At 36.6% G+C, this 922,746-nt stretch carries 991 protein-coding genes, 10 tRNA genes, 2 other RNA genes, 10 pseudogenes, 3 riboswitches and 7 other annotated features (1 of these 1023 only partly in view); of the genes and pseudogenes, 484 read left to right on the top strand and 529 right to left on the bottom strand.

Features of this window, described 5'->3' with window-relative positions; all coding sequences use genetic code 11:
* On the top strand, positions 1 to 234 hold the final stretch of the coding sequence (locus tag J2R98_RS05065) for a M42 family metallopeptidase (RefSeq protein ID WP_307066705.1). It extends 852 nt beyond the left edge of the window; only the last 234 of its 1,086 coding nucleotides appear in the window; the start codon falls outside the window, past its left edge; its stop codon occupies positions 232 to 234.
* A 48-nt stretch (positions 235 to 282) separates the two neighbouring features.
* Here J2R98_RS05065 and sspI read toward each other — a convergent pair whose 3' ends face one another.
* Positions 283 to 495: a small acid-soluble spore protein SspI gene (gene sspI / locus J2R98_RS05060; protein ID WP_146816165.1), complete on the bottom strand. Its 213-nt coding sequence runs from the start codon at positions 493 to 495 to the stop codon at positions 283 to 285.
* Between the two features lie 91 nt (positions 496 to 586).
* On the opposite strand from sspI, the gene J2R98_RS05055 reads away from it, so the two are divergent.
* The 3 genes from J2R98_RS05055 (at position 587) to pheT (ending at position 5,172) form a co-directional block, all read left to right on the top strand.
* Positions 587 to 1,342: a TrmH family RNA methyltransferase gene (locus tag J2R98_RS05055; protein WP_307066702.1), complete on the top strand. Its 756-nt coding sequence runs from the start codon at positions 587 to 589 to the stop codon at positions 1,340 to 1,342.
* Between the two features lie 47 nt (positions 1,343 to 1,389).
* Positions 1,390 to 1,632: a binding site (T-box leader), on the top strand.
* A 60-nt stretch (positions 1,633 to 1,692) separates the two neighbouring features.
* Complete coding sequence (gene pheS / locus J2R98_RS05050) at positions 1,693 to 2,727, top strand: phenylalanine--tRNA ligase subunit alpha (protein ID WP_307066700.1); 1,035 nt, start codon at positions 1,693 to 1,695, stop codon at positions 2,725 to 2,727.
* A gap of 15 nt (positions 2,728 to 2,742) precedes the next feature.
* A complete protein-coding gene (gene pheT, locus J2R98_RS05045) occupies positions 2,743 to 5,172 on the top strand; it encodes a phenylalanine--tRNA ligase subunit beta (RefSeq protein WP_307066697.1) in 2,430 nt (809 codons plus the stop codon).
* A gap of 36 nt (positions 5,173 to 5,208) precedes the next feature.
* On the opposite strand, the gene rnhC is transcribed toward pheT, so the two are convergent.
* The gene (gene rnhC / locus J2R98_RS05040) at positions 5,209 to 6,126 is read right to left on the bottom strand and encodes a ribonuclease HIII (protein ID WP_307066694.1); all 918 of its coding nucleotides are present in this window, start codon (positions 6,124 to 6,126) and stop codon (positions 5,209 to 5,211) included.
* 136 nt (positions 6,127 to 6,262) lie between these two features.
* Here rnhC and zapA point away from each other — a divergent pair, with 136 nt between their 5' ends.
* From zapA to J2R98_RS04930, 22 genes are all read left to right on the top strand, one after another.
* Positions 6,263 to 6,526, top strand: coding sequence for a cell division protein ZapA (zapA, locus tag J2R98_RS05035; protein WP_307066692.1), 264 nt, complete (start codon positions 6,263 to 6,265; stop codon positions 6,524 to 6,526).
* Between the two features lie 2 nt (positions 6,527 to 6,528).
* A complete protein-coding gene (locus J2R98_RS05030) occupies positions 6,529 to 7,062 on the top strand; it encodes a CvpA family protein (protein ID WP_307066690.1) in 534 nt (177 codons plus the stop codon).
* An 86-nt stretch (positions 7,063 to 7,148) separates the two neighbouring features.
* Complete coding sequence (gene polX / locus J2R98_RS05025) at positions 7,149 to 8,870, top strand: DNA polymerase/3'-5' exonuclease PolX (RefSeq protein WP_307066688.1); 1,722 nt, start codon at positions 7,149 to 7,151, stop codon at positions 8,868 to 8,870.
* Positions 8,863 to 11,217: an endonuclease MutS2 gene (locus J2R98_RS05020; RefSeq protein ID WP_307066686.1), complete on the top strand. Its 2,355-nt coding sequence runs from the start codon at positions 8,863 to 8,865 to the stop codon at positions 11,215 to 11,217. The genes polX and J2R98_RS05020 overlap by 8 nt, the downstream gene beginning before the upstream one ends.
* A gap of 402 nt (positions 11,218 to 11,619) precedes the next feature.
* Positions 11,620 to 13,320, top strand: coding sequence for a long-chain-fatty-acid--CoA ligase (locus J2R98_RS05015; protein WP_307066684.1), 1,701 nt, complete (start codon positions 11,620 to 11,622; stop codon positions 13,318 to 13,320).
* A gap of 106 nt (positions 13,321 to 13,426) precedes the next feature.
* On the top strand, positions 13,427 to 14,017 hold the full coding sequence (gene fadR / locus J2R98_RS05010) for a fatty acid metabolism transcriptional regulator FadR (protein WP_307066681.1): 591 nt from the start codon (positions 13,427 to 13,429) through the stop codon (positions 14,015 to 14,017).
* Between the two features lie 15 nt (positions 14,018 to 14,032).
* A complete protein-coding gene (locus tag J2R98_RS05005; RefSeq protein WP_307066679.1) occupies positions 14,033 to 14,806 on the top strand; it encodes an enoyl-CoA hydratase in 774 nt (257 codons plus the stop codon).
* Positions 14,807 to 14,824: 18 nt separating this feature from the next.
* Positions 14,825 to 15,598, top strand: coding sequence for an electron transfer flavoprotein subunit beta/FixA family protein (locus J2R98_RS05000; protein WP_307066677.1), 774 nt, complete (start codon positions 14,825 to 14,827; stop codon positions 15,596 to 15,598).
* A gap of 32 nt (positions 15,599 to 15,630) precedes the next feature.
* A complete protein-coding gene (locus J2R98_RS04995) occupies positions 15,631 to 16,602 on the top strand; it encodes an electron transfer flavoprotein subunit alpha/FixB family protein (protein ID WP_307066675.1) in 972 nt (323 codons plus the stop codon).
* A 142-nt stretch (positions 16,603 to 16,744) separates the two neighbouring features.
* Positions 16,745 to 17,059: a thioredoxin gene (gene trxA / locus J2R98_RS04990; RefSeq protein ID WP_307066673.1), complete on the top strand. Its 315-nt coding sequence runs from the start codon at positions 16,745 to 16,747 to the stop codon at positions 17,057 to 17,059.
* A gap of 82 nt (positions 17,060 to 17,141) precedes the next feature.
* Positions 17,142 to 18,938, top strand: coding sequence for an excinuclease ABC subunit UvrC (gene uvrC, locus J2R98_RS04985; RefSeq protein WP_307066671.1), 1,797 nt, complete (start codon positions 17,142 to 17,144; stop codon positions 18,936 to 18,938).
* A 169-nt stretch (positions 18,939 to 19,107) separates the two neighbouring features.
* Positions 19,108 to 19,722: a succinate dehydrogenase cytochrome b558 subunit gene (locus tag J2R98_RS04980; RefSeq protein WP_307066669.1), complete on the top strand. Its 615-nt coding sequence runs from the start codon at positions 19,108 to 19,110 to the stop codon at positions 19,720 to 19,722.
* A 53-nt stretch (positions 19,723 to 19,775) separates the two neighbouring features.
* A complete protein-coding gene (gene sdhA / locus J2R98_RS04975) occupies positions 19,776 to 21,530 on the top strand; it encodes a succinate dehydrogenase flavoprotein subunit (RefSeq protein WP_307066667.1) in 1,755 nt (584 codons plus the stop codon).
* A 20-nt stretch (positions 21,531 to 21,550) separates the two neighbouring features.
* Entirely contained in the window at positions 21,551 to 22,318 is a 768-nt protein-coding gene (gene sdhB / locus J2R98_RS04970) for a succinate dehydrogenase iron-sulfur subunit (RefSeq protein WP_307066666.1), read from the top strand.
* A 92-nt stretch (positions 22,319 to 22,410) separates the two neighbouring features.
* The gene (locus J2R98_RS04965) at positions 22,411 to 22,872 is read left to right on the top strand and encodes an acyl-CoA thioesterase (RefSeq protein WP_307066664.1); all 462 of its coding nucleotides are present in this window, start codon (positions 22,411 to 22,413) and stop codon (positions 22,870 to 22,872) included.
* A gap of 113 nt (positions 22,873 to 22,985) precedes the next feature.
* Positions 22,986 to 23,210, top strand: a complete 225-nt coding sequence (locus J2R98_RS04960; protein ID WP_017186316.1) for a helix-turn-helix domain-containing protein — start codon at positions 22,986 to 22,988, stop codon at positions 23,208 to 23,210.
* 132 nt (positions 23,211 to 23,342) lie between these two features.
* Positions 23,343 to 23,822 (top strand): MarR family winged helix-turn-helix transcriptional regulator, encoded by a 480-nt coding sequence (locus J2R98_RS04955; protein WP_307066661.1) that lies wholly within the window; start codon positions 23,343 to 23,345, stop codon positions 23,820 to 23,822.
* A 3-nt stretch (positions 23,823 to 23,825) separates the two neighbouring features.
* A complete protein-coding gene (gene racE, locus J2R98_RS04950) occupies positions 23,826 to 24,632 on the top strand; it encodes a glutamate racemase (protein ID WP_307066659.1) in 807 nt (268 codons plus the stop codon).
* Between the two features lie 181 nt (positions 24,633 to 24,813).
* Positions 24,814 to 25,554 (top strand): ribonuclease PH, encoded by a 741-nt coding sequence (rph, locus tag J2R98_RS04945; RefSeq protein ID WP_307066657.1) that lies wholly within the window; start codon positions 24,814 to 24,816, stop codon positions 25,552 to 25,554.
* 9 nt (positions 25,555 to 25,563) lie between these two features.
* Positions 25,564 to 26,166: an XTP/dITP diphosphatase gene (locus J2R98_RS04940; protein WP_307066655.1), complete on the top strand. Its 603-nt coding sequence runs from the start codon at positions 25,564 to 25,566 to the stop codon at positions 26,164 to 26,166.
* 134 nt (positions 26,167 to 26,300) lie between these two features.
* A tRNA-Gly gene (locus tag J2R98_RS04935) sits at positions 26,301 to 26,374 on the top strand.
* Positions 26,375 to 26,412: 38 nt separating this feature from the next.
* Positions 26,413 to 26,489: transfer RNA gene (locus tag J2R98_RS04930), tRNA-Arg, on the top strand.
* A gap of 358 nt (positions 26,490 to 26,847) precedes the next feature.
* Here J2R98_RS04930 and J2R98_RS04925 read toward each other — a convergent pair.
* Positions 26,848 to 27,204 (bottom strand): YuzC family spore coat inner layer protein, encoded by a 357-nt coding sequence (locus tag J2R98_RS04925; protein WP_307066652.1) that lies wholly within the window; start codon positions 27,202 to 27,204, stop codon positions 26,848 to 26,850.
* Between the two features lie 283 nt (positions 27,205 to 27,487).
* Here J2R98_RS04925 and J2R98_RS04920 point away from each other — a divergent pair, with 283 nt between their 5' ends.
* The 8 genes from J2R98_RS04920 to yihA all read left to right on the top strand — a co-directional run bounded on the left by J2R98_RS04920 (position 27,488) and on the right by yihA (position 38,542).
* Positions 27,488 to 28,732 carry a C40 family peptidase gene (locus J2R98_RS04920; protein WP_307066650.1) on the top strand — a complete coding sequence of 415 codons (1,245 nt, stop codon included), beginning with the start codon at positions 27,488 to 27,490 and terminating at the stop codon, positions 28,730 to 28,732.
* 83 nt (positions 28,733 to 28,815) lie between these two features.
* The gene (locus tag J2R98_RS04915; protein ID WP_307066649.1) at positions 28,816 to 29,682 is read left to right on the top strand and encodes a fructosamine kinase family protein; all 867 of its coding nucleotides are present in this window, start codon (positions 28,816 to 28,818) and stop codon (positions 29,680 to 29,682) included.
* A 61-nt stretch (positions 29,683 to 29,743) separates the two neighbouring features.
* On the top strand, positions 29,744 to 31,204 hold the full coding sequence (locus J2R98_RS04910; RefSeq protein WP_307066647.1) for an aldehyde dehydrogenase family protein: 1,461 nt from the start codon (positions 29,744 to 29,746) through the stop codon (positions 31,202 to 31,204).
* Positions 31,205 to 31,410: 206 nt separating this feature from the next.
* Positions 31,411 to 32,406: a hypothetical protein gene (locus J2R98_RS04905; RefSeq protein ID WP_307066645.1), complete on the top strand. Its 996-nt coding sequence runs from the start codon at positions 31,411 to 31,413 to the stop codon at positions 32,404 to 32,406.
* A 132-nt stretch (positions 32,407 to 32,538) separates the two neighbouring features.
* Positions 32,539 to 33,825: a trigger factor gene (gene tig, locus J2R98_RS04900; RefSeq protein WP_307066643.1), complete on the top strand. Its 1,287-nt coding sequence runs from the start codon at positions 32,539 to 32,541 to the stop codon at positions 33,823 to 33,825.
* A 318-nt stretch (positions 33,826 to 34,143) separates the two neighbouring features.
* A complete protein-coding gene (gene clpX / locus J2R98_RS04895; protein ID WP_307066641.1) occupies positions 34,144 to 35,421 on the top strand; it encodes an ATP-dependent protease ATP-binding subunit ClpX in 1,278 nt (425 codons plus the stop codon).
* Between the two features lie 278 nt (positions 35,422 to 35,699).
* Positions 35,700 to 37,955 carry an endopeptidase La gene (gene lon / locus J2R98_RS04890; protein ID WP_370871941.1) on the top strand — a complete coding sequence of 752 codons (2,256 nt, stop codon included), beginning with the start codon at positions 35,700 to 35,702 and terminating at the stop codon, positions 37,953 to 37,955.
* Positions 37,956 to 37,960: 5 nt separating this feature from the next.
* Positions 37,961 to 38,542 carry a ribosome biogenesis GTP-binding protein YihA/YsxC gene (gene yihA / locus J2R98_RS04885; RefSeq protein WP_307066637.1) on the top strand — a complete coding sequence of 194 codons (582 nt, stop codon included), beginning with the start codon at positions 37,961 to 37,963 and terminating at the stop codon, positions 38,540 to 38,542.
* Positions 38,543 to 38,686: 144 nt separating this feature from the next.
* Here the strand turns inward: yihA and J2R98_RS04880 are convergent, their stop codons facing one another.
* Positions 38,687 to 39,166, bottom strand: coding sequence for a LiaI-LiaF-like domain-containing protein (locus J2R98_RS04880; protein ID WP_307066635.1), 480 nt, complete (start codon positions 39,164 to 39,166; stop codon positions 38,687 to 38,689).
* 200 nt (positions 39,167 to 39,366) lie between these two features.
* Between J2R98_RS04880 and hemA the strand changes: the two genes are divergently transcribed.
* The 7 genes from hemA to J2R98_RS04845 all read left to right on the top strand — a co-directional run bounded on the left by hemA (position 39,367) and on the right by J2R98_RS04845 (position 46,983).
* Positions 39,367 to 40,731, top strand: a complete 1,365-nt coding sequence (hemA, locus tag J2R98_RS04875; RefSeq protein ID WP_307066633.1) for a glutamyl-tRNA reductase — start codon at positions 39,367 to 39,369, stop codon at positions 40,729 to 40,731.
* A 20-nt stretch (positions 40,732 to 40,751) separates the two neighbouring features.
* Positions 40,752 to 41,582, top strand: coding sequence for a cytochrome C assembly family protein (locus J2R98_RS04870; protein ID WP_307066632.1), 831 nt, complete (start codon positions 40,752 to 40,754; stop codon positions 41,580 to 41,582).
* 10 nt (positions 41,583 to 41,592) lie between these two features.
* Positions 41,593 to 42,525, top strand: a complete 933-nt coding sequence (gene hemC / locus J2R98_RS04865; RefSeq protein WP_307066630.1) for a hydroxymethylbilane synthase — start codon at positions 41,593 to 41,595, stop codon at positions 42,523 to 42,525.
* On the top strand, positions 42,525 to 43,286 hold the full coding sequence (locus tag J2R98_RS04860) for a uroporphyrinogen-III synthase (protein ID WP_307066628.1): 762 nt from the start codon (positions 42,525 to 42,527) through the stop codon (positions 43,284 to 43,286). The genes hemC and J2R98_RS04860 overlap by 1 nt, the downstream gene beginning before the upstream one ends.
* A 1-nt stretch (position 43,287) precedes the next feature.
* On the top strand, positions 43,288 to 44,265 hold the full coding sequence (hemB, locus tag J2R98_RS04855; protein ID WP_307066626.1) for a porphobilinogen synthase: 978 nt from the start codon (positions 43,288 to 43,290) through the stop codon (positions 44,263 to 44,265).
* Between the two features lie 14 nt (positions 44,266 to 44,279).
* Entirely contained in the window at positions 44,280 to 45,560 is a 1,281-nt protein-coding gene (gene hemL / locus J2R98_RS04850) for a glutamate-1-semialdehyde 2,1-aminomutase (protein ID WP_307066623.1), read from the top strand.
* Positions 45,561 to 45,867: 307 nt separating this feature from the next.
* The gene (locus tag J2R98_RS04845; protein WP_307066621.1) at positions 45,868 to 46,983 is read left to right on the top strand and encodes a LysM peptidoglycan-binding domain-containing protein; all 1,116 of its coding nucleotides are present in this window, start codon (positions 45,868 to 45,870) and stop codon (positions 46,981 to 46,983) included.
* Here the strand turns inward: J2R98_RS04845 and J2R98_RS04840 are convergent, their stop codons facing one another.
* Entirely contained in the window at positions 46,984 to 47,172 is a 189-nt protein-coding gene (locus J2R98_RS04840; RefSeq protein ID WP_307066619.1) for a YszA family small membrane protein, read from the bottom strand. It abuts the gene before it with no gap.
* A 108-nt stretch (positions 47,173 to 47,280) separates the two neighbouring features.
* Positions 47,281 to 47,517: a binding site (T-box leader), on the top strand.
* Positions 47,518 to 47,578: 61 nt separating this feature from the next.
* Between J2R98_RS04840 and J2R98_RS04835 the strand changes: the two genes are divergently transcribed.
* The 29 genes and pseudogenes from J2R98_RS04835 to yajC all read left to right on the top strand — a co-directional run bounded on the left by J2R98_RS04835 (position 47,579) and on the right by yajC (position 73,745).
* Positions 47,579 to 50,230, top strand: coding sequence for a valine--tRNA ligase (locus tag J2R98_RS04835; RefSeq protein WP_307066617.1), 2,652 nt, complete (start codon positions 47,579 to 47,581; stop codon positions 50,228 to 50,230).
* An 86-nt stretch (positions 50,231 to 50,316) separates the two neighbouring features.
* Entirely contained in the window at positions 50,317 to 51,609 is a 1,293-nt protein-coding gene (locus tag J2R98_RS04830) for a bifunctional folylpolyglutamate synthase/dihydrofolate synthase (RefSeq protein ID WP_307066615.1), read from the top strand.
* A 37-nt stretch (positions 51,610 to 51,646) separates the two neighbouring features.
* Positions 51,647 to 53,371, top strand: a complete 1,725-nt coding sequence (locus J2R98_RS04825; RefSeq protein ID WP_307066612.1) for a sensor domain-containing diguanylate cyclase — start codon at positions 51,647 to 51,649, stop codon at positions 53,369 to 53,371.
* A gap of 156 nt (positions 53,372 to 53,527) precedes the next feature.
* Entirely contained in the window at positions 53,528 to 54,361 is an 834-nt protein-coding gene (locus tag J2R98_RS04820) for a hypothetical protein (RefSeq protein ID WP_307066610.1), read from the top strand.
* Positions 54,362 to 54,530: 169 nt separating this feature from the next.
* Positions 54,531 to 55,168, top strand: a pseudogene (gene radC / locus J2R98_RS04815) (RadC family protein).
* Between the two features lie 241 nt (positions 55,169 to 55,409).
* Positions 55,410 to 56,435: a rod shape-determining protein gene (locus J2R98_RS04810; protein ID WP_307066929.1), complete on the top strand. Its 1,026-nt coding sequence runs from the start codon at positions 55,410 to 55,412 to the stop codon at positions 56,433 to 56,435.
* 17 nt (positions 56,436 to 56,452) lie between these two features.
* Positions 56,453 to 57,319: a rod shape-determining protein MreC gene (mreC, locus tag J2R98_RS04805; RefSeq protein WP_307066608.1), complete on the top strand. Its 867-nt coding sequence runs from the start codon at positions 56,453 to 56,455 to the stop codon at positions 57,317 to 57,319.
* Complete coding sequence (gene mreD, locus J2R98_RS04800; protein ID WP_307066606.1) at positions 57,319 to 57,843, top strand: rod shape-determining protein MreD; 525 nt, start codon at positions 57,319 to 57,321, stop codon at positions 57,841 to 57,843. The genes mreC and mreD overlap by 1 nt, the downstream gene beginning before the upstream one ends.
* A gap of 23 nt (positions 57,844 to 57,866) precedes the next feature.
* Positions 57,867 to 58,538 carry a septum site-determining protein MinC gene (minC, locus tag J2R98_RS04795; protein ID WP_307066604.1) on the top strand — a complete coding sequence of 224 codons (672 nt, stop codon included), beginning with the start codon at positions 57,867 to 57,869 and terminating at the stop codon, positions 58,536 to 58,538.
* Between the two features lies 1 nt (position 58,539).
* Positions 58,540 to 59,334 carry a septum site-determining protein MinD gene (minD, locus tag J2R98_RS04790; protein WP_307066601.1) on the top strand — a complete coding sequence of 265 codons (795 nt, stop codon included), beginning with the start codon at positions 58,540 to 58,542 and terminating at the stop codon, positions 59,332 to 59,334.
* 200 nt (positions 59,335 to 59,534) lie between these two features.
* Positions 59,535 to 60,278 (top strand): M23 family metallopeptidase, encoded by a 744-nt coding sequence (locus J2R98_RS04785; protein WP_307066599.1) that lies wholly within the window; start codon positions 59,535 to 59,537, stop codon positions 60,276 to 60,278.
* A 1-nt stretch (position 60,279) separates the two neighbouring features.
* Positions 60,280 to 61,122 (top strand): site-2 protease family protein, encoded by an 843-nt coding sequence (locus J2R98_RS04780; protein WP_307066597.1) that lies wholly within the window; start codon positions 60,280 to 60,282, stop codon positions 61,120 to 61,122.
* Positions 61,123 to 62,538 (top strand): ribonuclease E/G, encoded by a 1,416-nt coding sequence (locus tag J2R98_RS04775; protein ID WP_307066594.1) that lies wholly within the window; start codon positions 61,123 to 61,125, stop codon positions 62,536 to 62,538.
* Positions 62,539 to 62,578: 40 nt separating this feature from the next.
* Positions 62,579 to 62,651: a sequence feature (ribosomal protein L21 leader region), on the top strand.
* Between the two features lie 13 nt (positions 62,652 to 62,664).
* Positions 62,665 to 62,973: a 50S ribosomal protein L21 gene (gene rplU / locus J2R98_RS04770; protein ID WP_307066592.1), complete on the top strand. Its 309-nt coding sequence runs from the start codon at positions 62,665 to 62,667 to the stop codon at positions 62,971 to 62,973.
* Positions 62,974 to 62,984: 11 nt separating this feature from the next.
* Positions 62,985 to 63,317: a ribosomal-processing cysteine protease Prp gene (locus J2R98_RS04765; RefSeq protein ID WP_307066590.1), complete on the top strand. Its 333-nt coding sequence runs from the start codon at positions 62,985 to 62,987 to the stop codon at positions 63,315 to 63,317.
* Between the two features lie 14 nt (positions 63,318 to 63,331).
* Complete coding sequence (gene rpmA, locus J2R98_RS04760) at positions 63,332 to 63,622, top strand: 50S ribosomal protein L27 (protein WP_307066588.1); 291 nt, start codon at positions 63,332 to 63,334, stop codon at positions 63,620 to 63,622.
* A gap of 138 nt (positions 63,623 to 63,760) precedes the next feature.
* Entirely contained in the window at positions 63,761 to 64,294 is a 534-nt protein-coding gene (locus J2R98_RS04755) for a Spo0B domain-containing protein (RefSeq protein ID WP_307066586.1), read from the top strand.
* Between the two features lie 23 nt (positions 64,295 to 64,317).
* Entirely contained in the window at positions 64,318 to 65,604 is a 1,287-nt protein-coding gene (gene obgE, locus J2R98_RS04750) for a GTPase ObgE (protein WP_307066927.1), read from the top strand.
* Between the two features lie 124 nt (positions 65,605 to 65,728).
* On the top strand, positions 65,729 to 66,322 hold the full coding sequence (locus tag J2R98_RS04745) for a LysM peptidoglycan-binding domain-containing protein (protein WP_307066584.1): 594 nt from the start codon (positions 65,729 to 65,731) through the stop codon (positions 66,320 to 66,322).
* 105 nt (positions 66,323 to 66,427) lie between these two features.
* Complete coding sequence (gene nadE / locus J2R98_RS04740; protein ID WP_307066582.1) at positions 66,428 to 67,186, top strand: NAD(+) synthase; 759 nt, start codon at positions 66,428 to 66,430, stop codon at positions 67,184 to 67,186.
* 52 nt (positions 67,187 to 67,238) lie between these two features.
* A complete protein-coding gene (locus tag J2R98_RS04735) occupies positions 67,239 to 67,748 on the top strand; it encodes a YhcN/YlaJ family sporulation lipoprotein (RefSeq protein WP_307066580.1) in 510 nt (169 codons plus the stop codon).
* 66 nt (positions 67,749 to 67,814) lie between these two features.
* Entirely contained in the window at positions 67,815 to 68,573 is a 759-nt protein-coding gene (locus J2R98_RS04730; protein WP_307066579.1) for a (S)-benzoin forming benzil reductase, read from the top strand.
* Between the two features lie 20 nt (positions 68,574 to 68,593).
* The gene (locus J2R98_RS04725) at positions 68,594 to 69,313 is read left to right on the top strand and encodes a YebC/PmpR family DNA-binding transcriptional regulator (RefSeq protein WP_307066577.1); all 720 of its coding nucleotides are present in this window, start codon (positions 68,594 to 68,596) and stop codon (positions 69,311 to 69,313) included.
* A gap of 141 nt (positions 69,314 to 69,454) precedes the next feature.
* Positions 69,455 to 70,063 carry a Holliday junction branch migration protein RuvA gene (gene ruvA / locus J2R98_RS04720; protein ID WP_307066575.1) on the top strand — a complete coding sequence of 203 codons (609 nt, stop codon included), beginning with the start codon at positions 69,455 to 69,457 and terminating at the stop codon, positions 70,061 to 70,063.
* 12 nt (positions 70,064 to 70,075) lie between these two features.
* Positions 70,076 to 71,077: a Holliday junction branch migration DNA helicase RuvB gene (gene ruvB, locus J2R98_RS04715; protein ID WP_307066573.1), complete on the top strand. Its 1,002-nt coding sequence runs from the start codon at positions 70,076 to 70,078 to the stop codon at positions 71,075 to 71,077.
* Positions 71,074 to 71,274, top strand: a complete 201-nt coding sequence (locus J2R98_RS04710) for a DUF2905 domain-containing protein (protein ID WP_307066571.1) — start codon at positions 71,074 to 71,076, stop codon at positions 71,272 to 71,274. The genes ruvB and J2R98_RS04710 overlap by 4 nt, the downstream gene beginning before the upstream one ends.
* 17 nt (positions 71,275 to 71,291) lie before the next feature.
* A complete protein-coding gene (queA, locus tag J2R98_RS04705; protein ID WP_307066569.1) occupies positions 71,292 to 72,317 on the top strand; it encodes a tRNA preQ1(34) S-adenosylmethionine ribosyltransferase-isomerase QueA in 1,026 nt (341 codons plus the stop codon).
* Between the two features lie 16 nt (positions 72,318 to 72,333).
* On the top strand, positions 72,334 to 73,470 hold the full coding sequence (gene tgt, locus J2R98_RS04700; protein ID WP_307066567.1) for a tRNA guanosine(34) transglycosylase Tgt: 1,137 nt from the start codon (positions 72,334 to 72,336) through the stop codon (positions 73,468 to 73,470).
* A 17-nt stretch (positions 73,471 to 73,487) separates the two neighbouring features.
* Positions 73,488 to 73,745, top strand: a complete 258-nt coding sequence (gene yajC, locus J2R98_RS04695) for a preprotein translocase subunit YajC (protein ID WP_146817247.1) — start codon at positions 73,488 to 73,490, stop codon at positions 73,743 to 73,745.
* Positions 73,746 to 74,246: 501 nt separating this feature from the next.
* Here the strand turns inward: yajC and J2R98_RS04690 are convergent.
* Entirely contained in the window at positions 74,247 to 74,627 is a 381-nt protein-coding gene (locus tag J2R98_RS04690) for a TIGR04086 family membrane protein (protein WP_307066565.1), read from the bottom strand.
* A gap of 151 nt (positions 74,628 to 74,778) precedes the next feature.
* Between J2R98_RS04690 and J2R98_RS04685 the strand changes: the two genes are divergently transcribed.
* Positions 74,779 to 76,059 (top strand): ArsB/NhaD family transporter, encoded by a 1,281-nt coding sequence (locus tag J2R98_RS04685; protein ID WP_307066563.1) that lies wholly within the window; start codon positions 74,779 to 74,781, stop codon positions 76,057 to 76,059.
* A 73-nt stretch (positions 76,060 to 76,132) separates the two neighbouring features.
* Positions 76,133 to 76,780, top strand: a complete 648-nt coding sequence (locus tag J2R98_RS04680) for a DUF421 domain-containing protein (protein ID WP_307066561.1) — start codon at positions 76,133 to 76,135, stop codon at positions 76,778 to 76,780.
* Here the strand turns inward: J2R98_RS04680 and spoVB are convergent.
* Positions 76,777 to 78,318 (bottom strand): stage V sporulation protein B, encoded by a 1,542-nt coding sequence (gene spoVB, locus J2R98_RS04675; protein ID WP_307066559.1) that lies wholly within the window; start codon positions 78,316 to 78,318, stop codon positions 76,777 to 76,779. The two genes, J2R98_RS04680 and spoVB, sit on opposite strands and share 4 nt — an antisense overlap.
* A 188-nt stretch (positions 78,319 to 78,506) precedes the next feature.
* Here spoVB and J2R98_RS04670 point away from each other — a divergent pair, with 188 nt between their 5' ends.
* The 10 genes from J2R98_RS04670 (at position 78,507) to ssrS (ending at position 90,958) form a co-directional block, all read left to right on the top strand.
* Positions 78,507 to 78,821, top strand: coding sequence for a post-transcriptional regulator (locus J2R98_RS04670; RefSeq protein ID WP_307066558.1), 315 nt, complete (start codon positions 78,507 to 78,509; stop codon positions 78,819 to 78,821).
* 38 nt (positions 78,822 to 78,859) lie between these two features.
* On the top strand, positions 78,860 to 81,130 hold the full coding sequence (gene secDF / locus J2R98_RS04665; protein ID WP_307066556.1) for a protein translocase subunit SecDF: 2,271 nt from the start codon (positions 78,860 to 78,862) through the stop codon (positions 81,128 to 81,130).
* 110 nt (positions 81,131 to 81,240) lie between these two features.
* The gene (locus J2R98_RS04660) at positions 81,241 to 81,552 is read left to right on the top strand and encodes a LapA family protein (protein ID WP_307066554.1); all 312 of its coding nucleotides are present in this window, start codon (positions 81,241 to 81,243) and stop codon (positions 81,550 to 81,552) included.
* Between the two features lie 57 nt (positions 81,553 to 81,609).
* Positions 81,610 to 83,928 carry a single-stranded-DNA-specific exonuclease RecJ gene (recJ, locus tag J2R98_RS04655; protein ID WP_307066552.1) on the top strand — a complete coding sequence of 773 codons (2,319 nt, stop codon included), beginning with the start codon at positions 81,610 to 81,612 and terminating at the stop codon, positions 83,926 to 83,928.
* Complete coding sequence (locus tag J2R98_RS04650; RefSeq protein WP_307066550.1) at positions 83,918 to 84,430, top strand: adenine phosphoribosyltransferase; 513 nt, start codon at positions 83,918 to 83,920, stop codon at positions 84,428 to 84,430. Before recJ ends, J2R98_RS04650 begins: the two co-directional genes overlap by 11 nt.
* A gap of 142 nt (positions 84,431 to 84,572) precedes the next feature.
* Positions 84,573 to 86,765, top strand: coding sequence for a RelA/SpoT family protein (locus J2R98_RS04645; protein ID WP_307066548.1), 2,193 nt, complete (start codon positions 84,573 to 84,575; stop codon positions 86,763 to 86,765).
* Between the two features lie 12 nt (positions 86,766 to 86,777).
* Complete coding sequence (gene dtd, locus J2R98_RS04640; RefSeq protein WP_307066546.1) at positions 86,778 to 87,224, top strand: D-aminoacyl-tRNA deacylase; 447 nt, start codon at positions 86,778 to 86,780, stop codon at positions 87,222 to 87,224.
* Between the two features lie 59 nt (positions 87,225 to 87,283).
* Positions 87,284 to 87,521 (top strand) — a binding site (T-box leader).
* 97 nt (positions 87,522 to 87,618) lie between these two features.
* Positions 87,619 to 88,887, top strand: a complete 1,269-nt coding sequence (hisS, locus tag J2R98_RS04635) for a histidine--tRNA ligase (RefSeq protein WP_307066544.1) — start codon at positions 87,619 to 87,621, stop codon at positions 88,885 to 88,887.
* Positions 88,888 to 88,898: 11 nt separating this feature from the next.
* Positions 88,899 to 90,677 carry an aspartate--tRNA ligase gene (gene aspS / locus J2R98_RS04630; RefSeq protein ID WP_307066542.1) on the top strand — a complete coding sequence of 593 codons (1,779 nt, stop codon included), beginning with the start codon at positions 88,899 to 88,901 and terminating at the stop codon, positions 90,675 to 90,677.
* A 95-nt stretch (positions 90,678 to 90,772) separates the two neighbouring features.
* Positions 90,773 to 90,958, top strand: a non-coding RNA gene (ssrS, locus tag J2R98_RS04625) — 6S RNA.
* A gap of 686 nt (positions 90,959 to 91,644) precedes the next feature.
* Here the strand turns inward: ssrS and J2R98_RS04620 are convergent.
* Entirely contained in the window at positions 91,645 to 92,298 is a 654-nt protein-coding gene (locus J2R98_RS04620; protein ID WP_307066540.1) for an RsfA family transcriptional regulator, read from the bottom strand.
* Positions 92,299 to 92,466: 168 nt separating this feature from the next.
* Here J2R98_RS04620 and J2R98_RS04615 point away from each other — a divergent pair, with 168 nt between their 5' ends.
* The 18 genes from J2R98_RS04615 (at position 92,467) to mtnN (ending at position 109,044) form a co-directional block, all read left to right on the top strand.
* Entirely contained in the window at positions 92,467 to 93,762 is a 1,296-nt protein-coding gene (locus J2R98_RS04615) for a replication-associated recombination protein A (protein WP_307066538.1), read from the top strand.
* 156 nt (positions 93,763 to 93,918) lie between these two features.
* Complete coding sequence (gene cymR / locus J2R98_RS04610) at positions 93,919 to 94,338, top strand: cysteine metabolism transcriptional regulator CymR (RefSeq protein WP_307066536.1); 420 nt, start codon at positions 93,919 to 93,921, stop codon at positions 94,336 to 94,338.
* Between the two features lie 20 nt (positions 94,339 to 94,358).
* A complete protein-coding gene (locus J2R98_RS04605; protein ID WP_307066535.1) occupies positions 94,359 to 95,507 on the top strand; it encodes a cysteine desulfurase family protein in 1,149 nt (382 codons plus the stop codon).
* A 13-nt stretch (positions 95,508 to 95,520) separates the two neighbouring features.
* Entirely contained in the window at positions 95,521 to 96,633 is a 1,113-nt protein-coding gene (gene mnmA, locus J2R98_RS04600; RefSeq protein ID WP_307066532.1) for a tRNA 2-thiouridine(34) synthase MnmA, read from the top strand.
* Between the two features lie 79 nt (positions 96,634 to 96,712).
* Positions 96,713 to 97,381: a tetratricopeptide repeat protein gene (locus J2R98_RS04595; RefSeq protein WP_307066530.1), complete on the top strand. Its 669-nt coding sequence runs from the start codon at positions 96,713 to 96,715 to the stop codon at positions 97,379 to 97,381.
* Positions 97,382 to 97,396: 15 nt separating this feature from the next.
* Positions 97,397 to 99,700 (top strand): SF1B family DNA helicase RecD2, encoded by a 2,304-nt coding sequence (gene recD2 / locus J2R98_RS04590; protein ID WP_307066529.1) that lies wholly within the window; start codon positions 97,397 to 97,399, stop codon positions 99,698 to 99,700.
* 87 nt (positions 99,701 to 99,787) lie between these two features.
* Positions 99,788 to 99,955, top strand: coding sequence for a YrzR-like zinc ribbon domain (locus J2R98_RS04585; RefSeq protein WP_307066526.1), 168 nt, complete (start codon positions 99,788 to 99,790; stop codon positions 99,953 to 99,955).
* 114 nt (positions 99,956 to 100,069) lie between these two features.
* Complete coding sequence (locus tag J2R98_RS04580) at positions 100,070 to 100,207, top strand: hypothetical protein (RefSeq protein ID WP_307066524.1); 138 nt, start codon at positions 100,070 to 100,072, stop codon at positions 100,205 to 100,207.
* Between the two features lie 111 nt (positions 100,208 to 100,318).
* Positions 100,319 to 100,525 (top strand) — a binding site (T-box leader).
* A gap of 52 nt (positions 100,526 to 100,577) precedes the next feature.
* A complete protein-coding gene (gene alaS / locus J2R98_RS04575) occupies positions 100,578 to 103,220 on the top strand; it encodes an alanine--tRNA ligase (protein WP_307066522.1) in 2,643 nt (880 codons plus the stop codon).
* A 46-nt stretch (positions 103,221 to 103,266) separates the two neighbouring features.
* Entirely contained in the window at positions 103,267 to 103,527 is a 261-nt protein-coding gene (locus J2R98_RS04570; protein ID WP_307066520.1) for an IreB family regulatory phosphoprotein, read from the top strand.
* Positions 103,528 to 103,539: 12 nt separating this feature from the next.
* On the top strand, positions 103,540 to 103,956 hold the full coding sequence (gene ruvX, locus J2R98_RS04565; protein WP_307066518.1) for a Holliday junction resolvase RuvX: 417 nt from the start codon (positions 103,540 to 103,542) through the stop codon (positions 103,954 to 103,956).
* A gap of 14 nt (positions 103,957 to 103,970) precedes the next feature.
* A complete protein-coding gene (locus tag J2R98_RS04560; RefSeq protein WP_017185308.1) occupies positions 103,971 to 104,255 on the top strand; it encodes a DUF1292 domain-containing protein in 285 nt (94 codons plus the stop codon).
* Between the two features lie 177 nt (positions 104,256 to 104,432).
* Positions 104,433 to 105,569, top strand: a complete 1,137-nt coding sequence (mltG, locus tag J2R98_RS04555) for an endolytic transglycosylase MltG (protein WP_307066515.1) — start codon at positions 104,433 to 104,435, stop codon at positions 105,567 to 105,569.
* A 109-nt stretch (positions 105,570 to 105,678) separates the two neighbouring features.
* Positions 105,679 to 106,317 (top strand): O-methyltransferase, encoded by a 639-nt coding sequence (locus tag J2R98_RS04550; protein ID WP_307066514.1) that lies wholly within the window; start codon positions 105,679 to 105,681, stop codon positions 106,315 to 106,317.
* A 31-nt stretch (positions 106,318 to 106,348) separates the two neighbouring features.
* Positions 106,349 to 106,981: a uridine kinase gene (gene udk, locus J2R98_RS04545; protein ID WP_307066512.1), complete on the top strand. Its 633-nt coding sequence runs from the start codon at positions 106,349 to 106,351 to the stop codon at positions 106,979 to 106,981.
* A gap of 64 nt (positions 106,982 to 107,045) precedes the next feature.
* Complete coding sequence (gene greA / locus J2R98_RS04540; protein WP_307066510.1) at positions 107,046 to 107,522, top strand: transcription elongation factor GreA; 477 nt, start codon at positions 107,046 to 107,048, stop codon at positions 107,520 to 107,522.
* A gap of 103 nt (positions 107,523 to 107,625) precedes the next feature.
* Positions 107,626 to 108,333, top strand: a complete 708-nt coding sequence (locus J2R98_RS04535) for a YrrS family protein (protein ID WP_307066508.1) — start codon at positions 107,626 to 107,628, stop codon at positions 108,331 to 108,333.
* A gap of 21 nt (positions 108,334 to 108,354) precedes the next feature.
* Entirely contained in the window at positions 108,355 to 109,044 is a 690-nt protein-coding gene (gene mtnN, locus J2R98_RS04530; RefSeq protein WP_307066506.1) for a 5'-methylthioadenosine/S-adenosylhomocysteine nucleosidase, read from the top strand.
* 104 nt (positions 109,045 to 109,148) lie between these two features.
* Here mtnN and J2R98_RS04525 read toward each other — a convergent pair whose 3' ends face one another.
* From J2R98_RS04525 to J2R98_RS04485, 9 genes are all read right to left on the bottom strand, one after another.
* Positions 109,149 to 109,298, bottom strand: coding sequence for a hypothetical protein (locus J2R98_RS04525; RefSeq protein WP_307066504.1), 150 nt, complete (start codon positions 109,296 to 109,298; stop codon positions 109,149 to 109,151).
* Between the two features lie 72 nt (positions 109,299 to 109,370).
* On the bottom strand, positions 109,371 to 110,096 hold the full coding sequence (gene sigK, locus J2R98_RS04520) for an RNA polymerase sporulation sigma factor SigK (RefSeq protein ID WP_307066502.1): 726 nt from the start codon (positions 110,094 to 110,096) through the stop codon (positions 109,371 to 109,373).
* 210 nt (positions 110,097 to 110,306) lie between these two features.
* Positions 110,307 to 110,639 (bottom strand): monovalent cation/H(+) antiporter subunit G, encoded by a 333-nt coding sequence (gene mnhG, locus J2R98_RS04515; RefSeq protein ID WP_307066500.1) that lies wholly within the window; start codon positions 110,637 to 110,639, stop codon positions 110,307 to 110,309.
* Positions 110,620 to 110,925 carry a Na(+)/H(+) antiporter subunit F1 gene (locus J2R98_RS04510; RefSeq protein ID WP_307066498.1) on the bottom strand — a complete coding sequence of 102 codons (306 nt, stop codon included), beginning with the start codon at positions 110,923 to 110,925 and terminating at the stop codon, positions 110,620 to 110,622. Before J2R98_RS04510 ends, mnhG begins: the two co-directional genes overlap by 20 nt.
* Complete coding sequence (locus J2R98_RS04505) at positions 110,926 to 111,402, bottom strand: Na+/H+ antiporter subunit E (protein ID WP_307066496.1); 477 nt, start codon at positions 111,400 to 111,402, stop codon at positions 110,926 to 110,928.
* 6 nt (positions 111,403 to 111,408) lie between these two features.
* Entirely contained in the window at positions 111,409 to 112,890 is a 1,482-nt protein-coding gene (locus J2R98_RS04500) for a Na+/H+ antiporter subunit D (RefSeq protein WP_307066495.1), read from the bottom strand.
* On the bottom strand, positions 112,883 to 113,221 hold the full coding sequence (locus J2R98_RS04495; protein WP_307066494.1) for a Na(+)/H(+) antiporter subunit C: 339 nt from the start codon (positions 113,219 to 113,221) through the stop codon (positions 112,883 to 112,885). The genes J2R98_RS04500 and J2R98_RS04495 overlap by 8 nt, the downstream gene beginning before the upstream one ends.
* The gene (locus J2R98_RS04490; RefSeq protein ID WP_307066493.1) at positions 113,222 to 115,552 is read right to left on the bottom strand and encodes a Na+/H+ antiporter subunit A; all 2,331 of its coding nucleotides are present in this window, start codon (positions 115,550 to 115,552) and stop codon (positions 113,222 to 113,224) included.
* Positions 115,553 to 115,711: 159 nt separating this feature from the next.
* The gene (locus tag J2R98_RS04485; protein ID WP_307066492.1) at positions 115,712 to 115,852 is read right to left on the bottom strand and encodes a sporulation histidine kinase inhibitor Sda; all 141 of its coding nucleotides are present in this window, start codon (positions 115,850 to 115,852) and stop codon (positions 115,712 to 115,714) included.
* Between the two features lie 386 nt (positions 115,853 to 116,238).
* On the opposite strand from J2R98_RS04485, the gene J2R98_RS04480 reads away from it, so the two are divergent.
* From J2R98_RS04480 to J2R98_RS04445, 8 genes are read left to right on the top strand one after another with little or no spacing between them, the layout of a single operon-like run.
* Positions 116,239 to 116,754 (top strand): YqeG family HAD IIIA-type phosphatase, encoded by a 516-nt coding sequence (locus tag J2R98_RS04480; RefSeq protein ID WP_307066490.1) that lies wholly within the window; start codon positions 116,239 to 116,241, stop codon positions 116,752 to 116,754.
* 1 nt (position 116,755) lies between these two features.
* Positions 116,756 to 117,862 carry a ribosome biogenesis GTPase YqeH gene (yqeH, locus tag J2R98_RS04475; protein ID WP_307066489.1) on the top strand — a complete coding sequence of 369 codons (1,107 nt, stop codon included), beginning with the start codon at positions 116,756 to 116,758 and terminating at the stop codon, positions 117,860 to 117,862.
* A 12-nt stretch (positions 117,863 to 117,874) separates the two neighbouring features.
* Complete coding sequence (gene aroE / locus J2R98_RS04470) at positions 117,875 to 118,675, top strand: shikimate dehydrogenase (RefSeq protein ID WP_307066487.1); 801 nt, start codon at positions 117,875 to 117,877, stop codon at positions 118,673 to 118,675.
* A 17-nt stretch (positions 118,676 to 118,692) separates the two neighbouring features.
* Positions 118,693 to 118,983 (top strand): ribosome assembly RNA-binding protein YhbY, encoded by a 291-nt coding sequence (yhbY, locus tag J2R98_RS04465; RefSeq protein WP_307066485.1) that lies wholly within the window; start codon positions 118,693 to 118,695, stop codon positions 118,981 to 118,983.
* Between the two features lie 13 nt (positions 118,984 to 118,996).
* Complete coding sequence (locus J2R98_RS04460; protein WP_307066483.1) at positions 118,997 to 119,557, top strand: nicotinate-nucleotide adenylyltransferase; 561 nt, start codon at positions 118,997 to 118,999, stop codon at positions 119,555 to 119,557.
* On the top strand, positions 119,547 to 120,128 hold the full coding sequence (yqeK, locus tag J2R98_RS04455; RefSeq protein ID WP_307066481.1) for a bis(5'-nucleosyl)-tetraphosphatase (symmetrical) YqeK: 582 nt from the start codon (positions 119,547 to 119,549) through the stop codon (positions 120,126 to 120,128). Before J2R98_RS04460 ends, yqeK begins: the two co-directional genes overlap by 11 nt.
* 3 nt (positions 120,129 to 120,131) lie before the next feature.
* Positions 120,132 to 120,476, top strand: coding sequence for a ribosome silencing factor (gene rsfS / locus J2R98_RS04450; RefSeq protein ID WP_307066479.1), 345 nt, complete (start codon positions 120,132 to 120,134; stop codon positions 120,474 to 120,476).
* 9 nt (positions 120,477 to 120,485) lie between these two features.
* The gene (locus tag J2R98_RS04445; RefSeq protein WP_307066477.1) at positions 120,486 to 121,220 is read left to right on the top strand and encodes a class I SAM-dependent DNA methyltransferase; all 735 of its coding nucleotides are present in this window, start codon (positions 120,486 to 120,488) and stop codon (positions 121,218 to 121,220) included.
* Positions 121,221 to 121,298: 78 nt separating this feature from the next.
* Here the strand turns inward: J2R98_RS04445 and comER are convergent, their stop codons facing one another.
* A complete protein-coding gene (gene comER, locus J2R98_RS04440; RefSeq protein ID WP_307066475.1) occupies positions 121,299 to 122,135 on the bottom strand; it encodes a late competence protein ComER in 837 nt (278 codons plus the stop codon).
* A 57-nt stretch (positions 122,136 to 122,192) separates the two neighbouring features.
* Here comER and J2R98_RS04435 point away from each other — a divergent pair, with 57 nt between their 5' ends.
* From J2R98_RS04435 to J2R98_RS04425, 3 genes are all read left to right on the top strand, one after another.
* Positions 122,193 to 122,795, top strand: coding sequence for a helix-hairpin-helix domain-containing protein (locus J2R98_RS04435; RefSeq protein WP_307066473.1), 603 nt, complete (start codon positions 122,193 to 122,195; stop codon positions 122,793 to 122,795).
* A gap of 61 nt (positions 122,796 to 122,856) precedes the next feature.
* Complete coding sequence (locus tag J2R98_RS04430) at positions 122,857 to 123,426, top strand: ComE operon protein 2 (RefSeq protein WP_307066471.1); 570 nt, start codon at positions 122,857 to 122,859, stop codon at positions 123,424 to 123,426.
* A 3-nt stretch (positions 123,427 to 123,429) separates the two neighbouring features.
* Entirely contained in the window at positions 123,430 to 125,667 is a 2,238-nt protein-coding gene (locus J2R98_RS04425; RefSeq protein ID WP_307066470.1) for a DNA internalization-related competence protein ComEC/Rec2, read from the top strand.
* Positions 125,668 to 125,726: 59 nt separating this feature from the next.
* On the opposite strand, the gene J2R98_RS04420 is transcribed toward J2R98_RS04425, so the two are convergent.
* A complete protein-coding gene (locus J2R98_RS04420) occupies positions 125,727 to 125,861 on the bottom strand; it encodes a YqzM family protein (RefSeq protein WP_029425287.1) in 135 nt (44 codons plus the stop codon).
* Between the two features lie 335 nt (positions 125,862 to 126,196).
* Between J2R98_RS04420 and holA the strand changes: the two genes are divergently transcribed.
* Positions 126,197 to 127,231, top strand: coding sequence for a DNA polymerase III subunit delta (gene holA, locus J2R98_RS04415; protein WP_307066467.1), 1,035 nt, complete (start codon positions 126,197 to 126,199; stop codon positions 127,229 to 127,231).
* A 72-nt stretch (positions 127,232 to 127,303) separates the two neighbouring features.
* On the opposite strand, the gene rpsT is transcribed toward holA, so the two are convergent.
* Positions 127,304 to 127,570 (bottom strand): 30S ribosomal protein S20, encoded by a 267-nt coding sequence (gene rpsT, locus J2R98_RS04410; protein ID WP_307066465.1) that lies wholly within the window; start codon positions 127,568 to 127,570, stop codon positions 127,304 to 127,306.
* A 172-nt stretch (positions 127,571 to 127,742) separates the two neighbouring features.
* Between rpsT and gpr the strand changes: the two genes are divergently transcribed.
* The 13 genes from gpr to deoC all read left to right on the top strand — a co-directional run bounded on the left by gpr (position 127,743) and on the right by deoC (position 142,301).
* Positions 127,743 to 128,837, top strand: coding sequence for a GPR endopeptidase (gene gpr / locus J2R98_RS04405; protein WP_307066463.1), 1,095 nt, complete (start codon positions 127,743 to 127,745; stop codon positions 128,835 to 128,837).
* A 68-nt stretch (positions 128,838 to 128,905) separates the two neighbouring features.
* On the top strand, positions 128,906 to 130,018 hold the full coding sequence (gene spoIIP, locus J2R98_RS04400) for a stage II sporulation protein P (protein WP_307066461.1): 1,113 nt from the start codon (positions 128,906 to 128,908) through the stop codon (positions 130,016 to 130,018).
* An 18-nt stretch (positions 130,019 to 130,036) separates the two neighbouring features.
* The gene (locus J2R98_RS04395; protein WP_307066459.1) at positions 130,037 to 130,324 is read left to right on the top strand and encodes a hypothetical protein; all 288 of its coding nucleotides are present in this window, start codon (positions 130,037 to 130,039) and stop codon (positions 130,322 to 130,324) included.
* A gap of 95 nt (positions 130,325 to 130,419) precedes the next feature.
* Positions 130,420 to 132,237 carry a translation elongation factor 4 gene (gene lepA / locus J2R98_RS04390; RefSeq protein WP_307066458.1) on the top strand — a complete coding sequence of 606 codons (1,818 nt, stop codon included), beginning with the start codon at positions 130,420 to 130,422 and terminating at the stop codon, positions 132,235 to 132,237.
* Between the two features lie 76 nt (positions 132,238 to 132,313).
* Positions 132,314 to 133,492, top strand: a complete 1,179-nt coding sequence (gene hemW / locus J2R98_RS04385; protein WP_307066456.1) for a radical SAM family heme chaperone HemW — start codon at positions 132,314 to 132,316, stop codon at positions 133,490 to 133,492.
* Positions 133,493 to 133,555: 63 nt separating this feature from the next.
* Positions 133,556 to 134,584, top strand: coding sequence for a heat-inducible transcriptional repressor HrcA (gene hrcA / locus J2R98_RS04380; protein WP_307066454.1), 1,029 nt, complete (start codon positions 133,556 to 133,558; stop codon positions 134,582 to 134,584).
* A 161-nt stretch (positions 134,585 to 134,745) separates the two neighbouring features.
* Positions 134,746 to 135,339 carry a nucleotide exchange factor GrpE gene (gene grpE / locus J2R98_RS04375; protein WP_307066452.1) on the top strand — a complete coding sequence of 198 codons (594 nt, stop codon included), beginning with the start codon at positions 134,746 to 134,748 and terminating at the stop codon, positions 135,337 to 135,339.
* A gap of 27 nt (positions 135,340 to 135,366) precedes the next feature.
* Entirely contained in the window at positions 135,367 to 137,199 is a 1,833-nt protein-coding gene (gene dnaK / locus J2R98_RS04370) for a molecular chaperone DnaK (protein ID WP_307066449.1), read from the top strand.
* A gap of 174 nt (positions 137,200 to 137,373) precedes the next feature.
* The gene (gene dnaJ, locus J2R98_RS04365) at positions 137,374 to 138,492 is read left to right on the top strand and encodes a molecular chaperone DnaJ (protein ID WP_307066447.1); all 1,119 of its coding nucleotides are present in this window, start codon (positions 137,374 to 137,376) and stop codon (positions 138,490 to 138,492) included.
* Positions 138,493 to 138,516: 24 nt separating this feature from the next.
* Positions 138,517 to 139,458 carry a 50S ribosomal protein L11 methyltransferase gene (prmA, locus tag J2R98_RS04360; protein ID WP_307066445.1) on the top strand — a complete coding sequence of 314 codons (942 nt, stop codon included), beginning with the start codon at positions 138,517 to 138,519 and terminating at the stop codon, positions 139,456 to 139,458.
* A gap of 12 nt (positions 139,459 to 139,470) precedes the next feature.
* Positions 139,471 to 140,238 carry a 16S rRNA (uracil(1498)-N(3))-methyltransferase gene (locus J2R98_RS04355; RefSeq protein WP_307066443.1) on the top strand — a complete coding sequence of 256 codons (768 nt, stop codon included), beginning with the start codon at positions 139,471 to 139,473 and terminating at the stop codon, positions 140,236 to 140,238.
* A gap of 4 nt (positions 140,239 to 140,242) precedes the next feature.
* Positions 140,243 to 141,589: a tRNA (N(6)-L-threonylcarbamoyladenosine(37)-C(2))-methylthiotransferase MtaB gene (gene mtaB / locus J2R98_RS04350; RefSeq protein ID WP_307066441.1), complete on the top strand. Its 1,347-nt coding sequence runs from the start codon at positions 140,243 to 140,245 to the stop codon at positions 141,587 to 141,589.
* 40 nt (positions 141,590 to 141,629) lie between these two features.
* Positions 141,630 to 142,301: a deoxyribose-phosphate aldolase gene (gene deoC, locus J2R98_RS04345; RefSeq protein ID WP_307066439.1), complete on the top strand. Its 672-nt coding sequence runs from the start codon at positions 141,630 to 141,632 to the stop codon at positions 142,299 to 142,301.
* Between the two features lie 54 nt (positions 142,302 to 142,355).
* Here the strand turns inward: deoC and J2R98_RS04340 are convergent, their stop codons facing one another.
* On the bottom strand, positions 142,356 to 143,300 hold the full coding sequence (locus J2R98_RS04340) for a Na/Pi symporter (RefSeq protein ID WP_307066438.1): 945 nt from the start codon (positions 143,298 to 143,300) through the stop codon (positions 142,356 to 142,358).
* A 141-nt stretch (positions 143,301 to 143,441) separates the two neighbouring features.
* Between J2R98_RS04340 and rpsU the strand changes: the two genes are divergently transcribed.
* The 24 genes from rpsU to guaA all read left to right on the top strand — a co-directional run bounded on the left by rpsU (position 143,442) and on the right by guaA (position 165,124).
* On the top strand, positions 143,442 to 143,618 hold the full coding sequence (gene rpsU, locus J2R98_RS04335; RefSeq protein ID WP_017186148.1) for a 30S ribosomal protein S21: 177 nt from the start codon (positions 143,442 to 143,444) through the stop codon (positions 143,616 to 143,618).
* Positions 143,619 to 143,636: 18 nt separating this feature from the next.
* Positions 143,637 to 144,080, top strand: a complete 444-nt coding sequence (locus tag J2R98_RS04330) for a GatB/YqeY domain-containing protein (RefSeq protein ID WP_307066435.1) — start codon at positions 143,637 to 143,639, stop codon at positions 144,078 to 144,080.
* A 151-nt stretch (positions 144,081 to 144,231) separates the two neighbouring features.
* Complete coding sequence (locus tag J2R98_RS04325) at positions 144,232 to 145,566, top strand: NfeD family protein (protein WP_307066433.1); 1,335 nt, start codon at positions 144,232 to 144,234, stop codon at positions 145,564 to 145,566.
* Between the two features lie 11 nt (positions 145,567 to 145,577).
* A complete protein-coding gene (gene floA / locus J2R98_RS04320; RefSeq protein WP_307066431.1) occupies positions 145,578 to 146,576 on the top strand; it encodes a flotillin-like protein FloA in 999 nt (332 codons plus the stop codon).
* 24 nt (positions 146,577 to 146,600) lie between these two features.
* Positions 146,601 to 147,074 carry a YqfB family membrane protein gene (locus J2R98_RS04315; RefSeq protein WP_307066429.1) on the top strand — a complete coding sequence of 158 codons (474 nt, stop codon included), beginning with the start codon at positions 146,601 to 146,603 and terminating at the stop codon, positions 147,072 to 147,074.
* A gap of 75 nt (positions 147,075 to 147,149) precedes the next feature.
* Positions 147,150 to 147,434: a sporulation protein YqfC gene (gene yqfC / locus J2R98_RS04310; protein ID WP_307066427.1), complete on the top strand. Its 285-nt coding sequence runs from the start codon at positions 147,150 to 147,152 to the stop codon at positions 147,432 to 147,434.
* Between the two features lie 26 nt (positions 147,435 to 147,460).
* Positions 147,461 to 148,609 carry a sporulation protein YqfD gene (locus J2R98_RS04305; RefSeq protein WP_307066425.1) on the top strand — a complete coding sequence of 383 codons (1,149 nt, stop codon included), beginning with the start codon at positions 147,461 to 147,463 and terminating at the stop codon, positions 148,607 to 148,609.
* A gap of 3 nt (positions 148,610 to 148,612) precedes the next feature.
* Positions 148,613 to 149,566, top strand: coding sequence for a PhoH family protein (locus J2R98_RS04300; RefSeq protein WP_307066423.1), 954 nt, complete (start codon positions 148,613 to 148,615; stop codon positions 149,564 to 149,566).
* Positions 149,567 to 149,591: 25 nt separating this feature from the next.
* On the top strand, positions 149,592 to 151,040 hold the full coding sequence (locus J2R98_RS04295; protein WP_307066421.1) for an HD family phosphohydrolase: 1,449 nt from the start codon (positions 149,592 to 149,594) through the stop codon (positions 151,038 to 151,040).
* Complete coding sequence (ybeY, locus tag J2R98_RS04290; RefSeq protein ID WP_307066419.1) at positions 151,037 to 151,510, top strand: rRNA maturation RNase YbeY; 474 nt, start codon at positions 151,037 to 151,039, stop codon at positions 151,508 to 151,510. The genes J2R98_RS04295 and ybeY overlap by 4 nt, the downstream gene beginning before the upstream one ends.
* Complete coding sequence (locus J2R98_RS04285; RefSeq protein WP_307066417.1) at positions 151,500 to 151,856, top strand: diacylglycerol kinase family protein; 357 nt, start codon at positions 151,500 to 151,502, stop codon at positions 151,854 to 151,856. The genes ybeY and J2R98_RS04285 overlap by 11 nt, the downstream gene beginning before the upstream one ends.
* A 162-nt stretch (positions 151,857 to 152,018) precedes the next feature.
* Positions 152,019 to 152,924, top strand: a complete 906-nt coding sequence (era, locus tag J2R98_RS04280; RefSeq protein WP_307066415.1) for a GTPase Era — start codon at positions 152,019 to 152,021, stop codon at positions 152,922 to 152,924.
* A gap of 111 nt (positions 152,925 to 153,035) precedes the next feature.
* Complete coding sequence (locus tag J2R98_RS04275; protein WP_307066413.1) at positions 153,036 to 153,167, top strand: YqzL family protein; 132 nt, start codon at positions 153,036 to 153,038, stop codon at positions 153,165 to 153,167.
* 22 nt (positions 153,168 to 153,189) lie between these two features.
* Positions 153,190 to 153,927 (top strand): DNA repair protein RecO, encoded by a 738-nt coding sequence (recO, locus tag J2R98_RS04270; protein WP_307066411.1) that lies wholly within the window; start codon positions 153,190 to 153,192, stop codon positions 153,925 to 153,927.
* Between the two features lie 122 nt (positions 153,928 to 154,049).
* The gene (ccpN, locus tag J2R98_RS04265; protein ID WP_307066409.1) at positions 154,050 to 154,679 is read left to right on the top strand and encodes a transcriptional regulator CcpN; all 630 of its coding nucleotides are present in this window, start codon (positions 154,050 to 154,052) and stop codon (positions 154,677 to 154,679) included.
* A gap of 14 nt (positions 154,680 to 154,693) precedes the next feature.
* Positions 154,694 to 155,494: a pyruvate, water dikinase regulatory protein gene (locus J2R98_RS04260; RefSeq protein ID WP_307066407.1), complete on the top strand. Its 801-nt coding sequence runs from the start codon at positions 154,694 to 154,696 to the stop codon at positions 155,492 to 155,494.
* Between the two features lie 375 nt (positions 155,495 to 155,869).
* Positions 155,870 to 157,702 (top strand): DNA primase, encoded by a 1,833-nt coding sequence (gene dnaG / locus J2R98_RS04255; protein ID WP_307066406.1) that lies wholly within the window; start codon positions 155,870 to 155,872, stop codon positions 157,700 to 157,702.
* A gap of 25 nt (positions 157,703 to 157,727) precedes the next feature.
* Positions 157,728 to 158,861 (top strand): RNA polymerase sigma factor RpoD, encoded by a 1,134-nt coding sequence (gene rpoD, locus J2R98_RS04250; protein ID WP_307066404.1) that lies wholly within the window; start codon positions 157,728 to 157,730, stop codon positions 158,859 to 158,861.
* A 25-nt stretch (positions 158,862 to 158,886) separates the two neighbouring features.
* Positions 158,887 to 159,432, top strand: coding sequence for a hypothetical protein (locus J2R98_RS04245; RefSeq protein WP_307066402.1), 546 nt, complete (start codon positions 158,887 to 158,889; stop codon positions 159,430 to 159,432).
* A 97-nt stretch (positions 159,433 to 159,529) separates the two neighbouring features.
* The gene (locus J2R98_RS04240; RefSeq protein WP_307066400.1) at positions 159,530 to 159,886 is read left to right on the top strand and encodes a c-type cytochrome; all 357 of its coding nucleotides are present in this window, start codon (positions 159,530 to 159,532) and stop codon (positions 159,884 to 159,886) included.
* Between the two features lie 97 nt (positions 159,887 to 159,983).
* On the top strand, positions 159,984 to 160,682 hold the full coding sequence (locus tag J2R98_RS04235) for a tRNA (adenine(22)-N(1))-methyltransferase (protein ID WP_307066397.1): 699 nt from the start codon (positions 159,984 to 159,986) through the stop codon (positions 160,680 to 160,682).
* The gene (locus J2R98_RS04230) at positions 160,679 to 161,797 is read left to right on the top strand and encodes a Nif3-like dinuclear metal center hexameric protein (protein ID WP_307066395.1); all 1,119 of its coding nucleotides are present in this window, start codon (positions 160,679 to 160,681) and stop codon (positions 161,795 to 161,797) included. The genes J2R98_RS04235 and J2R98_RS04230 overlap by 4 nt, the downstream gene beginning before the upstream one ends.
* A 112-nt stretch (positions 161,798 to 161,909) precedes the next feature.
* Positions 161,910 to 163,373: an IMP dehydrogenase gene (gene guaB, locus J2R98_RS04225; protein WP_307066393.1), complete on the top strand. Its 1,464-nt coding sequence runs from the start codon at positions 161,910 to 161,912 to the stop codon at positions 163,371 to 163,373.
* Between the two features lie 22 nt (positions 163,374 to 163,395).
* A riboswitch (purine riboswitch) is annotated at positions 163,396 to 163,497 on the top strand.
* A gap of 88 nt (positions 163,498 to 163,585) precedes the next feature.
* Positions 163,586 to 165,124: a glutamine-hydrolyzing GMP synthase gene (gene guaA, locus J2R98_RS04220; RefSeq protein WP_370871930.1), complete on the top strand. Its 1,539-nt coding sequence runs from the start codon at positions 163,586 to 163,588 to the stop codon at positions 165,122 to 165,124.
* A gap of 121 nt (positions 165,125 to 165,245) precedes the next feature.
* On the opposite strand, the gene J2R98_RS04215 is transcribed toward guaA, so the two are convergent.
* On the bottom strand, positions 165,246 to 166,205 hold the full coding sequence (locus J2R98_RS04215) for a 4-hydroxy-3-methylbut-2-enyl diphosphate reductase (protein ID WP_307066391.1): 960 nt from the start codon (positions 166,203 to 166,205) through the stop codon (positions 165,246 to 165,248).
* Between the two features lie 140 nt (positions 166,206 to 166,345).
* On the opposite strand from J2R98_RS04215, the gene J2R98_RS04210 reads away from it, so the two are divergent.
* Positions 166,346 to 167,662, top strand: coding sequence for a DEAD/DEAH box helicase (locus J2R98_RS04210; protein WP_307066389.1), 1,317 nt, complete (start codon positions 166,346 to 166,348; stop codon positions 167,660 to 167,662).
* Positions 167,663 to 167,679: 17 nt separating this feature from the next.
* A complete protein-coding gene (locus tag J2R98_RS04205; RefSeq protein WP_307066387.1) occupies positions 167,680 to 168,570 on the top strand; it encodes a deoxyribonuclease IV in 891 nt (296 codons plus the stop codon).
* Here the strand turns inward: J2R98_RS04205 and J2R98_RS04200 are convergent, their stop codons facing one another.
* Positions 168,571 to 168,843 (bottom strand): DUF2624 family protein, encoded by a 273-nt coding sequence (locus tag J2R98_RS04200; protein WP_307066386.1) that lies wholly within the window; start codon positions 168,841 to 168,843, stop codon positions 168,571 to 168,573.
* Between the two features lie 158 nt (positions 168,844 to 169,001).
* Between J2R98_RS04200 and J2R98_RS04195 the strand changes: the two genes are divergently transcribed.
* Both J2R98_RS04195 and J2R98_RS04190 read left to right on the top strand, forming a co-directional pair.
* Positions 169,002 to 169,706: a lytic transglycosylase domain-containing protein gene (locus J2R98_RS04195; RefSeq protein WP_307066384.1), complete on the top strand. Its 705-nt coding sequence runs from the start codon at positions 169,002 to 169,004 to the stop codon at positions 169,704 to 169,706.
* Between the two features lie 75 nt (positions 169,707 to 169,781).
* The gene (locus J2R98_RS04190) at positions 169,782 to 170,216 is read left to right on the top strand and encodes a DUF2306 domain-containing protein (RefSeq protein WP_307066382.1); all 435 of its coding nucleotides are present in this window, start codon (positions 169,782 to 169,784) and stop codon (positions 170,214 to 170,216) included.
* Between the two features lie 451 nt (positions 170,217 to 170,667).
* Here J2R98_RS04190 and ispG read toward each other — a convergent pair whose 3' ends face one another.
* Positions 170,668 to 171,771, bottom strand: coding sequence for a flavodoxin-dependent (E)-4-hydroxy-3-methylbut-2-enyl-diphosphate synthase (gene ispG, locus J2R98_RS04185; RefSeq protein ID WP_307066380.1), 1,104 nt, complete (start codon positions 171,769 to 171,771; stop codon positions 170,668 to 170,670).
* A gap of 167 nt (positions 171,772 to 171,938) precedes the next feature.
* On the opposite strand from ispG, the gene J2R98_RS04180 reads away from it, so the two are divergent.
* Positions 171,939 to 172,580 (top strand): NfeD family protein, encoded by a 642-nt coding sequence (locus J2R98_RS04180; protein WP_307066378.1) that lies wholly within the window; start codon positions 171,939 to 171,941, stop codon positions 172,578 to 172,580.
* Between the two features lie 3 nt (positions 172,581 to 172,583).
* Here J2R98_RS04180 and J2R98_RS04175 read toward each other — a convergent pair whose 3' ends face one another.
* Positions 172,584 to 173,339 (bottom strand): DUF1189 family protein, encoded by a 756-nt coding sequence (locus J2R98_RS04175; RefSeq protein WP_307066376.1) that lies wholly within the window; start codon positions 173,337 to 173,339, stop codon positions 172,584 to 172,586.
* Between the two features lie 229 nt (positions 173,340 to 173,568).
* On the opposite strand from J2R98_RS04175, the gene J2R98_RS04170 reads away from it, so the two are divergent.
* From J2R98_RS04170 to J2R98_RS04145, 6 genes are all read left to right on the top strand, one after another.
* Positions 173,569 to 175,176 carry a Na/Pi cotransporter family protein gene (locus J2R98_RS04170; protein ID WP_307066923.1) on the top strand — a complete coding sequence of 536 codons (1,608 nt, stop codon included), beginning with the start codon at positions 173,569 to 173,571 and terminating at the stop codon, positions 175,174 to 175,176.
* A 179-nt stretch (positions 175,177 to 175,355) separates the two neighbouring features.
* Positions 175,356 to 175,430 (top strand) — tRNA-Asn (locus J2R98_RS04165).
* A 1-nt stretch (position 175,431) separates the two neighbouring features.
* A tRNA-Met gene (locus J2R98_RS04160) sits at positions 175,432 to 175,505 on the top strand.
* Positions 175,506 to 175,537: 32 nt separating this feature from the next.
* Positions 175,538 to 175,613 (top strand) — tRNA-His (locus tag J2R98_RS04155).
* 10 nt (positions 175,614 to 175,623) lie between these two features.
* Positions 175,624 to 175,700 (top strand) — tRNA-Ile (locus J2R98_RS04150).
* A 16-nt stretch (positions 175,701 to 175,716) separates the two neighbouring features.
* Positions 175,717 to 175,809: transfer RNA gene (locus tag J2R98_RS04145), tRNA-Ser, on the top strand.
* A gap of 50 nt (positions 175,810 to 175,859) precedes the next feature.
* Here the strand turns inward: J2R98_RS04145 and J2R98_RS04140 are convergent.
* Positions 175,860 to 176,951 (bottom strand): SDR family oxidoreductase, encoded by a 1,092-nt coding sequence (locus J2R98_RS04140; protein WP_307066374.1) that lies wholly within the window; start codon positions 176,949 to 176,951, stop codon positions 175,860 to 175,862.
* Between the two features lie 213 nt (positions 176,952 to 177,164).
* On the opposite strand from J2R98_RS04140, the gene J2R98_RS04135 reads away from it, so the two are divergent.
* From J2R98_RS04135 to J2R98_RS04125, 3 genes are all read left to right on the top strand, one after another.
* A complete protein-coding gene (locus J2R98_RS04135) occupies positions 177,165 to 177,776 on the top strand; it encodes a superoxide dismutase (RefSeq protein ID WP_307066372.1) in 612 nt (203 codons plus the stop codon).
* Positions 177,777 to 177,886: 110 nt separating this feature from the next.
* Complete coding sequence (locus J2R98_RS04130) at positions 177,887 to 179,113, top strand: MFS transporter (protein WP_307066369.1); 1,227 nt, start codon at positions 177,887 to 177,889, stop codon at positions 179,111 to 179,113.
* An 80-nt stretch (positions 179,114 to 179,193) separates the two neighbouring features.
* Positions 179,194 to 181,344: a peptidoglycan D,D-transpeptidase FtsI family protein gene (locus J2R98_RS04125; RefSeq protein WP_307066367.1), complete on the top strand. Its 2,151-nt coding sequence runs from the start codon at positions 179,194 to 179,196 to the stop codon at positions 181,342 to 181,344.
* 48 nt (positions 181,345 to 181,392) lie between these two features.
* Here the strand turns inward: J2R98_RS04125 and J2R98_RS04120 are convergent, their stop codons facing one another.
* Both J2R98_RS04120 and rpmG read right to left on the bottom strand, forming a co-directional pair.
* Positions 181,393 to 181,959, bottom strand: coding sequence for a 5-formyltetrahydrofolate cyclo-ligase (locus J2R98_RS04120; RefSeq protein ID WP_307066365.1), 567 nt, complete (start codon positions 181,957 to 181,959; stop codon positions 181,393 to 181,395).
* A gap of 73 nt (positions 181,960 to 182,032) precedes the next feature.
* The gene (gene rpmG / locus J2R98_RS04115; protein ID WP_017185831.1) at positions 182,033 to 182,182 is read right to left on the bottom strand and encodes a 50S ribosomal protein L33; all 150 of its coding nucleotides are present in this window, start codon (positions 182,180 to 182,182) and stop codon (positions 182,033 to 182,035) included.
* A 170-nt stretch (positions 182,183 to 182,352) separates the two neighbouring features.
* On the opposite strand from rpmG, the gene J2R98_RS04110 reads away from it, so the two are divergent.
* The 8 genes and pseudogenes from J2R98_RS04110 (at position 182,353) to J2R98_RS04075 (ending at position 188,642) form a co-directional block, all read left to right on the top strand.
* Positions 182,353 to 182,739, top strand: a complete 387-nt coding sequence (locus tag J2R98_RS04110; protein ID WP_307066362.1) for a hypothetical protein — start codon at positions 182,353 to 182,355, stop codon at positions 182,737 to 182,739.
* Positions 182,740 to 182,781: 42 nt separating this feature from the next.
* Entirely contained in the window at positions 182,782 to 183,255 is a 474-nt protein-coding gene (locus J2R98_RS04105; protein ID WP_307066360.1) for an MltG/YceG/YrrL family protein, read from the top strand.
* 29 nt (positions 183,256 to 183,284) lie between these two features.
* Positions 183,285 to 184,847 carry a rhomboid family intramembrane serine protease gene (locus tag J2R98_RS04100; RefSeq protein ID WP_307066359.1) on the top strand — a complete coding sequence of 521 codons (1,563 nt, stop codon included), beginning with the start codon at positions 183,285 to 183,287 and terminating at the stop codon, positions 184,845 to 184,847.
* Positions 184,844 to 185,029 (top strand): YqgQ family protein, encoded by a 186-nt coding sequence (locus tag J2R98_RS04095; protein WP_307066357.1) that lies wholly within the window; start codon positions 184,844 to 184,846, stop codon positions 185,027 to 185,029. Before J2R98_RS04100 ends, J2R98_RS04095 begins: the two co-directional genes overlap by 4 nt.
* A 95-nt stretch (positions 185,030 to 185,124) precedes the next feature.
* Positions 185,125 to 185,772: pseudogene (locus J2R98_RS14580) on the top strand (hypothetical protein); the annotation flags it as partial.
* On the top strand, positions 185,758 to 187,044 hold the full coding sequence (locus tag J2R98_RS04085; protein WP_503128522.1) for an LTA synthase family protein: 1,287 nt from the start codon (positions 185,758 to 185,760) through the stop codon (positions 187,042 to 187,044). The pseudogene J2R98_RS14580 and the gene J2R98_RS04085, both read left to right, overlap by 15 nt.
* 93 nt (positions 187,045 to 187,137) lie before the next feature.
* Positions 187,138 to 187,839, top strand: a complete 702-nt coding sequence (locus J2R98_RS04080; protein WP_307066350.1) for an ABC transporter ATP-binding protein — start codon at positions 187,138 to 187,140, stop codon at positions 187,837 to 187,839.
* A gap of 20 nt (positions 187,840 to 187,859) precedes the next feature.
* Complete coding sequence (locus J2R98_RS04075; RefSeq protein WP_307066348.1) at positions 187,860 to 188,642, top strand: ABC transporter permease; 783 nt, start codon at positions 187,860 to 187,862, stop codon at positions 188,640 to 188,642.
* A 24-nt stretch (positions 188,643 to 188,666) separates the two neighbouring features.
* Here the strand turns inward: J2R98_RS04075 and J2R98_RS04070 are convergent, their stop codons facing one another.
* A complete protein-coding gene (locus J2R98_RS04070) occupies positions 188,667 to 188,858 on the bottom strand; it encodes a DUF2759 domain-containing protein (RefSeq protein ID WP_307066345.1) in 192 nt (63 codons plus the stop codon).
* Between the two features lie 153 nt (positions 188,859 to 189,011).
* Between J2R98_RS04070 and J2R98_RS04065 the strand changes: the two genes are divergently transcribed.
* Positions 189,012 to 189,632 (top strand): MBL fold metallo-hydrolase, encoded by a 621-nt coding sequence (locus tag J2R98_RS04065; protein ID WP_307066343.1) that lies wholly within the window; start codon positions 189,012 to 189,014, stop codon positions 189,630 to 189,632.
* A 68-nt stretch (positions 189,633 to 189,700) separates the two neighbouring features.
* On the opposite strand, the gene J2R98_RS04060 is transcribed toward J2R98_RS04065, so the two are convergent.
* The 9 genes from J2R98_RS04060 to comGA form a co-directional block, all read right to left on the bottom strand.
* Positions 189,701 to 189,943 carry a DUF2626 family protein gene (locus tag J2R98_RS04060; RefSeq protein WP_307066341.1) on the bottom strand — a complete coding sequence of 81 codons (243 nt, stop codon included), beginning with the start codon at positions 189,941 to 189,943 and terminating at the stop codon, positions 189,701 to 189,703.
* Positions 189,944 to 190,031: 88 nt separating this feature from the next.
* Positions 190,032 to 190,103, bottom strand: a tRNA-Gln gene (locus tag J2R98_RS04055).
* A 28-nt stretch (positions 190,104 to 190,131) separates the two neighbouring features.
* Entirely contained in the window at positions 190,132 to 190,449 is a 318-nt protein-coding gene (locus J2R98_RS04050; RefSeq protein ID WP_307066339.1) for a hypothetical protein, read from the bottom strand.
* 28 nt (positions 190,450 to 190,477) lie between these two features.
* Positions 190,478 to 190,945 carry a competence type IV pilus minor pilin ComGF gene (locus tag J2R98_RS04045; protein ID WP_307066338.1) on the bottom strand — a complete coding sequence of 156 codons (468 nt, stop codon included), beginning with the start codon at positions 190,943 to 190,945 and terminating at the stop codon, positions 190,478 to 190,480.
* Positions 190,899 to 191,237, bottom strand: coding sequence for a hypothetical protein (locus tag J2R98_RS04040; RefSeq protein ID WP_307066336.1), 339 nt, complete (start codon positions 191,235 to 191,237; stop codon positions 190,899 to 190,901). Before J2R98_RS04040 ends, J2R98_RS04045 begins: the two co-directional genes overlap by 47 nt.
* Positions 191,221 to 191,655, bottom strand: a complete 435-nt coding sequence (comGD, locus tag J2R98_RS04035) for a competence type IV pilus minor pilin ComGD (protein WP_307066334.1) — start codon at positions 191,653 to 191,655, stop codon at positions 191,221 to 191,223. The genes J2R98_RS04040 and comGD overlap by 17 nt, the downstream gene beginning before the upstream one ends.
* A complete protein-coding gene (gene comGC / locus J2R98_RS04030) occupies positions 191,645 to 191,947 on the bottom strand; it encodes a competence type IV pilus major pilin ComGC (protein WP_307066333.1) in 303 nt (100 codons plus the stop codon). Before comGC ends, comGD begins: the two co-directional genes overlap by 11 nt.
* Positions 191,948 to 191,959: 12 nt before the next feature.
* On the bottom strand, positions 191,960 to 193,003 hold the full coding sequence (locus J2R98_RS04025) for a type II secretion system F family protein (protein WP_307066332.1): 1,044 nt from the start codon (positions 193,001 to 193,003) through the stop codon (positions 191,960 to 191,962).
* A complete protein-coding gene (gene comGA / locus J2R98_RS04020; RefSeq protein WP_307066331.1) occupies positions 192,972 to 193,976 on the bottom strand; it encodes a competence type IV pilus ATPase ComGA in 1,005 nt (334 codons plus the stop codon). The genes J2R98_RS04025 and comGA overlap by 32 nt, the downstream gene beginning before the upstream one ends.
* 40 nt (positions 193,977 to 194,016) lie before the next feature.
* Between comGA and J2R98_RS04015 the strand changes: the two genes are divergently transcribed.
* On the top strand, positions 194,017 to 194,559 hold the full coding sequence (locus J2R98_RS04015; protein ID WP_307066330.1) for a shikimate kinase: 543 nt from the start codon (positions 194,017 to 194,019) through the stop codon (positions 194,557 to 194,559).
* A 90-nt stretch (positions 194,560 to 194,649) separates the two neighbouring features.
* Here J2R98_RS04015 and J2R98_RS04010 read toward each other — a convergent pair whose 3' ends face one another.
* On the bottom strand, positions 194,650 to 195,459 hold the full coding sequence (locus tag J2R98_RS04010) for a YqhG family protein (protein WP_307066329.1): 810 nt from the start codon (positions 195,457 to 195,459) through the stop codon (positions 194,650 to 194,652).
* Positions 195,446 to 197,053, bottom strand: a complete 1,608-nt coding sequence (locus tag J2R98_RS04005) for a DEAD/DEAH box helicase (protein ID WP_307066328.1) — start codon at positions 197,051 to 197,053, stop codon at positions 195,446 to 195,448. Before J2R98_RS04005 ends, J2R98_RS04010 begins: the two co-directional genes overlap by 14 nt.
* Before the next feature lie 171 nt (positions 197,054 to 197,224).
* Positions 197,225 to 197,318, top strand: a riboswitch (glycine riboswitch).
* A gap of 187 nt (positions 197,319 to 197,505) precedes the next feature.
* Between J2R98_RS04005 and gcvT the strand changes: the two genes are divergently transcribed.
* Genes gcvT through gcvPB form a run of 3 tightly spaced genes read left to right on the top strand, consistent with a single transcriptional unit; the run spans position 197,506 to position 201,433 of the window.
* A complete protein-coding gene (gene gcvT / locus J2R98_RS04000; protein WP_307066327.1) occupies positions 197,506 to 198,609 on the top strand; it encodes a glycine cleavage system aminomethyltransferase GcvT in 1,104 nt (367 codons plus the stop codon).
* Positions 198,610 to 198,621: 12 nt separating this feature from the next.
* Entirely contained in the window at positions 198,622 to 199,971 is a 1,350-nt protein-coding gene (gene gcvPA / locus J2R98_RS03995; RefSeq protein WP_307066326.1) for an aminomethyl-transferring glycine dehydrogenase subunit GcvPA, read from the top strand.
* A complete protein-coding gene (gcvPB, locus tag J2R98_RS03990; RefSeq protein WP_307066325.1) occupies positions 199,964 to 201,433 on the top strand; it encodes an aminomethyl-transferring glycine dehydrogenase subunit GcvPB in 1,470 nt (489 codons plus the stop codon). The genes gcvPA and gcvPB overlap by 8 nt, the downstream gene beginning before the upstream one ends.
* 187 nt (positions 201,434 to 201,620) lie before the next feature.
* On the opposite strand, the gene J2R98_RS03985 is transcribed toward gcvPB, so the two are convergent.
* The gene (locus J2R98_RS03985; RefSeq protein ID WP_307066324.1) at positions 201,621 to 202,013 is read right to left on the bottom strand and encodes a rhodanese-like domain-containing protein; all 393 of its coding nucleotides are present in this window, start codon (positions 202,011 to 202,013) and stop codon (positions 201,621 to 201,623) included.
* A gap of 324 nt (positions 202,014 to 202,337) precedes the next feature.
* On the opposite strand from J2R98_RS03985, the gene J2R98_RS03980 reads away from it, so the two are divergent.
* Positions 202,338 to 204,890, top strand: coding sequence for a vitamin B12-dependent ribonucleotide reductase (locus J2R98_RS03980; RefSeq protein ID WP_307066323.1), 2,553 nt, complete (start codon positions 202,338 to 202,340; stop codon positions 204,888 to 204,890).
* Positions 204,891 to 204,928: 38 nt separating this feature from the next.
* Here J2R98_RS03980 and J2R98_RS03975 read toward each other — a convergent pair whose 3' ends face one another.
* The gene (locus J2R98_RS03975; RefSeq protein ID WP_307066322.1) at positions 204,929 to 205,276 is read right to left on the bottom strand and encodes an SA1362 family protein; all 348 of its coding nucleotides are present in this window, start codon (positions 205,274 to 205,276) and stop codon (positions 204,929 to 204,931) included.
* A gap of 183 nt (positions 205,277 to 205,459) precedes the next feature.
* On the opposite strand from J2R98_RS03975, the gene J2R98_RS03970 reads away from it, so the two are divergent.
* From J2R98_RS03970 to J2R98_RS03835, 28 genes and pseudogenes are all read left to right on the top strand, one after another.
* Positions 205,460 to 205,936 (top strand): YqhR family membrane protein, encoded by a 477-nt coding sequence (locus tag J2R98_RS03970; protein ID WP_307066321.1) that lies wholly within the window; start codon positions 205,460 to 205,462, stop codon positions 205,934 to 205,936.
* Positions 205,937 to 205,984: 48 nt separating this feature from the next.
* Positions 205,985 to 206,431, top strand: coding sequence for a type II 3-dehydroquinate dehydratase (aroQ, locus tag J2R98_RS03965; RefSeq protein ID WP_307066320.1), 447 nt, complete (start codon positions 205,985 to 205,987; stop codon positions 206,429 to 206,431).
* A gap of 1 nt (position 206,432) precedes the next feature.
* Entirely contained in the window at positions 206,433 to 207,494 is a 1,062-nt protein-coding gene (locus J2R98_RS03960) for a M24 family metallopeptidase (RefSeq protein WP_307066319.1), read from the top strand.
* 29 nt (positions 207,495 to 207,523) lie between these two features.
* Positions 207,524 to 208,081, top strand: a complete 558-nt coding sequence (gene efp, locus J2R98_RS03955; protein ID WP_307066318.1) for an elongation factor P — start codon at positions 207,524 to 207,526, stop codon at positions 208,079 to 208,081.
* Between the two features lie 133 nt (positions 208,082 to 208,214).
* On the top strand, positions 208,215 to 209,207 hold the full coding sequence (spoIIIAA, locus tag J2R98_RS03950) for a stage III sporulation protein AA (protein WP_307066317.1): 993 nt from the start codon (positions 208,215 to 208,217) through the stop codon (positions 209,205 to 209,207).
* A complete protein-coding gene (gene spoIIIAB / locus J2R98_RS03945; protein ID WP_307066316.1) occupies positions 209,143 to 209,655 on the top strand; it encodes a stage III sporulation protein SpoIIIAB in 513 nt (170 codons plus the stop codon). Before spoIIIAA ends, spoIIIAB begins: the two co-directional genes overlap by 65 nt.
* A 13-nt stretch (positions 209,656 to 209,668) precedes the next feature.
* The gene (spoIIIAC, locus tag J2R98_RS03940) at positions 209,669 to 209,878 is read left to right on the top strand and encodes a stage III sporulation protein AC (RefSeq protein WP_307066315.1); all 210 of its coding nucleotides are present in this window, start codon (positions 209,669 to 209,671) and stop codon (positions 209,876 to 209,878) included.
* A 13-nt stretch (positions 209,879 to 209,891) separates the two neighbouring features.
* A complete protein-coding gene (gene spoIIIAD, locus J2R98_RS03935; protein ID WP_307066314.1) occupies positions 209,892 to 210,281 on the top strand; it encodes a stage III sporulation protein AD in 390 nt (129 codons plus the stop codon).
* A gap of 19 nt (positions 210,282 to 210,300) precedes the next feature.
* Entirely contained in the window at positions 210,301 to 211,479 is a 1,179-nt protein-coding gene (gene spoIIIAE / locus J2R98_RS03930) for a stage III sporulation protein AE (RefSeq protein ID WP_307066313.1), read from the top strand.
* A gap of 128 nt (positions 211,480 to 211,607) precedes the next feature.
* Positions 211,608 to 212,201, top strand: a complete 594-nt coding sequence (gene spoIIIAF, locus J2R98_RS03925; protein ID WP_307066312.1) for a stage III sporulation protein AF — start codon at positions 211,608 to 211,610, stop codon at positions 212,199 to 212,201.
* Positions 212,202 to 212,205: 4 nt separating this feature from the next.
* Positions 212,206 to 212,829, top strand: coding sequence for a stage III sporulation protein AG (gene spoIIIAG, locus J2R98_RS03920; protein ID WP_307066311.1), 624 nt, complete (start codon positions 212,206 to 212,208; stop codon positions 212,827 to 212,829).
* Between the two features lies 1 nt (position 212,830).
* Positions 212,831 to 213,430 carry a SpoIIIAH-like family protein gene (locus J2R98_RS03915; protein WP_307066310.1) on the top strand — a complete coding sequence of 200 codons (600 nt, stop codon included), beginning with the start codon at positions 212,831 to 212,833 and terminating at the stop codon, positions 213,428 to 213,430.
* Positions 213,431 to 213,649: 219 nt separating this feature from the next.
* Positions 213,650 to 214,156: an acetyl-CoA carboxylase biotin carboxyl carrier protein gene (gene accB, locus J2R98_RS03910; protein ID WP_307066309.1), complete on the top strand. Its 507-nt coding sequence runs from the start codon at positions 213,650 to 213,652 to the stop codon at positions 214,154 to 214,156.
* 13 nt (positions 214,157 to 214,169) lie between these two features.
* The gene (gene accC / locus J2R98_RS03905) at positions 214,170 to 215,528 is read left to right on the top strand and encodes an acetyl-CoA carboxylase biotin carboxylase subunit (RefSeq protein WP_307066308.1); all 1,359 of its coding nucleotides are present in this window, start codon (positions 214,170 to 214,172) and stop codon (positions 215,526 to 215,528) included.
* 11 nt (positions 215,529 to 215,539) lie between these two features.
* On the top strand, positions 215,540 to 215,938 hold the full coding sequence (locus J2R98_RS03900; RefSeq protein WP_307066307.1) for an Asp23/Gls24 family envelope stress response protein: 399 nt from the start codon (positions 215,540 to 215,542) through the stop codon (positions 215,936 to 215,938).
* A gap of 143 nt (positions 215,939 to 216,081) precedes the next feature.
* Positions 216,082 to 216,462, top strand: coding sequence for a transcription antitermination factor NusB (gene nusB / locus J2R98_RS03895; protein ID WP_307066306.1), 381 nt, complete (start codon positions 216,082 to 216,084; stop codon positions 216,460 to 216,462).
* Between the two features lie 11 nt (positions 216,463 to 216,473).
* Positions 216,474 to 217,322, top strand: coding sequence for a bifunctional 5,10-methylenetetrahydrofolate dehydrogenase/5,10-methenyltetrahydrofolate cyclohydrolase (locus J2R98_RS03890; protein WP_307066303.1), 849 nt, complete (start codon positions 216,474 to 216,476; stop codon positions 217,320 to 217,322).
* Positions 217,323 to 217,337: 15 nt separating this feature from the next.
* Positions 217,338 to 218,699 carry an exodeoxyribonuclease VII large subunit gene (xseA, locus tag J2R98_RS03885; RefSeq protein WP_307066301.1) on the top strand — a complete coding sequence of 454 codons (1,362 nt, stop codon included), beginning with the start codon at positions 217,338 to 217,340 and terminating at the stop codon, positions 218,697 to 218,699.
* On the top strand, positions 218,686 to 218,916 hold the full coding sequence (locus tag J2R98_RS03880; protein WP_307066300.1) for an exodeoxyribonuclease VII small subunit: 231 nt from the start codon (positions 218,686 to 218,688) through the stop codon (positions 218,914 to 218,916). Before xseA ends, J2R98_RS03880 begins: the two co-directional genes overlap by 14 nt.
* Positions 218,916 to 219,791: a polyprenyl synthetase family protein gene (locus J2R98_RS03875; protein ID WP_307066298.1), complete on the top strand. Its 876-nt coding sequence runs from the start codon at positions 218,916 to 218,918 to the stop codon at positions 219,789 to 219,791. Before J2R98_RS03880 ends, J2R98_RS03875 begins: the two co-directional genes overlap by 1 nt.
* 832 nt (positions 219,792 to 220,623) lie before the next feature.
* Complete coding sequence (locus J2R98_RS03870; protein WP_307066296.1) at positions 220,624 to 221,085, top strand: hypothetical protein; 462 nt, start codon at positions 220,624 to 220,626, stop codon at positions 221,083 to 221,085.
* A gap of 30 nt (positions 221,086 to 221,115) precedes the next feature.
* A complete protein-coding gene (dxs, locus tag J2R98_RS03865) occupies positions 221,116 to 223,008 on the top strand; it encodes a 1-deoxy-D-xylulose-5-phosphate synthase (RefSeq protein WP_307066294.1) in 1,893 nt (630 codons plus the stop codon).
* A gap of 6 nt (positions 223,009 to 223,014) precedes the next feature.
* The gene (locus J2R98_RS03860; protein ID WP_307066292.1) at positions 223,015 to 223,833 is read left to right on the top strand and encodes a TlyA family RNA methyltransferase; all 819 of its coding nucleotides are present in this window, start codon (positions 223,015 to 223,017) and stop codon (positions 223,831 to 223,833) included.
* 43 nt (positions 223,834 to 223,876) lie between these two features.
* The gene (gene ahrC, locus J2R98_RS03855; protein WP_307066290.1) at positions 223,877 to 224,326 is read left to right on the top strand and encodes a transcriptional regulator AhrC/ArgR; all 450 of its coding nucleotides are present in this window, start codon (positions 223,877 to 223,879) and stop codon (positions 224,324 to 224,326) included.
* 18 nt (positions 224,327 to 224,344) lie between these two features.
* Positions 224,345 to 226,066 carry a DNA repair protein RecN gene (gene recN, locus J2R98_RS03850; protein ID WP_307066288.1) on the top strand — a complete coding sequence of 574 codons (1,722 nt, stop codon included), beginning with the start codon at positions 224,345 to 224,347 and terminating at the stop codon, positions 226,064 to 226,066.
* A 300-nt stretch (positions 226,067 to 226,366) separates the two neighbouring features.
* Positions 226,367 to 227,350, top strand: a pseudogene (gene spoIVB / locus J2R98_RS03845) (SpoIVB peptidase); the annotation flags it as partial.
* A gap of 193 nt (positions 227,351 to 227,543) precedes the next feature.
* Complete coding sequence (spo0A, locus tag J2R98_RS03840; protein ID WP_307066284.1) at positions 227,544 to 228,323, top strand: sporulation transcription factor Spo0A; 780 nt, start codon at positions 227,544 to 227,546, stop codon at positions 228,321 to 228,323.
* Positions 228,324 to 228,431: 108 nt separating this feature from the next.
* Positions 228,432 to 229,784: an aspartate kinase gene (locus tag J2R98_RS03835; RefSeq protein WP_307066282.1), complete on the top strand. Its 1,353-nt coding sequence runs from the start codon at positions 228,432 to 228,434 to the stop codon at positions 229,782 to 229,784.
* Positions 229,785 to 229,829: 45 nt separating this feature from the next.
* On the opposite strand, the gene J2R98_RS03830 is transcribed toward J2R98_RS03835, so the two are convergent.
* Positions 229,830 to 230,060 (bottom strand): DUF2627 domain-containing protein, encoded by a 231-nt coding sequence (locus J2R98_RS03830; RefSeq protein WP_307066280.1) that lies wholly within the window; start codon positions 230,058 to 230,060, stop codon positions 229,830 to 229,832.
* 132 nt (positions 230,061 to 230,192) lie between these two features.
* Here J2R98_RS03830 and J2R98_RS03825 point away from each other — a divergent pair, with 132 nt between their 5' ends.
* The 10 genes from J2R98_RS03825 (at position 230,193) to J2R98_RS03780 (ending at position 241,839) form a co-directional block, all read left to right on the top strand.
* Positions 230,193 to 232,247: a sigma 54-interacting transcriptional regulator gene (locus tag J2R98_RS03825; RefSeq protein WP_307066278.1), complete on the top strand. Its 2,055-nt coding sequence runs from the start codon at positions 230,193 to 230,195 to the stop codon at positions 232,245 to 232,247.
* Positions 232,248 to 232,271: 24 nt separating this feature from the next.
* Entirely contained in the window at positions 232,272 to 233,189 is a 918-nt protein-coding gene (yqiS, locus tag J2R98_RS03820; protein ID WP_370871928.1) for a phosphate butyryltransferase, read from the top strand.
* A gap of 19 nt (positions 233,190 to 233,208) precedes the next feature.
* Positions 233,209 to 234,306 (top strand): Glu/Leu/Phe/Val family dehydrogenase, encoded by a 1,098-nt coding sequence (locus tag J2R98_RS03815; protein ID WP_307066273.1) that lies wholly within the window; start codon positions 233,209 to 233,211, stop codon positions 234,304 to 234,306.
* A gap of 20 nt (positions 234,307 to 234,326) precedes the next feature.
* Positions 234,327 to 235,421, top strand: a complete 1,095-nt coding sequence (buk, locus tag J2R98_RS03810) for a butyrate kinase (RefSeq protein ID WP_370871927.1) — start codon at positions 234,327 to 234,329, stop codon at positions 235,419 to 235,421.
* A gap of 1 nt (position 235,422) precedes the next feature.
* A complete protein-coding gene (lpdA, locus tag J2R98_RS03805; protein ID WP_307066271.1) occupies positions 235,423 to 236,844 on the top strand; it encodes a dihydrolipoyl dehydrogenase in 1,422 nt (473 codons plus the stop codon).
* Between the two features lie 18 nt (positions 236,845 to 236,862).
* The gene (locus tag J2R98_RS03800; protein ID WP_307066269.1) at positions 236,863 to 237,873 is read left to right on the top strand and encodes a thiamine pyrophosphate-dependent dehydrogenase E1 component subunit alpha; all 1,011 of its coding nucleotides are present in this window, start codon (positions 236,863 to 236,865) and stop codon (positions 237,871 to 237,873) included.
* 2 nt (positions 237,874 to 237,875) lie between these two features.
* Complete coding sequence (locus J2R98_RS03795; RefSeq protein WP_307066267.1) at positions 237,876 to 238,859, top strand: alpha-ketoacid dehydrogenase subunit beta; 984 nt, start codon at positions 237,876 to 237,878, stop codon at positions 238,857 to 238,859.
* Between the two features lie 35 nt (positions 238,860 to 238,894).
* Entirely contained in the window at positions 238,895 to 240,181 is a 1,287-nt protein-coding gene (locus tag J2R98_RS03790) for a dihydrolipoamide acetyltransferase family protein (RefSeq protein WP_307066265.1), read from the top strand.
* 148 nt (positions 240,182 to 240,329) lie between these two features.
* The gene (locus tag J2R98_RS03785; protein ID WP_307066263.1) at positions 240,330 to 240,761 is read left to right on the top strand and encodes a BrxA/BrxB family bacilliredoxin; all 432 of its coding nucleotides are present in this window, start codon (positions 240,330 to 240,332) and stop codon (positions 240,759 to 240,761) included.
* 124 nt (positions 240,762 to 240,885) lie between these two features.
* Positions 240,886 to 241,839, top strand: coding sequence for an aromatic acid exporter family protein (locus J2R98_RS03780; protein WP_307066260.1), 954 nt, complete (start codon positions 240,886 to 240,888; stop codon positions 241,837 to 241,839).
* Between the two features lie 89 nt (positions 241,840 to 241,928).
* Here J2R98_RS03780 and J2R98_RS03775 read toward each other — a convergent pair whose 3' ends face one another.
* The 4 genes from J2R98_RS03775 to nadB form a co-directional block, all read right to left on the bottom strand.
* Entirely contained in the window at positions 241,929 to 242,465 is a 537-nt protein-coding gene (locus tag J2R98_RS03775) for a ribonuclease H-like YkuK family protein (protein ID WP_307066258.1), read from the bottom strand.
* A 215-nt stretch (positions 242,466 to 242,680) separates the two neighbouring features.
* Positions 242,681 to 243,781 (bottom strand): quinolinate synthase NadA, encoded by a 1,101-nt coding sequence (nadA, locus tag J2R98_RS03770; RefSeq protein WP_307066919.1) that lies wholly within the window; start codon positions 243,779 to 243,781, stop codon positions 242,681 to 242,683.
* On the bottom strand, positions 243,781 to 244,632 hold the full coding sequence (gene nadC, locus J2R98_RS03765) for a carboxylating nicotinate-nucleotide diphosphorylase (protein WP_307066255.1): 852 nt from the start codon (positions 244,630 to 244,632) through the stop codon (positions 243,781 to 243,783). Before nadC ends, nadA begins: the two co-directional genes overlap by 1 nt.
* A complete protein-coding gene (gene nadB, locus J2R98_RS03760) occupies positions 244,619 to 246,124 on the bottom strand; it encodes an L-aspartate oxidase (protein ID WP_307066253.1) in 1,506 nt (501 codons plus the stop codon). The genes nadC and nadB overlap by 14 nt, the downstream gene beginning before the upstream one ends.
* A 100-nt stretch (positions 246,125 to 246,224) precedes the next feature.
* Between nadB and J2R98_RS03755 the strand changes: the two genes are divergently transcribed.
* From J2R98_RS03755 to J2R98_RS03660, 20 genes are all read left to right on the top strand, one after another.
* The gene (locus J2R98_RS03755; protein ID WP_307066251.1) at positions 246,225 to 247,352 is read left to right on the top strand and encodes an IscS subfamily cysteine desulfurase; all 1,128 of its coding nucleotides are present in this window, start codon (positions 246,225 to 246,227) and stop codon (positions 247,350 to 247,352) included.
* The gene (locus J2R98_RS03750) at positions 247,353 to 247,889 is read left to right on the top strand and encodes a transcription repressor NadR (protein WP_307066249.1); all 537 of its coding nucleotides are present in this window, start codon (positions 247,353 to 247,355) and stop codon (positions 247,887 to 247,889) included.
* Between the two features lie 134 nt (positions 247,890 to 248,023).
* Positions 248,024 to 248,641: a hypothetical protein gene (locus tag J2R98_RS03745; RefSeq protein ID WP_307066248.1), complete on the top strand. Its 618-nt coding sequence runs from the start codon at positions 248,024 to 248,026 to the stop codon at positions 248,639 to 248,641.
* 15 nt (positions 248,642 to 248,656) lie between these two features.
* Positions 248,657 to 249,229 carry a hypothetical protein gene (locus J2R98_RS03740; protein WP_307066246.1) on the top strand — a complete coding sequence of 191 codons (573 nt, stop codon included), beginning with the start codon at positions 248,657 to 248,659 and terminating at the stop codon, positions 249,227 to 249,229.
* A gap of 124 nt (positions 249,230 to 249,353) precedes the next feature.
* The gene (locus J2R98_RS03735) at positions 249,354 to 249,440 is read left to right on the top strand and encodes a PspC domain-containing protein (protein ID WP_307066917.1); all 87 of its coding nucleotides are present in this window, start codon (positions 249,354 to 249,356) and stop codon (positions 249,438 to 249,440) included.
* A 147-nt stretch (positions 249,441 to 249,587) separates the two neighbouring features.
* A complete protein-coding gene (locus J2R98_RS03730) occupies positions 249,588 to 250,451 on the top strand; it encodes an aminoglycoside phosphotransferase family protein (RefSeq protein ID WP_307066244.1) in 864 nt (287 codons plus the stop codon).
* 20 nt (positions 250,452 to 250,471) lie between these two features.
* Positions 250,472 to 250,942: a GNAT family N-acetyltransferase gene (locus tag J2R98_RS03725; RefSeq protein ID WP_307066242.1), complete on the top strand. Its 471-nt coding sequence runs from the start codon at positions 250,472 to 250,474 to the stop codon at positions 250,940 to 250,942.
* Positions 250,943 to 251,068: 126 nt separating this feature from the next.
* Positions 251,069 to 251,521, top strand: coding sequence for a GNAT family N-acetyltransferase (locus J2R98_RS03720; RefSeq protein ID WP_307066240.1), 453 nt, complete (start codon positions 251,069 to 251,071; stop codon positions 251,519 to 251,521).
* Between the two features lie 62 nt (positions 251,522 to 251,583).
* Positions 251,584 to 252,105, top strand: coding sequence for a hypothetical protein (locus tag J2R98_RS03715; RefSeq protein ID WP_307066238.1), 522 nt, complete (start codon positions 251,584 to 251,586; stop codon positions 252,103 to 252,105).
* Positions 252,106 to 252,204: 99 nt separating this feature from the next.
* Positions 252,205 to 253,071, top strand: coding sequence for a DUF5700 domain-containing putative Zn-dependent protease (locus J2R98_RS03710; RefSeq protein WP_307066235.1), 867 nt, complete (start codon positions 252,205 to 252,207; stop codon positions 253,069 to 253,071).
* 142 nt (positions 253,072 to 253,213) lie between these two features.
* Positions 253,214 to 253,741, top strand: a complete 528-nt coding sequence (locus tag J2R98_RS03705; RefSeq protein WP_307066233.1) for a hypothetical protein — start codon at positions 253,214 to 253,216, stop codon at positions 253,739 to 253,741.
* 304 nt (positions 253,742 to 254,045) lie between these two features.
* Entirely contained in the window at positions 254,046 to 254,393 is a 348-nt protein-coding gene (locus tag J2R98_RS03700) for a hypothetical protein (RefSeq protein WP_307066232.1), read from the top strand.
* Positions 254,394 to 254,525: 132 nt separating this feature from the next.
* Positions 254,526 to 254,972, top strand: a complete 447-nt coding sequence (locus J2R98_RS03695) for a DUF4871 domain-containing protein (RefSeq protein WP_307066230.1) — start codon at positions 254,526 to 254,528, stop codon at positions 254,970 to 254,972.
* A 205-nt stretch (positions 254,973 to 255,177) separates the two neighbouring features.
* Positions 255,178 to 255,462 (top strand): DUF3221 domain-containing protein, encoded by a 285-nt coding sequence (locus J2R98_RS03690; RefSeq protein WP_307066229.1) that lies wholly within the window; start codon positions 255,178 to 255,180, stop codon positions 255,460 to 255,462.
* Between the two features lie 186 nt (positions 255,463 to 255,648).
* A complete protein-coding gene (locus tag J2R98_RS03685) occupies positions 255,649 to 256,032 on the top strand; it encodes an immunoglobulin-like domain-containing protein (RefSeq protein ID WP_307066227.1) in 384 nt (127 codons plus the stop codon).
* A 168-nt stretch (positions 256,033 to 256,200) separates the two neighbouring features.
* Positions 256,201 to 256,629, top strand: coding sequence for an immunoglobulin-like domain-containing protein (locus J2R98_RS03680; protein WP_307066225.1), 429 nt, complete (start codon positions 256,201 to 256,203; stop codon positions 256,627 to 256,629).
* Between the two features lie 130 nt (positions 256,630 to 256,759).
* Positions 256,760 to 256,963: a hypothetical protein gene (locus J2R98_RS03675; protein ID WP_307066223.1), complete on the top strand. Its 204-nt coding sequence runs from the start codon at positions 256,760 to 256,762 to the stop codon at positions 256,961 to 256,963.
* A gap of 165 nt (positions 256,964 to 257,128) precedes the next feature.
* Positions 257,129 to 257,356: a hypothetical protein gene (locus J2R98_RS03670; RefSeq protein ID WP_307066221.1), complete on the top strand. Its 228-nt coding sequence runs from the start codon at positions 257,129 to 257,131 to the stop codon at positions 257,354 to 257,356.
* A gap of 94 nt (positions 257,357 to 257,450) precedes the next feature.
* Positions 257,451 to 258,221, top strand: a complete 771-nt coding sequence (locus tag J2R98_RS03665) for an alpha/beta hydrolase family protein (protein WP_307066219.1) — start codon at positions 257,451 to 257,453, stop codon at positions 258,219 to 258,221.
* A gap of 118 nt (positions 258,222 to 258,339) precedes the next feature.
* On the top strand, positions 258,340 to 258,705 hold the full coding sequence (locus tag J2R98_RS03660; protein ID WP_307066218.1) for a hypothetical protein: 366 nt from the start codon (positions 258,340 to 258,342) through the stop codon (positions 258,703 to 258,705).
* Positions 258,706 to 258,820: 115 nt separating this feature from the next.
* Here the strand turns inward: J2R98_RS03660 and J2R98_RS03655 are convergent, their stop codons facing one another.
* Entirely contained in the window at positions 258,821 to 261,850 is a 3,030-nt protein-coding gene (locus J2R98_RS03655) for an efflux RND transporter permease subunit (RefSeq protein ID WP_307066216.1), read from the bottom strand.
* A 119-nt stretch (positions 261,851 to 261,969) separates the two neighbouring features.
* Positions 261,970 to 262,110, bottom strand: coding sequence for a stressosome-associated protein Prli42 (prli42, locus tag J2R98_RS03650; RefSeq protein ID WP_017186796.1), 141 nt, complete (start codon positions 262,108 to 262,110; stop codon positions 261,970 to 261,972).
* A 146-nt stretch (positions 262,111 to 262,256) separates the two neighbouring features.
* Between prli42 and J2R98_RS03645 the strand changes: the two genes are divergently transcribed.
* The 5 genes and pseudogenes from J2R98_RS03645 (at position 262,257) to J2R98_RS03620 (ending at position 268,737) form a co-directional block, all read left to right on the top strand.
* Positions 262,257 to 263,915, top strand: coding sequence for an acyl-CoA mutase large subunit family protein (locus J2R98_RS03645; protein ID WP_307066214.1), 1,659 nt, complete (start codon positions 262,257 to 262,259; stop codon positions 263,913 to 263,915).
* Between the two features lie 21 nt (positions 263,916 to 263,936).
* Positions 263,937 to 264,735, top strand: a pseudogene (gene mce, locus J2R98_RS14510) (methylmalonyl-CoA epimerase).
* 11 nt (positions 264,736 to 264,746) lie between these two features.
* Positions 264,747 to 266,294 (top strand): acyl-CoA carboxylase subunit beta, encoded by a 1,548-nt coding sequence (locus J2R98_RS03630; RefSeq protein ID WP_307066208.1) that lies wholly within the window; start codon positions 264,747 to 264,749, stop codon positions 266,292 to 266,294.
* A gap of 18 nt (positions 266,295 to 266,312) precedes the next feature.
* Entirely contained in the window at positions 266,313 to 267,434 is a 1,122-nt protein-coding gene (locus J2R98_RS03625) for a M20/M25/M40 family metallo-hydrolase (protein ID WP_307066206.1), read from the top strand.
* Positions 267,435 to 267,501: 67 nt separating this feature from the next.
* Positions 267,502 to 268,737: a DNA polymerase IV gene (locus J2R98_RS03620; protein ID WP_307066205.1), complete on the top strand. Its 1,236-nt coding sequence runs from the start codon at positions 267,502 to 267,504 to the stop codon at positions 268,735 to 268,737.
* 40 nt (positions 268,738 to 268,777) lie between these two features.
* Here J2R98_RS03620 and J2R98_RS03615 read toward each other — a convergent pair whose 3' ends face one another.
* The 4 genes from J2R98_RS03615 to J2R98_RS03600 are packed head-to-tail and all read right to left on the bottom strand — an operon-like array spanning position 268,778 to position 272,863.
* The gene (locus J2R98_RS03615; protein ID WP_307066202.1) at positions 268,778 to 270,151 is read right to left on the bottom strand and encodes an aldehyde dehydrogenase; all 1,374 of its coding nucleotides are present in this window, start codon (positions 270,149 to 270,151) and stop codon (positions 268,778 to 268,780) included.
* Positions 270,152 to 271,081 (bottom strand): ribonuclease Z, encoded by a 930-nt coding sequence (rnz, locus tag J2R98_RS03610; protein WP_307066200.1) that lies wholly within the window; start codon positions 271,079 to 271,081, stop codon positions 270,152 to 270,154.
* A gap of 23 nt (positions 271,082 to 271,104) precedes the next feature.
* Positions 271,105 to 272,124: an NADPH dehydrogenase NamA gene (gene namA, locus J2R98_RS03605; RefSeq protein ID WP_307066198.1), complete on the bottom strand. Its 1,020-nt coding sequence runs from the start codon at positions 272,122 to 272,124 to the stop codon at positions 271,105 to 271,107.
* A 16-nt stretch (positions 272,125 to 272,140) separates the two neighbouring features.
* Positions 272,141 to 272,863 carry a glycerophosphodiester phosphodiesterase gene (locus J2R98_RS03600; protein WP_307066196.1) on the bottom strand — a complete coding sequence of 241 codons (723 nt, stop codon included), beginning with the start codon at positions 272,861 to 272,863 and terminating at the stop codon, positions 272,141 to 272,143.
* A 77-nt stretch (positions 272,864 to 272,940) separates the two neighbouring features.
* On the opposite strand from J2R98_RS03600, the gene J2R98_RS03595 reads away from it, so the two are divergent.
* A complete protein-coding gene (locus J2R98_RS03595) occupies positions 272,941 to 274,560 on the top strand; it encodes a M20/M25/M40 family metallo-hydrolase (protein WP_307066195.1) in 1,620 nt (539 codons plus the stop codon).
* Positions 274,561 to 274,629: 69 nt separating this feature from the next.
* The gene (locus tag J2R98_RS03590) at positions 274,630 to 275,601 is read left to right on the top strand and encodes an MBL fold metallo-hydrolase (protein WP_307066192.1); all 972 of its coding nucleotides are present in this window, start codon (positions 274,630 to 274,632) and stop codon (positions 275,599 to 275,601) included.
* A gap of 37 nt (positions 275,602 to 275,638) precedes the next feature.
* Here the strand turns inward: J2R98_RS03590 and J2R98_RS03585 are convergent, their stop codons facing one another.
* On the bottom strand, positions 275,639 to 276,565 hold the full coding sequence (locus J2R98_RS03585) for an aldo/keto reductase (RefSeq protein ID WP_307066190.1): 927 nt from the start codon (positions 276,563 to 276,565) through the stop codon (positions 275,639 to 275,641).
* Positions 276,566 to 276,657: 92 nt separating this feature from the next.
* Between J2R98_RS03585 and J2R98_RS03580 the strand changes: the two genes are divergently transcribed.
* The 33 genes from J2R98_RS03580 to J2R98_RS03420 all read left to right on the top strand — a co-directional run bounded on the left by J2R98_RS03580 (position 276,658) and on the right by J2R98_RS03420 (position 305,143).
* Positions 276,658 to 277,212 carry an NUDIX domain-containing protein gene (locus J2R98_RS03580; RefSeq protein ID WP_307066187.1) on the top strand — a complete coding sequence of 185 codons (555 nt, stop codon included), beginning with the start codon at positions 276,658 to 276,660 and terminating at the stop codon, positions 277,210 to 277,212.
* 1 nt (position 277,213) lies between these two features.
* Positions 277,214 to 278,383 carry an endonuclease Q family protein gene (locus J2R98_RS03575; RefSeq protein WP_307066185.1) on the top strand — a complete coding sequence of 390 codons (1,170 nt, stop codon included), beginning with the start codon at positions 277,214 to 277,216 and terminating at the stop codon, positions 278,381 to 278,383.
* A 78-nt stretch (positions 278,384 to 278,461) separates the two neighbouring features.
* Complete coding sequence (gene spoIIM, locus J2R98_RS03570; protein ID WP_307066183.1) at positions 278,462 to 279,097, top strand: stage II sporulation protein M; 636 nt, start codon at positions 278,462 to 278,464, stop codon at positions 279,095 to 279,097.
* 110 nt (positions 279,098 to 279,207) lie between these two features.
* Positions 279,208 to 279,657, top strand: coding sequence for a ferric iron uptake transcriptional regulator (gene fur / locus J2R98_RS03565; protein ID WP_307066182.1), 450 nt, complete (start codon positions 279,208 to 279,210; stop codon positions 279,655 to 279,657).
* Positions 279,658 to 279,748: 91 nt separating this feature from the next.
* Positions 279,749 to 280,633, top strand: coding sequence for a site-specific tyrosine recombinase XerD (xerD, locus tag J2R98_RS03560; protein WP_307066181.1), 885 nt, complete (start codon positions 279,749 to 279,751; stop codon positions 280,631 to 280,633).
* Positions 280,634 to 280,702: 69 nt separating this feature from the next.
* A complete protein-coding gene (gene deoB, locus J2R98_RS03555) occupies positions 280,703 to 281,878 on the top strand; it encodes a phosphopentomutase (RefSeq protein ID WP_307066179.1) in 1,176 nt (391 codons plus the stop codon).
* Positions 281,879 to 281,900: 22 nt separating this feature from the next.
* Positions 281,901 to 282,722, top strand: a complete 822-nt coding sequence (locus tag J2R98_RS03550) for a purine-nucleoside phosphorylase (RefSeq protein WP_307066177.1) — start codon at positions 281,901 to 281,903, stop codon at positions 282,720 to 282,722.
* Between the two features lie 13 nt (positions 282,723 to 282,735).
* Positions 282,736 to 284,040, top strand: a complete 1,305-nt coding sequence (locus J2R98_RS03545) for a pyrimidine-nucleoside phosphorylase (protein WP_307066175.1) — start codon at positions 282,736 to 282,738, stop codon at positions 284,038 to 284,040.
* Between the two features lie 110 nt (positions 284,041 to 284,150).
* Entirely contained in the window at positions 284,151 to 285,332 is a 1,182-nt protein-coding gene (locus J2R98_RS03540; protein ID WP_307066173.1) for a D-alanyl-D-alanine carboxypeptidase family protein, read from the top strand.
* A gap of 77 nt (positions 285,333 to 285,409) precedes the next feature.
* Positions 285,410 to 285,763, top strand: a complete 354-nt coding sequence (gene spoIIAA / locus J2R98_RS03535; protein ID WP_307066172.1) for an anti-sigma F factor antagonist — start codon at positions 285,410 to 285,412, stop codon at positions 285,761 to 285,763.
* The gene (spoIIAB, locus tag J2R98_RS03530) at positions 285,760 to 286,203 is read left to right on the top strand and encodes an anti-sigma F factor (RefSeq protein ID WP_307066170.1); all 444 of its coding nucleotides are present in this window, start codon (positions 285,760 to 285,762) and stop codon (positions 286,201 to 286,203) included. The genes spoIIAA and spoIIAB overlap by 4 nt, the downstream gene beginning before the upstream one ends.
* A 5-nt stretch (positions 286,204 to 286,208) precedes the next feature.
* On the top strand, positions 286,209 to 286,961 hold the full coding sequence (sigF, locus tag J2R98_RS03525) for an RNA polymerase sporulation sigma factor SigF (protein WP_370871925.1): 753 nt from the start codon (positions 286,209 to 286,211) through the stop codon (positions 286,959 to 286,961).
* A gap of 471 nt (positions 286,962 to 287,432) precedes the next feature.
* Positions 287,433 to 288,044 carry a stage V sporulation protein AA gene (locus J2R98_RS03520; RefSeq protein WP_307066166.1) on the top strand — a complete coding sequence of 204 codons (612 nt, stop codon included), beginning with the start codon at positions 287,433 to 287,435 and terminating at the stop codon, positions 288,042 to 288,044.
* Positions 288,037 to 288,453 carry a stage V sporulation protein AB gene (locus J2R98_RS03515; protein WP_307066165.1) on the top strand — a complete coding sequence of 139 codons (417 nt, stop codon included), beginning with the start codon at positions 288,037 to 288,039 and terminating at the stop codon, positions 288,451 to 288,453. Before J2R98_RS03520 ends, J2R98_RS03515 begins: the two co-directional genes overlap by 8 nt.
* A gap of 15 nt (positions 288,454 to 288,468) precedes the next feature.
* Entirely contained in the window at positions 288,469 to 288,915 is a 447-nt protein-coding gene (spoVAC, locus tag J2R98_RS03510; RefSeq protein WP_307066163.1) for a stage V sporulation protein AC, read from the top strand.
* 19 nt (positions 288,916 to 288,934) lie between these two features.
* Positions 288,935 to 289,948: a stage V sporulation protein AD gene (gene spoVAD / locus J2R98_RS03505; RefSeq protein ID WP_307066161.1), complete on the top strand. Its 1,014-nt coding sequence runs from the start codon at positions 288,935 to 288,937 to the stop codon at positions 289,946 to 289,948.
* Between the two features lie 2 nt (positions 289,949 to 289,950).
* Positions 289,951 to 290,301 (top strand): stage V sporulation protein AE, encoded by a 351-nt coding sequence (spoVAE, locus tag J2R98_RS03500; RefSeq protein ID WP_307066915.1) that lies wholly within the window; start codon positions 289,951 to 289,953, stop codon positions 290,299 to 290,301.
* A 15-nt stretch (positions 290,302 to 290,316) separates the two neighbouring features.
* Positions 290,317 to 291,786, top strand: coding sequence for a spore germination protein (locus J2R98_RS03495; protein ID WP_307066914.1), 1,470 nt, complete (start codon positions 290,317 to 290,319; stop codon positions 291,784 to 291,786).
* A 165-nt stretch (positions 291,787 to 291,951) separates the two neighbouring features.
* Positions 291,952 to 293,229 carry a diaminopimelate decarboxylase gene (gene lysA, locus J2R98_RS03490; protein WP_307066160.1) on the top strand — a complete coding sequence of 426 codons (1,278 nt, stop codon included), beginning with the start codon at positions 291,952 to 291,954 and terminating at the stop codon, positions 293,227 to 293,229.
* Positions 293,230 to 293,256: 27 nt separating this feature from the next.
* On the top strand, positions 293,257 to 293,691 hold the full coding sequence (locus J2R98_RS03485; RefSeq protein WP_307066158.1) for a peptidylprolyl isomerase: 435 nt from the start codon (positions 293,257 to 293,259) through the stop codon (positions 293,689 to 293,691).
* A 141-nt stretch (positions 293,692 to 293,832) separates the two neighbouring features.
* A complete protein-coding gene (locus J2R98_RS03480) occupies positions 293,833 to 294,174 on the top strand; it encodes a GNAT family N-acetyltransferase (protein WP_307066156.1) in 342 nt (113 codons plus the stop codon).
* A 148-nt stretch (positions 294,175 to 294,322) separates the two neighbouring features.
* A complete protein-coding gene (locus tag J2R98_RS03475) occupies positions 294,323 to 295,081 on the top strand; it encodes a segregation/condensation protein A (protein ID WP_307066154.1) in 759 nt (252 codons plus the stop codon).
* Positions 295,062 to 295,640: an SMC-Scp complex subunit ScpB gene (scpB, locus tag J2R98_RS03470; protein WP_307066152.1), complete on the top strand. Its 579-nt coding sequence runs from the start codon at positions 295,062 to 295,064 to the stop codon at positions 295,638 to 295,640. Before J2R98_RS03475 ends, scpB begins: the two co-directional genes overlap by 20 nt.
* Before the next feature lie 43 nt (positions 295,641 to 295,683).
* Positions 295,684 to 296,145 carry a DUF3907 family protein gene (locus tag J2R98_RS03465; RefSeq protein ID WP_307066150.1) on the top strand — a complete coding sequence of 154 codons (462 nt, stop codon included), beginning with the start codon at positions 295,684 to 295,686 and terminating at the stop codon, positions 296,143 to 296,145.
* A gap of 160 nt (positions 296,146 to 296,305) precedes the next feature.
* Positions 296,306 to 297,205 carry a D-alanyl-D-alanine carboxypeptidase family protein gene (locus tag J2R98_RS03460; protein ID WP_307066148.1) on the top strand — a complete coding sequence of 300 codons (900 nt, stop codon included), beginning with the start codon at positions 296,306 to 296,308 and terminating at the stop codon, positions 297,203 to 297,205.
* Positions 297,206 to 297,796, top strand: a complete 591-nt coding sequence (locus tag J2R98_RS03455) for a nucleoside recognition domain-containing protein (protein WP_307066147.1) — start codon at positions 297,206 to 297,208, stop codon at positions 297,794 to 297,796. It abuts the gene before it with no gap.
* A complete protein-coding gene (locus J2R98_RS03450) occupies positions 297,796 to 298,323 on the top strand; it encodes a spore maturation protein (RefSeq protein ID WP_370871924.1) in 528 nt (175 codons plus the stop codon). Before J2R98_RS03455 ends, J2R98_RS03450 begins: the two co-directional genes overlap by 1 nt.
* A gap of 99 nt (positions 298,324 to 298,422) precedes the next feature.
* A complete protein-coding gene (locus J2R98_RS03445; protein WP_307066145.1) occupies positions 298,423 to 299,169 on the top strand; it encodes a pseudouridine synthase in 747 nt (248 codons plus the stop codon).
* 64 nt (positions 299,170 to 299,233) lie between these two features.
* Entirely contained in the window at positions 299,234 to 299,770 is a 537-nt protein-coding gene (gene resA, locus J2R98_RS03440) for a thiol-disulfide oxidoreductase ResA (protein ID WP_307066143.1), read from the top strand.
* A gap of 28 nt (positions 299,771 to 299,798) precedes the next feature.
* Positions 299,799 to 301,433, top strand: coding sequence for a cytochrome c biogenesis protein ResB (resB, locus tag J2R98_RS03435; protein ID WP_307066142.1), 1,635 nt, complete (start codon positions 299,799 to 299,801; stop codon positions 301,431 to 301,433).
* A 28-nt stretch (positions 301,434 to 301,461) separates the two neighbouring features.
* A complete protein-coding gene (gene ccsB, locus J2R98_RS03430) occupies positions 301,462 to 302,655 on the top strand; it encodes a c-type cytochrome biogenesis protein CcsB (protein WP_307066140.1) in 1,194 nt (397 codons plus the stop codon).
* 26 nt (positions 302,656 to 302,681) lie between these two features.
* The gene (locus tag J2R98_RS03425) at positions 302,682 to 303,398 is read left to right on the top strand and encodes a response regulator (RefSeq protein ID WP_307066138.1); all 717 of its coding nucleotides are present in this window, start codon (positions 302,682 to 302,684) and stop codon (positions 303,396 to 303,398) included.
* On the top strand, positions 303,398 to 305,143 hold the full coding sequence (locus J2R98_RS03420) for an ATP-binding protein (protein ID WP_307066136.1): 1,746 nt from the start codon (positions 303,398 to 303,400) through the stop codon (positions 305,141 to 305,143). Before J2R98_RS03425 ends, J2R98_RS03420 begins: the two co-directional genes overlap by 1 nt.
* A 50-nt stretch (positions 305,144 to 305,193) precedes the next feature.
* On the opposite strand, the gene J2R98_RS03415 is transcribed toward J2R98_RS03420, so the two are convergent.
* Positions 305,194 to 305,688 (bottom strand): inorganic diphosphatase, encoded by a 495-nt coding sequence (locus tag J2R98_RS03415; protein ID WP_307066911.1) that lies wholly within the window; start codon positions 305,686 to 305,688, stop codon positions 305,194 to 305,196.
* A gap of 119 nt (positions 305,689 to 305,807) precedes the next feature.
* On the opposite strand from J2R98_RS03415, the gene J2R98_RS03410 reads away from it, so the two are divergent.
* Entirely contained in the window at positions 305,808 to 306,257 is a 450-nt protein-coding gene (locus tag J2R98_RS03410) for a helix-turn-helix transcriptional regulator (RefSeq protein WP_307066132.1), read from the top strand.
* Positions 306,258 to 306,296: 39 nt separating this feature from the next.
* Here J2R98_RS03410 and J2R98_RS03405 read toward each other — a convergent pair whose 3' ends face one another.
* Complete coding sequence (locus J2R98_RS03405) at positions 306,297 to 306,536, bottom strand: ferredoxin (RefSeq protein ID WP_307066130.1); 240 nt, start codon at positions 306,534 to 306,536, stop codon at positions 306,297 to 306,299.
* Positions 306,537 to 306,647: 111 nt separating this feature from the next.
* Here J2R98_RS03405 and J2R98_RS03400 point away from each other — a divergent pair, with 111 nt between their 5' ends.
* The 42 genes and pseudogenes from J2R98_RS03400 (at position 306,648) to J2R98_RS03195 (ending at position 341,821) form a co-directional block, all read left to right on the top strand.
* Complete coding sequence (locus J2R98_RS03400) at positions 306,648 to 307,718, top strand: YpbB family protein (RefSeq protein ID WP_307066128.1); 1,071 nt, start codon at positions 306,648 to 306,650, stop codon at positions 307,716 to 307,718.
* A complete protein-coding gene (locus tag J2R98_RS03395) occupies positions 307,702 to 309,162 on the top strand; it encodes a RecQ family ATP-dependent DNA helicase (protein ID WP_307066126.1) in 1,461 nt (486 codons plus the stop codon). The genes J2R98_RS03400 and J2R98_RS03395 overlap by 17 nt, the downstream gene beginning before the upstream one ends.
* A gap of 4 nt (positions 309,163 to 309,166) precedes the next feature.
* Positions 309,167 to 309,754: a CPBP family intramembrane glutamic endopeptidase gene (locus tag J2R98_RS03390; protein ID WP_307066124.1), complete on the top strand. Its 588-nt coding sequence runs from the start codon at positions 309,167 to 309,169 to the stop codon at positions 309,752 to 309,754.
* Between the two features lie 5 nt (positions 309,755 to 309,759).
* On the top strand, positions 309,760 to 310,023 hold the full coding sequence (locus tag J2R98_RS03385; RefSeq protein WP_307066122.1) for a hypothetical protein: 264 nt from the start codon (positions 309,760 to 309,762) through the stop codon (positions 310,021 to 310,023).
* Positions 310,024 to 310,181: 158 nt separating this feature from the next.
* On the top strand, positions 310,182 to 310,751 hold the full coding sequence (locus J2R98_RS03380; protein ID WP_307066120.1) for a genetic competence negative regulator: 570 nt from the start codon (positions 310,182 to 310,184) through the stop codon (positions 310,749 to 310,751).
* A gap of 16 nt (positions 310,752 to 310,767) precedes the next feature.
* Positions 310,768 to 311,703 carry a D-alanine--D-alanine ligase family protein gene (locus J2R98_RS03375; protein WP_307066118.1) on the top strand — a complete coding sequence of 312 codons (936 nt, stop codon included), beginning with the start codon at positions 310,768 to 310,770 and terminating at the stop codon, positions 311,701 to 311,703.
* 120 nt (positions 311,704 to 311,823) lie between these two features.
* A complete protein-coding gene (locus J2R98_RS03370; RefSeq protein WP_307066116.1) occupies positions 311,824 to 313,098 on the top strand; it encodes a Glu/Leu/Phe/Val family dehydrogenase in 1,275 nt (424 codons plus the stop codon).
* A gap of 155 nt (positions 313,099 to 313,253) precedes the next feature.
* On the top strand, positions 313,254 to 314,237 hold the full coding sequence (locus J2R98_RS03365) for a YpdA family putative bacillithiol disulfide reductase (RefSeq protein WP_307066114.1): 984 nt from the start codon (positions 313,254 to 313,256) through the stop codon (positions 314,235 to 314,237).
* A gap of 5 nt (positions 314,238 to 314,242) precedes the next feature.
* Entirely contained in the window at positions 314,243 to 315,202 is a 960-nt protein-coding gene (locus J2R98_RS03360; protein WP_307066112.1) for an asparaginase, read from the top strand.
* 171 nt (positions 315,203 to 315,373) lie between these two features.
* A complete protein-coding gene (gene sleB, locus J2R98_RS03355) occupies positions 315,374 to 316,321 on the top strand; it encodes a spore cortex-lytic enzyme (RefSeq protein ID WP_307066909.1) in 948 nt (315 codons plus the stop codon).
* A 12-nt stretch (positions 316,322 to 316,333) separates the two neighbouring features.
* The gene (ypeB, locus tag J2R98_RS03350; protein WP_307066110.1) at positions 316,334 to 317,674 is read left to right on the top strand and encodes a germination protein YpeB; all 1,341 of its coding nucleotides are present in this window, start codon (positions 316,334 to 316,336) and stop codon (positions 317,672 to 317,674) included.
* Between the two features lie 103 nt (positions 317,675 to 317,777).
* Positions 317,778 to 318,437 (top strand): flagellar brake protein, encoded by a 660-nt coding sequence (locus J2R98_RS03345; protein ID WP_307066109.1) that lies wholly within the window; start codon positions 317,778 to 317,780, stop codon positions 318,435 to 318,437.
* A gap of 42 nt (positions 318,438 to 318,479) precedes the next feature.
* Positions 318,480 to 319,154, top strand: a complete 675-nt coding sequence (cmk, locus tag J2R98_RS03340) for a (d)CMP kinase (RefSeq protein WP_307066107.1) — start codon at positions 318,480 to 318,482, stop codon at positions 319,152 to 319,154.
* Between the two features lie 3 nt (positions 319,155 to 319,157).
* Positions 319,158 to 319,739: a lysophospholipid acyltransferase family protein gene (locus J2R98_RS03335; protein ID WP_307066105.1), complete on the top strand. Its 582-nt coding sequence runs from the start codon at positions 319,158 to 319,160 to the stop codon at positions 319,737 to 319,739.
* Positions 319,740 to 319,809: 70 nt separating this feature from the next.
* Positions 319,810 to 320,946, top strand: coding sequence for a 30S ribosomal protein S1 (rpsA, locus tag J2R98_RS03330; RefSeq protein ID WP_307066103.1), 1,137 nt, complete (start codon positions 319,810 to 319,812; stop codon positions 320,944 to 320,946).
* A 94-nt stretch (positions 320,947 to 321,040) separates the two neighbouring features.
* Positions 321,041 to 322,351: a ribosome biogenesis GTPase Der gene (gene der, locus J2R98_RS03325; RefSeq protein WP_307066100.1), complete on the top strand. Its 1,311-nt coding sequence runs from the start codon at positions 321,041 to 321,043 to the stop codon at positions 322,349 to 322,351.
* A gap of 14 nt (positions 322,352 to 322,365) precedes the next feature.
* Positions 322,366 to 323,385 carry an NAD(P)H-dependent glycerol-3-phosphate dehydrogenase gene (locus J2R98_RS03320; RefSeq protein WP_307066098.1) on the top strand — a complete coding sequence of 340 codons (1,020 nt, stop codon included), beginning with the start codon at positions 322,366 to 322,368 and terminating at the stop codon, positions 323,383 to 323,385.
* Positions 323,386 to 323,466: 81 nt separating this feature from the next.
* Complete coding sequence (locus J2R98_RS03315; protein WP_146814867.1) at positions 323,467 to 323,730, top strand: stage VI sporulation protein F; 264 nt, start codon at positions 323,467 to 323,469, stop codon at positions 323,728 to 323,730.
* Between the two features lie 210 nt (positions 323,731 to 323,940).
* The gene (locus tag J2R98_RS03310; protein ID WP_307066096.1) at positions 323,941 to 324,141 is read left to right on the top strand and encodes a DUF2768 domain-containing protein; all 201 of its coding nucleotides are present in this window, start codon (positions 323,941 to 323,943) and stop codon (positions 324,139 to 324,141) included.
* 17 nt (positions 324,142 to 324,158) lie between these two features.
* The gene (locus tag J2R98_RS03305; RefSeq protein WP_307066094.1) at positions 324,159 to 324,476 is read left to right on the top strand and encodes a membrane lipoprotein lipid attachment site-containing protein; all 318 of its coding nucleotides are present in this window, start codon (positions 324,159 to 324,161) and stop codon (positions 324,474 to 324,476) included.
* A gap of 21 nt (positions 324,477 to 324,497) precedes the next feature.
* Positions 324,498 to 324,881 (top strand): hypothetical protein, encoded by a 384-nt coding sequence (locus J2R98_RS03300; RefSeq protein ID WP_307066092.1) that lies wholly within the window; start codon positions 324,498 to 324,500, stop codon positions 324,879 to 324,881.
* A 153-nt stretch (positions 324,882 to 325,034) separates the two neighbouring features.
* Positions 325,035 to 326,513 carry a stage IV sporulation protein A gene (gene spoIVA, locus J2R98_RS03295; RefSeq protein WP_307066090.1) on the top strand — a complete coding sequence of 493 codons (1,479 nt, stop codon included), beginning with the start codon at positions 325,035 to 325,037 and terminating at the stop codon, positions 326,511 to 326,513.
* A gap of 418 nt (positions 326,514 to 326,931) precedes the next feature.
* Positions 326,932 to 327,204, top strand: a complete 273-nt coding sequence (gene hbs, locus J2R98_RS03290; RefSeq protein ID WP_307066088.1) for a non-specific DNA-binding protein Hbs — start codon at positions 326,932 to 326,934, stop codon at positions 327,202 to 327,204.
* A gap of 164 nt (positions 327,205 to 327,368) precedes the next feature.
* Entirely contained in the window at positions 327,369 to 327,980 is a 612-nt protein-coding gene (locus J2R98_RS03285) for a heptaprenyl diphosphate synthase component 1 (RefSeq protein WP_307066086.1), read from the top strand.
* Positions 327,981 to 328,106: 126 nt separating this feature from the next.
* Positions 328,107 to 328,811, top strand: coding sequence for a demethylmenaquinone methyltransferase (locus tag J2R98_RS03280; RefSeq protein ID WP_307066084.1), 705 nt, complete (start codon positions 328,107 to 328,109; stop codon positions 328,809 to 328,811).
* Between the two features lie 21 nt (positions 328,812 to 328,832).
* Positions 328,833 to 329,798: a polyprenyl synthetase family protein gene (locus J2R98_RS03275; protein WP_307066081.1), complete on the top strand. Its 966-nt coding sequence runs from the start codon at positions 328,833 to 328,835 to the stop codon at positions 329,796 to 329,798.
* A gap of 72 nt (positions 329,799 to 329,870) precedes the next feature.
* Positions 329,871 to 330,317 (top strand): nucleoside-diphosphate kinase, encoded by a 447-nt coding sequence (gene ndk, locus J2R98_RS03270; protein WP_307066079.1) that lies wholly within the window; start codon positions 329,871 to 329,873, stop codon positions 330,315 to 330,317.
* A gap of 388 nt (positions 330,318 to 330,705) precedes the next feature.
* Positions 330,706 to 331,026 (top strand): hypothetical protein, encoded by a 321-nt coding sequence (locus J2R98_RS03265; protein ID WP_307066078.1) that lies wholly within the window; start codon positions 330,706 to 330,708, stop codon positions 331,024 to 331,026.
* Between the two features lie 12 nt (positions 331,027 to 331,038).
* A pseudogene (locus tag J2R98_RS03260) lies at positions 331,039 to 331,119 on the top strand (transposase); the annotation flags it as partial.
* Between the two features lie 217 nt (positions 331,120 to 331,336).
* Positions 331,337 to 332,110, top strand: coding sequence for a CheR family methyltransferase (locus tag J2R98_RS03255; protein WP_307066076.1), 774 nt, complete (start codon positions 331,337 to 331,339; stop codon positions 332,108 to 332,110).
* A gap of 18 nt (positions 332,111 to 332,128) precedes the next feature.
* Positions 332,129 to 333,292, top strand: coding sequence for a chorismate synthase (gene aroC / locus J2R98_RS03250; RefSeq protein WP_307066074.1), 1,164 nt, complete (start codon positions 332,129 to 332,131; stop codon positions 333,290 to 333,292).
* The gene (aroB, locus tag J2R98_RS03245) at positions 333,292 to 334,395 is read left to right on the top strand and encodes a 3-dehydroquinate synthase (RefSeq protein WP_307066072.1); all 1,104 of its coding nucleotides are present in this window, start codon (positions 333,292 to 333,294) and stop codon (positions 334,393 to 334,395) included. The genes aroC and aroB overlap by 1 nt, the downstream gene beginning before the upstream one ends.
* Before the next feature lie 17 nt (positions 334,396 to 334,412).
* Complete coding sequence (aroA, locus tag J2R98_RS03240; RefSeq protein WP_307066070.1) at positions 334,413 to 335,711, top strand: 3-phosphoshikimate 1-carboxyvinyltransferase; 1,299 nt, start codon at positions 334,413 to 334,415, stop codon at positions 335,709 to 335,711.
* A 23-nt stretch (positions 335,712 to 335,734) separates the two neighbouring features.
* Complete coding sequence (locus tag J2R98_RS03235) at positions 335,735 to 336,988, top strand: tetratricopeptide repeat protein (RefSeq protein WP_307066069.1); 1,254 nt, start codon at positions 335,735 to 335,737, stop codon at positions 336,986 to 336,988.
* Positions 336,989 to 337,005: 17 nt separating this feature from the next.
* A complete protein-coding gene (locus J2R98_RS03230; RefSeq protein ID WP_307066067.1) occupies positions 337,006 to 337,557 on the top strand; it encodes a ReoY family proteolytic degradation factor in 552 nt (183 codons plus the stop codon).
* Between the two features lie 5 nt (positions 337,558 to 337,562).
* Positions 337,563 to 338,027: a DUF2487 family protein gene (locus J2R98_RS03225; protein WP_307066065.1), complete on the top strand. Its 465-nt coding sequence runs from the start codon at positions 337,563 to 337,565 to the stop codon at positions 338,025 to 338,027.
* Positions 338,028 to 338,182: 155 nt separating this feature from the next.
* Positions 338,183 to 338,692: a Rieske (2Fe-2S) protein gene (locus J2R98_RS03220; protein ID WP_307066063.1), complete on the top strand. Its 510-nt coding sequence runs from the start codon at positions 338,183 to 338,185 to the stop codon at positions 338,690 to 338,692.
* Between the two features lie 3 nt (positions 338,693 to 338,695).
* A complete protein-coding gene (qcrB, locus tag J2R98_RS03215) occupies positions 338,696 to 339,370 on the top strand; it encodes a menaquinol-cytochrome c reductase cytochrome b subunit (RefSeq protein ID WP_146814835.1) in 675 nt (224 codons plus the stop codon).
* Between the two features lie 30 nt (positions 339,371 to 339,400).
* Positions 339,401 to 340,210 carry a menaquinol-cytochrome c reductase cytochrome b/c subunit gene (locus tag J2R98_RS03210; protein WP_307066060.1) on the top strand — a complete coding sequence of 270 codons (810 nt, stop codon included), beginning with the start codon at positions 339,401 to 339,403 and terminating at the stop codon, positions 340,208 to 340,210.
* 72 nt (positions 340,211 to 340,282) lie between these two features.
* Positions 340,283 to 340,864 carry a lipoprotein heptaprenylglyceryl N-acetyltransferase LhaT gene (gene lhaT, locus J2R98_RS03205; RefSeq protein ID WP_307066058.1) on the top strand — a complete coding sequence of 194 codons (582 nt, stop codon included), beginning with the start codon at positions 340,283 to 340,285 and terminating at the stop codon, positions 340,862 to 340,864.
* 36 nt (positions 340,865 to 340,900) lie between these two features.
* On the top strand, positions 340,901 to 341,083 hold the full coding sequence (locus tag J2R98_RS03200) for a sporulation protein YpjB (RefSeq protein ID WP_307066056.1): 183 nt from the start codon (positions 340,901 to 340,903) through the stop codon (positions 341,081 to 341,083).
* 57 nt (positions 341,084 to 341,140) lie between these two features.
* Positions 341,141 to 341,821: a zinc metallopeptidase gene (locus J2R98_RS03195; RefSeq protein WP_370871922.1), complete on the top strand. Its 681-nt coding sequence runs from the start codon at positions 341,141 to 341,143 to the stop codon at positions 341,819 to 341,821.
* Positions 341,822 to 342,189: 368 nt separating this feature from the next.
* Here the strand turns inward: J2R98_RS03195 and J2R98_RS03190 are convergent, their stop codons facing one another.
* The gene (locus J2R98_RS03190) at positions 342,190 to 343,056 is read right to left on the bottom strand and encodes a YitT family protein (protein ID WP_307066054.1); all 867 of its coding nucleotides are present in this window, start codon (positions 343,054 to 343,056) and stop codon (positions 342,190 to 342,192) included.
* Positions 343,057 to 343,274: 218 nt separating this feature from the next.
* Here J2R98_RS03190 and J2R98_RS03185 point away from each other — a divergent pair, with 218 nt between their 5' ends.
* The 17 genes from J2R98_RS03185 to J2R98_RS03105 all read left to right on the top strand — a co-directional run bounded on the left by J2R98_RS03185 (position 343,275) and on the right by J2R98_RS03105 (position 358,696).
* Positions 343,275 to 343,586 carry a nucleotide pyrophosphohydrolase gene (locus tag J2R98_RS03185; protein ID WP_370871940.1) on the top strand — a complete coding sequence of 104 codons (312 nt, stop codon included), beginning with the start codon at positions 343,275 to 343,277 and terminating at the stop codon, positions 343,584 to 343,586.
* Positions 343,583 to 344,386 carry a 4-hydroxy-tetrahydrodipicolinate reductase gene (dapB, locus tag J2R98_RS03180; RefSeq protein ID WP_307066052.1) on the top strand — a complete coding sequence of 268 codons (804 nt, stop codon included), beginning with the start codon at positions 343,583 to 343,585 and terminating at the stop codon, positions 344,384 to 344,386. The genes J2R98_RS03185 and dapB overlap by 4 nt, the downstream gene beginning before the upstream one ends.
* A 12-nt stretch (positions 344,387 to 344,398) precedes the next feature.
* Positions 344,399 to 344,815 (top strand): methylglyoxal synthase, encoded by a 417-nt coding sequence (gene mgsA, locus J2R98_RS03175; RefSeq protein WP_307066050.1) that lies wholly within the window; start codon positions 344,399 to 344,401, stop codon positions 344,813 to 344,815.
* Positions 344,808 to 345,932, top strand: coding sequence for an N-acetyl-alpha-D-glucosaminyl L-malate synthase BshA (gene bshA / locus J2R98_RS03170; protein WP_307066048.1), 1,125 nt, complete (start codon positions 344,808 to 344,810; stop codon positions 345,930 to 345,932). Before mgsA ends, bshA begins: the two co-directional genes overlap by 8 nt.
* Positions 345,933 to 345,943: 11 nt before the next feature.
* Positions 345,944 to 347,149 (top strand): CCA tRNA nucleotidyltransferase, encoded by a 1,206-nt coding sequence (locus tag J2R98_RS03165; protein ID WP_307066046.1) that lies wholly within the window; start codon positions 345,944 to 345,946, stop codon positions 347,147 to 347,149.
* Positions 347,125 to 348,099, top strand: a complete 975-nt coding sequence (locus J2R98_RS03160) for a biotin--[acetyl-CoA-carboxylase] ligase (protein WP_307066044.1) — start codon at positions 347,125 to 347,127, stop codon at positions 348,097 to 348,099. Before J2R98_RS03165 ends, J2R98_RS03160 begins: the two co-directional genes overlap by 25 nt.
* 21 nt (positions 348,100 to 348,120) lie before the next feature.
* Positions 348,121 to 348,954 (top strand): 3-methyl-2-oxobutanoate hydroxymethyltransferase, encoded by an 834-nt coding sequence (gene panB, locus J2R98_RS03155; RefSeq protein WP_307066042.1) that lies wholly within the window; start codon positions 348,121 to 348,123, stop codon positions 348,952 to 348,954.
* Positions 348,951 to 349,826, top strand: coding sequence for a pantoate--beta-alanine ligase (gene panC, locus J2R98_RS03150; protein ID WP_307066040.1), 876 nt, complete (start codon positions 348,951 to 348,953; stop codon positions 349,824 to 349,826). The genes panB and panC overlap by 4 nt, the downstream gene beginning before the upstream one ends.
* Positions 349,826 to 350,209: an aspartate 1-decarboxylase gene (gene panD / locus J2R98_RS03145; RefSeq protein ID WP_307066038.1), complete on the top strand. Its 384-nt coding sequence runs from the start codon at positions 349,826 to 349,828 to the stop codon at positions 350,207 to 350,209. The genes panC and panD overlap by 1 nt, the downstream gene beginning before the upstream one ends.
* 57 nt (positions 350,210 to 350,266) lie before the next feature.
* Positions 350,267 to 352,927 carry a helicase C-terminal domain-containing protein gene (locus J2R98_RS03140; protein ID WP_307066036.1) on the top strand — a complete coding sequence of 887 codons (2,661 nt, stop codon included), beginning with the start codon at positions 350,267 to 350,269 and terminating at the stop codon, positions 352,925 to 352,927.
* Between the two features lie 66 nt (positions 352,928 to 352,993).
* Entirely contained in the window at positions 352,994 to 353,761 is a 768-nt protein-coding gene (locus J2R98_RS03135) for a hypothetical protein (RefSeq protein WP_307066033.1), read from the top strand.
* 172 nt (positions 353,762 to 353,933) lie between these two features.
* Positions 353,934 to 354,452, top strand: coding sequence for a hypothetical protein (locus J2R98_RS03130; protein ID WP_307066031.1), 519 nt, complete (start codon positions 353,934 to 353,936; stop codon positions 354,450 to 354,452).
* Positions 354,453 to 354,467: 15 nt separating this feature from the next.
* Positions 354,468 to 355,649: a pyridoxal phosphate-dependent aminotransferase gene (locus J2R98_RS03125; RefSeq protein ID WP_307066029.1), complete on the top strand. Its 1,182-nt coding sequence runs from the start codon at positions 354,468 to 354,470 to the stop codon at positions 355,647 to 355,649.
* An 8-nt stretch (positions 355,650 to 355,657) separates the two neighbouring features.
* Positions 355,658 to 356,953 carry an asparagine--tRNA ligase gene (asnS, locus tag J2R98_RS03120; protein WP_307066906.1) on the top strand — a complete coding sequence of 432 codons (1,296 nt, stop codon included), beginning with the start codon at positions 355,658 to 355,660 and terminating at the stop codon, positions 356,951 to 356,953.
* Positions 356,954 to 357,018: 65 nt separating this feature from the next.
* Positions 357,019 to 357,681, top strand: a complete 663-nt coding sequence (locus J2R98_RS03115; protein ID WP_307066027.1) for a DnaD domain protein — start codon at positions 357,019 to 357,021, stop codon at positions 357,679 to 357,681.
* A gap of 15 nt (positions 357,682 to 357,696) precedes the next feature.
* Positions 357,697 to 358,347, top strand: coding sequence for an endonuclease III (nth, locus tag J2R98_RS03110; RefSeq protein WP_307066025.1), 651 nt, complete (start codon positions 357,697 to 357,699; stop codon positions 358,345 to 358,347).
* 4 nt (positions 358,348 to 358,351) lie between these two features.
* Complete coding sequence (locus J2R98_RS03105; protein WP_307066024.1) at positions 358,352 to 358,696, top strand: YpoC family protein; 345 nt, start codon at positions 358,352 to 358,354, stop codon at positions 358,694 to 358,696.
* Positions 358,697 to 358,737: 41 nt separating this feature from the next.
* Here the strand turns inward: J2R98_RS03105 and J2R98_RS03100 are convergent, their stop codons facing one another.
* Positions 358,738 to 361,320 carry a transglycosylase domain-containing protein gene (locus J2R98_RS03100; protein ID WP_307066022.1) on the bottom strand — a complete coding sequence of 861 codons (2,583 nt, stop codon included), beginning with the start codon at positions 361,318 to 361,320 and terminating at the stop codon, positions 358,738 to 358,740.
* A 1-nt stretch (position 361,321) separates the two neighbouring features.
* Positions 361,322 to 361,933: a Holliday junction resolvase RecU gene (gene recU, locus J2R98_RS03095; protein WP_307066020.1), complete on the bottom strand. Its 612-nt coding sequence runs from the start codon at positions 361,931 to 361,933 to the stop codon at positions 361,322 to 361,324.
* A gap of 112 nt (positions 361,934 to 362,045) precedes the next feature.
* On the opposite strand from recU, the gene J2R98_RS03090 reads away from it, so the two are divergent.
* The 11 genes from J2R98_RS03090 to J2R98_RS03040 all read left to right on the top strand — a co-directional run bounded on the left by J2R98_RS03090 (position 362,046) and on the right by J2R98_RS03040 (position 369,312).
* Positions 362,046 to 363,011 (top strand): DUF2515 family protein, encoded by a 966-nt coding sequence (locus J2R98_RS03090; protein WP_307066018.1) that lies wholly within the window; start codon positions 362,046 to 362,048, stop codon positions 363,009 to 363,011.
* Between the two features lie 98 nt (positions 363,012 to 363,109).
* Positions 363,110 to 363,241 (top strand): hypothetical protein, encoded by a 132-nt coding sequence (locus J2R98_RS03085; RefSeq protein ID WP_307066016.1) that lies wholly within the window; start codon positions 363,110 to 363,112, stop codon positions 363,239 to 363,241.
* 57 nt (positions 363,242 to 363,298) lie between these two features.
* Positions 363,299 to 363,646 carry a DUF1798 family protein gene (locus J2R98_RS03080; RefSeq protein ID WP_307066905.1) on the top strand — a complete coding sequence of 116 codons (348 nt, stop codon included), beginning with the start codon at positions 363,299 to 363,301 and terminating at the stop codon, positions 363,644 to 363,646.
* 54 nt (positions 363,647 to 363,700) lie between these two features.
* On the top strand, positions 363,701 to 364,108 hold the full coding sequence (locus J2R98_RS03075; RefSeq protein ID WP_307066014.1) for a cytidine deaminase: 408 nt from the start codon (positions 363,701 to 363,703) through the stop codon (positions 364,106 to 364,108).
* 81 nt (positions 364,109 to 364,189) lie between these two features.
* The gene (locus tag J2R98_RS03070) at positions 364,190 to 364,750 is read left to right on the top strand and encodes an SLOG family protein (protein ID WP_307066010.1); all 561 of its coding nucleotides are present in this window, start codon (positions 364,190 to 364,192) and stop codon (positions 364,748 to 364,750) included.
* Between the two features lie 19 nt (positions 364,751 to 364,769).
* Positions 364,770 to 365,072, top strand: a complete 303-nt coding sequence (gene gpsB, locus J2R98_RS03065; protein WP_017187409.1) for a cell division regulator GpsB — start codon at positions 364,770 to 364,772, stop codon at positions 365,070 to 365,072.
* Between the two features lie 76 nt (positions 365,073 to 365,148).
* An RNA gene (gene rnpB / locus J2R98_RS03060) (RNase P RNA component class B) lies at positions 365,149 to 365,535 on the top strand.
* Between the two features lie 88 nt (positions 365,536 to 365,623).
* Positions 365,624 to 366,757 carry a THUMP domain-containing class I SAM-dependent RNA methyltransferase gene (locus J2R98_RS03055; RefSeq protein ID WP_307066006.1) on the top strand — a complete coding sequence of 378 codons (1,134 nt, stop codon included), beginning with the start codon at positions 365,624 to 365,626 and terminating at the stop codon, positions 366,755 to 366,757.
* Positions 366,758 to 366,886: 129 nt separating this feature from the next.
* Positions 366,887 to 367,942 (top strand): type III polyketide synthase, encoded by a 1,056-nt coding sequence (locus J2R98_RS03050; RefSeq protein WP_307066004.1) that lies wholly within the window; start codon positions 366,887 to 366,889, stop codon positions 367,940 to 367,942.
* Positions 367,943 to 368,452 carry an isoprenylcysteine carboxyl methyltransferase family protein gene (locus tag J2R98_RS03045; protein WP_307066002.1) on the top strand — a complete coding sequence of 170 codons (510 nt, stop codon included), beginning with the start codon at positions 367,943 to 367,945 and terminating at the stop codon, positions 368,450 to 368,452. It begins immediately after the preceding gene.
* Between the two features lie 23 nt (positions 368,453 to 368,475).
* Complete coding sequence (locus tag J2R98_RS03040) at positions 368,476 to 369,312, top strand: sulfurtransferase (protein WP_307066000.1); 837 nt, start codon at positions 368,476 to 368,478, stop codon at positions 369,310 to 369,312.
* A gap of 59 nt (positions 369,313 to 369,371) precedes the next feature.
* On the opposite strand, the gene J2R98_RS03035 is transcribed toward J2R98_RS03040, so the two are convergent.
* Positions 369,372 to 369,572 (bottom strand): cold-shock protein, encoded by a 201-nt coding sequence (locus J2R98_RS03035; RefSeq protein ID WP_307065998.1) that lies wholly within the window; start codon positions 369,570 to 369,572, stop codon positions 369,372 to 369,374.
* A gap of 253 nt (positions 369,573 to 369,825) precedes the next feature.
* Between J2R98_RS03035 and J2R98_RS03030 the strand changes: the two genes are divergently transcribed.
* Positions 369,826 to 370,680, top strand: a complete 855-nt coding sequence (locus tag J2R98_RS03030) for a DUF72 domain-containing protein (RefSeq protein ID WP_307065996.1) — start codon at positions 369,826 to 369,828, stop codon at positions 370,678 to 370,680.
* Here J2R98_RS03030 and J2R98_RS03025 read toward each other — a convergent pair.
* Complete coding sequence (locus J2R98_RS03025) at positions 370,677 to 371,681, bottom strand: C40 family peptidase (protein WP_307065994.1); 1,005 nt, start codon at positions 371,679 to 371,681, stop codon at positions 370,677 to 370,679. The genes J2R98_RS03030 and J2R98_RS03025 overlap by 4 nt on opposite strands.
* A 108-nt stretch (positions 371,682 to 371,789) precedes the next feature.
* Between J2R98_RS03025 and J2R98_RS03020 the strand changes: the two genes are divergently transcribed.
* From J2R98_RS03020 to J2R98_RS02995, 6 genes are all read left to right on the top strand, one after another.
* A complete protein-coding gene (locus J2R98_RS03020) occupies positions 371,790 to 372,749 on the top strand; it encodes a thymidylate synthase (protein ID WP_307065992.1) in 960 nt (319 codons plus the stop codon).
* 10 nt (positions 372,750 to 372,759) lie between these two features.
* Positions 372,760 to 373,245, top strand: coding sequence for a dihydrofolate reductase (locus tag J2R98_RS03015; protein ID WP_307065990.1), 486 nt, complete (start codon positions 372,760 to 372,762; stop codon positions 373,243 to 373,245).
* Positions 373,246 to 373,341: 96 nt separating this feature from the next.
* Positions 373,342 to 373,524 (top strand): twin-arginine translocase TatA/TatE family subunit, encoded by a 183-nt coding sequence (gene tatA, locus J2R98_RS03010; protein ID WP_017187151.1) that lies wholly within the window; start codon positions 373,342 to 373,344, stop codon positions 373,522 to 373,524.
* Positions 373,525 to 373,547: 23 nt separating this feature from the next.
* The gene (tatA, locus tag J2R98_RS03005) at positions 373,548 to 373,754 is read left to right on the top strand and encodes a twin-arginine translocase TatA/TatE family subunit (RefSeq protein ID WP_307065986.1); all 207 of its coding nucleotides are present in this window, start codon (positions 373,548 to 373,550) and stop codon (positions 373,752 to 373,754) included.
* A gap of 99 nt (positions 373,755 to 373,853) precedes the next feature.
* Positions 373,854 to 374,618 carry a twin-arginine translocase subunit TatC gene (gene tatC, locus J2R98_RS03000; RefSeq protein WP_307065983.1) on the top strand — a complete coding sequence of 255 codons (765 nt, stop codon included), beginning with the start codon at positions 373,854 to 373,856 and terminating at the stop codon, positions 374,616 to 374,618.
* Between the two features lie 14 nt (positions 374,619 to 374,632).
* Positions 374,633 to 374,851, top strand: a complete 219-nt coding sequence (locus tag J2R98_RS02995) for a YozE family protein (protein WP_307065981.1) — start codon at positions 374,633 to 374,635, stop codon at positions 374,849 to 374,851.
* Positions 374,852 to 374,945: 94 nt separating this feature from the next.
* Here the strand turns inward: J2R98_RS02995 and J2R98_RS02990 are convergent, their stop codons facing one another.
* Complete coding sequence (locus tag J2R98_RS02990) at positions 374,946 to 375,035, bottom strand: YjcZ family sporulation protein (RefSeq protein WP_307065978.1); 90 nt, start codon at positions 375,033 to 375,035, stop codon at positions 374,946 to 374,948.
* Positions 375,036 to 375,162: 127 nt separating this feature from the next.
* On the opposite strand from J2R98_RS02990, the gene J2R98_RS02985 reads away from it, so the two are divergent.
* From J2R98_RS02985 to J2R98_RS02970, 4 genes are all read left to right on the top strand, one after another.
* Positions 375,163 to 375,819 carry a uracil-DNA glycosylase gene (locus tag J2R98_RS02985; RefSeq protein WP_307065976.1) on the top strand — a complete coding sequence of 219 codons (657 nt, stop codon included), beginning with the start codon at positions 375,163 to 375,165 and terminating at the stop codon, positions 375,817 to 375,819.
* A gap of 66 nt (positions 375,820 to 375,885) precedes the next feature.
* Positions 375,886 to 376,440: a VrrA/YqfQ family protein gene (gene vrrA / locus J2R98_RS02980; RefSeq protein ID WP_307065974.1), complete on the top strand. Its 555-nt coding sequence runs from the start codon at positions 375,886 to 375,888 to the stop codon at positions 376,438 to 376,440.
* 21 nt (positions 376,441 to 376,461) lie between these two features.
* Complete coding sequence (gene msrA / locus J2R98_RS02975) at positions 376,462 to 377,415, top strand: peptide-methionine (S)-S-oxide reductase MsrA (protein WP_307065972.1); 954 nt, start codon at positions 376,462 to 376,464, stop codon at positions 377,413 to 377,415.
* Positions 377,416 to 377,461: 46 nt separating this feature from the next.
* The gene (locus J2R98_RS02970) at positions 377,462 to 377,665 is read left to right on the top strand and encodes a DUF6501 family protein (RefSeq protein ID WP_307065970.1); all 204 of its coding nucleotides are present in this window, start codon (positions 377,462 to 377,464) and stop codon (positions 377,663 to 377,665) included.
* 38 nt (positions 377,666 to 377,703) lie between these two features.
* Here the strand turns inward: J2R98_RS02970 and J2R98_RS02965 are convergent, their stop codons facing one another.
* Positions 377,704 to 378,603 (bottom strand): M14 family metallopeptidase, encoded by a 900-nt coding sequence (locus J2R98_RS02965; RefSeq protein WP_307065969.1) that lies wholly within the window; start codon positions 378,601 to 378,603, stop codon positions 377,704 to 377,706.
* A 166-nt stretch (positions 378,604 to 378,769) separates the two neighbouring features.
* On the opposite strand from J2R98_RS02965, the gene J2R98_RS02960 reads away from it, so the two are divergent.
* From J2R98_RS02960 to J2R98_RS02945, 4 genes are all read left to right on the top strand, one after another.
* Positions 378,770 to 379,006 (top strand): ferredoxin family protein, encoded by a 237-nt coding sequence (locus tag J2R98_RS02960; protein WP_307065967.1) that lies wholly within the window; start codon positions 378,770 to 378,772, stop codon positions 379,004 to 379,006.
* Between the two features lie 115 nt (positions 379,007 to 379,121).
* Entirely contained in the window at positions 379,122 to 380,183 is a 1,062-nt protein-coding gene (locus J2R98_RS02955; protein ID WP_307065965.1) for a GGDEF domain-containing protein, read from the top strand.
* 12 nt (positions 380,184 to 380,195) lie between these two features.
* Complete coding sequence (locus tag J2R98_RS02950) at positions 380,196 to 383,759, top strand: dynamin family protein (protein ID WP_307065963.1); 3,564 nt, start codon at positions 380,196 to 380,198, stop codon at positions 383,757 to 383,759.
* A gap of 123 nt (positions 383,760 to 383,882) precedes the next feature.
* Entirely contained in the window at positions 383,883 to 385,865 is a 1,983-nt protein-coding gene (locus tag J2R98_RS02945; protein ID WP_307065962.1) for a S9 family peptidase, read from the top strand.
* 43 nt (positions 385,866 to 385,908) lie between these two features.
* Here J2R98_RS02945 and msrA (J2R98_RS02940) read toward each other — a convergent pair whose 3' ends face one another.
* Together msrA (J2R98_RS02940) and J2R98_RS02935 are read right to left on the bottom strand one after the other, a co-directional pair.
* Positions 385,909 to 386,433 carry a peptide-methionine (S)-S-oxide reductase MsrA gene (msrA, locus tag J2R98_RS02940; RefSeq protein ID WP_307065960.1) on the bottom strand — a complete coding sequence of 175 codons (525 nt, stop codon included), beginning with the start codon at positions 386,431 to 386,433 and terminating at the stop codon, positions 385,909 to 385,911.
* Between the two features lie 99 nt (positions 386,434 to 386,532).
* Complete coding sequence (locus J2R98_RS02935) at positions 386,533 to 386,679, bottom strand: lmo0937 family membrane protein (protein WP_307065957.1); 147 nt, start codon at positions 386,677 to 386,679, stop codon at positions 386,533 to 386,535.
* A gap of 122 nt (positions 386,680 to 386,801) precedes the next feature.
* Here J2R98_RS02935 and J2R98_RS02930 point away from each other — a divergent pair, with 122 nt between their 5' ends.
* Complete coding sequence (locus tag J2R98_RS02930) at positions 386,802 to 387,131, top strand: SCP2 sterol-binding domain-containing protein (protein ID WP_307065955.1); 330 nt, start codon at positions 386,802 to 386,804, stop codon at positions 387,129 to 387,131.
* An 89-nt stretch (positions 387,132 to 387,220) separates the two neighbouring features.
* Positions 387,221 to 389,263: a penicillin-binding transpeptidase domain-containing protein gene (locus tag J2R98_RS02925; protein ID WP_307065953.1), complete on the top strand. Its 2,043-nt coding sequence runs from the start codon at positions 387,221 to 387,223 to the stop codon at positions 389,261 to 389,263.
* A gap of 41 nt (positions 389,264 to 389,304) precedes the next feature.
* Here the strand turns inward: J2R98_RS02925 and J2R98_RS02920 are convergent, their stop codons facing one another.
* Positions 389,305 to 390,225, bottom strand: coding sequence for a glycerophosphodiester phosphodiesterase family protein (locus J2R98_RS02920; RefSeq protein WP_307065951.1), 921 nt, complete (start codon positions 390,223 to 390,225; stop codon positions 389,305 to 389,307).
* Between the two features lie 184 nt (positions 390,226 to 390,409).
* On the opposite strand from J2R98_RS02920, the gene J2R98_RS02915 reads away from it, so the two are divergent.
* The gene (locus J2R98_RS02915) at positions 390,410 to 390,613 is read left to right on the top strand and encodes a CDGSH iron-sulfur domain-containing protein (protein ID WP_307065949.1); all 204 of its coding nucleotides are present in this window, start codon (positions 390,410 to 390,412) and stop codon (positions 390,611 to 390,613) included.
* A gap of 43 nt (positions 390,614 to 390,656) precedes the next feature.
* Here the strand turns inward: J2R98_RS02915 and J2R98_RS02910 are convergent, their stop codons facing one another.
* Positions 390,657 to 391,025, bottom strand: a complete 369-nt coding sequence (locus J2R98_RS02910) for a carboxymuconolactone decarboxylase family protein (protein WP_307065947.1) — start codon at positions 391,023 to 391,025, stop codon at positions 390,657 to 390,659.
* Positions 391,026 to 391,148: 123 nt separating this feature from the next.
* Between J2R98_RS02910 and J2R98_RS02905 the strand changes: the two genes are divergently transcribed.
* The 13 genes from J2R98_RS02905 (at position 391,149) to J2R98_RS02845 (ending at position 403,083) form a co-directional block, all read left to right on the top strand.
* Positions 391,149 to 392,198, top strand: a complete 1,050-nt coding sequence (locus tag J2R98_RS02905) for a CAP domain-containing protein (protein ID WP_307065944.1) — start codon at positions 391,149 to 391,151, stop codon at positions 392,196 to 392,198.
* A 278-nt stretch (positions 392,199 to 392,476) separates the two neighbouring features.
* Positions 392,477 to 393,583, top strand: coding sequence for a hypothetical protein (locus J2R98_RS02900; protein WP_307065941.1), 1,107 nt, complete (start codon positions 392,477 to 392,479; stop codon positions 393,581 to 393,583).
* A 27-nt stretch (positions 393,584 to 393,610) separates the two neighbouring features.
* A complete protein-coding gene (srtD, locus tag J2R98_RS02895) occupies positions 393,611 to 394,273 on the top strand; it encodes a class D sortase, LPxTATN-specific (RefSeq protein WP_307065939.1) in 663 nt (220 codons plus the stop codon).
* A gap of 422 nt (positions 394,274 to 394,695) precedes the next feature.
* Positions 394,696 to 394,869, top strand: a complete 174-nt coding sequence (locus J2R98_RS02890; protein ID WP_307065938.1) for a Flp family type IVb pilin — start codon at positions 394,696 to 394,698, stop codon at positions 394,867 to 394,869.
* Between the two features lie 73 nt (positions 394,870 to 394,942).
* Positions 394,943 to 395,443, top strand: a complete 501-nt coding sequence (locus J2R98_RS02885; RefSeq protein ID WP_307065936.1) for an A24 family peptidase — start codon at positions 394,943 to 394,945, stop codon at positions 395,441 to 395,443.
* Positions 395,444 to 395,836, top strand: a complete 393-nt coding sequence (locus J2R98_RS02880; RefSeq protein WP_307065934.1) for a TadE/TadG family type IV pilus assembly protein — start codon at positions 395,444 to 395,446, stop codon at positions 395,834 to 395,836.
* Positions 395,837 to 395,839: 3 nt separating this feature from the next.
* Positions 395,840 to 396,943, top strand: a complete 1,104-nt coding sequence (locus J2R98_RS02875; RefSeq protein ID WP_307065933.1) for a Tad domain-containing protein — start codon at positions 395,840 to 395,842, stop codon at positions 396,941 to 396,943.
* 81 nt (positions 396,944 to 397,024) lie between these two features.
* Complete coding sequence (gene cpaB, locus J2R98_RS02870) at positions 397,025 to 397,636, top strand: Flp pilus assembly protein CpaB (protein WP_307065931.1); 612 nt, start codon at positions 397,025 to 397,027, stop codon at positions 397,634 to 397,636.
* The gene (locus J2R98_RS02865) at positions 397,637 to 398,794 is read left to right on the top strand and encodes a CpaE/TadZ family protein (RefSeq protein ID WP_307065929.1); all 1,158 of its coding nucleotides are present in this window, start codon (positions 397,637 to 397,639) and stop codon (positions 398,792 to 398,794) included.
* Between the two features lie 25 nt (positions 398,795 to 398,819).
* Positions 398,820 to 400,163 carry a TadA family conjugal transfer-associated ATPase gene (locus tag J2R98_RS02860; RefSeq protein WP_307065927.1) on the top strand — a complete coding sequence of 448 codons (1,344 nt, stop codon included), beginning with the start codon at positions 398,820 to 398,822 and terminating at the stop codon, positions 400,161 to 400,163.
* A 2-nt stretch (positions 400,164 to 400,165) separates the two neighbouring features.
* On the top strand, positions 400,166 to 401,134 hold the full coding sequence (locus J2R98_RS02855; RefSeq protein WP_307065925.1) for a type II secretion system F family protein: 969 nt from the start codon (positions 400,166 to 400,168) through the stop codon (positions 401,132 to 401,134).
* 3 nt (positions 401,135 to 401,137) lie between these two features.
* Positions 401,138 to 402,064, top strand: coding sequence for a type II secretion system F family protein (locus tag J2R98_RS02850; RefSeq protein WP_307065923.1), 927 nt, complete (start codon positions 401,138 to 401,140; stop codon positions 402,062 to 402,064).
* Positions 402,065 to 402,156: 92 nt separating this feature from the next.
* Positions 402,157 to 403,083: a DMT family transporter gene (locus J2R98_RS02845; RefSeq protein WP_307065921.1), complete on the top strand. Its 927-nt coding sequence runs from the start codon at positions 402,157 to 402,159 to the stop codon at positions 403,081 to 403,083.
* 22 nt (positions 403,084 to 403,105) lie between these two features.
* On the opposite strand, the gene J2R98_RS02840 is transcribed toward J2R98_RS02845, so the two are convergent.
* Entirely contained in the window at positions 403,106 to 404,437 is a 1,332-nt protein-coding gene (locus J2R98_RS02840) for a short-chain fatty acid transporter (protein WP_307065919.1), read from the bottom strand.
* Between the two features lie 252 nt (positions 404,438 to 404,689).
* Between J2R98_RS02840 and J2R98_RS02835 the strand changes: the two genes are divergently transcribed.
* On the top strand, positions 404,690 to 406,459 hold the full coding sequence (locus J2R98_RS02835) for a methyl-accepting chemotaxis protein (protein WP_307065917.1): 1,770 nt from the start codon (positions 404,690 to 404,692) through the stop codon (positions 406,457 to 406,459).
* Positions 406,460 to 406,499: 40 nt separating this feature from the next.
* On the opposite strand, the gene J2R98_RS02830 is transcribed toward J2R98_RS02835, so the two are convergent.
* From J2R98_RS02830 to J2R98_RS02820, 3 genes are all read right to left on the bottom strand, one after another.
* Positions 406,500 to 407,429, bottom strand: coding sequence for a superoxide dismutase (locus J2R98_RS02830; protein ID WP_307065915.1), 930 nt, complete (start codon positions 407,427 to 407,429; stop codon positions 406,500 to 406,502).
* Positions 407,430 to 407,529: 100 nt separating this feature from the next.
* Positions 407,530 to 407,907 carry a hypothetical protein gene (locus J2R98_RS02825; RefSeq protein ID WP_307065913.1) on the bottom strand — a complete coding sequence of 126 codons (378 nt, stop codon included), beginning with the start codon at positions 407,905 to 407,907 and terminating at the stop codon, positions 407,530 to 407,532.
* A gap of 3 nt (positions 407,908 to 407,910) precedes the next feature.
* Positions 407,911 to 408,168, bottom strand: a complete 258-nt coding sequence (locus J2R98_RS02820; protein WP_307065911.1) for a DUF1292 domain-containing protein — start codon at positions 408,166 to 408,168, stop codon at positions 407,911 to 407,913.
* A gap of 141 nt (positions 408,169 to 408,309) precedes the next feature.
* Here J2R98_RS02820 and J2R98_RS02815 point away from each other — a divergent pair, with 141 nt between their 5' ends.
* Positions 408,310 to 409,104, top strand: coding sequence for a DUF4198 domain-containing protein (locus J2R98_RS02815; RefSeq protein WP_307065909.1), 795 nt, complete (start codon positions 408,310 to 408,312; stop codon positions 409,102 to 409,104).
* A 44-nt stretch (positions 409,105 to 409,148) separates the two neighbouring features.
* Here J2R98_RS02815 and J2R98_RS02810 read toward each other — a convergent pair whose 3' ends face one another.
* Complete coding sequence (locus J2R98_RS02810) at positions 409,149 to 411,134, bottom strand: BMQ_0737 family morphogenetic spore coat protein (protein WP_307065907.1); 1,986 nt, start codon at positions 411,132 to 411,134, stop codon at positions 409,149 to 409,151.
* A gap of 184 nt (positions 411,135 to 411,318) precedes the next feature.
* Between J2R98_RS02810 and J2R98_RS02805 the strand changes: the two genes are divergently transcribed.
* Complete coding sequence (locus J2R98_RS02805; RefSeq protein WP_307065904.1) at positions 411,319 to 411,687, top strand: DUF4183 domain-containing protein; 369 nt, start codon at positions 411,319 to 411,321, stop codon at positions 411,685 to 411,687.
* A gap of 41 nt (positions 411,688 to 411,728) precedes the next feature.
* Here J2R98_RS02805 and J2R98_RS02800 read toward each other — a convergent pair whose 3' ends face one another.
* Complete coding sequence (locus tag J2R98_RS02800) at positions 411,729 to 412,112, bottom strand: DUF4183 domain-containing protein (RefSeq protein ID WP_307065902.1); 384 nt, start codon at positions 412,110 to 412,112, stop codon at positions 411,729 to 411,731.
* Between the two features lie 204 nt (positions 412,113 to 412,316).
* Between J2R98_RS02800 and J2R98_RS02795 the strand changes: the two are divergent.
* A pseudogene (locus J2R98_RS02795) lies at positions 412,317 to 413,318 on the top strand (LLM class flavin-dependent oxidoreductase).
* A 45-nt stretch (positions 413,319 to 413,363) separates the two neighbouring features.
* Here J2R98_RS02795 and J2R98_RS02790 read toward each other — a convergent pair.
* On the bottom strand, positions 413,364 to 413,621 hold the full coding sequence (locus tag J2R98_RS02790) for a phospholipase (RefSeq protein WP_307065900.1): 258 nt from the start codon (positions 413,619 to 413,621) through the stop codon (positions 413,364 to 413,366).
* Positions 413,622 to 413,939: 318 nt separating this feature from the next.
* Here J2R98_RS02790 and J2R98_RS02785 point away from each other — a divergent pair, with 318 nt between their 5' ends.
* On the top strand, positions 413,940 to 414,542 hold the full coding sequence (locus J2R98_RS02785; RefSeq protein WP_307065898.1) for a hypothetical protein: 603 nt from the start codon (positions 413,940 to 413,942) through the stop codon (positions 414,540 to 414,542).
* Between the two features lie 13 nt (positions 414,543 to 414,555).
* Here J2R98_RS02785 and J2R98_RS02780 read toward each other — a convergent pair whose 3' ends face one another.
* Positions 414,556 to 414,903, bottom strand: coding sequence for a winged helix-turn-helix transcriptional regulator (locus tag J2R98_RS02780; protein ID WP_307065895.1), 348 nt, complete (start codon positions 414,901 to 414,903; stop codon positions 414,556 to 414,558).
* A 138-nt stretch (positions 414,904 to 415,041) separates the two neighbouring features.
* Between J2R98_RS02780 and J2R98_RS02775 the strand changes: the two genes are divergently transcribed.
* A complete protein-coding gene (locus J2R98_RS02775; RefSeq protein WP_307065893.1) occupies positions 415,042 to 416,097 on the top strand; it encodes an LLM class flavin-dependent oxidoreductase in 1,056 nt (351 codons plus the stop codon).
* A 14-nt stretch (positions 416,098 to 416,111) separates the two neighbouring features.
* Positions 416,112 to 416,678, top strand: coding sequence for an NADPH-dependent FMN reductase (locus tag J2R98_RS02770; protein ID WP_307065891.1), 567 nt, complete (start codon positions 416,112 to 416,114; stop codon positions 416,676 to 416,678).
* 48 nt (positions 416,679 to 416,726) lie between these two features.
* Here the strand turns inward: J2R98_RS02770 and J2R98_RS02765 are convergent, their stop codons facing one another.
* On the bottom strand, positions 416,727 to 417,569 hold the full coding sequence (locus J2R98_RS02765; protein ID WP_307065888.1) for an MBL fold metallo-hydrolase: 843 nt from the start codon (positions 417,567 to 417,569) through the stop codon (positions 416,727 to 416,729).
* Positions 417,570 to 417,751: 182 nt separating this feature from the next.
* Here J2R98_RS02765 and J2R98_RS02760 point away from each other — a divergent pair, with 182 nt between their 5' ends.
* The 3 genes from J2R98_RS02760 (at position 417,752) to J2R98_RS02750 (ending at position 421,021) form a co-directional block, all read left to right on the top strand.
* Positions 417,752 to 418,027 (top strand): hypothetical protein, encoded by a 276-nt coding sequence (locus J2R98_RS02760; RefSeq protein WP_307065887.1) that lies wholly within the window; start codon positions 417,752 to 417,754, stop codon positions 418,025 to 418,027.
* 94 nt (positions 418,028 to 418,121) lie between these two features.
* On the top strand, positions 418,122 to 418,544 hold the full coding sequence (gene fosB, locus J2R98_RS02755) for a metallothiol transferase FosB (RefSeq protein ID WP_307065884.1): 423 nt from the start codon (positions 418,122 to 418,124) through the stop codon (positions 418,542 to 418,544).
* A gap of 530 nt (positions 418,545 to 419,074) precedes the next feature.
* On the top strand, positions 419,075 to 421,021 hold the full coding sequence (locus J2R98_RS02750; RefSeq protein ID WP_307065883.1) for an AMP-binding protein: 1,947 nt from the start codon (positions 419,075 to 419,077) through the stop codon (positions 421,019 to 421,021).
* A 41-nt stretch (positions 421,022 to 421,062) separates the two neighbouring features.
* On the opposite strand, the gene J2R98_RS02745 is transcribed toward J2R98_RS02750, so the two are convergent.
* From J2R98_RS02745 to J2R98_RS02675, 15 genes and pseudogenes are all read right to left on the bottom strand, one after another.
* Positions 421,063 to 421,311: a hypothetical protein gene (locus tag J2R98_RS02745; RefSeq protein ID WP_307065881.1), complete on the bottom strand. Its 249-nt coding sequence runs from the start codon at positions 421,309 to 421,311 to the stop codon at positions 421,063 to 421,065.
* Between the two features lie 27 nt (positions 421,312 to 421,338).
* Complete coding sequence (locus J2R98_RS02740; RefSeq protein ID WP_307065879.1) at positions 421,339 to 421,959, bottom strand: zinc dependent phospholipase C family protein; 621 nt, start codon at positions 421,957 to 421,959, stop codon at positions 421,339 to 421,341.
* 339 nt (positions 421,960 to 422,298) lie between these two features.
* Positions 422,299 to 423,948, bottom strand: coding sequence for an FAD-binding dehydrogenase (locus J2R98_RS02735; protein WP_307065877.1), 1,650 nt, complete (start codon positions 423,946 to 423,948; stop codon positions 422,299 to 422,301).
* A gap of 126 nt (positions 423,949 to 424,074) precedes the next feature.
* On the bottom strand, positions 424,075 to 425,604 hold the full coding sequence (locus J2R98_RS02730) for an acyl-CoA carboxylase subunit beta (protein WP_307065875.1): 1,530 nt from the start codon (positions 425,602 to 425,604) through the stop codon (positions 424,075 to 424,077).
* Between the two features lie 16 nt (positions 425,605 to 425,620).
* Positions 425,621 to 426,400, bottom strand: a complete 780-nt coding sequence (locus J2R98_RS02725) for an enoyl-CoA hydratase-related protein (protein ID WP_307065873.1) — start codon at positions 426,398 to 426,400, stop codon at positions 425,621 to 425,623.
* Between the two features lie 15 nt (positions 426,401 to 426,415).
* A complete protein-coding gene (locus tag J2R98_RS02720) occupies positions 426,416 to 427,315 on the bottom strand; it encodes a hydroxymethylglutaryl-CoA lyase (RefSeq protein WP_307065871.1) in 900 nt (299 codons plus the stop codon).
* A gap of 30 nt (positions 427,316 to 427,345) precedes the next feature.
* Complete coding sequence (locus J2R98_RS02715; RefSeq protein ID WP_307065869.1) at positions 427,346 to 427,558, bottom strand: acetyl-CoA carboxylase biotin carboxyl carrier protein subunit; 213 nt, start codon at positions 427,556 to 427,558, stop codon at positions 427,346 to 427,348.
* 12 nt (positions 427,559 to 427,570) lie between these two features.
* Positions 427,571 to 428,914 carry an acetyl-CoA carboxylase biotin carboxylase subunit gene (locus J2R98_RS02710; RefSeq protein WP_307065867.1) on the bottom strand — a complete coding sequence of 448 codons (1,344 nt, stop codon included), beginning with the start codon at positions 428,912 to 428,914 and terminating at the stop codon, positions 427,571 to 427,573.
* A 14-nt stretch (positions 428,915 to 428,928) separates the two neighbouring features.
* The gene (locus J2R98_RS02705) at positions 428,929 to 429,234 is read right to left on the bottom strand and encodes an AMP-binding enzyme (RefSeq protein ID WP_307065865.1); all 306 of its coding nucleotides are present in this window, start codon (positions 429,232 to 429,234) and stop codon (positions 428,929 to 428,931) included.
* 16 nt (positions 429,235 to 429,250) lie between these two features.
* The gene (locus tag J2R98_RS02700; protein WP_307065864.1) at positions 429,251 to 430,891 is read right to left on the bottom strand and encodes an AMP-binding protein; all 1,641 of its coding nucleotides are present in this window, start codon (positions 430,889 to 430,891) and stop codon (positions 429,251 to 429,253) included.
* Between the two features lie 22 nt (positions 430,892 to 430,913).
* Entirely contained in the window at positions 430,914 to 432,056 is a 1,143-nt protein-coding gene (locus tag J2R98_RS02695; protein WP_307065862.1) for an acyl-CoA dehydrogenase, read from the bottom strand.
* A 93-nt stretch (positions 432,057 to 432,149) separates the two neighbouring features.
* A complete protein-coding gene (locus J2R98_RS02690; RefSeq protein ID WP_307065860.1) occupies positions 432,150 to 432,761 on the bottom strand; it encodes a TetR/AcrR family transcriptional regulator in 612 nt (203 codons plus the stop codon).
* 138 nt (positions 432,762 to 432,899) lie between these two features.
* Positions 432,900 to 435,350, bottom strand: coding sequence for a DNA topoisomerase IV subunit A (gene parC, locus J2R98_RS02685; protein WP_307065856.1), 2,451 nt, complete (start codon positions 435,348 to 435,350; stop codon positions 432,900 to 432,902).
* 12 nt (positions 435,351 to 435,362) lie between these two features.
* On the bottom strand, positions 435,363 to 437,315 hold the full coding sequence (gene parE / locus J2R98_RS02680) for a DNA topoisomerase IV subunit B (RefSeq protein ID WP_307065854.1): 1,953 nt from the start codon (positions 437,313 to 437,315) through the stop codon (positions 435,363 to 435,365).
* Between the two features lie 95 nt (positions 437,316 to 437,410).
* Positions 437,411 to 437,824, bottom strand: a pseudogene (locus tag J2R98_RS02675) (CoA-binding protein).
* A gap of 177 nt (positions 437,825 to 438,001) precedes the next feature.
* On the opposite strand from J2R98_RS02675, the gene plsY reads away from it, so the two are divergent.
* From plsY to yidD, 5 genes are all read left to right on the top strand, one after another.
* Positions 438,002 to 438,583 (top strand): glycerol-3-phosphate 1-O-acyltransferase PlsY, encoded by a 582-nt coding sequence (gene plsY, locus J2R98_RS02670; RefSeq protein ID WP_307065852.1) that lies wholly within the window; start codon positions 438,002 to 438,004, stop codon positions 438,581 to 438,583.
* A gap of 22 nt (positions 438,584 to 438,605) precedes the next feature.
* The gene (locus J2R98_RS02665) at positions 438,606 to 438,770 is read left to right on the top strand and encodes a hypothetical protein (protein WP_307065850.1); all 165 of its coding nucleotides are present in this window, start codon (positions 438,606 to 438,608) and stop codon (positions 438,768 to 438,770) included.
* Positions 438,767 to 438,904, top strand: coding sequence for a hypothetical protein (locus J2R98_RS02660; RefSeq protein WP_307065848.1), 138 nt, complete (start codon positions 438,767 to 438,769; stop codon positions 438,902 to 438,904). The genes J2R98_RS02665 and J2R98_RS02660 overlap by 4 nt, the downstream gene beginning before the upstream one ends.
* A gap of 88 nt (positions 438,905 to 438,992) precedes the next feature.
* A complete protein-coding gene (gene folE2, locus J2R98_RS02655; RefSeq protein WP_307065846.1) occupies positions 438,993 to 439,919 on the top strand; it encodes a GTP cyclohydrolase FolE2 in 927 nt (308 codons plus the stop codon).
* Between the two features lie 2 nt (positions 439,920 to 439,921).
* On the top strand, positions 439,922 to 440,170 hold the full coding sequence (yidD, locus tag J2R98_RS02650) for a membrane protein insertion efficiency factor YidD (protein ID WP_307065844.1): 249 nt from the start codon (positions 439,922 to 439,924) through the stop codon (positions 440,168 to 440,170).
* Positions 440,171 to 440,673: 503 nt separating this feature from the next.
* On the opposite strand, the gene J2R98_RS02645 is transcribed toward yidD, so the two are convergent.
* The 6 genes from J2R98_RS02645 to J2R98_RS02620 all read right to left on the bottom strand — a co-directional run bounded on the left by J2R98_RS02645 (position 440,674) and on the right by J2R98_RS02620 (position 443,290).
* Positions 440,674 to 440,982: a hypothetical protein gene (locus tag J2R98_RS02645; RefSeq protein ID WP_307065842.1), complete on the bottom strand. Its 309-nt coding sequence runs from the start codon at positions 440,980 to 440,982 to the stop codon at positions 440,674 to 440,676.
* Positions 440,966 to 441,403 (bottom strand): acyl-CoA thioesterase, encoded by a 438-nt coding sequence (locus tag J2R98_RS02640; protein ID WP_307065840.1) that lies wholly within the window; start codon positions 441,401 to 441,403, stop codon positions 440,966 to 440,968. Before J2R98_RS02640 ends, J2R98_RS02645 begins: the two co-directional genes overlap by 17 nt.
* A gap of 134 nt (positions 441,404 to 441,537) precedes the next feature.
* Complete coding sequence (gene tlp / locus J2R98_RS02635) at positions 441,538 to 441,783, bottom strand: small acid-soluble spore protein Tlp (RefSeq protein WP_017185725.1); 246 nt, start codon at positions 441,781 to 441,783, stop codon at positions 441,538 to 441,540.
* A gap of 55 nt (positions 441,784 to 441,838) precedes the next feature.
* Positions 441,839 to 441,985, bottom strand: a complete 147-nt coding sequence (locus J2R98_RS02630; protein ID WP_307065838.1) for an FbpB family small basic protein — start codon at positions 441,983 to 441,985, stop codon at positions 441,839 to 441,841.
* Positions 441,986 to 442,037: 52 nt separating this feature from the next.
* The gene (locus J2R98_RS02625; RefSeq protein WP_307066903.1) at positions 442,038 to 442,610 is read right to left on the bottom strand and encodes a TlpA family protein disulfide reductase; all 573 of its coding nucleotides are present in this window, start codon (positions 442,608 to 442,610) and stop codon (positions 442,038 to 442,040) included.
* 5 nt (positions 442,611 to 442,615) lie between these two features.
* A complete protein-coding gene (locus J2R98_RS02620) occupies positions 442,616 to 443,290 on the bottom strand; it encodes a hypothetical protein (protein ID WP_307065836.1) in 675 nt (224 codons plus the stop codon).
* Positions 443,291 to 443,446: 156 nt separating this feature from the next.
* On the opposite strand from J2R98_RS02620, the gene J2R98_RS02615 reads away from it, so the two are divergent.
* Positions 443,447 to 445,567, top strand: a complete 2,121-nt coding sequence (locus J2R98_RS02615; RefSeq protein WP_307065833.1) for a catalase — start codon at positions 443,447 to 443,449, stop codon at positions 445,565 to 445,567.
* A 45-nt stretch (positions 445,568 to 445,612) separates the two neighbouring features.
* Here the strand turns inward: J2R98_RS02615 and acnA are convergent, their stop codons facing one another.
* From acnA to J2R98_RS02600, 3 genes and pseudogenes are all read right to left on the bottom strand, one after another.
* Positions 445,613 to 448,327 carry an aconitate hydratase AcnA gene (acnA, locus tag J2R98_RS02610; protein WP_307065831.1) on the bottom strand — a complete coding sequence of 905 codons (2,715 nt, stop codon included), beginning with the start codon at positions 448,325 to 448,327 and terminating at the stop codon, positions 445,613 to 445,615.
* Between the two features lie 152 nt (positions 448,328 to 448,479).
* Positions 448,480 to 449,877 carry an L-seryl-tRNA(Sec) selenium transferase gene (gene selA, locus J2R98_RS02605; protein WP_307065830.1) on the bottom strand — a complete coding sequence of 466 codons (1,398 nt, stop codon included), beginning with the start codon at positions 449,875 to 449,877 and terminating at the stop codon, positions 448,480 to 448,482.
* A 104-nt stretch (positions 449,878 to 449,981) separates the two neighbouring features.
* Positions 449,982 to 450,164, bottom strand: a pseudogene (locus J2R98_RS02600) (Rdx family protein); the annotation flags it as partial.
* A 171-nt stretch (positions 450,165 to 450,335) separates the two neighbouring features.
* Here J2R98_RS02600 and selD point away from each other — a divergent pair.
* Entirely contained in the window at positions 450,336 to 451,394 is a 1,059-nt protein-coding gene (gene selD / locus J2R98_RS02595) for a selenide, water dikinase SelD (RefSeq protein ID WP_370871918.1), read from the top strand.
* 421 nt (positions 451,395 to 451,815) lie between these two features.
* Here the strand turns inward: selD and selB are convergent, their stop codons facing one another.
* Complete coding sequence (selB, locus tag J2R98_RS02590) at positions 451,816 to 453,693, bottom strand: selenocysteine-specific translation elongation factor (protein ID WP_307065828.1); 1,878 nt, start codon at positions 453,691 to 453,693, stop codon at positions 451,816 to 451,818.
* Between the two features lie 17 nt (positions 453,694 to 453,710).
* Positions 453,711 to 454,793, bottom strand: a complete 1,083-nt coding sequence (locus J2R98_RS02585) for a PAS domain S-box protein (RefSeq protein ID WP_307065826.1) — start codon at positions 454,791 to 454,793, stop codon at positions 453,711 to 453,713.
* A 253-nt stretch (positions 454,794 to 455,046) separates the two neighbouring features.
* Here J2R98_RS02585 and J2R98_RS02580 point away from each other — a divergent pair.
* Together J2R98_RS02580 and J2R98_RS02575 are read left to right on the top strand one after the other, a co-directional pair.
* Positions 455,047 to 455,143: transfer RNA gene (locus J2R98_RS02580), tRNA-Sec, on the top strand.
* A gap of 34 nt (positions 455,144 to 455,177) precedes the next feature.
* Positions 455,178 to 455,624, top strand: a complete 447-nt coding sequence (locus tag J2R98_RS02575; RefSeq protein WP_307065824.1) for a DUF2621 family protein — start codon at positions 455,178 to 455,180, stop codon at positions 455,622 to 455,624.
* Between the two features lie 21 nt (positions 455,625 to 455,645).
* On the opposite strand, the gene J2R98_RS02570 is transcribed toward J2R98_RS02575, so the two are convergent.
* The 7 genes from J2R98_RS02570 to J2R98_RS02540 all read right to left on the bottom strand — a co-directional run bounded on the left by J2R98_RS02570 (position 455,646) and on the right by J2R98_RS02540 (position 460,690).
* Positions 455,646 to 456,131, bottom strand: coding sequence for a CcdC family protein (locus J2R98_RS02570; RefSeq protein WP_307065822.1), 486 nt, complete (start codon positions 456,129 to 456,131; stop codon positions 455,646 to 455,648).
* Positions 456,131 to 456,589, bottom strand: a complete 459-nt coding sequence (locus J2R98_RS02565; protein WP_307065820.1) for a Na(+)/H(+) antiporter subunit B — start codon at positions 456,587 to 456,589, stop codon at positions 456,131 to 456,133. Before J2R98_RS02565 ends, J2R98_RS02570 begins: the two co-directional genes overlap by 1 nt.
* Positions 456,590 to 456,659: 70 nt before the next feature.
* Positions 456,660 to 457,364, bottom strand: a complete 705-nt coding sequence (locus tag J2R98_RS02560) for a cytochrome c biogenesis CcdA family protein (RefSeq protein ID WP_307065818.1) — start codon at positions 457,362 to 457,364, stop codon at positions 456,660 to 456,662.
* Positions 457,365 to 457,496: 132 nt separating this feature from the next.
* Positions 457,497 to 457,736 carry a YneF family protein gene (locus tag J2R98_RS02555; protein ID WP_307065817.1) on the bottom strand — a complete coding sequence of 80 codons (240 nt, stop codon included), beginning with the start codon at positions 457,734 to 457,736 and terminating at the stop codon, positions 457,497 to 457,499.
* 69 nt (positions 457,737 to 457,805) lie between these two features.
* Entirely contained in the window at positions 457,806 to 458,246 is a 441-nt protein-coding gene (gene sirA / locus J2R98_RS02550) for a sporulation inhibitor of replication protein SirA (RefSeq protein ID WP_307065815.1), read from the bottom strand.
* Positions 458,247 to 458,356: 110 nt separating this feature from the next.
* The gene (gene tkt / locus J2R98_RS02545) at positions 458,357 to 460,363 is read right to left on the bottom strand and encodes a transketolase (RefSeq protein WP_307065813.1); all 2,007 of its coding nucleotides are present in this window, start codon (positions 460,361 to 460,363) and stop codon (positions 458,357 to 458,359) included.
* Between the two features lie 93 nt (positions 460,364 to 460,456).
* Entirely contained in the window at positions 460,457 to 460,690 is a 234-nt protein-coding gene (locus tag J2R98_RS02540) for a DUF896 domain-containing protein (protein ID WP_307065811.1), read from the bottom strand.
* A 196-nt stretch (positions 460,691 to 460,886) separates the two neighbouring features.
* Between J2R98_RS02540 and lexA the strand changes: the two genes are divergently transcribed.
* A complete protein-coding gene (lexA, locus tag J2R98_RS02535; RefSeq protein ID WP_017187046.1) occupies positions 460,887 to 461,507 on the top strand; it encodes a transcriptional repressor LexA in 621 nt (206 codons plus the stop codon).
* Between the two features lie 42 nt (positions 461,508 to 461,549).
* On the opposite strand, the gene J2R98_RS02530 is transcribed toward lexA, so the two are convergent.
* The 120 genes from J2R98_RS02530 to smc all read right to left on the bottom strand — a co-directional run bounded on the left by J2R98_RS02530 (position 461,550) and on the right by smc (position 578,613).
* On the bottom strand, positions 461,550 to 462,806 hold the full coding sequence (locus tag J2R98_RS02530) for a DNA polymerase IV (protein WP_307065808.1): 1,257 nt from the start codon (positions 462,804 to 462,806) through the stop codon (positions 461,550 to 461,552).
* A 14-nt stretch (positions 462,807 to 462,820) separates the two neighbouring features.
* Positions 462,821 to 463,147 (bottom strand): YolD-like family protein, encoded by a 327-nt coding sequence (locus tag J2R98_RS02525; protein WP_307065806.1) that lies wholly within the window; start codon positions 463,145 to 463,147, stop codon positions 462,821 to 462,823.
* A gap of 3 nt (positions 463,148 to 463,150) precedes the next feature.
* On the bottom strand, positions 463,151 to 463,375 hold the full coding sequence (locus J2R98_RS02520; RefSeq protein WP_307065804.1) for a hypothetical protein: 225 nt from the start codon (positions 463,373 to 463,375) through the stop codon (positions 463,151 to 463,153).
* 268 nt (positions 463,376 to 463,643) lie between these two features.
* A complete protein-coding gene (locus tag J2R98_RS02515) occupies positions 463,644 to 463,832 on the bottom strand; it encodes a hypothetical protein (RefSeq protein ID WP_307065802.1) in 189 nt (62 codons plus the stop codon).
* Positions 463,833 to 464,286: 454 nt separating this feature from the next.
* Positions 464,287 to 464,715 (bottom strand): hypothetical protein, encoded by a 429-nt coding sequence (locus J2R98_RS02510; protein ID WP_307065800.1) that lies wholly within the window; start codon positions 464,713 to 464,715, stop codon positions 464,287 to 464,289.
* Positions 464,716 to 464,731: 16 nt separating this feature from the next.
* Positions 464,732 to 465,640 carry a hypothetical protein gene (locus tag J2R98_RS02505; protein WP_307065798.1) on the bottom strand — a complete coding sequence of 303 codons (909 nt, stop codon included), beginning with the start codon at positions 465,638 to 465,640 and terminating at the stop codon, positions 464,732 to 464,734.
* Positions 465,641 to 465,740: 100 nt separating this feature from the next.
* The gene (locus J2R98_RS02500; RefSeq protein WP_307065796.1) at positions 465,741 to 466,313 is read right to left on the bottom strand and encodes a hypothetical protein; all 573 of its coding nucleotides are present in this window, start codon (positions 466,311 to 466,313) and stop codon (positions 465,741 to 465,743) included.
* A gap of 270 nt (positions 466,314 to 466,583) precedes the next feature.
* Entirely contained in the window at positions 466,584 to 467,921 is a 1,338-nt protein-coding gene (glnA, locus tag J2R98_RS02495; RefSeq protein ID WP_307066901.1) for a type I glutamate--ammonia ligase, read from the bottom strand.
* Positions 467,922 to 467,947: 26 nt separating this feature from the next.
* A complete protein-coding gene (locus J2R98_RS02490) occupies positions 467,948 to 468,352 on the bottom strand; it encodes a MerR family transcriptional regulator (RefSeq protein ID WP_307065794.1) in 405 nt (134 codons plus the stop codon).
* 124 nt (positions 468,353 to 468,476) lie between these two features.
* Positions 468,477 to 469,715 (bottom strand): methionine gamma-lyase family protein, encoded by a 1,239-nt coding sequence (locus tag J2R98_RS02485; protein WP_307065792.1) that lies wholly within the window; start codon positions 469,713 to 469,715, stop codon positions 468,477 to 468,479.
* Positions 469,716 to 469,724: 9 nt separating this feature from the next.
* Positions 469,725 to 470,972, bottom strand: a complete 1,248-nt coding sequence (gene hflX, locus J2R98_RS02480; protein WP_307065789.1) for a GTPase HflX — start codon at positions 470,970 to 470,972, stop codon at positions 469,725 to 469,727.
* A gap of 142 nt (positions 470,973 to 471,114) precedes the next feature.
* The gene (hfq, locus tag J2R98_RS02475) at positions 471,115 to 471,333 is read right to left on the bottom strand and encodes an RNA chaperone Hfq (protein ID WP_017187055.1); all 219 of its coding nucleotides are present in this window, start codon (positions 471,331 to 471,333) and stop codon (positions 471,115 to 471,117) included.
* Positions 471,334 to 471,365: 32 nt separating this feature from the next.
* A complete protein-coding gene (miaA, locus tag J2R98_RS02470) occupies positions 471,366 to 472,310 on the bottom strand; it encodes a tRNA (adenosine(37)-N6)-dimethylallyltransferase MiaA (RefSeq protein ID WP_307065787.1) in 945 nt (314 codons plus the stop codon).
* A 15-nt stretch (positions 472,311 to 472,325) separates the two neighbouring features.
* On the bottom strand, positions 472,326 to 474,170 hold the full coding sequence (mutL, locus tag J2R98_RS02465) for a DNA mismatch repair endonuclease MutL (protein WP_307065785.1): 1,845 nt from the start codon (positions 474,168 to 474,170) through the stop codon (positions 472,326 to 472,328).
* Between the two features lie 13 nt (positions 474,171 to 474,183).
* Positions 474,184 to 476,733 (bottom strand): DNA mismatch repair protein MutS, encoded by a 2,550-nt coding sequence (gene mutS, locus J2R98_RS02460; protein WP_307065782.1) that lies wholly within the window; start codon positions 476,731 to 476,733, stop codon positions 474,184 to 474,186.
* Positions 476,734 to 476,837: 104 nt separating this feature from the next.
* Positions 476,838 to 477,368 (bottom strand): outer spore coat protein CotE, encoded by a 531-nt coding sequence (gene cotE / locus J2R98_RS02455; RefSeq protein ID WP_307065780.1) that lies wholly within the window; start codon positions 477,366 to 477,368, stop codon positions 476,838 to 476,840.
* A gap of 216 nt (positions 477,369 to 477,584) precedes the next feature.
* A complete protein-coding gene (locus tag J2R98_RS02450) occupies positions 477,585 to 477,995 on the bottom strand; it encodes a YlbF/YmcA family competence regulator (RefSeq protein ID WP_307065778.1) in 411 nt (136 codons plus the stop codon).
* A gap of 1 nt (position 477,996) precedes the next feature.
* Positions 477,997 to 479,571 carry a tRNA (N6-isopentenyl adenosine(37)-C2)-methylthiotransferase MiaB gene (miaB, locus tag J2R98_RS02445; RefSeq protein WP_307065776.1) on the bottom strand — a complete coding sequence of 525 codons (1,575 nt, stop codon included), beginning with the start codon at positions 479,569 to 479,571 and terminating at the stop codon, positions 477,997 to 477,999.
* 161 nt (positions 479,572 to 479,732) lie between these two features.
* Positions 479,733 to 480,644, bottom strand: coding sequence for a dipeptidase (locus J2R98_RS02440; protein ID WP_307065774.1), 912 nt, complete (start codon positions 480,642 to 480,644; stop codon positions 479,733 to 479,735).
* 175 nt (positions 480,645 to 480,819) lie between these two features.
* Complete coding sequence (locus J2R98_RS02435; protein ID WP_307065772.1) at positions 480,820 to 481,080, bottom strand: stage V sporulation protein S; 261 nt, start codon at positions 481,078 to 481,080, stop codon at positions 480,820 to 480,822.
* A 112-nt stretch (positions 481,081 to 481,192) separates the two neighbouring features.
* Complete coding sequence (locus tag J2R98_RS02430) at positions 481,193 to 481,990, bottom strand: TIGR00282 family metallophosphoesterase (protein WP_307065770.1); 798 nt, start codon at positions 481,988 to 481,990, stop codon at positions 481,193 to 481,195.
* A 726-nt stretch (positions 481,991 to 482,716) separates the two neighbouring features.
* A complete protein-coding gene (gene rny, locus J2R98_RS02425; protein WP_307065768.1) occupies positions 482,717 to 484,282 on the bottom strand; it encodes a ribonuclease Y in 1,566 nt (521 codons plus the stop codon).
* A 264-nt stretch (positions 484,283 to 484,546) separates the two neighbouring features.
* Positions 484,547 to 485,581: a recombinase RecA gene (gene recA, locus J2R98_RS02420; protein ID WP_307065766.1), complete on the bottom strand. Its 1,035-nt coding sequence runs from the start codon at positions 485,579 to 485,581 to the stop codon at positions 484,547 to 484,549.
* 88 nt (positions 485,582 to 485,669) lie between these two features.
* Positions 485,670 to 486,911 carry a competence/damage-inducible protein A gene (locus J2R98_RS02415; protein ID WP_307065763.1) on the bottom strand — a complete coding sequence of 414 codons (1,242 nt, stop codon included), beginning with the start codon at positions 486,909 to 486,911 and terminating at the stop codon, positions 485,670 to 485,672.
* Positions 486,911 to 487,489, bottom strand: coding sequence for a CDP-diacylglycerol--glycerol-3-phosphate 3-phosphatidyltransferase (gene pgsA, locus J2R98_RS02410; RefSeq protein WP_307065761.1), 579 nt, complete (start codon positions 487,487 to 487,489; stop codon positions 486,911 to 486,913). The genes J2R98_RS02415 and pgsA overlap by 1 nt, the downstream gene beginning before the upstream one ends.
* 85 nt (positions 487,490 to 487,574) lie before the next feature.
* Positions 487,575 to 488,480, bottom strand: coding sequence for a helix-turn-helix domain-containing protein (locus tag J2R98_RS02405; RefSeq protein ID WP_307065759.1), 906 nt, complete (start codon positions 488,478 to 488,480; stop codon positions 487,575 to 487,577).
* A gap of 17 nt (positions 488,481 to 488,497) precedes the next feature.
* A complete protein-coding gene (locus tag J2R98_RS02400; RefSeq protein WP_307065758.1) occupies positions 488,498 to 489,292 on the bottom strand; it encodes a YmfK family protein in 795 nt (264 codons plus the stop codon).
* A gap of 171 nt (positions 489,293 to 489,463) precedes the next feature.
* Positions 489,464 to 489,724 carry a DUF3243 domain-containing protein gene (locus J2R98_RS02395; protein WP_146814534.1) on the bottom strand — a complete coding sequence of 87 codons (261 nt, stop codon included), beginning with the start codon at positions 489,722 to 489,724 and terminating at the stop codon, positions 489,464 to 489,466.
* A gap of 66 nt (positions 489,725 to 489,790) precedes the next feature.
* A complete protein-coding gene (ymfI, locus tag J2R98_RS02390) occupies positions 489,791 to 490,519 on the bottom strand; it encodes an elongation factor P 5-aminopentanone reductase (RefSeq protein ID WP_307065756.1) in 729 nt (242 codons plus the stop codon).
* Between the two features lie 3 nt (positions 490,520 to 490,522).
* Positions 490,523 to 491,812, bottom strand: coding sequence for an EF-P 5-aminopentanol modification-associated protein YfmH (gene yfmH, locus J2R98_RS02385; protein ID WP_307065754.1), 1,290 nt, complete (start codon positions 491,810 to 491,812; stop codon positions 490,523 to 490,525).
* A complete protein-coding gene (yfmF, locus tag J2R98_RS02380) occupies positions 491,805 to 493,094 on the bottom strand; it encodes an EF-P 5-aminopentanol modification-associated protein YfmF (RefSeq protein WP_307065752.1) in 1,290 nt (429 codons plus the stop codon). Before yfmF ends, yfmH begins: the two co-directional genes overlap by 8 nt.
* 120 nt (positions 493,095 to 493,214) lie before the next feature.
* Positions 493,215 to 495,497, bottom strand: coding sequence for a DNA translocase FtsK (locus tag J2R98_RS02375; RefSeq protein WP_307065750.1), 2,283 nt, complete (start codon positions 495,495 to 495,497; stop codon positions 493,215 to 493,217).
* A gap of 88 nt (positions 495,498 to 495,585) precedes the next feature.
* Positions 495,586 to 495,795: a YlzJ-like family protein gene (locus J2R98_RS02370; protein WP_307065749.1), complete on the bottom strand. Its 210-nt coding sequence runs from the start codon at positions 495,793 to 495,795 to the stop codon at positions 495,586 to 495,588.
* Positions 495,792 to 496,517, bottom strand: a complete 726-nt coding sequence (locus J2R98_RS02365) for a ClpP family protease (RefSeq protein ID WP_307065747.1) — start codon at positions 496,515 to 496,517, stop codon at positions 495,792 to 495,794. The genes J2R98_RS02370 and J2R98_RS02365 overlap by 4 nt, the downstream gene beginning before the upstream one ends.
* Positions 496,518 to 496,631: 114 nt before the next feature.
* Complete coding sequence (dapA, locus tag J2R98_RS02360) at positions 496,632 to 497,498, bottom strand: 4-hydroxy-tetrahydrodipicolinate synthase (protein ID WP_307065745.1); 867 nt, start codon at positions 497,496 to 497,498, stop codon at positions 496,632 to 496,634.
* A 21-nt stretch (positions 497,499 to 497,519) separates the two neighbouring features.
* A complete protein-coding gene (gene dapG / locus J2R98_RS02355) occupies positions 497,520 to 498,734 on the bottom strand; it encodes an aspartate kinase (protein ID WP_307065743.1) in 1,215 nt (404 codons plus the stop codon).
* A 14-nt stretch (positions 498,735 to 498,748) separates the two neighbouring features.
* Positions 498,749 to 499,798, bottom strand: a complete 1,050-nt coding sequence (locus tag J2R98_RS02350) for an aspartate-semialdehyde dehydrogenase (protein WP_370871917.1) — start codon at positions 499,796 to 499,798, stop codon at positions 498,749 to 498,751.
* Between the two features lie 76 nt (positions 499,799 to 499,874).
* Complete coding sequence (locus tag J2R98_RS02345; protein WP_307065739.1) at positions 499,875 to 500,459, bottom strand: dipicolinate synthase subunit B; 585 nt, start codon at positions 500,457 to 500,459, stop codon at positions 499,875 to 499,877.
* Positions 500,460 to 500,478: 19 nt separating this feature from the next.
* Positions 500,479 to 501,354, bottom strand: coding sequence for a dipicolinic acid synthetase subunit A (dpaA, locus tag J2R98_RS02340; RefSeq protein WP_307065738.1), 876 nt, complete (start codon positions 501,352 to 501,354; stop codon positions 500,479 to 500,481).
* A 136-nt stretch (positions 501,355 to 501,490) separates the two neighbouring features.
* The gene (locus tag J2R98_RS02335; protein WP_307065736.1) at positions 501,491 to 501,730 is read right to left on the bottom strand and encodes a YlmC/YmxH family sporulation protein; all 240 of its coding nucleotides are present in this window, start codon (positions 501,728 to 501,730) and stop codon (positions 501,491 to 501,493) included.
* A gap of 32 nt (positions 501,731 to 501,762) precedes the next feature.
* Complete coding sequence (locus tag J2R98_RS02330) at positions 501,763 to 502,983, bottom strand: M16 family metallopeptidase (RefSeq protein WP_307065734.1); 1,221 nt, start codon at positions 502,981 to 502,983, stop codon at positions 501,763 to 501,765.
* A 95-nt stretch (positions 502,984 to 503,078) separates the two neighbouring features.
* Positions 503,079 to 505,190 (bottom strand): polyribonucleotide nucleotidyltransferase, encoded by a 2,112-nt coding sequence (gene pnp / locus J2R98_RS02325; protein ID WP_307065732.1) that lies wholly within the window; start codon positions 505,188 to 505,190, stop codon positions 503,079 to 503,081.
* 142 nt (positions 505,191 to 505,332) lie between these two features.
* Positions 505,333 to 505,602 (bottom strand): 30S ribosomal protein S15, encoded by a 270-nt coding sequence (rpsO, locus tag J2R98_RS02320; protein ID WP_307065731.1) that lies wholly within the window; start codon positions 505,600 to 505,602, stop codon positions 505,333 to 505,335.
* Between the two features lie 126 nt (positions 505,603 to 505,728).
* Positions 505,729 to 506,673 (bottom strand): bifunctional riboflavin kinase/FAD synthetase, encoded by a 945-nt coding sequence (locus J2R98_RS02315; RefSeq protein ID WP_307065729.1) that lies wholly within the window; start codon positions 506,671 to 506,673, stop codon positions 505,729 to 505,731.
* 13 nt (positions 506,674 to 506,686) lie between these two features.
* Positions 506,687 to 507,598: a tRNA pseudouridine(55) synthase TruB gene (gene truB / locus J2R98_RS02310; protein WP_307065727.1), complete on the bottom strand. Its 912-nt coding sequence runs from the start codon at positions 507,596 to 507,598 to the stop codon at positions 506,687 to 506,689.
* 122 nt (positions 507,599 to 507,720) lie between these two features.
* Positions 507,721 to 508,065 carry a 30S ribosome-binding factor RbfA gene (rbfA, locus tag J2R98_RS02305; RefSeq protein ID WP_307065724.1) on the bottom strand — a complete coding sequence of 115 codons (345 nt, stop codon included), beginning with the start codon at positions 508,063 to 508,065 and terminating at the stop codon, positions 507,721 to 507,723.
* A gap of 25 nt (positions 508,066 to 508,090) precedes the next feature.
* Positions 508,091 to 508,369: a DUF503 domain-containing protein gene (locus J2R98_RS02300; protein ID WP_307065721.1), complete on the bottom strand. Its 279-nt coding sequence runs from the start codon at positions 508,367 to 508,369 to the stop codon at positions 508,091 to 508,093.
* Positions 508,366 to 510,525, bottom strand: coding sequence for a translation initiation factor IF-2 (gene infB, locus J2R98_RS02295; protein ID WP_307065719.1), 2,160 nt, complete (start codon positions 510,523 to 510,525; stop codon positions 508,366 to 508,368). Before infB ends, J2R98_RS02300 begins: the two co-directional genes overlap by 4 nt.
* Before the next feature lie 17 nt (positions 510,526 to 510,542).
* Entirely contained in the window at positions 510,543 to 510,845 is a 303-nt protein-coding gene (locus tag J2R98_RS02290; RefSeq protein ID WP_307065717.1) for a YlxQ family RNA-binding protein, read from the bottom strand.
* 2 nt (positions 510,846 to 510,847) lie between these two features.
* Positions 510,848 to 511,114 carry an RNase P modulator RnpM gene (gene rnpM, locus J2R98_RS02285; RefSeq protein WP_307065715.1) on the bottom strand — a complete coding sequence of 89 codons (267 nt, stop codon included), beginning with the start codon at positions 511,112 to 511,114 and terminating at the stop codon, positions 510,848 to 510,850.
* Positions 511,115 to 511,127: 13 nt separating this feature from the next.
* Positions 511,128 to 512,225, bottom strand: a complete 1,098-nt coding sequence (gene nusA, locus J2R98_RS02280; protein ID WP_307065712.1) for a transcription termination factor NusA — start codon at positions 512,223 to 512,225, stop codon at positions 511,128 to 511,130.
* A gap of 17 nt (positions 512,226 to 512,242) precedes the next feature.
* The gene (gene rimP / locus J2R98_RS02275) at positions 512,243 to 512,713 is read right to left on the bottom strand and encodes a ribosome maturation factor RimP (RefSeq protein ID WP_307065710.1); all 471 of its coding nucleotides are present in this window, start codon (positions 512,711 to 512,713) and stop codon (positions 512,243 to 512,245) included.
* Between the two features lie 217 nt (positions 512,714 to 512,930).
* Positions 512,931 to 517,229, bottom strand: a complete 4,299-nt coding sequence (locus tag J2R98_RS02270; protein ID WP_307065709.1) for a PolC-type DNA polymerase III — start codon at positions 517,227 to 517,229, stop codon at positions 512,931 to 512,933.
* Between the two features lie 78 nt (positions 517,230 to 517,307).
* Complete coding sequence (locus tag J2R98_RS02265; RefSeq protein ID WP_307065706.1) at positions 517,308 to 519,008, bottom strand: proline--tRNA ligase; 1,701 nt, start codon at positions 519,006 to 519,008, stop codon at positions 517,308 to 517,310.
* 26 nt (positions 519,009 to 519,034) lie between these two features.
* Positions 519,035 to 520,291, bottom strand: a complete 1,257-nt coding sequence (rseP, locus tag J2R98_RS02260) for an RIP metalloprotease RseP (protein WP_307065704.1) — start codon at positions 520,289 to 520,291, stop codon at positions 519,035 to 519,037.
* Between the two features lie 15 nt (positions 520,292 to 520,306).
* Positions 520,307 to 521,455 (bottom strand): 1-deoxy-D-xylulose-5-phosphate reductoisomerase, encoded by a 1,149-nt coding sequence (dxr, locus tag J2R98_RS02255; protein ID WP_307065702.1) that lies wholly within the window; start codon positions 521,453 to 521,455, stop codon positions 520,307 to 520,309.
* Positions 521,456 to 521,481: 26 nt separating this feature from the next.
* Positions 521,482 to 522,270, bottom strand: coding sequence for a phosphatidate cytidylyltransferase (locus J2R98_RS02250; RefSeq protein WP_307065700.1), 789 nt, complete (start codon positions 522,268 to 522,270; stop codon positions 521,482 to 521,484).
* 12 nt (positions 522,271 to 522,282) lie between these two features.
* Positions 522,283 to 523,029 (bottom strand): undecaprenyl pyrophosphate synthase, encoded by a 747-nt coding sequence (uppS, locus tag J2R98_RS02245; RefSeq protein WP_307065698.1) that lies wholly within the window; start codon positions 523,027 to 523,029, stop codon positions 522,283 to 522,285.
* Between the two features lie 84 nt (positions 523,030 to 523,113).
* A complete protein-coding gene (gene frr / locus J2R98_RS02240; protein WP_307065696.1) occupies positions 523,114 to 523,671 on the bottom strand; it encodes a ribosome recycling factor in 558 nt (185 codons plus the stop codon).
* Positions 523,668 to 524,396: a UMP kinase gene (pyrH, locus tag J2R98_RS02235; RefSeq protein WP_307065694.1), complete on the bottom strand. Its 729-nt coding sequence runs from the start codon at positions 524,394 to 524,396 to the stop codon at positions 523,668 to 523,670. The genes frr and pyrH overlap by 4 nt, the downstream gene beginning before the upstream one ends.
* Positions 524,397 to 524,481: 85 nt before the next feature.
* Positions 524,482 to 525,363: a translation elongation factor Ts gene (gene tsf, locus J2R98_RS02230; protein WP_307065692.1), complete on the bottom strand. Its 882-nt coding sequence runs from the start codon at positions 525,361 to 525,363 to the stop codon at positions 524,482 to 524,484.
* 155 nt (positions 525,364 to 525,518) lie between these two features.
* Positions 525,519 to 526,268: a 30S ribosomal protein S2 gene (gene rpsB, locus J2R98_RS02225; RefSeq protein WP_307065690.1), complete on the bottom strand. Its 750-nt coding sequence runs from the start codon at positions 526,266 to 526,268 to the stop codon at positions 525,519 to 525,521.
* A gap of 146 nt (positions 526,269 to 526,414) precedes the next feature.
* A complete protein-coding gene (locus J2R98_RS02220; protein WP_307065688.1) occupies positions 526,415 to 526,957 on the bottom strand; it encodes a DUF6115 domain-containing protein in 543 nt (180 codons plus the stop codon).
* Positions 526,958 to 526,979: 22 nt separating this feature from the next.
* Positions 526,980 to 527,294, bottom strand: a complete 315-nt coding sequence (locus J2R98_RS02215) for a hypothetical protein (protein ID WP_307065686.1) — start codon at positions 527,292 to 527,294, stop codon at positions 526,980 to 526,982.
* 15 nt (positions 527,295 to 527,309) lie between these two features.
* Entirely contained in the window at positions 527,310 to 528,743 is a 1,434-nt protein-coding gene (locus tag J2R98_RS02210; RefSeq protein WP_307065684.1) for a FapA family protein, read from the bottom strand.
* A gap of 17 nt (positions 528,744 to 528,760) precedes the next feature.
* Positions 528,761 to 529,522: a FliA/WhiG family RNA polymerase sigma factor gene (locus tag J2R98_RS02205; RefSeq protein WP_307065682.1), complete on the bottom strand. Its 762-nt coding sequence runs from the start codon at positions 529,520 to 529,522 to the stop codon at positions 528,761 to 528,763.
* Positions 529,523 to 529,554: 32 nt separating this feature from the next.
* Complete coding sequence (locus J2R98_RS02200; protein WP_307065681.1) at positions 529,555 to 529,878, bottom strand: hypothetical protein; 324 nt, start codon at positions 529,876 to 529,878, stop codon at positions 529,555 to 529,557.
* On the bottom strand, positions 529,878 to 530,378 hold the full coding sequence (locus tag J2R98_RS02195) for a chemotaxis protein CheD (protein ID WP_307065679.1): 501 nt from the start codon (positions 530,376 to 530,378) through the stop codon (positions 529,878 to 529,880). Before J2R98_RS02195 ends, J2R98_RS02200 begins: the two co-directional genes overlap by 1 nt.
* Entirely contained in the window at positions 530,375 to 530,998 is a 624-nt protein-coding gene (locus J2R98_RS02190) for a chemotaxis protein CheC (RefSeq protein ID WP_307065677.1), read from the bottom strand. Before J2R98_RS02190 ends, J2R98_RS02195 begins: the two co-directional genes overlap by 4 nt.
* Positions 530,999 to 531,021: 23 nt before the next feature.
* Positions 531,022 to 531,489: a chemotaxis protein CheW gene (locus tag J2R98_RS02185; protein WP_307065675.1), complete on the bottom strand. Its 468-nt coding sequence runs from the start codon at positions 531,487 to 531,489 to the stop codon at positions 531,022 to 531,024.
* A gap of 12 nt (positions 531,490 to 531,501) precedes the next feature.
* Positions 531,502 to 533,511: a chemotaxis protein CheA gene (locus tag J2R98_RS02180; RefSeq protein ID WP_307065673.1), complete on the bottom strand. Its 2,010-nt coding sequence runs from the start codon at positions 533,509 to 533,511 to the stop codon at positions 531,502 to 531,504.
* A 13-nt stretch (positions 533,512 to 533,524) separates the two neighbouring features.
* The gene (locus J2R98_RS02175) at positions 533,525 to 534,577 is read right to left on the bottom strand and encodes a protein-glutamate methylesterase/protein-glutamine glutaminase (protein WP_307065672.1); all 1,053 of its coding nucleotides are present in this window, start codon (positions 534,575 to 534,577) and stop codon (positions 533,525 to 533,527) included.
* Between the two features lies 1 nt (position 534,578).
* The gene (locus J2R98_RS02170) at positions 534,579 to 535,448 is read right to left on the bottom strand and encodes a MinD/ParA family protein (RefSeq protein WP_307065669.1); all 870 of its coding nucleotides are present in this window, start codon (positions 535,446 to 535,448) and stop codon (positions 534,579 to 534,581) included.
* Positions 535,442 to 536,572: a flagellar biosynthesis GTPase FlhF gene (flhF, locus tag J2R98_RS02165; protein ID WP_307065668.1), complete on the bottom strand. Its 1,131-nt coding sequence runs from the start codon at positions 536,570 to 536,572 to the stop codon at positions 535,442 to 535,444. Before flhF ends, J2R98_RS02170 begins: the two co-directional genes overlap by 7 nt.
* The gene (gene flhA, locus J2R98_RS02160) at positions 536,572 to 538,608 is read right to left on the bottom strand and encodes a flagellar biosynthesis protein FlhA (RefSeq protein WP_307065666.1); all 2,037 of its coding nucleotides are present in this window, start codon (positions 538,606 to 538,608) and stop codon (positions 536,572 to 536,574) included. The genes flhF and flhA overlap by 1 nt, the downstream gene beginning before the upstream one ends.
* Positions 538,609 to 538,626: 18 nt before the next feature.
* On the bottom strand, positions 538,627 to 539,712 hold the full coding sequence (gene flhB / locus J2R98_RS02155) for a flagellar biosynthesis protein FlhB (RefSeq protein WP_307065664.1): 1,086 nt from the start codon (positions 539,710 to 539,712) through the stop codon (positions 538,627 to 538,629).
* Position 539,713: 1 nt separating this feature from the next.
* Complete coding sequence (gene fliR, locus J2R98_RS02150) at positions 539,714 to 540,493, bottom strand: flagellar biosynthetic protein FliR (RefSeq protein WP_307065661.1); 780 nt, start codon at positions 540,491 to 540,493, stop codon at positions 539,714 to 539,716.
* 1 nt (position 540,494) lies between these two features.
* Positions 540,495 to 540,764 (bottom strand): flagellar biosynthesis protein FliQ, encoded by a 270-nt coding sequence (gene fliQ, locus J2R98_RS02145; RefSeq protein ID WP_017185294.1) that lies wholly within the window; start codon positions 540,762 to 540,764, stop codon positions 540,495 to 540,497.
* Positions 540,765 to 540,785: 21 nt separating this feature from the next.
* Positions 540,786 to 541,454, bottom strand: coding sequence for a flagellar type III secretion system pore protein FliP (gene fliP, locus J2R98_RS02140; protein WP_307065657.1), 669 nt, complete (start codon positions 541,452 to 541,454; stop codon positions 540,786 to 540,788).
* Complete coding sequence (locus J2R98_RS02135) at positions 541,447 to 542,133, bottom strand: flagellar biosynthetic protein FliO (protein WP_307065655.1); 687 nt, start codon at positions 542,131 to 542,133, stop codon at positions 541,447 to 541,449. The genes fliP and J2R98_RS02135 overlap by 8 nt, the downstream gene beginning before the upstream one ends.
* 20 nt (positions 542,134 to 542,153) lie before the next feature.
* The gene (locus J2R98_RS02130; RefSeq protein WP_307065653.1) at positions 542,154 to 542,516 is read right to left on the bottom strand and encodes a response regulator; all 363 of its coding nucleotides are present in this window, start codon (positions 542,514 to 542,516) and stop codon (positions 542,154 to 542,156) included.
* A gap of 22 nt (positions 542,517 to 542,538) precedes the next feature.
* Positions 542,539 to 543,729, bottom strand: coding sequence for a flagellar motor switch phosphatase FliY (fliY, locus tag J2R98_RS02125; RefSeq protein ID WP_370871916.1), 1,191 nt, complete (start codon positions 543,727 to 543,729; stop codon positions 542,539 to 542,541).
* Positions 543,722 to 544,717: a flagellar motor switch protein FliM gene (gene fliM, locus J2R98_RS02120; protein ID WP_307065650.1), complete on the bottom strand. Its 996-nt coding sequence runs from the start codon at positions 544,715 to 544,717 to the stop codon at positions 543,722 to 543,724. Before fliM ends, fliY begins: the two co-directional genes overlap by 8 nt.
* 29 nt (positions 544,718 to 544,746) lie before the next feature.
* On the bottom strand, positions 544,747 to 545,169 hold the full coding sequence (locus tag J2R98_RS02115; RefSeq protein ID WP_307065648.1) for a flagellar basal body-associated FliL family protein: 423 nt from the start codon (positions 545,167 to 545,169) through the stop codon (positions 544,747 to 544,749).
* On the bottom strand, positions 545,153 to 545,380 hold the full coding sequence (locus tag J2R98_RS02110; RefSeq protein ID WP_307065647.1) for a flagellar FlbD family protein: 228 nt from the start codon (positions 545,378 to 545,380) through the stop codon (positions 545,153 to 545,155). Before J2R98_RS02110 ends, J2R98_RS02115 begins: the two co-directional genes overlap by 17 nt.
* Before the next feature lie 40 nt (positions 545,381 to 545,420).
* Positions 545,421 to 546,290, bottom strand: a complete 870-nt coding sequence (flgG, locus tag J2R98_RS02105; protein WP_307065645.1) for a flagellar basal body rod protein FlgG — start codon at positions 546,288 to 546,290, stop codon at positions 545,421 to 545,423.
* A gap of 102 nt (positions 546,291 to 546,392) precedes the next feature.
* Positions 546,393 to 546,770, bottom strand: a complete 378-nt coding sequence (locus J2R98_RS02100; RefSeq protein WP_307065644.1) for a TIGR02530 family flagellar biosynthesis protein — start codon at positions 546,768 to 546,770, stop codon at positions 546,393 to 546,395.
* Positions 546,763 to 547,221 (bottom strand): flagellar hook assembly protein FlgD, encoded by a 459-nt coding sequence (gene flgD / locus J2R98_RS02095; protein ID WP_307065641.1) that lies wholly within the window; start codon positions 547,219 to 547,221, stop codon positions 546,763 to 546,765. The genes J2R98_RS02100 and flgD overlap by 8 nt, the downstream gene beginning before the upstream one ends.
* Positions 547,222 to 547,223: 2 nt before the next feature.
* Positions 547,224 to 548,498, bottom strand: coding sequence for a flagellar hook-length control protein FliK (locus tag J2R98_RS02090; RefSeq protein WP_307065639.1), 1,275 nt, complete (start codon positions 548,496 to 548,498; stop codon positions 547,224 to 547,226).
* Positions 548,499 to 548,529: 31 nt separating this feature from the next.
* A complete protein-coding gene (locus J2R98_RS02085; RefSeq protein WP_307065637.1) occupies positions 548,530 to 549,108 on the bottom strand; it encodes a MotE family protein in 579 nt (192 codons plus the stop codon).
* A gap of 8 nt (positions 549,109 to 549,116) precedes the next feature.
* A complete protein-coding gene (fliJ, locus tag J2R98_RS02080) occupies positions 549,117 to 549,557 on the bottom strand; it encodes a flagellar export protein FliJ (RefSeq protein ID WP_307065636.1) in 441 nt (146 codons plus the stop codon).
* The gene (gene fliI / locus J2R98_RS02075; RefSeq protein ID WP_307065634.1) at positions 549,554 to 550,879 is read right to left on the bottom strand and encodes a flagellar protein export ATPase FliI; all 1,326 of its coding nucleotides are present in this window, start codon (positions 550,877 to 550,879) and stop codon (positions 549,554 to 549,556) included. Before fliI ends, fliJ begins: the two co-directional genes overlap by 4 nt.
* 7 nt (positions 550,880 to 550,886) lie before the next feature.
* A complete protein-coding gene (gene fliH / locus J2R98_RS02070) occupies positions 550,887 to 551,648 on the bottom strand; it encodes a flagellar assembly protein FliH (protein WP_307065631.1) in 762 nt (253 codons plus the stop codon).
* On the bottom strand, positions 551,641 to 552,654 hold the full coding sequence (gene fliG / locus J2R98_RS02065) for a flagellar motor switch protein FliG (RefSeq protein ID WP_307065627.1): 1,014 nt from the start codon (positions 552,652 to 552,654) through the stop codon (positions 551,641 to 551,643). The genes fliH and fliG overlap by 8 nt, the downstream gene beginning before the upstream one ends.
* Positions 552,655 to 552,669: 15 nt before the next feature.
* Positions 552,670 to 554,247 (bottom strand): flagellar basal-body MS-ring/collar protein FliF, encoded by a 1,578-nt coding sequence (fliF, locus tag J2R98_RS02060; RefSeq protein WP_307065625.1) that lies wholly within the window; start codon positions 554,245 to 554,247, stop codon positions 552,670 to 552,672.
* Between the two features lie 44 nt (positions 554,248 to 554,291).
* Complete coding sequence (fliE, locus tag J2R98_RS02055) at positions 554,292 to 554,606, bottom strand: flagellar hook-basal body complex protein FliE (protein WP_307065623.1); 315 nt, start codon at positions 554,604 to 554,606, stop codon at positions 554,292 to 554,294.
* A gap of 11 nt (positions 554,607 to 554,617) precedes the next feature.
* Positions 554,618 to 555,073: a flagellar basal body rod protein FlgC gene (gene flgC, locus J2R98_RS02050; protein WP_307065621.1), complete on the bottom strand. Its 456-nt coding sequence runs from the start codon at positions 555,071 to 555,073 to the stop codon at positions 554,618 to 554,620.
* A 2-nt stretch (positions 555,074 to 555,075) separates the two neighbouring features.
* Complete coding sequence (flgB, locus tag J2R98_RS02045; protein ID WP_307065620.1) at positions 555,076 to 555,456, bottom strand: flagellar basal body rod protein FlgB; 381 nt, start codon at positions 555,454 to 555,456, stop codon at positions 555,076 to 555,078.
* A gap of 364 nt (positions 555,457 to 555,820) precedes the next feature.
* Complete coding sequence (gene codY / locus J2R98_RS02040; protein WP_307065617.1) at positions 555,821 to 556,600, bottom strand: GTP-sensing pleiotropic transcriptional regulator CodY; 780 nt, start codon at positions 556,598 to 556,600, stop codon at positions 555,821 to 555,823.
* Positions 556,601 to 556,611: 11 nt separating this feature from the next.
* Positions 556,612 to 558,000 carry an ATP-dependent protease ATPase subunit HslU gene (gene hslU / locus J2R98_RS02035; RefSeq protein WP_307065616.1) on the bottom strand — a complete coding sequence of 463 codons (1,389 nt, stop codon included), beginning with the start codon at positions 557,998 to 558,000 and terminating at the stop codon, positions 556,612 to 556,614.
* Positions 557,997 to 558,563: an ATP-dependent protease subunit HslV gene (gene hslV, locus J2R98_RS02030; RefSeq protein WP_307065614.1), complete on the bottom strand. Its 567-nt coding sequence runs from the start codon at positions 558,561 to 558,563 to the stop codon at positions 557,997 to 557,999. Before hslV ends, hslU begins: the two co-directional genes overlap by 4 nt.
* A gap of 17 nt (positions 558,564 to 558,580) precedes the next feature.
* Positions 558,581 to 559,486, bottom strand: coding sequence for a tyrosine recombinase XerC (gene xerC / locus J2R98_RS02025; protein WP_370871939.1), 906 nt, complete (start codon positions 559,484 to 559,486; stop codon positions 558,581 to 558,583).
* A 284-nt stretch (positions 559,487 to 559,770) separates the two neighbouring features.
* Entirely contained in the window at positions 559,771 to 561,849 is a 2,079-nt protein-coding gene (gene topA, locus J2R98_RS02020) for a type I DNA topoisomerase (RefSeq protein WP_307065609.1), read from the bottom strand.
* Between the two features lie 220 nt (positions 561,850 to 562,069).
* Positions 562,070 to 562,942, bottom strand: a complete 873-nt coding sequence (gene dprA / locus J2R98_RS02015; protein ID WP_307065607.1) for a DNA-processing protein DprA — start codon at positions 562,940 to 562,942, stop codon at positions 562,070 to 562,072.
* Between the two features lie 73 nt (positions 562,943 to 563,015).
* Positions 563,016 to 563,918, bottom strand: coding sequence for a succinate--CoA ligase subunit alpha (gene sucD, locus J2R98_RS02010; RefSeq protein WP_307065605.1), 903 nt, complete (start codon positions 563,916 to 563,918; stop codon positions 563,016 to 563,018).
* Between the two features lie 16 nt (positions 563,919 to 563,934).
* Entirely contained in the window at positions 563,935 to 565,095 is a 1,161-nt protein-coding gene (sucC, locus tag J2R98_RS02005) for an ADP-forming succinate--CoA ligase subunit beta (protein WP_307065603.1), read from the bottom strand.
* A 118-nt stretch (positions 565,096 to 565,213) separates the two neighbouring features.
* Positions 565,214 to 565,483 carry an EscU/YscU/HrcU family type III secretion system export apparatus switch protein gene (locus tag J2R98_RS02000; protein ID WP_307065602.1) on the bottom strand — a complete coding sequence of 90 codons (270 nt, stop codon included), beginning with the start codon at positions 565,481 to 565,483 and terminating at the stop codon, positions 565,214 to 565,216.
* Positions 565,480 to 567,333, bottom strand: coding sequence for a TP0910 N-terminal domain-containing protein (locus tag J2R98_RS01995; RefSeq protein ID WP_307065600.1), 1,854 nt, complete (start codon positions 567,331 to 567,333; stop codon positions 565,480 to 565,482). The genes J2R98_RS02000 and J2R98_RS01995 overlap by 4 nt, the downstream gene beginning before the upstream one ends.
* Before the next feature lie 20 nt (positions 567,334 to 567,353).
* Positions 567,354 to 568,133: a ribonuclease HII gene (rnhB, locus tag J2R98_RS01990; RefSeq protein WP_307065598.1), complete on the bottom strand. Its 780-nt coding sequence runs from the start codon at positions 568,131 to 568,133 to the stop codon at positions 567,354 to 567,356.
* Between the two features lie 48 nt (positions 568,134 to 568,181).
* Positions 568,182 to 569,033: a ribosome biogenesis GTPase YlqF gene (ylqF, locus tag J2R98_RS01985; RefSeq protein ID WP_307065597.1), complete on the bottom strand. Its 852-nt coding sequence runs from the start codon at positions 569,031 to 569,033 to the stop codon at positions 568,182 to 568,184.
* 124 nt (positions 569,034 to 569,157) lie between these two features.
* Entirely contained in the window at positions 569,158 to 569,502 is a 345-nt protein-coding gene (gene rplS, locus J2R98_RS01980) for a 50S ribosomal protein L19 (RefSeq protein ID WP_017185493.1), read from the bottom strand.
* Between the two features lie 126 nt (positions 569,503 to 569,628).
* Complete coding sequence (trmD, locus tag J2R98_RS01975; protein ID WP_307065595.1) at positions 569,629 to 570,369, bottom strand: tRNA (guanosine(37)-N1)-methyltransferase TrmD; 741 nt, start codon at positions 570,367 to 570,369, stop codon at positions 569,629 to 569,631.
* Complete coding sequence (rimM, locus tag J2R98_RS01970; protein WP_307065593.1) at positions 570,369 to 570,893, bottom strand: ribosome maturation factor RimM; 525 nt, start codon at positions 570,891 to 570,893, stop codon at positions 570,369 to 570,371. The genes trmD and rimM overlap by 1 nt, the downstream gene beginning before the upstream one ends.
* Before the next feature lie 6 nt (positions 570,894 to 570,899).
* On the bottom strand, positions 570,900 to 571,289 hold the full coding sequence (locus J2R98_RS01965) for a YlqD family protein (RefSeq protein ID WP_307065591.1): 390 nt from the start codon (positions 571,287 to 571,289) through the stop codon (positions 570,900 to 570,902).
* Positions 571,290 to 571,380: 91 nt separating this feature from the next.
* On the bottom strand, positions 571,381 to 571,608 hold the full coding sequence (locus J2R98_RS01960; protein ID WP_307065589.1) for a KH domain-containing protein: 228 nt from the start codon (positions 571,606 to 571,608) through the stop codon (positions 571,381 to 571,383).
* A gap of 17 nt (positions 571,609 to 571,625) precedes the next feature.
* Positions 571,626 to 571,895 (bottom strand): 30S ribosomal protein S16, encoded by a 270-nt coding sequence (rpsP, locus tag J2R98_RS01955; protein ID WP_307065587.1) that lies wholly within the window; start codon positions 571,893 to 571,895, stop codon positions 571,626 to 571,628.
* Positions 571,896 to 572,285: 390 nt separating this feature from the next.
* Positions 572,286 to 573,626 (bottom strand): signal recognition particle protein, encoded by a 1,341-nt coding sequence (gene ffh / locus J2R98_RS01950; protein ID WP_307065585.1) that lies wholly within the window; start codon positions 573,624 to 573,626, stop codon positions 572,286 to 572,288.
* A gap of 15 nt (positions 573,627 to 573,641) precedes the next feature.
* The gene (locus tag J2R98_RS01945; RefSeq protein ID WP_307065581.1) at positions 573,642 to 573,968 is read right to left on the bottom strand and encodes a putative DNA-binding protein; all 327 of its coding nucleotides are present in this window, start codon (positions 573,966 to 573,968) and stop codon (positions 573,642 to 573,644) included.
* A 39-nt stretch (positions 573,969 to 574,007) separates the two neighbouring features.
* Positions 574,008 to 575,012: a signal recognition particle-docking protein FtsY gene (gene ftsY / locus J2R98_RS01940; RefSeq protein ID WP_307065578.1), complete on the bottom strand. Its 1,005-nt coding sequence runs from the start codon at positions 575,010 to 575,012 to the stop codon at positions 574,008 to 574,010.
* Positions 575,013 to 575,043: 31 nt separating this feature from the next.
* Positions 575,044 to 578,613 carry a chromosome segregation protein SMC gene (gene smc / locus J2R98_RS01935; RefSeq protein WP_307065577.1) on the bottom strand — a complete coding sequence of 1,190 codons (3,570 nt, stop codon included), beginning with the start codon at positions 578,611 to 578,613 and terminating at the stop codon, positions 575,044 to 575,046.
* A gap of 160 nt (positions 578,614 to 578,773) precedes the next feature.
* Between smc and J2R98_RS01930 the strand changes: the two genes are divergently transcribed.
* Complete coding sequence (locus J2R98_RS01930) at positions 578,774 to 578,998, top strand: DUF1128 domain-containing protein (protein ID WP_307065575.1); 225 nt, start codon at positions 578,774 to 578,776, stop codon at positions 578,996 to 578,998.
* Between the two features lie 55 nt (positions 578,999 to 579,053).
* On the opposite strand, the gene rnc is transcribed toward J2R98_RS01930, so the two are convergent.
* From rnc to sdaAB, 9 genes are all read right to left on the bottom strand, one after another.
* Entirely contained in the window at positions 579,054 to 579,734 is a 681-nt protein-coding gene (gene rnc, locus J2R98_RS01925; protein ID WP_307065573.1) for a ribonuclease III, read from the bottom strand.
* Positions 579,735 to 579,866: 132 nt separating this feature from the next.
* The gene (locus tag J2R98_RS01920; RefSeq protein WP_146814362.1) at positions 579,867 to 580,100 is read right to left on the bottom strand and encodes an acyl carrier protein; all 234 of its coding nucleotides are present in this window, start codon (positions 580,098 to 580,100) and stop codon (positions 579,867 to 579,869) included.
* A gap of 35 nt (positions 580,101 to 580,135) precedes the next feature.
* Positions 580,136 to 580,876 carry a 3-oxoacyl-[acyl-carrier-protein] reductase gene (fabG, locus tag J2R98_RS01915; RefSeq protein WP_307065570.1) on the bottom strand — a complete coding sequence of 247 codons (741 nt, stop codon included), beginning with the start codon at positions 580,874 to 580,876 and terminating at the stop codon, positions 580,136 to 580,138.
* Positions 580,876 to 581,820 carry an ACP S-malonyltransferase gene (fabD, locus tag J2R98_RS01910; RefSeq protein WP_307065569.1) on the bottom strand — a complete coding sequence of 315 codons (945 nt, stop codon included), beginning with the start codon at positions 581,818 to 581,820 and terminating at the stop codon, positions 580,876 to 580,878. Before fabD ends, fabG (J2R98_RS01915) begins: the two co-directional genes overlap by 1 nt.
* Positions 581,813 to 582,826, bottom strand: coding sequence for a phosphate acyltransferase PlsX (gene plsX, locus J2R98_RS01905; RefSeq protein WP_307065567.1), 1,014 nt, complete (start codon positions 582,824 to 582,826; stop codon positions 581,813 to 581,815). Before plsX ends, fabD begins: the two co-directional genes overlap by 8 nt.
* Before the next feature lie 14 nt (positions 582,827 to 582,840).
* The gene (gene fapR, locus J2R98_RS01900) at positions 582,841 to 583,404 is read right to left on the bottom strand and encodes a transcription factor FapR (protein WP_307065566.1); all 564 of its coding nucleotides are present in this window, start codon (positions 583,402 to 583,404) and stop codon (positions 582,841 to 582,843) included.
* A gap of 70 nt (positions 583,405 to 583,474) precedes the next feature.
* A complete protein-coding gene (gene recG, locus J2R98_RS01895; RefSeq protein ID WP_307065563.1) occupies positions 583,475 to 585,511 on the bottom strand; it encodes an ATP-dependent DNA helicase RecG in 2,037 nt (678 codons plus the stop codon).
* 6 nt (positions 585,512 to 585,517) lie between these two features.
* Complete coding sequence (gene sdaAA, locus J2R98_RS01890; RefSeq protein WP_307066897.1) at positions 585,518 to 586,402, bottom strand: L-serine ammonia-lyase, iron-sulfur-dependent, subunit alpha; 885 nt, start codon at positions 586,400 to 586,402, stop codon at positions 585,518 to 585,520.
* 22 nt (positions 586,403 to 586,424) lie between these two features.
* Positions 586,425 to 587,087, bottom strand: a complete 663-nt coding sequence (sdaAB, locus tag J2R98_RS01885) for an L-serine ammonia-lyase, iron-sulfur-dependent subunit beta (protein WP_307065561.1) — start codon at positions 587,085 to 587,087, stop codon at positions 586,425 to 586,427.
* A 184-nt stretch (positions 587,088 to 587,271) separates the two neighbouring features.
* Here sdaAB and J2R98_RS01880 point away from each other — a divergent pair, with 184 nt between their 5' ends.
* The gene (locus J2R98_RS01880; RefSeq protein WP_307065559.1) at positions 587,272 to 588,534 is read left to right on the top strand and encodes an NCS2 family permease; all 1,263 of its coding nucleotides are present in this window, start codon (positions 587,272 to 587,274) and stop codon (positions 588,532 to 588,534) included.
* Positions 588,535 to 588,577: 43 nt separating this feature from the next.
* Here the strand turns inward: J2R98_RS01880 and J2R98_RS01875 are convergent, their stop codons facing one another.
* The 3 genes from J2R98_RS01875 to J2R98_RS01865 all read right to left on the bottom strand — a co-directional run bounded on the left by J2R98_RS01875 (position 588,578) and on the right by J2R98_RS01865 (position 592,917).
* A complete protein-coding gene (locus tag J2R98_RS01875) occupies positions 588,578 to 589,777 on the bottom strand; it encodes an MFS transporter (protein WP_307065557.1) in 1,200 nt (399 codons plus the stop codon).
* A gap of 83 nt (positions 589,778 to 589,860) precedes the next feature.
* Positions 589,861 to 590,104 (bottom strand) — a binding site (T-box leader).
* Between the two features lie 757 nt (positions 590,105 to 590,861).
* A complete protein-coding gene (locus J2R98_RS01870) occupies positions 590,862 to 592,526 on the bottom strand; it encodes a DAK2 domain-containing protein (RefSeq protein ID WP_307065554.1) in 1,665 nt (554 codons plus the stop codon).
* Between the two features lie 31 nt (positions 592,527 to 592,557).
* Positions 592,558 to 592,917 carry an Asp23/Gls24 family envelope stress response protein gene (locus J2R98_RS01865; protein ID WP_307065552.1) on the bottom strand — a complete coding sequence of 120 codons (360 nt, stop codon included), beginning with the start codon at positions 592,915 to 592,917 and terminating at the stop codon, positions 592,558 to 592,560.
* A 195-nt stretch (positions 592,918 to 593,112) separates the two neighbouring features.
* Between J2R98_RS01865 and rpmB the strand changes: the two genes are divergently transcribed.
* Entirely contained in the window at positions 593,113 to 593,301 is a 189-nt protein-coding gene (rpmB, locus tag J2R98_RS01860) for a 50S ribosomal protein L28 (protein ID WP_307065550.1), read from the top strand.
* A gap of 71 nt (positions 593,302 to 593,372) precedes the next feature.
* Here the strand turns inward: rpmB and spoVM are convergent, their stop codons facing one another.
* The 14 genes from spoVM to J2R98_RS01790 all read right to left on the bottom strand — a co-directional run bounded on the left by spoVM (position 593,373) and on the right by J2R98_RS01790 (position 606,558).
* Positions 593,373 to 593,453, bottom strand: a complete 81-nt coding sequence (gene spoVM, locus J2R98_RS01855; RefSeq protein ID WP_146814619.1) for a stage V sporulation protein SpoVM — start codon at positions 593,451 to 593,453, stop codon at positions 593,373 to 593,375.
* A 45-nt stretch (positions 593,454 to 593,498) separates the two neighbouring features.
* On the bottom strand, positions 593,499 to 594,122 hold the full coding sequence (locus J2R98_RS01850) for a thiamine diphosphokinase (RefSeq protein ID WP_307065548.1): 624 nt from the start codon (positions 594,120 to 594,122) through the stop codon (positions 593,499 to 593,501).
* A gap of 26 nt (positions 594,123 to 594,148) precedes the next feature.
* Positions 594,149 to 594,808, bottom strand: coding sequence for a ribulose-phosphate 3-epimerase (gene rpe / locus J2R98_RS01845; protein WP_307065546.1), 660 nt, complete (start codon positions 594,806 to 594,808; stop codon positions 594,149 to 594,151).
* Between the two features lie 3 nt (positions 594,809 to 594,811).
* Entirely contained in the window at positions 594,812 to 595,693 is an 882-nt protein-coding gene (gene rsgA, locus J2R98_RS01840) for a ribosome small subunit-dependent GTPase A (protein ID WP_307065544.1), read from the bottom strand.
* Positions 595,694 to 595,696: 3 nt separating this feature from the next.
* A complete protein-coding gene (pknB, locus tag J2R98_RS01835) occupies positions 595,697 to 597,652 on the bottom strand; it encodes a Stk1 family PASTA domain-containing Ser/Thr kinase (RefSeq protein WP_307065542.1) in 1,956 nt (651 codons plus the stop codon).
* A complete protein-coding gene (locus J2R98_RS01830) occupies positions 597,643 to 598,395 on the bottom strand; it encodes a Stp1/IreP family PP2C-type Ser/Thr phosphatase (protein WP_307065540.1) in 753 nt (250 codons plus the stop codon). The genes pknB and J2R98_RS01830 overlap by 10 nt, the downstream gene beginning before the upstream one ends.
* 28 nt (positions 598,396 to 598,423) lie before the next feature.
* A complete protein-coding gene (rsmB, locus tag J2R98_RS01825) occupies positions 598,424 to 599,767 on the bottom strand; it encodes a 16S rRNA (cytosine(967)-C(5))-methyltransferase RsmB (RefSeq protein WP_307065538.1) in 1,344 nt (447 codons plus the stop codon).
* The gene (fmt, locus tag J2R98_RS01820; RefSeq protein WP_307065536.1) at positions 599,768 to 600,712 is read right to left on the bottom strand and encodes a methionyl-tRNA formyltransferase; all 945 of its coding nucleotides are present in this window, start codon (positions 600,710 to 600,712) and stop codon (positions 599,768 to 599,770) included. It abuts the gene before it with no gap.
* A gap of 17 nt (positions 600,713 to 600,729) precedes the next feature.
* Positions 600,730 to 603,138, bottom strand: coding sequence for a primosomal protein N' (gene priA / locus J2R98_RS01815; protein WP_307065534.1), 2,409 nt, complete (start codon positions 603,136 to 603,138; stop codon positions 600,730 to 600,732).
* Positions 603,135 to 604,340 carry a bifunctional phosphopantothenoylcysteine decarboxylase/phosphopantothenate--cysteine ligase CoaBC gene (coaBC, locus tag J2R98_RS01810; RefSeq protein WP_307065532.1) on the bottom strand — a complete coding sequence of 402 codons (1,206 nt, stop codon included), beginning with the start codon at positions 604,338 to 604,340 and terminating at the stop codon, positions 603,135 to 603,137. The genes priA and coaBC overlap by 4 nt, the downstream gene beginning before the upstream one ends.
* Positions 604,341 to 604,518: 178 nt before the next feature.
* On the bottom strand, positions 604,519 to 604,719 hold the full coding sequence (gene rpoZ / locus J2R98_RS01805) for a DNA-directed RNA polymerase subunit omega (protein WP_307065530.1): 201 nt from the start codon (positions 604,717 to 604,719) through the stop codon (positions 604,519 to 604,521).
* Positions 604,716 to 605,336 (bottom strand): guanylate kinase, encoded by a 621-nt coding sequence (gene gmk / locus J2R98_RS01800; protein WP_307065528.1) that lies wholly within the window; start codon positions 605,334 to 605,336, stop codon positions 604,716 to 604,718. The genes rpoZ and gmk overlap by 4 nt, the downstream gene beginning before the upstream one ends.
* Positions 605,337 to 605,347: 11 nt before the next feature.
* Positions 605,348 to 605,608 carry an extracellular matrix/biofilm regulator RemA gene (remA, locus tag J2R98_RS01795; RefSeq protein ID WP_017186428.1) on the bottom strand — a complete coding sequence of 87 codons (261 nt, stop codon included), beginning with the start codon at positions 605,606 to 605,608 and terminating at the stop codon, positions 605,348 to 605,350.
* A 71-nt stretch (positions 605,609 to 605,679) separates the two neighbouring features.
* On the bottom strand, positions 605,680 to 606,558 hold the full coding sequence (locus J2R98_RS01790; protein WP_307065525.1) for a YicC/YloC family endoribonuclease: 879 nt from the start codon (positions 606,556 to 606,558) through the stop codon (positions 605,680 to 605,682).
* Between the two features lie 123 nt (positions 606,559 to 606,681).
* On the opposite strand from J2R98_RS01790, the gene J2R98_RS01785 reads away from it, so the two are divergent.
* The gene (locus J2R98_RS01785; protein ID WP_307065523.1) at positions 606,682 to 608,388 is read left to right on the top strand and encodes an Rqc2 family fibronectin-binding protein; all 1,707 of its coding nucleotides are present in this window, start codon (positions 606,682 to 606,684) and stop codon (positions 608,386 to 608,388) included.
* Between the two features lie 361 nt (positions 608,389 to 608,749).
* Here J2R98_RS01785 and J2R98_RS01780 read toward each other — a convergent pair whose 3' ends face one another.
* The 49 genes from J2R98_RS01780 to J2R98_RS01540 all read right to left on the bottom strand — a co-directional run bounded on the left by J2R98_RS01780 (position 608,750) and on the right by J2R98_RS01540 (position 659,030).
* The gene (locus tag J2R98_RS01780; RefSeq protein WP_307066894.1) at positions 608,750 to 609,601 is read right to left on the bottom strand and encodes a protein kinase family protein; all 852 of its coding nucleotides are present in this window, start codon (positions 609,599 to 609,601) and stop codon (positions 608,750 to 608,752) included.
* Positions 609,602 to 609,938: 337 nt separating this feature from the next.
* Complete coding sequence (locus tag J2R98_RS01775) at positions 609,939 to 610,781, bottom strand: nucleotidyltransferase (protein ID WP_307065522.1); 843 nt, start codon at positions 610,779 to 610,781, stop codon at positions 609,939 to 609,941.
* Between the two features lie 112 nt (positions 610,782 to 610,893).
* Complete coding sequence (locus J2R98_RS01770) at positions 610,894 to 611,379, bottom strand: tetratricopeptide repeat protein (RefSeq protein ID WP_307065520.1); 486 nt, start codon at positions 611,377 to 611,379, stop codon at positions 610,894 to 610,896.
* A 92-nt stretch (positions 611,380 to 611,471) separates the two neighbouring features.
* The gene (locus J2R98_RS01765) at positions 611,472 to 611,771 is read right to left on the bottom strand and encodes a GRAM domain-containing protein (protein ID WP_307065518.1); all 300 of its coding nucleotides are present in this window, start codon (positions 611,769 to 611,771) and stop codon (positions 611,472 to 611,474) included.
* A gap of 97 nt (positions 611,772 to 611,868) precedes the next feature.
* Positions 611,869 to 612,837, bottom strand: coding sequence for a quinone oxidoreductase family protein (locus tag J2R98_RS01760; protein ID WP_307065516.1), 969 nt, complete (start codon positions 612,835 to 612,837; stop codon positions 611,869 to 611,871).
* A gap of 116 nt (positions 612,838 to 612,953) precedes the next feature.
* On the bottom strand, positions 612,954 to 613,319 hold the full coding sequence (locus J2R98_RS01755) for a hypothetical protein (protein WP_307065514.1): 366 nt from the start codon (positions 613,317 to 613,319) through the stop codon (positions 612,954 to 612,956).
* 177 nt (positions 613,320 to 613,496) lie between these two features.
* Complete coding sequence (locus J2R98_RS01750) at positions 613,497 to 613,901, bottom strand: hypothetical protein (RefSeq protein WP_307065511.1); 405 nt, start codon at positions 613,899 to 613,901, stop codon at positions 613,497 to 613,499.
* 104 nt (positions 613,902 to 614,005) lie between these two features.
* The gene (locus J2R98_RS01745) at positions 614,006 to 614,365 is read right to left on the bottom strand and encodes a YciI family protein (RefSeq protein WP_307065509.1); all 360 of its coding nucleotides are present in this window, start codon (positions 614,363 to 614,365) and stop codon (positions 614,006 to 614,008) included.
* A gap of 131 nt (positions 614,366 to 614,496) precedes the next feature.
* Positions 614,497 to 614,817: a VOC family protein gene (locus J2R98_RS01740; RefSeq protein WP_307065507.1), complete on the bottom strand. Its 321-nt coding sequence runs from the start codon at positions 614,815 to 614,817 to the stop codon at positions 614,497 to 614,499.
* A 349-nt stretch (positions 614,818 to 615,166) separates the two neighbouring features.
* The gene (locus tag J2R98_RS01735; RefSeq protein ID WP_307065506.1) at positions 615,167 to 615,844 is read right to left on the bottom strand and encodes a toxoflavin lyase-like VOC family protein; all 678 of its coding nucleotides are present in this window, start codon (positions 615,842 to 615,844) and stop codon (positions 615,167 to 615,169) included.
* Positions 615,845 to 616,151: 307 nt separating this feature from the next.
* A complete protein-coding gene (pyrE, locus tag J2R98_RS01730; protein WP_307065504.1) occupies positions 616,152 to 616,775 on the bottom strand; it encodes an orotate phosphoribosyltransferase in 624 nt (207 codons plus the stop codon).
* Positions 616,748 to 617,458 carry an orotidine-5'-phosphate decarboxylase gene (gene pyrF, locus J2R98_RS01725; RefSeq protein WP_307065502.1) on the bottom strand — a complete coding sequence of 237 codons (711 nt, stop codon included), beginning with the start codon at positions 617,456 to 617,458 and terminating at the stop codon, positions 616,748 to 616,750. The genes pyrE and pyrF overlap by 28 nt, the downstream gene beginning before the upstream one ends.
* Positions 617,431 to 618,357 (bottom strand): dihydroorotate dehydrogenase, encoded by a 927-nt coding sequence (locus J2R98_RS01720; RefSeq protein WP_307065500.1) that lies wholly within the window; start codon positions 618,355 to 618,357, stop codon positions 617,431 to 617,433. Before J2R98_RS01720 ends, pyrF begins: the two co-directional genes overlap by 28 nt.
* A complete protein-coding gene (locus J2R98_RS01715) occupies positions 618,354 to 619,115 on the bottom strand; it encodes a dihydroorotate dehydrogenase electron transfer subunit (protein ID WP_307065497.1) in 762 nt (253 codons plus the stop codon). Before J2R98_RS01715 ends, J2R98_RS01720 begins: the two co-directional genes overlap by 4 nt.
* Positions 619,112 to 622,312 (bottom strand): carbamoyl-phosphate synthase large subunit, encoded by a 3,201-nt coding sequence (gene carB, locus J2R98_RS01710; RefSeq protein ID WP_307065495.1) that lies wholly within the window; start codon positions 622,310 to 622,312, stop codon positions 619,112 to 619,114. Before carB ends, J2R98_RS01715 begins: the two co-directional genes overlap by 4 nt.
* A complete protein-coding gene (locus J2R98_RS01705; protein ID WP_307065493.1) occupies positions 622,279 to 623,403 on the bottom strand; it encodes a carbamoyl phosphate synthase small subunit in 1,125 nt (374 codons plus the stop codon). Before J2R98_RS01705 ends, carB begins: the two co-directional genes overlap by 34 nt.
* Positions 623,396 to 624,667, bottom strand: a complete 1,272-nt coding sequence (pyrC, locus tag J2R98_RS01700; protein WP_307065491.1) for a dihydroorotase — start codon at positions 624,665 to 624,667, stop codon at positions 623,396 to 623,398. Before pyrC ends, J2R98_RS01705 begins: the two co-directional genes overlap by 8 nt.
* On the bottom strand, positions 624,664 to 625,551 hold the full coding sequence (locus tag J2R98_RS01695; protein ID WP_307065490.1) for an aspartate carbamoyltransferase catalytic subunit: 888 nt from the start codon (positions 625,549 to 625,551) through the stop codon (positions 624,664 to 624,666). The genes pyrC and J2R98_RS01695 overlap by 4 nt, the downstream gene beginning before the upstream one ends.
* A 22-nt stretch (positions 625,552 to 625,573) precedes the next feature.
* Positions 625,574 to 626,914 carry a uracil-xanthine permease family protein gene (locus J2R98_RS01690; protein ID WP_307065488.1) on the bottom strand — a complete coding sequence of 447 codons (1,341 nt, stop codon included), beginning with the start codon at positions 626,912 to 626,914 and terminating at the stop codon, positions 625,574 to 625,576.
* Between the two features lie 153 nt (positions 626,915 to 627,067).
* Positions 627,068 to 627,607, bottom strand: a complete 540-nt coding sequence (gene pyrR / locus J2R98_RS01685) for a bifunctional pyr operon transcriptional regulator/uracil phosphoribosyltransferase PyrR (RefSeq protein ID WP_307065487.1) — start codon at positions 627,605 to 627,607, stop codon at positions 627,068 to 627,070.
* Between the two features lie 191 nt (positions 627,608 to 627,798).
* Positions 627,799 to 628,713 carry an RluA family pseudouridine synthase gene (locus J2R98_RS01680; RefSeq protein ID WP_307065485.1) on the bottom strand — a complete coding sequence of 305 codons (915 nt, stop codon included), beginning with the start codon at positions 628,711 to 628,713 and terminating at the stop codon, positions 627,799 to 627,801.
* Positions 628,703 to 629,179, bottom strand: coding sequence for a signal peptidase II (gene lspA / locus J2R98_RS01675; RefSeq protein WP_307065483.1), 477 nt, complete (start codon positions 629,177 to 629,179; stop codon positions 628,703 to 628,705). The genes J2R98_RS01680 and lspA overlap by 11 nt, the downstream gene beginning before the upstream one ends.
* 503 nt (positions 629,180 to 629,682) lie before the next feature.
* A complete protein-coding gene (gene ileS, locus J2R98_RS01670) occupies positions 629,683 to 632,430 on the bottom strand; it encodes an isoleucine--tRNA ligase (protein ID WP_307065481.1) in 2,748 nt (915 codons plus the stop codon).
* A 72-nt stretch (positions 632,431 to 632,502) separates the two neighbouring features.
* Positions 632,503 to 632,720 (bottom strand) — a binding site (T-box leader).
* Positions 632,721 to 632,837: 117 nt separating this feature from the next.
* Positions 632,838 to 633,389, bottom strand: a complete 552-nt coding sequence (locus J2R98_RS01665; protein WP_307066891.1) for a DivIVA domain-containing protein — start codon at positions 633,387 to 633,389, stop codon at positions 632,838 to 632,840.
* 85 nt (positions 633,390 to 633,474) lie between these two features.
* Positions 633,475 to 634,248 carry a YlmH family RNA-binding protein gene (locus J2R98_RS01660; protein WP_307065478.1) on the bottom strand — a complete coding sequence of 258 codons (774 nt, stop codon included), beginning with the start codon at positions 634,246 to 634,248 and terminating at the stop codon, positions 633,475 to 633,477.
* A 22-nt stretch (positions 634,249 to 634,270) separates the two neighbouring features.
* Positions 634,271 to 634,534 carry a YggT family protein gene (locus J2R98_RS01655; RefSeq protein ID WP_017187418.1) on the bottom strand — a complete coding sequence of 88 codons (264 nt, stop codon included), beginning with the start codon at positions 634,532 to 634,534 and terminating at the stop codon, positions 634,271 to 634,273.
* 17 nt (positions 634,535 to 634,551) lie between these two features.
* Positions 634,552 to 634,995 (bottom strand): cell division protein SepF, encoded by a 444-nt coding sequence (locus tag J2R98_RS01650; RefSeq protein WP_307065475.1) that lies wholly within the window; start codon positions 634,993 to 634,995, stop codon positions 634,552 to 634,554.
* Positions 634,996 to 635,007: 12 nt separating this feature from the next.
* Entirely contained in the window at positions 635,008 to 635,685 is a 678-nt protein-coding gene (locus J2R98_RS01645; protein WP_307065473.1) for a YggS family pyridoxal phosphate-dependent enzyme, read from the bottom strand.
* A 26-nt stretch (positions 635,686 to 635,711) separates the two neighbouring features.
* Complete coding sequence (gene pgeF / locus J2R98_RS01640) at positions 635,712 to 636,506, bottom strand: peptidoglycan editing factor PgeF (RefSeq protein WP_307065471.1); 795 nt, start codon at positions 636,504 to 636,506, stop codon at positions 635,712 to 635,714.
* 57 nt (positions 636,507 to 636,563) lie between these two features.
* On the bottom strand, positions 636,564 to 636,806 hold the full coding sequence (locus J2R98_RS01635; protein ID WP_307065469.1) for a YlmC/YmxH family sporulation protein: 243 nt from the start codon (positions 636,804 to 636,806) through the stop codon (positions 636,564 to 636,566).
* Positions 636,807 to 636,917: 111 nt separating this feature from the next.
* Positions 636,918 to 637,700 (bottom strand): RNA polymerase sporulation sigma factor SigG, encoded by a 783-nt coding sequence (sigG, locus tag J2R98_RS01630; protein ID WP_017187423.1) that lies wholly within the window; start codon positions 637,698 to 637,700, stop codon positions 636,918 to 636,920.
* Positions 637,701 to 637,830: 130 nt separating this feature from the next.
* Positions 637,831 to 638,532 carry an RNA polymerase sporulation sigma factor SigE gene (sigE, locus tag J2R98_RS01625; protein WP_307066889.1) on the bottom strand — a complete coding sequence of 234 codons (702 nt, stop codon included), beginning with the start codon at positions 638,530 to 638,532 and terminating at the stop codon, positions 637,831 to 637,833.
* Positions 638,533 to 638,551: 19 nt separating this feature from the next.
* Complete coding sequence (gene spoIIGA, locus J2R98_RS01620; RefSeq protein WP_307065467.1) at positions 638,552 to 639,463, bottom strand: sigma-E processing peptidase SpoIIGA; 912 nt, start codon at positions 639,461 to 639,463, stop codon at positions 638,552 to 638,554.
* Between the two features lie 274 nt (positions 639,464 to 639,737).
* Positions 639,738 to 640,868 carry a cell division protein FtsZ gene (gene ftsZ / locus J2R98_RS01615; protein ID WP_307065464.1) on the bottom strand — a complete coding sequence of 377 codons (1,131 nt, stop codon included), beginning with the start codon at positions 640,866 to 640,868 and terminating at the stop codon, positions 639,738 to 639,740.
* A gap of 62 nt (positions 640,869 to 640,930) precedes the next feature.
* The gene (gene ftsA, locus J2R98_RS01610; protein WP_307065462.1) at positions 640,931 to 642,223 is read right to left on the bottom strand and encodes a cell division protein FtsA; all 1,293 of its coding nucleotides are present in this window, start codon (positions 642,221 to 642,223) and stop codon (positions 640,931 to 640,933) included.
* Positions 642,224 to 642,345: 122 nt separating this feature from the next.
* Positions 642,346 to 643,137, bottom strand: coding sequence for a cell division protein FtsQ/DivIB (locus tag J2R98_RS01605; RefSeq protein ID WP_307065460.1), 792 nt, complete (start codon positions 643,135 to 643,137; stop codon positions 642,346 to 642,348).
* Positions 643,138 to 643,362: 225 nt separating this feature from the next.
* Positions 643,363 to 644,466, bottom strand: a complete 1,104-nt coding sequence (spoVE, locus tag J2R98_RS01600) for a stage V sporulation protein E (protein ID WP_307065458.1) — start codon at positions 644,464 to 644,466, stop codon at positions 643,363 to 643,365.
* A gap of 56 nt (positions 644,467 to 644,522) precedes the next feature.
* On the bottom strand, positions 644,523 to 645,869 hold the full coding sequence (gene murD / locus J2R98_RS01595; protein WP_307065456.1) for a UDP-N-acetylmuramoyl-L-alanine--D-glutamate ligase: 1,347 nt from the start codon (positions 645,867 to 645,869) through the stop codon (positions 644,523 to 644,525).
* Positions 645,869 to 646,852: a phospho-N-acetylmuramoyl-pentapeptide-transferase gene (mraY, locus tag J2R98_RS01590; RefSeq protein ID WP_307065454.1), complete on the bottom strand. Its 984-nt coding sequence runs from the start codon at positions 646,850 to 646,852 to the stop codon at positions 645,869 to 645,871. Before mraY ends, murD begins: the two co-directional genes overlap by 1 nt.
* A gap of 27 nt (positions 646,853 to 646,879) precedes the next feature.
* Complete coding sequence (locus J2R98_RS01585) at positions 646,880 to 648,232, bottom strand: UDP-N-acetylmuramoyl-tripeptide--D-alanyl-D-alanine ligase (RefSeq protein WP_307065452.1); 1,353 nt, start codon at positions 648,230 to 648,232, stop codon at positions 646,880 to 646,882.
* A 68-nt stretch (positions 648,233 to 648,300) separates the two neighbouring features.
* Positions 648,301 to 649,782: a UDP-N-acetylmuramoyl-L-alanyl-D-glutamate--2,6-diaminopimelate ligase gene (locus tag J2R98_RS01580; RefSeq protein ID WP_307065450.1), complete on the bottom strand. Its 1,482-nt coding sequence runs from the start codon at positions 649,780 to 649,782 to the stop codon at positions 648,301 to 648,303.
* A 102-nt stretch (positions 649,783 to 649,884) separates the two neighbouring features.
* Entirely contained in the window at positions 649,885 to 651,819 is a 1,935-nt protein-coding gene (locus J2R98_RS01575) for a stage V sporulation protein D (protein ID WP_307065448.1), read from the bottom strand.
* A gap of 105 nt (positions 651,820 to 651,924) precedes the next feature.
* Positions 651,925 to 654,126, bottom strand: a complete 2,202-nt coding sequence (locus J2R98_RS01570) for a penicillin-binding protein (RefSeq protein WP_307065445.1) — start codon at positions 654,124 to 654,126, stop codon at positions 651,925 to 651,927.
* A gap of 12 nt (positions 654,127 to 654,138) precedes the next feature.
* Positions 654,139 to 654,519, bottom strand: a complete 381-nt coding sequence (gene ftsL / locus J2R98_RS01565; protein ID WP_307065443.1) for a cell division protein FtsL — start codon at positions 654,517 to 654,519, stop codon at positions 654,139 to 654,141.
* 5 nt (positions 654,520 to 654,524) lie between these two features.
* Positions 654,525 to 655,496, bottom strand: a complete 972-nt coding sequence (rsmH, locus tag J2R98_RS01560; RefSeq protein ID WP_307065441.1) for a 16S rRNA (cytosine(1402)-N(4))-methyltransferase RsmH — start codon at positions 655,494 to 655,496, stop codon at positions 654,525 to 654,527.
* A 17-nt stretch (positions 655,497 to 655,513) separates the two neighbouring features.
* The gene (mraZ, locus tag J2R98_RS01555; RefSeq protein ID WP_307065439.1) at positions 655,514 to 655,945 is read right to left on the bottom strand and encodes a division/cell wall cluster transcriptional repressor MraZ; all 432 of its coding nucleotides are present in this window, start codon (positions 655,943 to 655,945) and stop codon (positions 655,514 to 655,516) included.
* A gap of 171 nt (positions 655,946 to 656,116) precedes the next feature.
* Positions 656,117 to 657,748, bottom strand: a complete 1,632-nt coding sequence (bshC, locus tag J2R98_RS01550; RefSeq protein ID WP_307065437.1) for a bacillithiol biosynthesis cysteine-adding enzyme BshC — start codon at positions 657,746 to 657,748, stop codon at positions 656,117 to 656,119.
* Between the two features lie 35 nt (positions 657,749 to 657,783).
* Positions 657,784 to 658,158: a DUF3397 domain-containing protein gene (locus J2R98_RS01545; RefSeq protein WP_307065434.1), complete on the bottom strand. Its 375-nt coding sequence runs from the start codon at positions 658,156 to 658,158 to the stop codon at positions 657,784 to 657,786.
* A complete protein-coding gene (locus J2R98_RS01540; RefSeq protein ID WP_307065432.1) occupies positions 658,137 to 659,030 on the bottom strand; it encodes a 2-dehydropantoate 2-reductase in 894 nt (297 codons plus the stop codon). Before J2R98_RS01540 ends, J2R98_RS01545 begins: the two co-directional genes overlap by 22 nt.
* Before the next feature lie 170 nt (positions 659,031 to 659,200).
* Between J2R98_RS01540 and J2R98_RS01535 the strand changes: the two genes are divergently transcribed.
* The gene (locus J2R98_RS01535) at positions 659,201 to 659,677 is read left to right on the top strand and encodes an N-acetyltransferase (RefSeq protein WP_307065430.1); all 477 of its coding nucleotides are present in this window, start codon (positions 659,201 to 659,203) and stop codon (positions 659,675 to 659,677) included.
* A gap of 48 nt (positions 659,678 to 659,725) precedes the next feature.
* Here the strand turns inward: J2R98_RS01535 and J2R98_RS01530 are convergent, their stop codons facing one another.
* The 4 genes from J2R98_RS01530 to J2R98_RS01515 form a co-directional block, all read right to left on the bottom strand.
* Positions 659,726 to 660,193 carry an RsfA family transcriptional regulator gene (locus J2R98_RS01530; protein ID WP_307065428.1) on the bottom strand — a complete coding sequence of 156 codons (468 nt, stop codon included), beginning with the start codon at positions 660,191 to 660,193 and terminating at the stop codon, positions 659,726 to 659,728.
* 66 nt (positions 660,194 to 660,259) lie between these two features.
* A complete protein-coding gene (locus J2R98_RS01525) occupies positions 660,260 to 661,030 on the bottom strand; it encodes an enoyl-CoA hydratase/isomerase family protein (RefSeq protein WP_307065426.1) in 771 nt (256 codons plus the stop codon).
* 77 nt (positions 661,031 to 661,107) lie between these two features.
* Positions 661,108 to 661,281, bottom strand: coding sequence for a 50S ribosomal protein L32 (gene rpmF / locus J2R98_RS01520; protein WP_017187868.1), 174 nt, complete (start codon positions 661,279 to 661,281; stop codon positions 661,108 to 661,110).
* Between the two features lie 54 nt (positions 661,282 to 661,335).
* Complete coding sequence (locus tag J2R98_RS01515) at positions 661,336 to 661,893, bottom strand: YceD family protein (RefSeq protein ID WP_307065422.1); 558 nt, start codon at positions 661,891 to 661,893, stop codon at positions 661,336 to 661,338.
* Between the two features lie 190 nt (positions 661,894 to 662,083).
* Between J2R98_RS01515 and J2R98_RS01510 the strand changes: the two genes are divergently transcribed.
* Positions 662,084 to 663,313, top strand: a complete 1,230-nt coding sequence (locus J2R98_RS01510; RefSeq protein WP_307065420.1) for a nucleotidyltransferase — start codon at positions 662,084 to 662,086, stop codon at positions 663,311 to 663,313.
* Between the two features lie 23 nt (positions 663,314 to 663,336).
* Here J2R98_RS01510 and J2R98_RS01505 read toward each other — a convergent pair whose 3' ends face one another.
* Both J2R98_RS01505 and J2R98_RS01500 read right to left on the bottom strand, forming a co-directional pair.
* Positions 663,337 to 664,353, bottom strand: coding sequence for a SepM family pheromone-processing serine protease (locus J2R98_RS01505; protein ID WP_307065418.1), 1,017 nt, complete (start codon positions 664,351 to 664,353; stop codon positions 663,337 to 663,339).
* A 3-nt stretch (positions 664,354 to 664,356) separates the two neighbouring features.
* Positions 664,357 to 665,136, bottom strand: coding sequence for a patatin-like phospholipase family protein (locus J2R98_RS01500; protein ID WP_307065416.1), 780 nt, complete (start codon positions 665,134 to 665,136; stop codon positions 664,357 to 664,359).
* 139 nt (positions 665,137 to 665,275) lie between these two features.
* Here J2R98_RS01500 and spoVV point away from each other — a divergent pair, with 139 nt between their 5' ends.
* Positions 665,276 to 666,493, top strand: a complete 1,218-nt coding sequence (gene spoVV / locus J2R98_RS01495; protein ID WP_307065414.1) for a dipicolinic acid transporter SpoVV — start codon at positions 665,276 to 665,278, stop codon at positions 666,491 to 666,493.
* 47 nt (positions 666,494 to 666,540) lie between these two features.
* On the opposite strand, the gene J2R98_RS01490 is transcribed toward spoVV, so the two are convergent.
* From J2R98_RS01490 to J2R98_RS01420, 15 genes are all read right to left on the bottom strand, one after another.
* A complete protein-coding gene (locus tag J2R98_RS01490) occupies positions 666,541 to 668,055 on the bottom strand; it encodes a class I adenylate-forming enzyme family protein (protein WP_307065412.1) in 1,515 nt (504 codons plus the stop codon).
* Positions 668,056 to 668,175: 120 nt separating this feature from the next.
* Positions 668,176 to 668,919, bottom strand: a complete 744-nt coding sequence (gene fabG / locus J2R98_RS01485) for a 3-oxoacyl-ACP reductase FabG (RefSeq protein ID WP_307065410.1) — start codon at positions 668,917 to 668,919, stop codon at positions 668,176 to 668,178.
* A gap of 6 nt (positions 668,920 to 668,925) precedes the next feature.
* Positions 668,926 to 669,813 (bottom strand): intracellular short-chain-length polyhydroxyalkanoate depolymerase, encoded by an 888-nt coding sequence (gene phaZ, locus J2R98_RS01480; RefSeq protein ID WP_307065408.1) that lies wholly within the window; start codon positions 669,811 to 669,813, stop codon positions 668,926 to 668,928.
* Between the two features lie 15 nt (positions 669,814 to 669,828).
* The gene (locus J2R98_RS01475) at positions 669,829 to 670,830 is read right to left on the bottom strand and encodes a 3-oxoacyl-ACP synthase (protein ID WP_307066887.1); all 1,002 of its coding nucleotides are present in this window, start codon (positions 670,828 to 670,830) and stop codon (positions 669,829 to 669,831) included.
* Between the two features lie 21 nt (positions 670,831 to 670,851).
* Positions 670,852 to 671,019, bottom strand: a complete 168-nt coding sequence (locus J2R98_RS01470) for a hypothetical protein (protein ID WP_307065407.1) — start codon at positions 671,017 to 671,019, stop codon at positions 670,852 to 670,854.
* Between the two features lie 13 nt (positions 671,020 to 671,032).
* Positions 671,033 to 671,236 (bottom strand): hypothetical protein, encoded by a 204-nt coding sequence (locus tag J2R98_RS01465; RefSeq protein ID WP_307065406.1) that lies wholly within the window; start codon positions 671,234 to 671,236, stop codon positions 671,033 to 671,035.
* A gap of 12 nt (positions 671,237 to 671,248) precedes the next feature.
* Positions 671,249 to 672,049 carry a branched-chain amino acid ABC transporter permease gene (locus tag J2R98_RS01460; protein WP_307065404.1) on the bottom strand — a complete coding sequence of 267 codons (801 nt, stop codon included), beginning with the start codon at positions 672,047 to 672,049 and terminating at the stop codon, positions 671,249 to 671,251.
* The gene (locus tag J2R98_RS01455) at positions 672,046 to 672,918 is read right to left on the bottom strand and encodes a branched-chain amino acid ABC transporter permease (protein ID WP_307065402.1); all 873 of its coding nucleotides are present in this window, start codon (positions 672,916 to 672,918) and stop codon (positions 672,046 to 672,048) included. Before J2R98_RS01455 ends, J2R98_RS01460 begins: the two co-directional genes overlap by 4 nt.
* 12 nt (positions 672,919 to 672,930) lie before the next feature.
* A complete protein-coding gene (locus J2R98_RS01450) occupies positions 672,931 to 673,641 on the bottom strand; it encodes an ABC transporter ATP-binding protein (protein ID WP_307065400.1) in 711 nt (236 codons plus the stop codon).
* On the bottom strand, positions 673,622 to 674,392 hold the full coding sequence (locus J2R98_RS01445; RefSeq protein ID WP_307065399.1) for an ABC transporter ATP-binding protein: 771 nt from the start codon (positions 674,390 to 674,392) through the stop codon (positions 673,622 to 673,624). The genes J2R98_RS01450 and J2R98_RS01445 overlap by 20 nt, the downstream gene beginning before the upstream one ends.
* A gap of 78 nt (positions 674,393 to 674,470) precedes the next feature.
* A complete protein-coding gene (locus J2R98_RS01440) occupies positions 674,471 to 675,676 on the bottom strand; it encodes a substrate-binding domain-containing protein (RefSeq protein WP_307065397.1) in 1,206 nt (401 codons plus the stop codon).
* Between the two features lie 119 nt (positions 675,677 to 675,795).
* On the bottom strand, positions 675,796 to 679,005 hold the full coding sequence (locus J2R98_RS01435; protein ID WP_307065395.1) for a winged helix-turn-helix domain-containing protein: 3,210 nt from the start codon (positions 679,003 to 679,005) through the stop codon (positions 675,796 to 675,798).
* A 130-nt stretch (positions 679,006 to 679,135) separates the two neighbouring features.
* Positions 679,136 to 679,627: a pantetheine-phosphate adenylyltransferase gene (coaD, locus tag J2R98_RS01430; protein ID WP_307065394.1), complete on the bottom strand. Its 492-nt coding sequence runs from the start codon at positions 679,625 to 679,627 to the stop codon at positions 679,136 to 679,138.
* Positions 679,624 to 680,193 carry a 16S rRNA (guanine(966)-N(2))-methyltransferase RsmD gene (rsmD, locus tag J2R98_RS01425; protein WP_307065392.1) on the bottom strand — a complete coding sequence of 190 codons (570 nt, stop codon included), beginning with the start codon at positions 680,191 to 680,193 and terminating at the stop codon, positions 679,624 to 679,626. Before rsmD ends, coaD begins: the two co-directional genes overlap by 4 nt.
* Positions 680,194 to 680,474: 281 nt before the next feature.
* Complete coding sequence (locus J2R98_RS01420) at positions 680,475 to 681,869, bottom strand: hypothetical protein (RefSeq protein ID WP_307065391.1); 1,395 nt, start codon at positions 681,867 to 681,869, stop codon at positions 680,475 to 680,477.
* Positions 681,870 to 682,017: 148 nt separating this feature from the next.
* Here J2R98_RS01420 and J2R98_RS01415 point away from each other — a divergent pair, with 148 nt between their 5' ends.
* A complete protein-coding gene (locus tag J2R98_RS01415) occupies positions 682,018 to 682,407 on the top strand; it encodes a DUF7147 family protein (protein WP_307065389.1) in 390 nt (129 codons plus the stop codon).
* A gap of 96 nt (positions 682,408 to 682,503) precedes the next feature.
* Here J2R98_RS01415 and J2R98_RS01410 read toward each other — a convergent pair whose 3' ends face one another.
* Genes J2R98_RS01410 through ylbD form a run of 3 tightly spaced genes read right to left on the bottom strand, consistent with a single transcriptional unit; the run spans position 682,504 to position 683,703 of the window.
* Positions 682,504 to 682,797 (bottom strand): YlbG family protein, encoded by a 294-nt coding sequence (locus J2R98_RS01410; RefSeq protein ID WP_307065387.1) that lies wholly within the window; start codon positions 682,795 to 682,797, stop codon positions 682,504 to 682,506.
* Positions 682,798 to 682,817: 20 nt separating this feature from the next.
* Positions 682,818 to 683,264: a YlbF/YmcA family competence regulator gene (locus J2R98_RS01405; protein WP_307065385.1), complete on the bottom strand. Its 447-nt coding sequence runs from the start codon at positions 683,262 to 683,264 to the stop codon at positions 682,818 to 682,820.
* Between the two features lie 58 nt (positions 683,265 to 683,322).
* Positions 683,323 to 683,703 (bottom strand): spore coat protein YlbD, encoded by a 381-nt coding sequence (gene ylbD / locus J2R98_RS01400; protein ID WP_307065383.1) that lies wholly within the window; start codon positions 683,701 to 683,703, stop codon positions 683,323 to 683,325.
* Between the two features lie 211 nt (positions 683,704 to 683,914).
* Between ylbD and J2R98_RS01395 the strand changes: the two genes are divergently transcribed.
* Both J2R98_RS01395 and ytvI read left to right on the top strand, forming a co-directional pair.
* Complete coding sequence (locus tag J2R98_RS01395; protein WP_307065381.1) at positions 683,915 to 684,283, top strand: YugN family protein; 369 nt, start codon at positions 683,915 to 683,917, stop codon at positions 684,281 to 684,283.
* 192 nt (positions 684,284 to 684,475) lie between these two features.
* Positions 684,476 to 685,534 carry a sporulation integral membrane protein YtvI gene (ytvI, locus tag J2R98_RS01390; protein WP_307065379.1) on the top strand — a complete coding sequence of 353 codons (1,059 nt, stop codon included), beginning with the start codon at positions 684,476 to 684,478 and terminating at the stop codon, positions 685,532 to 685,534.
* A gap of 87 nt (positions 685,535 to 685,621) precedes the next feature.
* Here the strand turns inward: ytvI and J2R98_RS01385 are convergent, their stop codons facing one another.
* The 12 genes from J2R98_RS01385 to cyoE form a co-directional block, all read right to left on the bottom strand.
* Complete coding sequence (locus tag J2R98_RS01385; protein ID WP_307065378.1) at positions 685,622 to 686,077, bottom strand: DUF420 domain-containing protein; 456 nt, start codon at positions 686,075 to 686,077, stop codon at positions 685,622 to 685,624.
* A gap of 5 nt (positions 686,078 to 686,082) precedes the next feature.
* Complete coding sequence (gene ctaG, locus J2R98_RS01380) at positions 686,083 to 687,003, bottom strand: cytochrome c oxidase assembly factor CtaG (RefSeq protein WP_307065376.1); 921 nt, start codon at positions 687,001 to 687,003, stop codon at positions 686,083 to 686,085.
* A 155-nt stretch (positions 687,004 to 687,158) separates the two neighbouring features.
* On the bottom strand, positions 687,159 to 688,085 hold the full coding sequence (locus tag J2R98_RS01375) for an ABC transporter permease (protein ID WP_307065374.1): 927 nt from the start codon (positions 688,083 to 688,085) through the stop codon (positions 687,159 to 687,161).
* 11 nt (positions 688,086 to 688,096) lie between these two features.
* A complete protein-coding gene (locus tag J2R98_RS01370; RefSeq protein WP_307065373.1) occupies positions 688,097 to 689,098 on the bottom strand; it encodes an ABC transporter permease in 1,002 nt (333 codons plus the stop codon).
* A 112-nt stretch (positions 689,099 to 689,210) separates the two neighbouring features.
* Positions 689,211 to 690,896 (bottom strand): ABC transporter substrate-binding protein, encoded by a 1,686-nt coding sequence (locus J2R98_RS01365; protein ID WP_307065371.1) that lies wholly within the window; start codon positions 690,894 to 690,896, stop codon positions 689,211 to 689,213.
* 52 nt (positions 690,897 to 690,948) lie between these two features.
* Positions 690,949 to 691,917 carry an ABC transporter ATP-binding protein gene (locus J2R98_RS01360; RefSeq protein WP_307065370.1) on the bottom strand — a complete coding sequence of 323 codons (969 nt, stop codon included), beginning with the start codon at positions 691,915 to 691,917 and terminating at the stop codon, positions 690,949 to 690,951.
* Entirely contained in the window at positions 691,892 to 692,911 is a 1,020-nt protein-coding gene (locus J2R98_RS01355; RefSeq protein ID WP_307065368.1) for an ABC transporter ATP-binding protein, read from the bottom strand. The genes J2R98_RS01360 and J2R98_RS01355 overlap by 26 nt, the downstream gene beginning before the upstream one ends.
* 301 nt (positions 692,912 to 693,212) lie before the next feature.
* Complete coding sequence (gene ctaF / locus J2R98_RS01350) at positions 693,213 to 693,539, bottom strand: cytochrome c oxidase subunit IVB (RefSeq protein WP_307065366.1); 327 nt, start codon at positions 693,537 to 693,539, stop codon at positions 693,213 to 693,215.
* Positions 693,540 to 693,542: 3 nt separating this feature from the next.
* Positions 693,543 to 694,163: a cytochrome (ubi)quinol oxidase subunit III gene (locus tag J2R98_RS01345; RefSeq protein ID WP_307065364.1), complete on the bottom strand. Its 621-nt coding sequence runs from the start codon at positions 694,161 to 694,163 to the stop codon at positions 693,543 to 693,545.
* The gene (gene ctaD / locus J2R98_RS01340) at positions 694,156 to 696,015 is read right to left on the bottom strand and encodes a cytochrome c oxidase subunit I (protein WP_307065361.1); all 1,860 of its coding nucleotides are present in this window, start codon (positions 696,013 to 696,015) and stop codon (positions 694,156 to 694,158) included. Before ctaD ends, J2R98_RS01345 begins: the two co-directional genes overlap by 8 nt.
* A 35-nt stretch (positions 696,016 to 696,050) precedes the next feature.
* Entirely contained in the window at positions 696,051 to 697,253 is a 1,203-nt protein-coding gene (coxB, locus tag J2R98_RS01335; protein WP_307065359.1) for a cytochrome c oxidase subunit II, read from the bottom strand.
* A 103-nt stretch (positions 697,254 to 697,356) separates the two neighbouring features.
* The gene (gene cyoE / locus J2R98_RS01330; protein WP_307065358.1) at positions 697,357 to 698,295 is read right to left on the bottom strand and encodes a heme o synthase; all 939 of its coding nucleotides are present in this window, start codon (positions 698,293 to 698,295) and stop codon (positions 697,357 to 697,359) included.
* A 346-nt stretch (positions 698,296 to 698,641) separates the two neighbouring features.
* Here cyoE and J2R98_RS01325 point away from each other — a divergent pair, with 346 nt between their 5' ends.
* Entirely contained in the window at positions 698,642 to 699,562 is a 921-nt protein-coding gene (locus J2R98_RS01325) for a COX15/CtaA family protein (protein WP_307065355.1), read from the top strand.
* A gap of 753 nt (positions 699,563 to 700,315) precedes the next feature.
* On the opposite strand, the gene pyc is transcribed toward J2R98_RS01325, so the two are convergent.
* The 3 genes from pyc to glsA all read right to left on the bottom strand — a co-directional run bounded on the left by pyc (position 700,316) and on the right by glsA (position 705,279).
* Positions 700,316 to 703,759 carry a pyruvate carboxylase gene (gene pyc / locus J2R98_RS01320; RefSeq protein WP_307065353.1) on the bottom strand — a complete coding sequence of 1,148 codons (3,444 nt, stop codon included), beginning with the start codon at positions 703,757 to 703,759 and terminating at the stop codon, positions 700,316 to 700,318.
* A gap of 218 nt (positions 703,760 to 703,977) precedes the next feature.
* Positions 703,978 to 704,265: an Fpa/YlaN family protein gene (locus J2R98_RS01315; protein ID WP_307065351.1), complete on the bottom strand. Its 288-nt coding sequence runs from the start codon at positions 704,263 to 704,265 to the stop codon at positions 703,978 to 703,980.
* 84 nt (positions 704,266 to 704,349) lie between these two features.
* The gene (gene glsA / locus J2R98_RS01310; protein WP_307065349.1) at positions 704,350 to 705,279 is read right to left on the bottom strand and encodes a glutaminase A; all 930 of its coding nucleotides are present in this window, start codon (positions 705,277 to 705,279) and stop codon (positions 704,350 to 704,352) included.
* 110 nt (positions 705,280 to 705,389) lie between these two features.
* Between glsA and J2R98_RS01305 the strand changes: the two genes are divergently transcribed.
* Both J2R98_RS01305 and J2R98_RS01300 read left to right on the top strand, forming a co-directional pair.
* Positions 705,390 to 705,866 carry a molybdopterin-binding protein gene (locus J2R98_RS01305; protein ID WP_307065347.1) on the top strand — a complete coding sequence of 159 codons (477 nt, stop codon included), beginning with the start codon at positions 705,390 to 705,392 and terminating at the stop codon, positions 705,864 to 705,866.
* 67 nt (positions 705,867 to 705,933) lie between these two features.
* Positions 705,934 to 706,533, top strand: coding sequence for a YhcN/YlaJ family sporulation lipoprotein (locus tag J2R98_RS01300; protein WP_307065345.1), 600 nt, complete (start codon positions 705,934 to 705,936; stop codon positions 706,531 to 706,533).
* Between the two features lie 29 nt (positions 706,534 to 706,562).
* Here J2R98_RS01300 and J2R98_RS01295 read toward each other — a convergent pair whose 3' ends face one another.
* Positions 706,563 to 706,823, bottom strand: a complete 261-nt coding sequence (locus J2R98_RS01295) for a YbyB family protein (protein WP_307065342.1) — start codon at positions 706,821 to 706,823, stop codon at positions 706,563 to 706,565.
* A 157-nt stretch (positions 706,824 to 706,980) separates the two neighbouring features.
* On the opposite strand from J2R98_RS01295, the gene J2R98_RS01290 reads away from it, so the two are divergent.
* The gene (locus J2R98_RS01290) at positions 706,981 to 707,184 is read left to right on the top strand and encodes a YlaI family protein (RefSeq protein WP_307065340.1); all 204 of its coding nucleotides are present in this window, start codon (positions 706,981 to 706,983) and stop codon (positions 707,182 to 707,184) included.
* A gap of 48 nt (positions 707,185 to 707,232) precedes the next feature.
* Here the strand turns inward: J2R98_RS01290 and J2R98_RS01285 are convergent, their stop codons facing one another.
* Positions 707,233 to 707,574 carry a YlaH-like family protein gene (locus J2R98_RS01285; RefSeq protein WP_307065338.1) on the bottom strand — a complete coding sequence of 114 codons (342 nt, stop codon included), beginning with the start codon at positions 707,572 to 707,574 and terminating at the stop codon, positions 707,233 to 707,235.
* A 127-nt stretch (positions 707,575 to 707,701) separates the two neighbouring features.
* Here J2R98_RS01285 and J2R98_RS01280 point away from each other — a divergent pair, with 127 nt between their 5' ends.
* Positions 707,702 to 707,887: a DUF5325 family protein gene (locus J2R98_RS01280; protein ID WP_017186022.1), complete on the top strand. Its 186-nt coding sequence runs from the start codon at positions 707,702 to 707,704 to the stop codon at positions 707,885 to 707,887.
* 37 nt (positions 707,888 to 707,924) lie between these two features.
* Here the strand turns inward: J2R98_RS01280 and J2R98_RS01275 are convergent, their stop codons facing one another.
* Positions 707,925 to 708,725, bottom strand: a complete 801-nt coding sequence (locus tag J2R98_RS01275) for an inositol monophosphatase family protein (protein ID WP_307065336.1) — start codon at positions 708,723 to 708,725, stop codon at positions 707,925 to 707,927.
* A 157-nt stretch (positions 708,726 to 708,882) separates the two neighbouring features.
* Between J2R98_RS01275 and J2R98_RS01270 the strand changes: the two genes are divergently transcribed.
* The gene (locus tag J2R98_RS01270) at positions 708,883 to 709,521 is read left to right on the top strand and encodes a YktB family protein (protein ID WP_307065334.1); all 639 of its coding nucleotides are present in this window, start codon (positions 708,883 to 708,885) and stop codon (positions 709,519 to 709,521) included.
* A 38-nt stretch (positions 709,522 to 709,559) separates the two neighbouring features.
* Here the strand turns inward: J2R98_RS01270 and J2R98_RS01265 are convergent, their stop codons facing one another.
* From J2R98_RS01265 to J2R98_RS01250, 4 genes are all read right to left on the bottom strand, one after another.
* Positions 709,560 to 709,832, bottom strand: coding sequence for a UPF0223 family protein (locus tag J2R98_RS01265; RefSeq protein ID WP_307065332.1), 273 nt, complete (start codon positions 709,830 to 709,832; stop codon positions 709,560 to 709,562).
* A 12-nt stretch (positions 709,833 to 709,844) separates the two neighbouring features.
* The gene (locus J2R98_RS01260) at positions 709,845 to 710,807 is read right to left on the bottom strand and encodes an NAD(P)H-dependent flavin oxidoreductase (protein ID WP_307065329.1); all 963 of its coding nucleotides are present in this window, start codon (positions 710,805 to 710,807) and stop codon (positions 709,845 to 709,847) included.
* 136 nt (positions 710,808 to 710,943) lie between these two features.
* Positions 710,944 to 711,054: a GapA-binding peptide SR1P gene (locus J2R98_RS01255; protein ID WP_307065327.1), complete on the bottom strand. Its 111-nt coding sequence runs from the start codon at positions 711,052 to 711,054 to the stop codon at positions 710,944 to 710,946.
* A 170-nt stretch (positions 711,055 to 711,224) separates the two neighbouring features.
* Entirely contained in the window at positions 711,225 to 712,121 is an 897-nt protein-coding gene (locus J2R98_RS01250; RefSeq protein WP_307065324.1) for a polysaccharide deacetylase family protein, read from the bottom strand.
* Between the two features lie 180 nt (positions 712,122 to 712,301).
* Here J2R98_RS01250 and J2R98_RS01245 point away from each other — a divergent pair, with 180 nt between their 5' ends.
* On the top strand, positions 712,302 to 713,843 hold the full coding sequence (locus tag J2R98_RS01245) for a glycine betaine uptake BCCT transporter (RefSeq protein ID WP_307065322.1): 1,542 nt from the start codon (positions 712,302 to 712,304) through the stop codon (positions 713,841 to 713,843).
* 278 nt (positions 713,844 to 714,121) lie between these two features.
* On the opposite strand, the gene lpdA (J2R98_RS01240) is transcribed toward J2R98_RS01245, so the two are convergent.
* The 5 genes from lpdA (J2R98_RS01240) to J2R98_RS01220 form a co-directional block, all read right to left on the bottom strand.
* Positions 714,122 to 715,531, bottom strand: coding sequence for a dihydrolipoyl dehydrogenase (lpdA, locus tag J2R98_RS01240; RefSeq protein ID WP_307065320.1), 1,410 nt, complete (start codon positions 715,529 to 715,531; stop codon positions 714,122 to 714,124).
* Positions 715,532 to 715,536: 5 nt separating this feature from the next.
* On the bottom strand, positions 715,537 to 716,850 hold the full coding sequence (locus tag J2R98_RS01235; protein ID WP_307065318.1) for a dihydrolipoamide acetyltransferase family protein: 1,314 nt from the start codon (positions 716,848 to 716,850) through the stop codon (positions 715,537 to 715,539).
* Positions 716,851 to 716,877: 27 nt separating this feature from the next.
* Positions 716,878 to 717,855, bottom strand: coding sequence for an alpha-ketoacid dehydrogenase subunit beta (locus J2R98_RS01230; RefSeq protein ID WP_307065316.1), 978 nt, complete (start codon positions 717,853 to 717,855; stop codon positions 716,878 to 716,880).
* A gap of 3 nt (positions 717,856 to 717,858) precedes the next feature.
* Positions 717,859 to 718,902 (bottom strand): pyruvate dehydrogenase (acetyl-transferring) E1 component subunit alpha, encoded by a 1,044-nt coding sequence (pdhA, locus tag J2R98_RS01225; protein ID WP_307066885.1) that lies wholly within the window; start codon positions 718,900 to 718,902, stop codon positions 717,859 to 717,861.
* 473 nt (positions 718,903 to 719,375) lie between these two features.
* Positions 719,376 to 720,032: a YkyA family protein gene (locus J2R98_RS01220; protein WP_307065314.1), complete on the bottom strand. Its 657-nt coding sequence runs from the start codon at positions 720,030 to 720,032 to the stop codon at positions 719,376 to 719,378.
* Positions 720,033 to 720,277: 245 nt separating this feature from the next.
* On the opposite strand from J2R98_RS01220, the gene def reads away from it, so the two are divergent.
* The 3 genes from def to rnjA all read left to right on the top strand — a co-directional run bounded on the left by def (position 720,278) and on the right by rnjA (position 723,114).
* Positions 720,278 to 720,835, top strand: coding sequence for a peptide deformylase (gene def, locus J2R98_RS01215; protein ID WP_307065311.1), 558 nt, complete (start codon positions 720,278 to 720,280; stop codon positions 720,833 to 720,835).
* Positions 720,836 to 721,232: 397 nt separating this feature from the next.
* Positions 721,233 to 721,442: a DNA-dependent RNA polymerase subunit epsilon gene (locus J2R98_RS01210; RefSeq protein WP_307065309.1), complete on the top strand. Its 210-nt coding sequence runs from the start codon at positions 721,233 to 721,235 to the stop codon at positions 721,440 to 721,442.
* Between the two features lie 4 nt (positions 721,443 to 721,446).
* Positions 721,447 to 723,114: a ribonuclease J1 gene (rnjA, locus tag J2R98_RS01205; protein WP_307065306.1), complete on the top strand. Its 1,668-nt coding sequence runs from the start codon at positions 721,447 to 721,449 to the stop codon at positions 723,112 to 723,114.
* A gap of 79 nt (positions 723,115 to 723,193) precedes the next feature.
* On the opposite strand, the gene J2R98_RS01200 is transcribed toward rnjA, so the two are convergent.
* From J2R98_RS01200 to J2R98_RS01180, 5 genes are all read right to left on the bottom strand, one after another.
* Positions 723,194 to 723,862, bottom strand: coding sequence for a potassium channel family protein (locus J2R98_RS01200; protein ID WP_307065304.1), 669 nt, complete (start codon positions 723,860 to 723,862; stop codon positions 723,194 to 723,196).
* Between the two features lie 144 nt (positions 723,863 to 724,006).
* Complete coding sequence (locus J2R98_RS01195) at positions 724,007 to 725,830, bottom strand: ABC transporter ATP-binding protein (RefSeq protein WP_307065302.1); 1,824 nt, start codon at positions 725,828 to 725,830, stop codon at positions 724,007 to 724,009.
* Between the two features lie 14 nt (positions 725,831 to 725,844).
* A complete protein-coding gene (locus J2R98_RS01190) occupies positions 725,845 to 727,596 on the bottom strand; it encodes an ABC transporter ATP-binding protein (protein ID WP_307065300.1) in 1,752 nt (583 codons plus the stop codon).
* Positions 727,597 to 727,780: 184 nt separating this feature from the next.
* Positions 727,781 to 728,221 (bottom strand): TlpA family protein disulfide reductase, encoded by a 441-nt coding sequence (locus J2R98_RS01185; protein ID WP_307065298.1) that lies wholly within the window; start codon positions 728,219 to 728,221, stop codon positions 727,781 to 727,783.
* Between the two features lie 90 nt (positions 728,222 to 728,311).
* On the bottom strand, positions 728,312 to 728,854 hold the full coding sequence (locus tag J2R98_RS01180) for a peroxiredoxin (RefSeq protein ID WP_307065296.1): 543 nt from the start codon (positions 728,852 to 728,854) through the stop codon (positions 728,312 to 728,314).
* A gap of 213 nt (positions 728,855 to 729,067) precedes the next feature.
* On the opposite strand from J2R98_RS01180, the gene J2R98_RS01175 reads away from it, so the two are divergent.
* Together J2R98_RS01175 and J2R98_RS01170 are read left to right on the top strand one after the other, a co-directional pair.
* Positions 729,068 to 729,892, top strand: coding sequence for a mechanosensitive ion channel family protein (locus tag J2R98_RS01175; RefSeq protein ID WP_307065294.1), 825 nt, complete (start codon positions 729,068 to 729,070; stop codon positions 729,890 to 729,892).
* Between the two features lie 71 nt (positions 729,893 to 729,963).
* Positions 729,964 to 731,298 carry an FAD-dependent oxidoreductase gene (locus J2R98_RS01170; protein WP_307065292.1) on the top strand — a complete coding sequence of 445 codons (1,335 nt, stop codon included), beginning with the start codon at positions 729,964 to 729,966 and terminating at the stop codon, positions 731,296 to 731,298.
* A gap of 85 nt (positions 731,299 to 731,383) precedes the next feature.
* On the opposite strand, the gene J2R98_RS01165 is transcribed toward J2R98_RS01170, so the two are convergent.
* The 3 genes from J2R98_RS01165 to cbpB all read right to left on the bottom strand — a co-directional run bounded on the left by J2R98_RS01165 (position 731,384) and on the right by cbpB (position 733,855).
* Positions 731,384 to 732,496 carry an N-acetyldiaminopimelate deacetylase gene (locus tag J2R98_RS01165; protein ID WP_307065290.1) on the bottom strand — a complete coding sequence of 371 codons (1,113 nt, stop codon included), beginning with the start codon at positions 732,494 to 732,496 and terminating at the stop codon, positions 731,384 to 731,386.
* Positions 732,497 to 732,589: 93 nt separating this feature from the next.
* Complete coding sequence (gene dapD, locus J2R98_RS01160) at positions 732,590 to 733,306, bottom strand: 2,3,4,5-tetrahydropyridine-2,6-dicarboxylate N-acetyltransferase (protein WP_307065287.1); 717 nt, start codon at positions 733,304 to 733,306, stop codon at positions 732,590 to 732,592.
* Positions 733,307 to 733,405: 99 nt separating this feature from the next.
* Complete coding sequence (cbpB, locus tag J2R98_RS01155) at positions 733,406 to 733,855, bottom strand: cyclic-di-AMP-binding protein CbpB (protein WP_307065285.1); 450 nt, start codon at positions 733,853 to 733,855, stop codon at positions 733,406 to 733,408.
* A gap of 144 nt (positions 733,856 to 733,999) precedes the next feature.
* Here cbpB and trhA point away from each other — a divergent pair, with 144 nt between their 5' ends.
* Positions 734,000 to 734,638: a PAQR family membrane homeostasis protein TrhA gene (trhA, locus tag J2R98_RS01150; protein ID WP_307065283.1), complete on the top strand. Its 639-nt coding sequence runs from the start codon at positions 734,000 to 734,002 to the stop codon at positions 734,636 to 734,638.
* Positions 734,639 to 734,685: 47 nt separating this feature from the next.
* On the opposite strand, the gene fadH is transcribed toward trhA, so the two are convergent.
* Positions 734,686 to 735,453, bottom strand: a complete 768-nt coding sequence (fadH, locus tag J2R98_RS01145) for a 2,4-dienoyl-CoA reductase (protein ID WP_307065281.1) — start codon at positions 735,451 to 735,453, stop codon at positions 734,686 to 734,688.
* Between the two features lie 199 nt (positions 735,454 to 735,652).
* Between fadH and J2R98_RS01140 the strand changes: the two genes are divergently transcribed.
* Both J2R98_RS01140 and J2R98_RS01135 read left to right on the top strand, forming a co-directional pair.
* On the top strand, positions 735,653 to 736,525 hold the full coding sequence (locus tag J2R98_RS01140) for a metallophosphoesterase (protein WP_307065280.1): 873 nt from the start codon (positions 735,653 to 735,655) through the stop codon (positions 736,523 to 736,525).
* Between the two features lie 101 nt (positions 736,526 to 736,626).
* Positions 736,627 to 737,223 carry an SCO family protein gene (locus tag J2R98_RS01135; protein ID WP_307065278.1) on the top strand — a complete coding sequence of 199 codons (597 nt, stop codon included), beginning with the start codon at positions 736,627 to 736,629 and terminating at the stop codon, positions 737,221 to 737,223.
* Between the two features lie 38 nt (positions 737,224 to 737,261).
* Here the strand turns inward: J2R98_RS01135 and J2R98_RS01130 are convergent, their stop codons facing one another.
* A complete protein-coding gene (locus J2R98_RS01130) occupies positions 737,262 to 737,453 on the bottom strand; it encodes a hypothetical protein (protein ID WP_307065276.1) in 192 nt (63 codons plus the stop codon).
* Between the two features lie 75 nt (positions 737,454 to 737,528).
* A complete protein-coding gene (locus tag J2R98_RS01125) occupies positions 737,529 to 737,876 on the bottom strand; it encodes a hypothetical protein (protein WP_307065273.1) in 348 nt (115 codons plus the stop codon).
* 76 nt (positions 737,877 to 737,952) lie between these two features.
* Between J2R98_RS01125 and J2R98_RS01120 the strand changes: the two genes are divergently transcribed.
* The gene (locus J2R98_RS01120; RefSeq protein ID WP_307065271.1) at positions 737,953 to 739,107 is read left to right on the top strand and encodes an aminotransferase A; all 1,155 of its coding nucleotides are present in this window, start codon (positions 737,953 to 737,955) and stop codon (positions 739,105 to 739,107) included.
* A 76-nt stretch (positions 739,108 to 739,183) separates the two neighbouring features.
* Here the strand turns inward: J2R98_RS01120 and J2R98_RS01115 are convergent, their stop codons facing one another.
* Positions 739,184 to 739,372: an aspartyl-phosphate phosphatase Spo0E family protein gene (locus tag J2R98_RS01115; protein ID WP_017185883.1), complete on the bottom strand. Its 189-nt coding sequence runs from the start codon at positions 739,370 to 739,372 to the stop codon at positions 739,184 to 739,186.
* Positions 739,373 to 739,665: 293 nt separating this feature from the next.
* Here J2R98_RS01115 and lepB point away from each other — a divergent pair, with 293 nt between their 5' ends.
* Positions 739,666 to 740,175 (top strand): signal peptidase I, encoded by a 510-nt coding sequence (lepB, locus tag J2R98_RS01110; protein ID WP_307065268.1) that lies wholly within the window; start codon positions 739,666 to 739,668, stop codon positions 740,173 to 740,175.
* A 531-nt stretch (positions 740,176 to 740,706) separates the two neighbouring features.
* Here the strand turns inward: lepB and J2R98_RS01105 are convergent.
* The 3 genes from J2R98_RS01105 to J2R98_RS01095 form a co-directional block, all read right to left on the bottom strand.
* Positions 740,707 to 740,847, bottom strand: coding sequence for a YvrJ family protein (locus J2R98_RS01105; protein WP_017187109.1), 141 nt, complete (start codon positions 740,845 to 740,847; stop codon positions 740,707 to 740,709).
* Positions 740,848 to 740,913: 66 nt separating this feature from the next.
* Entirely contained in the window at positions 740,914 to 741,132 is a 219-nt protein-coding gene (locus J2R98_RS01100; RefSeq protein WP_307065266.1) for a DUF2922 domain-containing protein, read from the bottom strand.
* Between the two features lie 16 nt (positions 741,133 to 741,148).
* A complete protein-coding gene (locus tag J2R98_RS01095; protein ID WP_307065264.1) occupies positions 741,149 to 741,373 on the bottom strand; it encodes a DUF1659 domain-containing protein in 225 nt (74 codons plus the stop codon).
* Positions 741,374 to 741,795: 422 nt separating this feature from the next.
* Here J2R98_RS01095 and J2R98_RS01090 point away from each other — a divergent pair, with 422 nt between their 5' ends.
* The 3 genes and pseudogenes from J2R98_RS01090 to J2R98_RS01080 all read left to right on the top strand — a co-directional run.
* Complete coding sequence (locus tag J2R98_RS01090; RefSeq protein WP_307065262.1) at positions 741,796 to 742,968, top strand: tetratricopeptide repeat protein; 1,173 nt, start codon at positions 741,796 to 741,798, stop codon at positions 742,966 to 742,968.
* Between the two features lie 11 nt (positions 742,969 to 742,979).
* Positions 742,980 to 744,149, top strand: a complete 1,170-nt coding sequence (locus tag J2R98_RS01085) for a S1C family serine protease (protein ID WP_307065261.1) — start codon at positions 742,980 to 742,982, stop codon at positions 744,147 to 744,149.
* 94 nt (positions 744,150 to 744,243) lie between these two features.
* Positions 744,244 to 744,345, top strand: a pseudogene (locus J2R98_RS01080) (YjcZ family sporulation protein); the annotation flags it as partial.
* 184 nt (positions 744,346 to 744,529) lie between these two features.
* Here J2R98_RS01080 and J2R98_RS01075 read toward each other — a convergent pair.
* The 5 genes from J2R98_RS01075 to J2R98_RS01055 form a co-directional block, all read right to left on the bottom strand.
* On the bottom strand, positions 744,530 to 745,738 hold the full coding sequence (locus J2R98_RS01075; RefSeq protein WP_307065259.1) for a putative bifunctional diguanylate cyclase/phosphodiesterase: 1,209 nt from the start codon (positions 745,736 to 745,738) through the stop codon (positions 744,530 to 744,532).
* The gene (locus J2R98_RS01070) at positions 745,735 to 746,496 is read right to left on the bottom strand and encodes a PAS domain S-box protein (protein ID WP_307065257.1); all 762 of its coding nucleotides are present in this window, start codon (positions 746,494 to 746,496) and stop codon (positions 745,735 to 745,737) included. The genes J2R98_RS01075 and J2R98_RS01070 overlap by 4 nt, the downstream gene beginning before the upstream one ends.
* A gap of 48 nt (positions 746,497 to 746,544) precedes the next feature.
* Positions 746,545 to 747,921 carry a TrkH family potassium uptake protein gene (locus tag J2R98_RS01065; protein WP_307065255.1) on the bottom strand — a complete coding sequence of 459 codons (1,377 nt, stop codon included), beginning with the start codon at positions 747,919 to 747,921 and terminating at the stop codon, positions 746,545 to 746,547.
* A 199-nt stretch (positions 747,922 to 748,120) separates the two neighbouring features.
* Positions 748,121 to 748,549, bottom strand: a complete 429-nt coding sequence (locus tag J2R98_RS01060; RefSeq protein ID WP_307065253.1) for a YwpF family protein — start codon at positions 748,547 to 748,549, stop codon at positions 748,121 to 748,123.
* 62 nt (positions 748,550 to 748,611) lie between these two features.
* Complete coding sequence (locus J2R98_RS01055) at positions 748,612 to 749,145, bottom strand: HD domain-containing protein (protein ID WP_307065250.1); 534 nt, start codon at positions 749,143 to 749,145, stop codon at positions 748,612 to 748,614.
* A 218-nt stretch (positions 749,146 to 749,363) separates the two neighbouring features.
* Between J2R98_RS01055 and J2R98_RS01050 the strand changes: the two genes are divergently transcribed.
* Both J2R98_RS01050 and J2R98_RS01045 read left to right on the top strand, forming a co-directional pair.
* Positions 749,364 to 750,194 (top strand): DUF2785 domain-containing protein, encoded by an 831-nt coding sequence (locus J2R98_RS01050; protein WP_307065248.1) that lies wholly within the window; start codon positions 749,364 to 749,366, stop codon positions 750,192 to 750,194.
* Between the two features lie 16 nt (positions 750,195 to 750,210).
* Positions 750,211 to 750,765, top strand: a complete 555-nt coding sequence (locus J2R98_RS01045) for an AAA family ATPase (protein ID WP_307065246.1) — start codon at positions 750,211 to 750,213, stop codon at positions 750,763 to 750,765.
* Between the two features lie 58 nt (positions 750,766 to 750,823).
* On the opposite strand, the gene J2R98_RS01040 is transcribed toward J2R98_RS01045, so the two are convergent.
* Entirely contained in the window at positions 750,824 to 752,200 is a 1,377-nt protein-coding gene (locus J2R98_RS01040; RefSeq protein ID WP_307065244.1) for an MFS transporter, read from the bottom strand.
* Between the two features lie 150 nt (positions 752,201 to 752,350).
* Here J2R98_RS01040 and J2R98_RS01035 point away from each other — a divergent pair, with 150 nt between their 5' ends.
* Both J2R98_RS01035 and nfsA read left to right on the top strand, forming a co-directional pair.
* Positions 752,351 to 753,832, top strand: coding sequence for a methyl-accepting chemotaxis protein (locus tag J2R98_RS01035; RefSeq protein WP_307065242.1), 1,482 nt, complete (start codon positions 752,351 to 752,353; stop codon positions 753,830 to 753,832).
* Positions 753,829 to 754,566 carry an oxygen-insensitive NADPH nitroreductase gene (nfsA, locus tag J2R98_RS01030; protein ID WP_307065240.1) on the top strand — a complete coding sequence of 246 codons (738 nt, stop codon included), beginning with the start codon at positions 753,829 to 753,831 and terminating at the stop codon, positions 754,564 to 754,566. The genes J2R98_RS01035 and nfsA overlap by 4 nt, the downstream gene beginning before the upstream one ends.
* 31 nt (positions 754,567 to 754,597) lie before the next feature.
* Here the strand turns inward: nfsA and J2R98_RS01025 are convergent, their stop codons facing one another.
* Together J2R98_RS01025 and J2R98_RS01020 are read right to left on the bottom strand one after the other, a co-directional pair.
* The gene (locus J2R98_RS01025) at positions 754,598 to 756,223 is read right to left on the bottom strand and encodes a BCCT family transporter (RefSeq protein ID WP_307065238.1); all 1,626 of its coding nucleotides are present in this window, start codon (positions 756,221 to 756,223) and stop codon (positions 754,598 to 754,600) included.
* 125 nt (positions 756,224 to 756,348) lie between these two features.
* Positions 756,349 to 758,775, bottom strand: a complete 2,427-nt coding sequence (locus tag J2R98_RS01020) for a penicillin acylase family protein (RefSeq protein ID WP_307065236.1) — start codon at positions 758,773 to 758,775, stop codon at positions 756,349 to 756,351.
* Between the two features lie 137 nt (positions 758,776 to 758,912).
* Between J2R98_RS01020 and J2R98_RS01015 the strand changes: the two genes are divergently transcribed.
* A complete protein-coding gene (locus J2R98_RS01015; protein ID WP_307065234.1) occupies positions 758,913 to 759,566 on the top strand; it encodes a hypothetical protein in 654 nt (217 codons plus the stop codon).
* Between the two features lie 188 nt (positions 759,567 to 759,754).
* Here the strand turns inward: J2R98_RS01015 and J2R98_RS01010 are convergent, their stop codons facing one another.
* From J2R98_RS01010 to J2R98_RS01000, 3 genes are all read right to left on the bottom strand, one after another.
* Entirely contained in the window at positions 759,755 to 760,237 is a 483-nt protein-coding gene (locus tag J2R98_RS01010) for a glutathione peroxidase (RefSeq protein WP_307065232.1), read from the bottom strand.
* Between the two features lie 473 nt (positions 760,238 to 760,710).
* Positions 760,711 to 761,265 carry a hypothetical protein gene (locus J2R98_RS01005; protein WP_307065229.1) on the bottom strand — a complete coding sequence of 185 codons (555 nt, stop codon included), beginning with the start codon at positions 761,263 to 761,265 and terminating at the stop codon, positions 760,711 to 760,713.
* Positions 761,266 to 761,391: 126 nt separating this feature from the next.
* Positions 761,392 to 761,949: a PepSY domain-containing protein gene (locus J2R98_RS01000; protein ID WP_307065227.1), complete on the bottom strand. Its 558-nt coding sequence runs from the start codon at positions 761,947 to 761,949 to the stop codon at positions 761,392 to 761,394.
* A gap of 168 nt (positions 761,950 to 762,117) precedes the next feature.
* On the opposite strand from J2R98_RS01000, the gene J2R98_RS00995 reads away from it, so the two are divergent.
* Complete coding sequence (locus J2R98_RS00995; protein ID WP_307065225.1) at positions 762,118 to 762,579, top strand: hypothetical protein; 462 nt, start codon at positions 762,118 to 762,120, stop codon at positions 762,577 to 762,579.
* A gap of 1 nt (position 762,580) precedes the next feature.
* On the opposite strand, the gene J2R98_RS00990 is transcribed toward J2R98_RS00995, so the two are convergent.
* The 3 genes from J2R98_RS00990 to J2R98_RS00980 all read right to left on the bottom strand — a co-directional run bounded on the left by J2R98_RS00990 (position 762,581) and on the right by J2R98_RS00980 (position 765,521).
* Complete coding sequence (locus J2R98_RS00990) at positions 762,581 to 763,417, bottom strand: PepSY domain-containing protein (protein WP_307065223.1); 837 nt, start codon at positions 763,415 to 763,417, stop codon at positions 762,581 to 762,583.
* A 90-nt stretch (positions 763,418 to 763,507) separates the two neighbouring features.
* Positions 763,508 to 764,842 carry a sensor histidine kinase gene (locus J2R98_RS00985; RefSeq protein ID WP_307065221.1) on the bottom strand — a complete coding sequence of 445 codons (1,335 nt, stop codon included), beginning with the start codon at positions 764,840 to 764,842 and terminating at the stop codon, positions 763,508 to 763,510.
* Positions 764,826 to 765,521 (bottom strand): response regulator transcription factor, encoded by a 696-nt coding sequence (locus J2R98_RS00980; RefSeq protein ID WP_307065219.1) that lies wholly within the window; start codon positions 765,519 to 765,521, stop codon positions 764,826 to 764,828. The genes J2R98_RS00985 and J2R98_RS00980 overlap by 17 nt, the downstream gene beginning before the upstream one ends.
* Before the next feature lie 93 nt (positions 765,522 to 765,614).
* On the opposite strand from J2R98_RS00980, the gene J2R98_RS00975 reads away from it, so the two are divergent.
* Both J2R98_RS00975 and J2R98_RS00970 read left to right on the top strand, forming a co-directional pair.
* Positions 765,615 to 765,914, top strand: coding sequence for a TIGR04104 family putative zinc finger protein (locus tag J2R98_RS00975; RefSeq protein ID WP_307065217.1), 300 nt, complete (start codon positions 765,615 to 765,617; stop codon positions 765,912 to 765,914).
* A 15-nt stretch (positions 765,915 to 765,929) separates the two neighbouring features.
* Complete coding sequence (locus J2R98_RS00970) at positions 765,930 to 766,319, top strand: thiol-disulfide oxidoreductase DCC family protein (RefSeq protein WP_307065216.1); 390 nt, start codon at positions 765,930 to 765,932, stop codon at positions 766,317 to 766,319.
* Between the two features lie 34 nt (positions 766,320 to 766,353).
* Here the strand turns inward: J2R98_RS00970 and J2R98_RS00965 are convergent, their stop codons facing one another.
* From J2R98_RS00965 to J2R98_RS00935, 7 genes are all read right to left on the bottom strand, one after another.
* Positions 766,354 to 766,533 carry a hypothetical protein gene (locus J2R98_RS00965; RefSeq protein ID WP_307065214.1) on the bottom strand — a complete coding sequence of 60 codons (180 nt, stop codon included), beginning with the start codon at positions 766,531 to 766,533 and terminating at the stop codon, positions 766,354 to 766,356.
* Between the two features lie 254 nt (positions 766,534 to 766,787).
* Positions 766,788 to 767,240: an SRPBCC family protein gene (locus J2R98_RS00960; RefSeq protein WP_307065212.1), complete on the bottom strand. Its 453-nt coding sequence runs from the start codon at positions 767,238 to 767,240 to the stop codon at positions 766,788 to 766,790.
* A gap of 117 nt (positions 767,241 to 767,357) precedes the next feature.
* Positions 767,358 to 768,263 (bottom strand): CAP domain-containing protein, encoded by a 906-nt coding sequence (locus tag J2R98_RS00955; RefSeq protein ID WP_307065210.1) that lies wholly within the window; start codon positions 768,261 to 768,263, stop codon positions 767,358 to 767,360.
* Between the two features lie 129 nt (positions 768,264 to 768,392).
* Positions 768,393 to 768,890 (bottom strand): hypothetical protein, encoded by a 498-nt coding sequence (locus tag J2R98_RS00950; RefSeq protein WP_307065208.1) that lies wholly within the window; start codon positions 768,888 to 768,890, stop codon positions 768,393 to 768,395.
* Between the two features lie 84 nt (positions 768,891 to 768,974).
* A complete protein-coding gene (locus tag J2R98_RS00945) occupies positions 768,975 to 770,168 on the bottom strand; it encodes a cystathionine gamma-synthase family protein (protein WP_307065205.1) in 1,194 nt (397 codons plus the stop codon).
* An 18-nt stretch (positions 770,169 to 770,186) separates the two neighbouring features.
* The gene (locus J2R98_RS00940) at positions 770,187 to 771,398 is read right to left on the bottom strand and encodes a M24 family metallopeptidase (protein WP_307065203.1); all 1,212 of its coding nucleotides are present in this window, start codon (positions 771,396 to 771,398) and stop codon (positions 770,187 to 770,189) included.
* 602 nt (positions 771,399 to 772,000) lie between these two features.
* Positions 772,001 to 773,683: a PucR family transcriptional regulator gene (locus J2R98_RS00935; RefSeq protein WP_307065201.1), complete on the bottom strand. Its 1,683-nt coding sequence runs from the start codon at positions 773,681 to 773,683 to the stop codon at positions 772,001 to 772,003.
* Between the two features lie 272 nt (positions 773,684 to 773,955).
* On the opposite strand from J2R98_RS00935, the gene J2R98_RS00930 reads away from it, so the two are divergent.
* Both J2R98_RS00930 and J2R98_RS00925 read left to right on the top strand, forming a co-directional pair.
* Positions 773,956 to 774,954: a permease gene (locus J2R98_RS00930; RefSeq protein ID WP_307065199.1), complete on the top strand. Its 999-nt coding sequence runs from the start codon at positions 773,956 to 773,958 to the stop codon at positions 774,952 to 774,954.
* A gap of 13 nt (positions 774,955 to 774,967) precedes the next feature.
* Positions 774,968 to 775,948, top strand: coding sequence for a TIGR03943 family putative permease subunit (locus J2R98_RS00925; RefSeq protein ID WP_307065196.1), 981 nt, complete (start codon positions 774,968 to 774,970; stop codon positions 775,946 to 775,948).
* 256 nt (positions 775,949 to 776,204) lie between these two features.
* Here the strand turns inward: J2R98_RS00925 and J2R98_RS00920 are convergent, their stop codons facing one another.
* Positions 776,205 to 776,459, bottom strand: coding sequence for a hypothetical protein (locus J2R98_RS00920; protein WP_307065194.1), 255 nt, complete (start codon positions 776,457 to 776,459; stop codon positions 776,205 to 776,207).
* A 178-nt stretch (positions 776,460 to 776,637) separates the two neighbouring features.
* Between J2R98_RS00920 and J2R98_RS00915 the strand changes: the two genes are divergently transcribed.
* Positions 776,638 to 776,880, top strand: a complete 243-nt coding sequence (locus tag J2R98_RS00915; RefSeq protein WP_370871938.1) for a GlsB/YeaQ/YmgE family stress response membrane protein — start codon at positions 776,638 to 776,640, stop codon at positions 776,878 to 776,880.
* Between the two features lie 80 nt (positions 776,881 to 776,960).
* Positions 776,961 to 777,362, top strand: a complete 402-nt coding sequence (locus J2R98_RS00910; protein ID WP_307065189.1) for a hypothetical protein — start codon at positions 776,961 to 776,963, stop codon at positions 777,360 to 777,362.
* Positions 777,363 to 777,398: 36 nt separating this feature from the next.
* Here the strand turns inward: J2R98_RS00910 and J2R98_RS00905 are convergent, their stop codons facing one another.
* The 3 genes from J2R98_RS00905 to J2R98_RS00895 all read right to left on the bottom strand — a co-directional run bounded on the left by J2R98_RS00905 (position 777,399) and on the right by J2R98_RS00895 (position 780,038).
* Positions 777,399 to 778,766 carry a dipeptidase gene (locus J2R98_RS00905; protein WP_307065185.1) on the bottom strand — a complete coding sequence of 456 codons (1,368 nt, stop codon included), beginning with the start codon at positions 778,764 to 778,766 and terminating at the stop codon, positions 777,399 to 777,401.
* Positions 778,766 to 779,143 (bottom strand): iron chaperone, encoded by a 378-nt coding sequence (locus J2R98_RS00900; protein WP_307065183.1) that lies wholly within the window; start codon positions 779,141 to 779,143, stop codon positions 778,766 to 778,768. Before J2R98_RS00900 ends, J2R98_RS00905 begins: the two co-directional genes overlap by 1 nt.
* Positions 779,144 to 779,507: 364 nt before the next feature.
* Positions 779,508 to 780,038 carry a YceI family protein gene (locus J2R98_RS00895; RefSeq protein WP_307065181.1) on the bottom strand — a complete coding sequence of 177 codons (531 nt, stop codon included), beginning with the start codon at positions 780,036 to 780,038 and terminating at the stop codon, positions 779,508 to 779,510.
* A gap of 139 nt (positions 780,039 to 780,177) precedes the next feature.
* On the opposite strand from J2R98_RS00895, the gene J2R98_RS00890 reads away from it, so the two are divergent.
* Positions 780,178 to 780,492 carry a winged helix-turn-helix transcriptional regulator gene (locus J2R98_RS00890; RefSeq protein WP_307065179.1) on the top strand — a complete coding sequence of 105 codons (315 nt, stop codon included), beginning with the start codon at positions 780,178 to 780,180 and terminating at the stop codon, positions 780,490 to 780,492.
* A 388-nt stretch (positions 780,493 to 780,880) separates the two neighbouring features.
* Positions 780,881 to 783,400 (top strand): S8 family serine peptidase, encoded by a 2,520-nt coding sequence (locus tag J2R98_RS00885; RefSeq protein ID WP_307065177.1) that lies wholly within the window; start codon positions 780,881 to 780,883, stop codon positions 783,398 to 783,400.
* A gap of 37 nt (positions 783,401 to 783,437) precedes the next feature.
* Here J2R98_RS00885 and J2R98_RS00880 read toward each other — a convergent pair whose 3' ends face one another.
* Both J2R98_RS00880 and J2R98_RS00875 read right to left on the bottom strand, forming a co-directional pair.
* Positions 783,438 to 783,674 (bottom strand): GIY-YIG nuclease family protein, encoded by a 237-nt coding sequence (locus tag J2R98_RS00880; RefSeq protein ID WP_307065175.1) that lies wholly within the window; start codon positions 783,672 to 783,674, stop codon positions 783,438 to 783,440.
* A 20-nt stretch (positions 783,675 to 783,694) separates the two neighbouring features.
* Positions 783,695 to 784,537, bottom strand: coding sequence for a gamma-glutamylcyclotransferase family protein (locus tag J2R98_RS00875; RefSeq protein WP_307065173.1), 843 nt, complete (start codon positions 784,535 to 784,537; stop codon positions 783,695 to 783,697).
* 307 nt (positions 784,538 to 784,844) lie between these two features.
* Here J2R98_RS00875 and J2R98_RS00870 point away from each other — a divergent pair, with 307 nt between their 5' ends.
* The gene (locus tag J2R98_RS00870) at positions 784,845 to 785,246 is read left to right on the top strand and encodes a restriction endonuclease (protein WP_307065170.1); all 402 of its coding nucleotides are present in this window, start codon (positions 784,845 to 784,847) and stop codon (positions 785,244 to 785,246) included.
* Between the two features lie 206 nt (positions 785,247 to 785,452).
* Here J2R98_RS00870 and J2R98_RS00865 read toward each other — a convergent pair whose 3' ends face one another.
* The 11 genes from J2R98_RS00865 to J2R98_RS00815 form a co-directional block, all read right to left on the bottom strand.
* Entirely contained in the window at positions 785,453 to 785,971 is a 519-nt protein-coding gene (locus J2R98_RS00865; protein WP_307065168.1) for a GrpB family protein, read from the bottom strand.
* A gap of 6 nt (positions 785,972 to 785,977) precedes the next feature.
* Positions 785,978 to 786,454, bottom strand: coding sequence for a GNAT family N-acetyltransferase (locus J2R98_RS00860; protein WP_307065166.1), 477 nt, complete (start codon positions 786,452 to 786,454; stop codon positions 785,978 to 785,980).
* Positions 786,455 to 786,499: 45 nt separating this feature from the next.
* A complete protein-coding gene (locus tag J2R98_RS00855) occupies positions 786,500 to 786,859 on the bottom strand; it encodes a nuclear transport factor 2 family protein (protein WP_307065164.1) in 360 nt (119 codons plus the stop codon).
* Between the two features lie 82 nt (positions 786,860 to 786,941).
* The gene (locus J2R98_RS00850) at positions 786,942 to 788,048 is read right to left on the bottom strand and encodes an NAD(P)-binding protein (RefSeq protein WP_307065162.1); all 1,107 of its coding nucleotides are present in this window, start codon (positions 788,046 to 788,048) and stop codon (positions 786,942 to 786,944) included.
* A gap of 189 nt (positions 788,049 to 788,237) precedes the next feature.
* On the bottom strand, positions 788,238 to 788,753 hold the full coding sequence (locus J2R98_RS00845) for a GNAT family N-acetyltransferase (RefSeq protein ID WP_307065160.1): 516 nt from the start codon (positions 788,751 to 788,753) through the stop codon (positions 788,238 to 788,240).
* Between the two features lie 69 nt (positions 788,754 to 788,822).
* Positions 788,823 to 789,299: a GNAT family N-acetyltransferase gene (locus J2R98_RS00840; protein WP_307065158.1), complete on the bottom strand. Its 477-nt coding sequence runs from the start codon at positions 789,297 to 789,299 to the stop codon at positions 788,823 to 788,825.
* A 95-nt stretch (positions 789,300 to 789,394) separates the two neighbouring features.
* Entirely contained in the window at positions 789,395 to 789,790 is a 396-nt protein-coding gene (locus J2R98_RS00835; RefSeq protein ID WP_307065156.1) for a VOC family protein, read from the bottom strand.
* A gap of 97 nt (positions 789,791 to 789,887) precedes the next feature.
* Entirely contained in the window at positions 789,888 to 790,241 is a 354-nt protein-coding gene (locus tag J2R98_RS00830; RefSeq protein ID WP_307065154.1) for a hypothetical protein, read from the bottom strand.
* 71 nt (positions 790,242 to 790,312) lie between these two features.
* Positions 790,313 to 790,435 (bottom strand): hypothetical protein, encoded by a 123-nt coding sequence (locus J2R98_RS00825; RefSeq protein ID WP_307065152.1) that lies wholly within the window; start codon positions 790,433 to 790,435, stop codon positions 790,313 to 790,315.
* Between the two features lie 155 nt (positions 790,436 to 790,590).
* On the bottom strand, positions 790,591 to 791,370 hold the full coding sequence (locus tag J2R98_RS00820) for a divergent polysaccharide deacetylase family protein (protein ID WP_307065151.1): 780 nt from the start codon (positions 791,368 to 791,370) through the stop codon (positions 790,591 to 790,593).
* Positions 791,371 to 791,497: 127 nt separating this feature from the next.
* On the bottom strand, positions 791,498 to 791,980 hold the full coding sequence (locus J2R98_RS00815; protein WP_307065149.1) for a hypothetical protein: 483 nt from the start codon (positions 791,978 to 791,980) through the stop codon (positions 791,498 to 791,500).
* A 302-nt stretch (positions 791,981 to 792,282) separates the two neighbouring features.
* On the opposite strand from J2R98_RS00815, the gene J2R98_RS00810 reads away from it, so the two are divergent.
* Both J2R98_RS00810 and J2R98_RS00805 read left to right on the top strand, forming a co-directional pair.
* Positions 792,283 to 792,627, top strand: coding sequence for a DUF6176 family protein (locus tag J2R98_RS00810; protein WP_307065146.1), 345 nt, complete (start codon positions 792,283 to 792,285; stop codon positions 792,625 to 792,627).
* 12 nt (positions 792,628 to 792,639) lie between these two features.
* The gene (locus J2R98_RS00805) at positions 792,640 to 792,825 is read left to right on the top strand and encodes a hypothetical protein (RefSeq protein ID WP_307065144.1); all 186 of its coding nucleotides are present in this window, start codon (positions 792,640 to 792,642) and stop codon (positions 792,823 to 792,825) included.
* Positions 792,826 to 792,861: 36 nt separating this feature from the next.
* Here J2R98_RS00805 and J2R98_RS00800 read toward each other — a convergent pair whose 3' ends face one another.
* On the bottom strand, positions 792,862 to 793,053 hold the full coding sequence (locus tag J2R98_RS00800; RefSeq protein WP_307065142.1) for a hypothetical protein: 192 nt from the start codon (positions 793,051 to 793,053) through the stop codon (positions 792,862 to 792,864).
* 100 nt (positions 793,054 to 793,153) lie between these two features.
* On the opposite strand from J2R98_RS00800, the gene J2R98_RS00795 reads away from it, so the two are divergent.
* Positions 793,154 to 793,226 (top strand) — tRNA-Val (locus tag J2R98_RS00795).
* A gap of 132 nt (positions 793,227 to 793,358) precedes the next feature.
* Here J2R98_RS00795 and J2R98_RS00790 read toward each other — a convergent pair.
* Positions 793,359 to 794,285, bottom strand: a complete 927-nt coding sequence (locus J2R98_RS00790) for a tyrosine-type recombinase/integrase (RefSeq protein ID WP_307065140.1) — start codon at positions 794,283 to 794,285, stop codon at positions 793,359 to 793,361.
* Between the two features lie 224 nt (positions 794,286 to 794,509).
* Entirely contained in the window at positions 794,510 to 794,764 is a 255-nt protein-coding gene (locus J2R98_RS00785; protein WP_307065138.1) for a hypothetical protein, read from the bottom strand.
* A 453-nt stretch (positions 794,765 to 795,217) separates the two neighbouring features.
* Here J2R98_RS00785 and J2R98_RS00780 point away from each other — a divergent pair, with 453 nt between their 5' ends.
* Complete coding sequence (locus tag J2R98_RS00780) at positions 795,218 to 796,948, top strand: DNA-methyltransferase (protein WP_307065136.1); 1,731 nt, start codon at positions 795,218 to 795,220, stop codon at positions 796,946 to 796,948.
* A gap of 82 nt (positions 796,949 to 797,030) precedes the next feature.
* Here J2R98_RS00780 and J2R98_RS00775 read toward each other — a convergent pair whose 3' ends face one another.
* The 6 genes from J2R98_RS00775 to J2R98_RS00750 form a co-directional block, all read right to left on the bottom strand.
* Complete coding sequence (locus J2R98_RS00775) at positions 797,031 to 797,363, bottom strand: hypothetical protein (RefSeq protein ID WP_307065134.1); 333 nt, start codon at positions 797,361 to 797,363, stop codon at positions 797,031 to 797,033.
* Positions 797,364 to 797,393: 30 nt separating this feature from the next.
* Positions 797,394 to 798,386: a DpnII family type II restriction endonuclease gene (locus J2R98_RS00770; protein ID WP_307065132.1), complete on the bottom strand. Its 993-nt coding sequence runs from the start codon at positions 798,384 to 798,386 to the stop codon at positions 797,394 to 797,396.
* Between the two features lie 14 nt (positions 798,387 to 798,400).
* Complete coding sequence (locus tag J2R98_RS00765) at positions 798,401 to 799,048, bottom strand: hypothetical protein (protein ID WP_307065130.1); 648 nt, start codon at positions 799,046 to 799,048, stop codon at positions 798,401 to 798,403.
* Between the two features lie 22 nt (positions 799,049 to 799,070).
* Positions 799,071 to 801,023 (bottom strand): hypothetical protein, encoded by a 1,953-nt coding sequence (locus J2R98_RS00760; RefSeq protein WP_307065128.1) that lies wholly within the window; start codon positions 801,021 to 801,023, stop codon positions 799,071 to 799,073.
* Positions 801,020 to 801,532 carry a hypothetical protein gene (locus J2R98_RS00755; protein WP_307065126.1) on the bottom strand — a complete coding sequence of 171 codons (513 nt, stop codon included), beginning with the start codon at positions 801,530 to 801,532 and terminating at the stop codon, positions 801,020 to 801,022. Before J2R98_RS00755 ends, J2R98_RS00760 begins: the two co-directional genes overlap by 4 nt.
* Positions 801,533 to 801,844: 312 nt before the next feature.
* Positions 801,845 to 802,087, bottom strand: coding sequence for a putative type II toxin-antitoxin system PemK/MazF family toxin (locus J2R98_RS00750; protein WP_307065124.1), 243 nt, complete (start codon positions 802,085 to 802,087; stop codon positions 801,845 to 801,847).
* Between the two features lie 110 nt (positions 802,088 to 802,197).
* Here J2R98_RS00750 and J2R98_RS00745 point away from each other — a divergent pair, with 110 nt between their 5' ends.
* Entirely contained in the window at positions 802,198 to 802,398 is a 201-nt protein-coding gene (locus J2R98_RS00745) for a hypothetical protein (protein ID WP_307065122.1), read from the top strand.
* 451 nt (positions 802,399 to 802,849) lie between these two features.
* On the opposite strand, the gene J2R98_RS00740 is transcribed toward J2R98_RS00745, so the two are convergent.
* The 11 genes from J2R98_RS00740 to J2R98_RS00690 form a co-directional block, all read right to left on the bottom strand.
* Positions 802,850 to 803,161, bottom strand: a complete 312-nt coding sequence (locus tag J2R98_RS00740) for a YdcF family protein (RefSeq protein WP_307065120.1) — start codon at positions 803,159 to 803,161, stop codon at positions 802,850 to 802,852.
* A 40-nt stretch (positions 803,162 to 803,201) separates the two neighbouring features.
* The gene (locus J2R98_RS00735; RefSeq protein WP_307065118.1) at positions 803,202 to 803,879 is read right to left on the bottom strand and encodes an HAD family hydrolase; all 678 of its coding nucleotides are present in this window, start codon (positions 803,877 to 803,879) and stop codon (positions 803,202 to 803,204) included.
* A gap of 43 nt (positions 803,880 to 803,922) precedes the next feature.
* Positions 803,923 to 804,624, bottom strand: a complete 702-nt coding sequence (locus J2R98_RS00730) for a Type 1 glutamine amidotransferase-like domain-containing protein (RefSeq protein ID WP_307065116.1) — start codon at positions 804,622 to 804,624, stop codon at positions 803,923 to 803,925.
* Between the two features lie 27 nt (positions 804,625 to 804,651).
* Positions 804,652 to 805,047, bottom strand: coding sequence for a nucleoside 2-deoxyribosyltransferase (locus J2R98_RS00725; protein ID WP_307065114.1), 396 nt, complete (start codon positions 805,045 to 805,047; stop codon positions 804,652 to 804,654).
* Positions 805,048 to 805,204: 157 nt separating this feature from the next.
* Positions 805,205 to 805,405, bottom strand: a complete 201-nt coding sequence (locus tag J2R98_RS00720) for a hypothetical protein (protein ID WP_307065112.1) — start codon at positions 805,403 to 805,405, stop codon at positions 805,205 to 805,207.
* A gap of 125 nt (positions 805,406 to 805,530) precedes the next feature.
* Entirely contained in the window at positions 805,531 to 805,932 is a 402-nt protein-coding gene (locus J2R98_RS00715; protein WP_307065110.1) for a cytidine deaminase, read from the bottom strand.
* A gap of 44 nt (positions 805,933 to 805,976) precedes the next feature.
* Positions 805,977 to 806,759 carry a class I SAM-dependent methyltransferase gene (locus J2R98_RS00710; protein ID WP_307065108.1) on the bottom strand — a complete coding sequence of 261 codons (783 nt, stop codon included), beginning with the start codon at positions 806,757 to 806,759 and terminating at the stop codon, positions 805,977 to 805,979.
* A gap of 73 nt (positions 806,760 to 806,832) precedes the next feature.
* Positions 806,833 to 807,255, bottom strand: coding sequence for an NUDIX hydrolase (locus tag J2R98_RS00705; RefSeq protein WP_307065106.1), 423 nt, complete (start codon positions 807,253 to 807,255; stop codon positions 806,833 to 806,835).
* Positions 807,256 to 807,332: 77 nt separating this feature from the next.
* Complete coding sequence (locus J2R98_RS00700; RefSeq protein ID WP_307065104.1) at positions 807,333 to 807,461, bottom strand: hypothetical protein; 129 nt, start codon at positions 807,459 to 807,461, stop codon at positions 807,333 to 807,335.
* A gap of 48 nt (positions 807,462 to 807,509) precedes the next feature.
* The gene (locus J2R98_RS00695; protein ID WP_307065102.1) at positions 807,510 to 807,743 is read right to left on the bottom strand and encodes a hypothetical protein; all 234 of its coding nucleotides are present in this window, start codon (positions 807,741 to 807,743) and stop codon (positions 807,510 to 807,512) included.
* Positions 807,715 to 808,107, bottom strand: a complete 393-nt coding sequence (locus tag J2R98_RS00690) for a GNAT family N-acetyltransferase (RefSeq protein WP_307065100.1) — start codon at positions 808,105 to 808,107, stop codon at positions 807,715 to 807,717. The genes J2R98_RS00695 and J2R98_RS00690 overlap by 29 nt, the downstream gene beginning before the upstream one ends.
* A gap of 142 nt (positions 808,108 to 808,249) precedes the next feature.
* On the opposite strand from J2R98_RS00690, the gene J2R98_RS00685 reads away from it, so the two are divergent.
* Positions 808,250 to 808,414, top strand: coding sequence for a hypothetical protein (locus tag J2R98_RS00685; protein ID WP_307065098.1), 165 nt, complete (start codon positions 808,250 to 808,252; stop codon positions 808,412 to 808,414).
* A gap of 40 nt (positions 808,415 to 808,454) precedes the next feature.
* On the opposite strand, the gene J2R98_RS00680 is transcribed toward J2R98_RS00685, so the two are convergent.
* From J2R98_RS00680 to J2R98_RS00605, 16 genes are all read right to left on the bottom strand, one after another.
* Positions 808,455 to 808,889, bottom strand: a complete 435-nt coding sequence (locus tag J2R98_RS00680) for a VOC family protein (protein WP_307065096.1) — start codon at positions 808,887 to 808,889, stop codon at positions 808,455 to 808,457.
* A gap of 23 nt (positions 808,890 to 808,912) precedes the next feature.
* Complete coding sequence (locus J2R98_RS00675; protein ID WP_307065095.1) at positions 808,913 to 809,179, bottom strand: DUF3953 domain-containing protein; 267 nt, start codon at positions 809,177 to 809,179, stop codon at positions 808,913 to 808,915.
* 18 nt (positions 809,180 to 809,197) lie between these two features.
* On the bottom strand, positions 809,198 to 809,548 hold the full coding sequence (locus tag J2R98_RS00670; RefSeq protein ID WP_307065093.1) for a DUF4181 domain-containing protein: 351 nt from the start codon (positions 809,546 to 809,548) through the stop codon (positions 809,198 to 809,200).
* 111 nt (positions 809,549 to 809,659) lie between these two features.
* Positions 809,660 to 810,202 (bottom strand): hypothetical protein, encoded by a 543-nt coding sequence (locus J2R98_RS00665; RefSeq protein WP_307065091.1) that lies wholly within the window; start codon positions 810,200 to 810,202, stop codon positions 809,660 to 809,662.
* Between the two features lie 70 nt (positions 810,203 to 810,272).
* Complete coding sequence (locus tag J2R98_RS00660) at positions 810,273 to 810,668, bottom strand: hypothetical protein (RefSeq protein WP_307065089.1); 396 nt, start codon at positions 810,666 to 810,668, stop codon at positions 810,273 to 810,275.
* A gap of 40 nt (positions 810,669 to 810,708) precedes the next feature.
* The gene (locus tag J2R98_RS00655) at positions 810,709 to 811,200 is read right to left on the bottom strand and encodes a hypothetical protein (protein ID WP_307065088.1); all 492 of its coding nucleotides are present in this window, start codon (positions 811,198 to 811,200) and stop codon (positions 810,709 to 810,711) included.
* A gap of 50 nt (positions 811,201 to 811,250) precedes the next feature.
* Positions 811,251 to 811,817 carry a GNAT family N-acetyltransferase gene (locus J2R98_RS00650; protein ID WP_307065087.1) on the bottom strand — a complete coding sequence of 189 codons (567 nt, stop codon included), beginning with the start codon at positions 811,815 to 811,817 and terminating at the stop codon, positions 811,251 to 811,253.
* Positions 811,814 to 812,176, bottom strand: coding sequence for a hypothetical protein (locus J2R98_RS00645; protein ID WP_307065086.1), 363 nt, complete (start codon positions 812,174 to 812,176; stop codon positions 811,814 to 811,816). Before J2R98_RS00645 ends, J2R98_RS00650 begins: the two co-directional genes overlap by 4 nt.
* Before the next feature lie 25 nt (positions 812,177 to 812,201).
* A complete protein-coding gene (locus J2R98_RS00640) occupies positions 812,202 to 812,690 on the bottom strand; it encodes an NUDIX hydrolase (protein WP_307065085.1) in 489 nt (162 codons plus the stop codon).
* 241 nt (positions 812,691 to 812,931) lie between these two features.
* Positions 812,932 to 813,252 (bottom strand): hypothetical protein, encoded by a 321-nt coding sequence (locus J2R98_RS00635; RefSeq protein WP_307065084.1) that lies wholly within the window; start codon positions 813,250 to 813,252, stop codon positions 812,932 to 812,934.
* A gap of 189 nt (positions 813,253 to 813,441) precedes the next feature.
* The gene (locus tag J2R98_RS00630; RefSeq protein ID WP_307065083.1) at positions 813,442 to 813,996 is read right to left on the bottom strand and encodes a SurA N-terminal domain-containing protein; all 555 of its coding nucleotides are present in this window, start codon (positions 813,994 to 813,996) and stop codon (positions 813,442 to 813,444) included.
* A 103-nt stretch (positions 813,997 to 814,099) separates the two neighbouring features.
* On the bottom strand, positions 814,100 to 816,139 hold the full coding sequence (locus J2R98_RS00625; protein ID WP_307065079.1) for a TRAP transporter permease: 2,040 nt from the start codon (positions 816,137 to 816,139) through the stop codon (positions 814,100 to 814,102).
* Positions 816,136 to 816,561: a DUF1850 domain-containing protein gene (locus J2R98_RS00620; protein ID WP_307065074.1), complete on the bottom strand. Its 426-nt coding sequence runs from the start codon at positions 816,559 to 816,561 to the stop codon at positions 816,136 to 816,138. Before J2R98_RS00620 ends, J2R98_RS00625 begins: the two co-directional genes overlap by 4 nt.
* Before the next feature lie 28 nt (positions 816,562 to 816,589).
* Positions 816,590 to 817,576: a TAXI family TRAP transporter solute-binding subunit gene (locus tag J2R98_RS00615; RefSeq protein WP_307065073.1), complete on the bottom strand. Its 987-nt coding sequence runs from the start codon at positions 817,574 to 817,576 to the stop codon at positions 816,590 to 816,592.
* A gap of 340 nt (positions 817,577 to 817,916) precedes the next feature.
* Complete coding sequence (locus tag J2R98_RS00610) at positions 817,917 to 818,471, bottom strand: SurA N-terminal domain-containing protein (RefSeq protein ID WP_307065072.1); 555 nt, start codon at positions 818,469 to 818,471, stop codon at positions 817,917 to 817,919.
* Between the two features lie 96 nt (positions 818,472 to 818,567).
* Positions 818,568 to 820,499, bottom strand: coding sequence for a DUF2075 domain-containing protein (locus J2R98_RS00605; protein ID WP_307065071.1), 1,932 nt, complete (start codon positions 820,497 to 820,499; stop codon positions 818,568 to 818,570).
* Between the two features lie 136 nt (positions 820,500 to 820,635).
* Here J2R98_RS00605 and J2R98_RS00600 point away from each other — a divergent pair, with 136 nt between their 5' ends.
* Entirely contained in the window at positions 820,636 to 820,944 is a 309-nt protein-coding gene (locus J2R98_RS00600) for a nucleotide pyrophosphohydrolase (protein WP_307065070.1), read from the top strand.
* 36 nt (positions 820,945 to 820,980) lie between these two features.
* Here J2R98_RS00600 and J2R98_RS00595 read toward each other — a convergent pair whose 3' ends face one another.
* From J2R98_RS00595 to J2R98_RS00585, 3 genes are all read right to left on the bottom strand, one after another.
* Complete coding sequence (locus tag J2R98_RS00595) at positions 820,981 to 821,139, bottom strand: hypothetical protein (RefSeq protein ID WP_307065069.1); 159 nt, start codon at positions 821,137 to 821,139, stop codon at positions 820,981 to 820,983.
* 26 nt (positions 821,140 to 821,165) lie between these two features.
* Positions 821,166 to 821,612, bottom strand: a complete 447-nt coding sequence (locus J2R98_RS00590; RefSeq protein WP_307065068.1) for a hypothetical protein — start codon at positions 821,610 to 821,612, stop codon at positions 821,166 to 821,168.
* A gap of 78 nt (positions 821,613 to 821,690) precedes the next feature.
* Positions 821,691 to 822,455 (bottom strand): GNAT family N-acetyltransferase, encoded by a 765-nt coding sequence (locus J2R98_RS00585; protein WP_307065067.1) that lies wholly within the window; start codon positions 822,453 to 822,455, stop codon positions 821,691 to 821,693.
* A gap of 354 nt (positions 822,456 to 822,809) precedes the next feature.
* Here J2R98_RS00585 and J2R98_RS00580 point away from each other — a divergent pair, with 354 nt between their 5' ends.
* The gene (locus tag J2R98_RS00580) at positions 822,810 to 822,905 is read left to right on the top strand and encodes a YjcZ family sporulation protein (protein WP_307065066.1); all 96 of its coding nucleotides are present in this window, start codon (positions 822,810 to 822,812) and stop codon (positions 822,903 to 822,905) included.
* A 194-nt stretch (positions 822,906 to 823,099) separates the two neighbouring features.
* On the opposite strand, the gene J2R98_RS00575 is transcribed toward J2R98_RS00580, so the two are convergent.
* The 8 genes from J2R98_RS00575 to J2R98_RS00540 all read right to left on the bottom strand — a co-directional run bounded on the left by J2R98_RS00575 (position 823,100) and on the right by J2R98_RS00540 (position 829,862).
* Positions 823,100 to 823,882 (bottom strand): hypothetical protein, encoded by a 783-nt coding sequence (locus tag J2R98_RS00575; RefSeq protein ID WP_307065065.1) that lies wholly within the window; start codon positions 823,880 to 823,882, stop codon positions 823,100 to 823,102.
* A gap of 162 nt (positions 823,883 to 824,044) precedes the next feature.
* Entirely contained in the window at positions 824,045 to 824,977 is a 933-nt protein-coding gene (locus tag J2R98_RS00570; RefSeq protein WP_307065064.1) for a DMT family transporter, read from the bottom strand.
* Positions 824,978 to 825,485: 508 nt separating this feature from the next.
* The gene (locus J2R98_RS00565) at positions 825,486 to 825,917 is read right to left on the bottom strand and encodes a hypothetical protein (protein ID WP_307065062.1); all 432 of its coding nucleotides are present in this window, start codon (positions 825,915 to 825,917) and stop codon (positions 825,486 to 825,488) included.
* A 12-nt stretch (positions 825,918 to 825,929) separates the two neighbouring features.
* Positions 825,930 to 826,865, bottom strand: a complete 936-nt coding sequence (locus tag J2R98_RS00560; RefSeq protein ID WP_307065060.1) for a phosphotransferase — start codon at positions 826,863 to 826,865, stop codon at positions 825,930 to 825,932.
* A gap of 87 nt (positions 826,866 to 826,952) precedes the next feature.
* Positions 826,953 to 827,255, bottom strand: coding sequence for a hypothetical protein (locus J2R98_RS00555; protein ID WP_307065059.1), 303 nt, complete (start codon positions 827,253 to 827,255; stop codon positions 826,953 to 826,955).
* The gene (locus J2R98_RS00550; RefSeq protein ID WP_307066883.1) at positions 827,242 to 827,802 is read right to left on the bottom strand and encodes a cupin domain-containing protein; all 561 of its coding nucleotides are present in this window, start codon (positions 827,800 to 827,802) and stop codon (positions 827,242 to 827,244) included. The genes J2R98_RS00555 and J2R98_RS00550 overlap by 14 nt, the downstream gene beginning before the upstream one ends.
* 23 nt (positions 827,803 to 827,825) lie before the next feature.
* Complete coding sequence (locus J2R98_RS00545) at positions 827,826 to 828,932, bottom strand: ABC transporter permease (protein ID WP_307065058.1); 1,107 nt, start codon at positions 828,930 to 828,932, stop codon at positions 827,826 to 827,828.
* Positions 828,933 to 829,862, bottom strand: a complete 930-nt coding sequence (locus J2R98_RS00540) for an ABC transporter ATP-binding protein (protein WP_307065056.1) — start codon at positions 829,860 to 829,862, stop codon at positions 828,933 to 828,935. It lies immediately after the preceding gene.
* A gap of 149 nt (positions 829,863 to 830,011) precedes the next feature.
* On the opposite strand from J2R98_RS00540, the gene J2R98_RS00535 reads away from it, so the two are divergent.
* Both J2R98_RS00535 and J2R98_RS00530 read left to right on the top strand, forming a co-directional pair.
* A complete protein-coding gene (locus J2R98_RS00535) occupies positions 830,012 to 830,443 on the top strand; it encodes a hypothetical protein (RefSeq protein WP_307065055.1) in 432 nt (143 codons plus the stop codon).
* A 30-nt stretch (positions 830,444 to 830,473) separates the two neighbouring features.
* A complete protein-coding gene (locus J2R98_RS00530; RefSeq protein WP_307065054.1) occupies positions 830,474 to 830,725 on the top strand; it encodes a DUF4190 domain-containing protein in 252 nt (83 codons plus the stop codon).
* A gap of 164 nt (positions 830,726 to 830,889) precedes the next feature.
* On the opposite strand, the gene J2R98_RS14575 is transcribed toward J2R98_RS00530, so the two are convergent.
* Entirely contained in the window at positions 830,890 to 831,195 is a 306-nt protein-coding gene (locus tag J2R98_RS14575; RefSeq protein WP_503128521.1) for a peroxidase-related enzyme, read from the bottom strand.
* Entirely contained in the window at positions 831,196 to 831,435 is a 240-nt protein-coding gene (locus J2R98_RS14570) for a carboxymuconolactone decarboxylase family protein (RefSeq protein WP_503128520.1), read from the bottom strand. It abuts the gene before it with no gap.
* Positions 831,436 to 831,614: 179 nt separating this feature from the next.
* On the opposite strand from J2R98_RS14570, the gene J2R98_RS00520 reads away from it, so the two are divergent.
* Positions 831,615 to 831,722, top strand: coding sequence for a YjcZ family sporulation protein (locus J2R98_RS00520; RefSeq protein ID WP_307065052.1), 108 nt, complete (start codon positions 831,615 to 831,617; stop codon positions 831,720 to 831,722).
* 84 nt (positions 831,723 to 831,806) lie between these two features.
* On the opposite strand, the gene J2R98_RS00515 is transcribed toward J2R98_RS00520, so the two are convergent.
* The 6 genes from J2R98_RS00515 to J2R98_RS00490 form a co-directional block, all read right to left on the bottom strand.
* Positions 831,807 to 832,178, bottom strand: coding sequence for a DUF3221 domain-containing protein (locus J2R98_RS00515; RefSeq protein WP_307065051.1), 372 nt, complete (start codon positions 832,176 to 832,178; stop codon positions 831,807 to 831,809).
* Positions 832,179 to 832,664: 486 nt separating this feature from the next.
* On the bottom strand, positions 832,665 to 833,177 hold the full coding sequence (locus J2R98_RS00510; protein ID WP_307065048.1) for a DUF3231 family protein: 513 nt from the start codon (positions 833,175 to 833,177) through the stop codon (positions 832,665 to 832,667).
* 66 nt (positions 833,178 to 833,243) lie between these two features.
* Positions 833,244 to 833,522 (bottom strand): hypothetical protein, encoded by a 279-nt coding sequence (locus J2R98_RS00505; RefSeq protein ID WP_307065046.1) that lies wholly within the window; start codon positions 833,520 to 833,522, stop codon positions 833,244 to 833,246.
* 53 nt (positions 833,523 to 833,575) lie between these two features.
* Positions 833,576 to 834,259 carry a response regulator transcription factor gene (locus J2R98_RS00500; RefSeq protein WP_307065044.1) on the bottom strand — a complete coding sequence of 228 codons (684 nt, stop codon included), beginning with the start codon at positions 834,257 to 834,259 and terminating at the stop codon, positions 833,576 to 833,578.
* Positions 834,256 to 837,540: an ATP-binding protein gene (locus J2R98_RS00495; protein ID WP_307065043.1), complete on the bottom strand. Its 3,285-nt coding sequence runs from the start codon at positions 837,538 to 837,540 to the stop codon at positions 834,256 to 834,258. Before J2R98_RS00495 ends, J2R98_RS00500 begins: the two co-directional genes overlap by 4 nt.
* A gap of 102 nt (positions 837,541 to 837,642) precedes the next feature.
* Positions 837,643 to 838,044 carry a DUF4870 domain-containing protein gene (locus J2R98_RS00490; RefSeq protein ID WP_307065042.1) on the bottom strand — a complete coding sequence of 134 codons (402 nt, stop codon included), beginning with the start codon at positions 838,042 to 838,044 and terminating at the stop codon, positions 837,643 to 837,645.
* A gap of 525 nt (positions 838,045 to 838,569) precedes the next feature.
* Here J2R98_RS00490 and J2R98_RS00485 point away from each other — a divergent pair.
* Positions 838,570 to 838,836, top strand: a complete 267-nt coding sequence (locus J2R98_RS00485) for a GNAT family protein (protein ID WP_307065040.1) — start codon at positions 838,570 to 838,572, stop codon at positions 838,834 to 838,836.
* Positions 838,837 to 838,978: 142 nt separating this feature from the next.
* Here J2R98_RS00485 and J2R98_RS00480 read toward each other — a convergent pair whose 3' ends face one another.
* Entirely contained in the window at positions 838,979 to 839,815 is an 837-nt protein-coding gene (locus tag J2R98_RS00480; RefSeq protein WP_307065038.1) for a VOC family protein, read from the bottom strand.
* Positions 839,816 to 839,944: 129 nt separating this feature from the next.
* Here J2R98_RS00480 and J2R98_RS00475 point away from each other — a divergent pair, with 129 nt between their 5' ends.
* Positions 839,945 to 841,111 (top strand): MFS transporter, encoded by a 1,167-nt coding sequence (locus J2R98_RS00475; protein WP_307065036.1) that lies wholly within the window; start codon positions 839,945 to 839,947, stop codon positions 841,109 to 841,111.
* 255 nt (positions 841,112 to 841,366) lie between these two features.
* On the opposite strand, the gene J2R98_RS00470 is transcribed toward J2R98_RS00475, so the two are convergent.
* On the bottom strand, positions 841,367 to 841,579 hold the full coding sequence (locus J2R98_RS00470) for a TetR-like C-terminal domain-containing protein (protein ID WP_307065033.1): 213 nt from the start codon (positions 841,577 to 841,579) through the stop codon (positions 841,367 to 841,369).
* 9 nt (positions 841,580 to 841,588) lie between these two features.
* Complete coding sequence (locus J2R98_RS00465) at positions 841,589 to 841,936, bottom strand: TetR/AcrR family transcriptional regulator (RefSeq protein WP_307065031.1); 348 nt, start codon at positions 841,934 to 841,936, stop codon at positions 841,589 to 841,591.
* 229 nt (positions 841,937 to 842,165) lie between these two features.
* Between J2R98_RS00465 and J2R98_RS00460 the strand changes: the two genes are divergently transcribed.
* Positions 842,166 to 844,151, top strand: a complete 1,986-nt coding sequence (locus tag J2R98_RS00460; protein ID WP_307065029.1) for an efflux RND transporter permease subunit — start codon at positions 842,166 to 842,168, stop codon at positions 844,149 to 844,151.
* Positions 844,152 to 844,153: 2 nt separating this feature from the next.
* Positions 844,154 to 845,977: a BAR domain-containing protein gene (locus J2R98_RS00455; protein ID WP_307065027.1), complete on the top strand. Its 1,824-nt coding sequence runs from the start codon at positions 844,154 to 844,156 to the stop codon at positions 845,975 to 845,977.
* A 218-nt stretch (positions 845,978 to 846,195) separates the two neighbouring features.
* Here the strand turns inward: J2R98_RS00455 and J2R98_RS00450 are convergent, their stop codons facing one another.
* The 3 genes from J2R98_RS00450 to J2R98_RS00440 all read right to left on the bottom strand — a co-directional run bounded on the left by J2R98_RS00450 (position 846,196) and on the right by J2R98_RS00440 (position 847,580).
* A complete protein-coding gene (locus J2R98_RS00450) occupies positions 846,196 to 846,381 on the bottom strand; it encodes a hypothetical protein (protein ID WP_307065024.1) in 186 nt (61 codons plus the stop codon).
* Between the two features lie 379 nt (positions 846,382 to 846,760).
* Positions 846,761 to 847,264 carry a universal stress protein gene (locus tag J2R98_RS00445; RefSeq protein ID WP_307065022.1) on the bottom strand — a complete coding sequence of 168 codons (504 nt, stop codon included), beginning with the start codon at positions 847,262 to 847,264 and terminating at the stop codon, positions 846,761 to 846,763.
* A 28-nt stretch (positions 847,265 to 847,292) separates the two neighbouring features.
* Positions 847,293 to 847,580: a hypothetical protein gene (locus J2R98_RS00440; RefSeq protein WP_307065020.1), complete on the bottom strand. Its 288-nt coding sequence runs from the start codon at positions 847,578 to 847,580 to the stop codon at positions 847,293 to 847,295.
* A 360-nt stretch (positions 847,581 to 847,940) separates the two neighbouring features.
* Here J2R98_RS00440 and J2R98_RS00435 point away from each other — a divergent pair, with 360 nt between their 5' ends.
* Complete coding sequence (locus J2R98_RS00435; protein WP_307065018.1) at positions 847,941 to 848,825, top strand: glycine betaine ABC transporter substrate-binding protein; 885 nt, start codon at positions 847,941 to 847,943, stop codon at positions 848,823 to 848,825.
* Between the two features lie 29 nt (positions 848,826 to 848,854).
* Here the strand turns inward: J2R98_RS00435 and J2R98_RS00430 are convergent, their stop codons facing one another.
* Positions 848,855 to 849,166 carry a hypothetical protein gene (locus J2R98_RS00430; RefSeq protein ID WP_307065016.1) on the bottom strand — a complete coding sequence of 104 codons (312 nt, stop codon included), beginning with the start codon at positions 849,164 to 849,166 and terminating at the stop codon, positions 848,855 to 848,857.
* Positions 849,167 to 849,214: 48 nt separating this feature from the next.
* Here J2R98_RS00430 and J2R98_RS00425 point away from each other — a divergent pair, with 48 nt between their 5' ends.
* Positions 849,215 to 849,688: a staygreen family protein gene (locus J2R98_RS00425; RefSeq protein ID WP_307065015.1), complete on the top strand. Its 474-nt coding sequence runs from the start codon at positions 849,215 to 849,217 to the stop codon at positions 849,686 to 849,688.
* 54 nt (positions 849,689 to 849,742) lie between these two features.
* On the opposite strand, the gene J2R98_RS00420 is transcribed toward J2R98_RS00425, so the two are convergent.
* Positions 849,743 to 851,326, bottom strand: a complete 1,584-nt coding sequence (locus tag J2R98_RS00420; protein ID WP_307065013.1) for a peptide chain release factor 3 — start codon at positions 851,324 to 851,326, stop codon at positions 849,743 to 849,745.
* 87 nt (positions 851,327 to 851,413) lie between these two features.
* On the opposite strand from J2R98_RS00420, the gene J2R98_RS00415 reads away from it, so the two are divergent.
* Complete coding sequence (locus J2R98_RS00415) at positions 851,414 to 851,632, top strand: YozQ family protein (protein WP_370871910.1); 219 nt, start codon at positions 851,414 to 851,416, stop codon at positions 851,630 to 851,632.
* Positions 851,633 to 851,678: 46 nt separating this feature from the next.
* Here the strand turns inward: J2R98_RS00415 and J2R98_RS00410 are convergent, their stop codons facing one another.
* Positions 851,679 to 852,254, bottom strand: coding sequence for a nitroreductase family protein (locus tag J2R98_RS00410; protein ID WP_307065011.1), 576 nt, complete (start codon positions 852,252 to 852,254; stop codon positions 851,679 to 851,681).
* Positions 852,255 to 852,415: 161 nt separating this feature from the next.
* On the opposite strand from J2R98_RS00410, the gene J2R98_RS00405 reads away from it, so the two are divergent.
* Complete coding sequence (locus J2R98_RS00405) at positions 852,416 to 852,958, top strand: lipoprotein (protein WP_307065009.1); 543 nt, start codon at positions 852,416 to 852,418, stop codon at positions 852,956 to 852,958.
* A gap of 34 nt (positions 852,959 to 852,992) precedes the next feature.
* On the opposite strand, the gene J2R98_RS00400 is transcribed toward J2R98_RS00405, so the two are convergent.
* Positions 852,993 to 853,154, bottom strand: a complete 162-nt coding sequence (locus J2R98_RS00400; protein ID WP_307065007.1) for an anti-repressor SinI family protein — start codon at positions 853,152 to 853,154, stop codon at positions 852,993 to 852,995.
* A gap of 189 nt (positions 853,155 to 853,343) precedes the next feature.
* Between J2R98_RS00400 and J2R98_RS00395 the strand changes: the two genes are divergently transcribed.
* A complete protein-coding gene (locus J2R98_RS00395; RefSeq protein ID WP_307065005.1) occupies positions 853,344 to 853,715 on the top strand; it encodes a cytochrome-c oxidase in 372 nt (123 codons plus the stop codon).
* A gap of 63 nt (positions 853,716 to 853,778) precedes the next feature.
* Here the strand turns inward: J2R98_RS00395 and J2R98_RS00390 are convergent, their stop codons facing one another.
* Positions 853,779 to 854,174 (bottom strand): hypothetical protein, encoded by a 396-nt coding sequence (locus tag J2R98_RS00390; protein ID WP_307065002.1) that lies wholly within the window; start codon positions 854,172 to 854,174, stop codon positions 853,779 to 853,781.
* Between the two features lie 108 nt (positions 854,175 to 854,282).
* Positions 854,283 to 855,805, bottom strand: a pseudogene (locus tag J2R98_RS00385) (AbgT family transporter).
* 208 nt (positions 855,806 to 856,013) lie between these two features.
* Between J2R98_RS00385 and J2R98_RS00380 the strand changes: the two are divergent.
* Positions 856,014 to 856,739 carry a 3-ketoacyl-ACP reductase gene (locus J2R98_RS00380; protein ID WP_307065000.1) on the top strand — a complete coding sequence of 242 codons (726 nt, stop codon included), beginning with the start codon at positions 856,014 to 856,016 and terminating at the stop codon, positions 856,737 to 856,739.
* A 114-nt stretch (positions 856,740 to 856,853) separates the two neighbouring features.
* Here the strand turns inward: J2R98_RS00380 and J2R98_RS00375 are convergent, their stop codons facing one another.
* Positions 856,854 to 857,312 (bottom strand): divergent PAP2 family protein, encoded by a 459-nt coding sequence (locus J2R98_RS00375; protein ID WP_307064998.1) that lies wholly within the window; start codon positions 857,310 to 857,312, stop codon positions 856,854 to 856,856.
* A gap of 239 nt (positions 857,313 to 857,551) precedes the next feature.
* Between J2R98_RS00375 and J2R98_RS00370 the strand changes: the two genes are divergently transcribed.
* A complete protein-coding gene (locus J2R98_RS00370; protein ID WP_307064996.1) occupies positions 857,552 to 858,670 on the top strand; it encodes an MGDG synthase family glycosyltransferase in 1,119 nt (372 codons plus the stop codon).
* Positions 858,671 to 858,692: 22 nt separating this feature from the next.
* Here the strand turns inward: J2R98_RS00370 and J2R98_RS00365 are convergent, their stop codons facing one another.
* The 22 genes from J2R98_RS00365 to J2R98_RS00260 form a co-directional block, all read right to left on the bottom strand.
* On the bottom strand, positions 858,693 to 860,306 hold the full coding sequence (locus J2R98_RS00365; protein WP_307064994.1) for an alkaline phosphatase family protein: 1,614 nt from the start codon (positions 860,304 to 860,306) through the stop codon (positions 858,693 to 858,695).
* Positions 860,307 to 860,395: 89 nt separating this feature from the next.
* The gene (locus J2R98_RS00360; RefSeq protein WP_307064992.1) at positions 860,396 to 860,680 is read right to left on the bottom strand and encodes a DUF3219 family protein; all 285 of its coding nucleotides are present in this window, start codon (positions 860,678 to 860,680) and stop codon (positions 860,396 to 860,398) included.
* Between the two features lie 250 nt (positions 860,681 to 860,930).
* On the bottom strand, positions 860,931 to 862,892 hold the full coding sequence (locus J2R98_RS00355; RefSeq protein WP_307064990.1) for a sensor domain-containing phosphodiesterase: 1,962 nt from the start codon (positions 862,890 to 862,892) through the stop codon (positions 860,931 to 860,933).
* Positions 862,893 to 863,089: 197 nt separating this feature from the next.
* On the bottom strand, positions 863,090 to 864,217 hold the full coding sequence (locus J2R98_RS00350; protein WP_307064988.1) for a Ger(x)C family spore germination protein: 1,128 nt from the start codon (positions 864,215 to 864,217) through the stop codon (positions 863,090 to 863,092).
* Entirely contained in the window at positions 864,214 to 865,656 is a 1,443-nt protein-coding gene (locus J2R98_RS00345; protein ID WP_307064986.1) for a spore germination protein, read from the bottom strand. Before J2R98_RS00345 ends, J2R98_RS00350 begins: the two co-directional genes overlap by 4 nt.
* Positions 865,653 to 866,738 carry a GerAB/ArcD/ProY family transporter gene (locus tag J2R98_RS00340; protein ID WP_307064984.1) on the bottom strand — a complete coding sequence of 362 codons (1,086 nt, stop codon included), beginning with the start codon at positions 866,736 to 866,738 and terminating at the stop codon, positions 865,653 to 865,655. Before J2R98_RS00340 ends, J2R98_RS00345 begins: the two co-directional genes overlap by 4 nt.
* A 133-nt stretch (positions 866,739 to 866,871) precedes the next feature.
* Positions 866,872 to 867,600 carry a 7-carboxy-7-deazaguanine synthase QueE gene (gene queE / locus J2R98_RS00335; protein WP_307064982.1) on the bottom strand — a complete coding sequence of 243 codons (729 nt, stop codon included), beginning with the start codon at positions 867,598 to 867,600 and terminating at the stop codon, positions 866,872 to 866,874.
* Positions 867,593 to 868,069: a 6-carboxytetrahydropterin synthase QueD gene (queD, locus tag J2R98_RS00330; protein WP_307064981.1), complete on the bottom strand. Its 477-nt coding sequence runs from the start codon at positions 868,067 to 868,069 to the stop codon at positions 867,593 to 867,595. Before queD ends, queE begins: the two co-directional genes overlap by 8 nt.
* Positions 868,069 to 868,746 (bottom strand): 7-cyano-7-deazaguanine synthase QueC, encoded by a 678-nt coding sequence (gene queC / locus J2R98_RS00325; protein ID WP_307064979.1) that lies wholly within the window; start codon positions 868,744 to 868,746, stop codon positions 868,069 to 868,071. The genes queD and queC overlap by 1 nt, the downstream gene beginning before the upstream one ends.
* 72 nt (positions 868,747 to 868,818) lie before the next feature.
* Positions 868,819 to 868,864, bottom strand: a riboswitch (PreQ1 riboswitch).
* Between the two features lie 84 nt (positions 868,865 to 868,948).
* The gene (locus J2R98_RS00320; RefSeq protein WP_307064977.1) at positions 868,949 to 869,533 is read right to left on the bottom strand and encodes a GNAT family N-acetyltransferase; all 585 of its coding nucleotides are present in this window, start codon (positions 869,531 to 869,533) and stop codon (positions 868,949 to 868,951) included.
* Positions 869,534 to 869,544: 11 nt separating this feature from the next.
* The gene (locus tag J2R98_RS00315; protein WP_307064975.1) at positions 869,545 to 870,123 is read right to left on the bottom strand and encodes a hypothetical protein; all 579 of its coding nucleotides are present in this window, start codon (positions 870,121 to 870,123) and stop codon (positions 869,545 to 869,547) included.
* 197 nt (positions 870,124 to 870,320) lie between these two features.
* Positions 870,321 to 870,836, bottom strand: coding sequence for an NUDIX domain-containing protein (locus tag J2R98_RS00310; protein WP_307064973.1), 516 nt, complete (start codon positions 870,834 to 870,836; stop codon positions 870,321 to 870,323).
* Positions 870,837 to 870,841: 5 nt separating this feature from the next.
* Positions 870,842 to 871,927, bottom strand: coding sequence for a nitric oxide synthase oxygenase (locus J2R98_RS00305; RefSeq protein WP_307064971.1), 1,086 nt, complete (start codon positions 871,925 to 871,927; stop codon positions 870,842 to 870,844).
* Positions 871,928 to 872,017: 90 nt separating this feature from the next.
* A complete protein-coding gene (locus tag J2R98_RS00300) occupies positions 872,018 to 872,407 on the bottom strand; it encodes a VOC family protein (protein WP_307064969.1) in 390 nt (129 codons plus the stop codon).
* Between the two features lie 126 nt (positions 872,408 to 872,533).
* The gene (locus tag J2R98_RS00295) at positions 872,534 to 873,727 is read right to left on the bottom strand and encodes a Bcr/CflA family efflux MFS transporter (protein ID WP_307064967.1); all 1,194 of its coding nucleotides are present in this window, start codon (positions 873,725 to 873,727) and stop codon (positions 872,534 to 872,536) included.
* Positions 873,728 to 873,852: 125 nt separating this feature from the next.
* A complete protein-coding gene (locus tag J2R98_RS00290) occupies positions 873,853 to 874,038 on the bottom strand; it encodes a hypothetical protein (RefSeq protein WP_307064966.1) in 186 nt (61 codons plus the stop codon).
* A 76-nt stretch (positions 874,039 to 874,114) separates the two neighbouring features.
* Complete coding sequence (locus J2R98_RS00285; protein ID WP_307064964.1) at positions 874,115 to 874,642, bottom strand: hypothetical protein; 528 nt, start codon at positions 874,640 to 874,642, stop codon at positions 874,115 to 874,117.
* A gap of 138 nt (positions 874,643 to 874,780) precedes the next feature.
* A complete protein-coding gene (locus tag J2R98_RS00280; protein WP_307064962.1) occupies positions 874,781 to 875,017 on the bottom strand; it encodes a hypothetical protein in 237 nt (78 codons plus the stop codon).
* A gap of 11 nt (positions 875,018 to 875,028) precedes the next feature.
* Positions 875,029 to 875,238, bottom strand: coding sequence for a hypothetical protein (locus J2R98_RS00275; RefSeq protein ID WP_307064960.1), 210 nt, complete (start codon positions 875,236 to 875,238; stop codon positions 875,029 to 875,031).
* 65 nt (positions 875,239 to 875,303) lie between these two features.
* Positions 875,304 to 875,510, bottom strand: a complete 207-nt coding sequence (locus tag J2R98_RS00270) for a hypothetical protein (protein ID WP_307064958.1) — start codon at positions 875,508 to 875,510, stop codon at positions 875,304 to 875,306.
* An 8-nt stretch (positions 875,511 to 875,518) separates the two neighbouring features.
* A complete protein-coding gene (locus J2R98_RS00265; protein WP_307064956.1) occupies positions 875,519 to 875,971 on the bottom strand; it encodes an NUDIX hydrolase in 453 nt (150 codons plus the stop codon).
* A 108-nt stretch (positions 875,972 to 876,079) separates the two neighbouring features.
* Complete coding sequence (locus J2R98_RS00260; protein WP_307064954.1) at positions 876,080 to 876,676, bottom strand: hypothetical protein; 597 nt, start codon at positions 876,674 to 876,676, stop codon at positions 876,080 to 876,082.
* A gap of 268 nt (positions 876,677 to 876,944) precedes the next feature.
* On the opposite strand from J2R98_RS00260, the gene J2R98_RS00255 reads away from it, so the two are divergent.
* Both J2R98_RS00255 and J2R98_RS00250 read left to right on the top strand, forming a co-directional pair.
* Positions 876,945 to 877,247 (top strand): hypothetical protein, encoded by a 303-nt coding sequence (locus tag J2R98_RS00255; protein ID WP_307064953.1) that lies wholly within the window; start codon positions 876,945 to 876,947, stop codon positions 877,245 to 877,247.
* A gap of 22 nt (positions 877,248 to 877,269) precedes the next feature.
* Complete coding sequence (locus J2R98_RS00250) at positions 877,270 to 877,464, top strand: hypothetical protein (RefSeq protein WP_307064952.1); 195 nt, start codon at positions 877,270 to 877,272, stop codon at positions 877,462 to 877,464.
* A gap of 12 nt (positions 877,465 to 877,476) precedes the next feature.
* On the opposite strand, the gene J2R98_RS00245 is transcribed toward J2R98_RS00250, so the two are convergent.
* Positions 877,477 to 877,740, bottom strand: a complete 264-nt coding sequence (locus J2R98_RS00245) for a hypothetical protein (RefSeq protein ID WP_307064949.1) — start codon at positions 877,738 to 877,740, stop codon at positions 877,477 to 877,479.
* 391 nt (positions 877,741 to 878,131) lie between these two features.
* Between J2R98_RS00245 and J2R98_RS00240 the strand changes: the two genes are divergently transcribed.
* Positions 878,132 to 878,776, top strand: coding sequence for a BMQ_0737 family morphogenetic spore coat protein (locus tag J2R98_RS00240; RefSeq protein ID WP_307064946.1), 645 nt, complete (start codon positions 878,132 to 878,134; stop codon positions 878,774 to 878,776).
* A 49-nt stretch (positions 878,777 to 878,825) separates the two neighbouring features.
* Here the strand turns inward: J2R98_RS00240 and J2R98_RS00235 are convergent, their stop codons facing one another.
* The gene (locus J2R98_RS00235) at positions 878,826 to 879,548 is read right to left on the bottom strand and encodes a sulfotransferase family 2 domain-containing protein (RefSeq protein ID WP_307064944.1); all 723 of its coding nucleotides are present in this window, start codon (positions 879,546 to 879,548) and stop codon (positions 878,826 to 878,828) included.
* Between the two features lie 184 nt (positions 879,549 to 879,732).
* On the opposite strand from J2R98_RS00235, the gene cysC reads away from it, so the two are divergent.
* Positions 879,733 to 880,335 carry an adenylyl-sulfate kinase gene (cysC, locus tag J2R98_RS00230; protein ID WP_307064941.1) on the top strand — a complete coding sequence of 201 codons (603 nt, stop codon included), beginning with the start codon at positions 879,733 to 879,735 and terminating at the stop codon, positions 880,333 to 880,335.
* Positions 880,332 to 881,462, top strand: coding sequence for a sulfate adenylyltransferase (gene sat, locus J2R98_RS00225; protein WP_307064940.1), 1,131 nt, complete (start codon positions 880,332 to 880,334; stop codon positions 881,460 to 881,462). Before cysC ends, sat begins: the two co-directional genes overlap by 4 nt.
* On the opposite strand, the gene pseI is transcribed toward sat, so the two are convergent.
* From pseI to J2R98_RS00165, 12 genes are all read right to left on the bottom strand, one after another.
* On the bottom strand, positions 881,451 to 882,503 hold the full coding sequence (pseI, locus tag J2R98_RS00220) for a pseudaminic acid synthase (protein WP_307064938.1): 1,053 nt from the start codon (positions 882,501 to 882,503) through the stop codon (positions 881,451 to 881,453). The genes sat and pseI overlap by 12 nt on opposite strands.
* Before the next feature lie 3 nt (positions 882,504 to 882,506).
* Entirely contained in the window at positions 882,507 to 883,118 is a 612-nt protein-coding gene (gene pseH, locus J2R98_RS00215; protein WP_307064936.1) for a UDP-4-amino-4,6-dideoxy-N-acetyl-beta-L-altrosamine N-acetyltransferase, read from the bottom strand.
* On the bottom strand, positions 883,048 to 884,079 hold the full coding sequence (gene pseG, locus J2R98_RS00210; RefSeq protein WP_307064935.1) for a UDP-2,4-diacetamido-2,4,6-trideoxy-beta-L-altropyranose hydrolase: 1,032 nt from the start codon (positions 884,077 to 884,079) through the stop codon (positions 883,048 to 883,050). Before pseG ends, pseH begins: the two co-directional genes overlap by 71 nt.
* A 5-nt stretch (positions 884,080 to 884,084) precedes the next feature.
* The gene (locus J2R98_RS00205) at positions 884,085 to 884,813 is read right to left on the bottom strand and encodes a cytidylyltransferase domain-containing protein (protein WP_307064931.1); all 729 of its coding nucleotides are present in this window, start codon (positions 884,811 to 884,813) and stop codon (positions 884,085 to 884,087) included.
* Positions 884,810 to 886,012 carry a UDP-4-amino-4,6-dideoxy-N-acetyl-beta-L-altrosamine transaminase gene (pseC, locus tag J2R98_RS00200; RefSeq protein ID WP_307064929.1) on the bottom strand — a complete coding sequence of 401 codons (1,203 nt, stop codon included), beginning with the start codon at positions 886,010 to 886,012 and terminating at the stop codon, positions 884,810 to 884,812. Before pseC ends, J2R98_RS00205 begins: the two co-directional genes overlap by 4 nt.
* Positions 886,012 to 886,968: a dTDP-glucose 4,6-dehydratase gene (locus J2R98_RS00195; protein WP_307064928.1), complete on the bottom strand. Its 957-nt coding sequence runs from the start codon at positions 886,966 to 886,968 to the stop codon at positions 886,012 to 886,014. Before J2R98_RS00195 ends, pseC begins: the two co-directional genes overlap by 1 nt.
* 4 nt (positions 886,969 to 886,972) lie before the next feature.
* On the bottom strand, positions 886,973 to 888,391 hold the full coding sequence (locus tag J2R98_RS00190) for a hypothetical protein (RefSeq protein WP_307064926.1): 1,419 nt from the start codon (positions 888,389 to 888,391) through the stop codon (positions 886,973 to 886,975).
* Positions 888,392 to 888,398: 7 nt separating this feature from the next.
* The gene (locus tag J2R98_RS00185) at positions 888,399 to 889,385 is read right to left on the bottom strand and encodes an SDR family NAD(P)-dependent oxidoreductase (protein ID WP_307064924.1); all 987 of its coding nucleotides are present in this window, start codon (positions 889,383 to 889,385) and stop codon (positions 888,399 to 888,401) included.
* Positions 889,386 to 889,542: 157 nt separating this feature from the next.
* Positions 889,543 to 890,766 (bottom strand): surface carbohydrate biosynthesis protein, encoded by a 1,224-nt coding sequence (locus J2R98_RS00180; RefSeq protein WP_307064922.1) that lies wholly within the window; start codon positions 890,764 to 890,766, stop codon positions 889,543 to 889,545.
* A gap of 291 nt (positions 890,767 to 891,057) precedes the next feature.
* On the bottom strand, positions 891,058 to 891,966 hold the full coding sequence (locus tag J2R98_RS00175; protein WP_307064920.1) for a metal ABC transporter solute-binding protein, Zn/Mn family: 909 nt from the start codon (positions 891,964 to 891,966) through the stop codon (positions 891,058 to 891,060).
* 32 nt (positions 891,967 to 891,998) lie between these two features.
* Positions 891,999 to 892,865: a metal ABC transporter permease gene (locus J2R98_RS00170; protein WP_307064918.1), complete on the bottom strand. Its 867-nt coding sequence runs from the start codon at positions 892,863 to 892,865 to the stop codon at positions 891,999 to 892,001.
* Positions 892,865 to 893,626: a metal ABC transporter ATP-binding protein gene (locus tag J2R98_RS00165; RefSeq protein ID WP_307064916.1), complete on the bottom strand. Its 762-nt coding sequence runs from the start codon at positions 893,624 to 893,626 to the stop codon at positions 892,865 to 892,867. Before J2R98_RS00165 ends, J2R98_RS00170 begins: the two co-directional genes overlap by 1 nt.
* Positions 893,627 to 893,934: 308 nt before the next feature.
* On the opposite strand from J2R98_RS00165, the gene J2R98_RS00160 reads away from it, so the two are divergent.
* Both J2R98_RS00160 and J2R98_RS00155 read left to right on the top strand, forming a co-directional pair.
* Entirely contained in the window at positions 893,935 to 894,345 is a 411-nt protein-coding gene (locus tag J2R98_RS00160) for a hypothetical protein (RefSeq protein ID WP_307064914.1), read from the top strand.
* A gap of 21 nt (positions 894,346 to 894,366) precedes the next feature.
* A complete protein-coding gene (locus tag J2R98_RS00155; protein WP_307064912.1) occupies positions 894,367 to 894,771 on the top strand; it encodes a hypothetical protein in 405 nt (134 codons plus the stop codon).
* Between the two features lie 76 nt (positions 894,772 to 894,847).
* Here J2R98_RS00155 and J2R98_RS00150 read toward each other — a convergent pair whose 3' ends face one another.
* A complete protein-coding gene (locus J2R98_RS00150) occupies positions 894,848 to 895,939 on the bottom strand; it encodes an NAD(P)/FAD-dependent oxidoreductase (RefSeq protein ID WP_307064911.1) in 1,092 nt (363 codons plus the stop codon).
* Positions 895,940 to 896,054: 115 nt separating this feature from the next.
* On the opposite strand from J2R98_RS00150, the gene J2R98_RS00145 reads away from it, so the two are divergent.
* On the top strand, positions 896,055 to 897,281 hold the full coding sequence (locus J2R98_RS00145) for an MFS transporter (RefSeq protein ID WP_307064909.1): 1,227 nt from the start codon (positions 896,055 to 896,057) through the stop codon (positions 897,279 to 897,281).
* A gap of 70 nt (positions 897,282 to 897,351) precedes the next feature.
* Complete coding sequence (locus J2R98_RS00140) at positions 897,352 to 898,662, top strand: C40 family peptidase (RefSeq protein WP_307064907.1); 1,311 nt, start codon at positions 897,352 to 897,354, stop codon at positions 898,660 to 898,662.
* On the opposite strand, the gene J2R98_RS00135 is transcribed toward J2R98_RS00140, so the two are convergent.
* Both J2R98_RS00135 and J2R98_RS00130 read right to left on the bottom strand, forming a co-directional pair.
* Positions 898,656 to 899,006 carry a hypothetical protein gene (locus J2R98_RS00135; RefSeq protein WP_307064905.1) on the bottom strand — a complete coding sequence of 117 codons (351 nt, stop codon included), beginning with the start codon at positions 899,004 to 899,006 and terminating at the stop codon, positions 898,656 to 898,658. The genes J2R98_RS00140 and J2R98_RS00135 overlap by 7 nt on opposite strands.
* A 176-nt stretch (positions 899,007 to 899,182) precedes the next feature.
* The gene (locus J2R98_RS00130) at positions 899,183 to 900,124 is read right to left on the bottom strand and encodes a peptidoglycan recognition protein family protein (RefSeq protein ID WP_307064903.1); all 942 of its coding nucleotides are present in this window, start codon (positions 900,122 to 900,124) and stop codon (positions 899,183 to 899,185) included.
* Between the two features lie 370 nt (positions 900,125 to 900,494).
* Between J2R98_RS00130 and J2R98_RS00125 the strand changes: the two genes are divergently transcribed.
* Positions 900,495 to 901,001, top strand: a complete 507-nt coding sequence (locus J2R98_RS00125) for an NUDIX hydrolase (protein ID WP_307064901.1) — start codon at positions 900,495 to 900,497, stop codon at positions 900,999 to 901,001.
* A 215-nt stretch (positions 901,002 to 901,216) separates the two neighbouring features.
* On the opposite strand, the gene J2R98_RS00120 is transcribed toward J2R98_RS00125, so the two are convergent.
* The 5 genes from J2R98_RS00120 to J2R98_RS00100 form a co-directional block, all read right to left on the bottom strand.
* Positions 901,217 to 902,758: a flotillin family protein gene (locus tag J2R98_RS00120; RefSeq protein ID WP_307064900.1), complete on the bottom strand. Its 1,542-nt coding sequence runs from the start codon at positions 902,756 to 902,758 to the stop codon at positions 901,217 to 901,219.
* Positions 902,759 to 902,873: 115 nt separating this feature from the next.
* Positions 902,874 to 903,227, bottom strand: coding sequence for a hypothetical protein (locus J2R98_RS00115; protein WP_307064897.1), 354 nt, complete (start codon positions 903,225 to 903,227; stop codon positions 902,874 to 902,876).
* A gap of 115 nt (positions 903,228 to 903,342) precedes the next feature.
* Entirely contained in the window at positions 903,343 to 904,008 is a 666-nt protein-coding gene (locus tag J2R98_RS00110; protein ID WP_307064895.1) for a hypothetical protein, read from the bottom strand.
* A gap of 93 nt (positions 904,009 to 904,101) precedes the next feature.
* The gene (locus J2R98_RS00105) at positions 904,102 to 905,085 is read right to left on the bottom strand and encodes a ring-cleaving dioxygenase (RefSeq protein ID WP_307064893.1); all 984 of its coding nucleotides are present in this window, start codon (positions 905,083 to 905,085) and stop codon (positions 904,102 to 904,104) included.
* 167 nt (positions 905,086 to 905,252) lie between these two features.
* Positions 905,253 to 906,245: an ABC transporter substrate-binding protein gene (locus J2R98_RS00100; RefSeq protein WP_307064891.1), complete on the bottom strand. Its 993-nt coding sequence runs from the start codon at positions 906,243 to 906,245 to the stop codon at positions 905,253 to 905,255.
* A gap of 198 nt (positions 906,246 to 906,443) precedes the next feature.
* On the opposite strand from J2R98_RS00100, the gene J2R98_RS00095 reads away from it, so the two are divergent.
* The 5 genes from J2R98_RS00095 (at position 906,444) to J2R98_RS00075 (ending at position 911,090) form a co-directional block, all read left to right on the top strand.
* The gene (locus tag J2R98_RS00095; protein ID WP_307064888.1) at positions 906,444 to 907,442 is read left to right on the top strand and encodes a FecCD family ABC transporter permease; all 999 of its coding nucleotides are present in this window, start codon (positions 906,444 to 906,446) and stop codon (positions 907,440 to 907,442) included.
* Positions 907,435 to 908,487, top strand: coding sequence for a FecCD family ABC transporter permease (locus J2R98_RS00090; RefSeq protein WP_307064886.1), 1,053 nt, complete (start codon positions 907,435 to 907,437; stop codon positions 908,485 to 908,487). Before J2R98_RS00095 ends, J2R98_RS00090 begins: the two co-directional genes overlap by 8 nt.
* Positions 908,488 to 908,521: 34 nt before the next feature.
* Positions 908,522 to 909,358, top strand: coding sequence for an ABC transporter ATP-binding protein (locus J2R98_RS00085; protein ID WP_307064884.1), 837 nt, complete (start codon positions 908,522 to 908,524; stop codon positions 909,356 to 909,358).
* On the top strand, positions 909,327 to 910,145 hold the full coding sequence (locus J2R98_RS00080; RefSeq protein WP_307064882.1) for a (2Fe-2S)-binding protein: 819 nt from the start codon (positions 909,327 to 909,329) through the stop codon (positions 910,143 to 910,145). The genes J2R98_RS00085 and J2R98_RS00080 overlap by 32 nt, the downstream gene beginning before the upstream one ends.
* A 195-nt stretch (positions 910,146 to 910,340) precedes the next feature.
* Complete coding sequence (locus J2R98_RS00075; RefSeq protein WP_307064880.1) at positions 910,341 to 911,090, top strand: TspO-related membrane protein; 750 nt, start codon at positions 910,341 to 910,343, stop codon at positions 911,088 to 911,090.
* Positions 911,091 to 911,112: 22 nt separating this feature from the next.
* Here the strand turns inward: J2R98_RS00075 and J2R98_RS00070 are convergent, their stop codons facing one another.
* The 4 genes from J2R98_RS00070 to J2R98_RS00055 all read right to left on the bottom strand — a co-directional run bounded on the left by J2R98_RS00070 (position 911,113) and on the right by J2R98_RS00055 (position 913,414).
* The gene (locus J2R98_RS00070; protein ID WP_307064878.1) at positions 911,113 to 911,949 is read right to left on the bottom strand and encodes a hypothetical protein; all 837 of its coding nucleotides are present in this window, start codon (positions 911,947 to 911,949) and stop codon (positions 911,113 to 911,115) included.
* A 132-nt stretch (positions 911,950 to 912,081) separates the two neighbouring features.
* On the bottom strand, positions 912,082 to 912,561 hold the full coding sequence (locus tag J2R98_RS00065) for a hypothetical protein (RefSeq protein WP_307064876.1): 480 nt from the start codon (positions 912,559 to 912,561) through the stop codon (positions 912,082 to 912,084).
* Positions 912,562 to 912,618: 57 nt separating this feature from the next.
* A complete protein-coding gene (locus tag J2R98_RS00060) occupies positions 912,619 to 912,849 on the bottom strand; it encodes a hypothetical protein (RefSeq protein ID WP_307064874.1) in 231 nt (76 codons plus the stop codon).
* A complete protein-coding gene (locus J2R98_RS00055) occupies positions 912,842 to 913,414 on the bottom strand; it encodes a hypothetical protein (protein ID WP_307064872.1) in 573 nt (190 codons plus the stop codon). Before J2R98_RS00055 ends, J2R98_RS00060 begins: the two co-directional genes overlap by 8 nt.
* A 186-nt stretch (positions 913,415 to 913,600) precedes the next feature.
* On the opposite strand from J2R98_RS00055, the gene J2R98_RS00050 reads away from it, so the two are divergent.
* The 4 genes from J2R98_RS00050 (at position 913,601) to J2R98_RS00035 (ending at position 916,167) form a co-directional block, all read left to right on the top strand.
* Positions 913,601 to 914,620, top strand: coding sequence for a hypothetical protein (locus J2R98_RS00050; RefSeq protein ID WP_307064870.1), 1,020 nt, complete (start codon positions 913,601 to 913,603; stop codon positions 914,618 to 914,620).
* Between the two features lies 1 nt (position 914,621).
* On the top strand, positions 914,622 to 915,038 hold the full coding sequence (locus J2R98_RS00045; protein WP_307064868.1) for a M67 family metallopeptidase: 417 nt from the start codon (positions 914,622 to 914,624) through the stop codon (positions 915,036 to 915,038).
* Between the two features lie 62 nt (positions 915,039 to 915,100).
* The gene (locus J2R98_RS00040; protein ID WP_281284093.1) at positions 915,101 to 915,226 is read left to right on the top strand and encodes a hypothetical protein; all 126 of its coding nucleotides are present in this window, start codon (positions 915,101 to 915,103) and stop codon (positions 915,224 to 915,226) included.
* Between the two features lie 167 nt (positions 915,227 to 915,393).
* Positions 915,394 to 916,167 (top strand): BMQ_0737 family morphogenetic spore coat protein, encoded by a 774-nt coding sequence (locus J2R98_RS00035; RefSeq protein WP_307064862.1) that lies wholly within the window; start codon positions 915,394 to 915,396, stop codon positions 916,165 to 916,167.
* A gap of 33 nt (positions 916,168 to 916,200) precedes the next feature.
* Here J2R98_RS00035 and J2R98_RS00030 read toward each other — a convergent pair whose 3' ends face one another.
* Together J2R98_RS00030 and J2R98_RS00025 are read right to left on the bottom strand one after the other, a co-directional pair.
* On the bottom strand, positions 916,201 to 917,442 hold the full coding sequence (locus J2R98_RS00030; RefSeq protein WP_307064860.1) for a metal-dependent hydrolase family protein: 1,242 nt from the start codon (positions 917,440 to 917,442) through the stop codon (positions 916,201 to 916,203).
* Positions 917,443 to 917,454: 12 nt separating this feature from the next.
* A complete protein-coding gene (locus J2R98_RS00025) occupies positions 917,455 to 918,621 on the bottom strand; it encodes a hypothetical protein (RefSeq protein WP_307064858.1) in 1,167 nt (388 codons plus the stop codon).
* Positions 918,622 to 918,871: 250 nt separating this feature from the next.
* On the opposite strand from J2R98_RS00025, the gene J2R98_RS00020 reads away from it, so the two are divergent.
* Entirely contained in the window at positions 918,872 to 919,675 is an 804-nt protein-coding gene (locus tag J2R98_RS00020; RefSeq protein WP_307064856.1) for a DUF2935 domain-containing protein, read from the top strand.
* Between the two features lie 38 nt (positions 919,676 to 919,713).
* On the opposite strand, the gene J2R98_RS00015 is transcribed toward J2R98_RS00020, so the two are convergent.
* From J2R98_RS00015 to J2R98_RS00005, 3 genes are all read right to left on the bottom strand, one after another.
* Positions 919,714 to 920,130 carry a universal stress protein gene (locus tag J2R98_RS00015; protein ID WP_307064854.1) on the bottom strand — a complete coding sequence of 139 codons (417 nt, stop codon included), beginning with the start codon at positions 920,128 to 920,130 and terminating at the stop codon, positions 919,714 to 919,716.
* 21 nt (positions 920,131 to 920,151) lie between these two features.
* A complete protein-coding gene (locus J2R98_RS00010; RefSeq protein WP_307064852.1) occupies positions 920,152 to 921,612 on the bottom strand; it encodes a SulP family inorganic anion transporter in 1,461 nt (486 codons plus the stop codon).
* A gap of 223 nt (positions 921,613 to 921,835) precedes the next feature.
* Positions 921,836 to 922,519 (bottom strand): RluA family pseudouridine synthase, encoded by a 684-nt coding sequence (locus tag J2R98_RS00005; RefSeq protein ID WP_307064850.1) that lies wholly within the window; start codon positions 922,517 to 922,519, stop codon positions 921,836 to 921,838.
* Between the last annotated feature and the right edge of the window lie 227 nt (positions 922,520 to 922,746).

Here is a 922,746-nt window from a genome sequence, read left to right as displayed (position 1 = left end):
GAAAACGACATTCCGTTCCAATATGATTCAATGGCTGGCGGCGGAACAGATTCTGGTGCGATCCACCTAACAGCAAATGGTGTTCCATCATTATCCATTACAGTCCCAACTCGTTATATCCATTCTCATGCTGCTATGTTACACCGTGATGATTATGAAAACGCAGTTAAACTCATTGTAGAAGTAATCAAAAAGTTAGACGCAGAAACAGTTGAAAACATTACATTCAACTAAGAAATAAACAAGAAACAGGCTGATCACTCAGCCTGTTTTTTTGTTCAATTAAAGCTTCCCAACTTCTTCTTCTAACTTATTGAGTATACCTTCTTTTTCATCTTCAGAAGCTTGTTGCCAATACATTTCAAACAATACCCCAAGTCCAGGCAACATTTTCTCTTCACCACTTTGGATTGCTTCTGTAATGGTCGCCTCTAATTGTTCTTCATTATGGCCAGCGACATTATTTTGAATAGCTTTTCTTAAATTTAAGTCCATATGAACACCTCTATTCTCGCATTTACTTTTAGTTTGACCAAACTTCTATGTAGTATGTATGATATATATACGAATAAAAGGAGTTAATCTAATGCTTATTGAATCTAAACAGAATAAACGTGTAAAAAATTGGAGAAAATTACATAAAAAAAAGTATCGTGATCAAGAAGGGTTATTTTTAATTGAAGGTTGGCATCTCATAGAAGAAGCGATGAAAAGTGATTGGATGATCGATGAGTTGATTGTGTTAGAAGGAATTGAGTATCCCGAAAGTTGGGATTCCTATAACTTAACGTTTGTGACAAAACCAGTGTTTAATGAAATTGCTCAAACAGAGTCTCAACAAGGAGTCTTAGCAGTAGTAAAACAACAAATACATGGCGAGCAAAAGCTGGGGCAAAAGCTATTGTTAGTCGATACTGTGCAAGACCCTGGTAATGTTGGAACAATCATTCGTAGTGCATTAGCTTTTAATGCGGATGCTGTTATATTAGGGCAAGGTTCTGTTGATTTATATAACGACAAAGTTGTTCGTGCAACACAAGGTGGTTTATTTCATGTCCCTGTAATAAATGGTGGTGACCTGTCACAATGGATAACGCATTGTCATACGCATAATATTAACATTTATGCTACTGCCCTAGATGACCAAGCAATGCCATTACAAGATGTTGAGCCTAATGGAACTTATGCTATAATTGTTGGTAATGAAGGTGAGGGTGTCGATTCTGGACTCATAAATGAGGCAAACGAAACAGTTTATATTCCGATCGCACATGAAAGTGAATCGTTAAATGTCGGTGTAGCTACAAGCATCGTTTTGTATCATTTTTCACAAGCTACTTGATAATTATGTTAAAGTTATCTATAATACATGATTAGATGAAGTGAATATTAAAAGCAAAGAATGAGCAAAGTAGTCATCCGATTTATACGATATAAAAGGGATGGAGAGTCGTTGACTGAAAGCTTTCCAATTCGTACGGTATGATGAATTTCACTCAGGAGCTGGCACTTAGACCTGATTAGCACAGTAAAGGTGTCCCGGGGATTAAGCCTCGTTAACAAAGAAGAGTGGGTATAGCTGTCATATGTATACCAACTAGGGTGGTAACACGGTAACAACTCGTCCCTTGTTTAGGGGGCGAGTTTTTTTGTTGTTAATTAAGTTTGTTTAAAGTAAGGGAGGATTTTAAGATGAAAGAACGTTTGCAATCGTTGAAAGAAGAAGCGTTGGATCAAGTGAAAACAGTTACCGATCAACAAGCTTTACAAGACATAAGAGTCCATTATTTAGGAAAAAAAGGTCAGATCACAGAAGTACTTAAAGGGATGGGCAAATTATCAAAAGAAGAACGCCCTATCATCGGCCAACTAGCTAACGAAGTACGTGATGTCATTACAGAAGCTATTGAAGGGAAAAAGTCAAAGCTCGAAGAAGAAGCGATTGAAAAGCAACTTGAAGAAGAAACAATCGATGTCACTTTACCAGGTAAGCCGACACAAGTTGGTGGCTCACATCTTTTAATGAATGTCATCCGTGACATTGAAGATCTATTTACGAGCATGGGGTACCAAGTTGCAGAAGGTCCAGAGGTTGAAACGGATTATTATAATTTTGAAGCATTAAATTTACCAAAAGGTCACCCAGCGCGTGACATGCAAGACTCATTCTACATTACAGAAGAACTACTTATGCGTACTCATACATCTCCAGTTCAAGCGAGAACGATGAATAAACATGAGGGTAAAGGTCCAGTCAAAATTATTTGTCCTGGTAAAGTTTATCGTCGCGACACAGATGATGCGACCCACTCGCATCAATTCACACAAATTGAAGGATTGTATGTTGATGAAAATGTTCGTATGAGTGATTTAAAAGGAACTTTAAATGCTTTAGCAAAACATTTATTTGGTGAAGAACGTGAAATTCGTTTACGTCCTAGCTTCTTCCCGTTTACAGAGCCATCGGTTGAAATGGATATTTCTTGTAAGGTGTGCTCAGGTAAAGGGTGTTCAGTGTGTAAGAAGACAGGTTGGATTGAAATTTTAGGTGCCGGATTAGTTCATCCTAATGTGTTAGAAATGGCTGGATTTGACCCAGAGAAATATTCAGGCTTTGCATTTGGAATGGGGCCAGAACGAATTGCTATGTTGAAGTACGGTATTGAAGATATTCGTCATTTCTACACAAATGATGTCCGTTTCTTAAAACAATTCCATCGCGTATAAAGGAGGAAAATTGAAATGTTTGTTTCGACGAATTGGTTAAAACAATATGTTGATATTGATCATGTATCAGTTAATCAACTTGCTGAAGATATTACGAAAACAGGTGTGGAAGTTGAGCAAGTATTCCCACCAACAATGGATGATGAACATTTAGTTGTAGGTTATGTACAACAATGTGAGCAACACCCGAACGCTGATAAATTAAATTTATGTCAAGTTGATGTTGGTCAAGGTGAAACAGCACAAATCGTTTGTGGTGCTACTAATGTCGCACAAGGACAATACGTAGTTGTAGCTAAACCGGGCGCTGTTTTGCCAGGCGATTTTAAAATTAAAAAAGCAAAATTACGTGGTGAAACCTCTGAAGGTATGATTTGTTCACTACAAGAATTAGGCGTAGATGAAAAATACATTGATGATGAGTTTAAAGATGGTATTTACGTCATTCAAGATGAAGTCGAAGCAGGTCAACTTGCTGCTCCTTTGCTGAATTTAAACGATTCAATTATAGAGTTTGATTTAACACCCAACCGTTCAGACTGCTTAAGTGTAATAGGAATGGCTTATGAAGTAGCAGCCATGTACAATCAAGACGTTAAATTACCAGAAGTGAATGTTAAAGAAGATCAAGAACAATCAAGTGATTACATTGATGTTGAGATTGAAGATGAACAAGCTAACCCATATTATGGTGCTTGGGTTATAAAAGACCTTGAAGTTAAGTCTTCACCATTATGGTTACAAAACCGACTTATTAGTTCAGGTGTTCGCCCGATCAATAACATTGTCGATGTGACGAACTATGTTTTATTAGAGTATGGTCAACCGTTACACGCATTTGATTATGAGCGATTTGGGTCTCAGAAAGTAGTTACTCGACTTGCAAAAGAAGGCGAAACGATTAAAACATTAGACGGTGAAGAGCGTACTTTATCAAGTCATCATCTTGTCATTACTAATGGTGAAGAATCACATGCTATTGCTGGCGTTATGGGTGGAGAAGACTCAGAAGTTCAAGAAGATACAACAACTGTTTTACTTGAAGCGGCTTATTTTGACCCACAAACGATTAGACAAAGTTCTAAAGAACACGGCATTCGCAGTGAAGCGAGTGTTCGTTTTGAAAAAGGGTTAGATATTACACGTGTTAAAGAAGCGGCAAGTCGCGCAGCTCAGTTGTTAGCTGAACTTGGCGGTGGAAAAGTATTAGGATCGATCGTTGAGGAAGGTTCAACAGATTGGACACATGATCAAGTATCGTTCAACCAATCAGAAATGGAACAACGCATTGGTGCAGAAATCTCATTAGGTGAAATGAAAAGGATTATCGATCGCCTACAATTCGACTATGAAGTTGACGGTGAAACAATAACAGTTACAGCACCACCACGTCGACAAGATATTAAAATAAAAGAAGATATGATCGAGGAAATCGCGCGTTTATATGGGTATGACAATATTCCATATACGTTACCTACAGGAGAAATGAGACAAGGTGGGTTAACACATCGTCAGAAGTTGTTACGTCAAGTTCATGAATATTTACAGTCAACAGGACTATATGAAGCTGTCACTTATTCATTAACGACTGAACGTAATGCAGAACGTTTTATGAGCCCTGATGTAACAAGTTTAAGCGTTACTCCTGTTCAATTAGCTATGCCAATGAGTGACCTTCATAGTCATTTAAGATTAAGTGCGATTCCAGAACTGTTAGCTAGCTTACAGTACAACGTCGCTCGTAACCAATATAATGTTGGTCTTTATGAGTTAGGATCTGTTTATGCTCAAATAAACGGTCAAGGCACGCAACCAGAGGAACGAACAAGAGTGTCAGCTGCTGTTACAGGATTATGGGAAAATCACCCTTGGCAAGGTGTGAAGAAGCCTGTTGATTTCTTCGCTCTAAAAGGAATCGTTGAAGGGTTGTTAGACTACTTAGCGGTTGACGGTGTAGAATTTGAGCGTGGCCAACTAGAAGAATTACATCCTGGACGTACAGCTGTAGTGAAATTAAACGGTGACATTATTGGTTATATTGGCCAATTACACCCTACAGTACAAAAAGAGCATGATTTACAAGAGACTTACGTGTTTGATTTAAATCTTGAAGCAATTCTAGAAGGCTCAAATACTAGAGAAGGCTATACACCGATTACAAAGTATCCTGCTATAGCACAAGACTTAGCTTTTGTAGTAGCTCAAGATGTACCTGCGGCTCAATTAGAGCAGGCCATTATGACACAAGGTCAGCCTCATCTTCATTCTGTAAGGGTGTTTGATGTATATGAAGGTGAACATATGGAAGAAGGTAAGAAATCGATTGCCTTTAACCTTATTTTCCAAAACAATGAACGTACATTAAAAGATGAAGAAATAGAAGAGGCTAGAGAATCAATCGTTAATCATTTAGAATCTGAATATAATGCTGTTTTAAGAGGTTAATGGATTTAAAAAAGCAGTCGTAACGTTATTAGACCGTTACGACTGCTTTTTTTTAGCTTTTTGAGTATTACCGAAATGGACCTTGCCAATTTGATCTAAAAATGGTTCTCCTTTTGTTTCTATAATACGTTTAATTTGTTGGTCGACTTTATTAGATGCTCCTTTTTGTAGCTCAAATGCAACCTTTTTTGATAACTTGTCCATTTCTTGTACGAATCGATAGCGAGCAAGCATGGAAGCAGCAGCAACACACGTTGACTGACTTTCTGCTTTCGTTAAAAATGTAATATTAGAATGCGGTGTGTCATTCGACGCTTTAATCTTATTATAATAAACGCCAGGTTCACAAAATTGATCAATGACAATGCCACTAGGTTTAGTAGAGTCTAGCTTGTTGATCACGTGTTGGATAGCATGGTGGTGCATCCAAGCTTTCATTCTAACTTGAGACCAATTTTTTTGCTTGAGTTGATTATATCTTTCATTATGAAGTGTTACAGTACTATAAACGATATCTGTCTTTAAAATGTCTTTAACAATTGATGTGATTGTTTTGTCGTTCATACTTTTAGAGTCTTTAACACCTAACTCCTGTAGTAAAGCTTGTTGTTTTTCTGTTGCATAAACAGCACCAACTGTTATTGGTCCGAAATAATCACCAGTTCCAGCTTCATCTGAACCAATATGATCAAGCGATAACACTTCTTTTGAAGCACTTGAAACGGTATGTTGTTTCTTTTTGGTTTCAGGGTTAACACCCCAGCGTGATGCTTCCTCTTCATGAGTTGACCCTTGGAACATAACTTTTCCTGAAGTATAGCCGGTTACTGTACAGCCGTTTTGTTTAGCGACAAATACTGTGTGCGGTGGTTGTTTATTTATTTTATTATTGGCATAATGTTTTTCGATACGATCTAACGTTTGTTGATCGACTTTTATAACTGTTTGTCCCATAAAAATCTCCTTTGGAATCGAACTATTATTTAGTATATCATTAGAAATAGAGGTTCGCACGTTGCCCGAGTACTTCCCTAAATAGATGAAAACGTGTTACTATATGGTTTAGAATAACGATGAGGAGGACCTCTGGATGTCTGATTCTGAAAAAAATAAAATCACTATAGAAATACATAACCGAAAATATACAGTTGTTGGTGAAGAATCTCAAGAACAGATCAAAATGGTCGCAAGTCTTGTTGACCAGAAAATGGACGAAATCCAATTTGCAAAGCCTTCATTCGATACGACACAATTAGCTGTTTTAACAGCATTAAACACTATGAATGATTATTTAAAATTAAAACAAGATTATGATGCGCTCGTACAAAAAGAGAGGAAAGAGGATCGGAAATAGTTATGCTTGATATAATACTACTCATTCTACTAATTTTAGGTTTTTTAATCGGTTTAAAAAGAGGTTTTATTTTACAGTTAATGCATTTAGCTGGCTTTGTAGTTGCTTTTATTGTAGCACGTTTATATTATGAAGATTTAGCAGGGTTGCTAGAACTTTGGATTCCAAACCCGAATACAGCTGATGATCATTTTTGGGGAACATTAATCAGTGGAAGCGGTCTAGCTGAGGCTTTTTATAACGGTGTTGCATTTATTATTATCTTCATTATTGTGAAAATCTTAATGCAAGTATTAGCAAACATGTTAGATTTCGTTGCTAATATTCCAATTTTAAGTAGTATCAATAATTTGTTAGGGTCAATATTTGGATTAATAGAAATGTATGTCATTGTTTTTGTTGTATTGTTTTTATTATCGCTAGTATCAGTCGATTTTGTTCAAGACTTCATTCAAGATTCATCGATCGCATCATTTATGATTGAAAATACGCCATTGTTATCTGAAATGATCAAGAATGCTTGGTTTGAAGATTAAGTGTGTTTAGAGAGGTTTGCTCACAATGGGTTAACCTCTTTTCTTTTGTTGCAAGTCATGATTCAAAAGTTAAGGGTGGTTACGTTATGGATAAAAAACAAGTGATTAAACATTTAGAGACAATAGCAATTTACTTAGAACTTAAAGGTGAAAATGCCTTTAAAATTTCTGCCTATCGTAAAGCAGCACAAGCGTTAGAGCGCGACGACCGCTCTTTAAGCGAAATAGATGATTTCGGATCACTACAAGGCGTCGGTAAAGGTACGAAGGCAGTCATAGAAGAGTTTGTTGAAAGTGGTGAAACTGTAACGTTAAATGAGTTAGCTAAAGAGGTTCCAGATGGGTTAATTCCTTTACTAAAGCTACAAGGTCTAGGGGGCAAGAAGCTTTCACGTTTATACCATGAATTAGGTGTGATCGATGAAGCAACATTAAGAGAAGCGTGTGAAAGTGGTCAAGTTGAGGCATTAAGTGGTTTTGGAAAGAAATCGGTAGAGAAGATTTTAAAAGCAATAGATGATTTCGGCTCTCAGCCAGAACGATTACCTATTTCTTCTGTAATCCCATTATACGAAGCGATTAGTGCCCAACTTGAGACGACAGAAGGGGTACAACGTTATGCTATTGCTGGGAGTTTCCGGCGTCTTCGAGAAGATGTGAAGGATTTAGATTTCATCATCGCCACGACTGAAGCAGATCATGTTGCAGATCAATTAGTTGAACTGGCTAATGTTAAAGAAATTGTTTCTAAAGGAACTACAAAAGTGACAGTCGTTATTTCGGGCGAATGGGATATTTCAGTTGATTTTCGTATGGTTGAACCTGAAGCGTTTATTACGACATTACATCATTTCACTGGGTCTAAGGATCATAATGTTGAAATGAGACGTCTAGCTAAACAACAAGGTTATAAAATTAGTGAATACGGAATTGAAGAATCAGAGACAGGTGAAGTACACACATTTGAAACTGAAGAACAGTTCTTCGAGTTTTTAGGTGTCGACTACATTCCGCCAGAGTTACGTGAAACAGGTGAAGAAGTAGAATCTGAAATTCCTCAACTCGTATCTTTACCTGATATTAATGGCGATCTTCACATGCACACGACTTGGAGTGACGGAGCGCAATCAATTGAGGAAATGGTTAACAAAGCCCGTGATTACGGTTATAAATTTATGGCTATTACGGATCACTCGAAATATTTGCAAGTCGCAAATGGATTAAATGAAACGAGATTAAGAAAGCAACGTGAAGCAATTGCTGAAGTGAATGAAAAGTATGATGATATACAAATATTATCAGGTGTTGAGATGGATATTTTACCGAATGGTGATTTAGACTTTGATGATGAGTTTTTAAGTGAAATGGATTTTGTCATTGCATCTATTCATTCTCATTTTAACCAAAGCGAAGCAGAAATTATGAATCGTTTAGAAAATGCTATTAAAAACCCCTACGTTCATATGATTGCTCACCCAACTGGTCGTTTAATTGGTAGAAGAGAAGGTTACGCTTTCGATTATGAGCGTTTTATTCGATTAGCAGTCGAAAATAATACAATTATTGAATTAAATGCCAACCCGAACAGGCTTGATTTGGCGTGGGGTTGGTTACAAGTTGCGCAAGAACAAGGGGCAACTATTGCTATTAATACAGATGCTCACAATTATCGAATGTTACAAGATATGAAGGTTGGGGTACAAGCCGCAAGGAAAGGTTGGATTGAAAGAGAAACAGTAATAAATACTTGGGCTTTTGAAGATATCCAACACTTCTTACGAAAGAAAAAAGGTGAGATTAGTGAATGATAAAATATTGCATCAACTAGAATTTAAAAAAATAATTGAAAATTTAATTACTCAAGCTGAGACGAGTTTAGGTAAAGAATTGGCATCTAGTACAACACCGTCATCCAGTTTATTAGAAGTGCAAAAATGGCATGAAGAAACAGATGAAGGTGTACAAGTTCTTCGCTTAAAAGGTCATGTTCCTCTTGGAGGTATTAGTGATATTAGGCCTCACATAAAGCGAGCGAGTATAGGTGGTATGTTGTCAGCTGTAGAATGCTTAGAGGTCGCAAGTACGATTTATGGTGGTCAACAATTTAAAAAGTTTGTTTATACGTTAGAGGAAGAAGAGATTGAAATACCAATATTAGAAGAATGGTGTGAACAAATCTCCAATTTAAATAACTTAGAGCGTTCTATAAAGAACTGTATAGATGAATACGGTCAAGTAATGGATGGTGCTTCAAGCAAGTTGCGTACCATTCGTTCACAAATTCGCTCATATGAAAGTCGAGTGCGTGACCGTTTAGAAGGGTATACGAAATCGAAAAGCCAAATGCTATCTGATGCCATTGTAACGATTCGTAATGAACGTTATGTCATCCCTGTAAAATCAGAGTATAGAAGTAGTTTTGGTGGAATTGTACATGATCAATCGTCTTCTGGTCAGACCCTTTTTATTGAGCCACAATCAGTTGTTGATTTAAATAATAAATTGCAGGAATCTCGTGTCGAAGAACAACATGAAATCGAACGGATTTTGGAGTCATTGTCAGGCTTAATCGAACAAGACGCTGAGTTTTTGCGTCAAAATGTAGATGCATTGCAGCAGATTGATTTTATGTTTGCAAAAGCTAAATTATCTAGAAGCATGAAAGCGTCAAAACCTGAAATGAACCAAGACGGAGTCATTCATATGAGGCAAGCTCGTCATCCGTTAATTCCTAGTGATGAAGTGGTCAGTAACGATGTAGAGTTGGGAGAAGATTTCACCGCAATTGTCATTACAGGTCCAAATACTGGTGGTAAAACAGTGACACTGAAGATGGTAGGACTTTGCACGTTAATGGCACAGTCGGGATTACAAGTACCAGCTTTAGACGGTTGTCAGATGGCAGTTTTTGAGCATGTGTTTGCTGATATTGGAGATGAACAGTCAATCGAGCAAAGTTTAAGTACTTTCTCATCCCATATGACAAACATAGTCGATATTTTAGAACGTGTGAACAGTAATTCATTAGTGTTATTCGATGAATTAGGAGCAGGAACAGACCCACAAGAAGGTGCAGGTCTTGCGATGTCAATTTTAGACCATGTTATATCGAAAAGTGCAAGAGTCATAGCTACAACACACTACCCGGAATTAAAAGCATACGGCTATAATCGTACTGAGGTAACAAATGCTTCAGTTGAATTTGATGTGGAAACTTTAAAGCCGACATACCGTCTTCTTTTAGGTGTCCCAGGAAGAAGTAATGCATTTGATATTTCAAAACGTTTAGGTTTGAAAGATGAAGTAATCGAAAAGGCACAATCGATGGTTAGTGATGATTCTAGGTCTGTTGAGAATATGATCGCATCGTTAGAACAGTCGCGACATAGTGCAGAGCGTGACTATGAGGAAGCCTCTTCTATTCTTTCTGAAGCAGAACAATTCCGAGATGCATTAAAACATGAGTATAACCAGTATTTAAATAAAAAAGAACAGTATGAAGAAAAAGCTAAATCGAAAGCCCAAAAAATTATCGAAGAAGCTGAAGTGCAATCTAAAGAAATATTAGAAGAGTTAAAAGAATTAAAAGAAGATGCGACCGTTAAAGAACACCACTTTATCGATGCACGGAAAAAGCTTGAAGAGCAAAAAGATCAGTTAAAAGCGGACCAGAAATCAAGTCAAGCTGTTAATACTGAAAAGAAAAACGAAAAACTGTTACCTGGTGATGAAGTACATGTAGCCACTTTTAATCAAAACGGGTACATTATTGAGCAGGTTAATGAACAGGAATATGAAGTTCAATTAGGAATTATGAAAATGAAGGTGTCTAAAGGTCAGTTGCAGTTCGTTAAACGTCCTGAACCAGTGAAGACAAAACCGTTAGCAACTGTTAAAGGCAGTCAAGTTCACGTTAAACCAGAACTTGATTTACGTGGACAACGGTATGAAGATGCGATCCACAAGCTAGAAAAGTATATCGATGATGCGTTATTAGCTGGATATCATCAAGTGTCGATTATTCATGGTAAAGGTACTGGGGCGCTCATGAAAGGTGTACAACAATTTGCTAAAGAGCACCGTTCGATTAAAGGGAATGAATTTGCAAGTGCAAATGAAGGTGGTACAGGTGTTACAATCTTGAAGTTAAAATAGTCTAAAATCAATTGTTATGTCATAACATGTTAGAAAGGGAATGGTCATGGAAACACTTGCGAAAGTTTTATGGGTCGTAGCAGCATTGTTTATAATCGTTGGTGTCATCTTTTTAATGGCAAATTAATATAGTAATCAACTAAAGCTCTGTTATATGTCGTACTTTTGATTTGATTTAAACTAACTTTGTTTAATCATTACGAAGTCAATTGTCGTCATAAACAGAGTTTTCTTTAAAAAATTCTTTTTAAGTGGAATAGTAAGTAAAAATAAGGTTTGAGACATACTTTCTGAGCAAAAATAACCACTTTAAGTTCAGATAATTTTAAATAATGTTTTAAATTTGATAATTTTTGTGTTTATAATATTTATAAATATAGTTTTAAAGGAGGATGTCATTTCATGGGGGTTGAAGTAATGAAACCTTGGTTAAAGCATTACCCAGAAGAAGTCCCACAAACGATTGATTATGACAACAGGACGTTACAAAGCTATCTAGTCGAAAGTACGGAAAATTATCCAGACAAAACAGCAATCAATTTTTTAGGGAAAGACTTAACATTTCAAGAATTATTTGATTCGGCTAGAAAAGTAGCAAACTATCTACAAAGTCTAGGTGTAGAAAAAGGTGATCGTGTAGCCATTATGTTACCGAACACACCACAAGCTGTGATGTCTTACTATGGTGCGTTACTAGCTGGAGCGGTTGTCGTACAAACGAATCCACTTTATACAGAGCGTGAATTAGAATATCAAATGAAAGACTCTGGAGCTAAAGTTATTGTTTGTCTAGATATTTTACTTCCGCGTGTAAACGCTATCAGAGAAGAGACGAATTTAGAACATGTGGTTACAACTAGAATTAAAGATTACTTACCGTTTCCGAAAAATGTCGTACAACCAATTTTACAAAAAAGAGAATACGGCATTGTCGTAAAACCAGAGCATGGTGGCAATACTCATGTTTGGACTAATATTATGGACGATGCGACTGTAGAGTACGAAGAACATGATATTGATCCACAAGAAGATTTAGCTTTACTTCAGTATACGGGTGGAACGACAGGATATCCTAAAGGTGTCATGTTAACGCACGGTAATTTAGTGTCTAACACGCAAATGTGTCAAAAATGGTTGTATAAAACAGAGTATGGAAAAGAAACAGTGCTTGGTATATTACCGTTTTTCCATGTTTACGGTATGACAACAGTCATGATTTTATCTGTCATGATGGCACAAAAGATGGTTCTTATTCCGAAGTTTGACGTAGATAATGTGTTAAAAGCTATTCATAAAGAGCGTCCGACGCTGTTTCCAGGTGCACCCACTATTTATATTGGTTTATTAAACCATCCGAAGTTATCTAAATATGATCTGTCTTCAATCGAAGCTTGTATTAGTGGATCAGCACCATTGCCAGTCGAGGTTCAAGAACAATTTGAGAAAGTGACTGGTGGACGTTTAGTTGAAGGTTATGGATTAACAGAAACATCACCTGTAACACATGCTAATTTTGTTTGGGAAAATAGACGTGCAGGAACGATTGGAGTACCTTGGCCAGATACTGATTCTAAAATATTTAATGCCGATACAAATGAAGAGCAGCCTGTTGGTGAAGTAGGAGAGATTATAGTCAAAGGACCACAAGTGATGAAAGGTTATTGGAATAAACCTGACGAAACAGAGCAATCACTTAAAGACGGTTGGTTCTTCACAGGCGATATGGGTTACATGGATGAAGATGGCTACTTTTATATCGTTGATCGTAAAAAAGACATGATTATCGCTGGTGGCTTTAACATATATCCACGTGAAGTTGAGGAAGTGCTTTACGAACACGAAGGGATCCAAGAAGCTGTCGTAGCAGGTATACCTGATCCATATCGAGGAGAAACAGTCAAAGCTTATATCGTCCTTAAAGAAGATGTCGAATTAACAGAAGAAGAATTAGATCAATTCTGTAGAGAAAACTTAGCAGCCTTTAAAGTACCAAAATTATATGAATTTAGAGATGAGTTACCAAAAACTGCGGTAGGAAAGATTTTAAGAAGGAAGTTAGTCGATGAAGAAAAAGAAAAATTACAAAGTAATCAGACAGATTAATATAAATAGTTGACACTTTCCACTTTTCTTTATATTATGATAAATGAATGACCATTCATTCACCCGAGTGTTTGGTCATTCATTAGAATTACAGGAGACTTAATTTATGGAAAACAAATCAAAGCCAAAATACAAGTTAATACTAGATGCTGCTGTTGAAGTGATCGCTGAAAATGGATACCACCATTCTCAAGTATCAAAAATTGCGAAAAAAGCTGGAGTTGCTGATGGGACGATTTATCTTTATTTCAAAAACAAAGAAGATATATTAGTCTCACTTTTTGAAGAGAAGATGGGGCAATTTGTTTCAAAAATTAAAGATGAGATTGAGCAAATTGATGCAGCTGATCAAAAGTTGTACAAGCTTATCGAAATGCATTTTCAACAATTATCAGATGATCCAAGCTTAGCAATTGTAACCCAGCTGGAGTTAAGGCAGTCTAACAAACGTTTAAGGTTGAAGATTAATGAAGTGTTAAAAGGATATTTAACGTTAATGGATGACATCTTACACGAAGGTATGAAAGATGGGACTTTCCAAGACCAATTAAACGTGAAATTAGTTAGACAGGTGCTTTTCGGAACTTTAGATGAAGTTGTAACGAACTGGGTTATGAAAGAGCAGCGGTACAACTTAGTAGAACAGGCTAAGGAAGTTCACTATTTAATTTATAACGGATTACGTAAACATAATTAGAAGGGGGATGGCGTCATGGACCATCTATCATGGGAGAAACAAGGCCAAATAGCTAACGTATTAATTCAAAGTCCTCCTGCAAACGCTTTATCTTCTGGAATTCTTAAAGATTTAAGTAAAGTTTTAGATGAAGTAGAGGCGGACAAATCTATTAAGCTCATAATCTTAAGAGGTGAGGGGAAGTTTTTCTCAGCAGGAGCTGATATTAAAGAGTTTACCTCATTCCAACAACAAGATGATTACAAAAACTTAGCGCAAAAAGGTCAACAGCTATTTGATCGAATTGAGCGCTTTCACATCCCTGTAATTGCTTCAATTCATGGAGCAGCTTTAGGCGGTGGATTAGAGCTAGCAATGGCTTGTCACGTAAGAATTGCAACAAAAGATACTAAGTTAGGTTTACCAGAGTTGAACTTAGGAATTATCCCTGGGTTTGCTGGTTCACAAAGATTGCCACGTTATGTTGGTATTCCGAAAGCTTATGAAATGATCTTATCAGGAGATCCAATTTCAGGTGTTGAAGCTGAAAGACTAGGCTTAGTGAATCATGCTGTAGATGAATCAGAGTTAGAGGAAAAAACACTGTCACTAGCAAACAAATTTGTTGCTAAAAGTGGACCTTCAATTCATGCGATTATGAGCCTATTACCTTATGCACAGACTTCGCAGTTTTTAGAAGGTGTTAATGCAGAAGCAGAACAATTTGGTGAAGTGTTTGGTAATGAAGACGCAAAAGAAGGCGTGCAAGCCTTTATTGAAAAGCGTCAACCAAACTTTAAGGATCAATAGATATAAGGAGGTAATCCAATGAACATTTACGTTCTAATGAAAAAAACTTTCGATACAGAAGAAAAAATTCAAGTTAGCGGAGGCGCTATTGAACAAGATGGTGCTGAATTCATCATTAACCCATATGATGAGTACGCAGTTGAAGAGGCAATTAACATTCGTGATGAGCACGGTGGTGAAGTGACAGTTGTTACAGTAGGTGATGAAGACTCAGAACAACAGCTTCGCACGGCTCTAGCAATGGGTGCTGATAAAGCGACTCTAATTAATATTGAAGATGATGTTGAAGATGGTGATCAATATACAACATCCACTATTCTAGCAACATACTTAAAAGATCAAGAAGTCGATCTTATTCTAGCTGGTAACGTAGCAATTGACCAAGCAAGTGGCCAAGTTGGACCAAGAGTTGCTGATCAGTTAGACATTCCTTATGTGACAACAATTACGGGTATTACAATTGATGGTCAGCAAGTAAATATCGAAAAAGATGTTGAAGGTGACGTAGAAAAAGTTCAAACGTCATTACCATTACTCGTTACTTGTCAGCAAGGGTTAAACGAACCACGCTACCCTTCATTACCTGGAATTATGAAGGCAAAGAAGAAGCCATTAGAAGAGTTAGAATTAGATGATTTAGATTTAGATGAAGGTGATGTAGAAGCTAAGACGGAAACGACTGACGTATTCCTTCCACCTGAAAAAGAAGCAGGTAAAGTGTTAGAAGGCGAAACAGACGATCAAGTGAAAGAGCTTGTTTCACTACTACGTACAGAAGCGAAAGTACTTTAATTTAACAGGTGTAGAAAGGAGATTATAAAGTTATGAGCACAATTTTAGCATTTGCAGAAGCACGTGACGGAGAGTTAAGAAACGTATCATTTGAAACAATTTCAGCAGCAAAACAAATAGATGGAGATGCACAAGTTGTAGGGGTTGTTTTATCAGACCAAAACACTGAAGCATTGGCAGATGAAATGATTCATCACGGTGCTGATCGAGCATTAGTCGTAGAACATGCAGATTTAAAAGAGTATACTTCAGATGCATTTACTCAAGCAGCTATGGCAGTTATTAATGAAGAAGAACCAGACGGAATTGTGATGGGACACACTTCAGCAGGTAAAGACTTATCGCCTCGTTTAGCGAGTAAGTTAGATAATGGTTTAGTATCAGACATCACTGGAATTGAAGGTAGTGGAGATGATGCTGAATTTGTTCGTCCAATCTATTCTGGTAAAGCATTCGAAAAGAAGAAGTTAGCAGATGGCCTTACGTTTGTAACGATTCGACCTAACAACATTGCACCACTTGAAAAAGATACAAATCGTTCTGGTGAAGTGAGTTCATTAGATGTTGATATTAAAGACATTCGAACAGTCATTCAAGAAGTAATTCGTAAAACTTCTGAAGGTGTTGATTTATCAGAAGCGAACATTATCGTTGCAGGTGGTCGTGGTGTTAAAAGTGAAGAAGGTTTCCAACCACTTTATCAGCTTGCCGATGAATTAGGTGCAGCAGTTGGTGCATCACGTGGTGCATGTGACGCTGGTTACTGTGACTACTCACTACAAATTGGTCAAACTGGTAAAGTTGTAACACCTGACCTTTACATTGCAGTCGGTATTTCTGGTGCGATCCAACACTTAGCTGGTATGTCGAATTCAAAAGTAATCGTAGCAATTAACAAAGACCCTGAAGCGAACATTTTCAATGTAGCAGATTACGGAATAGTAGGCGATTTATTCGATGTTATTCCTAAGCTAACTGAAGAAATTAAAGCATTAAAAGTATAAAAGAAATATAGGCTCTTCATCGTGTTAGACGTTGAAGAGCCTGTTCTTTAACTTATTTGTAGTTTACAAACAAAGTATTGGCATGGATTAAGAGCAACGTGCTATACTATGTTTGAATTAGAAAGTATAGGAGGAATTACAAATGGCAATTGTAAACGCAACAGATCAGAATTTTAACGAAGAAACATCTGAAGGATTAGTTTTAGTAGATTTTTGGGCACCTTGGTGTGGTCCATGTAAAATGATTACTCCTGTTTTAGAAGAACTAGATGCAGATATGAGCGATAAAGTTAAAATTGTAAAAGTAGACGTTGATGAGAACCAAGAAACAGCACAAAAATTTGGTGTAATGAGTATTCCAACGTTAATTCTATTTAAAGATGGCGAACAGGTGGATCAAGCACATGGTTTCCAACCTAAAGACGCTCTAGCTGAATTAGTAACTAAAAACGCATAAGTTTTTTCTTTTTAAAGGGCTGACTCATTAGTGAGTTAGCTCTTTATTTCAGTTAATTGAAATATAAAGGGGGGTGAGTGTAATGAATGAACGTATCCAAGAGAAGTTAGCCATTTTACCTGATAAACCAGGCTGTTATTTAATGAAGAGTAAAAAAGATGAAGTCATTTATGTTGGTAAATCTAAAGTGTTAAAAAATCGAGTGCGATCGTATTTTACAAGTGCTAATGATTTAAAGACACAACGTCTCGTTAATGAAATTGTTGACTTCGAGTATATTGTGACAGGTTCAGAGATGGAAGCATTGATTTTAGAAATGAACTTAATAAAAAAATATGACCCAAAATATAACGTCATGTTAAAAGATGATAAAAGTTATCCATTTTTGAAAATAACGAATGAACGACATCCACGCTTAATTGTCACTCGTAAAGTTAAAAAGGATCAGGCAAAATATTTTGGACCATACACGAACGTCAATGCAGCACGTGAAACGAAGAAGTTACTTGATCGACTTTATCCGTTACGTAAATGTAATGTCATGCCGAAACGAGTTTGTCTCTATTATCATATCAACCAATGCTTAGGTCCTTGTGAACACTTCGTAAGTAAGGAAACCAATGAAGAATTAGTCCAAAACATTTCAAAGTTTTTAAATGGTGGTCACAAAGAAATTAAGCAAGAAGTTCAAGAAAAAATGGTGAACGCATCTGAGTCATTAGATTTTGAAAAGGCAAAAGAGTACCGTGATTTAATAGAGCATATTGAAGCGGTTATGGAAAAACAAACAATGGACCTTCATGACTTAACAGACCGTGATATATTTGGATACTCTTATGATAAAGGGTGGATGTGTGTTCAAGTGTTCTTCGTTAGACAAGGGAAGTTAATCGAACGCGATGTATCAATCTTTCCTTTTTATAATGAACCGTCTGAAGCGTTTATTAGCTATATTGCTAGCTTTTACACTCACTCAAACCATATTAAACCCAAAGAAGTTAATGTACCACTTGGAATTGACCATGACTTGATCCAACAATATCTTGATGTGAAAGTAAAAACACCGTATCGTGGTCAGAAGAAAAAGTTAGTCGACTTAGCTCATGAAAATGCCCAAATTGCCTTAAAAGAAAAGTTTTCTTTAATTGAAAAAGATGAAGAAAGAACAATCAAGGCTGTTGAAGAATTAGGTGAAAAGCTAAATATTGAAATCCCCCATCGGATAGAAGCTTTCGATAATTCGAACATACAAGGGGCTCACCCTGTATCTGCATTAGTTGTGTTTATCGATGGTAAACCGAAGAAAAATCAATATCGAAAATATAAAATAAAAACTGTCGATCAGCCAGATGATTATGAAATGATGCGCGAAGTCATTAGAAGAAGGTATAAGCGAGTACTGAAAGAAGGCCTTCCTTTACCAGATTTAATATTAGTGGATGGTGCTAAAGGTCAAATGTCAGCAGCAAAGGATGTCCTGGAAAATGAGCTCGGCTTAGACATTCCGTTATGCGGCTTAGCTAAAAATGAAAAACATAAAACGAGTGAGCTTCTGTATGGCGATCCACCTGAACCAGTTCAAATGAAACGTAATAGTCAGCCGTTTTATTTAATCCATCGCATTCAAGATGAAGTCCATCGATTCGCAATTACTTTCCACAGAGAGCTTAGAGGTAAAGGAGCTGTACAATCAGCTTTAGATGATATTGAAGGGATTGGACCTAAGCGACGACAATTGTTGATCCAACACTTTGGTTCAGTTGAGGAAATAAAAAGTGCAAAATTAGAGGATATAACGAAATTAGGAATTCCTCAAAATGTAGCAGAGACTATCACACAGTACTTTTATAATAATTCTAATGATTCTCGTAAAGATTAATAACAGGGCTACGGTTTTTGGTAACAAATAGTGCCAAATTCAGTCATAACTTTCTTGACGCTTTTACGCGTTAGAAGTACAATAAACATGTCATGTATACTAATTTTTGCATTCAGTTATGTAAATCTTATTTATGAACTATTTTAACATCAAATGAGGGGGGTAACACATGGCGGAAAACCGTGAGTTCTTTAATCGCAGGCTACATTCATTATTAGGTGTTTTTCCGATCGGTTTATTCTTAATGCAGCACTTAGTAGTTAACCACTTTGCTACATATAGTCCAGAAGCGTTTAACAATGCTGCTCACTTTATGGAAAATTTACCTTTAAGAGTTTTCCTTGAATTTGCTCTAATTTATATACCATTACTATTCCACGCAGTTTATGGTGTATATATTGCATTCACTGCTAAGAACAATTTAAGACGTTATGGATTTTTCCGAAATTGGATGTTCATGTTGCAAAGAGCAACAGGAATTATTACGTTAATCTTTATTGTATGGCACGTTTGGGAAACACGTCTAGCACATGCGATTTATGGAACAGAAGTTAACTTTGACATGATGGCTACTATTTTAGAATCGACATTTATGTTCTGGTTCTACATTGTAGGTGTCGTTGCAGCAGTATTCCACTTTGCTAACGGACTATGGTCTTTCTTTGTAACTTGGGGTATTACAGTGACACCAAGATCACAAAAGATCTTAACGTACGCAACGCTAGGGATCTTCATTATCTTCACCTATATGGGTATTGCATCATTAATCGCTTTCGCTTATTAATTTAAAATGTACTAACAATTTAGTAATTGGTTAAAAGGGAGTGAAACTTCATTATGAGTAATAAAAATATCGTGGTAGTAGGCGGTGGCTTAGCTGGTTTAATGGCTACTATTAAAGCTGCTGAAGCAGGCGTACACGTTGATTTAATTTCACTTGTTCCTGTAAAACGCTCCCACTCTGTATGTGCACAAGGTGGTATTAACGGTGCCGTTAATACGAAAGGTGAAGGTGACTCACCTTGGGAACACTTTGATGATACGGTATATGGTGGTGACTTCTTAGCAAACCAACCACCAGTAAGAGATATGTGTGAAGCAGCACCAAGCATTATTCATATGCTTGATCGTATGGGAGTTATGTTTAACCGTACACCAGAGGGGCTGTTAGACTTCCGTCGTTTTGGTGGTACACAACATCACCGTACTGCATTCGCAGGAGCAACAACAGGACAACAGCTATTATATGCATTAGACGAACAAGTTCGTCGTCATGAAGCAAATGGACTTGTTACAAAATATGAAGGTTGGGACTTTTTACAGGCTGTCATTGACGATGACGGTGTATCACGTGGTGTCGTTGCACAAGACATTCAATCACATGAAGTGAGAGTGTTTAAAGCGGACGCATCGATTATCGCAACAGGTGGTCCTGGTATTATCTTCGGTAAATCAACAAACTCTGTTATTAACACAGGTTCTGCTGCATCAAATCTATATCGTCAAGGAGCAGTATACGCAAATGGTGAGTTTATTCAAATTCACCCAACAGCGATTCCTGGCGACGATAAATTACGATTAATGTCAGAGTCTGCTCGTGGTGAAGGTGGCCGTGTTTGGACTTATAAAGACGGTAAACCGTGGTATTTCTTAGAGGAAAAGTACCCAGCATACGGTAACTTAGTACCTCGTGATATCGCAACTCGTGAGATTTTCGATGTGTGTGTAAACCAAAAGCTAGGTATCAATGGTGAAAACATGGTTTACCTAGACTTATCTCACAAAGATCCAGAAGAGTTAGACGTTAAATTAGGTGGAATTATCGAGATTTATGAGAAGTTTGTTGGTGAAGACCCACGTAAAGTTCCTATGAAAATCTTCCCAGCAGTACACTACTCAATGGGTGGTTTATGGGTAGACTATGATCAAATGACAAATATTCCTGGTATTTTCGCTGCAGGTGAGTGTGATTACACAATCCATGGTGGAAACCGATTAGGTGCAAACTCTCTACTATCTTGTATTTATGGCGGTATGGTTGCAGGACCAAACGCAGTTAAATATATTGATGGCTTAGAGGAGTTAGCTGAAGATCAATCTTCAGAGTTATTTGAAGCGAAGAAGAAAGAAGAAGAAGAGAAATTCGAAAGCATTTTAAATATGACAACTGGTAAAGAGAACGCTTATCAAATTCACCGTGAACTAGGTGAATGGATGACTGATAACGTCACAGTTGTTCGTGAAAATGAGAGTTTATTAAAGACTGATGAAAAGATTCAAGAACTAATGGAACGTGCGAAAGACATTAACGTTAATGATACTTCAAGGTGGAGTAACCAAACGGCAATGTTCGTACGTCAGTTAGATAGCATGTTACAATTAGCACGAGTGATTACACAAGGTGCTTATAATCGTAATGAAAGTCGTGGAGCTCACTATAAGCCTGAATTCCCAGATCGTAACGATGAAGAATGGTTAAAGACGACAAAAGCGACTTTCAATGCTGAAAAGAATGGTCCAGACTTCGAATATGTTGATGTCGATACGTCATTAATTGAACCACGTAAGCGTGACTATTCTAAGACTAAATAAGCATAGAGGGGGTAAAGAGTATGGCGGAAGATCACAAAACAATTAGAATGATCGTTCAGCGTCAGGATGAACCTGAAGCTCTACCGTACGAAGAGGAATTTGAGATTCCATATCGTAAAAATATGAACGTAATCTCTGCTCTGATGGAAATCCGTCGTAACCCAGTAAATGCAAAAGGGGAGCAAACAACTCCAGTTTATTGGGATATGGGGTGTCTAGAAGAAGTTTGCGGCGCTTGTTCAATGGTAATCAATGGAAAAGCGATGCAATCTTGTACAGCATTAATTGACCAATTAGAGCAACCGGTACGTTTAGAACCAATGAAAACTTTCCCAGTTATGCGTGACTTAGCAGTAGACCGTAGTCGTATGTTCGACTCTCTTAAAAAGGTTAAAGCATGGGTTCCAATCGATGGTACTTATGATCTTGGAGAAGGTCCACGTATGCCTGAAAGTAAACGTCAATGGGCTTATGAATTATCAAAATGTATGACTTGTGGTGTTTGTTTAGAAGCTTGTCCAAATGTGAATAGCAACTCTGACTTTATTGGACCGGCAGCATTATCACAAGTGCGCCTATTTAATTCTCATCCAACAGGTGCTTATCATAAGGCAGAACGTATGGATGCATTATTAGATGATGGTGGTTTACAAAACTGTGGTAACTCACAAAACTGTGTACAAGCTTGTCCAAAAGGTATTCCTTTAACAACTTCAATCGCAGCATTAAACCGTGAAGCAACTTTACATTCATTTAAGAGCTTCTTCGGTAGTGACTATCAACATTAAAAAAAGCAAAAAAGGCTGACAAAAGTCAGCCTTTTTTAAGGTTAATTTTAGTCTGATTATTCGTAAATTTAAGTTAACAGGAGTGATCTAGCATGAAAACACCTAACTATATTGAAGACATGAACGAGTGGATCAATGAATTTTGTTTTTACATACCGATTAATATTCGTTTTTCAGAGACTGACATGTTTGGTCACGTTAATAATGTATCGCCATTTATATACTTTGAAGAGGCAAGAATTGCATATATGAAAGAAATTAACCTGTTCGGAGACTTAAAGCCAGGGGTAAATAAAGTACCAGTTGTGAGTGACTTGCAATGCGATTATTTAAAACAAATTTATTTTGGTGAACAAATACAAATGTACGTTAAAACTAATAACATTGGTAATAGCTCAATTGATATTCACTATATGGGGAAAAATAGCCAAGGTGAAATTTGTTTAGTTGGAAGAGGAAGAATTGTCCAAATTGATTCCTCTACAGGAAAGGCAGAACCTTTCAATGAAGAGCAAATAGAGAGCTTAAACAGTAAAAAAACGATTAATCAATAAAACAATGACACATATCGCGAACATAGAAACGTCCACTGTCATAAACTATGGTGACTAATTAAAATCCTCATGAAAGAAGTAGCTCACTTCTTAAATGGAGGAGGGGTTACCGCTTGGACAGCAAAAAGTATCGACCTAGCAATATATTAACGAAGAGAGAGAGAGAAGTTTTTGAATTGCTCGTTCAAGATAAGACGACAAAAGAAATAGCTGAGGAGTTATTTATTTCTGAAAAAACAGTGAGGAATCACATATCGAACACAATTCAAAAATTACAAGTAAAGGGGCGTTCACAAGCTGTTGTTGAGTTAATACGGCTCGGTGAAATCGAACTTTAAATTGGCCGGCTATTAACGTAGCCGGTCTTTTATTAAATTTGTTATAATATATAAAAACGACGTTGACTTGCATTTTTCGAGCAAAAAAGTGAAAATAATATAAAAGGTACGTTTAATTAAGGGGGCAAACCATTGCATTCGACAATTGATTTAAAAGTGATTGCAGAGTTAGAAAAAGATGTACGCTACATATCACACATGGTGAAGCAAAGAGGTCGTGAAATACTTAATCATTACCCAATTACACCACCTCAATTTATAGCACTTCAGTGGCTATTAGATTCTGGTGATTTAACAATCGGTGAGTTATCTAAGAAAATGTACTTAGCATTTAGTACAACGACAGATTTAGTGGATCGAATGGAGAAAAATGAATTAATTGAACGTGTAAGAGACCCAAAAGATCGTCGAGTTGTTCGAATACATTTATTAGATAAAGGTAAAGAGATCATTGATGAAGTTATTGAAAAACGCCAAGAGTATTTACAAGAAGTGTTAAAAACATACTCATCAGAAGAAGTTGAGAAACTACGTAGTTCTATGACACAACTTTATAATGAAATGAAGGGGCATGAAGAAGCTCAAGAAAAAGACAGCAAGAAGGAGTCCTAAACATTGGAAAGACCAATAGGTGTAATTGATTCAGGAATAGGCGGTTTAACAGTTTTATATGAACTTAAAAGACAGCTTCCGAAAGAGGAGTTTGTTTATTTAGGTGATACGTTAAGGTGTCCATATGGCTCGAAAAAAGCCGATGAAGTTAGGCAATACACGTGGGAGATCGTTGAATACTTATTAACTTTTGATATTAAACTGCTTGTAGTTGCCTGTAACACTGCAACAGCAATTGTTTTAGAAGAATTAAAACAATACTTATCGATTCCTGTTGTTGGTGTCATCGAACCAGGAGCAAGAGCAGCTATTAAATCAACAGAAACTGAGCATGTAGGGATCATCGGAACAGAAAATACAATCTCGAGTCAAGCATATGAATATGCATTAAAGCAAATTAACCCGAACATACAGACAGTTGGAGTTGCTTGTCCACGGTTCGTTCCACTAATAGAGTCTGGAAGGATTTCAGGGCCAGAGGCTAAGCAAGTTGTTCATGAGAGTTTGGTTAATATAAAGAATGATTCTAGTATAGATGCATTGATTTTAGGTTGTACACATTACCCGATTATTCAACCTGTTATAGAAGATGTTTTAGGTAAACGTGTGACCGTATTGTCTTCAGCTTTAGAGACCGGTGCGGAAGTCAGTGCTAGCTTAACGTTTTATAACATGCATACAACTAAGGATGAGTTTCCACTTTCTGACCCTTTAATATTAACTACGGGAAGTTTGAGTGTTTTACAACGTTTAAAAGATGAAATTTTTCATTTTACTAATAGTCAAGTAAAGCAAGTGTCGATCTTGTAAAACTTATGCCATCTATGAATGGTGTAAGTTTTTTTATGTTTAAATTGTTTTAAATTGTAGATAACTGATAAATATAGAGCTGACATCATAATGCGTATGTTATACTGTATGCGGTGTATAGCAATCAGAACTATAGATAAAATAATAGTCGATTGTTTATGGAAGTTTGAGGAGGCAAAAGATGAGAATTGATGGACGTCGTAACGATGAACTAAGAAATATGACTATTACAACGAATTTCACAAAACACCCTGAAGGTTCTGTTTTAATTTCAGTTGGCGATACGAAAGTCATTTGTAATGCAAGTGTTGAAAAGCGTGTACCTCCGTTCTTAAGAGGAGAAGGTAAAGGTTGGATTACCGCAGAGTATGCCATGTTACCTAGAGCGACAGAACAACGTAACATTCGTGAATCTTCTAAAGGTAAAGTAGCTGGCCGTACAATGGAAATACAACGGTTAATTGGACGCTCATTAAGAGCTATTATTGACCTTGAAAAAATCGGTGAGCGTACAATTTGGGTTGACTGTGATGTGATTCAAGCAGACGGTGGAACGAGAACAGCAGCTATTACAGGGGCATTTGTAGCAACAACATTGGCATGTGCTAAATTATTAGAAGATGATCTAATTAAAGAAATGCCAATTACTAACTTTTTAGCAGCAACTTCTGTTGGTATAACACCAGAATCAGAAGCCATACTGGATTTGTGCTATGATGAAGATTCAAAGGCTAATGTTGATTTGAACTTAGTTATGACAGATCAAGGTGAATTTGTCGAGTTACAAGGCACAGGAGAAGAAGCGACATTCACACCAAGTCAGTTAAACGAAATGCTGCAGTTAGGTACAAGTGGAATTAATCAAATTATTAACATACAAAAAGATGCATTAGGTGAAGCAGCTCATTTAATTCATAGTTAGGGGAATTCGATGAAAACAATATATGTTGCAACGACTAATAAAGGTAAAATTAAAGAGTTTGAACAAATTTTATCTGGTTTGTCTATCAAAATTGAAAGCTTACAAGATCATGTGGCGAACATGGAAGATGTAGAAGAGACAGGTGAAACTTTCGAAGAGAATGCCGTTTTAAAAGCTGAAACTTATGCTACAAGACATAACTTGCCTGTTATTGCAGATGACTCAGGTTTAGAAATTAATGCTTTAAATGGAGAGCCTGGTGTATATTCAGCTCGTTATGCAGGTGAAGAGAAAAGCGATGATGCCAATATTGAAAAAGTACTTGCAAAGTTAGATGAAAAGAAAGCGGATGACCGAAGCGCAGCTTTCGTCTGTGTTATGGCCTATGCTGAACCAGGAGAAGAAGCATTGACTACAAAGGGTAAGTGCCATGGGACGATCACAAATGAGCGACAAGGTAGTGAAGGCTTTGGTTATGATCCTATTTTTAAACCAACTGGGTATAGTCAAACCTTATCTGAACTAGGACCTTCAGTAAAAAATGAAATAAGTCACCGTCGAATGGCATTAAATGATATGGTAAACGTATTGACTGAAAAAGTTTCAGGTTAAGGGCAAGTCCCTACCTGAAACTTAAACTTAAAATTTTTATAGGTTGTGTGTTGACATTAGAGGTCGTTCTTTTATATAATAATCTTTGTCCGCAACAGAGGAATAAAACATGGTGGCAAGCAACAGTTCATTATGCGGGTGTAGTTTAATGGTAAAACCTCAGCCTTCCAAGCTGATGTTGTGGGTTCGATTCCCATCACCCGCTCCATCTTAATACATAAGTAATCTTTGAAATTACTTGGAAAGGTCCCGGTAGCTCAGCAGGATAGAGCAACAGCCTTCTAAGCTGTCGGTCGCAGGTTCGAATCCTGCCCGGGACGCCATTTTTATAACATAGTATGATTAATTACATACACCAAATGCTTCAGACTCGATAAGAGTTTGAGGCATTTTTTATATTAATTTTGAGTATAGAAGATAGTTGATGTTCTTCTAAAGAAGTATAAAATTATGAGTTCAGTAGTGGTTCTTCGAGGGAATTTGTAAGAAAAGCTAGACAAGCAAGTCATGAAGAAGAATATATATTACATGTACATTGGTCAGACAATGAAAGGACCTATGAAGATGATTTAATACCAAGGACAAGACACTTTATTCCTTTTCAATAAGCTAAAACATGGTGTCACTAAACAAAAGAACGACCAAATAGGGTCGTTTTTTTAATGCAACACAGTAGGTTAGTTACCACCTTAAAAGCATCGTCAGTACACAGCAATCTCCGGCATTAGCACTCGTCCTCATCTTGATTGTGATACCACTTGGAGTAAACTCGACATCAAGGTCATGTTCTACACCCGTTCCTTGAAGCAGTTGTTGAACACGTTCGAGGTCATTGACTTGAGCTGCTTCCATCACTTCAAATGCTAGTTCATCAGATTGTGACAATTGATCAAGCATTAAGCTTCCGTCCGCCATTAAGTGACTAAAGGCTTCGGCAGACTCCATAAACTTTAACGGGTCGACTTCAGGAAATTCTTGACGTTGTTGATCACAAATAATTTCTGGAGAATAAACATAACAATTAAGACTCACGTTCATCGTGTTCCTCCTTAAATTGCCTTCTTCTTACCAACATATGTCATGGATTATTATATGTGAGATGATAAAATGGTTATGTGTATTAAGTCTTATTAGGTGAGCCACCATACATGAAATATAGACTAGAATACATTAGTAATAAATAGAGAATTATCGACAAAATGATACTAAATATATAATAAAATGAAATATAATTGTAATAACTCTATTATCTATTTGAAATGAGATATATGTTATACTCTATAAAAGAGATTTAATAGATTTGTATTTGGGGGAAGCGATCGTGAATAAAATTATATACTCAATAGCTTTAACTCTATTAGTAACTTTAGCATTTACAGCTACTACATATGCAGAAACTGATGAGCTAAGAGATCGAGAGTCAGAAATTTCGGATGAACGTTCACAACTTAGTGAAGAGTTGTCTGAAGCGGAATCAGAGCTAGCTGAAGTTTTAACTGAATTAGAAGAGTTAAATCAAGAGATTGATCGCATTAATGAAGCCAGGGAACAAAATGAGGCAAAGCTAGAAGAAACAGAGCAACAAATCGATGAAACACAAGAAGAGGCGGATTACTTAGAAGAAGAAATTGAAACAATTCAAGAGAGAATTGACATCCGTCAAGAAGTGTTAAATGAAAGGTTATCGACGTTACAAAGAAACGGCGGTAATGTAAATTATATTGATGTAATACTTGGTGCTAGTAATTTTGGAGAATTTGTTAGCCGTGTCACTACGGTAAACAAAATAATGGATTCTGATAAAGATTTAGTCGATCAACAAGTAGCTGATAAAAATGAGGTTGAAGATAAGCAGCAAACATTGTTAGATCGTTTAAATGAATTAGAATCGATGGAAGAAGAACTAGTCGGAATGAACGAATTACTAGAGGATCAAAAAGATTCTAGTGAACAGAAGCAAGATGAATTACAAGATAAACAACAAGAGTTAGTAGCCTTACAAGAAGAATTAGAAGTTCAAGATCGAGAATTGGCTTCTCTTCAAGAGGAAGTTAGACAAGATATTGAACGTGAAGAAGCTGAAAGTGTAACACTAGCTTCTAGTAATAGTTCTAGTAATGACAGCTCTAGTAGTAGTGGAGACGTTAGTAATACAGTTCAGTCATCTTCATCTTCACCTTCCAATGTTAGCGGAAACGGTAGTATGGAAAGTGTAATTGCAGCAGGTATGACACAAACTGGCACTCCTTATGTTTGGGGTGGAACCTCTACATCAGGCTTTGACTGTTCGGGTTTCTTAACATGGGCATTCAGTCAAGGAGGACTCAATGTACAAGGACGTACTACTGATGATTTCGTTCATGTAGGTACAAGGGTGTCAGCAAGTGAGGTGCAAAGAGGGGACCTAGTCTTCTTTGATACGTACAAGCAAAATGGACATATTGGAATTTATTTAGGTAACGGTCAGTTTTTAGGTGCACAAAACTCAACAGGAGTAGCTGTTGCTAATATGACATCTGGTTACTGGAATCAAAAATTTAACGGTCACGTTCGCCGTATACAATAATTGTTCATGAGAAATACCAGTCGAGGTGGTTTAACATCGCGATTGGTGTTTCTTTTTTTATTAGAAAATTTTGGAGGTATGATATGAAAGATATTATTAAACAATCATTAATTGACTTCGGTGATCACTCTACTGTGATTGAGATTAAAAGTGTAGCAGGTGGCGATATTAACGATAGTTACTATATTCAAACTTATGAAAATAAGTATTTTATTAAGTTAAACGAGCAATCACCAAATAGATTTTTTGAAATGGAAGCTGAAGGGCTTGAAAAGATTAATCGTACGAATACGATCAATGTCCCTAAAGTACATTCATATAGTGATACACCTAATAAATCCCATATTTTGTTACAGTGGATTGAACAGGGGCGAAGTTTTCAAGAAGATATTTTAGGTGAAAAAGTAGCCATGTTACATAATACCTATTCTTCAAAGCATGGTTATGACCACTTTACATATATCGGCACGTTAGAACAACCTAACGCTCTTTATAAGAATTGGCATGATTATTACAGCTCTTGTCGGTTAAAAGCTCAATATGACATTGGTGTTGATCGAGGTAACATTAAAGGTAAAAGGCAAAGCCAGTTATGGGATGTAATCGAGCGATGTGAAGAGCTTTTACCTAAAAATGTGAATCCTTCATATTTGCATGGTGACTTATGGAGTGGGAATTGGCTATATAACAAAAAAGGAGAACCTTATTTAGTAGACCCTTCGTTTTTGTATGGAGATCGACATTTTGAATTAGCCTTTACCTATTTATTCGGTGGTTTTTCTGAGGACTTTTATCAAGGGTATAAAAATATAGCATCTATAGAAGATTATTTTGAAGACATTAAGCCGCTATATCAGTTATATTATTTACTCGTTCATTTAAATATTTTTGGGGAAATGTATGGTTCTTCAGTAGATTCTGTACTTAATCGTTATTCAAAGGTTAAATAGGAATAGAACTCCCTTTATTAGTTCATTCTATATATTAAATATGGATGAAAGGGGAGTTATTATGGAGCAGTTCGAGAGTTATAATAAAAGTTTCATTAATGGTCAGTGGGTTGAAGGAAAAAGTGGACGAGATTATCAAAACAAGAATCCATATAATGATTCTACGATTAACACGATTCCATTAGCGACAAAGAAGCAGCTTGAAGACGCATATATCAAAGCTAAACAAGCGCAAAAAGAATGGGCTAAATCATCTGCAGAAGAACGTAAAAATGTTTTGAAAAAAGTAAGTTCTTATTTGGATGAACATAGAGATGAAATTGTACAACTGATCGCACGAGAAACAGGTGGAAGTTTAATTAAAGCCAGCGTTGAAGTTGATTTAACAATTGCATTAGTTGATGAGGCTATAAACATGCCGGATGAACTAAACCGTGTTAATGAAAAGGGCGCTGCGGTCGAAGGTAAAGTGAATAAAGTTCACAAGTTGCCACTAGGTGTCATAACATCGATATCACCTTTTAACTTTCCAATGAACTTGTCGATGCGAACAATTGCACCAGCTATTGCGTTAGGAAATGCTGTTGTTCATAAACCAGATAATCAAACGGCCTTAACAGGTGGTTCAATTCTAGCTAGAGCATTTGAAAAAGCTGGCTTACCTGAAGGTGTGTTTAATAGTATTTTAACGGACCTTGATGAAATTGGTGATTATATGATTGAAACACCACACTCTCCTTTAATAAGCTTCACAGGGTCGACACCTGTAGGGAAACATATTGCTGAAAAAGCTGGCAGTATGTTAAAGCGTGTTGCCTTAGAATTAGGAGGAAACAATCCGTTTATTGTACTTGAAGATGCTGACTTAGATCGAGCGGTAGATGCCGCTATTTTTGGTAAGTTTATTCACCAAGGGCAAATTTGCATGATTATTAATCGCATAATTGTACATGAAAAGCTTTACGATTCATTTATTGAAAAGTTTGTCGACCGAGTTAAAGAAATTCCTTCAGGTGACCCAACAGAAGAAGGGGTGATTGTCGGACCGTTAATTAACGAAGAGCAAGTGGAGAGCGCGCTAGAAATTATTGAAACGGCCAAAAAGGAAGGGGCGAACTTAGTATTAGAAGGTAAAAGAGAAGGAAACTTATTAACACCATATATCTTTACTGATGTTAAAAATGATAGTGAACTAGCACAAACCGAGTTATTTGCCCCAATTGCAACCATTATAAAAGCAACTACGGATGATGAAGCAATTGAAATGGCAAACGACACACCATATGGTTTAAGTTCCTCCATTTTTACAAGTGACTTAGAAAAAGGGGAGAAATTAGCACTTAAAATTGAAAGTGGTATGACACATATCAATGACCAAACCGTAAATGACAATCCGACAATTCCTTTTGGTGGCACAAAAGAAAGTGGTGTTGGGAAGTTCGGGAACCCTTGGATTGTAGAAGAGTTTACCATTACTAAATGGGTATCTATTCAGGAAGAGTATCGCGACTTTCCATTTTAGTATTGAACTTTCATCCTGGAGCACATAGTGGAATGACATATCTTAAGTCTTTTACTATGGTGCTCTTTAATATTTATTAAACTTAATGAAGAAGCCATATTTTTTGTTATTATTTTGTTACAATAAGGTTATACCCTTTTATATGTGTTTTTTTATATCTTATTAAGGGTAGATTAGATAGTAGAATTGAATAAGGAGGTGAGACCATGAGTACTGAGCGTCAAGATGTTGTGATGTTTCCAGGATGGAGAAAAGAGCTGGAACAGAAAACTTTTGATGCGATTCAACAGAAATATTATGAGGAAGCGTTATTACATATTAAAAAATTAGAAGATTTTAAAGAAGCTTCAAATGATATTTTAACAGCAAAAGTAATATGCTTTGTTGAGTTAGCAAGGTATGATGAAGCGATCAGTTTATGTCGTCTTCTAATGAAAGAAGATGATGACCATTATTATAAGTATTTACATATTTATTTAACAATTCTATTCCAAACGAGTCAGTATACGGAACTGATTGAATTATTAGATGAAATATTTGAAAATGAGACTATTCCATATGAGTATGAGGAAGCGTTTAAACAACTTTATGATGTTAGTAAAGATATGAGAGATTCTGCTACGCAACAAGAAGCAGAAACACATATGAATCATTTCCTTGATTCGTTAGAAAACGGTAATTTTCAAGAACAATGGAAGTTATTATCCATGCATAGAAAACATGAGGTAGGACCACATTTAGAAGCTATAAAACCTTATTTAAGTGATGCGAGATTAAATCCGGTTATTAAGACAGGTATCATCCAGTGGTTAATGGATTGTGAAATCGAGCAAAAAATTGAAGTTGAGAAATTTGATCACTCGGACTATGTCATTCCAGCTCAATTAAATGATATTTTAGATACTTACTTTGCAAAGAGTGTTTTAGATTACCTTGAAAATGTGGAACAAGGTGATCCTACATTGTATGAGTTCGTCAAACAAATCTTGTATCGTTACCTTTATATTAAATATCCGTTTGAACCACAATCAGACCGACAAAGTGTTCAAAACTTAGGAGAAGCTGTTTTAATGCTTGCACAAAAGTATTTACACTTGAATGAAGATACTAACCTAACTGAAGAAGCATCAAAAGAGCAACAAAAATGGATGGATGAAATTGAACGTTTAGAGAAAATATATTTTTCTCAAGTGGAGGACTAAAATTACTAATTCATGAGTATTGAACGTCGGAATTTCTATGTTATAATATAGTGGTTGCATTATGCATGAGCGCAAATATGCATGAAAACATACGACAATTATTAGTATGAATAGATGTTGGAGGGAAGAATTATGTCAGCAAAATGGGAAAAGAAAGAAGGTAATGAAGGTGTTCTTACTGTAGAAGTAGACGCTTCGGAGTTTGATCAAGCCCTTGACCAAGCCTTTAAAAAAGTTGTGAAAGATGTACAAATACCTGGATTCCGTAAAGGTAAAGTACCTCGTCCAATGTTCGAACAGCGTTTCGGTGTAGAATCTCTATATCAAGATGCGGCAGATATCGTATTACCTGATGCATATATGAAAGCTGTTGAAGAAGTAGGTATTACACCAGTAGATCGTCCAGAAGTAGATGTTGAACAAATCGAAAAAGGACAGCCATTAATCTTCAAAGCTACTGTAACAGTTAAGCCTGAAGTTGAATTAGGCGATTATAAAGGTCTAGAAGTTGAAGAACAAGATGTAACTGTAACAGATGAAGAAGTTGAAGAAGATTTAAAATCTCAACAAGAAAAGCAAGCTGAGCTAGTTGTTAAAGAAGAAGGAGAAGTTGAAAACGGCGACACAGTTGTTATTGACTTTGAAGGCTTCTTAGACGGTGAAGCATTTGAAGGTGGTTCTGCTGAAAACCATACATTAGAAGTTGGTTCAGGTTCATTCATTCCTGGATTTGAAGAGCAATTAGTAGGTAAAACAGCTGGAGCTGACACAGAAGTAAGCGTCACTTTCCCAGAAGATTACCATGCTGAAGAATTAGCTGGAAAAGAAACGACTTTCAAAGTGAAAATCCATGAAGTTAAAGCAAAAGAATTACCTGAATTAGACGATGAGTTCGCTAAAGATGTAGACGAAGAAGTTGAAACTTTAGAAGAACTAAAAACTAAAACAAAAGAACGCCTACAAGAGCAAAAAGAAACTGAAGCAGATAACCAAAAGCGTGAAACTCTAGTAGAAAAAGCTTCTGAAAACGCAACGGTTGATATTCCAGATGCAATGGTTGATTCAGAGCTAGACCGTATGCTTCAAGAGTTCGAACAACGCTTACAAATGCAGGGTATGACATTAGATATGTACTACCAGTTCTCTGGTCAAAGTGAAGACGACCTTAAAGGACAAATGAAAGAAGATGCTGCAAAGCGTGTACGTACTAATTTAACGCTTGAAGCAATCTCTGCTCAAGAAGGATTAGAAGTAACAGAGCAAGATGTGGAAGATCAGCTTCAAGAAATGGCTACTATGTACCAAACTGATGCTGAACAGTTAAAGCAAATGTTAGGTGGCAACACTGACGCATTAAATGAAGACTTGAAGCTTAAAAAAGCAATTGATTTCTTAGTAGAAAACGCAAAAACTGTATAATTTCACAAGTGTATAAGCAAGGCGCGTAATTTTACGTGCCTTGTTTTGCACTATAATTAATGTTTTGGTAATTTTGAACATAGGCTATAGTAATATTGATCAATCAATGATAAAATGATTCGAACAAATAGTTTTTTTGTACATATAATATGAATAAGTTTTTCTTTTGACTTAATTGACTTAGAAGTACATAATGGAGAATGTGAAGGTTAAAGCTTAAGAAATAAGATCAAAAATTACCTGTTTAAAACCATGCTTTTTTATTAAAATTAATGATAATTCGTAGTGGTTAAATATAGATCATTATGGGGTGAATGTATGTTTAAATTTAGTGATGAAAAAGGGCAGTTAAAATGCTCATTTTGTGGAAAGACACAAGACCAAGTTCGCAAGTTAGTTGCAGGGCCTGGCGTTTATATATGTGATGAATGTATCGATTTATGTACTGAGATCGTTGAAGAAGAATTAGGTACTGTAGAACAGGAAGACTTTAAAGAAGTACCGAAGCCCAAAGAAATCTGTGAAATTTTAGATGATTATGTTATAGGGCAAGAAGAGGCGAAAAAGTCATTATCTGTTGCAGTTTATAACCACTATAAACGTGTTAATTCTAATGTAAAAAATGATGATGTAGAGGTCTCAAAGAGTAATATCCTTCTTTTAGGACCAACAGGTAGTGGTAAAACATTACTAGCTCAAACGTTAGCTCGTATTTTAAATGTGCCATTTGCAATTGCAGATGCTACTTCATTAACAGAAGCGGGTTACGTTGGTGAAGATGTTGAAAATATCTTATTAAAACTAATTCAATCTGCTGATTATGATGTAGAAAAGGCAGAAAAAGGAATTATTTATATTGACGAGATTGACAAAGTTGCTCGTAAATCTGAAAACCCGTCTATTACTCGTGACGTTTCAGGTGAAGGTGTACAACAAGCACTACTGAAAATTCTTGAAGGTACACAAGCAAGTGTTCCGCCACAAGGTGGAAGAAAGCATCCTCATCAAGAATTTATTCAAATCGACACGACTAACATTTTATTTATCGTTGGTGGTGCATTTGACGGGATCGATCAAGTTGTTAAACGTCGTCTAGGTGAACGTGTAATTGGTTTCGGTTCTGAATCAACTGGTGAACAGTTAGAGGAATCTGAATTGTTAACAAAAGTGTTGCCAGAAGACTTATTACGTTACGGATTAATTCCAGAGTTCATCGGTCGTTTGCCAGTAATTGGTAGCCTAACCCCATTAGATGAAGATGCATTAGTAGAAATCTTAACGAAGCCGAAAAATGCATTATCTAAACAATATGAGAAGTTGTTTGATATTGATGGTGTTGAGTTAGAACTTCAAGATGATGCACTCCGAGCAATTGCTAATAAAGCAATTGAGCGTAATACAGGAGCAAGAGGTTTACGTTCAATTATTGAAAGTATCATGCTTGATGTTATGTTCGAATTGCCATCAAGAGAAGATATCGAGAAATGTATTATCACAAAAGACACGGTTGAATTAGAAAAAGGTAAGCCGACGCTTGTGATGGAAGATGGATCGGTAGTTGATCAAAATAAAGAAAGTCCAAAAGAAAGTGCTTAACAATAGTTAACGTATTTTAGAGGGTACTCTCCTCTTCGAAGTGAGAGTACCTTTTTATTTTGTATTCTTTTTATGGATAAAATTGGTTGCTTTTTGAGTCAGAAGTTACTACATTTTATTTCATAAACAAAATAGATTAAAATGAAATGTATATAATAAAGATAGCAATAGAGGAAGTTGAGTTGTAACCGTAATTGGAGGTGTGACTTAAATTGAATAATAACATCAGTCAAGAAATCCCGTTATTACCGTTAAGAGGGGTTATTATATACCCATCAATGGTACAACATTTAGATGTAGGACGAGAACATTCAGTCAAAGCGCTTGAACAAGCAATGGTGCAAGACCATAAGCTGTTATTGGCAGCACAACGTGATTCATCGTTAAATGAACCAAAAGAAGAAGATATTTATCAATTTGGAACTATTGTATATATTAAACAAATGGTCAAGCTGCCCAATGGCACGAGTCGTATTTTAGTTGAAGGCTTAGAGCGAGCAGAGATTGAATCCTTTGAACAGCTTGAGCCATATTTCACTGTTACATATAAGACAGTTGAAGATGAGCACGGTGATGGTGTCGAAGAGCAGGCGTTAATGCGCACATTAGTTAATCAATTTGATGAGTATACAAAAGTGTCTAAAAAGACGAAACGAGAAACATATGAAACAGTAAAGGATATTACTGAATCAAGCCGTTTAGCTGATATCGTTACTTCACATTTATCATTAAAAGTTAAACAGAAACAACAAATATTAGAAACACCGTATGTTCCAGATCGTTTAGACCAACTAGTTGAAATGATTCAAAATGAGAAAGAAGTCCTGTCGATGGAAAAGAAGATCGGCCAACGTGTAAAGAAGTCGATGGAACGTACTCAAAAGGAATACTACTTGCGTGAACAGTTGAAAGCCATTCAAAAAGAACTTGGCGATCAAGACGGGAAAACCGGTGAGGTTGCACAATTAAAAGAAAAAATTGCTGAAGCCAATATGCCAGAGCGAATCGAAGAAGTGGCTTATAAAGAGTTAAACCGTTATGAAAAAGTTCCACAAAGCTCTGCTGAAAGTTCTGTTATTCGAAATTATATTGAATGGTTAGTTGCCTTACCATGGACAGACGAAACAGAAGATGACTTAGATGTAAACCGTGCCCAAGGTGTGTTAGATGAAGATCATTACGGTTTAGATCGAGTTAAAGAACGAGTGTTAGAATATTTAGCGGTACAACAGCTAACTGAATCAGTTAACGGACCGATCTTATGTTTAGTTGGTCCTCCAGGTGTTGGTAAAACATCTTTAGCTAAATCAATTGCTCGTTCAGTTGGGCGTAACTTTGTACGTGCATCTTTAGGTGGTGTGAGAGATGAAGCCGAAATTAGAGGCCATCGTAGAACTTATGTAGGTGCTATGCCCGGTAGAATTATTCAAGGGATGAAAACAGCAGAAACCATTAATCCTGTTTTCTTATTGGATGAAATTGATAAAATGGCGAGTGATTTCCGTGGGGATCCATCTTCAGCTATGTTAGAAGTATTAGACCCTGAACAAAACCACTCCTTTAGTGATCACTTTGTTGAAGAACCTTATGACTTATCAAAAGTAATGTTCGTTGCAACAGCCAATAATTTAGCAACGATTCCTGGTCCTTTATTAGACCGTATGGAAGTTATTAATATTGCAGGTTATACCGAGTTAGAGAAGCTTCATATTTCAAAGGAACATTTAATTTCAAAGCAAATTAAAGAAAATGGTTTAACGAAGTCAAAAGTGCAGTTCCGTGATGAAGCGATTCTTAAACTAATCCGGATGTATACGAGAGAAGCCGGAGTCCGTAATTTAGAAAGAGAAATTGCTTCTGTTTGTCGAAAAGCTGCAAAACTCATTGTGTCAGGTGAGAAAAAACGAGTCATCATTACTGAGAAACAACTAGAAGAGCTTTTAGGAAAACCTAAGTTCCGTTATGGACAAGCTGAAGCTGAACACCAAATTGGTGCAGCAACTGGATTGGCTTATACACAAGCTGGTGGTGACACATTGGCCATTGAAGTTTCTATTGTGCAAGGTACAGGGAAACTGACGTTAACAGGTAAACTTGGTGACGTAATGAAAGAGTCTGCACAAGCAGCCTTTAGCTACGTACGTGCTAGAGCAGATGAATTTGAACTTGAACATGACTTTTATGAAAAGTATGATGTTCATATTCACATTCCAGAAGGTGCTACACCAAAAGATGGACCTTCTGCTGGTATTACGATTGCAACAGCGTTAGTCTCAGCTTTTACTAATCGTCCAGTTCGTAAAGAGGTAGGTATGACAGGTGAAATTACGTTAAGAGGTCGTGTGTTACCGATAGGCGGACTGAAAGAAAAATCATTAAGCGCACACCGTGCTGGATTAACGAAGATTCTTATGCCAGCTGAAAATGAAAAAGATTTAGAAGATATCCCTGAAAGTGTGCGTGATGGTTTAACTTTCGTCCAAGTAAAACACTTAGATGAAGTGTTAGATCACGCTCTTTTACCAAAGGAGTAAGTAATATGAAAGTAAATCAAGCTGAAATCGTTATGAGTGCAGTAAGTAAAGCACAGTATCCTGAAGATCGTCTATCAGAAATTGCTTTATCTGGTCGTTCAAATGTTGGAAAATCATCCTTTATTAATAAGATGATTCAACGTAAAAATTTAGCCCGTACATCATCTAAGCCTGGAAAGACCCAGACGTTAAACTTTTATTTAATTAATGAATCTTTTTATTTTGTTGATGTACCAGGTTACGGTTATGCTAAAGTTTCCAAAAGGGAACGAGAAGCCTGGGGACGTATGATGGAAGAGTACTTTACGACAAGGGAGCCGTTAAAAGCTGCCGTTTTATTAATCGATATGCGTCATCCTCCAACAGAAGATGATTTAATTATGTATGACTTTTTAAAGTATTATGATTTACCGGTTATTGTGGTTGCAACAAAGATGGATAAAATCGCTAAACCTAAACGCCAAAAACATCTCAAAGTGATAGAAGATGACTTAGAACTTGAACCAGAAGATGTAGTTATTCCATTCTCGGCAGAAACAGGAGAAGGAAAAGACCAAGTATGGGGAAAAATCAAAGGGTTTCTATAGTCTTGTATAAAAGAGGTGCTGAACTAATCAGCGCCTCTTTTGATGCTTTAAAGCTAGCTAAACATCAATTGAAGATTCAACTTACATGCAGTTAAAATGTTTAGTTGGATAATTTATGTACTAAAGTAACATACTAAAAGTAACTTATTTTTTAAATAATAAAATGAAACCAAAAATAATGAGTAAAATTGGCCAAAACTGCTCGATCATGTTAAACATGTAATCAAACCAGCCGAACCAGCTAGGCATGGCAAATGAAGTAAGTGCAATAAACGATAAAATAATCAATACAATACCGATTACAGTCCCTTGGCTCGTTTTTTGAGCACGTAATATAAACGCTATACCAATAATTAAAGTATACATCCCCCAATGGTCAATCCAATTTGCGCTATAATATAAAGCATGGAAATGAATACCTAATCCAAAAAGAATCACACCTGGTACGATATTATCATACTGCCTATTTCCGTAAGCATTAAATATGAAGGCTGTACCGATTATAACTAATATGCTAGGCCAAGTATTAAATTGAGATATAAAAGGGATATGGTATTGTTGGATTAAAAAGTAAATACCAAAACCAATCAGTATAATGGCTAAAAAGCTTTTTGGTTGCTTCATATAAAAAAGTCTCCTCTATAGACAAAATTCTTGATGGTTCGATGCCGATATGATAGTCTACATATAGTTATTAATAATCATTCTAAATAAATCTTATCATAAATTTTCATAATTTGTTCATTCAAATAAAGGTTTTGTACTATTTTTTCTTGTTATAATAATAATTAGATTAGTTCGAGCGATGCAAGGGGTGAATTGGGATGCATTTTGTTGTAGTTACAATTAATTATCGAACAGCCCCAGTAGAAATAAGGGAGAAGTTAACTTTCTCTGATGACCAAATAAGCGAAGCGATGACAAAATTAAACGAAGAGAAGAGCATTTTGGAAAATGTGATCGTCTCAACATGTAATCGCACAGAATTATATGTCGTATCTGACCAGTTACATACTGGTCGTTATTATGTAAAGAAATTTTTAGCTGATTGGTTCTCGATGGATGTTGACTATGTTGCTAATTTCATTGAATTGAAAGAAGAGAAAGAAGCAATTAAACATCTATTTAATGTTGCTGCTGGGTTAGACTCGATGGTATTAGGTGAGACTCAAATTTTAGGACAAGTTAAAGATTCATTTAACAAAGCCCAAAATGATGGTGCATCAGGTTTAATGTTTAATCAGTTGTTTAAACAAGCGATTACAACAGCTAAACGTGCACATAAAGAGACAGAAATTGGTGAAAATGCTGTATCGATTAGTTATGCAGCAGTTGAATTAGCTAAAACGATCTTTAATCAGTTAAGTAACCAACATGTCGTCATTTTAGGCGCGGGTAAAATGGGTGAATTAGCTGTACAAAATTTACACGGTTCAGGTGTTCATAACATTACAGTTGTTAACCGAACATTGGAGAAAGCTGAAGAAGTAGCTTTAAAGTTTTCTGGACGAGCTAAGTCAATGGACGAGCTAAATGAAGTGTTAGAAGAGGCGGATATCGTCATCACTTCAGTAGGAACGGATCACTACATTTTACAACAAAGTGATTTAAAATCTGTTGTTAAAAAGCGTAATGGTAAACCATTATTTATGGTTGATATTGCGGTGCCACGTAATTTAGATCCAGCTATAGAACAATTAGAGAGTATGTTCCTATACGATATCGATGACTTGCAGGGCATAGTAGATCAAAACTTAGAAGAACGTAAACAAGCTGCTACAGAAATCGATAAAATGATTAATGTTGAAATGACCGATTTTGATGAATGGGTTAAAACATTAGGTGTCGTACCAGTTATTTCAGCATTGCGTAAAAAAGCATTAACAATCCAACAAGATACGATGGCATCAATCGAACGCAAAATGCCAGATTTAACACCAAGAGAGAAAAAAGTGCTTAATAAACATACGAAAAGTATTGTCAATCAAATGCTTAAAGACCCGATTCTACAAGCGAAAGAAATGGCTGGCGAAGAGCATGCAGATGATATGTTAAAACTTTTTGTGCGTATGTTTGGAATTGAAGAAGAAGTACAACAAGAGTTAGAAGAACAGAGTAAAAAGCACCCAAGTCACGAATCAGTTAATCAGTCGCTACCAATTGCAAGCTTAGTTCGAGCGTTGCAGTAGGTAAATGAGAGGGGTCTCTCATGGGGATATTCGAACAGTTCAAACTTTACGAATTAATAGTAATACTATATGGCTTAAGTGTAACCTTTTATTTCTATGACTTTGTTGAACGTAACCGGAAGGCGAACAAGATAGCCTTCTGGTTACTTTTATTGGTTTGGGTTTTACAGACGATTCTTCTGTTTACGAATATTTACATATACGGATTTATTCCTGTTTTTAACATCTTAGAAGGTTTATATTTTTATGCATGGTTAATATTATTAGTATCGATTGTTGTTAACTATTTCTACAAAATGGACTTAGTCGTTTTCATTATTAATATCATTGGCTTTTTAGTGATGATGATGTTTTTAATGAGTTATGCAACGAGTGATCAATCGCAACTAACAGGGAATTTCGTAGGTGAGATATTAGTGGCTCATATTGTGCTTGCATTTGTTGCCTATACGCTATATACACTATCTTTTGCATTTGCTACGCTGTATTTAATACAGTTTTACTTGCTGAAAAAGAAAAGGTGGCGTCAACTGGTTAAAAGAATTGGCAATTTAGAGCAACTTGAAAAGATATCATTTTTACTCGTCGTCTTTGCTACACCGATTCTTCTAATTTCTTTAGTGTTTGGGTTGTTGTGGGCATATACAACTGATGATTTATTTTATTGGTTAGATGCAAAAACTGTAGGGTCATTTGTCGTGATTGGGATTTATTCTATCATTATATATATAAGGGTAACGAAAAAATTAGTAGGCAAATCTGTTGCGAGACTATATATTATAGCTTTTTTAGTACTGTTTAGTAATTATTTAATTTTATCAATGCTATCAAATTTTCATGGATTAAACTAGGAGGCAAAACATGCGTAACATTATTATCGGTTCAAGAAGAAGTAACTTAGCTTTAACTCAGACACAATGGGTTATTGATCAATTAAACAAAGTATCAGATGAGTACAGCTTTGACGTGAAAAAGATTGTGACGAAAGGTGACCAGATCCTAGATGTTACTTTATCAAAAGTAGGCGGAAAAGGCCTGTTCGTTAAGGAAATTGAACAAGCGATGTACAACCATGAAATTGATATGGCTGTCCATAGTATGAAAGATATGCCGTCACAAGTTCCTGAAGGTTTAACGATAGGATGTGTGCCAGAACGTGAGGATAACCGTGATGCCTTTATTTCTGAAGATCATGTTAAGCTAGATGACCTAAAGGAAGGCGCAGTAATTGGTACGAGTAGTTTACGTCGTGGTGCGCAATTACAAGCTTATCGTCCTGACTTACAAATTCAATGGATTCGTGGAAATATTGAAACTAGATTACGTAAGTTAAAAGAAGAGAATTTTGATGCAATCATTTTAGCAGCAGCTGGACTTAAACGTATGGGTTGGTCAACTGATTTAGTTACAGAGTTTCTAGACCCAGAAATATGTTTACCTGCAGTAGGACAAGGTGCACTAGCGTTAGAGTGTCGTGCAGATGATGAAGATTTACTACAGCTTATTAATCAAATTAATAATGAGTATACAGCAAGGACGGTACAAGCTGAGCGTAAGTTTTTAAGTTTATTAGAAGGTAGTTGTTCAGTACCAATCGCTGGGTACGCTGTACTAGAGGAAGATGACGTTGTATTACAAGCATTAGTATCTTCATCTGATGGAAAGACCGTACTAAAAGAAACAGTCCGTTCAAAAGATCCAATCGAAGCTGGCGAGAAAGCTGCAGAATTACTAATTAATAGAGGCGCAAAAAAGTTAGTAGAAGAAGCGAAAGAAGAGTTAGAAGGAAAATAATGAGGAATGTAAGTAAGGAAATACTACTATCAAGAAGCTTAGATCAATCTAATCCTTTTTCTAAACTAGACCTTGATCAAGTAACTGTTAGAGGGGTTCCGCTTATTAAGTTCGCTCAGTATGATGAGGAAAATGCTGAGCGAACTCTTCACTCACTTAATACATTCGATTGGATTATTTTCACTAGTCATAATGGAATCAAATACTTCTTTAACTTACTAGAACAGTACAATATTTCCAAAGAAGTGTTGCGTCGTAAAAAGTTGGCTACTGTCGGAAGTAAAACAGCTGAAACGTTGAAAAGCTTTGGCTTTGTAGCTGATTTTGTGCCTGACGTGTACGATGCTGATCGAATGGGGAATCAAATGTTACAAGAACAACAATTAAATCATGTGCTTTTAGTAAAAGGAACACGTTCTAGAAGCGTTTTAGATGATTTATTTACACAACATAACATAAGCCATTTAACGCTTACTGTATATGATTCAGTAACTAATCAAGATGAAGAAGAGTCTATTATTGATGTACTAACCAATAGTCGATTATCAGCTGTTGTTTTTACATCACCATCATCGATCGAAGCATATTTTGCATTAGGTGGAAGATTAGCTCAGAATACTGTACATTTACCTTGCTTTTGTATAGGAGAGACGACTGCCGATTATGCTTATAAAGTTGGCTTTAATCAAGTCATTGTCCCAGAAACTTATACACTCGATGCTTTAGCTTTTGAAGTAGAAGAGTATTTTAAGGAGGAATAGTATGTCAGACTTACCATTTGCACGTCATCGCCGATTAAGAACATCCAATCAACTAAGAGACTTAGTACGTGAAACGAAATTACATACAGAAGATTTGATTTACCCCATTTTCGTTCTTGAACAGCCGGGGCAAAAGAATGAAGTAGCTTCAATGCCTGGTGTATATCAAGTGTCATTGGATTATCTATTAGATGAAGTTAAAGAAGTCGTTAGCTTAGGAATTAAATCAATTATTTTATTTGGCGTTCCAGAAGAAAAAGATGACGTTGGTTCTGAGGCGTACAATGATGAAGGTGTTGTACAAAAGGCGACACGACTTGTAAAAAAACAATATCCAGACTTAGTTGTCGTAGCTGATACTTGCTTATGCCAGTATACTTCTCATGGGCATTGTGGCGTAATTAAGAACCAATTCGTGGATAATGATGAGACGTTACCATTGTTAGTTGAAACAGCTGTGTCACAAGCGAAAGCAGGTGCAGATATCATAGCTCCTTCTAATATGATGGATGGGTTTGTTGTTGAAATTCGTAAAGGATTAGATCAAGCTGGATTTGAGAACATTCCAATTATGTCCTATGCTGTTAAATATGCATCAGCATTTTACGGGCCGTTTAGAGATGCTGCTCATAGCACTCCGCAATTTGGTGACCGTAAAACGTACCAAATGGACCCTGCTAACCGATTAGAAGCTCAACGTGAAGCTGAGTCTGACGTTGAACAAGGTGCAGATTTTTTAATTGTTAAGCCTGCTTTAAGTTATTTAGATATTATGCGTGAATTGAAAGACCGCTATAACCAACCGATTGTCGCTTATAATGTAAGTGGAGAGTATTCTTTAATTAAGGCAGCAGCACAAAAAGGTTGGGTAGATGAAAAGGAAATTGTATTAGAAAAAGTCACTTCAATGAAACGAGCAGGAGCAGACTTAATTATTACTTACTTTGCAAAAGATATCGCAAAATGGATTAAAGAATAAAGGAGGACGTTCCAATGACTAATCGTTCACAACAATTATTTTCAGAAGCTGTCGACCTATTTCCAGGTGGGGTTAATTCACCAGTAAGAGCTTTCAACTCGGTTGATGTTGATCCTATTTATATGGAAGAAGGTAAAGGTTCAAAAATTAAAGACGTTGATGGAAATGAGTATATCGACTATGTATTAAGTTGGGGCCCATTAATTGTCGGACATGCACATGACCAAGTGCTTGAAACGTTACAGGAAGTAATGAAGAAAGGGACAAGCTTTGGAGCTAACGTTGAGTATGAGAATAAGTTAGCCAAGCTGTTAATCGACCGTGTACCTTCTATCGAAATGATCCGTATGGTTAACTCCGGTACTGAAGCTACGATGAGTGCTTTAAGGTTAGCGAGAGGTTATACGAAGCGTAGTAAGATTTTAAAGTTTGAAGGTAATTACCATGGTCATGGTGACTCATTATTAATTAAAGCAGGATCAGGCGTAGCAACACTCGGTTTACCAGACAGCCCTGGTGTACCTGAGTCCATTGCGAAAAATACAATTACAGTACCATATAACGACCAAGAAAGTGTTAAATATGCATTTGAACAGTATGGTGATGATATTGCGGCTGTCATTGTTGAGCCTGTTTCAGGTAACATGGGTGTAGTACCACCAATTAATGACTTTTTAAGTTTCTTACGCGATATTACAAATGATCATGACTCGTTACTCATCTTTGATGAAGTGATGACTGGATTTAGAGTAGGTTATAATTGTGCACAAGGTCATTTTGATGTAACACCTGACTTAACATGCTTAGGCAAGGTAATCGGTGGCGGTTTACCAGTAGGTGCTTACGGTGGTAAACGTGAAATTATGGAGATGATTGCTCCAGCTGGTGATATTTATCAAGCTGGAACATTATCAGGTAACCCATTAGCAATGGCTGCTGGTTATGCGACATTAAGTCAGTTAACAGAAGCTTCATATGATGAGATCAATCGTAAAGCAGACCGTTTAGTAGAAGGAATTGAAAAGGCCGCAAAAGATTACGGTGTACCGTTACAAGTTAACCGTGCGGGCTCAATGTTAGGTTTCTTCTTTACAGACGAAGAAGTTGTCAACTTTGAAACAGCCAAAACTTCTGATTTAGAGTGGTTTGCAAAGTATTATAAAGTGATGGCTGAAGAAGGAATTTTCTTACCACCTTCACAGTTTGAAGGTATGTTCCTTTCAACTGTTCATACAGATGAAGATATCGAAAAAACAATTGAAGCAGTGAATAAAGCATTTAAACAGTATAAATAAGCTCGTTATAAATGTATCTAACCAGCCGGATTCAAACGAATCTCGGCTGGTTATTTTTATTTTCTAGGCTGACACGTACTTCTTCCTCACTTAGCATCGCTCTATGGCGGTAATAAAGATAAACCCTAAAGAAGTCAGAACATGATTTCGTTAAGGTTTTATGTTTTGTTCTAGCCTTAACATCAGACTTAGAATCTTTCTCAGAACTTAGTAGATGTTTATAAAAGTGGACATAGTTCTGCATCTCCCGTAATAGACATATAGTAATTACTAATGGATTAAAGTGACCATAAGAGGGGGATTTAGATTGAGTAATTATGAACAAGTTCCATACCAATTTGAAGTTCGGGAAAATATCAATTTCAAACGAGGGGAGGAAATCGATGACCTTTACAGCATTGCGATCGATCCTGATGTGAAGGTCATTCATGAAAGTAATTATGTACAAATAAGAGGCGTTCTCGTTGTTCGTGGTGATTATCAAACCACGAATTATGATCAAGAATCACAGTACATTGTAGATGATGAGGATTATAACACGGTACAACAAGTACGCACGTTGGACAATGGGTTTATGGAATTCCAGTATCCAATTCCTATTGATATAACGATTCCACATAATAGGATTCGTACAGATGACCATATTCAAGTTGTCATCGATTATTTCGATTACGAATTACCAGAACCAAAAACATTAAAAGTCTATTCTAATGTTCGTTTAGATGGAACTGAAATGGTTGAAGCAGTTGAAGAACGTTACGATGATGAAGAAACTAACTCAGACTTTGAATTAAAAGAATTTCCGACTATGCAAGATGAAGATTATGAACATGACGATGGCCAAGATCACGAATATGATGAATATGAGCAAGAAGATCAACATGACACAGAAGATGAAATTTACGATGAACCAGATGTAGATTCAGACGAAGAGAAAGGAAGAGACTTTTGGAAAAAGAAAGACAGTCAATCTCTTCAAGAATTTTTTAATAAAAAAGACGAAAAAGTTGATGAAGACACAACTTCAAACGTAGAAGAAGTTAATGTTTCAGCGATGCCAGAAGAAACAGATGCCGATGACAACCAGGATTATGATGATGAATATGGTAAAGACTCAGATACAGATACAGATACGATGGCAGAAGTTGATGACGCTGACGAAAAAGTTGAACAGAAAAAATCAAAAGCGAAACAAGGTCTTAGCTACTTATCTAAGTTTTTCAGAGAAGATGAAGAGACGGGGACAGTTCAAATGCGTATGCGTTTTGTCCAAGAAGAAGATACATTAGAATCTATTGCTAATTATTATCATGTCTCTGTGAGTAAATTAGAACGTTTGAATGGCCTAGAAGCTGGTGATACATTAAAAGCTGGTGATGTTATATATGTTCCAGGTAACATTAAACAGTCGAGTGAACATTAATTAAATCCATTCCAAATAAAAAGCAACAAAAATACCAACTAATGCACCTGATAAAAATACATCAAGTGTAGAAGGAAAAAGTAATGTTCGAATGAGTTGATAAATCATAATCGGTAAAATACACCTTTCAATTGTGAAAATGCATTGCCTTGCCCAAGGTGGTAAGCGATAACGATAATATTTACCCATAAAAATTTCCTCCTCTCTAGCTACAATATGTACGTAATAAAAAGTTGTGCTTTATATTTATTGACTTTTTCCAAGGGTTTTGTATACAATAATAGCAAACTAAATGTTACGTAAATGCTAGTAAGAGAGGAGTACAGGTTGGACCCCGTACAGAGAAGGAAGCCTAGGCTGGAAGTTTCCTCGGGTTGAAAACTTGGAAGGTCGCTCTGAAATAAGCAGCCCCTTTGAACTGAAGTAGAAGGGGCCGGGAAGACCGTTATCCAGTATGAGTGTATGAGTAGAGTATGTTAATACTCATAAACAAAGGTGGTACCGCGATTGAAGCCAAAGCTTTTCGCCCTTTATTGGGCGAAAAGCTTTTTTTATTTTCAATGGTGATTAAACGATCAATAAGGAGGAATATTTTATGGATGAACACAACGAAACTTCCATGGCACCGAAATACAACCCAACTGAAGTAGAGAAAGACCGGTATCAGTTTTGGGTGGAGGGTAAATATTTTGAAGCAAAAAACGATGAGACGAAAGAACCATTTACAATTGTAATCCCACCACCAAACGTTACAGGGCGTTTGCACTTAGGTCATGCTTGGGATACGACATTGCAAGATATTATTTCTCGTTATAAACGTATGCAAGGTTATGATGTCCTTTGGTTACCTGGAATGGACCACGCAGGTATTGCAACACAGGCTAAAGTAGAAGGTAAATTAAAGGAAGATGGACAAAATCGTCATGATTTAGGACGTGAGAAGTTTTTAGAAAGGTCTTGGGATTGGAAAGAAGAATATGCTTCTTTCATTCGTGCTCAATGGGAAAAGCTCGGATTAGGAGTTGACTACTCTAGAGAACGATTTACTTTAGATGACGGGTTATCACAGGCGGTTCGTGAAGTGTTTGTATCACTTTATGAACAAGGACTCATTTATCGTGGAGAGTACATTATTAATTGGGACCCAAATACTCAAACAGCCTTATCAGATATTGAAGTCATTTATAAAGAAGTTCAAGGTGCTTTTTATCATATGAAGTATCCATTGAAGAATGGGTCAGGACATATTGAAGTGGCTACGACGCGTCCTGAAACAATGCTTGGTGATACAGCGGTTGCTGTCCATCCAGAAGATGAACGATATAAAGACTTGATCGGCGAGACAGTAGTGTTGCCGATTGTGGGGCGAGAAATTGAAATTGTTGCAGATGATTATGTTGATATGGAATTCGGATCTGGTGCTGTAAAAATAACACCTGCACATGACCCAAATGACTTTGAAATTGGTGAACGTCACAATTTGGAACGTGTACTTGTGATGAATGAAGACGGAACTATGAATGAAAATGCAGGTAAGTATAATGGTATGGATCGTTTTGAATGCAGAAAGCAGATTGTTAAAGACCTTCAAGATGAAGGTGTGTTGTTTAACATTGAAGATCACACTCATCAAGTAGGCCATTCTGAACGAAGTGATGCAGTCGTTGAACCATACCTTTCAACGCAATGGTTCGTTAATATGGAACCATTAGCAGAACAGGCTGTGGAAATGCAGTCTACGGATGATCAAGTGAATTTTGTTCCAGACCGTTTTGAGAAGACGTATTTACACTGGATGGAAAATATTCGTGATTGGTGCATATCTCGTCAGCTATGGTGGGGACACAGAATTCCAGCATGGTATCACAAGGAAACGGGAGAAGTTTACGTAGGACGTGAAGCTCCAGAAGACGTGGAAAATTGGGAACAAGATGAAGATGTATTAGATACTTGGTTCTCATCAGCATTGTGGCCTTTCTCAACGATGGGATGGCCTGATGAAGAGAGTTATGACTTAAACCGTTACTTCCCGACTGATGTGTTAGTAACAGGATATGATATTATTTTCTTCTGGGTATCACGAATGATTTTCCAAACGAAACATTTCATGGACCGACGTCCGTTTAAAGATGTATTGATTCACGGTCTTGTAAGAGATGCTGAAGGTCGTAAAATGAGCAAGTCATTAGGCAACGGTGTTGATCCAATGGACGTCATTGATCAGTATGGTGCCGACTCATTACGTTATTTCTTATCAACTGGTTCATCTCCAGGCCAGGACTTACGTTTCCATTGGGAAAAAGTTGAAGCGACATGGAACTTCAATAATAAGATTTGGAATGCTTCACGATTTGTTATTATGAACTTAGATGATTTTCAATATGAAGATATTGATTTATCGGGTGAAAAATCGTTAGCTGATGAGTGGATTTTAACTAGGTTAAATGAAACGATTGAAAATGTAACGAGAAATATCGACCGTTATGATTTCGGTGAAGCGGGTCGATACTTGTATAACTTCATCTGGGATGAGTTCTGTGATTGGTATATCGAAATGGCTAAGTTGCCTCTTTACGGTGATGATGAAGCGGCTAAGAAAACGACGAAATCGGTGTTAGTTGTAACATTAGATAATATCCTTAGAATGCTTCATCCGTTTATGCCGTTTATTACCGAGGAAATTTGGCAGCACATCCCTCATAAAGGAGATTCTATTACCGTCCAAAGCTGGCCAGAAGTAAACGAGGCTTATAACAATCAACAATCACGTAAAGAAATGGAGCGACTTGTATCAATCATCCGTTCTGTAAGAAACGTACGTGCTGAAGTCGATACACCAATGTCTAAAGAAATTAAAATTATGATTAAAGCTAATGATGAGGAAATTGTTTCAGAACTAAATAAAAATGAAGTGTATTTAAATCGTTTTTGTAACCCTGAACAATTGATCATGGATACTAATATTGATGTACCTGAACAATCTAAAAGTGCAGTTGTCACTGGTGCAGAAATTTTCTTCCCGTTAGAAGGATTAATCGATATTGATGACGAAATAGATAGATTAAAGCAAGAATTACAAAAGTGGAATAGTGAAGTTGAGCGCGTTCAAAAGAAACTAGCCAATGAAAACTTTGTTAGTAAAGCACCAGAGGCTGTAGTACAAGAAGAGCGCGATAAGGAAAAAGATTATTTAGAAAAACAGAAGTTAGTTGAAGAGAGAATTGCTGAGTTAGAGAAAGTTAAATAAATTATTATAAAGATGAGTTGCTCCTATTTGGATGGAGCAACTCGTGTTTTATCAATTACAAATATGATTTACTATGGGTGACGCTAATGAACGAACAAGAAGCTATTAATTGGATTCATAAACAACTAAAGTTTGGAATTAAACCTGGATTAAGTCGAGTTGAGACTTTGTTGGAAAAGCTTGGTGAACCTCACAAAAAGCTTAAAACAATACATATCGCGGGTACAAACGGAAAAGGGTCTACTACGACTTTTTTGAGAGAAATTTTGCAACAGCAAGGCTTTAAAATAGGAACTTTTACCTCTCCTTACATAGAAATCTTTAATGAAAGAATTAGTATTAATGGAGAACCAATTCCAGCTCAGGACCTCATACAGTTAGTTGAACATGTTCGTCCAATCTGTGAAGAACTTGCGACGACAGAAGATGGTGCACCGACCGAGTTTGAAATTATTACTGTCATGTCTTTTATGTACTTTGTTGAACAGTCTGTTGATTATGCCATTATTGAAGTTGGATTAGGAGGAAGGTTGGATTCTACTAACGTTATAAGACCAGTTGTTAGTGTTATTACAACAATCGGTTATGACCATATTCATATTTTGGGTGACACTCTTGAAGAAATTACATATGAAAAAGCTGGTATTATTAAACCTTCAACACCTGTAATTTCTGGCGTTAAACAAGTTGAAGCGCAGAAGATTATTGAAAAACGATCAAAAGATAATCAAACAACTGTATTGCAGTTAGGATATGATTTTAAGAATGATATAGCAAATGCTATTAACGGTGAAGAATGTTTCCACTTTGAATATGAAAGTATGAAATTTGTTGATATTAAAATGTCAATGAAAGGCTATCACCAAATTGATAATGCATCTTTGGCGATTCAAAGTTACTTGACGTTAGCAACCATTGAAAGATTCCCTATACAAAAGGAAGTTATATATAAAGGAATCTTTAAAGCATATTGGCCGGGTCGATTTGAATTAATTCAGAAAGGGCCTGATGTGATTCTAGATGGTGCTCATAATGTTGAAGCAATTAAGACTTTAGTCACAACGATTAATAATAGGTATGAGTCGAAGAAAGTAACCATTTTATGTTCGTTCATACAAAATAAGCCAATTAATGAAATGTTGTCAATTTTATCTAAAAATTATAATAATATAACGCTTACAACGTTTGACTTTTTTAATAATTATGGGTATTATGAACTAAAAGAAAAGTATGAAAATGGTAATGTTAAAGTAGTAGAGGACTGGAAAAATACGTACAACTCAACGTTAGAGGCTTTAGAGACAGATGAAGTGTTAGTCGTTACAGGATCTTTATATTTTATATCTGAAGTAAAACAATCGTTAAAGGAAAATAACTAAACCGAGAGAATGATTTCCTTAAAAAAGGGGCCTTTATATGTCAAAATCTAAAAATGTTATCGTTTGGCTTATATGGTTAGCAGTGTTTCCGACCTCATTGGCATACTTGTACATAGCAATTGAACCTAACTTTACAGGATATTGGTTAGATCTACTAGCCTTTGCGATTGTGGTTTGTGCTGTAGCTGCTTTTCCAATTCAAGTTGGGTCTATTACGATTTTCTTCATAAACGGTGTAAGTTTTGCTGTGTTTTTATATTTTGGTTTATTTGCCGAAATTATAATTACTCAACTCGCATTAGTTGCACTATTTATAAAGATTAGGCTAAAAAAATCAGAGTTTCATAGAATTGCAACAAACTCAACCATGCTTCTTCTAACCTCAATTTTTGCGGCAGTAGTATATTATGCGTTAGGTGGAACTCACGGCGTACTATCATTAAGTACACTTGATGAAATCATACCACTAGTCGGCTATGTGGTAGGGTCAATTGTTGTTAACCAGTTTCTTTTAACGATCATTGATGTTTATGTTAAAGGTAATAAGTTCACTGCAGTTCCCAAATCTTTATTTATTGATAGTTTAACAACAGCTATGATTACTCCAATTGGCATCATTCTTTATATACTATATTTAGAGATTGGGATTCCTGGCATTCTCATCGTTAGTTTTCCAGCGATATTACTTTCAGTCGTAATTTCTACATACCATAAGGGTAGACGAGTAAACACTTATTTACATGAGACGAGTGAAATCGGTCATGAATTGTCGAAGAAGTTAAATGTGAAAGACGTACTCGATACGTTTATAGCAAGAGTAGAGAATTTAATTCCGATGTCTTATATATATGTTTATGATATTAACAATTCTACACAATCAATGCACTTGATTCGTTATGTAGGAAGTGAAGGTAAAGAGAAAACTGACGAGATGTCTTTAAGTTATGGTGAAGGGTTTGCAGGTCAAATTTATAAAAAGCAAAAAGCTTCCATCATTCTTAAGCGTAATCAGTTAAGGAGTATACCTGGGATAGAGCTCCCGGAGCAAGTTCACAGTGTAATTGGAGTTCCAATTTTAAGGAATAACAATGTCGTTGGTGTTCTAGTTATTGCATCTAAGCATGTAAGAGCCTACGAAAAATATCACCTAATGTTGCTCGAAATTCTTGGTAACTTTCTTTCAGTTGCAATTGAAAATGCAAGGCACTATCAGTCAGAGAAAAACAAAAGTCAACGTGATCGATTAACAGGCTTATATAACTATCGGTATTTTACTGAGCACTTAGAAGGTTATGCACTAGATTTAATGGAAAAAGGCTTAGAGGAAAAGTTATCCGTTATTTTATTTGACCTCGATTCATTTAAAAAGTTAAATGATACATATGGTCACGAGGCAGGTAACGAGGTTTTAATAGAGTTAGCTAGAAGACTAGAAGAATATGTTGGTGACCGTGGGATTATAGCTCGTTACGGTGGTGAGGAGTTCACGGTACTTATAAAAGACCTTGAACACGAAGACGCAATTAAACTAGCTGAAGATATACGCTTTATGATTGCTAAAGATCCATTTGTCGTTTATGAACATATGATTGAAGGAGAAGATTCAGTAAAAGTATATGTAACAGCAAGCATCGGGGTTGCAACTTACCCTGATCATTGTGAATCTCCTGAAGAACTTATCAGACAAGCTGACCGTTCAATGTATGTAGGTGCTAAGCGGAGTGGTAAGAATCGTGTTGCATCAGCAGCTGTTGCAATGTAACTAACTAATCCGAATATGCTCATGAAAAGTGACCCCTATTTTAAAGTAGGGGTCATTTTTTGTCTGAAATTGAATAAACTATATGACACAATTTTATCTTTTTTTTAGTTGAAATATGATAGGATTTCAACCAATAAGGATGAAGGTGGTTAAAATATGGACGAGCGTAAAAAGGTTAGAGTAACAATTAATCAGGATTCTAAAGACCATCGTTCACATGACTTAGAACAAGTTTTGACACCGAAAAGTAGAGGGATACATAGTTTCTCTAGTAAAAAGAAGTTTTCAGTTACTGTACTAAGAGCGGTTATTTTAGCTGTTGCTTTAGGAACACTATTCGGATTCGCAATGATGTATTTCTTTGACTTGTCTACTGATCAAACCCCTGTCGGGACTCCTGTTGAGACAATTGGTACTCAAGATGATGATGAAGGAGAAGAAGGACAGAGTGAAGGTGTGAGTAACCAAGGTGATTCGACGGTGTTTCAAACGAACTTATCCACGCATGAAGTTTTCCAATTGGGGGTTTTCTCTTCGGAGGAAAATGCTAGAGAGATGCAGTTGCACTTAGACTTAATTCCTTCGGTTGTGACAGAAGATAATGGTCAATATGTGCTGTTAACGAGTTTGTTACAGGACTCTTCTTTAGAAAGTGAAGTTATTAATTACTTTGAATCGAATGGTCTTGAAAGAAATGAAGATTATATAAGTAAAACTTGGACATTTTCAAGTGAGGAAGTAGAAGTTCCAGGAGCTGTTCATGATTGGCTAATCCATGGTGAAGAGCTTATTCAGCAAACGGAACTGAATGATGAATGGAGAGAACGTGTAGAAGACTGGTTATCACAACTACCTAATCATTATAGTGATCACAACTATTTAGACGAGGCGATTAATATTATAACGGATCATGCCAGTAATGAAGGTGAACAACTTCTACAAAATAAAACCTTACTTTTAACAATTTATTTATTTTATGATGCAATTTAGTTTAAATTTTAAAAAATGGAGCGTTTTGTTTCTTCAAAACAAATCACAGAATTTAATTCAAGTTTATAAAAGGGAAAATGAGTTTTTCCCTTTTTGTTTTATTATAAGTAGTTTTTTAAAATATACATGTCTATGTTTTATGAGAGGAGCATGTATATTGAGTAATAACATTTTAATTAGAGATGTACCTGAAAGTGACCGACCAAGAGAAAGGTTAATTGAAGTAGGGCCACAAGCTTTATCTAACCATGAGTTAATAGCTATTTTAATTGGCAGTGGTTCTAAGGGCCAATCAGCAATATCGTTAGCTACACGTTTATTAAAACACTTCGAAGGTTTGTTACTGCTAAGAGATGCCTCGATTAATGAGTTAACAAGCATTAATGGTATCGGTGTAGCTAAAGCGGTACAATTGATGGCAGCGTTAGAATTAGGTAAGCGAATCCATACTTATAAGACGAGTGATCAATATGTAATTAGGAGCCCAGAAGATGGTGCTAATTTCTTAATGGAGGATTTGCGTGGCTTAAAACAAGAACACTTTGTTGCGTTGTATTTTTTATTGGTAGTCTTAATTCTTCTATTGTTCATCCTCGTGAAGTGTTTAAAGAAGCTATTAAACATTCGGCTGCTTCAGTCATTTGTGCTCATAACCATCCATCAGGAGATCCTTCCCCATCAAATGAAGATGTCCATGTAACGAGAAGATTGTATGAATCAGGTAAAGTCGTAGGGATTGAGTTATTAGATCATTTAGTCATCGGGGACCATAAGTATATTTCAATGAAAGAAAAGGGGTACTTATAGTTTAGTTTTAATTAATATTTTCATAAAAAATAGTTAAAAAATCACATATATTTGAACCGTGTTAACCTATCTATTTTGAATTATTTTTCGTATAATATATATAATAAAGTGTTTTTAAGCACCATCAATTAAAGAGTTTTAAATAATTGTGGTGCTTATTCATGTTTTAAACATTAAAAGCGTATTTTATAGTATCAATCTTATTTTTACAGAGGGGCGATCAAGATTGGGAACATCATTTATGAACCGAGATTTCGGTATAGATTTAGGTACGGCTAATACGCTTGTTTTTGTGAAAAATAAAGGTATTGTATTAAATGAACCAACTGTTGTAGCAGTAAATAAGCATACTAATGAAATTTCTGCAGTTGGAAATGAAGCGAAAAAGATGGTGGGAAGAACACCAGAGAATATATCAGTTATTCGTCCAATGAAAGACGGTGTAATTGCAGATTTTGATACGACAGCTGCTATGATGAATTACTACGTAAGTAAAGTTCATAAAGCAAAGTCAATCTTCTCAGCTAAGCCAAATGTGATTGTGTGCGTTCCTTCAGGGATTACAATGGTAGAGGAACGAGCTGTGCTTGATGCTACTAAACAAGCTGGTGCTAAAGAAGTATATCCAATTTCAGAACCATTTGCAGCAGCAATAGGTGCTGACTTACCTGTTTGGGAGCCTACTGGTAATATGGTTGTTGACATTGGAGGAGGCACGACAGAAGTTGCAATTATTTCTTTAGGCGGTACTGTTACTAGCAAATCGATTCGTATGGCTGGAGATAAAATGGATCAACAAATTATTACGTATATTCGTAAAAAACATGGTCTGTTAATTGGAGAATCAACAGCAGAACAGTTAAAATTTGAATTAGGTGCTGCACGTAATGACGATCAACGTGGTAAAATGGACATTAGAGGTCGTGACCTTGTCACAGGACTTCCTCAAACTGTTACAATTCATAGTGAAGAAGTAGTTGAAGCTATTAGTGAAACGGTAGAAGCAATTATCGAAGCAATTAAAAACACACTTGAGAGCTCACCACCAGAATTGTCCTCAGATATTATAAATACAGGCATTGTCTTAACAGGTGGGGGAGCATTATTGAAATATTTAAATGAGGAAATAAGTTATGCTACTGATATGCCAGTTTTCATTGCAGAAAATCCTTTAGAGTGTGTTGCAATTGGTACTGGCAGAGCTTTAGATCAACTTGAACACTTCAAAAATGCACCAAATGTTGCAGAAAGAAATACGCTAAATTAAGAGAAGGTGTAACGTTTATGCCATCGTTTTTAAGAAAGAGAAAACTAATTGTATTTTTAGTAGGGATTATACTAATTGTCAGTTTAATTGGTTATTCACTAAGGTCCGATAGTGGCGAGAGTTTACCAGCTCAGTTTGCAATTGACACAGTCGGATTCTTTCAAAATATATTACACACACCGTTAAATTATTTTGTTGAAATTTTTGATTCCGTTGGGGAAATAAAAAATGTATATGAACAAAATAAAGTGTTAAAAGAAGAATTACAAGATTATAAAACGTTAGCTTATCAAGTCAATGAATTAGAAAATGAAAATGAAGAATTAAGGGCAATGGCTGAAGTTGAGTCAACACTTACCGATTATCAAACACTAAATGCTTCAGTTGTCGCTAGAAGTCCAGAAAGATGGTTTCAACAAGTGACCATTAATCGAGGTAAACAACATGGTGTTGAAGCTAATATGGCTGTAAGAACAGCAGAAGGCATGGTTGGTAAAGTGATTAATGCCTCACAATTAACGTCAACGGTTCAGTTGTTAAGTGGGTTTGGTACAGAACATCAAGTTTCTGCGATCGTTGATGGTGATGATTCGATTTTCGGTTTAGTTGAAGGATATGATAGTGATACAGAGAAGTTAGTTTTCCGCGAGCTGACTGGAGAAGATGAGCTTGAAGAGGGACAAGCTGTTGTAACTTCTGGTTTAGGAGGCGTTTTCCCTAGAGGGATTCTTATAGGTGAGGTTAGCTCAATTGAATTAGATTCATATGGATTAACTAAAGTTGCGTATGTAGAACCGGCAGCAAATTTACAAGATATAAGCCAAGTTATGGTTGTTGATCGCGATTTGCATTCAACCGTTATTGATGAAGAGGAGGAAGAGTAATGAGAGTCTTCCTTCTACCTTTGTTTATGTTTATTTTCTTTGTGTCTCAAAGTGTCGCTGTTGAGCTAATTCCGCAGTCTTTTTGGCTTGATAGTTTATACTATATTCCGCATTGGACATTGATTTTTGCCATTTTAATTGTAACGTTTTATGACCGAGAGCATAGTTATGTAGGTCTTATAAATGGACTAGCCTTTGCATTTCTTACAGACTTAGTTTATACAAATATTTTAGGTGTGTATTTTTTAGCTTATGGTTTGGCGCTATATATGGTACATGTGTTAAAGCGCTATCTTCACAAAAACCTTTTAGTCGTTTTGTTATTTTCTATTTTAGGATTGGCAGCAGCGGAGGTCTTAATCTATAGTTTATACTTCATTATTGGACAGGTGGATTTAAGCTTTAATGCTTATTTGATCAATCGTTTAATTCCTACGTTATTAATAAATATATTATTTTTATTCATAATATACCCTATTTTTATTAAAAAACTAGTAAAATGGAAGTATGAATTAGAGAAATAAAAGTAGTAATGGGGTGTCCCAAGATGACAGAAGCTAATCTCTATCTTACAATGAAAGGTACAAATGAAGGGATTATTGTATATTTAGATGATCAATGCTCATTTAAAGCCTTATTAAATGAATTAGGTAGTCAAATGAAATCAGAAACAATTGAAAATACGACAGAAGTCATTATAAATTGTCAGAACAGATATTTACAAGATTGGCAACTAGATGAGATTAGGCAAGTGGTGGAAGAACAAAGCTCATTAAAAGTGAAGTCAATTGAGTCAAATGTGTTGTCGCATGAAGAAGCGTTAACGTGGTTTGACCAAACGACAATCAAACCGTTTGTTAAAACTGTCAGGTCTGGACAAGTGTTACATGTTGAAGGTGATGCTTTAATTTTAGGTGATATTAATCCAGGTGCAACTGTGAACGCTACTGGCAACATATTTGTAATGGGACAATTGAAAGGTATAGCTCATGCTGGTTATGCTGAGGGGACAGAGCATGTTGTTGTAGCATCTTATATGAACCCTAACCAAATTAGAATCGCTAATAAAATTAGTAGGGCACCTGATTATGAGGTGCAAGGTTCAAGCCAAGAATTTGCATATATTAATCAAGAAACTGGACAGATCGAGCTGGACCAAATACATAACCTTCAAAAAATCCGGCCAAACTTAACGGATATAGTAGAAAGGGGATTATAAAATGGGGGAAGCAATAGTTATTACTTCTGGTAAAGGTGGAGTAGGTAAGACAACGACAACAGCCAATATTGGAACAGCTTTAGCTTTACAAGATAAAAAGGTATGCTTGATTGATACAGATATTGGTCTGCGTAACTTGGATGTTATTTTAGGTTTAGAAAATAGAATTATTTTTGATATTGTTGATGTTGTTGAGGGGCGTTGTAAACTCCAAGCAGCCTTAGTGAAAGACAAACGTTTTGATTGCTTACACTTATTACCTGCAGCTCAATCAAGTGATAAAAATGAAGTGACGCCTGAAGGTATTAAAGAATTAATTGATGAATTAAAGCCGGACTATGACTACATATTAATCGATTGTCCTGCTGGTATTGAACAAGGATATAAAAATGCTGTAGCTGGTGCGGATAAAGCAATCGTCGTAACAACTCCTGAAAAATCTAGCGTTAGAGATGCTGATCGAATTATTGGGTTGTTAGAACAAGAAGAACTAGAACCACCACATCTTGTTATTAATAGAATTAGAAAGCATATGATGGATAGTGGTGATATGTTAGACGTTGATGATATCGTATCGACGCTGTCAGTTGAATTGTTAGGTGTCATTATGGATGATGAAGATGTAATTAGAGCTTCGCATCATGGTAATCCAGTCGCTTTTCAGCCAGATACGAAGGCTTCAATTTGTTACCGTAATATCTCTAGACGTATTCTAGGAGAATCAGTACCATTAATGTCTTTCGATGAAGACAAAGGAATCATGGTTAAAGTAAAAAAACTACTAGGTATGAAATAAGTAGGAGACCGAAGAAGGATAGTTGTAAAAAGATAAACCCGGACGAAGTCTATTTCTGATTTCGTTCGGTTTTTTGTATTAGTGTAGTTCTAACACAAACTTCTTTCACTTTGTATAAAAATTCTGTTTATCTATTAACTTAATCATATTTTCACTTATTCCGAATAGGCTAGTACAAATGAGAAAAGGAATGGTGAAATATGAGTAGAAAACTAAATGAAATTAGACATAGTATTTCGAAGAGAAAAAAGACTCAACGTTCAAAACTAGAAAAAGATGCTCCGTATTTGCCTTCTCGTGAAGAAAGCCATGGATACATGCCTTTATCTGAGTATGATTCACAAGGTTTTCCGAGAATTAAAGCTTCTTATATGTCCAAGCTATTGTTATCTGCATTTATATTCTTTTTAACTTTTTTTATTTACTATTCACCTGCGCCTTGGATGAATCAAGCGCAAAAACAAGTTCATGGGTGGTTGACAGAGGACATGCCTTTTGCGACGGTACAAGCTTGGTATGATTCCCACTTTTCTTCACTGTTCGTATCTACAGCATTGGATCAACCAGCAAGTCAACAGGACCAAATGGTTGATACAGTACCAGTCAGTGGGTTGCATGTCGATAGAGTGACAGAAGCTTCTGAAGGTGTGTATATAGAAATTCATGAAGAAAAGGGTGTTTACCCTGTTGAGCGTGGAACTGTCTTATTTGCTGGTAATATGCCCGATACAGGGCGAACGATCATTGTTCAACATGAAAGTGGTGAGAAAACAGTGTACGGTAACCTAGCTGAAATAGATGTCTTTCATTATCAATTCGTCGATCCAACTAAAAAGATGGCAACGGTGAAACCTGATGAACTAGTAGGACATTCAAATTTATATTTTGCTGTACAAGATGGAGAAGATTATATTGACCCATTACAAGTCATTTTAGGAGATTAATATGGCAGTTGTTCAAAAAATACAACTTCACCCTCTATTTATGATTTTATGTGTCGTCGCATACTTTTTTGGGCTATTTGTAGAATTGTTTTGTTTAACTTTAATCGTGTTCATTCATGAGATGGGACATTATATAGCAGCTAGATATTTTAAATGGAATGTATCTAAAATTGTTATATGGCCATTTGGTGGTGTAATGGAAACAGAAGATTACTATAATAGACCGAGTAAAGAGGAATTGATTGTAACTATAGCCGGTCCAATTCAACATGTATGGTTGTATGGGGCAATTTTCATATTGAGTTATATTGGGGTGCAGGAAAGCTTTTTGTTCCTTTTACTGGCGATGAATACGGCTATTCTTCTTTTTAATTTATTACCAATTCTTCCGTTAGATGGCGGAAGAGTTATTTTTATTGGTTTAAATAAACTACTCTCGTTTCATAAATCTATTGCTACAATGACGTTAGTTTCAATTATTTTAATTGGTTTCTTAAATGGTATACTATTATTTGTAGGTTGGTATAATATTCAAGTAACATGGATTTCTATATTTTTATTGTTAGATAATTGGTTTACGTGGAGAGAGAAACATGTCTTTTTATTAAAGCATCTCCTATCGAGGTACTTTGTTCAAAATGTGGATCGTTCAGACATTCAATTGCTTCAAGTCCCAAGTGGAACTCCCGTTAATGAATTAGTAAAGTTGTTTAAGAAAGGTTGTTATCACTATATCCACATCGGACAAGATATCATCTTAAGTGAGGATGAATGTTTGAAAATCTTGTTTACTAACCGCGATCGCACAATATCTGACGAGAAGATAAAGGCAGAGGTAGTCTAAATGAGGAAAATATACTTACAAACGAAAACATCCCATCAAATGATCTACGATTTCGAGGATGGTCATTTAACAAATATAAAATATCAAAAAGCAGAGCACCTTCAAGTTGGTGATATTGTTTCAGGAATAATACATCAAGTTGATAAAAGGTTAAAAGCAGCGTTTGTCGATATAGGCCAAAGCGATTTGGCCTATTTGGCATTTGAAAACGTTTATAATGGTCAAGTACATAAAGGAGAGCGCTTAATTTTACAAGTTGAGCGTTTGGCAACGAAAACTAAAAAAGCTTCTTTAAGTACCATGATCCAGTTAAAAAGCGATGCTTTAGTATATTTGCCATTAGAGAACTCTATTAACATATCTAATAAGTTAAATACTGATGAGCAAGAACAACTTAAAGAGAAGTTGGACCATATTGTTGATCATGGAGGTGTCGTTGCTCGAACGGTTGCAGGACAATTAGATTATAATGAATTAAAACAGCAATATAATCAATTAAAATCTAAGTGGGACACCGTCAGTCGTCATAACCAAAGTAAAGGTGTTCTATTAAAAGAGCAAAATTTATTTAGCCAGCTTCTAAGAAGTGTTTCATGTAGTGCTGTTGATGAATTGATTGTTGATGACTTAGACAAGGTGCAAATATATAAACAATCTTTTGATCACCTTAGTCATTTAATTCAGTATGATCGGCAATTTTATTCAAATAAACCGATTTCAATAACGGAACTGTATGAGTTGTTAGCAAACCGTCATGTTAAGCTTAATAACGGTGCAACAATCACAATTGACCAAACAGAAGCCTTAACAGCCATTGATGTTGATTTTGGCTCATTCAAGGATGAGACGAGCAAACATCCCCCGTATATGGACATTAACGTAAAAGCAGCTAAAGAAAGTGCAAAACAAATTCGTAATCGTAACATATCAGGAGCGATTGTAATTGATTTTCTAAATATGAAAACTAAGCGTGAACAGCAAATGGTCATGAATGTATTCCGTGAAGAAGCGGAAAACGATGACGCGCAAGTGCATGTCGTTGGGTTTACTAGACTCGGGATGTTAGAAGTTACGAGAAAGCGTATAAATGAAAATATTTACCAATTTTTAGGTGTTGATGAACGGTCTTTAGGAATAACCGATGCATTTTCATATAAAGAGCTTGAAGAGAATTTGTTAGTTTATGAAGCTAATCCTGATGTTGATTGTGTTTTAGTAGAGGTACAACCTCACCAAATAGTTAATTGGAAGGCGATGATTGAAAGAATCGCTCATCATCACCGATTCCACTTTGAATGTTACATTAGTCAAAATGGCTCTTTACACACGCCTTATAAATTATATAAAATAGGTGACGTTAATTGGTTATTATCTCGCCAAGAAGAAGGTCAATTAAATATTGACAAAGTTTTTTAAGACGTGATAATATCTATATGTTATGTTTTTAAATGTAGCACCCGTGCTACAACCGCTCAGAGAAGGTTTTTAAACTCAGTTGAGTACCTTTAATGGCGAGTCTGAGTAATTAGAGGAGGTGCAAGTATGTACGCAATTATCGAAACAGGTGGCAAGCAAATAAAAGTAGAAGAAGGTCAAGCTGTATTCATCGAAAAGCTTGATAGTGAAGCTGGTGAAGAGGTGACTTTTGACAAAGTACTTTTCGTAGGTGGAGATACTACAAAAGCTGGTGTTCCATACGTTGACGGTGCGACTGTAACTGGTAAAGTTGAAAAGCAGGGTAAAGGTCGTAAGATTACTGTTTTCAAATATAAGCCAAAGAAAAACTACAAGCGTAAGCAAGGTCATCGTCAGCCATACACAAAAGTTACAATTGACAAAATTAACGCGTAAGGATTTTAGACATGATTGAAGTAATTGAGCAACGTAACTCAGATGGAGCAATTGAAGGTTTTCAAATGTCAGGCCATGCTAATAGTGGACCACATGGTCAAGATTTAGTGTGTGCTGCAGCATCTGCTGTTTCATTTGGTACTGTAAATGCCATTATTTCAATGTGTAAATGTGAACCTTACATTGAACAAAGTGAAGATGGCGGTTTTCTAAAAGTGGTTTTACCTGAACAATTGTCAGGAGAACGCTTGAGTAAAGCACAAACACTTTTAGAAGGTATGTTTGTCTCGCTTGAAACAATCGAAAGAGACTATGGACAATATATACACATCTCAAAACCTTAAGGAGGTGCATGTCAATGCTACGCTTAGACTTACAGTTCTTCGCACAGAAAAAAGGTGTTGGTAGTACGAAAAACGGTCGTGACTCTGAGTCAAAACGTTTAGGAGCTAAACGTGCTGACGGCCAATTCGTATCTGGCGGTTCAATCCTTTATCGTCAACGCGGTACTAAAGTTTACCCTGGTCACAACGTAGGGATCGGTGGAGACGATACATTATTCTCAAAAGTTGACGGTGTTGTTCGCTTTGAACGCTACGGACGTAACCGTAAAAAAGTAAGTGTTTACCCAGAAACACAAGAAGCATAATGAGTTAAAAAGCCGGCTCTAAAGTTAGAGTCGGCTTTTTTGACTTTTTACTAAGCTATACTTATGTTGTCCAACTTCATCTAGAAATGCGATTTAAAATCATGAATTAAGTTATGGTATGATATAAATAAAATCATAATGAAGGTGATGAGGTTGAATACGAGTGAATTTTTACAGTGGCTCAGATTGTATCGGCACGACCTTATGAATGACTTACAAATTATTCAAGGATATGCCACAATGGGTAAGTACGACAAATCAAATGAGAAAGTCAATCAACTAACTGAACGATTAAAAGATGAACGACTGTTACAAGCATTGAATGCTGATCAATTTGCTTATTGGTTATTAACTTTATCCTTAGCTGAAAAGCAGTTGGAAGTCACTTATGATATTGACGTTGAAGACAGCGACTTAAAAAGTATAGATGAACAAATGAAAGTAGATAGTGAAAACATAATCGAAAGACTTTTTAAACATATTAATGAGTATGAAATAAAACCTGTTCATATCGTGGTTTCTGGGCACAATTCAACTCTGTTATCTTTTGAAATCGTACTGAATAAAGGTCAACATGAAGTTTTTATGAATGATTTAACATTCAACGGAAAATTACAAAATAAAACAAGTGAAGATGAAAGTTTAAAGTTTACGATAGAATACATCAATTGATGGAGTAAAAGTAGGTGAGTGTAATGTTTGTCGATCGCGTACAAGTATATGTTAAAGCAGGTGACGGTGGTAATGGTTTAGTCGCCTTTCGTCGTGAAAAATATGAGCCAATGGGTGGACCTGCTGGTGGTGATGGCGGCAACGGTGGTGACGTCGTATTTGAGGTAGATGAAGGATTAAACACTTTAATGGATTTCCGTTACCAACGCCACTTCAAAGCCACACGTGGTGAAAATGGCATGAGTAAAGGAAAGCATGGTAAAAATGTAGATCCGTTTGTTGTTCCGGTCCCCCCAGGAACTGTTGTGAGAAATGCTGAAACGAAAGAAGTTATTGCTGATCTCGTTGAGCATGGACAACGGGCGGTTATCGCTCAAGGTGGGCGTGGTGGTAAAGGAAACATTCGATTTGCTAGTGCGCGCAACCGGGTACCTGAACTTGCTGAGAACGGTGAGCCTGGTGATGAGCTAGATGTAGAGTTAGAGCTTAAAGTATTAGCAGATGTCGGTTTAGTCGGATTTCCGAGTGTAGGTAAATCAACCCTTTTATCAGTTGTAAGTGCGGCAAAACCGAAAATCGCTGATTATCATTTCACGACGTTATCCCCTAATTTAGGTATGGTTAGAACAGATGATGACCGAAGTTTTGTTATAGCAGACTTACCTGGGCTAATCCAAGGTGCTCATGAAGGTGTCGGTTTAGGGCATCAGTTTTTGCGACATATTGAACGAACACGTGTCATTATTCACGTAATTGATATGTCAGGATTAGAAGGTCGTGATCCGCATGAGGACTATAAAGCAATCAATCATGAATTAAAAGAATATGATGAAAAACTTCTTGAGAGACCACAAATCATAGTCGCTAATAAAATGGACATGCCCGATGCTGAGACGCATCTTGAGTTTTTTAAGGAGCAATTAGGCGAAGATTTACCGATCTTCCCTGTATCAGCTATTACGAAGACTGGTTTGAGAGACTTATTACTTGAAGTGGCCAATACGTTAGAAGAAATACCGAAAGATACTTTTGAAACTACAGAAGAGAAAAGTGATGAGCGCGTCGTTTATAAATATGAAGGTGATGATGATTCATTCCATATTACGCGTGACCCAGACGGTGCTTATGTATTATCAGGACCAAAGATTGAACGTCTGTTTAAGATGACAGATTTCAACCGAGACGAATCAGTTCGTCGTTTCGCAAGACAAATGCGACATATGGGAATTGATGATGCGTTAAGAAAACGTGGTGCTGAAGATGGGGATATTGTGCGCCTGTTAGATTTTGAATTTGAATTTGTTGAGTAAGTGTAAGTTTCAACATTTAATTTTTACCCGTTTTCATAAAACTGTTTGTCCAATGTCAACATTTTCGCCTAGTTGCATAACTTGTTAGTAGCGCCTAGGTACGACAGAAAGGGGAATGTTGACATTGAAAATTCATATCGTTAAAAAAGGTGAATCAATGGAATCGATTGCTGAGAAGTATGGTGTTTCACAATCTGAATTGCATGGAATGAACAAACAATTATCAGAACCTAAAGATGTTATGGAAGGTATGAAGTTAAAAGTACCGAATGAAACACCGAAAGTGCAATCAGTTGTAGAAAATGAACAAACGAGTGAGGCGGAAACGGCACATAACTCTAATGAGGAAGTGAAACATAGTCGTCAAGAAGAATTAACAGCGACTGAGCGTTTTCCGTTACCGAATGACTTTGAAAAACCAAAGCCAATTCCTTATATTCGTGAAGATGAATACTTTGATAAACAAATCGCACCTTATGATGAAAGTACCTCTTATGATGAGCTTCTTGAAGCGGCAAGTTATACGAATATGCCGAACACCTTTGAGGACAGTTGGACTCCAGAAGTAGTATATGAGCCGATCTATTTTGACCCTTATGTAGTTCAACAACAACAGCAATCACAACAAGATTATGAACGGTTATATTATGCATCTTATCGAAATGGTTGTGGTTGTCACGGTGCACCAATTAATTATAATTACGGTTATTACTATTAAACAATAATTAAGTCGTAAATGAGTTCATTTACGGCTTATTTTTATTTTCAAAAGCGTTGTGATAAAATTAATAAAAATGACTAACGTGGCAAAGGAGCAAAATATATGGATCAACATATTGAACAGTTAGTACAATGGTTACGAGAAACCGTCAAAGAGACCAAAACTGATGGACTAGTTGTTGGGTTAAGTGGCGGTATTGATTCAACAGTTGTAGCTTACTTAATTAAAAAAGCATTACCAGATCAATCATTAAGTGTCATAATGCCTTGTAAAAGTGCAGAATCAGACGCTAACGACGCAAAGTTAGTAATTGAAGGCTCTGGAATCGATCACGTTACAGTGGATTTAACTGAACAACATGATGCCTTATTTAATAATATAAAAGGGCAGATTGGAGCAAAAGGTGAATGGAATGAGGACAAACAACAATTAGCGGATGCTAACCTTCGTGCTCGTTTAAGAATGAGCACTTTATACACTATTGCGACTAACTACAATTATTTAGTTGTAGGAACAGATAACGCGGCTGAATGGTATACAGGTTATTTTACAAAGCATGGAGATGGTGGTGTTGATCTAGTTCCATTATTACACTACACTAAGTCTGAAGTGCGTGAATTAGGTAAAGCCTTAGGTGTACCAAAGCAAATTATTGAAAAAGCACCTAGTGCTGGTCTTTGGCATGGTCAAACAGATGAAGAAGAAATGGGTGTCACTTATGATTCAATCGACGCCTTTTTAAAGGGTGAGTCTGTCAATGATGATGATGCGTTAGAAATTGAGAAAATGCACGAAAGAACAGCACATAAGCGTGCATTACCCAAGTCTCCACCTAATTTCCATCATTTCACACTTGAATAAATGCATGATGTAACACCTCTCATTTCAAACTAATGAAACGGAGGTGTTTTCCATGTTCAAACAAATAACCTTAATGGCTACGCTGGTCTTTACCTTAACAGCTTGTACGTATGTTAATCCAGGTAAAGTTAACTCAGATGAAGACAGTGTAACGAATAGTCAACAGTCTACTCAAATGCAACAAGATCAACAGTTGACAGATGAGCAGAAGATTCGATTAAATATGTATGAAAATCCTTATGAATATTTTGAACGAGATGAAGTTGAGGATACATTAGATAATTCTGATGGACGTCCTCACGTTTCTGAAGAAGCATCAGAGCGTATTGAAGAAGAACGTAAATTGTATCATCGCATTATGAACTTAGATGAAGTGCGTCAAGTAGGGATTTCATTACAAGACGATCATATTTTTGTAGCCATTAATTTAAAAACTCGAACAACTGAAACTGAAGCCATTGAACGTGTGACGGAAGTAGTCGAGGATGAAACTGGACGTACAGATGTTACCGTTTGGGTTGATCGAGAGTTTCACAACAGAATAGAAGATCGAAAATATTAAAAACAGTTGAACAGGAGGTGGATCATCAATCTCCTGTTCAAATACATAAAACTGGGGGATTTACTTATGAAATTTGCAATTGTCACTGGCGCTTCAAGAGGATTAGGAGAAGAAGTAGCAAAAAACTTGTTAAAAGGCGATTATCATGTCATTACTGTGTCTCGTAAACGGAAGACAAATGACTTTAAAAATGTGGCGAATGAAAACCGAAAATCATACTTCCATTTTTCATGTGATTTAAGTGATTTAGAATCGTTAAATGATACGGCGCATGAAATCGTTAAAGTGTTACAAAAACATACAGTGGATGAGTTATTAATCGTTAACAACGCGGGTATGGTAACACCGATGGGAGCTGTCGGCAATTTAGAGAATCACGAAATCGCTAAACATGTTTCACTTAATTTAACAGCACCAATGTTACTCGTTAACACAATGAAAGCTCATAGTGGAGCTGATCGTATGACTGTTATTAATGTGACATCTGGAGCAGCTGAAAAAGCCATTTATGGTTGGAATGCGTATAGCTCGACTAAAGCTGCGATTAATAAATATACTGAAACAGCGGCTTTAGAAGCAGAAGAGTTAGAGGCTCCAGATGTGCATGTCGCATTTAGTCCTGGTGTTATGGATACCGATATGCAAGGGGAAATTAGAGAAACTAACGAAGACGATTTCAAAGATGTCGAATCGTTTAAACATTTAAAAGAAACAGGGCAATTAAGAAGTCCAAAAGAAGTCGCTGACTTATTACAAACGTTAATTAACGACCAACAAAATTTAGAAAATGGTAAAGTGTATAAAGTTTATGATTTAGCGAAGTAGCATAAAAGGGAGGGGAACCTATGGCAGGTCATTCAAAATGGCATAATATAAGGCATAAAAAGAATGCAAAAGATGCTAAACGTGGCAAGTTATTTATGAAATTAGCAAAAGAAATTTATGTAGCAGCGAAACAAGGTGGAGCTGATTTAGAAACTAATGCTGCCTTGAGACTAGCTGTAGATAAAGCTAAATCAAATAATATGCCAAATGAAAATATAGAACGAGCGATCAAAAAAGCGACAGGTAATCTTGATGGTGAAAATTATGAAGAGTTCACTTACGAAGGATATGGTCCTGGCGGTGTCGCTGTTATGGTGGATGTATTAACTGATAATAAAAACCGCACAGCATCAGAAGTTCGTCACGCTTTCAATAAAAATAATGGTAACCTAGGTGAAAATGGCTGTGTTTCGTTTATGTTTCACCGCAAAGGTTATATCGTAATCGAACGTTCTCATATCGAAGTGGATGAAGATGAGTTCATGCTAGAGGCTATTGAAGCTGGCTGTGAGGAAATTGAATCAAATGAAGAAGTATTTGAATTATTTACAGATCCAGCAGACTTCGAACCAGTTCGTAACACCATTACAAAACAGTATACGACTGCAGCTGCAGAATTAACGATGGTTGCTGATAATTACACACCAATTAGTAATGAACACAAAGAAGATATGGAAAAATTAATTGATATGCTTGAAGATTTAGATGATGTTCAAGAAGTTCACCATAATATGCAATAAGTCTGTTTTATAAGGTTGTTTTAATCCTCCTCTATTTGGGGAGGTTTTTTCTGTTTAAGTATTATGAAATTAAGGACGAATGAATGAAGTCATGTTAAACTGATAAAGAGAACGTTTGTTCATAGAAGTAGGGGGAACACTATGTATTCATATATTGAAGGTGAGCTTAAAAGTGTAACAGAAGATTATATTGTGATTGATGTTTCAGGAATTGGTTATGAAATTTGGTGCCCTAACCCGTTAAGGTTCCAAACGAAAATAGAAGAGGTTGTTAAAGTATATACATATTTTTATGTTAGAGAAGATACACAGATGCTATATGGATTTAAGCTTAGTGAAGAAAAAGATTTATTCAAAAAGCTATTAAACGTTTCGGGGATTGGCCCTAAAAATGCCCTAAGCATAGTCAGCCAGACGACTGTACAAGACTTTGCTAAAGCTATTGAACAAGAAAATGATGCTTATTTAACGAAGTTTCCTGGTGTTGGTAAGAAAACAGCTCGTCAAATGATTTTAGACTTGAAAGGTAAAGTCGATGAGTGGATGCAAGTTAGTTCAGATGACATTTTAACGATTGAAACAGAAATAGCACCGAGTAACCATCAACTTTATGATGAGGCGATCGAGGCCTTATTAGCTCTAGGTTATACAAAGAGAGAATTAGATAAAATAGCACCTCAACTAAAAGCACAACAAACTAATTCAACCGACGACCTTGTAAAACACGGTCTACAATTACTAATGCGTTAAGGGTGAGTAGAAATGGATGAAAGAATGGTTTCAAGTGAAGCACAATGGGAAGACTCACAAGTAGAGCAAAGTTTACGACCTTCAAACCTAGCTCAATATATTGGTCAGGAAAAAACAAAAGAAAATTTAAAGGTTTTTATTGAGGCAGCCAAAATGCGTGAAGAACCTTTAGACCACGTGCTCCTTTATGGGCCTCCAGGTCTCGGTAAAACGACATTGGCTTCGATTATAGCTGAAGAAATGGGAGTACAATTTAGAACAACGTCAGGTCCTGCAATTGAACGAGCGGGAGATCTAGCTGCAATCTTATCTTCTCTTGAAGCAGGAGACGTACTCTTTATTGATGAAATTCACCGCTTGCCAAGGTCTGTTGAAGAAATTTTATATCCGGCTATGGAAGATTATGTTTTAGACATTGTCATCGGACAAGGTGATGCCGCAAGGTCCGTGAGACTTGATTTGCCACCTTTCACATTAGTTGGAGCAACGACAAGAGCAGGTTTATTGTCAGCGCCATTACGAGATCGTTTCGGTGTTTTAAGCCGATTAGAGTTTTATAATGAAATTGATTTATGTTCGATTATTCATCGAACGGCGAATGTATTTGATTATGAAATTGAACAAGAAGCAGCAACAGAAATCGCCTCAAGGTCAAGAGGTACACCGCGTATAGCCAATCGTTTACTCAAAAGAGTTAGAGATTTATCGCAAGTAAATCGTGAAATAACGATTACGTTTAACAGTGCTCAAAAAGCGCTATCGATGTTACAAGTCGATGCATCTGGTTTAGATCATATTGATCATAAATACTTGTTAAGTATTATCGATCAATTTAAAGGTGGACCAGTCGGTTTAGATACTTTATCTGCAACAATTGGCGAAGAATCGCAAACAATTGAAGATGTGTATGAACCATTTTTATTACAACAAGGTTATGTGCAACGTACACCAAGAGGTCGAGTGGCAACTCATAAAGCGTATGAACATTTTGAGCGGGAGGTTCATGAAACTTGACGAGTTTAGGAAAGTTATTTATTTTGTTAGGGGTACTTTTTATTATAATCGGTATTATTTGGAGTTTTATTGGTAGGTTGCCTGGTGATCTTACGTTTAGAACAGGAAATACAACCATTTATTTTCCAATCGTAACATCAATTGTCGTTAGTATTATATTAAGTGTCCTTTTTATGTTATTTGGTAGGTTTAAATAGAAGGAAGTGTCGCAACAATGAGAGTAGAAGACTTTGATTTTGAGTTACCTGAAGAGTTAATTGCACAAACACCTTTAAAAGAAAGAGCATCTTCTAAAATGATGGTTATTGACCGAGAAGAAAAGTCAGTTAACCATAAAGTGTTTGCAGATATGATTAATTACTTAAACCCAGGTGACTGTTTAGTGTTAAACAACACTAAAGTATTACCAGCTCGCCTCTTAGGTGTAAAAGAGGAAACTGGAGCTAAGATTGAACTGCTATTATTACACCAAATTGAAGGTGATCAATGGGAAGTGTTGGCCAAGCCGGCTAAAAAGTTCAAAGAAGGAGCTACGGTGAGCTTTGGTGATGGGCTTTTAACGGCGACTTGTGTAGAAAGTTTAGATCAAGGTGGTAAAGTGGTTGAATTTGATTATGAAGGAATTTTTCTTGAAGTCTTAAATGAATTAGGTGAGATGCCATTACCACCATATATTAAGGAGCAGCTAGACGATCAAGACCGTTATCAGACGGTTTACGCTGAAGAGTCTGGTTCAGCGGCTGCACCGACAGCAGGTCTACATTTTACTGAAGAATTGCTACAACAAATTAAGGCAAAAGGAATCAATGTCGCTTATCTAACGTTACACGTTGGCCTCGGTACATTTAGACCGGTTCAAGTGGACAATTTAGAAGAACATGATATGCATGCTGAATATTATCGTCTAACAGAGGAGACGGCTGATGTTCTGACTGAAACGAAAGAAAACGGTGGCAAAATTATTGCCGTTGGAACGACATCGATTCGAACGTTAGAAACGATTATGCGTGACCATGATGAATTTCGCGCTGCTTCAGGGTGGACTGATATTTTTATTTATCCCCCGTATCAATTTAAAGCGGTTGATGGTTTAATTACGAACTTTCATTTACCAATGTCAACTTTAATTATGCTTGTCAGTGCTTTTGCAACGAAAGACTTAATTATGTCAGCTTATCATGAGGCAATTGAACAGCGTTATCGCTTCTTTAGCTTTGGCGATGCGATGTTAATACTTTAACAGTAGGAGAATGAGTATGGCAATCACATATGAACTGATTAAAACATGTAAACAAACAGGAGCTCGCCTAGGTAAAGTGCACACACCGCACGGTTCTTTTGAAACACCAGTGTTTATGCCTGTAGGGACTTTAGCAACTGTTAAAACGATGGCACCAGAAGAGTTGAAGGCAATTGGTGCAGATATTATTTTATCGAATACGTATCACTTATGGTTACGTCCAGGTGAAGATGTTGTAGAAGAAGCTGGAGGGCTTCATAAGTTTATGAACTGGGACGGGTCGATCCTGACAGACTCTGGAGGTTTCCAAGTCTTTAGTTTAAGTGATATGCGTCAAATTGAAGAAGAAGGTGTACATTTTAGAAACCACATTAGTGGTGCGAAACTGTTTTTATCACCTGAGAAGGCGATGCATATTCAAAACTCATTAGGTCCAGATATTATGATGGCTTTTGATGAATGTCCACCATACCCTGCGTCATATGATTATATGAAGGCATCTGTAGAAAGGACAAGTCGTTGGGCTGAACGTTGCTTAGAAGCACACCAAAAACCTAACCAACAAGGTCTATTCGGTATTGTTCAAGGTGGCGAGTATGAAGAACTAAGAAAGCAGAGTGCTCGTGACTTAGTTAGCCTAGATTTCCCGGGGTATGCCATTGGTGGTTTGTCTGTTGGTGAGCCTAAAGATGTGATGAACAATGTATTAGATTTCACAACACCTTTATTACCAGATGAGAAACCGAGGTACTTAATGGGGGTAGGCTCTCCTGATTCGTTAGTAGATGGTGCGATGCGTGGTGTGGATATGTTTGACTGTGTATTACCAACACGTATAGCAAGAAATGGAACATGTATGACGTCAAATGGTCGTTTAGTTGTTAGAAATGCTAAATTCGCTAAAGATTTCACACCAATTGATGAAAACTGTGAGTGTTATACGTGCCGTAATTATACGAAAGCCTACATTCGTCACTTAATTAAAGCGAATGAAACGTTAGGAATAAGATTAACTACTTATCATAATCTATACTTTTTGGTAAAATTAATGGGACAAGTGAGAAATGCCATCAGAGAAGATCGTTTAGGCGATTTTCGTGATGAGTTTTTTGAACAGTATGGTTTTAATAAACCAGATGCTAAAAACTTCTAGAAAGGAGGTCGTAATAGATGGATTTACTAATGACGTTAATGCCAATCTTATTATTTGTTCTATTGTTCTGGGCTATTTTAATTCGTCCACAACAAAAGCGTCAAAAGCAAATTACAGAGATGCAAAACAACCTACAAAAAGGTGATGAAATCATCACAATTGGTGGTATGCATGGTACTGTACATGCCTTAGATGAAGGTACAGTAGTATTAGAGGTCAATGAAGGACAGAAGCTTACATACGATCGTACCTCAGTTCGTGAAAAGAAAGCATAATAAAAACAGGTTGGACATTCCAACCTGTTTTTTATTTATCTCTAAAGTTAGTTTCTTTCTATAAATGGATGCTATGACTATTTATGGTTGGGAGTTTACTAAGTGTGAATATAAATCGTGGTCAGAAGTATATGTAGAAGTCAATTGATAAACTCTCTGAAGGTGAAAGAGAAAAACTAATTCTGTTTTGTAGAATTAGAAACTTTTGTGTTAGATTAGCAGCGCTAAGCGGAATCAAAATGCGAAGACTCCAGCGGGAACAGCACGAGTCTCGAGACCCCACAGGCCCTGCTTTTGGACGAGAGATGCTCCTGCGTCTTCTAGCAATGCTTTGAAGCAGGCTTCCTCGGTGCAAGTTTCAAAGATGCAATTTCGATGAAGTTACCTGGCTCGAGCCGTGCCCGCGGAAAGCGAAGCATTTTGATGGAGCGTGGTTAAAGCTAAACCCAACAGAAGTCGAACAAGGGATTGCGCCAAGTTTTGTTTGTTAGTGTATCAACGCTAATAAGCTTCACTTCTTCTTTGCATATTGACACCTAATATACTACCAGTAACTGTAGCGACGATGAATATTAAGAAATAAAGAACTTGATAGCTTTGGATCCATGAATCATGGGCTAAAAATTGATAAAGCATAATGCCCACAACATAGATCACACCAACTAAAGCACCTGTCACCCAACCTTTATGAAGTGTCATCCTTCCAGAAATAATCCCACCAATTAGCATTATAAGAATGCTTGTAATAAACGTGACCCACTGAAGTGTACTAGTCGCCATCCAATCGAAATTAATAAATAATGCAAATACTAAACTCGCAACTAACATAAGTACTAAAATAGCTGTTAATCCGTAAAAAGTGGCTTTAAGACGCTCATTCATGAAAAATTCCCCCTTTAACAATTTGTGCCTAACTACTTAAGACAAAGCATAAGCTGTCCATTGTTGTCCTATTGGTATAAAACTATGCATGTTTCTTATGAAAAAGACGTATTTATTTTATAAGGACAGAAAGTTAAAAGGGGAAATGAACATGGAAGCGATCATCGCTATTACAGTGTTTGCAATTAGTTACATATTTTTATTACTGGATCAAATTAATCGAGCACTAGTCGCTTTATGTGGGGCTGCTATATTAGTAGTGCTTGGTATATTTACAATTGATAGTGCGTTAACCACTTATGTAGATTGGAGCACAATCGTATTATTATTTTCAATGATGGTTTTAATTACGATTACTCAGCGGACAGGCGTGTTTGAGTATATTGCTTTATGGATGATTCAAAGAGTAGATGGAAGGGCTATACCATTGTTCATTTGGGTAGGTGTATTCACAGCTGTTGGTTCAGCTTTATTAGATAATGTAACGACCGTGTTGTTATTTGTACCAGTTCTTTTACACATGATTAAAAAATTAAACTTACCAGCTTTTCCGTACCTTGTCATGGTCATTATCACATCTAATGTTGGTGGAACAGCGACGATGATTGGAGATCCACCTAATATTATGATCGGACAAGCTGTCGAGCATTTAACGTTTATGTCTTTTATAATTCATCTAACCCCTGTTGTCATTGTTATTTTCGCTATTACTATGGTTCTATTATTACTGATGTTTGGAAGAACGCTTGCTAAAGCAGATCAACAGAGAAATGATGGGGTAGTGAACTTAGACCCTAATGCTACTTTAAAAAAGTCGCCATTACTATATCAATCTCTAACTGTACTCGTTTTAACGATTTTAGGTTTTCTTCTTCATGGGTTTATTCATGTTGAGTTAACGACGGTCGCTTTAGCTGGAGCGTTAATTCTTTTACTTCTATCGCAAAAATATGCCGATTGTGAACAAATTTTCGCAAAAGTAGAGTGGACGACTTTATTCTTTTTTATCGGCTTATTCGTCTTAGTAGGTGGATTAGAACAGACCGGAATTATAGATCAAATTGCCATGGCCTTTATCACTTTAACAGAAGGCGATACTGTTAAATCCACATTTATTATTTTGTGGTCAGCTGGTCTATTATCCGGTTTCCTCGATAATATCCCGTATGTGGCGTCGATGATTCCAATCTTATTTGAAATAGAAGAGTTTGGCATGACAGCGATCGATCCAATGTGGTGGGCACTTGCACTAGGAGCTTGTTTAGGTGGGAACGGTACATTACTTGGAGCTTCCGCAAACGTCGTCGTTGCAGGGATTGCAAGTACAAATGGCGTTAAAATCCCATTTGTGCGATTTATGTTATATGGTTTGTTCATAGTCGTTGTGTCACTGGTTATTGCAACAATCTATATGGCAATCCGTTATTTCTAAAGTCTAGTTATTCCGTATAAATTGATCTATATAGCAAATGCTAAAGGCGAATATATCAACGGAGATGGACATTATGGAAGAACTAATAAACTTGATTGTTCGCACGGCAGGTGTTTATATAGCAATTTATGCGGTTTTTCGGTTAATGGGTAAACGTGAGATCGGTGAGTTAAGTATTATGGATTTAATTGTATTTATCATGATGGCAGAAGTTGGGGTTCTTTCTATTGAACAAACGGAAGAATCCTTCTTTTTATTGTTAACCCCGATCTTTGTATTATTAATTATTCAAAGGTTAACAGCAGAAGTTTCTTTCAGGAGTAATAAGGCGAGAATGCTTCTTGATGGCACGCCATCAATTATCGTTCGAAATGGTGAAATTGATGAGAAAGAAATGAAAAGGCAGCGATATAACATGGACGACCTTCTCGTGCAATTGAGGCAGCAAGGGGCGTTACAATTAAAAGAAGTAGAGCTTGCCGTATTAGAAACAAATGGCAAGCTCTCAGTATTTCAAAAGCAGGACAGCCCTTTAAACTATTTTGATCCGATCATTATTGATGGTGAGTTTCAAGGTGAAGCCTTAGAACAACAAGGCGTTACGCGACAACAAGTATTAGATCAGTTACAAAACTATGGGGTGCAAGATATATCAAATGTGTCTGTTGCACAAATGCATGAAGACGGCTCAATTTATATGGATTTCAAAAAGTTAGATTAAAACCGGCCCTTCTTAAGCTGTTCCCATTCGTCTTTTGATACAATTTTAAACAGGAACAATCCAATGATGTACAAAAATAAAAGTGTTATGATAATAAGTATTGTGGAGAATAATGCACTTCCAGTCATAAAGATAGACTCTATTTTAGTTCCCATGATGTAAACTAGAATAACTAATGTAATCATTCTAAATGAAAGCCAAAAAGGCAACCTGAATTTTATGAGTTTATATAGTGTGATGAAGTGCAATAATGTGACAACTATTACGCCGACAACAATTGAAATAACAACACCATCGATTCCGAAAGAGGGCTTTGTAGCTAGTAACCATAAGACAGCAAGTTTTACGACAGCGCCAATTAAACTGTTAATCATAGCGTGTTTCGCATAGTCTAGTGCTTGTAAAGCGGCTTGTAGTGGTGCTTGGAAATATAGTAATAAGAAAAAAGGTGCCATAAACATCAAAAACTTAGCACCATTGTCATTGCCGTACATGAGCTGCAATATGACAGGAGCTAAAAGTAGAAAGATGATCGTCGCAATGCCACCTGAAGCAAATGACAGGCGTAATGCTTGTCTTATTCGGTAGTGTACAGTTTGATAATGTTTTAAAGCATTCGCTTCACTTATAGAAGGAATGAGAGCTACCGATAGAGAATGTGTTATAAACGTCGGCAAAAGTAACAGTGGTAGCACATAACCTGTTAATTGGCCGTATAACTTAGTACTCTCTGATATTGTATAACCGGCTATAATTAAACTTTGTGAGACTAGAATCGGTTCTAAAAAATATGTTGTTGATCCGATTAAACGTGTACCTGCTGTAGGAAGCGCAATGTGTAAAATGCTATTTAGTGTAGAACGCATCTTCTTAAACCCTTGATGAACTGTAAGGTCAATAATCGAACTTTTATGCTTCCTAAAGCAATAATACATATAAAATAGTGACACGAGTTCACCGATTACGATTGATACCATAGCACCAGCGGCAGCATGAGTGATTCCATAAGGTAACATCATCTTAACGATGATAACCACAAAAACGATTCTCACTACTTGTTCAATAACTTGTGAAGTCGCTTGAGGCTTCATATTTTGCAACCCTTGGAAATAGCCTCTTAAAACTGCTGAGATTGCAATTATAATTATTATGGGGCTAATCATCAGCATTGGTAAATATGTTCGATCATCTAAAATTAAATAATTTGATACAAATGGTGCTGCGGTTAAAAAGAGGGTTGTTAAAATTAGGCTTAATGAAATTGTGATCGTAAAGGATAACTTTAAAATTTGGTAAATCCTTTGTTTATTGTTTTCCGTATTCGCTTCTGCTACTAATTTGGAAACGGCTACGGGAATCCCAATTTGAGATAAGGTAATCATGAGAAATAAGGCAGGTAAAGTTAACATGTAAATGCCAATTCCTTCTTCTCCTAACAACCTAGCTAACACAATACGATTAACGAAACCGAGTAAACGACTGATCATCCCTGCGATTATTAATATAATGGCGCCTTTTATAAAAGTCTGCTTAGACAATTTGAATACCTACCTTCTCAAAAGGGTGAAATTTCGGTACAATAATTTATATGCTTGTCTTAGTGCAAGTCATGATAAAAGATTAAAAGTTTGTGAGATGAAATAAAGAATTACTTGTTGATTAAAATGAAGCGCTTTTGCCTAAGAAAGATGAGTCATGCGAAGCTGCCATTAAAGGGGGATTTTAGTTGGAACCGGTTAAAAAGCACGTTGAAGAATGGCGCCCTTACTTGTATGACGTCATTCAAAGTAAAGTAGATGAATTACGACTGTTAGGTTATGATCACGTCACACATGATGAAGTATGGAATTGTTTATTAAAGAAAGTGTGGCGAAAAAGTAATGAAAAGACATTACATCAAGTCGTACAAGATGTATTACATATGAGTGATCGTCTATTTATGAGTTTTTTAACGGTTCAAGTTCAACAAGAGGACGAAGAGCTATCACAACAAATTGAAGCTTTATCCCAATGGGAACAGGGACATAAAGAAGTAAACTAAGTCCCAACGGTGTCGACTTAAAGGAGGTAACAGATAACATGAACAGGAAGGGCAGAATTGTCGCCTTTTTCCTAATTGTTTTACTTTTAGGAGGATTAATTGGTACGACAACCAATTCAATAACGAAAGATATTACATTAGGTCTAGATTTACAAGGTGGCTTTGAAGTTTTATATGAAGTTGAACCATTAAGCGAAAATCAAGAAGTTAATGATCAAATGCTTGATGCAGTTGTACAAAGCTTAAATGAAAGAGTTGACGTATTAGGGGTCAATGAACCTTCTATTGATATAGAAGGTGATGATCGAATACGCGTGCAATTGGCTGGAGTAACGGATCAAAATGAGGCACGAGAGCTATTATCAACAACAGCGAACCTTTCTTTTAGAGGAGTAGATGATGAACTGTTCTTTGATGGGACAGAGCTAGTCGAAGGAAGTGCTCGTCAAAACTTTGATGATATGAACCAACCGATTGTAACGATGGAGACTAAGCGTAACTTTGAAGAAAGTGACTATGAGAATTTCCATGAAGTTACCCAAGATGTTTCGCAATTGCCAGAAGGCGAAAATTTGCTAGTTATTTGGTTAGATTATGAAGAAGGCGACTCATTCCAAGAAGAAGTAGGATCAGATGACCCTAAATTTATTTCGGCACCACGTGTAAAAAATCCAATTGCTAGCACAAACGTTATGATTGAAGGTCAGTTCACAGTAGATGAAGCTAAACAATTAGCTGACTTACTAAACGCAGGTTCATTACCAGCTGACTTGAATGAAGTTTACTCTGTAGCAGTTGGTGCTCAGTTTGGTGAACAAGCGTTAGATCAAACGGTATATGCTGGTATTCTCGGTGTCATTTTAATCCTGTTATATATTATTAGTTATTATCGTTTCCCTGGATTAATTTCAGCGGTAACATTAAGTGCTTATATATATTTAATATTACTTGTGTTTGAATCGATTAACGGAGTGCTAACCTTGCCAGGAATCGCAGCCCTTGTGCTCGGTGTCGGTATGGCGGTAGACGCTAACATTATAACCTTTGAGAGAATAAAGGAAGAGTTAAAAGCAGGTAAGACGTTGAAATCGGCCTTTAAAGCAGGTAACAGACGTTCATTGGCGACGATATTAGACGCCAATGTCACGACGATCATCGCAGCTACTGTTTTGTTCATATTTGGTACCAGTTCAGTTAAAGGCTTTGCGACAATGTTGATTATTAGTATTGTATTAAGCTTTATTACAGCTGTTTATTTAACCCGTTTCTTACTAGGGTTGTGGATTAATAGCAAAGTGTTAAACAATAAGCCAAAGTTATTTGGTGTTAAACCTGAAGAGATTAAAGATATTACGAAAGGTGAAGAAGTCGAACCGCACTTATTCGGTAAAACGTTTGACTTTATTCAACATCGTAAGAAATTCTTTATGATCGCTGGTGCTTTAATCACCGCGGGTGTAATATTCCTTTCAACAGTCGGTTTAAACTTAGGTATTGACTTTGAAAGTGGTTCTCGTGTTCAAGTTATGGCGGATGAAGCATTAACAGCTGAAGAAGTGAATGATGAGTTTGGCACATTAGGATTAGACCCTACTCAAGTTGTCATGGCTGGTGATGACGATGAGATTGCCATGGTCCGCTTTGATACAGTGTTGGATCAAGAACAAATAGCAGAAGTCAACACACACTTTACTGATGCATATGGTAATGAACCAAGTGTCAGCACAGTAACACCTAAAATTGGTCAAGAGCTAGCCATGAATGCAATCTATGCTGTTTTAATAGCATCGGTAGCGATTATCATTTATGTAACGTTTAGATTTGAATTATTCTTTGCCTTAACAGCGATCTTTGCGTTGTTACATGATGCATTCTTTATTTTAGCTTTATTCAGCATCTTCCAGTTTGAGTTCGATATTACAATTATTGCAGCAATTCTGACCATCGTCGGTTACTCAGTTAACGATACTATTGTGACCTATGACCGGATTCGTGAAAACTTACGGATGGAGAAGAAAGTTAAGACATTTAGTCATTTAGCTTCAATTGTTAATAAGAGTTTAATGCAAACATTAGCACGTAGTTTCAATACGGTTATTACAGTAGTCTTTGCAGCGTTAATGTTATTCATTTTCGGTGCTCAAGCGATTACTTACTTCGCGTTTGCATTAATCGTTGGTTTAATTGCTGGTACTTACTCATCACTATTCCTAGGTGCACAGCTATGGTTAGTGTGGAGAGGTCGTAACATTGAAAAGAAACCAGTCGACTTCCAAAAGAAAAAGCGTCAAGAAGGACCACAAGTTTAATGGTTTAAGTGATAGAGGGACTTTACCTCTATCACTTTTTTTGAAAGTTAGGATTGAGTTAACCTAATATAGGGAAAATAAAACTAATTAAAAACAATGGGGGAAATTATATGAAACAACAAACTTGGATTATTTTAACGATAATATTTATGATCTTAATCGCTGTTTTTGCTGTTATTAATGTCGATTCTGTTCCGGTTGACTTCTTACTCGTAGAAACAGAAGCACCATTAATACTAGTCATATTATTGTCTGTTCTACTTGGAGCATTATTAGTGATGGGGGTTAGCTTTGCGAAATTTTATCAACTACAAAAACAGATTAAACAGTTAAAAACTGGTGCAATATCCGAAGAGGAACCTAATCAAGAACATGAAGATCAAACTCAGCTAGAACAAGAAAAAAAAGACGAACTAAAATAATCTCACATTGATACCCCTGATTAGCTCTTGTATAATAAGTTAGTCAGGGGTGAAAATATGTTAAAAAGTAAAATGAATTGGAAAAGTGCATCAAACAATCAAACACCTCAATTAAATCTATCTGTTTCGTCTGTTATAGAACGTATGTTAGTAAGAAGAGGTATACATACACAGGAAGAGGCAGAAGCTTTTTTATACCCAACGATTAACGATCTACATGATCCTTTCTTATTTGAACAAATGGATCAAGTTGTATTAAGAATAAAGCAAGCGATTGAAAATGAAGAGAAGATATTAATATATGGAGACTATGACGCTGATGGTGTTACAGCTACTGCAGTGTTAGTTAAGACGTTAACTTCGTTAGGTGCTATAGTTGATTATTATATTCCAAACCGTTTTACAGAAGGTTATGGCCCAAATGAAGCAGCTTTTAGAGCAGTACATGGAGCGGGTGGCTCATTAATTATAACGGTAGATAATGGAATTGCTGCACCGAAAGAAGCGGCTTTGGCTAAAGAGTTAGGAATCGATTTAATTATTACAGACCACCACGAAGAACAAGATGAAATTCCAGACGCATATGCGATTATTCATCCGCGCTTATCAGAAAATTATCCTTATAACGATTTGGCTGGAGTAGGTGTTGCTTTTAAGCTTGCTCATGCTCTGTTAGGTAGAATACCAAAAGGATTGACAGGTTTAGTGGCAATTGGAACGGTTGCTGACTTAGTTCCGCTTAAAGGTGAAAATCGTGTGTTAGTAAAACAAGGATTGTCTACGTTGACTCATAACGACATGCCTGGTATTGAAGCTATTAAAACAATCGGAAAAATTGAACCTCCAATTACGACTGAACATATTGGTTTTATAATTGGTCCAAGAATAAATGCTGTTGGCCGTCTGCAAGATGCTTCATTAGCTGTTGATTTAATACTAGAAGATGATCCTGTCATTGCTGAAGATATGGCAAAAGAAATTGATGAGTTGAACCAGGAAAGACAGCAAATAGTTAAAGAAATTGCTGACCAAGCCTTTGAAATGATAGAACAAAATCATAAAGACGATGAGGTTATCATTTTAGCAAATGAAGGTTGGAATCCAGGAGTATTAGGTATTGTTGCTTCTCGTATTGTTAATAAATATTATAAACCAACTATTGTATTAGGTATTGATCAAGAACGAGGAATAGCTAAAGGTAGTGGTCGAAGTATTCCAGCTTATGACATGTTTAAAGAAGGTATGAAAGTTAATGATTTATTTGTACACTTTGGTGGCCATGCTCAAGCTGCTGGTATGACGGTCAATTTAGATGATTTAGAGAAGTTGAGAAAAACATTAAATGAAAAAGCTAGTGAATTTTTGACTGAAGAAGATTTTATACCTAACTTGATGATTGAAGATGAAGTCGATTGGGCTGAGCTAGATCTTAATTTTCCACAAGAATTAGAGTTATTAGCACCATTCGGTATGGACAATGAGAAACCGGTTTTTCAAATTAATGATGTGAAACTTACAAACATTAGAAAAATCGGAGCTAAACAAAACCATATTAAACTACACGGGGATATAGATGGTTTAACAGTTGAAATGATAGGCTTTCAAATGGGAGAATCAGCTGATAAATTAACTTTAGGCTCTAATGTTGATGTTGTTGGTGAAATTGAAGTAAATGAGTGGAACGGTAATCGAAAATTACAAGTTAAATTAAAAGACTTAAGGTGTAAACAGTGGCAATTGTTTGATTATCGAGGAAAAGGGTTAACTGATCAAGTTAAATCAAATTTATTTTCAGATGAAGTATTGTTTGTCTACTTTAATGAATCTCCAACTTTTGTGAAAGAAGAAAATTATTATCATTATAGTGAACTAACGCTACTTGACCGACAACAATATAACAAGTTAGTTTGCTTAGATTTACCTGAAACATTGCAAACTTTTGAGGATACTATTCGATTTACCGAATTTGAATCAATTTATTTATGTTTTAACAATGAAAGTAATCATTTATTTTCATTTATCCCATCTAGGGATGCGTTTAAGACATTGTACATTACGTTGAAAAAACATCAAATTATTAAGGATGAGCAAAAAGCTCAGCTTGCTGAAGCAAAACATTGGTCATTAAAGCAATTGGATTTCATGCTAGAAGTGTTTTTTGACTTGAATTTTGTTAAAATAACTAATGGTGATATAACTTTTCGAAATGACGTAGAGTTTAAACCATTAGATGAGTCAGTAACGTATAAACGAAAACAAGATGCGTTGAAAGTCGAAGAAACGTTATACTATTCAAATTATGGAGAATTAAAGGATTGGATTGAGAGCAAGTTGGACTTGCAAACGAAGGAAGGGGAAGTTGTACATGGATTATAAACAACATATAACGATTGTAGAAGACTGGCCAAAAGAAGGTATTAAGTTTAAAGATATTACGACATTGATGGATAATGGCCCGGCTTTTAAGTCAGCTATAGATGATATTGTAGAATATGCGAAGCAACAAAATGTTGACGTGATCGTAGGTCCAGAAGCACGTGGATTTATCGTAGGTTGTCCGGTTGCTTACGCTTTAGAAGTTGGTTTTGCACCTGTGCGTAAAGAAGGAAAGTTACCACGTGATACGATTAAAGTAGAGTATGGTTTAGAATATGGTACAGATGCTTTAACCATTCATAAAGATGCTATAAAACCAGGCCAACGTGTGTTATTCACTGACGATTTACTCGCAACGGGTGGTACAGTTGAAGCGACAATCGACTTAGTTGAGCAACTCGGTGGAGAAGTTGTAGGCTGTGCATTTTTAATTGAGTTAAGTTATTTAAACGGTCGAGAAAAGCTAAAAGATTATGATATACTAACTTTAATGGAGTATTAAGCTTAATGGCTGACCAGATCTTGGTCAGCCAAGTTTATTTGAATCATTGAGTACATAGTTAAGCGTTTACTATACTTTACAATATTCAAATTATTATTATAATTAGTTAAAAATCTGACTTTAGAAACACCTAGGTGATGTTATGGCTAAACATGAGACGAAAACAATTGAACAAGTAATCCAAGATGCGAGTCGTTATTTAAATGAAGAACATACGACGTTTCTTAGGCTTGCCTATGATTACGCCAAAGAAGCGCATGTTGGGCAAATAAGAAAATCTGGAGAAGAATATATCATTCACCCTGTACAAGTTGCTAGTATTTTAGTTGATTTAGAGATGGATCCAGCAACTATAGCGAGTGGTTTCTTACACGACGTCATTGAAGATACTGGGATTACTTATGATGATTTAAAAGAAGAGTTTGGTGAAGAAGTAGCATCGCTCGTTGAAGGTGTGACCAAACTAGGTAAGATTAAATATAAATCTAAAGAAGAACAGCAAGCAGAAAACCATCGTAAAATGTTTATTGCGATGGCTAAAGATATACGCGTAATCTTAATTAAGTTGGCAGACCGTCTGCACAACATAAGAACATTAGACCATTTACCAGAACATAAGCAAAGGCGAATTGCTAATGAAACTTTAGAAATATTTGCTCCTTTAGCTCACCGTTTAGGTATTTCCACTATTAAGTGGGAGCTAGAAGATATTTCATTAAGGTACTTAAATCCACAACAATATTATCGTATTGTTAACTTAATGAAGCAAAAGCGTGATGAGCGTGTCTATTATATTGAAAAAGTAATAAATGAAATTCAAGATCAATTAAAAGATGTTAATATTACAGCTGAAATATCAGGGCGACCGAAACATATTTATAGCATATATCGTAAAATGGTGATTCAAAAGAAAGACTTTAACGAGATTTATGATTTACTAGCAGTCCGTGTCATCGTTAAAAGTATAAAAGACTGTTACGCTGTTTTAGGTATTATTCACACCTGTTGGAAGCCAATGCCTGGTCGGTTTAAAGACTATATTGCAATGCCAAAACCGAACCTTTATCAGTCTCTTCATACGACGGTAATTGGTCCTAAAGGTGACCCACTAGAAGTGCAAATTCGAACGCAAGAGATGCACGAAATTGCTGAATATGGTATCGCTGCGCACTGGGCTTATAAAGAAGGGCAAGATCACGATCAAGAGAATATGTCTAAACAGCTAGCGTGGTTCCGAGAAATTCTTGAATGGCAAAGTGAAACAAATGATGCTGAAGAATTTATGGAGTCATTAAAAGTTGATTTCTTTTCAGATATGGTTTACGTTTTCACACCGAATGGCGATGTAATTGAACTTCCGAGTGGCTCTGTCCCATTAGACTTTGCCTACAGAATTCATACAGAAGTAGGTAATAAAACGGTCGGTGCCAAAGTGAACGGTAAGATCGAACCATTAGATTACCGACTTAAAACGGGCGACATAGTCGAAATGTTAACATCAAAACATTCGTACGGCCCTTCAGAAGATTGGCTTAAGATTACACAAACATCACAAGCTAAAAATAAAATAAAACAGTTTTTCAAAAAACAACGCCGTGAAGAAAACGTCGAACGTGGTAAAGAACTAATTGAAAAAGAAATTAAAAGCTTAGATCTTTCACCTAAAGAAGCTTTAGTTGAAGAAAATATTCAAAACGCTTTAAGCCGTTTTCATTTGAATACGTTAGAAGACTTGTATGCTGCCGTTGGTTACCAAGGAATTACAGCACAACAAGCAACGAATCGTTTAACTGAAAAGTTACTCGAAAAAGAAAAGCCTGTTGATTTAGAGAATTCATTAATTGAAGCTCAACAAGAAGTAGAAACGAAAACGAAGAAAAAATCAACTGGAATTGGTGTAAATGTTAAAGGCGTAGACAACTTGATGGTCCGTCTTTCAAAATGTTGTAATCCTGTTCCAGGTGACGAAATTATTGGGTTTATTACAAAAGGACGCGGTGTTTCTGTACACCGCGACGACTGCCCAAATATAAAAAACGAAGACGAGGCACGTTTAATTGATGTTGAATGGGAAGGTGTCACTCGTCAACGTAAAAACTATAGTGTTGATTTAGAAATCTCAGGTTTTGATCGTAATGGCTTATTAAATGAAATTTTACAAGTCGTCAATGAAACGAATACGGATATTGTCGCTGTCACAGGCAAATCTGATAAAAATAAGATGGCAGTCATTCATTTAACTATTTTAATTCAAAATGTTGATCATTTAAGACGTATTGTGGATCGGATTAAGCACATAAGCGACGTATTTACCGTACAAAGAACGATTCAGTAAGGAGATTTCGTAATGAGAGCAGTCATACAACGAGTTACGACAGGTTCAGTTGAGGCTAATGATCAAATAACTGGTTCCATCGAATTAGGTCTAGTAGTCCTCCTAGGGGTTACACATGAAGATGATGAGCAAGATTTGAAGTATATCGCTGATAAAGTGACTAATTTACGTATTTTTGAAGATGAACAAGGCAAATTAAACTTATCAGTAAAAGATGTCGGTGGGAAAGTATTATCGATTTCTCAGTTCACACTTTATGGAGATTGCCGAAAAGGTAGACGACCGAACTTCATGAGTGCAGCAAAACCTGACCAAGCAAATGATCTTTATGAGAAGTTCAATCAAGAAGTGATCAACTCAGGTGTTCCAGTAGAGACTGGAGCGTTTGGTGAACATATGAACGTCTCTTTATTAAATGATGGTCCTGTTACTTTAATATTAGATTCAAAAGAGAAATAGAAAGTAACTTGACATTTTATAAATTACTATATATGATTATTAAAACATTTGAATATGGCAAAAAGCCTATGAAGGAAAAAGTAGTGAAATGGTATACGATTTCAGAGAAGGTTTATCTTGGCTGGAAATAAACCTATCAGTTCTTTTCATGAAAGACATTCTGGAGGTATGACATCGAACGTTGATCATTTTCAATTAGTAGGTGTTCATCGCGTCATCGCGTTATGATAATGAAGTGAAAGCATAATTTTTATGCTTTAATCAGGGTGGCAACACGGGTGGAGTCTCGTCCCTATCAAACGAACAGTTTGATAGGGGCGTTTTTTATTTTACGTAAAATTTTTAATATTAATCGATCGCATAATGGATTAGAAAAAAGGATGGAGGATTTAATATGAACATAAGCGTTCCAAGAGGTACAGAAGACTTATTACCTGAAAATACAAAGCAATGGCAAGTTGTTGAAGAGGCATTGAAAGGTTTAGCTCATACGTATCACTATGATGAAATTCGAACTCCAATGTTTGAACGGACTGAATTGTTCCAACGAGGGGTTGGAGATACGACAGATATCGTCCAAAAAGAAATGTATACATTCGAAGATCGCGGTGGTAGAAGTTTGACTCTACGCCCGGAAGGCACAGCATCTGTCGCAAGGTCATACGTTCAACACAAAATGCACGGCAATGCTGATCAACCAACTAAACTTTATTACTTAGGGCCGATGTTCAGATATGAACGACCACAGCAAGGACGCACACGTCAATTTACACAGTTTGGCATTGAGGCAATCGGAAGTGCCGACCCAGCAATTGATGCTGAAGTCATTGCATTTGCAATGGATTGCTATCAAGTACTAGGTTTAAAATCATTAAAATTAGTTTTAAATAGTTTAGGTGACAAAGAAAGTCGTGAGGCACATAGGCAAGCTTTAGTTGAGCACTTTAAACCTTATCAAGAAGAGTTATGTTCAGATTGTCAAATGCGTTTAGAACAAAACCCTTTAAGGTTACTCGATTGTAAAGTCGACCGTGACCACCCAACAATGAGCAGTGCTCCTTCAATATTAGAGTATTTAAATGATTACTCTTCACAATACTTTGAAGAAGTTAAAAAGCATTTAGATGCTATGGGAATCCCTTATGTAGTTGATGAGACGCTAGTAAGAGGTCTTGATTATTATACACATACAGCTTTTGAAATTATGAGTGAGGCAGAGGGTTTTGGCTCGATTACAACACTATCTGGTGGTGGACGTTATAACGGCTTAATTCAAGACCTAGGTGGACCTGAAAATTCAGGAATCGGTTTTGCGTTAAGTATTGAACGTTTATTAATGGCTTTAGAAGCAGAAGGAATTACACTTGAAACAGGACACGCGCTTGATTGTTTCGTTATTACGATGGGAGATGAAGCGAAGTACACAGCTTCCAGCTTAGTTAATAAACTAAGAAAAGCAGGCTTTAGAACTGATCAAGATTATCTCGATAAGAAAATGAAGGCACAGTTTAAAGCGGCTGATCGATATAAAGCGAAGTATGCCATTATTATTGGTGAAGAAGAAGTAAACAATGGTGTAGCAAACGTTAAGAATTTAGTAGAAGGCGAACAAAAAAAAATTGAACTCGATAAAATTATCGAACAGTTAGAAACGTCAGTTTAAGGAGGATCATCATGGGACGAACACATTGTGGACATATAAAAACAGAGCATGTCGATCAGAAAGTAAAACTAAAAGGTTGGGTACAAAAGCGCCGTGACTTAGGCGGGTTAATTTTTATTGACTTAAGAGACCGTTCTGGTATTGTACAGACGGTCTTCAGTCCAGACCATAATGAAGAAGCATTACGAATTGCAGAAAAGTTAAGAAGCGAATATGTTGTTGAAATTGAAGGCACAGTTTTAAAACGTGATGCTTCAACGATTAATGAAAATATGGCGACAGGTGAAGTTGAAGTGTTAGTAGACGATGTAACTGTTGTAAACGAGTCGAAAGCATTACCAATTAAAGTAGATGACCATAAAGACTTAACTGAAGAAACACGTCTGAAGTATCGTTATTTAGATTTAAGACGTCAGCCAATGCAAGAAACATTAATTTTAAGGCATAAAACGGCTCAAGCTATTCGTCATTATTTGAATTCAAATGACTTTTTAGAGATGGAAACACCCATTTTGACGAAAAGTACACCTGAAGGGGCACGAGACTACTTAGTACCAAGTCGTGTTAATCCTGGACAGTTTTATGCGTTACCACAATCACCACAAATTTTTAAACAGTTGTTTATGGTGTCAGGTTTTGAAAAGTATTATCAAATTACACGTTGCTTTAGAGACGAAGATTTAAGAGCAGACCGTCAGCCAGAGTTTACCCAAGTTGACATTGAAACATCTTTCTTATCACAAGAAGAGATTATGCAAATGACTGAAGAAATGCTTCAATCGGTTGTGAAAGAAGTTAAAGGTCTAGATGTTACACTTCCATTCCCTCGATTAACTTATGATGAAGCAATGGAACGCTATGGGTCAGATAAGCCTGATACACGTTTTGCATTAGAATTAGTTAATATGAGCAATGTGTTCCAAAACAGTGGTTTTAAAGTATTTAAACAAGCTGTTGAATCAGGTGGGAAAGTAAGTGCTATTAACGTTAAAGGTTTTGCTGATCAATACTCAAGAAAAGACATTGACCAGTTAACAGAATTCGTTTCTGTATACGGAGCTAAAGGGTTAGCTTGGATGAAAGTCGATGGTGAATCACTAACTGGACCGATTGCGAAGTTCTTTGAAGAAGAAGAGGAACAGTCAATCTTAGAAGCATTAAATGGCGAAGCAAATGACTTATTACTATTTGTAGCTGACCAACCGGATGTTGTTGCAGCAAGTTTAGGCGCTTTACGATCAAAATTAGGAAAAGAGTTAAACTTAATTGATGAAAGCCAATTTAACTTCTTATGGGTTACGGACTGGCCATTATTTGAATATGATGAAGACGATGGACGTTATCATGCTGCACACCATCCATTTACAATGCCACAAACAGATGATATGAACCAATTACATGAAGACCCTTCTAATGTTAAAGCAAGAGCTTATGACGTGGTTTTAAATGGTTATGAGCTAGGTGGCGGTTCACTTCGTATTTATAAGAAAGACATGCAAGAGAAGATGTTTGAAGCATTAGGTTTTTCAAAAGAAGAAGCACATGAGCAATTTGGCTTCTTACTAGAAGCTTTAGAATTTGGTGCCCCACCTCATGGCGGTATTGCTCTAGGCTTTGATCGTTTAGTGATGATTTTAGCTGGTAAAACGAATTTACGTGACACAATTGCGTTTCCAAAAACAGCTTCAGCATCAGATTTATTAACACAAGCTCCTTCTCAAGTTGATCAACACCAATTGGAAGAGCTTTACTTGCAAAGTATCGCGAAACATGAAGAAAACCAAAGCTAAAGTACCTAAAAATTGCTACCTTAGAACTACTCTTTAGCACTTGAAACGGTGCCTGCATCATGCTATGATTTAAATACAATAACAGAGCAACCAAATCAATCCTAATGTGTTCGTCTTACTCCACATAAGTTTTGACCGAACACTTATATTGTAGGGAGTCCGGACGTTTCCGTATTGCGTAAAAGCCTTTGTTAAGGACTTACAAAATATATGGAACAGGACACCCACCTGCCTTGAGCGGGTTCAAAACAATACGGAGGGACGGCACAATTGGGATTGTTACATAATGACGAAAAACACTAATCAAATGAGATTAGTGTTTTTTTGAATCTAAAATATTGGCTCTAAAATATTTGTTGGGGTAGCTGTACAATTTTACTTAAAAGGTAGGGTGTCTTTTACCTGAACCGTTGGTATCAGGTGATCCGCTCTCGGTGGACGCTTTCCGCGGGCACGGCTCGAGCCTCCTCGGCCCAAAAAGCGGGGCCTGTGGGGTCTCGAGACTCGTGCTGTTCCCGCTGGAGTCGCCACCTTCGCTCCTCACCTGATACCAACTCTGTGCTTTAACCAGAAATACAAAAAAGCACGCTAACTTCTTATTTGTATGCGCCTGCGGTTACTCGGTGCGAATTAAAGCGCTGATGTTTTTTCTTGCCCTGGCCTTCGCCGTGACGACCTGAATGGTCTAATGTCATCGTTGGTCACAAATGCTTCCTCGGTGCAAAGCACGAGAAACTTAGCTCATCAGCCGACCCGGCAAAGAAAACACTGCGACAAGCGACCGTAGGAAGCTTGAGCAGATGTTGCACTTGTGCCCTGTGGGTAAAAGCGAAACATTTTGATGTAGCGATGATAAATTTATTCGTCAAAAGGATAATAAGTGGATAGTGCAAATTTTTACACCACCACATTTGAAATAGAACCATAAAAAGGGTAAGGACTTGTTTTGTTCCTTACCCACTTTTTATTATTTCGCTATTTGCTGTAAATTTCCGTTTTTCTCCATCTTAAATGATGGTGTCGTTACTTCATCTTCATCAAATATCATCATCTTACGAGCACGGTCCATAATGTTAATAAATGTTTGGTAATCTTCTTGTAAGCTAGCGTATTGCTGGGACATTTCTTCTACTTTCGCTTTTAGTTGCTCGTTTTCATTTCGAATTCCCTCATTTTCGTGTTTTAAAGCCTCTAGCTCACTATTGATCTGTTCATTCACTTGATTTGAAGTTTTCAACTGATTTAATTGTTGAATGATAGAGTCAATTGAAGGAGCACTAGCAGATGTTTCGTTTGTTTGGACTTCCATTGTTGTTTCCTCTACTGTCATTGGTAGATTTACTTCAGGCTGTACAGTACGTCTTGGTTGAGGTTGTCTTTGTTGTTGGGCTTTCTTCCTCTGTTTTCTTTGCCTTTTCGCTAAATCTACTGCTTTCTCATAGTTTTTTCTAACTTCAGCATTCCATCTAAAGCCACATGCTGCAGCTGTACGATTCAGTTGATCACCAACTTCTTCAAAAGCATTTAACTGTGTACTTCCTTCTCTTATATGCCTTAGCACAGTTTCAGCTAATAATAGGTCATCTTCGTGAGACCAAGCATCTTGACGAACTTTCACCATATGTTTTCATCCTTTCATTTTAAATCATTTATGTTTGTATAATTAATAGTTTTCTATTTCTAGCATGCGCAATAAGCTATTATTTTATACATGAGAGGTGATTATTCGTCAATTCACCTTTGAATATAGTAAAATAATATAAGAGTTTAGACTAAAAGGAGTTCTAACATGTTTTTTAAAGAGCCACTAGCATACCGAATGAGACCTGAGACTATTGAAGATGTGATCGGTCAAGATGACGTAATTGGTGAAAATACACCATTATATAAAATGATTAACCAAGGACATGTACCATCCATGATTTTGTATGGAGAACCTGGAACTGGTAAAACTTCGTTAGCTTTTGCCATATCAGGGTCTACAAACCAAGACTTCTATGCAATTAATGCCACAACCTCTAGTAAAAAAGAAATAGAAGAGATTATAGCTAAAGCTAAAATGAGCGAAGGAGCCATTTTATTTATTGATGAGATTCATCGATTTAATAAAAGTCAGCAAGATTATTTGTTAAAAGCTTTAGAAGAAGGTGTAATCACATTAATTGGCGCGACAACAGAAAATCCATACCACAGTGTCAATAACGCCATCCGATCGAGATGCGGCCAAATTAAGCAGTTATCATTATTATCACCTGAAGCGGTTAAAACATTACTGAAAAAAGCGCTGAATGATGAGTACAGGGGCTTAGGCCATTTAAATATTGATATAAAAGATCATTTATTAGAACAAATTGCTTCTATAACAGGAGATGCGAGGACAGCATTAACTTTATTAGAAGATATTGTTTTTGCATCAGATCAAAATGAAGAAGGCGCATATGTTGTAGATGAAGAAACGGTTAATTATTGTATCCGTAATAAAGGTTTTTCACACGATAAAAAAGGTGATATTTATTACAATCTATTATCAAGCTTCCAAAAGAGTATTAGAGGAAGTGACGTTGATGCGGCCTTACATTACCTAGCTAGACTTTTAGAAGGTGGCGACCTAGAAGCTATTACAAGAAGGTTACTTGTCATTGCCTATGAGGATATCGGTTTAGCAAACCCACAACTTTGTGCAAGAGTATTACCTGCTATTGAATCAGTAGAACGTCTTGGATTACCTGAAGGGAGAATTCCACTCTCTGTAGTTACTGTTGAATTATCTTTATCTCCAAAATCAAACACAGCTTATAAAGCATTAGATCAAGCAATAACTCATGTACAAAAAGGCATTACTGCTGATATCCCTGACCATTTAAAAGACACCCATTATCACGGTGCTAAAGATTTAGGGCACGGTATGGATTACAAATATCCTCACAATTACACAGGGTCTTGGGTTTATCAAGAATATTTACCAGAAAAGTTGAAAGATGCCAGTTATTATACACCGAAAGAAATTGGAGAAGAAAAGCGATTGGCTCAAGTGTATGATAAGTTGAATACACTTAAGCAGAAAGCACGCCATAATAAAACTTAACTAATGCATGTTTGCTGACATCATGCTATAATGTCACATGGTTTTTAACAGTTAATCTTTACAGTAATTTATATAAATTATGATGTTACTTTAGAGACACAACAACGTGTTATACTGATCAATATAGAAAGATTAGTGTTCAAGGAGGAGCTTTAATTGAAGATTTCAACTAAAGGCCGATACGGTCTAACCATTATGATTGCTTTAGCGAAAAATTACGGTGATAAGCCGATTCCATTAAAGTCAATCGCTTCTGAGTATGATTTATCTGAGCATTATTTAGAACAATTAATTGCTCCTCTTCGAAACGAAGGGTTAGTTAAAAGTGTAAGAGGTGCAAAAGGTGGTTATTTATTAACGCGTGAGCCAAAACTAATTACTGCTGCAGATATTATTAAAACTTTGGAAGGTCCAATTCGACCTGTGGAAGAGATGGATGATGAAGAACCATCAAAACGTGAATTATGGAAAAGAATACGGGACGCGGTAAAAGACGTGTTAGAAACGACTTCTTTACAAGACCTCGTCGATTATGATGACAATAACTATCAAGAAGAGCATATGTTTTATATTTAGTTACAAAGAAGGTGAATGAAGTGTCACATATCTATTTAGACCATGCTGCTACAACACCGTTACATGAATCGGTTCAAGAACAGATGGCTTCAGTTATGCAGAATCATTTTGGTAATCCGTCTAGTATTCACTTTTTCGGAAGGGATAGCCGAAAATTACTTGATCAAGCGCGAACGACTATTGCTAAAAGTATTAATGCGCCATTTACATCGTTAATCTTTACAAGTGGTGGTACTGAGGCAAATAATTTAGCGATTTTCGGTTCAGCTTATGCTAATGAACAATATGGACGACATATTATTACGACACAAATTGAACACCATGCAGTATTACATCCGTGTGAACAATTAGAAAGTGAAGGTTTTGATGTCACGTACTTACCTGTAGATGAAACTGGGCAAGTCGATATTAATCAACTAAAAGAAGCATTAAGAGATGATACAATTTTAGTGACGATCATGTCGGTTAATAATGAAGTCGGTGTTATTCAACCCATACAAGAAATTGGTGAATTGTTAGAAAACCATCAAGCTGTTTTCCATACGGATGCTGTACAAGCTTATGGAGTACAACAGATTGATGTTCAAGAGATGAAGATAGACCTATTAACAGCCTCTTCACATAAAGTATATGGCCCGAAAGGTGTCGGTTTTTTATATAAACATGAAAAACATCACTTAAAGCAACAAGTATTTGGTGGCGAACAAGAGCGTAAGTGGCGTTCGGGTACAGAAAATACTTTAGCAATTGCTGGTTTCGAACAAGCTGTAAAAGTATTGATGGAACAACGAGAAAGTCGCAATAATCATTATCAAGCTTTATTCAATGAACTCATTGCTCAGTTAGAAAAGCAAGGGATGGAGTTCTCAATCAATGGCGATTTGAATAACCGAGTGTCTAACATTGTTAATATTAGTTTTCCTAACACAGAGGTCGAAATGTTTTTAACGAATCTAGACTTAGCGGGAATAGCAGTGTCATCTGGTTCAGCTTGTACAGCTGGTTCAATTGACCCATCTCACGTTTTAAAAGCGATGTATGGTGAAGAAGATGAGCGGTTATATAATTCGATTCGATTTAGTTTTGGAATTCATAATACTTTAGATGAAATGAAGCAAGTTGCTGAAAAGATTCAGCCGATTGTCGAACGGTTAAAGAGTTTATCATAAAGGTGGTGAGAGCATGGAAGATCGTTCAAATATTCGAGTAATCGTTGGAATGTCAGGTGGTGTTGATTCATCTGTTACAGCCCTATTATTAAAGCAACAAGGCTATGATGTCGTCGGGATCTTTATGAAAAACTGGGACGACACTGATGAGTTTGGTGTATGTACAGCCACACAAGATTATGAAGATGTTGCACGTGTATGTAACCAACTAGATATTCCGTATTACTCAGTAAACTTCGAAAGCAAATATTGGGACAAAGTGTTCCAATACTTTTTAGATGAATATAAAGCAGGTCGAACACCAAACCCTGATGTTATGTGTAATAAAGAAATAAAATTCAAAGCCTTTTTAGACCATGCTGTCGGTTTAGGGGCGGACTATTTAGCTACAGGTCATTATGCTAGAGTTCGTGAAAATGATGGTCAAGTTGAAATGCTACGTGGTGTTGATGATAACAAAGACCAAACTTATTTCTTAAATCAAATATCTAAAGATATCTTACCTAAAATCATGTTTCCACTTGGTGGTTTAGACAAACGAGAAGTACGTGAAATTGCTGAAGAACATGATTTAGCTACTGCCAGCAAGAAAGATAGTACTGGCATTTGCTTTATCGGTGAGAGAAACTTTAAAGAATTTTTAAGTGAGTATTTACCGGCACAACCAGGTGAAATGCAAACTTTATCTGGTGAAGTGAAAGGTCGTCATGACGGACTGATGTATTATACGATTGGACAGCGTCAAGGTCTTGGCATCGGTGGATCAGGTGACCCGTGGTTTGTAGTCGGTAAAAAATTAACTGATAACGTGTTATATGTTGAACAAGGTTTCCATCATGAAGCATTGTATTCTGATGAATTGTTAGCTGTCGATGTTAATTGGTTAGTTGATCGTGATCTAACTGAACCTCTTAAATGTACAGCGAAGTTTAGATATCGTCAAAAAGATAGTGGCGTAACGGTTTATCTTAATGAGGATGGAACTGCGAATGTTAAATTCGATGAGCCTCAACGTGCCATTACACCAGGACAAGCAGTCGTCTTTTACGAAGGTGATGTTTGTTTAGGTGGCGGTACGATCGATGATGTTTATCGAGAGGAGCAACTGTTAAGTCATTTAGGGTAAGTTAATGTTAATTTAAAAAGTCAGCACGTCAATGTGGTGACTTTTTTCTCTATTTTTGCAGATAAAGGAGTAAATCAAGATGAGCGAGTTACAAAAAGGTATTGAATATATGCAAAACCATCAATTTGAAGAAGCGGCTCAGTCTTTCAATAATTATATAGAGGAGAACCCAGAAGATCCAGTTGGGTTTATTAATTTTGCAAATCTTCTAGTCCATTTACAAGAATATGATTCAGCAGAACGATTTTATAATAAAGCATTAGAATTAGAAGAGACGCTACCGGCTGCTCATTACGGGTTAGGTAACATGTATTATGAACAAGAACAATATCAACAAGCGACTAAACATTTCCAAGATGCAATGAAGCAAGGCTTAGGTGATGAAGATGTTTATTTCATGTTAGGGATGTCATTATTAAATCAAGATATGCCTAAACTAGCACTTCCATATATGCAAAGAGCAAGTGAGTTAAGTCCTGAAGATGTTGATATTCAATTCCAATACGGTTTAACTTTAGCTTACGGCAACATGATTGACGAAGCTTATGAACAAATGAATGTCGTCTTATCAATCGATGAAGAACATAGTGATGCTTATTACAACAAAGGTGTTTGTTTACTTTATCAAGAAAAGCCAGAAGAAGCCCTTTTACAGTTTGAACAAGCGTTAGCTATTCAAGATGACCATTTATTAGCAGGAAATGCGAAGCAGCAAGTCGAACAGTTATTACAAGAGCGAGATGGATAGAAGGAGCAACTGATCATGTCTGATCAAAAATATGCTAAGGGACAATTAAATCACATGATCTTTCACAATCAGCAGACGCAATTTTCGATTGCGTCTATTTCTGTTCAAGATACTGAACTTGAATTAGATGAAGAAGAATTAGTTGTGAAAGGTAACTTTCCACCTTTAACACATGGGAATGATTATATTTTTTATGGAACAATTCAAGTTCACCCGAAATTCGGAGAACAACTGCAAGTGTTTACATATGAAAAAGAATTACCGAAAACTGAAGAAAGTCTCGTTAAATATTTATCAAGTGACTTATTTTATGGAATCGGTCAAAAGACGGCTCAAAAGATCGTCGATACATTAGGAATTAATGCTGTTGACGAAGTATTAAGAGACACAGCAAAGCTTGATCAAGTTGTCGGGTTAAAACCTGAAACTAAAAAACAATTTATTGCAGATTTAAGAATGAATCAAGGTTTTGAGCAAGTGACCGTTGAGTTAGCAAAATATGGTATAGGTTTGCAATTAGCTGGAAAGCTGTATGGTGCATATTATGAAAAGACGATTGAGCAATTAAAAGAAAATCCTTATCAATTTGTTTTTGATGTAGAAGGATTTGGCTTTCAACGCGCTGATGAAATTGCTGAGTCCATTGGAATTAAAGATGAACACCCAACTCGGATTCAAGCAGGTGTGTTACATGTTTTAGACCAACAATCGTCTAATGGACATGTATACGTTGAAAAAGAGCAGTTATTAAAACAATTAAATTCACTCCTATATCAAGGTCGAAATCATGAAAATGATGAATCTCTAGAGCAACATTTGAAGTTTTTAACGGATGAAGACTTAATTGTACAAGAAGATGATCGAGTTTATTTACCACAGCTTTATTTTGCTGAAGAAGGTGTTGCTTCACAACTTACACGAATCTTGGCCACTGAACAGGACGCATCTTATGACGAAAGTGAACTGTTGAAAGTGATTGGCGATATTGAAGAACAAGAAGGTATTGCATACGGTGAAGAGCAATATGAAGCGGTCAAAAAAGCGTTAGATGAGAAAGTCATGTTACTTACAGGTGGACCTGGGACTGGGAAAACAACCGTTGTTAAAGGTATTATCCACTGTTATGAAGTTCTATTTAGAAAAAATCAAAACAAACATCAATCTGACTATATTTTAGCTGCTCCAACTGGAAGAGCTGCTAAACGGTTAACCGAGTCAACTGGTTTAAAAGCAAAAACAATCCATAGCCTTCTCGGTTGGTCTGGTGAAGAACATTTTGAATTTAACGATGGAAACCAACTAAAGGGTAAAGTGTTAATTGTTGATGAGTTTTCGATGGTTGATATTTGGTTAGCTAACAGCTTGCTAAAAGCTGTCCCCGCTGACATGAAAGTCATTTTTGTAGGTGATGAAGACCAATTACCATCTGTTGGTCCTGGGCAAGTGTTAGCTGATTTATTAAAGTCGAAAGTCATACCAGTGTGTCAGCTAAGAGAAATTTATCGCCAGAAGAATGATTCTTATATCGTTAAACTGGCTCACGATATTAAAAACAATCAAATACCAATGCAGTCTGTCGGTAAAAAAGATGACTTTAATTTTATCGAAACGAATACAGATTATGCGTTAAACACAATTGAACAGATCGTTAAGAAAGCACTCGACAGAGGATATTCAATGAGAGACATTCAAGTCCTGGCTCCAATGTATAAAACAAAAGTTGGTATACATGAATTAAATCAAACGTTACAAAATATCTTTAATCCTAAAGAAGAGGGTAAACGTGAGATTGAACATTTCCAGTCTGTCTTTAGAACCGGTGACAAAATTATTCAACTTGTCAATCAACCGGAGAAAGATGTGTTTAATGGCGACATCGGTGAAATTGTCGCCATTAAACATGCTAAGGAAGCTGAGTCGAAAAAAGATGAATTAATTATTAATTTTGAAGGACTTGAAGTATCTTATACGAGACAAGATTTTAACCAATTGATGTTAGCCTATGCGATTTCCATTCATAAATCACAAGGTAGTGAGTTCCCAATTGTGATATTACCGATCGTTAGGTCATTTAAGCGTATGTTAGTTAAAAATTTAATTTATACAGCTATTACACGTGGTAAATCTTCTCTCATTATTTGTGGCAGTTATGACGTCTTTTTGGAAGGTATGCAAAAACAACAAGCATACGAGCGTAATACGAGTCTTGTCTCACGTATTAAAGCTTTTAATCTAAATGAACGACATGAAGAAGATCTAAGTGAATTAGAACCGGATGAACAGTTTGAGGAAGATATTTCACCTTATGATTTTATGTAGAACGCTCAAACTAATAGTGTTCGTACCCTTGGTATAGAACAAAGAAAAAACGGGGAGGATGTAGGCAAAAAGGAAAGAGGGGTTTTTATGAACTGCCCAAATTGCCAAGCATCTGATATCGGTAAAATCGGTAGTCAGCAGTTTTATTGTTGGAACTGTTTTATAGAACTATCCGTAGAAGATGGCAAAATGCACGTGCATGAAGTGCAAGAGGATGGGACGATTTCCTCTTTAGACGACCTGTTTTCGGAATAACTGTGGCAAGGTTGACCATTCTTTGCTAATAGGTGGGGAATCAGAAGAAAGCGCAATGCTTGCTTGTTGAAAGGTTTATGCACCATATCAGTAGATAAAGGTTGGTGAACAACTTTGAGTCGAGTAATTTCAACAGGTGTCATGGGAGCTGCCGCGTTATACTTTATGCGTAATCGTAATAATATACGTAAAAGTGGTATGTGGAAGCAGCTTCGTAAATCTGGTAAAAAGCTAAGAAAAAGGTATCTCTAAGGCACACACAACCGTTCTGGATAGAACGGTTGTGATACATATATAAGTTGACATTAACAAATCGATTATCTATAATAACGTCATGAAAAACATGTTAAATTAATTAAATGACATAAATCAATGATGGAAACGAGTAAATGACAGTCCACTTTCAGAGAGGCATTTTGTTAGCTGGGATAAATGCTAAGTGAAGGGTCATTGAAGCTAATCCGGAGAGCGGCTAACCCCCGACGTCTCACCACGTTACGGTGATCTGAGATGATAGATTATAATCAATCTATAATTAGGGTGGTACCGCGCACAATAGTCGTCCCTACATGTAACGTGTAGAGACGGCTATTTTTTTGTACATAAAAAAGGAGGTAAAAAAATGAAACAACTTCAATCACATGAAGTAAGACAAATGTTTTTAGACTTTTTTAAGGAAAAGAATCACGGAGTTGAGCCAAGTCGTTCTTTAGTTCCACAGGATGATCCAACTTTATTATGGATTAACAGTGGTGTTGCTACATTAAAGAAATATTTTGATGGTCGAATTGTTCCTGACAACCCTAGAATCGTTAATGCTCAAAAGTCGATTAGAACAAATGATATTGAAAATGTCGGCTTTACAGCAAGACACCATACTTTTTTTGAAATGTTAGGTAACTTCTCAATCGGTGATTACTTTAAAGAAGAAGCGATCGAATGGGCGTGGGAATTTTTAACGAGTGATCAGTGGATTGGATTCGATGAAGATAAACTATCTGTAACGGTTCACCCTGAAGACGAAGAAGCTTATGACATTTGGCTAAATAAAGTTGGAGTTCCTGCTGAACGCATTATTCGAATTGAAGAAAACTTCTGGGATATCGGGGAAGGACCTAGTGGCCCCAATACTGAAATATTTTACGATCGTGGTGATAGTTATGGTAATGACCTTAATGATCCTGAACTGTACCCAGGTGGAGAAAATGAACGCTATTTAGAAATTTGGAACTTAGTATTTTCACAGTTTAACCATAACCCTGATGACACGTACACACCACTTCCTAAGAAAAATATTGATACAGGTATGGGGTTAGAAAGAATCGTATCGGTCATTCAAGATACAAAAACGAACTTTGAAACGGATTTGTTTAAACCGATTATTGAACGTACTGAGAAGATCTCTAAAGTCACATATGGTCAATCAACAAGACAAGATACAGCATTCAAAGTAATTGCTGACCACGTTAGAACAGTATCCTTTGCAATTGGTGATGGCGCATTACCGTCAAATGAAGGTCGTGGTTATGTATTAAGAAGGTTACTACGTCGTGCTATTCGATTTGCTAAAGACTTAAATATTAATGAACCATTCATGTATCAATTAGTTGATGAAGTCGCAGACATAATGTTTGAATTTTATCCAGAAGTTCATGAGAAAAAGGACTTTATTAAAGAAGTAATGAAAAAAGAAGAGCAACGTTTCCATGAAACACTCCAAGAAGGTTTAGCAATACTAGAAAAAGTTATGAAAACAGAAAAAGAAAAAGGAAGTAACGTCTTTCCTGGTGAAGAAGTATTTACACTTTATGATACTTATGGATTTCCAAAAGAGCTAACAGAAGAATATGTACAGGCAGAAGGCTTCTCTATTGATGAACCAGGATTTGAGAAAGAAATGAAAAAACAACGTGACCGTGCTCGTGAAGCAAGACAAAAAGTCGATTCTATGCAAGTTCAAGACCAAGTGTTACAACAAATACACACGACAAGTGAGTTTGTAGGTTATGACCAATTAGCAATTGATACTAATCTAGATGTTATTGTTAAAGATTCAGATTTGGTTGATGAAGTAAAATCTGGTGATGTTGCAACATTAGTGCTTGCTCAAACGCCATTTTATGCTGAGAGCGGTGGACAAATTGCAGACAAAGGAATAATTACGACGGAAACTGGTAAAGCTTCAGTGATGGATGTTCAAAAAGGTCCAAATGGCCAAAACTTACACCAAGTTGATGTGATTGAAGGGTCTTTACAAGCTACTCAATCAGTCTCAGCTGAAGTAACACGTTACGAACGTCAGCAAGTAATTAAAAACCATACAGCAACACACTTGTTACACCAAGCCTTAAAAGATGTGTTAGGTGAACACGTCAATCAAGCGGGTTCATTAGTTGCTTCAGATCGTTTGCGTTTTGACTTTACACACTTTAATTCTGTATCAGAAGAGGAATTACAACAAATAGAAACGATAGTAAATGAGAAAGTGTGGGCTTCCATTCCAGTATCAATCAAGCACAAATCATTGGACGAAGCGAAACAAATGGGGGCTATGGCATTATTCGATGCGAAATATGGTGAAGAAGTAAGAGTAGTAGCTGTTGATGATTACAGTATTGAGCTTTGTGGAGGTTGCCACGTTGATAACACAGCTGAGATTGGTCTATTTAAAATTACTCAAGAAACAGGAATTGGTGCAGGGACACGTAGAATAGAAGCGTGCACAGGCCCTGGAGCTTATGAGTACTATCAAGGTAGAGAACAGTTATTAACAGAAGCAGCTAACAAGTTGAAAACTAAAACTGAGCAAGTACCGCAAAGAATTGATACACTTTTCCAAGAAATGAAAGACTTACAAAAGGAAAATGAATCACTATCAGCGAAACTAGCTAATGTTGAATCAGCTAACATTTTAGATGAAATTGAAACGATTGATGATGTTAATCTTTTAGCACAGAAAGTCGATGTCAGTGATATGAACGCTTTACGTAATATGGTTGATGAATTAAAGCAAAAAGTTGATTCAGGCATCATATTATTAGCAATGGAGAATGGTGACAAGGTACAATTGGCTTCAGGTGTTTCTAAAGATTTAGTCGATCGAGGATTTCATGCAGGTCATGTTATTAAAGAAGCTGCAACAAGATGTGGTGGTGGCGGTGGAGGTCGCCCAGACATGGCACAAGCTGGCGGTAAACAACCAGAAAAAATTGGTGAAGCTCTAGCGTCGGCGAAAGATTATATTAAAACTGTTTTAACTTCGTAGCTTTTAGGTATATAATGGAGTTAAAGTGGTTTGAGGGGGATTGAAAATGTCGAACGATCACACTATGAAATTTCAGTTTTCAGATGACTCACAAGAACAATTAGTAAACGAAATTTTACATCAAGTTTATAGTTCATTGGAAGAGAAAGGATACAATCCAATCAACCAAATAGTCGGTTACTTATTATCAGGTGACCCTGCATATATCCCTCGACATAATGATGCTCGTAATTTAATCTCACAAATTGAAAGAGATGAAATTATCGAAGAGGTTGTAAAGAATTATTTGCAGACGAATAAAAGTTAAAGAGGATTTTGCATGAAAATATTAGGTTTAGATGTCGGTGAAAAAACAATTGGTGTTGCAATATCAGATGCGTTACATTTTACTGCCCAAGGAATCGAAACAATTCATTGGGATGAAGCTGAATTCGCGTCAGTTAAAGATCGCTTTCAACAACTTATTGATGAGTATGAAATCAGTAAGGTTGTCGTTGGTCTACCAAAGAATATGAATGGTACAATTGGAGAACGTGGTGAAGCATGTCAGCAGTTTGCAGCGTATCTAGAAGAACAATTTTCACTACCTGTTGTCATGTGGGATGAACGTTTAACAACGATGGCAGCTGAACGTGTATTGCTAGATGCTGACATGAGTCGTCAAAAGCGAAAGAAAGTAATTGATAAAATGGCGGCAATGATGATCTTACAAGGTTATCTCGATTCAAATCGCTAAAAGGAGTGTAACTGATGCAGGAAAAAGAGCGTATTATTATCCCTGATGAATCAGGGGAAGAACATTTATTTGATGTTTTATTTACATTTGATGTGGACCATACTGAAAGATCATACTTAGTAGCGGTTCCAGCTGAACAAGCTGAAGAAGAGGAAGTAGAAGTATTCGCTTTCCGTTTTGAAGAAAAAGAAGATGACCCTGATGATCTCACTTTATACCAAATTGAAACGGATGAAGAATGGGAAATGGTCGAAGAAATGTTAGCTACATTTACAGAATCTGATGATGAGTCTAACTAAACAATAGTTTTTAAAATTAATTGATATAACGAAACACTGATCGTGTGGTAAAATACGATTAGTGTTTCGTTTTTATTTAAAAAATAAATAATTTAGTGACAAAGATAGAAAAAATAGTCGTTTTCTTTTATACTTTTTATTGGTATAAAAGAAAGGTAAAGAATAGGGGGAAGTATTTTGTCACCTTCCAATGATTATAACAGTATAAAGCAAGAGCGAGCTAAGGAAGCGGGAATGGTAAGAAAAGTTGTTTTAATTGTAATCTTAGTAGCCCTAATTGTATTTGGTATCGCTGGTTACTTTATTTACAATTATGTTAGTGAGGGTTTAAGCCCTGTAGACCCTGAAGATGATGAGCTTGTAGAAGTTGAGATTCCAATGGGATCGAATGTTGGTGATATCGCAGAGATTTTGGAAGAGAACGACCTTATTAATAATGCTACAATCTTTCAAACATATGTAACGTTTAAAAATGAGTCAGACTTTCAAGCAGGGGATTATACCATGTCAAGAAGTCTTGAACTTGATGAAATTATTGAGACGTTAAAGACAGGCCGTATTATGCTTGAGCCATTATTTTCTATTACTATACCTGAAGGCTCAAACATTGAGCGCATTGCTGAGATTCTAGCTAATGAGACATCCATTGAAGAAGATGAGTTCATGGAGTATATGACAGATGATGAATATATTGAATCTTTAATGGAAGATTACCCAGGATTATTAACTGAAGATATATTACAAGAAGATGTTAGGTATCCATTAGAAGGATACTTATACGCTATTACTTACGATTTCCATGAAGAAGATCCTTCGGTTGAAGAAGTTGTCGATAAAATGCTTCAACATACTCAGAACAGAGTATACGATTATATTAATGCCATGGATGCAAGAGGAATGACAATTCATGAGTCATTAACTTTAGCTTCAATCATTGAGTTAGAGGCTGTTGGTGAGGAAGACCGGTTGATGATTTCTGGTGTTTTCCATAATCGTTTAAATAGGGAACCAACGATGCCATTACAAACTGACCCTACTGTATTATATGCGATGGGTGAACATCACCAACGCGTTTTATATGAGCATCTAGAATATGATAATCCTTATAACACATATGAATACACTGGCTTACCTCCAGGTCCTATTGCAAGTTTTCATGAAAGTGCATTAAAGGCAGCAGTCAACCCAGAGTATCACGATTATTTATACTTTGTGGCCTCTTATGAAGGTGAAAACTATTTTGCTGAAACTTATGAACAACATCAGCAAAATATTGAAGAACATCGACCACCAAGAGAGGACGAAGAAGAATAAAATTAAAAAAGGGAGTGCGTAAAATTATTCGCATTCCCGTCTTTTTTTATGGTAAAATATTTAAATTGTATAGGAATGAAATTGTTAAACCCTTGTTGGAGGTTTAGAAATGAATAAAACAAAGCAATACGTGCAGTCTTTATATAATGATGAATCTAACCCTCTAATCGAATCGATGGAACAATATGCAATTGAAAATCACGTTCCGATTATGGAGAAAGATGGTATTGAATACTTAAAACAGTTGATTCGAATACATCAATCTAATAAAATAATTGAAATCGGATCTGCCATTGGTTATTCCGCGATCCAAATGGCAAGTAGTATGCCTGGTGTTCATGTGTACACCGTTGAACGTGATGCAAAAAGGTTTGAAAGTGCTAAACAGTATATTCAAAAAGCTAATCTAGAAGACAGAGTCCATATCGATTTAGATGATGCACTAAATTGGTTAGACCATCGATTTACAACAGAACGCTTTGATTTAGCCTTTATAGATGCTGCTAAAGGTGAGTATATAGACTATGTAGATAAAATTACGCCACTTTTATCAAAAGGTAGTTTGTTAGTAGTTGACAATGTGTTATTTAAGGGGTATGTTTCAAAGGAGAAACAAGACAACAAACGTTTTGTGAAGATCGGGGAAAAGATTGCGTCATTTAATGAGTGGCTATTGAATCATCCTCAATATCAAACAACAATTATTGAAACTGGAGATGGAATTGCGGTTGCTTTAAAAACTAACTAGATATGACATGTGAGAAGGGAGTATTCATAAATTGAATGATAAGCCGATTATTATTGGTGTAGCAGGTGGGACAGGCTCTGGGAAAACAACTGTTACTCGTACTATTTGTGAACAATTTGAAAATACATCGATCTTATTGTTAGAACAAGATTCATATTACAAGGATCAATCACATATACCATTTGAAGAACGATTAAATACGAACTATGATCATCCTCTGGCATTCGATCATGGTTTATTACTTGAACACTTGAAACGTTTATCAAAACGAGAGTCAGTGGAAAAACCGGTCTATAATTACGAGCTTCATACCCGTTCAAATGAAACAATTAAAACTGAACCACAAGAAGTTATAATTTTAGAAGGAATTTTAGTATTAGAAGACGAAAGATTACGTAATATGATGGATATAAAAGTATTTGTGGATACGGATGCTGATATTAGAATTATTAGAAGAATGATGCGAGATATAAAAGAACGTGGCAGAACATTGGAATCTGTTATGGATCAGTATATAAACGTTGTAAGACCTATGCATTTGCAGTTTGTAGAACCGGCTAAGCGTTATGCTGATATTATTATTCCAGAAGGCGGACAAAATCATGTTGCCATTGATTTATTATCAACAAAAGTAAAAAGCATTATCGATCAAAAGCAAATATAAGTTCCCATCATAAATATTAAAATTAATTGAAATAGAGAACTGAATTTAAAAGGAGTGTTAAGTCATGGCAGAAGAAAAAAGCTATTATATGACTGAAGAGGGGAAACAAAAATTAGAACAAGAATTAGAAGACCTAAAAACCGAAAGGCGCCCAGAAGTAGTTGAGCGTATTAAGGTAGCAAGAAGCTTTGGTGACCTTTCTGAGAACTCTGAGTATGATGCAGCGAAAGATGAACAAGCTTTCGTAGAATCACGTATCTCTCAATTAGAAAATATGATTCGTTACGCTGTTATTATTGAGAATGATGAAGATAACAATGAAGTTGTTCAATTAGGAAAAACTGTTGTTTTTGAAGAATTACCTGATGGAGATGAAGAAGAGTATCAAATCGTTGGTAGTGCAGAGGCTGATCCTTTTGAAGGACGTATTTCAAATGATTCTCCAATGGCACAAAGCTTACTTGGTAAAAGAGTTGGTGACCAAGCTATGGTTCAAACGCCAGGTGGGGAATTCGAAGTAAAAATTAAAGAAGTAAAATAAACATCAAGTAGTCCTACACAGCATTGTGTAGGACTATTTACCAAATAAAAGAAATTCCTGTACTATTATTAAATTAGTTGAATTCATTGAGGAGGGGAACCTAGTGGATCATCAATATTCTCGATCTGAACGTTATGAAAAACGCCGTAAAAATACGAAAACAATGAATATACTAATATGGGCTATCATTATATTATTAGTTGTTTTCATTGCTTTCTGGATTTTCGGAGGCGACGGTGAAGTAGAAGAAGAACAAACTGAGCAAAATACATCTGCAGACGCGGAAGACGAAGAAGAAGAGCATAACGAAAATGAAGTGAGTGAAGGTGAAGAGGAGGATTCCTCAGAACAAGAAGAATCAACAACTGATGAATCGTCAGAAGAAGAAAGTAATGAAGAGGAATCTGAAGAAGAGCATGTATATGAATCTGATGAGGACAATGTTGTTCGTGTTATTGAACGTAATTGGACACCGATCGGTACGGAACAAGAAGAACCGCATACAACACAATTTAGTGAAGGTACACAGGACCGTGTAGAAATGGAACAAGCCATTATATATGCTACAGGTTTGTCTGAGGATGATATTATCTTTTGGAGATTGGAAAGTGGTGGTGTAGCGAACCAAGTAATTGGTACTGTTACAGATTCAGCACAACAAGAGATTTATCGTGTTTATTTAGATTGGATTGAACATGAAGGCTGGGAACCACAAAAGGTAGAAGAATTATATGAAAATGATCAACATCCTGACTATGGTAGTGAAGAAGATGAAAACGAAGAAGACACTTCAGAAGAAGATGAAGAATAAATAAAGGCAGGTTGTACAACGATGAAATACGGTATAATTGGAGCTATGGAAGAAGAATTGGATTGGTTAAAGTCACAAGTTAATATTACTGAAGAGCTTGTTGTAGCTAATTGTATATTTTATGTAGGTGAGTATGCAGGGCAAGAAGTAGTGTTACTTCAATCTGGTATTGGTAAAGTGAATGCAGCCATTTCAACAACTATATTACATGAACGTTTTGCGCCAGATTATGTTATTAATACAGGGTCATCAGGTGGTGTAGATCCAGATTTAAATGTAGGTGACATCGTAATTGGAACAGAAACACTTCATCATGATGCAGATGCAACAGGATTTGGTTATAAATATGGACAAATCCCACAAATGCCTGAAACGTTTCCTTCACATGAACAACTAGTTAATAAGGCAGAAAAAGTTAAGGAAGTACTACCGAGCGATGTAAAAGTGACTAAAGGGTTAATAGGTACTGGTGACTCGTTTATGTCAGACTTAGATCGTGTTACAGAGGTAAGTAATCGTTTCCCAAGTATTAAAGCACTAGAGATGGAGGCTGTATCAATTGCGCAAGTGTGTTATCAGTATGATACCCCTTGTTTAATCATTCGCTCATTATCAGACATTGCTGGTAAAGAATCTAATGTGTCATTTAAAGAGTACTTAGACCGTGCAGCCAAAAACAGTGCTTCATTTATTTTGGAAATGTTAAAATAATCAACCATAAAAGCACAGCTATGTTGTAAAACAGTTAGCTGTGCTTTTTAAGTTTTGAATAAATTAATTGTTTTGTGATTCATAAGTCTAACTCCTAAACAAAGTTAACAATATGATGTATACCAATAGTAACCACCACATATTAGAAGCAACAGTAGTGAAATGATCAATAATGCATAACCGATGTTTGAGTGGCCATGATGATGGTGATATAAAGGGTAAGGTGGGTACGATGGTTGACCATAATAATACATATAGTCCCACTCCTTTAGTCGTTCTTACTAATAAGCTATGAAACTGGTTTAATAAGTGAGTGGGTTGATGGCCTACTTCGATTGGTTATTTTTCTTTTTTCTCTCTTCTGCTCTGTAAAAGGCGTGAAACATTTTCATTAAAGCTCTTTTTTCAATTCTAGAAACATAACTACGAGATATACTAAGTGATTTAGCAATCTCACGCTGTGTATACTCTTCTTGATTACCAAGACCATAACGCTTTGCGATCACTTCTTTTTCACGTTCATCTAATAAATGAATGTATTGAAAAATCTGCTCGATTTCTATAGCTGTTTGTATTTTTTCAGTAAGATCAGGTGAATCAGATTTTAACACATCAATCAAGCTAATTTCGTTACCTTCTTTGTCATGACCGATTGGATCCTGCAATGACACATCTTTATTACTCTTTTTCGAAGACCTTAAAAACATTAAAATTTCGTTGTCAATACACCTTGCAACATATGTAGCAAGCTTTGTTCCTTTGTCTAAAGAAAAACTTTCTACTCCTTTAATAAGACCAATTGTCCCTATAGATATTAAGTCTTCTTGGTCTTCTTTGTTTTGTTCATATTTTTTGGCAATGTGAGCTACTAGTCTTAAATTGTGCTCAATGAGTTTGTTTCTAGCGTCTAAGTCTCCTTCTTGCCATTTTTGTAAATAATGCTTTTCTTCTTTAGGGGACAAAGGCTGTGGAAATGCATTTCCTTTTACATAAGCGATAAATAAATAGGGGTTTTGAAAAATGAGGGCAAGCAACTTCAATAAACTAATCATGTCATCAACTCCAAATCGTGATGGGTTGTTGCCTATAGTTAATTGTATGGTTGATGAAGACAAATGTGCGTGTACACACAAAATAATTAAAAAAATATCGATTTACACCATGTCCAGAGCCTCTAGAGTTCCCTCTATAAACAAAAACACCAACTATAAGGGTAAATACCTTACAATTGGTGTTTTATTAAATATAAGACATTTTAAAGCTTATTTCGACTCGTTTTTTAAATGGTCACGCTTCGTTTTATCCCACAGCTCAACACCAGAGTTATATGCGGCTCTAGAAATCATGTGTCCACTAATTGGAGCTGTAATTAATACGAAGACAATACCTAATAATAATTTCCCGCTTACAATACCTTGATCAAATAAAAGGTAAAGGAATGAACCTAGAAGTACCCCAGCTACACCAAGTGTTGCCGCTTTAGTTGCCGCGTGCAGTCTCGTATAAACATCTGGAAAGTGAAGAATTCCTAAAGAACCAGAAAGGATAAAAAATGTCCCTATCAATAATAATAGACTAATGATTATGTCGATCAATGATAACACCCTTTTCTAAGAATTTCGCTATTGCGATTGTACCTATGAATAATAGAATACCGATTAATAAAACAACATCATTCAATCGATCAGTACCCAAGTTAATCGCTTGTAAGCCAACTAAGGCCATCATATTAATACCAATCGCATCTAAAGCGACCGCTCGATCAGGGTTTGTAGGGCCCTTAATGGTTCTATAAACTAACATTAGAATGGATGTTGTGACACCAACAAAGCTTATCCATAAGACAACTTCTAACATTTGTGCGCCGAATTCGTTAAGCATTTATCGTGTCACCTCCATAATTGCTTTTTCAAATGTTTCTTTAATCTCAGTGATGGACGCTTCCACATCTGGAAGGTCCATCGCATGAATATAGATTTTCGAGTTATCATCTGCTACAGCAACTGATAACGTTCCTGGAGTTAAAGAAATTAAGTTACCTAAAAGTGCAATTTCCCAACTGCTCTTTAGCTCTATAGGTAACGCAAATATACCAGGTTCAATGTCTAATTTAGGCTTATACGCCAGTGCTATAATGCTTACACTTGATAAAATTAATTCACGTAAAAAAATCAAGTTTAATTTAATAATTCTATACAAACGAATGACATAAAAAATGTCTGGTACAAATCGTCTTAGGAAAAACAGTAAACCCATACCGATAAAGAAACCGATGAAAAATGAGAGCACTGTATATGATTCACTTAAGAACATCCACATAACCGCGATTAATAAGTTAAAAATAATCTGTATGGCCATAACACACTACTCCTTTAAAACAGAACTAATGTATTCTGTTCTGTCCATTAGCATATTTGCAATTGATTCAACATGAGGGTATACAGCTTCTGCACCTACTCCTAAGAAAATAGAAATGCTGACTAAAACGACACCAGGGATTGTTAAGTTGCGTACTCGTTTACGATCATCTGAGATGTTTTCCATTAAGTCGCCCCAGAATCCGCGAATGAAAATACGCATCATTGAGAACAAGATTAGTAAACTTGAAATCAAGGCAACAATGACGAGTAAAAACTCTTCCTGCTCTAAACCACCACGTAATAATAGGATTTTTCCAATAAAACCACTGAATGGTGGTACTCCAGCTAAAATTAATGAAGCTACGAAGAAGATCCATCCGAGTAATGGGAACTTCTGAATGACACCGCTCATTTGCCTTAAATCTTTCGTTCCTGCTGCAACTATTAATGCCCCGATTAAGAAGAATAGTGCTCCTTTAATTACCATGTCGTGCATTAAATAATAAACAGAGCCAGCAATTGCATCTTCAGTATAAAGGCCAATACCCATTAACATGAAACCAACTGCAGGGATAATATTATACGTGATGATCAATTTCACATTATTTGTCGATAGTGCACCAATGACACCAAATATCATCGTAAACATAGCTAACCAAATGAAAATTTGGTGTGTTACTCCCGTGTCATGTACGAAAATTAATGTAAACACTCTTAAGATTGAATAAATCCCAACTTTAGTTAGTAATGCACCGAATAATGCTGATACAACAGCATTAGGAACTACATAAGAATTTGGTAACCAATAGTATAGAGGGAACACAGCAGCTTTAACGGCGAACACAAAGAATAATATAATCGCAACTGTTGTTAAAATCCCTTCTTGTCCCACATACTCTACGCGTTCTGCTAATTGAGCAAAGTTAACAGTACCTGTAATTGCATAAATGAATGCAATTGCAGTAACGAACAGCATAGAGGAGAAAACGTTAAACATTACGTATTTCATCGATTCTCTTAGCTGTACTTTACCATTACCAAGTACGATTAACCCGTATGAAGCAATTAACAACACTTCAAAGAATACGAATAGGTTAAACAAATCACCTGTCATGAATGCACCAGCTACACCTGAAATCAGTAAGAAGTAAAAGGCATAAAAGTAAAAGCTTTCTTGTTGCTTATCAAGTACGGATGGAGCATAAAAGACAGCCGCAGTACCAATGATGTACGTTGTCATAACTAAAATCATGGATAGGCCATCTCCAACGATTGAGATGCCAAATGGAGCATCCCAACCGCCAGATTGAACAACAATTGTACCGTTCGTTAATACATGCCACGTTAATGCAGCTGTCATAATAGTTAATATGACAGACGTAATTTGAGAAAATTTACGTGAAAAATTTAACTTTTTAGGAAAGAACGCAGCGATAACACTTGCAATAAGTGGTAGGACTATAGGCAAAAATATTAAATTATTCATGATCACTACCTCGCAATTCTTCCATATTATCGGTCTTATTTAACGTATAAGTACGGTATGCTAACACTAATAAGAAACTTGTTACACCAAAAGCGATTACAATTGCTGTAAGGACTAACGCTTGTGGTAAAGGATCAGCATACTCCGTGACACCATCTACAACTAATGGAGGGGCACCTCTCTTTAGTTGAGCCATTGTTAAGAAATATAAGTGTGCCCCGTGAGAGATTAACACTGTTCCGACTACAATTCTTAGTAGTTGTTTTTGCAATAGATTGTATATACCAGCACCGAATAAAATCGATGCTAATCCTGTCATAATAATCTCCATTTATTTCGCCCCCTTATCTCGGCGAAGTTTAATCATTGCGATAATCGCTAATGCTGCTCCGAATAATACTGCTACTTCAAATAGAGTATCAATACCACGGAAGTCAACAAGGATTACGTTTACCATATTGTAACCACCGCCTAGAGGATCGGCATTTTCAATATAGTAATCAGCAATTGAATCAAATGCACGACTGTTATACGCGCTTACACCTATAACCATTAGTAATAGTCCGAAACCAACGGAAATCGCAACATTTACACCTTTAGTGAGTAACGGTGTTGTAGATTTCTGTAAGTTCGGTAAGTGATAGAAACATAGCATAAATAATACAACAGTTACTGTTTCTACAATTAATTGTGTGAGTGCTAAGTCAGGTGCTCGGTAGAATACGAAAAGAATCGCTAATCCATAACCAATTACACCGACTATAAGAATAATCGCTATTCTGTTATGAACAAAGATCGTTGCAATTGCAGCAATTGCCATGATAGCCGCTACAATTAGTTCTTTTACTGTAATTGGTGCAACGTCAGTAACTTCAAAGTTAACGCCGTTTGTTTGAATTAATACACCTAATGTAATAGCAAAGATCGCTGTGATCACTAGAACCATGTAAAATCTTAATGAACCTGTCATATATGAAGTTGTAATCTTATTTGAACCTTTTTCAATGTTTTCGATTAACCAATCATATACACGGTTAAAGCTTAAGCGCCCTGGTAAGACAGAATAAATGCCTTCCCATTTGCTCTTAGTAAGATACAGAACGATCCCTAACACTACGACAGCTACTGACATGTAGAATGCAGGAACTAATCCGTGCCAGAAGTAAATGTCTTTATTATTTTCAGCACCGAATACAGCATCAGCAGCATGCGTAATTAACCCCTGATTAAACATTTCAGGGAATAAACCAATTGTAATAACACCAAGTACTAAAATAAATGGTGGTAGAAGCATCATTTTCGGCGCTTCGTGTGGTGTTTGTGGTAACTCTTCCTCTTTGTATTTACCAGTAAATGTACCGAAGAATAGGTACATTGAGTAAACAAATGTAAAGATACTACCGACTACAGCTAAAACTGGTAAAGCAGCAACTAAAGCTTCCATAAATGGACCAGTTGCACTGTTTACCAATGTTGCATCAAAGAACATTTCTTTACTGTAGAAACCGTTTAAGAATGGTAATGGAACACCAGCCATTGAGAATGTGCCGAAGATCGCTAATGTAAACGAAATCGGCATAAACGTCATAAGACCACCGAGTTTTCGTATGTCTCGTGTACCTGTTTCATGGTCTACAATACCAGCAACCATAAACAAACTACCTTTAAAAGTTGCATGGTTTAAAATGTGAAAGACTGCGGCAAATAAGGCTACGTCTGTTCCGAACCCTAACATAGCCATAATCATACCTAATTGACTGATTGTTGAGTAAGCTAAGATTCCCTTTAGGTCTGTTTGTCTTACAGCCATGAAAGAACCCCAAACTAATGTCACGATACCAAATAAACTTAGTAAGAAGAAGAAATTTGGTTCTCCTCCTAAGATTGGTGAAAAACGAGCCATTAGGTAAATACCCGCTTTAACCATCGTAGCTGAGTGTAAATAAGCACTAACTGGTGTTGGTGCTTCCATCGCATCTGGTAACCAAATGTGAAACGGAAATTGTGCAGATTTGGTAAATGCACCAAGTAATAAAAACGCTAAAATAAAAGGAAAATAATGGCTGTCTACAATGACATCTGCTTGTGCAACCATTTCACGAATACTAGTAGTTCCTGTAACAATAGTTAATAGGATAATACCTGCAAGTAAACTGAAACCACCAAGTACTGTGATTAACATTGATTTTAATGCACCATAACGTGATCGTTCACGGTAATGCCAATAACCAATTAGTAAAAATGATGAAATCGATGTAAACTCCCAGAAAGCGTATAGAGCAAATACGTTGTCTGATAGTACAACACCTAACATAGCGGTCATGAAAATATAAAGGTAAGTGTAAAAATGACCTAGTTGTTCTTTGTGATTTAAGTAATAAATTGAATATAGAACAACTAAAGTACCAATACCGCTAATTAATAATGCAAATAATAAACTCAATCCATCTAGATGAAATGATAATGAAATATCAAGAGATGGAATCCATTGTACTGATTGTACTTGTGGTTCGAAGTTGGGCCCAACGAACTGTAAAAAGTACAAGAAGATCAGAAATGGTACAGGCAGTATAAGCCAACCTGTATGTACTTTTTCCTTCCATCGACTTAAGAAAGGGATCAGTACCGCAAATAATAATGGGGCAAAAACTGCATAGATCATACTTGTTTCATCCTTTCGAAAAATCTAAGCCGCAATAAATACAGTAACATTATAACGATATTTCATGTTCTTTGAAAAGAAAAACTCTGTGAACATTAAATAAAAAAAAGTGACACTCACGGTGAGTGCCACAGACTTATATATAGGAAGAAACTCCAACTAAGATGACTCTTTTAGGTGATCAATTAATTTTCGTTTTTTTAATTCTTTCTCTATAAGTTGAATGAAGTCATGATTTAAACCAAGATTTTTCGCCTTGTAATATGAATCAATTAATAACTGATCAGATAAGGTTTCCATAATACGTAAGCCGTAATGGCTTGCACCTCCCGCACGCTCACTTTAAAACTGTATTTATAATACCACTCTTTTTTCCTAGTCACAAACTAACATATATGTGTGTAACTTGTGTATAAATTGTTGATATTCAGGGGTGTAAAGCTCACGAAACTTGTTTTTACGCTGTGGGTAATGTGTGTAAGGTTATCCACAGGTGTGAAAAATGAAGGTATTTGTCGAACGAAAATGAAAAAATATAGGTATTGTATGGTAATTCGACGCATATTTATAATAATTTACACAGGTAAACATAAAAGTATTACTGTTTGGTCGAATTTTTTTTGAAAGATGGCGTCTGATTGTTTATGATGTTAAATAGTGAGAGTATAATATTAGAGGTGAATTCGTTGTTAAAAAAATTTCTGCCTAATGAACATGTCGAAACAGTTTTAGAAATTACACCAAGCTATTTGAAGGCTAAAGGTATTAAAGGTGTTATTACTGATTTAGACAATACACTAGTTGCTTGGGATCAGCCTGAGGCAACTCCGGAAATTAAAGAATGGTTTGAAACTTTAGAGCAAGAGGGCATTCATGTCACAATCATGTCGAATAATAGTGAAGATCGAGTGGCCAAGTTTAGTAAGCCATTAGATATTACTTTTATTTCAAAAGCTAAAAAGCCTTTAGGTAAGGCTTTTCAAAAAGCCCAAAAAGAAATGGGGCTAAGAGATGGAGAAATCGCTGTTGTTGGAGATCAATTGTTAACCGATGTATTAGGTGGGAACCGATCAGGACTTAATACCATTTTAGTTATACCAGTTGTTCAAACAGACGGCTTTTTCACTCGCTTTAACAGAATGGTGGAACGAAGAATATTTAATTACTTTAGAAAAAAAGGTATGCTTCATTGGGAGGATTAATATGGAACAAATACATTGCCACGGTTGTGGTGTTCAAATTCAAACGCATAGTGAGAAAGAGCTTGGTTATGCCCCGCTTTCAGCATTAGAGCGCGAAGACGTCATTTGTAAACGTTGCTTTCGGTTAAAAAATTATAATGAAGTACAAGATGTTGACTTGACCGATGATGACTTTTTAGCGATGTTACATGAAATTGGAGACCGAAATGGATTAGTCGTTAATATCGTTGATTTATTTGATGTTCACGGCAGTTTCGTAAGGGGTTTAAATCGGTTAGTTGGCGATAATGAAGTTGTATTAGTCGGGAATAAGGTAGATTTACTACCAAAATCTATAAACCATAATAAAGTGAAGAATTGGATGAAGCGAGTTGCGAAAGAATTTGGCTTAAAAGTTAAAGAAGTGTACTTAGTTAGTTCGGTAAAAGGAATTAATATGGAAGAGACAGCTTTTGAGTTAGAGAAGATCAGAAAAGGGAAAGATATATTTGTAGTAGGGTGTACGAATGTAGGGAAATCAACATTTATTAATTACCTTATTAACCGTTCTATTGAACAAGAACAAGTTATTACAACATCATATTTTCCTGGAACCACTTTAGGTTTTATTGATATACCACTTGATGACCAATCTTCAATGATTGATACACCTGGTATTATAAACGATCATCAGATGGCTCACTATTTATCGAAGAAAGATTTGAAAACAGTCACACCTAAGAAAGAAGTGAAGCCAAAAGTATTTCAACTAGAGGCAGAACAAACGTTATTCATCGGTGGTCTGGCTCGTTTAGACATCGATAAGGTTGATGAACAAAAAGGTTTTATTTGTTATTTTTCAAATGACTTAAACATTCATAGAACAAAGACTGATAAAGCTGACTTACTTTATGATCAACACCTTGGTGAATTGTTGTCACCTCCAACTGAAGAAACAATCGAAACTTGGCCTGAATTAGAAGCGAAAACTTTTCAAATAAATAGTGAAAAGAAGCAAGATATTGTATTTTCAGGATTAGGTTGGATTACGGTACCGAATGGACAGTCAACAGTTACAGCTTATGTTCCTAAAGGTGTTCGAGTATTAGTACGCGATGCCATTATTTAAAGGAGAATGTGAATGTTTCGGTTAGGTTTAATCGGAAATCCAGTAAGCCATTCTAAATCACCAGATATTCACCATGAGCTTTTGCAAGAACATAATTTAAAAGGTCATTATCAGTTGATTCAAACTGAAGATAGGGATTTAGGGAATAATATTGAGTGGATGAAAGAAGAAGGTTTTACAGGATTTAACGTTACAGTACCATATAAAGAAAAAGTAATCGAATATCTCGACTACTTGGAAGGTTCCGCACGAGTTATGGGTTCAGTCAATACGGTGAAAATCAATCAAGGAAAACTAATAGGCTATAATACAGATGGAGGAGGTTATGTAAAGTCATTATTAACTTTGTCTCCTAATTTTCTAGAAGATGCTGAGGCTAAAAGTATTCTTTTGCTAGGTGCTGGTGGTGCTGCTAAAGGCATTGCTCACCAGTTATTGCAGTCTCCATTCAAACAAATGGATGTTGCAAACCGTAACATAGAACGTGCGCAATCTTTAGATCACCAACTAGGGCTATCCAACATTCTAACGCTCAACGAGGCAATGAAAGAACTTGGACAATATGATTTAGTTATTAATACAACAAGTGTAGGTATGACACCTTATGATGGTGAGCAAGTTATTCCATTAGATTACGTAAAACCAGGTACAATAGTAAGTGATATCGTTTATAAACCTAAATGGACGTCATTTTTAATTGATGCCAAAAAAAGAAACTGCCAATTACTTTTTGGTGAATCTATGTTATATTATCAAGCGGTAAAGGCTTTTGAAATTTGGACAAACCCAGAATACAACCTTAATCAATTATGAGGCTAGGAGGAACTTCTTTGTTAACAGGTAAACAGAAACGTTATTTAAGAAAAGAAGCGCATCATTTAAGTCCGATCTTCCAAGTTGGAAAAAGCGGTATAAATAGAAATATGTTGGATCAAATAGATGAAACGTTAGAAAAAAGAGAGTTAATAAAAGTTAGTGTCTTACAGAATAACTTTGAAGATAAACATGACTTAGCGGACCAAATTGCTAAAGGTACCGACGCTCTTGTTGTACAAATTATCGGTAACATTATTGTGTTATATCGTGAATCGGTGGAAAATAAGCAAATCGAATTACCGTAAAGGTGGGTATACAATGAAGCGAATTGGGTTATTTGGCGGAACTTTCGACCCACCCCATCTCGGTCATTTAACAATATGTAAAACGGTTTTGAGCAGTTTGAATTTAGATGAAGTTTGGTTAATCCCAACTTATCAACCACCACATAAACAACAAGCTAAAGCTTCATTTGATCACCGTAAAAACATGTTACAATATTTAATTCATGATGATCCCCAATTGAAAATCTCCACAGTGGAAAGTGAGCGTAGAGGTCGATCATATACCATTGATACTGTAAAAATATTAAAAGAACGAGAAGCGGATAGTCAGTTCTTTTTTATAATCGGTGGTGATATGGTAGAGTATTTACCAAAATGGTATGCCATTGATGAACTGAAAACACTGATCCAGTTTGTTGGAGTTACTCGACCAGGCTCAGATTTTAATGATCAATCAGTTTTAAAAGTAAATATGGTGGAAATAGATGTTTCATCCACAGTCATTCGTAATCAAATCGAACGACATGAGAATCCTGAGGGTTTGCCAATTGAGGTGTACGATTATATAAAGGAGCATGGCTTATATGGAAGTTGATTATGCATTACAAAAGTCGAAGGCGGTTTTACCGACTAAGAGATATGAGCATGTTGAAAGAGTTACTGAAACGGCACTAAAATTAGCGGAAAGATATCAAGCAGATTCATACAATGTTGGTATTGCAGCAGCTTTACATGATTATGCTAAACATATGGACAAGTCACTACTTCAACATTGGATTGAAACCGCCATAGACATTCCTAAGGATTTAATCCATTATCACCATGAACTATGGCACGGTCCTGTTGGTGCAAAAATGATTCAACATTGGTTTATGATTGAAAACCGAGACATTTTAAATGCAGTCAGATGGCATACTACAGGTAGAGCAGGGATGGGATTAGTTGAAAAAGTTGTCTTTTTAGCTGATTATATTGAACCTGGGCGCCAATTTGATGCTGTATATAAAGCGCGTGAGTTGGCTCAACAAGACTTAGATCAAGCTTGCCAATACGCATTGAAACAATCGATTTTATTTTTGATTGGTAAAAAACAACCTATCTACCCTGATACGTTTCAAGCATATAATGAATTAACGAGATCAATAAAAAAAGATGGAGGTAACTAATACATGAATAGTCATGAGTTATTACAATTAGCAGCTAAAGCATGTGATGACAAACGTGCAGAAGAGTTAGTTGCTTTAGATATGAGAGAGTTATCCTTAATAGCTGATTACTTTCTAATTTGTCATGGTACAAACGAAAGACAAGTAGATGCTATTAGTAAAGGCATTAAAGAAGCGGTTGAAGAACAAGGTATAGAAGTGAAGAAAATTGAAGGAAAAGACGAAGCGCGTTGGGTTTTAGTTGATTTAGATGATGTCGTGGTCCACATTTTCCATAAAGAAGAACGCAGCTACTATAACTTAGAAAAGTTATGGGGCGACGCTGATCAAGTTGCTCTAACGGTCTAGAGGTCTTGTATGTATAAAGAAATGGCTCAAGTATATGATGAGTTAATGAATGATGCACCTTATGATAAGTGGGTTGACTTTACTAAACAAGCAACTAAGCCGTATTCAAAACGAGCTTCAAGTTGTTTGTTGGATGTTGGGTGTGGTACTGGTGAAGTGTCAGTTCGGCTTGCGGAACAAGGATACGAAGTGACAGCTTTTGATCAATCAGAAGAAATGATTGATCATGCAAGGGCCAAAATGGAACATGACCAGGAAATACAATTTCTAAAAGCTGATGCAACTGATTTTAAATTAAACAAGAACTTTGATGTTGTAGTTAGTTATTGTGATGTTGTTAATTATTTAACAGAAGAAAATAGTTTGACTAAGGCGTTTAATCAAATATACGACCATTTAACAGACGATGGTGTCTTCATTTTTGATATACACAGCCAAGGTTATGTCGAGTTCTTATTAGATTCAGAAATGTTCTCTGAAGTTAGAGATGACGTTAGTTATGTATGGTTTTGTGAGGGAACGAAACGTCCGTATGAAGTTGTACACGATTTAACATTTTTTGTGCAAACAGACTATGGATTGTACAAACGTTTTGATGAAACGCATAAACAGCGAACATTTCCAGTTGAGCAATACAAACATCTTCTTAGCTCAATCGGTTTTCAAAAAGTTACCGTTTGTTCAGATTTTAGCTTTGAGTATAGAGAAGATGCAGACAGATTATTTTTTATTTGCCAAAAATAAAAAGCAGCCAAAATTTGAAAGTCTGACTTTCCTATTTTGGTTGCTTTTTTTAGGTTTTTAATTAAAATAAATAATATACTAATTTTTTGTCGTTAATTGATTGACTAACTCATCAGCATGATTTTGCTCATTGTAAAACTTTTCATGGGTAGCTTTAAATACTTCGTTTAAACCATTTGGAACACAAAGTTCTAAAGCTTTCATACCTTCTCCAGTAATACCACCTTTGACCATAACTTTTTCTTTCAAAGAATTTAAATCATATAAATTTTCATCTAATAGTTTGCCGTAACCAATCATCATTGTCTCGACGAGTTGAGTCGCTGTTTCCTCATCTATACCAGTTTCTTCTTGTGCTGCTTTAATCATCGATTGTAATAAGTAACTTATAAACGCAGGCCCGCACGAAACCAAATCAGAGGCAACTCTAACGTATTGATCATTGATCTCAAGAGGAGAGGAGAACAGTTTACAAGTTTGTGTTAGCATTTGTTTCATTTCTTCTGTAATTGTTGAACCAAAGGTCAGAAGAGTTGTTCCTTGCAGGACACGATTCGTTATACTCGGAATCATTCTTGCAGTTTGACATCCCAATAGTTGCTCTAAATGATCAACAGAAACTGAGCTCGTAATAGACACGACCAACTGTTTTTCATTCAACTGTCCGTTCAGCCGATGAGCAACTGAAACGATTTCCTTCGGTTTTGTACATAAGAATATAACATCACACGTATCAGCAATCGCATCTACTGTTTGTAGAACATGAATACCTGGGTAATCTTCTTTTAGTTCATAGGCCTTCAAAAACGTGCGGTTATTGACATAAATATTCCGTTCATCTACTGCATTACTTTTTATTAATGCATTCATAATCACTGTTCCCATATTTCCTGTTCCGATAATTCCCCAATTCATAAGGATCCTCCCTTAAAAACGAACTTACCCTCATTTATATGAAAGAAGGTTAAAAACATGTTAATTCCTAAAAAGTGGTTAGTAGTAGTTATTATTATTTTTATGATTGTTTTTTACTTTATATTACACAGTGATGAAGAACTTGCTATAGAACATGAAAGTCAAAATAATACTAAACCACTGCTTGAAGACCAAGATGAGCGTGAGGAAGATGAAGAATTAGAAATAGAGGAGATAAAATGGGCTGTCGATATTAAAGGAGAAATTAAAAGTCCGGGAGTCTATACTGTTGAAGAACGGGGAAAAAGAGTTGTCGATGTGATTGAGCTAGCAGGTGGATTCACAGAAGAAGCTGATTCAAAGTTTGTCAACTTAGCGGAGTTGGTCTATGATGAAATGGTAATCTACGTTCCAAATAAAGACGAACAGACTGCAGGTAGTAATGTTACCCCAACAAATAAGGAAACGAAAATCCGAGTGAATACAGCAACAGTAGATGAGTTGATGACATTGCCAGGAATAGGAGAACAAAGAGCACAAACGATTATAGATTATCGAGAAGAACATGGCTCATTCACATCTGTTGAAGACTTACTAAACATAAGTGGGATTGGTGAGAAAACGTTAGAGAACTTTAAAGAAGACATTATTGTTCCTTAACTAATTCATTATTTACTATGTTGTGACTACGAATTAAAATGACTACAAGGAGGTATGGCTTATGGAGAGAATTTCTTGGGATCAATATTTTATGTCACAAAGCACTTTATTAGCTTTAAGAAGTACATGCGAAAGATTAGCAGTTGGTGCGACAATTGTACGAGATAAACGTGTTATTGCAGGTGGGTACAATGGCAGTCCATCTGGTAGTGTTCACTGTATTGATGAAGGGTGTAAGGTGATTGATGGACACTGTGTTAGAACAATACACGCTGAAGTGAATGCTATTTTACAATGCGCAAAATTTGGTGTAGAAACAGAAGGTGCAGAAATGTATGTCACTCATTTTCCGTGCTTAAATTGTTGTAAAACCATTATCCAAAGCGGAATCCAGAAAATTTATTATGCGCATGATTACAAAAATAATCCTTACGCGATTGAACTGTTAACAGAAGCAGGTGTGCAGTTTGAAAAAGTCGAATTAGATTATTTACATATCGACACAAATACGAAAGACAAGCTCTATTTCATAACATCGCTAATTGAAAAGTTAGAAGCAAATGGGGTCGAAGAGGAAGAAATTAAAGAATTAAAAATGAAAGCGAATCAATTATTCACATTTGCTGATTAGGCTATGCGAGGAAAATTTTATATACTCGTCTTCTTCTACTTAATTGGATATTTGCCAACAACGATTAGTTTTATATTGTTAGTTTTATGTATATATTTATTTTTTTCTTATCTAAAACAGCGACAACTGTTGTTGGCTTTATCTATTACCTTCTTTATGATCTCCTCATTACATTCCCCAAAGGCTGAAAACTTATTTGTAATAGACAGTGAACAACATTATGAGGGTGAGGTGCGGGTTGTTTCAGATGTAGACGAAACGGATTATTATAGACAATATACATTGGAGCTGGAACAAGGTTATAAGGTTCAAGCACGTTTTAATGATGACTCTCCAATTCTTAAGTATGGATCAACTTGTAAGTTAAAAGGGCAAATTGTTCCTCCTCGACCAGCTACAAATCCAGGTCAATTTGATTACAGCGAGTTTCTAAAGAAACAAGGAGTAATCGGTCTATCTTACAACCCTCAAATATCTGACTGTCATTCTGCTTCGATTTTGTCATACCTATTTTCCGTAAGGCATTTTTTAGTTGCACAATTAGAAACACACTATACTGATCAAACAATTGCTTGGTTAAAGGCATTAATCTTCGGTGATCGTTCTTATATTTCAGATGAAGTTTTGAATGCTTTTCAATTTTGGAACATATCCCATCTATTAGCGATATCAGGTTTACATGTCGGTTTTTTTATCGGATTTTTATATGTAATTTCACACTATATATTCAAACTTCCAAATGAGTCTATAAAGTGGTTCATAATAGTTATAATCCCATTTTATATCGTGATAGCAGGTGCTAACCCGCCCGTTTTAAGAGCTGGGTTCATGGCTCTAATCATTTTACTTGGTTCAATGTTTCATAAAAGGTTGGATACAACAGATGTCATTTCCGTAGTCCTATTATTAATTTTATGGTTTGACCCCTACTTGGTATACCAGCTTGCCTTTCAGTTTTCATTCATCGTTACATTATCCTTAGTCTTGTCTAAAAACTTCTTGAAGCGTGATCATTGGTTGCTAATTTCTTTGAAAGTTAGTTTAATTAGTCAATTAGCGATTTTACCCATTCAATTTGAACATTTCTACTTCACAAATGTATTATCATTTTTAGCAAATTTAATATTTGTTCCTTATTACACTTTCTTCGCTATACCTGTAAGTTTGGTTTTAGTAGTAGCGGTTATATTTCCTTACAATGTGTCTAAATTAATTGAAATAGTATACTTGAATGTTCAAGAAGTTGTTCATTCAATGGTTGTACGCTTTGGCGAGCCAGATTTAGCGATATGGATCGTTGGAGAAGTAAGCTTAATAACAGTTGTTACGTTTTATTTATTCTTACTTTTAATGATGCGAGCGTGGGGTTTAAACAAATTGAAAGCAGCCGCTTTATTTGGCAGTCTGGCGATCAGTGTGTTTTTTATCGAGCAATACGCTACATTTTTTGATTCAACTTACAAAATAACGATGCTCGATGTCGGGCAAGCAGAAGCAATTGTTATTGAACTTCCAAATAGACGAGGGGTATTTGTAGTCGATGTAGGTGAAGAAGTCATCTATCCTTTTGATGGCGATCATGATCGCAACTATACAAGTATAATAAAACCTTATTTATGGTCTAATGGGATTCGTAACATTGATGCGTTATTTATTAGCCATTTTGATTTTGATCACGTTGCATCTGCTCAGTTACTAATCGATGAGTTTAACCCGAACTATATATTTTCACACCCGTTTATAGAGGAACAAGAATACTTAGATGAAGAAAGCATGGAGCAATTGATCCCGATTTATGAAGGTGTCAACCTTGAGTTAGCAGGTGCGAAAATGTTTGTAATGGCACCGGCAAATTCCGATGAGTTCCTTTTGAAAAGTGAAAATGAACGTTCTAATGTGTTTATTTTAGAGTATGACGGTCACCAAACCTTATTTACTGGTGATACTTATGAATCAGTAGAGGTTGATGTTGCTCGAAGATATGACTTAAGTGAAGTGGACTTACTAAAAATCGCCCATCATGGAAGTGATACTTCTTCTAATAAGGAATTTTTAAATGCTGTAGGCGCTGAAGTTGCGATTATTTCAGCCGGACGAAATAATCGATACAACCATCCAACCCCTTTAGTTTATGAACGGTTGTTAACAGAAGGGTATGAAGTTTATAGAACGGATGAGCATGGAGCTATTAAGGTTAAAATTGAAGGTGGACAAGGTACGATAAAGCCATTTATTCCATAATATAAAATAGAAAAAGGGACTAAATAATTAGCCCCTTCCTACATGACACGATCATTCAATTAGTTTGCAAACAGTGTGAAAATCGTACCAATTGCAAAGATTGTAAAGAAGAAAATGAACGAGAAGCCAAAACCTTTAATGGAATCAACTACATCATTGTTTTTGGACTGTACATCCTGTTCGAATTCGTTCACAACCATCCCTCCTAAATCACTATCAGTATAAGCGATTCGATCAAAAAAATCTATATTTTTTGATGAATGTCAAAAAGTTGTGGAAAACCACGATCACGTTAATTGTAAAGACTTAACAGCCATAAACAATTTGTTTATACACACAATAAGTATAACACCAAACGTCGCTAAAGACAAAACTTCCCGGGGATTTGTTTTTAGCGTTTATATAGATACTGGGAGGAGCCGAAATTGGTTCCTCTCTTTAAATTTTTGTGTACGCAAATCGAAATGTCTATGTTGTCTTGTGATTTTCTTAAAATCAGTATACGATAAAACAAGAAGGAGGACAATTCATGCATGCACAACAATTAATTAAGCAAAACATAAAACATGTTTCACCTATATATTTATTGTTTGGTGAGGAACCATATTTTATACAAAAAGTAAAAGAACGGATAATTGAATCAGTCAAAAAGAATAAAGATCCAGAACCTGATATCCAAACTTATGATATGGAAACTGTAACAGTTCAAGAAGCCATTCACGATGTAGAAACATTCCCATTCTTCAGTGAACATAAGATTGTCGTAGTTAATCGGGCGAGCTTTTTAACTGGCCAAACGAAGAGCGATATAGAGCATGATATTAATGCATTAGAAGAATATATAAGCCAACCAACTGATTTCTCAACGTTCATTATTGTTGCCCCTTATGAAAAATTAGACCAACGCAAAAAGATCGTTAAAACCATAAAAGAGCATAGCGAATTAGTGGATTGTTCACCGCCTAGTGTTAACGATATGCAAGACATGTTAAAAACGATGGCAAAACAACACAATTTAAGTCTTTCAAATGAAGTGATCGAATTAATGACAGAACGTATTGGTGATCATTTAGATGCTTTACAAAAGGAATTAATTAAGTTGTCTCTTTATTTTGGAGAGCAAGAGGTAACAGTTCATGAGGCTGAGCAGTTAATTAGTACATATGCAGAAACCAGTTCCTTTTCACTAATTGACGCTTTGGTGCAAAATCAACTAGGACAAGCCTTGAACATTTTAAAGGAATTAAAGAAACAGAACGAAGAACCAATAGCATTGCTAGCACTTGTCACTTCACAAGTTCGGTTAATCTTGCAATGTAAACTGTTGAAGAAAAAAGGGTACCAACAGCAACATATGGCTAAGCAAATTAAAGCACATCCTTATGCTGTGAAGATGGCTTCTAAACGGGAGCGGTTTTTCTCGGAAGATGCACTGAAACAAATTATTATTGAAGGTACTAACACTGACGAGAAGTTAAAGACAGGCCAGATGGATAAATGGTTAGCGTTAGAAATGTATTTAAAAGTGATTTCTACCCAACTAAATTTGTCTACAACAAGGTAGCTCAAAAAAAAGGCTGTTCCCATAAGTCAATTACATGACTTTGTGGGGACAGCCTTTTTCATTAAAAATTAATTAGTTAGCAATTTTGTTAACTTTAGTTGTTAAGCTACTCTTCTTACGGTCACCGTTATTTTTATGAACAATGCCACGTTGAACAGCTTTGTCGATTTTGCTTACTGCTGTTTTTAGAAGATCTTGTGCTGCAGAAGCATCGTTTTGCTTAACTGCTGTTTCAACACTCTTAACAGCACTGCGCATATCTGAACGTACAATTTGGTTACGCTCACGCTTATCTTGGTTTACACGAATTCGTTTTACCGCTTGTGGGTTATTTGCCATTTCCTTTCACCTCCTGATGAATCTGTCCTATACAATAGTTCGTTTCTATCTTGGACAAAAGTCATTTTATCAAAGCACTGACTAGTTTTCAATAGTTTGGTGTCAAGAAGCCTCGCTTGTCGTTTAAATTATAACATATTGGAAACGCTAATTTTAGATAGGAGGTATGAAAATGACAGAAAAATTTGTTGGACCACGTACTGACTTAGCAGTAGAAGCAAGGGAAATGTTTATAGAGAGAAACCCTGATAAAAAGGAAGAACTAGATGGCATTATTATAAAGGAATACCAAGAAGAGGATGTTAAGCTAACAAGGGTAAAAATTGATGAAGAAGGTAGTGAACGTGTCGGGAAAAGTGCAGGACATTACATTACCATTGAATCACAAAAGTTAAGAGATCTGGATTATAAGTTTGAGAAGAAAATTGCAACAATTTTAGGTGCAGAAATTGAAAGATTAATTAAAATGCATGATATCCACCCAGATGCGAATTGCTTAATTGTTGGATTGGGTAATGATTATGTAACGCCTGATGCGTTAGGGCCACAAGCTTTAAAAAAAGCGTATATTACTCAACATTTATTCAAGTTACAACCAGAAACAGTCGAGAAAGGCTTTAGACCTGTCTCAGCTTTCACACCAGGTGTGATGGGACTTACCGGAATTGAAACGAGTGATTTAATTTTTGGTGCGGTTAAAGAGACGAAGCCTGATTTTATTATTGTCATTGATGCTTTGGCAGCTAGGTCAGTTGATCGGGTTAATACAACTGTTCAATTATCTGACACGGGCATTCATCCAGGTTCAGGTGTAGGTAATGATCGTAAAGAAGTGAGTGAAAAAACGTTAGAAGTACCTGTTTTCTCAATCGGGATTCCAACAGTAGTCGATGCCGTTACAATCACAGCAGATACGATTGATTATATTTTGAAACACTTCGGTAGAGAAATGCGAGAGGGTGATCAGGCGAGTAAAGCGCTAACACCTGTAGGTATGACATTTGGTGAACGAGTAGAACTGACAGATAAAGATTTACCAGATGACGAATCGAAAGAAAAATACTTAGGTGTAGTCGGATCACTGTCAGAAGATGAAAAAAGACAATTAATCCGTGAAGTATTAAGCCCAATTGGTCATAACTTAATGGTAACGCCTAAAGAAGTTGACGATGTTATTGATCACATGAGTAAACTCGTTGCATCTGGCATAAACCAAGGCTTGCACTCACATATTAAACAAGAAAACGTTCGAGATTTTCTTAATTAATTAGTTCTACCTTTTCAACTATTTGAATAAAGTTTTAATAGAACTTTAATAGAAGGGTTGAAAAGGTCATGAATAAACTTAATTTTAATCATAACAAAGTTAAACAATTAAAACGAAACCCGTTTCTCATGTTTATCATTTTATTTTTATGTGTATGGATGTTAATTCCTTTATTCTCCAAAAACTTCTCAGAAGCATCAACGAACATTCTTCAAGGCTGGGTGAATGAAATCGATGGTGCTTCTTTTTCGTATTTAATGACAGTAGACCAACCCATAATGTCGGGTGTATTGGACCAACAAGAAGAACCGTTAACATTTTCGAGCGTGATTATACCTGCCATTACAGATTTACCTTATCAAGATTTAAGAATGTTGTTTGGTCACGAATTGCCAAATTTTCCTGGTCAAGATAGCACAATTGTTATCGCTGGAAGTGGGACGAACTATTTTACAACTTCAATTGAATCAGCCCCACCAGAGTACATTTTTGAAGCGGAAGACGAAGTGGAAGTCAATGAAGAACGCCAGGTAGAGGATTACGAAAACCAATCTGTTTTTATTTATAATGCACATAACAGAGAAGCCTTTCTACCATACATGGACGAAGGGACGAGTGCTCATGAAGCCTTTAGTCATACAGAGAACGTTGTTGATTTAAGTCTTAACCTCCAACGTATGTTAGGTGAGTATGGTATAGAATCACATGTTGATCAAACCGATCATTACCAAGTACTACAGCAAGAAGATTTAGCTTATGCTGATTCATATAACGTAGCAAGACGAGTATTAGAGCAATCAATTGAAGAGAATGATGATATAGAGTATTTTGTCGACATACACCGTGATGCTCAACCACATCACATTACAACAACCGAGATTAATGGACAGTCAGTTGCCAAACTAATGTTTATCGTTGGAGGTAACCATGAAAACTACGATGGGAACTTACGATTCGCAGCTGAATTACATCAAATGTTAGAAGAAAGGTACCCAACCTTGAGTCGAGGTGTTGAAGTTAAGCAAGGTCCAAGAACAAATGGGGTGTTTAACCAAGATATAGATGATCAGAAAATTTTATTAGAAGTTGGTGGAGTAGATAACAACTTTGAAGAGTTAAACCGTAGTCTTGAAAAATTTGCAGAGGTCTTTGCTGAATATTATCAAAATCAAAATAATTAAAGGAAGGGGTTGGATTTCTTGAGATTAATCGGATGGGCAGTTGTTATATTTATCATTTTTCAGTTGGGTGTAGAGTTTGGCCAAACAGAGGATCAAGTTGCAGTAATTCAACAAGAAGAACAATTGGCAGAGCAAGAAACAGACTCCTTCTCAGAAAGGCATGAGCGAATTATTCAAGACCAAGAAATAAAAGAAAATCAAACGGGGCTTTATTCTATTGCTTCTGTAATTGAAACTTATGTTAAAAATATCTTTACTTTTCTATTTCATATCTTTCATAGGTTAGCCGCGACCTTTGGTTTATGATAGATATTTAATAAATCGATGTAACTATAATTGAATAAAATGCTCGGTATTGCTATAATCGAGCTAGCGAATGGACGTGACAGGAGTGGTAAATTTTGACTAATAAAAGACAAGAAAACATTCGAAATTTCTCGATTATAGCTCATATCGACCATGGAAAGTCGACTTTAGCGGATCGAATACTAGAAAAAACGAAAGCATTAACAGACCGTGAGATGAAAGATCAGTACTTAGATGCGATGGATTTGGAACGTGAACGTGGAATTACGATTAAACTAAATTCTGTGCAGCTTGAGTACGAAGCAAGTGACGGGGAAGATTATATCTTTCATTTAATTGACACCCCAGGCCACGTCGACTTTACATATGAAGTATCACGTAGCTTAGCAGCTTGTGAAGGGGCTATTTTAGTTGTAGACGCTGCTCAGGGGATAGAAGCTCAAACGTTAGCGAACGTCTATTTAGCGCTTGATAATGATTTAGAAATTATTCCAGTCATTAATAAGATTGATCTACCAAGTGCAGATGTGGATCGAGTTAAACAAGAAATCGAAGACGTCATTGGCATCGATGGTGATGAAGCCATTTTAGCTTCAGCTAAAGATGGTAAAGGGATTGACGAAATTATGGAACGTATTGTCACAGACATCCCAGCACCTGAAGGTAATCAAGAAGACCCAACAAAAGCGTTGATCTTTGATTCCTTGTATGACTCTTACCGTGGTGTCATAGCGTATACATGTATTAAAGAAGGTTCCCTTAAAATTGGCGATAAGATTAAGATGATGCAAACTGATAAAGAATTTGAAATTAATGAGTTAGGCGTTTTCACACCTAATCCAGTGAAAAAGAAAGAGTTATCTGTAGGTGACGTTGGCTTTTTAACAGCTTCTATTAAAAATGTTAAACATACTCGTGTTGGTGATACTATTACATTAGCTAAGAACCCAGCTGATGAGCCATTGCCAGGTTATCGTCGTCTAAACCCTATGGTATATTGTGGGCTGTTCCCTGTAAGTGCTGATGACTATAACGATTTACGTGATGCTTTAGAACGCCTAGAATTAAATGACTCATCATTGCAGTATGAAGCAGAAACGTCTCAAGCATTAGGGTTTGGCTTCCGTTGTGGATTTCTAGGACTATTACACATGGAGATTATTCAAGAGCGTATCGAGCGTGAATTTAATATTCAACTGATTACGACAGCACCTAGTGTAATTTATGAAGTTGAGATGAGTGATGATGAAGTAATTGAAATTGAAAACCCATCACTTATGCCTGAGACTCAGCAAATTAAAGAAGTCCGCGAACCATTTGTAACAGCATCTGTTATGGTCCCAAACGAATATGTTGGTCCTGTTATGGAAATCTGTCAAAAGAAACGTGGCGAGTATTCTGATATGCAGTATATGGATGAAAACCGTGTCAACATTGTATATGATATTCCGCTATCAGAGATTGTATATGATTTCTTTGATCGATTGAAATCACAGACAAAAGGATATGCATCTTTTGATTATGAGTTAAGTGGTTATAAACCTTCTGACTTAGTTAAAATGGATATTCTATTAAATGGTGAAACGATTGATGCGTTATCATTTATTGTGCATCGAGACTTCGCTTACCATCGAGGAAAGCAAATAGCAGAAAAGCTAAAAAATTTAATTCCAAGACAGCAGTTTGAAGTACCTGTTCAAGCAGCAATTGGTAATAAAATTATTGCTCGTACGACAATTAAGGCTATGCGTAAAAACGTTCTATCAAAATGTTACGGGGGTGACATTACTCGTAAACGTAAGTTGTTAGAGAAGCAAAAAGAAGGTAAACAACGTATGAAGATGGTAGGAAAAGTGGAAGTGCCTCAAGAAGCCTTTATGTCAGTATTAGAGATGGATGATGACCAAAATTAATTTAAAAAGGGCCGGCCGATTAAGGTCTGCCCTTTTATCTGTTTAAAAGAATGATTTTAGTGAGAGAAGGGATTATATGAGTGTACAAGCTGTTTATATACACATTCCGTTTTGTCATGAAATATGTCATTACTGTGATTTTGCGAAGATGTATTATCATGAAGGGATTGCTGATTCGTACTTAAACTCTTTAAATGAAGAGATAAGTATGTATATAAAAGATGAACCTGTTTCGGTCAGAACGATCTATATTGGTGGAGGGACGCCAACTAGTTTGAACGAGAATCAATTAGAGAAGCTTTTCCAAACCATTTCGAACTACTTTAACATTGAAAAGGTTGAAGAGTTCACGATTGAAGCAAACCCTGGGGAGTTTCATGAAGGGCATGTGAAGTTGATGGCTCAATATGGGATTAATCGTGTTTCATTAGGGGTACAAGTTTTAGACAATGACTACCTAAAAGAAATGAACCGAATTCATACTGTTGATGATGTTGAACGCTCGGTACAATTGTTACAACAATATGGATTAACTAACATTAGCATGGACTTTATTTATGCCTTACCGAGTCAAACGTTGGAACATTTTGAAACAACGCTAAAGAAAGCTTTATCTTTTGATTTACCACACTATTCTTCATATGCATTACAAATTGAGCCTAAAACCGTTTTTTATATGCGGTATCAAAAAGGGAAACTATCAAAACCGAAAGAAGAAGTTGAAGCACAAATGTTCCATTCTTTAGTTAACCTTATGGAAGAACAAGGGTTGCAGCATTATGAAGTAAGTAATTTTTCAAAGCCTGGTTATGAAAGTAAACACAATTTAACATATTGGGATAATGTGCCATATTATGCTTTTGGTGCAGGTGCACATGGTTACTTAAATGGTGAGCGTTATGTCAATTTAAGACCCGTTAATCATTATGAAGATCGAATCAAACAAGGTTTAAAACCTGTTTTACATTCAGAGATAGTCACATTAAAAGAACAAGTAGAAGAAGAGATGTTTTTAGGGTTACGTAGGAAATCTGGAGTGTCGGATCACCATTTCAAAGAACGATACCGTTTTTCTTTCTTTGACCTTTATCAAGAGGAGATTGATTATTTAGTTAACAAGGAGTGGATCGTACAGCGTGGAGATACGATTTCAATGACTCATGACGGTATGTTGTTCGGTAATGATGTTTTTGCCTCATTTCTTATAAATGATGATGTTTGGAATAAGAAGTTTCCAATTGACAGTCATTCATGATTTTGATAATTTATAAATAGAATTAGCACTCGTTAAAGGTGAGTGCTAACAGGGGTGATGCATATGCTTACAGAACGTCAAGCATTGGTTTTGAAAGTTATTATTGATGAATTTATTGAGACAGCACAGCCAATTGGTTCGCGAAACATTGCGAAAAGAGAAGATGTTGCATACAGCCCAGCTACCATTCGCAATGACATGGCCGATTTGGAGGATGAAGGTTTTCTTTCGAAGACACATAGTTCATCAGGTCGTATTCCTTCAGAAAAGGGATATCGATTTTATGTTGATCATATGATGTCGCCACTACAGTTATCAAGTGATGAAGTGCGTCTAGTTCAATCTCAATTTGATGATCGAATGATTGAGATGGAAAAAGTCATGCAAAACTCTGCTCATATCTTATCAGAGCTAACACAGTACACAACGTTAGTACTTGGGCCAGAGGTGTATGAAACAAAGCTTAAGCAGTTGCAAATTGTTCCCATTAATAAACAGTCAGCTATTGCGATCTTAGTAACCGATACTGGTCATGTGGAGCATCGCTCATTTGCTGTCCCATCAGAAATCGATCACTCTGATTTAGAAAAGGTTGTCAATATATTAAATGAGAAGTTAGTGGGTGTGCCAATCATTTATTTAGATCGAATGATTGAAACTGAAGTGATCGACTTAATCAATCGGTATACTTCAAACTTCCAAAAGTCATATGACTTAATACAGAAAGCTTTGTTTAACCATCAAACGACTAGTTTATATGTCAGTGGTAAATCAAATATATTAATGCAACCAGAATTTAATGATATTGAAAAGGCACGCTCTTTATTTAATGTAATGGAGAGTGAAGACCAAATCGCCCCGATCTTAAAAACTAACCAAGAAGGATTAAAAATTTCAATCGGTCATGAAAATGAAATGGAAGTGATGAACAATTGCACACTCATCACAGCTACCTATACTTTAGGTGAAAACCAAATAGGTACTATTGCATTACTCGGACCAACACGAATGGAATATGCTAAAGCTGTGTCATTGTTAGATTTATGGTCTAATCATATGAGCCAATCACTTTATAGATGGTTTAATGATTAAAAATGAGGGAACAATGTTTCTAGGTTTGTGAACCTTTGCTAATGACTTGGCGAATTTCTACAAATTTGCCAAGTTTATTTAGCGTCAGGGTTTTGTTTTAACAATTAAAATGATATATTTAACAATTGGTGAAAGAAACGTATGAGTAGGGGGTGACAGTAATGAATGAACAAAACAAAGGTCATGAAGATTTAACAGAAGATGTAGTAAATGATGAATATATGGAAGATCAAGAGTCAGACTCTGTTAATGATGAGACGGTCGAGCAACATTCAGATGAAGTTGAAGGCGAAGCAGATGAACAACTATCTGAACTTGAAGAAATCAAACAAGAGAAAGAGGCCTTGCAAGATAAGTTAGCAAGACTTCAAGCTGATTTCGATAACTTCCGCCGTCGTACAAAGAAAGAGAAAGAAGCTGACTTAAAGTATAAATCTCAAGACATAGCAAACGACTTAATTCCTGTTCTTGATAACTTTGAACGTGCTTTACAAGTAGAAGTTAATGATGAAAGCACGAATTCATTTGCTGAAGGATTGGAAATGGTATATAACCAATTTAGGCAAGCTTTAGAGCAACATGGAATTGAGGAAGTTGAAGCAGATGGTGTTCAATTTGATCCACAAAAACACCAAGCTGTCATGCAGGTTAGTGAAGAAGGTTATGAATCTAATCAAGTAATTGAAGTATTACAAAAAGGATATCAACTAAAAGATCGCGTTATTAGACCAGCTATGGTTAAAGTAAACGAATAAAAAGGATATAAAAGGAGGAGCTTACTTATGAGTAAAATTATTGGTATTGACTTAGGTACAACAAACTCATGTGTAGCAGTAATGGAGGGTGGCGAATCAAAAGTTATTCCTAACCCTGAAGGTAATCGTACAACACCATCAGTTGTAGCATTTAAAAATGGTGAACGCCAGGTTGGTGAAGTGGCTAAACGCCAAGCAATCACAAACCCTAATACAATTCAATCAGTTAAACGTCATATGGGTACAGATTATAAGGTTGAAATTGAAGGTAAAGAGTACACACCTCAAGAAGTTTCAGCTATTATCTTACAACATATTAAATCATATGCAGAAGATTACCTAGGCGAAGAAGTATCAAAAGCTGTTATTACAGTTCCAGCTTACTTCAACGACTCAGAGCGTCAAGCAACTAAAGATGCTGGTAAAATTGCAGGTTTAGAAGTTGAGCGTATCATTAACGAACCAACTGCAGCTGCTTTAGCATATGGTATTGATCAAGACCAAGATCAAACAGTATTAGTATATGACCTTGGTGGTGGTACATTTGACGTATCCATTTTAGACATTGGTGAAGGAACATTTGAAGTAGTTGCGACTGCAGGTGACAATAAACTTGGTGGTGATGACTTTGACCAAGTAATTATTGACCATATGGTTGCAGAGTTCAAAAAAGAAAATGGAATTGACTTATCACAAGATAAGATGGCTTTACAGCGCTTAAAAGAAGCGGCTGAAAAAGCTAAAAAAGACTTATCAGGTGTAGCGCAAACACAAATCTCACTACCATTCATTACAGCTGGAGATGCTGGTCCACTTCACTTAGAGATGAATTTAACTCGTGCTAAGTTTGAAGAAGTAGCTTCAGAACTAGTAGAGCGTACAATGGGGCCTACTCGTCGTGCTCTTAAAGATGCTGATATGTCACCATCTGAAATTGATCAAGCAATTCTAGTAGGTGGTTCAACACGTATTCCAGCAGTACAAGAAGCAATCCAAAAAGAAATTGGAAAAGATCCTTCAAAAGGTGTTAACCCTGATGAAGTAGTAGCTCTAGGTGCTGCGATTCAAGGTGGAGTACTACAAGGTGATGTTAAAGACGTTGTCCTTCTAGACGTAACACCACTATCATTAGGTATTGAAACAATGGGTGGCGTGTCTACGAAATTAATCGAACGTAATACAACGATCCCAACTAGTCAATCACAAGTATTCTCGACGGCGGCTGATAACCAACCATCTGTTGATATTCACGTATTACAAGGTGAACGTGAAATGGCAGCGGATAACAAAACGTTGGGTCGCTTCCAGTTAACAGACATTCCACCAGCACCACGTGGAGTACCACAAATCGAAGTTAAGTTCGACATTGATGCGAATGGTATCGTAAACGTAAGTGCAAAAGACTTAGGTACGAATAAAGAACAATCTATTACTATTAAGTCTTCTTCAGGTCTATCAGAAGAAGAAGTAGAAGAAATGGTTAAGCAAGCTGAAGAAAATGCTGAAGAGGATAAGAAGCGTCGTGAAGAAGTTGAACTTCGTAACGAAGCTGACCAGTTAATTTTCACAACAGATAAGACAATTGGTGACCTTGGTGAAGCTGTCACTGAAGAAGAAAAGCAAAAAGCTGAAACAGCAAAAGAAGAGCTTCAAACGGCATTAGAAGGCGAAGACTTAGATGCAATTAAAGAAAAGAAAGAAGCTTTAGAACAAGAAGTTCAAAACTTATCAGTTAAAATGTATGAGCAAGCTCAACAACAAGCTCAGCAAGCACAAGAAGGTGGCGAAGGCCAGTCAGAAGATGACAATGTTGTAGATGCTGAGTATGAAGAAGTTAACGAAGACGATCAGAAGAAGTAAGTCTGATTAAACTGCTTTTAAGTTCAAAGTCAAAGTCAAGAATATCTTACCCTTGGCTTTGGCTTTCTTTATGAGTTCTGAAATGGGTTTAACTATTTGTGGATAATTGCAGTTAATATAATAAAAATGTTATGATAAACTTTATGCGAGAAGATACGGGAGTGTGGTCTTCAATTGAGTAAACGAGACTATTATGAGGTATTAGGTGTATCAAAAGATGCCTCAAAAGATGAAATTAAAAAAGCTTATAGAAAATTAGCAAGACAGTATCACCCAGACGTTAGCGAGGAAGAAAACGCTGGTGATAAATTTAAAGAAGTAAAAGAAGCTTATGAAACGCTAAGCAGTGATCAAAAACGTCAACAATATGATCGGTTTGGTCACGCAGGAGCACAGCAAGGCCAAGGATTTGGTGGTGGAGCTGAAGGCTTCGGCGACTTTGGTGATATTTTTGATATGTTCTTCGGTGGCGGAGGGCGTAGAGACCCTAACGCACCAAGACAAGGTCAAGACCTTCAATATACAATGGAAATTGATTTTGAAGAAGCTGTATTTGGTAAAGAAACGACTATTTATATTCCGAAAGAAGAATCGTGTGAAACATGTGATGGTTCAGGTGCGAAGCCTGGGTCTAATGTGACGACTTGTTCACATTGTAATGGTGCAGGACAAATGAATGTTGAACAAAATACACCGTTTGGACGTGTAGTTAATAGAAGAGTTTGTAACCATTGTTCAGGAACAGGCCAATTCGTAGAAGATAAATGTTCTACATGTGGTGGCGCAGGAAATGTAAAAAGACGCAAAAACATTGATATTCGAATTCCTGGTGGTATAGAAGACGGCCAGCAAATTAGAGTTTCTGGTCAAGGTGGTCCAGGAGAAAATGGAGGTCCTCCAGGCGATCTATTTGTCGTTGTACGTGTTAAGCGACATGAGTTCTTTGAACGTGATGGAGACGACATTTTGTGTGAAATTCCAATTACTTTTACACAAGCAGCTTTAGGTGATGAACTTGAAGTTCCAACTGTACACGGACGTGTTAAATTAAAAATACCAGCTGGAACACAAACAGGTACACATTTTAGATTAAAAGGTAAAGGTGCACCAAATGTTCACGGTTACGGTCAAGGTGATCAGCATATTTTAGTTAAAGTGATGGTTCCTAAAAACTTAACTGATCAACAAAAAGAATTATTAAGAGAATTCCATGAACAAAGTGGTGAAGACTCTTTAGATGAACAACAAGATAATTTATTTAAACGCTTTAAACGGGCATTTAAAGGTGAATAATATATTGAAGTGAGTTGATGGTACGTGAAATGGTCTGAAATAAAAATTCATACGACTACGGAAGCAGTAGAACCGGTGTCGAATATTTTACACGAGTCAGGTGCTAGCGGTGTCGTTATAGAAGATCGCCAAGATTTATTCCAAGAACGTTCAACACTATACGGAACAATTTATGACTTAGACCCAAGCAATTACCCTGAAGAAGGGGTATATATTAAAGCTTACTTACCAGTCAATAGTTTTTTAGGGGAAACAGTTGAAGAAATAAAAGAAGCAATTAATAATTTAGTGACATTCGATATTGATATCGGGAAAAATAATGTCACGATCTCAGAAGTTAATGAAGAAGAGTGGGCGACAGCTTGGAAAAAGTACTATAAACCTGTGAAAATCTCTGAAAAAATTACAATAATACCAACATGGGAAGACTATGAGCCAGTTAATAGTGACGAAATTATTATTGAATTAGATCCGGGTATGGCTTTTGGAACAGGTACACACCCTACAACTGTACTTAGTCTACAAGCGTTAGAGCGTTATGTATCAAGTGGTGATCAAGTTATTGATGTTGGCTCAGGTTCAGGTGTTCTTTCTATTGCATCAGCATTACTTGGTGCTAACAACGTTCGAGCATATGACTTGGATGAAGTAGCCGTTAAAAGCTCTACAATTAACGTTAAGTTAAATAAAGTGCAAGAACTTGTAACTTCAGAAAAAAATGACCTGTTAGTTGGGATTACAGAACAAGCTGATGTAATTGTTTCAAATATTTTAGCTGAAATTATCGTACAAACTACTGGTGATGCTTTTAATTTAGTGAAGCCTGGCGGTTATTTCATTACTTCGGGAATCATTAAAGGTAAAAAAGAGTTAGTCAAAGATGATTTAGAAGCCAAAGGTTTTAACATACTAGAAGTAAACCAAATGGAAGACTGGATTTCGATCATCGCACAGAAGCCTGAGTAATGAGGGATTAACATGCAACGGTATTTTATATCGGAAGACTTATGGAACTTGAATGATAATAAAGTTTTAATTTCTGGTGAAGATTTTCATCACATTGTTAATGTTATGAGAAAAAATCCAGGAAGTCAGTTTATATGTTGTCACCCTTCAGAGCAAAGTTATCTCGTAGAAATCACAGAGATCAATAATGATGAACATGTTATTCATTGTCTCGTAATTGAACAACTTGATGAGAATAGAGAACTACCTGTTTATGTAACGTTAGCTCAAGGCTTACCTAAAGGTGATAAGTTAGACCTAGTGGTTCAAAAGGCGACTGAATTAGGCGTAAGAGAATTTGTTCCGTTGAAGATGGATCGTTCCATTGTGAAATGGGATGACAAAAAAGCAAAAAAGAAACTGCAAAGACTTGAAAAAATCGCAAAAGAAGCGAGCGAACAATCTCACAGGCAAGCTATTCCAACAATTACTAATGTTGAAACGATCCATTCACTTCTCAAGCGCGAAACTTTTGATAAAATATTAATTGCTAGTGAATATGAAGCAAAAGGAGAAAATCAAGGTACTGAGTCTTTTTCTGAATTACTAAAAGAAATTGACGATAATGATCGTATACTTGTCATCATTGGACCAGAGGGTGGTATTTCAGAAGGAGAGCTACAATATTCCTTATCCAATCAAGCTGTTCCAATCCGTTTAGGACCAAGAATATTACGTACAGAGACAGCTCCTTTATACGTTTTATCGATTTTATCCTTTTATTTGGAAGAATGGAGGTGAGAATGTGACGACAGTTGCATTTCATACTTTAGGTTGTAAAGTGAACCATTATGAAACAGAAGCGATTTGGCATTTCTTTAAAGAACACGATTATGAACGTGTTGATTTCAATCAAAGCTCAGACGTCTATGTTATTAATACGTGTACAGTAACGAATACTGGCGATAAAAAAAGCCGCCAAGTCATCCGTCGTGCTATTAGAAAGAATCCTGATGCTGTCATATGTGTAACAGGTTGTTATGCCCAAACTTCACCTGGTGAAATTATGCAAATTCCTGGTGTTGATATTGTTGTAGGTACACAAGACCGTCGTAAAATGCTTGAGTACATAGAGCAATATAAAAAGGAAAGAGAACCAATTAATGGGGTTAGTAACATTATGAAGACACGTTCATTTGAAGAAATGGACGTTCCATCATTCACGGATCGTACAAGGGCTTCACTTAAAATTCAAGAAGGCTGTAATAACTTTTGTACGTTCTGTATTATTCCGTGGGCAAGAGGGTTAATGCGGTCTAGACCACCTGAAGATGTTGTGAATCAAGCACAACAACTTGTTGATGCAGGTTATAAGGAAATCGTCTTAACAGGGATTCACACAGGTGGTTATGGTGAAGATTTGAAAGACTATAACTTAGCAGCATTACTTCGTGATTTAGATGACAAGGTTGTAGGTTTAAAACGTATTAGAATTTCATCGATTGAAGCTAGTCAAATTACAGATGAAGTAATAGAAGTGTTAGATCAGTCTGATAAAATCGTTAGACACTTGCATATTCCAATGCAGGCAGGATCTGATACAGTATTAAAAAGAATGCGTCGTAAATATACGATGGAGTTTTACCATAGTCGTATTGAAAAAGTAAAACAAGCATTACCTGGCTTAGCAATTACTTCAGATGTCATTGTTGGTTTCCCAGGTGAAACAGACGAAGAGTTTATGGAAACGTATCGTTCTATACAAGAAATTGGGTTTTCAGAACTTCACGTATTCCCTTACTCAATGAGAACAGGAACACCTGCTGCTCGTATGAAAGACCAAATTGATGATGAAACGAAAAACGATCGTGTCCATCGATTAATTGAACTTTCAGACCAGCAAGCTAAAGAGTATTCATCTCTATATGAAGGTGAAGTATTAGAAGTCATCCCTGAAGAACCGTATAAAAAAGATCCTGATAGTGGTTTATATGAAGGTTATTCAGACAATTATTTGAAAGTCGTATTTGAGTGTCCACCAGAATTAGTCGGCGAAATTGTAAGAGTTAAAATAACGAAAGCGGGCTATCCCTATAATGAAGGGCAGTTTGTTCGTGCCATGACAGAAGAATCAAGTCATCAAGCGGTTTAGTATATTTTAATACTTGGCTTAAACATAAGGAGAGATAACAATGGGACAAAATTTAGCTAGCATGATTGATCACACACAATTAAAACCAGAAACACAAACTGAAAAGATTAATCACATTTGTCAGGAAGCAAAAGAAAATAAATTTGCTTCAGTATGTGTTAATCCAACATGGGTTGCACATTGCTATGAATTACTAAAAGAAACAGATGTTAAAGTATGTACGGTGATTGGTTTTCCATTAGGGGCTACAACTCCAGAAACGAAAGCTTTTGAAACGAAGCAAGCGATCGAAAATGGTGCAACAGAAGTGGATATGGTGATCAACATCGGTTCATTAAAAGATGGTCAATATGAAGAAGTGGAAAGAGATATTAAAGCAGTTGTAACTGAAGCTGAAAATAAAGCACTTGTTAAAGTGATTATTGAAACATCATTACTAACTCAAGATGAGAAAGTAAAAGCATGCGAAATTGCGAAAAAAGCAGGTGCTGATTTTGTTAAAACTTCAACAGGCTTCTCAGGTGGCGGTGCAACGGTAGAAGATATTCGCTTAATGCGTTTAACTGTTGGCCCTGAGATGGGTGTTAAAGCTTCAGGTGGAGTGAAAGACCTAGATGATGCAAACGCTATGATCGACGCAGGCGCAACACGAATTGGTGCTTCTTCCGGAGTACAAATTGTAAATGGTGAAACTTCTACATCTGATTACTAAAGTCTTAAATTAAGGCTGTTCCAATTAGTCATTCGACTTTTTGGAACAGCTTTTTTAGGTTCTTAAATCACTTTTATCTTTATGAATAAACGTAATAAATTTACAAAATGGTGATAAAAGAAGTAAGAAAATAACGCCTGTTACAACATTATATAAAATAGAAATAAAGACAATTTGTTGTTCAGGGTTTGACGTTAACCACGTGGTGAGTTGTATTAATGGATCTCTAAAAATAGCAGGTAATGCAATAATCGCCCCTAATACATTAATCCAGATGTGTGCGTAAGCTGTAATTTTTGCATAGAAAGGTTGGCTAATTGAAACGATTAAAATTGTAATACAAGTTCCTATATTTATACCTAATAGTAAATAATAAATATGAGATAGTGGAATTAATCCATCCGTTGAAAAACTCATTAAAAGTCCAGTTACAGTGGTTGAGGATTGAATAACTGTCGTTAACATAAACCCTAATAACATTAGATGAAATGTTGATTGCTGTTCAACACCCATTAATTGTTCGATATGTTGTGTTGGAATAACACTAGCTAAATTTTCTAATCCATACAGGGCAGAGAAAATGACCCCTAAACCAAAAGATATAACACCAGCTGAAAACCATAAATAGTGTTGTAAAGGGATTGCAATTAAAAGTATTCCAGCAATTAAACAAAACCACATAAGGTCCAAATTGTTCCATACAAATAATTGAACGGTAAAGGTTGTCCCTATATTAGCGCCAATCAAATAACATATTGCGAATTTTAAAGACCTTCTCATCGTTGCCATAAACGTGATGAGGAGTGCAATTGAAGCAGAGCTACTTTGAAGTAAAGCTGTGATCAATAAGCCTGCTAACAAGCCATTTAGTGGAGAAAGTTTAGGTGTGAACTGCTTAATATGTGTGTATGTTAATGTTTGAAACCCAATTCGCATTAAAACGATCCCGAATATAAATATTGCAATGAAAACAAAAATCAATAAAGTAAGTGAATACATAACCAACACCTCAATTCATCATATGTTATTAAGGACAAGTCATGCGTAAAACATTGACCAATTGGCAAATGTTTAATATAATAAGCAAAGATGTGTTATAGCACATTTGTTTTAGCGTTTTATTTGGAGGGAGGGTAGAGCATGTCAAATTCAACTCGCGTTAGAAAGAATGAGTCTATTGAGGATGCTCTTCGACGCTTTAGACGTTCGGTTTCAAAGAGCGGCACGCTATCAGAGTATCGTAAGCGTGAATTTTATGAAAAGCCGAGCGAACGTCGTAAGAAGAAGTCAGAAGCTGCAAGAAAGCGTAAAAAGTAAAAAGAGGTGTAGTTTTTAATGTCTTTGCTTGATCGTTTGAACGAAGATATGAAACAAGCTATGAGAAACAAGGAAAAAGAAAAGCTTACAGTCATTCGTGCGATTAAATCTTCATTGCAAAATGAAGCTATCAAGAAGAACGAAGAGCTCACTGAAGATGATGAGCTACAAGTTCTAACTCGTGAAGTAAAGCAAAGAAAAGACTCCCTCCAAGAGTTCAAGGCTGCTAGTCGTGAAGATTTAGTTGAGAAAACGGAGCGGGAATTAGCTCTTATTGAGACATATTTACCTAAGCAGTTATCAGACGAAGAATTGCATCAAATTATTGAAGAAACGATTCAAGAAGTTGGTGCTACGGCAAAACAACAAATGGGGCAAGTGATGAGTGCTGTTATGCCAAAGGTTAAAGGGAAAACAGACGGCTCAAAAGTAAACCAATTTGTTTTGAAACAATTGCAATAAGGTAGAGGAAGATAGGTGCTTTGCATTTCAATGTTCACATCGTATATACGTATTCATATACAGATGTCATTGGTTTGCTTAGCACTTATTTTTTAATTAAATTTAATGTAAGAATAGTGCAACTATTCAAGGTGAAGGGAGGTTACATAAGGTGAAAAGAATTGTCTATCTTGTTGTGATCTTTGCTTTGTCATTTATATGGTTAAACCAACAACCAATTGAGGCCGAAAATGATCCATCATCTTCTCTCGTTTATATCGTCCCTGTAGAAGAAGAGGTTGAACGTGGTTTGGCAGCATTTATGGATCGAAGTATTCAGGAAGCGGAAGAGAACTTTGCTGACCACATTATATTTGAAGTCGATACTCCAGGTGGTAGAGTTGATTCAGCAAACGAAATAGCAGGACTATTATCAGCTGTCAATATTCCAACAACTGCTTATGTGAAAAGTCAAGCTTTATCAGCAGGCTCATACATATCACTGATGGCTGATGATATTTATATGAATACAAATGGAACAATCGGTGCATCAGGAGTTGTGACAGGAGATGGGTCAGCTGCAGATTCAAAAGCGCAATCGGCATGGGTTTCTGCAATGGTAGCAGCGGCTGAAAGAAATGATCGAGATCCTCTATATGCTCGAGCAATGGCAGATGACACAATTGACCTTAGTGAGTATAATGCTGGTCCTGGAGAGTTTTTAACTTTGTCTCCTAATCAAGCTTATGAAGTAGGTTATGCTGAAGGTGTTGTTAATAGTAGAGATGAAGTGTTGGAACACTTAGGATATGAAAATGCACATGTAGTAGAGACTCAACCTACTTTGTCTGAAAATATTGCAAGGTTTGTAACAAGTCCAATTGTAATACCGATCTTATTATCTATTGCAAGTTTAGGACTAATTGTAGAATTATACTCGCCAGGTTTTGGAATTCCTGGTATTATGGGAGTATCGTCATTAATTCTTTTCTTTTATGGGCATTTAATCGCAGGTTTTGCTGGTCACGAAGCGATGATCCTATTGCTTACGGGATTAGTACTCATCATACTCGAAATATTCTTCCCAAGTGGTGTGTTTGGGATTATCGGTGGTGGAGCTATACTAGGGGCTATGCTTGTGTCAGGTGCTGATATGGGGCATATGGCATTGAGTATTGGCATTTCATTATTGTTAGCCTTTGTATTGGCGTTTTTCCTATTTAAGAAATTGGATACAAATCGTGGTTTATTTAAGTATTTAGTACTAAAAGACCAAACGAGTAATGAGTTAGGTTATGTTTCTAATGAAAACCGTAGTGATTTAGTAGGAATGGAAGGTCAAGCACTTACTTTCTTAAGACCATCGGGAACTGCACTATTTGGTGATGAAAGAATAGATGTTGTTTCAGAAGGCGGTTTTATTGAACGAAACCACCCCGTTAAAATTGTAAAGGTAGAAGGTTCTCGGATTGTCGTTCGAGAATTGATTAATAAAGAAGAAAATTAGGAGGAATACTTATGGAATTAACAGATCTTTTTCCACTTATAATTGTTGCTGTATTAGTAATTGGTATAGCAATCTTATTTACATTCGTACCAGTTATGCTATGGATTAGCGCATTAGCTGCTGGTGTACGTATTAGTATCTTTACTTTAGTTGGTATGCGCTTACGTCGAGTTATACCGAAAATGGTTATTAACCCGTTAATTAAAGCGCATAAAGCAGGGTTAGATGTAAATACAAACCAATTAGAAAGCCACTACTTAGCAGGTGGTAATGTTGACCGCGTTGTAAACGCATTAATTGCTGCTCAGCGAGCGAACATTGAATTAAGCTTCGAGCGTTGTGCTGCGATTGACTTAGCAGGTCGTGACGTATTAGAAGCAGTACAAATGAGTGTTAACCCGAAAGTAATTGAAACACCATTTATTGCTGGTGTTGCGATGGATGGTATTGAAGTTAAAGCGAAAGCGCGTATTACAGTGCGTGCTAACATCGACCGCCTTGTTGGTGGTGCGGGTGAAGATACAGTAATCGCTCGTGTAGGTGAAGGGATTGTAAGTACAATTGGTTCTTCAGAAAGTCACAATAAAGTATTAGAAAATCCTGATACCATTTCACAAAATGTATTATCAAAAGGTTTAGATGCGGGAACTGCATTCGAAATCCTATCAATTGATATTGCAGATATTGATATTGGTAAGAACATCGGTGCAATCTTACAGACAGACCAAGCAGAAGCAGATAAAAACATTGCACAAGCAAAAGCAGAAGAACGTCGTGCAATGGCTGTAGCACGTGAGCAAGAAAACATTGCAAAAGTTCAAGAAATGCAAGCAAAAGTAGTTGAAGCAGAAGCTCAAGTACCTCAAGCATTAGCAGAAGCACTTCGCAATGGTAATATGGGTGTTATGGATTACGTGAATTATAAAAACGTATTAGCAGACACTGATATGCGTGAAATGATCGGTAAGTTGAGCAAACATGAAAATGATGAACATGATGATAGGAAATAATCTGCCTACTGAGGAGAGCTGATTATGTTTGAAGTAATAGTAAGTAACATATTTATTATTGTTGCATTACTTGTCGGTCTACTAAGCATTTTCCAAAAAGAACAAAAGCAAGATGACCGACGTAATCGACCAGTTTTTGGTGATCAAAGACCACCGATTCCAAATCGTGAACAACGTGAACAAGCAAAAGAAACAGTTCAGGAAAAGACTCAAGATAAGATGGATGAAATCTCTGAGAAGACTTCAAGTTGGTATGAAGCGATGCAAGATTCAAAAGATCGACTTGAAGAAGTTGCAAATGAAACGCAAGATTCCATTCAAAGTGAAGCAATCGGTGGCATGGATTCGATCAAAAGTGGTTCTATAGCAGAGGATGATCGTTCCTCAATAGCAAGAGTCTCCGTTCACCAAAATATTACCCGTAAAAGGATTGTCGAAAGTATTATTATGGCAGAAGTCCTTGGTAAACCAAAATCGAAAAAAGAACGAACAATATAATTTCTTTTTTAAACACAGGATGTAGTATACATCCTGTGTTTTTTTCATACATTGTTCTTGATAGGGGGTAAATAAATGAAATACATCCCAAGTAAATTTAGTCGTTGGCTAACCAACTATGGCATGTTACCAAAAGACGTTATTTATGATTACCCACGAGTAACAATGATTGGCAACATACATTTATATATTGAAAACCATAAAGGTTTATTAAGTTTTGATGAATCTACAATTACTGTGAAGCAGGACCAAGGGAAAATAATTATTCAAGGTAAACAACTCGTAATTAAAAATCTACTTGCAGAAGAGATTGTGATTGAAGGAGTTATTGATCATGTTCAATGGGAGAGTAGTACATAAGAGAGGGGGAGCTTTCCATTAAGAAATTGTCTTATCGGGGAATTGTTGAAGTTGTTTTAAAAGGTGGACAAGTTGAGTTATTTCTTAATGATTTAATTGAAGAAGGGGTTAAGGTTGAACAAATTTCGAGACTAGATGAACAAACAGTTAAGATGAAAGTTGACTATTTAGCTGTACCTTATTTAAAAGCGAAAAGGAAACAATACGGCTGTAAGGTTAAGTTTAATGACCGTTCAGGAATTCCTACGATGTATAGTAAACGTAAAAAATGGTTGCCGCCTCTTATTGGTGTTGTATTGTCGTTTTTGTTTATTTTGTTATTATCCAATATTGTTTGGAACGTAACTGTAGAGGGTGGAAGTCCAGAGACTCGATATGAAGTAAATCAGTTGTTAGATTCATTAGGATTAAAAGAAGGCAATTGGGTTCAAAATATGGAGGACATTAGTACAATTGAAAGAGAAATTATGAATAGTATAGATGAAGTTTCGTATGTTGGAATTAGCAAAAGTGGCAGTTCTTATAATATTTTAATTGAAGAATCGGAAACGATGGAGCAAAATGTTAACCGTGATCCGACTAATTTAGTAGCGAGTAAAGCAGGTACAATTGATTCAATGTTTATTGTAAATGGACGACCAGTCGTTCGAATTAGTGATTTTGTCGAAAAAGGTGATGTATTAGTTACAGGAGAATTAGATGAGGATGGCGAAGTACTAACATATGCAGAAGGTGAAGTAATTGCTGAAGTATGGTATGAAGTAAATGTAGAAGTCGATTTCTCACAATACTTACTGTCTTTAACACCTGATGCAACAAAACGTTATTCAGTATCATTGTTTGATTCGTTTGAATGGATGCCAAGGAGAGCTGGAGATCGACGACTACTACTGTCGCAAGATCGTCCAATTTACTTTCTGAATTGGGAATTACCTATTAGCTTTCATGAGCATTATTTTTATGCTGAAGAAGAAACGGTTAATGAAATAGACTTAGACAATCATATTCAAAAAGCTGTAGAAGAGCAGTTGAAAAGACAACTAAGTCAATCTATTGACGTCACATACCAAAAAGTTTTGCACGAGGAAAGGTACAGTGATAAAGTTAAATTAGAAATGTTTGTTAAAGTTTTAGAAGATATCACTGAAGAACAAATAATCGACCAAGGAGATTGATTTATGCAAGCAGGAAAACAAACAATTAATTTACATCTTGAAGATCATAACGATACGTTAAATTTGTTTGGGACAAATGACCGTCATATTAAACAGATTGAAGAATTTTTGCCTGTTAAAATTATTACACGTGGTGGTCAAATTAAAATAGAAGGTAAACAAGAGGATATTGAATTAGTTCATGAACTATTACAAAAAGTACTTAAAGTTATAAAAAAAGGCATTACGGTAACTGAACGTGATATCGTATATGGCATTGAATTAGCTAGAACAGATAAACTAGAGCAGTTTGAAACTTTGTTTGAAGATGAAATAACTAAAAACCAAAATGGTAAGCCAATAAGAGTTAAAACATTAGGTCAGCGTGATTATGTTGCTGCAATTAAAGCAAATGACTTAGTGTTCGGAGTCGGACCTGCCGGCACTGGTAAAACATATTTAGCTGTAGTTATGGCAGCAAAAGCTTTAAGAAATGGTGAAGTCAAGCGTTTAATTTTAACTCGTCCAGCGGTTGAAGCTGGTGAAAGCTTAGGTTTTTTACCAGGAGATCTTAAAGAGAAGGTAGATCCGTATTTACGCCCACTCTACGATGCCTTACATGATGTAATTGGTGCTGAACATACTGCAAGATTAATGGAGCGAGGTACGATCGAAATTGCACCATTAGCCTATATGCGTGGTCGAACATTAGATGATGCCTTTGTGATATTAGATGAAGCACAAAACACAACACCAGAACAAATTAAGATGTTCTTAACACGATTAGGGTTTGGATCAAAGATGGTTGTGACAGGTGATATTACACAAATAGACTTGCCTAAAGGTGTAAAGTCAGGCCTGAAAGTAACTGAGGAAAAACTAAATGGGGTAAGAGGTATATCATTTAATTATCTTAAAGGTTCTGATGTTGTAAGACACCCGTTAGTACAACGTATTATTGATGCATATGAAGAGTAATTTGTTAAGTACAGGGGAATAGGGTATGGAGAATCGTAAACGGACAGAACATTTGTCCTCCAAAAGTTCTAAGTTTAATGTATTAGTAACAGCATTAGTTGCTCCTTTATTTCTAGTGACATTTGTATTTATTTATTATTTGCAAGGACAAGCAACTGAACATGAATTGATGGTAACTTGTTTAATTGGTGTTCTTTTGATTGTAATTGTGTCGTTAGAAATTAACCATTATAAAGAATGGACAAAGAATATGTCTTTAGCTAATACATTATTAAGTGGTGGCATGGTGCTGTTAATGGTCGTCATCTATGCTTTTGGGCCAAATATAGATACACTTTATTATTTAGTGCCAATTGCAGCACATGCGGTTTTAATCACTTTTTTAGTGCAGGAGCGTTTTGCATTAGTCTCTTCTGTATTGATGGCGATTATTGGTGCAAACTTGCTTACTTTATCAAGTGACTTCAATCATTTTATTTTTGTGTTTATTTACTTTTTATTCTCACAATGGTTTGCGATTTTTTTATATGACTTTATAACTGATCGTATTTCATTATTTAAAACGTCTATCCCATTAATAGTATTACATATTGCTTTAGTTCTTACGTTTGAAGTGAGAAGTTTTGATGATCTTGTTTCTGTTGAGACTGTAATCGCGTTAGTGTTTGCCGTCTTATCAATATTTATTTCAGCTATTTTAATTTTAGGTCTTTTTCCGTTATTTGAAGCTGGGTTAAATTTGTTAACTGAATCAAAATTATTAAGCTTAGCAAATCCTAACCACCCATTACTAAAACAAATATTAGTTGAGTCACCAGGTACTTATCATCACAGTGTTATGGTAGCGAACCTGAGTGAATCAGCTTGTGAAGCTATTGGTGCAAATGGATTATTGGCTCGAGTTGCTGCTTATTATCATGATATAGGAAAATCATTTCAACCGCATTACTTTATCGAAAACCAACAAAATATGAGTAATCCACATGACGAACTAGATCCTAAAATAAGTGCTGAAATTATTCTAAAACATCCGTATGAAGGAGCAGCTATTTTACGTGATTATGGATTGCCAGGTGAGATTATTGATATAACAGAGCAACATCATGGAACGACGTTATTAAAATATTTCTATTATCAAGAAAAAGAGACTGATCCTAATGTTAGAGAAGAACAGTTTAGGTACTTAGGGCCGATTCCACAGTCTAAAGAGTCAGCTGTCATTAACATTTGTGATTCTGTTGAAGCTGCTGTAAGATCAAAGTCTAATCCGACACTTGAAGAAATTAGACAGGTGGTAAGAGCAATTATCCATGCCCGTTTAACAGATGGTCAGTTAGATGATAGTCAACTAACTTTAAAGGATTTACGAGTAATAGAGGAGTCAATCTGTGATATGCTAAATGGTATATTTCATTCGCGTATCGAATACCCAGAAATAAAAGACAGTCAAGTGGCCAGGGAGGATTCATCATGAATATTGATTTAGTAGACGAAACAAACCATTTGTCAATTGAACAATTGAACTTAGTCAATGATGTACTACATTTTGCAGCAGATCAACAATCAGTCGAAAGTGACGCAGAGATTTCAGTAACATTTGTATTAGATGAAGATATTAAAGCGATTAACCGTGATTACCGCGGTAAAGACGATCCAACTGATGTTATTTCTTTTGCCTTAGAAGAGCAAGGTGAAGGTGAATTAGAAGTGATTGGTGAAGAATTGCCTCTTCATCTAGGTGATATCGTTATATCTGTAGACCGTGCATTTGAACAAGCAAAAGAATTTGGTCATTCTGATAACAGAGAGTTAGCCTTTTTGGCAGTCCATGGTTTACTCCATTTATTAGGTTATGATCATGAGACTGAGGATGACGAAAAAGTCATGTTCGAGAAACAAGAAAATATTTTACAAAAGTTTGGGTTAACACGAAATGAAAAATGATCGGGTAGGACTTAAATATGCTATTGAGGGAATTTATGCAGCACTAAAAACTGAGCATAATATAAAGATTCATTTTATTATTATGTTCATGACATTGTTTGCAGGTCTATTGTTAGGATTAACAAGAATTGAATGGCTGTTTGTATTATTAGCCATTGGACTTGTTTTAGCTTTAGAGCTAATTAATACAGTCGTTGAATTAATAACAGATGTTTTATTTGAAGAAAGACATGAAACGGCCAAATTAATTAAAGACATTAGTGCCGCTGCTGTTTTAATAGCAGCTACATTTGCAGCTTTAGTAGGTATGATTATCTTCTTACCTAAGCTTTTAGAATTACTGTAGTGACATCGGTTTAAACTCGCAAAACACATGTGCGAGTTTATTTGTATTTTATGCCATATTCATTTTTTTAATTTATGAGCTAAAACATTTGTCGATTATGTGAATTTTTATTATTTTTATAGTACACTAAACTTACTAGCAACGAATAGGAGAGCAAATTAAATGACAGAACAGTTTCATTCAGGTTTTATTGCAATAGTTGGACGACCAAATGTAGGAAAGTCGACGTTTATGAACCGAGTAATCGGTGAGAAGATCGCTATTATGAGTGACAAGCCACAAACAACTCGTAACAAAATTCAAGGTGTACTCACAACTGATGATACACAATTCATATTTATAGATACACCTGGTATTCATAAGCCTAAACATCGACTAGGGGACTTCATGAATAGATCAGCAATCAACACATTAAATGAAGTTGATGTTATTATGTTCATGGTTAATGCTGATGAGGGATATGGAAAAGGCGACGAATTTATCATTGAAAAACTAAAAGAAGTAAAAAACCCTGTCGTATTAGTTATTAATAAGATTGATCAAGTTCATCCTGATAAACTACTACCTATCATTGATACTTATCGAGAAAAGTTGGACTTTGAAGACATCGTTCCAATCTCTGCGCTTGAAGGTAACAATACAGACAGCCTTTTAAATGTGTTATCTGAAAAATTACCTAAAGGTCCGCAATACTATCCAGAAGATCAAATTACAGATCATCCAGAACGTTTTATTATTAGTGAATTAGTAAGAGAGAAAGTGTTACACCATACGCATGAAGAAATTCCACATTCGATTGCTGTTGTCATTGATTCAATTCGTTCTAGAGATGACAAAGATATAATAGATGTTCAAGCGACGATTATTGTGGAACGTAATTCTCAAAAAGGGATTATAATAGGTAAACAAGGGAAAATGTTAAAGCAAGTTGGTTCTGAAGCTAGAGAGGATATAGAAGCTTTATTAGGATCAGGGGTCTTTTTAGAATTGTGGGTAAAAGTACAAAAAGATTGGCGTAATCGTGCCTTTCACCTACGCGATTATGGATACAAAGAGGATGACTACTAAAAAAGCAAGTATTTATAAATGGTAATAATTTAAACTTATGAACTGTTTCATTCGGGTGAAAATAAGGTTAAGGTTTTTCAGTTAAAATAAAGCTGAAGGGTGGAGAATATGATGTTTGACATTCCGTGGAAAGTTTTTGAGAAGACAGGTAATGTTGAGGCATATTTATTAATGAAACAGGTAGAGGATACAAAGAAAAATCATAAGGAAGAGCGATTCACGACCTTAAACCCCAAAACATAGTAAACGAAAGTGGTGAGGGGCAATGGACCAAGTAAATGGTATTATATTAAGAACCCAAGATTATGGTGAAACAAATAAAATTGTAACGCTATTAACTGAAGAATATGGCATGCTTAGTGCTGTTGCAAAAGGTGCTAAAAAGTCCAAAAGTCGAATGGCTGCGGTAACGCAGCCATTTATATATGGTCAATATGTTGTTTATACCGGTAGAGGGTTAGGAACAATTCACCAAGGCGAGACGATTCAAAGTATGAGACATATTAGAGAGGATCTTTTTAAAACGGCTTATGCTACATATATGGGGGAACTTACGACAAAAATACTAACAGAACGTGAACGAAACCGACCGTTGTTTAGAGAGCTTTTAGAAAGCTTTGAGAGAATGGAAGAAGACGTCCCTGAGTTAGCCATTTCTTTAATGTATGAACTTAAACTATATCATGTAGGTGGCTTTGCTCCTGTCGTTAATCAATGTGTTAATGGTCATGTAAATGATCCAATTGCCGGTTTTTCAGTCTCAGAAGGTGGTGTCGTTTGTGAACAATGTCGCCACCGCGCAACAGATGTATTCGTCCTTTCACCAAATGTTTATCATGTGTTAAGGTTGATGAGCAATAAAAGCCTAACGAAAATTAAAGACGTCTCGATCAAAGATGATACGTTAAATACGATAAAGCAAATACTAGAGCTGTACTATGATTATTACGGTGGGATGAGGATCAAATCCAAACGTTTTTTAGATCAACTTCACCTTTTTTAATTTCTGTTAAGGTAGATAGTATGTCTAAATTATAAAAAAAGACATTCTATATTTTCAAAAACCCACTAAATAGTATATAATAAATGCGATAAGTATGACGTCATTAAAGGTGGTGGAAGGCAATGGACTTGACTCACCGTCAAGAGCAAATTTTAGAGATTGTCAAAAAACATGGGCCCATTACAGGTGAGAAAATAGCGGATGAATTAAATTTAACTAGAGCGACATTGAGGCCAGATTTAGCTATTTTAACTATGGCTGGCTTTTTAGATGCAAGGCCAAGGGTTGGTTATTTTTATACAGGTAAAACAGGTAGTGAATTGCTTACAGATAAAATTAAAAAGTTATCAGTTAGGGACTATCATTCGGTACCTGTTGTTGTAAATGATCAAGCAAATGCTTATGACGCGATCACAACGATGTTTTTAGAAGATGTAGGTACATTGTTCGTCGTGGACCAACATGGTATTTTAGTTGGAGTACTTTCACGTAAAGACTTATTGAGAACAAGTATGGGGCAACAAGATTTAACGGAAGTGCCAGTACATATTATTATGACAAGGTTACCTAAAATTAAAATATGTCAAAAAGATGACCTGCTGATCGACGCAAGTATTAAGTTGATTGAAAATCAAATTGACGCACTTCCAGTTGTTCAAAATAAAGATAAAGGTCTAGAAGTCATTGGACGTTTGACGAAAACGAACATAACTAAAGCCTTCGTAGAATTAGTCAAAAATGAAGACGTTTAAAAGGGGGAATTATCATGCACCCACAAACTTTTTACATCATTTCCGATTCTGTTGGTGAAACAGCAGAATTAATGGTGAAAGCAGCACTGAGTCAATTTGTTGACTCTAATGTACAAATACAAAGAATACCTTATGTTGACGATTTCGAAACTTTAGATGAAGCAGTTTATACAGCTAAAGAAAATAACAGCTTATTAGCTTATACGCTAGTTAAACCCGAGTATAGGCAAAGAATAAAAACCTTATCTGATGAATTAGGAATTGTTTCTTTAGATTTATTAGGGCCACTAATTGAAAATATAACAAACTATCTCGGTCAAGAGCCTGTATTAAAACCTGGTTTAGTTCATAAATTGGATGAAGATTATTACAAAAGAATAGAAGCGATTGAATTTGCTGTTAAATACGATGATGGTCGAGATGCAAAAGGCATTTTAAAAGCTGATTTAGTATTAATTGGTGTATCACGTACATCTAAAACGCCATTATCGCAATTTCTTGCTCATAAACAGCTAAAGGTTGCAAATGTACCAATTGTTCCAGAAGTAGAGCCACCGGAAGAACTATTCCAAGTACATCCGAATAAGTGTATCGGTTTAAATATCAGTGCAGAAAAACTGAATCATATACGAACCGAACGTTTAAAATCATTAGGACTAGATGGCTCAGCTAATTACGCACAAACTCAGCGAATAAAAGAGGAAATTGATTATTTCAACAGAGTAGTAGACAAAATTGGTTGTAAAACAATCGATGTTTCAACAAAAGCTGTTGAGGAAACAGCGAACGCTATTTTAAATACTGTGAAGAAGTAATTCGAAAAGAAGAGCTCACCTTAAATTAGAGGTGAGCTTTTTACATGAATATGTAACCAACTCTTAGTTACCCTTAGATATTGAAGTTAATTTGATTTGGAAATGTTGTAGTTGAAAACTTTAAATTAACATAATAAAATGAAATATTGTCGAATAATGTTTCAATTCACGACAAATTAAAACAAACTATTAGCATTAATGCTTATTTTAGGTTATAATTCATATTTGTGATGAAATTTCAGTAATTGTCTAAACTAACGATTACCTTCGTTTCAATTCACTTGAAAACAGACTAAATAATAATTTATGGAAATATGTCGATTAATGAAGGGATTTACATTCTTTTATCGAATATCAAATAATATGGTGATGTATATGCAGCAAAAAATCCCTGAGGAAATTATTGATCAGATTGTGACTAAAAACGATATAGTTGATGTGATTGGTGAGCATATACAACTAACAAATAAAGGCCGAAATTATTTCGGACTTTGCCCTTTTCATGGTGAAAATACACCTTCATTCTCAGTGTCACCCGATAAACAAATCTTTCATTGCTTTGGTTGTGGCAAGGGTGGAAATGTCGTTAAGTTTATTATGGAATTGGAATCCATTACATTTAGAGAAGCTGTCCAATCCTTGGCAGAAAAAAGTGGAGAATCATTACCAGAACAGTATGTGCAAGGTTCAAATCAACCTGCACTATCGGAACAAGAAAAGTCAGCTTTGGATGCTTATGAATGGTCATCAAAGTTGTTTCATCACGTCTTACGTTATACTGCTGAGGGAAAAAATGGGCTTAATTATCTCCAAAATAGAGGGTTTAAGCAAGATGATATCGAACAATTTCAATTAGGGTACTCACCAAATAAAGATCAATTCCTTTCGACATTCTTACATAAAAAAGGATTCCAGCTTGCAAATTTAATGGATGTAGGTTTATTAAGCAGTCGAGATGGGAATACCTTTTTTGACCGTTTCAAAGGGCGAGTCATTTTTCCGATTCAAAATCATCAAGGAAAAGTCGTCGGCTTTGGTGGCCGAGCAATTGAGGATGGAGTTGAACCAAAATATTTAAATAGCCCTGATTCTAAGCTTTTCCAAAAAGGGAAACTTTTATACAATTTTTATGAGGCAAGAAAGCATTTTCAAAAAGAAAAGGAAGTTGTACTTTTTGAAGGGTACGCTGATGTAATAAAGGCATCACAAGCAGGCATTTATAATGCTGTTGCAACATTAGGTACAAGCTTGACTAAATATCAAGCCTCACTATTAAAACGATATGTGAATCGTGTAGTAGTATGTTTTGATGGTGATAAAGCTGGTAAAGATGCAAGTGACCGTGCAGCTCAAATGTTAACAGATGTTGGGTTAGACGTTTTAATTGCAAATGTACCCTATCAACTAGACCCTGATGACTTTATTGATACTTATGGACCAGAAAAGTTTCAAAATCAAGTGTTAAGAAATGCAGAATCCTATGTAGCTTTTGCAATAAATTATTTAAAGAAGGATTATAACCTTCAATCTAAACATGACCAATTAGATTATATTGAGAAAGCATTAGATTTAATCGCAACAGTAGATCACGCAGTTGAACGAGACGTTTATATTAAAGAGTTAGTAGAGACTTTTGACTTATATCGAGAAACTCTTGAAAATGAAATTGCAGACCGCAGAAGAATAAAACAACGGCATGTTGAACAAGATAATCGTGTTAAGTTTGAGGAAAACAAAGAAAAACGGACTAAAAGAACTGAAAAAATATACCCAGCTTATCAAAATGCTGAACGATATTTAATTGCTCATATGCTACAAAATAACTATGTTGCCAATCAAGTACAGGATCAATTAGGCTCTAAATTTAATATGCAAGAACATCAAGTATTAGTTACTTATTTATACGCATATTATGAGGAAGGGAACGAGCCCAATGTTGGACGCTTTTTAGAGCGTTTGCCAGATGATGAGTCGATAAAACAGTTAGTTTCAGAATTGGCTGTTTTACCTATAAATGAAACATTAGAGAGAGAAGAGTTAGATGATTATATGTTTGCTATCTTAAAAGAGGCTGATGTCGATCAAGAAATTAGATCTCTAGAAAAGATGTTAAAAAACGCAGAGAAGGAAAATGATCCCAAATCTGCAGCACGAATAGGTATGAAGATTTTAGAATTGAGGAAGAAAAGTAATAAATCCAAGCTATAGCAATTGGTTTGGAAGGAGGGGTATCATGGCTGAAAAGCCAATTGAATCAAAAGAAGTTGCACAAGAACAAACACAAGACCAGGATTTAACTGTTGATCAGGCTAAAGAACAATTACTGGAAATGGGTAAAAAACGAGGTGTACTCGTTTATGAAGAAATTGCTGATAAATTAGGACATTATGACCTTGATTCAGAACAAATGGATGAGTTTTACGAGCAGATGGCAGATCAAGGTATAGATATTATCGGTGAGAATGATGACCCTAACATTCAAAAGATCGCTAAAGAGGAAGAGTTTGACTTAACCGATTTAAGTGTACCTCCAGGAGTCAAGATTAATGATCCAGTGCGTATGTATTTAAAGGAAATCGGGCGTGTAGATTTATTATCTGCTGAAGAAGAAATTGAATTAGCTAACAAAATCGAACAAGGTGATGAAGAAGCGAAAAGACGCTTATCTGAAGCTAACTTAAGGTTAGTCGTTAGTATCGCTAAACGTTACGTAGGGCGTGGCATGCTATTCCTTGATTTAATCCAAGAAGGTAATATGGGTCTGATCAAGGCAGTAGAGAAGTTCGACTATCGAAAAGGGTTTAAGTTTAGTACGTATGCGACATGGTGGATTAGGCAAGCTATTACAAGAGCAATCGCTGACCAAGCACGTACGATTCGTATCCCTGTACACATGGTTGAAACCATTAACAAGCTAATTCGAGTGCAACGTCAACTATTACAAGACTTAGGTCGCGAACCAATTCCTGAAGAAATCGCTAAAGAAATGGACTTAACTCCTGAAAAAGTTCGAGAAATTTTAAAGATTGCACAAGAACCAGTGTCATTGGAAACACCAATTGGTGAAGAAGATGATTCACACTTAGGTGATTTCATCGAAGACCAAGAAGCAACTTCACCTTCTGATCATGCAGCTTACGAGTTGTTAAAAGAACAGCTAGAAGATGTTTTAGACACTTTAACAGACAGAGAAGAGAATGTGCTTAGGTTACGTTTCGGTTTAGACGATGGAAGAACTCGTACACTTGAAGAAGTTGGTAAGGTATTTGGAGTAACGAGAGAGAGAATTCGTCAAATAGAAGCAAAAGCGTTAAGGAAATTAAGACATCCAAGTCGTAGCAAGCGACTTAAAGACTTTTTAGAATAACCTATCAACTCTGCGGAGGTGTACGATGGGGAATGACAATCGAAATCAAGTGATTATCGATGAAATCAAGCATTGGAAACAAAATAAATTATTACCCGCAGAATATTGTGATTTTTTATTGGCACTATATACGTATGGTGAAGGGGTAGAGGAAAGTGCATCAACTAAAAGAGATCTTGTTCGAAACTCATTATTTCTTTATGCAGATGTAGTTCTTCTCATACTCCTTCTACCCATTTCTTTATTTTTGTTGGTTTTTTTTCAATATGACTTGTGGATTGAAATGGTTATTTTTTTAGGTATGATGCTCTTAATTGCAGGGCACTTGTATTGGTATAATAAAAAGCACCAAACTTTAATTCATATCCCTATTATGCTCTTATTTTTAGTGCTTCTAATAGCTACCATATCACTATTTCATACGCTGTTTGGACAAGGGGTCGTATTAATCTCAACTATTTTTTTCCACTGTATCATATGGGTCGTTGTAGGAATTATTTATCGGTATTACTATTTAGTCGCTTCAGGTGTAATCGGCACCATTTTGCTACTAACAATTATGTTTTTATAATAATTTCACATTTTAGCCCTTTCCGACAAACGGTTTTTAAAGTAAAATATATATAGTTTTGTATACATAATAGGTAACGTAAGGAGGAAGGAAACAGATGAGCAGAAACCCAATTATTCCATACGTAACAATTGCTACTCTTGGAATTGTAGCAATGATCGTTATGGCTGGTGTTGGTTTAGATCAAATGCGCCATGCTGAAGAGGCAACTGAAGAGACAGAAGAAGCTGCTGATAGCCCAGAAGCTATTTATGAAAACAACTGTCTATCATGTCACGGTGGAGATTTAGAAGGTGGAAGTGGACCAGAATTACAGAATGCTGGAGACCGTTTCTCACTTGAAGAACTAGAAGACATCATTGCTAATGGTGTTGAAGGAAGCTCTATTATGACAGGGGATTATGCAACGAATGAAGAAGCAGAAATCCTTGCAGAATGGCTTATGGAGCAATAGACCATTAATGAAAAGTCCAGGAGCATGTTTGTAAGTCACCCTTGCAGACTAATGTTTCTGGACTTTTGTTTTATAAAAATAGAAATAGGTGACAACAATGAAAGAAATTGATTTATCAAAGAGACTTAGTCGAGTAAAACAAATGATCCCTGATAATATAAACTGTGTTGCGGATATCGGTTCTGACCATGCTTATTTACCTTGTAAAATTTGCCTGGAGAGACCGGATGTAAAGGCGATTGCTGGAGAAGTTAATGAAGGCCCTTATCGTGCTGCTGTTAAACAAGTCGAGGCAATGGAATTATCTAATCGGATTGATGTTCGATTAGGTGATGGTTTAGAAGTTCTATCACCTGAAGAGGTTGACTGTGTAACGATTGCAGGGATGGGTGGAACATTAATCACAAACATTTTGAAAAATGGGATTAACAAGTTAAGTGAAGCTAAAGCTTTAGTGTTACAACCAAACATCGATGCAAGTTCCATTCGCGAGTTTGCCATAGAGCAACAATATGAAATTGTAAACGAAGATGTAATAGAAGAGGACGGCTATATTTATGAAGTTGTCGTATTGACACCTTCTGATGGGAAAATTTCTTATTCTGCCAAGGAAATTTATTTAGGTCCTATTATGTTACAATCAAAAAATGAAGCCTTTTATAAAAAATGGAGACATGTTTTTGAGAAAAAACAGTCCATTATTACTCAAATGAAACAAGCTTCAGAACCGAACCATGAAAAAATAAACCAGTTTGAACAACAATTAACGTGGATTAAAGAGGAGGTATTTGAATGAATCAAGTTACTGTAAAAGACGTGATCTCATTAGTAGAAAAGAAAGCTCCTAAACATTTAGCCTTTGAAGGTGATCCGATCGGTTTACAAGTAGGTGACGCTAACCAAAAAGTAAGCAAGGTTATGATTGCGTTAGATGTACTAGAAGATGTTGTTGATGAAGCAATTGATCAAGAAATTGACTTAATCGTAGCCCACCATCCTTTAATATTCAAACCTCTAAAGTCTGTCGATTTAAATAGCGAAAAAGGTAAAATCGTAAGTAAGTTAATCCAGCATAACATTACAGTTTATGCAGCTCATACAAACCTAGATATCGCTAACGGTGGCGTTAATGATATGTTAATGGAACAATTAGGATTAGAAAGCGATGCCGTTGTCGTATCAACTGAAAAAGAACGATTATATAAATTAGTGATTTTTACGCCAACCACACATGAAAACGACATAAGAGATGCCTTAGCTGAGGCTGGTGCTGGTCATATCGGCAACTATAGCCATTGTACATTTAATAGTGATGGGTTTGGTACTTTTAAACCTCAAGAAGGCACTAATCCATATATTGGTTCCACTGATAAACTCGAAAAAGTAAATGAAATACGCATGGAAACGATTGTCCCTGAATCCAAGATTGATCATAGTATTAAACTTGCTAATGAAGCTCATCCGTATGAAGAAATGGCTTATGATGTTTACCCATTACACTTAGACGGAGAAGAAAAAGGGTTAGGAAGAATCGGTAAACTAGAGCAGTCTAAAACATTAGAACAGTTTGCAAATGAAGTGAAACAAACCTTTAACGTCCCGCAGCTACGGTTTGTCGGTGATCCTAATAAGAAAGTGAAAAAGGTTGCTGTAATTGGTGGTGATGGTAACAAATTTATTAACCAAGCTAAAAGAAAAGGAGCTGATGTGTTAATTACAGGGGATGTTTATTATCATACAGCTCACGATGCATTAGGTATTGGCTTAGCAATGATCGATCCAGGACATCATATAGAACAAATTATGAAGCAAGGGTTAAAAGACCAACTACAACAAGACGCTACTAAAAGAGAAATGAATATTGAATTCGTTTCTTCTGAACAAGTGACGGAACCATTTCATTTTCTATAAGTCTATTAAATGAATATTTAAAATCTTTTTACTTCTTAGAGAGTTGTTGACACTACGGCTACTGCTTGGTAACCTACTAATAATATTTAGGAAGAAAGGGGAATGGTTAATCGTGTGGGAAGAGAAGTTTGCAAAAGAAGGTCTAACATTTGATGATGTACTTTTATTACCAGCTGAATCAAATGTCGTACCACGAAGTGTAAACGTTAATACGAGCTTAACGAACACTTTAAATCTTAAAATGCCGATGATCAGTGCTGGTATGGATACAGTTACTGAAGCTGAGATGGCAATCGCAATGGCTCGTAATGGTGGTTTAGGTGTAATTCATAAGAACATGTCAATTGAAGAGCAAGCTGACCAAGTTGACAAAGTAAAGCGTTCTGAAAGAGGCGTTATTACGAATCCATTTTATTTAACACCAGATCATCAAGTCTTTGATGCTGAGCATTTAATGGGTAAGTATCGTATTTCTGGAGTACCAATCGTTAACGATGAAGAAAGCAGAAAGCTAGTAGGGATTATTACGAATCGTGACTTACGCTTTATTAATGATTATTCAATGGCTATTTCTGAAGTTATGACGAAAAACAACCTTGTGACTGCACCAGTCAATACATCTTTAGATGAAGCTGAAGGCGTTCTACAAGAACATCGAATAGAAAAGCTTCCTTTAGTTGATGACGAAGGGACTTTAAAAGGTTTAATCACCATTAAAGATATCGAAAAAGATGTAGAGTTCCCTGATTCTGCTGTAGATGATCACGGTCGTTTGCTTGTTGCTGCAGCTGTCGGTGTTTCTGGAGATACGTTAGTAAGAGTAGAGAAGTTAGTTAATGCTGGCGTTGACGCATTAGTTATTGATACTGCTCACGGTCATTCGTCAGGTGTATTAGATACGATTGGGCTTATTCGAGATAAGTATCCTTCTGTAAACTTGATCGCTGGTAATGTCGCGACAGCTGAAGGAACTAAGGCGTTAATTAAAGCAGGTGCTGATGTCGTTAAAGTTGGAATCGGTCCTGGTTCTATTTGTACGACACGCGTTGTAGCTGGGGTAGGTGTACCACAAATTACAGCGGTTTATGATTGTGCAACAGAAGCTAGAAAACACAATGTACCAGTTATTGCTGACGGTGGCATTAAGTACTCTGGTGACATGGTAAAAGCATTGGCTGCAGGTGGTCATGCTGTGATGCTCGGCAGTATGTTAGCTGGAACAACAGAAAGTCCCGGAGATATTGAAATTTATCAAGGCCGCCGCTTTAAAGTTTACCGCGGAATGGGATCCGTTGCTTCTATGGAAAAAGGAAGTAAGGATCGTTACTTCCAAGAGGAGTCAAATAAGTTTGTCCCAGAAGGTATTGAAGGACGTGTTGACTATAAAGGACCTGTTGCAGAAACGTTATTCCAAATGGTAGGTGGTATACGTTCAGGAATGGGCTATTGCGGAGCAGGTTCCTTACAAGACTTAAGAGAAAAGTCACAGTTTGTAAAAATTACTGGTGCTGGCTTAAGAGAAAGTCATCCACATGATGTTCAAATAACGAAAGAAGCACCAAACTATTCAGTATAATTAAAAACGATTAACCATAAAACCTTTTACGATAATATGGCTTCATATATACTCGCCAATACGGGGTGAGAGTCTCTACCGGGTTGCCTTAAACAACCTGACTATGAAGGCAGATGACGATACAATTCTGCCTTTCTCCCCCTTTGATTGGCAGAGTTGTATTTTTTTATGGTTAATGTGTAATGATGTAATCAAAAAGGTGGTACGAGATTATGAATACGCTTGATGAAAAAATTATCGTTTTAGACTACGGTAGTCAATATAATCAATTAATTACGAGGAGAATTAGAGAATTAGGTGTTTATAGTGAATTATACTCTAATAAAATCTCTGCAGAAGAAATCAAAGAATTAAACCCTAAAGGAATTGTGTTATCAGGTGGTCCTGGAAGTGTTTATGATGACCATTCACCACAAATAGATGAAGAAATTTTCAACCTAGGGATCCCTGTTTTAGGAATTTGTTATGGTATGCAGTTAATGGCTAAACAACTAGGGGGTAGCGTTGAACAAGCGAGCCACCGAGAATATGGCAAGGCCACAATTGATGTAAAAGAAACATCAAGTCTTTTTCAAGCTTTACCTGATGAACAGGTCGTTTGGATGAGTCATGGTGATCTTGTAACGCAAGCACCTAATGGATTTGTGGTCAACGCGACTAACCCTTCTTGTCCAATTGCTTCATTTAGTCATGAAACTAAACATCTGTATGGTGTCCAATTTCACCCTGAAGTTAAACACTCTGAACATGGTAATGACCTGTTGAAAAATTTTGTATTTAATGCGTGCGAGTGTGATGGCGAATGGACGATGGAAAACTTTATCGAAATGCAAGTTGAAAAGATTCGTGAAGAAGTAAAGGACCGAAAAGTGCTATGTGCTTTAAGTGGTGGTGTTGACTCATCAGTTGTTGCTGTCCTTCTACATGAAGCGATTGGTGACCAATTAACTTGTATCTTTGTTGATCATGGTCTATTAAGAAAGAATGAAGCAGACGACGTGATGAAAATGTTTGAAGAAGGATTTAATATAAACGTTATTAAAGTTGATGCAAAAGACCGCTTTCTATCTAAGTTAAATGGGGTTAGTGACCCAGAAGAAAAGAGAAAAATTATCGGTAACGAATTCATTTATGTTTTTGATGATGAAGCAGATAAGTTAAAGGATATGGACTATTTAGCACAAGGTACACTTTATACCGACATTATTGAAAGTGGTACGGATACAGCACAAACCATTAAGTCACACCATAATGTTGGTGGATTACCAGAACATATGCAGTTTGACTTAATTGAGCCACTTAAAACTTTATTCAAAGATGAAGTTCGAAAATTAGGTGAAGAACTGGGGATCCCAGAACATATCGTTTGGCGTCAACCGTTCCCAGGACCAGGACTTGCGATTCGTACTTTAGGAGAAGTGACAGAAGAGAAGTTAGAGATTGTACGTGAATCAGATGCAATTCTACGTGAAGAGATAAAATTAAATGATTTAGAGAAAGATGTATGGCAGTATTTCACGGTGTTACCGGGAATTCAAAGTGTAGGAGTACAAGGTGATGAGCGTACTTACAACCATACAGTCGGTCTACGTGCAGTTACATCAGTTGATGGCATGACGTCTGATTGGGCACGACTTCCTTGGGATGTACTAGAAAAGATATCTAACCGTATTACAAATGAAGTAAATGGAGTTAACCGAGTCGTTTATGATATTACGAGTAAGCCTCCTGCAACAATTGAGTGGGAGTAACTTTATATAGTATAGACCCAACCATTATTATTGATAAGTGGTTGGGTTTTATTTTTGGGTCATAAAAAAACCCAGCTAAAGGACTTTTGAAATAAGCCCTTTAGCTGGGGATGTTTTTAAGTTAAACTTTTTTCTTCGGTTTAACTTTAGGTAAAATTTTATTGTTCGTAATTTTACTATTAAGGTCCCAAGTTGTTTCATTATTAGGATCATACTGTTCGATAAATTTAATAACTTCTTTTGTAATTGGAGTTGGTGTAGAGGCACCTGCTGTGACAGCGATCTTTTCACACTGTTCAAGCCAATCTAACTTGATCTCCGAAACATCGGCGATCCGATAAGCTTCTGTGCCAGCTTTCTCTTTTGAAACTTGCGCTAAACGGTTTGAGTTGTTACTTTTCGGGTCGCCGACAACTAATGTTAAGTCAGCATCTCCTGCCTGTTCAGCCACTGCTTCTTGACGTACTTGTGTCGCCATGCAGATTTCTTGAATCATTTCAGTTTGTGGGTATTTTTCCTGTACTTCCAACATTATATCGTAAACATCCCATTGGCTCATCGTCGTTTGGTTTGTAACAACTACCTTAGAACCTTCTGGGAGGTTTAAGTTTTCTACTTCGTCTTCTGTTTGAATTAAGTGAACGTGATCAGGTGCGACTCCAACAGCGCCCTCTGGTTCAGGATGTCCTTTTTTACCAATATAGACGACTTCATAGCCTTCTGACACTTTTTCACGAATTAAATCATGAGTGCGTGTAACATCAGGACAAGTCGCATCAAGAACAGTTAGCCCTTTATCTTCAGCAACTTTCTTAACTTCTGGTGAGACACCGTGAGCAGTAAAAATAACGGTTCCTTCATCAATGTCATGTAACAACTGATCACGTGTACGGTCTTTACCGTCTAAAGTAATAACACCTTCATCTTCGAAAGCTTGTGTTACATGGCTGTTGTGTACAATCATCCCTAATATATAAATTGGTCGTGGTAAGTTTGGGTCTTTAGCAGCGTTACTTGCAATAACCATAGCATCTACCACACCGTAACAATATCCCCTTGGAGCAATCTTAATGACTTCCATGAAAACATGGCCTCCTCATATAATCATCTCTATTCGTTATTATAATGGTTATAAACGAGTTTGACAAAATCTTTCTATCAGTAGCATTTATAATTCGTGTCATTTATAATTAAACTTGATAGTAAAGGAGTTTTAGAATAATGAAAAGATATTTCCAATCGTATGACTTACAAAACAATACGTTAAATGTAATTGAGCAGTTAAAGTTTAAACACCCTACAGAAATTCAACATCGAGTTATTCCACACGCTTTAAAAATGAAAAGCATTATTGGCCAGTCACAAACGGGTACAGGGAAAACACATGCATACTTAATTCCTATGTTTGATCGGGTTAATAGCGAACAGGATGACGTGCAAAAAATTATCATTGCACCGACGAGAGAGCTAGCGATGCAAATTTTTGAAGAAGTGAAAAAGGTAATTAGTTTCTCTAATGAGAAATGGACAGCAAAGCTAGTGATTGGTGGAACAGACAAACAACGCTTACAACAAAAGTTACAAAATCCACCTCACATTATTGTAGGAACACCTGGTAGGATTTTAGACTTTATAGAAGAAGGTACAATCAATGCTTCAACGGTTAATAGTGTCGTTGTCGATGAAGCTGACTTGTTAATCGACCTTGGTCTAATTGAAGAAGTTGATCAAATTTTGTCCCGAATGTATGAAGAGGTTCAAATCATGGTATATTCAGCAACTATTCCAAAAGGGTTACAGCCTTTTCTTAAAAAGTATTTAACAGCGCCTGAGCATATTCAAATTGAAGAAGATGTGCTAAGTCCTGAACAATTGGAGCATCGTTTAGTTCCTTTACGACATAGGCAACAAGCAGATTTAATTGTAGAAGCCTCAAAACTTATTAACCCATATATTGCATTAGTATTCGTCAACAAAAAAGAACATGCGGATGCTTTAGCTGAACAATTGCTTGATAAAGGACTTGAGGTAGGGGTTGTTCATGGTGGCTTAAAACCAAGAGAGCGCAAAAGAGTGCTAAAAGAGTTAAGGTCATTAAGGTATGAATATATCGTTGCGACAGACTTAGCCGCTAGAGGGATTGATATTCCAGGGATAAGCCACGTATTTAATGCTGAGATGCCTCATGATGTTGATACGTATATACACCGTGTCGGACGAACGGCACGCGCTGGTTTAGAAGGTACTGCTGTTAGCTTTTATCAAGACAAAGATTTAACCTTAATTGAATCACTTGAATCAAGAGGCATTGAATTTTTTAACTATGATATTAAAAAAGGTGAATGGGTCCAGGTTAAAAAATGGAATGAACGTAAACAAAGGCAAAAAGCAGATCATGAATTAGAATCAGAAGCGTGGAAAAAAGTTAAAAAACAGAAAAAAGTCAAGCCAGGCTATAAAAAGAAAATGCAAAATGAGAAAGACCAAATTAAAAAACAAATGAAGCAGAAACAGTCCAAGAAAGGAAAGCGTAGATAAAGAGAGGAGAATGAGTAATGAAACTAGGATCACACGTATCAATGAGCGGGAAGAATATGTTACTCGGTTCAAGTGAAGCGGCTGTATCTTATGGTGCGAATACTTTTATGATTTATACAGGAGCCCCTCAAAACACTCGTCGTAAAGCGATTGAGGAATTAAATATAGAGGCTGGCACTCAACATATGGAGGAAAACGGAATAGAAGACATCGTTATTCATGCTCCATATATTATTAATATTGGAAACACGAATAAGCCAGAAACGTTTGAATTAGGTGTGAACTTCTTACGTTCAGAAGTTGAAAGAACAGAAGCGATTGGGGCTAAACAAATTGTCCTTCACCCAGGATCTCATGTTGGAGAAGGTACGGATAAAGGGATTAATAAGATCATCGAAGGTTTAAACGAAGTCTTTGAGGAAAAGCGTGATGTTCAAATTGCTTTAGAAACAATGGCAGGTAAAGGTTCAGAAATTGGCCGTTCTTTTGAAGAATTAGCACAAATCATCGATGGTGTAACACAAAATGAGCGACTGTCTATTTGTTTAGATACTTGTCACGTTCATGACGCAGGATATGATATTGTTAATGATTTTGACGGTGTGCTTAAAGAATTTGATAATGTAATTGGTCTTGATCGATTAAAAGTATTACACATTAACGATAGTAAAAATGAACGTGGTGCCGGAAAAGACCGACATGAAAACATCGGGTTTGGTCATATCGGCTTTGAGGCACTTCACAATATTATTCATCATGATGATTTAATGCATTTACCTAAAATTTTAGAAACACCTTTTGTCGGTACAGACAAAAAGAATAAAAAACCACCTTATAAGTTTGAAATTGACATGCTTAAAGGTGATACATTTGATGAAGATTTAAAGTCGAAAATTATGGAACAATAACTATAACAATTCATCAAGCTGGTATTGTTTTGCTAATTGGTATAGCAACTGATAAGCTTGTTTGGCTTCGGCGGTACCAATGTTTTGTTGAATAAATCTAAAAGTTCTTAATCGATCCTTTTCTGAAAAAGGATCGATTTTTTCTTTTTTTATAAAGCTTAAAATCATAGCTGCTTGTTCGTGGGTAACAGGAATTCCGTACTCTTGACTATACTTAACCACTTCTTCTGGAGTAGAGTGGTATAACCTCGTTGTAATTATTTGCTTTAACATCATCAACACCCTTTTTAATACTTGGATGTTTATGTATATGCAAATATGGGAAATCTGTGTTTTGGAGCGTTTTGTTTGATTAGGAGCTGCTAATAAGTTACTATGTCAACTTGGGCCCAAAAGTTACCAACTCTTTAAGGGTAAGAAAGGATGTTTATATGAATTTAAAGCATTATGCTGTTTTATTTATTACAATTATGGTTATGACAACGGCATTCATCGTGAATAATATAAATTATGAACAAACTATAGAAGAGCTAGAGCAGCAGCAAGAAGAATTAAAAATTCAAAATGAATCAGTACAAAATCAAAATGAGTATTTCCAATCAATTAATTTAAATTGGGATTCAGATTTTTCGTACCATAATTGGAATGAGATCGAAATGCAAGCTAATAAAATGGTCGAGGACAGTGGAGGTTCATTTGAAAAGTCATGGGCACTTTTCCTAATTCAAAAATCAGAAGCCTATGATATAGACCCGTTTATTGTATATGAGCTAATTAAAGTTGAAACGGGTGATACGTTTGACCCTGATTTAGTTGGACCACCAACTCAATATGGTCATGCTTACGGTTTATCTCAATTTATGGAAAATACAGCACCTTGGATTGCGGATATGGCTGATCTTCCTTACGAGAAAGAATTGCTTTTTGAACCAACTTATAGTATTCAATTAGCAGTGGTCTATTTAGACTTCTTGTATGATGAGTATAATAATTGGGATGAGGCGTTAACCGCTTATCATAGAGGCATTGGTGGCCTTGAACAATATCAAGAAGAGAATGGACATGCAGCTAGTTGGTACGCTGTAGAAATCCAAGAAAAGGCAGAGGAAAACCGTAGCCTAGCTTTTGCTAACTAAGTTGGTGCCAGTAAGTATAATTTATGCTCTCCCTCACACACTATAAGTACTCCTAAGGAAAGTGAGGGAAGACGAATGAGCAACGATGATCGACACCCAGGAAGTTATAGTGAAGATGATAATTATTTCGAGCAAAACAACAACTTTAATCCAACTAATGATCCCATCACCGGCATCCGAAATGCAGAAGATGGCATCAGTAACCGTAGTGACGATGTTGAATTCTCAAGTGATGCAGCGACATTTAATCCTGATGAATTAGATGAAGATAAAATGAAAAAAGAAGAGAAGGAATCAAGGTATGAAGAACATGTTGATGCAGGTTGGGGCTGGATCGCTTTAGCTGTATCGTTACTGTCATTCTTTGTATGGACATTACTATTTGCCGTGATCGGTGTAGTGATGGGTATATACGCTAAACGTCGTGGTGCCAATACGTTAGGTAACATTGCGATCGGTATAGCAATTGCAGCAGTTGCGATTAGATTGTTCTTATTTCCGATCATATAGATGTACGGTCTGCCTTTAAGGCAGGCCTTTTTTTACGTGGTTCTAAGTCAAATGAACAAATTGATCAAAGTGTGGCTCAATTATAACGCAGTGAAAATACACTTCGCTTTCCATCGGCACGGCCTCAACTTCCCAAAACTCACTGCCGTGTCGTTTTGGGTGATTTTCGGCTCGCGCTGTTCCCATTGGAGTCTTCGTGTATTTCCACTGCTGGACCATTTTATTATCCCTGAAAACTATATTAAATTCTTGTGATTGTTTTTGTAGCGTTCCGCACGGACATCGGTTCATCAAAACGCTTCCGGCAATATGACTGAGACATTGATACCAACGGTTCAAGTAAAAGACACCCAACCTTCTTTGTAAGAAATTGTACAGCTACCCCAACAAATATTTTAGAGCCTTTTTTATAAAAAAAGATCCAAATGATTAGCCATTTGGATCTTTGCATTTATGCTTCTTGTTCTTCTTTTTGTTTTTGGTAATGCTCTTCAGCTAATTTATCGACTTCTTTCTTAAGCTCATCAACCATTATTTCTTCCGGAACTTTTCGGATAATTTCCCCGTGTCTAAATAGTAAGCCTTCGCCGCGAGCACCAGCAATACCAATGTCAGCTTCGCGAGCTTCACCAGGGCCGTTTACTGCGCACCCTAAAACTGCTACTTTAATTGGCGCTTTAATGTTTTGAATATATTCTTCAACTTCATTTGCAATCGAAATTAAATCAATTTCAATCCGGCCACATGTTGGGCATGAAATTAAAGTAGCTGCATTGGCAGCAAGCCCAAATGATTTTAGTAACTCTTTAGCGACTTTAACTTCCTCAACTGGGTCTGCACTTAATGAAATACGGACAGTGCTTCCAATTCCTTTACTTAATATAGCTCCTAAACCTGCAGCACTTTTTACTGTTCCAGCAAATAAAGTACCCGACTCAGTAATACCTAAGTGAATTGGATAAGATATGTGTTCAGCTGCCTTCTCGTAAGCTTCAACTGCTAAATGAACATCAGAAGCCTTTAAGGATACCACTATATTGTGAAAGTCTAAATCCTCTAAAATTTTAATATGGTGTAAAGCACTTTCTACCATAGCATCAGCTGTTGGGTAACCGTACTTTTCTAATAAATGGCGTTCAAGTGAACCAGCATTAACACCAATACGAATAGGTATACCTTTTTCTTTTGCTGCATTAACAACTGCTTCAATACGTTCACGCTTACCAATATTACCAGGGTTAATACGGATTTTATCTGCTCCACCTTCGATCGCTTTTAAAGCTAAACGATAGTCAAAGTGAATATCTACAACAAGTGGAATATTAATTTGTTTTTTAATTTCTGGAATGGCATCCGCTGCACGTTCATCTGGACACGCTACACGTACAACTTGACAACCAGCTTCTTCTAAACGGTGTATTTCATTAACTGTTGCTTCTACATCATGTGTTTTTGTAGTCGTCATAGATTGAATAATTACTTCATCTTTCCCGCCAATCATGACATTTCCGACACGGACAGGTCTTGTATCTTTACGATGTGTGATCGTAGACATCTTTCAACTCTCCTTTTATATATACAATGGAAAATTTTATTCTCTCCATAAAAAATCATAACATAAGTTTAGTTTAACATGCTAACTTAGATAACTGCTATAATAAATATATAGTATTTGATATGTCAGAAAAATGCATTAAAATATAAAAAGGGGGAGGGAATATCATGATTGAAAGTGTATTAGGAGTATTTGTAATTACTGGGGTTGCTATGTTCTTTTTCTTTGCAGAGATTTTAATCCGATTGAGAGGATTAGGTGCCTTAATTGGTGTAATCACGATCGGTTTATACTTTTCGTCATTTTTATCAACTGCGGATTTAATATTAGTCGGTTTAGGCTTTGCTTTAGGTCTTGCATTAATTATAGCTGATGGGAAGTTCGTTAATGATGGTATATTAGGAGTCATTGGTTTCTTAGTCGTGTTATTTTCAGTAGCTTTCGCTGCTCCTGACGGTATATATGCTACTTATAGTATTGCTGGTGTTATATTAGGCGCTTTAAGTAGTTTAATCTTAATTAGAATTGATGCCTTACCGAAACGCGCTATGTGGGGAAAATTAGCTTTAAAAGAGCAGTTAACAAGTGAAAAAGGGTACAACTCTTTAAATGAATCCTACAAAGAGTTAGTAGGAAAAACAGGAGTAACAGAATCAATATTAAGACCAACAGGTACTGTTAAAATTGATGAACAAAGATATAGTGCTGTATCAAATGGTCAATATATAGAACCTGGTCAACATGTAAAAGTGGTAGCAGTAGATGGTACGAAAATATTAGTCGAAAAAGAAGGGAGCAGTGAGGTTTAACCCTCACTGCTCTGTTTGTTTAGGGATATGTTTTAAGACAAAGTACATGATGATGAAACTACCCAACCAAAATATAATCCCGGAAATATTTTGTTGAATGCCTGTCCATTGAATAACACTTACGACAATCGTAGGTAAGGTGGCAACATATACTGCTAATTTCCAAATCTCACTAAAGCGTGCCTCACGATTTAAAGATTTATTTCCAATGAAACCAGCAAAGCCTAACAGCGTAACCTCTGCTAATTTAATGACAAAGGAAATAAAGAAGTAAATAATAGTTGATACGATAATTAAAGTTAAAATAAATTGATCTAACCCATCAACTATTTGTTGTAACGTAAAGTCTCCACTCGAAATCACATCGTCATATAAGAAAGAGTAATGATTCCGATCAGTGACGAGTGTTGCTTGATCTGATTGGAAATATAGAACGACATTACCTTCTGCCTGTTCAAAGCCCTCTTCTGTAAAAGCAATAGAGGTATTGCCTTCTTCAACTAGAGAGCGGTCTTCGTCAAGGTTGACAGTATCCCCGTCATAATGTCCAGTTAATTCCTCAGATATTGTAGAGTCACTTATTTGGTTAACCGCTCGTTGTGAATCGAATGCCATAATAGCAGCATACGGTATAGCTAATAAAAACATCAGAGTTATTAAAAAAACAATTGGTTTGCTTATTTTTTCTGATCTTAACTTGGCAACATTTTTAAAATTGGACAAGCTCCAAATAAAACGTTTTATAATATTGACCTTCATGCAATTCCTCCCATATAGCTCTTTACTATAATATCTGACAACCATCTAGCAAACAATAAATTTATATCAATTTTTATAAATAATTAGCCATTGTTAAGTTTTTGTAAAGAATGTCGAGAATAGGTTTACTTTGTTGAGTGTATCGGAGCATAATATACTTGTTGAAAGCAACAATAGATAAACATATTGATCTGAGGTGAGGAATGTGGAAGAAGTTTCAGTTCAACAAATGATATTCCTGTTTGTTGGTGGACTAGGTCTTTTCTTATTTGGTATTAAGTACATGGGGGATGGATTACAACGATCTGCTGGAGATAAACTGAGAGATATATTAGATCGTTTTACTACAAACCCTTTTATGGGAGTACTTGCTGGTATTGTAGTAACTGTTCTTTTACAAACAAGTACAGGTACAACCGTGCTAACTATTGGTTTAGTTAACGCAGGCTTTATGACATTAAGACAAGCCATTGGCGTTATTATGGGTGCTAACATAGGTACTACAGTTACTGCATTTATCATTGGTATTGATATATCTGCGTATGCACTGCCAATACTAGCGGTTGGTACATTTTTACTGTTTTTCTTCAAAAATAAAAAAGTTGTTTATTTTGGACAGACAGTGTTTGGTTTCGGGGCTATTTTCTATGGATTGGAGTTAATGAGTGATGGTCTAAGACCTTTAAGAGGTATGCAGGCTTTCCAAGATTTAACAGTTACGATGAGTGATATACCTTTATTAGGTGTAGCTATTGGTACCATTTTCACAGTGAGTGTTCAAAGCTCTACCGCAGCAATTGGTGTATTACAGTCATTACATGCTGAAGGCGCAATTGAACTTCAAGCAGCTTTACCTGTATTATTCGGTGATAATATTGGTACAACAATTACTGCTGTATTAGCAGCGATGGGAGCAAGTGTTGCAGCTAAGCGTGCAGCGGCATCACACGTTATATTTAATTTATTAGGTACTACAGTCTTCTTAATATTATTAATACCGTTTACCATGGCTGTAGAATGGTTTAGAGATGTATTAGTATTAGAACCTAGAATGACTATTGCATTTGCGCACGGGATCTTTAATGTTTCTAATACGGTGATCCAATTTCCATTTATAGCCTTATTAGCATTAATTGTAACGAAGCTTGTACCTGGTGATGATTCCGTCGTGGATTCGAAGCCTAAACATTTAGACCCAATTTTCTTAGAGCAATCACCTTCAATGGCGATTTCTCAAGCCAAAGCTGAGACACTCAGAATGGGTGAAGTTGCAATTAAAGGTCTTGAACAAACACGAGAGTATTTAAACTCAAATCAACCTAAGAATGCAGAGATTGCGTTATCATTAGAAGATGCTATTAATAACTTGGATAAGAAAATTACGAACTACTTAGTGCAAGTATCTAGCCAAGATATTACACAAGCAGATAGTAATGTCCATTCGACGGTAGTTGATGTAGTTCGTGATATGGAGCGGATTGGTGACCACTTTGAAAATATCGTTGAACTGAACGAATATAAAATTGCTAACAAAGTGCATTTAACTGATCAAGCAATGGAAGATTTAAACGAAATGTTTGATTTAACAGTTGAAACGGTAACGCAAGCTATTAAAGCGTTTGAAGATGGCGATGTTGAGTTAGCGAAAAAAGCAATGGAAAAAGAAAATAAAATTGATGAGATGGAAAGAGTTTATCGTAAGAAGCATATCCAACGTTTGAATGAAGGTAAATGTTCTGGCACAGCTGGAATTATCTTTGTTGACATTATTAGTAACCTAGAACGAGTTGGCGATCATGCATTAAATATTGCTCAAGAAGTGAATCATGAAGAATAAATGATAGATTAAGACAGGCTAAGCACTTAGCCTGTCTTGATTAATAAATTATATATTCTTTTCTAAGAAAGCAATCAACTCTGTTGACAACCCTACAGTATCATGGTAAATTATATCTCGTCGCTGTTGATAGCTTTTAGCTTAAACAGCACATTAATGAAAGCATACCTTTTTTATTTTCCAGCGTAGCTCAGAGGTAGAGCAGTTGGCTGTTAACCAATTGGTCGCAGGTTCGAATCCTGCCGCTGGAGCCATGGCGGTGTAGCTCAGCTGGCGAGAGCGTACGGTTCATACCCGTGAGGTCGGGGGTTCGATCCCCTCCGCCGCTATTACATAATTAAAACTTATATACTTAAATATGGCGGTCGTGGCGAAGGGGTTAACGCACCGGATTGTGGCTCCGGCACTCGTGGGTTCGATTCCCACCGATCGCCCCATTACTTAAGTGGACCCTTAGCTCAGCTGGTTAGAGCTATCGGCTCATAACCGATCGGTCGCAGGTTCGAGTCCTGCAGGGTCCACCATTACAATTTTATATCCGGAGGAGTACCCAAGTTTGGCTGAAGGGAGCGGTCTTGAAAACCGCCAGGGGCTTCACGGCCCGCGGGGGTTCGAATCCCTCCTCCTCCGCCATTCAAATTAAGCTTATAATATAGCTTATTTTTTTTATGTTCAAAAATTCATTAAGTAATTTCTATATGTTTAGTCCAATCATCTTCAAACTTCTTATAATACCTTACAATTGCTGGCAAATACTCTTTTAGGTCTGGACAAATGATGCCTACACTTTGTAACTCTTTGGCCGTCTCTGTACAATCAAAATCCGAATCACAATAAAAATAGTCTAATGCCTCTTTCTCAATCCTGAACCACTTACGGAAGGAGGAGAAGGATAAGAATGCTTTTCCAACTGTTAATGGCACATTCCCAATCGGATTTTTGCCTAAATATGCTTGTGTAAACATTTCATAAACATCTTGAGAATGGTATGGATTCGGGTCAGTTAGGTGAAATGTTTTACCATTACTTGTATTACTGTGAGCTAAATGAATAGTTCCTTTTACAATATAATCAATTGGTACAAAGTTAGCTAAGGCGTTCCCTTTTCCAAGGTAAGGTATTAGTGGTAGTGACTTTAAACGTTGTAAATAGTTTAAAATGAAGTACGGCCCATCGAATTTACTCGTTGATCCACTTTGAGAATGACCAATCACAATCCCTGGACGAATAATGGTCGTTGGTACATCCTTTTTAATTGCTTCGGTCATTTTTTCTGCTTTGAATTTAGTTTTTTCATAATGATTTTTAAATGATTGTCCTTCGTCTAACTCATGTTCATAAATTTTCCCTTCTCGATCACCTGATACATAAGCTGTGCTGAAGTAAACAAAGCGTTCTAAATTTTCACAATGCCTAACAAAGTCGTTGACATGTTTTGTGCCAGTAACATTTACTTTATAAGCAATGTCGAAAGGTACAGCTAAATCATATAAAGCAGCTAAATGAAAAACATGAGTAACGTCCTGTTGAATATCGTTAGCAATCTTTTGTTCAATTCCTAAACCTTCTTGAGTAATATCCCCTTTAACGATCGTCAATTTATCTTGAGCGATTTTTTCTTCAATTACAACCTTGTTGAGTAAGCTATTAGCTTCGTCCATAGATTGTTCTATGACAAGTAAGTAAACCTGTTCAAACTTCTTTTGACGAATAATTTCACGAATTAAATTCTCAGATATAAAGCCTGGAAAGCCAGTGAATAAATATGATCTCATCTACATCACCTCATTTAATATATTTTACCATATAATTCAGAAAATTTAATTTCATAATAACTATGTTTAATTAAATTAGTTTAAGGGTAATAAAATAACGGAAATACTTTTAAGGCAAAAAACTTGCATATCAGCCATTCGGTTGATAACCTTTTACTGAGTGGAAATTCAGAAAATACTTTCCACTGTATTATGTTGAAGGAGGAATTAATTATGGCTAAATTTGAACTACCAGAATTACCTTATGCATATGATGCATTAGAACCACACATCGACCAAGAAACAATGAATATTCACCACACGAAACACCATAATACGTATGTGACGAAGTTGAACGCAGCTCTAGAAGGGCATGCAGATCTTCAAGACAAATCATTAGAAGAACTACTTCAAAACCTAGACTCACTTCCAAGTGACATTCAAACTGCAGTACGTAACAACGGCGGTGGTCACGCTAACCATACATTATTCTGGACTATTCTTTCACCAAATGGTGGCGGTGAGCCAACAGGTGAATTAGCAGAGAAGATTAAAGAAGCTTTCGGAAGCTTTGACCAATTCAAAGAAGACTTTGCAGCAGCTGGCGCTGGACGTTTTGGTTCAGGTTGGGCTTGGTTAGTAGTTAAAAACGGTAACTTAGAGATTACATCTACACCAAACCAAGACACACCTGTTATGGAAGGTGTTACACCAATCTTAGGATTAGACGTTTGGGAGCATGCTTACTACTTAAAATACCAAAACCGTCGTCCAGATTACATTAATGCATTCTGGAACGTTGTAAATTGGGATGAAGTTAGCAAGCGTTACGAAGAAGCTAAATAATAAATTAAATATAAAGCTTGTACCTATTTAGGTGCAAGCTTTTTCTTTTTGGTTTAGTTGCATAAGCGACCTCTTATTGCAAAAACTACAGTTAGAAACGAGGGAGTTGTATGTTGCTAAATCGCTTAAGTCATGATGTGAGTGATCATGAACGTAAAAACTTATACTTACTTCTAGCCATTGGGCTGTTATATACACTTGGGATTTTCCTTTCGAACATTTTCGTAAATATCTTTTTATGGAAACAATCTGAAGATATACAAGTAGTTGCTTTTTATAATTTATTTATTGCGATCTCCCAAACGTTAATTTACATTGTGTTTGGCAAATGGGCGAAAAAGATCGACCGAATTTTAATATTAAGAGCGGGAATTACGTTAATCTCAATCTTTTTTATATCAGTATTAGCTTTTGGAGAAAATGCAGCTCATTATAATCTTCTGTTAGGGAGTTTGTTAGGAGCTGGTTATGGATTTTTTTGGTTAGCTTTTAATGTATTAACTTTCGAAGTAACCGAACCATACACACGCGACTTCTTTAACAGTACATTAGGAATGTTGCAATCATTTAGTGGAATGGTCGGACCTATAACAGCAGGTTTTATTATTACTGTATTAACAGGATATACTGGTTATCTAACCATCTTTTTTATTTCATTTATTTTGTTCATTTTAGCTGTCGTTTGTAGCTTCTTTATTGAAAGAAGAGAGATTGAAGGAACTTATGCTTTGCGCGTGGCAATAAAAGAAAGACAGGAAAACGCAAATTGGAAACGACTATTAAATGCTCACTTTTTTCAAGGGACGAGAGAAGGAGTCTTTTTATTTTTAGTCGGTTTATTAGTCTATATGGGAACACAAAGTGAAATGACAGTTGGTATTTATAACTTCATTTATGCCGCTACTTCTTTGTTAGCTTATCAAGTTGTTGCGCGTGTAGTCACACCTTCCAATCGGATTAAATTTATTACGTTTGGTGCGATTAGTTTATATTTAGCGATCTTTTGGTTACTCATTTCGAATTTATCATATGAATTTTTTATTTTTGGAGCCATTGTTGGTATAGCTTTCCCTTTATTTTTTGCTCCGTATATGTCGATTTCATATGATGTGATTGGTAAAGCGAACCAGGCTCGCGAATACCGAATTGAGTATATTATTTTACGCGAGATTTTCTTGAATTTGGGCCGAGGAACTTCTTTATTACTCTTTTTACTCGGTTTACTTTTCATGGATCAATCACTGTGGATTCAGTACGGAATTGTTATATTCGGAGTCGGTTACTTAATTGTTAACATATACCTAGCAAAAATAGTAAAAGATAGTTCGGAGACTTAACAAATCTGTACCATTCTTCCCTTATTTAATGTATAAAAAGATGCTATAATATGTATAGCATTTAAGGGGAGGAGCTAACATTGAAAAACAAAGAAAGTAAATCGCATTTACCTCTTCGCTTAAATTTATTATTCTTCTTGATTTTTTTGCTTTTCTCGATGCTAATATTACAACTTGGTGTCGTCCAAATATTATATGGACAGGATGCACAAGAAGAGATTGATCGTACAGAACAAGATACTTCTGAAACACCTGTACCTCGAGGAAGAATGTTTGATCGAACAGGGGAGCTAATCGTTGATAATGAGCCTGTACTGGCTATTACTTATACACCACCGAAAAATGTTCAGCCTGAAGATAACTTAAAAATTGCTGAACAATTAGTCGATTATATTGAAGTCACTTCAGACGGGTTATTATCACGTGTCACCCAAAGAGATGTAGAGGACTATTGGATTTTGCAAAACTTTGAAGAAGCATATAGTCGACTGGATGAGGAAGAGCTTGAACTTAGTGACTCTGAACAATATCAATTAGTTCTAGATCGAGTTACTGATGAAGATATAGAGGAGATCTCTGATGAAGAGATGAACGTAATTGCATTGTTTAGAGAGCTCAATCAAGCAAGTGCGTTAACGCCTCATATCATTAAAAGAGATATCGAAAATGATGAGTATGCTGTTATTGCTGAAAACTTAAATCGATTTCCAGGGATTAATGTGACGACCGACTGGGATCGAGTTCATTTATTCGGAGACACTTTTTCTGGCTTTTTAGGTGGTATTACTACAACTCGACAAGGTATTCCAGATGATAACTTAGATTACTTTTTATCCCGTAATTATAGCCGTAATGACCGTGTCGGTCGAAGTTGGTTAGAAGACCAGTACGAACAATATTTGGCAGGTCAAAAAGAAGTACGTGAACACATTACGGATTCGAATGGAAATGTCATTAGTAGTGAGCTAATCAGAGAAGGAGAGCGTGGAAAAGACTTAGTCTTGTCAGTTGATATGGAATTACAACAGCGTCTTGATGAAATTGTTGGTGAAGAGTTAACGGAGGCTGTTGAAGAATACCCTAGTGAACACTTGAACCATGCATTAGCCGTCATGATGGACCCTAATACAGGTGAAATCTTAGCGATGTCAGGTAAAAGGTATGAACGTGATGCTGAAGATGAAAGTGAACGTATAAAGGATGATGCATTACGTGCTGTATATGCTGCTTATATGCCTGGTTCTACCATTAAAGGGGCTACCGTTTTAGCTGGATTTGAAGAAGGTGTGATTAGTCCTGGTGAAGTGATGAGTGATCGTACTGTTCGGTTGCCACCAGGAGATGGTGGGGGCGATTTAACTTTTAGTTCACATAGTACTTTAGGGTCGTTAGATGATATCGGAGCTTTACGTGAATCATCGAACGTTTATATGGGTTTTATTGCGCTAAGAATGAACGATGAATTAAGGCATCAATACGATTTCAGCAACACTGTGATGAGTAGCACTCGTGAAGGTTTTCAATCAATGATTAATTATTATTCTCAATTTGGTCTCGGTGTGGAAACGGGCATTGACCTACCATCTGAAACGACTGGTACTACTGACCCTTACCGGGATGTTCCTGTCCCTGGTAATATGATGGACTATTCCATTGGACAGTATTTCAACTACTCCACCTTACAGCTCGGTCAATATGTTTCAACTATTGCCAATGGCGGATATCGGATTGCGCCATCACTTGTTCGTCAAATGCATAGTGCGGGTGATACTGACGGTTTAGGACCTCTATATAAAGCAAATGAGCCTAAAATATTAAACCGAATCGATATGGATGATCGTTATATTGAAAGAGTCCAAGAAGGCTTTAGGCAAGCGTTTCAAGAAAGTAGCGGTACAGGGTCACCCTATTTCGGCGATAAAGATTACAACCCCGCTGGTAAAACAGGTACGGCTGAGGCAGAAATTTTTGATCGTGGAGAATTGCTTGCTGAGGTTAATAACTTAAACTTAGTTGGTTACGCTCCGTTTGATAATCCAGAGGTTGCTTTTGCAGTTGTCGTTCCGCATACTGATCCAAATTCTGACCATCGAACTAACTTACGGATCGGTGAACGTGCTTTAGATGCTTATTTTGAACTGCAGGAAGAGCGTCAGGGTACAACTGAAGAAGAATTAGAAGACGATGTTGAGTTAGAAGAAGTTGAAGAAGATACTTCTGACGAAGAGTAAATAAAAAGTGTGCACCTTGGTCACTACCCCTGGTGCACATTTTTTAAGTTAAAAACATTGGTATATTTGTTTATTGGAGATAATATAATCAACAGGAATGTCGTAGTCATCATAAGGGATTGAGCGAACAATTTGTTCTTCCATAACAATCGATAATTTAGTCCCATCAAAACTTTTTAAAAATCGATCATAATAACCGCCACCATATCCAATTCGATAACCGTTATGATCAAATAATAATCCTGGTACGACAATTAAATCGATTTCACTCGTTGTAACTTCTTGACTTTCGCTTTCCTTAGGTTCATACAAATCAAGATAAACATTTTCTAGTTCAAGTTCGTCTGTGAATTTGAAGAATTTCATTAAGTTACCTTCATGAGGATAACATTTAGGAATTACCACTTGTTTATTTTCTTGCCATGCTTGTTTAATGATTGGGTATGTAGTTAGTTCAATCTCACGTGGAATGGTGATGGCGATCATTTGCGATTGTTTCCAATAGTCTGTTTTGAATAACGTGTTGCTAATGATGTTAGCAGCCTCTTTTTTTTGTTCACGACTTATATGTTTTAACAAGCGTTTGCTTAAAGTTCTAAATGAATGTTTGTACATTATATACTCTCCTTTAAACAAATGGTGAAAATACGTCTAAATATAAAGAAAAACAGCAGGATCACCTACTGTTTTACTTCGTTTCACGGTGTAACGTATGACGACCTAATCTTGGAGAGTATTTTTTCAACTCTAAACGGTCAGGGTTCGTACGTTTATTTTTAGTTGAGATATAGTTACGATCACCAGTTTCAGTGCAAGCTAGTGTGATTTGTACACGCATGATTTTTCCCTCCGTTTCTACATATATCTTCAATTTGACTTAACTATCATACCAAAATTGCTAAAAATATTCAAGGTGCAATAGACAAGGATTTTATAGTAAACTAATTTCTCTTCATGACTTAAAATGATAAACTATATCTATGAAACAAAACAGTAAGGGTGACAAAGATGGTTTATGCGTTAGGAACACTATTAGTTATAGGTTTAGTATTACTTATAATTTCTTTTTTTATGAACAGTCGATTTAAAGAAATTGAAACAGAATTAGAACAGTTGTCGATGGATCATATTCAAAATCAATATGTTATGAACAATAAACTGAAAGTATTAGAGGAAGAACTGTTAACTGGAACGATAAATTTAGGTGAGTATTCAAGTCAACATAGCAAAAATGATGACCTGTTCAAACAAAAAGAACCGACTGTCGTTAAACGGGTTGTCGGGTTGTTTGAAGATGGTTATAGTTTCAAAGAAATAGAAGAACAAACAGGTTTAAGCCAAGATGATATTAAAGTCATCGTCCATCAAAAGACTAACAAGCAAGCTTTTGCATAGGCTAATTAGAAAGGAATAGGTTGCATTATGAGGCCAATTATTATGGCGTTTTCCTTAGGTATTATAGTGACGACATTAATATTAAGCGTTGTATACTTCAGTGAAGCTGAAGGTGAACAAGAAGTAGCTGATGTTGAGTCAAATGAACATATAACTATAGAAGAGGCACACGAGTTACTAGAAGAAGAAGGACATATTATAATATCTCAATCCGAAATGGACCAATTTGACCAATTAGAAGCTGATTATAATGATTTAAATGAACAATTAGAGGAGTACCAAGCTGAAGAATCAATAACTGATCATGATCATAAAGTATTTACGCTAGAGGTTGAATCAGGAATGAGTACACAAAATATAGCATCAGTTTTAGAAGAACAAGGTATCATTAATGATTCAGGTGAATTGGTTAACTATCTAACAGAAAATGACTACAGCCGAGCAATTCAAGTAGGAACTTACGTCGTAACTTCAGAAATGACTCATCAACAAATTGCTATTACTATAACAAATTAGACTGAAGCAGAATAAAAGGGGGGATCGGGTTGTATATTGCTGAAAGGTATACAATGTTCAAAGTAATTGACCAGTTAATAAACCATCAATTCGAAGTTCGACATATTTCTAAAAACCGAGACCTCTTTATTTTGGAAAGGTATGAAAAGCAAACGAGCCACATCATTCTTGTTAGTCAGAAACAATTTGATTGGGCGAATCATCTTAAAAGAGATGTTCAACATAAAGTAAATTATTTAATGAAGAAATTAAGGTTTGTGAGAGGTAGAAAAGTACATTACCATATTGCTTACTTTTCAGATTTGGCTCCAGTGGATCACTGGGAAGATGTTAGAGAAACTAAACCATTAAAAGAGAAGAAAAATGCTCAAGTTTCGGTGTATTACTTTAATCAAGGCGAAAAAAATGATGAATTATTCAGATTTTCTAATCAAGTTAACGAACATGTTACAGATTATATGAACTTAGATTTAGAGCCAACTTCTGAAGAAATGGATCGTCAGACTGTTTACCTAGAACAAAAAGTTGTCGGTTATCATAGAGCTAAAGAGAAAGAGTTTAAGCAAGTATTCTTTTATGGCAAAACGAGGTTAACCTATTTATTAATACTAGCTAATTTATTTGTTTTTGCCTTAGTTGAATTAAATGGGAGTAGTACAGATACATTTCATTTGATTGAATGGGGGGCAAAGTACAACCCAGCTATTGCAGATGGTGAGTGGTGGCGGATTGTATCATCTATGTTTTTACATATTGGTTCATTACATTTATTTATGAATATGCTTGCTCTCTTTTTCCTTGGTGATGTAGCTGAAAAAATATACGGCACCAAAAGATTTCTAATCATTTATTTCTTAGCAGGGGTTTTTGGTGGCGTGGCAAGTTTTGCGACGAATGATGCAGTAGCTGCTGGTGCTTCGGGGGCAATTTTTGGATTGTTCGGTGCATTACTTTTCTTTGGACTAAATTATCGTGAGCTATTTTTTAAAACAATGGGAACTAGTTTATTAATTATTATAGGGATTAATATTGTATTTGGCTTTACAGTTCCGCAAATTGATAATGGTGCTCATTTAGGTGGATTGATTGGTGGTTTCTTAGCAGCTCAAATCGTTCAATTACCATATAAAAAAGGTAAAATTAAGCAACTGATCGGAACTACACTATTTATTTTATTATTCTCTTCTATGACAGCGCATGGCGTTAATCATGCTGAAACATCTGAGGATCCACATTCGTTAGCACTTATTGCACAACAGCATATTAATAATGAAGAATATGATCGAGCAGTTCGGGTTCTATCAAAAGCAATCGATGAGGGAATTGATCACGAGTATTTATACTTCTATCGCTCTGTTGCCTTTATTGAACAAGATAATCTGTCTTTAGCTGAAGAAGATTTATATAAAGCCATTGAGTTAGATCATCGTTTCTCAGAGGCTTACTACAATTTAGGGGTATTATATGAGCAACGTGGAGAGCAGAATAAAGCAGTAGAATATGTTGAAGAAGCAATTAATCTTAATCCAGATCAACAACAATTTCGGGATTTTTATGATGAATTACTGACTAAAGGACGGGGAGAAGGATGAATAGCTACCTAGATGTACAAAAACTTTTAAAGCGTTTCGGTTCTTTTGTTTATTTAGGCGACCGAGAATCAGATATCATGTTGATGGAAGAAGAGATTAGAGAGTTGTATCAAAATAACCTAATTAGCTCTGAGGAATTTAAGCAAGCCGTCTTAATATTACGTTCTGAAATCAAATCGTAAAATAACTTTCGTTGTAAAATGTTTGAAAAAATGATAAAACGGGTATTAGATTAAATAACATTTTGAAACTTTTTTTAAAATGGAACGTCTAATATATGGGTGAGTTTTTTGTGGGAAGTGGAGGGAGCTACATGAATCGGATGAAAAGAATTCCGTTGTTTATCATTGCAGCGATATTAGTTGGAATAAAGACTTACGTTGTATATAGATTTTATTTTGATTTATCAATTGAATCATTATTCCAAGAAATTATTTTGTTAGTTAATGCTTTCGCCATTAGTATGTTTCTGTTCTTTATTGCAGTATGGCTAAAGCCGAAGAGTCAAAAACGGTATATATTAACGACGGGTATTGTTCTGTAGGTGATCATTTTTGCTAACTTAATGTATTATCGTAACTTTACAGACTTTGTTACGGTACCAACGTTATTTCAAGTTAATAATGCTGGAGATTTAGGCTCAAGTGTGACTTCTTTAGTTTATTTCTCAGATATATTATTATTTTTAGATGTAGCTTTAATTATAGCATTTATTAAACTAAATACTTTCTCAATTGAACAGTTCTCTAGTCAATTTCGTAAGCGGATCGTCGCTATATCGATGACAGCTGTAATTGTTAATTTAGTCTTAGCTGAGATTGAGAGGCCAATGCTTTTCCAACGCGGTTTTGACCGTGAATATTTAGTGAAAAATGTAGGGCTACCAGTTTTCCATGCTTATGACCTTGTAATGACAACATCGACACAGTCTAAACGCCTTTTTGCTGATGGTTCAGGTATGGACGAAATTGATGAGTATGTCAGTCAAAACGTTAGAGAAATTGAAAACCCTATTGATTTAACAGGGGTAGCAGAAGATAAAAACGTCATTTATATTGCAGTTGAATCGATGCAATCCTTTTTAATTGATGAAACATTAGACGGAGAAGAAGTTCTGCCGTTTTTAAACGAGTTTAAAGAAGATAGTTATTACTTTGAGAACTATTATCATCAAACTGGATTAGGGAAAACATCAGACCACGAATTTGTATTAGATAATAGTTTATATCCTTTACCTAATAGTGCAGCATTTTTCACTCATGCTCAAAATGAGTATAATTCTTTACCGAAAATTATTCAGGAAGAGCTTGGGTATGATTCGTATACTTTCCATGCAAACAATGGAAGCTTTTGGAATAGAAATGTAATGTATGAAACATTAGGGTATAATGATTTTTTTGATGTTGAGTCTTACGAGTTTGAGGAAAGTGATGAAATTGGTTGGGGATTAAACGATAAGATGTTCTTTGACCAATCAATTGATATGATGAAGGAACTAGAAGAACCTTATTATGCGAAGTTTATTACGCTAACTCACCACTTTCCATTTGAAATGCCAGAAGAAGAGGCGACAATCGACCAATTTGATTCGAGCTCTGTAACGTTAAATCAGTACTTCCAAACGGCACGTTATACAGACGAAGCACTGGAACAATTTATTAACCAGTTAAAAGAAGAAGGAATATATGAAGATTCAATTATTATTATGATGGGGGACCACTACGGAATTAGTTCTTATCATAATGAAGCTATGGCTAACTTTTTAGGTAAAGATGAAATTACACCGTACGATGAAGTGAAACTACAACGTGTGCCTATGATTATTCATATTCCAGGCCATGAAGATTCAGGAACACTGTCCACGTTATCAGGTCAGATTGATTATAAGCCTACAGTTTTAAATATGCTAGGAATAGAGAACGAAAACGACATTGTTTTTGGTAATGATTTGTTTTCACAAGAACGAAAAGACTTTATTGCTTTTCGTGATGGGCGTGTTGTAGGAGAAGATCATATATATGCTTCTGGAAACTGTTATGAGAATGAAAATGGTGAGTTGGTAGAAGAAGCTAATTGTGACCAAATGAGAGAACAGGCAGAACAAGAATTAAATTATTCAGATGAGATTATTTATGGAGACTTGTTTAGGTTTTATGACTTCGAACAAGGGGAAATAGCTGAAGAGAATAGCGATTAAACAAAAGCGTTAATCTGCTCAAATATTTGAGTAGGTTAGCGTTTTTTAGTAATCTTATATAACATAAGGACACAAACAGAAGGTGATGAAGTTTTGAGTGATGCAATATTTCAATTCAATCAAGTTAACCGTTTAGTTTTACAAAACATAACTTTCACTTTGCATGAAGAAGACCGACTCATTATTTTTGGGCCGTCAGGGGCCGGTAAATCGACTTTGCTTCATTTATTTAATCGAATGGATGACCCAGAGCAAGGTGAAGTATTATTTCATAATAAACGTATTGAGCAATATGATATTCCGCAATTGAGGAGAAGTGTTGGTTTAGTTTTACAACAACCTCACTTATTCCCTGATACGGTGTTAGATAATTTAAAGTTCGGCCCAAGCTTGTTTAACGATTGGGAAGAAGGACGTGCTGAACGTTTAATGGAATATGTGAACTTACCTATAGATTACTTAGACAAATCAGTTGAAGAATTATCAGGTGGGGAGAAGCAACGTGTCTCTTTAGCTCGTACATTAGCAAATAAACCAGATGTCTTATTATTAGATGAACCAACTAGTGCTTTAGACGATCGCAACATTGAAGCAATAGAAGAGGACCTGATCAGATTAATTGAACATAACCATCTTACAGTTGTGATGGTAACTCATAGTATGGACCAAGCTAAGAGGATTGGTACAAAGGGGCTTTATATAGAAGAAGGACAAGTTATTGAATACGGTGACATTAATCAATTATTAGAAAATCCTAATACAGATCAGCTTAAACAGTTTTTGCATAAGTCTTAAATCTACTAGGAGGATACAATATGGAACGGGACATACCTACTTATTCACTCTTGTTACTAATTGTTTTTGTTATGATTCCTTTTACAATTGCTTATATATATCAGCTTGGTCTAAAGAAAGATATTATTTGGTCAACGATCCGCGGTACACTTCAATTACTTTTAATTGGACTTATATTAACTTATTTGTTTGATTTATCGCCATTAGTCGGTATTCCTATAATGTTAAGTGTTATGATATTGGTTGCAACATTTCACGCTCGGAAAAAAGGAAAAGAATTGCCTTATATTTTTATTACTATTCTCGTTGGCTTAATCGGTGTAGAAATCATTGTTTTATCAATGTGGTTGGGTTTTGGGATGATTTCCTTTACACCTGAAGAAGTAATCCCGATGAGTGGAATGGTAATCGGAAATAGTATGGTAGCAATGGGGTTAGCTCTTGAACGATTGAAATCTGAATTCGAACAAAAACGAGGCAAACTTTTAGCTGCATTATCACTTGGTGCAACACCAAAACACGCTGCGCATATGTCAATTAAGAAGACTTTAAATGCAGCATTAATACCTAACATCGATCAATTGAAAACAATTGGTTTAGTACAGTTGCCAGGTATGATGACAGGCCTAATTTTAGGTGGAGTCGCTCCAATTATTGCAATTAAATACCAACTAGTTATATCTATTAGTATTTTTTCCTCAGTTTCATTGAGTGCTATTTTTATCTCAATGGTTATGTATCGATTCTTCTTTAATAAGCAGATGCAACTTTTAAACTTGCAAGATATAAAAAAAGACGGCTAACAAAATAAATGTTAGCCGCTTTAATTACCCGGTAAATACGTTCATCAGTTGACTATATAGAGTCATAACTGAATACCAACCAAATAATAGTAGTGATGCAGTTGCAAAAGCTACAGCAAAGAAGTTGCGGTTTTTAATTTCGCGGAAAATGGCAATAAAACTTAAAATCGCTACAACTAGCATCATAACTCCAAATACGAATTCTCCTACTTGCATGTCTGCTCCTCCTTGAATGAAAAACTTCCTCTTTGTTATGATTACAATGATACTAAGAAATTATCCGTAAGATTTCTCCCTTATATTTTATATAAAAAGTATTGAAGTGTCGAGTGATTTCATTAAAAATACATAGAAAAGGTGGAACGTTTTGTGAACATTTATAGTTTTTCTTTAGGATTATTAGGCACTAATTGTTATATTATCGAACAAAATCAGAAAGCACTAGTGGTTGATCCCGGTGGTGATGCAGAGAAGCTAATTCAATTTTTCTCTGAGAATGATATTCAACCAATAGCGATACTATTAACGCATGCCCATTTTGATCATATAGGTGGAGTAGAAGAGTTAAGAAGTTATTATAGTATTGATGTTTATATGCACGAATTAGAACGTGAATGGTTAACGAATCCACAACTAAATGGATCACAACGTTTTCAAGTAGGCGAGATCAAAGCTGAACGTGAAGCGGATCAATTTCTAACTGAAGGAATTAGTACCATTGACCAATTTGAGTTTAAAGTACTTCATACTCCTGGACATTCACCTGGTAGTATTTCATTCTTGTTTGAAAGTAATAATGTATTAATAGCTGGTGATACGTTATTTCAAATGGGAATTGGTCGAACAGATTTACCATTTGGTGAGCATCAAACCCTTTTACAATCCATACAAGGGAAGATCTTTAATTTATCAGATGACACGACTGTTTTACCTGGACACGGCCCTAAAACAACGGTTGGCGAAGAAAAAGAACAAAATCCATTTTTCTAGTTTAGTCATATATTGTTGAGAGCCACGTTTTAAAAAAAGTTCAACCCCAATTCGGAGTTGAACTTTTTTTAGTGTGAGAATGATGGTTCTAATAGGAACGTTACGTAATAAGTAAAACCTACCATAAAAACAGTTAAGTATGCGCCAAAAATATACATATAAAGACGTTCTGATAGGTTTAAGTATCCGATTCCTAAAAAGAAGATCGTTTGCGCTAGAAATGCTACGGACAGGCCTAAGTTACCTGCAGCATAGAAAAGTGCAGTGAAAACACCAGTCCAAAATGCTAGAACACGAAACATACGATCCATGTCTTTTCCTCCTTTGCCAGGAACTCGTCAGACATATTATATACGATGATTTAAATAATGTAAATGAACTTTTTTTGAAGCATTATAACTGGGCCACCAGGATTCGAACCTGGGAGTCACGGGATCAAAACCCGATGCCTTACCGCTTGGCTATGGCCCAATCACAATTGTTATTATAGTTCATTACATCAAGTATTATACATTATTATTGTAAAATGTTCATAATTAAATGCATTATTTGTTTCAATTTGTAACCTTAACTCAATCAAGTCATTGTCACTGATGGAATAGGCTACTTGTACTTTACCTGTCTTGTAGTTAAAATGAACGGTTTGGACGTTTGATGTTGGTGTAAAATCACCTGTCAAAAAGTCATGTATCCCCATATTAATTAAGTTCTGTATAGTTAATTGTTCGTCACTCCACTGAAGTTGTTCTTTTTGGTATTCGGTTTGAGCAAATAATATTATTAATGAGGAGCTAACCGTAATCAAATAAAATAACATAATGGGGAAGATTAACCCTTTTTCACCCTTAATATTCATTAATGTTGAAGTGTGTAAATACCGTCTCAAATTGCTGTCCCTGCCTTGTATATTGAATTTTGAGAGCATTTGGTGCTATTTTCTCGGTTTTAAAGCCGTGAATATCAAACATTATGACTTCAAACCCTTGTTGATTAGTACGTCGGATTACTCGATCATTATATTGCTCAAAAGTTACGATTCTACCTCCAGAGTCCACAAAGTGTAAACGATTATTGGCTATTCTTATTTCGCTACTTCTATTTAATTCAAATGAAGTTAGAAAATCAAATTGCCTGACCTCTAATTGATTAATGTTATTTAGAGGAGACAAGTCTGCTACTGGTTTAATTAAGTTATTCATCATTGGGAGTGTTAACATAAAAATGGCTAAGGCTACTAAAGTTGTTAGTAACGTATAACCTTGTTCATTACGTGTAGTTTGGGATATACTGACAAAGCTCTTTATTCGTGTCATTTGAATCCTTCCATTTAATACAGACGATTAATTGTTGATCATCTTCTAATAATATGGTTGAAAAATTCTCATTTGATAATTCCTCTAAATAGGAGGCAGGTGGGTCGTATTTAAGGATATACGCTTTTGCTTGTTGTAACTGGTGGTAAGCTTCTTCATGTCGTTCTATATCATGATTGTGTTTGTATAGCTGTGTTATAAATGGAATCGTCAAGCTTACTAATAAGCTGAAACATATTAAAGTTAATATGGCATCTTGTAAAATAAATCCATCTTCACGTTTCAGTAACATAGTACCTTCCTTTTCCAAATGGAAATGTGACTTCATAGGTTTGTCCATTTATTGAGATGTAAATCGTTCTCGGATCGACGATTGTACCTCTTGGGGTAAAAGAAATACGTCTAGTTTCATATTGAAATTGCACGTCTTCTCCAAACTCTCTTTCAATGATTGGGGATTCTAATGAACTTCGGTATATAATATAGCTGTTACTTGAAGTGAATAATAACGTTAATCTTCGTTGATATAGAAGAGAATGTTGTTGAATGTAGAATATATCTTGTTCAAAAGTGTCTAAGACGTGCTGTGTGGTTCGATTTGTATTTATTGAATGGAAGTTATACCATGAGAAAAAGAGGATCGTGAGAATAACGCTTAAAACGATTAATTGCTCAATCAATGTAAAACCATTAGAGTTATTAATCCTCATTCGCAATTGTCACACGACCATTGTTTAATAATAACTCAGTTTCATCAGGGCATGTTGCGCTAGGGATATAATCATCGACTAAGTCATTTAATTCACTTGGGTATGAACCTTCTTCTAATTTGTAAAGTTGTACTTGAGATTGAACTAAGTCTAAATATGCTTCACATCCAGTGTCGTCTACAAAACTATTGTGTTTTATGACATTAGGGATCGTTAAGATCAACAAAACAGAAATGATGAACAACACGATGAGCATTTCTATTAGAGTAAATCCTTTGTTATTTTTGACCATGATTTTCCACCTCTACATATGATTAATTAATTGAAACATAGGAAACAGTGTGAATAAGTATATAACGACCACCATACTGCCGATGAGTAAATACAAAGTAGGTTGAACCATTAGTAGTACTTTTTGTGTTTGCTCCTCTAGTGTTGAAAGCGCAATAGAGGAATACGCCCTTAAATCTTCAAGTAATGTTCCTTGTTCAGAACTTCTTAAAATCAAAAACTTAAAATCTTCTTCAATAAGGCTTAGGCCATTTGTAGAATTAACTAACTGATCTCCATTCTTCAAACGATCAATTATGATTTGTGCATAATGGCGTAAGATAATTAAATCGTTTTGGTGACTCATAATAATTAAACCTTCTTTAACGGTCTTACCGTTATTCATAGTTGAGGCTAGATGATAGGCAAAGTGAATCGTTGTCGTTAACTTAACAATAGACTTTATAAAAGGAATTCTTTCAATAATATTAATTTTTCGTTCAACATCTCCATTTTTATAAATGAAATATATTACAAAGGTAAAAATAATAGTGAGACATAGCAGTAAAGTAATGCTAGTTTGGATGATTGTAACGAATAAATTAAACCAGTAACTTGAAGAGTGGTTTCCAAAACTAGTCATCGTTTCAGTGTAGGCAGGGAGAAGGAAGCTACTTATGAAGAAAAAACCACCAAATGAAATTAACAGTAAGATTAATGGGTATTTACTTAAATTCTTTAACTTATTATAGAAGTCTAATCTCATTTTCAACATGTTATGGCAATTAATAATTTGTTCATTCATTTGTCCGGTTTCTCTTGAAAAATATAAAAATGCTATAACGATCGGGTGAAATTTTAATATTCTAAAGCAGTCTTCTATGCTCTTGCCGTTATGCAGAAAAGTTACAAACTGTTTAGCTAAATTACTGAATTGAGGATCGTACATCATAAACTCTAATGAACGTTTTAAAGTAAAATGATTGGACAGTAGTTTTGAGAGGCGTTCTAAAAAAGCAACTTGTTCACTTAATGTAACTGATTTATTAGTAGCTTTGAGTTGAATACCCATAGGCATAGGCTTTTCTCCTTAGTTGATGAAAGGTATTAAAATGGCTGTTATTCTCAGGAGGGAACCCTTTTATAGAACGGGTAAGGCTATCACCTTCTAGTAACTCAGCGATCGCTAACCTTGAGTATCCACGTTGTTCTTGTAATGGTTTAGATAACGGGATCAATTGTTGAGCTGCAATTCCAATAATGGTTTGATGAAGTTCTGTTTTCGTTAGTCCCATTTCTGATAGCCTTTCGATTGTGCCGTGAGCGTTTTTAGCGTGAACAGTAGTTAACACTAAGTGGCCTGTTAAAGCGGCTCTAAATGCAAATTGGGCTGTTGTTTCATCACGGACTTCCCCGACGGTTATGATGTCTGGGTCATGTCTTAAGGCTGCTTTTAATCCAACATCGTAACTGAAACCGGCTTTTTCATTAACTTGTACTTGTAATATTTGATCAACGTTTTGTTCGATTGGGTCTTCAAGAGAGATTGTTTGGTAACCGTATCGTTTGATTGCTTCTTTCATTAAGGCAAACATAGTAGAGGACTTACCACTTCCTGTTGGACCAGTGAATAATATAATCCCAGCTTTGTTTTGTATCCATTTAAGAAGAGATTCAGTTTGCTTAGGAAATAAGAACAGCTCGTTAATGGTAGGTGACTTGTTTTTTGGTAAAATTCTTATAGCAAGACTTTCAGTTGAAGTTAAAGGTAATGTTGATAACCTTAAGTGATAAGCATCGTGTCTAATTGAAACAGGAATTGTACCGTCTTGTGGAATTCGGTTCTCTGCAATATCCATACCAGAAGTAAATTTGTAATAACTTAAAAGGGTTTGGTAATCTGTAAGTGGGATTCTTTTATAAAACCAACGATAGCCATTAATTCTAAAATGAATGGCTACATCAACCTCTTCAGGTGAGAAATGGACATCCGTTGCCCCTTTATTAATAGCGTCATGAATAAATTGGTTAGATAAGTGGTCTGGTTTCAAAAAATCACTCCTTATATAGAGAAGTTTAGTAGGTGATCTAATGACAACTTTTGTATTAATTGGATTTATGGGTTCTGGGAAAACAACTATAGGACAATATCTCGCGCACTCTATGGAAATTCCTTTTGTTGATACAGATGATGAAATTGTTAATAGAGTTGGGATGTCGATCCCTAAAATCTTTGAACATTATGGTGAGCCATATTTTCGAAAAGTTGAAAGTGAAGTGTTAAAGTCATTCTCGAAGCAGAGCTGTGTCATCGCAACAGGGGGTGGAATCATTGAGTTGGATGCCAATCGCCAAATGTTAAAAAATGATGATTTTTTGACTATATGGCTGGACACTCAATTTGATACGATAATGAATAGACTAACTAACGATGAGTCAAGACCACTTTGGAATCAAAATGTTGAAAAAAGAATGAGTTTGTTCAATAGTAGACAACCACTTTATGATGTTACATCACACTTTTCAGTGAAAGTGGATGACAGGCCAGTGGAAGATCTTGTCGAGGAAATTAAACGCTATATATATTCTTATACAACGATTGAAACCGAACGTCAATACGACGAAAATCGTTAACTTTTGCGTTCAGTAAAATAACCAATGAATTTTGTCTTGTTAAACAAAATTTCATTGGTTATTTTTGTTTATAAGTTGGAAAAGTTTTTATTAAGAAGATGTAAGTTGTTTTGTTCGTTCTTGTGTTAAATAAAACAATCCACCATTAATCCAATTCACTTCTACTTTCGGGTATAACCTTTCATAAATTTGTTCCTTTGATTGATCGTAAAATTGTTGGTCTTCCTCGGTATGAAGCTCTGTTAATTCGTCTAACATTTTTAATTCTTGGTTATAAAGTTCAACTGATTTTTCACTGAAGGAGACCGCTTCTTGTTCTATTCTACTCGATAACTCTTTCGTTATATGTTCAATCGATCTTTCAGGTGATATGATATATGGAATTTTGTATGCATAATCAGGCACTTGTTGGACAAATTGTTGATCAAGGTTTTCATCAATCCAGTTAAAACGCATAGTACCATTAGTAAGAAGTATACCTATACTAACCATTTCATCATGAATATACCATCCACGATATTTAACTTGTAAGTTACAAACAAACCAAGGATAAAGCGGTGTTCGGGAAGTGTTTCCCCAAATCTGTTCATAAAGGGTAGTATAGCGACCTTCTTCTTGAATGACGTTAAATATTTGCTGTAAACGTGGTGAACCAAAGTGAATCCATTCACCTTCAGTCTCAGCTTCAATACCCTCCTTAGATTTATATGTGATAGTCATGGGTTCACCTTCATAGCCCATCGTGTTAATGTATTGCCAGTAAAATGGGCGATTCATCAACTGTTGGTCTAATTCTTTCGTCAACTTAACTGTTAATAAACCGTCTTGATTGTCTAAAATAGAAGCTTGTCTATGGTCAAAGAATTCATATAGAAACTCATGGATCTCAGCTTGTTTCATCTTTTAGCTCCCCTTCAGAATGTTCACTTTCACTTTGGATCACGGATACTAAGTTATCGATTTTAATTTCTGCTTCTTTCGTTGATTGTGATTCTTGAATGATATCCGTTATTTCTTCTTCAAAACTATTAGCACCGAAGCTACTTAAAATTTGGTCAATTTCCCCAATCACACCTTCAAAAATAGATAGTTTATCGTAAAGAAGGTTGAGGATTCTTTCATCCATTGTGTTGTTTAAGACAACGTAAAAAATATTGACTGTATCTTTTTGCCCGAAACGATGGATGCGTCCAATTCGTTGCTCTAACTTCATCGGATTCCAAGGTAAGTCATAATGGATCATGTTTTTACAAAATTGCAGGTTTAAGCCTTCTGCACCAGCGTCTGTTGCTATTAATACTTTTGCATTGTTTTGAAATAACTGTAGCATCCATTGTTTTTTGCTTTTTCTAAAATCACCGTTATATGGCACAGCACTTATGCCGTTTTGTTGGCATAGCCATTGTAAGTAAAGTTGTGATGATTTATATTCTGTAAAAATAATGACTTTATCATCAATTTCTTGAATAAGGTCAATTGTTCTTAAAGCTTTTGCATGGTTTGGTAGTTGTTCAATTAACTCAACAATAGGTGATTCTTTAAGTTTTTCCTGCTTCTTCATTGATAAATAACAAGCTTCACGACTTGAACAAAACTCACGTGATAAAGTCAAATTCGTTAATGCATGTGATGTTTCAAGTTGTTGTAGCTCATCATATACGTGCTGTTCTTCCGCTGTAAAATTAACTTGGATAGTCTTGATCTCCCTTGTAGCCCAAGGATCTTGAACATCACTTTTTCTGGAACGGACCATCGACTGTTTAATTAATGTTTGAATCGTATCATAGCTACTCTTTTTCACTTTTTCTTTAAAGATCCGTTTATCTCCTAATAAACCAGGACGTACAATTTTCATTAAGTGATAGACTTCATCAATTTTATTTTGTATAGGTGTTGCTGTAAGTAATAGACAATACGTTGACTTTAGTTGTTTTACGAATTGATAGTTTTTCGTATCAGCATTTTTCAGTCGGTGCGCTTCATCAACAATTAATAAGTCAAATTCTTGTTCAATTAAAGTAGATGCGTGTGGCTCTTTTTTGGCTAGATCAATTGAAGAGATGACTATGTCATAAGCTTCCCAAGGATACGAACGATGCTTAGCTCTAGCAGGAATGAAAAATGTATAATTCATCTCAGATTCCCATTGTCTAATTAGAGAAGAAGGGACTAGAATTAAAACTTTCTTGACTAATCCTTTGATCATTAATTCTTTTAAAATAACGCCTGCTTCTATTGTTTTACCTAATCCAACTTCATCAGCAAGAATAGCACGACCATGCATATGAAAAATAACTTTCTCAACAGCTTCTCTTTGGTGCGGTAGCAGTTCAAGATTAGGTAAATACTTCAATGAACTAAGCTCATTTTTGTTGGTCATCGATAGTTGGCTCAGTTCATATGCTTTTTTAAATGTATCCCAGTCACTGTTTTGATAGTCTTGCACACGGTTAATGACTTCGTATAAATGATCAGTATTAACTATTGGTTTCATATATGAGATCCCCTAACTATTAAAACTTTATGATGACGCTTACACATCATGAAGAGATGTGGTATAATACAAGTAGATTTTTATTCATACTTTTTAAACAATTTTTATGTAGCAATTTAATTAAACATCTCATTGTTTTATTATGCTCTAAAAATTAAATATTATGAGCGAATGATTACAAGGGGAGAGTTCACAACTGATGTGACGCCGACGGAGCAAGTACGTAACGTATGAATCTCTCAGGCACAAAGACTCTTGTATGACGCACCTCTGGAGAGTGTTTATCGAATAAGAGATAAACCACCAAAGATGTAAGCATTACATAGTGATGTGAAACTTTCAGGTGTCAGGACAGAGAGAATACCGAAGCTTAATTTGGTATTCTCTTTTTTAATGCTTTTATAAGCATGTGACTGGTACATTATCCTAATTGTAAAAACGGGGGTTATGAAATGGGAGAAATTAAAAGAACACCAATTTTTCCAGAATATGAAAAATTAGGTGCGAAAACGATTGATTTTGGTGGATGGGATCTTCCTGTTCAATTTTCGAGTATTAAAGAAGAGCACCATGCAACGCGTGAAAAAGCCGGTCTTTTCGATGTTTCACATATGGGTGAGGTTACAGTAACAGGCCCTGATAGTGAAGCGTTTCTACAAAAGATGGTGACTAATGACGTAAGTAAGTTAAACATTAATCAAGCTCAATATACAGCTATGTGCTATCCGGATGGTGGTACAGTAGACGATTTCCTAATATATAAGCGCGATGAAGAAGATTATTTACTTGTAGTAAATGCTGCTAATACTGAAAAGGACTACGAATGGTTAGTCGAACATCAAGAAGGAAATGTCGAGATTAACAATATCTCTGAGGGGTTAGTCCAATTAGCGTTGCAAGGTCCAAATGCTCAATCGATTTTACAAAAGATCACGCCGGAAGATCTAAGTGCTATTAAATTTTTCCGCTTTAAAGATGATGTAAAAGTAAATGGAGTAGAACATGGGGCATTAGTATCACGCACTGGTTATACTGGCGAGGATGGCTTTGAAATTTATATTAACCGTGAATCTGGCGTCGATTTATGGAACGCAATACTAAAAGCTGGTGAAGACGAAGGGTTACAGGCAATTGGTTTAGGTGCGCGTGATACGTTAAGGTTTGAAGCGAACCTAGCATTGTATGGCCAAGAGTTAACTAAAGACATTACACCGATTGAAGCAGGGATTGGTTTTGCTGTAAAAGTGAATAAAGAAATTGACTTTATTGGCAAAGAAGTATTAAAAGAACAGAAGGAAAACGGGCCAAAACGTAAATTAGTAGGAATTGAAATGATTGATAAAGGCATTCCTCGTAATGGTTATCCTGTGATGAAAGATGAAGAGGAAGTTGGCTTTGTCACTTCGGGCACACAGTCACCGACATTGGGGAAAAACGTAGGTCTAGCACTAGTTGATACTCAGTATGTAAATGAAGGTGAAGAATTACAAGTTAAAGTAAGAAAAAGAACGCTTAACGCTCAAGTAGTTCCAACACCATTTTATAAAAGAAAGTAAGGGGTGAAGTAAATGCAACATCGATATATTCCAATGACAGATCAAGACAGAAAAGATATGTTAGAAACAATTGGTGTAAACTCAACTGAAGAACTTTTTAATGATATTCCACAAAAAGTCCGCTTTGATGGTGAATTAAATATCAAACCAGCTAAATCAGAATATGAGTTAACCAAAGAGTTAACACAATTAGCTGAACAAAATAGTCATACGAAATCTCATACGTCATTTTTAGGTGCGGGTGTCTACCAACATTACATTCCATCTATTGTAGACCATGTTATTTCTCGTTCTGAATTTTATACAGCTTATACTCCATATCAGCCTGAAATCTCTCAAGGTGAGTTACAGGCAATCTTTGAATTTCAAACGATGGTTTGTGAAATGACAGGGATGGAAGTAGCAAACTCATCTATGTACGATGGTGGTACTGCATTAGCAGAAGCGGTGAACTTAAGTGCAGGCCAAACGAAAAAGAAAAAAGTACTTGTCTCAAAAGCGATTCACCCAGAATCAATGGAAGTTATTTATACGTATGCAAAAGGTTTTAACTTAGAGATTGTTGAAATTGATTACCAAAATGGTTTAACAGACTTAGAGCAGTTAAAGTCTGAACTAGATGAGGATACTGCGAGTGTCGTTATTCAGTATCCAAACTTTTTCGGCCAAGTTGAGCCATTAAAAGAAGTTGAAACGATGCTAGAAGATCAAAAGAAAACGATGATGATTGTTTCTAGTAACCCACTTGCTTTAGGATATTTAACACCACCAGGAGAATTTGGTGCAGATATCGTTGTTGGTGATACGCAAGTGTTTGGTATTCCGGCACAATTCGGTGGACCACATTGCGGTTATTTCGCAACAACGAAAAAGTTAATGCGTAAAGTACCGGGGCGCCTTGTCGGTCAAACAGTCGATGAAGAAGGTCGTCGTGGTTTTGTATTAACGTTACAAGCGCGTGAACAGCATATTCGTCGTGATAAGGCGACATCAAACATTTGTTCAAACCAAGCTTTAAACGCATTAGCATCTTCGGTTGCAATGACAGCTCTTGGTAAACAAGGTGTTCGTGAAATGGCTGAATTAAATATGAAAAAAGCACGTTATGCGAAAAAAGCATTTGAAGCGGCTGGTTTTGAAACATTACATGAAGGACCATTTTTCAACGAGTTTATTGTGAAGTTGAATAAGCCGGTTTCAGAAGTAAATGAACAATTACTGCAAAAAGGCTATATCGGTGGCTATGATTTAGGACGTACCAGTGACGGCTATGACCAGCACATGTTAGTTGCAGTGACAGAAGTTCGTTCAAAAGAAGAAATCGACCAATTTGTGAAGGAAGTAGGTGAGGCTAATGGCTAAAGAGCAAGATTTTCCAGTCATTTTTGAATTGAGCCAAGAAGGACGTAAAGGTTATCACTTACCTGAACTAGATGTTGACGACATTAACTTAGATGATGAGTTTTCTAATGAATATATTCGTCAAGAAAATCCAGATTTACCTGAAGTAAGTGAACTACAAATCATGCGTCATTATACAGCACTTTCAACACGAAACCATGGTGTAGATTCTGGTTTCTATCCATTAGGTTCATGTACGATGAAATATAATCCGAAAATTAATGAAGATATTACACGCATTCCAGGTTTCAGTATGATTCACCCTTATCAAGAGGAAAGTTCTGTACAAGGTGCATTAGCTTTAATGTATGACCTACAAGAATCATTAAGTGAAATTACAGGTATGCATTCTGTAACGCTACAATCAGCAGCTGGTGCTCAAGGTGAGTGGACGGGTCTAATGATGATTGGTGCATTCCATGAAGCGAACGGTGATCATCACCGTACTAAAGTCATTGTTCCAGACTCAGCACATGGAACTAACCCAGCTTCAGCTACAGTTGCCGGATTTGAAGCTGTAACAGTTAAATCCAATGATCAAGGGTTAGTAGACCTAGAAGACTTGAAGCGCGTTGTAGATGAAAATACAGCTGCATTAATGTTAACGAACCCAAACACTTTAGGACTGTTTGAAGAGCATATTTTAGAGATGGCTGAAATTGTTCACGAAGCAGGAGGGCGCTTATATTATGACGGCGCTAACTTAAATGCAATTATGGGTTACACTCGTCCTGGTGACATGGGCTTTGACGTTGTTCACTTAAACTTACACAAAACATTCACAGGACCACACGGTGGTGGTGGACCAGGCTCTGGACCAGTAGGAGTAACTGAAGAGTTAGCACCATATTTACCGAAACCGTTAATTTCTAAGCGTGATTCTGAAGAATACTTCTTTGATTATGACCGTCCGAAATCAATCGGTAGAATTAAACCATATTACGGAAACTTTGGAATTAACGTTCGCGCTTATACGTACATCCGTTCTATGGGACCTGACGGCTTAAAACAAGTAAGTGAAAATGCAGTGTTAAATGCAAATTATATGATGAGACGCTTAGAAACAGAGTTTGAATTACCATTTAGCCAACATTGTAAACACGAATTTGTCTTATCTGGTAAGAACCAGAAGAAGATGGGTGTTAGAACGTTAGATATGGCAAAACGCCTATTAGACTTTGGTTACCACCCACCAACAATCTACTTCCCATTAAATGTTGAGGAAGCATTAATGGTTGAGCCGACAGAAACAGAAGCAAAAGAAACGTTAGATGAATTCATCGATGCGATGATTCAAATATCTAACGAGGCTAAAGAAGATCCTGAAAAAGTACAAGAAGCACCACACACGACAGTTGTTGATCGTATGGATGAAACAACAGCAGCGAGAAAACCTGTCTTACGTTATTATCGTGAAGACTAATGGTTGATTAAGTTAAAAAACAGTTCGGTTCTGATAAACCGAACTGTTTTTGTTATTAAAATAATACTATTACAGCCTTCAGACTAAAAAGGAAAAGACACCCAACTCCAACAAATATTTTAGAGACGTAAAAAAGCATACCAGCTATGGCTGGTATGCTTTACTAATTAAAGGTATTGTTTAGATTTTAATAACCTTTTTTCTTCACTTTAATTTTTCCGGTCCACTTACTAAATCCGCCTTTTAACTGATGTAGACCTTCGTAACCATTTTTGCGAAGTAAGTTTGCAGCCTTCATTGATCTAGAACCACGTTGGCAATAAAGATAAACAGGTTGGTCCTTTCTTACTTCACCCATTCTTTGTTTCATTTGTGAAAGTGGTATATTACGAGAACCTAGGATATGACCTCGATCAAACTCTTTTGGTTCACGTACATCAATTAATTGTGCTTTACGATAGCCTTCTTTGAACTGCTCTTCAGTAAGCGTTTTTAAATGTTTTTGCATGCGCATATTTCTAAATACAGCAAATAAAATTAATGCGGCAACTGCTACTAATATGATTAGTAATGCATCCATCGTGCTTCCCCTCTTTCTATAATAGGTCCACTATTTATTATAAGAGTGTTTGTAATATGTTTCAAAGATTTTTTTCTATCTTATTCTATTTCTTATTAGAGCATGTTATTCTAGTTATTTTGGTATAAGAAAAAGATTCTATAAAAAGTACGAAAGAATCTATTGACTTTCACTACTAAATATGTACAAAACACAATATATAGAGATATTTTAAAAATGAGAGTACTATATATTGATTTGTTGTTTTGGTTTTGATACTGTAAAGATAGATTAATTAATAACAAATGTTAGTACGATTCTATCTTACGTGAAGGAGGTAACGAAATGCAAGGTGTAAAAGAGAAACAAGTTCAACTGAACGTAGAACAGTTGAATCAAGATATAAATCAGTTTCCACACGTACATCCCATTACACCTGACATGAACACGACTCACAAAGGTGTTTCTCGTCTTGTCATGTTAGACCGTTATGCATTCAAAGATACCGAAAAGAAAACAATAAAAGAAGGGGACTTTGTCGTCTTAACGATTAAAGAAGACCCGAAATTCCCAGCAAGAGGTACAGGATATATTGAAACATTAAATGGTGATCAAGCGATTGTGAAAATCGAGAAAGAATTTGTCCATATATTGGAGTCAGAAAAAGCCCAACAAACAGGCTTAATAGAAAAGCCATTATGCGTTATTGATAAACCATTAGAAATCTATTATGAACAAATTGCGTTGCGTAATGCGACTGGTCTGTCACAGGTTGAACAAACTGAAGAAAAACGACAACATTGGTTTGAGAAGTTTTATCAAGAACTTTCATCATTAAACTTTGTTCCAGCAGGAAGAGTGCTATATGGTGCAGGTTCAAACACTGATGTAACATATTTTAACTGCTACGTCATGCCATTTGTAAAAGACTCAAGAGAAGGAATTAGCGATCACCGTAAACAGGTGATGGAGATTATGTCACGTGGTGGCGGTGTTGGAACGAATGGTTCTACTTTAAGACCACGAAATGCTTTAGCGCGCGGTGTCAACGGTAAATCATCCGGTTCTGTATCGTGGCTAGATGACATCGCGAAGTTAACTCACTTAGTTGAACAAGGTGGTTCAAGACGTGGTGCGCAAATGATCATGTTAAATGATTGGCATCCTGATATCATAGAATTTATTATTTCTAAAATGCAAAATCCACGTATTCTAAGGTATTTAATCGAAAACATTGATGATGAAACGATTCAACAACAAGCGAAAGACAAATTGAAATTCACTCCATTATCTAATTCAGAGCACCAGCTTTATCAAGGAGTAGCGAATTATAAACATATTGAAGGTCACGGTGGATTTACAGAAGAGAACATTCGCGAAGCAGAACAAAAACTACGTGACGGTGGAACTTATAGTGTTCATAATCCAGAGTTTTTAACTGGTGCAAATATCTCGGTTTGTATTACTGATGAGTTCATGGAAGCAGTTGAAAATGAAGAAGACTATGATTTGCGTTTCCCAGATGTAGAAAGTTATTCCGAAGAAGAAATGGCGTATTATAATGAACATTGGAGCGAAGTCGGAGATGTCCGTGAGTGGGAAAACTTAGGTTTCGCAACAAGAGTTTATAAACGTATTAAAGCAACAGAATTATGGAATTTAATTAATATATGTGCGACGTATTCAGCAGAACCAGGTATTTTCTTTATTGATAATGCAAATAAAGAAACGAATGCAAAAGCATATGGTCAAAAGGTTGTTGCGACTAACCCATGCGGTGAACAACCGCTCGCTCCATATTCTGTTTGTAACTTAGCAGCTGTTAATTTAGCTACAATTGCTGATCATGAACGTAAACAGCCAGATTTTGAGAGGTTAAAACAAACTGTCGTAACTGGTGTTAGAATGCAAGATAATGTTATTGACTCAACACCATACTTCTTAGAAGAAAATCGCAAACAAGCATTAGGTGAACGCAGGGTTGGACTTGGTGTTATGGGACTGCATGATTTATTAATCTATTGTGAGACAGCTTATGGTTCTCAAGAAGGAAATCAACTAGTGGATCAAATATTTGAGACAATCGCAACAACTGCGTACCGTACATCAATTGAGCTTGCAAAAGAGAAAGGTAGCTTCCCTTTCTTAGTAGGAGAAACAGAGGAAGAGACGCAGGCACTACGAGAGCAGTTTATTAATACAGGCTATATGCAAAAGATGCCTGAAGATATTCGCGAAGGCGTCTTGAACTATGGAATAAGAAACAGTCACTTGTTAACAGTTGCTCCAACTGGCTCAACTGGAACGATGGTAGGTGTATCAACGGGCCTAGAACCATATTTCTCCTTCACGTACTATCGTAGTGGTCGTTTAGGTAAGTTTATCGAAGTGAAAGCTGACATTGCTCAAGACTATTATGAACGTAATCCTGGTGCTGATGAGACAGAGTTACCAGACTGGTTTGTAACAGCAATGGACCTAGAGCCAGAAGCGCATGCGGATACACAATGTGTGATCCAACGTTGGGTAGATAGTTCAATTTCTAAGACCGTAAACGCTCCGAAAGGCTATCGTGTCGATCAAGTAGAACAAGTTTACCAACGCCTTTACAAAGGTGGCGCAAAAGGTGGGACGGTATACGTTGATGGAAGTCGTGATACACAAGTCTTAACATTAAAAGCTGAAGAAAATGAGTTCTCAGAGCAAACAGAATTGTTTGAGGAAGAGAAGCAAAAAGTCGTTTTAATGGATACCGTTCAGGAATTAGAAAACACCAATGTGACAGTCGGCTCTGAAGTAGGAGACACGTGTCCAGTTTGTCGAAAAGGTAATATACAAGATGTTGGTGGTTGTAATACGTGTACAAATTGTGGAGCGCAATTAAAATGCGGATTATAAAATAGTAATAAACGCTAGACGAGTAAATCGTCTAGCGTTTATTTTTTATTACCTTTAATCACTTTTAAATGACTTCGCTGTGTACGGCTTTTACTAATTTTATTAGGCTTTTCTATATGAGAATTATAGCGCATGCCGCGGTCAACCGTTCCATATTTTTGTTTAGATTGTTTAACTGCTTTTTTGTAGCCAGAGCCAACTGCTTGAGCTCTACGACGATGAATCAAGAAATAGTAAACAAGAGCACCAATTAAAGCTGCAAAACCTAACATCATCAAAATACTTTGAAGAAAACCTAGAGGGTTCATTACTAATTGGCCCAACACTCCAATAATCGCTAAACCACCAATAACGTATAACAGGACAACGCCTTTCCCCTTTGGCATATAATCCTCCTTTCATTCAATAGATTTAATACCGTTCTAGTTAAACACTATTCTAGTTATATTATACCACGTCTAACTACATTTATACTCACCCATTTGACATTAAATTATGATTATTAAGTAAAGCAAATCGAATGAAAAAGTTGTGTTCGTACAAACTATATGTGAAAAGAGGTGTCTATTATGGAAAAAGAATCTTCCGTTTTTAAGAAAGGTTTATTTGCAGGATTAGTAGGTGGGATTTTGTTTGCGATGGTTGGATCAATGGCTTATTTTTTATCATTCTCTGATGTGTCCCATGCATCGTTTATTTTTCGCTCCTTTTTTGATGGTGAATGGACGACAGGTTGGATTGCTGAATCAATAAGTATTGTTATTACAGGGTTTATTGGTATTATTCCTGCCCTTATTTATTACTTATTATTTAAAAAGCTTCGTGGGATGATGCCAGGTCTAGTTTATGGAATTGCATTGTGGTTTATTGTATTCGGATTGCTCAATCCACTATTCTCTTATGTACCTGACTTGTTTTCATTAAACATGGACACAATCGCAACAACGATGAGTCAATTTATTCTATATGGCGTGTTTATTGGTTATACCATCTCATATGAACATCATGACCAAAGAGTTATGAGAAAAGTGTCACAAAACAACTAAATATGATAAACTGATAAGTGGAATGAGAATGAAAAGGAGAGAGACTTGATGAGAAAGCTCTTATTGCTAAATGGCCCAAATTTGAATTTGCTAGGCCAACGAAACAAGGATCAGTATGGGCAAAAGTCTTTACAACAAGTCGAGCAAGAAGTAAGGGCATATCTCCAATCCTTTTCATTTCACTTAGACACTTTTCAATCTAATCATGAAGGAGAACTAATTGATTGGATTCAAAAGGCAAATGAAGAATATGAAGGGGTTCTTTTAAATCCAGGTGCATACACTCATACAAGTGTAGCTCTTCGGGATGCAATAGAGGCAGTTGATGTCCCTGTTATCGAGATTCATATTTCAAATATACATAATCGGGAATCCTTTCGCCACCACTCATATATTGCTCCAGTAGCAGCCGGACAAGTTGTTGGTTTTGGTACAAATAGTTATATAATTGGTGCATTTGCCTTAATCGAAAGTTTAAAGGAAAGGGAGAGTTAAAATGGAGAAAATCCGCCGTTTAAGAGAGAAGTTACAAGAACATGATCTTGATGGTATGTTAATTACAAGTGGACAAAACCGCCGTTATATGACAGGTTTTACAGGTACAGCTGGTGTTGTTTTGTTAACTCAAGAGAAGGCAGTTTTTATTACGGACTTTCGTTATACTGTACAAGCGAATGATCAAGTAGAAGGTTATGAGATTGTTGAGCACAAAGGTCCAATTCAACAAGAAGTTGCCGATCAAGTAGACAAACTAGGCGTTAAACGTTTAGGTTTTGAAAAGAACCATGTCACTTACTTAACATATGAAACATACGAAAAAGCATTAAAATGTGAATTCATTCCTGTTGAAGGTTTGGTTGAGCAATTACGTTTGGTCAAAGCTGATGCAGAAATTAAAATTTTAAAAGAAGCGGCTGAAATTGCTGATGCAGCATTTGAACATATCCAAACATTTATTAAACCAGGCGTGAAAGAAATTGATGTTTCGAATGAATTAGAATTTTTCATGCGTAAGCAAGGGGCTGTTTCTTCTTCTTTTGATATCATCGTTGCATCTGGTTATCGTTCAGCATTACCACATGGTGTTGCTTCTGAGAAAGAAATTCAATCAGGTGAGTTAGTCACTTTAGATTTCGGTGCGTTGTACAAAGGGTATTGCTCTGATATGACAAGAACGTTTGCTGTTGGACCAATTAGCGATGAATTAAAAGAGATTTACGATACCGTCCTACAAGCACAGTTAAAAGGAATGGATGGCATTAAAGCTGGAATTACGGGTAAAGAAGCAGATGCTTTAACAAGAGATTATATTAAAGCACAAGGTTATGGTGAATATTTCGGTCATTCCACTGGCCATGGGTTAGGTATGGATGTTCATGAGGGGCCATCATTATCATTCAAGAGTGACAAGGTCTTAGAACCAGGCATGGTTGTAACAGTTGAACCAGGCATTTATGTTCCAAATGTAGGTGGTTGTAGAATTGAAGATGATACAGTTGTAACCGAAAACGGTAATGAACGTTTAACATTCTCAACAAAAGAATTAATTACGCTATAGAGGCTTTGTGGATATAGGAGGAGTTAAGTATGATTTCAGTAAACGATTTTAAAACAGGTTTAACAATTGAATTAGAAGGTTCTATTTGGCAAGTAATCGAATTCCAACACGTTAAACCAGGAAAAGGTTCAGCATTTGTTCGTTCAAAATTACGAAACTTAGAAAATGGTAACATTCAAGAAAAGACATTCCGTGCTGGTGAGAAAGTTAATAAGGCTCACTTAGAACGTCGTCAAATGCAGTACTTATATGAATCTGGTGATAACCGTACATTTATGGATACAGAGACATTTGACCAAATTGAAATCCCAGACAATAAGATTGAAACTGAGTTAAATTTCCTTACTGAGGGCTTACAAGTTTACGTTTTAATTTATGATGGTGATACTTTAGGGATTGAGTTACCGAACAACGTAGAGTTAGAAGTTGTTGAAACTGAACCAGGCATTAAAGGTGACACAGCTTCAGGTGGAACTAAGCCTGCAACATTAGAAACGGGCTACACTGTTCAAGTACCATTCTTTATTAATAAAGGTGAACGCCTTGTCGTTAGCACATCAGAAGGAAAATACGTATCAAGAGCTTAGATTTTTATATGAATCAAAAACCGACACTTTAAATAGTGTCGGTTTTTTTATGTTCTCTAATTATTCTCGCTAATGTTCATATCAAATCTTTTTCAATCATATAGTAGTGGTAAAACATAGGGAGGAACTCAAGTTGGATGAAAAAATACTAAAGTTCTTACCTGAACTATTATCACAAATAATTGGGAGAAAATTTAATACAGATCAGTTAATAGATTTAGAAGAAATTAGACTACGTGTTGGAAGACAAGCTCAATTGATTTTTCACAATCGTGAAGTCATCTGTCCGGAATATACGTTTGAAAGATCAGATGCGACGAAGTTATTAGCTAAGATCAGTGAATACTCCGTGTATCGTTTAGAAGAGGAATTAAGAAATGGTTATATCACCATACAAGGTGGTCATAGAATTGGTATCAGTGGAAAAGTAGCTGTTGAAGGTGGACAAGTTAAAGCTGTTACACATGTATCATCATTTAATTTAAGAGTTGCATCGGAAAGAAAAGGAGCAGCTAAACACCTTCTCTCCCATATTGCAAAAGGTAGGCTATACAATACCTTACTTATCGGCCCACCGAAAAGTGGGAAAACAACCATTCTCAGAGATATTATTAGGACGTTAAGTGATGGAACCACTTACTTAAAGCCTTCTAGAGTCGCATTAGTCGATGAACGGTCAGAAATAGCTGCTTCTTATAACGGTGTACCGCAACATGATGTAGGGAAGCGAACAGATGTTATGTCTGATTGCCCGAAAGCTGAAGGCATGATGATGATGGTACGTTCAATGTCTCCAGAAGTATTAGCAGTTGATGAGATCGGAAGGGAAGAGGATGTCGTTAGCTTACTAGAAGCTACTCATACAGGTGTTCAAGTCATTTGTAGTGTACACGGTTATTCAATTGATGACATGAAAAGAAGACCGAATCTAGCCCCGTTAATAGCAGATGAAGTATTTAACCGCTATATCGTTTTAAGCCCTCACCCGAAACCAGGCCATGTACTTGGTGTGTATAACGAACGCTTTGAACAATTATCAACAAACGTTAGGGGAATGACAAATGAAGTGGATCGGAGCCATTATGATTCTGTTCACGTGCACGTGGGTCGGAATCGATATAGCTAGAAATTATACTAAAAGGCCAAAGCAGATCCGTGAACTATTACAAGCGCTCCAAATAATGGAAGCAGAAATTGTGTATGCACAAGAGCCTATTTACCGAGTGCTTGCATATGTTTCTAAACAGTTATCTGCCCCTGTTTCATATATATTTCATGATTTGTCTGAACAATTAATGATAGGAGATACGTCTTTACAAAGTTTATGGGAAGACGTTGTTAGTAAACAATGGCGTCAGACAGCGATGAAAGCTAAGGAGAGGGAGATTGTATTACAGTTTGGTCAATCATTAGGCCTGCATAATATTGAACAGCAGCAGAAACAGATTCAATTAGCGAAAGTCCATCTACAGCATGAATTAGAAGCTGCGTTAGAGGATGAGAAGCGGTTTTCAGGAATGTTTAGAACATTGGGCGTTCTATCAGGATTGTTATTTGTTTTAATTTTTATTTAAGGGGGCGAGTCCTATGATCGATATATATTTATTATTTCAAGTTGCTGGTATCGGGATTATTATAGCTATGCTTCATACTATTTTAAAGCAAATGGGAAAAGAAGATATGGCACATTGGGTAACGTTAATAGGTTTTATTATCGTCTTAGTAATCGTAATTGACTACTTATCTCGATTATTTACACAAATTAGGTCTGTATTTATGTTCCAAATGTTAATGTAAAGGGTCGAAGAATATGCCTTTCCTCCAAATGCTATCCGTTATTATAGTTGCGGCAATCTTAATCGTTGTTGTACGAGAGAAAAACCATTCAATAGGGTTCTTATTAACGTTATTAACAGGTACATTAGTTTTTTTCTTTATATTAACTCAAATCGGTGAGTTAATCTCAGTGTTTCAGCAAGTCACTTCACGTATGAATGTTTCACTCCTTCATCTAGATACCATCTTCAAAGTTATTGGTGTGGCATACATAACAGAATTCGCCTCACAAGTGTTAAGGGATGCAAATTTAGCTTCAATCGCTATAAAAGTAGAAATTGTAGGGAAGTTGTTTATATTACTTATAGCTCTGCCTATATTTATCACAGTTATAGAAACCTTACTATCATTTATCCCTCAATAGACCTTGAAGGAGATGTGAAATGAATAAATTTATAATATCCTTCGTAGTTGTTGTGATCGTTATAATTGGTTGGAATGGATCTATTACACATGCTGAAGAGACTCCTGAAGATGAACAACTTCAAGAAGAGCTTAATGAATTATTCGAAAGCGAAGACTTAGAACGACAGTGGCAAGGTTTATTAAATGAGTATAGAGACTTTATGCCTCTTGACCAGACTGATAGTTGGCGAGACATCATTAGTGATGGTTCTATCTTTTCACCTTCAGACTGGTTAAGTGGCATAACAGCTTTTTTTTTAAATGAGTGGGTTGTGAATGGAAAGACTTTAGGGATGTTGATCTTTTTAACTTTGTTAAGTGTCTTTCTTAAAGTATTAATCCATTCTTTTGAGAATCAATCGGTTGCTAAAGTAAGTTATCTTGTCATTTTTGGTGTGTTAATGACAATTGCGGTAGCTAGTTTTCATCAAGCTGTTACCTATACAGTTGATGCAATAGAAGCGATGAGCCATTTTATGCTATCGTTACTCCCTTTATTTTTAAGTGTGATGGCAGCTTTCGGTAATATAGCAACAGTCGCCTTTTTTAACCCTTTTATTTTATTCTTTACCCAAGTTAGTGGTTTCTTCGTTTCTGCAATCATAGTGCCGTTATTTTTCTTGTCCGCTATTTTGCACATCGCAAGCGAAATAAATGAAGAATATAACGTATCACAACTTGCAAACTTGTTAAGACAAGTGGCTTTTATATTAATGGGTGGTTTTTTAACGATTTTCTTAACTGTGATGTCGCTTCAAGGTGCTAACACAGCAGTGGCGGATGGTGTGGCGGTAAGAGCTGCGAAGTTTGTGACGAGCAACTTCATTCCGGTAGTTGGAAGAATGTTCACTGAAGCAACAGACACCGTGTTATCCGCATCTCTATTAATAAAAAACGGTGTTGGCTTAGCAGGGATTGTTGTTATTTTAATCATTACGCTGTTTCCAGTTTTAAAGGTACTTGTTTTAGGTTTGATTTTTCGCGTATCAGCTGCTTTATTACAACCTGTAGCCGATGGACCTATTGTCAATATGATTGACTGGATGGGAAAACACATCTTATATATCATGCTAGCTTTGTTAATGGTCTCGATCATGTTCTTCTTCGCTTTAGTCATGCTTGTCATTATCGGAAATATGTCTTTAATGATTAGATAATTGTATACCCCCTTGAAATCCATTAGTTTCAAGGCTTTTATATTTCTTAACTTATACGTAATAAAAAAGGACAATCCCTTCATATAATGTAATACGAATTCTATTAGTCGTAGTAAAGGAGGGAAATTATGTCCTTTTTAATAGATTGGATCTCACAAATTGTACTATTTATCTTTCTAGCAACCCTTATATCTCTCCTAATTCCTAAAACCTCCCATGAGAAAGTAATTAAAGTTGTCTTTGGGATGATTATATTTCTATTATTTTTACATCCATTATCAGCTTTGTTTCAAATCAATCCAGAGACGATTGTGTCAGAATTTGAATTACCAGAGCTCTCTATTACACCAGAGGAAATGGAGATTGAAATTTCTAATAAAAAAAGTGAAATACAAGCCTCATCTGATGCATATATATTAGAACAGCTAGAACAAAGTATTAAATCTTCTGTAGAAGAGGAGTTGGTCCAACAATATGATATAGCTATTCTAGATGTTTTCGTACAATTAGATGACTCAAATGATGGTGAAGAATTAGATGAAATTATTGAACAAGTGACGTTTCATCTAACAGAGGGGAACGTTGTTCGGGAGGTGGAAGTCGTTCAAATACCTGCTGAACAGTCTGAAGATGGAGAGGACTTAGAACAAATCAAGCGGACAATTTCCTCCTTCTTAGGTTTACCTGTCGACTCAATTATTATCGAGTGGGAAGGAGAGTAACTAGATGAATTTAAAGTCATTATTTCGATTAAAAGATGACACAGACCGACCTACTAAACGTTCTTATATTTTAGTTATAGGATTAGTTGGTCTTATGTTTCTAATTGTTTCTAATATTTTTACTGGACAAACTGATGAGCAAGAACCTTCATTTGATGAAGAGCAAGAAGTGTTTTTAGGAAATGGAGATAGTGAACAAGCCTCAGCAGGGGATCATGATATTACTAGTATACAAGAAGCGATGCAAGATGAATTAGCTAGAGCGCTCGAAGCGATCTATGGTGTATCGAACGTAGACGTTACTTTACAGCTTGACTCATCTTCTCTACATGTCTATGAAAAAAATACGATTACAGGTTACCAATCGACCGATGAAACCGATCAAAGTGGAGGTACTAGACAGGTAGAAGATGAAACAATCGAAGAGCAAACCGTTCTTTACCGAGACAACAACAGTGAACAACCGTTATTAATACAAACGGAAAGCCCTGCTGTTCGAGGAGTATTAATAGTTGCGGAGGGGGTCGATCAAATTCAGGTTAAGCAGATGGTAATTGATTCAGTATCAAGATTATTAGATGTATCAACACATCGCATAGCTGTGATGCCAAAAGGTGAGGAGGAATAATATGGTATTAAGAAAACAAACGGTTTGGTTAATTACGATGTTAAGTTTACTAATTGTATTGAGTGTGTATTATATGATGTCTCCAGGTGGTGAGCAGGTGGCTTTAATACCTGACCAAGACGAAGAGCAGACAGAGGAAAACTTAGATGGTGATGATGGAACTGAACCAGAAGAAGGTACTGAAGATGGTGATGCAGGAGAAACATCAGGTTTAGGTGTTGACTTATCTATGGACGAGTTATCAGCAGATGAGTTATTTACAACAATTCGCTTAGAGACTGAGGATGCAAGAAGTGAATTGAGAGAGCAACTGTCTTCTATTGTAGCTTCTGCATCTGCTACTACTGAAGAGAAAAATGAAGCTATGGAAGAAATGTATGCGTTACAAACGGTCGCTCAAAAAGAATCAATTCTTGAGCAGATGATCCAGCAAGAGAAGGAGTTCCGTGACGTACTAGTTCGACACGATGAAGATGTTGTCAACATTACAGTAATTACAACGGATTTATCACCTACAGATGCGAACCACCTCATGCAGATGGCGCGTGATGAGTTCGGTGATTATGAAGTAATTGTAAGAATCCAAGAAGATGAAGCGTAATCAAGGCCTCCATATCTTTTAAGGTATGGAGGCTTTAATAATTATTCTTTACTTTTTCTCAATTATTGGTAAGCTAAATACAAAGTATGAACCAAGTAATGACTAAGTAATTTAAATAGTTCTTTAAATATTAAGTTGAAGATTACTATTCATTTATCGTACAATATTAATAGGAATTATTAGTACCTGTTATTAATTTCAAAAGGAGTGCTAATCAAAATGTTAAAAGTACAAGAAATTCGTGAACTTATTAAATTAGTAGATGAATCATCCATTTCCGATTTTTCTTATGAAGCTAATGGAACAAAAGTATCCATGAAAAAAGAAAACGGAGAAGTTGTTCAGGTAGCTGCACCACAAGTTGCACCTGCTGTAGAAACTAAACCAGAACCACAAGCAGAGGCAAAACCAGTAGAAACAAAGCAAGAAGAAGTACAGCCAAAAGAAGAGCCAAAGGAAGAAGCGACTGCAGGTACAGTAGATTATGACCATGAAATTGTATCACCAATGGTTGGTACGTTTTATGAGTCACCATCACCAGAAGATGATCCGTACGTACAAGTTGGAGACAATGTTGATGCTAGTACAGTCGTTTGTATCGTTGAAGCGATGAAACTCTTTAATGAGATTGAAGCTGAAACGAAAGGTGAAATTGTTGAAATGCTTGTAGACAATGGTGAATTAGTCGAGTACGGACAACCATTATTCCGTGTGAAGAAGAAGTAAGGAGGGATTGTCCGTGATACGAAAAGTATTAGTTGCTAACAGAGGAGAAATTGCTGTACGTGTTATACGTGCGTGTAAAGAGTTAGGAATTGAAACGGTTGCTATTTACTCAGAACCTGACCGAGAATCTCTTCATGTTCAAATTGCAGATGAAGCCTATTGTGTAGGACCAACGTTAAGTAAAGATAGTTACCTAAATAAAACAAACATTATGAGCGTTGCAAAACTTACAAATTGTGATGCTATTCACCCAGGCTATGGTTTCTTATCAGAGAATGCTGACTTCGCTGAAATGTGTGAAGAATGTAATGTAACATTTATTGGTCCAAGTGCTGATTCTATTTCAAGAATGGGAACGAAAGACGTGGCACGTGAGACGATGAAAGAAGCGGGTGTGCCGATTGTTCCAGGTTCTGAAGGGATTATTCAAAACATAGAAGAAGGTAAAAAGGTAGCCCAAAGCATTGGTTACCCAGTTATTATTAAAGCAACTGCCGGTGGTGGTGGTAAAGGAATTCGTGTAGCCCTAGACGAAGAAGAACTTGTTCAAGGTATTCGTCTAACTCAAAATGAGGCTGAAACAGCATTCGGTAACCCAGGCGTTTACTTAGAAAAGTATATCGAAGACTTTAGGCACGTAGAAATTCAAATTTTGGCAGACAAACACGGCAATACAGTTCATCTAGGAGAAAGAGATTGTACTGTACAACGTCGTTTGCAAAAGTTAATCGAAGAAACACCTTCACCAGCGATCGATGAGGAAATGCGTCAAGAAATGGGCGATGCCGCTGTTCGAGCAGCACAAGCAGTAGACTATGTAGGTGCTGGTACTATCGAATTTATATTTGATAAGAAAGAATCTCGCTTTTATTTTATGGAAATGAATACTCGAATCCAAGTGGAGCACCCCGTAACTGAGATGGTTACAGGTGTAGATTTAATTAAAGAGCAGCTTAATGTTGCTAATGGCAAAGCGTTACCTTTTTATCAAGAGGATATTAAATTTGAAGGTTGGTCGATCGAGTGTCGAATTAATGCTGAAGATCCATACAAAAACTTCATGCCTTCAGCAGGTAAGGTTGAAATGTATTTGCCACCAGGTGGTTTTGGTGTTAGAGTAGATTCTGCAGCCTATACTGGATGGAATATACCGCCTTATTATGACTCGATGATTGCTAAATTAATTACACATGGACGAACTCGTGAAGAAGCAATCGAGCGAATGAATCGAGCTTTAGATGAATTTGTAATTGAAGGTATTCATTCAACAATACCATTCCATAAACGTATGATGAATCATCAAGTCTTTATTGATGGTGACTTTAATACGAAGTTTTTAGATGATTACAAAGTGATGGAAGATGACAATTAGAGGTGACGAACATGGATGAGAACCAATTACTAAATGTTAGCGAAGACAATTCACTTGGTCGTGTTGAAATTGCACCTGAAGTTATTGAAGTGATCGCAGGAATTGCAGTCAATGAAGTAAATGGCGTTGCCAACATGAGAGGTAACATTGCTTCAAATGTTACTGAACGACTAGGTAAGAAAAAACACGGCAAAGGTGTTAAGGTCGAATTAACAGAAGAAGGAATAGAGATCGACGTTTACACAGTATTAGATTATGGTGTATCTATTCCCAAAGTTTGTGAAAAAATTCAAGATAACATTCGTACAACATTAAAAAATATGACCGCATTAGAAATTATTGAAATAAATGTACATGTTGTTGGTGTTCAAATCGAAGAAAAGTCGGAAGAGTCAAAGCCAGAAAAATAAACAGAAAAGTCTAACTCGTGTCTACATCGTAGCGCGAGTTAGATTTTTTTAGTTATCACAATATATTTTTATTTATTTCTTTATTCATGGTAAACTTACTTAGTAGTAATTGCCGGAATTTATTATAGAAGGAGAAAGGTTCAATGAGCAGGAAACATAGCCGTGAAAAAGCATTTCAAGTGTTATTTCAAATAGATATTAATAAAGATGCAAAGCATGAAGATTTATTTAAAGTGTTAGATGAGGATATTAGTATCTTCAGCACCCAGATTATTAAAGGGGTCATGGAGTATAAAGAAGAATTAGATGCATTAATTGAACAAAACCTTGAACATTGGAGTATCGATCGAATTGGTGCAGTTGAAAAAACGTTATTAAGAATTGCTGCATATGAAATGCGTTATGTAGATGATACGCCGGATAAAGTAGCTGTTAATGAAGCAGTTGAATTGGCCAAACGCTTTCATGATGACCAATCAGGAAAGTTCATTAATGGTGTCTTATCTAAGATTATGAGCAGTTAGAAGGTGAAATAATGAGCACGACGATTATGTATGGAAACACAGTAGCTGACTATATAAGGTCAAATTTAACCGAAGATATTACAAGTCTAAAAGAACAAGGTGTGATTCCTAAATTAACCGTAATTATAATTGGGGATAATCCAGCTTCTAAGACTTATGTTAAAATAAAGAAAAAAGCAGCAGAAAAAATTGGAATAACATCTGATGTCATCGAACTTCCAGTGAACACTTCAGAACAACAACTACTTAACCATATCGAAACCTTAAATGAGGATCCGTCAACTCATGGAATTCTTATTCAGTTACCCTTGCCTGATCATATTAATGAAAAGCGTGTCTTAGATGCTGTATTACCGGAAAAGGATGTAGATGGCTTTCATCCAATAAACGTTGGTAGACTTTCAATTGGACAGGAAGCGTTTTATCCTTGCACACCATACGGCATCATGAAACTTTTACATTATTATCAAGTTCCTGTAGCTAAAAAACATGTTGTCGTAGTCGGTAGAAGTAACATAGTTGGAAAACCAATTGGACAAATGTTATTAAATGAAGATGCAACGGTAACTTATTGCCATTCCAAAACTGAAAACTTAACTGAATATACCAAGCAAGCTGACATATTAATTGTAGCCGTTGGGAAAGCGCAGTTAATTAAAAAGGAAGACGTCAAAAAAGGGGCAGTCGTTGTAGACGTCGGCAATACATTTTTAGAGACTGGTAAAGTAGTCGGCGATGTCGCTTTTGATGAAATGTTGGATCATGCAAGCTTTGTCACTCCTGTACCAAAAGGAGTAGGACCTATGACGATTACCATGCTATTAAGTAATACAATTCAAGCAGCAAAACGTTTAAGGTAAAAGGAGACTTCAATTATGAAGCAGCAATACTTAACCGTTACCGCATTAACGAAATATATTAAGAAAAAATTTGATGTTGACCGTCACTTGAAAAATGTATGGTTACAAGGCGAAATTTCAAATTTTAATCACCATTCAAGAGGGCATATGTATTTTACCATTAAAGATGAAAATGCTCGTATTTCAGCTGTAATGTTTGCTTCTTCCAATCGTTCACTAAAGTTCAAACCTGAGAACGGTATGAAAGTGTTAGTTCATGGTGATATCAGTTTATATGAGCGAAGCGGCCAGTACCAAATATATGTCAGTAATATGGAGCCTGATGGTTTAGGTTCATTACATTTGGCTTATGAACAGTTAAAAAAGAAATTAAACAGTGAAGGATTATTTAATGAGGAACTAAAAAAAACAATCCCCAAGTTCCCTAAAAAGATTGGAATTGTAACTTCACCTACTGGAGCAGCTGTGCGCGATATCATTACAACATTAGCGCGACGTTATCCTCACACGAAGCGCGTTGTCATACCCGTCTCTGTTCAAGGCGAATTAGCTTCAAAATCAATTGCAGAAGGAATTAATGAGGCGAACAATATAGGTGATTTTGATACGTTGATTGTAGGACGTGGTGGTGGCTCGATTGAAGAGCTTTGGGCGTTTAACGAAGAAGTTGTTGCTCGAGCTATTAGCCAGTCTAAAACCCCTATTATATCAGCTGTAGGCCATGAAACGGACTTTACAATAAGTGATTTGGTTGCTGATTTACGTGCTCCTACTCCGACAGCGGCTGCAGAATTGGCTGTTCCTTCATTAGATGAATTACATAAACAAGTGGAAGTGACAACTCACCGGTTGCAGCAACAAATGAAACAAAAGGTCAATACTTTAAATGAGCGTTTAAACTCCTTAAGAAATGCTTACGCTTTTAAATACCCAGTCCACTTAACGAGACAGAAAGAACAAGATTTAGATCGTGTTGTGCTACAATTAAATAAAAATATAAATCAAGCAGTACACATGAAAAAGCAAAACTTGAACTCATCATATGATAAGTTAGTTGCCCACTCGCCTTCGAACTTACTTAAAGAGAAACGAAATCAAACGAATTACATGACAGAGAAGTTGAATCAGGTTATGGCTAATAATCATAAACAAAAGCAACATGAATTTAACACACAAATTGAAAAGTTATCCATTTTAAGCCCGCTTGAAACGATGAAGAGGGGTTATTCGATTGCTTATAATGAAAACGATGGCATTGTTAAAACGGCAAAGGCTGTAGAAACTGGTGGCGTGTTGAAGGTGTCGTTTGCAGATGGCCAAGTTGTAAGTCAAGTCCAGAGTGTTAAAGAAAGGGATGATCGAGATGGAGAATCATAACATAACTTTTGAACAGGCGATGGAGAAGTTAGAGAAGATTGTAGAACAGTTAGAACAAGGCGATGTCCCGTTAGAACAGGCAATTCAGTACTATAAAGAAGGTATGCAACTCTCCAAAGTATGTCATGAGAAATTGAAAAACGTTGAAAATGAAATGACTGAGATCTTAAACGAAAACGGTGAATCTGAGCCATATACAGTGGAGGAAGAGTCGTAGTGAACATTTTGTCATTTGAGCAAAAACAACAATCGATCAATGAACAATTACAAAACAAGGCGGAGCAATTGGATTTACCAGAACAATTAAAGTTAGCCGTTATTTACGCTTTAAATGCTGGTGGAAAAAGATTGCGACCAATTTTAATGTTGGCTGCATATAATGCTTTTTCAGAAAATGAAGAGCGTGTATCTGATGTCGTTGTTGCACTTGAATTAATTCATACGTACTCACTAATTCATGATGATTTACCAGCAATGGACAACGATGATTTTAGACGTGGACAACCAACCATTCATAAACAATATGATGAAGCAACAGCAATATTAGTAGGAGATGGGTTACTCACTTTGGCTTTTCAAGTCATTTCTTCATCTGCTGATTTAGAGGCTGAGGAAAAAGTTTTTACGATAACCGAACTAAGTAAAGCAAGCGGTTTAGAAGGAATGATTGCTGGGCAATACTTAGACTTAAAAGGTGAAGGTGAACAATTAACTGTTGATGAACTTAGTATGATTCATCGTCGAAAAACAGGCGAGCTAATCCGTGGAGCTGTGAAAATAGGTGCATATTTAGGAGGAGCAACTCCACCTCAAATTGAGGCACTTGACGAATATGCAAGTTATTTAGGGTTAATTTTCCAAGTTCAAGATGACATATTAGATGTTACTGGAGATGAAAATAAGATCGGTAAGCCTGTCGGTAGTGATGTGTCATTAGATAAGAGCACATATCCGAAGCTATTAGGAATTGATGGAGCTATAGAGAAGCGAGATGACTATATGGAACGTGCTCAAAAGGCTCTGCGTGAAGCAAGGGTCGAAAATACTCAGTTAATGGACATTATCGAACTATTTGGTAAACGAAGTTACTAGTCTTTTTACAATTGTTAGTGGTGAGCTGATGTGATAAAATAGAATTTACGCAAGGGGTGGTGCAGTATTCTAGTCGGCCCCCCACTTCTGAAGGCGGGCCTAAAAATCCGCCAAAGGGCACATCGATGAAGTTTCTGGTGTTGGCTTGAGGCGCCCAGCCTTGGGTCGATGCTGGGAGTTAAGGTTGGAGGGCGATCCACAATGGCATGTGGGCGTTGACCCTACTTCCGTGGAGGCCCATTCTTGTGCCTCATTAATCGCATTTAATGAGGTATGAAATGGGGTATGAACCTGCATGATACCGAGGAATTCGCTATCTGCAGCGTAGCCTGCCTTGAGTGGTGTCTAGGGGATTGCAATTCAGTACGTGATCAATCGTTAGGCCAACGATTAACACGTTAAACGTTGCATGAAATAGATGCTGCAAAAGAGGCTAGGGAGTGGTTAAAGGCTGTCGAGGAAAACTCCTAGACTGTTCCGTTGCGACATTTAAGAGGGATTATAGTGTGGACTAAGTGGTAATCCAGTCTAGCGTTCGGAGACGAAGCTAAGGTCGTTTTAAAGGGGAACCGCCGTAGTGGCAACACACGGTAACGGCCTGGGAAAACCTACTGGACCTAAGCCGCAATTTTTACCTCTTAAATGACCACCTCTTTCTGTACATATGATATTAAACAAAGGTTACAATACATTCTGAGGTCATAATATGATCAAAATAATAAAAGAATCCATTAAATTTAGTGTTAGTATAGCCGTTATCACCTTGGTGTTAGCGGCCATTTTTACAATAATATCTAATTCCATTTTGAGTGGTGTTGGATGGATATTAGGTATGATCATTGTTTTTATAATCGTATTTATTGGTGTATTATCAGATATGATGGGTATTGCTGCAACAGCGGCTAGCGAGACACCTTTTCATTCGATGGCTTCAGAAAAAGTTTATGGAGCTAAAAATTCGATTAGAATTGTGCGTAATGCAGATAAATTTGCTACCTTCTGTAACGACGTTATAGGAGATATTGCAGGTGTTATAAGTGGTACAGCATCGACACTCGTTGTAATTCAGTTAGCAACTTCAATTTCAAATGGACAAGCTTCTACATATCAATTTACAATCTCAGTGATTTTTACAGGTGTTGTCGCTGCTTTAACTGTAGGTGGAAAAGCAATGGGGAAATCGATTGCTGTACGAGCTTCAACGGAGTTGGTTCTATTTGCAGGAAAAATAACTACTTTTATCGAAAATAACTTACGTATACGTGTTTTACCATCACATAAAAATAAAAATTAATGAAATTAATATAAAGGTGAGTGATCCTGAATGGATCTTAAAAACATTAAACATCCATCGGAAATTAAAGACTTATCAGTAGAAGAGTTACAACAGTTAAGTGAAGAGATACGTTCGTTTTTAATCGAGAACTTATCAAAGACAGGTGGACACTTAGGACCTAACCTTGGTGTGATTGAATTAACTTTAGCTTTACATCAATCATTTGATAGTCCGAAAGATAAATTCATATGGGATGTAGGACATCAAGCTTATGTGCATAAAATGCTTACTGGGCGAACAAAAGACTTTGATACGTTGAGACAATATCAAGGGTTGTGTGGCTTTCCTAAGATGAACGAAAGTGAACATGATGTTTGGGAGACAGGGCATAGCTCGACTTCTTTATCAGCAGCTATGGGAATGGCGATTGCTCGTGATGTTAAGAAAGAAGACAATTACGTCGTACCTATTATTGGTGACGGTGCATTAACAGGTGGGATGGCATTAGAAGCATTAAACCATATTGGCCATGAACAAAAAGATATGATTGTCATATTAAACGACAACGAGATGTCTATTGCGCCCAATGTCGGTGCTTTACATAACGTATTAGGACGTTTGAGAAGCGGCCAACGTTATAACTGGATTAAAGAAGAGTTAGAAGTATTATTAAAGAAAATCCCTTCAGTTGGAGGAAAGATTGCTAATACTGCTGAACGCATTAAAGATAGTATGAAGTATTTAGTTGTACCTGGCATGTTTTTCGAAGAATTAGGTTTCACATATTATGGTCCAGTTGATGGCCATGATTATGATGACTTATTTAAATCGATTGACTATGCGAAACGAACTGAAGGGCCGATTCTAATTCATGTCTTAACAACGAAAGGTAAAGGTTACCATCCGGCAGAAAACGATAAAATTGGAACATGGCATGGTGTTGGACCTTACAAAATCGAATCTGGTGAATCGGTGAAGAAAAGTTCAGGTGGTCAAGGATGGAGTAAAGTTGTTAGCGACACATTAATGCAAGTAGCTGAACACGATGAAAAAGTAGTGGCAATTACTCCAGCCATGACGGTGGGCAGCAAACTAGAAGACTTCAAATCGAAATTCCCTGACCGACTTTTTGATGTTGGAATTGCTGAACAACATGCTACGACTGTCGCTGGTGGCCTTGCAACTCAAGGGATGAAGCCGTTTTTATCAATATACTCGACTTTTTTACAAAGAGGTTTTGATCAAGTCGTTCATGACGTTTGCCGTCAAAATTTAAACGTAGCTTTTGGTATTGATCGTGCTGGATTGGTTGGCGCAGATGGAGAAACTCACCAAGGTGTGTTTGACATTTCATTTTTACGTCATTTACCAAACATGACCATTATGATGCCTAAAGACGCACAAGAGTGTCAAGATATGGTATATACGTCATTAAACCATCAAGATGGCCCAATTGCGGTTCGCTATCCACGAGGGAACGCTAAGGAACATCCTGTAGAAGGTCAATATGATATGGTGCCAATCGGGACTTGGGAAGTGCTGAAAGAAGGTCATGATCTTGTCATCTTAACTTTTGGTACGATGATTGAAAGAGCAATGGAAGCAGCGACGAATTTGGAAAACGAAGATATATCAGTTCGAGTCGTTAATGCTCGTTTTATCAAACCGTTAGATGCTAATATGTTAAGACAAATTTCAGAAGAACATTTACCGATTCTCACAGTCGAAGAGCATGCTCTTCAAGGAGGCTTCGGTAGTGCAGTTCTAGAATTTTTTGAAGAAGAAAAGGTAGCTTATCCGTTTATTTCAAGAATGGGTATACCTGATCGCTTCATTGAACACGGAAGTGTCGACGATTTATTAGAAGAAGTCGGTTTGACGGCTAAGAGTATTCAAAATGAAATAAAAGAAATCGTCCCGACAAAAGAGAAAAGGGCTTAAGTAAATATGAAAAAAGTACGCTTAGATACACTTTTAGTTGAACAAGGCTTTTTTGATTCAAGGGAAAAAGCCAAGCGTTCTATTATGGCTGGCTTAGTTCACACTGATCATGAACGTTTAGATAAGCCAGGAGTTAAAGTTGATCCGACTATTAATATTATAGTAAAAGGAAAAGCTGTCCCGTATGTTAGTCGGGGCGGCTTGAAGCTTGAGAAAGCGATTAACAGCTTTAAGATTGATTTTAGTGATCGATTAATTGTAGACATCGGTTCGTCAACAGGTGGTTTTACAGATTGTGCTTTACAGCATGGGGCAAAGGCCAGTTATGCAATTGATGTTGGTTATAACCAGCTTGATTGGAAACTGAGACAAGACGAACGTGTATATGTAATGGAACGTACTAACTTTCGCTACGTAACTAAAGATCATTTAGAGTTCGGGCTTCCAAATATGGCAGTAACAGATGTGTCTTTCATTTCATTAAAACTTATATTCCCTGTAATCCGTCAGATTTTAGAGCCTGATTCTGATATTGTGGCTTTAATAAAACCTCAATTCGAAGCAGGAAGAGAACAAGTGGGGAAAAAGGGGATTGTACGCGATAAAAGTGTACATACCGAAGTTGTTCACAACATTTTATCATTTGTTGAAAACGAAGGTTTTGTTATAGAAGGTCTTGATTATTCACCTATTACTGGTGGTGATGGCAATATTGAGTTTCTTTTACACGCTAAATGGTTAGATGACCAAGCAGCAGGGAACAAGTTGTCAAATGAAGAAATAGATCAAGTTATTAACAAAGCACACGAAGACTTTCATAAGTAAACGGGTCTGATGTTATATACTGAACTAAAAGATGGTGAAAAAATTGAAAAAAACACAACGTTTATTAAAGATTCGTGATTTAATTTACAAACACGATATTGAAACGCAAGATGAGTTAGTGCAAAAATTTCATGACCTAGACTATGATGTAACGCAAGCAACAATTTCTAGGGATATAAAAGAACTTCAATTAGTGAAAGTTCCAACTAATGACGGAAGCTATAAATACAGTTTACCTGGGGATACAAAAGTTAACCCAACTGAGAAATTGCAGAGAACTCTTTTAGAAAGTTTTGTTTCAATTGATCGTGCAGACCATTTCATAGTTCTAAAAACTGTACCAGGTAATGCCCAAGCTGTCGGTGTTTTAATTGATCAATTAGATTGGGAAGATATTATGGGGAGTATATGTGGAGATGATACATGCTTAATCATTTGTCGTACACCGTCACAAAGTGAAGCCATTTATGATGAATTTATGAAAATGCTCTAAGAATATGAGGTGTCTATTGTGTTAGCACAATTATCAATTAAGGATTTTGCAATCATTGATGAAATTTCACTATCTTTTAACGAAGGATTAACTGTATTAACAGGAGAAACTGGTGCAGGTAAATCGATTATTATCGATGCAATCCAGCTCTTAGCCGGTGCAAGAGCATCAGTTGAGTTTGTAAGACATAATGCTGATCAAGCATCAATTGAAGGATTATTTTTTATAGATGACCAACAGCATATAGCGTATAAAGTGTTGGAACAATTTGAAATACCAATTGATGAAGATGAGGGTAGTGTTGTCATAGAAAGGCGCATAACTTCTAAAGGGAAAAGTGTTTGTAAAGTTAATGGTAAGCTAATTACATTAGCAGTGTTAAAAGAATTAGGTGCACAATTAATTGATATACATAGCCAGCACGAGACACAATCTTTAATGAATCCAGAACGCCATATTGAACTTCTAGACTTTTTTGATCGTGATGGTCTAGATCAATCAAAAGAACATTACCATGAATTATATAATCATTTACAATCACTAAAGAAAAGATATGAGGAATTATCCAACAATGAGCAGGAAATTGCACAACGTATTGATTTGCTTAAGTTTCAACATAATGAATTGAGTGAAGCGCAATTACAACTTGGTGAAGATGATCAACTAGAAGAAGAGCGTAGTCAATTAATGAATTATGAGCGGATCTTTGAAGGGTTAAATACAACATATCAGTCATTATCGGCTGAGAATCATGCAATGGATTTCTTAGGGCATGCGATGTCTGCTCTAGAACAATTAGAAGATGTGGATAAGGACTTTGAAGAACTTTCTAAACAATTAAAAGCGAATTACTATTCTTTAGAAGAACTGTCGTTTGATTTACGAAACCGTTTAGATCAATTAGAATTTCAACCTAATCGTTTAGATGAAATTGAAACAAGGTTGTTTGAAATTAATCGATTAAAAAGAAAATACGGCAAAGATGTAAATGAATTGATGACACATATGGCTGAAATGGAAGAAGAATTAGAGCAACTCGAAAATAAAGATGGCCACTTGCAATCGCTCGAACATGAAATAAAAGAAGCTGAAAAGGATGCCTTAACAGAAGCGGAACATTTGCATAAGTTAAGAAAGGAAATCGCAGAAAAGCTAATCTCAGCAATTCAACATGAATTACAAGATCTATATTTAGAAAAGGCACAGTTTGATGTGGAATTTAACACGCATAAAGGTGAAGTTAATTGGCGTGATCGTCATGTGAAATTGCTAAAACAAGGCTTAGATGTTATTCAGTTTCTCATTACGACGAACCCTGGTGAACCAATGAAGCCACTTCATAAAGTCGCCTCAGGTGGAGAAATTTCACGTATCATGCTTGCCATAAAAAGCATTTTATCACAGCATCAAGGTATTACAAGCGTCATTTTTGATGAGGTTGATACTGGTGTAAGTGGTCGTGTAGCTCAAGCTATTGCCCAGAAGATTCACCGTATATCAAATGAGTCACAAGTTCTTTGTATAACTCATTTGCCTCAAGTTGCAGCGATGGCAGATCATCATTACTTAATTAAAAAAGATGTTTCAAATAATGGGTATACTAACACAAGTGTGCACCCATTATCAGCAAATGAAACTGTTGAAGAGGTCGGGCGCATGATTTCTGGACATGAAGTAACAGAAACGACAACAAATCATGCCAAAGAGTTAATTGAACAAGCAGAAGTGATGAAAGGTTAAACATACTTATTCGTATGTTTAACCTTTTTTTGATATATGTATTGGGTTTGTTAGTAATTATTTTATATACAATCAAAGTTAAGCTATTCAAGGAAATGATAAACTAAATTGCATTTACTTTTACCGTTTAAAAAGGGTGAAAAAAGCTCAAATTAACGTTAAAGCTTCAATTATAAAGAGAAATGAGGAGTGTACTTGATGAGCCGATCACGAATAACATTAAAAATCATTCTCCTTGTTTCGTTTGTTCTTCCATTCACATTAACATACCATGTAGCTGCTGAAACATTACAACCTGTTGAAGAAATAATCCCTGGAGGTCAATCCATTGGTGTTAAACTCCACACTTCTGGTGTTGTCGTAGTCGGTTTTAGTCCTGTCTCTACTGACGAGGGTAAAACCTCACCAGCTGAGGAATCAGGTGTTGAAATTGGTGATATTATTTTACAACTGAATCAACATAAAATTAACGATATGCAATCCTTCACCAAGTTAATTCAGAAATACGAAACTGAGCAAGAGCCGATTGAATTATTAATTAAAAGACAAGAGCATATATTCCCTTTAACGGTAAAGCCGCTTGCCGACGAAGGTGAAGATGTGTATAAGCTCGGTCTTTTTATAAGAGATGCAACTGCTGGTATTGGTACGATGACCTTTTATGATCCAGAATCTAAACGTTATGGGGCATTGGGGCATGTTATTACTGATCAGCAAACAAAGAAACCATTAGACATTTACAATGGTAAAATTGTGCCTTCAAAGATCACCTCGATTAACAAAGGGGAAAGCGGATCACCAGGTGAGAAGCGAGCACGTTTTTCTATGAATGAGACAAGTTTAGGTACGATTCAAAAAAATACGGACTATGGAATCTTCGGCAAATTGGAAGATGATTCATTATTTATGAATGACCATGTCGGTTTGCTACCTGTTGCTAAAGCTCATGAAGTAAAAGAAGGAAAAGCTAAAATATTGACAGTCGTAGAAGATGATACGATTGAGGAGTTCGAAATTGAAATTGTAAGTAGCGTACCTTCACAAAACCCAGAAACAAAAGGGATGGTTATACAAGTTACAGACGAGGACTTGTTGAAAGCATCTGGTGGAATTGTGCAAGGTATGAGCGGTAGCCCAATCATACAAGACGGTAAATTAATCGGTGCAGTAACACATGTATTTTTAAATGATCCAACAAGTGGTTATGGTGTGCATATAGAATGGATGTTAAATGAAGCAGGGTTAACAATAAAAGATGACGAAGAGATGAAAGATGCAAGCTAATTTCAAGCCCAGTACTAATTGAGTATTGGGCTTTTTTATGTCGAATTATAAGAGCCTTTGTTGAATACGTGCTTAAAGCTTATAAAAAATGAATATATCACAAAAAATCCAAAAATTTAAAAGGAGATTATGCTTATATGTCGAATTGGTTAATTGTGGGTCAAGCGGATATTTATTATAGGAGGGAATATTTATGGGAAAGATTAAATTAGGAATTGCTGATGATAATCGGGAATTAGTATCAATGTTAGAGGACCATTTTTCTGAAGAAGAAGAAATGGAAGTTGTAGGTACCGCTTACAACGGAAATGATTGCTTAACCATGGTTCAAGAACATCAACCTGACATTTTAATTTTGGATATTATTATGCCTCACATTGATGGCTTAGCTGTATTAGAAAAGCTTCGAAACTCGTCATTAGACAAGACACCTAAAGTGATTATGCTCACTGCTTTCGGACACGAATCCGTAACGAAAAAAGCTGTTGAATTAGGCGCTACATATTATATGTTGAAGCCTTTTGACTTAGACATGCTTAAAGACCAAGTATTAAACATTGCTGGTTCAAAGCAAGTATCACCTCTTAAACAAGGGTTTGTTGAAAGCAAACCACCAAAAGTAAACTTAGACGCTAACATTACATCAATTATTCATGAAGTTGGTGTTCCGGCCCATATTAAAGGTTATTTATATTTAAGAGAAGCAATTTCTATGGTATATCATGATATTGAATTATTAGGATCTATTACTAAAGTTTTATACCCAGATATCGCTAAAAAGTACAATACGACAGCTTCACGAGTTGAACGAGCGATTCGTCACGCGATTGAAGTTGCTTGGAATCGTGGAAATATTGATTCTCTATCAGCCATTTTCGGTTACACAGTAAGCGTTTCAAAAGCAAAACCAACCAATTCTGAATTCATTGCTATGATTGCAGATAAGCTGAGATTAGAACATAAAGTTGGATAAAGCAATAGAATCACTTTAGGGGTTAACATTTGTTAACTCCCTTTTTTTTTATTCTCGTTATGTTAAAATAATCATTGTTATAAAACAATTCAAATAGTGGTGATAATAATGAAAGTAGCAAAATTTGGAGGAAGCTCTGTCGCAGATAGTTCGATGCTTGGACAAGTGGCTAGTATTATCGAAGCTGATCAAGATCGTAAGTTTATTGTCGTATCAGCACCAGGAAAGCGATACGATGACGATGTTAAAGTAACAGATTTATTTATTCAATTAGGCGAGCAATATGACAGTGGGCAAAATTATGAGGAAACTTTATTTAAAATTTCTCAGCGATTTATGTCTATTACTGAAGAACTTGAATTATCAAAAGATATTGTTGCTCGAATTGAAAATGAATCAAGAAGGTTACTAAGAGAAACGACAAATACAACTCACTTAATGGATGCATTAAAGGCAATGGGTGAAGATTCATTAGCTCGAATCTTAAGTGCGTATCTTAACAAAAGAGGTACGAAAGCGACTTATGTAAACCCTAAAGATGCAGGAGTTATTGTCAGCTCAGACCCTAGTGGTGCCCAAATTTTAGAGAAGAGTTATGAGCAAATTCACCGTCTGAGAGAGCGTGAAGGTGTCGTTGTTATCCCAGGATTTTTCGGCTACACAGAAGCTGGTGTTTTAACAGCTTTCCCACGTGGTGGTTCTGATATTTCAGGTTCAATTATTGCTGCAGGTGTACAAGCTGAACTGTACGAGAACTTTACAGATGTGAGTTCAGTTTATTGTGTAAACCCGAAAATTGTAGATCGCCCTAAAGAAATTCATACATTAACTTACAAAGAAATGCGTGAATTATCTTATGCAGGTTTCTCAGTTTTTCATGATGAAGCATTAATCCCTGCATTCAAAAAGAATATTCCTGTATGTATTAAAAACACAAACGACCCTGACTGTCGTGGAACAATGATTGTTGCAAGTAAAAAAGACAACGGTCAACCTGTCGTTGGAATTGCAAGTGATACAGGGTTCTCAACGATTTATGTTCGCAAGTATTTAATGAACCGTGAAATTGGATTTGGCCAAAATTTATTAAGAATTCTTGCAGAAGAAAATATTTCGTTCGAGCACGCACCTTCTGGTATTGATGATATGTCTGTTATTATTCGTACAGAGGACTTAAAAGGCGATAAAGAAGAAACTTTAATGAACCGAATTAAAAATGAACTGCAAGTAGATACAGTAGATGTAACACATGGATTAGCGATGATTATGCTAGTAGGTGAAGGGATGAGTAATCGCTTAAACGTCGCATCGAAAGCAACGAAAGCATTTGCAGAGGCAGATGTTAATATTGATATGATCAACCAAGGTTCTTCAGAGGTTTCCATGATGTTTGGAATATATGAAGAGAACTTAAACGAAGCGATTAAATCATTATATCAAGAGTTTTTCTTAACTGAGTAAATAAAGAAACCATTACTAACGATTGTTGTTAGTAATGGTTTTTGTTTAGTACTTATTTTGTGTTCGATCGCGTTTTCGGTCGCGATGTAGTATGAAGCCACCAATAAACCCAATGCCTACAACAATTAAAATAATACCAGCGATTAACTGGATTAAAACATTATTGAAAAAAATTGCAGCAGCTTCTCCAAAAAAAGAATCACGAATTAATTTAATTCCATAGGCAGCTATAACTCCTGGTAGTACCATTATTAAAAGTGCAATTAACCTCATCATTGTTTTTCTCTCCTTATCCCTTTTGTAGTATATCAAAAATAGCTAAAAGAAAAAACGAAAAAAACTTGCATTAATGAAGCGCTTTCATTATCATGGAAGTATGCAAAAACTTGCAAATGTAGGTGTAAAACTATGCAAAATGTGTTAATTGTAGGAGTAGGACAAGGTGGCACAGCTATATTAAAGCTATTTGAGCAAATCGATATGATTAATGTGCAAGCTGTTGCAGACATTAATCAACATGCTCCTGGCCTTAAATTAGCTGGTAATAAATCAATCAATACGTATGAGTCATATATTGATGCTTTAAATGAACCAATTGATATAATCGTTGAAACAACAGGTAAGGAAGAAGTGTTTAATGACCTAAAGAAATATAAAACGAGGCGCTCGGTTTTAATACCTGGCACTGTAGCTCACGTTATTTATAACTTATTGAATGAAAAAGAATCACTACTAGATCAACTAAAAAAAGAGACAGATTCTCGTGACTTATTATTAAATTCGATTCATGACGGAATGATCGTTATCGATCTCGACCACAACATTACATATGTCAATGAAGCAGCAGAAAACATACTAAACCTTAATAGAGATGAAATGGTCGGACACTTAGTAACTGAGATCATCTCAGATTCTCACTTACCAAATGTTATGAAGACCCGTAAAAAAGAACTTAACCAACCGCTGAATTTGAGTAATGGTAAGCGTATTATTACAACTCGAATCCCACTTGTTACCGAGCAAGGTGAGCTATTAGGTGCTTTTGCTGTCTTTAAAGATATTACTGAAGTTGTAGAGTTAGCAGAAGAAATCACAGACTTAAAAAACATTCAAAATATGTTAGAAGCCATTATTCAGTCAAGTGAGGAAGCGATTTCGGTTGTTGATGAACATGGCGAAGGGTTATTAATTAACCCTGCCTACACAAAGATTACGGGATTGAAAGAGAGCGAGATCATCGGTAAACCAGCAACAGCTGATATATCTGAGGGTGAAAGTATGCACATGCAGGTACTTGAAACTAGAAGACCTGTAAGAGGTGCACGAATGAAAGTCGGTCCACTAAAACGAGATGTTTTAGTTAATGCTGCACCAATCTTAGTGGACGGTGTTCTAAAAGGTAGTGTCGCCATAATTCACGATTTGTCAGAGATTGAATCTTTAACATCTGAGTTAAAAAAAGCTCGCCAAATAATTCGGAATTTAGAAGCTAAGTACACATTTGATGATATAATTGCACAGTCGACTGAGATGAAATTGACGCTAGAACAGGCCAAAGTAGGTGCCAAAACACCTGTTACAGTTTTACTAAGAGGTGAATCAGGAACAGGAAAAGAGTTGATTGCCCATGCGATCCACAACGAAAGCAATCGTAAACATTATAAATTCATTCGAGTGAATTGTGCTTCGATGGAAGAGGAAGCACTAGAAAAAGCTTTGTTTGGTGACGAAACAGGTCCACCTGAAAAGCAAAAAGGTTTGTTTGAAGAGGCTAATAATGGATCGTTGTTTTTAGATGAAATTGGTGATTTATCAGTAGAACTTCAAGCAAGAGTACTACATGTTTTGGAAAATCAAGAAATCATAAGGGTTGGTGGCAGAAAACCAATCCCTGTTAACGTAAGGGTGATTTCAGCAACTAATGTTAATTTAGAACGTGCAATGATGGAAAAAGAGTTTCGAGAGGATTTGTTTTACCGACTAAATCGACTACCGATTATGATTGCGCCATTAAGAGAGCGAACTGATGATATAGATCCTTTAACACAACACTTAATTACAAAGCTTAATGAAGATTATGGTCGAAATGTAAGAGGAGTTAAAACAAAAGCTCTAGGTATACTTAAAGAGTATGACTTTCCTGGTAATGTAAGAGAGCTTGAAAATATACTTGGTCGCGCCATTATAAGTATGGGCCAAAATGAAAGTTACATTAATGAAAAACATTTACCAGCATTAAGGAAGCATTCATTTAAAGATTTAGATCTTTTTAAGGAACCAGAAAATAGTGAGGTTATTCCGTTACAAGATGCGCTTGATGAATTTGAAAAACAACTCATACTTGAGACACTAGAGAAGAATAATTATATTAAATCGAAAACAGCTAAACAGCTAAACATCTCATTACGTAATTTGTATTACAAAATGGAAAAGCACAATCTCGGAAAAGATGTACAAAGCTAAGCTAATAACTAGAATTAATACAACATGAAGGTGAGAGAAACAATGAACTTAGATCAACTCGTGAATGACCTCTGTCAAATGGAGGAGAAGAAAACAGTTGCTGTAGCAGAAGCAACTAATGTTGAAACGTTGAAAGCGATAAAGGAGGGGGTTGAACGCGATCTTGCGGCATTTAAGCTTTTTGGAAACATGGAACTAATCCGTGAGGCGGCTGATGAAATCGAATTAGACCTCGAACAAGAGAGAATTACGCTACACCACGCTACATCAGTTGAAAACGCTGTTGAAAAAGCAGTCATGTCAGTTTCAGAAGAACGATCGGATGTTTTAATGAAAGGGAATGTTGCAACGAAGATCGTCCTAAAAGCCGTTTTAAAGAAAAATTCAGGCTTAAGGAATGGAAGGATTTTATCACATGTCGCTTTATTTGAAATTCCTAACCGTGATGGTCTTTTATTTCTAACTGATGCTGGGATGAACATTGCACCTGATTTAGAAGAGAAGGTACAAATTATCCAAAATTCAGTAGATGTAGCGCATCGACTTGGGTATGATAACCCAAAGGTTGCACCATTAGCAGCGGTGGAAATTGTAAACCCAGCTATGCAAGCTTCTGTTGATGCAGCAGTATTATCTCAAATGCAAAAAAGAGGCCAGATTTCAGGCTGTACAGTCGATGGACCTTTAGCATTTGATAATGCAATTTCTCTAGAGTCAAAACAAGAAAAAAATATAAACTCAGATGTTGCTGGAAGCGCTGATATTTTAGTTTGTCCGTATATTGAAGTCGGTAACACGCTATACAAATCATTTACTTATTTCGCTAATGCAAGAGTGGCGGGAATTATTAGTGGAGCCAAAGCACCAATTGTTTTAACTTCACGTGCGGATACAGCTGAAAGTAAAATTTATTCTTTAGCGTTTGCTTTAACATCATCTTAATTTTAGGGAGGAATATGAAATGGAATTATTTACTTATATGGAAGAGTACGATTATGAGCAAGTAGTATTTTGCCAAGATAAAAACTCAGGTTTAAAAGCTATTATAGCTTTACATGACACAACGCTAGGACCAGCATTAGGTGGAACTAGAATGTGGACTTATGACTCAGAAGAGGAAGCAGTAATCGATGCTTTACGTCTAGCTAAAGGAATGACATATAAAAACGCAGCTGCTGGACTTAACTTAGGTGGCGGTAAGACTGTTATTATTGGCGATCCGAAAAAAGATAAAAACCCTGAGATGTTCAGAGCTTTCGGCCGTTACATTCAAGGACTGAACGGTCGCTATATTACTGCAGAAGATGTTGGTACAACAGAGCATGACATGGATTATATTTATATGGAAACAGATTACGTAACAGGTATTTCACCAGAGTTTGGATCTTCTGGTAACCCGTCACCAGCTACAGCTTATGGCATGTACCGTGGTATGAAAGCCGCTGCTAAAGAAGCTTTTGGTAATGATTCATTAGAAGGTAAGACTGTTGCAGTACAAGGTGTTGGTAATGTTGCTTACCATATGTGTAAACATCTACACGAAGAAGGAGCTAAGTTAATCGTTACAGACATTAATAAAGAGTCTGTTGATCGTGCTGTAGAAGATTTCGGAGCTCAAGCTGTGGACCCAGATGATATTTACACGGTTGATTGTGATATTTATGCACCATGTGCTTTAGGTGCTACTCTAAATGATGAAACGATTCCGAAGTTAAAAGCTAAAGCTATTGCTGGATCAGCAAATAACCAATTAGCAGAACACAGACATGGCGACATGCTGCATGAAGCTGGGATTGTGTATGCACCGGATTACGTTATTAACTCAGGTGGTGTCATTAATGTTGCTGATGAGTTAAATGGTTATAACAAAGAGCGTGCATTTAAGCAGATTGATACTATTTATGACAGCTTGAGTAAAATCTTTGAAATATCTAAACGTGATAGTATTTCCACACACATTGCTGCTGACCGTATGGCAGAAGAACGTATTGCAAGTGTTCGTCGTACAAGAAGTACTTTTTTACAAAACGAACATAGCATCATTTCAAGAAGAAAATAAATGGAGGCGTCATCAAGAATATGAACTACCGTGTTTTAGTTATTAACCCAGGTTCAACTTCAACAAAAATCGCCGTGTTTGAAAATGAACACTGTTTAATTGAGCGAACGATTCGTCATAAAACAGAAGAATTAGATACTTATTCAAATATTATTGAACAGTATCAATTTAGAAAAGACGTCATATTAGAAGCATTAGACTATGAAGGATTTAATATATCTAAATTAGATGCAGTTTGTGGACGAGGCGGCTTATTAAAACCGATTGAAGGCGGAACATATGAAGTTAACGAAGCGATGCTCCACGACTTGAAAGAAGGGTTTTACGGAGAGCATGCTTCTAATTTAGGCGGAATATTAGCATATGAAATAGCTAGTAATGTTAATGTTCCTTCTTATATCGTTGACCCTGTTGTCGTAGATGAACTTGAAGATATCGCAAGATTCTCGGGTGTTCCACAATTGCCCCGAAGAAGTATCTTTCATGCACTAAATCAAAAGGCAGTTGCACGACGAGCGGCAGAAGCTTTAGATAAACCATATGAAGATACACGATTAATCGTTTGTCATATGGGTGGTGGCATTACTGTCGGTGCCCATGAAAAGGGTAAAGTCGTTGATGTCAATAATGGTTTAAATGGAGAAGGACCATTTTCTCCTGAGCGAGCAGGAACAGTGCCTGCTGGTCAATTAGTTGATTTATGTTTCTCTTCGGTATATACGAAAGAGCAAATTCATAAAATGCTAGTTGGTAAAGGTGGTTTAGTGGCATACCTTGAAACGAATGATGCTAAAGAAGTAGAAGAACGAGTTGAACAAGGTGATGAGCAAGCGAAGGCTGTATATGAAGCCATGGCTTATCAAATAGCCAAAGAAATCGGGAGTATTAGTACAGTATTAAAAGGCAATATGGATGCTATTGTACTGACAGGCGGCTTAGCATATGGCGAAAGTTTTGTTAAAGAGATAACAGAACGCATCGATTGGATCGCAGACGTATTAACCTTCCCAGGTGAAAATGAGCTAGAAGCATTAGCAGAAGGCACGATTAGAGTGTTAAATGGTAAAGAGCAGCCTAAGCTTTATCGCTCAATGCCTAATAGAAAGGAGTTTTAATATGGCCAAAGAATACGATGTTGCCATACTCGGTGGCGGTACAGGTGGTTATGTCGCTGCCATCCGAGCAAGTCAACTTGGCTTAAAAGTTGCAATGGTTGAAAAGGGAGACCTAGGAGGAACATGCCTACATAGAGGATGCATTCCGTCAAAATCTTTATTAAGAAGTGCAGAAGTTTTTAAACAAACACAAGATGCATCAAGTTATGGTGTTGAAACAGAAAACACTAAGCTTAATTTCGTTAAAGTACAAGAACGAAAGCAACAAATTATTGATCAGCTACACCAAGGTGTTCAAGGATTAATGAAAAAAGGTAAAATCGACGTTTTTGAAGGTCACGGGCGTATTTTAGGACCTAGTATTTTCTCACCAACTGCTGGAACAATTTCAGTTGAAATGAACAACGGTGAAGAGAATGAAATGATTGTCCCTAAAAATGTAATTGTCGCAACTGGTTCGAAGCCGAAGACACTACCTGGCCTTGAAATCGATGGTGAAACAGTCATGACATCAGATGAAGCACTTCAAATGGATACGCTACCAAACTCTATTGTCATCGTTGGTGGTGGTGTAATCGGCATAGAGTGGGCTTCAATGTTAGCTGATTTTGGTGTTGATGTAACGGTAATCGAGTTTATGGATCGAATTTTGCCAACTGAAGATCACGATGTTGTTAAAGAAGCGGAAAAAGCACTTAAACAAAAAGGAATTAACATTGTGACAAGTGCTAAAGTGTTACCGGACACACTTGATCAGTCTGACGGTATTAAAGTAGAAGCTGAAATTAATGGTGAGAACCAAATGTTTGAAGCAGATCGTATGTTAGTTTCGGTTGGAAGAGCACCAATTGTTGATAATATCGGCTTAGAAAATACGGACATTGTTGTCGAAAATGGTGCTATTAAAGTAAATCAAAATTGCCAAACGAAAGAATCACATATATATGCAATTGGAGATGTTATAGGTGGCATGCAGTTGGCACACGTTGCATCTCATGAAGGTATATTAGCTGTTGAACATATCGCTAACGAAAACCCAGAGCCAATTAACTACAATCATGTAGCTTCTTGTATTTATTCTAACCCTGAAATGGCAAGTGTCGGATTGACAGAAGAGCAAGCGAAAGAACAAGGGTATAATGTTAAGATTGGCAAATTTCCATTCCAAGCTGTCGGTAAAGCGCTTGTACATGGTGAAAAAGAAGGATTTGCTAAAATTATCACGAATGAAGACAATGAGGATCTTTTAGGTGTTCACATGATTGGACCTCATGTTACAGATATGATTTCAGAAGCTGGTTTAGCGATGGTATTAGATGCTACAGCATGGGAGATCGGGGAAACGATTCACCCACATCCAACGTTATCTGAAGTGTTAGGGGAGGCAGCGTTAGCTGTTGATGGAAAACAGATTCATGGTTAATTAAAGGGAGGTATACTTATGGGTAAAGTAGAAAATCGTCACCAAGATTTAGGCTTATCAGATGATCAAGTGTTAGACATGTACCGCACGATGCTATTAGCACGAAAAATTGACCAAAGAATGTGGCTTTTAAACCGTGCAGGTAAAATTCCATTTGTTATTTCTTGTCAAGGTCAAGAAGCAGCACAAGTAGGAGCGAGTTATGCACTAAATCGTGATAAGGATTATGTAGCTCCTTATTACCGTGATTTAGGCGTTGTATTAGCTTTTGGTATGACGACAAAAGAGTTATTTTTAGCGGCATTCGCAAAAGCTGATGATCCAAACTCTGGTGGACGTCAGATGCCAGGACACTTTGGACAGAAGAAAAATAGAATTTTAACTGGTTCATCTCCAGTTACAACACAACTTCCACACGCTGTAGGAGTTGCTTTAGCAGCTAAAATGGAAGGTGAAGAAATTGCCTCATTAGTAACATTAGGTGAAGGTTCTTCTAACCAAGGGGATTTTCATGAAGGTTTAAACTTCGCGGGTGTTCATAAGTTACCAGTTATTACTATGGTAGAAAATAATAAGTACGCGATTTCTGTACCGTTAGAACGCCAAGTGGCAAGTAAATCAGTAGCAGATCGCGGTGTTGCGTATGGCATGCCAGGATATCAAGTTGACGGAAATGATCCGTTAGAAGTATACAAAGTCGTTAAAGAAGCGCATGAACGAGCGATGAATGGTGATGGACCAACTCTAGTTGAAGCAATGACTGAACGCTTAACAGCTCATTCAAGTGATGACAATGACAAAGCTTATCGTGATGAAGAAGAGTTAGAAGAAATGAAGAAGAAAGATAACTTAATTTCTTTTGCTCAATATTTAAGAGATGTTGGCGTATTAACAGAGGAAAAAGAAGAAGCGTTAAATAAAGAGTTAGATGATGAGATTAATAAGGCGACTGATGAAGCTGAAAACGCTCCGTATGCTGAACCAGAACACGCACTGAAGCATGTGTATGCTGAAGAGGGAGGGGAATAATTATGCCTGTAATGTCTTATATTCAATCTATAACAAAGGCAATGCAAGAGGAAATGGAACGTGATGATAAAGTATTTGTTCTTGGTGAAGACGTCGGTAAAAAAGGTGGCGTATTTAAAGCAACAGATGGTTTGCATGACCAATTTGGTGAAGCAAGAGTTCTAGATACACCACTGACAGAATCTGCGATTGCAGGTGTTGGTATTGGTGCTGCTATGTATGGTATGCGCCCAATTGCTGAAATGCAATTTGCCGATTTCATTATGCCAGCTGTTAACCAAATCATTTCCGAAGCAGCTCGTATCCGTTATCGTTCTAATAATGATTGGCACTGTCCAATGGTTATTCGCGCTCCTTATGGTGGTGGCGTTCACGGTGCATTATATCATTCACAATCAGTAGAAGCTGTGTTTGCTAATCAGCCAGGCTTGAAGATCGTAATGCCTTCAACTCCTTATGATGCTAAAGGATTACTTAAAGCGGCGATTCGTGACGAAGATCCTGTATTATTCTTTGAACATAAACGCGCTTACCGTTTAATTAAAGGTGAAGTACCAGAAGATGATTACGTATTACCAATCGGTAAAGCTGACGTTAAGCGTGAAGGTGATGATATTACAATCATTACTTACGGTTTATGCGTTCACTTTGCTTTAGAAGCAGCTGAAAAATTAGCAGAGGAAGGCATTTCAGCACATATTTTAGACTTACGTACAGTTTATCCGTTAGATCAAGAAGCGATTATTGAAGCGGCAAAGAAAACAGGTAAAGTACTTCTTGTAACTGAAGATAACAAAGAAGGAAGCATTATGAGTGAAGTATCTGCGATCATTTCGGAAAATTGTCTGTTTGATCTAGACTCTCCAGTTCAACGACTAGCTGGACCAGATGTGCCGTCTATGCCGTATGCACCAACAATGGAGAAATACTTCATGCTTAACCCTGATAAACTAGAGAAGGCAATGCGCGAATTAGCTGAATTTTAATTCGTTTATTTCGTAATAAAAGGAGGTAAACAGGAATGGCGGTCGAAAAAGTAACGATGCCTCAGTTAGGTGAGAGTGTAACTGAAGGTACGATTAGTTCATGGTTAGTACAAGTTGGCGATCAAGTCAATAAGTACGACCCAATTGCAGAAGTAATGACAGATAAAGTAAACGCTGAAGTCCCTTCTTCGTTCACAGGAACTATTAAAGAACTTGTCGCGCAAGAAGGAGACACTATAGAAGTCGGCGGTTTAATTTGTTATATGGAAACTGAAGGCGGTTCAAGTGAAGAATCAGGAGAACAACCTTCAACATCAACTGAAAAAGAGGAAAGCACGACTTCTAGTGAGCAGTCTGATGAAGACCAACCAATGAAAAAACGTTATTCACCAGCAGTTTTAAAACTTGCTCAAGAGAATGATATTGACCTAAATCAAGTGAACGGTTCAGGTAAAGGAGGCCGTATTACGCGTAAAGATCTAGAGAAAATCATTGAATCTGGTGAAATTCCACAAGCAGAAGAAGCACCAAAAGCAGAGTCTGCTCAATCAGAACAACCTGCTGCACCAGCTCAACAGGCACCTAAGGCTCCATCTAGTCAGCCTGCAGCAAGTGCACAACCAGGTGATGTGGAAATTCCGGTTTCTGGTGTGCGTAAAGCCATTGCGCAAAATATGGTTAAATCGAAGACTGAAATTCCACACGCATGGATGACAGTTGAAGTTGATGTTACGAACTTAGTTAAGTTCCGTGACAGTAAGAAAAATGAATTTAAACAACAAGAAGGTTACTCATTAACGTACTTTGCGTTTTTCGTAAAAGCTGTCGCACAAGCGTTAAAAGAATACCCTCAGCTAAACAGCATGTGGGCAGGGGATAAAATCATTCAAAAGAAAGATATTAATTTATCAATTGCTGTAGCTAGTGATGATCAATTATTTGTTCCTGTTATTAAACATGCTGATGATAAGAGCGTAAAGGGAATCGCAAAAGACGTCGTAGAACTTGCAACGAAAGCTCGTGATGGTAAATTAACAAATGATGATATGCAAGGTGGCACGTTCACAGTGAACAATACAGGTTCATTCGGTTCTGTTCAATCGATGGGTGTTATTAATCACCCACAAGCTGCCATTTTACAAGTTGAATCAATTGTGAAACGCCCTGTATACATTGATGGTATGTTTGCCCCACGTGATATGGTGAACTTATGTCTATCATTAGACCACCGTGTTCTAGATGGTTTAATTTGCGGTAACTTCTTACAGCGTGTTAAAGAAATTTTAGAGAACATGTCTGAAGAAAATACTTCTATTTACTAATAAAATAGAATAAAAGCTGCCTTGTCATCAAAATTTATGATGGTTCAAGGCAGCTTTTTCATTACATGTCACTGCAGACAATTTGAAACATGTCAGAAATGTTGATATGATTAGTTATGGTAATATTAAATAAAAGGAGCCATGCGCCATGGATTTTAACATTTATATGCAAGATTTCGTCAATCAAGCAAGAACAGAAATAACAGATGCAGGCTACGAAGAGTTAACAACACCTGAAGAAGTCGATCAGGCATTAACTCGTAAAGGTACTACTTTAGTTGCCGTTAACTCAATTTGTGGTTGTGCTGGTGGAGTTGCGCGTCCAGCTGCAGCTAACGCCGTTCATTATGATTATCGTCCAGATCATTTAGTAACAGTATTCGCTGGTCAAGATCGTGAAGCAACAGAGCAAGCAAGAAGTTATTTTGAAGGTTTCCCACCATCTTCACCATCATTTGCACTAATGAAAGATGGGAAGATCGTAACAATGATTGAACGTCACGAAGTCGAAAGCTCAACACCAGTAGAAGTTGTACAACAACTACAAAAACTATTCGACGAACATTGTGAAGAATATTAATAGTAATTAAGGTGGTCTATTGTACCACCTTTTTTTATGTTTTAAAGATTATAAAGCGATTGATGCGGGTAAATTATGGTATATTAAACATACATAATAGAGGAAAAGAGGAAGAGGATCAAACATGTTCAAAGTAGGGTCTAGAACGATTAAAACTGCGATAGGTGCGCCTGTATCCATTCTTATTGCTCAAGCGTTGCAACTAGATAATGCTATTTCAGCTGCGATATTAACGATTCTATGTATTCAAGTTACAAGGCAACGTTCGCTACAAACAGCTTGGTATCGTTTTTACGCTTGTTTAATAGGAATTATTGTTGCTGGGTTGCTTTTTGAACTGATTGCATACAACCCGCTAGTAATCGGACTCATTTTAATAATTTTTATTCCAATTACGGTTAAGCTTGGCATTACTGAAGGGATTATTACAAGTACCGTCATCATTTTACACTTATATGGTGAAGGGGCCCTTTCTGTTTCAATCGTTATGAATGAAATTGTATTATTAACGGTTGGGTTAGGTGTGGCGCTAATCTTGAATATGTATATGCCTAGCTTAGATTCTGAACTGGAGAAAATAAGAGATGAATTAGAAGACAACTTCTCAAAAATCTTGCGAGAGATTGCTAATTATTTGAAGACTGGTGAGTATTATTGGTCTGGGCATGAGATTACTGAGACAGCTCGTCTAATAGAAGAAGCAAATGAACTAGCTTCTCGAGATGTCGAAAATCATTTGTTAAGAAGGCATCACCCTTTTTATCATTACTTTCATATGCGAGAGAAACAATTTGATATTTTAGAGCGTATGCTCCCGTTAATAAGCCGTATTGATGCTACAGAAGATGAGTATAATTATATCGGTGAGTTATTTCAAGATTTGGCAGACCATGTTCACCCAGGTAATACAGCAGTAAAATATTTAGAGAAGTTAAACCAAATTAGAAAGAAATTTAATAAAGAAAAGTTACCTGATGACCTCGAAACGTTTGAGGAAAGAGCTAACCTTTATTTGCTACTTAATGAAATTGAACAATATTTAATTTTGAAGCGATCCTATAAAAAAAGTGATATATAACAAGACCAAGCCTTGTGCTTGGTTTTTTTATGTATTTCCACACGAAAGAGCCACCAATATATGGTAGCTTAAGCGTTTATATGCATCTTTCACTTCGTATAGCGGTTTGCATAACTGCTCGCAACAAACGCTTCAGGTTTAATTTTAGGTTCTGCACCTAATGATTCAATGCGAGCAACCATTTCATTTATGAACATACTCGTCTTATTTCGTTTACCTGCACCAATATCAATGTGGCCTTCCATGGTAAAACTCGCTCCATGGTCAACATGTGGTAAAACAATTTCATACATGGCATCCTTGCGTTCTTGAGTGAACATCGAAAAGACATCCTCTGATAAGGACGTTTCATAAGAGATTTTTTGATGCAAATTCGTAATTTTCTCGGTAACTCTTACTTTTCGTAAGCATGCCCAAACGCCTTTGCCTTCATTTTGAATAACAATTCCGGTAATGAAAGTCGTATGGTTTTTATGAACTTGTGAATCTGTCCCAATCATTAACTTAAAATTCCCCCTCGGATCGCGGCGGATAAAGTGTAAAATATGATCAAATACCTGTTCAAAGGTCATGTTTTTTTCTTTTAAGTTTTTAAATGTGTAGTTAAACACTTTATACTGTAACATGACAACCCTCCATTTTTCGTTTTCAAAATGTTGTCTAATATTATTATATAGTTTATGTTATTTTATTATTAATATGGACAAATTGGTTGGGCTTAATCGTTGACATTAAGAGATCTACTAGTTACAAACCAAGAGGGATTTGTTGAGGACTTGGACCACGAGTAAATAAAAATTATTGAGCATCGAATGATATTCAATGCTCAATATTTATACCCTTATTTGTTTAACATACGATTTAATGCTTCTGTTGCAAAATGACTAATATCATCTTCCACAATAATCGGGTTGACAGGTTTATTGTTGACGAGTGAATCTAAGCACCAAGCTAAGTGAGGTAGATCAATTCGGTTCATCGTTAAGCATGGGCACATATGTGGGTTTAATGAGATGATATGTTTGTCAGGATTCTCTTTAATTAGTCGTTTGACTAAGTTCATTTCAGTACCGATCGCCCATTCACTTCCTGAAGGTGCATTTTCAATCGTTTCAATAATGTGACGAGTTGAACCTGCATCATCAGATAATGCAACAACTTCTCTTGTACATTCAGGATGGACGATAATATTCATGTTAGGATGTTTCACTCTTACTTCTTTAATATTAGGTACCGTAAAGTTTTCGTGTACTGAACAATGCCCCTTCCATAAAATGACCTTCAAATCATCTAAGTCACCATCATAATGAAGCTTCTCCATAATTGGATCCCATACGGCCATTTGTTCCAGTGGAATGCCTAAGTCATAGGCTGTGTTTCTACCTAAATGTTGATCTGGCAAAAACAGTATTCTTTCTTTTTGTGTAAAGGCCCACTGCATCATTTTTTTAGCATTAGATGAAGTGATGGTGGCACCACCATTTTTACCGACAAACGATTTAATAGCTGCAGTAGAGTTGACGTAAGTAATCGGAATCATTGTGTCTCCAACTAATTGGGATAATCTATCCCAAGCGATTTCAGTTTGATTAATATTCGCCATATCCGCCATTGAGCAACCTGCTCGCATGTCTGGTAAATAGACGTGTTGGTTATTGTTCGTTAAAATGTCAGCCGTTTCAGCCATGAAGTGAACACCACAAAAGACGATATGCTTTGCTGTTGTATGAGCTGATTTTTGTGCTAACTCTAATGAGTCGCCTCTAGCATCAGCAAATGCAATGACTTCATCTTTTTGATAGTGGTGGCCAGGTATAAATAGTTCATCACCTAATTGTTCTTTAGCATTCATAATGATTCGTTCCAGCTGTTCGTCGTCCATTTGTTTATATTGCTCAGGAATCTTTGAAACGGACTGCTCTAACTGTTGTAATAAAGACATCATGACACACGCTCCTTTTCAAAATGATGATTCGCACTAAAATCTAAAGCTTCAATTTGGTGGGTTAAGCATCCCATTGAGATGACATCAACGTTTAAATCACGGTACTTCGGTAGGTCTTTAATATTGATTCCACCTGATAATTCAGTCGTAATGTCACGCGGAATGAGTTGAATGAGTTTGTATAGTTGGTCTAGATCTACGTTATCGAGCATAATAACATCGACATTGGCTTCAACAGCATCAAGGACGTGCTGTTCATGCTCAGCTTCAACTTCGATTTTGACCATATGACCGACGTTTTTACGAACGCGGTTTACCGCTTCTTTTATCGACCCTGCAAAAGCAATGTGGTTATCTTTGATCATCACAGCATCATCGAGCCGCAAGCGGTGGTTAATGCCACCGCCTACTCTTACAGCATATTTTTCTAACAGGCGTAGACCTGGTGTTGTTTTTCGTGTATCTGATATTTTGGTGTGGTCGGAATCTAGTGTTGTGACAGCTCTGTTCGTCTTCGTTGCAATGCCTGATAATCGTTGAATTAGATTTAATACGACGCGTTCACCTTTTAATAAACTTGGTACAGGACCATGTATGTGGGCAATGTCTTGTGTTGATTCAATTTGTTCACCATCTCGGACGTGTAGTTTGACGTCGACGTTATCATCTAATAAGTTATAGGCCGTTTTAATAATCTTTTCCCCGCAAAAAATTCCCGTTTCTTTCGCTTGAATGGTAAGTGTTCCAACATCTTTTTCATTGAAGATGTGATCTGTTGTTATATCTAAATCGCCAAAGTCCTCAATGAAAAAAGCTTTTAACATTTCTTCTAGCTTAAACTTGTTCAACATATTCCCTACTTTCTGTAGTATTTATTGAAGAAACATCCTCAGCCATTTGGTGACAACCAAGACTGTCATGCCGTTTTAATGCTGATTGTGTTATTAAATAAGCCATTTGATAAGCGATAAAATTATTAAAGGATTCGAGATCTAAATTGGTTTGTAGTTTAGATTGGAGTGACGACTGTAACCAATTAAGTTGAATCGTCAACTGCTCTCGCCTCCTTACAATACCAACGTTTTTCATCATAGACTTTTGTAAGTGTTTTAAGTTAGGAAGCTTAGGTATTGTAAGATTTGAACTTGGAGCTATTGGTTCAGGTTTCTGTGCTTTAGGTTGTTTATTTAAATGACTGGCAAGTTCATGACCCATCACGAGACCTTCTAATAAAGAATTACTTGCTAATCGATTGGCTCCATGTAAACGTGTATTAGCTACTTCACCGATACAATACAAGTTTTGAACGTTTGTCTCTCCCTTAATGTCTGTTTCGACACCTCCAATCATGAAATGAGCACCAGGTGTAACTGGAATTAACCCGTCATGTAGGTCAATGCTATACTTGGTGCACAATTGACTGATGGATGGAAAACGATTTTGGAATTGATTGATCTGTTTAATAGATAAATAGATTTCATCACCTTTTAATCGATGGTTGTATATAGTTTGTGCAACGATATGGCGTGGTGCCAAATCTTTAAATGGATGGACACCTTCCATAATCGGAATCCCATTTTGATTTATTAAAGTGGCACCTTCACCACGTACAGCTTCTGAAATTAATCCATAAGTGTTACTATTCATGTATAGAAGGGTGGGGTGGAATTGTATGAACTCTAAGTCAGATATTTTAGCACCTGCTTGTTGAGCTAATACAACGCCGTCACCTAATGCCATTGGGTGATTCGATGTATATTGGTAGAGTGCTCCACATCCTCCTGTTGCTAAAACAGTGTATTTTGCATGAACTAATTGTTTCTTTCCTTTTGCATCGACAAATGCAGCGCCACAACATTTTTGCTGGATATGGTCCATTAATAATTCATAGACAAAACTATTTTCATAAATCGTGACTTGTTCACTTAATTGGTTCGTTAGTGACTCAGTCAGGTGCTTTCCTGTAGCATCACCACCTGCGTGAACGATTCTACGATGCTGGTGAGCTCCTTCTTTTCCAAGAATGAGCTTATGACCGATTTGATCGAACGTCATCCCTTGATCGATTAGTTCATGAACGACCCTCGGTGCCATCTTTGTGATGTATTTCACAACTGAGGGCAAATTATAATACTCTCCTGCTTTTAACGTATCAAAAGCATGACTTAACACATCATCAGATTGATCAATTGCTGCAGCGACTCCACCTTGTGCTAAGTAGGAGTTGCTATCATTGATCTTTCCTTTTGTAATAATCGTCACGTTATACTGAGAGTCTAACTTAGTGGCTAATTGAAGGGCGGCAATTCCGCTTCCTATTATAAGGATGTCTGTATTCACTGTTTTACACCTCTGAAATTACACCTGTCTTGACACCTATATTTACATATTATTAAATAAATAGCAAGAGTATTGATTAAATTTTAGGGGAGAGGTTTTTTTGATCTATTTTGACTACGCTGCGACGACACCGATGAGTGAAACAGCACTGACAGCATACACTGAAGCGGCCCAAAAATATTATGGTAATGCAAACAGTATTCACGACTACGGTACGGAAGCTTATCAAATTGTAGAGTTTTGTAAACGAAAAGTTAGTTCTTATCTAGGGGCAACTGAAATGCAAGTCTACTTTACCAATGGGGGGTCGGAAAGTAACTTAATAGCGATCGAACATTTAAAGGCAATAACTGAAGGAAACCATATCATTATATCTGCTGGTGAACACAACTCGATTAGACAGATGGAAGAAAAATTAGAAAATGAAGGCTATGAAGTTAGTATAGTCTATTTTAATGAAGATGGTGTAATCGATATTAATGAGCTAAGTCAGTTACTGAGGAAAGATACAGCATTTGTTTGTGCCCAACATATAAATGGTGAAATTGGTACTGTTCAACCGATTGAGGAGATTAGCAAACTATGCCAACAATATAACGTAAAGCTTCATGTAGATGCAGTGCAAAGCTTTGGTAAATTGGATTTATCAAATATCGCTGATCAAGTTGATAGTTTATCTATTTCAAGTCATAAAATTTATGGACCTAAAGGAATTGGGTTATTATACTTAAAGGAACAACCGAGACAAACACAAACGTTGTCCCATTTTATCTTGAAGGGAAATACAGTAGACGTACCTAGTATAGTCGCTTTTACGGCTGCTTGTGAAGAAGCGGTTGCCTTATTAGAGGAAGATGCGAGGCATATGGCGAATTTGAGAAGTGTTTTTAAACGATCGTTGGATCACGAACAGTATGTACATTTTTTTGAATCAGAAAAAGGTAACCAACTAGATTCAATAGTGGGTATGGCAATTGAACGTATGGATGGTCAGTACGTTATGTTAGAATGTAATCGTAATAATTTCGCGATTTCAACTGGTAGTGCGTGTGATGTAAGGTATGAAAAGAAGACGAATACAATGTCTGCTCTACAAGTTGATGATGAAACGGCCAGACAATTTTTTAGAATTTCTTTTGGACGATTTACAACTGAAGCGGATGTGATCAGTCTAGCTCAATATTTAGATCATTTAATTGAAACAGAAGTCATTAGTGAGGTGACATAAGTGACGAAATCAAAGTTAACGAGTAGTGAACGACGCGAACAAATTTTAAATGAACTTAAACAAACTGTTGAACCTAAAACAGGCAAGGAGCTTTCGGAACTTTATTCAGTAAGTCGACAAGTGATTGTTGGTGATGTCGCTTTATTAAAAGCTCAAAACGAACCGATTATGTCTACGAGTCAAGGTTATATATACATGAGTCAACAAGAGGAAACACCAAGGTATGAACGAACAATTGCTTGTTGTCATAATAAAGAACAAACAGAAGAAGAGCTGAACGTTTTAGTCGATCACGGTGTTTATGTTAAAGATGTCATAGTCGACCATCCGATTTACGGTGAATTCAAAGCGGTTCTTCACATTTCAAACCGAGTGGATGTGAAGAAGTTTAAGGCACAAATCGACCAGTCTAATGCCGCTTTATTATCCGAATTAACAGGTGGCGTTCATTTACATACGATTGCTGCGAATGAGGAGGCATTACTCGATCAAGCTGAACAAGCGCTGCGTGATCAAGGTTTTATTGTTGAAGATTAAAAGGTGTTTTAAGCCGTTAACTAATTAAAGGTTAACGGTTATTTTAACGGGTCTTTGTTTAGAATTTTTTTGAAAATATAAAGTGTCACTTGGAATTTTATGTTAGAATAAATTGGAAAGAAGAGGTGTTTTGAATGGTTAACAAGCTGTTGTTATGGATACTATTTGTTTTGCTTTTAATTATAAATACATTTATTTATAGAACAGCAGTTATGTTGATACCGCATCCTAGCTGGTTAATTGGATTAGCCACTATTTTGATTTATTTTATTGTGATCATCCCATTGACTTTATATGTGACAGAGAAGCTAATAAAGTATGCTACATCAAAGGGGAAGGCATTAACCTTACTGTTAATGGCAACTCCCGTTTTGATTATATCTTTGTATTTTTATAATGAGTATAGAGAGAAAAGTTTAGATCAAGTGATGAACTATAATGAAGATGAACTACATGAATTAGTTGTTCATGAAGGGCACGAGCAAGAGTGGAGAACAGATGAACAAGAGCACGCTGAAGCAATTAGTGAATTTTTAAGCCAATATCAAGTTAAAAAGATGAGGAATCGCGACTGGGATAGTGATGTATCAAATGAGAAGGGGTTTCGAATAACGATTTATAAAGAAGGTTCAGCCATCATGACGTCAATTTATGAAGATCGTCTGCTTGATGTTGGCACTGGTCCATATGAAGTTGTTAACGGACCAGTAGATATAGGGTGGATTGAGAATTATATTAAAAAACATCAATAGATGGAGGGAGTTAAGGTGCAGGTTCATTCGCTTCCGAACTTTAGTATTGAACCAATCGGTAACATCTCAAAAAGTGTATTAGATTTAGGGCTTAATGAATTGCATCAAGTCGTGAAGTATGTACATAAGTTACCGTATGGGAGAAATAGTGATCGCTCAAATTATAACCTCGTGCTAAAAGAGAATAAAGGAACGTGTAGTACGAAGCATGCACTCCTTGCTGCGTTATGCATCGAGCAAGGAGTACAGAGTATTAAGTTATATACAGGTATTTATGAAATGGACGATGCTAACACACCTGGTATAGGTGGTGTGTTAGAGCGGTTTGGACTTCGATCAATCCCAGAAGCTCATTGCTATTTAAAGTACAAGCAAGAAAGGTATGACTTTACTAGGTTTTGTGAGTCAGGTCATTCAAACCTTCAAATTATAAAAGAAGAAAATATACTACCAAATCAAATTGGTGAGTTTAAAGAGACATTCCACCGTTCATACATACAAAATTGGCTACAAGAAGGTGAGTTGAGACCATTTCAAATAGACGATATATGGAGTGTTCGAGAAGCATGTATTCAAGCGTTATCTTAATGAAATGAGTTACATGATGTTTTTAGCTAATTAACTAATGGGCGCTTTTCTCAATAAGACCTAAGATATATAACGTATTAGGGTGCTTATATTTTAAGATGGATTAGTTAGGAGGGGGATTTATTTGAGAAATAAGTTAAGAAAATCCTCAACAGATAAGTCTATAACAGGTGTTTGTGGAGGAATAGCTAATTATTTCGGAATATCTTAGACTAATATTCATTTTTGCACCTGCCAATTTACTTATCTATGTGATTCTTGTTAATACAATGAATGATCATCCACCGTCATTATGATTAAACTTCAACATTTGCAAAAATAAAAAAATAATTGCCTTTAAAAATTGAGGGGGAGTTCGATGTTAAAACGTGTTATTCAACAATTTCAATTGGACGTCTTAGCAACTAGTGAAGTTGAAGATTCCCATAGTTCAACAGTTTATAAATGTACTTTGTCTAATGGTGAGAATGTTTATTTGAAGATTCCTTTTACAAAGTTAAAGTATCAGCGAGAGTTAGAAGCTTATGAAATATTAAAAGGAAAAGTATCCATTCCAGAAATGATCAATTATTGGTCAGGTGATGAGGAATGTCCTGGTGCTTTTTTGTTATCTGAACTTAAAGGAAAACCACTGACATCTGCAGCTAAACCAACAACAGCATTCCAAGTTGGGGTCCTTCATGCTAAAATGCATTCCACTCAGCCGCCTTCAGAGCAAGTACTAAATGGTATGAAAAATGAATTTCCAAACTGGTCTCATTTTATTGATCAACAATTTTATAGTTTTGCAGAAGATGCTAAGTACATATTGGATGAACGATTATATCAGAAAGCAATTGAAAAGTTTGAACGAATGAAGCAGCAGCTCCCTTTATCCGACGGGCCAAGCTTTATACATATGGATTTTCGACCAGCAAATATAATTGTTGATAATGAACAAGTTTCAGGAGTGATCGACTTTGAAAGTGTAAGGTTTGGTTCAACAGAAGTTGACTTTTCCAAATTATATCGCGACTTTTTAAGTTATGACAGTAGTCTATATAGTGCTTATCAAAGAGGTTATAACAGTATCAGACCATTAATTGACTTAGAAAAAGTGTTGCCTTTCTATCGATTTACTGATGCTTTTAATAGTATTGGGTGGTGTAAACGTCGAGGAAATCAAGAACATGCGTTATTTCTAGAAGAAAATTTAGCGAGATTAAAAAAATGGTTACTGTAAAAATGAGAAGGAGAACAATGATGTTAACATTTGTTGAAAGTCATATGGATCAGGTAAGAATTGAAAAGAAAATATTTAATAGTAACCCTGAATATAACTATATTGCATTTGATAAAAGACACTTGGAAGACAACGATATATTAAGTCAATACGAAGAAACGGCAGAGTTAAAAACAAATAGATATTTAATAAGTTTAGATGAAACGCCAATCGGTATTATTGAATACGGGATGTTTAGCCCTCGTGCCCACAAGCCATGGTTAAGCTTACTTCTAATTGACAAAGAGTATCAAGGTTTAGGTTATGCAAAAGAATCCTATTTTCTATACGAAAATCTAATGAGGGATAAAGGTGTGAAGTCTATCCAAATTGCTGTTCATGCGAAGAATAAGAATGCATTGGATTTCTGGGTTCCTTTAGGTTTTGAAAAATATGATGAGAGAATTTTTGAACAAAAACTTTATTATAGTCTTGAAAAGCAATTGAAATAAATGGTGACCATTGTCGGGAAAACGTTGATTAAATTGAAAATATAAGGTTAATAGTTGTTATTAAAGTCAGACCTTTATTAGAACCGTGATAACACTAGAGACCGATAAATTATAAGCGAGGTAAAGATGAATATTAGGAAACTTAATAAAGGTGAGAAACTTCCAATAGAATTGTTGCTATTGGCTGACCCTTCAAGGAAGATTATTGAGGAATATACAGCTAGGGGAGAATGCTTTATAGCAGAAGCTGAAAGGCAAATCGTTGGGGTGTTTGTGTTACTTCCAACAAGGCCAGAAACAGTGGAACTGGTAAATGTTGCAGTTGTTGAAGACCAGCACGGTAAAGGTATAGGAAAGTGGTTGGTAATGGCTTCAATTAAGAAAGCAAAGGCAATAGGCTACAAAACAATTGAAATAGGAACTGGAAATTCAAGCATAGGGCAACTCGCTCTTTATCAGAAATGTGGCTTTAGGATAGTTGGTGTTGATATTGACTTTTTTGTTAGGCATTACCCAGAAGAAATCTTTGAAAACGGTATTCAATGCAGGGACATGATCCGCTTATCTCAAGATTTGTAAGAAAAGAAATTGTTGTTCAACTAACGTGAGCTGGTTAGTTGAGTAAGCGTAGGAGGGTACCTATGAAATACAAAAGAATGTCATTAATCTTATTACTTTTTATTTTGTATTTGTCTGCTTGTAATCAGAATGACGAACATCCATATGCTCAAAACATAGAAGGTATTGATGATTTTCCATATGAATTTAAGCTTCCGACTCATATGCCATATGAAGTAGAACGAGTGAAGTTATTCCATTATGACCAAAGAACTGAAGAGTTACCTGAAAAATCAAGTGAATTAGAACCATTGGATTTTAACCTAGAAATTTCACTTCTTGGTACATCGGAAGAAGAAATAGTCATAACTCAGATAGAGCCGGAGCTTGGAAATAGAACAGGTTCGAACGAACAACAATTAGAATTGAGTAATGGCACAGAAGCAAAATATTTCTATAATGGTAGTTCACAAATCTTAACTTGGAATGATTCAGGCTTAAGTTACGACATTATAGTTTATCTTCCTGAACAGGATAATGAACTATATTCTGTAGAAGAACTAATTAAAATTGCTAATTCTTTTGCTACTTATTATAGACCTTAGTAAAGATATATACCTATTTTATGTTTTTTACTCTGTCTATTTTATTTAAATATATAACTGTTTTTAGTTTTGGAGAAGTTTAAAGGAGGAGATGAACTTATGAAGGTTCATAATACGGTTCCTTATTTCTTGGAAAATTTCACTCCAACAGAACACTTTATAAGACAATATCATGAAAAATTTTCACTGCACTTTAAAGAATACTTTTTGTACCACTGTAAGAATGTAGACGAAAAAATTAAAAAAGCTATTCAAATGTACTCAGAGACATTAAGTGACATTAAAGAGTCGAATGATAAGGTCGAGGGTTTAATTAAACAAATCCAGTTAACCTATGAGCAAAAGTATGATGTTGAATTTGCAAAGGATGTACATATTATCGTTGGAGCGTTTGGGTCTAATGCTTTTACGCACCGCCAAATCATTCCTGAAGTGACGTTTTGCTTAGAAAAGCTTTCTTCTGAAGATGAACACTTAAAAGTGATTATTGCACACGAATTTGGCCATGCCTTACATAATATTTTATCCGATCAAGAGGCAATGAATTGGCGGAGTTTAAATTGGGGTAGTCCGTTTACTTGGCTGTTACAAGAAGGTTGTGCAACCTACTTTTCAAAACAAGTCACAACCGCAGATGAATCTGTTTATTTTACGTATGATGGTAGTGGGGAAGAATGGCTTGAATTTGCAAAAGATCACCAAGCAAGGATTATATCTACTTTTATTGAGGACATAAATGAACAGTCACCAACTGAGGTTTTTCGTGAATGGTTTTCAATCAATGGGGGAACGCATTTTCGATATACACGCTTAGCTTACTATATAGGCTATGCTGTTTTAGAACGTTTAATAGAAAAGTACGGAGAACGAAAAGCTGTTACTCTTTGGAAAGACACAAGTTTTTCTAATGAAATTAATCAAGTGCTTTTAGAACTAGAAAGTAACGGTCAAGACATAATTGTGTAAATGAATACAAGTAGCTAATTTGAATGGGGATATTTGTGGAATTGATTAATTTAGCACTCAGACTAGAAAATTAAACGAACTAGATTATGTACGCCATCCTTTTTAAAAAATATACTTTATCTATTATGTTAGGAGGGGTTTGGTGAATAAGGCATTACTAGTAAGTGATTATTTGAAAAAGTCTATTATCGGTTTCTCATCGGGGCTGGTGCTTGTAATAATGTCTTTTATTACTGCAATGGCAATGTACTGGATTTTATTCTTTCTATTAGATGTTCGTTTACACTCGTATGGAGGTCCCCCGTATGTAGATGTCATTATATACTTTAACTTTTTAATCATTGTTCTATATTTGTTTTTATCAATAGGAATAGCTTTTTATATTTATAGAGCTTATCCAAATGGCATAATTAAAAACTCATTTTTTATTTTAATAACATGTGGTATATCTTTTGTTATTTGTTCTTGGTATTTGATCGAGTTTTACAATAATGCTGACTTTTTCAGGGGATTTTTCCCTCCAGTAACAGAACGATATCCTTTACCAGCGTACACCCGTCATGGATTACATTATTATATGATGAATGGAATATTTCTTTTTTTGGTTCAAGTATTAAGTGTCTGTATTGGATCTATATTTAAAAAGAAAAAGAGAGATTGGACTAACTAAGAAGATTAGCCAAATAAGAAGGTACAATTTTTATAGAATTGATAGATTGGTATTACTACTATATGTTTGGTCAGACACTGTTAAACAGATTATAGAAAACAATTGTTTTTAATTGACCATATTTTAAAGCGTGGATTGAAAAATATCTAATTCTATTTACGAGATTTTATTTTACGTTGATCAACTGAACAAACAGGGTAGGTGAGTTAGAATCACAATTCAAATTCAATATATTCGGTTAGATAAAGGGCTAATAAATTGTGGCTGAATATATCAAATGTTATTAAATTTGGAGGAGATAAAAATGAAATTAAAGCTTATTTCTCTTTTGTTTTTAAGTATATCTCTACCACTGAGCGCTTGTGGTTATTCTAATACGATGGAATCTACTTCTGATACGCTTCAACATTCTGTATTAAGGGGTGTTGTTACGGATGTAAATCACACTGATCAGGAAATAATTGTTGAGGGTGAAACAAAGCAAGTCAATTTGCGCGTTACCGAGAATAGCGAAATGCTTAATCGATCAGAGGAAGCTATTCAATTCGAAGACTTGGAAAGGGGATTAGAAGTATCGGTTTCCTGGATGCCTAAAGATAGTGAGGGGCAAAATCAGGTGGAGTTGGAAAAGTTAGAACTTGTCGAGAATTGATATTTATGTTTCAACCTGTGAGTTAAAGTACTTAAACTATAGGGCCATAATGTATCAGAGAGCGTTTTTCTGTTGATCACTAAGGCAGCAAATTATTGGAGAAAAGGTGATTATTAGAATGGAGGATTATATATGAAAAAAACTTATCTTTTATTAGTTTCTTTGTTGTTGCTTTTTTCTTTCTTTCTGGCTGGATGTACTCAGGAAGAAAATTGGAAAGAAAGTGAAATGTTTGAATCGAACGGTTATACGATGCTTGGTATAGAGGACAGATTAGGTTTTATTTACGATGATGAAGTTACAAGGTTTTATGCCGGTGAGGCAAATAAATATATGTGGCACTTTTGGGGAGACGAGGATGAATTTGATGTTAGAGAGGTGACGGTTAATGCTACTCATGAATTAAATGATAAAACCATTACTCTAATAGAAGGGCAGACATTAGGAAGCGCAAATAATGGTGCTGATAAGCATATGCCTTCAAACATGTCTCTACCCAAAAGTGGTATGTGGAAATTAGATGCTTATGTAGGCGACAATCTGCACGGTTCTGTATTTGTTAAAGTTTACGAAGAGTAGCAATACCCATATGCCATTAACAGGGGGCGATAGAATATCACTCTTGAACTAACGAAGCATTTAGTCAAAAAAACAGTAACTTTTACCAAAGCAACATCGTCTTATCTAAAAAGAGGGAGGTTATTATTTTATTAAAAGACTAATTTTCACTATGTTTTTATTCATATTAGTTTTTGCTTTATTAGGGTGTTCAGGTTCTGAAAAGTTGGAGAAACTAGACGAAACAGTTAAGCTTGAAGGAACTGTTATCGGTGGTGAAAGTGATTCTAGTTTCCTATTCGTTGAAGAATTCGTTGAAGTAAATCAAGGACTAACAGTTGAAGAAGCATATGAAAAGTATGATAGCGCATTATTGTATTCATTTTCATTTGAAAAAGATAAATTGGCTGAATTTAAAATAGGAGATAAAGTAATAGTTTGGGCACCAGATGAATTTTACGATACCGAACCCCAAGGCGGAACTGCTGAGAAGGTTGAGATTGTGGAATAGATATTGTGCTAATGGGTAGCGATTGTTCAATAAGGTCAGTCTCTTCTTTAACTATTGAAGTAGAATTGTGGAATTAGGTATTAATTAGGGGGACTTATGAAAATTTCTAATTTTTATATTACTTTTTCGTTGATTTGTATTTTAATATTTATAGTTGGTTGCCAGGGAGATGAAGGAGTACAATCTTTGGAGAGAAAATCCTTTGACGGGGATTTACCTAGTGAATATATTAAGGGTGAAACTAATGTTCAGATGGAAACAGAAAAGAGCATTTATTCAAAATCTATAAATGAAATTAAGGTAACAGTTAGAAATCAAGGTCCAAACCCTATAGCATTTGGCACCTATTATCGTGTAGAGAAATATAAAGGTGATACGTGGTATGAAGTACCTCTAAATATTCAATTTACAGATATTGGACTTTCTATTAAAGCTAATGAAACTTATGACGAAGAAGTTCAAATAAAACATATTGATTATCAATTGACACAAGGGTTATATCGAATTGTTAAAGAATTTAGAACAGAAAATGATGAAATCAATTTAGCAGTAGAATTTACAATAGAGTAAACGCTAAAAAGTCATCAAAGGACATGGATCCGCTGTTTCAAGGTCTGTAAGGTGAAAGGAAATTGGTGTGCACTAACACAGCATGTTTGTACAGATAGTCGCAATAATGTGGACATTTCCGCGCACCTAAATTAGAAAAGTGAATGATTTACTTTGAGGAGTGATTACATGAAGAAGATTTTGTGTTCACTATTTTTTATAGCTATAAGCCTTACACTTTTGTCAGCATGTAATTCAGAACAAACACCAGAAAAAGAAGATTGGGAACTGACAAAATATGAAACTGTCAATACATTAGATGGAGTAACCATGGATGTGAAGGAGGAAACGGTATTTTCTACTGGATTAACCGTAAAGTTTGAGAATAACTCCGACAAGCAGTGCATATATAGTGAAGATTTTTTGTTGGAAATGAAAATGGACGGGAAATGGTATCAAGCTCCCTTTATCCCAGGAGCTTCATATGGATTTGGTGAACCTGCCTATGAGTTAGATCCTTCAAGTGTTAGTGATTGGGCAGTCGATTGGGAGTGGCTCTATGGATGGAAGTCTGGATCATGGAGAATACCGTATAGTGAAGGGTATTCTGGATTTTAGAAAACCCGGGGACTACGATGAGCATTATGTGATAGCGGAGTTTACAATTGATTAGTCAATGTAACGTGGGTTTCTACTTAAAGTAAGGGGTAATAGAGGTTTGTGGAAGAAGAAATGTGGAGGTTATTGTATGGGGAAGGATACTCTTTTATTTTGGGTGTTTTTTTTAATATTTGTGTATGTAAGTCATCAATTTTACTTTTACTTTGTAGATCCTTTTTTACTTTCAATTCAACTCGATGTCATGTATTTTGTTATTTTCCCGATTGTTTTTATTCCACTATCGGCAGTTTTGGCAAATGTAGCAAAAGATTTCTTTCTTTTCGAGAAATAGAGTAACGGGGCAGTCTCTTCTCTCATTATTGAAACGGTATGTTTGATGAGTTTGATCTTTAATGACCTCAAGTATTGGAATGTTATGTAAGAATCGGTGTGGGAGTTATTAACTAACGAAATAGGATAATTGAATAAGCAATCTTGAAAATGGGGGGGGAGTGAAATGACGGGTATAAAAAATGTGTATTTGAAAATAAAAAATTCAAAATGGAAAGGTTTATATGCTGGAATGATGGCAGGTGTCTTATTGATTATTTTTCAAACAATTCAAGGTTCGTTAAACATCGCTTTAATTCTTGGTGTATCAACAGGTTGTCTAATTTCTTATATAATAAATTTAAAGTACATTGAGCATAAAAACTCTAAAAATGGTACTAATTATAATAGTTAATAAATCTTTATTTTAGTTGGTGTTATTGATAATTAGAAAGCACTCTTGCACTAACTTTAGCAGATAGTTGAAAAGAATTAATCAGGAGGAAGTAATGACTAAGAAAATTAAGTTGTTTTATGAGGAAAATCAATCGCAATTTGGGGTTTTGCGGGTACCTGAGAGTAAAAATCCGTCACCAGTGATCGTTATAATTCATGGAGGTTTTTGGCAAGCAAAATTTAATTTAGAAGAAAATAACCCTATTGCAGAGGATTTAACTCAAAGGGGTTATGCTACTTGGAATATTGAGTATCGTAGATTAGGTGAAGATGGAGGAGGTTGGACAGGTACGTTCAATGATGTCATAGATGCCATAAATCATCTAACAAATATAAAAGAAACTTATCATTTAGATCTATCGAACGTCATTATTATTGGACACTCTGCTGGAGGTCATTTAGCTCTTTGGTTAGCGGCAAGAACTGTACATAAAAGTTTAGACTATATGTTTAATGAACTAGTAGTACCAATTCAAAAAGTGATAAGTTTGGCTGGAGTAACTGATTTGAAAAAGATGTGGGAAATCCATGAAGCAGAAGGATTAAAGAGTCCTGTATCTGAATTAATGGGTGGGACACCAAATGAAGTCCCTGAACGTTATAACACCGCTTCTCCAATTGAATTGTTACCAATAGATGTAGAACAGGTATTAGTTCATGGTGAAGTAGATAAACATGTACCTTCTGAATTAAGTGAAAATTACTATTTGAAAGTAAAAGAACAAAATAAGCATGTGAACTTAGTTATTCTGCCAGATATAGAACATTTTAAAATCATTGAACCTACCTCAAGAGCATGGTATTCCGTAATTGATTCACTATAACAATGTTTGTATTCAACTAAAGGGCAAGAGTTTAATAACAATTTTTTTGTGTTGATCAACTAACGTGAGCAGGATAGTGAAGGGTTCCAAATTGTTTAATTTGGTTGGAGGTGTATGTTTGAAAAGAGTATTATTTCTAATTATACTTGTTGTTATTTTGGTAGCTTGTGGTCAACAAAATAATTGTTCTTCTGAAGAAAGACACGAAGGCGTCATTGTTAATATAGAGAAGGCTACTTTTAATGAAGAATACATCATATTAACTTTGCCAAGTGTCGAAAATCTTAACTTTTTAGATAAAACAGGAGACGAATTAATTAAACTAGCACAAGAAAATGATGGTGCATACTACCGTCTCAGCCAAGAAGAGTACGAAGAATTGGGTTTAGAAATAGGTAAGCGAATAGTTGGTTATTATTGTGGTGTCGGAGAATCAAACCCTCCCGTGCTTCTTACTGATAAAGTAGAGGTAATTTCACAATGATTATTATGACTTTATTAAACAAACGGGGGAGCGTTAGTTAAATAAGGAATTCGCATAATAAAGGGACTTAGAAAAATTCTAAGTCCCTAGTTGGAGTTCCTTTTTCAAATGTCATTTATATTCTCTTGAATAAAATGTAAAGCACTGGCACAAGTAATAGTGTTAATACAGTTGAGAAAGTAATCCCCGAAATAATCGTGATTGCCAGTGGTTGGAATAATACATCACCACTTATGGCAACGGGTGTTAATGCAATAATAGATGTGATCGTCGTGAGTACAATGGGTCTAAAGCGAGCTTCAGCTGATTTAACAACGGCTTCAAAAATTGTAGAAGTTGATTTGATCGATTGTTCAATAAAGTCGACTAACACTAATGAATTTCTTACAACTATACCTGTAAGTGAAACCATTCCGGTAATTGCTAAGAAACTAATTGGCGTTTGAGTGACAAACAATCCTAAAATAGCTCCAGCAATCGCTAAATAAACAGAAATTAAAATTAAGAACGGCATTGTTAATGAATTGAACTGAAATGCGATCAATAAATAAACGAGCAATACGACGACAGAAAAGATGACAGTAATTTCTGAGAAGAACGTATCCTGGTTGTCTGTTTCAGCCCTAATTGATAAAGCGTACTGATCATGGCTTTCGTTAAATTCTTCAATGTGTGGTGTAATCGTTTCTTCAATGTCATCGGTTTGATCAGCATAAGCTCTTATCGTAATTGTTCTCTCCCCATCTTCATGGTGGATCCTCGGAATGACCTCATTTTCTTCTATTTCAACAACCTCATCTAAACTGACAACTGGTGGACCTTCTGGTGAATCAACAGGGACTACGATTTCTTCAAGGTTAAGATTTTCATAATCATCTAGTCGATCAAGATAAAGTTGAACGTTATATTGATCGAGTCCTGAATTAATTTGTGCAAAAGGTAGCCCTGTCGTACGTAAATTAATTTGTTCACTAATCGTTTGAACGGTCACGTTATAGTTTTCCATTTCTTCACGATTAAGTTCGTAAGTTAGGTTAGGTGTTAAATCACCGACGTTATCAACAACAAGTTCAGCTCCTGCATCTTCTAACAGTTCGATCGCTTCATCACGGATGTCTAACATATTCGTTAGTTCATCTCCAGTTACCGTGACAGTTAACGGTGCACCAGTTGGCGGTCCTTGTTGGATAGTTTCTACAAAGATCTCGGCTTCTTCATAATTAACTCTTAATCGATCTTCCCACTGATCTATAAATGTTTCTGCATTTGTTTCATCTTGGTTAATTCTGACATACATTCGACCAGTATGTTCTCCAGTGTTGCTTTGCGATTGCCCAAATAATGCTGGAGCACTTCCGCTTGTAAATAGACTAATATCTTTAATTTCTTCTTGTTGATCGTTCAAAATGTCTTCTTCAATTGATTGTAAAGTTGTTAATGTATCAGGTTTTGTAAGGCCATTTGGCAATGTGACATCAATTGTAACTTCTTCTCGGTCCGCAGACGGGAAAAATTCGAACGGTGTCCACAATATTAGTAAAAATATACTTGTTGTTAAAAGTAAGCCAATGGCAACGGTACGCTTTGGTACACGAATGAGCTTACGAATAATGCGGTTAGCGTAAACGGTAGCCCCTTTGCTTAGCCATTTACCTAGTATGCCAGGGTTTTCTTTAATTTTTTTATTCGACTTTTTGTAATGAAAGTAGCGAATAGCTGGTACTAAAATAAGCGCGACAATCGTCGAGGCAATTAAGGTTGAAATCAAGACACTCGGTAATGCTCTAATAAATGCTCCATTAGCACCGGATAAAAAGATTAAAGGTGAAAAAGTAAACACAATCGCTAATGTTGAAGTGATAATAGAGTTTCTTACTTCTTTAATTCCTTTAACTGTTCCAGTAAGTGCTTGGTCACCTAAACGGTATCGCCTTTCAATATTGTCGTTAAGCACAATCGAGTCGTCCACTAAAATACCTAATGCGATAATTGCCCCGATCACTGAAATTTGGTTTAAGTCAGTTCCTAGTAATGGCAAAGGGATTAATCCTAAAATGAGAGAAGTTGGAATAGCTATAGCTACTACAATTGATCCCATTAAAGTTAATCCTAATGTTGTTACTAATATAACGGCTAGTACAGCAATGGCTAATGATAGAAATAGATCATCGAAAACATTAGCGATAAACTCATCTTGAGCAAAGTAATGGTTAAAGTTAAATTCATCAGGTAATTGTGATGTTAAAGATTGAACTTCTTCATCAATTAATCGACTCACACTCGGGATATCTTCTCCGCTTTGAAGATAAACCGTCATGTTAATTGCAGGCTCACCTTTATATGTAATGAGATCAGGTTGATTAGTCGATGTTACTGTAATTTCAGCTAGTTCAGTTATATCTATGTAGCTACCATCACCAGTTGGTATTCTTGTATCTTCAATCTCGCTTATGTCATTAATATGGTTAATCGTTAACGTTCGGTAACCTTCTTCAGTAACTTGTTCACCCAAAGGGGTTGGATTCCACTCTTCTTCTAAAGCCGTGAGAATTTGAGAGAATTGAACTGGTTGATCTTGAATTTCTTCAGAATCAAAATTGATCATAATTTCTTGCTCTTCAAGTCCGTTAAATTCAACATGTGATACGCCGTTAATCTGTTCAATTTGATTAGTCCACTCATCTTTGGAATCGTGAAGTCGATCCAACTCACCATGACTTTCTGAAGTTAAAAAATACGACTGACTTGGCGTCGTTAATTCAGATAATGACACATTGGGGTCTAATGCTTCCTCAGGTAGATTCGATTGTAATTGATTAATCGTTTGATTGACGTCAGTCATAATTTCTTGGTGATTTTCACCGTCATCAAGCGAAAGTATGATGTTTGATACACCACGAGATGATGTCGATTGGTAAGATTCGATTCCGCTAATTTGATGAATTTCACTTTCTATAGTGGAAGTGACTTCTCGTTCAACGTCTTCAGGTGAAGCACCAGGGTAAGGTGTCGTAATGGTTGCTTGGTTCATCGGCGTTTCAGGAAAATCGCGTTGTGGCAAGTCATAGAAGGTGTAGCCGCCTATGATGAGTAGTAATGTGAAAAGTACAAAAATCATCTTATAACGATTTAGTAGAAATTTCATATGATAGCTCCCTTGTATGTCGTTTACTATCTTCATTATTACCCTTTATGCCATATTATGAAACTATAAGATAAAATAAAAAGCATAGCCTTGAATAAGGCTATGCTTTATAACTGCGTTTATACAAACATGCTAAGACCCATCATTAGAGAGCTTAACAGCATGGCAATAATCATTAAATAGATTACAATCGTCGTCCATGTCTTTTTCTTTCTACGAGATGAAGCATAAGGAGCACGAGGCTTTTTGTTGTTAGACACAATGATTCCTCCCTTAAAATATTCCGCTAATCTCATTGTAAAAGAAAAACTAGCATTGGACAAGACAAAACTTTGCTTTACAATAAAAGTAGATGACGAATTTTTCTTACAACTGTAAAATGGTGTTAGAAGGGAGAGGTTACATAATGACAGAACGTTTTAATGAACAATTAAATGAATGGAAGAAACAAGTTGAAAAAACGAATGAACGCTTTCCAGAACGAAAAGAACAATTTGTAAACAAATCCGATATAGAAATTGACCCACTATATTTTCCAAAAGAAGACCAGGTCGATGAAGAATATAGTGAAAAGATCGGTTTCCCAGGTCAATACCCGTATACACGTGGTATTCAGCCTTCGATGTATCGTAACCGTTTTTGGACGATGAGACAATATGCAGGGTTTGGCTCGGCTGAAGAGACGAACAAACGTTTTCGCTATTTACTAGAACAAGGCCAAACAGGCTTGTCTGTTGCTTTTGACTTACCAACGCAAATTGGCTATGATTCTGACGACTCGATGTCTGAAGGTGAAGTAGGTAAAGTAGGTGTTGCTATTGATTCATTAGAAGATATGGAAACGCTTTTAAAAGGAATACCACTTGATCAAGTCAGTACATCAATGACGATTAATGCACCTGCTTCTGTATTATTATGTATGTACATAGCTGTAGCAGAAAAACAAGGTGTCCCGAAAGAAAAAGTAACGGGTACCATTCAAAATGATATTTTAAAAGAGTATATCGCAAGAGGGACTTATATTTACCCACCTAAGCCATCGATGCGTTTAATTACGAATATATTCGAGTATTGTGCAAATGAAGTACCGAAGTTTAATACGATTAGTATTTCTGGCTATCACATTAGAGAAGCGGGATCCACTGCCGTACAAGAAGTTGCTTTTACACTTGCAAATGGTATGGCTTATGTTGATGCTGCAATTGAAAGCGGTTTAGAAGTCGATCAATTTGCACCTAGGCTAGCCTTCTTCTTTAATGCACATAATAATTTCTTTGAAGAAGCGGCTAAGTTTAGAGCAGCTAGACGTATTTGGGCAAAAATGATGAAAGAAAAGTATAAAGCGCAAAACGAGAAAAGCTGGCGCTTGCGTTTCCACACCCAAACAGGTGGTTCCACACTGACAGCACAACAGCCGGATAACAATATTGTTAGAGTGGCGCTACAAGCATTATCAGCTGTTTTAGGTGGAACTCAAAGTTTGCATACGAATTCAAGAGATGAAGCGTTAGCTTTACCGACAGAAGAATCAGCTCGTATTGCATTACGTACACAACAAATTATTGCTCATGAAAGTGGCGTAGCTGATACTGTAGACCCACTTGCTGGTTCTTATTACGTTGAACAGATGACTGATGAAATCGAAAAGGAAGTCATGGCCTATATAGATCGTATTGAAGAGATGGGCGGTGCTGTTCAAGCGGTTGAGGAAGGATATATGCAACGTGAAATTCATCAAGCGGCTTACGAGACGCAGAAAAAGATTGAATCACAAGAAGAAGTCATTGTTGGTATGAATGAATTTAAAATCGAAGAAGAAGTTCATGAAGATTTATTAAGAGTAGATGAACAATTAGAGCAAAATCAAGTTAAACAAGTACAAAATGTAAGAGACCAAAGAAATCAACCTCAAGTAGATGAGCAATTAAATAAATTAAAAGAAGCAGCACAAAAATCACATGAAAACTTAATGCCTTACATTTTAGACTGTGTAAAATCGTATGCTACTGTCGGGGAAATTTGTCATGTATTACGTGATGAATTCGGTGAGTATACAGGGATGTAAAAGGAAGGGGAGAATGTCAGTATGGAACGTAAAATTCGAGTGTTAATTGCCAAGCCAGGATTAGATGGACACGATCGTGGTGCATTAATTATCGCACAAGCATTACGTGATCATGGAATGGAAGTTATTTATACTGGATTAAGACAGTCACCTGCTCAAATCGCTCAAGCGGCTATTCAAGAAGATGTTGATGTCGTTGGCTTGTCGTCACTTTCAGGAGGACATAAAACACTGTTTCCTAAAGTCGTAGAAGCGTTAAAAGAAAAAGATGCAGAGGATATCCCCGTTATTGGTGGTGGCGTCATTCCAGATGAAGATATTGCTTATTTATTAGAGCAAGGCGTACAGAAAATCTTCACACCAGGTACTCCAACTACTGAAACAGTTGACTTTATTAAATCTTGTGTAAGTGGTGATTCAAATGAATAAAATTGCACATATCGGCATTGCGGTTTCAAGTATTGATGAGACTTTACCTTTTTACCGAGACCAACTAGGGCTTGAGTTTAAAGGAGTCGAAGAAGTTGAGTCAGAGCATGTTAAAGTTGCCTTTTTAAAGATTGGGGAAAGTGCAATTGAGTTATTAGAACCACTTAACGATCAATCACCGATTGCTAAATACATCGAGAAGAAAGGTGAAGGCATTCATCATATAGCTTTAGATGTAAATGATATTGATGAAAGATTAAATACATTAAAAGAACAAGGCGTTCCGTTAATTCATGAACAGCCAAAAGTTGGAGCGCATGACAGTCAAATCGCTTTTTTACACCCAAAGGCAGCAAACGGTGTATTATTTGAACTATGTCAACAAAAGTAGGAGGCTTAGCTATGGATATTTTCGATAAAATTAATGAATTATATGATAAGCGCCGAAAAATTGAATTAGGCGGCGGAGACGAAAAGATTCAAAAACAACGCGATAAAGGAAAGATGACAGCTCGAGAACGAATTGAATACTTATTAGATGAAGGGTCATTTGTAGAGTTAAATCCGTTTATCGAACACCGTGTAACTGACTTCGGCATGGATGGAAAAGAAGTACCAGGTGAAGGTGTCGTAACAGGCTATGGTACGGTAAATGGGCGCCCCATTTATTTATTTGCACAAGATTTTACCGTTTATGGTGGCGCGCTAGGAGAAATGCATGGTAAGAAGATCGCTGCTGTTATGGACTTAGCTGCGAAAAACGGCACACCGTTTATTGGCTTAAACGATTCAGGTGGTGCACGTATTCAAGAAGGAGTTGCTTCATTAGATGGCTATGGTCACGTCTTTTATCGCAACTCAGTCTATTCTGGTGTGATCCCACAAATCTCTGTTATAATGGGTCCTTGTGCAGGCGGTGCTGTTTATTCACCAGCTATTACAGACTTTGTCATTATGGTAGAAGAAACATCACAAATGTTTATTACAGGGCCAAAAGTAATCGAAACAGTTACGGGTGAAAAGATTTCTTCTGAAGATTTAGGAGGAGCAGACGTACATAACTCGAAAAGCGGCAATGCTCACTTAAAAGCAAAAAATGAAGAAGAAGCATTAAATCAAGTTAAGCAATTAATTAGCTACTTGCCACAAAATAGTCAAGAAAAGACACCTGTACAAGAACTAGAAAAAGAAGAAGACTTCCGCCCTGATTTAGCTGACTTAATACCATTTGATGCAATTAGACCGTATGATGTTCGCACGGTGATTAACGAAGTCGTTGATCATGAGTCATTCTTTGAAATTCACCCAGACTTCGCTAAAAATATCGTCGTCGGCTTTGCGACTATTGATGGTGAGACTGTTGGATTAGTTTGTAATCAACCGAAGCATTTAGCAGGTGGCCTTGATATCGATTCAAGTGATAAAGCATCTAGATTCATCCGTACGTGTGATTCATTTAACATCCCAATTATTACTTTTGAGGATGTGACAGGCTTTTTCCCTGGTGTTAAACAAGAACATGGCGGAATTATTCGTCACGGCGCTAAAATTTTATATGCTTATTCAGAAGCAACAGTGCCGAAAATGACTGTTATTACTCGAAAAGCATATGGAGGAGCGTATGTGGCATTAAATAGTAAATCGATTGGTGCTGATTTAGTGTTTGCGTGGCCGAATGCTGAGATCGCGGTTATGGGCCCTGAAGGTGCAGCTAACATTATTTTTGCTAAAGAAATTCAAGAAGCTGAAGAGCCAGAAGTCACGCGCCAAGAGAAGATTAATGAATACCGTGAGAAATTCGCGAATCCATATGTAGCAGCAGGACTAGGCATGGTAGATGATGTGATCGATCCAAGAGAAACACGACTAAAGTTGAAACAAGGTTTAAATATGTTACGTAACAAAAAAGAAGAGCGACCGACTAAAAAACATGGAAACATTCCATTATAAAGACGGAGGTAAAACAGCATGAAAGTAAACGAACAACGACTAATTGATGAGTTTATTGAACTTGTTCAAATTGATTCAGAAACGAAACATGAAGAAAAAATGGCTGAAGTGTTGAAACAAAAGCTAACGGACTTAGGATTAGACGTTCAAGAAGATAAGGCTAAAGAAAAAACAGGGCATGGTGCGAACAATTTAATTTGTACTTTAAAAGGTGCAAAGGAAGATGCTGACACAATTTATTTCACATCTCATATGGATACAGTTGTTCCTGGTAAAGGGATTAAACCTTCAATTGAAGGGGACTACATTGTGTCTGACGGTACAACGATTTTAGGTGCCGATGATAAAGCTGGTTTAGCTGCTATGATCGAAATGATCAAACGACTGAAAGAAGAAGAGATTGAACACGGTGATATTCAACTGATTATTACAGTCGGTGAAGAATCAGGGTTAGTTGGTGCTAAAGCGCTAGACGCATCATTAGTGAAGGCTAAATACGGTTATGCGGTTGATAGTAACGGCGATGTTGGTAATATCATCGTTGCTGCACCATCTCAAGCGAAGTTAGAGATTACTTCAAGAGGAAAGAAAGCACATGCTGGTGTTGCACCTGAAGAAGGTGTGTCAGCTATTACGTTAGCTGCAAAAGCGGTATCTAAAATGCCATTAGGTCGAATTGACGACGAAACGACTGCTAACATTGGTCGTTTTGAAGGTGGGCAAGCAACGAATATCGTCTGTGATGAAGCGTATATTTTAGCTGAGGCACGTTCTTTAGAACCAGAGAAGTTAGAGAGACAAATTGAAAAAATGCAAAAAGCTTGTCACCAAGCTGAAGAAGAAGTTGGTGGAGAAGTAGAAGTAAAAGTTAACTATATGTATCCGGGATATAAACATCAAGAAGGTGATCAAGTCGTTGAAGTTGCAAGAGATGCAGCTAAATCAATTGGTCGCACAAGCCAACTTGAAGCTAGTGGTGGTGGAAGTGATGCTAATATCATTGCAGGCTTAGGAATTCCGACAGTTAACTTATGTGTTGGATATGAGAACATTCATACGACAGATGAGCGTATGCCAGTTGGTGAATTAGTAAAAATCGCTGAATTATTAACAGCCATTTCAATTGAAGCGGCTAAATAATCTCGTGTTATAATAAAGTATGGGCAACGTTGTCCATACTTTTTCTTATTAGTAAGTAGGTGATGAAGTGGGGAAAGGTCGAATTATCTTTCATGTTGATATGAATAGTTTCTATGCCTCAGTTGAAACGGCTTATCGACCTGAATTAAAAGGAAAACCTGTTGCAATTGCAGGTGATCCAGAGAAAAGAAAAGGAATCATTGTGACATGTAATTATGAAGCAAGAGCTAAAGGTGTTAAAACGACAATGCCTTTATGGCAGGCTTATGAGTTGTGCCCGAACTTAATTGCTCTAAAGCCGAATTTTAACCGTTATCGAGAAGCGTCGCAACATATGTTTGCTATCTTGTCTGAAGTTACGCCTTTTGTCCAACCGATTTCAATTGATGAAGGTTATATGGACATCACTGACTATAGTGGTGAGAATACCCCACTTCAATTAGCTGAATGGATTCAACAAAGGTTAGTAGATGAACTTGATTTACCTAGCAGCATTGGCATTGCACCGAACAAATTTCTAGCGAAAATGGCTTCCGATATGAAAAAGCCATTAGGAATTACGGTGTTACGTAAACGGGAAATTCAAGATAAGTTATGGCCACTACCTATAGGTGAAATGTATGGAGTAGGGAAGAAGACAGAAGAGAAATTAACTCAAATCGACATTGAAACTATCGGTGATTTAGCCAAACGCAACGTGTTAACACTTAAAAACTTACTTGGGGTTAACGGTGAGCGACTCCATTTAAGAGCAAATGGTATAGATAATAGCGAGGTAGACCCTGAGGCGATTAATGAGTTTAAAAGTATCGGCAATTCTCAAACGTTTCCTTTTGACACAACAGATTCAAATGAGATTCAACAAATGTTAAGTCAACTATGTCAAAGTGTAGCTGACCGTATGAAGGCTAAACAAGTTGTCTCAGAAAACGTCCAAATTATGATTCGTTATCATGACCGGAAAACGATTACGAGAAGTCGCCAGTTAAGAGACTTTGTAGAACATAAAGATCAAATTAATCAAATTGTACTTGATTTGTTTTATTCGCATTGGAATGAAGAGCCTATCCGACTACTCGGAGTGACAGCACAACACCTTTCACACAAAGAAGATGTATCCAAGCAATTGGACCTTTTTAATTATGAACAAGAAGCTGAAAAAGAACCATTATATAACGCAATTGAACAAATTGAAGATAAATTTGGTAAAGAAGTTTTTGTGAATTTAAGCGGATATGAACAACCGAAAATAAAGACGAGCTTTCAAAAAGATTTCTTAAGTCAAAATAAACGTAAAAAATAGCCTTATGTCTGTTATAAGTTCAGACGTAAGGCTATTTATATTACTTTTTAAATACTTTCGTTAATACTTTTTCTGCTATTTTTGAATGCGGATAGCGGAATGATAAATCAAATGATGTCGTTTGCTTTACGACGCTTTTACGATGTGTAAAGGCTTCGAAACTATGAATCCCGTGATAGCTCCCAATGCCACTCGTACCAATACCACCAAATGGTAAGTTATTATTTCCTAAGTGCATAATCGTATCATTAATACAAGCTCCACCGAAGGATAAGTTTTTAATGACCCATTCTTGTTTTTGACTATTTTCAGAGAAATAGTAAAGAGCTAATGGATTACGTGCATGTTCAACATGATCGACTACTTCTTCTAATTTATTAAATGTCATAATCGGCAATAATGGACCGAAAATCTCTTCCTGCATAATATCAGAGTCCCAGTTAACATTGTCGATTAAAGTAGGGTTGATTTTCTCCCTACTAGAGTCCGATTGCCCGCCATAAATAATATTTTCTCCGTCTAAATAAGTTAATAAGCGATTAAAGTGCTGATCGTTAACGATTTTCGTATAATCGTCGTTTTCGATTGGGTTTTCCGTGTACATAAGCTCAACTTCTTTTTTGAACGCTTCGATAAATTGACCTTTAATGCTTTCATGAACTAATAAATAGTCTGGCGCTACACAAGTTTGACCAGCATTAATTAACTTACCCCAAGCCGTTCTTCTTGCTGCTAGTTGAATTTTAGCATCAGAATCAACGATACACGGACTTTTTCCACCTAATTCAAGTGTGACAGGGATTAATTGTTTACTCGCTTTCTCCATAACTTTTTTTCCAACTTGTGTACTGCCAGTGAAGAAAATGTAGTCAAGTGGTTGATCAAGCAAGGATTCACTCACTTCTTTTTCACCTTGTACAACGGATATATACTTAGCTTCAAATGTTTCTGTAATCATCTTTTCGATTAATTGGCTAGTATGGGGGGTGAACTCAGAAGGTTTAATGATCGCTGTATTACCGCCTGCAATTGCGCCAATTAATGGAGCTAATGCCAAATGTAATGGGTAATTCCAAGGGCTAATAATTAAAGTTACACCATAAGGTTGCTTATAAATATAGCTTTTAGCCCCTTTGTGAGTTGTTGGCGACTTAACTTTTTCAGGTGTCATCCAACCGCGTAAATACTTCATCGTTTCATCGATCTCATTGTATAAAAAGCCAAGTTCAGTCATGAGCACTTCATAGGAGGATTTGTTTAGATCTTTTTTTAAGGCGTCATAAATATTGGATTCATTTCGTTTTAACATGTCTTTTAATTTTTGTAGTTGGTGGTTTCTAAACGTGTGTGTCATCGTTTTACCAGCTTTAAATAATGTTTTCTGTTTACTAACTAACTCTTGAATTTCCGTCAACTAACGTCCCTCCTTTAATACTTCATATGAATCAAAGTCTTTAACATATGTGACATGATTAATGATTTCTTTTAAGTGTTCTAACTCTTCGTGAAGCTGATCTTGTTGATAGCGTGAAGATATATGGTTTAAAAGCAATTGTTTTACATTTGCTTCTTTAGCAATTTTAGCCGCTTGTAAACTCGTTGAATGGTTGTACTGTTGAGCTAACTTAGCATCTTTATCAATAAATGTCGCTTCATGAACTAACACATCGACATCACGTACAAAATCAATTACGTCATCAAATGGAAGGGTATCACCTAAGATTGCAATCTTTCTACCGTGTATATCAGGGCCTGTTACGTCATCTCTTACAATGTTAGTGCCATCATTTAATGTGATCACTTCATTATTTTTAATTTCTTGAAAAATTGGCCCTGGTTGAACACCTTTTTCTTTTAATTTATTTGGGAGTAAAGGGCCGATTTGATCGGCTTCTTCAATTAAGAACCCGTATGAAGGAACTCCGTGAACGAGTGACATAGCTGATACTTTTATTTGATTATCCTCAAATAATACACCGTCTGTAACTTCGTAATATTTAATCGTATACTTTAAGTGAGTCTGGCTAATAGATAAGGCCGTTTCAATAAACTCTTTAATCCCTTTAGGACCATAAATTTCTAATGTTGATGTTCCTTCTTGGAACGAGCGACTGCTAAGTAATCCAGGTAAACCAAAAATATGGTCGCCATGAATGTGTGTAATGAATATTTTATTAATTTTCCGAGGTTTAATCGGTGTATTTAAAATTTGATGTTGTGTTGCTTCACCACAGTCGAATAACCAAACTTCATCTCGCTCTTGATGCATTTCTAGTACTAAAGATGAAACGTTTCGAAATTTTGATGGAACACCAGAGCCTGTACCTAAAAATGTAATGTTCACGGCCTTTCCTCCTATATTTTAACCTAACGCCAACCAGCTTGATATTGCTTTGGACTCGTTATGCTAGTTTTTAATTCATCTGCAGCTTGTTTTGGCCAATAAGGGTTTTTTAGTAACTCTCTTCCTATAAAGACTAAGTCTGCTCGATTATTTTGGATTATTTCCTCAGCTTGCGTGCCATTCGTAATCAGTCCAACTGCACCTGTCTTAATACCAGTTTGATGTTTAATCGCTTCGGCAAAAGGGACTTGGTATCCAGGGTAAGGGTTAATCTTCACTCGGACGACGCCGCCAGAACTGCAATCTATTAAGTCTATGCCCTGGTCGTACAATTGATTTGAAAAATAAATAATCTCTTCAAGTTGATTACCTTCTTCATGGTACTCAGAAGTAGATAGACGGACAAATATTGGGCCGTCCCACACTTCTTGGATCGCATCAACAATTTCTTTAAGAAAGCGATAACGGTTGTCGCGGCTCCCTCCGTACTCATCGTCCCGCTTATTCGTCAGTGGCGATAAGAATTGGTTAATTAAATAGCCATGCGCACCGTGTATTTCTATTATATCAAAGTTAGCTTTTTGAGCTCTTTCTGCTGCTAGTTGAAAAGAACGAATCGCCTCATTGATGTCTTTTTTAGTCATAGCACGAGGTGTTTGAAACCGTTCATTTAATTGAAGACTAGAAGGTGCAATGATTGGATCATCTAATTCAGCTTTTCTTCCAGCGTGAGCTAATTGAATCGCACTTTTAGCTCCGTGAGCATGGATTCGTTCTGTAACCTTTTTTAAACCCGTAATATGTTCGTCTGACCAAATACCTAAATCTTCGTATGATATTCTACCATTTGGTTGAACTGCTGTTGCTTCAACCATAACTAAGCCAACTTGTCCAACGGCACGACTTTCGTAATGTGTTATATGAAAAGGTGTGACAATACCATCTTGTTCATAACAAGAGTACATACACATTGGTGACATCACGATTCTATTTTTTAACGTAACTTGATTAAAAGTAATAGGGGAGAAAAGTTTTGTTTCCATAAGTAGCCTCCGAGCTCTAAGTGTTTTTAAGTAAGTCTGGTAGATCAGTGAAAATAGCATCTGCTTGTAATTGTTCACATTTTTTCAATGTTTTAACACGGTTGACCGTATAGACGCGGTAAGGGATCTCCTCTTGTAAAATTCTTTTTAGCATGTTGGATGATAATAATCGTGTCTTAATATGTATGCTGTGAGCGCCAATATCTTTTAAGAGTAGATGAACTTTACGGATTCGCATTTGCGTCAACCAGGCACGTTCAATTTGAGAGTTCATGTCACTTAAGTTTCTAATTGTTTCTGGGTTAAAGCTAGATAAAATAGTTCGATCTTCTAATTTAAAGTGTTCAATCATTTCATTAACAATAGCTTCTATATGGACATAATTAATGACGTTCGTCTTTAATTCAAGGTTGATGGTCATATTAGTAGTCTGTACCCAATTTAGAAACTCTTCTAAACTTGGTATTGTTGCGTTCGCAAATTGTTCGTTGTACCAACTGCCGGCATCGAGTTGTTTAATATCTTCATAGGTTTGATCTTGAACAAAGCCAACACCATTGGTTGTTCTTCTGACGTTCTCATCGTGAATAATGACAGGGATGTTGTCTTTCGTTAATTGGACGTCTAATTCGACTCCAGATGCACCCATTTCATTAGCTAATTGAAATGCAGGTAATGTATTTTCAGGTGCATAATGGCTTGCACCTCGATGAGCAAAAATTCTTGTATTAATTGCCAACACCTCTTTCAATTCTCTGTTATGATTGTGGTGTATGTAGTATGAAAAGTCAATATATAGATGGGGTGGTTTTTGTGATGAAGTGGCAATCAAAACAACAGTTAACAGACCTATTGTGTCAGTTAGTTCGTTTTAATAGTATTACTGGGCAAGAAGACGAACGAAACATAGTAACGTACATACAAAGTTTATTAGCTAAAGAAGATTATTTTAGTCAAAATCCTAACCATTTAAATGTTCATCATTTAGATGATGGTAGAGGGGTTCTAACCGCGCTAGTTAAAAATGGTGACGCTCAAGATACGGTCGTTTTGTTAAGTCATATTGATGTAGTAGACGTTGAAGATTATGGAGCTTATAAAGACTATGCATTTGATCCAACGTATTTAACTCATTTATTTAAAGAACAATCTCAAATGTTGCCTGAAGAAGCACAACGTGACTTAGAGAACGGAGATTGGTTATTTGGTCGTGGAACGATGGATATGAAAGCAGGAACGGCTTTACATTTATCGATGATCGAGAAAGCGATTCACGGTGAATGGGATGGTAATATTTTATTACTCGTCGTACCAGATGAAGAAGTCAATTCATTGGGCATGCTCAAAGCTACAGAAGTATTAAAGGACATACAAGAAGAGGAAAATTTACAATATAAACTTTGTTTAAATAGTGAGCCAATGTTCAGGCAATACCCTGAAGATGAAAATATGTATTTATATACTGGATCTTTAGGAAAAGTACTTCCTGGTTTCCTGTGCTATGGAAAAGAAACTCATGTCGGGGAACCGTTTCATGGGTTAAATGCGAATTTAATGATTAGCTATTTAAATAAAAATTTAGAGTTAAACGATGAGTTAGTGGAGAAAGTTGGTAAGGAAGTTACACCTCCACCTGTTAGTTTGATGAGTCGAGATTTAAAAGAACATTATTCTGTACAAACACCTGTTACAGCTGTTTCGATGTATAACATATTGTTTATGAAACAAACTGTCACTGATATAACCGAAAAATTGTATGAAGTAATGGAACAGACCAAGAATGAAGTTGAAAATCATTTAAAGAACCAATATGAGAAGTTTAAAGAACAAGCAGGGCAATTTGAACAAGGACCTTCTTTAGACATTTCAATATTAAGTTATGAGCAATTATACAATGAAGCCGTTAATAAGTACGGTCAAGAAGAGGTAGATAAAAGGAGATCTAAATTATTAAGTGAAAGACAAACTGGTGACCGAGACTTTTCAACGATTTTAGTACAAGATTTAGCCTATATGTGTAGTCATTTAGCGCCGATGATTGTGTTGTTTTATAGTCCACCTTTTTACCCTGCTGTTACGAGTGAACAAAATACGATGATAAAAAGGCTAGTTAAAAGTATTGAAGAGAAGATGAAAAGTGAAGGTGCTAACCCAATTACGTTGTCATATTTCAACGGTATTTCTGATTTAAGCTTTGTTGGAGAAACGACGAGCAGTGAAGCAGACTTTGATCAATTATCAATGAATTTACCGATGCAACAATTCCAGGGAAATTATATTCCAAAACAAAAATGGGCAATACCGACATTAAATGTAGGTCCACTGGGTAAAGATGCACACCAGTGGTCGGAAAGGCTAGAGCTAATTTATTCCTTTGAAAAGTTGCCGACGATCATTGATCATACAATTCACGAAACATTTAAGAGAATTATTTGAAAATAGATGCAATTTTTAACTTTTGTAGTATAATATTAGCAAAATAACTTAAAAGGTGGAACAGATATAATGACACATCAAACAATCCATCAAATTACCGTTCCGACACCGTATGCAGTTGGAGATGTACATTGTTATATATATATGGGTGAGAAAGTGACCCTATTTGACGCAGGTGTTAATACTGAAGAAGCGTGGGAAGCTTTTCAGCAACAATTAAAAGAAATTGGTTTAGAGCCATCTGATATAAAACAAATTGTGTTAACACATCATCATCCAGACCATACTGGACTGATCGAGTACTTTGATCAAGTAGAAGCAATATATGGTCATCCGATTACCGACTTATGGTTGAAAGAAGATCGTGAGTACTTTCAGCATTATTTCGCTTTTTTCGATGAATTATATAATCGTTTTGATGTCCCTCATCAATACAGAAAAATTGATAAGACGGTTGAGAGCGCTTTTAAATTTCAAGGGAATGGCCGCTTAACTCAGACAATTTTAGAGGGTAATGTCATCCCCAATTTACCGTCTATTTCTGTCATAGAAACACCTGGTCATGCACAAAGTCATTTATCGTTTTTTGATCGAAATAGTGGGAGTTTAATCGCAGGGGACCACCTATTAAAACACATCTCGTCTAATCCGATTTTAGAAGCACCGCTTGTTGGTGAAAAAGAACGACCGAAGTCTCTAATTAATTATCGAAAAGCGATGAAAAAGTTAAAGGATTACAAGATCGGCGAAGTGTTGCCGGGACATGGTGAACCCTTTCAGTTCAATGAGAAGTTGATAGATCACCGAATTAAACGTCAAGAGGAGCGGGCAGAGCATGTCTTTGATTATTTGAAGAAACACGATGCCACACCGTTTGAAGTATGCCAATACTTGTTCCCAAAGCATTATGAAAAGCAATTCGGATTGACGATGTCTGAAACGATCGGTCAACTCGATTATTTGGAATACGAAGGGAAAATCAATTCTTATTTAGATGAGGGCGTGTTAAAATACTCTCCCTGTAAGACCTTTTCCTATTAATATTAAGCCCCCAGCCTATAAGTAGGATGGGGCTTTTTTACACCCGATGTTGTTCATAAATTTGCTCTTTAGTCATGTTAGATACTTCTTTAACAATCGCTTCATCGTTTGGTGCGTCATAATATGCTTTAATATTATGTTGAATTTGTTCAGGTCGACTAGCACCTAAAATTAAGCTAGATACTCCTGGATGACTTAAACAATAATGCATAGCAATTGATTGTGGAGTTGTATTTGCTTCTTGAGCAAGCACTTGTAGTTTTTCGATTACCTGTTTAAGTTCATTTTGATCGTACTCTAAAAAGCCGTTACTTCCTTTTTTCTCCCATTGTTCAATGCCTTTGCTCGTTAACATCCCTTTACCTAAAGCGCCTCTAACTAAAACACTTACTTGATTACTGTCTAAATAATCTAAAAGCTCTTCTTCAGGACGACGATCTAACAAACTATATTGCATCATATTACTCGTGACGGTTGTTTGATCAACATAAGATTTGATGACATTTGGTCGGATCGAGGACAATCCAAAGTAACGAATTAACCCTTCTTGTTGTAACTCTTCAAACGTTTCGATGACTTCATCAATAGGGTCTTCAATTGTTCCGCCATGTAATTGGTATAGATCAACATCATCTAACCCTAAACGTAATAAACTATTTTTAATCGCTTCTTTTAAATATTTTTTAGACGGATCCCAATACCAACCGTCTTGACCTGGTTCAAAGTGGTTACCACCTTTAGTGGCTACTATTGTATCTTGCCTTTTTCCTTTTAGTGCTTTACCGACCAGCTTCTCGTTTTCACCGTAATCATATAAGTCAGCTGTATCAATATAGTTGATCCCTGCATTTATTGCCTCGTGAATAATACCTTTAGCATTTTGTTCATTCGTCCCTAAGTTCATACAGCCAAGGCCAACTTCTGAAATATGTAGATCTGTGTTTCCTAATTGACGTTTATTCATCGTATCCCTCCTTGAATTTATTTTATCGACACTAAAGCTTAATGACAAACGTTAAGCCGTAATGTGATAAAATACACGAAGAGGTGAGATTAATGAATAAATTTGAAGAAAAAACTATACATACAGAAAAAATATATGAAGGTAGAATTATAGATGTTGAAGTTGATGACGTTACGCTTCCAAACGGTGAAACATCAAAACGAGAACTCGTTAGACACCCTGGAGCAGTCGCTTTAATTGCATTAACTGATAAAGATAAAATTGTCATGGTAGAACAATATCGAAAGGCACTCGGTAAAAGCATTATCGAAATTCCTGCCGGTAAATTAGAAGCAGGTGAATCTCCTAAAATCACTGCTGCTAGAGAGTTAGAAGAAGAAACAGGCTATCGTGCCCAGTCATTAAGTTATGTTGTCTCCTATTACACTTCACCTGGGTTTGCTGATGAAATTATTTATATTTATAAAGCGGAAGGGCTAGAAGTCGTAAGTGAAGATCAGCTTCAAATGGATGAAGACGAATTTGTCGAACTAAAAGAGGTATCTATTAAAGAAGCACTTCGATTAATAGAAGAAGAACGTATACATGACGCTAAAACGATTCATGCTATTTATTATTTAATGTATCAGTCTTTAAAGGGTGAATGAAGTGTCTAAAACATATTATGCTGACTTACACGTCCATATTGGACAAACAAAGCAAGGAAATGCTGTAAAAATTTCAGCCTCGAACAACCTTACCGTTCGTAACATTTTTGAGTTCGCTAAAAATGTAAAAGGAATCGACTTAATTGGCCTTATTGATACTCACTCTCCAGAAGTGTTAACCGAGTTTGATGAAATGATTAAGAATAAAGAAATTGCAGAACTTGAAGGTGGAGGTCTTTCCAACGGGGAAGTGACAGTCCTTTTAGGTAGTGAAATTGAAGTATATGATTCATTTTGTTCTGGACCAATTCACGTTTTATGTTATTTTCCGACACTTGAAAAGATGAAGCAGTTTACACATTGGTATCAAAAATATGTCAAAAACCCTCACCTAAGCTCTCAAAGAATCTATATAGATGGTGTTAGTTTGCAACACAAAGTGAAACAGTTAGACGGTTTGTTCGTACCAGCACATGTCTTTACACCTTTTAAAAGTTTGTATGGCAAAGGTGTTAAAAGTTCGCTTAAAGAAGTATTTGACCCAAGTTTAATTGACGCAATTGAACTTGGGTTAAGTTCTGATACTGCAATGGCTCAAGTTATTAGTGAGCTTCAATATTATCCTTTTCTAACTAATTCTGATGCCCATTCTTTAGAAAATATCGGTAGAGAGTACCAAAAGTTACTTTTAAGTGAGCGATCTTTTAGAGGACTAGCACAAGCTTTAGCATTTAATCAAGGCAAATTAGTTTGCAATTATGGACTAAACCCGAAACTAGGTAAGTATTATGAAACAAAATGTCGACAATGTGGATCTATTAGTCAAAGTCTTAGTCATTGTCATTGGTGTGGTTCAAATAAGATTATTAAAGGAGTTTCGAGAAGGATTAACGAAATTGAGCAATCGCAAGGGCGAACATCGTCAATTGTCGAACGTCCCCCTTACATTCATCAAGTTCCTCTAAAGTATGTTCCAGGATTAGGGCCGAAAATGTTAGCTAAACTAAGGAAGTACTTACACCATGATATGTATATTATTCATGAAGCGACTGAGGAAGATTTAAACCAACTTGTATCTTCTAATGTTGCTAGACAAATTATTCAACTTAGAAAAGGTGAGCTTCAAGTTGTACCAGGAGGCGCTGGTCAATATGGAAAAGTAGAAAAATAATTAATCTCTTAATTAGTTCTATATTCAATTCTACCAACATAGTTTTTTACTAGAGTAGAAATGAATGGAGGAACTAAGATGAAACAGTGGCCGAAAGCACTTACAATTCACATTCAACCTTACTATAGTTTGTACGTCTTTTTGTTTGTTTTGTTTCTAATCGGTGTCATTTTCGGGTCGATGATGGTGAGTAGTTTAAACTTCTTACAGCGACAAGATTTATTTTTCTTTGTCGAACAGTATTTTCATACTTTGTCTGAACAACCAACAGGTAGTTACTTAGCTGTGTTTTGGGATGCACTTTGGACACATGGAAAATACATTACTTTTTTGTTCTTATTTGGATTATCTTTTGTTGGATTACCAGTCGTATGGTTCCTATTGTTTGTAAAAGGGGTTGTGATTGGCTTTACGGTCGGCTTCCTAGTTAACCAATTATCGTGGCAAGGTTTTCTATTATCTGTCATGTCGATTGCACCGCAAAACCTTTTGATCGTTCCAGCCTATCTTATTATCGCAGCGAGCAGTATGGTATTTACGATTCATGTGTTACGTATTTTGTTTGTTAAACATCAAAGTTCAAATACGATTAGTGATGTAAGTGTTTTTTACATTAGATCGTATATTGTTGCGTTATTGTTAGTTGGCGTTGGCTCTGTTTTAGAAACTTTTGTATCGTCTAATATGCTAGAGTGGATAGTGAGTAGTTTATAATAGTTATTATATAATATTAATTATAATAGTTTGTTTAAAATTATTATAATTTGACACAAACACCCCCTTTTTTTATAATTATGAGTGTAGGAAAGAGGGGAGAGATTGTATTGGAAAACCGCATTGAGAACATTAAGAAACAATTACACTCTCAAAGTTATAAACTAACTCCACAACGCGAAGCCACTGTAAGAGTTTTGTTGGAGCATGAGCAAGATCATTTAAGTGCGGAAGATGTCTATCTCCTCGTAAAAGAGAAAGCTCCAGAAATAGGACTGGCAACCGTTTATCGTACGTTAGAATTACTGACCGAGCTCAAAGTGGTTGATAAAATTAACTTTGGTGATGGTGTATCAAGGTACGACCTGAGAAAAGAAGGCGCAGAACACTTCCACCACCATTTAGTCTGTGTTGAGTGTGGTTCTGTTACTGAAATTGAAGAAGATTTGTTAGGTGATGTTGAAAAGGTTGTAGAGAAACAATTTGAATTTGATGTTAAAGATCACCGACTTACTTTTCATGGCGTTTGCAAAAGTTGTCAAAATAAACAAAGTGAATAATAATATAACTAGGCCTTTTATCCAAATGGACAAAAGGTCTTTTATACTTTATGCGTTTCTTTTACTTTTTCCAAACAAAAGGGGTATGTTGATGAGAGATTTAATGCAGGATTTCCTACACTTTTTAAGAATTGAGAAAGGCTTAGCTGATAACTCGATTAGCTCATATGAAAGAGATTTAAAGCAATATATAACATACCTTCAAGAAGAAAAAATTGAATCAATAAATGATGTTGAACGTCAGCACGTTAGAGGACTTCTCAATCAAATGAAAGAGCAAGGGAAATCTTCTGCAAGTATTTCACGTATGATTTCCACACTTCGTTCATTTCATCAGTTTATTGTTCGAGAACATCAAATATCAAATGATCCCACTTTACATATTGAACGACCTAAAAAAGAAAGACAGTTACCGAAAGTATTATCTAATGAAGAAGTTGAGTGTTTATTAGAAGTAAGTGGGGAAAAGCCAATTGAACTAAGAAATAAAGCAATGTTTGAAACATTGTATGCAACCGGTTTACGTATTTCAGAGTTACTCTCATTAAAAATAGATGACCTTCATTTATTAATGGGATTTGTAAGAATTGTCGGTAAAGGTGGAAAGGAAAGAATTGTTCCGCTCGGTAAACCAGCACAAGATGCGATCCAAGCCTATGTCGACTATGGTCGTGATGCATTATTAAAAAAACAGAAAAATGATGCTTTATTTTTGAACCATAGAGGGAATACCATGACTAGGCAAGGTTTTTGGAAAGTGTTGAAAGCGCACGCACGTAATCAAGGGATCTTTAAAGAAATTACACCTCATATGTTAAGGCATTCATTTGCTACACATTTATTAGAAAATGGTGCTGATTTGAGGGCTGTACAAGAAATGTTAGGCCATGCAGACATTTCAACTACACAAATTTATACCCATGTTTCAAAATCTAGATTAAAAGATATTTATCAAGATTACCATCCGCGTGCATAATCAAAGTAATTTATGTTATATTGTAAAGCGTTTCCTTTATGATGTAAGTAAAATGGAGGTTGTAACAAGATGTCATTTAAAAGAGTATTTTTAGTAGTAATGGATTCAGTAGGTGTTGGTGAAGCACCAGATGCTAAACAGTTCGGTGATGAAGGTGCTGATACGTTAGGTCACACTGCACAACATATGGGCGGTTTAAAAATGCCGAATATGGAACGTTTAGGTTTAGGGAATATTCATGAAGTAGAAGGTATAGGTCAATCTACTCAGCCTGAGGCTCATTTTACAAAGATGGAAGAGGCTTCAGCAGGTAAAGATACTATGACAGGCCATTGGGAGATTATGGGCTTACGCATTGATCAGCCATTTCGTGTTTTCCCTGATGGTTTTCCGGATGATTTAATTAATCGTTTAGAAGAAAAAACAGGTCGTAAAGTTATTGGTAATAAGCCAGCTTCAGGAACAGAAATTTTAAAAGAATTAGGTCCAGAACATATGGAAACAGGCGCACTTATTGTGTATACATCAGCTGACTCTGTATTACAGATTGCAGCACATGAGGACGTTGTTCCTGTAGAAGAACTACATGGAATTTGTGAATTTGCTCGTGAAATTACAAAAGATGAACCTTATATGATCGGTCGTATTATTGCAAGACCTTTTGTTGGTGAACCAGGTTCATTTGAAAGAACACCAAATAGACACGATTATGCACTTAAGCCATTTGGCGAAACAGTGATGAATTACTTAGAAGATGACGGTTATGATGTTGTCGCTTTAGGTAAAATCTCAGATATTTATGATGATGAAGGCGTAACTGAAGCGATTCGTACAGAAGATAATAATGACGGTATGGACAAGTTAGTTGCATCAATGGACAAAGATTTTAATGGATTAAACTTCTTAAACTTAGTTGATTTCGATGCGAAATTCGGACACCGTCGTGATCCACAGGGTTACGGTGAGGCGCTAGAAGAGTTCGATCGTCGTTTACCAGAAGTATTAGACAAACTGGATGAAGACGATTTATTAATTATAACGGCTGACCACGGGAATGACCCAATTCATCATGGTACGGACCATACAAGAGAGTATGTACCGTTACTTGTTTTCCACAAAGGTATTTCAGAGGGTCAGAACTTACCGATGCGTAAAACATTTGCTGATGTAGGAGCGACTGTAGCCGATAACTTTAACACAAAAATGCCTGAATTCGGCGAAAGCTTTCTTAAAGATATTAAATAATCGTATATAAAGGAGAATACACATGTCATTAATCGAACAAATTAGGGAGTCTGAGAAACATATTAGTGACCAATTATCGGGGCAAACACCAAATATCGGTTTAATTTTAGGGTCTGGTTTAGGCGTTTTAGCTGATGAGATCGATAACCCTGTAACAATTCCATACCATGAGATCCCACATTTCCCTCAATCAACAGTTGAAGGGCATAAAGGTCAACTTGTGATTGGTGAGTTACAAGGTCAAACAGTTGTTGCGATGCAAGGTCGCTTTCACTATTATGAAGGCTATTCAATGCAACACGTTACATTTCCAGTACGTGTCATGAAACAATTAGGCGTTGAAAAGCTTGTTGTAACGAATGCAGCAGGTGGAATTAACGAATCATTCAATGCTGGCGACTTAATGTTAATTGAAGATCATATTAATAATATGGGTGATAATCCATTAATGGGTAAAAATGTTGATGAATTAGGTCCTCGTTTCCCAGACATGTCGCAAGCTTATGACCGTGATTTAATCGAGACAGCTCAAAAGACGGCTGATGAAATAGGTCTAAACGTGCAACGTGGTGTTTACGTTGGTAATTCAGGTCCGACTTATGAGACAAGCAGTGAAGTGAAAATGCTAAGAACGTTAGGTGGAGATGCTGTAGGGATGTCTACAGTACCAGAGGTTATTGTAGCTAATCATGCTGGAATGAGAGTACTAGGTATTTCCTGTATTTCTAATATGGCTGCAGGTATACTTGATCAACCTTTATCTCACGATGAAGTTATAGAAACGACTGAACAAGTGAAACAACAATTTATTCAACTAGTTAAACAAACGTTGCAATCGTTGTAAGGAGGCAATTGCCATGCGAATGTATGATATTATCGCAAAGAAAAGAGATGGTGAAGCATTAACTGATGAGGAATTGAATTTCTTCATAGAAGGGTATACAGATGGTTCAATTCCAGAATATCAAGCAAGTGCTTTAGCGATGGCTATTTACTTTAATGGCATGACAGAACAAGAGCGTGCCACTTTAACAATGGCTATGGTAGAGTCTGGAGACACAATTGACCTTTCGCCTATTGAAGGGGTGAAAGTTGATAAACACTCTACAGGTGGAGTAGGCGACACAACAACATTAGTTTTAGCACCCCTAGTTGCGGCTGTAGGTGTACCAGTTGCTAAAATGAGCGGACGTGGTTTAGGTCATACAGGTGGTACAATTGATAAATTAGAGGCTGTACCAGGTTTCCACGTTGAGATCGACAACGAAGAATTTATTCGCTTAGTCAATGAAAATAAGCTTTCTGTAATTGGTCAATCAGGTAATTTAACACCAGCTGATAAAAAGCTTTACGGCTTAAGAGATGTTACAGCGACAGTTAACTCGATTCCATTAATCGCTAGTTCCATTATGAGTAAGAAAATTGCCGCTGGTGCTGATGCGATTGTTCTTGATGTTAAGACTGGAGCAGGCGCATTTATGAAGAGCGAAGAAGAATCAGTTGAACTTGCTAAAGCAATGGTGTCCATCGGTAATAATGTTGGCCGTAATACGATGGCTGTTATTAGCGATATGGGACAACCGTTAGGGCGTGCAATTGGTAATTCACTAGAAGTCCAAGAAGCCATTGATACGTTACGTGGTGAAGGGCCAGAAGACTTAACCGAACTATCAATTACACTTGCAAGTCAAATGGTCGTACTAGGTGGAAAGGCAAGTTCACTAGATGAAGCAAGAGACTTGTTAGAAAAAGTGATCGAAAATGGTGAAGCTTTACAAACATTGAAAACATTCTTATCCTCACAAAGTGGAGATGCATCGGTTGTTGATGAACCGAACAAATTACCACAAGCCGAGTATAATATTGAACTACCTGCTAAACAATCAGGCTATGTAAGCGAAATTGTTGCCGATGAGATCGGTAATGCAGCAATGTTATTAGGAGCAGGACGTCAAACGAAAGATTCACAAATTGACCTTGCTGTTGGTGTCGTGTTAAACAAAAAAGTTGGTGACTACGTAGAAGAAGGTGACTCTTTATTAACGATTCATTCTAATCAAGAAGATGTTAATTCAATAAAAGAAAAGCTATACGAAAACATCACTCTAACTAACGAAAGTGTACAATCACCACAATTAATTAAAACAATCATTTCTGAGTAATATATTAAATCCTGGGTTTTCTAAAAAAGAAAACTCAGGATTTTTTTGTTTTTATGTAATAAAAAAAATTTCTATGGAAAAAATATGAAGCATGAATGGAGGGAATTACTATGTTACGTAAAATTACAATTTCTACGATGATCTTATTCTTATTATTTCCACAAACGAATATATGGGCTAACGAAGAAGGTAGTAGTGAACTAGTTGAGTCGGCAAAATCAGCTATGTTGTTAGAGGTTGATACAGGAACAGTTCTGTATGATAAAGATCCACATAAACGATTACCACCTGCCAGCATGACGAAACTTATGTCTATGCTTTTAATTATGGAAGAGCTGGATAAGGGGACCATCACATTGGATGAGACCATTCAAGTAAGTGAATATGCTGCATCAATGGGTGGTTCACAAATTTATCTTGAACCATTTGAAGAAATGACTGTGGAAGATTTATTAAAAGCTGTTGCAGTAGCCTCTGCAAATGATGCAACTGTAGCACTTGCAGAACGGATTTCGGTTACTGAACAAGCATTTATCGATCGTATGAATGAACGAGCGACGGAACTTGGATTGGAGAATACAAACTTCGTAAACTCGACAGGTTTACCTGATGAAAATCAATATAGTACTGCTCATGATATGGCTCGAATTGCTCAGGAGCTACTTCATCATGAAGAAATCACCGAATATACAAAAATTTATGAAGACTATTTAAGACAAGATACAGATGATGAGTTTTGGCTCGTTAACACGAATAGGTTAGTTAAGTTTTACCAAGGTGTTGATGGCTTGAAAACGGGTTATACAAGTGAAGCTAAGTATTGTCTAACAGCAACAGCCAAACGAGGTGACATGAGAGTCGTATCCGTCGTAATGGGTGCAGAAACACCACAAAAACGTAATGCTGATATTACGTCGATGCTTGATTATGCATATGGACACTATGAATTGCATCAAATTCATGCAAAAGGTGATGAATTACACCACTGGCAACATATTAAAGCAGACAATGACTATTTAGTAGCTGCACCTAAACAAAACATTTCGATGTTATTAGAAAAAGGTGAAAATATTAGTGATTATCGTACTGAAGTTTCAGTTGAGTCTTCTGATGAGTGGCCATTAGCAAAAGGTGATGAAATTGGTAAAGTTGAAATCTATAAAGATGAACAACTCGTTAAAGATTATCCTTTAACGGTTAAAGAAGAGGTGAAGGACGCATCCGTTTGGACATTGTGGAAACGAATGATGAATCAACTACACCATCGAGATGTTATGTCGAATTTAAACTAGTTTTGTCTCTGTGCAGGAAATTAAAGTAACTATGGCGAAAAGGCTCAATAGCATCTATTCAAAGGAGGAAGAATGCGTTGAGCCTTATTTCACATTTCGAGAGAAAAGAAGATGTGTTGCTTGTTCGTTTAGTTGGTGAATTAGACCATCATGAAGCAGAATCGTTAAAGGAAAAATGGAAAGAGTATTTACAGGATGACGACGTCAAAAATGTCGTTGTTAATTTAGAGAGGTTATCGTTTATGGACTCATCAGGTTTAGGTGTTTTCCTTGGTCGTTATAAGGAAGTTAAAGCTAATGATGGTGAGATGGTCATTTGCTCCATTAATAAATCTGTTAAAAGGTTATTTGAACTTTCCGGGATGTTTAAACTAGTTAATACTGAAGAGGATGAAACAGCTGCACTATCCCGTTTGGGGGTGGCTTCATGAACAATCATATGAAAGTTGAGATGGCTGCTAAAAGTGAAAATGAATCTTTTGCAAGAGTAGTTGTTGCTTCTTTTATATCCCAGCTTGACCCAACGATGGATGAATTAACTGAAGTGAAAACAGTTGTTTCTGAAGCGGTAACGAATGCTATTATTCACGGTTATGAGGAAGTGGACCAAGGTGTTGTAGAATTAGAGTGCCATATTGATGACGAGGAAGTTTCATTAAAGATTATCGATTACGGAAAAGGGATTCCAGACATCGATGAAGCTGTTGAACCGATGTATACTTCTAAGCCAGAGTTAGAGCGCTCGGGAATGGGTTTTACAATTATGGAGAATTTTATGGATGAGTTTGAAGTGGTGTCAGCTGAAGGTCAAGGTACAACGGTAATATTGAGGAAGAAATTCAATCACAATGAACGTCATGCTGTCCGGTGATGTCAATGAAAGAAAATAAGCAAGTTAAGGATGAGCGCGCTTTATCAAATGAAGAAGTGAAAGAACTCATCGAACGAAGTCAGCAAGGTGATCAAGACGCGCGGGATTTAATTGTTGAGAAGAACACCCGACTTGTTTGGTCGGTTGTTCAACGTTTTCTAAACCGAGGTTATGAAGCTGACGACTTATTTCAAATAGGGTGTATTGGATTAATTAAGTCAATTGATAAATTTGACTTAAGTTATGATGTGCGCTTTTCGACTTATGCTGTTCCAATGATTATTGGTGAAATACAGCGATTTATTCGAGATGATGGTTCAATTAAAGTGAGCCGATCATTAAAAGAGATGAACCATAAAATTAGAGCTAAAAAAGATGAGTTAACAAAAGCATATGGGCGTTCTCCGTCCGTTGCAGAGTTAAGTGAAGCATTGGAGATTCCGAAAGAAGAACTTGTTATGGCAATAGAAGCAAACCAAGGCACTCATTCCATTCACGAAACAGTGTATGAAAATGAAGGTGATCCAATTACATTGATGGATCAAATTGCAGATAAAGAAACACGATGGTTTGATCACATTGCTTTAAAAGAAGCGATACAAAAACTAGACAATCGCGAAAGGTTAATTATTTACTTAAGATACTATAAAGATCAAACACAATCAGAAGTGGCTAAACGATTAAATATATCGCAAGTCCAGGTTTCGCGTCTAGAAAAGAGTATATTGTCTGAATTAGAAGATTTATTGGAGACATAAAATTATAATTAAGAAGAGGTTGAGACAAAAGGGTTGGAGTGTGATTAAAACACTAACCATTTCAGCTTAGGTGAGCAGTCACCTAGCGGAATCAAAATGCTGAGACTCCTGTGGGAGCAAAGGCCAGGGTGAGACCCCACCGGATGCACCTGCGTCTTCTAGCTAATCTTCGAATTAGGCTTCCTCGGTGCAAAGCACAAGAAGATTACTCGAAGTAGTAGCTTGGCTCACCAGCCGCCCACGGAAAGCGAAGCATTTTGATGGAGCGATGTTAAAAGATAAACCCGAACGAAATCAAAAAGTGATTTCGTTCGGGTTTTGTTTTTTTACAATCAGTTCTGCCTCAGCCTCTTTTTAGTTTGTCATCAAGAGAGCTTAATATTATGGCTTATTATAAGTTGTAAAAAATACATGGATTACTATCTGATGTACATAATAACAATATAGCAATTCAAGGGATGGGTCTAACAAATGTCTAATGTCATCTATTTGCGTCTGAAATACAAACGGAAAGTCAACGTCAACGACCAAATAAGACTAGGAGATATCGCCTGGATTAGTTGTGCAGAGGGACTGCAAAATAAACTTTTAAACTTATTTGTTTACGAAGTAACAAAGAATGATCAAACGTATAAAGTAATTGATTTATATAACATTATTAAAAAAATTCAAAACCTATACCCAGAAAACGACATTGAATCTGTTGGACCATCACAAACGATTTTAATACTGGAACAACCTCGGACGAAAATGTATCCAATTTATGTGTTTTTCATTTGGACACTTCTATTTATAGGTGCAGCTATGGCTATTATGAATTTTCATTTTGATGTCAGTATGCCAGAGGTACAGGAGAAGTTACACAGTATGATGTCTGGAGATATAGACCGAAGTGTTCTTTGGTTACAAGTCCCATATTCGATTGGTTTAGGTTTAGGGATGATTTTATTTTTTAATCACTTTTTGAAGAAAAAATTTAATGAAGAACCGAGCCCGCTCGAAGTTGAAATGTTTAACTACGACCAGAATTTATATGAATACGTAACATTTAATGAAAATGAGTTGAACAAAAATAATGATTAGTTACGCTGTAGAAATTATTGTCGGCTTATCTGCTGGGTTAGCGGTAGGTTCTGGTTTTGTAGCCTTTCTAACAGTATTAGGAATAATTCCTCGGTTAGTTCAATTGTCTAAGTCAGGGAAGTTGATCCGCGTTTATGAATGGTCAGTCATATTAGGTGCTATGTTTGGTATTTGGATTACTTTTAGTGACTACACATTTCAAACATCGATCTTCGTTGAAATGTATTGGGGATTGTTACATGGAATTTTTATCGGAATGTTGGCAGCTGCATTAACTGAAGTACTAAATGTATTTCCGATTTTAGCTAAAAGATTACAAGTAGACAATTTTATTCCTTTATTAGTTTTAGCTATAGTTTTTGGAAAGATTTTAGGGTCGTTGTTTCAATGGATATTTTTTGTAAATTAGAAAGGAGCAAGACGATTGATTACAAAAGAAAATTACAAGCAATCATTAAAAGATTATCAGCCAAAACCTAAGTATTTTCGAAATTGCTTAAAGGCATTTTTAGTCGGGGGATTTATTTGTTTAATTGGACAAGGACTGACCGTTTTTTATATGGAAATGTTCGGATTCACTTCAAAAGAAGCAGCTAATCCAACCATTACGACCTTAATATTAATCGCAGCTTTATTAACAGGCTTTGGAGTGTATGACAAGATAGGACAATTTGCCGGTGCAGGTTCAGCCGTACCAGTCACAGGTTTTGCAAACTCTATTACAAGTGCAGCATTAGAACATAAGAGTGAAGGGATTGTATTAGGGGTTGCTACTAATATGTTTAAGCTAGCTGGTTCTGTCATTGTATTTGGAACGGTGGCTGCTTACGTTGTCGGTATGATTCGTTATACAATTCAAACTTTATTTTAAATTGTAAGGTGGTTCTTATATGAAACAAGGAAAACATTCATGGGTCTTTAACAACAACGAAGTTTATATAAAAGGAACGGCAACTGTCACAGGTCCTAAAGAGAAAGCAGGTCCTCTTGGTCAAACCTTTGACTATTCATATGAGAATTTATACTGTGACGGCAAAACTTGGGAGCGAGCAGAACAAAATATACTCAATAAGTCGATTATGTTGTGTATAGAAAAGTCGAAGGTTCGTGAAGATGCCATTGATTTAATTATAAGTGGAGACCTTTTAAATCAAACTGTTTCTTCAAATTATACTGCAAGAAATTACGGGAGCTCTTTCTTGGGAGTTTTCGGTGCTTGCTCTACTTCAATGCAAACATTGGCTATGGGTGCATCTCTAGTTGATAGTGGAAACTGTGATTATGTATTGGCTAGTACGAGTAGTCATTATTCAACTGCTGAGAGACAATTTCGCTATCCGACTGAATATGGTGGCCAAAAACCTGACACAGCAACATCTACTGTAACTGGTGCAGGGTCGGCGTTAATTTCAAAAGAGCATAGTTCGATTCAAGTAGAGGGGGCCACAATTGGTAAGGCTATCGATTTTGGAGCGGATGATCCACTTGATATGGGCTCAGCTATGGCACCAGCAGCTGCTGATACAATCGTTCAACATTTAAAAGATTTCAATCGGACTCCAGAGGATTACGATTTAATATTAACTGGTGATTTATCGAGTGTCGGTACTCCAATCGTTAAGAAGTTAGCTTACCAGTCAGGTTATGACATAGAAAATGTGCATCGTGATTGTGGGTTAATGGTTTATCACTCAAACCAAAACATATTTGCTGGTGGGAGCGGATGTGCGGCATCAGCCATTGTAACTTATGGTCAAGTTGTTCAGCAGTTAAAAGCAGGGGAGTTGAATAAAGTGTTGGTTGTCGCTACGGGTGCGTTACTTAGTCCTACGATTGTACAACAAAAAGAAACAATTCCGTGTATTGCTCACGGTGTTGTATTGAAGCGGGTGAGTGCAACATGATTATGGATTTCTTTTGGGCTTTTGTAGTCGGTGGTGCAATTTGTGTCATTGGGCAACTCCTGTTAGATATTTTCAAATTAACACCCGCACATGTCATGTCATCTTTTGTTGTTGCTGGTGCAGTTTTAGATGGTTTTGAATTGTATGATAAGTTAATCGAATTTGCCGGTGCTGGGGCTACTGTTCCGATTACAAGTTTCGGGCATTCTTTGTTACACGGTGCAATGGTACAAGCGGAGGATCATGGATTTTTAGGTATTGCAGTGGGGATATTCCAATTAACATCAGCCGGTATTGCATCAGCTATATTATTCGGATTTATCGTAGCATTGATCTTTAAACCAAGAGGATAAAGGGTGCGTTTGTTTATGGCTAAAGATGAACTGAAAATTAAAAGTTCAATTACAGAAAATAGAAAGATATTTGAGGAAAAGCTCGGGCTTGATGTGTCGTTTGATATTGGTTATCGAACCATTATTGTTTTAGGTAAAGAAGTGGACTTTTACTATGTAAACGGTTTGGTTGATACCGAATTTGTCACTGAAATATTAAAGAAAGTTATTGAGATCAATGACTTTGAAGAGAATGAAAATAAAGTACCTGAAATCGTTAAAAACAGGTTAGCTAATCACCAATTCGAAGAAATTCAGTCGGTTGATGATGCTGCTACTGAGATTATGTCAGGGTTATTAGTTGTATTAGTAGATGGAAAAGATAAGGCCTTTGTAGTAGATGTTCGTAATTACCCTGGAAGAGGACCAGAAGAACCAGATACAGAGCGGGTAGTTCGTGGTTCGCGTGATGGTTTTACAGAGAATATTATTGAAAATGCTGGTTTAACTAGAAGACGTGTGAGAGATGAAAATCTACGCTTAGAAATTATGCAAGTTGGTAGACGTTCTAAAATGGACGTCTCAATTATGTACATTGATGATATAGCGGACCCAGGGTTAATTGAAACGGTAAGAAGTGAGATTGAAAAGATTGATGTAGATGGATTATCCATGTCAGATAAAACGTTAGAAGAATTTATTTTAAGCCAAGCTAAAACACCTTTTCCATTAGTTAGGTATACAGAAAGGCCTGATGTAGCTTCAGCCCATTTATTTGAAGGACACGTGCTTGTTATGGTGGATACTTCACCTAGTGTAATGATTACACCGACCACCTATTTTCATCACGTACAACACGCCGAAGAATTTAGACAAGTTCCTTTTGTCGGTACATTCGTAAGGTGGGTAAGGTTTTTAGGTATCTTGGCTTCATTATTCCTACTCCCGTTATGGTTACTGTTTGTTTTAGAACCTGACAGACTACCTGAAAACTTAGCTTATATTGGTCCATCAGATGAAGGGAATGTGCCGATTGTCGTACAAGCATTATTAGCAGACTTAGGGTTAGAGTTCCTACGTATAGCAGCCATTCATACACCGACTGCTGTATCGACTGCGCTCGGTTTAATAGCAGCGGTGTTAATTGGTGAGATTGCCATTGAGGTTGGGCTCTTCACACCAGAAATTATACTTTACGTCGCTATAGCAGCGGTTGGAAGTTACGCAACACCAAGTTATGAGCTATCAGTAGCTAATAAAATATCAAGAATGGCACTTGTCATTTTAACTGCATCATTTGGCGTTTTAGGATTAGTGCTAGGAATGACTTTATATGCTTTGATTTTAACTCGCACTTACTCATTAAATACGCCATATTTATGGCCGTTAATCCCGTTTAACGGTAAAGCATTGTATAACATTTTATTTAGAGTATCAGTTCCGATTCAAGAACGTCGTCCGAGTATCGTTCATCCACAAGATGATAAGCGAACAGGATCTGAATAATGTTTAAAGCAGGTTATGTTTATATTCATAACCTGCTTAATTTGTGTTCGAGGTTTGAAATGAGATTTTCGAGCGAAAAATAATTGAACGTTGCTTTTCCATATGGTAAGTTTACTGTATTGTATAGAGAGAATTGTCTTATAGAGAAATGGATAGGTGAGTTTCATGGTTAAAGACACATTACACATAGGTGGCAAAAGTTTAATTAGTTTAGCAGAAAAGTATGGAACACCACTTTTCGTATATGACGTAGAAAAAATTCGAAATAACGCAAGGGCGTTTGTTCAAACTTTTAAAGAACAAGACGTTGATTTTCAAGTAGCATATGCGAGTAAAGCATTTTCTTCAATTGCAATGCTTCAAGTGGCAAAACAAGAAGAATTAAGCTTAGATGTCGTCTCAGAAGGTGAATTATTTACAGCCATTGAAGCAGGATTCCCTGCTGAAAAAATCCACCTTCACGGCAATAACAAAAGTATTTCTGAGTTAGAGATGGCAATTGATCAGAATGTTGGATGTATCGTCATTGATAATTTTTATGAAATAGAGCTTTTAAATGCGATTTTAAAAGAGAAGGACCAAACAGTTAATGCACTCATTCGTATCACACCTGGTATTGAAGCACACACACATGAATATATTTTGACTGGTCAAGAAGATTCGAAGTTCGGTTTTGATCTATTAAGCGGTCAAGCTGATCAAGCAGTTTCTCAATTATTAAACAACGAAAGAATCCATTTGCAAGGTGTGCATAGCCATATCGGATCACAGATTTTTGAAACGACAGGGTTTGAAATGACTGTCCAAGCTATATATAAAGCCTTAAGTCAGTGGAAAGAAAAATTAGGCTTCGAAGCTGAAGTGATTAACCTTGGTGGAGGCTTTGGAATTAAATATACCCAAGAAGATGAGCCGTTACCATTACAAAATTATGTCACGGCTTTAGTCGAATCAGTTAAACAGGCAGCTAGTGAACATGAGTTAGCTATTCCAGAAATCTGGATCGAACCAGGACGTTCAATTGTTGGTGATGCAGGTGTGACCATTTATGAAGTTGGATCGATTAAAGATATTCCAGGTGTGCGTAAGTATGTGTCTGTAGATGGCGGTATGACCGATAATATAAGACCTGCTCTATATCAAGCAGAGTATGAAGCAGAGCTACTTAACAAATTGGATGAACCGAAAGAAGAAACTGTTTCAATTGCTGGTAAGTGTTGTGAAACAGGCGATATGTTAATATGGGACTTAGAAGTGCCTACCATAGAAAGTGGCGACTATTTAGCTGTGTTTTCAACAGGAGCATATGGCTATTCAATGGCAAGTAATTATAACCGGTTTCCGAAAGCAGCAGTCGTTTTTGTTGAAAATGGTGAAGATCGATTAGTAATAAAACGTGAACGATATCAAGATTTGACACGTTTTGACCTTTCATATGAGTAAAATAGAAAAGAAAGAAGGGATTTTGAAATGAAAAAAGCAACGATTCAATTCGAAAATGGAGAACAAATTAAAATTGATTTATTTGAAGATGGAGCGCCAAACACAGTTGATAACTTTGTGAAACTTGCTAATGATGGATTTTACGACGGTTTATCATTCCACCGAGTAATTCCTGGGTTTGTAATCCAAGGGGGATGTCCAACAGGTAATGGAACTGGTGGACCAGGCTATACTATTAAGTGTGAAACGGAAGGAAATCCGAATAAACATGAACGTGGTTCATTATCAATGGCACATGCAGGTAAAGACACAGGTGGAAGCCAGTTCTTTATTTGTCATGATGCTCAGCCACACCTTGACGGACGCCATACTGTTTTTGGTAAAGTAACAGAAGGAGTCGAAATTGTGGACCGAATTCAACCAGGTGATATCATGCAAAAAGTAGTGATCACAGAAGCTTAATGTTGTATAATTTTTGTCTCCCTCTTCCTAAATAATGTATTATTGACAAATGAACAAAAACGAGTAAAGTATATATTGTATTATATAGACGTTTTTTTGGTAAAAATATGTAAGTAATTGAAAGTTTAAAGAGGGGTTTCTATGCTTATAAAATATAAAAAGAGCTTTGAGAAGATTGCCATGGGCTTACTCTCCTTCATGCCAGATGAAAAAGAAGTTAAAAAGCTGCAATCTACAATCAAAGAATATGAAAACAATGATGATTGGCAATTGTTTTTATGGAAAGATGAAGATATATTAGGTGCGATTGGTGCTAGGTTTAATAACGAACAAATGATTGTTCAGCATATTAGCGTAACACCTTCACATCGTAATCAAGGAATAGGTAAAGAAATGGTTAAGGCTTTAAAAGACCAGTATCAAGATCAATACGATATTTGTGGTGATGGCCAAACTAAAGATTTCTTTGATCAATGTGATTAAATAAAAAGAGTGGTTTCGACTCCTTGAGAGTTGAAGCCACTTTATTTGTGCTTACAGAGCGAAAAGGAAACAGATTACGATATTCCTTTTTGCTTTGATATTTGGTAACATGAAATAGAATGGTAACTGATTTGAAATGAGTGAGTTGATGAGTGAGTCAATCTATAAGGTAAAAACTGACGCGTTTGAAGGACCATTAGACTTATTATTACATCTGATTAATCAGTATGAGATTGATATTTATGAAGTTCCTTTAAAAGAAATCGCAGATCAATATATGAACTATATCCATACAATGCAAGATTTACATTTAGATATTGCTAGTGAATACTTAGTTATGGCAGCGACCTTGTTAGAAATTAAAAGTAATATGCTACTGCCAAAACAAGAGTTAGATTTTGAAGATGAATATGAAGAAGATCCACAAGAAGAACTAATTCAACGGTTAGTTGAATATAAAAAGTATAAAGAAGCTTCAAAAGTGTTACAGGAAAAAGAACAAGAATCCAATCAAGTATACACTAGAGCACCAATTGACTTAACGCCGTATCAATCGGATGATGTCGTAAAGCGAAGCGAAGTGCTCTCTGTTGTTGATTTAACAGAAGCATTTCAAAAAGTTTTGAGAAGAAAAAAATTACTTGAACCTATGGAAACAACAATCCAACGTCAAGAGGTCTCAATTGAAGATCGAATGAATGATGTTATTAAATCGTTGCAACTATTTAAAGGTGAGTCTTCATTTTTTGGGTTGTTTGAATATGAGCAGAAGTTTGAAGTAGTTACAACTTTTCTAGCATTGCTTGAATTAATGAAAACTCATACGATTATATGCTACCAGAATCAAAATTTTGAAGATATAACAGTGGCCTTAACGGAGGATTATTATGGAACTAGCTCAACTTAAAGGCGTATTTGAAGGGTTGTTATTTGCTTCAGGCGATGAAGGAATATCAATGGCACAAATTAAGAAAGTTCTCTCTGTCAACGGGGAAACCGCCGAAATTTTATTGGAAGAGTTAAAGTATGATTATGAACATGGACAAAGGGGATTATCTATCTTAGAACAAAAGGGTGTTTATTACTTAACAACTAAGTCTGAACACGCTTTATATTTTGAAAAAATGCAGGAAACAAATTCAAGTTCCAAGCTTTCACAAGCCGCTTTAGAAACTTTAGCAATCATTGCATATCAACAGCCAATTACAAGGGTTGAAATTGAAGACATTCGAGGGGTGAAAAGTGATGGGCCCATTCAAACGTTAGTTTCTCGATTCCTAATAGAAGAATGTGGGCGGAAAGAAACAAGTGGTCGGCCCATCTTGTTCCAAACGACGAAAGAGTTTTTAACCTTTTTCGGTTTAACATCGTTAGAAGAGCTACCACCATTACCAGATGAAAACCTTCAAGAGGCTGTGCAAGATGCTGATCTGTTTTTCAATGATATGGAGGAACCGTCTGCATAAAATTATTTGATGATTGTTCGTCAAGGAGGTAACTTTGTGGCCGATGAGCACACACTTATTTTCACAGGCTGAGAAAGTCTATAATCAATTAGATATAATAGAGCGTGATTTAAATTATTTTTTAAATGATAAAAGCGTAACTTTTATTTTGAATGATGAAGCGCAACTTAATCAAGATTATGTACGTTCAATCGTGAAGCATTTGCGTTATCTAGAAGTTTACTGTATGGAGGGGAAATTTGCTTTAGAAAGATTAATAGCAACCAAAGACATTCAAGAAGAAGTGCTTGAAAAAGTGTTAAGAGGCGTTTATTTTAAGTGTGTTAATGAGTTTTTCTCTCCTAAAGATGATCTTTGGTATGAGGATAGTCGTGCTTCATACCAAAATAAAATGTCGATTGAATTCCAGCGTGAGCCTGGTAATCATATACTTGAATTAGCAAAATTGATTGAGCCGACATTCCAAGATTTACGTGAAGAGTTAGATTATTTAGAAGCTGTATAGTCATATTGATACTTTTGAATAGTTAATCAGCTAAAAGGTGATCCCGATTTTTAATTACGGGGTCACCTTTTTTATTGGATTATAATCATACAAGCCATCATAACACCATATAATGTTTCATGAGAATAGGACAAGACAGTTACGGAATAGGAGATGTCAGATGAGAAAATTTATTTCCCTTGCTCTTATTGGATGTTTATTAATTTGGTGGCAACCTACTGTCATGACACATGCTGAGCCAGGTGTATCAGCTAAAAGTGCTATTGCAATTGATATGGAAACCCAAGAAGTCATTTATTCAAAGAATATTCATGAGGAATTGCCAATTGCTAGTATTACTAAAATAATGACAGCAATTGTTGCACTAGAGCATGAAGAATTAGATTCAAAAGTGACGATATCAAACGAAGCTTCAAGAATGATTGGTTCCTCAATATACACGCAAGCTGGTGATGTATATTCATTGGAAGATTTATTATACGGACTGATGTTACGCTCTGGAAATGATGCAGCCTATGCAATTGCTGAACATGTTGCTGGGAGTGAGAAAGGCTTTGCATTTTTAATGAATGAAAAAGCGGACTGGATTGGGATGCAAAACAGTAGCTTTCAGAACCCACACGGATTAGATGAAGATGACCATTATTCAACTGCTTATGATATGGCGGTCTTAACAAGTTACGCGATGAATATGAGTGACGACTTTAGAGAGATTTTTGGTACAAAACGATACTTATCAGAAAATGTTGGCTATCATTGGATGAATAAAAATAAATTACTTATGACTTATGACCAAGTATGTACAGGTGGTAAGACAGGTTACACGAGCATTGCTGGGAGGACTTTAGTTACAACAGCCGAACAAGATGGAAATGAAGTGGTTGTGGTCACGATCGATGCATCGGATGATTGGAATGACCATCGATTACTGTACAGCTATGCATTCTCTCATTTAGAAGATAGGCCGGAAATTCCCATATTTTTTGGAGAAGAGGCGAGTGAACCTTCTTTATGGGAAAGGTTTATGAAATCGTTCCGTTACTTACAAGGGGCAATTTAAATGGTTAATATCATTTGGGTAGCATTAGCAGCGATTGGAATTATTTACGCATTTTTTAATGGCACAATTGAAGAAGTAAATGAAGTCATATTTAGTAGTGCTCAAGACGCTGTTGCGCTTACGATCAGTCTTGTAAGTGTATTAGTGTTTTGGTTAGGCTTAATGCGTATTGCTGAAAAGGCTGGTCTATTAGAAAAGTTAGCTCATTTATTTAAACCTGTTTTTACAAGACTATTCCCAGAGATTCCAGCCAACCATCCAGCCATGGGATATATTTTATCGAACTTTTCAGCGAACCTGTTTGGCTTAGGTAATGCAGCAACACCACTTGGGATCAAGGCGATGCATGAGATGAAAAAGTTAAATAATGATAGTGAGGTTGCTTCACGTTCTATGATTACGTTTTTAGCTCTGAATACATCAAGTGTCACACTTGTTCCAACGACGATTATTGCCATTCGAATGCAATATGATTCGATGGCCCCTACTGAAATTGTAAGTTCTACTATTATAGCTACTTTAATTTCTACGGTCGGAGCAATCATGATTGATCGATATTTTTATTACAGGAGACAAAGGAGTCTTATATAATGCTTGTACATATAAGTAACTGGATTATTCCGCTCATCATTTTAACGGTTTTACTGTATGGAACTTACAAAAGGGTTCCAACGTACGAGACGTTTGTTGAAGGAGGTAAGGAAGGCGTTAAGATGGCTGTTTCCTTGCTTCCTTTTTTATTAGGGATGATCGTGTCAATTAGTATATTTAGAGCGTCTGGTGCATTGGATGCTTTTGTTAATTTGATTGATCCTGTACTTTCAATCTTTAATATTCCTTCTGAGATTGTTCCACTTGCGATTACGAGACCTATATCTGGCACAGCTTCACTAAGTATTGCCACCGACTTAATTAAAACTGAAGGGCCAGATTCGTTTATCGGTCAATTAGCATCAACTATGCAAGGAAGTACAGATACGACGTTATACGTATTAACAGTTTACTTTGGGGCTGTTGGTATTAGAAAGATGGGAGATGCATTAAAAGTTGGACTTTTAGCTGACTTCGTTGGTATAATTGCTTCGTTAGTTGTATGTTACCTTATTTTTGGTTCATAATGGTATTAAAGAAATTCGAGCGTTAACCATGATGTTAACGCTTTTCTTGTGCCATAATATAAGTATGTACATAATTTAGACAGACTAAGGAAGTGGAAAATGATGAGCGGACAAAAAGAACGTTTACAAAAAGTAATTGCAAAAAGTGGTATAACATCAAGGAGAAAAGCTGAAGGGCTAATCGAATCAGGGCGAGTAAAAGTAAATGGTAAGGTTGTTAGCGAATTAGGAACAAAAGTCGGGCAAAGTGATGAAGTCGCAGTGGACAACATTATTATTGAAAAAGAGCAGCCAGTTTATTTCATGATTAATAAACCAAGACAAGTTGTTTCAACTGTTGAAGATGATAAAGGTAGAAGAGTCGTTACTGATTTGTTATCAGGTGAGATTGAGCAGCGAGTTTATCCAGTTGGACGCCTTGATTATGATACGACAGGACTTTTATTATTAACAAACGATGGCAACCTAACTAATCAATTGATCCACCCTAAATTTGAAGTGGATAAGGTTTATGTCGCTAAAGTAAAAGGTGAACTATCTAAAGAAGAAGTATTGCAGTTAAAGAAAGGTGTTACCCATGATGGTGAACGTCTTAAAGCAGTGAAGAGCCGCATTATGGAAGTTGATAAAAAGAAAGGTAAAACAAAAATTGAGTTGGTTCTACATCAAGGCAAAAATAGACAAGTTCGTCGAATGTTTGAGGCGCTGGGATATAGAATTGAAAAGTTAAAACGTGAACGATTTGGTACATTAACTTTAGGTAATCTACAGCCAGGTGAGTATCGAGAATTAACACCACATGAAGTAAAACAGCTTAAAGACATTACGCAAAAAAATGTTAAATAATGTTCAAAGATGTTAAATAAGTCTGATTAGACGAATGATATAATGGCAATGAGGAGGGATCCTGTTGGAAAAGAAGAAAAAACGCCTTATATTTAGAAGTATTGTTTTAGCAATCTTAGCAGGGACGCTAGTGTTTGTATTAATCGTTAACGCTGGATCTGAACGCCCTTCATTACAAGAAGGAATGGAAGCACCAAACTTCAAATTGGATCGTTTAGATCAAGAGGGTGAAGCAATAGAACTACACGACTTACGAGGTCAAGGTGTTATGGTTAACTTCTGGGCCACTTATTGTGAGCCTTGCAAAGAAGAAATGCCGTATATGGATCAATTATATGAAGAGTATCATGATCAAGGTATTGAAATTGTTGCTGTAAGTGTAGATAAAAACGAAACAGTTATAAATAACTTTTATAACCGATTAGATTTATCGTTTCCTAGTACACACGATCGAAATGAAACAGTAATGGAAGCGTATGAAATTGTTCCGTTACCTACTTCATATTTTATTAATCCTGATGGCACAATTGAACGTATTGTACGCGGACCAGTTACACTAGAAAGTTTAGAAACTTATTTTAATGAAATTTTACCTCAATAAGAAATAAACAAAATCGTGAGGGGTTTATATGAGTGATCAGTCAATTAGATGTGAGTGCGGACACTTAAATAAAGAGGGCACCATTCTATGTGAAGCGTGCGGTAAACCGATTGAAGGTAACCAACACATTGATGGTAACGATGAGAAACATGTATTAGAAATGCGTTATGAAGGATCGGCAAGACGTTCTCAAACGTATAAAAGGACGTTCGTTGATAAAACATGGGCTTTCTTTTCATCAGTAAAAGTTGGTGTCTGGTTAATTGTTATTACAGTAGTATTATCAGCTTTAGGAACGGTTTATCCTCAAGAGCAGTTTAAAAACTCACCGTTACCATCTTCGCAATTTTATGCTGAAGAATATGGTTTTACCGGACAAATATTTTATCAATTAGGCTTTCACAACATGTATAGTTCTTGGTGGTACATAACTTTAGTTGCACTAATTGGTGTTTCAATTATTATAGCGAGTATTGATCGATATGTGCCGTTAAGAAGAGCGTTAAACAATCAAAAGACTAAGCGACATGAAGTGTTTGTAAAAAGACAGCGTTTAGTGAGTAAAGATAATCAGTTAAATGAAGACGATGTTAATAAGTTGAGAGAGAACCTTAAAAGTAGACGTTATAAAGTCTATGAAGATGATGGTCATATTATGGCTGAGAAAAATCGATTCTCTAGGTGGGGAGCTTATGTAAACCATATCGGCTTAATTATCATCTTGCTTGCTGCTATTTTTAGAATGTTTGAAGTGATGCATGTTGATGACTATGTTTGGGTTCGTGAAGGTGAAACGCGTGTTGTTCCTAGTACGAACCAAGAGTATTATGTGGAAAATACAGGGTTTGTATATGAAGAATATGACCCTGAAACACAAGAACAATTTAGCCGAGCGTTAGAAGATGTAGAAGAACCAGTACCAAAAAACTTTCAAACGAATGCTGTTATTTATAGAACAACAGAAGAAACTTTACCTGGACAAGAACCTGAACTAGAGGAAGTGACAAGAGGAGAGATCAGGTTAAATCAACCTGTTACTTTTGATGGTTATGCACTTTACCAAGCAGGTACTCAACTTGAGGCAGAGTATGATTCTATGTCTTTCGATGTCCAATTAAATGATGAAGTTCTAGGTGAGTTCACTTTTTATAGTGACGAGGCACCACCTGAGTTCCATTTAGAAGAAAGTGATATAATGGTTTCTGTTGATGATTGGTATCCAGAGTTAGAGTTCACAGAAAATGGTCCATCATCATTTTCAAAGTTTCCTAGAAATCCTGGTTTAATTTTCTCTGTAGAAAATCCTGATACAGGTGATTCAGAACGTTTCTTCTATTTACAAGAAGATATTATACCGTTATCAGAAGATAATGAACTAGTTATGAACGTAACAGGAATAGATCGCCGTTCTGCATCTGGTTTAACGGTGAAAAAGGATAATACATTGCCGTTATTCGGCTTAGGTGCCGGCATTTTTATGATCGGTGTCGTGCAAGGACTGTACTGGTATCATAGACGTGTATGGATTCATCCAAAAGGTGAAGGGATTTATCACATTGGGATTCATACGAATAAAAACTGGTATGGTATGAAGCAAGAGTTAGAGAAAATAACTGAAGATACAAACGTCCAAGAGTTTGAAGATCAACAAGAATTAAAGTAATAAATGGACTTACCCGAGGAGGGATAAAATGGATTTTTATGTTTTAAGTAGTACATTTCTCTATATAACCTTTTTCGTTTATCTAATTGCTACAGCATTCTTTGGAATGACTTTAGGAAATAATAGAGATGAAAATAAAAAGTCTAAAGCAACAAAACTTGCAATGACATTTACGATTATTGGTTTTGCCTCGCATTTAACAGCTTATATCTTTAGGTGGATTGAAGCTGGGCACATTCCAGTGAGTAATATGTTCGAGTACATTACGTTCTTTGGTTTAATGTTAGTTTTATGTTTTATTGTTATTCATTTCGTATATGGTATACCTGCTTTAGGGTTGATAGCTTTACCTATTGCGATTGTTATTATCGGTTATGGCAGTATGTTCCCGCAAGAAGTATCACCATTAGTGCCATCTTTACAGTCGCATTGGTTATACATTCACGTCACTTTAGTTGGTTTAGCACAAGCTATATTAGCTATTAGTTTCATAGCGGGTTTACTTTTCTTAATAGTTAAAATTGATCAAACAGTAAGAAACAAAGAAACAACGTGGTTAGAAATTATTATTTATGCAGTTCTTTCAACGGTCGGATTCATAATTCTTTCAACTGGGTTTGGAGCAATGGATTATGAAGCGACATTTATTAAAGAATCTGATGGTTATCAATATGAGGTTGAATATGAAATGCTGGCATTATTCCAACCAAGCAATTCAGACCTTATGACAGAAGACCGTTTCAATTCAGGTATTGAAGCACCATCGTGGATGCAAGGAATTGATGCAGGTAAGAAGCTTAATACGTTAACGTTATCCTTATTAGCAGGTTTACTGTTATATGGTTTAGCCCGTCTCACTTTAAAAGGTAAAAGAATTGGAGCGTACTTACAAACTAAGTTTGGTAAAATTAACCCTGATGTTGTAGACGATGTCATGTATCGTTCAATCGCTATAGGCTTCCCATTATTTACATTAGGTGGCTTAATATTTGCAGCTATTTGGGCTCAAGAAGCATGGGGCCGCTTCTGGGGTTGGGATCCGAAAGAAGTGTGGGCCTTAATCACGTGGTTATTCTATGCGGTGTTCCTACACTTAAGGTTAACGAGAGGTTGGCATGGTAAAAAATCTGCATGGTTAGCTGTGGTTGGCTTTGTGATCATTATGTTTAACTTAATCGTTATTAACCTTGTAATTGCAGGTTTACATTCGTATGCTTCGTAAATATTTTATAGAAGGAGATGTCTAGTATGTCAGAAGAGGCAAAGATTCTAGTTGTTGATGATGAGGAACGCATTCGTCGTTTGTTAAGGCTTTATTTAGAACGTGAAGGATTTGAAATTGATGAAGCTGAAGATGGTGATGGTGCGTTAGCTAAAGCTTTAGACCAAGATTATGACTTAATCTTATTAGACCTTATGTTGCCAGGCATCGATGGTATGGAAGTTTGCGAACAATTAAGAGAGCAAAAAGCTACACCAGTCATTATGTTAACGGCAAAAGGTGAAGAAACAAACCGAGTACACGGTTTTGAAGCAGGGGCTGATGATTATATCGTCAAACCATTTAGTCCACGAGAAGTTGTATTAAGGGTTAAGGCTTTATTAAGACGTTCTTCAGTAACAAAATATTTAGAGACTAAGCCTGATTCTCAAAATGTGTTAGTCTTCCCTCATCTGACTATAGATAAAGACGCTCATCGTGTATTAGCGGATGATATTGAAGTTAGTCTAACACCAAAAGAATATGAGTTGCTTTATTATTTAGCTAAATCACCTGATAAAGTATTTGATCGCGAAGAGTTATTAAAAGAAGTGTGGGAATACGAGTTTTTTGGTGATTTAAGAACCGTTGACACCCACGTTAAACGATTGCGCGAGAAACTAAATAAAGTATCAGAAGATGCAGCTAAAATGATTGTTACAGTATGGGGTGTAGGCTACAAGTTTGAGGTCCAAGACGCGTAATGTTTTGGAAAAGTGTTGTTTTTAAGCTTTGGTTAACGATTATTATGTTAGTGGCTTTCGTACTCTTGATATTGACTGTGCTTTTACTTGAGTTTTTTGAGAACTTCTATGTTGAAGATGCTGAAATGAACCTTTTAAATCAAGCTGAAAGCGTACAATCATTGGTTGAAAGCCACGAAGATGAAGGTGTTAGTATTGACACCGTTAACCAATTGATGGACCAATCTACGCGTGTGACAATCTTTTTCGATGAACATCAGTATTGGCAAAATGATACTTATGAAGAGTATTTAGAGATTGAACCGACGTGGTTTATTACTCAATCAGATATTAGTCGGGCTTTATCACACGGCGAGCAAATAAAAGAAATCTCTACATTACCAAACGCAAACGAAGATATAATTATTGTCGGAGTTCCTACACACGATGAACGTGGAGCTATTTATGTTTATCAATCTTTAAATGTTGTAGAAGAAACAACGGAACAAACGACAAACATTATTTTATTAGCAGCATCTATAGCTATTGTTTTAACAACAATCTTTGCATTTTTCTTATCAACTAGAATTACAGCTCCGTTAATAAAAATGAGAAAAGCTGCCTCAGAATTGGCAAGAGGAGAATTCCATACAAAAGTACCAGTCTTGACGTATGATGAAATTGGCGAATTAGCTAATTCCTTCAACTTAATGAGAAGGCAGTTAAATTATCATATTACTGCATTAAACCAAGAGAAATCGCAATTGTCGAGTATTCTTAAGTCGATGGCAGATGGTGTGATTACGGTTAACCGAAAACTTGATGTATTAATCATCAATCCACCTGCTGAACAGTTTTTAGAACAGATCGTGTATGAGAATAGTCTACAAAAAGATGAACTTCCAGAAGAATTAAAAGAATATTTCACACAAGTTTTAGCAAATGAAGTAGAACATTCAACAGAAATCGTCGTTCAAGGTCGTTCTTATGTGCTTGTCATGACACCTTTATATGATGATTCCGTCGTTGTAGGTGTTGTTGCGATCATTCGTGATATGACAGACGAACGACAACTAGATAAGTTGAGGAAAGATTTTTTAGCGAACGTATCGCACGAATTAAGAACACCGATCTCTATGATGCAAGGTTATTCAGAAGCGATTGTTGATGACGTTGCTGAAACGAAAGAAGAAAAACAGGAATTGGCTCAAATTATTTATGATGAGTCATTACGTATGGGGCGTTTAGTAAATGAATTACTAGACTTAGCTAGAATGGAAGCTGGACATATTCAATTGAACATTGAGGAAGTCAACTTTCAAGATTTCATTGAACGCGTAGCTAGAAAGTTTACTAACATTTCAACTGAACAAAATATTGAATTTGATGTACATGTATCAATAGAAAACCAACTAGTAAATATCGACCCTGACAGAATTGAACAAGTGTTAACAAATTTAATTGATAATGCCTTTAGACATACTGATGTTGGGGGCTTTGTGAAAGTAAATGTGTCTAAACAAAACGAAGATCTTGTTGTAGAGGTTCAAGATAACGGTTCTGGTATTTCTGAAGAGGATTTACCTTTCGTCTTTGAAAGGTTTTACAAGAGTGATAAAGCTAGAACGAGAAACCAATCTAAGAAAGGGACAGGACTTGGGTTATCGATTGCTAAGCATATTGTTGAAGCTCATGACGGGAACATTTATGCTAAAAGTAAGTATAATGAAGGCACATCATTTACATTTACATTACCAAGAAAATAAGTTTTAAAAAGCTGTCTCAAATTGTTGAGACAGCTTTTTAAAAATGGTATTTAGTTTCCTTGATAACGTGCAATACACTCATCAATTAGCTTGTTAGCAGCTTCTACACCTTCATATTCACCAATTTCTGTTTTCTTACCTTGTAAGTCTTTATATGTTTGGAAGAAATGAGAAATTTCATCAAGTTTATGTTGTGGTAAGTCATCTAATGAGTTAACGTCATTGAAACGTGGGTCTTCAACTGGTACAGCAATAAGTTTTTGGTCTTCTTCACCGTCATCGATCATGTTTAAGAAACCTAACACTTTAGATTCGATTACACATCCAGGGAATGTTGGATTAGTTGTTATTACTAGAGCATCTAATGGATCGTTATCTAAAGCTAAAGTTTCATCAATATAACCATATTCTGCAGGGTAGAATTGTGCCGAGAAAAGAACACGGTCTAATTTGAAGACACCTTTTTCTTTATCATATTCATATTTGTTTTGGCTTCCTGTAGGTATTTCTACTAATACATCTGTAATTTTGTTTTTAGCCACAATGTTTCCTCCTTAAACTTTATTTTGCTTATTCATTATATCAATCTTTATATAGGAAGAAAAGAAACAACCATGTTAAAATATAAGATAATGAAGCAATTTTTGTTGAAGGGTGTAGTGAAATGGATTTCGAAACGATTCAATTATTAGTTTCAACTAGAGTTAGAGTCGTACGTGCTGAACAAGGAATCACCCAAAACGAAATGTGTCATACTTTAGGCATTTCTAAGAAAACATTGGTGGAAATTGAAAAGGGAAGAAAGTTAGCTAATTGGCCGACGATTGTAGCGTTTGTATCGTTATTTAAAGATAGCCCAGCCATTCAATATACACTAGGTGATCGTAATCCTGTTGAATGTCTACAAACATACAGTCGAAAAACAGTCATTCAAAAACAAATCTCATATGACACATTAGACGAACATTGGAAACCAATCATCGAACATGAAGGTTACAGTTTACAGAAGCATTCTATACATAACCATTATCGAATTGTTGATCGCTCCTTCAATGTGTACATGAGAAGTACTGATTATAAGGAGACTTATGAGTTATTTGAAAGAATTTCATAAAAATAGATGGCCTTTATTTGACCATCTACAGTTTGTTAATTATGAACTTTTTATTTCAAATGCTTGTTGATTTACTTTAATTGATGAAGTAGGACAACCTTCATATGCATCTTCTAAGTCCTCTTCTAGTTCATCTGGTATAGCAACGGTACCCGTGTTATGGTCGAGCATACTATATGCAATTCCTTCTTCATCGTAGTCAAATAAATCAGGGGCTGCTGCGCCACAAGCACCACATGCGATACAAGTATCTTGGTCAACCAACGTGTACTTAGGCAATAAAATCATCCCCAATCATAGACGAGTTATATTTTAATTTTAAATAGATAGACAATAGAATGCAACTTTTTACGAATGATATAATGGTGTATATACTGGAGAGCGATGCAAATGTTATTTGAAAGATTGATTTTGTATTTACTTAGTTACATAGAGAATCAACGTACAACTAGCTCAATTTATCACATACTAAAAGGTAAAAAATCCGCCCAGACCATTCAAGATAGCCTATTGTTTAAACTAGGTCCTTATCTAGGAATCTTACCAAAGTTAAGTAAAGAAGAATTTGACTACTGCATTGATCGACTTATTTCTAAGGGGCTCCTGTTAAACAGCGGTGAGTTGACCTACTTAACAGAAGAAGCACACAAGCTTAATAAGGAGGAGCAATGGTTTACAAACCTTTATTTTAACGGTGAAGAGTATAGTCAAATAGCTCTACCATTTTACCGGAAGTTACAGCTACTTCTTCAATCGACATCACACCTAATAAAAGGTCATCATCATTTTTTACCCGTTTCAGACAATGATGAAGTACAAAGAGATGTAAAAAACGTGTTAAAAGAATCTGGACTCCTGTCCAATAATGGAGAAGCACTATATCAAGAACTTCACCAATTATTTCAACTTGTTGACGAAAAGCGAGCTAATTTAATGATGATGAGCTTTACAGGTGCTGATCAAGTTGGGTTAAGTATTAGTCAAATAGCATCCGAATTTAATCAACCTGATCGAATCGTTCAGCTACATATCATTTCAACAGTTCATTTATGGATTGAGTTTATTCTCAATAACGATCAAAATTTCCCAATTTGTTATAAATTTTTAATGAACCGAAATGAGACATCTTTAACTCATTCGGCACAAGTGACATTTGAGAAAGTTAATCAAGGTTACACGGTTGAACAAATAGCGTACATTCGTAATTTGAAGAGAAGTACGATAGAAGATCACATCGTCGAAATTGCTACTAAAGATCAAGCCTTTAAAATAGACGAATATGTGTCGGGACACGTCTTCAGTTTGATTGAAAAAGCCACTAATCATTTAACTACTAAGCGACTAAAACTAATTAAAGAGCAACTACCAGAGGATGTTACCTATTTTCAAATTAGACTAACGTTGGCTCGCCTAGGAGCTGAACATCATAAGCAGGAGGTTCAAGATGGCCAATCATTCTAAATTAGAAGAGCAGTTACGGACCTACTTTAACCATAGTCAGTTTCGAGAAGGTCAAAAAGAGATTATCCAATCTGTATTAGATGGTAGACATACGCTAGCTACTTTACCTACAGGGAGCGGAAAGTCAATTACATATCAACTACCTGCCTTGATCGCAGAAGGTGTAACTGTAGTTGTGTCTCCGCTTATTTCTTTAATGGTTGATCAAGTGAAAATATTAAAATCAAAAGGGATTAAAAAAGTCGCAGCTATCAATAGCTTAGTTGATGAAAAAGCGAAGCAAAAGCTTTTAAATAATTTAAACAAGTATAAGTTAATTTATTGTTCACCTGAAATGTTGCAACAAGAAAGAGTTATGAAAAGATTAAGGCAAGTAAATGTTTCATATTTTGTCGTTGATGAAGCGCACTGTATTTCACAATGGGGACATGAGTTCAGAACAGATTATATGAAATTACATACAATTTTTAAGCAGTTAAAAGAACCTACAGTATTAGCGCTAAGTGCAACGGCTACACCACAAGTTCAGGACGATATTATTAAACATTTACAAATAAAGATGGATAAAATTATTCATCCAGTTGACCGACCTAATATTACTTTTTCGCTAAAGAAAGTAGAAGGCCAACAGCATAAAGAAGATTCTTTAAAAGACTTATTACACAATAATCATGTACCTACAATGGTTTATTTTTCGAGTAGACAGGTTAGTGAAGAAGTCGCGAGAAAGTTACAAAAGCAATTTCCTAAGCGAAAAGTGGCTTACTACCATGGCGGAATGGACCAAGATGATCGATTATTAATCCAACAACAATTCATGTATGATCAGTTAGACGTTATTTGCTGTACGAGTGCTTTTGGTATGGGTGTTGATAAGGCAAATATCAGACTAATCGTCCATTATCATATGCCATCTAATCTGGAGTCTTATATACAAGAAGTTGGAAGGGCAGGACGAGATGGTGAACATAGTGTCGCAACGTTGTTCTATCAGCCAGGAGATGAAACAATCCCTTTTCAATTAATCAGTCAAGAATTGCCCGATGATGATGAATTAGAGTGGTTTATAAGTGAGCGGTTAAATGGCAATGAAGTAGAAGGGTTAAGTGAAACTAAGGAAAGATTTTTAAAGTATCAGCTGGAGCTAAACTCCTCTATACAAAATCATCATGATATGATTAATGCTTTGAAAAGAGTTCGTGATGACCGATTACAAGCTAAAAGAGAAAGTATACTTAAAATGTTAAATTGGTTACATTATTCTGGTTGTCGTAGAGAAGCTTTGTATCATTCATTTCAAGATGGGGTAAAAAATGCAACGACATACTGTTGTGATCATTGTGACTTTAACTTAGATAACTGGGTTTTTCAAAATCAGATGAGCGATCACAAAATAACATTTTATTGGGAGAATCGGTTGAACGCAATCTTTAATAGAAGGTGACTATATGAAGAAGAACAAAAGACCAAACCAGGCTGAAATTGTAAAACAGTTGTCAGATCGTGAATTAATTATCAATGTATATGCCTCCCAATTATTGTTTTTACTAATCGCAGCTATTTTAGGCTTTTTCGTATTTAATTCTTTTAGTGAATTTTTTAGTTTATGGTATTTTGATGTAAAAGAAATTATAGTATATGCCATTTTACCAGCTTTACTAATCGTCACCATTAATGTAATTTTAGTTAAAGTTTTACCGAAGAAATCTTATGATGATGGTGGGATCAATGAAAGGCTGTTTAAGGCTTTATCGATTCCTCATATATTGGTGATCACGCTTTTAATTGCATTTGCAGAAGAGGTACTATTTAGAGGAGTCATTCATACTTTTGCTGGTTTTATTATAGCCAGTCTATTGTTCGCTTTAATTCATTTCAGATATTTAAATAAGATCGTTTTGTTAATATCAGTCTTGCTTTTATCTTTTCTGATTGGTTATATGTACGAAGTGACAAATAATTTGATGGTTCCTTTTGTAGCCCATTTTTTAATTGATTTCTTATTAGGTATTTATTATCGACTATTTATGAGGTGACAACATTGAGTGTTAAACAAGAACGGATTAAAAATAGTAGTGAAGAACATAAAGAATATGACGTTTTAAATTTACCTCCTCGCAGCAAGGTACATCATAAGCAGAAACGAAAAGGTGGACAGGAGGAACAAAGTGATTCACATAAAAATGAACAAAATGAGCGCCCTCCTAATTTGTTTTTACACAAGTTAAGTATTCATTTTGTGTTAATTCTTTTTATATTATTAATTATTAGCATTCCATTATATTATCAGTTTGTAATGCAATAATCATTATTTTTTAGATTGAATGAACTTAAACAGTTTTTTATTAATTCGATATGATTTAGAATAGTGTGTAGGTATTAATATTTATACATACCTATACAGGCAATTTTTTCAGTGGTAAAGACATATACTATAAGAAGATATTAGTTGGAGGTGGTTGCGTGAGGTTAGAGCGAATTAGCGTTAACCAGTTTAAAATTTTTCTAACTTATGATGACTTAAATGACCGTGGTTACTCCAAAGAGGATTTGTGGAACAATCTACCGAAAGCAAATCAGCTTTTTCAAGATATGTTATATGAAGCATCAGAGGAGCTTGAAATGGATTTAGATGGGATGTTAGTCGTTCGAGTTCATATGCTTCAAGCTCAAGGGATGATCATCGTTGTAACACAAAATGAAGGGGAAGCGGATGATGAGTATATCGAGTTAAAAGTGACGATGGATGAGAGTAATGAAATTATGTTTTCCTTTGATTCAATTGAACCTATCATACAAGTAGCTAAAACGTTAAAAAATCAAAAAGTTGATGCATCTGTATATCAGTATGATCAAAGGTATTACATGAAAGTGTATGATCAAGCGTTAATTTCTAAAAAACGTGAAGATTTAATATCCATCATGTCAGAGTTTGGGGCACCAAGTACAGTGACGTCTTATGTGTTAGAAGAATATGGTGTTGAAATTGTAAAAAATAATGCAATAGAAGTAATGAATAAATATTTCAGATGATTTTTGAGGTGAATACATGAAGATTGCAGTATTATATGGTGGGACATCTAAAGAACGAGAAGTTTCATTATCGACAGGAAAAGGAATAGTAAATGCACTAGAGGAGTTAGATCATGATGTATTAGCAATAGACTTTGATCCAAGTCAGCTAAACTCATTAATTGATCAAATTAAAGATGTGGATTTAGTATTTATTGGCTTACATGGTAAGCAAGGTGAAGACGGGACAGTACAGGGACTTTTAGATTTACTAGGCATTCCTTATGTAGGTTCTGGTGTTTTAGCTTCTTCACTTGCAATGGATAAATCAAAAGCAAAACAAGTGTTTGCTATGCATGGTATTCCAGTTGCCAAGAGTGAAACTTATCACTATAAAGAAACAAGAACTCAAGTTATCGAAGAAATTAAAAGCAGTTTTGAAATACCATTTGTTGTTAAACCTAACCAAGAGGGTTCAACTTTAGGTTTAACAGTAATTGAAACATGGGATCAATTAAGTGAAGCAATTCAAGTAGCTTTTACGCATGATTCTGACATAATCGTGGAAACATATGTGCAGGGAAGAGAACTAACAGTTGCTGTTTTAGGAAATAGTGGCGATGAACAAGCGCTACCTGTAATAGAAATTGTTCCGAAAAGTAAATACTATGATTATGAATCAAAGTATGCTGAAGGTGGCAGTGAGCATATAGTACCAGCTAAAATAAACGATGACCTGGCCGAGCAGATATTAAATTACTCTAAAATCGCTCATCAATCGCTAGGTTGTGAAACGTACTCACGTGTCGATTTCATTTTAAATGAAAAGTTAGGACCCATTATTTTAGAAGTGAACACGTTGCCTGGCATGACACCGACTAGCTTATACCCTGATGCTGCCAATGCAGTTGGTTTAAGTTATACAGAAATGATTCAACTGTTTATCGATTTATCCCTAGAGAAATATAACTAATTTTTACGAAGTTTTTAATGATTTTGCCTTTCAATTATATTGCATATTCTTGTTTAAGATGTATACTAATCATTGAGAGACATACTTAACATTGTTTGCATAGATATAGGAGGTAAACGAATGGTAGCCGAAAAGTCAGCAGATTCTCAAAACGAACAACCAAATGACATTCTAATATCTACACAATCTGTAGTTAAAGATGCATTAAATCGATTGGGATATCCTGAAGAAGCTTACGAATTAATGAAAGAACCTGTAAGAATGATTACTGTTAGAATTCCAGTAAGGATGGATGACGGTAATATTAAAGTATTTACTGGTTATCGTGCTCAACACAATGATGCTGTAGGGCCGACAAAAGGTGGTGTGCGTTTCCATCCAGATGTTACTGAGAAGGAAGTAAGAGCACTGTCAATTTGGATGACACTTAAGTCTGGGATTGTTGATTTACCATATGGTGGTGGTAAAGGTGGAATAGTCTGTGATCCACGAGAAATGTCATTTAGAGAGTTAGAAGCATTAAGTAGGGGTTATGTTAGAGCTTTATCTCAAGTGGTAGGGCCGACAAAAGATATCCCTGCACCTGATGTGTTTACTAACTCGCAAATTATGGCGTGGATGATGGATGAATACAGCCGAATTGATGAATTTAATAGCCCTGGCTTTATTACAGGTAAACCCATTGTGTTAGGTGGTTCGCACGGTAGAGAATCTGCAACTGCAAAAGGTGTTACAATTTGTATTGAAGAAGCATGTAAAAAACGTGGAATCGACATTCAAGGTGCACGTGTAATTGTGCAAGGATTCGGTAATGCTGGTAGTTTCTTAGCTAAATTTATGCACGATATGGGCGCTAAAGTAATTGCTATTTCAGATGCTGAAGGGGCGCTACATGACCCTGAAGGTTTAGATATCGATTATTTATTAGACCGTCGTGACAGTTTTGGTACTGTTACTAATTTATTTGATGATACCATCTCAAATGAAGAAATGTTAGAGCTAGATACAGACATTTTAGTTCCAGCCGCAATCGAAAATCAAATTACAAAAGATAATGCACATGAAATTAAAGCTGAAATTGTTGTTGAAGCAGCAAATGGTCCAACAACGTTAGAAGCAACAGAAATTCTTACTGAAAGAGATATTTTAATTGTACCAGACGTACTGGCATCCTCTGGTGGTGTGACAGTATCATACTTTGAATGGGTACAAAACAATCAAGGCTTCTACTGGAAAGAAGAAGAGGTTCAGGAGAAATTACGCGAGGTGTTAGTTAAATCATTTAATAATGTCTACACAACATCTCAAAACCGACAAATTGATATGCGTTTAGCTGCATACATGGTTGGCGTACGTAAGATGACTGAAGCTGCTCGATTTAGAGGTTGGATTTAACATTTAAAAGTTGAATATTATAGTAAAATCTCCTATCATTATTTTTGGTAGGAGATTTATTTATTTTAAATGCTGTAAATTTATTCACAAAAAAAGTTCAACATAATAAAAGATAGTTATGAATGTATTTAAGATCTTATAGGAGTGTCAACAACATGCAAAGCGAGAAAGTAATTATAATCGGCGCAGGCCCATGTGGTTTGTCGACTGGAATTGAGTTAAAACGAAAAGGTTTTGATCCGCTTTTAATTGAAAAAGAAAATGTAGCTAATTCTTTATATTATTATCCGACACATCAAACTTTCTTTAGTTCGGCTGAAAAACTAGAGATTGGTCAAATACCGTTTATTTCAGAAAGGCAAAAACCAGTAAGAAACGAAGCATTAACTTACTACCGAACAGTTGCACAACGTAGTGAATTAAGAATAAATACTTATGAACGAGTAATGAAGGTAGAGAAGCAGGGTGATTCATATACTCTTCAAACGAAAACAAAAAATGACGAAGAGAAGACATATCATGCAAATTATTTAGTGATTGCAACAGGTTATTACGATCATCCAAATAGTTTAAATGTCAAAGGTCAGTCGCTACCTCATGTTTATCATTATTTTAAAGAGGCCCATCCTTACTTTAATCAAAACGTAGTTGTCATAGGTGGGAAAAACTCAGCAGTCGATGCAGCGTTAGAGCTTGAAAAAGCTGGTGCTCATGTAACGGTTCTTTATCGTGGTAGTGACTACTCACCAAGTGTGAAACCGTGGATTTTACCGAACTTTGAGTCGCTAGTAAGACATAGAAAAGTTCAAATGGAATTTGATGCTGAAGTGGATGAAATTACTACAGACGCTGTTCGATACATTGTTAAAGGCGAGACGAAAGAAGTTAAAGCTGATTTTGTTTTTGCGATGATCGGGTACCATCCGAATCAAGAGTTCTTGACTTCAGTCGGAATAATAATTGACAGCGAAACTGGTCGTCCACAGTTTGATGATCAATCGATGGAAACAAATGTTGACCAAATATATATTTCCGGCGTAATTGCAGCAGGTTACAACAACAACGAAATTTTTATTGAAAATGGAAGGCACCACGGAGAAAGAATTGCTAATGATATAGTAAATAAAGAAACTAGGTGAAGATTATGAGTAAAGTCGTACTAATAACAACAGGTGGTACAATAGCGAGCAAGCCAAAACACCCAAGTGGTAAGTTATCATCTGGAGCGATGACAGGTGAAGAGCTCGCCGATTTATGTGAATTACCAGATGAAATCGATATTACGATTGATTCTGCTTTTCAAAAGCCAAGTATACATTTAGATTCAAATGATTGGATTAAGTTAAAACAAATAATCGAGCACCATTTCCAAGACCCTGAAGTTTCAGGTGTTGTTGTTACACACGGTACAGATACCATTGAAGAAACAGCATACTTTTTAGATTTAACTATTAGTGATGAAAGGCCTGTTGTTGTAACAGGATCGCAACGGTCCATTAGTGACTTAGGTAGTGATGTTTATATAAATTTAAGGCATGCCATTTATTGTGCTTGTAGTACTGATCTAAGAAATATTGGAACTGTTGTTGTATTTAATGAACGCATATTTACTGCTAAACATGTTAAAAAAGAACATGCTAGTAACATTCAAGGGTTTAATGCGTTTGGCTTTGGCTATGTAGGTATTATTGATAACGATATCGTTCAAGTATATCAGAAGCCGATAGGCAGAGAAGTTTATCCTTTAGGAAGCTATTTACCTCGTGTTGATATAGTGAAGTGTTACACTGATGGTGATGGAACTGTTATGGATAGCCTTGTCCAAGCTGGAACTAAAGGGGTCATTTTAGAAGGTGTCGGTAGAGGGCAAGTTCCTCCAAAAATGATGCCAGCTATTAAAAGGGCGATTAATCAAGGTGTCATAGTTGTCATTACGACAGCTTCCGAAGAGGGTGCGGTTTATCCAACCTATGATTATGAAGGTAGTGCATATGATTTAACGAACCATGGTGTGTTATTAGGTCATGACTATGATTGTAAAAAGGCGAGGGTAAAGTTAGCAGTTCAACTGTCGACAGACCAGCGTCACTTTCAGTTCAACTAAAAATTGATAAAGGAATTTTTTAGGCTAACAGTTGGTAATTGTTTCTTCTGTTAGCCTTTTTTTATTTTCAAAGAATATTAACGGAAAAGATACAAAAAATAAGCAACAAGATTAGACAGTAATTGAGGAGGATCAACATTGAGAAGGAAACATCAGATTAGCAAAATTATTATGATTTTAACGCTTTGTGTTGGAATAGTAGCATTTTTACCTGAAGAGACATCTGAAGGGTTTAGTGAACAGGTGATCCAAAAAGGAGCTACTGGAGATGATGTTGTTGAACTACAATCAAGGCTGCAGTATATCGGCTTTTATAATGGTCGAATTGATGGAGTTTATGGATGGGAGACTTATTGGGCCGTTCGTAACTTTCAAGAAGAATTCGGTTTAAGAGAAGTTGATGGTTTGGTTGGTGATCATACAAAAGATATGCTTATTCGAGCAACCGAGTACGATGAACAATGGATTAGAGAACAATTAAACCAAGGACGAGATTTCACCCATTATGGTGAACAAGGTAGGCAAGCACCTGATGATTCCGGTACCCAACCACCATCAGGTGAAGGAGCACCAAGCCAACCACCTGCTGAAGAAGGTGCGCCTGAACAAGCACCACAACCAGGGCAAGATGAACAAGCAGATCCAGGTGAACAACAGCCTGAAGGTCAAGAAGGAACTTTCGATGGTGATGTTCCTGAAGTTCCAGAACAAGAAGAAGCGCCAGAAGGTGAACAAGGTGAAGCCGTTAATGTGCCAGGTGGATTTTCGCAAAATGATATTCAACTAATGGCACAGGCTGTTTATGCTGAAGGGCGTGGTGAACCTTATAACGGTCAAGTTGCCATCGCAGGTGTTATTTTAAATAGAATAGAAGATCCTGAATTTCCTGATACGATTTCTGGTATTATATTTGAGCCGTTAGCTTTTGAAGCGGTAGATGATGGTCAAATTTATATGGAACCAAATGAACAAGCGCGTGAAGCGGTGATGGATGCAATTAATGGTTGGGACCCATCAGGTGGTGCAACGTATTATTTCAACCCAGATACTGCAACGTCAGACTGGATTTGGTCAAGGCCACAAATTAAACGAATTGGCAAGCACATATTTATGAACTAGGAGGTAAGAAATATGGGTGCAGTTAGATGGATTATATACGTTGTTCTATTAGTTGGAATGATTGGTGCCCTTGTTTGGGGCTACCAGGAACAACAAGAAAAAAATGCGGTACTAATTAAAGCGGAAAATAATTACCAGCGTGCTTTCCATGACCTTTCGTACCGTGTAGATACTTTGAATGAGAAGATCGATACCGTGTTAGCTATGAATGCTCCAGATAATGTATCACCTCAAATGACCGATATTTGGAAGATCACGTCTGAAGCAAAGGCTGATGTATCACAACTACCTTTAACACTAGTACCATTTAATAAGACTGAACAGTTTTTAAACAACATTGGAGAGTTTGCTTACCGTGTCTCGATTAGAGGATTAGATGATGATCCATTGTCTGACGATGAACTTAATACATTAAGCCAACTCCAAGACCAATCAAATGAAATTAGACGTGATTTAAGAACTATTCAGCATGAAGTCTTGTCAGAAGGGGTTAGGTGGATGGATGTTGAAGTCATGTTAGCTACTAATGAACCGCGAGAAGACTCAATTATAAACGGTTTGCAAACGGTTGAGAGAAATGCAGAAAGCTATGATACTTTTGACGATTCTGTAGGGCTTTCTTCAGCTGAACGTGGTGATAAGGAGATTGAAATTGATGGTGAAGAACAAACTGAAGAAGATATACGGGAAATTATAAGGGATTATTTTGAGTTAGATCAACAAGCTGAGCTAGTCGTAACTGAAACTGGTGAGGGATCAGTTATACCGATGTATAATGCTTCATTCGATACAGAGGATTTACACGGTTATGCTGAGATTACTCGACAAGGTGGACATGTGTTATCTTACCTTTTAAGCCGAGATCTTGATGAAGCAAATGTAAGTTTGCATGATGGAATGAATGAAGCACAACAATTATTAGAAGACCTTGATTTTGATGATGTTAAAATGGTTGAAAGTATACAATATGATAAAGTAGGTGTATATGAGTTTGTTCATGAGCAAGATGATATATTGTATTATCCTGATAGTATTCAAGTAAAAGTGGCATTAGACGAAGGTGACATCATTGGATTAACAGCAAAGGACTATGTGTTTAATGAACAAACTAGAACAGATCGTGAATTTGAAGCGACTTTATCTGAGGAAGAAGCAACTGAACATGTTAATCAAAGTTTAGAGGTAAGGGAACAAAGATTAGCTGTTATAGAAAATGATTTAGGTGAAGAAGTGTTAACATATGAAATCCTCGGCACCATTGATTCAACAACTTATCGCGTATTTATCAATGCTGACGATGGTTTTGAGGAACGAGTAGAACGCTTGAAGCAAAGTGAGGAAGTTTATAGCTAGAGACTAAATAGTAAAAATTAAGAAGGAAAAGGCAACTTAGCCTTTTCCTTTTTATAGTTTTTTGTCATAATAAAGTTAGCTCATACTAAAAGGGGTTAGTGAAATGATAACAGTAGGGATGAAGCTAACACTAGAAACAGTCAAAGGTGACCAAGTTGAAGAGAAGTTACATACAAAAGTTGTTGATTTAAATCGTAAAAAAATATACGCTGATTATCCTTCAAATCAAAGTACTGGAAGAACCTTTTATTTTCTAGAAAATACTAAAATAAGGGTTTCATTCATTAGTGATCATGATGTTGTTTATATGTATTACTCTGAAGTTAAAAGAAAGCGGAAAAAAGGAAAAAGTATTATTGAAATTCCATTTCCAAAAAACGAAGAGTTAATTAAAGTTCAAAGGCGTGAATATGTAAGGATTGAAACAAATTTGGACGTGGCAGTCTATCCGCTGGATGAATCTAAAGAAGAATTGATTACGCATACTTTAGATTTAAGTGGTGGTGGAATAGCTGTAAAAAGCATGAAACAAAACTTCATTCCGAATGAAGAAGTTGACATTATGCTAGTCCTACCATTTGAAGCGAATGATTATGTTTACTTAAATGTCAAAGGACGGACCATTCGTTACTCTCCTCTTAATGAAGGGGAAGGTTATAAACTTTCGATTCAATTTAACTCAATAGAAGACGATAAGCGAGAGACCATTATTAAATATTGCTTTGATCGACAATTAGAAAGACGAAGAAAGCTTAAAGTATAATTAATAGAACAGCTATGCAAGACGATTACTGGAGGAATAATTATGAGAGTAGCAATCGATGGACCAGCTGCTGCGGGGAAGAGTACTGTAGCAAAACAAATAGCAAAGAAACTAGATTATCTTTATATAGATACTGGAGCAATGTATAGAGCATTAACTTTAAAAGCTTTACGAAATAAAGTTAATCTAGAAGATGAGGAAGCTTTAGCACAATTAGCATCACAAATTAAAATTTCTTTTAAACATAAAGAAGATGGGCAAGATGTTCTCATTAATGGTGATGATGTATCAGACGATATTCGTCAAAGCGATGTTACAAACAATGTATCGATCGTTGCTAAACATAAATTAGTTAGAGAGCACATGGTAGCGATGCAAAGAAAGTTGGCAGAGGAAGCTAATGTTGTTGTTGATGGCAGAGACATTGGGACGTATGTTCTTCCAAATGCAGAGGTGAAAATATTTTTAGTAGCCTCAGTTGAAGAACGTGCGATTAGACGTCATAAAGAAAATATTGATCGCGGTATTGAGTCTGACTTAAATCAATTGAAAGAAGAAATAGAAAGACGTGACCAAATCGATTCTCAAAGAGAGATGGCTCCATTAACGAAAGCTGATGATGCAATAGAAATAGACACGACTTCAAAATCAATTGAAGAAGTTAAAGAAAGTATTCTTACAATTATTCAAAATCACTCTAGTTTTAAAGGGGGTTAAGTCATGTTATATAAATTTGCTAAAGCAGTTGTATATACGATCTTTAAATTTTTATTTAGAATTAAAATTATTGGAAAGAAGAATGTACCGAAGGAAGGTCCGGTAATTATTTGTTCAAATCACATATCTAATTATGACCCTCCAGTTGTCGGAATTACTTGTCCAAGAGATATACATTTTATGGCTAAAGAAGAATTGTTTGAGAAGAAGGGAATCGGTTTTCTGTTAAGAAATCTACAAGCTTTTCCAGTAAAGCGAGGGATGCGTGACCGTAATGCCTTACGAAATGGTTTGGGACTGCTTGAAGATGGTGGTACTTTAGGTTTGTTTCCTGAAGGGACTCGTAGTAAAGATGGACAGCTTAAGAAAGGATTAGCAGGTGCTGGTTTTTTTGCTATGCGTTCAAATGCTACCGTAATTCCATGTGCCATTATTGGTACATATGAAAGGTTCAAGCCGTTAAAAGTGATCTATGGACCACCGATCGAATTTGAAACATTGAAAGAAGATAAACCATCAGCACAAGAAGTTACAGATGAAATTATGGAAAATATACAATCATTAATAGATGAAAATAAAAAATGATGTTATGATTATTTTATTATAAGTTACATAGCTATTTTTTCTTTTTGAGGAAGAAGGAGGAAGAATTAAGATGACTGGACAGGATAATTTAAGTGAAAAAGTTTTAAATGTTGGTGATGAAGTAACAGCAACAGTAGTTAAACTAGAGGAAAAACAAGTAGTTGTGAATATAGGAGCAAAATTTGATGGCATTATACCAATCTCTGAGCTATCTCATTTGCATGTTGATCATACGAATGAGGTTTTATCTGAAGGTGATGAGTTCCAAGCAGTTGTTACAAAACTAGAAGATGATGTAATTATTTTATCTAAAAAAGCAAAAGATCATAAAGTCGTTTGGGAACAACTTCTTAAGGTTTACGATGAAGAGGAAGTTCTCGATGCAATTGTAACAGAAGTCGTGGGTGCAGGCTTAATTGTTGATGTTGGTATAAGAGGATTTATTCCTGCATCACATATCGAGACATTCTATGTTGATGATCTAGAAAAGTATAAAGGAAAACAATTATCGGTAAAGATTATTGAAATTAATGAAGAACGTAATAGAGTAATTCTATCACACAAAGCAGTTGCTGAATCTGAGCAAGAGCGTAAAAAAGAACAGCTGTTTAACCAATTAGAAGTAGGAAATGTTGTCGAAGGCGTTGTTCAACGTATCGCATCGTTTGGTGTCTTTGTTGATCTTGGTGGTGTTGATGGATTAGTTCATATTTCACAACTCTCTCATGATCACATTGAAAAAGCAGAAGATGTTGTAGAGGTTGGGCAAACAGTTAAAGTGAAAGTGATTACTGTTGACCGTGACACAGAACGCATTGGCCTATCAATTAAAGATTTACAACCAGGACCATGGGCTGGAGTAGAGAAACAACTTAAATCAGGCAATGTGGTAGAAGGCACTGTTAAGCGACTTGTTAACTTTGGTGCGTTTGTAGAAGTGCTCCCACAAGTAGAAGGACTCGTTCATATTTCGGAGATTTCTAAAGACCATATCGAAACACCTCAAGAAGTGCTTTCTGTTGGTCAGTCAGTCAAAGTGAAAGTACTAGACGTTAGTGAAGAAGAACAAAGAATTTCTCTAAGTATAAAAGAAGTAGAAGAAGAAGAGGAAAATAAAGAGATGCAAAAGTACCAAAAAGAAGATGACGAAAGTGCTTTTCAAATTGGTGACTTAATTGGTGATCAATTAAAAGATTTTAATAAGTAATCTAAAAGGGTGGCTTTAAACGCCACTCTTTTTAATCGTATATTAAATATAGTTGGACACAATAAAAGTGAATAGTGTTTAAAGGATGATAAAGATGAGAAAATCAGTAATAGCCATTGTAGGAAGGCCTAATGTAGGAAAATCAACAATCTTCAACCGGCTAGTTGGGGAAAGAATCTCCATTGTAGAAGATGTACCAGGTGTAACACGTGACCGTATTTATGCTGAAGCAGAGTGGCTAAATAATACATTTAATGTAATTGACACTGGCGGGATTGATTTAAGTGATGAACCGCTAATAGTACAAATAAGAGAACAGGCAGAGATTGCTATTAATGAGGCAGATGTTATTGTCTTTCTTGTAAATGGTCGTGAAGGTATTACAGCGGCGGATGAGGAAGTCGCTAAAATTTTATTCAAATCAAGTAAACCAGTCGTTTTAGCCGTTAACAAAATTGATAATTATGAAATGCAAGATTTATTATATGAGTATTATTCTCTAGGATTGGGTCAACCTTATCCTGTATCAGGTACACACGGTTTAGGCTTAGGTGACGTATTGGATGAAGTAGTTAAGCATTTTCCAACAGATGTCCAACACGATGAAGATGATGAACGTATTTATTTCTCTCTAATTGGACGTCCAAATGTTGGTAAATCGTCACTAGTTAATGCTTTACTCGGTGAAGACCGAGTTATTGTTAGTGATATTGAGGGTACGACGAAGGATGCAATCGATACTGAGTTTAAGCGTGAAGATCGAGACTTCACAATTATCGATACAGCAGGCATGAGGAAACGCGGAAAAGTTTATGAATCAACTGAAAAGTATAGTGTTCTTCGAGCATTGAAAGCAATTGAACGCTCAGATGTCGTTTTAGTCGTAATCGATGCTGATACAGGTATAATAGAACAAGATAAAAGAATTGCTGGTTATGCCCATGAAGCTGGCAAAGCGATCGTTATTGTCGTTAATAAGTGGGATACAGTTGACAGTTCACAAGATGCGATGAAGAAGTTTGAAGAGGATATAAGGAAACAATTTCAATTTTTATCGTATGCTCCAGTCGTGTTCTTATCTGCAGCAACAACAAAGAGAATTCACACATTAATTCCGAAAATTATACAAGCTAGTGAAAATCATTCAAAACGAGTGAAAACAAACTTGCTTAATGAAGTAATCGAAGACTCGTTGGCAATTAATCCGACACCTTCTATAAAAGGACAAAAACTTAAAATTTTATACACGACTCAAGTAGCAGCAAAACCACCAACATTTGTCGTATTTGTTAATGACCCTAGTTTAATGCATTTTACTTACGAAAGATTTTTAGAAAATCGAATTCGTGAAGCATTTGGATTTGATGGAACACCGATTAAAATTTATGCAAGACAAAGATCTTAAAATGAGGTGAAAATATGGGGAAAATAGCTGTATTAGGTTCTGGAAGTTGGGGTACGGCATTATCAATCGTGTTAGCCGATAATGATCATGAAGTTGCTCTATGGTCACACCGTCAAGAACAAGCTGAACAAATAAATAATGATCGTGAAAATAAACAATACTTAGAAGGCATTCAGCTAAATCATTTAATCCATGCCGATACCAGTTTAGAACAAGTTATAAAAGGTGCTGATGCCATTTTGTTTGTAGTACCAACTAAAGCGATTAGACAAGTGTGTCAGCAAGTAAAACCTTATGTAACAAGTGATCAAACCATTATACATGCATCAAAAGGGATTGAACCTGAAACTAATAAACGCATTTCTGAAATGATGGCCGAAGAATTAGGTCCTGAACTAGGTAAAGGAATTGTCGTATTAAGTGGCCCAAGTCATGCTGAGGAAGTTGGAAGAAGACAGCCAACAACTGTTACAGTATCATCTTTACAAATTGATCAAGCGATTATAGCTCAAGATTTATTTATGAACGAGAGCTTCAGAGTGTATACGAATGAAGATCTCGTAGGTGTTGAGATTGGTGGAGCCTTAAAGAATATTATTGCTTTAGGTGCCGGGATCTCTGATGGTTTAGGTTATGGTGATAATGCTAAAGCGGCGTTAATTACGAGAGGTTTAGCAGAAATTGCTCGTTTAGGTAAACATTTAGATGCCAATCCACTTACATTTGCTGGCTTAACAGGTGTCGGTGATTTAATCGTTACATGCACAAGTCAACATAGCCGAAACTGGCGCGCAGGAAATATGTTAGGCAAAGGCTACAAGCTCGATGACGTATTAGATCAAATGGGAATGGTTGTTGAAGGTGTACGTACGACGAAAGCTGCGTATCAAATGTCTAAAAAATTAGAAGTAAATATGCCAATTACAGAAGGCCTCTATGAACTAGTTGTTAATGATAAACCTGCTAAAGACGTTGTCGATGATTTAATGAACCGTAGCAAAGCGGATGAGCTTGAGCAAATTTCTAATGGATAGTCTAATTCATCTGTCTTAAAATAGAACAACTTCTTTTAGAATGCATATATTATTACGAATGCATACTGAAGGAGGATCAACATGAGTCAAGACTTTCAACAGTCAATTTTTGAGCACTTGAATAAGAAAGCCAATATATCGCCTGAAGAAATTGTCCAAGTGGCACAATCCGTACAAAATGCCGATTTCTCAGATGAAAGAACTGTACGTAGGTTAGTTAAACAATTAGCAAGAATGGCAAATAAACCGATGAGTCAACAAAAGGAAGACCAATTAGTAGAGATGATTGTTAAAAAGAGTGATTCAATAGATTACTCAACGTTACAACAGATTTTCAAAAAATAGTTATAATTTGGGCAAGAGGACTTGGCATAACTATGCTAAAATTCATATGATGAAATGTAATAGAATTTTGAGCTACTTTTGAGGAAGTTAGTCATTATAAAAGAGGTGTATGCCCCTACACCTCTTTTAACTATGTTTGGACAAGCATAAGTTTACTATTTCGTGTTATAATTTTATTGGTTTTAAACTGTGTGAAAGGAAGGCATCCCCATGTCAGAACCAATGTTAAGAATGTACATATCATTTGTCGGTATGATTCTACTATTTGTAGCAACAGGTCTAATACTGTTAGCAAGACATAAGTTAACAGGCATTATTAGTGGAGTTGTTGCAGCCATCGCCTATATTTGTATGTTAGTTGGTGGGTTTATAATCTTGTACATCGTGTTTAGCGGGCCTACCCCGCCGTAAAAGGAGGCGAGTACACCATGAAATTAAAAATCATATTTTTATTAGTTTTTACCTTATTATTATCTGGTTGTTTGTACCCAAATGAACGAATGCAAGAGAATCAGGCTACAAACGAAGAACAATTAGCGGCTGTACAACAAGCAGTAGAAGAGTTTAGAGAACGGAACAATGGAATATTACCGATTCATACTAGAGACCAGGACACACCATTATTTATAAAGTATCCAGTAAATTTTAATGCTCTAAAAGAAGAGAATATTTTAGGTGAGACGCCAGGTAACGCCTATGAACAAGGTGGTTATTACTCATATGTAATCGTTGATCCAAGAGAATAACCAACCATACAAGTTTCAGATGTGCGCGTAACGCAAACTTTAAGGTCAATTAATTATGAGATAAACATTTACCGTAATAGTGCAGGTAATCCTCCATATGGTGAGTCGTTAGGAAATGGTTTATTTACGATTAATGAAGATCGCGTCAACCTAAGGGAAGAACCTCATGTGACAAGCCCATATACAGGACAAGAGCTTGACGTCGTCATGACAACTCAAGGTGAAGCTGTTGTAGATTATCGACCTGATGTTTATCAATTGATGGAAAGTGAAGACATCGATCAATATGATGGTGATTTACGGTATTTACTAATCGAGCATTACCCAATAGTCCCTGCATTTTCACCTGAAATGTATTTAGAAGATGGGCAAATTGTTCTAAAAGAAGGCATAGTAACTGAATAAACTTTCATAAGATTAAGTAGAGATTCTATTATTATTTATTAGAATCTCTATTTTTTTATATTTTTAAGTCATATTTGATTAGGACAACGACATAAATTAGTAGTGCCAAATCATAACAAGTGGTCGATAAATGGATCAGGTCGGAGGGATAAAATGGAAAAGTTTAACGTGTTTCATGACATATCGAGACGGACAAACGGGGACATTTATTTAGGAGTAGTTGGAGCAGTAAGAACAGGTAAATCGACGTTCATTAAACGCTTTATGGATCTCGTTGTTTTACCTAACATCGTTGATGAGCAGGAAAGGGAAAGAGCGAAAGATGAACTTCCTCAAAGCGCTGCTGGTCGAACAATTATGACTACTGAGCCAAAGTTCATTCCTAATCAAGCTGTAGAAGTAGCTGTTGAAGAAGGATTAGATGTTCGCGTACGTTTAGTCGATTGTGTCGGGTATACTGTTACAGGTGCTCAAGGTTTTGAAGATGAAAACGGACCTAGAATGATTCATACTCCATGGTACGAAGAAGCTATCCCATTCCATGATGCAGCGGAAATGGGTACACGAAAAGTGATTCAAGAACATTCAACAATTGGAATCGTTGTAACAACTGATGGTTCATTCGGTGACATCCCAAGAAAAGATTATTTAGAAGCTGAAAGGCAAGTTGTTGATGAATTAAAAGAAGTTGGTAAACCATTTATTATGGTATTAAACTCAAGCCAACCACATTCACCGGATGCAAACTTATTAAGAGAAGAACTTGCAGAAGAATACGATATTCCAGTATTGCCGGTGTCAGTTGAAAATCTTCGTGAAGATGACGTTAATAACATTTTGCGTGAAGCTTTATATGAGTTCCCTGTACTTGAAGTTAATGTTAATTTACCAAGTTGGGTAATGTCATTAAAAGAAGATCATTGGTTACGAAGGCAGTTCCAAGAAGCGATTCAAGACACCGTTCAAAACATTAAACGTTTAAGAGATGTTGATCGTGTTGTAGGTGAATTCCATGATTATGAATTCATTACTGAAGCGCGAATGGCTGGAATGGAAATGGGTGAAGGTGTTGCAGAGATTGACTTACACGCATCAGATGAATTATACGATCAAGTGTTAAATGAAATTGTTGGAGAAGAAATTAGAGGCAAAGACCACTTGTTAGAGCTATTACAAGATTATACTGATGCCAAGCGAGAGTACGACCAAGTCTCTGATGCACTATCAATGGTTAAACAAACAGGTTATGGAATTGCTAGTCCTTCATTAGAAGATATGCGACTAGAAGAACCAGAGATTATAAGGCAAGGTTCACGATTTGGAGTAAGGTTAAAAGCGGTAGCACCCTCAATTCATATGATCAAAGTTGATGTAGAATCAGAATTTGCACCAATTATTGGCACTGAAAAGCAAAGCGAAGAGCTTGTGAGATATTTAATGCAAGACTTTGAAGAAGATCCATTATCTATTTGGAAGTCTGATATTTTTGGCCGCTCCTTAAGTTCAATTGTTAGAGAAGGAATCCATGCTAAGTTAACATTAATGCCAGAGCATGCTCGTTATAAGTTAAAAGACACTTTAGAGCGTATTATTAATGAAGGTAGCGGTGGTTTAATCGCTATAATTTTATAAAAATATCGTTAAAGAGCGAGTGACCTAATAAGGCACTCGCTTTTTATTTTGAACTTGAATATGTAAATCATGACATTATATGTAACTGATGATTAGTCAAAAATACCTAAAAACACCTAAAAAACGTTGATTTGGTGCAATTTCGTGTTGAAACTGCTCAAAGCATGTGATAATATGCAGTTACATCAACTAGAAAAATATGCTACTAACGAGTTTGATTACTGCAAAACACTGATAGAATGCGTATTTGTTGCATTTTCTATGTATCTCTGTTTAAATTTTGGTAACAATGTTAGTAGTTTGAATGTTTGAAACTTGCAATAATTTAGTCATTTCTGTGATTAACTTTTGCTTTTTAGTTAATCAAGTTAAAGTGAAAGTTAACTTATATTAATAACTTTTGAAGGAGGTGAAAAACATGAACAAGACAGATCTAGTCAATACTGTAGCTGAAAATGCTGATCTTTCAAAGAAGGATGCTTCTAAAGCTGTAGATTCAGTGTTTGAAGCAATTACTGATTCTTTAACAAAATCTGAAAAAGTACAACTTATCGGATTTGGTAACTTTGAGGTACGTGAGCGTTCTGCGCGTAAAGGTCGTAACCCTCAAACTGGTCAAGAGATTGATATTCCTGCAAGCAAAGTACCTGCGTTTAAACCAGGTAAAGCCCTTAAAGATGCAGTTAAATAATTGATACATAGGGCATTTAAAAGAGGGGGACAACCCCTCTTTTTTTAATGTAACGTCTTATTAACGATTTTTTAACTCAGTAGATTAGATAAAATAGAGGAAAAGTGCTAAAATACATAAAGAAGAGATATTCAACCTAATTTAGGTTTAAAAGGTGATTATATATGCAAACGCATTTTGAAAACATAAATAACTTTAAAAATGAGTTTCTGAAACGATATAAACACCCTTATATCGATGAAGCTTTGTATGATCAAGTATTTGTTGAAGGTTATATGTGGTATATATATCAACTTGTTGATCAGAAGGACCATATCATTGCTGATGCACTAGTCAATATGCAAGTATCGCTAAACGTTCACGACATAGTTGATCAATACTTTAATGAAAGTAGTTCTCAAGAAGAATTAAAAGATAATCAGCTCAAAGTTTTATTAGGCGATTATCACAGTTCTTTGTTTTATAAGTTACTTTCTAATGCGGGGTTAACGAACGCTCTCTATCATTTTTTACCGTACATAAAGAGAATCAATGAATATAAAGTAGACTTATTACATAAACAATTTTCGCCTAACGAGTGGGTTGAACAAGTAATTAATGTTTATTCACACTTATTTAATGGCATTGCTAAATATTATGAGGTTGAAAGCTATGAAGAAGAGTGGCTACCTGAAATAAAAAATAAAATCTTAAGTCTCCATAATTATTTACCGTGGTTTAATGATTTAGTAAACCATCAACAAAGTGAAATTAAACAAGTGATTGAACAACGTTAAATGTTTCTATAATACCCACTTTGATTATTTTGATAATGGTTCACCTTCGATTGGTGTCTAATAATAACCATGTGCTCACTGTCATAAATCTAATTATAAAAAGCGTAAGTAGGAGTAGAGAAATAGATGGATCCAAATACGAAATCAGAGAAAGTACATAACGTCTTTGAGAAAATATATAAAAGATATGACCGGATGAACTCCATCATTTCTTTTCAGCGTCATAAAGCATGGCGCAAAACTGTGATGAAACAAATGAACGTTGAGAAAGATTCACATTGCTTAGATGTTTGTTGTGGTACAGGGGATTGGACTTTAGCGTTAGCTGATGCTGTAGGGCCTAAAGGGAATGTCGTAGGGCTCGACTTTAGTCAAAACATGTTGTCAGTTGGGGAGGAAAAGAAACGGGAACAAAGTGCAGACCAGGTGACATTCGTACACGGTGATGCAATGTCTCTACCATATGAAGACAATAGTTTCGACTATGTAACAATCGGATTTGGTTTAAGGAATGTTCCAGACTATATGCAAGTGTTAAAAGAAATGTACCGTGTCGTTAAACCAGGTGGTCAAGTCGTCTGTCTTGAAACTTCACAGCCGACACTTCCTGTCTTTAAGCAATTATACTTCTTTTACTTTAAACATATCATGCCGTTGTTTGGAAAGATGTTCGCTAAAAGTTACGAAGAATATGCTTGGTTACATGAATCAACGAAAAACTTCCCTGGTAAAACGAAACTGAAATCGATGTTCTTTGAAGCAGGTTTTGATGATGTGAAAGTTAAGAGCTTCGCTTTAGGTGCAGCGGCTATGCACCTAGGAAAAAAGTAAACTGTTAAAAAGGTGAATTTGATGAAGTTGGCAACCACTATTAAGTATATGAACGATGATATTAATGAAATCGAAAATAAGATGAGACAGATTACCGGTAATGAACACACGATGATCTCAACAGCTTCCAATCATTTACTACAAGCTGGTGGTAAACGAATTAGGCCAATCTTTGTCTTATTATCGTCTCAGTTTGGTCAAGCCGATACAAAACAGGCCGTTAATGTAGCTGTTGCACTAGAGCTTATCCATATGGCTTCCTTAGTGCACGATGATGTCATTGATTTTGCAGATACAAGAAGAGGACATCCGACTGTTAATTATAAGTGGGATAATTTAACGGCTATGTATACAGGGGACTTTCTCTTTGCTAGAACATTAGAATTAGTCAAAGGTCAAAATGAACAACAAATACATGACGTCTTATCTGATACAATCCACCAAGTTTGTATAGGTGAGATTGAACAGTTGAGAGACAAATATGATATTGACCAAAGTTTATTTAATTACTTTAGAAGAATAAAGCGTAAAACAGCTTTATTAATTGCTACTAGTACAAGGTTAGGTGCTATAGCAGCTAATAGTGAACCAGAAGTCGTTGAACGTTTAGGTTTATATGGTTATTACATAGGTATGTCTTATCAAATTATTGACGATATTTTAGATTTTACATCGAATGAAAAAGATCTAGGTAAGCCTGTAGGAAGTGACTTATTAAACGGTAATTTAACCTTACCTACCATTTTAGCGTTTAACGATCAATCGATTTACGATCAAGTGAAGCAATTTTTCAATGACCCTAATGACTTAACAAAAGCAGAACAGGCTATTGAACGAATAAGAGAGTCTCATGCTATTGAAGAATCATTTCAATATAGTCAAACCTATTTAAGGAAAGCTCTACAACAGTTAGATGATTTACCAAACACTAAATCGAAGCGGACATTGCAAAAAATTGCTGGCTATTTAGGAAAACGTAAATTTTAAATTGTATTTTATCTTAAAATTTGATAAACTTTTTACGGTTTGAAACAAAATAATTTAAGAGGTGACAAGACAATGGAAAGAACTTTTATTATGGTTAAACCAGACGGTGTACAAAGAAATTTAGTAGGTGACATCGTATCTCGCTTCGAACAAAAAGGTTTCAAGCTTGTTGGCGCTAAACTAATGCAAATCCCTAACGAATTAGCGGAAGAGCATTACGGAGAGCATAAAGACAAGCCATTTTTCGGTGAGTTAACTAGCTTTATTACTTCTGGACCTGTATTTGCTATGGTTTGGGAAGGTGAAAACGTTATTGCAACAGCTCGTAAAATGATGGGTGCTACAAACCCTGCAGAATCAGATATCGGCACGATCCGTGGCGATTATGGTTTAACAGTTGGTAAAAACGTTATTCACGGTTCTGATTCACCTGAATCAGCTGAACGTGAAATCGGTCTTTTCTTTAGCGAAGGTGGTCTAGTTGACTACAATAAAGATGCTGACCAATGGGTTTACTAATATAAAAATTAATTGTATATACTTAAAGAGTTTTAACCAATCGTGATCTTATTGACACGGTTGGTTTTTTCTTTTACGGTTCTAAAATATTTGTTGGGGTAGCTGTACAATTTCACTTAAAAGTAGAGTGTCTTTTACCTGAACCGTTGGTATCAGGTGATCCGCTCTCGGTGGACGCTTTCCGCGGGCACGGCTCGAGCCTCCTCGGCCCAAAAAGCGGGGCCTGTGGGGTCTCGAGACTCGTGCTGTTCCCGCAGGAGTCGCCACCTTCGCTCCTCACCTGATACCAACTCTGTGCTTTAACCAGAAATACAAAAAAGCACGCTAACTCCTTATTTGTTATTCTTGTTTTATACCACTAAAACAAAACAAAAGGAGTTGCGTGCATTTGCATCATAACATGACATTACCAGGATTGGAAAGCTTTCAAGTCATTGGTACACGAGACGAAAATGGTTTCTATCACATATATGTTGAGCGCCCACGTGAGATGACACCTTGCCCTGACTGTCAAACATCACATTGTGATAAATCGGAACTACTCACTGACGATTACTTAATCAAAGAATGGTTCTGTGATTGGTTTGATCAGGTTAAGGATTTAGGGGCAAATCACTTAAAGGAGATTAAAGCAAACTTATACGGGTTTTACGATACCGTAAAACAATCGGAGATACCTGAGTTAAATCAAGCGATTAAGACGCTTTAAAATTGGCAGAAAGAGATATTGAATAGCTTTGGTTATAACTTACACAACGGTTACGTTGAAGGGCTAAATAACCAAACAAAGGTCATTAAGTGACAAGCATTTGGTTTTCAGCGCTTTGATCGATTGCGCCGAAAAGTATTATTACATCACCAGTATAAACACACATGGCATGAATAAGGAGTGCCCTTAACGGGCACCCCAACATTTGACTTAGAACCTCTTTTACATAGTGTATGTGTTTTCTATTTGTAATTTCTAGCATTAGACATAAGACCTATTATATAATAGATGTTATGATGGGAGAGGTATTATGAAGGATGATTACATAACGTTTATATCTAATATAAAGGAAAGAACCGGGATTGACTTAGCCTTATATAAAGAAAAACAAATGAAAAGAAGGTTGACGACGCTAAGAGATAAACGTGGTTTCGCCAATTTCAATGACTACTATCAGGCTTTAATACAAGACGAGCAATTATATTTTGAGTTTTTGGATCGAATGACAATTAATGTCTCAGAGTTTTATCGTAACTTTAATAGATGGGAAACATTCAGAACGAAGATTCTTCCTACATTAATGGAAGGTAAAGATCGATTGAAAGTTTGGAGTGCAGCTTGTTCAACTGGTGAAGAACCCTATACGATTGCGATGATTTTAAGTGATTATTTCCCACTGAGTGAAATAACAATCCACGCAACAGACATAGATGAACTGGCTATCCAGCGTGCGAAAGAAGGCGTTTATCCGGAAAGATCTTTAAAAGAAGTTCCACGTGACAAAAAAGAGAAGTACTTTCATAAAAAAGGCAATTTCTACTCGCTATCAGATGAAATTAAGAAATGTGTACAATTTAGTAAACATAATCTATTAGCTGACCGTTATCGTTCAAGTTACGATTTGATTGTCTGTCGAAATGTATTAATTTATTTCACAGAAGATGCGAAAAACCAAGTGTATGATTGGTTCTCACAATCACTTGTTGAAGGTGGGGTCTTGTTTGTCGGTAGTACAGAGCAAATTTTTAACCCACAAAGTTTTAACTTTGAAGTAGCTGAAACGTTTTTTTATGAAAAACAATAATTTAAGAGGTGTTTTGAAGTGCGATATTTAACAGCTGGAGAATCACATGGTAAACAGTTAACGACAATCGTAGAGGGTATACCGGCACAATTAAATTTACTTAAAGAAGATGTCAATGAGTCGCTCATACGCAGGCAGGGTGGATATGGAAGAGGCCGGCGTATGAAAATTGAAAAGGACCTAGTATCTATGTTAAGTGGTGTTAGACATGGTTACACGCTAGGGTCACCAATTACGCTTGCGATTACAAATGACGATTTTAAAAACTGGGAAGACATTATGGGTGAGGACCCAATTGATGAAGAACAACATATTAGGCGCCAAGTGACAAAACCTCGACCTGGGCATGCTGATTTAAATGGTGCTTTAAAATATAATCATCGTGATATGAGAAATGTATTAGAGCGTTCATCTGCCCGAGAAACGGCAGCACGTGTTGCAGCTGGGTCAATTGCTAAAAAGATATTAAAAGAACTAGATATTAATATTGTTGGCTATGTAAAAGAGATACATGGAATTAAAGCTAATGATCTACCTATGTCAGTTGAAGAGAAGATAAGGAAATCTAACGAGTCACCAGTACGTGTCATTGACGATTCAAAAGAAGAAGAAATGAAGTGCGCGATTGATCAAGCTAAACAAGATGGTGATTCGATTGGCGGTGTCGTGGAAGTAACGGTCGAAGGAGTACCAGCAGGCTTAGGTTCTTATGTTCAATTTGACCGAAAATTAGATTCCAAGATTGCTGGTGCTGTTGTCAGTATTAATGCTTTCAAAGGTGCTGAGTTTGGAATTGGGTTTGAAGCAGCTCGTACACGTGGTAGTGAGACACACGATGAAATCGGTTATGGCGAACAACGTGGCTATTATCGTAAAACGAATAATTTAGGTGGTTTTGAAGGTGGTATGACGACAGGAATGCCAATCGTTGTTAAAGGAGTAATGAAACCAATACCCACCCTTTATAAACCTTTAGAAAGTGTAGATATTAATTCGAAAGAACCGTTTCAAGCTAGCATTGAGCGTTCTGACAGTTGTGCTGTACCTGCAGCAGCTGTTGTTATGGAACATGTTGTCGCTTGGGAAGTTGCAAGTTCTATTATTGAACAATTCCCATCCGATTATATGGAGCAATTGAAGGAATCTGTTAATGAGTATAGAGAAAGGATTAGAACGTTTTAATGAAGGAGATTAATGTTAAAGCTTCTAAAAGTTATCGTATTTTAATCGGTTATAAAATTAGAAATGAGATTGGTCAATTGATTGAGCCATTTAAATTTAATAAAGTCGCGATTATTACAGATGTTAATGTTGCACAACACTATTTAAACGATGTTACAGCCGCTTTATCTCCACATGTTCCAACAGTCAGTTATGTCATACCAGCCGGAGAACACTCTAAGTCTATGGCTGAGTTTGAACGAATACAGCAGTTTTTACTAGCCGAGCAGTTGGATCGTAACTCCGCTGTATTAGCATTAGGTGGTGGTGTTGTTGGAGACTTAGCTGGGTTTGTCTCTTCAACATATATGAGAGGGATCGGCTTTATTCAAATGCCGTCCTCATTGTTAGCGCATGATAGTAGTGTTGGGGGTAAAGTTGCAATCAACTTATCGAATGTAAAAAATGTAATCGGTCAGTTTTATCAACCTGACCTTGTCATTTATGACCAAGAGATGTTAACAACATTGAGTGATCAAGAGTTTAGATCTGGTTTGGCTGAAGTGATTAAACATGGTTTGATTGACAATGTGTCTTTACTTAAAGAATTAATGAATAAATCGAAAGTATCTAGTCATGATTCAGATTTCGCTCATATTCTTGAGGCGTCTATTCATGTTAAGCGAGCAATTGTAGAACATGATGAACGTGAGTCTAGTATTAGGCAATACTTGAATTTCGGCCATACTTTAGGTCATGCGATTGAATCTGTTTATTCTACAAGCTTTGTAACGCATGGCGAGTCTGTTATGATTGGAATCTTATTTGACTTATATGTCTCTGATTTAGAGAATGAGAGTGACTCCCAATTACTTAATCAACGCTTAGTCGATTGGTTAACTACATTAGGGTATAAGTTGAACGTTACAAATTGGAAAGCTGAAGAATTGTTAACAGTCATGTTAGCTGATAAAAAGAATGACACCCAACAAATCGCACTTATTCTGTTGAGGGCATATGGACAACCTTATGTTAAACACTTTGATTATAAGCAAATTGAGACCTTATTAAACGGATTTGTTGAGTATATAACACAACATCCAAATGTAAAGAAGTTGTGTTAGAAGTGAGGAGGGGTTGTGTGACCGAACAATTTCACTACAAAAGGGCTTCAATTAGTGGAGTGGTAAGAGTACCAGGAGATAAATCGATCTCACATAGAGCAATTATGTTTGCATCACTTGCATATGGTGAGACTGTTATTGATCATTTTTTACACTCAGAAGACTGTCGAAGGACGATTGAAGCATTTAAATCTTTAGGTGTACATATTAGTGAATCTGGTAATCAAGTAAAAGTATTGGGAAGAGGCGTTGATTCATTTAGTCAGCCTGTCAGTGCTCTTGATATGGGTAATTCAGGAACGACAACTAGGCTTATGTTGGGGATACTGTCATCGTTACCATTTAAAGTCAATTTAACTGGTGATGATTCATTAAGTAAACGCCCAATGGGTAGAGTTATTAACCCACTTACAGAGATGGGAGCTGAATTTTCTTCTTTAAATGAAGAAAATAAGTTGCCACTAAGTGTAAATGGTGGTCATTTACAACCAATCACTTATCATTTACCAGTTGATAGTGCGCAAGTTAAGTCATCTATTTTACTAGCTGGCTTATTAATTAATGGAACGACAACGGTGATTGAGAATAACCCTACTAGAGACCATACCGAAAAAATGCTATCAGCTTTTGGTGGTTTAATTGAAATTAATGGTCAACAAATTAAAATTATCGGTAAGCAAACTTTAAAATCGGCGAAAATAACTGTACCAGGTGATATATCATCAGCTGCATTTTGGGTTGCCGCAGCTGTCATAACTCCAGGTAGTCATTTAGTACTAGAACAGGTTGGTGTTAATCCGACTCGTATGGGCTTTGTCGATGTGTTGAAACGGATGGGTGCTAAGATTACAGTTACGGTTGAACATTATATTGGAGATGAACCGGTTGGTACAATTGAAGCCTCATATTCTGAACTCGTACCAACAACAGTTACAGAGCGAGAGATACCTAGTATGGTTGATGAGGTTCCTCTATTAGCACTTGTTGCAACACAATCACAAGGTGAAATGAAAATTAACCACATTAAAGAATTGCGTTACAAAGAAACAGATCGGATTGAGGCAACTGTTAACATATTACAGAACCTTGGAGCAACGGTCAGTTCATCAGAAGATCAAATGGTAGTAAATGGGCCGACAGATTTAAAAGGTGGTTCTGTCCAATCTAAAAATGACCACCGTATGGCGATGATGGCAGTTATTGCTTCAATAATCAGTGATCAGCCTGTTACAATTGACCAAACTGATTGTATAAAAATCTCTTATCCAACATTTTTTGAAGATTTAAGATCAATCATAAAGGAAAACGAACTTTGAAAATAGAAAGGTGAATTTAAGGTATGGAAACAATTGGCGAAGCATTGAAACTTAAAGAGGAAGGAAAAATTAATGAAGCTGTGCAATTGTTAAAGAGTTATGTTGCAGAAGCTGAAGATGCAGAACGATTCGATATTGCACAATTACTTCAAGAATGGGGATTGTTGAATGATGCAAGAGATGTTTACGAGGACATGCTTCTGTTATACCCAGATGATGACCAAATAAGATTGCTGTTAGCCGAAATTTATACTGACTTAGGTGAAGACGAGTTGGTATTAGAAACTCTAGGAGAAATAAAAGAAGACTCAGATTTTTATACGACAGCCTTAGTACTATTAGCTGACTTTTATCAATCACAAGGTTTATTTGAGGTCGCTGAACAAAAGCTTAAGGAAGCCAAATCAATTGATTCGGAAGAACCAATTATTGATTTAGCATTGGCAGAGCTAGCGTTCTCTAATGGCGAATACCAAAAATCAATCCCTTTTTATAAAAAAGTAGATAAGGAAGCTCCGAGTATTGATGTTGTTAATATTAAAGAACGGTTAGCTGAAGCATTATCATCAGTTGGTGATTGGGAAGAGGCCCTTAATTACTTTGAATTAATTGAACTAGAAACACCTGATCAATTATTCAAATACGGTTACACAGCCTATCAAATTGAACGGTTTGATATTTGTACGAAAGTTTGGAATCAATTGATTGACCTAGACCCTGAGTATACGAGTGTTTATCCAATGTTAGCTAGAGCTTTTTATGAAGATGGTGCACTGCAGGAAGCATTTGATACAACGGTACAAGGTATTAATAAAGATGAACACAACAATGAACTATATTTATTAGCGGCTCAATATGCACTGAAGTTAAATAAGCAGGAAGAAGCGGTTACTTATTTGCAAGAAGCTTTAGCGATTGACCCTGCTTATGAAGATGGAGTAGAGTTACTGTTAAACATTTATTTTGAGAATGAGCAATACGAGCAAGCGAAAGATTTAGTTGATCAGCTGATGGGCTATGAAGGTTATCCTGTTGTTTTAAATTGGAGAGCAGCTCAAATTTATAATGAACTAGAGGAATTTGACCTTTCTAAAAGTCATTTTGAACAAGCAGCACTCACTTATAGCGAAGATCCAAATTTCTTAAAAGAATACGGTATGTTCTTAGTGGAGGAAGGGGATCTTCACAAGGCTTTAGATATATTGAATGCTTACTTAAAAGTCATCCCAGATGATGAAGAAGTTCGCGAGTTCATGTTAAGAATGAAAGAACAATAAGTAAGAGGGGGGACGATATGGAAATCTCACCATTACAGAAAAAAGCATTTATTGATTGGTTTTTAGATCAATATGACTTGCCTAAGCGTGAAATTGTATGGCTTTTCGATTATTTATTAAAGCGTGATGAGTTGTTAAATAACCTGCACTTTGTATTTGAGGCTCACCTCTGTCCGAGGAGTATGATTATATCTGTACAAGATGGTGAGGAAAGGCCATTTCGTTTTTACAAGGAGCACGTTGTTACCAATGAGGTTGAAAAGGCTTTCCATGATATTAGAATGAATCACGGGGAACCTTTATATGTAGAAATGAATTTCGCAGGGGTTAGAAATTCAGAAGAGTATATTTCTGTACTAGAGGATAATCCGTTTCTACCAGATGATTACTATTTGGAGGACTCTGACTACAAAGAAATTGATTTACTATTAAACTATGTAGAAAATGAACAATACATTTTGGAATTAAAATCTAAGATTGACGAAGCCTTAGATGAAGGTGATTTAAAAGCTTTTAACTTTTACAGTTCCTTACTAAATAATCAAACAGAGGATCAAAATAGGAGGTAGCTGATATGAAATGGATGCATCAAGATGTGCAGAATTATACTAAAGCTAAAGAGTATATTGATTCTGCAATCATGCCTTTAATTCCTTTCTCTTTTCAAGGTGATGATGAATTAAGTCAACTGGCTTACCAACATGAAGTCATGCAAATTCTTATGACTCAAATCGAAAAACAATTAAAAGGTCGAGTTTTTTTATTGCCTGTATATAATTACCTTAAACAAAACAAACTAGAAGATGAATATGAGCGTTTAGAAACAGTTGTTAACCATGTTAATGAGCAACCATTTAAACATATATTTTTGTTCACCTTTGATAAAAAGTGGCGAAAATACAGTTCAAAAATTGATGCAGAATTAATATGGTTACCAGCTCCTCAACAAGGTGATTTAAATCAAGTAGAAACCCAGCAATTAGTTCAATCACAAGTCAGTGAAATAGAAGACTTGATTAAAGAACAATGGGACGAGTAGAATTTATGACAATCTTGTAAAGAAATTGTGACATTTTTCTATTCAATCTGTTGTTTTTATTGACCGATGTTGAGGGATACGCTATCATTATATTGTCCTAATAAATATGTGAAAAAACCCTGTTCGTTGATCAGATGGATAGAGGGGGGAAAGACATGAGCGAAAAGAAAAACAATCAAGTCTCTCGTAGGCAGTTCTTAAACTACACGCTAACTGGTGTAGGCGGCTTCATGGGTGCGGCAGTTGTTGCACCAATGGTTGGTATGGCTGTCGATCCGTTATTACAGGCTGACGGTTCAGATGATTTTGAGTATGTAATGGATGTTGATGAAATTACTACCGAGCCACAACGTAAGACATTCTACATTGACCAACAAGACGGTTGGTATGATACAGAAGCTGAACGTGCTGCATGGATTTATCGAGACGAAAATGGAGACATCTTAGCACTATCTCCTATCTGTACTCACTTAGGTTGTGTTGTCGACTGGGAAACAGGTGACCATGATAATGAGTTCTTCTGTCCTTGTCACTATGGTCGTTATGACAAGAATGGGGTTAACATCCCTGGTACACCACCAGAAGGACCACTACATGCCTATGAGTATCGTATTGAAGACGGTCGATTATATCTAGGTAGAGCGAATCCACGAGAGGGGGCGTAATTGATGCTACAGAAGTTATATGACTGGGTTGATGAGCGGCTAGATATTACGCCTATTTGGCGCGATATCGCTGACCACGAAGTACCTGAACACGTAAACCCAGCCCACCACTTTTCAGCATTTGTATATTGCTTTGGTGGTTTGACATTTTTTGTTACAGTAATTCAAGTATTATCAGGTATGTTTTTAACAATGTACTATGTTCCAGATATTGAGAATGCGTGGCATTCAGTTCAGTATCTACAATCACAAGTGGCACATGGACAGATTGTTCGCGGTATGCACCACTGGGGAGCTAGTGTCGTAATTGTAATGATTTTCTTACATACGTTACGCGTGTTTTTCCAAGGGGCTTATAAGAAACCACGTGAATTAAACTGGATTGTTGGTGTGTTACTATTCTTCGTAATGTTTGGACTAGGGTTTACTGGATACCTATTACCATGGGATAACAAAGCATTCTTCGCAACTCAAGTAGGTCTTGAAATTGCAGAGAGTGTTCCTGTAATTGGTACGGATATTAAGACGTTACTTGCAGGCGATCCAGATATTGTCGGTGCACAGACCCTAACTAGATTCTTTGCGATTCATGTATTCTTCTTACCAGCAGCTCTATTTGGGCTAATGGCATTACACTTTATTATGATTCGTCGTCAAGGAATCTCAGGTCCACTATAAGAAGAAATCTGATGATAAGGAGGGAACACTGTGCATAGAGGAAAAGGAATGAAATTTGTCGGAGACTCACGTGTCCAAGACAAAGAACAACGTAATACAATTCCAAAAGATTACTCTGAGTATCCTGGTAGAACGGAAGCCTTTTGGCCGAACTATTTATTAAAAGAATGGTTAGTAGGTGCAGTATTCTTAATCGGGTTTTTATGTTATGTTGCTGCAACTCCAGTGTCATTAGAGCAGCAAGCAGATCCTAACAATGCTGCATATATTCCTTTACCAGACTGGTACTTCTTGTTTTTATATGAATTGTTAAAGTTTGAGTTTGCAGCCGCGGAATATATTATAATTGGTACAGTCGGTATTCCAGGCTTAGCGTTTGGTGCCTTATTATTAGCACCATTTTTAGATACAAAACCAGGTCGTCGTCCATCTCAGCGACCAATTGCAACTGGTATGATGTTAATCGGTGTACTTGCGACAATTTGGTTAACTTATGAGTCAGTTGTAGCGGTTGATTGGGATACGCGTGAAGAGTATTCAGTAGATAATATGGTAGAGCATGAAGTTGATGAGACCCACCCAGGGTATGAGGTTTATTCTCAAAACTGTATGAGTTGTCATGGTGGATCATTAGAAGGTGAACCAGGTTTAGGTCCAGATCTTCTTGATTTACCACATACAGCAGATACTATTGCTGAAATCTCAGTAGAAGGTATTGGTGACATGCCAGCTGGTATGTTTGAAGGAACGGATGAAGAGCTAGAACATTTAGCTAACTTTATTGTTGAAAACACTGACACTGATGACGGTGAAGGTGAAGACGAAGATACAGAAGAATAAATGACAAAAAAAGCTGGCTTATTATAAGTCAGCTTTTTGTATACATATGACGAAATTAATAGGGGTAGTAGCATGATATATTTATTGATGGATCGACGCATTCTTGTATTGTTATTAATTATTAATACTTTAGGAACAATTTATGGTTTCTATTGGTATCGTTATCAATTAGAAATAACGCCTACGATTTTTATCCCGTTTGTGCCAGATAGTCCTACTGCTTCATTATTTTTTGTATTTGTTTTAATTGGCTTACTTCTTAATAAAAACTTTAAATACATGGAAGCCTTAGCTATGCTCACGCTGTTCAAGTATGGAACGTGGGCGGTCGTCATGAATATTTTAACGTTTATTCACGGTCAACCAGTTTCATTAATGGCCATGATGTTGATTGTGTCTCACGGTGCGATGGCAGTTCAAGCTCTTTTATACTCACCATTTTTTAAAATTGAAATGCGACATTTAGTTGTCGCTAGTATTTGGACATTACATAATGATGTCATTGATTATGTGTATGGACATATGCCGATGTATCCAACGTTGTCTCAATTTGAAGAACATATCGGTTATTTCACGTTTTGGCTAAGTTTATTATCGATCACACTAGTATACCTTTTAGTTGTAAGAAGAACACGTTCTAACCAATTAGCATAAGCATATAATAAATATGAGTTAAAGGGGCTATTCAATATGGGTTTAAGTGTGTTGATCATACTTTTCATCCCTTTATATGCTTTAGCTATTGTTGTTGATATGAGTGAGATTATTTTTACGATTACGCTAGTGACTTCCATTATTATGGCAACATTATTTTATGTCGGTTGGAAAAAATATAAAGAAGACAAAGTACAAAGCAAAGAAATTGACGACTAAAATTTGTTTGACTAAAATTGACTATAGAGAAATTAAACGTGATGGAGGGAAGCCGATATGAGCATGGGGACTTTTTTAATTTACTTTGCGATTTTATTAATTCTACCGCTTTGGGCACAAAGTAAAGTTAAAAACACCTACAAAAAGCATATGAAAATCGCTGTTTCATCTGGTATGACTGGAAGAGAAGTTGCACAGAAACTTTTACAAGAAAATGGTTTATATGACGTCAAAATAGAAGAAACGAAAGGCTTTCTTTCTGATCATTATGATCCAAGTAAAAAGGTTGTTCGATTATCATCACACAATTACCATGAGCCATCACAATCAGCTGCAGCGGTTGCAGCTCACGAAGTTGGACATGCTATTCAAGATGCAGAAGGATATGCATTTTTACGTTTTAGACATGCCTTAGTACCGATTGCGAGCTTCGGTTCAAACGCATCGTTCTTCTTCATTATTGCTGGTATACTATTTGGTGCAATGCAAATGTTCTTAGTTGGTATTATCTTTATGGCGTTTGCTGTACTGTTCCAACTTGTAACACTACCAGTTGAATTTGATGCTTCTAATCGAGCGATGGGTCAGATGGTCGGTTCTGGTATTATTGGAAGTGCAGAACATCGTGAGACTAAGAAAGTATTAGATGCTGCGGCATGGACTTATGTTGCCGGTGCAGTCGTCGCGTTAATGGAGCTAATACGCTTCATATTTATGTTCTTGCATATGAATGATTAACATGCAATTTTAGAAAGCTATGTAGCTAAAAGATGATCCCAATACTGTTTTGGGATCATCTTTTTTATGGCTATAAAGTCATGCTATGTTCATATGCACGCAACTCCTTTTGTTTTGATAGTATAAAACAAGGATAACAAATAGGGAGTTAGCGTGTTTTTTGTATTTCTGGTTAAAGCACAGAGTTTGTATCAGGTGAGGAGCGAAGGTGGCGACTCCTTCGGGAACAGCACGAGTCTCGAGACCCCACAGGCCCCGCTTTTTGGGCCGAGGAGGCTCGAGCCGTGCCCGCGGAAAGCGTCCACCGAGAGCGGATCACCTGATACAAACGGAACAGTAAAAGGCACCCTAAAAAGCTTAAACTTAAACTAATCAATCGGTTTTTTGTTTTCATCTAATGTAAATCCTTCACCTAACACATCATGTACCGTGGAAACTGAAACAAAAGCATGTGGGTCAATTTCGTGAATTATATTTTTTAACTTTACAATTTCATTTTTACCGACAACACAATACAAAACTTGACGGTCTTTGCCAGTATAATACCCCTTTCCGTTAAGAATAGTAACCCCGCGATCCATTTGATTAGTTATTCCTTCCGCAAGACTTTCACTATAATCAGAGATGATCGTTGCTCCTCTTGCAGCATAGGCACCTTCTTGAATGAAGTCTATAATTCTTGCCCCGATAAACACAGCTACTAATGTATACATTCCTTCAACTTCATTTAAGTAAAAGACAACAGATGCAATAATGACGATCGCATCAAACAAGAACATCGTTCGCCCCATACTCCAGCCGATGTATTTATGGACAAGTCTTGCGATAATGTCGACACCACCTGTTGTACCTCCGAATCTAAAGATAATCCCTAAACCGACACCAATAAATGTTCCGGCGAATAAAGCGGCTAATGTCATGTCATCTTGTAAAGAGAAAGCTGGATAAGCTTGAAATACCCATAAAAAAATCGATACAGCAACAGTACCAATAACGGTATATATAAATGTAATTCTACCTAATAACTTTAACCCGACAAAGAAAACAGGGATGTTTAAAATTAAGTTCATAATTCCAGGATCCCAAGAAAATAAAAAGTATAATAGCAAAGTAATTCCTGTAAATCCACCTTCTGATAAGTTGTTTTGCATATTAAAATTTACAATACCAAAAGAGAAAATGGCAGCTCCGATTAATATAAATAGAATGTTCTTCGTTTTAATGCCGTGTAACATAATAACCCTCCGTCTACTGTAATCACTCAAATTATTATATCCAATATTAGCCAACTCATCAATTTGCTCTAGTAACTGAGCATTTCATTAGCAGGATAAAGAAAAAAGTGAAAAAATTAAAATTAATAATTTGTCAAATTCTTATTTGTTAGCTAACATTATGTTAGATTATATAGAGGAAGTGATTTCAAGTGACACAGCAACATACTGCAGAAGACATGCAAAAACGCGTTCATGCATTTATTAGTCAATTTGAAGAAGGCTATTTCTCACCTTTGTCTATGATGGCACGTTTGACAGAAGAAATGGGTGAGTTAGCCCGAGAAGTGAATCATTACTATGGAGAGAAACCGAAAAAATCGTCTGAAGAAGATAAAAAACTTGAAGAAGAGCTTGGTGACTTACTATTTGTGATCATTACAATGGCTAACTCTTTAGATATTGATTTAAACGAAGCATTTGATATAAGTATGTCAAAAATAGAAGAAAGAGATCAAAATCGCTGGACTAAAAAGGAGAATGAATCATGACAGAAACAATCAACATTATTTTAGCAGGCCCAAGAGGTAAAATGGGGACAGAAGCATTAAAACTAATTGAAAGAACAGACCATTTTAACTTAGTCGGTTGTATTGATCGAAAGCATAATGGATTGTCGGTAAAGGATATAGAAAGCTTACCGAATCTTGATGCTCCTATATATACTGAATCAAGTGAGGCGTTTGACGAGTTAAATGCTGATGTTTTAATTGATTTAACAAATCCAGAGGTTGGCTACCATAACACTCATTTAGCATTGTTACATCATGTTAGACCGGTTGTAGGTACGTCTGGGTTTTCAGAAGAGCAATTAACGACTTTGAAGCAGTTAAGTGATGAAAATCAAACAGGTATTGTGATCGCACCTAACTTCGCAATGGGAGCTGTTTTAATGATGCGCTTTTCGCAAATGGCAGCAAAATATTTCCCTAATGTTGAAATTATTGAAAAGCACCATGACCAAAAGCTAGACGCGCCATCTGGTACAGCTGTTAAGACAGCTCAAATGATTCAAGAAGTAAGACAAACTGAACAACAAGGTCATCCAGAGGAAAAAGAAACAATTGAAGGAGCTCGTGGGGCTGAGTACGATGGATTCAGAATTCATAGTGTTCGTTTACCTGGATACATCGCTGAACAAGAAGTAACGTTTGGACAAACAGGTCAAACTTTAAAAATTACTCATAGTTCAATGGATCGTTACTCATTCATGAGTGGAGTCCAATTTGCTGTCGAGCAAGTAATAGAAATGGATGATTATGTATACGGTTTAGAAAATTTAATGGAATAGTAGGTGAGATTAATGAAAATTGCACTCATAGCGCACGACCATAGAAAGCAAAGTTTAATAAATTTTATTACGGCATATAAACCTATCTTCCAACAACACGAACTATTTGCAACAGGCACTACAGGAAAGCGAATTATGGACGAGGTTGGTCTTGAAGTGACAAGGTTACAATCAGGCCCATTAGGCGGCGATCAACAAATTGGTGCTAAGATTGCAGAAGATGACTTAGATTTAGTTGTTTTCTTCCGAGATCCACTAACAGCTCAACCACATGAACCTGATGTAACGGCACTGCTAAGATTGTGTGACGTCTATAGAATACCTGTTGCAACGAATGAAGCTACTGCGGAGATTATTATTCGTGGACTAAATAGCGGGTGGTTAGAATGGCGTACAATTAAAGAGTCGGTAGGTATATATAATGAGTAAACGAATCGGGATCGTTTGTTATCCGACAGTTGGTGGTTCAGGTGTTGTAGCTACTGAATTAGGCATTTTTTTAGCCGAACAACAATATGAGGTTCATTTCATTTCCACAACGATGCCGTTTAGACTTAAGCGTCTTTATCCGAATATATACTTTCATGAAGTAGAAGTAGCGAATTATCCCGTTTTTAAACATCCACCTTATGATTTGTCACTCGCTAACAAAATTGCTGAAGTTGTTGACCGTGAGCAATTGGATATAATCCATGCCCATTATGCGGTCCCACATGCAATTTGTTCATTGTTTGCTAAGCAAATGGCGAAGCGTGATGTTAAAATCGTGACAACTTTACATGGGACTGATATAACGGTGTTAGGTATTGATGACAGTTTGCAAAACATGATTCGTTTTGCGATTGAAGAATCAGACGCTGTTACTGCCGTTTCAGAAAGTTTAAAAACACAAACACAACAAGTGTTTGAAACCGATACAGATATACAAGTTGTTCATAATTTTATTGACTTGCAAGAACGAATACCAGCTTATGATGAAGATTTGAAACGACGTCTAGGCATCAATATGGATGAAAAAGTTGTTATTCATATTTCTAACTTCAGGAAAGTTAAGCGGGTTGATCAAGTTGTTGAAGCTTTTAGTAAAGTAAGGGAACACGTTCAATCTACACTGCTTTTAGTTGGTGATGGACCTGAGTACAGTAAAGTAAGACAAAAAGTAATTGATTTACAATTGCAAGATGACGTGATCTTTTTAGGAAGACAAGACAATATTCAAGATCTATTGAAGATTAGTGATGTTAAGTTATTGTTATCAGAAAAAGAAAGCTTCGGACTTGTATTATTAGAAGCAATGAGCCAAGGAGTTCCTTGTGTTGGAACTAAAGTTGGCGGAATACCAGAAGTGATTGATGATGGAGTAAATGGCTATATTTGTCCGTTAGGTGACTTAGATTGCGTGTCAGATAAAGTGGTAAATTTATTAACTGATGAAAGTTTATGGAACAAGCTCTCAAGTCAGTCAAAAGAAATTGTGGAGCAGCAGTTTCAAACAGAACAAATTGTAAAACAGTATGAATCAGTTTATGATCGCGTACTAGAATAGGATTGGTCGTTATGTTAGGAGAACCTTTTACAAAAGCTCGAAATGTCATTCAAACATTAGAAGACAATGGTTATGAAGCGTACTTTGTTGGTGGGTCAGTTCGTGATTATTTGTTAAATGTCCCGATTGGCGATATCGATATTGCGACGAATGCAAAACCAGATGAAATGTTAAAACTATTTAAAAGAACAGTTCCGGTCGGTATTGAACATGGCACAGTACTAATATTAGATGGTGAACATGAGTTTGAAGTGACAACTTACCGAGTTGAAGGAGAATACGATGATTTTAGACGACCTGATTCGGTGGAGTTCGTACGTGATATCACATTAGACTTAAGCAGACGTGACTTTACAATTAATGCTATGGCGATGAGTTTAGATGGAGATATTATTGACCCATATGGTGGGCAAGAGCACTTATTACAAAAAGAAATACATACAGTAGGCCAACCGAAAGACCGTTTCACTGAGGACGCATTAAGAATGCTAAGAGCTGTAAGATTTGCAAGTCAATTAAACTTTAAGATTGCTCATGACGTAAACGAAGCTATTAAAGAATATGGGTCATTAATTAAATATGTTGCCGTAGAACGAATTCAAGTTGAGCTGTTTAAAATGTTTAAAGGTGTTGGTTTAAAGCAAGGCTTACATAGTCTAAATATGACTCAGCTTTATAAATCATTGCCTCTTTTCAAAGGTGAACATTCTTTAGTAAGAAGTTTAATTGAGACGGTGCAAGATCCTATTCCATTTGAAAATGTCGTGATAGCAACGCTTTCATTATTAAGTAAAGATCATGATTTGAATGACTGGGTGAAGGCATACAAACTTTCTAATAAGCTCAAAAGGGAAAGCTTGCACGTTCTCCATTGTTATGATGAATATAAACGTAAAGGAATAAGTGAAACGCTTGTATATCATGTAACACATGATTATTTTGTGCATTTTTTAGAATTAGTATTTATAATCGATCGCGAAAAGATTGAGACTAGTGAACTCACAACCCTATTTGAACAATTACCTATCCAGTCTCGTAGCGATTTAGCAGTAACAGGACATGATCTTATGAATATGTTCCCAAGTGTGCGAAAAGGTCCGTGGATTGGCGAGTATTTATCGAAAATAGAGCAACTAGTCTTACAGGGAAAACTAAAAAACAATCGAACAGAAATAGAGAGTCAGGTGAAGAGATGGAAGGAACAAGAAAGCAATTAATTAATCTTCTTTTTCAACATCGAGATCGGTACGTATCAGGTCAAGAGTTATCAGAAATTTTGAATATTTCAAGGTCTGCCATTTGGAAGCATATGAACGAATTAAAGAAATCTGGATACGAGATCGAGGCTGTTACGAATCGAGGTTATCGGATCATAAATGTTCCAGAGTCGTTATCAGAAGATGCTATTAGGTGGGGGCTTGAAACAAAGTGGCTAGGTTCAACTTTACACTATCATCCAACTGTCACTTCTACACAAAACTTAGCTCATGAATTTGCCCGCGATGGTGCTGAGCATGGCACTGTTGTTATTGCCAGTGAACAAACAAAAGGCAAAGGACGTATGAAACGTTATTGGGATTCTAAAGCTAAAGTAGGCTTGTGGTTTAGTACAGTATTAAGACCTCATTCATTAGAACCTAAAAATGCAACACAAATAACATTAGTTGCTGCTGTTGCATTAGCCAATGTCATGAAAGAGTACGGGATACCAATTAGAATTAAATGGCCGAATGACTTATTTATTGGTGATCAGAAGATGGCAGGTATTTTAACTGAAATGCAAGCAGAACAAGACCAGATCGATTATATTATTATTGGAATCGGTATGAATGTTAATCACGAAGAAGCGGATTTAGGTTCCGCTGCATTAGAACATGCAACATCGCTAAAAGTATATACAGATGAGCACTACAATTTAAATACGTTATTTAAATCAATAGCTCATGAATTTGAAATGCAATATGAACGATTTATCGAACATGGCTTCAAACCAATCAAATACGATTGGGAAGGTTATGCTTACAAAATGGGCGAATGGCTCACAGTACGAGCACAAGGCGAATGGGATGCTAAACTAATTGGCATACATGAAGACGGAGCACTTAAAGTCGTCGATGAAAAGGGTCAAGAACAGTTATTATATTCTGCAGAAATATTATGGTCTTAAAAGACTAATAGAGGTGTCTATATGAAAACGACGAAAATGTTAACTCAAAAGAAACAAGCTGGTGAAAAAATCGCGATGATCACAGCCTATGACTACCCATCTGCGAAAACGAGTGAGCAATCTGAAGTCGATATGATTTTAGTAGGCGATTCATTAGGTATGGTTGTGTTAGGTTATTCATCAACAATTCCTGTGACTGTAGATGATATGATTCATCACGGTAAGGCAGTTCGAAGAGGAGCACCAAATACATTTACAGTCGTTGACATGCCTTTTATGTCATTCAACATCTCAATAGAACAAACACTAGACCATGCGAAAAGAATGTTCCAAGAAATTGAACCTTCTGCATTAAAGTTAGAAGGTGGTCGTGAAGTTGCCGAAACGGTGAGAAGACTGACAGAATCGGGAATTCCAGTCGTAGCTCATATTGGCCTTACACCACAAACCGTTAATGTTTTAGGTGGTTATAAAGTACAAGGTAAATCAAAAGAAGATGCTAAAAAATTACTTGAAGATGCTAAAATCATGCAAGATTCAGGCGCAGTTGCACTTGTGTTAGAATGTGTTCCTGCTTCATTAGCCGGAATGATTACTGAACAGCTCGACATACCTACAATTGGTATAGGTGCTGGCGTATCTTGTGATGGACAAGTGTTAGTTTATCATGACTTACTAGAATATGGTGTTGATCGTTTAGCTAAATTTGTTAAACCATACGCTAACGTTAATGAGGTCGCAGTAGAGGGGATTTCAAAATACGTTCAAGAAGTTAAACAACAACAATTTCCAAAAGAAGAACATACTTATTCGATAAATGAAGAAACATTAAAGGGGTTATACGGGGGATCATGAAGACAATTAAGACTATAGAAGACATGCAATTAAAGCAAGATGAACTTCATAAAGAGCAAAAATCAATCGGCTTTGTCCCGACGATGGGCTATTTACATGACGGACATCTTGCTTTAATAAAAGAGGCGCGTAAAGAAAACGATATCGTGGTCGTCAGCATTTTCGTTAATCCGCTACAATTTAATCAAGCAAGTGATCTAGAACAATATCCAAGAGATTTTGAACGAGATGAGAAATTGTTAATTGAAGAGGGTGTAGATTTTGTGTTTTACCCTTCAAAAGAAGCTATGTACCCAAACCCATTGTCAATTGATCTTAGTTTAAATCAGCGTGGAGATGTGCTGTGCGGCGCAACAAGGCCTGGACATTTCGAAGGTGTGTTAATGGTTTTAACCAAATTATTTAATATTGTTAATCCGAACCGTGTTTATTTTGGTCTAAAAGACGCGCAACAAGTTGCTGTAGTCGATAGTTTAATTAACGATTTTAACTTTAATATTGAATTAGTTCCAGTTCCTACAATTCGTGAATCTGATGGCTTAGCCATGAGTAGTCGAAATGTTAACTTATCAACCTATGAACGCCAAGAAGCATATAAAATTTATCAAGCGTTATTAAAAGGTCAAAAATTAATCAAAGCAAGTAATTGGACCCGACAAAGGGTTTTAGACGAAGTTGAAAGTTTCTTGAAACATACATTGTCAGGTGAAATAGATTATGTCGATTGTTTAACATATCCTGAATTAACTCGTGAAATTACAGAAAAACATGATATAATAATTGCGGTTGCTGTAAAATATCAAAATGCAAGATTAATTGACAATATTATATTAACCCCATCAGGTGATGTGAAATATAGGAGTGAATCATAATGTATCGTACTATGTTAAATAGTAAAATCCATCGTGCTACGGTGACTGAAGCCGACTTAAATTATGTAGGTAGTATTACAATAGATGCACACCTTCTTGAACAAGTTGGTATTTTACCTCATGAGAAAGTGCAAGTTGTTAATAATAATAATGGGGAGCGCTTTGAGACCTATGTGATTGCTGGTGAAAGGCATAGTGGTGTTATTTGTTTAAATGGTGCTGCAGCAAGACGTGTTCAAAAAGGCGATACCGTCATTATTATTTCATATGTATCACTATCAAGTGATGAATTAGAAGGACATCAGCCCAAGATTGCGATTATGGATGAGGATAACCAAATCGGGGAAATTATTGTAGAAGAACCACCCCTAACTGTCTTATAACTCCCTTGGTTTAGGGAGTTATTTTTATTTTAGAATACATAGAAAGGGGGATTAAAAGTGGATCGTTATGTAATTGTTGATTTAGAAACGACAGGTCATTCTGTTAAAAAAGGTGACGAAATTATTGAAATTGGCATCGTTGTACTAGAAGGTAACGAAATTGTTGAAGAATATGCGACTAAAGTGAAACCTACAACAGATATACCTGTTTTCGTCTCGAACCTAACAGGTATTCACCATGAAGACGTAACTGATGCTCCTTATTTTAGTGAAATTATTCACGATTTAATCCCTATGTTTAAAAATAGTTATTTCGTAGCTCATCACGTGCAATTTGATTATGAGTTTTTAAATGCTTCTCTTATAGCAGCTGGGTATGAGCCATTAAACTGTTTAACGATTGATACAGTTGAGTTATCGCGCATTCTTTTTCCAAAGTCTCCTGGCTATAAATTGTCTGAGATTACTCAATATCTAGGAATAGAGCATGTTTCACCACACCGAGCATTAAGTGATGCTCATGTTACCGCATTACTATGGTTAGAAATAAAAAGTAAGTTACAACTATTGCCTTTTAAGACGTTGGAAAACTTAATTCAATTTATTCCAAGTTTACATAGTGAATTAGAGGGTTGGTTTAATGCTTTATTAGAGGCAAAACGTCATAATTATAGTCAACACCACAACTTAATTGAACAAAATGGTATGATGGTTCATCAATCGGTTGAATATCAAGTAGAACAGCCATTATTTCCAGACCATTATGAAGACTTCGTTGAGCATGTATTTGAGAATAGTCTTAAACAGAAGCGGTCGGGTCAGAAAGAAATTGCACAATTAATATATGATCAAATGTCGGCTCAAGAGAATGTTGTCATAGAAGCGGGGACTGGTTTAGGTAAAACAATTGGTTATTTAATTCCAAGTTTGTATTATGCCACTAAGAAAAGTAGGAGAACAGTTATTAGCACGAGTACGATTCAATTGCAAAATCAAGTTGTAAAAGAAACCGATCGATTATCATTGAATTTAAATCAGCCCATAACGATTTCAACTTTAAAAAGTCCAAAACATTACATTGATACTAAACGTTTTCAAATTTATTTAGACAATTTTAGTGAATTTGATAATTATGATGCCGTATTAACTTTGGCAATGATTATTGTTTGGTTAACGGAAACAAAAACAGGTGACATTGATGAGTTACACCTTCCATCAAATGGTGATAATATATGGAAATACATTAACTGTTATCACCAAAACCAACACGATGGTTCATTCTTCTATGAAGCTTTACGCCAAAGTGAACAGGCTAATTTAGTCGTTGTTAACCATGCGTTTTTATTAAATTCATCGTTATATGGTCAAGGTCGGATTCCAGAGTTTAATTATGCCATAATTGATGAGGCTCACCAATTTGAAAGTGTAGCCAGGGAACAATTTTCTAGAGATCTAAATTATGTAACAATTGTTCATTTACTTCAAGATCTTCAAAAAGTAGTTAACCATGATGTGATTGACCATGCACGTTTTTATGCTGATGCTTTCTTTAGATCGGTTTATCAGTCAGTAGAATTTTTGCATGGTGAAGATGACTTATTGACCGATACAGGAAAAGCTCAATTAACAATTGGTGAAGAGTACTTAAATTTAATGCTAAATGGAGAAATTAAAGAACACTTAAATCATTTGTTCATTTCAATTAATCATATTTTAGATGAGTTAAAAGATAAAAAATCACTTAACAAATGGCAAACCATTATTAGTAATCATGCCTTTTCAAAACTTAACGAAATGATGAACACATTCAAAGCTTTCTTTGATTCATCTGTAAATGATGTTAGGTGGATTGAAATTGATCAATATGGTGCTAAAAATGCTGCAACGCTTCATGTTGAACCAGTATCAGTTAGTCGTTACTTAGAACAATTTTATCAAAACGCAGATAGCTTTATTTTCACCAGTGCTACACTTAAAACAGGAAAGTCGTATAAGCCTTTTTTAGAAAGAACCGGTTTGCCTAAAGAAACGAATTGCCAAACATTCGCCTCACCATTTAATTATGAACAACAGGCGAAAGTTTTAATTCCAAATAACATACCTGATGTATCGAAAACTAAAGTTAATCATTATACAGGTTATGTGGCTGACTTTATCGAACGATACACTACTCAAGTTAATGGGAAAATGTTGGTTTTATTCACCTCTTATGACATGCTTCGAATCGTTTTCAAACATTTAAAGCGGATGAAATCGCTTGATGGTTATACGATTGTCGGACAAGGTGTATCAACAGGCAGTCGGGATAAATTGAAAAAGATGTTCGAAACAGAAGACAAGGTTGTTTTATTAGGGACAAATTCCTTCTGGGAAGGTATTGATTTAGTTGATGACAACAACTCAAAAACCGTATGTCTCGTTAGATTACCTTTTGAAACGCCGACGAATCCATTCATATTAGCGAAGACTGAAGAGTTGGAAATGAGTAATTACAATGTGTTTCAACACTTAGCATTGCCAATTGCGATTCAAAGGTTTAGACAAGCATTTGGAAGAATCATTAGAGATGAACAAGACAAAGGGGCTTTCATCATCCTTGACCAGCGCATTATGAAGAAAGGATATGGCAAACAATTTTTAAATTCATTGCCAGAGACCCCAGTAATTCATGATGATCTAACTTCTATTATTAATCATGCAAAAAAATGGCTTTCATAATCAGATGCCCTTTTACAAAATATATGGGTTAGATGTTTGATTAAATAATGGATAGGTGTTGACATCATGACCATTTGGCTTAAATTGTTTTTCGTGAGCGTTTTGTTAACGAGCTCAACCATGAGTTCTGTTACAGAAAGAGAATTAATATTTACACCGATTGATTCTGGTGATATGGCCATTTTACATTTGAATGGTGATGAAATGTTCCTGATCAATACAGGTGATGAAGAAAGTTTGAAGTCCGTTGAAAATACATTGAATCAATGGCCTGATAAGAAGTTGAAAGGTATTCTAATTACTTCATCTAAATCGGAAAACTGTGGAAACTTAGAAAAGATATCAAAATCTCGAGATGTTGAACAAATTTATGTTTCTAATGAAAATGAGATGGTTTGTAGTTTATCGAATGAAGATTATAACGTCTTTTCACTTAAACAACAAAACGTCATTGCTTTAAGTAATGATTTTTATATTAAGTATATCGCTAAAGAAAATAGTGAAAATGGTAACATTGTTTTATCGAATGATGTTTTTTCTGTTTATTGGTATGAAACAGACCAAAAGCTTAACGGTGAACTGAAAGGGAAAGTTCAATTGATTTATATTCCATCTTATATAAGTGCTAATATGATCCAACATGATGAGATTAATAAAATTGACCCGCAAATGGCAATTATCAATGAAAAGAACGATCCGCAGCGCAACCGTCAAATGCATGACTTATTTCAAGAATCTTGGGTGGAGACGTATTTTTTAAAGAAGTTTATCGCTATTCACATATCGATTTATGATGGTGATTATGATGTTTATTTAGAACGGTTAAACAAATGATGAGTAAATAAAGCGATTGCTCTTTGGTGGAGAGCAATCGTTTAAGTTTTGTAATTGAACCTTCAAAAGTTTTTCTCAAAAAATGTCTAAAAAACAGTAAAAACTTGTTATAATGAAGAAGTCATGTAACAATAATAACTAGTTTTTAATTTAATGAAGAGGATGAGTATGGTTGTCGCTAAAACATTTTTTTAGCAATAAAATTGTATTATTAGTCATAACTGTGCTTGCCATTTCAATGATGATCGCAGTTATTCTATTTTCTTATTTTTATTTTGAAATTCAAGGCTCGCATAATGAGGAGCAAAGGACATATTCAAATATTGCTGTCGACCACTCACCGATTGAAACTATTGAAGAAGATTATCATTATAATGGAGAACAATCTTACACTGTAGTTGAAGGTATTGGAGATGGAGAGCGGTATTTTACATTTGTTCCAAAGAAAGAGAATCTAGAAGAAGATGACATAAGTTGGGTTCTTGAAAATGAAGGCGCCTCTAAAGAGGATATTCTATCTGAATGGCAACAAGACTGCTCAAATTGTAAACTATTACATATAACACCTGGTATTATGAATGATCGAACGATTTGGGAAGTCGTATTTGAAGATGATGACCGCATGTATTTTAGAACTTATTTATTCGAAACAGGCGAGCTTTATGACTCGATATCTTTTAGTAAAAATTAATAAGGAGAGATCCATATGGAATTAGCAGATCGTGTACAATCGTTAACCCCTTCAACAACTTTAGCTATCACATCTAAAGCTAAAGCCTTAAAAGCTGAAGGTCATGATGTGATAGGATTAGGTGCTGGTGAACCAGATTTTAACACGCCTCAGTATATTTTAGATGCTGCTAAAGAAGCAATGGAAGAAGGAAAAACTAAGTATACAGCATCTGGGGGCCTTCCTGAGCTTAAGGAAGCTATTATTAACAAGTTTAAGCGTGACCAAGGTATTGATTATCATAATAATGAAATTATCGTGACGACAGGGGCAAAACATGCCTTATACACGTTATTCCAAGTGCTATTAAACCGTGGTGATGAAGTGATCGTCCCAATTCCATATTGGGTAAGCTATCCAGAACAGATTAAACTAGCAGAAGGTCAACCAGTATATGTAAAAGCTTCTGAAGATAACAGCTTTAAGATTACACCAAAACAATTAGAAGAGTCGATTACTGAATATACAAAAGCTGTTGTTCTTAACTCACCAAGTAATCCGACAGGTGTTTTATATACAGCAGATGAATTAAAAGCACTAGGAGAAGTAGCATTAAAACATAACATTTTTATCGTATCTGATGAGATCTATGAAAAGTTAATATATGGGGAAAAAGAACATGTTTCGGTTGCGCAACTGTCTGATGAACTAAAAGAACAGACCATTATTATTAATGGTGTGAGTAAATCCCACTCAATGACAGGATGGAGAATTGGTTATGCAGCTGGTAATCAAACGATTATTCAAGCGATGACGAATTTAGCATCCCATGCAACATCAAATCCAACTTCAATTGCTCAATATGCTGCTATTGCTGCATATAACCATTCTGAAGAAGAAATTGATCAAATGAAGGTAGCTTTTGAAGAACGCTTAAATAAGTTGTATAATTGGTTGTTGGAAATTCCTAATGTAACATGTGTTAAGCCAGATGGCGCGTTCTACCTATTCCCAAATGTAAAAAAGGTTGTTGAACAATCACCGTTTGATTCAGTAGATGAATGGGTCAAACAACTGTTAGAAGAAGAAAAGCTAGCAATAGTACCTGGGTCAGGTTTTGGTGCAGAAGATAATGTAAGATTATCTTATGCAACATCTTTAGATCAATTAGAAGAAGCAGCAACTAGATTAAAACGTTTTGTCGAGAAGTATAGTTAGGAGGAAACATTTTGAAAACAACAATAGGAAATGTTCATAAACACGTAAATGAAACAGTCACAATAGGTGTGTGGCTACATAATAAACGCTCAAGTGGTAAAATTGCATTTTTACAACTAAGAGATGGTTCAGGCTTCATTCAAGGTGTCGTTGCTAAGGCAGCTGTATCAGAAGAAGCTTTTGAGTTATCGAAAAATTTAACACAAGAAACGTCACTTTACGTTACAGGTGAAGTAGTAGAAGATGCACGTAGCCCATTGGGATATGAGTTACAAGTGTCTGATTTAGAAGTGATTCAAGAAGCGGTTGACTATCCAATTACTCCAAAAGAGCATGGTACTGAGTTTTTAATGGACCACCGTCACTTATGGTTACGTTCAACGAAACAACATGCGATTATGAAAGTACGTAACGAAATTATTCGTTCCACATTTGAATTTTTTAATAAAGAAGGGTTCGTTAAAATTGATGCACCAATTCTAACTGGTGCATCTGCAGAAGGTACAACAGAGCTTTTCCATACAAAGTATTTTGATGAGGATGCATACCTTTCACAAAGTGGACAATTATACATGGAAGCAGCTGCAATGGCACTAGGTCGTGTTTTTTCATTCGGTCCGACATTCCGTGCTGAGAAATCTAAAACGAGAAGACATTTAATTGAGTTTTGGATGATTGAACCTGAGATGGCTTTCATGGATCATGAAGAAAGTCTGCAAGTACAAGAAGAGTATGTATCATACGTTGTTCAATCAGTACTTGAAAATTGCAAAGTTGAATTAGGAACATTAGAAAGAGATTTAACGCAATTAGAAAAGATTAAAGCGCCATTCCCTAGAATTACGTATACCGAGGCGATTCAATTCTTAAAAGATCAAGGCTTCGATGACATTGATTGGGGAGATGACTTCGGTGCACCACATGAAACAGCAATTGCAGAAGCTCATGACAAACCGGTGTTTATTACTCATTTCCCTGTTGAAATTAAAGCGTTCTACATGAAGCCAGATCCGGACAACCCGGATGTTGCCTTGTGTGCTGACTTAATTGCACCTGAAGGTTACGGTGAAATCATTGGTGGTTCAGAGCGTATTGATGATTATGAATTAATGGCTGAGCGTTACAAAGAACACGAACTTGATGGGCCAGCATATGAATGGTACTTACAGCTACGCCAATACGGCTCAGTTCCACATTCAGGTTTCGGCTTAGGATTAGAGCGAACAGTTGCATGGATTACAGGAATTGAACATATTCGTGAAACAATTCCTTTCCCACGCTTATTAAATCGTTTATACCCATAGAACTTACATGATGACTCAATTTGATTGAGTCATCTTTTCTATTCAAACTTAAGGGAGAGATTGTTATGGAATTACCATTTTCCTATCAAAGACTTTTAACTGAACAAATTAATATCCCGAGTAAACTGTTAAACGATTACAATGAGCTTGGTTTGAACGAAGAAGATTTGATGGTTGTTTTACACGTTATGAACTTACAAAAATCAGGCGAGTTATTACCGTCATTTGAGCAAATCGCGAGCCATATGACGATCAATGCAAATGAAGTTGCTAATGTACTTAAGAAATTAAAAAACAATAACTATTTACAAATCGAACAAATAACGGATGAACAAAACGGGCAACACGAATGGTATTGTTTATCACCATTGTTTGAATCACTCTTTGAGGTTGAACAAGAGTCAACGCAGGAAGAAGAGGGTAAATTGTTTCAGTTATTTGAACAAGAGTTTGCTCGCACTTTATCACCGATTGAAATTGAAACCGTTAGTTATTGGTTAGATGAAGATCAATTTAAACCGCCTTTAATAAAGGCAGCATTACGTGAGGCAGTTCTCATGGGGAAGCTCAATTTCCGTTATATTGATCGTATTTTGAATGAGTGGAAGAAAAAAGGCGTTCGATCTGTTAATGATGTTAAGCAATCATCTCAGCAAAAACAAAATCAACAACAAGCACCAAAAGAAAAGCGTGATACATCTGTTTATTATAATTGGTTAGAAGAATAGTGGGGAGGGGTAAAGGTGTTAACGAAAAAAGATATTCGTTTTACTTTAGATACGTTAGCAGAGATGTACCCAGATGCAGATTGTGAATTGACGCATGATAATGAACTCGAGTTATTAATTGCTGTTGTTTTATCAGCACAAGCTACAGATGCATTAGTCAACAAAGTAACACCGGGTTTATTTGCTAAATATAAGACACCAGAAGACTATGTGAATGTTTCATTAGAAGAGTTACAACATGATATAAAAAGAATAGGACTTTACAGAAATAAAGCTAAAAATATTCGTAAATTATGTGCTGATTTAATTGAAAAATATGACGGAAAAGTACCTGACGACTATGATGCGTTAATTAATTTAGCTGGTGTTGGTCGCAAAACTGCAAACGTCGTCATATCAGTTGCATTCGGACAGCCTGCAATAGCAGTTGATACGCACGTTGAGCGTGTGTCGAAGAGGTTAGGTATTTGTCGTTGGAAGGATTCCGTTTTAGAAGTAGAGAAGACGTTAATGCGCAAGCTACCTGAAGAGGAGTGGAGTGCAACCCATCATCGTATGATCTTCTTTGGACGTTATCATTGTCAGGCGAAAACACCAAATTGTCCTGAATGTCCTTTATTAGACATTTGTCGTGAAGGTCAGAAGCGAATGAAGAAAAGGGGCTAACACTATGAATGTGGAGGAAATCGAAAGTAAGTTCTCAAGCTGGGAAGAGGTCTCTACTCACGTAGAGGAGTTAGCTGAAACTAGACAGTTTAAAGAAACGAAGAGTTATGTCTTAAGCTATTTGGATCAATTAAAACAAATCATATTGTTATGTAATCAATTAGATACTTCTAATGTTTATGAAGATTGTTCTCATTTTGACCAGTTACAATACGCACCGATCAATGTAGGGGAGCGATTAGAGTTTGTTGAGACAAGGTGTCACCATCGCCACGGTTACATTCAGTTGAATGAAATGTATAAAGAGATGAAGAAGAAGTTTGCGATTGCTAAATTAAAAGCTAATTAAAAAGGCTAGTGTCAACTCAATTGACACTAGCCTTAAATTATTTATTCTTCTTCGTTTTCAGGATCTTCATTTTCTGGATCATCTTCTATAGGCGTCTCAAATTCATCATCATCGTCTTCATCATCACCTTCATCATCATCACCTTCGCCTTGATCTCCATCATCAGTTCCATCATCATCGTTACCATTGCCGTTATCGTTGCCATCACCATCACCGTTTCTGTTGTCCTCACCTGGTTCATCTTCTTCAGGAGGTTCTTCTTCGTCTTCATCTTCACCGAAGAAGTCGTCCCAGAAGTCGGATTCTTCATCAGGAATATCGATTGACTCTGAAATAGGGTCGCTACGATTTTCATCATTATCAGCATCGTAAGCAACAATTTCAAACGTATAAGTTTCACCGAGTTCAACATCTGTAAATGTGTAGTCGAAATCTGATAGATCAATTTGGTCAATTTCGCTACCGTTTTCACTGATCGTTAATTCAAACTCAATGTCGCGGTCTTGAGAGCCAGGGTGACTCCATGAAGCTTCAATAATTTGCTCTTCTTCATCGAAATTTAGGTTAAGTGATTCAGCTGGTTCAACCATATCGTATTCATCAGATGTTTCAGAAGGTTCATTCCCTCTTACGAAAAGCTCCGTTACAATTTGATCATCTGGTGTAAATTCACTCGGTAACATCGCTGGACGAGAACCTCTTTCAATATCGACTTCAACAACTGAATCAGGTCTTGAGAAGTCTGAAATGTCAGCACCACTTGAAAGGTGATCTACCATGCTTTGGAACATCGGCCTTGTACGGGTTTGCACCTCTTCGCCGTTCTCGTAAGAAGGATAGCCATTCCAAACTGAAACTGTAAAATCAGTTGTATATCCGACTAACCAAGAGTCAAAATGTTCATTTGTCCCTGTTTTAGCAGCAACGGGTAAACCACCAAAGTTTAAACCGCTAGCAGTTCCATTATGATGTGCAATCGTATCCTTTAACATATCACTAATCATGTAAGCCGTATAATCAGACATGACTGGCTCTCCTTGGCGATCAACTTCCATCGTCTGACCGTCTCTAAATTCGATCATTTTAATCGTGTGTGGTTCATTATAAACACCTTCATTACCAAAGGCAGCGAAAGCTCCAGCCATTTCATAAGGGTTAGTTTGAATATCATTCACACCACCGATAGGGTATGATTCAGCTACACTATTTTCAATTGAAGAAATACCAAGTGACCTTGCGAACTCTCCAGCTTCAGTTCGGTCAATTTCATCACGAACATTTTGTACTGCCGGAACGTTCAATGAGCGATATAAGGCTTCACGCATTGTGACCCAACCGTAATAATGACCACCAAAGTTACTGAAAGGATCTTCGTCAGCTTCGGCCCACGAATAATAAGCCTCAGATTGAGTGTCGTTATATTGATGATAAGTGGAAAACTGATTTTGCTCGATAGCAGGCCCAAAGCTTACAACTGGCTTAATGGCTGAACCAGGTCCACGAGTACTGTCTGTAGCAAAGTTAAAACCACGGAAGTCATCTTTGTTTCTTCCTCCACCTATTGCTAGCACTTCACCTGTCGTTGTGTCCATTGCAACAACAGCTGCTTCTTGGCCTTCAGGATGATCAATTGGTCCTTCAGCACTTAATAAATATTCCACATGTTCTTGAGCATTTGGGTCTAACGTTGTATGGATCGTTAAACCTGCAGTATACAAGTTCATGTCATCATCATCGATTAATGTTTCAGCTTCATCATATACAGTTTCAATAAAGGCTGAGTATTTAAGTTCACTTTCGTAGTTTTCTTGAATCATATCTTCAATGGCAACATTTTTAGCTTCTTCAGCTTCTTCTTCAGTAATCTTTTCGTGTCTTACCATTAAATTTAATACAGTATTTCTTCTTTCTTCAGCAAGATCAGGATTTTCGATAGGATTGTATGCGTTTGGACGTTGTGGCATACCAGCTAACAATGCAGCTTCCTCTAACGTTAGATCGTTAAGGTCATCCTTACCGAAGTAAACTTCTGCTGCTTTTTGAACCCCGTAAATACCATTACTGTAATAAATTTTATTTAAATACATCATTAAAATTTGTTCTTTTGAATACTCACGTTCTAATTGTAGTGCTAGATATTGTTCTTGGACTTTACGTTCCATTCTTTTGTCATTTGTCAGAAGGAAGTTTTTAATTACTTGTTGTGTAATCGTACTAGCACCTTGTGAACCGAATCCGCCTGTTATGTTTGCCATAACCGCTCCACCAATGCGTCGCATGTCAATCCCACTATGATCGTAGAATCTGACGTCTTCAGCAGCTAGTACAGCATCTTCCATAATAGGCGATAAGTCTTCATAATCAATAATCGTTCGATTTTCAGCTGCCAAATCAGCTACTTCATTGCCATCTCGATCTAAAATCGTTGTACTAGCAGGTACTTCTAATTCTTCAGCCGTTAATTCAGGTGCATTACTTATATAGGAATATAAAACACCTAAACCAATTACAAATGTTACGAGTCCGATAATTAGTAGACTAATAAAGACTTTTTTCCAGTTTATTTTTCTATTTTGTTTTTTGCTTTGTTTTTTAGCTTTACGACTTTTAACTTGTTCAGTCATTTCAATCTCCTCCGTTAATGTACACATCGTCGACGATCTGCAAATAGTTAACTTTTGCTTGAAGTTGGAATGGAATTAAATATCCATTATCAGTTATAAAGTTATAAGGAAGTGACTTTCTCCCGCCGTTAAATTGTTCTTCCCACTCGTTAAGAAAAGGCGAAAGAGGCAATAAGTAAGTTTCACTCTTTGCAGTGAAGCGAATAATAAAAAATGTAATTCCACCATGTTCCTCAATACGCTTCATATGTTCTACCTGGTGTGAATGAATATTGGTGAAAGGAAGCGACTGTTTATTTTTCGTTTCCTTTGCTTCAAAATCAATATGCCTTCCTTTATATAAACCGTTAAAGTCAGTAGTAGACGGTTTTTGGTAGTATGCTTCCTTAATAACGGCTGCACTTCTTTTTGGATAATCGACTTGCACAACTTGAACCGGTGTCGGCTTTTTATGAATCACTGCTTTACCCGATTCTAAGTAATATTTATTCGTTTCTACTATTTCTTTTTCGAGGGTCATTCCCCTGTTGGCAAAAGCGTCGTTTGTTTTATAGGATTGTTTTTTCGGTGTGTGAGTCTGACGCTTTTGGCGACTACCTTTTGGGTACTTCAACATGATTCCTCCTAACAATTCTATTATATCAAATTTTAAATAAAAAAGATTTGGATATACTGTGAATATAATGAGCAATAAACGACATAAAACTACATAAAGGAATGTATCTATGATCCCTTTAATGGTTAATTATATTAAAGAACAGACGTATAATCATAATATTAATAACGTAGCGCGAACAAAGGCATATTTACAGTTTTATCAAGAAAACCCTGAGATCAAATGGGCGTTTCTTGCTAGTATTGTATCAAGAAATGCAGGGTGGAATATGACTGACCTTGACTCTGAAGCTTATCAATCACTACTTTCAGAGAAGCAACTAAAATCGTTGTACTTAACATATGAAAGTATCAATTGGTACATATTCCAAGACGCCTATCCGCAATTACTCATTTATAAAATGTCGAAAGAACAACAAAAACCTTTGTTCTTTCTTTTTAAGTATTTTCACATATCTTCTTTTATGGAAAGGGAATGGTACGAATTTTATCAAAATAGCGATTTAAATAGACTAATGTATTCCCAAATTGTAAATGAACAAAACATTATTCAACAACCGATTATTAAGCATAATCCGTATCGGCAAACGGTATTCAAATCCTTACCTTACAGACTACAAGAATTATTGCATTTAAATGCTGTTTTATTGCCAACAGAACAAGGGAAAGTGTATGGCAAATTTGTCCCGCATTTTACGCATGTGTCAAAACGGATTAAGTTCGGTAAGAAGATTGCAGCGATCTTATTTTACCCATACCTATATCCATTGTTTCGTAGTTTTGCAGACAATGTTCCTGTCACTGGAGAGCGAAAGGAATATGAGCAATTTTTAAATGTCCAGTCACCATTAACAACGAAACCACTAACAGATATTTATCGTAATACTGAACATGAAATTACCGTTCCACAAACAGATTGGTCTAATTATACGAAAATTAAACGAAAATGGTGGAAAGAGCCTAGGCTAAAACGAGTTGAGCCATTTGCGGATGAATTTTATGAAAAAAGAAAGCAAATGACAAAAATTAGTTCACTTAAAGACAAATTACCCCCATCTCCTGTCGAAAAAGAGTAACTATATAGAAGTTTTGTATCTTCATTTCTAGTTTTGTCAAGTGTGAAGGAGATTTAAAGCAAAGACTGAATTAGTAAAGTATGAAAGGAGGATTGCTCATGAATATGAATACGAAAGGGCATGAACACTCCACGAAAGAAAAATTAATTCAGTCGTTAGGACAACTAGAGATCGCTTTAGATCAATTACAAACACGAATTTATGATCCGACTAAAGAAAAAGCAAATTAAATTTATAGTAAGTTGCATAATTTCATGATACATTTAGGGGGAAGAAGGGTGGTCGTTATGCAACAATTTATGCAACTTACAAATGAGGTAAGAGACGTTATTTTAGAAGATTGTTTGAATCGTTATGAACATGGTAAGAAGTTTGATCGTAAAAATTATGATGATTTTAATCAAGTAAAAGCTGAAACTTTGCCTCTCTTTGAAAAGATAGAGAAATGGGAAGAGGAAGCTCAAGCCATCGTTCATAAAATTGCAATTTTTCCAAATCAAATAAAGAATACTAAAGATAACCTCGAGATCATGATTCTGCATAGCTATTTTCATGATGTTAGGAAAAAGAGATTTATGGAACTATACCAGTCTGTTATGTATAACTTAGATCTCGTAATAAATGATGAAAAATAAATATAATTTATGTATAATATTGAGTACTAAAATTAGTTAAGGGAGAATTATTAGATGGAGCAAAGTCAGTTAGTACAGTCAGCAAAAGAAATGTTAGATCAAGCATTTGTACCTTACTCTAAATTTCCAGTCGGCGCAGCGTTATTAACGAAAGATGGTAAAGTGTATCAAGGGTGTAATATTGAAAATGCTGCATACCCTGTGACTTGTTGTGCTGAGCGTGTCGCGATTTTTAAGGCAGTTTCTGAAGGTGAAAGAGACTTTGAAGCACTTGCGGTTATTGCGAACACAGAACGTCCAGTCCCACCTTGTGGTTCGTGTAGACAAGTGATGAGCGAATTTTTCGATCCAAGTATGAAAGTTTATATTACGAGTAAAGACATGGAAGTGAAAGAGACAACTGTCCAGGAATTGTTACCATTTTCATTTACACCTGATGATTTAGAGTCAGGAAGAGCATAGTTTACAATTAGTTGAATACAATTTATTAAGATTTTAAAAGAGCTAGTCAAAACTAGCTCTTTTTTTGATATACTATATAATATGGAAAAGAAATCTTTAACAATTACCGGTTATAAACCACACGAACTGAATATATTTAATGAACAAGATACTAAAATTACAGTTATTAAAGAAGCGATTAAGAGAAGGCTTGTTCCTCATCTAGAAGAAGGGTTAGAGTGGGTTGTTATATCAGGACAACCTGGTGTTGAGATATGGGCATTTGACGTTATTCAATCGCTGAAATCTCTATATCATGTTAAAATAGCTGTAATACCACCTTTTGTTAATCAAGATAAAGTATGGAATGAAGAAAAACAGAGAAAATATCAACAAATGATTTCGCAAGCTGACTTTTCTAAGCCTTTAAGTGAAAAGGAATATGAAAGTCCTAAACAGTATCAAACACGTGATCGTTGGTTGATTGAGAAGACAGATGGGTGCATGATCCTATTTGAAGAAGAGTATGGTGGTTCACCTAAGTTTTTTTACCGCTTAGTGACACAATATGAAGAACAGCATGATTATGAAATAATTGTTATTAATTCTTTTGAATTGGAAGAAGTGGCACGGGAACTACAAGAGTCCGGTCAATTAGAATAAAAAGATTGAGGGGATGTTTATGATGAAAAAAGCACAATTGACGAACCAAGAAATTTTGGACAAAGAGTTTAAAACTTCGATGAGAGGTTATAATCAAGATGAGGTTGATGAATTTTTAGACGTTGTCATCCAAGACTATGATTACTTTGAGAAAGAGGTTGTACGTCTAAATGAAGAATTAGAGAGGCTTAAAAACGCAACAGGGTCCAATACTAATTCTACATACCAAAACAACCAAAGTCGATCACAAGTTAATGCTGATGTACTTCAAAGGTTATCCAATTTAGAAAAAGCTGTTTTCGGTAGAAAGCGCACTGAGTAATTACCAATTATTGTACTAGCAAACAATGTTCGACTATGCTATAATGTTTTATTCGGGCATAGGTAAGAGTTCATAAATGTCTACGTAATCGCTCAAATGATTCATTTGAGAGGAAAGTCCATGCTCACACGAGCTGAGATGCTCGTAGTGTTCGTGCTTGACGAAACCATAAGTCAAGGTAGCTACAATTAGGTAGCTAACGGCAGGGAAATGGCCTAAGCTTTAATAGTATGGTCAGATTACCTTTAAAGTGCCACAGTGACGAACTTAATTGGAAACAATTAAGGTGGAACGCGGTAAACCCCACGAGTGAGCAACCCAAATTATGGTAGGGGCACTTTTTGCAGGGAATTCAACCTAGCAAAAAGACAAGTGATCTTTCACTTGTAGATAGATGATTACGCCTGGAGTACGAGGTTGACCGCCGTTAGCAGTACGATAGGACAGAACATGGCTTACAAGACATTTATGGGTCATTCTTACCTATGCCTTAATTTATAAATTATTGTACATAATAAAGTTTACTATTGGTTTGAAAGGACTGTCTTATAGTGACAACAAATGATGTAACCCTAATTGCAACAGCTGCCATGGGTCTAGAGACTTTAGTGAAAAGTGAAGTTATGGATCTTGGTTATACAGATGTTAAAAGTGAAAACGGTAAAATTACATATAAAGCAGATTATAAAGGTATTGCACGAAGTAATTTATGGCTTAGAACGGCCGACCGCGTTAAATTACTAACTGGAGAGTTTAACGCTTATAGTTTCGATGAATTATTCGAGCAAACAAAGGCGTTACCTTGGGAAGATTGGTTACCCGAAGATGCTTTTATTCATGTCGTTGGAAAGTCACATAAATCAACATTATATTCAGTGCCAGATTGTCAGTCAATTGTCAAGAAAGCCATTGTATCACGACTACAAGATCAGTATAAAATTTATACTAACCTTGAAGAGTCTGGTGTTCGTTACAAAATTGAAGTAGCCATTTTAAAAGATAAAGTAACGTTAACGATTGACACAACAGGTGCAGGCCTCCATAAGCGAGGCTATCGCATAGAGCAAGGGGAAGCCCCGCTTAAACAGACATTAGCCGCTTCTTTAGTTAAACTTACGAATTGGACACCTGATCAACCGTTTGTCGATCCGTTCACAGGATCGGGTACAATCGCGATTGAAGCTGCTTTAATTGGTCAAAATATTGCACCAGGTTTTAACCGCGAATTTGCAGCTGAGGAGTGGGAGTTTTTACCTCCGAAAATGTGGGATGAAGCTCTTGAGGAAGCTGAAGACTTAGCGAATTATGACCAACCATTAGACATTCAAGGTTTTGACGTTGATCATAGAGCTATAGAAATGGCGCAGAATAATGCGTTAGAAGCTGGATTTGCAGATTTAATCAAATGGAAGCAGATGAATGTAAAAGACTTCAAACCACAAACAGATGTCGGTTATTTAGTTGGTAACCCACCTTATGGTGAAAGATTAAAAGACCGACCTGAAGTTGAGTCAATTTACAAAGCACTAGGTGGAATTATGAAGGACTACCCGAAATGGAGCGTCTATGTGATGACGTCCCATGAAGAATTCGAAAAACACTATGGTACATCAGCATCTAAGAAGAGAAAGTTATTTAATGGGTTTATTAAAACAGATTATTATCAGTTTTTCGGAAAAAAATAATGTCTTAAACAAAGTCTCGGTTTAAAGCCGAGTCTTTTTTATGGTTGAAATAAAGAAGCTATGCGTGTAGTTGTAATACATAATTAACGGCTGAAAGGGTAACTTAAATAAAAAAAGGATGAAACTTCCATGGCGATTATTGCCTCAGTTGGTACATCAGTTCCTCAGCATAAATTTTCTCAAACATTTGCAAAAAATATCGTGAGTGAGCTAACTCAATCTCATTCTTTGAAGAAGTACTTATCAGTATTTGATGAAGCAGCAATAGAAGAAAGATATTTCGCTACAGGTGAGGATTGGTTTAAAACGAATCATGGGTTGGAAAATCGCCATCAGTTGTGGCTTGAAGAAGGAATTAAACTGGCCAAGGAAGCGGTTATCCATTGTTTAGGGAATGATTTTGAACTTAATGATATTGACGCAGTAGTTTCTGTTACGAGTACAGGCATTTTAACACCATCGATGGAAGTTCACCTACTAAACGAACTAAACTTTTCTCCTTACATAAAACGCATGCCCCTTTTCGGACTTGGGTGTGCTGGAGGTGCCATTGGCTTATCGAGGGCTTTTGACTACTTAAAAGGAAACCCAGAACAAGCCGTCTTACTCATATCGTGTGAGTTAGCTTCAGTGGCGTTTCACCCGCACAATTTAAGGCCAAAAGACATAGTAGGGGCTGCTATTTTTAGCGACGGGGCAGCGGCTACATTACTACTTGGTGAAAAGCACCCAAAAGTAAATAATTTAACAAGAAAAATTGTCATTAAGGCAACGGATTCTAAAGTAAAGCACCAGTCGATGAATGTCATGGGATGGGATATAAAAGATGATGGGTTTCATGTCATTTTTGATGTCACAATCCCGAAGTTAATTGAACCGTTTTGGAAACCACATGTAGAGCGTTTATTAACAAACCATAACCTTTCTCTTGAAGAAATAAAACATATTGTTGCACACCCTGGTGGAAGAAAGATCATTGAAGAGGTTGAACGTTTTTTTCCGAGCCCTGACCTACTCAAACCGTCAAGAAATATCTTGAAGAAGTTTGGTAATATGTCATCTCCTACAGTGCTTTTTGTCTTACAAGAAGTAATGAAACAAAAAGAGTTAGAAAAAGGGTATGCCTTATTAACTGCTCTAGGGCCAGGGTTTGCTTCTGAAATTGTTTTAATGGAGGTTATGTAAATGGTCTATATATTATTGTTAATTTATTTAATTAGCTTAAGATTATTAGAATTAGCGATTGCTAAGTCGAATGCACGCTATCAAATCGAACGTGGAGCAGTTGTAGTAAATGATCGCTACTATCCATTAATCGTCACTGTCCATGTGCTTTTTATCATAAGCTTAATTATTGAAAGCTATTTAACACACCAATTTAACCATTCTTTATCTGTTAGTTTATTAACTATTTTTATTATTTTGCAAATTATGAGGTTTTGGGTTATTTTATCTTTAGGACGCTATTGGAATACGAAAGTTATTATAAACCCAGGCGGAGGAAGTTTAGTTAAAAAAGGGTTATATAAGTATGTTAAACACCCTAATTATTGGGTTGTATTTTTCGAGCTGTTAACCATTCCGTTATTATTTGGCGCTTATATAACGGCTGTCATTTTTCCGCTAGCGCATGTGTTGTTAATGACAAAACGTATTCCGTTAGAAAATGAAGCTTTGAAGAAATATACACAATAAATAAGTTGAAAAGGGTGGGGAGTATGCTTGTTTCGGCTCAAGAAGCTAAAACGATGTATGAAGAATTAGGTGCTACTTTTGTTGACTGTCGATTCGATTTGCAAGATGATCAACTTGGCTTTCAAAATTATGAAGCGTTTCATTTACCAGGTGCCGTCTATTTCGATTTAGAGGAAGATTTAAGTGGTCCAGTAGAAACAACAGGGGGAAGACACCCACTACCGGATTTAGACTCTTTTGTTCATATACTGAAGTCTAAAGGAATTGATGATGAAACAGTTGTAATCGCATACGATGATAATCATGCCTTTGCTTCGCGTTTTGCGTGGATGATGAAAGCGCTCGGTCACCAACACGTCTATATATTAAATGGTGGTATTAAAGCTTGGCGCAACATGGAGTATCCTTTAAGTACCGAACGAGTGGAACGAACTGCAATAACAAGTGAGCAAAGTTGGCGGTTCAATGAAAGCTTAATTGCAACTCAAGATTATGTAAGGCGTCATATAGAGGATGACCAAATAGCTTTAATTGACTCAAGAAATTATGAACGTTTTATTGGAAAAGTTGAGCCAATTGACTTTAAAGCAGGTCACATTCCCTCTGCTAAAAACTTTGATTGGATGAACTTGTTTAAAGAAGATGGGTTGTTTAAACATAAAGATGAATTAAAAACTTACTTTAGTTCTTTAGAGATGTACGAAGAGGTTATTGTTTATTGCGGATCTGGTGTTACAGCGGCTCCAAATGTTATTGCGTTATGGGAAACAGGATATGACAATGTAAAGCTATACGTAGGTAGCTTTAGTGACTGGATTACAAATGTAGATAATGAAGTAATGACATTTGAAGACGATTAATAATTTAAACAAAAAATCGGCAACCATTGTATGGTTGCCGAATATTTATATGGTTTTTATTATTTTTTAGCTACGTTTGAAGCTTGAGGGCCACGGTCGCCTTCAACGATTTCAAATTCAACTTCTTGACCTTCTTCTAAAGTTTTGAAACCTTCTTCTTGGATTGCTGAATAGTGAACGAATACATCGTCTCCACCTTCAACTTGGATGAAACCATAACCTTTTTCAGCGTTGAACCATTTTACTACACCGTTTTGCATTTTAAAAAATCCTCCTAAAAACTATCCACCTAAGTTCTAGATGGTTATTTCACAATAGATGTAAAGATAAAAAAAGGGTAACTCCTATAGAAATGAAGGATCACAAATGCATCTCTCACTTCTATAGAAGTTACCTGACTTTCTTTATGATTCTTCACATCTCTATTGCACTTTTAAGTATATCGAAAGTTATTGATAAAGTCAAGAGAGAACAAGTACAATATATGTAATATATGTGCAAGGATGATGAAATGTGACAATATTAATTGGCCTCACAGGGTGGGGTGATCACGATGATATTTATACTCAGGAGTATACAACTCGAAATAAGCTTGAGTCTTATGCCGCTCACTTCCCAGTTGTTGAGTTGGATAGCGCATTTTACAGCATCATGGACCAAAAACAATTTGAAAAGTGGTCAAATCAAACGCCAAGTAATTTTTCATTTGTTGTAAAGGCTTATCAAGCGTTTACAGGGCATGACCGAAAAAAATATACGCGCAAAGAAATGAAGGAGTTATTTTCACTTTACCAGAAACAAATTTCCCCTCTTGTAAAAGAAGGGAAATTGCAAAACATTTTATTTCAGTTTCCGCCTTGGTTTGATGTGAACCAAGACCATATAAGACGCTTAAAATTTATTCGCGAGCAATTTAAAGATTACCCGATAGCTATAGAATTTCGCAATAGAAGTTGGTATGATGAGCATATTAAGGAATATACGCTACAATATTTAAAAGGTGATCAGTGGATTCATACGATTTGTGATGAACCTCAAGCTGGTAAATCCTCTGTCCCAATTGTGCCAGAAATTACAAACGTAGAACAATCATTAATACGTTTCCATGGCCGTAACATTTATGGCTGGAACAATAATGGTCAAGACAATTGGCGTGAAGTACGATTCCTATATAATTATTCTGATCAAGAACTAGGAGAATGGCAAAATCGAATTGACCATTTAAAACAACAAGTTAAACAAATGACTATTTTGTTTAACAATAACTCAGGTGGTCATGCTTACGAAAATGCGAAAAGATTCCAACGAATGTCAAATTTAACTTATGAAGGGTTAAACCCTAAACAAATTGACTTGTTTACTGATTAATTAACAGAACGAACACCTAAGTAGCGTGCTTGCCAATAACGATCTGACATGCTCGCAACAGTAACACCGCTTGTTGTTCCTGCATGTACGAATTGGCCGTCACCAATGTATACACCAGCATGTGATGGGCCAGGTTTGTAAGTTTCAAAAAACACAATGTCACCAACACTTGGTTGAGAAACTGGTGTTGTTACATTCCATATGTCATTGACTGTTCTCGGTAATGAGGCACCATGTTGAAAATATACATATTGTAAAAATCCACTACAGTCAAACCCGCTCGGTGACGTACCACCCCAAGCATAAGGTGTGCCGACATAAGATCTTGCAGTAGAAGCAGCATTACTATATGTAGTCGATGACGTTTGAACTTCTGACTCTGACTGATTGGACTGTGTATTCGTATTGGCTGAGTGATTGGTTTGTTCAGTAGTCGTGACATGAGAAACAGTTATAATTTGGTCCAACCCAGCTAAATCTAAATCTTTATTGTTTAATTGATTAAAATAGATTAGCGCACGTTTCGTATTGTGACCGGCATCACCATCGACGCGGTCATGGTACAATCCTAAACCTTTTAAAGCTGATTGGACACGTTTAACACTATTAGATTGTTCTCCAAAGGTAATATCTTCAGCTAAATGATTGATCACACTTATATATTGATCATATATTGCCTGGTTAAGCATTTCTAAAGTGGCTTCATTTAATTCACCATTTGGTTTTAAATTATAATCACTTTGAAAGCTTTTAACGGCGTACTCTGTTAATGCATTGTATTGATCAGTTTCTTCACCAGGATAATAGTTGGCAGTCTTAAGCTTTCGGTGAAGTAATACAACTGAATCACCATGGTCTCCGTATGAGAGTTGATTCATCTCTTTAATTTGTTGTTTTGTATATGCATCAACTGGCACATGAAAAACAAACGGAGAACTTAATGCTAAACTACCTGCCATAGCGCCAATCATGAAAGTTCTCGCCGGTTTCCGTTTGATCATTTTACCAACACCTTTTCATTTCATTGATCTCTGTTCGAAATATATGTGTTGATTATTAAAACTATGAGTTACAAAAATGTTACGAAATTATTATAGGGGTGAAATAGTATGGAAAATGTAAATGAGCAAGGTTACTTAAACTTATGCCAAACAGTACTTGAACATGGTAGTGATCGCGGTGATCGTACTGGTGTTGGCACCCGATCAATGTTCGGCCATCAAATGAGGTTTAACTTACAAGAAGGGTTCCCTTTATTAACGACGAAGCGAGTCCCGTTTAAATTAATCGTTAGTGAGCTGCTTTGGTTTATTAAAGGTGATACAAACATTCGTTACTTATTACAACATAATAACAACATATGGAACGAATGGGCTTTTAAAAACTGGGTTGAAAGTGATGAATATGACGGACCTGACATGACCAATTTTGGCGTACGCTCTTTAGAAGATGACCAATTTAATGAACAATATCAAGAGCAGATGAGCAAGTTTAAGAAGCGAATCTTAGAGGATGATCAGTTCGCTGAAGAGTTCGGTCACCTCGGTGATGTTTATGGTAAACAGTGGCGTCATTGGCAAGATTCAAAAGGTGAGACAATCGACCAGTTAAAACAAGTCATTCATGATATTAAAAACAACCCTAATTCAAGAAGGTTGATTGTGTCAGCTTGGAACCCTGAAGATATCCCTACAATGGCCTTGCCGCCTTGTCATACACTGTTTCAATTTTATGTACAAGATGGTAAGTTGTCATGTCAGCTTTATCAAAGAAGTGGCGACATTTTTCTTGGCGTCCCGTTCAATATTGCAAGCTACGCATTGCTGACACATTTAGTTGCTCATGAATGTGGACTAGAAGTAGGGGAGTTTGTTCACACGTTTGGTGATGCCCATATTTATCATAACCATTTTGATCAAGTGAATGAACAACTCGGTCGTGAGATGAAGCCGTTTCCAACACTTAAGCTTAATGCGGAAAAACAATCGATCTTTGATTTTGAAGTTGAAGATCTGACTGTAGAAGGATACAATCCACACCCTGCTATTAAGGCTCCAATTGCGGTTTAGGAGGTAAAGAATGAAACTATCATTAATTGTAGCTATGGATGACAATCAAGTAATTGGCTTGAACAATGATATGCCATGGCATTTACCAAACGATCTAAAATACTTTAAAAAAGTAACTTCAGGTTCACCAATCGTGATGGGGCGTAAAACGTTCGAATCGATTGGCAGACCATTGCCGAATCGTCACAACATCATTATGACACGTAATGAACAGTACACTCAGGAAAGTTGCTCGATTGTGCATCAATGGGAGGATCTGTCGCCATTAGTTGATGGGGAAGAGGAAGTGTTCATCATAGGTGGATCAGAATTGTTTAAAGACGCTTTAGAACAAGTAGATTATATGTATATCACTCGAATTCATGAAACGTTCGATGGCGACACATATTTTCCAACAATCAATTGGGATGACTGGGAATTAGTTAGTGAACAATCAGGGGAACTTGATGAGAAGAACAAACATGAACATACATTTTTAGTTTACCGTCGAAAATAAGTGAACATTTTGTAACAGAATGCAATAATATTTGCAAATTCATGATAAATAAGCGACAATAATGACAGGACTAGTCTGCGAATGGTGGGTGTTTAGATGACAATCGGAGTTCCGGGGTTAATATTAATTATTTTAATCCTATTAATTATATTCGGTCCGAAAAAGCTACCAGAATTAGGGCAAGCTTTAGGGCAAACGTTAAAAGAGTTCAAAAAGTCAACTAATGAATTAACATCAGATCAAGATGATCAACCGAAGAAGACAATTGATCATCAATAACGTCTAAGTATTGGAGTGATATTATGGGCATTGGCAGCATCGGTTTACCGGGATTAATATTAATTGTACTTGTTCTGTTACTAGTATTTGGCCCATCCAAGTTACCTGAGATCGGTAAAGCGTTCGGTTCATCGTTAAAGGAATTTAAAAAAGCAACGAACGGTTTAATCTCAGAAGACTCAAATGATTCTAATTCAAAGAAAAACAACTCAGATTCTAACAATCAATAAGCTTGCATGATTAAGATGTAAGGGAGCCCCTTACATCTTCTTTTATGGAACTTTTACTTAAAAAATATGTACTTGGGTTAATGTAAGAGGGTGAACGAGATGACAAATGACCAGCAGATTAGCCAAAATGAAATGGATTGGACAGAACACTTAGGTGAGCTCAGAAAACGCTTTTTTTGGAGCTTCATTGTGTTTGCTTTATCCTTTGGTGTTGGTTTTTATTTTCGTGAAGAAATATATTTATATATTGCAAATGATGTACCATTTCAATTAACAGTTTTAAGCCCTTTTGATATCATTTGGGTCTATGTGATTATCGGAACTATGGCAGGCCTAATTATAACTGTACCGTTTTTAGCTTTTCAGTTATGGCTCTTTATAAAGCCTGGGTTAACAAAGCATGAAAAAAGGGTAAGTTTACTATATGTACCAGCCATATTCATTTTATTTATTTTAGGTTTAGCTTTCGGCTATTTCGTCATTAAAGATTTAGTATTAAACTTTTTACTTAACTTAAGTGACGGTTTAGTTAATGAAATGTTTACTGTTAATAATTACTTTAAATTTATCCTTCAAATAACAGTACCTTTTGCTTTCTTTTTTGAAGTCCCGCTAATTGCAATGTTTTTAACGAGTTTAGGTGTTTTAACACCAGCTTTTATGAAGAAATCGAGAAAGTTTGCTTATTTAATTCTTGTCGTTATTGGAACAATGTTATCACCACCTGACTTTATTTTGCAGTTAGTAGTGGCAGCACCATTGATCTTTCTATACGAGCTCGCTATAATTACCTCAGCAATCGTTTATCGTAAACGGGAGAAAAAGTTAGCTGAGTTAAATGAACAATCAGATGAAGAAATTTAGAAGCAGGTGTTTAGATGAAGTCTTTTTATCACTTTGCGATGCAATATCGAGGAGTCGTAAATAAACAAGATGAGCGTAAACAGCTGGCAGATTGGATGTTTCGTGATCATGATTTCCCAAAACAATCAATCAGCTACGATGAGATTACGCAGTATTTAGAAATGCAAGTGCCATTTGCAGATGCATTAAAGACATTTGATGTATTGTGGGACGAGTATAAAGAGAATTCATAATAACAAAAAGCCAGGTGAATATTCGCCTGGCTTTTTGTCTATTTGGTATTGGTGAAAGTAAGCGAGTTAACTCAATGCTGTTTAGCTAGCTCAATTAGCAAGCGTAAGAGCTACCTACGATGATTAGTAAAATGAATAAAACAACAATTAAAGTAAAACCGCCTCCGCAATAACCTTTACTCATAAAAGAATCACTCCTTAGACCTGTTTTGTTTTCACTGTTAACTTATGCACCCTTGTGTACGTGTGTATAGGCTATCGTAATGAGACTTGTATAAATGTCTTGAAATAATTTTAAAGGGAGATTAAAAATGGAGATTAAAACCGATTGGAATGAAGTTTTAACTGAACAATTTCAACAAACTTACTTCAAATATCTCATTAAAAATGTTAAAGAGCGCTATGAACAGGAAATTGTTTATCCACCTTACTCGGAAATATTTAATGCGTTTAACCAAACGTCATTCTCAGAAACTAAAGTTGTCATCCTTGGTCAAGATCCCTACCATGGTGAAGGACAAGCGAACGGATTAAGTTTTTCAGTACATAAAGACCAAGCGCTTCCTCCGTCCTTAAAAAATATCTTTAAAGAATTGGAATCAGATTACGGGTGTTATTCGAGCCATGGTGATCTTACTCACTGGGCGAATCAAGGTGTATTACTTTTAAATACATCTTTAACTGTTAAAGAAGGAGAGGCAAACGCGCACCGTTCATTACGTTGGGACCTTTTCACAACATCGGTTATAAAAACTGTAAGCGAAAAGAAGGACCACGTTGTTTTTGTCCTATGGGGAAAACAAGCATATAAAAATAAGGCGCTAATCGATGAGCGTCATACGATTGTACACGCCCCTCACCCTAGTCCACTATCAGCCTATAGAGGATTTTTTGGTAGCAAACCGTTTAGTCAAGTCAATGATGCGCTACTAAAGAATGGGCAAGCGCCCGTTAATTGGTGTTACTAACATTAGCCTATACAGGATACGCATTTATCCCGTACATTATAATAGTTGAATGAAGGAGGAATAAGTATGTATCCTGTACGGCACCATCAAGATTACAGACATCATCAACCACCACAACATGGTTTTCACCCGCCAACAAGGCATCAAGGTTTTCAACAACCCAACATCGTTCAGCAGTTGGTAGCGAAACTAAAAGGACCAGGTGGAAAAGCGGCTCCTTTTCACACACCACATGTTCCTTTCCCAATGACGGCGTCTAAATATCACAATTTTCATGAGACGTTAAACCATATTCAAAAAGGTTTAGGTATGGTCCAACAAGTGTTACCGATATGGAAACAGTATGGTCCACTTATAAAGAATGCACCGATGTTCATTGATATGGTAAAATTAATGATGGAAGAGGATGAAGGTAAAGAGCAAAAGGTTGATGATGAAAAATTTGATGAAGAAACGAAAGATTATAAGGGTGTAGACGGAAAATTAGACGAAAAACAACTGTTAAAAATGCTCGAAGATGATCATGTGCAAGAGCCATTTAAAACAGAAGTTAAAAAAAGTCATCCACCTAAATCAAAACATCATCCGAAAGGCTTACCTCAACCTAAATTATACATTTAGATGTCTCATAGGAGTGATTCGATGAGTACGAAATTAAGTCAAGCTACATTTGCTGGAGGGTGCTTCTGGTGTATGGTTGAACCATTTGACCGTCGACCAGGAATTTATGAAGTTGTATCTGGGTATACAGGTGGACATACAACTAATCCGACATACGAAGAAGTGTGTTCTAATACGACTGGTCATTTGGAGGCTGTCCAAATCACATATGACGAGGACGTTTTTCCATATGACCAGCTACTAGAACTGTTTTGGCAACAAATTGACCCGACAGATGCAGGTGGTCAGTTTAATGATCGCGGTGAATCGTACAAGCCAGCAATTTTTTATCACAATGAACAGCAAAAGCAATTAGCTGAGCAGTCTAAACAGTCGCTGGAAGAGAGTGGTAAATTTAACAATCCAATAGTAGTTGAGATTAGAGAGGCTACTACATTTTATCCAGCAGAAAAAGGCCACCAAGATTATTATAAGAAAAACCCATTTCACTATAAGCTTTATAAAAAAGGCTCTGGAAGACAAGGGTTTATTAAAGATCATTGGTCCAAAGATAAAGATGTAGAAGCTTTACGCCAAAACCTTTCTGAAATGCAATACAAAGTAACTCAGGAAGATGCAACTGAACCTCCTTTTAAAAATGAATATTGGGATCATGAAGGGGAAGGAATATATGTCGATATAGTAAGTGGAGAACCACTGTTTTCTTCCCAAGATAAATATGATGCAGGATGCGGTTGGCCAAGCTTTACAAAGCCAATTGCACCGTTAGAAGAAGATCTGGATACATCACACGGTATGCGTCGAATCGAAGTAAGGAGTCAGTATGCTGATTCTCACTTAGGGCATCTGTTTGATGATGGTCCGACTGATCAAGGTGGTATGCGTTACTGCATTAATTCAGCAGCACTTAAGTTTATTCCAAAAGAGGAATTAGAAAAAGAAGGTTATAGAAAATATCAACAATTATTTGAATGAAAAATTTAATCAAACGTTTGATTAATTATTTTAGGAAGGTGTTAAGATGATCCATAAAACGTGGGAGAATAACAAAACAATAAAACAAATTAAATGTGTTCACGTAGATGCTAAAAAGTTTACTGTCCAAAACGTCTTAACGACAGGGAAGACTTATGATGTTAAAAATGAATCAGAAGAATTTTATTTTGTTATTGATGATTCAGGTAAAATGGGCGGATTTTATAAAGAATACTTTGAAGAGATTTAAGTGTAAAAGGGGCATTCGACTAATGAATGCCTCTTTTCTTACACATATATATTCGCTAAAAAGATGCCAAGTGTTTCTTCATACATTTCGTCTAAATCCGTAATAGGTAACGGGTTAACTCCTTGACCTAATTCTAATGTAAAACCTGGTCTTCTAAAATCTTGAATAAACCAGTCTTTATACCCTGCATGGCTATCAACGTATTGTATTGGACGATAACCACTAACACGACTGTATTCTTGAGCGATGTCGCGGGAAATAGGTGGTTCTAGGCCTTCGTAACCCCAAAAAATGATTTCTCCTTGTGTGTGAAGGGCAAGGACACGATCAAAGCCTTTTATTAAAGTTAAATCATAGATTGCCAAAGCTTCTGGTTCAGTTAGTGGTCCATACCCAGGAAAATCACGTGGAGATGGTTGTTTTGGTTTTCTCTGCTGCTCTAACTCCCAATTGGCAGGGAATTGATTGTTTAAATCAACACCTCTTATATTAGCTTTCCATTGATCGAAATTCGTACTTTGATTATTGATGTCTAAAACTAGTTCACGAAATCGTTCATTTTCAGGCAGGCCATTATTTAACAAATCGACACCGTCAGGATTTACCATTGGCACGATGCTTAAAGTAATTTCATTAAAATAGTGATGCATATTGTGGCCTCGAATTGGTTCATTTGTTGATAAGGCATGTAAATAGTCATTAATGAATCGCATAATGACATTAGTTGTAATGGATTCGTGAGCGTGAAAAGAGCCATTTATATGAATATGTTGGTCGCCATTTCCAATGACAACTTCATATATCGGTCTTCCCATAATTGAATGGCCAATCGTGTTTAGGGCAAATTGAGGGTAAGTCGCTTGAAGAGTGAACAAGTCTTCTTCAAACTGTCTAAATGTATACAAACGTTCATCATGTATGATTCGATTATGTCTCATGAAAGTCGTCCCCCTTACATCCTAATTGTATGATTTAGGAATGGTGAATTTGCACAAATTATGAAAAGTCATTATAATGATGGGTAGAATTTCTACATACACGTGGTTATTCTGCGAAATAAATGATATTATATCAGTAAACATTATTATTATAGGAGGGATTACCTTGGCATTTATTATTTCATCACCTTGTAAGGACGAGAAAGCTGCAGAGTGTGTAGATGTATGCCCGGTTGACTGTATTGAAGAAGGTAAAGACATGTTCTATATAGATCCAGATATTTGTATCGATTGTGGAGCATGTGAAGCGGTATGCCCAGTAGAGGCTATTTATCATGAGGACGAGCTTCCAGAAGAAGAGAACGAGTATATTGAAATTAATAGGAAGTTTTTCCAAGAATAACGAATACATCACAAGAGGCTGGATATAAGTATTCAGCCTCTTTTTTGCAACGATTAATTACAAAAATTAGTCCGTTCATATTTAGATGGGCGCACTATATATAGGGGAATGGGACATGCTCAACAAAAAGGATGATTATATAGCGCAAATATTTTCGGTCACAAGGTGGTTAACAATCGTAGCTGTGATGGCTTTATATTTCACATTACCAGAGTCGTTAGTATTCAATTTAACGATGCAGGAGTTACTCTACATAATTGGCTTTGGAGCTTTGTATAGTTTAGCTATCCAAATCGCTTTATGGAAGTTAAATACTTATACAAAAGCTAAATTACGATTCGTTCAAGCTGGAGTGGTATTTGATTACCTTTTTATATCATCGTTAGTTTACTTCACAGGTGGAGTCGGTAGTTTGTTTATGCCTCTTTATTTTGTCTGGCTTATGCATGCAGCATTAGTTTGGCACTTTAAAGGGATGTTACTAGCGACATTATTAGCTGTAGGAAGCTATTCTTTTATTGCGTACTATTTTGAGCAATTATTTATAAGTACTTACTTGCTATTATATGGTGCTCACACTATCTTCATTGGTTTAGTCGGTGTGTTTGCTTATTTGTTATCTTCAAGAAAACAAGCCGCATCGATTGATCATATCAATTATAAAGAAGAAGCAATGAAAGATTATGTATCAGGGCTTTATAACCACCGCTCTTTTCAAAATACGTTAACGAAACTTGTGGAAAAAGATAAAGAGTTCACGCTCATTAAATTAAATATAGATCACTTTAAACAGTTGAATGACACGTACGGTTATGAAACGGGTGACCGTGTGTTAGCTATTTTAGGAAGTACGTTAGACTTTTGGATTGAGCCTCGAGAAGGCTACAATTTCCGGTATAATGGTGATGAATTCACGATTATTTTGTTTGACCAAAAGCGTCATAAGATCGAGCAGAATATCGAAAGATGGAACAACTATTTCGCAGAACATGTACAAATGATTGACGACTTAAGTGATGAATATATCACAATAAGTTATGGTGTTGGCTCATTGAAGGAATCAGATGATCGCGATGAACTATTAAGACGTGTTGACCGTTGTCTACATCAAGCAAAGGCATCGGGGAAAAACAAAGCTGTATTTGATGAAACATTTAAGCAAGCAATTAAAAGCTAGGGGAATTGTAAAATGACAACGATTGTTAAACAAGATTTTAACTTTGATTTAATTTATAAGGAAATGCAACAACTTGGTTTAGAAAATGAAAAGAAGAAGTTAATCGAACTTTATGAAAAGTGGTCAGAGAAGTCATCAATTATTGGCTTTACAGGCCACTTTTCTGCTGGGAAATCTTCGATGATTAATGCAATTGTTGGAGAGGATTTATTACCTTCTAGTCCAATCCCAACAAGTGCCAATATAGTAGAGATTAACAATGGTCCCATTAAAGTCATTTATCATTTTAAAGATCAGCAGTTTGCGCATGAATCAGAAATTAATATTAACCAAATTCAACAATTGTCTCGTAATGGTCAAGAAGTCGATTCGATTACGATTCAAAAACCATTACCGGCTATTGAAAATACAGCTTTAATGGATACACCAGGAATTGATTCGGCAGATGATGAAGAGTTTGACCGTACATTATCTCGTGTACATCTAATTGACTATTTTATTTATGTTGTTGACTATAACCACGTTCAGTCAGAGGTCAATTTTCAATTTTTACAACAGCTTGAGAAGAAATCAATCCCTTATATGATTGTCGTTAACCAAGTCGATAAGCATAATGAAGACGAAATTACGATGGATGAGTATAAGCGTGCGTTAGAAGATAGTTGTGAGAACTGGAACTTATCACCTCAGTTAACATTGTTCACTTCATTAATGGACGAACAACATCCACATAATCAATTGAATGACTTACAGCAGCATTTACAAACTATTATCGATCGTAAAGAAGAAATAGTTGAAGAACGTGTTAAAACGGAACTCAAAAGCTTAATTGAAGTCATCGCTGAAAAGAAGTACGGCAGTTATACAGAACATACTTCAAAAGAAGAGCTAAAACGGATAGAAGAAGAGTATTACAAAATTAAAGATCGCGTAGAAGTATTAAATAAAGACAACCAACAATTTAACGCATCATACATGAAGTCAGTGAGTAAAATTGTTGATGAGGCTTATTTAATGACCTTTGAAATGCGTGAGCTTGCTAAAGACTATTTAGAATCTGTACAGCCAAAATTTAAGGTTGGCGGATTATTTTCTAAAAAGAAAACTCTAGAAGAGAAAGAGCGTCGCCTTAATCAATTTTTAACTGACTTAAATGAACGCGTGAAAACACAAGTCAATTGGCATGTGAGAGAGTTTTTAGTTTCGATCTTAGATGAGCACAATGTTCAAGACCACGACTTAAAGCAACAACTACAACAGTTTGAGTTCGTCGTAACTGAACAAGTGTTGCTCGATAATGTAAATCCATCAGCTGAAGTTAATGGCGATTACGTATTATTGTTTACAAAATCACTACAAAAATCGATTTCAAACGACGTTAAGCACCGTTTAACGAGTGACTTAAATGACATTTATAAATCGTTACAACCGTTGATTGAAGAACAGTTGCCACCATTGAAGGCGCAGTTAAATGACTTAGAAGACCAATTGAATCAGTCTCAGCAATCTCACGAAAGCTCTAAAGAAATGAAGCAGTTTGAATCGTCGATGAAGGGCAATTTATTAAGTGAGGATCTAACTGATGAACAAGTAGAGAAAGCTTTACAGACAAAAGTCGAACAACGTCATGAAGTAAACGTGGAAGAAATGTTGACTAAAGTTAATGAAGTAGAAGAGGAACGACAAGGTGAAGAAGATGTAAGTTCCAGCTACACGTTGTCTGTTACAGAGACGACTGATCGAGCTGAGGAAATTTTAGCAGAAACTGTTAATGTCCCAATCCTTGATCAATATAGAGTTCAAGTCGAACAAAAGCAACAACAAATACAAAATATGACTTATACAGTTGCACTGTTTGGAGCGTTCAGTGCAGGAAAGTCATCATTTGCAAATGCATGGATTGGTGCTAACGTATTACCGGTTTCACCAAATCCAACAACAGCTGCCATTAATAAGATTGCTCCGATCAATGAACAGTTCAATCATGAAGATGTCGTTGTCACATTTAAAACTGAGCAAGCAATCGTTGACCAAGTAAATCAAATTTTAGCGCCGTTTACAGATGAACCATTTCGTTCATTAACGGCTTTAAGTAAGTTTATTAATAAAAACAATAAGAAACTAACAGACCAACTTTCCAAAACGGATGCTTCATTTATCGAAGCTTTTAGTACTGGCTTAAATGAGTGTGAGCCATTATTAGGTGAACAAAAACAGGTTGACTTACACCATTTCAGGCAGTATGTAACAGTTGAAAGACTTTCGTGCTTCGTAGATGAAATTGTTATTTATTACGATTGTGAATTAACTCGCTCTGGCGTTACATTAGTTGATACGCCTGGAGCAGATTCAATTCATGCTAGACATACGAACGTATCGATGCATTACGTGAAACATTCAGACGTTTTAGTATATGTCAATTATTACAACCATGCTTTTGCACGAGCAGACCGTGAATTTTTGAAACAATTAGGCCGTGTTAAAGGCGCATTTACAATGGACAAGATGTTCTTCGTGTTAAATGCTGCTGATTTAGCGCAAAATGACAATGAACTGCAAATGGTTGTTTCGTATTTACAAGAACAATTACAGCAATACGGTATTCGAAATCCACAAACGTACCCAATATCTAGTAAGCAGTTGGTCGAACAACCAGCGTTAAAAGAAAGTGATGAGGCAGCACTTGCATTTTTCAATCGATTTAATCACTTTATCGAACATGATGCTAAAGTTATGATCGCTCATAACTTACAAGCAGAAATTGATACGTTAACGTCGTTTGTTGAGAAAACAGTTTATGAAATCAATCAAAACCAAGAAGAACAAGACCGTCTAATTAATCAATATAAAGACGACTTAGCACAACTCCGTAAGCGATTGAACTCAATTGAACCAACAATATACGTACAACAAGTTCATCAACAAGTTGATGAGCTGATCCACTACGTTCGCGAACGTACGAATATCCAATTAATTGACTTAATGAAAGATACGATTAATCCAGCAACAATTACTCAAAACGGTCGTAAGGGACAAGAAGAGTTAAAGACAGCAATCAAACAACTATTTATTGAAGTACAGCAAAAGTTAAGCAAAGAATTTCATTCAACTAATATTTTGTTAGATTATCATTTTAATTCAGCTGCTAATACGTTAATTCAAGATATAAATAATGATGTTAAACAAGCTAGTGAGTTTGACCAAATATATTTTGAAGAACAAGTCGTTGATCCAGTGGAAATGCCTGAGTTAACTAACTTAAGTGATGAGATCGGTCTTAAGGAACTCGTTTCGATCTATAAGAATAAGAAAGACTTCTTTGAACAAAATCGAATTAAAGAGTTGTTTAGTCAACTAGAAGAGCAAATTGATCAATATTTAGGAAAAGTTGTACAACAGTTTGAACAAGTCTTTAAAACACATTACAATAAGCAGTTCGAATCATATCAACATCAACAAATTGAAGTTTATCTTAGTCATGTTGAGTCAATGATTGCATCTAAACAATCAATCTATCAAGATGAATCGCAGAAAGCTAAACTTAAACAAGTAAAACAAACATTGTCGAATACTTAAACCCCGCTTATTTTCAATTTAATTCGACAATTCTAACAAATTATTTTATGATAAGTATAAATGCTAGGTTACTAAAGATATAAAGAACTAGCACCATAAAAGTAATGTATTTAGGGGGAGACGATGGCAACTAAACGTAACATAAAAGCAGAAGATCTCTTTAACATTAGTTCAGTATCAGATCCGAGGTATTCGCCGGATTATTCAGAAGCTCTATTTATCAAAACTGAACTTAACGAGAAAGAAAACAAATACGTCTCAAACTTATTTCACTTAGACGTTGAGATGAACGAAGTAAACCAATGGACATTTGGAGAAGGTAAAGTATCTAATCCCCGTTGGTCACCAGACGGGAACTCTATTATTTTCTTATCTAATCGAGAGGATAAAAATCAACTTTACAAGATCGCACGCTTCGGCGGTGAAGCACAGAAGCTAACAGATGAAGAGGCCGGTGTGAACCGTGCAGAGTTTTCTCCTGATGGTAAACGCATTATGCTTCAAACGCCTATTAAAAAAGATGATTTAAACAAACAAGATGACGATGAAGAGAAAAAAGACGATGATTTACCTACGCCAACTGTGATTAATCGAATGAAATATAAAGCAGATGGTGCAGGAGTGGTTGAGGAAAAGTACCAAGTCATTAAATTGTTTAACATTGAGCATGAAGAAGTTGAGACAATTAAACAAGGTGAACAAAATTTCATTTTCCAGACGTGGGTTAATGATTCTCAAATTATTTATTCGACAGACGATTCGAACGATCAAGATTTTAACTTTAACCATGAATCATACATTTACAATTTAAAGTCTAAGACAGACTTAAAGCTGTTTACTGAAGAGGGATATGCATCAGGTTTTACAGTATCGCCAAATGGTGAACATCTTCTGTTTGCTCATATGGGGCGAACGTATGAAAATGCGACACACGCAGAGTTGTACGCTTATCACATCTCTTCTGGGGTAACAGCTTGTCTTACAGAAGGTTTTGATGCACCAGTTGGTGACTTTATCGTTGCAGATACACAACAACAACCGGTTTTAAAGCCTGTTATTTGGACAAGTAATGAGGAATTTTATCTTCCAGTATCAAATCAAGGAAATGTACTCTTATATTACGGTCACGTTGACGGCAGTTTGTATCCAGCGATCAATGAGCGTTTACACGTTTTTGGTTTTGATATTAATCCAACTGAACAAAAAGCGTTACTAACAATTAGTAAACCAACAAACCCAAGTGAACTATATGAACTTGAGTTAACGAATGGCAATCTTAAACAATTAACTCAGTTCAACGAGTCATTTATGGAAGAGGTTGAACTAGTTGAGCCAGAACCAATTAGCTATAAAAGTAAAGATGATTGGAAAGTGTACGGTTGGTTTATGAAACCGGCTGGGTTTGAAGACAGTCAAAAGTATCCAATGGTTGTAAATATTCATGGTGGACCGCATGCGTTTTACGGCAATTCGTTCTTTCATGAAATGCAGTATTTAGCAGCAAGTGGTTATGCTGTATTATATGTAAATCCACGTGGAAGTCATAGTTATGGTCAAGAGTTTGTTGATGCTGTACGTGGTGATTACGGTAACGGAGACTATTTAGACATTATGAATGGTGTGGATTACGTTTTAAATGAATACGACTGGATTGATGAAAATCGTCTAGGTGTTACTGGTGGTAGTTATGGCGGGTTTATGACGAACTGGATTGTAGGACATACCAACCGCTTCAAAGCAGCTGTCACTCAGCGAAGTATTTCCAATTGGATCAGTTTCCGTGGTGTAAGTGATATTGGTTATTACTTTAACGATTGGCAAATCAAGGCAGACTTTAGTGACCTTGATAAAATGTGGAAGCATTCACCAATTGCTTATGTAGATCAAATTGAAACACCACTTAAAATAATTCATAATGAGCTTGATTTCCGCTGCCCAATTGAACAAGCAGAGCAGCTATATATCGCCTTAAAATATCAAAAGAAAGAAACAGAGTTTGTCCGCTTTCCAGAGTCAGATCATAATTTATCACGCACAGGTAAACCGAACTTAAGAATTGAAAGGTTGAATCATATTGTTGGATGGTTCGATCGTTACTTGAAATAATATTTATGCCCCAGTTTAGAACGTAACTAAACTGGGGCTTTCCTTATGACCAGTGTTGATCGATAAATTCATCGCGACCTGACTTTTCACGGTCTTCTTTATATTCATTAGGATTTTTACGGTAGAAATCTTGGTGGTACTCTTCTGCTGAGTAGAACGTTGCAGCAGGTAAGATTTCAGTTACAATAGGATCTTTAAACTTTCCAGATGCTTTTAACTGTTGTTTACTTTGTTCAGCGAGTAATTTTTGTTCATCATCGTGGTAGAAAATCGCTGTACGATATTGTGGTCCTCGGTCATGAAATTGGCCATCTGGGTCAGTCGGGTCAATTTGTTGCCAATATAATTCTAATATTGTTTCATAAGACATTTTGCTTGGATCATATGTAATTTCAACCGCTTCATAATGACCTGATGTCCCTTGCTTAACTTGTTCATATGTCGGTTGGTCAACATGGCCACCTGTATAGCCTGATACGACACTATGAACACCATCCCATTGATCAAAAGGTTTTACCATACACCAGAAGCAACCACCAGCAAAAGTTGCTCGCTTTAATTGACTCATCGTTTATCAACTCCTTTATTACTGTAATCGATTATAGCAATCGCCAATCTTTTTGGGAAGTAAACGATATTAAAATAACGACTAACGTGTTGTTAGCCGTTATAAGCTTCGTTTTCCGGTAAGCAATTGGTAAATAAAAATAATACCAGCTATAACGAGTAATAAATGAATAAGACCACCAGCAATTTCAAGGACTAAACCTATTAACCAAATGATTAATATAATCGATATAATTGTCCAAAGCATGTAATCACCTCTTAGTCATATATTTCCCGCGCACTATATTTTAAAACTAATTTTTAAAAAATTCCTTCAATTGCAATACTTTTTTGGTAAAATAATATTAGAAATATATAGGGGGAGTTTATATGGCAATTGAAGAAAAGTTAAATACTCTAGTTACGAAAATGAATGAAGATGCTAGTGGATTAAACGGGCTAAATGCTACTTATTCGTTTGACATAACAGATGAAGACAACATGGCATGGGGTGTGAAAGTATCACCTGAACAAGTTGAACTATCAGAGTCATTGCTAGATGATGCAGATTGTCTATTAAGGATGAGTGCAAGTAATTTTGAAAAGTTGTTAGATGGCTCTTTAAATGCGACGTCAGCATTTATGATGGGTAAAATTAAGGCAAAAGGTGATCTAACTTACGCCCTGAAATTACAAAACGTACTTAATCATTATCGATAAAATAACTTTAAAAATCTCCGGATCAAGTTCGGAGATTTAATTTTTGGAAGAAATTATTATATAATTAGTATAGAAAGGGGGAGTATTAAGTGAAAAAGTTAATTGTTTTATTACTTGGCTTAACGTTTCTTTTAGTCGGTTGTTTTGGTGATGACGATGAAGAAGTCATTACACCATATGATGAGTTGTCTAATTACATATCACTTTGGGAAAGTGAACAGTTTGAGGATCTTTATGACAACCACATTACCGAACAAAGTCGTGAAACGTTTTCACATGAAGATTTCGTAGAACGTTACAATCATTTATACGATGCATTAAATATAAACAACCTTTCATTACAAATCTTAAGAGAAGATTTAGATGAGGAAGAGGTCGACGAGTTAGAAGAATTAGAAACCTATACATTACCACTTGAAGTGTCATTTGACACATTAGCTGGTACTGTTGATTATGAATTAGATGTTAGTTTAGAGAAAACTTTAATTGAGAACGAGAATAATGAAGGAGAAGGTGATGAACGTTGGTTAGTCCAATGGCAACCAGAGTTTATTCTACCAAACCTTGAGCAGAATGAAGAGGTAAGTTACAGTACGTTGACTGCTAAGCGAGGCGATATACTAGACCGTAATGATCTTGCTTTAGCTACGACTGGCGAGGTCTATGAAGTCGGTATTACGCCACAAAATTTCGATGAATCAGACTTAAGTACATTAGCTGACTCTTTAAATCTTACAGAAGAATATATAGAAAATAAAATTAATCAAAGTTGGGTACAACCAGAGCATTTTGTTCCGGTCAGAAACATACAGTTAACGGATGACGAGATGGTCTCAGAATCGACTGCTATTAGCGGAGTCACAACACGAGTTGTTGAAGATCGTGTTTATCCTTTTGCTGAGGCAGCTGCTCACTTAACAGGTTATATTGCGCCAATCTCCGCTGAAGAGTTGGAAGAGTTAGAAGATGGGGGTTATACTTCATCAGACCGTGTCGGTAAGCGTGGATTAGAACAATTGTTTGAATCTAAGTTAAGAGGCCAAAATGGGGCTGAAATTTACATTAATAAACAAGATGGTTCTACTTATACGGTTACTGAACAAGAAGCGCAAGATGGTGAAGATGTTCAATTAACAATTGATATGGAAGTGCAAGAACAGCTGTTCCGAATAGTTGATGGTGATGCAGGTACAGCAACAGTTATGGATCCAGCTTCAGGGGATATATTGAGCTTATTAAGTTTCCCTACGTTTGATCCGAACCAGTTCGTCTTAGGAATGACCAATTCACAATATGAAGAGTTAATGAGTGATGAAAATTTACCGACGATCAACCGTTTCTCTTCAACATACTCACCAGGATCAACAATGAAATTATTTACATCGATTGTTGGCTTTCAAACAGGTGAATTAGATTCTGATGAAGTCAAAGAAATTGAAGGTCTGCAATGGCAGAAGGATAGTTGGGATGATTACCACGTCACACGTGTTAGTGACCAACATACTGAAGTTGATCTAGACGTTGCTATGAAGCACTCTGATAATATTTACTTTGCAATGTTAGGTTTAGACATTGGAGGAGAAGCGTTTAAAGATGGTTTAGAAACTTTAGGATTTGGCGAATCTTTACCTTTCGCTTATCCAGTAACGACTTCACAAATTTCAAACTCTGGAAGCTTTGGTTCAGAAGGCAAAATTGCAGATTCGTCGTTCGGTCAAGGTGAAGTATTAATTAACAATACTCACTTAGCCACACTATATTCTGGTGTAGCCAATGACGGTGTTTACATGGAACCTCGCTTATTATTAGATGAATCAGAGGAAGTATGGTTTGAATCGATTATTGAAGAAGAAGAAAACGCCATTTTACAAGAAGCATTAAGAAATGTTGTCGCTGAAGGAACGGCAACAGATATTAATATTGATGGAAGAGAGATGGCAGGGAAGACAGGAACTGCCGAGCTAAAAGCAAGCCATGATGATGAAGATGGTGCACAAAACGGTATTTTCGTTTCTTATGACCAAGCAAACCCAAACATGCTATTAAGTTTAATGATTGAAAATGTTGAAGACTCAGGCGGAAGCGGCTATACAGTCGAGTTAAGTAAGGAATTCTTTGAATCAATAGAATAATAAAGAAGCGGGAGTGATGAACGCATCGCTCCCGCTTCTTATTAATACCCTAGTTCTTCTAATACTTCTAACGTTAAATCTGGTCGATCTGTAATGATGCCATCTGCACCTGATTCAAGTAATCTTTTCATTTCTTCTCGATCATTGATTGTCCAATAAGATACATGCAAGCCTAGTCGGTCTGCACCACTAATAACATCATTGGTCGTTAAGTCAAAACCACTTTCACTTGTAGGGATTAATACAGCATCAACACTAGGGTTGTATAAATTTCTTAGAAATATTTTATGCGTGACCACAAAGTTACGAATTTCGCCTCTACCACCAGCAACTGCGATATCATAAGGATCTTGTGCTTGAAACGATTCAATAATCCCTTGGTCAAAAGACCCAATTAATATTTGCTCTTGCATGTCATAACGTTCAATCAACGTAATTAATCGGTCAATCATTTCATCAATTCGTTCACTTGGGTTCGTGTCTTTAATTTCTAAAATGAAACGTTCATCTGGAAATGCTTCAAACAACTCTTCGACAGTTATAAGCTCTAACCCTTGTCCGCGATAAGGGTGATTACCTTGTTCATCTTCAAAGTAATGGCCAGCATCAAGTTGTTTAAGTTCTTCTAAAGTTAAGTCTGTTACATTACCAGTTCCATCTGTCGTCCGATCAACAGAAGGGTCGTGAATATTAATTAAGTAACCATCTTTTGAAATATGTAAATCTGTCTCAAGAACATCAACACCGAGGTCAACCGCATTTTCAAACGCAGCCATCGTCGATGAAGGTTTTAAGTGTTCACCACCTTGGTGGGCGATGACCAATGGACGGTCACTTTCAAAAAATGCTTTAGGCTCAACTGAATGCATTGGTATTAAATAAAGAAAAATATAAATTGCTCCTAAAACTGTCAAACCAATAGAAAAAGGCTTTTTATACTTCGTTTTTTTCTCCTTACTCATACAAATCTCCCTTTAATAAATTCTATAATTAAATTTACTATAATATAGTATATGAGACAATCTTATTTTCAGAAATATTTTTAGATAACCATAATAATGTTATGTAAACCAAAATAAGATTTAAAAATATTAAAAACCGTGATATGATAAGTTAAAGATTATATTTAAAGGGGGAGCAAGATTTATGAGCGATCAAAAGCCAATCATTCAAGTAAGAGATAATGGTTCGATTTTAGTTAAAGGTGATGTCACATTATTAGATGCTGAAGGTAATGAGTACGAAACGAAGCCAGCATTTTCATTATGTCGTTGCGGTGCTTCTAGTAATAAGCCATTTTGTGATGGGTCACATAAGCAGATCGAATTCCAAGATCAATCAAGAGTATAACTTACATAATTAAAATCCCTCACAATAGTGAGGGATTGTTAACTTATTTATTAGTTGAGTAATACTCATAGGCGTCTTTTGCTAGTGTTACACCTTGAGCAAATGCTGCACCACCACCTAAGGCAGCGCTAACCCCAATCGCTTCTAGCACTTCATCTTCAGAAGCTCCATTCTCAACGGCACCTTTCATATGATAGATGATACAATATTCATCTTGTGCATAAATGCTAACACTTAGTGCCATAAGCTGTTTATGTTTTTTGTCAATTGTTCCGTCAGCAAAAGCAGCTTCAGTAAAATCAAAGTAACCTTGAGTAATTTTGGGAAGCTTTTCTTTAAACGCATTCGAACCTTCTTTGTAATGCAGTAGTGCATCGTGGAAAAAGTCTTCCATCTCTTCTGAATGTTCCATAATCATCACTCCTTTTTGAATACACACATTCTTATCGTGAATTATTAGGAATAAAATATACATAAAATAGTTGAGTTACTTACAAATAAAATGAATATGTTGCTTGGTGGGAGGAGAAACAAGGTGAAGAAGCCTATAATTGGAGTATTTTTGCTAACGATTGTGTTTGGGTTGTTAATTTTTTATGCGTTTCCTAACTTACTGGACAGGCAGCCAACGATGATGCAAGCAAGTGCGAATGAATCGATTAATCAGCACCCATTAGAAAAACAACCAATTGAGTTATTCGTCGACTTTGAGGATTCTAATGTCAATCAATCACATGATGAATCAGATGATGATACTGTTATAAGTGAATCAGAAAACCATGAAGTAGATGAATCAATATCAGATGAACAATTGGTTGAGCAATTGTTTAATATTATGAATGAAGAGCGTCAATTGCAAAACATTAGTGAATATGAGCAACTGTCTCAATTAAATGAAGCGGCTGAACAGAAATCAGCTGACATGCGAGACCACGGTTATTTTGAGATGGAATCGCCTAACTATGGTAGTACAAGTGACATTATTAAGTCATATGACATTCCATATTACTCACTAGCAGCGAGTTTATCAGCCGGTGTTCAAGACCCGGAGCGAGTATTCGAACAGTTAAATGACGGGAATTTTACTAATTACTTATATGACCGTGATTTCACTCATGTAGGGATTGGTTATGTAAGTGGTGGTCAATACGGTCATTACTGGACGATTTATTTTATTGATCATCCAATAGATCAAGATGCTAATGAAATGGAGCAATTAGTATTTGAAATGGTTAATGAAATTCGAGATGAAAATGGTCTAAGCCGATTAGCGCAACATGAGAAATTATCTGAAGTTGCACGGATAAAATCAGAAGATATGCGCGATCAAAATTATGTTGCTCATGAATCACCTACTTATGGTTCGCCTCATGAAATGATTGAGCATTATGAGATTGAAAACAACGGCTCAGCTGAGAATATTGCTGCAGGACAGAAGACAGCTGAAGAAGTTGTAGGTGGTTGGATGAACAGCGATGGTCATCGCGCCAATATTTTAAACGAAGAGGTCACCCATTTAGGTGTCGGGTACGCACAAGGTGGCGAACAAAACAGCTATTGGACGCAACTGTTTATAATTGAATAAAAAAGCTATAATCAACCCTCTCTGATCATAATCAGGGAGTTTTTTTGTGTTGTAAAAGACCTATGCGCTTTCTGTTCTTAATAAAGAATAAAAATGAAAGTAATTGTGTGAAAAAGTAAGTAATGCGCAGGTTTAGTTCTTTATAATGAACAAAACAGCTCAATTTGAACTTATTTCGCCCGTTTTAACGTTTTGAAATATTTACATGAGGACATATACTAAAAATAGTTCTATATAAAGAACAGAACTAAAACAAATGGGTGAGAGGGTGAGATACGATGATCAAATCCAAGCCGGTGAAATGGTTGATCATTGCATTATCAGTTTTATTTATTTCAATTAGTTTTAGTATAGGAACTTTTGCAGGGAATCATCAAGATGGTGGTGAAGCAAACCCAAACACTGGAACAGTACAGCTAACAGATGATGCAGGTAACGAGGAACCAGGAAATGTTCCTCATTTTGATGATTTTAAGGATATCCACTTAAAAGGGCATGAGTTACAGCCAGGCAATTATCTTGTTAGAGTTACTTCACCTAATGGTAAAGATAATCTAGGCACAAGTCCAAGTGCAGATATTGTTGTACTAGAGGATGGGACGTTTTCGAGTTACAACCTTTATGAACTATTAGGAGGGTATCCAGATGAAACGCCTAATGAAGGTGGCGTTTATAAATTGTTGTTAAGTCAGGACGATACATTCCGTAGTGATGTGACTAACTCTAAAAACTTCAAATTCGATATAACAGAAGATGAAGATCCAGGAGATGGTGACGAGGGTAACGGTGAAGATGGTTCAGATGATGACGAAAACGGCGATGAAAACGGTTCAGACGATGGTGATGATGAGGGCAACGAAGATGATGGTGAAAATGGAAATGGATCTGATGAGGATAATGGTGACGAGAACGGATCAGACAATGGCGACGATAATGGAAATGAAGAAGATGAGAATGGTAATGATGAAGACAGTGAAAACGGAGACGGTTCAGACGAAGATGAAGGAAACGGTCAAGACGACGAAAATGGTCAAGAAGATGGTGGAAGTGAAGAAGATGGAGATCATGATGGAAGCAATGGAACAGACGAAGGTGACCGTGACGAAGATGGTTCAGATGATGAACAGCGTGAAAACGATGGAGAGACAATAGAAGAAGATGCAGATGATGAGGATCAAAAACAACAGTTACCAGATACTTCTGGAGAAGATGACGACTCTGATGAAGAACAAGAAGAATCAACTGCTGTAGGATCAACTGTTGATGGTGGTGAATTACCTGAAACGTCAACTCCATGGTATAACTTATTAGCGGTAAGCATTGCTTTATTGTTAGCTTCAGGTGGTTACTTGCTATTTAAGTTGCGTCCATTTAAGACAGCATAAATTTTGATGATTATGAGGTGAAAGTAGATGAGAAAGAAGGTTTCCTTATGGGTAGCCGGTGTCATCTTCTTTCTCTCATTTTTTTTATTAGGCTTTTCAGTTATGAACATTATTAACAGCGATGCAAAAGTCAACCAGTCATTAGATGAATGGGAACAATTACAACAAGATCGGAGTACAACGACTGAAGATCAACTTGTCATTGAGCATTTAAGCGAGCAAGCTGAAGAAGCCAAAGTAGGAAATGAGGGCGAGGAAGAGGCACAAAGATTATATGAGAATGTCCCAAATAATGGCGATGTGTTTGGTAAATTAACTATATCTAGATTAGATTATGAATTACCGATTATTCACGGGTCAGGAGAAGAAGAGTTGTCCCGTGGGGTCGGACATTTCGAACAGAGCGTATTACCAGGTACTTCAGATAACAGTGTGTTAGCTGGCCATCGCGATACGGTCTTTGTTGGTTTAGGAGAATTAGAAGAAGGTGATCGTATAGAAGTGGAAACAGAAGCCGGCCTATTTATTTATGAGTTAACTGAAACAAGAATCGTTGATGAAGACGATCGAACCGTAATTGTTCCAACAGAAGAAGCGACCCTAACCCTTGTCACTTGCTATCCTTTTGATTTCGTAGGTTCCGCACCAGAACGATATATTGTGACAGCAGAATTAATAGATGAAGAATAAACTATGATCACTATTTCTGAGAAGAAGTAGTGATTTTTTTATAAGGATTAAAGTATGATGCTTTAGTTCATTTGAGGACTATATCACACTACTTTTTAACTACTTATGAAATAATACTTTTTCGCAAAATTAGAGATAAATAGAAAGAAAAGGAGTAATAGATTGAAAATTTAAGAGAATAAAAGTTATTCTTTATACAGAACAAAATTAGGCTTTTTTAACGAATGAATAGATGTTTTTGCGAGTTTTCAATTTGTAGAATTACGACTATACTTAATGTAAGTTCGATATAAAGAACGAAAAGTTCTTTATAAAGATTTCAACCTGTTATGAAAGATCGATTCCAAAAATACATAAGTATTAAGTCAATCATAGCATACAATCGATCTTTTATATAAAAAAATTTGGGGGAGGAATTTAAGATGTTAGAAAAGTTCAAAGGATTACTAGTTGAAGAAGAAGGACAAGGTATGGTGGAGTATGGGTTGATTGTTGGGTTAATTTCTGTAGTGGTTGTGGCCTTACTAGTGACTGTTGGTGACAATCTAAAAGAAGTATTTACTGATATTGGTAATGCACTTGATATTGAAAGCTAATTTCCCACATTAATTCACTAGATGATTCCGCCAATTTTGGCGGGATCATCATTCTTTTAAAGGAGATGTTCGCATGGTCATAAACGCTGCGCTGGTTATTATCTTAGTCATATCTTTAATTACAGACATACATAAACGAAAGATCTTGAATGTTATTACTTTACCTTCTATGTTGTTCGGAATTGGCTATCATACATATATTAATGGTTTAGAAGGTTTGTCCTTTAGTTTAATAGGACTTTTATTAGGTTTTGTCATTCTATTAATCCCATTTCTATTAGGAGGAATTGGTGCTGGTGACGTTAAGTTAATGGCGGCGATCGGTGCATTAATGGGAGCACAATTTGTTTTCTATGCTTTTTTATTAACCGCTATAATTGGTGGTGTCATCTCTTTGCTGATTATGTTAAAAAACAAAACGTTATTTCCTTTCTTTAAAAGAATATACTTCAAAATCATTTATAAACAACAGCTTGCAGACCTTAATGAACCAAGGAAGAAACATATATCTATTCCATACGGCGTACCAATAGTAATGGGTACGTTTATCGTGATGTTTTGGGGAGGCATCTAAATGATTAAATCCCAAAAAGGGCAAGGACTTGTCGAGTTCGCACTCACGTTTACGCTACTCGCTATATTGCTGTTTGGCATTATGGACTTCGGCAGGGTCTTATACATGAATTTAGCTTTAGAACATGCGAGTCGTGAAGGTGCACGAATTGCAAGTTTAGGAGCGGATGATATTACAATTATTGATACGACAGTTGATGCTGCTGTAGGTGTTGCAATTAGTGATGATCACATTACTTTAACACCAGAAACGGATAGAGAATCTGGAGAGTATGCATCAGTGACGATTAACTATGAAGTAAGTTTTATAACACCTTTAACAGCTTTAATGCAAAGTGCACTTATGGAAGACACGTTAGAACTGACTTCTGAAACTGTGATGAGGGTGGAATGATTTATGGATAATCTATCTAAAAGGTTGAAAACGAATGTCCGGAACGAAAAAGGCGGGACTCTTATTCTTGTCGCGCTGTCTTTAGTCGTGTTGTTAGGTTTCGCTGCTTTAGTAATTGATGGTGGCTTATTATACGCAGAACGTAACAAATTACAAAAAACGATGGATGCAGCCGTTCTAGCCGGGGCGTATGAATTTTTTGAAGAAGGCGGAGATGTTGTTGGAGAATTCACGTATGTGTCTGAACAAAATGGTTTGCCAGACGATGGTGTCGCGCTGAACTTCGACGAAGGTACATCAGTCGAAGATGGAATGAAATATATATCTGATGTTGAAGGGTCAGATTATAACGTAGCTTTAACGGTCACAGATTCTTATGTTTTAGGAGAGGTCGTTAGGAATAAAGGGTTATCTTTTGCCAATGTATTAGATTTCAGTGATGCAGATGTGTTTGCTTCATCAAAAGCCGAATTTGGCCTTCTAAGCACAGGTATTGGTGTTTCACCAATGTTCATTGATTCAACTGATTTCGAGAAGGGTGATCAAGTCTGTTTAAAGCGAGTAACAGCTGGTAGTGATTCAGATTGTGAAGAACAAGATCAAGGTAATTTTGGGTTTTTAGACTTTGAAGATGGGAATTTAAGAGGTTCCTTTGATGAAACTGATTATGAGGTGAGTATTGGAGATTATGTTCAAAGTGAGCCAGGTAATTCACCTGGACAATGGAGAGATCCACTAGAAGATAAAATTGAAGCAGATACTGAGGAACATTGTGAAAGTTATGAAACTGCAGATTTAAGTTGTGAGAGAGTATTGTTAGTACCTACAACTTGTATTATCCCTGAAGGAGAAGATGAAGAACTTTATGGTGAAAACTGTATCAAAGAAGAAGATATTCAGGGTAAAACTGACATTCCTATAACTGGATTTGCTGCATTTTGGTTAGAGTCTGTTGGTTCAGGTAGTGACCATACAATTATTGGGAGGTTTTTGGAGGTATATTCTTCAGGGGAAGTTATTGATGAAATAATTTGTGAAGGAATCGAGGGTTGTAACTCAGAAACTAGTGTTAACGTAGTCAAACTAGTCGACCCAGCGTCAGATTAAACCACATTGATTATATAAAAATATAAATCTCACAACAGTTTGTCTAGTCATCTTCGTTTTATATGGAGTAGGGGGAGAGTAATGAAATCAAGGCGTATTTGGATTTGGGCTGTTTTATTTGGTTTTTTAGCTTCAATTACACTTTATATCGCAGTATTTAGTCAACAAGATGACACCGTGAATGATCAGCAGGCGAATGTTGAGGAGCAAGAAATAGAAGTAGAAGAAGAGGAATCTGAAGAAGACCAAAGTGAAGAAGTGATGGATGCTTCTAGTGAAGAAGATGAAGTGTACCGTCAAGAGATGTTGCCGATTGAAGAAGGAAAGCGTGCAATGTCTATTGATGTGAACTATGTAGAGGGTGTTTCAGGTTTTATTGAGCCTGGAGATTACGTTGATCTTGTAACAATTATCAATACACCTGAAGATGTTGAAGGTGATCAGCACGATGCTGCGACACTTTTGTTACAGAAGGTACGTGTGCTTGCGATTGGTCATGCGACACATAGTCCCGAAGAGGCAGCGAATTACCAACAAGTGACGTTAGAAGTAGAGCCGTATGAAGGTTTGTCGTTAGGTTTTGCCACGAAATGGGATCTTTATTTAATGTTACGTGATCAAGATGATGAAAGTATTGAGCCAGACCGTACACATGTTCATGAAGACGACCTGCACGAAGGGGTGTTTCGCTAAATGAAAATACTAGGAATTACAAATCAATTAAACCAAACGTTAAGCGTGCAACGTGCTGCACAAGAATTAGGTCATAGTTTACAATGGTTTGAATCTGTTCAAGAACTTAAGTCATCCATTGAGCCAGATGAAGAGATGATTATACTAATCTATGAAAATGATGAACGTGATTTATATGAGTTATGTGAAGAGATTAGTTTTCAATTTGAAAATGTTTCGACGGTTCTATGTATGCCAGAACACCAAGTTGATGTGAAAAAGGTTATTCGTTCTGGTGCAATCGACGTAATCGATAAGCCATATTCATATGTAGATGTATTAAAAGGATTATCTGAACTTCCAACGGTGAAAAGAAATCAATCCTCATCATGGCAAAATCAAGAAGAGAAATTAGGAAAGGTCTTAACAGTGTGTAGTACTAAAGGAGGCGTCGGTAAAACGACCGTCAGTACTAATTTAGCGGTTTCCTTAGCGAAACAGAGTAACAGTGTTGCAATAGTTGACCTTGATCTTCAGTTTGGTGATGTTGATTTGTTTTTAGATTTAAAACCGAAGAAAACGGTTTACGAGTGGGTGAAAGAAGCAAGCAGTCATTCGGATATAAAAAACTATATGACATCTCATGAATCAGGAGTCGACTTATTGGCTTCACCTATAAGACCAGAGTTTGCTGAAGCTGTTACGGGTGATGATATTGAAAGAGCTATTGAAGCGTTAAAAAGTGTATACGATTGGGTTATTATCGATACACCTCCAACGTTAATTGAAACAGACATTGTTGCGTTAGAACAATCTGATGAAGTCATTTTAGTGACTTCAATGGACTTACCCACTTTAAAGAACTGTAAGCTTTATTTGGAAACGATGGAATCAATCCATATTAAAAAGCCTTTAAAGTTAGTCGTTAACCGCAAATCAAAGAAAATCAAAGGGATGAAAGTAGAAACAGTCACAAGCGTTTTAGGCCAATCAACGTTCGCGGAAATACCGAATGATGAGAAAAATGTCGTGACCTCTGTCAATGAAGGAATTCCTTTAGTTATTTCTACACCTAGAGCCCCTGCTGCGAAAGCGATCTTAAAGCTAGCAGGGAAACTAGATGAGAACAAACCAGAGAAGAAAAAAGGTGTGTTATTTAAAAAAGCGGTGAACGCTTGATTAATGAAATGGGGTGAGGTTTTACATGTCATTAATGAAACGAATGAGTCAAACACAAGTTGGAGATGAAGAGAAGAAAACATTTAATGTACCAACAGAAAAACGCCCAAAAACACACCAAGAAATAATCGAAACACGGTTGCGTGATTATTTAATTGAAGAGTTAAAGCAATACCAAGACCTTTCACAAGATGAATTGAGTGAAACGATTAAAGAATTAGCAGAACCTTTTTTAGAAGAAGAAGGAGATCGACTTACGTTTGAAGCGAAAAAAGACGTCACTTCTTCTGTTATGAATGATTTAATCGGTTTAGGACCAATTACGCCGTTTATTCATGATGAAACGGTAACTGAAGTCATGGTTAATGGTCCTTCAGAAATTTACGTAGAGCGAAACGGTAAGATTACGAGGACAAATCATACGTTTAAAGATAATCGACACGTTGCTAATGTAATTGAACGAATTGTAAACCCTTTAGGACGACGAATCGACGAAAGTAATCCGATGGTCGATGCAAGACTTTCAGATGGTTCGCGTGTTAATGCGATTATACCGCCCCTTGCGTTGAATGGACCAACGTTAACGATTCGTAAGTTTTCTAAGGAACCATTTAAGGTAGACGACTTATTAAGGTTCGGGACTTTCAATCAAGAGATGGCTGATTTCTTAAAAGCGTGTGTCCAATCATATTTAAATGTTTTTGTTAGTGGTGGGACAGGCTCAGGTAAAACAACAACATTAAATGTGTTATCTTCATTTATTCAAAACACAGACCGTATTATAACGATTGAGGATGCGGCAGAATTAAAGTTACACCAAGATCACATTATTCCATTAGAATCTCGTCCACCAAATATTGAAGGAAAAGGTGAGATTACGATCCGTGACCTTGTTAGAAACTCGTTACGTATGAGACCAGACCGCATCGTAGTCGGTGAGGTTCGTAGTGCTGAGGCATTGGACATGCTTCAGGCGATGAACACAGGTCATGATGGATCATTAGGTACAGGGCACGCTAACACCCCTCGAGATATGTTATCTCGTTTAGAGACGATGGTGCTAATGGCTGGGATGGATCTTCCTATTAAAGCGATCCGTGAGCAAATTGCTGGGGCGATTGACTTAATTATTCACCAATCACGTATGAAAGACGGAACGCGCAAAATTACACACATATCAGAAGTATTAGGTATGGAAGAGAATACAATTGTGATGCAAGATATATTTGTGTTTAAACAGACAGGCATCAGTCAAAGTGGAAAAATCGAAGGTCACTTCCAACCGACTGGTATTCGCCCACAAATAATTGATCGACTTGAACAAAACGGTATTAATCTACCACCTAGCTTGTTCCGTGGGGAGTGGTAGTGATGAGTTTATCGATGTTATTCGCCTTAGTATTTTCGTTTATATTTTTCTTTATCATATTTAGAGTTGCGTTTTTATGGGCTTTTCGTCATAAAATAAACATTGACCGTCGAGTAGACAGTATGTCGAATGAAGAAGAGGAAGTAGAAGAGAAGGGTGAGAAGAAGGATCAAAGTACAATGATGCGTTGGATTTCATGGCTAGGAAAGCAATTACCGTGGAAGCCAATTAGCAATCAATGGGAAGAGCGGTTAATTGTTGCTGGCGTGACTCTAAAGTTACAAGAGTTTTATGTCGTTCGAGTAATGTTTGTTCTTTTTACATTCTTTATTTTAGTGGCGTGGGTAAACATTTGGGTCGCATTACTGTCAATCTTGTTAACTTGGTTCTATTTACCTCGTCTTTACTTAAAAATTAAAACTAAAAAACGTCTCGACCGAAGTATTACGCAGCTTGCGAATGCCTTAGGGACGATGTCTAACTCAATGCGTGCTGGTTTTAGCTTTATGCAATCGATGCAAGTTGTAGCAAAGGAAATGCCAGACCCTATTGGACCAGAGTTTGAACTGACGATTAAAGAAATTAACCTTGGAGGCTCATACGAAGAGGCTTTTGATCAATTACTTAGACGGCTTCCGAACAAAGATTTAGAAATGGTCGTGTCAGCTTTATTAATCCAAAGACAGTCTGGCGGAAATCTAGCTGTTTTACTAGAGACGTTAAGAGATACGATTCAAGGACGGTTACGCGTAAAAGATGAAGTCCGTACGTTAACAGCACAAGGAAGAATTTCATCTTGGATTATTTCTCTTTTACCAATCGGTCTAGCGTTAGTGATTAATGTTATACATCCTGGATTTTTCGAACCGTTATTTACCAATATATTCGGTTGGATGTTAATCATTTTCGGAGCGTTATTTTTTGTCATTGGATGGCTATTAATTAATAAAATCGTCCAAGTTGAGGTGTAGACGATGACACAGTTCATATTTTTTATTTCGACGTTTGTATTTCTGACATTAGTTGTCGCAGGAATTCTTCATTTCTTCATGAAAAGAGAAATTAACATAGAACAAAGGGCTGATCAGTTGACTAGCAGGTCAAGTGATCAACTAGATGATGAAGGTGAGGGGAAGCGGCAATTAGCTAACAGTCAATTCGTTCAAAAAGGGATTACTCAAGCTAGGACGGTCATGAAAGATAAAATGTCAGGCCATTCAATTAAAACACTTGAACAAAAGTTACGTGAATCTGGCAATCCGAAAAATTTATCAGCGGTAGATTTTAGACTAATTCAATTTACTGTAGGGATTGGGTTGTTTTTAGTTGTTTTCCTTTTACTGTTTCCTTCTTCTGAATCGTTAAGTCAAGTGTTGTTAATAAGCGGTGCTGCTGGGTTGATTGGCTTCATTTATCCCATGGCTAACTTGAACACGAGAAGGAAAAATCGATTGAAAGAAATTGAAAAAATGATGCCCGATTACTTTGATATGTTAAACTTATCAGTTGAAGCAGGGATGGGGTTAGACTCAGCTATGGTACAATCTTGTGAAAAAGTAAAAGGCCCACTCTCTGATGAGTTCCAAGTCGCTTTAGAAGATATGAAGTTAGGAAACTCACGAGATATTGCGTTATCTGACTTACGTGACCGTGTTCCTTCTGATCAGTTTCAAAACGTTATTCGTTCACTCGTTCAAGCGGACCGGTTAGGCGTAGGAATGTCAAAAGTTATTCGCGTTCAAACCGAGCGTATACGTGAACAACAACTTCAGCGAGCACGGGAGCAAGCGATGAAAACACCAGTTAAAATGTTATTACCGATGGTGTTCTGTATTTTCCCGTTATTATTTATCGTTTTAATGGGACCGATTGCGATCCAAATTTTCGATACGTTATTTTAATAGAACTCAGCCCAAATTGTGGGTTGAGTTTTTATTTGTTTAGGCAAATGATAGAATGAAAGAAATGCAGTAATAGGTGGTTGATTTTAACGTTGGATGAACGACAAATTCGGATGATGAATTACATCAAACAAAACAAATGGGTAGTTGTATTACTCATTTTAAGTATAACCATTATATGGGGATATGCATGGACGTTAATGAAAGAGGCGCTTCAGTATATGGGGCCTTTTACTTTCTCAGCTTTTCGTTTTGGTGTTGGTGCCGTTACAATGTTTGGCATATTACTGTTCTTTAAGGTCGGGATACCAGAACGAAAGTATTGGAAACATTTATTCATAGTAGGGCTCCTTCAAACAGCGATCGTCTTTTTACTTGTTATGTATGGGCTAAAGTTTGTAGAAGCGGGTAAATCTTCTATTCTTTTATATTCAATGCCCATTTGGAGTAGTTTACTAGCTGTTTTCATTTTAAAAGATCGACTGATTAAACCACAAATTGTTGGGTTAACAGTTGGGTTGATAGGTTTATTAACTATTTTAGGATGGGATTTATGGCTAGCTCAAAATGCTGCAACGGTTTTCGGTGAAATGTTAATCATCGTTGCCGCCATTTCATGGGGTTTATCGAACATATACTACCGTTTATTTTTAAAAGGGTTGTCACAACTACAAGTTAACGGTTATCAGATGGCTTTTGGTTCTTTGGCAATTACGATCGTGGCTGTCATGGCTGAATCTGATCAGGCGATTGTATGGAATGCTGAAAGTGTATACTATGTTTTATTTACGGGTGTATTAGCTTCAGCGCTTTGTTTTACAGTTTGGTTTATTTTATTAAGTGTGATCGACATGGTAACGGCAACAATTTCAACGTTACTCGTTCCTGTGTTCGGTTTGTTATTTGGTTGGTTATTATTAAATGAACCGTTAACAGCTAACATATTGATTGGTACTGTTCTAATCATAATTGGCATTTCGATTGCTAACATTTATAAAAAAATTCCCTCTAGGTCATAAACACCTAGAGGGATTTGCTTTTTTAGAATAATAGTAAGCCGATTGCAATCGGTATGAAGCTCCAAACGAGAATGATTAAACAGAATCCCATAATATCTTTAACTTTAAGACCGGCTATGGCAAGTAATGGTAATGCCCAGAATGGTTGGATCATATTCGTCCATGCATCACCCCAAGCAACGGCCATCGCTGTTTTGGCTGTATCAACACCAATTTCTAGTGCAGCTGGAATCATAATCGGTGCTTGAACTGCCCACTGTCCGCCACCAGATGGTACGAAAAAGTTAACAATCCCTGCGCTAATAAAGGCGAACAACGGTAAAGTAACTTCGTTTGAAATATTTACAAACATCGTTGACATTTGTTCAGACAATCCTGAAGCTACCATCATCCCCATAATCCCTGCGTAAAACGGGAACTGAATAATAATCCCACCAGCGTTTTTAACAGCATCTGACACGCTATTTAAAAACTTACGAGGTGTCTTATGAAGTAGGATGCCTAAGAAAAGAAAGATGAAGTTTACGATGTTAATATTTAAATCAAATCCACTTGTCGTAAAGTGATAAATAATAAAGGCTAAACCTAATATACCGATGATCATAGAAATGACTTGGCTATGTTCAAGTCGCTCTGCTGGTGTTAAATCTTTCTTCTCTAACTTTTGCTCCTCGACTGTTTGAGTGTGGGTCTTTAACAATTCTGGATCAATGCTAGAGTTACCATCTCGAGCTTTTAGTAAAAACCAGTTTAAGATTGGTAATGTGATGAGTAAAATAAAAACGATAAATAAATTTAGTTCGCTAAACAAAGTTTCAGTAATCGGAATGACGCCTACTAAATCTTCTAAAAAGTGACCTTCTGTTGCAATTGTTAAAGGAATAGAACCTGAGAATCCTCCATGCCAAAGTAGAAACCCACTATAAGCAGCTGCGATTAAAATACGGTAGTCAATAGAAGGGATCCGTTTGGCAACGTGTATCGCAAGTAAAGCACCAACAACAAGACCGAATCCATAGTTAATTAAACAAGCAATCGATGCGACAACAGTTACAAGGACAATTGCTTGACCAGGTGAATTAGCCATATTACTTATTTTTGATAGAATACCTTTTACGAAAGGTGTGTTAGCTAAAATATATCCCGTAATAACAATTAATGACATCTGCATCGCAAATGCTAGAAGATCCCAAAATCCTTGCCCCCAATACTCAACCATGTTAACTGGTGAGCTGCCTGTAAAGACTAATCCAAGAACAAACACAATAATCGTTAAAATGATAGCAAATAGAAAGGCATCAGGTAAGTAGCGTTGGACGAGCCTATCACTGGTAGCCGTAATCGACTTAAGCATATTATTCCTCCTTTTTGTAAATGTTTTTTGAAGCTCGTTATATTCTATTAGTCTTTTAGTCTTAAATATGTCACTAGTTTTTAGTGAATTTTGTCGAATGAATGTCTCCATTTTTGTTTAATAGCGTCGTATTGTGCGCTTGCCTGGGAAATAGATAAGGGAATATAGTTCATTAAATGTTCAAAAGTTCTAAACCTTTAGTCGTATTAGCCGATATTATTTTTAAGCAATATGATTGAGGGGGAGTAAGAAATGAAATCAATACGGTTAAAATTGGCTGTCATTATGCTTGTATTATTAGTGGTTCCACTAGTTACAGTCGTTTTTGTGTCATACAGTCAATCATCGGTTTTAGAACGTGTCGTCATTCCTAAAGCTGAATTAGAAAGAGAAAGTTCAGCAGCAGCTGAAGTTTTTGAAGAGTATGAACAACTATTAAATACATATAGTCAAGAGGAGGAACTGCAGTACACATCATTCGATATACCGAGTTCGGATGTTAATTTCGATAATATGCCTTCGACTAATGATCCGGACATGACAGGGTTTTATCAAGAGTACTTGACGAATTACGCAGAAGGTTATGATTATATATTAAATTTATATTTCGGAACACCTGATGGCTCACTGTATTTAAATGATATTCCTGATGCTGATTTAACAGGATATGATGCAACAGAACGTGATTGGTATGAACAGGCATTGGCAAATGAAGGAGAAGTTATTTGGACAGAACCATATTTAGATGCTGCAACAAACCAATCCATTATTACGCTTGCAACAACATTAACAGATGAACAAGGTGAGGTAATTGGTGTAGCAGCAATTGACTTTCAAATGTCTAAACTGGCTACGTTACTAAGACAAGATACTGCGCAGACGATGTTATTAATTGGATTTATATCTGTCGTTGTAGGATTAGTTGTCGTCTTTTTCTTCGTTCGATACATGAATAACCAAATTAAAACAATCCATACAGGCCTACAAAATGTAGCCAATGGAGATCTGACACAACCGATTGAAGTCAATAGTCAAGATGAATTCGGAAGCCTTGCAGAACAATACAATCAAATGTTAGATCAAATGCATGGATTAATAAAGAAAGTTGTTGAATCATCTGAACAAGTGGCTGCTTCATCACAACAGTTAAACGCAAATGCAGATGAAACCACTCGTGCTGCAGAACAAATTGCTCAATCGATCCAACAAGTCTCTGAAGGAAATGAAGGGCAAGTTCAACAAGTACAAGAATCAACTCAGTATGTATCTGACATATCTAAAGACATTGAAGAGATCTCTTCTAGGGCAGAACGTGTTAACGAATCATCAGAATCCACTTCAAAACAAGCAGTAAGTGGTGAGGAAGTCGTAAAACAAGCAGTTAATCAAATGGATGAGATTAGTAAAAATACGGAATCAACTCGTGATATTATCCAGAGCTTAAATCAGCGTTCAAGAGAAGTAGAGAAAATATTAGATATTATTAATGATATATCTGAGCAGACTAATTTACTAGCTTTGAATGCGGCAATTGAGGCTGCGCGAGCTGGTGAACATGGTAAAGGATTTGCAGTTGTTGCTGATGAAGTACGAAAATTAGCAGAACAATCAACTGAATCCACAGGTCAAATTTCAAGTATTATTACTGAAATTCAAAATGAAACGCAACATGCAGTGCAATCAATGGAAAATGGCGTAGTAAACGTTGATGAAGGAAAAGAACTTGTAAATAAAGCAGGTCACTCGTTTGAAGACATTGCACAAGCCGTTACTCTTGTGTCTCAACGAATGGAAGAAGTATCAGATTCGATTAAACAGATCGATGAAAGAAGTCATAAGCTTGTTCATTCAATGGAGACAGTTTCACAGCAAACAGAAAATGCATCTAGTCTTGCTGAAGAGGTTGCAGGTGCAGCTGAAGAACAAACAGCTAGTGTAGAAGAAGTGACTTCTGCAACAGATGCACTGTCACATATGGCAGAAGAATTACAACAAGCAGCAAATCAATTTAAAGTTAAGTAAACAAAGAGGTGTGATTCTATATGAATCACACCTCAACTATTTAATAAGGTGTCCACTCTAATTGGCGAGCTTCTTGGAATCGGTGTTCGGCTTCATCCCAATTGACAACATTCCACCATTCATCAATATAATCACCACGTTCGTTTTCATATTGCAAATAGTAAGCATGTTCCCAAACATCGAGAGGTAGAAGAGGTATAACATCCCATTGTGTTAAGTTTTGGTGCTTTTCGGCTTGTAAAATTTCAAGACGTTGAGACCTAGGAGACCAAATTAAAATCGCCCATCCAACCGCTTCTACATTTTTTGCCGCTTCAGAGAAATGCTCTTTAAACTGCTCATAACTTCCAAATGAGTGATTTATTTCATTTAATAGTTCACCCGTAGGTTCTCCACCACCATCTGGACTCATGACATTCCAAAAAATCGTGTGTAAGTAATGTCCAGCTCCATTAAAAGCCGCTTCTCGTTCCCAATGTTTAATTAAATCGTAATCACCTGATTGACGTGCTTCCTGCATCTTACGTTCAGCTTTGTTTAACCCATCTACATAACTTTGGTGATGCTTTTGGTGGTGTAGACGCATAATGCGCTCATCAATATAGGGTTCTAATGCATCATAGTCATAAGGAAGGGGAGGGAGCTCGTGTCCGCCGATTGGTACGGATCGACTATTATGATCATCTTGCTTGTCATTTTTCTTATGGATCAATTGATTCCAACGGTCATATAAGTGAGCTGCATCAGTTTGTAACTGTTTCGCAATGTCAGGTGAAAGGTCATCGCGGTGGTGATAATACGTATCTACTTGTGTTAAAAATTCACCTAACGATTGATCTAATTCTTTTCCTTCTTGGTTAACTTCATCTTGCCGCAGAAAATCATCTTGAATACGTTCCCATTTCTCTACAAACTCAGCTGTCCAATGGCTAAGGTCTTCTATAAACTGATTTAAGTTTTCGTGTTTCAAGTTAAAACCTCCTAATGAATATCCACTTATGTATATGACGTTTGCCAAATTTATGTTAAAAAAGAGCTTGAACAGTAAATTGTTCAAACCCTTTAAGGCTCTAACTTTTGTATTCAGCTTTATATGAATTCTCCCCAGCATAAACCGTCAATAATGTATTTGCGAAACCAACAATTCGGTTAATAACTTCATCACCGATTAAGTAGACGAATACATGGAGATTACGTTCATAAAGTTTTGGGTCCTCAATAATTATTGATGTATTAATCGTTATTTCTTTAGTACCGAGCAAATCATAATGAACTATAGCTTTTCCAAATGCTCCGTCAGACTTAGGTTCTTGATAAGAAGGAAGAAACAAAAACCATTCTTCTGCACTGGCTGAGCGAAAGTCTTTAATAAATTTGAGTTGTTCGATTTCGTTTAAGTATTGTTCTTTTACTTCTTGTGGTAACGTCTCAATAATCTCATGGTGCATTCGTTATTCTTCCTTATATCCTTCTGCTTCAGTTGCGATTTCGTATGCTTCTAGTATCGATGCCCTTTCATCTGGGTCTGTAATTTTAACTAAAAATTGATCGTCACCTTCTTCTTCAACGCGCATGACAAACACTTCGTTTTCATCTTTTAATAAAGCGTATGATTGTTCATGCATGTCAAACATACCTGCAACAGAAAATTCCTTCTCCAAACCTTCTTCATCATAAATTGTAATAATATCTTCGTGTCCTTCGTTCATGATTTTTGCCTCCTCATGTAGTGATTATGCTTTAGTGTTTGTAAGAATGGTCACATTATGAATGCACGAAGTATATTTCAGGATATTATCCATTATTTTTGGAACGCTACAAAGTGAAACCGATATTGTGAGGTGTCACTGATGAAAAAGTTTATATCAATAAATGTAGCAGTTGTATTTATATTATTATTATCGATTACAGCTTTTGCGCACAATGGATGGATCGAATCTAATAACCCGATCGTTGAACAAGGCCAAAAAGCTTACGTTAGCTTATATTTAGGCAACCATTCTGATCAACATACGAGTTATCGAATTGATCGTAAGTGGGGAATTCAAGATTCTAAAATGGTTGTAAAAACACCTTCTAACCAAGAGGTGAACATGACAGATGAATTTTATGATATGGGTGAAGTATCCGAAGTAGATGATGACCGAGCTGGTTTAAATAATTTTTATAACGGATCGTTTACTGCAGAAGAAGAAGGGCTATATACAGTCATTGCAAAAGGAGACTTTAAGTACGGAGAACAGGAAGAGGCAACAGTGAGGACGGCTAAAGCTTTTGTTGGCGTTAGTAAAAATCCAACGTTAAGACAAATGAGTGAACTCTCAGACTACGATGAACCACAAGTAAGTAAAAGAGCAGAAATCGTGCCACTATTCAACCCTGTAACAGTTCAATCAGGCGATTATGTAACAGCTCAGTTAATGTATGATGGGGAGCCAGTTGAAGATCAAGAGGTTGCTGTTATTCAACGAAGCACCTCAAAAGATCTTCAGCTCGTTACAGATTTGAACGGAAAAATTGCGTGGGAAGTAGGAGAAGCGGATTACTATTTAATCCGGGCAGAATTCGAATTAGATGGGACAGAATATGAAGCGACAATGACATTTGTCGTTAATGAAGAGTTTAACCAAGAAGAACCTGAATGAGTAAACTAAAACACCAATCTGTTAAGGATTGGTGTTTTAACATACTATGGGACTACACTACAGTCACCGATAAACGTCGCAGAGCTTACTGGTGCGCTAAATGTGGTAGAGAAACTGTTGCCGTGTAAGTCAGAAGCAATAATAGTCCACGTCCCAATATTTGCGGGACTAATTTGTAACTCAATTAAAACATCAAAAATACCATTAATTACGTTACCAATCGCATTGGCTACACCATGTACTCTAGCGAAATTGTTACCATCACATTGTATACTGATTCTTCTTCCCATTACAAAGTTAATTGTATTACCACCTGAGCCGAAAGCAATATTAAAATTGTTAATGGCTGGGTTACAAATCGCATTCGCTGTGAAGCATTGAATGGCTGTGACGTTTATTGTACCTTGGAATGTTGATGGGGTACTTTGTTGTGTGACATTAACGGTAGCTGGTGCAGCATTACCTTGTATACCTATTCTATATTTACATGGGCATTCCTCTAATGGACATTCTATATGGATACTAATCATAGCAGTAATTGTTTCACCATTAACAGTTGTTGTAGCCATAATAACAGTTGATATAAGTGGGGTCGATTCTGGAACCGTTAGCGTAGTGGAATAATTTCCTAATGCATCGGTCGTAGCTGGATTTGGATCAAACTCACCAACGATAGGGAAGTTATTAAATTCTACTACGGCATCTTCAACTGGTATACCATCACAAGTTACAGTTCCAGTGATTTCTCCTTCACAAGTAATGAGTGCTGGTGCTTCGATCGTAATTGTACATTCACGAGCTTCACAAACTACAGTTAGAACTATTGTTTCCTCTAAATCTTCACCATCAACTGTGGTTCTTGCGGTAATTGTTACTTGTGTAGGAGGCGTACCTGGCTCTACATTAACCGTTGTCAGTGCTACACCTAGTACTCCTGTTGTTGCTGGATTAGGGTCAAATGAAATAAGATCTGGTCGATCACTTTCAAACGTTACATTTGCTCCAGCGATAACTTCATCATTACAACGTACTCGGGCCTCTACAACATCGATACAGTCAATCGTACTTGGACCAAATAAGAACAATTGACATTCACTTTCACATACCAAAATGGTATCAAGACTAATAGAAAACTCATGTTGATCAATGGTAGTCGTTGCTGTGACTGTTGCAATAGTTGGCTCAGTCCCAACAGGTACATCTAATGTGGTAAAGAAATGACCGTTTTCATCAGTTACGGTAGGATTTGGGTTAACATCGGCAATGTCAGGGTCAACAGAAATAAATACTTCTTGATTTGCTATTCGTTCGCCATTACATAGTACAGTTCCAGATATTTGACGGTCACACATTATGACAGCTGGTACAAACAAAGTGATTTGACATGGACCACAAGTAAATGAAACATCATCTACTCTTATTTGTTGGTTTGTGTCTTGAATAATCCAGTCATAAACCTTTTCAGTAGAAATACAAGTTTGTTCAAAAGTTTGTTGTTCACCTGTGTTAGTTATCCTATTCTTTGTACTAAGTGTTGTCGGTGGAGGGCAGGATTCGCTTAATGCTTCTCTCGGTTGACATGCCCTTGTAGCTAAATCAATGACCGTATTGTATACTGATTTAATCTCTTGGCAAATCCTTAAGCCGATTTCGATTGAAACTAATTCACCGTCACGACATACGATGTTAGGTAGGCAGTCAAACTCGGTAATTGTACATGTCACATCTGTTCCTCTAGGGGCACAGAGCAATACTCTTTCAGTAAAGCTAAATGGTATGGGTTCACTAACACATTCAAATCGATCATCAAATGCTTCAATTACAACAAATCCCCGTTTAAACAATGTGACTTCTTGAAGAATCGTTCGCTCCCCAGACGGTAATGTCACGCTAACCTCTCGTCTTCTATTAGGATCAACTTCTGCACATTCTACTCCTTCATTAGTAGGTAATGGAAATCCAAATTGATCAGTCAAATAACATCTGACTGTCCCATTGTTTTCTATAATGGAACATAATTCACTACTCATTGTGTTCGCACTCCTTTCTATCAAACTTATTTATATATTATGGTAAGATTCGGCATTTCGTTTGTTCTTATAGATGTTGATTAAAAAATGATGAAACCGCATATGGTGTATATATTGTTGAATGGCCAATCAACCTTCAAACATTTGCATAAATTAATAGTAGGACTATAGGAAGGTGATTGGGGTGAAAAAGCGATCAAAGAAACGACAAGTTATATCGACTAAGCAAGTATATGATTGGCAAACGACGACAATTGACTTAATGGTAAGACTGAAGGTGAGTAAAGAACCTATGAAAGTTAAAACTTATCAATATAATACTCGTTCTGATGGAGTGCGAAAAGTATATACAAATAGTGATGAACTAACCGAGTATGGAAATCGTGGAGTTTTGAACCCGAATAAATTTTCAATTATAAATTTATATATTAATGGTGTGTTACAACCCCCTAATATCTACAATGTTGAAGAAGGTCAACTAACGTTAAATACTGAAGATGCCCCAATAGAAGGAGCTCCTATAACCTTACAGTATATTGCGCTTTATCAATAAGAAATAGAGGGCCCAAACAATTGGGATCCCTCTACTATTTATTATGTTGCTATATCTGTGTTTGAAGTCGGTGTGAAGTTAACAACTTCTAATACGACTGGTACACCTTCTAAGATTGGTTCACCTTCATCAGGTACGTTAATATCTAATGAGCCTGTTTGCGTTTCTCCAGGTGTATAAATAGAGATATCATCCATTTGTAGAACACCGTTAATGTAAACATTATAATAACTGTTGTTTTGTTCTAGTTCTGGTAGTTCAGTTACTGTTGTACCAGTATCATCAAAGAAATCAGCAGCATCAATTGATAAAGTAGAATTGGGTGCTGTTTCAGCATCAGTGGTATAGAAGAATTTAGTTGAATTAGGTTCAGAGTTTACAGTTGTTTCAGCCTCAATTTGGAGTTTCATAATTCTTAATGTCATAATAGATCCCTCCTTATTATAGCTCTGTATTATTCTATGAACGTTCTGCTAAAAAGAGATAAGACAAGTTGATCAATTCAATCGTTTCTATTAAAAATAGTGTAATGAATCATAATATTATCCTAGTAAAGCAAATTAATTTAAAAGTGGTTTACAAGCTGATACGATTGTAGTGAACATCTCAACAAGAAAGGACTTTTAAATATGAGCAATATAAATATTCCTTTATCTGTTTTAAATTTAGTTCCAATCAGGAAAGGTGAAGGGGCTAAAGAAGCAATCGATTCGATGGTTGAATTAGCTCAAGCAACAGAACAATTAGGTTACGAAAGGTATTGGATTGCAGAACACCACAATACATCAACGCTCGTTAGTTCTGCGACAACGATGTTAATGAAACATACATTAGAACATACGGAGAAAATTCGTGTTGGCTCTGGTGGCGTGATGCTTCCCAATCATTCACCATTAATAGTTTAAGAACAATTTGGTACGATGGAGACAATCTACCCTAATCGTTTAGACCTTGGATTAGGACGAGCACCTGGTACCGATCAACTAACAGCAAGTGCAATTAGACGTTCTAAACATGATTCAGTCCATGATTTTCCGAATGATGTGCAAGAGATCTTAAAGTATTTTGGACCACTGGAGAAGCAAGGCTTTGTTAAAGCTTACCCAGGGGTTGACTCGAACATCCCTCTCTATATTTTAGGTTCATCAACTGACTCAGCAAGGTTAGCAGCTAAGTTAGGATTGCCATATTCGTTTGCAGCACATTTTGCACCACGTCACATGGCAGAAGCTATAAAAATATACCGTGAACAATTTGAGCCATCAGAGTATTTAGATCAGCCATATATGATGGTTTGTTTAAATGTTATTGCAGCAGAGACAGATGAAGAGGCAATCCGTGAGAAGACAACGTTGGAACAATTCTTCCTAAATGTTGTTAGAGGGACACAAAATCCATTAAATCCGCCAATTGATAATATTGAAGACTTTTACAAAGCATCAGAAAAGCAGATCGTTGATTCAATGACAAGCGCTTCACTAATTGGTAGTAAAGAAACAGTGAAACGCCAATTAACAAGTTTCCAAGAACAGTTCGATGTTGATGAAATCATGGCTATTACGTATATTTATGATCGTGAGAAGCAAAGAAGGTCATTTGAAATCTTAAAAGAAGTAGTAGACGGAAAATAATATATGATTTAACAAAAGGCTGTGTTATTCGCAGCCTTTTGTTTTTTACCAGTAAAACATTTGCCGTAACTTCATGACGTTACGTACTGCACGAGCGTGTCGACCTTCACGTGTACACCGTGTTGATAAATGGTCGAGTTCGCGAATAAACTGTTGATCACATTTCCTTCTGTTAACTCTTGAATGATAACACTGGTCATGTTTACGGCAGGATCGGTCAACCTTATTGACAGGTTTGCCGGGACCACTACATCCTGGACCGCAGTAACGGTATCCAGGTAGGCATAAACGACAATTCCGCATAATAAAACCTCCCCAATATACTAGTACTATAGTATATGAGGTATCGATTAACTTCTCTATTATATATAACCTATTAGTTTGACTTTCTTGTATTTTTTTGATTACTTCAGGTTCAAGGTTAACAAAAAACCAACTTTCCCATGGAACTAGTGCCTCTATTAAGCCACAAATCGTAGAGTTTTTCTTGCGTTTTTCCTCTTACTTCCCTAATTCTAATCGTCCTATTTTTGATAGGTTAATAGATTTTTAAAATTAATAACAAGACAAGAATATACGGCAAAACATAGGCGTAATTATGAAGTAAGGGGGGGTGTAAGAATGGGATTCTTTGATCATGCAAAGGAAATGGTGCACGTTGATTTAGAATTGTTAGAGCTAGAACGTAATTTAAAGAAGGTTTATAAACACTATAATAGGATTAATCAAAGGTTGGCTGATTCAAAATATTATCGCCAAGCGAAATTCGAAAAGGTGCAAAAGGCTTTGCAACAGTTTAAAGATTATTTTATTAAACGAGAATTTCATTTATCTGATAGCAATGTTTATATAGTTGCAACACTCGGGCAGAGAAGAGCGGAGTTAGTCATTAATGATACGCTTGATTTAACTTTAAGAGTTTATAGCCACGATGAGGTTGTTAGTGATCACACACTATTCTTAGAAGATAAAAATAAGTTACACCCGAAGTTCACGGGTCAAATACTAAATGATCGAGTAAAGTTTGATCATAGTTATTCAAATTTAACGATTCAAGAGCGTTATATTAAGTCAATTGGAGATGTTGAGCAAGACATTCAAGCGTTGAATGAAAGGTTGAAGCAAGATTATAAACCTGATTTTCTTTATTATGATGTTATTCGTGATGAAAGGTATCAAACGTTAACGGATTTATTAAATTACTTGAACGAGGAGTTAGGATAAACAAGGATGAACTTTAACTTTCATCCTTGTTTTTTTGGTTTTTTCGTAAAGTGTGATTTTGGCCCCATTCATGCATAGCTTCAAGAATCGGTTCTAAACTACGACCATACTCACTAATGGCGTACTCCACTTTAGGTGGGACTTGAGGATAGACCGTACGTTCGACAATGTCTTCATCTTCTAATTCACGTAGTTGTTTCGTCAACATCTTCTGCGTAATGCCAGGTAATTTTCTTTTAAGTTCATTGAAGCGGTGAGTATCTTCGTGCAATAAGTGTAACAATATGATCGGTTTCCACTTACCAACAAGGATGCTTAACGCATCTTCAACTCGACATAATTCTGGTTGACGTTCTTCCATATTTGAAAACCCCTTTACAGTATCTTTAAGTATACTATGGTTCATAAAAGTGCGTACTTTCATTTGCGACAGTTTTAATAGATAATACTATTGTAAGATAAAATAGAGAGAAACAAAAGAATGGAAGGACTGATCATCATGGAAAAATACCGTATTAACCCTGATAACGGTCTAGAATTTGGATTATATACGCTAGGTGACCATTTACCGAACCCAAATACAGGAGAGCGTATTCCAGCAGAACAACGAATACATGAAATTATAGAGCTATCACAATTAGCAGAACAAGCTGGTATTGATTTCTTTAGTGTTGGAGAAAGTCACCAAGATTACTTTACAACACAAGCTCATTCAGTTGTATTAAGTGCAATCGCACAAGCCACTGAGAAAATAAAAATTGCAAGTTCATCGACGATTATTAGCACGTTGGACCCAGTGCGTGTATATGAAGATTTTGCCACAATTGATTTAATTTCAAAAGGTCGTGCAGAAATAGTTGCAGGACGAGCATCTCGTGTTGGCAACTTTGAATTGTTAGGCTATAACTTAAGAGATTATGAAGAGCTATATGAAGAGAAATTTGAGTTATTACGTCAAATTAATGAAGAAGAGGTTGTGAACTGGAGTGGTAAGCACCGAGCACCTCTTAAAGATGCGCGCGTGTTACCGCGTCCCAAAGACGGTTGGATGCCTATTTGGCGTGCAGTTGGTGGATCGCCAACAAGCGCTGTAAAAGCAGGTTATGCGGGAGTGCCGATGTTTATGGCACATTTAGGAGGACCTGCAACCGTATTTAAACGGACGGTTGATGCATATCGTGAAGCGGCTAGCATGAATGGTTATGACCCAGAACAATTACCGATTGCTACAGCTGGCTTTTTCTATGCAGCTGAAACGTCACAACAAGCACTCAAAGATTTATACCCTCATATTAATGAAGGTATGAAGAAGACGAATGGACAAGGCTTTCCGAAGCAAAACTTTGCACAAGGTGTTGACCCACACAATGTCATGAATATTGGTAGCCCACAACAAATTATTGAGAAAATTTTATATCAGCATGAATTGTTCGGTCATCAACGTTACATTGCCCAAATGGATTTCGGCGGAATGCCTTTTGATCAATTAGCACGTAATATTGAATTAATCGGATCTAAAATACTACCAGCAATTAAGAAACACACACGAAGGTAGAGGAGGGAAGAGGGATGAAAATTGTCGGATTATCCGGATCGATTGTTGGTTCTAAAACAAGAACCGCAATGGACTACACGATGGAATCGTTAGAAAGACAATACCCTGAAGCTGAAACAACGTTAATCGACTTAGCTGATTATAATATTCAATTTAGTGACGGACGCAATTATTTAGACTATGACGGCGATACCAAATACGTAACAGAAACGATTATGAATGCTGATGCGATTATCATTGGAACGCCAATCTTCCAGGCATCGATTCCAGCAACGTTAAAAAACATTTTTGACTTACTACCAGTTGATGCTTTTCGAGACAAAGTAGTCGGCATGATTGCAACAGCGGGATCGGCGAAACATTATTTAATTATAGAACAACATTTAAAGTCGATTTTAGGTTATATGAAAGCACAAATCGTTCAAACGTATGTATTTATTGAAGAAGTTGATTTCCATAGAAAAGAAATCGTTAATCACGATGTGTTAGCAAGAATTGATCGACTAGTAGAAGACACAGTTGTGTTAACCGAGACTTATCAAGAAATTAAGCAGAAGAAGGAAGATCAATACGATTTTTAAGAATGACTCCCTTTGGATTGCGTATGGCCAAAGGGGGTTAACTTTATTTTAAATGTACTTTCCGTGATCAGGAATAGCGATTTCTTCAAAATTTTGCACAAGATCACTTAAGTCTTCATTTAGCGCATCGCCATATAAAGGAACACCATGCCCAGTAGCAGCTAGTGTTGGTTTTAATTCAGCTAATTTTTTAACTGAATCCCAAGCTTGTTGCCAATCTGTCGTTAAGTAGCGAGGTGGTCCGCTAATTTCTTTTTCTTGAGTAAACACTTTATACAACGAGTCTTGCCTTACTGTCACAAATGCATCACCAACAATTAACGTACCGTCTTCATCACGGAACAATGAAACATGCCCAGGTGTATGCCCAGGCGTGTGAACCCACCTGAATCCAGGCATATGAGGAACACTCCCGTCAGAATGGAGTGGCTCTAAGTGATTTCTAATGTCGATCGCTTCATTTGGAAAGATTGGGGACATTTTAGCAACTAAACCACCTTCAACAGAAGAATCCGGTTCAGGATAATCTTTTTCTCCCGTTAAATATGGTTTTTCCAACTCATGAGCGTAAACTGGAACATCCCAATGTTCAATTAACTCAATAATTGCTCCAACATGATCAAAATGACCATGAGTTAAAATAACCGCTTTCGGACGCGTATCTTCACCAAATCGTTCTGCAGCAACTGCCTTAATATCATCGAACGACCTTGGCATACCAGCATCAATTAACACGAATTCGTTACTGTCCGAATCACCATAGAAGAAAAGGTTTACGACTTGAATGGTATGCTGATAAAGATCAGTTAGTAATTCTTTGCCAACACCGCTGCCAATCGATGTCGCCGGTATAAACTTATAATCATCTCCATAGTTCATTTCTTTTGACATGATATATCCTTCTTTCTTTAACTTTAATGATCTTAATCATTATGATTAGTAAAGGCTTTAGTAATATGTAATAAATAAGGAATACGTTATTAGTTTTAAGATTTAGAAAATTTAGTTAAAGTTTATTAAAAATCACAAAAAATGGTATAATGCACATAATATAAATTTATGGAGAGTGAGCTATGACTGAAGAGTTGTTTTTATACATAATGGTCTTAATAGTAGTCTTTATAGGGTCAGTTATATCTTTGTCTATTTTTATGTCGTTTTATAGAAAAAGTAAAAGTAGAGGGTTAATGATATTAGCCATATTTATTGCTTTAGTGGTTAATTTTCAATTTAATATTTTTGAGATTTCTAATGTTTTGGGAGCTCTAACATTGGTCATCATAAGTGGCTTGCTTATAGCCAGTTTTATAACTCTTAGTAAGAAGCAAAGAGCAAGTGCTGTAGAATAATTGTAACAATTATTGGTAATTAGAATGAGAGAAGGGGAGGGGGCTTTAAAATAAGTTTATTGAACGAACAGCTTAGCCATTTGGAGGAGATCAAGTGAAAATAAAAGGAATCAATCATTTATTATTTTCTGTGTCTGACTTAGAGAAATCAATTGATTTTTATCAAGAAATATTGGATGCAAAATTATTAGTTAAAGGAATAAATACTGCTTATTTTGATATGAATGGAATTTGGATTGCTCTTAATGTAGAGAAAAACATACCACGTTATGAAATACACGAGTCATATACACATATTGCATTTTCAATCGATGAATCAGATTATGATCATTTCCTTGAAAAATTAAAAGCATTTAATGTTAATATTTTACCTGGACGAAAAAGAAACAAAAAAGATCTTCAGTCAATTTATTTTACAGATCCTGATGGTCACAAGTTTGAATTTCATACCGGAACTTTAAATGACAGAATGGATTTTTATAGAGAAGAAAAACCATATATGGAGTTCTTTGATTAAGATTTACTAAGACAAATGACATTATTAAATACAAACATAATTAATGAATATTAATGGTGAATATATATAAGAGACTATTAACTATGTATTTGCCATTATAAAATTTATATTTAGGTTTACATAACATCGATTATACCAAGTTAGTGATTAGTTTAAAAAGTAGCCTAATGTTTCATTAATCCTACTCTAAACATTGATTTGACAGTGTTTATGGCTCATTTGTCTTTAATTGTTTTGTTGCAAACTTAATAATAATTTATAAGTTACATATCGTTATGAGAAAATTATTTTTTTGCGTTTTACCTATGTAATTTGTTCTTACTTTAATCCCTGGTAATTCAATGTGTAGTTCTTCCTTATTCCTATTAATCTAATGATCTATACCTTTTCTTGTTTTACGTTTTAATACTCTTTATTTGTAACCGATTACACGTATCACCTTCTCACTCCTAATATTCTGCGTTATAATTGACTATAGATATTAAAATTTTCAAGCAAATCAATCTATATGAATCGGAGTGATCCCTTATATGACAAAAGCAGTTTGGTTTCCTGATGAAAACGCTTTAAAACAAACACGACTTTATCAATTTATGAACCGTTTAGGTTTTGATAATTATAATGAATTTCATAATTACAGTGTTCATGACATTGCTGAATTTTGGCATGAATCGATTAAGGAATTAGATATTAATTGGTTTAAAGACTATGAACAAACACTAGATTTATCTAATGGCGTGATGTACCCTGAATGGTTTGTTAACGGTCAATTAAATGTGGCTTATAATGCTGTTGAAAAGTGGGCTCTAAATCCAGATTATAAAGACAAAAATGCTCTTATTTGGGAAAGTGACGCTGGCGAGACGGTAACATATACGTTTAAGCAGCTAGATGAAGAAGTGAACCGTGTTGCTAATGGATTGCTTAACCATGGTGCTAAACAAGGTGACATTTTTACAATTTATATGCCTATGATCCCAGAAACAACGATTGCTATGCTGGCGATCTCTAAAATTGGTGCGATCTTCTCTCCTGCTTTTTCTGGTTATAAATCAGAAGCGATATCAACACGTATGAACGCTGCTGAAGCTAAATATTTAATCACAGCTGATGGTTTCAACCGTGGTGGTAAAGCTGTTAATTTAAAAGATGAAGCAACGATTGCTGTTAATGAATCTCCATCAATAGAAAAAGTGTTTATGGTGGAACATTTAGGTATTGATGTCACATGGGACGATTCCAAAGACGTTACGTGGTCTGAGTTAGTATCTACAAATTCAGAGTTCAACTCAGTGAAAACGAATGGCCAAGATCCTTATATGATCATTTATACCTCAGGTACGACTGGTAAGCCTAAAGGTGCTCTTCATACTCATAATGGATTCCCTTTAAAGTCTGCTTTTGATGCTGGTATTACAATGGATGTTTCTCCTGGTGATACACTGTTTTGGTATACTGACATGGGTTGGATGATGGGGCCTTTCTTAGTATATGGTGGACTTTTGAACGGTGCAACGATCTTAATGTTCGAAGGTACTCCTACCTTCCCTAAACCTAATCGTATTTGGGAAATTGTAGAGAAGCATCAAGTCACCCATTTAGGTATTGCACCAACTTTAATTCGTACGTTAATGACATTAGATGAAACTTACGTAACACAACATGACTTATCATCGTTAAAGTTGATCGGTTCTACTGGTGAGCCATGGAATGAAGAGCCGTGGATGTGGCTGTTTGATAAAGTGTGCCGTAAAGAGATCCCAATCTTCAACTACTCAGGTGGAACAGAAATTTCTGGCGGTATTTTTGGTAATGTATTAGTAAAACCAATTGCGCCAGTTGGCTTTAATGCTGCTTTACCAGGTATGGATGTTGACGTTTATGATGAAGATGGAAGCCGTGTTGAAAATGAAGTTGGAGAATTAGTTATTAAACAGCCGTGGGTCGGTATGACGAATGGTTTTTATAAAGAAAATGAACGTTATGAAAATACGTATTGGAGCCGATTTAAAGACACGTGGGTCCATGGAGATTGGGTTGTGCATGATGATGAAGGTTTCTATACGATTACTGGTCGTTCAGATGATACGTTAAACGTAGCTGGTAAACGTTTAGGGCCGGCTGAAATTGAATCAATTTTTGTTGAACATGATTCGGTTGTTGAAGCTGGTGTGATTGGCATCCCTGATGAGGTTAAAGGTGAAAAGCCGATTGCATTTGTTGTGACGAAAGATGATCCAAACAACGAAGAAGTGTTGAAAAACGAGTTGATTGATCATGCCATTAATCGCCTAGGAAAAGCGATAGCACCGAGAACTGTGCATATCGTTCAAGATTTGCCAAAAACACGAAATGCTAAAGTAATGCGTCGTGCTATTAAGTCAGCTTATCTAAATAAAGATGCAGGCGATCTATCTGCATTAGAAAACCCACATGTCGTTGATCAAATTCGTGAGATTGGTAAAGTGCAAAACTAATAATAAGACGCTTGGATTTCAAAAGATTCCAAGCGTCTATTTTAATGGTTATTTTTTGCTTGATCTTTTTCTAATAAGTCAGGAACTGGTGTTTCTTCTGGTAAAGGTAGCAGTTCATTTTCAAATGGGCTCTGAATTATATTTGGTGGTAAAGGTAATAAGGCATTTTTCTTTAAACTAGGATCTTCAAGTAATTCAATTTTTGGCTTCTCATGTTGTTCATTCTTACTTTCGTGATCAAAGTTTAAATCAACGGATGATAATAAAACGATCATTAAAATGGTATTCACTTAGTTATCTCCTCCTAAATCAATAAGCTAAACTGTAATAATCTTGTGTTGATTCAGCCTATAGAGTGCTTGTTCAATTGACGTTTCAATATAACCGACGATTTGTTGTAAAGTAAATACTTCAAGATTTTCATCGATATTTTGTTTGTCATAGTGTAAGTCGTTCAAAATTTGATTCGTAAATTCAATTACATTTTGTTGTTTTACTTCTTCTAGATCGATTATTTGCGGAAGGGTTGAATTCAATGTATCGACTAACTCCTCTTGATACCCATAGTATTCTATTAATTTGGCATTTAATAACCAAAAATCTCGATGATATGCTTTAAACAATTGTTCATCTGCTTCCATACGATTTTTCAACCACGATAAATAAAAGCCTTGTAACCATAGGTCATCAGCGATGAGATGAGTGTAGTATCCTTTAATATAATCATCATCGAATAACGATTTATATTTATTATAAAACGCTTCATAGTCAATAGTTCTAGTATAATTATGATGTTCTCCGCTATAGAAATGTGACTCTTCTTTTGGTACTCCAGTATCTGGAGCAATTCCACCGAGTAAAAAAGCTGTACGGTCAGTAACCGCAACATTTTCCAAAATACGATTTGCTATTATTAAGTGCATAATACGAGATCCCAAAATAATAACTCCTCTCTATTCATAGAAAGAAACTGAAGTGATCATACTTAATATTGAACCAATGAAGACGATCATACTGACACCAAATAGTAAATGAAAGTTAATGATGTCGAAATTAAAGATCATTCCAATGCCACTGATGACTACACCAATGAAACTTATATAAAATAAAGTGTTAAAAATTATGAAATTGTAATCGTGTTTAGCTTTAAGTATTGTTTGTGAGAGTATAATAAAGAAAGAAATCAATACAAAGCCTAATATAGTCAGTATATGAATCATCGTCTTCTATCCATTCTATGAGATTCTTTTTAATAGGTTTACATAATAAAGTTATCGTTAACTGTAGTTACCGATTGTTCTTCCAACCGTTTTACCTGTAAATAAACAACCACCTAAAAATGTTCCTTCTAATGCACGGTAACCGTGAATCCCACCGCCACCAAAACCAGATGCTTCTCCTACTGCGTATAATCCTTTAATCGGTTCACCGGTTTGCCCTAACACTGTACCTGATAAGTCAGTTTGCAGTCCACCTAGCGTCTTTCTGCTTAGTATGTTTAATCGTACAGCAATTAATGGTCCGTTTTTCTCATGTAATATTTGATGTGGTTTAGCTGTGCGGATCAACTTATCTCCTTTATAAAAACGCGAACCTCTAAGAGCAGTAATTTGTAAGTCTTTAGTGAATTTGTTATCAATTTCGCGGTCGCGAGCTTCAATCTGTCTACGTATATGTTCTTCATCAAGGAGTTGTTCTCCTGTTAATTCGTTCATTTGATTGACTAAATCAGTTAATTTGTCAGCTACGATAAAGTCTTCACCTTTAGATTTGAAGGCTTCAACTGGTCCTGGTGCTCCTGGTAATACACGCTTTAGCAGCTGCTTAATACTTTTTCCTGTTAGATCAGGATTTTGTTCAGAACCTGAAAGAGCAAATTCTTTTTCGATGATTTTTTGCGTTAAAATGAACCATGAATAATCATAATCAGTTTTCATGATTGATTCAAGTGTGCCAAGTGTATCAAAGCCAGGGAAGTTCGGAGCTGGGAAACGATTACCTTCTGCATCTAACCAAATGGATGATGGTCCAGGTAATATACGAATACCGTGATTGGACCATACTGGACTCCAGTTTTTAATTCCTTCGGTGTAATGCCACATCCGATCTTTATTGGCGATTTTTGCCCCCGAGTTTTCAGCAATGTTAAGCATGCGACCATCGACGTAATCTGGTACTCCAGAAATCATATTTTTAGGAGGATTTCCTAACCTCTTTGGCCAATTTTTTCGGATTAGGTCAAAGTTAGCCCCTACTCCACCACTAGCAATCACAATATGTTCTGCTTCATATTCAAATTCCCCAACAATTTCTCGCGAGCTCTTCTCACCTCGCTCAACGTCGTCGTCTTTTAATATAGAACCTTTGACACCTGTTGCAACTTGATTGTTAATGATTAATTCATCTACTTGATGCCGTGGTTTATATGTAACCAATCCACCGTCGATAAACTTCTTAACTAGCTTTTCAAAAGGCTCTACTATGCCAGGCCCGGTTCCCCAAACGATGTGAAATCGAGGAACAGAGTTACCGTGACCTTCAGCTAAGTATCCGCCTCGCTCTGCCCAACCAACAACAGGAAACAAACCAATGCCTAGTCGTCTTAACCAATCTCGCTTTTCGTTAGCAGCAAATTGTAAGTAAGCTTTTGCCCATTGTTTTCCCCAGTAATCTTCGTCTTCTCTGTCAAAGCCAGCAGAGCCGAACCAATCTTGTTCGGCTAATTCTAGTGAATCATTAATCCCCATTTTACGTTGTTCAGGTGAATCTATTAAAAATAATCCACCAAAAGACCACCAAGCTTGTCCACCGAATGAACTTTCGGGTTCTTGGTCAAGTAATAATACTGTTTTACCACTGTTAGCAATCTCAGCCGTTGTAACGAGACCAGAAAGCCCCGCACCTATAACGATTGCATCATATGACATATAAATCCTCCATTCACAAGTTTACATATTATTAATATATTAAACTTCCTTGCCGATTTTGACTAATTGACTAAATAAAACAGCATGACTTAGGACAAATTGCTAAGCCATGCTGCATTGATGTTATTACACAGGATAAACACCGTGTTTTCGTTCAGTAAATGTTAAGTTTTTAGATTGGTAAATATCGAGTCTTTGTGTCAGAACATCTCTTAAGTCATTCGGTTGCACGATATCATCAACGATCATTTCAGAAGCTAGTCTGTAAATATCGATGTTCTCTTTATATTCTTCTTGTTTTTCTTTAATAAACGCTGGTCGCTCTTCTTCTGGTAATTCAGCAATTTTGTTAGCGTATACAGCATTAACAGCAGCTTCAGGTCCCATAACAGCAATTTGTGCTGTAGGAAGAGCAATCGTTACGTCTGGATCGAAAGCTGGTCCTGCCATCGCATATAGTCCTGCACCATAAGCTTTTCTTACGACGACACAAATTTTCGGTACTGTTACTTCACTCATTGCTGAGATCATCTTAGCACCATGACGAATAATACCAGCACGTTCTACCTTTGTTCCAATCATGAATCCTGGAATGTCAGCTAAGAAGACGAGTGGAATGTTAAACGCATCACATAGCTGAATGAATTTAGCTGCTTTATCAGCTGAGTCGTGGAACAATACGCCACCTTTCATGCGTGGTTGGTTCGCAATGATCCCAACTGATTTACCGTCAATTCTCGCTAGCCCAGTAATCAATTCTTTAGCAAACTCGCGCTTAATTTCACAGAAACTATCTTCATCAATCAAACGATTGATTAACTCATACATATCGAATGGAGCATTTTGATTTTCGGGAATTAAGTCACTGATCGTTTTATCAAATTGACTTGGGTCAATCGTTTCTTTTTCAGGTGGTTGTGTTCTAAAGTTTTGCGGGAAGTATGTTAAATATTTTTGAGCATATTTAATAGCTTCTTGTTCACTTTTAACTAAAACATCCCCAACACCTGATACTGAACAGTGCATTTGCGCACCGCCCATTTCTTCAAGTGACACTTTTTCTCCGATTACTTTCTCAGCCATTCGTGGAGAGCCTAAGTACATCGACGCATTACCATCAACCATCACCACGATGTCACAAAAGGCTGGTATGTATGCACCACCAGCTGCAGATGGACCAAATAATAAACAAACTTGTGGCACACGGCCTGACATTTTCACTTGATTATAGAAAATGCGCCCTGCTCCACGACGGTTTGGGAACATGTCAATTTGATCCGTAATACGTGCACCAGCTGAGTCAACTAAGTACAGCATTGGAACTTCTAGTTTCATTGCCGTTTCTTGGATGCGAATGATTTTTTCAACCGTAAGTGCGCCCCAAGAGCCGGCCTTTACAGTGGAATCATTCGCCATAATCGCTACGGTCTCGCCGTTAATTTTCCCTAATCCTGTAACGACACCGTCTGCAGGTAACGATTCATCGACACAGTTTGCGAAAAATGCATCTTCTACGTTTAAATCTTCATCTAACAGCATCTTTAAACGGTCTCGGACGAACATCTTACCTTTTTCTGAATTCTTTTCGTGATACTTTTCTGCACCACCCTTTTCTATTCGGTCGCGAATCGCTTGGTGTTGTTCTTCAAATGCCATGTTAAGGTCATCCTTTCTACTTACCAGTAAAGATCGGTTTTCGCTTCTCTTTAAACGCTTCTAACGCTTCTAAGCGATCTTTAGTTGGAATCGTATTTAAGTATTTTTCTCTTTCTAATTTCAATCCAGTGTCAATATCATGGTCTAAACCTTCATCAATCGCTTGTTTAGCCATTTGAACCCCAACAGGTCCATTTGACGCTATTTGATTAGCAATCTCTGAAGCTTCGTCTTGTAGTTCAGAAAGATCAACGACTTTTTCAATTAATCCGATTTTTTCTCCTTCATAACTATCAAAGCGCTTAGCAGTTAAAATATAATATTTTGCTTTTGCTAAACCGATTAAGCGTGCTAAACGTTGTGTACCGCCTGCACCAGGGATAATCGCTAAAGACGTTTCAGTTAGTCCCATCTTTGCATTTTTACTCGCAATGCGGATGTCACAACCTAATGTTAGCTCTAAGCCACCTCCGAATGTAGCACCGTTAATAGCTGCAATCGTTGGAACTTTTAAGTTTGCTACACGTGTGACTAGTGAACCAATCTGCCCGACTGTTTCAACGACTTGATCTTGTGTCATTGTGCGTCTTTCTTTTAAGTCTGCACCTGCACAAAAGGCTTTTTCACCTTCTGCTGTAATAATTAATACTCTTAATGATTCGTGTTGTTCAATGATATCCAATTGTTCGTTAAAGTCTTCCATTAACTGTTTAGAAAAAGCGTTAGCCGCTTCAGGCCTATTTAACGTTAACTTCCCAATATAATCATCAATCATCTCAAACTGTACAGTGCTCAAAACATCACGTCCTTCTTACAACCTTCTTGAAATACCCATTTGTTTACTCGTTAAAGGTTGGTCTAGTTTTGATTCTATAAATTGAGCCGCTTCTTGAAGTTTATTAAGGTCAATTGATTGTTCAAGCCCCATTTGCTGAAGCATATGAGCTAAGTCATCTGTTGCAACATTCCCAGAAGCCCCTTTTGCATATGGGCAGCCTCCTAAACCACCTAATGCACTATCAAAAATATGATAGCCTAGCTGAAGTGCTACAACAGTATTAGCTAAAGCCATACCACGCGTATCGTGGAAATGTAATGCGAGTTGATCTTTTGAAAAATGTTTCTCGAATTCGCTTAATACGTGTTCGACTTGAACAGGATTGGCTACACCGATCGTATCGCCAATCGATAGCTCATCGATCCCCATATTAAATAGATTGTCACAAATATCAATTACTTGGTGTTCATCGACATTACCTTCATAAGGGCAACCGAATACGGTAGAAACGTAACCACGTACAGATTTACCTGCCTTTTTAGCCTCATCGACAACTTCTTTTAGTACGGGATATGTTTCAGAAATTGATTTGTTAATATTGTTTTTATTGTGCGATTCACTTGCAGACATGAAAATGGATACTTCATCAACATCAGCTTCAATCGCACGCTCTAAACCTTTCATATTCGGTACTAAAGCAGCATAAGTGACCCCATCTTTTCGTTCAATCGATTTTGCTACCTCAACAGCATCTTTTAATTGAGGAATCCATTTCGGATGAACAAATGAGGTGATCTCGATATATGAAAGTCCACTTTCTGACATTTGGTTAATCCATTCGATTTTATCTTCAGTTGCGATTTCTTTCTTTTCATTTTGCAACCCGTCTCTAGGACCAACTTCTTTAATTTGTACCTGTTTTGGTAGATTCATATAGTCAGTACTCCTTTATAGTCATACTGTTTATTCAATAACGGCAATAACGTCGCCTTCGTTAACGAAATCTTCTTCTTTAACTTTTAATTCCTTAACAGTACCACTTACTTCAGCAGCAATTGGAATCTCCATTTTCATCGATTCTAAAATGACAACATCTTGACTTGAGTCCACTGTGTCACCTTCGCTCACTAATACTTTCCATACGTTTCCTGCCATGTTTGCTTTAACTTCTGTCATTTTAACTTCCTCCTATTGTTTAATCATAAATTCTTGGATAAACGATGTTCGCGTATCACCTTTTTGGAATGCAGGTGATTGGGTTACATCTATTAAGAACGGGATATTAGTTTTAATACCCTCTACTTCATAATCAACTAATGCTTCTCTTAAGTGCTCAATCGTTTCAGCACGTGAATCCCCAAATGCGATTAATTTAGCGATCATCGGGTCATAATAAGGTGTCACTTTATATTGGCTGTTAACACCTATATCATGTCGAATGTTAGTTCCAACTGGTGGATTAAACGCTGTTATTTGACCAGGTGATGGGAAAAATGTTTTCGGGTCTTCAGCATAAATTCTAGCTTCAATTGCATGCCCGTTAATCTGTAAATCTTCTTGAGAGAATGATAGTTTTTCTCCGTACGCAATTTTTAGTTGTTCTTCCACAAGATCAATTCCTGTAATTTGTTCTGTAACAGGGTGTTCGACTTGAAGGCGTGTGTTCATTTCTAGAAAGTAAAAATTTTGCTCTTCATCAACTAAAAATTCGATCGTCCCAGCGTTTTTATAGTTAATGGCTTTAGCAGCCTTCACACCCGCTTCACCCATCTTTTGACGAGTCTCTTCAGAAATTAATGGTGAAGGTGCCTCTTCAATAATCTTTTGATGCCTTCTTTGAATTGAACATTCACGATCGAAAAGGTGCACTGTTTGACCATAGTGATCGGCTAGTACTTGAATTTCAATGTGATGCGCATCTTCAATTACTTTTTCAACAAACATCGTGCCATTTCCGAAAAATTGTTCAGCACGACGCGCATTACTTTCAAAAGCTTTCTCAAGTTCAGTATCATTTTGAACTATCTCCATACCAATTCCACCACCGCCATGGGAAGCTTTAACCATTACGGGATAACCAATATCGCTTGCGATTTGTTTAGCGTCTTCGACTGATTCAACTGGATCATTGGTCCCCGGGATAATAGGGACGCCAGCTTCTTCCATCGTTTGACGTGCTGTTAATTTACTCCCCATTTGGTTGATCGCATTCGAATCAGGACCAATAAATACAATGTTTTCGTCTTCAAGTCTTTTAGCGAAGTCTGTATTTTCACTTAGTAATCCGTAACCTGGGTGAACCGCTTCTGAATTAGTTTCTTTAGCGACATTAACAATCGCATCAATGTTTAAATAGCTTTCATTAACTTTAGGTCCACCAATCAAATAACTCTCATCTGCTTCAGATACAAAAGGGGCTTCCGCATCTGCTTCAGAGTAAACAGCAACCGTTTTAACGCCAAGGTTTTGGCACGTACGAATAACTCTTGAAGCAATCTCCCCTCGGTTAGCTATTAAGACTTTGTTAAACATTTGAAGCACCTCACTTATTCATTTATTAATTCTAGTGCTTTTTCTTTTAACCTTATTTTTTGGATCTTCCCACTAGGTGTTGTTGGGAATTCATCAGTAAACAAAATGTAATTAGGTGTACTAATATTATTAGAGCTATCGCAATACTGAATGACAACTTCTTCAGTTAATGTGCTGTCATTAGCAATTAGCCAAGCTACAATTAATTCCCCTTTTTCTGGATGAGGTATTGTAATCACTTTTGCATCGACTACTTGTTCATGATCTGTAATAAGACTTTCGATTTGATAAGTTTCTGGTAGTTGTTCGTTCTGTTGCATGTTATCACCTTTACCTTTAATGTTTTGCTAGTAATTGTTCTGCTTCTTGGCGCAGTTTATACTTTTGTACTTTGCCACTAGCAGTCATTGGGTACTCTTTTGTAAACTGAATGTATTTTGGTATTTTGTGAAAGGCTATGTTACCTTTACAAAATTCTCTTAAGTCTTCTTCTGTTAAGTTAGATTCTTCTTTAGCAATGACCCATGCCATTAGTTCTTCACCGTATTTTGCATCAGGTACACCAACGACTTGAACATCTAAAATGTCAGGATGTTGGTATAAATATTCTTCAATTTCTCGTGGATAAATGTTTTCACCACCACGAATGACCATATCTTTAATTCTTCCAGTGATTTGTACATAGCCGTCATCATCAACAATGGCTATGTCTCCTGTGTGTAACCAACCGTCTTCATCAATTGCGTTTTTCGTTTCTTCTTCATTGTTGTAGTAACCTTTCATCACATGGTAACCTCTTGTACAAAGCTCACCAGGTTCGTTCGGAGCAACTTCTTCATTCGTTGATGGGTCGACTACTTTTATTTCGACATTTGGATGACGTTTTCCTACTGTGCTGACACGACGATCAATTGGATCATCCGTTTTCGTTTGTGTGATCGCAGGTGACGATTCCGTTTGCCCGTAAGTAATCGTAATTTCAGATGCGCCCATTTTATCCATCACATCTTTCATCACTTCGATTGGACAGTTTGAACCTGCCATAATCCCTGTTCTTAAATGAGAGAAGTCGTATTGATCGAACTTAGGGTGATTTAATTCGGCTATGAACATCGTTGGCACACCATGTAGTGCTGTACATTTTTCTTTAGAGACGGCTTCTAACACTTTTTCAGGGTCGAACTGTTCTACAATGACCATCGTTGCAGCTTTAGATACGGCAGCCATCGTTCCTAAAACACATCCGAAACAATGGAAGAATGGTACTGGAATACATAAACGGTCTTTTTCAGTAAACTGCATACATTCTGCAATTTGTTTGCCGTTATTAACAATGTTGTGGTGTGAAAGCATAACTCCTTTAGGGAACCCTGTTGTACCAGATGTATATTGCATATTAATGACTTCATGACAGTCTAAAGAATTAGAACGTTCTTCTAGTTGTTGATCTGTTACTCTATTTGCACCGAGTTCGATTATGTCTTTCCACGAATAACAACCGCTATACTCTTGATCGCTAAGGACAATAATATTTTTCAAATGAGGTAAACGTTCAGATTGAAGCTCACCTTTTTCACAGTGCTCAAGCTCAGGGCATAATTCTTTCAAAATATCGATGTAAGAAGTTCCTTTATAAGATTCTGCTAAAATTAATGTACTAGAATCAGATTGTTTTAATAGATATTCGAGTTCTGCTGCTTGATAGCTTGTGTTAACGGTGACTAAAACTGCACCCATTTTTCCAGTAGCAAACTGGCTAGTTAACCACTCAGGCTTATTATCAGACCAGATTGCAACATGGTCACCTTTTTCAATATCTAAAGCCATCAAGCCTTTTGCTGCATCGTTAACTTTTTCATTAAACTGTTCATAAGTCCAACGAATTCCTTTCTCAGGATACACAGCTGCCTCATGCTCTGGGTGTTTCTTTGCCTTTTCATCTAACAACTGACCGACCGTTAAATTCATTAATGGCATACAAACGTCCCCTCTCTATTAATCAACATCCTAATTGTCTAGCAATAACTAACCTTTGAATCTCAGAAGTCCCCTCTCCAATTTCAAGTAATTTAGCATCGCGTAAATAGCGTTCCACTTCATATTCGCGCATGTAACCATAACCACCAAGGATTTGAATTGCTTGGTTGGCTGAACGAAAGGCTGTTTCTGTAGCGTATAATTTCGCCATAGCAGCTTCTTTTGTAAACACTTTGCCTTGGTCTTTTAACCAAGCTGCCTTCAATACGATGTTACGCGACAGTTCTACTTCCATTGCCATGTCAGCTAGTTTAAATTGAATGGCTTGGAAGTTAGAAATCGACTGACCAAACTGCTTACGTTCTTTCGCATAAGCTAAGGCTCGATCAAGTGATGCTTGAGCAATACCAACTCCTAATGCGCCAATTGAAATTCGACCACCATCTAACGTTTGTAAAAATTGCTTGAACCCAGTATCAGGATCACCGATTAAGTTAGCTTTCGGTACTCTTACATCTTCTAGTACGATTTCTGCTGTATTAGAACCGCGAACGCCCATCTTATCGTAGTTGTCCGTAATGGTTACACCCTCTGTATCAGTTGGTACGACAATAGCCGAAATAATATTTTTACCACGATCGTCTTTACCAGTGATAGCGGTTACAATGATTTGTTTAGCATAAGATGCATTGGTGATGAAGCATTTCTCACCATTAATGATGAAGTCATCCCCATCAGACTTTGCTGTCGTTTTAGTACCCCCTGCATCAGATCCTGCGTTCGGTTCGGTTAATCCGAATGAGCCTAATGCTTTCCCTTGGGCTAATGGAACTAGAAACTTTTGCTTCTGCTCTTCAGTACCAAATTGGTAGATCGGTGATGAACCTAGAGATACTGAAGCGGCGTAGCTTAAGCCAGTACTTCCACAAACGCGACCGATTTCTTCAACGGCAAGTGCGTAAGTAACGGTATCGCCCCCTGATCCTCCATATTCTTCTGGGTAAGGAATACCTAAAAGGCCAAGTTCACCCATCTCTTTAAAAATATCTTCTGGAAATTCTGCCTTTACATCGATGTCAACTGCACGTGGTTGGATTTTTTCTTCTGCAAAATCTCTAACCATCTTTCTTGTCATTTCTTGTTCTTCACTTAGTGTGAAGTTCATTTAAAACTCCCCCTTTTATTTTGAGACCGACTGGTTGGTCTGTGCTGGAGTAAATAAAAAAGCTTTACTAAAAGCGTGTGACAAATAAACTTTTTAGTTGTGCAAAGTTGACTGGTGATATTCTTGGATCGCTTGGTCTGTTAAAACACCTTTAAATAAGATGTCTATGTAAACCTCTGCAATGTCATCAATCGATAAGTCTCCATCTCGCTTATACCATTTGTATGTCCAGTTCACCATGCCAAGTATGGACATACCAGTTATAATGGTTGGTAATTCTTTTCGAATTTCACCTTCGTTTTGTCCTTCTTGGATGACTTCGATGACAATTTGTTTAAATTGATCGCGTTTTGATTTAATTTTATCTTCGTATTCTGCTTTTAAATATTTATTCTCTTGATAGAAAACTGAGATGTGTTCGTTGTACAAATCAAATACACGAACGAATGAGTGCAATATTTCATGGAGTTGGTACATGGGTCGTTTATGTCTTTTCTTGGCACGGTTGGCTTCATTCAATACATATGAAATAAATAAATCGTGAATGACATAAAGAAGTTCGTCTTTGGAGTTAAAGTAATGGTAAAAGCCGCCTTTTGATGTACCACAATATTCAACAATATCTTTCACTGATACACCGTGAAAACCTTTCTCGGAAAATAAAACTAATGATGATTGAATAATCTTATCTTTTAAATGTGACATAAAATTCCTACCTTTTGTCAATATTTTAACACAATTTAGAAAAGTATCAAACAAAATTTTCAGAATTTGTCGTCATTCAAAACTTTATTATAAAAAAACGAAGAGGAGCATGATTGCTACCCTCTTCGTTTTTCTTTATCATTGTTCATCATCAGGAAAATATTTTGTATATTGTGCTTCGACATAAGTAGCCGTTACTTTACCTTGATGATCACTGTCTACAACAAATGAGCCATTATTTTGTCGTGACTGTTCTTTAAACTCAAATGGTAATACTGAGTGCGTTTCCTCTTTTTCAGTTTCTAATACGACCGTTTCATCTTCTCCAACTACATGAAAACCAGCTATTCGATGTGGGTTGCGTTTCAACTCTTTAAGCATAATCAACCCTCGTTTGGCTCGTGCTCCTTGTTCAAACTGAGAAATGTTCATACGCTTACAAGCGCCACGGTGTGTAACGACAAATAAATTCGGATTTGTTAATTCAGCAAACACTTCCCCGTTGACGATATACTCCTCGTCTTTTAAGTTCATTGATTTTACCCCGGCTGCTTTGATGCCGATTGGGTTAACTTCTGACTCGTGATACCACAAACCATAACCACTATTAGACGTTAAGAAAATCTCTTGGTGTCCATCGGTAATGTGAACATTAACAACTTCATCATCACCTTTTAACTTCATTCCAACTATTGGCCGGTTGTAGCGTTGTACTTTGTAATCAGCTAAATTAGATTTTTTAATCATACCGTGTTTCGTAATCGACATGACATATAGCTCTTGTTCAAAATCTCGAACAGGAATAGCTTTAATCACTTTTTCATCTGTGCCAACAGAAACGAGACTTGCGATATGTTGACCCATATCCTTCCACCTGATTTCAGGTAGCTCATGGATTGGGAGGTATAAGTATTTCCCTTTATTTGTGAAGAGAAGTAAGGTGTCAGTTGTATTGACTTCATATAAATGGAGTAAAAAGTCTTGTTCCTTCTTCTGTAAATCTTCAACATTAGAAGCACTAAATGATCGTAAACTTGTGCGTTTAATGTAACCATCTTTCGTTACTGAGACGACAATATCTTCAGATGGTACCATCACTTCAAGATTGATTTTTAAGTCTTCAACTTCTGATTCTATTTTAGTTAATCTGTCACTCTTATAAGTTTTCTTAACACGCTTTAAATCTTGTTTAATTACATTTAGTAGTTTTGCTTCATTACCTAAAATTTCTTCTAAATATACAATTCGCTCACGAAGCTGGGCTGCTTCTTTTTCAAGTTCTGTAACGTCAGTATTTGTTAAGCGGTATAGCTGTAACATGACAATCGCTTCAGCCTGAGTTTCTGTAAAGTTATACTGTTCTTGTAACTTAATTTTCGCATCTTTTTTATCTTGTGCGCTACGAATCGTGGCGATCACATCATCTAAAATAGATACAGCATAAATTAAACCTTCAACGATGTGGGCACGGTCTTTCGCTTTTCTTAAATCATGTTCTGACTGTCGCTTTACAACTTCACGTTGGTGGTTAAGATAGGCATCTAAAATTCCTGGTAACGTCATAATCGTTGGTGTTTTATCAGAAATGGCCACCATATTGAAATGGAAAGAAACTTGTAAATCAGTATTTTTATAAATATAGTTTAGTACACCTTGACTATCTACATCTTTCTTTAATTCTATGACAATTCTTAAGCCTGTTCGATCCGACTCATCACGAACCTCAGAAATACCTTCTACTTTACGCTCAAGGCGTAACTCATCCATCTTCTTAACTAAGTTGGCTTTGTTGACGTCATATGGCAATTCGGTAATAACTATTTGCTCTTTGCCGCCTCGAAGTGGTTCGATTTCAGCTAAGCCACGCAGAACAATTTTGCCTTTCCCTGTTTCATACGCTTTACGGATTCCATCTTCGCCTTGAATAATGCCGCCAGTTGGAAAATCAGGTCCTGGAAGTTTCTCCATTAATTTATCTAATGTAGCGTTAGGATGTTCGATTTTATAGATGACAGCATCAATCACTTCAGCTAAATTGTGTGGCGGTATATCAGTGGCATAACCTGAAGATATACCAGTCGAACCATTGACTAATAGGCTCGGGAATTTAGCTGGAAGGACTATTGGCTCATAATCAGTGTCATCGAAGTTAGGGATAAAATCAACTGTGTCTTTATCGATGTCTTGTAATAGCTCTGAAGAGATCCCTGATAATCTTGCTTCCGTATAACGCATCGCAGCAGGTGGGTCTCCATCAATACTGCCGTTATTTCCGTGCATTTCAACAAGCCCTTCCTTAACTTTCCAAGATTGGCTCATGCGCACTAACGCTTCATAAACAGATGAGTCACCGTGTGGATGGTAGTTACCAATAACGGTACCGACCGTTTTAGCCGATTTACGAAATGGCTTGTCATGAGTATTTCTCTCTTGATGCATTGCATAAAGAATGCGTCGTTGCACCGGTTTTAAACCGTCCCTTACATCTGGTAAGGCACGGTCTTGAATAATATATTTACTATAGCGACCAAAACGGTCACCTATTACTTCTTCTAATGGCAAGTCTAAATACTTTGCTTCTTCAGCCAAACTTATTCACTCCTAGCTAAGCAATCTATCGTTATCGAGTATTGTGTCATCTTCTTCCATTCCGAACGCAACATTAGATTCAATCCATTTACGTCTCGGTTCTACCTTATCCCCCATTAATGTCGCAACACGTCTTTCGGCTCTAGCGACATCGTCAATGGTTACTCTAATTAAAGTTCTTGATTCAGGGTCCATCGTGGTCTCCCACAATTGTTCTGCATCCATTTCACCTAAACCTTTGTAACGTTGTATTGTATAACCGTTTTTGAACTCTTTCAGTAACTGATCCATTTCACTTTCTTCCCATGCATAGGCTTCTTTATAATTTTTTCCTTTGCCTTTTGAAACTTTAAATAATGGTGGAAGTGCAATATAAATCTTCCCTTGTTCAATTAACGGTTTCATATAACGGTAAAAGAAAGTTAATAACAATACTTGAATGTGGGCACCATCTGTATCAGCGTCGGTCATAATTATAATTTTATCGTATTGTGAATCTTCGATGTTGAAATCTGGCCCTACTCCAGCGTTAATAGTATGAATAATGGTAGCGATCTCTTCGTTTTTAAAGATATCATCAATTTTCGCCTTCTCAGTATTAATAACTTTACCTCTTAAAGGTAGAACAGCTTGGAAGCGGCGGTCACGTCCTTGCTTGGCAGAACCACCTGCTGAGTCACCCTCAACTAAAAATAGCTCATTTTTAGAAGCATTCTTTGATTGTGCTGGTGTTAACTTTCCGCTTAGTAAAGAATCACGGCGCTTACGCTTTTTGCCATTGCGTGCTTCTTCCCTTGCTTTTCTTGCTGCTTCTCTTGCATCACGGGCTCTAACAGCTTTTTTAATTAACATTTTGGATGCATCTGGGTTTTCTTCAAGGAAATAAGCGAGTTTTTCTGCAACAACACTGTCTACAGCACTTCTTGCTTCAGGTGTTCCAAGTTTACTCTTAGTTTGCCCTTCAAACTGCAACAATTGTTCAGGGATTCGTGTTGAAATAATTGCTGTTAGGCCTTCACGAATGTCGTTTCCATCAAGATTCTTGTCTTTCTCTTTTAAGAATTGCATTTTTCTCGCGTACTCGTTAAAAGCTCGTGTAATTGCTGTTTTAGCACCTGATTCATGTGTGCCACCATCACGCGTTCTAACATTGTTAACAAACGATAAAATATTTTCGGAGTAACCGTCGTTGAACTGCATAGCAAAGTCAACTTCGATTTCTTTAAACTTCCCTTCAAACGAGACGACAGGATGAAGTTCATCTTTTTCTTCGTTTAAGTAACCCACAAATGATTGTAAGCCGTCTGGATACAAATAAGATTCTTCAACACCTTCACGGTCATCCTTTAAAACGAGCTCAATACCTTTTAATAAAAAGGCTGCTTCTCTTAGTCGTTCAGAGAGTGTCTCAAAGTTAAACTGAATTGAAGAAAACATTTTTTCATCGGGTTTGAAGTGGATCGTCGTACCTGTCTTTCGAGTGTTGCCAACGACTTGCAGATCAGTAACTGCCTTACCACCTTCTTCAAACCTTAACTCATGCTTTTTACCATCTCGATAGATCGTTACAGTTAACCATTCAGAAAGAGCATTCACGACTGATGCGCCAACTCCGTGTAAACCACCACTCGTTTTATAACCACCTTGTCCAAATTTACCCCCTGCGTGTAGGATCGTAAAAATGACTTCAGGTGTTGGTTTACCCATTTTATGCATACCCGTAGGCATACCTCTACCTTCATCGCTCACTGAGATGGAATTGTCTTTATGTATAGTCACTTTAATTGATTGACCAAAACCAGCTAATGCTTCGTCAACTGAGTTGTCGACGATCTCAAATACTAAGTGGTGTAAGCCTCTATGGTCAGTGCTTCCGATATACATTCCTGGTCTTTTTCGAACGGCATCTAGCCCTTCTAGTACTTGTATGGAATCATCGTTGTAAAGTTCGTTTGATTGAGTCAATATAATAGACCCCTTTCTCTATATATGCTTCGTCTGAATAATACAATTCGTTAAGACAAGAGAAATCCCTGCTTGAAAGCAGAGATTTGTAGAAATTATTTTTCGACTGTTACAGCATGGACAACTTTAATACATGAATCCATTATGACTGTAAATCCGTTTTCCTTCAACAGATTATGTGCTTCTTCGTTAATAATCCCTTGCTGCGCCCAAAAGACTTTACAATTCGTATTAAGTGCATCTTCGGCTACGTCCACTAAATGTTCAGAACGTCTGAACACATTAATAATATCAATATTTTCTTCAACCTCTGCAAGCGTATTATAACTTTTTTCACCTAAAACTTCATCAACAGTTGGATTAACTGGGATGATTTTGTATCCTTCTTGTTGCATTGCTTCAGCAATTTGGAATGATGTTCGATCTTATTTGTCAGACAGTCCAACGACCGCAATTGACTTAGCATCCTCTAATAGCTCTTTCATTGTATCTTGTGTTGGATTTTCCATAACATCTCTCCTAAGTTTAAATAATCTTGTATTATAAGAATAGCGTGTTTATCGTTATTTCTCAACTTTCATTATAGTTTGTTGGTTTAATTTTCAACATATATTTAATATAAACTTCTTAATTGTTAAGACATTTGATAAAATAAACTATATTCATTTATAGAAAAGGGGAATCTTATGGAATATATAATTTATGCAATCATTGCTTATTTATTTGGCTCGATTCCATCTGCATTAATTATTGGTAAACTATTTTATAAAATCGATGTAAGAGAACATGGTAGTGGAAATCTAGGTGCTACTAATACATTTCGTGTGTTAGGTACAAAAGCAGGTTTAGTTGTTACGATCTTAGATATATTAAAAGGAACAGCACCTGTCTTAATCGTCGTTTTATTAGCTCCAGGGATTGAGCCGTTATTAGTCGGTGCCTTTGCAGTAATCGGTCATATTTATCCTTTGTTTGCTAAGTTTAAAGGTGGGAAAGCAGTTGCAACGTCTGGTGGAGTTTTATTAGGCGTTAGCCCGTTGTTATTTGTCATTTTAGTGCTATCATTTTTTATCTTTTTAAAGCTTTTCAAGTATGTCTCTTTAGCATCAATCTTAGCGGGTGTTACAGCAGTTGTAACAACATTAATTATGCAAGATTTAGGATTGATTATTGTTACTATATTTTTAGCAGCGTTTGTCATTTATCGCCATACAGATAATATTAAACGTATTAAAAATAAGACAGAGCCGAAAATAACTTGGTTCTAATTGATAACTTAAGGGTGATTAGTTGAAACTAAGAGTTGTAGTTATAGTCATAATCTCTACTTTTTTACTGGCTATTGTTGTAACAGCTACAAATACTTTAGGGTTTGATGAATTTGAACAAACTGAAGCAAAACCGATCGAAAAATGCCAACACACAATGATCACGAAGACCACGGGGATCTCATGACAAATGTTCAAGTCGTCCCTCTTGTTGAAGCAGATCAGTACGGTTTAGAAGATGCTCATGATATATTTGATGAAATAGCAGAACATATGCAAACTTACTCGTCTGATGTTACAATTGTACCTTATTTAGAATAAGTCTAATAAATTGAACTACTTTAACGTAATAATGTATAATTTAAATGTAGCTATGTTCTTCCCTTTAGATTTGAAAGGAGTCCTCGGTATGAATGAAACAGTAAAAAAACAACTTCCTGATAAACAGGAAAGACATAAATTATTTGGATCAGTTGAACCTGGTCCTAAAACAAAGCCAATTGAAAAAGAGCAAATGAAAGATTTGCAAAATACTAGAAAAGATTTCTTGTTCGAATTAGATGCTGTCGGGATCTCAAACGTTAAGCATCCTGTGATCGTTAATAGTTCTTTAACTCCAGAAACACAAACGACGATCGGTACTTTTTACTTCGCATCGTCCATTTCACAAGATTCAAAAGGTACGAACATGAGTCGTTTTACTGAACAGCTACAAACTTATTATGAAAACGGCCTTGTACTAACCTTGGAAACGTTAAAGTCATTCGTATATGAATTACGTCAACGTTTAGAACAAAAAGATGCTGAAGTAACAGTATCCTTCCCTTGGTTTTTCGAACGAAAAGCACCTTATTCTGAAAAGGCAGGCTTAAACCATGCCGATGCTTGGATTAAAGTTCACTATGATCAAGACGAAGGTTATGATGTTCGCGTAGGCGTTAAAGGTAAAATTACAACGTTATGCCCTTGTTCAAAGGAAATAAGTGAATATAGTGCTCATAACCAAAGAGGTAATATTGAGATGGAAGTATTACTTAATGAAGACTTTGATGAGGACAAGCTTGATTGGAAGTTTATCTTACTAGAAGCGGCTGAATCAAATGCAAGTGCACGTATTCACCCTGTATTGAAACGTCCTGATGAAAAAATGGTAACCGAACAAGCTTATGAAAACCCACGCTTTGTTGAAGATATGGTTCGATTAGTCGCTAGTGATTTATATGAAATTGATGAAGTTGAACGTTTCTTTGTTAAATGTATTAACGAAGAATCAATCCATCTACATGATGCTGTTGCATCGATCACATATGATAAGCGTGATGAACAGAGTGTTTAATCATGAAGTTCTTATTTACTTGGCCGATTAAGGTGTATCAGAAGTTTATTTCACCAATGCTTGGGCCGACATGCCGCTTTCATCCAAGTTGTTCACACTATAGTCTCACTGCTTTTGAGCGATTTGGTGTTATTAAAGGATTATTTTTATCGGTTAAACGAGTGTTAAAATGTCACCCATTTCACCCGGGTGGTTTTGATCCAGTTCCAGAGAAAAATGAGAAAAAGCAGAAGAGGCTGAAACAGAACTGATTCTAAAACACAAAACCCGAACGAAATCATTTTTTGATTTCGTTCGGGTTTATCTTTTAACATCGCTCCATCAAAATGCTTCGCTTTTACCCACAGGGCACAAGGGCAACATCTGCTCAAGCTTCCTACGGTCGCTTGTCGCAGTGTTTTCTTTGCAGGGGCGGCTGGTGAGCCAAGCTACTACTTCGAGTAATCTTCTTGTGCTTTGCACCGAGGAAGCCTACTTCGAAGATTAGCTAGAAGACGCAGGTGCATCCGGTGGGGTCTCACCCTGGCCTTTGCCATGACGACCTGGATGGTCTAATGTCGGCGTTGGTCACAAATGCAGATTTCTTTAACTTCTGCGCTTTAATTTGCGCCGAGTAACCGCAGGCGCAGGACGTGACCGTTTTTAGCCGATCAGGAGTCTACGCATTTTGATTCCGCTAGGTGACTGCTCAACTAAGATGAAATGTCAATTGTTCGTGCTTTCATCACACTCCACCCCTTTTGTCTCAACCTCTTTATCTTTCAACACTTTTAAATCTTTTTAATTGATCGATCTTACCTTCTGCTTTTAAAATATCTTCTTCAAATGATCCAATTAAATCAAAATGTGGATATTTTTCATCCTCATGAATCCATTTTGGTTTAAGTCCATGCTTCCTTCCCCACTGCTTTAATTTATCGACATCACGGCAACCTACTTTTGTAACGGTATTCATTTGTGGAAAGCGATCGTCAGCCCAATAGTGAGTTAAAAAGGCGATATTACCAGCTTCTACTTCTTTCTTCCATTGTTTTAATTCATCTCGCTTAATTCCGAACGCCATCAGCTTCACCTACTGCCTGTTCATACGCTTGATGCCAATCAGGAAAATGCTTTTTAATTGATATTGGACGGAAGTTTGATTTTTTAACACAAACGTGAGATGACGATCCGGTAACAGCTAAAGTGCCATCATCTGTATAAACTTCGTAGCCATAAACAACCCTAAAGCCATCATATTCTTTTATAAATGTTTTAACAGTAGCGACTTGGCCATAGCGAAGAGGCCTTTTATACTTTGCTTCGATATCAACGACTGGTGAAACAATCCCCTCTTCTTCCATATCAGCATACCGAAATCCTAACTCCTCAATTAAGTGTGTTCTCCCTATTTCAAACCAGACGAAATAGTTCGCATGGTAAACGACACCCATTTGGTCAGTTTCTTGATACCTTACTTTAACTTCTGTTTCATTTACAACCATGATATGTACATCTCCCTTGTTACACTTTGCTATTATTTTACTATATATTTTATATGAAATCTTACAGGGTAGCAAAAATAAGTCGTTAATCAAATATTAAAGCTGTCGAGTTCTCCCGACAGCTTTAATTCTAGTTATTTATTCTTCTTTTTGCGTTTCATATGTTCGTGCTCATCATGTACTTCGTCTCTCATGCCCTCAACTGACTGACGTCGACGTGCATTTTTACGACGAATTTCTTCTTCTTGAAATTCTGAAGCTGTTTCCATTGAGTGTTCTGCTTCTTGGATATTTTCTAGTGTATTTTCAATGTTTTCTTGAATTTTCTTTAAGTTATCACGTCTGTTGTCTGGTTTCGGCTTTTGGCTATGATTAGACATTCCATCCATCTCCTTTATGATGTAATTAATCATAGTTTGGGAAACCAGTCATGAGCTATGCATGTTTTTTAGGATTTCTAACTAATTCCATTCGCGATTCAATTTTGTCATAAATTTTGTCAAGTTCTTCTTGGTTGTTCAGGATCTTCTCCTTTTCATCTTTAACTAAAGATTGGAAAGAGAGTCGTTCTTTTCTACGCATCATGATCGTCTCCTTTTTTTACTAGGATTACCATGATTCGTAATGTTTATACTTAATCTAATTCTTCAATTTTTCTGACCATATCATCATATGAAAGTGGCCCGACATGTCTTGGGATTTGTAGTTCACCTTCAGTATTAACGAAATACGTTGTTGGCAGACTTAAAGCTTGGTAACGTACATTAACTTCTCCTGTTTCATCCATTAAAATTGGAAACGTTAATTGTAGTTCATCTATAAAGTCCTGCACTGTATCATGCGATGTCTCCTGGCTCGTCGCATTAACTGCTAAAATGACAACCTCATCATCATACTCCTCATGAATTTCTTGCATGTGAGGCATTTCTGCACGACAAGGTGGACACCAAGTAGCCCAAAAGTTGATCATAACTTTTTGTCCTCTAAAATCAGCTAGTTCAGCTTCCTCCCCATTAAGGGTTTGTAATTTGAAGTTAGGAGCCATATCTCCAACTTCTACACCATCTGTATCAATATCAACGCCATCAGGCTGAACAAAAATCCCATCCCCTTCTGGATCTCCTGCTGTATCATCAAACCACGTGTTATAAACGATGATTCCAAGTAATACACCGATAATGGCCAAGCCTAAAATACGCTTTAACATTGTGTTCAATTTGAATGATCTCCTTTCACTTTTTGGTTTAAGTACCATTCTGCAACAATTGTGAGAATAGCTAATAGTAACACTATAAATAATGTTTGAGTATATATATGAATTTCATTTTGTAATACTCTAAATAAAGCCCAAGTAATAACAAACCATCTGTATGCTTGGAAAACTTTAAATAAAGTAACAGGCTTAACTAAGCGAAACAAAATACTAATCAATACAATGTATGAGACAACCTCTATAAAAATGTAAAGGTCAAATCCGTATAGGAAAGACGTTGCTTGATCAAATACAATAAATACGAATATAGCTTGTAAGATTAACAATAATTGAACAGGAATAGTGATATTGTGGCGTTTAAATTGAACATAACTGAATACAGCAATTCCAATAACACCTAAAAGTAAACCTAACGTTCCACCGTCAAAATAAATAACAGCTAAAGGATTGTTTAACAGATCAGCTGGATAGTTAATAAAATAACTTAACTTCCAAACGACAATGAATACGATCCAATATTCAAGCATTAAATCGGCTGGTTTCTTTGGGAAATCATAATTAATCAAACGTTTGATTAAGAAGTGAGCCACTACTAAAGATGCGACTATACCAGCTATGTAAAATAAATAGGGTACAAATATGTTTAAAGGACCAATTTGAATTAAGTCGTTCATGCTACCACTCCCTACTCATTCATCATACCAAATTTTCTAAAAAAATACGTAAAGTATGGATTACGATTCAGTGAACTTCTATTACTAAATACAGGAATAAATATGGTGTGATTTGGCAAACTACGTATAGAGCTTACATATATAGGAGGAGTTTATATGCCAGACGATCAAAATAATCAACAAGATGCAAAAAATGAACAGCTTAATGCCTTTAAAAACAGTAATCAAAGTGAAAAATTAAGCACGAATCAAGGGGCTAAACTGTCTGATACGTCTCAGTCACTTACTGCAGGTGAACGAGGACCAACTATTATGGAAGACTTTCACTTCAGAGAAAAGATGACACACTTTGACCACGAACGAATCCCTGAACGAGTTGTACATGCAAGAGGATTTGGGGCTCATGGCTACTTTCAACCTTACGAGTCTATGAAGGAATTAACGAAAGCAAAATTCCTTCAAGATCCATCAGTAAAAACACCTGTATTTGTCCGCTTTTCAACGGTTGTTGGTTCCCGTGGTTCAGCTGATACAGTACGCGATGTTCGAGGGTTCGCTACAAAATTTTATACCGAAGATGGAAACTTCGATTTAGTTGGGAACAATATGCCGATCTTTTTTATTCAAGACGCGATTAAGTTTCCCGACCTCGTCCATGCAATAAAACCAGAACCCGATAATGAAATTCCACAAGCGTCAGCTGCGCATGATACTTTTTGGGATTGGGTTGTACAAAATCGTGAGTCAGCGCATATGATTATGTGGTTATTGTCTGACCGAGGTATTCCTAGAAGTTTTCGTATGATGGAAGGTTTCGGTGTTCATACGTTCCGCTTAGTAAATGAACAAGGGCAGGCAAAGTTTGTGAAGTTCCACTGGAAACCACTTTTAGGTACACACTCATTAACGTGGGATGAAGCACAAAAAATAGCCGGGAAAAATCCTGATTATCATAGACAAGATTTATGGGAGGCTATTAACAATGGGGAGTATCCTGAATTTGAATTAGGCATTCAAGTTATTGAGGAAAACCAAGAATTTGATTTTGACTTTGATATACTCGATCCGACGAAAATATGGCCTGAAGAACAAATTCCAGTCAAGATTATTGGAAAGATGACGCTAAATCGAAATCAGGACAACTTCTTTGCTGAGACAGAGCAAGCAGCATTTCATATGGGCAATATCGTACCTGGTATTGACTTTACAAATGACCCATTATTACAAGGTCGCTTGTTCTCTTATTTAGATACACAACTGTTGCGCTTAGGTGGACCTAACTTTCATGAAATTCCAATTAACCGTCCGATTGTACCTGTTCATAACAATCAACGTGATGGATTCCACCGTATGACGATAAATAAAGGAAAAGTGGCATATAGCCCGAACGGCTTACAAAACAATGATCCTAAGACTAGTTCATTTGCTGAAGGTGGATTTGAACATTACCAAGAAAAAGTCGATGGTTATAAAGTTAGGAAACGGAGTGAAAGTTTCAAAGATCATTATACGCAAGCGACTTTATTTTACAATAGCATGACCGAGCATGAGAAAAGACATATTCATAAGGCGTTTCACTTTGAGGTTGGTAATGTCAAAGACCCTAAAATTAAGCAGCAAGTCGTAGAGATGTTCAGTAATGTTAGTCATACACTTGCCAATGAAATTGCAAAAGGTGTTGGTGTTGAACCACCACAATCAAACAACCAAGAACCTCAAGTTACACCATCACCAGCATTAAGTCAGTTACAAACGACCTTCTCTTCTAATACAAGAAAAGTGGCCATTTTACTCGCTGATGGTTTTAAAAACAAGGAACTACAGGAAATGGTGACAACTTTGCGAAACAATGACATACACGTCGAGGTCGTTAGTAAGACGTTAGGGAAATTACACAGTGATCAAAATGAACCAGTCGATGTCCATAAAAATTACTCGACAACACATTCTGTTATGTATGACGGTATATTCATTCCTGGCGGGAAACAACATGTCGATCAGTTAATGACACACAAAGAAGCGAAAGACTTTATTAAAGATACATTCGCGCATGCTAAAACAATAGCAGCTAGTAATGATGCAGTCGATTTATTCTCAACTGTACTTCCTCAGTCCACACTACTTGCAACTAAACAATCAAACAACGAGCTGTTCAATGATCATGGTGTAGTGACGATTCAGTCTGAACAGTTACAAGATTTTAGCCAAACGTTTTTAGAACAATTAGCTCAACACAGACATTGGGATCGTGAGTTACAAGATGAAAAACAAGCATAACCGAAAAAAAGCCACCGTTTAAAACGGTGGCTTTTATAATAAAGTTTATTTTTCAACTGTTTGAAGCTTGTTACGAAGTACCATTGGAAGGATACCACCATGACGGTAGTAATCAACTTCTACGTCACTATCGAAACGTGCAACAACTTCAAATTCTGTTGTTTCACCTTGGTCATTTGTAGCTGTTACTTTTACTAAGTCATGAGGCTTGACGTCTTCATTAACTTCAACGTTCATGACCTCTTCTCCAGTTAAACCAAGTGACTCAATTGTGTCACCTTTCTGGAATTGAAGAGGTAGTACGCCCATCATAACTAAGTTAGAACGGTGAATACGCTCAAAGCTTTGAGCAATTACTGTTTTGATACCTAGTAAGTCAGTACCTTTTGCAGCCCAGTCACGTGAACTACCCATGCCGTAGTCATCGCCAGCAATTATACATAGTCCAGTACCTTCCTCTTTATATCTCATGGCTGCGTCGTAAATAGGCATTACATCGCCTGTTGGCCAGTGCGTAGTAAATCCACCTTCTTTACCGCCACCGATTTCGTTACGGATACGGATGTTACCAAACGTACCGCGCATCATAACTTCATGGTTACCACGACGAGAACCATATGAGTTGAAGTTACGTGGAGAAACATCTTTTTCCATTAGGTATTGACCAGCTGGCATATCTTTAGGAATCGCACCTGCTGGTGAAATGTGGTCAGTCGTTACAGAATCACCGAACTTACCAATCACACGTAAACCTTCTAATGGTGCTACTTCCTTAGGATCTTTAGACATTTCTTCAAAGAATGGTGGGTTTTGAATATAAGTTGAATCTTCATCAAACTCATATAACGGTTCATCCGTTGTTTGGATTTGGTTCCACTCTTCGTTTGAATCAAATACTTCTTCGTATTCTTTACGGAAGATTTCAGGTGTTACAACCTTCGCGATTTCAGACTTGATTTCATCTGATGATGGCCAGATGTCTTTGAAGAATACGTCATTACCATCAGCATCTTGACCTAATGGTTCATTTAAGACGTCAAGATCTACTGTACCAGCTAGAGCGTACGCTACTACTAATGGTGGTGAAGCTAAGTAGTTAGCACGTACTAATGGGTGAATACGTCCTTCAAAGTTACGGTTACCTGAAAGTACGGATGATACAGTTAAGTCAGAATCAGCAATTGCTTCCTCAATTTCAGGTAGTAATGGACCTGAGTTACCGATACAAGTTGTACAACCGTAACCCACAAGGTTAAAGCCTAACTTGTTTAGGTATTCCATTAATCCAGAGTTCTCTAAGTAGTTTGTAACTACTTTTGAACCAGGTGCTAATGAAGTTTTCACGTATGAAGGTACTTCTAAGCCTTTTTCTACAGCTTTCTTAGCTAATAGACCAGCACCTAACATAACGTGTGGGTTTGACGTGTTTGTACAAGATGTAATAGCTGCAATCGCTAATGCACCTGTTTTCATTGTCGTCTCGCCGCCGTCATTAAATTTAACAACAGCTTCCTTTTCTTTATCTTTCTCATCTAATCCAAAGCCTTGGTTACCAGCTGGAGCTGTTAACGCTTTGTTAAATGATTCTTTCATCTCTGAAAGCGGAATTAAGTCTTGTGGACGCTTCGGCCCAGATAAGTTAGGTTCTAAATCAGATAAATCGATCTCTACTAACTGAGTAAACGCGGGATCTTCTTGATCTGGCGTGTAGAATAGATCGTTCTTCTGTAGGTATTCCTTAACTAACTGGATTTGCTCTTCAGTACGACCAGTTAAACGCATGTAGTCTAGAGTCTCTTCGTCTACTGGGAAGAAACCACAAGTTGCACCATACTCAGGTGCCATGTTTGAGATCGTTGCACGGTCTGCAAGTGGCATTTCAGTTAGACCAGGACCGAAGAATTCAACGAACTTACCTACTACATTCTTCTCACGTAGAACTTGCGTTACTTTTAACGCTAAGTCTGTTGCTGTAGTAGCTTCTGGGAAACTACCTGTTAGTTTAACACCGATTACTTCAGGAGTTGGGAAATATGAAGGCTGACCTAGCATACCTGCTTCTGCTTCAATACCACCTACACCCCAACCTAGAACACCTAGACCATTGATCATCGTCGTATGTGAGTCAGTACCAACTAGTGTATCTGGGAATGCATCATAAGTGCCGTCTTCTTGCTGTTGTTCGTGTACAACGTTAGCAATGTACTCTAAGTTAACTTGGTGCACGATACCTGTTGCTGGTGGTACAGCGCGGTAGTTATCGAATGCTTTCTGTGCCCAATGTAAGAATTCATAACGCTCTTTGTTACGTTCGAATTCCATTTCCATATTGACACGTAGCGCATCCGCTGTGCCATATCTGTCAACTTGTACTGAGTGGTCAATGACTAAGTCAACTGGTACCTCAGGATTAATTTGATCAGGGTTTCCACCCATATCAACCATTGCTTTACGTAGAGATGCTAAGTCTACTACTGCTGGCACTCCTGTAAAGTCTTGCAAAATAACACGAGATGGTTTGAATGGTACATCGACCTTCTCGCCATCTGCCCATTTTGCTAGTTTTTCAATGTGTTCATCTTTAATAACATGACCGTCGTATTGACGTAAAACTGATTCTAAAAGAACGCGGATTGAATAAGGTAAGCGTGATACGTCGCCAAAACCTTTTTCTTCTAGCGTTTTTAGATGGTAATAGTTATAAGTCTTACCATTAAGCTCAAATTGCTTTTTTGCATTTGAAGAAAGATTAGCTACCATGTTACTTTACCCCCTTAACTTATGTAATATTTCGTCTCATTAAAATAATTAGCGTTTTTCTACAGAAAAGCCAATATTTCTGCACGTATTCATTTTATATTAAAAAGATATAGAAGTAAAACATTAAAACTAAAATTTTTGCATGAAAACGCTTACTTTAATCGATTATTTAGTTCTTGTAATGCTTTTCTTATTTCATCCTGTTCATGACGTTCCAAAGTCCGAAAATCAATCATGACTGAGTCGTTTTCAACCCTGACAATGATTGGGATCGAACATGTGCGCAACTGCTGACTTAACTGCTCAGCTGTCTGTACTTGACATTTGACTTTAATTCCAAAAGAATCAAGCTCTACTTCAGGTAATGTACCTCCCCCTACTTTAGACTTCATTTCACAAGGTTCAACTATTAATTGTTCAAAATCTCTTAATTCTTCTAAAAATACCATGACTTCGTCTTGTACGGTATTAGAGTCTTTTAAAATGTCACGTAAAGTAGGTATTTGTTCAACCTGATTAGTTAATGTTAGTCGAAGTGTTTCCTCAAGTGCTGCATAAGTCATTTTATCAACTCTTAATACTCTTGCTAACTGATGTTTTTTTAGTGTATCGATATACTTTTTCTTACCTGCAATAACGCCTGCTTGTGGTCCACCTAATAGTTTATCGACACTAAATGAAACAAGATCGACTCCTTTGTTGATTACATCTTTTACAATCGGTTCATCAGTTATCCCCTGACCACTCAAGTCATACAGTAAACCACTACCTAAATCTTCATAGTAAATTAAGTTGTGACGATGAGCGAGGTTTGCTAAATCTTTACGATCTACACTTGAAGTAAAACCACTCATGTAAAAGTTACTCGTATGAACTTTCATAATCATTTTCGTTTCGTTATGAATGGCTTGTTCATAGTCGAATAAATGTGTTTTATTCGTCGTTCCGATTTCTTTAAGGGTTGTACCGCTTTCTTCCATAATCGATGAGACGCGAAAGCTTCCTCCAATTTCAACTAGTTCGCCACGTGAAACAATTGCTTCATAGTTTTTTGCAAAGCTAGATAGAACCATGTAAACGGCCGCCGCATTATTATTAACAACGATTGCGGACTCAGCACCTGTTAAACTTGTAATATATTGTTCTACAAGATCGTGCCTTGAACCTCTTTTGCCAGTCGTTATATCATATTCTAAAGTTGAATAATATGAAGCGCTATTAACGACGTGATCTATAGCTTGAGGAGCTAATCGCGCTCGCCCTAAATTTGTATGTAAGATAGTCCCTGTCCCATTAATTACAGGTTGTAAGTTATGAATTTTATGTTGTTCTATTTGTTTGATTGTTTTTTCTATTATTAAATCAAATAGATCATCTACACTAAAATTTGAGAATTCATCGTTTAAAATTTCATCACGAACAGACTGAACGCTATCTTGTAGAGATTGTTTCGCCTCTTCGTATGAGATGTTATGTTGTTTAATTTCAACAACTATTCTGTTGTCATTAAGTAATTCGTGTATTGGTGGAATATTTCTTAATAAATTCATCCAATCGCTCCATAATTTAATTATTTCACTACTATTATAACTTAATTGAATGCAAACAATAAAGCAGCCCACCGTTTAGCTAAACGAGCGGGCCACATTTTACCTTAAGATTTCATTTCTTTAATAACTTCCTCAGCCTCAGGAAAAACGCCAGTGTCTAGTTTTGAATATAACTTTTTACCATCAACTGTTACTTCAAAAGCTCCACCAGCCGCTGGTACTAATTTCATTTCTGAAATTTCGTGACGGAATTTAGTAAATAACTCATCTGCGAAACTCGCAGCTTTTGGCGCGTAGTTTCACTGCATGCAAAACTCAATTGATACTTTATAACTCATAATTTTTACCCCCTTCTTAAATACTAGCCTATAAAACAACATAACCTTTTTCAACAATTTTCAATCATTTTCTAGTAAAATATAGGTGAATGTAATATTGTAACTTTGGAGGTGATTCATATGAGTAAGGAACGTGATGAAATTTTACGTCTAACTTCCCTTTCATCTAAAGCTGGGTGAGGATGTAAACTCGCACCGAGCGAGCTGACTCAAGTGTTGAGTCAAGTTGAACGAAAATCAGATGATCCTCAAGTATTGTATAGTCAAAACAGTTCTGATGATGCGGGTGTTTATCAAATAACAGATGAGCTAGCAATGGTTCAAACGGTTGATTATTTCACTCCGATTGTCGATGATGCATACACATTTGGACAAATTGCAGCCGCTAATGCTTTAAGTGATGTTTATGCTATGGGGGCAGATGCTAAAACAGCTTTAAACATCGTTGGTTTTTCTGTAAAAAAATATGGATCAGATGTATTAGCTGAAGTGCTTCAAGGGGCTGAAGATAAAGTGCATGAGGCTGAAGCTTCTATTATAGGTGGTCATTCAATTGATGATGACGAACCGAAATTCGGACTATCTGTAACTGGTTTTGTGCATCCTAATCAATTATGGACGAATAGTCAAGCGCAAGCTGGAGATGTATTAGTCCTTACGAAACCAATCGGTATTGGAATCATCACAACAGCTATTAAAAAAGGCTTAGCATCTCAACATTTAGCAGATGAAGCCATTAAATGGATGGCGCAATTAAATAAGTATTCAGCAGAACAGTTGCGTCCATTTAAGCCGCATGCTGTGACAGACGTTACTGGTTTTGGATTATTAGGCCATGCTTTAGAAATTGCAAAAGGTAGTGAGAAATCACTAATTATAAATCACAACCAAGTTCCTGTTATTCAAGGCGTTAAAGAGCTTGTCGAACAAGGTGCTGTTCCTGGTGGTACTAAAGCTAACCTTAATTGGTTAGATAAAAATGTAACATTTGAATCACATGTACAGGAACAAACAAAGGTAATCTTAGCTGATGCCATTACTTCAGGTGGTTTATTAATCTCAATGAATTGTAACCAAGCTGAGCAGTATGTTAAACAAATGGATGAAGTGTTTGGCGACCGAGCGTATATCATCGGTGAAGTTGTTGAAGGATCTGAAAAAAGTATTTATGTAAAATAAACTGCACGAGACCAAATGTTTGTCATTTGGTCTCGTGCAGTTTTTTTCTTATGTTTTTTACCTGACCGTTGGTATCAGGTGATCCGCTATCGGTGGACGCTTGCCGCGGGCACGGCTCGAGCCTCCTCGGCCCAAAAAGCGGGGCCTGTGGGGTCTCGAGACACGTGCTGTTCCCGCAGGCGTCGCCACCTTCACTCCTCACCTGATACCAACTTTGTGCTTTAACCATAAAAACAAAAAAAGTAAGCAAATCCCTTATTAAACGAACACCCCTGTCATTTTGTTATCAACGGTAGTTACAGGAAATGATTTAAGTGTTATGATTTCTGATAAACATCTACATAGACACATGGCATAATAAGAAATCTAGTTAACAAACAATCCGACATTTGATCTTAAATCGTTTTAAATAGTCAAATTATTACTTACTCCACTGTCTTGCGTTCTCCAACCTTTTCGTGAGTTCGAGCTCATCTAACTTTTCCAGTAAGGGAATTAAGTATTTGCGTGACAATGATAACACTTCTTTTGCCTCTTTTAACGTGAATTCGTCATCAGTTTCCTTGCGAAGCTGATCCACAGCGTTATGAAATGATTCATGACTGACAATAAGCTCTTCAGATAGTTGAACTACTTGATCTGTTGTAGTTAAGTATTGTTGCAAATCTACAACAGTATCTTGGCCAACAGTTGGAAAGTAGTTTATAAACTTTTCTACGTGTAAAGCATCTTGTTTTAGTTTAGCCAGTCCTTGGTCAACCTCATCTTTTAAGTCGATATCAATATATGGTGTAAATGTTGGCAATGCAATGCAGTTGTTTATTTGTTTAAAGTATTTTTCATCAACCAAATGGTCTACTATAACTTTCCCTACTTTTGCTTTTACCGGCAATAATTGAACGAATTCTGCTTTTGGATAACCTTGCCTTAAAGGGAAATGGTTATGGTAGTTAGTTAACTCAGTGCTAAGTATTTGAGTATATTTTTCTAACCAGTTACTCGTCATCATTAAATCATTAATGAAATAGATCTTGTTTTGTTCATACAAAGTATTTAATATTTCATGACCATCTGTTGGGTCAATTGCTAAATGGTTAACCATTTCTTTCTCTTTAGCAACGCCTTTTTGATCAATATAGTCAATGATCGCTTCATCAATGCTTAACTCGCTCTGCTGTTTTAACATCTTAACTGTATGAGTTCCGAAGCGGTGTCGTTCAGCTGGAGCATTAATGATTTGTCCACCACCAATTGTCTCGATAGGTGTTGCTCTTCTTAAAATGAAATAGTCATGTCTAGTAGCATAAACGGTCTGGTCTAGCTCTACTTGAGCGTAGACTTCTTCGTTTGCATTTTGAATTTCATTTCGGTCAAATAGGATTAACCTACCATAAATCTCACTCGTACCGGTATGGAATTTAATTGGAGACCTTTGTTTAATAGCTTTAGTTAGATTCGGGCTTATATGTAATTTAATGTCTATTCTCTTTGATGCTTCATGGTTGTTCGTTGTTAAGACGTCACCTCTTCTTACAGAATGGTAATCCACACCCTTTAAGGCAATTGCTGTTCGTGTACCTGCTCTCGCTTCACTTGCCGTTTGTCCAAATTGTTGTAGACTCTTTGCTTCTGAATTAATTTCTTGTGGCTTTATTGTTATTTGTTCTCTTTCGGTAATCGAACCTTTAACAATTGTCCCTCTAACAACTGTACCAATCCCATGCACGTGGAACGCTTGATCGACTGGCATTCTAAAAAAGCCTGAATGATCTTTTTCGGGCATTCTTTTTAGAGTTGAAATTAAGTCGGTCTTTAATAGGTCTATTCCATTTCTACTAACCGAATCTACACAATAGATTGGAACATTTTCAAATATTGTATTTTCAATATGATGATTAATGTCATCTTTTACGAGCTGTAATAACTCTTCTTCTACTAAATCGACTTTAGTAATGACTATGTATGCATGATTTATTTCTAAATAATTTAGAATCTCGATGTGTTCAACTGTTTGAGGCATAACCCCTTCATCAGCTGCGATGATTAATAATGTATGATCAACACTTGATACTCCCGCAATCATTTGTCTAATGAACTTTTCGTGGCCTGGTACATCAATTATAGATAACGAATATTCCTGATCAGCATATAAAGGTGCATAACCTAATTCAATTGATATTTTTCTTTCTTGCTCTTCTTTCAGTCGATCTGTTTCTACACCTGTAAGAGCTTTCGTTAATTCTGATTTACCATGGTCAATATGGCCTGCCATACCAATAGTATAGTTACTTTTTGTCATAAACCCACCAACTAGCATTAAGAAAATTTTACTTGAAAAATACTACCTTTTGGTTCACGGTCTCTAATTAATAGTTCTGCTTCATGATTTTTTAAAATATCAATCGTGACCATTAAGCCTAAGCCAGTACCTTTATCTTTAGTTGTTAAGAACGGTTGACCTAATCTTTCTTTTAAAGAATCAGGAACACCTTCTCCCTCATCGATCACTTCTACAGATAAGTAGTGATCATTAGTTACTTTAATTGTAACTTCTCCAGGTTCATGCATCGCTTCAATAGCATTTTTAATCAAGTTAATGAAAACTTGCTTAATTTGTGACCTGTCACATAGAATCATAAAACTTTCAAGGTCACTGTCTAGTACGACTTCAACATCTTCTAGTCTTGCTTGTGAACGCATAAGCATACATACTTCTTCTAGCATTTCTACTATGTTTGCTTCTTTAAATTCGTTCGGTGATGGTTTTGCGATGTAAAGAAGTTCAGATGAAATGGATTCAATTTTTTCGATTTCATCTTTCATAATGTTTAAATATGCTTCTTTACCTTCAATGCCAGTCTCTAAAAGTTGTAGAAAGCCTTTTAAAGACGTGATTGGGTTACGGATTTCATGCGCGACACTAGCAGCGAGTTGACCTGCTGTTGACAATTTCTCAGAGCTCACTAGCATTTGTTGTGCTTGTTTATGTGCCATAATGTCTTGTGTCACACTAATATAATAGTGTTGACCTGTTTTACGGTCAACTATTTTCCCAGAATGGGCTTGGCAATCTATATATCTACCATCTTTATGTAGCACACGAAATTCGTGTCTTAATTTTTCGTTGTCTTCGAGCTTCTCAAGACATCCATAAAGTGATTGTCGGTGTTCTGGATGGATATAGTTTATAATAGACTTACCAATCAATTCATTTTGTTTATAACCGAATACTTCTTCAACAGTAGTGGTTATATAAATTATGTTAAAAGATTCATCATATATCGTTTTGACAGTCATTGAGTTTTGATCAATCCATGAATTAGCAGCTTCTATTACCCCACCATATTCAACGTCGTAAAATAATTCGTTTACATCTTTAAAAGTGACATCGTTCTTCATAATCGGGTTGATCCTCCCCTCATTTGACGAATAGTTTATTAACAAACTATGATATAAGCTAACAAATTATAACAACTATTCTCATTTTAACTAAATAGTTTATAATTGTCTAAACAATTTTAATTATTTATTCTTTATTTAGAACAATTATACTAGATTTTTAGTCCTATTAAAACAGTACGATGATATCTTTAAGTTGCTTGCGGTCATTTTACCTTGTATAATAACGTTTGAATATAAACATGAACTAATTGGGGCTGGTTGCAAAGCTGGTGCTTGTCTCGGTCTTCAAAACCGCTTGGGAGGCGCGTGCCGTCTCCGGTGGGTTCGATTCCCACACAGTCCCGCCAATGTATATGTACATTAAAAAGAGAGTGAGTACTTATGTCAACTACAGTAGGTATATTGTTAATTATTTGGTCGTTTATAATGGTAGGGCTTTTGGGGATTGGCGGTTATTTTATGTTCCGTAAATTCCTTAAGAAACTACCTAAAGAAGATGGAAAATCAATCATAGATTGGGAAGAGTATTACGTCCATGAAACGATTGATTTATGGAGTGAAGAGAAAAAGGCTTTACTTAATGAGCTAGTTGAACCTGTTCCAGAGTTGTTTAGAGATGTAGCTAAACAGAAGATCGGAGCGAAAATCGGTCAGCTTGCATTAAAGCGAAAAGCAAAATCAATCACGATGGATTTGTTAATTGAAGGTTACATATTAGCGACTCCAAAACGTGACCATAAGTTTTTAATTAAAAGACTTAATGAAAAAGATATCGATTTTTCACAGTACGAGCATTTACTTGAGAAAGAAAAAGAAAGTGGGAGCTAGCAATAGGCTAACTCCCACTTTTTAGTTTAAACTTTCTTTTAGTTTTAAATACTTTAACAACATAGCCACTCGCCAAGTTAACAGCATGGCAAAAGCTAGTATATAAAACATCGCACTCGTTTCTCCGACTGAAATATCAGCCCCTGTAATCGCTTTCCAAGTCAGTCGAATTAGTAATAAACCGACTAAAATAAAACCAAGTGCTTTTGAAGGCTTTAAGTAGATATCATTCTCTTTAACTTCGAAATTCGATGTGTAAATGAGTAAAATTGAGAACAATAATCCGACAATTGTGGCCTCTACTACCAAAATCCATTGAATTTGAAAATATGGAACAAAGAACATCAATGCTCCTGTACTCATGAATAGTGGTGGTAATATAATCTTTTTAACTGTTGCAGGTTTCTTTGATGCTCGCATTCTTACGACAATCATACCTGTTGCCATAATAACCGCCATTACTGTAATTAAACCTGCCACTACTGGGTGATCTAAAATTGAAAACATTATACCTCTGCCTTTTCTTCGTCTTCCTTAGCGTCTGAGTCAGTTGCGATCGTTAAAATAATCGTCATCGTAACACCAACTACACCTAAGTAAACGCCTAGGTCAAATATTAATGCTGTTGCTAGCTCTGTTTCACCCATGATTGGTAAGTTATAGTATTCAAAAGTTTGTGATAAGAACGGGTGACCTAAGACAATTGAACCGATTCCTGCAAGAGTCGCAATACCTAAGCCTGCAACGAACATTGTTGTAAAATTAATTGGTAAGATTTGTTCGATTTTTTCATAACCGTAAGTAATGTACATTAAAATGATTGCCGCTGCTGTCATTAATCCACCGATGAATCCACCACCTGGCGCATTGTGACCAGCGAAAAATAAGTAAATAGAAAATCCTAATAAAATAAATGCAATTAACTGAGTCATTGTTTTAAGGATTATGTCATTAGTGTGTGCCATGTAAAATCCCCTTTATCGTTGTTTAATAAATCACCATTATTATATGCTATTATGCACAATCATTCAATCTTTAGAAGCCGTAAAAATCAAAGAAATTTGCTAAATAAGCTGTGAAAATACGTAACAAGTCAAAGAATAAGGCAACCCCCAAGGTGATTAATACATAACCGCCAATTTTAACAATCTTTTGTGAGTTACGCTTGATCCAACCCATTTTCCCAATAAAGAACGACATGACAAAGAATGGGATGGAAAAGCCTAATGAATATGCAGTCATCATTATGACACCAGACTCTGGGTTTGTTGCTGCTAAACCAATAATCGCCATTAGGATTGGGCCAGTACAAGGCGTCCAACTCATCGAGAAAGCTGCACCAATAAATAAGGTTCCTAAATACCCGGCTGGTCTATTCTTCAATGTCACTTTGCGTTCTTTCATAAGGAAATCAAAATTAAAGAACCCAATCATCATTAAACCGAAAAACACAATTAATACAGCACCTACTTGTCTAATTAGATCGCTGTAAGCATATAGTGTCCCACCGATATAGGAAGCTGTAAACCCTAACATTATAAAGATTGAAGAAAATCCGATTAAGAAAAACAGCGTATGTAACATCGCTCTTTTCCTTAACATCGCTTTATCATTTTTTAGCTCTTCTACACTCATACCTGTTATATATGAAAGAAACACGGGATATAACGGTAATACACAAGGTGAGATAAATGATAAAAACCCTGCACCGAAAGCTAACAATATGTTTACTTCAGCCATGTGTAAACGCTCCTAACTATAGTCTGTCTTCTATAATATCATCGTATCAAAACAATTACCTCTATAAAGCTTTAACAGTTGACGGTTTTATGAAAATTGAAAGGGATGAGCTATTCGCCCATCCCTTCTCGTTTATTTTTTCTTTTTGTCATTGCTGTCCATTTGTTGAGACATAGATTTCATCATTTGATTAATTTTCTTCTGTGAAGGCTTCTGTCCCATTTGCATCATCATTGTACGTAACATTTGCTCGTTAATTGGTGGGTTTTTCTTTAAATAGCTCATCATTGTCTTACGGGCAATGAAAAAGCCTAAAAGTAAACCAGCTACCAATGTACCCAAAGCAATTAATACAACCCATAGTATGTCCATTGCTTCTATATCCTCCTATCTCGTTGTCTTTATACAGTATAGTAAAACATCTGAATAATGACAATAGCCTTATATGTGATAATTTGCTTTTTTTGCTAAAGGTAATATCCAACCGCATTCTCTTGTTTCAAAATTGACGACAAAAACGTATGGATGGAATTCCTTAATATATTGAAAGAATAATTGATCAGCATCAATTAATGAATTAGCATAAACATCAATTGCATAACCGTTTCGAACTGCTCTCATATCTAAACTTTCGCTTTTAACCATTAGTTCGTCATTTTCAGCTTTAACAGTAAGTTTGTGTGAAAACTTTTGTGATGTTAAATGCTCATATATATCATTTAAAATGACATCTTCTAAGACGAAACTTACTTGGCGCTGTGTAGTATCATCCGTATATTTACCTTTTCGGTATTGATCTAGAAACCGATAGAGTACATCTACTTTATAATAAAAATGAATGGCATATGTCGGTTTGAAAAAATACAAGGAATATTGATACATGACTCATCCCCCTTTTGGACAAGCGTATCAATATTCCATAAAAAAGTTTGTCACTTTTTAAGTTGAGCAACAAAAAAGAATGTCGCATTTTGTTTATCTTTGATGATTTGTTATTTTAATAACGCCTTTGCGCGTGCTACAACATTTTCAACTGTAAAGCCATACTTTTCAATGACTTCATCACCAGGAGCTGATGCACCAAATGTATCAATTCCTAGAACGTCACCTTCTAGTCCTACGTAACGTTCCCAACCGAATGGTGATGCCATTTCAACAGCTAGACGTGTCTTAACAGCAGAAGGTAATACAGCTTCTTTGTAAGCATCAGATTGTTGTTCGAAACGGTACCAAGAAGGCATACTAACAACTTGAGCGTCAATTCCTTCTTCTTTAAGCTTCTCGCTCGCTTTATAGACAAGTTGTACTTCTGAACCTGTTGCTAATAGGATCACATCTGGTTGCTCTTTTTCAGCTTGCTTTAATACGTAAGCACCTTGTTTAACACCTTCATAAGCTATTTCATCCGTACTTGGTAGTACCGGTAAACCTTGACGAGTTAAAACTAATGCTGTTGGATGGTCAGTTGCAGTAACTGCCAATTCCCAAGCTGCTTTCGTCTCGTTAGCATCTGCTGGCCTAATTAAATCTAAATGAGGCATCGCACGTAGTGATGGTAGTTGTTCAATTGGCTCGTGTGTTGGACCATCCTCACCTACTGCAACTGAATCGTGAGTTAATACGTAAGTGACTGGAACTCCCATTAATGCTGATAATCTTAAAGCTGGACGTAAATAGTCGCTAAATACGAAGAACGTACCACCAAATACTTTAACACCGCCGTGAAGAGCCATACCGTTTAATGCAGATGCCATCGCAAATTCACGTACACCAAACCAAATGTTACGACCGCTGTAATCCGTTGGTTTAAAGTCATCTTCACCTTTTAGTGCTGTCTTGTTAGATCCAGCTAAGTCTGCACTTCCGCCAATTAAATTCGGCACTTTATTTGCTAGTGCGTTCAACACTTCACCAGAAGCTGCACGAGTTGCTAAAGCTTTTGAATGTTCGTCATAAGTTGGTAAGTCAGCATTCCAATCGACTGGCAGTTCATCGTTCATTGCTTTTTCGAACTCATCAGCTAACTCTGGGTAAGCTTTTTTGTATTGGTCTAATAATTCATTCCATTTGTTCTCTGCCTCTTCTCCACGTTGTTTAACTTTCGTAGCGAAGTCCTCTTTAACTTCTTCTGGAATGAAGAAATCTTCTTCAAAATCCCAACCGTAATGTTCTTTTGCTAATTTCAGCTCATCTTCACCTAATGGAGCGCCGTGAGAATCAGCTTTTCCTGATTTGTTTGGTGAACCGTAACCGATTACTGTTTTAACTTCAATCATTGTCGGTTGTTCTGTGTTAGCTTTCGCTTCCTTTAAAGCACGCTCAATTGCTTCAGTATCGTTACCATCTTCTACACGAATGACTTGCCAGCCGTAAGACTTGTAACGGTCTTCAACGCTTTCAGAGAATGAGCGGTCTAAGTCTCCATCTAATGAGATATCATTAGAATCGTACATTACGATTAACTTGCCAAGTTTTAAGTGACCTGCTAATGAAGCTGACTCTTGAGAAACACCTTCCATTAAGTCACCGTCACCGCAAATAGAATAAGTATAATGATCAACTAATTTATGTTCATCAGTGTTGAATTTTGATGCTAAGAAGCGCTCAGCCATAGCTTTACCAGTCGCCATTGCTAAACCTTGACCTAGTGGGCCAGTTGTTGCTTCTACACCATCTGTATGTCCAAATTCAGGATGGCCTGGTGTGTTAGAGCCCCATTGACGGAAATTTTTAATGTCATCAAGACTGACGTTGTATCCTGATAAATGTAATAAAGAATACAGTAGCATTGAGCCGTGACCAGCTGATAAAACGAAACGGTCTCGATTGAACCATGAAGAATGACTCGGGTTATGGTTCATAACTTTCGTCCATAATGTATAGGCCATAGGTGCAGCACCCATCGGCATTCCAGGGTGACCTGAGTTTGCTTTTTCTACTGCATCGATTGTTAGTGTTCTAATTGTGTTAATAGATAGTTCTTCTGTTGTTCTACTCATTTGAATTCTCCCTTCAACTTGCTTATTTATATTGTAAGGCTTTTGTTATACTGTTTCTATTTTAACAAAAACCGACAATTAATATTGATATTTTTAATGTTTTTTATTTTTTTCTTGTTCTTCTTTTAATTTATCAGGTGTTACATCTTGTCCTTCTGGGTCTACTACTTTCATTGATTGTAGTTGATTTTTGAAAGAATTACGGAATGATGATAAATATTCCTCTCTCAACTGCTTTTGTTCTTGCTCTTCTTTCTTCGTTAACCCTTTTGTCTTCTTTTTGTTCGCTAGTTCATTTATTCGATCAATTTTGTCTTGAGATAGCATAAACCAAACTCCTTTTAATTCTTTACTATTAAAATACCCTTATACTCTAAGTCCAAACTATATTCTATAATCTATGTACGCTAAACACAAGGACGATGTTTTAAATGCGAACGAACGTTTGTCTTTTGTTCCAATTCTTGCTATAATGTCTTTAAAAGTAGTTCGATAGTTGTAATAATTCCATGAGGTGAGAAGAGTGACGAAGTTATCAAAGAGACAGAAAGAAATTTATGAGTTTATTGCTGATGAAGTTAAAGCAAAAGGGTATCCACCGTCCGTTCGAGAAATAGCTGAAGCAGTTGGACTAGCTTCAAGCTCAACTGTGCATGGTCATTTATCTCGTTTGGAAGAGAAAGGCTACATTCGTCGTGACCCAACTAAACCACGTGCTATTGAAATTACGCACGAGGATCAACAAACGGTCCATGAACGTAGCGCAATGTATGCCCCTTTAGTCGGTAAAGTTACTGCTGGTGAGCCGATTACTGCTATTGAAAATGTTGAGGAGTATATTCCAATTCCTAACACTTATTCAGCAGTGGAAGAAGATGTGTTCGTCTTATCTATTCAAGGTGATAGTATGATTGAAGCTGGTATTTTAGATGGGGATTTAGTTATTGTGAGAAAGCAAGCATCTGCTTCTAATGGGGATATTGTTGTTGCTATGACTGAAGAAGACGAAGCAACAGTTAAACGCTTCTTTAAAGATTCCAATCAATACCGTCTTGTGCCAGAGAATTCATCAATGGAACCTATTGTGTTAAATCACGTTACAATTTTAGGTAAAGTGATAGGCTTATATCGCGATATCCATTAAAAAGAGTTGCTTTCTTCCTAGTTTGGAAGGAGCAACTCTTTTTTATTCATAGTGCCCACCTATTTTCTTGCCACGATCAATGGCAATACCACCTGATGTGTAGCTACTAGCTCTTAAAATGGCGGTAGAACCAAACCGTTCTCGAACTTGATCGACAGCACGATCGAGCTGTTTTTGTTGGTCGCGTTGTTCAAATAAGCTAAGTTGTGTACCGACTTCATCAGCTAAATTCGTTAATGTAACGGATGCTTTACGTATGTGGCACCCTTCTGTATAAAATTGCTCGAACAACTGTAAGCACACTTGGTACATTTCCCACGTGTCATTTGTTGGGATGTCAATTGAAGTTGAGCGACTAAACCCTTTGCCGTGTTCACTCGAATAGCCAATTGCAAGATGAATCGTCCTACCTTCCTTTTTATCTTTCCTCGCTCTTCGACAAGCCTCTTCACACAAATCTAATAAACAAGCATTAATTTCATCTTTTGTATAATCACGCAATAGTGTAACACCATGACCATAACCTTTCTGTTCCGTTTTGGTAAAATTACCGGTCACTGGACTTAAGTCGATTCCCCATGCATGCCAGTATAGCTGTTCACCGATCACGCCAAACCGCTTTTTTAAATGGGCTTTTGAACACTGGGCTAAGTCTCCTAATGTGATTATTCCCATGCGGTTTAAGTGATGTTTCATACGCGAGCCGATTCCCCACACTTTTTCAACAGATATAGGCCATAGTAAATCACTTACGTGTTCATATCGGCACTCACTAATACCGTTAGGTGCTCTTTTTGCGTGGATATCCATGACAACTTTTGCTAAAAATTTATTATCACCAATACCAATCACTGACTCAATTCCAAATTGCTCACGAATACTTGCTTGAACTCTTTTGGCGATTTCTTCAACTGACCCATATAGTCGTCTTAAACCGTCTACTGTTAACCATAATTCATCGACAGAGTAGATATGAATTGCTTCTTTCGGTACAAAACGAGTCATTAATTTCGTGATTTCAAGTGAGATGCTAAGGTAATCACCCATGTGGGCATTAGCGATGATTAAGTTAGAGTCTTTTGGCAATTCGAAGTAACGACTGACGTTGCTAATACCGTGTTTTTTCTTTAAAGCAGGTGATGCAGCTAAGACGATACTCCCACTTCGGTTAGGGTCGCCGACAACCGCTAGCAACGCTTTTTGTGGGTCAAGCCCCCTTTTCATGCACTCAACACTAGCATAAAAAGAGCGCATATCAATACATAGTACATCATGTCTTGGGTAAGGAGTGTAATCCATATTAATTCATTCCTTTATAATGTCACTTGTTTAATGTGTTTTAGCTTGATCCATTCTCGTTCGTCGTGTTTGGTTTGCAATCGAACCGCTTGCTGTTCACGACTCCAATCGATCACTTTGCCGGTTATTTCGTTGTATCGTGTATGTTTAAAGTAAACGACTTTAACTTCTAATCGTTCTTCGTAGGCTTGTGATAAATAAAATAGATGCTCTTCTAGTTGCTGTTCATCAATGGTTGGTGGTTGTTCATGCTCACTCTCTTGCCAAATTTGTTGTAGTGCTTCTACATGTTCAGGCAACATGAGTGACGCCCATTTAATACTCCCTCGATCGTGATGCATACTTTAGGCCTCCATTTCATACTGAGTTAAACGAACTGGATGAATGGCTAAAATGTTTTCTTTTTTAAATGACCTGACTTTCTTTTTCGTATAACAAAAAGCAAGGATTCGATCATCATCCATTTTTACAATTCGTACAGTACGTTGTGTTATATTGTTTTTTGAATCCATATAAACCATCTCAAGCTTACGTCGGTCTTGTAATGACTTTTGAAACAATTGGTTCATATTATTCAATCCTTTCACTGAATAAGAACGTTTGTTCGCATTATACCACAAAGTGAAGAAAAATAACAAGGTGTAAAAAGTTGGATGGGATCACAGAATGCCGCTACATCAAAATGCTCCGCTGATTGTTGCTGTCGCATAACATGAAAGCCCTCCTAACGTGTAATTTTCTTAAAAAATGTGGTTAACCGAGCCCTCTGCACCGGTTACCTTAGAACAAAATCAGCAAATTATTTGATGGGGGGGATTACTATTTTTCATCTCTATTTTATTTCGTAGGTTTTCTCTCAACTAACGTTTCTAAATTACCTTCATCCAAAGCCAGCTCTGGATACTCTTCTAGTACATTGATGTGATCCGCGGCTAACTGTATTTTTTTACGGCCAGTCTTAACAAAGCCTAGCCAGGTACATTCCTGGCACTTGTAGTTGTCACGTTGTTTGATTGCTTCGCGCATATGTCTCCAGGACTTACTGTTATAAAACTGTCGTTTCTGTTCTCTCGTTTTGTATTGCATTTAGTTCACCATATAAAAAAGACACCTCATATTAAGGAGTTCCGTTTTGGTGGAGAAAATATAAAATAACAGGCGAAATAGAGTGCAAAATCTCAATGGTTTTAGCACTCTATTTTTTTATTGATATGACAACGTTTTTCTTAAATTTCAAGTCGAATTAGCATAGCAAATCGCACCCCAATTCGCACAGTGACAATAGCCATTGACGTAATGATATTTAGGTTGTTATTTAGCTTGCTATTTAGCTTGCTATTTATTAATAAATGTTGCTATACCAAAGAAAAACAGCATATCAATTGGTATGCTGTTTGATGTGTTAATTGTAATGCTTCTCCACAGTATCGGAACTACTTAACCTCATATTGAGATGTCTTTTAGAGTAATTTATGAAGTTCTATTTCTGAGAAAAAATAGTGTAAAAAAGTAAAATAATAATTAAAGTGGTAAAAATTGAAGAAAGAAAAACGGATAACCAAAGTACATAAATAATATAAGTTATGGTTGAACCGTTACTAATCAAATAGAGTAATAGTAAACTTAAAGATGAAAGTATAAACATATAACCGATTGCTGCCATAAGCCAGGATATGAGTTTTTTATTTGTTCCCAGTTCAACCAATTTTTTATAAAACCGACTTATTTGAGAAGTTTGCAAAATAGATACTCCTGCAATAAAAAAACCTATTGACGACGAACTATAGGCAATGCTTGCTACCAGCAAATCTGTAAATTTTTCCGATGGTATAATCGTAATATCCATAAAAAAATATATAACTACAAAAGAAATAACAAAGGGTGACGCTTTTATAAAATGACTCTTCATTATTTCACCCCTCACTTTATAATTCTTCACTTTTCAAATACATTTTTTGGAGTAACTTTCTTTGGTTTAAAAATATTTCATCAATAGTTTCCATAATTAGTATTTCATTCTCTTTAACTCCTTTTGGTAAATCAACATCATAATAATCGGTTAAACGATCACTAAGTAAATCCAAAGGTTCTTCAATATGGTTATGCTCTGAAACAGCTCTTAATGAGCCAATATTATCTTTTTCATATGTTAAAATGTCCTTCACCTTTTTGTAAATTACACGAGGATCCATCTCTTTTGCGTCTAACTTAACCTTTATTCTATCCCCTTCTAAATACTTGGCTAACAGCAAGTCTCCAAACATCGGTCTTTCTTCAGAAGCAACAGAAGATATATCCTCGGGGATTTTGTAACTATACTCAAGAGTTTTAACAGAATCAGCTTTCTTTAAACGAGTTATTTTATCTAAATCAGGAATCAAATCCAATTGATATTTTGTATTATGTTTTGTAACTATATTTGTTTGTTTTAACACTCGTCTTATAAAAACTCCTAACATCTTATCATTAACTCCACCGATTTTTTTGTGCAGACCAATAGTATTAGTTAATGGATAGTATATAAACCCTGTGTTAACAATTGGACCCTCATCTTCTTCAGTTGCAAAAATTTGTTTCTCTCCTTCAAGATTAGAAATTTCACCTTGTTCAGTAGTATCTAGCCTTTCAATAATCCCGATCCAATAATCATTTTGATTCACGGTCTTTTTTTCTAAATTTGTGAACCTTAAAATCACACCTGAAACTTCAACATTAAACACTTTATCCTCGTTTATTAACTCTTTTTGATCAACAAGGAGATATTCTAATTGGCCTTTATTATCGACTGGTTCGTTTAAATAAAAAAAGTTACAAGTTATTCTTTTAGTAGGCATTTATAACACCCTCCCTCACCGAACCAATTCGACAAAAAGAGATATTTTCCTGCAAATTATATAAAAAAGACACCTCACTATGAGATGTCTTAATTACCAACTACTTTTGATTTGTTAAAAATAAAAACCTTTCATACGCTTCTTCATTTTGAATCATTTTATAAAATTCTCTTTCTTTTTCACGATCGGCTTTCAACAATTCCTCTTGTGTAACTGTTATAGGTTTTTGCTTCCTAATTGCAGCTGCGCACAAATCTGTCAAAGGTTCCCCAATAGCTTGTTTAAAATTAAAGCCAATCAATTGCATAATGTTGATTGTGTCTTTTGACAATAAAGGTGACAGTTTTTCTAAGTTTTCTAGATTTTCATTATCTCCACTATCTTCAAAAAACTCTCTTAGTAATGGAATAATTGTTTCGCTAATATACTTCATTTCTTCTTCTGTAATCTTTTGAGCGATTATTTCCTCATCATAAACCTGAGCAATTTGAATTAATTCATTCTTATCATCAATCAAGTTCTGAATTATTTCTTCCAGATCACTAATAGTTTCTTTCTGGCTATCTTTTTTCTTTGATGCTTGTATTTTATCCCACATTGCTTCTGAACTTTTTTTAACATGGCCAGCTAATTCCCCACTAGCTCTTATCAATTCCGGACTTATGTAATCCACTTCCTTACACCTCCCTTCACTGAACCACTTCGACAAAAGGAGATATTTTCCTGCATAAATTATACAAAAAATCCTCTCATAAACTAACGCTTGAAACCACCATTTATGAATAAATATGAAGATTACATAAATCAATTATAGTTGATTAAATTTTTTACGAATTTTTTGGGGTGAAATTGGGGTGTAAGGGTTTCGCTTACTACAATGATGAATCACCCCACCATAACAACAAAACCCCTAAAACCATGGCGGTTAAAGGGGTTGAAAATTTTAGTAACTGCTTAAGTACTGCTCGCGCTCCCACGGGTGTACTTGTGTACGGAACATATCCCACTCAATTTCTTTTGCTTCTAGGAAATGTTCTAATAAGTGTTCACCTAATGCGCCTTTAATGACTTCATCTTCTTTTAGGTGTTGTAATGCATCGTAAAGTGTTGCTGGTAAGTCTTGAACGCCGTTTGCTTCACGTTCTTCTTTATCCATCACATAGATGTTACGATCAACTGGCTCTGGTGCTGTTAGCTTGTTCTCAACACCATCTAAACCAGCTGCAAGCATAACTGACATTGCCATGTATGGGTTCGCTGCTGGGTCAACACTACGTACTTCAATACGTGTGCTTAATCCTCTTGAAGATGGAACACGTACTAGTGGACTGCGGTTTTGGCCAGACCACGCTACGTAACATGGCGCTTCGTATCCAGGTACTAAACGCTTATAAGAGTTTACAGTAGGGTTCGTCACTGCTGTAAAGTTAACAGCGTGCTTAATAATTCCTGCTGTAAATTGGTGAGCGACTTCACTTAACTGTTCGTCAGCATTTTCGTCAAAGAACGCGTTAACACCATTAGAGAAAAGTGACATATTGGCGTGCATTCCTGAACCGTTCACACCGAATAATGGTTTTGGCATAAATGTTGCATGTAAACCGTGCTTACGAGCGATCGTTTTAACAACTAGTTTGAACGTTTGAATGTCATCACAATGTTTAACAGCGTCTGAATATTTAAAGTCGATCTCGTGCTGACCAGGTGCTACTTCGTGGTGAGACGCTTCGATTTCAAAGCCCATCTCTTCTAGCTCTAGTACGATATCGCGACGGCAATTCTCACCTAGGTCTGTTGGAGCTAGGTCAAAATAGCCACCTTTATCGTTTAATTCCATTGTTGGTTCGCCACGTTCATCTAACTTGAATAAGAAGAACTCTGGCTCGGTACCAATGTTGAAGTCAGTGAATCCTAGCTTCTCCATGCGTTCTATGTTGCGCTTTAAGTTGTAACGAGGGCAACCTTCAAATGGTGTCCCGTCTGGATTGTAAATGTCACAAATGAAACGTGCGACTTTACCTTTTTCTGAAGTCCATGGGAAAACAACAAATGAATCTAAATCTGGGTGTAGTAACATATCTGACTCTTCAATACGTACAAAACCTTCGATTGAAGAACCGTCAAACATCATTTGGTTGTCTAATGCTTTATCTAGCTGGCTAAGTGGGATCTCTACGTTCTTGATCGTTCCTAGTAAATCAGTAAACTGTAGTCGGATGAACCTAACGTTTTCCTCTTCAATACGTTTGTAAACCTCTTCTTTTGTAAACTTTGCCACAATAAATTCCTCCTAAAAGTTTTTTATCATTAATGGTAGAACCTAGAAAGCTCCCCTTTAACGATGGACGATTTGTTCATGTAACCTGATTCCATAATTTCGCGACGAAGCATCTTGTGAAGCTCCTTCTCTGATAGTTCCTCTTTCGCTTCAGGAACTTCTTCTTTATGTGGAATTTGCTCTTGTTGTTCAGTTTTAACTTTTAATACTTGTTTGATGCCGGCTAAATTAACACCTTGGTCAATTAACTCTTTAATTTCTAATAACCGATCGACATCATAAAAGGAAAATAAACGTCTATTCCCTTTCGATCGAACGGGCATAACTAAACCTTTTTCCTCGTAATATCGAACTTGTCGAGCTGATAACTCCGTAAGATCAGATACAACGCTCATTGGGAATAAAGGTAAAGCTTTTCGATCTTGATTAACCATAACCAACACCTCCAATATACTAATCATTATATTCTATGTAATTATATATGTCAACAGATGTTAGGAAAGTTAACATAAAAAAATGCTCCTTAACTAATTACAGTTAAAGAGCTTATAAATCCCCTTAAACACTTACATTTAAACTTGTTAAAGCTTCAACGATGGCAATTTTAACATGTTCGTATGTTAGCCCACCTTGAACGTATAACGTGTAAGGTTCGCGAATTGGACCATCAGCTGTTAGTTCTAAACTTGCTCCTTGGACAAACGTTCCAGCGGCCATAATGACATCGTGATCGTAACCTGGCATATAGCTAGGTTGTGGTGTCACATATGCGTTAATCGGTGATTGTTGTTGGATGACTTGAGCGAATTGAACCATTTCTTCTTTTGTAGAAAATGTGATCGATTGAATTAAGTCCGTTCGATCTTGTTCTGGACTTGGCGTTGTTTTAAATCCAAGTTTACATAATAATGTTGCGGTAAAGTAAGAGCCTTTTAAAGCTTCTCCAACTGTGTGAGGTGCTAAAAATAAACCTTGAAACATTTCTTGCAAGCTGTTTAACGTTGCTCCTGTTTCTTTCCCTAACCCTGGTGCCGTCAGACGATTAGCACATTGTTCGATCAAACGTTGTTTCCCGACGATATAGCCACCTGTTCTAACGATCCCAGCTCCTGGATTCTTTATTAATGACCCTGCAATAATGTCTGCTCCCACATCAGTAGGTTCAATTGTTTCAACAAATTCACCATAACAATTATCGACAAATACAATGACGTCATGTTTAACCGATTTAACAAACTGAATCATTTCTTTAATTTCGCTAACAGTAAAAGACGGACGGTCGGCATACCCTTTTGAGCGTTGAATCGCAACGACTTTTGTTTGATCGTTAATTCTCTTCTTAATTTCGTCATACTGAATAGCACCTTCTGAATTTAAAGGGGCTTCATCATACTCGATATCAAAGTCAACTAACGACCCATCAACGTGTTGTTTAAAGCCGATCACACTTTCTAACGTGTCATAAGGAGAGCCTGTAATACTTAACAATTGATCATGAGGTCTAAGTAACCCAAATAATGCTGTAGAGATTGCATGGGTACCTGATACAATTTGCGGACGAACTAATGCATCTTCAGCATTAAAGACTTCAGCATACAACGCTTCGAGCTTCTCTCTCCCTAAGTCGTCATACCCATAACCAGTCGTTGGGCTAAAATGGACGTCACTAATATTTTGGCTTTGGAAAGCTTTAAGTACTTTATTTTGATTAGTTGTAACGAGATCTCTAATTTGTTTAAATCGTTCATCAAGTTGTTGTTCTGTTTCGTGAATCATGTTCCATTGTTGCTGCTGCATGTTGACCCCTCACCTTTTTGTAATGCTTAAATATAAAGGAGAATGTTGTGAGACAAACCCTTTAACTAAATAAGTCTCATCTTCCTCAACAAACTCCTCTTCTTCTAAGATCGTTTCTCGCTTAAGTTGATTAATTAATTTCCCCTCACTACTATTAAGCTTAATGTCATAAGGTTCCCACTCTGACTTTAATGCTTTTTCAATTGCGAGTTGTAATTTAGTGTAGTCTTCATTTTTTAGCGCGCTCATTAAAATGTGTGGCGTCGAGTATGGGATAAAATCATTTGCGAGTAGATCGGATTTATTATAGACCGTCAGCATTGGAATATCACCAGCACCTAATTCGTCTAAAATTTTATAAACCGTTTTCTCTTGCTCGACAGATTGTTCATTTGATGCATCAACGACATGCAAAATAAAATCCGCTTCAACGACTTCTTCTAATGTCGAGCGAAAGGCTGCAATTAACGTCGTCGGCAACTCTTGAATAAAACCAACAGTATCAGAAATTAACGGCTGAAACCCACTTGGTAATGTAATTTTCCGTGTCATCGGATCTAACGTAGCAAATAACTTATCTTCAGCTAACGATTGTGTATCACTTAAGTAATTAAAGATCGTAGACTTACCAGCGTTCGTATAACCGACGATTGAAATTTGAAAAGCCGCGTTTTTCTTACGCCTTTCACGATACTGATTACGCTGTTTGACAACTTGGTCAAGTGAACGTTTAATTTCAGTAATACGCCTTCTTATGTGACGTTGGTCTGTTTCTAATTTGGTTTCACCTGGACCACGTGTACCAATTCCGCCACCAAGTCGAGATAAAGCAGTACCTTGCCCGTGTAGTCGTGGTAATAAATATTGCAATTGTGCAAGTTCGACTTGAAGCTTACCTTCTTTCGTTCGAGCACGCATAGCAAAAATATCAAGAATTAGCTGAGTGCGGTCTAAAATTTTAATTTCTAATTTCTCTTCTAAGTTTCTTGATTGTGATGGTGATAATTCGTTGTTAATAATCGCAACACCGACATCATGTTCATCGATATATGCTTTAACCTCTTCAACTTTACCTGTTCCGATATATAAAGCTGAGTGAACTTTGTCACGGTTTTGAACAAAGATCTCTAACACGTTAGCGTCAACTGTAAACGCGAGTGACTCAAGCTCTTCAATTGAAGATTCAAATGTTTGTTCATCTTGATCGGCAGTATGGCATCCAATTAAAATAGCTTTTTCGATCGTTTCTTTTTTCATGAATGGGCTCCTTTATTCTTTGTAACCTATAGTTAGTGTTATTGTTGACTAAAATTGGAGGTAAGTCAACTTCAAACTCACGTAAATAAGCCTACCACCTAGTATAGGTGACAGGCTTTACTTAAGGTATTTAAGATTAATATTAATCCAAATCGATATTTTTAACCGGTGCAAACGTAGAAATTGCATGCTTAAAGATCAATTGCTGGCGACCTTCTGTTTCAATTAAAATTGTGAAATTATCAAATGATTTAATAATCCCCCTTAATTGGAACCCGTTCGTCAGAAATACCGTTAGTTGAACCTTCTCTTTTCTCAATTTGTTTAAATAAGCATCTTGTACATTTGTTGAATTCGCCATACAAATCCTCCTCTATCTATCTAATAATGTATTTATTCTTCTAACTCTTTGAAAAATCCTGCTAAATCTTCGAAAATTATCTCAAAAGTTTCTAAATAATGTTCTGGGTCGATTGTATACCAATGTACACGATCTAGTTTATTGCGATAATAAGTTAATTGTCTTTTTGCAAACTTACGTGTGTTCTGTTTAACTTGTTCAACTGTTTCATCAAAACCTCGTTCACCATTTAAATACGGAACCCACTCTTTATAGCCGATCCCTTGCATCGGTTGTATGTTACTTCCGTACGTTTGATAAAGGTTACGAACTTCTGCAATTAATCCTTCTTCAATCATTTCATCAACACGTTGGTTAATCCGTTCGTATAACGTCTCTCGGTCCATATCAAGTCCTATTATAATTGCGTTATAAGGTGAATGATAAGTTTGTTCCGCTTCATACTGTGACATCGGCTTTCCTGTTCTCTCATAGACTTCTAAAGCGCGGACAACTCTTCTTATATTGTTTGGATGTATTTTGTTAGCTTGAATCGGGTCAACTTCTTTTAATTTATTATAGTAAGGTTCAACACCATTTTGTTTAATATCTTCAATAGCTTTATCAACGTATTTTTCATCTCGTTCAACTGATGAAAAGTTAAAATCATAAAGTGCTGATTGTATATAAAAGCCTGTTCCACCAACTAAAATTGGAAGCTTATTTCTTCCTGTAATTTCATCAACAGTCCCATGTAAATCTTCCTTAAACCTAGCAGCCGAATACTCATCTTCAGGTGATAATAGATCAATGAGATGGTGTGGAATGCCCTCAGCCTCTTCATCAGTCACTTTAGCAGAACCAATATTAAACTGTTGATAGACTTGCATAGAGTCACCGTTGATCACTTCTCCGTTAAACCTTTTACTCAACTCAATTCCTAATTTCGTTTTCCCAACTGCTGTTGGGCCTATGACACTAACTAAAACAGGTTTCAAAATGGTTTCCTCACTTTACATTATTCGTTTAAACATGCGCTGCAATTCATACTCACTAAAATGAATAACGATTGGTCTTCCGTGTGGACAAGTAAACGGATCCTGACAAGTTCTTAATTCTTCTATTAAATAAGACATTTCTTCATGACTTAAGTAATGATTCGCTTTAATTGAACGTTTACAAGACATAAGAATGGCCGCTTCTTCTCTTGTTTTCTCTAAATCAATCGATTGTTCATGTGCTAAATCATCGATCATATCCCGAATGATTGCTTCTTCTTCACCGTTTGGAAACCAACTTGGGTACGATCGAACTAAAAAACTATTATCGCCAAAAGGCTCTAGAAATAAACCTACCTTTTCAAGTTCTTCCCGATTTTCTTCAATTCGAATCACTTCTTGTTGAGTGAATTCAAATGTAAGTGGAATTGAAAGCTCTTGAACTTCCTTAATTGGATTACCGAGTTTCTGTTTGAAAAACTCATATTTAATACGCTCTTGCGCCGCATGTTGATCTACCATATATAAACCACTATCATCTTGAGCTAATATATAAGTACCGTGAAGTTGACCGATTGGGCTTAAAAATGGGATTTTCTTTTCGTTTCGTTCAATATAAGGTTGTTCCACCTGTTGTTCTATTGATTCGCTCGTTTTGCTTGTTACAGCTGTATTATTTTCATTTTCTAAGGTCGATTCCTCAGTTACACCGTTCTCATCTTCGCGTATGATATTTGATGAACCTACATGTGTTGTATTCGAAAATGTATTTTGAATTGATTCAGGGATTGGTTTAGAGTCTCGTTTTACCGAGAAATCTAGTGACGTTTGTTCTGATTGAGTTTTTTCTTTCTTTACACCTGATGGTATTAGGCGTTGTCCGTGTAAAACTTCATAAACGGCTTGTTTGATTACATCGAATAACTCTTTTTCTTTACTAAACCTTACCTCTGTTTTCGCTGGATGAACGTTCACGTCGACTAAATACGGATCCATATCAATTTTTAATACGACAACAGGATATCGACCAATCGGTAAAAACGTATGGTAGCCATCCAATATCGCTTTATTTACCATCGGGTTTTTAACGTAACGTCCATTTACAATTAAAGAAATATAATTGCGATTAGAACGCGTGACCTCTGGTTTAGCAATATAACCTTGGACATCATAATCTAGTGAGCTTGCGTTAACTTCTAACATGTTTTTCGCAATGTTTGTCCCGTATATTTGTTGGACTGCATGAAGCAACTGACCGTTACCCGGTGTGAAAAAGATCCTTTTACCGTTATGCTCACATTCAAACCGAATATCAGGATGTGATAAAGCCATACGGTTAATCACATCTGTTAAATGGCCTAACTCGGTGTGTACGGTTTTTAAATATTTTAACCGTGCTGGTGTATTATAGAACAAGTTTTCAACCGTAATCTCAGTTCCTTTACGTTTTGTATGCTTGTTATGTTCTACTAACGTACCACCGTGAACGACAATTTCAGTCCCTGCACTTTCGCCTGTAGAAGTTCTTAAAGTCAATTGACTTACAGAGGCTATACTCGCTAAAGCTTCTCCGCGAAATCCTAATGTACTAACACGGAATAAGTCATGCTCGTTTGTTATTTTACTTGTTGCATGACGGCCAAATGCTTTAGGGACATCTTCAGATTGGATCCCAATACCATTATCGATCACTCTAATAGAACGCAAACCTGCTTCTTGGAGTTCGATTTTAATCCACGAGCTATTAGCATCAATACAATTTTCAATTAACTCTTTTATAACAGAAGCTGGACGTTCTACAACTTCACCAGCTGCAATTTTGTTTGAAAGTGATTCGGGTAATTCGATAATTTTGCCCATACAGCACCTCCTTTTAACTTAATTTCTTTTGGAGTTCGTAAAGTTTGTTCATCGCATCCATTGGAGTCAGATTCATTAAATTAGTGTCTCGTAACTCTTTAGCTACTTCAACTTCCCTTGTAGCTGGTGGTGCTTCTGTTTGTTCTTCAAATAGTGTGAGTTGTTGTTCTTTTACGAACTCATCTTTAATTGACTGTGTACTTTCAAATGTTTGAAGTAAATAATTGGCACGATCGATAATTTCATCTGGTAAATCAGCTAATTTAGCAACGTGAACACCATAGCTTTTATCAGCTTTACCTGGTTTAATCGTGTGTAAAAAGACAACTTCTCCCGCTTGTTCATCGACTTCAACATGGACATTTTCTAAGTTTTCAAGCGTATCATCTAAAGATGTTAATTCATGATAATGCGTGGCGAATAAAGTTTTTGCTCCAACTTGGTCGTGTAAATGTTCAACGATTGATTGAGCTAGCGCCATTCCATCATAAGTACTCGTCCCACGACCGATCTCATCAAATAAAATGAGACTATCTTCAGTTGCATGGCTAACCGCGTGTTGAGCTTCTAACATTTCAACCATAAACGTACTTTGGCCAGATACTAGGTCATCTGCTGCTCCTATACGTGTGAAGATTTGATCAAAAACAGGCAATTGTGCGGATGTTGCAGGAACGAAGCACCCAATTTGCGCCATAATCGCCATTAAACCGAGCTGACGCATATACGTACTTTTACCCGCCATGTTAGGTCCTGTAATAAGTAGGATGCTTGTCTCATCACTCATTTCAAAGCTGTTTGGAACGAATTCTTCTTGCATCACTTGTTCAACGACTGGGTGCCTTCCTTCTTGAATACTCAGTGAATGTTCTTCATTTAACGATGGTTTCACATAATTGAATTGCTCGCTAACGTTAGCAAAGCTTACGAGCACATCGATTTCACTTATTTGTTCAGCTAATTTTTGTAGCAGTGGAATATATTGTTTCATCTGTTCACGAATTTCAACAAACAATTCATATTCTAACGCCACACTCTTATCTTTAGCTTCTAAAATTAAACGTTCTTTCTCTTTTAATTCAGGCGTTATAAAACGTTCTGCATTAGCAAGTGTTTGCTTACGTTCATATCGCTCTGTATCGATTTGTGAAAGGTTTGCCTTTGTCACTTCAATATAGTAGCCAAACACTTTATTGAAACCAACTTTTAGCGATCTAATTCCTGTTTTTTCACGTTCTGTCGCTTCAAGTTGTGCAACCCATGCTTTTCCATTGCGAGAAGCTTCACGGTATTCGTCTAACTTACCATCGTATCCATCTTTAATAATGTCGCCTTCTGTAATCGAGATCGGTGGCTCATCGTGAATACTTTTCTCTAATACGTCATGCATGTCACGATAAACATTTATATCACCTAATAGTTGCGTAATCAGTTCTGAGTCAAATTGGTTCAATATATCTTTTAAGTGAGGTACTGCACTTAGTGACTTTTTCAATTGAATTAAATCTCTCGCGTTAACATTCCCGTATGAAACACGCCCTGCTAGACGTTCCAAGTCATATACATTTTTTAAATGTTCTTTAAGTTCTCCTCGTTCAAAGAAATAATCGATTAACGTTTGAACTTGTTCATGGCGTCTTTCGATTGCGTCTTTTGATAGCAATGGTCTGTCTAACCATTTCTTAAGTCTGCGGGCTCCCATAGCAGTAGATGTCTGGTCTAAAACCGATAGTAAAGTCCCTTTTTGACTTTTGTCTCGGATTGATTCCATTAGTTCTAAATTTCTTTTGGAATATAGATCCAGTTTCATAAATTGTTCGACCGGCACATATTCAACTTGTTGTAAGTGAGTAAGGAAACGTTTTTGTGAATGATAAATATATTGAAATAAACGACCGAACGCTTCTGTAAGCATTGGGTCATTTAGTTGATTAACTAAGTAATAAAAGTCTTCTGGAATGTGACTATCATCTTGTGAAGAGATGGTCACATTTAAATAGGCTTGTAGAGACTGTTTATGTTCTTCAGGAAATTCAGAAGATAAAACAATTTCTTTAACTGGACGGTTGTACAATTCACTTAACACGTCTTTGAAGGTACTGATTTTGCTAACGAAACATTCTCCAGTAGATAAATCGGTATAAGAAATAATATAACTGTCCTCGTGCTCAGTGATTGATGTAATGAAGTTGTTTTCATCTTCTGCTAACATATTATCTTCCATAATGGTACCAGGTGTAACAACTTGTACAACTTCACGCTTTACGACACCTTTAGAAGTTTGAGGGTCTTCTACTTGTTCACATATAGCTACTTTATAGCCTTTATTAATTAACATACTAATATAATTTTCAGCTGAATGGTAAGGAACACCACACATTGGTATTTTTTCTTCTTTGCCACCGTCCCTTTGGGTTAACGTAATCTCTAATTCTTTCGCTGCTTTTAATGCATCATCGAAAAATAGCTCATAAAAGTCACCTAAACGAAAAAATAGAAATGCGTCTTCATTTTCAGATTTTATTTTTAAATATTGCTTGATCATTGGCGTATGATTGCCCATGTTATGTATCCCCCAATAGATAATCTCTAATCGTCATTATAGCATAGATTGTCGAATGAATTAATAAAACCATACAGCCTTGTATAGCTGTATGGTTTTATAAGTTAGTCTCTGTTGATTTCGATTTCAGCTAACTCTGATTCCAGCTCATCTAAATCTACATCATCTTCATCAAAACCGTCTGGCTCAACTTTTGCCCAAACTTTAGTTTCGCCAATTAGATCAACCACGAATTCACGCTCAAGTTCTACTTTAACATTTTTATTCTCTTCATCAATTGTGCACTCAAGCGTATTAGGTTGCTGAGTTGCTCTTGCAACGACATCGAAGTTGTTTGTTAAGCACTTATTGTCTTTCATCGCAATTGGCACTTTATCGACATATTGCTTTCTTTCTGTAATGACTTCTGTTTTCGTATTATCAGAATACGAATACCATACGTTAATGTCGTATGCACCAGACACTTCTACAACATGCCCTTTTTTCCTAGCTTGGTATTGATGATTAATGATCCAGCAACCTAGAATGCTCGTTGGTTTATAGTTAGGTGAAACGGTATGAGAGGTTTCGGTAAATTTCTTACCTTTACCACAAACTGCTTTCGTAATAATTTCACGATAATCTCGACCCGCCATATAACTTTCCTCCTCTTTAATTAGCCATTTTATAATATGGTTATTAGGCATATATTGTGAATCTAAAATCTATAGCTTAATAGATGTATACTCATTCATATGCTCACGCCCATTAAAATGTTCATGTGGCTAGAGGAAATAACGATTAAATAAAATTAAAATCCTTGGCTTAAGAACAATGAAGTTCGAAGCCAAGGATTAGTCATCATACATAATTTAGTCTTGTAACTCTTTACCCGTTTCGCCTTTTAAAACATTGCCACCTGTTGCCCTAATGATTTCATTAGTTACTTCATCAGCAATTGTTTTCGTAACACGTTGTAAAATATCATTTACAACGACTTGTGATTCCTTAAATTCTTGAACGATTGGAATTTCATCTAATTCGTTTTGTAAACGATCTAACTCTTCTTCCACTCGTTTTTGAGCTTCATGCTTGTCATAATGCTGCAAATTAACAGCTTGCTTTTGTAACGCTTTAATTTTCTTAATGTGGCTTTGGATTTTATTGTTATTGTTAATTTTTACTTCTAATTCTTTAAAGCGTTCGATTTCTTCGATGTTAGCTAATTTGTAAGCTAACTCATTTGCTTCTTTGATGACTTCTTGTCTTGTATACTTTGCCATATTAACTCACCTCAACTGACTCTTCAACCATGACGCCATCAAGCGTCCAAGTTTTAGCTTCTGTAATTTTTACTTCTACAATTTGTCCGATTGACGATCTTGGTCCTGTAAAGTTAACTAGTTTACTATGCTCAGTATAACCAGCTAATACATCAGAATTGTTTTTACTCTCGCCTTCTACTAATACTTTAACTGTTTCACCTTCATACTTTTTCATCGCTTCAGCAGATAAAGCATTTACTTTCTTATTTAGACGTTGAAGACGTTCTTTTTTCTCATCCATAGAAATCTTATCATTAAACTTAGCTGCTGGTGTGCCATCTCTTGGAGAGAAAATGAAAGTATAAGCACCTTCAAAGCCAACTTCATCGTAAAGTGACAGCGTATCTTCAAATTGCTCCTCAGTTTCGTTAGGGAAACCGACAATAATGTCTGTCGTAAACGAAGCATGAGGGATCGCTTCTTTAATTTTACGAACTAATTCTAAATACTGTTCGCGCGTGTATTTACGTCCCATTAATTTCAGTACATTAGAATTACCTGATTGTACTGGTAAATGGATATATGGCATTAAGTTGCCACCTTTGGCTAGAACTTCGATTAAACGATCATCGAAATCTCTAGGGTGTGATGTCGTAAAGCGCACTCTTGGAATGTCAATTTTACGAATTTCATCCATTAAGTCACCTAAGCCGAATTCAATATCATCGAAGTCCTTACCATACGCGTTAACATTTTGACCTAATAAAGTCACTTCTTTGTAACCTTGCGCAGCTAAATGACGTACTTCTTGGATAATATCTTCAGGGCGACGGCTACGTTCCTTACCACGCGTATACGGAACGATACAGTACGTACAAAATTTATCGCAACCGTACATAATATTGACCCATGCTTTTATGTTACCTTGACGTCGCTTTGGCAGGTTTTCAATAACGTCACCTTCTTGAGACCAAACTTCTACAACGCGCTCCTTACTTAAGTGTGCGTTTTGAACAAGTTGCGGTAAACGGTGAATGTTGTGTGTACCGAAAATTAAGTCGACTTGATGGTGCTTTTCTAGAATTCGATTCACAACTGACTCTTCTTGTGACATACAGCCACATACACCGATAATCAAGTCAGGATTTTCGACTTTTAATGGTTTTAAGTGTCCGATCTCACCGAATACTTTGTTTTCAGCATTCTCACGGATTGCACACGTGTTTAGAAGGATGATATCAGCTTCTTTCTGATCCGTGGTGGCCTCATACCCCATCTCTTCTAAGATGCCTGACATAACTTCTGTGTCATGCTCGTTCATTTGACAACCATAAGTACGAATTAAATATTTACGGCCAGTACCTAGTTCTTTAAACTGTTCATCGATTTCAAAATTGTCATGGTACTTAACATCTTGTTTACCACGCTTTTGAGCTTTACGTAAGTTTGGTGGTTCGTAAGTAGCTTCAAAATATTTAACAAAATCATCTGATGTTTTATCTTTTAAGCGATCGAGATTATCCTGGTCGGATTTTATGTCCGATGGATTACTCTGTTTTATTTGGTTTTGTTCTTTTCTTTGCTTCTCATTCATGACAAGGCTCCTTTCCTTAGGTCTCCTATATATACGACACACGCATACCTCTTATCAGTATAATTGCTCAACGTGATTTTAACAATAATCATATAAAAAATCCAAAATAAAAAACCCAAAAGTTGTCATAATTAAGACAAACTTTTGGGTTATATAAATGATTAATCTAAATGTCTAACGAAATTATCATAAGTAAATTTATGGACGTCTTCAGTAGAATATCGTTCTAATATTTTTTGAATTAGGTTGTCATAGTGTCCGATATGTTCTAAATGTTTAATCGTTTTACTTATCCCGTCAAAATCAGAACCGAAAGCAATCGAGTCTCGGCCACCCAGCTCATACAAATAATCTAAATGATTAACTAAATCATCGATTGTCACTTCATCACCCTCTGCAGTGAAATAAGGAACAAATGTTAATCCAACTGGTGCCTTCTGATGAAAGAATTGTTTCAAATGTTCATCAGAAACGTTGCGGTCATGCGCATAAATTGATTTGGCATTCGAATGTGAAAACATTGGATCATTAGCATACTTTAACACATCATCAATTCCAGCTGGAGACAGGTGAGAACAATCGGTAAAAACGTTATACTCATTTAGTACTTGAACGACTTCTTTGCCGAAATCTGTTAATCCTTTTTCAGGTTCCTCTACACAAGTTCCAGATACCGCATTCGTATTATTCCATGTTAGTCCAACCGCTTTAATTCCTAGACTAAGTAAAGTACGTAATTTGTGTAAGTCTTCGCCTATTACATGACAACCTTCTAAAGTTAACATTGCACCTTTTTCATGAGGTTTTAATGATTCAATGTCTTCCTTACTTTGGACCCACTTTATGTTGTCATAAGGCTTAACAACTTTCTCATGAAAAAGATCTACCATTTCTAAAGCAGCATTAAAATGATCTTCATCTATTTCTGGAGGTACAAATATTGCAAAACATTGAACTTTAACTGGGCTTTCCACCCACTTAGAATAAGAAATATGTAAATCACCATCATCAAAAGTTTTTGAACGATCTTCCCATAATTTTAATAAAGCGTCACAGTGCATATCAATCACCATAACGATCCCCCTCTCCCATATAAAAGATTCAAAGCTCGTATATTTCCATTTTACTAACAATTATAGAATAGGCAATAAAATTGACAGAAAAAATGGATGAGAATGATTTCCATAAATATTTGAATACAAAAAAAGTACAAAGCTATTGCTAGCTTTGTACTCACTTCTTCTGCTTTTATCTCGGCTCAACAATTAACTTGATCGCCGTACGTTCTTCTTGATCGATCGTAATATCTGTAAATGCTGGAATACAAATCAAGTCAACACCACTAGGAGCAACAAACCCTCTGGATATGGCCACAGCCTTAACTGCTTGGTTCAGTGCACCTGCACCAATGGCTTGAATTTCGGCAGAGCCACGCTCTCTTAATACGTTTGCTAATGCACCTGCCACTGAATTTGGATTTGATTTCGATGATACTTTGAGTATTTCCATCCCTAGTTCCTCCTTCAATTACTATAGTGATTTCATAATTAATCTATTCAGCATTTCTACGACCTATTCCTTTTATTATGAACTAATTATCGGAAAAATTCAAATAATTTGTCTATTCGAAGTTGAGATGGTCATCATTGATTAATATTCTTTTAATATTTTTTCCTTCACCTGTTTTTGAATCGACTTTTGCAACGACACCACTTAAGACCGTTTGATCAGTTTCAGGAATGTCAAAGCGAACGGGCAAGCCTGTTTTAAACTTACGAATAACGGCTTCTTTTTCTACTCCTAAAATGCTGTTATATGGTCCTGTCATTCCAACATCCGTAATATAAGCTGTTTTATTAGGTAAAATTCGTTCATCTGAAGTTTGAATATGTGTATGGGTACCTACGACCACTGACGCTTGTCCATCTAGATACCAGCCCATTGCTTGTTTTTCACTTGTTGCTTCAGCATGGAAGTCTACGAATATAACATTCGTTTCTTTCTTTGCTTGCTCAATCAATTGATCAACGACAGTAAAAGGATCATCAATAGGGTTCATAAACGTACGGCCTTGAATATTAATGACAGCAACTTTTTTTGAGCCAACTTTATAAAATTGAAGGCCTGTACCTGGTGTCCCTTCTGGGTAATTGCCCGGTCTGACTAGTTGGTGAGCATCATCAATAAAGTCGAAAATCTCCCGTTTATCCCAAGCGTGATTACCTAAAGTGACAATATCTGCTCCCCAATCAAGAATCTGCTGATAGATATTTTTCGTTATGCCTTTTCCATGCGCAGCATTCTCACCGTTTACAATCGTCAAGTCAGCTTGATATTGCTTTTTTAATTTTGGTAGTTGGTTTTGTAGTGCTGTGCGTCCAGGCTTACCTACAATATCGCCAATAAATAGAATATTCATAACTAGATCCTTTCTAAAACTATATTCTTTTTTTGATGTCAAATGGTCTATTAAGAGTAAGAGGTTCTATTTCAAATGTGGTGGTGTAAAAATTTACACCATCCACTTATTACCCTTTTAACGTATAGGTTTTGGACAAAACGACTGTCGTTCCATTAATCTCTCGTATAACTTCTTTGTGTGCCTAACATCGCTACATCAAAATGCTTCGCTTTCACCCGCAGGGCACAAGTGCAACATCTGCTCAAACTCCCTGCGATCGCTTTTCGCAGTGTTTTCTTTGCCGAGGCACGGCTCGAGCCAAGCTACTACTTCGAGTAATCTTCTTTTGCTTTGCACCGAGGAAGCCTACTACGAAGCATAACTATAATACGCAGGTGCATCTCTCGGCCCAAAGTGCGGGGCCTGTGGGGTCTCGAGACTCGTGCTGTTCCCGCTGGAGTCTACGCATTTTGATTCCGCTTAGTAGTGCTCACCTAATATACAAGTGGTTATGTCTACTTGTTTTGAACAATTGTTCACTTCATTAAGGTCATAGGCTTCTCGAAGTCGTGCCCACGCCAAGCGTCCGTCAAAGCGAGTCACAAACCAACAGTTCACTTATCAACTTCTATAATGACTGTTGTAATAATGGACACCACCATATTTAGTATAGAGCCTATAAATTTATCGTTACATATTTAATAACTCTAGTCAAAATAAAAGACGGCTTAGCGCCGTCTTTTATTACTTAGCATATTCTACTGCACGTGTTTCACGAATTACTGTTACTTTAATATGCCCTGGATACTCTAAACCTTCTTCAATTTTGTGGCGAATATCGCGAGCCATTGTAACAGCAGTTGAATCATCAATATCATCTGGACGAACCATAATTCTGACTTCACGCCCAGCTTGAATTGCGAATGACTTTTCAACACCTTCATAAGCGTCTGCTATTTCTTCTAGTTTTTCTAAACGTTTAATATAGTTCTCTAGTGATTCACTACGAGCTCCTGGTCGAGCTGCTGATAGAGCATCGGCAGCTGCAACGATTACAGAGATGACACTAGTCGCTTCTTCATCACCGTGGTGAGAAGCAATAGCATTTACTACCGTCTCATTCTCTTTGTATTTCTGGCCTAGTTCTTTACCAATTTCAACGTGGCTGCCTTCCACTTCATGGTCAACAGCTTTACCGATATCGTGTAATAAGCCAGCTCGTCTAGCTAATTGCTCGTCTTCTCCGAGTTCTCCAGCTAACAGTCCAGACAAGTAAGCGACTTCTAGAGAGTGTTTCAGAACGTTTTGACCATAACTTGTACGGTACTTCAGTCGGCCTATGATCTTAACTAGATCAGGGTGGATGCCATGAGCACCAATATCAAATGTCGCTTCTTCACCAACTTCTCTGATGTATTCATCAACTTCACGTCGAGATTTTTCTACCATTTCCTCGATTCGTGCAGGGTGAATTCTTCCATCCTGTACAAGGTTTTCAAGCGCAATACGCGCAACTTCGCGTCTGATCGGGTCAAAACCAGAAAGAATGACAGCTTCAGGTGTGTCATCAATAATTAAATCAATACCAGTTAACGTTTCAAGCGTACGGATATTACGACCTTCCCTACCGATGATTCGGCCTTTCATTTCATCATTTGGTAGGTTAACAACAGAGACTGTCGTTTCAGAGACGTGCTCAGCTGCTAAACGTTGAATCGCTAGCGACAAGATATTTTTAGCTTTCTTATCAGCTTCTTCTTTGGCACGAGATTCTTCACGTTTAATAATCATAGCAGTTTCGTGTGCCATCTCTTTTTCGACACGGTCAATAATGACTTGTTTTGCTTGTTCTTCTGTTAGACCTGAAATTCTTTCTAACTCTGCTTGTTGTGTCGATAACAATTCTTCCACTTTGCTTTCAGCTTTATTTAGTTGTTGTTGTTTTTCGTTTAATGACTCCTCTTTGTTTTCTAATGTTAGCTCACGTTTATCCAACGTTTCACTTTTACGATCAAGCGTTTCTTCTTTTTGCATGAGTCGATTTTCTTGCTTTTGGATCTCATTTCGACGCTCTCGTAATTCATTTTCTTGCTCTTGGCGTAAACGATGACTTTCGTCTTGAGCTTCTAAAAGAGCTTCCTTCTTGGCAGCCTCTGCATTTCTTCTGCCTTCCTCTTCTATTTTACGAGCAAATTCTTCAGCACTAGAAATTTTAGCTTCCGCAATCGAACGACGAATCAGATAACCAACAACAGTACCGACAACTAAAGCAAGCAAAATGGAGATGATTAAAATTGCCATACTATCCATACATTCACCTCCTCTTGCTATTCATTTGTTTCAAACTTTCATTTTCATTTCGGTCGGTAATGTACAATCATTCATCATAAGCATCAAAGTATAAAATGAAAATTATACATATTAATTTTAAGCTTGTCTATCGTTCATGTCAGGGAATTGTCAAACTATTTAACTATATGTCTAAAAAAATGCTATACTTTTTGCTTATAATTTTAAAGAAAACTAATACAACACCTTTACTCAATATTGTACGAGAAAAGGTGTTGTAAAGATTTATTCTAGCTCTAATTTTTCTTGTGGTTCAGTTTCTTCTGATGCTTCATCATCGATATTGTATTGAGCTCGAATTTCATTATGAATTTGCTCATAAATATCTGGGTTGTCTTTTAAGAATTGCTTTGCATTCTCACGACCTTGGCCTAATTTTTCACCATTATAGGAGAACCATGCTCCACTCTTTTGTACCACTTCTAAATTAGAGCCGATATCTAAGATCTCACCTTCTTTAGAAATGCCTTCACCGTACATAATATCTACTTCTGCTTGTTTGAATGGTGGTGCTACCTTATTTTTCACTACTTTAACACGCGTTTTATTACCCACCATATCATTACCTTGTTTTAACGTCTCGGCACGACGAACTTCTAGGCGAACAGAGGAGTAGAATTTCAGTGCACGTCCACCTGGAGTTGTTTCAGGGCTACCGAACATTACACCGACTTTTTCACGAATTTGGTTAATGAATACAGCTGTTGTATTCGATTTATTAATTGCACCCGACAACTTTCTTAGTGCTTGTGACATTAGTCGAGCTTGCAAACCAACGTGAGCATCTCCCATCTCGCCTTCGATTTCTGCTTTAGGTACTAATGCTGCTACAGAGTCAACAACAATAATATCTACTGCGCCACTACGTACTAGTGCCTCAGCAATCTCTAAAGCTTGTTCACCAGTATCTGGCTGTGAAAGTAACAGCTCATCTATATTAACACCTAAATTCTTAGCATAGACAGGATCTAAGGCGTGCTCAGCATCAATAAAAGCAGCTTGACCACCTTGTTTTTGAGCTTCTGCAATAGCATGTAGTGCAACAGTTGTTTTACCTGAGGATTCAGGGCCATAAATCTCAACGATTCGTCCTCTTGGATAACCACCAACACCTAATGCTACGTCGACTCCTAGCGAACCAGTTGATACAGTTGAAATCGCTTGTCCTTCTTGTTCTCCTAGCTTCATAATGGAGCCTTTGCCAAATTGTTTTTCTATTTGTTTTAGTGCCATATCTAATGCTTGTTTACGGTCGCTCATAATTACATTCCCCTTTCGTTCATCTGTATCTATAATACTATGAAATTAATCATTTGCCAAGAAAATAGCGAATATTTGTTCTGTTTTTTTACGAATTAATAATACCAATTAACTGTTTGAGCCCAACCTGAACCGCTTCATCTCTAACTTGATTTCGATCTCCAGCGAAATGATAATGATCACATTTAGTTTGTCCATTGTAGTTAATGGCTATAAAGACAGTACCAGGCTCATAACCATTTACTTCACCTGGGCCGGCTACACCAGTGAAGCTAATAGATAAATCTGAATTTAACATTCGTTGTGTATTTTCTGCCATCAAATTAGCACATGCCTCGCTGACTGCACCTTCTTTTTGCAAGATATGATTGGGAATGCCGACAACTTTTTCTTTCATTTCATCTGTATATGAAATAATACTTCCTTTGAAAAGTTGAGAAGCACCCTTATTCGAAACGATTGTCGAAGCAAATTGACCTCCTGTAATACTTTCACAAGCTGAAAGAGTCAGTCGATGTTTCGATAAAAGGTGAATCAATTGTTGATCGAGCGACTGATCACCATAACCGAAGAAGAAGTTTCCAACCCGCTCATGGATCAATCGCTCAGTACCATCTAATAACTCAGTTGCTTCTACTTCTTTATTTGCTTTTGCCGTTAATCGAATCATAATGTAACCGTTACCCGCTAATGGAGCGATTGTAGGGTTCGTTTGTTCGTGGATTAAATCAATTAATTCAGTTTCTAATGCTGACTCACCTATACCTTGAAATGTTAAAACTCGATGGAACAACTTGCCCTCAGTTAACCCTTTATCGTGAAGGTATGGAATAACCTTTTCAGTTGTGATCCACTTCATTTCTTTAGGTACACCAGGTAAGAAAAACCATAAAACACCTTGATGTTCAAAATGTAAACCAGGAGCCATACCAACCTTATTATGAAACACTTCACCACCATTGAAATATAGTGCTTGTTTACGGTTGTTTTCAGTCATCGTTAAATTTCGTTCAGTGTAATAGCTTTGAACCTCTTGAAACGTAGGTTCGTCTAACTTCAAATCTGTGTCAAATAAATTTGCAGCAACTTCGCGAGTTAGATCATCTTCTGTTGGGCCTAGCCCGCCAGTGACAATAATGATATTTGAGCGCTTTTGTGCTTGTTCAAATACGCTAGTTAAACGATTAAAGTTATCACCAACCGTTTGATGATAATATACATTTAACCCAATGTTATTCAGCTTTTCAGACAACCAACTTGCATTGGTATCAACGATTTGCCCTAATAACAGCTCTGTACCTACTGAAATAATTTCGCACTTACTATTCATTATTTAGAATCCCTCATCACATGCCAATTTTTCTTAAAGTAGTCAACTCCTGATATAACTGTTACTAATGCTGCTAAATATAGCAAAATAGTACCGATTGGTAACCCAATATAAGAAAAAGGAAAATGGTGCAGTAATAAAAATGCAGCTGAACCAATTTGTAAAGTCGTCTTCAGTTTCCCCATTTGACTTGCTGCTAAAACGATTCCGTCACCAGCTGCAACTAAACGTAATCCTGTAACAGCGAACTCTCTACTAATAATGATGATGACAATCCAAGCAGGAGCCATACCTAATTCAACTAAGCAAATTAGAGCTGCAGAAACTAACAATTTATCTGCTAATGGATCTAAAAACTTTCCGAGATTCGTCACAAGATTATATTTACGAGCATAGTATCCGTCTAACCAGTCTGTTAAGGAAGCGACAATAAATATAATAGCAGCAATTAAGTGTGTAACAGGTAGCTCATAAGTTCCGATGTCATAGCTACCCCAATCTAAGGGTGCCACTAATAAAATGATAAAAATCGGAATTAAAAATAGTCGTGAGATAGTGATTTTGTTTGGTAAGTTCATAACGTAATCCTCCATTTTCATCTACTGCAATATCTATAGTATATTTTAACCGAAAAAGAAATCCTTTGCGATTAAAAGCAAAGGATTAGTCTTCTTCATGCTCATTTTCCCATAAAATAATGATACGTTGATGGACATTGTCGTTCGGGTCGACTTCATACTCAAGCTCGACACCGCTTACTTCAATACCAAATCCACTTGCACGTCCTATGTTCATCTCTAGCTCAACTTCATTTCCATCTGAATCAAACTCAAATGGTGAATCATCAACACTAAACATTCCTGAAAAAAGTTGTGACTCATCTCCGTCTTCTGTTAAATCAATTTCTAAGTAAGTTTCATCGTTTACAGTAAGTGTAACCTCAAATGAATCCGTATCAACTAATTCATATGTCGTTCTTGGTGTACTGTCTTGATTAACGTCAAGCACGTTTAAGCTAGGATTAGTTTCCTCGACCTCGTCTTTTTCAGTCGACTCTTCCTCATCTTCATTTGATGCTTCTTCATTACCATTTTCTTCGCTTACTTCGTCTTCCTCATCTTCTGGAGCAGTAATGATTTCTTGCGAAGTTTGTTCTTCACCATCTGTTATGGCAGGCTGAATATAATTAACAATTGAATACCAAATGGCAAACCCAATTCCAATAATTAATAGAAATACTAATAGTTTTGGAAGAAGGGTGAAGATTTGGTTACTTGCTTTTTGAGCCTTGCTGTTCTTTCTTGATGGCGTCATATATTCATACGTTCGATCGTCCCCAGAAGGTAACTCATTAGCATATTCATTTATGAGTTCATCGCCGTTTAAACCAACAGCATCAGCATACTCTCTAACAAAAGCGCGAACATAGAAGTTACCGGGAATTGTATCCCATTGATGATCTTCAATTGCAGTTAAATAGCGCTTTTGGATTTTAGTAGATTCAGCTAGCTGTTCAATTGTTAACCCTTTTTCTTCTCTCGCTTCTTTAAGTCTTTGCCCTAATTCCATTGATTAACACCATCCATTTAAAAGTCAAACATAGAAAAGCCATCCTGCTCATCAAATTGTGGTTTTTGAATTTTCTCATACTGAATTTCTTCATCTACACTATTTCGAAGTTCGATGAAATAATCGAAGTCATCTAAAGAATATTCCGAGTTTTGAATGAAGACATCAGGGTGTTCAACCACTTTAACCGCAGGTATACTCATGACTTCTCTTATTAGTTGCCAATGTTTTTCTGTAGCGCGTTTCATCGACACAACACCATCAATGATAAATAAATTATCTGCTCCGTATTCGTCTTTAATTAGCTGACTACGGACCGTCTGCTTTAATAATGTGCTAGATAAGAACAACCATCTTTTATTAGCACAGACACTCGCTGCAACGATTGATTCAGTTTTGCCGACTCTCGGCATCCCTCTAATACCAATTAAAACGTGTCCTTCTTTCTTGTAAAGCTCGGCCATGAAATCGACTAATAAACCTAACTCGTCACGTACGAAGCGAAACGTTTTCTTGTCGTCTGAATCACTTTTTATGTAACGACCATGCATTACAGCTAATTTATCACGTAATTTTGGGCGTCTAATTTTCGTTACCCGAATGGTATCCATCGTATTTAAAATACTGATTAAACGCTCGATTTGGCGATCATCTTTACTTAATAACAACATGCCTCGTCGGTGGTCTTCTACACCATTAATCATAATAATGTTTATAGATAACATTCCTAATAAAGAAGATATATCACCTAATAGGCCAGGCCGATTATACTTAATTTCATATTCTAAATACCAATCTTTACGTTCATCCATCACAATCAGCCTTTCGTACCAATTATAATATATGTCCAAATTTTACAGACATGTTATTTCTATAATAAATTATTTTAATATTAATGAAAAGGTTAAAAGGATAAATAATGAAATTTAATACAAATGTAAAAAACTCCGCAAAGTGTATAATTCACTTTACGGAGCTAAGTATTATCTGTCAGTACCTTCGTTTTGTACAAGTTTAACCATCATGCTTGCAATGGATTTGCGTTCTTCTTCTGAAGCAACATTCCAAAGATCTCTTAGCATGGCTTCTTCGTCATTGTGAGCATCAACTTTCGTAGCTAAATGTTCTCCCACTTGATAGGCAAGGTTATTGATCGTCGCATGATCAACACCTTGATCTTCTGCTTGGTGCAAGCGATCACCAAGGAAATCTTTCCATTGTTCAAAGTTATCTAAAACGGACATCGCTCATCCTCCTTTTGATATATGTCACTTATATTTTGAGCTGAAAGATGAACTTTATACATTAAGCTAACTAATTCCGCCGTTTACTTTTAAAATATGGCCGTTTACATAGCTTGACTGACTGGAACATAAAAACTTAACACAATTGGCCACTTCACTTGCTTCACCTAACCTACTAAGTGGAACGTCTTCTATCCAGTAAGTTGTCTCTTCTGCTGTAAACGCTTCATTCATTTTCGTATTAATGAAACCAGGTGTGACACCATTTACTCTAATACCAGAAGGTCCCAATTCTTTAGCTAATGATTTAACAAAATTAATTTGGGCACTTTTCATCATGGAGTACCATACTTCAAAGCTAGCTCCTTCTTCACCCCAAATAGAAGATATGACCACAATATTGCCAAATTGCTTTTTGACCATTGGGGCTAGAAATGCTTGTGTAATTAACGTTGTAGCCTTAACGTGAACGTTGTACACACAATCCATTGTCTGTTCCTCTAACTTTATAAACGTTTGAGATAAAGCTTGTCCTTGTGCAAAAACGATCGTATCGACATCGAAAGGGATGCGATCAATTAATGAATATATCTTATCCGATTGAGATAGGTCTGCCTGAATAGTCATTAATACTTGATCTTCATGTAAACTTTCCACTAAATCATCTACAACTTGACTATTTTTACTATAATGTAAAATAAACCGTTTATTATTATGTTCAGCTAAAGCCTGAACCGTAGCCTTACCGATTTCCCCACTTGAACCTATAACTAGAACAATCTCCTCGTTCTTCACCGCTTACTCCCCTTCAGGAACTACCATACAAATTGCAATTTGTTCTTCACTAACCCATTTGGAAAGATTGTCTTTAAAACGATCTAACGATAAATTTTCAAGCGTTTCAAAGATATCTCTAAAGTCTAAGCCCATTTGATTATACTGCATGAAATTGTTCGCTGTACCTTCGATGTCATTAAATTCTCGAATCAGTTCACCGTACTTTTTCTTCTTTGCACGTTCATAATCATTTTCATCTATTTCTTCATCTTTAATTTGTAGAAACATTTCTTTCACACGCTTACTAAATTTCTCAGGCTCCATCGTATTAGCACCTACTGCCGTGAAGCCGAAAGAATCTTCTAAGACAAATTCTAAACGTAACGTATCGATCGTTAAACCTTCTTGGTACAACTCCTCAAAATAACGTCCACTCTTTGAAAAGTATAAATCTAATACGATATCTCGCACTAAGTCATTTTCTAAAAGGACTTCTTTTTGTAACGCTTCTGGCTTTTCCTTAACCGCAACCATGCATTTTGGAGTGCTTACTGGCATTTTTATAACTTCTTGTTGTTTATGAACTTGTACGGGTTCATCTCCGTAATCACGTTCGATTTCTTTTTGATCTTCAAACGATTTATTGCTTTGATTATCACGAACTAATGATTCAATTTCGTCTAAATCGAAGTTACCAATGATAAACAACTGCATGTTAGACGGGTGGTAAAACGTTTCATAGCAAGTGTATAAGTCTTCATGTGTAATTTTATTAATGGATTCAACTGTACCAGCAATATCAATATGAACTGGATGCTTTTCGAACATAGCACCTAACGTGCCGAAAAATAAACGCCAGTCTGCCTTATCGTCATACATACGAATCTCTTGTTCGATAATGCCTTTTTCTTTCTCTACACTTTCCTCTGTAAAGTAAGGGTCTTGGACAAAGTCTAACAACGTTTCAACATTTTCTTTTACATCAGAAGTACTTGAAAACAAATATGCTGTTTGTGTAAATGAAGTAAAAGCATTAGCTGATGCACCACGTTCGGAAAAGTGTTGAAAAACATCTCCATCTTCTTTTTCGAACATTTTGTGTTCTAAGAAATGAGCAATACCATCAGGAACTGTAACCATTTCTTGTTCGTTTAATGGTATAAATTTTTGGTCAATTGACCCGTATTTTGTAGAAAAAATAGCAAACGTTTTCTCTAATTCATCTTTCGGATATAAGAAAACGTCTAACCCATTTTCTAATCGATCATGATAGATGGATTCATTTATTCGAGGAATTTTTAATTCATTCATGTTCCGCACCTCCATCTTCTGCTGTTAAGAAATAAACAGTATCTAATTGCACTCGTTTACTCACTGCAACGACTTGTTCTTTCGTTACTGATTGTATAGCTTCTACCATTTCTTGATTAGTCATTTCTTTTCCACCAATTACTTGCTGGTAGTACCAATTGATAATACCGCGCGGACGATCAATTGTTTCTTTTAATGAATGGATAATCGTCTTTTTTGTTTGTTCAAGCTCTTCATCAGAGACTTCACCTTTTTTAATGGCTTCGTGTTGTTCCATAATGATATCTTTCGCTTGGTCATACTTTTCTGGAGCAATGCCACTAAACACAAACAATAATCCTTTATGACTTTCAAAGCGTGATGCAGCATAATAAGCTAATGAATGTTTTTCACGAACATTTAAAAACAGTTTTGAATGTGGAAATCCACCGAAAATGCCATTGAACACTTGGAGTGCAGGGTATTGTTCATCTTGATACGTAATACCAGTTCGATAACCTAAATGTAGTTTACCTTGTTGGATCTTTTGAGCCTCAGTAATATCGTTTTCTTCTGAAGGCTCTTTAGGCTCTACACGTCTAATACTCACATTAGGGTTTCGATTAATTTGAAACTTGCTTTCCAAAATACTTTTAGCATGCTCTTCTTCTAAATCTCCAACGATATAAATGTCTAATTGATCTTCCGTGATCATCTTTTGATACGCTTCATACAAAACTTGTGCATCAATTTCGTCTAAATCTTCTAAGTATCCGTGCGAACGAATGCCGAATTTCTCACCTTTACACATTTCATCGATTAAGCGCATATTAGCGTATTGCATTTTCTCATCAATGATCGAATTAATTTTGTTTTCTAACGTTTCTTTTTCTTTCTCAACAATATTAGAATCAAATTGATCTCCGTCTAACTTTGGGTTGTTAGCAATTTCATGTAAAAAACTAATCCCTTTTTGAAGAAGTTCATCTTCTCCCTCAATAAATTTTTCATTCGCTAAATCTAATGTAAAAGTAATGATATGGTTTTCACCTTTTTTGGAGCTCGTAATTGAGAACTTTGCGCCATATAATTCGTCTAACTCTAATCTCAAGTCACGTTCTGTTGGATATTTCGCAGCACCTTTTTGTAATACAAAAGGAATTAAAGCTCTTTTCGTTATATCTTCACGTTCGATAGGACGAGAGAACTTTAAAGCGATTGTGTTCGTTTTAAACTTTTTCGTGTTAATTAAATGTAACTCATAGTCATCATAGTCTACTTTATGATCTACTAACGTTTGCATGTCAGTCCTCCTTAGGAATTTCTTATTATATATTTTACCTTTATACGTTAAAACATACTATTTAACTCAGGTTCAGTAAAATTACTAAACCTGAGTTTACATAAGAATATTATTGTGAAGTTATGACGATTGTTCTTCATGTTGTGTGTTTGGTGATCCTAGTACTTTTCTTGGTTTACTACCTTCATATGGGCCAACGATCCCTCGTTCTTCCATTGCATCAATTAAACGTGCAGCTCTCGTGTAACCAATTCTAAATTTGCGTTGTAACATTGACACACTCGCACTTTGCATTTCGACTATTAGTTGGACAGCATCTTCATATAATTCATCGTCTACTTCTTCATGTTGTTCATTTGATTCACTTGGAATCATCTCTTCTTGATATTGTGCTTTCTGTTGTTCGATGCAGAAATCGACTACGGATTCGACTTCTTCATCAGATAAGAACGCACCTTGTATTCGTGTTGGCTTAGAAGCACCAACTGGTAAAAATAGCATGTCACCTTTACCGAGTAACTTCTCAGCACCACCACTATCTAAAATCGTTCTCGAATCAGTTTGCGATGATACACTAAACGCAATTCTAGAAGGAATATTCGCTTTAATTACGCCTGTTATAACATCAACTGATGGTCTTTGTGTAGCGATAATTAAATGAATCCCTGCAGCTCGCGCCATTTGTGCTAGTCGAGTAATAGCATCTTCTACTTCATTTGAAGCAACCATCATTAAGTCTGCTAACTCATCAATTAAAACAACGATGTATGGTAATTGTGGGTGATTTTCACCTTCTTGCTCATTCACTTTATTAATGTAGTCATTATATCCTTCAATATTTCTTGTACCAGTATCAGAAAATAACTCATAACGTCTTTCCATCTCTGAAACAATCTTTTTAAGTGCTTGAGATGCCTTTTTAGGATCCGTTACAACTGGCGCTAATAGATGTGGTATGCCATTATATACATTTAATTCAACTTTTTTAGGGTCAATCATCATCATTTTCACTTCATGTGGCTTAGCACGTAGCAAAATACTTGTAATAATACCATTTACACAAACACTTTTACCACTACCTGTCGCACCTGCAATTAACATGTGTGGCATTTTATTTAATTCAGCTGTAATAGCATCACCAGCAATATCTCGTCCTAATCCGAACAGTAATTTGGAAGGACTTTGATGAATGGGTTGCATCACTTCTCTCATCGATACTTGTGCCACTTCAGTATTAGGCACTTCAATTCCGATTGCTGATTTACCCGGTATTGGTGCTTCAATTCTGATGTCTCTAGCAGCTAAAGCCAGTGCTAAATCGTCATGCAAATTAACAATTTTACTAACTTTCACACCAACGTCTGGATAAACTTCATATTTAGTAACAGCTGGTCCAACGTGAACCTTCGTTACTTTTGCTTTAACACCAAAGCTGTGAAATGTTTGTTCTAACTTCTTAACAGTTGATTGAATTTGTGACTTCTCTTGCTGTTGTGAATGGGTGACAGGATTCGCTAACAAGTTTAAAGAAGGTAATTTATAGTCTTCATTTTCAACTTCAGTCAACGGTAGTTGTTCATGTTCATCAAATTGTTGCTCTGACTCATTCTCAACTGTTTCCGTCCATTCTTTCGTTTCAATTTCTGTTAAGTCAGGTTCATTTCCATACGTTTCGAAACCTTCAATTACAGGCTCTTCTTGTGGTGTTGCATGATCTTCAATTTCTACAGTTACTGTGTCAGGCTCGGGCTTTTCTTTTGGTTCTTTTTGTTTTTCTTCTTTGCTCTTTTCTCTTTGTGCCTTCCAATGATCAAACTTAGTTTTGAAGTATGTATACACTTGGTTAATTACATCTGTTAAAGATTTTTCAGATAACAACATAATTCCAATAATAAGCGCAAAGAGCGCGAGAACTTTTGCTCCTGCAGAAGATAATAAATAAAAACTTAGGAAAAATAATAGTGCACCTGTCATCCCAGCTCCAATTTCTTCATAAGTGACAATCCCATTTTGGTATGCATCAAAGAAATCCCAAGTTAATGTGAAAATTGACTGGTCAGAATTAGTCGCCACGACAGTTTCAAAGGCTTGTACATGAGTATAAAGTATAATTGAGCCAACTAATACGTAAAAACCAATCCATTTCATTGATGTAAATGTTGGCCATGTCCTTTTCACTAATAAATAGAGTCCTAAGACGAACATAAAGCCACTTGCAATTGCGTACCAAAAACCAAACAACCATTGCAGTAAATTCGTTAATAAATTTGGAATGACACCTTCGCTGATCGGTGTTATTCCACTTGAGAAAATAGCAGTTAAAATTAATAGTAATCCTATTAATTCAAACTTCAATAAAGGTTTTCTTTTGTTGCGTTTTGTTTTACGTTTTTTCTTCGCCATCTTCATCACCTCAAAAATGAGTGAAGCAGCCTAATAATCGGCTGCTTCTAACGTTCATTATATCACAGAGTTACCTCCTTTTGGATGATTATAAGTAATAAATTGACCCAGGTTGTAAGTGGTTCTTTAAATAATCTGATGGATTAGTAGATGTCATGTGAACAATTTCAAAACTATTGTTTTCAACATCTCTTCTTAATTTAACTGTTGCATGTTCAACATTTAACCAATGAAAGCTTTCATGCTCTTCTTCATCCTCAAAAATTTCTTGTTCGAGTAATGGCGTATATATAATCATTCGATCACCTGGTCATCATCAGTTTTACCGATTAACTCATTAAGTTTGACCATCGCTTCTTTAACGCCGCCAATTGAATCAATTAGACCATAATCAACAGCGTCTTGACCAACAACGTTTGTACCAATATCACGAGTTAAATTACCTTTGGCAAACATCAAATCCTTAAACTTGTCTTCTTCAATATCTGAGTGATGGGTTACGAAATTAATAACACGATCTTGCATTTTGTCAAGGTACTCAAATGTTTGTGGTACACCAACCACTAGACCAGTTAAGCGGATTGGGTGAATGGTCATGGTAGCAGTCTCGGTAATAAAAGAGTGGTTTGCTGAAACAGCAATTGGCACACCAATAGAATGTCCGCCACCTAATACGAGGGATACAGATGGTTTAGATAGAGACGAGATCATTTCTGAAATTGCCAAACCTGCTTCTACATCTCCTCCCACAGTATTTAACAAAATAATGACACCCTCAATTTTAGGATTTTGTTCTATAGCTATAATTTGCGGAATAAGGTGTTCATATTTTGTCGTCTTATTTTTAGCGGGTAATTGAAGGTGCCCTTCAACTTGTCCAATAATCGGTAGTACGTGAATATTGGAATCGGGTGCTTGAGGGACATTTGTTGAGCCGAGCTGTTTAATTTTTTCCATTAATGAATCTTGACTTTGACCTTCCTGTTTTTTCTCATCGTTATTTGGTTGATCTTGATTCATCTTTAACACCTACCTTTAGTTCGTATTGTTCGCATTTTGTGGTTAGTCATGCATAACAAAAAGTAAAAACTGGTCTCATTAGGAATGAGACCAGTTTAATTAATGACAAATATATTATTGATCTAATACTGTTTTTAATGTATTAAACTCTTCTAGTGATAAATCAACTAAAGGCAAGCGAACTGAACCGACATCAATTCCGTAGTAATTTAACGCTGCTTTTACAGGTGCTGGTGAAGGGGCCATAAAACACGCTTTCATCTTTGGTAAAATCTTTCGATGAATTTGTGCTGCTTGAGTCGTATGTCCCAAGCGAAAGGCATCAACCATTTGTTTCATCTCATTTCCTATAACATGTGCTGAAACCGAAACAACACCTTTTGAACCGACAGCTAACGATGGTAATGTCATGCTGTCATCACCAACATATAAACTGAAAGAATCATCCGTCCTTTCGATAATTTCGCTCATCATATCTATGTCGCCACTAGCATCTTTCGTCGATACAATATTGGAGATTTTTGATAACTCAACGGTCGTATCAACTGACATATTAACGACTGAGCGACCTGGAACATTATATAGCATGACTGGCAATGATGTACTTTCAGCAATTGTTTTAAAATGTAAGTATAAACCTTCTTCATTCGGCTTATTGTAATATGGTGTCACTAACATAATACCGTCAACGCCTGTTTTAGTAGCTTGCTTAGTCAATTCTACTGCTGCTTGTGTATGATTACTACCGGTACCAGCGAGAACCGGTACTCGATTATTGACCATCTCTTTAACAGCAGTAAAAAGTTGTAGTTTCTCCTCATTTGATAGTGTTGGTGATTCACCTGTTGTTCCACCTAATACTAAACCTTCAGATCCGTTTGCAATTAAATACTCAACTAACTTCTCAGTTTTGTTTAAATCTAAACGTCCTTCATCGTCAAAGGGCGTAACCATCGCAGTTAAAACATTCCCAAAATCCACTGTCAAAACCCCTTCCACAAATTAACGATCTTCGAGAAACTCTTGGTGTAATGCGTTAACCGCATTTTCAAGGTCTTGTTCTTTTACTAACACCCAAATAGTAGTATGGCTATCTGCCGACTGTAATATTTGGATGTTAAATTTTGATAATGCTGAAACGACACGAGAAGCAACACCTGGAACTCCTTGAATTCCAGCACCTACTGTTGAAACTTTTGCGCATTTTTCTACGATTTTATAGTCATAATTTAATGCTTCTATTATAGAAGTAGTAGTCTTTAGTTTGTGTGTAGGGACAGTGAATGTTATACCATCTGTTGTAATATTGAAAAAGTCAACTGAGATTTGTTCTGATGCTAATTGGGTTAATACGTCATTATGCAAACGAATTGGATCTTCTTTAGTGTACACTTTAACTTGTGTAATGCCAGAAACGTGTGCGATACCAGTAACGAGTCGATCTTTAAAGCCTTGGTCGACTGTTTGATCTTTTTTTGCAGTTACTAAAGTACCGCTATCATTAGAGTATGTTGATCGTACTCGGATCGGAATCTTTTCTTGCATCGCAATTTCAACAGCTCTAGGGTGAATCACTTTAGAGCCCTGGTACGCTAGATGAACAATTTCATTATATGTCATCACTTGTAAAGTTTTAGCATTTTCAACAAGTCTTGGATCGGCTGTTTTAATTCCATCAACATCCGTAAAGATATCAACATAATCAGATTCCATAGCGGCTCCTAATGCTACAGCAGAAGTATCAGAACCACCACGTCCAAGAGTTGTAACATTACCATCTTCATCTTGTCCTTGGAAACCTGCAACGACGACAACATCATTACTTTTTAAATACTTATGAATTTCTGTAGAATCGACTTTATTAATTCTAGAGTCTGTATAATCACTCGTTGTTAGTATACCCGCGCGTGACCCTGTCAATGCAGTCGCTGTTACACCTTGTTGTTTTAATTCATGTGTAAAAACAACAGACGAGATTGTTTCGCCACACGACATTAATAAATCAATTTCACGTTTTGTAACGTCTGTTTCGGGATAATCAATTAAACCGAGTAAAGAGTCGGTTGCATATGGTTCACCTTTGCGTCCCATTGCAGAAACGACTACGACGACTCGATATCCTTCTTGAATTGCATCCTTTATATGTTGAATTGCTCGACCTCTGATCGCTTCATCGCGAACAGAGGTCCCACCAAACTTTTGCACTAACGTTTTCATCTTTGCACCTCGACTTATGCTTCAGAGTTCATTTCGATTAATGCTTGAGCGATTTGTACTGAATTCCAAGCAGCACCTTTTAGTACGTTATCTGCTACAACCCATAAGTGGAATCCGTTTGGTACATCTAAGTCTTTTCTTACTCGACCTACAAAAATATCTAATTTACCTTCTGCAGATAACGGCGTTGGATATCCTTGGTTTACAATATCATCTTCTAATACAACACCTGGTGCATCTTTAATAGCACCTTGTAATTGCGGAACTGAAATGTTTTCATGATCAATTTCGACATAGATGCTCTCAGCATGTGAGTAGAAAAATGGTAAACGCACACACGTTGCAGCAACGTTTAACTCAGGAAGACTCATGATTTTCTTCGTTTCATTAACCATCTTCATTTCTTCAAATGTATAATGATTGTCTTCAAATGTGTCGATCTGAGGTAATGCGTTAAACGCGATTGGGAAGTGCTTTGGCTCAGATTTCACTGGCATGATTTCTGTATGAACTGTTTCCCCATCTAGCATTGATCGTGTTTGATGCTTAAGCTCTTCAATCGCATCATTACCTGAACCTGATACCGACTGATAAGTTGAAACAATAATACGGTTAAGCCCATATTTTTCACGGATTGGTTCTAAAGCTGCTACCATTTGAATTGTTGAACAATTTGGGTTAGCAATAATTCCTTTATGATTTTTAATATCTTCTTTGTTCACTTCAGGAACAACTAATGGAACATCTTCATGCATACGGAATGCACTTGTATTATCAATAACGACAGCTCCACGATCGACAGCTTCTTGAGCTAGCTGCTTTGAAACTGAACCGCCTGCTGAAAATAGAGCAATATCAATTCCTTCAAAAGCTTCTGGAGTTGCTTCTTGAATCGAAACTTCTCCACCTTTGTATTGAACGGTATTGCCTACTGAACGCTTTGATGCTAAAGGACGTAGTTCATCAATTGGGAACTCGACCTTTTCTAGCATCGCAATTATTTTTTCACCTACTGCACCTGTTGCTCCTACAACTGCTACATTGTACCTGCTTTTTGCTTCCACTTTTATTCCCTCCATAACTACGTATATAAATTTTCTATTAACAGTCTATCATATTTTTATATTATTAACACCTTTGTTAATATTCTCTTAACATGGGTTGCAATTGTTCACCTTCAAGTGCTTTTTCAATTGTATCTGGTAGCAGTGACATATGCGCTACTAAAGACGTAGGCTTCTTCACTGGATCATCTTGGCCATATGGTACAAAGTAGATATGCTTAGCAGCTAATAGTTTAGCAATATTGGCAGCATTTAATCCTAAAGCATCATTTGTAGAGATCGCTAAAACGACAGGTTTACGATTTCTTAACGTTGCTTTAGCTGCCATTAAGACAGGGCTATCTGTTAGGGCATTAGCAAACTTGCTTAAAGAAGCACCTGTCATTGGTGCAATAACCATACAATCTAAAGGTTCTTTAGGTCCTAGTGGTTCTGCTAAAGGAATAGTGTTAACGAGTGGTTTGTTTGTTATCTCTTTTATTCTAGCAATATGTTGTTCAGCCTCTCCGAATTTTGTGTCAGTAGACTGAACAGTATAAGAGACTATGGGTACAACTTCAGCACCCCGATCAACTAAGTCTTGCAAAACTGGAAATGTCTCATCATACGTACAATGTGATCCTGTTAATCCAAATCCTATTCTTTTACCTTTTAAATCCAATCAAACCGAACTCCTTCCGTTATTCATGATCATGCATAACGGTTTGAATGACATGGGCTAATATTTTACCAGCTGTTTTTGGTGCGACCATCCCTGGCAAACTAGGTGCGAGCATAGCAGTTACGCCACGCTTTTTTGCATAACGAAAATCGACTCCTCCTGGTTTTGACGCTAAATCGATAATTAAACAGTCCAATGGCAGTGCGCTTATAATTTTAGGCGTTACGATTAATTCTGGTACTGTGTTAATTAATATGTTGCAGTCCTTTACTGAGTCGACAAGATCAGTCTCTTCTATTGGTTTAGCATGAGACTCAAAAACTCTTGCTAAATCATCATTTCTTCGTGCATAAACTGAAACGTTAGCACCTAACCCTTGAAAAGGTCTCACTAATGTTTTTCCTACCCTTCCAAAGCCTAAAATGGTTACATTGGAATTATGAATAGTAAAGTCTGTATGTTGAATCGCAAGCATTATGGCACCTTCAACAGTTGGGATCGAATTATAAATCGCAACATCATCTCGGTCCATCAATGCGACAATACGGTTTTCAAAGTTAGTTAATTGCCTTAAGTACGGTGTCATAATCCCAGTGAACATCAAACAGTGGTCTGGAAAATCGTTTAATGCTTCTTCGGTCAATTGTATTGATGAATCACTAAAATGAGTATCAGCATAACCGTTCTGATCTAGCCCGGTAATCGGTAAGATGATTGCGTCGATTTGATTTTTCACTAAACGATCCTCAGTCGTTAAGACGACATTGTCAAGCTGGTCTTCCGCTTCATCAAACCCAATAGCATAGACGCTAGCATCAAATAATGACAATTGTTTAATTAACTCAATATACCTGGCGTCGCCACCTACAATTAACACTGTCTTTCCTGTTAACATCTCATCACCTACCCATTATCATTCAATCCAATATATACTATGTAAACGTCTAGGAAAAGTGAAAACTGACTTTCCAAGTTTTAAGGAAAGCCAGTTATACATATGATTTCAATACAATTTTTATTTTTATGAAGTCTTAAAAGGCGTTTCGTTTAATGACGATCATATCGTCACCGATTACTTCAATATCTGACCATTTTATAGTAGCAGTGGACTCTCCCTTTTTAAAACCTAGCATCGAGTAATCCTGAATAACGATCCGTTCAATTTGGCCCGTTGATTCGTTAATTTCTAAGTCGGTATGTCCTAACACACCTAACCTCTCTCCACGGTCTGCATCAATTAATTCTTTTCCTGATAAGTCTCTATAACGCATAAACATCTACCTTTCTAGTATGTTTTATACCATTATATGCTTTCAGGTGAAATCAATGCACGAGCTGGCTTAGAATTAAACATTTCATTTGCAATCTTTTTAATATCAACATGAGTTACTTTTTCAAGTTTCGTAATTAGCTCATCAATTGTTAAGTGTGGTTGTTGTAAAAGCTCATTACGACCATTGCGGTTCATTCGACTACTAGGGTTTTCTAACCCCAACACTAATTGACCTTTTAATTGTTGAACTGTATTCGTTAATTCTTGATCCGTTATACCATTCACTTTAATATCATCTATGATACTATTAATTATGGTTTCCATTTCTTCAAGTTGATCGGGTGCAGTTGCACTATAGATTGTTAAAATTCCATTATCCCGAAATGGATTGTGAAATGAGAATATAGCATATGACAACCCTTTATCTTCTCTAACTTGTTGGAACATTCTCGAGCTCATGCTACCGCCTAGTACGTTGTTTAATACAGAAACCGTTAATACCTCATCCGTTCCAATTTGATATCCATTATAGCCAATACATAAGTGGGATTGACTTGTATCATCAGTTTTTTCAATATTGCCTGGTGTGAAAATTGTCTTCAACTCGTCCTCATCTTTAGAATTAGAACTAATATCTCCTAAGTGTGTGGATACTTTTTCGCGGAAGTTCTCTGGCACATTACCTGCTATAGAAACAACCATACGTTCAGCTGTGTAATATTGATCCATATAATTGATAATATCTGACCTAGACAAATTATGTAATGCTTCGCGACTACCTAAAATTGATTGTGACAATGGGTGATTTTCAAAGCTTACTTCATGTAAATAGTCATGAATAATATCATCTGGGTCATCTTCTGTCATGAGTATTTCTTCTAAGACAACTTTCTTTTCTCTTTCAAGTTCTTCCTCATCAAATTTAGAGTTCAAAATCATATCAGACAACACTTCTAAAGCCTCTTCAGCATGTTGGTCCATAACTCTTGCATAAAGACAAGTATACTCTTTTGAAGTAAATGCATTGACTTGTCCTCCTATTTTATCAAAAGCTTCAGCTATCTCTTTAGGTGACCTTTTGTCAGTTCCTTTGAAAAGCATATGTTCTATTAAGTGTGAAATTCCATTAATATTCTCAGGTTCATTGCGCGATCCAGTTAAAATCCATATTCCAATTGACACTGAACGAACCCCATTCATTTGCTCCTCAACTATTTTTAAACCGTTGTTGAGTTCGTATCTTTGTAACACTGTATAACCTCTCCCGTTGAATTTTTAAATTTCGTCCTATAATTAATGACATAAAAAAGAACTGGTAAACACCAGCTCTATCTTATGTCTCCAAATTACATGGATTGTTCAGATTCTTGCTCTTTTAAAGCTGCTTTACGAGATAAGTTAACACGACCTTGTTGGTCAATTTCTTTAACTTTAACTAACATCTCATCTCCGACATCAGCCACATCGGTTACATTTTTTATGTGTTGTTCATCAAGTTCACTAATATGGACTAATCCATCTTTACCACTAAATAGTTCAACGAATGCACCGAACTTTTCAACACGTTTAACTTTACCTAAATAGATCTTACCAACCTCAACCTCGCGCACTAAATCTTCAATGATCTGTTTTGCGTGGTTAATCTTGGTTCGATCTGGTGATGAAATGAAAATGCGACCATCTTGTTCGATATCAATCTTAACATCTGTTTCCTCGATGATTTTATTAATTTGTTTACCACTTGGTCCAATAACATCTCGGATCTTATCTGGTTTAATCAAGATTTTTTCGATTTTAGGTGCGTAATCAGAAAGTTCTTCACGCGGTTGTGGAATTGTCTCAACCATATGATTTAAAATTTCCATACGACCTTTTTTCGCTTGTGTTAAGGCTTCTTCTAAAATTTCTTTTGATAAACCGTCAACTTTAATATCCATTTGTAGCGCTGTTACACCTTCGTTCGTTCCAGCTACTTTAAAGTCCATGTCACCTAATGCATCTTCCATACCTTGAATGTCAGTTAGTACTGTATAGTTCTCACCTGATTTAACTAACCCCATTGCAATACCTGCAACTGGCTTCTTAAGTGGTACACCAGCATCCATCATTGCCATTGTTCCTGCACAAATACTCGCTTGTGAAGTCGAACCGTTTGATTCTAAAATTTCAGAGACAACTCTAATCGTATAAGGGAATTCGCTCTCATCTGGAATAACAGGATATAAAGCACGTTCACCTAGGGCTCCGTGACCGATTTCACGTCTACCAGGTCCACGTACAGGGCCAGTTTCACCTACACTGTACTGTGGGAAGTTATAGTGATGCATAAAACGCTTCTCTTCCTCAAGATCTAAACCATCTAGAATTTGTACATCTCCTAATGGTCCTAGTGTACATACACTTAAAGCTTGTGTTTGACCACGAGTGAACATCGCAGAACCATGTGTTCTAGGTAAAACTTCAGTACGTGAAGTTAACAGGCGAATTTCATCGACTTGACGGCCATCAGGGCGAATTTTATCTACTGTAATTAAACGGCGAACTTCTTCTTTAACAATTGAATCTAACACCGCTTTAACTTGTCCGATTACGTCACTTTCTGCTTCTGCCTCTTCATATTGTTCAACGATTTCTTTTTTCACAGCGTCAATCGAATCTTCACGAGCTTGTTTTTCTTCAGTTTTAATGGCAGAAACTAGCTTGTCTTTAGCTAATTTCTCAACTTCTGAAGCAATATCTTCTTCTGGAGTGAATAATGTCACTTCCACTTTCTCTTTGCCTACTTCAGCAACAATCTCTTCTTGGAATGCTACTAAACGCTTAATTTCTTCATGGCCAAACATAATTGCTTCTAACATAATATCTTCTGGAACCTCTTCCGCACCAGCCTCAACCATATTGATCGCATCTTTTGTTCCAGCTACCGTTAATTCGATATCACTTTCTTTCATTTGTTCAATGGTAGGGTTAATGATAAACTCACCATTTACACGACCAACATTAACACCAGCAATTGGCCCATCAAATGGAATATCTGAGATGCATAGTGCGAGGGATGAACCGATCATAGCAGCGATTTCTGAAGAACAATCTTGATCTAGGCTTAGGACTGTACTCATTACCTGTACTTCATTACGAAAACCATCTGCAAATAACGGTCGAATTGGACGATCAATTAAACGAGAAGTTAAAACCGCTTTATCACTAGGTCTCCCTTCACGTTTAATGAACCCGCCTGGTATCTTACCAACTGCATATAATTTCTCTTCATAGTTAATTGTTAGTGGGAAGAAAGGTAAATCTTTAGGTTCATTAGAGGCAGTAGCGGCAACTAATACTGATGTGTCACCATATCTCACCATTGCAGCACCGTTTGCTTGTTTAGCAACTTCTCCAATTTCAAACGTTAATTGCCTTCCACCGACATCGATCGAATATGACTTCATTTCATTCGTCATAATTTAATTGCTCCTTCCAAGTACTGTTCTTATGTAATCACAAGTACACTTTTATTATTCATTTTATTACTTGTCGTTATGCTTGTAAAAGTCTTTATGATAAAGAAAAAGCGGGTGATATCCCCGCTTTTTGTGACAAACCTTATCGACGTAGACCAAGTTTATTGATCAATTCACGGTAGCGTTGAATGTCTTTGTTACGTAGATAGTTTAACAAATGACGACGTCTACCAACCATTTTCATTAAACCACGACGAGAGTGGTGGTCGTTTTTGTGCTCACGTAAGTGATTGTTTAAAGTAGTAATCTGTTCTGTTAGGATAGCTACTTGTACCTCTGGAGAACCAGTATCATTCTCGTGAGTTTTAAATTCGCTGATTAGTTCGCTTTTGCGTTGTTGTGAAATTGCCATCCTATTCACCTCCTAATGTTTTATAATCCCCTTCTTCCTAGCATTCGGCGGAGAGACGTTATGCCAAGAACAAGGTTAGCTTCATACAATATTTACAATACACGTTATAAGTGCCAAATGCAAGTATTATCTATATTTCGATAAGATTTTTTTTGCTTCAATCTCATCTTGTTTAATTCGGTCGACTAATGTATCAACATTGTCGAATTTTTCTTCATCACGAATGTAGTTCATAAATGAGACGATGATCTCTTCGCCATAAAGATTTTGATCAAAGTCAAAAATATTCACTTCAATAATCGGCTTATCATGCTCATTTTCAAATGTTGGATTATATCCAACGCTTGCCATTCCACCATAAACTTTATCGGCATACTCTATCTGTACAACATATACACCTACTCTAGGTACTTTATGTTCTGGATCAACATCTAAGTTAGCAGTAGGAAAACCAATTTCCCTACCTCTTTTGTACCCTTCTTTAACTTTAGATTTGATTGTGAATGGACGACCTAATAATTGTTCGGTGTACTTAAGGTTACCTAAAGATAATTGTTCTCTTATTAAGGTTGAGCTAACTTTTTCGTTTTTTAAAGAGACTTGGTCTACTACAGAATGTGTAAACCTTCCTTTTGAGTAGCTTTCCATCTCTTGAATTTTTCCAGCACCTTTATGACCAAATGAGAAGTCAAATCCACCTACTACATGTTTAACATTTAAATCAGAGAAAAACTGATCTACAAAAGACTGTGGTGATAGTTTTGCTAAATCACGGTCAAAAGTAACTATGATAACATAATCTAAATCCATACTTTTAAACAAGTCTAGCTTTTCATCAAGTGATGTAATTAAGTAATCAGATAGAGGCTCTCCTTTAATAACCGTTAATGGATGTGGGCTAAACGTCATAACTCCAGATTTAATATTTAGTTCATTGGCTTGTTCAATTGCCGTTTGTATAACAGCTTGATGCCCTTTATGTATGCCATCAAAATAACCTACAGCAATACTAACATCATCTAATTTAGGAAAGTGGCTACTTTCACTTAAAGACAGTTCAATAACTTCCATAAATTCACCTTCTTTACGATTGCAATACCTTAAACGGTTTAATTTGACCAGCTTTAGTCGGATGTTGTTGATATAATGCTATTAAATGTCCTAGTTCATCTTCAACTCTAAATAAGTCAACTTCTTTTAGTGTAGAGGGAACAGACAGTACTTGTCCATTCTTAAAACGAAAAATTTCATCAGTATTTGCTATATATGTTGGCAAATAAGATAAAGGTTTTGACGGGCTTACGATAAACTTCTCGACGCCTTCATCTTTCTTTGCCGCCTCTAACTGCTCAAATGTAACAGACTCATTTGATTTAAAAGAACCTGCCTCTTCTCTAACTAAATGAGACATGTGAGCTGGATATCCTAACTTTTTACCAATATCAACACAAAGAGTTCTTATATATGTTCCGCTAGAACAAGTAGCTTGAAATGAAAATCTTACATCTTGTTGATTGTATATTTTCAACTGATCACTTAAGTTACTTATATTATAGATCGTGACTTCTCGATTAGGGCGCTCTACCTCAAGTCCTTCCCTTGCGTACTCATATAGCTTCATACCGTTAACTTTAACTGCAGAATACATAGGTGGAACTTGAGTTATTGTTCCTTCAAAATGTTTTAAAACACCTTCACAATGTTCAAGAGTAAGTGATTCAGAAATGTTTTTCTGATCAACAACTTCACCTGTATAATCTTCAGTCGTCGTTTGTTTACCTAAGGAAACTTCGGCAACGTATGTTTTAGGATGGTCCGTAATTAAAGTTGTCAATTTAGTTGCCTTTCCAACTGTAATCGGTAATACCCCTTCAACCTCAGGATCTAATGTACCAGTATGACCAACCTTTTTCGTCCTTAAAATTCCTCTTAATTTCATAACACAATCGTGTGAAGTCATCCCTTTTGGTTTCCATAATGGAATAATTCCGTTCATTCGATGCACCTCTTTTTATGTAAAAGCCTATTGGTTAATTAACAAAACCAAAGAAGCTTATATCTTAAATACACACTAAAGGATAGACGTGTTTGTCTATCCTTTAAAGGTGTATATAAAGGTTATTCCTTATTGAGATCATTTAAAATGTTTTCAATTTTGTTTCCGTATTGAATAGCTTCATCAATTTCAAATGTGATCTCTGGTGTTTTACGTAATCGAATACGTTGACCAATTTCAGTTCTAATGAAACCTTTAGACTTCGCTAAGCCTACTAATGTTTTTTCTTGTTGTTCATCATCACCGAAAATGGAAATAAAAACTTTCGCTTGTTGTAAATCCCCACTTACTTTTACGTCTGTTACTGTAACAAATCCTACACGTGGGTCTTTAATTTTTCTTGATAAAATATCGCCGAGTTCTTTTTTCATTTGCTCAGCAACACGATTTGATCTAACATTACTCATTTATTATCACCTCGGAATTTTAGGGTTACAACCATTCATATTCAATAATAGTCGTATCCAAATCGGTGCGTGAATCAATTGTTTCTACAGCTTGTTGTAGAACCCGTTCAGCCATGACCTTATCGGTAGAAACAACAGCTATTCCGAATGCTGACCGTTGCCATGTATCATGGAAATCAATTTCAGTCATACTTACATTAAACTTTTTAGTGATTTGATTAGTCACTTGTTTAATAATTGAACGTTTGCCTTTTAAAGATTGAACATCATAAAGCAAACATTCAACGTAAGCATATCCAATCATGATCGTTTAATTTCCTCCATTATGAACGCTTCAATGATGTCGCCTTCTTTAATGTCATTGAAGTTTTTAATCGTAATACCACATTCGTAGTTTTGTTGAACTTCTTTAACATCATCTTTAAAACGTTTTAGAGAATCGATTTCACCTTCAAATTGAACAACACTATCGCGAATAACACGGATTCCAGAATTACGAGTGATCTTACCATCTGTAACGTAAGAACCAGCAATTGTACCAATTTTAGATACTTTAAACGTTTCACGTACTTCAACTTGACCAATGATCTTTTCTTCATATTCAGGGTCAAGCATACCTTTCATGGCTGCTTCAATCTCTTCGATAATTTTATAAATAATACGGTGTAAACGAATATCTATTCCTTCTGACTCCGCTGCACGTTTGGCGTTGTTATCAGGTCTAACGTTAAATCCAATGACAATACCATTTGAAGCAGAAGCTAAAATGATATCTGACTCAGTAATAGCACCTACGCCTGTATGAATGATGTTAATTTTTGCACCTTCTACATCAATCTTACGTAAAGAAGAAGCAACAGCTTCTACTGAACCTTGTACGTCAGCTTTTACTATAAGGTTAATTTCTTTTAAATCACCTTGCTTAATTTGATCAAATAATTCATCTAAATTTAGCTTACCTGTTGATTCACGTTTTTCTTCAACTTCTTTTTGTTCACGTATTTCAGCGATTTGTTTAGCTTTCTTCTCATCTTTGAATACAACAAATTGATCACCGGCATGTGGTACAGAGTTAAGGCCGATTACTTCTACAGGTGTTGATGGACCTGCTGAGTTAACACGGCGTCCTAGATCATCACTCATAGCACGTACCTTACCATAAGTGTTTCCAATTACTAATGAATCACCCATGTTTAACGTACCATCTTGCACTAATAGAGTAGCAACACTTCCGCGACCTTTCTCTAGCTGAGCTTCAATTACTGTACCGTTTGCTGGCTTGTTAGGATTAGCTTTTAGTTCTTCAACTTCTGCAACTAAGTTAATCATTTCTACTAAATTGTCAATACCTTCACCTTTTAAAGCTGATAGCGGTACATAAATTGTTTCTCCGCCCCAGTCTTCAGGTACTAATTCGTATTCCGTTAACTCTTGCATAACTCGACTTGAGTCTGCGCCTTCTTTATCAACTTTGTTAACAGCAACAATAATCGGCACTTCTGCAGCTTTAGCGTGGTTAATCGCTTCAACTGTTTGAGGCATGACTCCATCATCAGCAGCTACGACTAAAATCGCTATATCTGTTACTTGTGCACCACGAGATCGCATACTAGTGAAGGCAGCGTGACCAGGTGTATCTAGGAATGTTGTCTTCTTACCCTCATCCTCAATTTGGTAAGCTCCAATATGTTGTGTAATGCCTCCCGCTTCACCTTCTGTAACTTTTGTTTGGCGAATGGAGTCTAGAAGCGTTGTTTTACCATGGTCAACGTGCCCCATAATCGTAACGATTGCTGGGCGAATTTGTAAATTTTCATCCTCATTTTCTTCAATGAAGTTGTTTAAATCAGTTTGGTCAACGACAACTTCTTCTTCAACTTCCACACCGAAATCATCACAAATGAGCTCAATTGTTTCTTCATCTAATTGCTGATTAATTGTCGCCATTACACCAAGCAACATAAGCTTCTTAATAATTTCTGAAGAGTCTTTGTTTAACTTCTCAGCAAGTTCTCCAACTGTTAAAGACCCTTGATAAGTGATTTTGCTTGGTACTTCTTGGGAACTTTGTTGTGGTTTCTGTTGTTGATCTTGTCTTCTGTTTTTGTTGTTACCTTTTTTGTTGTTTTTCTTGTTTTTATTGCCTTGATTATTTTGATTGTGGCTTGATGTTTTTTGGTTGTTTTGGCCTTGTTTGTTATGATTACTTTTGTTGTGATTTTGCTGTTGTTGGTTGTTAGATTGTTGCTTCTTAGTCTCTTGTTTCTTTTCTTCTTTTTTTGGTTCAGCTTTTTCTTGTGATTTAGGTTGATAAATTCCATCCAACTGTCTAATTGTATTTTCTGTAATTGTAGACATATGGTTTGAAATTTCAACGTCTAGTTCTTTTAATTTATTAATAACTTCCTTACTTGAAACGTTTTGTTGCTTGGCATATTCATATACGCGCATTTTTTTCATACATTCACCCCCGAGTATTATTCCGGTAACAATTGCATAAACTTGTTAGAAAAACCTTCGTCATTTATGGCAATTGCCACTCGCCCTTGCTTCCCAATCGCTTGAGATAGCGTATTACGATCATCAACAATTCGAAAAGGGACATCATAGCTACAACATTTATCTGTGAGCTTTTTTGTTGTATTTTGTGAAGCATCTCCAGCAATGATCACTAAGTGGGCTTGCTGCGATCGTATGGCATCGATAATCGCTTCTTCGCCGAGAGTTAGCTTTCTTGCTCGGAATGCTAATCCTAGTAAGTTTAAATAGTTATGACTCACTTTCACTCACTCACTTTACGTAGTAATTCGTCGTATATTTCATCACTAACTGTTGTATTTAAATGTTTATTTAACACTTTCGTTTTTCTCGCCTTTTCAATTGTATCTTGATCATTACTTAAATAGGCGCCTCTACCGTTCTTTTTACCGGTATCGTCAACGAAAACCTCACCCTCTTTATTTCGAACAACCCGAATGAGTTGTTTTTTTGGTACCATTTCTTGTGTCACAACACACTTACGTAAAGGTTCTTTCTTTTTACTTGCCATTATTCATCACCCCTTACAGTTCGTCGTCGTGATCTTCAACATCAACTTCAGCAGAGTCGTTATTTAACAACCCTTCTTCTGTTGCTTCTGATTCGCTTTTAATGTCAATTTTCCAACCTGTTAATTTAGCAGCTAAACGAGCATTTTGTCCTCTTTTACCAATTGCTAGTGATAGTTGGTTATCAGGTACAATGACTGTCGTTGCATGCTCTTCTTCATCTACTAATACATCGATTACTTTTGAAGGACTTAAAGCGTTTGAAATATAAACGACTGGATCCTCAGAATAATGTACGATATCGATTTTTTCGCCGTTTAATTCATCAACTACTGTCTGCACTCGCTGACCTCTTTGACCGACACACGAACCAACTGGATCAATTTCTGGATCTTCAGCGTGCACACTAATTTTTGAACGATCGCCGGCTTCGCGTGATACTGACATAATTTCAACGATGCCTTCATAAATTTCAGGGACCTCAATTTCAAATAAACGCTTTAATAATCCAGGATGAGTACGAGATACATAAACTTGAGGGCCTTTGCTCGTATTCTCTACTTTAGTAACATATACTTTAATTCTGTCATGTACTTTATATGACTCATCAGGCATGACTTCATTCATTGGTAATTTACCTTCAATTTTTCCTAGATGGATATAGAGATACCTTTGGTCCATGCGTTGTACTGTACCTATTAAGATATCATCTAAACGATCAACAAAGTCGCTATAGATCACACCGCGTTCTGCTTCGCGAACCCGTTGTGTCACAACTTGTTTTGCAGCTTGTGCCGCAATTCGCCCAAAATTACGTGGCGTTACTTCACGCTCTAAGATATCGTCAACTTCATATGTTGGGTCAATTTCTTTTGCTTCTTCAATTGAAATTTCTAAATCATCATCTTCTACTTCTTCAACAATTTGAAGTCTTGCATAAACTTTTAATTCACCATCATCTGAGTCTAAGTCAACTCTTACGTTTGTTTTCGAATTAAAGTTCTTCTTGTATGCAGAAACTAATGCTGCATCAAGAGCTTCGTAAAGAACTTCACGATCGATGCCTTTCTCATCGGCTAAACTTTTCATTGCATCTAATAGATCTGTATTCACCAATTAAACCTCCCTTATTAAAATGACACTGCTAAATGTGCATTAGCGACCTTTTTATATGGTATAGTTACTTCTTTTGTTTGCGTTTTAACGTTAACTACAAGTGTTACTTCATCGTTCTCAAAACTTTTAATATCTCCAAAGAACTCTTTATCACCATCAATAGGTTCGAACGTCTTTATGTAAACATAAGAACCGACGAATCGCTCGAAATCTTCCTTTTTCTTCAGCTTGCGTTCTACACCTGGTGAGGAAACTTCAAGAAAATAAGCACTTTCAATTGGATCTTGTTCATCTAATTGTTCACTTAATCGCTCACTTACTTTCTCACAATCTTCAATGTCGACGCCTCCATCTTTATCAACATAGACTCGTAAAAAGTGGTTTTTCCCTTCCTTAACAAATTCAACGTCTACTAATTCAAGTTCCATCGCATCTACAATTGGTTGAGCAATTTCTTCAGTCAAAGTTACAATCTTTTTACTCAAGTTCATACCCTCCTTAATACAGCTAAGTGCTACTATTAATTCATATAAGCATTCTTTCATTATTTTAGGCAATAAATTGCCCTGCTGTTTACGTGTTCAGCAGGGTGAGACAAAAGGAAAGAGTGGGTTTCCCCACTCTTTACCGTAATCGTATCTTTTGCTTATCCAATATGAAATATACCATACTGATAGAATATTTGCAACCCTGGAGACTAGTCTAGAACAAGGATAGCTGATTTTGATCAGGTAATCCTGCTAAGCAACCATGTTGGTCTAAATACTCTAATACTGTCTTAGAGATACGAGAACGTTCTCTTAAGTCTTCTTTTGAGAGGAATTCCCCTTCTTCACGTACTTTCGCAATATTAATCGCTGCATTAGTACCTAAACCATCAATTGAATTGAATGGAGGGATTAAAGTGTCACCGTCAACGATAAACCTTTTAGCATCTGATTTATAAAGGTCTACTTTTTGGAAAGTATAGCCCCTCATCGTCATTTCTAAGGCTAGTTCTAACACAGTTAATAGACTCTTCTCTTTTGGAGCGGCTTCATTACCCTTTTCAATGATGTCTTCAACACGTTGCTTGATTGGTTCTGCACCTCGTACCATCGTGTCAATATCAAAGTCATCGGCACGTACTGAGAAGTAAGCAGCATAAAATTCAATTGGATAATGAACTTTGAAATAAGCAATTCTTATAGCCATTAATACATATGCCGCAGCGTGCGCTTTCGGGAACATGTACTTAATCTTCTTACAAGATTCAATATACCAATCAGGCACACCATGCTTTTTCATTTCTGCAATCCATTCGTCTTTTAGCCCTTTCCCTTTACGAACAAATTCCATAATCGTAAATGCCAAAGATGATTCAAGCCCTTTATGCATTAAATAAACCATAATATCGTCACGACAACCGATTACATCACCAATTTCGCAAATGCCATCATTGATAAGATCTTGAGCATTACCTAGCCATACATCGGTACCGTGAGATAAACCTGATATAATAACTAGCTCATTAAAAGTAGATGGCTTAGTATCCTCTAGCATCTGTCTTACAAATCGTGTACCAAACTCTGGTACACCAAGTGTTCCAGTTTTACACAAAATATCATCGGCTGTTACACCTAAAACATCAGGACCGCTAAAAATCTTCATTACTTCAGGATCATTAACTGGTACATGTTCTGGATCAATACCAGTTATATCTTGTAACATACGTATAACAGTAGGATCATCGTGTCCTAAAATATCAAGTTTTAATAAGTTATCATGAATGGAATGGAAATCAAAGTGTGTCGTTAACCATTCTGAACTTTGATCATCAGCCGGGTATTGAATTGGGGAAAAGTCATATATCTCGTACTCATCTGGTACAACGATAATACCACCTGGGTGTTGTCCAGTCGTACGTTTAACCCCTGTACAACCTTTAACTAATCGATCTACTTCAGCTTGACGATACATGTATTGATTGTCTTGTGCGTAACCTTTAACAAATCCGTAAGCAGTCTTTTCAGCGACTGTACCAATCGTACCTGCACGATAAACTTTTTCTTCTCCAAATAGCACTTTAGTATAATGGTGGGCTACAGGTTGATATTCTCCTGAGAAGTTTAAGTCAATATCCGGTACTTTATCACCTTTAAAGCCTAAGAATGTTTCAAATGGAATATCTTGACCATCACGACTATATTCCGCACCACACTGTTCACAACTCTTTTCAGGTAAATCATAACCTGAGCCAACACTTCCATCAGTAAAAAACTCATAGTGCTGACACTCTGGGCATACGTAGTGTGGCGCCAACGGATTCACTTCGGTAATCTCCATCATCGTCGCCACAAATGATGAACCGACAGAACCACGTGAACCTACTAAATAACCATCTTCTAATGATTTTTTAACGATTTTTTGTGAAATTAAATAAATAACCGAGAAACCATTTTCGATAATACTCGTTAACTCAACCTCAAGTCGATCAGTTACGATGTTAGGTAGGTCTTCTCCATAAATACTTTTAGCACGGTTATAACACATATCTCTTATTTCTTGGTCTGCACCTTCAATGTTTGGTGTATATAAATCGTCTTTAATTGGTTTCAAAACATCAACTTGATCTGCTACCCAGTTTGTATTAGTAACGACAATTTCTTTTGCTTTTTCTTCGCCAAGGAAAGCAAAATCACTTAACATTTCTTGTGTTGTTTTAAATGGAACGTTAGGTAATGTTTGACGGTTTAATGGGTTACCACTTTGCGAGCCAATTAAAATTTGTCGATAAATTTTTTCGTGTTCGTGTAAGTAATGCGTATTACCGGTTGCTACTACTGTTTTACCTAATCGGTCCCCTATTTCAATCAACTTCTTGATCAATTGCTTAATATGTTCTAGCGATTGTACATTCTCTTTTTCGATTAAGTGGTAATAGTTCATCGGTGGTTGAACCTCGATATAGTCGTAAAACTCAGCTACTTTTTCTGCTTCTTCCTCTGATTTAAGAGCAATAGTATCAAATAACTCACCTTGGTCGCATGCTGAACCTACTAAGATTCCTTCACGAAGTTTTGATAACTTTGATCGTGGTATCCTTGGAACGCGGAAAAAGTAATCAATGTGTGCTAAAGACACAAGCTTAAATAAGTTTTTTAAACCTTCTTCTGTTTGTGCTATTAAAATAGCATGCATAGGCCTAGAGCGTTTGTATGCATCACCTTGTCCGACATAACGATTTAGATCTTGGTGATTTTCAATCTCTTTTTCTTTCGCTGTCTTAACTAACGCCCACATTAAGTAACCAGTAGCTTCTGCGTCATATATTGCGCGGTGGTGTTGTGTTAGCTCAATGTTTAATTGTTTACATAATGTATTGAGGCGATGGTTTTTAAAATTAGGATAAAGTAAACGCGCTAACTCAAGAGTGTCGATCACAGGATTTGTTACTTTCGGTAATTGTATACGTTGATAAGCTGCATTAATAAAGCCAATATCGAAACTTGCGTTATGGGCTACGAGCACATCACTGCCACACCAGTCATAAAAGTCTCGCATGACATCTTCAATTTCTGGTGCATCTTTAACCATGTCATCAGTTATGCCTGTAAGATCGACCGTCGTTTGGCTTAACTTCTGATGAGGATTAGCAAATCGCTCAAAACGGTCAATAATCTCACCTTGGTATAATTTCACGGCTGCTAGCTCGATAATTTTATCATAAGTTGCAGAAAGTCCTGTCGTTTCGACGTCAAATACGATATACGTTGCATCTTCAAGCATTAAGTCCTTTTCATTGTAAGCAATAGGCACACCATCATCTACTAAATAAGCTTCCAACCCATAAAGTACTTTTATGTCATGCTTCTGACTTGCATTATACGCATCTGGAAAAGCTTGGACTACACCGTGGTCTGTGATCGCAATCGCTTTATGACCCCAATTAGCAGCTTGCTCAACTAGACTTGAGGCTGAGACAGTTGCGTCCATTTGACTCATCGTTGTATGTGCATGTAGTTCTACACGCTTTTCACCATCGATGCCTTCATCTTTTCGTACTACTCCTTTTACTTCAATGACGTCATTACCCATCATCATTAGTTCATTTGTGTACGTATCTGTTTGAACGCTTCCGCGTGCTTTAATCCACATGCCTTCTTTAACACGTTTGAATTGTTCCTTTTGTTCATCACCTTTAGAGAACATTTTAATTTGGATTGAATCCGTATAATCTGTAATGCTAATAATCAAAAGGTCGCGACCAGACCTTAAATTACGAATGTCAACGTCAAATACATAACCTTGAATGACCATTCGTTTCTCTTCTTCTAAAATATTGTGCATTTGAATTGGTTCATCTTTAATGTCATAGCCAATTTGTAAAGGACCTTGATTTTCTTTCGGTTCATCTTCTTTAACTTTTTCTTTTTCAGCTTGATCTTGGATCGCTTTTTGAACTAAGTTTCTTTCTTCTTCTTGTTTCTGTTTTTGAAACTGTTGGATTTCCTCTTCATTAATTGAGACTTCTAGTTGAATATAATAATTTTTAAGACCGTGCTTATCACAGTAGTCTTTAAAAAGTGGATCTAGTTTCTTCTTAATTACATTAGCTTCTGCATCATTACGAGCGCTTAACGAGACATTAACTCCCTCAAGTTTGGGCACTTGAGAACAGATAAAGTCTTTATACGCTGGAAATAAATCGTGGATTGAATGAATGAAATCATGCCAATACGTTTTAAATTCTTCATCCTCAAGATCGCTATGGTCATTTGTTATGACTACATCAACGTCAGCAATATGATGAAAGGCCGTTTTTAAATTAGCTTTGAATAAAGAAATCGCTTCGAATTTAAACGGAGTAGGATTATGTAAGTGGAACTCCCACAGCTTCTTTTCTTTGTAGACAGTTAATTTATTTAAAATGGTTTCTGAAAAGTGCTCATTTATAACGTCAGTTGGCATATTAACTTGTTCAAGTAACAGTGCCATTTTCTCTTTTTTATTTAGGTCCATTTCAAGTCCCTCTCTTAAAGGTTATATCATTTTAGTAAACCCTTGTCTCACATTATAAGACAAGGGTTTACATCGGAATTATGAATGAAGTGATTTTAGAAAGTCAACAAGTTCATCAATATGAATATCTTGCTGTTCTCCTGTTTTACGATGTTTATACTCAACATAACCTTCATGTGCACGTTTACCAATCGTGACTCTATGTGTTACACCAATCAAATCACTGTCATTAAATTTAACGCCAGCACGCTCTTGACGGTCATCATATAAAACATCAAAACCTTTAGATTGAAGTTGTTCATATACTTGTTCTGCAACTTCAACTTGTTCCTCTTTCTTAGCATTTAAATTAATAATGTGCACATCAAAAGGAACTAATGAGTCTGGCCAAAACATGCCATGATCATCATGATATTGTTCAACTACAGCAGCTAAAGTTCTTGTAACTCCAATACCATAACAACCCATCACGTAGTTTTGTGAACGTCCTTGTTGGTTTAAGAAAGATGCTCCTAACTTATCAGCATATAAAGAACCTAGCTTAAATACGTGGCCAACTTCAATTCCTTTTGCGAATTGTATTGTACCTTGTCCATCTGGAGAAGGATCGCCTTCTTCAATAAAGCGTAAGTCTGCATATTGTGATACTTCAAAATCTCTGTCAGGGTTCACATTTTTAAAGTGATAGCCATTTTCGTTAGCTCCACAAGTAGCGTTCACTAAGGATTTAACTGCTTGATCAGCAATCACTTCAACGGTTTCTTCTACGTTAATTGGCCCTAAAGAACCGAAACCTGCTCCAATAGCATCTAGGGTTTCTTGTTCAGTAGCCAATTCGACGATCCCTGCATCAAACAGGTTTTTCACTTTAACATCGTTCACTTCATGATCTCCACGAGTTACGACTAACACAAGACGCTCATCCACTTTGAACATAATAGCTTTCATGCCCTCAGCAAGTGAATGCCCTAAATAATCCGCTACCTCTTGCATTGTTTTCGCATTCGGTGTCTCGACTTTTTCCAGTGGCTTTTGTTCTTCATTACGCGGTTCATATTGTGTTACAACAGGTGCCATTTCAACATTAGCCGCATATTCAGATGTATCAGAGTAGGCAATAGTATCTTCACCTACATCGGATAAAACCATAAATTCGTGTGTGTCTTTACCACCCATTGCTCCTGAATCTGCAATTACAGCCCTAAAATTCAAACCGCAACGCTCAAACACGCGTTTATAAGCATTGAATAACTGATCATACGTTTCATCTAAAGAATCGAAATCTTCATGGAAAGAATAAGCATCCTTCATTAAAAACTCTCTACCTCTTAGTAAACCAAATCGTGGCCTTTTTTCATCACGATACTTCGTTTGGATTTGGTAGACTGTTAGAGGTAGTTTTTTGTATGAATTGATTTCATCTCTAATTAATGATGTTACAACCTCTTCATGAGTCGCTCCAAGTGCAAATGGTCTTTCATGACGATCATTAAGACGCATTAATTCTAAGCCCATTGTATCCCAACGGCCTGATGTTTCCCATAGTTCCGCAGGTTGTAGGCTTGGCATTTGAATTTCTTGAGCTCCTGCACGGTCCATTTCTTCACGAACAATTTTTTCTAAATTACGTAAGACTCTCTTACCTAAAGGCAAAAAGTTGTATACTCCTGAAGCTAGTTTTCGAATATAACCAGCTTTCAATAGTAATTGGTGACTTGCTATTTCTGCTTCTTTAGGTACTTCTCGCAAAGTTGGAATCAACATATTACTTTGTCTCATATTAGATTCACCTCAAAATACGATATTTACATAAATAAACGTTCTATATCATTCCATGTTACAACAATCATCAGCAACATAAGTAGTGCAAAGCCGATAAAGTGGACAACACCTTCTTTTTGAGGGTCCACTGGCTTTCCTCTAATGGCTTCTAGACCAATAAACATTAACCTACCCCCATCTAATGCAGGAAGAGGTAATAAATTGATAATACCTAAATTAATACTTAACATAGCTGTCCACATTAAAAAGTTTAAGAATCCAGTTTGTACAACGTCATCAGTTGCAGAATAAATACCGACCGGACCCGCTAACGCATCAAGAGATAATTGGCCAGTCACAAGTTGGCCAAGAGCATTTATGATTAATACGGTTATATCATATGTTTGTGTAAAACCATGTAAGATGACATCTCCAGGAGAATCTTCGAACATTCTCATAACACCGAGCCTTCCAATTGTCTCCCCTTGTTCAGTGAAGGACTCTGGTGTAATGGATTTGGATATAAGTTCTCCTTCTCTTTCTACAGTCACATCTAATTGCTCACCAGGTCGATCTTGAACGTATATTACAAAGTCCATCCACGTCTCTATAGATTGACCATTAATCGATACGACTTCGTCACCTTCCATCAATTCAGCCTGTTCTGCAGGACTATCTTCTTGCACTCCACCAATTAAAGCTTCATCTACTGGTACTCCTTGAAGAAAGCCAAGCCCAATAAAAATTGCAATCGCTAATAAAAAGTTCATCGCAGGACCAGCAAAGACTTGTATCCCTTTTTGGCCGACAGACTTAGATGCAAACTGACGATCATATGGGGCGATTAAAGTTTCTTTATCATCCATAACGAACAATGCTTTTCGATTAACATTATACTGGTGATGCTCATCAGTATCTAGCTCATAACAGTCAATTTTTAATTCGTGATCTAAATCCACTTGCTCTACTTCTACAATTTTGGCATTAGGATAGTTTGATTTATTGTTAACAATTATTTTATTTACTTCACCTAGATCGTTAAACTCTAAGCCGATATGATGCCCTGGTTTTAATTCAATAATTTCTGGGTCTTCACCTGCTACTCGTACATAGCCACCAATTGGAAGCAAACGAACCGTATACAACGTTTCGTCTTTACGGTACGAAAATATTTTCGGTCCAAAGCCGATCGCGAATTCACGGGCTAACATTCCAGCTCTTTTAGCAAAAATGAGATGGCCTAATTCATGGATAAATACTAAAAGGCCAAACATGAAAATAAAGGCAATAACAGTATTCAATACTAGCACCTTCCTTTAAGACACTTCATGACGGACGCGTTCACGGGTCTCTTGGTCAATAGTTAAAATCGTTTCTAAATCAGGAGACGTAATTGTTTTGTGTTGTTCAAGTTGGTTTTGAATTAATTTTTCTATCCCTAAAAAGTCTACTTTTCCGTTTAAAAATAAAGAAACAGCTTCTTCATTTGCAGCGTTTAAAACGGTTGTCATAGAACCACCTTCACGTCCGGATTCATACGCCATTTTTAAACATGGGAACCGTTCAAAACTCATTTCTTGAAAGTTTAAAGTACCAAAAGCTAATAAGTCCAATCCTTCTGACATATTGTAAGGATAACGTTCCGGATAAGTTAAAGCATATTGAATGGGTATTCTCATATCAGGTGTTCCTAACTGTGCCATAACACTTTGGTCCGTAAATTCTACCATACTATGAATAACGCTTTCTTTGTGCAAAATCACATCAATTTGATCATATGGGACGCCGAATAGCCAATGCGCCTCAATTACTTCAAGGCCTTTATTCATCATTGTTGCTGAGTCGATGGTGATCTTTGCTCCCATGCTCCAGTTAGGGTGCTTTAAAGCATCTTCTTTAGTAACACCTACAAGCTCATCCCTCGTACGATCCCGAAAGCTACCACCAGAAGCCGTAATTACCATACGCTTTAATTCTTTAATACTTTCTCCACGTAGACATTGGTGGATCGCAGCATGTTCACTGTCAACTGGAAGTAAGTCAACACTGTATTTCCTTGCTTCTTCCATTACTAGATGACCTGCTGTTACAAGCGTTTCTTTATTTGCAAACGCAATTTGCTTTTTAGCTCGAATGGCTTCTAGTGTAGGCTTCAAACCAACACTTCCTAAAACAGCATTGACAACTAAATCAACTTGTTCATCTTTAACAATTTCACTTAATGCATCTAATCCAGCATACACTTTAACATCATATGTAAGTGAACTTTCAAGATGACTTTTAGTTTGTTTATCTTTAACAATAACAACTTGAGGTTTTAAGTCCTCAATAATCGGTTTGGCAACATTCACTTGAGTTCCAAATGCAAGTGCATAAAGATTAAAAGCATTAGGGTATTCTTTTATTATATCAATAGTTTGCAATCCAATTGAACCCGTTCCACCTAATAAGACAATATTTTTCATATTTAACCCTCATTTATTGCTATATATTAAATAAATTGTAGAAAATGTAAGAAAGGCAGCATAAAGATTAAACTGTCAAAACGATCTAAAACACCACCGTGACCTGGTAGTAAAGTTCCAGAATCTTTCACTTCATAAGTTCGTTTTAAAGCAGATTCAACTAAATCACCAATTTGTGCAAGGATCGAAGCGATAATTGCAATTATGATGACAGTTAAAACGGAACCATATAATTCAACTATTAATTCAAAGATGACAGCTACCACGATGGCACTTAATATACCACCAACAAATCCTGCAATTGTCTTTTTCGGACTAATTTCAGGCCACAATTTACGTTTACCCATATATTTTCCAAAGAAAAATGCCCCTGAATCTGTTAACCAAATAATTAATAATACAAAGAAGATGTATTCTAAGCCGACAAATCTTGTTTCGATAAAATATGCAAAACCGACTCCAACATAAAATAATGATAACAATACAAACGATAAGTCGTGGTACGTCTTTTCATTTTTTACAACAACAGTATAAATTAAGAGTGAAAATACAAAAATATAAAATAGTTCAAAATGTTCCAACGGTATGTATGAAAAGATCGGTGTTATAAATAGATCAATATAAAAAATCCATAACAGCAAAAAGCTTAATACTGCAGGGAAACTAAAAGTTGATATATTGTTCATCCGAAACAACTCGTTTAACCCCATTGTTGCTAAAACAGCAACTATTAATGCAAATGGCCACCCTCCATATACGACAAAGGGAACAAATATGATCAATCCAATTATAGCCGTTATGACTCGTTGTTTCATTTCCTCACATCCCTATAAGCCACCGAACCTTCTTTTTCGATGTTGATATTCCTTAATAGCTTCATCTAATGCTTCTCCATTAAATTCAGGCCAAAGTTTGTCAGTAAAGTAAAACTCCGCATACGCTAATTGCCATAATAAGTAGTTACTTAACCTTTGTTCACCACTTGTTCTAACTAGTAAATCAGGATCTGGTAAATCAGTCGTATATAAATGATCTTCAACTTTTTGCTCATTGATAGAATCCACACCATATTCACCATCTAATACAGACTGACTAATTTCTTTAACAGCGTCTACTAATTCTTTGCGACTGCCATAGTTTAAAGCTAAGTTTAAAACCATACCATTATTATTGCTTGTTTCCTCAATTGCCTTGCTAACAGCATTCTTTGTAAATTCAGGTAGCGATTCAAAGTCACCCATAGTTGTAATTCTAACATTATTTTCTTTAAGTCCAGGTAAATATGTATCTAAAAATTGAGAAGGTAATTTCATTATAAACTCAACTTCAGATTTAGGTCTTTTCCAATTTTCTGTAGAAAAAGCGTACAGCGTTAATGCTTCAACACCTAAATTAGATGCTCGCTTAACGACTTTTTCAATTGCTTTCATACCTTCACGATGGCCGGCGACACGTGGTAAAGCTCGTTTCTTAGCCCACCTACCATTGCCATCCATTATGATTGCAATATGCCTCGGTATATTTTCCGTTTGTAATTCATCTTGTTCATTTTTAGAGTTTGTACGAAAAAGCATAATAATCCCTCGCTACACAACATTAAGAAAAATTCAGCTTCCGCTGGAATGAGCGAAAGCTGTTATAATTTCCAAGTAAGAAGTTTAAACTTCTGTAATTTCATTTTCCTTTTCTTCTAACAATTGATCAATTTGAGCAATATGCTTATCCGTCTCTTGTTGAACGTCATCTTGATAGGAACGAGAATCGTCTTCAGTAATTTCACTGCTTTTCTCTAGTTTCTTTAATTGATCGTTCGCATCACGACGAATGTTACGGATTTGAACACGTGCTTCTTCAGCATATTTACGAGTAATTTTTACTAACTCTTTACGGCGCTCTTCAGTAAGTGCCGGAATATTAATACGAATAACATTACCATCATTGTTTGGTTGTAAACCTAAGTCTGCTTTTTGGATTGCTTTTTCCATGTCACCAATAGCTGACTTATCAAACGGTGTGATTACAAGTAATCTAGCTTCTGGAGCAGATACAGTTGATAACTGATTTAACGGTGTGTTTGCACCATAATAATCAACATAAACACTATCTAATAGTGCTGGGTTAGCACGACCTGCTCTCACTGTAGACAATTGTTTTGAGAACGCTTGAATCGCACTAGACATTTTTTCGCGACAATCTTTAATTACTGCATCACTCATTCTGATTTCCTCCTAATAATTGTTCCTATTTCTTCTCCAGTAACAACACGTTTGATGTTACCTTCCTCCATAATAGAGAATACTATTAATGCTATGTCGTTGTCCATACATAAAGATGAAGCTGTTGAATCCATTACACCTAAACCTTCATTTAACACTTCCATGAAGCTTAGTTCATGATATTTAAATGCATCAGCATTAAGCTTTGGATCATCAGAATAGACACCGTCGACATTATTTTTTGCCATTAAAATAACATCAGCTTCTATTTCTGCTGCACGTAAAGCCGCTGTCGTGTCTGTTGAAAAGTAAGGATTACCTGTTCCACCGGCAAAGATGACAACACGCTTTTTTTCAAGGTGTCTCATAGCCTTGCGACGAATATAAGGTTCAGCAACTTGTCTCATTTCAATCGATGTTTGAACTCGAGTTTCGACTCCGTAGTTCTCTAAACTATCTTGTAAAGCGAGGGAATTCATAACAGTAGCTAACATCCCCATATAATCGGCGTTAGCTCGGTCCATACCGACTTCACTACCAACTTTTCCTCTCCAAATGTTACCGCCACCGACTACAATTGCAATTTCGATTCCCAAATCGTGTACAGCTTTAACTTGATCTGCAATTGATTTAATAAATTTCGGGTCAATTCCATACCCTTGTTCACCACTAAGTGCTTCACCACTAATTTTTAATACGATACGTTTGAAATCAGGTGTTGACATATTTACCTCCGTCATTATGTAAAGATGTAATTTTTACTTTACAAAATAGGGAACACACCAAGTGTCCCCTATTCTTATTAGTTTGTTATTTCTTAACTTGGTTCATTACTTCATCAGCGAAGTTTTCTTCACGTTTTTCCATTCCTTCGCCAACTTCATAACGTACGAATGTTTTAACTGAAGCACCTTTTGATTCAACGTACTTTTTCACTGTTTGATCAGGGTCTTTAACGAATGATTGGTCAAGTAAGCAAATATCTTCGAAGAATTTACCTAGACGACCTTCTACCATTTTTTCAACAATGTGCTCAGGCTTACCTTCTTCTAGAGCTTGTTGCTTTAGGCGTTCGCGCTCTGTATCTACAACTTCTTGATCTACTTCTTCACGAGATAAGTAGTCAGGGTTGATTGCAGCAACGTGCATTGCAACGTCTTTTGCAACGTCCTCATCAGTTGTACCTTCTAATTGAGCAAGTACTCCAATTTTACCACCCATATGGATGTAAGCACCAATTGCAGAGTTTTCATCACTTTCAAAGATTTCAAAGCGGCGTAGTGAAAGTTTCTCTCCAATTTTTGCAATTGCAGAAGTAATATATTCACTTACAGTTTCTTCACCGTTAATCTTTTGCTCAAACGCTTCTTCTACAGTAGCTGGCTTATGAGTAAGGATATGGTTAGCTAATACGTCTAATAAGTTTTTGAACTCCTCGTTTTTAGCAACGAAGTCTGTTTCTGCGTTCACTTCAATCATTACTGCAGTATTACCTTCAGTTACAATATGTGTTGAACCTTCTGCTGCAATACGGTCAGCTTTTTTAGCAGCTTTTGACATACCTTTTTCACGTAGAAATTCAACAGCTTGATCTAGGTCACCGTCAGTTTCTTGAAGCGCTTTTTTACAATCCATCATACCCGCGCCTGTTTTCTCACGCAGCTCTTTTACTAGTTTCGCACTAATTGCCATTATACTTCCTCCTTGGAATGATCGATTTTATGTTTGAAGTTATATTTGATATAAACTTACTTAGTCGTTTACATCGTTCCACATAATTATGTTTCTAAAACTCATGCTGTAAAAAAGGTGATAAAAGGTCCTACCTCTTATCACCTACAACCTTTTTACTCTTGAACTGTTTGTTTTTCTTCTTGTTCTCCAGAAGCATCTGCAGCAACATCTTCTGTCGCTTCACCTTGTTTTACTTCAAGGATAGCATCTGCCATTCTTGTTGTAATAAGTTTAACAGCACGGATTGCATCATCGTTTGCAGGGATTACGAAATCAATTTCATCTGGATCGCAGTTAGTATCAACCATTGCTACGATAGGGATATCTAACTTTTGCGCTTCCTTAACTGCAAGACGTTCTTTTCTAGGATCAACGATGAATAGAGCATCAGGCAGCTCATCCATATTTTTAATTCCGCCTAAGAATTTCTCTAGACGATCTTTTTCTTTTAAGATCATAACAACTTCTTTTTTCGGAAGTACATCGAATGTACCATCTTCTTCCATGCGCTCGATATCTTTAAGGCGATTAACACGCTTTTCGATCGTTTGGAAGTTAGTTAAAGTACCACCTAACCAACGTTGGTTGATGTAATGCATGCCAGAACGGATCGCTTCTTCTTTCACCGTATCTTGTGCTTGCTTTTTAGTACCAACGAATAAGATTGTACCTCCATCTTGAGCAACCTCTTTAATGAAGTTGAATGCTTCATCAACCTTTTTAACTGTTTTTTGTAGGTCAATGATGTAAATGCCGTTACGCTCAGTGAAAATGTAGCGCTTCATTTTTGGATTCCAACGGCGTGTTTGGTGTCCGAAATGAACACCAGCTTCCAATAGCTGTTTCATTGAAATAGCTGACATAATAAAATCCTCCTAATGGTTTTTTTCCTCCGTTTGCTTCATATATAAGCAAAACTCACTAATCATGAGCACCTTTACTTACATCCACAAACGTGTGTATTAACACCAAAAGTAAATATATCACAACTGTTTTGGCGTAGCAAGTATTAAATAGTCATTTTATGATTAAATTTTACAATTAGTTCAACCTCTGTATAACCCAGATTTAATTTCTTTGCAGTAGTTTCTATTGAGTAACCTTGGTTAATAAGGTTGAGTACTTGATTTTGTAGGCTTGATTGAGTATTTTGTTGTTCATAATCACCTTGTTTTTGGGAGCTCAGTTCTAATTGATCCTTCTGTTCTGAGATGACATGATCTAAATCGAATTCGACATAGTCATCTTTTGACAGAGAAGGATAATCAACGTTATGTTCACGTTCCTCTACACTTATTTTGTTGCTCGGTTGATCTTGGTCGTTGTTAGCTATTGAAGGGTGTTGATTAGTTTGCTCTACTCTAGATAGCTGTTCTAGCAGTTTTTTATTTTCATCTTTTATTTCTAATAAATATGAATTAAATAAATCCTCAATCTCTTGAACTCTTTGTTCTGATTGCTGTTCCGCTTCATTCGATTGCCTTAATTGGATAAACAACCAAAATATCGCGAACAAAGCTACTCCATGTAGAACTAAGTAAATGATTTCCAACTTCCATACCACCTAATATTGTTTACTTTGTAAAATCTACCCGATTACCTAAGTAAGGGTGAGGAATGTTTGTCCCACGTCGATCCTTACTTTCAGCTTGATTATGATTGTTCGCACCAGTTTCTGCTTTACTTTTCTGGTTTTCGTCTTCATTGTCGATTTGCTCAGTTTGTTCAGATTCTAGAACTGCTTTTCTTTTTCGTTCAAGCTCACGCAGTTGTTCTTGCGTTATTTGATCTTGCATTAATTGGCCGCGTTGTTGTAATTGGTCTTGAAGTTGACTAGCATCTTGGGTTCTTGGGAGAGCCACTTGCATTTCAACAGCTTTCCAACTCATTAAAACCGACCCTTTCTATAGTGGATTTATAGAAAAATCATGATTTTCATATACAATTGAAACTTTACTAGTTTCTTGACTGAATACTTTTGCATACTTACTATATTTGACTTCTACATTTGGATAAATTATACCATGAACTGTCACCTTGGGTAAATTTTCTTCATTATAATTCATATCGTTCTGAGTATAAATAGAATATTCATCATTTAATTCACTTAATTCTAATTTCGCTTTCTCATAAGAACGCTTCTGTCTTAAAAGAGTAATTCTCTCTTTACTACTTAATTCTCGTAATTCTTGTAACTGCTCCATCTTGCTACCGATCGTTTTTAATTTTTTTAACTGTTCTACAAGTTCTTTCATTCGCTCTTCTATATAAGATTTCTTTTCAACTACTTTTTTATTTTCACCTAAATACAGTTGTGTTTTGGAACTCATACGATTACCTATATCATTGGCTTCAATTATTTGACCACTAGATATCGAACCGCCAATAATATGACCTTTGTAACAAGATACAAATTCGCGAGCAATTACTTCACTATGTAGTATTGATTGATTAACGTATATGCTGCGACCGGCTTCTAGATTTCCTTGGTTTATATTACCTGCCTTTATATCTAAAGTTGCACGAATTTTACCTTTTCCTTGAGAAGAAATCCCTTCCTCAATAAAAACAGAACCACCCGCTTCTAAGTAAGCACCTTCAACAATACCTTTAACTGTAATATCTCCTCTAGCATTTAAAGTAAAGCCCTCTGGCACATCTCCTTTAATTACAATAGAGCCATTAAATTCAATATTACCTATTGTCAGATCAAGGTCTTTGTTCACTTCATAAACTGGCAATACTTTAATTTCTTTCTCAGTAAGGGTAACTTGTCCACTATCTGTCGCATATATTGTTTGATCATTTTCAATGTGTTTTGTATTTTCCCCAGCTTTAATTGTTACAACTTTACCTGGTTTCGCTTCAACCTCTTTATTATAAACATTAATACCAGGTATACCTTTTGTCGGAGCTATAAAGGTTAATAACGGGTCATCTGTTTCAACAATAGGGATTTGCATCATTTCCTTAAAGTCGATCTTATGCATCTCTCCATCAACATCTACCTTTGCATTAAGGTTTACATGGTAATCAATATACCCATCTTTACCATTTTCAGCTTCAATACCTCTAGCTACTTCAATTTTAGAGGGATCTAATGTTTTATCTTCATTGTTTAAAACCTCTTCACAAAATTGGTGAATTGCTTCTTCGTCAATCCCGTATTCAATTTCATTTTTATGAAGCAAGTCAATAATATTTGGAGGAGTAATAAATTCAGCAATATCGATTTCTTCTTCTAAATCAATACTAGAAAGATAACTATTATTGACTTCGATAAAAACGATCATACGATTGTCATTAACTTCAACATCTATTAACTGTGATATGTCCAACACCCTTCACCCCTTAATCATGCTGTTAATAACCTTTTCAACTTAGCAATTGCCTTACTATGAATTTGTGAAATGCGTGATGTCGATAACTCTAAGACATCACCTATTTCTGTTAGGGTTAATTCTTCTTTATAGAACAAGCTTAAAACGATTTGCTCATTGTCGTTTAGCCTTTCCATCTCATTCAACAATTCCTCAACATCTTCATTTCTTATCAGTTGATCATCAGGTGTTAATTCATGGGTGTCTGGTATCGTGTTTCTTAAACTTTCTCGCTGTTCGTCATTCTGTTCACTTGTTTTTTCTTCGATTGATAGTACATGCGCAAACAACGTATCTTTCATAACCTCAGCAACGTCTTCAGGGGGCGTACTAATTGTATGAGCGATTTCGTCAATGGTTGGTTCTCGTTGCAACTTCTGTTCTAAAGTTTCATAAACTTGTTCAATTTCTTTTGATTTTTCACGAACAGAACGTGGTAACCAATCCTCTTTTCTTAAGCCGTCAATGATCGCTCCTTTGATTCGAAAGGAAGCATATGTATCGAACTTTAAGTCACGCTTTGTTTCAAACTTTTCCAAAGCATCGACTAACCCCATAAATGCTAAGCTTTTCACATCTTGTTTCTCTACATTTTTAGGTAAATGAGTGTGAATTCTATTGACTTGATAATCTACCAACGGCATATAATGTTCCACTAATAGATTACCAGCTTCTTGATCTCTATTTTCTTGCCACTTATTCCATAACATTGACAGAGAGGACGTAGTTTTTTTCATTTGACGGACCCCCAAGATTTACTTTCTCGCTGTTATTCATTCATTAAATTACGAATATGCTTTGCTGTTTCGGTTGAATTCATTTCATCATTCTCTTCTTGGTCTTCTATATGTTCTACTGGTTCTTTGTTTTCTTGAACATTCTCTTTATGTTCGCCTTGTTGAGAAACAGTTTTTGTTTCAAATATATAAGTGATGATTCGTCGAAAAATATAAGTTATTAAAAATGCCAAAATCAAAGTAATAATAGCCCTAATTAATGAATGTTGCGGTGTATTATTAGTCAGTGATAATAAAAAAACATAAACACTAATAAATGTTGATAAAACAACATTATGCCAAACTGAGCCGACCATTATATATATGTCACACCTTCTTGAATTGTCCTAATTTTAAGTAAAGATTCATCAATCATGAATTCGACCGTTCTCCCTCGATTACCACCTACATCTTCAGCAACAATCGGTATGTTATATTGTTTAAGTTGCTTTCTCACTGCTTCAACATTTCTAAATCCTATTTTCATCATTTCATTCTCACTTTTAACATTAAACATTTGAGCACCGCCGGCCATTTTTGCTTTAAGACTAGACTTTCTAACACCTTTGAATTCAAGTTGTTCAATTAATGCTTTTATACCAGTGTCAGCAAATTTCCCTTCTTTAAATGACTTATTTCTTGCCATAGTTGAATCAGGTAACATGACATGAATTAAGCCCGCAATATCTGAAAAGTTATCATACAATATAAGTCCTACACATGAGCCTAATCCAGCTGTCATAATAGTTTGTGGATGTTTGGCAATATTAAAATCTGCTATCCCAACTTTAACAACTTCCAAAACTTGTTGATTCATAATGGTTTAACTCCTAGTGATTCAAAAATAGTTGCATAAGCATCTGGGTTAGGAAGCAAGAAGAAATGCCCTTTCAACTCGCGGTCCAGTCCATCTATGTCATGAAGAATGGTTTCAATCATAATAGCTTGATCAGAAGCAACTGAAATTTCAAGTAGTCCTTGAGTTAACATAGCACCTACCATATCAATAGCTACATGTGGTACAGATTGATTGACATCTAAATTAGTAAAATCAGATAGCGCTCTTAAATAGGACCCCGTTAAAATATTACCTAATTCTAAAAATGCTGATGTTGCTAGTTCATCACCACTTGAGACTGTTTTTGATTGTTCCCCAATCATCATTTGAGTAAATAAGTCAGCTTCTTTTGGCGGAACCATAAAAAACATACTTCCTGATATATCCCCGGTTGCCTGGACAAAAACAGCCGCTTGAACCTCATCTTTACCTCCAACTTCCATCATCATTTCATCAAATGAAACGATATTAACAACCGGAACGGTCATCTGTACTGTTCGATTAATCAGACTTGATAAAGCTGTTGCAGCATTGCCTGCTCCTATGTTTCCAATTTCTTTTAAGACATCTAAATGTATACGTTCAAAATAACCTTCCATGTTAAGAACCTCACGTTTACAAATTATGATTTCACCTTAGATAAATGATCAAACTCTTCTTCTGATAATACTTTATCGAGGTTTAGCAATACTAAAAGTCTTTGACCAATCTTTGCTACCCCTTTAATATAATCAGCACTCACTGAACCAACAACTTCTGGTGAGGGTTCAATTTGATTTTGCGGAACATCAACTACATCGTTAGCAGCATCGACGATCATTCCAACGCTTTGATCACCAATCGTCACAATAATAATCCGAGTGCTCTCGGTATATTCTTCTTGCTCTAAGTTAAACCGCTCCCTTAAATCAATAATCGGTGTAATAACCCCACGTAAATTCATGACACCTTTTACAAAACGTGGAGCACGTGGTACACGTGTAATGCCTTGCATCCTCTCAATCGAACCAACATGCTCAATTGGAACACCGTATTCTTCATCTTTTAATTGAAAAACGATGACTTTTTCGTTTTGTATCACTTCACTCATGATCATTCCTCCTTATTTAATAAGAGCATTACTGTCAACTATTAAAGCAACTTCACCGTTTCCTAAGATTGTTGCTCCTGAAATGGCAAAAATATTAGATAAGTAGTTTCCTAAGCCTTTTAGTACAATTTCTTGTTGTCCGATGAAAGAATCTACGACTAAACCGGCCATTTGATCCCCTTTTCGAACGACGACAACAGAATAAAATTCATCACCCGTCTGCTTTTCACTTGGAACTTCAAACACTTCTTTCAAGTCAACTAAAGGTACTATGTTTCCTCTAAAATCAATTACTTCCTTATTGTGTGCTTTCATAATCTCTGATTTTTTAATAACAGCTGTTTCTATAATTGAAGATAATGGAATAGCATACGTCTCATTTTCAATTACGACTAGCATGACAGATATAATGGATAGTGTTAATGGAAGTTGGATCGTGAATGTTGTTCCTTGACCTAGTTCAGATTCAATTTCAATCGAACCTCCTAAAGATTCTATTGTACTTTTCACAACATCTAAACCAACACCTCTACCAGAAATGTCTGACACTTCTTGTGCTGTTGAAAAACCACTTTCCAAAATCAATTCATTTATTTGCTTACCTGTTAAAGTACTGGATTGTTCGTCAGTAATGACTCCGTTTTCTATTGCTTTAGCAAGAACCTTTTCCTGATTAATACCTTTACCATCATCTTTAATCTGTACAAATACATGATTACCGCTATGAAAAGCTTTTAAGAGAAGCTGTCCTTGCCCATCTTTTCCAGCTTGTTGTCTTTCCTCAGGAGTTTCTACTCCATGATCTACAGCGTTACGAATTAGGTGAACTAAAGGATCACCAATCTCATCAATAACGGTACGATCAAGTTCTGTCTCAGCACCTTCAATTTGCATGTCTATTTTTTTACCTAAGTCACGCGTAAGTTGTCTAACCATCCGAGGGAAACGGTTAAATACTTGGTCTATCGGAACCATACGCATCGTTAAAATAGTATTTTGTAGATCGCCTGATATTCTTGAGATTCTTTCAACTGTACCTTTTAAGTCACTGTGATCTAACTCTTCAGATATTTGTTCTAAACGTCCTCGGTCAATTACCATTTCTTCAAATAAATTCATTAAAGCATCTAAACGCTCAATATTAACACGAATAGTTTTATTACCAGCTGCCTTTTTAGGTTCATCTGATTCTTCTGTTTGTTGTGAACTACTTGTAGAGTGTTCGACAGTCGCTGATATTTCCTCTTTGACATCAGCTTTAGGAGAACTGCTTTCAAAATCAAATGGATCAACATCAACTTGTGATACTTCAGACACTTTCAATATTTTAGCTTTTAAATCCTCAGATGATTCTGACGAAACTAAAATCAAGTCAAAATGCTGGTCAAATTCTTCATTTTCCAATGCATCCACTGTTGGAACTGATTTAATAACTTCTCCACTTTGTTCTAAAACTTCAAATATCATATATACTCTAGCAACTTTTAATAAACAATCTTCAGATAATGCTACTTTAATTTGATAAATAAACTGCCCATCTGATTTAGCCTGTTGTAAAACTGTTCTTTCGAATTGATCAATAGATAAAGCATTGCTAACAGAATGAGTCACTGTCGTTTCGCTGGCTGGATCTTGAACGGTCTCACCTGATTCAATTGCTTTTAGCTTTGTGACAATTGTATCGACTTCCTTTGCACCAGTACCACCTTCAGCAATATCAGTAATCATATGCTCTAAGTATTCAACAGAATCTAATAAAACGTCCATCACTTCAGTTGTAACAGCTATTTGTTCTTGCCTAATTGCATCTAAAACATTTTCCATTTTGTGTGTTAAGTCGGATAAATCTTCGTATCCCATTGTTGCAGCCATGCCTTTTAACGTATGAGCCGCTCTAAAGATTTCATCTACAATCGCTAGATTAGTAGAGTCTTTCTCTAGATTTAATAGTTCATCATTAACAACTTGTAAGTTTTCTTTGCTTTCATCAATAAAAATATCTAAGTATTGATTGGATTCCATAAGTCCGCCTCCCTTACCGTTCAACCAGTTCAATTAGTGCATCAGCAACTTGGTGAATCGGTTTAATTAAATTAGGATTAACATTTTCTGCGAGAGATTTAGGCATACCGTAAATGACAGCCGTTTGATAGGATTCTGCAATTAAATATGTTGATGGGTCTTTTTCCCTTAGCACCTTCGCTCCCGCTGTACCATCACTACCCATACCGGTTAATACTACGCCAACTTTATTATACGACTTTAACTCTGCCACTGACTCGAATAAACGATTAACTGATGGACGATGACCATTAATTGGTTCTGATTGTTCAACAACTGCAGCTAAAGAGCGGCCGATTTGCTTTACTTGTAAGTGGTAATCTCCTGGTGCAATGTAAGCATACCCATTTTTTAATAACTCGCCATTTTGTACTTCTTTAACATTAATGTCTGAAAGTCGATCTAGCCTTTCTGCTAATGATTTTGTGAATTTCGCTGGCATATGTTGAACGATTACAATGGGTACATCTATTTCTTTGGGTAATTGTGACAAAACCTGTTGTAAAGCTTTTGGCCCCCCTGTTGATACACCGATTGCTACAATTGTTTCATTATGTTTAAACTGTTGTGTTTTTACTTCTGTATAATTATGGTGATCTTCTTTTGGTGAGTTGGTTCTATTAATATTAGCAGTAGCTGCTTGTTTAACTTTTGTACAAATATCTTCACTAACAGTATTTAAGTCTAATGAAATCGGTCCAGAAGTTTTATTAATAAAATCAATTGCTCCATGTTGTAGCGCCGTAATCGTACTATTAGCCCCTTCATAAGTTAAACTTGATAGCATAATAACAGGTGTTGGTTGCTCTTCCATGATTAACTTTAAGGCTGTTAACCCATCCATTACTGGCATTTCGATATCTAATGTAATGACATCTGGATTTAATTGTTTAACTTTTTTTAATCCATCTTCACCATTCCGCGCAGTTCCGATTACTTCTAAGTATTTGTCTTGATTAATAATGTCTGATATTACTTTCCGCATAAAGGCAGAATCATCGATGACTAAAACTTTAATCTTATGCATGTTAATCTACCTTTCTACTAAACATAGACTTAACTCGATTAATAAACTGTCTTTTAGGCGTAGTCGATTTTGCTTCATCCATAAATGTATTTACAACATTGTCCATCGACTTTTTTGCTTTACTTTTTTCATTAAAATTATAAAATGGTACTTGTTTCTTTACAGCTTGCACAACAGTATAGTCTTCGCGTATAAAACCAATAAAATTTAATGAGTGATCAAGAAATTTAGTAACAACCGTTTTCAACTTGCTATAAGCAAGTTGTGCCTCTTGTTCATCTGTTGCACGATTTACTAGCAATGATAGCTTTAAATCTTCCCTTGTGTTATGTACAATTAACCGTTTTATAGCTGCATATGCATCCGTAATAGAAGTAGGTTCAGTTGTTGTAACAACTATACTCTCATCAGCTGCTTGAATAAATGCAAGGTGTTCCTCTGACATGCCTGCCCCTAAATCAAATATAATATAATCAAAAGAATTAGTAACATGTTGTAACTGCTGCATAAAGTAATTATACTTATCTCTGTCTAAATGAAAAAAGTCATTTAATCCTGTTCCTGCAGCTATATAAGAAATGTTATGAGTTCCTTCTTCTATAATATCAGAAATTTGCAAATTTTTCTCTAACATTGTCGAAATACTGTGTTTTGGTTGGAGTCCTAGTAAAATATCAATGTTGCCCATTCCGATATCTAAGTCGAAAATAAGTACTTTTTTTCCTCGTTCGCTTAATCCTATACTGAAATTCAAGGCGAAGTTAGATTTTCCAACTCCACCTTTACCACTAAACACTGCGATCGTATGTGCCTGCTCTCCTTGTTGCTTTTTCATCCTCATTCGCAAATCATGTGCTTGGTCTCTCACCATACATTTTCACCTGCAATCAATTGAGCAACATTATCTACCGTCGCTTCTTCTATATCATCTGGAACGTCTTGCCCTGTTGTTAAATAAGCAATCTTAAAGTCATAACGGCTCCAAAGATTTAAAATCGGTCCATAAAGACTCGTTTCATCAGCTTTAGTAAAAATAACTTGATTGATCGGTAAGGCTTTGAAGTTGTTATATATATCGACCATATCTTGTTCTTTTGATGTTAATGAAAGGACACAGTATAATTCATCGTCTTCACCAAACTCGATTAGCTGATGAATTTGTTCAATGTACTCATTTTTACGGAAATTACGTCCTGGCGTATCGATAAAGATCAAATCTTTATGACTTAAGTTCTCTTTAGCTATTTCGAAATCTTCACTATTATAAGCAACCTCAACAGATAAATTTAGAATTTTAGCATAAGTCTTTAATTGCTCAACAGCTGCAATTCGATAAGTATCCAATGTGATTAGCCCAACATCTTTGCCTTGTTTAATTGATGCATCAGCAGCCAACTTGGCTAAGGTTGTTGTTTTACCTACCCCAGTTGGTCCGAAGAGAAAAAGGTTCTTCGTTGAACTATTTCGTTGGTAATCAATGGACGGTTTGAGTTTTTCAGCTATTAGATCTTGTAATAATTGAAAATACACTGTTAAGTCTTCATGCTGACCGTTGGAGTAATACTCAGCTAATAATGGTTGGATTAACTCATCAATTAAAGGTTGAGAAACCCCTTGACCTTGCAGATGACTATTAACTTTTTCAATTACTTCTGGGTATTGAGCTGTTTGTTCCTGGTTTGACAGTTGTTCTTTCAAGTCACGGATTTCTTTAAGCAAATCAGGGTCATACTCTTTCTTTGTAGTCGAACTTTCATTTAGATTTGGCGATTGTTCTTGCTTAAAACTAACCTGAGTGTTCTTGCTTTGCTTATTTAAAACAGGGTTGGGATCAACTGCTGCAACAACTTCAATATTTCTCTTTTTAAACAGACCTAAAAACCCATTGCTCCGTTTTTCTCTTGAATTCAATATTACAGCTTGATTTCCAAGTTCTTTTCTTACTAATTTCATAACTTCCGGCATTGTCGGAGCTGTATATTTTTTAACTTTCATTAGATATTCACCACCCCGGCACTCTCAACTTCCAAGTCTGGTTCTAGTTCATTGTAAGATAAGACAACAACATCTGTTAAATAACGACCAATCATTTGCTTCACATACCTTCTGATAGCTGGAGAACATAGCAATATTGGCGTTGAATTATCAATAAATGCTTGGCTAGCTTGTTGATGGATCGTTTCGATCACTTTTTGTTGTGTTTCTGGATCCATTGAAATGAAACTACCGTGTTCTGTTTGTTGTATGTGCTCCGCAATTGTCTTCTCAACTTGTGGAGATAGTGTAATAACTTTCATCTTATAGTCATTAGAAGCAAACATTTTCGTAATTTGTACTGACAAGGATTGTCTACAATATTCTGCTAATAAGTCAGTATCATTCGTCATTTTGCCGTAATCTGCCAATGTTTCAAAAATAATTGGTAAGTTTCGAATGGATACTTGTTCCTCTAAAAGCTTTGATAATACTTTTTGAATTTCACCAACAGACAATGGTTCTGGTGTGACTTCTTCAACTAGTGTTGGGTAGTTTTGTTTTAAATGATCAATCAACTGCTGTGTTTCTTCACGACCTAATAATTGACTTGCATATTTTTTAATAACTTCCGTAATGTGTGTCGATACTACAGATGGTGGGTCAACGATTGTATAACCCGACAATTCAGCTTCATCCTTCATATCTTCACTAATCCATTTAGCAGGTAATCCAAATGCAGGCTCGACAGTATCAATACCTTCAATAGTCTCATCATCCATACCTGGACTCATCGCTAAATAATGATTTAAATACAGTTCACCTTTTGTTACTTCATTTCCTTTGATTTTTAACTGATATTCATTTGGATTTAACTGAATATTATCCCGAATACGAACAACTGGAATTACAATCCCAAGTTCTAAAGCAATTTGCCTTCTGATCATGACGACACGATCTAGTAAATCTCCACCTTGATTAGCGTCGGCTATTGGGATCAACGCATAACCAAATTCGAATTCAATCGGATCCATATTAAGCAAGTCAACGACATTATCTGGTGTCGCAACTTCTTGATCATCAGTTTGCTGATCATTTTCCTCTTCTTCATAAGCTTGTTTTTGTTGTTGTTGAGACCTGTCTAGGTAAAATCCACCCACTACTAATATGGTTGCGATTGTTGTTGTCAACAAGAAATGAATAGGCGTAAACCCTAATAAGAAAATTGTACCTCCAGCAACGTATAGTAATTTAGGGTAACGGAATAATTGCCCTGTTACATCATGCGATAAGTTACCTTCAGCTGCGACACGCGTAACGATAATACCCGTTGCGGTCGCTATAAGGAGTGCTGGAATTTGTGATACAAGTCCATCACCAACTGTTAGACGTAAAAATACATTGACAGTCTCAGTAGCTGATAGTCCCCACTGCGTCATACCAATAATAAAGCCAAAAATAATATTAACTAATACAATGACAATACCAGCTATTGCATCACCTTTAACGAACTTACTCGCACCATCCATCGCTCCGTAAAAGTCGGCTTCATTTTCTATTTTTTCACGACGCTCTTTAGCTTGTTGTTCAGTAATCATACCCGCATTTAAGTCGGCATCGATACTCATTTGTTTACCTGGCATCGCATCAAGTGTGAAACGCGCTGCAACCTCTGATACTCGCTCTGCACCTTTTGTAATAACAATAAACTGAATAATTACTAAGATTAAGAAAATAACAAAACCGACAAAAGGGTTACCTCCTGTTACAAACTCTCCAAAGGTATCAACAACGTTACCAGCGTCAGCTTCTGATAGAATACTACGAGTTGTCGACACGTTTAACCCTAATCGGAACAAAGTTAAGAGTAAAAGTAATGAAGGAAAGATTGCAAAATCTAAAGCTTCTTGCGTGTTCATTGTGACAAGAATGACGATTAAAGCTAAAGAAATATTCGTCAATATTAAAATACTTAAAAGCCACCCTGGTAATGGAATGACTAACATAATAATAATTAAAATAACACCTAATAATACCGATAAATCTCTTGCTGACATTTCTAAAAACCCTCTCCATTACTTCGCTCTTTTTTCAAGTTTGTAAACATATGCTAATACCTCGGCTACTTGTTGGAAAAAATCTTCTGGAATTGTATCTCCGATTTCTGTAGCGTAATATAAACCTCTTGCAAGTTGACGATTTTCAACTCGCACAACATCATTCGCCTTTGCTACTTCTCTAATTTTTAATGCGACGTAATCAACACCCATTGCGACAACAAAAGGTGCATCAGCTTTGTCTTCATCGTACTTCAAAGCTATAGAATAGTGCGTTGGATTTGTAATCACAACATCCGCTGTAGGTACTTCGCTCATCATTCGTTGTTGCGCCATTTGACGTTGTCTTTCTTTAATTCGCGATTTGATTAACGGATCACCTTCGATGTTTTTATTCTCATCTTTAACATCCTGTTTTGACATTTTAATATTTTTTTCATGATCATATTTCTGGTATAAGTAATCAATCACAGCAACAATCATAAGCATAATCGTTGCACCAATACCGATTATAATAGTTAGTTGTCCGAAAAAAGAAATTGCCTCACCAATTGTTTTTTGTGATAGCATCATGAGTTCATCTTTATTAAACCATATGATTGTAAAACACACGGAGCCAACAGATGAAATCTTTAATAAAGACTTTAAAAATTCAACTAAGGCTCTAGCTGAGAATATTCTTTTAATGCCTTTTAAAGGATCAATTTTCTTCAGATCGAACTTCAGAGGTTCACCAGTAAATAAGAAGCCAATTTGCATATAGTTGGCAATAAGTGCGCCTATAATTGCTACAATCATTACTGGTAAGACTACTTTTACCCCTTCTACTGTTGATTGAAAAAAAACTTGTTCAACATTATCCGTAGTAAGTTCCCAATGAATAAATTCAGTGAAACTCTGCGTATAAACCCCCGTTAACATTTCTCCCATGAAGGATCCATAGACTAATAAAAACACGAAAACACAAAACAACAATATTGAAGTATTGACATCCTGACTCTTAGCGACTTGACCTTTTTTACGAGAATCTTGCTTCTTTTTTGGGGTTGCTTTTTCTGTTTTTTCTTGGTTGAAATATTGTAAATTTAAGCGTAATTGTTCCACATTACGCCCCTCCCATAATCTCCAGAAGCTGTCGCATCGTCTGGAACATGTAATTAAATAATTCACTAATAAGTAAGCCAAAAAAGCTGAAAGAAATTAGGATCACGACAAAACTTACAGATATCTTAAGTGGTAACCCTACCACAAACACATTCATTTGTGGTACTGTTCTGGCAATCATACCTAGTGCAACATCAACTAAAAATAATGTTCCAACAATCGGGATCGCCATTTGAAATGCGAGTAAAAACATTCCTGACATCGTCATAATGATAAACTCAGGAAACGCCTCATTATGTATTGGAATCATATCTTGGAATCCTATAAATTGATAACTATAAAAAATACCATCGATTAGTAAATGGTGCGCATTAGTAGCAACAAGTAATAACAAAGCAAAAATATAGTAATACTGACCAATAATTGGACTTTGAACACCAGTTTGCGGGTCTACGACGTTAGCAATCGCAAAACCCATTTGAAAGTCAATAAACCCACCAGCAATTTGTACACCAGCTAATATGAGATAAGCAATTAAGGCAATTAAAATACCGATTGTAACTTCCTTAAGTAAGAGTAATACATACTGACCATCAAATAGCATAGCAGGAACATCAAGCGATAAGTACATAATCCAAGATAAAACAAAAACAAACCCAACTCTGTGCATCATTGGTATAGTGTGATATGAAAATAAAGGAACTAAAAAGAAAAAGCCAGCAAGTCTAGCTAAAACTAGAAAAAAAGCTGGTAATCTTGTGAAATCTAATAATTCTAGCATGTCAACCAACTACTTGTGATATATTATTAAAAATACTTACGGTAAACTCAATCATTCTTTGCAGCATCCAAGGGCCTAAAATAACAATCCCAACAAAGACTGCGACAATTTTAGGGATAAATGCTAACGTTTGTTCTTGGATTTGTGTTGTAGCCTGAAAGATGGCAACAGTTAGTCCGACGAATAATGCTATTAATAATAAAGGACCAACAACTATTAAAATAGTATAAATGCCACGTTCAGCAAGTGACACGACCATGTCTGGTGTCATACATATTCCTTCTTCCTATCGCTATATATAACTCTCTAAAATTGAATGGGTAATTAAATACCAGCCATCCACAATTACAAATAATAAGACTTTAAATGGTAATGAGATCATAACTGGTGGAAGCATCATCATCCCCATTGACATTAAGACACTCGCTACAGCCATATCAATGACTAAAAACGGTATAAAGATCATAAAGCCCATTTGAAAAGCCGTTTTTAACTCGCTAATGGCAAAAGCAGGAACCAATGCTGTAAGCGGGATATCTTCTATTGATTGAGGCGTTTCTGCACCAGAATAATCAAGGAACAAAGCTAAGTCTTGTTGTCTCGTATGTTGAGACATAAACTCTTTGAAAGGAATGCTTGCTTCATCATAAGCTTCTTCTAATGCGATTTCTTCATTAAATAACGGTTGTAATGCTTGTTCATTAACTTCATAAAATGTTGGAGCCATAATGAAAAAAGTTAAAAACAAGGCTAAACCTATTAACACTTGATTTGGCGGCATTTGTTGAGTCGCTAATGACGTACGAACAAAAGATAGAACAATAATAATTCTAGTAAAACAAGTCATCAAGATTAAAATACTAGGCGCTAATGTTAGAACAGTTAATAAAATTAATAACTGTACGGACGTAGCAATAGCTCCTGGGTCATTTTCTGAAAACATGTTTACAAACTCATTCATCTTTTGTTCCATCCTTATCTTGATAACGTTTCATCATTCTTTTTCTTGAGTTTTTCATCGTTTCTAACTCAGTCTTAAACTGATTCTTAGTCTCTTGTTCTTGATATGGGTTTCGGTTACGGTTTTGAAAGTTTTGTAACACAGATTGAAATGAAATATTGCTAGATGATTCTTCATGAGATTGTGATAACTGTTCAATAGTTGCTTCATCCTCAACTTTAGTTAACATTTCTACGTTGTCTCCAACACCTAATAAATAGTACTCATTTCCAACCCTAACGACTTGAGCTGATTTGTTATTACCGAGTGCAATGCCACCTACATTTTCTAACGATTGTGTTTGTTGATAGATCCTTGTACGCTTTTGTACAAACTTTAAAACAACAAAAATTAAAGCTAACACAAGGACAAGTGCTGCAATCATCCTTAAGAAATCGAGAAATAATGAGCGATTCGATTGGCCCATTTGTTCTTCACTTTGCTCATTATTCGTTACCGCTGGCGGCGACTCTTCTTCCTGTTGTTCATCGCTTCCATCATTAGTAACACCAGAATCAAATTCTTCCAGACAATCAGAAACACTTCCATCACATTCTTCATTCGCAAATGTAATCTCTTCATATGAACTAAATAAGGTTATAAATAAAATTGAAACTAACAAAATTCTCAACAACTTCATAACTAATCAACCTTCACAATTTAACTTAATGCCTTGCCGATTGCTTCTAACACACGTTCAGCTTGGAAAGGTTTTACGATGAAGTCTTTTGCTCCAGCTTGAATTGCATCAATTACCATCGCTTGTTGACCCATTGCAGAACACATCACTACTTTTGCTTCACCATCATGACTAATAATTTCCTTAAGAGCATCAATACCATCTTTTTCAGGCATTGTAATATCTAAAGTAACCAAATCTGGGTTCAACTCTTTATACTGATCAACTGCTTCTTGACCATTTTCTGCTTCACCAACTACTTCATAGTCATTTTTTTCTAGAATATCTTTGATCATCATTCTCATAAATGCTGCATCATCTACAATTAAAATTTTATTACTCATTTTAACTTCCCCCTATAATAATTTATTTTAATTTTTGTATTCTTTCTGATTGACTTAATATATCTGATACTCTAACACCGAAGTTTTCGTCGATGACAACAACTTCACCTTTAGCAATTAATTTATTGTTAACTAGAATATCAACAGGTTCACCAGCTAATTTATCTAATTCAACAATTGATCCAGTGCTTAGCTCCAATATTTCTTTAATACTCTTGCTTGATCGCCCTAACTCTACTTGTACATTTAGAGGGATATCCATCAATAAATCTAAGTTTCGCTTTTCGCTAGAATCTAGTTGCGATTGCCCGCCAAAATCTGTGAACTCTGCCTTTTCAACCTGGTGATCACTTTGTTGTTGAAACGCTTTTTGTCCGATGTGTTGAGTTGTTTCTTGATTGTTTACATGGTCACTACGTTCTTTTGTAGTATGTACTGAATGTTCCTCTTCTACATTAGTCATACTCCCTTGGTTATCTGAAGACTCATCTTGGCCTGCTTCATCATCTATATTCAACAGGTTATCAACAAACTCTTTAGCGAAATCTATTGGTAGTAACTGCATAATACTAGAGTCAATTAACGTACCGACTTGTAATTGGAATGATACCTTAACAAGCTCGCTTTCATTTGGGATATAATCAGTACCTTCACCCGACTCAACATCTAGCAGCGTTGTATCTGGCGGTGTAATATCTACTCTCTTATTAAATACAGAAGACATGCTTGTCGCTGCAGAACCCATCATTTGATTCATCGCTTCTTGTACTGCGCTCAATTGAATTTCACCAAGCTCTTCTGAAGGTGACGTGCCATCTCCACCTAACATTAGATCAGCAATAATAGCTGCATCTATGCTTTTTATGACAAACAAATTGGTACCTTTAAACCCATCTGTATAATCTACTTTTACCGCCACGTGTGGAGTAGGAAAAGTGTCACCTAGAGAATCACTATTAATAGCCGATACGATTGGTGTTGTAATTTCTACCTTTTGATTCAATAAAGAAGAAAGAGCTGCAGCAGAACTTCCAAATGAGATATTACCTAGCTCCCCAATCGCATCTACTTCAATATCTGATAAAACATTCGAAATATCAGCTGAATCTACACCCTGTTTTAGTTCGCTAGAATCTTCTTCAGCATCATTTTGTCCCCCATTTAGAAGGGCATCAATTTCTTCTTGTGAAAGCATATCATCATTATTATTCATCATCTTCACCCCTTGTTTCTCCTAAAACTTGTACTGCCATATGACGCTTCTTTTTACCAGGCTGTACATAGAATTTAGGTTCATCATTAACAAATAATTTTAATGGTTCTTCAATTTTCTGATTCAACATAATTACATCGTCTTTATTCAGATTCAAAAATTCTTCAATAGAGATTGATGATTCACCTAACACTGCTTTAGCATCAACATTTACTTGGTTTAAGTTAGATGCTATATGTTCATAATCTTCTGGGTTACTTTTGCTTGATTCATTTTGCATCCAGTAGTGAACGGATAACTTTGTGATAATCGGTTCTAACACCATATGAGGAATACATATGTTCATCATACCCGAACTTTCACCAATTGTTGCGTTTAAAGAGACAACGACTACAGTTTCATTTGGGGATACCATTTGAATAAACTGGGGATTGATTTCAAACTCTTCTAAAGTTAAATCAATTTCAACCATACTGCCCCATGCTTCTTCTAATGACTCAAATGCTCGTTCAAACAACCTGGACATTATTCGGCTTTCGATTTCAGTTAAATTATCTACTTTGTTCTCACTTTGACCTTCACCACCCAAAAGGCGATCTAAAATTGCATAAGCTATATTTGGATTAACTTCACACATTAGCCTGCCTTCTAAAGGTTCAACTGAGAATATATTTAATATCGTGCGTTGTGGCATTGATCGTACAAATTCTTCATAAGGGACTTGGTCAACTGAGGCAACTGTTACCTCAGCGTATGATCTAAGCTGACCTGCAAAAAAAGAAGTCAGCAATCTAGCGAAGTTTTCATGAATTCTAGTTAACCCACGGATTTGGTCTTTTGAAAACCGTAGTGCTCTTTTAAAATCATAATCCCTTATTTTTCTTTCATCAGTTTGCTGCTCTTTAAGCTCTTCAGCATCCATCTCACCAGTTGAGATTGCTGAGAGAAGCGCATCTATTTCTCCTTGGGATAATACATCTTCTGACATTTTTTCACCTCCATATCGGAGTGCCGAGCTTACTGAACCGTTTTTTCAGTAATGAAAATATCGGTCACTTCTCCTTCATCTAACCGATCATTTAATGCAGTGGCCACTTCATCTCTCACACGATCAAGGTTTGTTCTAAAATCTTCCCCTTCTAAAACGGTCAACTCTTGAATAATTGCATCATTAATCATAAAGGACTCACCTTCTTGAAGCTGCTCACTAGTATTTTGATTATCTGTTACGACCCTAAATTGGATTCTTACAAAACTTCCATCTGATAAATCGGTTGTAATTTCATTAGTTACAAATGAACTTTCTGCCATTTCACCAATCGTTCTTTCACCATCTATGTTCTCATTGAAATCTACAAATACTAGTAAAATTATAGCTACTATTCCTATAATAGTTAGCGAGATTAAAGAGGTGAGCATTATCTTAATTGGTTTCGTCATTTTCATCAACTACTTTCGCTTGGAGATCTACAAATCCAACTCTTTTATAGTAATCAGTTGAATATTGAATAATTGTATCCACAGATTCTTGGACAAAATAAGTTTTACCGTTTGATAGAGTAATTGTCGTATCCGGTAAAGCTTGTATTTTCTCTATGTATAAAGCGTTAAGAACAAACGGATCGCCGTTTAATCTAGTAACTGTAATCATATGATGAATTGGGGGCTAAACGAAGTTAGCCCCTCCCCCCTTATCGTTTTAAGTTAACTAACTCTTGAAGGATTTCATCTGAAGTTGTAATAACGCGTGTATTAGCTTGGAACCCTCTTTGAGAGGTAATCATTTCTGTAAATTCTTCAGCCAAGTCAACGTTAGACATTTCTAAAGCACCTGCATAAAGGTTACCTGTACCACCTTGACCAGGAATGTTAAGGTAATCATCGTCCTCACCCATTAAGCCTGAGTTACCAGTTAGTGCATAATTGTTTCCACCAACCTTTTCTAATCCTTCTGGGTTTGAGAAGTTTGCTAACATAACTTGTCCAGCTTCCTCAGAATTACCTTCATCAGAAACGTAATTCACTGTTCCATCAGCACCAATATTAAAGCTCTGTGCACCTTCAGGGATATTAATTCTACCAGGTTCACCATCCACTTCACCGACTAAATATTGGCCATTGGCGTTAACAATGTATCCTTCCTCATCTAAGTAAAAGTTACCTGCACGTGTGAAATTGATTTGATCACCATCATTGGGATCAATATCAACTTCTGCACCATCACCACTAACCGTTCTTTCTGCAACGACAAACATACCATCACCTTCAACCGCTAAGTCTAATGGTCGATCTGTCGTTTGACGGTTTCCTTGAGTATGAATATTATCGATGCTTCCTGTATTTGAACCTAACCCAACTTGCATCGGGTTACGACCACCTAATTGGCCATCCCCTACTGGACCAGTAGCACCTTGTGTTGTTTGACTCATTAAATCAGAAAATGTTTGGCGCCCTTTTTTATAACCAAATGTGTTAACATTGGCGATATTATTTGAAACAACATCTAACTTGTTTTGGAAACCATTCATACCTGATATACCTGTATACATTGAACGTAGCATTAAGCTTCATCCTTTCGATTTTAAATACTTTAACATCACTGCCTCTGTCACTCAGCAGTTTTATTGGCTTCCTTTCGGTCCAGCCAATTTGCTTATAAAATTTTATAAAACAATCGTACCATTTACGTTTGTAAATAAATGACCAGTTGCTTCTTGACGATCCATTGCTGTTATAATCGTTTCATTCTTAGTACTAGCAAGTAAAATGGCATCAGACAAAACCACTGCTGATTCTGTAACACCTTTTTCTTTAGCTTCAGTCATTTTTTGTTCTATTTGTTCCCACTGCTTCTCACTAATTTGGATATTTCGTTCGTCCATCCGTTTTTGAGCATGCTTACTAACTTTTACGCCTTCATTAGAAACATTTTCAAAGACGGTTTTAAACGACTCGCCTTGAATAGATTTACTTTTAGGTTTGGTATTTGCATTCGTAATGGATAAAGGCTGTTGATGTAAACCAGGATTAATTTTATTCATTTGAGTCACCTTCATCGTTTGCGTCCACTTGGCCGATTTGAGTGACTTCTTCAGCACTTATTTCTTCACCATTATCTAAAGAGATGATAATGCCGTCGCCTTCTTTTCTGACCGATTGAACAACTGCACTTAACTCTTCTTCTAGTTCTCCATCACTAAACTCACCGTAATTAACAGCTTGACCAATTAAGTTTGAATACTGTAAGAAGTTTGAATAACTTTGATTTTCCATAAAGCCGGTAAAATCGTTAGCCATATTTGTCATTTGTTCAAGTTGAGAAAAGGTTGCCATTTGTGCAATAAAATCTTTGTCATCCATCGGGTCTAATGGGTCCTGGTTTGTTAATTGTGTCATTAAAATTTGCAAGAAAGCATCTCGACCAAGATCATCATTATTCGTCTGACGTGATTGGGACTGTTGATTTAACATTAATGATTCATCAATTTTCACTACTACACCTCCTCTTGGAATAAAAAGTCTTTGAATTCAACGGAAGTATTTTCTTCTTGTAGCTCTTCTTCTTTGTCATCTTCATAAGGTTGTTCATCTGACTCTTGATTTTCATCTTTTAGTTGTTGTTTCGTAAAATCAGTATTTGTTTGGTCGACTTGACGTTCAATAACAACTTGGTTCGGATGAAATAAGTGTCGTAATTGATTCAAGTTACTTTCTAACATCTCTTTTGCAGCAGTAGACATCACAGATATTTTCACTGCCATTTGTCCATCAATTTGTGTAAATTGCAATGTCATTTGACCTAAGTTCGCTGGCTTAAGCTGTATGGTTAAGTTGTTTGCACCATTAGCTCGTCCAAACTGAGTTGATTGCATAATCTTTTGAAGTTGTTCTATTATTTGTTGCTGGTTACTCATTTGACTTGACTGACTACTGTTGGCACGAGATACATGAACTGTGAACTGCTCTAACTTTGACATATTCAACTGTTCAAAGTTAAAATCTCCATTTCTTTGCATCATACTAGTTTGTTCTGAACTACCATTTCCCTGACTTAACAAACCGGGCAATAACTGTTTAATTGAATTAATTGATTGTTGGTTCGTTTGGTTGATCTGTGAGTTTGTGTTCTCAACTTTGCTCTTTATTTGTTGTAAAAGTTGAGTCCATCTTTCGTTTGACTGACTATTAGTTTGTTGCTGTGAAAGTTGATTTTGACTGACTAAGTTCCCAACCAATCTCGATAACAACCGTTCAACTTGTTCTAACTTCTTATCTAAATGAGATGGTTCACCTTTATGGTTATGATGTATCAGCTGGCCACCATGGATAGATAAGTCTAGCATGTTCAACTCCTGATCTTTTTCTGAGACTTCATCTTGAAGGTTATAGTGTATTTCAGTTAAAAGTTGCCCTAAAGTATGGATCAGATCACTATCCAACTCATCCAAAAAATCTGATTGCTCTGTTAGTAATTCTTCCAAACTATTAAGCATTTGTTCAATTTCCTCTGATGATAAAGAGGCTAACAATTCATCTAAATTCACATCACCATCTTCAATTAAATCTGTAAGTTGAGTCAGTAATTTAACAAGATCTGATTCTGTTAATAATTCACCTTCAAGTTGTTCTAAATCTACATCGTCCATCGACTGTGCAAATTTATTACCGAGTAAATCTTTAAACCCTGTAGAGTCTTCTTGCTTAACTGAACCTTTGTTAGTAAAGGTTTGAGGTTGCATCATTGGCATCAATGCCATCATCCCGTTCATCTTTTCACCCCCTTTCAAGTGATATTATTGATTAATTGGAACGTTGAACTAATGAGTTAGTAAAGCTTGCTGCGATGTCTGAATCCATTTCACTCAGAATTTCACCACGTTCATCATCATTTAATTTTTCTAAAACGTCTAATGCAATCTCTACTTCCATTTCAACAATGATGTCCGCCGCGTGGCTTGCAACCATCTCAGAAAATGACCTTGTTAACCTTTCAACTGCTTCTTCTTGAGATATCCTTGAGTGTTCTTGTGACTCTAGTTGTTGCTGCAACGTATTAACCTCTTCTGTTAATTCATCAACTTCTTGGTCTCTAGTTGATAATTGAGACTCTAAGTCATGTATAGTAGCTTGTTGGTCTTGAACAGTTGATTCATAATCTGCTATTTGCTCTTGCAAACGCTCTTCCTCAGGATCATTAATAAATGATGAAACGACAGGGACTTTGCTACCATATTCTTGCATAGCTTGGAAAGGATTAATACCAGCTATTGTTGTAACAACCATCACTAAAGTGATGGCAAAAACAATTGGTATTACAATAACGTATAAAAACCATTGCCATTTATTATTTTTCTCTTCATATCTTTGTTCTTTAGCCATCTCATCACCTATTTAGCTCTTGAATATTGTTGAACTGCTATTTCATCTATAAAAGATGCTTCAATTTGTTTGTTAAGTAACCTTTGTTTTTGTAGCTTTTTTTCCTTTAGGTTTTCAAACTTTTTCAACTCACGATAAGCTTCTTCTACAGCTTCTTGCTTTTTATACATATTGACTCTAGCTTGGTGTACTTTCTTTTGTAAATTACTTTCCATCTCCTTAACCGAATCAAAATAATGATGAAAGTTATTTAAATACGCAATTGAAACACCGTTTGAAAGTTGACTCTCGTATTGACCTTCTAAGTTCTCTTTCGACTTAAGCATCTCATATAGCTTTGTTGCTTCAGATTCAAAATGTTCTACAGCTAGGTTATACTGTTTTTGTGCTTGATCCATCTCTTCTTCTTTAATTTGTAACATTTTTTCATACGTCTTTAGATCACTCACTGAGCATCACCATTCTGTTTAAATATTTGTTTTAACTGTTTAAAACTATCATTTGATTTAATAGATTCAGTCATCGGTTGAGCCAAAAACTCCATTATTTTAGGCTGATAATAAATTGCTTCATCAACTTTCGTTGAAGACCCTTTTTTATAAGCTCCAATCTGAATTAATTCTTTATTCTCTTCAAAAGTCGCTATTAATGAACGGACATGATGACTAAGTTGTAAATGTTCTTGACTTACAATTTTCTGCATTAAACGACTAACTGACTTCATTATATTGATCGCTGGGTATTGGCCTTGTTCTGCCAATTGTCGATCTAAAACTAAATGTCCATCAAGTAGGCCCCTTACAGCATCTGAAATAGGTTCATCCATGTCGTCTCCATCTACCAAAACCGTGTAGAAAGCTGTTATACTCCCCTTTTCACCGGGTCCAGTTCTTTCTAAAAGTCTTGGTAAAAGAGCAAAAACACTCGGTGTATAACCTTTCGTCGTTGGCGGTTCACCGCTTGCTAAGCCTAATTCACGTTGGGCCATAGCGATCCTTGTGAGTGAATCCATCATTAAGTTAACGTGATATCCTTGGTCACGGAAATACTCGCTAATTGCTGTTGCTGTATAAGCACCTTTTATCCTTTGTAATGCTGGTTGGTCTGAAGTGGCAACGACTATAATTGATCGTTTTAATCCTTCTTCACCGAGTTCATGTTCAATAAACTCTCTCACTTCACGCCCACGTTCACCGAGCAATGCAAAAACATTAACTTCAGCATCACTATTTTTTGCTAACATTCCAAGTAAAGTACTTTTACCAACACCACTTCCAGCGAAAATTCCCATTCTTTGTCCACGACCGACAGTTACACAATTATCAATTGCTTTAATGCCAGTTGAAACAATCTCATTTATGGGTGGCCTGTTAAGTGGATTAGGTGGTTCACTCTCAACTCCATATGGCTCCAAACCAGAAGGAATATCGCGATGATCAATAGGTTCCCCTAATCCATTCAATACTCTACCTATTAGTCGTTCTCCAACTTCTACTGTTAATGAACGATTAGATGACTCTACTAAGCTATCAGGCCCAATCATATTGGTTTGTTCATAAGGCATTAATAAAACATGTTGGTCTTGAAAGCCTACAACTTCTGCTTTAACATAATCTCTCTTAAATCGGTCAGTATATATGTAACAAACTTCACCTATATTAGCTTCTGGACCTTTTGATTCAATTAAAAGACCTACGCTTCGATTAACACGACCATAACGCTTAACAATATCCACTTGTTTTATTTGTTCCAGCACGTGTTCAATACCCACTCGTCATTTACTCCTTCTCATATGTTCCTAATACTTTTTTGAGCTGACTCAATTTAGTATCTATGGAAGTATCGATTTGTCCATTTAACGTCTCAATAATACAGTCATTTTTATTTAATTCTTTTTTTGGATAAATGGATAGTGTATGTTCACTATTCATAAGTGACAACAAATCCTCTTTGTGCTCTAATAGGAGTTCATATTGACTGACATGGACATAAACTTTTATTTCATCTTGGTCAGACACTTCGTCTATTACACTTTTCACCAAGTGTTTAAAGACTTCTGGTTCTTCATTTAATTTCGTTTGAATTATTTTTTCTGCAGCTTCTAAAGCTATTGATATAATTTCAGTCTCAGCCGACTGCAATTGGTTTTGGTAATCTTGCTTAGTTCGATTTAACGTTTGTTCGGCCAGTTCAATTAACTCAGCATAATTTTGTTCTGCTGTATGTTGCCCAGATCGGTAGCCTTCATCGTATCCTTTCTGCGATGCCATTTCGAAGACTTCCTGTTTTTCTACTTCTAACTGCTCTTTTTCTTTTACAATTTGTAGTTGGGCTTCTTCTATTAATTTGTTCGCTTCATTCTCAGCTTCCTTAAGTTTCTCGTCAGCTGGTTTTAGCTTGTCAGTTATTTTTTGGTGCAAGTCTTCTTGTTGATCTTCATGGCCCTTTTCCTCAACATGTACTTCATTTGATTGGCCAACAGGCTTTACTTGTATAGTTTTAGGTTTAACAACTCTTGTAGATTGGTATAGATTAGACAATGATGTCGTCACCTCCACCACGAGCGATTACGATTTCTCCCATTTCTTCTAAGCGACGAATCGTGCCAACAATCCTTGTTTGTGCCTCCTCAACATCTTTTAAGCGGACAGGACCCATAAACTCAACTTCTTCCTTCATTGTCTCTGACATTCGAGCAGACATATTGTTATAAAGAACATCTTTTACTTCATCGCTAGCAACTTTTAAAGCTAACATTAAATCTTCATTTTCAGTGTCGCGTATGATTCGTTGAATCGCTCTATTATCTAGGGTCACGATATCTTCAAAGACAAACATTCTCTTCTTAATTTCCTCAGCTAACTCAGGGTCTTGAATTTCCAAATCATCTAATATTGTCCGTTCGGTCGTACGGTCAACGCTGTTAAGTATATTAACGATTGATTCAACCCCACCTGTTTCGGTGTAATCTTGAGTTACGGTTGTTGAAAGCTTCTTTTCTAATAAGTGTTCAACCTCATTGACAATATCAGGAGATGTCGAATCCATTACCGCAACTCTTCTGGCGATGTCAGATTGGTAGTCCTCAGGTAATGAAGATAAAATCTGTGATGCCTGCTCAGGTTCTAAATATGATAATACTAAAGCAATTGTTTGAGGGTGTTCATTTTGAATAAAATTATATATTTGGTTTGGGTCTGCTTTCCTGGCAAAATCAAACGGTCTAACTTGTAATGTAGTCGTTAACCGATCAATAATTTTATTTGCTTGATCATCACCTAAAGCTTTTTCCAAAACAGTCTTTGCATAATTAATACCACCCTGTGCAATGTAGTCTTGTGCAATTGCAATTTGATGAAATTCATCCATGATTTCATCTTTCTGTGAAGAATCAACTTTCTTTACTGACGAAATCTCTAACGTCAATTCTTCTATTTCTTCTTCGGTTAGATGTTTATAAACTTCAGCTGAAACATCTGGCCCTAATGAGATGAGGAGTGTTGCTGCTTTTTGTTTGCCTGATAACTCTTTTCTTTGTGCTGTCAATTGAATTCTCCTCCTTTACTCATCAATCCATGAACGTAATAATTTCGCAAAGTCTTCAGGCTTATCTTTTGCCATTTGTTCTAATTGTTTTCTTCTAACATCTGATTCAGTTTCTACTTGTTCGATCGAGTAATCATTTTCAGGCGTTTCATAATGTTCTTCAATTACTTCCCTTGCTACATCTTCACCTTTGTTACGAGCGAGTAGGAAAGCTAAAACAACGATAATTAAGATTAAGACTGCACCTAAGACGTATAACCAAGTCGGGATTGGTGTCGTAGGGCTTTCAAATTCAGGTACACCTGAAAACTCTTGAAAGACAATTGATACTTTATCAGCAGGTTCTATAACTTCTGGGTCTCCTGGGACAGACGTTTGTATAATTGAAGCTAATATCGATTGAATATCTTCTTCAACTGCTAATTGCTCTTGTTCTGTAAGCTGTATAATTTCTCCGTCCTCGTCAACTGTATTATCAACCGCAACTTGAATTCCTAAATCTCTAATTTCATAAGGGCTTTCTACAATTTCGCTTCTAGCTCGGTTAAACTCATTGTTAATAGTTTCACGAACATTCTCGTATTGCGTAACCTCTTCACCGTCTTCGATGACAGCTGGCAAGTTAGGCACATCTCCTTCGCCATCTACTAAGCCTGCACCATCATAGCCTGTGTACGTTTCAGTGACACGATCAACACTGACCGGTAAACCTTCCATCGTATCCATATCTACAGGTTCAACAATCTCTTCAACCCTATTCTCTTGAGAGAAATCAATGTCAGATGTAACTGATACAACGACTTTTTCTTGACCAATCATCGTTCCAAGAAGTTGCTGAACTCTTCTTTGTATGTCTCGTTCTATATCTTTTCTAATTTCTTGGTGTTGTGCATATGTATTCGTTGCGCCACCTGAAGTATTTTCCAAGTCATAATACTCAAAGTGTTGGTTCATGATCACAATATTTTCTGGTTCTAAGTTTGGAACAGCCCGTGAAACTAAGTGATAAAGGCTTTGTACTTGATTTTGATCAAAGTTTTGACCATATTCCGTGTTTAAGACAATAGAGGCAGAAGAGTCTCCCACATCGTCTGCTACAAAAACTGTTTCTTGAGCTTGGTTAATTAAAACATTCGCATCTGATATACCAGAAATATTACTAATTAAATTAGATAATTCTGTTTGAAGAGCGTCTAACTCGATGATTTGTCTTTCTTCATCTGTCATCCCCCAAGAGACGTTCTCACTAAAGAAAGAATAGTCAATGTTCCCGCTATTTGGCATTCCTTGAGCTGCCAACTCGACTAACAATTCATCAGATTGACTTTCTGGTACTAATATTGTCGTACCACCATGTTCAATTTCATGTGATACGCCTCTACTTTGCAATTCATCACGGAGTTCACCAGCTTCTTCTAAACTTAGGTTACTATACAACGGAACCATTTTAGGTGAGCTAGCAAACACTGTTATAGAGATTAATAATACGAGGATCCCCAATGTCCCTCCTATAATGAGTGACTTTTGAGGGTTTGTCCTAGTCTGCCAAAATTCAGTTATTTTATTTCGAAATTGTTGCACTGTCTCATTCATTGTAGTCCTCCGACTTCAGAAAAACTTCGCAGTTTAGCATTATATTATAGTTGCATTCTCATCACTTTTTGGTAAGCTTCAATAGCTGTATTTTGAATTTCAGTTGCTGTCTGCAAGGTTACACTTGCTTTTTCTGCAGAGATCATAACATTATGTAGATCTTGCGCATCTCCATTAATAAGTGCGTTAGTTTGAGCATTTGATTCTTGTTGTGTTTTGTTCACTTCGTTAATGGCATTTTTGAGTTCATTGGCAAAACTTTGCTGAACTTCACTAGCTGTTGCTCGTTTATCTTGATTACTACTTGAAGCTATACTATTCATACCTGTTGAGAATATATTAGACTCAATTGGTTTCAAAGTTGATCACCTTACCTTCCAATTTCGAGTGATTTCATTAACATACCTTTGGATGCATTCAAAGCAGTAACATTAGCTTCGTATGACCTTGATGTTGACATTAAATCTAGCATTTCTTTTAATGGATCAACATTTGGCATTTGAACATAACCATTTTCATCAGAATCAGGGTGTGATGGATTATAAACTTGTTCAAATGGGCTTTGATCCTCTTCAATAGAACGTACTCGCACACCGGATCCAGGATTACTCGACCTGTTCATCGATTTTTGTAAAAATGAATTAAAATTAGCATCTCTAGGTTCTGTCGAAACTAGCTTTCTCCGATAAGGTTCCCATTCTCCATCTTCGTTCAATTGTGCTCTTGTTGTATCGGCATTAGCTAGATTTGAAGAAACGACATCCATCTTAAACCGATTAGCTGTTAGTGCACTCGCATTAGTATTCATACCATGAAAAATAGTCAAGGTTATCTACCTCCTACTACTGATTTAATAGAACTAAATTTACCGTTTATTCTTTCAGTTAACGCTTCATAATAGAGTTGATTTTTTGCTAGTTCACTCATCTCTCGATCAATATCAACACTATTACCATTGTTGTTATATGTAACATCTTGTCTTGCAGTAACAGAATAGGGACGTTCTGTATTAGAAAAAGGTAAATGACGGTCATTTGTCCTTTTTGCTTCAAAGTTCGCAGATTCTAAGTGGTCCTTAAACGATACTTGTTTCGCTTTATAGTTTGGTGTATCTACATTTGCTATATTATGACCTATCGTTTGATTTTTTACAGAGGAATAATCAAGACCTTTTTGTAAGTTTTGGATCGTCCCACCAAATAAATTCATTCGACCCCCACCTTTTAATTGTTTCTAACGAAATATATTAAATTAGAGATTGCTATAATTTTCTTATATTATTACATAAAAACGCATAAAATGACACATCTCCTCTAAACATTTTGATAATTATGTCGATATATATACAATTTCATACAATAGAACTAGTTCTAATGATATATGTAAATGGAATAATATGGTCCACTGGAACCTCGCTTCTATTTTTTTAGCACAATACATATAGCACTATACTAAAAATATGTAGAGAAATGTATAAAACAAAAGCCAAACCTATAGTAAGGTTTGGCTTTTTATGTGGCCATTTTTTCATTTGCTAAAAAAAGAGGTGCACTTTAGCACCCCTTAATGTTCATTACATAATATTAATTTTCTCAAGTTCTACTAAAAACTTGTCATTTAACACTTTAATGTATGTTCCTTTCATACCTAATGAACGTGATTCAATTACACCAGCGCTTTCTAATTTACGAAGTGCATTTACAATTACTGATCGTGTAATACCAACACGGTCAGCTACTTTACTTGCCACTAATAGACCTTCATTACCATCTAATTCGTTAAAGATGTGTTCAATTGCTTCAAGTTCACTGTATGATAGTGAATTAATAGCCATCTGGACAACAGCCTTACTACGAGCCTCTTCTTCAATTTGTTCAGTCTTTTGGTGAAGAATCTCCATACCAACTACTGTCGCACCATATTCAGCTAATAATAGATCATCATTATCAAATGATTCTTCAATACGGCTTAAAATTAGTGTACCTAAACGTTCACCACCACCAATAATTGGCGTAATCGTCGTTAAACCATTTTTAAATAGTTCTTTATTTTCAACAGGGAATGCCGTATACTCACTATTTATATCAATATTAGCTGTTGTTTCACTAATGTTAAATAGGTTATTCGTATACTCTTCAGGAAATTGTCTTTCTTCTAACATCGATTTCATTCTTTCATTCTCAATCTCTTGTTTAACTGCAAATCCTAAAAGTTTACCTTTACGACTTAATACGAAAATGTTTGCTTCAATAACATCTCTTAATGTTCCAGACATATCATTGAAGTTAACTGCCTTTCCTTGAGTTTTTTGTAACATTGCATTAATTACTCTTGTTCTTTCTAATAAATTCATTCTAATTCCTCCTATAAGATGTACTCTGATAAATCTTTATTTTTAACGATCGTCGATAGTTTTTCATCAACATAATTTTTAGTTATTTCGATCGTTTCCATCATAATTTCTGGTGCTTCAAAGGAAAGGTCCTCTAATAACTTTTCCATAATGGTATGCAATCTTCTAGCACCGATATTGTCTGTTTCTTGGTTTACTTCATAGGCAATTTCCGCTATGCGGTATATCGATTCGTCTGTGAACGTAACATTAATCCCTTCAGTTTCAAGTAATGCTGTATATTGCTTAATAATAGCATTAGAAGGCTCTGTTAAGATGTTTACAAAGTCTTCGATTAATAACTTGTTTAATTCCACTCTAATTGGGAACCGGCCTTGTAATTCTGGTATAAGGTCAGACGGCTTAGCCATATGGAATGCACCTGCAGCTATGAATAACATATAATCCGTTTTGACAGAGCCATACTTTGTAACAATTGTTGAACCTTCAACAATCGGTAAAATATCGCGCTGAACCCCTTCACGAGAAACATTTGCTTGCTTCTCGTCTTTACCGCATACTTTATCAATTTCATCAATAAAGATTATGCCTGACTGTTCAGCTTGTTCTATAGCTAGTTGATGAACTTCATCCATATCGATTAATTTCTCAGCTTCAACTTGCGTTAGGACTTCGCGCGCTTCTTTAACAGGTAATTTACGCTTTTTCGTCTTCTTAGGCATAAGTTGGCTGAATGCATCTTGCATGTTCATTCCCATTTGTTCCATACCCGAACCTTGTAACATGTCAAACATTGACGATTGTTGTTCTTCTACTTCAATCGAAACAATTCGTTCTTCAAGTTGCCCTTGTTCTAATTGTTCCTTCACTCTTCTTCTTTGGTCTGCTTGATCATCTTCTTCTTCATTATCATCATCAGATTGATCTGGTTGCTGATTAAAAAACATCTCAAGCGGATTTTTCATTTGTGTTTGTTTCTTCTTACCTGGAACAAGTAGTTCTACTAAACGTTGGTTTGCTGACTCGCGAGCTTGAGTTTGAACTTCTAACATTTTCTCTTCACGAACCATTCTGACACTCGTATCGACTAAATCACGAACCATCGATTCAACATCTCTTCCGACATATCCAACTTCCGTAAACTTAGTTGCTTCTACTTTAGTAAATGGGGCACCAACCAATTTAGCTAATCTACGAGCTAACTCAGTTTTACCAACCCCTGTTGGACCGATCATCAGGATGTTTTTAGGGACAATTTCATCACGCATGTCCTCAGATAACATCATTCTTCTGTATCGGTTTCTTAACGCAACAGCTAAAGCTTTTTTAGCATCAGATTGACCAATAATATATCGATTTAACTGTTCAACTATTTGTTTTGGTGTTGCTTTTGTACTCATGAATGAGAGTCTCCTTTATCATCCAAAGTCTCTAACACTATTTCATTATTCGTATAGACACAAACTTCACCGGCAATCTCTAAGGCTGCTTTAGCAATCCCTGCGGCGGTTTGATTATCACTATATCGCTTAAGCGCTCGACCAGCACTCAATGCATAATGTCCACCTGATCCAATCGCTAGAATATCATCATCTGGCTCTATTACTTCACCTGTACCAGACACTAGCAACATTTGATCTTTGTTCATTACGATTAACATCGCTTCTAAACGTCTTAACACTTTATCACTTCGCCACTCTTTGGCTAGTTCTACTGCAGAACGACTCAAGTTACCATTATACTTCTCTAAATTTGCTTCAAATTTCTCGAACAACGTAAACGCGTCAGCAACTGACCCCGCAAAACCTGCTACTACTTGCCCATTAAACAATTTTCTAACCTTTTTAGCTTTATGTTTCATCACAACGGCGTTCCCAAACGTCACTTGTCCATCACCTGTCATTGCTGCTTCACCGTTATGTCTCACTGCAAAAATTGTCGTTGCATGAAATGACTGCTCCATTGTCATCCCCTCTTTCCTCAAGCTCTTGGATGAGCATTATTATAAATGTTTTGTAGGTAATCTTTCGTTACATGTGTATATATTTGCGTTGAAGACAGACTTTCGTGACCGAGCATTTCTTGAACAGATCTCATATCTGCTCCTTCATTTAGTAAATGCGTTGCAAACGTATGGCGTAATTTATGAGGGTGGATTGAGCTTGTTAATGCAGCTCTCTTCATCATATCATTTAATATGTACCTTACACCTTCATCAGTAAGCGATGTACCACGGAAGTTAATAAATAACTGCTCAACTTCATCCTTACTTTTGGCTAGCAATTGTTTGCGACCGTCTTCAATATACTCTTTTACAGCACTTTGAGCATAAGCTCCGAATGGAACATACCTTTCTTTATTCCCTTTACCATGAACTAAAATTGTACCGAGCGTATAATCTATATCTTTTAGCTTGATTTGAACTAACTCACTAACACGAATACCAGTCGCATAAAGAATTTCAATTAACGCCTGGTTTCTTTGACCTAACGGTTGACTACAATCTTCTACATTAAATAAACGTTCTAATTCTTCAGCATAAAAAAACTGCGGAATCTTTTTATCCCTTTTTGGCATTGACACATATTCAATCGGGTTATGTTCTACAATATTTTCTTTTTCTAAATAATAATAGAATGTGCGTAAACTTGATAATTTTCTAGAAGCAGAAACCCTTGATAAGCCTGAATTGTATAGTTCAGTTAAGTAAAGTCTTATATCGGAATAATTGACAGCATTAAAATGGCTAATAACTTCTTTAGATAAAAATTGATTGAACTGTTGAAGATCAGCAACGTATTGATTCACGGTGTGCGGGGAGGCATTTCTTTCTACAATTAAAAACTGTCTAAATTGATTAATTAAGTTATCCGTGTTCACTAATATACCCTCCACTACTAAAACGATTAAATTTTATCAAACTTTTCGGAATAATACAACAATTTTCACATATATGTCATAAATATTTTAGTAATGGGGTCTATAACTTATAAATCATTGTTATGCTAACAATGCTAAATTGTATAAGAATAAAAATTGTGTGTCAATTTACACACCTTGACTATCTACATGTTTCACAAATTGTATACAAAATATTCAATTTTAATTTAAAAATTTGTAATAATTAAAAAGATGAGCCAACTTTTGTTAGCTCACCTTTTTATAATCCGCTATTGTTGTACACTTTCAGCATAATCGCATTCTGTACATTTGACTTGAACACCTTTTTTCTGTTTCTTCTCAACGAGTAAGGAAGAACATTTAGGGCAAGGTCGTTCAATCGGTTTGTCCCAAGATACAAATTCACATTCTGGATATTGATCACAACCGTAAAATGTACGTTTCTTTTTACTTTTACGCTCAACTACATTACCATCTTTGCAACTAGGACATTTAACACCTATTTCTTTAAGAATTGGCTTAGTATTACGACAGTCAGGAAAATTTGAACAGGCTAAAAACTTGCCGTATCGTCCCATCTTGTAAACCATTTCGTGGCCGCATTTCTCACAATCTTCACCAGCTGGTTCATCTTTTACTTCAATTTTTTCAATTTCTTCTTCTGCTTTATCTAAACGCTTTTGAAAATCTTTGTAGAAGTTGTCAATAATGTTTCGCCACTGTTGACCTCCCTCTTCTACACCGTCTAGATTATTTTCCATATCTACAGTGAACTTAACGTTAATAATTTCTGGGAAGTACTGCTCTAACAATTCAATTACAATTGTCCCTAGCTCGGTAGGCACAAATCTCTTGTTATCTAATGCTACATACCCTCTGCGTTGAATCGTATCTAACGTCGGAGCATACGTAGAAGGTCTTCCAATCCCTTTTTCTTCTAAGGTTCTTACTAGTCTCGCCTCAGTATATCGAGGAGGTGGCTGCGTAAAGTGCTGATTAGGTGTAATATCTTTTGCTTTAACTTTCTCACCTTCCTCAAGTGGTGGAAGGACTTTTTGTTCATCCTTTTTCTGATCGTCACTACCTTCAATGTAAAGCTCCATAAAACCTTTAAACTTAATTTGAGATCCTGTCGCTCTAAATTCTACACCTTGATTCATTAAATGAGCTGTCACTGTGTCTAAAACAGCAGGGGCCATTTGACTGGCAATAAAACGATCCCAGATTAATTTATACAGCTTATATTGATCATTAGACAATTTCGGTTTAATCGTCTTAGGGTCTTTATGAATAACTGTTGGTCGTATCGCTTCGTGTGCATCTTGTGAACGTTCATCTTTCTTTGCTTTACCTTGTTTTTTCCCTAGATGATCCTCACCAAATTTAGCTTTTATTAAATCGGTTGCTTCACCTTTGGCAGTATCTGATATACGAGTGGAGTCTGTTCTCATGTACGTAATTAAACCTGTCGTACCATCTTTTCCACCTAAGTCTATTCCTTCGTATAACTGCTGTGCAACCATCATCGTCTTCTTCGCACGGAAGTTTAACTTACGAAAAGCTTCCTGCTGAAGTGATGACGTTGTAAAAGGTGCTGCTGGGTTTCGTTTTCGTTCACGTTTATTTACTTTTTCTACAGTAAATTCGTCTCCTTCAAGACGGTCCAATACTTTCTGTACATCTTGTTCATTTTTTAACTCGACTTTATCTCCATCAGTTCCATAAAATTTAGCTTCAAAATTTTTACGTTTATGTGTGAAAGCACCAGTAATCGACCAATACTCTTCTGGGATGAAGTTTTTAATTTCATTCTCGCGGTCGATTATTAATTTAACAGCGACCGATTGGACACGACCAGCACTTAATCCTTTTTTAACTTTTTTCCATAATAACGGACTAATGTTATAACCGACGAGTCGATCTAATACACGTCTAGCTTGCTGGGCATTAACTAATTTCATATCCACTTCTCGTGGTTCTTTAAAAGATTCTTTAATGGCATCTTTCGTAATTTCGTTAAATACGACTCGACATTTAGCGCCTTCTTCGATTCCAAGACTGTGTGCCAAGTGCCAAGCGATTGCTTCACCTTCACGGTCAGGGTCGGCTGCGAGATAGACTTTTTTTGCTTTTTTCGCTGATTTCTTTAAGTCATTTAGAACAGGCCCTTTACCACGAATGGTAATATAACGAGGCTCAAAGTTATTCTCGACATCGACACCCATTTGACTTTTTGGTAAGTCAATAACGTGGCCCATTGACGCTTTAACTTTGTATTTTTTACCTAAGTATCGTTCAATTGTTTTTGCTTTTGCTGGAGATTCTACTATAACTAAATAATCCGACATTCACCAATTCCTCCTACGAGGTATATTTCTCTATTTTTGTATGTTTGGTTCACAAAACCGTTAACCTTTAATCTCATTCATTATTAAATAATTTAATATCGTTTGTCAAACTTATATACGAAAAATTGTTCGACAAAGTTCATGTTACTAATATGATTTTGTCTTATACAATACACGAAAAATTTAATGTTGCAAACTTTTTTATAAAAACCAAGCTTTTTTATGTTGATAGGCTAAAAATAATATCATCAGCTGTCGTAACTGGTGTTGCGCCATCTTTTAGTAATGAATGACACCCTTTAGCTTGTTCTAAAAATATTGAATCAGGTAAAACAAACACTTCTTTACCTTGTTCTAAAGCTTGGTCAGCTGTTATTAAAGTGCCACTGCGTTCTGCAGCTTCAATAATTAATGTACCAAAGGATAAGCCACTTATTAATCGATTTCTTTCTGGAAAGTGCCATTTTTGAGGCTTTAGGTGAGGAGGGTATTCTGATAATAATAACCCTTTTTCAGCAATGGAATGAAAGAGTGAACGATGTTTTGCTGGGTAAATATGATTAAAACCAAAGCCTAGGATTGCAATTGTTTTAGCCCCTTGTTTCAATGCATATTGATGACTCATACCGTCAATACCATCTGCTAATCCGCTAACTATCGTAAACGATCGGTCAATTAGAGGTCTTAAAATGTAATCTATTTTCTTGGAAGCTTGTTGCGAAGGTCTTCTCGTTCCAATAACACTAATCAACGGGGTCTTAAGTAGTGATAAATCTCCTTTATAGTAAAGAATGAGTGGAGGGTCTGGGATTAACCTAAATGTTTCAGGATAGTGTGAATCAAACCATGTGATGACAGGAGATTGTTTAAATTCATGCCACATCATACGTTTAAATGATTGCTCGTGTAACTTTTTATGAATAACGTGAGAGTGTGTTAAAGAAAGATTTAAATGCTTTGAGAGGGAATGTGGTGATGCTTGTAGAATATGGTCGAAGTTATTATTCTCAGAGATGTATTGAAATAGGTGTCTTCGTTTTACTTCTTTAAATTGACTAAGTATATAAAGGATTAATGAATCTTTAACTTTCAAGAGCGTTCACCCCTATAGATTCTATTAAATAAGTTGGGCTTAGGAGTACCTAAACCCAACTTAATAAATTTAATTAATGAGTTTTACACTTGTCGTATAAATCATTTTCTTTAAGTACTTCGATCATTGTGTCGCCCATATCTGATGGTGTAGGAGCAACCTTGATTCCGCATTCGTTCATAACGCGAATCTTTTCGTCTGCTGTACCTTTACCACCTGAAATGATCGCACCAGCGTGACCCATACGTTTTCCTGGAGGAGCTGTTGCACCACCAATGAAGCCTACAACTGGTTTGTCCATATTGTCATTAACCCATTCAGCTGCTTCTTCTTCAGCCGTACCACCGATCTCACCGATCATGATTACAGCATGCGTATCAGGGTCGTCATTGAATGCTTTTAATGTATCAATGAAATCTGTTCCATTTACAGGGTCTCCACCAATACCTACAGCTGTAGATTGACCGAAACCTTGCTCAGATAACTGATGTACAGCTTCGTAAGTTAAAGTACCAGAGCGAGAAACAACACCGATGTGTCCTTTCTTATGGATGTATCCTGGCATAATACCAATCTTACATTCTTCTGGCGTAATAACACCTGGGCAGTTAGGTCCTACTAAGCGAGTTTTCTTACCTTCCATGTAACGCTTAACTTTAACCATATCCATTACTGGAATATGTTCAGTAATACAGATCACTAAGTCTAACTCAGCATCTACTGCTTCCATGATCGCATCTGCAGCAAATGGTGCAGGTACGTACACAACAGAAGCATTAGCGCCAGTTTCTTGAACTGCATCGTCAACTGTGTTAAATACAGGTACACCTTCTACTTCTGTACCGCCTTTTTTAGGTGTTACACCACCGACGATTTGTGTACCGTATTCAAGCATTTGCTTTGTGTGGAAAAGCGCTGTTCCACCAGTAATACCTTGAACAATAACTTTTGTGTCTTTATTAATAAAAACGCTCATTTTCGTCCGTCCTTTCTTATTTTACTAGAGATACAATCTTCTCAGCACCATCAGCCATTGAATCTGCTGATGTGATGTTTAAGCCTGATTCGTCTAGAATCTTCTTACCTAATTCAACATTTGTACCTTCTAAACGAACTACAAGTGGAATTTCTAAACCTACTTGTTTCGTAGCTTCAACAACACCTTCAGCGATGACGTCACACTTCATGATACCACCGAAGATATTAACTAAAATTCCTTGTACACTGTCATCGGACAAAATGATCTTGAATGCTTCAGTAACTTTTTCAGCAGTTGCACCGCCACCTACGTCTAAGAAGTTAGCTGGTTCGCCGCCATAGTGCTTAATAATATCCATCGTTGCCATAGCAAGGCCTGCACCGTTAACCATACAACCGATATTACCGTCTAAAGCGATATAGCTTAAGTCATGCTTAGATGCTTCGATTTCTTTATCATCTTCTTCATCTAAGTCACGGAACTCAACAATGTCCTTATGACGGAATAGTGCGTTATCATCAAAGTTTAGCTTAGCGTCTAATGCTAATACTTCACCGTCACCAGTTGTTACAAGCGGGTTAATTTCTGCGATTGAGCAGTCTTTCTCAACAAACAGTTGATATAAGCTCATCATAAATTTAACTGCTTTTCCTAGTAACTCATCAGGAATGTTTAAATTGAAAGCCAAACGTCTAGCTTGGAATGGAGTAAGACCAGTCACTGGGTCAATTACTTCTTTGAAGATCTTTTCAGGTGTTTTTTCTGCAACCTCTTCGATTTCAGTTCCACCTTCTTCAGATCCCATCATTACAACGCTGGAAGTTGCGCGGTCTAAAACAAGACCTAAGTAATATTCGTTTTGAATGTCACAACCTTCTTCGATTAAAAGGCGCTTAACCTCTTTACCTTCTGGTCCTGTTTGGTGAGTGACTAATGTTTTGCCTAAAATATCGTTAGCATAGTCACGTACTTCGTCTAAGTTCTTAGCGATTTTTACACCGCCAGCATTACCACGCCCACCAGCGTGAATCTGCGCTTTTACAACTGATACGCTTGAACCTAATTCTTTAGCCGCATCTACTGCTTCATCAACAGAGAACGCTACTTTACTATTAGGTACAGCAACGTTGTAAGAACGGAAAATTTCCTTCGCTTGGTACTCATGAATGTTCATGTTACATCCTCCCATCAAAAAGTCACTGCAATATACTAATTAATTAAAACCACACCTTGTTTATTATACATGAAAATTGTCACAATCAAAAGAACCTTAGTTCGTTTTCGTAAAATTTTTAGTAGTTTTTGTCTAATTGATAAATAAAAGCAAACACTTCAGCTACAGCTTGGTACAAATCTTCAGGGATTTTCTCATTAATATTCAATTCTCCCATCAACTCCATTAATGCTGGATCTTCATAAACAGGTACGTCATGATCACCTGCTCTTGATAGAATCTCTTCAGCCATTAAGCCTTTTCCTTTAGCGATCACTTCAGGTGCATCATTACGGTCTTCATCATAACGTAAGGCGATTGCTTCTTTTCGTTTATAACGTTCATTCATACGCGAAAATCAACCCCTTTATATGACAGTTGAGTTTGATCAACTTCATTGTTTGAAATCGATTCAACCACTTCTTCCTTTAAAGGTTTAACATCAATCGATTGTAAGTCATAACCTTTTTGATCAAGATTAATGTTTAGCATCGATTTCATATTGTCAACGAGTGGTGATAACACTTGAGGCGATTCATGAAAAATTGACAGGGATACATCCCCGTACTTCACATGCATATCGATAATCATGTCATTTAAATTCGGCAAATTTAAATAAAACATAACCCGACAATTTTTCGGGTGAATCGAACCATCAGATTGCTTCTGTCCTTCAAAGTCCATCCATAAGTCTTCATTTAATCCAAACATCTCTTTCGGAAAATGGGCCGAAAACTGCATCCATTCTCGGCTACTATCTTGTAATGATAAATGGATTCCTTGTAGCATTTGGTTCATCTGCTGAAAGGCCTCAGGATTACCTAGTTGACTACTAGTTGCCGTTAACAATGTTTGCATTGTTGGATAATCTTGAGCACGGGCCATTGCTTCATGCTGTGTTAAGTTCATAAAACTTTGCAATTGTTGCATCACTTGTGCCATATTATTCGATGGTGCTGGCTGGGTTAGCACGCTTTGCCAAAGGTTCAAAGCTCTAAATTGCTGTTGGTCTACTTGATTCGATAAAAGTTGAGTTAAGTTTCGAACTAACTGTTCTCCTTGCTCAGAACTTAGCAGTTGCTGTAAAGAACTCACTTGATTCTGTTGTAACATTTGCGCTACTTGTTGCATCATTTGCTGTTGTGCAGGCGGAAGGTTATTTTGGACTTGATTAAATACAGTTGATTGGCTGAAATTTGCCATAAAGTTCAACCGATCAGCTGAACCACCTTGTAAACTGCTTAACTGATTAATAAATCGACTTAACAGCTTTTGTGATCGTTCTCCACCCGTTAACTGATTATTAGCTAAGTTAGCTAGACCGTCTTGTATTCCTTGACTAGTCATATTAAATGGTAAATTAAAATTTTGTGTCTGTAGACCATTAGTCCCTAATTGAAAGCTTACTTGATTCGTTTGTGCCCATGAACTCCATGTGTTAGCCCATTGATTATAACTTACTTGTGAGCTAACGATACCTGCTTTTTGTAATAGTTGAAAAGTCGTATCTGACCCACGACCAATTTCAGTTAAAATTTGATGCGTTAAATGAGCCATAATTTGTTGATTCGGTTGACCTCTTCCGTTAACGGCATTTAAATATAAGCTTAGCTGCGCTTGCTCATTGGTAAGTGAAGAGTTTTGTGCTAATTGAGATTGCATTTGACTTACCGTTTGATTAAATGACATTGGTTGATTAATCCGTTGGTCAACCGCCCTAAATGTTTGTTCAGTTAACGGAAAGTTTCTAGACAGCATCTCCCTCAAAACCGTATCACTATTATCAGAACCTAATTGTGCAAGCTGTAATAAGTTGCTAACATTTTGTTGTGTTACTGGTAATTGATCGCGAATGAATCCTGCTAACATCATCTGTTGTTGTCTACCCGCTTGTTGTCCAGTTGCTTCAAGTAAAGCACGGGCAGCATCATTTGGCGTTCTAACGACTTCTTCACTAACAACTTGTAAATGTATGTATGGGCTTGTCTGGTTTACTTGCATTAAATAATTTTGATTGGCTTGAAGATTCGCACTTAATTGAGCGACAACTTGTTGTTGGCCAATGCGCACCATTGCCTTTTGGTCAGGGAAAAACTTCATGATACGACCGGAAACGACTTGTCCATCTCGTAACGATAAATTTGAGGAGCCCGATTCTCTCACTCTAATCGATTGAAATACTTTGTTGATTTCCGCCATACCATTCACGCCTTTTAAACTTAAATTTTATATAACGATACGGGATTAAATGACATTCTGTGAAAAGGAGTAGGCCCATGCTGTTCAAGCGCTTTCAAGTGATTTGCCGTTCCATACCCCATATTACGATCAAACTCAAATGCAGGATAATCTTTAGCCGCTTCAACCATTAAACGATCCCGTGTCACTTTTGCTACTACACTACCAGCGGCAATGGAGACACTTTTTTGATCTCCTTTGATTAACGATTGTTGCGGTGCTTGAAGTCCTTCTAACTTCATGGCATCTAACAAATAAAAATCAGCATTAACGTTCATATCCTCTATTGCTAGTTTCATCGCTTTTTTAGAAGCTTCATATATATTGATCTCATCAATTGTCTGACTATCGACTATGCCAATTCCAACTGCTCTAGCATGCTTTAAAATTGTCTCGTAAAATTGATTTCGTTTTAACTCAGACAGTTTTTTTGAATCATTTATCCCTATTAAAGATTCGTCACGTGGGTCTAATATAACTGATGCTGCCACAACAGGACCCGCTAGTGGACCTCTTCCGACTTCATCTATTCCAGCTACAGAAAAGTATCCTTTAGACTTTAATTGATATTCATAGACTTTCATTCGTTCATATTGATCTTTAAGCTGGCGTTCTTTCTCTAACTTTTGATCATATTGTTGTATTAGCTTTTGAACACCTGTTCGTTCATCTTGTCTTAACCGTTCTATTTCTCCAGCTGTTAATTCGTCGCTTTGTAGCTGTTGTTTAATCTCATTTATCGTCCCTTTTGTGTTCTTCACTTTGTGTATTCCCCTTCTACCTCTTATATCGACAAATAATAGTAAAAACTAAAGGCTTACTTGATCAAAAGTCACCTTACCTAGATGACCTTGCCTTAGATCACGGATAATGACATCGGCTACTTGATCATAATTGATCATTCCACCAGACATTAAACAACCTCTCTTTTTACCAATGGCATCAAACCATTCAACGATATCTTCACTTTCAAGGTTTAAAGTTGGATAACGCTCAAGCAATGCCTCTGCATAGTGTTCTTTGAAATACCTTAATATATATACCGCTATGTCGTCCAAATGCAATATTTGGTCTTTAATCGTGCCTATTGCAGCTAGCTTATAACCGACTTCTTCATCTTCAAATTTCGGCCATAAAATACCCGGTGTATCAAGTAGTTCAAACTCTCCATGGACTCTAATCCACTGTTGTTGTCTCGTAACACCTGGCTGGTCTCCTGTTTTCGCTTGTTTCTTATTCGCTAAGCGATTAATTAATGTAGACTTACCAACGTTAGGAATCCCTAAAATCATCGCCCTCAACGACCTTGGATTAATGCCTTTTTCTTTTCGTCTTTCGTTTATTTTTTCACTTATAACGTTTGCTTGCTTAACAATATTTTTTATATTTTCTTTGTTGTTTACGTCAATAGCCAGTGCATACTTACCTTCACTTTCAAAGTAATCAACCCATTGTTTAGTTAACTTAGGATCAGCTAAGTCACTTTTCATGAGCAAGACGAGTTTTTGTTTGTCGTCTGTTACTTCTTGAAGCATTGGATTTTGGCTTGAAAAAGGAGCTCTTGCATCGACTAACTCGATGATTAAATCTACTAGCTTCAAATTTTCTTCGACTTCGCGTTTTGCTTTAGCCATATGCCCTGGAAACCATTGTATTGTCATCAAAATCACCTCTATGTCTATCTTAACCATTTCAAGTATTTAAAATAAAGTATTATGTAGTATTTGTAACGTAAAAAAAGAGCTTGACTGAACGTCAAGCTCTTTTCACTGTTTTAACTTGTACTTATCGTCTTTCAGGAATACGGGCTGCTTTACCACGTAGGTTACGTAGGTAATAAAGCTTCGCACGACGTACTCGACCGCGACGAGATACTTCGATTTTGTCAACACGTGGAGAATGTACAGGGAATGTACGCTCAACGCCAACGCCGTAAGAAATCTTACGTACAGTAAACGTTTCGCTGATTCCACCACCACGACGCTTAATTACAACACCTTCGAATACCTGGATACGCTCACGGTTACCCTCTACAACTTTAACGTGTACTTTTACAGAGTCACCAGCACGGAATTCAGGTACATCAGTACGTAGTTGATCTTGTGCGACTTGCTCTAGAATCTTTTGCATGTTTCGTTCACTCCTTCCAAACTAACACTCTTACTGATCGCCAGTAGCGGAGTATCGTTATCAAGCTTAAGTGAACACTTAAGCACTAAAATAATATATCATACACTTTGATGAGATGCAACAAAGTTATGAGCTTTTATTTGTTTTGATTTCATTTAATAGTTTCTGTTGTTGAGTTGTTAATTGATCCTCATTAATTAAGTCAGGGCGCCTTTCATAAGTGCGTTTTAAAGATTCATATTCTCTCCACTCTTCAATTTTTTGATGATTACCAGATAACAAGACATCAGGGACTTGATGCCCTCTAAAGTCACTTGGCCTTGTATAATGTGGATGTTCTAGTAAGTCGTTTGAAAATGAATCTTCTTGTGCTGACTGTTCATTACCTAGAACTTCTGGTAGCAAACGAACAACACTATCCGTCACAACCATGGCGCCTAACTCACCACCGGTTAAAACATAATCCCCGATTGAGATCTCATCAGTTGCTAGTTCTGTTCTAATTCTTTCATCAAAACCTTCATAATGACCACACACTAAAATTAAATGGTCTTCTTGCGCCAGTTCTTCTGCTTTCCTTTGACTGTAAGGCTCACCTTGAGGACACATTAAGATAACTCGAGGGGTACTATTGGTCTTCTTTTTTAAGTCTTCAACAGCATCAAAAATCGGTTGCGGAGACAAGACCATACCTGCACCGCCACCATATGGATAGTCATCTACTTTATTATGTTTATTCTCGGTATATTCTCTAAAATCAACTAACTGATAGTCATAAGCATTTTTCTCTTTTGCTTTCTTTAAAATAGAAGATTCAAACACACCTTTAAACATTTCAGGAAAAAGCGTTAAAATATCTAACTTCATTACGAAAGCAACCCTTCCATTTCTTCGATTACAACCTTTTGATTGTCGATATCAACTTCTTTAACAACATCATCAATGTATGGAATTAAAGCATCTTTTAAACCTTCTTCAGAACGTTTAACAACCCATACATCATTAGCTCCAGGAGAAAGGATCTCTTTAATCTTTCCTAAGTGTTCTCCTGTCGTTAAATACACGTCACAACCGATTATTTCGTAATAGTAAAACTCATCTTCATCTAGATCTTCTAAGTCATCAAAGGCTACTTTTAACTCGTGTCCTTTAAAGCGTTCAGCTTGATCTAGTGATTCGTGCCCTTCAAAAACTAACAAATCAAACTGTTTATGTTTACGGTGGCTCATAACTACTACTTCTTCGTGCTTTCCACCTTCCACTTCGACGAATAAGCGACTACCTGGTTCAAATCGCTCCTCTTCGAAATCTGTTACCGACATGACACGAACTTCACCTCGAACGCCGTGTGTATTTACTATTTTACCAACATTTAAAAAATCTTTACTCATATAGCATCACCTATTTATTCGTACTATTATTCCATCTTCAACGACGATTTCTCTATCACCGATCAATTCATCGTAAGCATCGCCAACAGATACTTCAACAATTTCATCTACTTCTCTTTCAGTAATTTCACTACCTAATGGTAATTGGTCTAATTGTTCGATTTGAAGTTCATACCACTCGATCGACTGTTTTCTTTTTAACTCTTCTTGAGAAAACTTTTCCTCTACTTTATGTTGGTCGAACTTTTGCTTATATATCAATTTTTTCTTTTCAAAATTAAGTTGTTCAATTTCTTTATGTTTAATCGCAATTTGTTCTTGAAATTGTTCGACAAGTTTCTGTTTACTATCTTCAGTCACAACTTGCTTCACTGTTGTCTTTCGTATAATTTGCATAAGACCACCCATTTCATTCAAATAACTCGTCTTAAGCTTAAATTATTTTATAACTGAAAAAAAGGGAAAGGTTTAACCCTCTCCCTCTTTACTACATAATATCAACATAAACCTTTTTATTTGTGTTCGAATGAGCTGCATGAACAACTGTACGAACAGCTTTGGCGATGCGCCCGTTTTTACCAATCACTTTACCGACATCATCTTCATGAACAGTTAAGTGGTAACGAATTTTACGATCCGTTTCTTCAACTGTCACTTCAACGTAATCAGGGTGATCAACTAATGGGCTTACAATCGTTTCAATTAAGGGTTTCATGATATCACAAATCCTTATTAGTTATTTTTTGACTCGTGAAACTTAGTCATGATGCCCTGGTCTGAGAATAGGTTGCGTACCGTGTCGCTTGGCTTAGCACCTTTAGTCATCCAGTCTAAAGCTTTCTCTTCATCAATAGAAACTTCTGGTGTTTCAGAAACTGGATTATATGTGCCGATTTGCTCAATAATACGTCCATCACGAGGTGAACGTGAATCTGCTACTACTACACGATAGAAAGGATTTCTTTTAGAGCCCATTCTTTTTAGGCGGATTTTTACTGCCATGTCTTACACCTCCATCAAATTGCTTATCACAATTTTAGATTGTATCAGAGAAACAAAAGTGTGTAAAGGATTTTTACATTACATTGTTATAGATTTTATATTTTCTGTTTTATAGCCGTTTGAAGCTGAGTTTCAGAGCTTGTTCTCATACTAGCACAATGTGTTCTATTAATACAAAGGACAATTAAATCTTACTTACTGTTTCTACTTTAACTTTACCGTCAAACAATTCTACCCGATGATTTGCTCGTTTTGCAATAGCTTCATCTTTTTTATATTCTAAACACCTACTTGACCATTAACACTTAATTATAACCCTAATAAATAAAGCGCTAATCCTAAAAGGATCAGCGCTTTACTAGTTAATTTAGTTTATATAACGCACTCATTTTACATGAAAGGAAGGTTCATACCACCTTTATTACCTTTCTTTTGGTTGGTCATCTGTTTCATCATTTTCTTCATTTCTTCAAATTGCTTTAAAAGACGATTGACTTGCGCAACTGATGTACCTGAACCTTTTGCGATACGTTTTTTACGGCTAGCATTAATGACACTTGGATCGACACGCTCTGTCTTTGTCATCGATTGAATAATTGCTTCTATATGCGTCAGTTGCTTATCATCTACCTGGAGGTTTTTCATGCCTTTCATTTTGTTAGCCCCAGGCATCATATTAATTAACTCATCTAATGGTCCCATACTTTTCACTTGTTCCATCTGTTCTAAGAAGTCTTCAAAGGTAAAGGACATCGAACGCATTTTACTTTGCATTTCTTTTGCTTTCTTCTCATCAACTTCTGTTTCTGCTTTCTCAATTAAACTAAATACATCACCCATACCTAAAATTCTTGATGCCATACGATCTGGGTGGAATGCTTCTAATTGGTCAAGCTTTTCACCCATACCCGCAAACTTAATAGGCTTGCCTGTAACAGCTCTAATAGATAAAGCTGCACCACCACGTGTGTCGCCATCTAGTTTCGTTAGAACGACACCACTAATATCAAGTTGCTCATCAAAGCTATCTGCAACAGTGACTGCATCTTGACCTGTCATTGAGTCAACAACTAAGAAAATTTCATCTGGTGAAGTATCTTCTTTAATTTGGGTTAACTCACCCATTAAGTCTTCATCAATGTGCAAACGACCTGCTGTATCAATTAAGACGTAATCATGATGTTCTTCTTTTGCTTTAGCGATTGCTTCATTAGCAATATCAACTGGGTTAGCATCCGTTCCTTTAGAATAAACAGGCATCTCAAGCTGTTCTCCTAAAGTTTTTAACTGGTCGATCGCTGCCGGACGATAGACGTCTGCTGCAACTAACAATGGATTACGATTAAATTTCTTTCTTAAATGGTTAGCTAATTTACCAGTCGTCGTTGTTTTACCAGCACCTTGTAAACCAACCATCATAATAACTGTTGGCGGTTTATTGGCAACGGCGATTTTACTTTGCTCACCACCCATTAACTCAGTGAGCTCTTCTTTTACAACTTTAATAACTTGTTGACCTGGCGTTAAGCTTTCCATCACCTCTTGACCAACAGCACGCTCTTTAATACGTTTAATTAAGTCTTTTACAACTTTATAGTTAACGTCAGCTTCTAATAAAGCCAACCTAACTTCTCTAGTCATTTCTTTTACGTCAGCTTCAGTGACCTTACCTTTACCGGTAATCTTTTTGATCGTACCTTGTAAACGGTCGGCTAATCCTTCAAATGCCATAATGGACTGTCCCCCCTACTCTAGGTTTTCCAACTGTACTAATAAAGTCTCAACATCTTCTAATTGACGTTGTGACAGTTTTTCCTTCATTTCTCGAATCAATTCATGACGTTTTTCAAAACGTTCATAGAGTCCTAGCTGAGCTTCATACTCTTCAAGCATAGCCTCTGTACGTCTAATATTATCATAAACGGCTTGGCGACTAACATAATAAGTTTCGGAAATTTCACCTAAAGAATAATCTTCTAAGTAATATAATTCCATATAGTTTCTTTGTTTGTCTGTTAGAAGCTGCTGATAAAAATCAAACAAATAATTAATTCGCGTCGTTTTTTCAAGCATAATCCACACTCCTAAGTGCTTTGAACAACAAGTCTATAATTATTTTTCTTCTTGTTCAACTCGTGTCATTAAATCTCCAAATAAGCCGTAGACGAATTGGTGTGCATTAAACGGTTGTAAGTCAGTAATTTGTTCACCTAACCCAACATACTTAACTGGAATATTCATTTCGTTGCGGATTGCTAAAACGATCCCGCCACGCGCTGTACCATCAAGCTTCGTTAAGACAATTCCTGAAACGTCTGTTGCTTCTTTAAATGTTTTCGCTTGGCTTATTGCATTTTGACCTGTTGTAGCATCAAGTACAAGTAACGTTTCGTGTGGTGCTTCTGGAATTTCTCGCTCGATGACTTTGCGTACTTTTGATAACTCTTTCATTAAGTTCACTTTATTTTGCAATCGGCCTGCCGTATCACATAGTAAGACGTCAGCACCTCTTGATCTTGCGGCTTGAATACCATCATAAATAACCGCTGCTGGGTCACTTCCTTCATTATGTTTAATAACATCAACGCCAGCACGTTCACCCCAAACATCAAGTTGGTCAATTGCACCTGCTCTAAATGTATCACCAGCTGCAAGGACGACATTTTTGCCTTCTTGTTTAAGTTGATAAGCTAATTTACCAATTGTCGTCGTTTTACCTACCCCGTTAACGCCAACGATTAATATGACAGAAAGACCGTCTTTTTGTATGTTTAATGCTTCGACTGTTTCTTCGTCATCTTCACCATAATAAATTTCAACTAATTTCTCAGAAATGACTTCTTTTACTTCTTCAGTATCTTGAATGTTACGGCGTTTAACTTCCATTTCAAGTTCTTCAATAAGCTCCATTACGGTTTCAACACCGACATCTGCAGAGATTAAGATCTCTTCAAGTTCTTCAAAAAATTCTTCATCAACTTTACGGTATTTTGCGATTAAATCATTTACCTTTGTTGTAAAGGAGTCACGCGTTTTCGTTAACCCGTCTTTAAATTTATCTGTTGCTTGATCTGTTTGTTTGCTAACTTTGTCTTTTAATTTTTTAAAGAAACTCATTTCAGTACTTCCTTTCTATGAAATGCTTAACTTAATTGTATATCATTTCGTCTGTTTCTTCTAACTTAACTGATACCATTTTTGAAACGCCAGATTCTTGCATCGTTACACCATATAACACATCGGCATGTTCCATCGTACCTTTACGGTGAGTAATCACGATAAATTGTGTATGTGCAGAAAACTGTTTTAAATAGCCTGCAAAACGTACAACATTAGCTTCATCCAATGCTGCTTCTACTTCATCTAGCACACAGAATGGTACTGGTCGAACACGTAAAATAGCAAATAATAAGGCAATTGCCGTCAGTGCTCTTTCACCACCTGAAAGTAAACCTAATTGTTGTAGTTTCTTACCTGGTGGTTGAGCAATTATATCAACACCTGTTTCTAATAAATCATCAGGGTTTGTCAGTTTTAATTCGGCATGACCGCCACCGAATAGTTCTTTAAATACTTTCTCGAATTCTTCTTGGATTTTAAAGAACGTTTCACTGAATTTACGTATCATTTCTTCATCCATTTCATCGATAATCGAGTGAAGCGTCTCTTTTGCTTCTAATAGGTCATCACGTTGCTCTGTTAAGAAAGCATAACGTTCTTGTACACGCTCATACTCTTCGATTGACCCGAGATTAACATGACCTAATGCTTTAATTTGTTGTTTCGTTTGGGCGACTTGTTGCTTCGCTTGTTCAATGTCTGCTGCCGGGCCATGTACTTGCTTAGCACGCTCAAATGTCATTGAATACTCATCACTTAGTTGTTGGAGTCTGTTTTCTAAATCAACATCTAAACGATTCGCTTGCACTTCGTATTTTTGTAGTTGGCTACTTTTCTCTTCATACAGTCTATTTTTCTCTTTAATTTCACGTTCTAGATCTTCTTGAAGTTGCATTTCTTGTTCACGCTTTTCACGTGCTTCTTCTAGTTGGCTGTTAACTCTGACTAATTGATTGCGGTGATTTTGCAATGTTTCAGTTAGTCCTTCGACTGTATGTGAATTTTCATGAGATTCTTTTAAGTCTTTTAGTTCTTTTTCGATTTGTGTTTTCGTCTCAACTTCTTGATTTAAATCAGCTTTTAGTTGATTGACACGCTCTTCTTGGTTACGAACATCACTATCTTGTTCTGCTAAACGTATTTGTAAGTTATTTAACTGCTCTTGTTGTTCATCTTGTTCCGCTTTATAAGATGACTGATTTTCGGTTAAGTCATCAATTTTCTGTTTTAGTTCATTAGATTTATTACTTTGTTCTACTAACGTCGATTCTAGTGTAGTCAATTGCTGTTTTAAGTTTTGACGATCTTGGTCAAACTGCTGGTTTTCTTGATCATAGACTTCTAATTGCTTATTTATATTCGAAAGTTGGATTTCAGCACTTTGAAGCTTTTGGTTTACTTCTTGGAATGACGATTGGACTTGATTAAGCTCTTGCTCTTTGTCAGTAAGTTGTCCTTTAAGATGTTCAAACTGAGAACGTTTTTGTTTTAATTCTTCTTGAAATGTATCTGTTTTACTTTCGTAGTCCGTTAACTTTTCTTTCACTTCTTCTAACTCTTGTTCACGTGTAAATAAAGAAACTTGATTGCTATTTTTCTTAGCTCCACCACTCATGGAACCACCTGGGTTAACGACATCACCATCTAGCGTTACGATTCTGTAGCGATGGTTAATTTGTTTAGCAACCACGTTAGCTTCTTTCAATGATTGCGTCACAATTATATTACCGAGTAAATTCTCGGCAATCTCTCGATAAGACTCATCAAAGTTCACTAATTGTGATGCCACTCCAATAAAACCTTCAGCGTTTTGAATTGTCCTTTGTATGCGCTCATCTATAAGTCTAGATTTCATCGTTGATTGTGGTAATAATGTCGCTCGTCCACTTTTAGATTGCTTTAAGTATTGAATAGCATCTCTCGCATCTTTTTCCGTTGAGACGACAATATGTTGTGCTTGCGCTCCCAAAGCTGTTTCCATTGCTGTTACGTAATCCTGTGGTACTTGGATTAGTTGCGCAACCGCTCCGTGAACGCCATTTAATTGGTCACGCTCTTTAGCTTGTAAGATCGCTTTAACGCCATAATAAAAGCCGCTATATGACTCTTTCATATCTTCAAGCATTTCCTTCTTTGAGCGTAACTGTTCAATAATGCGGTAAGCTTGGTTTAACTTCTCTTCATCTGTATAGATTGTTTCTTGTTGATCATTTAATTCTGTTTCTAAACGTTCATAAGCTTGTTTAACATCTGTAAGTTGTTGTTCAAGCGCTTCCTTTTGTTGTTCATATTCACTGAACTCTGTTTGTAAGTCTTCACGATCTTGCAGCATTTGATCAAAACGTTCATCGAGACGCTTCTTACGTTCTTCAATTTGTTCGATTTGTTTTTCCACTGAATGCTTCTCATTACGACTAGCTGCCTGTTCATTAAGCAAATCAATATATTCAGCCTTATGCTGTTCGATTGTTTCCTCAATGTTGCCTTCACTAGAGGCTAACCTGTCTTTTAAAGCTTTAATTTGTTCTTTCGTTTCGTCACGTGATGACTGCATAACAGCAAGTCTTGCTTCATGGTCTTCAATATCAAGTTTGATTTGATCAACTTGGTCTGAATGGGTTTGAACGTTACTTTCAAGCTTATCTTTACTTTCATCAAAATGTTTTAACCGTTCAGCTAAAACATTCTTCTGCCCTTCTAACTGTTCAATTTCTTTCGTTAAATATAACTTTTCATCTTGCCATTTATTAATTTGTTTTTCTAAAGAATGAATAATCTCGCGTTTCTCTTCTAAATTTGCATCATCTTGCTGAATGACTGCTTTTTCAGCCGCTAATTGTTCTTTTAACTGCTCAATGGAAGTTAATAAATGATCCCAATCGGTATGAATAGCTTCAATTTCAGCAACTAAAAGCGAGACTTCCTCTTTTTCTAGCTGATCTCGTAAATCCAAATATTGTTTCGCTGTTTCGGCTTGTTTTTCTAGCGGTTCAAGTTGACCTTCGATTTCATGGATAATGTCTTCTACACGACTTAAATTATCTTGTGTTTCGCTTAGTTTCTTTTGTGCATTGACTTTACGTTTTTTATATTTTAAAACGCCAGCTGCTTCTTCAAAAATGCTACGACGCTCTTCTGACTTTGAAGATAGGATTTCTTCTACTTTACCTTGGCTTATAATAGAAAAAGCTTCCTTACCTAACCCCGAATCCATAAATAGGTCTGTAATATCTTTAAGCCGACAAGGTTGCTTGTTAATTAAGTAATCACTATCACCAGAACGATAGACCCGACGTGTGACAGCAACTTCATCGTATTCAATCGGGAGTTGGTGATCACGATTATCCAAAACTAACGTTACGTCTGCAACGTTTAACCCTTTACGTGTATCACTTCCGGAAAAAATAACATCTTCCATCTTCGCTCCACGTAATGACTTGGCTGATTGCTCACCTAATACCCATCGAATAGCATCGGTAATATTTGATTTTCCACTTCCGTTCGGACCAACCACTGCCGTTACGCCAGGTACAAAATCGACTGACACCCGTTCGGCAAATGATTTAAACCCGACAGTCTCTAACCTTTTTAGAAACATACCTTTTAACACCTACTTATAAATGCTACATTTTTAATTATGAACAGACGATGACAATAATCTTTTAATATGTAATAATGTACTTAACATTTCAACCTGTTTATTTTATCATAAATTAAGGGTTCACAGAAGGATGCAATACACGATTAGGAGGATATTCATGAACTTAAATGAGCCAAGTTATGAAAATTTGGAATATATCATCGAAGAATTAGCTAAACAATTACAAGTGTTAAACGCTTCTATTTTAAAACCAGAAGATTATGATTTAGACCATTATCATGATATTAAAGATATTTATGACATGTTAAATGCTCAAGGGCAAGTTAGTGTTGCGGAGATTAACGCAATTATTGCAGAGTTAAAAAAATATCGTAAACAATAAAAATGTGACCCCAGTTAGACGTCAAAAGTCTAGCTGGGGTTTTCTTTTCGTCCGCTTATTTAGTTAGCTTTGCTAAACCTTCTTTTGCTGCATCTTGCTCAGCTTCTTTTTTAGATCGTCCTCTTCCTGTACCTATTTTCTCCTCATTTAATGTTACTGCCGCTATAAATTCTCGATTATGATCTGGACCGATCTCGTCAACGATTTCGTACTCGACTGATTCACCGTCTTTTTGGACGTGTTCTTGAAGCTGGCTTTTATAATCCATCACATGCGAAAAAGCACCTGGTTCAACATCCGGAAAGATGTGTTCTTCTAGGAAATTCAAAGCTGTTTCAAACCCTCGATCTAAATAAATCGCACCCATCAGTGCTTCAAAAGCATCAGCTAAAATAGCAGGACGCTCACGACCGCCGGAAGCTTCTTCTCCTTTTCCTAAAAGTAAATAATCACTTAATTGTAATTCACGACTAAATTGTTCTAATGAAGGTTCACAGACTACATTTGCTCTAAATTTCGTTAACTCTCCTTCACTCATATCTGGATAAGCTCGAAACAAATGTTGAGACACAGTTAGTTCTAGAACTGCATCACCTAAAAACTCAAGTCGTTCATTATCTTTAAGTGAATCATCCTGATGCTCATTCACATATGATGTATGCATGAAAGCTTGCTTTAGTAATTCCTCATTATTAAATTGAATATTAAACTTCTGTTGAAAATGTTTACAGTCCATAATGTTCCACCTTCTCTATTAACTTGAGAACAACACTTTAACTTGTATGTAATTATACTTTGCTTATGTATCCATTTTTAAGCATTCAAAATAGAAAACGAGGATGACTACATTGTCATCCCCCTTTTAAAGTTACTGGATGCTGTTTATGTAATTTACAGCATCACCTACTGTATTAATTTTTTCTGCTTCTTCATCAGAAATTTCCATATCAAACTCATCTTCAAGTTCCATGACTAATTCAACAACATCTAATGAATCTGCTTCAAGGTCATCTTTGAAAGAAGCACTCTCTGTTACTTTTGATTCATCAACGTCTAAACGTTCCACGATAATGTTTTTTACACGATCAAATACGTCTGCCATGTTGTTCACCTCCCTTCAAAGCGTAATTAATTATATTACATTACCATTCCACCGTCCACATGAATCGTTTGTCCTGTCATATAGTTCGCATCGTCTGAGGCTAAAAAGCGCACAACTTTAGCGACATCTTCAGGGTCACCAAGACGGTCTAATGGTATTAAATCATACATTTGTTGTTTAGCTTCATCAGACAATTCATCAGTCATATCAGTGGCAATAAAGCCAGGAGCTACAGCATTAACATTCACATGACGTGCAGCTAACTCTTTAGCGACTGATTTCGTCATGCCAATCACACCCGATTTAGCAGCAACATAGTTAGCTTGTCCTGGGTTACCTGTTACACCAACAATTGAAGCGACGTTAACAATTTTACCAGAACGCTGCTTCATCATTTGACGCGTAACACCCTTAATACAATTAAATACACCTTTTAGATTAGTATCAATGACTTCATCAAATTCTTCTTCTTTCATACGCATAAGTAAATTATCACGCGTAATACCTGCATTGTTAACTAGAATGTCCAACGATCCGAAATGATCAACTGTTTGTTTAATTAAATCTTTCACTTCTTCAGCATTTGATACATTCGCTTGAACAGCAAAAGCATCTCGGCCTAACTGCTTGATTTCATCAACTACAGCTTCTGCTTTATCTTTACTTCCAGCATAGTTTACGACGACATCAGCACCTTGCTTTGCAAGTTCTATAGCAATCGCTTTACCAATACCACGCGAAGCACCTGTGACGAGTGCTGCTTTACCTTCTAACATTAAGATTCCTCCTTAGCCCATTGAATAAACTCATTTAATTGATCAACATCTTGTATATTAAATACTTTTGCACGGCGATGGACTTTTTTCACCAATCCTGATAATACTTTTCCGTGCCCGACTTCAACAAAAGCATCTACACCTTCATTGACCATATTTTCTAACGTTTTTGTAAACTGTACTGGTGAATAAAGTTGTTCTGTTAACAGTTGTTTAACTTCAATTGCATCTTGAACTGGATTTGCAGTGACGTTAGCATAAACAGGAACTTGTGCGTCATGAAGGTCAACTTCATTAAGTACTGTTTGAAACTGTTCGCTTGCCGGTTGCATTAATTGTGAATGAAAAGGGCCACTAACGTTTAATGGTAAAGCACGTTTTGCGCCGGCTTCTTTTAACTGCTCAACAGCTTGCTCTACGCCTTCAACAGTTCCAGAAATAACTGTTTGACCTGGACAGTTATAATTCGCGACATTAACTGTAGCGCCGTTATTCGTAATATCCTGGGTGATCTTTAAGATTGTTTCATCATCTAAACCTAGCACTGCAGCCATTGTACCTTGCCCTGACGGAACAGCCTTCTCCATCAACTTTCCACGCTCATGAACTGCCTTGATTGCATCTTCGAAAGATAAGGCACCTGCTGCATAAAGAGCACTATATTCACCTAAACTGTGTCCAGCTACCATCGCTGGTTCAATTCCTGCTTTCTTAATCTGCTCAAAAATAGCTACACTATTTAATAGTAAGGCAGGTTGTGCGTTTTCTGTTTTCGTCAGTTCCTCTTCTGGTCCATTTAACATGAGGTCAGTTAATGAATATCCTAGAACTTCATTTGCCTGTTCAAACCGCTCTCGTACTTCGCTTGTTTCATCATAAAAACTTTGACCCATTCCAACAGTTTGTGAACCTTGACCTGGAAAAAGAAAAGCAAATTTACTCATCATTGGACTCCTTCCCGCTCTCCATTGATTCGACATCTTTTTGAATTAAGTGAACAACATCTTTTTCGACTAAGTCATATGTTTGTTTAATCGCACTAAATATAGCGCGCCCATTTGAAGATCCATGCGCTTTAATCACGGGTGCAGCAAGACCAAACAAACCAGCACCTCCATATTCTGAGTAATCCAGTTGATTCTTGATGCCTTTAAGGTCTGATTTAACCATGGCAGCAGCCAATTTCGTTTTCATATTTTGTGTAAACGTATCTTTAATCATCGAAAACATTGATAAAGCTGTTCCTTCAATCGATTTCAACGCGATATTACCAGAGAAACCATCTGTAACAACAACATCAGCCACTCCATTTAGTAAGTCTCTTGCTTCTACATTACCGATGAAGTTAATCGGTGCATCTGACATAAGTTCAAAAGCTTTTTTCGTCAGTTCTGACCCTTTTTGGTCCTCAGTTCCGACATTTAATAAACCGACTTTAGGGTTTTGGACGTTACGTACATTCTCAACGTAAATGGAACCCATAATTGCATATTGTAATAAATGTTGTGGTTTTGCATCAACATTTGCTCCAACATCTAATAGTAAAAAGCCTTGTCCATCAATGGTTGGTAAAGTTGGGCTTAATGCTGGGCGTTCAATGCCTTTAATTCGTCCAACTTTAAATAGACCCGTACTCATTAAAGCCCCAGTATTACCTGCTGATATACAAGCATCAGCTTCGTTATTTTTAACAGCTTCAGCCATTAAGACCATTGAAGCATTTTTCTTTTTGCGAACAACGCGTACAGGCTCATCATCATTCTCAATCTTCTCTGTCGTGTGGTGAATTGTAATTCGTTCGTATGTATCACCTAATAAAGGTTTTATTTGTTCTTCATCACCAAAAAGTGTAATTGATAAATCGTTATAATGTTCTATAGCTTGTTTCGCACCTTCTACTACAGCTTCTGGTGCATGATCTCCACCCATTGCATCGATAGCAATCTTCATAAACATGACTCCTTTTATTGTTCAGTCGATCTAAACATATGGAATTTCCCATAAAAAACTAACTCTTGATCGACGTAACTTGATACTTCAACAATCGTTCTTCCTTTTTCGTCATCACCTTTAACGTAAGCTTTAGCAATGACACGTTCATGTAATTTAACTGGCCTTGTAAAACGTATTTCAGAATTAGCTGTTAATGCTAGTTCATCATCTATAACAGCAACGGCTAGTGAGTTAGCTTGTGCAAATAAATGGTGCCCTCTTGCAATTTGGTTACGTGAAAATACGTGCTCTTCACTAATATCCAGTAGTGAAATAGCTGACTGATCAAGCTCTAAATTAACAACCTCACCGATCACTTCATCAAGAGGTAAAGCTTTAACTGTTTCATCCCACTGCTTTTGTGCAACATCTTTGATACGTTCACGAAGCTCAGGTATTGATAGTTCTAAGCGATCGAGACGAATGGTTTGAATACTTACGCCAAACTTCTTGGCTAAGTCTTCATCTGTAATAAATGGTGTGTCTTCTATAAGTTTTATGAGTTCTTCTTGTCTTTCCTTCTTTTTTCTTTTCATGCGATCCACCATCCGTTTTATGACTAGGTCCTAATAGTAATATATAATACGTTGGCGTAAGATGCAATCATTAATCAAAAATTCGTTCTTGAATTAAAGGATCGGACTCTATAAGCTGTTTTAACTTACTATATTCATCGTCCAGCTCTAACTTACCTTCATTCATGACATTAACAGCATCTTGCCTTGCCACTTCTAGTGCTCTATAGTCTTCAACAATATCTGCGACTTTAAACTCGGGTAAGCCACTTTGTCTTTTTCCGAAAAAGTCCCCTGGTCCTCTAATTTGTAAATCATGTTCTGATAACTCAAATCCATCGGTTGTTTCTGTCATGACGCGCATACGTTCTTTTCCGTTTTCACTTTTTGGGTCGGCTAGTAAAATACAATAACTTTGTTCACTACCACGACCTACTCGCCCTCTTAATTGGTGTAGTTGAGCCAAGCCAAACCGTTCAGCATCATAGATCACCATCGTCGTTGCGTTTGGAACGTTTACACCTACTTCAATGACAGTAGTTGAAACGAGTAATTGTATTTCATTATTAGCAAATTGTCTCATTAATTCTTCTTTTTCTTGCGCTGATAAACGTCCATGCATAAGACCAACATTAATTGAAACAGGCATCGTTGCGTTTAATTGTTCAAACACATCGACTGCATTTTGAATATCTAATTGATCTGATTCTTCGATTAATGGGCAAATAACATAAGCTTGATGTCCCTTATTTATTTGATCCACTAAAAACTGATGAACGCGCTCAATCATATTTTCTTTAACCCAATACGTTTCGACTGGTAAACGTCCTTTAGGCATTTCATCAATTACAGATACATCCATATCACCGAAAGATGTAATAGATAAGGTTCGTGGGATTGGTGTAGCTGTCATAAACAACACATCAGGAGTTAATCCTTTATCTCTTAACGTTTTACGTTGATTGACGCCAAAGCGGTGTTGCTCGTCAATAACAACTAGTCCGAGTTGACTGAAAATCGTTTCCTCTTGAATTAATGCATGAGTGCCAACGAGTAAGTCAATTTCACCATTTTCAAGCCTTGTCAAAATCGCTTTACGCTTTTTACCTTTAATCGATCCTGTTAACAACTCAATGTTCAACTGCTCGCCTAACAAACCATTTAACGATTCAACATGTTGCTCAGCTAGAATTTCAGTAGGGACCATTAAAGCACCTTGCTGACCTGATAAAGCTGTAGCGTACAACGCGATTGCTGCAATAACGGTTTTACCTGAACCAACGTCACCTTGTAAGAGACGATTCATTCGATGCTCACCATTTAGATCATCTAATATTTCTTTTAACACTCGTTTCTGACTACCTGTTAGATCAAAAGGTAGTCGATTAACAAATTCCGTTAACACACTGTTGTCATACTGCTTTTGTGTTCCAACTGATTGTGCTTTATTTTCTCTTCTAATGTATTGCATTTTGAGTTGAAACAGAAACAGTTCTTCATAAATAAATCTTCTTTTTGCATGCTTTAAACTCGATTTTGAAGATGGTTGATGTAACTCTTTAACAGCTGTTTGCCTTTGTGGAATTTTGTAGTTATGTAGGTATTTCTCCGGCAATATCTCTTCAATTTCTTCTACAGAAGATTTCAAGGCATACTTAATTAGCTTCTTTAATTGAGCAACCGTTAAGTTACCCTTTGTATGGTAAACAGGCTCAATTGAACTGGCTTCTTCAAAGCTTTGACGATGGAATTTATGCACGGTTAATTGTAATCGGTGCATATCCCATTTCCCTGTTAGCGTGACAGTTTGTCCAACTTGTAACTGGTCTTTTAAGAAAGCTTGATTAAAAAATACTGCTTTAACTGCTACAACTCCTATTTGAATTGTGCACGATAATCGTGATTTTTTACGACCATAAAAAGATACATTCGGTTGTGAGACAACTTCCCCTTGAATCGTTGCCACTTCTTCATGACTTAATTCTTCTAACGGTTTTAATTCTAAGAAGTCATAACGAAAAGGAAAGTGGAAGAGTAAATCTCCCACTTTCGAAATATCTAGCAATGCTAGCTGTTCTTGAGTTTTTTCACCGACACTTGGTATTTGATTAACTGGTTCGTTAAACAATTTCGATCACTCGCTTCCCATGGCAGGTCCAAAAACTTTTTTAGCTAATTCTCTTCCTGTTGGTGTTGCTGCCAAACCACCTTCTGCTGTTTCCTTAAGAGCTGGCGACATGCTTTCACCAATTCTAAACATAGCTCCAATAACTTCGTCAGTAGGGATTGTACTCGTCACACCTGCTAAAGCTAAATCCGCTGAAACAATCGCTTGAGAAGACCCCATTGCGTTACGTTTTACACAAGGTACTTCAACTAACCCTGCAACAGGATCACACACTAATCCGAGCATATTTTTAAGCGTAATTGACATCGCCTCTGCTGACTGCTGTGGTGTGCCACCAGCCATTTCGACAGCTGCTGCACTTGCCATACCTGCCGCAGAACCAACTTCAGCTTGACAACCGCCTGCTGCACCTGAAATCGAAGCATTATTCGCGACGACTTGACCGAATGCACCTGAAGTGAATAAAAAGCGAATCATTTGGTCACGCGTTGGATTTAAGCGGGGCTTTAATCCAAATAACACACCTGGTACACACCCAGCACTGCCAGCTGTTGGTGTTGCACAAATCGTCCCCATCGCTGCGTTTACTTCATTAGTTGCAACCGCTTTACTAACAACATCTAATAAAAGATTACCAGATAACGTTTCTTGTTCAGCCATATATTTTTGAACTAATACAGCATCTCCACCTGTTAAGCCTGAGCGAGACTTTACACCTTCTAACCCATCTTCAACAGATTTCTCCATAATATCTAAGTTATGACCCATTTCAGCGAAAATCTCTTCTCTCGGCTTGCCACTCTCTTCTACTTCTTGCCTAATCATTACTTCTGAAATAGGAATATCTAATTTTTCTGCTTGCTCTACTAATTCACTAACGTGTTTAAACAACATTCACACTCACTCCTTCCCCTTACTCTGAGATTGTAACGACTTGCATGATATGATCACATTTATTCAATTCATCCATAATGCGGTCTGGAATTCTCTCGTCAGTTTCGATAATCATCATCGCATCTTTTCCTTCTTCTTTTCTAGCCACTTCCATATGACCAATGTTAATTTCATGCTCAGCTAGAACATTTGTTACAGAAGCAATCGCTCCAAATCGGTCATTATGCATAACGAGGATGGCTGGTGATTGACCTGTTAAACGTAATTCAAAACCGTTTAACTCTGTAATCTCAGCTTTACCACCACCGATTGAAATGCCGACTAGTTCAAAATCGCCTTGTTCATCACCCATCTGAATTCGTGCAGTATTAGGGTGATCTGATGATCCATCTTCTTCTATAAATTCTATATCTAAATTCGCTTCTTTAGCTAAGTTTAAAGCATCTTTAATTCTTTCATCATACGTGCTAAACCCTAATATTCCACCAACTAAAGCTACGTCTGTTCCGTGGCCTTGATAAGTTTTAGCAAAAGACCCATATAAATGAATTTTTGCCCAATCTGGCTGTCTGCCAAATAGTTCTCTAGCCATTTTCCCAATACGTGCAGCACCTGCTGTGTGAGAACTTGAAGGTCCAATCATTACTGGACCAATAATATCAAAAACGGATCTAAACTTCATAACGGACACGCTCCTTTGTCTCCTCTATCTACCTTTATTTTATCGTTAATTCGTTAAAATTCCAACACTTATTCCATTCATTTCAAGTTATTCTGTTGATAATCTCTCAGTTTCTGATTATAATATGCTTTGGGTTTTAAGAACTCGGGTGGGCGAGGGCTTTACAAACAAAGAAGGAGTACTCATGAAAAATTGGCCTAACAATCGTTGGTTAAACGAGGTCGTTGCCGGTTTAATCGGTTATTTAACAACGGTTTATATCGTCGTTGTTAACAGCGCCATTTTAAGTGATGCTGGAATTAATCGAGAAGATGCTATGATTGCAACCATACTAGCGAGTACGGTTGGTTGTATTTTAGTCGGTATTTGGGCTAAAGTACCGATTATAATTATACCTGGTATGGGGGTCAATGCGCTTTTCGCATACTCAATTGTTCAACAATATGATTTTACTTACGAACAAGGCTTAGGTGTCGTCGTCGTTGCCAGTTTAATATTTTTAGTAACGGCTATTACACCTTTGGGGGAAATGTTCAAAAAAGCGATTCCCGATGCGTTGAAACATGGTATCACAATCGGTTTAGGCTTATTCCTCGTATTAATCGGCTTAGAAAACGGTGGGTTAATTGTAAGTGGTGATTATTCCATAATTGCATTAGGAGATTTCTCTTCTCCTTATGTTGTCGTTAGCTTACTTTGCTTACTTGTCGGCGTTATTTTATTTGTCAAAAATGTTCCCGCAAACTTCTTATTTACGATGATTATCGGAACATTGATTGCTTATATGTTCGGCGTCTTAGACACAGAACCAACGACAATTACAGCTGATAGTATTGCTAACTTTATGGTTTTCCCTACTTTCGATCACATCCTCGGATTAACGTTTTGGATTGCTGTTTTACCACTAGCAATCGTGTTGATTTTTGAAAGTATGGGCTTACTACACGGCCAATTGGATATGCTAAACCGTCATGATGCTTTCCACAAAGCGAATAAGAGTAGTGCCGTTGCCGCAACATTTAGTGGTTTCTTCGGCACTTCACCGACAATACCTGCTGCTGAAACAGCTGCAGTAATCGCTGCGAAAGCCAAAACAGGACTGACGAGTATCGTCATTGGTATCATGTTTTTAGGAACGTTCTTTTTAATACCTTACATTTCATTAATACCAGCTAATGCGATTAGTCCGATCTTAATCATAGTCGGTGTACTAATGATGCAAAACATTAAGCATATTAAAGTAGACGATTTAACCGAAGCGTTCCCAACATTTTTAATTATGTTTATGATTCCATTTACGTACAGCATAGCGGATGGAATGGCCTTTGGCTTTATCGCATATCCAATTATTAAAATTGTAGCCGGTCGAAAAGACGAAGTAACACCACTCTTAATCATCATTTCTAGCTTGTTTTTACTCGAATTCTTAATTAAAGGCTTCATTTAAGTAATCCCTCTCTAGCATAATTCGCTAGGGAGGGATTTATTTTTTAGAGGTTAACAGTGTCATTAAACATCTGTTTTTGTGAAGATCGTAAGCTTATAGTTAATAAAAAAGTAGAAATTAAGAACATGATCAGAACACCTAAAATAACCGCACCTTTAATTGAATACAGTTGAGCAATCATCCCTAAAAGCATAGTTAGTAAAATGATGAGGGTTGCTTCAAACAACCCAAACACACTTCTCACCCTCCCCATAACTTCAATTGGTATATTATTTTGATAAAAAGTGAGAAAGCCTGTATTTGCAAATGCAATAAAAAATGCCAAAAAGAAAAACCCAAACGCTGCAACAATAAAAATCTCAGAGAAAGCGTATATGACATAGCCCATTGAAACAAATACAGTACCAAAACCAATTAAAACAAAAGTCTTCAAATGATTAACAACTAATGAATTTATAATTGCTCCTATTACAATACCTGCACCAGCTATAGATACTAAAAAACCATACTCACTGTCTGTCAACAGTAAAACTTCCTTTGCAAATGCTGCTTCAAGAGAGTCAATTGCACTAGCCATTATGATCATAACAAAGCTAAATAAAAAATATACAACCATTACTTGAGTGTGCAAACGTGAATATTGTATAACTTGTGCTAGATCGTTTTTGACTAATTGTATAGATAAATCGCCAAGTTTAAGCGAATGCAAATTATCCTTTTCTAAATTAGGCATGAAGCTAGTTATGATTGCAGAGATTAACAAGGCAATTGAATTAATATAAATAGCAATATACGGTGAACCAACAAAAAATAATACACCTGCAATAGCAGGACCAATTAAAAATGCTCCAGATGTAACTAAACTCAACAAAGAATTAAATCGCTTCCTTTCCTTATACGGAATCAATTTTGTTACATATGACATCGATGTTGGTTCGAATATTGCGCTAGCCATATTAATTAAAAACACAAATAAATAAATTAAACCTATTGATGTTATAAATGGTAATATAAAAATGATGGTTGCTCTAAATACATCCAGAATGATCATCAAATACTTTTTATTTAGCCGATCAATAAAAGAGCCAGCCCAAATATTAGTACACAATGTAGCTAACGGTTTTATGATATAAAGTATTGATACCGCCAAAGGAGAGCCTGTCATTTCTAACACAATTAAATTGAGAGCTATAAAATATACCCACTCACCAACACTTGAGGTGCCGATTCCGAACAATAACATAATAGAATACTTTCAAGAAACCAATCTCTTCATCATCTAATCCCCTCCTCATTAAAAATACAAAAAGCCCCCAAGACCTTAGCCTTGAGGGCAGGAATATCAAATCCACGGTGCCACCTCATTTTGATTATATGTCGCCATATAACCCTTTGAAGTACAATATAATACTCGCGCTCTATAACAGGAGCACCTGTCACACTATCATTTTACCATTCCAGCATGATGCTCAGAGACTTGTTTCAACGTAATTTTCATACTCTTTCTCAGCATATAAGAGCTCTCTGTCATGATTGAATCCCGTTTACTTCTTCTCATCACCGCATATTTTAATATAAAATTTCATTTATATTATCATGAACAGGAAAAAATTACAATGGATTGTTTTTCAAAAGATTCTAAGTCAAACCTTGGGGTGCCTGTTAAGGGCACCTCTTACTTATGCCATGTGTGTTTGTATATGTAGGAACAAGGATAACAAATAAAGAGTTAGCGTGTTTTTGTATTCTTGGTTAAAGCACAAAGTTGGTGTCTAGTGAGAGCAAAGGTGGCGATGCCAGGTCGGCTAAAGGTGGTCACGTCCTGTGACCAACGCCGACATTAGACCGTCCGGGTCGTCACGGGAACAGCACGAGTCTCGAGGCCCCCAGAGGCGCACAGGATGTGGGGCACTTCGGCGTTCGGACAGGACGTCCGGTAGTTAGCCGAAGTTCCTTTGTCTGCCGAGAGACGCACCTGCGTCTTCTAGCAATGCTTTGAAGCAGGCTTCCTCGGTGCAAGTTTCAAAGATGCAATTTCGATGAAGTTACCTGGTTCGAGCCGTGCCCCTGCATAGAAAACACCGTGATAAACGACCGTAAGGGAGTTTGAGCGGATGTTGCACTTGTACCCTGTGGGTGCAAGCGTCCACCGAAAGCGGATCACCTGATACCAACGAACAAAGTAAAAGACACCTACCTTTTACGTGAAAATTTTGAAATATGTCGCTATCCCTACAAATATTATAGAGCAATTATTTTAGAGCCTTATTTAAACATAAAAAGAGCCCAATTTCTTGGGCTCTTTTGAATGCATATAATTTATAATATTACTCCACAGAAAAGATATAAGAATAAATCGGTTGGTTCCCTTGGTGCACTTCTACTTCAATTTCTTCAAAATGCTCTTCAATATATTTTTCGATTAACTCTACTTCTTCGTCAGTTCCTTCTTCACCTTGTAAAATAGTTACAATTTCATCTTCTTCATCATCAACAAGGTTGTTTAACAATTCGTAGATTGCTTCCATCTTATCACGGTTTACAGCTTGGATGGAGCCATCTAAAATACCCATGAAATTACCTTCTTGAATTTCACGACCGTCAATTTGTGTATCTCGAACGGCATACGTAATCTGACCAGTTTTAACAAACTGCATCGATTCAGTCATCGCTTCCTGATTATCTTCAAGAGAGGCTTCAAAATTCAGTGCTAACATCGCACTCATACCTTGAGGTACAGTTTTCGTTGGCACAACTTTAACATTAGCATCTGCTAATTCTTCAGCTTGTTCTGCAGCCATCACAATGTTTTTGTTGTTTGGTAAGACTAACACATGATCAGCATTTGCTTTATTCACTGCTTCAACAATATCCTGAGTACTTGGATTCATGGTTTGTCCACCTTCAATCACAACTGTTGCACCTAGGCTTTCAAACATTTCTTTAATGCCGTCACCCATACCAACTGTTACAACAGCTAAAGGTTGACGTTTCGCAGGAGCTTCTTCTTTTGATTGTTCTCCGACAATTGATGTATGTTGTTCGCGCATGTTTTCAATCTTAATATTAATCAAGCTTCCGTACTTTTGTCCAAGTGTCATAGCTTCACCAGGATATTCAGCATGAATGTGTACTTTCACAACTTCATCGTCAGCTACTACTAAAAGCGAATCACCATGATGGCTTAACTCTTCACGGTATCCTTCTTCATCAAATGGATTGTCTTTTAATTTATCTTCTTCAAATTTCACCATAAATTCAGTACAGTATCCAAATTCAATATCTTCTGTTTGCATGAAATCTTGGTGCATTTTATGGTGTTCAGCACTTACTAATTCATCAAGTGAAGGAGCAGAACTCGTTTCTGGTACTTCTTCACCTTTTAATGACGCTAAGAACCCTTCATACACTGTCACAAGACCTTGTCCACCACTATCTACTACACCTACTTCTTTAAGTACTGGAAGTAAATCTGGCGTACGTTCTAATGAAGCTTTTGATTCTTCAAGCACTTGTTCAAAAAACTCTACAAGGTCTTCAGTTGAATCAGCTACTTCTACAGCCTTATTAGCAGCATCTTTCGCAACTGTTAATACAGTACCTTCCACTGGTTTCATTACCGCTTTATAAGCAGTTTCAACACCAGCTTGCAAAGCTTCTGCTAAGTCATTTGTCGTTATAGTTTCATTTTCTTTAACACTTTTAGAAAAGCCACGGAACAATTGAGAAAGGATCACACCTGAGTTACCTCTTGCTCCCATTAATAACCCTTTAGCTAAAGCATTAGCCACTTGGCCTATATGGTTATTAGTTACTTTTTCAACTTCAGATGCACCTGAAGTCATCGTTAAATTCATATTTGTTCCAGTATCACCATCTGGTACTGGAAAAACGTTTAAGGAATCAATCATTTGTGACTGATTAGATAGATGATTAGCACCTAGTAAAATCATCTGTGCGAATTTCTCACCATTCAAAGTATGATTAGACACACTATTTTCCTCCTTCATCCACAACAATCCTCTATGTAGTTACGCGCACACCGTGAATATAAATATTAACAGACACAACATCTAAACCAACCATACGCTTAAGTGCATACTTCACTTGGTTTTGTACGTTGTGAGCTACTTCAGATACTTTCGTTCCGTAACTGACGATAATATACATATCAATATTTAAATCACGATCTTCTTGTCTGACTACAACACCTTTTGTGAAATTTTCTTTACCAAGAATTTCAGACAAGCCATCTTTAAACTGTTTTTTCGAAGCCATACCAACTATACCATAGCATTCCATAGCTGCGCCACCAGCAATTGTAGAAATAACTTCCGTGGAAACTGTTACCTGACCATAATTGTTTTGAAATTCAACTGACATATCCATCCTCCTTGATTCGTGACCATGACTATGGCTATTTTACTACAACATAACACATTTTAAAAGCGTATTCACAAGAGAACAACGTGTCAAGTGTAAAAACTTGATAAACTAGTCATTCAATCGTTGAAATACACGTAACCATATGATAAAGTAGAAAAGTGATTAAAAGAGATGATGCAGGAGGGATTTTATATGGCTCGTAAATGCCAAGTGACAGGACGCAAAACGTCAACTGGTAACCATCGTTCACACGCGATGAATGCCAACAAACGTCAATGGAAATCAAACGTACAAAAAGTACGTATTATGGTAGACGGTAAACCGAAGAAAGTTTATGTTTCTGCACGTGCTTTAAAATCTGGTAAAGTACAACGCGTATAATGAGATCAGAACACGTAAAAAGGGCTGAAGCTTAAGAGATTAATTCCTTTAAGCCAGCCCTTTTTTACGTTCTAATCCTTCTTAATGAGTCCCATCATTGATCTGACGATACCTCCTAAAAATCTAGGAAGCTTAATCGTATAAAATTTCATCTTCCCCCTCCTATACCAACACGATTACAAATATTAAACTATAAATTAATCACGGCTCTTTACAATTATTAATATGCCTTCAGTGAAAAAATAAGTACCTATTTTTTCTTTCCATTCATTTGAAACTGTTAAAGAACTACCACTTTTAACGTTTGCGCCGTCTAATTCATATAAAAAACCTTTTAAATTTAAGTTCATAACCGTGTCGCTAATTGGGAGAAATGATACATATTGAAACCGTTCATCGCGCTTTAGTTCGTATTGACCAGGCGTTTTTAACGTTAGTTCATTTTGCACATTACAAATCCATGCCTCAATTCCTGCGTCATTAAATTTTTTTAATAACATAATATTCACTAATTCGTGATCTTTGCGTCCACCTGTAGCACCAAATAAATAGACGCGATCAGGTTTTTGGTTCATGACATAATTAATTGCAAGCTCTAAATCTGTATCATCTTTGTCAACAGGATGTACTTCCACTTCATTAGAATACGTTTTAATTTGGGAGAATTCAGTCGTACTAACGGAATCAAAATCTCCAATCGCTAAATCAATGTGGCCAACATTTTGACTCAATAAATAAGCTCCATAATCTACACCGATCCAATGGTTAATCTCATCATAATGATTTAAAGGCGGCAAGTCCGATTTAGGACCTCCCGCCACAATGCCAAACACCTTCATTCTATCACCTACACTGACTGTTCATAACTAGCTTTTATAGCTTGCACTGCAGCTGGACGGTCTTCTTGATTAAAGATCGCACTGCCAGCAACTAACACTTCAGCACCAGCATCAACACAAGCTTTAGCTGTCTCAGCTTTCACACCGCCATCAACTTCGATTTCAAAGTCATAGCCATACTGCTTTTTAAGTTCTGATAATTGTTCAATTTTTGATAAAGTTGAATCAATAAATGACTGACCACCAAATCCGGGATTAACAGTCATAACTAAGACAAGGTCAACATCTTGTAGGATCGGTTCAATCATAGATACCGGTGTTGCTGGATTGATAACGACACCAGGCTTAACACCTTCGTTACTAATTTGTTGAATGACACGGTGTAAATGCGGACAAGCCTCAACATGAACCGAAATGATATCTGCTCCAGCTTTAGCAAACTGAGGGACATAATCTTCAGGGTTCTCAATCATTAAATGAACATCTAATGGTAGATTAGTAACAGGACGGACCGCTTCTACAATCAATGGTCCAATTGTAATATTTGGAACGAAATGACCGTCCATAACATCGACATGAATATAGTCGACATCATTTTCAACTGATTTGATCTCCGTTGCTAAATTTGAGAAGTTTGCTGATAATATCGATGGTGCAATCTTTACCATAACCTAATACCTCGGCTTTCTATTTTTAATTTCTTCATAAAATTGTTTGTAATGTTCATATCTAAATCGTTTAATCTCTCCACTGTCTACTGCTTGTTTAACAGCACACTTCGGTTCGTTCATATGGTAGCATCCTCTGAATTTACAATGGTCTTCATAATCTATGAACTCTCGAAATGACCTTCTAATATCCTCTAATTGAAGTTCATCAAAGTCTAGAGCACTAAAACCAGGTGTATCAGCAACATACCCATTTGCAATAGGATATAGCTCCACATGGCGGGTCGTATGTTTTCCTCGACCCAAACTTTTAGATATGTCACCTGTTTCAATGTTTAACGTTTCATCTAGTTGATTGAGAATCGTTGATTTACCAACACCCGATTGACCTGCAATTACAGAAATCTTATCCGCCAAGTATGGCTCTAGTTGATCATTTAAATCATCCATCTCACTTGAAACTTTAACAACATCATAGCCAATTGCTTCATAGTATTTTATGAAAAAATCAATCTCTGACTCATGCTGTGAATCAATCAAATCTTCCTTACTAAAAACAATTAGAGCATCTAGACCTTTATTTTCAACAAGGACTAAAAATCGATCGAGCAGTAGTGGATTAAAATCTGGTTCGATCATCGAAGTAACAATAATCGCCTGGTCAACATTAGAAACGGGTGGTCTAATCAATTCGCTTTCTCGTTCGTATACCGTCTGAATTGTTCCTGTATAATTCTCTTGTACAGATATTTCAACTTCATCTCCAACTAAAGGAGTGATCTTTTGATTCCTAAAGACTCCTCTCCCTTTACAACGATATATATCCTGGTCAATTAATACATCATAAAACCCGCTTAATGCTTTAACTATTTTTCCTTTTGGCATTCATTAATTCTCTCCTGGCTCATAAGGAATGGCTTCTTCATAATAAAGTGTACCCTCTTTCGTAGCACGAACTTCACCTGTTTCGTCAGGTTCGATCGTTAGTTCAACTGTATAGGTTGTATCTTCATAAATGACATCTTCTTCAAATACATCATTAATACTATGGTCTTGATCTTCTATAAAGATTTGTACTTCTTGTCCGACTGGTTCTTCATCCTCATCATTTTCAGAATTAACCTCTTCGTCATAAGTAACTGTAAACGATACTTGTTCTGTAATTGGTTGTGGTTCAGCGCCTTTAGAAACATAAACTTTAAACTCATCACCACGTTCTAATTCAGAATTTTGACTAGGTTCTTGTCTAGTTATTCGCCCCTCTGAAATATCATCAGAGTGTTCTTCTTCTATTTCTAGCATTAACTCATTCTCCTGAGCAAAATTTTGAACTCGCTCTAAAGTATCATCTCTAAATCGAGGCAACGATATACTTGGTGGCCCTTGGCTCACTTCAAAAATGATACGTGTGTCTTCAGGAATAATTTCGTCACCTGGTTCAGGTTGAATTTGGTTAATAATTTCACCTTCAGGACGCTCATCTTCCATTCTAATTTCACGAATTTGTCCATAACCACGAGACTCAAGTAGTCTTCTTGTTTCATTAAAGTCTTGACCGACATAATCATCGAACTCTATTTTCTCTTGACCTAAGCTTGTGTATAAAGCAACCGTGGATCCTTCTTTTACTGACGTACCACTTCTAGGACTCGTTCGAATGACATAACCTTCTTCTACTTCATCGTTAAAAACAGATTCGCGTTCAACATTTAGGTCTAAATTCGATAGTTCGATTAATGCCTCTTCATAAGTATAACCTTCAAGCTCAGGAATTGTGACATCTTCTGGCATAAACAACCCTGGCAATACAAATAATGCAATAATAAAAGCCGCAATTAATATTCCAACTATTGAAGATACCCAAGCAATCCATTTTTTGGACTTCTTTTTCTCGTTTTGTTGAGTTGGTACGATTGTTTCGTCGTTGTTACTATTATTGGTTGTATTCGGTTGGATTGCTGGAATTACTTTTGTATCTTCCCCTTCTTCTTCAGGTGGAATATAGCGTTCTTCATTTAACCTTGACTGGTCAAAAACGGTTTCTAAACTTTTTCTAAACTCTTCAATCTTTGCGTATCGATGAAGAGGGTTCTTCACTGTTGCTTTTAACACTACATTTTCCAGACTTTGTGGAATCTCAGGGTTAAAACTTCTAACAAATGGTGGTTCTGTTTGCATATGTTTTAATGCTATAGAAACAGCAGATTCACCTGAGAATGGTAAGCGACCAGTTAATAGTTCATATAAAACAATTCCTAAAGAATAAATATCGGATTTACGTGACGCCGTTCCACCTCGTGCCTGTTCAGGGGATAAGTAATGAACAGAACCCATTACGTCATTCGTTTTTGTTAACGAAGTGGAACTCAGTGCCCTTGCAATACCGAAGTCTGTAATTTTTACATTGCCACGATGATCCATTAATATGTTTTGAGGCTTAATGTCTCGGTGAATAATACCATTATCGTGAGCGTGTTTTACCGCTTCAGATAATTGAATCATAATTCGTACTGCTTCATGCATCGAAACTGTACCTTTATGTTGGATGTATTCTTTTAACGTCATACCATCAACATATTCCATTACCATATAATGAAGGTCATCTTCTTGACCGACATCAAATATGTTAACGATATGGTCATTTGAAAGACTTATAGCCGCTTCTGCCTCACGATTAAACCTCTCAATAAACTCTTCATGGTCGGAGTACTCTAGCTTTAATAGTTTTATTGCTACTTCTCGACCTAGAATTAAATCTTCACCTAAATATACATTGGCCATGCCGCCTCCACCAATGTATTGGACAACTTTATAACGATCATTCAAAATTTTACCTATGTCCATGTTTGATCACCCGATTCTAAGCTAATCAATGCAACAGTAATATTATCTTCACCGCCACGTTGATTTGCCTCCTCTAATAATTGATCAACCTTCTCTTCATTAGACATAGAACGATTAACAATATGTAATATGTCTTCATCCGGCAGTTTATTTGTTAATCCATCTGTACATAACAAACAGTAGGAATTATTTTGCCATTCATAAGATAACGTGTCGACGTTAACTTCTTCCTCAGTACCTAAAGCACGGGTTAACACATTCTTTCTCGGATGTGATTCTGCTTCTTCTTTTGTAATGTGACCTTGTAAGACGAGTTCATTTACGAAAGAGTGGTCAATCGTTTTTTGTTCAATTGTTTCTTCTGTCACATGGTATAGGCGGCTATCACCGATATGAGCAACAACAACCTCATGATTAAGTACTGTTGCAGCAATAAGCGTTGTACCCATACCTCTACATTCCTCATTGTTTTGCGCATGATCTTTAAGAACATCATTGACTTCTTTAACGACCGTCTCTAACCATACTTCTAATTCTTTAACATCTGAAAATAGCCTAGTGCTTTCCCAGTAACCTTTCATCTGCTCTACCGCTAGTCGACTAGCTACGTCACCTGCTTGATGCCCCCCCATACCATCTGCGACAACGGCTAACAACTGTTCGTCTTCGTTAAAAAACACACCGCCAAAATCTTCATTGGCTTCACGAATTTTCCCCTTATCTGTCTTAAATACAGCATGCATCCTCTCATGCACCTCACTTATATAAAAATTACTTAATAACTAAACGAGTAATAAAGAATCCATCTGCCTTAAAATTATGCGGGAATATTTGAATCCCATATTCAGATTTCCCCTCTAAATGCTGACAAGATTCTGGTAACTCGTCAAAAAAGGTTGGGTCAACTTCTAAGTTAGAATAATCTTTTAATAGTTGAATAATTTGTTCTTCATTTTCATGACGATCTACGGTGCATGTACTATATACTAGTTTACCATTTTCTTTTAATAAAGGAAGAACTGACCTTAATAAATCGTGTTGAATATTGGCTAATTGTTTGATGTTATCTTCCTGTTTACTATATTTTATATCAGGTTTACTTCTTAACACACCTAATCCAGAACATGGCGCATCTAACAATATACGATCAAACGTTCCTTCCTCATGTAAATCAGATAAACGACGACTATCATAAGCTTTTACTTCAATATTCGTTAAATCTAAATCATGTGCCTTTTCTTTAACGAGATTAACTTTAGACTGATGAAGGTCATAGGCATAAATATCACCCTTCGATTCCATTTTTTCAGCAATATGTGTCGCCTTACCACCTGGAGCACTACATGCATCTAACACAGTCATATTTGGCTTTGCATCAATCATTTCTGATACTAACATTGAAGTCTCATCTTGGATCGTTAAAGCGTGTGGAAACAATTCGCTTTTTAAAATATTTCCTTCAACAATATTTAAACCTTGTTGGGATAGTGTTGATTTCTCTACCTTAATGTCTTCAGCTTCTAGTTTTTCAATTGCTTCGTCAATTGATAATTTCTCTGGCTGAATTCGAACGGATACTTTTTTCGACTCAATATTTGACTCACACATCTTCTTAGTTACATGAAAGCCATACTGATCTACCCAACGTGATACCAACCAATATGGATGACTCGTTTCTATAGCTACACGCTCAACTTTGTCTTCAATTGTATCAAATGATGGGACGCCTTTTCGTTGGACATTTCTTAAAACACCATTAACAAAACCGCTAATTCCTTTATGCCCTTTTTGCTTCGCGATCGTCACCGCTTCATTAATGACAGCATGATCTGGTACACGCTCTAAATAGACCATTTGATAGACAGACATTCTAAGTAACGTTCTTACCCAATGATCCATCTTCTTTTTACCGACAAATGGAGTTAAATAAAAATCAAGCGTTAATTGGCGTTGTAATGTACCATATACTATCTCTGTGAATAATCCTTTATCTTCTTGTTTCACTTCATGTTTTGAGATTGCTTGATTTATTAAAATATGACTAAACCCACCACTTTGACTGACTCGTTGTAATAAGTTTAGTGCCACTTCTCTAACTGTTTGTTGTTTAGCCATTTAATCACCTAGTTTCTCGCCGACTTCAAAGTAATCCTTAGATCCTCTTAGAAAATCGACTGTTTTCATACGCTTTTTGCCAGCTGGTTGAAGTTCTGTTATGTTAATCAGTTTTTGATCACCAGTTGCCACTAAAATTCCTACTTGTTCATCTATTGTCACAATCGTCCCTGGAGTTTGATCAATCGTTTGATTAACTTTTTCACCCCACCATAGTTTTACCGTTTGACCTTGATACGTTGTAAACGCAACCGGCCAAGGGTGCAAACCTCTAATGTGATTATAAATTTCTTGTTGGGAATTGTTCCAATCAATTCGTTCTTGCTCACGCTTAATGTTATAAGCGAAAGTTGCTTCATCATGATTTTGTTCTTCTGCTTCGATCTTTCCAGCAAACAGTTTCGGCAAGGTGTCTACTAATAGATTAGCCCCTACTTCAGACAATTTATCATGTAAAGTGCCGACGTGGTCGTCTTCTTCGATTTTTACTTGATCCTTTGAAATCATTGCTCCAGCATCTAGTGCTTCAACCATATACATAATAGTGACACCTGTTTCATCATGACCTTCTAAAATCGAATAATGAATCGGTGCTCCACCTCTTAATTTCGGTAACAGTGAAGCATGGACATTTATACAACCAAAAGGAGGCTCTTCAAGTATTTCTTTCGGTAAAATTTGTCCGTAAGCAGCTGTTACAATAAGATCTGGCTTGTAATCGAGTATGTTTCTATAGTCATGTCTAATCTTTTCAGGCTGCAACACTGGAATATCATGTTTAAGCGCACATTCTTTTACGGGTGATGGTTTTAAAACTTTCTTACGACCTTTAGGGCGATCTGGTTGTGTGACGACAGCTACAACCTCATAATCTTGTTCTATAATTCTTTCTAAAACAGGAACGCTAAAGTCAGGAGTTCCCATAAATACAATTCGTTTTGCCATATAATACCCCTTCTTTTCTACATAAAATAATACGGTTCAAAATCAACGGTTAATTGTAGTTCTTCTTTATTCATTTCTTTTTGGAAACTGTTTAATACATGCTCTAATGGTTCATCGACATCTTGGCGATTTTTATATTTAATCATACATTGATAACGAAAGCGGTCTTTAATTCTCAACATTGGTGAAGGTGATGGCCCCATTAACAAGGCACTTTCACCGAGATGTTGACTTAACATGTTGGCGATTCTTTGTGAAGCTTCAACTACTTTAACATGATTTTCATGAGATATATTAATTAATACTAAAAAGTAATATGGCGGATAAGCAAACCGCCTTCTGATTTGCATTTCGCGGTTAAAGAAAGATTCATAGTCATATTGTGCAGCTAATTCAACTGTATAATGTTCTGGTGTATACGTTTGAACGACGACTTCTCCTTGAAGCTCATGTCTTCCTGCACGCCCACTCACTTGTGTTAAAAGTTGAAATGACTTCTCAGCTGCTCGAAAGTCAGGTAAGTGTAAAATCGCATCAGCAGCGATGACACCAACTAACGTTACATTTTCAAAGTCTAAGCCTTTAGCAATCATTTGTGTTCCTAACAAAATATCAGCTTCTTGATTACCAAACTTCTTCAGCAGTCGTTCGTGTGACCCTTTACGACTTGTTGTATCAACGTCCATACGAATAATACGAGCATGTTCGAACTGTTGTTGCAATGCTTCTTCAACTTTTTGAGTACCTGTACCAAAAAAGCGAATTGCATCACTTTCACATTTAGGACACTGGTTTGGCATCGGCTTTTCATCACTACAGTAATGACATTTTAATTTATGATTCGTACGGTGGTAAGTCATTGATATATCACAATGTTCACATTGGACCGTTTCACCACATTCGCGACACATAACAAACGTCGAATAACCTCTTCTATTTAACATTAAGACGACTTGTTCACCGCGTTTAATTCGGTCATTAATTTTCTCAACTAAAGTATCAGAAAACATCGTACGATTACCTTTTTCTAATTCTTTACGCATATCGACTATTTCCATGTGCGGTAATGCTTGTTCATTAACACGTTCTGATAACTCTAGTAATTGATAAACCCCTTTTTGTGCTCTAGCATAGCTTTCTAACGTTGGAGTGGCACTTCCTAAAATGACAGGGCATTTATGATGCTGACCACGATACTTCGCCACTTCTCTCGCATGATATTTTGGATAATCTTCTTGTTTATACGTTGTTTCATGTTCTTCATCGATAATAATAATCCCGATATTCTCAAAAGGAGCAAAAACAGCTGAGCGAGCCCCAACCACAACTTTCACTTCTTTTCGATGAATTTTACGCCATTCATCATACTTCTCGCCTGTTGATAATCCACTATGTAAAACAGCAACATCATCACCGAATCTTGATTTAAATCGGTCAACCATCTGTGGCGTTAAAGAAATTTCAGGTACTAAGACGATTGCTTCTTTGCCCTCTTGCAGAACACGATCAATCGATTGTAAATAAACTTCAGTTTTTCCACTTCCCGTCACACCATGTAATAAGAACATTTCGTGCTTAGACTCATCAATGCGTGACAAAACAGGTTCAATGACTTGTTGTTGCTGTTTCGTTAACGGAAGTGGTTTCGATTGTTCATTGCTGTTAGTGTGAGGGTCACGATAAACCTCTTTTTGCACGAGACGAATAATCCCTTTTTCCTCTAGTGTTTTAATAGGTGCTCGAGTAACGTCTAAGGCATCCATCAACTGCTTTAATCCGATATCTCCATTAGTATCTAGTAAATACTCTAGTACTTGTTTTTGCTTTTTGGCTTGTTTCCCTAAGTCTTCAATAATCTCAATTATTTTAACTTGTTCGAGTGCTAATTCAATATATGTATTTTTCTTCACTCTATTTTTGCCTTTGACGACATATTTAATCTCTATTAAACCTTCACTAACTAACGTTGAGATTTGACTCGCCTTCACACCATTCTCTTCTAACTCATTAAACGGGAATACTTCACGCCCTTGAGTGATGATTTGCCATTCGAAAGGTAACTCACCTTCATCTGATAGAAGCCACACTTCTTTTTCATATTTTGCTTTAAAAACTGCTGGTAACATCGCTTGTAAAGCAGAAACTCTAAAGCATAGCGTCTCTTCTTGCAACCATTTGGAAAGGTTTAATAACTCTGGAGTTAAAACGGGTTCATAATCCATAACAGTATGAATCGGTTTTAGTTTTTCAAATTCGCTACTTCCAGTAATATTAATGACAAACCCCATGATTTTACGAGGTCCGAATGGCACTACCACTCGCACCCCTGGTTTTACAACACTTTGAAGTTCATCAGGAATTTCATAATCAAACAATGAATCAATCGATGAGACAGGAACATCGACAACTACTTTTGCAACTTTCACTTCGATTCACCTAACAATTCTTTGTTAAAAATAGCCCATAAATCTTGTGCAATTTCATGTTTCGTCTTTAATGGAATTGTTTGTTCTAACCCTTGTTTCGTGAACACATGCACCGCATTAGTATCAGATTTAAACCCGTGTTTGTCTTCACTAATATCGTTAACAGCAATCGCATCTAAGTTTTTTCGTTCAAGTTTGCTTTTACCGTATTCTAGTATGTGATCTGTTTCTGCAGCAAATCCAACTAAATATTGATGTTGTTTCATTTCACCTAATGTCTTTAATATGTCTTCTGTACGTTCCATCTCAATTGACAGGTTACCGTCTTTTTTCTTCATTTTATTCGTTTGGGTTATTTTTGGTCGATAATCGGCTACCGCTGCTGACTTAACAACGAAATCTTGATGTTCAAAACGGGTCGTCACCGCATCGTACATCTCTTTAGCTGTTGTTACATGAATCGTTTCTACACCCATGATTTCATTTAATTCAACTGGACCACTGACTAACGTGACATTAGCCCCTAATTGTTTAGCTACTTCAGCCAAGGCATAACCCATTTTGCCAGATGAATGGTTTGTAAAATAACGGACCGCATCAACAGATTCAACAGTTGGACCTGCAGTTACTAGTACCTTTTTACCTTTTAAAGGTTGGTCTACTGTTTCGTTTTGTTCGACTACCTCTATGATTCGTTCAGGTTCTTCTAAGCGACCTTTACCTACATACCCACATGCTAAATAACCAGCACCTGGTTCAATAAAACGGTATCCATATTCATCTAGCGTTTTCAAATTAGCTTTTACAGCTGGGTGATCGTACATATGAACATTCATAGCCGGTGCAACATATACCGGTGCTGTTGTAGCCAGTAGAGTCGTCGTTAACATATCATCGGCAAGTCCATTAGCAACCCGCCCTAATAAGTGTGCGGTAGCAGGAGCTAATAAAACAAAATCAGCCCAGTCAGCTAAATCAATATGGGCAATTTTTTCAGGATTTTTCTCATCAAATGCATCGGTGAATACTGGGTTTCGTGACAACGCTTGAAACGTTAACGGACTAACGAATTGCGTTGCGCCTTCAGTCATAATTACTCTGACATCATAACCACGCTGAACTAATTGGCTCGTTAATGCACACGCTTTATAGGCTGCGATTCCACCTGAAACCCCTAACAATACTCTTTTTTGTTGATTCATCGTTTCTCCTCCAACAACCATTAATTAGTTGATATAATCGTTAAAATGGTCAAAGTATAACCCATTAAAAAGAACAACCTGACATGCAGGTTGTTCTTTTACGGTCAAGACATTTATAACGCTAGGTGGTGAATTGAAAGGCTAATTCAACACCAACCTGCAAGCGTATAAATTAAATTTACTTGTAGCCACTAACCGTTAGTTTATCTTCAATAATTTCTTCTAACGCTTGACCTACATATTTAGGCGACTTGTGATCTTCTAAAATGTAATTATTCTCTTCGTGCAATTCACGCGCACGCTTAGCTGATGCAATCACAATCGCATATTTAGAGTCAATCTTATTAAGTAAGTTATCGACAGATGGCTCTAAAATCACAGTTCAACACTCCCTAAAGCTTTTTTATATTGATTAGCAATTCTTTCACGTTTACAATGCTCACTTACGACAATCGATTCAATTCGATCAACAGCATGGCTAACATCGTCATTAACAACGACATAATCGTAAGCATCCATCATTTCAATTTCTTTTTTCGCTTCTAACAAACGATTTCTAACGAGATCCTCAGTTTCTGTACCGCGATTAATAATACGGTTCTTTAATTCTTCTAAACTTGGAGGGAATAAAAAGATAAAAACACCTTCAGGGAAATTTTCTTTTACTTGTAAAGCTCCCTGTACTTCGATCTCTAAAAAGACATCGCGCCCTTGTTCTAATGTTTGTTCAACGTATGCTTTAGGTGTTCCATAATAATTCCCTACATATTCAGCATACTCGATAAATTCACCTTGTTCAATCATCTTTTTCACTTCTTCTTTCGTTTTAAAGAAGTAGTCAACACCATTTTGTTCGCCTTCACGCGCTTGTCTTGTTGTCACGGAGATCGAATAGGCTAAATCTGGATCGCGTTCAAATAATGCTTTTCTAACAGTGCCCTTTCCGACACCAGACGGTCCAGACAGAATAAATAAAATACCTTTTTCGTCTTTCACAACAGTTCCTCCTAGTTGTCTATGTTCATATCTTCATTTACGACACGTTGTCCAACTGTTTCTGGTTGTACAGCTGATAAAATAACGTGGTCACTATCAGTCACGATGACTGCTCTTGTTCGTCTTCCGTATGTAGCATCAACTAACTTATTATTATCCCTTGCAACTGTGATAATACGTTTGATCGGGGCTGATTCGGGTGACACAATCGAAATAATACGATTGGCAGAAACAACATTTCCAAACCCAATATTAATTAATTTTAAATTCATCCTCTTCTCCCCTAACTTTATTCTTGTATAATAACTCTATTATAGTCTAAAAATAGTCAAAAACTCAAATATTATTCAATATTTTGTACTTGTTCTTTAATTTTCTCTATTACACTCTTCAAATCTACTGTTACCTTACTTAGCTGTACATCGTTTGATTTAGACCCGATCGTATTGGCTTCGCGATGTAATTCTTGTGTTAAAAAATCTAACCGTCTACCAATAGATCCTTCCTGTTCTAACAATGATTTTACTTGTTCAACATGGGACAGTAATCGGGTTATTTCTTCTGTAATATCGCCTTTATCAGTTAAGATTGCAATTTCTTGTAACAACCGATTTTCATCAATATTTGCATCAGCGATAAACTCTTTTAACCGATTCGTTACTTTTTCATAATAATCTTGCTTTATTAAGTCTTTGTCTCGGTCTAGACTTGTCACTAGCTGCTCAATTTGATGAGCAAATTTATATACATCCGCTTTTAATGCTTCACCTTCATCTACACGCATACGATCAACACGACTTAAAGCGTCATCTAATGCATCCAATATAGCTTGCTCAACTTTTGAATCAAAGTTGTCTTCTTCTTCAATTACAAAAGCATCTTCAATTTGAAAAAGTTGCTCAACATCGAATTGGCCTGATAAGTTTTTATGTTGTTTAATTTCTTCAACACGGTCTATGTATTGGTTTAACAAAGGCCAATTAACGTGAATCGCTTGATTTGTTAATGTTCGGCCATTAATATTGACAAAAATGTCTACCCGCCCACGCTCAAAGTACTGCTTGACTTGATTTTTCATTCGGTCTTCAAGAGCCATTAATTCTCTAGGCATTTTAAAAGAAAAATCTAAAAATCGATGATTCACCGTTTTGACTTCTACTGATAATTGAAGTTCATTTAACTTCTGTGTCGCTTGCCCATAACCAGTCATACTCTTTACCATATCATCACCAACTTTCATATTACGTCTTATATTGTCGCATTAATTACTTCGGTTTTTCAACTGTTAACGGCTATTAATCAATGTTTTATTCGTGATATACTTAACTTTGATGAGGTGATAGACATGCCATTTGATGGAATCGTTACTCGAGCCATAACAAATGAATTAACTAAACTAGAAGGCGGACGTATACAAAAAATTTACCAACCGACTAACAGTGAACTGATCCTAACAGTGAGAAATAAAGGACAAAACTATAGCTTACTTATTTCTACACACTCAAGTTATGCAAGGGTTCACTTAACAGACCAAAAGTTTACGAATCCGAAAGAACCACCTATGTTTTGTATGGTGTTACGTAAATATTTAGCAGCTGGTTTTATTGAAAAAATTGAACAAGTCGAAATGGAGCGAATTATTCATATCACTGTTCGCAGTAAAGATGAAATCGGTGATGAACAAAATAAAACGTTAATTATTGAATTAATGGGCAAGCATAGTAATGCGATATTAGTAGACCCAGAGCGTGAAGTAATTTTAGATAGTCTGAAACATATAAGTCCAGCACAAAATCGTCACCGTACGATTTTACCGGGGCAGACTTATATTGCACCGCCAGACCAAGGTAAAGTTCATCCATTATTGTTAGATGGGGCTGACTTCGTCAAGAAGCTTGACTTCAACCAAGGGAAAATTGAAAAGCAAATGATGAACCTGCTTATGGGTTGTTCCCCTGTTGTTACAAACTCTCTAGCAAAACAAGCTTACTTAGGCTCTAATGAAAAATATGAAGCCATTTATGATCAGTTTAAACATCAAGTTGAACACCATGAGTACGAGCCAAAGATCTTCAAAGGTAATAAAGAGGATTTTCACGTATTACAAGATATCGAGCTTAAAGGTGAAGTTAACTCGTATGATTCTATTAGTCGTATGCTCGATGCTTATTATGAGGGGAAAGCTGAGCGTGATCGAGTTAAAAACCAAACTCACGACTTAATGAGATTACTAAAGAACGAAAAAGCAAAAAACGAACGTAAAATAAAAAAACAACAATCGACTTTAAAAAAGGCAGATAAAGCTGATGACTATCAGAAATACGGTGAACTATTAACTGCTCACCTCCACCTTGTTAAACAAGGTGATGAGCAAGTCACAGTTATGGATTATTATGACCCTGAACAAAATGAAATTACACTTGAATTAAACCCAAATAAAACACCAAGTGAAAATGCACAGCATTACTTTAAGCAATATCAAAAGCTTAAAAAATCAAAGGAAGTAGTACTCGTTGAAATTGAAAAAGCAAAGAAAGAAATTGACTACCTAGAGCGCTTAATCCAACAATTAGAGCAAGCTCGCGAAGCAGACATTGAAGATATTCGTGAAGAATTACAAGAAGAAGGCTATATTAGACAAAAGCAAAACAAAAATAAAAAGAAGAAACAAAAATGGATTACACCTGATTATTATAAATCTTCAGACGGTATAGAAATTATTGTTGGACGTAACAATAAACAAAATGAATTCGTCACAAATCGTATGGCCAACAAAGAAGATATTTGGTTACACACGAAAGATATTCCTGGTTCACACGTCATCATTCGTTCAAGTGACCCTAGTGAAGAGACGATTATAGAAGCGGCGATGATCGCAGCCTTTTATAGTAAAGCAAAAATGTCTTCATCTGTTCCTGTTGATTACACAAACATTAGACATGTCCGTAAGCCAAACGGTGCCAAACCTGGTTATGTCACTTATGATAATCAACAAACCGTTTACGTGACGCCAGATGAAAAAGTAATTGATCAATTAAAAGTAAATGCATAACAAAAAATGAGGAACCAAAATATGGTAGGTAGTTCAGTTTTGGAATACAAACAATAAAATGTAGTATAAAAAGAGCGTTGAATTGCATAGCAATTCAACGCTCTTTTTTTATTGCTATATCAATGTTTGTTTTTATTTGATTAGTTGTTAACACATGAAAATGCACCCGGTTTACAAAGCCACAACATTTATTGAAGACGTGCAAACACTAATGCAATTTTGACAACAAAAAGGGCAAATTTCTTAAACGCTCACTCTAGCTCTATCAATGCCCCCGTTACTTTAAGTACATTTCTTCACAATGTATATAATTTAAAGGGTGATCTCATTTTAAAGTCACCCTTCTTCTTATAGTAGTATATTAATTTAATACAGACTTCCAAGCATCATAGAATTCTTTTACCGTTGAATATCTTTTATTGCGATCTTCTTCGACAGCTTTTATTGCTACTTCATAAAGCCCTTGATTAGCATCCCATTTTGAGAAGGAACGATCCCGCTCACCACCAAGTAATCCAAACGCAATCGCACCAAGGTTAAAAACATTCGTAATTGAATCAATTGGAGCCCCAAGACCATATTCTTCTGGTGATTTTGAACGATTTGAGCCCCAAAAATCCTCTCCAAAATCATTTATAGAAGGAGAGTGTCGATAAAAATCAATATCGCATATTTTTGTTTCATTACTTTTAAAATCGTATAAGATACTTCCGTCATAAAAATCGACTGCAACATATCTTTGCGACTCTACATAAGTATGGAAAGAAAAGATTGCATCTAAAGCTTTTAAACGTTTTTCCACTTCTAATTTCTTAAAACGATAAAAAGGTGAATTAGGGTTTGTATATTTTGCGATACCACCAAACGACCAATGAGAATGCAAGCATTCACCTTCGAACCATTCAAATACTAGTGCATACCCAATTTCGGTAGAAAAATGATCCAATAACTTTATTAAGTGTTGATGTTCTAGCGATTGGTAAACTGGTACAGCCTTTTTCAACCGTTCAATAGCATCCTCTGGGTTTCCAGTAAAGTCAATAGGTTTTGATCCAGCATATTTAACAAAAAACTTTCGTTCATCTTTTTCAACACCGAAACTTATATTTCCTGAATCTTGTTGGTCAAATACACAAAAAACTGCACCATACTGCTTTAACCAATCGAAATTTTGCTCTTCTTGTAGTTGAAAATCCACTTTATCAAGTGTCATAGTAATTAAATTTGTTTTTTGAAGATTTTCCAAAATATGATCCTCCTATATTGTAAGTAGGGATCACGTAGTTTATAGGGGGTTGATACGCTTACCCTCTAAATTAATTGCACCCCGTTTTTAGTTATCGTCATTTTCATAGAACAACGCCTCCTTTCAAGTATCTAAAAAAAGTTATACCATTTTATTACAAAAGTTACGCACAAAATATTAAAATTCCTTATTTCACTATCCTGCACACTTTAGTTTAAGAGCGATCAAACTTATTGAACTATCGCCCCCGTTACTTTAAGTAGGTTATTTCACAATCTGCAATCTTAGAAATGACTTATCTTTTTTATATTTCCATATTATTTACCTTTTTAGGGTTATGAATTTGCAGCCACTTTTCTGACTCACTTATCATCCAATCTCCCATATCGTCTAAAAAATCAATTATCTCATTTGTATTCCCTACTGGGTTAACAGCATATTTAAGTGCTTGTTTCATTTCCGATTCCTTCTCTGGATAATATTTAGAAAATATCTCATACGCTGGGAATAAATCTCTTGTGTATTTATTTTCTTCCCTTATTACAAGTGCAAGCCCCGCTCTAACTATGATTTTCATAATCCAACCACAACAATCCAAAACGTCTTCAACATCGTCATTATCATCAAGGTCTTCTTTTGCTTGTTTAACTTGATCCTTTAGGTTTAAAAGATGTTCGTTACCAATTGTTTTATCTGCTTTATAATTAGGTAAAAGAACTTCTAAATCTTCTCCATATACGCATACACTATGGGTCTTAATCATAAATGGAATTATTGAAAACTTAGCGGTTTCTAAAATATCATCAATGTAATAGAAACTAAATTCCACTCCATTTATATAGTTAAATTTTTTGTTCAATTCTTGTTCAGCATTGTCTACCCATTTCAAATCTATATCATTAGTATCTTTCTTCGTAATTGCAATTGTATCTAAATCTGAAACGCCTTTTATACCCAATCCACGAGGTATCGAACCCCTTACATATACGCTATGTAAATCTAATCCCAGATGGGTTTGATAATAATTTGTTACTTCCTCTATTATCTTGGAATATTCAGGTTTAATCTTCTGTAAACTTGAATCATTTAGTATATATCCATTTTCATCGGTTGGACAAAAACGTCCAATATTTTTAATATTTGTCAACGTATTTCCCCTTTTGCCTTATTGAAGTAAACTGCTTCGTTAGTTGATCAACACAATCTAAAATCCTTATTAAACTCTTGTCCCCGTTAGTGTAAGTACATCTTTTCACAAACTACTTCCAAATTTCGTCTAATTTATCGGCATAGAATTCAATTGCTTTTTTATAACTGGAAATCTCAGGATCTTTTGTCGTATCTATTAAGCATTTTAGTAATAGCTCCATAGCTTTACTATGTTCATTCAAATTATATAAGGTCATCGAATAGAAAGTTTGCAATGCTCTATTATCTGGGAATAGTTTAATCCCTTTTAAAAATGTACTTTTTGACTTTTTATATTCTCCTAATGTTCTATATGTACTACCTAATCCCAATAAGGCTCCTTCTAAATCAGTTGGAGGTAATCCAAACTTAATAGCATTTTCATAAAAAGGTACTGCTTTAGCTTCTTCTCCTAATATGTCAAAACTCCAAGCACATTGATAGTTAATCGAAGCATCATTAGGAAACTCCTCTGCTAATCTCATTAGTAATTCGTTTGATTCTTTGTGATTTCCCCTTTTACGTAAATCAATTGCTTTGTCTAATTCTTCATTCATTAATTTCATCTCCAATACTATATCTATTTCTTCTCCTAATCTGCTTCGTTAGTTGATCAACACAAAAATAGTTATTGATCAGAGAACATAACTTAATGTTGCCTTCTTAATAAATTGATTTTTTCCATCCAACTTTTCCGCTTATTCACCACTAATTTATAGTTTTCCCCATCTTTTGTTGTAAGAAGTATTCCATTGGGAACAAGTAGAAATGTGTTTCTTGTAGTTACTTCGGTAATATCTTTTAAATCAATGATAGTCTCTCTTGATTGAATATTAAATTTATGGGGACTATGAATTATTACATTCTTTGTTAAATATAATTTCCCGCCAACAACTTCTATGCCTTTGAAAAGATTGGCAAATCCTTCGTACTGATATTCTTTCGACATAAAACCTATCCCTCCTAAAGTATTCTGCTCCGTTAGTTTAAGAGCGATCAAACTTATTGAACTATCGCTACCGGTAATTTAAGTAAAAAATTCTTTATTATATTTTAATCAATACTTTTCCTTCATAATTACGGCTTTCAATTAATTTATGAGCTTCCGCCGCTTCTCTTAAATTAAATACCTTAGCAACAGGTATAGAAATCTTATTAGTAGTGATTAAATCCAAGACCTTTTCCGCAATAGGGGCTAATCGTTCAGGATTATGTTTCCGAGTAGTTCCTAAACTAAAACCTTTTATATTCCTACAACTACTATGAACATCGCTAGTATTAAAAGTACCAGATTTACCACTACTATTGCCGAATTGAACAAGTGTGCCGTATAATGCTAAACATTCTAAGCTTTTACTGGTTGTTTCTCCTGCAATGGAATCGAAAATCACATTAGCTCCTTTATTATTTGTTTGGTTTAAAGTTTCCTCTGAAAATCCTTCGTAGGTACAAACTATATCAGCTCCTAAATTCTTTACATATTCGTCTTTGTTTAGATTTCCGACAGTACCAATAATTTTATGAACACCTTCTAATTTGGCTAATTGTACAAGTACTGAACCTACACCTCCTGCTGCACTGTGTACAACAATAGTATCTGTTTTTTGTACTTGTCCTATTTCGTATAGGAGTATATAAGATAATATAGAGATCGTTGGCATTGTCGCAGCCTTTTCAAACGAAAGGTTATCAGGGATTTTAAAAATTAGTTTTTCATTTGCCACAACATATTCAGCATATGAGCCGTGTTTAGGAAAAGCTATGACCCGTTCTCCCTTTGAAAAATTGGAATTAGGAGAAACTTCTTCTATAACGCCTGCTACATCTAATCCAAGTAATAAAGGAAAATTACCTTTCCCTTTATTACCTAAACGTGTTTTTATATCAGCATAATTAACACTTGTATATGTTGCCTTAATTAAAACTTCATTCTCACCAATTATCGGTACTTGCATATCAGTTGTATATGAAAGTACATCCGCACCACCAAATTCATTTTGGATTACTGCCTTCAATTTGATCTCCCCTTTCAAGTAATTTTGATTTTTTCACTAAACCCCAAGTTAGCACCAAAAAGGCAACGACAGCTTATGATGCTAACGCCCCCGTTTGTTTAATAAAGTCATAATAATCATTGTGAAATTACCTCTACTTTATCAGTAAGAAGCACGGGAGGGTTTGATTCTCCGACACCACAATAATAACCAACTATTCGCTTACCTATTTCTAAACCCAATTCTTCGTACTCTTCTTGGCTGAGACGGTAGTATGCACCATCATTTTCTTGTGCTAGTTTAATTAATTCGTCTCCTGTTTTATCTAAAAAGTTAAGATTTTCGACACTTGGCAAAGTTAATATGAAGTATTCTTCATTAAAAGTAGCCTTCTCTATATTAACAATGACGCCTTCGTGTCTTTTTTCAGAAGAACAATTATTTTGTTGACCACAAGCTACCAAAATAACAACAAGTATAATTAGAAATAATACTCTTTTCAAACATACACCTCCAACCAAATTAAACAATTTGGAATCCTTCACTATCCTGCTTCGTTAGTTCAACAAGGAATGTTCAACCTAATTCAAGAAACGCCCCCTCGATAGTTGAAGTGTAATACTTCACAATCCTCAGAAATAATCCGAACGATTAGATTGAATAAAACGTTCGTTTTGCTATCACTCTCTCCAAGCAGGTTTGTTTGTAGATAAAAAATCTTCAACTTCATCAATGTCCGTAGTTTGTAAAGTTAACCCTTTCGTATCAAAGACTAAAAAGGTAGGGTAACTTTCAATGTCAAAATTCCCTGTATAATCCCAAATAACGTTTTCAACCTTTGTATCCCGAGCCCATATTATACCTCCATGATAAAGAGATTCTCTATTTTCATCACTTAAAGATTGATTGATGTTCTCTATATCATTGTGTTCTCTAATATTCTCATTTTCAGAAATTGCATAAAGTGTAAAATAATTAAGAGGGTCTGGAGGTGTCATGTCATGAATCATATCATCTTTAGAAATTTCTTGGTTACACGCTGTTAGAATTACTATTGAAAAAATACTGATAAAGAATAACTTCAAAGTATCACTCCTTAATATTATTTATTCAACTCTACTGCTTCGTTAGTTGATCAACACAAAATAGTTATTAAACTCTTGCTCCCGTTACTAGAATTGGAAACACCCTAAATAATCCCTAATTCTTTTTGAATCTTATATTTGTAATCAATATATTCTTGATCAAAACCCGAGTTTTCATTTTCAATTCTGCTCATTTTATAATCCCATTGTTTTATTTCATAACTGAAGATACCATTTTTAACAGTAGGATCATTTTCAGCGAATTTAATAACATCCTCTTCATTGGCAGCATCAATAACTATTGCTCCTCCAGTTGAACCTCCAAATGGTCCAGCTAAGACTATATTTCCTTTATTATATTCTGCCTGAACATACACAGCATGTTCAGGCATAAACGGTTGATTATGTAATACTACACCATCTCTCCAATTTATAGATGGAGTTAACAATATCAAGTATCTCATGGACATTTCCCCTTTAATTAAATAAAATTTTCGTCTTGAGGTTATTAAACATTTCTGCTCACGTTAGTTTAAGAGTGATCGGTCTTATTCAAGATTTGTCCCCGTGTATTTATTACTTAATTCGAAAGAAACTAAATAGTTAGCATTGCTCCTCTTTCATCAAATGTGGAATCTGGATTGAACGCGACTTCCCAAATATTATTTTCAGGATCTGCAAAAGAAGCAGTACGCCCACCCCAAAATGCATCATCTGGTTTACTTAAAACTTTCCCACCAACGTTTTCTACCTGTTCTATTGTTAAATCAACCTGCTCTGGTTTATCTACATTAATTGCAAAAGTAACCCCTTTAAAAACATTTTTTGAATGCTGAACTTCTAATCCTGAATCATTTGCTAATTTTTCAACGGAATAGAGTGATAGCAATACTCCAACTGTTTTAAAAAACTGCATAATCTACATAACCGTGATCTGTTTCTTCCCACCTTAAGTCCTTATAGAATTTACGAAGAAGTGGTAAATCGAAACATCCAATAGTAATCAAACTTACTCTTTGTGGAACCATATTTTCTCTCCTCTAATATTTTCACTTAATACCTTGTTCAACCCTTCTGCTCACTTTAGCTAAAAATCGTTATATGTAAATGTTAACATAATATTCCAATAATATATCAGTTAAATTAAAAAGACGATCAAAATTGTTGATCGTCTTTTTTAACAATTGCCCCCCGTTGTACCATAACAAGACCCACTGGGGCTAACGGAACCCAATTAAGGTACTTCCCTTCCCAACAAAACACCATTACGCTGTTGTACTTAACTCACCGTTCGTATTAACATCTATTTTACTATTATTAGATAACGTGATTGAAAGTGGAAAGATATTAGAAATTTTTTCTGAGAAAATCCATCTTCTCCCAGGTTGGTTCAGAATGATGAATACGCCTGTCTTTCTGTCTCCCATAAAATTAAGATTTTGTTTATTTATGACTTCATTATCCCGTTCAGTTACACCAACTCTGTTTAGAGCGCCCGCTGCACTGTACACATCATTGACTGTCACACCTATTTCACTTATATTTAGAACACTCTTTATTGAGAATGATTTGTCTTGGTCTGTTTTCATTGATTGCCTTGAAATAAACTCAACCACATTACCAGATGGGTCATCAAAGTATAAAGCGCGGGCAGGTAAATGAGTAAAATCAACCTCATCTTGTCCTTCTTCTAAATTTAAACTAACTCTCTCCTTTATCCATGTTTTTGCTTCAATAAATTTATTTGAAGGAATATTGAATGCAAAATGGTAGTAAGGATTTTTTGTTACTCCATTTGAAGTAAATTCTATTTCACTACTACCGACAGCAAATCTAAAACTGTCATCATTCTCCTCTATCAAAATGAACCCTAATTGCTTAATATAAAAATCTTTCATTTCAGTTAATTTTGCTGTCTGTAAAGTCATTGTTTTAATTTCCATATAAAGTCCCCCCTTTTTAGAATAATTATTTACTAACTTAATATTGAACTCTTTTTAAGTAATCTGCTTCGTTAGTTGAATAAACGTTCTTTGTCTTATTTTACCATATAAAAATAATCACTCTGTAATTCCTGCAATTATTTATACAATTTGCATTAGAAATAACCTTGCATTATTTATACAATTTGCATTAGAAATAACCTTGCATTATAAAAACAATTTTATATGTAAAAAGTAGTTCAATTAAGGGTACAAATTACAATTCTGAACTCCTAAACTGAACTACTTAAAATGATGGTTGTTCTTTTTAACTTAACACGAGGTCATCGCGCCAATTTAATACTTGTTCTCGTTCTGCTTTTGTTATATTTCCATTCGTGGTTAATAATGAAGCGACATCATCGAAAGTTACTAGACTTTCATATTCAAAGCCTGATTCCTTAAAGTTGTCCTCAGCTTCATTTAATCCGTATGAGAAGATTGATAATACTTTTACCACGTGACACCCTTGATCTCTTAAAGCTTCAGCCGCTTTAATGGCACTTGTTCCAGTAGAAATTAAATCTTCAATTACAACAACACGTTCACCCTGATCAACTTTACCTTCAATCATGTTTTCAAGCCCATGTCCTTTTGGCTTGCTGCGTACATAAACCATCGGTAAATTCAGCTGATCGGATACAAACGCAGCATGAGGAATTCCCGCCGTTGCACAACCTGCTATTACATCTAAATCTAAATCTTTAATTTCGTTTACAAATGCTTTTGTGATTGTCTGTCTAATGTCTGGATATGACATCGTTAAGCGATTATCACAATAGACTGGCGATTGTATCCCTGAAGACCATGTAAATGGTTCTTGTACATTAACTTTTAAAGCATTAATATCGATTAACTTTTGAGCTATTGTTTGACGTGAGATGATGACCACTCCTTTAAAACTTGTTCATATGCTTCTTTAGGATTAGAAGCGTTCGTAACAGTGCGCCCAACGACGATTATGTCACTGCCATTTTTTTGGGCCAATTTCGGTGTAGCGACACGTTTTTGATCGTCGTGATGACTTTTGTTTAACCGAATGCCAGGTGTCAGTGCTAGAAATTGTTCTCCACAAGCTTGTTTAATAGATGGCACTTCTAACACTGAACAAACGACACCGTCAGCACCACTTTGCTGACTAATTGATGCATAATGTTTCACCGTCTCATCCATTGATTGAGAAATGAGTAGCTGATTATTTAGCATTTGTTCATCTGTAGACGTTAATTGCGTCACAGCTAATAACTTGGCGTGACAGTTTTCGGCGATTAAGCCCTCTTTAGCCGCCTCAATCATGCGCATACCACCAGCAGCATGCACATTTATAAGATCAGGCTCATACTGGGCTAAATTTCTCATTGATTCTTTAACCGTATTCGGGATGTCGTGTAACTTTAAATCTAAAAAAATCGGATGACCTTGTTCCGTTAAATAATTAAGTACTCGTTCACCTTCACGGTAAAACAGTTGCATACCGACTTTTACTGGTATTTTTGACAAGTTGTTGTTTTCTAACAATTGTTTTGCTTCTTGTAAACTCTTAACATCTAAAGCGAGATAGACGGATTGTGACACCTTGACTCCCTCACTTCCTGAATTGAATTAAATTGATAGTTACCTAATGTATTTGGAAGTTCGTTAATGAGCTTTTGACAAATGAATGGATCTTTAAAGTTAGCCGTACCAACTGCTACAGCATCGGCCCCTGCAAGTAGAAACTCTATGACATCTTCTGCACTTGAGATCCCACCCATACCGATAATTGGTAGGTTTGTTTGTTTTCTTACTTCATGGATCATTCTAATCGCAATCGGTTTAATAGCCGGTCCTGATAGTCCACCAGTTTGGTTAGCGATCACTGGCTGACGACTATGTAGATCCAGTCGCATTCCTGTTAATGTATTAATCATAGCCAACCCATCTGCTCCTGCATTTTCTACAGCTTCAGCTATTTGAATGACATTAGTCACATTAGGGGATAACTTAACAAAAACTGGTTTTGAACTGACGGATTTTACCGCTGAAGTCACTTCATATGCTAGTTGAGGATCTGTACCAAACTGGACGCCTCCCTCTTTCACATTCGGACAAGATATGTTTAGCTCAAGCGCTTTAATAACCTGTTCTTTAGCCATTTTCTCAGCAACGTGTACATATTCTTCAAGTGTACTGCCTGCGATATTAGCAATAATCGGTGTTTCGTAGTTTTCAAGAAACGGCAGTTCATGTTCAATAATGCCATCGACACCAGGATTTTGTAGACCTATCGCATTCAGCATCCCTGACGACGTTTCTGCAACACGAGGAGTTGTGTTGCCATATCGCGCCTCTCCTGTAGCAGCTTTAATAGCAATTGCACCTAGTGTATTTAAGTCGTAAAACTGACTAAACTCTTTTCCAAAACCGAAACAACCTGAAGCAGGCATAATCGGATTTTTAAGCTCTAGTCCCCCTAAAGATACGGCTAGATTCATAACAACACCTCACTTGCTTTTAATACAGGACCATCCTGACAAATTTTAACGTAACCTTTCTTGCTACGGTACTCACAAACACATGCAAAACAAGCACCGATACCACATCCCATTCGCTCTTCTAAAGATAAATACCCTTCTAAATGTGTTAGCTGGTTTTGAACCGCCTTTAACATGCCATTCGGCCCACAAGCATAAAACGTTGTAAAAGGTTCATCAAATTGGTTGATCACATCGGTTACTATCCCTGAGTGACCATAAGAGCCATCGTCAGTCGCAATGTAAGTCGTTGCATATTGACTAAATTGCTGTTCGTAAAAAACAAATTCTTTCGATTGAAAACCCAATACTGCTGTTACGTTGTTATGTTGTGATAGACGCTTTGTGACGTGGTATAAAGGAGGGACACCGACCCCTCCACCGACAATTAAAATATTGTCACCTACATGATGATCTAAATCAAAACCATTACCGAGTGGCCCTAAAACGTTCACAACATTAAATTCTTCACGTTTACTTAACCACTTCGTTCCTTCACCCATCACTTTATAAATAATCGTTATTAAACCCTTCTCTTCATCTAAGTCAGCGATTGAAATAGGTCTTCGCAACATATGTTCATTTCCTTCTCCTATTTCAACATGGATAAACTGACCCGAATTTGCACGTTGAGGGATTGTTTCGCTAGTTAAGACCATTTCAAAAGTATCAAGTGCGATTAGTCTATTTTTAATAACGGTCATTTGTTCTTGGATCATACTGTCACAACCTCTTGTTTAGGCATTGGACTCGCAGAAAAGCTCATAGATTCAATGACAGTTAATATCGCTTCTGCTGTGTCTAATGAAGTTAGACAAGCAATTCCGTGTTCGACTGCCTCACGACGAATTCTAAATCCATCTGTGTGTGTTTGTTTCCCTCTAGACAAAGTGTTAATAACAAACTGTACTCTTCCTTCTTCAATGACATTTAAAATATTTCGTTCATGATCAGCAATTTTATTAACCTCTTCAACTGGTAGACCATGTTGCTTTATAATACTCGCTGAACCAGTTGTTGCATATAGTTGGAAACCGAGTGCATGGAAACGCGTCGCAAGGTTAACCATTTCTTGTTTATCTTGATCAGCTACAGTAAGAAGTACGGCTCCTTCTGTTGGAACTTTAAGTCCAGAAGCAATGATCCCTTTGTATAAAGCTTTTTCTAAAGTGTTGTCACGACCGATTACTTCTCCAGTCGATTTCATTTCAGGTCCTAACGTAATTTCGACACTACGCAATTTCTCAAATGAGAATACAGGTACTTTAACAGAGATTGTACTGTCTTCTTCTATTAAGCCTGAACTATAACCTAATTCGGCTAAAGTTCTTCCTAACATGACTTGAGTTGCTAAATTCGCCATCGTTACACCCGTTACTTTACTTAAAAATGGAACCGTTCTACTTGAACGCGGATTAACTTCTAAAACGTACACTTCATCTTCATGATAAACGAACTGAATATTGATGAGACCTTTAACATCTAGTTCTCTAGCAATCTCTGTTGTAATTTGAGCACACGTTTGTTTAACCGATTCAGGTATACTTTGTGTCGGGTAAACCGCAATTGAGTCACCAGAGTGCACTCCAGCTCGCTCAATATGTTCCATCATGCCAGGAATCACAACCGTTTCACCATCACTGATTGCATCAACCTCCAATTCTTGACCGACTAAATATCGGTCAATTAAAACTGGTCGATTCGGATGAACACTAACCGCTTCTTCCATATAGCGATCTAAGTCACCTTCTTCGTAAACAATCTCCATCGCACGGCCACCTAACACGTAAGAAGGTCGCACTAAAATCGGATACCCGACATCACGTGCTAAGTCGATTGCTTCTTCCTTGCTTGTTGCGATCTTAGCTTTTGGCCTTGCAATATTAAGCTTCTCTAACATTTGTTCAAATTGATCACGGTCTTCAGCGCAATCAATCGCAGATTTCGATGTACCTAATATTTCTACTCCTCGTTCTACAAGCTCATCAACTAAAGAGATCGCTGTTTGGCCACCGAATTGGACAATGACACCATCTGGTTGCTCAACGTTAATAACATGCATCACATCTTCAATTGTTAAAGGCTCGAAATACAGTTTATCGGATATATGAAAGTCTGTTGACACGGTTTCAGGGTTATTGTTAATAATAATCGCTTCATATCCTGCTTCTTTTAAAGCTAAAACAGAATGTACCGTTGCGTAATCGAATTCAATTCCTTGACCGATTCTTATTGGACCAGAACCTAGTACAACAACTTTTTTGCGATTCGAAGCAAAAGACTCTGTCTCTTGTTCGTACGTGCTATAAAAATATGGTGTTTCAGATTCAAATTCTGCTGCACACGTATCGACCATTTTATAAACTGGTTTGATATGTTCTTCTAATCGCCAATCATATACGATCTTCTCTTCAGTGTCCCAAAGTCTTGCTAACGTTTGATCGGAGAAACCTAAACGCTTTGCGTAAACAGTCATGTCATAATCATATGGAACACTTTTCAGTTGTTGTTCAAGCTTAATTAAACCTTCCAGCTTACGTAAGAACCAATAATCTATTTGTGTTAAATTAAAAATTTCTTCTAGTTTAAAATCTCTTCTAAAAGCTTCAGCAATTAGAAACAATCTCTCATCATCTGCTTTTTGTAACCTTTTTAGTAGTTCAGTGTTCGCTAATTGTCTTAGCTTTGGGATATACAACTCTTGTGTACCGATTTCTAGTGACCTTACTGCCTTATGAAGTGATTCTTCAAAATTACGACCAATCGCCATTACTTCACCTGTCGCTTTCATTTGTGTGCCTAACGTACGATTAGCAGCTTGGAATTTATCAAAAGGCCACCTTGGGATTTTAGTGACAACATAGTCTAATGACGGTTCGAAATGAGCATAAGTTCTGCCCGTTACAGGATTTTTCATTTCATCTAACGTTAAGCCGACTGAGATCTTCGCTGCTAGCTTCGCAATAGGATAACCTGTTGCTTTAGAAGCTAGTGCTGAAGAGCGACTCACACGTGGGTTTACTTCAATCACGTAGTATTGAAAACTATTTGGATCTAATGCCAATTGGACGTTGCAGCCACCCTCAATATTTAACGCTCTAATAAGTTTAAGTGAAACATCACGCAACATTTGGTATTCACGATCGCTTAACGTTTGTGATGGCGCAACAACGATTGAATCACCTGTATGGACACCGACTGGATCAAAATTCTCCATATTACATACGACTATTGCATTATCATTTGAGTCACGCATCACTTCGTACTCAACTTCTTTAAATCCAGCAATATTTCGTTCTATTAGACATTGGTTGGCTGGTGATACAGCTAACCCGTTTTGAACGGTATCAATCAATGACTGTTCATCATCACACATACCACCACCAGTTCCACCTAATGTATACGCTGGACGAACAATGATAGGATAACCAATTATATTTGCAAATTCGACAGCATCTTCTACAGTACTGACAATCGTACTTTCAGGAATAGGTTCATTTAATTCAATCATAAGCTGTCTAAATAATTCTCGGTCCTCTGCCTTTTCGATTGCTTCTAGATTTGTGCCGAGCAACTCGACATTATATTGTTGGAGCACCCCTCTTTGATCGAGTTCAGTCGCTAAGTTCAAGCCAGTTTGACCACCTAAAGTAGCTAGTAAAGCATCAGGACGCTCTTTGCGAATAATTTTCGATAAAAATTCAGGGGTTAAGGGCTCCATATAAACGACATCTGCAATTGTGTCATCGGTCATGATCGTTGCTGGATTTGAGTTAGCTAGAATCACTTCGTAGCCTTCTTCTTTTAACGCCTGGCATGCTTGTGTACCTGAGTAATCAAATTCAGCTGCCTGCCCGATAATAATTGGACCAGATCCAATGACTAAGATCCTACGAATATCTGTTCTTTTTGGCATAATGTAACCCCTCCTGCTTTATTTTCGTTCATCATGTTTAAAAATTGATCAAATAAGACATTTGCATCACTTGGTCCTGGTGAGCTTTCTGGGTGAAATTGAACTGAAAAGATTGGTAAACTTTCATGTTCTATGCCTTCAATCGAACCATCATTGATTGCTTGGTGTGTCACTTTAAGTTTTGTATGTTTAATAGATTCAATTGATACTGTATAACCATGGTTTTGTGAAGTCATCCAAGCTTCACCTGTTTCGATCACTTTAACTGGGTGATTCGCACCACGATGACCAAACTTAAGTCTTTCAGTATTAGCACCACAAGCTAGAGAAATGAGCTGATGCCCTAAGCAAATGCCGAAGATGGGAACTTTACCAATCAACCCTTTGACAAGGTCAATCCCCTCTGATACATCTTTTGGATCTCCAGGACCGTTTGATAACATAATGCCGTCTGGTTGAAGCTGCATTACTTCATCTGCTGTTGTATCATAAGGTACGACTGTGACGTGACACCCTCTTTCAGTTAACTCTCTTAAAATACCATGCTTCATTCCATAATCAACCAACACAACTCGAAGTCCTCTTCCTGGCACAACATATGGTTTAGCGGCTGACACTTGGCTGACTTGATCTTTCGGCAGTGATGTTTGTTTGACGTGATCTATAATTTGATCTAAATTAGCTAAGTCATCTATTAAAATACCTTTCATCGTTCCACTCTGGCGAATCTTTTTCACTAAACTACGTGTATCGATCCCTTCAAGACCAGGAACACCTTTTTGTTTTAAAAACTCACCAATAGACACTTCACTTCTGAAGTTTGAAGGATCGTTTTCTGCTTCTTTAACGATTAAAGCTTTTAAAGCAGGTCTTACCGTTTCAAAATCATCCCGATTTATACCATAATTGCCGATTAACGGATAAGTCATGACAACCATCTGGCCATAATAAGAGGGGTCCGATAAAGTTTCTTGATATCCTGTCATGCCTGTTTGGAATACAACTTCACCAACGACATCATTTAACTCGGCTCCAAATGCTCGCCCTTCATAAACAGTTCCATCTTCTAACAACAAATAACGTTTAGACATAAGTCTCCTCCTTTTTCCAAACCACTTTTCCATCAACGATTGTTAATGTCGGGATCCCTTTTACTTTCCAACCTTGAAATGGTGTATTCTGACCTTTTGAGTAGAAAGTTGATGCTACAATTGATTCTTCTTGTTCAAGATCAATCAGTACAAGGTCAGCCTTTGAACCAACTCGTAACGTCCCATAAGGTAAATTAAACAATTGAGCAGGCTTAACGGTTAACCAATCAATGAGTTGTTCTAATGTGAATTTATTGCTTTGTACGAAATGTGTATATAGTAACGGGAAGGCAGTTTCTAAGCCGACAATACCAAATGGAGACTGCATAAATCCGTTTTCTTTCTCTTCACGCGTATGAGGTGCGTGGTCAGTTGCGATGCAGTCAATCGTGCCATCAAGTAAACCTTCGGTTAATGCTTGGCGATCAGCTTCCCCTCGAAGTGGCGGGTTCATTTTATAATTGGCATCATCTTCTGGTATATCGAGTTCTGATAATAGTAAATGGTGTGGTGTTACCTCGGCTGTAACGTTAACGCCTGCTCGTTTAGCATCGCGAATAACACGAACCGATTCTTTCGTACTAACGTGGCAAACGTGATAGTGGCAACCTGTCGCTTCAGCTAACAGAATATCACGTGCAATGTGGATGGATTCACTTACAGAAGGGATTCCTGGTAAGTCTAGCTCTTTATTTTTTAAGCCATCGTGCATAACACCGCCATATATTAACGAGTTATCTTCACAATGAGCAACGATCGGTTGGTTTAGTTTTGCTGATTGTTGCATGGCCTCAAACATTTTACCTGCTGTTTGAACACCAACGCCATCATCAGTAAAAGCAACCGCTCCTTGATTCGTTAAGGTATCAAAACCGACTAATTCATTTCCTAATTGTCTAGTCGTAATAGATGCGTAAGGTAAGACGCGTACATGGGCATTTTCTTCTATTAGTGAATTAATACGTTCTAAATTCTCTTCACTGTCTGGTACAGGCCGTGTATTCGGCATCGCACAAACTGTCGTAAAGCCACCTCGAGCCGCGGCCATTGAACCTGTTGCAATCGTTTCTTTTGCTTCACCCCCTGGTTCACGAAAATGGACGTGTAAATCAACGAAACCCGGGAATAAATGCTGTCCTTTACCATCAATAATCTCATCTACTTGATCAGTTTTTACTGAACCAATTCCTGCGATCAACCCATTTTCAATTAATACATTTGTATTAGCTTCTTGTAGTTTGATGTTTTTGATTAATGTTTTCATAAAAAGCTCCCCCTTTTATGTAGTAGGTTATATATAATGGCTTGCCTAATATAAACTCCATTTTCCATTTGGGTGAAAATTTTTGATTTAGAACTTTCGACTAAACTTGAATCAATCTCTACTCCTCTATTAACAGGTGCTGGGTGCATGATGATACTAGAATCCGGTAAAAAAGCTTCTCGTTCAACTGTTAAACCGTAACTTCTTAAATAAGCGTTTTCATCATAGGATTGTTCATCATGGCGTTCAGCTTGCACGCGTAAGAGCATGAGTACATCAGTGTCGTTTAATACATCATCTAAATTCACATAAGGATACGGAAGCTCATGGTCTTGCCATTCGTCTTTAGCAACTAAACGGACATTGGCTCCTAAGCGACTTAATGCATGCGCATTCGACTTTGCTACACGACTATGTTTAATATCACCACAAATTGTGACATTCAAATTAGAAAAATCATTAAATTGCTCTTGGATTGTCATAAGATCAAGCAGACACTGTGATGGATGCTCACCAGAACCATCTCCACCGTTAATGACTGGAATATTCACGCCCTCTAGCTGTTTGTAATATTGTTGATCTGGATGGCGAATGACAACGAAGTCCGCACCTAATACTTCAACCGTCTTCACCGTGTCATAAAGTGACTCACCTTTTGTGACACTCGATGATTCTTTTGAGAAACCCAACAATTGAATACCTAACTTATGACAAGCCATTTCAAAGCTTAACTTTGTACGTGTAGAAGGTTCATAAAATAGTAGAGCTCCTGTTTTATGATTCAGATCACTTTGATCCATTTCATTCGTTTTAAACTTATGTGCTAAATCTAACAAACCGTGAAGGTCACGATTTGTTAGATCATCCATTTTAAATAGATTCATAGTTTTTGCACCCTCTTCGCCATTAATCTTCAAACATGTTCCCATTACCTTCAGCATGTTCACGACCAGGCAGGACTTGATTTAAAATGACACCAATTACTGTTGCTAAAGCTAGGCCTGGAATTTCTACCGTTTCAGTTACTGGAATGACTGCTCCTCCAATTCCAATCACTAATATGACAGATGAGATAATTAAGTTTCTTTTTACACCTAAATCGACTTGATTATCGATTAACATTCTCATACCGCTAGAAGCGATGACACCGAATAGTAAGATCGAAACACCGCCCATAACAGCTGCTGGGATTGATTCAATTAACACTGAAATTAAGTCAATAAACCCGAAGAAAATCGCAAGCAATGCCGCTCCTCCGATGACAAACACACTGAACACTCGTGTAATTGCTAAGACACCAATATTTTCACCGTACGTCGTATTTGGTGGTCCACCGAGTGCTGAAGCAATAATTGTAGCTGCACCATCACCCATTAATGATTTATTTAAGCCAGGTTGTTTAATGAAGTTGCGATTCGTTACTTTTGATAACACCATTTGGTCACCAATGTGCTCTGTAATTGTTACGAAAGCAACAGGTACCATAATAAACGCAACAGACCATGTTAAAACCTCAAGCGGTTGATAATCTACAAATGGAACGATGAAATCAGGTGTCACGAACAATGCGCTCATAAACTCACCAACAGATTGACTGCTTGTTAAATTGTTCCAACTTTCATTTATACCGCTAGTATTTACAATCCCAGTTAAAATTGCAGTAACATAACCGCCAACAATTCCTAATAAAATGGGGATTACATTCCAAAAACCTTTTAAAAATACAGAAGCAATCACCGTAATCAACAAAGTCACACTCGCGACAAATACATATGTTAACTCAACTTCTCCGTTTGAATTATGCATCGCCATATCAATGGCAGTTGGTGCTAAACCAAGACCGATCACCATAATTACTGGGCCAACGACAACTGGTGGCAATATTTTCAGTAGCCAGTTCACACCACTCATTTGGATCATTAATGCAACAACACCGTAAACAATACCAGCTAGAAAGGCACCGACCATCGCTCCAGCTAATCCATCAGCAGCACTTGCTGCTATTATTGGGGCTATAAACGCAAAGCTGGACCCTAAATACGCTGGAATTTGCCCTCTAGTAATCAGTAAGTAAGCTAACGTCCCTAAACCACTCGTCACGAGCGCCACGTTTGGTGGCATTTCAATTAAGTAAGGTACTAAAATCGTTGCCCCGAACATGGCGAATAAATGTTGTAAACTTAACAACAACCATTTATTCCAGTGTGGTACTTCTTGAACATCTAATACTTTATTCTCTCTGTCCATCTGTAACTCTCCCTTTAATCTTTTAGAGTATAAAAAAACCTCTTTGCGAAAGGTCGCAAAGAGGTACACGTACACATACTATTCCCCGTATGTACGCTTACTTCACGACCTTTTTAGCCTCTCTGGACTAATGTTTAAAGGTCTTCTATTTTATTATTCGTAAATACTGACTTGTTCTATCTCATCAGTTTCTTCTAGCTGAACTTTTATGACCTCTTGTAATGAGGTTGGAATATTTTTGCCTACATAATCAGCTCTAATTGGTAATTCGCGATGCCCGCGATCGATTAATACAGCTAATTGAATTTGCTTCGGTCGATCAATGTCCATAACAGCATCCATCGCCGCTCGTACCGTTCGACCTGTAAATAGCACATCGTCAATTAAAATAACGGTTTTTCCATTAAGGTTATGATCGATATTCGATTGATTAACTTTTGCTTCTTCTTGTTCATCTATATTAGAAAGGTCGTCCCGATAAAGCGAAATATCAAGTTCACCAGTCGAAACTGTAACGCCTTCAATTTGTTCGATCGCTGATTGAATTCGTTTAGCAAGGGGCATTCCTCTCGTTTTAATCCCGACTAACACTAAGTCATCTGTTCCTTTGTTCCGCTCAATGATCTCATGAGAAATGCGTTTAATCGCTCGAGATATTGCTGGTTCGTCTAAAAGTTGCGTTTTTTCTTTCAACTTGACCCCTCCTGTCTTTTGCTATAAATATAAAAACCCCCTTTTGCTACACCAAGGTAACAAAAGAGGGTATACTTAGTCATACTAATCCCTATTTATTCATCGTTACCTTGATAGCCTCTCTGGACTATACTTAAAGGTTTTCATATTTTATTTCTTAGTTATTAATTCTACCGTTTTAAACACAAAAGTCAAGGCATCATTTTAATTTTCTCAATTGTATCTAAAAAGATTTGTGGTGGTTCTGCCGTTACACTTACTGTCTCATCTGTAATTGGATGTGCAAATTCTAACTTTTTAGCATGTAAAGCCTGACCTTGAACATCCAACGTTTTTCTTTGACCATACTTTGGATCACCGACTAATGGATGATCAATATATTTAAAATGAACACGAATTTGGTGCGTTCTACCGGTTTCTAATTCACATACAACACGTGTGAAGCTTTCGTATTTATCGACCACTGTAAAATGCGTAACCGCATGTTTACCTTCATCAACGATCGCCATTTTTTGGCGGTCATTAGGGTCGCGACCAATCGGTGCATCAATTGTGCCTAATTCATGTGAAATTACGCCGTGAACTAATGCTTCGTATTGTCTTTTAATTTCTTTATTTTGTAACTGCTCTGACAACTTCTCGTGAGCTTGGTCATGTTTAGCGACTACTAATAAGCCACTTGTATCTTTATCAATTCGGTGTACAATACCTGGTCGATAAACACCGTTAATACCTGATAGATCATCACAATGATGTAATAAAGCGTGGACAAGTGTTCCGTTTTCATGTCCATGTCCAGGGTGCACAACCATACCTTTTTCTTTATTAACGACTAAAATATGCTCATCTTCATAGCGTATATCTAAAGGAATGTTCTCAGGTTCAATCGACATCTCTTTCGGTTGAGGAATCTCCCATATTAATTCATCACCTAATTGGCATTTATAATTATTTTTTACATGCTGACCATTAACTGTTACATAGCCATTTTGGATCCAAGTTTGAACTTGACTACGTGATGCTTCGTCGTTCAATTGAGATAGTACTTGATCAATACGTTTATTCTGACATGTTTCATCGATTGTCATTTGTTGTTTATTCGTCATCGTTTTTCATCCTTTTGTTATTCCATTCATCAAACAAAATTAAAATAATAATAATAGTTACACCAATTGTTAAAGCGATGTCAGCAACGTTAAAAATTGGGAAATTATAATTAAATATTGTGAAGTCTAGAAAATCAACTACTTCTTGCATGACTACTCGGTCTATAAAGTTTCCAATCGCTCCACCTAATATAAGTGCGAAGCCTGTATTTAGTAGTTTGTAGCCATTTGAGTATTGTCTCATGTAATAAACAATGACACCAACAACGAACATTGTTACTATATAAAACAACCACATTTGTCCTTGTAACATTCCCCAAGCTGCTCCGCTATTACGATGTGATGTTATGTAGAAGAATCCCGAGATTACTTCGATCGATTCATGGACGTTCATCGCTTGGATGATGATCCATTTTGTCATTTGATCTAAAGCTACAATTAATAGCGCGATAATATAATAAATCAATGGTTTACCTCCATCTCTTTAACGTTCCTATTGCATTTTACCATAAAACGAATTTAAAGACGATTTAAAATTATGTGGTTCTATTTCAAATGTGGTGGTGTAAAGATTTACACCGTCCACTTATTATCCTTTTAACGAATACATTTCATCGCTACATCAAAACGCTTCGCTTTCCGCGGGCACGGCTCGAGCTGAAGATCCACTGGGGAAAGTGCATTTCTTTCCCCAGTTAGCTGAAGCCGTGCCCCTGCATAGAAAACACTGCGACAAACAACCGAAGGGAGTTTGAGCAGATGTTGCACTTGTGCCCTGTAGGTGCAAGCGTCCGCCGAAAGCGAGTCACAAACCAACGGTTCATTCATCAACTTCTATAATGACCGTTGTAATAAAGGACACCACCACATTTAGTATAGAGCCAAATATGTTTACTCTAAGACATTCCTAGATACAAAAAGATGATCTCGATTAGACGAGATCACCTTTCTGAAAAAAGTTATTTGCATTTACAGTTGTACGACCGTGTTTGCACAACGTTCACATAAGTCTGGGTATGAATCGTCAGCACCTACTGAATGTGATGCAACCCAACAACGTTGACACTTTTCACCAGTATGCTTCTCAACAGCGACAGATACATTTTCAAAAACTTTAGCTGTCTCATAATCGTTTGTTAATTCGACTTCTGAAACAATTAAGTATTGGTGAAGGTTTTCTACTGACTCAAGTAATTCTAATGTTGATTCATCTTTCGGTACAATCGTCACCTTAGCTTCTAGTGATTTACCGATCACTTTATCGTTACGAGCTTCCTCTAACGCTTTTAAAACATCTTCACGAATAGACATTAATTGTTGCCATTTAGCTTTCGTTTCTTCTTCACCTTCTACAGTTCTAGCCTCTGGTAGATCCGTTAACTGAACACTTTCAGCTTCGACACCAGGGATATAATCCCAAATTTCATCTGACGTGTGAGATAATATAGGTGACAGTAGTTGTGTAAGACTGACTACGATTTCATGATATACCGTTTGAATACTGCGACGACGTTTACTGTCCGGTTCCTCAATGTATAAAACATCTTTAGCGAAATCTAAGTAGAATGCGCTTAAATCCACTGTACAGAAGTTATTAATCGTATGATAAATCGTTGAGAATTCATAGTTGTCATATGCTTTTCGTACTTTACCAACCGTTTCTTGTAAACGGATTAACATATAACGATCGACTTCTTCTAATTCACTTTCAGCTAGCTTGTGTGTGCTTGGTTCGAAATCATGTAAATTACCTAATAAGAAACGCATCGTATTTCTAATTTTACGGTAAACTTCAGAAACTTGTTTTAAAATTTCATTGGATACACGAACGTCAGCACCGTAATCAGTGCTTGCTACCCATAAGCGTAAAATATCTGCACCTAACTGCTTCATTACTTTTGAAGGAACCATCACATTACCTAATGATTTACTCATCTTACGGCCATCTCCATCTAGAGTAAAGCCGTGACTTAAAATACCTTTATAAGGTGCTTTACCAGTAATTGCAACAGACGTCGTTAAAGAAGAGTTGAACCAACCACGATATTGGTCTGAACCTTCTAAGTATAAATCAGCCGGGCGAGATAAGTCTTCACGCTCTTCTAAAACTGCTTGGTGAGTCGATCCAGAGTCGAACCAAACATCCATAATGTCTGTTTCTTTCGTAAACTGACCATTCGGACTACCCGGATGAGTGAAACCTTCTGGTAATAGTTCATTTGCTTCTTTTTCGAACCAAATATTTGAACCATGCTCACGGAACAAGTTCGAAACGTGTTCAATCGTTTCATCAGTAATAATTTCCTCACCGTTTTCCGCATAGAATACAGGAATTGGTACACCCCATACGCGTTGACGAGAAATGCACCAGTCTTCACGGTCTTTTACCATGTTGTGCATCCTTGTCTCACCCCATTCAGGGTGCCAATCAACATCTTTAATAGCTTGCAATAATTCATCACGGAAATCGCTAACTGATGCAAACCATTGCGATGTTGCACGGAAAATCGTTGGCTTCTTCGTACGCCAGTCATGAGGATATGAGTGTGTCATAAATTCTAATTTTAACAATGCACCAGATTCCTCTAATTGTTCAGTGATCGCTTTGTTAGCTTTATCATAAAACTCACCTTCAAAGCCTGGCGCTTCACTAGTGAATACACCTTTCTCATCAACTGGGCACAGGACATCTAACCCATATTGCTTTCCAATCCAAAAGTCATCTTCACCATGACCAGGAGCTGTGTGTACACAACCTGTACCTGACTCCGTTGTAACGTGATCTCCTAAAATGACTAATGAATCGCGGTCATACAATGGATGTTGAGTAACAACGCGCTCTAATTCTTCACCTTTGTATGTTTTAACGACTGAAGGATTTTCCCAATCAGCTTTTTCAGAGACTTCACCTAACAGGTCTTCTGCAATGATAAATTTACCTTGTTCAGTGCTTACAACAGCATAAGTAACTTCAGGGTGTAGAGCGATTGCTAAGTTAGCTGGAATCGTCCAAGGTGTCGTCGTCCAAATGACGAATTTCTCATCACCTTCTAATACGCCATTAGTTTCTTTAACATCAAAAGCTACATAAATTGAAGGTGAACGTTTATCTTGGTACTCAATTTCAGCTTCTGCTAATGCTGATTCAGATGAAGGAGACCAATAAACAGGTTTTTTACCTTTATAAATATATCCACGCTTTGCCATGTCACCAAACACTTTAATTTGCTGCGCTTCAAAAGCTGGATCCAATGTAATATAAGGATTTCCCCAATCACCACGGACACCTAGTTGTTTAAATTGCGTACGTTGGTTATCTAATTGTTGTAAAGCATATTCTTCGCACATTTTTCTAAATTCAGCAATTGGTAACTTTTTGCGGTCAATTTTCTTCTTTTTCGTTAAGGCTGTTTCAATTGGTAAACCGTGTGTGTCCCAACCAGGAACGTACGGAGCATGAAAGCCTGACATTGACTTATAACGTACGATAAAGTCTTTTAACACTTTGTTTAAAGCGTGCCCCATATGAAGGTCACCGTTCGCATACGGAGGACCATCATGTAAGATGAACAGTGGTCGATTTTTTGTTCTTTCTTGAACTTTTTCATAAATCTTGTTTTCATCCCAAGCTTTTTGCATTTCTGGTTCACGGTTTGGTAAATTACCACGCATCGGAAACTCAGTTTTGGGCATTAATAACGTTTCCTTGTAGCTCATATAAATCCTCCTTAAAGTTATAAAACCTTGTTAAAAGACATCTGTAGAAACAAAAAAACTTGCCCATCCCTAAAAAGGGACGAACAAGTTCGCGGTACCACCCTAATTGAATGAACAAAATAGTTCATTCCACTTAGCATTCGTAACGTGAATGTCACGTCCTTTTCTACTTTGAAGTTCAAAAAGGAAGCTCAAGGATGATCTTCCTTAAAGGGTTGTTACTAGGCTCTCACCGTCCCTAGATCGCTTAAACAACTGACTTTAAGTACTGTTCCTATCGACGCTTTTAAGTTTATAAACACAACATGTGTTAAGTTCATTTTCATGATAAAAATTATAGGTAATTTCATTCATGAAGTCAAGGTTTATTATTCATTATACATATTAATGTTTCTTTTTAAACGTGATTATGATTCAGAATTAGAGTGAGTTTGATAACTGTTTGTTTGATTATGGTAGTTTGATTCTAACTGCATATCTTCATCTTCTTCTGAATCAATTTCAAACAGATCTTCCCAATCTTCATTCTCAATAATATCGAGTTGTGCTTCTACTAACATTTTTAGACGTGTACGGAACACTTTAGCTTGCTTTTTCAGCTCTTCAATTTCCATCGAAACTTGACGAGACTTAGCTAATGCATCATTAACAATTCGATCGGCATTCTTTTCTGCTTCTTTAATAATCAGCTTAGATTCTTTATTCGCATTATTTTTCACTTCATCTGCCGTCTCTTGAGCGACAAGGATTGAGCGGTTTAAAGTCTCTTCAATGTTACTAAAGTGACCTAATTTCTCTTCTTTTTCATTAACTCGTTCTTCTAAAGCTTTCTTCTCACGAATCACTTTTTCAAAGTCTTTTATGACTTGGTCTAAAAATTCATTAACTTCATCTTCATCATAGCCACGAAAAGCTCTAGTAAACTCTTTATTATGAATATCTAATGGCGTTATGCCCATCATTCGAACCCCCTCTATTGCTCTTGCGCTTTTCCTTAATTTATTATTTCGACAAGAAGTTTCATACTCCTGCTAACTTCTGCAATTATTTTAATTTAGCAGTTTTAATGCGAACTTTGTTTTTTCTCGTCTCACCTAAAAGGTCGACAATCTTACTTCTTCCGTAGGACTTTAAAGATATTAAATCTCCAGACTCTAATTGAAAGGAAGGGTTATTGACAATTCGATAATTGACTTTAACTGCTTCCTTCTCGATGTATGTCTGAGCTTTTTGACGTGAGATTTGATAGATTTCTTTCAAAACAACATCAAGTCTAGTGGATGAGACCGTACCTTCTTGGTCTTGCCAATGATGAACAGGTTTTAAAACATTTGCCTCATCAACTTCTTTCAATGTGATTCGTGTATTTTTTATCTTCTCTACATTCATCTTCAAATAAAGCGCTAAGTCTTGATCACATATAATTTGAAATTGACCATCCTTCACTACTAGGTCACCAAGTTTTTTTCGATGTAAGCCTAATGACATGATTGTGCCTAACAAATCACGGTGTGAAAGTGATACAAACTTAGACGCGTATGTACCTTGTAAGATGCTTATATTAAAATCTTTAAAGTTGATCGTTTCATAAAAAGGAGCCAACAAAGCTCTTTTTCGTTCTGCATATTCATATCCGCCATTAAAAGACAGTTGCAAATTTTCATCCTGTCCGATAATAGACTTGAAAATCAATTGTTCTCTTGGATCAAGAAAATCACTAACAACTGGTACGTAGTTACGTTCGACTTGATCTTTCCAGTCTAATACTTGATCTATGAACGGTTGTTCCTCTGGGCGAAAGTGCTGGTATAAATCCATGACCTTCCTCTTCCTTTAATCATTAAAATAACATGCCAAATAGTACAATAAGTCCTTGTGATGCTAAGTGTAACGTAATAATTGCAACGATTGGCGAAATATCGATCATTCCTAATGGTGGAACAAACTTACGAAATGGTTCCAAATACGGTTCACATGCTTTTGCTAAAAACTGACCAAATTGTGATTCTCTAGCTCCAGGGAACCATGACATAAAAATATAACCAATTAGCATAAAGGAATATATTTGAACTCCTAATAATATTAAACTTAGTAACGCATCCACACGCCTTACACCCTTTCCTATTTATAATCGAAACTCGAATCGTTAAACAGTTCTGAAATACTACCTGAAATATCTACGTGATCTGGTGTACATAGAAAAGTTTGTTGACCGAGTTTTTGTATATTGCCGCTTAAAGCATAGACCGTACCACTTAAAAAGTCAACAATACGAACACTTGTATGATGGTCTAGTCTTTGTAGATTAACGACGACTGATTTTTTCTTCACAATATGATCAGCTATATCTTGTGCTTCATCAAAATCAGCTGGTTCACACAGGACCATTTTTGTATCGTTTTGGATTGATGTTAAGCTCACGACGTTGTCTTGATTTTGATTTTTGAATTTTTTTGCTGGTTCTTCCTTTTGTTCAACTTCGTGTTCTTCACGTTTCGGTGTTTCTTCATAAGTTGCTCGTTCATCTAAGTCAAAAAATGATTTGAACTTGTCTTTAAAACTCATCGGAATCCTCTCCTATACTTCTTTTCCAACTAATTTTGAGCCTATACGAATATGGGTCGCACCTTCTTCAATTGCGATATGATAATCATTACTCATCCCCATCGATAACTGATCACAAGGTGCATGAGGAAATTGGTGACATTGCACTTCATCTCTTACTTCTCTTAATTTCCTAAAACATTGCCTAATATACTGTTCATCTTCAGTGAGTGGTGCCATCGTCATTAATCCAACGACTTTAACATTTGGATAGTTTGCTAGACTTTCTATAAATGGAACTACCTCTTCTGGCTCTATGCCGTGTTTTGACTCTTCACCGCTCGTATTAACTTGCACGAAACACGGAACTTCTCGATTAGATCTTTTGTTGATTTCTTTTGCTAATGATTTACGGTCTAATGAGTGAATGCTATCGACATAATCAATTATACCTTTAACTTTCCGTGATTGTAGAGTACCAATAAAGTGATAATTGGCAGCTTGTCCAATCGATTCGTACTTCTCTAAAAAACCTTCTAGACGATTTTCACCTAAATGCTGTACACCAGCATCAATTGCTTCTTGAGCTGTTTCATTAGAAACATACTTCGTAACAGCAATTATTTGAATGTCTGCAGGGTTACGCTCAACGCGTTCACATATTTGTTTAATTTCTTCTTGTATTTGTTGATATCGTTCACTTACTGACATTGTGTGCAACACCCTTGCTACGATTTTTATAAGGATAAAAAGGCCATCATTCTACCCGTTTGGCCTTTGTCTCTTCTAAATGAAAAAAAGAGCTGTTCATCTTCATAAGTGCAGTATTGAGAAATTTCAATTTGGTTTGTTAATAAACCTAATTCTTTTAAATATAAATAGTTTAACATTTTTAGGTCGAGCAAATAACGGTCTTCTTGTTGACTAGGTTTTAATACTTCTTCATAGTATTTTTGAGGGATTTGCTCAATCACTCGTTCGTCAACTTCATAGTGATCTTGAGAGATACAAGGTCCGATCATGACTTCTATTTCTTCTAATTGCACACCTTTAGACAAGAGAGCTTCTATGACATAGTGACTAATTCCACCAACCGTTCCTTTCCAACCTGCGTGCGCTAATCCAATCCAGCCTCGCTCTGGCGCGATGAAATAAAGCGGAACACAGTCTGCATAAAAAGTAACTAATGTATGACTAGGATCATTGGTAATCATCCCATCTGCATCTATAGCCGGTTTGTCGTGTGAAACTTTATTGCAATCAATTTCAGTTAAGTCAATCACTTTAGTACTGTGAACTTGTTTTAAACAGCACCATTGATCTAAAGGTTGTTCAATTTGATCACTTATGTATTGTCGGTTTTTTAAAACATCTTCTACTCTGTCATTAACGTGAATACCAACATTCAACGAGTTATAGGGTGTATGACTATACCCATTTAGGCGTGTTGAAAAACCTGCTGTATAACCGAGTTCTTTCCACTTGGAATTAATGAGGTGATTTGTATAATTATAATCTAAAATTTCTGCCATAGTAGAACTCCTCTATATAGTATTTTACCACATTTCGCACTATTTTTCTTATTTCATTTAAGGAGAATGTTTCATCATTCTCACTAATATGACATCCGAGCCGATCTTTTCAATTTGAGACCAAGAAATTGCAATCTCTTCTTGTTCACCAAAGACGCCGAACCACTTTCCTTTTACTGAGACGACTAACGACAGTATAACGCCTACTGTTACATCTAATTCTAAGTCGCTAATAAAGCCAATCTTTTCACCGTTCTCAACCTCAATGATATCTTTTGTTTGTAATTCTGACAATAACATATAATCACGCCTCCTCACTATTAATACTATATGAAGAGAACCACGATAAAAAAACCTCCATATTGAACTCGTTTCAAGTTAATAACAAGTCCAACATAGAGGTCTAACATTTTAAGAGTCTAATACGGTTTTATTCATTTCTTTAATTGCGGATTTTTCTAACCTAGACACTTGAGCTTGCGATATACCGATTTCATCAGCTACTTCCATCTGTGTCTTACCTTCAAAGAATCTTTGATTAATAATCAATTTCTCACGTTCATTTAACTTTTTAATCCCTTCACGAATTGCTAGTTCATTTAACCAAGAGGAGTCTTTTTGTTTATCGTCCTTAAGTTGATCCATTACAAAGATTGGGTCACTGCCGTCATTATAAATTGGCTCAAACAATGACACAGGATCTTGAATTGCATCTAAAGCAAAAATAATATCCTCATGAGGGATGTCCATTTCTTTTGCAATCTCCTGTGTTGTTGGTTCAGTAGAACGTTGACTCATTAAATCTTCTCTTACTTGCAAAGCCTTATAAGCAATATCACGTAATGAACGAGAAACTCGGATTGGATTGTTATCTCTTAGATAACGTCTAATCTCACCGATTATCATCGGTACAGCATAGGTTGAAAATTTAACATTTTGGCTAAGGTCAAAGTTATCTATTGATTTCATTAAACCGATACAACCAACTTGAAACAAGTCATCAACATTCTCTCCACGATGATTAAAACGTTTAATAACACTTAATACTAAACGTAAATTACCGTTAACGAGCTCTTCTCTAGCTTGTTCATCACCTGATTGTAAACGTTTAAATAAAAACCTCATTTCATCATTTTTCAACACTGGTAACTTTGACGTATCAACACCACAAATCTCAACTTTATTTCTTGTCATGCTAGCCCCTCCCACCTGGAGATGATGTCATCTACATTTTTTCCAGAATGGGATTTTTTATGCGATAAACTTTAAAGAATACGACATAACACAGCCCTTGAATATCATTTGAATCCAAGGGCTGTAAGGGTTAGACCATTTTATTAAATTCTCGTTTTAATCGTCTAATTATTTTCTTTTCTAACCTTGAAATATAAGATTGCGATATACCTAATTGATCGGCAACATCTTTTTGTGTTTGTTCTTCATATCCACTTAAGCCAAAACGCATCTCCATAATTTGCTTCTCACGACCGTTTAACGTAGATAAGGCTGACTTTAACAAAGTTTTATCCACAAAAGACTCTAAATCTTTCGTTATGATATCTTCTTCAGTTCCTAAAACATCTGATAATAACAGCTCATTTCCATCCCAATCAACATTTAACGGTTCATCAAATGACACTTCAGTTTTTCTTTTATTATTTCTTCTTAAGTACATTAAAATCTCATTTTCGATACAACGCGATGCATAAGTTGCTAACTTAATTTTCTTTTCTGGATTAAATGTATTAACTGCTTTTATAAGTCCAATAGAACCAATACTAATTAAATCTTCAATATGAATACCTGTATTCTCAAACTTCTTCGCTATATAAACAACTAAACGCAAGTTATGTTCAATTAACATTGATTTAGCTGCTTGATCTCCTTCCATCATTCGGTCTAACACATGTCGCTCTTCATCTTTTGACAAAGGAGGTGGTAGTGCTTCACTTCCTCCAATATAATAAATTTCATCTCGCTTAATTTTTAGTTTAACAATTAATTTTAAATAAAAACGTTGCAACATATTCCAAATTCGACGCAATTTAAGATACCCCCTCTACATCTTTAACCCTCATTCTTTTTGATTGAAAAAGTAACGGGTTCAACAAACATTGAACATTCATTTGCCTAGAGAAATGTCCATAATGCACTCCGATGTAGACTTTCTTAGTTGATATAATCTCATGAGCCATATGCACTTTAACTTCCTCCGCTAAAAAAGCGGGTAATAAACCTTGTTCGCCTCCTGCTTTCTGATAAGGAATGAATTGAAGTTCATCATCCAAACTTAAAAGATCCATTTGTTCGTAACGTTTTAATAACTCCACTTTTTCTTCATCAACCCAATTTTTGAAAGTCGATTCATCAACTAATATGACCGGATGCTGCGTCAACGGGTGTTTTAATTGGTTACCAGTATCTAAAAAGCTATTCAAGTCGACATCACGGTTCTCATGTGAAATTGTAATAGAAAATTGTTGTTGAGATCGTAATTTAAACATCGTTAATTGTTGAAGTTGATCCTTAGTGAAATAAACTGCGATTGGAAACATAATTAATACAACAACCCAACTAACAGCATCTCCAAATGGAGCGTGGTTACTAATCACCATCTCCGTATTCGTCATAATGAAGTAATGGAGACCAAATACAGCACCACCAATAGAAAAGTTAATTAAGTAAAAGCTAAAAAATCGAATTAAAAAGACTTTAAAATACTGATATGAAAAAGCAATCAAAATAATAAATACAGAATACCCTAACTTAAAGATAGGAGAATCTAATATCCCCCAATTAAGGAGTAGTGTTAAAGGAATAATTAACGATGCAAATAAAGCTCCTAGAAAAATTCTCACATGTGAAAAAGAGTTTTTGGTCACCCAAGCAACCAAAAGTAAGATCATCCAATCAAATAATAGGTTTAATAGCCATATCAAATCTACATATAATTGCACGTTTCACATCCTCTTTATTTCCTTATAGCCAGTATAAAAAAAGAAGCCTAAGAAACATGTCAGTTTCTCGGCTTCTTGTGTATCTTTTTTTGCAATCTTTTGTCTTAAACAGGCAGGTCATCTAAAGCATAATGAATTCTATTAAGGTTAAATTACTTAATTTTCTACGAAATGATTGTAAGTAAAAAAGAGACTGGGAAAAATTAAGTACTAATACACAAAACCCGAACGAGGTTATGTTTTGACTTCGTTCGGGTTTATCTTTTTTCAATTATTACTGTTCACGGTTTCGGTTTCTTAAGAATGTTGGAATATCTAATGTTTCCTCTTCATAACCTGGACGTTGTGTTTGTGTTGGGCGTTCTCTTCTAGGTTGTTGTCCAACTGAAGATGGACTCGAACTCGCTTGAGTTGGGCGAGTTTGTTGCTGTTGGTTATTTGCACTTTCTTCACTCTCATCAAATCCAGTTGCAATTACTGTTACAACAATCTCTTCTTTTAAAGTTTCGTTAATAACAGAACCGAAAATTACATTTACTTCTTGATCAGCTGCAGATGTTACAATTTCAGCTGCTTCTTGTACTTCATAAAGGCTTAAGTTTTGTCCACCTGATATATTCATTAAGACTCCATGGGCACCATCAATAGATGTTTCTAGTAATGGTGATGATATTGCCTTTTTAGCTGCTTCAGCTGCACGACTTTCACCAGTTGCAACGCCGATCCCCATAAGAGCAGATCCTTTATCAGACATAATCGTCTTAACGTCTGCGAAGTCCACGTTAATTAGACCAGGTACTGCAATTAAGTCTGAGATGCCTTGTACACCTTGTCTTAAAACATTATCTGCTTCACGGAACGCTTCTAGCATTGGCGTATTTTTATCCACTAACTCTAATAGACGATCATTAGGAATAACTATTAATGTATCTACACTTTCTTTTAAAGTGTCGACACCGCTTGTAGCATGTGTTGAACGTTTACGTCCTTCGAATAAGAAAGGACGAGTTACGACACCAACAGTTAATGCACCAATGTCTTTTGCCACTTGGGCAATAACAGGAGCAGCGCCTGTTCCTGTTCCACCGCCCATACCAGCTGTAACAAACACCATGTCTGCACCTTGTAGTGCTTCTTCGAGAACTTCCTTACTTTCTTCTGCAGCTTTTTTTCCTACTTCTGGGTTTGCACCAGCACCTAAACCACGTGTAAGTTTTTCACCTACTTGTAGTTTAGTATCAGCCTTAGATAAATTTAATGCTTGCGCATCTGTGTTTACTGCAATAAATTCTACACCTTGTACACCATGTTCAATCATGCGATTAACGGCATTGGAGCCACCGCCACCAACACCAATTACTTTTATTGTTGCTAATTGGTCCATATTTGCTTCAAAATCTAACATGTCTCGTTCCTCCTACTTGATCATTTTCCCTTTTTAACACTACCTTTGAAGGAAACGTGCAATTAATCAAAGAAATAATTCTGAATCTTTTTCATAAAACCATCTTTGTCTTTTGGTTCTTCTTTTACTTTTCGTTTTGGCTTTTCTTTCGTATTAACAGATTTAGGAGTTTGTTCTTGTTTAGCTTGATGCCCTTCAATTCCTACCCCATAATCTTTACCTTGTATTTTCGCATTTCGATAAGCGAATTGCAAGGTACCAAGTCCTACTGTGAATTGTGGTTCCCTAACACCAATGTGAGATGGAATGGCTACTCGTACATTTGTTTGAAACACATCTCTTGCTAAGTCAACTACACCTGGTACTTGCATTAATCCTCCAGTTAACACATACCCACCTGGTAACGTAGGATAACCCATACGTCTAAATTCTTGAAGTACGAACTGGAAAATTTCATCTATTCTTGCTTCAATTATTTCTGCAATTTGCACTTGGTTAAATGTTTGTTGATCATCTGTTCCAATTGTTTTAACATTAAAAGAATTGTCTTCAATTGCTGAATTTAGGTAAGCATGACCATGTTCTAATTTAATTTGTTCTGCTTCTTCAGTCGTTGTTTTCAAGCCAATAGATAAATCTTTAGTGATATTGTCTCCACCTAATGGAATCACTGATGTATTTGCTAAGTAACCGTCTATGTAAAACGAGACTGTAGTACTACCAGCTCCGATATTAACTAAGCCAACACCTAAAGTTTTTTCATCTTGAGAAAGAGCAACTTCAGCAGCTGCAAGTGGTTGCAAGCAAATGTCCTGAACTTGTAACCCTGCTCTCTCTACACATTTTAAAATGTTATGTAAATTCGTCTTACCGCAAGTGATTAAAGTTCCTTGCATTTCTAAACGAACACCAATCATGCCACGAGGGTCGTTTATCTCATCTTGGCCATCAACAATGAATTGACGAGGTATAACATCTACGATTTCACGTTCTGGTGGTATTTGCATTACTTGTGAAGCATCAATGACACGTGTTACATCTTCTTGATCAATTTCACGCGTCTCACTCGATACTGCAACAACTCCATGGCAATCTTGCAAACTAATATGATCACCATTAATTGAGACAATAACACTTTTAATAGCCATGTCTACCATTCTTTCAGCTTGATCCACCGCATTTTGGATAGCATGTACAGTTTGATCGATATCAACAATTGCACCTTTTTTCATCCCTACAGATTCTGCAGTTCCAACGCCGATGACATTTATAGTATCATTGGATACTTCACCAATGATGACTTTTACTTTAGAAGTTCCAATATCCAGACTTACTAATATTTCACTTCGGTTCATGATTGCACCTCCAATTACGCCTTCGTTTCCTTTCAATTTTTTGGCTCCATGTTTTACTATACTTGTTAACTTCAACTTTAAAGTCCTTAATACCTTCAACGAATAACAAATTTCTACATTTTTTATACTTCTTCGTCAAATTCCAGTTCTTCTGTTTCTTCGACATCTTCACCTTCATACGGGACAAAGTAAGCACCTACATCAAGGTGAAGAATACCATCAATATCGTCTGATAGTTGAGAAGCAATTGATGGATAGGTGCTCATTTTACTCGCAAAGTTAGATACAACACCTATAACTTCTTGCCCATCAACAGTAAATAAGCGAATTCTTTCTCGATTAGTTTCATCTGGTGCCCAATAAATTTCAGAAATTAGTAGATTAATAGACTCAGGTATTTGCGATAATTGATAAGCAATCCTTTGCAACATCTCATCTTCAAAGCCATGAAGTAATGGTGCATCTTCTCGTGGTTGATTTAACTGTACTTCATCGATTTTATCTCCATTTTGTAATATTGGATAATAATAATCTCCGTCTTTTTGATAAGCTACTCGTTCATACTCTTGTACGAATATAACAAAAGTATTATACCAACTTCTATTAATTTCTGCATGTCTAACCTCAGGATGTTGCTCAATTTTTTCCATTACATCATTTGTATCGACATTCCAAAAAGACTCATCGAATCCAACACTTGAGTAATTAATAATTGTTTCCTCATCAACCATTTCATTGCCTTCAACAGTTATAGAATTAACATGGCTTAACGGTGATTGCATATAAACGATTATAAGGATCAACATAATGATTAACGTTAGATAGATTATAAAGCGTCTATTCGCTTTCTTTTTTCTAGCTTGTTTGAGTTGAGGTATACGATCTTCTATCGATACTATCTTTTTATCAGCCATTCAAAAAGCTACTCCTTATAATCTAATCTTGAGAATTACCTTACAACTCTATTTAAAAGTGAGTTATTGTTCTATTATAGCATAGATTAACACTGATATAATAAGGTATTTTGTTCTAATTTGATTATTTTTAATGTTTTGTAAAACAAAAATAAAAAAACAGTAAAAAGAGTTAGACTCTTTTACTGTAAAAAATAACGAACTTCTATAAACAGCAATTATTTTCTAGTTTATTTTCGCATACTTACTAATATTTAACAACACACCGAGAGATAGTAATGTAATCGTTAAGGATGAACCACCATAACTGAGTAAAGGTAAGGTGATACCTGTTACTGGAATTAAGCCAATGACAACACTGATGTTAATCATCACCTGGATTGTGATCATCGCTGTAATTCCAAATGCTAAAAGGGATGCTGATAAATCTTGCGTGTTAAGAGCAATTAATATCCCTCTCCAAATAACGATTAAAAACAAACCAAGTATAAATACCCCGCCAATAAGACCTAATTCTTCAGCGATTACCGCAAAGATAAAATCAGTTTGAGGTTCAGGTAAATAAAAGTACTTTTGCATGCTATTCCCGAAACCCAGCCCCATTAAACCTCCAGGACCGATTGCATATAGAGATTGGATAATCTGAAATCCATCCCCAAGCGGATCTTCCCACGGATTCAAAAAGGCTGTAATCCTACTAATTCTATATGGAGCTGATGCAATTAACGCCACTAAACCCGCTAAGCCAATACTAGCAAGGAATACGAAATGACTAATCTTAGCACCAGCAATAAATAGCATCAACATTCCAGTTCCAACGAACACAATGCCTGTTCCTAAGTCAGGTTGCAACATAATTAATCCAAACGGTACAACGAGCAATAATAACATCGGTAAGAAACCTTTTGAGAACTGGCGTAACTCGCGTTGGATTTTAGGTAGCACAGCTGCAAATAGTAAAATCATACCGATCTTCATAAATTCACTCGGTTGAATACTAAAAGCACCTACACCAATCCAACTTTGTGCTCCCCCTCGAACCATTCCAATTCCCGGAATTAAAACAGCAATAAGTAACAAGAAACAGAGTACGTATGCTGTAACAGAATATTGAAGCCATTTATAATACGGAATTTTTAATGTAATCACAATTCCAATAACACCTAACAATGCAAATAATGCTTGTCGTTTTAAGTAAAAGCCAGAATCACCAAATTTGTAATCCGACCATATAGAAGAAGAGCTATAAACCATGACTAAACCGATTAAAAGTAAGATGGCAATTGCTGTTAGTAACACATAATCTAATTTTTCTTGTTTATAATCCAAAAAAACACCCCTAACTCCAAGTTTTGAAGTTGGGGCTTATGTCGTACAAGCCCCTATTAAAGCTTATGCACGACTTCGATAAACATGTCTCCTCGATCTTCAAATGATTTAAATTGATCCCAGCTAGCACATGCTGGTGAAAGAAGAATGATGTCACCTTCTATACTTTGTTCATATGCCTTTTGTGTGGCATGTTCCAAATTATCTACAACACACAAACCGTCAAATTGATGACGTTCTGCAGCTTGTTTTATTTTCTCACTCGCCTCACCATATGCAACACAACTTCTAACATGGCTAAACTGTTTGAATAGCTCATCAAAATCATTACCTCGATCCAATCCACCAACGATTAACACAATAGGTCGGTTAAAAGACTGTAATGCTTTCGTTGTAGCTAAAATATTCGTAGCTTTTGAATCATTATAGAATAATCGACCTTTTTTATTTTCTACAAATTGTAATCGATGTTTAACACCAATAAAACGGGATAAGACTGTTTGAATGACCTCGTTCTTAACACTGAAATGCTTAGCTACTGCGACACTTGCTAAAACATTTTCAAGGTTATGCATACCTGGTAAAACAACGTTCTCACAATTTATGACCCACTCATTGTTAAAATAAATCGATTGCCCGTCAAAAGATGCACCTCTTCGACTAAAATGATTAATAGTGAAAGCCATTTTTTGAACAGCACGATCATCTAATTGTTCAGTCACTGTCGAATCATCACCGTTATAGACAACTAGGTCCTCATTTGTTTGTCGTTTAATAATATTAAGTTTTGAGCTAACGTAATCTTCACGGGACTTGTGGTAATCCAAATGTGCTTCAGTAATATTTAAAAGTACTGATACATCCGGTTTGAAATTCTGTATTGCTTTTAGTTGAAATGATGATAATTCCATCACTACTGGCTGCTGATCTTTTTGCTTACGGACAACTTCAGATGCAACTTGTCCAATGTTACCTGCTAGAAGTGGTTCTTGTCCCGCCTCTTTCAACAACTCATAAATTAAAGTTGTCGTCGTCGTTTTACCGTTCGTTCCAGTAATCGCAATTAACGGACCATCAATCATTTCATAAGCTAACTCCACTTCAGTTACAATAGGAACATTTAGCTTTTCTGCTTCTTGAATAATGTTGTGATGATGTGGAATACCAGGGTTTTTAACAACTAGGTCAACACCTTCTAACACTTCTAAAGGATGATGACCTGTCACTGTTTCAACACCTAAACGATTAAAATATTGAGCCTTTTCATTTTGGTCAAATGGTTGTTGATCATTAATAATAAAGGGCACATCACTATCGTATAATAATTGTGCAGCTGCCTCTCCACTTTTCGCTAACCCTAGTACTAACACTTTATTATATGGAAAATCACGTAACGTCTTCACTACATCAACACCTCAATATAAACCCCAAACGCGGCACAAACGAATCCTACTGCCCAGAATGTGATGACGACACGCCACTCTGACCAACCTACCAATTCGTAATGGTGGTGAAGTGGACTCATCTTAAACACACGTTTACCTGTCGCTTTGAATGAGATTACTTGAATGATTACAGATAATGTCTCTATGACAAAGACACCACCAATAATTATTAATAAGATTTCAAGTTTCATTAAAATAGCAATAATAGCAATGGCAGCACCGATCGCTAATGAACCTGTATCTCCCATAAATACTTTTGCCGGGTGACTATTAAACACTAAAAACCCTAACAATGCACCGACAACTGCAAAAGTAAAGATTACAACCTCTGTTGGCATACCAAAAGCCCAACCGATAATACCAAACGCCGCAAAAGCAATAGAAGCTGTACCTGCTACAAGCCCGTCTAATCCATCTGTTAAGTTCACAGCATTTGATGCACCTACTAACATAATTAAAATCAAGATGCCGTAAGCCCATCCTAAGTCAATTGAGAAATTTGTCCCAGGAATCGCTACATCAGTAGGGAATGCACTATTGTATAAAATAATATAAACAACAATGGCAATAATTAATTGGAAAAACATCTTTTGTTTTGATGTTAAACCTAAGTTACGTTTTTTCGTTATTTTAATAAAGTCATCTAAAAATCCGATTAAACCATAACCAATTAACACAAATAATAATATAAATAATTCCGTAGAGAACAACGTCTGTGGATCTCTTAAAACGAGAATTAATGTTGTGGCTACAACTGAGAAAATAATCATCACACCGCCCATTGTTGGTGTTCCTGATTTAGCTTGGTGTGATTCCGGCCCTTCTTCTCGTATACTTTGCCCAAATTTTAATCGACGTAAAAATGGTATTAAGATTGGTGATAATAATACAGCAATTAAAAATGCAACTGCTATTGTTATAAAAATAAATGTTTGTGACAAAACCTATTCTTCCTTTCTTTTCCTACTTTAAGAAATAAAATGTTGAATTAATTGTTCAAATTTCATACCTCTTGATGCTTTAAATAATACAACCGTATCATTTTTTATATATTTTTCTAATTCGTTCATTAACATATCTCGATCTTCGAAGTGTTCTGCTCTACCTTTAAAATCATTAGGTAGTGCTTTAATAATATATTGACTATCTTGGCCAACTGTGAAAACGACATCAATTTCTTGATTGATTATTTCCCCTACTTTACGATGTTCGCTCTCTGCAAATTGACCTAACTCAAAAATATCACCCAAAACCAATACTTTATAAGTTTGAGAAAAACGTTTTATAACGTCAATTGATGCGCGCATTGAAGTAGCCGAAGCATTATATGCGTCATTAACAATCACTGCTCCTGACTCTGTTTCGATTTGTTCAAACCTCATACCAGGAAGTGATAAGTTCGCCAAAGAATACGCCATTTTACTAGCATCAATATTCAATAAGTCACTGATTGCTAAAGCGTATGCCGTATTTTTTGCTTGATGCATACCTAACAAAGGGATCGAAAATAGTTGATCGTTAATCTTAAACGTCGTTTTATTCTGACTTTGTACAACATCTTTTACCTCATAGTCTAACCCAGAATTAAACCCACAAGTCACAACACGTTGAGGTAAATCTACTTCCAATAGTGGTTCATCTCCATCGACTACCAATACACCATCTTCACTTAAACCTTCTACTATTTCAAGTTTGGCCTTAGAGATCCCTTCTCTACTCCCTAAATGTTCTATATGAGACTCACCAATATTCGTAATAACAGCAATATCCGGTTTTGCAATGTAAGATAATTGCTCAATTTCGCTAAAACCACTCATACCCATTTCTAAAACTAAAACCTCTGTTTGAACTGGCATGCGAAGTATTGATAACGGCAAGCCAATTAGGTTATTTAAATTCCCTTCGGTTTTAGTTACTTGATAAAACTCACTCAACGAAGAACCTATTAGTTCTTTTGTTGTCGTCTTACCATTTGAGCCAGTCACTCCAATAACTGTTGGGTTAATGTAATCACGATATGCTGTGGCAAGTTGTTGTAAGCCTTCTAAAGGATCCTCAACAAAAAATAGTGGAAAATTATCTGGTAAATCAGCTGGGACTTCCTCTCTTTTAGACCATAGTGAAGCTACAGCACCTTTATCAATCGCTTGCAAAAGAAAATCGTGCCCATTAAACCGTTCTCCAATTAAAGGCACGAACAAACCATTAGTAACAACTTCTCTACTATCAGTATAGATAGTTTCTATATCTAATTGTTGATTTATGCTACCTTGATACTCTAAAAATATTTTATGTAAAAAATCAGCCGAAAACTTTTTCATGTTATGACTCCTCTTAATTCACTCAGCCGATATATAAATATCGGCTGATATAATGCTATTTTTATATATTAAAGACTCATACGTAATTGAACCATTTCGCGAGCTACTTCACGATCATCGAAGTGGTGACGTTCTCCATTAACTTCTTGATAAGTCTCATGTCCCTTACCTGCGATTAATATAATATCATCTTTTTCAGCAATTTGAACAGCACGCTCAATTGCTTCTCTTCTATTTTCAATTACAGTAAACACCTCATCATCGTCTCTTAAGTGACGTGTCATATCGGCTAAAATAGCACTAGGATCCTCTGACCTTGGGTTATCCGATGTATAGATGACGTGATCACTATACTTCATAGCAGCATCAGCCATTAATGGGCGTTTTGTACGATCACGATCACCACCGCAACCGATAATTGTAATAACACGATGCTCTTTAAGATCATCAATTGTTTGCAATACGTTTTCTAATGAATCAGGTGTGTGAGCATAATCAACAATGACTGAGAAGTTTTGCTTTGAATCAACTAATTCAAAACGACCTGGAACACCTTCCATTCCTTTAATTGCTTCACTAATTACTTCCAACGATATGTTGTGTTGGTAAGCAGTTCCTACGGCCGCTAATATATTATATATATTAAATTTGCCCGTTAACTTCGTTGTGATGTTCGCTGGTCCATCTGGAGTATTAAGGTTAATCGTTAATCCACTAGGCGATATATTGTAATCTTCTACATTGATTACAGCTGATCCATCTAAGCTATAATTAACGATCGGTTGAGCCGTCGCATCCATCATTAGTTCAGCATAACGATCATCACTGTTTATAATTGCAGCCTTTTTTGCCTTAGAATAAGTATTACCTAACTGTGCAAAAAGTAAAGATTTCGCATAAGCATAATCTTCCATCGTTGGGTGATAGTCTAAATGATCCTGTGATAAGTTTGTATAAACTGCTGTATCAAAGTCGATCCCAAACACTCTACCTTGTTTCAACGCGTGTGAAGATACTTCCATAATGACTGTATCGACACCTTCATCTAACATAAGTCTTAAATGCTTATGCAAAAATAAAGGGTCAGGAGTTGTATTTTGTACTGGGTAACGTTTTTCTCCGATTTTCATATCGATTGTTCCAATAACTGCCGTTTTATGATGAGCCTTGCTAAAAATGGCATCTAATAAATACGTTAAAGTAGTCTTACCATTAGTACCGGTAATTCCAATCATACTTAGCTGTTGGCTCGGCTGTCCGTAAAATGTATCAGCCAATTGCGCTAAAGCTTGCTTCGTACTTGGCACTAAAATAACAGGAACATTAGTTTTAACAGGTCTTTGGGCAACAATAGCTTTCGCACCCTTTTCAACTGCATCATCAATAAATTGATGACCATCAAATGTAAGACCTTCTTTACATACAAACAACGACCCTTCGCTTACTTGCCTTGAATCCATCTCAATAGACGTGATCTCTAAGTTTGATAGTTCATCTTTATTGTCCAATTTTATAACTTGAAGGTTATTAATTAAATCTAATAACTTCATTTCACCACTACCTTTAAATTAATCTACATACATTATAACAAATTCTACACTAGTCTATAATAATTATTTTGGAACATTGAATAAAAGTTATTTATCGGCTAATTATTGAGTTTCTTCATCACCTAGAAACACTCTAATAGTTGAACCAGATTCAACAACCGTTCCACTTGATGGAGCTTGGGAAATGACAACATCGCCTTCCCCTTCAACTTCGATCGTAATGTTGGCTAAATATTGTTGAAGGTCATTGACCGTTTCTCCTACTAGGTTAGGAACTTCAACAGTTGGCATATCGGGCCATTGAAAATCTTTTTCTAGACCACCTTCACGCTCAGGTACGTCTAAATGTCTTAATGAATCACCGATAATACGACCACCAATCGGACTGGCAACAACACCACCAAATTGCAGAACATCCTTAGGGTTATCTACAGCAACATAAACTAACAATTCTGGATCATCTGCTGGTGCAAAGCCAATAAATGATACGATATGGTCATTCTCCAAATAACGCCCATCTGGACCAACCTTTTGGGCTGTACCCGTTTTACCACCTACACGATAACCATGGACGTAAGCTCCTCGCCCAGTTCCTTTTGCAACTACGTGTTCTAATGCACGCTTTACTTCTTCTGACGTTTCTGTAGAAATAATACGTTCTCTAAGATTAGGTTCGCGTTCTTGTACCATTTCACCGGTTATAGGGTCGACAACACCTTTCACTACATATGGTTCGTAAAGGTACCCCCCATTTATGGCCGCTGCAACTGCAGTAACTTGTTGAATGGGTGTAACAGAAACACCTTGACCAAATGCCGTCGTCGCCAATTCTACTGGGCCAACCTGTTCTTCATCAAATAGTATCCCGGTACTTTCGCCTTCAAGATCAATTCCTGTTTTCTCACCAAAGCCAAATTGATCAATATACGTAAATAGCTTTTCTTCACCGAGCTTTTGACCTAAGTTTACAAACCCAGGGTTACAAGAGTTTTGAACAACTTCCAAATACGTTTGACTTCCGTGTCCACCACTTTGCCAACAACGTAGTCGAGCCCCGCCTACTTCTATATGTCCATGATCATGAAAGTCATCTTCATCTAAGTCGATCAAACCTTCTTGTAAAGCTGCTGATAATGTTATTATTTTGAACGTTGAACCAGGTTCGTAAGTACTGAAAACTGGCAAATTACGGTTATATACTTCGGGTTCAACCGACTGGTACTCATTAGGGTGAAAGTTAGGTCTAGTTGCCATTGCTAAAATTTCACCACTTTTGGGATCCATCACCATTGCTAGAGCACCATCAGGATTGTACTCTGCAACCGCTTGATCTAACTCTCTTTCAACAATTGCTTGTATGTCTGCATCAATTGTTAATGATAAATGATTTCCGTCTTCAGGTGGTGTATATCGGTTTGACATTTCTTCTAATCGATGTCCTTTTGCATCAGAGAAAAACGACAAAGCTCCAGGTTCGCCTCTTAAGACATCATCATAACTAGCTTCTAATCCCATTAACCCTTGATTATCGATTCCTGTAAAACCTAATACGTGTGCTAATTTTTCATCATGTGGGTAAAAACGCTTTGAATCTTCAGCTAAATAAAGACCTGGCAAGTTTAACGTTCGAATAGCCTCAACTTGTTCTTTGTTTAACTTCCTACCCTCTGGATGGATCGCTTCAACTGACACATTTTTCGTTAAATGATCTCGAAGTTTCGCTTCGTCAATATCGATTACTCTACTTAGCTCTTCAACAGCGTAATCGACATCTTCAATTTGTCGCGGTACAATCAACAAACTAGGCGCTACTTCATTTTCTACTAAAACTTCACCATTTCTGTCTAAAATGTTCCCTCTTTCAGGTTGAAAAGGAATATCCCGACTCCACAGTTCTTCAGCTTTCGCTACTATTTCTGGACTTGAAATAAGTTGTACGTACGCTAACTTACCAAGCATAACAACAAAATAAAGTGCAATACATAAAAAAACAATGGCCAACCGCTTTCTCACAGTAACAACTGAAACACGTCTCATGTTCATTCTCCTTTTACAAGCTATGCTTGTATTAAACTTATGAGAAATTGCGGTATTTTAGACCATTGTCCATTTTAGTTATTTTACTACAACAAACAAATACTCCTATTCAAAGTATTCTTCTTCATCTTCATCCTCATCCTCGACATTTCGTTCTTCAGAAAGTTCAACGACTAAACGGCGATCCTCACTAAATGCATTTCCTGCATCTATATTTTGATCAATTACTAACCCTGAACCAATATAATCAAAGTCAATATTAGTCATTCTGCTTAAAGCAATGACATCTCTTAAAGTCCATCCTTTTAAATCGGGCATCGTCATTTGACCATCTGTTTTTAAAAGGATTCGCTGATTCGTAAAGACTTGACTGCCACTTGCTGGCCACATGGCTTCAACAGAGCTTCCATCACCTATAATATTCGCTTGAAAGCCTAAACTATCTAACTCATTTATTGCATCATCTACATTCTGTCCAGCATAACCATTGAGCGTAGTTTCATCAGCGTGTGTTGTATCTTCTTGATCAGGAGATACATCAAGATAATGAAGACTATTTTCCATGACAGTTCTGTAAATATATGATGTCGTTTCACTACCTTCATAACGATAATCAACATCAGGTTGTTTAACAGCTACAAACATTAGTAATTGCGGATCGTCTTGCGGTGCCATACCGATATATGAGAATACATAATCTGGCCCGCCCGACAAATATAACCCCGTCTCAGGATCAGGAATTGATGCCGTACCGGTTTTACCAAATGACGTATATTGATCCAAAGCAAATGCTTTGGCAGTTCCTTCTTCTTCAGTGACTGTTTGACCTAGCAGATCTTTTACTTGCTCAACAGTCTCTCCACTAATCGGATCACTTACTACTTCACGACTTTTCTGTTCAACTAACTGACCATTATTTGGATCTTCTATGTTTGATAGTACATACGGTTGAACAATTTCACCCTCATTCGCTAAAGCTGTCGCAGCTTTCATAATTTGCATCGGAGTAAAGGTTGAACCTTGTCCATAAGCTGTCGTAATTTGTTCCCAAGGGCCTCCATAAGAAATTGTCCCTATTCTTTCACCTGTTAAATCAACACCTGTCATTCGATCCAAATGAAAAGCTTCAAGGTAATCTAAGTAAGTGTCTGGCCCCAATTTATTCCAAAGTAGTTCAGCCATAGCAACGTTTGAGGACCTTAGTATACCTTCGTCATAAGTTATTTCACCCCAACCATCACGATCATGGTCGTGAATAGAACGACTATGTTCATTTATTTGGAACTGACCAGACTCGAAAGTTTCATTACCGTTATAAACGCCTTCCTCAATTGCAGCTGCTAACGTGAAAATCTTCATCGTAGATCCTGGTTCAAACGGTGATGAAATCATATCATTATACCAGTTTTCGATATTATCTCGAGTATTAGGATCAAACGTCGGCCTGTTTGACATCGCTAAAATTTCACCCGTATTCGGGTCCATCACTCCGGCCATAATTCTCTCTGGACTATATGTTTCTTCTACTGTCGTTAATGCATCTTCTAAAAATGACTGTATTTTTTGATCAATTGTTAAATGGATATCGAAACCATCTTCTGGTGACTGTACTTTTTCTTCTGCATTTCTCAACTGATGTCCGTAACGATCCTGTTGGTAATTAATAAAGCCATCTTTCCCAGTTAAATACTCATCAAACTCTAACTCTATACCGTATGCACCTCGAGCTTGAGTTTGCTCTTCATCATCAGTATATCCAGTATATCCTATTAACTGAGAAGCATATAAACCGTTAGGGTAATAACGTTGTAGCGTTTGTTCAAAGTATATTCCAGGCAACTCTAATTCTTGTATAGCTTCATAGTCAGATTCGGACAACCCTTGCCCTAATGACCCAAATTCAATTTGGTACCGTTCATTATCTATTCCGTTTTGAATTCTGCTTTTTATACTTTCGACATCCTCATCTAACACAGTAGATAATTGTTGCGCAGTATGTTCTGCATCATCTACGTGAAGAGGAATTGAAGAATTACCTGTGTATGTTTCATCTAAAATAGCATACATATTATAAACAGGGCGATTATCCGCTAACGCCATCCCAGATCGGTCATATATTTTACCACGCTCAGCATGTAGAGTCGTGTTCGTTTCTCGCATATTCTCTGCATAAGCAACTAAATCGACCGAATGTATTTCACCAGTTACTTGAATATACATAAATCGGCCGATAATCGTTAAGAAAAATATCGAAAAAATGAGGACGACAATTAACAGCATAATGCCATTTTGATTGACTTTACGCATTTAAATCACGCCTTAAGGAGTATTATTCGCTTGTCTTACTTCTGCATTTCTAATATTTAATCCATTCTCTTCAGCAATCGTCAGAATACGGTTCGGATTACTTAATTCTTGCACTTCGGCTTGCAAGGAATTGTTTTGTGCTTGCACGTCTTGCACTTGTGTTTGTAATTGCTGAACATCCCGGTTAAGTGTATCTACTGATGAAGAGTAACTCACCACAACTACCGCAAGAACGGCAACTAGTACAATTCCTAATGTATATAATACTTTTTCGCCTTTTGTAAACCAAGGTTTTTTCACCGGTTGTTGTTGCGGTTGTGGTTGTTGATCTTGCCTACGTTGTGGTTGGACTGGCTGTTGGACTTGATAGCTTCTTACTTGTTCAAGCGCCATGATTATTATCTCCTTTCATCAAGTGCGTATTGTTCTTCCCATTCTTTCACTTTTTCAACGATTCTTAGTTTTGCCGATCGAGAACGTCGATTTTCTTCAATTTCTTCTTCAGACGGTACAATTGGCTTTCTTGTAATTTGTTTGAACGGTGGTTGTACTTGTTCTGGCAATAACGGAATATCTTTTGGGATTGGTGGTTCAGTACTCCACTTTTTCATTGCCTGTTTACAAATTCGATCCTCTAAAGAGTGGAACGTAATTACTGCTAACCTTCCTCCAATCGCTAGCTTCCTTGCTGATTGATGAAGTGCATCTTGGAAAACATTCAACTCATCGTTGACCGCAATTCTAATGGCTTGAAAAATTCTCTTGCCTGGGTGTCCACCCTTCCGTCTAGCTGCTGCTGGAATTGCGTCTTTAATAATGTCAACTAATTCTAGAGTTGTCTCAATAGGCTTTTCTTCTCGTTTCTTTTCAATCTGTCGAGCAACTTGTTTAGAAAACTTCTCTTCACCGTATTTAAAGAAGATTCTCACTAAATCTTCATAAGCCCATTCGTTAACAACTTGATATGCACTTAAGGGACTCGCTTGGTCCATCCGCATATCTAATGGTGCGTCTTGGTGAAAACTAAACCCTCTTTCACCTTCATCCAACTGTGGAGATGAAACACCTAAATCAAAAATGATTCCATCTACTTCTTCAACATCTAATTGATTCAACTCTTCTTCTAAGTTCACAAAGTTGCTTTTTATATAATGAACTTGGTTTTCATAACCTTGCATGACTTCTTTAGCATATTCGATCGCTAAATCATCTTGATCAAAAGCAATAAGCTTACCTTCATCTGCTAACTGTTCGACAATTTGCTTAGAGTGGCCAGCACCACCTAACGTACAGTCGACATACGTGCCATCTTCTTTGATGTCTAACCCTTTAATTGCTTCGTTGTTTAAAACACTGTAATGTTCAAACATATTTGGCACCTCATTAATTAAATATCAAAATCCATCAAGTTCTCCGCAATCTCTCCAAATGAATCCTCTGATTCTTCTACGTATGTGTCCCATTGTTCTTTAGACCAAACTTCTACACGATTGGAAACACCAATGACGACACATTCTTTATCCAACGCTGCATAATTGCGTAGTGGTGATGGTACATTTATTCTTCCTTGTTTATCAATTTCGCATTCAACTGCTCCTGAAAAGAAGAAACGGGTAAATGCGCGGGCGTCTTTCTTTGTAAGTGGGAGTTGCTTTAACTTTTCTTCAAGCTGCTTCCACTCATCTAACGGGTATGCAAAGAGACACTTGTCCAAACCTCTTGTAATAACGAATGTTTGCCCAAGATTCTCACGAAATTTTGCCGGTACAATTAAACGACCTTTCGTGTCTATATTATGTTGATATTCTCCCATGAACATAGACTCCGCCCACCTTTAAATAAATCTTACCACATCACTCCACTTTCTACCACTTAATTTCCCAAAAAAATAAAAAAATACACGACTAATTTTAAAATCAGTCGTGTAAACCGCATCATACCAATGTTTTTGATTGTGTAAACGAAGTGGAGGAGAGTGGTGACGAGGTGGTTACAAGGTGATGAATTGGTGATCTTGCTCCCACCTAGGTGGTATTTCAGTTAACTGAATTGGTAAGTCTAGCCCATATTCATTCAACCAATACACAATGTTCCACACTCTTTCTTGTAAACCACCACTTGGATTATAAAATTCATTTAACTCATCAAATTGCTTAACTGTTTGTTCATGTTGCTTTTTCAATTCACTCATAATTCTTTTTTTGACGTAATCAATTTCATCTTCAATTTGTTTAAAATTCGTCTTTGTTAATGCTTCTAAATCAGAACTTACACCTTGAGCAATACTTTGTAGTGGTTGATGGACAACTTCAAGTTGCTTTTTAACTTCTTCAACTGTTTCCTTAACTGGATATTTACTTTGACGCGTTAACCAATTCATCTTGAAATGATAAGAGCCATCATTGATTAAAGCCTCTTCACCCATTTGGTATTGTTCAATAAATGATTGATGATTGCGTTTCATAAGTGTTAAAGAAAGTCTCGGTGTCACAATCGGTAATTTAAGATTCAATGCTTTAAAAGCACCTTTTAAAGCAGCCCAATACGCAATTTCACCTGGACCTCCAACGAATGAAAGTACAGGGAAGACTAACTCTTGCATAAGTGGTCTAGTAATGACGTTATTACTGAAAAATTCAGGGTGATCGTAAACTAATTGCTTAAATTCACTTTCCGAAAAACTTACTTCCCCACCTTTGGATTGAATTAAGCCTTCTTCTGATACTTCTAACAACAAGCGTTCTCCCTCATGATGATAAAATAAGTGAGCATCTGAAAGTGATGCATCTAAATTAATGTGATAACCATCTTCTGCTAACTCGTTTAGTTCCTTTGTGACTTGCAGCGCAATATCAGCTCGCTTTTCAACCATTTCTAAGAAATATGGTCGCTCTAACTTTCTTAAGCTCTTATCATCAGCATCGACTAACACTAAGCCTTCTGAAGCAAACAATTGTTGGGTTAAATAGGCAAAGAAATCAACATATGTTTCACTTTTTTCAGCCACACCTTGGACTAGTTGATAAACTGATTTAGTATATTTAGTTTCCTGAAATGTTTCAAATACATCATCAATAAACTGTTGTACCTCACCTTGTGGCAATATCCGTTTAGAAATCGGGACTTTATAATCAAAAGGTTGCTGATCATTCACTCTAACTTTATTTAAACGCTGGTTATTGTAAGTAAATATGTGATCTATTTCTAAAAAGTCATGGTCTTCACCAGCCATCCAGAAAACAGGGACGACTGGACAGCCTAAATGTTCTCGTTGTTCTTTTGCTTGAATGATGATAGATATAATTTTATGAATCGTATAAAGTGGCCCGGTCAAAACGCCCGTTTGTTGCCCACCAATTACTACAGTAGCTCGTTCGTCTAACAGCTCATCAATATGCCTTTCGACCTGTTCATTCATTCCCCAACGAGAGTTCTGTCCTTTTAAAACTTCAACGAGAGTTTCACGTTGATATTGTCCATCCATCACAAAACTTTGTCTACTTTTAAAGCTTCTTAATTGAAATGGATCATATTCAAAATGTTTATATATAGATTCCTGACGATCACGATAGTCGTTCATTAACTTTGATTGATGTTTTAGTTCGATTGGTTTAACTTCCATATGTAATACCTTCCTTTAACTTCTTTAACGTTTAATCAATATAATTGCAAAAAGATCGCAATAGGCACTAATAAAAAGTAAGCTACTGATAACATAACAAAACTTGCCCGCCAAACAAAACGAATAGCTCGCATTAAATAAATTTCTTCACCTTTTCGCCACTGATATGTAATAATCAAAGCTAAAAACACGACATAAAATAGCATTAATTCCCACAAAAGGAAAGTATTAAATGAATAGTCAACTAAACCAATAAATGCAATGACGAACAAAAAGCACGATAGATCCGCGGCCATTTTTGTAGAACGAGTTGCTTGGTTCGTCAATTTTTTAAGCACAACAAACAGTATAATAAAAACTATAAAAGGAATCGTCGATAGTAATGCAATTATTGTTGCGATGATGTCCACTTCTCCACCCCTTTTAACTCTTCTTTAGCTTTAATTAATTGCGTCATCAAATTATGCGTTGGCACTGATGGATAACGGTTGGCTAAATAACCATTCATATAATCGATCTCAGTTTCTCTTCCGTTTTCTAGATCTATTAACATTGACGATTTATTGCCACTTGTTTTACGACAAATGTTTCGTACAAGCTTCCACATTCCATCTACTTCTAACCCTAACGACTTTGATGCTTCACGAGTAAGCTGTTCAGCCAGTTGCTCAATGCTGAAATAGTCTAAGACCTCACCGTTTCGAATTTCATATAATCCTGTTAATGGATTGATCACGCTATTAACAACTAACTTTTCGTTTAAAACTTTTATTAAATGGTCATGAACAGTAATGGGGAAATTTGATTCACTCACTTGATTATACAACGAATCATTTAGACAACTGTTTAAACTTGTAACTTTAATTTGCCCTAATCCATTTAATTTGATTTGGGAATCTGTCACTTTATTTACTCCATGCTCACAGACACCGACATAAATACTTTCGTGCTTTAATTTTTCTAGTTTTTGTATATGTCCCATACCATTTTGTAAGAATAAAATAGAACCGTGCAAATGAGCATTTGTTTCAATGAGCTGTAATACTGGGTCAAGTTGAGTTTGTTTCGTACACACTACTAGAAGTTCATGAGTATTAATCTGATTCGTAAAATTCACTTCTGGGTATACCGTATGACCTTCAACAAGTGATATACCAGTTTGTTTTAATTGCTTTAACTGTTCCTCTCGTCTAACATAACAAGTAACATGATGACCATTGGATACTAGTTGATGCGCAACTAACATACCGACAGCACCCATGCCAATTACACCAATGTTCATACTTTGACACCTACTTTAATTAAACTGAATAGTACTTTTCAACCACAACGTATATTTTATCAGAAAATTGACTTTTACATGATAAATTTTATGGATTGATGATAATATCGTTTTCATGTTCTTTCTTTTATACTATAATAAACTACAGAAAACGTAAGGGGGAAGATTAAATGCCGACAAAAGTTGAACGTTTATTAATAAATTTCAAGACTTTAGAAGAATTTAAAAAGTTTAAAGCTTACGGAATCCAGGAACTTTCAATGTTAGAAGACTTAGAACATAATATGATCGAAAACAATAGTGAATCGCCTTTCTATGGTATATATTTCGGTGACGAACTTGTCGCTAGAATGAGTCTTTATCGTGTTGGTTCAAAATATGACTATTACTTCGAACCAAAGCAAGATTATATGCAGCTTTGGAAACTTGAAGTGTTAGAGAATTATCGCCATAAAGGGTTCGGAAAACAGTTAGTCGAATTTGCAAAAACTTTCAATTTACCTATTAAAACAAATGCGCGCATTAACTCTCATGATTTCTGGGAGAAACAAGGTTTCCAACCAGCAACTTACGAGATGGAACGTGACTTCGGTGAAAACCCTTATATTTGGATGCCTGAAGGTGTTCAAGAGAAGACGGAAAGCTAATATCAAACAAGAAAAAGGACTTCCTATCGTTTTAGGAAGTCCTTTTTCTTATGAGTTGTGTTTTTCCAACACCTCTTGTGTTAACTTATTAATACGCTCAACACATTGTTCATAATCAGTTAATCGTTCTTTTAATTGTTCTACCTCATCAATTGAACGACGATCTCTTTTCCCTTGTGAAGGTACATATTCGACCTTCAACTTTTCTAACTGAGCAATCAATTCATCAAATGTCTTCAACCCTTGACCTTTCATATGATCATTCGAACTTTGCGACACCGTAAAGTGATCGTTAAACTTCTTACGATCTTTCTTCGCTAACTCAATCGCTTGTTTATATTGCTTTCGTAAATTAGCGTTCCACCTAAATCCACATGCTTGCGGAGTTCTAGATAGTTTTTTTCCGACATCTTCAAAGGCTTTCATCTGCGTTTTACCTTCTCTTATGTATCGAATGACCATTTCTGCTAATAATAAATCTTCATCTCTAGTCCATGCATCTTGTCGAGTTGACACGTCGCCTCCTCCTTCGCTCACGGTCTTTACTTCCAACTTATGCAACAAACGAAGGAGATAGACACATTATTTTTCGTTTCTCTTAAAAAAATTAGCGACTGCATCTTTATGTTCTTGACCGACCCACATATGACTACAGGCTTCGACTTCTTCATCCATTCGCTTTTTTAACCTTTGTAAATCTTGAGCCTTTAGCCATTGATCTTTCCAGTGTTTTAACTGTTCATAGCTTCTATTAGTATATGGCTCAATTAAAGGATGATTTAATTCTAGTTGTTCACTACTAAATATACCTTGAGCGAACCCTATTTCTTTTAACTGTTCAGCTGAACGGACATCTGCAGTTACTAACCAATAATAAGCTTCTTGAGGGTGAATCCGTTCATACAATAACGTTCCGCCTCCCCAACCAGTAGATATAGCTAACTGACCTTGAGTGAACCCATAATTGCTCATCTCATTAACAAATCTAAAATCACACGCAGAGGCTAATTCCATCCCTCCACCTCTTGCCAACCCGTTCATCCAAGCTATAGTCGGTATTGGTAATGTCGTGATTTTCCATAATACTTGTTGCATTTTTTTCAACAAGTGATGCGCTTCTTCTTGTCCAATATCACCGTGAAAGTCGTTTAAGTCACCTCCAGCACAAAAAGCTGGACTGGAGCCAGTAATAATAACTAATTTAGTTTGTTCATCACGGTGAAGTTGATCAATGATTTGATCTAACTGCTCAATTAATTTTAACGAAATCGCATTCCGTTTATCTGGTCGATTCAATGTAACAACTGCTGTTTGATTGTTTTGGTCTAGATTTAGTAATACATCATTACTCACCCTAACCCCACCCTTATATTGATCTTTTTGATACAAAAAAAGATGCCTCCATTACGAGACACCTTTACTTGGTTGAATTACTTCTCAACAACTTCTTTACCGTTGTAGTTTCCACATTCTTTACAAACGTGGTGAGGTTTAGCGTACTCGCCACAATTTTGACATTCTACCATGCCTGGTAAATGTAGCTTCTTGTGAGTACGACGTTGGCGCTTAACTTTTTTAGAAGTTTTTCTCTTTGGTACTGCCATGTGTTACACCTCCCTTTAACTCATCAGACCCGATATTATCAAGGATCAATCATTTCATTTCTTATCGTTTTCAAAGAATTGTTTTAAAGATGAGAGTCGAGGATCTACTTTTTGTTTCTGTTCTCGCTCTTGCTCGAACTTTTCTTGCTGCATCGCATCTTGTTCTAAGTATTCATCTTCACCTAGAACGGTAAATCCTTCTTGCTCACCAACGACATCCTCGATTTTAGTATCTTCACTAAAAACGCGAATAGGAACTTCCAATAGAATATTTTCCTTGATATAAGGCGTTAAGTCAAGAACTTCTCGGTCAATAAAATGAATCTCTTCTTCTTCAGAGGCTTTATAACTTTCTGTTGTAAATAGTTCATAAGCCTCTACATGAAATGGATAAGGTACATCGACTAACGTTCTTGCACACGGTAAAATCATTGTGCCATCTACACTTAATCGAAACGTATAAATACCTTGCTCTAATGTTGCTTCACCGTTAACTTCAACGTCAGAGATTTTTCTAATATCTTGATCCATCTCAGATAAATCAGATACATTAACCGTTTCCGAGAAAGAATACGGTTCACTAGCCTTTACTTTTTGTAGTGCAATTTGCATATTAATCACCTCAAGGCAACAAGAGTTATTTTAAAAGGAATTACTCCTTTTGTCAATATTTTTTCTTAACAGCTATTGTTTTTCATCCCTTTATATAAAGTAGTTTTCCCAAACATATAAAGTTGTACTTGTTTTTTATGCAATTTATTTCTAACATAGAATTAAACTATGTAAAAAGGTCGTGATTAATGTGAAATCATGCGGACTCATTGTTGAGTATAATCCATTTCATAACGGGCATTTTTACCATCAAGAATCATCACGACAAAAAACAGATGCCGATGTAACTGTTGCTGTCATGAGTAGCTCATTCTTACAAAGAGGTGAGCCAGCAATCATTGATAAATTCGCCAGAACGAAAGCGGCATTAAACCACCATGTAGATGTTGTGTTGGAATTACCTTTTCTTTATGCCGTTCAATATGCTGACCTTTTCGCTCACGGTGCTGTATCAATATTGAATGCGCTCGAAGTTGACTATGTCTGTTTCGGAAGTGAATCAGGAGACATTCAAGCATTTAAGGACCGTTACACGCATTTTAAAGAACATGAAGAGCAATTTCAATCATTATTACAAAAAAATCTGAAGCAGGGGTATTCTTTTCCTCAAGCAAGTACTGAAGCTTATGATGCAATTGGACTTCGCTCAAAAGAACTTGACTTAGGACAACCAAATAACATTTTAGGTTTTAGCTATGTTAAAGCTATTCAAAATTTAAATAGCGATATAATTCCTGAAACGATCCAACGCACTAAAAGCGGCTATCATGATGAAACGATCGAGCATGACATCGCTAGTGCAACGAGCATACGCCAGGAGATAGTCAGTACGAAACAATTAACCAAAAAAGCTGAACAAGCATTACCAAAAGAGACTGTTAAGCAATTAAAGTCTTATCAGCAAAATAGCGGAAATTGGCATGATTGGGAATTATACTTCCCTTATTTACAATTAATTGTTCAAACAAAATCGGAAGAGGAACTTAGAGAAGTTCATGGTATGATCGAAGGTTTAGAATATAAACTAAAACAAACGGTTAATCGTGTTTCAAACTTCCAACAATGGATGGAACAATTAAAGACTAAACGCTACACGTGGACAAGGTTGCAAAGAATTTTCGTTCATTTGTTAACTAACACGACAAAAGATGAGGTCGAAGCATACAAAGACTTAACAGAACCACCGTACATACGTCTATTAGGGATGAATGAACAAGGTCGAGCGTTTATTAATCAAAAGAAAAAACAAATTGATATTCCTATCATTTCGAATTTACAACAAACTCAGCATCCGTTGATTAAAATTGAAGAGCGAGCAACTGATGCTTACTATAGTGTTATTCAACCCCATCATCGGGCTAACTTAAGAAAACAAGAGTTAACTGGACCGATTATGATTAAACAATCAAATGCCCCTTAGCACGAAACTAAGGGGCATTATTTTTATTCTAGATTGTTTAAGTAATCAAGTGCATCTTGGAAAGTATCAATTGGCACAATTTCTACATCTGTATTAATTTCTTCCGCTTTTTCTACCGCTTCGTCATAATTGGATCCCTCACGTCCATTTTCATGAGCTGCAAAGAAGATATCAGCATCTTGGCGATCAGCTGATACTACTTTTTTATCAACGCCACCAATACGATAAATATTACCTTCATAGTCGATTTCACCACTTCCGACAATCGTCCTTCCTTTAGTAATATCATCCATCGTTAAACGGTTATATACTTCTAAAGCAAACATTAAACCAGCACTAGGGCCACCAATTTGACCACTTTCATAATCAACTTCTGGTGTGACATGAACGTCACGATCTGTTACAAGTGATACACCCATGCCAGGTCGTTCAGGGTCATTTGGAAAGGCGTCAAGTTCAAAAGAAGTCGTCATCTCTTCATCGTCTCTTAAAAATGTGACTTCAATTTCATCTCCAACAGACATTGCACTCGTTTCATTTACAATTTCCTCCGATGAAGAAACTGTTTGCCCGTTTATTCCGATAATTTCATCACCGATTTCCAAATGACCATCAGCAGGCATATCTTCAACCACCATGGCAACAAAAGAACCTTTATATTCAATCGTTATATCCCCGCCTGCCGCTTCAAAAGCGACTACAGTAGCAGCTTCTTGAGAGCTTTCCATATGTTGTAATTGAGCTTCCATATACTCTTCTTGACTTATACCATGAGGTCTAACTTGTTCTAAATCAACGATGTCATGGTGAGGTCTTATTTGAGCCCAAAGGTAATACAAAGGTGTTGCTTGCCCCCCTCGAACTGTAACTAAATGCAACTCCCCTTCACCTTCAAAGCTATCTTCCATCTCAACGACAGATGATAACGATGTCGTATCACCAGGTTGGTATATGTAATAATCTAGTTGGTAATATGAAAGAAAGAGAGCTAAACCGATCGTAACAATTAACGTAATGACTTGCTTTTTATTATTAAACATAATTTATTTATTCCAACCTTTCATCGCTCGCTTAATTGATTCTATGTGCTTTTCTGCTTCTTTTTCACCTCTAGTAATAATTTCTCCAACATTTGAATAGTTGCGTGAACTAAATTCATACACTTCAGGTCTTAATACAAAATCCGCGTCCATCACTAGGTGACTTGTCATATCATCTTGCATAATATCAATGCTTTGCATAATAATATCATAGATCGAATGCATATCTGTATTTTCTTCAAACTTTGAACAATCAACTGCAATAATTATATCCGCTCCCATCTCTCGAACAACTGAGATAGGAATCCGGTCTTTAACACCACCATCGATTAACAGACGGCCATCAACTCGTTCTGGAACGAAAACTCCAGGAATCGATATACTAGCACGAACAGCTGTTGCAGCATCCCCTTCACGAAAAATGACACGTTCACCATTATGTACATCAGTTGCTACAACGGCTACAGGTATATTAAATTGTTCCAACTTTTTATTATATGTAAACATACGAATATATGACTTAATCCGTTCCCCTTGAATTAGCCCCATCTTGGGAACTGTTATATCCATAAAATATTTTTGTCTAAAGCTTAAAGCTAAATTATAAAGATCATCTACTTTTTGACCAGCCCCATAAAAAGATCCAACTAATGCCCCCATGCTACTACCTGCAATATAATCAATGGGAATATTATGTTCTTCAAAAACTTTTATGACACCTAAATGAGAAAAACCTCTAGCACCACCTGACCCTAATGCTAGACCAATTTTAGGTCTGGACAACTATAAACACTCCCTTCTATTCCTAAATCGTAATGCATAGTGTTGTATAAGTATGGATTAAAATCTTTGTATCTATTTATAAATATTTTACTACTCTTGTCTGTATTCGTACAGTTTGATGTTATTAGGAGGACAAGCGGTGATTTCAAAAATAACTTCTATTTTTTATGCCACAGCAGCAACCTTTCTCGCAATTGCTATTATTACTTTTCCGGACCAATCATTCGAAGCATCCATTCGAGGTTTAAATTTATGGCTTGAAATTGTATTCCCTTCGTTACTACCATTTTTCATTGTAGCTGAATTGTTATTAGCTTTCGGAGTAGTGAAATTCATCGGGGTTTTATTAGAACCTCTTATGCGTCCTCTTTTTAATGTCCCAGGGGCTGGAGGGGTTGTGATGGGGATGGGATTAGCTAGCGGATACCCATCAGGAGCTAAGATTTCTGCACGCTTAAGACAAGAAAATGTTCTAACAAAAACTGAAGCAGAACGACTAGTAGCTTTTACGAACGCCTCAAACCCATTATTTATTTTTGGTGCAATCGCGGTTGGATTTTTTCATGATCCGAAATTAGGTTTTCTTATTGCAATTTGTCATTATTCAGCTTGTATATTAGTTGGTTTATGTATGAGGTTTTATAAACGAAACGAAGATGACCGAACTGATGATGATCAAAGAAACATTCGCGGGTCAACTTTTGGACGAGCATTATATGCCTTACATCACCATCGAACTTCTAACTCTGAACCACTCGGTAAAATCTTAGGTGATGCTGTTATGTCTTCTATTCGTACACTCGTTATGATCGGTGGATTCATTGTATTATTTTCTGTTTTAAACAAGTTATTATTTCTATCGGGTGTATCATCAGTAATTGCTAGTTCAATTGAGAAGATCTTAACGATATTTGCTCAACCTAAAGAATTAGCTCTTCCTTTACTTAGCGGTGTATTTGAAATTACGTTGGGTGCACAAATGATCTCCCAAACTGACCACGCTACATTATTCGCTCAAGTTATTTTAGTTAGTGCCATTTTAGCTTTCAATGGACTTTCCATTCAGTCACAAGTGGCAAGTATACTTGCCAATACCGATATTCGTTTCGCACCATATTTTTTCGGAAGGTTACTGCATATTGTATTCGCTGTCATTCTAGTAATGGTTCTGTTTAAGCCATTATACGTTGAAAGAACAATGCTTTCTCCATCCGATATACCAGTTGATACCCACACTGACTACACCGGATTATCGGTTATCGCGTTAGAATGGTTAAGTCAATACGGGCCATTAATTACGATTGGAACCATTTTAGTAGGATTCCTCATCTTGCTTCGTAAAAGCCAGCAGCATTAAACAAATTTAAAGGTGACCTCAAAATTAATTGAGATCACCTTTTTATATTACGACTTGCCGTTTTCTTCCTTTATTTGTTGCTCTTGAAACCAACGATTAAGTGCTTTTTTATTTATTTTACCGACATGAGTTTTCGGAAGTTCATCAACTAGATAGAATGCTTTTGGTATTTTGTATCGACTCAATTTCTCTTCACAATAAATCTCAAGTTGGGCAACATCAAGATTAGGGTTACTGGTCGATATGTAAGCTATGGCTTTCTCTCCCCATAGTTGATCAGGCACTCCGATTACAGCAACTTCTTGTATGTCTGAGTGTGATAGAAGCCAATGTTCTATTTCTAACGGAAAAATATTTTCTCCACCTGATATGATCATATCCTTTTTACGACCGACAATATAAACAAAGCCCTCAGAGTCTCTTCTTGCCAAATCTCCAGTTTTTAACCACTCACCATGTAATTGTGCCATCGTTTCTTCTTCTTGATTCCAATAATATTCAAATAGATGTTTCCCTCTTAGCCAAAGCTCGCCAACTTCATTAATTGCAACTGACTCACCTGCACTGTTAACGATATCAATGTCATTAAACATCATCTCTTGACCAACTGAACCTTTCTTCAAACGAGCATCTTCTGGTTCAATATAGAAATTGTTTGGTCCTGCTTCTGTTAAACCATATCCTTCTCTAAATTGAAGTCTCTTATTTTCAAATCGTTCATAAATAGTTAATGGACAAGGTGCCCCTCCTGATAAAAACACTTTCATATGTGGAAAATCGTTTTCTTTAAATATTAATGATTCTGTTATGAGCTGATACATCGTCGGAATGAACAACACAATGGTACAACGATATTTGATTATATGTTCAACTGCTTGATCCGGATCAAAATTAGCATGAATAATGACTTGCCCTCCAGCCATTAAAATCGGAATGGATAAAGCATTTAACCCTCCTGTATGAAACATTGGGATTGCTGTTAACGTCCGGTCGTCTTTCGTTAACCCCCAACTAATAATCGTATTTAAGGCATTCCACATAACGGACCGATGACTTAAAACAGCTCCTTTCGGTTTGCCTGTCGTGCCACCAGTATAAATCATAGCCAAAGGATCTGTTTCATGTAGAGAGATTTTACCTATGTCCTGTCGATCTAAATCATACATATAATTTGGATGGTCAATAAGTAATGTGTTGTAAGTTTTATTAAGCCATGCTAACGATTGTTCAAATTCCGGGTGAATTATGACCAACTTAGGATCACTATCTTGTAATACATAGGTTAATTCATCTTGCGAAAGCCTCCAATTTAACGGTACAAAAATTGCACCAACCTTTAAACAGGCAAATAACGTGTCGAAGTAGCTAATATGATTAAGTGATAATAAAGCAATACGATCACCTTTTTGAATTCCACTATGTTTTAACCCTTCTGCTAATACAGTTGCACGGTCATTTAATTCTTCATAAGACAAAGATCGTTGAGCTTGAACATCAACGACAGCTTCATCATTTGGGTATAACTGTGCTCTTGATTGTAACCAATCTAATTCGCCTAGCATGTCTAGTCGCCCCCTTAAACATCATGTGTATTCAGTTTAAAGAAGATTAGTTACAATACAGTTACAAAGTATCTCATTAAAAGCAAAACCAGGTTAGCCTTATGCTAACCTGGTCGTAGATTACATCATAATCGCACCATCTACATGAATCACTTGGCCATTAACATAGTCGGAGTCATCACTCGCTAAATATAAATAAGCTTTAGCTATATCTTCAGGTTGACCGAGACGTCCCATTGGTACTTGTTTTTTCAAACCTTCAATAATGTGTTCAGGGACTGATTCAACCATCGAAGTCTCCGTAAACCCTGGGGCTACAGCATTTACGTTAATTTGTTTGTGACCTAATTCTTTAGCCCAAGTTTTCGTCATGCCAATTAAGCCTGCCTTCGCCGCTGCATAATTCGTTTGTCCAACATTACCGTATGTACCTGAAACAGAAGAAGTATTAATTACTTTACCTTTACCTTGGTCGAGCAAATAAGGTAAAGCAGCTTGTGTACAATGAAATACACCTGTTAAATTAACATCAATTACTTGTTGGAAATCTTCTGCACTCATTTTTGATAACATCGCATCACGTGTTATGCCAGCATTATTTACGAGTATATCGATTTTACCGAACTCTTTAATTACTTGTTCTACCATATGGTCTACACTAACCCTATCTGCGACGTTGACTTGAATAAACTTGACATCAAGATTTCGATCTTGTAATTCTTGTTCTTTTTTCTTGCCGGTTTCAACATCGAAATCAGCTAATACAACTTTTGCTCCTTCTTCACCAAACAAATTAGCTGCAGCATATCCTATTCCATTTGCACCACCCGTTATAATAGCAACGCGTTCATCTAACCTAGCCATTGTATGTCATTCCTTTCGTAAGTAGTTTTCGATTGTTTCTGTTAGTAATGGTAAATCATCAACCATTGGTGAATGTCCACAATTCGTAAGCTCTACATATTCAACATCGCCTGTTAAATCTTCTAAAATCTCATCTTTCATAAATGATAAGACGACATAATCTAAGTTACCGTGCATGACAAGGACTGGGACATGAATTCTGTCAACTTCTCCCGTGCCATCAATTAAACCATTATGAACATGACTTATATTAAAATGGTTTAAAGCATGATAACATTCAGCAATATTCCTTTGAGTTAGGATATCGTCTAAATACTCATCACAATGGTTTGCCTCTGGTTTTTTCTGTGTATAAATAGCTGCATCCCAAACCATTTTCATCGTTTCTTTATCACCGTTTTGCTGTGCTGCTTCCATCACTTTCGTTTTCATAGGATCTAGTTTAATTTGCTCATAAGTTTGTAGTCTATTATTTACATCTGGCGTACCATCTGGGTTTGTAGCATAAAATGGGTAACCTCGAGTCGAACCTGATGCTAATAACATTAATTTCTCACAAGGTTGGTCATACATAGCACAGTATTGCATTGCAATTGCGCCACCCATTGACCAACCTAAAATGCTGTACACTTTAAGTTCTAATACATCAACAAACTCTTTTACAATTTTCGCAAATTCTTTAATACTATTAACCTTGTGATGATAAGTTGACTGACCAAACCCTGGTAGATCTAAAGCAACAAGTGTATACTGCCCATCTAAGTTGTCTAATAATAAGTCCCAATGTTTAGATGAAACCATGTTACCGTGGATTAACAAAATCGTTTTGTCCCCACCATCGCGCTTGCGGTAAGCAATTGTTTCACCTAATGGTAAATCAATATAATGTATCACCAACGAACCCTCCTTCTAACCCCACCTAATGACTGATGCTCCCCAAGCATAGCCTATACCAGCACTCACAAGAACGACCACATCACCTTCATTAAGTTTATTTTGTTCTTGAGCTAACTGTAATGATAGTATTTGGTCAATTTGACCGATATGACCATAATGGTCAAGATAAATCGTTTGATCCTCATGCAACCCTAATTCATCTAAAATATATTGATGTGCAGACCGTTTCATGTGTAAAATGGCCAAATAATCTATGTCTTCTTCAGTAAAACCAGAATCGGATAATGCTTCTCTAATAACACTTAAGAAATTTTTCATTGATTTCTCTTCTAATCGACGTTTCATTCCATCAGGATCTAATACGTCCAATTGATATTTATTCGATTCTAATACTTCTTTTGACATTGGTAGTTTAGTTCCTCCCCCAACGACGACAACATCTTCTGAAAAAGATCCATCAGTGACGATTGACGTTTCAAGTAGCTGGTTTCGATCATAACCTTCTCTTAAAATCAACGCTCCACCACCGGCACTCAAGTTATACATAAAGCGTGATCTTGGGTTTTCATAATCAATAAAGTCTCCATTTCGATAACCACCTGCTAACAATACCGTTTTAATATTTGAATCAGTGGTCATTAACGCTTTTGCCACTTTTAATGCCATAATGGTCGTACCGCACCTTAGTGCTACATCAAATGCCCAAGCACGATGACACCCTAATGCTTCTTGCATCTTTATACCAGCAGTCCACAATGGGTACTCCTTATGTTCCTCACCTATATATATGATTAAATCAATCTCTGCTGGTTCTACATCACACTTGTTAAAAGCTTGCCTGGCCGCTTCTATCCCCATAGCAGCCGTATGGTCTTCTAATCCAGGAATAGGTTTTTCTTTAATCCCCATCTTCTCTGTCACAACATCGACTGGTAATTGAGATTTATTCGCTATTTCTTCACCTGTCATTCTTTCTTCAGGTATATATATCCCTGTTGCAACGACACCCACCATTGAGTCCACCACCAATCTCCTTTACTCACTGATCACTTTCTCCATGTATTGATAAGCATCATACAATGAATCGAAGTACGTTTCGGTATCACTTTGTACATTTACTACTTTCACTTTAATGTGAGGGCTTTCACCTAATTGAGCTTGATGATAGCGAATGACAAAAGAATGGATACATAACTCTTGCATTAATCGCTCTCCTTTAATTTTTCGCCGACTTTTTTTCAACTTGCTTAACGCGTTGCTTCATTTTCCTTTCATGTATCTTCTTTTGGATCGTACCGACAATACCATTTGGGAAGAAAATAACGACTAATATAAAGATAATCCCAAATAAAATAACCCATCTCTGAAAAATCCAATGAACACTAGCTAAATCTGATAGAAAATGGTGTGATAAGTTCAAGATTGCCGAACCTTAAATTGGACCAACTAAAGTACCTACCCCACCTATAATTGTCATTAACAAAGCATCTAGTGTCACTTCAATATCAAACACTTGAGTATTAACAAAACGTAAACTAACAGCGTATAAAACTCCCGCCAAAGCTGCGATAACACCTGAAACGACACTAATTAACACTTTATAGGGCATAATTCTAAAACCTAGCGATTCAACCCTTTGGTCATTTTCTCGAATACCTACAAGTACTCGACCTAATGGTGATTCTGTCAGCCTTTTCATAGCAAAGAATAATAGAACCATAGAAAGAAGTGTAAATAAGTAAATAACTACATTACGATGATCTTGTAGTACTCCAGGTAATTCAGGGATTCGAAACGTAAAACCATCATTACCTCCTGTAACAGAGCGCCACCTTTCTGCAATATATAAAAACATCCCAGCTAAAGCTAGCGTAAGCATTGCGTAGTAATGACTTTTCAACTTAAGTGTTAATACACCTGCTAAAAACGCCACAATAGCTGATATAATAACTGCAACGAGTACACCTAATAAAAAACTACTAAACGTTGAATCCATTCTACTCATCGTAACCGCAACACTATAAGCACCAATACCAAAAAACATCGCATGACCAAACGAGACGATCCCGGTATATCCAAGTAACAAATCATAACTCATAGCAAAAATAGCAAAGACAAATATTTGAATCATTAAAAATAGAAACCAACGATCATCTTTAACGAACGGCAACAACATTAAAACAATAGCAATTAGCAAATAAACCCATGTTGAAGATTGTAGACGTTTCATCATTTATTTGACACCCCGCTTACATTAAATAATCCTTGTGGGCGGAATATTAAAACGATTAACATAATAATCATCGTGACAACCATTGATAGAATTGGCATATAGTAAGCTGTAAATGTATTAGCTAGGCCTACTAACAATGCCGCTAGTAATGAACCTGGGATACTTCCCATACCACCAATAATGACAACAATGAATGCAAAAATTCCAAACTCTAACCCCATTTCTGCATAGATCGCACCTGAACTTGGTGCAAATAAGGCACCACCAAGTGCAGCTAACGCTGAACCAACCATGAACACAAGAACGAATACTAGTTTAATATTGACACCGAGAGCTTGAATCATATCCTTGTTCATTACGCCAGCTCGAACGATTAAACCAATCTTTGAATACTTCAATACGCTATACATAACAATAAACAAAATTAATCCAACAGCAATAATAAATGCTCGGTATTTAATAATTGTAATGTCACCAATCATCCAGCTGCCTTGAAACATTTCTGGTGTAGGTGCATTAATAATGTTCGGTCCGAAAACAACTTTTAACATTTCTGTTAGCACTAGCATAAAACCTAACGTGATTAAAATTTGTCGGATATGATTACCGTAAACAGGTCGAACAATGAGTACTTCAGTTAACCACCCTAATAGTAGACCTGTAACGATTGCACCTAACAACCCTAACCAAAAGTTATCTAATAATACATAAAAGAAAACTCCACTATAAGCGCCCCAAGCAAACAATCCACCGTGAGCAAAGTTAAGCACACTCATAAGTCCGAATATCAAAGTTAAACCTGATGCAATTAAAAAAATTAACATCCCCATGGCAATCCCGTTTATGGCAAGGTTAATAAACAGTTCCATTGCTTTTCCCCCTTAACCAATACCTAAGTATTTTCGTTTTAACTCCTCATTCTCATTTAACTCTTTCATATACCCATCATGAACTGATAGACCGTCATCAAGAATATAAAAACGATCGCCCAAACGATTTGCCATGTAAAAGTTTTGTTCAACCAATACGACCGTTGTATGGTCTTTAATCTTTTCAATGGCTTCAATTACTTTCTCAATAACAACCGGAGCTAATCCTTTACTCGGCTCATCAATTAATAACAAATCGGTCTCGTTAACAAATGCTCGTGCTATAGACAACATTTGCTTTTGTCCACCACTCAGTTGACCACCAGGCTTCTTCCAAAACTTTTTCAAATCTGGGAACAATTCTAGTGACCACTCAAGCCGCTCTTTCGTAGCGTCATCCTCATGCATCATAGCAACACGCATGTTTTCCCCTACCGTTAACTCATAGAAAATCCCTTGGTCTTCTGGTACATATCCAATTCCTTTTTTCGCAATTTTATAGGTTGGCGTCCCCGTTATATCTTCATCTTTCATATGAACGTGACCCGATGCTGCTGGATTTAAACCCATAATCGTTCTTAAAGTCGTTGTTTTACCTGCACCATTTCGTCCTAATAGTAACGTGAGCTCACCCTTTTGTACTTCAAAATTGACATCTTGCAATATGTGAAACTGCTCAATATATGTGTTAACTTTTTCTAATTTAAGTAGTGGTTGAGTCATTAGGATCACCCCCTATATAAGCAGATTGAACTGTTTCATTCGCCATTATTTGTTCTGGTGTACCTTCAGCTAACAACTCACCGTTAAATAGCACCATCATTCGATCGGACAAATCCAGAACCATATCCATCTTGTGTTCAATTAGTACAACCGTACGATCCTCTTGTTCTTTAATATTTTTAATTACATTTAAAATTGCTGGAACTTCTTCTAACGACATTCCAGCAGTCGGCTCATCTAACAGTAAGACTTCGGTATTTAAAGCAAGTAACATTGCTATTTCTAACTTACGCTTCTCACCGTGCGATAAGCTTGTAGCTGGAATTTCAGCTTTTTCTTCTAATAACACAGTCTCTAATAGATTCATAGCCTCTTCTTCAAACTGACGATAACTTTTAAAATGTCTAAACAAGTCAAATCGTACTTGTTCTCTAGACTGAATCGCCAATCTTACATTTTCTAATACCGTAATGTTTGGAAATACGTTAGTAATTTGAAATGAGCGCCCAATCCCGTTACGTGTTCGTTGAATGACGGAATGCTTCGTTATATCTTCACCCTTATAAAACACCCGCCCCTTAGTAGGAGACAGTTGCCCACTTAATAAATTGAAGAAAGTCGTCTTCCCAGCCCCATTAGGACCAATAACAGATGTAAATATATTTTGTTTTATATCAATCGATACGTCACTGACTGCCCAGTGACCGCCAAAAGCTATTGACAAATCTTCCGTCTTAATAATCGTCTCCACAATACCTCACCGCCTTCACCAATTTATGTATAAGGATGAACCTCAGTAACGTCACTGAAGTCCATCCTTCTTTAAAGGTTATTCTCGTTCATTTAAAATTGGAGGTTCTGTTTCATCAGGGGAAAGTTCTCGAATCAATGTAGGCACTGGATAGTCATACCCTTCACGCTCTTCTAAAGTGATAGCATACAACGATTGTAAAGCTTGATGGTCCTCTGGTCTGAATGTCATCGTACCTTTTGGCGATTCAAAACTCATACCTTCCATGATGTCTATTAATTCATTAGCGTCAGTTGAACCCTCTGATTGCTCTAGAGCTTCCATAATGGCTAATGCTGCACTCATACCACCTGGTGTGAATAAATCAGGGACTGTGTCATGACGCTCTACCATTTCTTCAACTAACCAGTCATTCACCTCATTATCTGGTAGGTCATGATAGTAAACTGTAAAACCTTCCATACCAACCAAGTCACCCATTGTTGATAGAGCTGCAATGTCTGGGGCACCAGTTGAAATTTGAATACCTCTTTCTTGTAAATTCATATCAGCAATTTGATTCCACGGGCTATTAGCACCTGCCCAAATAACAAACATATAATCAGGATCATGTTCAATTACACGTTGAATGTTAGGTGTAAAGTCCGTCGCATCAGGGTCAACGAATTCTTCTAACACAACTTCAGCCCCTAATTCTTCAGCGGCATTAGTAAATGCTTCTACTCCATCCCAACCAAATGCGTAGTCAGGAGCAAACGTCGCAATCGTAACGCCTTCATCAGCAATCGCTGCTGCACCAGCTACAGCGTCTTGTGAAGAATTTCGACCTGTTCTAAAAACATAAGGATTAAATTCACTACCTGTAATACTATCTGCTACAGCAGGTTCAACGACCATGATTGTCTCATACTCTTCAGCTAAACCAATTACAGATAACGTATCACCTGAATCAGAAGAACCGACTAAAAAGTCAACACCTTCATCATCTAACAACTCTAAAGCACGTTGCCTTGCTACATCAGATTGTGTCTCCGTATCAGCAAAAATAACTTCAATTTCTCTCCCATCAAATTCCATACTTCCATCAGTTGCATACTCAATACCTAACTCAAAACCTTGCTGCGTTTGCACGCCATACGCCTCAAGTGGACCTGATAATGAAGCTAAAACACCAATTTTAATTGGACCTTCTTCATCTGATCCCGCTTCATCTCCACAAGCAGACAATAAAGTAACTGCAAATAAAGCTACAACTAAAAGTCCACTCAACCTTTTCAAAGACATATTCATTCCCCCTATTTTGAAAAATTCAAGCCTTATCAGCTTGGATTCAGTGTAAAATGAGTGAGTTACAAATGAGTTACATGCGAAAAAAGACTGCCTTTACAGACAGCCTTGATCAATCATTTTATTAACTCATACATATCAATTGTTGCTTGAGTCGGCTCAATATCTAATTCTTCTTTCAGCACAGATTGACATTTTTTAAACCACTTAATGGCTTGAGGTCTATTGTTTTGTCGGTCATAGCTATACATAATTAATCGATAAGCCTCTTCCCATGTTTGATCAATTTGTAAAATTTTAAAGCACCACCTTAAGCAAAGCTCGTATTCTTCTAATCGTGTTGCAATTTGTGCTAATTTCTCGGCAGCCTGTAAGTATTGTACTTGTATTCGCTCTCGCTCACTAACTACCCAATCTGAAGTTCTACGATGCGCTAAATAATCTCCATCATATAATGTTAAACCTTTGACTAATAGATCTCTTGATTTACTTGCAACTTGTTCAACCAAACCCGCTTCAACATATCGTTCAAACTCATCCAAATCCAGTACATAAGTTGATTCTGGATTGATTCGATATGAGCTACCATTTCGCTCGATAAAATAAGAATCTTGTCTCACACGGCGTTTCGGCTCTAACACTTTAAGTAAGCTATTCAATGTCACTTTAAATTTTTTATTCGCACTTTCTTCTGTTTCACCAGGCCATAAATCATCAAAAATTTCTTCTTTCGTCAATACTTTATGACGTTTTGTTACAAACAACTCGAGAAGCTCCTTTGCCTTATCACGTTGCCAATCTTGTATGAATTGACGTCCTCTTTTCACTTCAAATGAACCTAATGCTTTTATTTGTAGCGTATACCCAGGATGATGTTCTAACTGACCTAAATCTAACTCATCAATTAATCGAATGACATAAGAGTGATGGATCCCTTCTTTTAGACAGTAGTGAAACATCGGAGCGATGACTTGTAAATCTTGAGGACCTGTTAAAGTCCTTGACTTTAAAAAGAATTCATAATTTCCAGTTTGCATCATCGTTAAAAATCTTGAAAAACAAGTTCCAAATGACTTAGTATCATTTTCATGAAATGCTAAATAGGCTTTCCAAAAGTTAATAACCATTAACCCATGTTGATCTTCGCAGCTTTCAAAATGAGACATAGCCTCGTCCAAAAACTGTTTCGCTTGCTCTGTACGGTTACCATATACAGCAGCCAATCCTAAACATAGAAGGATTAATGCAGATAACCATTGATCATGTACTTTTTCTGTTTCTTTCAAACCATTCTGTCCCGCTTCTAATGCTTGTTCATACTTACCTTCATATCCATACAATAAGCACAGTCCCATATAAGGCTCAGCCATTCCACGAGAAACATTAAGTTGTTTCATAATATCTATCGCTTGCTTATAACAAGTTTGAATGGTTGTACTATCATAACGCTCTAATAACTGAGAAGCATGACCAAGTCGCATCCAACCACACGCTTCAACGAATGGTGAATTATTTTCGATACCTTGTTGTAGTCCTTGCTCAGCGTATTTTTTACCTTCTTCTGACTCCCCTAACAAACAACAAATAATCGATAATAAAATATCTGTTTCACGATGTGATTTAGGCAATTGACTCATATTAGCAGAGCTAAATCTTACTCTTTGTTCTATTAAGTATTGTTTAGCTTGCTTTAACCGACCTGTTCTTAAATAAATTCTAGCTTTTAAATTAACTTGATCAACAGGTAAATTAGCATCTTTTGCTTTTTCTAACCAAGACTCAGCCTTGTTTGCAGAACCTAAGTTTAATAAATTTTCACCTAACATGTAGTAAAGTCTAGCAAGTTCCTTCTCATCCACGGCAAGTTGTTCGCGATACTCGATTGCTCGTTCCAATATTCGTTTAGCTTGAATTGGACGAATAGTATCTAAGTAGATTTTTGCTTTTCCTTCATATGCTAAACTCAATAAATAAAATTGCTCCCGATCACTGGTTCGGTCAATTACTTGTTGATAAATCAATTCCGCCTCATCATATTTGGAACGATAACGCGCTATTTCAGCTTGAAAGTATAGTAAAATAGGGGTTCGTTCAATTTCATAATCAGGTAATTTATATAAGTAATCATTTAACGTTTCAAGCTGTCCATCAGTTAACATCTTAATTCCGTACGTCTCCAACATTTCTGAGACTTCTTCATACTCTTGAACTTCTAAATAATGTCCAATGGCTTGTTCGACGTTACCTTTTTTGTAATAATAATGTGCTGCGTCATAGTGGAGTTGATTATATTCTTGGTGAGAGGTTGATTGTAGTCTTCTAATTAAGAAAGTTTTAAATAGAGGGTGGTATTGATAACGTTCGTTTTCTATTTTAGAGATCATTAAATTTTGTTTCGTTAACGTATTCAAAATTTCATCTGAGCCGCCGACTTTTAATAAGTTATCACATGAGGCTCCTGTAAGTTCATCTAATATACTTGTCTGAATTAAAAATGTTTGTGTAAGTTTAGGTTGCTTATTTAAGATTTCATGCAACATATAGTCATCTAAACTGGAAATAGATAATTCATTCTCCTGAAGGACCCTTATTACTTGGTCACCTTGTTCCATTTGTTGTATAAGGATTGAACATGCAGCAGGCCAACCTTCTGTCAATCGATATATTTCTTGAATCTCCTCATCGTTCATTTGAAAGTTGTACAAATCACAAAACAAATGATCAATTTCTTCTTCAGAAAGTATTAAGTCACTTGAAGTTATCTCCAGCAATTCTCCTCTTACTTTTAATTGCGATAAGCATCCCCAACTAGGTTTATAACGAGATGATAAAATAATATGTATATGACTTGGAATATTTTCCAGCAATAACTCAAGCCATTTAACAACTTTAGGTGCTTGAAACACCAGTTGAATGTGGTCAATAACAATTGTTAACTCGTCTATCTGATCTAGTTCATCAACAAATTCAGTCACTAATCTCCAAATATCTCGGTCTTTTACTGACCGTTCAGATTGCCCGAGCTCGTTAACTAACCCCTCGCCGAAATTAGAATAAGCCCCTTGCACAGCATGAATTAATTTTGCCATAAAAGCGACTAAATCTTGGTCATATTCTGACACAGTATACCAGCTTACATTGTCTTTTGTTGAATGAACATATTGACTTAATCCGACGCTTTTTCCATAACCAGCTCCTGCATGAACAAATGTTACGGGATAATTGCTCACTTGATTTAATTGTCGTTGCAAGTTAAGTCGGGTAATCAATTCGTCTCGATCTTTTAAAGGTGTAAATTGGGAAGCTAAAGTCGGGACTATGTCCATTTTAATCAACCTACTTCCTTCTTTTTTCTAAAATTTCTGTAATTTAATTCTAACATATGTTAATGTATTTCAGAATATTTAACTCTTAAATTAAAATATGCCCAATTAGTAAAGCTAACTGGGCATCGTCTTATTTATTCTTTTGTAAGTACTTCTGCTTCAACGCATCTTCAACTGCTTTCGGTACTAAATCCGATACGTCTGAGTGATAGCGAGCCGCTTCCTTAACCATACTGGAACTTAAAAACGAGTATTTATTGTTCGTCATCATAAATAGCGTTTCTACCTCATCGTTTAAATGGCGGTTCATTGATGTGATTTGCATTTCATATTCAAAGTCACTTACTGCTCTTAACCCTCTTAAAATCGTTGCAGCATTTTTCTCTTTTGCATAATCGACTAACAATCCATGGCTGACATCTACTGATACATTTGATAATCCTTTTGTGGCTTCATTAATTAACTTTAACCTTTCGTCAACGGTGAAAAGCGGTGACTTTGACTGGTTATTAAACACAGCAACAATTACATGGTCAAATACTTCAGAACCTCGTGTAATAATATCTAAATGACCGTTTGTAATTGGGTCGAAACTTCCTGGACAAATGGCTACTTTATTCATAGTTTTCCTCCTAAATTGTAAGAAAAAATGGTAATAGAAATCGTACTACTATATGTATCTTGTTTGACGACTTCAAATTGTTTCAAGTCTAAGGGAAGCTCATCATTAGGGTCATGCTCACAAATTACCATCGCTCCCTCAACTAACACATCCGCTTTTATTAGTTGATTAAAAATTTTATCAAATGACACTTTGCGATAAGGTGGGTCTAAAAAGATGTAATCAAACTTCTTACCATGCTTACCTGCTGCCTTCACTGCTCGAATTGCATCATTTCGAAAAATTTCACATTGATCGCTTATTTTAAGCTTCTTCACATTATCTTTAACCGTTTGAATAGCAGGATACTGATGGTCTACAAATACAACAGAACTCATACCTCTACTTATAGCTTCAATTCCTAAATTACCACTACCTGCGAATAAATCTAATGCACTTCCACCATCGAAATAAGGGCCAATTTGATGGAATAATGATTCTTTTACTTTATCGGTTGTTGGTCTTGTTTTCATATTAGGAACCGCTTTTAACGGGTGCCCTTTAAAACGACCAGATATCACTCTCATCTCATCACCAACTTCACGTTTCTACTTCATACTATTTCCATAAATGATTAATCAATAATTAACTATATAACAACATAAAAAATAAAAAACCAAACGTATAAAAAAAATGAACCTGGTAAAACTGTCTATTAGGAACGGTATTTGAGGAAATCCGTTCTATTCGGAGAAGTCTTATCATTCCCCATAAGACCTTCTTCCGGTTTCTCCTCTCCCTTTTTGTACTCTTTGCATAAGCAAAGAGACTTTGGCTCTTTTTCATTCAATTGGAAAAGAGCCATTTTTTATTCTACAATAATCTCCTCATCAGAAAACGTAAAACTTAAATCAAATAAATTTTCTATTACAGAAATATCAACATAAACATCGTTTCCATACTTAAACCACGTATTTAGTTGAACTTCGTATCGTTGATCATTTATTGTATAAACGTTTCGATTAACATAAAACCGATAGCGATCGTTTTCATATTGAACAAACCACTCATCTCTTCCATCAACTTTAAAACCACTAAGTTCTGCTATTTGAATAACATCATCTAAACTCACATAATTATCTTCTTCATTCTTTAATTTAACTGACAAATCAACCTGTTCTTCATTTAAATAAACGGTCCTTGAATCAACTCCAAAAAGAGGTACAAATAAATTAGACTGATGATTTTGCTTAATGAAATCAACTTCATATCCTAATATGTTACTCAACAGTTGATCAATATAGATTGGTAAAGTTTCATTAACCTGTTTTTTATGTTCAACAAGTAAATTAAAAAGATTGTCTTTTTGCTCTTCCGTTAAATGATCATTAAGCTCTTCAACTATTTGTCCACCCTCACCTGCAAAGAAATAATTAGCTAACGCACTCGTCATCCAATTATAATCGTCGCTGTAGCTTGTAGTAATGGATTGTAAATGACTTTTTAACAGTTCCGATTCTAAACCATCAACTTTATCGACTATTACTATTTGATTTAAAGTAATTGGTTCAAGTTGGTCACTGATAATAACTAACCGATCATGAACTAGTTGCTCATATTCAATAAAGTCATCATTAGCTTGACCAGTAAGCTCTTCTGGTTCAAAAGAATATATGCCCGTATCTCCTATTTCTGCTACTAAATATAGGTTCTTATAAACTTTATATAAAGGTAGGTTCTGCTTTCCTTGTAAAAGCCATTCATAATAATGGATTGATTCACGTTCACTTGAGATAATCGGTTTAATTGAACTAAGCCATTTACCTTCTTTATTAGCTGAGAGAGAAACTGTTATTTCTTTATTTACGTCAAGGATTTTTATCGGCTGTAAGTTAACTAGCCAGTCCTGATTATACTCTACACTGGAGATTAAAGGTTTCAATGGCGCTTCATATGTAATCGTTAAATCATTTAGGTTATTTACTCTTAAAGCTTCACCTTCTTCTATTTCACAACCCTCATCATTAACACAAGATAAATCTCTAATATATTGAGGGATATTAGCTTCAAATTCCTCTCCATTTAAACCGTTAATTGTATGCTCTATTGTTAAGTAATCACCTCGCTCCTCTATTGCCACTTGTTCCTCAATCAGTATATGATCAGATTCTGTCGATATATTTTGATGATCCTGCCATTGATAAAACGCTAACAATGTACTTGTAACTAATAAAAATATTAAAATGCCTGTAAGAGCTCTCATTTAAGGCTCTCCTTCTTGTAATTGTAATAATTTTTTCAATTATTTTCGTTATCATTTTACCAAAATCGACATCAAGTTACTATGTTTAATTAACAAAAATTCATTTGCGTGCTAAAGTATTGATGGAGTATACAAAGGAGGATCTGTCATGACACAACATTTTATTAAATTGGGTGAAGGATACGGAGACGTCTATGAATTAATTACACTAATTGATTCAATGCCAAATCGTGTTAAACATTTGTTAGCATTTCATACACATAAACACGGTCAAGATGTTACATCAATTGCTGCTATACTGCACCCTACATCGATTGGCCATTTTCAACCCGTCTACATTTGTTTAGAAGGAATCCCTAAACCTAAAGAAGGTCAAAGTAACGTAAGGTATGATGCTTTTAAGGCAGTTAGTGAAAAAATTGATGTCAATATTATTGAACTTGACGTACAATCATCGACAACTTATTATGATGAAGAATTATTTTATCAACAACTTATTGCCGTATTAAGGTTAAACCATCTGTTGCCACCAATTTAATAAAAAAGAGGCTGAGACAGAACTGATTGTAAAACACAAAACCCGAACGAAATCACCTTTTGACTTCGTTCGGGTTTATCTTTTAGCTTCGCTCCATCAAAATGCTTCACTTTGATAATAGCCTTCCATTTCTGCATCTATATCATTTGTCTTTTCGACCGCCCCTTGATAAGCAGTATCAACATAAGGTTTATATGATAAGTCAACGTTTGTAACGAAATGAAGACGTTCAAGCTGTTCTACAATATTAGATACATCTTCCTGGTTAACATAGATTAAGGCATACTTTTGACGTTTAGATGCGTAAATCACGTGACCGTAACGACGAAGTTTTCTCAACTGTTTTATGTGCTTAAACCAAACTACTATTCCTTGGCGTTTTGTGAACATTGATACCCCTCCATTCTCTACTAGGACGCTTGGCACCCACACTGGCCACCACTACCGCAACCACAACCATCTCCTGTATCTTTAAGTGCTACACCATCTCTTGGAGCTTTAATGTTAGGGCTAATCGATTTAGCGACAATTTCAGATACGTCATCTAATAACATTTGCAGTTGAGTTTCTGTCTGTTTATAGCTAGCCACTGTTTCATGTAAATCTAATTCTCTTTTTAATTGTCTTATTTCTTTCATAATTTTGCTGTAATCTGGATGATAACGACCGAAGCGTTGTACGTCTTCATAATCTTCTTTCATCTGTTGAAAGTCCGTCATAAGACGATTCGCTTCAGGATCATTGTATAGTTGATTTTTATGATTTGTATATATCTCATAGTCTTCTGACTCTTTTATCATTTTACCTAGCTTTTCTGCTTGTTCTAATACTTCTAATACTTCTGTGTTAGCTAGCATGAACACACCTCCATACTTGTATCATAACAAAATCTAATACTTATTACCATTGTTAGAATTAAAATGGAAATCGATTACCTCTATGTGGTGGACGTTTTTTTTGTTGTTGAAATTGATGGCTCAAGTGTTGAATCTGGTCAAGTGCTTTAGATAACTGCCTTAAATTTTTATCAACTTGGTCAACATCAAGGTCAGCTAACTTCTTTACCATTCCTTGAATTTGATCTGAATTAACCGGAAATGCTGATGCGTTTTTATCTTCTTCTAAACTTTGTTCAAATTGGTCCCAAAAGCTTGAATGGTGTCCTTCATCAGTCCAAATATCATATAATTGTTGCCACGTATATTCTTTATTTCTCACTCGTTGGACTAATTCTGGACGATTTTGCACAAACTGTTTAAAGTCCTCTAATTCTTTCGGTAGACGAATATGACTCATACATTTCACTCCTTTAAGAAGATTTGCCCTATAATAAAATACGCTTAGACGTATTAATGAGTTCATTAGAATTCAACTATAATAATATGTTTCCGTGTTAAATTTGAATAAATTGTTACACATCATATATATTTGTACAGAAATAATTGATAAATTAGCGATTTCATAATATGATGAGTTTGATAAGAAGATTTTAGAAGAGGTGAACGAGATGGAAATAACTAAGTTCTCAATCGACGGCGCACAAGTTAAACAACAACCTTTAACTCATGCACTTGAGCAAAACGGGTTTGTTTTAGCTGAACAATGGGATTACGAACGCGTCACATATGATTTAAAAATTAATTCTCCAGAGAAAAACATTACTTATTACTTAAGATTACGCGGAGTAGCAGTTGAGGGTAGTGTCGAAAAAGGATCAGCTTTAATTAAGCTTATGCCACCACTGCTAGGTAAACACTTTTACCCACACGGTGTTGAATACGGTGAACAAGAATTCCCTAACAATGTACATGAACGTGTTGACCGTGTACTTTCAAAAGTCGAAGAAGATTTAAAAGAATTTCAAGACGAAGAATAATAATTAACAAAAAGAAAGGTGACCTTAGTATGACTAGGGTCACCTTTTAAAACAATTACATGTTGTGAGTTTTTTCTAATACAATAGTAGCAGTGTAGTTTGAATTGTCATAATCTTTAGACCCTGTACTATTCAAACCTACAAGACCGTGCTATAGTTATAGTATGTATATGAAAGGGGACTTAAATTGCATTGCTAAAAAATATATCTAAAAAACAGTGGACTATTATATTTACTATTATCATTTTAATTGTGGTTGGGTATTTTATCCTACCTATATCCATTCCACTAATTTTAGCGTTTTTCACTGCTTTGTTTCTTAACCCAATCATTCGCTGGTTTATGCGACGATTTAGGATGAACAGAACAATTGCTGTAACGATTGTTTTCTTAATCTTCTTGTCTATAATCGCAACGATTGGTACATATACAACAACAAAGGCAATCGGCCAAGTTGTTAAAATAACTGAAAACGCACCAGAGTATATTAAAAATGTCGAAACTATATTAATTGAACTTCAAGATGATATAAATGCCTTCACTGAAGATTGGCCAGCCCATTTTGTTCGTGAAGTTGAAGAAACTGCTGCAGAAAATTTAGTGTCTTTAGAAGCACAAATTATGGATTATATCCAAATTGATAATATTGCACAATTCATTTTGAAAATACCAGAGTTTCTCATCAGTTTCATCGTTTATATGATCGCCCTCTTTCTGTTCATGCTTGATCTTCCTAATTTACGAAACAAAATGTATAGCATGATGACAGACCAAACACAAGAAAAGTTCAAGTTTATGAATGCTCGATTAGCTTACGTATTACTCGGGTTTTTAAAAGCACAATTTTTAGTCAGTTTAATTATTTTCACTGTGACCTTAATATCGTTACTATTTATAACTCCAGAAATTGCCTTAGTCATGTCGATTATTATTTGGGCAGTTGATTTAATACCGATTGTCGGCTCTATTATTGTTTTAGCCCCATGGTCGATTTACATGTTCTTAGTTGGCGATATGTTGATGGGTATACAACTTGGTGTATTAGCAATCGTACTATTAACGATTCGTCGTACTATTGAACCAAAAGTGATGGGTCACCATATCGGTTTAAAACCTTTACCAACACTCATTGCAATGTATATCGGTCTACAACTAATCGGTATATTAGGCTTTTTCTTAGGACCAATAGTCGTCATCATATTTAATTCAGCACGAGAAGCTGGCATTATTAAATGGCGAGTTAAATTTTAGCTATTTCCCCTAATTAGTTCAAAACTAATTAGGGGGTTTTTATATAAAAAAACTGTCCAGCGTATTATTACGCTGAACAGGTATAACTTATCCACCAAAAATTGCTCTAAAGACACTCGTGCTATGGCCACCTTCATAAATTACATATAGAAGCAAATAAACAACTACACCTGTAATTGCAGTGAAGAACCAAATAACACTAGTATAAGGCCCAAGTTTACGGTGTTTCTCTATCTTTCGTTTAAATGCTAAATATAACGTAACTAACCCGAAAACACCACCTGTTGTGGCTAAAATAATATGGAATACCATAAAGATTGTGTAGTAAACTTGCATTTCCTCAGGACCGCCAAAGCTTGTATTACCGATAAAAATCGTACGTGATACATAAAGAATAAAAAATGTTAAAGCTGAAATAGCAGCTGCGATCATAACTTTTTTATGTGCAGCATACTTCCCCTTTGAAACTAAATACCAACCAATGGCTACTAAAATAGCACTTATAACAATAAACACTGTACTAATTGTTGGCAAAAACGGCATCTCTCTCATCCTCTCTCTACATAAGGTGTTGCTGTTTGTAGGTCTTGTGGTAACGGATCAATTCCACGCGTCCTTTCACTTCTAAACCAACCATAGAAAATACGTGCAATGATACCACCATATAAGAATTCTTGTGATACTTTCATAATAATTCCTGCTGCCTGCTGGTCATATACGAGTGGCATATTCATAAATACTTGCGGACCACCAAAGCTCATACCTTCTAACACATTGGGTGGAACACATAACGCTAATGCTGTCATGAACGCATCAGGCTCTGAATACGTCGAATATAAAGGTGTGTCAGCGAAAATAATTAAAGCACATGCTGGAGTTAGTAGCATTCCTGCACCATAAATATACAAAATTTTGAATAGTGGTTTAACAACCATTTGTTCTTTAATCGGTGTAAAGATCGGCCACCACATACAAAATGCAAAAATGAACAACACCATCGTTGCAGGCCAATGAATTAAGTTGCTCGTTTTCGTAAAGTCAAGAACGAACGGAACATGATATAACGAAAAAAGTACATTAAATGACACTAGCGCTAAAATCGGTCTTGTGAATAATTTCAAAAAGTGACCGACAATCGGTGTCTTAAACACTTTCCTCCACCACTCTAGCGGAATTCCTTTAATGACAAGTATAGGTACTAATAAATAAAAGACAGCCATTTGGGCCATATGTGCCATTAAAATAATATGTGATAATAAATAGACAGGCGAGCCTTTCGTAATGTAAAAGAGTATTAATGCTGAATACATTGAAATCTTTTGACCTTTAGTAGGTCCTTCGCTTAGACCCGCCTTATGTTTTAACGGTCCAGTAAATAAGTAATATAGTAAAATTAAAAGTAAAGTAATAACAATAATCTCAGGATTCCACAATGCCCTGAAACCGAAAATTTGTATTTTATCCCACATAGTCCTTCACCTCTGATGGTTACAACGTTTATTTCAAACACTAGTATACATGATTTTGTACAAAAGCTCGACTATTTAAAAGAACGTTAATAAAATTGTTGAAAATAAAAAACCGTAGCGTTTGATTTTCAAACACTACGGTTACACGATATGATTTAATTTTTCATTTTCGGATCAAGTGCATCTCGTAAACCATCACCGATTAAGTTAAATCCTAATACGACTAACATAATGGATACACCTGGATAAATTAAAGTCCAAGGTGCTAACTGAATGAAAGCACGTGAGTCAGCAAGCATTTTCCCCCACTCCGGTGTTGGTGGCTGAGCTCCTAACCCTAAAAATCCTAATGCCGCAGCCTCTAAAATAGCTGTACCGAAACCTAATGTCGCCTGAACAATAATTGGCGCCAAGCTGTTAGGTAGTATGTGGTGAACTAATATACGACCACGTTTCATACCTTGTGCCCTCGCTGCCATTATATACTCTTCTTCCCTCAAACTGATTACTTTCGAACGCACAATTCGCCCAAATATAGGTATGTTAATAATTGCAATTGCAATTAAAGCATTTTGCAAAGAAGCACCTAAAATTGCTACAACAGCAATCGCAAGAAGTATACTAGGAAATGCTAACAAAATATCAAAGATTCTTGAGATTAACATATCTACCCAACGGCCATAATAGCCCGAAACGATCCCAAGAATAGTACCAAAGATTAAGGCTCCTGTTACTGCAAAAAAACCAACCATTAATGATATCCTTGCACCATAAGCAATCCTCGTTAATATATCTCTTCCTAAATGGTCCGTTCCTAACCAATGTTCAGCAGAAGATCCTTGTAAACGATTGACAGGATTCGTCTCAGCAAAGTCATAAGGCGATATTATTGGTGCAAATGCACCCAACATAATAAAAAATAAGATAATAAAAAATCCTGTAATCGCTAAGGGGCTTTTTTTAAGTTGTCGAAAGGCATCTTTCCAAGGTGATACTGCCTCTACCTCTTCCGAATCGTAATAGTTACTGTTGGGGTTTTTATTATATTGGTCTATTTGTTGTTTTTGATCTTTAGTTTCCATAGATAATCCCCCTAATATTTAATCCTTGGGTCAATATATGCATAGAGTAAATCAACAATTAAGTTGATCATAACGAATATAAAGGCAATGACAAGAATTCCAGATTGAATGACTGGATAATCTCGGTGGTTAATTCCTTCATACACGTAACGGCCAACCCCAGGCCAACTAAAGATGGTTTCTGTTAATATAGCTCCACCTAATAAAACCCCAGTTTGTAAACCGATTACGGTCAATACAGGAATTGTTGCATTTCTTAAAGCGTGCTTATAAATGACTAAAAATTGACCTGACCCTTTTGCACGAACTGTACGAATGTAGTCAGACTTCATGACTTCAAGCATACTTGAACGTGTCATACGAGCAATAATCGCCATAGGTATTGTTCCTAGTGCAACAGCTGGTAAAACTAAGTGACTTAACACTGTTAACGTTCGATCAAAATCTAGATGCAGTAATGAATCGAGCACATAAAAATGAGTAATCGGTTCAATTTGATCTGTACTTGATTGTCTACCAGATGATGGTAACCAGCCAAGTTCTTGTGCAAAAATCCACTGTTCCATTAATGCTAACCAGAACACAGGCATTGAAACACCAATTAGAGCAACAACCATAGCAGTAATGTCAACCCAAGTGTTTTGTTTCCATGCACTTAAAATTCCTGCATTAATTCCAACGATAATTGCAAAAATCATAGCAAAAATAGTTAATTCGAAAGTTGCGGCAACTCGAGGTAAGATTTCAGAGCTAATCTCACCTTTAGTTCGTAATGATGTACCTAAATCACCTTGTAACAAATCAGCTAAATATAGCCCGTATTGAACAAAATATGGTTGGTCAATACCCATTGTAGCTTCAAGGTCTTGAATAGCTTGTTCAGTTGCCGTCTCCCCTAAGATAACTTGTGCTGGGTTACCCGGTATTAAGTGAACAACTGAGAAAACAATTAATGTCATCCCTAAAAGGACTGGTATTAACATGAGTAGGCGACGGATTGTATAGGCTAACATGTTTTCACCTCAGTTCTATTAATCTATGTAGTATATAGCCTGTAAAGCATTAATAGTTATGTTCTAAATATAGAGGGTAGTAGAGGCTTCTCTACTACCCTCCTCTTAAATATTAATCTAATTCAACTTCTGCTAAAGACTCACTCGTAGAAGGGTGAGGCACATAGTTCTGAACGTTGCTTAATGAAGCAAGTACTGGCTCAGAGTGTACTAAAGGAATCATCGGTGAATCTTCATAGATGAGCGCTTGAGCTTCCTTATAAAGTTCTGCACGCTCATCTTGGTCAACAGCTCTTTTCGCTGCATCTAATAACTCATCTACTTCATCGTTTTGATAGAAAGTACGGTTACTTGCACCAGCATTATCACCGTGCAGTAAACTACTTAAGAAGTAGTCAGGGTCACCGTTAGTACCTGACCAACCTAACATAAATAGTTCGTGTTCACCTTGTTGAGTACGCTCTAAGTAAGGTGCCCACTCTTCAGTAACAATATTGGCTGTAATACCAATTTGTGCTAAATCAGCCTGAACTATTACTGCAACTGTTTCAGGATCTGGCATATATGGACGAGCAACAGGCATAGTCCATAAATCAATTTCAAAACCGTCAGCATAACCAGCTTCTTCTAATAACTCAGCAGATCGATCTAAATCAAATTCATATACATCTAGATCATCATTAAACCCTAAGTAACCTGGTGGTACTGGGTTAACAGCAGGAATCGCATAACCAGCATATAATGCTTCTGCGATTTGTTCTCTGTCAATCGCATGGTTGATTGCTTGACGCACTAATGGATCATTGATTGGTTCTTTTTCCGTTTGGAAACCTAAGTAACCAAAGTTATTCGCAGCACGAGTATAAAGAATTGTTTCTTCGTCAGAATCAATACCAGCTGCAGCATCAGGATTTAAACCATCCATGATGTGAATTTCACCTGAATTTAAAGCAATTAGACGTGAAGAGTTATCAGGAATCACTTCAAAGATAACTCCATCTAACTTAGGTAAACCGTCTACACGGTAATCTTCATATGCTTCTAAAACGATTTGGTCATCACGAGACCAGCTTACGAACTTGAATGGACCAGTTCCAACTGGGTTCTCATTAATTTCAGGACCATACTCCTCTAAAGCTGCAGGAGAAGTAATCGCAAAGTAGCTCATAGCCATATTTTGTAAGAAGAAACCTAATGGTTCATTTAATACAAATTCAACTTCATAATCACCATTTACATTAACTTCACTAATAACGTGGCCATCATCGCCATGGAAGCCACCGAACATTATTCCATACATAGTGTATGCATAATTATCATCTTCAAAGCTATAAGTATCGTCTGCACCAGACCAACGCTCATAGTTTATTTTGACAGCTTCAGCGTTAAAATCTGTACCATCGTGGAATGTAACACCTTCCTCTAAGTAGAAAGTGTATGTTAAACCATCGTCACTTACATTCCAGTCGTGAGCCAATCCTGGTTTTATTTCAAATGAATCTTCTTCGAAATCTAGTAAACTCTCATAAATTTGTTTAGTAACACGAGATGACTCACCATCTGTAGTACTTGCAAAGTCTAAACTTTCTGAATCACCACCACGAGCATAAACAAGTATGTCGTCGCCATCTGTTTCAACTTCAGCGCCGTCATCCTCATCCTGCTCATCTTCCTCACTTGTTTCGTCATCCGAACCTGTATCTGATTCAGATGCATCGTCACCATCATCGCCACATGCTGCTAAAAGCATGACAAAAGCGATTAACATGGCTAGTAAAAATGAGTACTTAAGCTTCATAAAACTTACCCCCTAAAATATTTTATATAGATAACATTCGGTACATATCACTTTAGTCATATAAGTGACATGCAACGTAATGTTGATCACTATCCTCTTTGAACTCTGGTATTACCTCGCTACAAACATCCATCGCAACAGGACAACGTGTGTGAAAAGGACACCCAGTAGGTGGATTAGAAGGACTTGGAACATCGCCTTCTAAAATAACTCGATCACCTATCACATCTGGATCGGCTACTGGCACAGCTGATAGCAATGCTTGTGTATATGGATGTTTAGGATTTTCATAAAGTTCATCCTTATCAGCTAGTTCTACCAATTTCCCTAAATACATAACACCTACACGATCACTAATATGTTTCACAACACTTAAATCGTGTGCAATAAATATATAGGTTAAGTTAAATTCATCACGTAAATCTGACATTAAATTTAAAATTTGTGACTGTACTGATACATCTAAAGCTGAAACAGGTTCATCACAAATAATTAACTTAGGGTTATTAGCTAAAGCTCGTGCAATCCCTATTCTTTGTCTCTGTCCTCCACTAAATTGGTGAGGATATCTTGATGCATGAAATGGTCTAAGTCCGACAACTTCAAGTAATTCCTTTACACGTTTCTTTCGTTCCTCAGACGACTTCATACCATGTACAAATAGAGGCTCGCCAACTATTTTCTCTACAGTATGTCTTGGATTCAAAGAAGCATAAGGATCTTGGAAAATGATTTGCATGTCTCTTCTAAGTTTTCTCATAGATTCATCATCTAATTGAGTGATATCTTGATCCTCGAATTTGACTTCACCTTCTGTTGGTTCAATTAGTCGTAACAGTGCTTTACCTGTGGTAGATTTACCACAACCAGACTCACCAACAATTCCTAATATTTCACCTTCGTTAACTGTAAATGTTACATCATCAACTGCTTTAACTTCTCCAACTTTACGGCCAAATACGCCACCTTTTACATCAAAGTACTTTTTTAAGTTGTTAACTTCTAAGATCGGATTCGACATGTGAGCCTGCCTCCTGTTCTTCGTTGTCATCATATAAAAAGCAACGACTTCTTCTCTCCACATCTGTTTCATATAATTCCGGGTCATCTGAAAAGCATCTGTCAAATGTATATTCACAACGCGGGGCGAAACGGCACCCTACGTGTTCCATTGAAACCTTCGGAACTGTACCAGGAATTGAGTATAGTTTTTGTTCTTTTTCATGTATTTTTGGTAAAGAACGAATAAGACCCTTAGTATAAGGGTGTTTAGGATCTTTTAAAATCTCTCGTACTGAACCTTCTTCTACTACTTGACCAGCATACATAACAACGACTCGGTCGCACATTTCAGCTACGATACCTAAATCATGTGTAATAAGTAAAATACCTGTATTATGCTCTTTGTTTAAACCTCTCATTAAGTCTAAAATTTGAGCTTGAATAGTCACATCTAAAGCTGTGGTAGGTTCATCAGCAATTAACACTTCAGGATCACACGACATTGCCATTGCAATCATAACTCTTTGACGCATCCCACCAGACAATTGGTGAGGATACTCATCGACGACTTCTGAAGGTCTTGGTATACCTACTAGATTTAACATGTCAATCGCTTTACGTTTTGCTTCTTTCTTAGACATTTTTCGGTGCATTCTAATTGCTTCAATCAATTGATTACCAATTGTATATAAAGGATCTAATGAGGTCATAGGCTCTTGGAAAATCATAGATATTTCATTTCCACGAACTTGCCTCATTCTTTTTTCAGTAGCTTGAGCTAAATTCTCGCCTTTAAAATTAATTTGACCACTTACAATTTTCCCTGGGGGACTTGGTACGAGTTGCATAATCGATAAGGATGTAACACTCTTACCACACCCTGATTCACCAACTACTCCGACAACCTCACCTTTATGTACTTTAAAGCTCACTCCATCAACTGCTGGTATTTCACCGGAGTCCGTGAAAAAATGAGTATGTAAATCTTCTAACTCTAGTATGACATCTGACATAGTTGCTCCCCCTTAAATGCTTTTCTTGTCGAAAATACTGAAATAAACCAAAATTTATAATTTTCATAATTCTTTATGTTACTTAATATACTTAATCTCATTAAAATAATCAAGGAAATTTTATGAAAAAACACCTATTTCACTTTTTTATATTCTCTTGAATAGGTATTTATGCCTTAAGCAACCAATAAAAAAAGAGTGTCAAAAAATATTGACACTCTTTTCCTCATTAGCAGACTAATTATTACTATAAATACAAAAGATTAGAAAAAAGCTCAGGCATTTGCCTGAGCTTTAGAAATTACCACCATACAATGATCGTTAAGGCTAAAATAGTTAATACTGCTGCGAATACACCTGAATAAATCATTGCAGCAGGCCACTCGTGCCCTTCTTCTGCCATATGCATAAAATAATACAGCTGAAATAAGACCTGTACGGCTGCTAATACTAAAATAATTGGAATCGTAAACATCGCATCAACTTCTGCCATAACTAAACCAAACGCTAACATTGTGAAAGCAATCATCATTGCAAAAGTGATGACTTGATGTTTCATTTGTTCCCTATGCTTTTTCTTATAAAACTGCTTCTTCTGCGTTTGCGCGGAATTGGTGTTATCTGCCATTATTTAGCCCACCTTTCCCATTAGGTATACAACTGTAAAGATGAAGACCCATACAACGTCAATGAAGTGCCAGTATAATGATGCAATATAGAACTTTGGAGCGTTGTATAAGTTTAATCCACGTTTATGGTTACGAATCATTAACGAAATGATCCAAACTAGACCAAACGCAACGTGTGCACCGTGGAAACCAACTAATGAATAGAAGGCTGTACTGAATGCTGACGTTGTAAAGCCAAAGCCATAATCATTAACGTAATGAACGAACTCGTAGATCTCTAACCCTAAGAATGCAAAACCTAATAAGACTGTAATTCCAAGCCATAGCTGCATCTTCTTAAAGTCATTATTCTTCATATGATACATTGCGTATACGCTTGTTAATGAACTTGTTAATAGGATAACCGTCATTAAGAAAACTAACCCTAAACCGAAGATTTCTTGACCAGTTGGTCCGTCAACCGTTGAGTTTCTTAATGCTAAATACGTACCAAATAAACTTGCGAATAATACAGTTTCTCCGCCTAGGAAGAACCAAAAGCCCATAAACTTATTACGGCCTTCAAGGGTGGCTCTTTCAGGGTTTTCTGGCAGATTACCTGATTTAAGAACGTCTTCAGCCATTAGAACCATCCCCCTCTTCTTCTTCTAATTCTTCTTTGTGCACATGATAACCAATATCATCTTTCACTGAACGGTATAACATAGCACCTGCAGTAATTCCGAAACCGATTGCTGCTAAGATCCACATAGCACCTTGGTACATAACACCAAAACCAGCAATGAATAGACCTAATGAAATAACAAACGGTACGAATGATCTATTAGGCATGTGGATGTCACCTAAAGGCTCTGCAGGTTGGATTTTTCCATTACCTTGCATTTTTTCTACCCATAGTGCATCTAATCCACGTACTAATGGTTCTTGTTTAAAGTTATAGAATGGTGGAGGTGATGGAATAGCCCATTCTAGTGTACGAGCGTCCCATGGATCTCCTGATACTTTTTCACCTTTCATTTGGGTCATAACAACGTTGATTAAGAAGATAATCGTACCAATTGCCATTCCGAAAGCACCAATAGTACTAATTAAGTTAAATAAATCTAGTCCTTGGTCCGGTAAGAACTTCCAATAACGACGAGGCATACCCATTAAGCCTAAGAAGTGCTGGAAGAAGAATGTTAAATGGAAACCAATAAAGAATAACCAGAAGAACCAGTGGTTAAGCTTCTCATTTAGCATTGTACCGAACATTTTCGGCCACCAGTAAATAATACCTGCAAATATACCAAGTACCGTACCACCTACAATGACATAGTGGAAGTGTGCAACTACGAAATACGTATCGTGGTATTGGAAGTCAGCTGCAGCTGATGCAAGCATTACACCTGTCATACCACCAATTGTAAATGTTGGAACGAAACCAAGTGCAAATACCATTGGCGATGTTAATCTTATATTTCCGCCCCACATTGTAAATAACCAGTTAAAGATCTTTATACCTGTAGGAACGGCAATCGCCATGGTGGCTACTGCGAAAATAGAGTTCGCAATCGGACCTAAACCTACTGTAAACATGTGGTGAGCCCATACCATGAAACCTAAGAATGCAATTAGGATTGTCGCAAATACCATGGATGAATATCCAAACAAACGCTTTTTAGAGAATGTTGGAATAATCTCACTGAACACTCCAAATGCCGGTAAAATTAGAATGTATACTTCTGGGTGTCCGAAGATCCAGAATAAGTGCTCCCAAATAATAACGTTACCACCCATTTCTGGGTCAAAGAAGTTACCTCCAAATAAACGGTCAAACGTTAATAGGAACAGACCAACTGTTAAAGCTGGGAATGCAAATAAAATAAGTACACTTGCAATAAATGAAGTCCATGTAAACAATGGCATACGCATGTAAGTCATACCAGGCGCACGCATGTTAACAACTGTTACGATAAAGTTAATACCACCCATTAATGTACCAAAGCCTGTAATCTGTAAACCAATTGCATAATAATCTACACCATGGCTTTCAGAGAATAATGATAGTGGTGCATATGCTGTCCAACCAACATCAGGTGCTCCTCCTGCGAACCAAGAGACATTTAAGAAAATACCTCCAAAGAAGAACAACCAGAAACCTAACGAGTTAATAAATGGGAACGCAACGTCACGCGCTCCAATTTGTAGTGGCAGTACAGCGTTCATGAGCGCAAAGATCAACGGCATCGCGGCAAGGAAGATCATCGTCGTTCCATGCATCGTCAACACTTCGTTGTAAAATTGCGCTGAGATAAATTCATTATCTGGTGCAATTAGCTGGATACGAATTAACATCGCTTGTAGTCCACCAAGGATAAAGAAGAACAGTCCTGCTACTAAATATAGAATCGCAATTTTTTTGTGGTCGACTGTTGTTAAATAATCCCATAAGACGGACCCAAAGCCAGCTTTCTTTTCTGCTGTCGTGCTCACGCTTGTAACCTCCCTTAATCAATAGTGCTTAAATATTATTCATCATCATTTTCTTCTTCTGTTTCTTCATCTACCTCTTCTGAATCCTCTTCAGACTCTTCATCAGCGTCTTCTTCCTCTTCAGGGAATAGATCACTTAAGTCTGAATCAATGTAAACGCCATTGTCAGCACTTTCAGGCGTTACATCACTTGGACTTAAAGTCATTAAGTATTCAATAACTTGATTGATTTCTTCTTCGTCTAAGTCGTAAGGTGCGTTAACCATTAAGTTACCTGGTTTCATTTCTTCACCTTTTGTATTGATCCATTCAAATAAGTTTTCTTCTGTCATATCAAATACGCCAGCTAACTTATCTCGGTCAGCAAAGTTCGTTAAGTTTGGTCCAACTTTGTTTGGAGAAGAACCGACTGCGTGACAAGATAAGCAGTTATCTTGATAAATTTCTTGACCTGCTTGTGCTGTAGCCGTTTCAGGCTCTTCTTCACCTGTCACACCTTGCATGTCTTCAACCCACTCTTCAAACTCTCCTGGACTTACTGCTATCACTTTGAAGTCCATTAATGAGTGAGATGGGCCACATAATTCAGCACATTTACCCCAGTAAACGCCTTCTTCGTCTGCTTGTAGCCACATTTCATTGCGGTTACCTGTAGGGTTGACGTCCATTTTACCTTGGATTGATGGAACCCAAAATGAGTGGATTACATCATCAGAAATCATTGATAAGTATACGCGACGGTCAGTTGGGATGTAGATCTCTTGGCTTGTAGTTATGTCTAAACCTTCATATTCGAAATGCCACCAGTATTGTTTACCAGTTACATCGATCCAAATTTGATCTAACTCTTCTCCCTCTTCGTTTACTTCCGGAGTGTTTACATCAGCGAAAGCAAACGTGTACTGAACGGTTGGCACTGCTAGAATTAATAGTAAAATAATAGGAATGACAGTCCATAAAGTCTCTAACGCATGACTTCCTTCCGTCTGTTTAGGAATGAAATCTTCTTGTCCCTTTTTCTGACGGAACTTAATTACTACGTATATGTAGATTGCCATTACAACTACAAATACGAATAACATAATGACTGTACTTAGAATAATTAATTCTAATAACATGGCAGCACCTTCACCACTAGGTTGTAGTGTACTCAAGAATGGTTCACCACACCCTGAAAGGATTAGGGCCATTACAGTTAAAGCCATTACTGCCTTAAACCGAGTCATCCAGCCTTTCATTTTCTCGATACCTCTCTTTCTCTTAGTTCATTGTTGTTATGCATAAAGCATATTGTATTCATTAATTAAGAAAAAGTAAAAAGTATGCTTCTTCTTAATTGAATCACAGAAATGATGGGATTGTTGCAACAACCAATCCAATGAAAAACAGTGTTAAATAATTTAGTGAATAAATAAACATCCATTTTGCCCATTGATCATCATCATTCATTTTAAAACCGTAAGCAGCTAATGCTAACCACCCGACATTTAATAATGTGGCAAAAATGATGAATGCCAAACCGAGTGAAAAGAAATAAAACGGTAGTGGTAATAAACAAATAGTATATATGAACATCTGTCGTTTTGTAATGCCATTACCATGAACAGATGGTAACATTGGGATGTTTGCTTTTGAATATTCATCTTTCTTACGAATAGCAAGTGCCAAAAAGTGTGGCGTTTGCCATAAGAACATAATCAAAAATAATACAAATGCAGCCGGATGTAAAGTGCTATCAACTGCTGCCCAACCAATCAAAGGTGGTGCAGCTCCAGAAAAACTACCAACTACTGTATTAATTGTATATTTTCTCTTTGACCACATTGTATACAACAATACATAGAATACCCAACCAATAAAACCAAACAATGCTGCTATTGGTGAAGCAAAATATAATGTGATCAACCCTATAATTGTAAATGCAGCACCAAGTCCTAATATTACAGGTAAAGGTATAGTCCCCGTTATTGTTGGACGTGCTTTCGTTCTAGACATCTTAAAATCAATATCTCGATCGTAATAGTTGTTAATAACACATCCGCCAGCTATAACTAAAGCAGTTCCCAGCATAACAAGCACAAATGATTGCCAATGATTCAGTGGGCTTTGGTTTGTGAAATATAATGCTAACCAAAAACCAGCAAATGTTGTCATTAAATTAGAATTGATAATACCAATTTTAATTAATGCAAGAAAATCAGTCCATAACGTTTTTAGATTGGTTTGAGGACTATCCACTATCTTTATTGTTGTCGTTCCAAAAGAGCGAGGCTCACTCATACTGTTTCGACCTTCCTCTCAGCCATATATAATCAAGTCATATTTTGTAGAAATTTAAATTTTATTTACATAGACATTGTACCATGTAATTACCTACACATCTATTTAATCATATAAAAAGGATTAAGTTGTGAAGAATATGTGAAAAAAATGTGAGAAATATATTCAAAGAATAAATTAGCATATTTCTGTCATTTATGTAACTATAAATCAACTTTTCTCAATTAAATCTTTCTCTTTCAATTAATTGTTATAAATTTGTAACGAAATATATTTTCGGTTATAGTCATTCTATATTAAGATGTATAGAGAAGCTTCTCAGGCAAAGGTGAGGTGTAAATAAAAAATGAAAAAAATATTCCACCCAAAAGTTACTGCAATCGTATCAGTAATCTCTATGCTGTTCGTTTTAGTCGGAGGAGCTCTTGTAACCAAGACTGGCTCAGGTTTAGGCTGCGGTCGAAGTTGGCCATTATGCCATGGACAAATTATCCCTTCTAATATAAATTTAGAACTTATTATTGAGTACAGTCACCGTTTAGTGTCTGGTTTAGCGATTATTATTATTCTGTTATTATCCTATCAAGCTTGGAAACATTTCCGTCATGTAAGAGAAACAAAGTTTTTAATAATCGTTACGTTAATTTTCATTGTGATCCAATCACTATTGGGTGCAGGAGCTGTTTTATTTGAACAATCTGACTTAATAAAAGCATTACACTTTGGTATATCATTAATTTCGTTTGCGTCAGTATTTTTATTAGCTACTATTATCTTTAACTTAGATAAAACATTTAATACCGCTACAATAAACATACCAAAAAGTATTAGAATTCATTTTTATAGTTTGTTTGTTTATACGTTAATAGTCGTCTATACGGGTGCATTAGTAAGACATAAACAATCAAGCTTAGTCTGTGGTGGTTGGCCATTTTGTTCTAATGATCAACCTTTCAATATTGGAGCTTATTCACTCGAACAAGCAATTCAAATGGGTCATAGAGTATTAGCTGGAGTCCTATTTATTTGGGTAATTGGGTTATTGATTCACATATATAAGAATCATCGCCATGAAAAGTTCCTTGTTAGAGGTTGGCTAATCGCAACACTATTAATCTTTGCTCAAGTTGTTCTTGGAGCATTGATCATTATTACTATCTTAAATCCTGTAATTGCTCTAATGCACGCTATTATGATTTCACTTTTCTTCGCATTATTATGTTACTTCATTATGCTTGCATTAAGAGTTGTTAAAAAAGAAAAATAGTATTTTGCAAGGTGAGGTTGGGACCAAACTAAGCATTAATGCACAAAACCCGAACGAAATCATGTATTGACTTCGTTCGGGTTTATTTTTTATCACCGCTTCATCGAAATGCTTCGCTTTTACCCACAGGGCACAAGGGCAACATCTGCTCAAGCATCCTACGGTCGCTTGTCGCATTGTTTTCTATGCCAGGGCGGCTGGTGAGCCAAGCTACTACTTCGAGTAATCTTCTTGTGCTTTGCACCGAGGAAGCCTGCTTCGAAGATTAGCTAGAAGACGCAGGTGCATCCGCGGGGTCTCACCCTGGCCTTTGCCATGACGACCTGGACGGTCTAAATTTTGGGGTGCAGCACCTTAAGAGCACTCCTTATTTATGCCATGTGTCCTTGTACATGTTTCTTGGTTAAAGCACAGAGTTGGTATCAGGTGAGGAGCGAAGGTGGCGACGCCTGCGGGAACAGCACGTGACTCGAGACCCCACAGGCCCCGTTTTTGGGCCGAGGAGGCTCAAGCCGTGCCCCTGCATAGAAAACACCGTGATAAACGACCGTAAGGGAGTTTGAGCGGATGTTGCACTTGTACCCTGTGGGTGCAAGCGTCCACCGAGAGCGGATCACATGATACCAACGGTTCAGGTAAAAGACACACACCCTTTACAGTAATTTAAAAATTGTACAGCTACCCCAACAAATATTTTAGAGCGTTTTTTCATAATAAACACCAACCAGTTTAAACTGGTTGGTGTTTAACAAATTATTCAACCTCTATGAGTAAATCTCCTGTTTCTAACGCTTCTCCATCTCGAACATGGATTTGTTTAACTTTCCCATCAAATGGCGCTTGGATCGTCGTCTCCATTTTCATTGATTCTGTAATCATAAGGTGATCATTTTTCTTAACTTGTTCACCTTCTTTTACTAATACGTTAACGACTGTTCCAGGCATTGATGCACCAATATGGGACGGGTTTTGATCATCTGCTTTTACTCGACTAGAAGTAACATCTTGTACACTTTCATCGCGGACGATCACCTCACGCGGCTGACCATTTAGCTCGAAATAAACGACACGCGTTCCATCTTTTTGGGCTTCGCCAACTGAAACGAGCTTGACCATTAGCGTCTTACCTTGCTCTATTTCAACAGCAATTTCTTCACCTAACCTTAAACCGTGTAAAAATGCTGGTGTATCTAATACAGAAACATCTCCATATTGATCCACAAACTTCTGATAGTCTAGAAACACTTTTGGATACAGAGCGTAAGAAATAATTTCATAAGGCGTTACTTGACGCTCTAACTTTTCGTAAAGTTGTTCTTTCAATGCTTCAAAGTTCACAGGCTTCAATTCTACACCTGGCCTTGTTTCGATCGCTTGACGTCCTTTTAAAATAATACGCTGTAGTTGTTTCGGGAATCCTTGGTACGGCTGTCCAATATAACCTTGGAAAAACTCGACAACGGAATCAGGGAAATCCAGTGACTCACCTTTCTCATAAACATCATCAACAGTTAAGTCATTTTGCACCATAAATAACGCCATATCACCAACAATTTTGGATGAAGGAGTTACCTTAACAACATCACCAAACATATCGTTTACCGTACGATACATTTCTTTTACTTCATCCCAACGTTCACCTAGTCCAACTGCTTTCGCTTGTTGTTGCAAGTTACTATATTGGCCACCAGGCATCTCGTGAAAATACACTTCAGGGTGTGGCGCATTCATACCACTTTCAAAGTTATTATAATATTGACGAACATCTTCCCAATAACGAGCAAGTAAATTATACGATTCAATATCGACTTGTGGTTGTCGTTCGTTATTTTCTAATGCGTAATATAAGCTATTCGCACTCGGTTGTGACGTATTACCAGCCATAGAACTAGCCGCAACATCCACTGCATCAACTCCAGCTTCAACTGCTCTAGCATACATCATGATCCCATTACCACTTGTGTCATGCGTGTGTAGATGGATCGGGATTGAAATCTCTTCCTTTAATGCTTTAATTAGCTTGTAAGCCGCTTCTGGTTTTAGTAAACCAGCCATATCTTTAATGCCTAAAATATGTGCTCCACACGCTTCAAGCTCTTTAGCCATTCTGACATAATAGTCTAAATCATACTTATCACGCTTAGAGTCTAAAATGTCACCTGTATAACAAATCGATGCTTCTGCAACTTTATTTTGTTTACGAACAGCCTCAATTGCAGGTTTCATACCTTCAATCCAATTTAAGCTATCGAAAATTCTAAATACGTCTATGCCTGCTTCTGCACTCTTCTCTACGAAGTCTTCAATGACGTTGTCTGGATAGTTTTTATAACCTACCGCATTACTCGCGCGTAATAACATTTGGAACAATACATTTGGCATCTTTTTACGTAAAGTTTGCAGACGCTCCCACGGGTCTTCTTTTAAGAAGCGATATGATACATCGAAAGTCGCACCGCCCCACATCTCTACAGAGAATAAGTTTGGCAACAGTTTTGCTGTAGGTTCTGCAACTTTATATAAGTCTTTCGAACGGACACGTGTCGCTAATAGTGATTGGTGCGCATCACGGAATGTCGTATCCGTTAATAACACTTCTTTTTGCTCTTTAAGCCAATCTGCGACCGCCTCAGGTCCTTTTTCATCTAATAATTGTTTCGTCCCATAATCAAACTGAGAATGTTTCCCTACTTCTGGCAACCTTGGTTCTGGATATAGTGGTTTTTTCTCAACGCCAGTTGCAGCAGGACTATTAACCGTCGTATAACCTAGATATGATAATAATTTTGTACCACGGTCGTGTCTTTTAGGAAATACAAACAATTCTGGCGTTGAGTCAATGAACGTCGTATTGTAAGAGCCATTAATAAAGTCGTTGTGTAAAATAACATTTTCTAAAAACGGAATATTCGTCTTAATTCCACGAATTCTAAACTCTTTTAAGTTACGTACCATTTTGTGAGCAGCTTGTTCGAACGTTAAAGCCCATGTAGAAACTTTAACTAATAACGAATCATAGTGTGGCGAAATAACAGCCCCTTGGAAACCATTACCTGCATCTAGACGAACACCGAAGCCACCACCAGTACGATAAGCCATAATTTTACCTGTGTCTGGCATAAAGCTGTTAAGTGGATCCTCTGTTGTTACACGTGATTGAATGGCATAACCATGTGTCATCATGTCTTCTTGCACAGGGATTCCTACTTCATGACTATGTAGCGTATGCCCCATTGCAATACGAATTTGTGACTGAACAATGTCAATACCCGTGATCATTTCAGTGATTGTGTGCTCTACTTGTACACGCGGGTTGACTTCAATAAAAAAGAACTCATCTTCTGTGACAAGGAATTCTACAGTCCCTGCATTTATATAATCTACTGACTCCATAAGTTTGACAGCTGCATCACAAATTTCTTCACGTTGCTGTTCATCTAAAGAAATACTTGGCGCGATTTCTACTACTTTTTGATGTCTTCTTTGGACGGAACAGTCTCTTTCATATAAGTGAACGATATTACCTTCATTGTCACCTAAAATTTGAACCTCTATATGTTTCGGTTTTTCAACTAATTTCTCAACATAAACTTCATCATTACCAAAAGCAGCTTTCGCTTCTGACTTCGCACGTTCATATGAGTCTTTTAACGAACTGCTTGAACGGACTATGCGCATACCACGACCGCCACCACCTAAGGCAGCTTTAATCATAATTGGTAAACCGTGTTGATCAACAAATTGTTCTACTTCATCTAAAGACGATACAGGTCCATCTGTTCCTGGAATGACTGGAATGTCAGCTCTGACCGCCGCTTCACGTGCTCTTACTTTGTCACCGAACGTATGAAGCATATCACTTGAAGGTCCAATAAACGTAATACCTTCTTCTTCACATCGCTTTGCGAATTCAATATTTTCTGATAAAAATCCATAACCTGGGTGAATCGCATCAACTTCTACTTCTTTAGCTAATTCAATTATTCCTTCAATGTCTAAGTAAGCATCGATTGGTTTTTTACCTTGACCAATTAAGTAAGATTCATCTGCCTTATAGCGGTGATAAGAGCCAGTGTCTTCTTCAGAATAAATGGCAACCGTACGAATGTTCATTTCAGTACAGGCTCTAAAGACACGAATCGCAATTTCACCGCGATTAGCAACTAATACTTTGTTAAATGGTTTGATTTCTGTCATGTTAAAACCTCCATTCGTGTAATTCCACACCCACAAAATATAATTCTACATTTTTTAACAAATTCCTTCACAAAAATGAATAATCATTCACTATTATTGTCTGAATATTTTTTAGATTACAATAAAATGTGGTTTTTGTCTAATTTTATCATTGCACTTTATTGTTCACTCAAATAAAAAAACTCAAACTAATGATTTGTTCATCAGTTTGAGTTGACTTATGATTTTTGAGCTTGTGCAGCTTCATGTAACGCGCTTAATTCTCGTTCTAAATTTTCCATAATTTCTTTGCCTGTCTCTTCTTTAATTAAATTTAGACGGACGGCGAAATTAATCTCACGAGAAAGTCCAAACATCTGTGTATCTAAAACCTCTTCATAAAGAGGACATTGAGGCATCGTTAAATTATCCATTTGCACTTTAATCAGTTGTAATATTTTATCCGCATCTGCCTTTAAGAGGGCGAGTGCTTGTTCATTTTCTTCAAGCGCTACATTCGATGACATGAGAATTCCCCCTCACCTATTAATCCTATCTATTTTATTATACTATCTTGTAACTAACTAAAATGCAAATCATCTAATTGTTTTTTAAAAAATTGACCAATGCTTCTCTTCTGCTAATTTTTCTAATAAGCGTATACCAACTACACTATTCCCTTGTTCATCTAAAGCTGGACCAAATACAGCAATCCCGCCTTCTTCTTTAATTACCCCCATAATCGCTCCTGAAACACCGCTTTTTGCCGGAATTCCGACATTTATTGCAAACGTTCCAGAATAATCATACATACCACACGTAACCATAAATGTTTTACAAATTCGTGCAACAGTTAAAGGGATTAATGGCTTAAGAGTTACCGGATCCCTACCATCATTTGCAAAAACAGCCGCTACACGTGCGAGCTGCTTGACGTTCATTTTTATCGCACATTGCCTCGTATAAACATCCATTAACTCTTCTATACTACCCGTAATAATTCCATTTTGCTTCATAAAATAAGCCAAAGATCGATTTAAAAATGCTGTTTCCATTTCAGATTTAGCTACTTTCTCATCATATGAAATCGAATCATCATCACATAACCTTCTAACTAGTGCTAATAATTCACTCACCATTTCATCTGAGTCACGACCTCTAATCATATTCGTAACTGATAAAGCCCCAGCATTAATCATCGGGTTCAAAGGGATTCCTGGGTCTTCTAGTTCTAATTTTCTTATGGAATAAAAAGGATCACTCGATGGCTCTTTCCCCACTCTAGAAAAAACTGCATTTTCACCATGTTGAATTAAGGCCAACGCTAAAGATAACACTTTCGATATACTTTGAATCGTAAATGTGTATTCAAATTGTCCTGCTGTGTAACACTCACCTTTTAATGCATAAAAAGCAGCCGCATTTATTTCAGGTTGCTGATTAGCGAGTGCTGGAATATAATCAGCTACTTCACCGTTATTCGCGTAAATACGCACATGCTCAAGCCAATATTCTAAGTCTTTTTCTGTCATAAGTGACATTATCATCTCTCCTTAATGCATTTATCACTATTTTTCGATATAATTTATAATGCATGTTAAAATTTATTTACTTGTTATAAGTATTTTCCTAGAAAGAGGTGTCCTAAAATATGATCGTACAAATTCAAGGTAATGTTGGGTTTCCTATTACATTAGATCCAACTGTATGGATATTTGATGATCGCAAAATTGAATTGAATGAGGCTTTCGGTGTATCAGAAGACGTAAACTCTGAGAGTGACCAACAACAAGTGTGGGACCGTAATGAGTATCAGCAAAAGTTAAGGCCCCCTGTAAATCAAAGCGTTACTCGATACAACCGAAAAAAAGTATTAGAAAACAGTTATGTAATGCCGCTACATCACTTTCTGAAAAATTCTGAACCAAGTGATGATGCTAAACAAGCGATTTTACATACAACTGAAGGTGATGAAACAATTTCATTTGAACAGTTAGAACAATCGTATTTATTATTCTCACTTGATGGAAAACCATTAACAGAAGATGGCCCAATTCACGTCATTTTAAATGATGGTTCCAATAAAGATGCACCTTACAAAGGTGTTGAAAAAATCTCCATCGTATAATTAACTATATTTACTAATCATAAAAACTCTTTTTTACCGGAAAATAAGGTAAAAAGGAGTTTTCTTTATGCGATACAAACTTTTAACGATTACCGCTTTATCATTATTACTGGTGACGGCTTGTGCTCAACAAGGGCAAAATAATCAAAATCTAAATGATGACCTTAATAATGACCATATTCTACAAGTTCAAGATTCAGAAATTGAACAAAATCGCCAACACACTAACATGGAGGCAGCGGAACGTTTATCACAAATTGCTTCCGATGTGAATGAAGTACAACGTGCGACAGCCGTAGTTTTCGGGTCGTATACAGTCGTTGGGATCGATGTGACTGACGACTTAGATCGCTCACGCGTAGGAAGTGTGAAATATACAGTTGCTGAAGCGATTAAGGACGACCCATACGGTCATTATGCTTTCGTGATGGCAGATGGCGATATCGTTTCACGTTTAAATGAAATTAACAGAGGAATTCAAGAAGGTCGTGCAAGACACGTTATTGTCGACGAAATTGCTAACTTAGTCGGGCGTTATGTTCCTGAAACCCCTCCAACTGAACAACGTCCTGCTGCACCTTATGAGGAAAGAATTGAAAATGAACAAGAACGACAAGAACAAGAATTAGATCATGAAGTAGATCCTGAAGAAATTGAATCTAATTAGTTAAAAAAGCTCCCAATGATGGGAGCTTTTTAATTCTCTGCTTTTACTTCATTATAATATTGAACGCCAAACTGCGAACCTTCAGCAACCATCTCAGAGTTTTCTATGTCATCTAACTCAGGGTTTCCTGCTTCTTCTATAGGCAAATTAGTATCATTACCATTAAACGACTCTTTAACTTGTTTCACTTTCTGCTTTATTTCATTACGTCTGTTCTCATCAATTAGTACGTATGATGTCAATGCTGCTCCTGCAGCGATCACTGATGATAAAATGAGTTTCTTAGCCATATCAATGCCTCCTCGTAATAACCAATAGTTTTTGCTTACTTATCAATGTCATTCCCGTTTTGTTCAGTTTAAAACATATAACCTCTTTCCCATATAAACTTAAAACATGTTACAATGTCAGAAAACAGTATACGTTATAAAAAAAGAGGTGAAACTATTGCGCGCAAAATGTATTTTATGTGACCGTGTAGACAAAATCGAATCTTATTCGCTACTAGCTAAACAATTACGCAAAAAGCGCAAGTTGTCTTATTTATGCGACGAATGTTCTAAGCGCATTTCAGATAAAACCCATGAACGTAAACAGAGTAACAACTTTAACTTATATGAAGAAGAACAAACTGAGGATTACATTAGATAGAAAGGCTGCCCTCATACAGGCATAGTATGAGGACAGCCTTTTAATTTATTAACTACTAGCTTCTTGTTCTTTTCTCTCTCGGTGTAGTCTGAATCGATAAATCCCTAATACTAATGAAATGATGATTAATACTTCAACAATGGGTAATGAGAAAATCGCAAACAATATTAATAAGAAACAACCAATAACAAGCAGTATGTAAACCATTAACGACTTAAGTACTGGCAACTGCTTAGCAAACCCTAATTTATATGTGATGATTGCAAAAACAGCAATCGTTAAAAACAACAACCAAAAACCAGTTGTCCCACCTATATCTACGAGAAAATATTTTTCAATAGGTGCAAAACTAAAATGCTGTTCAGCCGCTTGTACTGACTCTGTATCCATATCCTTCCTCCTCTATAACTACGCTCCTTTATCATCATACTAAAATGAAAAAATTAACGCCATATATAAAATGAATGTTTTCAAATTTTGTCACATCATGTACACTTAAAATGATGAGGTGAAGACAATGAAACATGAAATTAAAATGCTTTTATTAGCTATAGCTGTTGTAGCATGTTTTATCGCTTCAGCTATTGTTATTAGTTATCGTAGCTATGAACTATTCGCTCTATTCCTCTTCGCTGGATTCGCCTTAATGGGTGTAGGTTTTAAGTTTAAAAGTGATTACCAAAAGAAACACGAAGAAGAATAATGAATCAAGCGCTTCCTAATAAGGATCAGCGCTTTTTTTATTTCGTTTCAATGAAATCAAGAAGCTCATCGTGAATCGCTTTATTCGCACAAATGACTGTATTTCCAGTTAACATGTTAACATCTGTACCATCCACACGCGTCGTAATGCCACCAACTTCATTAACGATAATCATTCCAGCTGCAATATCCCACGGTGCTAAACGCATCGTAATATATGCATCGATAATTCCTTCAGCAATAAAAGCAAACTCTAACGCCGCAGAACCATAAGACCGGGTTCCTTTAACCTTCCTAACAAGGTCATGAATTTTTTCTTCATTCAGTTTACGATTAGGAATTGCCCAAGAGTTGTTAAGACCAATTAGGGCATCTTCTAAATGTTTCTCAGGATCAATTGGGTTTAAACGTTTGCCATTTTTATAAGCACCTTCTCCTCTAACTCCTTCATATAAAACATCATCCATCACGTCATAAATTAAACCAACTTCACCTATACCATCAAAATAAATACCGATTGAAATGGCAAAAAACCGCTCCTGGTGGACAAAGTTCATCGTGCCATCAATTGGGTCAATAATCCAAACAACTCCATTTAAAGATTGAACTTCATCCCCCATCCCTTCTTCGCCTAGTACTTGGTGGTCAGGATATTGGGAAAGAATCTGATCAATAAAAAATTGCTCAGTTTTTTGATCAACTTCTGTCACTAAGTCTTTGCGGTCCTGTTTAGTATCAACTTCATATGGCTTTTTCATATGACTTTTAATTAAATCACCAGCTTCTCTAATCCACTGTTTTGCATTTGCCTTAATTTCTTCTACTGATTGTTGACTCATATTGTAAGTAACCCCTTTTCTCTGATTACAAATGTGTTTTACGAATTATAATAATGGTACTCAAACGCACTATGTGTCTCATTAAGTATTAAACGTCGATTTATGTTAGAATATGTTTAAAGTAATAATAAAAACAATTTAATAAAGGAGCGATTTTATGACGACTTTCCGAGGATTTGAACAAGCTGACTTCGATGTATTTACAATTGATGGATTAGATGAACGTATGACTGAACTTAAAAGTCGTGTATCGCCGAAATTACAAACTATCGCTGAAACGATCGAACCAACAGTATCTTCATTAGCTGGTGATGAAATGTTTGTCCACGTTGCCAAACATGCTCGCCGTAAAACAAACCCACCGAATGATACTTGGGCAGCGTTAGCAAGCAATAAGCGCGGCTATAAAAAGTTACCACATTTTCAAATTGGTATGTGGGAATCACATGTCTTTGTTTGGTTTGCTGTCATTTATGAAAGCCCAATAAAAGGCGACTTTGCAAGACAATTAAAAAACAATAAGCAAGATGTATTAAATAATATTCCAGATCATTTCGTTTGGTCTAAAGATCACATGAAGCCTGATACTATATCACATGTTGATATGAAGAACGGACAATTTGATGAACTTGTCGATCGACTCGAAAACGTCAAAAAAGCCGAGATCCTTTGTGGTCAAACATTTGACCGTCATGATGAACGACTACAAGATGGTGACACGTTTATTAAAGCTTGCGAAGAAACAATGGAAACGGTAATGAGTCTTTATAACTTAACAAAACAAGTTCAAAATTAATGTGTCAAAACCCCAAAAGAGCTACTTTTGGGGTCTTTTTATTTCATCGTGACGTTTTCACTCTGTTCAGCTTCTTGTGCTTTTTTGACCACTTTATAAGGTGTATAGCCTGAATGTTTTTCGAACTCTTTAAACATCGTTTTTTCCTCATCTTTAGCTGGAACAATTTTCTTAAATTTACTATAATGGTCTAACACTTTCTCTTTTTCTACTTCACCTTCGTAAGCTTCTTCAACCGTATTGAAAAATTGCACGACATCCATGACTTGCTCTGTCGACCATTCAGGATCAATTGGATAATGATAATTCATTTGCTCACCTCTCTAGCTGTTTTTCCACTTTTCTTGTACTTTGTTAACTTCATCCTCGATTTGAGTGAAGAGTTGTTGAACAGTCGGAACTTCTTGAATTCGCATAGCAACTTGACCTGCCCAACCAAACCCTTCAGACTCGACTCCGTCATAAATATAACGTTTATTAGCATTCCCACTAATATAATCTTTCAATCCTTCATAACCCACTTCTTGTGCTTCTAATTTTAATATTTGATTGGTCCATTCGTTTTTGATTGCTCGAGCTGGTTGACCTAGTGATTTTTTAATTAAAACTGTAGATTGCTCATCGGCGTTTAATAATGCTTGTTTATACTGTTCATGAGCATGGACACATTCTTTCGTTGCAATAAACCGTGTCCCCATTTCTATACCTTCCGCCCCTAATGCTAAAGCTGCCATTAACCCACGTCCATCACTTATACCTCCTGATGCTATTACAGGTACATCAACAGCATCAACTACTTCAGGCGTCAAGACAAATGTTCCAATGTCATCACGACCTAAATGGCCTCCACCTTCATGTCCGACAACCATCACCGCATCAGCACCAAGCTCAGCTGCTTTAATTGCTTGTCGTTTTGCAGCAACTAATACCAATGTTTTTATACCTGTCCCTTTCACTAGGTCCAAAACTGGTTTAGGATTACCGCCAGTAATTGATATAACAGGGACGTTTTCATCAATAGCGATTTGTACTCGCTCTTCAAAAGAACTGTACCCTTGACCGATTGCAAAGTTAACGCCATAAGCTCGGTCAGTCATTTGTTTTACTTTATGTATTTCTTCTCTTAATGCTTCATCACTCGGCAAACTCATTGCTGTAATTTGACCAAGTCCACCAGCATTCGAGACAGCAGCGGCCAAATCAGCATATGCTAAATGAGCCAAACCACCTTGTATAATAGGCCAATCAATACTTAACATTTCTGTAACTTTAGTTCGTATTGCCACCAATTACCACTCCCTTGCTAAGTAGTATAGCATTTTTTAAATAGGCACACCAATAAAGTAAAAAAGAAAAAGGCACATGATTGAACATGTACCTTAATGCGCACCAAACATTTTTTGTAAGCGGTTGCAATGTTATTTATTTTTTATCCTTTTTGCAAGAACAATGGCTACTATATAATACCGTTACCTTTTCATAATCGAAATGATCAATCACACGCTGGCAGCTTGAGCATACAATCGTACCCATTCAAATTCCCCTTTCAGACAGTGATATAACAATTAAGTTATTAATAGTATATTATGTCATACTAATTATTGCAATAGGTTATATAAATTAATTATTTGTATCATACTATTTATTAACTGTCATATAGTAGTACATTATAGATATAAAAAAAGAGCGGATTACTCCACTCTTTACTCGTCTGCAGGTGTCAAGATTAAATTAGGATCCAACATTTCGTAACCTTGGTCACGTAGTCCTTCAACAATTTCTTCTAAAGCTTCATTTGTCCATTCACGATCGTGCATTAACAAATTCGCACCATCTCTTAATAGTGAGTTAGGAACATCGATCTCAGGCGCTTTACCTGTAATCATCGCTTCAGCCAGTTTTTCTGTTTCCATATAAGGCTCAAAATAATCATAGCCGTACGTCCAATTCATTAAGAGCATACCTTCACCTTCAACTAAATCACGTGCAAAATCAGTGTTAGCCCCATGCGGTGCTCTAAAGAACTTAGGCTTCTCACCTATAACTTCTTCAATCATATCACTTAAACTAATAATTTCTTCACGTTGCTCTTCTTCAGAAATGTTTTGCAAGTTTTGATGACTATATGTGTGGTTTCCAATTGCAAAACCCATCTCGTGAATTTGTCTTACTATTTCCTGATCTTCTTCACTTTCCATAAAAATACCGTTAACGAAAAAAATCGCTGGAGCATCAAGTGCCTTTAATGTTTCTGCCATTTCTAAAGCCTGACCATCTGGCGCATCATCAATCGTTAGTAAGACAACACTTGGGTTAGCATCATCTATTGGGGAAAAAGCCCAACTCTCTGTCATCTCATATTGAGGCTCTTGGTCTTCTTCAATTTCTTCAACTTCCTCTTCTACCTCATCATTTTCTTCTTGTTCATCTTCTTCAGAGTCTTCTTCTCGTACCTCTTCTTCTTTTCCATTTTCTTTTTCTTCTTCCTCTTGTTCTTCAACAGGTTCTTCTTCGTGTTCGTTTGTTTGTTCTATTTCATCACTACATGCTGCTAACATAACAAACATTCCGAGCAGTGCAATAAAAATAACCTTCCTCATGTCTAGTCCCCCTCTGTATGTATAAACCCATTATATAACACTACATTAAGAAATAAATATAAATTTTGTCGATTTTAATCTAAAAAAATTTCCATGAATTTAAAGTTAACCATGGACAAAACTAAAAACAAATTAGTATGACTTGTGTGCATCTTAAGATGAACAGAAAGGTTGATCATGATGAGAGAATCGGTAACTAAAGTGTTTTATATATCCCTTGCGATTGCTATTTTATTTATTATTTGGGGTGTTATACCTGAAGAGACGTGGCCGAATTGGAACCTTAACGAAGTGACTACTAACATTCAAGGGTTTTTAGTTTCGAAGTTTGGGTGGTTTTACTTACTATCCGCTACGGCCTTTCTCATATTTGCTGCATTTTTAGTTGTATCAAAATATGGGAATATCGTTTTAGGTAAAGACGGAGATGAGCCTGAATATAATTACTTAACTTGGTTCGGAATGCTTTTTAGCGCAGGTATGGGGATTGGTTTAGTATTCTGGGGAGCTGCAGAACCTATTTCACATTTTAACGCTCCACCTTATGACGTAGCAGATCAAAGCGAAGCAGGACGAGTTGCAATGCGTTATAGTTTCTTCCATTGGGGATTACATCCATGGGGAATCTATGCTATCTTAGCCCTTGCTTTAGCGTATTTTCAGTTTAGAAAAGATTATCCAGGCCTAATTAGCAGTACTTTAAAACCATTGTTCGGAAATAAAATGGATAACACTTATGGAACTATTGTCAATACAATTGCAGTTTTCGCAACAATTTTTGGTGTAGCTACATCGTTAGGTTTAGGAGCGCAACAAATAAGTAGTGGTTTAGGTTTCGTTAACGAAAACCTCGAAAATACCGTTTACCTACAATTAATTATTATCGCTGTAGTTACTGTTTTATTTATGCTTTCAGCATTAACAGGATTAAATAGAGGGATTAAATATTTAAGTACGACAAATATCATTTTAATGTTTGTATTACTTTTATTCATGCTCTTTGCAGGACCAACAAACTTTATTATGAACTACTTCACAACAACGCTCGGAAGTTACGTACAAAATTTACCTTCAATGAGTTTTAGAACAACACCATTTAGTCCTGATGATACACAATGGTTAGAAGGCTGGACTATTTTCTATTGGGCTTGGTGGATTGCTTGGGCACCGTTTGTAGGTATGTTCATTGCCCGAGTTTCTAGAGGGCGTACAGTTCGCGAGTTTGTAATTGGTGTTTTACTTGTCCCGACAATTTTTGGTGCTTTATGGTTTTCAGCATTTGGTGGATCAGCAATTTCTTTAGAATATCATCATGACATGAACATTCAATCAGTCGTTGAAGAAGTAGGTGAAGAAGGAGCATTATTTACTGTTTTAGAAAATTATCCTTTTTCTCTCATCACAACACTTTTAACAATCTTATTAATTAGTACATTCTTTATCACGTCTGCTGACTCAGCCACATTTGTATTAGGGATGCAAACGACAGGTGGAAGTCTAAATCCGAACTTAAGAGTAAAACTCTCTTGGGGTGTTGTACAATCAGCAACTGCTGCTGTGTTATTATGGCAAGGTGGTTTAGGTGCATTACAGACAGCATCGATTATAGCTGCATTCCCATTTGCCTTCGTGCTCATATTAATCATCTTCTCACTCGTGAAAGCATTTAGAGAAGAAGCACGTAATTATCCATTAAGACGAAAGAAACGTGAAGAGTCATAAAATGAACAGGCTGTCTTAGTTTGGGACAGCCTGTTTATATAAGGAATCGTTTTTTGTATCAGCTTTCATGGAGTTTGATCAGCACTCGTGACTTTTTATCAGCGCTATTGAGATTTTATCAGCGCTCATGAAATTTTATCAGCGCTCACAACTTTTTATCAGCGCTCATGAAATTTTATCAGCGTTCACAACTTTTTATCAGCGTTCACACTGATACTGACCTTCCATTTCAACATGAAAATACCCCTTGGCATAAAAGCCAAGGGATATTTTGTTCGTTATTTTGCGATGTGGATCGGCATACCAATTGCAACTTCTGCTGCTTCCATCACTGTTTCACCTAGAGTTGGGTGAGCATGGATCGTTAGAGCTAAGTCTTCAGCTGTCATGCCAGCTTCAACTGCTAAGCCTAACTCAGAGATTAAGTCACTTGCATTTGGTCCTGCTACTTGAGCACCGATTACTAAACCATCAGATTTACGTGTTACAAGCTTCACGAACCCATCTGAATCGTTAAGTGATAGCGCACGGCCGTTTGCACCGAATGGGAATTTAGAAGCTTCTGCTTCAAATCCTGCTTCTTTTGCACTATCTTCTGTATGACCAACGCTAGCTAATTCAGGGTCACTGAATACGACTGCTGGAATACCTAAGTAGTCAATTTCAGATTTTTCACCGCTAATAGCTTCAGCAGCGATTTTACCTTCATAAGAAGCTTTGTGTGCAAGTGGTGGTCCTTCAACAATATCACCAATTGCATAAACGTTATCTAAGTTTGTACGGCATTGCTTATCGATCTTAATTAGACCTTGATCATCTAACTCAACGCCGATTTCCTCTAAACCAATTTCATCAGTGTTCGGGCGACGTCCAACTGTAACTAGTAGATAGTCCGCTTCTACAGTTTTCTCTTCACCTTTAAGCTCATACGTAACTTTAACACCGTTATCTGTCTCTTCTACACCTTGTGCCATTGCGTTCGTTACAACGTCAACACCTTTTTTCTTAAGGCGCTTTTTCACAAGTTGTGTCATTTGTTTTTCAAAACCGCCTAGAATGTCTTTTTCACCTTCTAGAATGGTTACTTCAGTACCGAAGCTAGCATATGCTCCGCCAAGCTCTGTACCGATGTAACCACCTCCGATTACAACCATTTTCTCTGGGATATCATCAAGTTCTAGAGCACCTGTTGAATCTAAAACGCGATCAGAGTAAGGGAACGGCTTTAATTCAACTGGACGTGAACCAGTCGCAACGATCACGTCTTTGAACTTGTATGTTTGTGACTGTTTATCGTCCATAATTTTAGCTGTGTTTTGGTCTACGAAGTAAACTTCACCTTTTACGATGTCGACTTTGTTCGCTTTTAATAAGCCTTCAACACCGCCAGTTAGCTTATCAACAACTTGACCTTTCCACTCTTGAACTTTTGAAAAGTCAACAGATACGTTTTCTGCCACAATACCCATATCATCTGAGCCACTAGCGTGTTCGTAACGGTGACCTGCAGAGATGAGTGCCTTAGAAGGAACACAACCTACGTTTAAGCAAACGCCTCCTAAGTTACCTTTATCAACAATTGTTACGTTTTGCCCCATTTGTGCAGCACGAATCGCTGCAACATATCCACCAGGGCCTGCTCCTACTACGAGTGTGTCTACCTCTACCGGGAAATCTCCTACTACCATAAAATCTACGCCTCCATCATAATTAATTGTGGATCATGTAATAAACGTTTTACATGGTTCATAGCATGCTGCGCTGTTGCACCATCAATGATACGATGGTCGAAGCTTAATGAAATAGCTAATACTGGAGCTGCTACTACTTCTCCATCACGCACAACTGGTTCTTCACTAATACGACCGATGCCTAAAATCGCTACTTCAGGATGGTTAATAACTGGTGTGAACCACTTACCTCCAGCTGAACCAATATTAGTGATTGAACTTGATGCACCTTTCATTTCTTCTGAAGATAGTTTACCATCACGAGCTTTCGTTGCCAAATCGTTTACATCACTTGAGATTTGGAATACTGATTTACGATCAGCATCTTTAACGACTGGTACTAATAAGCCTTTATCTGTATCAGCAGCAATACCAATGTTGTAGTAATGCTTCTGAATTAACTCTTCAGTATCATCATCAAAAGATGTGTTTAATACTGGGTATTTCTTCAGTGTTGATACTAATGCCTTCACAACATATGGTAAGTAAGTTAGCTTAATATCTTGCTCAGCAGCAACTTCTTTAAACTTCTTACGGTGATTAACAAGTTCTGTTACATCAACTTCATCCATTAATGTTACGTGTGGCGCTGTATGCTTAGAATTAACCATTGCTTTAGCGATTGCTTTGCGGACACCGCTAATCTTTTCACGCGTTTCTGGATATTGACCTTCTAATACAGGCTCTTGTTTTGTCTCATTAGAAGCTTCAGTCGTTTGCTCTTCAGCTTGATCTTTCGCTTCAGTCGGAGCTTCCACTTGTTGATCTCCACTTAAGAATGTATCTACATCTTCTTTTAGGATACGGCCGTTCTTACCTGAACCTGATACTTGACGAATGTCTACATCATTTTCACGAGCATATTTACGAACAGATGGCATTGCAATAACACGTTGATTTTCATCTACGTCTGATTCATTGCCACCGACTTTTTCGTCAGAGTCCGTTTTAGCCTCTTGTTTATCCTCTTTCGGTTCTTCTTTAGGCTCTTCTTTTGCTTCTGACTGTTCTGCATCATCAGAACCTTCATCTTCATAACCTTCAGCATCAATCGTTACAATTGTGTCACCTACAGTCGCAACTTCACCTTCATCTACTCGTACATCTTTAACTGTACCTTCAACTGGTGAAGGAATTTCGACAACTGCTTTATCATTTTGAACTTCACACAATACATCGTCTTCTTGAATTTCATCACCAGGTTTAATAAACCATTTGGCGATTTCACCTTCATGTATACCTTCACCGATATCCGGTAGCTTAAATTCAAAGGCCACGATTATACCCTCCTATTCTAATATTCATTAAAAGTTAATCGATTGTTTCGCTTTCTCAACAATATCTTTATGGTTTGGTAACCATACTTCTTCTGCTTCTGAGAATGGATAAACTGTATCTGGTGCCGTTACACGTAGAACTGGTGCTTCTAAGTGTAAAATCGCACGCTCTTGAATCTCTGAAACAATGCTAGCTGCAATACCTGCTTGCTTCTGAGCTTCTTGAATGACGACAGCACGATTTGTTTTCTCTACTGATTCAATAATAGTATCGATATCAACTGGAGCTACTGTACGTAAATCAATAACTTCTGCTTCGATTCCTTCTTCTTTTAGTTCATCAGCTGCTTTTAATGCTGCATGTACCATTGCGCCGTAAGCAACGAATGTAATGTCACTACCTTCACGCTTAACGTTCGCTTTACCTAAGTCGATTGTGTACTCTTCTTCAGGTACTTCTTCACGGAATGAACGGTAAAGCTTCATATGTTCTAAGAAAATTACTGGATCATTATCACGAATAGACTGAATTAATAAACCTTTTGCATCGTAAGGGTTTGAAGGAATAACGACTTTAAGACCCGGCTGTTGTGCCATTAAACCTTCTAAACTATCTGCGTGTAGTTCTGGAGTGTGTACACCACCACCAAATGGTGAGCGGATTGTCATCGGTGCATGCCAACGACCGCCAGAACGATAACGCATACGTGCAGCTTGGCCACTTACCGCATCCATCGCCTCAAATACGAAGCCGAAGAACTGAATCTCAGGTACAGGGCGTAAACCTTGAGTTGACATACCAACTGCTAGACCGATAATACCTGACTCAGCTAATGGCGTGTCAAATACGCGCTCTTCCCCGAATTCTTCTTGTAAACCTTCAGTTGCACGGAACACACCGCCGTTTTGGCCAACGTCTTCACCGAACACAAGGACGTTTTCGTCATTTTTTAATTCCGTGTGAAGGGCATTAGTAATTGCTTGAATCATCGTCATTTGTGCCATGGTTTACTTCGACTCCTTTTCTTTATATTCTTCCATCTGCTCTTCTAAGTTTTGTGGAAGTTCGTCGTACATAATTGACATTAAGTCTGTAACTTTTTGCTTATCTTGCTTATCAGCTTTTTTGATCGCTTCTTTAATCTCTTCTTTAGTTGTTTCTACAATTTCGTTTTCTTTCTCCTCTGACCATAGATCTTTTCCTTCTAGGTACTTACGGAAACGCACAAGTGGGTCGCGTTTCTCCCATTTATCATCCATATCATCAGTACGGTAACGTGTTGGGTCGTCACCAGCCATTGTATGTGGGCCGTAACGATAAGTCATCGTTTCAATTAACGTTGGACCTTCACCATTAACAGCACGGTCACGCGCCTCTTTTACAATTTTGTAAACGGCTAGAACGTCCATACCATCAACTAGATATCCAGGTACACCAGCTGCAGCTGCTTTTTGTGCAATTGTGTTAGCTGCTGATTGCTTTTCAACTGGAACTGAAATAGCAAACTGATTATTTTGTACAACGAAAATCGCTGGAGCTTTATACGCACCTGCAAAGTTAATACCTTCATAGAAGTCACCTTGTGATGCACCACCATCACCAGTATACGTTAACGCTACATTCTTTTTACCATTATGTTTAAATCCGTAAGCAACTCCAGCTGCTTGAGTAATTTGTGCACCAATAATAATTTGTGGGCTTACTGCATTTACATCTTCAGGCATTTGGTTACCGTGGTAATGACCACGAGAAAATAAAAATGCTTGATATAACGGTAAACCATGGAAAATTAATTGTGGGACATCACGGTACGCTGGTAGTAAGAAGTCTTCTTTCTCCATAGCAAAATGACTTCCTAACTGTGATGCCTCCTGCCCAGCTGTTGGAGCATAGAAACCTAGACGACCTTGACGGTTTAACGCAATCGAACGTTGGTCCAACACTCGTGTATAAACCATACGACGCATTAATTCGACTAGATCATCATCAGATAAATCAGGTACATTGTCTTCGTCAACAACTTGACCGTCTTCATCTAAAATTTGAATCATTTCAAACTTTTCTTCGATACCTTCAAGTGGATTTTTAAAACTCACTCTAGTCACCTCTTCCTTCCTTTTTTAAAAATTTGACTTACTATAAGTTTGCCAATTCTTAGAGTACTAATCCTACCTTTTATATATGTACCCATTAATAATTAGCCTTAATCAAAATTAGCTGTTACATTGATCAACGCAAAGTCATTAGTACAATGCTTACCTACAATGTAGTTTATCTTAAAGCTACTTCTTTAGTCAAACACTTTTGTTTCAATAGGGTTTGCTAACTTTTTTATTAAAATCTATTAACCCAATATAGTAATCTGTTATATTATATAAGCTTTTCTGTAATATAACAGATTAACGTGAAATTACATTATATTTCTGTTTCACAACCCCTATATAAAAGCGCATTCACAAAAGTTCTATTAATATAAAAAAGTGCATACTTTGTCTTAAAGTATGCACTGTATTACAACAACTTTTTATTCTACAAACTCAACTTCTAATTCAACCGCCTCATAAAAATCACGTTTTAGATCGTTAAACTCACTCGTTCGTTGGTTGAAAGTCTCTTGTGCTTCTGTAATTTCATCATAGCTATTGTTTACAAGATCCACTTGTTCATCTAATGTTTCACTTTCTAACTCTTCATCTAATAACATTTCGTAAAGCTCTTCGTCATAATCTAACGACTGCATATAAGCGTCATATAGACTAACAAAAGCTTCATAACGTTCATCCATCTTTTCAATCATGTCATTAGCTGCAGGTTGAGCCTCTTCATCCAAGTCTTCTACATACTGTTCGACTTGGTCGAATTCTACCTTAGCAGCATCAATACTATCCATTTCTTGTTCCATTAGTTGACGGCGTTCATCTAATAAATCTAAAGCCTCATTAACAGTACCTTCTATTTCATCCAACTCATCCATATTAACTTCAATCATTTCATTATAAAGTTCATATTCTTGTTGCTCAATTTCCACTAGCTCACTTTGTGCTTCATGAAACTCTTCTTCTAGTTCAACTGAAGTTTCAAGATGGTCGTAAATATTTTCCGCTGCTTGATTGCCACCATTACATGCAGCTAGAAAGACTAAACTTAATGCTAGAACGGCTGTTAATAATATCTTTTTCATCGTCTGATCCCTCTTTCTTAACCTCGTCTCTTATTCCGATACCTATTATACATCTTATCTAAACAAAAAATGAAGTATACTTTACATTTTTTGTTCGTTTTGTATAATCGGCACATTCTATCAAACAGTATACCATAATTTATAGAACAAAAATATTACGGATTAATTATGATTTCAAAAGAATTGTGATAAAATAACTATAGCAAACTAAGGTTTATACATAAGGCTAGAAAGGGATGAAATAAATGATTACGATGGACGATATCGTACGTGAAGGGCATGAAGTTTTAAGACAAAAAGCAGAAGAAGTTAAACTTCCCCCTAATGATGAAGACAAACAAACATTAGATGAAATGTTACAATACGTTAAAAACAGTCAAGATGAACAAATGGCAGAAAAATATGGCTTGAGACCTGGTGTTGGTCTTGCCGCACCGCAAATTGGCCTTACAAAACGTATGATCGCTGTTCATTTCACCGATTTTAATAACCGTGAATTTAGTTACGGTTTATTTAACCCTAAAATTATGAGCCATTCTGTGGAACGTACTTATTTACCAAGTGGAGAAGGTTGTTTAAGCGTTGATCGTGATGTACCAGGAATTGTACCTCGTTATGCACGAATTACAGTAAAAGCAACTACTTTAGAAGGTGAAGAAGTTAAGTTAAGACTTAAAGGGTACGCAGCAATAGTATTCCAACATGAAATTGACCATTTAAATGGAATAATGTTTTATGACCATATTAATCAAGAAGATCCTTTAACCCCTCCTGCTGATGCTGTATCTGCAGAAGAGCTATAAATTTAATTCTTTTATTTAAAGTGCTGAATTGATATTTTCAGTACTTTTTTATATTTATCATTTTAATTATAGACTTAAACAGTATATAATAAAGGTAAGAAGTGGATAATAAACTAAAGAATACGCACTATTCATTACAGTCTTTATGTAGTAACGTCCCCTATATCATACTGAAAGGAGATGTATGATATAATGTTAAAACGTTTACGAGAAAAGATTAAAAACCGCCTTAAAAGATTATTAAGATCAAAACAAGGCTTAAATACGATTGATATTAATAAAGATTAACTGGTTCAACCACCATACTTAATATTGTTTTATAATGCAAAATTGCATTTTATATAGCTATACGGATAGGAATGCACGTTCTAAAACACCAAAACAAGGAGAGTAAATAATGATTTTTAAAGTGTTATACCAAGAAGACATTTCAGAATCACCTGTACGTGAAGAAACAAAATCAATGTACATTGAAGCTGAAAGTAAACGTGAAGTCCGTAAAAAGCTAGCAGACCGTAATTACAATATTGAACATGTCCAAGAGCTAAGTGAGTCACACTTAGCTTACGAACAACAATCCGAAAACTATAAAGTGGAGAATCTGTAACGATATGAAGTTTGTTAAAAACGATCAAGTTGCAATTTTCGCTTTAGGTGGTCTTGGTGAGATCGGTAAAAATACGTATGGTATCCAATTTCAAGATGAAATTATTCTAATAGATGCCGGTATTAAATTCCCTGAAGACGAATTGTTAGGGATCGACTATGTTATTCCTGACTATACTTACTTAATTCAAAACCAAGACAAAATTAAAGGGTTGTTTATTACACACGGACACGAAGACCACATTGGTGGGATTCCTTATTTACTAAGAGAAATGAATATTCCAATTTACGGTGGAAAGCTAGCAATCGGATTACTTAGAAACAAGTTAGATGAACACGGTTTATTACGTAGCGCTAACTTAAATGAAATTCAAGAAGACGATGTCATTAAATTCCGCAAAACGTCCGTCACATTTTTCCGAGTGACACACAGTATTCCCGATGCGTTCGGAATAGTCGTCAAAACACCACCTGGTAATATTGTTCATACAGGAGACTTTAAGTTTGACTTTACACCAGTTGGTGAACCAGCCAACCTAACAAAGATGGCTGAAATCGGTGCTGAAGGTGTGCTTTGCTTACTATCTGATAGTACAAATAGTGAGATTCCAGGCTTCACTCTATCTGAAAGTGTTGTAGGAAAAAGCATTCAAGATATTTTCGATAATGTTGAAGGCCGAATTATTTTCGCTACATTCGCATCGAATATTTACCGCTTACAACAAGTTGTTCAATCAGCAGTCCAAAACGGGCGGAAAATTGTTGTATTCGGACGCAGTATGGAAAATGCGATTAAAATCGGTCAGAAGCTTGGTTATATACAAGCGCCGAAAGATACATTTATCGAACCGAACCAAATTAACAAAGTTCCTAGTGATGAATTAGTCATTTTATGTACTGGTTCACAAGGTGAAACATTGGCTGCATTATCAAGAATTGCAAACGGTACACACCGTCATATACAAATTCAACCAGATGATACAGTTGTCTTTTCTTCTTCACCAATCCCTGGTAACACGATAAGCATTAATCGTAATATTAATAAGCTATATCGTGCTGGCGCGAATGTTATTCACGGATCATTAAATGACATTCACACTTCAGGTCATGGTGGACAAGAAGAACAAAAATTAATGCTACGCCTAATGCAACCGAAATATTTTATGCCAATTCACGGTGAATACCGCATGTTAGCAGAACATATTAACTTAGCTGAAAACTCTGGTGTACCAAGTAAAAACAGCTTTATTATGGACAACGGTGATGTATTAGCTATTGGCAAAAATAAAGTCGGTGTAGCAGGAAAGATTCCATCCGGCTCTGTCTATGTAGACGGTAGTGGAATCGGAGATATCGGTAACATCGTCTTAAGAGATAGAAGAATTCTATCTGAAGAAGGCTTAGTTATTGTAGTCGTCAGTATTGATATGAAAGAATTTAAGATTGCTTCTGGACCTGACATTATTTCAAGAGGTTTCGTCTACATGAGAGAATCTGAAGACTTAATTAAAGATGCTCAAGGTTTAGTTGCAAACCATTTAGAAAAAGTAATGGAACGAAAGACGACACAATGGTCTGAGATCAAAAATGAAATTACCGATACGATCCAACCATTCCTATATGACAAAACGAAACGTAGACCAATGATTTTACCAATTATTATGGAAGTATAATCGAATTCATTCCTATCCAAATAGCCGAAAAAAGCACCCCATAGCAATCGCTATGGGGTTTGTTATCGTTCTTATTTAATTAATCTTCGATGACTAACACTTTCTCAAAGCGATGAATGTCTTTATCGGAGCCTATCACAATAATAATATCTCCTTTTTGAATAACATCATGAGCCATAGGCGAAACGTTAATCTCTTTTCCGCGTTTAATCGCTACAACGTTACATCCAAAACGTGCACGAATGTCTAAATCAATTAAAGTTTCACCATCCATACGATCTCCAGCTTTAACTTCAACAACACTATGTTCATCTGATAACTCTAAGTAATCTAAAATATTACTTGAAATGATACTATGAGCGATTCTTCTGCCCATATCACGCTCAGGGTGTACTATTTCATCTGCTCCAATTTTATTTAATACTTTTTCGTGATAATCATTTTGCGCTTTGACAGTAATTGTTGGGATCCCTAACTCTTTAACGATTAACGTCGTTAAAATACTGGCGTGCACATTGTCTCCAATTGCAACAATAACGTGATCTATATTTCTAAAACCTAAATCCTTTAATGCGATTTCATCTGTTGAATCGGCAATGACAGCATGAGAGGCAACTTCTTTATATTCATTAACCTTCTCTTCATCATTATCGATTGCTAATACTTCCATTCCTTCACGACTTAACTCTTTGCATATGCTTCCACCAAAACGACCAAGACCGATCACGGCATATAAGCGCTTTCCCATCTGCCTTCCTCCTATACTACACAATCTTCAAGTAGTCTATCATATTATAACGTATTTGTAACAAATAATGGTGAAAATGTACCCAATGTTGACAAAATTGAACCCACAAAAGACAAATAGCTGGCCGCAGCCAGCTATTTTATCTTATAGATCATCTAACATTTGAAATTGTGACTTAACTAAACCGTAATACTCACCTTGTTTCTCCATTAACTCATCATGATTACCTTGCTCTAAAATCTTACCGTGTTCTAAAACAATAATATTATCTGACTCACGAATCGTTGATAGACGGTGCGCGATAATAATTGATGTACGTCCACTTAATAATCTCTTTAAAGCCTTTTGGATCTTCACTTCTGTTTCAGTATCAATACTAGCTGTTGCTTCATCTAAGATGATAATTTTCGGATCAGCTAATAATGCACGAGCGAATGATAACAATTGACGTTCACCTGCTGATAAGATGTTACCTCTTTCTTCTACTTCTGTTTCATACCCTTCAGCTAAACGCTGAATGAAATCGTCCGCTCCAACCACTGTGGCCGCTTCAATAACTTCCTCATCAGAAGCATCAGGTCGACCGAAACGAATGTTTTCCATAATGGTACCTGAGAAAATAAATGTATCTTGTAGTACTACACTAATCTTCTGACGTAAGTCATCTAGTTTCACATCACGTAGATCATGCCCATCAACCTTGACAGCACCTTTAGTCGGGTCATAAAAGCGATTAATCAAGTTAGCAATCGTCGTCTTACCTGAACCTGTATGACCAACTAAAGCCACAGATTGACCTGGCTTCATCTCTAATGAAATTTCATGCAGGGCAATACGTTCTTCATCATAAGCAAACTGCACTTGATCGAACTCTATATGTCCTTCAATATCGTCTAAAGACTTAGCATTCTCTTTTTCTTTTACATTCGGCTCTTCATCTAAAAACTCAAAAATACGTTCAGATGCTGACATTGCCATTAACAATTGGTTATACATTTGACCAAGTCTAGAAATTGGTTCCCAGAACATATTCATAAATAAAGCGAATGTAATAAATACACCAACTGTCACATTACCATTAATGATTAAGAATGAACCAAATGCTAAAAGAATCGCAACGCCAAACGCATTACTCATTTCTACAAACGGTCTAAACATTGCACTTTTTCTTGTAGCATTCTTCCAGTTCGCAAAGTTGTCAGTATTAACACCATCGAAAAACTCCGTGTTCTCCTTCTCTTGAGCGAAAGATTGAGTAATACGAATGCCTTGCATACTCTCATTCAAGTGAGAGTTTAAGCGTGATTGCTGAATTCTCACTTGTTGCCAAGAACGGCGGATGTTTTTACGTAACCGTGTTGAAATGTAGAACATAATTGGAATAATTATAACAACTGCAGCCGCTAATTCTGGACTTAAGACAAACAATATAACGACAATAGTTGTTATTGTAATAACGTCCATGATCAAGTTAATAATTCCGTTTGTAAATAGTTCTTGTAATGAATTAATGTCATTCATAATTCTTACGATAATACTTCCAGCTGATCGATTATCAAAAAATCGATTCGATAATCTTTGAACGTGCGAGAACAAGTGTTTACGCAAGTCGTATATCACATTTTGTCCGAGCAAGTTGACATACTTTATTCGCACCATATTACCGATGTAACTTAGTCCATATAAAATGGCTATCCCTACAATTAACTGCATGAGTAGATTAGCGTCATTATTTTCTATGGCCATGTCAAATGCCACTGTACCAATTAAAATTGGCACTACGATTCTAACGACTGTTGATACTAACATCGCAATGATTGCAATCGGTAAAATCGTTTTGGCATATGGTTTTAAATACTGTAATAGCCTCACAAGCTGTTGCCAGTTAAACGGTTTGTCAACGGCAACATCTTGCGTATAGTGAAATCGTTTTAAGTGAGGGCTTTCTTTCCTCGTTTCAGTAGCCATTTTGCTCCCTCCTTCTAAACATGTTGCTTACCTAGGATTGCTTCTTTATCTTGGTACTGAATGTCATAAATACGTTGATATGGTCCATTGTTTTGTAGTAAATAGTCGTGTTTGCCACGTTCAACAATTTCACCATCTTCTAACACTAAAATTTCATCCGCATGTTTTAAAGATGAAATACGGTGTGCAATGATAAACGTCGTTCTGTCATGCATCACTTCTTTTAAGGCAGATTGAATCTTAAACTCTGTTTGCATATCGACTGCACTTGTCGCATCATCCAACACAAGAATGCTCGGATTAATCAATAACGCACGTGCAATTGAAATTCTTTGTTTCTGACCACCTGAAAGTCCCATTCCACGTTCACCAAGTAACGTGTCATAACCATTTGGCATTTCCATTATAAAGTCATGCGCCTGTGCACTTTTAGCAGCATCAATAATGTCATCCATAGACGCTTCTGGATTACCGTATGAAATATTTTCTTTAATAGTTGTTGAAAATAAGAATGGTTCTTGTAACACGAATCCGATATGTTTACGTAAATCTTTTAACGAGTATTCAGTTGTCGGCTTACCATCAATTAATACTTCACCTTGTTCCGGTTCATAGAAGCGTGTCATTAGTTGTGTGATGCTTGATTTACCAGAACCTGTGGCTCCAATTAACCCGACGACTTTACCTGGTGGTGCATCAAATGATATGTCCTTTAACGCTTCATCATCGTCTTCTACATACGTTAATGTCACATTGTTAAACGTCACATGTCCTTTAATACTCTCACCCTTAGGCTCGATTTGATCGTCTAATTCTAAATCAGACTCAAGAACTTCTAACAAACGCTCACCCGATGCTTTTGCTTGTGAGAACATGTTAACAACGAAACCAAAGTTCATTAGTGGCCCTAAAAACATCCAAACTAATGAAAAGAATGCCGCTAATTCACCTGGTTGTAAGCTGCCTTGCATGACGAGGTAACCACCGTACGCTAGTAGCGCAACAACCGAAACGTTACCGACAAACTCCATAAACGGCATATATTTAGCCCAAATCTTCGCTGTTTTAATATAATGATCACGGTAATTTTCACCTTTATCTTCATAACGACCAATTTCAAAATCTTCACGTGACAATGATTTTACTGTATTCATTCCTGAGATATTTTCTTGTACACGAGTATTCATACGACCAAATGATCGACGAATTCCTAAAAATGCAGGGTGTACTCGTTTATCAAACATGTATACCGATACAGCTAAAAACGGCATTACTGCGATCGTTACTAAAGCTAAAGGTACGGAGTAATAAAGCATGACAGCTAAACTGACCGTAACCATTGAGAAGACTCGTAACATTTCAGCAAAACCAAATGATAAGAAGAATCGAAACCCTTCTACGTCTGCTGTTAATCGGGACATTAAGTCACCTGTTTTAGCATTATCATAGTATTTAAAGGATAGACGTTGTAGTTTTTTATACAAGTCGTCTCGTACTTTATAAACTGTTGAAATACCAAATAAGTCCCCTAGATATTGTTGAGTATACACAGTTAATGCTTTGATCCCCATTAACACTATAAATGCAATTACAATCATAGGTATTAGTTCAAAGTTTCCAGGATAAATAACTTCATCAATTGTAAGCTGAAGTACAACTGGATATGCAGCGGTAATGACCGTTACAAATAACATTGAAATTAATGAAAATATTAAAAACCGTTTGTAAGGCCAATAATACTTTTTCAATTTTTTAAATATGTCCAAACTTTCTCCCTCACTTTCTGTTTAATCTAAAAATGCTGCTTTTATAAATATATCGGGATACGAAATAAATTTCCACCCCTTTTATTAAATTTTTTGAAAAAATTTTAAATTTCAATTTTTCCACCTATTCATCAAGGCACAAAAAAAGCTGACTAGTCATGGACTAATCAGCTCCTTACTACATTTATTTTCCTAATACACGATTAACGCGTTTCGTTAACATTTTCATACCGCTTCCGCCAGCTTGGAAGTGACGAAGATTACCTTCAGCATCAAATACGTAATACGCAGGTACATATTGGTTTTCGAATGCATCGGTTAATTTATGCTCACTATCAACGAAAATTGGTTGTGTAATGCCGTGCTCTTCTGCTACTTCTTTCACTTGATCTAAGTCTAAATCTTTTTCAGAGCGAGGCATATGAACCGCAATTACATTTAACTCATCTGAATAATCATCCCTAAATTCGTTAACCTGTGGCATTGCTTCTTTACACATGCCACAACTAACTGACCAAAAATGAAATAATGTTGGTTTATCACCAACGAGATCTTCACGTGTTACTTCGCCGTTAATCCATTCTGTTGCACCAGTAATTTCTGGCATCGGTGTACGTAGTTTCATTACTCTAACCTCCTATATATGTCACGAAAATAAAGGAGTCTAACATCTTACCAATGTTAGACCCCGTTTAAAGTGTAGCAACCTAAAAACTTATAGAGTCGTTTGACCTGGCTTCCAGTTCGCTGGGCAAAGACCACCAGTTTGTAGTGCTTGTAGTACACGTAGCGTTTCATCCACGTCACGTCCAATATCATTATGGAATACAGTAGCATACTTAAGCTCACCTTCAGGGTCAATAATGAATAGACCGCGTAACGCAATACCTTCTTCTTCTATTAGTACACCATAATCTTTTGAAACTTGATGGTTTGTATCAGCTGCTAATGGGTAGCTTAACTGCTCTAAACCGTTATCTTCACGACTAGTATTAATCCAAGCTAAGTGAGTGTGGATTGTATCAGTTGAAACACCCACCACTTCTGCATCTAAATCTTCAAACTCATCATAGCGACCAGACATCGCTGTAATTTCAGTTGGGCATACGAAAGTGAAGTCCATTGGATAGAAGAATAAAACTGTCCACTTATCCTCTTTCATATTCTCTTCAAGTGAAACCTTACCAAATTCTTTATCAGCCATTACTGCATCCATTTCAAAACGTGGTGCTTGTTTTCCTACCATGCGTTCTGCCATAGTGAATACCTCCATTATTATGTATTTGTCTTTTTACAAAAACCATTATAAATTATAACAAACGTACAAGAATCGTCAATAAAATTATAGACACGACACAATCTTGTCATACGGTACCATTATAACCATCTCTTTTTGTAGTTAAACATATGGTTAAAACTTGTCGGTTTGTGGTATATGATGAAGAGAAACTAAAAAGTAAGGAGCATTATTATGGATCTAATTAATTGGGACAACTTAATCGATTCAGCTATGACTATTGGTGGACAACTACTTTTATTAATTATTGTTTACTTAATCGTAGCTCCATTAGGTAAAAAAGCAGTAACTTCAGGTGTAGAACAAACTGCTAAACGACAGAAGTTAAGTGAAGGTCGAACAAAAACGTTACAAAACCTTCTAGTTAATGTATTTACATACGTTTTATTGTTCTTCTTCATTGTCACGTTTTTAGGTATTTTAGGAATTCCTCTTGGACCAATTCTTGCTGGTGCTGGTATCGTTGGTTTAGCGATCGGCTTTGGCGCACAAGGGCTAGTTACTGATGTTGTTACAGGGTTTTTCATTTTAGTTGAAAAACAAATTGACGTTGATGATTATGTAACAGCTGGTGGTCATGATGGAATTGTTGAAGAATTAGGCTTAAGAACGACGAAACTACGTGGATTTGACGGTACATTGCATTACATTCCTAACCGCAACATCCAAGTCGTAAACAACCATACACGTGGCAATATGCGTGCGTTAGTCGACATGAACATTGGGTATAGTGAAAACATCGATGAGGCGATTCGCGTACTACAAAACGTTTGTGATCAGTTCACAGGTGATGAACGTCTAAAAGCAGGGCCTGACGTTGTCGGAGTACAAAGCTTCGGTTCTTCAGAAGTTGTTCTACGCGTTATAGCCCAAACAGAAAAGATGGAACAATGGGGTGTTGAACGCGACTTACGTAAAGCGATGAAGGAATCTTTAGATGAGGCAGGAATAGAAATCCCATTCCCACACCATGTCGTTTTAAACAGAAATGAACAGTAATTTTAATAATAGAGCTCATGATTTCATGGGCTCTAATTTATAAGCATGAAGGTTTAAATGGGGGTGTGAATATGAAATATGTCATTATTGGTGGCGATGCAGCAGGAATGAGCGCTGCTATGCAAATTAAACGAGGCGGAAACGAACAAAATGAAATAATAACATTAGAACGAGGCGAATATTACTCTTATGGTCAATGTGGACTGCCTTACGTATTAAGTGGTCAAGTTGAATCAACCGACGATGTCATTGCTCGACCTGTCAAAGTATTTAGGGAAAAATACGGAATTGATGCGCGCATCAATCATGAAGTAACACACATTGACCATGAAAATAAATCAGTTAGTGGTCTTCAAACTGAAACTGGAGAACCATTTCAAGTAGAGTATGATCAATTACTAATCGCCACAGGTGTAAGCCCTGTACAACCTGATTGGGAAGGAATAAACTTGGGTGGCATTATGTCGATGAAGTATATTCCAGACACAGAAGCTATTAAAGCTTATATCAATCAACATCAACCTAAAACAGTTACAATTGTTGGCGGTGGCTTTATCGGTTTAGAGCTTGCTGAAAACATTGAAGAAATTGGAATAAACGTTCGAATCATTCAACGTGGTAATCAACTCATGAACCCATTTGATGAAGATATGGCAGAGCTAATCAAAGACGAAGCTAAAGAAAAAGGTGTTGAGTTAGTTTTTAGTGAATCAGTTCAATCTTTTAAAGGCCAAGAACATGTCGATACAGTTGTAACAGACAAGAATGAATATGAAACAGACATGGTATTAATCAATGTTGGAGTTAAACCAAATACAGAGATGGTTTCAGACGACTTTCACCTTGGTCCTAAAGGAGAAATGATCGTTAATGCCTATATGGAAACGAATATAGATGATGTTTATGCCGCTGGAGATTGTGCTAGTCATTATCATCGCGTGAAGCAGTTAAACGATTTCGTGCCATTAGGGACAACCGCTAACAAGCAAGGTATGATTGCTGGTATGAACATGGTTGGACAACACCGAGCATTTCAAGGAATTGTCGGCACATCGATCTTAAAGTTTTTTGACCTGGATATTGGTAGAACTGGCTTATCAGAAAAAGAAGCCAAACAATTAAATATACCGTCTGACACTGTTAAAGTCGAAACGAATGCGATTGCTGGTTATTACGAAAAAGGTCAACATGTAACAGTTAAGATCGTTTTTGATCAAAACTCTAAACGCCTTTTAGGTGGGCAAGTGATCGGTGTTATGGGCATTGATAAACGAATTGATGTGTTAGCTACAGCTCTATACCACAACATGACGACTGAAGACCTTTTAAATTTAGACTTAGCTTATGCCCCACCGTACAATGGTGTATGGGACCCTATACAACAAGCTGCAAGGAGAACTTTATAATTTTTATAGAGGCAACAGAGCGACAGGTGCTATATAATTAAGTTACACTCAATAAGAAAGGTTGGCGCGTTAGCACCAACCTTTTTTACGACTTCATCATATTTACAACTGCTTCAATACCCACTTCAATAGCCTCTTCTTTCGGATTTAACTTACTGTTATGCAACCCATACTCTGAATCAACACCTAACCAGAACATAAAGCCACGTAATTCTTTTAACATATACCCGAAATCTTCACCTGTCATCGCTTCTTCTGCCTCGATGAACTCTATACTCGTGTTACTCAAAGCATCTTTAAAACGTTCAACATATTCCCCATCATTATGAACCATAAAATAATTCGCACCGTAATCTACACTCGTTTGACACTCATACCTCACTTCAATTCCACATAAAATACGCTCGATTGATTGTTTAATTTCTGGCATTGTCTTCGCTGCAGTCGTTCGAATTGTCCCTTCAACTCGAGCATGTTCAGGAATGATATTTTGCACTGTACCTGCTTCCATTTTTCCTAATGTCACAACAGCATCTTCTAATGGATTTACCATACGACCCACAACTTGCTGTAATTGGACGTTAAATGCACTTGCTGCCATCATCATATCTTTCGTTTCATGCGGGTAAGCTGCATGACCACCTTTTCCGTGAAAGTCGATAAACAGTTCACTTGTATTAGCAAACAGAAGCCCTTCTTTCGATGCAACAGTTCCAACTGGACGCTTTGGATCAACGTGTAAAGCAAAAATATAATCGATCTCATACTGTTTCATTTCTTCACTCTCAAGCATTGGCTGTGCCCCACCTGGCCCTTCTTCTGCCGGTTGGAACACAAACAATGCATTATGCTCGATTCGCTCTTGAACAACTTGTGTTAATGAACCTAAAGCAATTGTCATATGTAAATCGTGACCACAAGCATGCATTCTTCCTTCGTGTTGTGAAACGAAATCTAAACCTGTCTCTTCAGTAATCGGTAAACCGTCAATATCAGCACGATAGGCAACCGTCTGATCACCTACTGTTCCTTCCGCATATACGAAAATACCTGTCTTCCACGTTGTCACAGTTATGTGTTCTTGAGGCAATGTCTTAATATAATCAAGTAAATATTGTTGTGTTTTAAATTCTTGAAAACCTAATTCAGGGATTTGGTGTAAATCACGTCTTATTTTAACCCAACTAGCATTCGTCATAGTTATTTCAAACCTTTCAATTTATGTATAGAAATTTTAAAAAAGCGGAAATCACCAATGTGATTCCCGCTTTTAATTATGAATGATGAATTTTTAGTTGTCTAGTTTACGTAGTTCTTGTTTGATTTCTGTTTTGTTACGAGTTTGCTCATCTATTTCCTTAATCTTTTTAGCTGGTGTACCTGCAACAACAGTGTTTGGCGCAACATCTTCAGTTACGATTGAACCTGCAGCAACAACTGCTCCTTCACCTACTGTTACACCTTCTAAAATAACAGCGTTTGCACCTACAACTGCTCCATCTTCAACGACTACTGGCTTTGCAGAAGGTGGCTCGATTACACCTGCTAGAACAGAACCTGCACCAATGTGGCAATTCTTACCTACTGTTGCACGACCGCCTAATACAACGTTCATGTCGATCATTGTACCTTCGCCAACAACTGCTCCAATGTTAATTGCAGCACCTAGCATAATAACTGCACCGTCACCAATTTCAACTTGGTCACGAATAATCGCACCAGGCTCAATACGTGCATTAACATCTTTAAGGTCTAATGTTGGGATTGCTGAATTACGGCGATCATTTTCGATCACGTAATCTTCAATTGCCGCTTCATGCTTTGCTAATTCTTCTTTAACAACGCTCCACTCACCAAAGATCACACCTGAATTCCCTGTAATAAATGCTTGCACATCTTCATGAAATGCAACATTTTCTAGGTCACCTTTAACGTATACTTTGACTGGTGTTGATTTTTTAGCGTTTGAAATAAAGTTAATAATTTCGTTTGCATCCATTTGGTTCATCGTAAAATCCTCCATCTATGTTTCTTTTTACTATTTTAATTTATCAAAGGATTTAGGTCTGTTACAAGCAATTTATTACCTTTGACTAAAAATCTTTTATTATGATTTGTTACGTGTTCTGTAATATTCATTGCGGTATTCTTTTAATAATTGTCTTCTCGTTATAATACCTTGCATTTGTTGGTCTTCATCAACAACGCAGACAAAATTATAATCAATTAACTCATGTAACGCCTGCTCAATCGTATCATCGATTAGTAGTGTAGGAATTTCGTGATCCATGCAATCACTTACCGTCTTCTCTTCTAATTGTTCAACTTCAATCTTTTCAACACCAAACATAGCTTCTAAAATATTTGATTTGCTAATAATGCCTTCAAATTTTCCGTGGAAATCTAATACAGGCACTGCATTATAACCAGTTTTAGTTAGGACTAACAGGGCGTGTTCTAGCGGATTACTGTTTTGTACGTGTGCTACTTTTTCTGCATCGATCATCTTTTCCTGCACAAGAGTTGTCGCTAAATCAAACTCTTTTGTATCTAGCATGATTGTCCTCCTCATCAAACGAAACCAATTCAAAATTGTCTCGTTTCCAAAAACAATTTTAACATAAATCTTGATTTTTGGATAATGTTTAACTTAGATTTAAAATGAGCTATACTTGTTAAATAGAAAAGAGGGATTAGTTTTATGCCATATGCGTATTCAAGAAAAGAAGAAGCTGCAAATGCCATTACACACGGCTTAGGAGCTTTGCTTAGTATAGCCGGCCTTGTCGTCTTAATTGTATTTGCTTCTTTAAACGGCAGCCCGTGGCAAGTTGTATCAGTAAGTATTTATGGAACAACGATGTTAATGATGTATTTATCTTCAACAATTCTCCATAGTTTAAAGCCGGGTAAGGCCAAAGATATCTTTTTATTTATCGACCACTCATCGATTTATCTATTTATCGCGGGAACTTACACACCAATTTTATTAGTTTTATTAAGAGGCCCGATCGGTTGGACCGTGTTAGGTGTTGTTTGGGGGGTAGCGATTTTAGGGATTGTATTTAAAATCTTTTTCGTACATAGATTTATGGTCGTCTCTACTTTACTTTACATAGTCCTTGGCTGGTTTATCGTGTTCGTATGGCGGCCACTATCAGCGGAGATGGAATTAACGGGGTTAATTTATTTAATTATCGGGGGAATCTTATATTCTGTCGGAAGCATATTTTACATGTGGCGAGGTTTTCCATACCACCATGCTGTTTGGCATGTATTTGTCATAGCAGGTAGTGCGTTTCACTTTTTTGCGATTCTGTTCTATATCGTGTTGGCTTAAGAAAAAGGGGTATTTTACCGGTGAGTCTTACCTCACCGGTTTTATTTTTAAAACGGATACTGATTCAGCGACTGTCCACCATCTAATGTGATAACTTCACCGTTTAAATATTTCGCTTTGTCTGACAGCATAAAGTAAGCAAGCTCACCAATCTCTTCAGGTTCACCTAAACGTTCAAGTGGTACTGATTTAATCGTACGTTTTGCTGCTTCTTCTGACTCCCAAAGCTTATCTGCTCCACCAGTTCGATCAATCGGTCCTGGAGCAATCGCATTAGCACGAATTCCATAACGTCTTCCCCATTCGACAGCTAATGTGCGTGTCATCGCTAATACACCTGCTTTAGCTGAGGCTGAATGGATCACCCCTGGACCTGCATCCCATGCATAAGTTGCCACCATATTCAAAATGGTACCTTTAATGCCATTTTCAATCCAATATGTCCCAACAGCATGAGAACAATAATATGTACCGTTAAGGACAATATCAATGACTGATGTCCAACCATTAGGTGATAGCTTCTCAGCTGGCGCTATAAAATTACCTGCAGCATTGTTAACTAAATGATCGATCCTTCCATAGTGGTTAGTCACCTCTTGCACCATTCGCTCAACATCTTCTAAATTGCGAACATCCATAACAACCGTCATAACATCGCCTTTAGCATCTTGCATTATTTCATTTTTCGCTTCCATTAACTTATCTTCTTTACGACCCGTAATTGCGACTAATGCACCTTCTTGAGCGAATTTCTTCGCCATATACTTTCCCATACCGTTAGAACCACCTGTTACGATGACAACTTCATTTTTCATCTAGAACCTCTCCTTATTTAAAAACATTTACTGACTTTTAAAATGAATGAATATTCATTCTCCTTTAGTCTATTGTAACGAATTAGTTTATATTTTTCAAAATTTTATGTCATTATTATTTACAATTATATGACATGACCAACACCGGTTCTAAACATGGTATAATGAAAACAAGAATACATAAGGGATGGCTATCACTATGGCGAAACAGATGACAAGGAGATCATTTTTAAAAAGGGCAACTATTGGGACTTTCGGAACGGTTGCAACAGTCTATGGTGGCTACTATTATGCACATGATGTAGAACCATTTTGGCTAAAAGTACAAAACAACGAAATCCGCTCTCACAGAATCCCTAATTCGTTTAACAATTTTAAGATTGTTCAATTCACCGATACACACATCGGTTTTCAATATCGAAACAAAGACTTAAAGAAATTAGTAAATGCAATCCAAAACCAGCAACCTGACTTAATCGTATTTACCGGAGACTTAACTGACGACCCATCACTTATCTCAAGTGACAAATATAGAGAAATAATTAATCAATTAAGTCGTTTGGAGGCACCTTACGGAAAGTTTTGGATTTATGGCAACCATGATCATGGTGGGTATGGAACAACGACGATTTTAAACGTCATGAATGAATCTGGATTTAAGCTGTTAAAAAATGATACAGAGCAAATAGAAATTGAAAATGACTATATAAATTTGTCTGGTTTAGATGATATTTTACTTGGCAATCCTAGACCTGACCAGTTAATCAGTGATGACAATGAAGGAAACTTTAACATTTTGTTGTGTCATGAACCTGATTATGCTGATGATGTTGTTCACTTACCATTTGACCTACAATTATCAGGACATAGTCACGGTGGACAAGTTCAAATCCCTTTTTATGGTTATATAGTAACACCAGCATTAGGGCAAAAATACGTCGAAGGCAAACATACAATAGGCGATCGATTGCAACTTTTCACCTCACGAGGAGTTGGGACAACACGTCTACCTTTTCGATTTTTATGTCGTCCTGAAATCAACGTCTACAACTTAAAAACAGACTTAGCTTAATCCTTGTCAATAAATTGTTAAAATATGCTACACTTTCGGTCTTATTTTAATGATTCGACATGTTACAATATGAGTTGACGAGGAAATGGAGTTGATCAAAAATGTTTAAACACCGCAAAATAATATATGGGTTAAGTTTAATCGCAATTGCAATACTTCTTGCTGGTTGTAATGGTAGTGAAGCAAGTGAAATTGACTCAGAAATTAATATTGACATTGAACATTTCGAATACACAAACCAAGATGAAGAAACAGTAACCTTAGGTGACTTAGAAGGTACATACTGGGTCGCTAATTTTATATTTACAAATTGTAATACCGTTTGCCCACCGATGACATCAAATATGGCAAACCTTCAACAAGAAGCTGAAGACCGAGGTCTTGACGTACGATTTGTGTCATTTTCAGTTGACCCAGAATACGATGACCCTGATACTTTAAAGACATTCGCTAATCAATTTGATGCAGATTATTCGAACTGGGACTTTTTAACGGGCTATTCACAAAAGGAAATTGAAAGCTTTGCGGCGAGTTCATTCAAGCTACTCGTTTCAAAAGTAGACGGGCATGACCAAGTCAGTCACGGTACGTCATTCTTTATAGTGGACCCAGAAGGAACTGCTATTAACAACTACTCTGGAACAAGCTCTGAAGAAATGGATCAAATCATTGATGACTTAAACATCCTATTAGATTAAATTAAAAGGGATTCGTGCATTCAGCACGAATCCTTTTTTTAATCATTACGAATAACTAGATAGACGATAAAGCCGATAATCGGAAAGAAGATTGTCCCGAATAAAACAATCATCGCATACTCATTACTTTTCCCTTTACGCTTAGCATCGCGATAAGACCATACACTTGAAACGATATTTAAGACGAACAAAATTAAGATAAGTAATAAAACAAATAATATAAACTCCACTACAAATCCCCCTTATACTTGTACCATTATATGACAAGTATAAGAAGGTATGAAACTGTTTTGTCTAAAATTCTATTAAGGTGTCGTATTTCTGTTACGAATAAATTGTGATAAACTTTTACTGACTGAGTAAACCATCAAACTTAATCCAAAAGCGGAAACAGCAATTAGTAAACTTAATGTCAACTCTTTCATTCCTGTAGTACTACTTACAATTGAATGATCAGTAAAATATAAATATCCAACTATAATAATAAACATCGTTGTACTTGCAACCCAATAAGTTAACGTATGTAAACACTGCTTACTCATCCAAAAATGGATTAACGGCTTAATTAAAAAGTATAGCGAAACCATCATAACTAAAAACAATATAACAAATAAAAGATTACCCATGATAAAATTGGACAATTGATTGAACACGCTAATCCCCTCCTACAACCATTATCAACGGTTGTAGCTTCTTTTAAACATAATAGAGAAAGCTAGGTGCACTAACATGGAACAGTACATCAATCCCAACGTTAAAAATTTCGAAATATCTGGAATTCGCAAGTTCTTCAATTTAGTTTCAGGAAAAGAAGATGTTATCTCATTAACAATTGGACAACCTGACTTTCATACACCAGAACATATTAAGGAAGCGACCAAACAAGCCATTGATGATAATCAAACGACTTATACACCGAACGCTGGTATTTTACCATTACGACAAGCCATTCATGATATCACAAATGAAAAGTACGGTCTGAATTATGACCCTGAAGATGAAATCATTGTGACCGTTGGAGCTTCACAAGCAATCGACGTCACATTGAGATCCATTATTAAACCCGGTGAAGAAGTCTTATTACCTGGGCCTGTTTATCCTGGTTATGAGCCGCTCATTAAACTAGCAGGTGGTATTCCAGTTCATATCGACACGCGTGACAATGACTTTAAAATGACAGCACAATTGATCAAAGAACATATAACAGATAAAACAAAATGCGTTATTTTACCATATCCATCCAACCCTACTGGTGTCACGTTGACAGAAAATGAATTAAAAGAAATTGCTCATTTATTGAAAGATCAACCAATTTTCATCTTAGCTGATGAAATATATAGTGAGTTGACATACAATCAACCTCACATATCTATTGCAAGTTTTGAGGAAGTTCGTAAACAGACGATTGTCATACAGGGTGTATCAAAATCACATTCGATGACAGGGTTTAGAATTGGCTACTTATTAGCAGACAGAAGCATTCGTAGGCATATTTTAAAAGTTCATCAATACAATGTGTCCTGTCCAACGTCAATTAGTCAGTTTGCTGCTTTACAAGCTTTAACTGTAGGGAAAAATGATAGCGAAATAATGTGTCAATCTTACGCAGAGAGGCGCACTTACGTACTAAAGCGATTGAAACAAATGGGATTAGATGTTATTGAGCCGGATGGGGCTTTTTACGTATTTCCTAAGCTTAAAGTTTCCGATTATACTTCATTTGACTTAGGTTTGCGCTTAGTAGATGAAGCTGGGTTAGCACTTGTTCCAGGAGATGCTTTTAGTGAATATGGCCAAGGTTACATGCGCCTATCCTACGCTTATAACATGGAAGTGCTTGAAGAAGGTTTAAACCGATTAGAGAATTTCCTTTCCACTCAATAACTTAACCTTTAAAAAGCCCACTTGAATATTAGACAGTGGGCTTTACTACTTCTCTATAGTGTTGATCATACGTTCATTAATCAATTATTTGTTTACGACTTTGTGGGTCTAGTTTTAAATATTCATTAATTAATGAATCTAATTCTTGCGATAGTCTCACTGACTCACTACTCGTATACCCTTGTTCAGATGCTACATCAATCATCTGTTTACGTAATACTTCTATTCTTCTCTCTAAATATATTAAACGCTCTTGATCTTTCAATGGACCGTTTCCCCCTCAAAAAACCTTAACCTAATTAGAATATTTTATTGCCAAAATTCCGATATGTCAAAGGTTTAATCCAAATAAATTAAATTTGTTAAATAATTTTAATATACTGTTAACAAACTTTAAACAAATCTTTCACTTTTAACTGGTATATTTATAAAACATTTGGTATGTTGAAATTACTTTCACGAATATACTAATTATATGATAGGATATATATAACAAGCTTCACTAATAAGAGTACATATTAAGTACAAAGAAAGCACTTTTAGAAAGGAAGAGTCCCTTTGAAAAGAGAAATATGGGAATGGACAAAAGCTATTGTAATTGCTTTAGTCATAGCATTTATTTTACGCACTTTTGTCTTTGCAACTTCTGTGGTTGAGGGGGCTAGTATGGACCCTACTTTAGAAAGTGGAGAGCGCGTCATATTCAACAAAGCTGTTTATATTGTTGATGAGCCCGAGCGTGGTGATATCGTCATTATTCAACACCCTCACAAAAACTATGTGAAGCGTGTTATTGGATTACCAAACGAAACACTAGAAGCAAGAGACAATGTTTTATATATAGACGGAGAAGCTGTTGATGAGGGTTATCTAACCGACCACGAACTAGAGGGAACAGGCAATATCGACCCAATTGAAATTCCAGATGGACAATACTATGTCATGGGTGATAACCGTGAGATTAGTAAGGATAGCCGTAATGGACTTGGCTTAATTGAAGGCGAAGACATTATCGGCCGTTCAGAAGTGATTATCTTCCCATTTAGCAATATGTCGTTGACGAGATAAGTGAATGAGGCTAGGACAAAAGGGATAGAGTGTGGTAAAAATACGAACATTAACATTTCATTATAGTTGAGCTGGCACTTAGCGGAATCAAAATGCGGAGACTCCTGGTCGGCTAAAAACGGTCACGTCCTGCGCCTGCGGTTACTCGGCGCAAATTAAAGCGCAGAAGTTAAAGAAATCTGCATTTGTGACCAACGCCGACATTAGACCGTCCAGGTCGTCATGGCAAAGGCCAGGGTGAGACCCCAGGGATGCACCTGCGTCTTCTAGATAAGCTTCGAAGCAGGCTTCCTCGGTGCAAAGCACAAGGAAGTTACTCGATGTAGTAGCTTGGCTCACCAGCCGCCCCGGCAAAGAAAACACTGCGACAAACGACCTTAGGGAGTTTGAGCAGATGTTGCACTTGTGCCCTGCGGGTGAAAGCGGAGCATTTTGATGGAGCGGATAATAGATAAACCCGAACGAGTTCAAAATGAGTTTTCGTTCGGGTTTTTATGTGTTAACAATTAGTTCTGTTTCAGCCTCTTATTTTTATTTATCAACTAATATAGGTAAGTTCATAATTGAATCGTTGAGTTGTTCAAGTTTCTTCTCAATTCGGTGTAACAAATAAAAAGTTACTAGAATTGGGAAGCCAACTTCAGGAACCCAAGTGATCAAAGTCTCAAACAATTTTCCTCCACCTTTCTTATACTTGTAAAAAGAGAGGTGACACAAATGGTGCCACCTCCCAAATCATTAATCTAAAGGTACTTCTTCTACGTTACGTTCAACTACTTGTGCATGAGCAATTTCTGTTAAAGGTAATTCTGAAGAAGTGAAAATATCTTGTTCTAAAATCGTATCCATAGCTTGCTTAACTTGTTCTGGGTTTACTGGCTCTACCGGATTCTCAACACTAATGGTTGCGAGACGTCCTTGTTCATTTCTAAATCTTAGTTCTAAACGTTTACTCATTTAATTCTTCCCCCTCTTATTCATTGTTTAATAATAAAGATTGGTCATTTCGTAATGCTTCGTGTAACGGATCTTGTCGAAGCTGCGATAGAACTTGTGCTACAGCAATTACCGCGTCGTCTTCAGCCTCAGGCTTTACGTTGTTATAACTTCGACGAGAAATCACCTCTTCCCCATGTTCATCAATTCCTGTTACAAATAGTAGTTGCAGTTGACTGTTAATTTTTTGGACATTTTCCATCTCGTCAACCTCCTTTCACTTTTATAATCGTTTAGAAATAAAAAAAGTGTGAAATGTTTTGAAACATTTCACACTTTTGATTCGTCTAATATTAAGGGTGTAACTTTAATTAGTTTTTAACGTTATCGATATAGCAAGATCCGATTAAGTATGCAATGACACCTAACGAAACAATGCCCATTGTTAGTTCAATTGGTTCCACAGTGGTGCACCTCCTAGTTCATCATTTACGATTTTCACTATAACTATTTTACCAAAAAATTTAGCCTTTGAGTATTATCATCTCATGAAACTTAAAATTAATGAAGAATAAACAACATTTTTGAACAAATTGTAACATTTAGTTATTAGAGACTACTCAATTTCTGCAATATTCGTGTTAAAATTTACATATAAGAAAGGGACACAATAGGTGATAGATTATGATGTACTGTCCAAAATGTGGATCAAAAACAAAAGCTGAAGAATCATACTGCGTCATATGTGGATCGCAGTTACCTAAAGACATAGACGAACGTACACAAGGACAAGGGATTAACCGCTGGTGGTTAACACCTATTGTTACTCTTGTTTGTGTGTTAATTGCCGGTATAGGTTTACATTTCTATTTAGAGTACAATAACTCTACCGCTCAATCTCTTTATGATGAAGGCGTTGAGTATGCTCTGGAAGGACAATATAGCCGTGCGCAAAGTCTTTTTGAAGAATCACTCGAACATAACCCTAACTATGAAGCTGCCGAAATTAACCATGACTTTATGTCAGTAGCACTTGAGATTAACGAAAAATTAAATAACGTCGACACTCTTGTTAACCAAGGCGCGTTCCAACAAGCTGTCCAAATTACCGAACAAGCAGAAAGTCAATTGAGTTCGTACAATGGTGAAATTATTAACTTCTTATTAGATTCCATACTTACCAAACGAAACGAAGTGCGTATGAGCCAAGTCGAACAGCGTCTTGCTGATGACCCAGGTGCTGAAGAGCTTAAAATTCTGCTATGGCAAGTTCAGTCGATTGAACATGATAATGCTGAATCACTTGAAGAGATGTTAAGAGAACGAATCGTAAGCCATACAGCTAATGAAGCTAATGAAAAATTACAAACCAATCAATTCACTGCTGCTATTTCCATCATTGAAGATGGGTTACGGTATGCACCTGAAAATGAACGTCTCAGCAGCTTGAAATCGACTATTGAGAATCAACAATCAGATTTTGAAACGCAACAACAAGAACGTATTGCGCAAGCTTTAAATCAATATGAACTAGAACAAGAGCAAAATGAAAATAACGCCATTGAAGTAGTCGACATTCAAGTGAATGTTAATGATTATGATGAAATGCAAGTGACTGGAGAACTTTTAAGCGTCGCTACAAGACCGATTCATTCTATTTCAATAACATACAAATTACTAGATGAAGATGAAGAAGAAATACTAGAAAATGAAACATACGCATTCCCTGATACGCTATACCCTGATGAAACTGGTCAAATTGATCATACGCATAGTGACATACCAGATGATATTGACTTAGACGAAATTACAATTTCAATCGAGCAAATCTCATGGTATCTAGACGGTCAAGAATAGAGGTGAACAAAATGAAATACCAACTAAAAAAAACAGCGCCGGTCGTTCTTTCAATGATAATTCTATTAGCCGGAACGTATGCTTTAGTCTCTTATTATGACAATTGGAAAGAAACAGCAATTGGATCAGATCAAGCCATTGTTGAACATGTCACAGATAATGAGTCTAACCAAGGACACGACCTACAAGAACTAATTCATGAAGCTCAAAAAAGCGTTGTTCAAATTGAAACAACAGGGTCATTTGGTAATAACTTAGGTTCTGGCTTCGTTTATAACGACCGCGGTGACATTATTACAAATGCCCACGTTGTAAAAGATGCTGATTCAGTTTATGTTAAAACATCAGAAGCCCATACTTACCCTGGAGCTGTAATCGGTATTGGTTCTTCTGAAGACATCGCTGTTGTTCGCGTACCTCAATTAGCGAACAGTTCAACTTTAGAGATTGACCCAAACTTTGAACCCAATATTGGTGATGAAATATTAGCCGTTGGAAGTCCGCACCGCTTGCAAAACACTGTTACGTTAGGTCATATATCAGGAACAGAACGAAACCTATCAGTTGAACAGTATGAATACAATAATTTATATCAAATCTCAGCTAGTATTTTACAAGGAAATAGTGGTGGTCCGTTAATCCACGAAGAAACAGGGAATATTATTGGCATAAACTCAGCAGCCATGAATGAAGGTACCATTGGTTTTAGCATTCCCATTAGCCAAATTTACGAGCGTGTTTCAATGTGGTCAGACACAGCTAATGATGATGAGTTAAACTACGATGGTGACCCTACTTTATATCAAGACATTGACCCAAATACTTTAGAAGAAGACAGTGAATATTTAATCAGTTATTTCTATGAGACATTAAATGTGCGTGATTATTTCACAGCTTATTCATTATTAGGTAGTGACTTACAATCGAATTACTCTTATCAAGAATTTCGAGAATTAATCGTTCATTCAATCGATATTAATATTAATTCAACAGAAACTTTATCTGTTGAAGATGGAATTGCAACATTCAAAGTTAATTCAGATCATGAAATTAGAACTGATGAAGACACACGTGAAACTCACCATTTTGAAACTATTTATGAAGTTGGCTACGAAAATGACCAACTAAAAATTCTAAGTTTAGAACGTGAACTCTTATCTAAGACGAGCCATTCAAATTAAAATGATCGTTTCTGGGTGAGTAACCATTCAAATACACATAAGTCACCATATAGATATATTACATGTCTTGGGAGGTGATTTTATGTTCAAACCAGGTTACTCACAACATGGATATGGCCATGGCTATAACAACTTTGCGTTGATCGTTGTACTTTTCATTTTATTAATAATCGTGGGTGCAACTTTCTACTGCTAACACCTTACAAGTGTCTTGAGAGGTTAGATGACTGCTCGCATCAACCTTTTCTCCCTCAAAGTGCAAGAGGCTTATCGTCATAGTTGGAGTGACGATAACCTCTTACACCGTTAATAATCACTGATTTGAATAGTCCCCTTATAAAAAAAGCTGACCGCTATAATTGCGATCAGCTTTTTTAGTATTATTCATTTAAGAATGTTTCGATTTCAGATTCTGGCATTGGCTTACTGAAGTAGAAACCTTGAACTTGGTCACATTTTTCACCCAACAGAAAATGTAAATCGCCCTCCTTTTCAACTCCTTCAGCAATTACTTTTAAGTTTAGCGCATGAGATAAATGGATAATCGTTTTAACTATAGCAATATTTTGCTTCGTTTGATTTTGAATGAACATGCGATCAATTTTTATTTTGCTTAATGGAAACTGGCTTAAATACTTTAAAGATGAATAACCAGTCCCAAAATCATCTAAAGCCACCTTCACACCGAGCTCATCAAAGTCATGAAGTGTATCAATTATATAACGTTCATTGGACATAGCCATTGATTCTGTGATTTCTAACTCTAGATATTGAGGTTCTAGACCTGTCTCTTCAAGTATTTCGCTAACACGACTCACTAAATGACGTTGCAAAAACTGTCTTGCAGAAAGGTTAACGCTCACTTTAACTTTTGGTAAGTCTTCATCTTGCCACTTTTTATTTAATCGACAAGCTTCATAAATCACCCAATCACCTATATCTAAAATTAGTCCTGTCTTTTCTGCAATTGGGATAAATTGATCAGGTGAAATGTCTCCCATTTCTTTATGTGGCCATCGGCATAATGCTTCAAAACCGATGATTTCTTGAGATTCCAATTCATACTGCGGTTGAAAATGTAACTCGAAATCCCCACTCTTTATGGCTTTATGTAATTCAGTCTCAAGCTTTAAACGTTCTTTAAAACCTTCTTTTAAAGATTGTTTAAATATTTTATAGTCATTTCGGCTTTCCTCTTTTATAACATGCATAGCAGAGTCAGCGTGCTCAATCAACTCTGATGCTGTTGCAGCAGAAGATTGTGGGTAAAGACTAATCCCAATACTAACAGTTGTATATATTTCATAACCATCAACCATTAATGGCTTTCGGAATTGCTCGATTACCTGTTGTGCTAATGAGCATACATCTTGTTCACTCGATACTTTGCGCTGTAACACTAAAAATTCATCACTCGTCATTCTAGCAATAAACAAATCTTCTCTTAATATTTGCTTTAACCTAGAGGCGCAACCCCTTAATAACGAATCACCTACTTGATAACCGAGTGTGTCATTAATATGTTTGAAATAATCAACATCTATAAAGTGAACAGCTAATTGCTCCCCTGACTCCTCTGAATTTTTCAACTCGTCTTCAAGTACAAGTTGAAAATAGTTACGGTTAGGTAGTCTGTCAATTGATCATAATAAGCCATGAACTCAATTTGTTTTTCATTCTCCACACGTTCAGTAATATTTCGAACGATTGCAACACGAAGGTTCGAGTCTTCATTAAACGGTTCTGGTAATACTTCAGCATAAATAATAGACCCATCACGCTTAAAACCCCTTAAAGGATAAGGACTATCATGTTGGTTCAATTGCATATTCTCATACAAAGCCTCATGATCATCTGAATGGACAATATCAAAAATGGATTTACCGATTAATTCAGACCTCTTATATCCGATCATGCTAGCAAAAGCAAAATCACAATCAATAATTTGTCCTCGATCATGCATAATAATACCTTCATAAGGGCTACTTCTAGCATGATTTAAAGTATAAATTAACGAATCTTTCTTCGACTTTAATCCACCTTCCTTTAGTGTATAGCACCAATACTCATCAATTGGCTCACTTTTCATCACAACCAATTTCTCAGGGGTCGTTTTCGTCCAAACAAGATCTTCATTATTCGTTTGTTTTGCGATTACTTCTAAATCAATATAATCATGAACATATAACGGATCATTAACATTCAATTTTACTTCTAGTAATTCTTCTGCAAATTGATTGCCAGCTACAATGTATCCATCTTGATCAACAAAAATAATCGCATCTGATACATTGTCTAAGATCCAATCATGAATAGGCAATTGTAGCTGATCTACTTTTTTGAACACTTTATTTCCCCCTACTATAAATGCATAGCCTTGTTGGTGCTAGGTTAATTAGCCGATATTTATTTTCTCTTTTGGATAACGATAACGATCTTTCGCCTTGCCTCGATTAAATGAGAATAAAAATGTCAAAATTCCAATACGCCCAATCAACATAAGAGCCATTAATAAAACTTGACTTAAATTTGACAGCTCATTCGTAATCCCCATTGATAAACCTGTCGTTCCGAACGCTGAACTAACTTCAAAAATAATGCTCGTTAACGATAGATGCCCATCTAATGCTGTAATGACAATAACAACTGAAAAGAACATTAACATCGCTAACAATGTTACGACTACGGCTTTGAATAAGTCTTCTTCTTCAATTTCTCGTCCAAAAATCCGTACACGATTTCTACCACTAGCAAACGTAATAATAAATATAATAACTAAAGCAAATGTAGTCGTTCGAATACCACCACCAACACTACTTGGTGAAGCGCCGATAAACATCATAGATGACAAAAACAGTTGCGTCTGAGTAGTGAACTCATTCATATCCATCGTGCTCAGCCCACCACTTCTAGCGGTCGTTGACTGAAACAAACTATAGAAAAGCGCTTCATGCCATGTTTTATCGGCAAAGAAGTGATTGAACTCTAAGATCAAAATAACGATAAATGAAAAAGCTAATAAAACAAAATAAGTTAATGATGTTAACTTAGTAAACAGTGAAAAGCGCTTTAAGTTACGCTCTTCTTGCGAAATTTGTAAGTACTCTTTAAGTTCAATTAATACTGGGAAACCAATTGCACCAGCAATGATTAATAAAATATTAATAAATTGCACAAAGTAATCATTCGCAAATGGTTCTAAAGAAGCTCCGGTAATATCAAAACCACCGTTCGTAGTCGCACTAACCGAGGCGAAAAAGCCATGGTAGTAAGCTTGTAAAGCACTATCGAAGTACGTTAAATAATATGTACCTAAAATAATAAAACCGATCAATTCGATTGTTAATATAACAATAAACATCTCTTTAACTAATCGAACAATTCCAGCAATCGACTTCGTATTCTGATCAGTCATGATAAGACGTCTTTCTTTGAAGCCAATCTTCTTCCCTAACACGATCCAAATAAGTGTCCCTAATGCCATTACTCCTAATCCACCTATTTGGAGTGCCAATGCAATCATGAAGATCCCAAACACACTATAAGAATCAGCCGTCTCCACCACTGTTAATCCAGTAACAGTAACAGCACTGACAGCTGTAAATAACACCTCCATAAAAGCTAACTGAACACCTTCTTTTTGTGAGATTGGAAGTGATAAAAGAAAAGCGGCAACAGATGCTGCTATAAAATAATACAGTGAAATAAGTTGCACGGGTGTTAGTTTATCTAAGATTGATTTATTTGGTGTCAGTCGATCCATTCGGCTCATAATACAACTTTCTCCTTAAATTGCTAAATTCCTGCTAAAAAATCAAAAATCATGTCGCAAAATGTTCAAAAATGAAATATAGACTATTATGAATTCATTCTAATCATTTGACAACATCTAATAAAAGCCTTCAAGTGTAAATAAAACCCTATCTGTTCTTCATGACAGATTAGGGCCGTCCAAAATAGCTTTATTTAATTTAGAACAAATTTTCTTGATTTTTTTCTTTAAATTTATTTAGTAAAGATACACCTTGATAGCCTGCCTCAATTAAATCTTGCAACGTCTCTTCTACTTGTTCTCTTTCACGGTTAACCATATTACCAATTAATATAACATTCATATTATCTTCAATTTCATTCACGGCTCTAACATTTGCTAGTATCGTCGCTTTAGGATTCGATTCTTTCGTAATTCGAACTTGGGTAACTAACTCTTGTTCAGCCTCAAGCTTTTGATTAAAAAAGTCATAATGCTTTTTAGGGATATATGCCTCAATTAACCATCGAGCTCCTTCAATTTCCTCACGATCAATAATCAACGCATCAAGGAAATCGACATCTTTGCTTACTAATTCTTCTCCCGATTTTTCCAAAATATTAAGCGACACTAATTTAAATGTTTTCATCGAACCTTCCTTTCTTTTACATCCTTATTATATAGGAAATTGAAGGAAGACAAAAGGTATATTTAAGAAATTGATTGATGAGGGCTTTCATTCTCTAAAATCTCTTGGTCAAGCTGCTTTAATCGCTTCTGCGCTTCTTCGATTGTCATCGTCTTATAATGATGCTTGCCCCCTGGCAGTTCTTCCATCTCATCAGCTTCATATACTACTTCATGCAATGGCGTGCGCATACCATCAACGGAGAAAGGTAAGTATGAGTCCGTATGCAGTAATATTGTCACGGATATAGCTTTTGCCGTTTTACGATCTTCACCTAAACGGATCAATAATTTATGAGCTCTTTCAGCACCTTTAATCGCATGAATGTCATGTTTACGATACTCTTGATAATCCCACTCACCATCGTTATACCATTCATAATGACCTATATCATGCAATAATGCTGCCTTGGCAGCTAACTCAACATTAACTCCTCGAGCCTTGGCCAATTTAACAGCTTGTTCAGTTGTCGACACAGCATGATGAATCCCTGAACGTTTAAGGTATTTTTGTGTAATAGGATGATTAAATATATCGACTAGCTCAACTCGTTTCACGACAACCACCCCTTTAAGTTTTTAAAGATTAATATAGCATAGTATGCAGTACAATTTCAATTGTTATTTGTACTTGTTACCTTTTATAAGAAAAATTAAACATACGGCTATGCACACAATAGATGTTTGAATTATTTTACAATTACGGTACAATGATAAAAGCTTAGTTAATGGTTTCAATTATTAAGTTCACAGTAAATTTCAAAAGTGGTGAAATTATGACATTAAAATTAGAGCTTAGAGAATTAAAAGATCCTGTACTACTACCAGATTTAAATGATCTGCTAGGTCGTATGTTACAAAATATTGGCTCAGTTGACCCTGAACTTCGAGATACGTTAATCTACAACAAATTTGGCAAGCTAATATTAGGTAATCATTTATCAACTCAACAAGTAGAACACATCTTAAGCGTTTGTTTAGACAATTTGTTTTGGAAAATTGGTGAACGAAGCAGTGACTCAGTATTCACACGGTCATTTTCGGCTTTAGTGATCGCACTTATCCTCAACTATAATCGTCAGAAACAGATTATTTCCGATCAACTTATACACCATTCTGTCAATAGTAGTATAAAGTACCTAAAACTCGAAAAAGACACCAGAGGATATGTAACAGGTAAAGGATGGGCTCATAGTATTGCCCATGGTGCCGATTTATTAACGGAAGCAATCAAACACCCTCATTTTAATCAAGCATTATCTTCTCAATGCCTTGAAGCGATTAAACTGTGTATTTTTAAAGAAAACACCACCAACACACCTTATATAGATGATGAAGAAGAACGACTCGTCTTCATTATGGAAGCTTTGAAAGAAAAAGGGATTACAGAACAGAAGGTTTATACGTGGGTTTTGGAAATTGAACAACAATTAGATGATATATTTCAAAATGAAGGGCATAGTCTAAACTTCTTTTGGAAGAGAAATCAAGTAGTAAATTTCTTGCGTAGTTATTACTTCCGCCTGCTTTATAATAATGAGTGGGAACAATTGCAGACGAATATCGTTACAGTGCTTAGAAAGTTACATAAAGACTTATACGATTAATGAAATGAGGTTAATAATGAAAAGGCTTGCTATCTTAACAGTAGGTAAGACTCATAGTGGTAAAAGCACATTTGCTAAGAAACTAGACAAAGAATTAAATCATTCTATAATTATAGACCAAGACCACCATGCAGGTTTTATCAATACACATTACCCAACACTACAACCAAAATCAGGCCCAAACACACTCAAACATTCCATTTCAAAGTTGATTGTCGATTATGCTAAAGAAAATACAAACTTGCATTTTATAGTGTGTAATTCTAATCGTTCTAAAGCAGGAAGAGCATATTTGCTAAATGAGATTTATAAGAAAGATGAGTTTATTAGAATCATAGTTCACTTTAATATCTCTTATGATACTCTTCTTGACCGTGTCACTCAAAGTGAAAGAAACACCAACATTCTTAGAAATGCATCAAGTTTCAAAGAAGTACTGTTACGACAGCAAGCTGAAGATGTGATTGATCCTGATGAAGACGAGGCTGACTTTTTCTTTACTATTAGTAATAACGATGAAACAAATGAAGTCATAAGACGAATTGTCGATATTTCAAATCAAAATTGTTAAACAAAAAACGTGCTATAAGGAATCACCTTATCACACGTCTTTTTATACTTATAAACTTTTAAGCCATCTTTTCCCCATCACGGTAAACTAGTTTAAATGTAATTAAGCCAATTAAAACAAGTCCCATGAACGTTAAGAACAAATTACTATAAACGGCACTTTCACCTGTTACTGCCAAGAAGTTCACCGGATTCTCAGGTCGGAATAAATCAAGTACAACACCTGCAATAGCACCACTTAAAGCACCTGAAACAAAGTTTAATAAGTTGAAAACACCCATTCCAACACCTGTTTCATGTTTAGCTAGCAAGTTCGCTAATAGATCTGCACCTGATGCTTGAACTAATGGGAAACACATCATCGGGAAGATCAGCATTAAACTAATGATTAACGGACTTAAACCGACTGTAGATGAAACGATTAGAAACCCAGTTGATAATAAAGCTAAGCTACCTAAATAAACTTTCCTAGCTCCTTTTTGATCAACAAGTCTTCCTCCTTTTCTTCCGATTAATGCAGCGCTAATAGCACCCGGAAACATAACTAAACCAATTTCCATCGTTGATAAACTATAGACTTCACGTAGCATAATTGGGACAGTAAACATAAGACCGAATAGACAAGCTACCGCTAAGAAACTCGTCAAAATCGCCACCAAATAGTTACGGCTTTTAAATAAATGAGGTGGTATAAATGGATTTTTCGCCTTAAACATGCGAAGCAACGCTAAAATACCAAACCCGATTGCAATATATAACGAATAGACGAAGCCTAGCGTAATTCCAATTAACGTTGAAGCAATCGTTACAGCAACTAAACTAGCCCCTAAATAATCTAATCTTACGTTAACCGTTTCTTCATCTGGTAAGTTTTTAAGCAAAAATGGTAATGTCACGATCATTAAAGCCGATGTTAAAAATAAAAATTGCCAAGATAAAAAGCCGGCAATAACACCGCCTAAAATAGGGCCAATTCCAGAGGCAAAAGCCATCACGGATGCAATAATCCCTAATATCTTACCCCTTTCATTCGGGAAGTAGCGAATAGGTGCAATAAAAGCAATAGCTGGCATCATCGAACCGCCAATTGCCTGAATCACCCTTGCTACGAGTACAAAAAAATAATTCGGTGCAAGAAATCCGATAATAGAACCAATCGTAAAAACCGTTAGTCCAAATGTGATTAACTTCTTAAAAGCTACTGTGTCAGCTAGTTTTCCATATATTAAAGCCCCGACTGAATACACCATAATATAACCAGTCATCACCCAGCTAACTTCTGAGGGCATTAAATTAAATGCTTCTGCAATGTCTGGGATGGCTATGTTAAACATTGTTCCGTTCATAACCGAAAACATTAAAACGAAACATATTGAAAACAACAACATTCTAGGGTTCTTTATATCTATTTCATTTTGTTGTTTTATTGTTTCCATATAATTTTACTCCTCTCAATTCACCTAATCTATCATATCGGTTAGCTATTAAACTTGCAATAGTTGTGCACACTTCTACAATTCCCCAAAAATTTTCCTTTATGTTAAAATAATGATATATTAATTTTAAGAAAATTTGGAGGTGTCTGAATGTTTGAGGAGGATTCACGTTCAATTGAACAACAGTCATTACATAACAAAAACAAATTGCTTTTATGGTTATTATTAATTATTACAGCTGTCAGCACAATAGCCAATGTGTCATCAGGTTTGCCAACAAGCGTCATCTTAATTGTTTTATTTGGTGGGATTGGTATATTAGTTGTCGCTGGATTTTTAATCTTCACTAATAAAGCAACTCAAGTTATACCGTACATATATGTCGTCGGGTTATCTGGACTGCTCGGTTTCGTCATTTTAGAAGCGAGTGTCTCTACACATAACTTCGGTTTAATTTTCTTCATTCTAGTAACATCAGCAATATACATGTCACTGCCACTTTTAGTACTAGGTTTCACATCAAGCATGGTCATTTACCATAGTTTAGTCTTCATGCACGGTGACCTTTTAGACTTGCGATACGAAACAGCGCTATCGTTCATTTTATTTACAGCGATCATTTTATTTGGACTACAACGAATTACGAAACAAACAGACAACCAATTAGAACAGCTGCGACAAGAGAATGAATTAAGATTCGAAAGCGAAACGAAACAAAAAGACCACATCAAAGAACAAACAGCCGTTATTAAGACTAGTATGGAAGAAATTGAATCACAATCAAATACGAATAGCCAAGCTTTGACGGAAATGAATCGTGCTATTCAAGAAATCGCTTCTAGTACTGAAACACAAGCTGATGATTTAACATCGGTCAACGATTCAATCCATCATACCGCAACTAATGTGGATGATATGATGAATCAATTAAGTGATATTCAAGAAGATACAAATGAAACGTCTCAACAAGCCCAAACAGGTAAAGAAGAATCTGATCAAATGATCAATCAAATTAAAACGTTCGAAACGAGTATGGATCAAATGCGCACCACATTTAAAGAATTAACAGAAAAAGTCGAGTCATCATCTACTTTCATTCAATCGATTAAAGAGATTAATGAACAAACAGGGTTATTAGCACTTAACGCGTCAATTGAAGCAGCCCGAGCAGGTGAACATGGAAAAGGATTTGCGGTTGTTGCTGATGAAATCCGTAAATTAGCTGACAAAACTGATCACACTGCTTCTAACATTTCAGATAACTTAAATGAAATGAAACAAACAAATGAAGAAACTGATGAACAAATGAATCAATTACTTTCTGTTCTACAAGATAATATTAAAACGATCCATCAAAGTAGTGAGCGATTTAACCAATTTGAAGATGACACAAACGATTTACAAAACAAGCTAAACCATTTCAGCCAAATTGCTGAGCAAGTTAATGAAAGTACATCACACATTAATGATACAATGGAACAAATCGCTTCTAAAGTCCAACAAACAACGGCATCCGTTGAAGAAATAACGGCAACGGTTCAAGAACAGACGAATCAAAATAGCCAACTTCATGAAGAGATCGAAAAAACTACTGGAGCGTTACAACAACTAACAAAGGAGTCATCAACATGAATGAAACAATCGACCTACTTATGAATCATCGTTCTATTCGTCAATTTAAAGATGAATCATTAACTGATGAGCAAATTAAAACGATTATTCAAGCAGGACAAGCTGCTTCAACATCAAGTTATTATCAAGCCTATACCATCATTGGTGTCACAGATGACAAATTAAAACGACAATTACGAGAAGTTAGCGGTCAAGAATATGTAGAACACAATGGCCACCTTTTCGTCTTTTGTGCAGATTTAAACCGTATGTATCAATCACAAGATGTAGAAACACAAGAAAAGATGAAAGACAATATCGAGAATACAGAGTTTTTCATGATGTCTACGATCGATGCAACGTTAGCTGCTCAAAACGCTGCAGTCGCAAGTGAGTCGCTCGGACTTGGCATTTGTTATTTAGGTAGCTTACGTAATGATATCAACCGTGTTAATGAGCTATTAAGTTTACCACAGTACGTTATTCCGTTATTTGGAATGGCTGTAGGTGTTCCAGATGAAGAGCCTGATGTAAAACCACGCTTTGACTTTAATGCGATCTATCACGAAAACGGTTATCAAGATCATACAAAACATGTTGAACAATTTAACAAAACGACAGAACAATACTATGAAGACCGTTCATTTAACACGAAAGTAGACAATTGGAGTAAACAAGTTGAACGAAAACTATCTAAGCCCATGCGCATGGACGTTACAGACTTCGTTAAACAAAAAGGGTTAAATAAACGTTAAAGGATTAGGGAGTCTCCCTAATCCTTTTTTCTTACTCTTCCTCTTTTCCTTTTTTACGATTTCTTCTTCGGCGAATTTTCTCTCTAATTTTCTTATAATCAAGTATAATCGTCTTAGGTTCGTACTGATCATCGGCAATAAGGTCTCCTGTTGTTGTTTTCATAAATGACCAAGCAATTAAGAACATAATGAATATTAACGGGAAACCGCCGATTATACTAGCCGTTTGTAATGTCTCTAAACCACCTAAATACATTAAAGCTAACGGTAACAAACATAACGTAAACGCCCAAAACATTCTATTCCAACGTAATGGCTCTTCATTTTCAATTTCTTTTTGCGTAACAGAAGCTAGAATATATGAACTTGAATCAAATGTCGTTGCTAAAAAGACGATTGATAAAAAGACAAACAACGCAACCATGACACCTGCAAACGGTAACTGGTTAATAATCGAAATGATCGCCGCTGGTGCACCCTGTTCATTTAACACCGTTATGACATCGAATGAACCACTCAATTGTAAGTAGAGCCCGAAGTTCCCCATTACACCGAAGAATAGCAAACAGCCAATAGACCCATAAATCATCGTACCTGCAATAACTTGGCGAATCGTTCGTCCACGTGAAATTCTTGCGATAAACAAGCCGACAAACGGAGCATATACTAGCCACCAAGCCCAATAGAAAATCGTCCAAGCCTCAGGAAATCCAGTTGGTTCAAACCCTTGTAACACAGCAAATGGCTCGGTCCACGTACTCATTCTAAAAAAGTTATCTAAAATTAGTCCCAAACTATTCGTCGTCGTCTCAGCAATAAACAAAGTAGGTCCTGTGATGAACACAAAAGCGAGTAAGAAAATCGACAACGCTAAATTAATGTTACTTAACCGTTTAATACCTTCTTTTAGTCCGACATAAGCGCTGGCAGCAAAGATCGCAGTAACAACTAATAACACAATCGTTCTTAAGAACATGTCGTCTGCAAGTCCCGTAAGTTCAGATACACCACGTGAAATAAGCGGCGTACCGAGAGCAAGCGTCGTCCCCGCCCCACCTATTAAACCGAAAATAAATAAGACATCTATAATTTTACCTAGGAAAGTATCAGACCAACCTTTTAAAAGGGGTCTTAACGTTTCACTAATCTTAATAATTGGTGTTTTTCTTACATAGAAAAAATACGCCATTGGAAGAGCCGGCAAAGCATATATAGCCCAGGCAATAGGCCCCCAGTGGAAAATACCGTACGTTGAAGCCCATTGAATCGTTTCTAATTGTTGATCAGTAGGGCTAATCCCAAATGGTGGTCCTTGATAATAATAAGCCCACTCAATCGTACCCCAATAAAGAATACTAGAACCAATCCCTGCACTAAAAAGCATCCCTGCCCATGCAGGCGTGCTAAACTCTGGCTTCTCGTCTTCTTCACCTAATTTCACTTGCCCGTTTTGACTAAAAGCAACAAAGATTAAAAAGAAGAAGATTGCAAGTCCCATTAACAAATATAAAAAACCAAATGTATCAGACATGAATGCATTTACATCAGCAATGACTTCTGCACCTGCTTCTGGGAATAACACAAGCGGAACCACGACTGATAATATGACAACAAAAGATATAATAAACGTTGGCCAATCAATCAATTTTCTACCCATTTAAAAGTCTCCTCTTTGATGTTGTGTTATATAGCTTGAGTTAAATGGGTGATTTTATTAGTGTAAAATAAAAACCTCCGAACAAGTCGGAGGTTAAGTTAAGATCATTTGCGTTAGTTTATTAACTATTCAGCAGTTAAAATTAATTCTTCACCTGAATAGTCATCCATTCTCGTTTCATGATAATTCCCTTCAACCCAATTTTCAATTTGATCATCATACCAATCACTTCTGTAGTGACCTGTTTGACCAGGACCAACGATATGATAACCTCCCTGAGGGTCAGACAGGTCTGTTACAAAACGCCAGCTAGCGCCATGATTCACAATACCATCATCACCAAATGAAGCAGCCATAACTGTCACGCTACTCCCATCTACAGGTTTTGGATCAACACTATTAAAGAACCGGTCTAAAATGCCGGTAATCGATAACGGATGAGCGAAATATATACGATGATAATCTCCCCAATTCCAATCATCAACATTAGACCCTTGTATATCGACAATCTCTTCAACAGCTTGCGTTATAGCTTTATCTAATACCGACTCTAACCCACCATGACGTTCAACCCAATGTACTTCATCACCATCATATGCACGTTGAATTAACTGATCAACATTTTGTCCGCTACCTTTAAACATAGAAAGCACTTCCTCTGGCATTTTCTCAGCAAACAAAGTCTCTTCTATCGACCTCACTAACTGATGGAACACCAAAGGCCCAGCTAACTCACGATCGTCATACAAATTCCACTCAGACAAAACATCCACTGCTTCTTGCTCAACTTCAGATAATTCAACAGACTCTAAAACATCGATAAAAATCGGAACAAAATGTCTTGCTTGTAGGTTTTTCGTATCCATTTGTAACTCTTTCATATCTTCTGCTGTAAATTGCTCTCCTTCTTCAAGTACTTCATGGATTCTTTCGTATCGGTATGGCTGAGCCCAAACGTTACTAACATGATATGGATAAACATCTGATACGACTTGGTTATTCGCTGTAGCGACAAAGCCTTTTTCAGGATTAACAATCGTCGGCAGCTCATCGTATGGAATATACTCTGTTAACGCAAAGGTTGAATCCCAACCTGGCATTGGCAACAAGGCATCATCTGGATGATCATATATAGGGATTCTTCCATTCGCTTTATAAGCAATCGTTCCATCATGACTGGCAAAGACAAAATTTTGTGCAGGTGCATGAAAGTCTTCTAACGCTTTCTCAAACTCTTCCCAATCCGAAGACCGGTTCATTTGCAGTACAGCAGACAACTCTTTTGTTGCATCTAATGCTGTCCACCGTAATGAAAACACTGATCCATTTAAATGCTCATCAGCTTCTTCAGCAAATTCAGAAACGACAGGACCATTAATCGTTTCAATGACTTCATATTCAATAGGATCCTCTCCATCAACATAGATCGTCTCTTCAATGACTTCAGCTTCATACCATTCGTCATCATATAAAAATTGGTAAGGATCATCTTCATGTCTTCGCTCAATATAAAGCTGTTGAACATCTGGTCCAACATTGGTTACACCCCAGGCAACCTCCTCATTGTGACCTAAGATTACACCTGGAATACCAGCAAAAATCACACCTGAAACGTTATAATTCGGTGAATCTAGGTGGACTTGATACCAAATTGACGGTGTTGCCAACCCTAAATGTGGATCATCAGCTAATATTGGTTTGCCTGATTTTGTTTTACTACCATCCACTGCCCAATTGTTACTTCCATTAAAAGGGTGTGGTATTTCAGCTTTTGTTAAGCTAGCTGTTATATCAATATATTCTTCATCTGAAATGTTTGACGCACCTTTCTCTGGATATGTTGGAAACAGCTCAAGTGCTTCTTCTTCTTGGAAGTTGTGCATAGCATAATAGTTAAATGCTTGACGCTCCCAATGCCCTCCCAAATCAAAGGCCATATATTTACCAATCGTTAAAGAGTCAAGTGGTGTCCATTCTCTCATCTCACTTAACCCCATTAATGTGAATTCAACAGGCATGCTACCTCCACTTTCAGCATGTGTTATATAAGCGTTTACACCTGCAGCATATGCTTCTAATGCCATTAACTCCTCCTCATCATAATCAGCTAACGACTTTTCTGCAGCTCTTCTTAAACCAAGCGTTCTAAAATACTTATCTGTATCAACTGCCATTTCACCGACGACTTCACTTAATTCACCCGAAGCTTGCCTTCGTGACATTTCCATTTGGAACAAGCGGTCTTGTGCTGTTGCAAACCCTTGAGCAAAAAAGAGATCTTCATCAGTCTCTGCCTCAATGTGTGGGACACCTTGTTCATCTCGGATAATCGTTACGTCGTTCGTTAATCCTTCGAAAGATAACTCTTCCGAAACGTCCTCGGTATAACTAGCAACAGCAATGGCGCCTTCAGTCTGTGGTAAAGATCTATCTATGTAAGCGTTAACATAAAGAAGCACACCAATTAATATAAGCACTAAAATTAAAAATACTATTAAACTCCACTTGATGATTTTATTTCTAGGTTGTTTTGTTTGAATTGCCTCTCCCATAGCACAACCCCCTTTTTATTATAATAATATAAAAATTCTAAAAATTTAACACTTATATGTACTTTTTAACTTTTAATTTACGAATAGGATGAAAAAGCCTTATAATAAACGTTGGATTAATCGAATGAGGTGAACTTATGGATGCAAAGAAAAAAGCATTAATCGCAGGACTAATTATTGTGTTCTTTTTATTAATTGGTGTTTTCTATCTATCTTACTTAGGGTTAACTGAAGACTCAGGAGAAGCTGAAGAAGTTATAGATGAAGCTGAACAATACTTAGCAGAGAACTTTGATCAACAAACTGAAGTCGTTGATACGTTGTTTGATAATACTGGAGTATATGAACAATTTCGTTATGCTGCAATAGTAGAGACTGAAGAGCATGATCATTTTAGATTTTTAGTGTATCGTCATAATCAATACGATGAATATATGGATAGTTACGTAGCTGAAACTTGGGAATATGAATTGGAACAATTTCTAACTGCTGAACTAGAAGAACGTTTTGGAACAGATATAATCTATGATATGTGGATTACTTACCCGAAAGACATTGGTCACCATTTAAATATTGACCGTAATGACATCCCATCACTACAAGGACAATCAGCAAAACCGATCATCCGAGTGACATTAGATCGTGGACAAGAATCAGATGATGAGGACCATATGAAAGAAATAATCAGTCTAATGCGTTCAGAGCTAGACATTCCAGGCGGTAGTTTCACACTAGGGTTTAACGATGATGCGCTTATCTTTAGTGATCGAAATATACGTGAAGAATTTTAAACTATACATCATTACTAGTTGGAAAAGTGTCGGACGACGTACCATTAATGTCGGATGAACCTAAGCTCTAAAGTGATTTAGGGGACTTTAGCTCAATTCAAAGCGCCGAAGTCCCCTCTTTTATGTCCCTAAAACATAAAAAAGTAGTCTAATTCAAACTAAATTAGACTACTTCACGTCAATATATTTCAGTTCTTTAATAAATTGATAATATCACTTTCAATTTTAGCTGGTGTCGTTTGTGGTGGATAACGTCTAATCACTTTACCATCTTGATCAACTAAAAACTTTGTAAAGTTCCATTTAATTTCGCCACCTAAAAAGCCCTTCTTCTCACCCGTTAAAAATTGGAACAAGTCACTTTGTTCGTCACCTTTAACATCGACTTTTTTATAAATTGGAAATGATACACCATAATTAAGCTTACAAAAGCTTTCAATTTCACCTTGTTCATCAAACTCTTGATTCATAAACTGATCACATGGAAACCCTAAGATCTCAAACCCGTCACTTTGATGTTTCTCATAAAGATGTTGCAAACCTTCAAACTGCGATGTAAAGCCACATTTACTAGCCGTATTAACGATTAAAAGGACTTTACCTTCATAATCAGACATTGACTGCTGGCTTCCGTTACCTTGTTCCACCTCAATACTGTATAATTCGCTCAAAAAAAGACCTCCCCCAACATTATGTGTTACATCTTGAACAAAATAATTGACCGTTCACATGTTCACCGTCCAAAAATCCATTTTCACAATAAACTTTTCGACCACATTTACAACAATACCCAATTAACTCAATCATCTAAACACACTCTCGTAATTTTTCTTATAAAATACTTATAACAGACATCTATAAACATCACTAGAAAAAAACGAAATAATTAACAGTTTTTCAAATTGCATTCAATCATTTATAATATAATTATAAACAATTTGCTTCAGGCAGGTGATATAGTGAGTCTGAAATCGAGCATTTATAAGTTTTTACGCATTTGGAACGATGTCGATTCTGTCCGAAAAGGCAGAGTTGGACGCCGGGTCGGTCGACGTGTTGCTGGCCGCACAACAGGAAAAGCATTTCGCAAGCTTTTTAAATAAGAATCATAATTGAAACTTGGATTAGTTAAACTAGTCCAAGTTTATTTTTCTTCTTTTTTGATTAACTTTATATCAACTTCATCTTGAATGTCTTCTTGTTCAATAAATTGCTTAAACAACTGATGAACTTCGTTAGAATCTCCGCTGCCATACACTTCACCATGAACATATAACTCAAATAATAATGGCACCTGTTCTGTCTCCGGTTCTTCAAGATTGATCTCACAAGCTTTGCACTTCTTATAGAGGGCTGTGTCGTCTTCCCAATCACCTTGATTTAAATAGTGACAATACCCATTCTCATCAGCATCTTGGTTAAAATTAATATCCCAAAATGTGCAAGTTCCATTTTGATCATAACAGTTCGGACCTTGAGGAATGAAACGTTCTGGATATAACCTTTTTTCCTCGTAGTCGAACGCTTGTTTAATCTCATCTTCTGTTAAATAATCAAAATCACGGATGACGACTTTTAGATCACCGTATTGATACAAATGCCGTGGCTCTACGTTTGTACTCTTAACATAAACTTTCTCTTTGCCATACAGTTCTTTTTTCTTCTCTAAATATTCATATCTATGTATAAAATCCTTCAAGCTAATTCCCCTCCACCTAAGTAAGAATTCTCAATCTTCTATCTACTATATTATTATAATAGAGACAAGATGTACAAACATGTCTATTAACAAAGAAAAACTTGCCTGTCTTAGACACAAGCAAGTTTAACTTACATTTAACACAACACCAGAAACAGCATCGACACTTACGTCATACTCATAATCACCATACTCAATGACAACTAAGTAGATTAAGTCACCCTTCTCTTCTACTAAATCCGCTTGAACTGGGTTACCGTTTACCGTCTCTAATGCTAGTTCAATCGCATCTAACTTTTCAATTGTTGTTTGGACATATTTCTTAGCATCTTCTATACTAATAGACTGCACACGATTAACACGTTGTTTATCAATTGAGAGAACTTTACCGCTTACGCCATCGACCGTTAAATCATAAGTGTAGTTCCCTTGTGATACATTGACTTCAAATTGCTCTTGTCCATTTAATTCTAGATTTTCAATTTTACCTTCAACTTGTTCATAGACGATTTGTTCTAATTCATTATGTCCGATTAATTTTGTCGCATCTAACATCACATTCGCCTCCGCATCTGTTTTTGCTTCTGAATATGGTTGTTCTTTCGTTTCAACAGTTGAAATACCGAAGAAACTACCTAAAACGAATGTGCCGGCAAATGTACTGTAAAATATTTTTTTACGCATATTTTTCCTCCATCGATGACTCGTTTTCAAGCTCTACAATGTCTAGTTTAGTCAACGAACATGAGAAAAAGGAGATAACAACATTAAAAAAAGATTAAAATTTGTCCGAAAATTTATGATAAAATAGGAGTATCTAAATAATAGATTTAGTAAAAGGGGGAGTTATTATTGGATACTAAAAAAACACTAATCACCTCAATCGTTGCAGGACTTCTGGTCATCGTTCTATTTACGGTTATTTATACGGAACCAGAACCTGAAGCTGAATCGTTTGATGAAGTCTTCTTAAATCAATTAGATGAAGTTGAGGAGATCAATATTTTAAGTGGTAGTGGTGCTGAAGGTTCACAAGAAGTACAAGTAGAAGATTCTGAAGTTATTTCTCAAATTTTAGATGACTTTTCTGACCTTGAAATTAGACGAACTGATTCAAGGGTTGATGCTTCAAGTTACATTATATCCTTTGATAACTATATCATTGAAATGTCAGAAGAAGCCGTCATGTTTTTCACTGAAGATGGTGTAGCAGCTTATGAAATTGTAAGCGAATCTAATCATCTTGATACAATCGAAAATGACCTTGAGTGGGAAGAAGTTGACGTAGAAGACATAGAAGAAGAGGAAGAATAAGTCATTCTTCCTCTTCTTCACTTTCGTCATCATCATTTTCTTCTTCACGTTCTTCCCAAGCAACCGAATGAATTTCACCTGAAAAAGCATTAACTTGTGCAATTGCTTGCTCTTCCTCATTAAGAACAACTGTCATAAAGTAATACAAGCTACCTTCCACTTCACGAAGGTCAACGCCTGTTACATCACCTTCAATTTCACTTAAGACAATTTCAACCGCTTCTTCTTCAGAGACGACTGTATCAGGAGTTTTAGCTTCAGACTGTAAAGAGATCACAGTCCCTTCATACGCATCAATCATCATTTCATATACCATTTCTTCATCTTCAATAATTAACTGATAATAAGGCTCATCTTCATCCATTAAGTTAAGTTCGGTAATGTTTCCTTCCTGTTCATTTAATGCGATCGACGTTACTTGATCATAAGATAAGATCGTTGGTTCTTCTTCATCAGCCGGCTCTTCTATCTCTTCTGTACTTTCTTCATCCTCTTGTGCTTCTTCAGATTGATTTTCTTCTACTTCGGTTTCTTCATTAACTTCTTCTTCATATTCGTAAGCTTCTTCACGCGTTAACTGTTCAACATGACCTCGTTGTTTTTCAACAGAGACACGGTAAACGCCTGTTTTTAATTCAACCTCAAACTCATAATGTGACGTCGTTTCATGCACCCCTTTAATCTCACCGTCAAACCGCTCACTTACATGCTGCTCTGCTTTTTCACGTGACAGTTGTTCAGCTGAAGCTGGGGAAAAAATAAATTGTTGTGCTATTACGAATATGAAAATTGTTAATATGAACCCACCTACTAACCAAGCGACCTGTCTTCGTTTCATGTTAACCATCCTTAATATTTAAAAACTGTAAGCCGTATAATTGTTACCATCACTATACCGCACAAAGATTAAAATTTAATTAAAACCCGCTTAAAAATACAACTTAATTGTCGTCCCTTGACCCTCTACACTCGTTAATCGTAAGTCAATATTTAAAGCATGGCTAATTTCTTTTGCCAGCGTTAACCCTAGACCACTACCACCTGTTTGTCGATTCCTCGCTTCATCAACTCGGTAAAACCGTTCAAACACTCTTGATTGATAATCTTCGGGAATTCCAACACCATAATCCTGAATTGTGATCACTGACTTTTGTTCACCTGATAAAATAAGATCAACAGGCTCTTCACTATATTTCAACGCATTATCCAATAAAATGTATAACAGTTGTGTCAATTTTTGTTCATCTGTTTCAACTTCAAATGATTTGTCCACATCGACCCGGATCTCTCTGTTATAAGCGTGTGCTATATGACCACTAATAGTTTGCAACAAACTTTTCAGATTCACTTCATCATTACGGATTTGCCAATCTTGGTCTCGTTTAGCTAGCAACAACAATTGCTCAGTTAAATCTTTCATACGTGTAGATTCAGACGCAATGGCCTCAATCGCTTCTTCAACCACTTCTGGCCGTTCAAGTCCTCGCCTCTTAACTAAATTAGCGTAAGACTCAATTACCGTAATTGGCGTTCTAAGTTCATGAGACGCATTGGAAACAAACTGTTCTTGTTTTTCATAGTGTTCTTGAAGTAAAGCGATCATGTCATTAAACGTCTCTGTCATCGTGTATAGTTCATCTTTTGATTGACGCTCAAGCGGTATTTGTTTAAACGTTTGACTTTCTTTAATATCATTCATCGTTTGAATAAGCGATTGAATAGGGCCTAATATTAGATCAGCCAAAAGTTTACCCGAAACAATAACCGGCACGACACCAATTAATACAACAAACAGTAAGACAAGTTGTAAGTTGTTTAGTGTTTCATCAATATGCGATAAATTTTCAATCACTTGGATGTAAACAACTTGTCCATCTTGCCAAATCATCGGTTCTTGGACGATAGCTAACGTTTGATCACTTTGTAAAAGTTGAACGAAACGCCCACGCTGCTCTGGCATCGTCACATCAAACAACGTCATTTGTTCTCCCGATGTAACTGACGTCATCATATTGTAATCCGAATCGAGTACACGAATTGAGCCGTTAGAAGGTACATAAGCACGAAGCAAATCATCGACTGGGATGTTAGCCTCAACATCTGTTAAATTAGTAACCATGTTTGTAGTGTCAACTTCAAGCCGATCTAACTCACGTTCATAAGTATGGTCTGCAAACAAATAATAAATAGCACCAGCAAATGCAATTAACAATAATATAAATAGTCCTGTCGTATAGACGAAAATTTTATTTCTTAGCTTCATAAGCATCCTTCATCACATAACCAACACCACGAACCGTATGGATTAGTGGCTTTTCATCAGTTAAATCGACTTTTCTTCTTAAATAACGAATATAAACATCGACCACGTTCGTATCACCAACATAATCATAACCCCATACAGTATCTAATATTTGCTCGCGCGTTAGAACTTGTTTACGATTTTCCATTAAATACACTAACAAATCGAACTCTTTTGGTGTTAGTTCCATTGAGCGTTCCCCACGATAGACTTCGCGCGTTGATTGATTTAATTTTAATTCATCAAATGTCAGCCATTCACCTTGTTCTACTTCTTGTGTATTGCTCTTTAAATGAACACGAATCCTGGCTAATAACTCCTCAATTTGAAACGGTTTAGTAACATAATCTTGCGCACCAGAATCAAGTCCAGTCACTTTATCCTCAACCGCATCTTTAGCTGTTAGCATAATGACTGGCGTCTTTTCATCATCTTTTCTCAAACGACGTAGCAATTCAATTCCACTCATTTCTGGAAGCATAATATCGAGTAAAATTAAATCCCATTTTTGAGTACGGAACTGTTCAAGCGCTTCATAGCCTGTCTCAGCTTTTGTTACGTCATACCCTTCAAAATCAAGCTCGAGCTCTAACACACGAGCAATTTTCGCTTCGTCTTCAACGACTAAAATTTGCGTCATCTAATCACCTACTAAACGTTATTTAACGTCTCTTGTTATAAAATATGATACCATAAAGAGGAGTAAACGTTACATAAAGAGGTGCTAGCAACTATGTTAACTTGTGCAAATTGCCAATATGAATTCAAATACAAAGAGGCTCTTCCGTTTAGTTGGAAATCTCGAGTCGGTCATCAGTGTCCTAGCTGTGGTGAAACACAATATTACACAGCCAGCAGTCGTAAAAGATCTTTTAACATGACGATTATCGCGTTTATTTTGATTGTTTTTCTTAATGCAGTTAACGTTCCATTTGTGTGGGTTGTTGCTTTTGCAGCAGTCATTATTGCAGCGATGATCTTATTATCACCATTTATTTATAAGCTATCGAATGAAGAGGAACCAATGTGGTAGTTGAAAGGGGATTTTATGAAGGTTGTTATTCTTTTTGACGGTGTTTGTAATCTTTGCAACGGTGTCGTGCAGCTTTTAATTAAACACGACTCACAGGACCACTTCCGCTTCGCCGCTTTACAAAGTGACTTTGGTGAACGTGTTACCAGTCAAATCGACCAACACGATTTAGACTCCATTATTGTAATTACAAATGGTAAGATGTACACAAAATCTTCAGGTGCACTTCAAATTGTTAAAAAGATGGACGGCGCTTGGAAGTATCTTTATGTGCTTCGAATTATTCCTAAACCGATAAGAGACCAGTTGTACGATTTCTTGGCTCGCAATCGCCACAAAATCTTCGGCAGACGGGATTCTTGCATGATGCCAACACCTGAGTTAAAGCAGAAGTTTTTGGATTAGGTAAAATTAAAAGCCCACAAAAAAAGGACTAGCTCTAAAGCAGTCTTATATGATCTTCTTTATATAAAAACAAGAAGTAAATAATGATCGGTACGAATAAAATAACAGAAAATACAGACCCTATTCCATATTGATCATAAACGACAAACGGGTCCACTAAAAGCGAAACAGCAAAAGTAATCATTAAAATATTAACTGTCGTTTTTTCACTCAAAAATAAAATCGCATAAACATCTGGTAGACTGATAAGGAAAGAAATGAGATACACGACCCCTTCGGTAATGAAAAATAAAGAACCAACGGCAGAAATAATAAAAGTAAATTTAAGTACTTTGTATACAAACGTCCATCCAAGTCATATAATGCTCCAACCTACAAAATTTCAAACTATTTCAACAATATCATAATTTTTGCAACTGAAAAACCCCACTCTTTCAAGTGGAGTTCTTTTAATTATATTAATAAATACTATTTCGCCACTGCCACTTCACAAATACGATCGGATACAGCAGTCGTTAATCGTTGTGAGGTTTGTGGTACAAGACTTTTTAATACAGAGTTAATGACTGGCCCTTTCATCCCTTTTGCTGTCACATCTAAGCTTCCACTTATTTGAGTGCTTGTGTCCAATATTTTTCGCGCTTGAAAGTATCCATGTCCAATTACATTTTCATTAATTCCTATCAGTTTGAAGGTTACTTTCTCAGGTTCAACCCATTCTTGAATTTCCACTTTTAATGAGACCGTTTTATACATTTTTCCGACTTCACCTTTAAACGTCCACGTTGAATGACGGTCGTTAATAATTTCATGATGCATGTAACCAGGAACTAACGGTGCCCAATTGTCCATTTGACTAACGAACTTCCAGACGACATCGATCGGAACATTTACTTCTACACGGTGCGTACCACTTGGCATGAAGCCATCAACTCCTATTGTCTAATTACGTTTCAATATATGCACATGCCTATTTGTCCTATAACAAAAAGTTAAGCACGTGAAAGCTTTTAAATTCGCTCACGTGCTTAAGGCTTTTTATTTAACAATAAACATTTGCGTCCAATATGGGCTCATGTTACCACTGTCTTCATACCCCACTCCAATATGTGTCCAAGATTCATTTAAAATATTCTCGCGGTGTCCTTCACTGTTCATCCAGTTATTGACGGCTTCTTCAGCTGAATGTTGTCCAGCTGCGATATTTTCTGAAGCGCCTGTATACGAGACATCATAATGATCTAACATATCAAATGGAGAACCATAAGTTGGTGAGTTATGGCTAAAGTAGTTATTATCAGCCATATCGACTGACTTACGTTGTGCAACGTCTGTTAGTTGTGTATCTAACTCAACTGGGTTTAACCCGTGCTGTTCACGTTGTTCATTCGTTAAACGAACAACTTCTTCAATAACACTGTGGTCTGTTTGTACATCAGGTGTTTCGTCTTGCTGTCCATCTTGCTCTCTCGCTTCCTCACTACGGTCAGGTGTTTCTTCTTGTTGTTGGTCCTGACCACGTTGTTGCTCTTGTTGATCCTGTTGGCCTTGTTGGTTACGGTCACGACGTTCAGTTTGTTGTTCACGATCTTGACCACCTAAAATATCACCTAAACCACCTTGGCCTTGTTGACCCTGTTGCCCTTGTCGTCCACTTCTTCGGTTATTAAAGTCGAATGGCTGCCAATCATTGACGTTTTCACGTCCACGAAGCTGATAATTAATATCATCATTTTCATAAGGGAAACGTAAATTGTCTTGGTTTTGTCGGTTATAGTAAGGGTGTGTATTACGATTTCCATCTTGACCATCACCTGTGCCAAGTCGTGTTATATTAGTATCGTCACCTGCTTGACGTTGTGCACCATCTTCACCTGCTTGACAGGCTGTAAGTAGCAATGTCAAAGCAATAAGGCTAATAATAAAAGCGTTAAACTTCTTCATCTTGATGCTCCTTTCTTTTTCTTGTTGCACTCCTATTTTTAGATTTAAGAAAGAAAATATACCGCAGTCAAGATGGTAATATTTAAACGAATTGGCTATTGTCAAAGTTACCTTCAAATCAAGCTTTAATTACTCAACGGATTCTGCAACACCCATTAATTTATAATGTCTTATTTCAGGACGATAACCATTTAACACAAAGCTATAAGTCACATCATTTTTCACCATATAAAGCCAACTGACATGAGGATCAGCGCTTTCTTCAACATCAAATAAATACACTGTTGTCCCATCTTTAAGTGAGCGTTGTTCACTTCTACTCGGCACCTCAACAGGGTCATTTAATATATGAATACGAAAAACACGCTCATCATCTTCACCAATAAGCGCGATCGAAAGACCTTGTTCAGATACTCTTCCTAAGTACGTCTCAGCAGGAAACGGAATTCTTACCGGCAAATTAATATCGTGATCGAATGTTTCATCAAATTCCTCTAGAGCTGTCAAAAGGTCTGTATAGCCTAAACGTTCGTATAATTGTTCAATCGAAAATTTCAATTCCTCTTGTGCATAACTAATGGGTTGGAAGGTAAAAGTAATAATTAAAACAAGAGCGATTAACCTCATGCGATCACCTCTACTTTTAAGCATGGCTTGTCTTAGGAAAAAATATGCAAAAAGTCGCCTCCTGTATAGAGACGACTTTTGAATTTAAACATATAACTCTTTCGGTAATTTTTTAAAAGCTTGATCAATATCATTTATTAAATCATCAATGTCTTCAATGCCTGCTGAATAACGGATTAATCCTTCTGGAATTCCCATAGCTGCACGCTCTTCAGGTGTACATTCTACGTGGCTCGTTGTTCTAGGCGGTCCGACGATCGTTTGCACACAACCGAGACTAGCGGCTTTTTTCGCTAATTTCATATGGGGCAGTAAGTGATGCACCGTTTCTAATCCACCTTTAACTGAAAAGCTAAGCATACCGCCGAAGCCTTTCATTTGTTTTTTGGCAATGTCGTGACCTTTATGATCTTGTAATCCTGGATAAAAGACATCCTCAACCCATTCATTTGTTTTCAAATATTGTGCCACTTTCATTGCATTTGCATTTTGTTGCTTCACTCTTAAATGAAGTGTTTTCATTCCTCTTAATAACAAATATGATGCCATTGGACTAAGTGTCGCTCCGTTAATTTCACGATAATGATATATTTGATCGATTAAATCTTTCGCACCACAAACCACACCACCTAACGCATCTGAATGGCCACCTAAATATTTTGTTGCACTGTGTAGCACCAAGTCTACCCCTAACTCAAGTGGATTTTGGTTAACAGGTGAAGCAAATGTCCCGTCAATGATGACTAAGGCACCAACATCATGACCAGCTTTTGCAACGCGTTTAATGTCGATGATTTTTAACGTCGGGTTTGTCGGTGATTCTAAATACAACACTTGGCAACCATTTGCAATCTCACGTTCAATTTCTTCATGATCGTCTGTTTCACAAAAGACGACATCAACCCCACTTTTCGGTAAAAACTCGGTGAAAATTTTGTTCGTTCCGCCGTACGTATCTTTTATCGTCACGACACGGTCACCCGGTCGTAAAAATGTGTTTAACGTATTGGAGATTGCGGCCATCCCTGTTGAGAAGCTAGTCGCCGCTTCTGCTCCTTCTAATTCTTTTACTTTATCTTCAAATGCCTGAGTTGTTGGGTTAGTATTTCGACCGTAAATATGACCTTCACGCTGCCCTGTTGCGATCGCGTGCCACTCATCCATATCTTCATAACCGTAAGACACACTATGGACGACTGGAACTTGTGTTGCTCCGTACCTTAGCTGCTCTTGTTCTCCGGACCATAATGCTTTAGTACTTGGTTTGTATTGTGTCATTGTAACCCCTCCTAATTTTTAAGAAATAATGCCACTACTATTATCGGGGAAGTGGAACGGACTATTAACGATTAATTCACGTGGATAATTCGTTAACATGTCGACCCCATCTTCAGTAATGACAAATGACTCACTCATCTCAATTCCGTCATTTTCAAACCATAAGCCCGGAATAAAATGAAACGTCATGTTCGGTTTCAGTTCTGTTTTGTCTCCTTTTCGGATGCTTGCCGTATGCTCACCCCAGTCAGGCGGATAATTTAACCCCATCGAATAACCTAACCGCGATTCTTTTTCAATGCCATATTTACGTGTTGACTCACGCCAAGCTTCTTCTAACTCTTCTAAATAAATGCCAGGCTTCGCTCGATCTAACACATTTTCAATACCTTCACGAACAATGTGTCCTAAACGCTCTAACCGTTCTGGCGGTGGACCAATTGATACTGTTCTTGCAAGTGGTGCATGGTAACGCTTATAACAACCAGCAAGCTCGATAATAACTGCATTACCTTCTTCAAAGTAATTTTCCGACCAAGTTAGATGTGGCGTTGACGTGTTCTCTCCAGTTGGAAGCATTGGCACAATCGACGGATAATCACCACCAAACTCATCTGTCCCTTTTATTAATTCATAATAAATGGCCGCTGCTGCATCATTTTCCCTTGAACCTGTATGAATGGCTGCAACTGCTGCATCCATCGACTGCTCAGCAATTTTACCCGCACGGCGCATGAACTCTATCTCTTGATCTGATTTAATGATGCGAACCCAATTGACAAGTGACGTCGCATCTTTAAACGTCGCATTAGGTAATTTTCGTAACAACGTCATGTACGCCTTTGCTGAGAAATAATATTGATCCATCTCCACTCCAATGTGACGGTTGCCATGCCCAATTTCATTAAGAATCTCTGCAATAAACTCCATAGGGTGATATTTTTCTGAATGAACGTAATAATCCGGATATGACATGATGTTTTCATCGTACATCCATGTTGTTGCTTTAGCTCCATTCGCATCCATTAAGCGCCCAATCCAAATCGGCTGCGGTTCATCAATAATGACAACCAACATTTGATGAACGTAAAACGACCATGCATCATATCCCGATAAATAATTCATATTGGCAGGATCAGTAATCAGTAACACCTCAATCCCTTCCCTTGCCATCCGTTCCTTCGTATTTTTCAGCCGCTCTTGATACTCTAAAATATCAAACGTCAGCATGGTAAAAGCCTCCCTTCTCTTAAATGACTGAATTTTTAAATTATTTGTTACTGCTATTATATTGCGGAATAAGGCTGTTTGATAATATACAAAGTGTATGAACTTTTGAACGTGTCTTTTATACACTTTTGCAATGTGGTTTAGTAAAGTGGAGTTTTATGGGGTTAGTGCTGTATTAATGGTGGGTTGTTGCTGGAGTTGTGGGGGTTATTACCGAATAGGTTGGCTTAATGCCGAATAAGTGGAGATTAATACCGAATAGACATGCTTTATTACCGAATAGAGAAGATTATTACCGAATAGAGAAGATTATTACCGAATAGACACGCTTTATTACCGAATAGAGAGGATTATTACCGAATAGACGTGCTTTAGTGCCGAATGGAATAGGGTTAATGTCGGACAAACTATCATAAGTGTCGGATGAAGACGCATTAATGCCGGACAAACGGTCATTATTGACGGATAAAACACTTTTAATGTCGAACGAACACCACTTATTGTCGGACGATACCAACATAGCAAACTGAAACACAAGAGCTGCCTTTCCTGAAACCAAAACAAAACCCCAGAGATTTTCACTCTGAGGATCACACAATCAATTATTTAAATTGTTTCAACAGCCACAACCGCACGCTTAGCTCTAATAAAAATGAATCGTCTGCTTCGACTAAGGTTAGGCCGGTTAAGTTTTCGATATTGCGTAGGCGATACAAAAGTGACTGGCGATGCAGGTTCAATGCTCTTGCTGTTTGGCTGACGTTGCCTTTATATTTTTGATACGTCATAAATGTATGAATGAGGTCTGTTTGGCGCTTGCGGTCATACTCAATTAGCGGTTCGATCGTCTCTTGCACCATTTTAATCAATGACTCGTTACTAGCAACATTCATAAGCAATCGGTTGACCTTCGTTTCTTCAAAAAATGTCCGCTCGCCGAACCCATGTTCTTCTGTATGAATATCTAAGGCTGTACGCGCTTCATGGTAGCTTTCGTAAAAGGATCGTAAGCCTTGATTATGCAAACCAACGCCCCACGCGAAGTAAACATGCGCTAGCTGGTCGTGTAACCGTCGTTCAACCATATCTAAAAAGTGGTTGACCGTTTCTTGGTAGCCATTCTCTTCTATTTCTAAAAAGATAATGACTTCACCTTCATCGAATGATGACATCGTTTTGCGCCCGAGTTGCTGACTCGCGTGCGTCACTTCTTTTTGGACGTAATAGTTCAAACTGTGCAAAGACGAACGCCCAGGCTGATCTTGTTCATCATTCCACGTTGGGTCTTCCTCTTCTACAACTCGAAAATCACCGACCAAGCACGCGTATGGCAAGGCTAAGTCATAGCCTAACAGCTCACCTTTTGATAACATTTTCGCATCGAGTGGGGTATCATCTTTAGCTAACTGCAAAACGAAATTGTCCTTCAACCTAATCTCAGTCATTTCCACTGCATTCTCAGTTAAAAAATATAACGCACAAGCTGTTAACCCATGCTCTAACGCGTGCATCGTAAACCAATTCAGTTCATCAGACTTCTTTGGCATAAACAATAAATAGCCTTGCTTTTTATTATTTGAAAAGATCGTTAATTCATAGCACATCTTACCGTCAACGTTGTATTGGTCCAAATGGTGATACAACGGGTGCTCTGCCAAAGGAACATCTGGCTTTTCTAACTTCTCAACAGAAATGTCACCCTCCTCATTTAACGCCTCAATGACAGTTGAGTCAAAATCACAATTTGCTCTCACAATCTTTTCATCATCACTGATTGCTACTGGAATCCCCGTAGCGTCATACAATAAATCCATTAACTCTTCTAAAGAACCGCCATTTAATACACTATTCGTTAACGTTTGCCGTAAATTTTCAGCTTTTTGCCTTTTTTGCTCATTCTGTTCATTAATCACTTGTAATACATCATGAATAACGTTAGAAAAACGGGTTTTCCATGGGACTTCAATTAAAGGGAAATTATATGTTGTAGCAAGTTCCAAAACGTCTTTAGGAATGTTAGATACATATCGCCCTGTTGCTACAGTCAAAGCCGTTGCACCAGATTGAATCACATCTTCGACAAATGAACGAAACAACGCCGGGTCTTCCTCACATCCCATTCCAGTCGTTAAAACAAACTCATGCTTTCTTACAAAGTTTTCAACTGGAACTTCGATGACGGAGATCCACTCAATAAGTTTATGCGCTAAGTCTTTATGACCAGTATGAACGACTGCCTCTTTCATCACATCAAGATCCAACACATCACTTACTCGCACACCCATGTGATCACCCTTTTTCTCTTTTGACATCTTTGTATTAATTATAGTGATAAACCAAACATACAGTCAATTTAGAAAATTGATATATTTTGTAAGACTTTCTTCCCTAATTGTTGGTATAGAGTTTACGTTTTCGTAACAATTACGATTTACTACTTTACAATCTCTACTTATTTTTAGATAATTTAGTCTAGCAAATATTTAAATCTATTATTTATGTCATATAAACTATAGAATATTGGTAGAATATAAAAAAGAGATTAAGGAGTTCAATTATGAAAGGTTTTCTTCGAGAAGGGGTTATTTACGCGCTTTTGTTTCTCATATTTTTCGCCTTTTTATTCGCTGATACATTGGCATTAGATGACCGTTTAAATATACCAAACCGCGTTCTAGATTTTAATACAATTTTCTTAAGTATTTTTCTAGAAGCGATTCCGTTCGTATTACTCGGTGTGTTCGTCTCATCAATTATTCAAGTATTCGTTTCAGACCAAACGATTCAAAAATACATACCGTCTAACCCACTCGGGGCTATTTTTCCAGCGGTTATTGCGGGGGCTATTTTTCCGATTTGTGAATGTGCGATTGTTCCGATCGTAAGACGTCTAATGCAAAAGGGGATGAAACTGCACGTTGCGATGGTCATTCTCGTATCGGCACCTGTTTTAAACCCAATTGTGCTTTTATCTACATTTTATGCATTCTCATCGGACTTAATCGTCGTTTATGCTAGAATGGGGTTAGCATTCTTAATCGCTATGTTAGTCGGTTTAGTTATTTATGCGCTTTACCGAAACAAGATGAACCCACTTCGTGAACAGTTCGGTGCAATTACACACGAACATCAAGCGAACCGTTCATTTGCACAAAAAATTAAAGATATTTTTTATCATGCTAGTGATGAATTTTTCACGATGGGTAAATTTCTATTAATTGGTGCAGCGTTTGCAAGCTTTATTCAGACATTCTTAGCACGTGAAGTATTAGTCCAATTCGGTATGGATCCGTTCTTAGGTCCAGCTGTTATGATGGCGTTTGCTTATTTCTTATCATTATGTTCAGAAGCTGACGCATTCGTTGGTGCTTCATTGAGCCAAATTTTCTCAACGTCATCGATCGTTGCTTTCTTAGTTTACGGACCAATGATGGACTTAAAGAACACGCTATTAATGCTAGCTTACTTTAAAGCGCGTTTTGTCTTTACATTAATTGCTGTGGTCACATTCATTGTGTACCCAGTCATTCTCATATTCCAAGCCTTAATGTTTTAGGGAGGTATTTTAGTTGAGTAAAACAACACATTTATTTATTCGAGGCGTTATTTTACTAGGTTTTACGATGCTGTTGTTCCAATTGATTTGGACAGGTGACATTAATCGGTTTATCGCCCCACGAATGATGCCATACTTTTATTTTGCTTTAATCGTCATGGGTGTTTTAGGGACGATTCAATTGTTTAGAAACGATATAGATGATCACGACCACCATGAGTCGTGCCATTGTGCACATGACCATGATTATCAAGGGTCTAAGAAAAAATTCGCGTTCATTTACGCGCTGTTTATCATTCCGATCTTTACTGGCCTTTTATTTTCAGGTCACGTATTAGGTAGTTCACAAGCTCAAACGATGGGCTTTAAACATGAACTGCGTCTTGCAACAGAAACAGGAATTTACGCTAATAACGAAGAAAGCCAGCAAGTCGCTCAGCAAATTGAACAAGACCGGGAAGAAAGTGCTACTGACAATAATGATTCAAGTGGAATTCCTGAAATCGATGAAGATGAAGTACCTGAAGAGTATCGCGAACACGATGAGGAGCGAAATATAGAAGTCCTTACACCTGAATCGATGTACCCTGAATTAAAAGAAGAAATGTTAGCAACTGACCACATTGTCATGACCGAAGATAATTACGTTGGTGTCATTTCATTACTTGAAGAGAACCCTGATGCTTACGTCGGGAAAGAGCTAACAATTGAAGGGTTTACTTTTAGAGAATCTGACTTTTCGAATGACCAACTCGTCGTCGGTCGTTTTGGGATCACATGTTGTACAGCTGATGCAGGGATCTTTGGCCTGTTATTAGAAGACGATCGACTACAAGAAATTCGAGACGACACATGGCTTCGCGTAACAGGAACAATCGAAACAATCGAATATAACAACTGGCAACTTGCCACTTTAAAAGACATTGAAATCGAAAGAATCGACCAACCTGATGACCCTTACGTTTACGAACAATTCGATTATAGCGAACTATAACAAAAGGCCGTTCCTTTACAGGAGCGGCCTTCTTATGTTTACTTATAGATCACCATCGCCGAAAAATAAAACATCGTACTCGAAAATTTCACATCAATCACTTCAATATGTTGACTGTTTAAAACGCAACTTTATGTAATTAGTCTAATAAACTAGCATATAATATGAATAAAAAAGGAATCACCAAAGTGACTAACACTAGCCTTTGGAAACTCCTTTAACTTGGTGTTTATTTCTAGACATAGGCATCTTTAACTTATACCTGCTGAATGAATAGCACACCAGCAAACACCGCAATTAAAACTAATCCAGCAAGCGACAACCATTTTCCAACATTCCCTCTGTTATAAAGAAAGACGAAAATGAAATAGATCGCAACTGCCGCACCGAAAAATGCATACGCTTCAATTAATTCAGACTGCGTGTAAATATGAGCATAAAATACAAAATAAAGCACGAGTGAAACTAACGAAACTAAACCAATAGAATATAAAAGCTTCGAAATACCCATGACAATTCCTCCAATTATTTCCTTGATTTCATTATACAAATTTATTTTGAAAATTTCCACATGCATATTGTCCGTAGTTTAAACCAGACTTATTAACCCTATCCCTTTATGTTTAAAATCATGGTGATTGAGGTAAACATTGATTAACCTCTCCCAACTGAAAGGAGCGATATTTATGATGGAACTTATTATATTAATTATTGTAGGAGGCCTAATTGGCTGGGCTGGTGGGCTTTTAATTGGTGGCACGCCAGGTGGTATTATCGGTAACATTATTGTCGGTTTCATTGGCGCATGGATTGGACACGGTTTATTCGGAACGTTCGGGCCTGAAGTAGCTGGCTTCGCGATTTTTCCAGCCATTCTCGGTGCGATGATTCTTGTTGCCATCTTAAGCTTAATTATGAAAATAGTAAGATAGACCAACTCTATTATTTTTAATCATAATTAACCTCCAGTCTCATATAAATTTAGTAACGATACTAGACTGGAGGAATGATGATGGCTAACTCAGCAGAGGTGAAACTATCAGAAGAAGATCTACAACGTTTCTACGACTTAAATAATGAAAAGCAAGAGATCGAAAAAGAATTAAAGCAACTCAAGAAGCAAATCCACCACTATTTTGACCAAACGTTTGGCTCAGGTGAAAAAGCAGAAGTGAAGCTAGGTAAATATAAAGCTCAACGCTCAATCCGTGCTTCTGTTAAATATGACGATGAGAAGACGGTTGAAAAGCTTGAAGAGCTTAATTTAAAAGAATTTATCGTTGAAGTAAAACAGCCCGACACAGATAAGCTAGAATCAGCGATGAAACTTGATTTCGTTGATGAACAAGACTTCGCTGAATGTAAAAAAGAACGGATCTCACAAGCGATTACTGTCAAAGAATTAAGCATATAAAAAAGTAGCACGGACCATATCCGTGCTACTTTTATTTTACTCACCTAATAAATAGAAATAATGCGCTAGTGTTTCCATGCCTTGATCGAAGTTTTCTAAATGGAAATGCTCATTCGGCGCGTGTAAATTTTCATCTGGTAAACCAAAGCCCATCAATACAACTGGCACATCTAAAATGCGATCTAATTCCGCGACGATTGGAATTGATCCACCACCACGAATGTACGCTGTATCATTTTGATAAACCGTTTCATAAGCTTGAGCTGCTTTTTGAATAACCGGATGATCAAATGGCGTAACATATGGTTTACCTTTATCAAACGGCTTCACTTCTACTTCAACGCCTTTAGGAGCATTGTCATACACATGCCGCGTTAGTTGTTCAACGATATGATCAGGATTTTGATCAGGTACTAAACGGCACGTAATCTTCGCCGTTGCTTCATTTGGTAGCACTGTCTTAATTCCCTCTCCTTGGAAACCACCATATAAACCATTCACTTCAAGCGTTGGACGAACTGACGTGCGCTCAACGTAAGAATAACCCTCTTCCCCATCTAAGTCAGACACACCTAATTCACTTTTCAGCTTGTCCTCATTAAATGGTACTTGCGCTAAGGCATCACGCTCATCTTGAGATAGCTCTGGAATGTCACGATAAAAGTCTTTAACTTGAATGCGATTGTTCTCATCACGGAATGAGTCTACAATTTTCACAAGTGCGTGAATCGGATTAACAACACCGCCACCATATTCACCTGAGTGTAAATCGCTATTGGCACCTTTTACATCAATTTGAATGCCTGCAAGCCCACGCAAACCATATGTAATCGTCGGCTTACCTTTTTCAACTAAAGCTGAATCTGATACGACAACTAAATCAGCCTTTAGCATATCCGCGTGCTCTTCAGCAAACTTCGGTAAATTCGGACTACCAATCTCCTCTTCACCTTCAATTAACACTTTGAAATTAACAGGGGGCGTCTCATCTTGACTGATTAACGCTTCCATCACTTTAAGGTGCATGAACACTTGCCCTTTATCATCTGTTGCACCACGGGCATAGATTTTATTATCACTGAACGTCGGCTCAAACGGCTCAGAGTCCCATAAATGAACAGGATCCACTGGCTGCACATCATAGTGGCCGTAGACTAAAACCGTCGGCGCATTGCCATCTGCTATGTATTCCCCGTAAACAACCGGTTTCCCATCTGACTCCATCACCTTAGCTTCGTGAAAACCAATATTATTTAGCTCCTCTTGCACCCACTCAGCCGCTCGCACCGTATCGTCATGATACTCCGATAACGCACTGATACTTGGAATCTTTAAAAAATCTTCTAACTCTTGCAAATGACGCTCACGATTGTCTTTTAAAAATTGAATCACTTGTTCCTTCATCATCCATCCTCCCGCCAAAATTTAGTATAATCAGCTTTATCTTCAATATTAAACTCAATCAATTGTCTTAGCAATCCATAATCGATGTCATCTTTCCACTTAATCCGAAAAAGCTGACTCGTCGAACTATACCCAGCGCTCTTAATTTCACTAGCAAACCGTTCGATCATCATTTTCTCAGGCGCAACCGACATATGCTGCTTAGCGATGCTAAAGGCAATAATGAATGTGCCGTTATTTGTAAACATCGGCTGATTCCACTTGATGTCAGAATCAAGTTGAGGATACTCATATTGCACCCAAGCTAACACTTCATTCATCCGCTCACGCTGTTTTTCATCATCTATACTCGTTAAATAATCAGCAAAAACTTCCATAATCAGCCTCCTTTTCTCTATTATAAATTAATCTGGGATAAAATTCATATCGACTTGAACACGTTGCGTGTCGATTATCGGCGTTCGCTGATAATCTTTCGTGAGTGCCGATAAATTTCTGTGAACGCTGATAAACTCATGCGGAGCGCCGATAAATCTTTCCGAGCGCTGATAAACTTCCATGAGTGCTGATAAACTCATGTGGAGCGCCGATAAACTAATCCGTGAGCGCCAAAATACACTTCGCGAACGTCAAATAATTCTCACGAGCGCCAAAATATACTTAGCGAACGCCAAATCACAACCTGAAAAACCAAATAAAAAAGCGCAAGGATTCTTCTCCTCACGCTTTAAACTCTATCAATTACTCTTCAATAACAAATTCGAATGCTGCTTGTAGCTTAACTTCTTTACCAATTAAAACGCCACCTGTTTCTAGTGGAGCGTTCCAAGTTAAGCCGTAGTCTTCGCGGTTTACTGTTCCTTCAACATCGAAACCAGCAACCATGTTACCGCCCATTGGATCTTTCGCAACACCGTTTGCTTCTACTTTAAATGTCTCTTCATTCGTTACGTCTTTAATTGTAACGTCTGCTGTTACTTCGTATTCTGAATCGCTTATTTTCTTAACTGATTTACTCTCTAATGTAATCGTTGGGTAATTCTCTGTATCGAAAAAGTCACCTGACTTTAAGTGGCCATTACGATCTTCATTGTTCGTGTCAATTGAGTCAACTTGAATTGTCGCTTTAACACTCGCGTTTTCTAAGTCTTTAACATCCCCACTCACTTGAACGTCAAAATCTTGGAATTCACCCTTCGCCTTTGATACCATCATGTGCTTTACTTGGAAAGCAACTGAACTATGCACTTTGTCTAATGTAACATTTGCCATAAATAAAACTCCTCCTCTTTTTGTAATTAACTTACTTTATGTAAGTAAGTATAAATAATATAGTTAATATAGTCAAGTAAGTTTATTATTTTCTTTTGATGAATTTTTGGTTATAATAGAATATAAGAGGTGAAGACCTATGGATCAAACAATTTGCCCTAGATTTGAAAAAGCTATATCCATTATGAACAAGCGTTGGACAACATTAATTATTTTTCAGCTACTGGAAGGATCACAACGCTTTTGTGAGATAGAATCATCAATAGGTGTAAGTGGACGCGTCTTATCCGAGCGCCTAAAAGACTTAGAAAAAGAAGGAATCGTCAAACGCTCCGTATACGATGAAACGCCTGTGCGTATCGAATATACCCTAACTAAAAAAGGTGAATCTCTTAAACCAGCCCTAGACCAAATTCAAAAATGGGCTGAAACTTGGGTTGAACCTAGCGAGTAATTTAGCCTAGTGAAATGTAATTAAATCGAATCCTTTCCAGTAAGTTCAAGTCCTTGATATTAATCAGGGGCTTTTTTTTATTGTTATATCCCAAAAACTTTTAGCGCATTTCTTCCCCTTTCGTTAATCCACGTCGAAACTATAGTCATTTCGTCTCTCTAACTTTTGTCGAACCTAATCGAATTCATAGCCAAAAAGTTATAAGACACTTGATACAAAAGAGTTCAATCTACTTTGCATAATATTCTAGTTTTTAGTTCTTTTGTCTCAAGGAAAACTTTAAAACTAAGACGAAATAGTTATATGTACCTTTTTATAAATTTAATAAAGGAGGTTCAAAGAAAGGTATTATTATTTTATTAAAAAAATTATGATGGAGGGAATGCATTTGAGAAAAGCATTAAGTAAACCGATTTTAATCTTACTTACAATTATGCTTGTGTTTGGTACTATGGCCTTTCCCAATGGTGACTTGCAAGCAAACTCAGGCGATCTACAACGTTTAGGTACGATTCATGGTGAGTTTGATCATGACTCTGAAGAGCCGGTGACGGTGATTGTTGAGTTAACAGAACGTTCAGTTTTACAAGCAAAACATAATAACGAACAACAAGATAGAGGTGACTTAGCAGCTGTCAGACAACAAGTGATGGATGACGTTTCTGAAGCTGCACCTAGTAGTGAATTCGCACGTGAATATGACTACGTATTTAGCGGATTCTCTGTTGAGGTTAAACAAAACGAATTACGTAGCTTAGCTGCTGTTGATGGTATTAAAGCAGTATACCCTAACGTTGAACACCAAGCTGAAGTGATCGAGTCAACTGAAATTGGTGCTCATGAAGTTTCTCCAAATATGATGGACAGTGCTCCACATATTGGCGCTGACCAAGCTTGGGACGAGTTAGGTTACACAGGTGAAGGTGTGACAGTGGCAGTCATTGATACAGGTGTTGACTACACCCACCCTGACTTAGAGCATGCTTTTGGTGAATACAAAGGTTGGGACTTCGTGGATAACAATGATGACCCACAAGAAACACCAACTGATGATCCACGCGGTGCTTCTACTAACCACGGGTCTCACGTAGCTGGTACAGTTGCTGCTAACGGTCTGATCAAGGGGGTTGCACCAGATGCATCATTACTTGCTTACCGTGTTTTAGGACCAGGGGGCAGTGGTACAACAGACAATGTCATTGCTGGTATTGAGCAAGCAATTATAGATGGTGCTGATGTTATGAACTTATCTTTAGGTAATACATCAAATGACCCTGACTTTGCGACATCACTTGCACTAGATACAGCTATGGCAGATGGTGTTGTAGCTGTAGCATCTAACGGTAACAGTGGTCCTGCTGATTGGACTGTTGGTTCTCCAGGTACTAGCCGTGATGCAATCTCTGTAGGTGCGACTCAGTTACCTTACACATTATTCGATGTAGGATTAACGTCCTCAGAATCAACTGATTATGAGACTGCTAATGTTATGGGACATCCAAGTGAAGATGCTTTATTAGCGTTAAATGGGAATAATTTTGAAGTTGAATATGTAGGATTAGGTAGTAGTGAAGAAGTTGAGGAAGCTGATTTAGATGGAAAAATTGCCTTAATCAAACGTGGTGATTATCCATTTGTTGAAAAAGCAGCTAATGCAGCTGCTGCAGGAGCAGTTGGAGCCATCATCTTTAATAATGTTGATGGTGAACAACCTGAGATTCCAGGCATGGCAATCCCAACGATTAAAATGTCACTAGAAGACGGAGAAACAATGTTAGAAGAAATGAATGTTGAGGTCAGCGATAACGACGACCAAAATGGTAACCGAGGTAATCGTGGTAACCGTGGTGGAAACAACAAAGGTGACGACAGCAGTAATGACTACACAATCTCTTTCAATATTGAAGAGGTTGGTTTGATGGGAGAAACTGTAGCAGATTTTTCTTCACGTGGTCCAGTTACTGAGTCTTGGATGATTAAGCCTGACGTTTCTGCTCCAGGTGTAAACATTACAAGCACAATCCCAACCCACAACCCAGATGAGCCTCATGGTTATGCAGCATTCCAAGGTACAAGCATGTCAGCTCCACACGTAGCTGGTGCTGCAGCATTACTTGTTCAAGCTCATGGTCATTGGGACACTCAACAAGTAAAAAGTGCATTAATGAACACATCTGAAACATTATATGATGAAAATGGAGAACGTTATCCACACAATACCCAAGGTGCAGGAAGCATTCGTATTGTAGAAGCTCTTCAAACTGAGACACTAGTTGCAAACGGCTCATACTCTTACGGTACATTTGAAAAAGACAATGGTAAGCAAGAAAGAAAAATGAAATTCGATATTGAAAATTTAACTGATGAACGTAAACGATATAATATCGATGTTGAATTTTTCGATGGAGATGACCACATTAAAGTAAGCACTAGTAACAACTTGCGCGTTCACCCTAATAGCACACAAGAAGTGAATGTCGGTGTACAAGTAGAAACTAGTGAACTAGAAGCAGGTTACTACGAGGGATTAATTACTCTATCTAATAATAATGAAACCATTGAAGTCCCTACGATCTTATTTATTCAAGACCCATATGAAGTGTTCCCTGGCTTAACAGCTCTATTTGATTCAGGTGGATTCACTTTAGAAGATGGGATCTTTGACATTCTAGTTAACTTAAATGTCGATGTAGATTATATTGAAACTATGATTTACACAGGGGGCTTAGCTCCAATTGCTTTGATTGATGTACAAGAAGACCTCCCAGAAGGTGAAAACAACTATCAAATTGATGCCAACTGGGCTTTAGATCAATTACCAGCAGGTGAATACGCTCTTATCGTTTGGGTTGGTAAAGAAGAACACAGCGAAGAAGGTTGGATCTTAGGCTACTTTGATCTAGAATAACCTATTAAAAAAGGATGAGCCCCGCGCTCATCCTTTTTTATTTAACTAACTCCTCTTTCTCCCGCTTACTCAACTTCTTAATCGCCACTTCCCGCTTCATAGCCTCTGATCTCGTCTCAAACTCTTCCTGGTAAACGAGCTGAACCGGAAGTTTCGCCCGCGTATATTTTGCCGCTTCACCAGTTTGATGCTTAGCCACACGGGACTCAACATCATTCGTATAGCCTGTATATAACGAGCCGTCTTTGCAGCGCAACATGTAAATGTAATACATCCCTTTAACTCCTCTTTCTATTACTCTTGCAAAAGTTTTCTTGCCCTTAATCTAACCCTCTCCAAATACTCCTCACTCACATCCGGCGCACCACCGCGCAAAATTTCCGTCAAATAATGATCCGGCGGCGCGATCTCATCTTTTTTATCTATCACAATAAAAGTAAGCATCGGGACCAAATCACCGCGGAACTTCACATCCACTATCGCTGGACGATACATCTCCGAATGCACGCCTTCACGTTCATATAAATAATCACGTGCTGCTTCGGTAATTTCATAAACAACCCCTTCGACCGCTTCTCCTTCAGCTTCCACGATGTCAGCGCGTCCTCCATCAGGTCGATTCACCGTAAACTGAAGTTCATATCCATCCAAATGACCGACACCTAGTCTATCAAACTCTTCAAGCTTCCCAGCCAAATTAATTCGCTCATCATCCATACACGACCCATACGCAAAATAATACGGCACGTTACCTTTTAATTGCTGGTCCAATCGCCAGTCACCAAATGGCACCTCATCCAAACCTTCAGCCTTCCAAGATTCATAATAATATGTATAAGCCTCAAGCGTGCCAAAATCTGTCTTCACTTCAATGACTTTTCGCTCATAATGCGAATCACCACCAGGCATGTACCCTTCTAGTTCATCAATTTTTTCTAAAAGTTCACTCGTAACACTGTACACTTCACCGTAAACCGTCTGATCAGAATCCAATACTAACGCTGGATAACCATTCGTCGTATCAACTAAACGCCCTGTCACCCACGTCTCTTTTGCCAAACAATGCGAACCTTCAATTAATCTATGATTTCGCTCATTATACAATAAAGTCCCATATACAAACACGTATTGCTCCATCGCTACCCCTCCTACTTTATCTATTATACTAATTCAAAATACGCTTACTGTCACCGTTTCAACTGCAAACTTTTTGGCAACAATGATAATGAAAAGGAGTGATTGCATGCTTCAAACAGCGTTAACCGTTGTCCTTCTTATTGGCGCAATTCATTTGCTGATTATCATACGAAAAAAACACAAACGAAACAAGCAGTTATATGAACTGCTAGATCAAAGCGAGGATTTAAAACGCACCCTTGCCATGGGACTCTACTACCGCTTCAATTTTAAGAAAGATTCCGAAACAGGAGAATTCACCGATAAAGTGAGTAACCTATTTATCCAACAAGTTAGTTATGAATTCGAAGACTTTGTAGCTGAAGTGATGAAAACGAAGTACGGAGGCGAGACGACTGTAACTGGAACGATCGGCGACTACGGCGTTGACATTCGACACCACCGCGAAGACGGACTGTACCTTGGCCAGGTCAAAGCATACAAAAATAACGTCTCATTCGATCCCATAGCCATCATCCATTCCAATATGGTCCAAGAAAAAGCTGAAGGCGGATTCATCGTCACAACAAGCGACTTCACGAACCAAGCCCGAAGATACGCCAGTTCACTCAACATCGAACTAATCAACGGCGAACAACTCGTCAATTATTTAATAGAAGGATTAAAAGACGAAGAAAAAGAACTCGTCGGCCAGCCGAAAGAGGCATAAGTCAGTTGTGGGATTTAGGCGAACGCTTAATTAATTGAGCGTTCGCCTGATTATTTAAAAATTCGCCTGAATAATAAAATTTTCGCCCGATTATTAAAAATTTCGCCTAATTATTTAGAATTTCGCCCGATTATTAATCACTTTTGCTAGAATATCAAGACTCATTGTACAAAAGAAAAAGTTCAGCTCAACACGGCTAAACTTTTTCACTCTGAATTAATACCCTTATACCAAAGAAGTGCTTTCTGTTCCATTTCACTAACAAACTTCTTTTTAGCAAGACTATATCCGTTTGTAGTATCGTAACATTTCGCCAAGTCCTCTTTGAAGCGACTATACCTATTGGCTTCTTGAGGGTGGACTCTTAAGTAATCCCTAAATACTAAGTGCCTTTCAATTTCAGGGTGATCAAATTGATAAAAATGAATGTGGTGAGTTCTGTTTTCCCCTCCCTTTCTAAACAGCCTTCTACCGACAATCCCCCATTCCCCAGCAACATCATACCCAAGTGAATCCATATGTCTATTAAATGAATCAATCTTCTCTATGTTTTTAACTATGCACATCATATCGATAACAGGCTTTGCTTTCATTCCTTTTACTGATGTACTGCCAAAATGTTCAAACCTTATAACTTCGTCTCTAAAAATCGTTTCAAGGTATTCAGCTTCTGCCTCAAACATTTTAGGCCAATTTTCATTATAATCAGCAAGTCGAACTTTCAAATTACTCTAATCTCCTTTCCGACATTCATACTCCATTCTCTGAAATTCAAAACAATCATCATTCGTCTCTTGCATAAAAATATTAATCTCCTTAAAGCCAACCTTTTTATATAAGTTGATCGCCCTTTGATTAAAAGTTGCTACTGATAAGGTAATTCTCTCAGCTTCGAATTCTTGAATTACAAATTTAATGCCTTCATTCAAAAACTTAAGTCCGTTCCCTTTACCTGTTAAATCAGGTTTCATGCCTAAACCAATATCATATGTATGTTCATATACTTTATTCACGCTAAAAAAGCCGATTAGATCGTTATTACTCATCACGGCATAAGTAGATTTACCACGTGATTCTGGATCGACAAATTCACTTAAATCTTCTTCATCAGCAACCATATCATAAAAAGAATACTCACCGTCATAGCGCCAATTAAAGGCAATGTCTTCTGCTTGTTTTTGAGTCATAACCTTGATTTGATAACTCATACCCGTCTCCTACCAATCTAATTGGTTGTAATAAATTTCAATCTATTAACCTGTGTTAGTTCCTTGGTGAAAAGTCATTTGCCATTTCTCATTATTCAACTTCCATACAGAACTACGTAAAGAGAATTTTTGTTTACTTTCTATAAATATCTTAAACGTAGTTAGAACACATGTTGGTGAAAGGTGCTTTATTTGAAAGTTACTCAATGTAATTCCAGGGTCATCTTCACTCGGTAAACGCTTTAATATATTTTCTTTATCATAAATTACTCCAGTACTCGAAAACTCTACAAAATCATCAGCAATTAGCTCATTTAAAGTTTCAGCAGACTTACGAACTTCACCTTTCAGCAAAGTTGCTTCCAAAGAATACAAATGCTCAGTTAGCTCTTTCTTGTGATCCATCCAAAACACTTCCCTTTAAATCAACATTTCTTTTTGTTTATCTTTTCCACTATAAAAGGTATCTCCATCAAATCTTCTATCTTTAATTGGAGCCGTCCCCTTCCTTCAATTTTATATATGGCCTTAATAAATAACTTGCTACTCTCAACGGATTGATCAACCTAGTTTGAAACAATTTTTCACCAATGTTCCCTTGGAGTGCGTGGACAATTCGATCCAATCCTTCATTGGATAATTGCTCCATACTTCTCCGTAAAACTAGCGAATCATCATAGCTTTTACGAAGAGGTTTCATTAACTCTTCATATTTCCCTAAACCACATAAATCATAAGCAGCATATACCCCACTTAAAATGGAAGCATATTGCCCAAAGCCTAAAAAGGGCATCATCGTTCCGAAACAATTCCCAACGTAGAACGTATTACCAACCCGCGGTGACTGGCAAATACCCATAGAATACTTGGTTATTTGAAACTGATCAGTTATCGGTAATTGTTGGTTAGTTTGAGATCTGACTTGATCATAAAATTGATCCCATAAATTATTGATTTCAACATCCTTATTTTTTGGTAAGTCTGGAATGGCTAAAGAGATATTGGCTTCTTTATCTGAATAGGGTATAAGATAACAATAACCAAAAGGTGCAAGATCATAATCAACCCATGCCGTAACAGAATAACGGTCAAATTCCCCTTCGACTGTCGCACCTTTTATAGAAACCGTTAAATCCTCTCTGTAGTTTCTAGTCTTTTTTGCATATTCCCCGTCACCAGTTGCCAAAATAACATGGGAATAACTTGACAATAACTGTTCATACGTTTTCTCGGAATTAAAGTGAATGGGTGTTTGGGTTTGCTTTTCTAGCTGAGATTCAAATGAATCTTGCTCTCTTCCTCGTACATTGGAAAACCCTAGGTGACCTTCGATGACTGCTTTCTCATTTTTTGATATAATTTCCATTTTTTGAACACTTGAAGTAGGATTAAGGTATATTCCATACTCTTCCGATAATGATGCGATACAATCATGAACAGGCCTAGAAAGAATGGACAAAAGTACTTCTGCATTAACAAATCGATCCCCTACACTGCTACGCTTTTCAAATATAGTCGGGGTAATCCCATTTTTCTCAAGTGTAATAGCACAAGCTAGGCCAGAAAGACCCGCACCCATAATTGCAACGTTCATATATTTCATCTCCCAAATGATTCATTATACTCTAAGTATCCCCAGTTAAAGAAAATCATACTATACTTCATCATTTGGAAGTGGTTGGGTAAACAGGTAGGTTAAAATAATTCTTATAAATGTAGAAGTTTAATTTAACAGGCTATGAGTCTTGATGAGGTTAGTCGCAATTCCAACTATGCATCCCTACTAAACACAACACTCCATCAACCAATTATTGCCTTCCTCTATTAATCTCACTTTTGAAAATCCACATTTCTCATAACACTTAATCGCTCTGATATTCGATACTTCAGGGTCCAAAATAACAATATTCGCACCCTTATTTCCAAAGAAATAATCAATAAATTGTCGAACCATTTTAGTTCCGATCCCTTTGTTGAAAAGGTTTTGTACACCTATAAATTGATCAATGCCATATACTTGATCATGACTAGAATAGCCGAACTCGACTTTCTTCTCTTCACTTAAACTATACTTCTGTATATAACCAATAGGTGTCTCACCTAACTCGACTATATAAGGGGTTACTGGAACTTCTCCGGCGATTCGCGGTTCGTATTTTTCTTTAACTTTTTCCAAATCAAACGGAGAATTCACATCTCCATAGAACTCCAGAACCGCTTCTGTGCTTAACCACTTCGCCATGATTTCATAATCATCTTCGTTCATTTTTCTAATTAACACATCTGAGTTAGTATTCATATTATTGACCCACTCTCTTAGCGTTCATTTCTTTTGAGCTACCTCAGAGATACCCACATATGTCTTAGATTAACTTTTACATTCTTTCTTATAAAGAACTAGATTGGCATACTCATTAATTCTCTTAGTCGATCCAGTTTTTGAGTAACCCATCTTTTCGTACAAATAACAATTCCGTTCTTCTTCCATAATGGTCGCCAACTGCCAAGACTTGGCTTGAGGGAACATTTCCTCTATTAAATTAATCGATTTCTGAGCTATTCCTTTTCCTTGATAAACAGGAAGGATAAACATTGGGCTGATCCAAAACTGCTCATTCTCTTTCCAATATACACAAATCGCACCTACCACTTTGTCATCAGCTGATATCAAATAAAAACCACCATTCGGATTATGTATTCTCTCTTTTACCCGATGAATAGTTTCATACCCTGGATTTGTTTCATAATCCTTATACTGCTCCAACAAAGGCCTAAATGACTTAACTTGAATGTCGTAAATTAAATTCGCATCTTGTTCTGTTGCTTTTTTCAGCCTAACTTCCATTACTTTCACCTACATATCATTTGAATAAGGATTGAACCTTTAAAGAGACTTCCTTCGGCTTTACGTTAAGGGACGATAACCTCTCAATATAAACCCTATTCCGGCGCTACAAGTTCTACTTTTATTCGATCTAGGTCTTCAAAGTAAACCGCATAATAATTCTCTCCACCAGCAAAAGGGTGTTGGTCTGTGTAGAGGATCTTTACACCTCTTGCTTTTAATTTATTCGTCATTTCATCTACATGCTGACGCGATGATGCGTGAAAAGCTAAATGGTTAAGACCTACCCGACACCTATGATATGGAGGGTCTAAAAACCGGTCTTCTGTTTGGACAAAAACGATATATGTATCACCTAACTTCCAGCTACAACCGCTTTCCCATTCTTGATAAGACGTATACCCTAACTCTTCGAGAAACCAGTTCCAAAAGTTAGAAGACTCTTCAAAGTTTGAAACATATATTTCTATATGATGTATTAAGCCTTTCATTTGCAGCCTCCTACCTTTTCATCCGACTTTCCTACTCAAACCCAACCTCAACAAAGAAAAAAAGCTAAAGCTATTAACAAACTCAGATTGTAATAAATTATTTTATACCCAATGAGAGTACGCCTACAAGAATGAAAAGAACACCCATAAGAAAATGAAACCAACTCCTCTTTACATCGTTTAAATATTTTTTTGCAGAATAAGAGTTAAACAAAGAGTTTCCACTAAAAAGAAAAAGGACACTAGCCAGTTGAAGATAATTTTGATTCGGCCATAGGATATCTACACTAATTAATGTGAGGAGGATTAACGGAATAAAAGCTATACCAACAACTTTCTGCGGTTTCTCACCTTCTGTTCCTATATACTCGTAATCTGAATATCCAAAATAAAAAAAGCCAACAACCCCTAATAATACGACTAACCCTAAAAGAATGTATATCAATAACAAACTGCATACCTCCATTCAATTGTAGGCATTTAAACCAACCTTCTGTATATGAGGTTGATTTTGTCTGTTCTTCAACCAAATATGTAAGTTAGAATCTCTCCAGATGTCGGTAGACCAAACATAGTTAAAATTGGGTTGACCATAAATAAACCAATTAATAATCCTATTGTGAATAAGCCTACTTGCTTAGACATACTCTATCACTCCCCTTAGAGAAATTAGAAATAATTTCAGAATATACAAAAAAATAACCAACTACACTTTACCATAAGTATCAACGTTTGGAAACATTTCACTATACTAAAAAAGTTCGTTCTGAATGCTAATTGCACTCAAAACGAACTACTAATTACATCCCATGATGAATCCACCGAAACTCTGGCACGAGTTCTGATACCGTTACGAACTCAACGTCATCATCCACTTCCTCAATCCATTGCCTTAACGCTGTTGCGGTTTCTTTTCCAGGCCTTCCAACGTGACCGATGGCAACACATTCTTCGTTTTCTTCCAGTCGCTGTTTAATCGCATGACATTGTGAGCGAATATGTCCAACATTCGCCACATCATCTAAGAAAATATGGTTCTCCACAATTGGAACGCCTAGCTCTTCAGCGACATCCGGTGCCACACTAAAATAATTTGACTTACTATCAACATACATGAGCCCACGATCTTGTAGTACACTCAACACTTGCTGCATAACTCGCTCATCTTCTGTTGCCACCGAACCCATATGATTGTTAATCCCAACCGCATGCGGCACATCATCGATTGCTTCATGAACACGGTCTTGAATCTCATCATTACTCATGTGCGTCGTAATCGCACCTTCACCTAACTGCCTTGACGTTCCAGGCCGACCTTCCATCGACAAATGAACAATTACTTCATGGCCATTTTCATAAGCCATAATCGCTTCCTCTTGGGTATGAGGTCCAAACGGCATAACAGCCACCGTTAACGGAATATCTAAACTTAAGATCTCCTCAGTCCCCTCTAACCCGTGACCAAAGTCATCAATAATAATCGCTACCTTTTTCGTCCCTTCAGTTTCATCACCGGCTACTTCAATCACCCATATGTAAAAAGCCATCAGCATCACACATAAGACAACAACACGCTTCACAACGTCACGTCCCTCACTTCATTGTTGTCTTATTATTTACTTTCTTAAATAAGCTTATACCGTAACAAGAGACTTACCTGATCTCAAATTAAATTAAGTCAGGAATGACACCTATACAAACTAGCTATTAATAAAAAAGGTGTGAAAGAACCATAGCCGAAATAAACATAATAACAGGAATCATTAAACTGAAACGCAACTTCTTCAAATCATAGAGCCCTTTCTTTTTTAACACCAAATCAGTTATGAAGTATAAAAATGCTGCTAGTAATCCCACCCAAGTAAAGTAAAAACCAAATATAAGGTGCAAGATCCCTGAGAACACAACAAATATTTTGTTTGATGTTAACTTTGAAATCAGACGAGCTATGTAATCACTTATTAATGAAGTAATCGTTCCATAAATTAAAAAGACTGGAAGCGAATAAATTAAAAAGAATTGTATACTTACAAAGTAAGAATCTAAATTAACTAGAAAATCATTTAATGAACTATAGCTATCACTATAAGGGCCAAAAAAGCCTAAAAACAAAGCATATATAGAACAAGCTATAGACGCAGACATTAATTTTCTAATGATTAAATAATCAATATCCTTTTGTAAAGCCAAGCCTTAACCTCCTAAAATTTTGAAACATGATTGTTCCACTTAAAAATGTAACTAATTTTACACGTCATTAATAAATATAATGAGTAATAAGAACCTTAATTCATATACCAAGATTGCGATTTGACATTGCCATATCAACCAATGACCAAACCATCCCTCCCTAATATACAAGAAGAGAAACGAGCCGCCAACTACATTCTAAATATTTTCAATAGAATTTTCCAAAAGTACAAAATATTATTAATATAGCATCATTTTCTGTTAAAATAGATTTAGTTTACTGGATAAAGGTGGCAATTGTTATGATCATCGAACTAACACGTTTTCGGGTAAAAGAGGGAAAAGAACATCGCGTCGATGAATGGCTAGACTTTTTAAATGAGCACATGGAAGATGTGTTACTTACATTAGCAGATGAGAAGATGTATGTGGAAAATATTTTTCGCGAAACAGTCGATGGTGTCGACTATTTGTACTGGTATTCTATTGAAGGTGAAAGCGGTCAAAATGTTGAGGACTCAGAGCATTGGGTTGATCATAAACATTTGAAGTATTGGAAAGAGTGTATTGACGAATCGTATGAACCTGTTGATCTTGACTTAGAAGTGACCATGATTCCAAAGCACATTCGTGAGAACTTATCATAAGGGAGTGTTAGCATGGATACAAAACAACTCGATATGTTATTCATCATCGCCATATCCATTAGCGTCCCGTTATGTATTTTAATTCCGATATTAGATATTATCTTTAGCCTGCCGCCAGTCGTGTTATATACGCTACTACCATTTGGCATCATTCTTGCATTAATTGCGATTGTTGCCTCTGTCTTACGAATACGCTAATAAAAAACGTACCGAGCTTAACTCGATACGTTTTATTTATTGCTTCTTCAATTCTTTAAACATAAGTAATGCACGCTTTCCATAAATATACGCAAGCGCACCAAGCATAATAACGAAAACCGCCGCAAAAGCGATTAATAAGTAACTTAAATATTGAGGAACACTCACCGCTACAGCTGCTACGATTAATGCACCGAGTAGTAAGTACGTGACCATACGTGGTAGCATATAATTTGTACCTCCAACTTCTCAAAAAGTATTGACATTCTTATTATAAGCTATTATATTAATAGTTGTCGATAATTTAAATATGACACTTTCATAACACGACTCCGTAGCTCAGCTGGGAGAGCGCCACCTTGACAGGGTGGAGGTCGGTGGTTCGAGCCCACTCGGAGTCATAGGGTGCCAAACCCCACTAGACCTCCCTCGCCCACTGGGCCCGGGAGGTCTATTCAATATTATAAAAATTATAAAGCCTTTGATTCTTTCTTTTAATATTTCTACTTTTGTCGGCTTTTTGTCGGCATAAATTATACTTTCAATAATTCTTCAAACTTTTCCGATGCTTCTTGTTGCATATTAGGCAGTAAATGCAAGTATGTGTCCAATGTAATTTTAATGCTCGAATGTCCGAGACGCTCAGAAATTATTTTTATATTAACATCTGCTTCTAATAATAAGCTAGCGTGTGTGTGTCTAAAATCGTGAAATCTAATTCTAGGTAAGTTTGTTTTCTTGATATGGCTATACAACAATCTTAACAAATTCCTTGGATGGCAGGCGTTTCCATACTCAGTACAAATCACCAAATCATTATTATTATACTCTTTATTATATTTAATTTTCTCCAGTTCAATTATTTCTTTATGTTTTATTAATTCATTCAGAATATAATCACTTAATGAAACACTTCTCATACTAGTTTTATTTTTTGCACCGTATTTCAATTTACCTTTATGAGTTAATTTTTGTTGAATTTTTAGATACTTCTTTACAAAGTTTATATCTTGCCACCTTAGACCTAATATTTCTCCTTGTCGCATACCTGTAAAAATTGCTAATTTATATGCAATTGTATATCTTGAAGCATTCTCAATACTATCTAAAAAAATTCTCACTTGTTGTTTATCCCAAACTTTAACTTCTCTAGTTCTATTTTCCTTTGGCTTCTCAATCAGATCAGCAGAATTCAAAGTTAATATTTGCATCTTCACAGCATATTGCAAGCTCGCCCTTACAATAGTATAAATTCGCTTAACTGTTGAAGACGCTAACTTTTTTCTTTCTAATGAATATACAAACTCTTGAACAATTATTGGACTTATTTTTCTAATGTTTAGAGTTCCTAATTTGGGACCTATATGATTCTTATAATATGATAGATAGTTTTCTTTAGTTTCTTCTGCAATCGTATTCATTTGTTTTTTTATAATAAAAGTATGCTCGTTCTTCACCATAATCTACAACTGCTACATCAAACACGCATTCAACTAACAATAATTCAACAGCAGTTTTATATGGGTTTTTTATTATTTTTGATAAATTTTGGTCTTTAAGGCTGAATGATATACCCACTTAAACTCTCATCTAAATTATTAATTAATCCATCCTCTATAAAATAATCTTTTCTTGTTATATTCGATCGTTTATTTTTCCAAAGAAATTGCTTTTTGTTCATTATTTATTCACCTCCATTATTAATGTGATTAAGCTTATAATTTTTGTAAAACTTGTACTCTTTATTAACTACTTGAAATTCATTTATTATTGCTACATAAGGATATTTATCCTTTAGAGAAATACCACCCCAAAAATCGGCAGTAATTGTTTCTATAAGTTCAAGTTTTCCGTTTTCAATAGTCTCATAAACTAAATATATTTTTTTCGGATTTCCCTTTGGTGTGTAGCCCGCATTTAATAAAATTGCATAATACATTTTATCATCCTTTCGATTTTTTGTTTTTTATGGCGGCAGAATGCTATTCGCTTATAAGATCGTTTAGTCTCATAACCGTACCACTAATATTTTAGTGCGCTCATTACAGTGATAAGGTGTTGTAAGCACCAAGATATTTCGCTTTTTATGGCATAAAAAAATCCAAGTATTTCTAATGTTTAAACCAAGATATATGTTATTGGTTAAAAGGACATACATATCCCTCTTAACCACAATACATACACCAAAGTTAAACAAACTAGAATTACTTGGATGTAATCTTTAATATTAAATTTTAACTAAATTAATAATATACAATATTTTCATAATTGTCAATTGTTTATTAGTAGAACGTACGTTCTTTTTGTGTTATAATAGTTTTAAACCATTTATTTAGTTATAAATTAAAAATCTGCTATAATTACATATCGAGAACAATAAGAGGTGATAAACGTGAGCGACTATAAAAATATAGAAATTAAACATTTAGATGATTTAGATAAGTTTAATGAATCAAAGTTCAATCAAATTGTGATTAGTACTCCCTTTGAAACACAAGATATTTATGATTCAAAGAAATATAATGAGCTTTCAGATGATTTTTTGAAATTCACCACTGAATTGCCACATAAATTATTTGATATGGTAGATGATAACGGATTCGTATTTATTTATGGCATCCCCCAAGAATTAATTTACTATGCTTATAATATGAATGACTACTTTAACTTTAAGTATTGGATTGCACTTGATATAAACCACGAAAATGTTGATAACAAACTACCTCATTCACATATGGGTGTGTTGATGTATCATAAACCTGGTCGAAAAAGCAAATTATTATTAAACACAAAGGAAACTAGAATTCCTTACGTTGGATGTTCCTATTGCGGTAAAAACGTAAAAGATTGGGGCGGAAAAAAACATCAGATGAATAAAAAAGGCACTGCAATTTCTGATGTTTGGAAAGATTTTTATGCTGTCAATAACGTTGCGCCAGACCCACAAGTTAAAGATATAGAATTAAATTTTATAAACATTAAAGACAGATTAATAAAAATAAATAATAATGTTATTCCTGATCCAGTACTAAAACGCATAAGAAATCTAACAGAGCAAAGCGACACATCAATGTTAAATATACGTTTTGATTATGAGTTGAATAAAAAAGTAACAAACATTAATATTCAATCCACGAAGGAAAATATTAAAAAAATTAAAAGTGAAGATAAAAACAAAGTTCTATTAAGAGATAGTATTGAATATATGAGAGAATTACTAAAAAAATACCCTGATGGTTGTTTCGATTTAGTCTTTGCAGACCCTCCATACAATTTGGAGAAAAATTATGAGGATTACGATGATAGCCAAATGGATCAAGAATATATTGATTGGTGTGATGAATGGTTAAGCTTATGTGCAAAGCTTTTAAAACCAACTGGAAGTTTATTTGTACTAAATATACCAAAGTGGTCAATTCATCACGCTAGAAATCTATCTAAAGAGCTTTACTTACAAAATTGGATTGTGTGGGACGCCCTTTCAACACCAATGGGGAAAATTATGCCAGCGCATTATTCACTTCTATATTATACAAAGAGTAAAAATGGTAATAAGTACAACTCACCCGGGGAAGTAGATAGCCCTGAATATTGTTTAAGAAAAAGTTGTATTAAAAAGCGTAAAAACGAGAACATTGACAATAAGCTATTGATATCAGATATATGGACAGACATACACAGAATAAAGCATAAAAAAGATAGAGACACTCATCCTTGTCAATTACCTATTAAATTAATGGAAAGAATTATTGAAATGGCAACTGATGAAGAAGACCTAGTATTCGACCCATTTTGTGGTGCAGGGACAACTGCAATCGTTGCAAAAAAATTAAATAGAAATTACCTAACAACAGATATATCTGAAGAGTATGTAGAAATTGCAGAAAGAGGTCTTAATCAGGTTGAGGAATTTGGTGAGCTGGTAAGAGACTCAGTTAAAAGACCTAAACGAGATATAACTAAGAAAGAAGTTGAATTGAGGGCACAAGAATTAGCACAGAAACTAGACAGAAAACCTACACTTGAAGAATTTCTCAAATTTACTAGCTATTCAGAAGAATTACTTAATGAATTATATGGAAACCCTCAATATCCTTTGAAGGCTTCTATTATTAAAGTTTAGTTATAATAAAATTTAACCCTCATTAAAAAAGCATCAAATTGCTATACTGCAATTTGATGCTTTTTTACTATTAAAGTAATCTTTAATTATCTCTAAAAAACTTATTTATTAGGGAATATATATTCTTCTTGATTTTTTTACCATTTTTATATAAATAGACATATCTTGTACTTGCGTTTTTAATATGAGTTATATCAAAATATTTATCTTGTCTATAAACGCTAACATATCCACTTTCACTTACTTCATAGTGCTCGTCGTATCCTTTAATTTGTCTCCAATTATCTCCATATTTTTTCACACTACATTTTTTACAATAATATCTTTTTTGCACTCTACCTTTTGTCATATAGTTAATACTATACATACAAATATCATCTACTGATTTTTCATTTTTGCAAATAATGCATTGCATTTTGTTTTCTCACTTATTTATAAATAATATTTAATCCATATAATGTTTGACTATATTAATGAGGTTATCTAAATTATCATAATTCACAACATAATCAGCATTATCCATCAGTCTATTTATTTGAACCTTTCCTCTTTGTTTCCAACCTGCACCATCAACAAAATTAATAAAAATCAGATTTTCATCATTTTCATCATTATATTTTTTTACCGCATTGTTAATTGCAGTATAACTATCGCCTTTTCTTGTTTGTGAAGAGCCAGTACTTAATTGGTAGCTTGATTCAATTAATATTTTGGGATTTTGTTTGTCAGGAATTATTAAATCAACTTTTGGATTTCTATCTTGATCGTGTTGTGTTGGATTATAGTAATCAATTAGGAAATCAATTATTCCAGATTCATATGTATAGCCCATATTAATAATTAATTCTCCAATGATTTGTTGTTCAGTATGATACCCTTTTTTTCCACTTAACCTTCCTTTATAAGCCATTCTTATAGCATTATTAAGTAGTTCGCTATTATCTAACAAATCAACTAAACCATTTATCTTTTTTAAGTTGAAGCATTCTAGTAATATCTGATCGCCATCAACTAATTCTTTTAGCTCTGCGTCTTCATAGCCATTCATAAGTAAATCCGCAAACGCAGTATTAATATCTTCATTATTGGCTACCTTTGATTCTGAAAAATTAACATCTAAAGTTGAATGATTAAATATAATATTTTTACATTGTTCTCCTGATAGTCCTATTAAATTTACAAGTACTTTAAACCCATAATATTCGGTCTTTAGTTTCTTTTTAAAAAAATTGGGATACTCTTTTGATTTAAGTCTTAATGACAGAAATGCTTTTAGACTTTCTAGAAGTGTTTCACGCTCTTCAAAATTATCTATTTTTTTTAAAATTTCTTCCCTAAATTTAATAAATTCAAAATATAACTCATCCATTGGAAGACAATCTCTTAAAGATTCGTGAATTTCATCTGCACTTTTTTGTATTGTTTCTTCTTGTTCCATTCAGTTCCTCCTAATTAATTATCAAAATATTTTTCTTTAATAATCCTTCTATCTTCTTCACTTACATCTGGAAAATGTTTTTCTACTAGCCTCCTTGCTCTATAGGATTCGCTTTTTCTCAGCCCCTCTTGGAATTCCATCAAGCTATCACAATATGTATAAGCATTATCAAAATCTTCCCAAGACTTAGGTCTTAAATTACCATCTTTTTCTCTATACCTTAAGAAACCAGCTGAGTTTAATCCTATAAATCTATAAACCTTATCAAAAAATACATCTTCTATATTCACGTAAGTATTCACAGTAGAGTATTTAACAAAAATATAATAAATATTATCACCATACTCTTTTAACTTACTACTCCAACTATTAATAGTGCCCATATCATTTTCAGGCTTTCGATTATATACTGCAGCTTTAAACTCAATTGCTATTTCTCTACATAAAGTAAAATCAGGAAAATGATTTTTGTTAGGAGCTTCATAAAAATCGCTTTCGCTAAAATTAAATTTACTCATAAAGTAGAACCTTAATCCTTCTGATAGTATTGGTTCAATCTCTTTACCAAATGTAGTATAATCATACTCATTTTCTTTCACACATTGATTAGAGTACCTCAATAGTTCTTCCTCTATTTCATTTTTGTATAGCATTAAATCCATATAAAAACCTCCTTATAAATTATTAAGCATTTTTAAATTTTATATATAAAGAATTATCCACAGATTCTGAGAAGAAATATAAGTCTATATGAGATTCTAAAATTCTATTATTGAGTTTCAGAAAATCCTTCGCTTCTTTCAGGGATAATTCTTTAGAATGGTTGTTGAGAATAGGAATTCTATACCCCTCTTTAATTCTATATTCCTTTAGTTGATCGTGTAATTCTTTAGTGTTAAGTTTTCTATAATTAATTGTAAAATTATTTAAATGATAGGTATAATCATTTTTATTAAATAGAAATAATCCTGGAATAGAAGCTTTACTTATAAAAGTAAATTGTCGCATTTGCTTATTGAACTTTTCAAAACGTCGTTTATTAAAATGAAGGTTTCTCCAATTTATTCCACTACTAAAAAGATGAGTAAATTCTTTTGTATGCCCATTAATGATAACTTCCAGATCTTTAACAAATTCTTCGGGATAATAAAACATAACTTCTCTTATTACTTCCTCAACTTGAAGCCCTTCGTTTATTAGGTCATTTAAAATAGATAGTTGTAATTTTGTCCTACTTCGTTTGATTAAAAAGTCATTTGATTTTCCCAAAGAAAATTCATTATTTAGCGTAGAAACAGGAATTAAATGTCTTTCAACAATTGAATATTTATTTTTATTTTGAAATTGCTGTTGATCATACTTGTCCAAAACACTCAAAAAAGTACTGTCATCGATTAGATTTTCCTTATCTACCTCAAGATACTTGAGATTTTCTAATTTCTTATCCCATTCTGTTAATTCTTGTAATTTTCCTTCATAATATTTGTCTAAAAGTTCTTCGTATATTATTCTCAAATCACTTATTTTATCATAATCTTTTATTCCAAAATGCATTATAAAATTTTCATACTTATCTTCAATTTTACTAAATTCTTTAGCATTAAATTTAAATAATAAACTTTGAAGCTCACCTGTATTATCTATTTCATCAATAAAGCTGGAATCTATAGAAGCTGCATAAAATATAGTGAATTCTTCCAGGACCTCCTCCATCATCATCCATTTTGCCTCACCGTTAGAGGGCATAAATTCCCATCCTATCAGTTCTGGCTTCACTAACTTGTACAAGCTCCAAAAACTATCTAGCCCCCTAAGCAGCAGTAAGTCATTCTTTTTCCCTAGAACTTTTGTAAATAAAGCTCTAAAATGTTCCATATCTACTAAAGTTTCTTTCTCAGAAAGATAATAAGAATAGACAGCTATAAATAATATTATTTTGCTACTCTTATTCAACTCACCGAACTCATTTGAAAATTTTCCATTCCATATTTGATTAAGTACATAACTATCTTTTTCATCTATAGCAGCTTTTAATAGTCTTAACACCAGCCTTTCAAAAAGTGTTATTTGCTGTTCATAAGCCTTTTTATCAAATAAATATAAATTATCAAATATAACACCTATTAAATTATCCGTTACCTCTTTCTTTGTTAATTCTGACAGATTACTATTCTGTTGAATATTTGTATATATATGCGGCAACAAATGACTTACTTGCTTATTATATTCATAATCATTTATTTCGCTTCCAAGAATATAGATATTTACTAATAATCTTGAAAAGTTAATTTTCTTTACTGAATTTTCTTCATCAATGTATTTAAGCGATTTTGCAAATCGGTAAAATGCTGAATTGAAATTGAATATAAATTTATGAGTTATAGCATCCAAATAAAAAGTTGAAACTAAATCAATAAATTCTTCATAAAAATTATGATCTGCTAATTTATCGAGAATTATATCTATACTATTTATAAGATGCTTGAGACTCTTAGAATCATTTGGTTGCTTTGATTCTTCAAGCATACGTTTATGTATTTTCTTTAAAAGACTTAAATTCTCTTCAAGCAGATTAAGTTTGTTATCTCTTATACACTCAATAGTATGGACTTGCAAATTTGTAATTAATTCTTTCATTTATTTTCTTCCTTTTGAATGTATTCTACACACCTTTGTAATATAAAGTTTTCGATATTTCTTAGCCCTTTCTCATCCATTCTTACTAATGTTAAAATCTTAAATAAGATATCAATAACACAGCAGATACTAATAAAAAATATAAATAAAGTACCAAATAAATAATTAAAAGCTACAAAGAAGTAATTTAAAAAGACCAGAGATATTAGTAGAATTATAACTTCATACCTATTAAAAATTGGTCTAATTTTAACAAAATAGAACTCCAACACATTTATACCATACCTTTTTTCTCTATTACTACCTACAATAAGCGCTAATAACGCTATACCAAAAGTAACTACAGTTGCTTGAATTGTCCATATCGTTTTAATTAATTCATCTTTTTCTTTATAAGATATTGTTAAAAAAGATGCCTTTTCAAAGAAGAATGTGCCTCCGTAGCCTACGGACATTATTACTAATATAATAATAGACCATTTTACTATTTGCATTAATTTGCTAAACATAAAGACCCTACTTTTCCTGTAATTATAATGTAATTTATACCAATTATTATAACTTATTAAGGTCTAATACTCTACAGTACATTCAAAATATTAAGTTTTTTAGATTATAAATTGACACGTAATTCTCTGGATTATTTAACTCGTATATATAATCTTTTGTTTTATCATATGTATAAAAAGATTTAGTCTCAAAAGGAATTTCATCTGGGGAAACTTCAACTAACCAAAATTTTCGCTCCAACTTCCTCACCTCACAATTATTTCATATATTCAAAATTATTATATAAAAAACCCACCACAATGGTGAGTTTTCTAACTATTTAGTTCTGATATCAACTTTTGAAAAACTTGCACTTTTAAATTTCCATCAATACGATCAATTTTTCTAAGTACTCTTTTTTTATCAATAATCCGCACATTCAATCTGTTATTTACAAAATTAAAAACTATAGTTGTAGTACTGTGTTTATTGCCAATATCATTCTGTATTACTAGCACTTCTTCAAAACCTTTATTAGTTTTTATTAACAATATATCTCCTTGTTTTAAAAGCACCATATCATCTCCAATTATACAAGATGATAAATTATATTATTGAATATTAAAAATTCAAAAATAGCTTTATCCTGGAAAATAATGTATAATTATATAAGGAGGAGATATTAATGCTTAATCTTTTAGATTCAAATTTATTAATTTTATTATCTATATTTTCAGCATCACTATGCTTTTTAAGTATTAAACTAAATTATTTTCTAATTATAAGAATTATTAATAATAACCCTCGTCTAGCAAGAGAAAAAGGTTATTACAATGATAGATATATTAAACAATTGATTAAAGAGGGGAAAATAGATATAAAATAACTTCAAAGAAAGAGCTATTTTATATCTATTTAAACTTAACCTTTCCAATCAAATTTTACATTTTTCAATTCATCACTTAATGACATATTACTTTGCTTATCATAATGGTTTTTATGTTGATTCATTTTATCCTTCAAAGTTCTAAGTATATAATCACCACGATGACTATCTAAAGCTTTGTAATACTCATCTTTATAAATTGTATAGGGATGTTCAAATGAATCAACACATAATTTTTCTATTCTGTTTATTTCATTTTTTTGCCAAGCATCTAATAATTGCTGTTGTTTTTTATAGTTTATATTGTTTTTTAATTCAGACTCTTCTAATCCATAAGCTTTTATATCAAGTAGTGTTATTTCTTCATTTAACTTTATATTGAAAACAGCATAAATTGCTTCTAAATCTAAAACTGTATCTTCTTTATATGTTTTATGTATCGACTTCTCTATTAAAATAAGTCCTCAACTAGAATATCCTTCTCAGGGACACCTTGCTCAATAGCTTTTTCCTTTAATTTGTGTGACTCTGGCAAACTTGAATCTTCCCAAGTCACACCTCCTGAGAATAGAATTTTCCCTGCTCTACCTTCTTGATACAACTGAACAGCTATAGGTAAACGGTACTGCACAGCTTTACTACTCCCTGGAACAAATATTAAATCACCATTCTCAATATCATCTTCTACGTTTTCAAATAAGAGCTCTGTCATTTGTAAATCAGTAAGTTGGTCAGGTTCTATCTGGGATATTTTAATTAACATAGTTCACCTCGAGGTTTAATTGTAGTTAACTTTACTTTGGTTATTGAATATAACTTAACAAACGATCAAAAGAATCGACCTCAGCATAAGGTTTAATTTCAGTATTATTTTCGACCTTATGAGGATTTAACCATACACCGTTTATACCTGCATTTTGACAACCACTAATATCCTTTTCTATGTGATCTCCAACAAATAATGTATCTTCCGGTTGCACATTCAGCTTATTTAATGCTAATTCAAATATGCGTTTGTCAGGTTTACTGAACCCCACTCCTTCAGAAATAATGATTGTTTCAAACCACTGATTTAAATTAGTGTTATTTATTTTTGCTTTCTGTCTCTGAGTTGATCCGTTTGTTATTATGCCAACTTTAACTTGCTTCTTTATATTATTTATCGTATCGATCGTGTTTTGGTTTATAGAAAAACAACGAGGGAAATGATAATCCCAAAAAACTTGTATATCATTGTTGTTTTGTAAAGGAAATTTACGAGGGAATTCATCGAAAAAAGGTTTTAGAACCTGTTCTTTATCGCCATTGCCATAACCTTTTAGATCATGCTCTTTAAACCTCTGCAGCATTTTGTTCTCAACTAATGGAGGAACATTCTCATAACACTCTTCATAGATAATTGAAAACATTTGATCAACTGCCTGATCTCTATTAAGTAATGTATCATCTAAATCAAATAAAATTGCTTTATAACTTTTCATTTAACTCCCCCTTAAACCATAAACTTCTAATGTTGAATCCGGCTTAAAAGCTATTTCCCAAAAAGTTAGTCTCTATTTCAACTTCTTTTACTGTCTTATCAAAATATACTTTATAAGCCTTGGAATTTGGCCTTGAACTTACGACTTTACTTACTTCTTGATCAATATAATGAAGAGCGACACCATCATCAGTAGCAAAACCTGATTTAACTTTACCCTTAGCTACAAGTTCGTGATAAGCAGGTCTTCTATTTTCTTCGCCATCATAATGAGGGCAATTACTTCCTTTTAAGAATCCTAAACACTTCAGTGGTTCAAGTTCATGCCCAAATGAATCAGAAACCCCTTCTTCAAACCAACAAATTGATCCTGCACTGATACCTGCTAATACTATACCTTGTTCCCATGCCTTTTTTAAAATCGCATCTAATCCCCATTCTTTCCATAAAATGAGCAAGTTCTTGGTGTTACCACCACCAACATAAATGATGTCTTGCTCTAATAGAAAGCTTTCCAAGTCTCTTGTAGGTGGTTTAAATAGTGATAGATGTGAAGGTTTACAATTTTGTTTTTCAAAGAAGTTATAAAACCTTGATATGTAGTTTTCTGAATCTCCACTAGCCGTAGGAATGAAACAGATCTTAGGGGTTATTTTATTTGATTGATTTAGTACATATAAATCTAACAACGGATTTTCTGGCTCCATAGAGAAACCACCGCCTCCAAGAGCAATCACTTGCTTCATCAGCTTACTTCCCTTCTCTTCTATCTCTTATACCGTTTGTCTATTTGTTACAGTCTCTATTAAATCTTCAATAGATCCTATACATTTCTCTACTTCAGATAAATGATAAAACGTACTCGTTGTTTCAAGTTCATTTACTTCATCATTCGATGAGTATAGATAAATTCTCTTTCCTTGTCCAAGTGCTATACCAAACTCTATGTGACTACCTTTTCCTCCTGGTAATAAAACAATCATGAAATCTGCTTCCATTACAGCATTTTTTTCTTCTTGCCCTATAACTTTCAGATCATGAATTGTTGAAGCTCTTTCATTTTGTGTCCAATCATATGTTGGAATAAAACCATTGTTTTTCAACTCATTACTAACCCTACGTACTGTATCTTTATTTTTAAAACTAGATGCTACGTAAAATTTTTTCATTTTTATTCCCCTTTGATAAGTTAAGCTACTTGTTGCTATCCCTTTCTCATTACTAGATTTTCTACAAGATTTTAGTTCTTTGTTTTTTTATGAGCATTGGGTTAAATGGACCAAAACCACCGTCATCTTCCTTCTTCAACATTAGACTCCCGGATGTCTAGTAACTCAACACTTCCCAAAAACCGTCTGCACCATAAAGGAAAAGAACTAGTCCAACAACAAAGAGAATAAATGTCGATATAAAAGTATTAAATGTTTTTGTAGATTCATTTCGGTAATCTTTAATTGCTGAATACATCACAGTTATACCAACTGACATCATGATTAAGATAATTGTGAAAGGAATCATAAAGTTCATAAAGGCCAACTCCTTTCCCTCCTTAACACTCATAAAGTCTAAAACAACTTATCTACTGCCTGGTCTATTCAGAATCAAATAAATAATTGCTTTATAGAAGATTTAGCCACAGTTAATTAAATGAATTACTCTTTATAAGCTTTATACCAATGATAAGGTTGGATTTCTTTTAATGTTTTATAAAGCAACTTTCCATCTGGATTAGTTACAGCCGCTTTAACATTTTCTCCCCAGTAAAATAGCCTTTCTTGACATACTCCACAAGGGGTCAAAACTATAAAATTAGCATTCTCATCTTCTCTTGCAACACAAATTGTATGCGTGACCTTAGTATTTAGTTTATGCGCTTCAAGAATTGATCCAGTTTCAATACATAATTCAGTTGAAGCGTTGATCACGTCTGGTGATACACTTGTTAAGATTTGATCATCTTCGGTATACATGGCTGCGGCCCCACCCCAACCAGAAGGGTATCTTTTTTCTATCAAGTCGATTGCTGTTTGATAAAGCTTTTGTTCGATGTTCATTTTCTTGCTCCTCTCCCCACCAATTGTTGACCACCTAGTTCAACTTAAAATAGATTTAGCTTTAGAGCCCTTGTAGCCATAAATGTTTTTATATGCTTATCTAAAATTCTCGTTCCGCCAAAATCATCCTCATAAAAACCTGTAATAACAAATCCTGCATCAATTTGACCTTGAATTTGGTACTCGAGGGTGTGAGCGTGTTCAACTGTTTGACCTGAATTAATATAATCTTGAACTTTATCCCCTGGTAAATAATCCAATGTTGATGAAGGAATTGAGTGTTTAACATCAAGAATACCTTTTCTTTCTTGATCATCATCAAAAATCCACAATAAAGGGTTAGTAAATCCAGCAATTATAATGCCTTGATTTTTCACCACTCTTGAAATCTCATCCCACACAGGCTGAACATCTTTAACAAACAAATTAGAAACAGGATTGACGACAATATCAAAATACTCATCATCAAAGTCACTAAGGTCTGACATATCACCTTGAACCGTTTTTAAAGTTAAGTCATCTCGTTTAGCTACCTTCTCATCTTGTTCCAATTGCTTTTTAGATATATCAGTAACTGTTACATCTGCTCCTGCCGCTGCTAGAACTGGTGCTTGTTGACCTCCACCTGATGCTAAGCAAAGGATCCTCAATCCATTTAAGGAATTAGGAAACCAATCTCTAGGAACTGGCTTTTCAGTTGTGACAGTGATTTGCCATTCACCAGATTTGCTTTTTTCAATAACTTCACTACTTACAGCTTGAGTGTACCTAGATCCTTCTTCAACTTTTTGATCCCATGCATGACTATTTTGTTGTGTTGTATCCATTGTGTTCCCCCTAATTAAAAGTAAATTAAATGTATCCATATTAAATCTCCTAACCTCTCAAAAATTTCTTAATCTATTTCTCTAATTTTATATCCGCAAGTTTTACGTTCTCTTTTAAATAATCTGGAGCATCAGAATGAGTTAAGATCTCAGAAGTTGTCATCCACATAACGTCATCAACTTCATCACTGCTCTTAGCATAAGCCTCTCCTGACTTGTGCTCACACAGGAAAACAAGGTCGATAACATTTAAACCTGTTTCAGTGACGAACGAGGAGCTGTTTACATACTTAGAAACCTCTACTTCAATGCCAACCTCTTCTAGTATTTCTTTATGTAAGGTTCTTTCTAAAATATCTCTGGAGTTCCCCTCAACCTCACACTTTCCACCAACAAGCGAAAGCAATCCACCAGCGTGTTCTTCTTTGTCACTTCTTCGTATTAATAGCCATTTTCCATCACTGTATATTGCACCTTCTACATTTACTATGAACATAAAATCACTCCTAAATATCATCTGTCCTTAGTAGATCTATTTAGTAACCTTTTGTATAATTTCACCCATTAGATATGCTATTTATAGTCAGACATTGCTTTTTGTGCTTTAGCGTAATCATCTTTGTGCACTAGTAAACGGACAGTCGTATCTACACTCATTTCGCCATGTGCTGTAGGACCAAGTTTTGAAGTAATGTTCTTCAAACGACATCGCACCCCTCTTGACTTTAAGAATGAATACCTTGATGTAACTTAACGAGGTTTATGACCGATTGATTCATATAATGTTTGCCATACTAAGTTTTCTCTTATTTTCAAACCAAAATATATAACTAAAATAACAAAAATTAGTATACCCCAACCCATATCCTCCACTCTTACTAATCTATCTAACTTGACTGCTTTCATGGCTACTTGATAAAGTTCCTCTCCTGCTTTCCACTTTGAACTTGATCGATCAAGTTCTCCGCCATACAGACCCTGCACTAGGCGTAAATCCACATTTATTATAAAAATCGGTTTTATTTTCTCCATGTGTAACAGATACAATTTCTAGTCCAAGACGTTCTGACTCGCCTAACAACTCTCTTACTAATTTCTTTCCGAGCCCCTGACCTTGATATTTAGGGTGAACGATTATATCTTCCATATAACCATGTTCTAAACCCATTCCACATACATAACCAAAAGCTATCAATTTATGAGATTCGTTTCTTACCCCAGCCCAAAAGTTACACCGTTCGAACAATATTGGATAGTCATGATCGCGTCTATCCCAACCAATAAATTCTCTTAGTTCGGGAACTTCTTTGTTTGAAATTGGTTGATTTATAATAACTTTAAAATTCAAATGATCGCGCTCCCAAATATAATAAAGTTAGTAAATTGAATATTCCTAAAATTAATGTTAACATAAAATTCCAATCAACACTAAGTTCATTCTTACTTCCAAAGTGACTTTTCCTATAATTGTTAATAAGGAGTTGATCAGTTTGAGTGATGAGTTGTTTCAATGGATTAACGGTAAAAAAACAGATGCCCATTTGCATGATATAAGTGAAGAAGATGATAATGATTTTGCGGAAAGGATCTACAAAATGTATAGACAAGACCGTGACACTTACGTACCGCATCATAAAAGAAATCAAGATAAATAAAGGCACGCTAGCCAATAGCGTGCCTTCCTCTTTACATTCATTATTTTTTCTTCTGCTCTTCCCATAGCTGTAAGCGCTCTTCATGGCTCACTTCTTTATGAACTTGATGCAGCATCCATACATAACCGAAAGGATCCATAAATATAGCGTTAGAGACACCGTAATCAGGAAGCTCAGTGACTGGTTGGATTTCTGTGCATCCCAATTCCATTGCTTTTGTGTAGGTTTCGTTAATGTCTGGGACCGTGACGTTTACCCAACTCGTTTTAGGGTCGTCCGGCGTTGGTGCAATCAGATGGAAATCAGGATTTTCATCCAACAAGTGAAATTGAACCTCGTACAACTTGAAGACGGCCTCATTTTCACCACGAGGAAGGTTTGAAACTTCAACACGTTTTACATCAAATACTCTTTCGTACAACTCTAATGCTTTCAAGCTATCTTTCACAACTAAATCAATTTCTACACCAACCATAAGTCACACTCCATTTAGAAATTTTAGCTTATCACAAGACTTGATGTTAGCCACAACACATAAATCGAGACGCCTGCTGTAAACAGTGAAGTGACAACAAGTAAAATAGAGAATGGTATTCGTTTCTTATCAAACTGCTCAAACCCTAAAGTAGCTAGTAAAAAACTTAACGATAACAGTAATAAAGTTAAAACAATCCCAACAGATGGGTTAAACAAAAACGGTACAGCAAGAGCTAAAGTTAAGACAGCAAAAATTATTTTAATTGGTTTAAAATCGAATGTATCCATAGATCTACTCCTAACATCTTAAATAAAAACAGCAAAAATAAAAGCCACACTACAACCAACAGCACTTACTAATTCAGGAAGGTGTGCTTTTTCTTCTATTCCATGTTTGTACTCCATATAAGCACGAACACCGGATTCTGTTGCAAAATAACCTATAACGACAGCAGTCGCAAATGTGTGAAGGGGTGTGAGAATAAATATGATCAAAGTAACAACAAACATAATGACCAAACCAATCTCTAACCTTTTATGAAATTGATTAACTGTTCGATAAATCTCCACTGGAATATCATATTTAATATGCACATAAAACCTTGATATGAGCGTTACAAATAAAATAAAAGCAACTATAACCATGATCTCAATCATGATATTCCCCTCCCACTCGGTCACCATTCACTATTATTTTAACACATTTCTCTAAACACCCATTCAAAAACATTAAAAAAGCACCCCCTTTTAAGCGTGCTTTGAACTGAACTATTCCTCTATATAAATCTCAATCTCATCCTCATACTTCTCAACTAATTCGGTCGTTACACCATAGATGGATTGATCGATTTCATTTGAGTCTGGATCATCAATTTTCTCTAAAAAGTAACGGTCTTGATATACCGTGCGCTCTGCACTTGCTCGCGAGAAAGCTTCGTGATATTCTTCAGGCTCCATATCAAATCGCTCAGCCTGTTCTTCAACGAAAGCTCTCATTCTCTCTGCCGCTTCAGGATCAAGATCATCAAAAGGATAAGAAGGATCAGCTTCAACGTAGCTTTCAACATCGTCTGATAAATCGATTCCCATCTCATTTTTAACCTCTTCAATAATCAATTCATCTACAATATACATTTCAACCGAATTGCGCAAGTTTTCATCTTGAACATTAAACACAAAACGTACGTCACCAACCGTAATCTCTTCCCCTTTTACGACAGCAGCCGTATCGTCGTGACTATATCCAGAATCTGAACATGCCACAACCAGACTGATACTCATTAACATAATTAAAAATATTGCTTTACGCATCTTGCCACCTCTTTTGAAGCTATTAAATCTCATTTCATTTTATCATAGAATAAGCTACAAATGCCTTCACTTAGTCCTCTAACTTCAACACCATTGATTCATTGTTATCTTCCCACCTAATATTGACATCTATTTTCGCATTTTCTTGTGTCACTTCGCAATCAGTACAACTCCCCATAGAGGTATTGAATACACCATTTCTAATAAACATATCTTCCCCTGATCTAGAACTAGACATAGCATCAACCGAATAACTAATGCTTTCTGGTGGTTCACCTTCACCAATATACTCCATTATTAGACTGACGTTTTCACTATCTCCACCTCTAATCGATACGAAATACTCAACTTCCCAATGTTCTGTTTCGTGTTTAAAGGATAGTTCCTCATAATCTGAATAACACGCCGTAAGAACTAAGCTTGTTAGAATTAGCATGGTAAAAACTTTAACGCTATTAATCTTCATGTTTATCACCTTTTTATGTCCTTAATACTACAATTGTAATTTATTCAAACTCTATAAGCTCATCAACTACAAGTTCCCTCTGCTCTTTATCACCAGTGTTAGTATCCCAAGAGGCATAAACTGCGACAGAATCAAAAGCATCTACAATATCATCATCACTCAATCCTCTTGCATAAAAAACGAATTCTTTGAAATATACCGCACCCTTATTCTTGTTCTCTAACTGTTGCCCACCTGAACCATACCAATAACGATCCTCATCATCTATGGAATTAATAATGTCTCTCCAATCACCAGGGAAATCAAACTGTCGGTTAGATAATTCGTCCCTAAACGGCATAACGAATTTTAAAGTAAACTTACGAAAATCCTCTTTTGACGGATTGTCTATTCCATGAGTTCCAACTCTGTTATATTCTTCATCAGTTAAATGTGAAACGGTAACTTCAGTCGTTATAGTTGGTACAGATGTATGACCGCATGCTGCAAGCATCATTAGTGAAACCAAAAACACAACTAATAACTTCTGCATTACCTTTCACCTCTTTCGGGTACAACCATTGCAAACCATAGTTCAATAAATTAAATCGAATTCTTAAAGTAAACTAAGTTATCCGTCCAACCACCAAATTCATAGATAAATCCTTTTCTCGTGCACTCATACTCCATTCCAACACGCTCTGCCAGTTGAAAAGAAGCCTCATTATCCACATTAATATGCGCTTCAATTCGGTGGTAGTTTAAATGTTTAAAACCGATTTCGAGCGCTTCTTCAACCGCTTCTTGACCATATCCATTTCGCCATTGATGGTTATGAATTGAATACCCGATTCTTCCCCACTGGAAGTTATCTCGTACAAGCGTTGAGAAGTCTACCATTCCTAAATGAACGCCGTCCGTTTTTCTAAAAAGACCAAAAACAAACGCTGTATCTGATATAGCTAACTCCTGGTGCTTGTCTACTAAATCATGAAACCAATCTTTAGTACAATTACTCATGTCTCGCTTGCCTTCATCATGACGGTGCTGTGAAGGCTTACGACTTTCAAAACCATCGAGCCAACTTTCGTAATCAGATTTCTCTAAAGGCCTAATGATTAACCGATCAGTTTCTGACACAATATCAAACGTTTTTTCAACTATTTTCAATGAGACATCTCCTTTGTTTTGCTTGCACTTGTCTTCCATAGTTTAAACAATCCAACGACTAAAAAGGTAAAGGCTATTAATTCTAAGACCCTAGGAATGAATGATGTCCACACTACAAACTCTCCCATAGTCATCCCCATTGGCGGTCCATGTTCTTGGAAGTAATCCACCATTCTAATACCGATACCACCTGTTTTCATAATAAATTGATATAGTTCACTAATTATGAGCAATAAGAAAAAATAAAAGCCACCAGTAAAAGCAAATTTTCTAGAGATGATTAGACCAACGATTAACAAGACAACCGTTGCGACCGGAATTAATACACTAATTAATACACTAATAAATCCTAATAACAATATAGCCCCTCCTTTTAGACCTTAACTATTTTAATACCTTCCATTCATCAAAGCACTCAACTTCTATTCCTAGTTTCTTAGTTTTCATCCAATCGAAAGCTTTTAAAACTAACGGAGAAGCGTTATCTAAAGACACTTCCTCCTCTGACAACCATAAAGCACCAAGAGAGTCTTGACCTTCATATTGATTTGGCTCGATTAACTCGCCACCAACTTTTCTAACTGTATAGAAAACAGCGATATGATGAACATCCGTGTGGCCTTTCCATAACCAAGGAAGTTTAAAGTCAACCAGGCCGACGTTTTCATCTATTTTAACTTGCAAACCTGTTTCTTCATGCACTTCTCTTCTTAGTGCATCAGCTAACGACTCGCCTTCTTCCAAACTTCCACCTGGTAGATCAAATCTATTAATATAAGGACCACCGTTTTTATGTATAACTAATAACTTCTCGTCTTCAATACAAAGGCCATAGACACCGAAGGCTCTGTGGTAATTCTGCTCGCTTGTCATAGCGTTCCTCCTAAGTAAAAATCAACACCTATATTTTACCACAAAATTACTTTACAGACTTTTCTACAAAATGAAAAACAGCTCAATTATGGAACATAACTGAACCACCAATCTATCAAACTCTATGAAATTAAAGACTCCACATTCCTCGTTTCTGACTTTCAATTGATTCTCGCTCAATCAGAGAAAATAATTTAAAGTGGAAACTTCTAACTGAGGTTTCAGAAGGATTAACGAAGCATTAAGCAAAACACACTTCAACTTCTCCTTCTTTTTGAGCTGTCTCAAGACAGTTTTCAAGGAATTCTTTAATCTGCACATTGTCAAGATCATTCCCTGCTAAGGAGAACTTGTTTTCGTGTGAGTGAATAAATTCTTGAAGTGCATATTCCATCTGGTGGACAGAGAAAGTGGAGCGTGCACCAACGCCACTTACACCTCCATTATGTTCTTCTGAATCTAGTACTTTGTACAAAACATCAGCGTTATAGTTCGACATGCTAAAACGAGCATAAGCAATTTTTTTACCGGCATGATTGTAGCCAAAAATGTCATGACCCATAGGCTTTCTCCTTTCAAATATAACAACATTAAAAGTGATTAATTAGGGAAATTAACGTTTGGAGTGTTAATTTAAGGTGAGTGAAACAGAGGAAATGTGAAGTCTTCAATTATAATTATATTCGAACAGGCGTTCTTGTCAATATACAAAAAGAAAGGAGCTCGACAAAACAAACTCCCTTTGCGATTTCTATTCTATATGCACGTCAATTTCATCTTCATACTCTTCATACAAGTCATTAATCATTTGTTGTATCGTTGCATCTACTTCTTCAATGTCTTCATCCGCATCTAGCTCCTCAAAGTCCACGTGTTCTTCAAAGAATGCATTTGAATATGCGCTCACCTCAGCACGTTTCCTGGTATACTCTTCAAGAAATGTCTCTGGCTCCATATCAAACAATTCAGCACGTGATTCTGCAAACTGACGAATTTGATTGGCTTGGTCAGTATCAACGTCTTCTGAAGGATAACCACCTAAAAATTGTCCGTGCATTTCTACTTCTTCAGATACATCAATCCCCATATTTTGAGCTTCTTGCATGATTAAGTACTCCGTTACATACGCATCAACGGCACCTGGCAACTCGTCATCATCAGCATTATATACAAATAAAACGTCACCAACCGTAATCTCTTCTCCTTTAACAACAGCCGCTGGATCATCTAGATCATACTGAGAGCCTGAGCAACCGGCGATGAAGACGAGGCTAGCTAGAATTGTTATGTAGATTAGTTTTTGCATGGGGTCACCTCCATTAATTTACAAATCAACTTCACCAATCATATTATCACAAAAACAAACTAGACTCGAGATCAGCGTTTGCTAACACTCGAGTCTAGTAGTATTAAGCTAACTTTTCATTTTTCTTACGAGCTTTCATGAAATTCATCGCTAGAATAATAGCAACTAACGATAATCCAATCACATCTGTCATTAAACTTGGTACCACCGATAATAAAGCACCCGTCAACAACACAACTCGCAAGAATGGATTTATGAAGGTATGGAAGAAACCTTCTAATGCCGAACTCAGAGCGACAATTCCAATAATGGCTGTTGTTACTACTAGTAAGATATCCATTATTGGTGGAAGACCAAATTCCGTTGCGTTCGTTGCAACTCCTGTTGTGTCAATCATTAACAACGTTGGATCAAACACAAACAGGTAAGGAATGATAAATCCTGCTAATGATAGCTTTAATGCTTGGAAACCTGTAATCATTGGGTTACCACCTGACACTCCAGCACCAGCGAATGCCGCTAAAGCTACTGGCGGTGTTACGTTAGCAAAAATACCAAAGTAGAATACAAACATGTGGGCTACTAATACAGGTATACCAAATTCAGATAATGCTGGCGCTGCCATTGTTGCTGTAATGATATAAGCTGGGATGGATGGTAGACCCATACCTAATAACATCGACGCTAACATGGTAAAGAATAAAGTTAAGAATAATGAACCCGCGCCTAAACTTTGAATAGATGAAGTCATAACTGTACCGAAACTTGTTAAGCTAACAACACCAATTATAATTCCAACTACCGCACAGGCAATCATAACAGCTAATGATTGACGAGCACCTAATACTAATGCGTCCATGACATCTCTTGGACCCATACGTGTAGCTTTTCTAAATGAAGCGACAACAATGGTTAAAACAATCGTCCAAAATGCTGCACGTCCTACCGGCATGTTTTGGAATAACATGACGATTAAACCTACGATCGGTATTAGTAAATGACCTCGCTCCTTCAACACTTCTCTCACTCGAGGTAAATCAGCTTTTGGAATACCTTTAAGCCCTTGTTTACCAGCACGATAGTGAACTTGCATAATAACAGCTAAATAGTATAAAACGGCTGGAATTAACGCTGCTAATGCGATTGTTCCATAGTTAATTCCAGTCGTCTCAGCCATTATGAAGGCACTTGCACCCATAATTGGTGGCAAGACTTGTCCACCTACCGAGGAACTCGCTTCAACAGCTCCAGCGAAGTTTTTGTTATAGCCAATTTTCTTCATTAAAGGAATCGTAAACGAACCAGTACTTACCGTGTTCGCAACTGCCGCTCCGTTAATACTGCCCATAAAACCACTGGAGACTGTCGCTACCTTCGCTGGACCACCTTGTCTATGTCCAGCTAACGCCATTGCGATATCATTAAAGAACTGTCCTAGGCCAGATTTTTGTAAAAACGCACCAAACAAAATAAATAAGAAAATAAAGCTCACAGAAGCGCCAATTGCTGTGGAATATAGACCTTCTGTTGTTAAATACAATTGCCCAAAAATATCGCCCAAATCAAACTCACGCGTCATGAGTCGCATTGGTAGGAAGTCCATATGACTAAAGAATGGATATGATAAAAAGATTAAAGCAAAGACAGGTAAAATAAGCCCTGTTACACGTCTTGCTGCCTCTAAAATCAATAGGACAGTCATAATTCCTACAATAATATCCATCGTGTTAGGAATACCGCCACGCTCAGTTACAATCGCTGTATATTCCGTTAAAATATAAAAACTTGAGTAAAAGCTTAAACCAAACAAAATCCAATCATAAAATGGAACTTTATTACGGTTTTGACTTGCAAAAGTCGGATAAATTAAGAAAATTAAAGCAAGGCCAACCGCAACATGAATCGAACGCTGTTGTAATGCAGGCATAGGGTTAAACTGAATCCACAAATGATAAGCTGAATATAATGCAGCAATGATAAACAACGTCCAGAATATGAACTTGCGATTATCTAAATCCCTTATCTTAGATTGTTTATCGTATTTTTCTAGTATTTCTTGTTTATCTATCTCTTCGTTAGTATCTATTTCATTAGACTTATTGCCTTGTTTTTCAACAGGGTCTTTTACGTCATTTTGACTCATAACGGTTTCCCTCCCCACATATTCCAAAGATAGACTCTATGAACTTTGATCTCAATCTCACTATACGGCTCAAAAAGTTCATATAAAGGGATTTCCTTTGTATCTGTTATAATCGTTGTTTCCGTATGATCTGATACGATCATATTCATGTGATTCATCTCTCGATTTACGGCCATTCGAATAAAACCATCATCACTTTCAATGATTTCACCTTCAGATGGAACACCTGCACCAAACGTTTTGAAGTAAGTCTCTGTTAATACTAATTGTTTTCCATCACGTTCATAGACTTCATACCACGGTTCATTTTCAACAGAGTGAATCCAAGTTAACGTAAACGAATCACTGTTAAGGTAATACCTCTCATCACCTGATTCAATTTTAATAACAGACCAGTGAAAAAAGGTTAAAAATAGGAGCACTATGATTAAAGTGCCCCTAATCAACCATTTATTGTTCATCGTAATAACGCTGCGCCCCTGGGTGAATTGGTGCAACCATTCCTTTTTGTGCATCTTCTAAGTTGATATCAGATGCTGCTTGGTGTGAATTTTCAAGTTGTTCTAAGTTCTCGAATAATGTTTTCGTTAACTCATAAACATCATCTTCGCTTAAGTCAGAACGAACAACTAAAGCGTTCATAATCGCAGCTGTTTCAATTGGTTCATCATTGTTGTAAGTACCTTCTGGAATCTCCATTGAAACGAAGTACTCTTTATCTTCAGCAATTTCTTCTACTCGATTTTGTTCAATCGTTACAATCTGTAGATCAACTGATTCAGCTAATTCTAATACTGAAGAGTTTGGTAGACCACTTGTTAAGAATGCAGCATCAATTTGACCTGTACGAATTCCGTCAGCCGCTTCAGCATAACCTAAGTAATCTTCATCAATATCATCATACGTAATTCCATGACCTTCTAAAAGCGTACGCGCGTTAACTTCTACACCTGAGTTTTGGTCACCTACAGCTACACGCTTTCCTTCTAAGTCATCAAGCGTTTCAATCCCACTGTCAGCAGTCGTTACAACTTGTACATAGTTAGGGTACAGTGTCGCGATTTGCTGTACATTATCAATTGAATCATCTTCAAAGTTTTGCTCACCTTCAACTGCTTGACTTAAAACGTCACTCATTACAAATGCCATTTCTACACTTTCTCTATTAAGTAGATTCATATTCTCTACTGATGCACCCGTTGTTTCTGTACGAGCGTTAACACCTAATTCATCAGTGTAAGCTTCCGCTAATGTTGTCGCAATAATGTTATAAGGACCAGAAGAACCACCTGTGGCAATTGTTGCAATGTTCGTATCTAATCCTTCACTGTCACCACCATCAGTGTCAGCCTGGTCACCATTGTCGCCACCACAAGCTGCTAGAATTAGTGAGACCGCTAACATTAATGTGAAAGCGCTTATAAATTTCTTATTCATGAAAATCCCCTCCAAAAATTTTTCTCTAAATTATGATTACGGTAAAAATTATTCTATCACACACCGTTCGACAAAATCTATCATAATTCTCAAAAAATCTGAAAGGGATTTTTTTCCGATGAAGTATTAAAGGGTGTGGTCTAAAAAATACCCTTAAAGGCAAGGTGAGGAGCTATGAAAAATAGGAAAATTTATTTATAAGCTAATTATGATAGTAACTCTTTTTAACTACATTTCTTGTTCCAGAACTAGTTCTTTTATTATCTCCTTCATACGCCTCCATCATTGAAGAGAGTCCGTAATATAATACTTATAACTCTAACAATAAAAAGGTTTTCTCTTATTCTATAAAAACCTCAATCTCATCTTCATATTCTTCTAACAAGTCATTGATGATTTGTTGCATCGTTTCATCTGCTTCTTCAATGTTTTCATCTGTATCAAGTTCATCAACGTCCACGTACTCTTCAGCAAATGCATTTGAGTGTTGGCTCAACTCAGCACGTTTCCTAGTATACTCTTCATGATACGTCTCTGGGTCCATGTCAAACAAGTCAGCACGTGATTCTGCGAATTGACGAATCTGATTGGCTTGGTCAGTATCAACGGCTTCAGAAGGATAGCGCCCCATAGATTCTACAGCCATTTCTACTTCTTCAGAAACATCAATTCCCATTTCTTTTGCTTCTTGCATCAAAAGGTACTCCATCACATACGTATCAACGGCATGTGGCAACTCGTCATCATCAGCATTATATACAAATAAAACGTCACCAACCGTAATCTCTTCACCTTTAACAACAGCTGCTGGATCATCCAAGTCGTACTGTGAACCAGTGCAGCCGGCGATGAAGATCAGACTGGCTAAAATTGTTGTGTAAATTAGTTTTTGCATGGGATCACCTCCTAAATTAATCTTACTAGCACATTTTTATAATGAGAGCTTACTAGCTTTCTTCATTACAATGTTTTGTCACGATAAAGATACAATTTAATAATCCCTTCTTCTCTCCGCTACTTTCATTTCTTGGTTAATCATTTCATTATAATCTTTTTCTCTTTTTAATCTCTCCATTAAATAACGCTCTAGATTCTTATCTGTACAATATACAAAACACCCTTTTTGCCCTCTCGTCATAAGAGTTCTATAAGTATTACGTATAATTCGATCAGCTATTTTTTGAGCTTCTTCAGGGTCTTCTTTGAGCCGCTTCTTAATCCCTCTTAATGACTGATCGGATTTGGCACGCTTTGTGAGATCAGTAACCACTTCACCATTTTCAACACGTAAGTCGTCTCCAATAATCACTCCAACATAATCAAACTCAAGACCTTGACTTGTGTGAATACAACCCGCTTCATGGATAGATTCTTCGTCAATAGCCCACGTATCTGTATTTCCTAGATTCCAACTAATAGAAAAATCATGTTCTTCGATTCTAATATCGTGATAGTCGGTTTTATTACGTTGGTCTTTAGGCCACTCCCAGCAATAGCCTGCTACAACCCTTGACTTATTATTGAGTTTATTTTTCTTAATTAACTCTTGTTTCATTACGTGTGGGTCAGAAAATACTCTAAAATCATAGTCTATACTCATGTCATTGGTATTAGCTGTTTCTCTAATTTGTAATACGTCATCAAGCCATGCGATATATCCATCTGAGCCATCACACCTGAATTGAGAAGCTAATTCACCATAAGTTACCTCAGCTCCGTATTCTTCTGCAAATTCTTTGATCATCTCGATATTGCCAACATCTTTCAAAGTAACACGTTGATTTTCATCGATGAAGAAAACTGATAGCTTACTAGTATGAATAACTTCTTTCACTTGATTTTCTCCTAAGTTCTGAAACATACCTGATTTTTCATTCAACCTATGAGCTTCGTCCACTATTAAAACATCTAGCTCATCTTCTTCTGTATCAGTATAACTGCCAGATCCTTTAAATAAATTATCAATTCGCGTCTTTTTAAAATCACCTTTAAGCTTTGTAGAATAAACATTTCTAGGAGCTGAATTTTTCGTAACATACTGGCAAGTTAAAGACTTATTAGTCATAGCAACTAGTAAGTTGACCGCCAATACTGATTTACCTGTACCTGGACCACCTTCGACAATCATGACTTGTTTTGTATCAGTTTGAATGGCTCTGTCTGCTAACTGCAATGCTGTTTCGTAGAAGACCTTTTGCTCATCAATCATAATAAACTCTTCATTACCTTGTAACATACTTGTTAATGAGTCTTGAAGTGATTTTGATGGTCTTATTTTACCTTGCTCTATTTGATATAAAACCTCTTTTTGATCTCCGTATACAATATGTTTCTTTATGAAGTCTCTGAGCTTAGCTACATCACCTTTTGTATAAACAGGTGCTAAGTTCAGATAGTGATCATAATACTCATCTGTCAAAGGGTCATCATCTGTTCGTCTGTAATTATGTAAATAAGCGCATGGTTGCAGTTGTATAGATTGTTCTTGAACATTCTCGTTAAAGTCTTCAATTAAAGCAGAGTAAGACCATGCTTGATAAGATGGGTGTGCCACTTCACGCAGCCCTCTATTTAGTGCCGTTTTAACGATTGCTTCTTTCCCTTCTACCTTTTCAACCTCAGACCATTGCTTTAATTCGACTATGACTACATGATCATTTTCCCCATCAAATCCAGATAATAAGAAGTCAACTCTTTTTGACGTATAGGGAATTTTATATTCTATAGCAACTCCAGCATCATTAGGAATTTCTTCGTCATTTAAGACGCGATACATATGCAACATAGAGTTGTCCCAAGAGCGTATTTCTGACTCACTAGTGCGCCCTAACTTTTCTTCAAATACGTCTAGTATGTGAGTGACAAGCTCATCTTGATCAACGTGATTAAGGAATTCTTGTTTATTCGCTTCATATACAATCACACATAATCCTCCTAACCCAAAACAATCTATGTGAATTAAATAGATGAAATGATAAAATATGCTATAAATACATATTACTAAAATTTTCTAAAGACTGAAATGGTAAACTACTATTAAAGTAAGGAGTAGATTATAGGTGAGTGACTTACATAAAATAATTAATTCAATTAACCAATTTAGAGATCAACGAAATTGGCGACACTTCCACAATCCTAAAGACTTAGCGATTTCAATCTCGATCGAAGCAGCAGAATTATTGGAGGACTTTCAATGGAAAGATAGTGAAACAGCATTAGAATCTAACAAAGGCAATATCCAAGAGGAAATTGCAGATGTTTTAATCTACTCACTGATGCTGTGCTCAGACCTTAAATTAGATGTTGAAGAAATTATTGAGGCAAAACTGAAGAAAAATGGTGAGAAGTATCCGAGTAAAACTGAATAACTTTCAAAATGAAAAACGGGCAATTTAGCCCCTTTTTCATTTAATGACCCTTTCAATCTCACCAACCGTAACCTTCTCCCTCCCTTCATACTCTCCAACCCCATCAGCTCGAATGTACTCATCGCCGCTTCCTTTTTTAAATGTTGTATTCATCTGTAAGCCGAAGTACTGTTCTGGCTCGTAACCATCTAGCACTTGGGTGTATCTTTCGGGATCGTTTTCTAATTGAAGATGAGGACTTTTTCTCCTATTGCGAAATGTTCAAATGGTGTGATGTGTGCACGATCGTCGATTTTGCCACCTTCTCTTCTGACGACGATTTCATCATATGGGAGTGTGTTGCCATAGTATTCGTCGACTTCAATGATTAGGTCGATGTGGAACTTGAAATAATCGTTATAGTCTTGGAAGAGTTCATTGATTAGATCTTCTGTTTCAAATGGGCCTTCAATCTCAACGACTTCGCCTTTCACGATGAGCTCAGAATCCAATAATTCTTCTAATGTATTCACCTCATAGTACCCGTCATCTTCGTGTATGAGATTATTGTCTGCCACTTCTATAAGTGTATTTTCTGCCGATTGGTCAATGTCTATATTGGTATCCTCTGTAGTGCAAGCCGCCAGGGTGATTAAAAATAACCAACAAACAACTACAATAAACTTCATAAAAGCGCCTCCAATTTTTATTTTAATAAAGTAATACCCCTTAATTAGTTTTAAGGGGTATCTGGAAAGCATCATCTATTATTCTATAACATAAGTTTCATATTCAGTCTTAAATTTATAACCTAGTTTCTCAGCTAGCTTGACTGATTCCATATTGGCAGCATCCCAACTTGGGTAAAACCCTCTATTTAAGCACTCTAATATTAAAGCAGAAGCTGTAATCGTTGCTAAACCTTTTCCTCTATAATCGGGGTGTGTTGCAACTTCAATTTCAATACCATCATCGTATATACTAAATGAGGTTGCTCCACAGACGACTTTACCTTTGTGAAGCATAGCGAAGCCCATTCCTCTTTCTACAAAGTCATTAGTAGAATTAAATTGAGCTATAAAGTCTTCAGAAAGCTCATGCAATGTAGGGTCTTCAGCTATCGTTAAGTCAATGGGTTTTAGTTCGTACTCCTCTGGTATGTGTGTCAGATACTTTTTAATGTAATCTTGATTTAAGTGATTTGGATTTTTATAAAACTCATACCTTTTGATTTTTTCAAAGGATCCTTTATGCAATGTTTCAAATTTCTTTCTCCACTCTTCAGTTTTAACGGTCGCAAGAGTGAATTCTGGTAAGTTTTGCAGCAGTTCATTTGCTTCATCAGCATCATGGTCTCCTGCATAGAACACAAAAATTCCAACAATGATTTGGGCTACCGTTGGATGATTGAGGTCATCCACGTAGGCACTACCCATATGGCCTTGTAAGCACGACAAAACGACGGTGTCATCAAAGTCTTTAAATAATGGCGCTAATTTTTCTCTTTCTTGGATTTCTACATAATGAATCATATTTCTTGTTCCTCCTAATTTGCAAAGAACAAGATTGTTAGGATGTACAGTGTGTTATTACCTCATGCTAATGATCTTCCCAAACACTTTGGGAGGTTGCATATTGGGTAATTTCGTTTTCTTGTTCTTGCATTAATTCTTCGTAATTCCACAATATCACCCTCCTTCAATTTTTTCCTAACATTTCAAATATACTAAATATTTTTCTTCTTGTAAACTTAAGGAAAAGCTGTAGTGATACATTTCAATGTATAAACGTTAAAAATACTTCCCTTCCCCCCAACACCGGCCCACCCATTTCACCATCCTAAACATATGATGTAATGTACTATAGTGATAAAGGAGGTACTCGCCATGGGCTATTCAGGAGGACGTTACGGTGACTCGTTCGTGTTGATCGTTGTGTTGTTTATTTTACTAATTATTGTAGGCGCTTCTTTTTACTGCTAAGGGTTGAGACCTGATTTTCCAACCTTCTAACGCGAGTTTGTATCAACCTAATGTATGAAAAAGCCCCTTAACTTTTTAGCTAAGGGGCTTTTTGGTATTGGGTTGATAATTATTTAATGAAAGTTTTTAAGCGTATATAACTATTAAAGTTTGTACAAAATCTAAAGAATTTTATTTGAAACCTAAAATAAAGATTATGACTGACTTTCCTTTTCTAAACCTTTCCTAGCTTGATTCAAGATATCATTTTTTCTTTTTTGGGTTAAACTAAAAATACTTAAAGTAATAGAGAAACTAGCTAAAACTAAACCAAAATCATAGGAATGTAATACTAATAACAAAGCTTCATTACTTGAAAGCAACCTAACCATCTCAGCTCTAATAACTTCAAACGATACGATCCACCCATAAAGTAAATATATAAACATGGCAATAAAGATAAACTCTATGTAACCCAAAAGCTTATAATTAGTTTGATCAGATACACTCATGAATTTTGATAACTCTTTCAAATCTAATCTTTCTTCTTCTTTATTACCTTTGTCTTTATCAAACGGAAATGTTCTTTTTAATTCATAGGTAAATGCAAAATTTACAAAATAACCTATAAATAACACTACAATACTAAGGTAAAACATAAAACTGATCACCATTAGAATTGCTATTATCCATTCCAACCATAATTCTTTTGGCTCCAAAATCATAAATAAAACAAATGATATAGTACTAATTAGTATAAAGAAACTTATAAGTTTATAACCAAAAGGGGAATACTTTTTAAAGCAAACTTCCTTCCTTAGGTTCCTGACCAAGATACCAAGTACAAGTAGTTGAATAAGGATTAGTGAAAACTGATAGTTCATATCCCTTTCAAAGTATAAGTAAATAAATGGAATTGTTATGTATAGGATTATGTAGATAAATTCAAACAGAGTGAATTTTGAGAACTCTGATAAAGATAATGCCTTTTTTATCACCCATCACTTCCCCTTTACTACAGATTTTATATTACCATTCTAACTAACACTAAATAATTATCAAAGTCTATTTAATTATTATTGCATACAAAGAAATAGTAGTTAAGTTGTGGCGGGAATTTAATCCAGAACTCAACTACTATTTTTTTAATTATCTATTCTTCATCTGGGATGGTTTTCATCTCGTGGTTTCTTCACTTTAACTTTTCCTTTAAACGAGAACACCGTTAAGAATAACGAGCCGAACAATAGGACGAACCCGAATAGTTGCCAACCAGTTAAGATCTCATTGAACACAACGACTCCAACAATGACAGCAATGACAATCTCAATTGAAGCGAGTATTGTCGCTTTACTTGATTCGACATAGGCAAGACCGTTTGTGTAAAGTAAATAAGCTACAATTGTTGATATAATAACAATTCCGAGTATATTTAGCCATACATCTCCGTGTGCGAACGCTTCGTAGTTTTGCCATATGCCACTTGTTGGGATTAAAAATAGCGTACCGCAAAGCATCGCGTACGTCGTGATTGTAAATGGGTGGTACCAGCGGCTGACGTCTTTGCCGATTAAGCTATACGTCGAACAGAAAAAGCCTGCAAGTAATCCGTATATAATGGTTTGAATCGTTAATGAGAATTCGCCAATTGGAAAGAATTCGATCGCAAATGCACTTCCTGTGATCGTCATAAGAATGGCTATGATTTTAGTTACGGTAAGAGCTTCATTAAAGAAGATTTTAGCTATGATGGCTGCAAAGACGGGTGAAGTATAGACGAATACGACGGCGACTGAAAGTGATGCAAGGTCCATGACTTGGAAATAAAACCAATTGAAAAGTGCAATACTGACGACGCCAAGTGCAATGAAATAAGGTAAATCGATCAATCGAATCTTTAAATAACTTCTGGCAAATATTGCTAACATCGTGAGTAGGATTAAGCTGGAAAATGTTAAGCGAAGTGTGACGACTTGCCATGGCGTGAATCCGTAGTCATATAAGTTTTGGACGAATAAGCCTGTTAAGCCCCAAAAGCCTGCACCGAAGATCACCATTCCATAGGCAATAAAGTTATTCATTCTCATTCTCATCGTTAAACCCTCCCTTTTCTCTCTATCTAACAGGTTCAGGTCAAACTACTAAGAAGTTTGATTTAATTTGTGTCAAGCTTGTTCATCTTACAACGCTTAGCGCTTATAAGCAACCTTTTTGATGAAAAAATATTTTGGCAAATTTTGCGGTCGAGGTATATCGCGGTGTGGCGGTGGAAATGAGGGTTGTAGATTATTAGATTTTTTGGCGATTGAGGTATGGATTTTGGCGTTAATGATAATTATTTGGCGCTTGCGGCCTGGATTCTGGCGTTCATGCGATTTATTTGGCGTTCACAATATTTCACCGACATTTTTTATCAGCGCTCAGGAAAAATTATCAGCGTTCGCGACTAACTTATCAGCGCTCGTAAATTTTTATCGGCGTTCACGTGATGTTTATCAGCGTTCACCAACTTTTATCAGCGCTCAAGCAAATTTATCAGCGCTCACCCAATATCAACCTTCTTAACAAACAAAAAAGACAACTCCCTGTTTGGAAGATGCCTTAATCAGTTTCATTTTCTCTTATAATGTCATAAATGTTTTGCTCGATTTCAATAATGTTTCGGTTTTCAACTGAGTGGTTGATAGTTTGAGAGATTTCTCTTCTCGTCTTTGGTTCTAGCTCGAGGACGTGATGATCGACTGACGTTAATTGTTGATGAACGACACTCATCGTTTGCCAAACTTCACGCGAATAGTCTGAGTCATCCATTGAATTTCGCGACAACTCCTCAATATGATCAAACGTTTGGCTCATCCTTGCATAGTGTTCTTCTGTCATTTCACCTTGAATTTGGAATGCAGCATCAAACATAAATCGGTTTAAAGTTTGTTCAACGCTACCCTCGTTGTTTTGATTGACTAAGCTGAATATAACAGTGATGTTAAGGATGATTGATGCTGTTAGGGCTATCAATAGAATTTTAGTTTTCATTGCTAGCGCTCCTTATACAAAACTTTTATTGAGCACATCTGAATAAACCTTAAAATCAAATATAAAATCTACTAAACTCATTAGCAGTTCACGTTGCTCCTCTCGTGCCCAGTCATCCTCTTCAGCTAAGATCCACATCACTTCATCAAGGAAAACGTGCACGACGGCTTCATCCCACACCTTTAATTCAGCTTCAGTTAAAGATTGATATTGATGATAACCTTCTAGGAAAACTCGCCACTCTTCAAGTGTAAACAGACGATTGGGTGCAGATGAGAACTCATTGTGAAATAGTAATAACGCTAATGCTAAGTCAAATGTTCTTGGGATCCACTTTGCATGATCTGGATCTATTAACACCGGGTTTTCTTTATACACTAAGTTATTCGCTTTATAGTCGTGAGGCGTTTCAACCCAAGTAATCGGTGCGTTTTTTAAGTAGTCTTGTTTTGTAACGGCTTCACTAAAGATTTCCTTTAATCTGTCTATATTTAGTCCAGACTCATATTGGCTATTTAGTTTCTCAATTTCTGCAATATGTTCATCTACTTCATTACCATAAAAGTCAAACACATCATATTCTTCTAATTCGTATGTATTGTCTCGTGATGCTAGCGAATGGATTTTACCAAGTAGTTTGCCAGCCTGTTTGATCTCTTTTTTTATTCCTTTATATTCTGATCCATCAATAAATGGATAACAAACATAACATTCATCAGCAATTTGTAATGGATTACTTCCATCTAAATTAACTGGTGTTACAACAGGAACACCGTGATCATGTAGATGATTTAAATATCTCACAAATTGATTAGCTTGCTTGATTGGAAACTGTGTTCTTTTAATAATAAAATCATCCACTTTATAAACCGGTGAAAATGGGTAAATACTTTCCTGCTCTTGATCAACGTTAAACCCGAATGCTTGGATAAGATCTTTACTGTTCATACTAATCCCCCTTGCTACAACTTTATATTACCAAAATTTTCAATAAAATAAAATGACTTAAGGTGAGATCTCACCTTAAGTCAACCTTCACTGCACACTCGCCTTTTTATACCTTAAGAAATATTGAACCACCAAGTGAGCTATAACGCCGATGATGAAAAATAGCGCAAGCCCCATCACACGTGCTTCAATCGCAAATCGTGTCTCATAAACCTCAATAATAAACAGTGGCAAACCGAATAATGTTGGTGCGTAATTTATAGAGTAGCCTAGTACAAGCATTAATAGAGTGGTAATAAACAAGAGTAGCGATAATATAATGGTTACTTGTAAGCCGGTTAACAACACTTTAAAAAAGCTTTTCATTTTATCACCTTTAATCTTTTGCATATTTCTCAATCAACTCTTGATCAATGCCCTTTTTCTTCCCTTTCTTCGCTAACTGACTTATGAAAAATTTTAAGAAAAACGGCATTTTGACAACGCATGAATCTTGCATGTCTAATGCGATTGCGGCGTATGTTTTGTTTTTCGGAACGCCTTTGTCATCGGTCTCGCCATCTTCAATTAACCCATAAAGAATGCGCATTGATTCTTCAAACTGATGAGCTGGTGTAATCTTCACGCGAAATGTAACGGCGTTTTTGTCTGATGCATTTGAAAAAGTATGGTGCGTTTCTTTTACGACGGTCATCTTGTCACCTTGCTGTAGTATGTGGTCTTCTTTACCTTTTGTCACTTTTAGTTGACCATCTAGCACTTCAAATTGCTCATCAAAGTTTTTGTGAAAATGTAGTGGTGGCCCTTCGCCAGCTGGTGGTAAGTCAACTTCAATATACTCATAATCCCCTCCTGTTTCACGACTCGTCTCTAAAAATGTAATTTTTTCACCTGTTAACTTGTGTGTAATTGAACGATCTTCTTTAACCTCTTGCATCACATTTCCCCTCTCCTTATATATTATCGCGTCGCCACGATCGATTTGCGACGGTATAGCCATGAACCGATGATATAGGCAACCACGCCCCATAATGCCATTACACCTATGTGGAACCATATTGCGCTAGATTCGATTCCAATACTGTATACCATTGTGTCGCGTAAGCCTTCAGCAAAGTATGTCAAAGGAAGTACGTGCGCTACAGGATGCAACCACTCTGGCATCATTTCAACTGGGAAGAATATGCCGCTTAAAAACATCATTAAAAAGCTAAAAATGTTCGCAACACCCATGTAAGCTTCCGTTGTTTTACTAAATGATGAAATAAAGTAGCCGATTGCGTTAAATGATAGCGCGCCGACTAGGAATAAGACGACTAAACCTAATACATTAATATGCAATGTGGCGTTAAATAAGAAAACGCCGATTAATGCGAGGACGAAAATTTGAATAACGCTAAATAGTAACCGCATCATCATGTCACTTAGGCCGAACAAACTCATATTTACAGGTGTCATGCGCAGGCGTTTAATTAGCCCTTTACGGCGCATATCGACTAGGTCAATCATGCCGAACAAACCGCCTTGCGCAACAGCTAATGCAATTAAACCAGTCAATAAGAAGTCTTGGTAACTCAGTTCGTGTTCACCAGTTGTAACCGTCTGGAAATCGACCGCGTACGTTTCAGATGCGCCAACGACTTGTAAGTTCATTTGTTGAACAATGTTACTCAAAACACCTGATACCACTTGAGTTGTCGTGCTTTGTTCGTCTTCAGCATTGACCATTAATAAGACGTCGGAATCTTCATCTGTTTGCGGTAGGACAATCGCCGCCGTGACCTCTTGATCTATAATGAGTTGTTCTGCTTCGGATTGGCTCTCTAACTGATGGTCAACGTTCAACACCGGAATGACTTCGATTTGGTCATAGATCGCGGTTGAGACTTCGTTCGGATTCTCCTCCACTACTGCAACAGACGCTTCAAACTCATCATCTGAATCGGCGAAAATTGACATGAAAATAAGCATTAGGATCACTGGGAAGAACAGCCCCCAAAACCATGCCTGCTTTTCTCGAAACGTCATTTTTAAATGCATCAAAAACATTTGCTTAAACTGATTCATTTAATCTCGCCATTCCTTTCCTGTGAATTCTATGAAGACATCTTCTAAGCTCATTTCTCGAATCGATATTTGATCAACTTGATAGTTTTGTTGTTTCGTATAATTGAATAGTTCAAGTAGCGTGTACTCGGGGTCTTCTGTCCAAATTTTTAATTGCGTTGAATCCCGATCAATACGCGAGACCACACTTAGTTCTGTTAAAACTTTTTCCGAGTTGATCGCCGCTTCTTCATGTTCTAAAAATGAAAGACGCACTTCTCGTTCGACGGTTAACCTTTTTATAAGGGCATCTGGCTGATCGATCGTGACGATTTCCCCTTGATCGATGATACAGACACGATCGCTTAACTGTTCGGCTTCATCCATGTAGTGCGTCGTTAAAATAATCGTTTTGTCTAAACGTTTAAGACGCAAAATAATATCCCACAAGTTACGTCGTGCTTGCGGGTCGAGTCCTGTTGTTGGCTCATCTAAAAATATTATTTCCGGATCACCAATCATCGCCAAACCGATCGCAAGTCTTTGACGTTGACCACCTGATAAATTACGAACTTGCTTATCTTTGTGCTCGGTTAAATTGACTGTTTTAAGGATTTCTTCTTCTGGTCTATTTTTATCGTAAAAAGATGCGAATAACTGCAAATGTTCACTTGGCGTTAGCAGATCGAACATCGCACTAAGCTGCGGCTGGACACCGATTTTCTTTTTAATGGCATCTCCGTTCTTTTTCCAATTTAATTCACCAAATTTTATATCACCTTGATCTGGCGGTACGAGCCCTTCGATCATTTCAAGTGTTGTCGTCTTTCCTGCTCCGTTTGGGCCAATAATTGTAAACACTTCACCTTGCTCAACTTGAAAACTAACATCTTTAACCGCCTGAACTGCACCAAACGATTTCTTTAGATGATTAACTTCTAAAACGCGCATGCGCACCCCTCCCACATCTATATAAGACGTTTAAAAAAGGGAAACGTTTCAACTTTAGAGGGGAATTTAGAATTTTTCAACTATTGAATGATAATGTAAGGAAAATTATGTTAACATTAAGGTGGTGTTTTTATTACGGAGGTATTGTGATGGTATATCGAGCTTGGCCTTATTTGTGGGTGGCAATTTTAGGACTAATATTACTTATTACAGTGGGATTTGAGCTTGCAAGAGGAATAGTTGATCCGATTAAAATTAGTGTAATCGTCGTGTTCTTCTTAAACATTTTTATTAACTTTAAGTTAAAACTCGATGCCGAAACGATCACATATGAAATTTATTATATTAACTTCCGCGTTCACCAAAAAGTCGTTCACGTTGAAGACATTCAAGAAATCCGCTTCAAACGCGTCGGTTGGAAGCAAAGCTCTGCGAAAATCATCTTGCCAGGAAAACTTAATATAAGAGTTGTCGCTTTCAAACCAAAAGAAGTTTACCAGACGTTAGATGAATATGATGTCCCTAAACATAAATCAGAAGACTACTTGGTTCTAGAGAAGTTCGCTGGGCGAGAAGGTTGATTATTCAAATCTTTATTTGGAGGTCGTTAAATGGAAGATCAAGATGCGAAAAACAGCTACTCAACCACTTCATTAACTTTAGGGATTCTATCAATCTTAGTCCCCTTAATCGGTTTCGTCCTAGGTGTTGTTGGTGTTATCACTTCAAAAAAAGCGCAGAAAGCTTACGAAAAGAAAGATGGCCTAGCGACTTCAGGAATGGTTTGTAGTATTATAGGTATTGTTATTCAACTTTTTGCTATTCTAAATTTAATTAGTTATTTTTCAATTTCCGTGAATTAATAACGTAGACGCGCTATAGATAGCGCGTCTTTTATATATGGTTGATCTCTATGAGCTTGTTGGTTGGATTTAATGAGCCTCTCGAATGGATCTATGAGCCTCTTAATTGATTCGATGAGCGATTTAAACAAAATCCGGTTAGGGTGTTAACCTCATCGAATCGATTAATTTTCTTCATAAAAATCTTCTTCTAAATTAACCCCTAAACCTTCAGCCATTCGATTTACAAAGTTAAAATATGAAGTGATTTGACAGATGTCTAGGATCTCTTGGTCTGTACAACCCATTTCTTTTAGGTGAGTTACATCCTCATCTGATACTGAATGAGGTTCAATTGTTAATTTTACAGCATAATCTAAAATTGCTTTTATTTTGTCATCTAAATTTGCATTTTTATAATCTTCCTTCACCTGATTAACAAGGTGCTGGTCTTTCGTTAACATATGGAGCGCCGCCCCATGATGTTCTATTCAGTAAAAACATTCATTAGTTGATGAAACAACCGTAGCAATCATCTCTCTTAAATCCCGTTTTAAAGGGGACTTTCCGAACATAATCACTTTATAATAATTAAGATGTGCTTCAAGTGATTTTGGATTTAAAGAGTGGACTTTTAAAATGTTCGCCATCTTTCCATTAAATCGATCATAAAGCTCTTCAAGTTTTCCATCAGCTTCATCTGATTCAATCATTTTAATTCTTGAATCCATTTCAAGCCCTCCTTAATGCATTTTGCTATTACAAAGATTATAATTTACTTTCTTCAAATTCTCAATATTCAGTCATCACTTTTGAATACACTTCATTTTTAGATATTCCGCAGAAGCCCTTACATTAAAGGTATTCGCACATATATTGAAATTGTAACCATAAAAAGGGGGAAAGAACTATGTCACACGGATACCACCAAGGCGGCGGCATTGCATTAGTTGTCGTCCTATTCATTTTGTTAATTATTATTGGTTCATCTTGGGGATATGGCAGTCACGGCTATTAAAGCATTTCTACCTAATGTTGATACCAATAAAATTAAAACCATTGCGCAGAACTTTTTCGCAATGGTTTAATTACATATCGTTTATTATTCCAAAACATGAATTTCTTCTGCCCCTCGTTGCGGCGGATTTGAATCGAGTTGTTCCCCAGTCCAATAAATTTCTACTTTTGTACCTATTGTTAGATCTTCAAACTGATCATCGTCTACAGCGTAGTAGGCGGCTTCGTGTTGTCCAGCTAGTTGATTGATTTCGCTAATTGTTTTGCCTTTTACATCGTCTCGTTCAATCTCTGATATGACGAGGATTTGTTTTACGTCGCGCTCACCGTCTAGTTGTTGCTTTTTCGCGATGATGCCTTCATGTTGATAGACCTTGTGTTCTCCTGTCGATTCACCTACTTCAATACATGCGGTCAACAGTAGAAGTATCGTGAAAATAAGTACCACTTTTTTCATCGCTTACTCTCCTTTACCCTTTCTTTAATGGCTAAAGCACAGAAAATTAGTGCAATCGCTAATAATATGTAATTCAACACTTGTGGTAGTTGGAAAAATTGAATCAGACCAATCAGTATTAATGTTATAAACATAGCCGAATTGAAAAACTATATTTTCTTATTCTCGAAAATGTACCCACAGCATTAGTCACCCTCAGGAAAATATTTTGGCGCTCGAATCTTGGATTTTGGCGCTCACGGAATTTTATCAGTGCTCAGCAAAATTTATCGGCGCTCGCGGATTACTTATCAGCGTTCAGCAAAATTTATCGGCGCTCGCGGATTACTTATCAGCGCTAAACAACTTTTATCGGCGTTCATAGATAACTTATCAGCGCTCAAACATAATCGATATTATTACTTTTTCACTCAGTTTAACACATAGTTATAAAAGCGCTAAAAACGAAAACCGAGATCTCCTATTAGGTAGATCTCGGCTTTCCCTTTAATCCTCACTTGGAATTTTAGTATGAAGGGGTGGTGGGATTAACCAACCTTTTTCTTTGTTTAACCTTAAAGCTTTGCCAGCTGCTTGAGCTTTGTTCATATGATATTGCCCGAATAACATGGCGATATCTTCTCGCGTGCATTGAGCAATAATCGTTGAACAGCCGACTAAACCTTCAGCTAGTCCTTTAGAAACGCTTGCGCTAATTTCTGGATCTGCAAACTTTGCACCTGGAGGAATCTCCTCTAAAGTAGCTAGTGGTTTGTCTGGTGCTGCTGGAGGTAATGCAATCCCGTTTTCTTTTAACACTTCTTCAACTTCTTTAATTTCTGATTTCACGCCAGGAATTAATTCTTCAATAAATTTTTTCAAATCCCTGTCACCTGTATGGTTACCATATGTTTGTAACATAGAATGAAACCCATTAGCCGCCACTAAAAATGAAAACAAGTTATAAACCTCGCCATAATGTAATGGCTCTTTCTTTTGATTACCACTTAAAATACCCATCGAACTTCACCTCCATTTAAGAATACAAAATATATTCTTTGATTAAGGTGAAGTTTTATTCAATGATTATGTATTTTCAGTTTGTTGACTAGTTAACATTCCTCTAAATAGATAATAGATCCCATTAATAAACGTTATAAAACCAAACATCATACCAGCGACACTACCGGCAATGCCGCTTCCAGTCATACCTAACGAGATCAAGGTTATGAACCATGTTATTGGAGCTAAAAAGAACATGATGACAAACCCACTTGTCACGAGCATCATTCTAGTTTTGGATGTGTATTTGACCACGATGATGTTGATTAAAACTAAAAAAGTTATAAAAATTAATAAATCCACATTCATCAACCGCCTCTCTTGGCATACCAAGCTTTTGTCAGTAACCCTTAATCCTATGCGTTAAATTTGTACCCAAACCCTCTGACTGTCTGAATGTATTGTGGTTTGTTGGGGTTCTCTTCGACTTTACTGCGCAAATGGCTAATGTGGACTTTGACTGTTTCGATGTTGCCTGTCGCATCATAGCTCCAAATGCGGTCGTAAAGTTGTTCGTGGCTCCAGACGCGGTTTGGGTGTTCTGCTAGGTGAATGAGGAGCTCTAATTCTTTTGTTGTAAGAGTAATTGGTTCATCGTTAACATAGCACGTCATATGGTCTAGGTCGATTTTGATTTGGCCATATTCTAATGTGTTATTTTTGGCTTTCGGTTTCGTATAATAAATACGCAAGTTCGCTTTTATTCGAGCTTCTAGTTCTTCAAAGTCATACGGCTTCGTTAAGTAGTCATCACCGCCAAGTTCAAAGCATTTCACTTTATCGAAAGTATTTCTGCGAACGCTTAAGAAGATGATTGGGATCGTTAGTTTTTCTCGGATCTTTTGACAGACTTCAAAGCCGTCCATACCTGGCATTTCGATGTCGAGTAAAATGAGCTCAGGTGGCGTTTTGTCAATAAGTTCTAGTGCTTCATTACCGTCTTGTGCAGCTAGTGTGTTGTAGCCTTTACTTTCTAAATACATTTGGGTCATGTCTCGAATGCCTGCTTCATCTTCAACGAGCAAAATGGTTTCGCTCATAAGCTCTCCCCCTCTATATTTTGTTCAGGCTCTTCGATGACTGATTGTTTTTTAATTGGAAGCTTGATTAAAAAGGTCGTGCCTACGTTTAGGTCACTTTCAACGCTAATTGTCCCTTTATGGCTTTCAACGATTTCTTTAGCAATCGCCAGTCCTAGCCCTGTTCCGTGTGGGTTATAACGTGATAAACTAGCTTGCTTATAAAATCGGTCGAAAATATATGGTAGATCTTCTTGGTTTATACCAGTACCGTTATCTGTAATTTCTATTAATATATGACGTTCATCAAGGTGAACATGTGCATCGACTGCAATTTCACCGTCAGATTCAGTTGTATATTTCGCTGCGTTTGAAATTAAATTAGAAAAGACTTGGTCCATTCGATCGTGATCGATATAAAAGATCCAATCGTCCACTTCGGCAAATTTTTCCCAATTAATACCGTGAAAACGGCGGTTGTGTTGTTCAACATTAAACTGACATCTTCGCTCAACCTGTTCCAACCAACTGCGCACATTGACACTTGTTTTATTTAAACTCGTTTTACCTTCTTCAAGTTTCGATAAATCGAATAAATCGGTAATGAGTCGGTTAAGCACTTGAATCTTCTTCAAAACTTGCTCGTTGTAATGTTCGTTATAAGGCGATAGGGTTCCTGCTTTTAGCGATTGCATATAACTGTGAATTAACGTGACAGGTGTACCAAGTTCATGTGCGATATTCGATAACATTTGTCTTCTTGACTGCTCTGCTTCGAGTAAGTTTTCATTGGCGTCTTTTAAGTCTTCGTTTGCGACTTTCAACGCTTCTGTTCGTTCTTCAATTTTTTCTTCTAGGTGTGTATTTAAATTCGTTAATTCTTGGTTGAGCGTGCGAATGCGAATGAGTGTGCGAACGCGTGATAAGAGTTCCATTTTGTCACAAGGTTTAACGAGATAATCATTCGCCCCTGCTTCAAACGAGACGATTTTGTCATCGAGTTCACTTTTCGCTGTTAACATTAAGATCGGTAGTTCCATTAATGAATAATCACGACGCAGACGGCTACACACTTCATAACCTGACAATTTTGGCATCATTAAATCTAAAATAAGTAAGTCGATTGGCTTTTCTTTAAGAATATCGAAAACTTCTTCACCATCTGATGCTGTGACGACTTCATAGCCTTCTAATGCTAACTGGTTCGTTAATACTTGTAGGTTGACCGCTTCATCATCTGCCACTAAAATGCTCGGTTGGTTCGCTCTCTTGATCTTTGGTGGTTCGACTTTCGCACTTTCCCCTGTCAACAAGCGCTCTACTGGTTTGGCCACTTCTTCTGCTGTGTCTTCTATTTGAACAGGTAATGTGACATAAAAAGTTGAACCTTGTTTCGGCTGAGATTCTACTGAAAGTGAACCTTCATGCAAATCAACTAAACGCTTCGTAATGCTTAAGCCCATGCCCGTACCACCAATTGTGTGCGTTGACGGATCTGCTTGCTGAAACGGGTTAAAAATGTATTCCAACTGATCTGCTGATATGCCGCTTCCTGTATCTTGAACGCTAATTGTCAGTCCGTCTTCTGTTTCGTAAGCTGAAATGACGATGCGTCCTTCATCTGTGTATTTAATGGCATTGCCGACTAAGTTGTAGAGAATTTGTTGGATTCGATTCGGATCGGCGTATACGGGAGATAAGTCTTCTGGGATGTCTGTGACGAGTTCGATTGGTTTATTTTTTATTAAAGGCTTGGAAACCGCAACGACAACTTCAATGACGCCCTTAACGTGCACGGATTTTAATTGCAGTTCCAACGAGTCGTATTTTAACTTTGAAAAATCTAAAATGTCGTTCACTAAATGCGTAAGACGATTACCACTTGCGACGATCGTTGATAATTGCTGCTTCATTTGTTCAGAAACACCGCCAGCAATCCCATCGCGTAACGATTCCGCAATGCCGACCATGCCATAAATCGGCGTTCTGAGTTCATGGGATGTGACAGCTAGAAATTCGTCTTTTAGTACGTCTGCTTTTTTTAAATTTTCCATCGCGAGCTCTTGGCTTTCGCGCGCTTGTTTTTCAGCTTCTTCTTTTTCAGCTCGCATTAAGTTAATTTTGTCAGCTAAGGCGAAGCTTAATAAGACGACTTCTACGGTCATCGCAGCTTGCCCCGCGTATTCGGTCAAGAGCGAATATGGAAGGATCGCTGCACGCTCTAAAATCGTAATAAACACACCAGTTAAGAAAATCATCCACCCGAGAATGTAAAAACGTGCTTGTCGTGCGCCGCGTTTCAAGCAAATAAAGGCAACGATTAGAACGGTTATAAATGTTAAGAATGCACTCACAATCATCATATTAAGTGCGACGATATGAGATATAAAAAGCATGATGACAGTTGCTATGTTTAAGGCGATGAGTAAATATGACAACCGATTAAACTTCGGCAAATATTGATCGACATCGAGAAAGGCGCGTGTAAATAGTAAGACGAAAATACAGCCGAGACTGACCCAAAATGGGGTTGATATTAAATTCCAAGCTGGATAGTCTGACCATAAATATTGAAAGCCAACACCGTTGATTGAAATCTTACCTAACAACGTACATAGCATCGCGATTACGTAATATAAGTAACTGCGCATTTTTAAACTAAAGTATAAAAATAAATTGTAGACAATCATGACGATGATGATGCCGTAAAAAATGCCAAGCAACGTCAGCTCACTTTGCGTTCGGTCAAAAAAAGCATCATGACTCCATATGTATATAGGTGGGTGTAAGTCGCCCCCTCCAACTGCTCGAGCGTAAAACGTTTCACTAGTACTCGGTTCAATATCTATGTTTACAGCGAAAAATCGATGGTTAATATCTCGTTCGTGAAACGGCTCAACGACCGCACCACCTTGATAGATCGTTTCAAACCCTGAGTTCGTTTCACGGTAAATGTCGAGTTCATAAACGAGTGGAAAAGCGAATTCGAGCAGCCAGTCTGTTTGGTTCGATTTATTTTCAAGCTCAAAGCGGATCCAGTTAGCCGTTTCAAAAAAGCCGTTTCGTTGATTGATTTCGTCTTCTGAAACGAACTGGTTTTTAAATGATGGTGTTGTTACATCGGAGAGTTCTAACTGCATGTCGCGATCTTTCACCATCTCAATACCATCGTAAAGGTCGAGTCGGTCCGTATCGTCATCGAGTATTAACGTATTTGCTGCGTTGGCGGTGCCACTCGGTAAAATGAGAAGGATTGTGATGACGAAGATCGATGCTATGACATTTTTATGTAAGCGACTCATTTTCCCACCTCCTTAATTACTTATATTTTACTCGAAAGACGATAATTTTTAAAATTTTCACAAAATAAAACAGCCGACTCGATTTTGAGCCGACTGAGTCACTTATGCTGCTTCGTTGTTCATTTTATTCACTTGCTCTTCGGCGATGTTACCGACAACTGGGAACTTGAACCACTTGCCTTGGTACGCCTTGATCATACAGACAATCCAAATGACAAATCCAACCGGCGCAAGCAACAGTGATATGAGCCAGCCAATTAACGGAACGAAGCCAATCACCATACTGAGGACGAATAAAGATACCCAAATAAAAATTGATTGGAATGCATGGAAACGGACGAACTTGCTATCTTTTTCAACTAACAAGAATATAAGACCCGTTATGAACCCAAATAAGTAACACAACAATCCAGCGACATTGTTCTCTAAACCTGTAGAGCTCTTTTTGTCCTCTTCTTCATCACGAAAAACCTTTTGTTCTTCTACTTGTTGTTCTTCTGTCATATACAGCCCTCCCCCAACTAAATATTGATGCTTTAATTACATCTTAATAAGGAAAGGTTAAATTTAAGTTAAATGAGGAGAGGATTTTTTAAAATGTGGGATAGCCTAGTTGATTGTTTGGGGAGTGCTGATTAATTATGCTGGGCGCTGATAAGTTGTTTGCATGCGCTGATCAATTTTCGTGAGCGCTGATAAACCATTTGCGTGCGCCGATAAATTTTCGTGAACGCTGATAAATCATATGCGTGCGCCGATAAGTTTTCGTGAACGCTGATAAATCATATGCGTGCGCCGATAAGTTTTCGTGAGCGCTGATAAACCATTTGCGTGCGCCGATAAATTTTCATGTGCGCTGATAAACCATTTGCGTGCGCCGATAAATTTTCGTGCGAGCGCCAGAATAATTTCGTGAACGCCAAATTAATTCCCCCGAACGCCAAATTAGTCTCGCGAGCATCATTTCCGAATTCCATTATTTGAAAGAATATGTTACATTTGTGACAGTTACATTAGGAGGTACAAATTATGAAAAAGTTTTTCCTTTTTGGCATTAGTTTTGTCGTCATTTTTGCTACCTTCCAAGTGTTGTCTGGCATGATCTTAACTTGGATGCATACACCGAATGTGAGTGAAGCTTGGAGTATGAGTGGTAGCCTTCCTCAAGAAACTGTGATTGTCGGTGGCTTTTCACTCGTGTCGTTAGGAATGATTTTAGCTTCGGCGGTGATTGCTTACATCATTTCTAGTAAAATAATGCGTCTAAATAATAACAAAGCAGAACTTCCATCTTAATAGAAGTTCTGCTTTTATTTTAGTAAACTTCAATTTTCACAAAGTGATTGGCCTTTCCGCAACACTTCTAATCACAATCGACTGCCTCAATTTTTCCCGGGAAATCATCATACGTCCCCCTCTAAAAATAGCTTTACTATCTTTATACGACTAATTCGATCTGATTTCCTGCGGGGTCTTCTGTAACATTTCCTTCTACGGGTGATCCCATCTCTTTTAATCTATGAATGGTGGCTTCACGTGATGCTTCATCAGGGTAGACAATTTGGTATGAATATAAGCCTGCGCTGTTTTCTGAAGCTTTAGGTGCACCAACACCATTCCACGTATTAGCGGCTATATGGTGGTGGTAATCGTTAGTTGATAGAAAAATAGCCTGACCGCCAAATTGGCAAACGACATCAAAGCCGAGTCCTTCCACGTAAAACTTCTCTGCTTTTGGTAAATCTGAAACGTGTAAGTGGATGTGGCCCATCACCGTTTTCTCGGGCATCCCTTGCCAGCCTTGTTCAGTCTTATATTTAACTAAATCCTCAAAGTCTAGTGGATCGACTGCCATTTCTACTTGATCACCGTGCCAAGTCCACGTTTCAGGATCTTTATCTTGATAGACCTCAATACCATTACCATCTGGATCATTGAAGTAAATTGCGTCACTGACTAAGTGATCGGATGCACCGATTGGAACGTTATGTTCTGATAAATGAATGACAAAGTCAGCTAAATGACGGCGTTCTGGTACTAAAATGGCATAATGATATAAACCTGAAGTACGTCTCTGCTTCGGTTCTGGATTTTCTGGTTGTACGAGTTTCAACATGCTCGTTTTTCCATCTGCTGTTAAATGGACTGTGTCTTCTGTTTGTTCCAGTACGTTTAAGCCGACGATTTTTTGATAAAATTCTAATGAACGTGCTAGATCTGTCACTTTAATGGTGACGCGACTGACGAATGTGGTTGGTTTTCTATGAAAATTCATGGAATATCCTCCTTTGAATGTCACTTACTTTATGTAAGTAAGTTTATAATTGTAAGTTATATTTGTCAACTTTTTCATAGCTCGTCTAATTTTCACCGTCGTGCATACAATGGCGATGAGGTGAGGAATTTGAGTATCGCAACTTTTCATAAGCTACATATATTTTTAGTCATGTTTTTCATGAGTTTAGTGATGAGTGTACAAGCACCATTGTTTGCGCCATTTGCTGCAACGCTCGGTGCTTCAAGTGTGTTAATCGGGATTATGATGAGCACGGGACAAATCGCCAACTTGACTGGAAACTTAATTGCCGGACCGTTGATTGATCGGTACGGAAAAAAGTTGTTCATTACACTGCCGATGATGATGTCAGGCGGTTTGTTTATCGCGCATAGTTTTGCGACTGATGCGACGACTTTACTCGTGTTACGGGTTTTAAATGGGTTTGCGCTAGCGTTTTTAATCCCTTCTGCTCTCGCGCTTTTATCAAGTTATGCAAAAAACAGTCAGCAACAAGGGAAAAATATGGCGATCTACGGCATGCTGATGACGATTGCTAGTATTCTAGCGCCGTTAGCAGGAGGTAATTTAGGGAACTTACTAGGTTACGAGGCGACTTACTTCTTTATCGGGTCTGGTTTGTTAGTTATTAGTATTTATACGATAGGTTACATTCATGATGCGAGACCAAATTCTCCAGGTGACAAACTGAAAAGCAGTCTAACGTTCGGACAAGTGCTCGCATTTCCTGCTGTCCATATTATTTTAGCGACTGGCTTTGCGGTCATGTATGTCCATGGGGTGATTATTTATGAAGTGCCATATTTAGCGGTTGAAATGGGGTATTCGACTGCGCGGACTGGGTTGTTGTTGAGTTTGATGGCGACAGGTACTTTAACGTCTCTTTCACTTTTTTTCTTACATCGATTGGATCCTATCAAACGGTTAATGTTCGGCTTATTCGGTATGTCGTTGACGTTGTTTGCGATTTTCACTGATATGTTAGCTTTGCCGATTTTATTGTTTATCGTTGGATTTTTCTTCGGGATTGTCATGCCTGCGATGGCAACCGCGATTACAGATGCTGTGTCAAAAGAAGGACATGGACGAGCATTTGGTTTAATGTCGTCCTTTTACTCACTTGGAATTATCGTTAGCTCCTTCGTCACAGGTGTCGTTCGCGATGTCATTTCGCCTTATTTCATTGCTTTTGTCATTGGTATGATTGTGCTGACGTTTATTGGGTATAAAAAAATTGGGTTGCCATCTGGCGCACGAGCCAAAAATTTTCAGTAACAATTTAATAAGTTTGATTTAATAGCAACCGCATTAATGTTATAAGCGGTTGCTATTTTTTTGGCGTTCGTGTTGATAATTTGGCGTTCGGGAAAATCATTTGGCGCTTGCGGACTTTGATCAGTGCTCAAAATTTATCGGCGCTCACACTTTGTTTATCAGCGCCCAGAAAATTTTATCAGCACTCAGACATTTTTATCGGCGCTAGCGAATTTTTATCAGCGCCCAACCTAATTTATCAGCGCTCACTCTCAATCACTCCTGCAAATAAGACAATCCACGATTAGAAAAGTGGTTGATGAGTTGAGCTATCTCTTTTGGTGATTCTTTCATTCCGCTGGCGATCCATTCTTTGATGACGTGGATGGCGCCGCTAATAATATAAATGCTCAAATAGCTTGAGAAGTGTTCTTCTAAGTCGGTGCTTTCCATTGTATTTTTCATGACAAAGCGGCGGGCGACTTCCATAACGCGTTTTTAGAAAGTTGAGTCGCCGTTTTCATTTAATAGTATTTCGAACATGAGCTTTTTATCGGTAATGTATTCGACAAGTTTTTGAGTCATTAATAAAGCTTCGTCTTCTTTGGTAAAACTATAGCTACTTAAGTATGTGTTCATATCATCAATAATTTCATTTTCTATTTTCGTTAATAAGTCATATTGGTCAGCGTAATGCGTATAAAATGTTGAACGGTTAACATCTGCGAGTTCGCAAATTTCTTTCACTGTAACTGAAGTGATCGGTTTTTCGGATAACAGTTCAATTATGCTATCTTTTAGTACCATGCGGGTGTATTTTTTGCGGCGGTCCATTTTCTCTCCCACATTAACCCTCCTCTGTGACAATTTTGTTGAAATCCAACATGTAGTCGACATCGTGTTGGATAACGAACGTAAAGTGCTAAACTGTTTGTTGAATATCCAACACAGTGTCCATATAATAATAAAGTGGATTGATGTTCTATGCAAGAGAGGGTGAAACAAAATCGATCTAGCAAGTCGGATTATTAAACATAAAAAATCGATCGTTTGGACGTTTTTCATATTAGGAATCATGAGTACGATTGCGTTTTTCGCTGTTCATGTCAATTATAATATGATGGATTACTTACCTGATGATTCGCCTTCTATGGAAGCAACAGACTTAATGGAAGAAGAATTTGATGAGCCTATTGGAAATACGCGTGTCATGGTTGAGGACGTCACCATTCCAGAGTCACTCGCGTATAAAGAGGCATTAGAAAACATTGAAGGTGTCTCGCATATTACATGGTTAGATGATGTCTTAGATCTTAAAACGCCACTGGAAATGGCGGATACTGACACTGTGGAACAATATTATCAAAGTGGCGCTGCTCTTTTCTCTTTAACCGTTGATGAGGGTTATGAAGTTGAGGCGATGAATGCGATTTACGATTTGATCGGTGAAGAAAATGCTGCTGATGGTGAGGCAGCTGACACGGCGATGTCTCAAGAAATGGCTGATCGTGAGGCGATGTATGCCGCTGCGCTACTCATACCGATTATTATAATTATCTTGATTTTATCGACGAATTCGTGGGTTGAACCGCTATTCTTTTTAACGGCAATTGGTATTTCGGTCATTATCAATTTAGGGACGAATATCTTCCTCGGGGAAATTTCATTCGTTACTCAGTCAGTTGCACCAATCCTCCAACTCGCCGTCTCGCTCGATTATGCGATATTTTTACTGCATAGTTTTTCAGATTATCGAAAGAAAGTGCCTGATCCTACTGAAGCGATGCGATTGGCGATGAAGCGCTCATTCCCAGCAATTGCAGCGAGTGCGACGACGACGTTTTTCGGGTTTATTGCACTAACGTTTATGAACTTTGAAATCGGGGCCGACTTAGGTTTAAACCTCGTAAAAGGTATTGTGTTTAGTTTCATTAGTGTGATGGTGTTCTTACCTGCGCTAACGCTTATGTTCTATAAGTGGATTGATAAAACACAGCATAAGCCAATTGTGCCTGAATTTAAAAATGTTGGTAAGCGTGTGCTTAAACTACGCATTCCGACTTTAATTTTTGTTGGACTTTTAATCGTGCCAGCTTTCTTAGCGCAAAGTGAAACGACATTTATTTATGGTGTTGGTGAACAACCTGATACGACAAGACTTGGCGCTGATGAAATTCAAATTGAGGAACAGTTTGGTGAAAACACACCTATGGTCGTGCTTGTCCCTAAAGGCGATGTGGCTAAAGAAGAAGAGTTGGTGTATGAGTTAGAAAACTTAAATAATATCTCAAGTGTGATGGCTTATGTGAATAGGATTGACCCAGCGATCCCATCTGATTATTTAGATGAATCGGTTACGGAATCGTTTTATTCGGAAAACTATAGTCGAATCACTCTTCATACAGATACAGGAACTGAAGGTGATCAAGCCTTTGCCCTCGTTGAAGATGTACAAAAGACCGCTATGGATTATTACGGGGATGAGGCTCACTTACTTGGTGAAAGTGTGACGTTGTATGATATTAAAGATACTGTTCAGCGGGATAATACACTCGTTAACTGGCTGACGGTGATTGCTGTAGCGATTGTATTACTTGCAACATTCAGGTCGATCTTTTTTCCAGTTGTGTTGCTCATTACGATCCAATCAGCCGTATGGTTTAACTTATCGATTCCGTATTTCACCGATTCCACACTCGTCTTTGTTGGGTATCTAATCGTTAGTACCGTTCAATTGGCAGCGACTGTCGACTACGGCATTTTGTTTACGGAAAATTACAAACGACTGCGTAAAGAGATGACAGCGTTTGAAGCGATGAAACGGACGATTGATGAGAAGCTATTTGCAATTTTCATATCAGCTGCCATCCTATCAAGTGTTGGATTTATTTTATGGATCACATCATCGAATCCAATTGTTGGTTCAGTCGGGTTATTGTTAGGCCGTGGTGCGCTCCTAGCGTTCTTAAGCGTCGTCTTCTTACTGCCCGCACTGTTGTTGCTGTTTGATAAACTTATTGAAAAAACGACTATTAAAGCAAATTTTTATAAGGGGAAATGATTATGAATATGAAACGTGTCACGATCACCTTCATCGCATCCCTATTGCTTATTCCAACGTTTGCTCTGGCGACTTCGGGCGAATCAGATTCTGATGAGTCTTCATCTTCACAACTACATGGTGAAGGCTCTTTTTCTGAAAAACATGAAGTCATCTATGCGACATTGAATGCGTTTGGTGAGCAAGACGGGATGTATGTAGTCAATCAATTTAATGTAACTAAACCTGGTGAAATGATTGACTTTGGCCATTACGAAAGTGTTCATAACTTAACGAATCTAGAAGATATAAAGCTTCATGATGAAGAGGTTATGTTCACGGCTCTAGAGGATGAGTTTTACTATCAAGGCAATTTAAATGGTCAGCCGCTTCCGTGGACTGTTGACCTTGAATATACGTTAGACGGTGAAGTCGTTAATCCTCATGACATCGCTGGCGAGGACGGTCAGTTAGCAATTAAAATTAAAACGTCCGCCAACGAAGAGGTCAACCCTGTCTTTTATGACCATTATTTATTACAAGTGACTTTAAATTTAGATTCTGAAATTTATCATGCGATTGAAGCTGAAGATGGTACTGTTGCTAGTGCTGGGAAAAATAAGCAAGTGACGTTCACTGTTATGCCTGGTGAGGATGAACAGTTTGTCGTTGAAGCTGATGTTATAAACTTTGAGTTTGATGGTGTAGAAATTGCGGCTTTACCATCATCAATGTCTGTAGATGACCCTGAGACAGATGAAATGCAAGATGAGATGCGCTCGTTATCAGATGGGATTGCAGACTTATATGATGGTGTCACTGATTTGCGTGATGGCGTAGTGGATCTCAATGATGGTGTTGTCGAACTTCATGATGGTTCTGGTGACTACTTAGATGGCGTTCGTGAGTTAGATGATGGCTCGACTGACTTAGTTGAAGGCTCACAATCAATTGGTGATGCACTTCAAGAGATAAGTTCTGGCTTTGAGTTAGATGATAATATGGACACATCTGACCTAGAAGAACTTGAACAAGGTTTACGCGAAATTGCAGGTGGATTGTATGAAGTTGAAGATGGATTGTGGCAATTACGAGACCATTATAATCAAGCGTATGATGCATTAGATGATGCAATAGCTGATATTCCTAGAAGCGACTTATCGGAAGAAGAGATTCAATCACTTTACATGAGTGGAGCAGATTCTGACATTTTAGATGAACTCGTTGATACGTATATTGCTGCACAAACAGTCCAAGGAACTTATGATGCTGTTGGTGAAGCATTTGAAGCAGTTAGTCCTACATTACTTGACGTTAGCGAATCACTTCATGAGATGGCGACGAACTTAGAGTTAATGGCCGATGAATTAGCTGCAAGTATGGATGATCTCGATTTTGCCGATGATTTAGCAGAACTTGAGTCAGGTTTAAATGAGCTAGCAAACCAATACGGCGACTTTCATGCTGGATTAGTCGACTATACAGGTGGCGTTGGCGAATTGTCATCTGCTTACAGTGATATTCATGAAGGCATTAGTGAGTTAAATGATGGAACGTTTGAATTAGAAGATGGTGTTGATGAGTTGCATGATGGAACTGGAGAACTCGCTGAAGAAACGAGCGATTTACCAGAACAAATGCAAAGTGAAATCGACAACATGATGAATGACTTTGACCACTCCGACTTCGAACCCGTTTCATTCGTTTCTGAACGTAATGACAAAGTTGAAACGGTTCAATTTGTGATCCAAAGTGGAAGCATTACAATCGATGACGATGAGGAAAGTGGAGAAGTTGAAGAAGAAGAAAAAGGCATTTGGGAACGGTTTTTAGATTTGTTTAGATAACGCATGTCAAAAGCCTTAATACGGCCTTTTCCTCCAAAGACGAAAAGGCCGTAATTTGAAAATCCACCCTAAATAGTTAGTTTCCTAAACACCGTCACTACTACCAATTACTCACATCATAAACTAGTGATTTTTTGTCAAATAATTCATAATTTTACTTAAAGTTGTTAATGAGCGGATAAAAAAGGCCCTTCCTTAGATGGAAAGACCGTTTTTTACTATGACGATTGTTCATTTTCATTTTGATCTTGCTTTTGAATCTCGAGCATTTCTTTTAACACTCGATGGATATTTTGTAATGAAAGGAGAATGAAACCGAGCATAACGAATGTGACGATTTCACCTGTTAAAAATGCGACAATCCCGAGTACAAATGCTAATGTTATGAAATAGAAGTTTTGCATATTAATCTCTCCCTAGTTCTTGTACTAGTTTTAAGTTTAGCATATTTTGGATCGACGTCTTCGGTGATTTTTGGCGCTCTGGTAGATTATTTGGCGTTCGTTCATACTTTTTTTGCGCTCACGTAATTTATTTGGCGCTCGTATATACTTTTTTGGCACTCACAAAATTTATTTGGCGCTCGCTCACCGATATTTATCAGCGTCCACGAAATTTTATCAGCGCTCGAAAATTTTTATCGGCGTTCACGTACATTTTATCGGCGCACACACCAATTTATCGGCGCTCGGCAATTTTTATCGGCGTTCATGACAATTTATCAGCGCTCAGCTCGACTCCCGCTATATAAAAAGGACGCCCATAAAGAGCGTCTCTTCTACTCTATTTAATGACTAGTACTGGGCAGTGTGAGTCATTTGTTACTTTGTTGCTGACACTTCCCATGACAATCTTTTTCAAGCCGCTTAAACCGCGATTTCCTAATATTACGAGGTCGACATCTTGATCTTTTGCGAATTTAACAATTTCTCTTGCTGGAGGTCCTAAAAGGATTTCATAATCAGTGTCAATCTCATTGGATAGTTTCAATTTCGCCTCATCGAGTATTTCATCAGCTTGTTGGTCCATAATGTCTACTTGTTGTTGCTCAGAACTATCTGATGCTGGCATTGATGTCGTGTAGTTCGTCGTTTGATTTAACATCGATGTCCCATGTGGAATCGTGTGTTGATCTGAGATTGGCGCTGCTGGACTTTGGTCTTGAACGTAAGCTACAATCAACTTTGCATCGTTTTGCTTTGCGATTCCCTCTGCCTTATTCAATGCCTTCTTACTATCTGTTGAGCCATCATAGGCTACTAACACCCTAGCGAAAAGTTCATTCATACCACAAACCTCCTTTTCAATTTAAGTACTATACAACGGCTTCTTTCTCAGCTGCTCCTTCTTCGATGCACGTCTTTATGTCAGTAAATATTTGATTAACATCATAACCTTCTATCACAACTTTCAACTCACTCGTTTCATCTAATGTTAGAAACGTCGATACCAATTTTGGTAGATTGCGAGGGGCAACTACGCCGTGTTCAGTGATAAAATAAAAATCGCCATCGACAGTTTGGTTATAATCGTGCAATGAAAGGATCTCGTACATGGTTAGCTGATTTTCAAGTTGAATGATTTCTGTGTAAATTTCCTTCATTCCACACCCTCCTTGTGTTTTTCGCTTACTTTTCTATAGACGATTGTGTGAGCGATTAAACATCTTTTTATAAATGGGGCCAAATGTACTACATAATTCTTGTACATAAACTCTTCGATCATATTTGACAAATTTCTTAATCATCGTTATATTAGGTTCGTAAAGAAAAAATTTAACGTTCTTAACAACCTTAAAGGAAGGTGGTTTATGATCATTTTTTAACGGGATGTTTTTGCTTTATAGCAAGCAACACACCCATTTAAAAATGTTTAGCGTTATTGCGCTACATATGTAGTTTAGAACTTTAGTTGAAATCGTGAGTAACAATTTTAGAGAAAAATTATGAGGGGGATTTTAATAATGTTTAATAAGACAAAACTTTTATTACTAAGTGCTGCCCTATTAGTTGTATTAGCAGCATGCGGTGGTAACGATGAAGCAGACAACGGAGAAACTGGTGACACAAATGACAAAGAACCGATTGAAATGGGACAAATTAATTGGGCAGAAAATATTGCGGTAACGAATATGTGGAAAGTTCTTTTAGAAGATCGTGGTTATGAAGTTGATTTAATTAACTTAGATATGGGACCAACGATGACAGCACTTGCAAATGATGAGTTAGACATTAGTTTAGAGATTTGGTTACCTGTTCAAGACCAACATTACCTAGAGCAATACCAAGATGATATCGACTTTTCTGAAGCAACTTGGTATGACAATGCGAAAGTAGGTCTTGTGGTTCCAGAATATATGGAAGATGTTAATAGCATTGAAGACTTAAACGAGCATGCTGAAGAGTTTGACCATCAAATCACAGGCTTCGACCAAGGTGCAGGTACGATGGAAGTTGCTGAAGAGATGATTGAAGAGTATGAGTTAGAGCTAGAACTTGTCCCAAGCTCTGAGCCTGCGATGATCGCAGCAATTGATGATGCTGTTTCAAACGAAGAGCCGATTGTTGCTCCACTTTGGAATCCACACAGCATTTTCGCTGAGCACGACTTAAAATATTTAGATGACCCGAAAGAATCATTCGGTGGCGTTGAAAAGATTCACCACGCAACGCGTCACGACTTTGAAGAAGACTATCCTGAATTCAGTGAATGGTTAAAGAACTGGAAGATGGATGACGAAGAAATTGGTGAGCTAATGGCTTACGTTGAAGACGCTGAAGAGCCAATCGATGGCGCTCGCGAGTGGATTGATGAAAACGAAGAATTAATTAACGAGTGGATTAACTAATTCACTTTACCTCCCAGTTAAGCTTAGGCTTAGCTGGGGATTTTTATTTTCGTGATGATCATATGGTGTGAGCGCTGATAAATTTTTACGAGCGCCGATAAAGTGCACATGAGCGCTGATAAAATTTGCGAGCGCCGATAAAGTGCACATGAGCGCTGATAAAATTTGCGAGCGCCGATAAAGTATGCATGAGCGCTGATAAATTTTCGTGAGCGCCGATAAAGTATGCATGAGCGCTGATAAATTTTCGTGAGCGCCAGAATATCATCAACGAACGCCAAAATTTCATCCGCGAGCGCCAAATAATACCAAAACCGCCGATTAGATAGTTCTTTACCCAAGCCTCTTCCTCATACACTTACCATATATAATGACAAGGAGGGAAATTCGTGTCAGCTTTCGATCCTAATAAATTGTCAATTCAATTCCACCCACCCGCAACACCTTCGACTCCAATTATCGGAAGAAAGTATACACTAACTCATTCTGATGAAACGGGAGAGTTATTTTTAGATATCGGCACTAACTACAACTTTAATGCAATTGATTGGCAGTTGCGTGATGAAGTTTTAGCTGAGTGGATTCAAACCTCTGAAGCACAGAATCAATTACTTGGATATGCGTATGTTGACGGAGGGGAATTTTCATTAGAAGAGGCTGCATTTCGTTATAATATTTTCTTAAAAGAAATGCAGCTTGCTTTAAAAGGGATTATTTATGGGGACATTCCATTTTACGAACAGCATCAATATCTGCTTAATTCACCTATTGTCATTGAGTATCATTCTTCTTATCCCGCTTTTCAAACTACTTTATACTATGGAACTCCACGTGACATATTAAACGAAATCTTTAATTCCTAGCATAAAAAAGTAGTCCATTTTAGTAAATGAACTACTAACTCACACTATAAAAAATTATACTTGGTCATATTGATTCACTTCATATAAGTCGATTAATTCAACTTCTGGGTGGCGATCTTTAAATAAGTTTAATGAGAATTCATTTTTGAATAAGACGACTGGATTGCCTTCACGATCACGAACTAATGTACTACGGCTATCAAATAAATTTTCATCCACCTTTTCCATTGTTAACCATCTGGGAATTCTTTCACCGATATCTTCAAACACGACTTCTGAGTTATACTCATTTTTCATACGGTATTGGAATACTTCGAATTGAAGTTCACCGACAGCGCCGATTATATAAGATTCAGTATGGAATTTTTTGAACAACTGAATAGCGCCTTCTTGGACAAGTTGTTCGATTCCTTTTTTAAACTGTTTGGACTTCATGACATTTTTAGCTGTTACGGCTTTATACTGTTCTGGTGGAAACTGTGGTAGTTCATCGTACTCAAACAGTTCTCTGCTTTCTGTAATGGTGTCGCCAATATGATACACATTCGGATCGTAAATCCCAATAATATCACCTGCATAGGCTTCTTCAATCGTCCCTCTTTGTGATGCGACGAATTGCTGTGATTGAGCTAAGTTTATTTTCTTTCCTGTTCGTGCTAAATTGACACTCATATCACGTTCAAACTTACCAGAACATACACGGACAAAAGCGATTCGATCACGGTGTTGTGGGTTCATATTTGCTTGAATCTTAAATATAAATCCTGAAAAATCCGGATTGTCCGGTTGAACGACTCCTTCTGTTGATTTTCTCGGAGCTGGAGTCGGTGCCATATTAATAAACGAATCAAAAAATGTCTCCACACCAAACGGCGCTAAAGCACTACCGAAATAAACAGGTGTCTGCTTACCAGCTAATACTTTATCTAGTGAAAATTCTTCACCCGCTTCATCTAATAAAGCCACCTCATCTTGTGCTACTTTGAATTCCTCATGAATGACAAGATCCTCGTATTCCGGATTACTTAGATCATCGTATGGAATAGCCGTTTCTGCCCCTTCATGTGTGAAACGAACAAACTGATTATTTTGGCGATCAAACGTACCTAAAAATCGTTTACCCATGCCAGCTGGATAATTCATTGGGTAAGTTTCAATATCGAGTACTTCTTCTATTTCTTCCATTAACTCCAATGGCTCGCGGCCTTCGCGGTCCATTTTATTCATAAATGTAAAGATTGGGATGCCACGCATGCGACAAACTTTAAATAATTTTTTCGTTTGGGCTTCAATTCCTTTAGTCGCATCAATCACCATGACTACACTGTCGACCGCTGTTAACGTACGATACGTGTCTTCACTGAAGTCTTCGTGCCCTGGTGTATCTAAAATGTTCACTTGAAAATCATCATATGGAAAATTCATCACACTTGATGTCACTGAAATACCGCGTTGCTTTTCAATCTCCATCCAATCTGATGTAGCGAACTTCCCTGTCTTCTTCCCTTTTACAGTTCCTGCTTCTCGAATTAAATTACCGAATAATAACAAAGTTTCTGTTAGTGTAGTTTTACCAGCATCAGGGTGTGAAATGATGGCAAAAGTCTTCCTTCTATTTACTTCTTCTTGAATTGTCATGGACATGTCCTTCCTATCTAAACTTGAACATTTTTATGCTAACATAATCGACTAAATCCTTGTAGTATAAAATGCACTAGAGCACAAATGCTAAATTTGAACAAACGATCGAATGGAGGTTTCTTAATGTCGAAACAAAAACGCGAGAATGAAAAAGCAAGTCATAAAATCGCAGAGGAAAATTATAAAAATGAGCATTATCAAGGGGACACACAGTTTGAAAAAGGATTAGCCGAAACGTACGAGCAAGTATCCGATGATTATCATGAAGGAACGATTGATCGCAAACTTGGTAAAGAAGATTAAACAAAGAGCCTTACATCGACGTAAGGCTCTTTCCCGTTAATTCACTCTAATCAGTTGTAATCCACGTTGTTTTCTCTTGAAAAGGTGTACGCGTTCCTTTTTCTTTCTTTTGTTCAGGATATCCAATATAAATGAAGCCTAGTACTTCATCTTGTTCTCTTAAGCCGAACAAGTTTTTCATTTTCGGATGATACGTAGGCTTACCTGTGCGCCATATCGCGCCTAAGCCTAAACCGTGTGCTGCTAGTAACATATTTTGAACAGCGGAATTTACCGCGCCTACTTCTTCAATTGGAATGACTTTGTCTTGATCAGACGGTGTTACCGCTACCGTTATAATAACTGGTGCGCGAAATGGTTTCTGCTCAATTCGTTCTAACTTTGCTTGACACTCAGGTGTTGTTGGGTCTTCCATGTCTTCTTTTGCAATGTCAGCAAGTGTACGGCCTAATGGTCTTCTTCCTTCATCTTTTAACACGTAAAATTTCCACGGTTCTGTGTTAAAATGATTCGGCGCCCACGTCCCTGCCTCTAAAATCTTCTCTATTAACTCATCCTCAACAGGCTTGTCCTTCACTTTACCAATGCTTCTTCTTTCATGAATTGCCTCAAAAATATCCATATCTATGTCACCTTTCATCAAGTTGTCCGTTTCCTTTTAGCACTGTTATTATATAACGTTAATGAAAGGGGTGTCAATCTAATTGAGAATGGTTTTCAACTTCACTCCCCCTTATTTTTTGTTACAATATAGTAATAAATCCAAAATTTAGAGGTGATGTTATGAAAAAGGTTTTGTTGCTATTTGTACTGTTATTCATCTTATCAGCCTGTAACGGGAATGGAAGTACGGATTACAGCGATTATGATAAGGAGTTAAGTGAAAAGGCTGGCTACGACGTACACATAATTGAACCTAATGATTTAACGCTAACTGCCGCTAACATTACAACAGATGACGAAGTTGGTTTACACTTCAGCCAAGTGGATGGTGAATTACAATCAGGCAGTGTTGAAGATGAACGAGGAGATGATGTCGAGTATGTCTACGGCCCATACGTAGGTGATTCTAAATACCGTGTTATAATTCAGCCTAAGCCAAATGAATTTCAATTAGAAGAGTATAAATCTGACGAAATGGATATTCACGAAATTAACGGACACGATGTAGCTTATGAGATTAATGATATGCCGCCTGAAGGCTTTTTCGGTATAATTTCGCTTGAAGAACTGGTCATTCATGTCAACATCCAAGGAGATGCTGATGAAATTGAAGATGAAGCGTTCGACTATATCGAAAAGCTTATCGATGCATATGGAAACTAAACTAAAAAACAGCCGAGTCCACAGATGGATTCGGCTATTTCTTTACCTTTTGGCGCTCTTGTAAAAACTGCTGGACCTCTTTTGGCGTTAAACCAATCGCTTCAGCCTCTTTCATTAAGTTGAACCACCCACGGTCTAACTTTTTGTGTTGCTGCTTTAAGCCGCCTACCCCATTTTGCTTTCTTCCGTCGTGCACAACATTCTCCCCCTAAAAAAGAAAACTTTAATTACCTTATGTAGGATTCTTGTTAGAGTTCAGTTGTATCTCATATAATCTCCAAAACTAGTTTAAAACGTAAAGGTTAAATCTATGTTAAGTTTTACTTTTTTCACACACATACTTCCTAATTACGAAGTCATACATATAACTGAAGGAGGTGATGATATGGGGATTAAGTTAATTAAAATATCAGTTGTTTATTTTGTTATTGGCGTTTTATTAGGTTTATATATGTCTATGACTGGACAATACATTTATACAAGTGTTCATGCCCACATCAATTTACTCGGTTGGACGTCTATGACTCTAGCAGGGATCTTATATTTAATATTCCCAAGAGCAGGTATGAGTCCGCTTGGTAAAGTCCACTTTTGGATGCACAACATTGCTTTACCCGTTATGATGCTCGGACTCTTTCTTGTTTTAGCTGGACACCTTCAGTGGCTACCGCTTGTAAGTATCGGGGCAATCGGTGTCGTCATTGCTGTGATTGTTTTTGCGATTAATATCTTTTTGAATGTAAACATAGAAGAATAGTTTCGCTTTTTACATCGTTCACAAATAGACTAATGAGCGATTTTTATTTTGAGACATGCGATTTCATTCTTGTACAATACGTTCACTCAACTTGGGTAACAAACGCTTAATGACAATATCTAGATGAAAATAGATCCAAGCTGGAAGCACACCTAGCACGATTAAGTGAGAAAGTTCAAGTGGCGATAATTGTTCTACTACTAAAGAAAGGCTCGCTAAAATAAGTACCCCACCGTAAGCATACAAGAAAACACTTGCTAAGTAGCGATAGATTGCACTTCTAAAACGATCATGATCGACGATATATTTCACAAAGAAATCTAGCAATTGTCCTAAAGTAAGCATAATCAAAAATGTTACCCAAAAGAACGTCAGAAATGATCCTCCTAATTGAGGTGCAATGACTGTAAATATAAGTGCACTGACAAATGATATGATCAACTTTTCTACAAACTTCACCATCCTCACCTCACGTTTCTACTAGTCTATTTATTATATATGATGGCTTGTTATTCGTAAAAGTGCAAAAAATAACCTCCCCATTGTCACATGGAGAGGTTATAACTATTACTCATTATAGAGAATCGGAGAACCAGGTCCTAGTTCAAGACCAAGGAACATCCAACCAATTAACATGATTGTCCAAACGATCATGAATGCAATTGAGTATGGGAACATAACTGAAATCAGTGTACCAATCCCCATGTTCTTGCTGTAACGTTGCGCAAACGCGATAATAATCGCGAAGTACGGTAGTAATGGTGTAATAATATTAGTTGCTGAATCTGAAATTCTGTATGCCATTTGTGCCATTTCAGGTGAATAACCTAATTGCATCATAATTGGCACGAATACAGGTGCTAACATGGCCCATTTTGCTGTTGCACTTCCGACGAATAAGTTAATGACACCTACGACGAAAATAAACGCAACAATTAATGGAACACCGGTAAAGTTCGCGGCTTCAAGAAACTCTGCACCTAATACACCTAATACTAGACCCATGTTTGACTCATTGAAGTATGCGACGAACTGACCTGCTGTGAAAGCAAGGACAATAAACATACCCATGGCTGCCATCGTATCAGACAGTTGGTTCGCCACGTCTTTATCACTTTTAATTGCCTTCGTTACAATACCATAGACAAGCCCTGGTACGAAGAACAGGATTAAAATAATTGGAACGAGTGAATCCAAAATGGTGATTGGATAATACCACCATCATCTGCACGTAAAGGTCCGTTTGGAAGTAGCACTAGTAATGCAAAACCAATGGCTGTGACTAAACCAGAAACAGTTGCCCATACAAGGCCTTTCTTTTCTGTAGCTTCTAAACCAGTTAGTTCCTCACGATATTCGCCTTTATATTCTCCAAGACGTGGTTCAACAATCTTCTCAGTAACGAACCAACCAACAAGAGTCAGAATAATGACTGAAGCTATTATGAACCAGTAGTTCATCGCGATGTTCATCGTCTCAGCGTATGCAGGATTTACGATTGCCGCTGCTTCAATTGTAATTTCACCTAACATTGCGTCAGTTGCCGATAAGAAAAGGTTCGCACTGAAACCGGCTGATACACCAGCGAATGCTGCTGCTAAACCAGCTAACGGGTGACGACCTAATGCGGCAAAGATAACTGCACCTAATGGTGGTAATACAACGTAACCAGCATCTGATGCTACACTCGACATAATACCAGCAAAAACAATTCCCGCTGTAATTAAGAAACCAGGTACTGATAATACAAACCCGCGTAATGCTGCACTAATAAGTCCTGATCTTTCAGCAATACCGATACCTAACATTGTCGCTAATACAACGCCAAGCGGAGCGAATCCGATAAAGTTATCGACCATACTTCCAAAAATATAGCGAATACCTTCTGTGTTTAATAAGTTGTTAACTGTTACGTCACTTTCATCCCCAGGGTGTTCAACTGATAGCCCCATGTTCGAAACGATTGCAGACGCCACAAGTACCATTAATGCTAAGATCGCAAATAATGTTACCGGATGTGGGAGTTTGTTGCCTGTACGCTCGATGACATCAAGGAATCGTTGAAAGAACCCACGACGCTTCTCCTCCATACGAAGTCCCTACCTTTCTCTTTCTCCCAATTTATAAATATTTAGATAATTTCTTAGTTTGGACAAACGATATTATATAAAATTTGTCGAAATTTAGGAAGGGTATTTCTCTATAAAATTCACCACATCGAAAAGGCGAAATTTTTGAAATCATTCGTGTATCAAAGTTAAACTAAATACTATACTAGCTTTAAAGGAGTGACAGGTGATGGGTCAAAAATTAGAAGGTAAAATTGCATATATTACAGGAGCTAGCCAAGGAATTGGACGAGCAACAGCTATCGAATTAGCTAAAGAAGGTGTGAATGTCGGCTTAATTGCTAGGCAAGAAAGTAAGCTAGAAAAAGTCGCTGAAGAAGTGAAAAAATATGGGGTTAATGTTGATATTGGGATTGTAGATGTTTCTGATTTGACAGCGGTAGACCAAACCATTAAAAACTTAGCCTCAACATTAGGTACACCAGACATTTTAATTAACAATGCTGGTATTGCTTCATACGGTAAATTCTTAGAAACAGACCCTGAAGAATGGCGCAGAATTTTTGACGTCAATGTCTTTGGCATGTACAACGTCACACGTGCTGTCTTGCCATCTATGATTGATGAAGATCGCGGTGATATTATTAACATCTCTTCTAGTAGTGGTCTAAAAGCTACAGCTGGAACATCTGCTTATTCCGCTTCTAAATTTGCTGTTCAAGGCATGTCAGAAGCGTTAATGCAAGAAGTTCGTCCACATAACATTCGCGTATTTACGATGAACCCGAGCCTAGTTGCGACAGAATTGCCATTTGGTGAGGAGCTAGATGAAAAGAACGATCCTGAGAAACTCATGCAGCCTGAAGACTTAGCTGAATATATGGTGGCGCAGCTCAAGCTTAACCAACGTATTTTCATTAAGCAGTCGTTACAATGGGCGACGAATCCGTTTTAAACTACAAAGCTGGAGAACGAAAAATTTATAACGCAGGAGAATTCTCAATGAATTCATCCTGTGTTTTTTATATCGTTATACACGATTTTCGTAATCATTAAATTCAATGGAATGTTACCTCTTCTCTAAATTGGCTGTAATCAGTCCAATTAAGGAGCCTAATAAAGCTCCACCAAGCACTTCGATCGGTTGATGACCTAAGACCTCTTCTAACTCTTTATCCTTTTTAACAAATTGAAAGCTTGGATAATTTCCTGAAAGTTCTTCGAAATGACCTTCTAAATCATTGACGATTTGAGCAATTTCACCAGTATGTCGACGAATTCCTTGTGCATCATACATGACAATAATTCCAAAGATGGTTGCTAAAGCTGTTTCAGTATGAAAAACTCCTCTACTTGCTGCCATATAAGAGGTGAGTGCTGAAACGCCAGCTGAATGGGAGCTTGGCATCCCACCAGACATGCCTGCTTGTTTCACATCCCAACTTCCTGAAACTTTTTTATGAGTAAAGATTTTCAAACCTTGAGCAATGCCAATCGCTGAAAGTGCTGTTACTATTCCTCTTTTCATTTCCTCACCATCTTTTAACCTTTTACTATTTTAATCCCCTTACTTAATCATAATTATTCAAAGCAATATAATGATTACAATTAGTCGCATTAGTGTAGCTCATAAAATTGACCTTACATAAAGTTGCGCTTCAATGAAAAGTTTTTCTAAACAAAATCTAATAACATCTATAGACAATATGATTAGTCACCCTCTAAATGGTGCACTCTAAGGATAATACATTATAGTGAGGGAAAGTCATGCAGAAGAAGATCCTTATCTTGTCAGAACCATTCGGCTTAGGGCATACAAAGGTTGCTGAAGGCATCGCACAAAGAATCTCTATGTATGATTCTTCAGTCGACATAAAAATTATGGAATTAGGAAGCGTTCTAAAACCATTTGTTACTTCTGTGTTCGTCCACTCCTATCAAAAGTTAAGCACGCAATTACCGTCTTTATGGCGAAAGTTATACCATTTTCAACAGCATCAGCCTGTATCGATTTCATTACAAAATTTTATTTATCAACTATTTCATCGTAAAATTGAAGATCTTCTTGAACAATACAATCCAGACTTAGTTATTTGCACGCACCCATTTTGTAGCTCAACTGTTGCGCGGAAAAAGAGACTAGGTTTTGATGTAAAACAATGTACCATCGTAACAGACTGTTTTGCTCACGGAATTTGGGTTCAACCTGAAGTTGACCTTTATTTTGTACCAACTCAAGATGTTAAAGGTCAAATTATGAATATGGGAATCCCATCAAACCGAATCAATGTGACTGGCATCCCAGTTGACCCTAAGTTCTCTTCTAACGAAAACAAGCACCAAGTTAGAAAACGGTTAAGCTTGAATGAACAATTACCTACTGTCCTCATTATGGGCGGTGGGCTAGGACTAGGTGGTATACCTGAAATAACGAAAATCTTATCGAAGTGGAAAGAGAAACTACAGATTATTGTTTGTACAGGCAAAAATGATAAACTAAAAGATTCTCTATTGAACAATAAAGATTTACTTCATTCCAACATTAATATTTTGGGCTATACTGAAGATGTCGATCAATGGATGGGGGCTGCTGATTTATTAATCACTAAGCCTGGTGGTTCAACCTGTTTTGAGGCGATTTCCAAAGGGGTCCCTCTACTTATTTACCAACCGCTTCTCGGACACGAAGAAGAAAACTGCCAATTCTTTGTGAATCAAGGGCTAGCCATTAAGTTATCAGACGATGCGATGATTGATGATTACATTTATAAATTACTTTATGACCCTGATGATATTAATAGGGTTCGTGATAAAATTAGTCAATTCCAACAAAAATTAGATCCTCAAAGAAGTGTAAAAAGCATTGTAGACCTCATCTATCAATAAGCTTAACGAATAAACCTCCCAATTAATTCAGGGAGGTTTCATCATTTATTGGTTCGGAATCATCGGTCAATAACTTTAAAATATACTCTTTCAAATCCACCATACGGATATATTCGGGTGTTTGATCTGTACCAGTTACAATCATAGAAGCCAGTAAGTCATTTCGATGAAGCCCTCCATGTTCTCCACCGGCTTCATGAATTGTAATTCCTTCTGCCCGAAAAGAATGTCCTGGTTTAGCAGCTAACATGATTTTAGGTGTGTCATGACTATTTAATGCTGTCATTATGTGGTTAAGAACATCTGGATAATTAGAATAGACTACTTCATTTCCGTTCATGTCTAAATCTAAAATCTGTTCATTACCTTCGATCGACCAGCTTTGATTATATGGGTCTACCCATTCACCATTTTCTTTAAAGTATAAAGACACTTCATCATTAGGGCTAATGACACGAACTTCATCCCCTTCTTGCCAAGCCACAAAATCAATTCGGTCATCCTGTAAAGAATGTTCAGCTAGTTCTGGGAGCAGGTCAGCATCATGTACATCATATACATAAGCTGAACGCTGATTAATCCCAAACGCAACATCACCTTGACTGACTGGTTCACCTAATTTAGAAAGGCTATAATGATTATAGAGACTTTCTAGATCTATCGCGATATCTTCTCCTTTTTCAAGCATTTGGTCTTGTCCGTGGTCACCAAATACAATGAAGATATTTTCTTCTAATGCTTCTTCCCAACTGTTATAACTGTTTAATATGCCTTGTAAATAGCCATCAGCATCCTCAACTCCACCAGTATAACTTGGACTTTTCTTATGCGTTTCTCGGTCATTTTTCGGGAAAAATATAAAAGTAAAGTCAGGTTGATCATCTTGTGCGATTAGCTGTTGAGCGACTTCCATTGAATATTCATCTTGAAACCCAATACGTTTAAATAAACTATCAGATAAGTTCTCATCATCTTCAATAATCTCAGGTTTAGTCACGCGCCCTAACGCTAATACGTTAGGTCCTTTCGTTTCGACTGTTTCAGGTAAATCAGTTACTTCGTCTAAAAATAACGGAACATTGAGTTGATGAGTATGATTACCACGATATACCACAAGATTAATGGAACCTGAAGTTAATCCTTCATCATCTAGATCTTCAAAAATTGTTGTGACGTCTTTGTTTAGATGCTCATTATTCAAACGGTATAATACATCATATGTTGATTCGGTGAAGTCATTTTTTACCCAAAATTGCCACGTCGTTCCGTAGTTAACAATACGATCGGCTTTATCATCATACCAAGAAAGGCCTGGAACGTGATGTTGATCAGGCATTTCACCTGTAAGAATTGTACTCTCAATGGTAACTGACATACTCGGTGCAGGCGCAACTAATTCTGGATAGTACTGACCGTTCTCTTTTAAAAATTGCAGGGCAGGTGCATCGCCTTCTTCAATAACATGATTTAATGTATGATCCATCAATGAATCAATCATAACCATGACGACCTTTTTATCAGAAAATGAACTATCCACCTGTTCTTGATCCTTTTCATTCTCAGCAGAATCATTTGAACAACCTGAAGTTAAACTAAACAATACTAATAAGAGAAAAATAATAAAGGGTCTGTTCACTTTGACCAGCCTTTCTAATACACTGCTTAGTTGTTGGCATTAAATAGTATTTTTCCCTTATTTCATGTGACTACTCTTATTCAAACGGATTATTTTTCTACCAGCATTAAATAAAAATCTCCTACAGAACCTTCTTCATATAGATTTGTAAACGACGTCGAATAATTGTAAATCGTTGCTTCCATGTTGATTTGCTCACCTGGTACTGATACATGGAAATCATTTTTATACAGTAACGTAGTCACGTCATGATAATCTTCGTGTTTCACCTTAAAACTGAACTTAATTAACCTTTTGACTTCAGCGGCAACATAAATTTGACTAGACTCAAAATCCTCTGCTGTTATTAAATAATCGTTTATATAAACATCCATGAAAATGCCTCCTTTAGTATTAACATCTAATGTAGGCCATTAGTAGTCAGTGTGCAAAGGAAACGCAAGTTAATGTGTATAATGGATAAAAATGATTTCAGGAGGAGAAGATTATTTCTTGTATATTTTGTAATATTATCACAAAGTTGAAAAAAGAATTGATCATCTATGAAAATGAATATATTTGAGAGCAAATCGGATGATAAGCAACTTAAAAAAGAGGCTGTTCTTCACAGCCTCTTACAACTTCTTAATAATGATTTAATTCTTCCTCTAATGCTTTCTTCTCTGTTATATCCACACAAGAACCAATTACTTCGATGACTTCACCATTCTCAATAATTGGCCTTAGCTTCGCAATGTAGTATATACCATTAAGCTCGGCTTCGTAACTTGCTTCATGACCTTCCCATGCTTGAGCATAGAACTGTTCTTTTTCTTTAGCTTGTTTGTTTGGAACAAAATCATATAATGTTTGTCCAACAACATCATTAGAGGTTAAGCCAAGCCTTCGAACTAACTCGCCTTCGCACAACGTATGGACAAACCCGCGGCTCGTCTTAATAAATTTAAGCGTCATGCCTTGTTGTTGGCTTAATGTATTTTTCAAATCGCGTTGTAGCTGTTTTAGTTCTAGTTCAGCTTTCTTCCTTCTTGTAATATCACGAGATACGATGATGATATGTGAGATTGAACCATCTTTATTTAAAACAGGGTTACCATGGGCCTCTACCCATATTTCATTGCCTTTAGCATCTTTCAGTCTTGCTTCAACGTAACGGGACTCTTTCGCTATAAATAGTTGTTTGAACTCTTCTTTAACATGTTCAAGATCCTTCTTTGAAATGAAGTTAAAAACTAATTGCCCTTCCATTTGTGAACGGTCATAGCCGAGCAATTTATTATTAGATGTTGATGCATACTCAATAATTCCTTCACTACTTACAGAGATCACAAAGTCAGACATATTTTCAGTAATCAGGCGGTACTTCTGTTCGCTATCGATCAATGCTTGCTCTAGGCCTTTTTGTTTTGTCATATCTTTAATAACACTATATACGCCAACAACCCGTTCTCCTAAGCGCATTGGAAAGCAATTAACATTACATGAAACATAACCACCATCTTTATGAATGAGCTGAACATCAATTGGATCTGGCTCACCACCCATTACAACGTCTTCAAAATGCTCCTGCGTTTTCTCAGCATCGTCTGGGTGTACGTGTACATCGAGTTCTTTATTTAAAACTTCGTGCTGACCAAACCCTAATATCTTTTCAACGGCTGGGTTCACACTTAAAATCTTACCAGTCATACTAAAGGAACATACGAGATCGGGGTTTTGTTCAAACAATGACTTGAAACGATGATCATGTATTTGGGCTGACCTTAAATTAACTTTCTCTTCTAATCGATAAATCATTTCGATCGCTTTAGATTCATAGTGTGTTATATTTGCTTCAAAGTCATTTGCTAACATCGGTTTACTAAACACGAATCCTTGTGCTACTGAACAGTGATGCAACGCTAAAAAAGTAACAACTTCTTCAGTTTCAACACCTTCAGCTATAATTTGCAAATCTAAGTTGTGACACATTTGAATAATGTTTTTAACGATCGTTGAGTCTTTATGACTGTAAGGAATGTTGCTCATAAAAGAACGGTCTAACTTAACTGTCGTAATGGGTAAATCACGCATATAGACCAATGTTGAATTTCCTTTACCAAAGTCATCAATCGCAACTCTAACACCCGTTTTTGAGATTCTTTTCAATGTGTATATAACGGTTGAAACATCACTCATAACGGCGTTTTCTGTAATTTCAAGTTCTAAATAATGTGCTGGTAGTCCGGTTTCTGCCAATGTATCCATAATGACTTCGTAAAGTTCATTTTGTTCAAAATCAATCGGTGATATATTAACAGAGATGACTGCCTTTTGTAAGCCTTCATCATGCCACTGTTTATTTTGTTTACATGATTCTTTTAGCACCCATTTCGTGATTTCAGTAATTGCACCAGATTTTTCGGCCATAGGAATGAAGTCCGCCGGTGAAACCCACCCTTTTGTAGGATGTTCCCAACGAAGTAACGCTTCGATCCCAACAACTTCTCCTGTTGTTAAACTGATTTGTGGCTGATAGGCTAATTTAAATTCATCATTACTTATAGCTGACAAAAAATCTTGTCGCTCAAATACTAGATCACTCATTATGCCACTCCTTAAACACATCAAACAGCTGCATTTTTTAGTTTAATTATTATTTATATTCTTTAGGACCTTATACCCTCATAAACTTAGGGTCAAACTTCACAAGAAATTAAAAAAAGTTAAGCCACCTTTTATAGCGGCTTAACCATTATATCGGACAAATGTCACTTATATTTAACATTTATCCTAACTCTTTATTAAGGAATCCTTTCTACACCTGAATCCATTAAATTCACATCGATTTTAATTTCTTGTAACGTATCTTCACCTAGTTCTATATCCTCACCTAACTCCTTCCACTTTTGATGATCTTGTCTAAACAATTCATAAGACAGACTATACACGTCAGCTTCAAAATCAAGTGCTTGTTCAAACGTTTTTCGAACATCTTCTTTAATAGTCTTTTCAGCAGAAGCAACGATCTGTTCCTCTGTAATATCATTTAACATTTCAATAAGCCTTCCTTGCACTTCAATTTCTATGTCAAATGTAACCGGATCCTCATTTTGATTAGGGATTATTTTAACATCTTTCACTCTAAAAACTGCTAATCCACTCGGTTCTAAATCATCATTGTACACAACGATCGGGCTTCGTCTCGTCTCTTCTTGAATCCACCGTACACCTAACATTTCTTCATCTTTTAAAATCCCGTAGTATTGTTTACCTTGAACTAACGAAACAGCGTTAACTGATAAGTTGCTTTTATAGCCTCCTTCATCAATCCAACGGTCATCTTCTATACCAATAACCGGTAGCAACACCGTACGACCTGGCTCATTTCTATTAGCATTAAACTCATTATATATAATTGGACTTATATAAGAACTTTGTCCGTGGCTTTCTTTCGGTTCTCCAAAATAAGAAAAGATGACATTTAAATTCATAATTGGGAATGTATTTAACAACTCTTCTAATGGTTCGTCTGTGGCGAACATCCATAAGTTCGGTCGTATTTCATAAAAGCGTGATAATACATCGATTGCACCCTCTATATCATTATTCAAAGCTTCCTCTGTAAAAACTACACTAGATAAATGCCCCCAAAATATACGACGTTGTGCAGCTGGGTACAAATCATGAACAGCATCGACAATCGTCTCACCTTGTCCTTTACCAACAATAGCTTGAAGTCCTTCGCCACCTTGCTCACCACCGGCACTAGGTAAGGCTTGAAAGTTAAAGACTTGTGCATAAATTTCATATTGATTGTCTTGAAAATCCAAACCAATCGAATGGATATAATACATATCTTCAATTTCATCCGAATCCCAGCACCCAGACAACAGAACTAACAACATTACAATTAATAATCGCTTATTCATTTTGGTGTATTCCCTCGATCTGTGTCTTTTACATCCAACATTGTGGGCCTTTTCTTTTTTAGCTTTTCTGGTGGATGAATGATAGCTTTAACTGCACCTCTTAAGTTAAACGGTGCAATGGGTGCCAAATATGGCATATTAAATGACCTTAAGTTTGCCATATAAATTAGAAGTAAAAAACTAGCTACAAAAAAGCCATATAAACCAGTAAAAGAAGCAATTACTAATACAAAAATCCGCAATAGACTGACGACACCTGATAAAGACTGGTTAGCGATTGTAAATGTTGCGACAGTCGAAGTGGCCACCATCACTACATTCGCTGGGCTTGTAATTCCTGCACGTATAGCAGCATCACCAATAATTAATCCACCAACGACACCAAGTATTTGACCAACATTAAAAGGGAGCCTCAAACCGGCTTCTTTTAACAAATCAAACAATAAAACGAGCAATAATGCTTCTACTGGTGTTGGGAGTGGTACACCTTGCCTCGCTTGAGAAGCACTTGATAAGAAGACTAATGGAATTTGGTCTTGATGGAAAGCTGAAAGTGCAACCCAGAACCCTGGTAGTAATATGCCAATGATTAATCCAGCCAATCGCATAATACGTTCGAATGAATTAAAAAACCAAGGATACACTTGATCTTCGCCTGTTTTTAAAATATACGGTAAGTTTACAGGTGCAGTAAGTGCTACTGGGGAACCATCAATGAACAGTACAAAACGCCCCATTAACAAGCTATTAACCGCAAAGTCCGGTCTCCCCGTGTAATGATACATTGGTAAAATTCTTAGTGGTGTTTCGTGAATTAACTCTTCCAGCTGATTTGTATTCACTAAGGCATCTATGTCTATATTTTTAAGTAACGACCTAATATGGTTAATCGTCTCATCACGTGCTATATCATTAACAAATAATAACCCAACAGGCGTTTTAGAACGTTCACCGACCGTAAACGTTTCATAAACTAACGAATTAGTTTTAAGACGCTTCCGGATCAGTGCCACATTGATTTCCATTGATTCAACAAATCCATCACGCGGCCCTCTTACAGTTACTTCAGCACTGGTTTCCTCCGTCTGTCGTGCGGGTGGACTCGCTAAATCGTAGAGGTAGTTTTCTTTATTTTCATAGAGATGTATAATAAGCTCGCCAGAATATACTTTTTCTATAATTTCTTCTTCCTTATATACACGTTTGTGAGACATTTTATGAAAATTTTCTATCGCTTCAGTAGCTGTCTTAAAATGTGAATTTATTAAATGACTTTTAAAAGTCGGAAGAAACTCTTCATTTAAAAACTGCTCGTCACATAAACCTTCACAATAAATAAACAATAGTTTCTTACCTTCAATAGTAAGGTCATAAGTTTGTACGTCTTCAGAATCTTTAAAGAGGTCTTTAAGTTTTTGGGAATCAAGCTGTGAATTCATGAAGATCCCTTCCCCTTTCCTTTTATCATCACAATAATCAGGAGAACAAATGATAATGTCGTAATGAAGATTAAATTAAATGGTAAGTAAAAATTCTTTAAAAAAGAGACAAAAAGCATGTCATTAATCGGTAGCATCGCAATAGTCAATACAAATAAACAAATGATCGGTAATATAATTTTTCGTTTTTTAACTTGATTAATACGTAAAATCTCCATTAACATAAAGAGACTTAACGAAATTCGTATTAAACCACCAGATAACCATTGGTAAACTGAGAAAAAATCTAAATGTTCAATGTATCGTCCAATCGTAACTAGTTGCCATTGTGAATAAGCAGGAAAGCGTTGTTTCATCGCAACTTCAGGTCCAAAAGCAGCAATTCCTCCCATGACTGGGCCTAACCCGAGCATCATTAAAATAGCTGTTATCATTAAAATGCCACTATAACGAATTTTGGTCTTAATTCTGTGTTGGATAAAAACTATAATAAAAACTTCCACCATACACGCTGTTGTAAAGATCATTCCCATTAACATAGGGTGAAACCCATCTACTAATACAGGAAATAATAATGAGTAATTTTTATTTGGCAAATTCGTTGTTGCGACAAAGAAACCTAAAAAGATTACGATCGGAAGTAAAATGGTATTAACAATTACAATCGTTCGAATACTCATCGAAACTAAATATAGGCAAATGAAAAGAAACATTATAAGTAATATCAATTTGGGTGTGTTTGGTAAATACGTAATACTCGTCCAAATCGTTAGATCATATAGCGTCACGGTCGTAGTAAGTAATAAAAATAGACTTATAAATGCAACAATCGGATAAACAATCCATTTCGAGATTCGATCTTGCATCCATTTAATAATGTGTTCTTGATTTGTTTTCTTCGCAATAAATGGAATGATATATACCCATGGAACTAATGCGATAAAAGTACCGATAATACTAAGCCACGCGTCTCGCCCAGCCGCTTCATATAACGCTGGAATCATGATGACGTGATTCAAGAGTCCAACAGATGTCACAAGCAATAATAATACATAAATAAAATTGACCCGCTCATTTTTCATATAGCTCACCTTCTATATATGACCCTAAGTTTATAATGAGAAAACATGTTGGCATTTATACGCAGTCCAACTAATAATAGGTAAAATAAAAAGAATGGACCTTCTAATAATAGAAAATCCATTCTCGTATAGCTTAAACACCTCGCTTATTCCCCCAAACTAGCGTATGAAGTTGAGGTAGTACGCGAACGTCATTCAGTTGTTCATCTTGCACCACTCGATCGATTAACTGTTCATATTGATCGAGCAGGTTACTTGTTAAGTTTTCAATATCTTCACCATGAACATCGTGGTTTCCAACTTGAAGATAAAGCGGAACTTGCGGGTAACGCTCTCCGATTCCTTTTGCATACTGGTAATCCGCTTCATCAAAAATCACCACTTTTAGACTCACATACTTTAATCGATTGCGCTCCGATAGTTGATGAATAATGTCATCTAATTTATCAAAGTCTGTTTTCATATTGGAACTTGGGGGCTTTGGGGAGATTGTTAAATCATCGATCTGAACAAACCAATCTTGCCAACGACTGCCTTGCGTTTCCAAAGCGACTTCAATTTCATTTTGTTTTAATAAGTTGATTAACCCATTTAAGTTTTTCAATAGTGCTGGATTACCACCTGAAATGGTTACATGGTTAAAGCGACGACCACCGATCTCTTGAAGTCTCTTCCATACATCATCTGCTGTCATTTGAACGATTTCATCTTTTGCGGATCCGTCCCAAGTGAATGCTGAATCACACCAAGAACAAGAGTAATCGCAACCTGCAGTACGGACAAACATCGTCTTTTTCCCGACGACCATGCCTTCACCTTGAATCGTTGGACCAAAGATTTCTAAAACGGGAATTTTACTCATCTTCCATCCACTCCCGTCTCGCTTCAGCATAACTTGTCGGTGTTTCAAATAGTCGGACGAACTCAACTCGTGCACCGTCATAACGATTTTCATCTTGTTGTAAAGCTTCATCCATCTTTTCATAAATCCAGACGACCATATTTTCTGCTGTTGTGTTCATTGGTGGAAGCATTTCATTTAAATAACGATGATCTAAATAGATTTCAATTAACTCTTTCCAAATCTTCTTAATGTCACCAAAGTCGATTAAAATACCGGTATCATCAACATAACCGCTAACGCCGAAGATGACTTTGTACGTATGACCGTGTAAGTTTTTACACTTACCTTCATAACAATGTAAATGGTGGGCTGCATCAAACGTGAATTCTTTGCTGACCATGACGCGTTTGTTATGATATTTTAATTGTTCTCGTTTAATGTCCTCATCTAACTTCTCTAATCGATCCACAATTTTAAAATCCCACATTATGAAACACCCTTTTCTGTTAAGTATGCTTCTAAGCCTTCACGTCTTAACTGGCATGCAGGACATTCACCACAACCATTGGCCATAATCCCGTTATAGCACGTTAATGTCTTTTCTCTAACAAAATCGAGTGCTCCTAATTCATCTGATAGCTGCCAAACTTCTTTTTTATCACGCCACATGAGAGGAGTATGAATAACGAATTGATCATCCATTGATAAATTTAAAGTGACGTTCAATGACTTAATAAACCCATCACGGCAATCAGGATAACCACTAAAATCTGTTTCTGATACGCCTGTTATAATATGTTTCGCGCCAATTTGTTTACCTAAAACGGCAGCGAATGATAAAAATAAATGGTTACGACCTTCTACGAATGTAGATGGTAATTCACCATCTTTCTCTTCAATCTCGATGTCATCACGTGTTAACGCATTAGCTGATAATTGGCTAATAAGTGACATATCGAGCACACGATTGTTCACACCTAATTCTTTTGCGATCTCTTGAGCGACTTCAATTTCAAGGTCATGACGTTGGTTGTAATCAAATGTTACGGTTTCAACTTCCTTAAAATTTTCTAGTGCCCAAAACAAACACGTTGTACTGTCTTGACCGCCGCTAAATACGACTAAAGCTTTTTCGTTTTTCATCTTCATCACCTGTTTTTTCATATTTAGCCAACAGATACATGTAAAAAAGTCATAAAAAAAGCCACACCCCTAAGGATATGGCTGGACAGTTAAGTATCCCTAGTTTTTTATAGAGGGTTTTGGCTAGAACCTCTCCCGATTATTTAATCGGATTTTGTTTATGTGATTTTCACAGATTTTATTATATCATAGATTATGAGGTTAATTGAATGACCATGTTTTACTATTTTGTTACAGCTTTGAATTTAAATTGGCTTTTAATTTGGTGATACTCTCGGTCTAAAATCCCCATTAAAACATCTGATGCATATTCACCATCAATTGGGACATTTTCCCGCTCCATCCCTTCTTGAACAAAGCCACACTTTTCATAGCAAGCAATGGCACGCTTATTAAAATCGAGCACCCGAAGACCGACACGGTGAAGTTCTAACTCTTCAAAAGCGTATTGTAAGACGAGTTGAGTAACCTCTGTACCTAAGCCTAATCCCCATACAGTAGGGTCAAAGATTCCAACTGAATAACTAGCACGATTGCTACGTTGATCTTGACGAAGCCGAGCATGGCCGATCCACCGTCCTTGATACTCAACACACCACTCTAGTGGATGTTGCTCAGTTTTCTCAATAAACGCTTTGGCATCTTCATAAGTAAACTCTGATAGATTATGAGTATCGCCACCGAACATTTTAACGACTTCAGGGTTACGTCCGAGCTGAAAGCGATCATCAATATCTTGCTTTTTAGGTAATCTTAAAGTCACACGTTCTCCCAAAATTAATGGTGCTTGATTAACTTTTTCCAGCATCATCACCTCATTTATTCAAATATAATCGGAACGGAACGCTCTTCGTTTGCTTTTAAGTCATGAATGTGAAGATAACCTTCACCTGAACTTGGTTGTTCTGTCATCGTCATGTTTAGTTCAATCCCCGTCCAATCAAAGTCACTTGATAAATCACCGAACCAGTCGTCATCGATCTCGACATGCTCGATCGTTTCACCTAAGTGATCAACGATTTCTAACTCCACTTGATTGACGGCGTCAACGTGGATCATCCCTTCAATCGAGATTCTATCAGTAATGACGGTGTTCTGTTGTGGTGAGTGGAGTTCGAAGTTTTCTGTTTGCGGGTTACTCGTTTGCTCAACTTCTTCCTCTACATGATCTTGTTCACTTTCTTCTGTTTGTTGTTGTTCTTCAGACGACTTTTGTCTTTCCTGTTGCAGTTCACGAGTCTTTTCTTCTAACTCTAACTGCAAGGCTTGAATTTGTTCTTGCTGACTTTCAATTGTTGATGACATTTCTTGAACTTGTTCTTCAGAAACTCCTTCTGGCTCCGACTGACAAGCTATTAAAACAATACTTAGACTGATACATATGATGATTAACCGCATTGTTATTCCCCTTTATGTTCATCTTACAACTTGGCGTAGTAATGTTTCTGTTAAGTGATTGCTTATTAGTTGGATATCTAGTCTGATTATTACCGAATAAGATGGAGTTATTACCGAATAGAGACGATTATTACCGAATAGCACGGAGTTAATACCGAATAACAGCAGTTAATTACCGAATAGAAAGCCTTAACATGTTATTTAGCTGAAAGCCGCTCCCAATCTTGTAAAACACTCCATGACATTTGAGGCTGACCTTCATTAGAAAACATTGCGCCAACATAGACCTCATCGTCATATTGACCTTTTTCCTCATAATGCCTCGCCAACTCACGAATGGCTTCTGTAACATTTTCATCTTTCAGGCGATCACTTGGAATCCAATTCAACTCACCTTCATCACTTTCGACCACGTCCACATTGGGTTGAAGCTTACCGAAGAAAATAAACTGTATATAAATGTAATCACCTTTCATGCGGTGGACGACATATTTAAGTGTTAAGTTGCTAACTTGGTGTTGCTCAAGACCTGTCTCTTCTTTAATTTCTCGGATGCATGCTGATTCGGGGTCATTCATCTCGCCGATTTCCATATGTCCTCCGATCGGCACGCGCTTACCAGCCAAAAATTTAGCATCAGCCTTTTTCTGTAATAAAAGAACTTCTTCACTTTCATTAAACAAAAACGCTGCGGCAAATTGCTTTAACTTCACTTCAATCATCCTTCTTTAAACGGCTTGCCTTGGTAAAAGTAATTCGGCTTAACAATCTCATTACTATAAGGCTTATGAAAAATATGTGTTGTCGCAGGTGAGACTGGGGGGATAAGCCACGTCCATTTACCAGTTACATCACGGTTTTCGGTCGCTTCTTTTTCTTCAAACTTTTTAAACTGTTGAGCAGCTGTATGGTGATCCACTATGCTGACACCAGCTTCTTTAAAAGAGTGCAAAACTGCTGTATTTAATTCGAGTAACGCACGATCTTTCCAAAGTGTCGATTGCCGTTTAACATTTAACCCCATATATTCAGCAATCATCGGTAACATATTGTAACGATATTCATCAGCGAAGTTGCGTGCGCCAATCTCAGTTCCCATATACCAACCATTAAACGGGGCAGCTGGATAAGTGATCCCACCAACATCTAATGACATGTCTGAAATGATTGGAACAGCATACCATTGTAGATTAAGGTCAGAAAACCAGTCATATTCAGGGTGATGAATCGGCACTTCTATTAAAACATCTTCAGGAATTTCAAACCATCTTGGTTCGTTGTCGTTAATTTGAATGACGAGTGGTAAAATATCAAAATGGCCATACTTCGGCTCCCAACCAAGTTCAATACACTTATTCGTAAACTCGATTGAGTCAGAATCACCAATAACACCTTGCTCTGTTACATAACCAGCGTAGCGAATGAGTTGGTGATTCCACACCCGAACCTTTTCACCTTGTTTCAATTGTGGGAAGACAGAGATCGTCGAACGAATACGACCACCATTTGTCGCAAAATCTATATGTTCAACTAAGGCTTGAAAAATGGCTTCTTCTGTCTTTAAATGCCTTTTGTCGATCACGTGAAGCTGGTCCCAAAACAGTCTGCCAATACAACGGTTGCTGTTTCGCCATGCAACTTTAGCTCCGTATTCCAGTTCTTCAAATGTCTGTTCATAAAAACCTTTGTCAACAATTTCTTGATCAACTTCTTCGATCCGATGTAACGCTTCTTCTTCAGTTTTTCCAAGCTCGTAATAAGTATTGATCATAAACTCGCGCGCTTCTTGACGTATTTGTTCCATAACGACCACCCCCTATGGATGCTTATTATATTCATATTATCATAAGGAGGATTCAAAAAAGCTAAGCAATTGTGAGGAATCTAAAACAGATTAATGATTACCTTTGAAAGACCCACTACTTTGATTAATTTCACCTAATTCAATGCGATTACCATCAGGGTCGTTTAGTACAGCAATTGTTCCCCAGTCAAACGTTTTAAACTTTTCGATAAACTGTACACCACGTTCTTCTAATTCCTTAACAGATTCAGATAATGATACAACATCAAACCGAAGTACAGTGGGGTTTTGATGTCGCGACTTCTCCTCATGAAATCCGGATCCACCTTGTTCAACCATCAAATAACCATGTGGCAATTCAAAAGAAACAAGTGTGTCATTCACATTTCTTACTTCTAATTGAAGAAAATCTCGATAAAAAGCAAGACACTCATCATATCTTTCAACAAATAAAAGTAATCCAAATTCACGAAAGTTCATTTATTTGTATCCTCCTTGCTATACTTCAAATTGATTTGTATAACTAAATTAAAGTCTCCGAACCCTATATAGTTCAAATAAACTAGATAACGAAAACGATCATTAACTTGTTCTAGAGTTCATGCACTACTCCTCTTTCGTCAAACCGAAAAATGCCACAAAACCTAGTACGGACGTTACAAACATCACTGTTCCCATCGGTACAGCAGTCGTTTCATCTAAGCCGACAAGTGGGGAAACAGCTGCACCTAATAATAATGGTAATGTACCTAATAAAGCACTGGCACTCCCTGCTCGGTTAGCTTGATGTTGCATAGCTAATGTAAACGTACTCGTCAGCACCATCCCCATCGCGGTCATGTAGATAAAGATTGGAATGACTAACGATATGAGTGGCCCTTCAATGATCGTCATGACAATTAAAAAGGACGTCATTGTCACTACTGTAATGACTGCTGTTTTAAGTAACGTACGTTCATGAAACACACCCGCTAAACGACCAATAAGAAAACTTCCGATAATAATGCCAAGTCCATTTATACCAAACAACACACTAAAGACTTGTGGTGATACACCGTAAATATCTTGATACACAAATGGCGTCCCGGCCACATAAGCAAAGCTTCCGCCATGAATTAATCCTAATGTTAAAGCATAACCGATAAACGTTTTGTCTTTAAATAAGCTTCCCATCGTTTTAACGGTACTACCAATTGAACTCGGAATACGTCTGTCTTCCTCTAACGTCTCAGGTAACTTCCAAGCTGTAATGATAACAATTATAATTCCTAACAAACCTAAGAAGTAAAAGATCGTGTGCCAAGTAGCAAACGGAAAGGCTAAAATCACTCCACCAGCCATTGGTGCGAGCATTGGAGCCGTTGAGTTAATAACCATTAATAATGCGAAAAACTTCGTTAACTCCTTACCAGAAAAAACATCACGTACAACAGCTCGAGATAAGACAATACCAGCAGCTGCTGTAAAGCCTTGTAAGAAACGAGCAATAATTAACGTTGTAATATTAGGCGCGATCGCACATAAAAAAGAGGCTAACGCAAATAAAAATATACTAATTAATAATGGTTTCTTTCTACCACGTGCATCACTAATAGGACCAACGACAACTTGTCCTAAAGCAAGGCCGATCAAACACGTTGTCAGTGTTAATTGAACGAGCGAAGCGCTAGCCTCTAAATCATTTGAGATACCTGGAAATCCCGGTAAATACATATCAATATTAAGCGGGCCTAATACAGCTAACATACCAAGTAGTAATGCTAGACCAATTCGCTCTTTTCCTTTTGGGTTATGTAACATAGATGCATACACCTTTCTAACTCTAGTTGTCTATTATTCAAATTTTTACTAGTCTATCATAGCACAACAAAATAAAAAAAAGGCTGATCTAACAATCAACCTCCAACTTTAAAACATATACCTTATTAGTTTTTCTTCATGACAAACTTCCGGATGAACGCTCCTATGAAAATGCCGGCTAAAGCTACAATCATAAGTTGACCAAAAAAGCCGAGGTCCGCTTCATCACTACGCCATAAGTCATAAATAAAATATATAATGAATAAGCCTAAAATAATCGGTAACCAAACGAACAAAAATTTCCTCCACATATGTATTGGGCCTCCTCCGTCTACAACTTTAACTAGATTTCATTTTATCATATAAATAAAAAATAAAGCAGAAGGATTATTCGTAAGTTCCTTCTGCTTCTGGTAAAGCTCGGTATGATTCATGTGACATAATAACATCTTCGTGCAAGTAATTCGTAAAATCGATTAAATCCATTAATTCGTCTGTCAAACAATTGTTCGTCGTCCAACTGACTGAATGTTCATCCCCGTTCGCTTTAATGTTGAGATTATGTGTTGTGTAAGGATTACTACTACATTGCGTACCATCAACCGCTTCTCTAGTCAGTTCATCTGGTGCTTCTAATATATTTGATTCCCGCACCTTCTTATAAATGTCTTTCTTATCTTGATCGTTAATGACTAAAACGGTTGAGATTTCACCGTCGTCAACTAAATCCTTCGTATAAAGATCATCAAATGTATTTAATTCATGCCTTTCTTCAAAACCATATTGATAAACAAAATCAAAGTCATCAGGCATTTGAGCTGGAAGAACTGCACCCTCTCCCCCTCCACCATCAGCCCCCGACGAACAACCAACTGAAATTAAACAAATCAACAATAATAAAATAGTTCGCTTCATAGCACGCCGCCTTTGTTTGTTACATTATAACTATAGAAATATAAGCCTCTTTACCTACTTCAACATAATTAAACAAATTTCCTTCTAAATTAGAATAAAATGTATATTTTTTCTATTTATTAAAAAATGAGCCTATTTCTAGGCCCATTTTTCATAGTTACATTGGTATTCTTCATAACGAATTTCTTTAATAAAGGTCGATTGTTTATCGTTAATTTTAAACACACGTACTACAGGTGCAACGTCAGCTTTTGCGATCGTTTTTAGCTGAGAGTTTAGCTCAATCGATTCATCAAGAATATAATCATTCATTTCTTCCCAAACGTTTTCTACCGGACACTCATCGTATGTCATTGCCATTAAGTACTCTGACAAAATAACTCTCCTTACGTATTCGTTCTTTTTCTAATTAAATCTACTATGTAAAGGATACTACCAATGAATCCAACTCCCCAGAAAAACAAGCTAGCAAGCTGATACTCATGTAACCATAGGGTATAGTACAATTCTAATATGACAAAACCGGCAACACCAACAATTAATAATGCCAGTCCGACAACACCGTATTTTTTCTCTGGTTTTAAAAAGTCAAACATATCATAGATGCTCCTTACGTTAGTCTACAAAAAGCGTACCACAACATATGACATGACACTAGCCTTCACCCGTTGTTACGTTCTTTTTCTAATTGATCGACGCGTTCTTTTAACCCTTTAACTTCATTATTCCGTTTAAAGAAAACGACAGCTAGTCCGATTAATGCAGATAGAGAAGCGACTAGAAATACAAACATGATGAGCTGAATAACCATGTCAGCCGTTGAAAAACCTACTGTTACTGTTGCTAGTTGATTAATGAATAAGTTCATACGTCAACTCACTTTTTTGTTAAATAGTCTTCGATCATCATTCGATGGCTACCAACCATATGGTCTGGCAATTGTTCTGGCGAAAAGAAACTAAATTGAATGGATTCTTCTAGATCTGCTTTAATTTCACCAGTAAAATCATTGGCGTAATAAGAGATGGTTACAACATAAAATTCATCACCATTCTCTGCTTTAATATACTGATCAGGACCCGAATAAACATTAATCAAGTTTAGTTTACCAACTTCTAAGTTTGTTTCTTCTTTTAATTCTCTTCTTGCAACATCTTCAGTCGATTCACCTAACTCCATTAGCCCACCCGGAAGCCCCCATGCACCATGTGGAAATTTTCTTTGTTGAAGCAATAACTTTCCTTCATTATTTTCAAGTAAAATTACAGCACCAACAAATATTAATGGTCGATGCCCTACTAGTTCTCTTAGTTCTTTTATGTATCCCAATCACAAACGCCTCTTTTATTAAATTAATTATAAGAATATTTTACCAGAAATAGATACTCCCGCAAACTAAAAAACTTCCACCAATTCATAGTGGAAGTTCTCATCAAACTATTCAAATTCAATTAAATTTTCTTCTGAAAAATCGTCTTGGTCAACAAATGGATCTCCAAATGCTAACATACCATAGTTCGTCACAAAGCCAACACTTCCAACCGCATAAACTTTTCCAGTTTCAGGGCTCCAATATGTATTAAATGACAGCATGTCCAACTCACCTTCAGCCGTCGTGAACTCACCATCAATACTCATGCCACGAATAGGTCCTTCTTCACCTTCTATTTGATAAACTTGGACATCGTCGAAATCTGTTTCAAATATAAAGTCGTTCGTTTGAAAATAAGCATGTCCTTCGCCTATTAATATATGTGGATTTCCTTCTTCGCGTCGAACTTCTGTTAATACGACTTCTATAGCACCATACTGATCTGAAAAATCATAATCAACCTTTTCTTCTAAAGCTTGTCTATACATAACGTCTTCCTCAGAGAACTGTTGCATCAGCTCTTCATTTAGTTCAGCATAAAATGCCCAACCAGTTTCATCTACGTACATAGACTCATCTGTCATCCATGCGTTTACCGCCATGACACTGCCACCTATTAATAGAAATGCTGTTACTATGATGATTAACGACCTTTTAACCATAGTTCATAACTCCTTCATCAATCTATTGAACTAGTAATCTGAATGCAAATAAGCTTAAAATAAATGCAGCAGCTACTAAGGCAATGACGAGTACTTTATACTCTCGCTTCACTGTCCCACCTCATTTGAATTTCAATTAAGTTATTATAACTATACCATTATCATTTAACCGAAATCAAAGGTAAGCCGAAATACCTGTGGAATAGTTTCGGAAAAGTTGTTATAATATCAGAAAAGTGTGTCAAATATAAAAGGAAGGGGCTCATCAATGCCTGATGACTTTTGTGCGGAAATGTTATTAAATGGGCTGACACCAACTAAAATCGTATATGAAACAAACCATGTTTTAGCTTACTACAACCAACAACAACCAAGTATCCAGATCATCACTTTTGTTAAAACACCTTCAAGGTCACTTCACAACTCACCTCTTATGTCAGAAATACTTGGTGTTATTAAAATTATTACCTCTAAAGTTATACGTGAACACGGAAATTGCCGTGTTACGACTCACCTAACTCATTCACATAATACAAAACATCTTTACTGGCTCATTACAAGCAAACATTAAACAGTTGATAGGAGTGATCGAAATGAACAAACAAACAGTTGTGTTTTACTTACTTTCTATCGCTATTTTCTTCATTCTTTTTAAAGCTTATGAGTACATTTTTAATACTTTTTTTATTTGGAATGCTCTCTCAAGCTTAACGTCTATTCTAATTATAATCGTTGTCTTTATTCCCACTTCGATGATTTTAGCTTTAAAACTGACTGACAACCTATAATAAATTACTTGTTCACAAAAGATTCTTTCGACCTACCATTAACTTAGTCACATAAACCCCAACGCTCGGTATCATTAAATAAAATCCAAGCTGAAATAGCATAAGTGATGCCACTAATAAACCAATGGATGTTAGAATCATACCAGTCGCCAAAACGAGCGTAACAATCGTGTTCATTGGGCGTAATAAGCTTGGCTTTCTTCTCATAATTGAATGAAGTAATAAACCAATCCCAATCCCTACTAAAAAGAGTAAAACATAGAGCATCCAATCCATATTAAACACACCTTTCTTCGTCGTCCGTAACAACTCTTACAATAGAATCTTCGCCTATTTCACCATATTAAACTGTTTGTTCCTCACCATTTTCACAGCCAACCATAAGTATAATTAAGGTTATGAACGAATACTTTACCATCATTTACCTCCACCCATCTATTATCTTATTGTAACAAACCTAAAAGCTTATTATGTATAGACATCCTTTAACTTAAAGGTGTCTTCTTTCATGTTAATTCCATACTAAACTGTGCTATTAACTCTATTAATTTCTTGATAGTGTTATCACCCATTTATTAAAAAATGAGCGTTAGCATTAGTCACAACTTACTCTAAAACATATGCTACGTATGAAAGGTAATTTAATAATTTCGGAGGTGTCCTATCAATGCATGAAAAAGGTTTAACTGGAGGCCAAGAGCTTCTATGTATTAATACTGAAAAAGTTTACGACTGGATCATTAATGAAGCAACTTTTGATCTAAACGTTGTAGACGAAGATTTACCGAACGACTTAGACTGTGACGACATCGATTTAGATGACGTAACTTGTACTGTTGAACCAGCAGAAGAAGATCCAATTGAGATTATCAACCGTGAGGATCGTACTTTTGTCATCGACGGTGCTGAGATCGAACTACAAGTTGTTACAATCCGTAAAAACTTCGTCGTTACAATCAACTTACCAACAGACAACGGTGATGAAGAAGTAGACCTTGAGTTCTCTCGTAGTGAACAAGTCGTACTTTGTGCACCAGAAGGTACAGAGATTGATGTAACGTACACGGAACTTGATTGCTTCGTCGTTTCATTTGACTGTGAACCTGGTGACACAGAATTAGACGATACATTTGACGCTGTCATTTCAGTTCGTCTATGCCAAAGCATTCAAGCTGTATACCCAGTAACACTTGAGCTAGTAGCTGACTTCTGTGAACCAAGAGACCAGTTACCAGTACAGCCTTGTCCGCTACCTACTCGTCCTGAACAATGCCCAGTATTATTCCCTACAGCAAATAATAATAATGGCTAAAAAGTTTAAAAACACCTCAAAGTAATAATACTTTTGAGGTGTTTTTCTATTAAGCCATATGTTGTTGTAACCAATGATCAAGCTCATACCGTTCTTGTTCTTTTAACTGATTAAGTTGTTTTTCTAGTGCTATTTTGGCATCGTTATATATTACAAGATCATGTTGATTACAAGTCTCAATAGCTTGAATAATATTAGGATCTATTTCTGTTAGTTTTGGCCTTCCTTTAGTGACATTCTTTTGCTTAATACTCGTTAGATCCCATCCATACGTTTTTTGCATCACATAAAGCGATTCAAGATACAAATCCAAAGTACCGACAAAAGCAAAATGTCTTCTTATGTTACGTTGTGCTCGCTTTACTGCACCTGGGTCTCCGCCTGCTAAGTAACGGGTCGATAAGTTAACAGTGCGATAACGGATATTACGAATATCTGACTTGCTTTTATACCGCTTATTTTCCACCTTATTATCTTGCATCTTTTCAATAAAATCTTCTAAAGTCATACTGTTTACTATTTTATTTAAAGGATCTCTTTTATATTGTTTAATGTAATAATAGGTTGATATTACTCGATCAACAGGATGGCGTAGCATCGTTAAATAATTAGCTCGTTTATTTAACTTTTTAAAATACCTATTGTGCCAAATGTGTATAAGCTCATTTTGCTGTTCAAACAAACTCCACATCGTCTTGCCACCTGTCTTCGGAATGTGAATATAAATAACCGGATCCTTCTCATTTACCGGTATTTGATCAAACTGTATCATGTCCATTCCCCTCTCTTTAAACGTTCCTAATTTAATATAGTCATTCCAATTGAAATGGTATAGACAAAAGTAAGACTGTAGTAAAAAAAGGCATACCATCTAGATGCTCTTCGTGTAACAACCTACAACAAAACTATTAACGTACATATGATAATAGTATCGATGAAAAGCGAGGGGAATCGAAATGAACAACAACCTTAATTGGCAACAACATGCTATTAAACCTATTGACCGTGAACGTTTGATGAGACATAAAAGTTTAGTAATTTGGTTAACTGGTTTATCCGCATCAGGTAAATCTACAATTAGTAATTTTGTAGAAAAACAACTATATCAAAAAGGAATTCACTCTTATTTACTTGACGGGGATGATATTAGACAGGGACTCAACAAAGATCTTGGATTTTCAGAACATGACCGTACTGAAAACATTAGACGCATAGCCGAGGTTGCGCACACTATACGTCAATCTGGTCTAGTAACGATTGTTAGCACTATTTCTCCTTATAAAAGTAACCGCGAACTTGCTCGTGACATTATTTCTGAACAATACTTTCATGAGGTGTACGTCAGTTGCGCTCTAGAAGTTTGTGAACAAAGAGATCCTAAAGGGCTTTATCATAAGGCGCGTTCTGGGCAAATCCCTCAATTTACAGGTGTGGATCAACCTTATGAACCTCCTACTAACCCTAAATTAACTTTACCTACTGACAAACTAAACATTGAACAAGCAAGTCTTACATTAGTTCACTATATCGTTTCAAAAGTTAAGGAGGATCGAACATGACGATTTCACCACACGGCGGGACATTAATTCAACTAATAGAAGACAAGGCACATTATCAATTTGACTACTCACTTTCTGTAGATGAAACTGCAGCATCAGACTTAGAGTTAATTGCAACGGGTGCTTACAGTCCTTTAAAAGGTTTTATGACTCAAAAAGACTACAAGACAGTAGTTCATGAGATGCGTCTTGCGAGTGGACTCATTTGGTCAATTCCAATTACGTTACCTGTATCAAAACAAATGAGTGTTCCTATAAAAGTTGGTGATTTAATTGAGCTTATATTTAATAAACAACCAATCGGTACATTAAAAGTCACCGACAAATTTGAGCCAGACTTATACGAAGAAGCTAAGCTCGTATATCAAACGGTCGACCGCAAACATCCCGGTGTTAAGAAGTTGTTTACTCGCGGTGATGTCTATTTAGCAGGACCAATTACATTTTTTAAAAACCAAAAAAAGTCCCATCCATTTCAAAAGTATTATTTCACACCGAAAGAAACAAGGTCACTTTTTCTTCAAAACGGTTGGAAGACGATTGTCGGTTTCCAAACGCGCAATCCGGTTCATCGTGCTCACGAATATATTCAAAAGTGTGCCCTAGAAACTGTTGATGGTTTGTTTCTTCACCCTTTAGTAGGTAATACAAAACGGGATGATTTACCAGCCGATGTACGGATGAAAAGTTATGAGGTGTTGCTAGATTGTTACTATCCAAAAGATCGTGTAACTCTCGGTGTTTTCCCAGCATCGATGCGCTATGCTGGGCCTCGGGAAGCCATTTTTCATGCACTAATAAGACGTAATTATGGGTGTACACATTTTATCGTCGGTAGAGATCACGCTGGTGTCGGAAACTACTATGGAACTTATGATGCTCAAACTATTTTTTCACAGTTTGCTTTAGAGGAGATTGGCATTAAACCGTTATTTTTTGAGCATGCTTTTTATTGTCAATGTTGTAAGTCCATTGTTACGAAGAAAACTTGTCCTCATGATTCATCTAACCACCTTCATTTATCAGGCACTAAAGTAAGAGAAATGATAAAAAGCGGGGTTAAACCCCCGCCTGAATTTAGCCGACCAGAAGTCATTAAAACATTAATCAATGGTTTATCCGATTAAGTTCCAAGAAGTCGGTGTACCACATCTAACATCCTGATTAACTCGTTTACCAATTAATGTTTTGAAATACTTCGGTGGTAATCCGTAGCCTGGTCGAATGATGCGAATATTGTTTTGATTCAAAACTTCGCCTGCTTTTAAGTCTTTTGTAATATAGACTGAGCGGCGAAGTTGTTTTGAATTTTTCTCTTCACTTATTGGTCCATATTGGATCTTCCCAATCGATTGCCACGCTCGTTTTGTTTCTTCAACTAATGTTTTAAATTCGTTCGGTTCAAGTGAAAATTCAGCATCAACCCCACCGTCTGCCCGCGCTAATGTGAAATGCTTCTCTATAACAGTTGCACCTAATGCTACACTTGCAACAGGTACGCCGACTCCTAACGTATGGTCTGATAAGCCAACTTGGTAGCCGAATAACTGTTGCATGTGTGGAATAGTACTTAGGTTAGAGTTTTCAGGTGTTGCTGGATAAGTGCTCGTGCATTTTAATAAGATCAAGTTTTGGCAACCTGCTTCTTCAGCCGTTTTAACCGCTTCATCAATTTCTGAGGCAGTCGCCATCCCTGTTGAAATGATCATCGGTTTACCCGTCTCTGCGATTTTTCGGATCAATGGCAAATCCGTACATTCAAATGATGCTACTTTATAACATGGTGCACCTAGGGTTTCTAAAAAATCGACTGCTGAACTGTCAAAAGGAGAGCTAAAGGTGATTACACCATGTTCCTTACATTTGTTAAATATCGCCTCATGCCATTCCCATGGTGTATGCGCCTCTTCGTATAATTGATAAAGCGATCTGTCTTTCCAAATACTTTGTTCATCTTGAATGACAAAGTCTGATTGATCCACATTTAACGTCATCGTCTCGGCCGTATACGTCTGCAACTTAATGGCATCAACCCCTGATTCCGCTGCTTTTTCTACCATTAATAATGCCCTCTCTAATGACTGATTATGGTTACCAGAAAGCTCTGCAATAATAAACGGTCGGTGTTTCGGGCCGATTGGACGGTCATTAATATATATCGTTTCCATCTGTTACAACTCCTCTAATAATTGTAAGCGAACTTCTTGCCAATTTTCATAGAATAACGCCATTGGAGTTACGTCCATTGGTACACCATTTTTCATAATGTGCTTCTTAAATCGCCCTTCTTCTATAAACCCTAGCTTCTTGTGAAAATGAAAACTACGCACGTTTTCTTCAATGACTTCAGCACATACTTTTTTAATCTGATAATCTGTAAAAATATAATCGAGCGCCAAAAGTCCTAAAACAGTCCCTGTTCCTTTTGGTGCATCAGATTCTCCAACATAAAACCCCCAATGGCAACGTTTAAAGTCTTCATGTATATGAGTAAACTGTATGAGCCCAAGTGGTTGGTCTTCTTGAAATAATAGTTTGACAATCATTTGATTATTCGCCAAAATGTTTTGATACCACTGCTCGTGTTCGCTTTTAGTAATCATTCGATCAGTATACATCATGTTGCGAATATGCGATTGGTTACGCCACATGAGAACTTGATCTAAATGCTTTTCGCATAAATCTTTTAAATAAAATGTGTGTAAACCTATGCTAATCCCCTCCCAAGATCCATTTCGTAATGTCCTCGAGATGGTTCTTCTCTGGAAATAATGAAAAAGCACTTTCACTCATGCGTTGTAATGAACCAGTGTTTTGAATGAAATGTTCTATTGCTTGAGCGATTGCTGAAATGGTGACCGTCTCACTTGTACCTAAAGATTCGATGATTCCTAGTGATTCAGCACCTTGAATGACACCTGTTTGGTTACTGGCTGTTTCTATGACAATAGCAGGTAAACCGAGGAAGGCACGTTCATATGTCGATGTTCCCCCTGCGCCAATGGCAAAGTCGGCTGCTTGCATCAAATCAGCCATATAATGAATTGCAATATGGCATGTCGCATTCATATGCTGATCACACCATGCCTCAATTTGCTTTTGATGTGGATGATTGTGACCAATTACAACGTCGACATCGATCGATTGATTAACTTGATCTATCGCTTGTAATACTTTAAGCGTCTCTCCAGTCGGATCAGTTCCACCCATTGCTACTAATAGATGAGAGGCTTTTTTACGAACTTTTGATTGTTTCCTAGCTTGATAGAATTCAGGACGTAATATTAGAAATTTAGTCCCTAACAACTTAATCGCATTTTTAGGAATGAGTGACTCATATTCATAATGATGATTTGAGTCAACTTGATAATCTAGTAATAAATCACAGTCGTGTTCACGGTTTGCTAAATCGTCTATAACCATGATCTTCCTCGTGTATGGGCGTACCTCTCTTTCCCACTTCACATCAATGCTGTAATGATCAATAATAACCCAATCAACCGTTTTATTTCTTAACACGGCTTTAGTTGCTCTGGCATCTTCTAACCAGTGATACGTTGGCGTAAGTGATTCACAACGAAATCCACGCGCTCTAATCATTTCGATTAAATGACCTTTTAGCCGACTACAAATAAAAGTGATCGTTGCGCCTCTTTTTTGTAGTTGCTCTGCGAGTGTTATACAACGCATGACATGGCCAGAACCAATCTGTCTTGATGCATCAGTTCGAATGACAATGTTCATATTCATCAATCCTTTTTTTGTTCTATATGGTTATTAATTAAAGTCCATTCGGGGTGGTCGTTTAACAGTTTAAGAACATCCGTTAACGTGAAGTAGTCTTTTTCCGATGCAAGAGATTTTATAATCCTTTCGACTAACTGAAAATCTTCAACCGTATCAACTGTTAAACGAATGTGGCTATAATCTTGTTCACCTAACCAATGACCTATAGCAAAACCATTTTTGGGGTTAGTCATATATGGTGTGACATGCTCACGTTCTCGCTCAAATGTCGCCTTTTGTTCTGCCTCTTTTAGTAACTCATACGTAAAAACTTCAGTATCCATCCCCCGTGGAAAAGTTCTTTTAATCGTATTCGATACATAATCATACGCGCGATTCGTAAAAAAATGCCCAATAACCGAATCGACAACTGTCGAGTCGATTAATGGACAATCTGAGGTTAAACGAACGACGACATCAGCGTTGAACTTTCTCGCTGCTTCTTCATAACGGTTCAACACGTCAGTTTCTGAACCTCTGAAGTAAGCCAAACCATTTGATTGACAAAATTGTTCTATAAGATCATCTTGGCTTTCGATTGTTGTCGCAATAACGAGTTGGTCAATTAATTGTGTTCGTTTCAGCTGGTCGATTTGATAGGCTAGTAACGGTTTATTTAAAACAGGTTTTAACACTTTACCTGGTAGTCTTGTTGAACCCATACGCGCTTGTATGATCGCAACGATCTTCATGTCATATCACCCACTTCGTAATATTTCAGCACTTTTTCTACTGCTTGAATCACGTCAGAGACATCGTCATCTGTCATACTTGGAAAAAGTGGCAAAGTTATAAAAGATTGATAGAGTCGTTCAGCATTTGGACATATCCCTTTTCGGTAGCCTAACTGTTGATAGTACGGCTGCCAATAGACAGGGATATAATGGACGTTAACGCCGATGTTTTCTTTTTGTAACGCTTCAAAAATCGTCTTTCGATCCGTTGTTAACTGTGATTCGTTTAGTTGAATAACGTATAAATGCCAACTTGATTTCACATTAGGTGAGACAAAAGGGAGCGTTACGGTTGATAAAGATTCGAACGCTTTATTGTACCGTTCAGCAATCGTTTGACGGCGATCAATGAATTGATTAAGCCGTTTCAATTGGCTTAAACCTAGTGCTGCTTGCATATCTGTTAACCGATAATTATAGCCTAACTCATGCATTTCGTAATACCACGGGCCTTCATCTGTTAAAAGCTGCTTTCGATCACGTGTTACACCGTGTGTTCGGAAGCGAAGAAGCTTACGGTAAAGTTCAGCATCATTTGTTGTGATCACACCACCCTCACCTGTTGTCATTTGTTTCACTGGGTGGAAGCTGAACATCGTCAAGTCACTAATTGAACCAACTGACCTTCCTTTATATGAAGCTCCAATCGCATGAGCTGCATCTTCAATTAACGTTAAATCGTATTCGTAAGCTAGTTTTTGAAATGCTTCATAATTACATGGTTGACCGGCAAAATCGACAGCGATGATCGCTTTCGTTTGATCGGTAATTAACTTCTCCACTGATTGAGGGTCAAGATTAAACGTTTGAAGATCAACATCGGCAAACTTCACTTTTGCTCCTTGATATAAAGCAGCATTTGAACTTGCGACAAACGTTAGCGGTGATGTAATCACTTCATCCCCTTCTTCAATCCCCGCAGCAAAACACGCCGCATGTAAAGCGGCAGTTCCGTTCGAAAATGAAACAGCATATTGAGCACCGACATAGTTAGCAATCGCCTGTTCAAACTGATCGATCGCTGGACCTGTCGTTAAAAAATCACTCGTTAATACGTTTGTTACTGCTTCAATGTCCTTTTCATTAATCGACTGACGCCCATAAGGCAAATAACGATCTCTTACAGGCTTTCCACCGTGAATCGCTAAAGGCTTCATCACCCTTCACCTAATTCAGTTGTCGAACGAATCCAATCTTCTGTTCGTTTGATTCCTTCTTGTAATGATACTAAAGGCTCCCAACCGAGTAATAATTTAGCCAAATCGTAATTACACGTTAACTTTTGAATTTCACTTTGAGGATGAATGTGTTCGATGTGTTCAATCTGCGTTTCATCTTTGACGATAGTTGTAGCTAATTCGTTGATCGTGACGTCTTTACCAAGGCCAGCATTAATAATTTTGCCATCTACACGGTCTGAAAATCCTGAAGCGACGACAAACCTAGCGCAATCTTCTACATACAATAAATCACGCGTTTGCGTCCCATCGCCGTAAATTTGTAATGGCTTTCCCGCTAAATAATTGTGAATAAAGATCGCCACAACACCACCTTCTCCACCTGTTTTTTGAAAAGGTCCATACGTATTAAATGGTCTTAAGACGACGATTGGAAGACCGTAAGCATGGTAATAAGAGAGCACCATATTTTCAGCGGCAATTTTCGCACCTGCATAAGGTGAAGCTGGTTTAACAGGATCTGTTTCTTTTATTCCGTCTTCCGAATGAGCACGGTCATAGACCATACACGTACTCATAAACGCGACTTTCACACGGTCTTGCAAACAACGCTCTAAAATATGAAAAGTACCGACTGTATCATTCATAAACGTCGTCTTCGGGTCGTCGATACTATCTTGAACGTTTATACTAGCTGCTAAGTGATAACAAATATCGAATTGAATAGATGAAAACAAACGGTCTAGTTGCTGTTCGTCTTTAATATCACCTTGAATAAACCCCATAAATTGTGGGTTAGTTGTAAATTCCTCAATATTTATAAACCGTCCGTTTGATAGATCATCATAAACCCAAACACGATGACCTTCATCGAGTAACTGCTTAACCACCCATCTTCCGATAAACCCCGCTCCGCCTGTTACTAATAGATTCATAACTTTACCTCCCTTTTCCACTTGTTAGTCGTTCAATTAACTTTATTAACCGAACACCTGATGGTTTGTTTTGGTTCGGATATGCTAGTTTCAAAAACTCTACTTGTTTTTTATTAATTTTCCTCATCTTAATCGTTTTGTTGAGATATTGGTGTACAGCCCTTGCTAGCGTTTTAGGACTTGTATGAACTAAGTCACCGAGTTGGTCAAAATAACCTACATACCCTGGGAATGGTCTATTAAAAATAAACACTTGTTTGTTGGCTAACATCGATTCCAAAGCTACGGTTGATGAGTAGGCAACGACAGCATCAGCGTGGTTAATCACATCATATAGTGGGATATTTTTAGTTGATTTCAAGTTAGAAAATTCATGAAGTAAAGAATGTTTACCATTATTAGGGAAATCACGCAATATTAAGTTGTAACTTCCAAGCCGATTCAATCTTTTGATGAACTGACGCCACTCAAGAAGCTCCTTTTTCCCTCGCACAACGATGAGAACCGTTTTCTTCTTTGGACTTAGCTTTAATTTTCTATAAAAGTTCAGTTTTGACATTGCAGCACCATTTTTCAATAAATCAAATCGTGGATGCCCGACAATTTCTAAACCATCTGGATCTACTAAATGCGATTGAAACCACTGTTTTTCGAACTCACCGTACACAGCGTCAACTTGGGCAACCTTTGGAATATAGCCAAACTCACTAGAAATAATGCCATGTTGCATACAAATTGTAGGAATTCCATACTTTCTTGCGACGACGACTAACGTTCTCGATTGCGGATAATGAGTTGATCCCACGACTAAACAAGATGGTTTTACCTTTTGAAAGAAATCTTCGGCTTCATTGATCCGTTTAATAATAACTTCAAATTGCTCAAGTAGTCTCTGTTTAAACGCCGGATGGATTAGTGGGTGGTGTTGGTTTTTCTTCATAATCTTGCTTGCGCTTTTATTTACTATCAGAACCTCACCTTCTAAGTCCGGTTCATTCATATAATCTTGTAAATAATGAATTGGGATTGTTCTATCAGTAATAGTTGGCTTACGAGATGATTTTTCTAATAAAAGAATTGAGTTCATTCTATGAAACTGTTCATTGGGTAATCTCAGCAAGTGATATACATCATGATAAGCAACTGGACCTCTTACGTTAGAGTTCCGTTTTTTAATAGGATACTTCGTTAAAAATTCATTGAACTTATCTTGAATTTCCACTCCAGTTTGTCGTGTATGAATAAGATTATTCGTTAAACTAAAATTTCCTAGCCGATTAAACAAGGATTCGTTCTTTTTAATTAAACTTCTAAAATGACATAAGTAAGCTAAGTTATAGCCTTTATATTTAACACTTTGAAACATATCTAAAAAATCGGTGTAAAGGGTCCAATACTGTTGCTCATACAGTTGTTTGTCCATCTTCTTCTCACCCCTCTAACACTTGAGCTGATTGTAATAGTTTAACGATCTCTTCCTTTGTATTTGGTGTCGGTATATTTGATGAATATGTTCCAACCTCAGCATTGGGCCAATCTTGCATACGGTTGCTAATCATATACATATCGCCTAAATCGTAGGCTTTAAGCGACTCATCGTAAGTCATCAGTTCTTCATACCGTTTTTCACCTGGGCGTAAGCCGATTTCTTCGATTTTTATATTGTCTTGGTTAATTTTGTTTCGTTTACATGTTGAATCAATGACGACTTCAGCTAAGTCTTTTAACTGAATGACTGGCATTTTCAGTACGAAGATTTCGCCACCTATAGATCGATTCATCGCCTTCATCATGAGGGATACAGCTTGGTCCTTTGTCATCATAAACCGCGTCATTTTTAAGTCTGTTACGGTAATTGCTTGACGCTTTAAAATCTGTCTTTGGAACAATGGAATGACTGAGCCCCGAGAACCGATCACATTGCCGAATCGAACAGCTGAGACAACGAGATCATTTGAGTCTTTTTCAGTTGCTTGAATGATTCGTTCTGCCATTAGTTTCGTTGCGCCGTACGTATTAGTCGGTAAAACGGCTTTATCAGAACTTGAAAGCAATACTTTCTTTACTTGTTGTGCTTTAGCTGCTTGAATGACGTGATACGTTCCTTTTACATTCGTTTGTACCGCTTCATAAGGGTAACTCTCACAAGCCGGAACGTGTTTCATCGCTGCAAGGTGAAAGACGTAATCGATGCCTTCCATTGCACTGTACAAACTGGCATAATCCCTTACGTCTCCAATTACAAATTGAATGTTGTCGTATTTGCTTAAAGCATCTTGTTGCATATACTGTTTATACTCATCGCGACTGTATATTCGAATTAATTCTGTTTCTTCCCTTAATAGATTATGAACAAGGCACTGTCCAATGGCACCTGTTCCACCAGTAATTAATATTTTTTTGCCTGTATAAGACACATCGCTCCCTCTTTTCTACTAACAATCATTGACCGTTTGTTTAACAAAAGGCTCAATATATCACATTCTTATTCTTAATTAGTAGATTTGGTATGGACATGAGCAGATGATATGTAGAAATCAATAAAACGCACAGGGGATGGTGTCCTGTGCGTCGTTATCTGAGCGTAATTTCATAAACATCCTGCCCGAGTGGTTTGATTTGAAAGGATGAACTCTTCTTTTCTATTTGATTGATCTTTTTAAAGAATTGCTTTAGGTCTTCTTCAGAAAGGCGGGAGAATCGGTACTTTGCTTTTTTACTTTTTTTAATCTGTAAGGTATTTGAGGAAGATGATTGTTTTGGTTGCACATTGAGTTGTTTTAGCGCATTAATAATCTTTTCGTATGCTTGACCTGCAGACCAACTGGCAACGTAATGGTCTAAAATATTGTGCTGCTTTCGTGTTGGATGAATGGTTTCAATGTTTTGGATTGCGTCTAACACACTGTCAATAGTCGTTGCTTTTTCACTAAACTGATTCGGTAAAAAAACATCGTAACGATCGTCTTCAATTGGCATGTAAGTAATCGACGGCTTATTTAACAAAAAGGCTTCAAGCCCTGTCGTACAGCCGTTATGAATAATGACTTGTGATGCTAAAATCCAGTCAATGACGTTGCCGAACGGGGCGATGACAATATTGTCATATGATTCAAAGCGTTTTTGATAAGTGTGGAGATTTTCTGATGGATGCGGACGAATGATGATCGTTTGGTACGGTATTTCTCGAGCGATTGCTTCAGTTAGTTTTATGAAGTGTTGAAACAACTGCTTCATATAGTCGTATTGCTCATGTTCATTTTGATTGTTTTTTTTCTTAGGGTTATAAATCGAAAATCGTGTGTTTAATAAGATAAAAGAGCCGTAGCTAGTTTGAATGCTTTTTACTCGTTGTTTGTATAGAGGACGGAATTTTTCTTTTAATAAGTCGAATCGAGGGTTCCCGGTTAAGATGAGTTCTTGATTTGGTATATGGCTTTCGATTAATTCTTTTTGATCTGTGCCCCAACAATAAATTTGGTCGAACTGTTTCGTACTGCTTTTGTTCATGCGGTCTTCTAAGTAATGATTTCGATCTGACATGATTAATCCTTCTTCATCAAGCTCAATTAAGCGGTGTCCTTTTGCCTTCATTTTCTTCACAACACGCGAACGATAGCGGTCAGGATAACCTTTAGCAAAAAAGATGCCTTGTGGCAATTCAAGTGCAGCTCGTTCTACTGCCGTTTGCTCACCAATCACAACTCGAAAACCTTCTTGCGCTGCATAATACGCGAGCAACATCTTCGCATCTAACTCACGCACTTTCACCTCTACTGGTAAAAATAAATACGTCATCAAATCGCCGCCTTCTTCCGTTTTGTATAATATATGAAAGATTTCAGATGAGAGTGTGAGCGGTTGGAATACATTTACAGGAAGGTTTGGTATTGGTGTTGTGGAGATCGAAACGAAAAGGTCGAGCAAACAAGGTAATTTCGTAATTTTAAGTCGTTTTGTTCGGCAGTTATAGGTGCGCGTCCGACATTAAGCACGCTCCGTCCGACAATTATGCCTCCGTGTCCGACATTAACTCCCAATCAAAATGAAAAACCCCCTAAGTTCATCACTTAGAGGGCTTAGAAAACTTTATTCACTTAATGCGCTTGTGATCGCTTCAACGTTGTGTTCCATCATACCGATGTAGCTGCTAGCATCGCCTTCTTCAGCAACGGCGTCCGTATAGACTGTCATGTCGTAAATCGGAACACCTGAATTGGATGATACTGTTTCCATATGAACTGGATTAATCGTTGATTCTAAAAAGACATATGGGATGTCGTGGTCTCCTAGAAGGTCAACAACACGTGCGATTTGTTGTGGTGTTCCTTCTTCGTGAGCGTTTAACTCCCAAACACCTTCAGTTTCAAATCCGTAAGCTGCTCCGAAGTAAATGAACGCATCTTCACTTAAAACGATTAAACGATTTTCTTCAGGTACTTGCTCAACCTTTTCTTGAATCATTTCATCTAATTCAGCTAATTCCTGCTTATAAGTTTCTGCGTTTTCTCGATAAAGGTCTTCACCGTCTGGGTCAATTTCGATAAGTTTCTCTAAAATGTTATCGACAAATACGTTTACATTATTCGGGTCTAACCAAGTATGTGGGTCATCTGTTTCCCCGTCCGAAAGTTTAATTGGCTCAATTCCTGCAGATACTTCTACAGCTGGGGTATCTGTTACGTTATCCATCAATGATTCTAACCACTCTTCAAGACCTAAGCCATTGACGAAGAACACATCAGAATCTGTAACTTTTTGAAAATCACTTGGAACAGGCTCATGCTCGTGAGGTTCTTCACCAATTGGTACAACGTAATCCACATTAGCACGCTCACCTGCGACTTGTTCTACAACATCTGCAATTACTGAGAAGCTTGCTGTAATTTGAAGCTCTTCTGACTCACTCGTTTCATCTTCCCCAGTATTACAACCAACTAATAAAATACTTGCTAAAGTGATGATACTGATCATGCTGAAAAATTTCTTTTTAAACATTCTCCCTCTTCCTCCTGGTTCCTTTATATATTTTAAGCTTTGCTTGTCGTCATACGTCTAAACCAACGGACAAATACACCTTGTTTCGGTGAGAATAAAAAGGCTAACGTAAATAACAATGTTGCCACAATCACGATTGATGCACCTGTTGCCACGTCATAAATGTATGAATAATAAACACCGACAACAGCTGAGGTCACGCCGAACACCGCTGATAACGTCAGCATAACCGGCAAACGATCTGTTAATAAATAAGCTGTTGCCCCTGGCGTAATGAGCATTGCAACGACTAAAATAATCCCTACTGTGTTCAGTGATGCCACTGTAACGAGTGACAAAATGAACATAAGCATATAGTGGATCAATCTTGTTGGCAAGCCAATCGCTTTAGCCATCGTTGGATCAAACGTACTTAAAAGCAGCTGCTTGTAGAAAACAAAAATTAGTATTAAAACACCTATAGTAATACCTAACGTCATCCATAAATCTGAACGTGATACTGCTAAGACATTTCCGAATAAAATGTGCCAAACGTCAACACTTGTGCTTCCAATTGTCGTCACTAGCACAATACCGAAAGCAAACGTACCCGTCAGTAAAATACCAATTGCTGAATCATCTTTAATACGGCTGTTTTGTGAAATATAGCCAATACCAAGTGCCGTTAAAACACCCGTAATGACAGCACCGATGAAAAAGCTTGCGCCTAACATGTAAGCAATCACAACACCTGGTAACACTGCATGCGAAATCGCTTCTCCCATCAGTGCCATCCCGCGTAATATGATAAAACAGCCAACAACACCACAAACAATACCGACTAAAACACCTGCGATTAGCGCATTTTGTAAAAATGGATACGTCATAACCGCGTCAATAAAATAACCTATGCCTTCCATTACTTCACCACCACCATTTGGCCATCACCGTCTTCACTGTGAAGCGTTGCTATATTACCGTTGTATGCTTCACTAATGAGCTGTGGTTTGAAAACATCTTCTTGCGCTCCAAATCCAACTAAACGTTGGTTTAATAACATTAAGCTATCAAAATACTCTTCAACTTTACTTAAATCATGATGTACGACAAAAAGTGTTTTACCTTGGTTACGAATTTTTCTTAGTAAATTAATAATGATTTGTTCTGAAGATAAGTCAATACCAGCAAACGGTTCATCTAAAAACAAAAGATCTGATTCTTGCACTAACGCTCGCGCAATGAAAACACGTTGCTGTTGACCACCTGATAATTCACCTATTTGTCGTCTGCGGAAATCTTCCATTCCGACTTGTTCTAAACATTCTAAAGCTTTGTCACGATCTTTTTTACTCGGTCTTTGCCACCATTTCAAGTGTGGATAACGACCCATCACAACGACATCTTCAACTAATACCGGAAAATCAAAGTCAATCATGCTTCGCTGCGGCACGTATGCGATTTTTTGACGCATTCTCGAAACTGATTGATCAAAAACTTTTATATCTCCTTGATTTTTCGGAACCATTCCCATAATAGCTTTAATTAACGTTGATTTCCCTGCACCATTCGGACCGATAATCCCGATGAGCTCTTGTGTAGGTGCTTCAAACGTAATATTATCTAAAGCCATTTCGCCGTGATAAGAGACCGATAAATGATCGACTTTTACAGATGAAGTCAATTGTAAGCCTCCTTTTATTACCTCGTAAACAGCTAAAAGTTGCTTGTTTCGTAGGCCATTTCAACATTTATACATACATATTTATTGCAGTTTTACGTATAGTGTTCCAATTTTTCTTAAGGACAATCATTTGTACTCGCTCACATTTTTTTACCTAGGGCAAATCTCTATTATATTATAATGCTTTAACTTGAAAAATGTCTACAATTTTACGTTATTTTTTTAAATTATTTTGTGACACGAATTTTATTGTAGGCGACAGGTTTTGACAAACTACCTATGATAAACTTTGTTTAAGGGGGATTCGTATGGCGTTTTTAAATCGCTTTGTTACTGCAATATTATCTGCATTTATTTTTTCATTTATTTTGGCTCTTATGTTAATTGATGTGGGTGGCTTTTGGATTAGCTTTACAATTGTGATGGCCTATTCGCTTGGTATTTTTCTAATTGCAGGAATTTCGTTTTCCTATGTTGGCGATTACGTCATTCGAAAAATTGGCGTGAGTCATATGTGGCTAAGTTATTTAACCGGGGTAATTGTTTACGTCATCGGAGGAATCATTGGGAATATCTTTTTCTTCATTGGCTTGTATCATGAAGGTTTTGCTGGCTACACGATCCCAATGATGATCAATGGTATATTAGGCGCGCTCTTGTTTTATCACTTGAGATATGTCGTGCGATTTTCGTTTCAGCGATTTGTAATTAAGGAATAGGACTACAAGAGGGGGATGTTTATGAGTTTATTTACGCGCTTTGTGACAGCCCTATTGTCTGCGTTAGTATTTTCGATTATATTATCATTTAGCCTTTTCAGCTTGAGTGAGTTTTGGCCTAGTTTATTTATGTTGATGATGTATTCGACTTTACTTTTCATAAGAGTCGGTGTTGGTTTTTCTTACTTAGGTGATTACGTCTTGAACAAACTTTCGATCAAACAACAGTGGCTTTACTACATAATTGGAATCCTCGTTTACGCTGTTGGTGGTGTTTTAGCTAATATTTACTTCTTAACGTCGACTTTTACTTATGGGTATTCTGCTGATACTAAAGCTTTATTGTACTTCGGTATTTTTGCAGCTTTGCTATTTTACCATGTAAAATATGTGGTTCATTTTTCGTTTCAAAAATTAGAAGTGTAAAAGCACAACTTCTGGAATGGAGGTTGTGCTTATTTTTTGACCAATAATTGAACGTGGTAATGAATATTAGCTGCGATTAAACTTTATAAAGATCTGGATTTAACGTTAAGCTCTCTCCTATTAGTTGTTTAGCAATTTCTGAACCTAAAAATGGGCCGCTCGTAATGCCTGAAGCACCGAGGCCATTGGCGACATATATGTGTGGTTGGTCTGGTAAGAAGCCAAATACAGGCTGGTTTTGACTGACTTGTGGCCTAAAGCCAACTCGCGTTTCGATCATATCCGCAGGTTCTAAGCCAGGGGCAAATTTAAAAGCGATTTTTAAAATGTCAAAAGCGCTCTTCGCTTTTATATTCGGATTAAAATCATCATTTGCTTCGTGTTCTGCACCGACAGCGATACGACCGCCATCAAAACCAACGATATATTTATTGTTCGGTAGCATGACAACTGGCCATTTTCCAGTCTGTTCTTCTGGCATGCTTAAATAAATGATTTGTGTTTTGGTTGAGGTGACAGGAAACTCGACACCACATGTTTGTAATAGTTGCTGTGCCCACGCGCCATTTGTCACGATAATTTGTTCAGGGTGAAACGTTTCGCCACTCACGGCTACACGCTTTCCATCCGCATTAAGCTGTGCATAACCTTTAATCACTTTAGCACCAAAATGTTGTGCACCTTGCAAGAGTGCTTGACGAAGGACTGCACCATTAACGCGTCCACCGCCACCAATTTTAACCGCACCCATTCTGTCAGACATAACAGGAACAGCTTGAGGCACTTGTTCATCAGTTAGTTGTGTGACTTCTCCAATCTCAGGTGCTTCTTCACGTCTTGCCTCGACGTCTTCAACCATTTTAGCTAATTTGTCATCACTTTTATGTAAATGTAGTGAGCCGACTTGGGCGTAGCTTGTCTCAGTAATGCCGATTTCTTTTAGTTGGTTCATGATCTTAGAATAATAAGCTGCACCATATTTAATGATATCATACAATGTTTCATTTCGTTTTTGCGAAAGCCATGGACTTATAATGCCCGCTGCTGCGCGAGTTGCTTCGCCATTATTTTCGTGATCAACTAACGTCACATCACGTCCTGCTTTTGCTAAATGATAAGCTGTTGATGCGCCAAGAATTCCTGCTCCAATTATGAGGTATTGTGTCAAAATGATTCTCCTTTAATTTCATGCTCACCCTTTTAGTGTAGCAGTTCCACCCCACTTCGAGAAGTGATTATGTTAAGATGAAACTATTCGAAACAGTCTAGAAAGGAACTTCAATATGAGTGAGATTCAAGATTACGGACGGCTTCGTGACAATAAGCCGTTTATTTTTGTTTGGTTGGCAGGGCTTTGTGCGATGCTTGGCTTTGCGATGCTATTTTTAACAACATCGTGGTATGTCATTGATGAATTACAACGACCAGCACTTGTCGGTCTCGTGCTAGTCATGATTACTGTCCCACGGGTTATTATGATGATTTTCGGTGGTGTAGTTGCCGATCGAATAAAAAAATCAAAAATTATGTTCACAACTAATTTACTGCAAACGCTACTCATTTCGACGATGGCTTATTTAGTCACCCAAGATCAATTAGGTGTAGCAGCGTTAGTTTTGATTACATTTTTATTCGGCTTTTTTGATGCCTTTTTCTACCCGGCTGTAACAGCGCTAATTCCTATTTTAGTCGGGCGTGAAAATATTCAAAGGGCAAACTCGCTTTTCCACGGCACAATTGAACTTATGTTTATGTTTGGGCCGGTTATTGCAGGGGTTTTGCTTACTGTATCAACCTTTGGTACGACGATGACTGTTGCCGCGATTTTTGTTTCGTTATCAGTCATTTTCGTTCATCCAAAATTAATTCAAGACGACAAGCCAAAGCAAGAGGCAGAGTTCAGCAAAATTAAAGATGACTTCGTATTAGGAATGCGTTACATAAGACAATCACCAATTATTTCTTCAGGTATTATAACAATTAGTTTGGTTAACTTATTTGTGATCGGTCCTATTATTATTAGCTTTCCGTTGATTGTTGATGCATTAGATGGAACAGCTTTTCATTTAAGTTTATTAGAAGTTGGTTTATCAGTCGGGACTTTTACTGGTAGCATTATTGTCTATAAAATTTCGGCTAATAAACGGCGCGGCCGAATTATTGTGTTGACACTAATTGCAACGATGGTTGGCTTTTTCATTTTTAGTCGGATGGAGTTGCTACCTACGTTAATGATATTGGCTGCAGTTGTTGGCTTTGCGGCGATGATCGTCTACTTACAAATGCTAACGGTCATTCAAGAACATACGCCACATGATCGTCAAGGTCGTGTCATGAGTATTGCCACTGTTGCATCAGAAGGTTTTGCACCGGTTGCATTTGCGGTAGTGTCTTTATTTGTCGGTATTGGATTAACGATTCATAACGTTTTAGCTTGGACTGCGGCAATTGGTTTAATATGTAGTATTTGGCTAGCGTTCAAAGCAAAGGCTCTCATGCAAGCTGAATAATACACGCCAGTTTTTACAGAACATAGACCTCCTCATTCGGCAGAAACTAAGTGATGAGGAGGTCAGCTTTATGGATTACATGAAAGGCTATCGCCTTGAGCCGAATGAAACTGGCTTTACGATTATTTTTTATCTGGATGAGCATTACAGTGAATTTTCTGATGAACTTGATGCGATTAGACTCCCATCAAAGAGAAAGTATAAAAACTTTAAACAATATGTCATCAAGAACTTTTCACATTTAAATGTAACGAAAGTAAAAGTGATGCTTGGGCCTGCTCTGGTCATGTCCTTTGCATTAGGAGCTGATTACGGCTCAGCAGAAGCTACCTCTCAACAACAAGCTGCTCACAGTCATTTTCATGAAGTCGAAAGTGGCGATTCACTATATTTGATTGCGCAACAATATGGCACGACAGTTGAGGCCATTAAGCAATTAAACGGCTTAAGTGGAAATACCATTTGGATCGGACAACGTTTAGAGGTTCCACATCAATCAAATGATTACAAAGTTAAATCAGGCGATTCGCTTTATTTAATCGCTAGTCAGTTTGATACGACAGTTGATTCGATTAAACAAGCAAATGGCTTAACGACTGATATTATATATGCTGGGCAAATGTTGACGATTCCAACTGGAACGAGTGCGTCAGGAACCTATACCGTTCAAAGTGGTGATTCGTTATACACCATTGCATTAAAACATGGTGTATCAGTTGATGCGTTAAGAAGCGCTAACCATTTAAAAAGCGATGTCATTTATTCTGGACAGACATTAACGATTCCAGACAGTACTCCTGCGGAAGGTCCTCTTTCCGTTGGCGATGAAAATTCAGCCGTTGAAAATTTACAACAAAACTTAATTTCATTAGGGTATTTTAACCAAGATCCAACAGCTTATTATGGCTCAATCACATCTCAATCAGTACGAGATTTCCAGCGGGATTACAGCCTGAACGTATCAGGTACAGCCGACCAAACAACACTCCACGAAGTCGACCGCGCTTTGACGAAACAAGAGCTAGTAAATGACTTAGACACATACACTGGTGTGCCTTACGTATGGGGTGGCGATTCGCCGGAAGTTGGTTTTGACTGTTCAGGTTTCGTGTACTATATGTTTAAAAAGCATGGTGTAGACACGACACGTACGACATCGGCTAAATTATTTAATCAAGGCGAACCCATTAGTCGAAGTGATTTACAGCCAGGAGATTTAGTTTACTTTGCTGTTAACGATCCGAATAGCATTTCTCATGTTGGCTTTTATACTGGTAATAACAGCTTTATTTCAGCAACATCATCAAGAGGTATTTGGGAATACTCAATGGACAATAGTTATTGGTCTCAGTATTACGTTGGGGCAAATCGGATTTATTGATTTTTGGCGAACGCAGGATTTGGCGTTCGTCTTTTTTGATGGGGGCGGTTTGTTGTCGGACGATGGGGTGGTAGTGTCGGACAAGCGGGCGTAATTGTCAGATGAGCAGGCATTAGTGCCGGACAAACCTCCATAATTGTTGGACAAGCGGGCATTAATGTCGGACGAACGGCCATAATTGTCGGACGAGTGGGCATTAATGTTGGACAACCGGCCATAATTGTCGGACGAGTGGGCATTAATGTCGGACAACTGGCCATAATTGTCGGACGAGCGGGCATTAATGTCGGACACACCTCCATAATTGTCGGACGAGTGGGCATTAATGTTGGACAACTGGCCATAATTGTCGGACGAACAGGTATTAGTGTCGGACGAAACGCTCATTATAACGCGAGTCGGATGAATCAGCACACACATAAAAACCCCCTCACTACCGCTCGTGAGGAGGTTACATTGGAATAGGAGATTGCTTTTGCACCACCATATGACTCTTACCGCCTAGAGTCATACCACCAAATTACCCACGCAAAACTTCTTCTAGTTTTGCTTTCGTGTTAGGCCCGTATATTCCGTCAACTTCATGAGGGATATGAACCTTTTGAAAACGCCGCACCGCATCTTCAGTTTTCGGTCCATATATGCCATCAATTGCTCCGGGCCTAAACCTTACGCTGTCCAATGCTTCTTGGATCTGCTTTACTGCTTCGCCACGGCTACCACGCCTGTAAATACCGCTTGGAAGTTCAACACGATCATCATTCTTCGCCGATTCTAACGCCTGACGCGTTTCAGGTCCTACAATACCGTCAACCTGTATGCCCGCTTTTCGTTGGAATGAACGCACAGCCGATTCTGTCTCGTCACCAAAAATTCCATCAGCGCCATACCTCGGCAACCTTTCACCTACTTCAAGTAAATCTTGTTGTAGCTGCTCGACTTCACTGCCAGAATCGCCATTTCTAAGGAGATTGTTATTAGAGCCTGAGGAGTCGGTATCTCCGCTAGATCCTGAACTGCCATTTTCTAATCTCGAACGTACGCGGTCCATATCAACACCAGGACAACCACTTCTCACTCCTGTAAATTCATTGTGTCCTAAAACTTTATCCACCTTTAAACCGAACCGTTTCATGTTATAACGTGCTCGCTCTTCCCACACACGCTCCTGTTCGTTAGTGAAACTGCCGTTACCAACTAGACAAATGTGATATGTCGTTCGATTATGGTTCGCTATTCCATTAACTATGACATCTTCGTCATAGCACAACTGAACAGTACCGTCACGAAGAATAATTTCGTGATAACCACCTGTCTGCCACCCACGACTTTTCCAATGTCTTTCAAATGACCAAACATCGCCACCTTCAGTTGCACTATGATGCCTTGCAATGTGTTTCACCGAATTACGTCTACGATTGCCACCCATTGTTTGACCGCGCAAATCTTCAATGTTTGCCACAATACCCCTCCTTACATTAAAGCCCCCTAAGAGCTGTTTTGCTTTTTATACCCATATCCAAACTTCATAGCTTGATATAATGTATGCTCTCATTACTATTAAATTCAACCAGTCCGAAACCTGTCTCAACTAATGCCACCAAATTTAATAAATGTGCTTTACCCTAATTATTACGACCTTGACTTTCATATTCCCTCCACTGTGAAAATTTTTTGTTAGTAGATCCAATATTATAATCGCAAGAGGACGAAGTGAGGTGTTATACAATTTTCAAATAGTTTAGTGATTTTATAAGGTTTTTGGTTTAAAATGGAAACAGATTACAATTCACAGATGCTATAGCGGATTATGAAAAAGTGGAGGTTATGCGATGATTTCAACTTATGTTAATTGGGGGAATTCACGTGTTAAATTAAGTTGGCAAGCCGGAGACGCACTACCAGATCGCCATTTAATCACAAGTGTACACGGGTTTTGTTTTGATCAGCATGGACAATTACTGATGGTCGATTTAAACGACCGCGGCTGGGACTTTCCAGGAGGGCACACCGAAGAAGACGAAACGCCTTTACAATGTTTTAAACGCGAAGCTTATGAAGAAGGTTATGTAAGTGGAAAGTGTCAGCTGCTTGGCGCCATTGCTGTTGACCACCACGAAAACCCTAACTTCGATCCAAACGGTCCATATCCAATCGTTGGCTATCAAGTCTTTTACCGAATGGATATTGAAAAGATTCACCCTTTTGTAGGAGGATATGAAGCTAGCAGACGAACATTTATTGACCACGACGATGTTCCTGAGTATTATCCAAAATGGCATGAGTTGTATCAGGCTGTAATGGATGAAGCTTTGAAAATTGATAAAAATGAGCGGTGACATGATGACGTCACCGCTTATTTATTCCGTTCATGTCTGTATTCGGTAATTATCCCACCTTGTTCGGTACTTATTGCTGTCTATTCGGTATTAACTGCTCCTTATTCGGTAACTATCCGCTCTATTCGGTATTAACCACACCCTATTCGGTAATTATCCGCTCCATTCGGTATTAACTCCACCCTATTCGGTATTAACCTCACCTTATTCGGTAATTATCCCTTATCATCCGGCCTGTCGTCTTGTTCTTCAACCTCGACTGTCATTTCAGGTTGCTCTTCCTTCTCATCTTTCGTCTCTTCCGCTCGCACGACTGTGTGCGTATTGCCGCGATTCACAAGATCCGTTAAAAGTTGATTCACATCTAATCCCGTCAGCTCTTTTAACGGCTCTTGGATTTGGGTCATCGTGTTTGTTATTGACTGGCCATAAGTTGAAATACCACCTTGGCCACTGCCTCCAGTGTCAATGACTTTAACTGATTCAATATTGGATAACGGCTTAGCGATTTCTTTTGCGTATTCAGGAAGCATTTCGATTAACTTTTCAACGATGACGACCTCACCGTGCTTGGAGATCGCTTCAGCGAGCAACCTCTTCGACTCGGCCTCTGCTTCACCTTTTTTCCGAATAACTTCAGCTTCTGACAAACCAGCTTCACGTTTAATCTTCGCACGGGTTTCACCATCGATTTGTGCTTTCTTCGCTTCGGCTTCAGCTTGTTTTGTCACTTCGTAGTATTCAGCATCGGCCTTCGCTTGACGCACTTTCGCTTCTTCATGTTCCAACTGCACTAGACGCTCGCGCTCCATATGTTGCAAGCGCAAATGTTCTTCTTTCTTTTGCGCATGGACTTTCAATTCTTGTTCTTGAACTTCTTTATCAAGTCGTGCTTTTTCTAATTGGTACGACTGCTCAGACTTTGCACGCGCTCGTTCCGTTTCTTTTTTAATTGATGCGTCATTTAAGTCTTTTTCCTTTTTGGATTCAGCAATTTCAATTTGACGTTCAAACTCCTGCTCTTTTGCTTCTTGATCATTGTTGGCACGGTGAATACGCGTTTCCTTATCAGCATCCGACTCAGCCAACTCAGCTTTTTTACGAATTTGTGCGATACGAGGCTTACCTAAGTTCTCTAAGTAACCATTTTCAGGGTCAGCATCACGCAAGTCTTGTAAACCGAGTGACGTAATCTTGAAACCCATCTCATCTAGCTGACGCTGAGCAACTTTAGTTACTTGTTTATTAAACTCCTCGCGATCTTCATTAATACCTTCGACTGTCATTTTAGATAAAATAGCTCGCAAATTCGCATTCAACACTTCTGATATTTCAGCTTGGATCTCTTTCGGCTTTTTCCCTAAAAATTGCTCCGCGTAAATTGCAATTCCACGTAACGTATCAGCAACTTTCACCATCGCGACAGCATCGGCAATAATTGGCACACCACCATTCGTGTATACGCGAGGTGTAGTAATTTTCAGCTGAAATGCTGTTAAATCAACCGGTGTCGCGGTTTGGTGCATTCTTAATAGATGCCCACCACCACGAATAATCTTCATCGAACGGCCTTCTTCATCGGTGAAAATATTCGTTTCTTTACTCGGGTTACCAAGCCGTGGACCCGCAATAATAAGCGCTTCATTTGACTTTGCTGTCCGGTATCGAAGCTTCATCCACACCCACCATAACAAACCGACGATCGCTGCTATGACTAACAGCGGAATTAAAAACAGTAAAAACCCTACTAACTCCATTGAATCCCTCCACATTTCCAATAAAATACACTCAATTCACTTTATTAGAACGGTGGAAAATTATGCTCGTCAAATTTTGAAGCGCAAAAAAACAACGACCATTTCGGCCGTTGTTTTAGCGCATGCGTACTTTCGCTTTCTCCCACTCTCTTGCAATTGGGTGCGTTAATTCAATGAGCGCATGAAGAGGGAAATATTTAATCGCTTGTCCGTACAACCTTTTGCCACCGAGTAAAAGTCCTGTTGCGAGTGGCTCCACTTTCACTTGCATCCTCGGCCACGTTCTCGAAGCCCATTCACTTACATTAAAAGAACTGGATCTTTCGCCTATGTAAGCGAACACTCGAAACAGAACTGGAACGAGCATCGAAGTTGGCACCATTCTCCGAAAACGACTCCTACCGATCAACGATACAACAAGCCAAACCCCTGCCATGATTAAAATGAGTTTAATTAATGACTGGTTCATTCCATCATCTCCTCGCACCTTTAATTTTCCCTTAATGGTGAGGAGTATGTATTAAAAGTTATTCTAAGATTTGTAGGTGTAATGGCGGCAGTGGCTCCACTTCCTCCAACCACCATCACTTCCTCCTATCATACTGATCCTGAAACGCTTTAGTCGTCGTTAATGAAAACATTAAAACAAGCTCTAAAAAGTTATCGTAAACTCCTGTCTCTACTGGTGGCGGTGCAGCCATCCCTGTTGTCATGAAAAAGACACCTGTGAAATACCAGAACCAGTTTTGTATGCGGCCAACGTAAATAGAAGCGATGAGTAAAGCGATCGTTACGACCACAATCATAATCGGTATACCTGACTCACTACCGACTTTAGTGTATGCTAACACGCCGTTATGCACGTAAGGCTCTAACTCCAGCCCCCATACTTCACTAACCATTTCATAAATAATTAAAAATAACGTCAGCCCTAACACAAACCATGTGACTGACCGCCACTTTACCCACTTCACACCAGCACGCTTCATCGTATCCCACGCGTAAAGTAATAAAAGTGGTGTAATAAATGCGTGTAACCAAAAGCGAATTTCATTATAAAATTCTAACCGTGCACCCTCTCCAAAAAATTTCCCAAACGCTAGCATACCGTTGTCATAAATAAGTGCTAAAAGAACTAAAATGATCACATTAGACACAACAAACCAACCGTTACGATATGCCAAACCAATCGCAACAATGAACAAACATATATGAAAAATCATGATTAAGAAAAATAAAATCATATCCATAAACATTTCCCCTTTTATGACGTCCATTACACTATCATTGTTGCCAACTTTCAAAGAAAAAAGACCAACTCTAAGTGAATTGGTCTTTAAAAGTTATTCGTATTCTTTTTCAAATGTTTTTGTGCTTCGAACGGTATCGATGTGGCGTACTTTTTGTTCAATTTGTTCGCGTTGGTTTTCTAAAAATGGCGGTAAGGCGAGCTTTTCGCCGAGTGTTTCATATGGTTCATCACCCATAAACCCTGGTCCATCAGTAGCTAGCTCGAATAAAATTTGTGGAGCAACGCGTGCGTAAAGTGACTGGAAGTAGAATCGATCGACGACCCCTGAATTCGGCAACTTGATATTCGAATACCAGTCTTCCCAATTCTTCAACTCAGCTTCATCATCAACACGGAACGCTGCGTGGTGAACCGTTCCAAACCCTTGACGCGCTTGTGGTAAAGAAGTGTTATGTTCAATAATGACTTGTGCACCATTTCCACCTTCACCGACTTCAAATAGATAAATTGAATCGTTTTGATCAACTTCATTAAATACGTAAACACGTTCTAAAATCATTTTCATTCGATCAAATTCAGAAACGCGAATGTGTAACGGACCTAATCCAGTAATCGCATACTCTAATGGAATCGGACCATCTTGCCAAGGGACTCCGGATGCGACGCCTTGATCTTGCTCATCAGAAACGAGTTGGTATTGTTGGTCATCAAAATCTACAAACGGCAATACTTTTTTACCGAATAAGTCTTGAATACCTTCATGTTTCACATCTAAGCGATCGAATCGCTTCACCCAATAGTCAAGTGCTGCATCGCTCGGTACGCGAAATCCAGTTCGATAAATTTCATCCGTTCCATGACTACCTTTAGGAATGCCAGGAAAATCAAAAAACGTCATATCTGTTCCTGCACTGCCTTTATCATCAGCGAAAAATAAATGATACGTCTGAATGTCATCTTGGTTAACCGTTTTCTTCACTAAACGCATGCCTAACACATACGTGAAAAATTCATAATTCTTCTCAGCACTGCTCGTAATGGCTGTAATATGATGCAATCCTCTTAAACCTTCCATTTGAAAACCTCCGTCTGCAAAATATCTTGAATTCAAAGTAATTATACCAAATTTATTAAAAAAATGCTTGTAACATGCATACATTTTTATACACGAAAAAACGCTGGCCTACCACTCGACCAGCGTTTTCTATCTATTTACTTAAGGGGGGTAAAGCAAATAGTCAATTATTCACTTAACAGTTTATCTTCTAAATCATCTAACATTAAGTTCGCAGCCTTGACACCACCTGCTGTATTCCAAATCGTGTCGTTCACTTTATAAGCATTACCTTCCTGCACAGCTTCTAAATTGTTCCACAATGCGTCTTCAGTCCATTCACCTTCAACTCCTGAACCTTCTCCATCACCCGTTTCATAGGTGAAGTAGAAAATGACGTCACCTTCCATTTCATCAATACGTTCTTTCGTCACACCTGTCGCCGCAAAATCATCAACGTCTTGTGCTTCTGGGCGCGCCAATCCAATTTCATCTAAAATAATGCCTGGGAATGAATCTTTATAATAAATACGAACGTCACCAGACATAAAACGAACCAAGGAAACTTCAGTATCTAAACGATCATCTAACGATTCACTCAAACGATCTATACGCTCTTGATAATTGTCTAATACCTCTTGACCTTTTTCTTCCTTATTCACTGCTTCTGCGATTAACTCAAAGTTAATTTTCCAGTCGCCACGTAACGTTTCTTCAAATACTGTCGGTGCAATCGCTGATAGTGCTTCGTAATGCTCTTCTTGACGCATTTTATTACCTAAAATTAAATCTGGTTCAAGTTCAGCAATACTTTCTAATGAAATATCGTTTTCTAAGCCAACAACATTCACTTCTTCCAGATCATCTGCAATATGATCATACCAAGGGTCACCTACCCAAGATTGGACAGCACCAGTTGGTGTAATTCCTAATGATAATAACGCTTCTGTTCCGTGGTTTGTTAACACAACTATATTTTCTGGTGTCCCTTCAATCTCTGTTGTACCCATAGCGTGTTCCACTTCGTAAATTTCAGCGCTTTCTTCTGTATCTGTTGTTTCCTCTGTACCTTCATTTGTATCGCCGTTTTCTTCTTCTGGTTCACTGTTTTCTGAACCACAGGCTGCTAAAAATAAGACAAGCCCTAAAATGCTTAAAAATAATAACGTCCTTTTAAACATTATGTATCCTCCTAGTCAGTTTAATTGAAAATGATTATCATTTACAAAACTTATAATACGACCATTCAATTTAAAAGTCAATACTATCTCACAAAATAAATGAGAATGATTATCAAAGTTTAATTGACAATCATTCTCAACCACCTTATCATTAATATAGGGAATAAATAAGTTGCAACGTTGAAAGGTCATTCTTTTATGTTAAAACATCATACATTCAAAATAAGTGGGATTTTTTTAGGAATCTTAATTGTCGTCTTACTTATGTGGTCAAGTGTTATTTTAGGTTTAACGAAAATTTCAACACAAGACGTCATTGATTCTTTTCTTAATTTTGATGGATCAAATCAACATATTATTATTCAAGATACAAGAATTCCAAGAGCTCTAATTGCTGCATCTGCTGGTGCAAGCTTAGCTATTGCGGGTGCAGTTATGCAAGGATTAACCCATAACCCACTAGCCTCTCCAAGTATCTTCGGGATCAATGCCGGGGCAAGTTTTTTCGTCGTGCTAGGGGTAAGCTTTTTTGGCGTCACTTCACTTGAAGGTTTTACATGGTTGGCCTTTACAGGTGCTGCTATTGCCGCGATCATCGTTTACGTACTTGGTTCTATGGGACGTGATGGCTTAACACCGATTAAAATCACTTTAGCTGGAGCTGCAATGGCAGCTTTATTCTCATCTTTAACACAAGGAATGCTAACTTTAAATGAACGCTCCTTAGACCAAGTGTTGTTTTGGCTTGCTGGGTCTATTCAAGGACGTGATCTTGATTTACTAATTGGATTACTTCCATACCTTCTTGTTGGTTGGCTATTGTCACTCATAATCGGCAAACACATGAACATATTAGCGATGGGTGAAGACGTTGCAAAAGGACTTGGTCAACGCACATTAATGATTAAGTTATTTGGTGCCTTAATCGTCGTATTACTAGCTGGTGGTACAGTTGCAATTGCTGGTCCAATTGGGTTTATTGGCATCGTCATTCCGCATGTCGCAAGGTGGTTTGTCGGAATCGATTATCGTTGGGTTATTCCATATAGTGGCTTACTCGGGGCGATGCTTTTACTTACGGCAGACATTGGAGCTCGTTATGTCATAGCCCCACAAGAAGCACCTGTTGGAGTCTTAACGGCCTTAATCGGTGTTCCCTTCTTCATCTATATTGCAAGGAGGGGCATAAATGAATAAGTATAAACCTTTTCGTTTTTATAAAATATCATTTCTAATTGATCAAAAATCGCTCATTACGATTACAAGCTTAACGCTTATATCAATCGTGTTAATGATTATTAGTCTTGGCATCGGACAAATGCAAATTTCACCAATAGAAGTTGTAAAAGCTTTATTTAACTCAAGTGGTGATATGGAAAATCTCGTCGTCCAATCTTTTCGAATGCCACGCATTTTACTCGCGGTGCTAGCCGGAGCAGCGTTAGCGTTATCTGGCGCAATTTTACAAGGTATTATTCGAAATCCGCTTGCATCTCCCGATATCATTGGTATAACTGGTGGTGCCGCTTTAACAACTGTCATCTTTTTAGCGGTATTTAGTGATCGAAGTAATTCTTTAACCTTAAGCATCCACTGGCTACCACTTGCATCTTTTATCGGCGCAATTGCTTTAGGGTTTATTGTTTATTTTCTCGCTTGGAAAAATGGTGGGATCACACCAATTAGACTCGTTTTAATTGGTGTAGGTATCGCGATGGCAGTCCAAGCGGTTACGACGATGATTATGATATTAGGTCCTATTTACACAGCTTCACGAGCTAATATTTGGCTTACAGGTAGCTTGAATGGAACGAACTGGAATGAAATAATCTCAATTACGCCATGGATTGTAGGAATGGTATTCATCCTATTTATATATGCGAGACGATTAAATATACAAGAACTTGGTCAAGACTTATCGGTTAATGCTGGTGGTTTCGTTCAAAAAGATCGCTTCATGTTACTCTTATTAAGCTCTGCTTTAGCTGGTGGTGCGGTTGCATTTGCTGGAGGGATCGGGTTTGTTGGACTTATGGCCCCACACATTGCTAGAAGACTTGTCGGGTCAGCTTTCGGTTCCTTACTTCCTGCATCAGCTTTAATCGGTGGCATTATCGTCTTAATTGCGGATTTAATCGCACGAACAGCTTTTATGCCGCTTGAGGTGCCTGCTGGTGTTTTCACTTCAGCGATTGGTGCACCTTATTTCATTTATTTGCTTTATCGCAGTCGTAATCAATAACTGACTGCCCTTTTGGTAAAGGAGGACAATTTTTATGGACGCAATTACAACTAACACTTTAACACTAGGATATGGTGAGGAAGATATTATAAAAGAATTGGATTTACACATACCTAAAGGTGAAATAACCGTTTTCATTGGTAGTAATGGCTGTGGTAAATCAACATTATTAAAATCACTTGCACGACTATTAAAACCGAAAGAAGGATCGATTGTTTTAAACGGTCAGGACATCGCCCATACATCGACGAAAAAAGTTGCAAAAGACTTAGCGATATTACCACAATCACCCGTTGCACCTGACGGGTTAACTGTTTTACAACTTGTAAAACAAGGGCGTTATCCTTATCAAAATTGGTTTAAACAATGGACAGAAGAAGATGAAGAGGCCGTCAATTATGCCATTAGAGTGACCGGCACAGAAGATTTAATTGATCGTAAAGTTGATTCATTATCTGGTGGTCAACGTCAACGTGCATGGATTGCCATGACATTAGCACAAGATACAGATACGATTCTATTAGATGAACCGACAACTTATTTAGATATGACACACCAAATTGAAATATTAGATTTATTACACGATTTAAACGAACAAGAGAATCGTACCATTATCATGGTTCTACACGATTTAAACTTAGCGTGCCGTTACGCTGATCACATCGTAGCCATTCATGACAAGAAAGTCTTTCAACAAGGCGATCCAGATACGATTATTACACCACAGCTTATTCAATCTGTGTTCGGACTACAGTGTCAAGTGACGTGTGACCCTATTTGCGGTTCACCTCTATGCATTCCATACAGTAAAGGTCGTCATATGAAAGGTGTTAATAAAGATGAGCCAACAGTTAACAAACAGCCAATTTAACGACTTAAGTGAAAACTTTCGTATAGAATCTGATAAGGATCCAAATATGTTTGCTCTATCAAAGCTTCGTGATGAGCAGTTTTTGTGTGAAGTGTTGGAAGAAGCCAAAGTAGATTTTGACACAAATAATTTATTTATCGCAGCTTCGCAATTTATCAAACGAATTGGCTTTTTAATTGTCGCCCCAACTCTGTACAATTTAACGAAATATAATCAATGGTTATCAGCTAGCTGGACTAATCAATATATTATCCCTCGTGTTCATAATAACCAGTGGATTCCAAACCTTTATTTAGATCATCATACGGTAACACCGATTGATGAAACTTCACGTAAAAAGCTATTAAAACAGTATCTAGAACAATTATTTACTGACATATCTACCTTAATCGAAAACGTTTCATCTATATCACGTGTACCAAAGCCGATATTATGGGAAAACATTGCAGTCTATATTTATTGGCTATATGAAGTAAAATTAAGCGAAGAAATAGATGAGGATATCATGGCACGTGTCCATCATGATTTCCGCTTATTAATTTATGAATTAGAAGCAAAACAGTTTCAAGAATCATTCCAGCCTCTAAAACGTTTCCACGGGATCAAACGACTAGTGTCTCTTGATGATGATCCTATTCGAATTAGACGGACATGCTGTTTTTATTATGAAGTAAATGTTGGTCATAACTTTTGTAATAATTGTCCAAAATCAGAGCTAAATAAAGCAGCTTGTCGAGCAACAAAAGATTCTTTATATGAGCGTAATATGGTTAGACGTAATGGGTGAATAGCTGGAGACTATTCACCTTATTTATTGAGAAATTCCTTGCACTGCTGATAAATAATAATCGTAATGATCACCGTTCAATCCACGACATCATTGCTGGTACGTTTGTGACTAGTCATCATCCTGATTAAAAAAACATAACCTCGTCCACTGTTGCATATAGTTTACCACTATGGTTTTAAGGAGTTGACGGGGATGAAACAAACAACATGGTTAGCTATTGCCAATGCTGTTGTGCTCGGTTTGACGATTTTTATGAATTACTTAGCCAATGCGTTACCGTTAAATAATCAAACAACTGGGGAAATTTCGGACAGGCTTAATATTTTATTTACACCCGCAGATTATGCCTTTTCGATTTGGGGATTTATTTATTTGTTATTAATTATTTGGGTCGTTATGTTATTTTTAAGCCCTCAAGGCCCGAAAGTGACAAACGAAATTGGACTTTGGTTTATTATTAGCTGTATTTTAAATGTAAGTTGGTTGTTTTTCTTCCATTATGAATACTTCTTCTTAGCACTGATCGTCATGTTAATGTTATTTTACAGCCTTCTCATTATTTACCGCCGACTAAGATCAGATTCATTCTGGTTATTGTGGCGCGTCCCATTTTCGATTTATTTAGCTTGGATCTCAGTGGCGACGGTTATTAATATTGCTGTTGTCTTTAACTCACACCACCTTCACCTTTTGTTCACACCTGAAGCTTGGACTGTGTTATTTATTTGGTTGTCGACTGTTTGGGCTATTTGGTTTATGTATCAAAACACTGATTTGATTTATCCGATGGTCTTTATTTGGGCACTTGTAGGTATTGCGATTAACCGCCCTGACTTACCTGAAATTGAATATAGTGCATGGGCGATGGCAGCTGTCTTATCTATTGTCCTCCTCTATCATTTAATTCCGATGGTAAAGGATTTATATAAAATCAAAAAATAAGCGCTAGGACTCCTAGCGCTTTTTACATTTGATTCAATACATCAGGTCGGTCGACACCTGTACGTAAATTAATTGCTCGGTCGTGCGGGCCGAAGTTAATGACTAAATATGGATCACCTTCATGCTCAAATTCATCTACTAACGTACCTTCATAACGTTCTAACGTTTCAACATTAACGTACGCATATTTCAAATCATCAAATGTTAAATTCAGCGATTCATCAAGACGTTCCATTTCATAACCGTTAAATTTCCAACGACCTTCTTTTACAAACGACATTTCATACTCCGTCGTCTCTCTATAGGCAACATCACCTAATTGAATGAATTGTAGTGTGAATACGTCACCTTCATGTTCCACACTTAATAAAATGTTTAAATCGGCTGGTTGCAATACCGCTAACGTATATTGATATATGAAAAATTCTTTAAAATATAGCTCAGCCCATTTATTTAAAGCAGATTGTGAGACAGTTGACTCAAGTGCTTCTTGTACGATGGCTACAGCTTGCTCATATTGCTCAGTTCCTTCTTCTAACTGAAACCATTCCGTATAATAGTCTTCTTGTATTTCTTCCATTGTTTCAATATTGTCTTTAAGCACTTGTTTTGCAATTTGATCAGCTTCATCAACTGTTAGCTCAGCATTATGATCATTTGGTAAGTCAATTTCAATGCTTTCTTCCTCTTCAATAGAATCAGAAACGACGGTTTCATGATGGTCTTCATGAAAACTGATATACCCTTTGTGACCTTGTTCTCCTTGTAAGTTAAGGTGCTCTGTAGCGCTTTTCATCTCACTTTGCTGACATCCGACTAAAACGATAACTAGAACGACAATGATCCATGTTTGCTTCATTTCTACCGCACCCTTTATACCAATTATTTCAATTTAATTATATTAAAATAATCGGAAAAAGTCGACATTTTAAGGAGAAAATTGTAAGATTTTTGGTAGATTGTTAGATTACTATAAACAAAAAACAGAGACTTAGAAGTTTTCCAAGTCTCTGTTACTTATGAAAATTGCTGCAATGACCCCAATGACTACAGTTAAAATGTGTATGATGAGAAACGTGTATAAATTAAAAAACATACTATTCGTATATTGATTTAACCATCCAAATCGATAAATGACAGATCCAGGTTCACTAGGAGGGCCACCTAAACGATCGATCAATTCATTAGCATTATTTATAAGTGGAATAACTAACAAACTACCACTAATAAGCAACACAACAATCAAAACGAATAAATAAACCTTGTGTTGGTTCTGACTTAAGTTTATCGCCACTTGATAACTCCAATACAATCCCATCACCCAAACAGGCAAAAACAAAATCCCCACTAATAAACCAAGGTTTCCATTACCTGATATAACGTCTGGTGAAACGGTCATTATATTGACGAAGTAAAAGCCAATCCCTGAAATGACTAGAGCGCTAATCCAATACACATATATTCTCTTCATTTTTCTCCAACTTTTAAAAATTTTCTTCTATTATAACATACTAGTTTTTGGCAAGTTCTACCTCTCACCTTTTAGTATACTTAAAATTCCTTCTAATTGGTCTCGTTCTTCTTTAATTAGTTCATCAACGACTGAAGCTAATTGTGAGTCATCTCCACTTTCAACTGGTTGCCCCTCAAGCTTTAACATATATAACAATAGTGCATCGAGTGCTACTTCCCGCTTTTCGTCCCCTTCCAACTGCCGTTCAGCAATCCGCTTCAACAAAGCCGATTCTGGATTAGTCATGTTGTTCCTCCTTTTTCGCCTTTCCACCAGTAATATTAAACTGATTAATCGCAGGCGTACCGCTTGGCTTTTGGTCTGAATACGTAAACCCTAACATGGTAGCTTTGTATGGCATATCTCCTCGCCACTTTAGTTGGAAGTTTGGAAACGATAGCTGTTCACCAGGATTGATCGTCATTTCTTGTGATGGTTTAAGCCAAATTTCATTTTTCTGCTCTGAATGATGGATTCGCTCCCACTCGGCTTGCGCTTGCCTACGACTTTGTTCATTACCATTGGAATTAGAACTAGTATATTTTCCGAAAAACTCAAAGGGATGCTCATCAGAGAATTTAAAACAAATATAAGGTCCTGTAATTGGTTGCGAACCAATGTTCTCAATTACATAATTTCCGAGCGCTAAATGCTCACCACCTTCTTCGTCCATATTAAGTGAAAATGTGAAGTAGCTTAAAACGTCATAGTCCTTCTTGGTTGATTGCTCAATTTTTTGTTTAATTTGCTTAAAATATTCGCTTCGCTGTTGGCGCCACTCGTCAATGCTCTTAACGGTAGACACTTTCATATGGTTCTTCACCCTTTCATATAATGATTACATCTTGATGAACTCCATAAGGGCTCCACTTATAAAATTTATGACAAAAACGGGCAATTATGACTGTCATGAAATTCGTCATCTACCAATATTAACCTACACGATGAAGTTAATAGTTTAATAAAATACTCATATGGACATGAGAGGTGGTCTTTTGTGCAATACCGACTATTTAATATGAAAGAAGTTGAAGAGTTACAAGAACGACTGAAGCTTTATGAGAATATGTTTCAAGATTTTTATGAAAGCGAGGCATTCGAAGACTACTTACTCATGAAAAATGAAGTTCACGCTTTAAAAAAGCAAATCGTAAAAATAGAAGGGGTTTTGAAAGTGGTGAATGAACATCAACAAGAACAAGACCAGAAATTAAAAGCCCAACGATCTGGTCAATCTGAAGAGTTAAAAGCGATTATACAATTGCTTCAAGAAGTTAAAACTGAACTGGCCTCAATAAAAGGTGAGCATGACTCAGCAACTGAACAGCCTACTGAAGAGGAACAGGCAGAGAACGTAGAACAAATAGAAGACAGTTCACCTGAAGAACATGTACAAATACCGTCAAATCAAGTTAACAGTCAAACTTCACGCTTCTTACAAAACGCAAAGCAAACCCAAGTTAAAAAAACGAATAACGAAACTGCTCAACCGAAAAGGTCAACACAACCAAGAAGACAAAGAACACCTGAGTTTCGTCAACTACAACATTTAATCCGATCTAATGCGACGAGTTATGTCCAACCTGATCAAACTAGTCAAAACACTCAATCTGTCGCATCACCAAGGTTTAAAACGCGTGTTAGCTCAGGTCGTACAACAACATCTTCAGGCAATTTTTCTCACACTTTTAGACCACGTAACTATCCAAGTAAGTATGACCAAATTCAGCCGCGTACAAAAAGACGAAAGAGGAAACGTTCTAAACCGAAACAGAGTGCAACTGATCAACCTAAACCAACTGTCCAAACAGATCTAAAACGCCATGAACAATCAGAACAAAAACGAGAATCTCAACCCACTAATGCAAATCAAGCACAACACAATAACAACCAACTATCACAACAATCAAACACACAATCTTTACAGCCAAAACAGCCTACTGAAAAACAACAACCTAATACGCAAGAATCAGTGCTAGAGAAAATTCTCCCCTCTCAGTTTTTCAAAAATAAGTAACATGGCAAAGTCTAAGCTTGTGTTACCACAACGTATTGTTGGGGAAATGGTTAAACTAGCCAAAACTGAACTACCAAATGAATGTTGTGGCGTTTTATCAGGGAGTAATTTACAAGTGACAACGTTTTGGCCGTTAAAAAATGAAGCTCAATCACCTCTTTACTACAGAGTAAGTCCTGGTGAATATCAAAATGTGAAATATGAGATTAGTAGAAAAAATGAACAACTGATCGCAACGTTCCACTCTCACCCGAAAACGAGAGCTACTCCGTCTTATACTGATCGGCTCAACCATCCAGATCAGGCGATTTTAATGCTAATCCTTTCATTAAAGGTCAACCCACCAGAGTTAAAGGGGTATTTTATTGAAGATGTTCACTCTTATGTCCCTTACCCAATTGTTATGAACTCTCAATAACCGCCCTATCTGAAAAGATGAAGTGCGACTATGATAATGTATAAAGTTAAAGGAGTGATTTTATGCGTGCAAAAAGTTCAACAAGTCATTTAAAACAATTACGTGCTACTGACAATTCTAGTAAGACACACAGAGGTGTAAAAAGTAGCCGTCGTCGTCGCGGTGGCTGTGGATGTAGCGGAAAGTAGTGGATGATGTGAAGCTCCTCGTTAGTTTTTTTGTGAGGAGCTTTAATTTATAGACGTTTATATGAATCTACTTCAAACATTAGAAATGATGGTAATAGACTATACCCTCTTGAGGGGTTTCACATAAGGTAAAGTATATTGAATAAAGTGACTATGGAGGTGTAAAGATGAGTTATCGTAAAAATTGTCCCACACAACTAGTCCAGGATGTCCTATGTATTAATACAGAAAAAGTATATGATTGGATCGTCAACGAAGCCAATTTCGATTTAAATATAACGGATGAAGATTTACCTAATGGCATTACATGTGATGATTTCGATAGTGAAGATGTGACATGTACTGTTATCCCAGCAGAAATAGACCCCATCGAAGTGATCAATGTTCAAGACCGACAGTTTGTAATTGATGGCACAGAAATTGAACTACAAATTGTTACGATTAGAAAAAACTTCGTCGTCATTCTTAATTTCCCAACGGATAATGGAAATGGTGATGTTGAGTTAGAGATTGAATTTTCAAGAAGTGAACAGGTCGTACTTTGTGCACCAGAAGGAACTGAAATTGATGTTACGTATACTGAATTAGATTGTTTCATCGTTTCATTCGACTGTGAATTAGGTGATACAGATGAGGATGATACGTTTGATGCGCTAGTCTCAGTTCGATTGTGTCAGAGCATTCAGGCTGTTTATCCAGTAACGTTAGAAATTGAAGCTGACTATTGTCTACCGCGTGAGCCTTTAGCTGTTGGGCCATGCCCTACACCTGTTCGTCCTGAGCAATGCCCTGTATTATTCCCTGTAGGGTCTAATACGAGTGAAAACCGTGCTGATGCAGGTGCTTATGATTATACAGCAGCTCCACCAGAACCAGAAGAATCACAAATGGAAACAGAACAACCATCTGAAGTTGAAACAAACAATGAGCAATCTGAGTAAGCAAAAAACCACCTACAAGAGGTGGTTTTTACTTTACAGTTGATTCTTTTCGACTTTACCATCTTTCATAACGTATTGAACGTGATCGTTATTTGCGAGTGCGTCTAAATCTTCAACTGGATTAACATTTGTAATAACTAAATCGGCTAACTTCCCTTCTTCTAACGTACCGAGTTGTTCATCCCAACCTAAACATTCAGCTGCTGTTTTTGTCGTTGCAACAATTGTGTCCATTGGGGCCATTCCTGCATCACGCATTAACGCTAACTCACGTAAATTCGTTCCATGCTTCATAACACCAGCATCAGTTCCCATAGCGATTTTAACCCCTTTGTCGTAAGCGAGTTTGAAACTGATCTTATGTTGTTCAATCACTTCTTCTGTTTTATCGACTGCTGATTGTGGCATTCCTTTTTCATCAGCTGTTTCTAGAACAGATACTGGTGCGAGTAATGTTGGCACGAGGTATGTTCCATTTTCGACCATTAAATCCGCCGCTTCATCGTCAATGAAAATACCATGCTCAATTGAATGGATACCTGCTTTAACAGCATTTTTAATCCCTTCAGAACCTTGCGCATGCGCCATCACTTTAACACCTTTACGGAAATTAGCTTCTTCAACGATTGCTTCTAATTCTTCTAAAGAAAACTGCGTGAATTCTGGATGGTCTGTTGGGCTTAACACACCACCTGTTGCGTGTACTTTAATAACATCTGCACCAGCTCGAAGCATTTCACGTGTCTTTTTACGAACTTCAGCTACACCGTCACAACGTCCATCTGGCATACCACGGTGACCGGATGGCAAAATGTCAATCACATCACCATTTAATTGAGTACCATCGCCATGACCACCTGTAATCGTTAAAGCATTGACGCTTATTTGGAGACGAGGACCTGTAATTAATCCATTGTCAACTGCTTGTTTTACACCTAAGTCTGTTCCTAGCGCATCACGAACAGTCGTTACTCCAGCTTGAACAGTATCGTTTAAATACTCTTGAGCTTGGTAGTACATGTATGAAAATGGTGTTGTTAAACGTTGCGAAAGCGGTGAGTACTCCATCATCATATGAACGTGAGTATCGATCAACCCTGGTAGGACGGCACCCCCTTTGGCATCAATGACTTGTTCATCACCTTGTTTTTCATAATTCTCACTTGGCCCTACATAAGCTATTTTGTTATTTTCAACGACAACGACTTGTCCTTCTTTCGGTGCCGCACCTGTTCCATCAATTACTAATGCATTTTGAATTAACGTTTTCGTCATAAAACATCCTCCTTAAAGTGTTTGAATTAAAATTCCGGCAATAACAACTGAAGCGACTGTTACTGTTGTAAAACCACCGATTAACATCGGGGATAGTAACTCATCGAAGATCAGCTTCTCTTCTTCTTCGTTACGAGCTGCACTACGACTTACTTCTTCACAAACGATATAATCTCCTGGGAAACCAAATAGTGCCGTTAATGCAACTGGCATACCTTTGTATGGGTGCCATTTTACTAACTTCGATGCGACATAACCACCAAGTGCAATACCAAACGTACCGATTAATAAAATAGTTAAAATTGCAGGTAAGTTATCGAGTACTTGTCCAGGCGTTACATCAGCCATCGTACCGATTACAACGAAAATGATCGCAATCATCGTCATTGTAAACGAGTTGGCGTGACGTAATGATTCATTTTTGTAAAAGCCGATTTTTAATCCGATAATACCGATTGCTAACGCCCATAAACTATAGTGAATGCCAGTAAACTGATCGAGAGCTACAGCAATCGCACCACCGACAAATACGGTAAACAAACGAATCGTTAAGCTATTTTTAACAGGATCTTTACTTGTCACTTCTTTTAAGTCTTCATCTTTTTTAACTGGAACGAAAGTCCCTTCGTCAATTTGTTGTTGAATAACTTTCGCATAGCGTCTCATAAAATTAAGTGCTAGCGGCATACCAAGTATTCCTTGGAATGCGACGACTAAAGCTGGAATGACAACGAGTGCTGTTAGTCCAATTTCAGCTAGTTTTTCTGAAGTAATAATTAATGCGACGACACCACCGCTTAATGGACCAACACCGGCGATTGCTGTTTCGTAATCAAAGAAGAATGTCACTGTTGAAATGACGATAATACCTGATACGAGAACGCCAGCTAAGCCGATTATGACAGCTTTATATTGTACTTTTAAGATCGCCATTGGAATTAACGTTCCCATATGGACAATCGCGACTGCAACTAGAATTCCACCTAACGCAGCGAATTGTGATCGCTCTAATAGATCATCAGGAAAGATCCCTGTCCACACTAAAATTAAATAACCGACCATAGCGGTTAGTAGCATAGGCACTCTTGCTCGTGTTTTAATCGATAACCATTCACCGAAAGCAATAAGTGCAAAAATTAAGGTTGTTGCGATTAATGGTTCATTGATGAGTTGGCCCAATGTTTACCCCTCCAATTAGTTTTAAAGATGACTATAACACCGGCCAACAAGGTTGTCTATAGCTTTTTTCTGATTATTTCAGCAGTTTAAAAAGTTATGACTTTAAAGCGAGTCAGTATAGCTCATGCGTGGCTTGTAGGTAATCGCTTACATAACTTTCAAATATTCATAATATTCAGTATATAAATTTAGTGGTAGGCATGTTCAGTTTTGAATATATTTTACAGAACACTAACAAGGAGTGACTTTTATGAAGAGCAATTTTTTGGAAAGTGCGAAGTTTGAACATGAATTTTGGTTACAAGTTTTAGGTGACCACGCTCGGTTTATTCGAGATTCTCTTTACCCTACCGAAGAAAATGATATTGAAATTGCTGAGTATTTTATTAATGAGTTTGACCGATTATTAGAAAGAGCACGTCAGTTGAGCGAAAATGAAGCCATTCCATTCACACATGAAACTGCTCGAGCGACGGAACAAATGCGTAATTTTAAACTATCGATTATTTCGCGTCATTTAGTTGGTGATATCGGTATTCATTTGTCCCCTACTTTTATTAATCATATGGTCAACGAACTGCAAGAGTATCAACATGTGATGAAGTATTTAAGCGAAGGGCAAGCACCACCTGTGTTTCACGAATTGCATCATCATTTAGTTTGGTTATTGGATGCTTCAGGTCATGCTGGTGCGATTAATGAGGATTTAGATGCTGTTGAAAAGAGGCTTAAGGAGAAAAGTGATGAATTCCGCGAGCACTTCGACCAATTTTACATAAAGGCAGTTGAATTAACCGGCTATTTACGTGCGAATGTTGATAGTTTTCCTGCTTTAGATCGTTTTAATAGTGATGTTGAAGTGGAGCTTAATTTATTTAGAACGTTTTTAAGTGAAATTGAGGAGATGGAATTGTCGAATACAGTATTAAGTACTTTCTCTGAGTTGATGGCTGATCATATGTATCGAGAGGAATGTTATTACTTAATGAAACTAGCTGAATCATCTAATACGACAGGACCCGATTGTGATCCAACTGCACCGCGTACAGAATAAAAAAATGGCGAACGCTTATATTTAGCGTTCGCCTGCTTTTATTTTACAATCATGACTGGACTTTCAACACGTTTAGCAACTTTGTGGCTGACACTACCTAACACGAGTGTTTGTAGTTGATTCAAGCCACGACTTCCGATAATCGTACAGTCATACTCGCCTTCATTGGCAAATTTAACAATGCTTGGTCCTGGTTCACCATGAAGCATGTGTACTTCATGTGGAACATCTGATTGTTCTAAACGTTCTTCTACCGGTTGGATTTTTTCACGGCGACGTTTCTCAATTTCGATCTTATTCGCGTGTCGAAGCACGTCTTTTTTCGATGTATCACCATCAATAACAAAAACGACATCGATTGTACCTTCTGAACATTTCGCAAGATGGATTGCATGTTCAGTTGAGCGCAGCGAGTGATCTGAACCATCTGTCGCTAGTAAAATACGTTTATACATAACGTTCACCCCATTTTGACATTAGTGACCTGAAGCTTTCGATAGACCACCAATGCGTTCTTTTAGCTCTTGGCTTTCACTGTTCAACCCTGTGTAAACAACAGTTGTACCGTGATTTTCAAACTTACCTTCAATTTTATCTAACGCACCAATTGCTGAATCATCCCAGAGGTGAGCGCGAGTTAGATCAATTTCCACTACGTCTAGTGTATTTTCAGTATAATCGATTTTATTTACAAAGTCAGTAACAGACGCGAAGAAAATTTGTCCTTCGACGTAATAATTTCTCTTAGCACCATTTTGTTCAAGTTGCTCAGTTACTTTGACTTTAGAAATTTTAGCCGCAAAGAAGATCGCGCTTAATAACACACCAGCGAATACGCCTTTTGATAAGTCGTGTGTAACAACAACTGTTACAACGGTCGTCAACATAACTGCGGCATCTGTTTTAGGCACTTTGTGTATGTTAAGCGCAGATGACCAATCAAACGTACCGATTGAAACCATTATCATAACACCGACTAAAGCTGCCATTGGAATTTGAACGACGACGTTACCTAACGCAATGATCAGGAACATTAAGAAAACACCGGCAACGAGTGACGATAGCCGTCCTGTACCACCAGACTTAACGTTAATAACCGATTGCCCAATCATCGCACAACCTGCCATACCACCGAAAAAACCAGTTGTTACGTTCGCATAACCTTGTCCACGTGATTCTTTGTTTTTATCACTTTCTGTATCTGTCATATCATCCACAATATTCGCTGTTAGTAATGACTCTAAAATACCAACCATCGCTAACGCTAACGCATATGGGAAGATAATTTGTAGTGTTTCAAAGTTTAACGGAATTTCAGGAATTAAGAACACTGGTAATTGTTGTGTTAAGTTTCCTAAATCACCAACTGTACGCATGTCAAAGCCCATGTAAATAACAGCACCTGTTACGACGACAAGTGCCACAAGTGGAGCTGGTACAGACTTAACGAAACGCGGTAATATATATATAATAGCTAATGTTAAACCAACCATGGCATACATAATCCAATTTTCACCATGGAAGTGCTCGATCTGCGACATAAAAATTAAAATTGCAAGTGCGTTTACGAATCCGACCAACACTGAACGTGGTACGAATTTCATAACAGCTGCTAATTTAAATACTCCGAATAATATTTGTAAAATACCTGTCAAAATCGTCGCAGCGAGTAAATACTGCAAACCGTGATCGGCTACTAATGTCACCATTAAGAGTGCCATCGCACCAGTCGCTCCAGATATCATACCTGGTCGACCACCTAGAATCGCAATCACAACTGCAATACAGAATGACGCATATAGACCAACCATCGGGTCAACACCAGCGATAATTGAAAAGGCAATCGCCTCAGGAATTAACGCCAAAGCTACAACAATTCCAGCAAGTACATCTCCTCTAACATTACCAAACCATTCTTGTTTTATTTTTGCTAACAATTTTTACTTCCTCTCCATCTGTAAATCTCGGATGTTTTGTAGCTAGCGTTAATGACGCATTTTTTCGCACAAAACCTTCAACATCATAACACAGCGGAAGAGGAACTCATAACGGCATGTAAGCGTGTACATTAGAAACATACTTTAAAATGCTTAAAATTGCTTTGAATTTCACCCACATTTTAAAAATGAACTTTTTTTGAATTAATATATGGAAGGAATACTAAATATGGTCATTGAAAAGTTGCCACGGCCTATCATTCGGTGGAGTAGACGTGAACAATTTTTCATCTTTTAAAGTAGGGTGTGCTAAACCAAGTTGGTGCGACCATAGCGCAATCTGTTGTCCTGGCTTGTTCACTTTTGCCCCGTACTTTTGATCACCATAAAGCGGACAACCGATATTAGCAAACTGCACGCGAATTTGATGCGGACGGCCTGTATGAAGATTCACTTTAACGAGCGATAATCCTTTTTCATGACCGAGCACTGTGTATTCTAAAGTGGCTTTCCTCGCCTCGTTGTGATCTTTTGATGTAACATAAACTTGATTTTTGCGTTTATCTTTATAAAGATAGTCTTCTAGGCGGGCCTGTTGCTTTTCTGGGAAGCCTCGAACCACCGCAAGATACTCCTTAGTCATCGCATGCCGACGAACTTGATCCGACAATCTAGATGCAGCCTTCGACGTTTTCGCATACACCATCACACCACCAACTGGGCGATCTAGCCGATGTACAAGCGCAAGGTAGACATTCCCCGGCTTTTCATCACGTTCCTTAATATAATCTTTCAAAGCCGTCAGCAAATCGAGATCCCTCGACTCATCCTCCTGCACCGGCATATTGACCGGCTTCTCAATGACTAATAAATGATTATCCTCAAAAATAATATGGAAATTATTCATGTATATACTCCTTTTTAACGATGTAGTTCATATATTAGCATAAAATGGGGTTGGGTGTCCGACATTAATTCCGTTCCGTCCGGCAATTATGACCCCTTGTCCGACATTAACCCCACTTCGTCCGGCAATTATTGACGTTCTGTCAATATATTGGACATGTTTTTGCTCTCATAAGGCAAACTTTTAATCCATATGAAAGAAGATGCTTTCATATGGAATCCTCATGT

Source organism: Alkalibacillus filiformis, from assembly GCF_030814115.1.
In the GTDB taxonomy this organism is placed as follows: Bacteria; Bacillota; Bacilli; order Bacillales; family Alkalibacillaceae; genus Alkalibacillus; species Alkalibacillus filiformis.
This window is presented reverse-complemented; position numbering and strand designations above follow the sequence as displayed.

Coding starts and splice junctions, on each gene's coding strand:
- sspI (WP_146816165.1), bottom strand. CDS start 495: ATGGACTTAAATTTAAGAAAAGCTATTCAAAATAATGTCGCTGGCCAT.
- J2R98_RS05055 (WP_307066702.1), top strand. CDS start 587: ATGCTTATTGAATCTAAACAGAATAAACGTGTAAAAAATTGGAGAAAA.
- pheS (WP_307066700.1), top strand. CDS start 1,693: ATGAAAGAACGTTTGCAATCGTTGAAAGAAGAAGCGTTGGATCAAGTG.
- pheT (WP_307066697.1), top strand. CDS start 2,743: ATGTTTGTTTCGACGAATTGGTTAAAACAATATGTTGATATTGATCAT.
- rnhC (WP_307066694.1), bottom strand. CDS start 6,126: ATGGGACAAACAGTTATAAAAGTCGATCAACAAACGTTAGATCGTATC.
- zapA (WP_307066692.1), top strand. CDS start 6,263: ATGTCTGATTCTGAAAAAAATAAAATCACTATAGAAATACATAACCGA.
- J2R98_RS05030 (WP_307066690.1), top strand. CDS start 6,529: ATGCTTGATATAATACTACTCATTCTACTAATTTTAGGTTTTTTAATC.
- polX (WP_307066688.1), top strand. CDS start 7,149: ATGGATAAAAAACAAGTGATTAAACATTTAGAGACAATAGCAATTTAC.
- J2R98_RS05015 (WP_307066684.1), top strand. CDS start 11,620: ATGGGGGTTGAAGTAATGAAACCTTGGTTAAAGCATTACCCAGAAGAA.
- fadR (WP_307066681.1), top strand. CDS start 13,427: ATGGAAAACAAATCAAAGCCAAAATACAAGTTAATACTAGATGCTGCT.
- J2R98_RS05005 (WP_307066679.1), top strand. CDS start 14,033: ATGGACCATCTATCATGGGAGAAACAAGGCCAAATAGCTAACGTATTA.
- J2R98_RS05000 (WP_307066677.1), top strand. CDS start 14,825: ATGAACATTTACGTTCTAATGAAAAAAACTTTCGATACAGAAGAAAAA.
- J2R98_RS04995 (WP_307066675.1), top strand. CDS start 15,631: ATGAGCACAATTTTAGCATTTGCAGAAGCACGTGACGGAGAGTTAAGA.
- trxA (WP_307066673.1), top strand. CDS start 16,745: ATGGCAATTGTAAACGCAACAGATCAGAATTTTAACGAAGAAACATCT.
- uvrC (WP_307066671.1), top strand. CDS start 17,142: ATGAATGAACGTATCCAAGAGAAGTTAGCCATTTTACCTGATAAACCA.
- J2R98_RS04980 (WP_307066669.1), top strand. CDS start 19,108: ATGGCGGAAAACCGTGAGTTCTTTAATCGCAGGCTACATTCATTATTA.
- sdhA (WP_307066667.1), top strand. CDS start 19,776: ATGAGTAATAAAAATATCGTGGTAGTAGGCGGTGGCTTAGCTGGTTTA.
- sdhB (WP_307066666.1), top strand. CDS start 21,551: ATGGCGGAAGATCACAAAACAATTAGAATGATCGTTCAGCGTCAGGAT.
- J2R98_RS04965 (WP_307066664.1), top strand. CDS start 22,411: ATGAAAACACCTAACTATATTGAAGACATGAACGAGTGGATCAATGAA.
- rph (WP_307066657.1), top strand. CDS start 24,814: ATGAGAATTGATGGACGTCGTAACGATGAACTAAGAAATATGACTATT.
- J2R98_RS04940 (WP_307066655.1), top strand. CDS start 25,564: ATGAAAACAATATATGTTGCAACGACTAATAAAGGTAAAATTAAAGAG.
- J2R98_RS04925 (WP_307066652.1), bottom strand. CDS start 27,204: ATGAACGTGAGTCTTAATTGTTATGTTTATTCTCCAGAAATTATTTGT.
- J2R98_RS04915 (WP_307066649.1), top strand. CDS start 28,816: ATGAAAGATATTATTAAACAATCATTAATTGACTTCGGTGATCACTCT.
- J2R98_RS04910 (WP_307066647.1), top strand. CDS start 29,744: ATGGAGCAGTTCGAGAGTTATAATAAAAGTTTCATTAATGGTCAGTGG.
- J2R98_RS04905 (WP_307066645.1), top strand. CDS start 31,411: ATGAGTACTGAGCGTCAAGATGTTGTGATGTTTCCAGGATGGAGAAAA.
- tig (WP_307066643.1), top strand. CDS start 32,539: ATGTCAGCAAAATGGGAAAAGAAAGAAGGTAATGAAGGTGTTCTTACT.
- clpX (WP_307066641.1), top strand. CDS start 34,144: ATGTTTAAATTTAGTGATGAAAAAGGGCAGTTAAAATGCTCATTTTGT.
- lon (WP_370871941.1), top strand. CDS start 35,700: ATGGTACAACATTTAGATGTAGGACGAGAACATTCAGTCAAAGCGCTT.
- yihA (WP_307066637.1), top strand. CDS start 37,961: ATGAAAGTAAATCAAGCTGAAATCGTTATGAGTGCAGTAAGTAAAGCA.
- J2R98_RS04880 (WP_307066635.1), bottom strand. CDS start 39,166: ATGAAGCAACCAAAAAGCTTTTTAGCCATTATACTGATTGGTTTTGGT.
- hemA (WP_307066633.1), top strand. CDS start 39,367: ATGCATTTTGTTGTAGTTACAATTAATTATCGAACAGCCCCAGTAGAA.
- J2R98_RS04870 (WP_307066632.1), top strand. CDS start 40,752: ATGGGGATATTCGAACAGTTCAAACTTTACGAATTAATAGTAATACTA.
- hemC (WP_307066630.1), top strand. CDS start 41,593: ATGCGTAACATTATTATCGGTTCAAGAAGAAGTAACTTAGCTTTAACT.
- J2R98_RS04860 (WP_307066628.1), top strand. CDS start 42,525: ATGAGGAATGTAAGTAAGGAAATACTACTATCAAGAAGCTTAGATCAA.
- hemB (WP_307066626.1), top strand. CDS start 43,288: ATGTCAGACTTACCATTTGCACGTCATCGCCGATTAAGAACATCCAAT.
- hemL (WP_307066623.1), top strand. CDS start 44,280: ATGACTAATCGTTCACAACAATTATTTTCAGAAGCTGTCGACCTATTT.
- J2R98_RS04840 (WP_307066619.1), bottom strand. CDS start 47,172: ATGGGTAAATATTATCGTTATCGCTTACCACCTTGGGCAAGGCAATGC.
- J2R98_RS04835 (WP_307066617.1), top strand. CDS start 47,579: ATGGATGAACACAACGAAACTTCCATGGCACCGAAATACAACCCAACT.
- J2R98_RS04830 (WP_307066615.1), top strand. CDS start 50,317: ATGAACGAACAAGAAGCTATTAATTGGATTCATAAACAACTAAAGTTT.
- J2R98_RS04825 (WP_307066612.1), top strand. CDS start 51,647: ATGTCAAAATCTAAAAATGTTATCGTTTGGCTTATATGGTTAGCAGTG.
- J2R98_RS04820 (WP_307066610.1), top strand. CDS start 53,528: ATGGACGAGCGTAAAAAGGTTAGAGTAACAATTAATCAGGATTCTAAA.
- J2R98_RS04810 (WP_307066929.1), top strand. CDS start 55,410: ATGAACCGAGATTTCGGTATAGATTTAGGTACGGCTAATACGCTTGTT.
- mreC (WP_307066608.1), top strand. CDS start 56,453: ATGCCATCGTTTTTAAGAAAGAGAAAACTAATTGTATTTTTAGTAGGG.
- mreD (WP_307066606.1), top strand. CDS start 57,319: ATGAGAGTCTTCCTTCTACCTTTGTTTATGTTTATTTTCTTTGTGTCT.
- minC (WP_307066604.1), top strand. CDS start 57,867: ATGACAGAAGCTAATCTCTATCTTACAATGAAAGGTACAAATGAAGGG.
- minD (WP_307066601.1), top strand. CDS start 58,540: ATGGGGGAAGCAATAGTTATTACTTCTGGTAAAGGTGGAGTAGGTAAG.
- J2R98_RS04785 (WP_307066599.1), top strand. CDS start 59,535: ATGAGTAGAAAACTAAATGAAATTAGACATAGTATTTCGAAGAGAAAA.
- J2R98_RS04780 (WP_307066597.1), top strand. CDS start 60,280: ATGGCAGTTGTTCAAAAAATACAACTTCACCCTCTATTTATGATTTTA.
- J2R98_RS04775 (WP_307066594.1), top strand. CDS start 61,123: ATGAGGAAAATATACTTACAAACGAAAACATCCCATCAAATGATCTAC.
- rplU (WP_307066592.1), top strand. CDS start 62,665: ATGTACGCAATTATCGAAACAGGTGGCAAGCAAATAAAAGTAGAAGAA.
- J2R98_RS04765 (WP_307066590.1), top strand. CDS start 62,985: ATGATTGAAGTAATTGAGCAACGTAACTCAGATGGAGCAATTGAAGGT.
- rpmA (WP_307066588.1), top strand. CDS start 63,332: ATGCTACGCTTAGACTTACAGTTCTTCGCACAGAAAAAAGGTGTTGGT.
- J2R98_RS04755 (WP_307066586.1), top strand. CDS start 63,761: ATGAAGGTGATGAGGTTGAATACGAGTGAATTTTTACAGTGGCTCAGA.
- obgE (WP_307066927.1), top strand. CDS start 64,318: ATGTTTGTCGATCGCGTACAAGTATATGTTAAAGCAGGTGACGGTGGT.
- nadE (WP_307066582.1), top strand. CDS start 66,428: ATGGATCAACATATTGAACAGTTAGTACAATGGTTACGAGAAACCGTC.
- J2R98_RS04735 (WP_307066580.1), top strand. CDS start 67,239: ATGTTCAAACAAATAACCTTAATGGCTACGCTGGTCTTTACCTTAACA.
- J2R98_RS04730 (WP_307066579.1), top strand. CDS start 67,815: ATGAAATTTGCAATTGTCACTGGCGCTTCAAGAGGATTAGGAGAAGAA.
- J2R98_RS04725 (WP_307066577.1), top strand. CDS start 68,594: ATGGCAGGTCATTCAAAATGGCATAATATAAGGCATAAAAAGAATGCA.
- ruvA (WP_307066575.1), top strand. CDS start 69,455: ATGTATTCATATATTGAAGGTGAGCTTAAAAGTGTAACAGAAGATTAT.
- ruvB (WP_307066573.1), top strand. CDS start 70,076: ATGGATGAAAGAATGGTTTCAAGTGAAGCACAATGGGAAGACTCACAA.
- queA (WP_307066569.1), top strand. CDS start 71,292: ATGAGAGTAGAAGACTTTGATTTTGAGTTACCTGAAGAGTTAATTGCA.
- tgt (WP_307066567.1), top strand. CDS start 72,334: ATGGCAATCACATATGAACTGATTAAAACATGTAAACAAACAGGAGCT.
- yajC (WP_146817247.1), top strand. CDS start 73,488: ATGGATTTACTAATGACGTTAATGCCAATCTTATTATTTGTTCTATTG.
- J2R98_RS04690 (WP_307066565.1), bottom strand. CDS start 74,627: ATGAATGAGCGTCTTAAAGCCACTTTTTACGGATTAACAGCTATTTTA.
- J2R98_RS04685 (WP_307066563.1), top strand. CDS start 74,779: ATGGAAGCGATCATCGCTATTACAGTGTTTGCAATTAGTTACATATTT.
- J2R98_RS04680 (WP_307066561.1), top strand. CDS start 76,133: ATGGAAGAACTAATAAACTTGATTGTTCGCACGGCAGGTGTTTATATA.
- secDF (WP_307066556.1), top strand. CDS start 78,860: ATGAACAGGAAGGGCAGAATTGTCGCCTTTTTCCTAATTGTTTTACTT.
- J2R98_RS04660 (WP_307066554.1), top strand. CDS start 81,241: ATGAAACAACAAACTTGGATTATTTTAACGATAATATTTATGATCTTA.
- recJ (WP_307066552.1), top strand. CDS start 81,610: ATGTTAAAAAGTAAAATGAATTGGAAAAGTGCATCAAACAATCAAACA.
- J2R98_RS04650 (WP_307066550.1), top strand. CDS start 83,918: ATGGATTATAAACAACATATAACGATTGTAGAAGACTGGCCAAAAGAA.
- J2R98_RS04645 (WP_307066548.1), top strand. CDS start 84,573: ATGGCTAAACATGAGACGAAAACAATTGAACAAGTAATCCAAGATGCG.
- dtd (WP_307066546.1), top strand. CDS start 86,778: ATGAGAGCAGTCATACAACGAGTTACGACAGGTTCAGTTGAGGCTAAT.
- hisS (WP_307066544.1), top strand. CDS start 87,619: ATGAACATAAGCGTTCCAAGAGGTACAGAAGACTTATTACCTGAAAAT.
- aspS (WP_307066542.1), top strand. CDS start 88,899: ATGGGACGAACACATTGTGGACATATAAAAACAGAGCATGTCGATCAG.
- J2R98_RS04620 (WP_307066540.1), bottom strand. CDS start 92,298: ATGGTGAAAGTTCGTCAAGATGCTTGGTCTCACGAAGATGACCTATTA.
- J2R98_RS04615 (WP_307066538.1), top strand. CDS start 92,467: ATGTTTTTTAAAGAGCCACTAGCATACCGAATGAGACCTGAGACTATT.
- mnmA (WP_307066532.1), top strand. CDS start 95,521: ATGGAAGATCGTTCAAATATTCGAGTAATCGTTGGAATGTCAGGTGGT.
- J2R98_RS04595 (WP_307066530.1), top strand. CDS start 96,713: ATGAGCGAGTTACAAAAAGGTATTGAATATATGCAAAACCATCAATTT.
- recD2 (WP_307066529.1), top strand. CDS start 97,397: ATGTCTGATCAAAAATATGCTAAGGGACAATTAAATCACATGATCTTT.
- J2R98_RS04585 (WP_307066526.1), top strand. CDS start 99,788: ATGAACTGCCCAAATTGCCAAGCATCTGATATCGGTAAAATCGGTAGT.
- alaS (WP_307066522.1), top strand. CDS start 100,578: ATGAAACAACTTCAATCACATGAAGTAAGACAAATGTTTTTAGACTTT.
- J2R98_RS04570 (WP_307066520.1), top strand. CDS start 103,267: ATGTCGAACGATCACACTATGAAATTTCAGTTTTCAGATGACTCACAA.
- ruvX (WP_307066518.1), top strand. CDS start 103,540: ATGAAAATATTAGGTTTAGATGTCGGTGAAAAAACAATTGGTGTTGCA.
- J2R98_RS04560 (WP_017185308.1), top strand. CDS start 103,971: ATGCAGGAAAAAGAGCGTATTATTATCCCTGATGAATCAGGGGAAGAA.
- J2R98_RS04550 (WP_307066514.1), top strand. CDS start 105,679: ATGAATAAAACAAAGCAATACGTGCAGTCTTTATATAATGATGAATCT.
- greA (WP_307066510.1), top strand. CDS start 107,046: ATGGCAGAAGAAAAAAGCTATTATATGACTGAAGAGGGGAAACAAAAA.
- mtnN (WP_307066506.1), top strand. CDS start 108,355: ATGAAATACGGTATAATTGGAGCTATGGAAGAAGAATTGGATTGGTTA.
- J2R98_RS04525 (WP_307066504.1), bottom strand. CDS start 109,298: ATGTATTATTATGGTCAACCATCGTACCCACCTTACCCTTTATATCAC.
- sigK (WP_307066502.1), bottom strand. CDS start 110,096: ATGATTAGTTTATTGAAGTTGCTTGCCCTCATTTTTCAAAACCCCTAT.
- J2R98_RS04510 (WP_307066498.1), bottom strand. CDS start 110,925: ATGCTTAACGAATTCGGCGCACAAATGTTAGAAGTTGTCTTATGGATA.
- J2R98_RS04505 (WP_307066496.1), bottom strand. CDS start 111,402: ATGGCCATACAGATTATTTTTAACTTATTAATCGCGGTTATGTGGATG.
- J2R98_RS04500 (WP_307066495.1), bottom strand. CDS start 112,890: ATGAATAATTTAATATTTTTGCCTATAGTCCTACCACTTATTGCAAGT.
- J2R98_RS04495 (WP_307066494.1), bottom strand. CDS start 113,221: ATGGAGATTATTATGACAGGATTAGCATCGATTTTATTCGGTGCTGGT.
- J2R98_RS04490 (WP_307066493.1), bottom strand. CDS start 115,552: ATGATCTATGCAGTTTTTGCCCCATTATTATTTGCGGTACTGATCCCT.
- J2R98_RS04485 (WP_307066492.1), bottom strand. CDS start 115,852: ATGGAAACCTTATCTGATCAGTTATTAATTGATTCATATTACAAGGCG.
- yqeH (WP_307066489.1), top strand. CDS start 116,756: ATGGAACAAATACATTGCCACGGTTGTGGTGTTCAAATTCAAACGCAT.
- aroE (WP_307066487.1), top strand. CDS start 117,875: ATGTTTCGGTTAGGTTTAATCGGAAATCCAGTAAGCCATTCTAAATCA.
- J2R98_RS04460 (WP_307066483.1), top strand. CDS start 118,997: ATGAAGCGAATTGGGTTATTTGGCGGAACTTTCGACCCACCCCATCTC.
- yqeK (WP_307066481.1), top strand. CDS start 119,547: ATGGAAGTTGATTATGCATTACAAAAGTCGAAGGCGGTTTTACCGACT.
- rsfS (WP_307066479.1), top strand. CDS start 120,132: ATGAATAGTCATGAGTTATTACAATTAGCAGCTAAAGCATGTGATGAC.
- J2R98_RS04445 (WP_307066477.1), top strand. CDS start 120,486: ATGTATAAAGAAATGGCTCAAGTATATGATGAGTTAATGAATGATGCA.
- comER (WP_307066475.1), bottom strand. CDS start 122,135: ATGAATTGGGGAATTATCGGAACAGGAAATATGGGAACAGTGATTATG.
- J2R98_RS04435 (WP_307066473.1), top strand. CDS start 122,193: ATGTTAATTCCTAAAAAGTGGTTAGTAGTAGTTATTATTATTTTTATG.
- J2R98_RS04430 (WP_307066471.1), top strand. CDS start 122,857: ATGGAGAGAATTTCTTGGGATCAATATTTTATGTCACAAAGCACTTTA.
- J2R98_RS04425 (WP_307066470.1), top strand. CDS start 123,430: ATGCGAGGAAAATTTTATATACTCGTCTTCTTCTACTTAATTGGATAT.
- holA (WP_307066467.1), top strand. CDS start 126,197: ATGCATGCACAACAATTAATTAAGCAAAACATAAAACATGTTTCACCT.
- rpsT (WP_307066465.1), bottom strand. CDS start 127,570: ATGGCAAATAACCCACAAGCGGTAAAACGAATTCGTGTAAACCAAGAT.
- gpr (WP_307066463.1), top strand. CDS start 127,743: ATGACAGAAAAATTTGTTGGACCACGTACTGACTTAGCAGTAGAAGCA.
- spoIIP (WP_307066461.1), top strand. CDS start 128,906: ATGAATAAACTTAATTTTAATCATAACAAAGTTAAACAATTAAAACGA.
- hemW (WP_307066456.1), top strand. CDS start 132,314: ATGAGTGTACAAGCTGTTTATATACACATTCCGTTTTGTCATGAAATA.
- hrcA (WP_307066454.1), top strand. CDS start 133,556: ATGCTTACAGAACGTCAAGCATTGGTTTTGAAAGTTATTATTGATGAA.
- grpE (WP_307066452.1), top strand. CDS start 134,746: ATGAATGAACAAAACAAAGGTCATGAAGATTTAACAGAAGATGTAGTA.
- dnaK (WP_307066449.1), top strand. CDS start 135,367: ATGAGTAAAATTATTGGTATTGACTTAGGTACAACAAACTCATGTGTA.
- J2R98_RS04355 (WP_307066443.1), top strand. CDS start 139,471: ATGCAACGGTATTTTATATCGGAAGACTTATGGAACTTGAATGATAAT.
- deoC (WP_307066439.1), top strand. CDS start 141,630: ATGGGACAAAATTTAGCTAGCATGATTGATCACACACAATTAAAACCA.
- J2R98_RS04340 (WP_307066438.1), bottom strand. CDS start 143,300: ATGTATTCACTTACTTTATTGATTTTTGTTTTCATTGCAATATTTATA.
- rpsU (WP_017186148.1), top strand. CDS start 143,442: ATGTCAAATTCAACTCGCGTTAGAAAGAATGAGTCTATTGAGGATGCT.
- J2R98_RS04330 (WP_307066435.1), top strand. CDS start 143,637: ATGTCTTTGCTTGATCGTTTGAACGAAGATATGAAACAAGCTATGAGA.
- floA (WP_307066431.1), top strand. CDS start 145,578: ATGGAATTAACAGATCTTTTTCCACTTATAATTGTTGCTGTATTAGTA.
- J2R98_RS04315 (WP_307066429.1), top strand. CDS start 146,601: ATGTTTGAAGTAATAGTAAGTAACATATTTATTATTGTTGCATTACTT.
- yqfC (WP_307066427.1), top strand. CDS start 147,150: ATGAAATACATCCCAAGTAAATTTAGTCGTTGGCTAACCAACTATGGC.
- J2R98_RS04300 (WP_307066423.1), top strand. CDS start 148,613: ATGCAAGCAGGAAAACAAACAATTAATTTACATCTTGAAGATCATAAC.
- J2R98_RS04295 (WP_307066421.1), top strand. CDS start 149,592: ATGGAGAATCGTAAACGGACAGAACATTTGTCCTCCAAAAGTTCTAAG.
- ybeY (WP_307066419.1), top strand. CDS start 151,037: ATGAATATTGATTTAGTAGACGAAACAAACCATTTGTCAATTGAACAA.
- J2R98_RS04285 (WP_307066417.1), top strand. CDS start 151,500: ATGAAAAATGATCGGGTAGGACTTAAATATGCTATTGAGGGAATTTAT.
- era (WP_307066415.1), top strand. CDS start 152,019: ATGACAGAACAGTTTCATTCAGGTTTTATTGCAATAGTTGGACGACCA.
- J2R98_RS04275 (WP_307066413.1), top strand. CDS start 153,036: ATGTTTGACATTCCGTGGAAAGTTTTTGAGAAGACAGGTAATGTTGAG.
- recO (WP_307066411.1), top strand. CDS start 153,190: ATGGACCAAGTAAATGGTATTATATTAAGAACCCAAGATTATGGTGAA.
- ccpN (WP_307066409.1), top strand. CDS start 154,050: ATGGACTTGACTCACCGTCAAGAGCAAATTTTAGAGATTGTCAAAAAA.
- J2R98_RS04260 (WP_307066407.1), top strand. CDS start 154,694: ATGCACCCACAAACTTTTTACATCATTTCCGATTCTGTTGGTGAAACA.
- dnaG (WP_307066406.1), top strand. CDS start 155,870: ATGCAGCAAAAAATCCCTGAGGAAATTATTGATCAGATTGTGACTAAA.
- rpoD (WP_307066404.1), top strand. CDS start 157,728: ATGGCTGAAAAGCCAATTGAATCAAAAGAAGTTGCACAAGAACAAACA.
- J2R98_RS04245 (WP_307066402.1), top strand. CDS start 158,887: ATGGGGAATGACAATCGAAATCAAGTGATTATCGATGAAATCAAGCAT.
- J2R98_RS04240 (WP_307066400.1), top strand. CDS start 159,530: ATGAGCAGAAACCCAATTATTCCATACGTAACAATTGCTACTCTTGGA.
- J2R98_RS04235 (WP_307066397.1), top strand. CDS start 159,984: ATGAAAGAAATTGATTTATCAAAGAGACTTAGTCGAGTAAAACAAATG.
- J2R98_RS04230 (WP_307066395.1), top strand. CDS start 160,679: ATGAATCAAGTTACTGTAAAAGACGTGATCTCATTAGTAGAAAAGAAA.
- guaA (WP_370871930.1), top strand. CDS start 163,586: ATGAATACGCTTGATGAAAAAATTATCGTTTTAGACTACGGTAGTCAA.
- J2R98_RS04215 (WP_307066391.1), bottom strand. CDS start 166,205: ATGGAAGTCATTAAGATTGCTCCAAGGGGATATTGTTACGGTGTGGTA.
- J2R98_RS04210 (WP_307066389.1), top strand. CDS start 166,346: ATGAAAAGATATTTCCAATCGTATGACTTACAAAACAATACGTTAAAT.
- J2R98_RS04205 (WP_307066387.1), top strand. CDS start 167,680: ATGAAACTAGGATCACACGTATCAATGAGCGGGAAGAATATGTTACTC.
- J2R98_RS04200 (WP_307066386.1), bottom strand. CDS start 168,843: ATGTTAAAGCAAATAATTACAACGAGGTTATACCACTCTACTCCAGAA.
- J2R98_RS04195 (WP_307066384.1), top strand. CDS start 169,002: ATGAATTTAAAGCATTATGCTGTTTTATTTATTACAATTATGGTTATG.
- J2R98_RS04190 (WP_307066382.1), top strand. CDS start 169,782: ATGAGCAACGATGATCGACACCCAGGAAGTTATAGTGAAGATGATAAT.
- ispG (WP_307066380.1), bottom strand. CDS start 171,771: ATGTCTACGATCACACATCGTAAAGATACAAGACCTGTCCGTGTCGGA.
- J2R98_RS04180 (WP_307066378.1), top strand. CDS start 171,939: ATGATTGAAAGTGTATTAGGAGTATTTGTAATTACTGGGGTTGCTATG.
- J2R98_RS04175 (WP_307066376.1), bottom strand. CDS start 173,339: ATGAAGGTCAATATTATAAAACGTTTTATTTGGAGCTTGTCCAATTTT.
- J2R98_RS04170 (WP_307066923.1), top strand. CDS start 173,569: ATGATATTCCTGTTTGTTGGTGGACTAGGTCTTTTCTTATTTGGTATT.
- J2R98_RS04140 (WP_307066374.1), bottom strand. CDS start 176,951: ATGAGATCATATTTATTCACTGGCTTTCCAGGCTTTATATCTGAGAAT.
- J2R98_RS04135 (WP_307066372.1), top strand. CDS start 177,165: ATGGCTAAATTTGAACTACCAGAATTACCTTATGCATATGATGCATTA.
- J2R98_RS04130 (WP_307066369.1), top strand. CDS start 177,887: ATGTTGCTAAATCGCTTAAGTCATGATGTGAGTGATCATGAACGTAAA.
- J2R98_RS04120 (WP_307066365.1), bottom strand. CDS start 181,959: ATGTACAAACATTCATTTAGAACTTTAAGCAAACGCTTGTTAAAACAT.
- rpmG (WP_017185831.1), bottom strand. CDS start 182,182: ATGCGTGTACAAATCACACTAGCTTGCACTGAAACTGGTGATCGTAAC.
- J2R98_RS04110 (WP_307066362.1), top strand. CDS start 182,353: ATGGTTTATGCGTTAGGAACACTATTAGTTATAGGTTTAGTATTACTT.
- J2R98_RS04105 (WP_307066360.1), top strand. CDS start 182,782: ATGGCGTTTTCCTTAGGTATTATAGTGACGACATTAATATTAAGCGTT.
- J2R98_RS04095 (WP_307066357.1), top strand. CDS start 184,844: ATGAATAGCTACCTAGATGTACAAAAACTTTTAAAGCGTTTCGGTTCT.
- J2R98_RS04085 (WP_503128522.1), top strand. CDS start 185,758: ATGACAACATCGACACAGTCTAAACGCCTTTTTGCTGATGGTTCAGGT.
- J2R98_RS04075 (WP_307066348.1), top strand. CDS start 187,860: ATGGAACGGGACATACCTACTTATTCACTCTTGTTACTAATTGTTTTT.
- J2R98_RS04070 (WP_307066345.1), bottom strand. CDS start 188,858: ATGCAAGTAGGAGAATTCGTATTTGGAGTTATGATGCTAGTTGTAGCG.
- J2R98_RS04060 (WP_307066341.1), bottom strand. CDS start 189,943: ATGGATCGTATGTTTCGTGTTCTAGCATTTTGGACTGGTGTTTTCACT.
- J2R98_RS04050 (WP_307066339.1), bottom strand. CDS start 190,449: ATGTTATTTTATTTGATTACGGTTAGCTCCTCATTAATAATATTATTT.
- J2R98_RS04045 (WP_307066338.1), bottom strand. CDS start 190,945: ATGACACGAATAAAGAGCTTTGTCAGTATATCCCAAACTACACGTAAT.
- J2R98_RS04040 (WP_307066336.1), bottom strand. CDS start 191,237: ATGTTACTGAAACGTGAAGATGGATTTATTTTACAAGATGCCATATTA.
- comGD (WP_307066334.1), bottom strand. CDS start 191,655: ATGAGGATTAATAACTCTAATGGTTTTACATTGATTGAGCAATTAATC.
- comGC (WP_307066333.1), bottom strand. CDS start 191,947: ATGGTCAAAAATAACAAAGGATTTACTCTAATAGAAATGCTCATCGTG.
- J2R98_RS04025 (WP_307066332.1), bottom strand. CDS start 193,003: ATGCCTATGGGTATTCAACTCAAAGCTACTAATAAATCAGTTACATTA.
- J2R98_RS04015 (WP_307066330.1), top strand. CDS start 194,017: ATGACAACTTTTGTATTAATTGGATTTATGGGTTCTGGGAAAACAACT.
- J2R98_RS04010 (WP_307066329.1), bottom strand. CDS start 195,459: ATGAAACAAGCTGAGATCCATGAGTTTCTATATGAATTCTTTGACCAT.
- J2R98_RS04005 (WP_307066328.1), bottom strand. CDS start 197,053: ATGAAACCAATAGTTAATACTGATCATTTATACGAAGTCATTAACCGT.
- gcvT (WP_307066327.1), top strand. CDS start 197,506: ATGGGAGAAATTAAAAGAACACCAATTTTTCCAGAATATGAAAAATTA.
- gcvPA (WP_307066326.1), top strand. CDS start 198,622: ATGCAACATCGATATATTCCAATGACAGATCAAGACAGAAAAGATATG.
- gcvPB (WP_307066325.1), top strand. CDS start 199,964: ATGGCTAAAGAGCAAGATTTTCCAGTCATTTTTGAATTGAGCCAAGAA.
- J2R98_RS03985 (WP_307066324.1), bottom strand. CDS start 202,013: ATGGATGCATTACTAATCATATTAGTAGCAGTTGCCGCATTAATTTTA.
- J2R98_RS03980 (WP_307066323.1), top strand. CDS start 202,338: ATGCAAGGTGTAAAAGAGAAACAAGTTCAACTGAACGTAGAACAGTTG.
- J2R98_RS03975 (WP_307066322.1), bottom strand. CDS start 205,276: ATGCCAAAGGGGAAAGGCGTTGTCCTGTTATACGTTATTGGTGGTTTA.
- J2R98_RS03970 (WP_307066321.1), top strand. CDS start 205,460: ATGGAAAAAGAATCTTCCGTTTTTAAGAAAGGTTTATTTGCAGGATTA.
- aroQ (WP_307066320.1), top strand. CDS start 205,985: ATGAGAAAGCTCTTATTGCTAAATGGCCCAAATTTGAATTTGCTAGGC.
- J2R98_RS03960 (WP_307066319.1), top strand. CDS start 206,433: ATGGAGAAAATCCGCCGTTTAAGAGAGAAGTTACAAGAACATGATCTT.
- efp (WP_307066318.1), top strand. CDS start 207,524: ATGATTTCAGTAAACGATTTTAAAACAGGTTTAACAATTGAATTAGAA.
- spoIIIAB (WP_307066316.1), top strand. CDS start 209,143: ATGAAGTGGATCGGAGCCATTATGATTCTGTTCACGTGCACGTGGGTC.
- spoIIIAC (WP_307066315.1), top strand. CDS start 209,669: ATGATCGATATATATTTATTATTTCAAGTTGCTGGTATCGGGATTATT.
- spoIIIAD (WP_307066314.1), top strand. CDS start 209,892: ATGCCTTTCCTCCAAATGCTATCCGTTATTATAGTTGCGGCAATCTTA.
- spoIIIAE (WP_307066313.1), top strand. CDS start 210,301: ATGAATAAATTTATAATATCCTTCGTAGTTGTTGTGATCGTTATAATT.
- spoIIIAF (WP_307066312.1), top strand. CDS start 211,608: ATGTCCTTTTTAATAGATTGGATCTCACAAATTGTACTATTTATCTTT.
- spoIIIAG (WP_307066311.1), top strand. CDS start 212,206: ATGAATTTAAAGTCATTATTTCGATTAAAAGATGACACAGACCGACCT.
- J2R98_RS03915 (WP_307066310.1), top strand. CDS start 212,831: ATGGTATTAAGAAAACAAACGGTTTGGTTAATTACGATGTTAAGTTTA.
- accB (WP_307066309.1), top strand. CDS start 213,650: ATGTTAAAAGTACAAGAAATTCGTGAACTTATTAAATTAGTAGATGAA.
- J2R98_RS03900 (WP_307066307.1), top strand. CDS start 215,540: ATGGATGAGAACCAATTACTAAATGTTAGCGAAGACAATTCACTTGGT.
- nusB (WP_307066306.1), top strand. CDS start 216,082: ATGAGCAGGAAACATAGCCGTGAAAAAGCATTTCAAGTGTTATTTCAA.
- J2R98_RS03890 (WP_307066303.1), top strand. CDS start 216,474: ATGAGCACGACGATTATGTATGGAAACACAGTAGCTGACTATATAAGG.
- xseA (WP_307066301.1), top strand. CDS start 217,338: ATGAAGCAGCAATACTTAACCGTTACCGCATTAACGAAATATATTAAG.
- J2R98_RS03880 (WP_307066300.1), top strand. CDS start 218,686: ATGGAGAATCATAACATAACTTTTGAACAGGCGATGGAGAAGTTAGAG.
- J2R98_RS03870 (WP_307066296.1), top strand. CDS start 220,624: ATGATCATTGTTTTTATAATCGTATTTATTGGTGTATTATCAGATATG.
- dxs (WP_307066294.1), top strand. CDS start 221,116: ATGGATCTTAAAAACATTAAACATCCATCGGAAATTAAAGACTTATCA.
- J2R98_RS03860 (WP_307066292.1), top strand. CDS start 223,015: ATGAAAAAAGTACGCTTAGATACACTTTTAGTTGAACAAGGCTTTTTT.
- spo0A (WP_307066284.1), top strand. CDS start 227,544: ATGGGAAAGATTAAATTAGGAATTGCTGATGATAATCGGGAATTAGTA.
- J2R98_RS03835 (WP_307066282.1), top strand. CDS start 228,432: ATGAAAGTAGCAAAATTTGGAGGAAGCTCTGTCGCAGATAGTTCGATG.
- J2R98_RS03830 (WP_307066280.1), bottom strand. CDS start 230,060: ATGATGAGGTTAATTGCACTTTTAATAATGGTACTACCAGGAGTTATA.
- J2R98_RS03825 (WP_307066278.1), top strand. CDS start 230,193: ATGCAAAATGTGTTAATTGTAGGAGTAGGACAAGGTGGCACAGCTATA.
- yqiS (WP_370871928.1), top strand. CDS start 232,272: ATGAAGGTGAGAGAAACAATGAACTTAGATCAACTCGTGAATGACCTC.
- J2R98_RS03815 (WP_307066273.1), top strand. CDS start 233,209: ATGGAATTATTTACTTATATGGAAGAGTACGATTATGAGCAAGTAGTA.
- buk (WP_370871927.1), top strand. CDS start 234,327: ATGAACTACCGTGTTTTAGTTATTAACCCAGGTTCAACTTCAACAAAA.
- lpdA (WP_307066271.1), top strand. CDS start 235,423: ATGGCCAAAGAATACGATGTTGCCATACTCGGTGGCGGTACAGGTGGT.
- J2R98_RS03800 (WP_307066269.1), top strand. CDS start 236,863: ATGGGTAAAGTAGAAAATCGTCACCAAGATTTAGGCTTATCAGATGAT.
- J2R98_RS03795 (WP_307066267.1), top strand. CDS start 237,876: ATGCCTGTAATGTCTTATATTCAATCTATAACAAAGGCAATGCAAGAG.
- J2R98_RS03790 (WP_307066265.1), top strand. CDS start 238,895: ATGGCGGTCGAAAAAGTAACGATGCCTCAGTTAGGTGAGAGTGTAACT.
- J2R98_RS03785 (WP_307066263.1), top strand. CDS start 240,330: ATGGATTTTAACATTTATATGCAAGATTTCGTCAATCAAGCAAGAACA.
- J2R98_RS03780 (WP_307066260.1), top strand. CDS start 240,886: ATGTTCAAAGTAGGGTCTAGAACGATTAAAACTGCGATAGGTGCGCCT.
- J2R98_RS03775 (WP_307066258.1), bottom strand. CDS start 242,465: ATGTTACAGTATAAAGTGTTTAACTACACATTTAAAAACTTAAAAGAA.
- nadA (WP_307066919.1), bottom strand. CDS start 243,781: ATGTCTTTATTACAACAGTTAGAGCAGTCCGTTTCAAAGATTCCTGAG.
- J2R98_RS03745 (WP_307066248.1), top strand. CDS start 248,024: ATGGTTAACAAGCTGTTGTTATGGATACTATTTGTTTTGCTTTTAATT.
- J2R98_RS03730 (WP_307066244.1), top strand. CDS start 249,588: ATGTTAAAACGTGTTATTCAACAATTTCAATTGGACGTCTTAGCAACT.
- J2R98_RS03725 (WP_307066242.1), top strand. CDS start 250,472: ATGTTAACATTTGTTGAAAGTCATATGGATCAGGTAAGAATTGAAAAG.
- J2R98_RS03720 (WP_307066240.1), top strand. CDS start 251,069: ATGAATATTAGGAAACTTAATAAAGGTGAGAAACTTCCAATAGAATTG.
- J2R98_RS03715 (WP_307066238.1), top strand. CDS start 251,584: ATGAAATACAAAAGAATGTCATTAATCTTATTACTTTTTATTTTGTAT.
- J2R98_RS03710 (WP_307066235.1), top strand. CDS start 252,205: ATGAAGGTTCATAATACGGTTCCTTATTTCTTGGAAAATTTCACTCCA.
- J2R98_RS03700 (WP_307066232.1), top strand. CDS start 254,046: ATGAAATTAAAGCTTATTTCTCTTTTGTTTTTAAGTATATCTCTACCA.
- J2R98_RS03695 (WP_307066230.1), top strand. CDS start 254,526: ATGAAAAAAACTTATCTTTTATTAGTTTCTTTGTTGTTGCTTTTTTCT.
- J2R98_RS03680 (WP_307066225.1), top strand. CDS start 256,201: ATGAAGAAGATTTTGTGTTCACTATTTTTTATAGCTATAAGCCTTACA.
- J2R98_RS03675 (WP_307066223.1), top strand. CDS start 256,760: ATGGGGAAGGATACTCTTTTATTTTGGGTGTTTTTTTTAATATTTGTG.
- J2R98_RS03670 (WP_307066221.1), top strand. CDS start 257,129: ATGACGGGTATAAAAAATGTGTATTTGAAAATAAAAAATTCAAAATGG.
- J2R98_RS03665 (WP_307066219.1), top strand. CDS start 257,451: ATGACTAAGAAAATTAAGTTGTTTTATGAGGAAAATCAATCGCAATTT.
- J2R98_RS03655 (WP_307066216.1), bottom strand. CDS start 261,850: ATGAAATTTCTACTAAATCGTTATAAGATGATTTTTGTACTTTTCACA.
- J2R98_RS03645 (WP_307066214.1), top strand. CDS start 262,257: ATGACAGAACGTTTTAATGAACAATTAAATGAATGGAAGAAACAAGTT.
- J2R98_RS03630 (WP_307066208.1), top strand. CDS start 264,747: ATGGATATTTTCGATAAAATTAATGAATTATATGATAAGCGCCGAAAA.
- J2R98_RS03625 (WP_307066206.1), top strand. CDS start 266,313: ATGAAAGTAAACGAACAACGACTAATTGATGAGTTTATTGAACTTGTT.
- namA (WP_307066198.1), bottom strand. CDS start 272,124: ATGGAAACAAAACTTTTCTCCCCTATTACTTTTAATCAAGTTACGTTA.
- J2R98_RS03595 (WP_307066195.1), top strand. CDS start 272,941: ATGAAGTGGCAATCAAAACAACAGTTAACAGACCTATTGTGTCAGTTA.
- J2R98_RS03590 (WP_307066192.1), top strand. CDS start 274,630: ATGACACATCAAACAATCCATCAAATTACCGTTCCGACACCGTATGCA.
- J2R98_RS03585 (WP_307066190.1), bottom strand. CDS start 276,565: ATGAATAAACGTCAATTAGGAAACACAGATCTACATATTTCAGAAGTT.
- J2R98_RS03580 (WP_307066187.1), top strand. CDS start 276,658: ATGAATAAATTTGAAGAAAAAACTATACATACAGAAAAAATATATGAA.
- spoIIM (WP_307066183.1), top strand. CDS start 278,462: ATGAAACAGTGGCCGAAAGCACTTACAATTCACATTCAACCTTACTAT.
- xerD (WP_307066181.1), top strand. CDS start 279,749: ATGAGAGATTTAATGCAGGATTTCCTACACTTTTTAAGAATTGAGAAA.
- deoB (WP_307066179.1), top strand. CDS start 280,703: ATGTCATTTAAAAGAGTATTTTTAGTAGTAATGGATTCAGTAGGTGTT.
- J2R98_RS03550 (WP_307066177.1), top strand. CDS start 281,901: ATGTCATTAATCGAACAAATTAGGGAGTCTGAGAAACATATTAGTGAC.
- J2R98_RS03545 (WP_307066175.1), top strand. CDS start 282,736: ATGCGAATGTATGATATTATCGCAAAGAAAAGAGATGGTGAAGCATTA.
- J2R98_RS03540 (WP_307066173.1), top strand. CDS start 284,151: ATGTTACGTAAAATTACAATTTCTACGATGATCTTATTCTTATTATTT.
- spoIIAB (WP_307066170.1), top strand. CDS start 285,760: ATGAACAATCATATGAAAGTTGAGATGGCTGCTAAAAGTGAAAATGAA.
- sigF (WP_370871925.1), top strand. CDS start 286,209: ATGAAAGAAAATAAGCAAGTTAAGGATGAGCGCGCTTTATCAAATGAA.
- J2R98_RS03520 (WP_307066166.1), top strand. CDS start 287,433: ATGTCTAATGTCATCTATTTGCGTCTGAAATACAAACGGAAAGTCAAC.
- J2R98_RS03515 (WP_307066165.1), top strand. CDS start 288,037: ATGATTAGTTACGCTGTAGAAATTATTGTCGGCTTATCTGCTGGGTTA.
- spoVAD (WP_307066161.1), top strand. CDS start 288,935: ATGAAACAAGGAAAACATTCATGGGTCTTTAACAACAACGAAGTTTAT.
- spoVAE (WP_307066915.1), top strand. CDS start 289,951: ATGGATTTCTTTTGGGCTTTTGTAGTCGGTGGTGCAATTTGTGTCATT.
- J2R98_RS03495 (WP_307066914.1), top strand. CDS start 290,317: ATGGCTAAAGATGAACTGAAAATTAAAAGTTCAATTACAGAAAATAGA.
- lysA (WP_307066160.1), top strand. CDS start 291,952: ATGGTTAAAGACACATTACACATAGGTGGCAAAAGTTTAATTAGTTTA.
- J2R98_RS03485 (WP_307066158.1), top strand. CDS start 293,257: ATGAAAAAAGCAACGATTCAATTCGAAAATGGAGAACAAATTAAAATT.
- J2R98_RS03480 (WP_307066156.1), top strand. CDS start 293,833: ATGCTTATAAAATATAAAAAGAGCTTTGAGAAGATTGCCATGGGCTTA.
- J2R98_RS03475 (WP_307066154.1), top strand. CDS start 294,323: ATGAGTGAGTCAATCTATAAGGTAAAAACTGACGCGTTTGAAGGACCA.
- scpB (WP_307066152.1), top strand. CDS start 295,062: ATGGAACTAGCTCAACTTAAAGGCGTATTTGAAGGGTTGTTATTTGCT.
- J2R98_RS03465 (WP_307066150.1), top strand. CDS start 295,684: ATGAGCACACACTTATTTTCACAGGCTGAGAAAGTCTATAATCAATTA.
- J2R98_RS03460 (WP_307066148.1), top strand. CDS start 296,306: ATGAGAAAATTTATTTCCCTTGCTCTTATTGGATGTTTATTAATTTGG.
- J2R98_RS03455 (WP_307066147.1), top strand. CDS start 297,206: ATGGTTAATATCATTTGGGTAGCATTAGCAGCGATTGGAATTATTTAC.
- J2R98_RS03450 (WP_370871924.1), top strand. CDS start 297,796: ATGCTTGTACATATAAGTAACTGGATTATTCCGCTCATCATTTTAACG.
- J2R98_RS03445 (WP_307066145.1), top strand. CDS start 298,423: ATGATGAGCGGACAAAAAGAACGTTTACAAAAAGTAATTGCAAAAAGT.
- resB (WP_307066142.1), top strand. CDS start 299,799: ATGAGTGATCAGTCAATTAGATGTGAGTGCGGACACTTAAATAAAGAG.
- ccsB (WP_307066140.1), top strand. CDS start 301,462: ATGGATTTTTATGTTTTAAGTAGTACATTTCTCTATATAACCTTTTTC.
- J2R98_RS03425 (WP_307066138.1), top strand. CDS start 302,682: ATGTCAGAAGAGGCAAAGATTCTAGTTGTTGATGATGAGGAACGCATT.
- J2R98_RS03420 (WP_307066136.1), top strand. CDS start 303,398: ATGTTTTGGAAAAGTGTTGTTTTTAAGCTTTGGTTAACGATTATTATG.
- J2R98_RS03410 (WP_307066132.1), top strand. CDS start 305,808: ATGGATTTCGAAACGATTCAATTATTAGTTTCAACTAGAGTTAGAGTC.
- J2R98_RS03400 (WP_307066128.1), top strand. CDS start 306,648: ATGTTATTTGAAAGATTGATTTTGTATTTACTTAGTTACATAGAGAAT.
- J2R98_RS03395 (WP_307066126.1), top strand. CDS start 307,702: ATGGCCAATCATTCTAAATTAGAAGAGCAGTTACGGACCTACTTTAAC.
- J2R98_RS03390 (WP_307066124.1), top strand. CDS start 309,167: ATGAAGAAGAACAAAAGACCAAACCAGGCTGAAATTGTAAAACAGTTG.
- J2R98_RS03375 (WP_307066118.1), top strand. CDS start 310,768: ATGAAGATTGCAGTATTATATGGTGGGACATCTAAAGAACGAGAAGTT.
- J2R98_RS03370 (WP_307066116.1), top strand. CDS start 311,824: ATGGTAGCCGAAAAGTCAGCAGATTCTCAAAACGAACAACCAAATGAC.
- J2R98_RS03365 (WP_307066114.1), top strand. CDS start 313,254: ATGCAAAGCGAGAAAGTAATTATAATCGGCGCAGGCCCATGTGGTTTG.
- J2R98_RS03360 (WP_307066112.1), top strand. CDS start 314,243: ATGAGTAAAGTCGTACTAATAACAACAGGTGGTACAATAGCGAGCAAG.
- sleB (WP_307066909.1), top strand. CDS start 315,374: ATGATTTTAACGCTTTGTGTTGGAATAGTAGCATTTTTACCTGAAGAG.
- ypeB (WP_307066110.1), top strand. CDS start 316,334: ATGGGTGCAGTTAGATGGATTATATACGTTGTTCTATTAGTTGGAATG.
- J2R98_RS03345 (WP_307066109.1), top strand. CDS start 317,778: ATGATAACAGTAGGGATGAAGCTAACACTAGAAACAGTCAAAGGTGAC.
- cmk (WP_307066107.1), top strand. CDS start 318,480: ATGAGAGTAGCAATCGATGGACCAGCTGCTGCGGGGAAGAGTACTGTA.
- J2R98_RS03335 (WP_307066105.1), top strand. CDS start 319,158: ATGTTATATAAATTTGCTAAAGCAGTTGTATATACGATCTTTAAATTT.
- rpsA (WP_307066103.1), top strand. CDS start 319,810: ATGACTGGACAGGATAATTTAAGTGAAAAAGTTTTAAATGTTGGTGAT.
- der (WP_307066100.1), top strand. CDS start 321,041: ATGAGAAAATCAGTAATAGCCATTGTAGGAAGGCCTAATGTAGGAAAA.
- J2R98_RS03320 (WP_307066098.1), top strand. CDS start 322,366: ATGGGGAAAATAGCTGTATTAGGTTCTGGAAGTTGGGGTACGGCATTA.
- J2R98_RS03315 (WP_146814867.1), top strand. CDS start 323,467: ATGAGTCAAGACTTTCAACAGTCAATTTTTGAGCACTTGAATAAGAAA.
- J2R98_RS03310 (WP_307066096.1), top strand. CDS start 323,941: ATGTCAGAACCAATGTTAAGAATGTACATATCATTTGTCGGTATGATT.
- J2R98_RS03305 (WP_307066094.1), top strand. CDS start 324,159: ATGAAATTAAAAATCATATTTTTATTAGTTTTTACCTTATTATTATCT.
- spoIVA (WP_307066090.1), top strand. CDS start 325,035: ATGGAAAAGTTTAACGTGTTTCATGACATATCGAGACGGACAAACGGG.
- hbs (WP_307066088.1), top strand. CDS start 326,932: ATGAACAAGACAGATCTAGTCAATACTGTAGCTGAAAATGCTGATCTT.
- J2R98_RS03285 (WP_307066086.1), top strand. CDS start 327,369: ATGCAAACGCATTTTGAAAACATAAATAACTTTAAAAATGAGTTTCTG.
- J2R98_RS03280 (WP_307066084.1), top strand. CDS start 328,107: ATGGATCCAAATACGAAATCAGAGAAAGTACATAACGTCTTTGAGAAA.
- J2R98_RS03275 (WP_307066081.1), top strand. CDS start 328,833: ATGAAGTTGGCAACCACTATTAAGTATATGAACGATGATATTAATGAA.
- ndk (WP_307066079.1), top strand. CDS start 329,871: ATGGAAAGAACTTTTATTATGGTTAAACCAGACGGTGTACAAAGAAAT.
- J2R98_RS03255 (WP_307066076.1), top strand. CDS start 331,337: ATGAAGGATGATTACATAACGTTTATATCTAATATAAAGGAAAGAACC.
- aroB (WP_307066072.1), top strand. CDS start 333,292: ATGAAGGAGATTAATGTTAAAGCTTCTAAAAGTTATCGTATTTTAATC.
- J2R98_RS03235 (WP_307066069.1), top strand. CDS start 335,735: ATGGAAACAATTGGCGAAGCATTGAAACTTAAAGAGGAAGGAAAAATT.
- J2R98_RS03230 (WP_307066067.1), top strand. CDS start 337,006: ATGGAAATCTCACCATTACAGAAAAAAGCATTTATTGATTGGTTTTTA.
- J2R98_RS03225 (WP_307066065.1), top strand. CDS start 337,563: ATGAAATGGATGCATCAAGATGTGCAGAATTATACTAAAGCTAAAGAG.
- J2R98_RS03220 (WP_307066063.1), top strand. CDS start 338,183: ATGAGCGAAAAGAAAAACAATCAAGTCTCTCGTAGGCAGTTCTTAAAC.
- qcrB (WP_146814835.1), top strand. CDS start 338,696: ATGCTACAGAAGTTATATGACTGGGTTGATGAGCGGCTAGATATTACG.
- lhaT (WP_307066058.1), top strand. CDS start 340,283: ATGATATATTTATTGATGGATCGACGCATTCTTGTATTGTTATTAATT.
- J2R98_RS03200 (WP_307066056.1), top strand. CDS start 340,901: ATGGGTTTAAGTGTGTTGATCATACTTTTCATCCCTTTATATGCTTTA.
- J2R98_RS03195 (WP_370871922.1), top strand. CDS start 341,141: ATGAGCATGGGGACTTTTTTAATTTACTTTGCGATTTTATTAATTCTA.
- J2R98_RS03190 (WP_307066054.1), bottom strand. CDS start 343,056: ATGTTACACGGCATTAAAACGAAGAACATTCTATTTATATTAATCGGA.
- J2R98_RS03185 (WP_370871940.1), top strand. CDS start 343,275: ATGCAAAAACGCGTTCATGCATTTATTAGTCAATTTGAAGAAGGCTAT.
- dapB (WP_307066052.1), top strand. CDS start 343,583: ATGACAGAAACAATCAACATTATTTTAGCAGGCCCAAGAGGTAAAATG.
- mgsA (WP_307066050.1), top strand. CDS start 344,399: ATGAAAATTGCACTCATAGCGCACGACCATAGAAAGCAAAGTTTAATA.
- bshA (WP_307066048.1), top strand. CDS start 344,808: ATGAGTAAACGAATCGGGATCGTTTGTTATCCGACAGTTGGTGGTTCA.
- J2R98_RS03165 (WP_307066046.1), top strand. CDS start 345,944: ATGTTAGGAGAACCTTTTACAAAAGCTCGAAATGTCATTCAAACATTA.
- J2R98_RS03160 (WP_307066044.1), top strand. CDS start 347,125: ATGGAAGGAACAAGAAAGCAATTAATTAATCTTCTTTTTCAACATCGA.
- panB (WP_307066042.1), top strand. CDS start 348,121: ATGAAAACGACGAAAATGTTAACTCAAAAGAAACAAGCTGGTGAAAAA.
- panC (WP_307066040.1), top strand. CDS start 348,951: ATGAAGACAATTAAGACTATAGAAGACATGCAATTAAAGCAAGATGAA.
- panD (WP_307066038.1), top strand. CDS start 349,826: ATGTATCGTACTATGTTAAATAGTAAAATCCATCGTGCTACGGTGACT.
- J2R98_RS03135 (WP_307066033.1), top strand. CDS start 352,994: ATGACCATTTGGCTTAAATTGTTTTTCGTGAGCGTTTTGTTAACGAGC.
- J2R98_RS03125 (WP_307066029.1), top strand. CDS start 354,468: ATGGAATTAGCAGATCGTGTACAATCGTTAACCCCTTCAACAACTTTA.
- J2R98_RS03115 (WP_307066027.1), top strand. CDS start 357,019: ATGGAATTACCATTTTCCTATCAAAGACTTTTAACTGAACAAATTAAT.
- J2R98_RS03105 (WP_307066024.1), top strand. CDS start 358,352: ATGAATGTGGAGGAAATCGAAAGTAAGTTCTCAAGCTGGGAAGAGGTC.
- J2R98_RS03100 (WP_307066022.1), bottom strand. CDS start 361,320: ATGACTGAACAAGTTAAAAGTCGTAAAGCTAAAAAACAAAGCAAAAAA.
- J2R98_RS03090 (WP_307066018.1), top strand. CDS start 362,046: ATGATCCCTTTAATGGTTAATTATATTAAAGAACAGACGTATAATCAT.
- J2R98_RS03085 (WP_307066016.1), top strand. CDS start 363,110: ATGAATATGAATACGAAAGGGCATGAACACTCCACGAAAGAAAAATTA.
- J2R98_RS03080 (WP_307066905.1), top strand. CDS start 363,299: ATGCAACAATTTATGCAACTTACAAATGAGGTAAGAGACGTTATTTTA.
- J2R98_RS03075 (WP_307066014.1), top strand. CDS start 363,701: ATGGAGCAAAGTCAGTTAGTACAGTCAGCAAAAGAAATGTTAGATCAA.
- J2R98_RS03070 (WP_307066010.1), top strand. CDS start 364,190: ATGGAAAAGAAATCTTTAACAATTACCGGTTATAAACCACACGAACTG.
- gpsB (WP_017187409.1), top strand. CDS start 364,770: ATGATGAAAAAAGCACAATTGACGAACCAAGAAATTTTGGACAAAGAG.
- J2R98_RS03050 (WP_307066004.1), top strand. CDS start 366,887: ATGGCGATTATTGCCTCAGTTGGTACATCAGTTCCTCAGCATAAATTT.
- J2R98_RS03045 (WP_307066002.1), top strand. CDS start 367,943: ATGGTCTATATATTATTGTTAATTTATTTAATTAGCTTAAGATTATTA.
- J2R98_RS03040 (WP_307066000.1), top strand. CDS start 368,476: ATGCTTGTTTCGGCTCAAGAAGCTAAAACGATGTATGAAGAATTAGGT.
- J2R98_RS03035 (WP_307065998.1), bottom strand. CDS start 369,572: ATGCAAAACGGTGTAGTAAAATGGTTCAACGCTGAAAAAGGTTATGGT.
- J2R98_RS03025 (WP_307065994.1), bottom strand. CDS start 371,681: ATGATCAAACGGAAACCGGCGAGAACTTTCATGATTGGCGCTATGGCA.
- J2R98_RS03020 (WP_307065992.1), top strand. CDS start 371,790: ATGGAAAATGTAAATGAGCAAGGTTACTTAAACTTATGCCAAACAGTA.
- J2R98_RS03015 (WP_307065990.1), top strand. CDS start 372,760: ATGAAACTATCATTAATTGTAGCTATGGATGACAATCAAGTAATTGGC.
- tatA (WP_017187151.1), top strand. CDS start 373,342: ATGACAATCGGAGTTCCGGGGTTAATATTAATTATTTTAATCCTATTA.
- tatA (WP_307065986.1), top strand. CDS start 373,548: ATGGGCATTGGCAGCATCGGTTTACCGGGATTAATATTAATTGTACTT.
- tatC (WP_307065983.1), top strand. CDS start 373,854: ATGACAAATGACCAGCAGATTAGCCAAAATGAAATGGATTGGACAGAA.
- J2R98_RS02995 (WP_307065981.1), top strand. CDS start 374,633: ATGAAGTCTTTTTATCACTTTGCGATGCAATATCGAGGAGTCGTAAAT.
- J2R98_RS02990 (WP_307065978.1), bottom strand. CDS start 375,035: ATGAGTAAAGGTTATTGCGGAGGCGGTTTTACTTTAATTGTTGTTTTA.
- J2R98_RS02985 (WP_307065976.1), top strand. CDS start 375,163: ATGGAGATTAAAACCGATTGGAATGAAGTTTTAACTGAACAATTTCAA.
- vrrA (WP_307065974.1), top strand. CDS start 375,886: ATGTATCCTGTACGGCACCATCAAGATTACAGACATCATCAACCACCA.
- msrA (WP_307065972.1), top strand. CDS start 376,462: ATGAGTACGAAATTAAGTCAAGCTACATTTGCTGGAGGGTGCTTCTGG.
- J2R98_RS02970 (WP_307065970.1), top strand. CDS start 377,462: ATGATCCATAAAACGTGGGAGAATAACAAAACAATAAAACAAATTAAA.
- J2R98_RS02965 (WP_307065969.1), bottom strand. CDS start 378,603: ATGAGACATAATCGAATCATACATGATGAACGTTTGTATACATTTAGA.
- J2R98_RS02955 (WP_307065965.1), top strand. CDS start 379,122: ATGCTCAACAAAAAGGATGATTATATAGCGCAAATATTTTCGGTCACA.
- J2R98_RS02950 (WP_307065963.1), top strand. CDS start 380,196: ATGACAACGATTGTTAAACAAGATTTTAACTTTGATTTAATTTATAAG.
- J2R98_RS02945 (WP_307065962.1), top strand. CDS start 383,883: ATGGCAACTAAACGTAACATAAAAGCAGAAGATCTCTTTAACATTAGT.
- msrA (WP_307065960.1), bottom strand. CDS start 386,433: ATGAGTCAATTAAAGCGAGCAACTTTTGCTGGTGGTTGCTTCTGGTGT.
- J2R98_RS02935 (WP_307065957.1), bottom strand. CDS start 386,679: ATGCTTTGGACAATTATATCGATTATATTAATCATTTGGTTAATAGGT.
- J2R98_RS02930 (WP_307065955.1), top strand. CDS start 386,802: ATGGCAATTGAAGAAAAGTTAAATACTCTAGTTACGAAAATGAATGAA.
- J2R98_RS02920 (WP_307065951.1), bottom strand. CDS start 390,225: ATGAGTAAGGAGAAAAAAACGAAGTATAAAAAGCCTTTTTCTATTGGT.
- J2R98_RS02915 (WP_307065949.1), top strand. CDS start 390,410: ATGAGCGATCAAAAGCCAATCATTCAAGTAAGAGATAATGGTTCGATT.
- J2R98_RS02910 (WP_307065947.1), bottom strand. CDS start 391,025: ATGGAACATTCAGAAGAGATGGAAGACTTTTTCCACGATGCACTACTG.
- J2R98_RS02900 (WP_307065941.1), top strand. CDS start 392,477: ATGATCAAATCCAAGCCGGTGAAATGGTTGATCATTGCATTATCAGTT.
- srtD (WP_307065939.1), top strand. CDS start 393,611: ATGAGAAAGAAGGTTTCCTTATGGGTAGCCGGTGTCATCTTCTTTCTC.
- J2R98_RS02890 (WP_307065938.1), top strand. CDS start 394,696: ATGTTAGAAAAGTTCAAAGGATTACTAGTTGAAGAAGAAGGACAAGGT.
- J2R98_RS02885 (WP_307065936.1), top strand. CDS start 394,943: ATGGTCATAAACGCTGCGCTGGTTATTATCTTAGTCATATCTTTAATT.
- J2R98_RS02880 (WP_307065934.1), top strand. CDS start 395,444: ATGATTAAATCCCAAAAAGGGCAAGGACTTGTCGAGTTCGCACTCACG.
- J2R98_RS02875 (WP_307065933.1), top strand. CDS start 395,840: ATGGATAATCTATCTAAAAGGTTGAAAACGAATGTCCGGAACGAAAAA.
- cpaB (WP_307065931.1), top strand. CDS start 397,025: ATGAAATCAAGGCGTATTTGGATTTGGGCTGTTTTATTTGGTTTTTTA.
- J2R98_RS02865 (WP_307065929.1), top strand. CDS start 397,637: ATGAAAATACTAGGAATTACAAATCAATTAAACCAAACGTTAAGCGTG.
- J2R98_RS02860 (WP_307065927.1), top strand. CDS start 398,820: ATGTCATTAATGAAACGAATGAGTCAAACACAAGTTGGAGATGAAGAG.
- J2R98_RS02855 (WP_307065925.1), top strand. CDS start 400,166: ATGAGTTTATCGATGTTATTCGCCTTAGTATTTTCGTTTATATTTTTC.
- J2R98_RS02850 (WP_307065923.1), top strand. CDS start 401,138: ATGACACAGTTCATATTTTTTATTTCGACGTTTGTATTTCTGACATTA.
- J2R98_RS02840 (WP_307065919.1), bottom strand. CDS start 404,437: ATGCTTAAGTCGATTACGGCTACCAGTGATAGGCTCGTCCAACGCTAC.
- J2R98_RS02835 (WP_307065917.1), top strand. CDS start 404,690: ATGAAATCAATACGGTTAAAATTGGCTGTCATTATGCTTGTATTATTA.
- J2R98_RS02825 (WP_307065913.1), bottom strand. CDS start 407,907: ATGCACCATGAGATTATTGAGACGTTACCACAAGAAGTAAAAGAACAA.
- J2R98_RS02820 (WP_307065911.1), bottom strand. CDS start 408,168: ATGAACGAAGGACACGAAGATATTATTACAATTTATGATGAAGAAGGT.
- J2R98_RS02815 (WP_307065909.1), top strand. CDS start 408,310: ATGAAAAAGTTTATATCAATAAATGTAGCAGTTGTATTTATATTATTA.
- J2R98_RS02810 (WP_307065907.1), bottom strand. CDS start 411,134: ATGAGTAGTGAATTATGTTCCATTATAGAAAACAATGGGACAGTCAGA.
- J2R98_RS02800 (WP_307065902.1), bottom strand. CDS start 412,112: ATGACATTAAGAATTATGAAACTCCAAATTGAGGCTGAAACAACTGTA.
- J2R98_RS02790 (WP_307065900.1), bottom strand. CDS start 413,621: ATGCGGAATTGTCGTTTATGCCTACCTGGATACCGTTACTGCGGTCCA.
- J2R98_RS02785 (WP_307065898.1), top strand. CDS start 413,940: ATGGGATTCTTTGATCATGCAAAGGAAATGGTGCACGTTGATTTAGAA.
- J2R98_RS02780 (WP_307065895.1), bottom strand. CDS start 414,903: ATGGAAGAACGTCAACCAGAATTATGTCGAGTTGAAGATGCGTTAAGC.
- J2R98_RS02775 (WP_307065893.1), top strand. CDS start 415,042: ATGGAAAAATACCGTATTAACCCTGATAACGGTCTAGAATTTGGATTA.
- J2R98_RS02770 (WP_307065891.1), top strand. CDS start 416,112: ATGAAAATTGTCGGATTATCCGGATCGATTGTTGGTTCTAAAACAAGA.
- J2R98_RS02765 (WP_307065888.1), bottom strand. CDS start 417,569: ATGTCAAAAGAAATGAACTATGGAGATGATTATAAGTTTATACCGGCG.
- J2R98_RS02760 (WP_307065887.1), top strand. CDS start 417,752: ATGACTGAAGAGTTGTTTTTATACATAATGGTCTTAATAGTAGTCTTT.
- J2R98_RS02750 (WP_307065883.1), top strand. CDS start 419,075: ATGACAAAAGCAGTTTGGTTTCCTGATGAAAACGCTTTAAAACAAACA.
- J2R98_RS02735 (WP_307065877.1), bottom strand. CDS start 423,948: ATGTCATATGATGCAATCGTTATAGGTGCGGGGCTTTCTGGTCTCGTT.
- J2R98_RS02730 (WP_307065875.1), bottom strand. CDS start 425,604: ATGGCATTTGAAGAACAACACCAAGCGATTCGCGACCGAATAGAAAAG.
- J2R98_RS02720 (WP_307065871.1), bottom strand. CDS start 427,315: ATGAATCTACCAAAACAGGTACAAATTAAAGAAGTTGGTCCTAGAGAC.
- J2R98_RS02715 (WP_307065869.1), bottom strand. CDS start 427,558: ATGACAGAAGTTAAAGCAAACATGGCAGGAAACGTATGGAAAGTATTA.
- J2R98_RS02710 (WP_307065867.1), bottom strand. CDS start 428,914: ATGTTTAACAAAGTCTTAATAGCTAACCGAGGGGAGATTGCTTCAAGA.
- J2R98_RS02705 (WP_307065865.1), bottom strand. CDS start 429,234: ATGCAACAGAACGAACAACTACCAGAAACTTATCAAATCGAAAGTCTT.
- J2R98_RS02700 (WP_307065864.1), bottom strand. CDS start 430,891: ATGCCATTAATGAATTTAACGGTCGGTCAGTTGTTAGATGAAAAGGCA.
- J2R98_RS02695 (WP_307065862.1), bottom strand. CDS start 432,056: ATGAACTTCACACTAAGTGAAGAACAAGAAATGACAAGAAAGATGGTT.
- J2R98_RS02690 (WP_307065860.1), bottom strand. CDS start 432,761: ATGTCACATTTAAAAGATAAGATTATTCAATCATCATTAGTTTTATTT.
- plsY (WP_307065852.1), top strand. CDS start 438,002: ATGGAATATATAATTTATGCAATCATTGCTTATTTATTTGGCTCGATT.
- J2R98_RS02660 (WP_307065848.1), top strand. CDS start 438,767: ATGACAAATGTTCAAGTCGTCCCTCTTGTTGAAGCAGATCAGTACGGT.
- folE2 (WP_307065846.1), top strand. CDS start 438,993: ATGAATGAAACAGTAAAAAAACAACTTCCTGATAAACAGGAAAGACAT.
- yidD (WP_307065844.1), top strand. CDS start 439,922: ATGAAGTTCTTATTTACTTGGCCGATTAAGGTGTATCAGAAGTTTATT.
- J2R98_RS02645 (WP_307065842.1), bottom strand. CDS start 440,982: ATGGCGTTCGGAATTAAGCGAGATGAATTAAAACAATGGAAGAAAGAA.
- J2R98_RS02640 (WP_307065840.1), bottom strand. CDS start 441,403: ATGGTTGTAAATGAAACAGAAGTTAAAGTAAGGTATCAAGAAACTGAC.
- tlp (WP_017185725.1), bottom strand. CDS start 441,783: ATGTCTAATCATAGCCAAAAGCCGAAACCAGACAACAGACGTGATAAC.
- J2R98_RS02630 (WP_307065838.1), bottom strand. CDS start 441,985: ATGCGTAGAAAAGAACGACTCTCTTTCCAATCTTTAGTTAAAGATGAA.
- J2R98_RS02625 (WP_307066903.1), bottom strand. CDS start 442,610: ATGTTAAAGCGTATTTTAGGCTTGGCCATTATCGGTGTATTACTTGGA.
- J2R98_RS02620 (WP_307065836.1), bottom strand. CDS start 443,290: ATGAACGACTTAATTCAAATTGGTCCTTTAAACATATTTGTACCCTAT.
- J2R98_RS02615 (WP_307065833.1), top strand. CDS start 443,447: ATGCCAGACGATCAAAATAATCAACAAGATGCAAAAAATGAACAGCTT.
- acnA (WP_307065831.1), bottom strand. CDS start 448,327: ATGGTAGCTAATCTTTCTTCAAATGCAAAAAAGCAATTTGAGCTTAAT.
- selA (WP_307065830.1), bottom strand. CDS start 449,877: ATGAATTTATTAAGAAATATTCCACCAATACACGAATTACTTAATGAC.
- selB (WP_307065828.1), bottom strand. CDS start 453,693: ATGACAAAAAGTAACTATACTATTGGTATGGCAGGCCATATTGACCAT.
- J2R98_RS02585 (WP_307065826.1), bottom strand. CDS start 454,793: ATGAAGAACGATGTCACTTTTAAAGATGTAAACGAATTATTTTACGAC.
- J2R98_RS02575 (WP_307065824.1), top strand. CDS start 455,178: ATGTCAACTACAGTAGGTATATTGTTAATTATTTGGTCGTTTATAATG.
- J2R98_RS02570 (WP_307065822.1), bottom strand. CDS start 456,131: ATGTTTTCAATTTTAGATCACCCAGTAGTGGCAGGTTTAATTACAGTA.
- J2R98_RS02565 (WP_307065820.1), bottom strand. CDS start 456,589: ATGGCACACACTAATGACATAATCCTTAAAACAATGACTCAGTTAATT.
- J2R98_RS02560 (WP_307065818.1), bottom strand. CDS start 457,364: ATGGCTGAAGTAAACATATTGTTAGCTTTCGGTGCAGGGTTTTTATCA.
- J2R98_RS02555 (WP_307065817.1), bottom strand. CDS start 457,736: ATGGACATACTATGGGTTGTATTAATTGCTTTGGGTACATTGGTAGCT.
- sirA (WP_307065815.1), bottom strand. CDS start 458,246: ATGTATCAATATTCCTTGTATTTTTTCAAACCGACATATGCCATTCAT.
- tkt (WP_307065813.1), bottom strand. CDS start 460,363: ATGAGTAGAACAACAGAAGAACTATCTATTAACACAATTAGAACACTA.
- J2R98_RS02540 (WP_307065811.1), bottom strand. CDS start 460,690: ATGCTATCTCAAGACAAAATTGATCGAATAAATGAACTAGCGAACAAA.
- J2R98_RS02530 (WP_307065808.1), bottom strand. CDS start 462,806: ATGGATTACACTCCTTACCCAAGACATGATGTACTATGTATTGATATG.
- J2R98_RS02525 (WP_307065806.1), bottom strand. CDS start 463,147: ATGCATCACGATCGAGGGAGTATTAAATGGGCGTCACTCATGTTGCCT.
- J2R98_RS02520 (WP_307065804.1), bottom strand. CDS start 463,375: ATGAACCAATTGTTTCAAAAGTCATTACAAGACCGACGTAAGCTTGAG.
- J2R98_RS02515 (WP_307065802.1), bottom strand. CDS start 463,832: ATGCGCGAAGCAATCAAACAACGTGACAACTACAAGTGCCAGGAATGT.
- J2R98_RS02510 (WP_307065800.1), bottom strand. CDS start 464,715: ATGAAGAGTCATTTTATAAAAGCGTCACCCTTTGTTATTTCTTTTGTA.
- J2R98_RS02505 (WP_307065798.1), bottom strand. CDS start 465,640: ATGCCTACTAAAAGAATAACTTGTAACTTTTTTTATTTAAACGAACCA.
- J2R98_RS02490 (WP_307065794.1), bottom strand. CDS start 468,352: ATGGTTAATCAAGATCGAAAAGCTTTACCTTTATTCCCAATGAGCGTT.
- J2R98_RS02485 (WP_307065792.1), bottom strand. CDS start 469,715: ATGCAGCAGCAACAATGGAACATGATTCACGAAACAGAACAACAACTT.
- hflX (WP_307065789.1), bottom strand. CDS start 470,972: ATGAAAAAAGAAACGATCGAAAAAGCTATTTTAATTGGATGCCATACT.
- hfq (WP_017187055.1), bottom strand. CDS start 471,333: ATGGCGAATTCAACAAATGTACAAGATGCTTATTTAAACAAATTGAGA.
- mutL (WP_307065785.1), bottom strand. CDS start 474,170: ATGGGCAAAATTATCGAATTACCCGAATCACTTTCAAACAAAATTGCA.
- mutS (WP_307065782.1), bottom strand. CDS start 476,733: ATGGGCAATCATACGCCAATGATCAAGCAATATTTAAAAATAAAATCT.
- cotE (WP_307065780.1), bottom strand. CDS start 477,368: ATGGCGGGTCGAGATTATCGTGAAATTATTACGAAAGCAGTTTGTGGT.
- J2R98_RS02450 (WP_307065778.1), bottom strand. CDS start 477,995: ATGGCAAAGTATACAAGACAAGAAGTCATCAAAGAAGCAAATGAGTTA.
- miaB (WP_307065776.1), bottom strand. CDS start 479,571: ATGAATGAGAAGCAAAGAAAAGAACAAAACCAAATAAAACAGAGTAAT.
- J2R98_RS02440 (WP_307065774.1), bottom strand. CDS start 480,644: ATGGTGATTGATATGCACTGTGACGCTTTATTAAAATTATGGGAAGAT.
- J2R98_RS02435 (WP_307065772.1), bottom strand. CDS start 481,080: ATGGAAATACTCAAAGTATCATCGAAATCAAATCCAAATTCAGTGGCA.
- J2R98_RS02430 (WP_307065770.1), bottom strand. CDS start 481,990: ATGAATATTCTATTTATTGGCGATATTGTAGGTAAGCCTGGACGCACA.
- rny (WP_307065768.1), bottom strand. CDS start 484,282: ATGGATAGTATGGCAATTTTAATCATCTCCATTTTGCTTGCTTTAGTT.
- recA (WP_307065766.1), bottom strand. CDS start 485,581: ATGAGCGACCGTAAACAAGCATTAGATATGGCACTAAAACAAATAGAA.
- J2R98_RS02415 (WP_307065763.1), bottom strand. CDS start 486,911: ATGAATAGTAAGTGCGAAATTATTTCAGTAGGTACAGAGCTGTTATTA.
- pgsA (WP_307065761.1), bottom strand. CDS start 487,489: ATGAACTTACCAAACAAAATCACTATCTCACGACTATTTTTAATTCCG.
- J2R98_RS02405 (WP_307065759.1), bottom strand. CDS start 488,480: ATGGAATTAGGGCAAAGACTTAAAGAAGCGAGAGAAGAAAAAGGGTTA.
- J2R98_RS02400 (WP_307065758.1), bottom strand. CDS start 489,292: ATGGATGAACGTAAAGATTGGTATTTAGAATATGAAATTAAGTATAAT.
- J2R98_RS02395 (WP_146814534.1), bottom strand. CDS start 489,724: ATGTCCGTTTTAGATAACTTTGAACAATGGAAAGATTTCCTTGGTGAT.
- yfmH (WP_307065754.1), bottom strand. CDS start 491,812: ATGAATGAATTAAAAATTCCTCGAATAAATGAATCCATCTATCATGAT.
- yfmF (WP_307065752.1), bottom strand. CDS start 493,094: ATGCAAACGTTAGTAGATCATAAAGTAGACTATGATGACTATGAGTTA.
- J2R98_RS02375 (WP_307065750.1), bottom strand. CDS start 495,497: ATGGCGAAGAAAAAACGTAAAACAAAACGCAACAAAAGAAAACCTTTA.
- J2R98_RS02370 (WP_307065749.1), bottom strand. CDS start 495,795: ATGATTATATATACGCCATTACTCGAACAAGAAATTTTTGAGGATGAA.
- J2R98_RS02365 (WP_307065747.1), bottom strand. CDS start 496,517: ATGAATCAAGATCAACCAAATAACGATGAGAAAAAACAGGAAGGTCAA.
- dapG (WP_307065743.1), bottom strand. CDS start 498,734: ATGAAAACGTTAGTGCAAAAGTTTGGTGGGACCTCTGTTCGCGATGAA.
- dpaA (WP_307065738.1), bottom strand. CDS start 501,354: ATGTTAACAGGAAAGACAGTGTTAATTGTAGGTGGCGACGCCAGGTAT.
- J2R98_RS02335 (WP_307065736.1), bottom strand. CDS start 501,730: ATGCGTTATAGAGACTTATCAGGAAAAGAATTAATTGATGCAGACCGT.
- pnp (WP_307065732.1), bottom strand. CDS start 505,190: ATGACGAATGAAATGAAGTCATATTCGATCGATGTCGGTGGAAGGCAA.
- rpsO (WP_307065731.1), bottom strand. CDS start 505,602: ATGGCAATTTCACAACAACGCAAAAGCGAACTAATCAGCGAATTTAAA.
- J2R98_RS02315 (WP_307065729.1), bottom strand. CDS start 506,673: ATGGAAGTTATTGAACTGTCTTTAAGTGAAAGTAGCCACTTTCCTAAA.
- truB (WP_307065727.1), bottom strand. CDS start 507,598: ATGAACGGAATTATTCCATTATGGAAACCAAAAGGGATGACTTCACAC.
- rbfA (WP_307065724.1), bottom strand. CDS start 508,065: ATGAGTAATGTTAGATCAAATCGTGTTGCTGAGCAAATGAAAAAAGAA.
- J2R98_RS02300 (WP_307065721.1), bottom strand. CDS start 508,369: ATGATTGGATATGCTTACGTTGAATGTTTGCTTTATGATGTTCAATCT.
- infB (WP_307065719.1), bottom strand. CDS start 510,525: ATGAAAAAAATGCGCGTATATGAATATGCCAAGCAACAAAACGTTTCA.
- rnpM (WP_307065715.1), bottom strand. CDS start 511,114: ATGGCAAGTAAAAAGAAAGAACCTTTACGTAAGTGTGTTGTGACACAA.
- J2R98_RS02270 (WP_307065709.1), bottom strand. CDS start 517,229: ATGGACCTAAATAAAAAAGAGAAAATGGCACTGTTACTTGAACAAGTT.
- J2R98_RS02265 (WP_307065706.1), bottom strand. CDS start 519,008: ATGAGACAAAGTAATATGTTGATTCCAACTTTGCGAGAAGTACCTAAA.
- dxr (WP_307065702.1), bottom strand. CDS start 521,455: ATGAAAAATATTGTCTTATTAGGTGGAACGGGTTCAATTGGATTGCAA.
- J2R98_RS02250 (WP_307065700.1), bottom strand. CDS start 522,270: ATGAAACAACGAGTCATAACGGCTATAATTGGATTGATCATATTTGTT.
- uppS (WP_307065698.1), bottom strand. CDS start 523,029: ATGCTTTTTCGTACAAACTCTAAAAATGAACAAGATGAATTACAAACG.
- frr (WP_307065696.1), bottom strand. CDS start 523,671: ATGAGTGATGCAGTAATTAAAGATTGTCGCGAAAAAATGTCTAGTGCG.
- pyrH (WP_307065694.1), bottom strand. CDS start 524,396: ATGTCAACACCTGATTTCAAACGTATCGTATTAAAAATTAGTGGTGAA.
- tsf (WP_307065692.1), bottom strand. CDS start 525,363: ATGGCAATTAGTGCGAAACTAGTAAAAGAGCTGCGTGAGAAAACAGGC.
- rpsB (WP_307065690.1), bottom strand. CDS start 526,268: ATGTCAGCTATTTCAATGAAACAGCTATTGGAAGCTGGTGTTCATTTC.
- J2R98_RS02215 (WP_307065686.1), bottom strand. CDS start 527,294: ATGAGTTGGAAAGCTGTTGAAATGCAAGTGGCTCTCCCAAGAACCCAA.
- J2R98_RS02205 (WP_307065682.1), bottom strand. CDS start 529,522: ATGAAAAAAACTACGTCCTCTCTGTCAATGTTATGGAATAAGTGGCAA.
- J2R98_RS02200 (WP_307065681.1), bottom strand. CDS start 529,878: ATGGTCGGCTCAGTTTGGCATAATGTTGTTTTATCAACATTTATTAGT.
- J2R98_RS02195 (WP_307065679.1), bottom strand. CDS start 530,378: ATGAATCAACAAGTTTTGGAAGTTGTTAAAGTTGGGATAGCAGATTTT.
- J2R98_RS02190 (WP_307065677.1), bottom strand. CDS start 530,998: ATGGAAGGTTATTTTGAACGTATACATTTAGATGTCTTAAAAGAAATT.
- J2R98_RS02185 (WP_307065675.1), bottom strand. CDS start 531,489: ATGAGTGAAGTGATACAAAACGAAAAAGTCATCGTTTTTCAATTAAAA.
- J2R98_RS02180 (WP_307065673.1), bottom strand. CDS start 533,511: ATGGAATCCAATCAATACTTAGATATTTTTATTGATGAAAGCAAAGAA.
- J2R98_RS02175 (WP_307065672.1), bottom strand. CDS start 534,577: ATGCATAAGATTAAAGTTTTAGTCATCGATGATTCTGCCTTTATGCGG.
- J2R98_RS02170 (WP_307065669.1), bottom strand. CDS start 535,448: ATGGTGAGAGACCAAGCACATGATTTGCGAATGAGGATGAAAAAGCAA.
- flhF (WP_307065668.1), bottom strand. CDS start 536,572: ATGAAAGTTAAAAAATATACAGCTCCGACAATGCCGGAAGTTATGAAA.
- flhA (WP_307065666.1), bottom strand. CDS start 538,608: ATGTCAGCAAGAGATTTATCGGTATTATTAGGTGTTATTTTAATTATT.
- fliR (WP_307065661.1), bottom strand. CDS start 540,493: ATGCTAGAATTATTAGATTTCACAAGATTACCAGCTTTTTTTCTAGTT.
- fliQ (WP_017185294.1), bottom strand. CDS start 540,764: ATGACACCAGACATGGTCGTGTCACTTGCTGAACGTGGCATTTATACT.
- fliP (WP_307065657.1), bottom strand. CDS start 541,454: ATGAATGAGTTTGTAAACATGTTTTCAGAAAATGACCCAGGAGCTATT.
- J2R98_RS02135 (WP_307065655.1), bottom strand. CDS start 542,133: ATGAAGTTGTTGAGAATTTTGTTAGTTTCAATTTTATTTATAACCTTA.
- J2R98_RS02130 (WP_307065653.1), bottom strand. CDS start 542,516: ATGAGTAATAAAATTTTAATTGTAGATGATGCAGCATTTATGAGAATG.
- fliY (WP_370871916.1), bottom strand. CDS start 543,729: ATGAATAATAATGATGATATGCTTTCACAAGAAGAAATTGATGCCCTT.
- fliM (WP_307065650.1), bottom strand. CDS start 544,717: ATGTCAGAAGATGTATTATCCCAAGGAGAAATAGATGCGCTTCTCTCA.
- J2R98_RS02115 (WP_307065648.1), bottom strand. CDS start 545,169: ATGACGAAACCAATTAAGATAATGCTCACCTCTTTAATCTCGCTAACT.
- J2R98_RS02110 (WP_307065647.1), bottom strand. CDS start 545,380: ATGATTACAGTTACTAGATTAAACGGCGATCCGTTTGTTCTTAACGCT.
- flgG (WP_307065645.1), bottom strand. CDS start 546,290: ATGCTACGTTCAATGTATACAGGTATATCAGGTATGAATGGTTTCCAA.
- J2R98_RS02100 (WP_307065644.1), bottom strand. CDS start 546,770: ATGAATAAAATTAATCCTGGTTTACATCAACAGCCTTTATCCATTACG.
- J2R98_RS02090 (WP_307065639.1), bottom strand. CDS start 548,498: ATGAACGGGATGATGGCATTGATGCCAATGATGCAACCTCAAACCTTT.
- J2R98_RS02085 (WP_307065637.1), bottom strand. CDS start 549,108: ATGGCTAAAGAACAAAGATATGAAGAGAAAAATAATAAATGGCAATGG.
- fliF (WP_307065625.1), bottom strand. CDS start 554,247: ATGAATGAGACAGTGCAACAATTTCGAAATAAAATAACTGAATTTTGG.
- flgB (WP_307065620.1), bottom strand. CDS start 555,456: ATGAATTTATTTGGTGGGACGATCCAAAACTTACAAAAAGGTCTTGAT.
- codY (WP_307065617.1), bottom strand. CDS start 556,600: ATGAATTTATTAGAAAGAACAAGAGTAATTAATGCAATGTTACAAAAA.
- hslU (WP_307065616.1), bottom strand. CDS start 558,000: ATGAGTACAAAAGCAACACCAAAACAAATAGTTGAACAGTTAAATCGA.
- hslV (WP_307065614.1), bottom strand. CDS start 558,563: ATGGAGCAGTCATTTCATGCAACGACAATTTTTGCAGTGAGACATAAC.
- topA (WP_307065609.1), bottom strand. CDS start 561,849: ATGTCGGATTATTTAGTTATAGTAGAATCTCCAGCAAAAGCAAAAACA.
- sucD (WP_307065605.1), bottom strand. CDS start 563,918: ATGAGCGTTTTTATTAATAAAGACACAAAAGTTATTGTTCAAGGTATT.
- sucC (WP_307065603.1), bottom strand. CDS start 565,095: ATGAACATTCATGAGTACCAAGCGAAGGAAATTTTCCGTTCTTACAAC.
- J2R98_RS02000 (WP_307065602.1), bottom strand. CDS start 565,483: ATGAATGAACGTTATAAACGAAAAGAAGCAATCGCCTTACGTTATGAT.
- J2R98_RS01995 (WP_307065600.1), bottom strand. CDS start 567,333: ATGGCGGAAATCAACAAAGTATTTCAATCGATTAGAGTGAGAGAATCG.
- ylqF (WP_307065597.1), bottom strand. CDS start 569,033: ATGACAATACAATGGTTTCCAGGGCATATGGCTAAAGCAAAACGCGAA.
- rplS (WP_017185493.1), bottom strand. CDS start 569,502: ATGCAAAAGATTCTAGAGCAAGTCGCACAAGATCAACTACGTACTGAT.
- trmD (WP_307065595.1), bottom strand. CDS start 570,369: ATGAAGTTAGATATTTTAACGCTTTTTCCTGAAATGTTTAAAGGTGTG.
- rimM (WP_307065593.1), bottom strand. CDS start 570,893: ATGAGTAAAGATTTTTTAAATGTTGGTAAAATAGTAAATACACACGGC.
- J2R98_RS01965 (WP_307065591.1), bottom strand. CDS start 571,289: ATGCAAATTATACGAAAGACAACAGTGAAGCAAGTTGTGACTGAAGAT.
- J2R98_RS01960 (WP_307065589.1), bottom strand. CDS start 571,608: ATGAAACCCTTAATTGAAACGATTGTAAGCCCATTAGTTGATCACCCT.
- rpsP (WP_307065587.1), bottom strand. CDS start 571,895: ATGGCAGTAAAAATCCGCCTAAAAAGAATGGGCTCTAAAAGAAATCCT.
- ffh (WP_307065585.1), bottom strand. CDS start 573,626: ATGGCATTTGAAGGATTAGCCGACCGTTTACAAGGTACGATCAAAAAG.
- J2R98_RS01945 (WP_307065581.1), bottom strand. CDS start 573,968: ATGCTTGAAAAAACGACGCGAATTAATTATTTGTTTGATTTTTATCAG.
- ftsY (WP_307065578.1), bottom strand. CDS start 575,012: ATGAGTTTCTTTAAAAAATTAAAAGACAAAGTTAGCAAACAAACAGAT.
- smc (WP_307065577.1), bottom strand. CDS start 578,613: ATGTTTCTAAAAAGGTTAGAGACTGTCGGGTTTAAATCATTTGCCGAA.
- J2R98_RS01930 (WP_307065575.1), top strand. CDS start 578,774: ATGAACTTAAATGAGCCAAGTTATGAAAATTTGGAATATATCATCGAA.
- rnc (WP_307065573.1), bottom strand. CDS start 579,734: ATGGACTGTAAACATTTTCAACAGAAGTTTAATATTCAATTTAATAAT.
- J2R98_RS01920 (WP_146814362.1), bottom strand. CDS start 580,100: ATGGCAGACGTATTTGATCGTGTAAAAAACATTATCGTGGAACGTTTA.
- fabG (WP_307065570.1), bottom strand. CDS start 580,876: ATGTTAGAAGGTAAAGCAGCACTCGTCACAGGTGCTTCGCGTGGTATT.
- fabD (WP_307065569.1), bottom strand. CDS start 581,820: ATGAGTAAATTTGCTTTTCTTTTTCCAGGTCAAGGTTCACAAACTGTT.
- plsX (WP_307065567.1), bottom strand. CDS start 582,826: ATGAAGATTGCTATCGATGCAATGGGTGGAGATCATGCACCAGAAGCT.
- fapR (WP_307065566.1), bottom strand. CDS start 583,404: ATGAAAAGAAAAAAGAAGGAAAGACAAGAAGAACTCATAAAACTTATA.
- sdaAB (WP_307065561.1), bottom strand. CDS start 587,087: ATGAAGTTTAGATCCGTTTTTGATATTATTGGTCCAGTAATGATTGGA.
- J2R98_RS01880 (WP_307065559.1), top strand. CDS start 587,272: ATGAAAAATTGGCCTAACAATCGTTGGTTAAACGAGGTCGTTGCCGGT.
- J2R98_RS01875 (WP_307065557.1), bottom strand. CDS start 589,777: ATGTTATTGTTCGGAATCGGCACCTCAAGTGTTGGTGAGTGGGTATAT.
- J2R98_RS01865 (WP_307065552.1), bottom strand. CDS start 592,917: ATGTCAGTTGAATTTCAAAACAATTATGGTCAGGTAACAGTTTCCACG.
- rpmB (WP_307065550.1), top strand. CDS start 593,113: ATGGCTCGTAAATGCCAAGTGACAGGACGCAAAACGTCAACTGGTAAC.
- spoVM (WP_146814619.1), bottom strand. CDS start 593,453: ATGAAATTTTATACGATTAAGCTTCCTAGATTTTTAGGAGGTATCGTC.
- rpe (WP_307065546.1), bottom strand. CDS start 594,808: ATGGTAAAGATTGCACCATCGATATTATCAGCAAACTTCTCAAATTTA.
- rsgA (WP_307065544.1), bottom strand. CDS start 595,693: ATGCCAAAAGGAAAAATAGTTAAAGCATTAAGCGGGTTTTATGATGTA.
- pknB (WP_307065542.1), bottom strand. CDS start 597,652: ATGGACATAGGTAAAATTTTGAATGATCGTTATAAAGTTGTCCAATAC.
- J2R98_RS01830 (WP_307065540.1), bottom strand. CDS start 598,395: ATGCATGCTGTATTTAAGACAGATAAGGGGAAAATTCGTGAAGCCAAT.
- rsmB (WP_307065538.1), bottom strand. CDS start 599,767: ATGGCTAAACAACAAACAGTTAGAGAAGTGGCACTAAACTTATTACAA.
- fmt (WP_307065536.1), bottom strand. CDS start 600,712: ATGGCAAAACGAATTGTATTTATGGGAACTCCTGACTTTAGCGTTCCT.
- coaBC (WP_307065532.1), bottom strand. CDS start 604,340: ATGAATCAACAAAAAAGAGTATTGTTAGGGGTTTCAGGTGGAATCGCA.
- remA (WP_017186428.1), bottom strand. CDS start 605,608: ATGAATTTAAAATTAATTAATATTGGGTTTGGAAATGTTGTTTCTGCC.
- J2R98_RS01790 (WP_307065525.1), bottom strand. CDS start 606,558: ATGGTAAAGAGTATGACTGGTTATGGGCAAGCGACACAGAAGTTAAAT.
- J2R98_RS01785 (WP_307065523.1), top strand. CDS start 606,682: ATGCCATTTGATGGAATCGTTACTCGAGCCATAACAAATGAATTAACT.
- J2R98_RS01780 (WP_307066894.1), bottom strand. CDS start 609,601: ATGACACTTGATAAAGTGGATTTTCAACTACAAGAAGAGCAAAATTTC.
- J2R98_RS01770 (WP_307065520.1), bottom strand. CDS start 611,379: ATGAATGAAGAATTAGACAAAGCAATTGATTTACGTAAAAGGGGAAAT.
- J2R98_RS01765 (WP_307065518.1), bottom strand. CDS start 611,771: ATGTCGAAAGAATATCAGTACGAAGGATTTGCCAATCTTTTCAAAGGC.
- J2R98_RS01745 (WP_307065509.1), bottom strand. CDS start 614,365: ATGAGATACTTGATATTGTTAACTCCATCTATAAATTGGAGAGATGGT.
- J2R98_RS01740 (WP_307065507.1), bottom strand. CDS start 614,817: ATGCAGTTTTTTAAAACAGTTGGAGTATTGCTATCACTCTATTCCGTT.
- J2R98_RS01735 (WP_307065506.1), bottom strand. CDS start 615,844: ATGGAAATTAAAACAATGACTTTACAGACAGCAAAATTAACTGAAATG.
- J2R98_RS01720 (WP_307065500.1), bottom strand. CDS start 618,357: ATGAATCTAGCCGTATCTTTAGGGGGACTAGAGCTTAAAAATCCGATT.
- J2R98_RS01715 (WP_307065497.1), bottom strand. CDS start 619,115: ATGATCCAAGAACAAATGACCGTTATTAAAAATAGACTAATCGCACTT.
- carB (WP_307065495.1), bottom strand. CDS start 622,312: ATGCCAAAAAGAACAGATATTCGTAGGATCTTAGTCATTGGATCTGGT.
- J2R98_RS01705 (WP_307065493.1), bottom strand. CDS start 623,403: ATGTCTAAACGTTATTTGTTGTTAGAAGATGGAACTGTTTATGAAGGG.
- pyrC (WP_307065491.1), bottom strand. CDS start 624,667: ATGAAAACATTAATCAAAAACATCAAACTACAAGAAGCTAATACAAAT.
- J2R98_RS01695 (WP_307065490.1), bottom strand. CDS start 625,551: ATGAATCTATTTAAAATGGATGATCTAACAAATCGTGACCTTCACGGT.
- J2R98_RS01690 (WP_307065488.1), bottom strand. CDS start 626,914: ATGGACAGAGAGAATAAAGTATTAGATGTTCAAGAAGTACCACACTGG.
- J2R98_RS01680 (WP_307065485.1), bottom strand. CDS start 628,713: ATGACGAATAAACAACAAATGACAATCGATGAAACATGTCAGAATAAA.
- ileS (WP_307065481.1), bottom strand. CDS start 632,430: ATGAGCTACAAGGAAACGTTATTAATGCCCAAAACTGAGTTTCCGATG.
- J2R98_RS01665 (WP_307066891.1), bottom strand. CDS start 633,389: ATGGGCATAACGCCATTAGATATTCATAATAAAGAGTTTACTAGAGCT.
- J2R98_RS01660 (WP_307065478.1), bottom strand. CDS start 634,248: ATGGATTTATACCAGCACTTTCGCCCAGAGGAACAACCGTTCATAGAT.
- J2R98_RS01650 (WP_307065475.1), bottom strand. CDS start 634,995: ATGAGTTTTAAAGACAAGTTCAAATCATTTTTTGACTTAGATGAACGA.
- J2R98_RS01645 (WP_307065473.1), bottom strand. CDS start 635,685: ATGTCAGTAAGTGAACGATATCAACAAATACAAGAAGAAATTAAACAA.
- pgeF (WP_307065471.1), bottom strand. CDS start 636,506: ATGGCAGAAATTTTAGATTATAATTATACAAATCACCTCATTAATTCC.
- J2R98_RS01635 (WP_307065469.1), bottom strand. CDS start 636,806: ATGTTATTGTCAGAATTACAAACAAAAGATATCATTGAGGTTGAGAAC.
- sigG (WP_017187423.1), bottom strand. CDS start 637,700: ATGACAAGAAATAAAGTTGAGATTTGTGGTGTTGATACGTCAAAGTTA.
- sigE (WP_307066889.1), bottom strand. CDS start 638,532: ATGTTGCAACGTTTTTATTTAAAATTAATTGTTAAACTAAAAATTAAG.
- ftsZ (WP_307065464.1), bottom strand. CDS start 640,868: ATGTTAGATTTTGAAGCAAATATGGACCAATTAGCAACAATAAAAGTA.
- ftsA (WP_307065462.1), bottom strand. CDS start 642,223: ATGAACCGAAGTGAAATATTAGTAAGTCTGGATATTGGAACTTCTAAA.
- J2R98_RS01605 (WP_307065460.1), bottom strand. CDS start 643,137: ATGGCTGATAAAAAGATAGTATCGATAGAAGATCGTATACCTCAACTC.
- J2R98_RS01585 (WP_307065452.1), bottom strand. CDS start 648,232: ATGAAAAAGTTTTCGGCTGATTTTTTACATAAAATATTTTTAGAGTAT.
- J2R98_RS01580 (WP_307065450.1), bottom strand. CDS start 649,782: ATGAAGTTATTAGATTTAATTAATAACCTTCAAGTTATAAAATTGGAC.
- J2R98_RS01575 (WP_307065448.1), bottom strand. CDS start 651,819: ATGAGACGTGTTTCAGTTGTTACTGTGAGAAAGCGGTTGGCCATTGTT.
- J2R98_RS01570 (WP_307065445.1), bottom strand. CDS start 654,126: ATGCGTAAAGTCAATCAAAATGGCATTATGCTGTTAATTGTCGTCCTC.
- ftsL (WP_307065443.1), bottom strand. CDS start 654,519: ATGGCGCTTGAACAAGTAAGAAGCTATCAAGTCCAACAGCCAGTCCAA.
- rsmH (WP_307065441.1), bottom strand. CDS start 655,496: ATGTTTGAACATTACAGTGTTTTAAACAACGAAGCAATTAAAGGGTTA.
- mraZ (WP_307065439.1), bottom strand. CDS start 655,945: ATGTTCATGGGAGAATATCAACATAATATAGACACGAAAGGTCGTTTA.
- bshC (WP_307065437.1), bottom strand. CDS start 657,748: ATGGAAGTTAAACCAATCGAACTAAAACATCAATCAAAGTTAATGAAC.
- J2R98_RS01540 (WP_307065432.1), bottom strand. CDS start 659,030: ATGAACATTGGTGTAATTGGCATGGGTGCTGTCGGTATGTTAGTTGCG.
- J2R98_RS01535 (WP_307065430.1), top strand. CDS start 659,201: ATGCCGACAAAAGTTGAACGTTTATTAATAAATTTCAAGACTTTAGAA.
- rpmF (WP_017187868.1), bottom strand. CDS start 661,281: ATGGCAGTACCAAAGAGAAAAACTTCTAAAAAAGTTAAGCGCCAACGT.
- J2R98_RS01515 (WP_307065422.1), bottom strand. CDS start 661,893: ATGCAAATTGCACTACAAAAAGTAAAGGCTAGTGAACCGTATTCTTTC.
- J2R98_RS01505 (WP_307065418.1), bottom strand. CDS start 664,353: ATGTTTAATAATAAAAAGCAAGTCATTACGTTAATTGTTACGATCGGT.
- J2R98_RS01490 (WP_307065412.1), bottom strand. CDS start 668,055: ATGCTAGGCGAATTAGATTGGTTACAATCAAGAGCACAGTTATACCCA.
- fabG (WP_307065410.1), bottom strand. CDS start 668,919: ATGGCTAGGTTAGATGAACGCGTTGCTATTATAACGGGTGGTGCAAAT.
- J2R98_RS01475 (WP_307066887.1), bottom strand. CDS start 670,830: ATGGTGGGTGTCGTTGCAACAGGGATATATATACCTGAAGAAAGAATG.
- J2R98_RS01470 (WP_307065407.1), bottom strand. CDS start 671,019: ATGCAAGAGTTATGTATCCATTCTTTTGTCATTCGCTATCATCAAGCT.
- J2R98_RS01460 (WP_307065404.1), bottom strand. CDS start 672,049: ATGATGAAACGTCTACAATCTTCAACATGGGTTTATTTGCTAATTGCT.
- J2R98_RS01455 (WP_307065402.1), bottom strand. CDS start 672,918: ATGGAACTGTTTATTAACCTTGCCATAAACGGGATTGCCATGGGGATG.
- J2R98_RS01450 (WP_307065400.1), bottom strand. CDS start 673,641: ATGACTCAACCACTACTTAAATTAGAAAAAGTTAACACATATATTGAG.
- J2R98_RS01440 (WP_307065397.1), bottom strand. CDS start 675,676: ATGTCTTTGAAAAGGTTGAGTGGACTTTTAGTTGTAGCTTTATTTGCA.
- J2R98_RS01435 (WP_307065395.1), bottom strand. CDS start 679,005: ATGGACATAGTCCCGACTTTAGCTTCCCAATTTACACCTTTAAAAGAT.
- coaD (WP_307065394.1), bottom strand. CDS start 679,627: ATGAATAAAGTAGCCATTTGTCCAGGAAGTTTCGACCCAATTACAAAC.
- rsmD (WP_307065392.1), bottom strand. CDS start 680,193: ATGAGAGTGATATCTGGTCGTTTTAAAGGGCACCCGTTAAAAGCGGTT.
- J2R98_RS01420 (WP_307065391.1), bottom strand. CDS start 681,869: ATGAGAGCTCTTACAGGCATTTTAATATTTTTATTAGTTACAAGTACA.
- J2R98_RS01415 (WP_307065389.1), top strand. CDS start 682,018: ATGACACAACATTTTATTAAATTGGGTGAAGGATACGGAGACGTCTAT.
- J2R98_RS01410 (WP_307065387.1), bottom strand. CDS start 682,797: ATGTTCACAAAACGCCAAGGAATAGTAGTTTGGTTTAAGCACATAAAA.
- J2R98_RS01405 (WP_307065385.1), bottom strand. CDS start 683,264: ATGCTAGCTAACACAGAAGTATTAGAAGTATTAGAACAAGCAGAAAAG.
- ylbD (WP_307065383.1), bottom strand. CDS start 683,703: ATGAGTCATATTCGTCTACCGAAAGAATTAGAGGACTTTAAACAGTTT.
- J2R98_RS01395 (WP_307065381.1), top strand. CDS start 683,915: ATGGAAATAACTAAGTTCTCAATCGACGGCGCACAAGTTAAACAACAA.
- J2R98_RS01385 (WP_307065378.1), bottom strand. CDS start 686,077: ATGCCGTTTTTGCCAACAATTAGTACAGTGTTTATTGTTATAAGTGCT.
- ctaG (WP_307065376.1), bottom strand. CDS start 687,003: ATGTGGGATAAAATACAAATTTTCGGTTTCAGGGCATTGTGGAATCCT.
- J2R98_RS01375 (WP_307065374.1), bottom strand. CDS start 688,085: ATGGAAACTAAAGATCAAAAACAACAAATAGACCAATATAATAAAAAC.
- J2R98_RS01370 (WP_307065373.1), bottom strand. CDS start 689,098: ATGTTAGCCTATACAATCCGTCGCCTACTCATGTTAATACCAGTCCTT.
- J2R98_RS01365 (WP_307065371.1), bottom strand. CDS start 690,896: ATGAAGCTTAAGTACTCATTTTTACTAGCCATGTTAATCGCTTTTGTC.
- J2R98_RS01360 (WP_307065370.1), bottom strand. CDS start 691,917: ATGTCGAATCCGATCTTAGAAGTTAACAACTTAAAAAAGTACTTTGAT.
- J2R98_RS01355 (WP_307065368.1), bottom strand. CDS start 692,911: ATGTCAGATGTCATACTAGAGTTAGAAGATTTACATACTCATTTTTTC.
- ctaF (WP_307065366.1), bottom strand. CDS start 693,539: ATGGCAGATAACACCAATTCCGCGCAAACGCAGAAGAAGCAGTTTTAT.
- J2R98_RS01345 (WP_307065364.1), bottom strand. CDS start 694,163: ATGGCTGAAGACGTTCTTAAATCAGGTAATCTGCCAGAAAACCCTGAA.
- coxB (WP_307065359.1), bottom strand. CDS start 697,253: ATGAAAGGCTGGATGACTCGGTTTAAGGCAGTAATGGCTTTAACTGTA.
- cyoE (WP_307065358.1), bottom strand. CDS start 698,295: ATGAGTGAGCCTCGCTCTTTTGGAACGACAACAATAAAGATAGTGGAT.
- J2R98_RS01325 (WP_307065355.1), top strand. CDS start 698,642: ATGAAAAAAATATTCCACCCAAAAGTTACTGCAATCGTATCAGTAATC.
- pyc (WP_307065353.1), bottom strand. CDS start 703,759: ATGACAGAAATCAAACCATTTAACAAAGTATTAGTTGCTAATCGCGGT.
- J2R98_RS01315 (WP_307065351.1), bottom strand. CDS start 704,265: ATGTCATCGAATGTAGCGCTTGAAGAAAATGAACAAGCACTCGCCCTC.
- glsA (WP_307065349.1), bottom strand. CDS start 705,279: ATGTCACTTATGACAGAAAAAGACTTAGAATATTGGCTTGAGCATGTG.
- J2R98_RS01305 (WP_307065347.1), top strand. CDS start 705,390: ATGATCGTACAAATTCAAGGTAATGTTGGGTTTCCTATTACATTAGAT.
- J2R98_RS01300 (WP_307065345.1), top strand. CDS start 705,934: ATGCGATACAAACTTTTAACGATTACCGCTTTATCATTATTACTGGTG.
- J2R98_RS01295 (WP_307065342.1), bottom strand. CDS start 706,823: ATGGCTAAGAAACTCATTTTATCATCAGTGATCGCTGCAGGAGCAGCA.
- J2R98_RS01285 (WP_307065338.1), bottom strand. CDS start 707,574: ATGGATACAGAGTCAGTACAAGCGGCTGAACAGCATTTTAGTTTTGCA.
- J2R98_RS01280 (WP_017186022.1), top strand. CDS start 707,702: ATGAAACATGAAATTAAAATGCTTTTATTAGCTATAGCTGTTGTAGCA.
- J2R98_RS01275 (WP_307065336.1), bottom strand. CDS start 708,725: ATGAGTCAACAATCAGTAGAAGAAATTAAGGCAAATGCAAAACAGTGG.
- J2R98_RS01270 (WP_307065334.1), top strand. CDS start 708,883: ATGACGACTTTCCGAGGATTTGAACAAGCTGACTTCGATGTATTTACA.
- J2R98_RS01265 (WP_307065332.1), bottom strand. CDS start 709,832: ATGAATTATCATTATCCAATTGATCCTGAATGGTCGACAGAGCAAGTC.
- J2R98_RS01255 (WP_307065327.1), bottom strand. CDS start 711,054: ATGGGTACGATTGTATGCTCAAGCTGCCAGCGTGTGATTGATCATTTC.
- J2R98_RS01250 (WP_307065324.1), bottom strand. CDS start 712,121: ATGAGGAAGGTTATTTTTATTGCACTGCTCGGAATGTTTGTTATGTTA.
- J2R98_RS01245 (WP_307065322.1), top strand. CDS start 712,302: ATGAGAGAATCGGTAACTAAAGTGTTTTATATATCCCTTGCGATTGCT.
- lpdA (WP_307065320.1), bottom strand. CDS start 715,531: ATGGTAGTAGGAGATTTCCCGGTAGAGGTAGACACACTCGTAGTAGGA.
- J2R98_RS01230 (WP_307065316.1), bottom strand. CDS start 717,855: ATGGCACAAATGACGATGATTCAAGCAATTACTAATGCCCTTCACACG.
- pdhA (WP_307066885.1), bottom strand. CDS start 718,902: ATGATTCAAATTTTAGATGAAGACGGTCAAGTTGTTGACGAAGACAAT.
- J2R98_RS01220 (WP_307065314.1), bottom strand. CDS start 720,032: ATGAAAAAGATATTATTAACAGCCGTTCTAGCATTAAGTTTAGTCTTT.
- def (WP_307065311.1), top strand. CDS start 720,278: ATGATTACGATGGACGATATCGTACGTGAAGGGCATGAAGTTTTAAGA.
- J2R98_RS01210 (WP_307065309.1), top strand. CDS start 721,233: ATGATTTTTAAAGTGTTATACCAAGAAGACATTTCAGAATCACCTGTA.
- rnjA (WP_307065306.1), top strand. CDS start 721,447: ATGAAGTTTGTTAAAAACGATCAAGTTGCAATTTTCGCTTTAGGTGGT.
- J2R98_RS01200 (WP_307065304.1), bottom strand. CDS start 723,862: ATGGGAAAGCGCTTATATGCCGTGATCGGTCTTGGTCGTTTTGGTGGA.
- J2R98_RS01195 (WP_307065302.1), bottom strand. CDS start 725,830: ATGGCTACTGAAACGAGGAAAGAAAGCCCTCACTTAAAACGATTTCAC.
- J2R98_RS01185 (WP_307065298.1), bottom strand. CDS start 728,221: ATGAAACTACGTACACCGATGCCAGAAATTACTGGTGCAACAGAATGG.
- J2R98_RS01180 (WP_307065296.1), bottom strand. CDS start 728,854: ATGGCAGAACGCATGGTAGGAAAACAAGCACCACGTTTTGAAATGGAT.
- J2R98_RS01175 (WP_307065294.1), top strand. CDS start 729,068: ATGGATCTAATTAATTGGGACAACTTAATCGATTCAGCTATGACTATT.
- J2R98_RS01170 (WP_307065292.1), top strand. CDS start 729,964: ATGAAATATGTCATTATTGGTGGCGATGCAGCAGGAATGAGCGCTGCT.
- J2R98_RS01165 (WP_307065290.1), bottom strand. CDS start 732,496: ATGACGAATGCTAGTTGGGTTAAAATAAGACGTGATTTACACCAAATC.
- dapD (WP_307065287.1), bottom strand. CDS start 733,306: ATGAACCAAATGGATGCAAACGAAATTATTAACTTTATTTCAAACGCT.
- cbpB (WP_307065285.1), bottom strand. CDS start 733,855: ATGCTAGATACAAAAGAGTTTGATTTAGCGACAACTCTTGTGCAGGAA.
- trhA (WP_307065283.1), top strand. CDS start 734,000: ATGCCATATGCGTATTCAAGAAAAGAAGAAGCTGCAAATGCCATTACA.
- fadH (WP_307065281.1), bottom strand. CDS start 735,453: ATGAAAAATGAAGTTGTCATCGTAACAGGTGGTTCTAACGGTATGGGA.
- J2R98_RS01140 (WP_307065280.1), top strand. CDS start 735,653: ATGGCGAAACAGATGACAAGGAGATCATTTTTAAAAAGGGCAACTATT.
- J2R98_RS01135 (WP_307065278.1), top strand. CDS start 736,627: ATGTTTAAACACCGCAAAATAATATATGGGTTAAGTTTAATCGCAATT.
- J2R98_RS01120 (WP_307065271.1), top strand. CDS start 737,953: ATGGAACAGTACATCAATCCCAACGTTAAAAATTTCGAAATATCTGGA.
- J2R98_RS01100 (WP_307065266.1), bottom strand. CDS start 741,132: ATGAGTAAACGTTTAGAACTAAGATTTAGAAATGAACAAGGACGTCTC.
- J2R98_RS01095 (WP_307065264.1), bottom strand. CDS start 741,373: ATGGAAAATGTCCAAAAAATTAACAGTCAACTGCAACTACTATTTGTA.
- J2R98_RS01090 (WP_307065262.1), top strand. CDS start 741,796: ATGATGTACTGTCCAAAATGTGGATCAAAAACAAAAGCTGAAGAATCA.
- J2R98_RS01085 (WP_307065261.1), top strand. CDS start 742,980: ATGAAATACCAACTAAAAAAAACAGCGCCGGTCGTTCTTTCAATGATA.
- J2R98_RS01065 (WP_307065255.1), bottom strand. CDS start 747,921: ATGAGCCGAATGGATCGACTGACACCAAATAAATCAATCTTAGATAAA.
- J2R98_RS01060 (WP_307065253.1), bottom strand. CDS start 748,549: ATGAAAACATTTAAATTAGTGTCGCTTAATATTTTGGAAAAATCGGGA.
- J2R98_RS01050 (WP_307065248.1), top strand. CDS start 749,364: ATGACATTAAAATTAGAGCTTAGAGAATTAAAAGATCCTGTACTACTA.
- J2R98_RS01045 (WP_307065246.1), top strand. CDS start 750,211: ATGAAAAGGCTTGCTATCTTAACAGTAGGTAAGACTCATAGTGGTAAA.
- J2R98_RS01040 (WP_307065244.1), bottom strand. CDS start 752,200: ATGGAAACAATAAAACAACAAAATGAAATAGATATAAAGAACCCTAGA.
- J2R98_RS01035 (WP_307065242.1), top strand. CDS start 752,351: ATGTTTGAGGAGGATTCACGTTCAATTGAACAACAGTCATTACATAAC.
- nfsA (WP_307065240.1), top strand. CDS start 753,829: ATGAATGAAACAATCGACCTACTTATGAATCATCGTTCTATTCGTCAA.
- J2R98_RS01025 (WP_307065238.1), bottom strand. CDS start 756,223: ATGGGTAGAAAATTGATTGATTGGCCAACGTTTATTATATCTTTTGTT.
- J2R98_RS01020 (WP_307065236.1), bottom strand. CDS start 758,775: ATGGGAGAGGCAATTCAAACAAAACAACCTAGAAATAAAATCATCAAG.
- J2R98_RS01015 (WP_307065234.1), top strand. CDS start 758,913: ATGGATGCAAAGAAAAAAGCATTAATCGCAGGACTAATTATTGTGTTC.
- J2R98_RS01000 (WP_307065227.1), bottom strand. CDS start 761,949: ATGCGTAAAAAAATATTTTACAGTACATTTGCCGGCACATTCGTTTTA.
- J2R98_RS00990 (WP_307065223.1), bottom strand. CDS start 763,417: ATGAAACGAAGACAGGTCGCTTGGTTAGTAGGTGGGTTCATATTAACA.
- J2R98_RS00985 (WP_307065221.1), bottom strand. CDS start 764,842: ATGAAGCTAAGAAATAAAATTTTCGTCTATACGACAGGACTATTTATA.
- J2R98_RS00980 (WP_307065219.1), bottom strand. CDS start 765,521: ATGACGCAAATTTTAGTCGTTGAAGACGAAGCGAAAATTGCTCGTGTG.
- J2R98_RS00975 (WP_307065217.1), top strand. CDS start 765,615: ATGTTAACTTGTGCAAATTGCCAATATGAATTCAAATACAAAGAGGCT.
- J2R98_RS00970 (WP_307065216.1), top strand. CDS start 765,930: ATGAAGGTTGTTATTCTTTTTGACGGTGTTTGTAATCTTTGCAACGGT.
- J2R98_RS00960 (WP_307065212.1), bottom strand. CDS start 767,240: ATGCCAAGTGGTACGCACCGTGTAGAAGTAAATGTTCCGATCGATGTC.
- J2R98_RS00955 (WP_307065210.1), bottom strand. CDS start 768,263: ATGAAGAAGTTTAACGCTTTTATTATTAGCCTTATTGCTTTGACATTG.
- J2R98_RS00950 (WP_307065208.1), bottom strand. CDS start 768,890: ATGAGGTTAATCGCTCTTGTTTTAATTATTACTTTTACCTTCCAACCC.
- J2R98_RS00945 (WP_307065205.1), bottom strand. CDS start 770,168: ATGACACAATACAAACCAAGTACTAAAGCATTATGGTCCGGAGAACAA.
- J2R98_RS00940 (WP_307065203.1), bottom strand. CDS start 771,398: ATGCTGACGTTTGATATTTTAGAGTATCAAGAGCGGCTGAAAAATACG.
- J2R98_RS00935 (WP_307065201.1), bottom strand. CDS start 773,683: ATGGGTGTGCGAGTAAGTGATGTGTTGGATCTTGATGTGATGAAAGAG.
- J2R98_RS00930 (WP_307065199.1), top strand. CDS start 773,956: ATGAAAGGTTTTCTTCGAGAAGGGGTTATTTACGCGCTTTTGTTTCTC.
- J2R98_RS00920 (WP_307065194.1), bottom strand. CDS start 776,459: ATGGGTATTTCGAAGCTTTTATATTCTATTGGTTTAGTTTCGTTAGTT.
- J2R98_RS00915 (WP_370871938.1), top strand. CDS start 776,638: ATGGAACTTATTATATTAATTATTGTAGGAGGCCTAATTGGCTGGGCT.
- J2R98_RS00910 (WP_307065189.1), top strand. CDS start 776,961: ATGGCTAACTCAGCAGAGGTGAAACTATCAGAAGAAGATCTACAACGT.
- J2R98_RS00905 (WP_307065185.1), bottom strand. CDS start 778,766: ATGAAGGAACAAGTGATTCAATTTTTAAAAGACAATCGTGAGCGTCAT.
- J2R98_RS00900 (WP_307065183.1), bottom strand. CDS start 779,143: ATGGAAGTTTTTGCTGATTATTTAACGAGTATAGATGATGAAAAACAG.
- J2R98_RS00895 (WP_307065181.1), bottom strand. CDS start 780,038: ATGGCAAATGTTACATTAGACAAAGTGCATAGTTCAGTTGCTTTCCAA.
- J2R98_RS00890 (WP_307065179.1), top strand. CDS start 780,178: ATGGATCAAACAATTTGCCCTAGATTTGAAAAAGCTATATCCATTATG.
- J2R98_RS00880 (WP_307065175.1), bottom strand. CDS start 783,674: ATGTATTACATTTACATGTTGCGCTGCAAAGACGGCTCGTTATATACA.
- J2R98_RS00875 (WP_307065173.1), bottom strand. CDS start 784,537: ATGGAGCAATACGTGTTTGTATATGGGACTTTATTGTATAATGAGCGA.
- J2R98_RS00860 (WP_307065166.1), bottom strand. CDS start 786,454: ATGAGTTATCAAATCAAGGTTATGACTCAAAAACAAGCAGAAGACATT.
- J2R98_RS00855 (WP_307065164.1), bottom strand. CDS start 786,859: ATGGATCACAAGAAAGAGCTAACTGAGCATTTGTATTCTTTGGAAGCA.
- J2R98_RS00850 (WP_307065162.1), bottom strand. CDS start 788,048: ATGAACGTTGCAATTATGGGTGCGGGTCTTTCTGGCCTAGCTTGTGCT.
- J2R98_RS00845 (WP_307065160.1), bottom strand. CDS start 788,753: ATGAATACTAACTCAGATGTGTTAATTAGAAAAATGAACGAAGATGAT.
- J2R98_RS00840 (WP_307065158.1), bottom strand. CDS start 789,299: ATGGAAGTTAGGCTGAAAAAAGCAACAGAACAAGATGCGAATTTAATT.
- J2R98_RS00835 (WP_307065156.1), bottom strand. CDS start 789,790: ATGAAAGGCTTAATACATCATATAGAAATATATGTTTCAAACTTTGAA.
- J2R98_RS00825 (WP_307065152.1), bottom strand. CDS start 790,435: ATGTCTAAGCAAGTAGGCTTATTCACAATAGGATTATTAATTGGTTTA.
- J2R98_RS00810 (WP_307065146.1), top strand. CDS start 792,283: ATGATCATCGAACTAACACGTTTTCGGGTAAAAGAGGGAAAAGAACAT.
- J2R98_RS00805 (WP_307065144.1), top strand. CDS start 792,640: ATGGATACAAAACAACTCGATATGTTATTCATCATCGCCATATCCATT.
- J2R98_RS00800 (WP_307065142.1), bottom strand. CDS start 793,053: ATGCTACCACGTATGGTCACGTACTTACTACTCGGTGCATTAATCGTA.
- J2R98_RS00790 (WP_307065140.1), bottom strand. CDS start 794,285: ATGGTGAAGAACGAGCATACTTTTATTATAAAAAAACAAATGAATACG.
- J2R98_RS00785 (WP_307065138.1), bottom strand. CDS start 794,764: ATGTATTATGCAATTTTATTAAATGCGGGCTACACACCAAAGGGAAAT.
- J2R98_RS00775 (WP_307065134.1), bottom strand. CDS start 797,363: ATGCAATGCATTATTTGCAAAAATGAAAAATCAGTAGATGATATTTGT.
- J2R98_RS00770 (WP_307065132.1), bottom strand. CDS start 798,386: ATGGAACAAGAAGAAACAATACAAAAAAGTGCAGATGAAATTCACGAA.
- J2R98_RS00765 (WP_307065130.1), bottom strand. CDS start 799,048: ATGGATTTAATGCTATACAAAAATGAAATAGAGGAAGAACTATTGAGG.
- J2R98_RS00760 (WP_307065128.1), bottom strand. CDS start 801,023: ATGAAAGAATTAATTACAAATTTGCAAGTCCATACTATTGAGTGTATA.
- J2R98_RS00755 (WP_307065126.1), bottom strand. CDS start 801,532: ATGTTTAGCAAATTAATGCAAATAGTAAAATGGTCTATTATTATATTA.
- J2R98_RS00745 (WP_307065122.1), top strand. CDS start 802,198: ATGCTTAATCTTTTAGATTCAAATTTATTAATTTTATTATCTATATTT.
- J2R98_RS00740 (WP_307065120.1), bottom strand. CDS start 803,161: ATGTTAATTAAAATATCCCAGATAGAACCTGACCAACTTACTGATTTA.
- J2R98_RS00735 (WP_307065118.1), bottom strand. CDS start 803,879: ATGAAAAGTTATAAAGCAATTTTATTTGATTTAGATGATACATTACTT.
- J2R98_RS00730 (WP_307065116.1), bottom strand. CDS start 804,624: ATGAAGCAAGTGATTGCTCTTGGAGGCGGTGGTTTCTCTATGGAGCCA.
- J2R98_RS00725 (WP_307065114.1), bottom strand. CDS start 805,047: ATGAAAAAATTTTACGTAGCATCTAGTTTTAAAAATAAAGATACAGTA.
- J2R98_RS00720 (WP_307065112.1), bottom strand. CDS start 805,405: ATGAACTTTATGATTCCTTTCACAATTATCTTAATCATGATGTCAGTT.
- J2R98_RS00715 (WP_307065110.1), bottom strand. CDS start 805,932: ATGAACATCGAACAAAAGCTTTATCAAACAGCAATCGACTTGATAGAA.
- J2R98_RS00710 (WP_307065108.1), bottom strand. CDS start 806,759: ATGGATACAACACAACAAAATAGTCATGCATGGGATCAAAAAGTTGAA.
- J2R98_RS00705 (WP_307065106.1), bottom strand. CDS start 807,255: ATGTTCATAGTAAATGTAGAAGGTGCAATATACAGTGATGGAAAATGG.
- J2R98_RS00680 (WP_307065096.1), bottom strand. CDS start 808,889: ATGGTTGGTGTAGAAATTGATTTAGTTGTGAAAGATAGCTTGAAAGCA.
- J2R98_RS00675 (WP_307065095.1), bottom strand. CDS start 809,179: ATGGATACATTCGATTTTAAACCAATTAAAATAATTTTTGCTGTCTTA.
- J2R98_RS00670 (WP_307065093.1), bottom strand. CDS start 809,548: ATGATTGAGATCATGGTTATAGTTGCTTTTATTTTATTTGTAACGCTC.
- J2R98_RS00665 (WP_307065091.1), bottom strand. CDS start 810,202: ATGCGTAAAGCAATATTTTTAATTATGTTAATGAGTATCAGTCTGGTT.
- J2R98_RS00660 (WP_307065089.1), bottom strand. CDS start 810,668: ATGAAGATTAATAGCGTTAAAGTTTTTACCATGCTAATTCTAACAAGC.
- J2R98_RS00655 (WP_307065088.1), bottom strand. CDS start 811,200: ATGCAGAAGTTATTAGTTGTGTTTTTGGTTTCACTAATGATGCTTGCA.
- J2R98_RS00640 (WP_307065085.1), bottom strand. CDS start 812,690: ATGACAAGCGAGCAGAATTACCACAGAGCCTTCGGTGTCTATGGCCTT.
- J2R98_RS00635 (WP_307065084.1), bottom strand. CDS start 813,252: ATGGGTCATGACATTTTTGGCTACAATCATGCCGGTAAAAAAATTGCT.
- J2R98_RS00630 (WP_307065083.1), bottom strand. CDS start 813,996: ATGCAAAAACTAATCTACATAACAATTCTAGCTAGCCTCGTCTTCATC.
- J2R98_RS00625 (WP_307065079.1), bottom strand. CDS start 816,139: ATGAGTCAAAATGACGTAAAAGACCCTGTTGAAAAACAAGGCAATAAG.
- J2R98_RS00615 (WP_307065073.1), bottom strand. CDS start 817,576: ATGAATAAGAAATTTATAAGCGCTTTCACATTAATGTTAGCGGTCTCA.
- J2R98_RS00610 (WP_307065072.1), bottom strand. CDS start 818,471: ATGCAAAAACTAATTTACACAACAATTTTAGCCAGTCTGATCTTCATC.
- J2R98_RS00590 (WP_307065068.1), bottom strand. CDS start 821,612: ATGAAGTTTATTGTAGTTGTTTGTTGGTTATTTTTAATCACCCTGGCG.
- J2R98_RS00585 (WP_307065067.1), bottom strand. CDS start 822,455: ATGATTCATTATGTAGAAATCCAAGAAAGAGAAAAATTAGCGCCATTA.
- J2R98_RS00580 (WP_307065066.1), top strand. CDS start 822,810: ATGGGCTATTCAGGAGGACGTTACGGTGACTCGTTCGTGTTGATCGTT.
- J2R98_RS00570 (WP_307065064.1), bottom strand. CDS start 824,977: ATGAGAATGAGAATGAATAACTTTATTGCCTATGGAATGGTGATCTTC.
- J2R98_RS00565 (WP_307065062.1), bottom strand. CDS start 825,917: ATGAAAACTAAAATTCTATTGATAGCCCTAACAGCATCAATCATCCTT.
- J2R98_RS00560 (WP_307065060.1), bottom strand. CDS start 826,865: ATGAACAGTAAAGATCTTATCCAAGCATTCGGGTTTAACGTTGATCAA.
- J2R98_RS00555 (WP_307065059.1), bottom strand. CDS start 827,255: ATGCAAAAGATTAAAGGTGATAAAATGAAAAGCTTTTTTAAAGTGTTG.
- J2R98_RS00550 (WP_307066883.1), bottom strand. CDS start 827,802: ATGCAAGAGGTTAAAGAAGATCGTTCAATTACACACAAGTTAACAGGT.
- J2R98_RS00545 (WP_307065058.1), bottom strand. CDS start 828,932: ATGAATCAGTTTAAGCAAATGTTTTTGATGCATTTAAAAATGACGTTT.
- J2R98_RS00540 (WP_307065056.1), bottom strand. CDS start 829,862: ATGCGCGTTTTAGAAGTTAATCATCTAAAGAAATCGTTTGGTGCAGTT.
- J2R98_RS00535 (WP_307065055.1), top strand. CDS start 830,012: ATGGTATATCGAGCTTGGCCTTATTTGTGGGTGGCAATTTTAGGACTA.
- J2R98_RS00530 (WP_307065054.1), top strand. CDS start 830,474: ATGGAAGATCAAGATGCGAAAAACAGCTACTCAACCACTTCATTAACT.
- J2R98_RS14570 (WP_503128520.1), bottom strand. CDS start 831,435: ATGGATTCAAGAATTAAAATGATTGAATCAGATGAAGCTGATGGAAAA.
- J2R98_RS00520 (WP_307065052.1), top strand. CDS start 831,615: ATGTCACACGGATACCACCAAGGCGGCGGCATTGCATTAGTTGTCGTC.
- J2R98_RS00515 (WP_307065051.1), bottom strand. CDS start 832,178: ATGAAAAAAGTGGTACTTATTTTCACGATACTTCTACTGTTGACCGCA.
- J2R98_RS00510 (WP_307065048.1), bottom strand. CDS start 833,177: ATGGGTATTTTAAGTGGTAATCAAAAGAAAGAGCCATTACATTATGGC.
- J2R98_RS00500 (WP_307065044.1), bottom strand. CDS start 834,259: ATGAGCGAAACCATTTTGCTCGTTGAAGATGAAGCAGGCATTCGAGAC.
- J2R98_RS00495 (WP_307065043.1), bottom strand. CDS start 837,540: ATGAGTCGCTTACATAAAAATGTCATAGCATCGATCTTCGTCATCACA.
- J2R98_RS00490 (WP_307065042.1), bottom strand. CDS start 838,044: ATGACAGAAGAACAACAAGTAGAAGAACAAAAGGTTTTTCGTGATGAA.
- J2R98_RS00485 (WP_307065040.1), top strand. CDS start 838,570: ATGAAAAAGTTTTTCCTTTTTGGCATTAGTTTTGTCGTCATTTTTGCT.
- J2R98_RS00480 (WP_307065038.1), bottom strand. CDS start 839,815: ATGAATTTTCATAGAAAACCAACCACATTCGTCAGTCGCGTCACCATT.
- J2R98_RS00470 (WP_307065033.1), bottom strand. CDS start 841,579: ATGGAAGTCGCCCGCCGCTTTGTCATGAAAAATACAATGGAAAGCACC.
- J2R98_RS00460 (WP_307065029.1), top strand. CDS start 842,166: ATGAGTACGATTGCGTTTTTCGCTGTTCATGTCAATTATAATATGATG.
- J2R98_RS00455 (WP_307065027.1), top strand. CDS start 844,154: ATGAATATGAAACGTGTCACGATCACCTTCATCGCATCCCTATTGCTT.
- J2R98_RS00450 (WP_307065024.1), bottom strand. CDS start 846,381: ATGCAAAACTTCTATTTCATAACATTAGCATTTGTACTCGGGATTGTC.
- J2R98_RS00445 (WP_307065022.1), bottom strand. CDS start 847,264: ATGAATGAACTTTTCGCTAGGGTGTTAGTAGCCTATGATGGCTCAACA.
- J2R98_RS00440 (WP_307065020.1), bottom strand. CDS start 847,580: ATGAAGGAAATTTACACAGAAATCATTCAACTTGAAAATCAGCTAACC.
- J2R98_RS00435 (WP_307065018.1), top strand. CDS start 847,941: ATGTTTAATAAGACAAAACTTTTATTACTAAGTGCTGCCCTATTAGTT.
- J2R98_RS00420 (WP_307065013.1), bottom strand. CDS start 851,326: ATGACAATTCAAGAAGAAGTAAATAGAAGGAAGACTTTTGCCATCATT.
- J2R98_RS00415 (WP_370871910.1), top strand. CDS start 851,414: ATGCTAAATTTGAACAAACGATCGAATGGAGGTTTCTTAATGTCGAAA.
- J2R98_RS00410 (WP_307065011.1), bottom strand. CDS start 852,254: ATGGATATTTTTGAGGCAATTCATGAAAGAAGAAGCATTGGTAAAGTG.
- J2R98_RS00405 (WP_307065009.1), top strand. CDS start 852,416: ATGAAAAAGGTTTTGTTGCTATTTGTACTGTTATTCATCTTATCAGCC.
- J2R98_RS00395 (WP_307065005.1), top strand. CDS start 853,344: ATGGGGATTAAGTTAATTAAAATATCAGTTGTTTATTTTGTTATTGGC.
- J2R98_RS00380 (WP_307065000.1), top strand. CDS start 856,014: ATGGGTCAAAAATTAGAAGGTAAAATTGCATATATTACAGGAGCTAGC.
- J2R98_RS00375 (WP_307064998.1), bottom strand. CDS start 857,312: ATGAAAAGAGGAATAGTAACAGCACTTTCAGCGATTGGCATTGCTCAA.
- J2R98_RS00370 (WP_307064996.1), top strand. CDS start 857,552: ATGCAGAAGAAGATCCTTATCTTGTCAGAACCATTCGGCTTAGGGCAT.
- J2R98_RS00360 (WP_307064992.1), bottom strand. CDS start 860,680: ATGGATGTTTATATAAACGATTATTTAATAACAGCAGAGGATTTTGAG.
- J2R98_RS00355 (WP_307064990.1), bottom strand. CDS start 862,892: ATGAGTGATCTAGTATTTGAGCGACAAGATTTTTTGTCAGCTATAAGT.
- J2R98_RS00350 (WP_307064988.1), bottom strand. CDS start 864,217: ATGAATAAGCGATTATTAATTGTAATGTTGTTAGTTCTGTTGTCTGGG.
- J2R98_RS00345 (WP_307064986.1), bottom strand. CDS start 865,656: ATGAATTCACAGCTTGATTCCCAAAAACTTAAAGACCTCTTTAAAGAT.
- J2R98_RS00340 (WP_307064984.1), bottom strand. CDS start 866,738: ATGAAAAATGAGCGGGTCAATTTTATTTATGTATTATTATTGCTTGTG.
- queE (WP_307064982.1), bottom strand. CDS start 867,600: ATGAGTAAAATTCCCGTTTTAGAAATCTTTGGTCCAACGATTCAAGGT.
- queD (WP_307064981.1), bottom strand. CDS start 868,069: ATGTGGGATTTTAAAATTGTGGATCGATTAGAGAAGTTAGATGAGGAC.
- queC (WP_307064979.1), bottom strand. CDS start 868,746: ATGAAAAAACAGGTGATGAAGATGAAAAACGAAAAAGCTTTAGTCGTA.
- J2R98_RS00320 (WP_307064977.1), bottom strand. CDS start 869,533: ATGCTGGAAAAAGTTAATCAAGCACCATTAATTTTGGGAGAACGTGTG.
- J2R98_RS00315 (WP_307064975.1), bottom strand. CDS start 870,123: ATGCGGTTAATCATCATATGTATCAGTCTAAGTATTGTTTTAATAGCT.
- J2R98_RS00305 (WP_307064971.1), bottom strand. CDS start 871,927: ATGGAACAAATACGTCAAGAAGCGCGCGAGTTTATGATCAATACTTAT.
- J2R98_RS00300 (WP_307064969.1), bottom strand. CDS start 872,407: ATGAACTTTCGTGAATTTGGATTACTTTTATTTGTTGAAAGATATGAT.
- J2R98_RS00295 (WP_307064967.1), bottom strand. CDS start 873,727: ATGTTACATAACCCAAAAGGAAAAGAGCGAATTGGTCTAGCATTACTA.
- J2R98_RS00290 (WP_307064966.1), bottom strand. CDS start 874,038: ATGTGGAGGAAATTTTTGTTCGTTTGGTTACCGATTATTTTAGGCTTA.
- J2R98_RS00285 (WP_307064964.1), bottom strand. CDS start 874,642: ATGAAGCGAACTATTTTATTATTGTTGATTTGTTTAATTTCAGTTGGT.
- J2R98_RS00275 (WP_307064960.1), bottom strand. CDS start 875,238: ATGTTTGACTTTTTAAAACCAGAGAAAAAATACGGTGTTGTCGGACTG.
- J2R98_RS00270 (WP_307064958.1), bottom strand. CDS start 875,510: ATGAACTTATTCATTAATCAACTAGCAACAGTAACAGTAGGTTTTTCA.
- J2R98_RS00260 (WP_307064954.1), bottom strand. CDS start 876,676: ATGGTTAAAAGGTCGTTAATCATCATAGTAACAGCATTTCTATTAATA.
- J2R98_RS00255 (WP_307064953.1), top strand. CDS start 876,945: ATGCCTGATGACTTTTGTGCGGAAATGTTATTAAATGGGCTGACACCA.
- J2R98_RS00250 (WP_307064952.1), top strand. CDS start 877,270: ATGAACAAACAAACAGTTGTGTTTTACTTACTTTCTATCGCTATTTTC.
- J2R98_RS00245 (WP_307064949.1), bottom strand. CDS start 877,740: ATGGATTGGATGCTCTATGTTTTACTCTTTTTAGTAGGGATTGGGATT.
- J2R98_RS00240 (WP_307064946.1), top strand. CDS start 878,132: ATGCATGAAAAAGGTTTAACTGGAGGCCAAGAGCTTCTATGTATTAAT.
- J2R98_RS00235 (WP_307064944.1), bottom strand. CDS start 879,548: ATGATACAGTTTGATCAAATACCGGTAAATGAGAAGGATCCGGTTATT.
- cysC (WP_307064941.1), top strand. CDS start 879,733: ATGAACAACAACCTTAATTGGCAACAACATGCTATTAAACCTATTGAC.
- sat (WP_307064940.1), top strand. CDS start 880,332: ATGACGATTTCACCACACGGCGGGACATTAATTCAACTAATAGAAGAC.
- pseI (WP_307064938.1), bottom strand. CDS start 882,503: ATGGAAACGATATATATTAATGACCGTCCAATCGGCCCGAAACACCGA.
- pseG (WP_307064935.1), bottom strand. CDS start 884,079: ATGAACATTGTCATTCGAACTGATGCATCAAGACAGATTGGTTCTGGC.
- J2R98_RS00205 (WP_307064931.1), bottom strand. CDS start 884,813: ATGAAGATCGTTGCGATCATACAAGCGCGTATGGGTTCAACAAGACTA.
- pseC (WP_307064929.1), bottom strand. CDS start 886,012: ATGAAGCCTTTAGCGATTCACGGTGGAAAGCCTGTAAGAGATCGTTAT.
- J2R98_RS00195 (WP_307064928.1), bottom strand. CDS start 886,968: ATGAATCTATTAGTAACAGGCGGAGCGGGGTTTATCGGAAGATGGGTG.
- J2R98_RS00190 (WP_307064926.1), bottom strand. CDS start 888,391: ATGGACAAACAACTGTATGAGCAACAGTATTGGACCCTTTACACCGAT.
- J2R98_RS00180 (WP_307064922.1), bottom strand. CDS start 890,766: ATGACGTATTTATTTTTACCAGTAGAGGTGAAAGTGCGTGAGTTAGAT.
- J2R98_RS00175 (WP_307064920.1), bottom strand. CDS start 891,966: ATGTTTAAAAAGAAATTTTTCAGCATGATCAGTATCATCACTTTAGCA.
- J2R98_RS00170 (WP_307064918.1), bottom strand. CDS start 892,865: ATGGAAGGCATAGGTTATTTTATTGACGCGGTTATGACGTATCCATTT.
- J2R98_RS00160 (WP_307064914.1), top strand. CDS start 893,935: ATGGCGTTTTTAAATCGCTTTGTTACTGCAATATTATCTGCATTTATT.
- J2R98_RS00155 (WP_307064912.1), top strand. CDS start 894,367: ATGAGTTTATTTACGCGCTTTGTGACAGCCCTATTGTCTGCGTTAGTA.
- J2R98_RS00145 (WP_307064909.1), top strand. CDS start 896,055: ATGAGTGAGATTCAAGATTACGGACGGCTTCGTGACAATAAGCCGTTT.
- J2R98_RS00140 (WP_307064907.1), top strand. CDS start 897,352: ATGGATTACATGAAAGGCTATCGCCTTGAGCCGAATGAAACTGGCTTT.
- J2R98_RS00135 (WP_307064905.1), bottom strand. CDS start 899,006: ATGGCCAGTTGTCCAACATTAATGCCCACTCGTCCGACAATTATGGAG.
- J2R98_RS00125 (WP_307064901.1), top strand. CDS start 900,495: ATGATTTCAACTTATGTTAATTGGGGGAATTCACGTGTTAAATTAAGT.
- J2R98_RS00120 (WP_307064900.1), bottom strand. CDS start 902,758: ATGGAGTTAGTAGGGTTTTTACTGTTTTTAATTCCGCTGTTAGTCATA.
- J2R98_RS00115 (WP_307064897.1), bottom strand. CDS start 903,227: ATGAACCAGTCATTAATTAAACTCATTTTAATCATGGCAGGGGTTTGG.
- J2R98_RS00110 (WP_307064895.1), bottom strand. CDS start 904,008: ATGGATATGATTTTATTTTTCTTAATCATGATTTTTCATATATGTTTG.
- J2R98_RS00105 (WP_307064893.1), bottom strand. CDS start 905,085: ATGGAAGGTTTAAGAGGATTGCATCATATTACAGCCATTACGAGCAGT.
- J2R98_RS00100 (WP_307064891.1), bottom strand. CDS start 906,245: ATGTTTAAAAGGACGTTATTATTTTTAAGCATTTTAGGGCTTGTCTTA.
- J2R98_RS00095 (WP_307064888.1), top strand. CDS start 906,444: ATGTTAAAACATCATACATTCAAAATAAGTGGGATTTTTTTAGGAATC.
- J2R98_RS00090 (WP_307064886.1), top strand. CDS start 907,435: ATGAATAAGTATAAACCTTTTCGTTTTTATAAAATATCATTTCTAATT.
- J2R98_RS00085 (WP_307064884.1), top strand. CDS start 908,522: ATGGACGCAATTACAACTAACACTTTAACACTAGGATATGGTGAGGAA.
- J2R98_RS00080 (WP_307064882.1), top strand. CDS start 909,327: ATGAGCCAACAGTTAACAAACAGCCAATTTAACGACTTAAGTGAAAAC.
- J2R98_RS00075 (WP_307064880.1), top strand. CDS start 910,341: ATGAAACAAACAACATGGTTAGCTATTGCCAATGCTGTTGTGCTCGGT.
- J2R98_RS00070 (WP_307064878.1), bottom strand. CDS start 911,949: ATGAAGCAAACATGGATCATTGTCGTTCTAGTTATCGTTTTAGTCGGA.
- J2R98_RS00065 (WP_307064876.1), bottom strand. CDS start 912,561: ATGAAGAGAATATATGTGTATTGGATTAGCGCTCTAGTCATTTCAGGG.
- J2R98_RS00060 (WP_307064874.1), bottom strand. CDS start 912,849: ATGACTAATCCAGAATCGGCTTTGTTGAAGCGGATTGCTGAACGGCAG.
- J2R98_RS00055 (WP_307064872.1), bottom strand. CDS start 913,414: ATGAAAGTGTCTACCGTTAAGAGCATTGACGAGTGGCGCCAACAGCGA.
- J2R98_RS00045 (WP_307064868.1), top strand. CDS start 914,622: ATGGCAAAGTCTAAGCTTGTGTTACCACAACGTATTGTTGGGGAAATG.
- J2R98_RS00040 (WP_281284093.1), top strand. CDS start 915,101: ATGCGTGCAAAAAGTTCAACAAGTCATTTAAAACAATTACGTGCTACT.
- J2R98_RS00035 (WP_307064862.1), top strand. CDS start 915,394: ATGAGTTATCGTAAAAATTGTCCCACACAACTAGTCCAGGATGTCCTA.
- J2R98_RS00030 (WP_307064860.1), bottom strand. CDS start 917,442: ATGACGAAAACGTTAATTCAAAATGCATTAGTAATTGATGGAACAGGT.
- J2R98_RS00020 (WP_307064856.1), top strand. CDS start 918,872: ATGAAGAGCAATTTTTTGGAAAGTGCGAAGTTTGAACATGAATTTTGG.
- J2R98_RS00015 (WP_307064854.1), bottom strand. CDS start 920,130: ATGTATAAACGTATTTTACTAGCGACAGATGGTTCAGATCACTCGCTG.
- J2R98_RS00005 (WP_307064850.1), bottom strand. CDS start 922,519: ATGAATAATTTCCATATTATTTTTGAGGATAATCATTTATTAGTCATT.